Source organism: Limosilactobacillus reuteri (genome assembly GCF_013694365.1).
Lineage (GTDB): Bacteria > Bacillota > Bacilli > Lactobacillales > Lactobacillaceae > Limosilactobacillus > Limosilactobacillus reuteri_E.
Genome location: NZ_CP059275.1, coordinates 1,038,084 through 1,960,829 on the forward strand (window position 1 = coordinate 1,038,084; position 922,746 = coordinate 1,960,829).

Consider the following 922,746-nt stretch of genomic DNA (forward strand, 5'->3'; position numbering starts at 1 on the left):
TTTGGCGAATGAAAGCAACGGAACAATACATGCAATTGCTGCTTTCAATTGATGTCCATGCACCGCAAAAATTACGTGCTAATATTCAAGCAGAAAATCTCGATGACTTCTACACAGCATTTGATATTAAGCCTGGCGATGAAATGTACCGGGCGCCAGAAGATCGGGTTCATATTTGGTAATTGAAATTTGCCGATAAAATGAAATTATATCGTTATCAAAAAGGATGGACTCAGCAGGATGTAGCAGAACGATTGTTGATCTCACGTAAAACAATTTCTAGTTGGGAAAATAGTCGAAGTTATCCTGATATTTTTATGTTGGTTCAAATAAGTGATCTCTACCATGTTAGTTTGGATGATTTATTACGGGAGGATCATGAGATGATAAATAACTATAAAGAAGAGCACACTATGAACAAACGAGTAGATAAAATTTTTGTTCTTTGTTATTTTTTGAATATTATTGGCGCTGTAGTTATAGTACTAAAACCAATTTTACCTTTTTTAAGTAATTACTTACCAAAACCGGTATTTACGATTATTTCTTTTGTTATTGTTTCCAGTTTTATTATATTAGTCAGTTATGCTGACTGGTCTAAAATAAAAAATAAGCCTGGATTTTGGATAACGTGGCTGATTATAACGCTATTAGAAGTAAGATTAACATTTCCGGTCAATGTCCCAATAAATGACAATGGAATTGGATATATCTTCGGCGCGTTAACAGGAAATGTATTGGTAGCGTTATGTTTAACTTGTATTGTCTGAATGCCGCAAATCAACGTGATCAAAGGAGATATTACCAAAATAAAAGTTGATGCAATTGTTAATGCCGCTAATACAACTTTAATGGGTGGCGGTGGTGTCGATGGTGCGATTCATCGAGCAGCTGGCCCAGCGTTATATGGCGCCTGTGAAAAATTTCATGGATGTCCAACGGGAGAAGCGCGGATAACTGGCGGCTTTAACTTGCCAGCCAAGTTTATTATTCACACGCCTGGACCGATTTGGCATGGTGGTGATAATGGTGAAGATCAATTGTTAGCCAATTCTTATCACAATAGTTTACTGTTGGCTGATAAACATTTATGTCGGACGGTTGCCTTTCCTTCCATCAGTACAGGGGTATATGCTTTCCCGCTTGAAAAGGCAGCAAAAATTGCGATTAAGACGATTAAAGATTTTCTCCCTACTGCCAATTATGTTGATCAAGTAACGATAGTTTGCTTTGATGATAAAACCTTTACTGCTTATCACTCACAACCTTATTAAGTGAAGCACGCTAAATTGCGATCGTTCACTTTTATTCTTGTTGCATTTATGCTGGGATGTAATGAGTTTATGGTTGTGGGCGTTTTATCAGATATTGCACGGAGTTATCATGTTCCACTTTCCACAGTTGGTTTTTTGGTGACAGCTTTTGCAGGAGTCTATGCGATTAGTACGCCAATTATTACTACCTTAACTAGCAATTGGAATCGCTATAATCTTCTTATGCTATTAATGACCGTCTTTTTTATTGGTAATACTTTAACTGCGATGGCACCGACACTTGGCTGGCTCCTATTTGCGCGAATTATTACTGCCGCTGTTGCTGGAACCATTATTTCATTAATTAACTTGCTAGTTAGTATAATTACACCAATGGACAAGCGGCCAATGGTTCTAGCGTGGGTCGGTGCAGGTTTTAGTATTGCGTCGGTCATTGGGGTTCCGCTTGGTACAACCATCGCAACATTACTTTCCTGGCACGATAGTTTTTGGATCATTTCAGGATTAACATTAATTGTGTTTGCGTTGTTAGTCTGGCTTACTCCTCGTGATACACCTCAAATTAAAGGGAGCATTTTAGAACAATTAGCGCTATTAAAAGATCACCGTGTTTTATTAGGGATTGGAATCACGGTGGCGGTCTTAAGTCTCCAGTATACTTTCTATACTTATGTCCGGCCGCTAATTACTACTGTGATGGACTTTAGCTTAACTAGTTTAAATTGGCTGCTGCTTCTTTTAGGGGTAATGAGTATTATTGGTAACGAAATTGCTGGAATCGTTGCGAGTCACAATGGGGTTCAAAAATTACCATTTGTCTTTATTCTCATGACAATATTAAGTCTTATTCTTGGGATTGCATTGGAAAATAAGATTACAGGAATGCTTGTTCTAGCAACTCTTTGTGTCGTTGTAATTATATATGGAACAACTATCCAACTGGTATTTATTAGTGTGGCAGAAAAAGAATATCCGCAGTCATTAGCTTTAGCAACATCATTAATTTCAATTTTTGCTAATGTTGGGATTTCACTTGGATCCTTTACGGCTTCTACTACTGCTAACTTTGCTAATTTAACGATGCTTGGCTATGTAGGTGCAGTGTACGGACTTTTAGCGATCGGGTTATCTTTTGCCCTTCGTTGTTTTTACCGAAAATAAATGGATATTGTTTGGACATGGGATGTTATTCGCCGCATTATTGAAGTCCTATGGTTGATTAACATTGCTTTTGCAGTATGGACTGTTTTTCGTAGTCGTCGGGATATTGCATCAACTTGGGCATGGCTATTAGTCTTAACTATTTTGCCAGTAGTTGGATTTATCCTATATCTTTTTGTGGGACGACAATTATCCCATGATGAGATATTTAGTATTCAAGATGAGCAAAAACAATTACGGACTAAATATCTTGAAAAACAACGAAAATTAAGTGAAGAACATGAATTAATGCCAAAAGGAAGCCGGTTGTCGCGTGATCGTCAGTTGGTTAATCTTTTTTTGAGTTTGAATGATTCAGTAGTAACCTTTAATAATAAAGTTCACGTATTTATTGATGGGAAAAAGAAGTTTGATAAGTTAATTGACGATATAAATCATGCAACTGATCATGTATATATTGAATACTATTCCTTTTATGCTGATAATCTAGGGAAGCGGGTGTTGGCAGCCTTAGAAGATGCGGCTGCACGAGGAGTAAAAGTCCGTGTTCTCTATGATTTAAGTGGGTCTCATGGAACTACTTTCAAATTTTTTAAGCATTTAGAAGAATTAGGTGGAGAAGCGCAAGCGTTTATTGCTGCTGCCAAAGCTTATTTTCAAACGCCACGGTTAAATTATCATCTTCACCGTAAACTAGCTATTATCGATGGCAAGATTGGTTACATTGGTGGATTCAATATCGGTGATCAATACCTTGGCGAAGATCCTAAGTTTGGTTATTGGCGTGATACCCACCTCCGTGTCGTCGGACAAGCAACGATGATGATGACAGTGCGGTTTGCAATGGACTGGAATACAACCTGTCGAAAAACTCATAAAAAGAAAATTGACCTTGAAAAAGAATTTAAGAATTTTGAACTGGTTGCACCAGATAGCGATCCAGATGAGGTCCCAATGCAAATCGTATCTTCTGGGCCGGATAATGAAAATTATTCGATTAGACGGGGATATGAATCAATTATTAGTTCGGCACGAAAATATGTTTATATTCAATCGCCATACCTTATTCCAGAAGATTCAGTGCTGGAAGCATTAGTAATTGCCGCAAGAAGTGGAATTGACGTCCGAATTATGATCCCATGCATGCCTGATCATCCATTTGTTTATCGGGCAACGGAATATTATGCTAAATACTTAGTGAACAACGGGGTAAAAGTTTACAAGTACGATAATGGCTTTATTCATTCAAAGACGATGGTTAGTGGGAGCAACATTGCTTCTGTTGGTTCGGCAAATATGGATTACCGTAGTTTTAGACTTAATTTTGAAGTCAATGCATTTGCGTATAATGAAAAACTAACAGCGCAGTTAAAGCAAGACTTTGAAAATGACATGAAAAAGAGTACGTTACTTACTCCTGAGTATTTTGCTAATCAGTCAAAGTGGCGGAAATTCAAGCAATACTTTTCTCGCTTGCTTTCACCAATACTATAAATAATGGTGGATTATAGAATGAAGTTAGCCACCTAATTGGTGGTAAATGCAAAAACGCCATTCGGCGTGACATCAGGTATCATATTAAGTGAATCAAACCTATATGAAAGGATGTCCGTCAAATGACGCACACCACATTTTATAGATATATACTAAATATATCATAGAACAAAAGAAAAAGCACTAACGTGCTTTAAGAGAGCGATTCATCCCCTACTTATAGAAGTGGGGGTATTCTCGCAAATTTATGGATAAAAAGGACTGTGACATAAGTTAAGTTACTTTCATAAAAAGCAAATACGCAGTACAACAATGGCCTCCAACGTCCGACAAAGCCGAACATTGGAGGCCTACTGTTGCTTGCGGGGGCTCCCAGAGGCTAGCTTCGCGTCGAAAAACGAAGTCACAAGTGACTTCTGTCTCGCTCCCATGAATAAAAAGCAACTATTATGGGGGCTTTTGTTTGCAGTTGGCCTTTTCATGGCGGCAAGTTATACCATTGATAATCGTGGCTTTCATTCTGGAATATACGGTATCATTGGCTGTGCTTTGATCTTAATCGCGTATGCGGGAATGAATTGGGAAAAACTGCAATCAAAAGATCAACATACGAGAAAAATTTTAGTGCTTTTGAGCAGTATTTTAGGGATTATCATTGTCCTTGATATTGCTGAAATGATTTTAGGATAAATGTGGCGCTATTTGAAACGTGTTTTAATCGGGAAACCGTTAAAAACCCTTGATGAAGGGCAAACACACTTAACTAAATTTAAAGCATTAGCCATGCTTTCTTCTGACGCAATATCGTCAGTAGCATATGGACCAGAGCAAATTACAACTGTTCTGGTAACTTTATCCGCAGCAGCAATCTGGTATTCAATCCCGATTGCGGCAGTTGTGTTGGTCCTTTTGTTAGCTATCACGTTATCATACCAACAAATCATTCATGCCTATCCTAGTGGTGGTGGTGCTTATGTCGTTGCCACACGGAATTGGGGGAGTAATGGGGGATTATTTGCTGGAGGATCATTACTAGTTGACTATATGTTAACGGTGGCTGTTTCAACGACATCTGGAGTTGAAGCGATTACTTCGGCAGTTCCTGCTTTATATAAATTTTCAATTCCAATCGGGATCGTTATTGTCCTTTTAATCATGTTTATGAATTTACGGGGAATGAGTGAAAGTGCAAACTTCCTCACAATTCCGGTATATTTCTTTGTTATTATGATGATTGTGATGGTAGTGTGGGGTGGCTATAATATTGCCACTGGTCATATTCATTACCGGGCAATTGTTGATTATGGAACACCGGTATCGGGAATGTCATTTGTTTTGCTTATTCGGGCATTCTCAGCTGGTTCGTCATCCTTAACTGGGGTGGAAGCCGTAAGTAATGCTGTTCCTAACTTTAATAAGCCTAAAGAAAAGAATGCATCAACTACCCTGGCAATTATGAGTGCTATTTTAGCGTTCTTCTTTATTGCCATTATCTTCTTTAGTTTTTATCTGGGGGTAGTTCCTAATTCACGGACAACAATCCTCTCCCAAATGGCCGCACAAATCTTTGGTGGGCATGGGCTAGGCTTTTACCTCTTGCAACTTTCAACTGCAATGATTTTAGCGGTCGCTGCTAATACTGGTTTCTCAGCCTTTCCAATTCTTGCCTTTAATATGGCCAAAGATAAATATATGCCGCACGCGTTCATGGATCGTGGGGATCGGTTAGGTTACTCTAACGGGATTATTTCCTTGGCGATTGGAGCAATTATTTTGATCTTGATCTTCCATGGTCAGACTAATATGTTAATTCCGCTTTATGCAGTAGGGGTATTTGTTCCATTTACTTTATCGCAATCTGGGATGATTATTCACTGGTTTAGAGAACGGGAAGGTTTCTGGTTAGGGAAAGCCTTTATTAACCTAGTAGGAGCCTTGATTTCATTTGTTCTTGTCATTTGTTTGTTCTGGCAACACTTTGCAAATGTTTGGCCATACTTAATTATCATGCCGCTGCTTTTATGGATGTTCCATTCGATTCACCGGCACTATGTAAAAGTAGCCGCTCAGTTGCGGGTTACTGAAAAGACGAAAGTTCAATTACATGATTACGATGGTGCAACGGTGATTGTTTTAGTTGGTAATGTAACCCGGGTAACTCGTGGTGCAATTAATTACGCTCGGTCGATTGGTGATTATGTTATTGCCATGCATGTTTCGTTTGATGAAAATCCAGGCAAAGAGCATAAAACAGCAAATGAATTTAAAGCTGAATATCCAGATGTCCGTTTTGTTGATATTCACTCTTCGTACCGTTCAATCGCAAAACCAACGTTACGTTTTGTTGATGTGATTGCAAAACGAGCAGAAGCAAGAAATTATTCGACGACTGTTCTTGTTCCGCAATTTATTCCTAAACATCCATGGCAATTGGCCTTACATAATCAGACCAGTGTTCGTTTACGGGCGTTATTGAATTCCCGAGAGAATATTATTGTTGCTAGTTATAACTATCATCTTCAAGAATAGATGGAAAAAATGAAATTCCAGAAGATAACGCTATTTTCTGGTGTAATGCTTGCCTTAAATTCCTTAATTGGTTCTGGGTGGTTGTTTGGTGCCGGAACTGCTGCAAAGGTTGCCGGACCAGCTGCTATTTTGTCATGGATCTTAGGAGCAATAATCATTATTAGCATTGCCCTTACTTATGTTGAATTAGGGGCAATGTTTCCAGAAAGCGGGGGAATGAGTCGTTATGCTCAGTATAGCCACGGTCCGTTTTTAGGCTTTATTGCTGCATGGGCAAATTGGATTTCATTAATCACTTTAGTCCCAATGGAAGCAGTGGCCTCGGTTCAATATATGAGCTCGTGGCCGTGGGCATGGGCAAATTGGACTCACCACTTTATGAAAAACGGTAATATTACGACTCCTGGATTATTAGTTGTATTTGGCTTTATGCTGGTTTTTACTTTGATCAATTTCTGGTCGGTAAAATTGATGACTCGCTTTACTAACTTAATATCAATTTTTAAGATTTTATTACCGACACTAACAATTGTGATGCTTATTGCGGCGGGTTTTCATCCTAGTAATTTTGGTCATAGCGTAACTACTTTTATACCATATGGTAGCCGGTCAATCTTTGAAGCAGCTGCTATTTCTGGAATTATTATGTCTTATGATGCCTTTCAAACGGTAATCAACATGGGAGGAGAAATGATTAATCCTCATAAAAATATCGTGCGAGGCGTATTGATTTCAATGATTATTACCGCTGTGATCTATGTCATGTTACAAGTTGCCTTTATTGGAGCGATTGATCCGAATTTATTAGCGCAAAAAGGATGGCATGGGATTAACTATACGTCTCCATTTGCTGATATTGCGATCCTGCTGGGGATGAATTGGCTTGCAATTTTGCTATATATGGATGCTTTTGTTTCACCATTTGGGACAGGGGTTGCGTTCGTGGCGACTGCCTCACGAGCATTGGCAGCAATGACTCATACTGGACATTTGCCTCAATGGTTGGGACGGCTAGAACGGCGCTACATGATTCCGCGGCTTGCAATGGTTGTGGATCTAATTTTAGCGGTGGTAATGGTTAGTCTCTTCAGAAATTGGAGTTTGTTAGCCACTGTAATTACCGGTTCAACCTTAATTGCTTATCTTACCGGGCCAGTTACTGTAATGTCGCTTCGCAAAATGGATGCTAATTTAAAGCGGCCGTTTCATCCGCATTTTATGTCCTGGTTGGCGCCATTTGCATTTGTCTTGACGAGCCTTTCAATTTATTGGACAATGTGGCCGACGACTGTTCAGGTAATTGGGGTTATCTTATTAGGCTTACCAATTTATCTTTATTATGAAGTTAAGTATCGTCACGCATCAGGGCTACGTGACTTACGCAATAGTTATTGGATGTTGGTTTATCTTGTTTTTATCTCAATAGTTTCTTACATTGGGAGTGAAGGATTTGGCGGCAAGGACTGGTTGAAGTACCCATGGGATTTTGTTGTTATTATCATCTGCTCGCTAGGATTTTACCGGTGGGCTGTGGCTAGCCGGATGAAAAAAGTCGATCCTGCGGCAGAAAAGGTTAATGCCAAGGTAAAGATGCCAGGAAAAGATCAATAGATGAAAAAATTGAAAGAGAATCTATCGACTAGTCGGTTTTCATTTGCCCACCCAGAAGAATTAGCTATGAAGTTAGGAATAACAAGTGGGGCTGTTTCACCCTTTAACTTGTTTAATGATAAACAACATCAGGTTACCTTTATTATTGATGCTGATATCTTTAAGAACGAGGAGTTAATAGGGTGTCACCCAAACATTAATACGGCCACAGTGATTTTGAGAACAAAAGATTTGCTTCAAATAATAAAGTTGAATGGTAATTCAGTTAAGGCGGTTCAACTATAAATGACGAAAAATGCGACCGGTATCTATGAATATTTAGATGACGAAAAAATAAACTATCAAATTATTATGCATCCCCCAGTCTATACAGCGGAACAAGCAGACAAGTATGTTCAAGAATATCAATTTAAGAATATCAATTTGCCCGTACGAAAAACCTTTTTCTAAATGGCAAAAGAAATTAAGTTTTCTGAAGACGCACGGAGCGCAATGCTCAGTGGTGTTGATAAATTAGCAGATACTGTTAAGACAACAATGGGTCCAAAGGGACGGAATGTTGTTTTGGAACAAAGCTATGGTACACCTACTATTACTAATGATGGTGTTACAATCGCTAAGAGCATTGAATTAGAAGACCACTTTGAAAATATGGGTGCAAAGCTTGTTTCCGAAGTTGCTTCAAAGACTAACGATATCGCTGGTGACGGTACTACTACTGCTACTGTTTTAACGCAAGCAATTGTAAATGCCGGAATGAAGAACGTTACATCAGGTGCAAACCCGGTTGGTATTCGTCGTGGTATTGACAAGGCTACTGAGACTGCTGTTGAAGCATTAAAGAAGATGTCTCATGATGTAAAGACTAAGGATGATATCGAACAAATCGCTTCTATTTCAGCTGCTAATCCCGAAGTTGGTAAGTTAATTGCTGATGCGATGGAAAAGGTTGGTAATGATGGTGTTATTACCATTGAAGACTCTCGTGGGGTTGATACCAGCGTTGACGTTGTTGAAGGAATGAGCTTTGATCGTGGTTACATGTCACAATACATGGTAACTGATAACGACAAGATGGAAGCAGACCTTGACAATCCATACATTTTGATCACTGATAAGAAGATCAGTAACATTCAAGATATTTTGCCATTGCTTCAATCAGTTGTTCAAGAAGGCCGTGCTCTCTTGATTATTGCTGATGACATTACTGGTGAAGCATTGCCAACACTTGTTTTGAACAAGATCCGTGGTACCTTTAATGTTGTTTCTGTTAAGGCTCCAGGCTTCGGTGACCGTCGTAAGGCCCAACTTCAAGATATTGCCGTATTAACAGGTGGTACTGTTATTTCTGATGACCTTGGTATGAGTCTTAAGGACGCTACTGTTGATCAATTAGGTCAAGCAAACAAGGTTACAGTTACTAAGGATGCTACCACAATTGTTGACGGTGCCGGTTCAAAGGAAGCTATCCAAGAACGGGTAGACCAAATTAAGCAAGAAATTGCTAAGTCTACTTCTGACTTTGACAAGGAAAAGCTCCAAGAACGTCTTGCAAAGCTTTCTGGTGGTGTTGCAGTTGTTAAGGTTGGTGCCGCAACTGAAACCGAACTAAAGGAAAAGAAGTACCGGATTGAAGATGCCTTAAATGCTACTCGTGCTGCCGTTCAAGAAGGATTTGTTCCTGGTGGTGGTACTGCTTTGATCAACGTTATTCCTGCTCTTGACAAGATTAACGCTGAAGGTGACGAATTAACTGGTATTAATATCGTTAAGGCTGCTCTTGAAGCTCCAGTTCGTCAAATCGCAGAAAACGCCGGTGTTGAAGGTTCAGTTATTGTTAATGAATTAAAGAACGAAAAAGAAGGTATTGGTTACAACGCTGCAGATGGCAAGTTTGAAGATATGATCAAGGCTGGTATTGTTGATCCAACAATGGTTACCCGGTCTGCTCTTCAAAACGCTGCTTCCGTATCAGCATTGCTTCTTACTACTGAAGCAGTTGTTGCTGATAAGCCAGATCCAAATGCAAATAACCAAGCTCCTGCTGCTCCACAAGGCGGCATGGGCGGTATGATGTAAGTGTTAAAACCATTAGGAGATCGCGTTGTTCTAAAAGCTGAAACTGAAGAAGAAAAGACAGTTGGTGGAATTGTCCTTGCTTCCAATGTAAAGGAAAAGCCAACTACTGGAAAGGTTATTGCCGTTGGAGAAGGTCGTACTTTAGAAAACGGACAAAAGCTTGCTCCAGCTGTTAAGGAAGGCGACCGCGTATTATTTGACAAGTACGCAGGTAACGAAGTTGAATATGATGGTGAAAAGTACTTAGTTGTTCACGCTAAGGACTTAGTAGCAATCGTTGAATAGATGGCTAATAAAAAGATTCCACGCGCGACTGCGAAACGGTTGCCAATATATTTCCGTTATTTAAATGTATTGAAAGACGCAAATAAGCAACGGGTATCATCAACTGAACTTTCGGAGGCTGTGCAAGTTGATTCGGCAACGATTCGTCGTGACTTTTCATATTTTGGTGAATTAGGTAAGCGGGGATACGGTTATGACGTTGAAAGTCTATTAAAGTTTTTTAAAGGAATCTTACACCAAGACTCATTAGTTAGTGTTGCCTTAGTTGGGGTTGGTAGTTTGGGAAGTGCCTTGTTAAACTTTAATTTCCACCAAGATACCAATTTACGGATCAGTGCGGCATTTGATACTAAGCCAGAATATGCCAATACAGTCAAAAGCGGTATTCCAATTTACACATCCGAGGATATGGTAAAGCAGTTAAAAGAGCAACAGATTGATGTTGTTATTCTAACCGTTCCAGGAATCAAGGCCCAACATGTTGCGGACCAATTAGTTGAAGCTGGTGTGAAGGGAATTCTTAACTTTACTCCTGTTCGTTTATCTGTGCCAAAAAATGTTCAAGTTCAAAACATTGACTTAACAAACGAACTTCAAACGTTGATCTACTTTATTAAAAATTACACTGAAGACTCAGTTGAATAAATGTTACTTTTACAGACAAATGACGTTGTGTGTCGATTTGGCGCGGACGTTTTATTTCACAATATGAACATGCAAATCCAAGAGCATGGCCGTACTGCGCTTGTTGGGCGTAATGGTGCTGGTAAAACGACCTTGTTAAAAATGATCGCTGGAATCACCGAACCAGATGAAGGAACAATTACGAAGGTTAAAGATTTGACAATTGGTTACTTGGCCCAGGATCAAGGACTCGATAGTCAAAATAGCATTTGGACTGAACTAGATACTGTCTTTGCTCCTCTCCACAAAATGGAAACGCAAATCCACGATCTTGAACAACAGCTCGCTGACCTTGATAGTTCCGATAGCAATTATCAACAAATTCTTTCAACATACGATAATTTACAAACTGCCTTTAAGAAACAGGGTGGTTTCGAATACGAATCACGTATGCGGGGAATTCTACATGGATTTGGTTTTGGCGAAGATAGTTATGATACGCCAATTAATTCCCTTTCAGGAGGGCAAAAAACTAAACTCGCCTTAGCAAAGATCCTTCTGCAAGCACCGGGGCTTTTGATTCTAGATGAACCGACTAACCACCTCGACATGAACGTTCTTTCATGGTTAGAAGATTATCTTAAAAGTTATCAAGGTGCATTGCTTATCGTCTCTCACGACCGTTACTTCTTAGATCGTGTTGTCAACGATGTTTATGATCTCGATAATAAAACACTCACCCACTATACTGGTAACTACACGCAATTTGTTAAACACAAGCAAGAACGATTAGAAGCAGAGTGGAAACACTATGACCAACAACAAAAAAAGATTGCTAAGTTAGAAGACTTTGTTAACCGAAATATTGTTCGTGCCTCAACAACTAAACGTGCTCAGGCGCGGCGAAAGCAATTAGAAAAAATGGAGCGGCTTGAGCGTCCAGAAACTGATGATAAATCAATCCATTTTCAATTCCATTCTGAAAAAGATAGCGGAAATGAAGTTCTTGATGTGGAGCAGGCAAAAGTTGGCTACGATGAACAGATCCTTGCTGGGCCGCTTTCATTTAATGTCCGCAAGCCGCAGCGTGTTGGGATTATCGGACCAAATGGAATCGGAAAATCAACTTTACTTAAATCTATTCTCCATAAAATTCCGTTAATTAGTGGAACAATCAAACTCGGTGCTAACCTCGATATCGGTTACTATGACCAGGAACAGCAACAATTACATCCAAATAAAACAGTTTTAGAAGAAGTATGGGATGACCATCCAGAAGTACCTGAAAAAGATATTCGCTCATTATTAGGTAGTTTCTTATTCGTTGGTGATGATGTTTATAAAGTTGTTCATGACCTATCTGGTGGTGAAAAAGCACGATTGGAGTTAACTAAGCTCTCATTTAAACCGATTAATTTTCTTATCCTTGATGAACCGACTAACCACTTAGATATCGATAGTCGAGAAGTGCTTGAAAACGCAATTAACGAATTTAGCGGAACCGTTCTCTTTATTTCTCACGACCGTTACTTTATTAATCAGGTTGCAACCGATATCTTAGCAATGGAACACGACGGAATTAAACATTACGAAGGCAATTATGATGACTACCTAATTGCTAAGGAAAAAGAAAGTTCATCTGAAGCTGCTTCACATAATTCCACCACCATTACTAAAGCACCAGCTGGTAAACAATCTTATCAGCAAAGCAAAGAACAGCAGCGCGCTCGCCGAAAAATTCAGCGACAAGTCGATGAGCTAGAACAACAGATGGCGGAATTAGAAGAAAAACAAACCGCAATCCAAGAACAAATGAGTCAACCAGAGATCGCTACGGATATTGGAAAATTAACCGATCTTCAAAAAGAACTTGATGAATTATCAGCTAAATCTGAAGAATTTGAACTTGCATGGACAGAAGCAGCAGAAAAACTGGAAGAATTTGATCAAGAAAACTAAATGGCTTTGAAATATACGGTTTTAGGTGCAGGGGCAATGGGACTACGATTTGGGGTATTGCTTCAAGAATTAGCAGGTGCGAAGGTTGATTTTGTTGATAACTGGGCTTCCCAAGTTGAAACTATTAAACAACAGGGTGGGGTTTACGTTTCTCGAGACCATGAGAATCGACATCTTGTACCAATTAATATTTACTCACCAGAAGAATATGATGGTGATCCAGATGTGTTTATCGTTTTTGCCAAACAGATGACGCTTAGTGATTTGTTACAACGCAGTGCTCATTTCTTCCGTCCTGACCATCAATATGTCTTTTCCGGGATGAATGGCATGGGACATATTGAAAAAATTAACCAATATTTTCCTAAAGAACATGTCGTGGCCGGAACTTGTTTAATTGGCACGGTCCTTAATAAGGCGGGGGATGTGGATTTTATTGGTAAACCTGGTGCTGGTTCGATCAACTTAGCTCCCCAAGTCGGCGAACCAGATGAGCGGGTAAAACAAATTGTTGAGGACTTTACCACGGCGAATATTAATCCCCACCTTAATGATAATTTTTATGGTACCCTCCTAACAAAAGTAGTTTTTAATTCTGTTATTAACACGATCTGCACGCTTTTTGAGATTCAAATGGGGCAATTTATCGATTACGATGGTGCAGAAAAGCTTGGCAAACAGTTAATTAATGAAGCATTCGATGTTGCCGAACGGGCTGGTATTCAGCTCTTAAGCACTCGTGAGGAGGAGTGGCAAACGATTAAATATGTTAGTGAAGTTACCAGCCCGCTTCATTATCCATCAATGTACCAAGATATGAGTAAAAATCGACCAACAGAAGTAGATTACATTAATGGATATATTTATGATTTAGGTAAGAAGTATAACTATGAGGCATCTACTCACGACTTCTTGCGTAATTTAGTTCACCTTGCAGAAAATACTCGTAAATTCCGACAAAACTAAATGAATTTTGCACAATCAAAATTATTAGACACTTTACCGAAACAATTTTTTGCCAATTTAGTTGCCAAGGTTAATAAAAAAATAAGTGAAGGGGTCGATGTTATTAATCTTGGTCAAGGGAATCCCGATAAGCCAACGCCAGATTATATTGTTAAGAGCACGCAAAAATGGGTAGCGGATCCGCAAACTCATAAGTATTCACTATTTCGGGGATTGCCAGCATTTAAAGAAGCAGCGGCAAACTTTTATTCTGAAAAATATGGAGCTGACTTTGACCCAGAAAAAGAAGTTGCAATTTTGGGTGGTTCCAAGATTGGGCTTGTAGAATTGCCATGGGCATTGATGAATCCCGGCGACACTTTTCTGCTTCCTGATCCTGGCTATCCAGATTACTTATCAGGAGCAGCATTAGGAGAAGTTAATTTTGAAACAGTACCATTATTAGCAGAAAATAATTTCTTGCCAGACTTAGAGGCAATTCCTGAAGAGGTGGCGCAACGTGCTAAATTCTTCTATCTTAACTATCCTAATAATCCAACGGGTGCTGTAGCTACTCCCGAGTTTTATCGAAAATTAGTTGCGTGGGCCAAAAAGTACCATGTGGGCATTATTAGTGACTTTGCCTATGGCGCAATTGGCTTTGACGGTCAAGCTCCAGTTAGCTTTATGGAAACACCAGGCGCTAAAGATGTGGGAATTGAATTTTATACCTTTTCTAAGACATTCAACATGGCAGGGTGGCGAATCGCATTTGCGGTTGGTAATGCAGATATTATTGAAGCCTTAAACTTAATTCAAGATCACCTATTCGTTAGTCTTTTTCCTGCCTTACAGGAAGCTGCTATTGATGCTTTAACGCTGCCACAACGTGATGATGCAATTGCCGAAATTGTAGGTTGTTATGAAGAAAGACGGAATGCTTTTATTAATGCGGCCGAAAAAATTGGCTGGCATGCATTTATTCCCCAGGGTACTTTCTATGCTTGGATGCCGGTTCCAAAGGATTATACCAGTGAAAGCTTTGCAGATTTGTTATTGGACAAAGCTGGCGTGGCAGTAGCACCAGGCAATGGCTTTGGCAAGCACGGTGAAGGTTATGTGCGGATTGGCCTTTTGATTGAGCCAGCACGACTGACGGAGGCCGTTGAGCGGATTGCTAAATTGAATTTATTTAGTTAAATGAAACGCAAAATTGCATTAGCTCAACTTGATATTCAATTAGGAAATCCTGCCGAAAATTATCAAAAAGCTAAACAAGCAATTGAAGAAGCTGCTAGTCACCATGCAGATATCGTTGTCTTGCCGGAGATGTGGAATACTGGCTATGCCTTAGATCAATTAGCAGACTTGGCAGATGAAAACGGTCAAAAGACACAAAAATTTCTTAGTGAGTTAGCGTTAGAAAATCAAATTAACATTGTCGGTGGTTCAGTAGCGGTGAGATGTGGACAATCTTTTTTCAATACAACCTATGTTTATGATCAAAAGGGAAATCTAATTAGCAGTTACGAGAAGGTGCATTTATTTGGACTAATGAATGAAGACCGATATCTAAAAGCCGGGCAAAAAGAAAATCACTTTGAATTAGCTGGGGTTCCGAGTGCAAGTTTTATTTGTTATGATTTGCGATTCCCCGAATGGATTAGAACAGTCGCTCGTTATGGAACTGATATCTTATATTTTTCGGCAGAATGGCCAAGCAAACGGATTAAACAATGGAAAATAATGCTTCAGTCACGGGCAATTGAAAATCAAGCCTTTGTAGTCGCGGTCAATCGTGTTGGGACGGATTTAGAGAATAGCTTTAATGGTCATTCGTTAGTAATAGATCCGCTTGGGCAGATTATCCATGATGCAGGAGAAGTTGAACAAGTAAGTTATGCAGAAATTGACTTAGCGCAGTTAGCACAGGTTCGGGGGCCGATTCCGGTGTTTAAGGATCGCCGACCAAGTCTTTATCATTGAATGACTCATAAAATACAAAAAGTAGTTGTTAAGATTGGTACGAGTAGCCTTGTTCTTCCTAATGGAAAAATTAATTTACGAACAATCGACCAACTTTCATTTGTCCTTGCGACATTAAACAATCAAGGATACCAACTTATTCTTGTTTCCTCGGGAGCAATTGGCGTTGGTCTTGCAAGTTTGGGATTAACAGATCGTCCCGCCGAAATAGCACAACAGCAAGCCTTAGCATCTATCGGTCAGGCTGCTTTAATGCGAATCTATTCGCAACGATTTTTAGACTATCAAACGCACGTCGCCCAACTTCTCCTTACCCGTGATGTGCTCACTTATCCCGTCAGTCGCCAGCATACGCTTAATACAATTAATGCTTTACTTCAGCAAAATGTGATTCCAATCGTTAACGAAAATGACCCCGTGTCAGTTGATGAGCTTGATCATTACACTACTTTCAGTGACAATGATGAACTCTCTTCCCAGGTAGCTATTGCCATTGACGCTGACGAGTTAATCATTCTTTCGGATATCGATGCCCTTTATGACAAAGATCCGCATAAATTTCCTGACGCACAAATCATTAAAGAAGTTCCATTCCTAACGACGGAAATAGAGAACGTCGCAAGCGGTAGCAGCACTAGGTTTGGAACAGGAGGAATGGTAACTAAATTACGGGCAGCTGCCACAATGATGCAAGCAGGTAAACAAATGATTTTATGCAATGGTCGTGACCCTAAAATTCTTTTTGATATTTTTGATGGTCATACTATTGGTACTCATTTTGGAAAATAGATGAACCAAGATTTAATTACAATTGGAAAAAGAGCCCAAATCGCTGCAAACAAACTAGCTTTAATGAACACTGCCACCAAAAATAAGGCATTGCTTCAATTGGCAGATGATTTAATCAAAAATAAAAACCAAATTATCGCTGCCAACCAACAAGACTTGGTCGCCGCTACCCAGATGCCAACTAAATTTACAGATCGTTTAATGGTCAATTCCCAACGTATCGCAGACATGGCTAATGGTCTCCGAACAATCGCCGACTTGAACGATCCCACTTCCCAAATCGATAAGGGATGGATTACCAAAGATGGGTTGCAAATCCTTCAACGGCGCGTACCATTAGGGGTAATTGGCATTATCTTTGAAGCACGACCAAACGTAGCTGTAGACGCGACCGGCCTCACATTCAAGAGTGGCAATGCAGTTATTCTACGGGGCGGAAAAGAAGCTATCCAGACTAATACTGCCTTAGTAAAAATTCTTCGTGAATCATTACAAAGTCAACATTTACCGGTCGATGCGGTTCAGCTTATTACCGACACTAGTCATGCGATTGCTGATGAAATGATGAATCTCACTGACTACATTGATGTCTTGATTCCACGAGGCGGCCAGGCCCTTATTCAGCGGGTTGTAACAACAGCTACGGTTCCAGTTATCGAAACTGGTGCGGGTAATTGCCACATTTATATTGATAAGGATGCTGACCTAACAATGGCGACCAATATTACTGTAAATGCAAAAGTACAACGGCCTTCTGTATGCAATGCCGCTGAAAAATTACTTATCCACCGCGATATTGCCGCTGAATTTCTTCCTGTTATTGCCAAAGCTTTAATGGAACATGGCGTCCAATTACGCGGTGATGAAATGGCGTGCCAATTAGTATCAACTATCCGTCCCGTTACTGAGGAAGATTGGGAGACAGAATATAATGATTTAATTATGGCCGTAAAAATTGTTGATTCCCTTGATGATGCAATTAACCATATTAATCACCATAGTACTCACCATTCAGAATCAATTATTACAAACAACATTACCCGGGGACGCTACTTCCAACAAGCCATTAATTCTGCCTGTGTTTATGTTAATGCCTCTACGCGGTTTACTGATGGGGGAGAATTTGGCTTTGGCGCTGAAATTGGTATCAGTACCCAAAAACTCCACGCCCGGGGACCAATGGGATTACAACAATTAACAACAATCAAATATGAAATTACCGGTAATGGGCAAGTTCGGAAATAAATGAAAATTACAATTATTGGTGTCGGAAATATGGGAAGCGCAATTATGAAGGGATTAAGTCGTACGCAAAATTTTACCCTCAGTGCGATGAACCCTGTTAATTCACGTGTTACAAGCCTTGCTAAGAAGCTCGGGTTTAAACTCGTTAATACAAACAGTGAAGTAGTTAACCTTACACCCGATATCGTAATTTTGACTACCCCGGCCCCTATTACAACCGTAGTCGCTAAAGAATTAGCCGTCCTTAACGATCACACTATTTTTATCTCTGCCGCTGCTGGAATTACTCACGAAGACTTAGCCAAAGTGCTTCCGAATAAAGAAATTGTTAATATTATTCCCAACACACCAGTTGAAGTTAATGCCGGCACAATTGGTCTTGCCTTGCCAACCGGAATTTCTGCTGAAGCAATTTCAAAAGTAATGACTGTTTTAGATAGTCTTGGTGATGTCATCAAAGTTCCAGAACGACAACTAGATATAATTGGTGTTATCGGCGGCTGTGGCCCTGCATTTGTTGATGTGATGATGGACGCAATGAGCGATGCCGCCGTCAAGCATGGCCTCGATCGTCAAACTGCATATGAAGTTATTGCTAGTATGGTAAAAGGTACGGGGACACTAGCCTATGATAGCAAGCTTGCTCCAGCATTATTACGTGATCAAGTAACATCACCAGCAGGTACAACAATCAAAGGCGTGGAAGCATTGGAGAAAAATGGTTTCCGTTACGCCATGATGGATGCCGTTGACAAAGCAAATGGTGAATCATAAATGACAGAACGCACATTAACCTTAGCGTTTGAATCAAGCTGTGATGAAACAAGTGTTGCCGTAATTGAAAATGGAACTAAAATCCTTTCCAATATTGTTGCAACGCAAATCGATAGCCATCAACGTTTTGGTGGAGTAGTACCAGAAGTAGCTAGTCGACATCATATTGAACAAATTACCAAGTGTACAAATGAAGCTTTAGAGCAAGCGGCTGTAGGCTATGATGACCTAGATGCTGTTGCAGTAACATACGGTCCAGGATTAGTCGGGTCATTATTAATTGGTGTGACAGCAGCAAAGGCCATCGCATGGGCTCATAACCTTCCGTTAATTCCGGTTAACCACATGGCAGGTCATATCTATGCTGCACGCTATGTTGGGGAATTCAAATATCCACAAATGGCATTGTTAGTTTCCGGTGGACATACGGAATTAGTTTATATGCCATCTGAACATGAATACCAAATTATCGGTGAAACACGTGATGATGCTGCCGGTGAAGCTTATGATAAAATTGGTCGCGTGTTGGGAGTCAATTACCCGGCAGGAAAAACGATTGATGAATGGGCGGCTAAGGGTAAGGACACTTTTAATTTCCCACGAGCAATGGAAAAAGAAGATAATTATGACTTTAGCTTTAGTGGGCTGAAGAGCGCCTTCATCAATACAGTTCATAATGCAGACCAACGTGGAGAAAAATTAGATAAATATGATCTTGCAGCCAGTTTCCAACAAAGTGTCATTGACGTGCTTGCCGAAAAAACAATGCGGGCGTTAGATGATTACCCAGTAAAGCAACTGATTTTAGCTGGTGGGGTCGCTGCAAATCATGGTCTCCGTGCTCGTTTAGATCATGACATGAAGAAATCTCATCCTGATGTACCGATGCTGCAAGCACCGTTGAAATTATGTGGTGATAATGCTGCAATGATTGGGGCTGCTGGTTATGTTAACTACAAGCATGGCGACCGTGCAGGATTAGATTTGAATGCAGTACCGGGATTAATGTTCGATCGAATTCAGAATAAATAAATGTTCGAGAAGTTTAAAGAATGGTTTATCAATACGACCAATCCTACTAAACGACCGATCCTTGAATTTACACGACGAATAGTAATGATATCTGGTCATCAATACATGGTCCGGATGGCAAAGGAACAAGATATTCAAACCTTGGTAGAAATTGAAGAAAGAATCTATGGAAAAGCACCATGGAGTTATGCTGCTTTCCGCATTGAACTCCAACGGCCGTGTGATCGACTATATTTAGTTGTTGAGGATGACCAGCAGATTGTTGGCTTTATGGGAACAGCCATTGATTGGTACCATTATGATTTGCATATTACGAATATTGGCATTACACCAAGTTACCAAAATAAAGGAATTGGAACGTATCTTATTTCAACTGCCAAAAACTATGCCCGGCACTTAAAATTACATTCGCTGAGTTTAGAAGTACGAGTGTATAACGTATCAGCTCGTCGCTTATATGAAAGTTTAGGCTTTCGTAATCAGCATATTAAACCACGTTATTACTTAGATAATCACGAAGATGCCGTGGATATGCAAGCAAACTTACTTAGGTAGATGAAGATTCTAGCCGTCGATACATCCAACCACCCAATGAGCGTAGCGTTGGTTGAAGATGAGCAATTGTTGGCAACGACAACCCTTAATATGGTTCGCAATCATAGTATTTATTTAATGCCGGCAATTAGTAAGTTATTTAAGTTAGTTCAGTGGCAGCCAACAGATATTGATCGGGTAGTGGTTGCACAGGGACCAGGATCTTATACAGGAGTACGAATTGCAGTTACAACCGCTAAAGTATTGGCTGATACAGAAAAGATTGACTTAATTGGCGTATCAAGTTTAGCAGTATTAGCACGTAATGTAGTTCCAACATCATCAGCAATTATTGTTCCTTTCTTTGATGCACGACGAGGAAATGTATTTGCTGGTGCTTACCAGTGGGAAAATGGCGAGTTAGTAAATAAAATAGAAGATCAACATCTAGGGATTGATGTTTTGCTTAATCAACTTGCAAAATTAGATCAACAAGTTGTTTTGGTAGGTCATATGACTGATAAAATTCAAGCCAAATATGATCAATTACCAGCTAATGTGACCCTTTTGCCACGATCTTATAGTATTCCGTCAACTTATCAATTAGCTCTTGCAGGTAAAATGAAGGAACCAGTTAAAGAGATTGACCCTTTTGTTCCGCATTATTTACGAATTACTGAAGCAGAGGCTAATTGGCAAAAACTTCATCCTGGAGAAAAAAGAAAAAATTATGTTCGAGAAGTTTAAATGTCAATTTTAGTTGCTGGTGGTGCCGGATATATCGGTTCCCATATGGTAAAAGATCTTATTGAAAATGGTGAAGATGTAGTAGTGGCTGATAACTTATCGACGGGTCACCGGGATGCGATTAATCCCAAGGCTAAGTTTTATGAGGGTGACATTCGTGATCGTCAATTCTTAGATAAGATTTTTGACAATGAAGATATTACTGCAGTTGTTCACTTTGCTGCTTTCTCAATTGTACCTGAATCAATGAGTAAGCCATTGAAGTACTTTGATAACAATACTGGCGGAATGATTACTTTGCTTGAAGCAATGCATGATCATGATATTAAGTATATTGTCTTCAGTTCAACCGCTGCTACTTATGGGGTTCCAGAACACATGCCAATTAAGGAAACGGACCCACAAAACCCAATTAACCCATATGGCTTGAGTAAGTTAATGATGGAAGAAATGATGGCTTGGGCTGATAAAGCTTACGGTATTAAGTTTGTTGCCCTTCGTTACTTTAATGTTGCCGGGGCTGCCACTGATGGTACGATCGGTGAAGATCACGGTCCAGAAACGCACTTAGTTCCAATCATTCTTCAAGTTGCGCAAGGCAAGCGTGATGAATTGAGTATCTTTGGGGATGACTACAACACACCAGATGGTACCAATGTTCGTGACTATGTCCATGTTATGGATTTAGCAGATGCTCATATTCTTGCTATTAAGTACCTTAAGGAAGGTAACAAGAGTAATGCCTTTAACCTTGGTTCATCCACTGGCTTCTCTAACAAGCAAATGCTAGAAGCAGCTCGAGAAGTTACTGGTAAACCTATTCCAGCTAAAATGGCACCACGCCGTCCAGGAGATCCAGATTCATTAGTTGCTGCTAGTGATAAGGCTCGTAATGTTCTTGGATGGAGTCCTAAGTATGATGATGTTCACGACATTATTGCAACTGCTTGGAAGTGGCATTCAACTCATCCAAAGGGTTATGATGATCGCGACTAAATGAGCAATGAGCAGTACCTTGCAATTCTTGATTTAGGTTCAAATTCAGTTCGGCTTAAAATAACAAAAATTCAAGATAACGGGAGCTTTGAAACGGTTCAATATGAAAAAAGATATGTTCGCCTCGCTTCTAATATGGGGCCAGAAAAAATGTTGAAGTCAGCTCCTGTAAAGCGGACTATTGATGCCCTAAAAGAATTTCGAACAATTTGTGATCGATACCGTAATAAGAAATTGACAATTATTGCGGTGGCGACTGCTGCGGTTCGTCAAGCACAAAATCAACTGCAATTTCTTGAAAAGGTCAAGCAAGAAACGGGCTTTGAAATTCATGTAATTAGTGGAGAACGAGAAGCATATCTTGACTATGTTGGTGTTAATCAGACTCTTCCAATTGATAAGGGAATAATTGTTGATACTGGAGGAGCAAGTATGGAATTAATCTCGGTGAATAATGGGGAAGCAGAAGAAGCGATTAGTATTCCGATCGGTTCAGTTAGCATTTCGCAAACCTACCATCTTGAAGATCAAATTAATCCAGCTGATTTATTTGATGCCATGATTAAAATTGATGAAGTTCTTTCTCAACAATTATGGCTAAATCGGATGCGGGAGACAAAAATTGTGGCACTCGGGGGATGTAACCGTGCATTAGCAAAGGTATATCGGTGGCAACAAGCTCTTAATCCTAATGAAGCCAGACCAGTTCATGGGCTAACAATGCGTTCAGAAGAAGCCTTTTTGATTATGCGGCAGCTATTAGAAACGGATCGCCAGACGCGGGCAGGAATCCGTGGAATTACGAAAGTGCGAGCGGATGTAATTGTTGGAGGACTTCTCCCCCTTATCTCTCTTGTCCGGCAATTGTCAATTAATGAGATTTGCTTTAGTAATAGTGGATTAAGAGAAGGTTTATTATTTAAGTACCTTGAGCAGCAAATTAATTTTGATCAATTAAAATCCTCGCTATAAATGTATAAGGAGTTTTATAAGCCGCAGAATTATGTTAATCGAGAATTGAGTTGGATTGACTTTAATGGCCGAGTACTGGGAGAGGCAACTGATACTGCTAATCCTTTGTTAGAACGTGCTAACTTCTTGGGAATTACTCAAAGCAATGTTGATGAATTTTTTATGGTGCGGGTTGCATCGCTTCATAAGCTTGCTGCTGCCAATGTTACTACTACTGATGCGTCTGGTCTGACTCCAGAAGAGCAGTTGGATGCAGTAAATGAAAAAGAACACCGGATGGTTAAGCAACGGTATGAAGTTTATAATCAGCAAATCATCCCGGACCTTGCTAAAAATAATATTCATATTCTCCATGTCCCCAAACTTGACGAGAAGCAATATGAATTTATTCGTCGGTACTTTAATGATGAGCTGATGCCAGTTTTGACTCCCATGGCAGATGATGCCTCACGTCCTTTTCCTTTTATCTCCAATAATTCTTTAAATATTGCTGTTCAGCTACGGCGTCAAATCCGTTCAACAAGTGAACCAGTTGCAGAGGAAATTCTAGAGGGAGATCAAGAAGTTCATCGTCCACAAATGGAACCACATGATGATCGTCAAGAAGCAGATATCAAATTTGCAACAGTCCGTGTTCCAGAAATTTATAAGCGGTTAGTTCGGTTACCAGAAGAAAATAGCTTCATTTTGATTGATGAAATCATTACTGAATTTCTGAGCGCGCTTTTTCCAGGATACGAGATCTTAGCTACAGCGTCATATCGAGTTATGCGGGATATGGACTTAGATGTGGCTGAAGAAGATACGTCTGATTTGCTCCGGGCAGTCAAACGGCAATTGCGGGAACGAGAGCATGGACAGGTGATGCGCCTAGAAGTTCCTGCTTCTATCGATGAATGGTTAAAAGATCAATTAATTGATAATCTGCATGTAAGTGAACGGTCACTGTATGAAGTAGATGGTCCCGTCGATTTAACTTTCTTAAAAAAATTATCGGGGATGGTTGATGGTCATGATGACTTGCGCTATCCACCATATAAGCCATACCTCAACCCAGCGTTAGATATGGATCATAATATTTTTTCTTCAATTCGCCAAAAGGATTACCTAATGCAGCATCCTTATGATAATTTTCAAGCCGTGGTCAACTTTATTCATCAAGCAGCCATTGATCCAGATGTTTTGGCAATCAAGATGACTCTTTATCGGGTCTCTGGTAATTCACCGATTATTAAGTATCTCGGAATGGCCGCGCAACAGGGTAAGCAAGTAACGGTTTTAGTTGAAGTTAAAGCGCGGTTTGATGAACAAAATAACGTTCGGTGGGCACAACGGCTTGAACAGATGGGGTGCCACGTTATTTACGGTTTAGTTGGCCTTAAAACGCACTGTAAAGTTGCTTTGGTTATCCGTCGCGATGAAGATGGGCTGCGGCGTTATATGCACCTAGGAACTGGGAACTATAATGATGTAACAGCTCATTTTTACACTGATATGGGATTATTTACTTGTGACCATGAGCTGGGCATCGATATGACAAACCTGTTTAATATGCTGTCAGGATTTGCACGACCAGCTTATTTCAATGAATTACGGGTATCTCCTGATGGGATTCGGACATTTATTAATGCCAAAATTGATGAGCAAATTGAAAATGCCAAAAATGGTAATCCTACGTTAATTCGGATGAAGATGAATTCCTTGTCTGACAAGCAAATCATTGCCCGCCTATACGCTGCTGCTGCTAGTGGAGTTAAGGTTGAGTTATTAATTCGAGGCATTACCTGTTTAAGGAACGATTTGCCAGAATTGCATGGGAATATTGAGGTTCATTCGATTATTGGGCGTTTCCTTGAACACTCCCGGATCTACTACTTTAAGAGTAATGGTCATGAGGAAGTCTACCTCGCAAGTGCCGATATGATGACGAGAAATCTTAATCGACGAGTTGAAGAATTGTATCCCGTTACCCAGCCAGACACAAAAGCTCATGCAATTCATATTTTTGACGTTATGTGGAAAGATAATGTCAAGGCTCGACGGTTAGTAGGAGATCATTACGAACGGATTGATCGTGGTGATGTCGCACCATTCAGTTCACAAGAATACTTTGTTAAACAAGCAATGAAATTGAATGCGCGTGAGAAAAAGGAGAAGAAAGCAAAAAAACATTTTTCTTCTGTTTTTGAAACTTTAACTCGCCATGTTCCCAATCTTCATTTAGATGAGCGAAAGGATGAGTAAGTGAAAAGATCTTTAACGGCGATTATTTACCTCGAACCCGATCAGGTTAATTTACGGATCATTGAGATACCTACTTTAAAAGTGATAAATAATGTTCGATCGGGCCTTCTAAATATCGGAAACGCTAAAGTTGCTAATTATTCGGAAAATATGACTGCAATTGTTAATAATATTGAAGGATTTAAGCAGATTATTAATGACTACCAGGCAACACCAGTTAAATTTTATGGCGATTTAGAAGACCTTGACCCAGTTGCAACTAGGTATGTGGCCGACCAGTTAGAAGTTCGGACAGGATTACAGATTGAATGGTTAAACAATAACCAGCTAATGGCACAGTCGATGAGTTACCTTTTAACCTTGCTACCAGATTTTGAAAAACTTAGTAAACACAATATGTATCTTCTAAGTATCGGTCTTAGCTCGACTACCTTAGCTTATTTTCACCATGGAAGCTTTGAACGGGCATGGGATATTGATCTTGGTAATGCAAAAATCAGTCAGTTGGTGGGGCGTCTCCGAAAAACTGCTACCAATCCAACTGAAATTATCCAAGATTATATCAGTAGTAAATTAGAATACTTAACACCAGAACTGACAAAGAAAAAGCATACAGTAATGATGGTGCAAAATGCCCTCTCACTCAATAAATTATTTTTGCCAAATGATCAGCAAATCGCGGAAGTTCCCCTAAATAAATTTCATGATGATTACCAAAAGATTTTATCGCCAGTAAAAGATGGCTTAATGAAAAATATTCAGATTGATGACCAACAATTTGAATTATTATTACCAAATTATTTAGTAACGGCGCGAACAGTGCGCTTAATTCAACCAGCAGGCCTTTACGTAACTGATATTTCAACGATGGATGGGATTTCCCATGGAATTGGGGTTGATAATCCTAAAACGAGACGGCAAATTAATGAAATGATCAGAACAGCTGCCGACAATATTTCTTCACGATACGGTGTTGATTCAGCTCATCGGGATTTTGTAACGCGCTTTTCACTCCAACTCTTTGATCAATTGCGCCCAATTCATCGTCTTGGTCAGCATGAGCGATTATTATTAGAAATTGCTAGTAGAATTGATGACATTGGTAATTTTATTAATCAACGGGGACACTACCGCCACTCTGCTTATATTATGGAGGCTAATCCTCTAATTGGGCTTTCAGATAAAGATAATCGGATTATTGCTGAAGTGGCGAGATATCATAGTGCAGAGTCTCCAGATATTAGTCAAGCTCATTACCGCCATCTCGATGATGAGATCCAGATGCCAGTAGCAAAATTAGCTGCTATTTTACGATTGGTGGATGCATTAGATGATTCGCGGCTGCAAAAAATTTCAAGTATTAGATTGAAGCTGGTAGGAGATAGCCGCTTAATCATTAAAGCAATAGCCAATGATGACCTTGTTCTTGAAAAGTGGTCTTTTAGTAAAAAATCACAACTATTTAAGGATGTATACGGAATTGAACCGGTCTTAACTGAGAGGAGCGATCATTAAATGGAGTTAAAGCAAGAAGCACAAACATTTGAAATGCCGCACTTACTAACATATTATGAGTGTGATGAAACAAGTCATCCAAGCCTAAGCATGATATTAAGTATGATTTCCATGGTATCCGATGAGCATAGTATGTCTTTAGGAATGGGAACCGAAGAAATACAATCTACTGGCGGTACATGGGTAGTAAGCGGCTATGAAGGATATCTTTCCGCAAATCAACCTTCTTTTGGCGAAACAGTTATTTTAGGAACCAAAGCTGTTTCCTATAACCGCTTTTTTGCTGTTCGTGATTTTTGGATAACGGATAAAGAACACCAGATTGAATATGCACGAATTAGGTCAATTTTTGTGTTTATGAATCTAAAGACACGGCGAATGCAATCAATTCCACTAGGTTTAATTGAACCATTTAATGCTCCTGTTGCGAAAAGAATTCCTCGTCTAAAGCGACCTCAAAAATTGGATGAAAATGGTTCGATAATAAAGAAAAATTATCAAGTTCGTTATTTTGACCTTGATGCTAATCACCATGTTAATAATGCGCGTTACTTTGATTGGCTTCTTGATCCTCTTGGCCGTGATTTTTTACGAGAGAATCAGATAAAAAGATTTAATTTGCAGTATCTTCAAGAGGTACGCAATGGGGAAATTGTGGAAAGCAAAGTTAATAAGCTCCAAATAAATGATGGAACGGTAACTTACCACCAGATTGGCGTTGATAAGCAAGTTGATGCAATTGCTGAGATAGAATGGTATTAAATGCAGCAAATTAGTAGTTTTAATGATCACCAATCAGGAAGTTTATACTTAGTTCCAACCCCAATTGGAAATTTAGATGATATGACTTTTCGTGCAATTAAAACCTTAAAAGAAGTGGATCTGATTGCTGCTGAAGATACGCGTCATACTCAGCAACTATTAAACCATTTTGATATATTAACCCGTCAAATTAGCTTTCATGAGCATAATACTGAACAACGTGTTCCGGAATTGATTGAGAAATTAAAAGCTGGTTATTCGATTGCCCAATGCAGTGATGCAGGGATGCCTTCGATTTCTGACCCCGGCAAGGAATTGGTAGCGGCGGCAGTTAGAGAAGGGTTGCCAGTAATCCCGCTTCCAGGAGCTAATGCAGGATTGACGGCTCTTATCGCTTCGGGGTTAGTTCCCCAGCCATTTTACTTCTTTGGCTTTTTAGGGCGTAAGCATCAGCAACAGGTAGCGGCGTTGGAGCAATTAAAAGAGCGTGAAGAAACGATGATCTTTTATGAAGCTCCACACCGCTTAAAAAAGACTTTAGCTACGATGGCGGAAGTTTTCGGTAATGAACGGCGAGTTGTTTTAGCACGGGAACTCACTAAACGCTATGAAGAGTTTACGCGGGGAACGCTTGCTGAAACAACTGCCTGGTTTGAAGATCATCAACCACGAGGAGAATTCGTTATTCTAGTAGCTGGGAATGAACACCCGACAGAGGAGACAGATAATGATATTGAATTACCATTAACAGAACAGGTTGATAAGGAAATCTTAAATGGTCTTTCCACTAATGCTGCGATTAAGCTGGTGGCAAAGAAAAATAATATAAAACGCCAGGAATTATATAAACAATATCATCAATTGTAGATGAGTGAAGAATATAGTTCAGATAATCTTTATGAACAATTTGCGCAGGTGATGAACCAGACCCAGGATTTAGTTAATAAAATGGAGCAGTTGCAGGCAAAAATTATTGCTATTTCTGAGGAAAATGTTGAACTTTCAATTGAAAATAAGCATTTGCGTCAGATGATTAAAGAAAAGCAATCACATCATAGTGAAAACCAATTATCTGGATCACGGCAAAATTTAAAAGAGCTTTACCAACAGGGTTTTCATGTTTGCAGTGAGTATTATGGTAAACGTCTTGAGCCTAATGAATCTTGTACTTTTTGTTTAGATGCAATATTCGGACATGAACAAGGAATGACAAAATAGTTGGCTGAACAGGGACAAACACGTGCAGAAAAATTACAACCAGCAATAATTACTCGTTTTCAAAAAATATTATTAAATAAAGAACTTGCTCATGCCTATCTGTTTGTTGGGCCAGGCGGTTCAGGAAAGATGTCAATTGCTCAATGGTTATCGTTACGGTTATTTTGTCTTCATCCCCAAGACAATAAACCAGACTTAACTTGTGCCGAGTGTCAGCGAATCCTGTCTGGGAACCATCCTGATATTGTCTATGCTGCTCCAGAAGGTCGCCAAATAAAGGTTGATGAGATTCGTCACTTAAAAGCAGAATTTTCTAAGAGTGCGGTAGAAGGCAATAAGAAAATTTTTATTATTAAAGATGCTGATAAAATGACAAATGGTGCAGCAAATAGTCTTCTTAAGTTTATTGAAGAACCGGGGACTGGCGTTTATATTTTTATGCTAACGACTAATAAAAGTGCTGTCTTACCAACAATCCGATCACGAACACAGGTGATTGAACTGCCACCATTAAAACGAGATGCATTGTTAACAGTTTTAACTGAACATAATATTCCATCATCTCAGCAACAGATTGCTGTTGGGATTACAGATTCCGTCGCAATGATTGAACAGTGGCAAGAAGATAATTGGTTTGAGAGTGCGATCAAAGGAGTCATTCAGTGGTATCAAGATACGACACGAAATGGGATGTTAGGCTTCGTTGATGTTCAGACAATTCTACAAAAAGTAGCTACCGACCGGGATAAACAACAAGTGATTTTGGACCTAATTACCTTAATCTGGCGTGATACGCTAATGGTAAATTCCGGAATTACAGTTGCCAACCGCCTTCACTTTAATAATATTTTAGGAGAAATGGGAGAAGTAGTTAGAAAATACTCTCCTCAACAATTGTTAGCGGCTAGTCAGTTAACTTTGGAAACTCGTCACATGTTAGAACAAAATATTAGCTTTCAAAATATTGTTGAACAATTGACGATTCGGCTTGTGCAGGTTTTAAGCATTAGTTAGATGAAAATGATTATTGCAATTGTTCAATCAAAAGATAGCAATCGTTTACGAAAAGCATTTAATAAAGCTGATATTCACGTTACTCAATTATCAACAACTGGTGGTTTCCTTCGTGAAGGAAATGCGACATTTTTAATTGGAATTGAAGATGAACGAGTTCAAGAAGTATTATCAGTAATTAAAAAGAATGCTGAGTCACGTGAACAATACGTTACATCGCAAATGCATATGGATGTTGAAGGAGGTTCAGCATTTCCTGTCAACGTAAAGATTGGTGGGGCAACTGTTTTTGTCTTACCAGTAGAAGACTTCATTAAATTTTAAATGGACGGTAAATTTATATCATTTGAGGGACCAGATGGAGCTGGCAAGACAAGTGTAATCCAACAGATTCAACAACAATTGGAAGATCAGCTTGGCACAGAAAAAGTTATGTATACTCGTGAACCGGGTGGTAATAAGATTTCTGAGCAAATTCGCCAGGTACTCTTTGATGGTCAAAATACCGATATGGATGGGCGGACAGAAGCATTGCTTTTTGCTGCTGCTCGTCGGCAACACATTGTTTCAGAAATAATTCCGGGGTTGAAAGCAGGCAAAGTTATTCTGTGTGATCGATTTGTAGATAGTTCCATCGCTTATCAGGGAGCTGGTCGTGGCCTTGGTGAAAAAGAGATTTGGCAAATTAATCAGTTTGCGATTGATGGGTTAATGCCGTCGTTGACAATTTACCTTGATATTGAATCGGAAATTGGCTTAAGACGGATTGCTGAGCATCGTTCTAATCAAATTAATCGATTAGACAAGGAAAAGCTTGCTTTCCATCAAACCGTTCGTCAATCTTACTTGAAACTTTACAAAAATTATCCAGAACGGATAAAGTTAATTGATGCAAGTCAGCCACTGGAAAAAGTGATTGAGGATGTAAAAGCAACAATTCATGACCGTTTTTCAGATTTGTTTTAAATGTTTTTTAAGCGGCCTACTAAAGAAGTGGAACGTGAACGGAATCAGCGCCTGTTAGAAGCGGTATATTCTACGAAGGCCAGTTGGGATCATGCACGTGAAACTGAACGAGCAGTATATGAAGCAAACGTTAATAGTGAACTTCATTACCGTTCCCGGATTCAAGAACAAAAATTTTTATACCTATATAAAATTGCTCGTAAGTTTAAAGTTCACGGGACGTTAAATGATGGAGTAATTGATCGCTAGGTGATCCAATATCCAGAACCATTAGCAAAATTAATTGAAAGCTATACTAAGTTGCCAGGAATTGGGCAAAAGACTGCAACTCGCCTGGCGTTCTATACTTTGAGTATGCAAGAAGATGATGTAACGAACTTTGCTAAATCTCTCCTATCTGCTAAAAGAGACCTTCATAACTGTAGTATTTGTGGCAATATTACTGAAGATGATCCTTGTCCGATTTGTCGCGATAAGACCCGTGATCATTCGCAAATTCTAGTTGTTGAGCAGTTACAAGACGTTATGGCAATGGAACGGATGCATGAATATCATGGTTTATACCATGTCCTTCATGGAGTTATTTCCCCAGTTGCAGGAACAGGCCCGGAAGATATTAATATTACAAGTTTACTTAAACGGTTAAAGAAAGATAATGAAGTAAAGGAAATTATTATTGCAACTAATGCTTCATCAGATGGTGAGTTAACGGCTGGGTACCTCGCTAAGCTAATTAAGCCTGCGGGAATTAAGGTTACTCGGTTGGCGCATGGGTTATCAGTTGGCGCAGATATTGACTATGCTGATGAGATGACATTATTCAAAGCAGTTCAAGGGCGAACGGAGATGTAAATGATGCGTGGAATGAATATGCAACAAATGATGAAGCAGGCTAAGGCAATGCAAAAGAAAATGATGGCTGAACATGAAGAACTTGCTAAACAGGAATTTGTTGGAAAAGCACCGGATGATATGGTAACTGCTACGTTTAGCGGGGATAATCAATTAATTGACTTAAAGATTAAGCCAGAAGCAGTTGATCCAGATGATATTGATATGCTTCAAGACTTGGTAATTGCTGCTGTGAAAGACGGAATGAAACAAGTCAATGATGCTACTCAACAAAAGCTTGGTAAATATACGCAAGGTATGGGGTTGTAAATGAGTTATCAGGCATTATATCGTGTCTGGCGACCACAGCGATTCGATGATCTTGTCGGTCAACAGATTGTTACAAGAACCCTAAAAAACGCCATTATCACTCACCAGATAAGCCATGCATACTTGTTCGCTGGTCCACGTGGTACTGGTAAAACCTCAGCAGCAAAAATTTTTGCTAAAGCGGTTAATTGTCATCATTCCAAGGATGGCGAACCTTGTAATGAGTGTGAGATTTGTAAAGCAATTACAAACGGGCAATTAAATGATGTAATTGAAATCGATGCGGCTTCTAATAATGGGGTTGAAGAGATTCGTGATATTCGGGATAAGGCAAAATATGCTCCTACCCAAGCGGACTACAAAGTTTATATAATTGATGAAGTTCACATGCTTTCAACAGGGGCTTTTAACGCACTGCTAAAAACGCTTGAAGAACCACCAGCCAATGTGATTTTTATTCTTGCAACTACAGAACCGCATAAAATTCCTTTAACAATTATTTCGCGGGTTCAACGATTTGATTTTCGACGAATTTCAGCAGAAGATGCATTTAATCGAATGAAATATATTCTTGATCAAAAGGAAGTTACTTATGATGAAAAAGCATTATGGGTAATTGCAAATGCCGCTGAAGGAGGAATGCGGGATGCGTTGAGTATCCTTGACCAGGTTCTTTCTTTCAGTGATAATGAGGTAAAGTTGGATGATGCTTTACTAGTTACAGGAAGTGTTACTAAACAATTATTAAAAAAGTACTTTTTGGAGATTAGTAAGCATGAAGGGGCGACTGCTCTTGACACCATGAAAGATATTTTGGATGAAGGAAAAGATGGTCAGCGGTTCATTGAGGACTTGATTTCCTTTATTCGTGATATTCTGTTATACCAAGAATCACCAAGCTTGATTAGTGTTGAAAGTACGGGACTAAAGCAGGAAGACTTTGAAGAAATAGTCCAACTTGCTTCTTCAGCGACCTTATACCAAATGATCGATGAACTAAATAATATTCAAGAAGAGATGCGTTTTACGACCCATCCGGATGTGTATTTGGAAGTTCTTACAATAAAACTTGCACAAATCGAACCACAAAAGAATATTCAATCGGCACCAGCGGTTTCTTCGGATACAAATACTGAAGCTACTAAGACGATTGAAAAATTACAACAAGAGATACAGCAATTGCAACAAACAGTAAAACAGTTGCAGAATGCGCCGGCAAAGGCTAGTCGACCATCACCTCGGCAACAAAATGAGCAACCACGAGTACAACAAAAGAAAGTGCAGGTTAATCTCAATAAGATTTACCCAGTGTTAGAAAATGCGACTCGTCAAGATTTAATAAATGTTCGTGAGCTATGGGGAGATATGTTGAATCTATTGTCGGTGCCGCAACGGTCCTTACTTCACGTTTCACAACCGGTTGCCGCTAGTGCCGTGGGAATAATTGTTGCTTTTGATTATCCGTTCTTATTCCAACAAGCAGCTGATGATACAACGTTGTTAGAGAATATGGAAAGTGCTCTGCAACGTTTAACTGGAAATGAACGGCAAGTTGTTTTTGTACCTAAGGATAAATGGCCAAAAATTCGGCAAGACTTTATCAAGGATCATGGTTTTGGTAAGAATCAGCAAAAGTCGCAACCTATTAAACAAAAGCCGCAAACTACTGAAGAAAGCGGACAAACTCCTGCAGCTACACCAGCACCGATGGAGGAACCACCGCTACCACCAGAAGATGAGACACTAACTGAAGAAAAGTCACCTCAAGAAGATAACCAAGTAGCAACAGCACAGAAGTTATTTGGTAGTGATATTGTTAAAGTAGAAGATAATTAAATGAAAAAAATCAATTCATCATTATCTGAACAACAAAAATTTATGAAGATGGCAATTGCAGAAGCAAAACAAGCCAGAATTTTAGATGAAGTACCAATTGGTGCGATTGTTGTCCACGAGGGACAGGTAATTGGGCGTGGTCATAATATGCGTGAAAAGTTTCAAGATGTTACCTATCACGCAGAAATGCTTGCGATTATGGAAGCATGCACGAATTTAGGAAGTTGGCGTTTAGAGGACTGTGACTTATATGTTACGTTAGAACCGTGTATCATGTGTAGCGGTGCCATTATCAACGCACGAATAAAAAATGTTTATTATGGTGCTGCTGATCCGAAAGCCGGGGCGGTTGATAGCTTATACCATTTACTAAATGATTCCCGTTTAAATCATCAAGTTAATGTCCATTCTGGTATTTTAGGGGATGAGTGTAGTCAAATGTTAAAAAACTTTTTCCGTAAAATTCGTCGCCGCCGGAAAGAGGCTCGACGAAAAAATAAGGCTAACCCCTAGATGGTAACTGTATTTTCAAAAAATAATTGTATCCAATGCAAGATGACAAAACGTTTCCTTGAGCAACACAAAATTTCATTTATTGAACACAACATCGATGAACAACCAGAATACATATCTCAACTTAAGTCTGAAGGTTTTATGGCGACTCCAGTTGTAAAACTTCCTAACGGTCAAGCTTTTTCTGGCTTTCGTCCTGATCAATTAAACCAACTTGCCTAAATGGCGTTATCCGATATCGATATGACCAAAGTTAAATATTACGATTATAACAACGAAGTAAATATCCCAAAAAACGGACAAATTCAACTAGATAAAGATAAATTGGCCTTAGAAGACTTTATCAAAAATAATGTAGAACCGAATACCAAAAGCTTTTCTTCATTAAAAGAACGTTTTCAATGGTTAAAAGAAAATGATTATATTGAAGAGGAATTTATGAATAAATATAGTGAAGCATTCATTGAAAAGCTTTACGATTATTTAAAAGCCCAAAACTTCCACTTCCATTCTTTTATGGCAGCTTATAAGTTTTATGCTCAATATGCCTTACGAACAAATGATAAAGAGTACTACCTTGAAAACTATATTGATCGAGTCGCAATGAATGCTCTTTACCTCGCTAATGGTGATGAAGAGTTAGCAATGCAGCTCGCTGATGAAATCATCCATCAACGTTATCAACCCGCAACTCCAACATTCCTTAACGTTGGGCGTAAACGCCGGGGAGAATTTGTTTCTTGCTTTGCGATTCAAACAACGGACGACATGAATACCATTGGTCGAACAATCAATTCTGCCCTCCAACTTTCTAAAATTGGTGGTGGTGTTGGGATTAATTTAAGCAACCTTCGTGAAGCTGGTGCCCCAATCAAGAAAATACAAGGTGCTGCTAGTGGAGTTGTTCCTGTAATGAAGTTGTTAGAAGATAGTTTTTCCTATTCCAATCAACTGGGACAGCGACAGGGAGCTGGAGTCGTTTACCTTAGTGTTTTCCATCCTGATATTATTGAATTCTTAGGAGCAAAAAAGGAAAACGCTGATGAAAAGATTCGCTTAAAGACCCTCTCTCTCGGAATTACGGTTCCTGATAAGTTTTACGAATTAGTAGAGCAAAATGCTGATATGTACTTGTTTAGTCCCTATGATGTTGAACGAGTATACGGAATGCCATTCTCCTACGTCGATATCACAAAAGAATACGACAATTTAGTAGCAAACGATGATATTCGCAAGAAGAAAGTTAATGCCCGGGACTTGGAGGACGAAATCAGTAAACTTCAACAAGAATCAGGTTATCCTTACATTATCAATATTGATACAGAAAACCGGGATAATCCGATTAATGGAAAAATTGTGATGAGTAATTTATGTTCAGAGATTGCTCAAGTACAAGTACCAGCGCAAGTAAATGATGATCAATCATATTCTGAAATGGGAATTGATATCAGTTGTAATCTTGGGTCAACCAATATTGCTAATATGATGGAAAGCCCTGACTTTGGTAAATCGATTAAGGCAATGATGCGGGGATTAACCCGAATCAGTGACGTAGAAGACCTAGATGTTGTCCCAACTATTCAAAACGGAAATCGGCTTGCCCATTCAGTTGGTTTGGGTGCAATGGGATTGCATAGCTACCTCGCTAAGCACCATATTCAATACGGAAGCCCGGTTGCGATTGAATTCACAGGTGTTTACTTTATGCTCTTAAATTATTGGTCATTAGTGGCATCAAATGAAATTGCCAAAGAGCGGCAGGAAACTTTCCACGATTTTGAGAACAGTAAATATGCTGATGGTTCCTACTTTAACAAATATGTCACTAAGGATTGGGGACCACAATCAGATGTTGTTAAAGGTCTTTTTGAAGGTATTTTTATCCCTGGAATTGAAGATTGGAAGAAGTTGAAAGAAAATGTAATGCAAGATGGTCTTTACAATCAATACCGTCTTGCTGTAGCGCCAAACGGTTCAACTTCCTACATTAACGATTCGACTGCTAGTCTACATCCAATCATTAATCGTGTTGAAGAGCGTCAAGAAAAGATGATCGGTAAAATTTATTACCCTGCCCCATATCTTTCAAACGACACGATGCCTTACTATCGTTCAGCTTACGATATGGACATGCGAAAGGTTATTGACACTTACGCCGCTGCACAACAGCACATCGATCAGTCTCTTTCAATGACCCTCTTTATGCGGTCAACAATCCCAGCAGGCCTTTACGAATGGAAAAATGGACGAACAGATAAAATGACGACTCGTGATTTAAACATCTTACGGCACTATGCCTATAAACGTGGTATTAAGTCAATTTACTACATTCGAACGTTTACTGACGATAGCGATGAAATTGGTGCAAACCAATGTGAAAGCTGTGTTATCTAAATGAAACTGGAAGAATTTAAACCTGTAAATCAATATAAAGCAATTAATTGGAATGAAGTTTCCGACATGATCGATAAAGCTACATGGGAAAAGCTAACAGAACAGTTCTGGCTTGATACGCGGATCCCAGTTGCCAATGATATGGATGATTGGCGTGAATTAGATGACGATCATCAATGGACTGTCGGACATGTTTTTGGTGGTTTAACCCTTCTTGATACTGTTCAATCAGAAGCAGGATTAACTGCCCTTAAAGAAGATGTTAAAACTCCTCATGAAACAGCAGTTCTTAATAATATCCAATTTATGGAATCAGTTCATGCTAAGAGTTACTCAACTATTTTCTCTACTCTTAATACCCCAGACCAAATCAAAGAAATCTTTGAATGGTCCGATACAGAAGAATATTTGCAAAATAAAGCTGTCAAAATTGCAAATATGTACCTTGATCCAAGTCAAGATCCGCTCAAAAAGAAAGTAGCCAATGTTTTCCTTGAAACTTTCTTATTCTATTCTGGTTTCTACACTCCCCTTTATTACCTTGGCCACAATAAATTAAATAACGTGGCTGAAATTATCAAGCTAATTTTACGGGACGAATCAGTTCACGGGACATATATTGGATACAAGTTCCAAGTCGGCTTACGTGATCGAACAGAAAAGCAACAACAAGATATGAAAGATTGGATGTACAATTTCCTTTATGAACTATACGATAATGAAGAAAAATACACTCATCTTCTTTATGATCAAGTTGGTTGGACAGATGATGTTTTAACCTTCATCCGTTACAACGCTAATAAGGCATTGATGAATCTTGGTCAAGATCCACTATTCCCTGATACCGCTTCTGATGTTAACCCAGTTGTTATGAATGGAATTTCTACTTCAACTTCTAACCATGATTTTTTTAGCCAAGTCGGCAATGGGTATCGCATGGGTGCCGTTGAAGCAATGAATGATAGTGATTATGACGTTAAAGATCCAAACGCGGGAAAAGACATTAATGCCCGCGATTAAATGCCTGCTAACAACAAAAAACAAGTTGAAAAAAACGTATTAACTGAAGAAGAAAAAAAGCAAAATGCGCAAAAATTAGTTAATGACATAATTGCCAAAAGTGAAGCAGCTTTTGAACAATTACGTTACTACTCACAAGAACAAGTTGATAAAATTTGTCAAGCCATGGCCTTAGCTGCTGAAGAACACCACATGGACTTAGCTATTGATGCAGCTGAAGAAACTGGTCGTGGGGTTGCCGAAGATAAGGCTATCAAGAACATCTACGCAAGTGAATACATTTGGAACAACATCCGTCATGATAAGACTGTCGGAATCATCGAAGACAACGATGAAAACCAAACCATCACTATTGCTGATCCGCTTGGTATTATTGCAGGTATCGTTCCAGTTACTAACCCTACTTCAACAACGATCTTCAAATCAATCATTAGTGCTAAGACGCGGAATACAATTATCTTCTCATTCCACCGTCAAGCCATGAAATCTTCCATTAAAACAGCTAAGATTTTACAAGAAGCTGCGGAAAAGGCCGGTGCACCAAAGAACATGATTCAGTGGCTTCCTGAAAGTAGCCGCGAAAATACAAGTGCATTGTTACAACACCCTAAGACTGCTACTATTTTAGCAACTGGTGGTCCTTCATTAGTTAAGGCTGCCTACAGTTCAGGTAACCCTGCTCTTGGTGTTGGTCCTGGTAACGGTCCAGCTTACATTGAAAAGACTGCTAATATTGAACGTTCTGTTTACGATATCGTTCTTTCTAAGACTTTTGATAACGGAATGATCTGTGCTACTGAAAACTCAGTTGTTGTTGATGAAGAAATCTACGACAAGGTAAAAGAAGAATTCCAAAAATGGAACTGTTACTTCTTGAAGCCAAATGAAATTGATAAGTTCACTGAAGGCTTCATTGATCCTAAGCGTCACCAAGTTCGTGGACCAATTGCTGGTCGTTCAGCTAACGCCATCGCTAATATGTGTGGAATTAAAGTTCCTGAAAACACTAAGGTTATCATCGCTGAATATGAAGGGGTTGGTGACAAGTACCCACTTTCAGCTGAAAAGCTTTCACCAGTATTAACAATGTACAAGGCTACTTCACATGAAAATGCCTTTGATATTTGTGCTCAATTATTACACTATGGTGGTGAAGGTCACACTGCTGCTATTCATACCCTTGATGATGATTTAGCAACTAAGTACGGTCTTGAAATGCGTGCTTCACGGATCATTGTTAACTCTCCATCTGGTATCGGTGGTATTGGTAACATTTACAACAACATGACACCATCACTTACTTTAGGTACCGGTTCATACGGTGGTAACTCAATTTCTCACAACGTTACTGATTGGGATCTCTTAAACATCAAAACAATTGCAAAGCGGCGTGAAAACCGTCAATGGGTTAAGATTCCCCCAAAAGTATACTTTCAACGCAACTCACTAAAAGAATTGCAAGATATTCCAAACATTAACCGAGCATTTATCGTTACTGGTCCTGGAATGAGCAAGCGTGGTTACGTTCAACGTGTTATCGATCAATTGCGTCAACGTCAAAACAACACTGCTTTCTTAGTATTTGATGACGTTGAAGAAGATCCATCAACAAACACTGTTGAAAAAGGTGTTGCCATGATGAACGACTTCAAACCTGATACAATTATTGCTCTTGGTGGTGGTTCACCAATGGATGCTGCCAAGGCTATGTGGATGTTCTATGAGCACCCAGAAACTTCATGGTATGGGGTTATGCAAAAGTATCTTGATATTCGGAAGCGTGCTTACCAAATCAAGAAGCCTACTAAGTCTCAACTTATTGGGATTCCTACTACATCAGGTACTGGTTCAGAGGTTACTCCATTTGCGGTTATTACCGATTCAGAAACTCATGTTAAGTACCCACTTGCTGACTACGCCTTAACTCCAAACATTGCGATTGTTGACTCACAATTCGTTGAAACTGTCCCAGCAAAAACTACTGCATGGACTGGACTAGATGTTTTATGTCACGCTACTGAATCATATGTTTCTGTTATGGCAACTGATTACACTCGTGGTTGGTCACTACAAACCATCAAGGGTGTTATGGAAAACCTTCCTAAGTCAGTTCAAGGTGACAAGTTAGCTCGTCGTAAGATGCACGACTTCTCAACAATGGCCGGTATGGCATTTGGTCAAGCCTTCTTAGGAATTAACCACTCTCTTGCCCACAAGATGGGTGGAGCATTCGGTCTTCCTCACGGTTTGCTTATCGCTATTGCAATGCCACAAGTAATTCGCTTTAACGCAAAACGTCCACAAAAGCTTGCTCTCTGGCCTCACTATGAGACTTACCATGCAACTAAGGACTACGCTGACATTGCACGGTTCATTGGTTTGAAAGGCAACACTGATGAAGAATTAGCTGAAGCATATGCTAAGAAAGTTATCGAACTTGCTCACGAATGTGGTGTTAAGCTTAGTCTTAAGGACAATGGCGTTACACGTGAAGAATTTGATAAAGTAGTTGACGATCTTGCTCGCTTAGCTTACGAAGATCAATGTACTACTACTAACCCAGTTGAACCACTTGTTAGCCAACTCAAGGAATTACTTGAACGTTGCTACGATGGTACTGGCGTTGAAGAAAAATAAATGAAAAAAGTATTTAAGGTGGGAGTAATTGTTTTAATCTTAGGAGTAATCCTCCTCGGAATAGGCTTCTTTAATAATGGTAACAAGGCTGTTTATTTTGAGAACAATCGTCCAGCAATTTTTCATTCTCACACTAAAACAATAAGTACTAATAAAGCTTTTGAACGGATTGATATCTCAGCATCGACAGCTAATGTAATAGTTCGTGAAGGCAAAAAATATCAAATTACTTATTCTGGTATAAGCAAGCATTCTCCGGCCGTAACTGTTCATAATAACGTTGCTTCAATTCGCCAAACTGGTGGCTTTCCGCTTGTCTTTAACTTTAATGATTATCAGCCCCACCAAGATTTAATCATTGTGACTATCCCACATGATCAAGCCATAGCTGGTCGTATTCATTTAGAGAGTGGTGATCTAACAGTTTCTCAAGTTAAAATGGACAATATTGATGTTAACAGTGATGCAGGCGAGGTTGAATACCGTCAAGTTACATTACGTGGAGGAAGTACAAAACTCTCGTCAGGTAACTTCACAGGACATGATTTAACAGTTCAAGGACAATATACTGTTAATAATCAATCTGGTGATAATACGGTCACAAACACAACTGTTGATGGCTACTTCCTAAAGACTGATGCAGGTGATAATGAACTTAATGGTGAAGATAAGGGTGAAGAACCCTTACATCAGAATGATGATGCAGAAAATGTGCTCCGCTTGATAACGCAATCTGGTGATAATGAAGTGAATTAAATGAATGAACGTCAAAAATACATTAATGATTTATCAATATATTTAAGACAATTAACTGATGAGGAACGAAATGATGCCTTAGAATTTTATGATGAATATATTGCCGATGCTGGGCTGGAGACCCGAACAGCGATTGAAGAAAGGTTAGGAACGCCACGACAGTTAAGTCATAAGATATTAGCCGATTATTCCATTAAAGCTAATAATGAGTCGATCAAAGAAGGACACCCTGCTTCGCCTCATTCTAGTTGGCGTGTCTTTTGGTGGGTGCTAGTAGCAATTATTACTTCCCCAATAACGTTTGGGCTAGGAATTGCCGTATTGGCACTATTGTTGGCAGCAGGGGGAGTCGCCTTAAGTTTGATTGTTGGAATAGTTGCTTTAATTTTTGGGGTTGCTGCCATAGCGATCGTATCTATTTATATTGGAATTGGTTTAATTGCAACAAACCTGTTTAGCGGACTATTTTATTTTGGCTTAGGATTGACACTGATCGGCTTATTCCTTGTTTGTTTACCTTTAATTTACTGGTTAATCAGAGTTATTGTTCAAGGGATTGCGAACTTTGCTAAGTTCATTTATGCAAAAGTGCAGGCAAGGAGGAAAAAGTAAATGAAGATTCAAATTACAGCTGACTTACTCGATGGGATGGTCTTAGCAATTCTTGAACACAAAGATTACTATGGGTATGCCTTAACTCAGCGAATGCAATCAGCTATTACCATTTCCGAATCAACAATGTATCCCGTTTTACGCCGGTTAAAAAAAGACGGTTATTTAATAACTTATGATCAGCCTTACCAGGGGCGAAATCGCCGTTATTATCAAATTACGGAAGCCGGCAAGGAGCATTTACAACGTATTCGTAAGTTATGGACTGATTATAAAAATAGTTTAGATGGTATTTTTTATGGGTTAGGTGAGGGAGAAGATAAAGATGAATGAATGTTAAAAGAATTCAAAACATTCATTGCTCGTGGTAACGTTATTGACATGGCAGTTGGGATAATTGTTGGTGCAGCTTTTACCTCAATCGTAAAATCATTAGTTAATAACCTTATTAACCCCCTTATTGGTTTATTCATTGGTCGAATTGACCTATCTAATCTTGTTTTGACGGTCGGCGATGCTCAGTTTAAATACGGAAGTTTCCTAAATGCAGTCATTAACTTCCTGATTATCTCCTTTGTTGTTTTCTTAATGGTAAAAGCAATCAATACATTCCGCAAAAAAGAAGATAACAAAAAAGATACTCCTAGCGAAGAAGTTATGTACCTCAAAGAAATTACTGAACTTCTGAAAAAGAATAAAGATTAAATGTTATTTAATGTTATTTTTTGGATCTTGGCAATTTGTTTTGTCATTAATGTCATTTGGATGTGGTTCCAACTTAATAATCAAATTCTACAAAAGACTTTCGCTTGGATCAATATTTGTGCAATTGTTATCGGTTTTTGGGTTTATTATGGTGTATCTCATGATGCAAGCGCAATTAACGGTTGGTTTATTGCTATGAACTGGGTTAACATCGCTATTGCTGCTATTCAATTCTACTTTGGTTACCGCACAAGCAATGATAGTACTACTCATCCTGCAAAGTAGATGGCTTTTGATAAGGATGCTATCATTGCTTCATTAAAGGAAGCATCAATCTCTGACCTTAACGACTTAGTTAAGGCTATCGAAGAAGAATTCGACGTTTCTGCTGCTGCTCCAGTTGCAGTTGCAGGTGCTGCTGGTGGCGACGCTGCTGCTAAGGACAGCTTCACTGTAGAATTAACTGAACCAGGTTCAGCTAAGGTTAAGGTTATTAAGGCTGTTAAGGACATTACTGGTCTTGGTCTTAAGGACGCTAAGGACCTTGTTGATGGTGCTCCATCAGCTATCAAGGAAGACGTTAAGGAAGACGAAGCTAACGACATCAAGGAAAAGCTTGAAGCCGCCGGTGCTACTGTTACCCTTAAGTAGATGAGTGAAGCAGCTATTGCTAAGAAAGCTGAAATCGTTAAGCAAACTACTGATATGCTTAACGCAGCTCAAAGTGCTATCGTTGTAGATTACCGTGGTTTAACTGTTGCGGAAGTTACTGACTTACGTAAGCAACTTCGTGATGCTGGTATCCAAATGTCAGTTATCAAGAACAAGATTCTTGATCGTGCTGTTGAAGGTACTGACTACGAAGATCTTCGTTCTACTTTTGTTGGACCAACTGCTGTTGCCTTCTCTGACGAAGACCCAATTGCTCCAGCTAAGATCTTGAAGAAGTTCGCTGATGACCACGACGCTCTTGAAATCAAGGGTGGTTTCATCGAAAAGAGTGTTAAGACTCTTGACGAAATCAACGAATACGCAAATATGCCAGGTCGCGAAGAACTGTTGTCAATGCTTGCATCTGCATTGCAAGATCCAATGCGGAAGATTGCTCGCGCAGTCAAGGCTATTGCCGACAAGGAAGACAAAGCCGCATAAATGAGAAAGATTAAAGTAATGACGGTATTTGGAACTCGTCCAGAGGGAATCAAAATGGGGCCAGTAGTCAAGGCCTTGGAGCAGGATGATCGCTTTTCATCAGTAGTGGTTTCGACAGGTCAGCATGCTGAGATGCTTCAACAGGTTTTAGCTGTTTTTCAAATAACCCCTGATTATGATTTGAAAATAATGCGTCCTGGACAAACATTAACGGAAATTACAATTGAAACGATGACGAAGCTTGAACCGATTATTCAAAAAGAGCAACCAGATATTGTGCTAGTTCATGGCGATACTAGTTCAGCCTACGCATCAGCTTTGGTTGCCTTTTATAATCGGGTTGCTATTGGTCATGTCGAAGCTGGTTTGCGAACCTGGGATAAATATTCGCCTTATCCAGAAGAGATGAACCGGCAAATGATTGATGATCTTGCTGATTTATATTTTGCTCCCACCCAAACAAGTGCTAACAATCTCAAAATGGGAAATCATCAGCATGGGATTATAGTGACGGGAAATACTGCCATCGATGCTTTGCGGTATACAATTGACCATTCGTATCATCACCAAGTATTAGACGAAATTGATCCCGACAAGAAGGTTATTTTACTTACCATGCATCGGCGAGAAAATTGGGGTAAACCGATGGAAGAAACTTTTAAGGCGATTCAAGAGATTGTGGATCAACGGGATGATATTGACGTTATTTACCCGGTTCATCTGAATCCTAAAGTTCAAGCGGTTGCTAATAAAATTTTTGGAAACGATAATCATTTTCATTTGATTTCCCCATTAGATGTTGTTGATTTTCATAATATTATGAGTAAGTCTTTACTTGTGATGAGTGATTCGGGTGGGGTTCAAGAGGAAGCACCAGCACTTCATAAACCAGTTCTAGTTTTGCGTGATACTACAGAGCGGCCGGAAGGAGTAACTGCTGGAACTCTTAAGTTAATCGGTACGCAACTTAATAATGTAATGAAAGAGTTATCGTCCCTATTAAATAGTCCTGAAGAATATAATAAGATGAGTGAGGCACAGAATCCTTATGGGGATGGGCATGCAAGCGAACGAATTATAGATGCTATTGCTAAATGGGCAGCAACTCAAAAAGAATTATAATTGAATTTTGCCCTAGATTATATTTGTCAGATCACTATCCGACAGCGGGTTCCTTTTGAAAAGGTTATTATTGGCGTAGTGGATGCGGATGCTCAATTAGCTGACAATGCTCTGCAGCGATTAAATGCCTATTTTTCTTCGCCAAGAACGAATATTACTCAGATGCGAGTTAAAATGTATCCACACTTTAAAAATTGGCTGCAGATTTTACAAGATATTGAGTTTTTTAGTATTAACCATATGACCCAAATTATGCGAATGTATACTAAAACAGTTGGTTTAAGTGGGAATAGCCAGTTCTTTCGATTCAAACCAATTATTGATAAAATCGGTGCGCATCCATGGGGCGATGCACTATTAGATGACTACGAATTAACGATAAAAATGATGCTGAAAAAATTGTATATTGATTATATGACAGATACATACGTTTACCAGGAAGCGTTAACGTCTCCTAAAGGGTTTATTCGTCAACGAAGCCGGTGGGTACAAGGCGATTTAAATTGTCTTAAGTATCTTCCCGAGATTATTAAAAGCTGCATTTTAAGCAGGACACAGAAACTTGGTATATATTATTTCCTGCTTCAACCATGGCTCAATTTTCTGGCGGATGTTGCGATTATTATTTTAACGACGATTGCCTTTACTCATTGGCACAATCTTTATGGCCACTTGACTCTTATGACTGTGATGGCCGGCTTGGTAGTCTTTTCGTTATTTTGGAGAATAATATTTGGGATATTTTACTACCATGATTTAGCCGCCTATCATGAACCTCCTTTAAAAAAGCACCAATTGGCCTTATTACCGCTTGGAATTTCCTATATGTATGTTATCTTATTTTTAGTATTATAAATGATAATTATAATTTTTACGCTTATTTGGGGGATCGCGCTGTTTATATTTTTAGTTTATTCATTGATTAGTCTGCTATTTCGGATGATTTCGGATCCTCGGGACTTTCATCACTTCGCGGGAAACCAACAACCAGCTAAAATTGACTACAATTTACAATATTGTGTTATTGTTCCATGTTTTAATGAGGCAGCAGTTATTCAACGAACAATCAAATGTTTGTTGCGATTTAAGCAATTTGAAAGATGCTAGTATTTCCTAAATTTCAAGAATAAGTTAGCCACTGGACTCAAATAAATAATACTGACCAATTGATTATTGGTTGATGGAGCTGTGATATCTCTTGGTAGAAGGCCTTACGATAGATATCCATTGACGAATGTGCGGTACGTGAGTGGGATTGTCCAAACTGTGGTAAACATTTAGATCGTGATATTAACGCTGCACAAGTCATCTTGCAAAAAGGATTAGCTATCCGATAGATAAAGTTAGGCTCGGGACGAGCCTTGGCTAATAGTCGTAACCTCTGCTTGAAGGTTCGTTCAGAATCGGTAGGGTAAGTATGCGATGTTTCCAGAATCTCCCACTTCAAGCATTAAACCGTAGGTTTAGCTAAGTGGGAGTAGTTCAAGCGGTACGTGAGTGGGATTGTCCAAACTGTGGTAAACATTTAGATCGTGATATTAACGCTGCACAAGTCATCTTGCAAAAAGGATTAGCTATCCGATAGATGGATAATTTTTCACCTAATCGTCGAAACGTTGTTGATATTACCGACTTAAATAAGTTTTTAACAAAAATGTATGGTTTAATGACCCTGGCAGTATTGCTTTCTGCCTTAACCGCTTGGCTCGTAATGACTGTTTTCGCTCAGCAATTTACTGCTTTTATGGTCAATAACCGCTGGGGAATGTGGTTAATTATCCTCTTGCCAATTATCCTAACGTTTGGGATTAATTTTAATGCTACTCGTAGTCCTGGTCTTTGTCTGTTCCTATTAATTTTAACAGCGATAGTCTACGGAATTACCTTTGCTTTTATCGCAGGCGCTTATGCTGGTACTTATATTGCAACAGCCTTCGTTTCCTCAGCGGGTGTATTCTTAACAATGGCGATTATTGGTACTTTTTCTCACCGTGATTTTACGCGACTTGGTTCTTATGCCAGTGCGGCCTTAATCGGCTTGATTATCGCCATGCTGGTTAACTTTTTTGTGCAAAGTCCAATAATTAATTATCTGCTTTCAATCGTTGCGGTAATCATTTTTACGGCATTAACAGCTTGGGATGCACAACGAATGAAAAATATCTATACCGAGTGTAATGGTCAAGTATCATCCAATGGGCTAGCTGTCCTTGGTGCATTACAGCTTTACCTTGATTTTATTAATCTCTTTATTAGTTTCTTAGACATTTTTGGATCAAGTAATGAAAGTTGAATGCAATGGTTTGATAAACAATTTACTGAACTAACAGTTAATGAACTTTTTGCCATTCTTAAGTTACGAGTACAAGTTTTTAATGGAGAACAACAGAGTTCCTATCCTGATCCGGATGATAGTGACCCACTTGCGCACCATGTTTTTGCAACTACTAATGGTGAAGTAGTTGCCTATGCACGTTATTTTATTCAGAATGATGTTGTAACTTTTGGTCGCGTAGTTGTGGCTCCACAAGCACGCGGGATTGGTTTAGGTGGAAAGATTATTGAACATTTATTAAGTGGAATCAAAGTGAATTTCCCCAACTTTAAGATAACTATTCATGCCCAAGCCTATGTTGAGGACTTTTACAAAAAATATGGTTTTGAATCTGTGGGTGACCATTTTATGGAGGCCGAGCGCGAGCATATTACGATGGTTCATGAACCGTTAAATGATATTTATGACAAATAAATGATAAAAGCAAATCAAATTGGTTCCGTTAATTATATAAGAACCTTGAAACAAAGCGGTCTTAACGCTCATGAACAGCTTGATTTAATTATTAATCACCATTTACAAGCTTATATTGATAACTATGGATTTCTTCAATTTTCACCAACTGTATATCAATTTTCACCTCAGTTAGCCCCTACCAGTTTTTTCTATCCTTATTTTCGTGATCTAGTTGTGACGGCTTATTCAGGGAAGAAAGGGCTAAAAGCAGATTTGTTAGGACGCAAAATTCATTTATTTCGCAGTTATCTTGATCGGCAAAACATCACTTTTATTCGCCAATATCAGCGTCCCTCTCTTTCACCAGAAGCGACAGATTTTCAACGATTGCTTTCCTATGCCCACGATAATCACTTTAAATTAGACTTTAAAACTGGTGCTAATTACCATAATCGTTATCATCATAAATTTGCTTACCCCTCTAATATGAAGGTTCAATTAGTTCGTAATTCGTATCGTCGGTATGCTAATCCAGCCCGAATGATTGAATTTATTGTTGATATCGAAACAGGAAAGTTTGTTAGTCAATGGAATATTTATCGCTTTGATAACCAAGGAAGAGTTGATTCAGACCCCACGCATTATTCGACCAATCAATTACGGCAAATCGCTGATACAGAATCTTTTAACTATGGAATTCCCTATGGGGAGTATTATGTAACTGGTAAATATCGTCACACTCATCAACGTCTTGATATTACTCAACCGACCGATAGTCAGCTTCGAAGGGTTGCTAAAAAATATTGGCAGGCACCTATTGATTATGATGATGGCGGTAATTATGCTGACTTAGTAAAAAATATGCAGGATGTTATCGCATGGCGGGGCGTTCCAGATTCGCAGCGAATAGAAGTTTATGCTGATTATGTCAATTCATTAAAAGAACATCAGTGTAAAAATAGCGGAATTAATCATTTCTTTGCTAAGAATAAAGCATTTCAGCACTTTTATGTTCCTTGGTGGCGGAGATTGGTATAAATGGGAACCGATTATGATCAACTTAAAGTAGCTTTAAAAGAACCGTCATTAAATGCCAAACTTTTTTCTTCACAGTTTGGTTTAGAGGCAAAGAAGCACCGAATTTTGACCAATGGGCGGGCAAGTCGTTATCCATATCCTGAAAATCTGCGTTCACGGCAATATAATATTTATTTGAACTCAGGCTATACGGATGACATGATGGACTTTGAAACGGGTCCAGTTGTTGGAGCTAAAAATGCAGTCCGGCAACTAAAAATGTTAGAGCAGATTGTTATCTCACATTTACGGAGTGATGAACGATTATGGCCGTTAAGTATGGCGCCAGGACCGACTTATCAGCATGACCTTGAATATTTACAAACTGCATTTACTAAGAAATGGGACCAAGAGACTCATGATTATCTAGGGAAGAAATATGGTATTGTTCAAGAAATTTTAGGGGATGTCCATGTTAATTTTAGTTTGGATGGTGAATTAATCAACGAGATTTATCACCGCTTTTATGCGGACCGGTATCCAAACCGTATTGATTTTCAAAATCATCTTTACTTTAAATTAGCGCAAAAGTTCTACCTTTATCAATGGTTATTTACGTACTTATATGGAGCAAGTCCGGTTTCTGAAGATATGCCACATAGTATTCCAGAGGATTTGGAGCTGCCAGTTCGGAGTTTGCGTTGTAGTGATTATGGGGATGATAACTTTACCAATGAGCAAGTTACCTATACTTCATACGACCAGTATTTTGCAGAACTAAAGCACTTCATGGACAATGGCACTTACTATAGTATGAAGGAATTCTTTGGCCCGGTACGGTTACGGCGGCATAACCATGATATGCATGATATTGATGGGGCCTTACATAAGGGAATTGATTATCTTGAATTTCGTAATTTTGACCTTGACCCGTTGTCGCGAACAGGAATTAGTGACGATACGATTAACTTCCTTGAATTAATGCTTTTAAATAGTATTCTTTCACCATTACCTGATAACTTGGAGGAACGATTAGCGGAAGCAAAAAAGCGGAATAATGGAGTGGCCTTACAAAAGCCAAAGGAACAATTACCGTGGATGCATGAAGAAGCAATGCAGTTAATCGCAGAGTTGCAAAACTTTATTGTTGAGTTTAATGCTCCGCGAGAATACCAGCTTGCTTTGAAGTTTGTACAACGACGAGTGGATGATCCTTCGCTAACTCTTAGCGGTCAGTTAGCAGATCAACTTGAAAATGGTGATTTATTATCATTTGGGTTAAAAATTGCCAATGATCGTTACACGAAAAATATTAATTTCCAACATCCATTGCAAGCAATCAGCGATGTTTACTCAGATGATGTTCAACAATTGGTTAAAGCTGCCATTGAGTTAGGTGTCCAAATAGACTTGCAACCAACGCAAGTAGTATTATATGTAGGAGATCATCAAGAAAGCTATAATGCTCAAGCAGCTTTTGATTTCTCAAAGGGTGCCCGTGATGTAATTCTTAGTGATTTTCCAGAAGTTCAGGATTTTCAGGAAAAGTAAATGAGAAAGATTGGAATTATTGGCCTCGGTCATGTGGGTGAAATGCTAGCCAACCAATTAGTAATGAACGGAAAAGTTGATGAATTAGTTTTGATTGATGAAAAAGATCAACTAGCTATTGCAATTCAGGCTGATTTAAATGATGCCCAAACGGTCTTGGCGACCCACACAAAAATAATTATTCAAGATTACGCTGCCTTAGCCGATGCGGATGTCCTTATTACCGCCTTTGGAAAGAGTGCTTTGATGAAGCAACAACCAATGGCTGAGCTTGAGACCAACTATCAGCAGGCCTTACAAGTTGGTAATAAGATTTTTAAGAGTGATTTTAGTGGGATCTTAATCAACCTTACTAATCCTAATGAGGCAATTACTGCTGTTCTCCAGCAAAAAGTTGGCTTGCCGCAAAAGCAAGTAATTGGGATTGGCACGGTTGTTGAAACGGCGCGCCTTTATCGGGCAATTGCAGAAGCCGCAAAGGTCGCCGCTGCCAATGTAACTGGTTTTGTCTATGGGCAACACGATGGTCATCAGGTATTTGCTTGGTCAACTGTTCGTGTGAATGGACAACCCTTAACTGCGGCAATCAATGGTCATCACTTAGATCAAAGTCAGCTTAAAATTAAGGCGAACCTTAGTAATTGGTACACTCTCGATGGATTAGGGTACAATGTTAGTGCTGTTACTGCTTGGACTCTCCGAATTATTACGGCAATTTTTGCGGATGAACAATTAGCGTTGCCGATTGCAATTTATCAGCCGCAGTATTCCACTTACATTAGTTTTCCAGCGTTAATTGGTCGGCAAGGAATTGGCAACCTTCTTCTCTTAAAACTTTACCCATTGGAAGAAGAAGAGATTAAGAGTGCGGCAGCAACAATTAAGCATCAATTAGATTCTCTAAAAAATATTAAAGGGGAGTAGATGATTAAACGAATTGCAGTTTATTGTGGTGCGCGTGATGGAAATAATCCGGCATTTAATCATGAAGCACAACGATTTGGTGAATGGCTGGTCCAACACGATATTGAATTAGTTTATGGTGCCGGTGCGTTTGGCTTGATGGGAACCCTTGCTCGGACAGTCTTAAAAAATGGCGGCGTTGTTCACGGGGTAATAACTACTGAGCTAGCTGAACGTGGAGCCATTTATAACGAATTAAAAGATGTAAGAATTGTCCCTAATATGGATATTCGCAAGCAAACGATGATGGATCTTGCGGATGGGTTATTAGCTTTTCCCGGCGGCTTTGGGACACTAGAGGAAATTACCGAAGCCGCCTCATGGACAACAGTTGGGGATAATCATAAGCCAGTTGCTTTTTACAACTTTAATGGCTTTTATGATTCGTTAAACGACCTATTTAAGCAAATGAATAAGGCGGGCTTTGTAGAAGATCCTTATCTAAATAGTATCTGTTTTAGTGACCAGTTTGACCAGATTTTGGCATTTATGCAAAATTATAAAGCACCGGCACATCGTCAGTACGCTCAAAAATAAATGAGAAAAAAAGGAATGTTACTTTTCGGCGCGGGACTAATGGCTGGACTCACCAGTACTTTAGGGTTCAGTCGTGCGAAGAAAAGCAATAATACGATCTCGTTACCTATCTTTTATGCGGGCACATGGCAATATTATGATAAAGAACGAGATCGCTCTCATAAAATAACCATCTCTCCTGAATTAAAGCTCGGTATCGATAACCAAATCATTCCGGCAACGGTTCAACAAATCAAACCTGATAAGTTAGTTTTCCTTGATCGATTTGGTTATCACATTACTATTCGGGCAAATGAACAACGGCCAGTTTCATTAACCGATGAAGCTGATGACCAAGTTTATACTATTCAACCATTAAAATAAATGTTAAAACTTGGTGTTATTGGAACAAATATTATTACTGATCAGATGTTAGATGCAGCCAAGAAAACAGGAAAATATGAATTGACAGCTGTCTATTCTCGGACATTAGAACATGCTGAGAAGTTTGGCAAGCCATATGGGGCAACTGAATTTTACGATAACATTGATAAGTTCTTTGAAGAGGGCGATTTTGATGTCGTTTATATTGCTTCACCAAATAGTTTGCACTACCAACAAGCACGGAAAGCAATTGAAAACGATAAATTTATTATTGTTGAAAAGCCAGCCTTCGTAAATCCAAGTGAATACAGTGCGATTGAATCATTATTGGCAGCCCATCCTAAGGCACGTTTGGTTGAAGCAGCTCGTCATATCCATACCAAGATTTATCAAGCTGCCTTGAAGAAAGTTGATGAGATGAAGGAACATTATATTCAAGGAGCAACCATCACTGTAATGAAATACTCATCACGTTTTGATAAAGTTCTTAATGGCAGTGAACCATATCCAAATATTTTTACCCTTAAGTATGCTGGGGGAGCTTTAATGGACCTCGGTGTATATGCTGTATATGGGGCCGTTACTATTTACGGTGAACCAGAATCTGTAGTTTATTTCCCAACTCTGACTAAAACTGGGGTTGATGGTAAAGGGGTTGCAATTCTTAACTATGACAAATTTACTGTCACTCTCAACTTTGGTAAGACAGCTAACTCCCACCTTTATTCTGAAGTTTACGGCTTGAAAGATACTTTAGTCTTTGATAGTATTTTTGATACGCGAAAGGTTACTTATTATGATGCTGACCAAAATGCGCACCCAATCGAAGCGCCCGTTGAAGAAAACTCAATGACTGATGAAATGAATGATTTCGCAGACCTCTTTAACAATCCTGATGATGAAGAAGAAATGAAGAAGTACAAGCATTGGTTAGAATTATCTAAGACGGTCAACTCAGTTATGTACTCCCTTCGTCAATCTGCTCAACTAGTTTTCCCATCTGATAACGATCAAGAATAGTTGATCGAACAATTTCAAAAACACTTTGATGAAAAATACAAGCAACCAACTGCAATCCAAAAAGCAGTTGCGCCGGCATTAAAAACTGACCAATCTGTCCTTGGAATAGCACCGACTGGCTCTGGTAAGACCCTAGCCTTTACGTTGCCACTCTTGCCTAAGATTATGCCAGGCGAGGGAACTCAATTATTGGTTCTCGCACCTTCACAAGAATTGGCAATTCAAACAACCAAGGTAATCCGTGAATGGGCAACTTTAATTGGCGTTAGCGTTCAATCCCTGACAGGGGGGGCAAATTTACGGCGACAAGTTATGAATTTACACCAACACCCTGATGTCGTAGTAGGGACACCTGGACGGGTACTCCATATGCTTGATAACCATCACTTAAAACTCGGCCATTTAATGACAATGGTTATTGATGAAGCTGATGACATGCTTCAAGACGATACTTTAGCTGTCGTAGAAGATATTGAGCGTGCGACCCCGTTATCTACTCAACTAGCATTCTTTTCTGCTACCAAATCTCCTGTTCTGGATGAATTGAATGTGATGTTTGGTCGCGATATTGAAACTATTGATGTTCGTGATGAGGATACTTCTCAGGGACCGGTAGAACATGGTTACTTAAGTGCACGAACCAATGCGCAAAAAACAGCAACTTTACGTCGGCTGACAAGTATTAAAGATTTTCGGGCGCTTGTCTTCTTCAACAGTACCCGCACCCTTAACTATGCTGCAAGTCGGTTGCGACACGAACATGTTCCGGTAGATACCTTGGGTGGTAGACAGAAACAAGTACAACGTGAAAAAGCAATGCGGATGTTTCGGAAGCGACAAATCAAGTTATTGTTGACAACGGATTTGGCAGCCCGGGGCATTGATATTCCTAAATTGCCTGCTGTTATTAACTTTGACTTGCCGACATCGCTCAATACTTATATTCATCGGGTTGGTCGTACTGGGCGACAAGGAGAACCAGGATTAGCACTTAGTTTAGGTGATGATCATGATATTCGTGACCTTAAGAAGTTGCTTGCTGATAGTGACTATGAACTAACTAAGCTCTACATTGGTGATAATAAATTAACCAACCAGAAACCAGAAGAGGGTCAACGGGTGGTTTCAATCAAACAGCAGGCTAGTCGTCACTTGCAAAAAGAACAATTAAGTGGGGAAACCCATAAAAAGATGAATCAAACTCTCAGTGGATTCTCTAAGCCAAAGAAACGGCGAAAGAAAAAGAATCGCAAAAATAAAGGAATTCGTTTGAAGCATCGTCGTAAAAATAACGAAAACTAAGGTCCTATAGTATAATTGGATAGTACATCCGCCTCCTAAGCGGTCGATTCCGGTTCAAATCCGGATGGGATCAATGCAGCCACCATATAAGATTATGTTTTTGTTTGGTACGCGGGCTGAGGTTTTGAAGTTGGCGCCGATCATTAGATTGATGCATCAAAATCCTGCGACCTGGCAACCAGTTCTTGTTGCAACGGGAAATTCACAATTATTAAACGACACGTTGGCATATTTGAATTTCCAAATTGATTTCAGTGTTGATTCATCGAACGTAACAAGTACAAATGAAGTTGAACTATTGAGCCAACTGTTGCATAACTTAAATAATGTGATTAATGCTGGACAACCAGATATGATCCTTGTGGCTGGTGATGCTACTACAAGTTTGGCTGCCAGTTTGATTAGTTTTTATCATCATATTTCACTTGGCCATGTTGAAGCTGGTTTGCGTACTTATGAACGGTATTCGCCATTCCCTGATGAAATGCATCGGCGCCTTACAGATAATCTAGCAGACCTTTATTTTGCGCCAACGACAAGTGCCCGCGATAATTTATTGCAAGAGCACCATCCAGCAAAACGAATCTATGTTACTGGAAATACTTCAATTGATAGCGTGAAGCATAATTTACAAGAAGATTTTACGCATCCTTTACTGCAGTCCATCCCAGCAGATAATCGGATTTTATTAATGACAATGCGGCGCAAAGATAACCTCGGCGCCCCCATGAAGCGTGTTTTCCATACAATGCGTGATATTGTGGAAACTAACAACAATCTTGACCTGATATTTCCTGTCTATCCTCATCCAGAAGAAGAATTACTGGCTAATGATATTTTAGGAGATCATGACCGGATTCATCTTATTACACCATTAAATCATCATGATTTCTTAAATATTGCTGCCCGGAGTTCGATTCTGTTAACTGATTCAGGCGGTTTGCAGGAAGAAGCTCCAGCATTGCATCGCCCTCTTTTGCTTTTACGTGATGAAACAGAACGTCAAGAAGCGGTCAGCCTAGGGGGCGTAAAAATTGTTGGTACTGATCCGACAACGATTCAACAAGCGGTTTTTGAATTGTTAAATGATGAGAAGAAGTATCGGCAAATGGAACTAGCGGAAGTACTATTTGGAGATGGGCACGCAAGCGAAAAGATTCTTAAAATTGTTGAAAAATACTTATCACAACAATAAATGCTTCAAGGAAAGTTACCTTATGATAAGGAATTAGCTCAACAATTTGCTGGAGTTGATTGGAATAAAATCAATCAAGAATATAAGCGTAATTATGCGCAAGCTGCTGATGCTGTTATGACTGCTAAAGGAATTGATAAGAAGAAAGCAGAGACGGAACTTCATCATGTTTACAATGCCCTAAAGCAATTACCAATTATCGTTAAACGTGGATCATTACGATCACCTAAAGCAAACTAAATGATGAAAAAATTCCCACCAATTGAAAAAATATTAGAAGCTTATACAGCAATTGCTGACGGTCACGTTAAACTTGAAAACGATCAAGCACTCGTAACCTCTTCTAATGAAGCGAAAACTTATACCGTCACCCTTTCACGACAATACCTATACTTTAAATGAATGATTAAGGATCTGTGGGTAAAATATAAGTCAATCATTGCCTACCTTTTCTGGGGCGTTGTCACAACGGTGGTTAACTTAGCAGTATTCCAGATTTTGAGTCCGGGACTTCACTGGAATGTTGCCCTTGCAACTGTAATTGCGTGGTTTGCATCCGTATTAGTTGCTTATTTTACCAATAAAGTCTGGGTATTTGGTTCCCATTACACTACCGTTAGTGACTTTATTGTTGAAATTTTCCGATTTTTCTTTTATCGTGGATTGACTTTATTTATCGATTTAATAATTACGTATGTAGGTATCAAAGTTTTGAAATTCGATACACCTCTCCAACAATTTATCGTTAAATTTATTGATAATGTCATTGTGGTAATTGCTAATTATATTTTCTCAAAGTGGTTAATCTTCAAAGATAACCGTGATATTGCAGATAAATAAATGGCAAAAGCACTTGTAGTATACGCAACCATTACCGGTAATAATGAAGACGTTGCGGACATTATTACTGACGCTCTTGAAGATTTAGGAGTAGAAGTCGATGAAGTTGAAATGACAATGGCTGATCCAGCTGACTTTGAAGAAGCTGATATTTGTGTGATCTGTCCTTACACTTACGATGAGGGAGCTCTTCCAGAAGAAGGAATTGACTTTTATGAAGACTTGCAAGAAGAACAACTAGCAGGCAAAGTTTACGGAGTTGCCGGCTCTGGTGATACTTTCTATGGGGATGACTTCTGTGTCGCCGTCGATAAATTTGGGGATGCCCTTGCCAAGACAGGGGCAACTAAGGGCGCTGAAAATGTTAAAATCAACCTCGCACCAGATGAAGAAGACATTCAAAAGCTCGATGCCTTCGCTAAGCAATTAGTAGAAAAGGCGGCTAAACTGAATGATTAAATGATTAGTTTAAAATCACCTCGAGAAATCGATGCAATGGAAAAGGCCGGGGCAGCCTTAGCAGCAATGCACCTTGGCCTTCGTAAAATTATTAAGCCAGGCATCTCAAGCTGGAAGATCGAAGAATTCGCTCGGGAGTACTTCAAGGCTGCTGGAGCTAAAGCTGAACAAATTGGCTTTGAAGGATACAAGTACGCTACCTGTGTTAGTGTTAATGATGAAATTTGTCACGGATTCCCTCGTAAGAAGTTAATCTTAAAGAAGGGCGACTTAGTAAAGGTTGATACGGTTGTCAGTGTCGACGGTGCTTTCAGTGATTCTTGCTGGAGCTATGCGGTAGGAGAAGTTTCCCCTGAAATCCAAAAGTTAATGGACGTTACTAAGAAGTCACTGTTTATGGGAATTGACCAATGTGTTCCTGGTAACCGGATTGGTGATATTGGTGCGGTGATTCAACACTACACAGAAGATGAGAATGGCTATGGGGATGTCCGTGAATTTGTTGGTCACGGTATTCAACCAACAATGCATGAAGATCCAATGGTGCCTCACTACGGCGAACACGGTCAAGGAATCCGTCTTCGTAATGGGATGACCATTACTGTTGAACCAATGATTAACACCGGTACGTGGGAAGCTGATACCAGTGATCCAAGTGGTTGGCTTGCCAAGACTGCTGATGGTGGTTGGAGTTGCCAATACGAACATACCTTAGTTATTACGAATGATGGTCCGAAGATTTTGACGTCTCAAGATCCAGAAGCAGATGCTGATTACATGTACGATGATAATTATGCTAAGTACTTAGACCATTACCGTGAGATCGCAGAAAAGGTTGCTAAGCAGTTTGAAAATTAAATGGTAGAAATAGCACATTTTGGTGTCGAAGCATGGCTAAATAGGTGGGAAAAGAGCGCGACTTATGATATTTCACAAAGTACAATCGCCTCTTTGAGTATGCACGATCTCTTAAATTTAGATGGTAACAATGGTGAAGAGTTTTATGAGATGCTTGATAAGCAGCAAATGAACTACGGGTGGATTGAAGGATCACCCGAGTTCAAAGAAGAAGTTGCTAAACTATATCACCATGTTGATCCGGAAAATATCTTGCAAACAAATGGTGCCACAGGAGCAAATATTTTAGCTCTCTATGCCTTGATCAATCCCGGTGATCATGTAATTGCCGAATACCCTTCTTACCAACAACTCTACGACATTCCTAAATCATTAGGTGCAGATGTTGATTACTGGCATATTCATGAAGAAGATGACTGGTACCCACGAATCGATGACCTAAAAGCGCTGGTCAAACCTAATACTAAAATGATTTGTCTAAACAACGCGAATAATCCAACGGGAACGGTTCTTGATAAAGAGTTTCTCGAACAAGTTGTTGAAATTGCTAAGTCAGTCGATGCTTATGTTCTTGTTGATGAAGTCTACTTGCCCCTCGATCACCCCGAAATATTTGCGCAGATTATTGATCTTTACGATAAAGGAATCTCTACTAATTCTCTTTCGAAGACTTATTCAGTTCCAGGAGTTCGAATCGGTTGGACCGCGACTAACGCTGAAGTTGCCGATATCTTCCGTAAGTTCCGTGACTACACCATGATCTGTGGAGGAGTCTTTAACGACCAGCTCGCTACCTATGTTTTACGCCACCGTGATCAAGTTCTCGCCCGGAACCGGAAGTTAGTTCTTGGCAACCTCGCCATTTATAAGGATTGGATTGATCATGAAGACCGAGCAAGTGTCATCATGCCACAAGCAGTCTCCACTTCCTTCCCAAAGCTTAATGTGCCAGTTGATATTCATACCTTCTGTGAAAACTTGCTTCATGACGAAGGAGTTCTCCTCGTGCCCGGCGATGCTTTTGATACTCCGAGCCACGTTCGCCTCGGCTACTGCGCACCAGAGGCAACCTTAAAAGAAGGCTTAAAGCGGCTTTCAAAGTATATGCATCAATATGATTAGATGAGTGAGAAAAAAGGTATTAATACGACGGAACTAACCCTTTTAATCGTGGGATCAACAATTGGTTCGGGAGTATTTGGAATTACCAGTGATTTAGCTACCGCGGCGGCTCCCGGACCAGCAATCATTGCCTGGATAATAGTAGGGATTGGCGTCTTGACTTTAGTTCTCTCCCTAACTAATCTTTCGCAAAAGCGGCCAGGCCTTGATTCAGGGATTTTCAGCTATGCGGCAGCTGCTTTTGGTCCGCTGGGCGAATTTATTTCTGGTTGGGCATACTGGCTTTCAGCGTGGCTCGGCAATATTGCTTTTGCGACGATTATGATGAGCGCCCTTGGAACGTTTTTCCCCAGCCTATTTGCCAATGGTCAAAACTTATTCTCAATTATTGTTGCAATTATTTTAACCTGGGTTTTGACATTCTTGGTAAATCGAGGGATCGAATCAGCGGCTTTCATCAATTCAATTGGGACAATCTGCAAGATTATTCCATTAGTCGTCTTTGTTATCTGTGTGATTCTTGGTTTTAAAGCTAAGATTTTTACTGCTGATTTCTGGGGCAATGTAACACAGAATCTCAGTTCAAAAATCGAAACTGGTTCAATCTATGACCAAGTAAAGGCCTCAATTATGGTAATGATGTGGCTATTTGTCGGCGTTGAAGGTGCCTCGGTTCTTTCTAGTCGTGCCAAAACACGGACTGATGCTGAACGGGCTTCCATCTTCGGTCTTATAAGCCTACTCGTTATCTACATTGTGGTTTCTATTCTGCCATACGGGGTAATGACCCGCGCCCAGTTAGCAGCTGGTGGTCAACCGGCGCTTGGTGCTATCATGCAACATCTGGTTGGAACATGGGGTGCCGCTCTGATCAGTATTGGATTGATCATCTCAGTATTAGTTTCGTGGCTCTCGTGGACAATGCTACCAGCTGAATCATTAATGCTAATGGCTAATGATGAAACCCTTCCAACATCATGGGGTAAGCTAAATGACAAAAAAGCGCCAACACGGGCATTAATAATCACCGGGGTTCTTCAATCAATCTTCCTCTTCTCTTTACTTTTCACTACCTATGCTTACAACTTTGCATATACGCTTTGTACGGCTGCGATTTTGATCTGTTACCTCCTTGTTGGCATTTACCAGATGATGTACAGTTGGCAACACCAAGAATGGGGACAATTTGTTATTGGACTAATCGCCACTCTCTTTGAACTGATGGCAATGGTTCTCTCTGGCTGGAAAGAAATAATGGTCGTTTCAGTCGGTTTTATTCCTGGATTCTTCTTTTACGTCCAAGCATGCAAGGAATTCCATCACTCAATCACAGTAAAGGAAAAATGGGCAATGGGGATTATCGCTGTCTTTGCGGTTATTTCTTTAGTATTAGTAATCAACGGAACAATTTCAATTAATTAATTGGACGAACAGAGTAGTAATAAAAAGATGATTACTACCTTTGGACTAGTGACGATGATCATTACCGCCATTTTTGGTTTTGGGAATGTTTCAAACGCCTACTTACAAATGGGTTACGGTAGTATTATTTGGTACGCATTAGCAGGGATTTGTTTCTTCTTTCCCTGTGGCTTGATGATGGCAGAGTACGGTTCCACATTTAAGGATGCTAAAGGGGGCATTTATTCCTGGCTTGCCGGTTCAGTTGGTGAACGAATCGCCTTTGTCGGTACTTTCGTATGGCTAGCATCTTGGATTGTATGGATGGTATCAACAGCATCACGGATTTGGATTACTTTTTCTGCGTTGCTTTTTGGTAAGGATACTACCCAACAATGGCATGCATTTGGTCTGACTTCGACTCAATTGATTGGGGTCCTTGGGATTCTGTTGATTCTTGGAACAACTTGGTGCAGTTCACGGGGAATGACCGCCATTGCTAAAGTTGGTTCACTTGGTGGTATTTTTACAATTGTTGTTAACATTATCTTTGTTATTGTCAGTGTTATTGTTTTAGTCGCCGATAAGGGAATCTTAAAGCAACCAATTCATGGTGCTTCAACTTTCATTACATCACCTAATCCACAATTCCAGACACCAATTGCCATTATTTCGTTTGTTGTTTATGCTATTTTTGCTTACGGTGGAATGGAATCATTAGGGTCTGTTACTGATAGTATGAAAAATCCGGAAAAGACATTCCCTCGTGGATTGATCATCGCAAGTATCTTTACAATTGGTACTTATGTCTTAATGATTTTCATGCTCGGTTGGTCAGTAAATTATCAACAAACTTTGACTAAGAGCAGCGTTAACCTTGGTAATGTTACCTATGTTGTCTTTAATCAATTAGGGGTTACCATGGGGGATACGCTTGGATGGTCGCACGGTGCTGCCCTTACTTTTGGACTTATCATGACGCGGATCGTTGCCTTTGCACAGACCCTTGGCTTTTTGGGCGCGTTGTTTATTCTGCTTTACTCCCCAATCAAGGCCTTCATTCTTGGTTCTAATCCAGAATTATGGCCAAAGAAACTTACGAAACTTAACAAGGCGGGGATGCCTGCAAATGCAATGTGGCTTCAAGCAATTATTGTTTCAATTATTGTTTTCTTGGTTGCCTTTGGTGGAAATGCTGCTCAACAGTTCTACTTGATTTTGACTGATATGGCGAACGTTTCAACTTGTTTCCCATATGTTTTCTTGATCGGGGCTTTCCCATTCTTTAAGGCAAAGAAGGACCTTGACCGGCCATTCGTTGTCTTTAAGAACCGTTTCTGGACGGATGTATTAGTATGTTTCGTTGAATTGATTTTAATTGTCGGAATCGTCTTTACGTTTGTTCAACCACTATTACAAAAAGATTATCAAACAGCTTTCTGGACACTTGCTGGACCAATCTTCTTTGCAATCGTTGCGTTGGTCTTCTATCAAATTTCCGCAAAGCGTCACCATGTTGAAGGGTAAAAGTGGGAAATAACCTTCTCGACAAGGCGGTGGGCTAAGCTAGAACGATGATTAGCACGGCACGGGCTGATTATCGTTCGTACTTAGACTCGAGCCTTGTGGCGACGCGAAGCTAGTTCCACGTTATCTTACTATTATTCATAATAAGTAATTGAGGCTGAGAGAAAACAAAAGTTTTCTCCCAGCCATGGACAAGGAACCGGGCAAAGGGAAGACTTTTATTGCGTTATTAATCCAACATATTACAATGGCCCAGATTTCAAGTTCTGCTGCTGTCTTAGCTTACTATACTTTGCTATCTATTTTTCCGGCCGTGATGGTAGTAGGAAATTTATTACCAATGATTGGAATTGATGCTAAGACGATTTTAGCCTACCTTTCAACTGCAATTCCTGAATCTGTCTATAGCTTTATCCAGCCGTTAATCTATGATTTTTTACGGCGAGGGAGTGGTGGTATCCTGACAACTGGGGCCTTGATTGCTCTTTGGTCGACCAGTCAGGGAATTGCCGCTTTTCAACGCAGCGTTAATCATGCGTATGGGATTGCGGAAAATCAGAATCCGGTGATGAACCGAATCGTCTCGTTTATTTGGATGATTGTATTATTGGTAATTATTTTTATTATTATTATTTTGTACGGTTTTGGTGAACAAGTCCTAAAGAGTATTCAGCCGATTTTTAATTTTCGGCGTGACTACATTTTATTGTTTAGCTCATTAAGATGGCCAGTAACATTTGGCGTCTTATTTATTGCTCTTGCTCTTTTGTATTACTTTGTTCCTAATGCGAAGGTTCGGTTGCGCTATGCACTTGCTGGGTCATTCTTGGCGTCTTTGTTATGGATGGGATTATCACGTTTATTCTCGTTCTATACCTTATTATTTAGTCACGGGGTAATTTCCTACAAGACAATTGGAGCTTTTATTGCCATGATGGTATGGCTTGACTTTTCTGGCTATATCATCATGCTGGGGGCGGCTCTCAATGCTGCTTTGCAAGAATGCCATGAAGGTGAATTGCACGCCAAGAAACACTTTTGGCAACTGGTAGAAAGAAAGAGTACAAACAAAAATGGAGGCTAGATGCGTACATTAAGCTTAACTTTCAAGGGTAGTCTTGGTAAAAAGCATTCATTAAAGTTGAACTATGCCAGTGGTGATCTTGATGCCGAAACCGTTCGGAAGGCAATGCAAGAAATTGCACAAACCCACCTTTTTACTAAAGAAGGCGAAGATATTTATCAGCAACCTCTTTCTGCAAAATACATTGATACTGTTTCTACCGTTATCTTTAACGACGAACAAAAGTAAATGCAAATGGTTCGTAATTTCAAGTCCGCTAAAATTCAACTCACCCTCACTAACAGTGAACATCCCAAGGGCGTTAAACATCCCTTTAACAACATTATTGAGGAAGTCACTAATGAGCAGGTAGCACAATTTAGTGCAGCAATTGAAATGCTTACTGCTGAAAAATGCCTTGATACAGATATTATCGTTACTAGTCAAGTCGCATTGAACAACTAAATGGCAAAAATTTCGAAAATTGAGGCACAAAAACGGAAGGGTCGATATAACATATACCTTGATGGTAAGTATGCTTTTCCGGTTGCAGAAAGTGTTTTGATTCAGTTCCGTTTGATGAAGGGAACCGAGCTAGATGAAAAGCAAATCGCAGCCATTGCGACTGCTGATCAGCAAGCAAAGGCATATTCTCGGATGCTTGATTACCTTTCTTACCAGATGCGGACGGAAAGCGATATCATTAAGAAGCTAAAAGAAATTGATACGCCAGAAGAGTTTGTTGAGCCAATCTTGAAAAAGCTGCGCGGTCAACAGTTAATCGATGATCATGCCTATGCAGCTTCCTATGTCCGCACGATGATTAATACAGACTTAAAGGGCCCTAGGGTAATTCGTCAATACTTACGACAAAAAGGGATTGGCGAAAACGATATTGATGATGCTTTAACGCAATTTACTCCCGAAGTTCAAGCAGAATTGGCAAAAAAGTTAGCTGGAAAGTTATTTCGCCGTTATCGAAACCAGCCAGAGCGGCGACGAGAACAAAAAGTAAAACAGGGGGTTATGACAAAAGGCTTCTCTAGTAGTGTGTATGAAATGATTAAGGATGAAGTTGTTCCACAACCTGATCTGGAGCAAGAGAACGACCTTTTAGCAAAAGAAGCAGCGAAGCAATGGCATCGGACTCGCCGTTACCAAGGCTACGAGCGTGAGCAGCATTTTAAGCAGGCAATGTATCATAAGGGTTTTGACCTTGACGATGTCCAAAGCTGGTTAGCTACGCAAGATTTCCAATAAGTGAATATTAAAATCTTAGTGGCTGTCCATAAAAATTATCGGATGCCAGATGATCCAATATATTTACCAGTTTTTGTTGGTAAAGAGATTCACCCGACTGTTAACCATACATTTCAGGGTGATAACACCGGAGATAATATTTCAAAAAAGAATCCGCACTACAATGAATTAACAGCTTTGTACTGGGGATGGAAAAATCTTGATGTGGATGCGTTAGGATTAGTCCACTACCGTCGTTACTTAACGATGGGACACTCAAAGGATCTTTCAACTCTCCTCAATCATGAACAAGTTGAAGAGTTGTTGAAAGATGCTGATGTAATCTTGCCAAAGAAGCGGCATTACTATATCGAAACAAATGAATCACATTACCTCCATGTTCATGAGCACGCACCGCTTGAAATTACGCGGCAGGTGTTAAAGGAGAAATATCCCCAGTACTTACCTGCTTTTGAAAAGGTAATGAAACAGACATCGGCTCATTATTTCAACATGATGATTATGAAGAAGCAGCCGTTGGACGAATATTGTACCTGGCTGTTTGATGTTTTAGGCGAAGTTGAGAAAAAAGTTGATTATTCTGACTACACACCATATGAGCAACGGGTGTTTGGTTTTTTGAGTGAGCTTTTACTCGATACTTGGTTGTTGACTAATCCGCAATACAAGACAGTGGAGGTTAACCGGGTATTTCTTGAAAAGCAAAACTGGCCATTAAAGATTGCGAAGTTCTTAAAACGTAAAGTCACCGGCCATGGTGAACATTAAATGCCAAAATTGTCAATAGTTGTTCCTTGTTATAATGAGGAAGAAACTATTCCACTTTTTTACCCGGCAGTTAAAAAAGTGGTTAAACAGATGCCAGTAGAAACAGAATATTGGTTTGTCAATGATGGATCGAGTGATGGCACATTAGCTGAAATGCGAAAGTTGCATAAACAAGATCCAGAGCGGGTTCACTATGTTTCTTTTTCCCGTAATTTTGGAAAGGAAGCAGGACTGTACGCTGGGTTACAGGCAGCCACTGGGGATTACGTAGTTGTAATGGATGCCGACTTACAGGATCCGCCAGAATATTTGCCTGAGATGTATCAGGATATTTCAACTGGCGAGTATGACTGTGTGGGAATGCGGCGGACTGATCGAAAAGGAGAGGCGAAGTTTAAGTCTTTCCTTTCAGATCAGTTCTATAATGTCATTAACAAGATTTCTGATACGAAGATTGTCTCAGGGGCCCGTGATTATCGGATGATGACTCGGCAGATGGTTAATGCAGTATTGTCATTGACGGAGTATAATCGTTTTTCGAAAGGAATTTTTAACTGGGTTGGTTTTAAGACTAAGTACCTTCCTTATAAAAATGTTGAGCGAGTTGCTGGAACGACTGATTGGTCGACTTGGAAACTGTTTAAGTATGCGATTGATGGAATTACTGATTTTTCTGAAGCACCATTAGCGATTGCTACGTGGATTGGCGGATTTACGGCTTTTGTTTCAGTTATCGGAATGGTTGTTGTTTTAATTAGGAAGATTGTAGAACCATCCAGTAGTGCCTTTGGCTGGGCATCGATGGTTTGTATTATTTTATTCTTAGGCGGCATTCAGTTATTATGTTTAGGAATAATTGGTCGGTATATTGGTCGTATTTACATGCAAACAAAGAAGCGACCGATCTATATTATTAAAGAGAAAAAGTAGATGAATGAGAAGGTAAAAATTAAACAACAATCAAAGGGATACCTTTTCTGGAAAAGGTTCTTTGATATTACGCTGTCGTCATTAGCAATGATTGGTTTTAGTCCAGTCTTTCTGACTATTTTTATAATGAATCGGTTTGGTGATAACAAAGGTCCATTATTTTATAAGCAGGAACGAATTGGTTGGCATGGCAAACCATTTAAGATTTATAAGTTTCGGTCAATGATTGTGAATGCGGATAAGATTTTAGAAAATGATCCAGAAATGTATGATAAATATGTTGCCAATAACTATAAACTGGAGCCAGAAGAAGACCCACGGATTACCCGTTTAGGTCGGTGGTTACGAAAAACATCAATTGATGAAATTCCACAGTTTATCAATATCTTGCGTGGCGATATGAGCATTATTGGCCCCCGACCTATTGTAAAAAAAGAACTTGAAGAATATGGTGATCGGGTTGATAAGTTTTTATCAGTAAAACCAGGTGCAATGGGATTGTGGCAATCGAGTGGTCGGAGCAACATTCCATATCCAGAACGCTGTGATGTCGAGTTAGAGTATGTTGATAAGGCTTCACTTGCTTTTGATACAAAGATAATGTTTAAGAACATTATTAGTATTTTTAAGCGTGATGGCGCGTATTAGGTGAATAATTTAAAAATAAATAAATTCTATATAAATGGCCAATTAATTTATGAAGTTGCATTTGTATTTTATTTCACTGATTTTTTCTTACAATTTACAACTTTTATGGATTTTTTCGCTAAAAATACGTTTCATATGTTTTCGTATATTGCATTGGGGATGATAATTTTTAAATTATTTTTTATTGATCAACAAACAATAAAAAATTTCCTTATAGATATATTTGTTTTAGGCTTTTTAGTACTTACATGGCGAACTTCCTCAGATTTTATGCTATTTTCAATGGGAATTTTTATTCTTGGTGCTAGAGGAGTAAACTTTGATAGAATTATTTATTTGTACTTTTATGTAGGAATAATTATATTAACACTTGCTGTATTCAGCTCATTAACCGGTGTAATTCAGAATTTGGTTTATCGCAGAGGACAAACCACTGGAACAATTAGACAATCATTTGGTGTTGTTTACCCAACAGACTTTGCTGCACATGTTTTATATTTTGTTTTAGCATACTGTTATTTATTCTTTGAGAAAATATCAATAAAAAGCTATTTTGTATTTTGTTTACTTGCATATCTACTTATTTACTTTTGTGATGCTCGTTTAAGTGCCGTATCACTCCTATTATTAATTCCTGTTATGATAATAGGTAAAGCGGCACAACGAGGAAAGAAGTTTGCAAAAAAGATAGCTAATTACTACTGGTCAGTTCCAATATTATCAGCATATATAATTTTTTTAATAACCTACTTCTACAATAAATCTAATTTAATTCTAGAAAAGATAAATAGCTTATTATCCGGTAGGTTAGCTCTTGGAAAAAAGGGATTTGAGCAGTATGGTTTTTCCATCTTTGGGCAACATATGGTTGAACATAGTTGGGGAGGAACAACTGGGATGAGAATGTTTATGACAAATCAAAGTAAATATTTTTTTATTGACTCATCATATATTCGGATTATGATTTTATATGGAATAATTGCACTTTTAATTGTTTTAGGAATAATGACGTTTATCTCGTTTCGGTCAATTAGCAATGAGAAATATGCTCTTGCGACAGTTTTAGTAGTTATATCCATTAGCGCAGTTGTAGAACAAAGGCTTCTTGATGTTAGTTATGATCCGTTTTTGATCGCGCTATTAGCAGAGGTTTATGCAAAAGACAAGTCTAAGAACATTATTGGAGGAAAATCGTGAGTGAAATCTGAAACTTTATATAGAAATTTTTGGAAGAGTTTACTTATAATTATAGTTTTGGCGATCCTTGGAGGAGGAATAATGGGGATTCGTGCAAAAAGACATCAATCAACAACGTATACTGCTAAAACTAATATTGTCATTTCCCATGACTTAAAGATTAATGATAATAAGAGTCAGGACAATATCGTCAATGCAGATTTAAGTATGATGCCAACATATGAAGAAATTGCAAAGAATATGACTGTTTCTAAAGAAGCTCGGCAGTATCTTTCTTCAAAAATGAAAAAAGATTATTCACAAAATGATATAAATAGTGCGATTGATGCTAAAACTCAACCACAATCATTAGTACTTACATTAGAAGCAACTACAAAATCCAAAGAAGATTCTGTAACAATCGCAAATGCATCTGCTAAAGCCTTTGTCAAAGAATTGCCTAAGGTACAGCCAGGTGTAGAAAATGTAAGAATTGTTGATAAAGCAACGAAAAGTGATACTTCAAGTAAGACATCTCCTTCAATAAAAAAGCATGTAGCTGTCGGAGTTGCCTTGGGGGGCTTAGTTGGTTTAATTATTTCCTTTGTTTTTATTACGTCTAAAGAATTTAATTTAAAATGAGTGCCTAATGAAAAAAAGAGAGTAATTATTTCTGTTAATGAAATTGATAAAAATAATGCTGGTCCTAAAGCTAAAACAGATATTGATAAGATTTTAAAAAAAGAGGGATTTCAAGTAATTAATTTAAGATTTAACTGGCATTCAAAATTATTAAAATTTAAATATATCAATTGGAATATTCCTAGATTAATGAAAAATTTACAAGCAGATGAAATTTTCTTTCAATTTCCAACCTATTCACGAGCCTTAATGAATGCGTTTATTAGAGATATTCGTGCTTATACAAAGGCAAAATTAATTTTGATTATTCATGATTTAGAATCTCTAAGATCTTATAAGGATGATCCAACGTATAAACCGGAGGAAATTAATTGGTTAAAACAAGTTGATGGCCTGATAGTTCATAATAATACAATGGCAAAGTGGATTAAAGATAATGGAATTACAACTCCGATGGTTATATTAGGATTATTTGATTATTTAAATCCTCAATCTGTTAACAATAATTATCAATATACAAAGACACTTTGTTTTGCTGGAAATTTAAAAAAGGCTCAATTTTTGTCTAAAGTTCCAGCAAAGATTTCATTGGATGTTTATGGACCAAATTTTAGTGGAGTGACGGATAACGATGTTAAATATAAGGGAGTTTATTCTCCTGAAGAATTGCCTGCCCATTTAACAGAAAACTTTGGTTTGATTTGGGATGGCTCTAGTGCTGAAGAGTGCAATGGAATGTATGGTGAATATTTACAGTATAATTGTCCACATAAGGCATCACTTTATTTAAGTACGGGTATTCCAATTATTGTTTGGAATAAAGCTGCGATAGCAAGCATTATTTCTAAAAATAAGCTAGGATATACTATTAGTAGCCTTTATGAATTACCAGGGTTATTAAGTAGTATAACCCAGAGTGATTTTAGTTTAGTCAAGAAAAATGCGTTATCTTTTTCAAATGACTTAAGAAATGGTAATCATATAAAAAAAGCTATTGCAAACATCGAAGCAATTATTTGGTAAATGAAAAAAGGGATCATAATTGTACCATTTATGACTGGATTTGGTGGAACAGAAACGGTTATAAAAAATTTGTTTAAGGCACGTTTAATGTCAGAACAAGCTTTTGAGTTAAAAGTATACTCTATTGGTGGAAGCTTTGATTATAGCTGGGCAGAAAACGTAAAAATAGATATTAAGTGGATTAGTAAGCGAAGATTTTTACGTGATTTATATGCGTTAACGATTATGCCGCTTAATATCTTTAACTATTTGAGAAAAGAAAATCCTGATTTTGTTATATCAACTAATCCAGTGATTTGGTATTTAGCCAAAAAGAGTTTAAAGCTATTAAAAAGGAAGACACCTGTGATTGCCTGGTATCACTATTCGATTGATCAAAAGCCTATTAAGCATATATTTTTAAACTCTGCAGATTACTATTTAGCTATTAGTTCTGGGATAAAAGAACAGCTTAAAAAACGTGGAATTAGTTCAAATAGGATTTTCTTAATTTTTAATCCGATAACAACTAATTTACGTTTGATTAACAGGCCACAAAGCACTCCACATTTTCTTTATATTGGTAGAGTAATGCTAGATGGCCAAAAAAATTTACGAGAATTATTAAATGCATTATCTGGTGTAAAAGGGGAGCTAAAACTAGATATATATGGGAATACTTCTCAAGCGACGCCAGTAAAAGAGTATGCAAGAAAATTGGGAGTAGATAAAAATATAATATGGCATGGCTTTGTTAAAAAGCCATGGTCTGTAATAAATAGAGCAACTGCACTAATATTAACTTCTAAATATGAAGGATTACCAATGGTTCTTTGCGAAGCTATCTCTCACGGAGTTTATTGCATTAGTGCTGATATTAGTACAGGCCCTGAAGATATAATTAATAATTATAATGGAGAACTTTATCCATCAGGGAATAGTAAAAAATTAACAAAAATAATACAAAAAATTATTGATAATAAAAAAATGCCTACACCATTAATGATTCAAAAAACTTCAAAAAAATTTATGCCTGAGGTGTATTTATTAAATTTTAATAAAGCAGTAGAAAAAATTATGAAAGTTGGGTCGTAGATGAATAATTATGACTATCTAGTAGTAGGTGCTGGACTTTTTGGTGCTACTTTTGCCTACGAAGCTGCTAAGCGAGGTAAGCGCGTTAAGGTAATTGAAAAGCGCGATCACATCGCTGGTAATATCTATACAAAGGAAGTAGACGGAATTCAAGTCCACCAATATGGTGCCCATATTTTCCATACATCTAATAAAGAAGTTTGGGAATACGTTAATCAATTTGCGGAATTTAACCGCTATACGAATAGTCCTGTGGCTAACTACAAGGGGCATATGTATAACCTGCCATTTAATATGAATACGTTCAGTGAAATGTGGGGAGTTCGTACGCCAGAAGAAGCAATGGCTAAGATTAATGAGCAACGACAAGCAATGGCTGGCAAGGAACCAAAGAACCTTGAAGAACAAGCTATTTCACTTATTGGTCGTGATATCTATGAAAAGTTGATCAAAGGCTATACCGAAAAGCAATGGGGACAAAAGGCTACCGAGTTGCCAGCTTTTATCATTCGACGCCTGCCAGTCCGTTTGGTCTATGATAACAACTACTTTAATGATACCTACCAAGGGATTCCAATTGGAGGTTACACTCAGATCGTTGAGAAGATGCTTGATAGTGACTTAATTGATGTTGAGACTGGTGTTGACTTCTTTGATCAAAAGGCTAAGTACCTTGAAGATTATCCGAAAATAGTATTTACTGGGATGATTGACCAGTTCTTTGATTATCAATTGGGTGAGTTACAGTACCGAAGTTTACGTTTTGAGACTGAAGAAAAGAATGTTGATAACTATCAAGGTAACGCGGTAATTAACTATACCGATGCCGAAACACCATACACACGGATTATTGAACATAAACACTTTGAGTTCGGCAAGGGTGATAAGGATAAAACGATCATCACTCGTGAATACCCTGCTGACTGGCACCGTGGTGATGAACCATACTATCCGATTAACAATCAACGGAATAACGATCTTTACAAGCAATATACCAAGTTAGCTGATGAAAAGGCTGATAATGTTATTTTTGGTGGTCGGTTAGGCCAATACCGTTATTACAACATGGATCAGGTGTTGCATGCAGCATTGACGGCTGTTAATAAAGAATTTGAATAAATGAAGGTCATTAAAAACTATTTATATAATGCGGGATACCAAATATTATTAATGTTGGCACCAGTGATTACCACTCCATATGTATCACGGGTATTAGGCGCAAATAATAACGGAATTAACACTTATACGAATGGATGGGTAACTTTTTTCTATCTTGCCGGACAACTTGGAATTTCATTGTATGGTAACCGAGAAATAGCCTATCAACGAGGAGATAAATATAATCGGTCAAAAACTTTTTGGGGGATAATGTCTCTTCAGATTTTTACCAGTTCAATTGCACTAATAATATACTTATTGGCGGTTTTATTATTCAGTAGCGCATTTAAGGTTTATTTTCTCTTACAAGCTTTATGGATTGTTGCTTACGGGATTGATGTTTCGTGGTATTTTATGGGAATGGAAGATTTCAAGAAAACTGTTTCCAGAAATACAATTGTTAAATTAATTACGATTGCCTTGATTTTTATTATGGTTCGTAATCAAGGCGATTTAGCGAAATATATCTTCCTATTAGGATTTGCTCAATTAGCGGGTAGTCTTACATTATGGCCATACTTACGACAAAATATTCAATGGGTAAAAATTAAAGAATGGCATCCGTTAAAACATTTTTATCCAGCTTTGTTATTATTCATTCCAACAATCACTACTCAAATATACTTAGTGGTTAATCGGATTATGCTAGGGCGCATGGCACCGCAAGCAGCGGTTTCGCAATTTAATTTTGGAGATAATATTGTGAAATTGGTCTTAGCAATAGTTACTGCAACGGGAACTGTAATGCTCCCTCACATCGCAAATAAGTTTGCTTCTGGGGATGTTAAAGGGGTTAGAGATAGTTTATATAAATCATTTGACTTTGTAACTGCTGTTTCAGTTCCGATGATGTTTGGTTTAATGGCGATTGCCTATAAATTTGCACCTTGGTTTTTAGGACATGAGTACGAGCCGACTGGGGGTGTAATCTTTTTAGAAGCACCTGCTATTTTGATGATTGCGTGGAGTAATGTTACGGGAACCCAATATTTAATGCCAATTCATCGTGAACACGAATTTACTATTTCAGTAACTGTTGGAGCGGTAGTCAATATTATTACAAACCTCTTTTTAATTTCAAGATACGGTGCAAATGGTGCGGCAGTAGCTACTGTAATTTCTGAATTTTCAGTAACAGCCGTTCAGCTATGGTATATTCAAGGAACAATACGACGTAGACGGTTATTTGCGCCTATATGGCGATATATTTTAAGTGGATTTTTTATGTATTTAGTTGTATCAAGAATTGATAATATTATGAATATGACAATAGCTAACTTAATATTACAGGTTGCTTTGGGTGCCTTGATTTATATCATTTGTATAATTGTTTTACGTGCACCAATAGTAAATCAAGTTAAGAAAATATTAAAAGAGAGAAGAACAGATGGAAGAGAAAATTAAATGGAAGAGAAAATTAACATTATTATTCCGGCATTTAATGCAATAAATACGATTGATCGTTGCCTTTATAGCTTACTTAATCAAACCACTGAAGAAAAATATCGAATAATCGTATTAAACGATGGTTCAACAGACGGTACGTTAAATAAGTTGTTAGAATATAAAGATGATAACAGAGTAGAGGTAGTTAATAAATCTAATACTGGTGCTTCAGATACGCGCAATCGAGGTCTTGAATTGGCAAATTCGGAATATGTGACTTTTATAGATGCGGATGACTATGTCGAAAAGGACTACTTGGAATTATTGTTGGATCAATATAAGAAACAACAGTGTGATTTATCAATTGTTGGATACTGCAAAGAAGAAAAAAATGGGATAGTTCGTTTTAAAGGATTAGGTACAAAGCAAAACTTAAGTCGTGAAGAAGCATTACATGATATTTTTATTAGTACCGGCTATGAAGGATACTTATGGAATAAACTTTTTAAATTATCCATTATAAGAGAGAATAAAATTAGCTTTGATAATGGGATTAAGATTGCTGAAGATTTACTATTCTGTTGTAAATATTTATCTCATTGTAGCCGTATTAGCTTAAATCCTGAAGTGAAATATCATTATATAGTTAATTCTGATAGCCAAATTAATTCTAATAAGTACGGTAGTGATTTTAAAAAAGAATCCTTAGATGTTTTAAAAACTTATAGTTTAATAAAACTTATTGTTGAGCCAATGAATTATCCTAAAGTAGTGAGTGCCATTAATGCATCAATTCTATGGAGTTCAACCTCTATTCTCAGAAATATTTATTTAGCTCCTAATAAAAAAGAAATTTCTCCCAAATTGATGGATGAGTTGAGAAACAATCAAAAAAAGTATCGTTATGACTTTTTAAAGAATGATATTTTACCTAGCCGAGATAAAATAATTTATTGGCTTAACTATTACTTTCCTTCATTTTTCGCTTTCTTCTGGAGGAAACTAAATTTAAAAGGAAATGGATTTTAAATGAAAACCAATACAAAAAACAAACGAATTGCATGGATTGATATTGCAAGAGGAATTGCTATTATTGCAGTTGTTGCAGGACATTCGTTAGGCAACTATTGGCCTGGATATTTGGGTAATTTCCTTTTTGCCTTTCATATGCCAATTTTTTTTATCCTAAGTGGATATTTATATCATGAGCAAAATCAGAAAACACTAGAAAAAAAGAATTTTTTTAACCTATTAATGCCTTACATTGCAACAGTTGCGATTGGATTTATCTTATTGTTCCTTTACAGAATGGTTCCTAACAGTATAATTGCGCCTAGTAGGGGTTCATCATTTAGAGACTTTTTCTTCTCTGCTATTTATGGAGCAGGTGGAGATGTCTTTATTCCAGATACATCTATAAAAATAAAAGCTATAGGTGCTATTTGGTTTTTAATGGCAATGTTCATTGCTAATCAAATTTTTAATTTGATTATGAAACTCAAAATAAAAGTACGATACAAAGTTATGGTAATAATATTATTAACTTTGGTAGGTGTTCAAACAGCTAAATATTTCTTTTTGCCGTTTTCAGTACAACCTGCGTTAATAGCTCAGTGCTTTCTCATGTCAGGTTATTTGATAAAAAAGTATAATATTCTATCCAAGGTGAATTGGTTAGTAATAGTTATGCTGCTATTATTGTGGATTTGGGATGCATTTTTTAACCTATTTGATTTTGAAGGGGTCAATGCAACGAATATTTATATTGCGCTTCCAGTTGGAATAACGTCAAGTATAGTAGTTATGAAGTTTAGTATGTATATAGAAAACTTAACTGCTAGTGTAATAGAGGTGTTTGAAAGGATCTTTTTATTTTTTGGAGAACAGTCTCTTATTTTATTATGTTTCCACTTAATTGATCTTGATTATGTACAATTATGGCCTAAGGTTATTCAAATGGTAAATAATCATTTCGGCTATTTACCAGCCATTGCTTTTGGTGTTGTATACCGAATATTATTTGTGTCGATTATTGCGTTAATGATGCCGTACATACCTTTTTTAAGATCATTTTATATGCATCGGCAACACCCTTTTAGTGAATTAAAGACTTTCTTAGTTAAAAAAGAAAGGAAGAAAAATGATAGAAGAAAATAGATGATAGAAGAAAATAGAAAAAGTCTGTATAAATTGTTAGCTTTTATTCTTTCTTTTGAAGCAGTTGTGTTTTTTCAATACTTAATTAAAGATCCTAATCAAGGTTTATCATATACAAATAGTTGGAGTTCCGTTTTACTATTTGTTGTAATTTACAAATTGTATAGTTCAACTGATTTTTTAAAAAATTCAAGAAGATCAATATTCGTTCTTTTATGTTTGGCAACTATTTATTCAATATTACTAGTTATTGGAGTAAATTTATATCGGTATAATAATGTGAATTTCATGTCGTTAAAGACATGGATAAAGGTGATAGGGAATTTACCTCTTTTGTTTGTAATAGTTAATTATATATATCTTTCTCTTCCGCAGCTCAATTCTATTTTCTCTACTAATAATGCCCTTCAAAGATTCTTCAATTGCAGGGAAACGTGGAAGTTGCTTTGGTTCGGTATGATAATATTTTGGCTAATAGAACTATTTGCTACCTATCCAGGTAATTACGCCTATGATGCGGGATACCAATTACAAAGTTATCTAAATACTAGGGAAATTTATCTTCATCATCCACTTGCACATACGGAACTACTAATTTTCTTTGTATTAAAAATTGGTAGAAATATTTTAGGTGGCGAGACACAAGGACTGTTTATTTATACGTTTTTACAAATCTTATGGCTCTCGTTTGCTTATTCTCGAGTATTAGAATATCTACGAAAAATAAATTTAAACTATGCTATTCGTATATGTTTTTTTGTAATTTTTTGCCTTTCACCATATATAGGCATAATGTCGATTTCTGTAACAAAAAATGTACCTTATACAGCTAGTTTTATTATTCTAGTCCTGTGGTATTTAGAAAGAAAAAATTGGTTATTAAAGTTCGGAAAGTTAAAGTATTGGACCATTTTTGTTTTATTTGCTCTCATTAATTTAATATTTGAAAATCAAGGCGTATATGTTATTACGCTTTCTCTTGTTTTCGCATTTCTTTTCCAAAAAAGTATTCGAAAAGAGCTGCTATTAAGTTGTATTGCAATTCTTTTTGGAACAGTTATCTATAATGGCCCCGTGACAAGAAGTCTAAATGGGCATATAGATAAAGAGGATAGGGTACGTGAATCTTTGAGCATTCCAATTATGCAGCTTTCAAGTGTTGCGTCACAAAAAAATTTGGATATTACTTCAGATGAGGTAAATCAAGTTAGAATTTATATTCCAAATTATAAAATGTATGAATCTCAAAATTGTCAGTCTTTATCTGATCCACTTAAGTCTAGTTTTAATTCCGACCAGTATATAAAAAACAAACAGAATTTTTGGAAATTATGGTTCAAATTAGCAAAACAAAATCCTAATGAATATTTGAATGCTTTTGCTAAGATGACTATTGGTTATTGGTACCCAGATACCTCTTATCCGGATCGAAGAAGCTATTACAAGTATTTCTTAGAATATTCATCGTACGTTAAGCAAGAACACAAAAATGAAAAAGCATGGCATCATGAAAGAGTAGCAACACCTAAAGCCTTAAAACCGTTATATAAATTCTATACTAATTTTGTTAATAGTTATCCAAACCAGCGTATTCCTGTAATATCGATGATTGATAGCATTGGTTTTAATGTTTTTATCTTATTATTCTTTACAGCGTGGATGATTATTTTTAAGGAAAGAAAATATATTTTCCTAATAGTTTTAACTTTAAGCCTACTAGGAACATTTTTACTAGGCCCTGTTGTTTTATATAGATATGCTTTCCCGATTGTTTCAGTTGTTCCATTATGTGTTGGAATTATGATATCAGAGAGTCAAAAAATGATGGAGGGAAGAGCATGAATGAAGCTAATTCGATTAAGTAATCTAATAATTAATTTCTTTCTAGTAATTTTAGTTGTAGTATCTATAATAGGTGCCATTGTGGTTTTACCGACTATTATTGGAAGATCCTCTAAACTAATAGTGTTGATCAGTATCGTTTTGATAATGCTGATAGCTTTTATAGGTACATATTGGGGAAAGAGCGTTTATTTGGCAAAGAAAATAAGAAAATTTATAGTATTGAATAAACGCGTTTTTCTAGTTCTATTTTTTCTAGTTACGATTCTTTGGCAATTTATGATTGTGATGTCGCTAGCTGGAAGTACTACATGGGATCCTTCTATAATAGTGAGAGCAGCTGCTGGTCATAGTTATTGGGTAAAAGACTATTTTTCTTTTTATCCAAATACGTTATTATTGCTGTTTTTTGAGCATTTTGTTTATATAGTTGCAGGGCACCCTAGATTAATAACACTAACTAAGATTCTTAATATTATAAACTTGCTGTTATTGGATACGTCATTACTTATTTTATTCTCTTCGCTAAAAAAAACATTTGGCAAAAAAATATCTGTAGTCTCAGCTTTTTTCTTTTGGACTTTAATAGTTATTTCTCCACTAATAGCAATACCATATAGTGATATTTGGGCCTTATTTTTTAGTACTATTACCCTAGCAATGGGTTATCGTGTTATAAGAACATCTAATTTTGGTAAAAAAGGTTATCTATGCCTTGGGCTTGGGACATTATTAGCTATTTCCTATTTAGTAAAACCGAGTTTGATGGTATATATGGTTGCTTGGATATTAATGGGATTTGTTGAGATGACGAATAGAAAAATCAGCAAAAAGCATTTTTTTATTTTAATTATTTTCGTAATTTTACCGTTAATTATAATTCCTGTGTTCAACAGTGCAGCTTCTCATACCAGTCTTGTAAAAGTTGAAAAGGAAAGAGCCATGACTCTTACACACTATATGGCAATGGGACTAGCACAAGGTGGAGGATATAATGAACAGGATGTTTTGCTTAATGAAAAAATTAAAGATCAAAGTAAAAGAAATCAAATGAACATTAACCTTATAAAAGAAAGATTGCACGAGAAACAAGTGCTCGGCTATACTAAGTTTTTATTCAATAAACAAATTTCTAATACGTCTGATGCTACTTTTGGTTGGCGAAATGATGGTGGCGAAGTTGGCTTTTTGATACCATATTCGAATTCTAAGAATCCTTTGATAGCAAAAATTCAAAAAACATACGTTTCGGATACTTCAGGAAAGGATTGGTCTGGGAATAGTTTAATTGTACAAAGTCTATGGATAGTTGTACTATTGTGTATTTTAGCTACTTTACCGAATTCGCAAATAGAAGTACAGTTATTAAAGTATGTAGTAAGTGGCGGAATGATATTTTTGCTTTTATTTGAAGGCGGAAGAAGTAGATACCTAATTCAATTTCTCCCATTCATTACTACTTTAGCAGGAATTGGATTTGTGAATATAGTTGAGATATTTAAAAATAATATTTACTATATAAGAAATGTAAGGAAGGATGAATGTTAAGTGGATAGAATTGCTATATTAATTCCCTGTTTCAACGAATCAAAAACAATAAAAAAAGTTGTTGAAGATTGCCTGAAAAGTGTTTCGTCAATTCCTAATTCTAAAGTTTACGTATATGATAATAATTCTACAGACAATACGGCAGAACTTGCAAAAAAAGCTGGGGCAATTGTTCGTTATGAACATAAACAAGGTAAAGGAAACGTTATTAGGAGAATGTTTCGCGAAGTTAATGCTGAATGCTATATTATGATTGATGGTGATGATACATATCCAGCTGAAGAAATACCTAAAATGGCTAATTACATTTTAAAAGATAAATATGATATGGTAATTGGTGATCGCCTTAGTTCTAGCTATTTTACTGAAAATAAGCGAGCTTTTCATGGGATCGGTAATAAACTAGTACGATGGAGTATTAATTTTTTCTTTAAAAATGATATCAAGGATATTATGACTGGATATCGGGCTTTTAGTTTGGAGTTTGTCAAGACTTATCCAGTGTTATCACGTGGATTTGAAATTGAAACAGAAATGAGTATTTTTGCTATAGTGAATAATATGGCAATTAAAAACTATGTAATTGATTATCGTGATCGGCCTATGGGAAGCGTCTCAAAGCTAAATACTTTTTCCGATGGATTTAGGGTTCTTAGGTTAATATTTACTTTATACCGGAATCATAAGCCCTTTAATTTCTACGGTATACTATCGTTAATACTGATGATCATATCGATAGCAGTATTTATTCCACGTGTATGGATTCCATATAGGATGACTGGAGTTGTTGCAAACATGCCGACACTTATTATATGTGGCTTTTGCGCAATAGCAGCTATAATCTCTTTTTACAGTGGATTAACACTAGATGCTATTCAACGGCAGGAGAGAAGGGAATTTGAATTTAGATTGCAAGAAGTACGTAAGTTTTTTTAATTGTAGTTATGTTAGGGTAGGTAATGCTGTAAATAAAAAGGGAGGTACACATCAATGAGTATTCATAAACATTATAAGATGTATAAGAAGGGAAAGAACTGGTGTTACATGGCAATTGCCACATTGGTAGTAGCAGTTGGTGCTTTATCAGTTTCACAGGGGGTAAGTGCTGATAGTACAGTCAATACCACCAGTGTTATAGTAGCTTCACAAAAGGCACAGGACCAAACGACTGATGTTGCTGCGGAAGTAACACCTGCAACGCAAAGTACAAGTGAAACGGCTAAGCAAGATGATCAGGCTAATTCAACTACTCAAACTGATCAACAATCTTCAGCCACAAATAAGAGTGCTGTGGCTCCGCAAGCAGCCGCTCTACAGAATGGTTGGCAAACAGATAAAGGGAGTAGTTACTACTATAAAGATGGTCAAAAGGTAACTGGTCAACAAACCATTAACGGTAGGAATTATTACTTTAATGCCCAAGGTCAGCAACAAAAGAACTATTTCTTAAACCAAGCTAACCATACTTATTACTTCCAAGCAGATGGTACCCGGTTGGATGATGGCTTCTATAACAATTGGGGTCACGCCTACTACTTCCAAAAAGATGGTTCTCGTTTAGATAATGGCTTTTATAACAATTGGGGTCACACATACTACTTTGGTCAAGGTGGTGTTCGGTTAGACGATGGCTTCTATAATAATTGGGGCCATACTTATTACTTCCAAAAAGATGGTTCTCGTTTAGATAATGGCTTTTATAACAATTGGGGTCACACATACTACTTTGGTATGAGTATTCATAAACATTATAAGATGTATAAGAAGGGAAAGAACTGGTGTTACATGGCAATTGCCACATTGGTAGTAGCAGTTGGTGCTTTATCAGTTTCACAGGGGGTAAGTGCTGATAGTACAGTCAATACCACCAGTGTTATAGTAGCTTCACAAAAGGCACAGGACCAAACGACTGATGTTGCTGCGGAAGTAACACCTGCAACGCAAAGTACAAGTGAAACGGCTAAGCAAGATGATCAGGCTAATTCAACTACTCAAACTGATCAACAATCTTCAGCCACAAATAAGAGTGCTGTGGCTCCGCAAGCAGCCGCTCTACAGAATGGTTGGCAAACAGATAAAGGGAGTAGTTACTACTATAAAGATGGTCAAAAGGTAACTGGTCAACAAACCATTAACGGTAGGAATTATTACTTTAATGCCCAAGGTCAGCAACAAAAGAACTATTTCTTAAACCAAGCTAACCATACTTATTACTTCCAAGCAGATGGTACCCGGTTGGATGATGGCTTCTATAACAATTGGGGTCACGCCTACTACTTCCAAAAAGATGGTTCTCGTTTAGATAATGGCTTTTATAACAATTGGGGTCACACATACTACTTTGGTCAAGGTGGTGTTCGGTTAGACGATGGCTTCTATAATAATTGGGGCCATACTTATTACTTCCAAAAAGATGGTTCTCGTTTAGATAATGGCTTTTATAACAATTGGGGTCACACATACTACTTTGGTGGAGATGGTGCCCGTTGGGATAATCGCTTTTACAATAATTGGGGTAATACTTATTATTTTGGAAATGATGGTGCCCGTTATACTAACCAAACATATAGTAATTGGGGCCATACATATTGGTTTGGAAATGACGGTGCTTTGCTGAGAAATGGTTATGTATTTCTTAACTCACAAGATTGGTATGCTCAATCTGACGGTTCCTTGCGCACAGCTCAATACTTTAGTCAATTTACACCAATCAATGCACCGGAAGGATGCTCAGTAGCTGCATTGGCAATGTTATTAAGTACTAAAGGTAAGTTTTTTAATCTAGGATATGCCTATAACCATGTACCACAGTCTGGCGGTGTGTATAACACTGGTGCCTTTTCAGGTATCATTCCAGCAGGAGCATTAGCATGGTGGGCATATAAAAATATAGATAGTAGTGTACGTGATATTTCTGGTAAGGACTTATCTCAAATTGCTTCTATAGTTGCCACTGGTCATCCGGTATTATATTATGGATTTTCTTCCTTTGAACGGATGTATGGAAATCGTAATCATGCAAAAGTTATAATTGGTGAGTCTAATGGCTATTTCCACGTATTGGATCCATGTTACTGGGGCAGAGGGCAAGGTGCGCATTCAATGGGAGGAAATGCTTATGATACAGGAGCAGATAGTTGGCGTTCGTGGGGGAGCGTTGCTTCTGAATACAATGGAAGTGCTATAACAATTTATTAAATGCAGATAATATATTTCACTATTACAATAGTATATTTTTTGGTTATAGCTGTGTTTATAAGAAAGAACGATACAATAAGAAAAGTAAGTATCAAATATAAAATATTTCTATTGGTATTTTTAATTTTGGCATTTATGGTTAGAATTTATAAATTTGATAAGCTTCCTAATTTGGATCTTGATGAAGCAATGGGAGGAATTAACTCTTGGTCGTTGGGAAAGTATGGTGTTGATTATTTTCATTTAGTGAAAAATCCAGTTTATCTATATGCCTGGGGTTCTGGAATGAATATCTTATATCCCTTAATTTCAGTACCATTTGTTAAAATTTTAGGATTAACGATTACTACGTATCGACTACCATTAATTATTATTAATTTAGTCTCAATCCTGCTTCTAACATATTCGTTATATAAGACACGAATACTTAAAAATATTCAAAGATTAATGCTATTGATAGTTATTTTTCTAAGTCCGGTAACTATATGTGCTAGCAGATGGGCTATTGAGAGTAATTTGTTTATTCCGCTAGTCGTAGTTATATTAAGTTTATTTATTCTATTTATATCAACGACTAGTAAGTACGCAAGAAATGCTTATTTGATTACTATAACGATTTTTATTGGATTATTAGCTTATTGTTATTCTAATAATTGGATTTTTTTATTTTCTTTTGCTATTTGCTTTTATACATGGCTTCTTCTAAAAGGAAAGATTGACATTAAACAAGTGCTAGTCTCATTTATTATTTTATTAATAGAATGCCTTCCATTAATTCTTTTCCTCTATGTTAACTTTATTAGTAAAAGGGAAATTTTCTTTGGAGGATTTACAGCTACTAAGTTAGCCACTTCTCGATCAGCTTTTGCTATTGAGAATAGGCACTTATTAACAAGCATTATTAATAACCTAACAAATTCTATCAAAATGCTAATTAATGGTTATGACGGGATTCCTAAAATAACTCCACAATTTTTTGGAGCTTTTTTACCATTAATGCTTTCTTTTTGTTGCATCGGTATTATTACCTATATTGTTAAAGAAAAGTCGGTACTTGATACTTTTATGTTCATAATGCTAATTTCAGCTTTATGGAACTTACTTTTGATACAGCCTAATTTTACGCATTTTAATGCAATTATAGTTCCAATTCTTTACTTTGAGGCAAGGGGAATAATGGAAGCATTTGATAATTACCAAAGTTTAATTACTTTCATGGTAATATTTACTCTTTTCTTTTTGGGTGCCGCTAAATCTTATGTTAATGATTATAATAACGGAACTTACAACAACTATGAAAATACAACACCAAGTGAATTAAAAGAAATGATACATCATGCTGCGTCTTATAATAATGTATTTTTAGTTTCTAGCCATGATATTAGACAAACGAATTCATTATCCTATTTTGTTTTACCTATTTTCTACCAACAAATTAATCCTTATGAATTTCATAGAGAGACTCTATATGCTCAGCCATCAGAATTTATGACTTATAATCACTTTGGAAAATGGAATATTGTTGATTTGCCGATCAATAGAAAATTGAAGAGTAAAAAAAGAGGGGTATATATAGTTCAAAATGGTATAAAAATGGACAAAGCTTCTTATAAAACAATACAAACGGGCAGATATTATACAACGTATTATTTTAAAGGATAAATGAAAGTGCGAAGAAACTCTAGTTTTGAATTACTAAGAATTATTAGTATGTTTGCAATTGTGCTACATCATTATGCCTATCATGGGACTTTTAATTGGCATCAGTATTCTATAGCAAACCTACCGACTTTAAGAATAAATATGATAATTTTGTTGTTTGGGAAGTTAGGGGTAGATTTATTTGTAATTCTAGGTGCATATTTTCTGTCTCAGAAAAGTTATAGTGTTAGGCGACCGATTAAGTTAGTAACAATAACTGTATTTTATAGCTTTTTGATATTCGGTTTACTAAAACTTCTATTTCCTAAGTCTATAGATGAAACAGTATCACAATTACTTTTGCCAATTCCTTTGCCAAGTGGATATTGGTTTGTTGGAGCATATATATTTATGTTACTATGTATGCCGGCAATGAACCTAATATTACAAAAATTTAGTATGAAAATGTTGCTAAATACGTTTATGATACTAGTGCTTTTTTGGTCAGTATTGCCGACTCTCGGATTTATTTTTCCAGGGAAACCCGATTTTACGTATGATGTTTTCGGTAATTCAGCAGGAGCCTATTTCTTGTTATTATATTTAATTGGTGGAATCATTCAAAGACACGGACTAGAATTTTTATATGGAGGTAATAATCTCTGGAAGATGCTAATTATAGGAATAATAATAGTAGTACTGTGGATGTATTTGTGTACTCAAAACAGTTTTTTGTATAATCATTATAATATTTTTGTATTACTCTATAATCCGATTGACCTTTTCTTGGCAATTTCTATATTTATTTTTTTCACAAGGTTTGAATTTTATAGCAAAGTGATTAATGAGATTAGTTTGTCAATGTTTGGGGTATACTTGATCAGCGAGGACTCGTTTATCCGTCCTATTCTATGGCAGCATATTGCTAATTCAAATTGCTTTGCAAATAATTGGCTTAGCTATTTAGGAAATGCATTAATAGTGTCTTTTTTGGTTTTTACGGTATGTATTATAATTGATTTTCTTATTAGAAAGCTATTTGGAAAATTATTTGATATAGTATCTAGCTTTTTAGCAAATTTAGTTGAGGCCCATTAAATGAATGATATATTAACGATTATTATTCCGTGTTTCAACGAACAAGAAGTTTTACCGGAAACACGAAAAGAAGTCGGTAAGATTTTAAATGACTTAATCGATGGGGAAAAGGTCTCTGCTAAAAGCAAAATATTATTTGTGGATGATGGAAGCAGCGATAATACGTGGACACTAATTGAGGACTATAGTAAACATTATTCATATGTTACTGGGATTACTTTTACGCGTAATTATGGCCACCAAAATGCACTACTAGCAGGTCTAAGCATTGCTTCAAAATATTCAGATATAATGATTACTATTGATGCGGATTTACAAGATGATGTTAATGCAATGTATGAAATGATTGATAAATATCATCAAGGAAATGAAATTGTTTATGGTGTTCGCAGCAGCCGTGAAACGGATACTTTCTTTAAGAAGAACACGGCCTTGGCTTTCTATGCACTAATGCGAAAACTAGGAGTACAGTTAGTACCCAATTCTGCTGATTATAGATTGATGAGTAAGAAAGCTGTTTTAGCTTTGTTGGAATATAAAGAGCGGAATCTATTCTTAAGGGGGATGGTTCCTCTTATTGGTTATCAATCAGCTAAAGTTTTTTATAAGAGAAAGAAGAGATTTGCTGGTAAGTCAAAATATCCATTAAAGAAAATGATACATTTTGCTTTTGACGGAATTACTTCTTTTTCTACAACACCAATAAAGTTGATAATGAATCTTGGAATATTAGTAATTATTGTAAGTATTGTTCTTATGATTTATACGTTAGTTCAGAAGTTTAGCGGGGGAACGACCTCTGGCTGGTCCTCATTAATGATATCGATTTGGCTTTTAGGGGGAGTGCAGCTTCTTTCACTAAGTATCTTAGGTGAGTATATAGGTAAAATCTTTACAGAGGTAAAGATGAGACCTAGATTTCACATAAGATATGAAAATTATTCTAAAAAAATGAAATTTTAATTGTAATTATGGTAGGATAGATAATATTATAAATAAAAAGGGGAGGTACACATCAATGAGTATCCATAAACATTATAAGATGTATAAGAAGGGAAAGAACTGGTGTTACATGGCAATTGCCACATTGGTAGTAGTAGTTGGTGCTTTATCAGTTTCACAGGGGGTAAGTGCTGATAGTACAGTCAATACCACCAGTGTTATAGTAGCTTCACAAAAGGCACAGGACCAAACGACTGATGTTGCTGCGGAAGTAACACCTGCAACGCAAAGTACAAGTGAAACGGCTAAGCAAGATGATCAGGCTAATTCAACTACTCAAACTGATCAACAATCTTCAGCCACAAATAAGAGTGCTGTGGCTCCGCAAGCAGCCGCTCTACAGAATGGTTGGCAAACAGATAAAGGGAGTAGTTACTACTATAAAGATGGTCAAAAGGTAACTGGTCAACAAACCATTAACGGTAAGAATTATTACTTTAATGCCCAAGGTCAGCAACAAAAGAACTATTTCTTAAACCAAGCTAACCATACTTATTACTTCCAAGCAGATGGTACCCGGTTGGATGATGGCTTCTATAATAATTGGGGCCATACTTATTACTTCCAAGCAGATGGTACCCGGTTGGATGATGGCTTCTATAATAATTGGGGCCATACTTATTACTTCCAAAAAGATGGTTCTCGTTTAGATAATGGCTTTTATAACAATTGGGGTCACACATACTACTTTGGTCAAGGTGGTGTTCGGTTAGACGATGAGTATCCATAAACATTATAAGATGTATAAGAAGGGAAAGAACTGGTGTTACATGGCAATTGCCACATTGGTAGTAGTAGTTGGTGCTTTATCAGTTTCACAGGGGGTAAGTGCTGATAGTACAGTCAATACCACCAGTGTTATAGTAGCTTCACAAAAGGCACAGGACCAAACGACTGATGTTGCTGCGGAAGTAACACCTGCAACGCAAAGTACAAGTGAAACGGCTAAGCAAGATGATCAGGCTAATTCAACTACTCAAACTGATCAACAATCTTCAGCCACAAATAAGAGTGCTGTGGCTCCGCAAGCAGCCGCTCTACAGAATGGTTGGCAAACAGATAAAGGGAGTAGTTACTACTATAAAGATGGTCAAAAGGTAACTGGTCAACAAACCATTAACGGTAAGAATTATTACTTTAATGCCCAAGGTCAGCAACAAAAGAACTATTTCTTAAACCAAGCTAACCATACTTATTACTTCCAAGCAGATGGTACCCGGTTGGATGATGGCTTCTATAATAATTGGGGCCATACTTATTACTTCCAAGCAGATGGTACCCGGTTGGATGATGGCTTCTATAATAATTGGGGCCATACTTATTACTTCCAAAAAGATGGTTCTCGTTTAGATAATGGCTTTTATAACAATTGGGGTCACACATACTACTTTGGTCAAGGTGGTGTTCGGTTAGACCTTCCGGATTATTCTTGCGCCGTTCAATTTGCATATTAAGCATTTGATTCCATACAAAACGAACACAACCGAAGGTTTGCCAGAGCTGATTTCGTTGTGCTGAATTTGGATAGATGCGCATTTTAACAGCTTTTAGAACCATTATTTTCTCCCTTGACTTTCAATATATCGTTTTACAACTTCTAAAAGCGCTCCACCAGTGCTAATTAAGCAATATCTTTGTGTCCAAAAGGCTGATTCCCAAAGATATTGCTTGATTTCTGGAAATTGTTTTTTGACCATTCTGGAGCTAGACGATTTGTAATCATTTAAAAATTTAGCCATTTCCGTATGAGGCGTTGCTCTAAACAAAACATGTACGTGGTCCTGATCATGATTCCATTCTTGCAAATTAATGCCGTATGCTTGTCTCACAACTACAAAACGATGTTTAAGATATTCAGATATTTCATCGTTAATTACTTTTCGACGATACTTAACCACCATTACCAAATGGTAATTAGGTAAGTATACTGAATGCTGATTTCTATCTAATTCTATTGTTATCACCACATTTTATAGATATATACTAAATATATCATAGAACAAAAGAAAAAGCACTAACGTGCTTTAAGAGAGCGATTCATCCCCTACTTATAGAAGTGGGGGTATTCTCGCAAATTTATGGATAAAATATGGTTCTAAAAGCTGTTAAAATGCGCATCTATCCAAATTCAGCACAACGAAATCAGCTCTGGCAAACCTTCGGTTGTGTTCGTTTTGTATGGAATCAAATGCTTAATATGCAAATTGAACGGCGCAAGAATAATCCGGAAATGGTGGTTAAGTATCGTCGAAAAGTAATTAACGATGAAATATCTGAATATCTTAAACATCGTTTTGTAGTTGTGAGACAAGCATACGGCATTAATTTGCAAGAATGGAATCATGATCAGGACCACGTACATGTTTTGTTTAGAGCAACGCCTCATACGGAAATGGCTAAATTTTTAAATGATTACAAATCGTCTAGCTCCAGAATGGTCAAAAAACAATTTCCAGAAATCAAGCAATATCTTTGGGAATCAGCCTTTTGGACACAAAGATATTGCTTAATTAGCACTGGTGGAGCGCTTTTAGAAGTTGTAAAACGATATATTGAAAGTCAAGGGAGAAAATAAATGGATTTTAAGCTTATGCCACTTAATGAAAAAGATTTACCAATTTTTGTTCCTGCAATGAAAGATTCGTTTAATCAAGCAGCTCAAGTACAGGATAGCTCCTTAGAAGATGTATTACCGACTGAAGATATTTATGTATCTCTTACTTGTGATAATGCCCATGGATTTAAGGCGGTTGTAGATCATGAGATTGTGGGTGGCGCAATTGTACAAATCGATGATCAAACACATCACAATCATTTAGACTTTTTATACGTTGATACTGCACACCAAAATAAAGGAATTGGTTATAAAATTTGGACTGCATTAGAGCAGAAATATCCACAAACAGTTCTTTGGGAGACATGTACCCCGTATTTTGATAAACGAAATATTCATTTTTATATCAATCGTTGTGGCTTTGCTGCTGTAGAATTTTATAACCAAAGCCATCTAGATCTTAACTATGAAACTCAGGATGATACTAATAATGAAATGTTTCGCTTTGAAAAAATAATTACTTTAGACGATTAAATGAAAGTAAACTGTCATATCGACCCTAATATTGAAGAGGAACACCTCGATTTATTTGTCCGTGAAATGAATCCCCAAATTAATAACCTCTTAAAAGGTTTTACAAGTACCGAACCAGTATTATGGTGTTATGACGCCGATCAAATTATCCCCATTAAATTCTCGGATATCTTTGAACTAACTGTCGCTAAGACTGGTACTAAAATTTCAACAAAAGATCATACCTACTTTTATCGTGAACGGTTATCCCACTTCAAAAGCAATCTTCCGAATGATTTTATTGAAGCATCTGTCAGCACTATTTTTAATTATCATTACCTTGATCACCTTGAGTTATTAGATAATGGTTTGATAGATGCAATTTTAACAAATGGTAGCCATATTCAGATTTCGCGACGAAAAATCAAAAATTTGAAAGCGAGGTTAGGACTATGAATGAAAAAATATGTCAAATATACGATTGGTTTCTCAGGAATTGGTGTTCTAATTGGCTTAGCAATCTCTTTAGTTTTCAACTATCTTAACGGCAGTACCACTTACTACCCATCATCCCCTAATTTTGTTAACCAATTCGCTCATCCCCTTAACGGCGTAACTGTTTCTGTTATTTTATGGATGCTAATTGGCTGTGTTTTTGGGTTTGGCAGTTTAATTTTTGAATTTAAAAATTGGTCACTGCTAAAGAAAACGATCATTAATTTTTGTGCTTACTATGCTGGCTTTGCGCCATTAGCAATCCTATGCGGTTGGTTCCCATTGACTTGGATTAATTTTGCCATTTTCACGCTTATCTTTATTGTAATTTATGTCATAATTTGGCTTCTTAATTGGTACTCAATAAAAAAAGAGATTCGCTCAATTAATCAGCAAATCAAAAAGTAGATGGCAAAGAGAAAGAAAAAACAAAATTTAATATATCTATCACTTATTATAATCGTCGCGGCAATAATCGGTGGGAGTTGGTTTTATTCTCATCATACGCGGGAGGTTAGTAATTCATATGCTGTTAGTGAAATGGCTACGTTAAGCAGTGGCGCAAGAGTATATAATTCACTTTCAGCAATTCAACGCGCCAACCTGCCTGATCAAGCCTTAGTTAAGGTCAATCGCTACTATCTGACTTCTAATGATAACGATGATACTTACGCACGGATTAACTATAATGGAAAAAATTATTTTGTTCGGGCCACCGATATTGAGTTGAAAATGAATAACGAAATCAATAGTTACCTTACTCAATCTGGTCTTCCACACGCTAAAATTACTAAACAAATTTCAAGTATATTTGAACAACGCGGGTATAGTACTTCATCTGGAAATCCTCGTGGGGTCGTAATTCATGATACTGGGAATGAAAATTCAACGATTAGTAGTGAAGTATCTTACATGAAGCAAAATTATAGTTCAACTAGAGTGTTTGTTCATACATTTATTGATAATCAACAAATTATTAATATTGCGGATACAAAATATATGGCAGAAGGAGCAGGGCCATATGCTAATCCATATTTTGTCCAGTTTGAAATGCCTCATGAATATACCGCAGCTTCTTTTGCAAACCAGCTTGGCAATGCTGCTTACTATACAGCCTATATCTTAAAACAGAATAATTTGCCCGTGACGAAAGGAACCAAAGATGGTGGTGGCACTGTTTGGACCCATGCAATGATTTCAAGTTATCTTGGTGGAACTGATCATGAAGACCCAATTTCTTATTGGTCGACATCGGCTCGTAAGGTATTTGGAACAACTTATAATATTAATAACTTTGTTGAATTAGTCCAGGCTTATTACAATCAAATGTGAATGAATGTCGAATTAGGAATCTCAACATTTGGTGAAACGACCCCACTCGAAAAAACTGGTAAGGCCATTAGCCATGATGAACGGATTAGAAATCTTATTGAAGAAGTAGAATTAGCCGACCAAGTAGGAATCGATGCATATGCTATCGGTGAGCACCACCGCAAAGACTTTGCAGTTTCGGCACCTGAAATCATTATAGCGATGGCGGCCGCAAAAACAAAACAAATTCATCTTTCAAGCGCCACTACTAATTTACCAACGATTGATCCAATTCGGGTTTTTGAGCAATATGCCACAATTGATGCAATGGCTCCTGGAAGAATTGAAATTATGGCTGGTCGCGGATCATTTACTGAAGCTTTTGACTTATTTGGTTACGATCTTGATAATTATGATGAACTATTTAAAGAAAAATTGGATATGCTAGTTGAAATTAACCGGAACGAAATTCTTGATTGGCCAAAAGGAAAGTTCACGCCAAAAGTTGACCACATTGGAATCTATCCTCGGCCAAAGAAGCCCTTGAAAATATCACTAGCTACTGGCGGCAATCCTAACTCGACCATTAGAGCGGCCGAAATGGGACTACCAATCGTTTATGCAATTATTGGTGGTCAGATGGATGCCTTTAAGCCATTAGTACAGCTCTATCGTGTTGTGGCTGAAAAAACAGGTCACAAATTAAGTGAAATGCCAGTTTCGGCTCACTCGTGGGGATGGCTAAGCGATGATAAGGAAAAGGCAATCAAAGAATATTTCTATCCAACTAAATTACTTGTTGATACAATTAGTAAAGAGCGGCCACAATGGACTGGCATGACATATGAACAATACCTTGAAAGTATTGGCGAAAACGGTGTTATTTTTGTTGGGAATGCCGATACGGTTGCTGACAAGATTATTAAAATGATGGAAGTGCTTGGCTTGAAGCGTTTCTACCTCCACTTGCCAATTGCCTCAATGCCCCATAAAGATGTATTAAAAGCAATTGAAATTTATGGGAAAGAGGTTGTACCAAAAGTTAAAAAATATTTTAAGGATAAAAGTAAATTGAATGACTTTTCAATTAAATGGAAAGAATAAATGGAATCACTGAAGCAAAATTTGTTGATCGGTCTGAAGAGAATAATCTTAATCCTAATTATCTTCCAATTAAAGATGCCGTTAAATGATTATTTCCTGGGAAATATTCCTTCAACATATCCCTAGATGATTACTAAAATTGTTGAATTAGCTCAACGTGCTCCATCATGGGTAAACTCTCAACCTTGGCAAGTATATTGTGCGATGGGCGATACATTACAAGAAATTAAGAATGCTTATCGTGATCAAGATATTGCAGGTAACCAAGGGGATTCAGATTTGCCAGTGATGAGCCGTGAAGATTGGGCACCGCAAACCCAAGATAATATGAAGCAATGGCGGCATGGAATTGTTCATCATTTTGCTAATTTTGATGAAGCTCATGAAAAGATGACAAATGCTAGTAATACTTTATATGATTCGCCTGTAATTCTTTATATTACTATTCCTAAAGCTTCACCAGATTGGTCGATTTTTGATGCGGGCTTATTTGCTGAAAATATTATGTTAGCTGCAACTGCTTATGGTTTGGGAACGATTCCAACCTATAACAGCGTTCGTTTCCCAGCGATTCTTCACCAAACTTTGAATGTGCCAGACGATGAACGGTTTATTGTTGGTATCTCGCTTGGTTATTCGGCTAATACGACAATTAATAGCTACAATTCAGAGCGTCGACCTGTAAATGAAATTTTGCATTTTGACTAAATGACTATATTTGTAATTCTATTAATCTATAAATTCATTAAAGGAACATTTGAATATGAAAAGGTAACACGATTTGAGCTAATAATTATCCCAGTGTATTCTGCAATTATGATGGTCTTGAGCTTAGAAAACGTAAGATCTTTAACGGCAGCTGGACTTACAATTATTCTTCTAATCTTAGGTGCTTCGATTGGCTTTCTACAGGCAAGTAAAACGCAGATTAAAGACACCAATAAACTAGATTCCCATCAACGACCGATTCTGAAGATTAAAAGGAATTGGCCGTATCTTGTGGGCTAGATGACTAATAACGATACAAGGATAGAATTAGTAACGACAGTAACTCCTGAACATTGGGATTTGCTTCTCAGTGCTGATCCAAGTAAGAAATTAGTTCAAAATTATCTGCAATCAGGGATACTTTTTGCACAGTCTAAAGATGGTCATCCCATTGCTGTAATGGTTTTGCAAGAACTTACATCGGATAAATTAGAAATAAAGAATATTGCTGTTGATCCACGGCTTGAAAATCACGGAATAGCAACCAGGCTATTGCAGGATGCCGTTCACTTTGCAAAGGTACATCATTATCAACAATTGCAAATTGGCACTGGGAGTACGAGCTTTAAGCAGTTATACCTTTACCAGAAAATAGGTTTTCGCGTTACTGAGATTAAAAGGAACTTTTTTGTTAAAAATTACGGACAACCTATTCACGAAAATGGTCTATTGTTACGGGACATGTTGGTGCTAACATTAGCTATCTCAGATTATTATTCCTGAATGAAAAAGTATGATGATATTCTGATCGGATCAGGGCCAGCAGCCTATAAAATGGCTAATCTTTTGGCTAAAACCGACCGTAAAGTATTGGTAGTTGAGGGTTTCGAATATGGGGGAACTTGCCCTAACTATGGGTGCGAACCAAAAATTTTTCTAGAAGGAGCTGCCCGGACTGTTCTCCAATCTCAGCAACTTCTTGGTCGAGGCATTAGTCAACCAGCAAAATTAGATTGGGAAGCATTAATGCAGACTAAGCTTAAGCGGTTTGATCCATGGCCAGGCGAAACTCGCGATATTATTAAGAAAAGTCATGATATTGAAGACGGCTACGCAAGTTTTGTAGATAACCATACTATTAGTGTAAACGGTCATCAATACCAGGCCGATCGTATTATCATTGCGACGGGGCAAACACCAAATATTCTGAATATTTCGGGTAAAGAGTATCTTCATACCAGTTATGACCTCCTCTCGTTAAAAGAACTTCCACAACGGATTACGATAATCGGTGCTGGCTTTGTGGGCTTAGAGTTAGCAACCCTTGTAGCAGCTGCTGGCGCTGAAGTAACAATCGTTGTTCATTCTGACCGCGTCCTTCGTGAATTTACCAAGGCGGAAGATGAAGCGCTAGTTAATGCGATGAAGCAACGGGGAATAAAATTTAGCTTTAATACTGATACGCAAAAAGTAACTCAAGGGAAAGACGGCTTGCTCGTTACAACTAATCATGGTGAAGTACAGGCTGACTATGTGCTTGATGCAACCGGTCGTCATCCAAATATCGAAAAATTAGCGCTTGAAAATACTGATATTGAATATGATCGTCATGGTATTAATGTCGACGGTCACTTGATGACAACGGTTGACGGTGTGTATGCAATTGGGGATGTTATTAATCGGAAACAACCTAAATTAACACCGGTCGCTGAATTTGAGGGTCAATATCTTTTTGATTATTTAATAGGTAAAACGGATCAAGATATTGTTTACCCGACAATTGGTCAAGCAGCCTTTACATTCCCAGAGGTTGCCCGTGCCGGTGTTAATCCAGATGATGTCACTGGTGACTCACAATATCAGGTTAAGACAGTTGCGCTAAAATATGGTAGCCTTTACGCAGGCCAAAACGATCACATCAGTACCCTTACTTTAGTCTTTAAGGATCAGCAATTGGTAGGGGCAAGTGAAATTGGCGATTATGCGGCTGATGATATTAATAACTTCTTGCCAATTATTGGTTTGAAGATTAATGGGGATGAGTATCGCCAAAAAGTAATGGCGATTTATCCAACGTTAGGCGATAAGGTTGCTGGATTGTTGCCTTAAATGTTACAAGTTAATACATTATTTATCATGATCGCCAGTATTCTCGTGTTATTAATGACACCAGGACTGGCTTTTTTCTATGGTGGTCTAGTCAATCGGCGCCATGCTAATAACATGTTGCTAACTGTTTTTATGATGTGTGGCTTAGCCGTGATTCTTTGGATTACAGTAGGCTACTCTCTTTCATTTTCCGGCAACCATTGGGGAATAGTCGGAAATTTAAATAATACATTAATGATTCATGTGCCAATCGATGCTATCACTAAAACTGGCATTCCAATTGGCGATTATGCAATGTTCATGATGATGTTTGCAATTATTACCCCGGCAATCTTTTGTGGATCGGTCGTCGGCCACGGACGCTTTAATTTTTTAATAATGTTTACCATTTGCTGGTCTATCTTTGTTTACTACCCCCTTGTGCATATGGTTTGGGCACCATATGGACTATTGGCAAGATTAGGGGCAGTTGACTTTGCTGGTGGATTAGTTGTTCATGTAAATGCGGGGATAACGGCCTTAATCCTTTCAGCCTGGGTTGGTCGACGGAAAGATGTTCATTCTCAACGCAATAATTTATCGTGGGTATTAATTGGAACAGCCCTTTTATGGATTGGTTGGTACGGCTTTAATGCTGGTTCGGCCCTCGCCGTTAATGATACGGCCGTACAAGCCATGTTAACAACGACCATCTCATGTTCAAGTGCAATGGTAACATGGATGTTATTGGATCGTTATCAGTTTAATCATGTTACCCTAGCTGGTGTCTGTAATGGTGCAATTACCGGTTTAGTAGCAATCACTCCTGGAGCAGGCTACGTTACACTAGGTGGTTCAATGATTATTGGAATAGTCGGTGCAATCGTTAGCCAATACTTTATTACTAAGATCAAACCACAACTGCCAATTGATGATGTTGTTGATGCATTCGGTTGCCATGGGGTTAGTGGTATCTGGGGAAGTATTGCAACTGGTATTTTTGCTAGCCATCAGATCAGTCATCTAGTACCTAATGGGCTTTTATTTGGTGGTGGTTTGCACCTTTTGCTTGTTCAAATCTTCGTTACCTTATTGACAATTATATTTATTGGTGTGATGGATATTATCTTAATAAAACTGCTCTCAATTGTTTTACCGGTTTCGATTGATAATGAAAAACTGGCGGCGATTCAAAGTAAGTGAATGAATAATCTATCACGAGAAGAACAAATTGCCTTAATCTATGACAAATGGCAAAAGATGACAATTACTAGTGATCCAATGTTTGGACTAGTAATGCAAAATAAAGAAATTTGTTTAGAGTTAATTAATAGAGCCCTGCCAAACATTAAAGCAAAACAGATTATCCAGTTAGACACCCAAAAAGATATTAATATTGTTAGTGCCCATCGTGTTCGCTTTGACGTTTATGTTCGTGATGATAAAAATAATATCATTGTCATTGAGATGCAAGTTAATAATCAAAATAACATACCAGCACGCTTACGTTATTACCAAGAACAGGTTAATCATGAGCTATTAAGACCTGAAAATAATTACTCAGTACTCAATAATTACCCTACTTATATTATTATGTTTTGTAATTTTGATTATTTTAAGCAGGGATGGGCACTATATGAATTTAATCTTACTTGTACTAGAGACCATAACTTGAAATTTGGTGATAATCGGACAGTCGTTATCTTCAATGCTCTTGCTAAAAAATTTGATAAAAATGATAAACCGATTAAGAACTTCCTTGCTTTAATGTGCAATCAAGGCGACAATAAGAATAGATTTATTGCACAGATTCAAGACGAAATTGATAAAGTCAAACAAGATCCAGAAAGGAGAAATGGCTTTATGAAGTACGAATTAAACTTGATGGACGCTAAAATGGAAGCACGAGAAGAAGGAATGGCAAAAGCAAAAAGGGAAGATATTAAAAAGTTAATTGACTCTCTTTATGAACTTAATATGAACTTAATATTAAACCAGAGATCATTAAACAAAAAGTTATGGAAAAATATAATTTAAAAAGGGAGCGAGACAGAAGTCACTCGTGACTTCGTTTTTCGACGCGAAGCTAGCCTCTGGGAGCCCCCGCAAGCAACAATAGGCCTTCAGCGTTCGACTTTGCCGGACGCTGAAGGCCATTGTTGTACTGCGCTGTTCGTATTTTATGGAAGTGACCTAACTTATGTCACAGCTCATGAACAGAAATCAACATCGGAAGCCGTTTTATCGTCGACCATGGTTATGGATAATAGTTATTTTATTATTAATTGGTGGCGGATGGTTCATTAGTAGTCGTAATCAGGCACAGGAGACTCAAGAGGATGCAGTAGTTAAAACAACTAAAGAATCGGATAAGAAGAAAAAATCGACAAAAGAATCTAAAAATAAAGAAAAAACTAGTTCTGTCATCAAATCTTCCAGCGGTAAGGAAAGTCAACGGGGGTCTTCGATAATCGGCCAGCAATCTCAGCAACCGAATGATGAGAAGAGCTATTCAAATAATAGTAGTCCAACGATTCCTTCAACAACTCAACAGCCTAATGATGGAAATACAGCCCCCGCGAGTGGTAAAGAACCAGAGCCGTGGGTTGATCCGGATAACTATGAACCAAATTCAATTATTGGTGATCGTTCAACAATGTATTGCTACTTACCGGGGCAATATCCATATTCTGGGATTGCTCCTGAAAATGTCGTTTATTTTGATTCATTAGCTGATGCTCAGGCAGCTGGATATCGGACCCATCAATAAATGAAAAATCCTTTTAATCCAAGTTTTGGTATTCAACCAACTGTGTTATTAGATCGCGAAGAAGTACAATCAAAATTGGTTAAAGACATTAAAGCGCTTGATACTCCTTATCGAACTACTTTGATTTATGGAAATCGTGGAGTTGGAAAAACAGTTTTTATGAATTCTGTTGGAAAGCAGATTGATCAAGATCCGACGTGGATAACTATTCACTTAATTATTGGAGATAATATGGTGGGACGTTTGGCTGAAATGATTTACCAACAATCAACAAATAAAATCAAAAAAGTATTCGACCAACTCTCCGATATTAATTTTGAAATAGGCGGATTAGGCTTAAAATTCACTCTTAATGATAAACAAACATCAAATTTTCAACTTGTATTAAAAAAAATGTTAAAAATATTAGACAAAAATAACCAGAAAGTATTGGTAATGATTGATGAAGCTCAAGAGGTAACGGGAATGGTTGAATTAGCATCAGTATATCAAGTCATGATTAGTGAGGGGTTACCAATCTCAATAATCATGACTGGATTACCCAAAAATGTTCAAGAATTGCAAAATAATCATGTATTAACTTTCTTATTACGTAGTGGAAGAATAAGTCTTTCTCCACTGAATTACTATGATATCAGAGCGCAATACCAACAAGCATTGAAAGTACGAGATCCGGAAATTTCGCCAGAAGTGGTTCGTCGCGCCGCTCTTCTTTCAGACGGATATGCATATGCCTTTCAATTGCTTGGTTATCTTTTATGGGAATCACCGGATAAACACATTACGATGAAAACTATAGATAGTATCCAGCCAGAGTATCAAGCCCAATTAAGTCGAAATGCTTATAGTAAGATGCTTGAAGAATTATCTATTATGGATCAGCAATTTGTTATTACTATGGCTAAAGCTTCTGAGTACCCTGTTTCAACTAGTTGCTTAAGAACAAAATTAAAGAAAAAGCCTGGTTATATTGGAATGTATCGTCGGCGGTTAATGGATAGTCAACTCATAACACCAGCAGGATATGGAAAGCTAAAATTTACGCTGCCATTATTTAAGCAATTTTTACTTGATGATGGTCAGTATTTAGTTAATTATAGTTAAATGGAAATAGGTAAAGAATACGCGTTAAATAACGGTGATATCATTACCGTTACTCAAGCATATTGGCATTACGAAACTAAAGAAAAATTTTACTCAATTACCACTGATAAAGGGACGGATTGGATTATTAGTGAACAGAAATTATTAAGTCTTATAGCTAAGAAAAGAACAACTGGTGAAAAACTAGCATTATATGCTGATTATTTTGCAGGTCGTCCTGATGTATTTGCTCAAAAGTGGAGTAATGGTAAAGGATATAGTCCAGCATTAAAAAATTGGCGAAGCTTTTATCAATTGCGAAATAATAAAGAAGCATTGTCAAAATTGAAGAAACAATATCTTCCTTATTCTAGGAAAGTAATTTATGAGCAGATTTCTTCTTCAGATAAATATCATCGTTACGGGATCTATCCTTTATTAAAAGATGATAAAACAAAGTTATTAGTTTTTGATTTTGATAAACATCAATCAACCGCTGAACCTTATAAAATGACTAAGGCAGTAATTAAGACTTGCCAAAAATATGATCTTAACTGTCTTCCTGAAATATCATCATCTGGTAATAGTTATCATCTGTGGATATTTTTTAGTCAACCAATTGCGGCAAGTACAGCTAGGTTTCTTGGTAAATTGATTTTAGTAGAGTCGATGATTACTAGTGAAAGTCTTGATTTGTCATCATTTGATCGTATGATTCCTAATCAAGATCGATTACCTGAAAAAGGATTTGGAAATTTGATTGCTTTGCCATTAAAATGGAGTGATGTAAAAGAGAAAAAGTCTATTTTTACTGATAATAATCTTCAGCCTTTAGCACTGTCACAGTTATTTGACCAATTAGAAAACACAAAAAAGTATAGTGAAGAAGAAGTAAAAAATTTCATTAGTCAAATTACTAAAGATCTGAAAATTCTAAAGGGCGAAAACTCTAGATTAATTATCCCGTTTTTGCAAAATTTTCCTAAAAAAGTTGAAGGCTTTATTGCTGGGGAAATATTTATTAATCGTCAAAATTTAACGCGTCAAGAGCAATTATCATTATTAAACTTAGCTACTTTTAGTAATCCAGAATATATTAAGAGACAAAGAATGCGCATGCCTGTGTGGGATGTTCCATCAATTTTAACAGCAGCAAAAATTGATGGTAAATATTTACGATTGCCACGAGGAGTAGAGTCGTCATTAAAAGATAATTGTCATAGTTATTTAAAAGAACAATTTACTCTGTCCAAAGCGTTGAATGTTGAATTTACAGGTACCCTACGGCCACAACAAGAAGAAGCAGTAAATAAAATTGATAAAAATAAATTGGGGATGCTGTGTGCTCATACTGGATTTGGAAAAACAGTTGTTGGATGTGCGCTAATTGCAAGGCGTAAAGCAAGAACATTGATTATTGTGTCTACCGTTAACATCGCTAATCAATGGCGAGATGCTGCTTTAAGATTTTTGAAAATTAAGGATGTGCCATATAAAGAATTAACTAAGACTGGACGATGCGTTAAGAAAAAACAAATTGAAATTATTTCTGGAACTCGTAATCATCCTTCAAAATTAGTCGATATCATTAATATTCGTAAATTAATCCATTTATCAGCTATTGAGCGTACAAAACTATTTCAAGACTATGAACAAATAATTGTTGATGAATGCCATCATATTTCTGCGGTAACCTTTGAAAAAACTTTAGTAGAAGCAAACACACGATATGTTCTGGGGTTAACAGCAACGCCCGAAAGAAAAGATGGATTAGAAAATTTTATGTATTATCGTTGTGGAAATATTATCTACCAAGCTCAAGATAGTGAAAAAGAATATTTGATTTCTCGTTATATATATCCGCGTTATAATAGTTTTCTTGAAGCTAAAAGTAAATTAGAACGTGATACTTATGCGCAAAAGATAAGGTTGATTGCTGAAAATAATGACCGTAATGATCAAATAGTAAAGGACGCACTCCAAGCATTGTCTGAAGGAAGACATATTTTATTGTTGAGTGAACGAATTAAACATCTTAATGAACTTTACGCAAAACTAAAGCAGAAAAATAGCAAAGTATATTTGACTACTGGAACACAAAAATTATCCATTAAGTTATCAAAAATTAAAGACCCATATATTCTTTTGTCGACTGGCAAATATGTGGGAGAAGGATTTGATTTACCAAGTTTAGATACATTATTTTTAACGTTACCTTTTTCTTGGAAAGGTAATACAAAGCAATATCTTGGTCGATTAGAACGAAGCCTAGATAAAAAAGACGAATTACGTGTATATGATTATGTTGATATTGCTGATGAGACATTTGCAAAGATGTATCGGAAGAGGGTAAGAGTCTATAAGCAACAAGGATATAGTTTTGTCCATAGTAAGCAATGGAATAGTTATTCAACTGCTTACTATACTAAAAATGACTATTTGCAGGTATGGAGACAAGATCTAGCTAATGCTAAGAAAGCCTTTATTTGTTTAAAAAGGATTAATCAAAAACAAATTGAAATGTTGAATGAAATGGTAAAATTTAGTCAGATTTCCCTTACTTTGGGTAAAAAGCAGAGAAATTGTGACTATAAACTTTTATCAAATAAAGTCGATTTTAAGTTAAAAGAACAAATTGGTAATAATATTTGTGTTTTTGATCAAAAAATTTGTTGGTATGGTGATTTAAACTTTGGGGGAAATTCTTATAAGAATTCATCAGCTATTCGATTAGTAAATACTGAATTAGCTAAAAAGATTACTAGTTCTAAATATCAAATATGAATGAATGATATCTCTAAAAGCGATTGGCAATTATTCAACAAGCTGCTTCCAAAATGGCAAGAAAGATATATGAATCGCCTTAATCAGGAATACAAAAGAATATTAGATGGTGATGGTTCGGCAGCGAATAAATTTTGGAAGCTGGAAAAACAAATAAAGGCGGATCGAAAATCGCCCGAGGTGCTTGTTGAAGTATCGAAAAGATCCATGTTTCAGACTTTATTGCAGCTGTTATCAGAGAATGTAATTACAGATGAAGATTTAACCGGCCTCAGTAAAGAATTAAGAGATGATATTAATACTGTTATTAAACGATTTGGCTAAATGTTAATTAAGGCAAATAATCTTACTAAAAGATACGGAACAAAATTAGCTCTAGATAACATAAATTTACAGATCGATCGTGGTCAATTAATTGCTTATCTAGGTACTAATGGTGCAGGGAAATCAACTACTATCAATCTTCTTACTGGTTTAATGACGCCAACCTCCGGGATGATCGCACGCCGTCAAGGAATAAAAATTGGCGTTGTCTTCCAAGATAGCATTCTCGATAAAGAGCTTTCAGTTAAAGATAATCTTAACTTTAGATCAAACTTATATCATGAAGATCATACTGAATGGGTTCACCAGTTAATTAGCCTAATGGGCCTCACCCATTTTCTAAATCAGCGCTATGGAACATTATCTGGTGGACAGCGACGCAGGGTTGATATCAATCGTGCCTTGATTACCGACCCAGATATTCTTTTCCTTGACGAACCGACAACTGGATTGGATTTACAAACGCGACTTGTTATTTGGAACCTCCTTCAAAAGCTACAAAAGGAACATGGTCTAACTATTTTTCTAACAACTCATTACTTAGAAGAAGCCGAAAATGCCGATCAAATGTATATCTTAGAAAACGGCAAAATTTTAGTTTCTGGCTCAGCAACCGATATTAAACAACATTATGCACCAACTAAATTAGTGGTTACAACAAATGGACATAAGCTACAAACTAACTACTCTGAGAAACAATTAACACCTCAAAAATTTTCTTTTGATGGCCTTAATTGTTCAGAAGTTATTACATTACTACATAGCAATCAAGAGTATATCATTAACTTCTCATATACCCCCGGTTCAATTAACGATGCTTTTGTCAAAATTACCGGAAAGGAGCTTCAATAAATGATTGCGTTAATTAAAAAAAACTTAAAGATTTACTTTGCTAATAAGATTGGTGTCTTGATGTCTTGCCTTGGTGCTTTAATTTCATTCTTTATTTATATTGGTTTTTTGCAGCAAAACCTGATATCTTCATGGCAATCATTGCCTCATACAAAGGAAATGTTAGGTTTATGGATGATTAGTGGAATTGTCGCCATCGCCGGCATTACCACTTCATTTCAAGCTCTTGGACAATTAGTCAAAGATCGAGAAAGCCGAACATGGGATGATTTAAGTCTAACTGATTTGACACCGTTCCAAATTAATTGTAGCTATTTAACTGCAACAATATTTATTAGCACATTAATGCAGATTATTACATTCTTCATCATGGCAGTTTACTTTATTTTAGTAGATAGTATTACTATTCCAACTACTGCATTGCTTCTCGGATTATTTTTTATTGTTTTAGGTGCAATTGGCGCAAGTGCTGTTAATTTAATTATTGTTGACCTAATCCATTCTTCTACGACTTTTAGCCGCCTTTCTGCCATAATTGGCGCAGCTTCCGGATTTATGATCGCTACTTATATGCCCTATGGAACATTATCCAAATCAGCACAATTTGTAGTAAAATTATTTCCAAGTAGTTATGAGGCTGCTAGCTTGCGAAGCCTTCTGCTAAATAAACTAAGCAAAAAATTTTTACCGCCATCCAGTCGGTACCAAATGATTGAATATCTGGGTATCCACTTCAAGATTCATGGTTATCAGTTAAATAATTATAGTAATGCATTAATGATTGTGGGAATGTCTATAGTTTTAATAGATCTTGGAGCTGTTTGGGCAAATCGATATCAGAGGAAGAGTTAAGTGCAAATTCATTTTCAGTCAGATCCATTACTAGGTCCTGACGATCTTAATATTACTGTGAACGCTGTTACTAAAAACGACAAAGTTATTAACCTGCTTAATTATTTAGATAAGTATGATCAAAAAAGTAGCTCTTTAATCCCAATAAAAACAGAAGATAGGATTTTAACTATAAAGCAAATAGAGCTTATCAAGGTAGAGGTAACCAAAAACATCCTCTCTTTTTATACAAAAAGCGATGTAATTCAAGCAAACGGACGACTATATCAAGTATTAACAAGGCTTAACGAAAATTTTGTTCAAGTATCAAAACACGGCATTATTAATTTAAATCATTTACTTTCCCTAGAAGCTGGATTTACTGGCAATATGATTGCTAAATTAAATTTTGATCAACGTGCCGATGTTTCACGGAAATATCTACCAGAGTTAGAAAGAAGATTGGGACTATAAATGATAAATTTAAAAAGGGGTATCCGTTACTTTATTCGCGGGATGGGTTATGGATCTATTACTTATCTCGCAATTATTGCATTTCTCACACATAATATGACTGTTTCTACTACTAGTGTCATTACAGTGTTCATTATTAGTGGATTGATCGGGGAATTAAGTTTTGTCTTTCAAACAGAACTACCGTATTCGATCGCTCTCGTTATTCACCTAATCGGGACCTTTATTCTATATTCTGTAATGATGCTAATCAATCACTGGCCTCTTAATTGGCAAACCATTGTAATTTTCATTATCGTCTATATCGCTATTTGGCTTTTTATTCGTTTGTTAGAAGAGCAACATATTAATCGAATTAATAAGCAAATTAGAAACAGGCAAAAATAAATGACAGATCGACAAGCAAATGTGAAACTAAGAAGTTATCAAACATCTGATTGTATGGACATTAACCTATACAAAAATCATCACCTCATTTTAGTAACGAAGCGATGAGTGAGTCAATCAGCTGCTAGGGATGTTGCAGACTATCTAGATACAAGCTACGATATTATCTATGGAGAACCGGAATTAGCTGCGCCAGAAGATGACTATCAAGATAAATTTATTCAGCAGTTGCTTGACGAACTAGCTCCAGCACAAGCAGATATACCAACGAATGTTGGCAACCGTCAGTTGATTAACCCGCAAAACTATGGTCAAGCGTATGTAATTACTGCTAAATTAGCTGATTTTAAACCGCTAGCAAGCCGTACGTTCGTGATTAAGGGTAGTAGTACAATTGAGGAACTCGCTGAAACAGTGATTTTGATGTTTCATGGTAACTTGGGACACTTGTATGATGCAATTAATGAACAGACTCAGGAATTTTATACTCAGTCAGAAGATTTTGTGCCAGGCGGGATGACAAAAGTTAAGCTTGATCTAGCAACGGTCTCATTATTAAATGAAAAAGATAAATTAACTATTCATTATGACTATGGGGACGGCTGGGAGTTTAAACTTCATGTCCAAAAAATTCAACCAGTTACTAATGAGGAGCTACCACATGTTCAAAAAGCCCGTGGTTACGGTATTATTGAATATGTTGGTGGTGTCGGTGCTTTAGAGCAGTATTATGATGATTACCAAAAAGGGCAAGTTGATCCTGACTTTTTAGACTGGTTAGGTGGAGAACCAATTGACCTTGATACTGTGGACATCAACGAATTAAACCAGTTAATTAAATGATTGCCAGTCTTTACTGACAAATTAGGCGAGGGTAAGTTTAGTCAAGTTGCCATTAACTTTCTAAATGAAATGCCTTTTTTGGTTGATCCACAACGTACTTGGTTAATGCAGAATGTTTTTTCATTTAATTTATACCGGCCAATCTCATCTGCTGAAAACGAAAAACTTAAAAATTATTTGCAGATAATTGCTAGCCACCAAGCAGAATTTAAGGAAACCCTTAACGATAATGATGATTTTTCATCAACTGAGGATTTCAATGATCTTGTCTACTTATTGTTAGCTCTATCTGGAAATGATCAGGAAGTATTAATGAAATTTTGCCAATTGGTTAATGAAGAATATCCGGTAAAGGTGAAAGCTCCACGACCGGGGGCAAAATATTGTACGATCAAGCCACAATTTAAAGATCCCCGTATTTGGGCGGATGACGAAGGAAAAGCCTCAGCAGATAATCCAGCAACAGTTCAAGCGATTAGCCAAAACAACCAGCAAATGATTGACCAGTTTATCGCCAGTGCTGATGGTCAGTTAATGGGAGATGATAAGACTGCTCGTCGTATCTTGGACCAATTTTTGAACCACTTCATGTTAAAAATAAAATTTGCACGGTCACTACTAACCTAGATGGCACAGTTATTTTATAGTCCTGACCTGGCTGATCGACTACCTTATAATAATACTGGTAAGATTAGCCAAAAACCTTTACGACGGTGGCGGCTTAGTCTGGTAAAGATTGATAATAAAACATACTACCTATTATGTAGAAGAGGAAACTGGTTTGCCAGTCTTTACTGATTGGTTCAATTAATTGACCTTTATGCGGAACATTTTGATCCTACTTATTCTGCGGAAGAACTTTCATTGTATCATCAAGGAGGGACAGTTGATCCCTTGGTGCGCAAATATTTAGAACTCTTAAAATCATGTCGGACAGTGATTTTTATAACTCCTTGCTGGTGGAATAGTATTCCCGGAATGTTAAAAGGGGTTATTGATAAGGTGATGAAAGAGGGCCCCGATCTCTCCCATACGGTAACCAGGACCGGAATTAAAGGGCTATTGACGAATGTCCAGCATTGCTATGTATTAACTACTTCAACTTCGCCAACTTGGTACTTGCGGTTTTTCTGTGGGGATGATATTCAGCGAGTATTTGTTAATACAACCTTGAAACAACTTGGCTTTGAGCATCGGAAGTGGCTTAACTTTGGCGGGATTTCCTGGTCATCCCCGCAACGCCGCCAAAGTTATTTGCAAAAAATTGCCCAATATCGATTTAAGTAAATGAAAGAAGAACTTTGTGTTCACCTGGTTCCGCTCTTTAATCAGTTAAGTTTAGAACGCCAGCGCCAAGTGGAACAGCTGGTTCATCACCAGCGTATTAAGCGCGGAACAATTGTTGTGAGTCCAGACATGGATGACCGGTTAGTGATTGTAAAAAGTGGCCATGGTCGAATGTACCAACTAAGTGAAGATGGTGAAGAACGGGTGCAACGAATGCTGAAGACAGGTGATTATGTTGGTGAAACCTGGCTCCTGGGGGTTGCCAACCATAGTAGTTATGTAGAAATGACTACAGACAGTGATATCTGTATTCTTAATCGGCAAGACTTTATCCAGTTGATTCACCACCAAAGCGAAATTGCCTTAAAACTAATGGCAGGACAGGCAGTAATGATTGAAAGTCTTCGTCAGCAAACACGGCTGATGGGACTGCCAAACATTGAAGAACGGGTAGTGACTTATCTGAAACAATTGATGGTTGATCAACAGAGTTCGAAAGTTAAGCTACCCTTGAAACTCAAGGACCTTTCTTCATACCTTGGGACAACCCCCGAAACATTATCGCGGACGCTTGCTCAATTGGAAGCGGATAGTAAACTCACGCGTCATTTGCGAACGATCCAAATTATTCGTTTATAAATGACTAGTGAAGAACAGTATCAACAGGAACTAAAACAGAGCGATATTGATCACCATACACCAACGGCAGGGGCGATGACGGGTCATATCATTGCCAACTTATTAATTCATTCACTAAAGATTAGTCAGGCAAAGCTGTTTACGAAAGGGAATGCGGCATTGTTTTTATCCCAATATGGCGATGATTGGATTGCGCATGAACAGGAAGCATTTAATCACCTGAATCAGCTGCTAGTTCAGAATGGTGAGAGTATTCCAACGACGACGGATCAGTTTCGTGAATTTACCATGCTAGAAGAAAGGGGTGCTGATAAGTATTTGCCAGGGGATGACCAATTATTTGCCTTGGTAAAGGATTTTGACACGCAGATTCTCTTTATCACGAAGGCCATTGCTCTTGGCAATAAAGAAGAATGGCCCGAATTAGCAGTAGATTTAACGGAATTATTGTCATGGATCAAAAAGCAAATTGCTTTAACCCAGCGCTTCTTGGGGCATGATTTACGGACGGGGTTGTATACTGAAGAAGATGATGATGACTTCTAAATGGAAAAAGTAATGATGAAACTTGATGGTTTAACTTGTCCATCATGCCTAACTAAGATTCAAAAAAGTGTTGAAACCATTGACGGGACCGATGACGTGAAGGTACTGTTCAATGCGGGAAAGGTTAAATTTACACTAGATTTGGCCAAAGCTTCACCCGATGATGTTCAAGCAAATATTGAAAAAATGGGATACACGGTTCAGGGAATTAAGGTAAAGGAGCTATCAGATGACTAGATGGTCAAAGTACAACGATTCCTGACTGAGCAACGGCAAGCATTGGTGATCAGCTTGACCGTTTTATTAATTCTGGCAGAAGCTTTTCGCTTTATCAGCTCAAATAACTTAATGTATCAGATCCTAATGGCCATTGCAGGGGTCATCGGTCTATTGCCGATTTTATTCACAGCCGTCTCATCATTAGAGGTACGGCTGATATCGATTGATGTTCTCGTCAGTATTGCGGTGATCGGTGCTTTTATCATTGGCGAATATAACGAAGCGGCGATTGTTACCTGGCTTTTTATGGTTGGTGAGGTATTAGAAAACGCTACTTTAAGGAAGACACGGTCGGCAATTAAGCAGCTAACCGAACTTGCTCCTCAAACCGCGGTGGTGATTGATGAAGATGGCAATACCAGTGATGAGGATGTGGACTTCATTGATCCGGGGGACATGGTCTTAATTAAGACTGGAAATCAGGTTCCAGTCGATGGCACGATCAAGACTGGGACTGCCGTTCTAAATGAAGCCAGTATTACTGGGGAGTCTCGGTTAGTTAAGAAACATCCTGGAGATGCAGTTTTTGCGGGAACCATTTTGGAGAATGGGACGGTGACGGTGAATACTACCGCGGCAGGCGAAGATACTACGTTCGGTAAAATTATTGAACTAGTGGAAGAAGCTCAGGATTCGCAAACGAAGACGCAACGCTTTATTGATCGCTTCGCCCGTTATTACACGCCAGTTGTGCTATTGGTAGCAATTATGGTTGGCTTGATTACACGAGACGTGCGGTTAGCAATTACCGTAATGGTTCTTGGCTGTCCAGGTGCGCTTGTGATTGGTGTCCCTGCATCTACTGTTGCTGGAATCGGTAATGGTGCTCGTCAGGGGATTCTCTTTAAGGGTTCCAATGTCATGGACCGGATGAAGCATATTGACACGATTGCCTTTGATAAGACGGGTACCTTAACTGTCGGGAAGCCGGTTGTTACTAGTGTCAATGTTCTGAACGGAGACCGACAGACGATTATTGATCAAGCGGTAGCAGTTGAACAACGATCGGACCACCCGTTGGCACAAGCAATTGGCAAGCTAGATAGGAAGCACGATTATCAGCCAACCGATATTCAAACGATTAAGGGACAGGGAATCCGAGCGCAAATTGGTGAAGGTGAGTACTTATTAGGTAATCCAACCCTGATTAAAGACTTATTAGGTACCAGTTCAACTCTCGACCAACTCATTGATCAACTGACGAGTGATGGAAATTCGATTGTTATTTTTGCCAGCATGGATCACCATGAATTGGCAATCTTTGGTATCAAAGATCAGTTACGATCACAGGCACAATCGGCGTTACGACAATTAAAAGCGTTAGGGGTCAAACGACTCATAATGTTGACTGGCGATAATGAAGGAACCGCTCATCAGATCGCAGCTAACCTGCCAATCGATGAAGTTCACGCAGCGATGCTTCCTCAAGGGAAAGCTGACTATCTCAAACAGCAACAGGCTGACGGTCATCGGATCGCATTTATTGGTGACGGGATTAATGATAGTCCGGCACTCTCCGCAGCTGATGTTGCAGTGGCAATGGGTTCCGGTACTGATGTTGCAATGGATGTAGCCGACCTAGTACTTGTGAAATCAGATCTGAATAGTCTAGTCACCAGTTTTCGCTTGGCACGGCGAACCACCACCAATATGAATGAAAACATCTTGATTGCCTTACTGACGGTAGTGCTATTGTTTATTGGACTTTTTGTTGGTTATATCGAAATGGCATCAGGAATGCTGATTCATGAGCTTAGTATTCTGATTGTTATTTTGAACAGTATGCGGTTGATGAAACGAATTTCTCAAAATTGAATGGAATTAGCTAACTCTGCTTTTAATGTGACCCTTAAATATTGTGATGATCATAAAGATATATTGGCTGTCTTATTATCGGACAATGGCGATATTAATCTATACCATGCGATTATTAACTTGGCAAACGATGAATTTCTTGAACGAGCTCCGTACTTATTCAACACGACTAGAGCAGAAATTCAAAAGGTCCCTCTCTATAAGTTTTTTCAAACACTGTATGTGGACAGTATTATCAAGTTACTTCTCTTTTGGCTGAATCATCGATCCACAATGAGTATTGATGATGGTAAATATCTTGCTGGACTGATTCAAACTAAATCAAATATTTAAATGGACGTTCGGACAATCAATACTAAAAACCGAATCCTCAATGGATTAATTAAGGTTTTATCAACACAAAAGTTAAGTGAATGTCGAACTATCGATATTATTAATCAAGCCGAAGTTAGTAAGAAGACCTTTTATAATTATTTTAAAAATAAGAAGGATTTTATCCACTGGGTAGAGACGAATATCCTCATTAGCTTGAAAAATGCGCTGCAAAAAGACCGGACATCACTAGAAGATACTCATAATGCATCAGAACAAAAATTATGGAATTAGATGACTAAAGCATTATTAATTATTGATTATACAAACGATTTTGTCGCTGACAATGGTGCGCTTACTTGTGGCAAGCCAGCGCAGGAATTAGAAGATTATTTGGTTCAGCTGGCCAACCGTTTTTACCAAAATGGCGACTACGTAATTTTCCCGACTGATGCCCATTGTAGGGACCGGTTTAGTCCAGAAGCTAAACTCTTCCCGCCACATAACGTGGTCGGTACGCCTGGTCAACAGCTATACGGCAAGGTTAATGACTGGTTTGAACAACATCAGGCCAGTGACCGGGTTTACCAGTTTAATAAGAACCGCTATTCATCATTTCAAAATACTAATCTTGATAACTACCTGCGAGAACGAAAAATTGATAACTTGTGGATTACAGGTGTTTGCACCGATATCTGTGTCCTGCACACCGCAATTGCCGCCTATAATTTGAACTACCAGATTACGATTCCGGTTAAGGGGGTCGCCACCTTTACCAAGCATGGTCAGGAGTGGGCGCTTGACCATTTTAAGAATTCACTGGGTGCGACGCTGGTTTAAATGAAACATGAATTATTAACCGACATGTATGAGTTTTCAATGGCCAACGGTTATTATCAAACGCTTCCCCACGATAAGCAGGCGCGCTTCGATGTCTTTTACCGTAAGGCGCCCGATGATGGCAGTTTTGTGATTAGTGCTGGATTGATGCAAGTAATTGATGAAGTTAAGAACTGGCACTTTTCAACTGGTGACATTGCTTATCTGCGGTCCCTTAACCACTTTAGTGACGACTTTCTCTTTTACCTGACAGCAGCTCACAACCGCTGCTCAATTAAGGCAATCCCAGAAGGCACGCCAGTCTTCCCACAGGAACCAATCCTTAGTATTAGTGGCCCACTAATTGATGTCCAACTTCTCGAAACCCTGATCTTAAACATCATTAACCACCAATCATTGATTGCAACGAAGGCATGGCAGATTACCAGCGTTACTGGCGGACGCCCAGTAATGGAATTTGGTGCACGACGGGCGCAGGGGCCTGATGCCGCAATATATGGTGCGCGGGCTGCCATTATTGGTGGGTGCAGTAGTACCTCCAATGTGCTAGCTGCCAAGCTGTTTAACCTTCCGGCGGCGGGGACGATGGCCCACGCCTGGATTGAAAGCTTTCCTGATGAATTAACGGCCTTTCGTGCCTGGGCCAAAATTTACCCTGACAATGCTGCCCTGTTAGTTGATACTTACGATGTGGTTAACTCTGGAGTACCGAACGCAATTAAAGTCTTTAAGGAATTGCGGGCAGCTGGCCACGAACCGGTTGGTATCCGCATCGATTCTGGTGATATTGCCCAGTTGGCAGCCAAGGCTCGGAAGATGATGGACGAGGCTGGTTTTACCAACGCTAAGATTACTGCTTCAAACGCCCTTGATGCCCACATTGTTAAGTCATTGCTTGATGAAGGGGCACCACTGGATAACTTTGGGATCGGTGAGCGACTAATTACCAGTTCATCCAGTCCAGTATTAAGCGTTGTTTATAAAATGTCGGCACTAGAAAATGATGGCAAATGGGTGCCAAAGATCAAGATTAGTAATAGTCGCGAAAAGATTACGCTCCCTGGGAATAAGCAGATTTACCGGCTCTACGATAAGCATAATCCCCAACACGCTGTTGCCGATGTAATTGCCCTGGCTGACGAGCAGATTGGAACCGAAATTGCGGCAATCAATGCTGACATTCACGTCACCCGGAATAAAGTGATTCTAACTGACTTCATTGCTAAGCCACTGCTTAAGCAAGTTTTGACACTGAAAAAAGCGGCGCCAATTGAAACCGACACTTTTGCCATCCAGCATTTTGCGCAGACCGAATTAGCACAGCTGCCGGCGGCTACTAAGCGGTTGCTTAATCCGGACCGCTTCCCAGTTTATTTAACCAAGCGGTTAGCTGACTTGCAACAAAAGCTGGTTGATGAGGCACAAAAATAAATGGCTGACAAAGTTGTTGCGCATCCGCTAATTACGATTGCAAATATTATTTGGAGTTTTAATCCCCTGACCCATTTACCACAAGTCCTGCTGGTCAAACGGGCTTGTCCGCCATTTGAGGGCCACTGGGCTTTACCAGAAACCCTATTGTGGCGGGATGAAAGTGCTGACGCTGCCTGTATCCGCCTGATTAAGGATAAAATTGGTGTTCGTCTATCAAACAGTGCTACCGAACAGTTGGCAACCTTCACCGATCCCGACCGGGTAAGCCGTGGGCGGGCCTTGGCGATTGCCTACATGACTTTCTTACCGACAATGCCGCAACTGAGGGCCGGGTACGGAGCAACCGAAGTCGGGTGGTTTAGTCTTAACTTTGACCACGGGAAGTTTATCTTGCAAAATGGTGACTTAGTTTTGAGTTTGGCTGCAGGACCGGCGCTAGCATTTGACCACCACCAAATTATTAATACGGCCATTGTACGAATTAAAAATAAACTGGACTACCAGCCAACCATTTTACAGATCTTAGGACCGACTTTTACCCTTCGGCAAGCCCGCGAAGTTTATGCTACTTTCCGCCAAACAACGGTCGATCAAATTGATAATTCTAATTTTAAAAAGACCCACCAAAAGCTGTTTAAGGAAGTTGGTACCGCCGCAACAAAGCGGTCAGGCCGGCCACCAAAGTTATTTAAACTGGTACTACCTTGCGTCTAAATGGAAATCACAATTAATGGTGAAAAGCGGCAATTAGTAGGCAATCCACCAGCTGTTGGTGACGAATTCCCACACTTTAAGGTTTTTGATAAGAATGGTGACAAGGTTAAGACCCGGCAATTGCTTGGCAAAATAACTCTCTTAAGCGTTGTTCCAGATATTAACACCCCGGTTTGTAGCATTCAAACACAGCGGTTTAACTCAACAATGGACCAATTCCCAGAGGTTAATTTCCTTACCATTTCAACTAACACGACTGAAGATCAACAGAAGTGGTGTGCCGCTGAAGGTGTCAAAAACATGGAATTGGTTTCTGACAAGGAAGAATCCTTTGGTTACGAATCAAAGCTGTTAATACCAGATGAAGGAATCCTTGCGCGGTCAGTCTGGATTCTTGATCCGGATGGGAAGGTTGTTTACCGGCAAATTGTAACTGAATTAACTGATGAACCAGACTACGAAAAAGCAATTGCTGAATTAAAGAAGTTAATTTAGATGGTTGATGAAGCTAGTAAGGAAGTACTAGCTTTTCAAGTAAGTCATCATCCTAATCTACAACTTGTCAAAAGTACTATTGATGAATTACTGCAAAAATTACCTGATAATGCCCATCCTATTATTCATTCAGATCAAGGATGGCAATATCAGCAGGTTTACTATGCCAAAACACTAGCTAATCTTCATTTTGTTCAAAGCATGTCCCGTAAGGGCAATTGCCATGACAATGCGCCCATTGAGAGTTTCTTTCACCTATACAAAACGGAACTGTTTAATGGATTTACGCCATGTAAAGATTTTGGAGAGTTCAAAAAGCTTTCCTTAAACTATGTATATCGTTTCAACAGCCAACGAATCTCTTTAAAACAAAAGGCATGAGTGGATCAGATCAGGACTGATCAAGCTAAGCTTCCTAAGAAACAGCGTTACTCGGTTGGTAAGCTCCTCCAAAGAACCTCATTATCGATAGCAACTTATTACGATGAGCGGAAGCGCATCGCTAACCCTTACGATAAATACGCTCAAGTTAAACAACGAGTGTTGGCGATTAGCGGGCAGGGGCTTTATCGCGGACGACGAACCTACGGTTATCGTCGCGTGAAAGCTTTACTTGATCAAGACGGGATTCACTTAGCCGACGCCACAGTTACCCGCATCATGTGTCAGCTAGGCGTCCAAGTAAGTATATATAACCAACACCGTAATGGTAAATATTCATCATATCGCGGTACTGTTGGAAAAATTGCACAGAATGTTCTCCAACAATCCTTTACAGCAACGAAACCATACCAAGTCATCCACATCGATATCACTCAGATATGAATGGCGATGGTAGCAGCCGAATATGATCTCTTGCCTAATCAAATTAGGCATTGGAAACGAGATTTTCATCAAGGCGGTTACCAGGCATTAATGCCTCATCTTAAAGGTAGGCTACCTAAAGTGAAAAAGAAAAAACGGAAAGCGTTAAAGAAACAAGTCAATAAAAATGAGATTGAACGACTTAAGGAAGAATTGGCACAAACCAAACAAGAATTGTATGACGTCAAAATGGATCGGGATATTCTAAAAAAATCGTTGGCCCTGTTCGGACCCTCAAGGCTCGACAAAAAACACAAATAGATGGTAAAGAAAGTGCAACCAGTGACCCATCAACCACTAATAACAACAAGTGAGAATATCAGTTCAGAGCAATTATTGAATGATTTGCACTATCAACAATCAAAACAGATCATCCAGAATCTGCTTAATAAAGGCTTAATCTCGCTCACCGAATTTAAGGACATTGATGCCTTAAACAAGCAGTCATTTCCACCATTATTAGGGCCCAGAAACGTTGATACATCAGGTCTCTAGATGTCAACCATTACTAAAATTCAAAGCTACCAATGTGATGTCAAACAACTACGGGTGGCGGCCTATTGTCGGGTTTCAACGGACAACATTGAACAGTTGGAAAGTCTTGAAAATCAACGTATTCATTACCAATGATTGACGAAGCGTGATGCCTTAAAAGAATTACTAGCTGATTGTCATAATCATCTAATCGACCTCGTAGTTACCAAGTCGATCAGCCGCTTATCACGGAATACAACCGATTGTTTACGAATCGTTCGAGAGTTACAACAGCTGAACATCCCGATTATCTTTGAAAAGGAACATATCAACACTGGAGCAATGGCCAGTGAATTATTTCTCACCGTTTGTAAAATTAAGTTAGAAAAAATAAAAAGCCATTTGTGAATGACCTATAAACATCTTACCACAAGCGAACTGACCCTCATAGCTGATTTTTGGCATCAAGGTACTAAAGCCTATCGAGTTGCGAAATTGCTTCAACGCAGTCAAGAAACTATCTACCGTGTTTATCGTTTCCTTAATGATGGTAAAACTATCGCCCAATACCTTCAGACTTATCAGCGACATAAGCATCGTTGTGGTCGGAAGCAGACCCAACTGCCAACTGTCGAGGTTGATTATATCCATGCGCGAATCAAAGCTGGTTGGACTCCTGATACTATCATTGGTCGAAGTGAACGCCCGCTTAACTGTAGTATGCGCACCCTTTATCGCATGTTTGCTCGCAACCAGTATGTTTTTTCCGTTAAGCAGCTACCGATGAAGGGAAAACGCCATCCCAACGGCTATGTGGAACGTCGGGGCAAGAATGGGCAACTAGGACGCAGTATCCACCAACGCTACCAAGACTTTCCTCACTACCAAGAAGAATTTAGTCATTTGGAAGCCGATACTGTTCAAGGGAAAGCCCATCAAGGAGCAGTCATGACCTTGGTTGAACGTCAATCCAAAGTCATGATTGTCCTTAACGTTCACCATAAGTCGGCAGATGCGATTAATCAGCACCTCGATCAATGGCTATCAAAACTGCCACGTCATCTGTTTAAGTCGATTACTTTTGACAATGGCAGGGAGTTTGCGGGCTGGAAAGAGATCGCTAACAAGCATGATCTGCACACCTACTTTGCGGAAGTCGGTGCTCCTAATCAGCGTGGACTCAATGAGAACAATAACGGCATCTTACGTCGTGATGGTCTTAGTAAACGCATGGATTTTTGCCACTTATCTGATGAGTTAGTTATTCAACTGATGCATCGATGGAATAATATTCCCCGGAAGTCACTTAATTACCGCACACCACTCGAGGTATTCATGGGTTATGTCACGAATGAACAACTTTCACCTTTTTTCTAAGTGTTGGGTGTTGTATCCTTAATAATTTCTCTACTTATTCCTATAGCAATAATGCTGTTAGATTCAAAGGTGAGTGAGAATGCTAGTGAAGATAGATGGGCAAGGAAGGTACTCAAAAAGCAAATAATACATTTCGATAATATACTTAATTATATTATTTTGATTATTATTTTTATTACTATGGATCAAATTTTTCCTCAATTATCCCTATTTTTCATAATTGCATTTGCAGTAGTTATATATCTTTTAATAAATCTAGTAAAAAAATATATAGATTGGGTCGATATTGATGGGCTAGGGAATGATAAAGCTATAGAAGAGCAAAAAGCATTATTGACATTACCAAAATATCAACTAAGTGAGCAATCTTTTTATTGGCAATTGTTTTTAGATTACGGATGCTCTGCAAATAAGAATTCTTCTATGTTTAATCCTAAAATATTTTATGAAGTTTGGAAAAAAGCAGCATTAAATTATAGAGATGAATCGTCTCCTCAATTTTATGGATTTTGTGCATTGTTAGCAAATGCTATACCAGATTTAAAATTAAATTATGGATCTTCGTTTGATGAAGATTTTTACAGATATTGTATTGAAAAATACTTGAAAGGAGATGCAGTTTCCAAAAGAAACTGGGACATTCTTACTAAAACTTTAACCTCTTATGTAGAAAATGATGCTTTAAACAATGACGATAGTTTTATTTATTATAGATGTGTTGATTCTTTGGATAGTCTTGTTAGCAATAACTTAATGAATATTAAAGCACTGGATTACATCAATAAGCAATTTATACAATGTCTTTTATCGTGTAAGAATCCTTATAGTAAAGATCTTAAGAATACAAACTTTCGCTTAACTTCGAATGATTTTAATGAAAAAAATGAGACTTACAAACAAACCATTAGTTTAATGAAACAATTCGTCCGAGAAATAAGACATCATGAGTATCATCATTCTATGGATACAGCAGTAAATGTATTATTTCCTAAGGCAGATGGCATTACTATTGGACGTTTGGATTACTTGATTAACTGTGCTTATACTTTTATTCAAAATACTAATGAGGATGCCATGCTTATTGGTGTTGTAAATATCGTGGAAGGTACGCCAAATTTTGGGCACGTATCGATAATTCCAAATGAAGAAATAGATATTTCTGATCTTAACGAGAAAAAACTTGATTTAGCTAGAGATTTAAGTTACCAAGAAAGTATAAAAATTTATGCATATTTTTATCAAAGACTAAGAAGCATCACTTTATTAAAATCGTCTCTTAAAAAAATTGTTAAAGTAATAAAATCAGAAGAGTTCCATAATGTTTTATCGAAAGAAAATAATAGTGAGCATTTAATAGGAATTTCAAAAGTTTACGCGAATATACTACAAGATTTTATTAAAGAACTAGAATAATTGGCTAATGAGATTCAAAAGTTGAAGTTAGAAGAATTTATTGATAGATTTGAAAAATTATTACTAGATGAGAAAACACATAATATTTTGATCCGTGGGTATTTTGATGATGACAAACTACTATTAACGTTTGAATGCTTAAAAGACCTAAAGAATTTTTATGAAGGAGTTCTTGTTATCGGAAATACAACAGTTTCCTATGAAGAAGAGTTCCTGCGTAAAGGCCTTCGTACTACCAGTATTGGCAAATTAAATTTGAGTGATTCATTCAATATTAATGGATTGAGTATTAAATTTTTGCAGTGGAAAAGAAATAAAGATTTTGCATTTGGATTTAATATGGATTTTGCGATTTTTCACCCTGTAGAATCTGTATTACATAATAAAGATTTTTCAAAATTCTGTGCTACATTGAATAATTCTAAGGCCAAAAAGAATATCCTAATAACCACTAATGATTTTAATGATATCCCAGAAAAACTTTACCCATATATTGATGAAATTTTGATTTTAGACACAACAGATCTTAATAAGAAACACCAGCAAACTTATAAGGTGATTCAAGATAACCTCAATACTAAACATAGGACTCTTCCATATTGAGTGAAAGCAGATAGCATCCACCTATTTGATTTTCTGGGAAGTAGTAAAACTATTTTTGAAATCCCAGTTTTCCAAAGAAATTATGAGTGGGATAAAGACCAATGTGAGCAGCTATTTAAAGACTTAACAGTTGCAGCACAAACTAATACTGATCATTTTATTGGAGCAATCGTTTATGTAACCGAAACTGGTAATAAGATGAGTCATATTTACCGCATTATTGATGGTCAGCAAAGACTCACTAGTTTAACCCTATTGTTAAAAGCCTTATCAGATGCTGACGAACAGGATCGAGATGAGATTGAAGAAGAATATTTAACTAATAAGTATTTAGATGATAACAATCACTTAAAATTGAAGCCGGTTGAGCATGATTATGAAGCGTTTGATTCTGTTATGAACAATATGACTGACTTTGATAAGCCGTCAAAAGTCATCGACAACTATAAATTCTTTCGAAAGCTGATTGAGGATAGCGATATTGGCAGTGATGAACTATACGAAGCGATGAATCATTTTAATATGGTTTATATTGAGTTGAGTGGTGATTCTAATGAAGAAAATCCTCAAGTTATTTTCGAAAGCTTAAACTCTACTGGCGTTTCATTGTCACCATCAGATTTAGTAAGAAATTTTCTGTTGATGAAGCTCGATTCACAGCAACAGGAAGAGCTCTACAAAAAATATTGGGTTAAAATTGAGCGGATGTTTGCAACTCCAACTTTTGCGGAGTTTATTCGTCACTATCTGGTCGTTAAGACGCATATTTCAGTAAAAAAGAACAGTGTTTATAGCGGTTACAAGGATTATTTTGTTTCCAATCAATTAAGTTCAAATGATGCTTTAGCTGATCTTTTTAAGTTTGCTAATTATTATGATCAAATTTTAAACCATAATTCTAATGACTATGAATTCAATAGAATTATGGAACACATTAACGTGATGGACAGTAAAGTTGTTTACCCGTATTTAATGCTACTAATGGATTTGGTTAATTCTAAGCAAATTGATCAGAAAGAAGCAAATGAATTAGCTCATATTTTAGAAAGTTATCTTTTTCGGATAAAAGTATGTAAATTAGCAACAAACAGACTGAATAAAGTAGTTGTAGGCCTATGTGATTTATCAAAAGAAGATGGAAATTTAAAACTTAGATTACTTAGATTGTTGAAGTCAAGTTTTCCTGATGATCGTAAATTATTGGATAGCTTGATAGAAGTGGACTTGTATCATCAAAGAAATCATATGGCTAAGTTATCTCTGATAATTCTTGAGGAGCATCGAACTCGGGAAACAATTAACTTTGATGATGCTCAGGTTGAACATATTATGCCTCAACGCCTTAATGCTGAATGGCGTCTTCAAGTTGCTAATGCCGATAAAGTTAAAGAGCAATATGGTGGTATACTTGGTAATCTTACACTTACAAAATATAATCAAGAAATGAGTAATAAACCCTATAGTGAAAAGAAGGAATTCTATAAGGATTCAAATGTTTCACTTACTCGAGAGGTTGCTGAAACTTATGATAAATGGGGAAAGGATGCCATTATTGACCGAACGGAAAAGCTGACTAGAGAACTAATTAAAATTTTTCCGATGCCACACATTAAAGAAATTAGTGAAGAAGAAGTTACTGGTGAATACACAATTGATCAGACTACAGATGTTACAGGTAAAAAGCCAGTTCAAATTACTATTAGTGGAAATGAACACCCAGTGAAAACTTGGCGACAGATGCTTGTGATTTTTCTTAATGATATTTGGAATAAAGATAGTCTTAACTTTGATCGCATTAAAGAAAATCGTCAGTTGAGTCGAATGCTTTTTAGAACAGGAAATACACCAGAAAAATTGGAGAACGGTACTATGATTGAAACTAATTTCTCTGCGACGGTTATTTTGGCCATTATTGCTAAAATCTCTGAAATTTGTGATATTACTGATCAAGTTTCTTATGCTGTAAAGTAAATGAATGTACCTAAAATTAAATCATTCAAACGAATCATTCCAATGATTTATGCCTATACTACTCCCAATGACATCTCACATAATGGTTGGACTAAGATTGGTTATACAGCATCTCAATCAGTAGAAGATCGGATTAAACAGCAAAGCCATACAGTTGATGCCAAAGTAAAATTGCTTTGGAAAGGAAATGCCCGTTATGAAGATGGTACCGATGAAACGTTTACTGATCACGAGTTTCATGATTATTTAACTCAAAAACGTCATATTGAAAGAAAACCAAAAACAGAATGGTTTCACATCGATGGTCCGACTTCCCATCGCTATTTTCATCAGTTCGCAGATCGCGATTATGAAGATGTACAGGGCAATGAGAAACATGTTCAATATGAGCTACGTAAAGAACAACAAGCAGCCGTTGATAAAACTATTGCCTATTTTCTTAAAAATGGTGAAGGTAGTGAGTTCTTATGGAACGCTAAGCCACGTTTTGGTAAGACGTTGACGGCTTATGACCTTGTTCGTCAGATGCAAATGCAGAATGTATTGGTAGTAACTAATCGGCCTAGTATTGCTAACTCATGGTTTGATGATTTTGATAAGTTTATTGCATGGCAAACAAATCTTAAGTTTGTTAGTGAAACAGATGCATTAAAAAATAAGCCTGTTCTTTCTCGGAAGGAATTTATTAATTCTATTTCTGATGGTAATGATTATGGACAGGTTGTTTTTGAAAGCCTCCAAGGCCTGAAGGGATCAGTTTATTTTGGTGGCGATTACGACAAGTTGAAGTGGATTCAGGACCTGGATTGGGATTTGTTAGTTATTGATGAAGCTCATGAAGGAGTAGACACTTACAAAACTGATAAAGCCTTTGATAAGATTAATCGGAAGTACACTCTTCATTTGACAGGTACACCCTTTAAGGCACTAGCTAGAGGAAAATTTGCTGCTGATCAAATCTATAACTGGTCATATGCCGATGAACAGCAGGCTAAGGCAGATTGGAATGATGATGAGGGCGGTAGTAATCCATATGCAGTAATGCCACGCTTGAACATGTTCACTTACCAACTTTCCGAAATGATGGCTGATACCTTAAAGCAGGGTGTTGAATTGGAAAATGGTGATAAGGCAGCTCCTGCATTTGATCTTAACGAATTCTTTAGAACACAAGGTGGAAAATTTGTTTATGATGAAGCAGTTGATCATTTTCTAGACTTATTAACCACAGGTGAAAAGTATCCATTCTCTACTCCAGAACTTCGTGAAGAGTTAGCGCATACTTTTTGGTTATTAAATCGAGTTGATAGTGCTAAGGCTCTAGCCAAGAAACTTAATGATCATGAGCGTTTCCCAGTCTTTAAAGATTATAAGGTTATTTTAGCTGCTGGAGACGGCAAACTCGATGATGATCAACTTGATGAAGATCAGTTGGATAAAGTCAATGAGAAGGCTTTTGATAAAGTACAAAGAGCAACGAAAGAATTTGATAAGACTATTACTTTAAGTGTTGGTCAGTTAACCACCGGTGTCACGGTTAAGCTATGGTCAGCTGTTTTGATGCTTTCAAGTATGAAGAGCCCCGCGGAATACATGCAGGCTGCTTTTAGAGCACAGAATCCCTACACTTTTGAACGTAACGGGCAATTGGTTCAAAAAGAGAATGCTTATGTTTTCGATTTCGACCCAACACGAACCCTAACTATTTTTGACGAATTTGCTAACGACTTGATGGCAGAAACATCTAATGGTAAGGGAACCGCTGCAGAGCATGAGGCAAATATCTGTAAGTTGTTGAACTTTTTCCCAGTTATTGGTGAAGATGATAACGGTCGCATGGTAGAGCTTGATGCAAAACAGGTGATGTCTATTCCTCGCCAATTAAAATCTCAAGAGGTCGTAAAACGCGGCTTTATGAGTAACTTCCTCTTCACCAATATTTCTCGTATTTTTGCTGCTCCAACTGAAGTACGAGAAATTCTAAATGGTTTAGTAACGGCTAAAGAAGGCAAAGTACAGAAATCAAATCAGAACTCTATTGAGGGGGCTGAAGATATTTCTTTTAATGATGAGGGGAAAGTTGAAGTTCCTAAAGAACGGGTCATTGGGAAATCTAAAGAACTCTTCGGTGATAAACTTTATTCTGATATGGGGAGTCAGTTAGTTGACTCTGTATCTGATACTGAGAGTACGGACTTTAAGTCGGCAGCTAAAGCCATTTCTAAGCAGGTTAATGGTTCCTTGAATAAGGAAGTTATTAATCGGGTTAGCAGTGATTACGGATTGACTAAGCATGAAGCGAATAAGCAACAAAAACAAATTGAAAAAGAAACCGAGCAAGAGCTAAATAAGCTGGCCGATGAATTTAATGATCAGAAGAATATTGCAGACGTAAATTACAAGAAAGAACAATCTGCTGCACGTAATCAAGATGAGTTGAATGAAGCTAAGGCTAAATATGAAACTGCTGTTCAGGACATTGTTGATAATTTTAATAAGACAATGAAACAACATGTAGAAAAGACCATTGAAGATGTTCCAGCCAAAGTAGTCGAACGAGTTGAAAAGAATGAAGAGCAAAAGAAACTAAATAATGTTGAAGAAGATGCCCGGGCACATTTGCGTGGATTTTCTCGTACAATTCCTAGCTTTATTATGGCTTATGGTGATAAGAACCTAACACTTCGAAATTTCGATGATTACACGGAAGATGATGTCTTTAAAGAAGTCACTGGCATTACAGAGGAACAATTCCGATTTTTACGTGATGGTGGCGATTATGTAGATGCTGAAACAAATGAAAAGAAACACTTTGATGGTCATTTATTTGATGAAGTAGTATTTAACGATTCGATTCAGCAGTTTTTGGAGAAAAATAAAGAACTAAGCAACTACTTCGAAGATAATAGTAAAGAGGATATTTTTGATTATATTCCGCCTCAAAAGACTAACCAGATTTACACGCCTAAAGCTGTTGTTAAGCATATGGTTGACGATCTAGAAGCAAATAATCCAGGGATTTTTGATGATCCTGATAAGACTTTTGCCGATCTCTACATGAAGTCCGGACTATATATTACGGAAATTGTAAAGCGCCTATTCCGTAGTGAGAAGCTGAAACAGCTCTTCCCGAATGATCATGAACGAATTAAGCATATTATGGAGCATCAGGTTTATGGTTTTGCTCCAACACGGATTATTTACCTGATAGCAACTAACTACATTTTTGGCTTTGATGAAGCTATGAAAGATTCCTTGATGGAGAAACATTTTAAGCAAATTGACGCAGCCAAATATGCACAAGAAGGCACTTTACAAGATGTAGTGCAACGCGAGTTTGGAGAGGAGGAATAGATGTTAAATGATCCACATTTGAAGATTGTTTATTATGAACAAGATAGTTCAAAGGTTTTTCACGGCACTGATATTAAAGGTGGAATTGCAGTTTCTTATAGAGATGATAGTCGTATTCTAGGACCAATAGGTGTATTTTCTCCATATCCAATTGTTAATACAATCATGAAGAAAGTTACTCAAAATAGCAATTTTGTGTCTTTATCAGAAATAATTTATTCTCGTACTGCATATAGATTTACGGATAAAATGCATCAAGAAAATCCAGAAGCTCATGATAAATTAAGCAAAGGGCATGATTATGATGTATCGTCTAATATTTTTGAAAGATTACCAGAATTATTTTCTGATCATAGGCCAGAGGATGGACAAGAGTATATCAGAATTTTAGGCAGAATTAATGGTAAAAGAGTATTTAGATATATCAAGTCTCAATATATTAATCCTGTTGACAACACAGATAAATGGAAAGTAGTTGTTCCACAGGCCAATGGTACTGGTGAATTAGGTGAAAAAATTAGTCATCCTGAAGTTATAGGGCCGGGTACTGGATCTACAGAAACGTTTATTGAAATTGGTAACTGTAGTTCACAAATAGAGGCAATGAACCTAGCCAAATATATTAAGACCAAATTATGTCGTTTAATGCTAGGAATACTTAAAATTACACAAAATGGAAATAAACCTGTTTGGAGACTCGTTCCATTGCAAGATTTTACCCAAGATTCTGGTATAGACTGGTCAAAGTCTATTCAGGATATTGATCAGCAACTTTATAAAAAATATGATCTCAATCAGCAGGAGATTGAATTTATTGAAACTCACGTAAAGGAGATGGATTAGTTCCCGAAATGTCAATTTAAGTTAGAAAAAAAGTAGTTGCTCATCAGTGACATACTTCATGAATACCTCGTAAGGTGTTTGATAGCCCAATGATTTGCGAGGAATGTTGTTCCGGTAACTCATTATTTTGCGTCATTTGACGGACATCCTTTCATATAGGTTTGGTTCACTTAATATGATACCTGATGTCACGCCGAATGGCGTTTTTTATTTACCACCAACTGGGTGGCTAACTTCATTCTATAATCCACCAATATGGAAAATGCTTTACAAGCTCGTAAGCAATCAGCGCACCCAGGATTAATGATGGTTAGTATGCTGCTGGGAGCTTTTGTCGGAATGTTTAGTGAGACTTCATTAAACATCGCCTTGCTAAAATTGATGACCGCTTTTCAAGTAAGTACGTCAACAATTCAATGGTTAGTTACTGGATATATGTTAATTATTGGGATTATCTTGCCACTGTCCAGTATTATTACCAAATGGTTTACGACCCGCCAAGTCATTCTTTTCGCATTAATTGACTTCATGGTTGGGGCTTGTATTTCTGCCTTAGCGCATAATTTTACTATTTTGTTGATTGGACGAATGATTCAAGGGGTCGGAACAGGCTTAATTCTTCCACTAATGTTTGCAGTGGTAATGTAAATGTTTGCACCTGCAATCGGTCCTACCTTAACCGGGCTAATTCTTGCTAAGTTATCATGGCAATGGATCTTCTGGTTATTTATTCCGTTTTTATTTATTGCCTTGATCTTTGCCATCACTTCATTAGAAAATGTTGGTGAAATTACTAAGCCGCATATTGATATGCTCTCAATTATTGAATCGGCAGTAGGTTGTTCAGGGCTCGTTATTGGTGCTAGTTTGGCTAGTGAAGATGGTTGGACTTCACCTACAGTTCTCAGTGCTTTAATAACCGGAATTATTGTCTTAATCTTTTACACCCATCGCCAACTTCATCTGGAAGAACCAATTTTAAATCTTCATATCTTTAAGTATGCGGCTTTCACAATTGGTTCTTCAATCGTGATGCTTGACTTTGGAATTATTCTTTCTACGATGTATCTTTTACCGTTATTCTATCAACGAGGGCTCTTAGTTTCCGTTGCCCTTACTGGACTAGTAATGCTCCCTGGTGGAATTATTAATGCAGCCACTTCTGCAGTTGCAGGTCGCCTTTACGATAGTATTGGGGCTAAACGTCCTGTTTTAATTGGTTTTGTCCTTGCTTTATTTGGCGCTTTGATGTTGGCCTTCACTACATCACATAGTGCACTTCTTTATGTAATCTGTGCCCATATCATTTTAATGATTGGTTGTCCTCTAGCAATGTCTCCTGCACAAACTAGTGCTCTAAGTACGCTTTCTGGATTAGAATCTGGTGACGGCAGTACCATCATGAATACAATGCAACAGGTTATCGGTGCGCTTGCAACAGCCTTAGCTACTGGTTGCTTGGCTTGGGGTAGTTCTTCTATTAGTGGATCCGAAGCTATTCGCTTTACCAATGGTTTCCACTACGGCATTTACTTTGCAATTATCTTAATTGTGGTGGCACTGCTCTTATCATTCAAAATTAAAGATCAGAAAAACTAAATGATTAAAGTTCGTCAAATATCTACAAATTCAAATGATTTCAAAAATATCAAGCGGGTTTATAATACCGTATTTCCACAAAATGAACTTTTACCATTATCTTTACTTAAAATGCGTGCTAAAGCAGGAAAAGCAGAATTTTGTAGCATTTATAATGAAGAGGGAAAATGGGTTGGCTTTTTCTACACAGTCTACAACAAGCGCATCGCCTATATTTTCTTTCTGGCAATTGATCCTCACTATCATGGACAGGGCTTGGGTAGTGCGACGCTAACCGCGATCAAAGAACGGTATGCTGGAAAGCAGATTACCCTTAGCGCTGAACGCCCAGATCCTCAAGCACCCAATAACGAACAGCGACTCAGACGGCATCGTTTCTACGCCAAAAATGGTTTTGGCAAAACGGGTCTTTATACCGTTGAAAAGAATAATGAAAAATTTGATCTTTTAAGTATACAATCAAGCGTGAATCCACAATTTTACCAACAGTTAATGGATAGTTATCTGACTAACCATCGCCGCCATTACTTGCCGTATAAAATTGTTAAAGAGTAAATGACAGAACGAAAGACAGTAATTGATTTAGCTAGTTTTCAGAGTCACTTAACAGTTAATGATTACAAAAACATCGGTGCTGACTATGCAATTGTTAAGACAACAGAAAGCACGAACTATGTTAATCCTTACATCCGGTCGCTGATTGATCGAAGCGCAGGTGGTGGAATTAGGGGTTATGCTTTCTATCACTTTGGCCGTTTCCATAATGATGCACAAGCGGTAGCAGAAGCCAACTACTTTATCGCCAATTCTAAGGCACAGGCAAATGTGCAACCCGGTGCATTAATGATTCTTGATGCTGAAATTTCTAACATGCCAACATCATCAGTAAATGTGTTCTTAAATACCTTACGCAACGCCGGTTATCACACTGGTTTCTATACGTATAAGTATCTGTTGCCTAACTTTGACTTAGAGTCAATCCATCACCATATGGATATGTTCTGGTTAGCTGCATATGTATATCGCAATGGAACGCCAGCAGGGAAGAACCCAGACTTTAATTACTTCCCGTCAGCTAACTATATTGATATGTGGCAACATACCGATAATTTGCTTGGCTACAATGTTGATGGCTCTATCACATTAACCGATAATGCAATCAACCTATTTAATCCAAGCGAAGCACCAGTCCCAGAGCCAAACAAACCAATTGAACAAGAAAAGCCAGCAATCACCACTGAACTTCCAACTAACCATTGGGTTGATGATCTTGGTGATCGTTGGTTTGCTGAAAACGGGACATTTATTACTGGCGCTGCAATTAACTTGCGGTGGGGTGCTAAGACTAACAGTGCCTTAATCGCTACCTTACCAGCTAATAGTGAAGTTAAGTATGACGCTTGGTCTCGCCACGATGGTTATGTATGGCTTCGTCAGCCACGACCAAACGCTCAGTACGGTTATCTTGTTTGCCGTGATGCAAATAATAACCAGCCGTTCGGTACGTTTAAATAGTTGCCCTATCATTTATTTATGCTACATCAAATGCAGGCATTAGTTGATGACAAACTAATGTGGGCTTTTACAATCGTGATGATTGTAGATTTAATTACGGGAATGATTAAACCGTATTATGCGAAGAAAACAATTAAGAAAACTAACAGTTCAGTTGGAATCCCTGGGATAATTAAACACACAGTAATTTATTTAGTGGTAGTAATTGCTTATCCATATCTCTATACAATTGGAGCAAGCACGATGGCTACCACTTTTTTAATTGCTTGGATTTACCAGTATTTAATTTCAATTGTAGAAAATTGGACAGAAATGGGCTGGTGGTTGCCTAAACCAATCATGGATTTCTTCGAAGCTAAATTGGCTAAGGATCAAGAAGATTATGATCCATCTAAGTACAATTTTCTTGGTAAATATAAAGGAGGTAAAAAGTAAATGAAAAGTATTGATCCATCAACGGCAACAAAAGAAGATATTATTAAGCGAAGTAACTATATTATTCACGAGGTTAAAGAAATGAATAATGAAGTTGCAGACGGAATTTTTGATGTTAAAAGATTGAGTAAATTATTTTCCTTTATTGAAAAAGAACGTAGTATTATTAATCAAACCAGGCTTGTTAAATATACTAATAGTCGTATATTTAACATTTATCGTGGTGTGGTGACTGTAAGTCGTTCAAGTGGGAGAATTACAAAATCAAACTTTGTTACTAACTTAAGTGGAATTAAAGCTTGCTATAATGAATCTGGAATGAAGCATATCGATGATTGAATGTTAGTTTTGGCAAGTAGCGATAATAGCGCAGTAATTTATAGTGGATTAATTGCAGCGATTGTTTCGGGAATAGTAAGCTTAATCGGTTATAGTATTACTGCTTATATTCAAAATAAGAGTAATAAAGAAGCGTTAAAAGTTCAAAAGGAAAATAACGGTGACACTATTAAAACACAAAAGGAGATTGCTAAGATGGGGCAAAAGGAAAAGCTGTTTTATGAAAGCCAATTGGAATGGTCTAATGAAGTACGTAAACTTGTTACTAAATTCGTGCTTAGTTGTCAAAAACTTAATTTACTGCGAAAAGGTATTGAAGAAATCAGAAATGATAATCGAAGCTTTTCTAGTCGTAATCCAGATGAGCTAGAAAAGGAATATCAGTCAAAAGTTGATAGCCTTAAAGATTTATCTAGTAATATAGAAGAAACAATATACAATTTGCAAAATACTACAACACTGATTAGGCTTTATCTTTTTCATATTGATAATAGTGAAGAGAAGAATCTAATTAATGTAATGTATGATATTGTTGAGCATTCCATAGATGATGACGGGAGAAAGTATGATTCTCATGAATTGGATATTTTTATTGAATTAGCTCGTAAATTCTTTGATAAGCAAATGAAAGAACTTCAAAATGAAATAGTGTAAATGGCAAAAGAGATTAGTAATCTGATTACCTTTAACACCTACAAATTTGAACGAGGCGGTCTTTTAGTTGACATGTTTAACCAATTTAACGCTCGTGTAGGGGATCAAGGAACGGAATTAGCCATCCAGTGGGAAACTAGTAAGACTGAAACTAAAATTAATTTAAAAGAAAGAGAACTACACTTCTTCGCAACTGGATCCGTTGGACAATATCTTGAAAAATTGGAAGATGGTACTGGGTTTAAGATGTCTGCTGATGCATCGACAGTTTCATGGGAAGATAAAGATGGGGCTGGTAGTTTAGATGATGGTATTACAGTTGCGAAGCTGCCAAAACAGTTTTTCCCTCAAAAAGGTATTTTCTTTGGTTACTTTGGCCTAAAAGATAGACAAGGCAATATCTTTACTAGCGTTAATGTTTGGTTCCGTGTTCTTGGCGGTGTTCCAACGATGGGTGCTGCTATTCCTTACTTTGTTACTGAATTTGATGAAGTATTAGAGCGATGCAATGGTAAGATTGTTGACGCTTTAGCAGAATTGCGTGAAAAGTACCAAGCAGAAGTTAAGAAGAATGAAGATATGTCTGCGGAAACAAGAGCAGCATTGAGTAAGCTTGCTGATGCTGTCGGTGCAATTCAAGCGCAAATTGATGCGGGGAATGTAGTGACACTTAAAAAGCATAATGAAGATATTCAGAAGCTTGGTAACGAGATAGATAATCGATTAGATCAGATTCATCAAGAAGTAGAAACATTTGCCGATTTAGATTCAGTTAAAGCAAAATATCCACAGGGGAAGGATGGGATTTTTGTGTTAGATGATGGTCATCGTGCCATTTATAGGAACGACCAATGGTCTGAGGGACCGGTATATCAATCAGCGGGGATTGCTAACAATTCGGTTAAGACAGTCCATACTGATTTCGCTCGTCATCGTCATAACATCTACAATCAAGACGAAGCCTTGACCGGTATCTATAACGCTGTTGATGGCAAAGTGGCTTATCAGGGAACAAATGCTAATAAACGTTACGGCGATTTTACCTGTTTTAAATTTAAGATAAGTGATCAGCGTACCTTCACTGTACCCGGCACTGATTTCAACATTCTTGGTAGCACTGATGATGGAACTTTAGCATGGTCTGACAATCAAAGTAATGGAGTTACGGGAACATATACTTTCACTGTACCTAGTTCCGTAGTATATGTATATGTAACTTTCTTAACTGATAGTTACGGCACCTACTACTGCTTTGCTGGCGGGCTTGATTATGATTCAGCCGGACAGTTCTTGCTCAATGCGCCTTTAGCTAGTCCACTTGCTAAGGAAGTTGTAGCTCCAGAAATGACAACCTTTGTTCTGGGGAAAGGTAATCTGTACAGTGATTCAAAGTCCTTTACCGGTATTTATAACGCCGTCAACGGTAAAGTCGTATATCAAAATAAGCTAGTAAATCAGCATTTTGGAGACTTTATCTGCTTTAAATTCAGGACAAATGGCCATTATACTTTTACCGTTTCGGGCACAGACTTTACAACACTAGGAGGTCTAAAAGATGGAACCTTGGCTTGGTCAGATAATTATAATGACGGAGTTACAGGGCCTTACACCTTTAGTGTTCCGACTAATGTTTACTGGGTATATGTAACTTTTAAGCCATCAACTTATAGCTCCTTTAAGGCAGTTGAGGGTAGAGATCTATCTGCTTCTGGTTATCGACTAGCTGATAATATCAAAATTCCATCAATCATAAATCAAGAGAACCGACTCGATGTTGGTAAGAACTTTCACTTTACAAGACTAATTGATGCAGTTAATGAAGCTAAAGCACATGCTTCACAGAGCTCACCGTATGTTATTTACATTCATGATGATTCGATTGATCATACAGGGACAACGTATAATCTGCTAAACGAGCTCGGCGGTATCGTTTATCTTTCATCAATTGAAAATGCCAGTGACAACATGCAGGGATTCCATATTCCAGCATACGTGAGCCTTATTGGTGTAGGTAAGATTACCTTACTTGCTGAATTGCCAGATGGGGTAAGTCTTGCTCAAAGTACCAATTTCTCAACGATTGAGCTTGAAGAGGGTAACAACCGACTTGAGGGTTTGACAATCAGAATTCGCAACGGGCGTTACGCAGTTCATGATGAATCGAGAGACAAGTATCCAAATGCTTACCACATTTTCAAAAATGTCAGGTTCGTACATGAAGGTAACCTGCAGGGACTATGGGATGTGCAAGATGCTTATGCCGCTGGTACTTCGGCTGGTTGTACGTATAGCTTTACCAATTGTATTTTTGACGTTTCTAAATCTAATGGTTACCCGTTTAGTATGCACAACTATGCCCCACAGCTTGGTTCTACCGTGACCTTTGATGGGATTAAGTTGATTAGTAATGCAAACCGACCAGTATCATTACGCTTTGGTTTTAACGGCTATTCTCCTGTAACGGATGATCCGAATAAGTATGAGGCCTGTTATACTAATGTATTCATCAAAAATGCAATTGGAAACGGGGAAATTCTTATTGAACCAGAAACAAATAAGTATAATTGTACAAACAATTATCGGCTATATAACTTCACTAGCTTAAAAGAAGATAGCAAGGATAATCAGATTAAATAAATGGCAAGTGAAACCTATGATTATGAGCCATTTGATAATACGGATCATACTATGAAACAAATCGCTGATGCTATTCGTCACAAGGGTTATGGAAAAGATGTGCGTGAGGCAATTGCACAGGGCTTCGAAAACCTGGATAAACATTTAAGTAGTATTGAAGAAGAACTGAAACAACAAGAAAAGAAAAAGGCATCGTCTATGGATGATATTTTTAATTCTTTTGGTAAGAAGGAGTGAGTGTACCGAATTATTGGTTATAATGAGCCAACAGATAAAGCAGGATTTATTGTACTGGATCCCCGAGTTAATCGTCATATTAGTTCGGGGAAACTCACGCTTAAAGAATCCAACATTGATGATTTGACTATTACGGTTAATCAAGCAAGTCCATTATGGGACAACGTAAGGCCTTATCATACTCATGTTAACGTTTATGATGATAATGAACTTATTTTTCGTGGACGAGCTATCAAACCTAAAAAGTCGATGGAAGAAAGTGGACAATTCATTCGGGAATATGTTTTTGAAGATATTGAAGCATATCTTATGGATAGTACCCAACGATTTTATGAAGGTGTTGGGCAAACACCCAAAGAATTTTTACAGACTTTAATAGATGTTCATAATTCACAGGTTCCTGACTATAAAAAATTCCAGCTTCGAAATGTAAATGTCACTAATAACAAGGATGACCAGTATCGACAAATTGATTATCCCAAAACTAGCGATGCCATTAATGATAAATTAGTAAAATCTCTTGGCGGTTATATTGTGACTACTTATAACCCTAACGGAATAAACTACCTTGACTACTTAACAGACATTGGGGTTGATCATAAAAATGACACTCCTATTCAGTTAGCTAAAAATATGAAGTCTGCAAGTATGCAGATTGATCCTACTAAGGTGATTACAAGGTTAATTCCGTTGGGAAAGACACTAGAACCATCAAAAGTTGATGTAAGTGATGATGGCGGAGATGGTGGTTCTGGATCATTAGATAGTCCTGAAGAATTTTGTAAATCAGAAATTAATGCTACTTGGGGTAGTGATATTAATAATATGAAACAAGATTTTGCCGCTCGTTCTTCGAGAGTTCGGGCTTGGGGAGTGGACGTTAATCGTTTATATGATGTGGTGAAAAATGCTGAAGTAAGTCCTGAATGGTTCTTTGCTTATGAACTTCAAGAACAAGGAACTTACTATGGATGGCTTAACCATACTTATCGACATGGTGATGCATATAGTGATGCGCAATCTGTTTGTGAATGGATTAAAAATTGTTCAAATAGTAATTCCATTAATCCAGCATGGAGCGCACCGGAAGGATCAATAGCGCCGAACCAAGCATTAGCGGATAAATGGAATCAAGAGTTTGGAAAAGGTACTATTGGCCGTGTTTATTTACAAGGGACTGCCGCTGCTGTTTGGGATTTAGCGGGTCAAACGCCTAATCCAGCTATTGGAAAGCCAATTAGTGGATGCATTTCTTGTATTAAACGTTGGGGTGGTCATTCTAATGCAACTGGTGGTACATGGGGATGGCCTTTTCCTAATGTTGGGGAAGGCCATTTTTCTCAAGTTCAGAGTTTCGGAAATGATGGCGGATATCGTCAAAATAGTTATCACGATGGTGTGGATTTTGGATCAGTAGACCATCCTGGTAGAGAAGTGCATTGTATTCATGGTGGAACGGTAACTATCAAATCAGCTATGGGTGGCTTAGGCAATTTTGTGGTTATTCATACGCCAGAAGGATTCAATATCGTTTATCAAGAAGCTTTTAGTTCTCCCTCTAATATTATTGTTAGTGTTGGGCAAAAAGTAAAAACTGGTGATGTAATTGGATATCGTGATACAGACCATGTTCATATTGGCGTAACTAAGCAAGATTTTTATCAAGCAGTTCGAAATTCTTTTTCTCCTGCAGGTGGTTGGCTAGATCCAGTAAAACTAATTAAAGAAGGTGGCGATGGGTCTAAACCACAAGAAGGAAAGAAAGATCAAACTGTTGATAATAGTAATGCTGCACGTCCTAAATTAACCATTACTACTGTCAATAACGGTAAAGACTATATTGATATTCCTGATTTACAAAAAGAATTCGGTATTATTGAAGGAACTGTCGAATTTGATAATGTAGATGATCCGAATGTTTTAATGCAACAAGCTCAAACATGGATAAAGGCTCAAAGAATACCTCAAAGTTGGGAAGTTACAGCTTTAGAATTACATATGACAAACTTCAAATCTTTTAAGGTTGCTGATAGGTACATGTTTATTAATCCAAATGTTGCAAAAACCCAATTATTACGAATTACTCAAAAAGAAATTGATTTACTAAAGCCCCATGCGTCTTCATTAACTATTGGTGATAAGACGATGGGGCTTACTGATTATCAGTTAGAAAATCAAGTCAATTTTCAACAGTTTAAGGAAATGCGAGTGATGGTTAATCAGGTTGTCCAAACTCAAGAGCAATCTGCTAATAACAATAATAAGGTTATGCAAAATTTTGCTAGTAGTGCTGATCTTGCACAAATGAGACAAGATCTAAGAAATCTTCAAGATGATAACGATCGTGCTCGTAAAGGAATGGTTTCCTTAGAAGAATTCAATAAATTAAAGGAACAAGTAGAAAAACTAACAACAGGAGGCGATGATAATGGCAAGTGAATGAAATTCTTAAATAATGACTATTCTTTTCGTGGATTAGGACCCACAAAGGCTGATCCAGAATACTTAGAAAATGCAGAATATATCGACTTTGCCGGTTTTAATTCTGCTGATTATGATTGGTGGTTGATTGATCGAACAGCAACTACGCCAGAAGAACAAGAAATTACAGAAAGCGTCCCTTACATGCAAGGAGAATATGATTTCTCAATGTATGATCAGGAACGCTTTTTTAAGACCCGTGAGTTGACTTATAAGTTTGTATATTTTGGAAAAGTTTATCAGGATCGTAAAGCTTACGAAGAGGAGCTTAAACGGCAATTACTGCCACATGGTTTCACTAAACTAATTGATTCTCATGATCCTGTTTACTACTGGTCAGCTAAGTGTACTAGTGTTGAGGTTGAGGATGACCAAGAAAAGGGAATGCTCACAGCAACTATTACTTTCAAGGCTTATCCTTTTGCTTATACTAACCATAACGAGGGCACCGATTATTGGGATGATGTCGCATTTGATCATTGGATTTGGCAACCAGTTAAATTCAATGTTAACGGTGATCAGGATGTTAATGTTAAGAATATCGGCTCACGACCAGTCGAATGCTCATTTCAATTGACAGGGTCCGTAACTTTGAAGAACGATTCAATTGGTGAAGTAGGTTTAACTCAAGACAATTTTAAAACAACCACGATTGTATTAGAGATGGGTGACAATAAAATGCATCTATCCGGAAACGGGACAATTGAATTTCAATTCAAGCGTGAGGAGATGATTTAGGTGTCACAATCAATGAGCGTTGAAGCGGTATTATCAGCATACGATGAGAGTTTTAGCGCAACTTTAGATAAGGCGCTTAAATCGATTAATAATTTAGGCCGTGAAACCCAGTCAACCTCTCAAACTGTTAGTGCAGGTGGTTCTAGTATTTCCAGCACCTTTAAATCAATGGCTGGAGCAATGGGTGTAGTTGCAATTGCTGGTAAAGCATGGGATGTTGTTAAAGATTCAATGAGTGGCGCCATTAACCGATTTGATACATTAAACAAGTATCCGGTAGTAATGAAGGCTTTGAATTATTCAACTAAGGATGTTGCAAGGTCAACCGCTATCTTATCTAAGGGAATTGATGGCTTACCCACTTCTTTGCAAGACGTTACAAGTGTTGCCCAACAATTAGCGCCATTAACTGGTAGTGCAACTAAGGCTTCTAAGTCGGCGATTGCCTTGAATAATGCCTTCCTTGCCTCCGGTGCTAGTGTTGCCGATACCTCTCGTGGACTTCAACAATACACACAAATGCTTTCAACTGGTAAAGTCGATTTAATGTCTTATCGAACATTGATGGAAACCATGCCAATTGCATTACGTAAAGTCGCCAATTCATTTGGTTTTACTGGTAAGTCTGCTGAACAAGACCTTTATAAAGCTTTGCAGTCAGGACAAATTACGGTAGATCAGTTGAATGATCGTTTTATCAAGCTGAATGGTGGAGTTAATGGTTTTGCTCAATTAGCAAAGAAAAATAGTGAAGGTATCGGTACATCTTTTGCAAACTTAAAAAATGCCGTTGTCAAAAATCTGGCAAATATGTTATCGGCAATTGACAATGGTTTTAAGCAAGCGGGCTTTGGAAGTATTGCACAAGTCCTAGACAACATGAAGGGTAGTATTAATTCCGCTTTTCAAGTTATTGGACCAGTTGTTACTAATGCTACTGTTGTAATTCTTAATTTCGTAAAAGTCGTAGGTGGAGCGCTTAAATCTGCTTTTAGTAATGATATTTTTCGAACAGCAGTTGTAGGAATATTAGGCTTTGTGGGTGCAGTTATGGCAGCTCATAAGGTTATTTCAATATTTACAACGTTAAGATCCGCAATAGTTGGTTTAAGCGTGATTGCAAAAGCTGGTAATTTGGCAATGGCATTTAGTGAAGCAATGTCAACACTTGCTAAAACTTCTAAGATTGCTGGTGGAGCGATGAAAGCATTCAGTGCAGTGGCTTCACTAGGTCCCTGGGGAATTATCGCTGTTGCAATTGCAGCTGTTGTTGCATCCTTAACTTATTTCTTTACCCAAACAAAAACGGGTAGAGCTTTGTGGCAAAGTTTTACTACGTGGTTATCTGGAGCATGGCAGAGTTTAGTTGGAGTAGCTACTACTGTTTGGAATGCAATTGGTAATGCTATTAATGCGGTAGTTAATTTTATTAAACCTTATTGGCAGGCTCTAGTGACATTCTTTACTGGAATCTGGACATCAATTGTGGCGGGTGTTACTCCAATTTGGCAGGGGTTAGTTAATGTCTTTAATAGCATTATCAATGCAATTGTTGCTGTTTGGCAGGCTTTAGCTCCAATTATTGTTCCGATTGTAGCGGGTGTAGTTGCGATCATTGGGGCAACTCTAATCACAATTGTTACCGTCTTTCAAACTGTGTGGAATATGCTTGTACCCATTGTTCAAGTTGTATGGCAATTAATTTCAACAGTTGTATCTACTGCTATTACGATGCTAGGTACAGTAATCCAAACAGGCTTGGCAATTATCGTTGCTATTTGGAATGTGGTCTGGAATACATTCAGTATTGTTGTAAGTACGGTATGGAACGTTATTACTACCATTATATCTACCGTGCTGAACGTTATTGCGGGAATAATTCAAGCTATCACTGCTGCAATACAAGGCGATTGGTCGGGAGCTTGGAATGCAATCCAGAATGTTGTATCAACTGTTCTGAATGCAATTAGTAGCATTGTTTCTAGTGTACTAAGCGGAGTAGCTGGAATTTTTAGCGGTGTAATGAATGGATTAAAGAGTGTTGTTTCTGCTGTATGGAATGGTATTAAATCGCTATTCAGTGAAGGTGTTAATTTCATTAAATCAGTTGTTCATATAGATTTAGGTGCTGCCGGTAGAGCCATCATGAATTCGCTTTGGAACGGTATGAAATCAATTTGGAATGGCATTAAGAACTGGGTAAGTGGAATTGCCGATTGGATTAAAGAGCATAAAGGTCCAATCAGTTACGACCGGAAACTTCTTATCCCTGCTGGTCAAGCAATTATGAACGGACTTAATAATGGATTGATTAACGGATTCGATGAGGTTCAATCAAACGTTAGTGATATGGCTAGCCAAATTCAACAGGCTATTACTACACCTGGCTTTGATATTGGAGCAAGTATTGGTAACTTGGGTTCAATTAATTCAAATTATACTGGTAGCCTGGCAATTCAAGATAGTCAGTTACAAATGCAGAATAATGCTTTACTTCGTCAATTACTTAATAAAGACACGACAATGGTTCTTGACGATGGCACTCTTGTTGGCTATACAGCGGATCAATACGATTATCGCTTGGGTCAAAATACAGCATTGAAGGATAGGTGGAGCCGATGATTGGCTTATCTAGGCTTTCAGAATATTTCAGATATTGAAGATATGGGGATAGCAGAATACCGATTGCGAATGGAAGCTTACCAATTAAAACGGGTAGGACAAGAAAGAGATATTGCACTTCAGGCATTTCTCAATCAATCTGTTCAAGCAACAAAAGGTAGTGAAAAGCACCCTGTACCGAAATATAAAAAGTTTAGTCAATTCTTTGACTACGATAAATTTGTTGATGAAATTCGTGGTAATTATGAACCAGACTATCAACCGGTAAGCAAAGCCAGTGCTGAAAAGCAACGAATAGATTTAATTACTAAACGGTGGCGTGAATTCCGGAAGATGAAGCAAAAACAGAGAGGAGGTAATGGCTAGATGAAATTAAAGATTGATGGTAAGGATTATTCATTTATTTTTGGCGTTAAATTTTTACGTAACCTTGATAAAAATCGAGGGGTCGAAGGTGAGCAAAATGGTATGAAGATGAATTTTGGAATGGGATTAACTGTTCTTATGCCGGCATTAATGACCAAAGATGCCTCTGCTTTAGCCGATACCTTACACGCAGCTGCAAAGGATAATGTAACGCAAGACCAAATCGACAATTACATTGATAACTGCAAGGATTTAAATAATCTTTTCAGTTGTGTAATTAATGAAATCAAAGCAAGTAATGCCGCTAAACCTGTTGTAAAAAACCTAAAAGCCTAGATGGCAACATATCCAGTATTGGAAGGGAAGAATGCAGTCCTTTTTGAACGGCTGTTAGAAAATGCCAAGAAGGAACCGGCACAATTAATCCCTTATCAAACATCACTAAGTTATGATCCAAAACGGGATACAGATTCGACGACTACAAAGATGGGAAATGTTCCGACTGCTTCTAATATCGAAACAGATTTAGAAGTAGAATTCTTAAATGCAATTTCCAAAGCTGCAGATGACATCTATGACTCTCTGTACTTTAACAAGAAGATTGAAGTGTGGAAGGTTCACCTTGATCGGGTCCGTTCAGATGGAAAAGTTTACGCTGAATATATGCGTGGGATTGTCTCTGAAGATTCTAACGATAACGATGCTGATGATCACTCAACACGTGATGCAACATTTACGATTGATGGTGTGGCAAAGCGGGGATGGACAGATCTTCCAGAAGATATTAAGGAGGAAATTGACTATGTATTCCGTGACCTCGCCAAGATTACTGATGATGGCGATGGTAATGGTGAAGCGTTTAAGAGTGATGATCGTGGCATTGGTGCTAATGAAAAGGAAGAAGCTACCAATTTCGCTAATTAAATGTATTCACCAAACGAAGAAATATATGATTTTATTTTTGCTCAAGTAAAAAAGAAATATCCGGCGTTTGATCATCCACCACAGAAAAATGAGACAGTTACTTATCCTTACGTTGTTATTGATGATACTCAATCTATTATGACTGGGTATAAGGATGCAACGGGTTTAAGAACAACCCTAACCTTGCATGTGTGGGGAAAAGTCAATCAACGTAAGCAGGTAACACGAATAGTAGATGATTTAAGACGGTTGGGTATGAATGGTGTTCGAACTAACCATTATGCTTGGCAAGGACGTCCAAATGAACAAGAACAACAATTATTAACTGATACGAGTGTTCCAAATACCGTGTTAAAGCACGGCTATCTAACACTCGTTTTTGATTTGAAATAAATGGCTAACTCATTCAAGGTCGATGTTAAAGGAACTAAGGAATTAGCAAACTTTTTGAAGAAAAATAAGGATCTAACACCAGTTAAGAAGGTTGTTGCTAAACATGGTGCAAGTTTGAAGAAGCAAACGCAACAGAATATGAACAATTTGTATAAGGGTCACTATGAATGGAAAAAGGGTGCTGGATTGACAATGGTTAGTCCTACCGGGAATACTAGACGATCCGTAACAAATACGATTTCTAATAATGGTTTAACAGCAACGGTTGCTCCACAAACTGAATATTTCCCATATCTTGAATATGGAACTCGCTTTATGGCAGCACGACCGACATTACATCCAGCTTTTGCGATTGAATCAATGAAGTTTGCTAATGACTTGAATAAATTATTTAAGTAGATGCGAAAAACGCAGATAATTAAATTTTATTATCAAGATGAAAATAGTTATGATCCGTACTCAGATGAAGATACTCCTGCAGAACCTAAGTTGGTAGCAAAACGGTATGCAAACGTTACTGATGTAGGTACTAATCGACTAGTTGAATTATTTAGTAAGTTAAATCAGAATGCTAAGGTGGTACGTCTGGACGCTCCAATAAATGAAGCCTGGTCGTATTTAACTATTGATAACGGATCAATTAAATATCGTCTTGAAACACAACGTCAACCCTTAAAAGGAACAACATTAATTGTGGATGAAGATAATGGCTAAATGGACCAGGATACGGTTTTGAAAAATTTAAAAGTAATGCTTGGAATTAAAGATGATGATCGTGATGCTTTGCTGAAATTGATCATTGATAATACAGACCAAGCTTTACGATTTAAGTTAGAACTAACTACAGACGAAAAGATACCTGGAGAGTTAGGGTACATTGAATTGGAAGTCTCAGTTCGGCGATTCAATCGGCTACAAAATGAAGGAATGAGTCAATATAGTCAAGAAGGAGAAAGTATTACTTTTAATTCTTCTGATTTTGATGATTTCCTAGATGATATTGATTTATGGAAACGGCGAAACCAAAAGGATGTTAAATCTCTTGGTGCCGTTTCTTTTATTAATCCTTATGCGGGAATGAGTAAAAATGCGAAAAACGCAGATAATTAAATGGCAGATGCAAATTTAATTACAAGTGAAGATTTAATCGCTCAATCTATTGACTTCAATGAACAATTTACTGGTAATTTAAGTAAACTACTTGAGGCTCTTGGTGTAATTCGAATGACACCAATGGCTCAAGGATCAACAATTAAAATCTATAAGTCAGAGGTTACAAAGGCTGATGGAACAGTGGCCGAAGGGGAAATTATTCCATTATCAAAGACCACTCGTAAATTAGCTAAAACTCTCACCTTAGATTTTAAGAAGTATCGAAAGATGACTACAGCAGAAGCTATCCAATCAACTGGATTCCAAGGAGCTGTGGCTGATACAGATGCAAAGTTACTTCGCGAAATTCAAAAAGACGTTAAACAAGAAATTTTTGATTTTACAGGCACTGGAACTACTAAAACTTCTGGTGAAACCTTCCAAAAAGCTTTATCAAAGGGTTTAGGTCAACTGGCAGTAAAATGGGAAGATGATGATATCCAATCTGTTGCTTTCGTTAACCCAATCGACCTCTATGATTATTTAGCAGAATCACCAATTACTTTGCAAAGTACGTTTGGATTACAATATATTCAAAATTTCATGGGTGTTAATACAATTATTGCATCTAATGCTGTAAAGCAAGGGACGATTAATTTAACCGCTAGTCAAAATATTAATTATGCTTATGCGAATATTAGTGGTGCTTTAAGTCAGGCTTTTAATTTGGTTCCAGATGAGACAGGATTGATTGGGGTTACTCACGAACCTGTTAACAATAGTCTTTCTTATGAAACAGTAATTCTTTTAGCTGGAAAGCTTTACGCTGAACGTTTAGATGGAATCATTACTTCAAAAATTGGTACTACTACCACTGCTGACAATAAGTAGTTGGACTTTTTACTTGTTGCAGTCATTAAAGAACAACCCGGATATTACAGTCCACCGGACTATAAACGAGGTGTATTTATGTTTGAAAAATTACCAATGCGTTTACAATTTTTTGCTGAAGATCCAACGCCAGCTCCAGATAATGATGGTGCACCTGAAGGAACTGATGGGGATAATAACGGCAAAAGTGAAAAGACATTTACTCAAGCTGAATTAAACGACATTGTAAAAGCCCGAGTCAATCGAGCCTTGAAAAATAAGCAAGAGGAAATTGACCAGGCAAAGAGTGAAGCTACTAAGCTTGCCAAGATGAATAAGGGTCAAAAGCAAGAATACAAGCTTCAACAAACTGAAAAGCGTGCCCAAGATGCTGAAGCGGAATTGGCTCGTTATAAAATGCGTGATACAGCTAAGCAACAATTAATTGACGGCGGGTATGATAACCCAACCGATGAAGATATCGATTTAATTGTTACTGATAAAGCAGAAACAACCAAAGAACGTGGTGAAGCATTTCTTAATGCTTATAACCGGATTAAAGAAAATGTTCGTCAAGAACTATTGAAGGGAAAGTCACCACGAATTAATGGTGCTCCTGCTACTACAATGACTAAGGAACAAATTGCAAAGATCAAGGATCCAATTAAACGGCAAAAAGCCATCAAAAATAATATGGATCTTTATAAATTTTAAATGGCTAAAGCAACAAATAATTTGATTGGATTTGAAGAAGAACTAAATAAGGCAATTGATAATTATAATGCCAAATTTGGTGATGGTGCTTATTTTAAAATTGAGCCATTAGTTGACCCTTTACGACCTGATGGGCCAACTTCTTTACAAGCTATTAAAACGTTAAATAATGCGGTTATGAGTGGTAAGCCACTTCCTAATTCTAAGGCACCAAAAGATATCTTTTATTAAGTGAATCCGATGACGAAGAAGAATGATTATTGGGCTGATCGTATTGCTCGGGAACGTAAATGGCAAGAAGAGCAATTAAGTAAAGATGCTCAATTTAATCAGCGCCTTCAACAGTATTATGATCAAGCAATTGTCCAGATTAATAAAGACATTGAAGATCAGATAAATTCTTTAGCTGTCCGGAATAAAGTTTCTTATGCTGAAGCTCAAAAAGAAGTGTCCACTACCGATATTGCTGATTATGAAACAGAAGCTAAGAAGGTAGTTCAGGAAGCTAATCTTTTAAGAGCACAAGGGAAGCATGTTACTTACAACGATTTCTCTGATGAAGTTAATGAACGATTGAGGAATTATAATACGGCAATGCGATATAACCGATTAAATTTATTGAAATCTAAAATTGGTTTATCGATGGTTGAAGCCGGAATGAATATTGACGCTGATATGCAAGCTAAAATTGGTAAAGATTATACTGATGAGCTAAAACGTCAGTCTGGTATTCTAGATCATTCTACCGAAAATGCTTCGTTTTGGACTTCTAAAGATGTTGCAAAACAAGTAATGAAACAAATTAATGGAGCAACTTTTAGTCAACGAATTTGGGCTAATCAAGATGCTTTGAAAGCTCAACTTGATACGGTTATCACCAACGGGATTTTAACTGGTAAGAATCCGCGAGTTGTAGCAAGACAATTAAGAGATAAAGTAAAAACCACTGTTAAGAATCACAGTTATGTTACTGAACGTATTGCCAGGACAGAATCAGCACGGGTTCAATATTCTGCTCAAATTGAATCAATCAAAAAGAATGGTTATCAATTTGTCCAATGGATTGCGGAGCCAAGAGCCTGTGATGAGTGTCGAAAGATTGCGACGCAAGATAATGGCTTTGGTGATGGTATTTATCGAATTAATAAAGTTCCTAAAATACCAGACGATACTCATCCTAATTGTCGTTGTTCAATTAGTGAGACGTGGGTTGACGATAAGGATGATAATTTAATTTCTGCTAACAAAACAAAAAGTTTTGACGAATTAATGAAAGCTAATCTGAAATCACTTCACGAGCAAGAAATTATTCAATTAGGTTCAAAAATTTATGAAACACTAGCTAAAAGTGGTAAGGAGTTATCTTCACAAATAAATGTATTGCAAAAGAATTTTCAAAGCATTAACAAATCATATGATGCTGGGAAATTTAAGTCATACGATGATTATTTAGAAAACTGGCAGCTAAATGCTGATGCTATTAAACTACTTAGTAATCAATATGCGGATAACGTCACTCAAGAAATACAAAAATATCGTAAAGTTGGTGGAACTAAAATTAAGTTCCAGTCACGTTCGTCTGTACCGCTTAAAAAAATGATTCAAACGGCGTATGACCACTATCCAACGGATTGGGCCAGAAATGCTGAAAGCCGTAATACATTAAAAGTATTAAACGTAAAACGTGGATATTACTCAGACTCTCAAGCAATTATTGCAGCTAATAAAGATGACTATAATGCTCAAAGCACCATGTACCATGAGCTAGGACATCGTGCTGAACATTCCAATCCAGAAATTATGCGATTAGAGCAAGAGTTTTATGAGCGTAGAACAAAAGACGAGAAGCTTCAACCATTGAGTAAGTTAACCGGAAATAAAGCTTATGATAAATCAATGGAAAAAGCTCGACCTGATGATTTTAATAATCCTTACATGGGGAAAGAATATGTTGATTCCTATGGAAAACATTATGGTTATGAATTGTTAAGTATGGGCGTTGAAGGAATTTATCAAGGCCGTTATAATTTATATGAAGACGAAGATATGGCTAAGTTTATTTTGGGGCTTTTGTTAAAGGGGTGAATGGAAACAGTAAACGGTAAAGGACAAATTTTAGATGGCCATATTTTTATCTATCCAGCTGATGAAAAAGAACTTGATCCGCATGATTTACTGTCGTTCATGAGAAGGAATATTCAGTATGCTAAGGATTACAAGCATAATATGCAAATGTATCTAGGTAATCACGATATCTTGGATCAACAGCGGCGGATGTATGGACCAGATAATCGGCTAGTAGCAAATTTACCGCATTATATTGTTGATACTTATAATGGATTCTTTACTGGAATCCCACCTAAGATTACTTTAGATGATAAGAATGAGAACGAAGCATTACAGCAATGGAATGACACTAATTCGTTCCAGGACAAATTGAGTGAAATTAGTAAGCAAACGGATATCTACGGACGTTCGTTTGCTTTTATTTATCAAGATGAGAACGCAGACACTTGTATTGCTTATGCTTCTCCTACAGATGCCTTCATGGTTTACGATGATACGGTTGCTAGAAAACCTTTTGCTTTTGTTCGTTACTGGAAAGATACTGAAAGCGGCTTATGGACCGGAATGGTTTATTACGCTAATAAAATTAAAACCTTCAAAGGTAGTGTTGTTGAAGATTCAGATCAAAACAATATGTATAATTTAGTGCCAGCAGTTGAATTTTATGGAAATGAGGAGCGGCAAGGTGTTTTTGATAATGTTAAAACATTAATCGATGAATTAGACCGAGTATTATCACAGAAAGCTAACCAAGTGGAATATTTTGATAATGCTTACCTTAAAATTCTTGGTCTTGATTTAGATGAGGATAGTGATGGTAGACCGGATGCTAATTTAATTGGTAATCAAATGATTTATTCGCCTAATGCTGATGCTGCTAATGCCGATGTCGAATTCATTTCAAAACCAGATGGTGATAATATGCAAGAACATATTATTGACCGGCTTATTTCAATGATTTACCAGGTAAGTATGGTTGCTAACCTTAATGATGAAGCGTTTGCTGGTAATAGTTCTGGGGTGGCTTTGCAATATAAGTTACTTCCAATGCGAAATATGGCAGCTAATAAAGAGCGTAAATTTACTCAGGCACTCCGGAAGTTATATCGAATAGTGTTTAGTGCTGATCAAGTAGTCAAAGATAAGGATGCCTGGCAAGACTTGCTCTTTGATTTCAAACAAAACTTACCGATTGATGTTTCTGAAGAAGCTGATACTTTACAAAAACTATCAGGGGTTGTGTCAAAAGAAACTGCATTCCGAAATAGCCGTTTAATTGATGATCCTAAAAAGGAAGTTGAGCGTATGCAAAAAGAGAAGCAGGAAGAAATGAATCAAGCACTTCAACATTCTGCTTCTGCTACAGATCAAATGCTAATGGATGATCAAAAAGAAAACGATAAAGAAGTAGTTGGTTTCCGGAAGAACGGTGAATCCGATGACGAAGAAGAATGATTGGTACTGACTTATGGCGGTGCATCTTCTGGTAAATCTCATGGTGTGGTACAGAAAGTTGTACTTAAATCACTCCAACACTGGAAACATCCACGTAAAGTGCTATGGCTTCGGAAAGTTGATCGAACAATTCAAGAATCAATCTTTGCAGATGTAATTGATTGTCTATCTAATTGGCAACTTCTACCTCTGTGTAGAGTAAATAAATCAAACCGTACTATTCATTTACCGAATGGTGCGGTTTTCTTGTTTAAAGGGATGGATGATCCAGAAAAAATTAAGTCGATTAAAGGATTGTCTGATGTGGTGATGGAAGAAGCATCTGAGTTTAATCAAGATGATTTTACGCAGCTTACTCTTCGTCTACGTGAACCTAAACATAAGAAACGACAATTGTTCTGTATGTTTAATCCAGTTAGCAAGTTGAACTGGACATATAAGCAATGGTTTGATCCGAAAGCAAGGGTTGATTCGGAACGAGTATCAATTCACCAATCAACTTACAAGGATAATCACTTTTTGGACGCTGATAACATTGCAACGATTGAGAACTTAAAACAAACCAACCCGGCCTATTATAAAATCTATACGCTAGGTGAATTTGCCACATTGGATAAGTTGGTCTTTCCTACCTTTACTAAACGTCGATTATACCCAGAAGAACCACAGTTGCGTGACTTGCCTGATTTGTTTGGCTTGGACTTTGGGTACAGCAACGATCCTTCTGCTTTTACTCATTCCAAGATTGATATGAAAAATAAACGTTTCTATGTTCTTGAAGAATACGTCAAAAAGGGAATGCTCAATAACGAAATAGCCAATGTAATTAAACAAATGGGTTATACCAAAGAAGTTATCACGGCCGATGCTGCAGAACCAAAGTCAATTGCTGAATTAAAGCGTGATGGGATATATCGTATTCGACCCGCAAAGAAAGGGCCGGACTCAATTATTCAGGGTATTCAGTTCTTACAGCAGTTTGAATGGATTGTTGATGATCGTTGTGTCAAAACAATTGAAGAATTGGAAAACTATACATACAAGAAAGACCGAAAGACTGGTGAATATATCAATGAACCTGTTGATGCTTACAACCACTGCATCGATAGTTTGAGATATGGAAGTTCTGAATATAACGGAATGGCTAGTCCAAAGGCAACTGTAATGAAAAATATTTATATTTAGATGCCAAACATCAAACTAAATTTTCCTAAACCATACAACGTTTTCAATAAACAAATTTTTGATAACTTGTTTGATTACAGTCATTTCGTTGAGATTTGGTACTGATTGAGTGAAAAACTATCTAAGAAACAACAAGCGTGGTTAGATTTTTATTGTAGTGTTAGTAAAATGAACGCCACTGATGCTGCACGAAGAGCTGGTTATAAAGATCCGTATAAAAGCGGATTTGAAAACTCTAAAAAACTCCAACAACAGATATCTCAGCGAATGAAAGAACTTCAAGAAAAATCAGGTGCTTCAATTATGAGCCAACAGGAGCTTGCAGAGTTCTTTTCTAATGTGACGATGGGGAAAGAAACTGAAAAGGTTGTTACAAATACTGGTAAGGTCGTTGAGGTTCCTGTATCGATGAAAGATCGCATCAAAACGGCAGAGTTGCTAGGCAAATCCTATGGTATGTTCGTTGATAAGAAAGAGGTCAGTGGTAACTTAGATATCGAAATTGGAATGGGCGAGTATGATGATGAATAGGTGAGTAGTATTACTAAAAAATTAACACAGAAGCAACAACGATTTGTTGATGAGTACATTATTTCGGGTAATGCTACTCAGGCGGCAATCAAGGCGATTGGTAAATCGATTGTTGATCCGAACATGAGACGATTGTGGGCTTTGAAGGAATTGGCAAAAAGATATACGATGAATTATTCTTCACGGGTTAGACCGATAAACTGGAACCGATGTGTAGATGCATTGGCTGTTATAATTTCAAAAGGTGCTAATAAATACCAAAAGATAGCTGCACGCGAGATTTTGTTTATCTATTTAGGCAAGAAGGCCACATATGATTTGATTGAAAACGATGCTGTAGTAACTAGTCGTAATGACGAATTAGTAACCCGTTGGAAAAATAAATGTTTGAAGCGTGATTCATACACTTGTCAAGTTTGCGGCAGTAAAAGACATCTATGTGTACATCACGTCTCATACTGGTCTGTTGACCCAATTAATCGGATAAATACGGATAACGGAATTACGTTATGTAATGAATGTCATGCTAAGCAACACGCTGGTGAACCTGTTTATAAACTCATTATGTCAGGCGGTGATAGTTTTGAGTGAATGATTGTTTTAGAAACTATACATCATATAAACGTTACTTATAATTTAGGAAACTTAGCTGATTGGTTGAGTGCCATTGCAACTCTTGCGGCTGTATTTGTCTCACTCTACCTTGCCAATAGGAAACCAAAACCTTTTTTAGTAATAAAATCAGCTTATTTTCCAGAAGAGAAAGATAAAAAAATGCCAGACGGGGTTGTTTTTAAAGGAGTAAAAGAGCACATTGTCGTTTTGATAGAAAATGATAATGACTATCCTGTAGCAATGGTCCCTCAAAATCATCACAAGATACTTAAACCGGTTTTTGGCATTAATGAAAATACATTATACATAGCAGGTGGAAATGCAAAAAGAAAAACTAGATCTATGGAAATTGAAGCTTTAGACAATTTGATTTGGAAACAATTCAAGATTCGTGATATTTACTCTAATGCTGTGTACAGATTTAGATTTATAAAAAAAGACGATGAATGGATAATACTATATCCATTAAGATTGAAAAACTATATAGAAGTGATTCGGTGTATAGTAAGTAAAATTAAAAACTAAATGCAAACAGATTTGAACTTAGATATAGATTGTTTGAAAACTGCACGGAAGGTTACTGAGTTTCTTGAAAAGAAGCTGGATCGCTATCTAGCTTTATCCGGGAAACAACGATTTGATTTGAAGTCACCAGGAATGGACGGAATGCCTAAAGCGCCTAGTCATGGCAATGGAAGTGAAAGTCGAATGCTAAATATTTGGTTGGCAGAAGAAGTAGTCGATTGTGTGGGTTGTTCAATGCGAAACATGACAAAGGAATCGCAACGGATATTGTTAAGTCGTTATTCAGACCAAATGTTGACGTACAACATTGCCAGGGAATTAAGTATTAGTTCATCAACATATAGTCGAAAACAAGAGAAAGCATTGTGTGAATTTGCTGATCGATTTGAATTTCAATTAGTTAAGCATGGTATTCACACTGAAATAGAGGACTTACATGTTTATCCAGATGAGGAATGAATGACATTTGAAGAAGCATTAAAGCACGAAGAAAATAATGAACCTGTTATTTACAACAACCGAAAATATTATGTGGTTGGTTATAATAAATCGGCCGATATGTTTACTATTCGGGAAGTTAGTGGTGATCCACTATTTACAGTACCGATTGATGCTAAAGTGGAGGAACTATCATGAATGAAAAAAGGTTACAGAGAATTAAGCCATAAGGAATTATTATCTATCCAAATTGGGTTAGATACTGGAGAAAAAGATTTTATTGAGGAAGACGATGACGGACTAGAATGGTTTCCGGTATTTATACGCGATCGTAAGGAAGGCGGAGTAAAAGCCCAATTCCTTACTGACGTAGATACAGATATCGATCATCCATTCAGAATCAAATATGAGGAGAAAGATTAAATGCTAAAAAATGAATTACAAGAGAAACTTACTAAATTAGATTCACATTTAAGCTGTGAAATTATTACAAAAGACAATACAAAGGCCAAATTAAATGGTGACTTTGTGCAATTACAGCAACAATCTGCCGGTGATGTCATAGTTAAATATGATGGTGAACCTGTGCTATCTATGATTGAAGTTGATGGGACCCCTGCAATTAAATTAGAAGTTGGTTACGTAGATAAGCCTAATTCAAAGATGTTCGCTAACTTAATTGAGCTATGTGGAAGTTATCTTCCTGATAATGAGGAGGAAGAGTAAATGAAACCCTGTTTGAAGATCTTTTTTGATGGTGGGTGCATCATGGAGCTTCACCAGTTGGCTGATGAGGCTTTAGCTTTAGCCTCAGGGCAAATTCTTAATGAAGGTGATATCTAAATGAAAATTAAAGAATTTATCGAAAAAGTAAACGAAAATGAACGTATGGAAGCGGAAGAGGTAGATGGTGTAATCGCCATTTACAATGATAGCGATCTTGCAGTAGTCGAGATTCCTTGCGACGCAACAAACTTGTTAGAAATTAAGTTTGTTGAGAACTATTACCTTTACAGCTTTGGCAAACCAAGTCGCGAGTATCTATCAGCACTGATTGAAGAGTTCCTGCATACGTCAATTAAGGAACGTTTTCCTGAAAAGAAATATGTTTTATCTGCAATGCGATGTGCTGAGGGACCAGTGCCTGTTAAGCAATATGTTGATGCAATGAATATAAGCGCTAATAATGTTGAGTTCCATTTTGGATTTGCTAATGAAAAAGCTGATGCTATGGAATTTACGCAAAAGAAACTAGATAGTCTTTCAGATTTCTTTCCTAAAGCTGCAATTGACGCGATGAAGGAACCTATGGAGGACATTAAATGAGTGGGTAGTGATCGTCCACATTATCCACTTTTTGATGGATATTCGATTAATAATGTAACTGGTAAAAAAATGGAAATTACTGTTCTTAAAGACCCTGAATTACCAATTTTTGTACCATGCTTAGAGGATACTAACTACGAAACAGAATACGACAATTCGACACCAGTAATGAATTATTGCCCAATGTGCGGTCGGCCACTGAGCAATAAAGCAGAGCCATCTACGAAACGGGGGTAAATGACTAGTGAACACAAAATCCAAAACGATATTCGGGTAGCCTTGTCAAAGCACCAATGCACAGTGTTCCGAGTAAATGTTGGTTCAGTCAAGACACCGGACGGAAGATTTTTCTCAGCTGGTGTACCAAGTGGCCACCCGGACTTATACGGATTTCGTTGGTCAGATCATCAAGTGTTTTACATTGAAGTGAAGAATGAAAAAGGCAAGCCGAGAGCGGATCAAATTAGATTTCATGAAATGCTAACTAAGCGAGAAATTATTCATGGAATCGCTAGGTCTGCTGGGGATGCAGTAAAAATTGTTGAGGAAGGATTGATTGGTTATGGGTTTAACTGAATGATAAAGATAAGAACAATTAACGGTCACTTTTACAAAGTGAATTCAGATTTTGGTGAAATTGATGACGAATTAAGACGCAGAAATTTAAACGGTATGTCGATTTCTATTAATGGAAAAAGAGATATACATACAAAAAAATGTCGATTTATTATTCCGTTTTCAGCAATTGAAAGTATTGAGGATATTAGTGATGACTAGATGATTTCAAAAGACATAGATAAGCGAATTCAAAAGTTTATTAACTCTAATTCAAATAGAGATGCTCGTTTTATGCGAGCGTTATTAGTGGCAACTATTATTAACCAAGTAAGGCCAAAAAGCTATGCAATTCAGCACGTTCGATTATCAAATGACTATGAACAATATATAGTTTCAGAAGATGAGCCAGCAGACTTGTGGAGAAATCAAGAATTAAATTATGCTTTGCAGGCATTGATTTTTAATTGGTTTAGAAAAAAAGAAAATATTCTTCATTCATATGTGGACGATGGAAATTATGCAATTTTTACTCTAACAAAAAGAATAAAGATTGGAGAAATTTAAGTGATTCGCAAACCGATTGAATTTGAATTAAATGCACAAGGTAATCCCAAAACGAACAGCCTTAAAAACGTTGGCTTAATTCTTAACGGTGATCCATTGTTGCATGGCACCTTTCGATACAACGAATTTGCCTATTCAATCGATGTGGTAAAAGATATCCCACAACTTTTTATCGAGAAAGGCCAACTTGATGATAGCTACATGGCAATCATGCTTCGTTACATTGAAGATGAATATGCGGTAATGTTTCAAGAAAAATTACTGAATATGGCAATCACAGTTGAGGCAAGGCAGCACCCATATAATCCAGTAAAAGAATATATGGAGAAATGTTACAAGAATTGGGATCATAAAGAACGAATTAAAGATTTCCTACCAGTCTATTTAGGAGTGCCCAGCGGTGAAGTAACAACACTGCAGACAAAATTATTTTTAGTTGGAGCGGTGATGAAAGTCTATAAACCGGAAAGTAAATTTGATTGGGTGTTTGATTTAGTCGGTGGCCAAGGTGTAGGAAAAACCACACTCTTGAAAAAGTTAGCGCATGGTTGGTATACAGACCAATTTACTGATTTCAAAGATAAAGATAACTTTGCTAACATGCTCCGGGCTTTAATTGTTAACGATGATGAAATGACCGCTACTAATAATTCTGACTTTGAGAATTTGAAGAAATTTATTTCAGCCGAAGAATTAGAGTTCCGGCCACCATATGGACGACATACAATCCGCCGGCCAAAGAATTTTGTCATGGCCCGGACAACCAACGAATCGACCTATCTAAAAGATAAAACTGGTGAACGACGATTCTTACCCAACATGGCTGATAAGTCCCGAGCGATGGCTAATCCGGTAACTGATCTTGATGATACGATGGTCAATCACATTTGGGGTGAAGCTGTTGGCCTCTACAAAGAAGGCTTTTCTTTCATATTGACGAAGGAGCAGCAGAAGCTCATTGAAGATAATCGAAAGACGTTTATGTATATTGATGAAACTGAAAATCAGATTGAGCGGGTTCTTTCTACTTGGGATGATGATTGGATTGAGAGTTCAGAAATTGCTCATCAATTAGGCGAAGACAATCTAGTTAAGAATCGGTCATTAGCTAAGAAGATTAAGTATGTAATGGATAACCGCAGTGATTGGAAGGCGGGGTATAAGAAGATGAAAGGCGTTGTTCATCGTGGGTATAGAAAAGTGGAAGGTTTACAGTAGATGAAAAATTTAGTTAATTATGCCTTGGCTTATCAAGCTAAAGGATTAAGTGTCCTCCCAATTGCTGGTAAGCAACCACTGATAAAATTTGCTGATAAACCAGCTTTAACTGCAGAACAAATCAAAGCTGTATGGAAAAAACATCCCTATGCTCAGATTGCTTTAAGAACGGATAAATTCTTCGTAGTTGATATTGATCGCAACCATGCTGATAACATTGATGGTTTTGAATCAATTAAGCAATTACCAGCGGAATATTTTCCGGAAACTTTAACTCAAACTACCAAGCATGGTGGCCGACAATTATTTTATCTGAAACGGTCAGATATGCGGGTTAATCAATTAATTGGTTATCAACCAGGTGTCGACATTAAGGCTCATCAGAATAATTATGTTGTCGTTGCTCCTTCAGAAGGTTACCAATGGTTAAATAAGGATCCGATCGTTACTGCTCCTAAATCTTTAGTTGTAAATATTAATCAGATGCGAGCAAGCAATCGGCGTAACACTCCAAACGATTTTGTAATTAAGCCTCGTGAACGGAATTCGACTACTGATTTGCTAGAAACAATTGCTAATGGTTTAGGTGATAAAGGAATGCGAAATAAAACTTTGGCCGGCATGATTGGCGCACTACTATTTCGGGGTGTTAATCCTAAAGCAGCTTATCAATTAGCGATGATTTGTAATGATAATACGCCCGATCCACTACCAGAAGAAGAAGTGAACCGGACATTTCAATCAATGCTAAGACGTGATTTGAGAAACGGGGGTGAAATACGTGGCGGATAAATGAGTTTACGAGATGCAATGAATAAAGCTACTGAAGGTTTTGATCCAAAGAATGATTCAGTTAATAAGTTTAAGGGACTGGAAAGTGGTAAGTATACCGTTGTAGTTGCAAAAGTAGAAAACCATGAAACTCCCTGGAATGCTGAACAGCTTAACTTTGAGTTAGAAGTTGTCGATGGAGAATCAGCCGGTCAAAAAGAATTCTTACAAATTGGATTAGATGAATTAACTTCTAAGGGTAATCCCAATCCAATGCTAGAAACTAATTTACGATTGGTTTCTAAGTTAGCAGCAATTCTAGGTGTTGAAATTCCTGATGAAGTTTGGGATGACGATACTTTAATCTACGAGAACTTGGCTAAAGCATTTGCGCCAGCAGTAGGAAAGACCATGATCATGGATTTGAAGGTTCGACCAAACAAGAAGAACCCCCAATATCCATACCGCAATTATGACTTTGATGAAGCGGAACAACCGGAAACGCCAGAAGTTACAGATGATGAAATGCCCTTTTAAATGAGTATTTTGCCACCAAATAAACCACAGAAAGCACGGCGAGTACCACGGAATTATTTCATCTACGGAGACACGATGTCTGGAAAATCATATCTAGCAGAACGGTTTCCAAGTCCATTATTCCTTAATACGGATGGTAACAGTGAGATGAACACTGCACCAAGTATCCAATTAAAGAATGTTCGAAAGAGCGATGGAAGCTTGAAAGAGTCAGTGATTGATCAACTAGACAAGATTATTCTTGCTCTTGGTACTGAAAATCATGGTTACAAAACAGTAGTCATTGATGTGATTGATGATGTTGTCACATTAATCGAACAAGCCATCTGTTATGACAATGGAGTAGAAACGCTGGGGGATGTTCCTTATGGAAAAGGTTATGCACAATTTAATACCGTCTTTCAAGCATTTGTTACTGAACTAAAAGCCTTGCCGCTTAATACGGTTTATATTAGCCGGTTAATGATGCTAACTGATGAATCTTCTGGCCACACCGAAGACCGACCATCACTAAAGCAGAAATATTACAACGTGGTTAACGGTAATTGTGACTTAGTGATTGAAACTAAGCGCTATGGTGACCGTTATATCCGGATGGTTAAAGATCGACGAATTCATTATGTCAAAGATGATATTACTGATCCGGCAATCTTACGGGTACTGGAACATGTAAATGGCGTCTTTGACAAACCAAAGCAGACCACTACAAAAGAACAGAATGAAATTGTTAACAAAATTAAAAAGCAAAATGTAAAGGAAGGTTAAATGTTTGAACTCCGTGATTATCAGCAAGAAACGATTGATAACATCATAAAATCAATTGCTGCTGGTCACCGTTCTATCATGGTTCAACAACCGCCACGAACGGGGAAGACAGTTATCATGGCCGAGATTGCTAGACGAGCAACGGCAAAGGGTAGCCGTATCTTGTTCGTGGTTCATCGGCAAGAAATTGTCCAGCAGGTTATCAAAACGTTCAAAGCTAATGATGTAAATATGGATTTAGCTAAAATCGGTATGGTTCAAACGATTACTCGACACGTTAATAATCTAGACCCACCGGCGATAATCTTTGTTGATGAGGCCCATCATGTTCTGGCTAAATCATATCGAAGGATTCTTGATGCTTTTCCAAAGGCCTATAAGTTATTGTTTACTGCCACACCATATCGGTTAGGTGGTCAAGGCTTTACTGATGTGGCTGATGATTTAATCGTTGGGAAATCAGTCCCCTGGTTAATTGACCATCACTTTTTAGCTCCAGTTGATTATTACGCTCCTTCTTATATTGATACTGCCAAGTTAAAAGTAAAACGAACTGGTGAATATGACACTGATTCAATTAAAGAAGCAATGAAGCCTAAAATCTACGGGAATGCGGTTAAGCACTATTTGAAACTTGCTAAGGGAATGCAAGCAATTGCCTATACCTATAACGTTGATAGTGCAATTAAGTTAGCTAATGCATTTAATGGCTATGGGATAACTGCAAGGGCCGTCTCCGGAAAAACACCCAAAGAAGAACGGAATAAAATCATTGAGGAATATCGGCAAGGGAAAATCCAAATTGTAACTAATGCAGAATTATTTACTGAAGGACTTGATTTACCTAACGTTGATTGCGTCATTATGTTACGGCCAACCCAATCATTATCGTTGTATCTACAATTTGCAATGCGTTCCATGAATCCACGGAAAGGTAAAACTGCAATAATTATTGATCACGTGGGGAATGTTGAACGATTCGGATTGCCTACTGATGAACGGCAATGGACATTAGAAGGTAGCTGCAAAAATAAGCAACAATCAGGAACAACGATTAAACCTGTATCGGTGTGTCCGACATGTTTTGCATCGTTCTACCGTACAAGTGATATTTGCCCTTATTGCGGGGCTGCATTAGGAGAAGAAAAAGAAATTGAAGTCATTGATGATGTTCAACTTAAAAAAGTTACCAAGTCACGACTAGCGATTATTAAGAAAATTCAATCGTCAGCAATTATGAATAATGTTGCTGGCAAGCGTCCAAACGAGTTGAAAAATCTGAAAGAAATACAGGCCTACGCCAAATTAAAAGGTTACAAATCAGGCTGGGCTTACCACTACGCTAAACAGCGTGGATTTATTAAGAAGTGAATGAATTTATTTGAACTTAACGATAATTATAAAACACTAGCTAATCGTGATGACCTTGACCCGACAATTTTAAAAGACACTCTTGATGCAATTAAGGATGACCGTAGAAATAAACTAGATAATTTAGCAACATGGGCTGATTATTTGAAGTCTGAAATTGACTTCATGGAAGACAAGCAACGCTCTTGGAAAGATGAGATTACTTACCGCAAAAATAAGCTTGATTGGATTAAAAAGTATATTACTGATGTCCTTGATGATGCCGGCATTAAGAAAATAACTACTGAAAATCACTTACTTAGTGCCCGGAACTTTAAGGCCTCAACCATTATTGATAGTGATAAGAAGCTTCCGGATAAGTTCAAAATTACTGAGACGACTACTAAGCCAGATAAGCAGGCCATTTACCAAGCACTCAAAGCTGGAGAAGAAGTACCAGGAGCACATTTAAAAGCTAACCGTAACACGGTGATTAAATAAATGACTAACGAAGAAAAGATTAAGGCAATTAAACAAATTCTTGGACCAGAATACGAGGAAGTAGCCATTTTTGCTGCTAAAAAATCAGAAATTCGTGACGAACGTACTAATTCATTAGTTGATGCGGATCCCGGAACGGTAGCAGCCATGATTATGAATTGGCTACATACTAATCCAGTAGCAGCTTCAATTGTCAAAGCAACTATTGATACTTTGGAAACTGATCCAACTGCTGATATTCTTGGACAATTATTACTTGGAGGTACGGACTAAATGAATGAGTTCAATTTATCAAAATTAAATGCCAAAGTTGGCGATAATTGTGTATTTGTATCGAATTTGGCAGTTCGCTATCAAAGTGCTGCTACTCCTGAAGAACGAATGGCAATGGCTATTAAATTAGAAAACGCTGCTACGATGTTACGAATTTCAGCAGAACGTTTAGCTACGGAAACTAAAGATGTTTATGGAGGTAAGAACAATGACTAAATGAGTAAGTTAATTGCGCTAATCGTTGGTGCTTGGATCATGTATTGTTCAATGATTGGCTCTTATGATGGAGCGATGGCGATCCTAGCAGTTTATCTTCTGCTAGTGGTTCTTGATCCACTAAACAAAAAAGGTACGACCGCCGCAAACAGTCGTACCCAAAAATAAATGAGCATTCAGTTTGATAATCCTTATACCGGTGATGTCGAATACTTTAACGATATGACAAAAGTCAAAGCCTATTTAACTAATGGGAAAGTTCAGACATATATTCTTGGGGAAGAATTAGTGATTGATAATCCATCAGTTAAAATGTTTGAAGTTTATTCAGAATCACGCGGCATTGTGCGATTAAACCGCAATTGGATGCCATCTGGCGTCTAGATGCAAGTTGGATTCAACGGTGCAGATGAGATTGGAATTTATTTAGCAGGGACTTTGATAGCACGCATTGGGCCAAACGAAGAATTAGTAAAACCAGGTGTTTCAATTCAATACTTATCGCATGCAGAAGCATTAAAAAAGGATCATCAACAATGAATGGCATTGTTAATTGGATTACCAATATTAATTATTGCAATGTGCTTATTGTGTGCATTGGTGTATAGCTTACTTTATGAACGGAATAAACCACTGTTATTAAAGCCAAAGTATCGGAAGAAGCATTGAATGCAAGCATCATTAGATGAACAAGATTACCAAGTAATTACTAATGAGGTTCTCAGGCGTATTAAGGAATGTTACAACTTAGTACCCAAACAAACTTCTCAAGTTGATGATTGGACTGGAATTCAACAATTTACTGATCAACTTCCAATTAAAAAGGATAAGGAGTGGGTACGAATGTTTCTCCTTACACTTCCAGTCTTTAAGAACTGGGTTATCAATTTGAATGCAGGTCAAGGTCATCGAACTAAGGTAAATGTGACCAAGGCATTACCTTGGATTATGTCTCATCAAGCTGATATTGATTGGAACCAATCTTTGCCACGCTAGATGCAATCAAGATTATATGATTTGCGGAAACATGTTAAGGGTATGACTCAGCAACAAATGGCTGATTATTTGAATATTAGTACCAAAGCTTATCGTGATAAGGAAAATGGTAAGAATCAATTTACTCAAGATGAAATGTTTGCCATTAGTGAGTTATTTAACCTAAATATCGACACTATTTTTTTACCTCGTAAGTTCCAAATTGGAACAAAATGAATGGAACTAAGTAAATTTATTGGACAAAAAATCAGAAATTTCCGTGAACAACGAGGCCTTTCTGTAGAACAACTCGCAGACAAGCTCAATACAACAAGAGCAACTGTAACTAGATATGAATTAGGTTCTAGAAAAGCAAATCAAGATATTTTATTTAAATTAGCTGAAATCTTCAATGTAAATGTCGATGACTTTTTTCCTGCTAGAGAAAAAAAGCCTTCTAACATTATTTACCCTAAAGAAGGATTAGAAGTTATATCGATTCCAATTATTGGTGAAATAGCATGTGGAGATCCTATTACGGCAGACGAAAATATTGAAGGATATACCGATGAAATTTTCGAAAAACCTGTTCCAAGCGGAAATCTTTTTGGGCTCCGTTGTAAAGGGGATAGTATGGAGCCTACTATTCCTAATGGTGCGTTAGCTGTAATTAGAGAGCAACCAGAAGTTGAAGACGGAGAGATTGCGGCTGTATTAGTTGATGATGATAATGAAGCAACATTAAAACGTGTAAAACACCAAGGAAATCTAGTAATGCTTATGCCTGATAACAAAAAATATGATCCAATTATTCTTGACGAAGATCATCCTGGTCGTATTGTTGGAAAGTTAGTTAAATATTCTGTAACCGTAGAGTAAATGACTAAAGGACAAATCATTACTTTAACTTTTATTACTATTTTGTTTGGAGTTGCAAATCTTCAAGATGGAATAGGTCAAGGAATATTCGGCGCTATATTAGGCTTTGCCATTACATATGGAATTATTTACTGGATAAATAAAAGAAAAGCAATTACTCCAGAAGAAAGAGAAAAAAGACAAACTGAAAAGGCTAAAAAAATACAGCAAAAGCAACAGCTTAAGCAGAAGAAAGCTCAAGCTAAACTTGAACTGCAAAAGACTAAGCTTAAAGAAAAAGAAATTAAACAGCAGAGGATAGTTGCCGAGAAAAAAGTTAAGGAAGAGAAGTCTAAAATTAGAGAACGTTCAATTCCAGCTCCTGCTCCAGCGACCTCTTCTTCTGAGCAAAAATTAATGTGTCCTTCTTGCGGTAGTACAAATATTCAACCTCTAGGACAACACAAGAAGGGATTTTCAGTCGGAAAAGCAGTAGGTGGAGTTGTTCTTACTGGTGGAGTTGGTGCATTAGCCGGTTTTGCTGGGAAGAAGACAAAGCAAACCGATTTTGTTTGTATGAATTGTGGTAAACAATTTAAGAAATAAATGAATAAGGCATTCACTATTGGGGCTGCTATTATGATGTCCTTATCATTAGCAGCATGTGGAAGTAATTCTACAAGTAAAAAATCTAGCACTTCTGAAAGTACATCTTCTGTAAAGCCATCTGATAAAGCTTCTAATCGTACTTGGACCTATAAAAACAATGTATTTGATGCAGGTGTTGAAACTTATAAGTTCACTAAATCTGAGGTAAGGAATTCTGCTGAAAGCGGCAAAAAAGTACTCGTTTTGTACTGCGACGTTACCAATAATTCAAAGAAGGAACAAGATCCTTCCAACGCATACATGGTTATCCATGCATACCAAAAAACAAATACTTCTGATGTCAAATTAGATCCAGGAGCTGGCGTTGAACGTAACGAAAACGGTGATGACCCTCTGCAGCAACTAGAAGACAATTTGAATAATAAGTTGCTCCCCGGGAAAACTGTTCATGCTGTTATGATGTTTACACTTAAAAACAGCAATCCGGTTAAGGTAACTTTTGAAAATGCCAATTTTGACACTATCGGTTCTAAAACTTATAAGATAAAGAAATTCAATAGTCAAAGTCAAACAAGTGATTCAAACAGCCAACAGCAATTTAGTCAAAGTCAACAACAAAATAATACTCAAGGCCAACAGCCTAGCAATAGCCAATCGCAAACTGCTCAATCACAGGCAGGCTCTTCCAGCAATGGTGATGTAAACATTGCTGGGCATAGCTTTCACCATGAGGACTTTTATGGCACTGATATTTTAGTTGGTAACAATGGCGAAGGTGAAGCTGGCGAATGGGCCGCAAATGATCCTTCTGTTCAAGGAAATCCAGATGTTAAAGCTCAACTAAATTCTGCATACGATAACAACTAAATGGCTCAAATATATAAAAGAAGCGGAAAATGGTCTGTAAGAATTCAGTGGAAAGATACTGAAGGAAAACGTTTTTCAAAGTCCAAAGCTGGTTTTGCAACAAAAGCACTAGCTAAAAAGTGGGCAGCTGAAATGGAAACTAATCTTAATCGCGGAATACACATTGAGAAAAAAATTGCTTTTAGTGATTATTACGAAGAATGGGTTAATACTTATAAGCAACCTAAAATCTCAAGTGTAACTCTGAATCGTTATATTATAATCGGTAATCTAATTAATGATTATTTCAAAGAAGCTTCTATTAAAGAAATTAACCGTTCTAAATATCAAGAATTTATTAATAAGTATGGAGCAACTCATGCTATAGCAAGTGTAAAGAAGCTTAATTCAATAATACGGTCTTGTGTACAATCTGCTATCCTTGATGATTATCTGCTTAAAGATTTTACCAAAGGTGTTACTTTAGCTGCCAATACTAGTAAAACAATGAAGGTAGAATACCCTAATGTAACTGAAATAAGGAAATTATTAACTACTACAATCAATGGAATTACTAATAGAAGATACACAAGCCGTTATATGATAGTCACTGCAATATATACTGGAATGAGAAAAGAAGAAATTCAAGCTCTTACCTGGAATGATATTGATTTTATTCATCATACCATTAATATTGATAAAGCATGGAGAGAAGTAAAAGGAAAAGACGAAACAGACGAACATTTTAATACACATCGCTTTAAACCCACCAAGAACGAATCATCTACACGTAAAATAAAAGTTAATGAAAAACTACTATTACTACTTAAACAATTGCGCAATAATTCATCAAGTAACCTTGTTTTTATGGATCAATTTAATACTATCCCTACTAGTACAGCATTAAATAAAACGCTTCGACAAATTATGAGTGATGCAAAATTATCAAAGAAGAATTTTCATTTCCATAGTTTACGTCATAGTCACGTTGCTTTACTGTTAAGCAACGGAATAGATATTTATGCAATTAGCAAAAGACTTGGACATAATGATATCACAACCACAATGAACACATACGCCTACTTGATTGATGAATATAAAAGTAAAACTGATGACAAAATCGTCCAGGTACTTAGTCAATTTTAAGCCTCTGTGGCGGAATTGGCAGACGCGCTGGACTCAAAATCCAGTTCCCGTTGAGGGAGTGTGGGTTCGACCCCCACCGGAGGCAGGTGGTATAGCCAAGTGGTAAGGCAGAGGTCTGCAAAACCTTTATCATCGGTTCAAATCCGATTACCACCTGCGGTATTGGTGAAGTTTGGTTAACACACCGGTTTGTGGGTCCGGCACGCGTGGGTTCGAATCCCACATACCGCCAGGGATATAGTTAAACGGTATAACTACGGTCTCCAAAACCGTCATTGTGGGTTCGATTCCTACTATCCCTGGGGGGAGTAGCGAAGTCTGGCTAAACGCGACGGTCTGTAAAACCGTTCCTTCGGGTTCGGTGGTTCGAATCCACTCTCCCCCAGGCTCGGTAGCTCAGTTGGTAGAGCAACGGATTGAAGCTCCGTGTGTCGGCGGTTCGATTCCGTCCCGCGCCAAATGGAGGATACAGGGCTCGAACCTGTGACCCCCTGCTTGTAAGGCAGATGCTCTCCCAACTGAGCTAATCCTCCAAAAGTGACCCGTGCGGGATTTGAACCCACGATACCAGCGTGAAAGGCTGGTGTCTTAACCACTTGACTAACGGGTCATATTAAGGAGGATTAGCTCAGTTGGGAGAGCATCTGCCTTACAAGCAGGGGGTCACAGGTTCGAGCCCTGTATCCTCCAGACCCGTTAGTCAAGTGGTTAAGACACCAGCCTTTCACGCTGGTATCGTGGGTTCAAATCCCGCACGGGTCAGGAGAGTTGTCCGAGCTGGCCGAAGGAGCATCATTGGAAATGATGTATACGGGTTAAAGCCTGTATCAAGGGTTCGAATCCCTTACTCTCCGAGTGTGGTGATGATGGCTTGAAGGATACACCTGTACCCATGCCGAACACAGAAGTTAAGCTTCAACACGCCGAAAGTAGTTGGGGGATCGCTCCCTGCGAGGATAGGACGTTGCCACGCAATGCGTGGCAACGTCCTATCCTCGCAGGGAGCGATCCCCCAACTACTTTCGGCGTGTTGAAGCTTAACTTCTGTGTTCGGCATGGGTACAGGTGTATCCTTCAAGCCATCATCACCACACTCTTTGTCCCTTCGGACGAGAGCTTGTGCTCTCAAAACTAAATCCTATCTATTCTCTTCCAATAAACCTTACCGCTCCTTGGTTAAGTCCTCGACCGATTAGTAATGGTCCGCTCCATGCCTCACGGCACATCTATCTAAATGAGTTGGACAAAGAGTTGACTAGACGTGGTCATCACTTTGTGCGCTATGCGGATGATTGTAACATCTATGTTAAAAGTCAACGAGCCGGAGAACGAGTAATGCGAAGCATTACCCAGTTTCTAGAAAAGCGCCTGAAAGTTAAAGTGAACCCAGCTAAACAATCGCAACAACGAGTAAAGAAAGCGCTGAAGTTATTAACTAAACGTAATCGTTGAATATCTCTGACAAGAATATTTGAAGAAATTCATCGAAAAATGCGTGGGTGGCTTCAGTACTACTCAATTGGGAAACTAACTAACTTTATTCAACGCCTCGACAAGTGGTTGAGGGTTCGAATAAGGCAGTATATCTGGAAGCAATGGAAAAAGTTTAAAACTAAGGTAACTAACTTACAGAAGTTGGGGCTGTCCCAGCGTGATGCATATGTCCTCGATGTCTTCGCTAGTACCCGCAAGGGCTACTGGCGAACTGCACATAGTAAGACCTTGAGCTATTCTCTAACTAATAGAAAACTGGAACAACTTGGACTTATGAATGTGTCCAAGACGCTCCAGTCAATTCAATGTGATTAAGTTGTCGAACCGCCGTATACGGAACCGTACATACGGTGGTGTGAGAGGTCGATAATTGAACTAATCAATTATCTCCTACTCGATTGTCTTTAATATCTATCTAAATGAGTTGGACAAAGAGTTGACTAGACGTGGTCATCACTTTGTGCGCTATGCGGATGATTGTAACATCTATGTTAAAAGTCAACGAGCCGGAGAACGAGTAATGCGAAGCATTACCCAGTTTCTAGAAAAGCGCCTGAAAGTTAAAGTGAACCCAGCTAAACAATCGCAACAACGAGTAAAGAAAGCGCTGAAGTTATTAACTAAACGTAATCGTTGAATGCGTGGGTGGCTTCAGTACTACTCAATTGGGAAACTAACTAACTTTATTCAACGCCTCGACAAGTGGTTGAGGGTTCGAATAAGGCAGTATATCTGGAAGCAATGGAAAAAGTTTAAAACTAAGGTAACTAACTTACAGAAGTTGGGGCTGTCCCAGCGTGATGCATATGTCCTCGATGTCTTCGCTAGTACCCGCAAGGGCTACTGGCGAACTGCACATAGTAAGACCTTGAGCTATTCTCTAACTAATAGAAAACTGGAACAACTTGGACTTATGAATGTGTCCAAGACGCTCCAGTCAATTCAATGTGATTAAATGGATGGTAGTATTTCTGGTGAAACGGCATATAATACTGATCCTTATACATCGGGAAAAATGGGAGTTAGTTTGACTTCAGTGGAAAAGCTTAAGCGAGCAGTAAAGATGGCGCGTGATAATAAGCTTCAACTAGCTGTGCATGCGATGGGCGATAAAGCAATTCAAACAGTGATTGATGTAACAAAAGAGATGGCGCCATGGCTAACAACGATGCCATCAGTAAGAATTAAGCATGCCTCCTTAATGACTGATCAAATGTTTACAGAGATTGCTAATAGTAAAATGAACTATGCGTTAGTCACACAACCAATCTTTTTCTTTGCGGAAGATGAATCCTATCGTCATTATCTTTCACCAGCCCAGTTTAAATTAGCTTACCGCGTTAAAACAATGTTGAATTCTCAAGCAATGTTAGGCTTGAGTTCGGATGCCCCATGTACGCCATGGGCAGAACCTGATAGCCCGTTTTATAGTATTTATGCGGCTGTAACAAGAAAGGCCGCGGACTTTGTTATCTTAAATGATGATATCTTTACAGTTGCTCATAGTAAACTTAAAAATATCCACGTGAATGAAACTTGGATGGCAGGGAAGAGAGTTATGTAGATGCCCATTAATGATTTCTCCCACTACCAACTTACCTGGTACCCCGACAAAAATAAGCTGACGCGACCAATTTATAAAAGCTTGCTTGACCAACTAAAGTCAGCGATTGAGCGTGGAATTCTTACACCCGGAACGAAACTGCCCCCGCAACGCGAACTCGCCGATTATCTCGACATTAATTTCACCACCGTTACTCGTACTTACAAATTAAGTGCGCAACTTGGTTTAACTTATGGAATTCATGGTAAAGGAACCTTTGTTAACTCAAATGGTATCGATCCGTTAACTGCCAATTCTCCTTTGACCCGTACCATTGATCTTGGCTTTGTTGCTTCCTTTGAACAGACAAACCACCTCCTTGACAATATTCTTAGCAACACTGTCAAGCAAGGCGCCTCGCAACTTCTAACCTATGACTCACCAACCGGGCGTCCGATTGATAAGGAGGCTTTTCAGCATTATCTTGACTGGCTTGGCGTGAGATTAACTCCTACTCAGCATATCCTTATTACAGCGGGAGGAGAAAACTCACTTACATTACTGTTAATGACCTTATTTTCAAGTGGCGATAAGATTGCTGTCGACGAATTTACCTATGCCAACCTGATTGCAACCGCGCAACTAAATAATCTCCATTTAGTTGCGATAAAAAATGATCAAGGCGGGATGAATATTGAAGCATTAAAACACGCTTGTCAAAACAACAATCTAGCTGGCCTGTATCTCATGCCGGAATATAGTAACCCGACTGGCACTGTTCTCTCGATGGCTCGCCGGAAAGAAATCGCAACGATTGCACAAGAATATGGGCTAAAAATAATTGAAGATGACTACCTAAGTTTTCTTAGTAAACTCAATCCAGAACAGCCACCCAAAATAATGGAGTTATTACCAGACCAGACTTGTTACGTTTGCAGCATGTCAAAAGTTCTTGCATCAGGACTCCGTGTTGGTTATCTAGTTTTCCCAGCACAGCTAGCCCAGCAAATTAAAAATGGCTTCTTCAACACAACAGTCAAAACTTCAACTCTCAATACAGCAATTGCATCCACGGCAATAAAAGAGCATGTCGTCCAACAAATAATTCAAAATAAAGTCAACCTTGCCAAACAAGCTAATATCCTTTTTGAACAATATTTCCCGACTGCTCCTACAAACCAATTAACCGACTATGCCTTTTTTCGTCGATTACCGCTTAAAAGTATTCAAAATACAGCCAAGATCGAACAAGCCCTTGCTAATATAAATATCCGTTGTTTTGGCTCTGATCGTTTTCAAATTAACGCTTCTTCAAATGACCATTTTCTCCGTGTTTCATTGTCCGCAAATAAGTCACTTGATGAGTTAGAAACAGGCCTAAAAAGATTACGCGAGTTTTTACAGAAAGCTAATTTAAAAAGTGATGTTAAGAATTTTTCCTAGATGAGAAAGGAAGTACGTTACGCTTTTCAAAAAACTAGTCCGGTAATGCTTGGCTTTCTATTTTTAGGCGCCGGCTATGGAATCTATATGCATAAACTGGGCTTTAATTTTTTATATCCATTATTAATGGCCGCTACCATTTTTGCTGGATCAGTCGAATTTGTAATTGGTAATCTTTTAGTTCAAAGTTTTCAGCCGTTGACCGTTCTTGTACTAACTGCCCTTGTTAATTCACGACATATTTTTTATGGCATTACGATGTTAAAAAAATATTCCAATACGGGAAAGTTAAAGCCGATTCTTATTTTTGGAATGTGTGATGAGTCTTTTTCCTTAAATGCAACGTTAAAAGTACCAGATAGCCTTGATCGCTCATATGTTTATTTTTACATAACCGCATTCAACTATTTTAGTTGGGTAGCTGGGGCAGGTTTAGGTGGACTCCTTGGGAGGGTGATTAACTTAAACTTAGCAGGCTTAGATTTTGTAATGACGGCACTTTTTATTGTGTTGTTTACAGAACAGTTGAAAAATGCCCGAACTCAGCGTGATGCTCTGATTGGTTTAGCATTTGCAATTATTTGTTTACTATTTTGCAACAAGAATGTTTTTCTATTAGTGACATTAGTAACACTTGTCGCGCTGTTTTCATTAAATTACTTAATCACGAGGAGAAAAAATGACATTAACTGAATGACATTAACTGAACAAATTATTTCAATTTTAATCGCAGCAGTTGTAACTATGGCAACCCGCTTTATCCCATTCCTGATTTTTGATCAGTCAAAAGAATTATCACCTTACCTGGAAGAACTGGGGAAATTCCTTCCGGCAGCAATCATGGGAGTATTAGTAATCTATTGTTATCGGAATATTTCTTTTGCTGAGCCTAGTAAGGCATTATTAGAAATCGTTGCCGGCTTAGTAACATTATTTATTCACCTTTGGAAAAGAAATATGCCACTATCGATCTTGGTCGGAACTGGCTTTTATATGGTGATGCTGAATTTGTTTTAAATGACAGCATTAACTGAAAGTATGTTTGTAATCTTTGACCAGCCAGAATTTTCCTTTAAGAAGATTAAGGAAAATCATTCACCAGAAGAAGTTGCAGACCTAAAAGAGAAGTTTAAAGCCGTTTGGCAAGTGTGGAAGAAGGTAAATCAAACTGTCGCTAGTCAACTACCAACGGGCGAATTCGCGAAGGTTCACGTTGAGAGTTGGACGAACGGCTGGAACCTGCGTGATCATTACTGGGCCTCTTATCGTTTAGCATCGTTAGCAGACTATAATTCCTGTATTGGGGTGATGCTTGATAAAAAGCGGTTACAGGTCTACCTAATGTTTCAACATTATAAGAGTGAGCAACGACAAGGGACGCCGGATGAATACAATCAATTACTGGATAAAATACCGGAATGGGCTAATGATATTGATACTACACGCTGGTATCTTTGGGATAAGGATGAGATGGAATTTTCTGATCATATGTCACTGACTAAATACATCAATAGTCGGGATGCTCAGCAGCAATTTAATTCTGATGCACGAAAGACTAGCTTTTTGCTTGGCAAATTTGCATTTCGTGGAAAAGACAGTGTCAATGATATGGAAAAATATATCGGTTCAGTTATTAGGCAACTTACCCCACTATATGAAGAATTGAAGTGGAAATATAACAGGGATGTTAAGTAGATGAAAGAGAATTCCCAACAATTACAACAAGATATTAAACATGATCGTCAAATGATTGAAGCATCATTTGATAGCAATAAGTTGTTTACGTCTAAAGAGATGAAAGAACAATTTGGAAAATTCGGCTGGGGAAAACATGAAGATTAAGTGCAAGCACTTCATATCGGGTCATACGATGATGAACCGGCAACGATCGAGAAAATACATAAATTTATTGAGAAACAGGGTTTACAAGTAGATATTAACGATGATCGGCATCACCATGAAATTTATTTGTTAGATCCCCGGCGGACGAAGGTTGAAAATCTAAAAACAGTATTACGAATTCCGGTAAAAAACAATTAAATGGCTTATAATTTCAGAAAAGAGCAGAAAGAATTGTATGTCCCCGGAAAGAATCCCAGCCTAATCAATGTACCAATGATGAAGTATCTTGCTGTGCGGGGACATGGGGATCCTAATCAAGAAAATAGTGAGTATAAAAAAGCAATTGAAAAGCTCTATGCTGTTACTTATACCATTAAAATGAGCAAAAAAGGCACCTACCAAATTCCAGATTATTTTGATTTTGTTGTTCCCCCACTAGAAGGACTATGGTGAATGGCTGGAATTCGGACCCATGCCTTAATTGCGGTGGGGGCGGCAATGGTCATGATCATTTCAAAATACGGATTTTTCGATTTAATGAAAATCACCCATAGCAATTGGAACGTTGACCCATCACGGATTGCCGCTCAAGTTGTTAGCGGGATTAGTTTTTTAGGCGCTGGGACAATCATTAATCGTCACGATGAAATAATCGATGGTTTAACTATGGCAGCTAGAATTTGGGTTATCGGCGCAATCGGTCTTGCCTATGGTAGTGGTTTATACAGTATTGGGATTATTGGTACTTGTTGCGTTCTTTTAGCAGAAGTTATTGGAAAATATCTAGATCAGTTTGCACTTAGACAAGGTAAAGGATTCTCCTGCTTTATTCAATTAGAAGGAAATACTGATGATTTGCATGCACTTATTAATCAGTTAAACAAAAAATATTTTGAAGTTCCGCTCAAATACTCGATCTATGATTACGGAGACGGAAAAATCTCCTGTCAACTTTATGGTGAATTAAGATCTGGCTTCAAATCAGAAAACGTCTTTACTGACCTTACTGAGCTAGGCAACATTAAAAAAGTTGAGCTAGAATAAATGAATAACGACGTCGAAAAAGTTTTATATACTCAAGATCAAGTCAATCAACGCTTAGATGAACTTGCCAATACACTTACTGAAAAATATCAAGATGAATTTCCAGTTTTAGTTTCCGTAATGACAGGGGCAATGATTTTCACTAGCGAAATGATGAAGCGCCTTAATTTCAAGTTAAACGTTGATTATGTCGACGTCTCTAGTTACGAAGAAAGTTCAGAATCCACTGGAAAAGTTAAATTAATTCAAGATCTTTCCCACGATATTAAGGGTCGACCAGTTATTATTATGGAAGACATTATTGATACTGGTCATACATTAAAGTATCTTACTGGTCTTTTCGCTGATCGTGGCGCGAAGAGTATTGAGATTTGTTCCTTACTCGATAAACCGGACCGTCGTGAAGTTAATGTTGAAGCTGATTACGTTGGTTTTAAAGTTCCAAACGAATTTATTGTCGGATATGGCCTAGACTTTAATGGCCTTTACCGAAACCTGCCATTTGTCGGTGTGTTAAAGCGTTCCGTATATGAATAAATGGGCAAGGAAAATGGTAATAACTTCCCTCACCTAATTATTACAAGTGAACAAGTTACGAAAGATTGCCTTGATTACCTCAACAGCCAAAACATTTCATGGATCGCAGCTGGGAAAAATCAAATTGATCTAGCCAAGGCAATGGAAATTCTTGCTGATGAATTCAATATTGACCGTTTAGCAATTGTGGGCGGCGGAAAAATCAATGGTGGTTTTCTAGAAGCGGGATCAGTTGATGAAATCAGTATTTTAATTGGGGCTGGTGTCGATGGGCGAACCGGTCAACCAAGTTTTTTTGATAATCGTACAGAAAGCAGTCGTCCAATCGCTCTGCAATTAAAAGATGTTGAAAGCTATGAAGATGGCGCCGTCTGGTTACGGTATTTGGTTAAGTAAATGAACAAACCATATATTATCGTTCATATGATGACATCAGTTGATGAACGAATTGATTGTGAAATGACGATCCAATTAGCCGGTGAACCCGAATACTATTCTACATTGGACAGTTTAAATGTTCCTACAAGGATTAGTGGACGTGTTACTGCAGAAGCCGAATTGACGCGTGGTGGTAAATTTAATTCGCAAAACAAAGAAATCCTTGGTAAAACTGACTTTGCTAAAAATGCAACTGCTGATAGTTATAATATCGTTGTCGATACTAAAGGAACTTTACAATGGGCAAGGAAAATGGTAATAACTTCCCTCACCTAATTGTTAGTCGAAGACGAAGAAAGTCTTGCTAGTTTCTTGATAACCGAGCTAGAACTTGAAGGTTATGAGGTCATCTGGGCAAAGGATGGACGCGAGGCCCTAGCAATATTCAAAGAAAAAGAAATAACCTTGATTTTATTAGATTGGATGCTCCCCGTTTACGATGGGCTAACTGTTCTCCGGCGAATTCGTCAATCAAGCAATGTGTCGATTATTATGATTACCGCCCGTAGCCAAACTTCTGATATTAGCATGGCACTTGACCAAGGATTAGATGATTATATTACTAAACCATTTGAAATAGAGGAACTCTTAGCTCGAATTAGGGTTGCTTTACGACGGCTAGGTCAAGAAAAAGTAGACAAGCTTGACTACCATTTTGGACCATTTGAAATAAACTTACTGAAACATCAATTTATGGTGGATGGGAAACAGGTGCATTTAACCCCGAAAGAATTTCCCCTCATGGCGACCCTCATTAAAGAACCCGGAGTAGTCCAAACCCGTGATGACCTTCTTAACGAAATATGGGGTTATGATTTTGACGGCCAGACCAATACGGTCGATGTCTATATCCGGGCTTTACGCAATAAGTTAGGGAAATATCGTGACTCAATTAGAACTGTGCGGGGGATTGGGTATGTATTAGGTGATGAACAATGAATGAAAACCACACGAGCAGTAACTGCATCTCGACAATTAACCCGCCTTTTTCTAATGCTATTTGCAATTATTTTGGTAGTTATTAATCTGCTCTTTGTGGTTACAGCTACTAACCTAATCTATCGTTATGCTGATGATCAGGCAGAAGAAGTAATTGAGACCATTGAAAAAGACTGGCCCGAAAATCAAAATCGGGAAACTTTTTTGAATGCGTATGTTGCGCGGCAAGATGATGATGCAATCGAGATTACTGATGGAGAACGGAGATATACCTCGCCCAAAGCGCGTAAAATTTTTAAGCGCATTGACCACCGCAAGTTAGCCCTTAAAAATCTACAGTTAACCTGTCATGGGGTCTATTATCTACGGCAGGAAAAGGTCCATCATCATCGCACCGTGAAAGTAGCAATTAATGTTGATGATTTAATCAAATTAACGGGTTGGTTGCTGATAGTGATCCTGTTAATCAACCTGGTAATAAGCATCGTGGCTCTCCCCATCATTCGTCGCTTGGCACACCGGTGGACCCAGCCCCTGACAAATTTGAGCGCTGAGATCGATGCAATCACGCCTCAAAGTGATCGATTGCAGACTTTGACGGTCCCTAAACAGCCGTTAGAGGTACACAAAGTTGCGCAGTCCTTTAATCAATTATTAGGCCGGCAGTATCAGGTAATGCAACGAGAAAAAGAATTTATTGCGAATGCCTCTCATGAGTTAAAGACCCCCCTTGCCGGAATTCTGGGACATGTAAATTTAATCAGAAGGCACGGGGATAAACATCCAGAATTAATTGCTAAGTCATTAAGGTATATTGACCAAGAAGCGCAACGAATGAGTCAATTAATAAATGAGCTGTTGATCTTAGAAGGACATCAAACGAAAAAGTTAACCGAAATCAACTTATCACAAGTTGTTCTCGCAGAAGTTAAATCCCTTCAAGGGGCATATCACCAAAAGATTATTACCGATTTAGACCCAGAGCTATCTTATCGGATAACCACCGGAGATTTTCAAAGTCTTGTTCATAATCTCTTAGAAAACGCGGCCAAATATTCACCTCCTGATTCAACGATTAATGTCCAATTAACGGCGGATGATCACCAAATAATATTAAGCGTCGCCGATCAAGGGCAGGGAATTGCTAGGGAAAATCGGGAAAAAGTTTTCGAAAGATTTTACCGTGAAGATGAATCACACTCTAATAAGGTTGCTGGTTCAGGGATTGGCCTGGCGATTGTCAAAATGATTATCGAAAAATACCACGGAAAAATCACGATACGCGATAATGAACCAAGTGGGACCATTTTTACGATTTACCTTCCAAAATAAATGACTGAAAAAATTGAAAAAAGACAAGACCAACAACCAAAGCCAGACAAGAAGAAAGCAAGGAAGTTCCCAAAGATGACTAAAAAAGTTCTGATTACCGCCTGTGTTTGTGGAGGACTTGCGTTAGGAGCTGGAGGCATTGCTGGTGTCGCCGCAATGGATGGTTATCATGCTCAAATCGAAGCCGCGGTGAAACATGAAAAGTTAGCTAATAAGAGCGGCATCAAGATTGACCAACAGGCTGCAATTGATCAGTTTAACAAGAAGTACCCAGATAAGCACCTCAATGAAGTAGAGCTGGAAAGTGACAAGGGAAAATATGTGTACAAGGTAAAGGGCTTTGACAATACCAACGAATACAAGGTTAAAGTCAATGCCAAGGATGGCAAACTAATCTCTAACAAGTCTGAAAAGCTTGACCAAAATGAGAAGGAATATGCCTTAGATCCAGGTAAGGCAATTAGCCGTGATGAAGCGAGCCAAATTGCGGAAAAGGCAGCTAAAAAGGGTAACAGTATTGAATGGAAATTAGAACAAGAAAAGGAAAATCAAGCTGTTTGGGAAGTTAAAGTAAAAGATGGCCGGACAGTTAAAGAAGTTAAGATTGATACCGGTTCGAAAAAAGTATTAGCCGTGGGAAACGACCATTAAATGTTAAAGAAACACCCTTTAGCCTTATATATTACGTGGATAGTTGCTTTAGCAGTTATTCCATTACCGTTTATCTTGACAAATAGTCAATTAACGACTGATTATGAAGATCTTTTTGCTTATGATGTGGGGATATTGGCCTATGTTTGGTGGTTGGTTATCATTTTCCTCTCAACTCGTCCAAGATGAATGTATTTTTTGCATGCTTCGTTAGGCGTTGCAGTGCTGATTGCTGCGACTGCTCACAAATTTTTAAGTCCCGGCGCTGATCACCTTGTTGAAACGACGGGAGATATTGCTTGGTACTTGGCAATTGTCGGTATAATTTACGCGATTGTCTTTATGTCGGGATGGTTAGTTGACCGCTTTAAGCTGCTTCGCCACGTCCTTAATGATGTAACTGGTCAAAAAATAGATGACTCTGTTGAAATTCGCTTGCCGATCCGTAGTGATTACGGAGCTAACCTAAAAATTGGGAAACAAGTATTTATCAACAGTGGTGCAATGTTTACTGATCTTGGCAGAATTGAATTAGAAGATAAAGTGTTAGTCGGACCCAATGTCACAATTATTTCGGTAAATCATCCCCTGGATCCAGAAAAGCGCCATGGTATTGAATTGAAGGCAGTCCTTATTAAGGAAAATGCATGGCTTGGCGCAAACGCTACAATCTTACCAGGCGTTACGGTTGGAGAGAATGCTGTTGTTGCAGCGGGGGCAGTTGTTAGTAAAGATGTTCCTGCCAATACTGTTGTTGCAGGCGTTCCTGCTAAAGTAATTAAAAAATTGGAGGAGAATAATATGTCATTTGGATACATTACACCATTATCAGCAAACGTAGAACGGCAAAGGATTACTTTAAAAATCGTTAGGGCTTAAATGAAAAAGTATTATCAGTTATTATTAGGACTTAGTGCCATTTTTGTTGGTTTATTAGGAATAAGTTCGCGCGTTCGTACGGTGACCCACTATGTGCAATCCGCGACCCCGACGATTTTTGTGCATGGCTGGGGGAGCAGTTCTCATGCCGAAGAAAAAATGGCTAATGCGGCCCGTGATGCCGGTGTAATCAAGACAATTGTGCGGGCGAATGTTGACAAAAAAGGGAAGGTAACTTTTAACCGCCCAATTCCCGCAAATGCCGTTAATCCTATTGTGGAAGTCAACCTTGAAGATAATAAATTAAGTGCATATCGAGATAATTACACGCAGGGCTATCATCATGGTGGTGAATATGTAAAAAATGTGGTATTAGCTTTAGAAAAACAACACCATTATAAGCAAATTAACCTTGTGGGCCATTCAATGGGAAACTTGGAAATTATCAATTATATTAATGACAATGTAAATGATAAAAGCCTTCCGCAAGTAGCCCACTTAGTAGCGATTGCTGGACACTATAATGGACTGGTAGGGCAAAGTGAGACGCAAAATGCTAAGATAAATCCAAAGACCGGCGAACTAGAGAAAATGGACTCTGCCTACCGCGAATTACTTGGTTTACGGCAGACCTTTCCGAAAAATACAGCCGTGTTAAATATTTATGGGGATGTTGGGGATGGTAGTCACTCGGACGAAGATGTACCGGTAAATTCTGCTAAATCATTAAAGTATTTAGTCAGTGATCGTGCAAATCATATCGCGAAGTTGAAATTCATGGAAAGAATGCCCAGCACAGTAAGCTCCACAATAACAGTCAAGTAAATGACTGCAAATAAAAACGTTACCTTAAATGAAGAACAAGAAGCTTTTGCTCAAGAACTTTTCCAAGCTTATCAAAGCAAGAAACCACTGGTAATGGATGAATGGGCAGAGGTCGTTAGCGATGATAATACAGCTTATGCCCTTCAAGATCGTTTCGTTGAATTAAAGGGACTCCCAACTGGCGGGTATAAAGTTTCCTTAACTAGTAAGAAAACCCAGGACATGTTTGATTCTGATAGTCCGCTCTATGGACAACAAGTTGATGCCCACTTCTTACCATCACCTGCCGTTCTCTCTCTCAAAGAACAAACGATGGCTCCGTTAGTGGAAGTTGAACTCGGCTTCCGTGCTAAAACTGACTTGCACGCCAGTGATTCGATGGAAGATTTATTACATAAGACTACTGTCTGCGGCACGCTGGAAGTACCTGATAGTCGTTTTGCTGACTGGTTCCCAGATCTAAATAAATTCAGTGTCATGAGTGATTGTGCTGTTGGTGGGTATGTAGTATATGGTCAAGAACGACCAACCGATGAGGTGTTTAAGACTGTTGATGATGCAGCAAATGTAAACGTTACCCTTTACCACGATGGCAAAGAAGTGGATAGTGGGGCGTCAAGTGAAGTGCTTGGCAACCCATTAAAGTCATTGCAATGGCTAGTCAGAAAGCTTGAAGAACAAGGGAAGACATTCCGCGCAGGGCAGCTAGTATCATCAGGTACTTTCCTCTTACCACCACATTTAACTGCCGGCAAGTGGGAAGCCAAATTTGATAATGGCTTCGGCACTGTGAGTGTGGACGTAACCGACTAGATGACGAGAAAAGTAGCAGTAGTTGGAATGGGTCACGTTGGGGCAACGGTAGCGCACTATTTAGTTGCTGGTGGCTTTGTCGATGACCTCGCATTATTTGATACTAATGAAGCTAAGGTGCAAGCGGATGCTTTGGACTTACGAGATGCAATGGCCAATTTGCCTTACCATACTAACCTGACTGTTAATGATGAAAGCCAATTGCGTGATTGTGATGTGGTCGTGTCAGCCCTAGGGAAGTCAAAGTTGGTTGATACGCCAGATCATGATCGCTTTGCTGAATTTAAGTTTACGCGGACCCAAGTGCCCTTGGTAGCAAAGATGTTAGTAGACAATGGATTTCACGGTAAGTTAGTTGATGTTACTAACCCTTGTGATGTGATTACCTCAATGTACCAAAAATTAACGGGATTACCAAAAGAACACGTGATGGGGACGGGAACCTTACTCGACTCTGCACGGATGCGGGCCCGGGTTGGTGAAGCTTTGAAAGTTGATTCACGCTCTGTTGTTGGTTTTAATCTTGGGGAACATGGCAATTCGCAATTTACGGCATGGTCGACAGTCCGCGTCCTGGGGAAACCGGTCACTGAACTAGCAAAAGAACGGGGATTAAAGCTTTCTGAGCTAGAAGAACGTGCTCGTCAAGGAGGCTACCTCGTATATCAAGGGAAGAAATACACTAATTATGGTGTTGCCACGGCAGCAGTCCGGTTAACCAACGCATTATTGAATGATGCGCGAACTGAAATGCCAGTTTCTAATTATCGTGAAGAATACGGCACGTACCTTTCATATCCAGCTGTCGTTGGCCGTGACGGGGTAGTGGAGCAGCTGCATCTGGACTTGACGCCGGAAGAAGAATCAAAACTAGCAACATCCGCAACATACATCAAAGAACGATTGAAAAAAGAAGAAGAGCGAGCAAACCAGCTAGCTCAGGCAGAATAGATGACCAAGTTTAATTTTTCCAAACGCGTGCCAGCAGATGGAACAGATGCAGTCGGTGTAATCTTAAAAGCAGCGGCGGATCCAAAGATTATTTCTTTTGCTGGAGGATTGCCGGCGCCTGAGCTTTTCCCTGTCAAAGCGATGAAAGAAGCTGTTGACCAGGTGTTTGCTGAACGTGGTCAAGAAGTAATGCAGTATGGAGCCGCTAAAGGGGTGACAGCCCTCCGTGAATTGGTTCTCCAACGTGTCAAAGAAAAAGAAAACGTGACCGGACAGCTAGACAATGTGTTGATGACGACAGGTTCAGAACAAGCTCTTGACTTAGTCGGGAAGGCCTTTGTTAATCCTGGTGATACCGTACTGGTCGAACAGCCAACTTATCTTTGTGCTCTTGATGTCTTTAAATCATATGGTGCCAACTTTGTGGGGGTAGAAATGGATGAAGCGGGGATGAAGATGGATGCCCTAGAAGAAGCATTAAAGGCTCATCCGGAAGCTAAGTTGGTTTACACCGTGCCAAACTTTCAAAATCCAACTGGCCGAACCATGGCACTAAAGCGACGGGAAAAGCTGGCCGAACTAGCCGCTAAATATGATGTTTATGTGTTAGAGGATAATCCTTATGGTGAAATTCGTTTTAAGGGGCAGCATGTGCCAGCAGTTAAGTCGTTTGACAAAACCGGACACGTTTTCTATATGGGGACTTTCTCCAAGACGCTTGCTCCTGGTTTCCGTTTAGGATGGGTGGTAGCCGATGAAGCTGTTGTTAATAAGCTGACGGTACTAAAACAGTCTGCAGACTTGCATACAGATAACTTAGCCCAGTATGCCGTAGTAGAATTTCTGAAGCATAACGACCTTGATGCACATGTCAAGCAAATTAGTGACCTGTATGGGCAACGCAAAGCACTAATGACAGAGGGGCTAGAGAAATACTTCCCCCAAGGTGTTAAATATACTGATCCAGAAGGCGGAATGTTCCTATGGGTTGAAGTACCCGGAGTAGAAGATACTGTTGAGCTTTTTAAGCAATGTCTGGAACATAACGTGGCCTTTGTACCAGGTGACCCATTTTATGCAGGTGACCCACAGCCCGGTGCCTTCCGGTTGAACTACTCCAATGCTCAGGAAGACCAGATCAAGGCAGGAATGAAGCAACTCGGTGAAGCTCTGCAAGACGAGGGAGAGAATTAAGTGCGCTCAAATAAGTTAACCAAAATCATTATTACTTCGACTCTTGCACTATCTTTATTAGCAGTGCCAGTTAGCCAGGCCACAGTTTTGGCGGCTGAAACAACTAGTGAAAGTACGAGTAGCAGTTCAACTACCCAGACTCATACGTTAAATAAATCATATGTTGTATATGGAGCAGGGGCTGCCGAGAAGAATGAATTAAATAATGTGCTAGCAGTCGATGATAATTTTACAACGTTAACCGCTACTGCCAGTGATTATCAGAAGTATATCAATCCGAATGGTTCGACAACTAACGCCGCCATGGTTAGTTCGGTAGCAATTGTCCCTACCGATCCAGGTTCGGGGATTAAAGTTAATGTAAAAAAGTTTAATGGTGAGGATAATATTACTAAAGTAACCGCTCAACAATACGCCATGGTTGCGCAAATGGCGGGGGTTACGGATGTTACTATCACCGTTAGCGCTAACCGGGCCGTTTCTGGGGAGTCAGCTCTAACCGGAGTCTATAAAGCAATTGCGGCAGATGGAGTTAGTTTAAATGAGCAAAATACTCAATCTGCTAACCAAATGTTGACCGCAACAAATGGGGCAATTGAAGCCAATAAGGATGATAGTAAATATCCTGGTAAGTTGATGGCTGCGGTTGGTGATACCACTAAGGAAATTAACCAACAAAAGAAACAAGGAACTACCCCAACGCAAAATCAAATTCAAGTAATCTTTAATCAGAAACTTGAAGAGCGAAACATTTACAATGAAACAAAGAATCATGAACAACCAATTATCAATGCGCTTGTTCGGTTTAATAATGCTCCAATTAGTTCAAGTAAAGACTATAGCTCGCACGTAACTGATACGATTAATAATGTAAAGAATTCATCAGGAGATATGATGAATAAGGCGAAAAAATTCTTGAATTCTCAAGACGGGCAGGCAGTTAAGCAACAAGCTCAGTCTTGGTGGACCCGGTTTGTTAACTGGATCCGTAGCTGGTTTTAAATGACGAAAAAATTATTACTCCTTTCAACCGGTGGAACTATTGCCTCGGTTGTCTCTGATGAAGGACTAGCTCCAGGCGAATCTGGTGAAGAATTAATCAAAATGCTTGGTCGGCTGGAATATGACATTACTGTTCGTGATATTCTCGAATTAGATTCATCCAATATTCAACCAGAAGAATGGAAAATTATTGCCGAAACGATCTATGACCATCGTAATGAATATGATGGGATAGTCGTTTCACATGGGACAGATACGATGGCTTATACTGCTTCAATGCTGACTTTCATGCTTCAACATATAAATATTCCGGTTGTGCTAACTGGAAGCCAAGTTCCTATGAATGTGATTCTTAGTGATGCCCCTGATAACTTACGACTTGCCTTTGCAGCCGCTGCTAACTGCGAGCCAGGAGTCTATATTGCTTTTAATCGTAAAGTAATGCGTGGTTGTCGGAGTGTTAAAGTACGGACAACCGCCTTCGATGCCTTCGAAAGTGTGAATGTCCCACCAGTAGGAGAAGTTACTTCAGACGGTTTTTCCATTAGGGATCACCAGCATCCCCAACCTGGTAAAAGTCAATTAAATACTAAGATCGATACTCATGTTTCACTGGTAAAGCTCTTCCCAGGATTTGATCCTGCCTTGCTCCATGCAATGGCTAAAAATGGCTGTCACGGAATTGTGATTGAAGCGTATGGTCTCGGAGGAATGACCTCGATTCGGCGAAATATGGTCGCTGCGGTTGGTGAATTAATCCGCAATGGCATTCCAATTATTACTTCCAGTCAGTGTCTTTACGAACGAAGCGACTTGACAAAATACGAGGTCGGACGACTTGCACTACTAGAAGGAGCAATCAGCGCCCGCGATATGACTTCCGAAAGTGCCATCACTAAATTAATGTGGGGTCTTGGTCAAGGGATGGATGTTAAAGAAATTGCAGACTTCTTCAATACTGATGTTGCTGGTGAAGTAACTTTAGATTAAATGATTGATAATTACTTGCTTGAAGAATTAGTGACCTTCGCCAGTGAAAAAACACTTGCTAAAACCGCTGAAAAACTTAGCGTTACCCAGCCGACAGTTACCCGGGGGATGCAAAAATTAGAAGACGAGCTTGGGATTCAATTATTTGACCGCCAGCCCAACCGGATCGTCCTCACTGATACCGGAAAATTAGCTGCTGAAAAAGCTACTGAAGTTCTCGCCGTCAACCGTAATTTTGTTCAACAACTTCAAAATTATGCTGCTCGACAATCAGTAATTAAAATCGCATCAATTGCTCCGGGTCCATTAATTCTGCTTCGCGTAAAAAGTGCATCTTTTTCTACACAAATTTCGATTGACAAGAAGTTTATTACTCATGACCAAATCACCACTTCACTTTTAAATAATGAAGATTCAATAATTATCAGCGACCAAGAGATTCAGACTGATCAAATTGAATCGCGTTATTTAGGGACCGAAAATCTCTATGTTAATCTTGATAAATTTATGTACCTTGCTAATTCCCAACAGGTTTCTTTTAAGGACTTAGCCGGATTAAGTTTTGTCGTTTTGAACGATATCGGACCGTGGAAAGAAATTATCAAAAAATATATTCCAAATGCTAAATTTTTATATCAAGAAGAATGGGCCGCGCTTACTGAAATCACAAAATATTCTAGTTTTCCATACTTTAGTACTAATATAACAACAGTTAATCCACAACAACGTACGTCAAACGACGATCGAGTCCGACTCCCGATTACCGATGAAGTTGCGACAATGACGTTTTATGCTAATTACCTTAAGAAACAAAGAAAATCCTTAATGCCCTTACTTAATGAAATTAGCCAAAGCTGGCCTAATTTAAGTTAAATGACAAATGTACCAACAGTAAAATTAAATAACGGAGTAGAAATGCCAACCCTTGGATTTGGAGTATTCCAAGTTCCAGACTTAAGTCAAGCTGAACAAGCAGTTACCGATGCTCTTGAAGTCGGCTATCGTTTAATTGATACTGCTGCTGTTTACCAAAATGAAGAAGCAGTTGGCAAGGCAATTAAGAATAGTAGTGTAAACCGTGAAGATGTCTTTGTAACTTCTAAGTTATGGGTGTCTGATTTTAACTATAAGCGGGCTAAAGCAGGGATTGACGCTTCACTGCAAAAGCTTGGCCTTGATTACATGGATCTTTACCTTCTTCATCAACCATATGGCGATACAATGGGTGCTTGGCGAACATTACAAGAAGCACAAAAGGAAGGTAAGATTCGCGCAATCGGTGTATCGAACTTCTACGCTGATCAACTAAAGGATCTTGAATTAACAATGCCTGTTAAGCCAGCGGTCAACCAAATTGAAGTTAACCCTTGGTACCAACAAGACCAAGAAGTTAAGTTTGCGCAAAGTGAAGATATTCGTGTTGAAGCATGGGCACCATTTGCGGAAGGTAGGCATGATATCTTTACCAACGAAACAATTGCGGAGACTGCTGCTAAATATGGCAAGAGCAATGGTCAAGTAATTCTTCGCTGGCTTTTACAACGGGGCATTACTGTCATTCCAAAGTCAGTCCACAAGAACCGGATGGAAGAAAACATCGATGTTTTTGATTTTGAACTTTCCGATGATGATATGAAAAAAATGGCTAGTCTTAACAAGAACGAAAGTCAATTCTTTGACCACCGTGACCCGGTTACGATTGAACAGATCTTTGGCTCCAGCTTAAAGATGGTTCAAGATGATGAAAAATAAATGAAATATGCTGTAACTGCTGCTACTGGTAACTTAGGACAAGCTGCTGTTAAAGAATTAAACAAGTTAGCTGGTGCAGAAAATGTTATTGCTATTGCCCGGAACACTGATAAGGCTGCTAAGCTCTTTCCTAATAATGAAGTTCGTCAAGGAGATTACGAAGATAAGTCATCAATGATCAATACTTTTAATGGAATCGATCACGTTCTCTTTATTTCATCTCAACCAGGTGGTAAGGTTGATCGTGCTACTGCTCATGCTAATGTAGTTGATGCATTAAAGGAAAACAATATTAAATTTGTTGCCTATACTAGTTTTCCCGACGCACAAAATTCTACTGCTGCCCTTGCAACTGACCACCGCCTTACAGAAAATGCAATTAAAGAAGCAGGCATTGATCACTCATTCCTTCGTAACAACTGGTATCTTGAAAACGAAATTGGTTTCCTTCAAAGTGGAGCTGCTAGTTGCGATGCATTGTACTGGGCTAACAACAAAGCTGGTTGGGCACTTGAACTTGATTACGCAGAAGGGGCTGCAAAAGTTATTACCAGTGAAGATCCTCGTGAAGTTTACGAATTTGCTGGTAAAACCCGTACTTATGATGAATTAGGAAAAGCTCTCCAAGAAGCTACTGGCAATGATTTTACTATCAAGCAGATTTCCCATGATGATTATGTAAAATCATTAGAAAAAGCTGGCTTAGATACTCCAACAGCTGAACTTTTCGCATCATTCCAAGACCCAATCAACTCTGGAAATCTTAATAAAGAAAGTAACGATTTAGAAGAAGTTCTTGGACACCCCGTTACTCCACTTGTTGATGCTATCAAAGAAGTCCTTGCACGGTAAGTGCAATTAATTATTACTGATGCTGCTAGCAAGTGGTTCCAACAAAAATTTAACCTCGCTAGTGGAAATGGAGTAAAATTTTATGGTAAAACAATTCAACCACACAATGTTAAACATGGTCCTAAGCAAGGGTATAAACCAGAATCGACGCTCGATGAGGCAACAATCGTCATAAAAAAAGATGGTATTAATTACCATGTTAACTTTGCGGATGCTTGGTTCTTCTCAGGACTAGTTGTTACTGTTGATTATCAGCAAGAGGCAGAAGAGCCAGTTTTTATTTTTCGCCGTGAAGATAATGGTGGAACAGATGTTGATGCTGCAACTGGGGCATCACGAAAGTATGAAGAATATTGGGAATAAATGAGAATCAATGTTTTGCAACACACGCCAAATGAAGGACCAGGAACAATTCAAGAATGGTCACAGGATCGCGGACATGAGATGTACGTTTATCATCCCTATCAGTTTGGTAATTTGCCGACTGCTGATGAGACTGATATGTTGATTATTCTTGGCGGTCCCATGAGCCCTAATGACGACTTAACGTGGATCAAGCAAGAGCGAGTTTTAATTCAGCGACTATTGGATGCTCATAAGCCAATTTTTGGCGCGTGTTATGGGGCTCAACAGATCGCTAAGACACTCGGTTATGCCGTAAAGAAGGCACCACATAAAGAAGTTGGTTGGGCGCCGGTGTATCTAAAAAGCGATCTTATTTCCGATATTCCCCAAAAATTAACTGCTCTGCATTGGCACGAAGAGATGTTTGAAGTTCCAGCTCAAGCAGACTTATTATTTAGTAGTGACTTAGTTAAAAATCAAGGCTTTGTTATGAACGGTAATGTTATTGGACTTCAGTTCCACTTTGAGCCGACAGCAGATAATGTTCGCGAGATTGCTGTAAATGATGATCAGTATCCATTAGACCATAATGATCTTCACCAAAATGGAAAAGAAATTATTCAGCATGGCGTTCCGGCTGAAAATAAGCGAGTTATGTATCGGTTATTGGATTTTATCGCAAATAGCTAAATGATGGCAAATTTTGAAAATTTTCTTTGGTGGATATTCATTATCTTTACCCTAACTTGTGGCGGCTTTTGTATTGAGGCTCACTATCGATATAAAAATAAAGACGGGATTGATAATGAGCACAAATTTTCAAATAAATATAAGTATTTTGGCCAACCTGTTTATGACAAACAGAATAAAATTCATGGTTATGAACTTTTATTACGGGAATACAATCATCATACTAATAAATGGCAATTACCACGAAACGTTGTGGACTTCCCCCTCAGTAAAATTGTTTCTACAATCCAAGAAATCAATCCACAGTTAAAAGATATCGCAAACTTATCGTTAAATATGACCGTCAGCCAAATTACCGATTTTCGCGCTGAGTATTTCTTTACTTGGGTCTTAGGAACGACAAATATTAAGCAACTAGTCATTGAATTAGATGCTAATGATATTAGACGTGCCAATATTTTTAAACGTAAAGAAATATTATATATACTAAGAAAAATCAAACGACTTCAAATTAAAGTTACTATTGAAAATATTGATTCTTCTAAAAAAACATACAATTTGTTACAGCAGTATTTGCCAGATATTGCCTATTTAAAATTTAATATTCATTCTTTTAATAAGTCAGCAAATCACTGGATAGATGTTACACTCGCACAGTGGCAACGAAGAAGCGCCATTTTTAACATTGAAATGATTGTCGGTAAAATTGAAGATGCTAACCATATTGCATTAGTAAATCAACTAAATATCCCTTTCCGTCAAGGTTATGCTTACGGTCATCCAGAAAATTTAAAAAAATAAATGGTTTCTAACATTTTCTATGAAGCATTTCAAACTAACTCCCCATGGATGATCTCTCTTATAATAATCAATTTAATTTTATGTATATATCCTATTTTAGGAGCGATGTTCTGGTTCTTTGGTGCAATATCATATGTTCTATTTCGCCAAAAAGAAGAATTACCACCAAAAGCTGAAATTACCACCGAACCTTTTGTCACGATTATGATTCCAGCTCATAACGAAGAAATAGTAATAAAAAGCACTTTAGAGTATTTATTAACCCAATTGAATTACCATAATTATGAAGTGCTGGTAATGGATGACGGAAGCGATGATCGCACCCCTGAGATTCTTCGCTCAATGCAAGCAAAACATTCTCGTCTCAGAGTTATTAGAATCGAACAAAATCAAGGAAAGGCCCATGCATTTAATATTGGGCTTTTCTTTGCTAAGGGTGAATATATTTTGAGCAATGATGCTGATACTATCCCTGAAACTGATGCACTGATAAAGTATATGCAATATTTTACAAGTACTAACGGGATTAACTATGCTGCTATTACTGCTAATATGGACGTTTATAATCGTTCCTCATTATGGGGTAAATCTCAAACGGTTGAATTTTCCAGTATTGTTGGCATAATCAAACGAAGTCAAACTGCCATTAATAACACGATGTATGCATACAGCGGTGCAAATACCATGTATCGACGCGATTTTCTTATTAACGTTGGTGGTTTCCGCCAAGATCGGGCGACTGAGGATATTAGCATTGCCTGGGACCATACCTTTATTAATGCTACTCCGAAGTTTGCTCCAGATATCGTTTTCCATATGAATGTTCCTGAAACGTTTCACGATTTATATCGGCAACGTAAGCGATGGGCCCAAGGTGGGACAGAAGTTTGGCTTTCTAATTTTCTGAAGGTTTTTCGCCATCCGTGGCAATATCGGTTTGTCATCCCCATGCTAACAGACACAACCTTATCGATTATTTGGTCTTTCTTTTTTTGGATAACAAGTATCATTTTCATTATTACAATGTTGTATTTTGCAATAATTGGTAACTACGAACGGATTTGGCACGGCATTGTTATGAGTATGATCTTTGTCAACTTTCAATTAATAGCCGGTCTTTTTCAAGTACTGGCGGCATTGATTCTTGATTTTAATGGATCTAAGTTACGCTATTTAATGTTTTCGCCACTTTATCTCTTATTTACCTGGATCGTTAATCCTTTAACAATCGTTACTACATTTCATAAAGCGATAAAAACTGTTACCGGCCATGGAAGTGGTAAATGGGTTAGTCCTGAAAGAAAGGTAGTTGACAATGATGGCAAATTTTGAATGAAAAATAATTACCATGATATGTATTTTGAGCACCACCACTGGCTCTTAAAAATTCGACAAACACTAATTATGTTCCTTAGCTGGTGCATTTTACTTATCCCCATTATTATCACTACTTCAACCTATGTGGCTTACCGGACAAATGGTCATCGCGGGCATTTTTTCTGGGATTATGCTCAAGGATTTCGTGAACTTAATTTTTTAGTAATCATTTTGCTATTTGCTTTAGGAATGATTGGGGTATTCTGCATTACAATGGGATATATCCAAGCTCAAAGGACTCGTGGACTAACTACAAAATGGCCCATGTTCGACATTAACAAAAGTCATTTACAACGCCAACGAGCTGAATCATTCATGACTAAGCAGTTTGGTGATTTTGAGATGCGAATAAATACGCGCAATTTTGCTGTTAAGCCTGAACAAAATCTAGCCAAGAATAAACTGCGCGATATTATTAACAAGCCCATAGGAGATGATAAAGATGGTTTCTAATTGGCGCTTAAACTTTTTTACGCGATACTCTATTTACCAATCATCGTTATTTGTATGATTATCAGTCAAATTTATTTTGAACGGTATTGGGTTTCGTATAAGAATTCACGGTTAACTAGTTGGGGGCTAGGAGCCGTTATTATAATTACTTACTTTATTCAGGAATTTTGTTTGTTTCAGTTGTCCTTATTTAATATCGGGCAAGTTGTTTTCATGCAAGTTGTTTCTGTCACAATGCTTTTTCGCGATAAAGTATATAAAATATGGTGGGTATTATTAGCTCTAACCCCGTTATTTGTGAATGTCGTGGAATACTTAATGGGGATTTTACCGCTAAAGGACTGGTGGTATTGGATCATTGAATCGATTGTTTTTACGACAATTTGTTTGGTTTTAACGCGGTGGCGCAGCATTTCTAAAAGAATTAGTTATTTTTATGCCATTGCATCGCTAGGAATAGTTGAGTTAGTATCGCTGGGGATTAACCATAGCTTTTCACCTGTAAGTGTTGCCGCAGCCACGTTAGGATTATTCGTTATTGCGATGTTTGAAGAGCAACGTTTTTATAGTGAGAAGAAAAATGAGCAAAAAATAAAACTTCTTGAAAAAGAAAGTGAACGTGACTATTTGACAGGGTTACTTAACTACCGAGCGCTTAGTCAAGAAATTAATCGATTAGATAATAATAGTGAAATCCATAATATCGTAATCGGGGCATTAGATATTGATCACTTTAAGAAGATAAATGATACATACGGTCACTTTGCTGGTAATGAAGTGTTAAATTATTTTTCAACAGTTTTTCGCGAACAAATTCATTCCGCATTTTCCAAGCATGGTTATGTATATCGCTTCGGGGGTGAAGAATTCACTATTGTAGTTTCTAACCATTCACTAGAAGAGGTTTATCAATTACTACAGTCAATTGAAAAATTCTTTAATAATAAATTGATTGTTACCAAGGAGGGAATGAAATTAACAATTAGCTTTTCATGCAGTTTAACTGATCATTTGAATGATGAATTACTTGACACGACCCTGAAGCGAGCTGATAATATGTTATATGGTGTAAAGAACAATGGCCGGGGATGGATTGTTACTGATCAGCATCACCAACGTCCTCGAAAGACTAGTTCAGAACGTAAAATAAATAGCAATTATTAAATGTACAATATATTTCAGCCAATCCTTAGTGTTGATCAAGCGATGAATGCTGAAATTGACACTTATGAAATGCTTATTCGAAATAATAATGGCGAATTTCCAGGAATTAATTTCTTGCACAGTCTCACAACACAAGAGGGTAACGATGCATGGATTAAGGTAAGCCGTAAATCATTAAAAAATGCTTTAAACGAGCAACAAAATCGCAAAATATATATTAATTTAGAACCATGTCAAATGAAATTTGAAAGTATTTGGCAATTTTTAGCAGAGATTCGCGAAGCATATCACGATCACGTGGCCATTGAGATTACGGAACGCCGCGAAACGATTCATAGTCTTGATTACTTAGATAGAGAAATCCAACGTCTCAAGGAAATGGGCTTTGAATTGGCGATTGATGATGTGTGTGCGGGTAGTAATAGCTATGCATTCATTAAGAGACAGCTAAAGGTTGTTAGTCGAATCAAATTATCGCTATTACTTTTTAAGGATGAAGATTATGAACTGATGATAAGCTTTGTTAATGCGTGGTTAGCTTTTGCAAAAAAACATCATCTTACCTTTGTTATTGAAGGAATTTCAAATCGGCAATTAGCTAAAAAATTTGCTGGGAATCCAGTTATTTTACAACAAGGATTTTACTGGGGAAAAGGAACAGCTCATTTTAATAGTAAAGAAAAAGTAAATTGAGTGGAAACTATTACAATTAGTGAAGCACCAAAGCATGTTGGGGAAACAGTTAAAATTGGTGTTTGGTTAACTGATAAGCGTTCAAGCGGTAAGATTGCATTCTTGCAACTCCGTGACGGAACTGGATTTTTCCAAGGAATCATCCGTAAAAATGATGTTTCTGAAGAAAAATTTAATTCTGCTAAGCATGATTTACACCAAGAAACCAGTTTTTGGGTAACCGGTGAAATCGCTGAAGACAAGCGTTCAAAGTTTGGTTATGAAATTCACATCAAAGACTTTGACATTGTTGGCGAAAGTGAAGATTACCCGATCGGTAACAAGGAACACGGAATTGATTTTTTGCTTGATAACCGTCATTTATGGTTACGTTCTCGCAAGCCGTGGGCATTAATGCGGATTCGAAGTCGTGTTAAGCTTGCGACAATGGAATTCTTCGAAAAGCATGGATTTACTCAATTTGATGCTCCAGAACTAACTGGAAGTGCTCCTGAAGGGACAACAGAATTATTTGAAACTGACTACTTTGATCGTTCTGCTTTCCTTTCACAATCTGGTCAATTATATGCAGAAGCTGGCGCCATGGCATTAGGCCGCGTCTATACGATGGGTCCTACTTTCCGTGCTGAAAAGTCAAAGACTCGTCGTCACTTAATGGAATTCTGGATGATCGAACCAGAAATGGCTTGGATGCACCAAGATGAAAGTCTTAAGATTCAAGAACAATACATTGCTTACTTGGTTCAAGACTTAATTGACCACTGTGCACGCGAACTTGAAATGGTAGGGCGTAGTGTAGAAAGTTTGAAGCCGTTCACTGAATTACCATATCCACGAATCACTTATAAGGAAGCCATTGAAATGCTTCAAAAGGGTGGCTTTGATGTAGAATACGGTGCGGACTTTGGTTCACCAGAAGAAACCTACTTAGCCGACCAATTCCAAAAGCCAGTCTTTATCTTGAACTACCCTAAAGAAATCAAGGCTTTCTACATGCCTGAAGATCCTGAAGATTCTCGCCAAGTTATCTGTGCGGACTTGCTTGCTCCAGAAGGCTACGGTGAAATCATTGGTGGTTCTGAACGTTCCTACGACTACGAATACATCACAAACAAGCTTGAAGAAAACGGCTTAAGTAAAGAAGATTACGGTTGGTACGACGATTTACGGAAGTACGGTTCAATTCCACACTCTGGATTTGGAATGGGACTTGAACGATTCCTTGCCTGGATTACTCTCCAAGACCACATTCGTGAAAACATTCCATTCCCACGGATGCTTAACCGTTTGAACCCTTAAATGGACTTAACTATTCCAAAGGATTACGATCCACGTCTTTCAATTAGAGAAACTGAAGCTGCTATTCGTTATATTCGTGAAACTTTCCAAGACGAATTTGGTAAAGAGTTAAACCTTCAACGGATGTCTGCACCAATGTTTGTTGAAAAGAGTACTGGATTAAACGATAACTTAAACGGTGTTGAACAACCAGTATCGTTTGAAATGAAGGATATGCCAAGCGAAACTGTTGAAGTTGTCCATTCTCTCGCTAAGTGGAAACGTCTTGCTCTTAAGCGGTACGGTTTTGGTATGCATGAAGGTCTCTACACCAACATGAACGCCATTCGTAAGGAAGAAGACCTCGATAACTTCCACTCAATTTATGTTGACCAGTGGGACTGGGAAAAGATTATTAGCAAGGATGAACGAACAGAAGAAACCTTAAAGGATACAGTTCGTGATATTTTCAAAGTGATTAAGCATATGGAACACGAAGTTTGGTACAAGTTCCCTCAAGCTGTTTACCATTTACCAGATGAGATTCACTTTGTTACAACGCAAGAGCTTGAAGATCGGTGGCCAGACCTCACCCCACTTGAACGGGAAGACAAAATCGCTAAAGAGCTTGGTGCTGTTTTTGTAATGAAGATCGGTGACAAGTTGCAACGCAGTGGTAAGCCTCACGATGGTCGAGCACCTGACTACGATGACTGGAGCTTAAACGGTGATATTATTTTCTGGTATGAACCTCTTCAACGCCGGATCGAAATTTCAAGTATGGGAATTCGGGTTAGTCCAGAATCAATGAAATACCAACTTGAACAAGCCGATGCAACTGATCGTGAAAAATTACCATTCCATAAAATGTTGCTCAATGGCGAATTACCATATACAATTGGTGGAGGAATTGGTCAATCTCGCCTTTGTATGCTCCTTCTTGGCAAAGCTCATATTGGAGAAGTACAGGCAAGTATTTGGCCAGAAGATATGATTAAGAAGTGTGAAGAGAACCACATTCAAATTCTATAAATGGCTCTCCTCTTCATTCGTTTGCCAAAAGAGTTGATTACCTGGCCGATTGAAACCTTGCTTGTACTAGTTATCCTGCGGCAATTATCACGATTAAATTTAATTGCAAAAAAGAGCGAAAAATAAATGTCTACGTTATCATTTGCCGGACCGCGTTTTACTACAAAGAATTTGACTTTAGCTGCTATGCTGGTCGCACTGCAGGTAATCTTAAATAAACTTTCAATTGGAGATCCAGCGGTTTTAAAATTTAGTTTTGGTTTTATTGCCACTGCACTTATTGGTTACTGTATTGGACCATGGATTGGTGGATGGCCAATAGTCGTATCTGATATCATAAGTAATACTATTTTAAATTCAGGAAGCTTATTCTTTCCTGGCTTTACCTTATGAATGAAATATTCATATAAACTAAGTGATGCTGTTCACTTATTAAGCTATTTGCACATTTATCAGGATGGTGACTTATCTAGTAAAGCGATTGCTGATAGTATTGAGTCGAATCCGAGTGTTGTTCGTCAATTAATGTCAGATTTGAGGACTGCTGGTTTGATCGTAACTAGAAAGGGGGCTGCTGAACCGCGGTTAGCTAAAAAGCCACGAGAGATTAACCTGTTTGATATCTACCAGGCAATAAATATGGATCATGATTTACTTCATGTTGATCCAAAAACTAATTTGAAGTGTATTGTTGGTGGAAATATTCAGGCGTCATTAGAAAAGTATTATGATCAGATTCAAGCAGCAGCTTTTAATGAGATGAAGCAAATTTCATTAGCAGATGTAATCGACGATATTCTACAACGCCAAAGTACAAAGTTAGATTTATTAAAGAAGCAGATTTAAATGGCAAAACTCGAACGCTTTTATAATACTTTCCAACCTGACCATTATGATGTTTTTATCGATATTAATCGAGCAAAGAAAACTATTAATGGAAAAACAACTATCACTGGTAACGCGACTGATCCTCAAATTGCAATTAATCAAAAAAATTTGCAGGTCACTGGTGTTCAAGCAGACGGTCAAGAATTAGACTTTAATATTGATAATGATGCCGAGGCAGTTAGGATTACCCTTCCGCAAACTGGTAAAGTAACTTTTACTGTAACTTATAATACTAAGTTAACTGATTCGATGATGGGAATTTATCCATCATACTATGAGGTTGACGGGGAGAAAAAGCAAATTATCGGGACTCAATTTGAAACAACTTTTGCTCGGCAAGCTTTTCCCTGTGTCGATGAACCAGAGGCTAAGGCTACCTTCAGTCTAGCAATTAAATTTGATGAGCATTCTGGTGAAACCATTATCGCTAATATGCCAGAAGATCACGTTGAAAATGGCATCCACTACTTTGAACCCACTGTGCGAATGTCCACTTATCTTGTTGCCTTTGCATTTGGAGAACTCCAAAGTAAAATTACTGAAACAAAGGGTGGCGTTAAAGTAGGTGTATTCGCAACGAAAGCGCACCAACCAAAAGAACTTGATTTTGCATTAGATATTGCTAAGCGGGCAATCGAATTTTATGAGGATTTCTATCAAACTCCGTACCCTCTTCCCCATTCATGGCAGTTAGCTTTACCTGATTTCTCTGCCGGTGCAATGGAAAATTGGGGATTGGTAACCTACCGGGAAGCTTACTTATTACTCGATCCAGACAACACTTCCCTTGAAATGAAACAATTAGTTGCAACTGTCATCACACACGAACTAGCTCACCAGTGGTTTGGTGATCTTGTGACAATGAAGTGGTGGGATGACTTATGGCTTAATGAAAGTTTTGCTAATATGATGGAATATGTTGCCGTCGATGCTCTCCAGCCTGACTGGCACATTTGGGAACTTTTCCAAACTTCAGAAGCTCCAATGGCATTACAACGAGATGCAACTGATGGTGTTCAATCCGTTCATGTTGATGTTAACAATCCGGCCGAAATTGATGCCTTATTCGATGGTGCGATTGTTTATGCCAAAGGATCGCGAATGTTAGTAATGGTCCGGGCTCTTTTAGGTGACAAAGCGTTACGAGAAGGTCTTAAGAATTATTTTGCTGCTCACAAATACAGTAATGCAACCGGAGCTGACTTATGGAAAGCCCTTGGCGACGCATCGGGACTTAACATTGGAAAAATCATGAATTCATGGCTTGAACAACCAGGCTATCCTGTTGTAACAGCAAAAATTAATGATGATGGCGATTTAGTATTGTCACAAAAGCAATTTTTCATTGGTGATGGTAAAGATGTTGATCGTCAATGGCAAATCCCACTTAATAGCAACTATGATGAAGCTCCACAAATTATGGCGGAACAAGAACTCAACCTTGGAAATTATCAAGCATTGCACGATAAGAATGGTCAACCATTCCGTCTAAACCTCGGCAATAATTCACATTTCATCGTAAAATATGATGATACGCTACTAAACGATATTTTAAATCACACTGATGAATTAGACCCGATTACCCAGCGTCAACTTCTTCAGGATCTGCGGTTACTTGCCCAAGGACAACAAATATCTTATGCGTCATTAATCCCATTATTAAAGCAATTTAAAGATAGTCCTTCAGCAATTGTTAATGCCGAACTATACCAAATAGCTAATAGCCTTAAAATGTTTGCTAAACCTGATTCTCCTGCTGAACAAGAACTACGACAATTCTTTGATCTATTAAGTAAGGATCAAGTAAAGCGGCTTGGTTGGTTACCTAAAGATGATGAAAGCAACGATGACCAATTGACGCGCCCTTATATCCTTAGCGCTTCACTATTTGCACACAATAATGATTCAATTACTCAAGCTCACCAAATCTTTACTGAAAATCAGGATAAATTAGAGTCTCTTTCGGCGGATATTCGTGGTTTAGTTCTTAAAAATGAAGTTCAAAACTTCGGGAATGCTGAATTATTTGATAAATTAATCAAAGCTTACCAACAAACAGCGGACGCAAGCTTTAAACAGGACTTGCGAATGGCAATACCAAATACAACTGATCCAGCATTAGTTGCAAAAGTTGTTAGTTACTTTGAAGATGCTGACGTCATTAAGCCACAAGATTTACGAGCATGGTATCGTGGCCTTCTTGCCAATAAAGCAGGTCAACAAGCTGCCTGGAATTGGCTTCGTGATGAATGGCAATGGTTAAATGACACAGTTGGTGGCGATATGGAATTTGCTACCTTTATCACTGTCACTGCCGGCGTTTTCCATACTCCTGAACGATTGAACGAATTTAAAGACTTCTTTGAACCTAAACTTAATACACCAGGTTTAACCCGAGAAATTAAAATGGACATTAGTGTAATTGAAAGCAAAGTCAATTTAATTAACAAAGAGCAAACAGCTGTTAATGATGCAATTGCGCAACAATAAATGAAGAAAGTATTTGTTGTCGGTGGTTCAGGCCGTGTTGCTACTGACTTAATTAAAGATTTAGTTGCCACTGGTAATGAAGTTACAGCTGGTGCTCGCCATCCGGAAAAAGTTATTAAGTTAAACCACGTTACTGCTGTTGAATTGAACCTACATGATAGTGTTGAAAAAATCGCTGAATTAATGAAAGGCATGGATGCAATTTACTTTGTTGCCGGATCACGTGGTAAAGATTTACTGGAAACTGATGCGATGGGAGCAGTTAAAACAATGCAAGCTGCTGAAAAAGACGGCATTAAACGTTACATTATGTTAAGTTCGCTATATGCTTTACAACCTGAAATGTGGTCAAAAGTTCCATCATTAGCTTCAATTATGGATTATAACATTGCCAAGTTCTTTGCTGATAATTATCTTATCTCAAATACAAATCTTGACTACACTATCCTTCAACCTGCTAATTTAACTGAAGAACCCGGTACCGGTAAAATCCAAATTGGTGAAGGCTCTGCAACTTCTAATCCGATTTCAGACGTTGCCCAGACTTTAGCCGATATTCTACAACACGATAATACAATCGGCCACGTCATCATGATGCGGAGTGGAGATACGCCGATTGAAGAAGCACTAGATCAAATTTAAGTGACTGAAGAACACGATTTAACCTCAAAAATGGTTGAAAAATTAAAGAAAGAATTTCATTCACGTAAAGATGCAGAAATTATTGCCCGGGCAATACAAAAAAATGGGATTAAAGCTGCGAGTGAAGATCCAACGGCAAGCGAACGTCTTCATCGAGCATTTTCTTATGAAATTAAGACGGGGAAGCCAACCAACCAGCGTCATAGTGGACGTTGCTGGTCTTTTGCAGCATTAAATACATTACGTCATAAGTTTGCAACAAAATATAAGTTCAAGGACTTTGAATTGTCACAAAATTATCTATTTTTCTGGGATCGAATTGAACGGGCAAATATGTTTTTCCAGAAGATTATTGCAACTGCTGATAAGCCTTTGCATGATCGAACCGTTGATTTCTACCTTAGTTTTGCATTAAATGATGGTGGGCAATGGGCTAATGCTGCTTCTATTATTGAGAAATATGGTGTTGTTCCAGAATATGTAATGCCTGACACACATAATACGAAGGATACTTCAGATGTAGCCGAAGTATTTGATAGCTTAATGCGCAAAGATGCAATTGAATTACGTGCAATGGTGCAAACTAATGCCAGTGCAACGGAATTACAGGAAGCACAAGAACGAATGATGGGTGACGTTTATAAGATTGCAGCCTACTCATTTGGTGAACCGCCTGCAAAATTTGATCTTGAATATCGGGATGATGATAAAAAGTTCCACCAAGTTCTTGGCTTAACGCCATTAAAGTTCTATCATGAATACTTTGATACAAACTTAAGTGACTATGTTGTAGTTACTAACGCTCCTGATCATGAAATGGATCGGAGTTATTTAATGCCAGCGCAAGATAGTGTGGTTGATGGTTTGCCAATTAAATTTGTTAATGTTCCTTTTGCAGAATTACAAGAAGGAGCCATCAAACAATTGCAAGCTGGTGAAACAGTTTGGGTTGGGAATGATGTTCTCCAACAAATGGACCGTAAGCGAGGCTTGATGGATGCAAAATTATATCATCGAGAGGAATTGCTTGATGTTGATTTTGTAATGGATAAGAAGCACCGTTTGGAAACTAAGCAAGCCGTCGTTTCTCATGCAATGACATTAACAGGCTTTGACATGGTAAATGATCAACCTACACGATGGAAGATTGAAAACAGTTGGGGTAAAGATAATGGCGATAACGGATACTTTGTAATGACCCAAGATTGGTTTGAAGAGTATACTTATGAGGCTGTTATTAATAAGAAGTACCTTAGCGATCGAGTAAAGAAAGTAGCTGCCAGTGAACCCGTTACTCTACCAGCTTGGGATTCTTTGCAGTAAATGGCGAAGGAAAAATCGATTTTTACAAAAGATGTTGTGCTCGTAATGGCGGCTTCGTTCTTTTTTATGTTTAGTAATATGTACTGTAACCCATTGATTAACGGTTATGCTCAAGATTTAGGCGCATCAAGTGCTTTTGCAGGTATAATCGTTGGAATGATGAGTATTGTTTCAATGTTTTTGCGACCAATTGCTGGTAATCTGACTGATCGTTTTTCAAAATATTCATTAGCTTTTTGGGGTGGAATATTGTGCTTTATTGGGGTTGCAGGTTATGTGTTAACGCCTAATAGCACTTTCTTGTTAATATGCCGTTTGGTTAATGGATTAGGATTTGTATTATGTACAGTTTGTATGACAACCTGGCTATCATATTTAGTTCCATTTAATCATGTTGGCGAAGCAATGAGCTTTTATGGACTGATGAACGCTTTGGCAATGGCATGTGCCCCCGCTGTATCAATTAACTTATATCGAATTATTGGTTATCGAGCTGCAATGGTGATTTCAGCATTATCGGCTTTACTGGTTGTTGTCACAATTCAGTTTGTCAGTAACCGCGCTCAACCGGCAGCACACTCTGTAAAACAAAGTGGCTTTCATATTAAAATCATTCAGCGAGACGCTATCCCGGTTGCCCTTTTAACAGCTTTATTTGCTATCCCATATTTTGCAACGCAGGCAGATATTGTTGAGTACGCTGAACAACGTCACTTATCTATTGCTGTTGGTGCTTATTTCTTAATTTATGCTGTAGTTCTTTTACTTAGCCGATTATTCTTACGGACCCAATTTGATACTGTCCGTTTTGAACCATGGTTGATTTTAAGCACGGTTGCAACAATCTTTTATCTTATTATGTTAAGTATTATGAAAAATAACATTGAAATGGCACTGGCAGCTGCTGGAATGGCATTTGGCTATGGTATTATTTATTCCGTTTGTCAATCAACTGCAATGATGCTAGCTCCAGATAATGAACGAGGGTTAGCAAGTTCGACATTCTTTCTCGGCCTTGATATTGGAATGACGCTTGGGCCAATCATCGGGGGGATTATTGATAGTACGTTACCTGTGAAATATTTTTATCCCGTAATGCTATTTATTGTCCCGTTAGTTATTATTATTTTTCTAGTAAATCGAAAGAAACTGAATAGTGCAATTGACCAGCATTAGATGAAAAAATTAGAAAAGTTGACTGGTGTCTGTAGTTTATTATTAAATTTAATGCCTTTTTTGCTGTATATTTCCCTTACTAAAGAACAGTCTGATATCTTTGTTGGTGCCTTGCCCTTCGCTATTTTCTATGCTTTCCGGCATACAATTTTATTATTTTGCCGTGATTTAGAATACGATTATCAACGGCTGGCCTGGATTGGTCTTTATAGCGGAATTATTGGTTACTTTTTAGGGATGTTTGGTGGATTTCAACCAATCTTCTGGGATTTGTCAGGTGCAGGGGCAGGGATTGCCTCTCGACTATTTCCAACCGCAATAAGTCAGCGGCGGCGATTAATAAAACGAGGACTCTTACCCCAGCAGGATCATCTTAAGCCGCTTTTTCAAGTTATTATAGTTTTGATTGTGTTTGGGATAATTGTGTGGATAAAGAAGCCAGTAATTAGTTTTGTTTTAATGTTAATCATTACTTTTGGTGCAATGGGATCAATTTGGAAAACACCCCATGCAATTCGTCCGCTGCCAGTTCGTCTACATTGGGCTAATTACTTACTAGCATTAATTTTGCTTGGCGCAATGTTACTGTTGCGATTAGGGAGAAGTTTAGGCTTTGGGAAACCACTTGAATGGGGAACCGCTCTTTTATTAATCTTCCTCATCACGATGATCCTTACCTTGCTTGTAAACCATCGGCGATTACTTCACTATCCCAATCATTTACGGCAACGAATAATGCTTTATGGTGCTTGTGGTCAGTATTGGACCTTGTATAGTACCGTTTTTATTGGCATTTTGTATGGCACAAAAATGTATTCTTGGACAATTGTTGCTTACTTATTTGCTTTCGTCTTTGGAGGATTATTGGTAAAACAAACCCACCATTTATTCCATTTTAAGGATTGTCAAATTAATTTAGTGATGCTAACAATTGGAATTCTCTTAACATTTTGGTTGCCAACATATTTTATTGGCGTATTTATCATCCGTAGCTTTGCCGGTGCAGAACGTAAAACAGCAATTGATGACTACGAGAAAGCAACCCATAATTATAGTATTTCTTCGATCGTCAATTATTACTATGCATCAATTGCGGGGATAATTTCCCAATTAGTAATGTGGGGAAGTTTATTTATTTCCCGAAATGTCAATTTAAGTTAGTTATTTATTTCCCGAAATGTCAATTTAAGTTAGAAAAAAAGTAGTTGCTCATCAGTGACATACTTCATGAATACCTCGTAAGGTGTTTGATAGCCCAATGATTTGCGAGGAATGTTGTTCCGGTAACTCATTATTAAGTGCGTCATTTGACGGACATCCTTTCATATAGGTTTGGTTCACTTAATATGATACCTGATGTCACGCCGAATGGCGTTTTTTATTTACCACCAACTGGGTGGCTAACTTCATTCTATAATCCACCTTTTTATGATAGATTTCACTAATACAGAAATGGCAGTAGCCGTTATCTTTACTTTAATAATAATGTTTGTAATATCCTTTGCAGTTAGTTTTTTATTTTGGTTGATTTACCACCAAAATATGAAAAAAGGTGGATTATAGATGACACAATTTAAATATTCAAAGCGTGTTCCAGCAGATGGTACGGATGCGGTTGGTGCAATTTTACAAGCAGCGGCGGATCCTAAGATTATTTCATTTGCTGGGGGATTGCCGGCACCCGAATTGTTTCCTGTTAAAGAAATGAAAGCAACTGTTGATAAAGTTTTTGAAGAACACGGTCAAGAAGCCATGCAGTATGGGGCAGCGAAGGGAGTCACAGCTTTACGTGAGGTTATCCAACAACATGTGAAGGAAAAAGAAAATGTGGATTCCGAATTAGACAATGTTTTAGTAACAACGGGATCAGAACAAGCCTTAGATTTAGTGGGCAAGGCTTTTGTTGATCCGGGTGATACTGTATTAGTTGAACAGCCAACGTACCTCTGTGCTTTAGATGTTTTTCGTTCTTACGGTGCTAATTTTGCTAGTGTTGAGATGGACGAAGATGGGATGAAGATGGATGCTTTAGAAGAAGCACTAAAGGCTAATCCAAATACCAAACTCATCTATACTGTGCCAAATTTCCAAAATCCAACTGGACGGACAATGACTGAAGAACGACGAAAGCAGTTAGCTGAATTAGCAGAAAAATATGATGTATATGTACTAGAAGATAATCCATATGGTGAAATTCGTTTTGCTGGCCAACATGTACCAGCAGTTAAGTCATTTGATAAATCGGGTCATGTCCTTTACATGAGTACATTTTCAAAGACATTAGCACCAGGATTTCGTTTAGGATGGTTGGTTGCTGATGAAGATGTGGTTAATAAATTAACGGTCCTTAAGCAATCAGCTGACCTCCATACAGATAATTTAGCTCAATTCGCGGTTGCCCAATTCTTTGCTGACAACGATGTGGATGCCCACGTTAAAGAAATTAGTGATTTATATGGCAAACGTAAAGATTTAATGCTTGAGGGAATTAAAAAGTACTTCCCAGAAGGAGTTAAATATACGAATCCTGAAGGCGGTATGTTCTTATGGGTAGAAGTTCCTGGCGTTGACGATACAGTAGAGTTATTTAAGGAATGCCTTGAACATGATGTAGCCTTTGTTCCAGGCGATCCGTTCTTTGCTGGTGAAGCTCAACCTGGTGCTTTCCGCTTGAACTATTCAAATATGAAAGAAGACCAGATTGAAGTTGGTTTAAAACGTTTAGGAGCGGCCTTAACAGCTGCAGTTAATAAGTAAATGGCTAAAAAACGTGGTAAGAAGTACCAAGACGCGCTCAAGAAAGTTGACAGCAAGAAAGAATACGCTGTTAAAGACGCTGTCCAATTAGTAAAAGATATTGCCTACGCTAACTTCGACTCTACTATCGAAGTAGCATTTAACTTAAACGTTGACACAAAGCAAGCTGACCAACAATTACGTGGTGCCGTTGTTTTACCAAATGGTACTGGTAAGGATCAAACAGTTATTGTTTTCGCTAATGGTGAAAATGCTAAGGCTGCTCAAGAAGCTGGTGCTGACTTTGTTGGCGACGATGATTTAGTAGAAAAGATTCAAGACGGTTGGCTTGACTTTGATGTTGCAATTGCAACACCAGACATGATGCCTAAAGTAGGTCGTTTAGGACGTGTCCTCGGACCTAAGGGCTTAATGCCAAACCCTAAGACTGGTACTGTTACGATGGACGTAGCCAAGGCTGTTTCTGATGCCAAGGCTGGTCAAGTAACTTACCGGACTGACCGTGATGGTAACGTTGCTGTACCATTCGGTAAGGTTTCATTTGATACTGACAAGTTAGTTGAAAACTTGGCTACTTTAGAAGATATTGTGGCTAAGGCTCGTCCAGCTTCAGTACGTGGAACATACATCAAGCACGCTTCCATTTCTTCAACATTTGGACCAAGTGTTACGCTTGATTTAACCACATTTTAAGTGGCAAAGAAAGTAGCTAACATTGTCAAGTTGCAAATTCCTGCCGGTGCCGCTACACCAGCTCCACCAGTAGGTCCTGCACTTGGACAAGCAGGTATTAACATTATGGGCTTCACTAAGGAATTCAACGCACGGACTGCAGACCAAAAGGGTATGTTGATCCCAGTTGTAATTACTGTATATGAGGACCGTTCATTCGACTTCATTACTAAGACGCCACCTGCTGCTGTCTTACTAAAGAAGGCCGCTGGTGTTGAACATGGTTCCGGTGAACCTAACACAAACAAGGTTGCTTCAGTAACGAAGGACCAAGTTAAGGAAATCGCTGAAACTAAGATGCAAGATCTAAACGCAGCTGACGTAGAAGCAGCTATGCGCATGATTGAAGGTACTGCTCGTAGCATGGGCTTCACTGTTGAAGACTAAGTGGAATCACATGAAAAACGTTGGTATGTGCTCCATACCTACTCTGGTTATGAAAACCGGGTTAAAAGTAACTTGGAATCACGGGCTCAATCAATGGGAATGGAAGACTACATTTTTCGCGTAGTTGTTCCTGAAGAAGAAGTTCGCCAGGTTAAGGACGGTCAAGCAAAAGAAACAATTGAAAAGACATTCCCAGGCTATGTTTTGGTTGAAATGGTAATGACTGACCAAGCTTGGTACATTGCTCGTAATACTCCCGGCGTAACTGGTTTCTTAGGATCTCACGGTGGTGGTTCCAAACCAACCCCATTGCTTCCTGAAGAAGTTGATCGGATTATGAAACGGATGGGAACCGAAACAACTGTTAGTGACATTGATGTTAAGGAAGGCGATACTGTAAAAGTTATTGCGGGATCCTTTGCAAATATGACTGCCAAGGTTGTAGAAGTTGATCACGAAAAGCAAAAGATTAAGGCGACTGTTGAAATGTTCGGTCGTGAAACGGCTGCTGAATTAGGCTTTGATCAGATTGATACATTTTAGATGCACTTAATTCGATTTATTAAGAGTGTTAACCACGAAATGAAGCTAGTTGTATGGCCAACAGCTAAAGAGAATCGTCGTGATACGACTATTGTTGTTTCATTGACTCTGTTCTTCGTACTATTCTTTGCTCTGTTTGATTGGTTAATTCAATTAATGATGAAACTCTTTGTTTAAATGTCCCAGAAAAAAGTAGCATTGGAATGTACAAAGTGCGGTGCGCGTAATTATACGATTACCGCTAACCCTCAACGACAAGAACGATTAGAATTACGTAAGTTCTGTAAACATTGCGGTGAGTATACTATTCATCGTGAAAGCAGATAGATGAAAAATGAGAATACGGATTTTATTATTGGCCGACATCCAGCTGTGATGGCACTAAAATCTGACCAAGAGATCAATAAAGTTTTTATTCAGTCGGGGTTAAAGGCCGATGCTATTTCCCAGATTGTTAAATTAGCGAAGGAACGCCACTTAGTAGTATCGAATGTTCCTAAGAATAAATTGGACTTGATGACTGACCGACAAAATCACCAGGGGGTTGTGTTAGCTGTAGCAGCATACCAATATGCAACTATTGATGACCTCTTTGATAACGCGGCTAAGCATGACGAAGATCCATTTTTCCTTATTCTTGATGAACTAGAGGATCCGCATAATTTAGGTTCAATCATGCGAACTGCTGATGCCGCTGGTGTTCATGGTATTATTATTCCACGCCGGCGAGCAGTAGGATTAACTTCAGTGGTTGCAAAAACATCTACGGGAGCAATTGAACATGTACCAGTTGTCCGAGTAACAAACCTGGTTCAAACTGCTAAAGAATTGCAAGAACGCGGTGTTTGGCTGTTTGGTACTGATATGAAAGGAAAAGATTACCGAACATGGGATGCGCATGGTGCCGTCGCTTTGGTTATCGGCAATGAAGGTAAAGGAATTTCATCCTTGCTAAAGAAAACTTGTGATGAAATGCTAACAATTCCAATGGTTGGGCATGTTCAAAGTTTAAATGCGAGTGTGGCGGCAAGTTTGTTGATCTACCAAGGCTTTAACTCTCGTCATCCTTTAAAATAAATGGTACAAGCAGACTATCGACAACTTAATGGAATTGCTTTGGCTTATTTAGGGGATGCAGCTTATGAGGTTTACATTCGTCAGCATCTTTTAAACAAGGGAATTAGTAAGCCAACGAAACTACAACATATTGCTACCCACTATGTTTCGGCAAAAGCACAGGCGGCTCTTATTGACTTGATGAAAGAAGACGAGTTACTGTCTGATGAAGAATGGTCGTATTTTAAACGTGGGCGAAATGCTAACAGTCATACTCACGCTAAGAATACATCAGTTATGACTTATCGGATTTCTACCGGATTTGAAGCAGTAATGGGTTACCTCAAATTAGCTGGTAAAGAAGAGCGATTGGCTGAATTAGCGCAATGGTGTATCGAACAAGTAGAAGCGGGGCGAACAGCACATGAAAAATGAATGCTAACAATTTACAATACGTTAACAAGAAAAAAAGAAGAATTTAAGCCATTGCATCCAGGCGTTGTTAACATGTATGTCTGTGGTCCGACGGTTTATAATTACATTCATATTGGAAATGCGCGCAGTGCGATCGCCTTTGATACAGTCCGACGTTACCTTGAATTCAAAGGGTATAAAGTAAATTATGTTTCTAACTTTACAGACGTTGACGATAAAATGATTAAGGCAGCTGCCGAGCAAGGGATTACCGTTCCACAATTAGCGGAGAAGTATATCAATGCTTTTATGGAAGATACCGCAGCAATTAATATTGAGCCAGCTACTCTTCATCCCCGGGCAACGGAAAACATTACCGAGATCATTAAGTTCGTGCAAGGATTAGTAGAAAAAGGATATGCCTACCCTAAAGATGGGGATGTTTATTATCGCGCACGAAAGTTTAACCACTATGGACAGCTTTCTGGACAATCACTTGATGATCTTGAAGTTGGGGCAAGTGAACATGTTAGTGCAGATGAGGTTAATAAGAAGGAAGATCCACTTGATTTTGCTTTATGGAAAGCAGCTAAGCCCGGCGAAATTAGTTGGGATTCACCATGGGGAAAAGGTCGTCCAGGATGGCATATCGAATGTTCAGTGATGTCTACTAAGTACTTGGGCAAGACAATTGATATTCATGCAGGGGGACAAGACCTTGAATTCCCTCACCATGAAAATGAGATTGCTCAAAGTGAAGCAGAAACAGGCCAAAAATTTGTTCGTTACTGGATGCATAATGGTTTCGTAACAATTGGAAAAGACAACGAGAAGATGAGTAAGTCTCTCCATAATTTCATTACTGTTCATGAAATTATCAAGGAAGTAGATCCTCAGGTTTTACGTTTCTTTATGGCGACTACGCAATACCGGCGTCCAATTCAATATAGCCAGGCAAACCTAACTGATGCGCAAAATAATCTTAATCACATTCAAATAGCCTTTGATAACTTGACTTATCGTGAACAAGATGCCGATGAGGGAGATGTTCAAGAAGTCACTGATCGGCTTGAGCAATTCCATCACCAATTTATTACAGCAATGGATGATGACATCAATGTTCAAAACGGGATTGCCACAGTCTACGAATTAGTTAAATATGCAAATGTTTATGCTCAACAAGATAATGTTAGCTTAGGTGCCATTCAAGCAATCAAAAAAGAGCTTGTTGAATTGATGAGTATTTTTGGCGTTAAGCTTGAAGCAAGTGACAATCAAATCAATGATGAAAAGATTAAGCAATTGATTGAAGAACGAAATATAGCACGGAAGAATAAAGATTTTGCGCGAAGTGATGAAATTCGAGACAATCTTAAAAAACAAGGGATTATTCTTGAAGATACTCCTCAAGGAACGCGTTACAAAAAGGAATAGATGCGGCGTAGAATGATTACTCTCATTTATATTCTAGTTGGCGCGGCAGTGGGATTTTACTATTTGCCATTATTATGGGGGATTTTGAACATCGCTCTTAATCCGGCATTATTAGTATTTATCGACATTATTATTGGTGCACTTATTTTCTGGCTATTATCCCTCCCATTGGTTAGCGGCACTGAAAAGTTGATCCAGCGAATCGAAAAAGAACTAACAAAGCGTAGTCCTGTATACCTTTTCTTTGGGACTTTATTAACGATTATTGGCTTAGTTTTAGCAGTTCTTATTTCGATTCCATTGTGGAGAACGAGGATTCCGGTAATTAATAATATTCTGCCGATCCTTCTAATGATTGTCTTTAGTTATTTTGGTTTTCGAATTGGTACGACGCGGTTAGATGATTGGCGTAAAGCATTTACCCATGCCAAAAGTAGTAAAACCGATGGTGGTAATGTGATTGAACGGCAAGATGATAATTATCACCATTATAAAATCCTAGATACAAATATTCTGATTGATGGACGCATTTATGATTTAGTCAAAACGGGTTTTCTAGAGGGAACATTACTGGTTCCTAACTTTGTTTTATATGAATTGCAATATATCGCTGATTCTGGCGAAAGTATTAAGCGTGTTCGTGGGCGCCGTGGCCTTGATATTTTAAACAAGTTACGGAAAGAAAAAATTGTTCCAATCGAAATGTATGATGGAGACTTTGAAGATATTCCAGAGGTTGATAGTAAATTAATTGCCCTCGCTAAAGAAGTCAATGGGGTAATTGTGACAAATGATTATAACCTTAATAAAGTAATTCAATTCCAAAATGTTCAAGTATTGAATATTAATAACTTAGCAAAATCATTACGACCACGAGTTATTCCGGGCGAAACGATGACGGTTGTTGTTGTGAAAAAAGGAACTGAACGACAACAGGGTGTTGCTTATCTTGACGATGGAACGATGGTGGTTGTTGAAGATGGTCGTTACTTTATGGATAAACAAATTGAAGTTGAAGTAACTAGTGCTCTTCAAACAGACGCTGGTCGAATGATCTTTGCTCGTCCGCTTCATTCACAACGAGGAATTGACGAGTATACGGATACGGAACATAAAGAAAACCGAAATAATAAAGATAAGAAAAAATAAATGGCAAAAATTCGAACACAATATGTTTGCCAAAATTGTGGTTACAACTCACCACGCTACTTAGGCCGGTGTCCAAATTGTGGTGAGTGGAATACTTTAGTGGAAGAACAGGTAGAGACCAGTTCTGCACCAACCAAAAAAGCAACTACCACCTTAACCGGCTTAGTTGCCAAACCACAGAAAATTAATGAGATTAATAGTACAGAGACTCCCCGTGTTAAAACAAAATTGAATGAGTTAAATCGCGTTTTAGGTGGAGGAATCGTTCCCGGATCACTAATTCTAATTGGAGGAGATCCGGGAATCGGAAAATCGACCCTCCTTTTACAAGTTTCCGGACAATTAAGTGATGAGCATCACCGGGTTTTATATGTGTCTGGAGAAGAAAGTGGGACACAAATTAAAATGCGGGCGGAACGATTAAAAGTTGCTGGGGATGACTTTTATGTATATCCAGAAACGAATATGGATAGTATTCGGGATACTATTCGTGACCTCAAGCCAGAGTATGTCGTGATTGACTCGGTACAAACGATGCAGGCGACTGATGTAAGTTCAGCAATTGGTAGTGTATCGCAAATTCGTGAAGTTACCGCCCAGTTAATGCAAATTGCTAAAAGTAATAACATTACGATTTTTGTCGTTGGACATGTGACAAAGGGCGGTGCAATCGCTGGTCCAAAGATCTTGGAGCACATGGTTGATACAGTCTTGTATTTTGAAGGAGACCTGCACCATACATATCGTATTTTGCGATCAGTGAAAAATCGATTTGGTTCAACTAACGAGCTTGGTATTTTTGAAATGCATACAAATGGGCTGACGGAAGTAAAAAATCCATCAGAAATCTTTTTAGAGGAACGATTACATGATGCAACCGGTTCAGCGGTGGTTGTTTCATTAGAAGGAACACGACCAATTTTAGTTGAAATTCAAGCGCTGGTAACACCGACCGTTTATGGAAATGCACAGCGAACTGCTACCGGTTTGAGCCGAAACCGAGTATCATTGATAATGGCGGTATTAGAGAAACGTGCTAACCTAATGCTTCAAAATCAAGATGCTTACTTAAAAGCAGCTGGGGGCGTTAAGTTAGATGAGCCAGCAATTGATTTGGCAATTGCAGTAAGTATTGCCTCCAGTTATCGGGATAAAGGAACCAAGCCCACCGATGCGTTTGTCGGTGAGGTAGGTTTGACTGGGGAAATTCGCCGGGTAAACCGAATTGAACAGCGGGTTGCTGAAGCAGAAAAACTTGGCTTTAAGCGAATCTTTATTCCCAAAAATAATTTAAAGGGTTGGAAACCGTCAACTAATATTCAAGTAGTCGGTGTCTCAACGCTTAAAGAGGCGTTATATTTAGCGCTGGGGTAAATGAAACGTGGATTTAAGATTGTTTCTAGTAAGAAAGACCAAGATATACATTTACCCCAACGCCAAACAACACGGGCGGCCGGATATGATTTTGAGGCATCGGAAGATTTCGTTCTGCCATCAATTTGGAAAGGCAATTTCTTAAAGGCGCTTTGGCAAATTCATCAACAAAAAAAGCTAACTGATGAAGAGTTTAAGGCTGCTGATTCCTGCTTAAAGCCATACTTAGTACCCACCGGCATCAAAGCCTATATGCAACCTGATGAATTTCTCTTATTAGCTAATCGGTCAAGTGGTCCTTTTAAACGGCGCCTGATTTTACCAAATGGAATCGGCATTGTGGATGCAGACTATTATGATAATGATAGTAATGAAGGGGAAATTTTCTTCCAGCTTATTAACTACGGGTTACGAGATTATCATATAAAAAAGGGAGAACGGATCGGTCAGGGGATTTTTATGCCTTATTTAACTGCTGATAGTGAAGAGCAACCAACCGCTAAACGGACTGGCGGCTTCGGTTCAACAAAAGAATAAATGCAATATCGAGTTGATGGTCAGCGGATCATTGCTTTTGACGATCAAGAACCCTTAGTTGGCGAGATCAGTTTTCCAAAAGTTCCTGATACAAATGATCACGTTGTCGTTGAACGCGTTTTTGTGCAACCAACTTACCGTGGGCAAGGAATTGCAGCTGAACTAGTGCGTCAATTTGTGGATTATGCAACAAAAGAGCAATATATCGTCAAGCTCATGTGTCCATATGCGGTAGCGCAATTCAAACTACATCCAGAATATCAGCAACTATTGCCAGTTGCAGATCGCTTTAATTAGATGGATCAAAATGCATTAAAAGAACAAACAGGTAAGGAATCAGTTAAGTACATTAAATCCGGGATGATCGTCGGTCTCGGAACTGGATCGACTGTTAAATATATGGTTGATGAACTTGGTAAGCAAGTCCAAGAAGGTAAAATCAAAGACATTATCGGTGTAACAACTTCAAACCGAACTGCTAAACAAGCACGCGACCTCGGAATTACAATTAAAGATATTGATGACGTTGACCACATCGATTTAACTATTGACGGGGCCGATGAAATCAGTGATGACTTCCAAGGAATCAAAGGTGGCGGTGGCGCCCTCCTTTGGGAAAAGATCGTTGCCAATGTCTCAAATAAAGTAATGTGGATTGTCGATGAAAGCAAACTCGTCCACAAACTTGGCGCTTTCCCCCTTCCTGTTGAAGTAATTCCATTCGGTTCTCAACATGTCTTTGACCGTCTTGAAAAGAAAGGCTACAAGCCAACTTGGCGGATGGATGGAGATGAAAAGTTCCGTACTGATGAAAATAACTATATTATTGACCTTCATCTTGGCGAAATTGATGATCCTAAGGCCTTAGCTGACGAATTGATCCACATGGTTGGAATTGTTGAAACTGGTTTATTCTTAAATCGAGTTAACGACGTAATTGTTGGTACTCCAGAAGGTCCAAAGGTATTGCACGCCCGTTAAATGAGCTTTTCAATTAATAAAGAAGATATCGCTAGTTTTCATAAAAACTACCGTCATCACCCTAACAGCAGTGTCTTAGAAAATACTGTTACAAAAAACGGTGTACGGAATGCCAGCTTTAATTGGCATTCAATTGCTGATAATACTCCTCATTTCTCTATTGACCTCAAGACGGGGGACGTTGCTGATCAAAAACAATCCGGTCGTTGTTGGATGTTTGCAGCACTGAACACAATGCGTCATGATATGCAGCAAAAATTTAACTTACCTGATAATTTTGAACTTTCCCAAGCCTACCAGTTCTTCTGGGATAAGTTTGAGAAATCCAATTATTTCTACCAAAACGTAATTAAGACTGCTAAAAAGCCTACCGACAGCCGAAAAGTTTCATGGTTAATGAACGAACCACAAAACGATGGTGGCCAATGGGATATGCTTTGCGCCCTTATCAGCAAGTATGGGGTTATGCCAAAAGCCGCAATGCCCGAATCATTTAACTCTTCTAACTCACGGGGAATTGATGAAGTCTTAAACAACAAGCTTCGTCACGATGCCGTTATTTTGCGAAAAATGATTAACGAAGATCATGCAAATGAAGAAGCAATTAACGAAACGCGCCGTAAGATGTTGAACGAGAATTACCGGATGCTTGCTTACACATTTGGTGAACCGGTTAGTCACTTTGACTTCGAATATCGGACAAAGAAGGACAACGAATTCCACTGCGATACTAACCTTACCCCACAAGAATTCTTCAAGAAGTATGTTGGCTGGAATCTTGATGATTATATTTCAATTATCCAAGCACCAACTGCTGATAAGAAGTACCACCAAACTTACACCATCGATATGCTTGGTAATGTCGTTGGTGGCCGCGAAATCAAGCACTTAAACCTACCAATGGATGAATTCAAGCAACTCGCGATTGAACAATTAAAGAATGGCGAAAGTGTTTGGTTTGGTTCAGATGTTATTAAATATTCAGAAACTAAACTTGGGATTATGGCCCTTAACACCTATGACTACGACAAACTATTTGACGTTGATCTTGAAATGACCAAAGCTGAAGCACTTGATTATGGTGAAAGCATGATGGATCACGCAATGGTTATCACTGGTGTTGACCTTGTTGATGGGAAGCCAACCAAGTGGAAAGTTGAGAACTCATGGGGTAATAAGGTCGGCCATAAAGGTTACTTTGTTATGAGTGATGATTGGATGGACAAATACTGCTACCAAGTCGTTATTAATAAGAAGTACCTTAGCGAAGATCTTAAACGTGATTACGCTAAGAGCCCTGTTGTTCTTAAGCCTTGGGATCCAATGGGAACTTTAGCATAAAAAGGGAGCAAGACAGAAGTCACTTGTGACTTCGTTTTTCGACGCGAAGCTAGCCTCTGGGAGCCCCCGCAAGCAACAATAGGCCTTCAGCGTTCGACTTTGCCGGACGCTGAAGGCCATTGTTGTACTGCGTTGTTCGTATTTTATGGAAGTAACCTAACTTATGTCACAGATGAAATTTTGGAAGAAAGCACTATTAACAATTGCAGCCTTAACAGTCAGTACCTCTGCAGGAATCACAAGTGTTTCTGCTGCTTCATCAGCTGTTAATTCAGAATTAGTTCATAAGGGAGAATTGACAATTGGCCTTGAGGGAACTTACTCCCCGTACTCTTACCGTAAAAATAACAAATTAACTGGCTTTGAAGTAGACCTTGGTAAAGCAGTTGCTAAAAAGATGGGCTTAAAAGCTAACTTTGTACCAACTAAATGGGATTCACTAATTGCCGGTCTTGGTTCAGGTAAGTTTGATGTAGTAATGAACAACATTACACAGACACCAGAACGAGCCAAGCAATATAATTTCTCTACTCCATATATCAAGTCACGGTTTGCATTAATTGTTCCTACTGATAGTAATATCAAGAGCTTGAAGGATATTAAAGGCAAGAAGATTATTGCTGGGACAGGAACTAATAATGCGAATGTGGTTAAAAAATATAAAGGCAGCCTTACACCAAATGGCGATTTTGCTAGTTCCTTAGATATGATCAAGCAAGGTCGGGCTGCCGGGACGGTTAACTCCCGTGAAGCTTGGTACGCTTACAGCAAGAAGAACAGTACTAAGGGTCTCAAGATGATTGATGTTTCTAGTGAACAAGATCCAGCTAAGATTTCAGCACTTTTTAACAAGAAAGATACTGCTATTCGATCTTCCTACAACAAGGCACTTAAGGAACTTCAACAAGATGGAACAGTCAAGAAGCTATCTGAAAAGTACTTCGGTGCAGATATTACTGAATAAATGAAATTAACAAATATTAATAAAAGTTTTGGTAATAAAAATGTCTTGAAAAATACCACGTTAGAGTTTCCTGCAGGTAAAACAACAGTAATGGTTGGTCCATCTGGATCTGGTAAATCAACAATTCTCCGCTCACTTAACTTATTAGTAATACCAGAGAGCGGCCAATACGATTTTGATGATCATCATTTGGATTTTAGTCAAAAAGTAAGCAATAAAGATAAGTTGGCAATTCGTCAAGAAACAGGGATGGTTTTCCAAGACTACAATCTTTTCCCTAATAAAACTGTCCTTGGTAACATTATTGAAGGACCAACACAGGTTTTGAAACAGGCGAAAAAGGAAGCAATTGCAAACGCGCATAATTTACTTGCTAAAGTGGGCTTAGCAGATTACGGAGATGCCTATCCGAATGAATTATCTGGCGGACAGGCACAGCGGGTGGCGATTGCTCGGGCACTGGCAATGTCACCAAAGTATATCTTACTGGATGAACCGACTTCTGCCCTTGATCCGGAATTAGAGCTTAGTGTATTGAAGGTCCTGTTGCAATTAGCTGAAGAAAAACAATCAATGGTAATTGTTACTCATAACATGGTCTTTGCGAAACATGTTGCGGATAAGATTATTTTTGTCGAGAACGGCGAAATTTTATATGATGGTACTCCAGACGAGTTTTTTGCTCCAGATAATCCAAACAAACGAATTAAAAACTTTATCGCCTCGATGACAATGGAAAATTTAAAATAAATGTGGGAAATTATCAAGACATCTTTACCACAACTCTTAGCAGCGGGATTTAAATATACGATTCCGTTAGCGATTATTTCATTTTTCTTTGGACTGATTATTGCACTAGTAACAGCTTTAATTCGTCTTTCTCGTCAACGTGGTGCATTCATGATTCTTAAATGGATTGCTAGTCTTTATGTCTGGCTTTTTCGGTCAACACCGCTGTTGGTTCAATTATTTATTGTATTCTTTGGACTGCCATATCTGAGAATTAAGGGAGTCCTGCCGCATGGAATAAAATTAGAACCATTTACAGCCGGCATTATTACATTTTCACTTAATACCGGTGCTTATGCTTCCGAAACAATTCGGGCAGCGATCAGTTCAGTTCCAACTGGGCAATGGGAAGCGGGCGCAGCAATCGGAATGACGCGGTTGCAAATCTTATGGCGAATTATTTTACCACAAGCCTTAAGAGTAGCTTTACCGCCCTTATCAAACAGTTTTATAAGTTTGGTCAAGGACACCTCATTGGCTGCTTCAATTACAATTATGGAAATGTTTGCTGTTAGTCAACAGATTGCGGCCGAAAACTATCAACCATTACTTATGTATACTTTAGTAGCTATGGTTTATGCGGTCTTTACGACAGTTTTATCCTATTTCCAAGGGTATCTTGAGCGGGTAGTAGACCGTCAAGTAAATGCAAATAATAGGTGAATGAAATTCAATACACAATTAATTCATGGCGGTAATAGTGAAGATCCAACCACTGGTGCGGTCTCAACACCGATTTACCGTTCATCAACATTCCATCAACATGTTCTTGGCGGTGAACCTAAATGGGAATATTCTCGAACAGGAAATCCAACACGTGCATCTCTTGAAAAATTAATCGCAGAGCTTGAACATGGGACAGCCGGCTTTGCATTTGCTTCTGGATCTGCTGCTATTCATGCTACTTTTTCTTTATTCTCTCAAGGCGATCATTTTGTAGTTGGTAGTGATGTATACGGGGGAACATTCCGGTTAATCAACAAGGTATTAAAACGCTTTGGCCTTGAATTTACTGTTGTTGACATGCAAGACCTTGAAGCAGTCGAAAATGCAATTCAAGATAATACCGTTGCAGTTTATTTTGAAACGCCAACTAATCCGCTCTTGCAAATCGCTGATATTAAAGCAATTGCTGATATCGCAAAAAAGCATGGAATAAAGACAATTGTTGATAATACCTTTGCTACCCCTTATAACCAACAACCGTTAACTCTTGGGGCAGATATTGTTGTTCACTCCGCAACCAAATATTTAGGCGGTCATAGTGATGTTGTTGCCGGATTAGCAGTTACTAACGATGATGAGATTGCTGAACAATTAGCATTCCTGCAAAACTCAATCGGTAGTACACTTGGCCCTGATGATAGTTGGCTATTACAACGGGGAATGAAAACTCTCGGTGCGCGGATGCGAGCTCACCAAGAAAATGCGAATGAAGTTATTAATTTCCTCCAAAGCGATGACCATATTGGAAAAATTTATTATCCAGGCTTAAAAGATTTTCCTGGTCATGAGATTGCGGCTAAGCAAATGCGGAACTTTGGAGCAATGATCTCCTTTGAACTTAAGGATGGTTTAGATGCGAAGAAGTTTGTTGAAAGTCTACAATTAATTGATCTTGCCGAAAGTTTGGGAGGAATTGAAAGTTTGATTGAAGTTCCAGCTGTCATGACCCATGGATCTATTCCCCGGGAAATAAGATTAGAAAACGGAATTAAGGATGAGTTGATTCGTCTTTCAGTGGGAATTGAGGACCCTGAAGATATTATTGCTGACTTGCAACAAGCACTTAAAAAATTAGATTAAATGACAATACACGAATTAGCAAATAACCCAACATTAAGCGGTCAAGTACGCTTGATTGAAAATATTGTTTATGGTGCAATGGATGGGGAGGCATTACATATGTCGATCTTAGCACCGTGGACGCAACGTTTTCCGAAACAATATCAAACTGAACCACGGCCATTGATTGTTTTTGTTCAAGGAAGCTCGTGGCGAACACCAAAAATGGGAGAAGAAATTCCACAACTGGTTCAATTTGTTCGGGCCGGTTATATTGTAGCGACTGTTCAACACCGTAGTTCAATTGATGGTCACCCATTTCCTGCGTTTTTGCAAGATGTTAAGACAGCCATTCGTTTCTTACGGGCCAATGCGCAAAAATATGCAATTGATCCGCAACAGGTTGCAATTTGGGGTACTTCCTCTGGAGCCAATGCGGCAATGCTAGTCGGCTTAACGGGTGATGATCCGCGCTATAAAGTTGACCTTTATCAAGACGAATCGGATGCAGTAGATGCGGTGGTTAGTTGTTTTGCACCAATGGACGTGGAGAAGACGTTTGAGTATGATGCTAATGTTCCAGGAAATAAGTTACTGCAATATTGCTTATTGGGGCCTGATGTATCAAAGTGGCCAGAAATTGAAAAGCAAATGAGTCCCCTATATCAAGTCAAAGATGGGCAAAACTATCCACCATTTTTATTGTTCCACGGAGATGCTGATAAAGTTGTTCCATATGAACAAATGGAAAAAATGTATATGCGGTTGAAGGATAATGGAAATTCTGTTGAAGCGTACCGGGTTAAGGGTGCGAACCATGAACGAGATTTCTGGAGTCCAACAATTTATAACATTGTGCAGAAGTTTCTTGACGATCAATTTAAATAAATGGCAGAATTAGTAATTGTACGTCATGGGCAAAGTCAAGCTAACCGTGATAATATTTTTACTGGCTGGACTGATGTTCTGTTGACTCCTAAAGGAATTGAACAGGGTGAATTAGTCGGCAAGGAATTGCTAAGACTGGGTATCCAATTTAGTGATGCGTATACGTCTTACATGGAACGGGCAATCATGACGACTAATATTATCCTAGAAGAAATTAATCAGTTATATATTCCTGTCCATAAAACGTGGCGACTAAACGAACGTCATTATGGAGCATTGAGTGGCCGGAACAAAGATGAAGTGAAGAAAGAGATTGGTGCAGAACAGCTTCATAAATGGCGGCGTGGTTTTAAAGATTTACCACCACAATTAAAAGAACGTCAGCATGATCGCCGCTATGATCGCTTAGGAGTTAAGATTCCGCTTAGTGAGAGTTTAGAAATGACGCTCCAACGACTCCTACCATATTGGCAAGACCATATTGCGCCTCGTTTAATTGACGGACACAATCAGTTAATTGTGGCCCATGGTAGTTCTTTGCGGGCCCTAATTAAATATTTAGATGGTATTTCAGATGATGCTATTGATAAAGTGGAAGTTCCAAATGGCAAGCCAATTTTATATCGCTTTGATGATCATCTTAATGTCATTAAAAAGACTTTTATAACAATGGATGGTGAAATTGATGACAATACACGAATTAGCAAATAAATGAAATCTAAAATTGCTAATCTAATTAATTGGGGGCTTCCATACTGTGCCATCGCTGCAATGGCCTATTTAATCATGTTCCCCCAGTTTGTATCACATGGAGTTATTTTAGGGACGGACTCCATTTTTCACTTTAACCGTTTTTACGATGCCGCTAAGCAAATTCAACAGCTTAATTTTAGCTATTTTCAAAGTAATTATAGTTTTCAACAAAGCGGCCGCATCATCAATGCCGTTTATGGCCCCCTCTTTGCATATTTAAATGGGGCTATTCTCGGCGTAGTAGGAACTTGGTATCAATATCAGATCGTCACTACCTTTATCGTCTATCTATTAGGTGGAATCGGTATGTATCAACTTAGCATCCGCGTTCATAGTAAACGGACATTTGCAATTATCTGTGCCCTAATCTATATGAACATTGGGTGGCTTCCACGATGGGAATTAGCACAGAACATGAATGCCTGGGGAGCTGCTCTGGCTCCTTATATGGTAATTTGCGGCGTACGCATGATTCAGGATCACCAACGACCAGTCAACTGGCTACAATTGATGACCCTGATGACGATTATCATTCAGATCCATATGCTAAGTTCTTTATTTTTTGTGATTACACTAACACCGTTCTTTATTATTGGGTTAATTATAACGACTAACCGTAAGAAAATGTGGATCGAAACGCTGAAGGCAGTCGGCGGAACTATTATTTTAACGGCTAATGTTTGGGGAGCCTTATTAATGCTTAACCTCCATAATAATATTGCCCATCCTGCCGATTTTAGCCTCGCCGATAATGTGCTACTGCCTTCAATGTTTAGCAGTACACGCGATTATCTAATCTACGCAATGTGGCTTCTCTTTATCCTTCAACTCATTTACGTATTATTCACCTTCAAAAAATCTCTTACTAATACAGTCCTGACGTTACTTGGTTCTTTGGTCCTCCTGCTTAGTTCTTCCCTTACTCCTTGGTCCTTTTTCCAAGATGTGGTCCCTGCACTTGGACACACTTTGCAGTTTCCTAACCGATTGACAATCATTGCCTTTCCCCTCTTACTCGCAGGAGTTGGGATCAGCGCTACAACCCTTGATAAAAAAGCGCAAGAGATTGACTTACGAAATCAATTAATCACCGGTATCCTCTTGCTAATGGTTTTTCTGGTCTTTACTCCTACAACAATTGATGTTTATAAACGCGCAGCACGCTATGACTCAGAAATTGTTCTTAATAGTTTTAGCGCGATTACCCGCGTAAGTGAAAATAAGGCCGCACTGCGACATTCCGTCCACGACCTTTACCCTGGTCAATTGTTAACGATGGTTGAGAAGAGAAGTCCTGACTATTTGCCGATTCCTAAGAAGTACATGAATCAAAAATATGTTCGTTCTTACGCTTACGAAGGGCAAATTATTAATGAAGCCCATAAATATCCTCATACTGTCTTGTCGCATGGAGGATTGCAATTATCATGGGAAGCAGGAAAAGCGGGAAAAGTTCGGTTGCCAATTATTACGTATCATGAATCACAATTAACGGCTAATGGTCATCTACTGCGCCACTATCAGCGATCCTCGGTTGGTGCCCCTTACGTTCAGCAACGTAAAGGGAAAAATACCGTTACCCTCTACTTTAAGCAAGCTAAATGGTTCACCGCCTTATTAGTGATCTCATTAGTTGGTCTTAGCATACTTGCAATTTATGGCCTTTATTATTTCTGTACTCATATTAAGAAATACTTCCAAGGGATTGCAGCTGGACAAATTAATTAAATGGCTTACACAAATAAATTACGCGTGATATATGGTGATGCGACATTAGGACTTAGTGGTGACGGCTTTCATTATATTTTTAGCTATGAGCGTGGTGGACTAGAATCGCTTAAGCTAAACGGTAAAGAATGGCTATATCGTGAACCAATGCCGACGTTTTGGCGGGCAACCACTGATAATGACCGAGGAAGCGGCTTTAATATTCGGTCTGCTCAGTGGTTAGCAGCGGACACTTTTCATAAGTGTGTTGGGATTGACCTGACAGTTGATAATCAACACTTTGCCGAATTACCTATTGCGCCGATAACCAATGAATTTAGTGATCCGGTATCTGCTGAGAATGTCAAGATTAAGTATACTTTTGAGACGCTAACAGTTCCGGCTACGCAAGTCACTGTAACTTATGAGGTTAACGGACAAGGTGAGATTAAAGTGACAATGCACTACTACGGTCATAAAGACTTACCTGGTCTGCCAGTAGTAGGAATGCGTTTTATCATGCCAACCGTTGCTACCGGCTTTGACTATCAAGGATTATCCGGTGAAACTTACCCGGACCGGATGGCAGGAGCGACTGAGGGTACCTTCCATGTTGACGGCTTACCAGTTACTAAGTATCTAGTCCCTCAGGAAAATGGAATGCACATGGATACTCATGCATTAACAATTACCCGCGATTCAACCCAAAATAATGCTGATCATTCTCGGGAACCATTTAGCTTAACTATTAAACAAGACGAGCAACCATTTGCCTTCAGTTGTTTACCATATACAGCGGAGGAATTAGAAAATGCAACACACATCGAAGAGCTCCCACTCGCACGACGAACTGTTCTCGTTATTGCGGGGGCCGTTCGAGGTGTTGGGGGAATTGATAGCTGGGGAGCAGATGTTGAAGAACAGTATCATATTCCTGCCGACCGTGATGTTGAGTTTTCGTTTGTATTGAATACAAAATAAATGGATGCAGATATCAAATGGCTTGATGAACCGGAAACATTCCGCGTTAATCAATTACCAGCTCATAGTGACCATTATTATTACGGTAACTATGATGAATGGCGGCATAATAATAGTCGTTTTGCGCAAAACTTGGATGGGCAATGGCAATTTAACTTTGCTGAAAACCCGCGTGAACGCGAAGAAGATTTTTATAAGACAGATTACGATAGCAGCAGCTTTGGAACAATCGAAGTTCCTAGTGAGATTGAACTAAATAATTACGCCCAAAATAATTACATTAACACTTTGATTCCGTGGGAAGGTAAGATTTACCGTCGTCCTGCATATGCCCTTAGTCCTGATGATGCGCAAGAAGGATCGTTTAGTGATGGGGATGATAATACTGTTGGCGAATACTTAAAACATTTTGACCTTGATCCTTCCTTACGGGGAAAGCAGGTTCGCATCCGGTTTGACGGTGTCGAGCGTGCCATGTATGTTTGGCTTAATGGTCACTTTATTGGTTACGCTGAAGACAGTTTTACCCCCTCTGAATTTGACCTGACTCCTTACATTCAAGATGAAGGTAATGTTTTGGCTGTGGAAGTTTTCAAGCATAGTACCGCCTCGTGGATTGAGGATCAAGATATGTTCCGTTTTTCTGGAATTTTCCGGAGTGTAAACCTATTAGCCCAACCACTTGTTCATGTTGAAGACCTTAATATTCGGCCAATTGTTACTGATAATTATCAGGACGGTATTTTTAATGTTGACCTTCAACTTCACGGTGAAAAGACCGGGAACGTTAATGTGCGGGTTATCGACAATGATGGTAATACGCTCGTCAATGAAACACACCCTGTTGACTCCACGGTAGAAGTTCGGGATCAATTTTTAGAAAATGTTCACTTATGGGATAACCACGATCCTTACCTCTATCAATTGTTGATTGAAATTTGTGATGACGAAGGTAATTTGGTCGAACTCGTTCCATACCGCTTTGGTTTTCGTCGAATTGAAATTAATAAAGATCATGTTGTCTTATTGAATGGTCAACGGCTAATTATCAATGGTGTTAACCGTCACGAATGGAATGCTAAACGTGGCCGTGCGATCACGATGGATGATATGACGAGTGATATTCAAACCTTTAAGGAAAATAATATTAATGCCGTTCGGACGTGTCACTATCCAGACCAAATTCCGTGGTATTACCTTTGTGATGATAACGGAATTTACATGATGGCCGAAAATAATCTGGAATCCCACGCTACCTGGCAGAAGATGGGAGCAATTGAACCATCATATAACGTCCCTGGTTCAGTTCCTCAATGGCGTGACGTAGTAGTAGATCGGGCACGGACTAACTATGAAACATTTAAGAACCACCCGTCGATTTTATTCTGGTCTTTAGGTAATGAATCATATGCTGGCGATAATATTGTCAAAATGAATGAATTCTATAAGAAGCATGATGACAGTCGGCTTGTTCACTATGAAGGAGTTTGTCATACTCCTGAATACCGTGATCGGATCTCAGACGTTGAAAGCTGGATGTACTTACCACCTAAAGAAGTTGAGGAGTACTTGAAGAACAATCCAGACAAGCCATTTATGGAATGTGAGTACATGCATGATATGGGGAACTCTGATGGTGGAATGGGTTCGTACATTTCTTTACTTGATAAATACCCACAATACTTTGGTGGCTTCATTTGGGACTTTATTGATCAAGCCCTCCTTATTAAGGATCCGGTAAGTGGGCAAGAAGTGATGCGCTATGGTGGTGATTTCGATGATCGTCACTCAGATTACGAATTCTCGGGAGATGGCTTGATGTTTGCTGATCGGACACCAAAGCCAGCAATGCAGGAGGTAAGATACTACTATGGCTTACACAAATAAGCGGCCGTGGCGGAACTGGCAGACGCGTAAGATTAAGGATCTTATGGTCGATTATGACCGTGGAGGTTCAAGTCCTCTCGGCCGCACTAATGACTAATGCTGAATTACAACAATTGACCGAACAGTGGTCGAAAGAATACTTTGGGCGCGAATTTACGCACAAGGTATTTTTTAATAAGCGGTTAAAAACAACTGGTGGACGCTATCATTTAAGTGACCATCATATTGATATCAACCTGTTAATGTATACTGAGTTTGATCTTCATAATCTGCGCCAAGTGGTCCTTCATGAATTGTGCCATTATCATTTACATCTGTTAGGAATGGATTATCACCATCGCAGTAGAGAATTTAAGACTTTACTAGCACAGGTGGGAGGATCAAGATATGCGCCACCGACTAGTAAAAGAAAGACAAATTCTAAGAAAAAATGGCATTATATATGTACCGGTTGTGGTGTTGAATTCGCACGACAACGGCGTTTTAACACCCAAAGATATATTTGTCGACGATGTGGTCACAAATTTATTTTAAAAAATTGAATGGAAGAGGAAACACTTCAGCTTGTTAGCAAACAATTGCCAGATATTCGCCCTCAACAAATTAAAGCGGCCCTCGGATTAATGGATGAGGGAAATACGATTCCTTTTATTGCCCGTTACCGTAAGGAAATGACGGGCACGCTTGATGAAGTTCAATTGCAAGCGATCCGGGATGAATATCACCGGGTAACGACATTACGGGAACGTCAAGCAACAGTTATCAATAAAATTAAAGAGCTAGGTAAGCTAACACCGGCGCTCGAAAAGCAAATTAACAGTGCAACTGAATTGCAAGAAGTAGAAGACCTTTACTTGCCATATAAGCAAAAGCGGCAGACAAAGGCCCAACAAGCTCGTGAACATGGCTTAGCACCGTTAGCAAATTGGCTGCTATCTTATCCTGATGATGATTTAAGTGCGAAGGCGCAAGAGTTTATTAACGATGATGTTCCTGATGCTGAAAGTGCATTAACAGGCGCCCATGAAATTTTGGCTGAAGCAATTAGTGAAATGGCCACGGTACGAAGCTGGTTGCGAAATTATACTGCTCAACATGGTCAATTAGAGACAAGCGTAAAACGTGATGGTGAAGAAAGGGATGAACTGGGGACTTACAAGCAGTACTATGAGTTCACTAGTCCAGTTCAGAAATTGAATTCTTATCAAATCTTGGCTTTTAACCGCGGAGAAAAAGAAGGGATTATTAACGTCAAAATCACTTTAGATGAAGAACCAGTGATGAATTACCTTCGTTTCCGTTTGATTAAAACTAGCAAGAAAAATGATGCGACTGCCTTTATTGAGGAAGCTTACAAGGATGCTTACAAGCGTTTCTTGGGTCCAGCAATTGAACGGGAACTGCGGCGACAATTAACAGAGGGCGCTGATGAACAAGCGATTAAGGTCTTTGGTGAAAATCTCTATCATTTATTGATGCAAGCACCAATCAAGGGAAAAGTTGTATTGGGCTTCGATCCTGCCTACCGAACAGGCTGTAAATTGGCGGTTCTTGATGAAAATGGGAAGTTCTTAACCAAAGCGGTTATTTATCCGCATAAGCCAGCGCCAGAAAAGCAACGAGCCGCAGCGGAAGGCGAATTTATTGATTTGCTAGAGAAGTATCATGTTGAAATGATTGCGATCGGTAACGGGACAGCTAGCCGGGAATCAGAACAATTTGTTGCGGAAGCTCTTAAAAAGATCAAACGGCCAATCTATTATGTCATCGTAAATGAAGCTGGTGCCTCTGTTTACTCTGCAAGTAAGGAAGCGCGTGATGAATTTCCTGACTTGCATGTTGAACAGCGAAGTGCAATTAGTATCGGTCGTCGTTTGCAAGATCCACTTGCCGAATTAGTCAAGATTGATCCTCAAGCGGTTGGGGTTGGACAATACCAGCATGATTTGCCGAAGAAAGAATTGAGTGGGGAACTGGAAACGATTGTTGAACGGGCGGTAAACCGGGTTGGAGTTAACCTCAATACAGCTAGTTACCAATTGTTGACGCGGATTTCCGGGCTTAATAAAACAATTGCTAAAAACATTGTTACCTATCGAGATGAAAATGGCCGCTACACAAACCGGACACAGTTAAAGAAAGTGCCACGGTTAGGACCTAAAGCTTATCAACAATCTGTTGGTTTCTTACGGATTATTGGTGGCGAAAATCCATTAGATAACACCGATGTTCACCCAGAAAGTTATCAGGTGGCGGAAAAGATTATTCAAGCGGCAGGAATTAATGTCGATGAGTTGGGAACGCCAAGTGCTGATGATAAGTTAAAGAAAATTGATGTTAAGCAGTTTACGGATGATCAAGTCGGGACTGAAACCGTTACTGATATTATTTCTTCCTTGCAAAAGCCAGGCCGTGACCTGCGTGATTCAATGCCTGCTCCATTATTACGCCATGATGTAATGACGATTGAAGACCTTAAGCCGGGGATGAAACTTCAAGGAACTGTCCGGAATGTTGTCGACTTTGGAGTCTTTGTTGATATCGGTGTCAAACATGATGGGTTAGTTCATGTTTCAAAGATGAGTAAGCAGTTCATTCGTGATCCGCGGGCAATGGTAGCCGTTGGTGATATTGTGGACGTGTGGATTGATGATGTCGACTTGAAGCGTCAGCGGATTCAATTAACGATGCTTGAACCGGAGACAGTCACAAATGACTAAGTGCGAAAGTATCAAGAAGAAATAATTAATGCATTAGGCGTTAACTCGCAAATTGATCCCCAAGCAGAAGTAACTAAACGTATCCAGTTCATCTGTGATTTTCTCCAAACCACTAAGATGAAGGCCCTGGTATTAGGAATTTCTGGCGGTCAAGATTCAAGTTTGGCGGGGCGGCTTTCACAATTGGCAGTCGAAAAACTGCGGGAAGAGACTGGCGACAATGAATACCAATTTATCGCAGTCCGGTTGCCATATGGTGAGCAAGCTGATGAGTCAGATGCAATGTTTGCAATTAATGACTTCATTAAACCTGATAAAATAATGCGGGTTAATATTAAGGCGGCTACTGATGCGATGGTAGTATCCTTAAACGAAGCCGGTACGCCAATTAGCGATTTTAATAAGGGAAACATTAAAGCCCGGGAACGAATGATTGTTCAATATGCTATTGGCGGAGAAAACAAAGGAGCCGTAGTGGGAACAGACCACGCCGCTGAAGCAGTAACTGGTTTTTATACTAAGTTTGGGGATGGTGGTGCAGATATTACGCCACTTTCTGGATTGGATAAGCGACAAGGAAAAGCCTTATTACAATACTTAGGAGCACCAGCAAAACTTTATGATAAAACACCAACCGCAGACTTGGAAGAAGACAAACCAATGCGTCCCGATGAAGAAGCGCTTGGTGTTCGCTATGATGAAATCGACGACTACTTAGAAGGTCGTGAAGTTTCGCCAGCAGCTGCTGAAAAAATTGAAGGCTGGTATCGTCGAACCCAACATAAGCGTCACTTGCCGATTGCTCCATATGATACTTGGTGGAAGTAAATGAAATTTGATTATCCGGATGATAGCCTTACCCCGCATACTGATGCGTATGAATTGAGTATGATGCAGACCTACTGGAAAAAAGGAATGGGTAACCGCCGTGCTGTCTTTGAGGCCTTCTTCCGTAAAATGCCATTTAATAATGGGTACGCTGTTTTTGCCGGGTTAGATCACATTATTCGCTATGTAAAACAATTACATTTTACTGATAGCGACATTGAATACTTAAAGTCTACGAATCAATTTGATGATGACTTTCTAGAATATTTACGTAACTTTAAATTTACGGGTTCAATCAACAGCTTTGAAGAAGGAGATCTGGTATTTAACCATGAGCCTATTATTCAAGTTGATGCGCCGATTATTGAGGGCCAATTGATTGAAACGGCAATCTTAAATATTCTTAATTATCAGATTATGATTGCGACAAAGGCTTCACGGATTAAGTCAATTGTTGGTAACCAAACTGTAATGGAATTTGGCTCACGTCGGGCACAGGAATTGGATGCAGCTTTGTGGGGAACGCGAGCAGCATATATTGGTGGCTTCGATGCAACAAGTAATGTCCGTGCAGGTAAATTATTTGGTATCCCGATTTCAGGAACCCATGCCCATGCTCTTGTGCAGGTATACATGAATGATTATGACGCATTTAAAGCATATGCAGAAACTCATCATAATTGTGTCTTTCTTGTGGATACTTTTGATACCTTAAAGAGTGGGGTTCCTAACGCAATTAAGGTTGCTAAGGAATTTGGCGATAAAATTAACTTTATCGGTGTCCGCATTGACAGTGGTGATATGGCCTACCTATCTAAAAAAGTACGCAAAATGTTGGATGATGCTGGTTTCCCAGACGCAAAAATCATCGCATCTAATGGCTTAGATGAAAAGACAATTCAAAACTTGCAAATGCAAGGGGCGAAGATTGATACATGGGGAATCGGGACTAAGCTAATTACTGCCTATGACCAACCAACTTTAGGGGCCGTATACAAATTAGTCGCTATTGAAGATGAAGATGGCCAACTTGTTGATACGATTAAGATCTCTAATAATGTTGGTAAAATGTCAACTCCCGGCAAAAAACAAGTATGGCGGATTAACGATCGTGGAGACGGCAAGAGTGAAGGGGATTATATTACATTAGTTGATGAGGATCCTCGTAATGAAAAGTCACTCAATATGTTCAATCCTAACTTCCCACTCCAGCAAAAAGACGTGGAAGATTTTACTGCCCGGCCAATGCTAAAGCCAATCTGGCAAGATGGTAAGTATGTTTATGATGAACCGACCTTAGAGGAGAGTCGTCAACACCGTTTCGATAGCTTAAATGCTTTATGGGATGAATATAAACGCGATTTAAACCCAGAAGTATACCCAGTCGATTTATCACAGAAATGCTATGATAACAAACTTAAATTAATTCACCAAGTTCATGAATATGTTAAATCATTGAATAAGTAGATGAGTTCACCTGTTTATATTCAAATTCATAATCAGTTAAGACAAAACATTGAAGATGGTGAGTGGAAAGTTGGCGATAAAATTCCCGCTGAACGCGAACTCGCTAATGATTTTGGCGTCAGTCGAATGACTTTGCGGCAAGCAATTCAAGCATTAGTTGATGAAGGAATTCTTGAACGAAGAGTTGGCTCTGGAACTTTTGTTGCTAATCGCAAAGTCCAAGAAAAGATGTCAGGAATAACGAGCTTTACTGAATTAATGCACGCGACAGGGAAGAAAGCTGCTAGTAAGACAATTTCTTACCACTTGACGATCCCTTCGCAAACAGAGGTTGAAAAGCTAAAGTTAGCCCCAGATGAACAGGTTTTACGAATGGAACGGGTTCGTTATGGAAATGATGTGCCAATTTGTTATGAAATCGCAACTGTTCCTGCTAACCTCGTTCAAAAATTTAGCAAAGAAGAAATTACCACGTCTTTTTATCGGACGCTAGAAAAAAAGGCGAACCTCTATCCTGGTCATGCAACCCAGCATATTTCAGCAACGAAGGCGACGGAAAAGATTGCTAATTACTTGCAGATTAAACGTGGAGATGCTCTCTTGCGAATGACCCAACTATCTTACTTGCAAGATGGTCGTCCTTTTGAATATGTCCACACTCAATATGTTGGATCACGGTTTGAATTTGTCTTTGAAAAGTAAATGCAACAATTTTTTACAATTTTAGGTGGAATGGGGACGCTGGCAACAGAGAGTTATGTACGTCTGTTAGATAAAAGAACGCCAATTCATCGTGATCAAGATTACTTAAACTATTTAGTTGTTAACCATGCAACCGTTCCTGATCGTACTACATGGATTCTCGATCATAGTCAACCAGATCCTAATGAGGCCCTGATTGAAGATATTAAACAGCAAAGTCTTTTGAATCCTGCATTCTTTGTTTTAATTTGTAATACAGCCCATTACTCTTTTGATAAGTTACAGGCAGCAACGGAGATTCCAATTCTCAATATGCTGCAAGAAACGGTTAACGAGATCAAGAAGATTAAGCCGGATGCAAAGCGGGTTGGCCTATTAGCCACTAAGGGAACTTTGGCAGCTAACCTATATGATCCTTATATTGAGAAGGCTGGGTACGAACTTATCAAGCCAACTCCTGAGATTGCCGATATGACAGAAGGCCTGATTTACCATGATATCAAAGAGGCTGGTCATTCCGATGGCAAGAAGTATCATGAGCTAGTACGGAAAATGATTGAAGAACAAGGAGCAGATGTAGTAGTTTTGGGTTGTACTGAATTATCTTTTGCAGAAGAGATGGATCCTGAAACTAAGTACCCTGTTGCCGATTCACAATCAATTATTGTTGATCGCTCCCTTGAACGAGCATTGAAATTACGACAAAATAATAAAAATTAAATGATACATTCTATCGTTCACTTTATGGTGAGCAATCAGGTTTTTACGCTGTTTATTTGTCTTGCAATTGGCTTTTTGATCGGCAACTATAAAATTGCGGGTAAATTTAATATTGGAGCAACGGTGGGAACGTTAATTGTGACCTTAATCGTGGGGCAAATTGGGAGTTTTCCCCGGGATGAAATGTTAGGAACGATTTTCTTTGGCGCCTTCATGTTCTCTGTTGGTTATCGGATCGGGCCTCAGTTATTAGTTAGTTTGAAACTATTTGGGATTCGAATTTTAATCGCTAGTATTTTCTGGATGGTTGTTGCATTCTTAGTTGGGTGGAGTCTTTTTTCCGCCTTTAAGATTGGACCAGGGATCGCTGCCGGGGTTATTTCAGGAGCCCTCACCCAGTCAGCTACCGTTGCCAGTTCGTTGCAAACGATTGGGTCATTGCCAGTCAGTCAAAGTGTTAGGGCAACTTATGAGGCTCAACTCCCAGTTGCCTATGCTTTAACATATGTTTTTGGGACATTAGGGGTAATTATCTTTTTACGTGACCTAGCACCTAAAATTTTGGGGATTTCAATTGCTGAACAGGGTCCTAAAATGGCTGAACATTATCACTTTCATGCTAAAAACCCGAACCCAACGTGGCGACGAACATATCGCATTGCAAATGATTCACCGCTTGTCGGCAAAACGCTTGAGAAATTTAATCGACGGTCTAATTACCGGATTATTGGGTTAGCTGCTTTTCATGATGGCAAAATGACTGACCACCTTGAATATCAATTGCAGGCTGGCGACTTGCTAACTGTTATTGGTTACGCTGTTCATTTCGATCGGTTGATGCGAGTACCAGGATTAACAGAAGTATTGACGCCAACCAATGCGCCGCGTGAACGAGCTTTTGTTCTGGGAAAAAACTTTAAACCGGGTGAATTAGCCCTTCTACGGCAACATGGGGTTTTTGTGAACATTCAAGACCCAATCAGTGGAAACCAACAATTGATTAACCAGTTGCGACCAGGGGATGTGATTTCATTGACTGGGAATACGTCACGAACCAAAGCAATCTTAAAAAAGATGGGACACTGGAAAGCTGCAGATACAGCGATGAATTATTCTTTATTCTCTTTAGGAATCGGTTGTGCTTCCCTTTTAGGAATTATCGGGCTAAAATTAAATAGTATTCCGTTGCAACTAGGGAATGGAACGGCGGCTTTAATTATGGGACTAATCCTGAGTTCATGGATTGAACGTCACCGTGACCGTAAATCAATCCCTGTAACGGTAACTAGCTTTCTTCAGAGTTTTGGACTAACGCTTTTTGTGGGGACAGTTGGTTTACAATCAGCTCAAGCATTTACAAGTGCAATTAAGTCGTTAGGGATCGGGGTCTTATTTATTGGGGCGATGATTTCAATAATGCCACATTTGCTAACGCTGTTCTTTGGACGCTATATATTGAAGATGGAACCTCTTGCTTTAATTGGTGCGTTGACTGGTTCAGGAACGATTGCAGCGGCAATGAATGAGATTTCGCAAAAAGCAGGGCCGGAAGGTGGCGCATATTATGCGGCTGCCTTTACTCCGGCGTTTGTAGTTGGTAATATTGGAATTACATTACTAGGGCCGATTTTTGTGGCGCTACTATCATAAATGGCAGAAAAAAACTATTCACGGATTTATCTCGCAATTGGTTCCCTTGCATTACTAACGTTTATCGGAATTTTGAATGAAACATCGATGAACGTCACATATCCAGAACTATCTGCTCAGTTTAATGTATCACTCGATGTTATTCAGTGGATTACAACTGGCTATTTATTGATGGTAACAATTACGATGGGGACAACTGCCTATCTATTACGCCAATATCAAGCGCGTTGGTTGCACTTATTTGCAGTATCATTTTTCATTATTGGTGACTTGATGTGTGCTTTGACTGGTAATTTTCCTATTTTGTTAACGGGAAGATTGATTCAAGCAATGGCAACTGGGTTAGCAACCCCAATCATGTTCCATTTAATTTTTACGGAGATTCCGCGTGAAAGAATTGGCATGATGACCGGAATGGCTGCAATGGTTATTTCGTTTGCACCAGCACTGGGGCCAACATATGGTGGGGTCATTTCAGAAATGCTGTCATGGCGGATGATCTTTTGGATTTTACTACCAATTGTTTTGATTAGTCTTGTATGTGGTCAACTTTTTATTCGTAATAAACCGCTTGGAAATGATAAAGCATTTAGTTATGGAAGCTTGATTACACTGGCAATTGCCCTTATTAGTATAATTAGTGCAGTTTCTTCAATTGGGAAACAAGGATTTGGCAAGCAGTTTTGGCTTTTATTATTGGTAGCAATTATCTTCTTTAGCACCTTTATCTATATCAATAATCATGGTAAATCAGAATTGTTTGACTTAAAGGTGTTTAAGGTTTTCCCATTGCGGCTATCAACTGTCACTTATTTTAATTTACAGTTTATTAATATTGGAATTTCGCTTGTTATTCCTATTTACGTTCAATATGTTTTGCACTCTTCGGCAATTGTCGCGGGTCTTATTTTATTTCCCGGGTCATTAATCGGTGCTTTTATCTCGCCATTTGCTGGAACTTTGGCTGATCGTTATGGTTTTGCTACGCCAGTTATTTCCGGGGGGATTCTTTTGGTTATTGGGACAAGTTGCTTTAGTATTTTCCAACGTCATTTAACGCCATTACTAATAACGATCTTCTTTGTTATTTTGCGAATTGGGTTTAACTTTGCTTTTTCTAATACAATTTCCAATGCTTCAATGTTGGTTCAACCGCAAAATGCCCCTGATGTAAACTCAATTTTTAATATGGTCCAACAATTTGCCGGCTCACTGGGAACTAGTCTTCTTGCCTCCACAATTGCTTTATTCCAAATGGGCAACAGCGGTTCACTGATGGGACGTACATATGCTGGAGGACGATTTGACTTTATCTTATTGGGCGTTTTGGCAATCATTACTTTATTAACAATGGTTACTAACTATCGCATGCAACAAAAGAAGGAAAGTATTTCTCAATAAATGCCTAAACAAGGTCATTTTGCAAAAAGCATGCGAACTAAACAAATAAATGATTTTAAAGTGAAACGCAATGCGACTGGTGCGACCATTGATGATGAACAGTTAACAGATTTCCTAGTGGTTCGCTTTGCTTTAACAGCTAAGAAGAGGGTTCAATCTGGGGCTCGAGAAACTGCTCAACGGTTCTTGATTGAAATTTGTGATTCTTTACAAGAAAATGATGGGGATTTACAGGCGATCATTCCAAATTTACTAGTGAGTCTTAATGCCCGGGTACCTTGGCAATTCTATCCAGAAATTCTGGGAGAGTGGGATTTGCTTCAAAAGTTTTTACAAAAAGAACTTCCTGCAGTTCCGTTAGAAAAACGTCTACGAATTAAGCACCCAGTCACAACCCAGGAAATGGAGACGTTAATTGCAAAATTATTGGCCAGAAAGATTACTGCAATTACGTTTATTAATCAGCCGAGAGTTGATCCACATAAAAAAGATCAGATGATGACAATGATGCTAACAACGATCTATCATGATCAAACGATTGAATGGGATAAAGTACGGTTATTACTGGCGCCATTTAAGTTTGAAATTGCCCCTAAACTAGACGAAGAAACAAAAGACTGGTTAAAGAAACTAGCAGAAAAATAATGGGCTATAGCCAAGCGGTAAGGCAACGGTTTTTGGTACCGTCATGCGCTGGTTCGAATCCAGCTAGCCCAAGGAGGAGTAGCGAAGTCTGGTTAAACGCGACGGTCTGTAAAACCGTTCCTTCGGGTTCGGCGGTTCGAATCCACCCTCCTCCAATGAAAATCGCAGTAAGCAGTGACCTTCATTTAGATTTAAATCATGCTGATGTTACAGAAATTATTACTCAACAGGCGCATTATTTAACCCGTCAAGAAATTGATCATTACTTTTTTGTGGGGGATTCCTTTAATGATTTTGCGCAAACCAGCGTATATTTTGCGGAACTACAATTGCAATTGCCTATCACAAAGGTCCATTATCTTGCCGGTAACCACGATATGTTAAAAGGGGTCACTTATGAGCAATTAGAAAATTTGGATGATGATCTATATTTTCATAACCGATTTATCGATATTCCCCAAACAAACTGGCGGATTATCGGTAACAATGGTTGGTATGATTATTCGTTTTCAACGTATGAAAGTAATGTAAAAGGGGTCGCAAAATGGAAGCGGGCATATTGGGTGGATCGTCCAATTATGCAGCAAATGAATGATCCAGAACGAATGGCGATTGTTTTACACCAAGTTGAAGAAAACCTAAAACAGGCTCGCAATCAACAAAAACAGGTTATCTTTATGACCCACTTCGCACCGATTAGAGAAGCTCTCCCGCATCCAATTATTGAGTCAGCACGGCGGCAGCGGATGTGGGAGATGACGACAGCAATGTTGGGTAGTAGACACTTAGGAGCATTACTCGCTAAATTCCCGGAAGTAAAAGCAGTTTTCTATGGGCATCTTCATTATGCTCAATCATTAATTACTGTTGGAAATATTGAATACCGTAATCAAGCAGTTGGCGTAAGACGCAAAAATAGTGAGAACTGGAAGGGGGAAAGCCTATTAGATCAATGGATTAGCTGCCTTTATACTAAAAAAATCTAGATGAGTAAACAAAAGAATTTGGATACCTCCTTCTTTGGACAACCGCGTGGATTGTCGACATTGTTCTTCACTGAAATGTGGGAACGGTTTAGTTACTACGGAATGCGGGCTATCCTTCTATTCTATATGTACTACGCTGTTACCAAGGGTGGTTTGGGTATGGACCAAGCTACCGCAGCATCAATTATGTCAATTTATGGTTCATTAGTTTACCTGGCCAGTGTTGTCGGGGGATGGTTATCTGACCGTGTATGGGGATCGCGTCGAACGGTCTTCATCGGTGGTGTCCTTATTATGTTTGGACATATCGCTCTGTCATTACCATTTGGTGTGTCAGCACTTTATGTATCAATCGCTTTGATTGTTATTGGTACCGGGTTATTGAAGCCAAATGTTTCAGAAATGGTTGGGGGCTTATACAGTCCTGAAGATCGTCGTCGAGACTCTGGTTTTAGTATGTTCGTTTTCGGGATTAACTTAGGGGCCGCTGTTGCTCCTTGGGCTGTCCCTTGGGCTGCTAATGGCTTTGGCTTAAACCTTTTCCATGGTGAAATGAACTTCCACGCTGGTTTCTCACTAGCTGCTGTCGGAATGTTCTTTGGGTTAGTACAATATGTAGTTGACGGCCGGAAGTATCTTTCAAAAGATAGCTTATATCCTGATGATCCGATCGATAAGGAAAGTTTACGTCCAGTAATTATTTGGTCAATTGTTGGTGTTATTGCATTAGTGATCATTCTTGGATTGCTTGCGGCAATGGGTCAATTAAACATCAATAATATCATTACAATCATTACGGTTATTGCTATTGCTTTACCAATCTACTACTTTGTAATGATGTTGAATTCCAAGAAGGTTACAAAGGATGAAAAGTCACGGGTTGTTGCTTACATTCCACTTTTCATTGCTGCTGCTATCTTCTGGGCAATTGAAGAATCAGGTTCAGTTGTTTTAGCCCTCTTCGCTGAACAACGGACTATTTTACACATTGGTGGCTGGCACTTTGCTGCTGCTAACTTCCAGACGTTGAACCCATTATTCATTATGATCCTAACACCATTTTTCGTTGCACTTTGGGATCACTGGAAAAAACAACCAAGTGCTCCTGGTAAGTTTGCTGCTGGGTTAGTAATTGCAGGTCTTTCATATGTTTGGATGGCACTTCCAGCAATGATTCACGGTACAACCGCTGGACGGGTTAGCCCATTCTGGTTAGTTGGTTCATGGTTCATTGTTGAAATCGCCGAAATGTTAATTTCACCAATTGGTCTTTCAGTAACTACTAAACTTGCACCAAAAGCATTTAAGTCTCAAATGATGAGTATGTGGTTCTTGGCGGATGCTGCTGGACAAGCGGTTAACGCCCAGGTTGTTAAGTACTACTCATCAGCTACAGAAGTTCCATACTTCTTAATTATCGGGGCAGTAAGTATCGTCTTCGGATTGATCCTTTGCTTATTCGTTAAGAAGATTCATGGCTTAATGGATGGTGTAGACTAATTGACCTGGAAAAAGGAAAAGAATAATTACATCATTAATTTAAATGATAGTAATTATGATACGCCAATTGATGCGCGGCTAAATGAAGATAATTTGAGCCTTGTAGGTAACGATGAATGGCCTAATCAGTCATTTAAACGAGTTCATGGGGACTTTGACGTTGATAATTTCTTAAAAGAACAACATGCGAAAACTAACAGTTCTACAACTAAGGATACTCATTCTAAGGAATCATTGATTCATGCCCGCGCAGCACTTAAAAAATGGGCGAGTGACCACCACAAAGACACCAGCAAGATTGATAATTTGAAGGCTACGACTGACCTATCTGAGCCAGATGAAGTTTGGGCCTTTGTTGATGATAATGGAACTGAATATGCCATTGTTCGAAATGGAAAAGTTTACCCACGTCCGGTTATTGATGGTGATACGTCATCTAATTAAGTGGGCTCGTATCGTGATGATGCCGATGGAGCTGCTATTACCCTTAATTCAGATGGAACTGGGACATATGTAATGGCAAATCCGACGCAGGCTGATATATTCATGATCAATTGATCCGGCATAGCTCAGTTGGTAGAGCACCTGACTGTTAATCAGGTTGTCGTCAGTTCGAGTCTGACTGCCGGAGTCAATGGAACAACAATTAGGAAAAAATATTGCTAACCGTCGTCATGAATTAAATATGACCCAACAACAACTTGCTGAGTTAAGCAATCTATCAATTAATTTTATTTCTCGCCTTGAGCGTGGTGGATCAAACGATGTTAGTTCAACTACCCTTTTAAGATTGGCAACTGTTCTCGGCACATCGATGGATTCTCTAATGACTAATCAGGCGTCTACTGGAAACAATTCTCATCGTGGACCACAGTTAAGGAAATTAATTAATAAGCTTGAAAATTACGATTATTCTAAAACAGAACATTTAAGTAAAATAATATTAGAACTTCTTGAAAACAATTGAAACAATTGAACTACTCCCACTTAGCTAAACCTACGGTTTAATGCTTGAAGTGGGAGATTCTGGAAACATCGCATACTTACCCTACCGATTCTGAACGAACCTTCGAGCAGAGGTTACGACTATTAGCCAAGGCTCGTCCCGAGCCTAACTTTATCTATCGAATAGCTAATCCTTTTTGCAAGATGACTTGTGCAGCGTTAATATCACGATCTAAATGTTTACCACAGTTTGGACAATCCCACTCACGTACCGCTAACCATTCCGATTTATTTAATCCTAACCGATGATTATTCTTCCCACAATTAGCACAAATTTGGCTAGTATATGACGGATTGACCTGAATAAGCTTTTTACCGTACCAATCACACTTATATTGCAACATATCTACTAATTTTGACCAGCTAGCGTTAGCGATTGCTCTAGCTAAATGGTGATTCTTCATCATTCCCTTAGTATTAAGTTTTTCCAACACAATGATGTCGTACTTTTAAGTACGACATCATTGTGTTGGAAAAACTTAATACTAAGGGAATGATGAAGAATCACCATTTAGCTAGAGCAATCGCTAACGCTAGCTGGTCAAAATTAGTAGATATGTTGCAATATAAGTGTGATTGGTACGGTAAAAAGCTTATTCAGGTCAATCCGTCATATACTAGCCAAATTTGTGCTAATTGTGGGAAGAATAATCATCGGTTAGGATTAAATAAATCGGAATGGTTAGCGGTACGTGAGTGGGATTGTCCAAACTGTGGTAAACATTTAGATCGTGATATTAACGCTGCACAAGTCATCTTGCAAAAAGGATTAGCTATTCGATAGACTCTCTTCTACTTATTTTTTGGGTTACTTAAGTATAACGTGAGAGTTCTTGCGTTTTCTATTTTTTACGCGAGAAAGCCTAGAGTCGCGGTGGTTAGCCGTGATTCTAGGCTTTCAAGTTTCAGAAACTCTCTTCTACTTATTTTTTGGGTTACTTAAGTATAACGTGAGAGTTCTTGCGTTTTCTATTTTTTACGCGAGAAAGCCTAGAGTCGCGGTGGTTAGCCGTGATTCTAGGCTTTCAAGTTTCAGAAACCTCGTTAAAACACTTAGAGAGTTAGATGTAGATGAAAGAAAAATTCGTCAAAAAATTAAGGTACGATATAATCTAACCGATAGTGAAGCAGACAAGTATTTAAAATAAATGGCTAACGTTGATGTAAACCCAGAATTAGTTAAAAAGATTGTCAAACAAGTACTAAATCAATCTATGCAAAATTCTTCCAGCACTAATAAAAAAATTTTTGCGTTCAGTATCCGTAAAGACGAAGAACCTTATGTCAAAGAATGGGCCGAAAATCATCCAGAAGTTGAAGTCGAATATACCAGCGAACTATTAACTCCTGAAACTGCTAAAAAAGCAAAGGATGCTGATGGTGTTGTCGTTTATCAGCAACTTGATTACACTGCTGATACTCTTCAAGCGCTTGCGGATCAAGGCATTACAAAGATGTCATTACGTAACGTTGGTGTCGACAATATTGATATGAATAAGGCAAAGGAACTGGGATTTGAAATTACCAACGTTCCTGTTTATTCCCCTAACGCAATCGCAGAACACGCTGCTATTCAAACTGCTCGTATTCTCCGTCAAACTAAAGTATTAGACGAAAAGATTGCTAATGGTGACTTACGCTGGGCACCGACAATCGGTCGTGAAGTTCGTGACCAAACTGTTGGTGTTATCGGTACCGGACACATTGGACAAGTCTACATGCAAATTATGGAAGGCTTTGGCGCTAAAGTAATCGCCTATGACCCATTTGAAAATCCAGAATTAAAGAAGCAAGGTTACTACGTGGACAGTCTTGATGACCTCTACGCTCAAGCTGATGTAATCTCACTTCACGTTCCAGCAACTAAAGAAAACTTCCACATGATTAATCGGGAATCAATTGCTAAAATGAAAGACAACGTTGTAATTGTTAACTGTTCCCGTGGTGCATTAGTCGATACCGATGCAGTCATTGAAGGCTTAGACAGCGGAAAGATTTTTGGCTTCGTAATGGATACTTATGAAGATGAAGTCGGTATCTTTAATGAGGATTGGCGTGGTAAAGAATTCCCTGACAAGCGCTTGAAGGACTTAATTGATCGCTCAAATGTATTAGTCACCCCTCACACCGCTTTCTACACCACTCACGCTGTCCGTAACATGGTTCTTAAAGCTTTCGATAATAATTTCAAACTAATTAATGGTGAAAAAGCTGACACACCAGTTAAGGTCGGCTAGATGGCTACTAGTGAAGAGTTAACAAAGGAATTATTCTCTTTTTCTAATGAGATTCATCAGCGGATTATTCAAAGCCACCGGGCACATAGCGCGTTTATTGGCCGCGGTAAAATTTTGTGGTTATTGGCAAATAATGATTATGTTTATCAGAATCAACTTGCTAATCTTGCCAAAATAAAGCCGGGATCGTTAACTCAGATTCTTGAAAAAATGGAACATGAGCAATTAATTATCCGTAAACGTGACCATAACGATAAACGTTTGATTTATGTTCGCCTAAGCAATAAGGGAAAAGAGCAATTTCAAAAAAACGAAAAGTATCATCGTGATTTTCAAGAATTTATGACTGCTCCGTTAACACCGGTAGAGATAGATCAGTTTGTCGCGACTTTAACGATATTACGAAAACAATTTAATACATATATTGATCAGCATCAAAAGGAGATGAAAAATAATTGATTGATACGGATAGCACGAAAAAATTTAGCTTTATGGGCAACCTTAGGAGCAGTTCTCTTTTTACTAATTCAAGTTTCCTGTGATTTATATTTGCCAACGGTTACTGCAGATCTTGTTAATCGTGGAATTGTCCAAAAAGATATGGGCGTGATTTGGAGTAAGGGAATTAAGATGCTGATTGTCGTAGCAATCGGTCTTCTCGCTGCGGGGCTTAACGTTTACTTTGCGGCCACCCAATCAATGAGGGTTGGTGAAAAATTAAGGGGCCAAATTTATCATAAAGTTTTACGTTTTTCTAATCGTGAGATGGATGAATTCGGGGACTCTTCATTAATTACGCGTTCGACTAATGACATTGTGCAGATTCAAAACGTAATGGTTCAAATGCTACGGATGATGCTTCAAGCGCCGGTTATGCTGGTTGCTGCGTGTGTTTTGGCTTATATTCGCGAACCGCGGCTGACAAAAGTGTTCTTTATCAGTTTGCCTATCTTAGCGATTATTGTAATGATGGTGATGTACTTTGCAGTGCCATTATTTAAGAGTATTCAGAAAAAGACGGATCGCATTAATCTGATCTTCCGTGAAGGGCTCACAGGAGTACGTGTTATTCGGGCCTTCCGCCAAGATGAACGCGAACAAAAACGTTTTAAAACTGCTAATGAAGATTACACGCAAACCGGGATCAAGGCTTTTACGATTGTTTCGACATTATTTCCGGTTGTAACGCTGATTTTAGGGATGACTAATGTTGCTATCATCTTACTTGGTGGTCACCTTGTGGCAAGTATGAATATGCAGGTCGGTGATTTAATTGCTTTTATGACCTATGCTACTCAAATTATGATTAGTTTTATGATGCTTTCAATGATTTTTGTTTTTGTTCCACGGGCTTCGGCATCTGCTGCACGGGTTAACGCTGTTTTAGACCAGCCAATTAGTATCCATGATGCAGCTAAAAAAGACCAGGAGAAGATTTCAATCGATCAACCAGCATCCCTAGAATTTAAGGACGTTGACTTCCGCTTTAACGGTGCGGAAAGACTTGCATTACAGGATTTGAACTTTAAAATTACTGCGGGACAGACTTTAGCAATCATCGGTGGAACCGGCTCTGGTAAATCAGCTTTAGTTAACTTAATTCCGCGTCTTTTTGATGTCGAGAGTGGTGAAATTAAAGTTAACGGAGTACCAATTAAAAAGCTCAGTCAGCATGACCTTCATAAAGTTATTTCAATTACGCAACAGCAAGCAGTTCTCTTTAGCGGGACAATTCGTTCTAATCTTCAATTTGGTTATGAAGATGCAAGTGACGAGCAGATATGTCGTGCACTGGAAATTGCACAAGCAGCAGATTTTGTTCTTGAAGAGGGCGGACTAGATGCTGTCGTAGAGCAAAATGGAAGCAACTTCTCTGGCGGACAGCGTCAACGACTGGCGATTGCGCGGACGATTATTAAACCGGCTTCAATTTATATTTTTGATGATTCATTCTCCGCGCTGGACTTTGAAACTGATGCTAAATTGCGGGCTGCTTTGGCTAAAGACCCGCAAATTCAGCAGGCGGTTACGGTAATTGTTGCCCAACGGATTTCAACGGTTGTCGATGCTGACCAGATTATTGTTCTTGAAGAAGGCCGGGTAGTTGGTCAAGGGACTCACCAAGAATTGAAGGCCCATAATAAGACTTACCAGCAAATAATCCAGTCACAGGTTGAAAAAGGGGATGTCGATCGTGCGTAGATGTCGATCGTGCGTAGAGGACCACGTGTACCTGAACAAGCGCAGCATTTTTGGCCAACTACTAAGCGTTTGATTGCTTACTTACGGCCTTGGCGTGTGGGTGTTATTGTATCGATCTTTCTGGCAATTGTTTCAGTTATCCTCTCAATCTTGGCACCTAAAATTTTAGGTGAAGCCACTACTATTATTTATGATGGAATGTTAAAAGGATATGCGGAAATAAAAGCAGGAGAACACCTAAGCACGCTTCCCATTAATTTCAACCGCATTTGGCAGATTGGAATTACTGTTATCTTGCTATACCTTTTTTCCGGTTTGTTCAGTTTCTTGCAATTACAAATCATGACACGGGTATCACAGCGTGTTGTGTATAATTTGCGACAAGACTTTGAAGAAAAGATGCGACGGGTACCTATTAAATACTATGATACCCACAATAACGGGGATATTATGAGTCGAATGGTTAACGATATGGATAATATTGCCGGAACACTCCAGCAAAGCCTAATTCAGATTATTACCAGTGTATTAACGGTTATTGGCGTCTTTATCTTAATGCTAACCATTAGTTGGAAGTTAACCATTATTGCGCTTGTGACGATTCCGCTGAGCATTTTAGTTGTTGCGTTTGTTGCGCCTACTTCACAACGATTATTTGGCCGCCAGCAAGCAGCCTTAGGAAAAATCAATGACCAGGTCGAAGAAACCTATGCTGCTCATACAATTGTTCGGACGTTTAATAAAGAAGAGGACGAAGAAAAAGAATTTAATCGGCGTAACCATCAATATTATCAATCAGCGTGGAAAGCGCAATTCTTTTCTAGTCTAATGATGCCGATGATGATCTTTATTCGAAATGTCGGCTATTTAGTTGTTGCAGTTGTTGGTGCAATTCAGGTTATCCACGGCCAAATTACACTTGGTAATGTTCAAGCGTTTCTGCAATATACCAACCAGTTTTCACAACCAATTGCGCAAATTGCCAATCTTAGTAATACCATCCAGCAGACAATTGCTTCTGCTGAACGGATTTTTGAAGTGCTTGATGAGCCGGAAATGGACGATAAGATTAAAGAGACGCCAGTATTGGCAGGCACAAACTTGCCAAAGGTTGAGTTTAAAGATATTCAATTTAGCTATACTGATGAACCGCTTATTCAAGACTTTAACCTTAAGGCGCCACGGGATAAGATGGTTGCGATTGTTGGTCCAACCGGTGCCGGAAAGACAACTATCATTAACCTTTTAGAGCGCTTTTACGACCCTCAAGGCGGGCACATTTATCTCAATGGACAAGATATTAGCTCTATGACCCGCGATGATTTGCGGAAACATATCGCAATTGTTCTTCAGGATACGTGGCTCTTTACGGGGACAATTTTTGAAAATATTAAGTATGGGAACGAAAATGCATCAGATGAGGAAGTTTATCATGCGGCAAAAATGGCACGGGCTGACGCGTTTATTCGTGAATTGCCTGATGGTTATCAAACAGTGCTGGATGAATCGGCATCTAATATTTCGCAAGGGCAGCGTCAACTACTAACGATTGCTCGGGCATTTTTAGCTGATCCAGAAATCTTGATATTAGATGAAGCTACGAGTTCTGTTGATACACGGACAGAGGTATTAATTCAAGAAGCAATGAATGCATTACAGCAGGAACGAACTAGTTTCGTTGTTGCACACCGTTTATCAACAATTCGCAAAGCTGATCAAATTGTAGTTGTTAATCATGGGAAGATTATCGAAACCGGTAATCATGAATCATTGATGAATCAAAAGGGATTCTATGCGGCACTTTATAATAGCCAATTTGCAGGAAATTAGATGCAAAAAATCACACTTAAAGAATCATTTATTGATCAAGCTACTAAAAAAATCACACCACATTGGGGTCCGCTCGGTTGGGTTACATATAAGCGGACATATGCTCGGTGGCAAGCAGATAAGGATCGAACTGAAGAATGGAAAGAAACCGTTAAACGCGTTATTGAAGGAAACATTAACCTTGATCCCCGTCTTAATGATAACCCATCCCAAGCTGTTATTGATGAGTTAACAACTGAAGCAGAACAGTTATTCAAATTAATCTACGGTCTCGGTGCAACACCATCTGGGCGAAATTTATGGATTTCAGGTACTGATTACCAGAAACGGACCGGTGACTCACTAAACAATTGCTGGTTCATTGCTATTCGTCCCCAGAAATATGGTGATAGTCACATTCAGCCAAGCTACTTAAATAATGAGCAAGTAGCAGTATCAATGCCTTTTGCTTTTCTCTTTGACGAATTAATGAAGGGTGGCGGTGTCGGCTTTTCTGTGACAGACGATAACATTAATCAAATTCCAAGCGTAGATCACAAAATTAACTTATCCATCGTAATTGATAAAAGCAGTGCTTCTTATGATGAATCAATTAGTGCTGGCGCTTACGATCGAAATGATATCAAAAAGCCGCTCCAGGAAAATGAAATTTACTATCAGCTTCCCGATACCCGTGAAGGCTGGGTACTTGCTGTTGCTCAATTAATTGACCTTCACTTTAAAAACACCAACCAAAATAATGTAAATAAGCTTATTTTGGATATGACCAATATCCGTCCACGTGGTGCTAAAATCCACGGCTTTGGCGGTACTGCTTCTGGCCCTACACCCCTAATTGAAATGCTTCAAGATGTTAACAAGGTGCTTAACGCTAAAGACGGTACGAACCTAAGCGCCGTTGACTGTACCGATATCTGTAATCTAATCGGCAAAGTTGTCGTCGCTGGTAACGTTCGTCGTTCAGCTGAACTAGCTCTTGGTTCAGGAAATAATCACCAATTTATTACAATGAAGCAAGACCAAGAAAAGCTCCAGCATCACCGGTGGGCATCAAATAACAGCATTAGTATTGATAAGGATTTTGACCACTTCCAAGAGGTCGCTGATTCCATTCAAGAAAATGGTGAACCAGGAATCGTCAATACTAGCCTATCGAAAAATTATGGCCGAATAGCTGATGGCTACCAGAAAAATATCGATGGCGACGTTGAAGGAACTAACCCGTGTGGCGAAATTTCTCTTGCTAACGGCGAACCTTGTAACCTGTTTGAAGTTTTCCCGCTTGTCGCTGAAAAACAAGGCTGGGACCTTAATGATGCTTTTCGGCTTGGCGTTCGTTTTGCAAAGCGGGTTACATTTAGTCACTATGATTGGGAAGTCTCCCGTAAAATGATCCAGAAAAACCGGCGCATTGGGATTTCAATGTCAGGAATACAAGATTGGATTTTAAACGACTTTGGTAACCGCGTAGTAACCGGCTTTGCAAAAAATAATGATGGAGTAATGGAACCTGTCTACGACCAACGAGTAATTGACAAGTTCAACACCCTGTATCAAGCGGTAATTAACGCCGATAAGGAATACTCTGCTGAATTGAATTGTAATCTGTCAATCAAACATACTACTGTTAAACCTTCTGGAACAGTAGCAAAATTAGCTGGTGTTTCTGAAGGAATGCACTTCCACTATGCTGGCTACCTTATTCAACGGATTCGTTTTCAGGATACTGATCCGCTGCTTGATGCATTAAAAGAATGCGGCTATCGGATGGAACCTGATATTTATACTGACCATACTATCTGTGTTGAATTCCCGGTTAAGGCAACTAATGCTGAAAACAAAAACTTTGCTTCTGCTGGAAATGTATCAATTGCAGAACAATTCGCTACTCAGGCGTTCTTACAGAAATACTGGTCTGATAATGCCGTTAGCTGTACCATTACCTTCCAAAATAAAGAAGCTGCCCAAATTCCGGTACTATTAAAGCAGTACCTTAACGGAATCAAATCTACTTCACTATTACCTTATTATGGCGGTTCGCTAAAACAAGCACCTAAAGAACCAATCACTAAAGAATTTTTCGTTAAACGACAAGCCGAAATTACTGGTAATGTAATTGATGTATTTAACGCGCAACAACAGGATAAAGCACTTGACCTTGTTGATCAGTCCGACTGTGCTGGCGGTGCATGTCCAATTCGTTAAATGAAAAAGAATTTATCTGCTTGTACCACTGTCCTTGTGGGTCGCAACGCAACGATTGATGGTTCAACAATGGCAGCACGGAATGACGATACATTTGGTCCACTTACGCCCCAACGCTTCGTTACTTATCCCGCATATCATAATCACCCTAACCAAGTAAAGGCATACTTAAATAAATGTGTAATTGATCGCCCTGCTGATGGTTATCGTTATCAAGGTACTCCTAATGTTGATTATCGAACTGAAGGGGTATTCGATGAGAGCGGCTTTAACGAAAAAAATGTTGGAATGAGTGCAACCGAAAGTGTTTATGCAAATGAACGCGTCCTTGCCTGCGATCCGCTTAATACCGAAACCGGAATCAATGAAGATCTTGTGGTTGCTGCTACCCTTCCCTTTATCGATAGCGCTCGTGACGGGGTTGCATACCTTGGTAAACTAGTCGCCAAATACGGTTCTGCTGAAGGAAACGGTATTATATTCAGCGACAAAAAAGATGTATGGTATATGGAAATCGTCACTGGTCACCACTGGGTTGCTCAACGGATCCCCGATGACTCTTATGCCGTAACTGGAAATCGAGTAGCAATCCAGCAAGTTGACTTTAATGACCCTGATAACTTTATGTGGTCTGACGGCATCCAAGAATTCGTTGAGAAAAACCACCTCAACCCTGATAAATATGGTTGGGACTTCCGCCATATCTTTGGGACTGCTGACGTATTCGACCAACATTACAACACACCACGTCAATGGTATGGTCATAAGGTATTAAACCCCAGCGTAGAATTCGATCCCTTGGATTTTGATATTCCATTTATCATGCAAACCAATCACCGTGTTACCCTTGAAGACGTGCAAAAAATCCTCAGCAGTCACTACCAAGGAACTCCTTACGATCCCCTCGGTCACGAAGGAACTGAACAGCAAAAACAGCTTTTCCGGCCAATTTCTCTAAATCGAACACAGAATTCCCATATTCTGCAGGTTCGGAATGATTTGCCAGAAGCTGCTTCAACTATTATGTGGATGAGCTTTGGCGTACCAACATTTACTCCTTATATTCCATTTTTCGGAAACGCCGAAGATATTGATGTCAGCTACCGTGAAACACCAGAAAAACTCAACATGGATCTTAAGAGTGCTTATTGGATGTACCGTACCCTTTCAATGCTTGTTGAATCACACCACGCTGAGTTCTCTAAGGAAGACTTAGATTACCTCAAAGATTCACGCGAATATTTGTACCGCTGGGTTAATGAAATTGCTCCACAAGTTAAGGGGATGGCACCTAGTGAAGTTAGCGACTTTTTGAGTTCCAAGACTCATGAGATGGTTGCTGAAATGGCTAAGCGAACTAAGAACCTAATGGCTGAATTAGTTATGCACGGGTTAGAGCTTTCTAAACTTACCTTCAAAATCGACAAGAACCTATAAATGAGTAAAAAAAATAAAAAAAGCAAAATGAAAAAAACACAGGTAGAACAAATCCTCGATAAAAATAACATTGCTTACGAGCAAGCTGAATTTCCGACTCACCAAGATGGCGATGTACGTTCAATGAGTGTTGATCATACCGGGGTTGACGAACATATTATTTATAAGACCCTAGTATTAACCGGTAACGTAACCGGACCGCTAGTTGGCGTCATCCCAGTCGATACACACTTAGATGAGAAAAAGCTTGCTAAGGTTTCGGGCAATAAAAAGGTTAATATGGTGCCGCTAAAAAATCTTCTCAAAACTACCGGATATGTGCATGGTGCTAACACCCCTGTAGGAATTTACGAGAAGTTTGAATACCCTATTTTTATTGATAACGAGGCCAGAGAACAAGGCGATATTTTCGTTTCGTCAGGTAAAGTGGGCCGTTCTATTAAATTAAATGCCGAAGATCTTGCCACCCTAGTTCATGCTACTTTCGCTGATTTAGAACAAAAGTAGATGGCAGACTTAGTATATCGCTCAGTGATGCGTGATATAAAACAAAAAATACTAGACAATAAATACCAAGGGATGCGTTTACCTGATGAACGAAGCTTAAGTGAAATCTATCAGGTAAGCCGCAGTTCCATAAAACGGGCATTGGGAGTGCTCGCTCAGCAAGGAATTATTTTTAAGAAACGCGGATCCGGTACATTTATTAATCCGTTATACCTAAAAAACCAGTCATTGTTCCATTATGAAGGTAGTAATTTGGGTGTAACGGACAGTTTCCAAGTAGATGGTAAAAAGCAAGGAATAAAATTACTTGATTACCAAGTTGTTCCTGCAAGTAAAGATGTTCAAGAAGAACTATTTCTTAATGATAACGACTTTGTTTATCAGATTAAACGGCTACGGTTAATTGATGATCAGCCGTTTATGATTGAAACGGGTTTTATTCCAATTAGAATTACGCCCACTCTTTCTCCCGAAGTTGTTAATGGGTCAATTTTTAATTATTTAGAAGATATGATGGGGAAAAGGGTTACAAAGTCATTTATGACGATTGGTGTTTCGCCGTCAACAAATGAAGATCAAGACTTATTGAAGTTGAATGAAACAGAGCCGGTTGGAACAATTGAAGGGATTTTCTTTTTGGATGATGGGACGCCGTTTGAAGTTTCTAATATGCGAATTCACTATAAATACATGAAATATAGTACTTTTGTTAGCCTAGACCAAGAAAACTAGATGGCAGTAGATTACGATTCCAAGAAGTATTTGGAAAGTGTTGATGCTTACTGGCGTGCAGCTAACTACCTTTCAGTTGGTACTTTGTTCTTAATGGGTGATCCATTATTACGCCAACCATTAAAGGCTGAAGACGTTAAGCCTAAGCCAATTGGTCACTGGGGTACTATTGTTCCTCAAAACTTCATTTACGCACACTTAAACCGTGTAATTAAGAAGTATGACCTTGATATGTTCTACATTGAAGGTTCAGGTCACGGTGGTCAAGTTATGGTTAACAACTCATACTTGGATGGTTCATACACTGAAATTTATCCTGAATACACACAAGACACTAAGGGAATGGCTAAGTTATTCAAGCACTTCTCATTCCCAGGCGGTACTGCATCTCACGCCGCACCTGAAACTCCAGGTTCAATCCACGAAGGTGGGGAACTTGGTTACTCACTTTCACACGGTGTAGGTGCTATCTTAGATAACCCTGATGTTATCGCCGCTGTTGAAATTGGTGATGGTGAAGCTGAAACTGGTCCATTAATGGCATCATGGTTCTCAGACAAGTTCATCAACCCAATCAAGGATGGTGCGGTATTACCAATCATCCAAGTTAACGGATTCAAGATTTCTAACCCTACTATTCTTTCACGGATGAGTGACGAAGAACTTACTAAGTACTTTGAAGGTATGGGCTGGAAGCCATACTTCGTATCAGCTTACAAAGAAGCTGACCGTGATGGTGAATTCGATGGTTACAAGCCACACATGGAAGTTCACGAACAAATGGCTAAGACTATGGATAAGGCTGTTGAAGAAATCAAGGCTATCCAAAAGAACGCTCGTGAAAACAACGATGATTCATTACCACAATGGCCATTAATCATCTTCCGTGCACCTAAGGGTTGGACTGGTCCTACTAAGGATCTTGATGGTAACCCAATCGAAAACTCATTCCGTGCTCACCAAATTCCTATTCCGGTATCACAAGATGACATGGAACACAAGGACATGCTTATTAACTGGATGAAGTCATACAAGCCAGAAGAATTGTTTGACGAAAACGGTCACCCAGTTGCTCTTGTTGAAGAGAACACACCAGAAGGTAACCGTCGTATGGCTATGAATCCTATCACTAATGGTGGTATCGATCCTAAGCCACTTGTATTACCAAACTACCGTGACTTTGCTGTTGACGTTCAAACTCCAGGTTCTGTTGTAAAGCAAGATATGCTTGAATGGGGTAAGTACCTCAGCAAGATGGCTGAATTGAACCCAACTAACTTCCGTGGATTTGGTCCTGACGAATCTAAGTCAAACCGTCTTTACGCATTCCTTGACAACCAAAAGCGTCAATGGATGGAAGGCATTCACGAACCAAACGATGAAAACGTTGCTCCACAAGGTCGGATGATTGATTCTCAATTATCAGAACACCAAGCTGAAGGATTCCTTGAAGGTTACACATTAACTGGTCGTCACGGATTCTTCGCAACTTATGAAGCATTCGGTCGTGTTGTTGATTCAATGCTTACTCAACACATGAAGTGGTTACGTAAGGCTAAGGATCTTTACTGGCGTCGTCAATACCCAGCATTGAACTTTGTTGATACTTCAACTGTATTCCAACAAGATCACAACGGTTACACTCACCAAGATCCAGGTCTATTGACTCACTTATTTGAAAAGGAACGTCCAGACCTTGTTAAGGAATACTTACCTGCTGATACTAACTCACTTATGGCTGTATCAAACAAGGCATTCCGTAACCAAGAATGTATCAACCTCTTTGTAACTTCAAAACACCCACGTGCACAATGGTTCTCCATTGATGAAGCTACTGAATTAGTTGACAATGGTCTTGGCTACATCAACTGGGCATCTACTGACCAAGGTAGCGAACCAGATGTTGTATTTGCTTCAGCTGGTACTGAACCTACTGAAGAAGCTCTTGCAGCTATTGACATTCTTCATGACAACTTCCCTGAATTGAAGATTCGTTACATCAACATCATTGAAATCATGAAGTTAATGAAGCAAGACAAGAACCCAGAAGGTTTGTCTGACGCAGAATTCAACCGTTACTTCACTACTGACAAGCCAGTTATCTTTGCATGGCATGGATTCCGTGACATGATCCAAGCATTGTTCTTCGATCGTGCAAACCGTAACGTTCACATTCACTCATACGAAGAAAATGGTGACATCACCACTCCATTCGACATGCGTGTATTAAACGAACTTGACCGGTTCCACTTAGCTAAGGATGCTATCCAAAGCGTTCCTGGTTACGAACAAAAGAGTGCTGCATTTGTTGCCAAGATGGACAACATGATTAACAAGCACAACCACTACATTCGTTCAGAAGGTAAGGACTTACCAGAAGTTACTAACTGGACTTGGAAGGGTCTTAAGTAAGTGGAGCTTATCAATACGAAAAAGAAAAATCCTAAAAAGTTATCGTTCATTTCAATTTACTTTTTAGGTATTAATGGTGTTATTGGGTCAGGTGCTTTTTTGCTACCACAAGTTATCTATAAAGATATGGATTTAGCAAGTGTCCTTGTCTTACTCTGTGCCGCTATTACGGTTAGCATGGTTGCGTTATGTTATGCGGACCTTTCTAGTTGTTTTACAGGATCAGGTGCGGCTTGGCTTTATTCATATAATGCATTTGGCCGGTTTACTGGCTATGAGCTCGGCATCTTTACGTGGCTTTTAGGATGCTGTACTTTATCTGCCGAAGTGGTAGCCTTATTGACAACTCTCCGAAGCTTTTTATCACTTTTTAATACTCATTGGGTATACTATGTTTCTGTTTTTGGCTTAATTTTATTATTTTCAATCATTAACTTCTTCGGCCGGACGCTTGTTAAGTTGGTCGATAACCTCTCTTCAGCTGCAAAAATGATTACGATCCTTGCTTTTATTGTTATTGGCGTTTTTTGTATTCACTTTGCTAATTTTTCACCGGTAATCCCTCATGCAGCAACCACCGGGGCAATGCCGCTTGCCAAACATTTTGGAGCAGCCTTTAGTGTTGTCTTCTATATGTTTACTGGCTTTTCCTTTATCCCAATTGCTGCAAAACAAATGACCGATCCAGAGAAAAATATTCCGCGCGTATTAATTGCCGTAATGGTTAGTGTAACGATTATGTATTCGCTAATGATGCTAGTAGCAATCCGTATTTTAGGAACTAGGATGTCAAAGTATAGTACACTAATTGCCAATGCTTTTGGAACTGGTGTCGGTAAATGGGGGTACATTTTAGTGATTGTGGGAATGTTGATCAGTATTTTTGGGGTAGCGTTTGCGGCCTCCTTTAACACTCCGTCATTAATTTTCTCACTAGCGAATGAACACGCAATGTTACCAAAGTGGGTTGGTAAAAAGAACCGCCATGATGCACCATGGGTAGCGATTATCCTGACAGCCGTTGTTTCGATGGTGTTAGTTACTCAATCTTACCTCTTTCTTGTTTCTTGTATTGTGCCTGCTTCGTTTGTTCAATATGTTCCATCAATTTTAGCAGTAATTAAGTTTAAACATACTAATGAATTCCCTAATCACGGGTTTAAGCTTCCAGGAAAATATATCATTCCAGTGTTAGCACTCTTAATCTCATGCTATATGGTAACCAATTTTACAATTAAGACGATTACAGTTGGTGTTGTAGTTGCCGTATTGGCTGCGGTTTCTTACTTCTTTATCAAGGTGGATGAGAAACACGAGGCACACCACCGTGCAATGTTGGAGAAGCTAAAACATTAAATGGAAATAACAATCAAACGAGATGGTCTAAAGCTATATGGTCTTCTTGAGGGAACAACGACGATTATAAACGATACAGTCGCAATTCTGATGCATGGCTTTAAGGGCAATCTGGGATATGATGATTCTAAAATTCTGTATGCTCTTTCGCACTATTTAAATCAACAAGGAATTTCAACGTTACGCTTTGACTTTGATGGAACTGGTCATAGTGATGGTGAATTCAAGGATATGACAGTTTTTAGTGAAATTCTGGATGGAATAAAAATCATTGACTATGCTCACACAACTATGCAAGCAAAGAAGATTTACCTAATTGGTCATTCGCAAGGTGGGGTAGTTGCTTCGATGCTGGCGGCTTATTATCGCGATATTATTACAAAACTAGTACTGCTGGCACCTGCTGCAACCTTGAAAGATGATGCATTAAAAGGAGTTTGTCAGGGAAGCCAATATGACCCTAACCATATACCAGAAACGGTTGATGTGCATGGCTTTACCGTTGGCGGTGACTACTTCCGAACGGCGCAGCTTTTACCAATTTACGAAACAGCGCAACATTATAGTGGCCCCACACTGCTAATTCATGGGTTAGCTGATAATGTGGTTTCCCCTGAAGCATCAAAGAAATATAATGTAATCATGCCTAACAGTGAGTTGCATTTAATTCCTGGAGAAGGGCATATGTTTAATGGCTCACGACGCCAAGAAATTTTGGAACTAGTAGCTAACTTTTTAAAAAATTAGATGAACTCAATTAAAGCAGCGTGTAAAACCTACTTGGTAATTGGGTCGCTAATTTTTGGAATGTTATTTGGGGCAGGAAATTTAATTTTTCCTGTACATTTAGGACAATTAGCCGGTAACCAGTGGATAGCAGCAACGGGCGGATTCTTGCTTTCCGGTGTTCTTTTACCGCTATTTGCATTACTTGCGATTAGTATTACACATGCAAATGGATTATATGAACTAGCTTTACCAAATGGGAAAAGGTTTGCCCTTATTTTCCTTATCCTGGTTCAAATAATTATTGGACCTTTATGTGCAACCCCGCGTACGGCAACTGTTCCTTATACGATTGGAGTTGCGCCATATTTAAGTAAAGGGATGCAAGGCTGGGGATTATTAGCCTATACCGGAGCATTTTTTCTAATTGTTTACTTTTTTGCAACGTGTGAAGGAAAAATCACCGAAATAATTGGTAAGGTTTTAAATCCAATTTTCCTTATTATGTTATTTTTGATCTTTCTTCTCGCCTTTGTTCATCCAATGGGAAGTACAACTACTCCCCAACCAACTCCAGAATATGTTAATCATGCCTTTAGTAATGGTTTTATTCAAGGATATAATACTGTTGATGCATTAGCAGCATTGGTTTTTGGCGTTACGATTATTACCGCAATTCGCCAACTTGGTTTTAAATCTCAACAATCAGTTTCACTTGCTACTACCAAGGGTGGAATGATTGGAATTTTGGGAATTGGGATTTTGTATATTGGACTAATTTATTTGGGAACAACGAGTCGGCATCAATTCGCAATCGCAGCCAATGGGGGAACAACATTAAATCAAATTGCTCATTATTATATGAGAGAGTTTGGAAATGTATTATTGTTAACCCTTGCGACAATCACGTGTATGACAACGGCGATGGGGTTAGTAGTCGCTTTTGCTCAGGACTTCCACTATCGTTTTCCCCAGATTTCTTATAAAGCCTTTTTGCGGGGCAATTGCCTGTTGTCATTTTTAGTTGCTAACATGGGACTGGACCGGATCGTTTCATGGTCGATACCAGTTTTAATGTTTCTTTACCCGCTAGCCATTGTGTTGATCCTACTAGGTATTTTTTCGCCCCTATTCAAGGGAGCTTCGTTAATTTACCGAATCACGACAGGTATAACAATGATTCCTGCATTTTTTGATATGGTAAATACTTTCCCACCGGTTTTACGGGATACCACATTTAGCATGTCATTAATCCATTTTGCAGAAAAATACTTTCCCTTGTATCAACTTGGCTTTAGTTGGTTGCCTTTTACCCTGGTGGGCTTATTCATCAGTATTTGTATTTGGTACCTTCAACAGCGGAGTCGTGTATAAATGCAACGACAGTATTTGAGTATTGATATTGGTGGGACAGAGATAAAGAGTGCATTAATTGATCACTCTGGTAATATTTTTGAGAGAAACCATGTCCCAACTCCTCATCAAAAAGAAGCGTTTCTGGCTGCAATCTTTGCTGTGGTTGAGCCAGTTTTAGAAAAGGTTACTGCGATTTGTGTCAGTCTTCCAGGAGTCGTTAATCCAACGACTGGAGAGGTAAAGTTTACTGGTACCCTTGGCTTTATGGGGACCTTTAACTTTGCGGCCTATCTGGAATCACGAGCTCATTGCCCAGTATATGTTGGTAATGATGCTAATTGTGCGACATTAGCAGAAATGTGGCTTGGCAATCTCAACGGTATCAGTAATGGTGCTGTAATTACATTAGGAACTTCCGTTGGCAGCGGGATTGTTATTAATAATCAGCTCTTGCATGGACCACATTTTCAGGCCGGTGAATTAAGTGCCATGATCATTGATAATGATGCGCCTGAACTTCACTATTCGACGATGGGGGCTGCTACTTCAGCAGTTAAGATGATTGAAACCATGGCTGATATTTGTGATATTAAGGATAAAACTGATGGCCGACGAGTATTTAAAGAAATTAATTGTCATAATCCAGTTATTTGGTCCTTATTTGAAGGATTTTGTCGGCGAGTAGCTGTTTTGATTTTAAATATTCAGACAGTTGTTGACCTTGAACGTGTGCTCATTGGTGGTGGCATTAGTACGCAAAAAATTTTAATTGATGAAATAAAGAAGCAATTTATGATTCTGCAGAAGAGTGATTACCGTCTTCATGATGATGTTACGATGCCAGAAATAATGACCGCAAAGTTTGGCAATGAGGCTAATTTATTAGGTGCATTGTATGGATTGCTATTGACAATTGAATAAAGTGAGTGGGAATTAACCTTCTCGACAAGGCGGTGGGCTAAGGATAGAACGGTGATTAGCAAGGCACGGGCTGATTAGCGTTCGAACTTAGCCTCGAGCCTTGTGGTTACGACGCGAAGCTAGTTCCGCGATATCTTAAATAATGTTCGTATAAATAAAGAGGCTGTTGAAAAAAGTGAAACAAATTGTTACTGGCATCGTTGCTCATGTCGATGCTGGAAAAACGACTTTAACCGAAGCACTCATGTATGAAACCGGCGCTATTCGAAAGCTAGGTCGCGTGGATAATGGAGATGCTTTTTTAGATCCTAACACACTCGAAAAGCAACGTGGAATCACTCTTTTTACTCATCAAGCTGAGCTAACATATAATGACCTTGCGCTTACCCTTCTCGATACCCCAGGACACGTCGATTTTGCTAGTCAAACAGAACAAGTCTTACCAGTTCTTGATTATGCAATTCTTGTCGTTTCAGCTACTGATGGCATTCAGGGATACACGCGCACATTATGGGATCTTCTTGCGCGTTATGATATCCCGACCTTCATTTTCATTAACAAAGAAGATGTGATTGGTGCTGATCCTAGCAGTGTTATCAAACAACTGCAAAAAGAATTTTCGCCGGCTTGCCTTAATTTTGATGATCCATTAACTGATGAAGTTCGTGAAACAATTGCCATGCAAGATGATAAAGTTTTAGAAAACTACCTCAGTACTGGTAACCTTAGCGATCAAACAATTCAGCAATTGATTAAACAACGTAAAGTGTTCCCCTGTTATCGTGGAGCAGCCCTAAAGTTAACTGGAATCACTAAATTCTTAAAGGGACTTGAGAAATGGACTGTTACGCCTAAGTTCGCTGATGAGTTTGCGGCGCGGGTATTTAAGATTTCCCATGATGACAAGGGTAATAGGCTTAGTTGGGTTCGCGTATTCGGTGGCAAAATTCCAGCTAAAGCAGTTTTGTTAAATGAAGAAAAAGTGAACCAAATCCGAATATATAACGGGGCTAAATTTACCCCAACTCAGGTTTTAAACGCAGGTCAAGTCGGTGCTCTTACTGGACTAACTTCTACATCCCCTGGGCTTGGCCTTGGTAAAACAAAGCCACTCCCGGCGCCAGTCATAAAGCCCGTTTTAAATTATGCCGTTAAAGTTGCTAAAGAAGATCTTCATGCTTGTCTCAACGCCTTAAAAGAGCTTGAAGATGAAGATCCGCAACTACAGATTTCTTGGCATCCCCACATCCAAGAGATCCATGTCCAAATTATGGGAGAAGTCCAACTTCAGATCCTACAACAATTACTTCAGAAACGTTACCAACTAGAAGTTACATTTGACGAGGGAAATGTTCTCTACCAGGAAACAATTACTAATAAAGTTGAGGGGGTCGGTCACTTTGAACCCTTGCGTCATTATGCCGAAGCCCACCTTCTTTTAGAACCAGGAAAACAAGGCTCTGGAATTACTATTAGTAGTGATTGCAGTCTTGATATCCTGGATCGTAATTGGCAACACCAGATCTTAACTAGTTTACAGACCAAAGAACATTTAGGGGTTCTTACAGGAGCTCCCCTTACCGATGTCAAAATCACCCTCATTGGTGGTCGCGGCCATATTAAACATACAGTTGGTGGAGATTTTCGTCAGGCTAGTTGGCGAGCGGTTCGCCAAGGATTGATGGAGTTGAAAAAACAAAACGAATGTCAATTATTAGAGCCTTGGTATGCTTTTCATCTTAAAGTCCCGAATGACCAAGTAGGACGTGCAATTAATGATATTCAACAAATGCATGGTACGTTCGCGCTTGATGAAGCTAATAGTCAAGACCTAACCCTGATTACGGGAACTGCTCCTGTTGTGGGCATGCGCGACTATGTCCAAAGCGTTCGCACCTACACTCACGGCCAGGGTCAGCTCGAGCTTGTTGTTGCTGGCTATTATCCATGTCATAATGCTGAAGATGTTATTAAAGATGTTAATTATGATCCGGTTGCTGACCTAAAGAACACTCCTGATTCTGTCTTCTGTGCTCATGGTGCTGGTTTCCCCGTTCCATGGAATGAAGTCCCCGCAATGGCGCATTATCCGTATAGAAAATAGATGACAGAAATTTATCCATACAAACACATTCTAGTTGCTGTCGATGGCTCAAAAATTACTAGTAACGTCTTAGAAAGTGCCATTGATTCTGCACTACGGAATCATGCTAGCCTTGATATCTTACGGATCGTTCAAGTAACGCAACTAACAGATGGCTATAGTAATGCGGCCCTTAGCAACGAAGAAACATATAACATTGTTAAAACTACCAAGGAACGACTCGATGACTTGAAAAAGCGCGCGGTCGATGCGGGGGTTGAAGATGTTAACGTTCATATCCGGTTTGGAAATCCAAAACGTGTTATTGCTCATGAATTTCCGTCAGATCACAACACCGACTTGATTATTCTCGGTGCGACTGGTGTATCTGGTCTTGAACGCTTTGTTCTTGGCTCTGTTACCCACTATGTTAGTCGGATGGCAAAATGTGATGTTCTTGTTGTTCGCAAAAACGACCATGTTAACTAGATGCGTTATGTTTCAATGACTTCTCATAATATTGGAATGAATTTAGCTACAGAACAATATTTAATGAATAATAAGGATTTTGGGAAAGAGCCTTTAGTACTATTTTATTATGAAGAACCATGTATTATCGTGGGCCGGAACCAAAATACGCTTGAAGAGATTAATCATGATTATGTAAAGGAACACAATATCCGGGTAACCCGACGTTTATCAGGCGGTGGTGCTGTTTATCAAGACTTAGGGAACCTCTGTTTTAGTTTTGTGGTCCCAAGTGATAGTGAAGAATTCGGTAACTTTAAATCGTTTACCCAGCCAATTGTTAATGTTCTTCATCAAATGGGTGCTACTAGTGCAGAAGTCAGCGGTCGTAATGATATTTTAGTTGATGGTAAGAAATTCTCGGGGAATGCGATGTATTCACGTAATGGAAAGACGTTCTCCCATGGAACTTTAATGCTTGATGTTGACTTAAGTGTCGTCGCGGATGCCCTTCATGTGGCAAAAGATAAGATTGCTTCAAAGGGGATCAAATCAGTTCGATCACGGGTTACGAATCTTCGTCCATACTTGGATGAAAAGTACCAAGATATTGATGTGCCAACATTTAGGAATGAATTGCTAAAAGGTCTCTTCCATGTTGACGACCTTGAGGAGATTAAGGATAAGCAATACATGGTTACCCCTGAAGATCAAAAAGAAATTGATAAGATCTATGAGCAGTACTATAACAACTGGGATTGGGTCTATGGTAAGTCGCCAGAGTTTACGGTTAAGCGGCGGAAACACTTTGATATGGGGACAATTGATGCCCGCTTTGATATTAAAGATGGCGTAATCAAAAACGTGAAATTCTATGGCGATTTCTTTGGCCCACAGGATATTAACCAACTGGCAGAAAAGCTCCAAGGGATTAAGTATGACCATGATGAAATTGCTAAAGTCCTTGAAGCGGAAGGAACCCAACAATATATTACGGGAATTCCAACCGCTGAAGTAGCTGATTTACTCGCATAATTTTCAACAGCCTCTTTATTTATACGAACATTGTTTAAGATATCGTGGAAATTAACCACAAGGCTCGAGGCTAAGTCCGAACGATAATCAGCCCGTGCCGTGCTAATCACCGTTCTATCCTTAGCCCACCGCCTTGTCGAGAAGGTTAATTCCCACTTACTTTATGAAGAATAATGAAAAAGTTGTTATTGTAACATCAGTAGCAGCAGTAATTGCATTAGTCCTTGATGCTTTTATGTTTGTTCAGCATGGTCACTCGCTGACATCATCATCTGTATGGCCGCGGCTGCTCCTCTTTATCGTTTTAGCAATCATTGTTAACGGATTATCGTTTTTAAAGATGCGCTTTTGTGGATATGCAACGATTTTAGTAAATCTTTATTTTGCAATCGCTAGTTTAGCCGCATTTCAAATGGTAAGTCCACGAGAAAGTGCATACGGATTATTTATTCAAGCACTAAGTATTGTTGGGATTTTAGTAGGAGCTGCTGGTGTTTATTATGGTGCAAAACAGCGTGCAGACTATACAAAAGCTAAAATTGAAAAAATGAAGGAGCAAATGAAAAAATGAATGAAGATGTCAGTAGCTGATTATTTGTCACAGTTGACGAGCGATCAGGTTGTGACAGAAGAAGTTGAAAAAACTGCTGCCCAATCACAGCAAAAAACAGTATTAACAACTGCAATTAATTTTATGATTGAACAGCTTGATACGGGACACCTTGGTCAATATAAGATGAATATTAAAATGAAAAAAGGTGATCCAGTTAGCTTTCGCTTAGAAACCAACCTAATCAACATACCGATGGATGAGGCAGAGCGATTAGATGTTAAATTATTGGATAAAGAGATCGAGTACCCTGTTAATCTTTATTTAGTAATGGAGAGTGAAGATATTAATAAAACGGGATTGCGGATCGATGAATTAGCAAATGAAACCGATCAAAGTGGAAAGACAACTGATTTGATTACTAAAGCTCAAGAATGGGTAGCCGAACACCTTGCAGATATAATGGAAGCAAGAGCATAAATGAGCATCATAGCAATTCAACTAAAACAAGTTTTGCGCAATCGTTGTTTCTTTCTTTTTACTATTCTACTGCCAGGTATTTGGTATGTGTTTATGATTCAAGTTGCTAGTACATCCCTCCCCGCCACTGGCAACTTCCAGCTCGCTTTACTTTTGCTTGCTCTCTTGATGGGAATACTCGATAATTCGATCGTTACTTTCAGCAAACGGATTTGTATTAATAAGGACTTCTATATTCTTCAATCGCACATTAGCCATTATTCTCTGTGGAACTATTTATTTTCGCAATTAATTACCCAAGTCATCATCAATTTGTTCATCACCATCGTAATTATGATTCTTGCTATTTTCCTTCATACTATCGAGTTCAACTTCATTACTATCACTAGTATTCTGTTAACCAATATCATCGGAATATATCTAAGCGTGATCGGGTTTGCAATTGGGCTTTCCTTTGACGCACCAACTATCGATGCCGCTGGAACCTCAATCCTATTTATAATCGCAACTTTTATTATTCCTTGGAAACACCTCTTACCAGCTAATTCTTTTATTGATTTCTTTACTAATGTTCAAAAGCTATTTCCAACTTATTATCTTTACGCCGACCTTGACCATCTATCGGTTAGTCATCTTGGACTACTATTTGTAACTGCGATTATTACTCTGCTACCTTGGCTTAGCTTTATCTATCGAAAATTAATCAACTAAATGCCGTATTCTTTTCCGCATCAACTGCTCAAATTGCGGACTGAAAAACAATTATCACAAGCTGAACTAGCTACGCGTCTATTCGTTCCCCGCCAGGCCGTCTCTAAATGGGAAAATGGGGATGCTGAACCAAGTATCGATAAGCTAATTTTGCTTGCCAAAGTTTTTAATGTTTCATTAGACCGCCTTATCTTGGGAACAAACGACTTTAATCAACCAGTGGTAAAACTTAATAATATTGTTAAAACTTTTAACTCACCAGTTCTCAACAGCCTTGATTTAACTATTCACAATAATGAACGCATTGCCCTTCTTGGTAGCAATGGCGCTGGTAAAACAACTTTAGTAAAAATAATTGAAGGTGCTTTGAAACCCAACAAAGGTACTGTTAAATGGTATTTTAGTAAAAATGATTCTTTAAATATCATGTCTCAAGAAAATATTTTAATTCCAACCCTAAAAGTTAAAGAGCAGATTATCTTGACAGCCGCCATAACTAAGGTCGGTTCAAAGCAACGAATCAATTATCTTCTTGATCAATTCAAATTATCATCCCAGCAAAATACAATTATTGCGAAATTATCAGGTGGACAAAAACGTCGCCTTTCGCTCTTGCTTAGTGTCCTCCGTCAGTCCAAGCTTCTGATCCTAGACGAGCCAACTGTTGGGATGGATTTAGAATCAATTGACTATTTTTGGCATTTTATTGAAAAGGTTTCGGGAAGTATTTTAGTTATTACTCATGATTTCAATCAAATTGATAAATTCTTTTCCCGTGTTCTGCTCCTTAAAGATGGCCAAATCTCTCAAGACATCCCTGTTAAGGAAATCCACCAACATAATCAGACAATCGAACAATGGTATCGTCAACACAATCGTTAGATGAAATATCGTTTACAAGCTATTATTTTTGTCTTCGTTGCCTTTATGCTCGGGTGTAACGAATATATGATTGTCGGCGTTTTACCTGATATAGCTCACGAATATCATGATTCGCTTGGTAAGTTAGGCCTACTTGTAACTGTATTTGCCTTGGTTTATGCTATTTTCACTCCGATTATTACTTCAATGGCAAATCGGTGGCGACGACATCATGTTTTATTAGTTCTCATGGTCATCTTCTTTATCGGCAATACGTGGACAGCAATGGCGCCAAACTTTATTTCAATGTTGCTTTCGCGGATCCTAACTGCTAGTGTTGCCGGTGCGATTATCTCAATGGTCCTCGTAATGGCGAGCTATGTTGCGCCGCGTGAAAAAAGAGCAAGCCTGGTTTCATGGGTTTTTGCTGGATTTAGTATCGCGTCAGTTATCGGCATTCCAATCGGGACCGTTATCAGCACTACCCTTACTTGGCATGACAGTTTTTGGATGATTTCTGGAATTACGATCATTGTTTTTGTCGCCTTGATTTGGCTCGTCCCACGTGATACGCCTCAATTTAAGAGCACCCTTAGTAAACAGTTTGTGTTATTTAAGGATTCACGAATTATTCTTGGTGTTAGTTTCATTGTTGCTATTTGTGCGGCCGACTACACAATTTATACCTATATTCGTCCTTTAATCACTAACGAAATGGGCTTTGATAACATATGGTTGAATTGGCTCCTATTCGGAATGGGAATCTTCTTTATTATTGGTAATAAATTTGGTGGATACTTGGCTGACCGTGGCGGAATTCATCGTCTCAGTGGAATCTACGCGGCAATGACAATCTTATTTCTCATCTTTGGTCCCGTCTTACCATTCAAGTGGGGTGCCATTATTATTGTGGCTGTCTTATGTATTGCCTTTTCATGCTATGGTTCTTCCACCCAATTAATGTTCCTTGATATTGCCGAAAAACAATATCCTCAATCACTTGACTTAGCTTCATCCTTAAACTCAATTTTTGCTAATATTGGTATTTCACTAGGCTCTTTTACTGCCTCTCAGGCTGTCACCTTCACTGCCATGAAAAACCTCGGTTACGTTGGCGCAGTCTATGGGCTTATTGCAACAATACTAGTCATAGTCCTGAGTAAAAAATATACGGGAATGCGCAATTATTAAATGCTTCAAGAAATTAATGCTATTTTTCAAACTTTTGGCGCGAGTGTAGTTGTCCCAATAATAATTTTTATCATTGCTTTATTACTACGAGTGCAGCCTAAGACAGCAATGATGAGTGCTTTCTATGCTGGTGTCGGTTTAACTGGTTTTACCTGGATTATCACAGAATTTACGCCAGTGGTGACTAAGATTGTCCGCCAAATGGTTGATAATACGGGGATTAAACTACCAGTGGTTGATATCGGCTGGCAAGCAGGGTCATTAGCAGCGTTTGGATCAACGGTTGGTTTATCGTTTTTTGTTTTTGGATTACTAACTGAATTAATTTTATTTGCGCTTGGCGTTACCAAAGTATTTCTGCCTTCTAATATTTGGAATAATTTTGGGTATATGATTTGGGGCACGCTAGCTTTTTATGTAACTCATAATTATTGGCTATCATTAGGGCTGGAATTTTTTATGCTCCTGTACTCACTAGTCTTAGCGGAAATTCAAGCAGATCGGTGGGCAGACTATTATGGAATTGAGAATACCACCGTCGACTCCTTACATAATATCGAGCAAGTGGTTCCAGCGATTATTTTAGATCCGTTATGGAATTTACTGGGATTTAACAAAGTGAAAATGACTCCTAAAGATTTTCAGAAAAAACTAGGTGTCTTTGGGGAACCAATTACAATGGGAATTATCCTGGGATTAATAATTGGGATCTTGGGTAATTTATCTTCACTGGGGAAAATAAGCGCTTGGGGACAGATTACTAAATTTGCGATTCAATTAGCTGCCGTTATGGCGATCTTTCCCCTTGTTACAAACGTATTCGCAAAGGCATTTATTCCCATCGCGAATGAAATTGATGAGCAGCAGAAAAAACGACATGGCGAAAATAAAAATAGCCGTTATGATAAAAAGCGGTGGTTCCTAGCTGTTGATGATGGCGTTGGCTATGGAGAATCAGCCACTTTAATTTCAGGAATCATTTTAATCCCGATTATGGTTTTAATTGCTTTTATTCTTCCTGGCAATAAGACCCTTCCGGTAGTTGATTTAATTGCAATTCCGTACATGATTGAATCAATTGTCGCGGTGACTCGTGGAAATATCTTAAAAGTAATTGCGACGGGAATTGTGTGGTTTAGTTTAGGCTTATATGCGGCCAGTTGGCTCAGTCCGGTCTATACTGCAGCAGTGGCCCACTATGGCGTTGCAATTCCAACCGGGGTAGTCCTGGTAACAAGCTTTAACTTAGTAGCACGACCATTGAATGCATTGGTTTTTGCTGCCTTTATATCAGAAAGTCCCGTTTGGATTTCACTAGCAGTTATCATTTACCTTGTGATGTTGTTCGGATTACGGAAATATCGTTCGCAAATTTGGCACTACCTTAATAAGATGGCTATGAAGAATGCCTAGATGAAAGCATTAGTAGTTGAAAAAGCGTCAGCTCGTTCATTGCAAGATTTGAATTTTGCGGAAGTCTCGGTTCCTACGCCAGCTGAACATAAAGTTCTAATCAAGGTGCATGCTGCTGGGCTTAATCCGGTCGACTATAAAATTGTTGAAGGCGGCGTTAGTGCTTGGCAGTATCGCTATCCAACTTGCTAAGTGCTTGGCAGTATCGCTATCCAACTTGCTAAACTTCATGGTTGTAAGGTGTTTACAACTGTTTCATCTAGTAAATATGACTATGTAAAGCAGCTTGCTCCAGATACAATCATCAACTATCAAACTGAAGATGTGGATAAAAAGTTAGCCGATCTCACCGATGGGCTTGGCATTGATTTGATCATTGATACGGTAGGTAAAAAAGAAGCAGAACTTGATTTGTGGCGGTTAGCCTATAATGGACGCTTAGTAACGATTGTTGACGTTCCTTCACTTGATAATGTTCCAATGTTTGATCGCGGTCTAGGGATAGATGTCGTTAATCTTGGTGGGGCGCATCTCAGTGGCAACCCATATCAGCAAGCTGATTTGGGCCGAATGAATGCGGAAATGTTAAAATTAATAGCTAATGGGGATGTAAAGCCTTTGATTGAGAAGGTGATTCCGTTTGATCAAATTATTGAGGGTTTAACAGCGATTAAAAATCATGAAGTAGTCGGAAAATTAGTGGCTAAAATTGATTAAATGAATCCTAAAAAATTAAAACAGCTAAAAAAGCGGGTAAAAAAAGCTCATCAAATTGTTAATGAGCCTTCATATATTCAAGAACTAAATACTTACCGCGACCTATTCGATGACTTTCCTCCTGTAAAATACCTCATTAATAATGTTTTAGAAAGTGATCGATTACTCAAAAACGGCTTATTGCCACAACCTCTACCAAAATTATTATTGCCGGATAACATTCAAGATGCCATTTTCAAAAAGGTTAATGAACAGTTCCCACAAGGTGATCCACGTGGCGATAAACTTTGGAATAAATATAGTGAGGCGTTGCCAAAATTAGATAAGGCGTTGCGCAACTATCGTGATTATCTCGAGGAAACATACGGAATGTGGTCATACGTCAATGCACCTTTTGCCAATGCACTTTCTGATTATTTAGGTGGGGCACCGACATTAGAGATTATGGCCGGTAATGGTTATATTTCTAAGGGATTACGCAATAACAATGCCACCCAAAAGATTTATACTACCGATAGTCAGGCATGGATAAAAGAAAATGAAACGGGCAAACACCCTGTCACTAAGATTGAGAAGTTGGACGCTCTAGAAGCGATCAAAAAGTATGGTGACGAGGTCGAATATGTCATTATGTCATGGGCTCCCGACAAGGGTGAAATTGACTGGGAGGTCCTGCAACTTCTTCGTTCAACATTCCCTGAAGTCAAATTATTAGTTATTGGCGAAAAAGATGGCGCAACTAACTCTAAGAAATTCTGGCAAGAAGCCCAATTGAGTCAAGACGATGAGTTACAGAAAGTTAATGCTAACTTGCACTCGTTTGACTTGATTGATGAACAGATTTATCTAGCGAAATAAATGTTTCCAGAACGCCTACGAGCACTTCGCAAAGGACAAAAGATAACCTTAAAGGAGCTTGCTACCCATCTCAATGAAAACCTTGGCCCCAATGAAAAACCAAACACTGCTTCACAAATCGGTAACTGGGAACGCGGTATTCGGACCCCGTCATACGTTGAAGCACGAAAACTAGCCGAATTCTTTGATGTCAGTCTGGACTATCTTACCGGAAAAACTGATCGTGATGATTTTGACTTAGCAAAATTATTTTTCTCTAGTAAGAACCTGTCGTTTAATCAAACTGTACTTTCAAGTGATGATCGATATGAAATTTTTCAACTAATCGATGGTTACTTAAAGGGACGACATAATCGCCGGGATACGGACACCTTCTATGGTAAGCAAGAGCAACTAGATTTAAAACTTAAATAAATGGGGTTAATTATTTTGGAAACAAAGACAAAAAAGAAACGGCGGCATCCTTGGCGATGGCTCATTGGAATTGTAGTTGTAATCGCTGTGGCAATCTTTGCCGCTAGTAGCTATTTTTTCTCGGTGGCAATGGTACCGGGGCATAAGGATTTTATTAATAATTCAACTAAAATTTCACGAAATGATCCATTGTATGAGCAGAAAATGTGGTTTAAGCATGCCAAAAAAGAAAAATGGACAATGAAATCGGCTAGTGGAAATTATAAACTAGTTGCTGATTACATCCCTGCTGCTAAACCGACAACTAAAAATGTGGTAATTGCCCATGGATTTATGGGTAACAAAGAGAAGATGGGCGAATATGCCGCGCTTTTCCATCAGATGGGGTATAATGTTCTAATGCCAGATGCGCGTGCTCATGGTCAAAGCCAAGGGAAATACATTGGTTATGGATGGCCAGAGCGTTACGATATTCGCAAATGGATTAATAAACTTATTCGGCATAATGGGGAAGATAGCCAAGTAGTCTTATTTGGTGTTAGCATGGGTGGTGCGACAACAATGATGACTAGTGGCATTAACCTTCCGTCACAAGTAAAAGCATTTGTCGAAGATTGTGGATATACGAGTCTTAATGATGAATTGAATTATGAAGCCGGTAATTTATATGGGATTCCGAAGTTTTTACGGGTGCCATTAATAAGTACGATGAGTTTAATTAATCGGGTGAAGAATGGTTTTTACATTCATGAAGCTAGCTCCTTAAATATGCTGCATCATAATCATCGTCCAATGCTATTTATCCATGGAGCAAAAGATAATTTTGTTCCAACTGAAATGGTTTATCGCAATTACCGTGCAACAGAGGGAAGTAAAGAATTGTGGGTAGTGCCAGGAGCAGCGCACGCGAAGTCATATGCGACCCATCCTAGCGAATATCGGCGCCATTTGACAAAATTTTTAGATCACTATATTAAATAGATGCTTGCAATTATTGTTACGATGTTTGTTGCAATCGAACATTTAGGTATTATGGCCTTAGAAATCTTTGGTAACCCGGCACAGCAAGCCAAGGCGTTTGACTTACCGCTTAAGTTTACGCAACAGCATGAAGCACGGGTTTCATTTGCTAACCAGGGGATTTATAACGGCGCCTTAGGAGCAGCTATCATCGCCAGTTACTGGTTATTTAGTGGGGCAACCTTAGTATTAGTATGGCGAATGCTCTTGGTTTTTGTGATGGTTGTTGCATTATTTGGTGCACTTACTGCAACCAAAAAAATTATTCTAATTCAATTTTTACCAGCATTGATTGCTTTTTTACTTACATTTCTTTAAATGGAAATGATTTTAGGCATTGTTCTTCTATTGACTGCTGTTGTTGCAGCTAATGTTGTTCATCTTGTTTACCCTAAGATTCCACTATCCATCTATCAAATTATTGCAGGAATTCTTTTAGCATCCCTGCCTACTGAGGCCACTAACTTTACCATGCATCCAGAATTATTCATGATGGTGATCATTGCTCCTTTAATGTTTAATGACGGGCAGAACCAATCATTCCGTTATCTTTCAAGCAATATCAAATCGATCCTATCAATGACTGTTGGATTAGCACTTGTAACGGTTTTGATTACTGGTAGTTTTTTACACTGGCTTCAACCAGGAACGTTCTCCTTAGCACTCGCCTTTATGTTGGCTGCGATTGTTACGCCGACTGATGCGGTCGCTGTAAAGTCAATTACTACTAATATGAAAGTACCGAAAAACGTTAATGGTGCTCTGGAATATGAATCCCTCTTTAATGATGCATCGGGAATTGTGCTTTTAGATTTGGCGCTGGAAACCTACCGTTCTGGACAATTTTCGCTTGGTCATGGAATCTGGATCTTTGTTTATGTTTTCTTTGGCGGAATTATCTTCGGAGCAGTGTTAGGGAGTCTGTTAATTAGTCTCCGTACTAGTTTGATGCGAAAACATGTTGATATTGGCTCCATCGTTATTCCGATCAACGTAATGACTCCCATCGTTGTTTACTGGTTAGCTGAAGAACTACACCTTTCAGGAATCCTAGCCGTCGTTGCAGCGGGAGTTGTTCATAGTATCCTCTATGATCGAATGCGGCTTACATCTACTAAAGTGCAAATGTCTACTACCACTATTTGGAACATCATTAGCGATGCGTTAAACGGGTTAGTATTTGTTCTTTTAGGGGTGATGCTTCCGCCGGTACTTGGAAGGACTTCTTGGCAAAATCTGGGTGCAATCGTTGCCTTAGCCTTTGCTATCTATATTATTACAACCCTTTTAAGATTCTTATGGGTCCGGTTTAAGCTCGTCAACATTCAATCGACTAACCTCAACCGTGATAGTCTCTTAATGGCGTTAGGAGGAATTCACGGAACAATCACTCTGGCATTGGCTTTCTCGCTGCCAGTTCTGATTAACAACCATCAATTTGCGTTCCGTAATTCAATGATCTTGATTGCCGCAATTGTTATTTTGATTAGTATTGCTGTTGGCGCAATTGGGTATCCAATTATTTTACCGCCTAAATCTAAGAGTTATTCGAAGAGTGAATTTCAAAAAGAACTTATTAAAACAGTTCAATATGCTATTAATGAGCTACGGACTTCAGAAAAATATTCCCCAGAAAAAGCCGTTGTTATTGACCAATTGAGTAGTCAAATGACGCAATACCACGAATTTAATCGTAATGTTTATAGTCAATTAATGGGTAAAGCTCATCAAATTGAATTAGCTACCTTAGACCGACTTAACGAAGAAGGCCGAATCTCTGACAAGGAGGCCAAATTCCTCGTTAATTTTGTTACGCGGTCGATTTTCCGCGTAAATAAACACAGCTTTCTTGAATTATGGATCATCTTATGGCACCGGTTAAAATGGCGTTTTATTCGCTACCGCCATCTCAAAAAAGGATCCCGCTATAATGTGGGACCAAAATATCAATTAACCAAGGAACAGCGCGCTGAAACAGCTGAGATCCTAGAAATAATTAATCGTGAAATCGATAAATACCTTCATTTGATTGAAACTCCACAAAACGCGAATGAAGTTGCCATGGTACGACGGACGTACTTCCAACGAAAACGATTCTTCCTCCACGATATTTCGATGGATACCGACCTCATTACTTCTTTATTTATTGAGGCATTTCAGCTTGAACATAGTTATGTTCAAATGCAACTTGCCGATGACCAATTTTCACAAGAATTAGCAAACGCATTAAACGAACAGATCTCAACTGATGAATTGGTTTATACTCAATCATTAGACTAATTTTTTCAACAGCCTCTTTATTTATACGAACATTGTTAAGATATCGTGGAACTAGCTTCGCGTCGTAACCACAAGGCTCGAGGCTAAGTCCGAACGATAATCAGCCCGTGCCGTGCTAATCACCGTTCTATCCTTAGCCCACCGCCTTGTCGAGGAGGTTAATTCCCACTTACTGTGAACGATAATAATTTAACGGACCGGATCGTTAATGCTTTATCCTATTTAAGCATCTTATTTTTACCAGTTATCTTTCCACTAATCGTGTGGATAATTGCCAAAAGCAGTGATCGACCAACTATTGCTAAAAACGCTCGCTATGCATTTTGGAGTCAAATTTTCCCATTGTTATATGTAATAGGCGCAATTTTAGTCTTTAGTGTCTTTTCATTAAACCCCGCTAACTTCCACGGGGGCGCATTGTTTGGAATTCTCCTAACATTTGCTCTTTTATTAGCCCTTTTGTTATTTATTTATAATATTGCCATGGCCGTGAAAATGCTGATTGGCCGTGAGTAAATGAATCCTAGTTTAAAATTATTACTTGTTATTTTGCTTTCACTTGAGCTGACTTTTGTAACTAAGCTGTGGATTAACCTGATTGTCATTGTAATGTGTTTGCTAATCCTTATTCATCAGCGATTTCACTGGCGACAATTTTGCTGGTTGGCTTTTGTCCCCCTCTTTCCGGCACTAGCTATTTTTATTACAATTGTCTTCTTCAGTCCTAGTCACAGTTTTTTTGATGGAACTGCTCTTTTTAGTCGACTTTACGTTTATGTCTGCCTTGGAACGGCCTTTACATTTACAACCGATACCTTAACGCTTGCTCGCTCATTAGAACAAAATTGTCACCTTCCTAGCAAATACGCTTATGGGGTGCTCGCCGCTCTTAATCTGATTCCGAAAATGAAACAAGCCGTTACAACTATTTATACGGCCGGACAAATGCGGGGTGTTAATTTACATTGGTGGTCACCAACGCTCTACTTCAAAGCGATTCTGGTTGCTATTCAATGGTCGGATCAATTAGCACAAGCCATGGAATCACGCGGTTTCGTAGAAGGACAAGCACGAACAGCTACCGTAAATATCCCGATTACCAGCCACGATTGGCTTTCTTTTTTAAGTATTATTTGCCTTGTACAGATAATTGTAATTGCGTTCCCTTGAATGCGATTTAATGATCTTTCATTTAATTTTGATCAGCAACCAATCCTTAAAAATATCACCGCTGAATTTACGGCCGGAAAGATTCACTTACTTACCGGGGTTTCGGGGAGCGGTAAATCCACCATTCTCAAGTTAATCGCTGGTCTCCTGCCTAAATATGGTGGTGAAATAGTTGCGGGAGCAGTCGATGTACCAACAGATGCCCAAATTGGGATGGTATTTCAAGATCCGTTAATGCAATTTGCCCTTGATACGCCACGCCACGAATTAGAATTCACCCTAGAAAATTGCCAAGTACCAACCGACAAAATCCCAGAACGTGTTAAAAAAGCTTTACGATTTGGTAAAGTTGATGATCTTGCTAATCGATTAATCACCACTCTTTCTGGTGGGCAACAGCAGCGCGTGGCTTTAGCAGCTGCTACGGCAATACAACCAAACGTGCTTTTATTAGACGAACCCTTTGCCAATATTGATGAAGAAAACCGCCAACTTATCCTTAAACAATTAGTCCGCCTCAGCAGTGACTATCACACAACAATTATCATTACTGACCACGATTTGCATGGTTACGAGCAACTACATCCACTGGTTTGGCAATTAACTAAGGGACACCTTGCCCAGCTTTCCAGTAAAAATAGAAACCAACTTTTGACAGCGAGCGCTACTCCTCAAATTACCACTGTCCTTCCCCTGTCAACATTGCCCGCGATTATCAAATTTGATGAATTAGCAATAAAACGAGATAATCATTCCTTACTTTTACCAACCAATTTAGGCATTGTTAAAAATAAAATAACTTTATTAACGGGACCAAATGGGATTGGTAAATCTACCCTTCTAAAGGCAATTGCCCGGCTTTTGAAATATGAAGGAAAAATTGACTATGAGGGGGAAAACATTCAAAAAATATCACCTGGGAAATATTACAAGCATCTGGGACTAATTTTTCAACATGCAAACGATCAATTCCTAAATGTAACTGTTGGCGAAGAACTGGCATTAGGCTTTAAAACTTGCCAGAACCCCTATTTTAATCAACAACAAGTCAACGAAGCATTAGCAGCTCTTGGTCTGAACGGAAGAGAAGATCAAGTTGTTTATTCTTTGAGTGGTGGTCAAAAGAAAAAGCTGCAAATCCTGCTGATGTTAATGCGCGGACAAGAAACCTTATTGCTTGACGAACCATTTACTGGTTTAGATCCAACATCTTTAAAGACTGTCCTGCAACTAATCAAAGCATCCCAAAAAGAAAAGCCACAAACTTTGTTGATTGTTAGTCATCAATTAAGCGGACTTGATGGTTTCATTGATTATCATCTTACAATGAATCATCAACGTCTTAATTATGTTGGAGGGAGTTATGAATCCTAGATGACTAAACGTTCATTACATTTGCGTGACATTATTTTGCTTGCCCTAATTGGAATTATTTTTGGTGTAATTTATTTTGCAGCCGGCTTTGTCTATAACGGGCTAACTGTTCTACTGACACCAATTGGTTATGGTCCAATGGCTAACGATTTAACAATGGGAATCTGGTGTATGGCTGGACCGCTTGCCGGCTTTTTGCTTCGGACACCGGGAGTGGCTTTCCTTGGTGAGTTTTTGGGAGCCGCCGTTGAAATGCTTCTCGGCGATCAGTGGGGAGCAGCCAACCTAATTTCTGGAGCAGTTCAAGGTATCGGGTCTGAGTTAGGTTTTACTTTTACGCTTTATAAAATGTATAACTGGTTGACCTTGCTCATCTCATCCCTCACCCTTACATTTGTTACCTTTGGCTGGGATTGGTTCCGCAATGGTTATAATCACTTCAGCGGACAAATGCTAATCATTATGCTTATTGCACGCTTCATTTCAATGTTTGTCTTCTCTGGAATTCTGGTTAAATTGATTTCTAACCTTCTCCAACGAGCCCACTTAATTAAACACTAAATGAGTGGAGTAGTTTTTGTTTTATTATTACTGGGAATTGGAATTCTTTCGGGGATTATTAGTGCAGCCGCTGGTTTAGCATCACTAGTCTCCTATCCTTCACTGCTTGCATTGGGGTTACCGCCAGTGATGGCAAACGTAACGAGTGCTTTTTCGACAGTCACTGGTAACTATAGTTCGGTCTTTTCATCGTTTAAGGAATTAGAGCATAATCGGCGACAATTATGGATTATTTTGCCATTGGTATTTGCTGGTTCCATTATTGGGGCTTTTTTGCTATTTGCTGTCCCCAGTAAGTGGTTTGCGGAACTGGTGCCATTATGCATTGCGTTAGCCGGAATTATCTTGTTGTTTCCCCATCATCCGAAGCAAAGTACAGGGACGATGGCAGGAAACAGTAAATTATTTGGTAAATCACGGATCGGCCAATTTTTATCAATCATTGGTATTTTTATTGTTGGGATTTATTCCGGCTTCTTTAATGCAGGTGCCGGAGTGTTAATGCTAACCTTGCTGACAGTGATCAATCGGCAAAAGAACTTTGCAGTTAATAATGCGCTAAAAAATGTTGCGATGACTGTTACAAATACAACATCCTGGATAGTGTTCGCCCTTGAGACGACAATTTATTGGAATTATGTTATTCCGTTGATGATTGGAAATGTAATCGGGGGCTACTTAGGACCGATTATTGTTCGCCACCTGCCTGGCCGTCTTATGCAAATAATTGTCGGGATTGGATCATTGATTTTGGCAATTTCATTGGTAATTCGGAATTTAATGTGAGTGGTTAACAACGCGGTAATTGCCGAATACGCCGATGTTGAAAAGACACCTGCTGAAATTTGGGATAAAACAATTGCTGTTAACCTCACTGGTACAATGTGGGGCACTAAGCTTGGTATTGAAGCAATGAAGAACAACGGGGAAAAGAATTTGATCATCAATATGTCATCCATTGAAGGACTAATTGGGGATCCTGATCTCTTTGCCTACAATGCTTCTAAGGGTGGTGTCCGCCTCTTAACTAAATCCGCTGCGCTTGATTGTGCCCGAAAAGGCTATGACATCCGCGTAAATACAATTCATCCTGGTTATATCTCAACTCCACTAGTTGATAATTTGGTCAAGGATGATCCAAAAGCAGAAGGACACCTAGAAAGCCTTCATCCCCTTGGCCGTCTTGGAAAGCCAGAAGAGATTGCTAACCTCGCTTTATACCTTGCCTCAGATGAATCAAGCTTTAGTACTGGTTTGGAATTTGTCGCTGATGGTGGCTATACGGCTCAATAAATGGGTCGTTTAGATAATAAAGTTGCAATTGTTACTGGTGGTTCTAAAGGAATTGGAGCTGCTGTCGCAAAAAAGTTTATTGAAGAAGGCGCAAAGGTTGTTTAAATTTTATCCATAAATTTGCGAGAATCCCCCACTTCTATAAGTAGGGGATGAATCGCTCTCTTAAAGCACGTTAGTGCTTTTTCTTTTGTTCTATGATATATTTAGTATATATCTATAAAATGTGGTGATAACAATAGAATTAGATAGAAATCTATGAGAGTTTGATCCTGGCTCAGGATGAACGCCGGCGGTGTGCCTAATACATGCAAGTCGTACGCACTGGCCCAACTGATTGATGGTGCTTGCACCGGATTGACGATGGATCACCAGTGAGTGGCGGACGGGTGAGTAACACGTAGGTAACCTGCCCCGGAGCGGGGGATAACATTTGGAAACAGATGCTAATACCGCATAACAACAAAAGTCGCATGGCTTTTGTTTGAAAGATGGCTTTGGCTATCACTCTGGGATGGACCTGCGGTGCATTAGCTAGTTGGTAAGGTAACGGCTTACCAAGGCGATGATGCATAGCCGAGTTGAGAGACTGATCGGCCACAATGGAACTGAGACACGGTCCATACTCCTACGGGAGGCAGCAGTAGGGAATCTTCCACAATGGGCGCAAGCCTGATGGAGCAACACCGCGTGAGTGAAGAAGGGTTTCGGCTCGTAAAGCTCTGTTGTTGGAGAAGAACGTGCGTGAGAGTAACTGTTCATGCAGTGACGGTATCCAACCAGAAAGTCACGGCTAACTACGTGCCAGCAGCCGCGGTAATACGTAGGTGGCAAGCGTTATCCGGATTTATTGGGCGTAAAGCGAGCGCAGGCGGTTGCTTAGGTCTGATGTGAAAGCCTTCGGCTTAACCGAAGAAGTGCATCGGAAACCGGGCGACTTGAGTGCAGAAGAGGACAGTGGAACTCCATGTGTAGCGGTGGAATGCGTAGATATATGGAAGAACACCAGTGGCGAAGGCGGCTGTCTGGTCTGCAACTGACGCTGAGGCTCGAAAGCATGGGTAGCGAACAGGATTAGATACCCTGGTAGTCCATGCCGTAAACGATGAGTGCTAGGTGTTGGAGGGTTTCCGCCCTTCAGTGCCGGAGCTAACGCATTAAGCACTCCGCCTGGGGAGTACGACCGCAAGGTTGAAACTCAAAGGAATTGACGGGGGCCCGCACAAGCGGTGGAGCATGTGGTTTAATTCGAAGCTACGCGAAGAACCTTACCAGGTCTTGACATCTTGCGCTAACCTTAGAGATAAGGCGTTCCCTTCGGGGACGCAATGACAGGTGGTGCATGGTCGTCGTCAGCTCGTGTCGTGAGATGTTGGGTTAAGTCCCGCAACGAGCGCAACCCTTGTTACTAGTTGCCAGCATTAAGTTGGGCACTCTAGTGAGACTGCCGGTGACAAACCGGAGGAAGGTGGGGACGACGTCAGATCATCATGCCCCTTATGACCTGGGCTACACACGTGCTACAATGGACGGTACAACGAGTCGCAAGCTCGCGAGAGTAAGCTAATCTCTTAAAGCCGTTCTCAGTTCGGACTGTAGGCTGCAACTCGCCTACACGAAGTCGGAATCGCTAGTAATCGCGGATCAGCATGCCGCGGTGAATACGTTCCCGGGCCTTGTACACACCGCCCGTCACACCATGGGAGTTTGTAACGCCCAAAGTCGGTGGCCTAACCTTTATGGAGGGAGCCGCCTAAGGCGGGACAGATGACTGGGGTGAAGTCGTAACAAGGTAGCCGTAGGAGAACCTGCGGCTGGATCACCTCCTTTGGCCGATCAGTCTCTCAACTCGGCTATGCATCATCGCCTTGGTAAGCCGTTACCTTACCAACTAGCTAATGCACCGCAGGTCCATCCCAGAGTGATAGCCAAAGCCATCTTTCAAACAAAAGCCATGTGGCTTTTGTTGTTATGCGGTATTAGCATCTGTTTCCAAATGTTATCCCCCGCTCCGGGGCAGGTTACCTACGTGTTACTCACCCGTCCGCCACTCACTGGTAATCCATCGTCAATCAGGTGCAAGCACCATCAATCAGTTGGGCCAGTGCGTACGACTTGCATGTATTAGGCACACCGCCGGCGTTCATCCTGAGCCAGGATCAAACTCTCATATAAAATATATAAGAACTTGAATAGCTCTCAATTATCTTTGTTATTAAGCGAATTGACTTCGCAAATGTTTTGCTTCAAATCACATCGTGATTGAAGACCCTACACATTTGATTCGTCGAAACTTTGTTCAGTTTTCAAAGGTCTACCTGTCGGCTAATTAAGTAGCCAATCAACATCTACATTATATCATGTATCAGATTAACTTGTCAAGAAGAAATTTTAAATTATTTTTCAATTTCTTTTGATCGATAACTCAATCAGCAACTCTATTAATATATCATGTTGCCAAGTCGATGTCAACAATTATTTTAACTTTTTTATTAAACCATCTCAATAGCACTTAGCTGTTTTGACAACGATAACTACTATACATGGATTTCATTCTTTCGTCAACACCATGGATATTCTTAATGAACTAGAATGGCGTGGGGCTATTAACCAAGTTACAGACGAAGAAGGCCTACGCAAATTAACATCAGAAGATAAAATTGCTCTTTACTGTGGAACTGATCCAACCGGGGATAGTCTTCATATTGGACACTTAATTCCATTTATGATTTTGAAACGATTTCAATTAGCTGGCCACCATCCAGTAATTATTATTGGGGGAGGAACTGGTGCAATTGGTGATCCATCCGGTCGAAAGTCAGAACGGCAACTTCAAACCATGGATCAAGTTCACCACAACGAAGAAGCATTAACTGCTCAAATGAAGAAGTTGTTCGGCACTGAAAACTTCACGATTGTAAATAACTATGAATGGTTATCAAAGATCAGCTTGTTAGACTTTCTTCGTGACTACGGTAAACTATTTAATATCAACACCATGTTAAATAAGGAAGTAGTAGCAAGCCGGTTAGATGCTGGTATTTCATTTACTGAGTTCACTTATCAAATTCTTCAATCAGTCGATTTCCTTCATCTTTACCGTCACAATGATGTGCAATTACAGATTGGCGGCTCCGATCAATGGGGAAATATCACTGCCGGAATTGATTTGATTCATAAGGTTGAAGGACCAGATACTAAGGTTTACGGACTTACTATTCCATTAATGCTCAAAGCTGATGGAACTAAATTTGGAAAGACCGCGGGTGGTGCAATTTGGCTTGATCCAGAAAAGACCTCTCCATACGAATTTTATCAATTCTGGATTAACCAAGATGACCGTGACGTTATTAAATACTTGAAGTACTTCACTTTCTTATCAAAGGAAGAAATTGATGACTTGGCAGAAAAAGTTGAGAAGGAACCATGGAAGCGAGAGGCTCAACGTCGCTTAGCCCAAGAAGTAACTAAATTTGTTCATGGCCAAGAAGCAGTTGAAGAAGCAGAACGGATTAGTAAAGCATTGTTCTCTGGGGATGTTACTGACCTTTCTGTTGCAGAAATTGAACAAGGCTTTAAGAATATGCCTTCAGTAGATGTAGAAAATAAGAAAGAAAATATTGTTTTATGGTTAACCGATAATGGCATTGAATCTTCACGTCGCCAAGCTCGGCAAGATGTATCGAGTGGAGCTATCAGGATTAATGGGGAAAAAGTTGATGATGTTGACGCCGAGATTGATCCCCAAGCACATTTTGATGGTAAGTTTGTGATTGTTCGCAAGGGTAAGAAGCACTATTACTTAGCTCGCGTAAAATAAATGAAAATGGAAAAACAACGAACACTCCCAATGAAGGAATTTTACCTTTCATTGAAAGAACTGGTAAAGCCTAACTATTTAAAGGCAATGTGGCCAGTTGCAGGGGTATCAATTATTTTTATTGCTTTAGCAGCGATCTTAGCACTCCTTAATTCAAACATTGCTGCCTCATTGAGTATGACGATGATGATGGTAATGTACGGGATGGCTTCCCCGGTTGCAATCTTGTTCTCATTATTAGAAATTGTAGGGATTGTCGCAATTATTGCTGCGTTAGCCTTCTTCTATACTTTCTTTGCAGTTGCTACCCAATATACATATCAGGATAAGATGGCTCATCCAGAACAACCAGTTAGTGCTGGATCAATATGGATGCACTATAAGCACTTGCGAAAAAACCAAGTATGGCGGATTATTCTTTACATTGGATTGTTTACTTTCTTATGGAGTTTGCCCCTCAACATTGTTAACGCATTACTCTTGCCACATTTATCCGGAGTAGCCGCTGTTTATACGGGGTGGGCAATTCGCATCCTTAATGATATTGTCGTATTATGGAAGAGTATTGAATATTCTCAATCATACTTCCTTTATCGTGAAAAGCAGCCACAATTCCTTAGCCAATCAATGCGTTATGCTTTAACTGCTAGTCGGCGGTTCATGACTGGTCGAAAGTGGAACTACTTTGCAATTCTGTTTGTTTTAGAATTCCTTCCAATGTTTATCTGGACTTTAATTTTTGGTGGATTGGCATTTTACGGCGTTTATACGGCAACTTATGTCCTTACTTATATCGGAATCGTTTTAGTGGTTGTTGGTATTTCCTGCTACCTTCCAGTGGTATATGCAATTCTTGCTTTGTACTACAACAAGGCTCGAGCAGGAATGGAAATGGATGTGCTTTTTAAGGATACTTTTAAGCCAGTAGCCGAATTAACCGGTGAAGCTTATGTTCATGAAGTATATGTAGAAAAACAACCAAAAGAACAACCATCACCAACTGTTAAGCGTGATGATGAAAAGAAACACGAAGCAAAAAAAGATGAATAGATGGCTAAATTAGTATTAATTCGTCACGGTCAAAGTGAATGGAACTTATCTAACCAATTTACTGGTTGGGTTGATGTTGATTTAAGTGAAAAGGGTGTTGAACAAGCAAAGAATGCTGGTAAAGCCCTTAAGGAACACGGCATTGAATTTGACTACGCATACACTTCTGTTTTGAAGCGTGCTATCAAGACTTTGCACTATGCTCTTGAAGAATGTGACCAATTATGGATCCCTGAATACAAGACTTGGCGTTTAAACGAACGTCACTATGGTGCACTTCAAGGCCACAACAAGCAAAAGGCCGCTGAAAAGTACGGTGACGAACAAGTTCACATTTGGCGTCGTTCATACGATGTATTACCTCCATTGCTAAGTGCTGACGATGAAGGTTCTGCTGCAAAGGATCGTCGTTACGCTAACTTAGACCCACGTGCTATTCCTGGTGGTGAAAACTTAAAGGTTACTTTGGAACGTGTTATTCCATTATGGCAAGATGAAATTGCGCCAAAGCTTTTGGACAACAAGAACGTTATCATCGCTGCCCACGGTAACTCTCTCCGTGCATTGAGCAAGTACATCGAAAACATTTCTGATGAAGACATCATGAACCTTGAAATGGCTACTGGTCAACCGGTTGTTTACGATTTTGATGACAAGCTTAACGTATTAAGCAAGGAAAAGTACTAAATGGAAAAGCAGGTCAACGTATTAGTTGTAGGTGAAGGCGGTCGTGAATTTGCCGTGGCGAAAAAATTACAAGAAAGTCCCCGTGTTAAGCAAGTTTATTGTGCGCCAGGCAACGTGGGGATGTCGACTGTAGGAGTAGTTCCCATTGCAATTGCGGAAACTGACTTTGCTAAGCTGATTCAATTTGCTAAAGAACATAATGTTGCGTGGACATTCGTGGGCCCTGAGGATTGTTTGGTTGATGGGATTGTTGATGAATTTAAGGCCGCTGGATTAAAGGTTTTTGGTCCTGATGCGCGGGCTGCCCAATTAGAAGGCTCGAAAGACTATGCCCTTAATTTTATGAATAATTATCACGTTCCCACTGCCCGCCATGCGACATATCGGGATCAAACAGCAGCGATTAATAACGTTGGGCAATTTGGCTTTCCAGTAGTAATTAAAGAAAATGGTTTAGCTGGAGGAAAAGGGGTTGTCATTGCAAAAGATCGTGCAGAAGCAATTAAGACAATCAAAGAAATGTTTGTCAATGGTCAGGCGCGCCTTGTGATTGAAGAATGTCTATCAGGTCCTGAATATTCAATGTTTGTTTTGATTAGTAATGGCCACTACCGAATTTTGCCCATGGCTCAAGACCACAAACGAGCATTTGATGACGATAAAGGTCCTAATACTGGGGGGATGGGGGCTTATAGTCCCTTGCCACAACTTTCCTCAGCCGTTCGTCAACAGATGATTGATGAAGTACTTAAGCCAACAATTGATGGTTTGGTGGCTGGCGAGTATCACTACCATGGGATTTTATATATTGGCCTTATTTTGACTGATAATGGTCCAAAAGTGATTGAATATAATGTTCGTCTAGGTGATCCAGAGACCCAGGTGATTTTGCCCCGCATGAAAACCGACTTGTTCGAACTTGTAGACGCAGCAATTAATGATCGACCATTACCAGAAGTTGAAGAAAATGAAGATGCTTGTTTTGGTGTTGTTTTGGCATCGAAAGGGTATCCAACTAAGCCAATCCACGGCCAAAAGCTGGGAACATTTCCAGTTGATCCTAATGTTACTATTGATTACGCAAATGTTGCTGGAACAATTAATGACTTAAAAGGTGCAGGTGGACGTTTACTAATGGTGATCGGGAAAGATGATTCTCTTCAAAAAGCCCGCGATCACGTTTATGGCTACTTGCGCCAGCTTGATGAACCTGAATGTTTTTATCGTCATGATATTGGTGCAAAAGCTGGACTGCAATAAATGAAAAGAGCATTAGTAAGCGTTTCTGATAAGCAAAACCTGGTCCCATTCGTTAAAGGATTAGTTGAAAATGGTTTTGAAATTATCTCGACTGGTGGGACGAAGCGGGTTTTAGATGAAGCGGGAATTGAAACAATTGGGATTGAGGATGTTACTCATTTTCCGGAAATTCTTGATGGCCGCGTAAAGACTCTTAACCCATACGTCCATGGGGGACTATTGGCTCGCCGGGACTTACCAGAACACATGGCGACCCTCGAAAAACTTAATATTACGCCAATCGATTTAGTCTGTGTTAATCTTTATCCATTTAAAGAGACGATCGAAAAGCCGGGAGTGGAATTAGCCGATGCAATTGAAAATATTGATATTGGTGGTCCTAGCATGGTCCGCTCAGCTGCTAAAAACTATCATGATGTAACAATCGTGGTGGACCAAGCCGATTACGATGAAGTCTTAGCCCAGATCAAAGAAGATGGTGAAACATCATTAGCAACTCGAGCACGCTTAGCAGCGAAAGCCTTTCGTCATACGGCAGCCTATGATTCCCTCATCTCTCAATACCTTACAAAACAGACAGGGCTTGAAGATCCAGAAAAATTAACTTTAAGCTGGGATTTAAAAGAAACAATGCGTTATGGTGAAAATAGTCACCAAAAGGCTTGGTTATATGAAGACGCGCTTCCTAAGGCTTTTTCAGTTTTACAGGCTAAACAATTACATGGTAAGAAGCTTTCCTACAATAATATTAAAGATGCTGATGAAGCATTACGGTGCATTCGCGAATTTGATGAACCAACAGTTGTAGCGATGAAACATATGAACCCATGTGGCATTGGCCGAGGGGATAGTTTGGTTCAAGCTTGGGATCGTGCCTATGAAGCTGACCCTGTTTCTATTTTTGGGGGAGTGATTGCTCTTAATCGGCAAGTTGATTTAGCTACCGCCGAGAAAATGCACAAAATCTTTTTAGAAATTGTCATTGCACCCGGCTTTGACGATGATGCATTTGAGTTATTGGCAAAGAAGAAAAATATTCGTTTGTTGAGTCTGGACTTTAGTAAGAAGGATGAACCAACTAAACATGAAGTTGTTTCAGTGATGGGTGGAATGTTGTTGCAGGAACAAGACACGCTTAAGGAAGATTACCACGACTGGCAATGTGTTACTGAAAAGCAACCAACAGAGGAACAGCTTAAGACATTAATGTTTGCCTGGAAAGCAGTTAAGCATGCCAAATCAAATGCGATTGTCTTAGCAAATGATGAGCGGACATTAGGGGTCGGAGAAGGTCAACCTAACCGAATTGATTCATTGAAAATTGCCGTAAAACATGCTGGCGAGGCGATTGATGACCGGACAGTGATGGCATCGGATGCTTTCTTCCCATTTGGTGATTGTGTTGAATATGCGGGTCAAAATGGCATTAAGGCGATTGTTCAGCCAGGAGGATCAATTCGCGATCAAGAATCAATTGAGATGGCAAATAAGTACGGAATTGCAATGGTCACAACAGGCATTCGTCATTTCCGCCATTAAATGAGAGTCGCAATTTTAGCATCAGGAAACGGAACGAATTTTGAAGTCTTAGCACAGCACTTCAAAAATAATGATCTTCCTGGTGAATTAGCATTACTATTCTGTAATCATCCAGATGCTCCGGTAATGAAAAGAGCTGCCCGACTGGGGATTCCGGCAGAAAGCTTTACGGTCAAATCTTGTGGGGGAAAACAGGAATACGAGGAAAAATTATTGGGAGTGTTGAAAAAGTATCAAATTGACTTTATTGCCCTTGCTGGTTATTTACGAGTAATTGGGCCCACTATTTTGGATCATTATGCTCACCAAATTATTAACCTTCATCCAGCATGGTTGCCAGAATATCCGGGACTACATTCGATTGAACGGGCATTTGCTGATCAACAAGCCCAGACAGGCGTCACCGTACACTATATTGATGCGGGACTCGATTCCGGCCCAATTATCGCCCAGGAACACGTCCCAATTTTACCAACTGATACTATTGAAACCTTAGAAGCACGGGTTCATGAAACTGAGCATCGGTTATATCCTGAAGCACTAAAGCAGGCATTAGAAAAGGAGCAACATTAAATGAGTCGTTATCAAGATGCAGGGGTGGATGTAAATGCCGGGTACGAACTTGTTCACCGTATTAAAGATGCAGTCAAATCAACTGATCGCCCAGGTGTGATTGGGGGAATTGGCAGCTTTGGGGGGATGTTTGACTTAGAAAAATTACAGGTACGGCATCCGGTCCTTGTCTCTGGCACTGATGGTGTGGGAACGAAACTCTTAATTGCCCAACAAATGAATAAGCACGATACAATCGGGATCGATGTTGTCGCAATGTGCGTTAATGATGTCTTGGCGCAGGGAGCGGAACCAATAACATTTCTCGACTACATTGCGACCGGCCATAATGATCCGGCTAAGATGGCAGCGATTGTTAGCGGAGTAGCGACTGGTTGCCGAGAAGCTGGAGCCACTTTAATTGGTGGAGAAACAGCAGAAATGCCAGATATGTATGCAGCCAATGAGTATGACCTGGCAGGAACAGTAACAGGGATAGCAGAAAAAGAAGAACTTCTTACCGCTGCTGGACCGCAAAAAGGTGATATTTTACTTGGCCTCCCATCAAGTGGCTTGCATTCCAATGGCTTTTCCCTTGTCCGGCAGATCTTATTTAAGGATAATCACGTCAAATTAACTGATCGCCCAGAAGCCTTGAGAGGAAAGACGGTAGGAGAAACGATTCTGACTCCTACTAGGATTTATGTTCAAGCGGTCTTGCCATTAGTCCATCGCAAATTGGTTCATGGGATTAGCCATATTACTGGTGGAGGATTGATTGAAAATGTTCCCCGGATGTTAGGAGATAACTTGCAAGCGGTGATTGATCCTGGTCGGTGGCCACAGCTTCCGGTCTTTGACTATTTGCGGGTGCTAGGAGGCCTTACTAAGGAAGATTGTTTCGAAGCATTTAACATGGGAATAGGAATGGTCTTAGCAGTAGCACCAGATCAAGTAGCACAAGTTCAAGAGATACTATCAAATAAAAACATGACAAGTTATCAAATTGGTTATCTTCGTCATTGTTTACCAGATACAAAAAAGATTGTTATCAAGTGAGTGCCAACTGAAATCAAAGGATTAAATGAAGAATGTGGGGTCTTTGGGGTTTTTGATGCGGCTAACGCTAGTCAATTAACCTATTACGGCCTGCATACTCTTCAGCACCGTGGCCAAGAAGGAGCCGGTATTGTCTCAACTGATGGAACGGAACTTTATCAGCACCGTGACCGAGGATTGTTGGCGAAAGTGTTTGCTGATCCGGCTGAGCTTAAACGATTAAAAGGAAACGCTGCGATTGGCCATGTTCGTTATGGGACAAGTGGACATAATTCGATTGCTAATGTTCAACCCTTCCTTTTTCACTTTCATGATGGTGCTGTTGCCCTTGCCCACAATGGTAATTTAACTAATGCTGTTACCCTTCGTCGTGAATTGGAAAATGAAGGGGCAGTTTTCCAGTCAGATTCTGATACGGAAATTTTAATTCACCTTATCCGGAAATATATTAATGAAGGTTTTATTCCTGCTTTGAAGAAAAGCCTCAACCTTGTCCATGGTGGATTTGCCTACCTATTACTGCAAAAAGATCGGTTGATTGCGGCTTTGGATCCTAATGGGATTCGTCCTTTATGTATTGGAAGGTTAGAAAATGGTGCTTATGTTGTTGCTAGTGAGACTTGTGCTTTAGATATTATTAGTGCTCAATTTGTGCGTGATGTTTTACCAGGAGAATTAATAGTTATTGATAAAAATGGGCTACATATTGACCATTACACTACCCAAACTCAGCTGGCAATTTGCTCAATGGAGTATATCTATTTTGCCCGTCCTGATTCTATTATTCATGGGGTAACGGTACATAATGCGCGGAAACGAATGGGAAAGTTATTAGCAAAGGAACATCCGGTTGATGCTGATATGGTGATTGGAGTACCTAACTCATCGTTGTCTGCTGCTAGTGGATATGCTGAAGAAAGTGGCCTTCCATATGAAATGGGGTTAATAAAGAGCCAATATGTTGCGCGAACGTTTATTCAACCAACTCAAGAGTTACGGGAGTTAGGCGTTCATATGAAACTGTCAGCTGTCCGCGGAGTTGTAAAAGGAAAAAGAGTGGTAGTAGTCGACGATTCGATTGTGCGCGGAACAACTTCTAAGCAGATTGTCCAGATGCTAAAAAGAGCTGGGGCTAAAGAAGTTCATATGCTTATCTCCTCACCACCATTTAAGTTTCCGTGTTTCTATGGGATTGACGTATCAACACGTTCAGAACTGATGGCTGCTCATTACTCCATTGAAGAAATGCGGCAGTTAATTGGTGCAGATTCTCTTAATTTCTTGAGTATTGATAGTTTAATCAAAGCAATTAACGTACCAGATGCAGGAGATGCTCCTAATGGTGGACTTACCGTGGCTTATTTTGATGGGAAGTACCCAACGCCACTTTATGATTATGAAGAAGGGTACTTAAAGTCGTTAAGCGAACAAGAGCGATTAGCAAGAAAGGGGTAAATGAAGCAAGCAATGACCCCGGAAGAGATTAAAGAAAAGAAACCATACTTAGATTGGAGCTTGACAGAAGCAGAATATGATTACATTCGTACCCAGCTCTTGGGGCGATTACCCAATTATACTGAAACTGGCTTGTTTTCTGCGATGTGGAGTGAGCACTGTTCATATAAAAAGTCAAAGCCGGTTCTGCGTCTCTTCCCTAATAAAAATGAGCGAGTATTGCAAGGTCCCGGAGAAGGAGCAGGGGTTGTTGATATTGATGATGGACAAGCGGTGGTATTCAAAGCTGAAAGTCACAATCATCCGACAACTGTTGAACCTTATCAAGGAGCAGCAACCGGTGTCGGTGGGATTCTACGGGACATTTTCAGCATGGGGGCACGACCAATCGCTTCCCTTGATTCCCTCCATTTCGGTGAATTAGATAATTCGACAACGCGGATGAAAGTAACTAATACTGTTCGGGGAATTGGTGATTACGGTAATTGTATGGGAATTCCTACAATTGCGGGTGAAACAACATTTGATCCATGCTACCAGGGCAATATTCTGTGTAATGCAATGAGTGTTGGCTTAATGGACCAAAAAGATATCCAGCAGGGTCGCGCTGCCGGAATTGGAAATGCAGTGATGTATGTCGGCGCTAAAACCGGCCGTGATGGAATTCATGGCGCCACCTTTGCTTCCGCAGACTTTAATGATGAAAATACGACGCAACGTTCGGCGGTTCAAGTTGGTAATCCTTTTATGGAAAAACTCTTATTAGAAGCCTGTCTTGACCTTATTAGAAATCATCCAGACTGGTTAGTAGGAATCCAAGATATGGGGGCAGCAGGGATTGTTTCTTCAAGTGCGGAAATGGCTTCCGAAGGTAAAAGTGGAATGGAGCTAAATTTGGATCTTGTTCCGCAACGTGAACCCGGGATGTCGGCTTATGAAATTATGCTTAGTGAATCCCAAGAACGGATGCTACTTTGCGTAAAAAAAGGTCATGAAGAAGATGTCAAAAAGATTTTTGATTTTTACGATCTTGAAGCGGTTACAATTGGCCGGATTACTGCGGGTCATGATTATGTTCTCTTTCATGATGGTGAAGAAGTATGTCATATCCCAGTGTCGAGTTTAACGGATGACGTACTAGAAGAAGAAAGCCTCGAAAAAAAGCCTGCGCGGATTGAATTAGCCGAACAGCAGCCAGCGTGGATTCCAGATGTTGATAACGTTGCTGAAGTTTTAACTGCCTTGCTTGCTCAGTCAACGATTGCGGATAAAAGTAGTCTTTATCAGCAATATGATTCTCAAGTACGGACAAACACAGTGGCTGGGCCCGGGAGTGATGCTGGGGTTCTGCGGATTCGTGGAACACATAAAGGGTTAGCGATGACAACTGATGGGAACGGTCGGTTTGTTTACCTTAGTCCAGAAGTTGGTGGACAAATTGCCTTAGTTGAAGCAGCTGCCAACATAATTGCCAGTGGAGCTGAGCCGTTAGCAATTACTGACTGCTTAAATTATGGTGACCCAACTGATCCAGAAATTTTCTGGGAACTTCATCAATCTGTTCAAGGGATGGCTGATGCTTGCCGTGAATTTAATACCCCGGTTATTTCTGGGAATGTTTCTTTATATAACGAAAACAATGGGCAAGCAATTCATCCGACGCCGATGGTTGGAATGGTTGGTCTAATTAAAAATATTGATCGCGTAATTCCTTCGTTTGTCCAATACCCGGGAGATAAGGTTTATCTAGTGGGCCAAACTCGTGATGATTATGCGGGGTCTGAGTTGCAAAAAATGATGACCGGCGATATTAGCGGAATTGTTAAGTCATTTGACCTTCACCATGTTCATCAATATATGCAACGTTTACTGACGACGATGGAGAACGGCCTTGTTTCCAGTGCCCATGATTTGAGTGAAGGTGGTCTCGGAGTAGCCTTAGCAGAAACGGTCTTCAAAACTGATTTAGGGTTGAAAGTTGACTTTGCTGATCAGCCAGCAGCTCGCCTGTTTAGTGAGACTCCTGGAAGATTTATCGTGACGGTTGCTCCTGAAAATGCAACCGAATTCGAACAGGCATTAGGAAAAGATGCACACCTAATTGGAGAAGTTACAAATAGCCACTGGTTAATGGTTAAACTGGCAAATGGTGAACTCAATGAAAGTGTTGCAAAATTACAAAAAACATGGGAGGAGGCAATTCCGTGCCAACTGAAATCAAAGGATTAAATGAAAATTGCGGTGGTTGTTTTTCCAGGATCCAATTGCGATGTGGATTTATATGAAGCCCTTCATTCCGTTTGCCATGCAGATGTGGAGTATGTTTCTCACCGGCAAAAAAGTTTAGCTGGTTTTGATGCTGTGATGTTACCAGGAGGATTTTCCTATGGTGATTATCTACGAGCTGGCGCAATTGCTCGGTTTACCAATATCATGCCTGCAATAATCAAGATGGCAAATGAGGGGAAACCAGTCTTTGGAACGTGTAACGGATTTCAAATTTTGACAGAAGCAGGTCTTTTGCCAGGCGGACTCAAACGCAATGATAGCCAACGCTTTGTTTGCAAAACTGTTCCTTTAGAAGTAGTGAACTCGCACACTCTTTTTACTAGTCATTACCAGGATCACGAACGAATCGCATTACCAATTGCGCATGCCGATGGTAGTTACTATGCAGATGAAAAAACATTAGATGAACTGGAAGCAAATAATCAAATTGTTTTTCGTTACGCGACTGAAAATCCAAATGGTAGTTTACGCAACATTGCTGGAATTACTAATAAGCACGGAAATGTCTTAGGCATGATGCCCCATCCTGAACGGGCAGTAGAAACTATTCTTGGCAGTACGGATGGCTTACGGTTATTTGAATCCTTGTTAGAAAACGGCAGAATTAAAGTGGAGGCATAGATGGTCAATGTTCGGATTTTCGTAACATATAAGCAATCAGTCTTTGATCCGCAGGGAGAAACAATTAAGGATGCGATCCATTCTCTAGGTCATGATGAAGTAACTGCCGTTAAAGTTGGAAAATTCTTTGACGTTACCTTGGATACAAATGAGGATGAGGTAGCAACGGCAGTAAAAGAAATTGCCGATCAGCTCCTTGTTAATTTCAATATGGAAACTTATACATACCAAGTTATGGAGGAAGCCTAGATGGAGAAGTTATTGTATACCGGCAAGGCAAAGCAGATGTGGCAAACTGAGGATCCAGCGGTTTTACGAGTAGTTTATCTGGACCAAGCTACCGCCCTCAACGGAAAAAAGAAGGATCACTTTACTGGTAAGGGTAAGGCTGCCAATGCTATTTCTTCCCTCGTTTTTGGTTACTTAATGAAGCAAGGAATTGAGACCCACTTTATTAAGAAACTATCAACTAACGAAGACCTTGTAAAAAAATGTGAGATGTTCCCGCTTGAATTTGTAACGCGGAATGTAATTGCTGGCCATTTTGCAAGTCGGTATGGACTTTCAGAAGGGGAAGAGCTTCCTTCACCAGTTGAGGAAACGTTCTATAAAAGCGATGAGCTTAATGATCCCTTTATCAATGAATCCGCAACGATTGCTCTTAAGATTGCCAGCAAAGAGGAGCTTGCGCAAATGTGGGGGATCTGTCGGAAGGTCAATAACTTACTTAAACCATTATTTGCTAAAGCTAATTTACGGTTGGTTGACTTCAAACTCGAATTTGGCCGTTTAAGTGATGGCAAGATTATTCTTGCAGATGAATTTTCGCCAGATAACTGTCGGTTATGGGATCTGACAACTAAGCAACATATGGATAAAGACGTATATCGACGCAAACTTGCTGATTTAACCCAAACATATGATGAGGTATTGGAACGATTAGAAGCAGTGATGAAGGAGGAAGCATAAATGATTGATCGTTATACCAGTCCAGAGATGAAAAAGATTTGGAGCTTAGAAACACAATACCAATGTTGGTTAGATGTTGAGATTGCTGCTGATGAAGCGTGGAGTAAGCTTGGGCATATTCCAGCAGAAGATGTGGAAAAGATTAAAAAGAATGCCAAGTTTTCTGTGGAGGGAATTGCAGAGATTGAAGCAGTGACTCATCATGATGTGATTGCTTTTACCCGTGATGTTTCTAAATCATTGGGGCCTGAACGAAAGTGGGTTCACTACGGAATGACGAGTACAGATGTAGTTGATACTGCACAAGGCTTGCGATTAAAAAAGGCGAACGATATCCTTCGTCAAGATATTGATAACTTTATGGATGTCCTTAAAGACTTAGCTAAAAAATATAAGTACACAGTTTGTATGGGACGAACACATGGTATCCATGCTGAACCAACAACTTTTGGCTTGAAAGCTGCTCGGTGGTATTCAGAAATGAAGCGTAATAAAAAACGTTTTGAACATGCTGCTAAGGGTGTCGAAGCGGGTAAAATTTCTGGTGCAGTAGGAACTTTTGCTGAAATTGACCCATTTGTTGAGGAATATGTCTGCAAAAAACTTGGCTTACGTCCTCAAGAAATCTCCACACAAGTTCTTCCGCGAGATTTACATGCTGAATATATTGCTACCATTGCGCTTATTGGAACAAGTATGGAAGAAATGGCAACCGAGATTCGCTCTCTTCAACGAACAGAAATCCATGAAGTCGAAGAACACTTTGCCAAGGGACAAAAAGGATCTTCTGCTATGCCGCATAAGCGTAATCCAATTGGCTCAGAAAACATTACTGGTTGTGCGCGGATGCTCCGGGGCTTTATGGTACCTGCTTATGAAGATGTTTCGCTTTGGCATGAACGGGATATTTCTCATTCCAGTGCAGAGCGAATGATTTTACCAGATGCAACTTCATTACTTGATTACATGTTGCGGCGTTTTGGTCGAATTTTAAGGAATCTTGATGTATTCCCTGAAACAATGAAGAAGAATATGGATAAGACATTGGGCTTAATTTACAGTGGTCGGGTTCTTTTGAAGTTGGTTAACAGTGGGATGACTCGGGAAGCAGCTTATGATTTGATTCAACCATATACCGCTAAGTGCTGGGCAGAACAGATTCCATTCCGCCCACTATTGGAAGATGACCCAACAATTCAAAAGCAATTAACTAAAGAAGATCTTGATGATGCCTTTGATTACCACTGGCACCTCCGCCATGTTGATGACATTTATAAACGATTGGGATTAGACTAATTGAATAAATTTATTCCACAAGGCTCAACTATTGGCATTATTGGTGGTGGCCAATTGGGACAGATGATGGCATTGGATGCCAAACAGACGGGGATGAAGGTTATTATTTTAGATCCGACACCAAATTGTCCAGCGGGGCAGGTTGCTGATGAACAAATTGTTGCTCCTTATGCCGATACTAAAGCGATTGAAAAGTTAGCTGATAAAGCGGATGTATTAACCTACGAATTTGAAAATGTTGATTTAAATGCTTTGGAAGATGTACAGGATCGCGTTTATCTTCCCCAGGGAACTAATTTGCTTTACACGACCAAAAATCGTTTACGGGAAAAGAATTTCTTACGTCAGGCAGGGGTAAAAACAGCACCTTTCATGGCAGTACATACTTCTGCTGAATTAAAAGATGCAGTAAAGAAAATCGGTTACCCAGCAGTTTTGAAAACTAGTGAAGGGGGATATGACGGACACGGTCAAGAAGTATTACGTAATAAGGATGACCTCGATAAGTGTGCGTCTATTTTAGCCACTGGCGACTGTATCTTAGAAGGCTGGGTTCCTTTTAACCGCGAATGTTCAGTAATGGTCGGACGTAATGAAGATGGAAAAATAACGGCTTTTCCTGTTTCAGAAAATATTCACCATGATGAAATTCTACATTTAAGCATTGTCCCAGCAAGAATCTCTTCTGAATTACAACAAAAGGCGCAAAAAATAGCGGTGCAGATTGCCCAAGCGATTAATTTGCGAGGGATTTTAGGGGTTGAAATGTTTGTAACAGATGATGGAGAGATCTATATTAATGAGCTTGCTCCTCGTCCTCACAATTCTGGTCATTATTCAATTGAAGCTTGTAACTTCTCACAGTTCGCCATCCATAATCGAGCAATTTGTAACTGGCCACTCCCGCAAGTAGAGTTATTAAAGCCGGTGGTAATGGTAAATGTTTTAGGTCAGCATGTTAATGGAGTCCGACAACAGATTCAGAAAAAGGCAAATTGGCATTTTCATGATTATGGGAAAGCAGAAGTTCGTCATAACCGGAAAATGGGCCACGTTACAATCTTGACTGATGATATTGAAGCTACTTTAGCAGAAATTGACAATACAGGTATCTGGGGTGCATAAATGAGTGATATTAGTGTAGTAATGGGCAGTAAATCAGACTGGCCAACTGTTAAAGAAACTTGTGATATTTTAGATGAATTTGGTGTTTCATATGAAAAGAACGTGATTTCTGCTCATCGGATGCCAAAAGAAATGTTCGCGTTTGCGCAAAATGCGGTTGATAATGGGGTCAAAGTAATAATTGCATGTGCCGGGGGAGCAGCCCATCTTCCCGGAATGATTGCGGCAAATACCCCCCTGCCAGTAATTGGGATCCCAGGACAGACAAAAGCTCTTGGTGGCATGGACTCGCTTTTATCAATTGTTCAAATGCCAGCGGGAATTCCGGTGGCAACCACTGCGATTGGAAAAGCAGGCGCTAAAAATGCAGCGTTATTAGCATTGCAAATTCTTGGGATCACAGATAAGCATATTCAACAACAAATCATCGAATATCGACAGGCGATGCATGATCAAGCAAAAGAAAGTGGGCAGTATCTTGAATAAATGATTATTCAAGCACCTGCTTCCAGTGCTAATCTTGGTCCGGGATTTGACTCGATTGGGATTGCAGTCTCTTTGTATTTAAAATTAGAAGTCCTTGGTCCAAGCGATAACTGGCAAGTTGATCACCAGCTTGGGAAGCTCCCTCATGATGAGACGAATATGATTGTAACAACGGCATTAAGTGTTGCACCGGATTTGCCGCCACAGCACCTGCGGGTAGTCAGTGAAATTCCGATAGCACATGGATTAGGAAGTAGTTCAAGCGCAATTGTTGCTGGAATCGAATTAGCAAATCAGCTTAAGAACCTGAACCTTAGCAAGGAAGAAAAAGTTGAGATTGCCAGCCAGATTGAAGGCCATCCTGATAATGTCGCACCGACTATTCTAGGGGGATTAGTAGTGGGGACGCATATTAATGGGCATTTTTCTGCGATTGAAGCGCCCTTATTCCCCTATGCTTTTGCTGCATATATCCCGCCTTATAATCTAAAAACAGCTGATGCGCGAGCTGCCTTGCCATATCAACTGGAATATTCCCAAGCTGTTCATGCGAGCGCGGTTGCTAATACCTTTGTTGCTAGTTTGTTTGCTAAAAACTATGATGTAGCGTTTAAATTAATGGAGGCAGATCGCTTTCATGAACCATATCGCAAAGAGCTAGTTCCAGAATTAGATCAAATTCGTGAATTAGGAAAAAAACATGGAGCACTAGCAACATATTTAAGCGGCGCCGGACCAACAGTAATGACAGTTATCGATAATGACGATTACGGATTATTTGAACAGGCAGTACATGCTGCGGGGCTAAAGGGAAAAGTAGTCCGTTTACACCCAGATGTTGAAGGAGTTAAACTAATATAAATGAAAAACATTAAACTGGGACTGCTCGGTCTGGGTACGGTCGGGTCAGGAGTCTTACAGATGGTTCAACAAAATGCGGATAAAATTCTCGATGTTACTGGGTGCAAGTTAACAGTTAAAACAGCTTTAGTTCGAAACCTTGGTAACTATAATAAGTATGCTGATGAAACTTCTTTAACAACTGATTTTGATGAAATCTTGAATGATGATGAAATAAAAATTGTCGTTGAACTTATGGGTGGTATTCATCCGGCTAAAGAATATATTACAACCTTATTAAAAAATCATAAGAACGTGGTCACAGCGAACAAGGATTTGATTGCGTCTTATGGCCCAGAATTGATGACTGTCGCGCATGAAAATCACTGTGACTTAATGTTTGAAGCGAGTGTGGCTGGTGGGATTCCTATTTTGCGGACGATTGCTAATAGCTTTACGGCAGATAAGGTTACTGAAGTAAAGGGAATTGTAAATGGAACAACGAATTACATCTTAACGCAAATGAGCCAGCGGGGATGGTCATACCACCAAGCACTTGCCCAAGCACAACAGCTGGGATTTGCAGAGAGTGATCCAACCAATGACGTGACGGGTAAGGATGCGGCTTACAAGATGATTATATTAAGTCAATTTGCATTTGGAACTCAACTAGATATTAAGGACATTGCGGTAGAAGGGATTGACCGATTGAATGACGCTGATGTTCAACAAGCAGCGTCATTTGGATACGTAATTAAATTACTAGGGATTACCAAGCTGGTTAATAATGGAGTATTTGTCGAAGTTGGCCCAGTGTTAATCCCCCGTGATCATCCTTTAGCAACAATCAATAATGAATTTAATGCAGTAATGGTTACAGCCCAAGCGGTCGGTGATACGCTCTTCTATGGCCGCGGTGCAGGGGGCTTGCCAACTGCTAACAGTGTGTTAAGTGATATTACAACGGTAACGAAAAACATTATCCTGGGAACTAATGGAAATCTCTTTAATAATTACCAACAACCTTATATTCCAGCAAAACTTGCTGATATAAAATATCCATATTATTTATCGTTAACCTTGCCGGATGTTCCTGGGCAAATGTTGAAGCTAACCCAGATGATGACGGATATTAATGCTAGTTTTCGTGAAATAACCCAAACAAAAGATGGCAAAATTGCGCACATTGCAATCATTACTCACCGGATGAGCAAAGAACAATTACAGACATTACTAACTAAAGTGGCTAATGATCAGTCAATTAACTTGTCGGCGGCTTATAAAGTGATGGGATAGATGGACTACCGTAGCACTCAGGGAGACTTATCAACGATTTTAAAATCACCAACTGCTATCTTACAAGGACTTTCTCCAGACTGCGGTCTTTATGTACCGCTTCATTTTCCTCAACCAACTTATAACCTTGCAACCTTAATTTCGTTGCCGTACCAACAACTTGCTGCAACTATTCTTAACTGGTTTTTTGATGAATTTACGAGCGACCAACTACTGAAAAATGCAAATACCGCTTATGGTAGTCAGTGGGATAACCGTTTAATTGCCCCATTAACGCCCAAACACGCCAGCAATTATTATCTTGAGCTTTTTCACGGGCCGACACTGGCATTTAAGGATATCGCCTTACAAATGTTACCCCAATTAGTGTCACGTGCTGCACAAAACACCCAACTAGAAAAACAAATCGTTATCCTTACCGCAACTTCTGGTGATACTGGAACAGCCGCAATGCGAGGGTTTAGCAATCAAAAAGACACACAGGTAATCGTCTTCTACCCTGCTGGCGGGGTTAGTCCGGTTCAATTACGCCAAATGCTGGGGCAGCCTGGATCAAACCTCCACGCAATCGCAATTAAGGGTAATTTTGATGATGCCCAAACAAGCGTTAAACATATTTTCAACGATCAAGCATTTAATGACCGCCTTGCGCAAAATAATAACTGCTTTTCCTCAGCTAATTCAATGAATATCGGGCGGCTTATCCCCCAAATTGTGTACTATTTTGCTGCATACGGACAGCTTGTTCATACAGGCGGGATCCAACTAGGGGAGAAAGTTAATTTCACCGTGCCGACTGGTAATTTTGGCGATATCCTCGCTGGTTACTACGCTAAAAAATTAGGCTTACCAATTAACAAGCTCTTGTGTGCTTCTAATAAAAACAATGTATTGACCGACTTTTTCAAGAGCGGAAAATATGAGCGGCGACGCAACTTTTACCTAACTAACTCACCAGCAATGGATATTTTAGTATCAAGTAATCTTGAGCGGCTCCTCTTTGATCTTTATGATGAAAGCTGCGTAACAGTTGCTAAATTAATGAAGCAATTAGCTACTGACGGTCACTACCAAGTAGATTCCACCGTATTAAATAAGCTTCAGGAGCAATTTGTGGCTGGTTTTGCGACCCCAGATGAAGTTGAAGCCGAAATTAAACGAGTATATTTAAATGATGGATATGTTATTGACCCGCATACTGCAGTGGCATCACATGTAACACATCAATATCAGCAACAAAGCCATGACACAACTCCCACAGTTATCGTGTCAACTGCCAGTCCATATAAATTCCCTGAAACCGTCTACCACGCACTAACCAACCAAAAAGTTAATCAAATCGGGCTTCCTGCTCTTCAACAGTTACATGATCTTCTGGGAGATCAGCTTAGCGCTGGTGTCCAAGCGTTAGTAGACCAAACGCCGCGCCAAGAAAAAGTCATTAACCCAGCAGACATGGAAACATTGATAAGTAAAATTTTAAACTTAAAGTAATTGACACTAATTGCTGAAATTAAGTTTCAAGAACAACACCAGCAATTGACGGTTATCCCACGTGAACGCAGCAAAAATATTTTAGCGTATTTGCACAAACACTATGCGGAAAAGGTAACAATTAATGATAGTGCAACTGCGGTCAATATTAGTCCCAAAGAATGTATTCGGTCATTTAAGAAAAACATTCACCAAACGCCAATTGAATACTTATTAAATTACCGGGTTGAGCAGGCAAAGAAAATATTGCGGCATTCGGAGCTTTCGATCACGGATATTGCTTTGCGGGCGGGATTTAGTACGAGTTATTTTAGTAAAATATTTAAGGAACGGGTAGGGATGACACTACGGGAATACCGGCAGCGTCAAGGGTAGGTGTATTCCCGTAAGCTTAGCACCGCAGAAGCATTTGGCAATAAATATAGGCTTCGCGACACGCTAATAATTGACAGTATTTTCGATACTAAGAAAGTGACTTATCTTAATAATCAGGGGAGTATTCAAGTTATCAATAACCACTACTTAGATAACACCATGTTTGACGAGTTAAACGATTTTGCACAACTCTTTACTAACCCCGAATCGCCACAGCAGCAGGATAATTATCAACGATGGATTGAACTAGCTAAAATTGTTAATATGACTCTATACCGTCTCCGTAAATCTGCAAATATTATTTTTCCAAGCGACTACTAAATGACAACATTATATGAACACGGAACGTTAGCTGCGTTGATGGCAGGAAATTTTGATGGCACAATTACTGTCGGTAATTTGCTAAAACATGGTTCGATGGGAATCGGTACTTTTACTGGCTTAGACGGTGAGGTTGTTATCCTGAATAACGAAGTGTACCAAGCGGTTTCAAGTGGTCAAGTTAACCGCATTACAGATATGGATGCTACAATGCCATTCGCCTCAGTCCATTTTCCTGCTGAGCAACAGGATATAACATTAAGAAATGTAAACTTTGCTAAACTTAATAATGATTTTGTTAAAGAACATAAGCTTGCTAATGTTTTTGCATTCTTACAATTAAGCGATGAGTTTGAGCACGTTAAAATTCGAATTGCTCCGAAACAAGAAAAACCATACCCGACTTTACTCGATGTTGCGCAACACCAGCCTGAATTTACGGCTGAAAATATTTCCGGAACCATTATCGGTTATTATGCCCCAGAAATTTTTGGCACAATTACGGCAGCGGGCTGGCATCTTCATTTTATTAGCGATGATCGGCAATTTGCTGGTCACCTTCTGGCATTTGATGCTCCAGAATTAACAGGTAGCTTTGAAATTTTTGATAACCTGGAACAACATCTGCCGATTCATAATCAAGAATTTCGGGAGAGTGAAGTTGATATGGCAACTTTACGTGATGGAATTGCTAAATCAGAAGGAAATGCAGACTAAATGGAAGAGAAACTACATGGCGCAGATATTGTTATTGATAGTTTGAGAAAACACGGGGTTAATCTCGTCTTTGGTATTCCCGGAGCGAAGATTGATCGTTTGTTTGAAGGACTAGATGGTCAAGACAGTGAAGATGCACCTAAATTAATTGTTACCCGGCATGAGCAAAATGCGGCGTTTATGGCCCAAGCTTATGGTCGCTTAACCGGAAAAACAGGGGTCGCGATCACTACATCTGGCCCAGGAGTTGGTAATTTAGCAACTGGGATCATGACAGCCAACGCAGAAGGAGATCCAATGTTAGCGATTGGGGGACAAGTACAACGGAAAGACCTTCACCGCGCAACCCACCAAAGCACGCCTTCAACTGAAATTATGGCACCGATTACGCAATATAGCGCTGAAATTCAAGACCCAAATAATATTTCAGAAATTATGGCCAATGCATTTGAAGCGAGTCAGGATGCACGTAAGGGAGCAGCTTTCGTTAGTCTTCCACAAGACGTTGATGATGCTGAGGTAACTGAAAAGCCATTGCCAATTTATGAAACACCTAAGATGGGTCCTGCTGATCCAAATGACTTACAAAAACTAGTCGAACTAATTAAAAATAGTAAAATGCCGGTTATCTTAGTCGGTCAACGGGGCGCGGATGAAGAAATTACGACTGCTCTCCGCAAATTATTAGGTGATTATTCATTGCCTGTTGTTGAAACATATCAAGCGGCTGGAGTAGTGTCACGTGACTTAGAACAACAGTCATACTTTGGACGGATTGGCCTTTTCCGTAATCAAGTAGGAGATCAGCTTCTTCAACAAAGCGACCTTGTTATTGCTGTTGGTTATGATCCGATTGAATATGAACCACGGAACTGGAACAAGGAGGGGAATCTGCGAATTGTAAACCTTGATACCTTGCCAGCGCAAATTGATAACCACTATACGCCAATCATGCAACTAGTTGGTAATATTGCTATAAGCTTAACGGAGCTTGATAAGTTACTAAAAGGGTATGAATATCCTGTTGCAGCCACTGAGCAACTCGCTAAGTATAAGCAAGAACTTGACCAAGATAAAAAGATTCAAGTACCAACAAGCAATGATGCCAGCCATCCGTTAGCAGTTGTGCATGCAATTCAAGAAAATGTTACTGATGATATGCACGTTGCGCTCGATGTGGGTTCCCACTATATCTGGATGGCACGACATTTCCGCTGCTACCAGCCACGACACTTGTTAATCAGTAACGGGATGCAAACACTAGGCGTTGGCTTGCCATGGGCGATGGTTGCAGCGATGCTTTATCCCGAATATAAATCAGTGGCAGTTTGCGGGGATGGAGGCTTCCTCTTCTCTGGGGCGGAATTAGCGACAGCCGTTCAACACCATCTTAATGTTGTAACGATTGTATGGAATGATGGCGGTCATTACGACATGGTTAAGTTCCAGGAAGAGATGAAGTATTCGCAAGCAGCTGGTGTTAAATTTGGAAATGTTGATATCGTTAAGTATGCTGAGAGTTTTGGTGCAACTGGACTGCGAGTAAATAAGCCGGCTGACCTTACTAAGGTACTCAGTCAAGCGTTTAATATTGACGGCCCAGTTGTGGTAGATGTGCCAGTTGATTACAGTAACAATAAAGAATTAGCTGCCAACTTGATTGATTCACAACTTGGCTAAATGACAGACATCGAGATTGCAGACCAAGCGACACTGGAACCAATTACAGAAATTGCCGAGAAACTCGGACTTTCAGAAGACGAAATCGAACAATATGGTAAGTATAAAGCCAAAATTGATTTAAATGTAAAGCCTTTACCTGATAAAAAACATAAACTAATTTTAGTTACGTCCATCAACCCTACTCCTGCTGGTGAAGGGAAGTCGACTGTCCTCATTGGCTTAGGGGATGCATTAAATCAGTTAAATTATCAGACAACGATTGCAATGCGTGAACCATCGATGGGGCCTGTTTTTGGAATCAAAGGTGGTGCAACTGGTGGTGGATATAGTCAGGTTGTTCCAATGGAAGATATTAACCTGAACTTTACCGGTGACTTGCATGCTCTTACAAGTGCTAATAATACTTTGGCCGCTTTAATTGATAACTATATTATGCGTGATAATGCAATGAACCTTGATCCGCGGCGAATTATCTGGAAACGGGTAGAAGACGTTAATGATCGTGCTCTCCGAAATGTAGTTACCGGTCTTGGCGGTCCAATGGCTGGTGTTCCACGTGAAACAGGCTTTGACATCACAGCTGCTTCCGAGCTGATGGCAATTTTATGTCTATCAACTAGTCTTCATGACTTGAAAGAACGGATTAGTCGAATTGTAGTAGGATATACATACGATAAAGAACCGGTCACAGTTGGCCAGCTTAATTTTCAGGATGCAATTACAATTATCTTGAAAGATGCATTAAAGCCTAACCTTGTCCAAACTTTAGACCATACGCCAACAATCGTACATGGGGGACCATTTGCCAACATTGCCCATGGGTGTAATAGCGTTTTGGCGACGCAAACTGCCCTTAACCTTTCTGACTATACTGTGACGGAAGCTGGCTTTGGGGCTGACCTTGGTGGGGAAAAATTCCTTGATATTAAACAACGTGTTCTTGGTAAGCATCCAGATGCAATTGTCATCGTAGCGACTGTTCGAGCGCTAGAATACAATGGCGGTGCCAAACTTGCAGACTTAAATGATGAAAATCTTGATGCGCTGAAAAAAGGAATGGCAAACCTTAATCGTCACATTAAGAATATGCAATTATATGGGTTACCAATCGTAGTTGCAATCAACCATTTTGTCAGTGATACCGATAAAGAAATTCAAATGATTAAGGATGACTGTGCTAAGCAAAATGTTGAAGCAATTTTGACTGATGCTTGGGCTAAGGGCGGTAAAGGTACCCATGATTTGGCTAATAAAGTAGTCGAACTTGCTGATAGTCCAAGTGAATTTACTCATATCTATGACGTTCAAGTTGATGACCTTCAAACTAAGTTAGAGAAGATTGCTAAGCAGATTTATGGTGCTAAAGAAGTATCATTTAGCCGTAAAGCACAAAATCAATTGAAGCGATTTGCTAAGTATGGATGGAATGACTTGCCAGTATGTATTGCTAAGACCCAGTACTCATTTACAGATGACCAAAAACAACTCGGTGCCCCAACTGACTTTACTTTCCATATTCGGGAATTGGTACCAAAGATCGGTGCCGGCTTTGTCGTGGCATTAGCTGGTAATATGATGACAATGCCAGGCCTCCCTAAAGAACCAGCGGCTGTAAACATGACGATTGACGATAATGGTAAAATTACCGGATTATTCTAAATGGAAACAGTTAAGGCTGGGAGAAAAAGTTTTCTCCCATTTTTTGTTATCCGAACAATTTATGTTAATTTATTGGATAAAGTTAATGAAAATCGAACTTATTTTGCAAAATTGCTGAAAAAGTCTTGAATGACGAATGCCTGGAAGCATTTTATTGAGAATGTAAAACTACGGCGTTTCACTGTCTTATTATTAATCATTGTCGTACTCTGGCTAATGAGATCAATGATGAATTTAATTTTATTTACATTTATTCTTACTTATCTTGTTGTTAGTTGGGTAAGACTTGTCCAGCGATGGTTACCACGAATGTCGACAAGTTTAATTGTAATCGTTACCTATGTATTGTTAATTGTTCTCTTATACTTAGGGGTGACCCGCTATTTACCAGTTTTATCTCGGCAAGTTGTTAAAATGGTCAATTCAGTAGTTCATTTCTATAGTACTCATCAAGCGACGATGATATATCGTTATGTCAGCCATTACATAAGTACCGCCACTATTATGAGTCAGGTTCGGCATGGGATAACAATCGCGGTTAGCACTTTGACAAGTATTGGTGCAATTACCGTTTCATTTGTAATGTCTTTAATCTTGAGCTTTTTCTATACGCTTGAATTAAAACAAATGAATGAATTTTCTCATAGCTTTTTAGATAGTGATTTTGGCTGTTTTTTCCAGGATATTGATTATTTTGGTAAAAAATTTGTCAATACTTTTGGGGTAGTATTAGAGGCCCAATTTTTTATTGCTATTTGCAATACAGTGATTACCACGATTGGCCTATTATTTATGCGGATGCCGCAGATTTTTGCCCTATCGTTAATTGTGTTTATCTTTAGTTTGGTTCCGGTTGCTGGAGTAATTATTTCAACAATCCCATTGGCGATGGTTGGTTACTCAGTCGGTGGAATTCGCGATGTGGTTTACATTATCATCATGATTATCATCATCCATACTTTGGAGGCCTACGTCTTAAATCCTAAGTTTATGTCTAGCCGGACAGATCTACCAATCTTTTATACTTTTATCGTATTACTGATTGGTGAACATCTTTTTGGTACATGGGGATTGATTGTGGGGGTACCAATCTTTACCTTCTTACTTGATGTATTAGGCGTAAAGCCCATTCGCGGTGCAAAAAGAATAAAAAAAGAAGTGTGAATGTTAGAAAAGACGTTCTACAAGTCACTACTAAAGCACTCATTTAACATTCCCGTAAAGATCGTATTTTGGGATGGATCAAGTGTTATCTATGGTGACGGAACTCCTGAGGTAACTATCACCTTTAATGAGAAAATTCCAATGCGTGATATTACCAAGAACGCCTCAATTGCACTTGGGGAAGCCTACATGGATAAGAAAATCGAGATCCAGGGTAGCATTCAAGAATTGATCGAATCAGCATATGAAAGTGCCGATAGTTTTATGCGGAGTTCTAAGTTCCGCAAATTTTTGCCTAAACAAGGCCACTCAGAAAAAGAGAGCGAAAATGATGTCCAAAGTCATTATGATGTTGGGAACGACTTCTACAAGTTATGGCTTGATGATACGCTAACTTACTCATGTGCTTATTTTACTGATGGCAACCATGATGATCTTACAAAAGCACAAGTTGATAAGGTTCATCACATCTTAAAGAAGCTTGATCCAAAGCCTGGCAAAACATTGCTTGATATTGGATGTGGTTGGGGAACATTAATGTTAACTGCTGCAAAAGAATATGGCTTAAAAGTTACTGGGGTTACTTTAAGCGAAGAACAATATCGCTTTGTTAAGGAACGGATTGAAAAAGAAGGTTTGCAAGACGTTGCCGAAGTTAAACCTGTTGATTACCGTGAACTTGGTGACCAAAAGTGGGATTATATTACATCCGTTGGTATGTTTGAACACGTTGGAAAAGAAAATCTAGGTTTTTACTTTAAAGATATCCAAGGTTGCCTTGCTGATGATGGTGTTGCCTTGATTCATGGTATCACTCGTCAACAAGGCGGTGCATATAATGGGTGGATTAACAAGTATATCTTCCCTGGCGGTTATGTACCTGGTCTCGAAGAAATGATCGGTCACATTGAAGAAAATCATATGCAAATCGCTGATATCGAAATGCTTCGCCGTCACTATCAACGCACCCTCGAAATTTGGGACATGAACTTTAATGAACATCGTGCTCAAATCCTTGATATGATGGGTGAACGTTTTACACGGATGTGGGATTTATATCTTCAAACATGTGCTGCATCATTTGAATCTGGAAATATTGATGTTATTCAATACTTGATAACTAAGGGTCCTTCAGGTAAAAACTTACCAATGACTCGTGATTACATGACAAAATAGATGCAAAGTCAATTTTCAACTGTTGAAGAAGCATTAAACCAATTAGTAAATGGTGGTTATATTATCTTAGCCGATAATGAAGATCGTGAAAACGAAGGTGATTTAGTAGCTTTAGGTGAAAATGTCAACGCTGATACTATCTATGAAATGTTGAACGAGGCAAATGGTTTAATGTGTGTACCAGTAAGCGAAGATATTGCTAAACATTTAGCGTTTAAGCCCATGGTAGAACATAGCACTGACCCACACCAAACACCATTTATGGTTACTACTGATGGTACCTTAGAAGCAACCGGTGTTACTACTGGTGTTTCTGCTTTTGACCGCGCAGCAACGATTCGGCAAATTGCCAAGCCAACTGCCCAAGCATCTGACTTTAATCATCCCGGCCACATTCAACCTCTTTACGCTCAACCTCATGGATTAAGAGACCGAATTGGTCACACCGAAGCAGCTATTGATCTTGCCTATTTAGCAGGAAAGGCACCAGTTGCTGTTATTATTGAAGTGTTAAAGCGTGACGGCACGATGGCTCGTCGTGATAGTCTGTCAGTCCTTGCTAACCGAGTTCATGTACCATTTATTACAATCAATCAAATTATTGAGTATTTAGATGTAAAGGGAATCGATTATGCCGCTGACCTCGCTAAAGTAAATGCTTAAATGGATGGTGCGATTTTTTCGTTTAATAATATCTTTGTTAATACAAATAAGTTATCCTTTACTGCATGGCAACGTTTTGCAATGTATGAATTTGGGATGGGATTACCTGGAAAATTAGCTTCCCAATTCGATAACCTTACTCCTTCGCAAGGGCTCTCCCTAGTCTTAGCACATTTTAATGCTAATCCTGCCCCAAGCGAAAAGGCTTCAATGATTGCAGAATGGCAAAAATTCCTTAACGAAGAAGCGGATAGCCTAAGTGAAAAGGATCAACTTCCAGGGATTAAGCGTCTTTTACTAAATCTCTATGATCATTACGTTAAAATTGCCGTGTTAGATGCTAATGGAGATGTACAAAATGTCCTTAAACAAATTGGCCTTGATAATTATGTCGATAGTATCGTTAGGACTAATGATAAAGAAAGCCCATATCTAACTGCTGTTAATCAATTAAATCTTATCGGAGCTAATTGCATTGGAGTTGGAACGACAGCTCATGATATTGAAAATATTCACCATATAAATGCAATTGCAATTGGCGTTGGTGATGCTACAACATTAGCAAATGCAGATTATCAAGTAGTACAAGTTGGTGACTTACGCTACCCAATGCTCCAAAAGATTTGGGAAGATAAACAATAAATGACATATTCACAACGCGTTGCAAAAGCATTATTAGATATTCATGCTGTTACCCTTAGCCCAGACCAACCATTTACCTGGGCGAGCGGTCTAAAATCTCCAATCTATACCGATAATCGATTGACGATTTCTTATCCAGAAGTTCGGCAAGCAATTTTTAATGGGATGGTTGAACAAATTAAACTTCATTTTAGTGGGGCCGATGTTATTGCCGGGACAGCAACTGCTGGAATTCCTCATGCGGCATGGGTTGCCCAGAATATGGAATTACCGATGATTTATGTTCGGACTAAGCCGAAAGATCATGGTCAAGGCAAGCAAATTGAAGGGGTGCTTAAAGAAGGACAAAAAGTCGTCGTGATTGATGACCTTATTTCAACTGGTGGTAGTGTATTAAACGCTGTGCGGGCGGTTAACAATGCAGGCGGAAAAGTAATTGGCGTTGTTTCTGTCTTTACTTATGATTTGCCAGCTGCTGAACAAAACTTTATGGCAAATGGACTAAAATACTATTCAGTAACGGATTATATGACTTTGATTAAGGTCGCAAAGGAAAATGACCAAATTAGTGCGGACCACCTCAAGTCTCTTCAAGAATGGCGGAAAGACCCGTTAAGCTGGAGTAAAGAGCAAGCATCATAATTGAAACGCTTCGTACCGATGGTGGCTATCGATGTTGCAACTAAGCAGGAAGCAATTGACCTATTTGATAAATTAATGGTAAAACCGCAGCCGATCGTAAAAATTGGAATGGAATTATATTATGGCCTGGGACAAGTAATTGTTAAAGAGGCAAAAAAGCGGGGATTTAAGGTATTCCTTGATTTGAAATTATACGATATTCCGAATACTGTTCATCGCGCAATGGCAGCTATTGGCCGATTGGGAATTGATTTTACGACAATTCACGCAGCTGGAGGCAGTGAAATGTTGATTGCCGGATTAGCCGGTCTAGAAGAAGGAGCTAAGGAAGCAGGCGTTGAACCAGCAAAGTTATTAGCAATTACCCAACTTACTTCGATTGATGAAAAAATTCTCCATGAACAACAGCATGTTGATTTGTCGTTGATTGAGTCAGTCCAAAGTTACGCGCGCTTAGCAGAAAAAGTAGGATTGGCCGGCGTGGTTTGCTCAGCCCATGAAATCAAGGCGATTCGTGAAGTGACGGGGGATAATTTCCTATGTGTAACGCCAGGAATCCGCCCGACTCATGCAATAAAAGATGATCAAAAGCGAGTGGTTACACCAGCACAAGCAAGAATAGATGGGAGCAATGCGATCGTAGTTGGACGGCCAATCACTCAGAGCTTTGACCCAGTTGCTGCTTATCAAGAAGTCCAAAAAGCATTCTTAAATGAGGAGGAAGAAAAATGAATGCAAGAAACGCAACGATTAGCAGTTGAATTGCCGGGATTATCACTAAAAAATCCGATTATTGCGGCAAGTGGGACTTGTGGATATGGGCAAGAAGCAGCTAAAAAGTATAATCTTAATCATTTAGGCTCCCTTGTGTTAAAGTCCACTACCCTCCATCCCCGCCAAGGTAATCCACGTCCGCGAGTTTGTGAAACCAGTGCCGGTTGGCTTAATGCTAATGGTCTTCAGAATGTGGGCATTACCGCAGCAACTAATGAAAAAATTCCGTGGTTACGAAAAAATTATCCGCAACTACCGATTATTGCAAGTGCTGCTGGTTTTTCTGAAGACGAATACGTTAAAGTTGTTAGTGAATTTGCTAATACGGCTGGGGTGAAAGCAATTGAATTAAACGTATCATGTCCGAATGTAAAACACGGCGGGATGGCAATGGGAACTGATCCAGAAGTGCTTCAACGATTAGTAAAACAAGTAGTTAAAGCTGCCCTAGGAATTCCCATCTATGTAAAGCTAACACCAAATGTAACTAATATTGTTCCCCTCGCGCAAGCAGCTGAGCAAGGGGGCGCTAATGGCCTGACGATGATTAATACGTTAACGGGATTAAGCATCGACTTAAAAACTCGGCGCCCGGCTTTAGCTAATGTAACGGGCGGTTTATCAGGTCCTGCCATTAAACCTTTAGCATTAAGAATGATTCACCAGGTCCGTCAGGTTTCTTCTTTACCGATCATCGGCGTGGGTGGAATTGAATCAGCTGAAGATGTTCTTGAATTTATGATGGCAGGTGCTAATGCTGTTCAAATCGGGGCAGCTAGTTTTCATGATTCATTGGCTTGCCCGAAAATTGCAGCTGATTTACCAATCGTAATGGATAGATACGGGATTAAGAAACTTACGGATTTATGGGAGGTAAGATTTTGAATGAGTAAGGCAGTTTTACTAACGAATGGCCGACGAATTTATAATGATGAATTGGTTAAGACTGAAGTTTTGATTGTAGATGGCAAGATTAAGGCAATTGGCGAGCATATCCAGGCACCAAGTGATGCAGAAAAAGTCGACCTGGATAATGGATTGATTACACCAGGACTAATTGATGTTCATGTCCATCTTCGCGAACCAGGCTATACCAATAAAGAAACGATTGCTACAGGAAGTAAAGCCGCTGCACATGGTGGTTTTACGACAATTGCTGCAATGGCCAACCTTAATCCGACATGTGACACACCAGAAAAATTTAAAGAACAGGTTGATCGGAACGAGAAAGCTGGACTGGTAAAAATCCTCCAATATTCACCAGTTACAGTTGGTCGGGCTGGAAAACAAGCAGTTAATGTTGCTGAGCAGTATGCTGCAGGTGCCCGTCTTTTTAGCGATGATGGTGCGGGAATTCAAGATGCTGGAGTTGTATACCAAGCAATGCAACAACTAGCGAAAGTTAACGCTCCGTTATGTGATCATGCACAAGATAATCAACTTGCACAAAATGGGGTAATTAATGATGGGGCAACTATTGCTAAAAAACTAGCACTACCAGGAATGCCAGCGATTAGTGAAACAGCGCAAATTGCTCGGAATTTGGTGATTGCTCAGGCAACTGGGGTCCATTATCATGTTTGCCATGTTTCAACTAAAGAAAGTATTGACCTGATTCGTCATGCTAAACAACAAGGAATTAACGTTACATGTGAAGTGACTCCCCATCATTTACTTTTAGCCGATGCTGATATTAAAGAGGATGATGCTGAATTTAAGATGAATCCACCTCTTCGGCAGCGTCTTGACCAACAGGCTTGCTTAATTGGGCTATTGGATGGCACGATTGATTGTATTGCTACTGATCATGCGCCACATACCGATGCGGAGAAGCAGCAAGGATTTCTTAAATCACCAAATGGTATTGTTGGCTCAGAAACAGCTTTTGCCTTACTCTATACCCACTTTGTTAAAACGGGTATCTTTACGCTTGCCCAATTGATTGACTGGATGGCCGTTAAACCGCAAGCGATTTTTAACCTTGATAACGCTGGATTATTAAAGGTAGGGGACCCAGCAGATATTGCTGTATTTGATATCGATCATCAAGATGTAATTCAACCAGACCAGTTTTTCTCTAAGGGTCACAATACTCCATTTGTTGGTGAACAAGTATACGGAATGACTAAGCGAACTTATGTCGATGGAAAACTCGTATATCTGGAGGGAGAAGGATAAATGATTAGTACAGAAAGAATTCAACCAAATTTAGTAACAGTTGCCGACATGGATGCAGCAGATGCAATTGATTTAATTCATGAAGCCCAAGCATATAAAGCTGGAAAGCAAGCGGTTCTCACTGCACCGGCATACGCGGTTAACCTCTTCTTTGAAAACTCAACCCGAACAAAGACTAGTTTCCAAATGGCACAAATGAAGTTGGGGATGAATGTACTAGAATTCGAAGCGGGCACGAGTTCAGTGAAAAAAGGGGAAAGCCTCTATGACACTGTTAAGACAATGGAATCAATCGGTGTAAATGTTGCGGTAATCCGTCATCCTGAAAATGAATATTACAACCAATTGATTAATCATTCAGACCTTAAGATCGGAATTGTAAATGGTGGTGATGGTAGCGGCCAACATCCATCGCAATGTTTACTTGATATGATGACAATTAATGAAGAATTTGGCGATTTTAAGGGGTTAAAAGTACTAATTATTGGTGATCTTAGTCACTCCCGAGTAGCGCACTCAAATGCAATGATGCTTAATCGTCTAGGAGCAGAGGTTTATTTTGCTGGCCCAGAAAAATGGTATGATCCTACGCTGGAACAATATGGAACTTTTGGTGACTTTGACGAATTGCTTCCTCAAATGGATGTAGTTAATTTACTACGAGTTCAAAATGAACGGCTAACGACTGCTGACGGTCAAGCTTTTGACGCTAATCAATATCACCAAGCTTATGGTTTAACTTTAGAGCGAGCCGCAAAGATGAAGCAGGGGGCAATCATTATGCATCCGGCACCGGTTAACCGGGGTGTTGAAATCGATAGCTCTCTTGTAGAAGCGCCTAATTCCCGCATTTTCCAACAAATGACAAACGGCGTATATACCCGGATGGCAATTCTTAGTCGAATTCTTCGTTACCAAGGATTGATGTAATTGGATTATCAATATGCAGCAAAAAAATCAGGGATAACGGTTGATGAATTGGTTCGCACAATTAAGGCGCTTGAAGAAGAGCTTAACATCAAGCTTATTAGACCTAAAGGCGGCGTAGTTGAATTAACTGAAATCGGGGCAAAAGTTTTACCGTTGATCACTGAGATTGCTCAAAAACATGCTAAATTATTATCGGTAGTTACGGATTATCGAAAAAAGGAAGCAGAAGAAGCGATCAAAGTTACTGTCGTCCCAGACTTTGCCAATTATCAAGCAGCCCCGGTTGTTAAAAAATTAGCCCAGCAACATAAAATGAATATTGTTGAAGATGTTGATCCAATGGCACAGCTACAACAAGGGGAAAGCGAGCTGGCATTTATTAGTTATGCCGGCAAACTTCCCGATGATTTTGAGGTGCTTTCAGTGGGAACTGATGACTTAGTAGCTTATATCCCAGCGCGGAACCCACTTTCTAAACAAAAGAAATTAACGCTTACTGATCTAAAAGCAGAAAAATTTTTAACACTAAACCATCAAAATCCATTTGCAGTCTTTGTTCAACAGGTTTGTGCTGCGGCTGGGTTTGAACTATATTCTATTTTTGAAGGAGAAAAAGGAAGAATATTAGTAAATATGGTTGCTTTAGGGATGGGGATAACCTTGTTGATGGAACAATCAATAAGTGAAAACTTAGATAGTAAAGTGGTTAAAGTGCCGATTGTTCCCCAAGTTACTCAAAACCTTGCATTTGTTCGTCGTAAAAATGTAGAACACACGGCAGAGCAAGAAGAGTTATGGCAAGCTCTAAAAGAATCCTTTGAAAAATAGATGGAACAACTATTAAGTAATAAAATCGTTTACCATATTATAGTGATTATCTTGGCAGCTTTAGCGGCATTTATTCCCCGTTATCTACCAGTATTATTCTTCTCAACGCGAAAAATCCCAGAATGGTTTAATGAATGGATGAAATATGTCCCAGTTAGTTTATTTGCGACCCTGGTTGTAAAAGGGATCTTCTTAACTGGCTCTTATCATTTTACTCTATTCGGTTATCCAGAACGGATTATTGCAGCATTGATCGTGATTGTGATTGCGTACTTTACTCGATCAATGTCGATTTCAGTAATTGCTGGATTGGTTGCTGTTTGGCTTCTGAGCTTAGCGTTATAAGTGGCTAAAGCACAAATAAATCCAGAAAGGACACGCTGGCTTGAGGTGCTTGGTGTCTCAATGCCATTATGTCTTAGTTATATTCCGATTGGATTGGCCTGTGGAATCTTACTACACGCAGCAGGTTTAAACTTTATAATGATTTTATTGGTGTCGGTATTAGTGTTCTCTGGTGGGGCACAATTTATTCTGGCATCGTTATTAGCAAGTAACGCTCCATTAGGGACTATCTTTATCTCACTTTTCTTCTTAGAGTTACGATATGCATTGTTAGGATCGAGTTTATCTAAATATATTAAGGATAAATCAGCACGTTTCATCCTCATCTTTTCTGCATCAATGAACGATGAAAATTATGCTGTTAACTATATGAAGTTTGCAACTGATAAGAAATGGGATCCCGATGACGCGTTGTTAGTGGAGTATTATTCACTTGCAGCATGGTCGACTTCAAACATGGTTGGTGGTTTGATCGGTGGTGCAATTTCGATTGACCTTGAAGTGGTTGATTTTGCATTAACGGCCTTATTCTTATATATGATCGTAATGCAGGTTCAAAACCACTTGACCCTAGTTATTGGCATCTTGGCAGCTGTTCTTGGTGCATACTTCCAGGCATTGACTAAAAGTACACTTGGGATTATTATTGCAACCTTAATTGCTTCCTTTGTTGGATTCTTGATTGAAAATACAGTTCGTCACCATAGTAAGCATCCAAACTCGAACTGGTTCTTGACAAAAATGTTTAGGCCGAAGATCACAAAGACTACGATCGAGGATAAACAAGCTCAACAAAAAGAAGTTAAGGAAGTTGAAAAACTGGAAACTAAGATTGAAGATGTTGTTGAACACCATGATGAGAAACATGAAGAGAAAAAACATGATGATCAACATCCTGATGAGGGCTAGATGTGCGCCCGGCATGGGTATTAGCTAGGCGGTGAGAGTCCGCTATGGGCCGTAGTAGTCGGAACCATGAGCTGAGGACAAGGGTGTCCACTGCGAGGTGGAATCTGAAGGAAGTCTAAGGCAAAGTACTGCACCGAGCTTGTCGCCGCTCGTCACCGGCGTATCCGTTCCGGATGTTGGCGTTTCGCCCGCTGCGCCACTAGCTGACGTGGCTGGTGCTTCCCCGCCTAGCGTTGCACTGGACGTTGGCTTGTCGCCGCTCGTTACCGGCGTATCCGTTCCGGATGTTGGCGTTTCGCTCGCTGAGCCACTAGCTGACGTATGGAACATAAATATCAAATGATTGCTGACCGGCTGTACCGGGTCAAGTTAGTTAAGAAAGGAAACCATTGGATTGCGATTGGCTTAACCGCGTTTACCTTAACCGCATTTACCTTAGGCTTAGGCCCAACCACGATTGATGCGGCGAGCTTGTTACCATGGCGAGCGACGACGCCGGCGGAGATCGCGCCCCGCATTGCGCCAACGGATCAAACCTATACTTTCCGGGCGGGTGACACTTTGTGGGCCTTGGCGCAAGTTTTGGGGATTGATTACCATACTTTGATGGAGTGGAATGGTTTGCACGAAGGAGATCAGTACCACATTCCGGTGGGAACGGTCGTAAAGATTCGCGGCAACCACGTGACGATGACTACGCCGGATGGTCGGAAACTGATTGATCGAAACTTGCCACCGCAAGCCTGGCGGACCCAAATCGGAACGACCAATACGATCCTGTGGCCGCAAGTCAGTTCAGGCCGGAGCAGTGAGCCGATCGGGACTTTTGGTGGCCTGGGAACGGCGGCCACCCCGCTTGATCAAGGGAGTCAGCCAACCACGAAGGGTGACAAGCCAACGGTCAGTGTAACGCCAGGTGGGGAAGTACCCGCTACGTCAGCTAGTGGCTCAGCGAGCGAAACGCCAACATCCGGAACGGATACGCCGGTAACGAGCGGCGACAAGCCAACGTCCAGTGCAACGCTAGGCGGGGAAGCACCAGCCACGTCAGCTAGTGGCGCAGCGGGCGAAACGCCAACATCCGGAACGGATACGCCGGTGACGAGCGGCGACAAGCCAACGTCCAGTGCAACGCTAGGCGGGGAAGCACCAGCCACGTCGGATAGTGGTACAGCCAGCGAAACACCAACGTCCGGAACGGACACACCGGTAACGAGCGGTGACAACCCAACGTCAAGTGCAACGCCAGGTGGGAAAACACCAGCCACGTCGGATAGTGGTACAGCCAGCGAAACGCCAACATCCGGAACGGACACACCGGTAACGAGCGGCGACAACCCAACGACCAGTGTAACGCCAGGTAGGGAAGCACCGGCAACGTCGGACAGTAGCACAGCCAGCGAAACGCCAACATCCGGAACGGAAACGCCGGTAACGAGCGGCGACAACCCAACGTCAAGTGTAACGCCAGGTAGGGAAACACCGGCAACGTCGGACAGTAGCACAGCCAGCGAAACGCCAACGTCCGGGACGGACACACCGGTAACGAGCGGTGACAACCCAACGACCAGTGTAACGCCAGGCAGGGAAGCACCGGCAACGTCCGGCAGTGCCTCAGCGGGTGAAACGCCAAGCTCCGGGACGGAAACGCCGGCCACGAGCGGTGACAACCCAACGACCAGTGTAACGCCAGGCAGGGAAGCACCGACAACGTCGGACAGTAGCACAACCAGCGAAACGCCAACATCCGGGACGGACACACCGGTAACGAGCGGCGACAATCCAACGACCAGTGCAACGTCAGGCGGGAAAGCACCGGCAACGTCAGCTAGTGGCTCAGCGAGCGAAACGCCAACATCCGGAACGGATACGCCGGTAACGAGCGGCGACAAGCCAACGTCCAGTGCAACGCTAGGCGGGGAAGTACCCGCCACGTCAGCTAGTGGCGCAGCCGGTGAAACACCAACGTCCGGGACGGACACGCCGGCCACGAGTGGTAACAACTCAACGACCAGTGTAACGCCAGGTGGGGAAGTACCCGCTACGTCAGCTAGTGGCTCAGCGAGCGAAACGCCAACATCCGGAACGGATACGCCGGTAACGAGCGGCGACAAGCCAACGTCCAGTGCAACGCTAGGCGGGGAAGCACCAGCCACGTCAGCTAGTGGCGCAGCGGGCGAAACGCCAACATCCGGAACGGATACGCCGGTGACGAGCGGCGACAAGGCTTGTCGCCGCTCGTCACCGGCGTATCCGTTCCGGATGTTGGCGTTTCGCCCGCTGCGCCACTAGCTGACGTGGCTGGTGCTTCCCCGCCTAGCGTTGCACTGGACGTTGGCTTGTCGCCGCTCGTTACCGGCGTATCCGTTCCGGATGTTGGCGTTTCGCTCGCTGAGCCACTAGCTGACGTATGGATTTCCAAGCCCGTTTTGATCATCAAAGGGCTCAATTTAAAATACTAATTGATTGGTTCGTTCCTTGTTGGTTCACCGATCGTCGTAACGGCAATAACACGAAGCTTGCCGATGAAGACTTATTGGCCCTCATGTGCCTAAAAGTTCACTATCAACTTACCACTTGGATGGCCCTCTATCGTTTGGTTAAGCATGCTTTGCCTGAATTAGCGATGATTGAGTATTCTCGTTTTACTCGGCGCATCAAGCAACTGGGACCGGTATTACAGGCTATTCGTCAGGGGTTATTATCTTGGACAACCCCCGGATCAATCGCCATCATTGACAGTTATCCTTTACCGTTATGCCAATATGTGCGCAACTTTCATGCCTGTGCGTTTGCCGGCTATGCTGACATAGGTTACAACGCTACAAAGAAACAACATTTTTATGGGTTTAAGGTCCATATGGCAGTGACGCCATCCGGACTAATCCTCAATTATGTTGTAACTCCCGCCTCGTTGTCAGATGTTAAAGTAGCTTTAACGGTAACGCAAGGTTGCCCTTACCCAAATATTCTGGCTGATGTAGATCTTCGGGCTAAATTTGCGCGACGAGGTTATAACTTCTGGACGCCATATCGATCAAATATGAAAGGGGCTAAGGAACACAATAATCCAACTTTAAAGCGGACTAGACGTCTGATCGAGACAACCTTTGCCAAGCTTACTGCAGTAGGAAGCGAACAAACTTGTACTCGGAGCTTAGCCGGTTTACGAGCGCAAATTGAATCAATCATCTTGGCCCATAATCTGGAAATTTTAGGCAACGGCATAGCAATTCGCGTATAAATGCAGTTTGACAATACTCATCCAATCTGGGTTGCAACAATGGATGACCAAGTAATCGCCTGGTATGCTCTTGAGTATTTTTATCCGCATCCCGCCTATGATCATTCGGCACAGATAGCTATTTACGCGAATTGCTAGATGGATTACCAAATTAGGTTAGCAACAATAAATGATCTACCAGCGATTGTCGATATATTTAATCAAGCAATTCCGCTGCAAGTCAACGGTGAGAGTGCACCGATCAAAGTTGCTGATCGACGTGAATGAATGAAAGCATTTCGTGAAGCAATGAGTTGGATTATTCCCATTCTAATCGGGTTAATAATCGCATTAGTAATTAAGCAGTTTTTCTTCCAAATTGTTCGGGTTGATGGACCATCCATGCAACCAAACTTACAAAATAATGAACGAGTATTTTGTTTGAAAACTGCCAAAATCCATCATGGAAGTGTCGTTGTATTTGATGCTAATGGCATTGATCCGCAAGTATCAGTTAAAACCGATTATGTTAAGCGAGTAATTGGACTCCCTGGTGATACTGTTAGCTCTAAGAATGGAAACATTTATGTTAACGGCAAAAAGATTAATCAAGACTACATTAGCAAGAGTCAACGAACAACCGGAACTGGAAACTGGACACTGCGTAGTATCTCAGTTCAGAACAGTTGGTTAAAGAATAATGGTGCCACAAAAGTTCCGAAAGGTGAATACTTTGTTCTTGGGGATCACCGGAGCGTTTCAAACGATGGTCGTTACTGGGGATTTGTACCTAAGAGTAAGATTGATGGGGTTGTAAAAGTTCCATCATGGACTGGGACAAAGACGACTCGCGAAAACGTTAATAAAGAATGGCAGCACTTCTATGATAAGTAACCCCTCAAGCAACAATAGGCCTCTAAGGTTCGTTTTTGCCGGACGTTAGAGGCCTATTGTTGTACTGCGTATTTGCTTTTTATGAAAGTAACTTAACTTATGTCACAGTCCCTTTTATGAGTGAACAACCTTTTGTTCCATTGATTCTAGGTAGTGATTTCAATGCTTACGGAATGGCGCGGTCGATGTATGAAAAATATGGGATTAAGTCGCAATTATATGCTCGCCAACCATTGGCACCAACCCGTTATTCAAAAATTGTCGAGTTGCATTATAATGAACAATTACAATCACCGGAAGTGTTTACGAAGGTATTAATTGAAGCGGCAGATGAGTTTGCTAAGCAAGGCAAGAAGACCGTTTTAATTAGTTGTGGGGATGACTATACTGAATTAGTTGCGAAAAATCGTAAAGAACTTTCGCAGCACATGTTCTGCCCGTATGCTGATTATGATGAAGTAGCAACATTAACGGATAAAGAGAAGTTCTACAATGTCTGCGAAAAGTATGGTTTGCCTTACCCTAAAACCGATATTTTAAAACCAGACCTTGATTATAAGAACTATAAATCACCATTTGAATTTCCAATTGCTTTGAAGGCTGCTGATGCGGTGCAATGGCATAAGGGAAACTTTGAAGGGTATGAAAAGGCTTATATTATTAAGACACCAGAAAGATTAGCGGAAGTTCTTGAGATTATCTATGAGCATAGTCCATACAATGGCGACCTCGTTTTACAAGAATTTATCCCTGGTGATGATAGTAATATGCGGACCATCAATTGTTACGTTGATAAAGATCATAAGGTAAAGATGATGTGTCTCGGTCACCCGCTACTTGAAGATTGCAATCCAGCAAATGTTGGTAATTACGTTGCGATTATGCCAGCATATGATCAACAAATTTATGACAATATCAAGAATTTCCTTGAAAGTATTGAATTTACTGGATTTGTTAACTTTGATTTGAAATATGACCGTCGTGATGGCCAATTCAAGGTATTTGACCTCAATCCTCGCCAAGGTCGTAGTAGTTTCTTCGTTTCATTAAATGGCTATCAACTTGCTACTTTCCCCGTTGAAGATTACGTTTTTGATAGCTTAAAAGATCAAGAGACGATTTATGGAAACAAAGATGAAAGCAACTATAAGTTATGGCTGGGGGTTTCAAAAAAGACCTTCCTTCAGTATGCTAAAAATAATGAAATTAAAAAGCAGGCTGAGAAGCTTATTAAAGAAGGCCGCTATGGAACAACTTTCCATTATAACAAGGACATGAATTTCATGCGGTGGTTAATGGAACAACGGATTAATCATAACTATCAAAAGAACTTCGAAAAGTACTTTGTCGAAAAGAAATAAATGGAATTGCATATTACACCTGCTTTAGCATTATTGTGCGAGCACCATTTATTGAATCATGTTAGTAATTTGACTGATTTTACCGCAACTAGCGTGTCCTATGATTCACGGAAGGTAAAATCAGGAACTTTGTTCTTTTGTAAAGGAAATTTTTTGCCTAAATACCTAGCATCCGCTAAAGAAAAAGGTGCGATTGCGTATGTGGCTGAAAAAGAATATCCAGAAGGCGAAGGATTGCCAGCTATTATCGTGAACGACGAACAAAAAGCAATGTCTTTACTGGGGGCAGCATTTTATGACTATCCACAAAATGATTTGTTCATTATTGCAATTACAGGAACAAAAGGCAAAACAACAACGGCTTATTTTGCTGACCATATTTTAGCCCAAAGTACTGCTAATCATATTGCCCTTTTTTCAACGCTTGATCGGATTTTAGGCAATAAGCCGGAAGATAAATTTAAATCTGATTTGACTACTCCTGAATCTTTAGACCTTTTCCATGATATGCGCGCTGCCGTTGATAATGGAATGACGCACTTAGTAATGGAAGTATCATCGCAAGCATACAAGAAAAACCGGATTTATGGTTTAAAGTATGATGTTGGAATTTTCTTAAACATCTCGCCAGACCATATCGGACGAAATGAGCACCCAACTTTTGCTGATTATCTTCACTGTAAGGAACAATTATTAGTAAATTCTGCTAAATGCTTAATCAATGCAGAAACTGAAAAGTTTACTGATGTTTATTACACTGCTAAGGCAACCACACAACCAGAAGACATTTTCTTATTTGCACGGCGGGGAGCAAACATCGAATTACCTGACAATGCCCAAATAGATTTTGAATATCGAAATGATTTAGAAGATCTTCATGAAAGTGAATTTGAGTTGACCGCCTTAACTGAGAAAGCAAAGCAGTTGAACTTAGATGGCCGTTATAAAACGAGTGTCCCTGGAGATTATAATGAAGGAAATGCGGTCGCTGCAATCATTGCCAGTGGGTTAGCTGGGGCGAGTGCTAACGATGCCGTAGAAACATTGAATCATGTTCACATCCGTGGTCGAATGGAAATGATTAACAGTAATACTCATGGAACAATTTATGTTGATTATGCCCATAATTACGCTAGCTTGAAGCGACTCTTGGCATTCTTAAAACGACAAACTAATGCTGGTAAAGTAACAGTTGTCTTAGGAGCAACCGGTGATAAAGGCATTTCGCGCCGTCCAGGGTTTGGAAAAGCTTTAACTGAAGAACAACCAGATGAGGTAATTTTGACGACTGATGATCCCGGGTTTGAAGATCCGATGACTATTGCCCGGGAAATAGATTCTTATATTGATCATGATAAGGTTAAACATATTCAATTTGAAATGGACCGCGAAACGGCGATCAAAAAGGCAATTGACGGTAGTGGAAATGATGATATTGTAGTCCTTGCAGGGAAGGGTGAAGATCCTTACCAGAAGATTAATGGTGAAGATGTCCCTTACCTAACTGATGTGAAGATTGCACGTGATTATATTAATGATTTAGAAAGATAAATGTGTGGGATTGTTGCATTTGTTGATAATGAAAAACCACAAATTAAAGACCAATTAATCAAAAAAATGAAGGACCGGATTATTCACCGGGGACCTGATGCGGAAGGTCAATATGTGGATGATGATGTAGCACTTGGCTTCCGGCGCTTGAGTTTTATTGATGTTAAGTCTGGTAATCAACCAATCTTTAATGAAGATAGCTCAAAAGCCATTGAATTCAACGGTGAAATTTACAATTTTGAAGAATTACGTGAAGAATTAATCAGTAAGGGTCACACATTTAAGACACATGCCGATACTGAAGTAATCTTGCACGGATATGAAGAATGGGGCAAGGATGTTGTTAACAAGCTGCGCGGAATGTTTGGCTTTGTTATCTGGGATTTTAAGACTAAAGAAATGTTCGGTGCCCGTGACCATTTTGGAATTAAACCATTGTATTACGCTAAAATGAACGGTACTTTCTTTGTTGGGTCTGAAATTAAGGCATTTCTTGATCATCCTAACTTTAAGAAGGAACTTAATAAAGAAGCGCTTAAACCATACATGACATTCCAATACCCAGTTACTCAAGAAACTTTCTTTAAGGGTGTTTACCGTCTTCCAGAAGGGCATTACTTCACTTATAAAGACGGTCAGTTTGAAATGACCCAATACTGGGACGAAAACTTTGAGCCAGAAGACGAGACGTTTGATGAAGCTGTTAACAAGATTGACGAAGTTGTTAAGAATTCTGTTAAGGCACATACCTTTGCAGATAAAGGAATTAAGGTTGGCTCATTCCTTTCCGCAGGGGTTGATTCAAGTTTAGTAACGGCTTTGATGCGTCCAGATAATACGTTCTCAATCGGATTTGATAGTACTTACGATGAGACCAAACAAGCACGTGAATTAGCAGCTAAGATGGGCTTGAAGAATACTGATGAAAAGTTGACTAACGAAGAAGCTTTCCACGCATTCCCAATGATTCAATACTACCTAGATGAACCCGATTCTAACCCATCTGTTGTTCCTTTATACTTCTTGAACAAGTTAGCAAAGGATAACGGCTACAAGGCCCTTCTTTCAGGTGAAGGTGCCGATGAATTGTTTGCGGGATACATTGATTATGGTTTTAATACGAAAGTTAAATTTATCCGTTGGGTAACTGATCAATTAAAGAAGATGCCTCGTGAACGTCGGTATAAGTTTGCTAAGTGGTTAGATGGGAAACACTTCCACGGCCAAGAGCATATGTATCGCAACTTAGCGCCAGCACGGGATACTTTTATTGGTCAAGCATACATCTTTAGTCCTGAAGAAGCCGCTGACTACTTGCAACCAGAATTTGATTGCGGACCAAGTATTGCCGACATTCTTAATCCACTTTTTGATAAGATGGAAGATAAAGATATCGATGAAGTCGCAAAGAAGCAATATGTTGACTTACACCGTTTCATGCCTGGCGATATTTGTTTAAAGGCAGATAAGATGAGTATGGCTAACTCTGTTGAAATCCGGGTACCACTTCTTGACAAAGAGGTAATGAAAGTAGCTGAAACGACACCAACTAAGTACCTCTTTAACTATAAGGATACAAAGTGGGCATTCCGGATGGCTGCTAATCGGCATTTACCGGAAGAATGGGCTACGCGGCCTAAGATGGGCTTCCCAACTCCAGTCCGTGCATGGCTTCGAGAAAAGAAGTATTACCAAGAAGTACGTGAATTATTTGAACAAGACTTCGTAAAAGAGTTCTTTGATCAAGAAAAGCTTCTAAAACTTGCCGATGATAACTTCGAAGGCAAGGTGGATGGTCGTCGTAAGATTTGGACAATCTACACCTTCTTAACGTGGTATAAGTTATATTTCATTGATAACTTCAAACCTGATGAATCGAGAATTGACCGCGCACAAAAAGCGGCTACAACAGAAGTATAGATGAAGAGTTCAGAAGCATTGCAAACATCTGATGCCGTTCAATACGAAGCGGGATCATACGATGTAATTGTTGTCGGGGCGGGTCATGCCGGAAGCGAGGCCGCCCTTGCCGCAGCCCGGATGGGAAATAAGACCTTGTTGGTAACAATTAATCTTGAAATGGTTGCTTTTATGCCATGTAACCCCTCTGTTGGTGGTCCGGCAAAAGGAATCGTGGTCCGCGAAATTGATGCTCTTGGTGGTGAAATGGGCCATAACATTGATAAGACCTATGTTCAAATGCGGATGTTAAATACCGGTAAGGGTCCCGCTGTCCGTGCATTACGAGCTCAAGCAGATAAACATGCTTATCACCGTGCAATGAAGCAGACAATTGAGGAAGAACCTAACCTTACTCTCCGTCAAGCAACTGTTGACCAGTTAATTGTTGAAGATGGTGTCTGCAAAGGTGTTATTACTAATACAGGAGCTCGTTACCACGCTAAGACGGTTGTACTAACTGTTGGAACTGCAGCGCGCGGAAAGATCATTATTGGTGAATTACAGTATGAATCTGGTCCAAATAACTCTAAGTCAGCGGTAAAACTTTCGGAAAACCTTGAAGAACTTGGCTTTGATCTTGAGCGTTTTAAGACGGGAACGCCACCACGGGTTAATGGAAAGACAATCGACTATAGTGTAACGGAAGAACAACCCGGGGATGAGGAACCACATCACTTTAGTTTTGATACTCCTGATAGTGCCTATATTCCAATTAGCGAACAATTATCTTGTTGGTTAACTTATACAAATGAAGGGACCCATGCCATTATTCGGGAAAATCTTAGCCGGGCTCCAATGTTCTCTGGTGTTATCAAGGGTGTTGGGCCACGCTACTGTCCTTCAATTGAAGATAAGATTGTTCGTTTTGCTGATAAACCGCGGCACCAAGTTTTCCTTGAACCAGAAGGCCGGGATACGGATGAATATTACCTTGACGGAATTTCGACATCAATGCCAGAAGAAATCCAACAAAAGATTGTGCACTCAATTAAGGGGTTAGAAAATGCAGAAATGATGCGTCCTGGATATGCAATTGAATACGATGTAGTTGCGCCGTACCAACTTCACCCAACCTTGGAAACCAAGATCATTAAGAATCTCTATACTGCAGGCCAAACAAACGGTTCTTCAGGTTATGAAGAAGCAGCGGGGCAAGGATTAATTGCAGGGATTAATGCAGGATTACGGGCACAAGGCAAGGAACCATTTGTCCTTAAGCGTTCGGATGCATATATTGGTGTGATGATCGACGACCTAGTAACAAAGGGAACGAAAGAACCTTACCGTTTACTTACAAGTCGGGCAGAATATCGGCTAATTTTACGTCATGATAATGCTGATTTCCGGTTAATGGAAATGGGTCATAATGTTGGCTTAGTTAGTGATGAGCGGCTTGCTAAAATGGAAGAGAAGAAGCGCCAAGTCGCAGCTGAAATCAAACGATTAGAAGAAATTAAGCTCAAGCCAAGCGATGATAAGGTTAACGAATTTATTGAAGCGCACGGGGATAATCGCTTAAAAGATGGAATTGCGGCAGCTGACCTCTTGAAGCGACCATACTTCGATTATCAAACGTTGGCCGAATTCATTCCAGCACCAGAACAGGAACTTGATCGTCATGTGATTGAGCAGGTTGAAATTCAATTGAAATATGCTGGTTACATCAAGAAAGAGGAAGTTAAGGTTGAACGGATGAAACGGATGGAAGCTAAACGGATTCCAGATGATATCGATTATGGTGATATTGATGGTCTAGCAACTGAAGGACGTCAAAAGCTTGAAAAGATTCGTCCAGAAACTTTAGCCCAAGCTTCACGAATTAGTGGAGTTAACCCCGCTGATATTGCAATCTTGAGTGTTTACGTCCGTCAGGGGAAGTTTTCCAAGAAGGATCGTAAATAAATGGCAAATAGCGAGAATGATACGATTGCAGCAATTTCGACACCGGTTGGTGAAGGTGGAATTTCCATTATCCGAATTAGTGGGGATGATGCGGTGAAAGTTGCTCAACGGATCTACAAAGGAAAAGATCTCGCCAAAGTAGCAACTCATACCATTAACTATGGTCATATTGTTGACCCTGATACGGATCAGGAAGTTGATGAAGTGATGGTTTCAGTAATGCGCGCGCCTCACACTTATACGCGTGAAGACGTGATTGAAATTAACTGTCACGGGGGATTGTTAGCAACTAACCGTATTCTGCAATTGGTACTGAGCTTTGGCGCCCGGATGGCAGAACCAGGTGAATTTACTAAACGAGCCTTCTTAAATGGTCGTCTCGATTTATCCCAATCAGAAGCAGTAATGGATCTAATTCGTGCAAAGACAGATAAGTCGATGAAGGTTGCATTAAACCAACTTGATGGTGATTTGTCGCGGTTAATTCGTAATTTACGACAAGACATTTTGGATGTATTAGCACAGGTAGAGGTTAATATTGATTATCCAGAATATGATGCTGTTGAAGAAATGACGACGAAACTCTTAAAAGAAAAAGCAGAGGACATTCAACAACGAATCCAAGGCCTTCTTAAAACAGCTAAGCAAGGAAAGGTTTTGCGAGATGGTTTAGCAACGGCTATCATCGGGCAGCCAAATGTTGGTAAATCAAGCTTATTGAATTCCTTACTTCACGAAGACAAGGCAATCGTTACAAACGTTGCTGGGACAACCCGGGACGTAATTGAAGAATATGTCAATGTCAACGGGGTGCCATTGAAGTTAATTGATACAGCAGGAATCCGCGATACAAATGACCAAGTTGAAAAGATCGGGGTAGAGCGGAGTCGCAAAGCTTTGGGCGCCGCTGACTTAGTACTTCTCTTGATTGATAGTTCAAATGAATTAACTGACGAGGATCGCCAATTACTTGAAGCAACCAAGGATAAGCAGCGGATCATCATCTTAAATAAGACGGATCTTCCACGCAAGGTTGATTTAGAGGAATTGAAATCACTAGCTGGCAAGAGTGCTGTTATTGAAACTTCAATCGTTAATCATGAAGGAATGGATCAACTTGGTGAACAGATTGGTCACATGTTCTTCAACAAGGGGATTGAAAGCAACCAGAATAATGTAATGGTTACAAATGCTCGGCACATTGGCTTACTTCACCAAGCTAATGATGCTTTAAGCGATGTCTTAAAAGGAATTAATGATGGAATGCCGGTAGACCTGGTTCAAATTGATATGACCCGGTGTTGGGAATTATTAGGTGAAATTACTGGGGATAGTTACCAAGATGAGTTGCTTGACCAGTTATTTAGTCAATTCTGTTTAGGAAAGTAGATGGCAGTTTTTACTGGAACAACAATTGAAGAAGCAAAAGAAAAGGCCCGTACACAATTGAAGCCAACTGTTAATCAAACGATTGAATTTGCGGTTCTTCAACAGCCGCAGCACGGTTTTCTGGGAATTGGACGACGCCAAGCGCAAGTGGATGCAGTAATAAAAGATAAAGAAATTGCGATGCTCTCACTGGAAGAGAAAGATGAGCAACCGGCAAAAGAGCCAGAACAAAAGCCTGCAAGCTTAAATTCCGCTGAAGATGAGCTCGATCCTGCTGAAATCAAGCGGCGGCAACAAGCCAATCTTAAAAAGGTTCAAGTAACTAGTAAAGAATTGGTTGAGTATCTAAGGACAGTATTTAAGGAATTAGGTATTGCTGTTGAACCGCGGATTATTAATTTAGAAGCTCATGATCTCAAAATTAATCTCCAAACTGAGGAAAATGGACGGGTGATCGGTAAGCACGGTTGCCGGATCAACGCGATGGAACAGCTTAGTAATATATTCATGGATTATCATGGAGCGGCAAAAGTAAATGTTGAACTTGATACTTCCAATTATCGTGAACGGCGTCAAGAAGCAGTTCACAACCTAGCGCAAAAGGCGGCGATGGAAGTAGTTGCAAGTGGGAAAGCAGTTTTTATGGACCCGATGCCCGCCCGCGAACGGAAACAAATTCACCATGAACTTGAGAATAATCACCACGTAAAAACATACTCCCACGGTCGGGAACCTTACCGGAGTATCGTGATTGCGCCTAAGGACTAAATGAGCTTGACCCTATTTTTAGCTGCTTGCTCCAATAAGCCAATTACTAGTCATAGTACTGGTATCTGGGACCACTACATTATCTATAACTGTTCACAATTTATCATTTGGTTATCAAAGCACTTTGGCGGATATGGAATGGGGATCATTATCTTTACGATCATCATCCGGATCATCTTACTGCCATTGATGTTCTACCAAACAAAGACCATGATGAAGACGCAAGAACTTGCTCCTCAATTAAAGGCAATTCAGAAAAAGTACTCATCACGTGATCGCGAGTCAATGCAAAAGATGCAAATGGAGACGCAGAAGCTCTATAAAGAAGCAGGAGTTAATCCATGGGCTTCGATGCTTCCGTTACTGGTTCAGTTACCAGTTATGTGGGCTCTTTATCAAGCAATCTGGCGGACCTCAGCCTTACGGAATGGAACTTTCTTGTGGCTTCAGTTAGGTCACCCGGACCCATACTACATTATGCCTATTCTAGCGGCATTATTTACATTTATTAGTTCATGGTTATCCATGGCTTCAATGCCCGAAAAAAACTCAATGACAACTACAATGACGTGGTTTATGCCGATTATGGTATTCTTCATGGCATTAGGATTCTCTTCAGCTATTACCTTATACTGGGTAGTAACAAATGCCTTCCAAGTTGTCCAAACGCTTATCATCCAGAATCCATTTAAGATTCGTCGTGAACGTGAAGAAAAGCAACGGGCTGAGAAAGCAAAACGTCGCAAGATTGAAAAAGCAAAACGTCGCGCTTACCAAAGTCGGCGGAAATAAATGAGAAAATCATATCGCGTAAAAAAGGAAAGTGAGTTTCAACGGGTTTTTGAAACCCATAATTCCGTGGCCAACCACAAATTTGTCGTATATCAAATGGAAAAACCAGGACAAAAACATTTTCGTGTCGGTATTTCTGTTGGAAAAAAGATTGGAAATGCTGTGCATCGTAATTGGGTTAAGCGGCGTATTCGTCAAACATTATTAGAGGTGAAACCGCAATTACGGTCTGATGTTGATTTCTTGGTTATTGCTCGGTCAGCGGCAGATGGTTTATCAATGGCAGAAACAAAGAAAAACCTAGTGCACGTTTTAAAGCGAGCACATTTGTTAGATGAAAAAAGTGAGGATTAGATGAAGCGCACGTTTCAACCAAAGAAGCGTCACCGTGCACGTGTCCATGGCTTCCGTAAGCGCATGAGCACCAGTAACGGCCGTAAGGTATTAGCACGTCGGCGTCAAAAGGGCAGAAAAGTATTATCTGCATAAATGAATTTACACAACGCTGTGGATTATTTTGCTAATTTTGTTAATAATCAAAAAAATTTAAATAAAAATTCGCCGTTTATTAATTTCGGTAAGTGTGTTATACTACCAAAGTATGTTTGATTGACTGAGCTCGATTCTCTGTGGGAAGCGATCCAAAATTCATTTCGTCAGGATACCACTCCGGTTACCTTTGACACTTTGATTGCTCCGGCAAAAGCAATTTCTCTCTCTCAAAATCAACTGGAAATCGAGGTGCCCACTCCGGTGCACCGCGATTTTTGGCGCAAAAATTTAAATACACAGCTTAAAGAATTCGCTCAACATGAATTGGGACGTAATATTGAGCCGCATTATATTTTAGAGGGAGAATTTACCTATACAAATAAAAAAACAGAAGATGATCCAACTCCTTCTTTTGAGATGGACACTCCTCTTAATCCTCATTACAACTTTGGAACATTCGTTGTTGGAGAAGGAAATAAAATGGCACACGCTGCAGCATTTGCCGTTGCCGAAAGTCCGGGCAGCCTTTACAACCCGCTCTTTATTTATGGGGGGGTTGGTTTAGGAAAAACCCACTTAATGGAAGCGATCGGTAACCATATGCTTCAAGTTAATCCAAATTCGCGTGTCAAATATGTGACGAGTGAGGATTTTACCAACGATTATATTAATGCTATTCGTAATAATACGACTGAACAATTAAGAGAAGAATATCGTAACCTTGATCTCCTATTAATTGATGATATTCAATTTTTAGCCAACAAAGAGGGAACACAGCTAGAATTTTTCAATACTTTTAATGCCCTTCATGATCGCAAAAAACAAATTGTTATGACATCTGATCGGATTCCAAATGAGATTCCCGAACTGCAAGACCGGCTTGTATCACGTTTCAGATGGGGACTTACTGTCGAAATTACTCCTCCTGACTTAGAGACGAGAATTGCCATCTTGCGGAGTAAAGTTGAGGAAGATCATATTGATATTGGAAACGACACCCTTAATTATATCGCTGGCCAAATCGATACAAACATTCGTGAACTAGAAGGAGCCTTAACAAAGGTTCAAGCATTTGCTAATTTAAGCGGTGAGCGAATCACGCCAAGCTTAGCATCTCAAGCATTAAAGGGACTTCACCGCATAGCCAAAAACGAAATATCAATCGCTACAATTCAAAAACAAGTCGCTGATTTTTATAATATAACTCAAGGAGATATCCTTGGTAAAAAGCGAGTTAAACAAATTGTTATGCCTCGCCAAATCGCTATGTATCTTTCTCGAGAACTCACCGATTCCTCGTTGCCAAAAATCGGCAACGAATTCGGCGGCAAAGACCATACCACCGTTTTACATGCTATCGATAAAATCGAGGCAGAACTAAAAAAGGATACTGACTTACAAAACGATATTACAAAATTAAAAGCTAAACTACGATCATAAATGAATTTTACAATTAACCGATCTGCATTCATTAGTCAACTAAATAATGTCTTACGTGCCATTTCATCTAAAACCACAATTCCAATTCTTACTGGATTAAAGATGGTCATAAACGAAGACAACATTGTGTTAACTGGTAGCAATTCTGACATCACTATTGAAAGTGTTATTAATGCTAATGATGCTGAGAACGATTTAACAATTGAAGCCACTGGCGCTATTGTATTACCAGCCCGCTTCTTCAGTGATATTGTTAAAAAGCTGCCAGACAAAAAAGTAACTATTGAAGTTACAAGTGGTTTTCAAGCAGATATTACTTCCGGTTCAGCTAAGTTTCAAATTAATGGCCAAGATGCTGAAAACTTTCCTCATTTACCAGAAATTGAAACTAACAAATCAGTAACCCTTCCTAACGACATCCTTAAAGAAGTAATTCGTCAAACTGTTATTGCGGTATCTAAGCAAGAAAGTCGCCCAATCCTTGCCGGGGTGCATATGACGTTAAAAGATGGCGTCCTAACAGCTGTTGCAACAGATAGTCATCGACTTGCACAACGGAAAGTGGTCCTCGAAAACATCGATAACAGCATAGATTTTGATGTGATTATTCCTGGAAAGAGCATGGAAGAACTTTCTGGAATGATTAGCGATGTCCATGAAGATGTACAAATGCAAGTAACCGAAAATCAAGTATTGTTTATTTTTGGTAATACTCATTTCTATTCGCGATTACTAGAAGGGAACTATCCTGAAACAAGCCAGTTAATTCCACAAACTGCTGATACAACAGTTGAACTAGAAGCTGGGACATTTCTATCATCAATTGAGCGTGCTTCGCTTTTATCTCATGAAAGCCGTAATGATGTGGTTAAGTTAAGTCTAAAGCCATCAGAAAGTCTTGTCCGAATTAGTGGTGATTCTCCAGATATCGGTACCGTTGAAGAAAAGGTAGTCACGTCTGCTCTTGATGGTAATGATCTTGAAATCTCGTTCAATCCTAACTACATGAAAGATGCTTTGCGTTCTTTTGGTCAGGCAACGATCAAGATTTCATTTACTTCACCATTGCGACCATTTACCTTGGTGCCAACAGAAGATCAAGAAAACTTTGTCCACTTAATTACACCAGTACGGACATTCTAAATGGAAGAAAAGTCAGTGTTGATTGATAGTCCATTTATTACACTCGGCCAGTTACTCAAAGAAGAGGGGATTATTCCTACTGGCGGAGCAGCTAAATGGTTTCTAAAAGAAAATACTGTATTAGTAAATGATGAGCCAGATGATCGGCGAGGACGCAAATTATATCCCGAAGATAAGATTCAAATTCCTGACCACCAATTACTTGTTATTAAGAGTAAGTAGATGATTCTGACGGAATTGCATTTACATCACTTTCGAAATTATCAGGATCTAACCGTTCACTTCAACCCTGGAGTGAACGTTTTAATTGGTCATAATGCACAGGGTAAAACGAATATGCTAGAGGCAATCTATGTTCTTTCCCTGACCAAGAGTCATCGAACAAGTAATGACCATGAACTTATTAATTGGCAAGAAAAATCAGCTCTAATAAGTGGCACAGTAGAGAAAAGTATTGGCAAGATTCCACTTGAATTACAATTCTCAAGTAAAGGAAAAAAGGCAAAGGTAAATCATTTAGAACAAGCGCGATTATCACAGTATGTTGGTCAACTAAATGCAATATTATTTGCTCCTGAGGACTTGTCGTTGGTAAAAGGGTCCCCAGCTTTACGGCGCCACTTTATGGATCGAGAATTTAGCCAGATGAGTAGCAAGTATCTCTACAATGCAGGCCAATACCGCACACTCTTACGACAAAAAAACAAATATTTAAAGCAACTAAAATATAAGCAACAAACTGATCGCGTCCTTTTAGGAGTCCTATCTGATCAGCTTGCTGCTTTTGGTGCGGAAGTAATTATTGCCCGTCAACATTTTTTAAAGCACCTTGAAGGATGGGCAGCTGATTTACATCAAGAGATTTCACTGAATAAGGAATCATTACAGCTTGAATACGTTAATCAATTAAAGGTTAATGATGAGACTACTGCTGAAGAGGCTTATCAGGCCCTTTTTAAATTATATCAAGACAACGAACAGCGTGAAATTGAGCAGGGGACAACAATTTACGGCCCCCATCGTGATGATATCCGCTTTCTGGTAAATGATAAAAATGTACAGGCTTTTGGATCGCAAGGACAACAGCGAACGACAGCACTATCAGTAAAGCTAGCAGAGATTGATTTGATGAAAGAGCAAACAGGCGAGTATCCATTATTATTATTGGACGATGTGTTATCGGAACTAGATACAATTCGACAAACACACCTGTTAACAGCCATTCAGAATAAAGTTCAAACATTTTTGACGACAACTAGTTTGAGTGATGTTGCTCGCCAGCTAATTAATGAACCCACGATTTTTGAAATTGAGCACGGCACTTTGAATAAGGAGGAAGTAAAGTGAGTGAGCAACGAACAACAAAAAGAAACCAAGATGGAATTGGCTAGCGAATACGATGCTAGTCAAATTCAGGTTTTAAAGGGATTGGATGCAGTTCGAAAGCGTCCCGGAATGTACATTGGTTCCACTTCAGCCCAGGGACTTCATCACCTTGTTTGGGAAATTGTCGATAACGGAATTGATGAAGCCTTAGCAGGATTCTGTGATGAAATTAATGTTGTAGTTAATCCAGATAACAGTATTACTGTTAAGGATAATGGTCGTGGAATTCCAGTTGATACGCAAAAAGAAACTGGAAAGTCAGCCTTAGAAACGGTCTTTACTGTTCTGCACGCCGGAGGAAAATTTGGCGGCGGCGGATATAAGGTTTCTGGAGGTCTTCACGGGGTAGGGGCTTCTGTTGTAAATGCCTTATCTACTGAATTAGATGTTAAAGTTGCTCGTCAAGGTAAACGTTACTACATGGATTTTGATCATGGTCATGTTAAGTCTGCAATGAAGGTAATTGAAGAAGGACTTCCAGAAACTGAGCATGGTACAACCGTTCACTTTAAGCCGGATCCAGAAATTTTCCGTGAAACAACGACTTACAATATTAAAACTTTAACTGATCGTTTAAGAGAGTTAGCTTTCTTAAATAAGGGACTTAAAATCACGATCGAAGACTTACGAGAAATAGATCATGAACGGAAAGAATTCCATTATGAAGGTGGTATTCGTCATTATGTTGAATACCTTAATGAAGATCAAAATGTTTTATTTGATCCACCAATTTACGTGGAAGGTAAAGAAAATGATATTACTGTTGAAGTTTCCTTACAATATACAGATTCATATCGTAGCAACTTACTAACTTTTACTAACAATATTCATACTTATGAAGGTGGAACTCATGAGACCGGATTTAAGATGGCTCTTACACGCGTTATTAATGACTACGGCCACAAAGCAGGTATTTTAAAGTCGAATGAGACCTTATCAGGAGATGACGTACGGGAAGGTTTAACTGCTGTTGTCTCCATTAAGCACCCTGATCCGCAATTCGAGGGACAGACTAAGACTAAGTTAGGAAATTCAGATGCACGAACAGCGACTGACCATGTCTTTGCGGCAACATTTAACCGGTTCTTATTAGAACACCCAGACGAAGCGCGGCAAATTATTGAAAAAGGTCAACTCGCTTCCAAAGCAAGAGTGGCTGCTAAACGGGCACGGGAAGTTACTCGTAAAAAGAGTGGTCTTGAAATTAGCAATTTGCCAGGTAAGTTAGCTGATAACACGAGTAAGGATCCTGAAATTTCAGAATTATTTATTGTCGAAGGGGATTCTGCCGGTGGATCAGCAAAGCAGGGACGTTCGCGACTCACCCAGGCAATCCTTCCAATTCGAGGAAAGATCTTGAATGTTGAAAAAGCAACCCTTGATCGAGTTCTAGCTAATGACGAAATTCGTTCTCTATTTACCGCTCTTGGAACAGGTTTTGGAGATGACTTTGATATTACAAAGGCTAATTACCATAAATTGATTATCATGACTGATGCGGATGTCGATGGTGCCCACATTCGGACATTACTGTTAACCTTGTTCTACCGCTTTATGAAACCAATGATTACGCATGGGTATGTTTATATTGCCCAACCGCCGCTATATCAAGTTCGGCAAGGTAAATTTGTAAAATACATTGACTCTGATGAAGAACTAGAGCAGGTTGTAAGCTCACTGCAGCCAAGTCCTAAGCCAGTTATTCAACGTTACAAAGGGCTAGGTGAAATGGATGCTGAGCAATTATGGGAAACAACAATGGACCCAGAAAATCGGCACCTATTACGAGTAAAACTAGACGACGCAGAACAGGCTGATAAGATTTTCCCAATGCTAATGGGAACCAAGGTCGGACCACGGCGCGACTTTATTGAGCAAAATGCTAAGTTCGTTGAAAACCTTGACCTGTAATTGGCTGAACAAGATATGCCTAATCGGATCACGGATGTAAATCTTACGAGTCAGATGAAAAACTCATTCTTGGATTATGCAATGAGTGTTATTGTTTCACGTGCGCTTCCAGACGTCCGTGATGGATTAAAACCGGTACAACGCCGGATTCTATATGGAATGAATGAATTAGGGGTTACTCCCGATAAGCCTTACAAGAAGTCAGCCCGGATTGTCGGGGATGTAATGGGTAAGTTCCACCCACATGGTGACTCTTCAATTTATGAAGGACTTGTGCGGATGGCTCAAGACTTTAGTTATCGTTACATGCTTGTTGATGGTCACGGTAACTTCGGGTCAGTTGATGGTGATGGAGCGGCCGCCATGCGTTATACCGAAGCAAAGATGAGCAAAATTGCAGTTGAAATGCTTCGGGATATCAATAAAAATACCGTTGATTTCCATGATAACTATGATGGTACTGAAAAAGAACCGGATGTATTACCAGCTCGTTTTCCTAATTTATTAGTTAACGGTGCCTCAGGGATTGCCGTGGGGATGGCTACTAATATTCCAACCCATAATTTAGGTGAGGTTATTAATGGCCTGCATATGTTAATGAATAACCCTGATATTACAACGGAAGGACTAATGAAGGCTATTCCTGGTCCCGACTTTCCAACTGGTGGAGTAGTAATGGGTAAGTCCGGTATTCGTAAAGCTTATGAAACCGGTCGGGGAACTATTATTGTTCGAGCAAAAGTTGATATTGAAGAACAGAAGAATGGTAAGCAACGGATCATTGTTCACGAAATTCCATACATGGTTAATAAGGCAAAGTTAATTGAACGAATTGCTGAATTAGCTCGGAATAAAGATATTGATGGAATTACTGATGTTAACGATGAAACTGACCGTGACGGAATGCGAATCGTAATTGATGTTCGTCGTGATGCCAGTGCTGAAGTTATCTTGAATAATCTTTACAAGATGACCTTGATGCAAACAACTTTTAACTTCAATATGCTAGCAATTGTTAATGGGGCTCCAAAGATTTTAAGCTTGAAACAAATCTTGCAATATTATCTGGAACACCAGGAATCAGTTGTACGGCGGCGAACGGAATTTGAATTAAAGAAAGCCCAGAATCGTGCGCACATTGTTGCCGGATTGCGGATCGCTTTAGACCATATTGATGAGATAATTAATATTATTCGTAATTCACAAACAAGTGAAGTAGCGAAAAATGAGTTGATGAATAATTATGGTTTATCAGATCGACAGGCTCAAGCTATCCTCGATATGCGGTTAGTTCGGTTGACCGGTCTAGAACGGGAAAAGATAGAGGATGAATACCAAAAATTAATGGCAGCAATTGCTGATTACAAGGATATTCTTGCTCATCGTGAACGGATCAATCAAATCATTTATGACGAATTGATGGAAATTCAAAAACGTTTTGGAGATGAACGGCGGACTGAACTTCAAGTTGGTGATATTACCAATATTGAAGATGAAGACTTAATTGAAGAAGAAGATATTATCGTTGCCTTGACCCACAATGGATACATTAAACGTCTTCCAGTTGATGAATTTAAGTCTCAGCATCGTGGGGGTCGTGGTGTTAAGGGAATGGGAGTTCATAAAGATGATTTTATTGAACAACTAATTTCTAGCTCAACTCATGATATGTTGCTCTTCTTTACTAATTCAGGAAAAGTATACTCAATGAAAGGGTATGAAGTTCCTGAATATGGTCGGGCTGCGCAGGGAATTCCAATTATTAACCTGCTTGGAATTAATAATAAAGAGAAGATTAGCGCTGTTATCAATGTTTCACATGAAACTAACGATGATGATAAATACCTCTTCTTTATTACTAAGCTAGGAACAGTTAAACGGACAGCAGTAACAGAGTTTAAGAATATTCGAAGTAATGGATTAAAGGCGCTTAATCTCCATGAAAACGATGAATTGATTGATGTAGAAGTTATTAGTGAAGATCAGCCAATGATTATTGGTACTCATAATGGATATGCTCTTAGCTTTAAATCATCAGTTGTTCGGTCAATGGGGCGAAGCGCGGCTGGAGTTCGTGGGATTCGTTTACGAGATGAAGACTACGTAATTGGCGCTGCCCCTCTTAATTCTGATAGCAAGGTACTTGTAATTAGTGAAAATGGTTTTGGAAAGCAAACTCCTGCTTCTGAATACCCAATCAAAGGCCGGGGCGGATTAGGAGTTAAGACAGTTAATGTTACTGTAAAGAATGGCCCGCTGGTTGGTTTAACGACTGTCAATGGTGATGAAGATATCATGTTAGTGACCGACCAGGGAGTAATTATTCGTTTTGGCATTGAAAGTGTATCGCAAACTGGACGATCTGCGGTTGGTGTTCACTTAATTAAGATGGATAATGGTGCCCGTGTTGCTACGATTGCAAAGGTGGATAAAGAAGTCGATGAGGAGACTGAAGAAGTAACTAATAATTCCTCACAAGAAGAAAATTAAATGGAAACACGCAAATATGAAATTACTTACATCATTCGTCCTGATATCGAAGAATCTGCAAAGAGCGAATTGGTAGACCGATTCGACAAGATCTTGGCGGACAATGGTGCAACTATCGCTGACTCAAAGGATTGGTCAACTCGTCGTTTTGCTTACCCAATCGCTAAGTACACTGAAGGTACTTACCACGTGGTAAACTTAACTACTGATTCAGACCAAGCTTTAAACGAATTTGATCGTTTAGCTAAGTTCAGTGATGATATCCTACGTCACATGATTGTTAAGCTTGATGCTTAAATGCTTAATCGTGCAGTCTTAACTGGGCGTTTAACAAGAGATCCCGAGTTGCGGTACACAACCAGCGGGACGGCTGTTGTTTCATTTACGTTAGCTGTTGATCGGCAATTCCGAAACCAAAATGGTGATCGTGATGCTGACTTTATCAATTGCGTTATTTGGCGTAAATCCGCTGAAAACTTTAGTAACTTTACGCATAAGGGTTCACTTGTTGGAATTGAAGGGCGTATTCAAACCCGGAATTATGAAAACCAACAGGGTAACCGTGTATATGTTACCGAAGTTGTTGTAGATAACTTTGCATTGTTAGAACCTCGTCAAAATGGTGGTATGAACCAATCAGGCGTTCAACAGCCATTTAACAATACCCAACAATCGTTTGGTGCTCAGGCTCCACAATATGGCAGTCAACCACAACCTGGAAATAATGCTCCTCAAAGTAATCCGTCACCAAGTATGGACAATGGTTTCGATCCCAATCAAAATGCTGGCAACCAGTTCCCTGGAAGTAGTGATGATGGTGGTCAATCCATTGATTTAGCTGATGACGAATTACCATTCTAAATGGCACAACAACGTCGGGGCGGACGTCGTCGTCGTAAGGTCGACTTCATCGCCGCAAACCACATCGAATACATCGATTACAAAGACACTGATTTATTACGTCGGTTCATTTCTGAACGTGGTAAGATCTTACCACGTCGGGTTACTGGTACCAGTGCTAAAAACCAACGTAAGTTAACTATCGCTATCAAGCGTGCACGGATCATGGGTCTTTTGCCATTCGTTGCAGAAGACTAGATGAAACTAAATAAATATATTGATCATACTTTACTAAGTCCCGAAGCAACAGAAGCACAAGTAGAAAAAGTTATTAAGCAAGCAATTGATAATCATTTTCATACTGTTATGATTAATCCATACTGGGTTGCTAAAACTCATAAAGCATTAGAAGAAACTGATGTAGTAACAGCAACTGTTATTGGTTTTCCTCTTGGAGCCACTACAACTGCAACAAAAGTTTTTGAAACTGAGTAAATGGTTATGAATATTGGCGAAATGAAAGGCAAAAATTATGCTAAAGTAGCTGATGATATTAAGACAGTTGTTAAAGTTGCTCATAATGCCAATAAGGTTGCAAAGGTAATTATTGAAACAGCTTTGCTAACTGATGATGAAATCACTAAGGCATCTAAGATTGTTGCTGATGCAGGTGCTGACTTTGTAAAAACATCAACAGGTTTCTCAACCCGTGGAGCAGCAGTTCATGATGCTGAATTAATGTCAGCAGCTACTAAAGAAACTCCCACTGAAGTAAAGGCTTCTGGTGGTATTCATACAACCGAAGAAGCAGAAGCAATGATTAATGCTGGAGCTACAAAGTTGGGCGTTAGCCATAGTATGCAAGTTATTGGTAAAGAATAGGTGGATAGTAAGCAACAAATTAAACAGGCCGTCCAGGTTAGTAAACTTTACTATTTAGATGGCGTTACCCAAGCAGAAATCGGAAAAAAACTAAATTTATCGCGACCAACAATTTCTCGATTACTTCAATTTGCACGCGAGAAAAATATTGTCAAAATTTCAATAAATGATCCCCTTAGCAATATTGAAGATCTGCAGCACCAATTAAAAGAAAAGTATCAACTAAAGGATGTCATTATTAGTACTCCAGAAAGCAATGAAACGGCTGAAATTTTATCATCTTTAGGTAAGGCCACGGCTCGTTACCTTGATAAAAAAGTTAAGGATAATGATGTTATTGGTGTTAGTTGGGGAAGGACACTGGTCAGCGTAGCACGTCAATTGATACCAAATGACCGTAAAAATGTTCAGGTGGTCTATTTTAAAGGAACAGTGGCGAACTCTACTCATAATAATTATGTTGTAGAGGTTACTAAATGTTTTAATAAATGCTACCATACCCAGGCGCAGATTCTTCCGCTTCCTTTAATTTTTGAAAATAAGCAAATTAAAGAGATGGTGATAAAAGATAAATTTATTAACGAGATTTTAGATACTGGTAAGCGGACAAGCGTGGCACTTTTTACGGTAGAAACGACGGAACAAGATGCAACGCTATTTGAACTAGGTTATTTTAATGATCAGCAAATTAAAACCTTGCAAGAGAAAGCAGCCGGGGACCTTGTTTCTCGCTTTATTGATGAACGCGGGAAAATCGTTGATGACCAGTTAAATGATCGCACAGTTGCTATTGCTTTAGATGATCTAAAACAAGCTCGGGAATCAGTTCTTATCGCTGGTGGAATGAATAAGTTAAAAGCAATCAAAGCGGCCTTAGCTGGAAAATATGCAAATGTATTAGTAACCGATTCACTTGTGGCTCAACACCTATTATAGATGCGAAAAATTTTCAGTCGTGAGAACTGGGAGTTTTATTTTGAACACCCAGCCGTCCGCTGGAATGTCTGCTATATAGTGCTTTTAACAATCATTGGGCTTATTTTAGGGTTTATGGATAACTGGATTATTGGACTAATTGTTTTAGTAATCGCAGTTATTGGTGGAGCTATTAGTATTCGGCGGTTAAGAAAATTATTAGTCGATGCTCATGAATATTTAAATGAATTAACGTATAAAGTCCAACGTGGGCAACAAGAAGCATTACTGGAAATGCCCATGGGAATGATTATGTTAAATAAGCGTCATGAGGTTGAATGGATTAATCCATATATGGCGCGTTATTTTAATCTTGAAATTGTTGTAGGGAAGCCGATTGCAGATGTTGATGTAAAATTAGCGGAATTAATAAAAGATCATGCAGATGATAAGCAAACACAAGTAGTGACATGGCGTGACCATCAATTTGAATTTTTGGTTCAGCATCACGGACAGGTAGTTTATTTATTAGATATTACAAAATATGAACAGATTAGTGCACAATATAAGGATGAACAAATCTTCATTGGTAATATTTACCTAGATAACTATGATGAGCTGATTCAAGGAATGAGTGATTCTGATGTCTCTAATCTTCATAATTACGTAACTTCACAAATAAGCGATTGGGCAGTTGCTAATCACTTATTGATGAAGATCATTGATGATGATAACTACTTGATTATTGGACATCAAGCTTCATTAAAAGAACTTGAAAAACAAAAATTCAAGATTCTTGATGTTATCCGTGAAAATACATCCAAGCAAAATTCGCCAGTTACTCTTAGCGTAGGAATTGCTTATGGCGAAAATGATCTGATAAAGCTTGCTGATACAGCACAAAATAACCTTGACCTCGCGTTAGGTCGTGGTGGAGACCAAGTTGTTGTTCGGGCTCAAGATCAGGAGGCACGTTTCTATGGTGGAAAGACCAACCCGATGGAGAAACGAACCCGGGTACGAGCACGGATGATTAGTCAAGCATTACAAGAATTAATGGCTCAATCAGACCAATTATTTGTGATGGGCCACACCAATCCAGATATGGATTCAGTCGGTGCCTGTTTGGGGATTCGACGGATTGCGGAAATGAACGGTAAAGAATGTTGGATTGTGATTGATGATGAACATCCACACTCTGATATTCAACGTTTGATGCATGAGATTGATAATTACCAGACGATTAAGGACCATATTATTTCACCAGTCGAAGCGTTAGAAAAAGCGACAAATAACAGTTTGTTAGTAATGGTTGACCATGCTAAGCGGGGAATTACCATTGCTCCTGAATTATATGATAAAATGCAAAACAGACTTGTTATCATTGACCACCACCGTCGCGGCGAGGACTTTCCTGAAAATCCATTGCTTGTTTATATCGAACCATATGCTTCATCAACTTGTGAGTTAATTACGGAAATGTTTGAGTACCAACCACGTGAAGGAAAAGGACTTAACAAGCTTGAAGCAACGGCAATGCTAACAGGGATTCAGGTTGATACAAAATCATTCACCAAGAGTGCTGGTACGCGAACTTTTGATGCAGCTAGTTACTTGCGTTCTGCTGGTGCCGATGGTTTAATGATTCAATCATTTATGAAAGAAAATCCAGAAACCTTCATGATGCGTAATCATTTGATTTCAAGAGCGGAAATAAATGATAAAATAGCATTATGTACGGGTGAAGAGGGACAGGTTTATGATCCTGTCACGGCTGCCCAGGCTGCTGATATGTTGCTCCAAATGAGTGGGATTGAAGCTTCATTTGTAATTTTTGAACGTGCTGATAACAAGATCGGAATTTCAGCACGCTCAATGGGAAATGTCAACGTCCAGGTAATCATGGAAAAAATGGGTGGTGGCGGTCACCTTGCAAATGCTGCTACACAAATCAGTGATAAAGATATTACACAGGTCAAGCAAGAGTTAGTTGATATTCTAACTAAACCTGATAAAGAGCAAGACGATACAGAGGAGTGAATGAAAGTTATTTTTACACAAGATGTACGAGGCCGTGGTCAACGTGGTCAAATTAAGGAAGTTCCAGATGGCTATGCTCAAAACTACTTAATTAAGCGTGGATTAGCAAAACAAGCTACTAAGGCGGCGATGAGCCAACTAAAGGGTCAACAACGTGCTGAAGAAAAACATGCTGCTGAAGAATTAGCTGATGCCAAGCGGATGAAGAAGATTCTTGAAGATGATAATACAGTTGTTGAATTAAGTGGAAAAGCCGGTACAGATGGCCGGATGTTTGGTTCAATTTCAACAAAACAAATTGCAACTGCTTTACAAAAACAATTTGACCTTAAAATTGATAAGCGAAAGATTGAGCTGGCGGCTCCAATTAAGGCGCTTGGCTACGTAAATGTGCCAATTAAACTTCATCCAGAAGTCGAAGCTCAAATTCGTGTTCACATTGCTGAAAAGTAAATGGATAATGCACCAGTGCAAGAAGAGCCACGCGATATTGAAGCAGAAAAAGCAGTTCTTGGAGCTGCTTTTTTAAGTAAAAACGCGTTGGCTGATGCGATGGAATATCTTGAGCCGCAAGATTTTTATCGGAAGGCTCACCAAATTATTTTTGAAAAGATGGTCCAACTAAATGATGCGGACCAGCCAATCGATCCGTTAACGATGAAAAATGTCCTTGATCAGGATAATCAAACGGAAAATATTGGTGGAGTTGCTTATATTGCTGAACTTGCAACAGCGGTTCCGACGGCTGCTAACGTTGTCTATTACTCAAAAATTGTTCATGATAAGGCGATTTCACGACGGTTGATCAATACTGCAACCAAAATTATCAATGATAGTTATGCTGGAAATGACAAAATTGAAGATCAACTTGACCGGGCTGAGCAAGAAATTATGTCAGTTTCGGAAAATAGTCGTCAAACTGGTTTTAAAAGTATTAGTGACGTTTTACAAGAGTCAATTAACCATGTCAGTGAGCTCTCTAGTCAAGATTCAGAGATTACTGGACTTTCAACTGGATATGCTCAATTAGATGAGATGACGACTGGTCTGCATAAAGATGAGTTGGTGATTATTGCGGCACGACCTGCTGTTGGGAAGACTGCCTTTGTTTTGAATATTGCTCAAAACGTTGCAACTAGAACCGATAATACGGTCGCAATTTTCAGTCTTGAAATGGGTGCGGAGTCTTTAGCAAACCGGATGCTTTGTGCTGAAGGAAATATTAACGCTAACCACTTACGGACCGGACAGCTTACGCAGGATGAATGGCAAAGTTTATTTATTGCAACTGGTGCCTTGAGTAACGCTAGTATCTATATTGACGATACACCAGGAATCAAGGTAGCAGAAATTCGGGCACGTTGTCGGCGCTTAGCAAAGGAAAAAGGCAACTTAGGATTGATCGTAATTGATTACCTTCAGTTGATTGAAGGGAGTAATCCTGATAACCGGCAACAAGAAGTTTCAGAAATTTCTCGACAACTAAAGAAACTGGCAAAGGAATTAGAAGTTCCAGTTATTGCCCTATCACAGTTGTCGCGGGGAGTTGAACAGCGACAAGACAAGCGCCCGGTTTTATCTGATATTCGTGAATCTGGATCGATTGAACAGGATGCAGATATTGTTAGTTTCCTTTATCGTGATGACTATTATGAGCACGATGAAGATTCGGAAGATAATAATAACCCGGGAAATAATCAGGATGACGATGGATCAAATGCTAGTGAAGTTGAAGTCATCATTGAAAAGAATCGTAGTGGTCCGCGGGGGACAGTTAAATTATTATTTGCAAAGTCTTATAATAAGTTCACTTCGATTTCCTATATCCCTGAAGATAATAATTAAATGAACCGTCAAGGCGTAGAATTAAAATGGCTTTTATTCGGAATGTTCCTTGGAAGTATTGGGAATAGTTTTGTCTGGCCATTAACAACAATTTATATTCACGATCAGTTGCATGAGTCATTAACTGTATCGGGAATCGTTTTACTCTTTTATTCAGGAGCAAATGTTGTCGGAAGTTATATTAGCGGAATGCTATTTGACCGAGCTAACCCGCGGAAATTAATGATTGGCGGGACACTGCTAGCGACAATCGTAATGGTTATTATGATTTTCTTCAATGGCTGGCCGATATATGGAATTCTTTTAACAGTTATTGGATTCTTTAATGGCTGGATCATTACAATGGTTAATTCTTTTGCGACTCGTTCAGGTCGAGATGGTCGTTATGTTTTTAATATGTTGTATTTTGCCAATAACTTGGGAATGGTGATTGGAACTACTATTGTCGGCCCGCTTTATCAGTATGCAGATGGCAATGTTTCACCAATGTTTTTGATTACCACAATCCTTTATACAATGTTCTCACTTGTTGTTATCTTTTTCTTTAAGGATAGTCAACAAACAGTTGCAAAGACCGAAGATATGGAAGCTGAAGAAGAGAACAAGACAGTTAATATTAAGATACCTCAAGCTAACTTATGGATTAACTGGATCTTCTTCATTGCCTTAGTTGTAATCTGGACAATGTATGAACAATGGGCAAGTAACCTATCAGTTTTCATGACTGATCAAGGAATCTCGATGACAAAATATAGTCTTTTGTGGACATTAAATGGGATTTTAATTGTTGTTTTCCAATTAGGAATTACTTGGCTTAATCGCTGGGTTAATCGGCCATATGCGCAAGTATTTATTGGGATGTTTACAATTGGTTTCTCATTTGTCTTATTACTTTACGCTCACTCATATAGCTGGTTTGTTGCGGCAATGGTCATTCTGACAATCGGTGAAGCCACTGCTCTGCCAACAATGCCTGCCATTGTAAACAGCCTTTCACCGGTTGCTGTTAAGGGAAAGTATCAGGGAATTCTGAACGCATTTTCTTCTTTAGGAAAGGCAATTGGTCCGCTATTTGGTGGATTGATGATTGAAGCGACCTCTTATCATATCCTCTTTATTATTTGTGCGATTTCAATTTTTGTAATGGAAATAATAGTAGTCTTTGTTATTAAGATAAAACGTGCAAAAGCAGTTGAATATTAAATGTTTTACAATAATTTTGATAATGTCCATGGTGAAGACCGTTATGGAATGGTAGGAAAAACAGGAGATCCTTTTAGGGAAGAATGTAAACTAGGGATTTCTTGTTATCAGTGCCATGAACAGCCGTTAGTAATTGCGGAAAGAAATTGGATGGATACGAATAATGATGACTCGCAACGGTATCAAATTGTGGTAGTTTGTGAGCATTGTGGTGCTGTTGATGAATTTATTGTTAATGATGGTCGAGAGCACCAAATTGGTAAATTAAAACATAGTAAATACCAGCCAACAGAAAAGAATATTATAAATAATGGAGCTGTGAACTAGATGAAAACCAAGAAATATCGTTACACAGGAAAAGACTTTGATATTAAGACGGCACCAACTAAGGTAAAAGATTCTGCTGATGATCTTAAGAAGATTAAAAAGAAGATCAAGAAAAATGTAAAGTCAATCAAGAATGCGCAAAAGATGATGTATGCGCGGCGTCATTATGGTGTTTTAGTAGTATTTCAAGCAATGGACGCGGCAGGAAAAGATAGTATGATTTCGCATATTTTTGCGGGCGTAAATCCAGTTGGGTTTAAGGTGGCCAATTTTAAACAACCAACAGGCCGCGAATTACGTCATGATTATCTCTGGAGAATCAATCGTGAATTGCCAATGCGTGGTGATATTGGTGTTTTCAATCGATCTTATTATGAGGACGTTCTTGTTTCACGCGTTCACCCTGCTTTAATTTTGCAATCTAATATTCCAGGGATTGAGTCTGTTCATGATGTTAATAATAAATTCTTTGATAGTCGTTATGAAGATATTCGTCAGTACGAAAGTTATCTAACGCGGAACGGTTACTTAATTGTAAAATTCTTCCTCCATGTATCAAAGGAAGAACAGAAGAAGCGTTTCTTAGCACGGATTGATACACCAGAAAAGAATTGGAAGTTTTCTGCAGCTGATATTCGCGAACGTCAATATTGGGACGATTACCAAAAGGCATATGAAAAGGCGATTAATGCTACCGCCACAAAGGAAAATCCATGGTATGTTATTCCGGCTGATGATAAGTGGTATTCGCGTTTAATTGTATCTGATATTTTGACAAAGAAGATTAATAGTTTGCCATTAGCTTATCCCGAGGTTTCGCCAGAACAAGAAATGAGTTTACGCCAAGCACGAAAAGAACTAATAGCAGAAGATAAGTAAATGAAATACATACCATTATCTAAATATAAGTATTTTATTGAAGATAAGACGAATGACCCGGCAGCAATTGAAAGTGAATATCAGAGTCGACTGAACGGATATACAAGCCAGAAGACAACTCTGTTTCCTCTTCTTAACTATCGCGATGGTGCACAGACAAGTAAATATCCAATTTTCTATCTTCCATTACCGGAAATTCAAAACCTGGCGGATCAGCTTAGGCGTAATTCTAATATGATTAAGGATATCTCTGTAACGCTTCCCCAAGTTGCGATTAATCAATTTTTGAATTCATTATTACTCTCTGAAATTTTCTACACTAATGATATTGAAGGTGTAAAAACGAGTCGTGTTGAAATTAGTACTGTTATTCAGGAAAATAACCACCCAATAAATGGTAATGATCATATATCAAAGAAAAGGCTTGGTTCAACTATAAAAATGTACCAGCGCACACAATTAGGAAAAAAGTTGAAATCAATGTTCTTCAAGGCTATAGAAAAATCTATGATTCCTTGTTAATTGTTAAAAGGCGAACTTAATGAAGATCGACTGCCCAATGGAAAAATATTTCGTGATAAGCTTCCTAATAGCGAAGTGCTTTCGATCGGGGATGGCATTAAAACAGTTCATCGACCACCAACCACGGAAACTGCAATCAAGGTTGCCCTTACAGCTTTAATTGAATATATGAATAATGATGATACTCCTTCAATATATAAAGCCCTTGTAACTCACTTTTTCTTTGAAAATACCCATCCATTTCTTGATGGTAACGGTCGAATGGGGCGTTATCTTTTGTCGTCATATATTGCTAACAAATTTGATCGCTTTACTGGCTTTTCTGTGGCTACTGCAATTCATAATAATGTTCAGCAATACTATAAGGTATTTAAGGATGCCGATAGTGCGGAAAATAGAGCTGATTTAACATTTTTTATTCAAAAATTATTAATGATACTTGTTAGTCAGCAAGAAAAAGTAATTAAGATTTTGAGTCAATCTCGTGAAAAGCTTGATAAAGCCAATGAAATTATTAGTCAGTGGGTCAATGAACACCATCATCAATTAGCTGCAACGTCTGATAGTTTGTATTGTAATGTTCTATATCTTCTTGCACAATCAAAGCTATTTACTAACCAGTTAGATTTAGGAATTAAAGATAATGATATTATTGAAACTTTGAAGAAGAGTAATCGCCGTTATCCAATGACAAAGACTAAGGCAGCCATTGAAGAACTAGAAGCACTTGGCGCAATTGAAATTGTTTCTAAGCGTCCTAAACAACATGTAATTACAATTTTATAAGGGCAGTTAGCTCAGCTGGCAGAGCAACGGACTCTTAATCCGTGGGTCCAGGGTTCGATCCCCTGACTGCCCATCAATGACATTAAAAAAAGATAAATTTGAGCAAATGAACCGTTTATTGCAGAACTATATGATTAACATGAAGCATTTTTATACTGAACTTGCCCCTGAATTAGATATAACTCCACAGCAAGCACATACGCTTTTTTATATAGAAAAACACGCTGGGCTTATTCAACGAGAATTAGGTGACCATTTCCATTTACGGAATGCTAGTGTTACTAGTATGGTGAAAAATCTTGAACGCGACGGGTATATTATCCGGAAGGCGGATCAAGAGTCAGCACGAATTAAGCGTATTTTTCTTACCAAAAAGGGTGAAGAAAAGACTAATGAGGTTAAAGAAATATTTGATAAAGCTTATTTGCAGATTATTAGCCGCCTCGATGAAAGAGATATTGATGCAATAGTTAAAGGGATGACTAATATTAATAGCAATCTAAAAAAATAATTGAGCAGAAATAAATTTAGTTTTCGAAGTTTCTTTAGTTTAATAAATCAATTACATCCGCAGTATATTAAGCTTTTTGTGGGAATCTTACTAGGTTTTATCTCCACGGGTGCTAACCTATTTGTTCCTCAACTAGCGCAAAAGTTAATTAATAATTTTAAGAGTATTAGTCTAACGTTGGTAATTTTAACAGTTGTAATTTTTATAGCAGGATTAATCACAAGTGCGTTATCAGGGTTATTATTAGGAATTTTTGGTGAAAATGTTGTTTCTAAATTACGGAAACAATTATGGCAAAAACTACTTAAAATGCCTGTAAAATATTTTGATGATGTTAAAACAGGCGAAATCAGTTCACGATTAGTTAATGATACGTCACAGGTGAAGGATTTGCTTGCTTCAACATTACCAAATGCAATGACATCGCTTTTACAATTCGTTGGTGCACTGGTTATTATGTTAGCAATGGATTGGCGGATGACATTGTTGATGTTTGTGGCAGTTCCTTTAGTGATTTTAGTCATGCTACCAGTGATGAATCAGTCGCGTAAGATTGGTCGGGTTCGGCAAGATGAATTAGCAAAATTTGCTAGTGATTCCACCGATGTATTGGGTGAGGTCCGATTAGTTAAGTCTTCAAACGGTGAAGAACATGAACTGGCAAAGGGAAATCGTCGTATCGATAATTTATATCATGTCGGAAGAAAAGAAGCGTTGATTAACTCAGTAACGCAACCAATTACAAACATGCTCATGATGATAATGTTTCTTGGGATTCTTGGTTACGGAGCAATTCGCGTTATGAATGGTGCAATGACAATGGGCGCCTTAGTTTCATTTTTAATGTATCTTTTCCAGATTATTAGTCCTGTTGTTGTAATTAGTCAGCTCTTTAATAATATGGCAAAGACTAGCGGAGCCACGGAACGTATCCAACAAATCTTAACTGAACCAGAAGAATTTGCTGCTGATAAAGCAGAAAAAGATATTGCGAGTGCACCATTGAAATTTGAGAATGTTGATTTTGCATATGAGGAAGGTAAGCCAGTCTTACGAGATGTTAGTTTTGAAACTAAACCTAATGCAGTGGTAGCTTTTGCCGGCCCATCTGGTGGAGGAAAGTCAACTATTTTCTCGTTGATTGAACGCTTCTATAAGCCAACAGGTGGGGAAATTTTGATCGGTGAAGAGAATATCGAAAATGTAGACTTAGCCAAATGGCGTGAACAAATTGGTCTCGTAAGCCAAGATGCCGCTGTAATGCCAGGAACTATTCGTGATAATTTAACTTATGGATTACGGAGAGAAGCCTCAGATGAGGAACTTTGGGACGCGTTAAGAATGGCTTATGCAGATGGCTTTGTCAGTGAAATGGAAGATCAGTTAGAAACTGAAATTGGTGAACGAGGGATCAAACTTTCTGGGGGACAACGGCAACGAATAGCGATTGCGCGAGCTTTTCTCCGCGATCCAAAAATCTTAATGCTTGATGAAGCCACTGCTAGCTTGGACGCTGAATCAGAGGCGATGGTTCAAAAAGCATTGGGAGACTTAATGCAAGGAAGAACGACACTAGTAATTGCGCATCGCTTAAGTACGATTGTCGATGCCGATAAAATCTACTTTATCGAAAATGGAACAGTATCCGGCGCAGGAACCCATCAAGAATTATTAAAGACAACACCACTATATGCACAGTATGTTAAGGATCAGTTTAAATAATAAATAAAATAAGAGGCTGGGAAAAAACTCCTAGTCCAAATAAAAACCGGATGATGAATTTTTTGAACAATTCATCATCCGGTTTTTATGTACACAGGAAATCGTTCCTGATATGATGTAATTACCCCTAAAAACAACCGCTTAGTATTCGACACACTAAAGGCTACTGGTCTTTTCTTTTTTTGTAAATAAGTAAATTGGTCTACAAAAAAGATTTCCACGACCAGATGAATTATTCATCCAACCTATGAAAATCTTACACTAACTATGGTAAAAAAATATTATGCAGTCAAAAAAGGTCGTCATCCAGGAATATATAAAACTTGGGCTGAATGTCAGAAGGAAGTTAATGGATATCCGAATGCTAAGTTCAAAAGCTTTTTAACGTTTAAAGGTGCTAATGAGTGGCTTCAGGCTACGGGAAATATCGTACCATCGACTAAAACGGTTGATTATTCTGATAACATTCTTGTTTATACTGATGGAGGCTCCCGTAATCATGGCAATAAATTGGGACAGCATGTTAAGGCAGATGATAAAGCGGCCTGGGCTTATTTTATTCAAACTAAAGATCAAGCTTATACAGGAACTGCTGGCGAATTTGGGGCTACTAATAATAAAATGGAGATTACAGCTTTAATTCAAGCACTAACTAAACTATTAGAACTTGGCCTCCAAGATCAACCAATTACAGCGATTTTGGATTCACATTACGTACTTGATCCAATTATGAAAGGCTGGTTAACTAATTGGCAGCGACGGGGATGGTTAACTGCTAGTGGCAAGCCGGTAGCAAATCAGAAGCTATGGGAAGAAATAGTTACCCTTTTACCTCAGTTCCCTAATTTACATTTTGATTGGACTAAGGGTCATGCAACGAATGCTGGAAATAATAAGGTCGATGAATTACTAAATAAGACGATGGATCAGTTATAAATGAGAATTGGTATTGACAAAATGGCTTTTGCAACAACAAATGACTATTTAGACCTTGTTGAATTAGCAAAAGAACGCAGCGTAGATCCTAATAAATTTACCATTGGAATTGGACAGGATCTACAGGCAGTTGTGCCACCTACGCAAGATATTGTGACTTTAGGAGCTACGGCAGCGAAAAAATTGCTTACTCCGGAATTAGAAAAAAATATTTCGACAGTAATTGTGGCAACTGAGTCAGGAATTGACAATTCAAAAGCGAGTGCAATCTACATTAAACGCTTATTAGGGCTTAGCGACTTCACCCGAACGGTAGAAATGAAAGAGGCTTGTTATTCTGCAACAGCTGCTATCCAATTTGCAAAGGGAGTAGTGGCGCTTAATCCTCAAGAAACTGTATTGGTGATCGCTGCTGATATTGCTCGTTATGGATTAAATACGCCAGGAGAGGTGACTCAAGGAGCTGGAGCAGTTGCAATGCTGATTTCGCGGAACCCTCACATCCTAACCCTTGAAGATACAACGGTTGCTTATAGTAAGGATATAATGGACTTTTGGCGGCCGTTATATGCAACAGAAGCTTTAGTAGATGGAAAATACTCTACTAATGTTTATATTGAATTTTTCCTTCAAACTTTTACCCGTTACCAGCAATTAACTGGGCGAGAATTAGCAGATTTTGCTGCCCTTACATTCCATATGCCATTTACTAAAATGGGAAAGAAAGGGTTAGAAGGGCTGCTCAAAGATCGTAATGATGAGGTAGCTCAACGATTACGAACACAATTAACCGCAAGTCAACTATTTTCACGTCAAGTTGGTAACCTTTACACTGGCTCCCTATATTTATCATTAATGTCATTGTTACAAAATAGTGACTTAAAAGCTGGAAGCCGAATTGGGTTATTTAGCTATGGTTCTGGTGCAGAAGGAGAGTTCTACACAGGAATCCTAGAAGATGGCTACGAGCATTATATGAATAATATTCAAGAAGAACTAGAACATCGTCACCAGGTTTCGGTAGCAGAATACGAAAAACTATTCAGTAGTCAATTAGGAATGAATGACCAGGATATCGAGTTTGATGTTACTAATGATCCATTACCTTTCGTTCTTAAAGGGCAAAAGGATCATCAACGGATTTATGAAGCCAAATAAATGGCAAAGGTAGCAAAAAATAAACAAATGGCCGTCCTAAATTATATTCATAAACAAGTTGAAGATCATGGCTATCCACCGACTGTTCGTGAAATTTGTAGTGCTGTTGGCCTGTCTTCAACTTCAACAGTCCATGGACACATCTCTCGCTTAATTGAACAAGGATTCTTACAAAAAGACCCTTCTAAACCTCGAGCACTTGAGATCACACCCAAGGGACTTGATATTTTAGGTGTAAAACCGATTCAAAAAGAAATTCCAATGCTTGGTGTTGTTACGGCTGGGCAACCAATTTTAGCAGTTGAAAATGCTACTGAGTTTTTCCCGATACCTCCTTCTATTCAAGATAATAATGATTTGTTTATGCTTACCATTCGTGGAACTAGTATGATTAAAGCAGGGATTTTTAATGGCGACCAAGTAATTGTGCGTAAACAATCCACCGCTAAAAATGGTGATATCGTTATTGCAATGAATGATGATAATGAAGCTACTTGTAAACGATTCTATAAAGAAAAAACACGTTTTCGTTTACAGCCAGAAAATGATACGATGGAGCCAATCTTCTTAGACAATGTAAAAATCCTTGGTAAAGTAGTGGGACTATTTCGTGATCATATTTTCTAAATGGCTGAATCGAAAGAACAAGATGCTTTATTGAAGCGAATTAATGAACTTGCTCATAAGAATAAAGAAGAAGGTTTAACTGAGGAAGAAACTAAAGAACGAGATCGTTTACGTAAGGAATACCTAAAGAACTTTAGAGAAGCAATGCGTAGTAATATTGAAATGATGCGGATTTTTGATAAAGAAGGTAAAGAGGTTACTCCTGAAAAGGTTCGTGAAATTCAACGTAAAAAAGGACTTCGTGACGATTAAGTGGGTATGACGATCATGCTAATGATTCTTGCATTATTAGTCGGTTTGGTTATCGGCTTCTTTGGTGCACGTAAATACATGGAAAACTACCTCCGCAATAATCCACCGATTTCGGAAGAGATGCTGCGGACGATGATGCTTCAAATGGGACAAAAACCATCAAGTCGTAAATTACATCAAATGATGCAAGCGATGAAAGCACAAGCTAAAAAGTCAAATCGTAAATAAATGTTGTACACTTTCCTCGTTAAAATCGTTAATCCATTTTTAAATTTGATTAACGGACGACCTAAAATATACAATCGGGAAAACATCCCTGAAGGCAATTATATTATTATTGCACCTCATCGTACTTGGATGGATCCTGTCTTACTAGCGCTTGCCGTATGGCCCAAAAAATTTAGCTTCATGGCTAAAAAAGAACTTTTTAAGAATCCAATTGCTAGCAAATTCTTAAAAGCACTAAATGCCTATCCGGTTGATCGGAAAAATCCAGGTCCGTCTGCTATTAAAAAGCCGGTTACAATTTTAAAGAAGACTGACTTATCGACCATTATTTTCCCTAGCGGATCACGCTACTCATCTAAATTAAAAGGCGGGGCCACCGTGATCGCTAAAATGGCAAACGTCCCCTTAGTTCCTGCTGTTTACCAGGGACCTCTAAAATTTGGCCAGCTATTTACCCGTAAGCCGCGCCAAATTGCATTTGGGAAGCCTATTTATATTGACCGAAAGCAACGGCTCACTCCCGAAGTACAGGCTGACTTAGAAAAGCAAATGCAAGACTCCTTTGACCAATTAGATAGACAAATTGATCCCAATTATAAATATATTGTTCCTCCAAAGCCGAAGAATGATGAATTTTAAATGGAAAACAGAAATATTTTAAAAAAGGATGAAAGAATTGATCAGTTATATAGTCAGGATGTACGGATAATCCAAAATCCCCATTATTTTGCTTTTTCGTTAGATGCTGTCTTATTAGCAAACTTTGTGCGTCCCAATCATCGACAGAAATTAAAAATTGTTGACTTGTGCGCTGGAAATGGGGCAATCGGCATTTTTCTCCACGATAAGCTTGGCGGAACATTTACCGAAGTTGAATTACAACCACAGATTGCTGATATGGCTGAACGGACAATTTTGCTAAATGATTTACAAGATCGTTATACCGTCATTAATGATGATATCGCAAACGTTAATGATTATATTTCTAAGGACTCGATTGATATTGTCCTTTGTAATCCTCCTTATTTCCCAGTTACAGCCCAAAGCCAGAAGAATCCAAATAAAGCTTTAGCGATTGCTCGTCACGAAATAGCGACTGATTTAGTGACAGTTGTTAAAAAGATGAATGGCTTATTAAAAATGAATGGTCATGGGTATCTTGTGCATCGTCCAGATCGTTTAGGTGAGATTTTACAAGTGTGTCAGGAAAATAGATTAGCACCTAAAAGAATTCAATTTATTCATCCTAAACCTGATCGTGATGCGAATATTTTGTTGCTTGAAGTGATTAAGGATGGCCGGCCTGGAGGAGTAAAAGTAGTACCACCATTGATTGTTCATGGAGCAGATAACCAGTATACTCCAGCGGTTCAGGAGTTATTATATGGCAAGTGAATGGCAAGTGAGAAATACTATATTTATGTATTGTATTGTGCAGATAATAGCTTTTATTGTGGCTTTACCAACAATGTTAAACGGCGCTTTCATACTCATCAAACTTATCAAGGGGCAAAATATACTCGTGTGAAAAAGCGTCATCCACTAAAGCTTATTTATTCAGAGGAATTTGAATCAAAGCATGATGCCTTAAGTGCGGAATATTATTTTAAACATCAAACCCGCCGCCAAAAAGAAAAATTTTTACTAGACCATGGTGTTAATTTATTGAAACTACGGAGGAATTAAATGAAGATTTATATGTATGGTGTTTATCAGGATGAAGTCCCTTACATTGAGGAATGGCAAGAGGAACATCCTGAAGTAACTGTAGACTCAACAACTAAACTTTTAGACGAAAGCACAGTCAACTTGTCTAAAGGAAGCGATGGAGTAGTAGTATTCCAGCAAAAGCCTTATTCAGACGAGGCCTTACGTCAATTAGCGTTTAATGGTATTACAAAGATGTCATTGCGGAATGTTGGGGTTGATAATCTTAATCATGAATTAGTACGAGAACTTGGTTTCCAAATTACTAACGTACCAGTTTATTCCCCAGCTGCAATTGCTGAATTTTCAGTTACTCAAGCACTCAACCTTTTACGTCGAACAAAAGAATTTTATTTAAAATTAGCAAAAGGAGATTATAACTGGGCACCGCATATTGCTAAGGAAATGAATAAGCAGGTTGTCGGGATAGTTGGAACAGGAAACATTGGATCCACAGCAGCTAAAATCTTTGCTGGTTTTGGTGCAAAAGTGATTGCATATAGCCGTCACCAAAATAAGGAACTAGAAGGAATTGTTGAATACGTTAGCCTTGATGAATTATATAAACGGGCAACAATTATTTCGCTTTATTTACCTCATGTTCCAGCGACAGATAAAATGCTTAATGAAAAAACATTTGCAATGATGCAGGACGGGGTCTTACTGGTTAACACTGCACGTGGACCATTAGTCGATGAAAAGGCATTGATTGAAGCGTTGAATAGCGGTAAAGTCGGAGGAGCTGCTTTAGACGTAATGACTGGTGAAACCAAGATTTTTAACCAGCAAATTGATTTCCAAGAAGTTGATTATAACGAATTTAAGGATTTAGTTGATCGGCCAAATGTTTTAATCACGCCACATATTGCTTTCTATACTGATCAAGCAATTAAAAATATGGTTAAGATGAGTTTGTCCGCCAATCTAGATTTGATTAAAACTGGCACCTCAGATAAACTAGTTAAATTTTAAATGTCTGTTGTATCTATGAAGCAATTGCTTGAAGCCGGTGTCCACTTCGGTCACCAAACTCGTCGTTGGAACCCAAAGATGGAAGAATACATCTTTACTGAACGTAACGGTATTTACATCATTGACTTACAAAAGACTGTTAAGTTAATTGATACTGCTTACAACTACATGAAAGATGTTGCTGCTAACGATGGTGTTGCTTTATTTGTTGGTACAAAGAAGCAAGCTCAAGATGCTATTGAAGAAGAAGCTATTCGTGCAGGTCAATACTACGTTAACCACCGTTGGTTAGGTGGTACTTTGACCAACTGGAAGACTATCCAATCACGGATTGCTCGTTTGAAGGAACTTAAGAAGATGAGCGAAGACGGTACATTTGATGTTCTTCCTAAGAAGGAAGTTGCTGTCTTAACTAAGCAACGTGAAAAGCTTGAACGTTTCCTTGGTGGTATTGAAGATATGCCACGGATCCCAGATGTTATGTTCATTGTTGATCCTCACAAGGAACAAATCGCTGTTAAGGAAGCTCAAAAGTTACACATTCCAATCGTAGCTATGGTTGATACTAACACTGACCCAGACGACATTGATTACGTTATCCCATCAAACGATGATGCTATCCGTGCCGTTCGCTTAATCACTTCAAAGATGGCTGATGCTTTTGTTGAAGGTAAGCAAGGTCAAGACGATGCTCAACAAGAAACTGCTGATGATAACGCTGCTAACGAAACTGTTAGCGAAGATTCATTAAAGAACTTGAAGAACAGCGTTGAAGGTAAAGAAGACTAAATGGCTGAAATTAAAGCTGCTCAAGTTATGCAATTACGTAAAAAATCCGGTGCCGGTATCATGGATGCTAAGAAGGCATTAGTTGCTAGTAATGGTGACATGGACAAAGCAATGGACTACCTTCGTGAAAAGGGTATTGCTAAGGCAGCCAAGAAGAGTGATCGTGTTGCAGCTGAAGGCTTAGCTGATATTGCTGTTAATGGCAATACAGCTGCAATCGTTGAATTGAATTCAGAAACTGATTTCGTTGCTGCTAGTGAACCATTTAAGGACTTATTGAAGAAGGTTACTAAGTTAATTAGTGAAAACAAGCCTGCTAATGTTGAAGAAGCATTAGAAATCAAGACTGAAAATGGCACATTAAATGATGATATTATCAGTACTACACAAAAAACTGGTGAAAAGGTTAGCCTTCGTCGGTTTACTGTTGTAGAAAAGGATGACGGCGATAGCTTTGGTGCATACTTACACCAAGGTGGTCAAATTGCTGCATTGGTTGTCTTAGAAGGTGCTGACGATGCCACTGCTAAAGACGTTGCAATGCACGTTGCAGCTATCAACCCTGAATTCATGACTCGTGATGATGTTTCTCAAGAACGTCTTGACCATGAACGTGCTATCTTCAAGGAAGAAACTTTAAACGAAGGAAAGCCTGAAAAGATCGTTGACAAGATTGTTGAAGGTCGTTTAAACAAGTTCCTTTCACAAATTTGTTTAGCAGATCAAGACTTTGTTAAGGATTCTGACCAAACTGTTGAACAATACGTTTCAAGCAAGAATGGTAAGTTGAAGTCCTTCATTCGTTACGAAGTCGGTGAAGGAATCGAAAAAAAGCAAGATGACTTTGCTCAAGAAGTTAAGGACCAAATGAACTAAGTGCGTCCTTTTTTAAAGATTAACTTACCAATTCAAGGAGGATATCATATGGCAGATATTAAATATAAGCGAGTAATTTTAAAGCTCAGTGGAGAAGCATTAGCTGGCGACAAGGGTTTTGGGATTAACCCACCCGTTTTAAAGGATGTAGCTAAAGAATTAAAAGAAGTTCATAATTTGGGCGTTCAAATTGCCATCGTTGTTGGTGGTGGTAACATGTGGCGTGGTGTTACTGGTGCTGAATTAGGGATGGAACGTGCGCAAGCTGATTACATTGGAATGTTAGCAACTATTATGAATGCCTTATCACTTCAAGATGCGCTTGAATCAATTGGTGTTCCTACCCGGGTACAAACTTCAATTGAAATGCGCCAAATTGCTGAACCATATATTCGGCGGAAAGCTATTCGTCATTTAGAGAAAGATCGAATCGTTATTTTTGCTGGTGGAACAGGAAGTCCTTACTTCTCAACTGATACTACTGCTGCATTACGAGCAGCAGAAATTAACGCTGATGCCATTTTAATGGGTAAAAATGGGGTTGACGGCGTTTACTCAGCTGATCCAAATAAAGTTAAGGATGCTACTAAGTTTGATCATTTAACCCATATGGATATCATTGAAAAGAATTTACATGTAATGGATACTACTGCTAGTTCACTATCGATGGACAATCATATTCCATTGGTAGTCTTCAACTTGAACACATCAGGCAATATTATGAAAGTAGTAACTGGTCAAGAAGTTGGTACAACAATTGAAGGAGACTAAATGGCTACAGGAAAAGAAATTTTAAATGATGCCAAACAAAAAATGGCAAAATCAGGTGATGCACTTCAGCGGACACTTGCTGATATTCGTGCGGGTCAAGCCAATGCAAGTTTATTAAATTCTGTTAAAGTTGAATATTACGGAGCACCAACTCCATTAAATCAAGTTGCATCAATCACAATTCCAGAAGCACGGCAATTATTAATCACCCCTTATGACGAAAGCGTGCTTGAAGAAATTGAAAAAGCAATCTATGCATCTAATTTAGGATTAACTCCTCAAAACGACGGAAGTTCAATTCGCTTAATCATCCCACAATTAACTGAAGATCGGCGGAAAGAATTAGTAAAGGACGTTAAAGCTGAATTAGAAAAGGCAAAAGTTGCAGTTCGAAATGTTCGTCGTGAAGCGATGGATGACTTAAAGAAGGGTAACAAGAACGGCGACTTTAATGATGATGAATTCCATGATCTTGAAAAGAAAGTTCAAAACGAAACAGATGCTGGAATTAAGAACCTTGAAGATATTGCGAATGCAAAAGAAAAGGAATTAATGGAAGGCTAGGTGTTTTCCAAAAGTAAACATGATGAAATAAATCAGCAACTTGATATGGAACGTATTCCTAACCATATTGCAATTATTATGGACGGTAATGGTAGGTGGGCGCAGAAACGACACCTTCCACGGGTTGCTGGTCATAAGCAAGGAATGCAAACAGTAAAAAAGATTACAATTGCTGCCAGTGAATTAGGGGTAAAAGTCTTATCATTATATGCTTTTTCAACCGAAAACTGGAAACGTCCTTCTTCAGAGGTAAGTTATTTAATGCAGTTGCCTGTCCGCTTCTTCTCAACATTTGTTCCAGATCTTGTCAAACATAATGTTAAGGTGACAGTGATGGGAGATATTACGCAACTGCCTGAAGCTACGCAAAAAGCTGTTAAAGATGCAATGGCTGATACAGCCCATTGTACGGGGATGATTCTCAATTTTGCTTTGAATTATGGGAGTCGAGATGAGATCACTCAAGCTGCTAAAGAGATTGCAGAAGACGTTCAAAATGGGAACTTGGCACTTGCGGATATTGATGAAGCTTCGTTTGGTAAGTACTTGATGTCAGCACAACTGGGTCAATTTGCAGATCCTGACCTGCTAATCAGAACAAGTGGCGAAGAGCGGATTAGTAACTTTATGCTGTGGCAAATTGCTTATAGTGAATTGGAGTTTGTTCCAGAACACTGGCCAGACTTTGATGAAGATTCATTACGGTCAGCAATAATTGCCTATCAAGGACGTCATCGGCGGTTCGGTGGACTAAAAAATCAATAATTGAAAACAAGAATAACGACCGCGGTAATTGCACTTGCAATCTTTATACCGCTTATTATATATGGTCATTGGCCATTAACAATTGCAGCCGTTGCCTTAGGAATGGTTGCAATGTCAGAAGTATTGGTAATGAAAAAAATGTTTGTAATTTCGTTTGAAGCTTTGATCAGTTATCTGGGGGTTGCATTATTAATACTGCCGGATAGTTGGCTTGACTTCTTGCCTAGTGTTGCAACTCGATGGTTCGGATTCTATATTTTAGTTGTTTTACTTCTATTACATACGGTTATTCGAAAACAACGCTTTACTTTCGATGATGCTGGGGTTTTAACATTAGCAATGCTCTATATTGGAATGGGATTTCGCTATTTTATTGCTGCTCGTGCAATCAATTTTCAAACGCTATTATATGGAATGTTAATCGTTTGGATTACAGATAGTGGAGCATATTTAATTGGCCGAAAAATTGGTAAAAATAAACTCGCTCCTAAGATTAGTCCTAATAAAACTTGGGAAGGTTCAATTGGTGGTACATTAGCTGCTGTTATTATTTTGGCTATTTATTGCTACTTTATCCCTGTTGGTGCAGGTTGGGTAACAATGATATTCGTTACTTTGATTCTTTCAATCTTCGGTCAATTTGGTGACTTAATCGAATCATCATTAAAACGCTACTATGGTGTAAAGGATTCGGGAAAAATTCTTCCAGGCCATGGCGGAATTTTAGATCGGTTTGATAGTATGCTAATTGTTATGCCAATGCTTCATTTATTAGGGATCATTTAATTGATAATAACAATTATTACATTTATTATTGTTTTTGGAATCCTTGTCCTTGTTCATGAATATGGTCATTATTATTTTGCTAAACGAGCAGGAATTCTGGTTCGTGAATTTTCAATAGGAATGGGGCCAAAAATTTGGTGGAAACGAAAAAATGGTACTACCTATACTATTCGAATTTTGCCCCTCGGTGGTTATGTTCGTTTAGCTGGTGCTGATGATGAGGACCAAGATGAGTTAAAGCCAGGTACCCCTCTAACGATTCAACTAAATGATCAAGATAAAGTTATTAGTATTAATGCTAGTGATAAAACAACCTTATTTCAGGGGATCCCCCTTCAATTAGTTGCTTGTGATTTAGAAGATGGCTTATGGATAAAAGGATATGTCAATGGGGACGAAGATCAGCTGAAGGTATATAGTGTTGACCATGATGCAATGATTATTGAACGAGACGGAACCGAGGTACAGATTGCTCCACGTGATGTGCAATTTCGTTCAGCAAGTCTGCCTGCACGGATGATGACTAATTTTGCTGGTCCAATGAATAATTTCATTTTGTCCTTAGTAGTATTTATCATTCTTGGTTTTACCTTAACGGGCGTACCAACTAATAGCAATCAGTTAGGGCAAGTGAATGCCGGTTCCGTAGCTGCCAAAGCGGGCTTAAAAGCAAATGATCGGATTGTTAAGGTTAACAACCAAAAAATAAATAATTGGACTGACCTTTCAACTAATATTTCAAATAAGCCTAACAAGACAGTATCAGTAACGTATGAGCGTGGTAATAAGACATATCATACTAAGCTAACACCAAAAGCAGTTGAGCGAGGGCATCAGAAAGTTGGCCAAATTGGAATTGTTGAAAAGCAAGAGAGAAGTTTAGCTGCTCGATTAAAGTTTGGTTGGCAACAATTTATCCAAGCGGGAACATTAATCTTTAGTGTTCTTGGTCATATGGTTACCCATGGATTTAGCTTAAATGACCTTGGTGGACCGGTAGCAATTTATGCTGGGACATCACAAGCCACCTCATTGGGAATCAATGGAGTTTTAAATTTCTTAGCCCTCTTATCAATTAATTTAGGAATTGTTAACTTATTACCAATTCCAGCATTAGATGGTGGGAAATTATTATTGAATATTGTTGAAGCGATCATTCGGCGACCAATTCCTGAAAAAGCTGAGGGAATTATCACAATGATTGGTTTTCTAATCTTACTAACACTTATGGTTCTAGTAACATGGAACGATATTCAAAGATATTTTATTCGGTAAATGAAACAGTCAAAGGTATTAATTCCAACAAAAAAAGAGGCCCCAAGTGATGCAGAAGCCTTAAGTCATAAGATGATGATTCGTGCCGGCTACATTTACCAAGTATCTGCAGGGGTATGGTCATATTTACCATTAGCTTACCGGGTTATTCGAAAAGTAGAAAATATTATTCGTGATGAAATGGATAAGGCCGGAGCGGTTGAAATGCTTATGCCGGGACTTCTTCCAGCTGATTTGTGGAAGGAATCTGGTCGTTACGAAAGCTATGGTGATAATCTTTTTAAACTTAAAGATCGTCGTGACCGTGACTTTATTTTGGGCCCAACTCATGAAGAAACCTTTACTGAAGTATTGCGTGATAGTATTAAGTCGTACAAGAAGCTGCCATTAGTAGTTTATCAATTACAAGATAAGTTTCGTGATGAAGATCGTCCTCGTTATGGAATTCTTCGTGGAAAAGAATTTGAAATGCTTGATGGTTATTCCTTCTCAGCAGATCAAGAAGGATTAGACGAAGCCTACAATAATCAAGCAAAGGCTTACCGGAACATTTTTGATCGGATTGGCTTAAACTATAAAGTTATTCTCGCTGATTCGGGAACAATGGGTGGTAAGAACTCACAAGAATTCTCTGCACCAGCTGAAGTAGGGGAAGACATAATCGCTTATACTGATGGAGATTACGCTGCCAATATTGAGAAAGCTGAAAGTAAATTTACTGGTGTACAACAAACAGCTGCTCCTGCACCAATTGAGAAAAAAGCTACTCCGGGTGCTCATACGGTAGATGAAGCTGCAGAAAGTTTAGATCTTGATCCTAATCAAGTTATCAAATCAATGCTTTACATTGCTAAAATGAGTGAAGATGAATACCAACCGGTCTTAGTATTAATGCGTGGCGACGATGAAGTTAATGAAGCAAAGGTAACGAATGCTCTTGATTGTGAAGAACTTGAATTAGCTACAGAAGAAGATGCCGAAAAGTACCTTAATGCTCATCCTGGATCATTAGGACCTGTAGGAGTAGGCGAAGAAGTAAAAATTCTTGCTGATAATTATGTTAAGGTTTTAGTTAACATGGCATGTGGTGCTAATGAAGATGGTTACCATTATATTAATGCTAATATTGACCGTGACTTCCGCGTTGATCAATTTGGTGACTTCCGGAATGTTAAAGAAGGCGAGATTGCTCCTGATGGTAAACCACTTAAATTTACTCCCGGAATTGAAATTGGTCATATCTTTAAGTTAGGTACTCATTACTCAAGCAAACTTGGTGCCCAAGTTCTTGATAGCAATGGTCGTTTGACAGACGTAATCATGGGAAGTTACGGTATTGGTGTAACCCGTCTATTGTCAGCTGTTGCAGAACAAAATGCTGATGAAAATGGTCTTGTCTGGCCTAATAGTATTGCTCCATTTGATGTTCATGTAATTCCAGTTAATGCGAAGAAAGAAGATCAAATGGCAATGGCTGATAAGATCGATCAACAATTAACTGAAGCTGGTTATGAGGTATTAGTAGATGACCGAAAAGAACGAGCAGGGGTTAAATTTGCTGATTCAGACTTGATTGGTATTCCAATTCGGGTTACTGTTGGTAAGAAAGCTCAAGATGGTATTGTTGAAATTAAGATCCGTAAAACTGGTGAAACTGTTGAAGTTAAACAGGAAGAGCTAGTAAATACGGTGGGAATTTTACTAAAGCAATTGAACGAAGAAAAAAACAAATAAGTGGGATTAAGTCGCCAAGAATTATTTGGAAAACTATTAGAACAAATTCACTTTCCGGAAAAAGACAATTCTGCATTCAGAAATGCCGCAGTTCAATCAGTTGTTGTTCATAAAAAGTCTCGGCACTGGGAATTTCACTTAATCTTTAATAAAGCTTTACCGTATGACCTATTTACGCAGTTCAACCAGAGCTTACAGCTAGGGTTCAAAGATATTGCTAAAGTTAGTTTGAAGATTAGTACTCCCATGACAGAACTTGATGAATCACAGATAGCTAATTATTGGCAGTTCATCATTAATAAGGCAATTAGTGATACACCAATGCTCCAACAAGCTTGCTTACAAACGGCTCCCGAGGTTAAGGAGGGTCGTGTAACGCTAGTTGTTGAAAATGAGGTAATTAAAGACTTACTAGCACAGAAAGCATTAGATAAGATTGAAAAATCATACCAAGAGCTAGGCTTTCCTAAATTTAGGATTCACCCATTTGTTGACCAGTCAGCCTCGCAAGCAAAAATTGAAGAATTAAAGGCTAAACACGAGAAAGCCGATGCTGCGCTTGCTGCCAAGGCGGCTGCCCGGATCAAGAAAAATGAGGCTGCAAAGAAGACAGCAAAGAAGAGTGCACCAGTTGCTCCTGCTGATGGCCCAATTCAACTTGGCCGGATGATTGATAGTAAGCAGAATGTTATTCAAATGAAAGACATTGAGGGTGAAGAGCGGTCCGTGGTTGTTGAAGGATATGTATTTAATGCAGAAATTCGCGAACTACGCTCAGGTCGTCAATTATTAACCTTTGAAATTACTGACTACACTTCTTCTTTTGCTGTCAAGAAATTCTCACGCAACAGTGATGAAGAAGCACAATTTGCCAATATCAAAGCAGGAATGTGGTTGAAAGTTCGCGGGCCTGTACAAGAAGATACTTGGATGCGAGACTTGGTAATCACGGCTTATGATGTTAATGAAGTAACTCATACGGCGCGTCAAGATAAAGCTCCTCAAGATGATAAACGAGTTGAACTTCATACGCATACAACAATGAGTCAGATGGATGCCACTAATTCGATTACTGAGCTTGCAACTCGTGCTCATAAGTGGGGACATCCAGCAATTGCGGTAACCGATCATGGGAATGTCCAGGCTTTTCCAGAAGCATTTAGCGTGGCCCAAAAAACGGGCATTAAAATGCTATATGGAATGGAAGCTAATGTTGTTGATGATGGAATTCCATTGGTATACAACGAGAATCATGAAGAACTCGCTCATCAGACCTATGTCATTTTTGACGTGGAAACGACAGGGTTATCGGCAATTTACGATAAGGTAATTGAATTGTCTGCAGTTAAAATGCAAGATGGAAATGTCTTAGAACGTTTTGATGAATTCATCGATCCTGGTTTCCCGTTATCAGAACAAACAACTAATTTAACTAGTATCACCACTGAAATGGTTCAGGGTTCAAAAACTGAAGAAGAAGTTTTTCAGATGTTTAAGGACTTTTGTAAGGGCTGTATCATTGCTGGTCATAACGTTGCATTTGATATGGGTTTTATGAATACTGGCTATGAACGTCATCAAATGGGAAAAATCGCGGAACCAGTAATCGATACATTACCACTGGCGCGATTCTTATATCCTGATATGCGAGGATACCGATTAAACACGCTTAGTAAAAAGTTTAAGGTAGCATTGGAACATCACCACCGTGCTAACTATGATTCGGAAGCTACAGGACACTTGCTTTATAAGTTCTTGAAAGATGCTGAAGCCCGTTATGATGTGAAGTATGTGGATGATTTAAATAAGCACATGGAAGAAAATAATGCTTACCGTCATGCGCGGCCTTTTCATGTAACGATTTTTGCGCAGACCCAGGCTGGTTTGAAAAACTTATTTAAGTTAGTATCGCTATCAAACGTTGAATATTTTTACCGAGTACCGCGAATCCCGCGAACAGTGCTGACGAAATATCGTGAAGGACTGCTTTTGGGAACTGCTTGTTCATCGGGAGAAGTATTTACCGCGATGATGGAGAAAGGTTACGATCAAGCACTAGAAAAGGCGCGCTACTATGATTTTATTGAAGTTCAGCCCAAGCCAAACTATGCACCGTTACTTGAACAACATGTGATTGCAGATGAAGACCACCTCGAAGATATCCTCAAAAATATGGTCAAACTAGGGGATGAGTTGGAAAAAACAGTGGTTGCCACTGGAGATGTCCATTACCTTGATCCACATGATGCAATTTACCGTAAGATCCTGATTAATTCGCAAGGTGGCGCAAACCCGTTAAATCGAACTGAGCGTCCAGAAGTGCACTTTAGGACCACTGATGAAATGTTAAATGAATTTGCTTTTCTCGGTGAAGAAAAAGCCCACGAATTAGTTGTAGAGAATAGTAATAAGATTGCAGCTGAGATTGATGACAATATTCGGCCAGTAAAAGATAAACTTTATCCACCGCATATGAAGGGGGCCGAACAGGAAATCCAAGATCGGACATGGAGTACTGCACGAAAATGGTATGGTGATCCTTTGCCACAACTAGTTCAGGACCGGATTGAATTAGAGTTGAACAGTATTGTTAAGAACGGATTCTCTGTTCACTATTTAATTGCCCAACGACTAGTAGCTAAGTCTAATAAAGACGGATACTTAGTAGGTTCGCGGGGATCTGTTGGTTCAAGTGTGGTTGCAACGCTTTCGGGAATTACAGAAGTTAACCCGTTGCCACCGCATTACCGTTGTCCAAATTGTCAATTTACCCACTTCTATACGCAAGGGGAATATAGTTCAGGTTTCGATTTGCCAGATAAAAAATGTCCAAAGTGTGGCACTCTAATGGTAAAAGACGGTCATGATATTCCATTCCAAACTTTCCTTGGGTTTAAGGGTAATAAGGTACCAGATATTGATTTAAACTTCTCTGGTGACTACCAGCCAATTGCCCATAACTATATGAAAGTCTTATTCGGTGAAAAAAATGTATTCCGTGCCGGGACAATTGGTACGGTTGCTGATAAGACGGCATATGGATATGTGAAGGCTTACGAACGAGATACAGAAAAGGAATTTAGAAAGGCAGAGGAGGATCGCTTAGCAAAAGGAGCTACTGGTGTTAAGCGAACTACTGGTCAGCACCCAGCGGGAATTATTATTGTTCCTGATGATATGGATATTTATGACTTTACACCTGTACAGTATCCTGCTGATGATCAAACAGCTGCCTGGGAAACAACTCACTTTGATTTCCACTCGATTCACGATAATATTCTTAAAATGGATATTTTGGGACATGATGATCCAACGATGATTCGTGCCTTGCAAGATTTATCAGGAATTGATCCTCAATCGATTCCAATGGATGATCCAGGGGTGATGGCCTTATTCTCTAGTCCTAAGGTATTAGGGGTAACTGAAGAACAAATTCAAAGTAAAACTGGTACACTAGGATTGCCGGAATTCGGGACGCGATTTGTCCGGGGGATGCTGGAGGATACTCATCCGAAAAATTACTCGCAATTATTACAAATTTCTGGTCTTTCACATGGGACTGGTGTGTGGCTAGATAATGCCCAGGAACTAATCAAACAGGGAATTGCCACTATCGCTAATGTTATTGGTTGTCGTGATAACATCATGACCGACTTAATCCACTATGGAATGGACTCAGAAATTTCTTTCCAAATTATGGAACACGTACGGAAGGGGCGCGGGATTCCAGACGAGTGGCAAGAAAAGATGCATGAAGCTAATGTTCCACAATGGTATATGGACTCATGTTTGAAGATTAAGTATATGTTCCCGCGGGCGCACGCGGCTGCTTATGTCTTGATGGCTCTACGAATTGCTTACTTTAAGGTTTATTTCCCGTTAGTTTATTATTGTGCATTCTTCTCTGTGCGAGCAGATGACTTTGATGTAGTAGCGATGTCTCATGGTAAAGATGCGGTTAAGCAACGGATGAAAGAAATCAATGATAAGGGAAATGATGCCAGTGCAAAAGAGAAGAATCTCTTAACAATTCTTGAACTAGCTAATGAGATGCTGGAACGGGGCTTTAAATTTAAGATGGTTGATATTGAAAAATCAGATGCCTCCGATTGGTTGATTGATGGTGATTCATTAATTGCACCATTCCGAGCAGTTCCTGGATTAGGGCTAAACGTTGCTAAGCAAATTGTTGCCGCACGTGAAGAACGTCCATTCCTTTCTAAAGAAGATTTGGCAGAGCGTGGAAAGGTTTCGCAGACACTTATTGACTTTTTGACAGATAATCATGTATTAGATAAGCTGCCTGACGAAAATCAACTTAGCTTGTTTTAATTGAGCAGTGTTGTAGAAACTGTAACAGATCTTGTAACGCCGATTTTACAGGACCATGATTTTTACTTATATGATTTAGAGTTTGTAAAAGAAGGTAAAAGCTGGTACCTCCGCGTTTATATTGATAAAGACGGTGGGATTACGCTAGAAGATTGCGCACTTGTCAGTGATGAATTAAGTGAAGCATTAGATAATGTTGAACCTGATCCAATTCCACAGGCTTACTTTTTAGAAGTTTCCTCACCAGGTGCTGAACGCCCACTGAAGAAAGAGGAAGATTATCAACGAGCAATTGACCATTACATTCACATTTCTCTTTACCAACAGATTAATGGTCAAAAGGTTTATGAGGGTACGTTAACGCAATTGTCTAATAAAGAAATTACGTTGGATTATTTAGACAAGACTCGTCATCGGCAAATTACGATTGATCGTCAGAAAATTGCCCAGGCCCGATTAGCGATTAAATTCTAGGTGAGTAAGCCAAAAATTAACACTGAGATGATTGGCGCCCTTGATTATCTTGAAAAAGAAAAGGGGATCAAGAAAGAGATTGTTATTGAAGCGTTAGAACAAGCACTTGAATCAGCATACAAGCAAAATTACGGTGATAAGAATGTTGAAGTAGAATTCAATTCATTGACTGGTAATATTAAAGTCTACGCTGTAAAAACAATTACTGATGATGAAGAAGCAGTCGAAGCAGACAGCAACGAATTTATGAGTTTAGCTGATGCACGGAAGCTTCCTCATGGCCAAGGTTATGATATTGGTGATGAAATTCGCGAAGAAGTTACCCCTCGTGATTTTGGTCGGATTGCTGCCCAAACTGCTAAACAAGTAGTAATGCAGCGTCTCCGTGAAGAAGAACGGAAAATCATTTACGACAAGTATAAGACTTATGAAAATGAGATTATCACTGGTGAAGTTTCACGAGAAGATAAGCGTTTCACATATGTTGATTTAGGAGATGGTGTAGAAGGTGCCATGGGCTTTAGAGATAAGATGCCTAATGAGCACTACCACGTCCATGATCGGATTCAAGTATACGTAACGAAAGTAAATGACGATCGTCGGGGACCACAAATTTTTGTTAGCCGGACTGCTCCAGAACTTTTAAAGCGATTATTTGAACGAGAAGTGCCTGAAATCAAGGATGGGACTGTCTTAATCGAAAATATTGCTCGTGAAGCAGGTGATCGTGCTAAGGTTGCAGTATACTCAAATGATCCTAATGTTGATCCAGTTGGGACTTGCGTTGGTCCACGAGGTTCTCGTGTACAAGCAATCGTTAATGAACTTGATGGCGAGAATATGGATATTGTGGAGTATGTTAAGGAGCCCGCTAAGTTTATCGCTAATGCATTGAACCCAGCAGAAGTACTGGATGTAATCTTTAACGAAGAGAAGGCAGCAAGCGAAACTGAGGATAGCGAAGGTGAAGAAACGACTGAAGGACAAACAGAACGTTCATGCACTGTCGTTGTCCCAGATAGCCAATTATCCTTAGCCATCGGTAAGCGAGGACAAAATGCTCGTCTTGCTGCTCGGTTGACTAAGTACAAGATTGATATCAAGTCTGAATCTGAAATGGCTGAAAATGACCAAGAATCTGAAGAAGTAGCTGATTTAGAAGAAAATGTTGACAATAACGAAGAATAAATGCGTAAAGACATTGTTACCGGTGAAATGATGCCTAAAAGGCAATTGATTCGGGTAGTTAAGAATAAGGAAAATGAAGTCTCCTTAGACCCAACTGGTAAAAAGCCTGGTCGTGGAGCATATGTTGCAGTAGATGTGGATATTGCAAAGCGCGCCAAGAAAGAAAAAACTTTTGAAAAAGCTTTTCATGTTCAACTTGATGAATCATTTTATGATGAATTAATCAAGTATGCAGACCACCTACAGGCACGACAAGAGTTATTTGGTAATGATCAAAAATAAATGATCAAAAATAAAGAACAGGTCTTAAACCTCCTTGGAATCGCTCGGCGTGCCCGGCAACTTCAGAGTGGGGAAGAGATTGTCTTAAAAAATATTCAAACTAAAAAGGCAAAGTTTGTATTCCTAGCTTCAGATGCTGGAAAAGCTAGTGCAAAAAAGATTACTGATAAATGTAAATTTTATGGCATTCCTTTTTCAACAGATTTCACTAGAGAACAACTTAGCCGGGCAACAGGGCAAGCACGAACAGTTTTTTGTGTAATGCAATCAGGTTTTGCAAGAAAGTTTGAGGAACTACTAACTATGAGATAAATGGCCAAAGAACGAATTTATGAATTAGCTAAGGAATTAAAAATGCCTAGCAAAGACTTAGTTAATATGGCCAATCGGCAAGGAATGGGAGTTAAAAGTCACATGTCTTCTGTTACCCCAGATCAAGCGCAACAATTACGTCAACTTGCAAAGGGTGGACAAAAAACAACTAATAATCAACGCCAACCAGTAAAGAAAAATGATGGTCACAATAAGCAAAATAACCATCAAGCACAAAATCACAATCAACACCACGATCATGATAAGGCACAAAATGAGCGTCCACAAAAGAAAAACAATAGCCGACCAAACAATGGAACAAAAGATAATAATCAACACCAAAACAATGGTGGTCGATTTGGCGGCAGCTTAAATAACGATCAAGGCCGTAATGGCAAACGCTTTAATAAGAAAAATAAGAAGAATAAGAAACACAATAAGAACAAGCGGTTACGTGAAGTAGCTCATAAGCAACCAACACAACGAAAAGATAAGCCGCTTCCAGAAGTATTAGAATATACTGATGGGATGAATGCCCAAGACTTAGGAAAGATCTTACACCGTTCACCAGCAGAAATCGTTAAAAAGTTATTTATGCTTGGTGTAATGATCAACCAAAATCAGTCACTTGATAAGGATACAATTGAATTATTAGCAACTGATTACGGTATTGAGGCTAAGGAAAAGGTTCAAGTTGACGTTTCAGACATTGATAAGATGTTTGAAGATGAACAAAATAATACTGAACATCAAGTAACGCGGCCAGCTGTTGTTACTGTTATGGGACACGTTGACCATGGTAAGACAACCTTGCTTGATAAGTTACGTCACTCTCATGTTACTGAACATGAAGCAGGGGGAATCACCCAGGAAATTGGTGCTTACCAAGTTCACTATAATGATCAATTAATTACGTTCCTTGATACGCCAGGACACGCGGCCTTTACTGAAATGCGTGCACGAGGAGCTAATATTACTGATATCACGGTCCTTGTTGTTGCAGCTGATGATGGAGTTATGCCACAGACAGTTGAAGCTATTCACCACGCGCAAGCTGCCCAAACACCAATTATTGTTGCAGTTAACAAGATTGATAAGCCAGGTGCAAATCCAGATCGTGTAACTGAAGAATTAGCAAAGTATAACTTGATTCCTGAAGACTGGGGTGGAGATACGATTTTTGTTAAGATTTCTGCCAAATTTGGTAAGAATCTTGATGAATTACTTGATATGATTCTACTCCAAGCTGAAATGCTGGAATTAAAGGCTAATCCGGATCAAAATGCGGCTGGATCAGTTGTTGAAGCCCGCCTTGATCAAGGTCGGGGGTCAGTTGCCACTATTTTAATTCAACAAGGTACTCTTCATGTTGGGGACCCAATTGTTGTTGGTAACACATTTGGTCGTGTGCGGACAATGACAAATGAAAATGGTCGTCGTATTAAAGAAGCTACCCCATCTACTCCTGTTGAGATTACTGGGTTAAATGAAGTACCAGAAGCCGGGGATCGGTTTGTTGTCTTTGATGATGAAAAGACTGCCCGTGCAGCAGGTGAAGAACGGGCTAAACGAGCAATGGATAAGGAACGTCAAAAGACTTCTCATGTTACATTAGATAACCTCTTTGCAACTATGAAGAAGGGTCAAATGAAGACCTTACCGATTATCATTAAAGCCGATGTTCAGGGATCTGTTGAGGCTCTAAGTCAAAGCCTTCAAAAGATTAAAGTTGACGGTGTTCGTGTTGATATTATTCACCAAGCCGTTGGTGCCATTAATCAAAGTGATGTTACCTTAGCTGAAGCGTCTAATGCGGTTATCATTGGTTTTAATGTTCGCCCAACTGCCGTAGCTAAGACATTGGCTGACTCTAATAGTATTGATATCCGTCTTCACCGTGTCATTTACGATGCAATTGAAGAAGTTGAAGATGCGATGAAGGGGATGCTTGAACCGGTATACAAGGAAGAAACAATTGGTCAAGTAGAAGTTCGTCAAATCTATAAGGCATCAAAAGTTGGTACAATTGCCGGGGGAATGGTTACTTCTGGTAAGATTACCCGTGATGCAAAGGTTCGTTTAGTTCGTGATGGCGTTGTTATTTACGAAGGTGAATTAGGTAGTCTTAAGCGCTTCAAAGATGATGTCAAAGAAGTTAAGCAAGGTTACGAATGTGGGTTGACAATTGAAAACTACAATGACATTAAAGAAATGGATGTTATTGAAGCCTACAAGATGAAAGAAGTTCCAGTTAAGTAAATGCCAAGTAAACAATATCGAGTAGATCGTTTAGCTCAAGAAATTCAAAAAGATGTTGATGAAATCTTGTTAAAACGTGTTCGTGATCCACGTGTACAAAACGTTACAATTACAGGTGTGGATGTTACTGGTGATCTCCAGCAAGCAACCATCTATTACAGTATCTTGTCAGATCTTGCTTCTGATGCGGAGAAGGCACAGGCTGGATTAGATAAGGCAACCGGGTTAATTCGCAGTGAATTAGGCGCACGTCTTAATATTTTTAAGACTCCAGAAATCAAATTTGTAAGAGACCCATCAGTTGCTTACGGTAGTCGAATTGATCAACTCATTAACGACTTACACAAAAAAGAAAAATAAATGGATGGAATAATACCCTTATATAAAGAACGTGGGATGACTAGTTTTGCATGTGTTAGTCGACTACGACAAATTTTAAAAACTAAAAAGATTGGTCATTCAGGAACACTTGATCCAGGTGTAGCGGGTGTTTTACCAATTTGTGTTGGAAATGCTACCAAAGTTGTTGATTATTTGATGCAATCAGGAAAACAATATCAAGGTGAGCTTTTAATTGGTTTTACGACTACTACTCAAGACCTTGATGGAGACAAAATTGAGGAAAAAGAAGTTACAAATGAAATTCCGACTAGTGAAATCCTATCAGCCATGAATTCATTAACGGGGACAATAATACAAATCCCACCGATGTATTCGGCTGTAAAAGTAAATGGGAAAAAACTTTATGAATATGCAAGAGCTGGTGAAACTGTTGAACGGCCCAAACGACAAGTGACTATTAGCAAATTTGAATTATTAAGCTCAAAGTATGATGAGGAAAATAAACAACAACGAATCCGTTTTAATGTTGAATGTAGTAAGGGTACTTATATTCGGACGCTTGTTGTTGACCTTGCACGTAAACTAGGGTATCCAGGAGTAATGAGTTTGTTAACGCGGTTGAAGAGTGGAGGCTTTACTCTTGATCAGACTCTAAGTTTAGACGACGTTCGCGATGCTGTTGCGACCCAAACTCTCCAGCAATATTTGTATCCTTTAGATTATGCTTTGAAGGACTATCTGCAATTAACGATTCAAGAGGCTCAATGGAAAAAGGTTCAAAATGGAGGATGGCTTTCTCCAAGTGAACTTAATACTAGTGAGAAGGAAATTGTGTTATCATTTGATGGACAAGTAAAAGCACTATATCATTTTGATCCAAAAAATAAAATGTATAAGCCAACTAAAATGTTTGCAGTTAATTGATTGCAAGTTATTAAAATTCACCATCCTTTGGAAAAAAGACTAATTCCTGCGGGGCCAATTGTACTTGCAATGGGTTTCTTTGATGGTGTTCATCGGGGACATCAGGCAGTAATCAAACGTGCCCGTGAAATTGCCCGTGAAAAAGGATTGCCATTAGTAGTTTTGACGTATGATCATGCTCCAGGAATTGTTTATCGTCAATATAAGGGCGGCTTTAAATATCTATCAACGGTCGATAGGAAGCTTGAGTTATTAAATGACCTTGATGTCGATCGGGTTTATTTAATAAGCTTTACCTCGTCTTTTGCAAGTCTTTCTCCTCAGCAATTTGTTGATGAGTATTTGGTAGGCTTTCATGCTCAAACGGTCGTAGCAGGTTTTGATCATACTTATGGAAAAGAAGATATTGCATCAATGAAGTTGCTTCCTAAGTATGCAGCGGGACGGTTTGAAGTTGTAACTGTGCCCAAATTTACTGAGGATGGAAGTCAAGAAAAGGTCGGTTCGCGAGAAATTCGGAAATTAATTGATGCTGGTAATGTAGAAGCAGCCAACCAAGCACTAGGGTATCCTTATCAAACAACTGGCTTAGTAGTTCATGGCTTAGCTCGTGGACGAACACTTGGTTTTCCTACAATCAATGTTGAGCATCCAGAAGAGGAGCGAATTCCTGGGATTGGGGTCTATGCTGTCAAAGTTAAGCTCGGTAAGAAGTGGTATGACGGCATGGCAAGTGTTGGCCATAACATAACATTTGGCGATGCTAATCAATTAACGGTTGAGATTAATCTATTTGATTTTCAACAAATGGTGTATGGTGAAGAAGTAGTTGTGCGCTGGTATCAGTACCTTCGTGGCGAAGAAAAGTTCACGGGAGCGGATGCATTAGTAGCACAGATGAAGCAAGATGAACAAAACGCCCGTCGTATTTTAGAAAAATATAAATAAATGAAACATAAAGAACATCGCTATATTCAACCTCAGAATACTCAAGAAGCAATGTTATTAATTCAGAAGTTATTTAATAAATACCGCAATGCGTCCCTAACGAATGAACTATTAGAATACCATAACAACCTAATCTATCGCTTGCAGTCAGATATTAAAGACGAAGCAATTAAGGAGAACAATCCTAATCAACTTAAGGCACTTGCTTCCATGACCGAAATTATGCGTAACTGGACAACAGTACGCTTAAACGGCCAGCCTTTTAACGGGAAAATGCGGCATTTCAAATTAGTGACTGATGGCGGATTCAAATTTGAACGAAATATTCATAAAATTAACCAGACTACCAGTCATCGGGGAAGTCGGCATTAAATGCTAACACAACGACAGAAAAAGATTCTGCAAGCGATTGTACGTCAATACACATCAACTGGTCAACCGGTTGGATCAAAACATTTAGCAGAAAAGTTGCCTTTTAAGGTCAGTTCAGCAACTGTCCGTAATGAGATGGCGGTTTTAGAGGACAATGATTTGATCTTAAAAGAGCACTCTTCATCAGGCCGGATTCCATCAAAACGAGGTTACCGTTATTATGTTGATAATTTGCTTGATCCACAAGCAGTTACTGATAATGACCTGGTAGTAATTCAAAACTCACTTGGAACCGGTTTTCAAAAGATTGACGAGATTATTTCACATTCAGCAGATATCTTATCAAACTTAACTTCATATACTGCTTTTACATTAAAGCCTGAGCAAGAAAGTGTTCGTTTGAGTGGCTTTCGAGTTGTGCCGCTAGGAAATCATAAGGTTATTGCGATCTTGGTTACCGATAGCGGTGAGGTTGAAAATCAGTCATTCACTTTGCCGTCGGACATTGACACAGATGCATTGCAGGCAGTAATTAGAATGATTAATGATCAATTAGTTGGTTTGCCGCTATCAGAAGTGGTAAAACGACTAAAAGATGATATTCCACTTCAGGTTCTGCATTATATGCATAGTCCCGATGGTTTCCTTGATATTTTTGATAATGTCTTATCTCAAGCAGCACGTGAGCGGTTTTTCGTTGGTGGTCGATTGAACTTACTGGATTTTGCAAGTACTCATGATCCCCATGCAATCCAATCACTGTATGGCTTGTTAGATAAGAACGACAACTTATCGAATATCTTGGATTCAACACTTACCTCAGATAATGGAGTTAATGTTAAAATCGGTCAAGAAATCTCTAAGAATAAGCTTCTTGATGATTATAGCTTGATTACTGCAAGTTATAATGTTGAACAATATGGACGAGGAATTATTGCAGTTCTTGGTCCAACAAGGATGCCTTATTCACGGACGATTGGAATTGTAAATGCCTTTCGCCAAGAATTAGCAAAACGGCTATTAGATTTCTACCGTCACTATTATGATTCATAGTTGGCCAAGGAAAAACAAGAAGAACAACAAAAACAAACTGCGCCTGAAAATGAAAAGGCACCTAAAAAAGATATAAAAAAAGAGGCTTCAGATAAGAAGGATGATCAAACTGTTAAATTAAAAGAAGAGATCGCTGACTTAAAGAAGCAGCTCGCTGATAAAGATGACAAATATTTACGAGCAGAAGCAGAAATTCAAAATATGACTAATCGTTTTAATAAAGAACGGGCTCAAATCCTTAAATATGATGGTCAGGATTTAGCAAAGTCAATTTTACCAGTGCTTGATAACCTTAAACGGGCTTTAGCAATTGAAGTTGTAGACGATAATGGCAAGCAACTTAAAAAGGGCATTCAAATGGTCCATGATCATCTTGTAAAGGCATTAAATGATCATGGCATCACTGAAATCAAAGCTGATGGTGAAACATTTGATCCTACTCTTCACCAGGCAGTTCAAACTGTTTCGGTCGAAGAAGGTCAGAAGCCTGAAACTGTTGTTAATGTTCTTCAAGCAGGATATCAACTCAAAGACCGGGTATTACGCCCAGCAATGGTTGTTGTAGCTCAATAAATGGCAAGTAATAAGATTATTGGTATTGATTTAGGTACTACTAACTCTGCGGTTGCTGTTATGGAAGGTAATGAACCTAAGATTATCACCAACCCAGAAGGAAGTCGGACAACACCATCTGTTGTTTCATTTAAGAATGGTGAAACTCAAGTTGGAGAAGTAGCAAAGCGTCAAGCGATTACTAATCCTAACACTATTTCATCAATCAAGAGTCACATGGGTGAAGCAGGATACACTGTTGAAGTTGATGGTAAGAAATATACTCCACAAGAAATTTCAGCAATGATTTTGCAATACCTTAAGAAATATGCTGAAGACTACATTGGTGATACTGTTACTCAAGCAGTTATTACTGTTCCTGCATACTTCAATGATGCTCAACGTCAAGCTACTAAGGATGCCGGTAAAATTGCGGGCCTTGATGTAAAGCGGATTATTAACGAACCTACTGCTTCATCCCTAGCATACGGTCTTGACAAGAAGGACAAAGATGAAAAGATCCTTGTTTATGACCTTGGTGGTGGTACATTCGATGTTTCCATCCTTGAATTAGGTGACGGTGTCTTCCAAGTTCTTTCTACTAATGGTGATACTCATTTAGGTGGGGATGACTTTGACCAAAAGATCATGGATTGGTTAATTGATGGCTTTAAGGAAGAACATGGTGTTGATCTTTCTCAAGATAAGATGGCTCTTCAACGTTTGAAGGATGCTGCTGAAAAGGCTAAGAAGGACTTGTCAGGTGTTCAAGAGGCACAAATCAGCTTACCATTTATTTCAGCTGGTGAAAACGGTCCATTACACTTGGAAAAGACATTAAGCCGGGCACAATTTAACCAATTAACTAATGACTTAGTTGAACGGACAAAGCAACCAGTATTGAATGCTTTGAAAGATGCTGATCTTACTTTTGATGACATTGATGAAGTTATCTTAAACGGTGGATCTACTCGTATTCCTGCTGTTCAAGAAATGGTTAAGGAATTAACTGGTAAGGAACCTAACCACTCAATTAATCCTGACGAAGCCGTTGCTCTTGGTGCAGCTATTCAAGGTGGGGTTCTTACTGGTGATGTTAAGGATGTCGTATTACTTGATGTTACTCCACTTTCACTTGGTATTGAAACCATGGGTGGTGTCTTCACTAAGCTGATTGACCGTAACACAACTATTCCTACTTCAAAGAGTCAAATCTTCTCTACTGCTGCTGATAACCAACCAGCTGTTGATATTCACGTTCTTCAAGGTGAACGTCCAATGGCAGCAGATAACAAGACTTTAGGTAACTTCCAACTAACTGATATTCCTGCTGCTCCTCGTGGTGTTCCTCAAATCAAAGTTACATTTGATATCGATAAGAACGGTATTGTTAATGTTTCTGCTGAAGATCAAGGAACTCACAAGAAGCAAAATATCACTATCAAGTCTAACTCAGGCTTAAGTGATGAAGAAATTGAACGGATGAAGAAGGATGCTGAAGAGCATGCTGAAGCCGACAAGAAGAAGAAGGAAGAAGTTGACTTAAAGAATGAAGTTGACCAAGAACTCTTCCAAGTTGATAAGACTTTGAAGGAAGTTAAGGGTAAAGTTCCTGAAGATGATATCAAGAAGGCTGAAAGTGCTCGTGACGAATTAAAGAAGGCTAAAGAAAGCGGCAACCTTGATGAAATGAAAGCTAAGAAGGATGCTTTAAACAAAGTTATTCAAGACCTTAGCGTAAAGCTTTACCAACAAGCTCAAGGTGCACAAGGTGGCGCTGCTAATGGTCAGCCTGGTGATAACCAACAAAATGGTAATAACAACGGTAATGATGACAATACTGTTGATGGTGATTTTAAGGACGTTACACCAGACGACAAGAAATAGATGGCAGAACAAGATTATTATGACATTTTAGGTGTCTCTAAGGATGCATCCGAAAAAGACATCAAGCGTGCATATCGTCGGCTTGCGGCAAAATACCACCCAGATGTTAACCACGAGCCTGGTGCAGAAGAAAAGTTTAAGAAGATTAATGAAGCATATGAGACATTAAGTGATAGCCAAAAACGTGCTCAATATGATCAATTTGGTTCAGCTGGCCCACAAGGTGCTGGCGGTCAAGGCTTTGGCGGCTTTGGTGGTGGTCAAGCTTATTCTAACTTTGGCGGCGGCTTTGACGACATCTTTAGTCAATTCTTTGGTGGCGGTGGTCGTACTCGTCGGGACCCAACAGCCCCGCGTCAAGGACGTGATTTACAATATGCAATGACTCTTGATTTTATGGATGCGGTTTTTGGTAAAACAACTACTATCAAGTATAACCGTGATGCAGAATGTAAGACTTGTCATGGAACCGGAGCAAAGCCTGGTAAATCGCCAATAACTTGTCCACGGTGTCATGGTGCCGGCGTGATTACGAGTGTTCGTCAAACACCACTAGGCAATATGCAAACTCAAACCACTTGTCCAGAATGTAATGGAACTGGAAAGATTATTAAGCCAGAAGATCGTTGTGATACTTGCCATGGTGCAGGACATATTCACGAACGTCATGAGCTAGAAGTGAAGGTGCCTGCCGGTGTTGATGATGGTCAACAAATGCGGCTCCAACACCAAGGAGACGCTGGTGAGAATGGTGGCCCAGCCGGAGATTTGTATATTGTCTTCCGGGTAACACCAAGTCGTGAATTCCGTCGTGACGGTTCAACAATTTACGTTGATCGTGATATTTCGTTTGCTCAAGCAGCCTTGGGAGACGAAGTAAAAGTTAAAACGGTTCATGGTGATGTTAACCTTAAGATTCCTGCGGGAACCCAATCAGAAACTAATTTCCGCTTGCGTGGCAAAGGGGTTCCACACCTTAACGGTAATGGTAACGGAGATGAACATGTTACTGTCCATGTTAAGACACCTAAGAGCCTTAACAAGCGTCAGCGTGAAGCAATGTTAGCTTTTGCGGCTGCTAGTGGTGAAGATGTTAAGGGTGTGAAGAAGACAGTTCTTGATAAGTTACGTGATGCCTTTGAGGATAAGTAAATGAACCTAGAAGAAATGAAAGAGCGGCAAAAACACATTCGGAATTTCTCGATTGTTGCCCACATTGACCATGGAAAATCAACGCTTGCTGATCGTATTTTAGAAATGACTGATTCAATCAGCAAACGTGAAATGAAAAACCAGATTCTTGATGATATGCCTCTAGAACGTGAACGGGGTATTACAATCAAATTAAATGCCGTCGCCTTGACATATCATGCTAAAGACGGTGAAGATTACATTTTCCATTTAATCGATACACCAGGCCACGTCGATTTTTCTTATGAAGTATCACGGTCTCTTGCTGCCTGTGAAGGTGCCGTCTTAGTGGTCGATGCAACGCAAGGGGTAGAAGCACAGACCCTTGCTAACGTCTTTTTAGCGCTTGACAATGACCTTGAGATCTTACCTGTTATCAATAAGATCGATTTACCTTCTGCTGATCCTGAGGGTACTAAGAAACAGATTGAAGACGAGATTGGTTTAGATACTGATGAGGCAGTTGATATTAGTGCTAAGACTGGAATGGGCGTTGATGAAGTCCTTGAAAAAATCGTTAAGGATGTCCCAGCACCAACAGGAGATTTAACTGCGCCGTTAAAAGCCCTTATCTTTGATTCAAAGTATGATGATTATCGGGGCGTGGTTCTTAGTGTCCGGGTTGTTGAAGGAACGGTTAAAAAAGGTGACCGAATTAAGTTAATGAACGGTGGTACCGAATATGAAGTTGCTGAAGTAGGAATTAACTCTCCTAAACCATTGGCACGTGATGTATTGATGGCTGGGGATGTAGGTTATATTACCGCGGCAATTAAAGACATTAAAGATACTCGGGTCGGTGATACGGTTACAAGTGCAGATAATCCTACAGATAAGCCGTTAGAAGGATATCGGCAAATGACGCCAATGGTATATGCTGGACTTTATCCAACTGATAATGCTAAATTTAATGATTTACGTGATGCGTTGGAAAAGCTTCAACTTAATGATGCAGCATTAACCTTTGAACCGGAATCATCGCAAGCATTGGGATTTGGATTCCGTTGTGGTTTCTTAGGATTACTTCACATGGACGTTATTCAAGAACGACTTGAACGTGAATTTAATCTTGATTTAATCACAACTGCACCATCTGTTACTTACCATGTTGAATTAGCGGATGGGACAACAAAAGAAGTGGAAAATCCAGCTGAAATGCCAGACGCTTCTTCCATTAAAGCGATTAAGGAACCATATGTCCGCGCTTCAATCATGGTACCCAATGATTATGTTGGCCCAGTAATGGAGCTTTGCCAACGTAAACGGGGAGACTTTGATACGATGGAATATCTAAGTGATACCCGGGTAAACGTTATTTATCATATTCCGCTGTCAGAAATTATTTTTGACTTCTTTGACAAGTTAAAGAGTTCTACACGGGGATACGCTTCCTTAGATTATGAAATTGATGGTTACCGGCCAAGTAATTTGGTTAAGATTGACATCTTGCTCAATGGCGATAAGGTGGATGCATTGAGCTTTATTGCTCACCGTGACTTTGCGGCAGAACGTGGTCGGGAAATTACTGCTAAGTTAAAGAAGATTATTCCACGGCAAAACTTTGAAATCCCAATTCAAGCAGCAATAGGCTCAAAAATTATTGCCCGGACCAATATTAAAGCCTACCGAAAAGACGTTACTGCCCGTATTCATACAGGGGATCCAGACCGGCGTGCTAAATTATTAGATAAGCAGAAACGTGGGAAGAAACGGATGAAGGCTGTCGGAAAAGTTGATATTCCTCAGGCCGCCTTTATGGCCGTTTTGAAGACCGATGAGCAATTAGACGAGAAGTAAATGAATGGTAATGTTAGAAAGCGTGGTAAAAAATGGTACTACCGCTTTGATATTGCTGACAAAGACGGAAAAAGGCGACAATACGAACGAGTCGGAGGCGATTCTTACAAGGAAGCAATGCACCGATTACGCGTTGCTTTAGAGCTTTATGAAAATACAGGAGCAGTTACCAATACTGATAAGATTTCAACTCATGATTACTTTGAATTTTGGTATGACAATTATGTTAAGACCAACTTATCTAAAAACACTCAGCTGAATTATCGGCATGTCTTGGATAAATATGTGCAACCTACCCTCGGAATTTACCAATTATCTAAAGTCACTCCAGAATTAATTCAAAAGACTATTAATAAGATCGCCGACTCTACCGAATACAAGCCTGATCACACACGACTGCATGGTCATACTGTCGAAATTATTCTTATGGTTATCAAGGAAGGATTTAGACAAGCGGTCCATCCCTGGCATATTCTTACTCAATCACCTGCAGAATATGTCCGGCAGCCAAAATATAACCATCCTAAAACTACAAGAGAAGATCTAAAAATTATTACTCTACAACAATTTAATCAACTTTTAGAGCAATTTCCTCTTGGCCACCCATTTCACCTTCCCCTCTTAATCAGCTTTTATACTGGAATGAGGCGTGGAGAAGTAGCTGGTCTTGAATGGGATAATGTTAGTTTACCAGATGCTGAAATTAATGTTACTCAGCAGATGAAACAGTATTCCAAAACGGATGTTCGACTTGGAAAACTAAAAACAGCCGCCAGTTATCGAACAATTGCAATCGGTGATCAACTTATCCATGCGCTTAAAGTTCAGCGGCGACTACAAAATGAAAATCGTTTACGATATGGTAAAAATTACCATGAATCTAACTTTGTATGTACAAAAGAAAATGGGAAACCAGTCACTCCCAATTCGATTAAGTACTATGCAAGTACTGTCACTAAAGAGCTAGGTTTCCCATTTAATTTCCATAGTTTGCGTCATACCCACGCAACCATGTTACTAGAAGCGGGTGCATCTGCTAAAGAGGTCCAAGTACGATTGGGTCATAACAAAATTGCCACCACTCTAGATACCTATGTCCATCTTAGCAATAAGAAGAAACATCAAACAGCAAATCTATTTGATCAAATAGCTAAAATGTAATTGTTGGGCAAAAAGCTAAAGCAGGTAAAGTTTCTTACATATGAACAAATGGTAGATAACCTAAAAAATAAAAATTTAAGTATTTCAGATAAGAAACTAGCAATTGAACTAATTAAAGCTCGTGGATATTATAATCTTGTAAATAGATATAAAAATCATATTTATAATTCTAACAGGCACTATCCTAATCATACCCATTTAACTGATTTGTATTTATTTCAGGTAATGGAATCAGATCTTCAAGATATATTATTTCAAGCAACAATTAATTTTGAACACAGATTTAAAGAGGCAATGGCCCATTCCCTTTCGAAAGAATTTGGAATTGGCGAAGCAGATTATCTTGATCCCTTGAAATATAAACGCAGAAAACGTAATAAAGCTATTAGTATAACAGCATTTTTACTAGATATTGCATATCATACTGATAAAAATCCAACTAGATATTATCGTAGAAGGTATGACTGTATTCCTCCTTGGATTCTTATTAACAATGTAACTTTAGGTCAAGTTAGGATGTGGTTTTCAATCTTTAATTCAAAAATGACAAGTACTGTTGTTTCCGAAATGTTACCAATTGATACATATCCGTCACAGATTATAGTTGGTAATTCCGGTGTTGGTTCTCTTGCATTAAGACAAATGCGAATGAAATCAAAGCCAGGAGAGTACCGTGATATATTCGGCTTTTTTCATGACCAAAGTGCTGAAGAAGTAAAAAAGTTAGAAGACGAATATCAAAAAGATTTCGATAATATAATTAATTTATTCAAAAACATGTTAAGTATTATTCATGATTTTAGAAATAATTTAGCTCACGGAAATGGTCTCTTTGATTTTAAGTCAAACTCCTCTTTACTTTTGACTCCTTTAAGACTTTTTGCATCAACGTCAGTAATTACCAATCAAGAGTTTAACAGTAGATTTGGTAAAAATGATTTGCTATCTTTTATGATTTCGTTAATACTAACTCTTGATAAATACGACTCACTTAATCTAATTAAGCACCTAAGAGACTGGAGAAATAATAATAATTCCACACCTGAGAGAAGCAATGCACTTAATCTTTTCCTAAAAGGATTAAACCTACCTACAAACTTCATAAGTAGACTAGAACATATAAATATAGAGTTAACACACGAGCAATATCGACACCGAATGCAACTATTTTAAATGAATAAAGAATCTACTGTAAATAGTAACAGTCAATCTAAGATAGAAACTATCCATGCCTCAATTGATCCAAAAGCAACTGAGGAAGAACGTGAAGAGATTATTAAATGGATTGAGAATCTAAAGAAGCAGAAGCAGAAATAATTGGCACAGATGATGAAAATAGCAAAGATAATTAGCACTAAAGCAGTTGTAATTAATGCCGGTATTGATAATCACTTACGAAAAGGAGATAAATTAGAAATCATCGATAAATTCGGCACAGATCCCGTAATAGATCCTGATACAGGTAAAAGTCTTGGAACATTAGATTTACCTAAGGGAGAATTAATCGTCACAGAAGTTTATCCCAAAATGGCTATTGCGGAAGCTCCTAGGAAGCCCGCCATACCATATCTTTCTAATGGTATTCCTGGACTACCATCTATTCAAAATGATTTAAATGTAGATCCAGAACAGATTACAGGTGGATTTCCTAAGCCATCAGGAGAACAAATTAAAGTTGGTGACATAGTTATAAAGCGTTCATAAACGCGGTTTGTAAAATTAAGTTAGAAAAATAAAAAGCCATTTGTGGTAGACTTTTGAATACCCATACATCAAAAGAAAGGACACCACAAATGACCTACCATCATCTTACCATAGACGAACTAACGATGGTCATACCTCAGGTCACTTTGAAGCAGATACAGTTTTATCTGGAAAGCGTAAAGGTCAAGCAATAGCTACGTTTGTCGAGCGTAAGAGTCGTCTTATCATCGTTAAACGGCTTCAGGGACGAGATAGTACCTCAATGACCAAGGCCATTTTAGAATTAGCTAACCAGTTAGAAGATAATCTCAAGACCCTTACTGTTAACCATGGGAAAGAATTCGCTAACTACAAGCTAATTGAAGAGCAGGCCAGGATTCCCCTCTACTTTGCGCATGCTTATTCTCCACATGAACGGGGCAGTAATAAGAATCGCAACCGAGTACTACGACGCTTTATCCCCAAAGGTCAACCGATTGAGGAAATCACTGATGATGAGTTAATTCAAATTAACTGGTATTTGAACTCCAGGCCATTCAAATGTTTAAACTGGCGCACACCAATTGAGATCTTTTTGCGTAATCTGCATCACTAACTTTGTTCAAGTTATTTCTTGCAATCTGCCCATACCTCAGGTCACTTTGAAGCAGATACAGTTTTATCTGGAAAGCGTAAAGGTCAAGCAATAGCTACGTTTGTCGAGCGTAAGAGTCGTCTTATCATCGTTAAACGGCTTCAGGGACGAGATAGTACCTCAATGACCAAGGCCATTTTAGAATTAGCTAACCAGTTAGAAGATAATCTCAAGACCCTTACTGTTAACCATGGGAAAGAATTCGCTAACTACAAGCTAATTGAAGAGCAGGCCAGGATTCCCCTCTACTTTGCGCATGCTTATTCTCCACATGAACGGGGCAGTAATAAGAATCGCAACCGAGTACTACGACGCTTTATCCCCAAAGGTCAACCGATTGAGGAAATCACTGATGATGAGTTAATTCAAATTAACTGGTATTTGAACTCCAGGCCATTCAAATGTTTAAACTGGCGCACACCAATTGAGATCTTTTTGCGTAATCTGCATCACTAAATGAAAATTGCTGTTGTTACTGACAGCACTGCCTACCTTTCTCCTGAAGAGGCGGCGGCTAATAATATTCATGTTGTCCCAATCCCAGTGACATTGGATGGTCAAACATACCGTGAAGGTGTCGATATTTCCACCAGTGATTTTTATGAAAAGATGGCAAATTCAAGCTCTTTTCCAACGACTTCTCAAACGCCAATCGGTCAATTGATGGAAGTTTATCAAGGATTAGCCGATGATGGGTATGATGCTGTGATTAGCATTCATTTAACACGGGCTATTACAGGATATTTGGATACTGTTGAACAACTTGCTGAGCAGATGAAGGATACAATCAAGATCGTACCAATTGATTCCCACCTAACAGTTAAAATGATGGGGTACTTAGCCTTAGAAGCAGCTAAATTAGCTAGTGAAGGCGATGATTTAGATGACATTGTTAAAAAGGTAAAAGAATATCGTGATACCTTTAATAATGTATTTGTGGTTGATGACTTGCAAAACCTTGTTCGTGGTGGTCGTTTATCAAACGCCTCTGCATTTGTAGGCTCAATTTTAAAAATCAAACCTCTCCTGACTATGCATACTCCAACGCATGCCATTGAAGCGTTTGAAAAGGTGCGGTCAATGAAAAAGGCTAAACTTCGCTGTGAACAAATCTTTGATGAGGATATTGCCAAACTTGACTATCCAGTTAGAGCGATGGTTGTTCACGCAAATGCTCCAGAAGAAGGCCAAAAGTGGCTTGATAAACTTCAAGCGGATCATCCTGATATTTTATTTGAGTTGAGTTACTTTGGTCCAGTAATTGGTTCCCACTTAGGACAAGGAGCCCTGGCCTTAGCATGGATGCAAGATACAGCAAAGAAGCCTTTAGTATGAATGGATGCAAGATACAGCAAAGAAGCCTTTAGTATGAAAAAACAAACCTTAATTAAAACCCTTTTGGCAATTACGGCGGGTATTTTGATGATATTAATGTCATTTACTGGCTTTCAAACCATTTTACCGACCGGTAAGGCGTTTATGCCTTTAGCTGGCGTGATTGCAGTGGGAATAGCAGTTGCATTGGGAATTAATATTGCATTTATTGTGACGCTTGTTAGTGCCATAATCATGATTGTCTTAGGAACTGCTGACTGGGTAATATTAGTCGATTTTATTGTTATTTTGATTGTGGTTGGCTTGATTTTACGCAAACAAGTTCCATTATCTATTGATCTCAATCATTCACAATTATTATGGCTTGCTATTTTTACCGGTCTAGTTCAATTATTCTTTATTTCAATCTTTTATGGTCTAATTGGATTAGTCCTAACGGGGACGCCAACAGGTGGATTAACATTTGTTCAACTGATTATTCCTAATGCATTACTGACAGGATTATTGTATGGCTTCCTGGTAGCACCGATCTCATTGATTTTTCGGTGGGTAGCGCGAAAAGCATTGCATATTGATAATAATCATAATAATGATTCAGGTAACTCTGCAGACGATAAGCAGGGCGGTTCGATTATTGTCGACTTAAGAAGTGCTAAAAATAAAAAAGATGATAAGTAAATGAAACAAGCGGAACAATTAACTGCCATTAAAGAGTACACCATTCAAAAATTAGGTCAGGACAAGACTGGACATGGGATGGACCATATTAACCGCGTAGTAAAAATGAGTAAACGGTTAGCAATTGGTGAAAAAGTTGATCCCTTTTTGCCCATCGTGGCGGCCTACCTTCACGATACAATTGATGAGAAATTAGTTGACAACGTTGAGGCAGCTAAACAAGAATTAGTTGATTACTTAAAGCAAATTGACTTTAGTGATGAACAAGTCGAAATAATTATGAATGTCATCAATAATATTTCTTTTGCTCATACCTTAGATAAAGAGGAAGTCAAACTCTCCCTCATTGGACAAATAGTCCGTGATGCCGACTGGTTAGATGCAATTGGCGCAATTGGCATTACGCGGGCAATTTATTATGGAGGTGGCCATCATGAAAAAATATACGATCCGGCTATTAAACCTCGTCATAATATGTCCAGGGAAGAATATCGTAATTTAGCAAATGAAACTATCATTAATCACTTTGATGAAAAACTCTTACATCTAAAAGACATGATGAACACTGAAACTGCCAAGAAAATTGCAAATCACCGTCAACAAGTGATGCTCGACTTTCTTGATGAATTTCATGCAGAATGGGATGCAAAGATGTAAATGAATTTATTATTTTCAATTAACGACAAATTTGTCACGCAATTAGCAACAGTTTTGTTATCGATCAAGTTAAATACTCATGCACAAGAATTTAACGTATATGTCTTACAAAAGGAGAAATTGAAACGAACTGAAGACTTGGAAAGAGTTTGTAAGCAATTAGGAATGAACTATTTTCCAATCAAAGTTAATGATCAATTATTTAGCAAAGCACCAGTTACAGACCGCTATCCGACAACAATTTATTATCGTTTACTAGCACACCGTCTTTTACCTCAAGATTTGCATAAAATTTTATACTTGGATGCTGATGTATTGTGTATTAATGATCTTTCAAGTCTGTATGAGACTTCATTAGAGGGATACCTATATGCTTCTGCCATCCATACAAACCTGACGAATACGACAGAGGTTATTAATAAGATTCGTCTGCAAAACTTTGATGCTGACGGGTATTATAATTCTGGCGTTCTCTTGATGAATCTTGATACTATCCGTAAAAAAGTAAAGGATACGGACATTTTTAACTACATCCGTACCCATACACTTTTACTCCCTGATCAAGACGTCTTGAATGCCTTATATGGACGCTATATTAAGTCTGTCCCTGATCAGTTATATAATTTTGATACTCGTAAGGGTGGTATTTACGAAACGATTTCCTTTGGCGAATGGACAACCGATTGGATAATGCGTAATACTGTGATTCTCCATTATTGCGGGCGAGACAAGCCATGGCTACCAACTAAAAATAGTGGTCGTTACACTGCTTTATACAAAAACTACTTTCAAATGACTAATAAACTTATTAGTGCAACATTATTATTTTCCCCAGAAGAAGTTAATTAAATGATCAAATTTATTAAATTTAATTTAACAATATTTACTGCATTTTTCCTAATATTCATTTATGGACTAGCAGTAAATCCAGTTCATGCAGATCTCTCAAATAAATATATTCATTCTACTACCCCCACCCTCTTTTTCCATGGCTACGGAAGCGGTGCCCATGCAGAAGAATATATGGTAAATGGTTTTGTGAAAGCAGGTGTGTCAAAGACAGTTATCACCGCAGATGTTGCTGGCGATGGAACCGTTACTCTTAAAGGAGATATTCCTCATAACGCCGTCAATCCGCTCGTGATGGTCAATTTCAATGATAATCATAGCACAAATTATGAATTACAAGGACAATGGGTTAAGAACGTTCTTGAAGAACTGCAAGCTAAATATCATTTTAAAAAGGTAAATATTGAAGCACACTCCATGGGAAACATGGCAGTTATGTATTTTCTGCTTGCTAATGCCGGCAACCATAATCTTCCACAAATTCAAAAACAAGTTGCGATGGCTGGAACCTTTGATGGTGCAATCGGTTGGAATGAACCTGCTAATCTAATAGTGAATAAAAAGACGGGAAAACCTTCCGCAATGAATGATTCCTATCAAAAATTACTTCCTTTACGTCACCGCTACCCACGGCAAATTAAATTATTGAATATTTACGGTGACTTAAAAGATGGCAACGATAGCCAAGTTTCAAACGCTTCCTGTCTTTCTCTTAAATATCTTATTAATAACCGCGCACGTTCATACCGCGAAGTTAAGATTACCGGACCAAATGCTAAACATGAATTACTTCATCACAACCCCCAAGTCAATAAAATCTTAATTAACTTCTTCTGGGGAAAATAAATGCAAATCAAACAAGCCAAAATGGATGATTTAAATCAAATTATGGAAATTTTGCGAGATGGTCGAAACCAATTAGCTGAACAAGGGATCGATCAATGGCAAGGAGATTACCCGAACGAAGAACATATCAAAGAAGATATTGAAAAAGGATTTGCATACCTTGTACAATCACAAGATAATGAAACTGTCGGTGCATTATCAATTGTTGAAGCACCAGATCACTCATATGATGAACTTGACGGTGATTGGTTAATTGACACTGATCATTATGTTGTTATTCACCGTGTGGCAATTCACTCTAATCATGCTGGAAAAGGATACGCCTCAGCATTATTCACTAGTGTAATTGATTACATTAAGAATAATCGGAAGGATATTAAGACTATTCGGATCGATACCCATGAAGACAACAAGATCATGCAACACTTGATCGACAAAAATGGCTTTACTAAAGTTGGTGAACTTCACGGGGTTTACCGTCCAGAAGAAAATTCATATGTTTACGCCTTATTAACAGGTAATTAATTGTTTGAAACCTTTAAGGTTACTGGTGGAATTCCTAAAGAAATCTGGTTTGATAATATGTCAACTGTCATTGACCATAAATTAAGCGATTTTCATCATCATCGATTTAATGAGCGATTCCTATCATTTAGCCATGATGCCGGATTTCATCCAGTCGCATGTCGCCCATTTAGACCGCAAACCAAAGGTTGCGTTGAAGCATTAGCAAGAACAATGGAACGATTAAAACCTTATGATGGAGAATTTAGTACGGTCAATGATTTAAATGATATCGTTAATCGGCTAGCTGAACGGCTCAATCATGAGAAATCACAAAGTAATAATCAGAAGCCAATTGAATTATGGACAAAAGAAAAAGAGCATTTCCGGTCTCTCAACCACGATCTCGTGAGATACTTTAACAGCGACCAAACTAGAAAGGTATCCCAAGACTCAATGATCAGATTTCAAAACCATCAATACTCTGTTTCCCCTAATTATATCGGAAAAGAAGTCGAAATTAAACCGACAACTGATGGTAAGACTATCCGCATTTTCTATCATGGTACTGAGATTCAAAAGCATGATTTAACCAATAAGCAATTTAATTATGATCCTCATGATAAACATGCCATTCTTAAAAGTGATTTGATGAAAGATAAAACGGATGAAGAAATTAACCAGTATATGCTTAATAATCTTAGTATTTATGATCAGATTGGGGAATAAATGAATCAATATCAAAAATTAGTAGATAATTTAACGAAGTTAAATTTACATAATATGGCTGCATCAATCGCAGATTATCGTCAACAAGTCAATGATAACCAAATTAGCTTTAGTGAAGCATTGTTAAAACTAACGGATAAGGAGATTACCTATCAGCAACAAGAAAGCTTAAAGAGAAGAATCAAACGCGCTAGATTTCCGATTATTAAACGACTCAATGATTTTAATTATCAATTTCAGCCTTCAATTAATCCGCAACAAATCGCTGAATTTGCGACTATGTCATTTCTGGACAATCAAGAAAACATTATCTTTATTGGCAGCCCTGGCGTAGGTAAAACACATCTGTCAATTGGGCTTGGTATCGAAGCATGTCGACAAGATGTACGAATACTATTTATTAATTGCCATGAACTAATTCTTAGATTGAAAGCAGCTCAAGAAAAGCAACACTTAGAGCAATGCGTCGATACGAACGGTATGATCTATTAAATGCGTCGATACGAACGGTATGATCTATTAATTATTGATGAATTAGGCTATTTACCAATATCGACGGAAGAAGCAAAACTATTATTTCAACTAATAAATGGTCGCTATGAACGTAAATCAATAATCATAACGACCAATGTACCATTATCAAGTTGGGGAGCTGTTCTCCATAGTACGGCAACCGCAGAGGCCATTTTAGACCGACTTGTCTATCACTCACATGTGATTAAGATCAAAGGAAAGTCATATTGCTTGGCATCGGTCAATTCCTAAATGAATTCACAACAAATTTATGAAACTAGCCATATGATCTCTAATGAAAATCTTGACGTGCGGACAATCACGATGGGAATTTCTTTACTTGATTGTATTGATAGTGATAGTACGGTCGCATGTCAGAAGATCTATGACAAAATTACGACAAACGCAAAAGACCTTGTTAAAGCCGGCCAACAAATTGAAGCCGAATATGGGATTCCGATTGCTAACAAGCGAGTAACTGTTACTCCTATTTCTCTTATTGCTGCTGCCTCTCATGACCATGATTATGTTAAATATGCTAAAACGTTAGACAAGGCTGCTAAAGCATTAGGAATTGATTTTATCGGTGGTTATAGTGCACTTGTTCAAAAGGGATATCAAACTGGTGACCGCACGTTAATCGTCTCCCTCCCTGAAGCATTGGCAGAAACTAATTTTGTTTGTGCATCAGTAAATGTTGGTTCAACTCGTAGCGGAATCAACATGGATGCCGTTGCACAAATGGGTGAAGTAGTCGTCGCTGGTTCAAAGCTGGATATGATGACAAATGCTAAATTAGTTATCTTTTGTAATGCTGTTGAAAATAATCCCTTCATGGCGGGAGGATTTCATGGTGTTAGTGAACCAGATGTAGTAATAAATGTTGGTGTTTCAGGTCTTGGAGTTATCAAAACCGCCCTAGAAAAAGTTAAAGGTGAATCAAAGGACGTCGTCGCTGAAACGATCAAGAAAACTGCCTTTAAGGTGACACGAATGGGTCAATTAGTAGGAACTGTTGCAGCGGAAAGACTGGGCGTTCAATTTGGGATCGTGGACCTTTCCCTCGCACCAACTGCTGCCGCTGGTGATTCCGTTGCTGAAGTTTTAGAGGAAATTGGCGTTGCTCAGGTTGGAACTCACGGAACCACCGCTGCTCTAGCTATGTTAAACGATGCCGTGAAAAAAGGTGGCATTATGGCCTGCAGTCATGTTGGTGGTTTATCAGGCGCATTTATCCCCGTCTCTGAAGATGCTGGCATGATTAAGGCAGTTAACGCTGGAACGCTAAATATCTCTAAATTAGAAGCAATGACTGCAGTTTGTTCCTTTGGTCTTGATATGATTGCAATTCCAGGTGACACACCAAAAGAAACCATTAGCGCAATGATTGCTGATGAAGCAGCAATTAGAATGATTAATAATAAAACCACTGCTGTCCGCGTGATTCCCGCACCTGGTAAAAAAGTTGGTGATACGGTTGAATTCGGCGGTTTATTAGGATATGCCCCGGTAATGTGTCAAGGGCGGTTTTAAATGAAAGCTGTTGTATCTGTTCTAGGTGAAGACCAAGTTGGAATTATCGCTAAGGTAAGTGCCCTCCTTGCCCAAAAACAAATTAATATTCTAGATGTTTCCCAAACAATTATGGATGGCAATTTCGTAATGATGATGTCTGTGATGATTCCTGAAAATCTTGATAGTTATCAATTAACTAATGAATTTACAGAACTCGGTAAAGAGATTGGTGTTGAAATCAACCTTAGAAATGCCAAAATTTACGATGCCATGCATAATCTTTAAATGAATCAAAATTTGCAACCAAACATAAAATTAAACAACGGACACCTTATCCCCCAACTTGGCTTAGGAGTCTGGAAAGCCTCACTTGCGGAAACACAGCAAATGGTTAAAGAGGCTATTATGAATGATTATGTTTTGATCGATACGGCAAAGCAATATGGGAATGAAGTAGCTGTCGGACAAGGTATTCAGGACGGCCTTATAGCAACTAGTCGTAAGCGCAACAGTATTTTTCTCACTACTAAAATTTTCAATGGTGATCAAGGAGACTATGATAAGCTTCGGCAAGCAGTAAAAGCTCAACTTAAGAGGCTTCAAACTGATTATGTCGACCTTCTCCTTCTTCATTGGCCGGTAAATGATAAATACAATGAAAGCTGGCGTGCGTTAGAAGATATTTACAAGGACGGTCAAGCGAAATCAATTGGTGTTTGCAATTTTAATGTTGAACGAATGACTGATTTGCTCGATCACGCCAAAATTAAACCAGCAATTAATCAAATTGAATTCAATCCCCTAATTCACCAACCTAAGATTGTAAAGTTTTGTCGAGAAAATGATATTCAGCTTGAAGCCTGGTCGCCACTAGGCAATGGTCGTCTTCTTTCCAATGATGTTATTAAGCAAATCGCAGACGAGCACCAAAAGAGTCCTGCCCAAGTAATTCTTCGCTGGGAAATTCAGCAAGGCTTTATAGTTCTTACCAAGACTACTCATCCTCAACGTATGCAAGAAAATGCCGGAATTTTTGACTTTACCCTATCACCAGATGAAATGAAGCAAATCGACAAGTTAGATCAAGAAAAGCATTCTATCTGGTATGATAAGTTCAAATGGTCAGGAAATCCGGACGGTGTAGATGACTATATTGGTAAGCCAGGCGCATTTTGAATGAATGATAAGGTAACAATAAAGACGATTGCAAAAATTGCTAATGTTTCGCATACAACTGTTTCGCGGGCGCTAAATGATAGTCCGTTAGTTAAAGAAAAAACTAAGAAAGAAATTAGAGAGATTGCAGAACGATTAAATTATTCGCCTAATTTAAATGCTAAAGCTCTTGTTGAGCATCGTTCATTTATTATTGCCGTTTATTTTACTGATTTAAATAGTGGAACGTCTCCTAGTTTTATGTCAGAAATGCTCCACCAAATAAAAGAAATGTTACCAGCTGGATATGAAATAGCGATCGATAGCTTTGAAGGATTACGCCGTGCTAATCAATCAATAAATTTGCGGTTTGATGGGGCGTTAGTTGTTAGCCAATCAACAACCGATGACATCTATATCGACCAGTTGGCTAAAACGGGGAAGCCAGTAGTTGTTTTAAATAGAAAGATTGAGCGTGATGATCTTTTTAATTATGCATCTGATGATTATTCTGGAACTGTAACTGCAATTGAATATCTCTTGCGAATGGGGCATAAAAAAATTGGAATTATTTCGGGGAAAGAGGAGTTTGCGTCATCTCAAAATCGGCTGAATGCTTTTATTGATATTTTGAATAAGCATAATATTAACTTAAATGATAATTGGATGGTGATGGGAGACTACAGTGTTAAATCAGGATATAATGCTATGGAAAAAATCTTAAATACAAGCGAACTACCTACTTGTATTTTCGCATCTAATGACGATATGGCGATGGGAGCTATTCGTGCATGCCAGGATTATGGATTTGATGTTCCGGATCAAATTTCGTTTGTGGGATTTGATGATAGTGCATATTCTAATTATTTCATTCCAAGATTAACAACGATAAAAAAACCAATGCGTGAAATTACAAACAAAGGGCTAAAAACGTTAAATAATCTTATTAATAATAAGAATATTACACCTATTGAATTTATGAATATAAAGCCATCATTAGTAGTCCGTGAATCCGTAAAAAAAATAAATTAGTTGGATACCACATCTACTAAAGATTCTGTAAAAGATAATCAAGCAAATACTGTGGCGAAAACTGACAACTTCAACAAACGAATTCCTACTCACCAAAAGATTTTTTACGGTTTTGGGGATTTTGGTAATGGATTTATGTTTGACTTGGGTCAGGCTTATTTAACTAAGTTTTGGATTGACGCAGCGGGTATTGGGGCTGGAGCAGTTGCTGGTATTTTTGCGTTTACAAAGATTTTTGATGCTTTTATGGACCCAATCGCAGGCTCATTTGTTGATGGTCGAAAGAATATCGGTAAGCGAGGGAAGTTCCGTCCAGTAATGATGATTTCAGCAATTATTCTTGGAATTATGACGGTTGTTACATTTACAATGCCGATGGGACTAACAACAACACAAAAAATAATTTATGCCTACGCGGTTTATATGATTTGGGGTGTAGTTTACTCATTTACTAACGATCCATATGGGTCGCTAGCGTCTGTTATGTCGCGGAATCCGCAAGATCGGAGCTTCATGGCGACTACCCGTCAAGTTGGTTCAGTTGGTGCCCAATTTATTGCTGGTGTTGCATTTATTCCGCTAATGGAAATGGTTGGGGGCGGCATGAGTAGTAAAGACCAACTACACGGTTATTTCTTTGCTGCTACAGTCTTTGCAATCATCGGTGTTCTAATGTTTGCCGTTTGTTACTTTGGCACAAAAGAAAATGTTAAAGTTCACCGTGATAAGAATGCTAAGCGTGAAGGATTCAAGGATTATATTAAGGTAGTTTTCACCAATGGTCCATTAGGCGCTTTAATTTTAATGACATTGTTCACGATTTCAGCAATGAATACTAATAACCAAATGATGGTTTTCTATGCTCAATACAATTTAGGTAATATTGGCTTACAGCCGGTTATCAATGCTGTTATGATGGGATGTTCAATTGTTGGGGTATTTATGATTCCTGCTTTAACTAAGAAATTTGGTCAAAAGCGGACTGCAATGTGGTCATTCGTTGTTGGTGCAATCGCTAATATCGTAAACTTCTTCTTACCAACAAATGTGATTACTTTTATCGTACTAGTTACAATCGGTTACACGGCTTTGGCTATTCCTAATGGTATTACTTGGGCAATGGTTTCTAACGCGATTGATTATGGTGAGTGGCATACAGGAATGCGTAAAGAAGGTATTACTTACGCTGCCTTTAACTTCTCACGGAAAATTGCTCAATCAATTGCGGCATTAGTTAGTGCTGGTGTCCTTGCCGTTACTGGTTATGTTGCCAATGCTCACCAAACTGCTCGGACCCTTCAAGGAATTAAGGCAGCGATGACCCTTTATCCTGGCTTTTGCTTAATCATGGCCGCAATTATCATTGGTTTCTTGTATAAGATCAGTGATAGCAAGTTTAAGCAAATCGCTACCGACCTTGATAATGGTAAGTGGGAAAATGGTGTTATTGGTGACGAGGATGTTAAATAGATGACACTACTTGATAAAGATTTTTTGTTAACTAATGAATGGGGTAAAAAGTTATTCTTTGACTATGCTAAAGACATGCCAATCATCGACTTTCACTGTCACTTAAATCCAGAAGAAATTTACGAGAATAAAAACTATACCAATATCACGCGAGTTTGGATTAATGAAGACCACTATGGTGACCATTATAAATGGCGTCTAATGCGTGCTAACGGTGTTCCAGAAGAATTAATTACTGGTGACGGTGATGATTATGAGAAGTTCCTTGCCTGGGCAGGGACGATCGAAAAGGCTGTTGGTAATCCGGTTTACGAATGGACTCATCTTGAATTACGGCGATTCTTTGGGATTGATAAACCATTGACGCGAAAGAATGCTCCGGAAGTTTGGAAGAAGGCTAATGCATTACTACAAACTGAAGACTTCAAGCCACGTAACCTTATCAAATTGTCAAATGTTAAGGCAGTCTGCACTACCGATGATCCTGCATCTGACCTTCATTATCACAAACTTTTGAAGAAGGATGAACGGGAAAATGGCTTCCGGACACTCCCAGCTATGCGCCCAGATAATTTGATTCAAATTAATAAGCCAACCTTTGCTGAATATATTAAAAAACTTAGCAAAGTCTCGGGTGTTGAAATTAACTCATTCCGTGATTTAATTCGCGCAATGGATCAACGTTTCCAATTCTTCAGTGAAATGGGTGGCCGGTTATCTGATCATTCATTATTAACTTATCATTACGCTGAAGCTACTAATGAAGAACTTGATGCAATTATGAAGAAAGCTGAAGCAAACGAAGAAGTAACCGGTGTTGAATACGACAAATGGTTAACGATGTTCCTTGAAGAAATGATGAAGTTGAACACTAAGTACAACTGGACGATGCAATTTCACATTAACTCTATTCGAGACCTTAACCACCCAATGTTTGAACAACTCGGTCAAGATACTGGATATGATGCAATGGGAACTCAACCAGATATTGTTGCTCACATGCAAAAGCTTTACACTAAGATGCGTGATACAAATGATATTCCTAAGACGATCTTCTATTCCCTTAATCCAAATGATTGGATGCAATTAGTAACCTTAATGGGTTGCTTCCTTGAAGGTGGAAAGCAACGAATGCAATTGGGTGCTGCATGGTGGTTTAATGATACTGCTGAGGGAATGACTACCCAATTACGTGATTTTGCTCAACAAAGCCTTTTACCAAACTTTGTCGGGATGTTAACAGACTCACGGAGCTTTCTTTCATATCCACGGCATGAATATTTCCGGCGGGTATTATGTAACTTTATTGGTAGCTTGGTTGAACAAGGGCGGGCACCTGAAGATAAAGAATACCTTGGTAAGATTGTTCAAGATGTTGCCTATAATAATGCTTATGAATACTTTGGATTTTTTGATGATGCCACACCTGAGGAGTTATTCGCAAAGCATGAAAATCCATTTCAATATTAAATGAAGTATTCAGGAGAACCATTAAATATTTTACATACCATTGGGTTAAAAGAACTTTACCCAATTATTCGCATTAGCTTTTTTGTAAATGGTAACTTTGATATTAGTCGCTTTAAACGGGCAATTATATTATCTAGCAAGGTCATTCCCGAGTTGTTTTGTAAATATTCGCTTGCCGATAATTCTTTCATTCCTGTTACCGACGATTTAGAAGGAGTAATGTTTACTGATATTGATCCTGACCTTGATATTGGACGGTGGGATCTTTTTGCAGACCCGCAATTACGAATATATCTTAATAAGCAACGGGTAACGATTTTTATTAGTCATATTCTTACCGATGGGGCGGGGAGTAAACAGTTACTATATTTATTAGCACATGCTTATAATACCGGAACAGTCGATAATTACCAGAACCACCAAGATATCGAGTGGTTACGTAAACTTTTAAAACAACATCCGGTAAAAACTAATCGTAATATTGACCATCCCGCAAAACCGTTAAGCTTACCAGCACTTGCCGAAGTGAATAGGCAGCATCGCCGAACATTTGCAATTAGTTTAACTGTTGCTGATAGTAAAAAGCTAGCAGAAGCTGCGCACCGGGAAGGGGTAACACTTAATGATCTCTTTATGGCCGCATTCGGGCAAGCTGTCCAACGTTATTCGGATACTGATATGATTTCATTAGCTTGCCCTACAGACATGCGACAATTTATTTCCGGACAAAAGCAGTTAAGGATAGCGAACCATACTTCTCGCTATAATATTTCAGTTAAGTCAAAGTTAACAGCGCCATTTGAAGATTTAGTGCAATCAGTTCATCAAGCAATGCAACAAAATAAAGATAATTTTCAGTGTTTTCAATCAGTTAAGTCATTAATCGATAATTACGATACCTCTTCGCTAGATGAATTGCAGCAAACGGTAGAAGAGAACTATCATGTACGAAGCATTTCATATACTAATTTTGGAATAATTAATGACCAACTCTTTAAATTCAATCAGTGTAATATTGCCGACTTTCGAATGCTGGGAACCTATCGGCGATACCCAATGTTTCAGATAGCAGTTAGTACGTATCATCAACGAATCAACCTCGCATTTGCAATGATTGGCAACGATGCTGAGGAACGAATGGGACAAGCAATCACAATGACCATGATGGATTTATTACAGAAATATGCAGAAAAATATAATTTCTAGATGAGTTTAATTAAAAGCTTAATTGTTGTAGTTATAGCTATTGTTCTATTGGTTGGCGGTGTTAGCGCAAGTTCTATCTATACCGCAAAGAAAAACGTTAATAGCCATGACCTTAGTTACCAAATGACAAATATTGTAAATAAAAATAAAGAAACAGTTGATTACCAGTTAAATAAGTAGATGGAAAGTCTAAATAATAGTTTTCGTAAATTGCCACAATATCCTAATAAAGTAATTCAGTTTGGTGAAGGAAACTTCTTACGAGCCTTTATTGATTGGCAAATTCAGCAGATGAATAAGCAAGGATTGTTTAAGGGCGGTGTCCAGATTGTACAGCCGTTACCAACAGGGCGTGTAAAGGAACTTGATGCGCAGGATGATCTTTATACTGTATTACTTGAAGGTATTTTAAATGGTGAAAAGATCCAAAGTCATGAAATCATTGAATCGGTAAATGGAACTGTTAATCCATATACTGATTATGATAAGTACCTAGCACTTGCTGAAGATGACAACATTGAAGTTATTTTTTCTAATACCACTGAAGCAGGAATTGCGTTTGATAAGAATGATACCCTTGAAAAAATTAAAAATGGTGAAAAGAGTTCATATCCTGCTAAGTTAACCGCTTTGCTTTACCATCGATTTAAACTCGGTAAGAAAGGTTTCCATATCATTCCATGTGAGTTGATCAACCACAATGGTGACGCATTGAAGAAGACGATTTTACAATATGCTGATTTATGGAATCTCGGACAGGACTTTGTTGATTGGATTAATAATGATAATGAATTTTACTCCACATTAGTTGATCGGATTGTTCCTGGCTATCCACGTGATCGTGCTGCTGACTTAGAAAAAGAGTGGGGTTATAAAGATCAAAATATGGTTAAGACTGAGCCGTTCTTAATTTTTGTAATTGAAGGTAACAAAGATATTGAAAAAGTTTTGCCACTTAAGGAAGCTGGCATTAATCTTGTGGTTACCGATGATATGCAACCATATCGTAATCGAAAGGTATCTATCCTTAATGGACCTCATACAACAATGTCTCCAATTGGTCGCCTAGCTGGATTAGAAAGTGTTGGTCAGGTAATGGCTGATAAGGACTTCTATAAGTTTATTGACGATGAAATGCATAAAGAAATTATTCCAGTTGTTCCATTACCAAAAGAAGAATTAGAGAGCTATGCCAAGGGAATTCAAGAACGTTTTGAGAATCCGTATGTTAAACACCAACTAAGCGCCTTAGCATTAAATAGTATTTCTAAGTATCGCGCACGGCTTCTTCCAAACTATAAACGTTATTACGAAAAGTATGGTGAACTACCAAAACGGATGACATTAGCTTTAGCAGCCTATCTTTGGATTTATAACGGTAAATCTGAGTTTGAAATTAATGATACGGCGGATATTGTCGAGGGCTTTGCCAAGATTAAGGGAACTGATGATTATATCCATGCTGCTCTTTCTAATCCAGACTTTTGGGGTGAGGACTTAACAAAGATCCCTGGTCTCGAAGAACTAGTTACTAAGTATTATAACGAGATTGGTAAAAAGGGAACTCGTGAGATTGTTCAAGAAATTAATGCAGAGGAGTAAATGGAAAAGCTACTTATCTTAAATCCTAACGATAACGTGGCCCTTGCTACTGTTGATATTCCTGCACAAACAATTATAGAAGTTAATAATAAAAAAATTACGATTCAGGATGATATTCCTGTTGGTAATAAGGTGGCCTTAAATGATTTACAAAAAGGCACTAATATTATTAAATTCGGTCAAGTGATTGGTCATTTAACCGTTAATGTGGCTATTGGAGCTCTGATTAATAAGGATAATCTTGTGACAAATCAAAGCACCAATGTAGTTAATAATGCAGATATAAAGGTTGATATTCCTGATATTGACCGGAAAACTTTTATGGGATACCGGCGTAAAAATGGAAAAGTCGGAATCCGCAATGATCTTTATATTGTACCAACTGTCGGTTGTATTACACCATTGATGGATGTAATGGTTCAACAATTTAAGGCAAAGCATCCTGATAATGGGTCATTTGACAATATTATTCTTCTTAAGCATCCATATGGTTGTTCACAGTTGGGAGACGACTTTGAACAAACTCGTCATATCCTTTGTGATGCCGTTCTACATCCTAATGCTGGTGGTGTATTGGTATTTGGTCTCGGCTGTGAAAATAATCAGATGGACGGGATGAAGGCTGAGATTGAACAAATGGAAGGCATTGATAAAGACCGGATGAAATTCTTAGTTGCACAAGAAGTTAAGGATGAATTTGCTAATGCACAGCAAATGTTAGAAGAATTAAATGAAGCAGCAGCTAATGATAAGCGAACACCAGTCCCATTAAGTGAGTTAAAAATCGGCTTGCAAAGTGTTCGTCCTGATGGATTAAGTGCAATCACTGCTGACCGCTTAATTGCTGCTGCAGCTAGCTATTTGACTGCCAATAAAGGAGCAGTAGCATTAACGCAAATTCCGGTATTATCAGGAGCCGAGCAAGAAATTGTTGAACGAACACCGAATAATGACACGGCTAATAAAGTAACAACAATTTTTGACAACTTTAAGCAGTATTATGAACATTTTGATTCGGTTATGCATAAAGTACCAAGTGCAGCAGAGGATAAGATTGGCATCTCAACAGCCGAAGAACGAGCCTTAACGCTTCTTCGACTTGCTGGTAACGGTGAGGTGAATGATGCTTTACCATATGGGCATAAATTAACCAGGAACGGGATTAACCTAATTGAAAGTCCTAATAATGACCTGATTGATTCTTCGGCAGAAGCTTCTGCTGACTGTCAAATGGTTATTGTCAGTACCGGCAAAGGAACTCCATATTCTACCTATGTTCCAACGATTAAGGTTGCCTCTAACTCAGCGCTAGCAAAAGAGAAAAAACGCTGGATTGATTTTGATGGTGAAAAGGCCGCCAAAATTTTACATGGCAGTGAAGAATTTATTAACTTTATCTTGAATGTTGCAAACGGTGAAAAAACTAGTAATGAGAAATCGGGTCTTCATGGCTTAGCGATCTTTAAGATTGGTGTTACCGAATAGATGCAAATTATTGAAAATAAAGAGTTTCGTGCTGAAATTGATGAGCATGGGGCACAATTAACTCACCTCTATAATAAAAAAGTCGGCTTTGATTATATCTGGAATGGCAAAGAATGGGGTAAGCATGCTCCTGTCCTATTTCCAGCAATCGGGCGGTCAAATAAGGATGAGTATGTATTAAATGGACAAACTTATTCCATGCCTCAACATGGTTTCGTGGCGGATGAAGACTTTTCGGTTATCTCACATGAACCTAATATTCTTACTTTAAGTCTTCGTGCCAATGATCGAACTAAAGGAATGTATCCGTTTGATTTTGAACTTAAGATTACGTTTACGCTACTTAGCACGGGTCTTTCTCTTAGTTTCAATGTTAGTAATCATTCGGATAATGTCATACCATTTTCACTTGGCTCTCATCCAGCATTTAATGTTCCAATTAATGGCGTTGGTAATTTTGACAATTACAGAGTGGAATTTAATGGTATAAAAGACCCGTTAAATGTCTATAAAATTGTAAAGACACCTGCTCCGTATCGGACGGGGAAAGAGGAACCGTTAACTAATTCAAATGGCAACCTATTTGAACTTAACTATGAAACGTTTAAACCAGGATTACGAATCATTACTGATTCAGGAGTGCAAAGCGTTCGTCTCTTTTCACCTCTAACTAGTCACCAAATTCAATTAGATGTTGATCAATTTAAGAATATTTGTTTATGGACTAAGGAAGATAAGGATTGCACATTCTTGTGTATTGAACCATTTATTGGATTGCCAGATGTACTAGGGGAGCCGGTTGATTGGATGAAAAAAGAGGGCAATCTGTTCTTAGCAGCTAATAGTTCACAAGTTTATCAGTACGAAATTCATTTATCATAAATGTTACCAAAATTTGAAGCATTAGAAGCCGTAAAAAATGCAGGTGTTGTAGCGGTTGTTCGTGGTCGTAGCGAAGAAAATTCTTACAAGATTTCAAAGGCAAGTATTGAAGGGGGCGTTAAGGCAATTGAATTAGCTTTCACCTCACCAAATGCCGACGTTACAATCAAACATTTAAGCGAAGAATATGCTGATGATCCATCAGTAGTTGTTGGTGCAGGAACTGTTCTTGACCCAGCTACCGCCCGGATGGCAATGGTTGCTGGTGCTAAGTTTATCGTTAGTCCTTCATATAATCCTGAGGTTGCTGACATTTGTAACCTCTACTGTATCCCTTACATGCCTGGATGCTTTACCCCGACAGAAGTGCAACATGCTCTTGAAACTGGTGCTGATGTTATCAAGATTTTCCCTGGAGCAATTGCTACCCAAAAGATGATTCCGGAATTACAAGGACCATTCCCACAAGCCAATATTATGCCTAGCGGTGGTGTTTCCTTAGAGAATATGGCCGATTGGTTTAATGCTGGTGCCTTTGTTGTTGGTGCCGGTGGTAGTTTGGTTGGTCCTGGTGCTGATGGCGACTATGATCAAGTTAAAGAAAACGCTCAAAAATTCCATGCCGAATTTGAACGGATTCAAAAGGAAGCTAATAACTAAATGAACAATTTCATTATTTTAGACGACCACGATATTGTCGCTGTTGCCCTTCAAGATATCAAAAAAGGGGCAGTGCTAAAGACTAAAAATCATGGCAATGTTACCGTTCTGGAAGACATTACGCGTGGACATAAAATAGCATTAGAAGATATTGCTGAAGGCGAAGATATTATTAAATACGGGTATCCGATTGGTCATGCAACAAAGGCTATTAAGCGTGGTGGCCATGTTCACGTTAACAATATTGCGACCAATTTATCAGGTGAATTACAGTATCACTATCATCCAATTGAAATAGAGTCTAGAGCGAAAAAAGATAAGCGGACTTTTATGGGCTACAAGCGCCCCAATGGTAAGGTAGGTATTCGGAATGATTTATATATTATTCCTGTTGTCGGTTCTGTTAGTGAAACCCTCGATCCGCTAGTCGAGCAGTTTAAAGCCTTACACCCTGATAATGGTAATTTTGATAATGTAATTCCGTTAAAACACACATACGGTTTTGATACGCCTGAAGATAATTATGAGCATGCTCGTAAGATTCTTGTTGATGCTGCTCTCCAACCTAATGCTGGTGCAGTACTTATATGTGGATTAGATTGTGCTGACGATAGCGAGTTAGAAAAAATGAAGCAGGCACTAGTTGCGGCAGGTGGACCAATTAATACCCAACGAATAAAGTTCCTTTCATCTGTTGATAGCGACGATGAACTTGCTGATGGGTTAGCGATGCTGGAAGAATTAAATAACGCGGTAGAAGACGATCGGCGGACACCACAGCCATTGAGCGAATTAAAGATTGGCTTAAAGTGCGGTGGTTCGGACGGGTTATCTGGTGTTACTGCTAATCCATTGCTGGGAAGACTTTCGGATTTTGTTGATGCGCAGGGAGGAACGACCGTTTTATCAGAAGTTCCAGAAATGTTTGGTGCAGAACAGATTCTAATGTCACGTGCACGTGATAAAGCAACTTTTGATAAAATTGTCAACTTGATTAATAACTTCAAGGCTTACTTTGAGAGCTTTCACCAGCCAATCTATGAAAATCCCTCACCAGGTAATAAAGCTGGCGGAATTTCTACACTTGAAGATAAATCATTGGGTTGCACACAAAAATCAGGCTCATCAGCAGTTAATGATGTCCTGCAATATGGCGATAAGTTGAAGACAAAGGGATTGAACCTATTGCAGGCACCCGGTAACGACCTCGTTTCTTCTTCAGCCGAAGCATCGGCAGACTGTCAAATGGTTCTATTTACAACTGGACGGGGAACGCCATTTGCTACTTATGTCCCAACAGTAAAAGTATCTTCTAATTCTTATATTGCTAACTTAAAACCACGGTGGATTGATTTTGACGCAGGACGATTAATGAATGAATCAATGGATGATTTAGCAGATGAATTTATCCAATTTATCATTGATGTTGCAAGTGGTAAAAAAACTAATAATGAAAAATATAATGTTCACGGGATTGCAATTTTTAAGACTGGCGTTACTGAATAGATGAGTAAAATTGTAACTTTTGGCGAAATGATGATGCGTCTCAAACCAACTGATAAGAAACGGATGCTGCAAGCAGATAGGTTCGATGCAAATTATGGTGGTTCGGAAGCCAACGTTGCGGTTTCATTAAGCCTATTTGGCGACCAGGCAGCCTTTGTATCAAAGTTCCCTGAAAATGTATTAGGGAAAGCTGCCACTGATAAATTACGTGAATATGGTGTGGACACCTCATTACTGCAATATGGTGGCCCACGTCTTGGAATTTACTTTTTTGAAAAAGGGGCTAGTGTGCGTTCAACCAAGGTCACCTATGATCGTGCGGGTAGTTCTTTTGCAACGTCAAAGGCTGACGAATATGATTGGGCGACATTGCTAAAGGGCGCGAATTACTTTTACTTCAGTGGAATCACAGCAGCTCTCTCCGATGAAATGCGTAAAACAATTTTAACGGCTTGCGAGTATTGCAAAGAACATGGAATTAAAGTAGCCTGTGATTTAAACTTCAGGGGTAAGCTTTGGACCCCAGAAGAAGCACAAGCATATATGCGGAAAATAATGCCGTATCTTACTGTTTGCTTAGTAAATGACGAAGATTTTGATCAAAGTCTTGGCATTTATGCTTTTGATGGCGACATGGCTCGTGGAATTGATCAAAAAGACACCTTTATTCATGGAATGAAAGAAATTGTTAAGCAATATCCTAATGTGAAGGTTGTTGCAAGTGTATTAAGAAATATTCAATCTGTTGATAAGTCGACGTGGATGGCTTTGATGTTAAAAGATGGACAGATTTATGAAAGCCCAGCATATAAGATTGATGTTCTTGAAGGTGTTGCTGGTGGCGATGCCTTTGGTGCAGGATTAATGCACGGGATTTTGAATGATCATGACCCACAAGAAACGATTGACTATGCAATTGCGGCGAGTGTGCTTAAGCTAACTGTTCTTGGCGACTTGAATATCTCAACTAAAGAGGATGTTGAAGCTGTTATGCAAGGTGGCGCCGGTACAAGGGTTGCAAGGTAAATGCCTAATTACTCACGAAATAACTTAACTGGACAGGCTTATGACATCATCTTAAAAAAGATTATCGATGCCGAATATGAACCTGGTCAGAAGATATCAGAAAAGAAAATCGAAGAAGACCTTCAGATTGGCCGGACTCCCGTTAGAGAAGCGTTACTTCAATTACGTCAAGAGCAGCTTATCAATGTAATCCCACAATCAGGCACTTATATTGCAAAGATTGATTTAAAAGACGTTTTAGATGCCCGCTTTGTCCGTGCTAGTGTTGAGCGGCGAATTATGCGAGAAGCTGCAACACTGAAACTTAATGAAGAACAAATAGCTTATCTCGACCGAATTATTGAAAATGAAAAAAGAACTCGTGAAAGTGATGACTTCCCTGCCTTCTTAGACAGTGACGATGTCTTTCATGAGTACTTTTATAAGCTTACCGATCACCAACGCGTATGGGATTGGCTAAAAAAGATTAATATTCAGTTTAATCGTTTCCGGTTTTTACGGTTAAAAGTGCAAAAACTTTCGTGGCAAGGATTGATTGAGGAACATATCGCAATTTATAAAGCTATTAAGACAAACGACGTTAACGAGGCGGACCGTTTGACAGCTAATCACATGCACCGAATGCTTGATGAAGAAGAGTCGCTTATTAAGTCTTTCCCAGATTATTTTGATAATATTGATTAAATGGTGAAATTAACTGACGACTATCTTAACAATCCAACACCATTTGAGGAAGCTGGAGTGCGGGTTCCTAAGTATGCGCAAGATAAATTAATTGAACATACTAACGAGAATCCGGTATGGGTCCATTTTGGTGGCGGTAATCTCTTTAGATGTTTTCATTCTGTCATTGCTCAGGATTTAATTAATAAGGGCGAATTAGATAGTGGAATTATTGTTGCTGACACCTATGACGATGAAGTAATTAATGAAGTCTACAAGCCTTATAATAATCGCTTCTTATCAGTTGTGATGAAAAATGATGGCCTGGATAAGGAGTTAGTAGCGAGCGTAACTGACAGTATTTATGCCAATAGTAAAAATAAAGCAGGACTTGAAAAACTAAAAGATATTTTTAAGAAACCAACACTGCAATTAGCGACATTTTCAATAACGGAAAAAGGGTATGCCTTAAAAGATATGAACGGCAACTTGACTAAGGGAGCTGAACATGACCTTAGTAATGACCCGGATTCTGCGGTTACTAACATGGGAATAATTGCCAATCTATTACTATCACGGTATAAGGCAGGAAAATTACCAATTGCCATGGTCAGTACCGATAATTTCTCACAAAATGGGAAACGGTTGGAAAAAGCAGTCCAACTTATCGCTAATGGTTGGGTGAAAAATGGTTTCGCCGACCAAGGATTCCTTGAGTACCTCGGTGATCCTAAGCAAGTATCATTTCCGTGGAGTATGATTGACCGAATTACACCAAATCCGTCTGAAAAAGTATCGAAAGAGTTAGTTGAAGATGGGATTAAAGATGCGGCAATCGTTCATACTGATAAGCATATAAATATTGCACCGTTTGGTAATACCGAAGAAACTCATTATCTCGTAATTGAAGACAGTTTTCCAAACGGGCGACCAAAGCTTGAAGATGCTGGCGTATTTATGACTGACCGCGAAACTGTTAATGATGCTGACCAGATGAAAGTTACAGCTTGCCTTAACCCTCTCCACACATCACTAGCGATTTTTGGCTGTTTGCTAGGCTTTCATTCAATTGCTGATGAAGCAGCGGACGACGACCTTCTAAAAATGATTAAAAATCTCGGTTATGGTGAAGATTTACCAGTCGTAAAAGACCCGAAGATTATTAATCCCAAAGAATTTATTAGTACTTTAATTACTAAGCGGTTACCGAATAAAAATATTCCTGATACACCACAGCGGATCGCGTCAGATACGTCGCAAAAAGTTGGTATTCGTTATGGAGTAACCCTTCAGCACTATGTTGATAATCCGAAACTTAATCCGGCAGACCTTGAATTTATTCCAATGATCATTGCTGGCTGGTGCCGTTACTTAATGGCAGTTGATGATAATGGAAATGCCTTTACTCCAAGTCCAGATCCGTTATATGACCAGTTACATGAGTACGTTAAGGATATTAAGATTGGTGATTCAGAAAGCGATGTCCATGAAAAATTACAGCCAATTTTAAGTAACAAATCAATTTTTGGTAATGATCTTTATGAAATCGGTCTCGGAAATAAGATCGAGGATTACTTCAAACAGATGATTACAGAGCCAGGAGCAGTTCGGGAAACCATTCATCGAACCATTGAAGAAAAAGGAAAATATTAGATGAAAAATATGGGATTTCGCTGGTATGGCGATGGCAATGATTCAATTAAATTGTCAGATATTCGTCAAATTCCAGGAACAACACAAGTAGTAGGAGCGTTGTTTGACATTCCGGTTGGCGAAGTTTGGCCAAAGGAACGAATAGCAGCACTAAAAAAAGAGGTTGAAGATTCTGGGTTAAAACTTGAAGTAATTGAATCGGTTAATATTCATGATGATATAAAGATTGGATTACCGAGTCGTGATAAATATATTGAAAACTATAAGGAAACAATTAAAAATTTGGCAGCCTATGGAATCAAAGTCATTTGCTATAACTTTATGCCAATTTTTGACTGGGTACGGACTGACCTTCATTATCCGCTTCCTGATGGATCAACGGACATGGCGTTTCAACATAAATACGTTGAAGGGTCACCAGAAGACATTATTAAATCGGTAGAAAAGAATTCTAATGGTTATGTTCTTCCGGGTTGGGAACCAGAACGGCTAGCAGAAGTTAAACGTTTATTTGAAGCTTATAAGGATGTTGATGAACAGAAGTTGCGTGAAAACCTTAAATACTTCTTAGATGCGATTATTCCAACCTGTGAACAGTATGATGTTCGAATGGCAATGCACCCTGATGATCCGCCAATGCCATTATTTGGCTTACCACGAATTTATAAGAATCAAGAAGACATGCTTAAAATCGAACAAATGCATGAATCCAAATATAATGGCTTTACGATCTGTACAGGAAGTCTTGGCGAAAATCCTAATAATGATGTTCCCGCTATCATTAGAGAATTTGTCAAGAAAGATCGGGCACCATTTATCCACGCTCGTAATATTAAGTTTATGGGTAATGGTGATTTTCATGAGTCAGCACACTTATCTTCAGAAGGTTCATTAGATATGTATGAAATCATGAAAGCTTTATATGATACCGGTTTTGATGGTTACATTCGTCCAGACCATGGTCGTGACATTTGGGGCGAAGAAGGCCGTCCAGGATATGGATTATATGATCGCGCACTTGGAATTACTTATTTGAATGGTCTTTGGGAAGCAATTACAAAGGAAAATAAGTAAATGGTCTTTGGGAAGCAATTACAAAGGAAAATAAGTAAAACGTGGGATGCTTTAGAATTAGTTAACTCAGTTGTAGGGTTGGCAATGGTATTACTATTAAGTTTATTTATTCATCGATTGTGAATGAAAAAGAAAGGTAAGACTAGCTGGGTTTACACACCAAAGAAAATCAATGTTTGGCGTGGAATTGGTTTTGGGATGAATGACTTAATGGGCGGTGGTTGGAATAACATCGTTTCTGGAGTTATCTTTGTGTTTGTTATGAGTAATGGTATTAGTCCCGCTCTTGCAGGAGCGATTACGGGAATTGGACGAATTTTTGATGCTATCTTTTCGCTATTCTTTGGGGCAATCACCGATGGCTTCTACCGAAATAAGTTAGGACAAAAATTTGGTCGTCGGCACTTCTTCATTCTAATTGGTGGAATCCTATTTGCCATCGTATTTCCATTATTCTGGGTAAAGTCGACCAATTGGATTTATTACTTGATTGTGTATGTTGCCATTGAATTGATCATCGCTATGATTTTAATTCCGTGGGAAACATTACCAACTGAAATGACGACAGACTACAACTTACGTACTGTATTATCTGGATCACGGATGGTAATTTCAGCTACTGGTACAGCACTTGTATTCTTTATTCTTGCAGCATTGAAACATGCACAAAACCCTAACGCTTATTTAGTAACAGGAATTATTTGGACGATTATTTTTGTCATTGCAATTTTTGTTTCATATCGTAGTACTTGGGAACGACCATTAACAGAGGACTTTGTTAAAAAGCTCGATTCAAAGCCTGACTTACCCCTAGGTACATTTCTTAAAAATACTGTTGAGGATTACTTCTCGACGTTTAAAAATAAATCTTTTAGACAACATTTGGCAATTTATTTACTTTCATTTACCGGTAAAGATTTCTATTCAATAATGCTTCCAACATTTATTCTTTGCTGTATTAATGGTGCAAAAGATGACCTTCCATGGACATTGCAAGCATTATCAGCTATTGGTATTTTAGCTACATTAGCCGCAACTAGAATGATGATTAAACGCGGACCAAGGTTTCTTTATGGTCTAAGTTATTCCACGATTATTCTTACAATGATTGGTTATATTCTTACTTGGATGTTTGATGTTAATAATCCGGTTGTAATTTTAATTGCTATTTCATTAGTTTATCAATGTGGACGTGCAATCTTGGAATTTACGCCATGGAATGTTTTCCCGTTTATTCCTGATATTGACCGGATTATGACGCGTCAAGATCGTGCTGGTATTTATGCAGCTGTCATGACCTTTTTCCGTAAATCTACTGGAGCGGTTGCGTCCTGGATTGCAGGTATTCTTTTGGAGATAATCGGTTTTAACTCAAAAACTATGATTAATTACAATACAACCCCACGAAGTATTCAACTTGGAATCATGCTAATTTTCTTCATTGGACCTGTTGTTTTGATTGGCTGGGCATTAATAATTGCAATGAAATTCAAACTTAATCGTCAAACGCATGATGTATTAAAGGCTGAACTTGAACGGCTTCAAGCTGGTGGTTCAAAGGCGGATGTAACCCCTGAAACAAAAGAGGTTGTTGAAGAATTAACAGGGGAACCATATGCAAAAGTATGGCCTAATATAAATAACGATAACAGCAAAACAAACGGAGGTAAATAAATGACACTAGTAGGAAAAGACTTTTTGTTAACTAACGAATGGGGTAGAAAGCTGTTCTTTGATTATGCAAAAGATATGCCAATCATTGACTATCACTGTCACCTTGTACCGAAAGAAATTTATGAGAATAAGAATTATAAGAATATTACTCGTTTATGGCTTAATGATGGTACTTATGGTGACCATTATAAATGGCGGTTGGAACGAGCAAATGGTGTTCCTGAAGAACTAATTACTGGTAATGCTGATGACTATGAAAAGTTCTTAGCATGGGCTGGTACAATTGAGAAGGCTGTTGGTAACCCGGTTTATGAATGGACGCACCTTGAATTACGCCGCTTCTTCGGGATTGATGAACCATTAACTCGTAAAAATGCGCCAGAAGTCTGGAAGAAAGCTAATGCCCTCCTTCAAACAGATGACTTTAAACCGCGTAATCTTATCAAACTTTCCCATGTAGTTGCTGTATGTACAACGGATGATCCAGCATCAGACCTTCATTATCATAAATTACTGAAAAAAGATGAAAGAGAAAATGGCTTCCGCACATTACCAGCAATGCGGCCTGATAATTTAATCTATATTGATAAGCCAACATACGGTCAATATCTTAATGAATTAGCTGCGGTATCTGGAGTTAAAATCAACTCATTTAAGGATATTATTAAAGCAATGGATCAACGGTTTGGTTACTTTAATAAAATGGGAGCGCGCTTGTCTGATCATTCATTGAGTACGTACCACTTTATCGAAGCAACCGATGATGAACTTGATTCAATTGTTAAGAAAGCAATCAATAACGAGCAATTAACTGATCATGAGCGTGACCAATATCTTACAATGCTTGTTGAAAACTTAATGAAGCTTAATAAAAAATATGATTGGACAATGCAATTCCATAATAATGTTTTACGAAGCATCAATCACCCGATGTTTGATCAAATAGGCCCTGATACTGGTTTTGATGCAATGGGAACACAACCAGACATGGTAGCAGAAATTCAAAAGCTTTTTACTAAGATGAAGGATGAAGATAGTTTGCCAAAGATTATTTTCTATTCCCTTAACTCGAATGATTGGCTACAACTGGTAACGTTAATGGGATGCTTCCAAGAAGGTGGTAAACAACGAATGCAGTTAGGTGCTGCATGGTGGTTCAATGATACTGCTGAAGGGATGCAGCAACAATTACGGACATTTGCCCAACAAAGCCTTTTGCCTAATTTTGTCGGAATGCTAACAGATTCACGAAGCTTCCTTTCTTATCCCCGCCATGAGTACTTCCGTCGAGTATTATGTAACTTTATCGGAAGTTTGGTTGAGCAGGGACGAGCTCCAGAGGATAAAGAGTACCTCGGTAAGATCGTTCAAGATATTTCTTACAATAATGCATTAAACTACTTTAACTTTTTCCCTGATGAAAAGCCAAGCGCCTTGTTTGCTAAGCACGAAAATAAGTTTCAATTTTAAATGCTACATCGAGAAAATAGAATTAAAAAGTACCACCTTAGTTCTGCTGCTGATTTAATTAAAGAAACAATGGATTACTATAGTATTACTCAGTCAGACTTAGCAGACCGGCTAAGCGTCAGCCAAAAAAATATTTCTGATATTCTTAATCGTAAACGTTTTTTGAATGAGGTAGTGGCGTTGCGGATTGAGAAGGTAATGGGAATATCTAGTGAGTTATTACTTGCACTAGACTCTAATTACAAATTACGACTTGCAAAAGAAAATAATGAAGTAACAAAAGCTGATAGTAAATCACCGTTATTTTTGCAACAATATGACTGGGTAACTGCGTAGTTGAAGCATCAATATATTTGTAAATCGTCCGCAGAAAAGTTAGGAGCTTTATTTGCAATTGAACCAGGGATAAATCATCCCCTTTATGATAATTACGCAGTTCGCCGAGTTCTAGACGCAGTAGACAGCCCAAACCTATTTGTAATTTTTGACCTTGCCAACCTTATTTCAAAGGATAACTATAAAGATCAGGGCACCATCTTAAGCGAGGCAGCTCGATTATACGGCCCGCAAATCTGTACCTTTCATTTAAAAGATGTTGATTTTATTAATGGCCAAAAAGTAACGGTTCCATTTGGTTCTGGAATCATCGATGTTGATCGATATATTAGCTTTATCAATCAACTCAAACCCTTTACTTTTGCAACTTTTGAGGCGACAAAGGAGAATCAATTAGATTCAGCACTAGCAGTATTTCATCAAGCTGAGAAAAAATCCAAGGCAATTATAAAAGCCCTACAGTAGTTGCAAATGGGCTATACAGTGCTCGAACCTGGTAATGGTTGGAACACAATGCCGTGTCATACTCATGCACGTCGGATGGAAACGTACATGTACTGTGAATTTGGCTCTAAGGATACCCGCGTTTTCCATTTCATGGGCAAGCCGGATGAAAGCAAACATATTGTGTTAGAGCCTGAACAAGCAGTAGTAAACCCTAGCTGGTCGATTCATTGTGGTGTAGGGCCCACCAGTTACTCATTTATCTGGGCAATGTGTGGTGAAAATCAAACATATGATGATATGGATATGGTTGACATGCATGATTTAAGATAAATGGCTCAATCACAAGAAGAAATCAAACAAAATGAAGCAGCCCTTGACAAGTTTAAGATGTCTGCATTTGACTTAAGCGGTAAGGTTGCAATTATTACTGGCGGGAATACTGGTTTAGGTCAAGGCTATGCTGTTGCCTTAGCTGAAGCCGGTGCTGATATTTTTATTCCAACACATGGTACGCAAGGCTGGGACGCTACCCGCGAGATGATTGAAAAGCGTGGTCGCAAGGTTGACTTTATGCAGGTTGACTTAACTAAGCCGGGTGTTGCACAAAAGGTTGTTGACCAAGCAATTAAGACGTTTGGACATCTTGATATTTTGATTAATAATGCGGGAATGATTAAACGAAATCCAATTCTAGAATCAAAAGACGCCGACTGGGACACGGTAATTAATATTAACTTAAATGCTGTTTACCATATGTCGATGGCCGCAGCAAAGGTTTTCGCAAAACAAGGTCATGGGAAAATTATTAACATTGGTTCAATGCTTTCTTTCCAAGGTGGAAAGTTTATACCATCCTATACTGCATCTAAACACGGGGTTGCAGGTTTAACAAAATCATTTGCTAGTGAGATGGGAGCGTATGGGGTTCAAGTTAATGCGATTGCTCCTGGTTATATTAAGACTGCTAATACCGCACCCATTCGAGCAGATAAAGCGCGAAATCAAGAAATCCTTGATCGAATTCCGGCTGGGCACTGGGCTGAACCGCATGAATTAATGGGTGTTGCAGTGTTCTTGGCAAGTGATGCTGCTAATTATGTTAATGGGACGATCATGCCGGTCGACGGCGGATATTTGGTTCGATAAATGGAAAATAAATTATACGGTGCTGTGTTATTAAAAGCACGCCAGATTCTTGATTATATCGCAAGTGCTTCCGAAGCGCCGACCCTCCGTGAATTAGATGAACAACTTGATATTTCAAAGCCCACAATCTATAAAATACTAAAAACTTTAGAATACTGCGGATATGTTCGGGTAGAAGGAGAAGATAAGCACTACTACTTAGGGACGATTTTTCTTCAGTATGCGCAAGCAGTTAATAATTCTTTCAATATAGAAGAAATTGCTAAACCATATTTAAAGGAGCTTCGTGACGCAACCAATGAAACGGTTAATCTTGGTATTATCGAGAGTAAAAGTGTCGTCCTTCTCTCAAAGCTGGAAAGCACTAATAGTATCAAACTGGTATCGTATATTGGCGGTAAGATGCACATGTACTCTTCTGCAATGGGGAAAGCGGTGTTAGCTACTTATAACGACAAACAATTATCCGAATACTTAACGGGCATCACTTTTGAAAAGCTAACCGCAAAGACAATCGATAATGAACAAGCACTGCTAACTAATCTCAATGAAACAAGGGCGCAGGGATATTCAATTGACGATGTTGAAAATCAGCCAGGGGTCTACTGCCTCGGCTTTGCCTTAGTAAAAAATGGTCATACTTTTGGCGCATTTAGTATTAGTACTCCTGAATACCGGATGGACGATAAGAAAAAAGAACAGTTCGTAAAATTAGGGCAACAAACTCAACAAAAGATCTTAAATGCAATTTAGATGGATACCCGTGTATTAAAATACTTTTTAGCTGTTGCTCAAACTAATAATATCACTAAAGCTGCGGAACAATTGCATATTACGCAGCCGACCTTATCACGACAAATTATGGATTTAGAAGCAGAACTGGACGTGAAGCTTTTTGATCGTGAAAATCGGCGGTTGCAATTAACCAAGGCCGGTATCATTTTCCAACAGCGAGCAACGACAATAGTACAATTATTACATCAAACAGAAAATGAACTCCACCAGCACGAAGAAGAGTTAACTGGTGAAATTAACCTTGGTTCAGCTGTCTCAAGCGTCTCCTCATATATCACAAAATTAATCGCTGAATTTCAAAAACTTTATCCTAATGTTATCTTTAATTTATCTGACGGTGATGGTGATGTCCTTCGACGCCAATTAGATGAAGGATTGGATGATCTTGTGTGCTTATTAGAACCGGTTGAAGCCGCTAAGTATAACTTCCTCGAATTACCCGTTCGTGAAAAATGGGGACTGATAATGCTTAAAGATGCACCTATTGCCAAGCATTCAACTGTCACAAAAAAAGATCTTTACAAGCTTCCCTTAATCCTTCCTCATCGTAGCATTGTTCGGGATGAAGTTAGCGATATTTTAAAACTTAACCAAACGCGGTTAAATGTTCGTGCAACTACTAGCTTGCCAGGAAATACCATTGCACTATTAAGAAACAGCAATTACTATGTCTTAACGGTTAAAGGAGTCTACGATAATTTTCATGATCCAGACTTAGCTTTTGTCCCGCTTCCCCCTAATAAATCGACTGGGGATGTCCTAGCTTGGCGTAAGAATACCGTCCTTTCACCAGCTATCAAGAAATTTTTACAATTTGTTAATGAAGAAATTCAAGAATCCTAAATGGCAAGGCAAGCATTGATTTTATACTATTCACAATTTGGCAACACGGCTAAGTTAGCTGGCCAAATTCATGAAGCAACGAGTGCTGATATTGTTCGGGTTAAAGTTGCTGCTAATGTCTTTCCGCTTGATATGCAGGAAACAGGAAGAATTTATCAACAGCAACGTAAAAATCATGATTTACCCAAGTTAGTGACGGACGTACCTAACTTGGCTTATTATGATTTGCTTTTAATAGGCGGACCAGTTTGGAATGAAAAAGTTGCTTCTCCCATCTTATCTTTATTACAACAATTGCAGAGCTTTAACGGTGAAGTGGCACCTTTTAGCACCGGCTGGAGTGAAACAGGTAATTATCAGCAAGATTTCATTAATCATGCTGGCAAATTAAATGTCACTGATGGCTATCATATTCTGACGCACGGCACGCCCGCATTTAACCAAAAATCATTATTTTCTTGGCTACGAAAATTATAAAAGGTATCTGTCAAGTTTTCATAGGTAGCCTTTAAATATACAGTTTTAGTGGGTTAGTGCCTTAAAAAGTTGTCCCATTGGTCTACTTGTGGCCGTGTTAATCGGAATTATTCCTTGTACTGCTCCAATTATTCGTCAATGGATATCTATCGTAAGGCCTTCTACCAAGAGATATCACAGCTCCATCAACCAATAATCAATTGGTCAGTATTATTTATTTGAGTCCAGTGGCTAACTTATTCTTGAAATTTAGGAAAAATAAAATATGACAGAACCATATTTAACAATTGCCAAAAACACTACTTATGAGCAAACAATTAAAAAATCACGATTTATTTGCTCCATTGCCCGTGTCTCCTCAGATGAAGAAGCTCAACAGTTTATTGCCAGTATTCAAGCAGCTAATAAAAAAGCTACTCACAATTGTTTTGCATACATGATTGGTGACAACGACCAGATCCAGCGAGAAAGTGATAATGGCGAGCCAAGCGGAACTGCGGGAATTCCGATCCTTGAATCGCTTAAACTTGCAAAGATCCACAATGTCGTAGCAGTGGTTACCCGTTATTTCGGCGGGATTAAGCTAGGCGCAGGTGGTCTCATCCGGGCATATAGCAATACAACTACTGAAGCAATCCACCAGGCTGGTCTCGTCCAACGGATCAAGCAAGAAATTCTAAAAATCACTGTTACCTATGCTCTTCACGATCTCCTTCTTTACTACCTCAAGGAGAACAATCTTGAGGTTGCTAGTGAGGAGTACGGGGTTAATGTTGAAACAAGTATTTATGTAAACGAAACTGACTTAAAAGATATCAAAGAGAAGCTCATTAATCGTTTTAACGACCAGCTTCAAATAACTGAGGGCGATCAGCGATTTAACGAAATTCGGGTATTAAAAAATTCAGGTTAGATGGATCTAGAAAATTATTATGGGAGACGAGTCTTGGCTTCGCGTCATGAGGTGAAACAATCAGGAATTCAAGAACTGCCAACAATCAGAATTGACGCTGGTAATATCAGATGCTATCGCTGCAATCATGTCACGGCAAAATCGCTGGGCGCTTTGCCACAAGGCGAGTTCTATTGTCCGCATTGCATTAATCTTGGACGCGTTTCAACGTTAAATAAATTTTATCATGTTCCAGAGCCAAATCAATTTACGGTTACTGAACCGGTATTAACCTGGAAAGGGAAATTGTCGCCTCTTCAGCAACAAGCTTCAGAAAAAATTTCCCGGGGAATGGCTGACCATGTCCAACAATTATTATGGGCAGTTACGGGTGCCGGAAAGACTGAGATGATGTTTGCAGGTATTGCGGCAGCTATTGAACGTGGTGAGAGAATTGGAATAGCTTCTCCACGAGTAGATGTTTGTTTAGAATTATTTCCCCGTTTAAAAGCTGCCTTTGCTAATTGTGATATTGCTCTTTTGCATGGTCGACAAGAATTACCTTATCATTATGCCCAACTGACTATTTGCACAACCCATCAATTGCTTCGTTTCTATCATGCTTTTGATAATTTAATTATTGATGAAGTAGATGCCTTTCCGTATGCTGCTAATGCTTCGTTATTATATGCGACTAAGCAAGCAATAAAAGAGAACGGAGGGTGTCTTTACTTAACTGCGACCCCAGGTGATGCTTTGCTGCGAGAAATTAAAAGTAAACGATTAGTTGTTAATTATTTGCCTCTTCGTTATCATGGGCATTTACTTCCACAAATAAAAGTTAGACTAGCTTTTGGATGGCGGCGACGATTAGAACGTCAGCAATTACCCCCGCAAGTTATTCAACAGTTGCAGGAAACGCTAAAGGAAGGCCATCACTTTTTGCTATTTGTTCCTCATATTGCAGATTTAGCATTGGTTGAAGCTGCATTACGGCATTCTTTTACAACTTTCCGCTTTGCTACTGTTCATGCAAGTGATCTAGAACGATTAGAAAAAGTCCAAAAAATGCGTGATGGTGATTACGACTTTTTAGTTACGACTTCTATTCTTGAACGGGGAGTCACTTTTCCAGAAATTGATGTCTATGTTTTGGGTGCCGATGATCCAGTCTTTTCTTCATCCGCATTAGTGCAAATTGCTGGTCGAGCTGGACGTTCGCAAAGTCGACCAACTGGGCGGGTTATTTTTTGGATCAATTGTAATTGTCGACAAGTTAATCAAGCTGTTTCTCAGGTGAAGTACTTGAATCGGAAAGGTCAAAGGTTGATAGATGGAGTGTCTTTTGTGCAATAAGTGCGCTGGGATGATCACGGATGTGCAGGATGCGGTAAAGAAAATATTAATAAAAATGGTTTCTTATGTGCAGACTGTCAGACTTGGAAGAAACTTTATGGTTGGTACTTGCATCATCGAGGATTATATCGGTATAACGAGGCGATGAAAGAGTATATGCAACGTTATAAATTTAATGGCGATTACCGTTTATGCGTGGTATTTCAGCGTGAACTTAGCAAAGTGGTTAATGAACAGAAAGCAGATTTAATTGTCCCGATTCCAGTAACGTCGACAACGATGCAAACGCGTGGCTTTAATCAGGTTATTGGTCTATTACGCGAAGTACCTTACCAATCGATCTTACGAACTAAGATAAGTTCAAAAGTGGCACAATCAAGCAAGACAAAGGAAGAGCGACTTGCAACTAAACAGCCATTCATACTTGATGCACCAGAAAAAGTAATTAATAAAAAGGTTCTTTTAGTTGATGATGTTTATACTACAGGAAGGACACTGTATCATGCGGCAAATCTTTTTAAGCAAGCTGGCTGTAAAGAGATTGGTAGCGTTTCACTAGCACGTTAAATGTTAAAGTTCAATATTCGTGGTGAAAATGTCGAAGTTACTGAGTCAATTCGTGATTACGTTGTAAAGCGAATCAGCAAGCTTCAAAAGTTCTTTGAAGATAGTGTTGAAGCTACCGCCCACGTGAACTTAAAAGTTTATCCAAACCGGACGTATAAGGTTGAAGTAACAATTCCACTTCCATACCTAACGTTGCGGGCAGAAGAGACTTCTAATGATATGTATGGAAGTATTGACTTAGTTACTGATAAGCTTGAACGGCAAATCCGGAAGTACAAGACGAAGGTTAACCGTAAGTCACGTGAAAAGGGCTTAAAGAACCTTGAATTCATCCCATCTGATAATGATGGAACAGATGGACAAGATGATGAATTAAAGATTGTACGGACGAAGCAAGTTTCATTAAAGCCAATGGATCCTGAAGAAGCTGTCCTTCAAATGGATATGCTTGGACACAATTTCTTTATCTTCCAAGATGCTGAAACTAATGGTACAAGCATTGTTTACCGTCGTAATGATGGTCGTTATGGCTTGATTGAAGCTGAATAGATGGCCAATATTCTAAAAAAATGGATTGAAAGCGATCGTCGTGAATTACGGCGAATTAACAAAATAGCAAATAAAGTCGAGAGTTATGCTAAACCAATGTCTGAACTAACTGATAAACAGCTTCAGGCAAAAACTGATGAATTTCGGGAACGTTATAAAAAGGGTGAATCCTTGGATCATATGTTGCCAGAAGCATTCGCAGTTTCTCGTGAAGGTGCTAAGCGGGTCTTAGGACTATATCCATTCCATGTCCAGATCATGGGGGGGATTGTTCTCCACGAAGGTAATATTGCAGAAATGCGGACTGGTGAAGGTAAGACATTAACTGCTACAATGCCGGTTTATCTTAATGCGATTTCTGGAAAAGGTGTTCATGTTATTACTGTTAATGAATACTTATCAAAGCGTGATGCTACCGAAATGGGACAGCTTTATAATTGGCTTGGATGTTCTGTTGGTATTAACAACTCAGAGATGAGCCCTGATCAAAAACGAGAAGCATATAAAGCTGATATTATGTATTCCACTAATAGTGAAATTGGATTTGATTACCTTCGTGATAACATGGCTGTTTACAAAGAAGACCAAGTCCAACGTGGTTTAAACTATGCTTTAGTTGATGAAGTGGATTCAATTTTAATTGATGAAGCGCGAACACCGTTAATCATTTCAGGACCAGGAACGGGCACTTCTAAGTTATACAAACAGACTGATCGGTTTGTTAAGCAGTTAAAGAAAGATGTTGATTATAAGATTGATCTTGAATCGAAGACAGTTTCATTAACTGATGAAGGAATTAAAAAAGCTGAAAAATACTTCAACTTAAAGAACCTATATGATACAGAAAATACTGCGCTGACCCACCACTTGGATCAGGCGTTGCGTGCTAACTACATCATGCTTTTGGATAAAGATTATGTGGTTCAAGATGGTGAAGTATTAATTGTTGATTCCTTTACTGGACGTGTAATGGAAGGTCGACGTTTCTCTGATGGTCTTCACCAAGCTATTGAAGCCAAAGAAGGCGTAGAGATTCAAGAAGAAAACAAGACAATGGCTAACATTACATACCAGAACTTATTTCGGATGTATAACAAACTGGCGGGGATGACTGGTACTGCTAAAACTGAACAAGAAGAATTTCGTGAAATTTACAATATGGAAACTATTACTATCCCAACTAACCGTCCAGTTCAGCGAAAAGATGAGCCCGATTTGCTTTACCCAACGTTACAAAGTAAGTTTGCAGCTGTTGTCGATCGGATTAAAAAACTTCATGCTAAAGGGCAACCAATCCTAGTTGGGACAGTCGCCGTTGAAACCTCTGAATACTTATCCCAACTGCTTGATAAAGAGAATATTCCGCATGTTGTCTTAAACGCTAAGAATCACGCTAAGGAAGCGGAAATTGTTAAAAATGCCGGTCAAAAAGGTGCAGTAACTATCGCTACCAACATGGCGGGACGGGGAACAGATATTAAGTTAGGCCCTGGCGTTCGTGAAATTGGCGGACTAGCAGTTATTGGTACTGAACGACATGAATCACGGCGGATTGATAATCAGCTTCGTGGACGTTCTGGACGACAGGGTGATCCGGGATTATCACAATTCTACCTATCGCTTGAAGATGATTTAATGAAGCGATTTGGTGGAGACCGGATCAAAGCCTTCTTGGAGCGGATGAAAGTTAATGATGAAGATGCTGTCATTAAAAGTCGTTTCTTGACTCACCAGGTTGAATCAGCACAAAAGCGAGTTGAAGGTAACAACTACGATTCACGGAAGAATGTTCTTCAATATGATGATGTTATGCGTGAACAGCGTGAAATCATTTATAAAGAGCGACAACAAATTATCACTGAAGATAAGTCGCTGAAGTGGGTTCTTATGCCAATGTTTAGACGGACAATCCAGCGTGAAGTTGATCAACATACTCTTGGTGACAAGAAGGATTGGGATTTACAAGGAATTGTTGACTTTGCAGAAGAAGTCTTAATCAAGCCTGATACCATCACAGTTAAGGATCTAGAAGGTAAATCACCTCAAGAAATGGTAGATTACTTGATGAAATTTGCCCAGGGAGTTTATAAGGAAAAGCAAAAACAACTTTATGATCCAGCACAAATGCTTGAATTTGAAAAGGTTGTTATTTTGCGGGTGGTTGACTCACACTGGACTGATCACATTGATATCATGGACCAATTCCGGCAGTCAGTTGGTTTACGTGGATATGGACAATTAAATCCATTGGTTGAATACCAAACTGCTGGTTATCACATGTTTGAACAAATGATTGCTGATATTGAGTATGAAACTACTCGACTCTTCATGAAGTCAGAAATTCGGCAAAATGTAACACGTTAAATGGCTCAACCAGACTTTTGGAATGATAATGAGCAGGCACAGAAGGTCATTGCGGAAAATAATATTTTAAAAGAAAAACGGGATACTTTTGTGAATTTACGTGATCAGATTAGCGATCTTGAAACGTCGCTTGAATTGCTCGCGGTTGAACCGGACGATGATTTACAAAAAGATTTCGAAGCATCATTTACAAATACACAAAAGGCTTTAGAACAGTATCGCTTAACGCAACTTCTTGATGGGGAGTATGACGCTAAGAATGCTATCTTAGAAATTCATCCGGGAGCAGGTGGTACTGAAGCCCAAGATTGGGGTGAAATGCTTCTGCGGATGTATATTCGTTGGGGTGAACAGCATGGTTTCTCCGTTGAAACAGCGAGTTATGAAGCCGGTGATGAAGCGGGTATCAAGAGTGTTACACTGCTAATTAAAGGGCATAATGCGTTTGGTTATCTTCGTAGTGAAAAGGGAGTCCATCGGCTTGTTCGTATTTCCCCATTTGATGCGGCTGGTCGGCGTCATACATCATTTGCTTCGGTTGACGTAATGCCGGAGTTGGATGATAGTGTTGAGGTTGATATTGATCCATCAGATTTACGAGTTGATACTTTCCGGTCTAGTGGTGCTGGTGGTCAACATATTAATAAAACAGAATCTGCTGTTCGGATTACGCATATTCCAACCGGGATTGTAACCTCTTCTCAAGCTGAACGATCCCAACTTCAAAACCGAGTTACTGCAATGAATATGTTAAAATCAAAGTTGTATGAACTAGAAGAAGAAAAGAAAGCTAAAAAGCGGGCGGAAATTGAGGGCGAACAACTTGATATCGGTTGGGGTTCTCAAATTCGTTCATATGTTTTTCATCCATACACTCTAGTCAAAGATAATCGAACAGGTTATGAAACCCATAATGGACAAGCTGTAATGGACGGGGACCTTGATCCATTTATTGATGCTTTCCTACAGTGGAAACTTAGTCAAAAGAATCCTCAATAAGTGCGCGAAAGTCAACATAAAAGATTAACTCGCTCAGGATCAGATCGAATGATAGCTGGTGTATTTGGTGGAATTGGCCAGTACTTTAAGATTCAGCCAAATATTTTACGTACTTTATATGTCTTACTGACTATTTTTACCGGTTTTGTTCCAGGCATTATTATCTATATTATTTTGGTAATAATAATGCCTGCTGATCCGCAAAATCCCGATTTACTAGGATTTTTAAAGTCTTTCAGTGAATCACAAAAAACATCTCAACAGCCTCACCAACGTTCTCGGCGGACTTTAACGAATGTCGAGGAAAAAGACATTAAAAGAAATGGAAGATCATGAATGGAATTTTGGAAAAGAGTATTGATTGATACAATCCTTTTTATTGCCCTTGCTGGTTTATTTGCCGGAACAGGGATGTTTTATATTACAAGTGCTTGGATTGCACCATTGGCAAGCTTTGTTTTAGCAATTTTGAACGTTGCTATTAAGCCAATTTTAGTAATTTTATCGTTGCCGATTAATATTTTGACCCTGGGCCTTTTTAGTGTTGTAATTAATGGAATTATGCTACAACTAACATCGATGCTTGTCGGGTCGGCAAACTTTCATTTTTCGTCATTTGGTTCTGCAATGTTGATTGCGATTATTATGGCAATTTTCAATGCAGTTATTACAAGTCACGAGGATAGATTGTAAATGCCAAACAATGTAACGGTGCAAGAATTAGTTGATAAGGTCCGGTTGAAAGTCTTACAAGGAGAAGATTACCTCCAACGTAAGATAACAACTAGTGACATTTCACGGCCAGCACTTGAATTTGCGGGATATTTTAAGCATTACCCCGCAGCACGGATTCAGCTGTTAGGAATCACCGAAACCTCATTTGCTAAAGACTTAACTCATGAGCAACGTGAGGAGTACATGACAAAAATGTGTATGCCACAAACACCATGTTTTGTTATCTCAACTAATCTGCCAATTCCTAAGGAGCTAAAGAAGGCGGCGGAAGATGCAAAAATTCCAATCTTAGGAACGCATTTAACCTCTTCCCAAATATTAAGTAACATGACTTCTTACTTGCTTGAACGTTTGGCACCACGAAAATCTCTCCACGGTGTATTAGTTGATATCAGTGGGGTTGGAGTACTCATTACTGGTGATTCGGGAGTGGGTAAGAGTGAGACCGCGTTGGAACTTGTTCGTCGTGGGCACCGACTGATTGCTGATGATCGGGTAGAAGTTTACGCTCGTGACGAACAGACCTTGGTAGGGACTGCTCCGCAAATTTTAAAACACTTAATGGAAATTCGTGGGATTGGGATTATTGATGTCTCTACGCTTTATGGAACAGGAGCAATTATGCCTTCTGATCAAATCAGTTTAATTGTACATCTTGAAACGTGGACTCCAGATGTACAGTTTGATCGTCTTGGTGATCGTGGAGATACTCAAATAATTCAAGGCGTTATTGTGCCTAAAGTTTCTGTCCCGGTTAAAACTGGTCGTAATTTAGCGATTATTATTGAATCAGCTGCAATGAATTATCGGGCCGAGACAATGGGCTATGATGCGACTGAAACATTTGATCGAAACCTTAACCAGTTGATTAAGCAGAATTCAGAACGTGATAGTAAAAATAACAAGGGGTCGGCAAACTAGATGATTAATCCAGGAATAAAAGCCGCTTTAAACCCAATTGCTTTCCAAGCTGGTCCATTTACTATTCACTGGTATGGCGTCATTATTGCTAGCGGGGTAGTTTTGGCTCTCTTGTTAGCCGTTCGCGAAGGAAAGCGAGAAGGAATTTCTGAAGATGATTTTTATGATTATCTTTTATGGGCGCTCCCAATTGCGATAATTTGCGCACGAATTTACTATGTAGTATTTCAGTGGAGCTATTATTCTCAGCATCCAAGTGAGATTATTGCTATCTGGGATGGTGGAATTGCGATATATGGAGCGATTTTAGGAGGCTTTATTGTTTTACTTGTCTTTTGCCATTACCGTCATTTATCTAGTTGGCTGATGATGGACATCATTGCCCCAACCCTTATTATGGCTCAAGGAATTGGCCGGTGGGGTAACTTTATGAATCAAGAGGCATTTGGTGATATTACGACACGGGCGCATTTAATGGCTCAGCATATTCCAAATTGGATAATAAACCAAATGTATATTGGTGGTCACTATCGAATTCCAACGTTCTTATATGAGTCACTATGGGATTTAACTGGCTTTGCATTACTAATGTTACTTCGTCATCGCAAACATTTATTTCGTCGTGGTGAAATTTTCTTAACCTATGTAATGTGGTATGCATTTGGACGTTTCTTTATTGAAGGTATGCGGACTGATAGTTTAATGCTCGGAAATATTCGCATTTCACAGTTACTTTCTGTAGTGTTTTTTGTTAGTGCATTAGTAATACTAATAGTTCGACGTCATAAAAATATTCCGTGGTATGATAACGGAATAAACAAAAATTAAATGGCAGAAAAAATTGCTGTTTTAGGTGCTGGTTCGTGGGGCAGTGTTTTAGCAAACATGCTTACAGAAAATGGCCACGATGTTACATTATGGTCTCGTAATGAGGAACAAGTTAAGCAATTAAATACTGAACATACAAATCCTCGCTATATGAAAGATTTTGTTTATTCTACTAAATTAACAGCAACAACAGACATGAAAAAATCTGTTAAGGGTGCCAGCGTGATACTGATTGTGATTCCAACAAAGGGTCTTCGTGAGGTTGCTAAGAAATTAAACACAATTTTGACTGAATTACACCAAAAACCGTTAATTATTCACGCAACAAAAGGCCTAGAACAAAATACATATAAGCGGCCATCAGAAATGCTTAGTGAAGATATTTCTCCTGAAAATCGTCAGGCAATTGTTGTTTTATCAGGTCCGAGTCATGCTGAAGATGTGGCAATTAAAGATATGACAGCTGTAACTGCAGCTTGTGAGGACCTAACTAGTGCTAAAAAGGCGCAGAAGTTATTTAGTAATTCTTATTTCCGTGTTTATACTAACGACGATGTAATTGGTGCGGAATTTGGAGCAGCCTTAAAGAATATTATTGCAATTGGTGCTGGAGCTATCCAAGGCCTTGGCTACCATGATAATGCACGAGCAGCTTTGATTACTCGTGGGCTTGCAGAAATTCGTCGGCTGGGGGTTGCTTTTGGTGCTAACCCAATGACTTTTATTGGTCTTTCTGGTGTTGGTGACCTTGTTGTTACTGCTACCAGTAAAAATTCTCGAAATTGGCGTGCTGGCTATCAATTGGGACAAGGAAAAAAGCTTCAAGATGTAATTGATAATATGGGAATGGTTATCGAGGGGGTCTATACCACTAAGGCCGCTTATGAATTAAGTCGTAAACGGCAAGTACAGATGCCAATTACCGAAGCTCTTTACCGTGTTTTGTATGAAGGTGAAGATATCAAAACTGCAATTTCTCAGTTAATGGACCGAGATCTTACTTCAGAAAACGAATAAATGAAACGTGTTAGAAAAGCCATTATTCCTGCTGCTGGTTTAGGAACTCGTTTTCTTCCTGCAACAAAGGCATTGGCAAAGGAAATGTTACCAATTGTTGATAAGCCAACAATTCAATTTATTGTTGAAGAAGCGCGCAAATCAGGAATTGAAGATATTGTTGTTGTTGATGGAAAGAATAAGCGGTCTATTGAAGACCACTTTGACTCTAATCCAGAGCTGGAAGATAATCTTCGTTCAAAGCACAAGGACGAGATGTTAAAGATGGTTGAAGAAACAACTGATGTTAATATTTACTTCATTCGTCAATCTCACCCACGTGGTTTAGGGGACGCTGTTTTAACTGCTCGTGATTTTATCGGGGATGAACCGTTTGTTGTTATGCTTGGGGATGACCTTAATAACATTAACAACAAGAATGAAGCTTTAACGAAGCAATTAATTGAAAGTTATAACCAAACTGGCGCATCTACTCTTGCAGTTATGCGGGTTCCACATGAAGATACTGCAAAGTATGGTGTAATTAACCCTAGCAAGGAAGTTACGCCAGGGCTTTATAACGTAACTAGCTTCGTTGAAAAACCAGCTCCTAAAGACGCACCAAGTGATTTAGCAATTATTGGTCGGTATGTCTTTACTCCAGAAATCTTTGATGTATTAGCAAAGACTAAGCCAGGTAAGGGCGGCGAAATTCAATTAACTGATGCAATTGATACTTTGAACCAAACTCAACGGGTATTCGCTCGTGAATACAAGGGTGACCGTTACGATGTTGGTAATAAGTTCGGCTGGGTTAAGACAAACATTGAATATGGTTTGGAACACCCACAAGTTAAAGAAGAATTGCGTGAATACATTAAGGAATTAGGCGCAAAGCTTGCTGCTGAAGATAAGCAAAATAATTCTAAGAAGTAAATGACTGATTACTTACAAGAAGCAAACACCGCTAAAAATCAAGAAGACTTCTTAAATCGAATTGCAAAGGCTGCCAATCGTCCTCGCCATACGCTTGGTGAAAATCCATTTGTCCCCGTTAATAATCTTCCAGAAACTACCCTTGCTGGAAAAAGCCAAGATGAACTTCTTGAACTTGCACGCAAAAATAGCGAAGAAGTTCATGTTGATTTCCATGTTGTTAAATCAGCCGATCTTGGCCACACTCTTAATGATTTTATCCAAGAAAAGGAGATTAAAAGTTTAATGCTTCCCTCCTTTGATGAAGAAAAATGGCAAGATTATTCATTGGGGAAATGGCAAGATAATTTACGAGTAGATCCTATTTACTATTGGGAACCTGAATTTGGGCGGCAAAACATTGTAAATGCAAATAACAGTGATGGAGCAATTGGCTTTGCGGACTTTCTATTAGCTGAGTCAGGGACCGTAACAGTTGCGACCTACCCACAACAAGGACGGATGTTTCATTTTCTTCCAACTCATTACCTAGCTATTGTGCCAAAAAGCAAAATTTTACCACGTTCACGGCAAGCAATGGATTATTATCAAAAGGCAATTCAGGATGGTAGTTTACAAACATCAAACATCAACTTTATTACCGGCCCATCCAATTCTGGTGATATTGAAATGGTGTTAATCGTTGGTGTTCACGGCCCACTTGATATGGAATATGTAGTTGTTGAAGATATGTAAATGGGAATAGCCACAAGCGATAAGCCTTTTACTGAACGAATTAAAGACGCAGAAGCCGATAAATTTATGCGGGCATCAGTTGCTAAAGCACAAGACGCTCAATTTCAAAAACGAACTGAAGCACGGCGTCAATTAGGACACTGGGAAGGCTGGCGTGATCTTTCTGCTGAAATTCGTCAACACGTCATTAAGCATCTCCCGGATTACCTTGAAGAATTCAGCGATAATGTTCAAAAAAATGGTGGTCATGTTTTCTTTGCCAAGGATGGTAACGAAGCAAGTGCCTTTATCAAACAATTGGCAATCAAGAAAAACGTTCATCATGTTGTTAAATCTAAGTCAATGGTGACTACTGAAATTGGATTGGATAAAGAATTACTCACAATCCCCGGACTTTCATTAATGGAAACAGATTTAGCTGAATTTATTTTGCAAGAAGATAATTGGGATGAACCAACACATATTGTTTTCCCCACGCTGCATAAAAACCGCAATCAAATTCAAAAAGTATTTGAAAAGCTTGGTTATGACGGTGACAATGATCCTGAACATATGGCTAGGTTTGTCCGTCACTATCTCCGTAATTACTTTATGCAAGCAGACTTTGGCATTACTGGCTGTAACTTTGCGATTGCTGATAATGGAATGATTAACCTTGTTACCAACGAAGGAAATGCCGATATTAGTATGGCCATTCCTAAAACCCAGGTTGTAGTCATGGGGATGGAACGAATTGTGCCAAGTTTGAAAGAAGCAGAAGTCCTTGACAATGTTTTATGTCGAAGTGCAGTTGGTCAAAAACTAACTAGTTACTGTACTTTCTCAAAAGGTAAAGAAGCGGATGAAGCAGATGGACCAGATGACTTCTATGTTGTAATAGTCGATAATGGTCGTTCTAAGATGCTTAACACTGACTTTGAACCAATGCTGCAATGTATTCGTTGTGGTTCTTGCTTAAACGTTTGCCCCGTTTACCGGCAAGTCGGTGGAAAGGGCTATGGATCGATTTATCCTGGACCAATGGGTGAAGTTCTTTCGCCGATTTTAGGCGGTTATCAAGAATTCAAGGAATTGCCATATGCATGTAGTTTATGTGCTGCTTGCACGGAAACTTGTCCTGTTAAAATTCCCCTTCATGAGTTAATCCGTCATCACCGTTATGTAGAAATGGATGAACTTCATTTAGATCACAGTCCTTCGAATGCTCTTTTGAAGGCAGTTGGTAAAGGTACGAGCTCCCCTACGCTTTTTAATGATGCAATGCGATTTGCTCATATTGCTCTTGAGCCATTTGGCAAGAAGACAACTCCTAAAGACATTAAGAACCTTTATCCAGATGGTAAAATTAACCACCTTCCCGCAATTGCTCCTAAACTAGCTCATGGCTGGGTAGATGTTCGTGATCTTGCTGTTCCACCAAAGTACCACCAAAACTTCCGGCATTGGTATCGTCATTACGAAGAAGAGGAGGAGCAAGAAAATGACTGAATGATAAGCAATTATATTTTTTCGATTTTTAAGGAGGCGAAGTGCATCCAATTAATGCACGCATGTATGAAAGTCTGTATTTTTTCTACTTGTATTGTTGATCTGCTTTATCCAGGTGTCGGAAAGGCAACGGTTGAACTTCTCCAACGTTTTGGCTGCGAAACATTTTTCCCCGATAAACAAATTTGCTGCGGACAACCAACTTATAATAGCGGTTATGATCGTGAAACAATTGCTACATTTAAAAATCAACTCGATGCCCTTTTAAGTATTGACGCCGATTATATTGTTGGGCCTTCTGGATCATGTGTTGCCATGCTTCATGAATACAAGAACATTTTCAAAGATGATCCAGAGTATTCGAAGAAAGCGCAAATTCTTTATGATAAATCTTTTGAACTAACGCAATTTATTTACCGGGTTCTCGGTATTCTTGATTGTGGTGCAGAACTAGATGATACAGCAACCTTTCACCGTTCTTGCCACATGACCCGTCTTCTTGGTGAACGGACAGCCCCCATCGTTCTACTTGAACATGTTAAAGGACTTGAGCTTATTCCCCTTCATAACATTCAATTATGTTGTGGCTTTGGTGGAACATTCTCTGCTAAAGAACCCCTTCTCTCTGAAGCGATGGTTGATGATAAAGCAAATAATGTTTTGAAGACGAAAGCACATATTCTTATTGCTTGCGAGCAAACATGTTTAATGAATATTGGTGGACGAATTAACCGTCGCCGTGATGGCTCTCATATTACAATTATGCACATTGCTGAGGTCCTTAATCATAACGTTGATACTAGCCGAATCACTTATGTCAAAGATACGGATCATGTAATGGTACCAGCAAACGGAAACGGGGTGTTTTAGATGGCTGAAAATAAGCAATATGATGTTGTAATCATCGGTGCTGGGCCAGGTGGAATGACCGCAGCGATGTATGCATCACGAGCAAACCTATCTGTCTTGATGCTTGATCGTGGAATTTACGGCGGAAACTTGAATAATACTGCTGAAGTTGAAAATTACACAGGATTCAAGAGTGTGAAGGGCCCTGAACTTGCCCAACAAATGTATGAAGGTGCAACTCAGTTTGGCGCAGAATATGCTTATGGAACAGTAACTAAAGTAGAACTTGATGGTGACTTAAAGAAGATCACTACTGACATGGATGAAACATATACTGCAAAGGCGGTTGTTATCGCTACTGGCTCTGATCAGCGCCACCTCAATGTTCCAGGAGAAGAAGAATTTGGTGGCCGTGGTGTTTCATACTGTGCGGTTTGTGATGGAGCCTTCTTTAAGGGAAAGCATTTAATCGTTGTTGGCGGTGGTGATGCAGCTGTTGAAGAGGGAGTTTACTTAACGCAATTAGCCTCCAAAGTAACAGTGCTTGTTCGTCGTGATGAGCTCCGGGCTGAACCAATTATTCAAGCAGAAGCGATGAATAATGACAAGATTGAGTTTGTTTATAACACTAGTGTGACTGAAATTGTTGGGGATGATATTAAAGTAACAGGTGTTAAAACTCATAATAATAAGACTGGTGAAGATGGTGAAATGGCTGCAGATGGTGTCTTCATTTATGTTGGTAATTTCCCAAAGACCGCTGCTTTTAAGAATTTAGATATTCTTGATGATCAAGGCTGGGTAAAGACTGATGAGCGAATGCGGACAGCAGTACCAGGTATTTTTGCCATTGGGGACGTTCGTGAAACACCATTACGACAGGTTGCAACAGCTGTTGGTGATGGAGCGATTGCTGGCCAGCAAGTTTATCAATACATTAAATCGATAGATTAATTGGAAAATGATGAAAAAATAAAACTATTACAGAAGTTAATTCAGATTAATACAGTAAATGGTAACGAAAAGGACGAAGCAAGTTATATTAAAAGGACCTTAGAAGATCATCATATTTCCTGTGAATTAGTTCCTTTTGCACCCAATCGCACCAATTTAATTGCGGAGATTGGTGATGAAAAGGGGCCGGTACTCGCTCTTTCTGGACATTTAGATACGGTAGCTGCAGGTGATTTCCAAAAATGGACATATCCACCATTTGCTGGCCAATTAGTAGACGGTAAAATCTATGGTCGGGGAGCAGTTGATATGAAGTCGGGATTGGCAGCCATGGTGGGTGCTTTAATTGAGCTTAAAGAAGCAGGTTTGCCAAAACATGGAAAGGTTCGCTTGATTGCCACTGTTGATGAAGAAGTTGGTGGTCAAGGTTCTCTTGAAATGACTGATAAAGGGTACGTTCATGATGTTGATGTGATGGTAATTGGGGAAGCAACTACTGGCCAAATTGAATATGCTCACTGTGGCTCTTTTGATTATATTGTTGAGTCTTGTGGAAAATTGGCTCATAGTTCGCAACCAGAATTGGGAATTAATGCTGTTACAAATCTAGTGAAATTTATCAATAAAGAATCACGGGCGTTTGACGATGCAGCAGTAAGTCCCACCCTAGGAAAATTAATTCATAGTGTGACTGTCTTTCATGGTGGAGAGCAGTTAAATTCAATTCCTGATTACGCATATTTGAAGGGGAATGTTCGCACGATTCCAGAATGTGATAATCGGGAAACAGGAAAAAGACTACAATCAATCATTGATGAGTTAAACAAGGAGACAGGGGTTGAATTAAAACTAAAGATAGTTGCTAGTTTTATGCCAGTGGTTACAAATAAGCAAGATCGCTTCATTGCACTTGCTCAAACGGCAATTAAAAAGGTTAGCGGCAGGCAACCGGATGTAGTGATTTCTCATGGGGCAACGGATGCATCCCGCTATGTTTTAGACAATCACAATTTTCCAATAATTGAATACGGACCAGGGATTGAAAAGTTATCACACCAAATTGATGAACGTATTGCGCTTGATGATTATTTAACGGCTCAGCAAGCTTACGTTGAAATTGCTAAACAATATTTGAATAATACTAAAGACGATGAACAGGCTAGTAGTTAAATGAAGAAAAAGATAATTAATTTCGGATTAGTTTTAATATTGCTTTTACCTTTAATTGTTTTTGCAAGTGGCTTTAAGATTCAAAATGAGAATTACCGGGCAAACCACACAGATACGTGGGAAAGAATAAAGAAGCGGGGAACATTACTTATCGGGGTTGATGATACCTTTGTTCCGATGGATTTTCGAAAAAAGAACGGTCAATTGGTTGGTTATGATGTTGATTTATCTCGCGCAGTTGCGAAAGTTTTAGGATTAAAAGCTGATTTTCAGTCAATTGATTGGTCAATGAAGGAAACCGAATTAAAAAATGGCACAATTGATTGTATTTGGAACGGTTATACAGCTACTCCTTCCCGACAAAAACGAATTGCATTTAGCAGAGTTTATGAGCTATCTGGCCAATCATTGGTGGTACGAAAAGATAGTAAAATTAAAAATTTCGCGGATATGAAAGGAAAGACGTTGGGAATTCAAGAAAGCTCAACTGCTCAAACTGATTTTGACAAATATCCCCAAGTATTGAAGAAACTAGTTAAAGGACAGAAGCCAATTCTTTATCAAGATAACTCGAGTGCTTTCATGGATCTGCAAGCAGGCCGCACACAAGGAGTACTTGCCGGGACTGTCTATGCCGGCTATTATGCGACCCACATTGCAAATAATAATAATTATAAATTGATTTCAGCATCTGCTTATCCTGCAGACCGGGTTGCGATTGGAATGAGGAAGGGGGACCGGACGCTTATTAATAAAATTAACTATGCTCTTGGGGTTCTTCAAAAAGATGGTACCTTACGACGGATTAATAAAAAATGGCTAGGAATTAATAGTAATTATCTGGGACCGGTTGCTGAATTTCAAAAATCCAACAATAATCGTTAAATGGGTGCAATCAAATGTAATGATACATTAGCGGTGTCAATTCATCGGATTCGTAATTCAGATTTAAACGAACACGGGACAGTATACGGGGGACGAATCTTGGAATTAATTGATGGTCAAGCCTCGGTAGCAGCAATGCGAGTAGCTCGAACAACAGTTGCAACAGTATCAATGGATGAGATCCAATTTCTGCGACCATTTGACCTTCAAGATTCAATGTGTATGGAGGCATACGTTACCGGCTTTGGGAAGCGATCAATTGAAGTATTTACAAAAGTAATTGGTGAGCACTTGATGACCGGTGAACGTTTCCTCGGCTTTTATTGTTTTATGACTTTTGTAATTCTTGATCCTGAAAAACAAACGGCATTTAATAAATTAATTCCGGAAACTGAAGAGCAAAAGACGTTAATGGCAACATATTCTCAACGTGTTAAGCAACGGCAAATCCAGCGGCAAAAACAGCAAGAATTTCTGCCTCATATTTCAATTTCCAAGCCGTGGTAAGTGAGCTGGAAAGATACTTATAAGGTTTGGCAAGAACGAACAGATCTTGAATCAGACTTAAAGCAAGAATTAGCTGCAATGAGCGACGATAAAGAAATTGAAGATGCCTTTTACGGTCCATTATCATTCGGAACTGCAGGAATGCGGGGACTAATGGGACCAGGAATTAACCGGATGAATGTTTACACTGTCCGTCAAGCAACTGAAGGTTTGGCAACTTTAATGGATTCATTGGGTGATGATATTAAAAAACGAGGAGTCGCTATTGGTTACGATTCTCGGCACAACTCCCGTAAATTTGCTCATGATGCTGCTCGTGTATTAGGTGCTCATGGGATTAAGGTTTACATCTATGATAATTTACGCCCAACGCCTGAATTGTCATTTGCAGTTCGTCACATGGGGACTTATGCGGGAATCATGATTACCGCTAGTCATAACCCTAAGGAATACAATGGTTACAAGATTTACGGTGAAGATGGCGGACAGATGCCACCTAAAGAATCTGACATGATGACAGGTTACATCCGTAAGATTGATGATATTTTTGACATTGCTTTAGCTGATGAACAAGAAATGCTTGACAATGGTTTGGAAACAATCATGGGTGAAGATGTTGATGCTGCATACCTTGCTAATGCTAAGGGTGTAACTGTTAACCCTGAATTAGCCAAGGAATACGGTAAAGATATGAAATTTGTCTTTACCCCATTATGTGGAACTGGCCGAATGCTTGGTGAACGGGCATTGCGTCAAGCTGGTTTTACAAATTATGAAATGGAACCAACTGAAGCACAACCAAATGGTGATTTCCCTGGTTTGGAACATCCTAATCCAGAATTCCCAGAAGCATTTGTTCGTTCCATTGCCCTTGGCAAAAAAGTTGATGCAGATGTGTTGATCGCCACGGACCCTGATGCTGACCGGCTTGGATGTGCAGTTCGTCAACCAGATGGTGAATATCAATTGCTAACTGGTAATCAAATTGCTTCTATCATGCTTGCCTACATTCTTGAAGCGCATAAACAAGCGGGAACCTTACCAAAGAATGCTGCTGCGGTAAAATCAATTGTTTCTACTAACTTCGCTGCTAAGATCGCAGAAAGTTACGGCGTTGAGATGATCAATGTTTTAACTGGTTTCAAGTGGATCGCTGACCAAATTCATCAATATGAGACTGGAAAAGCTGATCATACCTTTATGTTTGGTTTTGAAGAAAGTTATGGTTACCTTATTAAGCCATTTGTTCGTGACAAGGATGCTATCCAATCCTTAACTTTACTTGCTGAGGTTGCCGCTTATTACCGTAGTCGTAACATGACCCTTTACGATGGCTTACAAGAATTGTTTAAGAAGTACGGCTACTTCCGCGAAAAGACAATTGCTAATACTTATGCTGGTGTTGATGGCCCAGCTAAGATTAAGGCTTTAATGAAGAAGTTCAGAGAAGAAGCCCCAACTCATTTTGCCGGTCATCAAGTAGTAGTTACTGAAGACTTCGCTAATGGGACTAAAACTACAGCTGATGGCGAAGTAAGTGAATTAGGTATCCCAGAATCAAATGTATTGCGTTACATTCTTGATGATGATACTTGGATTGCTATTCGTCCATCGGGAACTGAACCAAAGCTTAAGTTCTACATTGGTACAAGTGCTGATACCTTAGATAAGGCAAATGAAAAATTAGCTGATTTCGAAAAGGCTTTACAAGAGTTTGCTGAATAAGTGGGAATGCATGAATATCTGAAAAGTTTAAGCGACCTCGAAATGATTAACCGTGCTCCAGGATATTTTAAATTTGAGGAACACAATGTGGCTGCCCATTCATTTAAAGTAACGCAAGCAGCACAAATGCTTGGTGATATTGAAGAACAAGCCGGAAATGAAATTGATTGGCGTTCTTTATATGAAAAAGCTCTTAATCATGACTATACAGAGCGATTTATTGGTGACATCAAAACACCGGTAAAGTATGCTACCCCTGAATTGCGCTCAATGCTGGCGCGGGTTGATAAATCATTAACAGAAAACTTTATTCAATCTGAAATTCCGGCTGAGTTCCGGGCAGCTTATGAACGACGATTTGCGGAAGGGAAAGATGATACTTTAGAAGGTAAAATCCTCGCGGTTGCTGATAAGATTGATCTTATGTATGAATCATTTGGTGAGATCCAAAAAGGTAATCCTGAACCAGTTTATATGGATATTTATAAGTCGAGCTTGACGGCAATTATGGATTTTCGTGATATGGCTAGTGTCCAGTATTTCCTTAAGAAGATTTTACCAGAATTATTAAAAGATAATGCAGATGGTAATGCTAAAAACCAATTAGCAATTATTACTACGCAAATTATTCAACAATAAATGACACCAAGTTTATTTGCAGGAACATTTGCAATTTTAGTATTGTGGCTAATCGTTGATATTATCTGGGAATTGAGTCGACCAAGAGACATTGTAATGCGGCGCCTCTGTGCTTGGCTTAATCTTATTGCGATTATTGGTGGTTTTTCTGTATTTTATGGAGTAACCCATTTTGATAATGCTAATCTTGTTCCGTGGTTTATTTGTTTGAATTGGATTAATGTTGTTGCCGCGGGCTTACAATTTTACTTTGGTTACTTTCGGCATAATTAATTGATTTACCGGCAACCAGATAAAAAATTTGAACTAGTGTCAGAGTACAAACCAACCGGCGATCAGCCCCAAGCAATTAATCAATTGACAAAGGGGATTGAAGATGGTGAAAAAGCTCAAATCTTATTAGGAGCAACAGGAACAGGAAAAACATTTACAATCTCAAATGTGATTGCCAATGTTAATAAGCCAACTTTGATTCTTTCCCATAATAAAACTTTAGCTGGACAGCTCTATGGTGAAATGAAAAAATTCTTCCCTCACAATGCGGTTGAATATTTTGTTTCCTACTATGACTACTATCAACCGGAAGCATATGTTCCATCTAGTGATACTTATATTGAAAAAGATGCGTCAATTAATGATGAGATTGATAAGTTGCGGCACTCTGCCACCACTTCCTTACTGGAACGAAATGATGTAATTGTCGTTGCCTCTGTTTCTAGTATTTTTGGATTAGGGGATCCTCGAGAATACCAAAATAGTGTTCTTTCTTTGCGCGTTGGTCAAGAAATTGAACGTGATCGATTGTTGACTGAACTGGTTAATATTCAATTTGATCGCAATGATATTGATTTTCAACGGGGGCGTTTCCGCGTTCGTGGCGATGTAGTTGAAATCTTTCCGGCGTCGCGTGATGAACGAGCATTGCGAATTGAATTTTTTGGGGATGAGATTGATCGGATTCGTGAAGTTGATGCGCTGACAGGCGAAGTGATTGGTGACCGGGACCATGTTTCTATCTTCCCGGCTACTCACTTTATGACTAATGAAGAAGTCATGGATCGGGCATTGCCACAAATTGAAGCTGATATGAAGAAACAAGTAAAGAAGTTTACTGATGAGGGAAAGCTTCTTGAAGCAGAGCGAATTCAACAACGGACAACTTATGATATTGAAATGATGCGTGAGATGGGCTATACCAATGGAATTGAGAATTATTCGCGTTACATGGATGGTCGAAAGCCCGGCGAACCTCCCTATACCTTATTAGATTTCTTCCCTAAAGATTTCTTATTAGTTGTTGATGAATCCCACCAAACCATGCCGCAAGTACGGGGAATGTATAACGGGGACCGAGCGCGGAAACAAATGTTAATTGATTATGGGTTCCGCTTACCAAGTGCTCTTGACAATCGACCATTAAAACTACCAGAATTTGAACAACATGTTAATCAAGTTGTATATATGTCTGCAACCCCAGGCCCATATGAAATGGAACAGACAGACCACGTTGCTCAGCAAATTATTCGACCGACTGGGTTACTTGACCCAACAGTTGAGGTTCGCCCGGTAATGGGACAGATTGACGACCTAGTTGGTGAAATTAACAAACGTATTGAGAAAAATGAACGTGTTTTTGTTACGACCCTGACGAAAAAGATGTCCGAAGACCTTACTGATTATCTAAAAGATATGGGGTTAAGGGTCAAATACCTTCATAGTGATATTAAGACTCTTGAACGAACGCAAATCATTCGTGATCTCCGTCTTGGTAAATTTGATGTTCTTGTTGGAATTAACCTCTTGCGGGAAGGGCTAGACGTTCCAGAAGTATCCTTGGTCGCCATTCTTGATGCCGATAAGGAAGGCTTTTTACGTAATGAACGTTCACTTATTCAGACGATTGGTCGCACGGCCCGGAATGAGAATGGGGCAGTAATTATGTATGCTGATACCGTGACTGACTCGATGCAAAAGGCAATGGATGAAACAAAGCGGCGACGGACGATTCAGATGAAATACAATGAAGAACATCATATTACGCCGCATACAATCATCAAGCCAATTCAAGAAGCAATTACTGTTACTAAGAAAGCAACGGATGAAGCTGAAGCAGATAACAGTGCTGAATTTACTGACAAAGATTTTGCAAAGCTAGATAAAGAGGCCCAAGCAAAGATGCTGGATGAATTAACAGAGCAAATGCGCTCTGCTGCTAAACGCCTTGACTTTGAACAGGCTGCTACGCTTCGTGATACGATAATGGAATTAAAGACAAAAGCAAAAAAATAGGTGGCAAATGATAAGATCATAATTCATGGGGCACGGGCTCATAACCTAAAAAATATTGATATTACTATTCCGAAAAACAAGTTAGTCGTTATAACTGGCCTATCGGGTTCTGGAAAGAGTTCTTTAGCTTTTGATACATTATATGCAGAAGGACAACGACGCTACGTGGAAAGTTTATCGGCTTATGCGCGGCAATTTTTAGGCCAGATGGATAAGCCAGATGTAGATTCGATTGACGGGTTATCTCCAGCAATTTCAATTGACCAAAAAACAACATCCCATAATCCGCGTTCAACGGTCGGAACCGTGACTGAAATTAACGATTTTCTCCGCTTACTATGGGCACGGGTTGGTACACCAATTTGTCCGAACGATAATATTCCAATTACTAGTCAGTCACCAGAACAAATGGTGGATCGGGTACTAGAATTGCCTGAACGGACACGTCTGCAAATTCTTTCGCCGGTTGTTCGTGATAAAAAGGGAACACAAAAGAAAGTCTTTGAAACAATTAAGCGTGAGGGATTTGTCCGAGTTCAAGTGGATGGCGAAACTTATGACCTTGATTCAGTCCCTGAATTAGATAAAAATAAAAAACATACGGTTAACGTCGTGATTGATCGAATCATCATCAAAGAGGGAATTAGGTCGCGGTTATTTGACTCCTTTGAATCAGCGCTCCGCTTAAGCGATGGTTATGCAATTGCTGATGTGATTGGTGGAGATCCAATTCCATTTTCTGAACAATATGCTTGTCCCATTTGTGGCTTTACAGTTGGTGAATTAGAGCCACGGTTATTCTCCTTTAATGCTCCTACTGGTGCTTGTCCAGAATGTGAAGGGTTAGGATTGAAGCTCGAAGTAGATATTGATTTAGTAGTCCCTGACCGAACAAAGACCTTAAAAGAAAGGGCGATTGTTCCCTGGAATCCAATCTCATCGCAATACTATCCCCAAATGTTAGAACAATTCTGCAAGTCGGTTGGCATTGATATGGATACTCCTTTCAATAAGTTGCCTAAAAAGCAACAACAACAGATTTTGTACGGTAATGGTGAAACGCCATTTCACTTCCATTATGAGAATGACTTTGGTGGCATTCGGGATGTCGATGTGCCATTTGAAGGTGTTATCAATAATATTAGCCGACGATACCGGGAGACTAACTCAGATTTTACAAGGGAACAAATGAGAAAGTATATGACTGAGCTTCCATGTCCAGTTTGTCATGGTTACCGGCTAAACCAGCGGGCCTTAGCAGTAAAGATTGATGGGCGAAATATCGGTGAAGTTTCCGCTTTATCAATTAGTGATTCCCTTGAATTCTTTAAGAGCATCAAACTTTCTGCACAAAAAAATGAAATTGCTAAGCCGATTTTAAAAGAAATCATTGATCGATTAACCTTTATGAAAAATGTTGGTGTTGAATATCTAACTTTAAGTCGCTCAGCACGAACTCTTTCAGGGGGAGAAGCTCAGCGAATTCGATTAGCAACCCAAATTGGTTCTAATTTATCAGGAGTAATGTATGTCCTTGATGAGCCGTCAATTGGACTTCATCAACGAGATAATGACCGTTTGATTGAGTCGTTAAAGGCTATGCGTGACCTTGGTAATACACTTGTTGTTGTAGAACATGATGAAGATACAATGCGCGCGGCCGATTACATTGTTGATATTGGCCCTGGAGCTGGTGAAAATGGAGGCCAAGTGATGGCAGCCGGAACTCCTAAGCAAATTATGCGATCACGGAAATCCTTAACTGGCCAATACTTATCAGGGAAAAAATTTATTCCAGTACCTCAAGAGCGTCGAGGAGGTAACGGTAAGAAAATTACTATTACAGGAGCAGCAGAAAATAACTTAAAGGATATTACAGTTGATTTTCCACTTGGTGAGTTTATTTGCGTAACGGGGGTTTCTGGTTCAGGGAAGTCAACCCTTGTTAATATGATTCTCAAAAGGGTCTTGGCACAAAAATTGAATAATAATTCAGCAAAACCTGGTAAGTACAAGTCGATTAGCGGGGTCGAAAATATTGAGAAAGTTATCAATATTGATCAATCGCCAATTGGTCGTACTCCACGAAGTAACCCTGCAACTTATACGGGAGTCTTTGATGACATCCGTGAATTATTTGCCCAAACCAACCAAGCTAAAATGCGTGGTTATACTAAGGGGCGTTTTAGCTTTAATGTTAAGGGTGGGCGCTGTGAAGCCTGCCGCGGGGACGGAATTATTAAAATTGAAATGAACTTCTTGCCAGATGTTTATGTGCCATGTGAAGTTTGTCATGGAACACGTTATAATTCTGAAACACTTGAAGTTGAATACAAGGGCAAGAATATTGCTGAGGTCCTTAATATGACTGTTTCGGAAGCTCTTGAATTCTTTAGTGCGATTCCAAAAATTAAGCGCAAATTGCAAACTATTGAAGACGTTGGGCTGGGTTATGTTCACCTTGGTCAACCAGCAACTACCCTTTCAGGTGGGGAAGCTCAACGAATGAAATTAGCAGCTGAACTTCACCGGCAGTCTCACGGTAAGAGTTTCTATATTTTAGATGAACCAACTACTGGATTGCACATGGATGATATCAAGCGCTTATTAGCTGTCCTGCAGCGGTTAGTCGATGCGGGAAATACTGTTTTAGTGATTGAACATGATTTAGATGTTGTGAAATCAGCGGACTGGTTAATTGACCTTGGCCCTGAAGGAGGAGCTGGTGGAGGTAATGTTGTCGCTACCGGAACACCAGAGCAAGTAGCAGAAGTAAAGGGAAGCTACACTGGTAAATATTTAAAAGAGATGCTCGAACGTGATCAAAAATGGGCAGAAGAACGAGAAGCCAAGCAAAAAAAGTAGATGAATCAACAGCCAACAGATGAACTAAAAAGGTCGCTTGGATTCTGGTCCGCTATTTCGATTGTTATTGGGACAATTATTGGATCGGGAATATTCTTTAAACAAGGATCTGTTCTTGATAGCGCTGGCACATCTACTCTTGCAATTGCAGCCTGGGTATTTGGAGGAATTATTACTTTAACTGGTGGATTAACAGTGGCGGAAATTGGTGCCCAAATGCCATATACCGGGGGACTATATGTCTATATTGAAAACTTATATGGCCGCCTTTTAGGATTTTTAGCCGGGTGGATGCAAGTAATTGTTTATGGGCCAGCAATTATTGCTTCGGTTGCCGGATTCATGAGTATTTTAATGGCAAACTTCTTTGGTTTAGGAACCCAGTGGCGAATACCTTTAGCAGTGATTACAGTGATTGCCATTGGCGTAATGAACCTTTTTGAAAATAAAGTTGGGGCAATTTTTTCGATTGTTACGACTGCCGGAAAAATGATTCCAATTGCGGCAATTATTATCTTTGGTTTGTTCTGGGGGCATCAAGATGCTTTTGGTCAAACGGTTACCGAAATTCACCAATCAACTGGTGGGTTTGGGGTAGCAGTTTTAGCAACCTTATTTGGTTATGATGGTTGGATTTTAATCGCAAACCTTGGGGGAGAAATGAAAAATCCCCAAAAATTATTGCCACGAGCTATCATTTTAGGGATTACTGCTGTTCTTATTATTTATACTTTAATTACTGTTGGGATTCTTAAGTTCCTTCCAGTTAACACTATTCATCGGCTAGGTGAAAATGCAACTGCATACTTAGCGGTGAAAGCTTTTGGCGCAATTGGAGGAAAATTGCTGTCAGCCGGAATTATTATTTCGATGATGGGGACTTTGAACGGGAAAATGATTACTTTCCCCCGGATTGTATACGCAATGGCGCGTCGTCATGATTTGCCATTCTCACGCTATCTCGCATATATCACGCCAAAGGGTAAGTCACCAGTAGTCGCAACGATGTTTATTATCATTCTTGCAACGGTTATGATGTTCTTCTTTGACCCTGATCACTTATCAGATTTGTGTGTGTTTACCGTTTATTGTTTCTATCTTTTAGCATTCTTTGGGATCTTCATTTTAAGACATAAGAATAAGGGACCGCGCCCATTCAGCACACCGCTTTACCCCTTAGTGCCAATTATTGCGATTGCTGGTGGAATCTTTGTCCTCGTAAGTGAAGTTATGAATGATCCTGCTGGTGTAATTCTTTTTATTGGAATCGTCATCGTAGGATTACCAATCTTATATATTGTTAAACGAATGGATCAACGACGGATGCATTAAATGGTAGATAAAAAATTAAAAGTAGTAATTATTACAGGGATGAGTGGTGCGGGGAAAACCGTTGCCGTTCATAGCTTAGAAGATTTAGGATATTTCGTAATTGATAACATGCTTCCTGGATTGGCAGAACGTTTTGTTGATGTGATAGAAGATTCGAGAGAGTTTGATAAAATCGCCATGGTAATGGATATGCGTTCACGCGGATTTTACGATGAGGTTTTACCAAACTTTGAAAAACTGAAAAAACGGGCTGATTTAGATGTGAAACTACTCTTCTTAGATGCTAATGATGTCACGTTAATTTCACGTTATAAGGAAACAAGACGTTCTCATCCCTTATCTCCACAAGGTCGGATACTTGATGGGGTAGAATTAGAACGAAAGCTTTCAACAGATCTTAAGAGTCAAGCGGATATAGTAATTGACACCACTAATGTGACACCACGAAATCTAAAGTTAAGGCTTAATAAATTATTCGGACATGGTGAAGGTAATGACTTTTATGTTGAAGTAATGTCATTTGGGTTTAAATATGGGTTGCCACTTGATGCGGATATCGTAATGGATGTTCGTTTCCTCCCTAATCCATTCTATATTCCAGAATTAAAGCACTTAACGGGAAATGATCCAGCTGTTCAAAATTATGTTATGCAGAGTCCGCTGGCTAAGGAATTTTACCAGCATTTACGGTCGCTCTTAGAGATTGCTCTTCCGGGTTACATTAAGGAGGGAAAGAGCAGCCTGACCATTGCAATTGGGTGTACGGGCGGTCAACACCGGTCCGTAACTATTGCTAACAAATTATCTGCTGATTTAAAAGAAAAGGGATATAAAGTAAATACTTACCATCGCGATATTGAGAAGGCAAAGTAAATGTTGCATAAACCAAAGATTGTAGTGATTGGCGGAGGAACTGGTCTACCGGTTGTCCTTCGTGGATTGCGCGATCAAAATGTTGATGTTACGGCAGTCGTAACAGTAGCTGATGATGGTGGTTCTTCAGGAATTTTACGAAACTATATTAACGTGGTTCCACCTGGTGATATTAGAAACGGTTTAGTTGCGTTATCAGAATTACCTGATCTCGAACTTGATATTTTTCAATATCGTTTTAAGAGTAGTGACCAGTTCTTTGCCGGGCATGCGATTGGTAATTTAATTATTTCTGCTTTGTCTGAGATGAAGGGTGGTATTTTTACCGCTGTTCAAGAGTTATCAGAAATGATGAAGATTAATGGACATATTTATCCTGTTGCTAATGAGCCGTTGACCTTAAATGCTGAATTTACAGACGGTACAAAGTTAAGTGGTGAATCGGAAATAACGGCTGCCCATAAGCAAATTAAACGGGTCTGGGTAACGCCTTCTAAAGATAATGATGGGCATCCTGCTCGTCCTGTGTCAGAGGTTATAACAGCAATAAAGAACGCAGATCAAATTGTCCTTGGCCCTGGAAGCTTATTTACTAGCATCCTGCCAAACTTGATGATTTCTGAAGTAGGGCAAGCTGTTTACGAAAGTAAGGCTGAAGTTGTCTATATTTGCAATATTATGACGCAAAAAGGTGAAACGGATAACTTTACAGATGCTGATCATGTTCGGGTATTAAACCATCACCTTGGGAAGAATTTTATTAATACGGTCTTAGTCAATATTCAACCTGTTCCAGAAAATTATCTTGATTTTCAGGAATGGAATGAAATTTCTCAACCAGTTAAGCATGATTTCCAAGGGCTACGAGCACAGCATTGTCGTGTAATTAGTTCAAATTTTCTGCGGCTAAAAGACAATGGTGCCTTCCATGATCGCGATAAAGTTGTAGCAGAATTAATGAATCGACTTCACCAAGTTCACGAGTAGATGTCATATGCAAGCGAAGTAAAGAAAGAATTAACGGGAATTACTGTTCATCGGGATAATGCAAAGGCAGAATTGATGGCCCTTATTCGGATGAACGGGTCGATTGGCATTGCTGACCACCAGTTAGTTTTGAATGTTCAGACTGAAAACCCGGCAATTGCGCGACGAATCTATTCACTTTTAAAACAATTTTACGGGGTAGAAAGTGAAATCGTGGTTCGTCGTAAAATGAAATTAAAAAAGAATAACCAATATATAGTTCGCTTACGCTATCATGCACGACATGTCTTAGATGATCTTGGTATTTTACAAAATTATCAAATTAAAGAACAAGTACCTGTAGAATTACTTAAGGATGAATGGATGGTCCGTTCATATCTAAGAGGTGCGTTTTTAGCGGGGGGATCAGTGAATAATCCTGAAACTTCTCGCTACCACTTGGAGATATACTCCCTTTATGAAGAACATAATGAGATCATTGCTCAGATGATGAACAAGTTTGGCTTGAATGCTCAAACAACCGCTCGCCGTAGTGGTTTTATCGTTTACTTGAAAGAAGCCGAAAAAATTGCGGATTTTATGTCATTAATTGGTGCAACTAATTCAATGCTTCAATTTGAGAATGTTCGAATTGTACGAGATATGCGGAATTCAGTTAACCGATTAGTAAATTGTGAAAATGCTAACCTGAATAAGATTGCGAATGCGTCAACGCGCCAAATCGAAAATATTGAATTTATTGATTCACGAGTAGGTCTTAACAGCTTACCTGATAAGTTGCGGGAAATTGCAGAAACGCGATTAGCCCATCAAGAGGTTAGTCTAAAAGAATTAGGGGAATTGGTTCCTGGTGGTCCAATTTCCAAGTCGGGTGTTAACCATCGTTTACGTAAATTGAATGCTTATGCTGATGAGTTGCGTGCATCGCAGGTTAAACAATAAGGGACTGTGACATAAGTTAAGTTACTTTCATAAAAAGCAAATACGCAGTACAACAATGGCCTCTAATGTCCGGCAAAGCCGAACGTTAGAGGCCTATTGTTGCTTGCGGGGGCTCGAAAACGAAGTCACAAGTGACTTCTGTCTCGCTCCCTATCCTAAATTTCAAGAATAAGTTAGCCACTGGACTCAAATAAATAATACTGACCAATTGATTATTGGTTGGTGGAGCTGTGATATCTCTTGGTAGAAGGCCTTACGATAGATGTCCATTGACGAATGTCCATTAAATATAGCTCGTGGATAGTGATTCATCCAATCATTAGTCGCTATGATCTGAGCACTACTATAGTTATTTATAGCTTCACCTTTGGTAATCTCCTTGCGGAGAAACCGGTTATTGATCTCATTGGATCCACGGATCCAATGAGATCAATAACCGGTTTCTCCGCAAGGAGATTACCAAAGGTGAAGCTATAAATAACTATAGTAGTGCTCAGATCATAGCGACTAATGATTGGATGAATCACTATCCACGAGCTATATTTAATGGACATTCGTCAATGGACATCTATCGTAAGGCCTTCTACCAAGAGATATCACAGCTCCACCAACCAATAATCAATTGGTCAGTATTATTTATTTGACTTTGTTATTAAGCGAATTGACTTCGCAAATGTTTTGCTTCAAATCACATCGTGATTGAAGACCCTACACATTTGATTCGTCGAAACTTTGTTCAGTTTTCAAAGGTCTACCTGTCGGCTAATTAAGCAGCCAATCAACATTTTCATTATATCATGTATCAGATTAACTTGTCAAGAAGAAATTTTAAATTATTTTTCAATTTCTTTTGATCGATAACTCAATCAGCAACTCTATCAGTATATCATGTTGCCAAGCCGATGTCAACAATTATTTTAACTTTTTTGTTAAACCATCTCAACAGCACTTAGCTGTTTTGACAACGATAACTACTATACATGGATTTCATTCTTTCGTCAACACCATGGGAGAATTAGAAAAGTTAAAGCAAGACTGTATAGTAAAACAAAAGCGTGGGTTGCATATAATAATTGCTTCGATCGTAGTATGGGGTGGTATTCTTGCAGTAGAACTACTTAATGTTCCCGTTCTTACTAAAAACTTATTCGTATTTGTCTGTACGGCCTTACTTTTACCAATATCTTATTTCATATCGCGATTAATTAATGTGGATTTTCAAAATAAGACAAATCCGTTAACTAAGTTGGGGATGTTATTTTCGATGAATCAGCTTTTGTATCTTCTAATTGCAATGTGGATTTATCTGACTATTCCCAATAAAATGCTAATGGTGTTAGCGATAATATTTGGTGCTCATTTACTGCCATGTAGTTGGTTGTATAATTCTAGGGCTTATTTTATTTCATCGATAGTAATTTCAATATTAGCTTTATTGGTGGGAACTAATTTTAAACCGTTTATTTTAGCATCAGTTATGCTTACCATAGTAGTAGCATTTTGCATTACCTTAATATTAGAAAATCATCAACTTGACTGAGTGTCACAAGAACTAGATCAAATGCGCGTTCGGCGTGAAAAAATGGAAGAGTTAAAAGAAGCGGGGATTGAACCGTTTGGCCGTCGCTTCAAACGAGACCATCTTGCCCAAGACTTGCATGATAAGTTTGATCAATACGATAAAGAAGAATTAAACGAGATGGGCGCCAAAGTAATTATTGCGGGTCGAATGACAAGAAAGCGGAGTAGTGGTAAGGCTGGTTTCGCTGACTTTGTTGATCGGACTGGTAAGATTCAAGTTTACGCTCGTAAGGATATGGTCGGGGATGAGCCTTACCATGTTTTCAAGCGGTCAGATATTGGTGACTTCCTTGGAATTGAAGGGGATGTTATCAAGACGGATACAGGTGAATTAACTGTTCGTGCACATAAAATTACCTTCTTGTCAAAAGCATTGCGTCCGCTTCCTAATAAGTGGGATGGGGTTACTGATCCTGAAACTATCTATCGTCAGCGCTACCTTGATTTAATTTCTAACCCAGAAAGTTTCAAGCGTTTCCACCAACGGACAGCGATCATCAAGGCCGTCCGGAAGTACATGGATGATAATGGCTTTACAGAGGTAGAAACCCCAATTTTGAACACTCAAGCTGGTGGTGCTAATGCGCGTCCATTTATCACTCACCACAATGCACTTGATATTGATATGTACTTGCGGATTGCTACCGAATTGTACCTTAAGCGGTTAATCGTTGGTGGCTTTGAACGAGTATACGAATTGGGACGGATTTTCCGGAATGAAGGGATGGATCCTCACCATAACCCTGAATTTACTACAATGGAAACTTATGCTGCTTACTTCGACTTCCAAGATGTTATGGATGAAACAGAGGGAATCGTTAAGGCAGCAGCTAAAGTTGTTTCAGATGATGGAAAGATTACTTACCAAGGACATGAAATCGACCTTGGAGGAAACTTTAAACGGATTACGATGGTGGATGCCGTTAAGGAAAAGACTGGCATTGACTTCAGCGATGAATCAATGACGGACGAAGATGCTAAGAAGTTAGCCGATGAACATAAGATTGAATATAAGCCTTACTGGACAAAGGGCCATATCTTGAATGCATTCTTTGAAGAGTTCGTTGAAGATACACTTATTCAACCAACTTTTGTCTATGAATTCCCAGTTGAAGTTTCACCATTAGCAAAGCGGAATGCTGATAATCCTGCGATGACTGACCGTTTCGAATTGTATGTTGACGGTAGCGAATTGGCAAATGCCTTTAGTGAATTAAACGATCCAATTGACCAGAAGGAACGTTTTGAAATGCAAGCAAAGGAAAAAGCTAACGGTAATGATGAAGCTGAACCAGTCGACTTAGATTACGTTCAAGCCCTCGAATACGGAATGCCACCTACTGGGGGACTTGGTATTGGAATCGATCGTCTTGTAATGCTCCTTACTGATGCTAAATCTATTCGGGATGTTATTCTCTTCCCAACTATGCGTCCGGAAAAGGAAACTAAGAACGATTCAAAGAAAAAGAAGAACAAGAAGAAGTAAATGAAATGGAAGATCGGTAACGTTGAAATTCCTAATCAAGTTGTTGTTGCACCAATGGCTGGAGTAACCAATTCAGCCTTTCGGGTTATCTGTAAAAGATTTGGTGCTGGCTACGTTGTCTGTGAAATGATCTCAGACCGTGGCATTGTGTATCATAATCAACGAACTTTAAATATGATGGATGTCGACCCGGAAGAACATCCAATGGGAATTCAAATTTTTGGCGGAACCAAAGAGACATTAGTTGAGGCTGCTAAGTATGTAGATCAACATACAGCAGCTGACGTGATTGATATAAATATGGGGTGTCCTGTTAATAAGGTTGTAAAAACTGACGCGGGTGCACGGTGGTTACTGGATCCTAATAAAGTCTATGAAATGGTGTCATATGTTACTGATGCTGTTAAGAAGCCAGTTACCGTTAAGATGCGAACTGGTTGGGACGACAAGCATATTTTAGCTGTTGAAAATGCTTTAGCAGCTGAACGTGCAGGAGCTAGCGCGATTGCGATGCATGGTCGAACTCGAAAACAAATGTATACGGGACAAGCAGATTGGAATATACTAAAAGAAGTAGCGAGTCAATTGAAAATTCCGTTCATGGCTAATGGTGATGTGAAGACACCAGAAGATGCTAAGAAGATTCTTGATATGACTGGCGCAACCGCCGCAATGATCGGTCGGGCAGCAATGGGTAACCCATGGATGCTAAAGCGGACTGAACATTACTTAGAGACTGGTGAGCTGCTCCCAGAAGCAACCCCAGAACAAAAGATTGAAATGGCCAAAGATCATCTTAATCGTTTAGTTGATTTAAAGGGTGAATATGTTGGAGTTCGTGAGTTCCGTGGGTTATCCACGTACTATATCAAGGGTATTCCGCGTGCTGCCCGGACTAAGGTAGCGTTAGTCGAGGCAGAAACACTTGATGAAATGAACGATATTTTTGACCGCTTTGCTGAACAAACTGCAGAACGAGCTGCAAAAAGACAGCAAGCTTAAATGAAAACAACAGATTATTTAGTAAAGTCAATGACTAAGGATGGAAAGTTTCGGGCTTATGCTGTAAATGCTACCCAAGTCGTTCAAAAGGCACACGAAATTCATGATACATGGAGTGCTTCTTCGGCTGCCCTTGGTCGAACGTTAATTGGAACGATTCTCTTGGCTACTTCTAGTTTACAAGGAGAAGCAGGAATGACGGTTAAGATTCAGGGAAATGGTCCAGTTGGCTTTATTATTGCGGATGGAACTGCTGAAGGAACCGTAAAAGGCTACATGGGTAATCCACACGTTTCTTTACCAGCCAATGATAAGGGGAAGATCGATGTCGCAAAGGCAATTGGTAATCAAGGAACTCTTTCTGTAACCAAGATGGCTCCTGGCGACAAGACACCATATACCGGCGAAGTAAATTTAGTTTCTGGTGAACTTGGTGATGACTTTACTTACTACCTTGCTCAATCTGAACAAATTCCTTCAGCAGTTGGCCTTTCAGTATTCGTTAACCCTGATGAAAATATTGACGTTGCTGGTGGCTTCATGATTCAAGTAATGCCTGGTGCTAGCGATGAAGAAATCAGCAAGCTTGAAAAGACATTGAAGAGCTTGCCATTGGTATCACAAATGTTACGTGATGGTGATACGCCAGAAGATATTTTAAAGAAAATTTTTGGTGATGACTTAAAGATCCTTGAAACGATGCCGGTTCGTTATGCATGTGATTGCTCGAAGGAGCGTTTTGCACATGCCCTTGCAAGTATTTCTAAAGATGATATGAAGAAATTGATTGACGAAGACCACCATGCGGAAGCTGTTTGCCAATTCTGCGGGAAGAAGTACGAATTTAGCGAAGACGAATTAAAGAAGATCTACGCGGAAATGACTGCAAATGATGATAAAAAATCAACAGATGAAAAGTAAATGAACAACAATCGTAAAAAAAATAATTTTACTCATAACGTTCTCTTCTATGCCGTGATGTTCTTGTGTATTATGGGAATCGCCTACTTCTTCTTTGGGGGCAATGCCTCAACAGGACAAAGTAAGACAGTTTCCCAAAGCGAGTTTATCTCCGAACTGAAGAGTAATAAGGTTAAGAGCGTTCAGCTTCAGCCAAATGGTGGGGTATATAAGGTTACGGGTACTTACCGTAAACCTCAGTCAAACAATGACAATTCCGCCAACAATACTGGCTTTGCTCTTACACCACAACGAAACAATAAGGTAACTCAATTCCAAAGTTCTGTTTTGGAAAGTGACGTAACTGTTAGTCAACTTCAAAACTATGCTAACCGTCATAATGTAAAGATTAGTACTCGTGCTGAAGAATCTAATAGTGTCTGGATGAACCTGTTGTTGACTGTCTTGCCATTGGTCATCATGATTTTCTTCTTCTACATGATGATGGGCCAAGCTGGTCAAGGTGGGGGTGGCCGTGGAGTGATGAGCTTTGGTAAGACCAAGGCCAAGCCATCTGATGCTAAGAAAAACAAAGTTCGTTTCTCAGATGTTGCCGGTGAAGAAGAAGAGAAACAAGAATTGGTTGAAATCGTTGAATTCTTGAAGAATCCAAAGAAATTCACTAAGCTTGGTGCTCGTATTCCATCTGGTGTTTTACTGGAGGGGCCTCCAGGTACTGGTAAGACCTTGCTAGCTAAGGCGGTTGCCGGTGAATCAGGGGTACCATTCTTCTCAATCTCTGGTTCTGACTTTGTTGAAATGTTCGTCGGTGTTGGTGCTAGTCGTGTTCGTGACTTATTTGATCAAGCCAAGAAAGCTGCTCCAGCAATCATCTTTATTGATGAAATTGATGCCGTTGGTCGGCGCCGTGGAAATGGCATGGGCGGCGGTCACGATGAACGTGAACAAACCTTGAACCAATTGTTAGTTGAAATGGATGGTTTCCAAGGCGATGAAGGAATCATCGTCATGGCAGCTACTAACCGTTCAGATGTCTTGGATCCCGCCCTTTTACGTCCAGGACGTTTTGACCGAAAGATTTTAGTAGGTCGTCCAGATGTTAAGGGTCGTGAAGCCATTTTACGAGTTCATGCTAAGAACAAACCAATGGCAAGCGACGTTGATTTAAAGGAAATTGCTAAACAGACTCCCGGTTTTGTTGGGGCTGACTTAGCTAACCTATTAAACGAAGCGGCCTTATTAGCTGCGCGGCGGAACAAAACTGAAATTGATGCTGCTGACTTAGATGAAGCAGAAGACCGGGTAATTGCTGGACCAGCTAAGCATAACCGTGTCCAATCTGAACAAGAACGAAAGACTGTTGCATACCACGAAGCGGGTCACACGATTGTGGGTCTTGTATTAAATGACGCACGAGTTGTGCACAAGGTTACCATTGTCCCACGTGGTCGCGCAGGTGGATATGCTATCATGCTTCCACGTGAAGATCAGATGTTAATGTCGAAAAAGAATGCGATGGAACAAATCGCTGGTCTGATGGGTGGACGAGCTGCTGAAGAGCTTGTCTTTAAGTCACAATCTTCAGGAGCTTCAAATGACTTTGAACAAGCAACCCAAATTGCTCGTTCGATGGTTACCCAGTACGGAATGAGTGATAAGATTGGTCCGGTAGAACTGCAAAGTTCTGGTCAGGTCTTTACAGGTCAAGGCTATGACCAATCACCTTACTCCGAAAAGACTGCTGCTTTAGTTGATGAAGAAGTACGTCGAATCTTAACTGAAGGGCACGAAACCGCCTTACACATTATTGAGACGCACCGTGAACAACATAAGCAAATCGCTGAAGCATTACTCAAATACGAAACGCTTGATGAAAAACAAATTCTTAGCCTTTATAAGACTGGAAAAGTTCCTGATAAGGATGTGGCTGCTGAAGACGAAGAGGCACGTGCACAAACCTTTGAAGAATCCAAGCGTGAACTTGAACGATTGGAAAATGAGCGTCACGATGAAGCAAAGGATAATCAAAATGATTCATCCGATACTAAGAGTGACAACTCAAATGATTCACAATCAAGTGATGATTCAGACAATTCTGAAGACAAGTAAATGAATAACGATATTGAGCGTGTCTTATACAGCGAAGAAATGCTTGGCAAACGAATGGACGAATTAGCAACGGACTTAACAAAAGATTATAAGGATAAACGGCCAATTATCATTTCCGTTCTAAGCGGAGCAGTTTTATTTACTGTTGATATGATTGAACGGCTAGATATCATGGCCCAAATCGACTTTATTGATGTTTCTAGTTATTTTGGTGGCTTAGGTTCGACTGGAAAAGTTAAACTTATTCATGATTTGAAAACAGATGTTAAAGATCGGCATGTTCTAATTATGGAAGATATTGTTGATACCGGTCATACTTTGAAGTACTTGATGGACCTTTTAGCCGACCGGGGAGCAAAGAGCATAAAGGTTTGTTCATTATTAAATAAGCCAGAAGGTCGGGAAGTAGATGTCGAACCTGATTATGTTGGTTTTACGGTTCCTAAAGAGTTCTTGGTAGGGTATGGCCTTGATTACAAAGGATTCTACCGAAATTTACCGTATGTTGGAATTTTGAAGCCATCTGTATACCAAAATGACTAAGTGGTCGGCGGAGCTAATATGGCGGATTTACAACAAGCATTTGAGCGACACCTAGTAAGGAGTCGCTTTTTTGCTACCCAAGATAAGGTGGTAGTGGCTGTCTCAACCGGAGTCGATTCGATGGTTCTGTTAGATCTCTTGCAACATTTGCCGTTAAAATATCGTCCCCAGATTATCGTTGCCCATATGAACCATGAGTTACGAAAACAAAGCCAGCTTGAAGAACAGTTCATTCGGCAGTATTGTAAACAAAATGATTTAAAACTAGCAGTTGCACACTGGCCACAAGATCTTCATCCACAGACCGGGGTCGAAAACGCTGCTCGTCAAGCACGCTACCAATTTTTCCGGGAAGTGATGAAAGATAATCAGGCAAGCATTCTGCTAACTGCACACCACCAAAATGATCTAGCAGAAACAATGCTGATGAAGATGGCTCGTGGTGGTCAGTTGAGTCAATTAGTGGGAATACGAGATCGGCGACCATTTGCTTCTGGAACCTTAATTCGGCCGCTTTTACCCTTTAGTAAACAGCAGTTAAAGAAATATGCTTTGCAGCATCATCTTAAGTGGTATGAGGATAAGACAAATAAGGACTTGAACATTCAACGGAATCGATTTCGGCATGCGATAATTCCAATGCTTGAAGAAGAGAATCCTCAGTTGCTTTCTCACCTTGAAAGCTATCATCAACAGTTAATGGATCTCCTTGCCTGGCGTGATCAAGAAGTGGCAGATCAATTAGCAGCATGTGTTGATCAACAAGGAAGGATGATCCTGGCAAGATTATTGCAAAATAAGGAAATCATTCGAAAAGAAATTTTACGACAATGGTTTAATCAACAAGGAATATATGATATTAAGGACCAGCAACTTGATGAACTGCTGCAGATCCTAGAAAACGAGCAAAAGCCACAGCAAATCATTGAGTTGCCGCATCGATATATTCTTGAGAAAGCCTACGCTACTTGTGTGTTAAAAAAATTGGATAATCCGCTTGAGAACCTACAAAAGCCCCAAGATCATGTGATAAAATTGGAACAATGGTATCAAGTAGATCCAATAAACTTAATGGCAGTGTCAGCTGAAAAGTCGTTTTTCAATGATGAAGAGCAGGTAGTTTTGCAATGGCTTGCTCCAGATCAATTTCCGCTGCGTCTACGACAATGGCGACAAAAAGATCGTATTCGCTTAAAAAATGGTCATCACCAGTTAGTCAAGCGGGTCCTAATTGACCAAAAAGTTTCCCGAAAACAGCGTGACCAGCAAATGGTCCTAGTTGATGCGCATGACGAGGTCGTCTGGATAGTTAACCGAAAGTGGAGTTGGTTTGAACGGCCAACCGGCTATCAGCAGACATGTCGGTCATGTTTTATTGGAATAAAAAATAAGGAGAAGAAGGTAAATGAATAAATGGCAATTGAAGTTGGAGCAAAGGTTTCAGGTAAAGTTTCAGGAATCACTAATTTTGGTGCATTCGTTGATTTAGATGATAATCAGACAGGGCTAGTACACATCAGTCAAATCTCTGATAAATATATCAAGGATGTTCATGATGTATTGGCTGTCGGGGATGAAGTTACAGCAAAAGTAACACGGATTGGTGATGACGGTAAGATTGCTCTTTCAATCAAGGCCGCAGCTCCTCGTGAACATCAAGATCATCATGAAAATAACCATCATCGTGAAAATAATCACCGTGATTTTCACCACGAACGGAATAATAATTTCCGTGGTCACAATGATAACTTCCGTGGTGGTTTTAGTGGTCGTCACCACAACAGTCACCAACACGAAGACTTTAATGACATGTTAGCTGGCTATTTAAAAGAAAGCGAATCACGTTTATCTACTTTGAAACGTCAAACTGATGGTAAGCGTGGCGGCCGTGGTGGTCGGCGGAGCTAAATGAAAGGACAATCTGATAGCAAAGTTTCACAATTAAATACCCCATATGCCCGCCAGGTTTCGAATCAAAAAACATATAATCGGCATGTGCATAAGCGCCGTTGTCAGCGGATTATTGCCGTTTTTTTGGTTATATTCTTAATCTTTGGAATTCAGATATTTCAAAGCAAACGGACATTAGCAGATATTAATGGCAATATTCGACAAGCACAATCACAATTAACAAAACAAAAACAAAAGAATCAACAACTACAACGTCAGATTAAAATGTTGCATAATCCCGAATATATTCAGCAGGTTATCCGTGCTAAGTATAATTACTCTAAGAAGGGCGAGATAATCTATAATTTGAACTAAATGAGATTAGATAAATTTTTAAAAGTATCACGGATTATTAAACGTCGATCAATTGCTAAGGAAATCGCGGATCAAGGACGGATCTTAATTAATGGTCAACCAGCAAAATCATCCAGTCGGGTAGCGGTTGGTGATACTTTAACAATTAAGTTTGGTAATAAGACAGAAACAGTTAAGATTAATCGGATTGTTGAAACGACGAAAAAGAGTGAAGCGGAAGATATGTATGAAATTGTTGATGAAACTTACGCGGAATCCTTTGACCAACTATAAATGGTGCAAATAGAAAATTTAATCGAGAAGACGCCATCATTTAAACAAATTACGGCTGACCTCCAACCCAAGAACCATCAATTAATAACGGGGATTTCTGGATCAGCGCGAACCGAATTACTAAGTGCTCTTTCTAAAGAAGGGCAGCGACCAATTCTAGTAGTGACCGACACGATTTCCCATATGCAGGAATTGGCTAGTGACTTGGAGAACCTTCTTCCTGCTAATCGTGTTTACCAGTTTCCGGTTGAAGAGGTTTTAGCAGCGGAAGTAGCAACTAGTTCTCCTAACTATCGTCTTCAGCGGGTACTGGCCTTAAATGCGTTGATTAATAAAGAACCGGCAGTTGTAGTTGCATCTGCTGCGGGGTTACGACGCAATATTATTTCACCAGAATACTTTGCCCAGTCCTCGTTAAAGATTAAGACTGGCGGGGAAGTGGATCCAGCAAAAATTCGGCAACAATTAAGCGCAATGGGGTATCAATATCAAAAAATGGTTTTGCGTCCTGGTGATTTTGCAATTCGTGGGTCGATTATTGATATCTACGCCTTAAACACTGATAATCCGATTAGAATTGATCTTTTTGATACAGAAGTTGATTCACTTCGGTATTTTGATGCTAGTACTCAGCGGAGTATTGATAATGTTGAAGAAGTTCAGATACTGCCAGCGACAGATTTTATTATCCCATCGACTGAATTTTCGCGGGTGTATGAAGCGCTAGATACTGAATATAAAAAGGTGGGGAAGGAGTTAAGTGCTGACGATGCGGATATTAAACAGCAGGTGGCTAACCGCTTTGAACCATTATTGAACGCACTTAAGAACCAGCACTTGCCTAATGAACTTTTAGAATTTAGCAACCTGGTTTATCCGGCTAAGCATTCCTTATTTGATTATCTTCCTGATGATGGGACAATTTACTTTGATGACTTGACGCGGATAAAGCAATTTGCCAAGCGGATGACCCAGGAAGATGCAGGCTGGTTTAAAGATAAGGTTGCTCACCATCAATTAACGGATGTTCCAGATCTTAGCAATGACATATCGGCCATAATAAAAAAAGACCCGCATCCGCAAATTTATGGCGCCTTATTTAAAAAAGGTCTCGGTAATATTAAACTTAGCCAAATTACCGACCTAAAAAGCAGAACCATGCAACGTTTCTTTGGTCAAATGCCACTGCTGAAAGCCGAACTTCAGCGGTGGATTGATCAAGGGCAAACGGTAGTACTGATGGCTAATAGTCCAGAACGGCGAAAGCAAATTGCCCAAACGCTTGCTGACTTTGATATCACCGCAACAGAAACTGAATTAACAAATATCAAGCCGAATGTTGTTCAAATTGTTGCTGCTAACTTAAACAATGGATTTGAAATGCCACTTGCTGGGCTGGTTGTTATTACAGAAAGCGAGATGTTTAAGCAGGTAAAAAAGGTTCATCATCGTCCACAAAAACTTGCCAACGCCGAACGATTAAAAAATTATACTGACCTTAAACCAGGTGACTATGTAGTTCATGTCAATCATGGAATTGGGATTTTTAGTGGAATTAAGACGATGGAAGTTGACCATGTTCACCAAGACTACATGATCATCAATTACCGAGATAACGCTCAGATATATGTGCCAGTAACCCAACTAAATCTTGTCCAAAAGTATGTATCATCAGAATCTAAGACCCCGCATATCAACAAGCTTGGCGGTAACGAATGGGCAAAGACTAAGCGGCGCGTTTCTTCAAAAATTGAAGATATCGCTGATGAATTAGTTGACTTATATGCTAAGCGAGAAGCGGAGAAGGGATATGCTTTTCCGAAAGACGATTATCTCCAAAAACAATTTGATGCTAATTTCCCGTATAATGAGACTCGTGATCAGTTGCGGAGTATTGATGAAATTAAAGAGGATATGGAAAAACCAAAGCCGATGGATCGACTGTTGGTAGGGGATGTCGGCTATGGTAAAACTGAAGTTGCAATGCGGGCAATTTTTAAAGCAGTCACTGGAGGAAAGCAGGTGGCCTTCCTTGTGCCAACAACTGTTCTTGCCCAGCAACACTACAACACCCTGATGCGCCGGTTTGAGGGCTTCCCAATCAACATTGCCTTGATGTCACGTTTCAAGACGCCAAAAGAGCTAAAAGAGACAGAAGCAGGGCTAAAGGATGGAAGCGTCGATGTTGTTGTTGGAACCCACCGAATCCTATCAAAGGATGTTGAATTTAAGGACCTTGGGCTGTTAATTGTTGATGAGGAACAGCGCTTTGGGGTAAAACATAAAGAAAAACTAAAACAATTAAAAAATAATGTTGATGTTTTAACCTTGACAGCAACCCCGATCCCCCGGACATTACACATGTCAATGCTGGGCGTACGAGATTTATCAGTCCTTGAAACACCGCCAGCTGGTCGTTACCCAATCCAAACCTATGTAATGGAGCAAAATAGTAGTGCGATTCGCGATGGGATCATTCGTGAAATGCAACGCGGCGGACAGGTTTATTACCTTCACAATCGCGTTCATGACATTGAAGAGACAGTGGCGTGGTTACAAGACCTTGTTCCTGAAGCCCGGATTGGCTATATTAATGGTCAGATGAGTGAAAATGAACTGGAGACAGTCCTCTATGAGTTTATTCAAGGAAATTATGATGTATTAGTGACTACCTCTATTATTGAAACGGGGGTTGATATCCCAAATGCTAATACCCTCTTTGTTGAAAATGCTGATCGGATGGGGTTAGCTCAGCTATATCAGATTCGCGGACGAATTGGTCGTAGTAATCGGGTGGCTTATGCTTACTTTATGTATCAGCCTAATAAGGTCCTAACAGAATTAGGAGAAAAGCGGCTAGCTGCAATTCGTGATTTTACCGAGTTGGGATCTGGATTTAAGATTGCAATGCGAGACCTTGCTATTCGGGGAGCTGGTAACCTCTTGGGGAAACAACAACATGGATTTATCGATTCTGTTGGTTATGACCTATATTCAGCGATGCTTAGTGATGCGGTAGCTAAAAAGCAGGGTAAGAAGCAAACTATTCACTCCGATGCAGAAGTTGAGTTAGGGGTTGAAGCTTACCTACCAACGGATTATATTGCAGACCAACGGCAAAAGATCGAATTATATAAGACAATTCGCCAAGCTAAGACAGATGAAGAAGTTATTGATATTCAAGGTGACTTGATTGATCGGTTTGGCGATTACCCGGCACCGGTTGGGACGCTGTTGCTTGTAAGTCAATTGAAGAATCATGCTGACCTGGCAATGATTGCTGAGATTAAGCGGCAACGGGATAATATTAATATCAAGTTTACTGAACGTGCTAGCCGCTTGATTAAAGCCCCTGCAATAATTAAGGAGCTAGCTAATACGCGATTTAAAGCAACAATCGGTGAAGACAATCAGCAACTAATGATTCGGCTGGTTATTCAACCTAAAATGACTACTGATGATTGGCTTCACCAGCTACTACAATTTGTAACGACTTTAGGAAACGTTATTCAAGCCGATGAAAAAGGAGCGGAAAAATGAATGAAAATGATTGTTGGCTTAGGAAATATTGGGACGCGGTATGATGAAACCCGTCATAATACTGGCTTTATGGTGGTTGATCAACTAGCACGAGATTATCACCTGGGAGCATTCACCCACCTAAAACAAGAAGCAGTCGCAGTTAGTGGGATAATTAATGGTGAAAAAGTAATGTTGGTCAAGCCGACGACGTTCATGAATGATTCAGGACGAGCAGTCGGACCACTAGTAGACTATTATGATATTGACTTGGATAATCTCGTAATTGTTAATGACGACTTGGATATGCCAGTTGGCAAAGTACGTTTAAAAACACATGGGGCTTCAGGCGGTCATAATGGACTTAAAAGCATTATCAGCGCGTTAGGAACCAAGAACTTTAACCGGGTAAAAGTAGGGATTGACCATCCCCAACATGGAACGGTGGTTAGTCATGTCTTAGGTAAATTTTCTAAAGAAGAACGTCCTAAATTTGACCAAGCAGTTGAACAAGCTGAGCATGCATTAGAAGACTGGATTAATGGAGAAGACTTTGCCAAATTAATGAATGCTTATAATTAAATGATTTTCAATTCATTAATCAAACCCAAAGCAACCTTAACAACTCTTCCAGAAACAGCGACATTGGATGAGGCTCTGACTGTCTTGGAGGATACCGGCTATCGGTGTGTCCCAGTTCTTGATAAGTCAGGAAAGATCTTTCGGGGAAATATTTATAAGATGCATCTTTACCGGCATAAAGCACGACAGGGGGATATGCATTTACCGGTAACTGCATTATTAAAGAATGCTACTAAATTTATCTCAATTAACGCGGCTTTCTTCTCTATCTTTTTTGCTATTCGAGACCTTCCATATATTGCGGTATTGGATAACAATAATCAGTTTTATGGGATTTTAACCCATAATAGTCTTTTACGGATGTTAGCTGCTGGCTGGAACGTGAATAATGGGAGTTATGTTTTAACTGTTATTACTCCTGATGAACGGGGAGCGCTAGTAACGGCTGCTAAAGAAATCACTCGTTTTTGTCAGATCGTAAATGTCATTTCACTCGATCCAGAAGACGAAACAATGAAACGGGTCTTATACACCTTGCCTGCTGATGTTACTAAAGAAAAGATGGAACGGATTGTTAAACGACTCGAGAAAAAAGGGTTAGAAGTTTCAGAAATTGAAGACTTGCACCAAAGCTATTAAATGACTGAATTAAACGCACGACAGGAAGAATTTGCTAAGGCTCTTTTTGAAGCTTATGACACTAATACGCCGTTAAAAGAGGAAGAATGGAAAGACGTTGTGACTGATGATGAAACAGCATACGCAGTTCAAGATGCGGTAGTAAAGTTAAAAGGGAAGCCAACTGCTGGCTATAAAGTTTCGTTAACTAGTAAAGAAACTCAAGACATGTTTGATGCTGATTCACCATTGTATGGACAACAAGTTGCTGAACGATTCCTCCAGTCACCGGCGGATGTTGACTTGCAGATGTTAAATGAACCGTTATTAGAGGTTGAATTAACCTTCCGCGCAAAAGAAGACTTGCAACCTAGTGATACATTAGAAGATTTATTTCAGAAAGTAACTGTTGCGGGAGCCTTAGAATTGCCTGATGCCCGTTTCGTCGATTGGTTTCCAGATTTAGGAAAATATAATGTAATGGCTGATTGTGCTGTTGGTGGTCTTGTTGTATATGGTGAAGAACATGATGCAGATAGCGTATTTGAAAATGTTGACGATGCTGCTAATGTTCATGCCGTTTTATTCAAAGATGGTAAGAAATTAAAAGAAGGGGTATCATCAGAAGTTTTAGGCAATCCCTTTAAGTCCCTCCAATGGTTAGTACAAAAATTAGCTGAACAAGGAAAAGTATTTACCAAGGGCCAAATGGTATCATCTGGAACATTTGTCTTACCACCTAAGCTCACTGCTGGTAAGTGGGAAGTTGAGTTCGATAGCGGTTTAGGAAACGTTGTAGTTAATGCGAAATAAATGCTATTAAAAAATGTACATGTTGATAATCATGAAGAAGTAGTCGATGTTCGAATTCTCAATGGAAAATTTAGTGAGATTAAGGCTAACTTAACGCCCCATGACGGTGAAGAAGTTATTGACGGTAAAGAAAATTTACTTTTGCCACCATTTGTTGATTCTCATGTTCACTTAGATGCTACGCTTACTGCTGGTCAGCCAGAATGGAATGAAACCGGGACTTTATTTGATGGTATCCGGATTTGGAGTGAACGGAAACAAGATTTAACGAAGGAAGATGTTAAATCGCGCGCGAAAAAGACATTACTGAATATGGTTGGTCATGGAATTCAACACGTACGGAGCCATGTTGATGTAACTGATCCTCATTTAATTGCCGCCCGTGCTCTTCTTGAATTGCGTGAAGAATTAAAAGACCAGATCGACTTGCAGTTGGTTGCTTTTCCGCAAGAAGGTATTCTTAGCTATCCTCATGGACGTGAATTAATGGAGCAGGCGGTTAAAGAAGGATTAGATGTCGTTGGTGGTATTCCCCATTTTGAATTTACAACTGAATATGGTTGGCAATCCGTCCATTTCTTAATGGCCCTCGCAGATAAGTACGATCGTTTAGTTGACGTTCACTGTGATGAAATCGATGACCCAGCTTCGCGTAACCTTGAAGTTTTAGCGACCGAAGCCTATGAACGAGGGATGAAAGACCGGGTCACTGCTAGTCATACGACAGCGATGGGCTCATATAATGATGCTTATACTTATAAGTTATTCCGACTATTAAAGATGAGTGATATTAACTTTGTATCTAATCCATTAGTTAATGTTCACCTTGGCGGCCGTTTCGATACTTATCCAAAGCGTCGTGGCGTTACCCGGATTAAGGAATTAACAGCAGCGGGGATTAATGTTTCCTTTGGTGAGGATGATATCCAAGACCCGTGGAATCCTCTCGGCGATGGTAACATGTTAGATGCAGTTACGATGGGTGTTTATATTGCTCACTTGATGGGGTATCACCAACTGCAAGATGCCTTTAATTATGTAACTTATAACGGTGCTAAGACATTGCATATTAGTGATAATTATGGAATTGAAGTAGGAAAACCGGCAAACTGTATCTTATTGAATGCTCACGACTTTTATAATGCCCTTAATAAGCATGTTGAAGTTCTTTATAATATTCGTCATGGGAAAGTCCTTGCTGAGACGAAACCAGCTGAAACCAAAGTTAATATAAAATAAGTGAAAGAGCAAAAGGGGACAACAATTTTTAGTATTCCAATGAAGAACAGAAAGACTAATACTTGGGATATGTTTGCCACGTGGGTCGGTGCAAATGCCAATAATGGAACCTGGTTTGTTGGCGGAGTGCTCGCCGCTTGTGGATTTTCGGTTGCCATGAAGGTCTTAGTATTGTCATCTGCCTTATCATATGTATTTTTAAGTTTGGTAGGTTACATTGGTTATAAGACTGGGGTATCGACGATGACTTTAAGTCGTGCCTCCTTTGGTGAACGGGGCAGTTATCTCCCATCATTAGTTAATATTACTCAATTTATTGGTTGGACAGCAGTTAATACTTTTATTGCGGCCCAGTCGGTAAGCATTCTTTTCCATGACTTATTAGGATGGCCTGTGTGGGGACAACATGGCGGCTATTTAGGGCTAGTAGTCGGGATTATTATCATGAGCATTCTCCATATTATTAGTGTTTCTAGCGGATCACGTTCAGTCCAAATGATTGAGCGGTTAGGGATAATCCTTGTTCTTGTATTCGTCATTTGGGAGTCAGTAGCTGTTTTTCGAACCGTTTCCTTCAGTCAAATTGTAAATTGGCGTGTTCCTGCGCAATCAAAAATGGCAGTCGGTGCGGCGGTCGATTATGTAGCAGCTTTTAATTTAGCCTGGGTAACTGCCGGTGCTGATTTCACCCGCTTTACTGCTAAAGAAAAGAATGCGACTTTGACGCCGTTCCTTGGTGCTTTACTAGGGGTTGTATGGTTTGCTTTCATCGGCCTGATTTCAACAATTAGTATTGCAATTTCAAGTGGGGTATATAACGCAAATAACTCTGATCCCTCAACGATTGCTAGTAAGTTAGGACTGGGGGTAGTTGCCCTTCTTGTTATTATTTTGACCTCGATGACGGCAAATGCTGTTAATTTATTAGCGGCCGGATCAGCTCTTTCAAATATCTTTACAAAGCTCAAATTAAAGTATTCATTATGGATCGTCGTATTGCTTGCGACAGTTGTGACCTTTATTCCGATGTTTGTCGGTAGTTTCTTGAGTGCTTTTGAATCATTCCTTGACTATGTGGGGATGGTGTTAGGACCTACGATCGCCATTATTTGTACTGATTTTTATTTCCGTGCTCACCGGCAATATGATGTTGATGAATTAGGTAAAGTTGGTGGAAAATATTGGTATCGTGGAGGCGTCAACTGGGTAGCGATTATTGTTTTTGCTATCGGGGTTGCCTTCTTCTTAGGTGTTCATCAGTTACCAATCTTCGTAAATACGATTGGGGCCACATTTATTGATATGTGTTTGAGTGGTATCCTATATTATGGAATTATGTTGCTGGTTGACCGAAAGGAAGATGAATTATGCTATTAAATGACAAAACGAAAAGTAAAACGGGGTGACATCTATTACGCTGACTTATCCCCGGTAATTGGATCGGAACAGGGGGGCGTTCGTCCAGTCCTGATCCTTCAAAATGACGTGGGAAATCATTATAGTCCAACAGTGATCATTGCTGCGATTACTGCCCAAATGCAAAAAAAGAAGATGCCTACTCATGTCCAACTAAAAGGTAAGTCGTTACCGTTAACTCATGATTCGGTCATTTTATTGGAGCAATTACGAACGATTGATAAACAACGATTAAAAGACCGAATTGCTCATTTGTCGCCAGAGACAATGGCAAAAGTGGATAAAGCATTAACGATTAGTGTGGGATTAAGTGCTGCCTATGATGAAAATAAATGAATGGTTAATGGTCGTTTGCGAGATACATCATTAATAGTGGACTTAGATGCATTACGTCATAATATTCAAGAACAGAAAAAAGTTTTGCCCAAAAATAGTAGAATCCTTGCTGTTGTAAAAGCAAATGCTTATGGCAATGGATTGATTCCAGTTGCCCAAACAGCAATGACCAGTGGTGCAAGTGGTTTATGCGTAGCAATTTTAGACGAAGCATTGGAATTGCGGGATAACGGTATTGAAGCCATGACACTTGTCCTTGGAATTACGCCAGTTGAAGATGCGTTGATTGCTGCTCAAGCCGGAGTTTCTTTAACAGTCGGCTCCTTAGATTGGCTTGAACAATATCATCAACTAGCACAAGTTGCCAAGCCTAAGAAACCATTAAAAGTTCATCTGGGAATTGATTCAGGAATGGGCCGGATTGGTTTTACAGAGGTCGCTACATTTAAGCAAGCTGTTAAGTTGCTTGATAGTCCTGAATTTGAATTTGAAGGGATGTTCACGCATTTTGCAACTGCTGATAGTCCTGATGAAAATTACTTTAATCAACAGGTTCAACGGTGGCATCAATTTGTTGCCAGTCTTGACGAACTGCCACCATATGTTCATATGGCAAATTCAGCGACTGGTTTATGGCATCGGGAAAAAATCACGGCTAATACAGTTAGAATGGGGATTTCAATGTACGGACAAAACCCATCTGGACGTGACTTGAAATTAACGCTTGATTTACAGCCCGTTAGTTCATTAGTTTCATCAATTTCTTTTGTTAAGCAGTTAAAGGCAGGAAGATCTGTCAGCTATGGTGCTACTTATACAGCGGAGCAAGATGAATGGCTAGCCACTTTGCCGATTGGTTATGCTGACGGTTATCCCCGGTGTATGACTGGTTATAAGGTATTAGTTGACGGTCAATTTTGTGATATTGCCGGACGAGTATGTATGGATCAAATGATGATTCGGCTTCCTAAGTATTACCCAGTCGGCACTCCAGTAGTATTGATGGGCAAATCCGGTGACCAAGAAATTACAGCAACTGATTTAGCTGAGCAGGCCGGAACTATTAACTATGAAATCCTAACTAATATTAGTAATCGGGTTCATCGCATTTATCACCAAAGTAAATAAATGATTAAGGGGATTGGAATCGATATAACCGAGATTGAACGAGTTAAGAAAGCTGCGACAGCGCATTCTCAATTCATCCAGCATGTATTGACACCGACTGAACTAGAACAATATAGTCAATTTAGCGGTCAACGATCAGTAGAATATCTTGCTGGTCGGTGGTCACTAAAAGAATCTTTTGCTAAAGCATATGGAACGGGAATTGGTGCTAAACTAGGCTTTCATGATATTGAAATCATTGATAACCAATATGGTGCGCCAATTGTGATTAAATCGCCGTATAATGGTAATGCTCATGCTTCAGTGAGTCATACTGCCACGTTAGTAATGACAGAAGTAATTTTAGAAAGTGAGAATAAATAAATGGCTCAGATTATTCAACGCCATCCTGCATTACAATTCATCTTAAAAACATTATTTTACTTTGTAGTGCTTCTTTTATTAATCTACCTTTATGGTTATTATGGAGCAGGCCAAGAGCCATTTATCTACAACGAATTCTAAATGAGTAAGAATATTATTACCGTCTTTGAGCAAATTGCCAAGGACAACTCAACGCGGATCGCATATGATGAAATGGGCAAAACGACCACTTATGCGGACTTAAGCTCAGCAGTTGATACTTTAGCGGCATGGCTTAGTACTCAATCTTTGCCTGATCGTAGTCCGATTCTCGTATATGGTGATCATCAAGTTGAAATGATTATTAGCTTTTTAGCGGCTCTAAAAGCTGGACATACTTATATTCCAGTGTCCAACGATTCAGCAATTCCACGGATGCAATCAATTCTGGATACTGCTAAACCGGCGATGATTATTGCTGTTAATGATTTTCCAAGCAATGATCTCCAGTTTGATGCCCCGATTGTCGATCATCAACAGCTTGAAAAAATTTTGGCAACACCGCAAACTTTTGATACTTCAGCAATGATTAATGGTGACGAACTAGCTTATGTCCTCTTTACGTCTGGAACTACCGGTTCACCAAAAGGGGTTGAAGTTAGTCATGATAACTTTATGACCTTTGTTGACTGGATGCTAAGTGATGAATTTAAAATCAAAGAACATGCTAATTTCTTAGGGCAGCCACCATATTCATTTGATCTTTCAAACATGTACTGGTTACCAGCACTACTTAATGGTGGGACAATCAAGGCGCTTCCTCACGAAGTTGTTGAAAATTTTGGTCAGATGTTCACTGCTCTACCAAACCTTGATCTTGAGGTATTTGTAGGGACACCATCGTTTGCTGATATGTTAATGCTTAGCCCAGCATTTAACCAACAAAAAATGCCAAGCTTAAAGACCTTTCTCTTCTGTGGCGAAGAATTAACAGTAAAGACTGCCAAAGGATTACACCAACGATTCCCAGATGCTAAAATCTTCAACACTTATGGTCCGACTGAAACAACGGTTGCCGTATCAGGAATCGAGATTACTCCTGAAATCATTGAAAATAATGACCGCTTACCAGTTGGCTATGCAAAGCCTGGAGTTAAATTATCCATTTGGAATGGCGATCAAGAAATCACTACTCCCGGTGAACAAGGTGAGATTGTAATCAGTGGTAATAGTGTGGCACGTGGCTATATGAATAATCCAGAAAAAACAGCCAAGTCATTCTTTAAGATTGATGGTGTGCCTGCTTACCGAACTGGGGATGCGGGTACCCTTGACAGCGATGGCTTACTTCATCACAAAGGCCGCATGGATTTCCAAATTAAATTACATGGTTACCGGATTGAACTTGATGAAGTTCGTGCCAGTCTTGAAAAGAGTCCTCTAATCAAACAAGCAGTTGCGGTTCCAAAATATAATAAAGACGGCAAAGTTACGCACCTGATCGCTTATGTTATTCCAAACGAATCTACTGAAGATACGGCTGGATTAACAAAACAAATTCGTGAAAGCTTGGACGGCTTAATCATGCCATACATGATGCCTACCCAATTCGTTTACCGTGAATCATTCCCAATGTCTGCAAATGGCAAGATTGCAGTTAAACAAATGATTGCTGAGGCTAACAAGTAAATGATTGATTGGATTTCAAACCTTCCTAATTTCAGTGCTTATGGAACCCCGGTATACTTCTTCTACTTACTTCTTGCTATTTTGCCGTTGGGAATCGGCCTTTACTTTGGGAAGAGGTTTAACTGGTATGAAGCATTAATTAGTTTCATTTTTATCTTCTTAATGTTCGATGGTTCAAGCTGGCAACAAGGAATTTCATTAATTGCTTATGTTATTTACCAGACAATTATTGTGATGGCTTATCATCGCTACCGGCAAAATAATAATTCGAGTGGTGTTTTTTACTTCACTGCCGCCTTATCAATTTTGCCGATTGTAATTGTTAAGCTCTCACCGGCAATGGTTGGTCATAACTCCCTCCTTGGTTTCTTAGGAATTAGTTATTTAACTTTTCGGGCAGTCGGAACAGTAATTGAAACGCGTGATGGAATGATCAAAGAGATTTCCCCATGGAAGTTCATTCGTTTCATTCTGTTCATGCCAACCATTACTTCTGGACCAATTGATCGTTACCGACGTTTTGAAAAAGATTATAAAAAGGTTCCGACCCGCGAGGAATATTTGAATCTTGTTAATACGGGAATTTTCTACTTATTCCTTGGGTTCTTGTACAAGTTTGTCATCGGTTATTTCTTTGGTCAGCGTTTTTACCCCTTCTTTGAAAAAGCGGCCTTGGCTGATCCATCATTCCCTTCTTGGAACTTAGTCGGTGTCATGTACACTTACGGACTTTACTTATTCTTTGACTTTGCCGGTTATTCATTGTTTGCAGTTGCTATTAGTTACTTTATGGGTGTGCGTACCCCGATGAACTTTAAGCAGCCTTTCAAATCGAAAAACCTTAAAGAGTTCTGGAATCGTTGGCACATTAGCCTTTCTTTCTGGTTCCGTGATTATATTTTTATGCGGTTCGTCTTTCTTGCTACCAAAAAACGATGGTTTAAGAATCGAAATGCCTTGTCATCAACCGCATATATGCTTAATATGTTACTAATGGGCTTTTGGCATGGAATTACCTGGTACTATATTCTCTATGGTTTTCTCCAAGGTCTAGGCCTAGTAGTTAATGACTGGTGGCTGCGTTTCAAGCGCAAAAACTTAAAACAGCTACCACATAATAAGTTCACTACTGGAGTTGCTATTTTTGTCACATTTAACTTTGTAATGTTTACTTTCTTGATCTTCAGTGGGTTCTTAGATACTTATCTATTCAAATAAATGCAAGAACAAATTATTAATATTTTAGCTGATGCAACTGGTCGGGATACTGCAGACTTTAGTGATGCAAGTCAAAACCTTTTTGAAAGTGGTCTTTTAGACTCAATGGCAACTGTTAGTCTTCTTCTCGGTTTACAAGATGCTTTTGGCGTTCAAGTACCAGTTTCAGAATTTGACCGTAACCAATGGGACACTATTGAAAAGATTGAAGAACGGGTAAAGGAGCTCCAAAATGCATAAATGCATAATGGCAAAAAGCTGTGGTCAATCTTGGGCCCGCTGATTGTCGCTTGTCTATTAGTAGTTCTTTTGTTTTCACTGCCGATTAGTAAAAAGCACTCAGCGGCGATTGAACATGAAGCTGCAGTATCACTAAGCCCCGTTGTTTTTAAGAACCAATCAATTAAGCAACAAGCGCTCAGTGATAAGCACACCCACTATGTTCCATTCTTTGGTTCTAGTGAATTACGGCGAATGGATCGCTTCCATCCTTCTGTAATGGCTGCTCGTTATCATAACTATACTCCTTTCCTCTTTGGTTCACGGGGTACCCAATCTCTTCCGCAATTCTTTAACATTAATTCAATGGAAACGCAGATGAGAAATAATAAGGCAGTCTATATCATTTCACCACAATGGTTTACCAAGCAGGGTGTTCAACCACCAGCTTTCAAGTACTATAATGGTGAACTCGCTAACCTTAACTGGCTTCAACACGCTAATCCCAAATCACCATATGATCGTTACATTGCAACGCGATTAATTGCAATGCTTGGCAAAGATGGGACTGTTTCTTCGTATGCTAAAAAAATCGCTGAAGGAAAATCCCTGAGCAGTTTCGACATGGGAGTTATCCGCTTCCGACTTAACATGCTTGTTCATGAAGATGCCATCTTCTCAGGTTTTCAATTAAATAATAACTATGGCAAGCATATCCTCCCAAATGTTAAGAAGCTTCCTCAGCATTACAACTATAATGAACTTTATGATGATGCAATGAATGAAGCCGCACGTGATACTAATAACAACCGTTTCGGTATCAAAAACAGCTTCTATACCCAGCGTGTGAAGAAAAACTTAGCGAAAACAAAGGGATCACAACGGAATTTCAATTATACTAAGTCACCAGAATATGGCGATTTGGAAGTAGTTTTGAATCAGTTTAAGAATACCAATTCAAACGTCCTCTTTATCATCCCACCGGTTAATTCAAAGTGGGAAAAGTACACGGGAATGGACATGAATATGTATTACCAATCTGTTGAAAAAATCAAATTCCAGCTTCGCCAACAAGGGTTCAATCACATTTTGGATCTTTCTCATGATGGTGATAAGCCTGGATTTATGGAAGATACTATTCATATCGGTTGGGCTGGTTGGGTAAAAGTTGATAAAGCTACTAATAGTTTTATTTCTAACAAGCAACCGCAACCACATTATCAAATCAATAGTAAGTTCCTTTCACCAGAATGGACTAACTTAACCCCAACTCCTGGTAATTTACAGAAATTCCAAGAAAAATTACATTAAATGCAAAAATTAGAGCAATTGATTGATAAAAACTTTGCTGAAACAGCTCATGGTAAGGTTGCAAACTATATTCCGATATTAGGAATTGTTGATCCGCAGCAATTGGGCATTGCCATTTATGACGTTGACGAGGACGAAATTGGGACCGCTGGAATGGCAGGAACGCGATTTGCGATTGAGAGTATTGCGAAGGTCGTAGCTTTAATATTAGCGATCAAGAGATTAGGACATAAGCGTGTCTTAGCAGAACTAGAAAATGGTTCGGCAGATTATAGCCTAAGTTCGGTACTATTGGATGACGAGTTAACCGAGCAGGTCCATCGGATAAATTACCTTAATAATTCCTCCGTCTTGTTAACGACAGCCTTAATTGACCAGTTGATGGGGCAGAATAGTTTTAATGCCCTTCTCGGGTTCTGCCGTGAGATCTGCAATGACCCATGCATTAGCTTGAATGAGCGTTTATTTCGGTCAGTAATTATGAATGATAAAGATATTCATGCACTGGCTTACTATATGAAAGATAAGGATATTTTAGAGACTGTTGATCAAACATTGATAACTTATTTTATGCAAAGCTCAATGATGGTGACATCACAGAGTCTTGCTAACCTAGGAGCAGTCTTGGCAAATGATGGAATTAAACCTTGGGATAATGAGCGTCTTATTAGCCATGAAGATAACGAGTTGGTAAAGAAATTGCTAACAACAGTTGGTTCGTTTGAAGAATCAAAAGAATACACAATTAAAATTGAACTCCCTATTAAAAGTGGTACTGGCGGCGGCTTATTGGCTTGTGCCCCGCAAAAATGTGGTATTGGTATTTTTAGTCCAGCTCTTGATCAACATGGCAATAGTTTGGCAGGAATGAGTTTATTACAAGATGTTGTTGATCAATTAGTAGTTTAAGAGCCCCCGCAAGCAACAGTAGGCCTCCAACGTTCGGTTTTACCGGGCGTTGGAGGCCATTGTTGTACTGTGCCATTTGTCTTTTATGGAAGTAACTTAGCTTAAGTCACAAACCCTTATGGTAGATTGTAAAATTTAAGTTGAACATATTAGTAGACATAAAAAACCATAAAGGTCTTTAATGGTGTCACCACAACATTCCATTAGAAAGAAGGACCTTTATGGGCACCACTATTTTATCATTTGAAGACCGTGTTGTCATCGAAACTCTTCGTTATGAAAACCGCTCCCTTATGGGCACCACTATTTTATCATTTGAAGACCGTGTTGTCATCGAAACTCTTCGTTATGAAAACCGCTCCCTTTTGGCTTCCGTCCCCACCGTGGGGCCCATGACGCTATTGCAAAAGTAGTAGATCTTTATAATCAAGGCTATCGAAGAGTTGTCGACTTAGACCTAAAAGCCTATTTTGATAACGTTAATCATGACTTAATGATTAAGTATCTCCAACAATATATTGATGACCCATGGACACTAAGACTCATTCGTAAGTTTCTAACTAGCGGAGTCTTAGACCATGGGCTTTTCGCTAAGAGTGAAAAAGGAACCCCACAAGGAGGGCCATTGTCACCACTACTGGCGAACATCTATCTAAATGAGTTGGACAAAGAGTTGACTAGACGTGGTCATCACTTTGTGCGCTATGCGGATGATTGTAACATCTATGTTAAAAGTCAACGAGCCGGAGAACGAGTAATGCGAAGCATTACCTAGTTTCTAGAAAAACGCTTGAAAGTTAAAGTGAACCCAGATAAAACCAAAGTCGGTAGCCCTCTGCGGTTGAAGTTTCTTGGCTTTTCGTTGGGTGTAGACCACAATGGGGCCTACGCCCGTCCAGCTAAACAATCGCAACAACGAGTAAAGAAAGCGCTGAAGTTATTAACTAAACGTAATCGTGGAATATCTCTGACAAGAATGTTTGAAGAAATTCATCGAAAAATGCGTGGGTGGCTTCAGTACTACTCAATTGGGAAACTAACTAACTTTATTCAACGCCTCGACAAGTGGTTGAGGGTCCGAATAAGGCAGTATATCTGGAAGCAATGGAAAAAGTTTAAAACTAAGGTAACTAACTTACAGAAGTTGGGGCTGTCCCAGCGTGATGCATATGTCTTCGCTAGTACCCGCAAGGGCTACTGGCGAACTGCACATAGTAAGACCTTGAGCTATTCTCTAACTAATAGAAAACTGGAACAACTTGGACTTATGAATATGTCCAAGACGCTCCAGTCAATTCAATGTGATTAAGTTGTCGAATCGCCGTATACGGAACCGTACGTACGGTGATGTGAGAGGTCGATAATCGAACTAATCAATTATCTCCTACTCGATTTAGATGATTAAGTATCTCCAACAATATATTGATGACCCATGGACACTAAGACTCATTCGTAAGTTTCTAACTAGCGGAGTCTTAGACCATGGGCTTTTCGCTAAGAGTGAAAAAGGAACCCCACAAGGAGGGCCATTGTCACCACTACTGGCGAACATCTATCTAAATGAGTTGGACAAAGAGTTGACTAGACGTGGTCATCACTTTGTGCGCTATGCGGATGATTGTAACATCTATGTTAAAAGTCAACGAGCCGGAGAACGAGTAATGCGAAGCATTACCTAGGTGAACCCAGATAAAACCAAAGTCGGTAGCCCTCTGCGGTTGAAGTTTCTTGGCTTTTCGTTGGGTGTAGACCACAATGGGGCCTACGCCCGTCCAGCTAAACAATCGCAACAACGAGTAAAGAAAGCGCTGAAGTTATTAACTAAACGTAATCGTGGAATATCTCTGACAAGAATGTTTGAAGAAATTCATCGAAAAATGCGTGGGTGGCTTCAGTACTACTCAATTGGGAAACTAACTAACTTTATTCAACGCCTCGACAAGTGGTTGAGGGTCCGAATAAGGCAGTATATCTGGAAGCAATGGAAAAAGTTTAAAACTAAGGTAACTAACTTACAGAAGTTGGGGCTGTCCCAGCGTGATGCATATGTCTTCGCTAGTACCCGCAAGGGCTACTGGCGAACTGCACATAGTAAGACCTTGAGCTATTCTCTAACTAATAGAAAACTGGAACAACTTGGACTTATGAATATGTCCAAGACGCTCCAGTCAATTCAATGTGATTAATTGTTAGAGATATTTAAACCAACATGGATGGTTAATACAATATATTCTGTTTCTCCTGCCCAATTAAAAGAGCAGGGAGTGCGAGCTGTTTTTAGTGACCTGGATAATACCTTGATTGCTTGGAACAATCCAGATGGAACTCCAGAATTAAAGGAATGGATGGATTCTTTACGAGAAGCCTATATTCCGCTAATTGTTATTTCTAATAATAGTAAGGAACGAGTTGGGAAAGCTGTTAATAGCCTTGACCTTCCATTTGTTTCGCGATCATTAAAGCCCTTAAGTTTTGGGATTGATCGTGCACGGAAAAAACTTAATTTAGCAAAAGATGAAGTGGTTATGGTTGGTGACCAATTATTGACTGATGTTGCTGCGGCTAACCAAGCGGGCATTCGAAGCATTTTAGTACGCCCCCTATTAAATACAGATAAGTGGGATACCCGTATTAACCGCTTCTTTGAACGCCGTGTTTGGAAGAGCTTAAACAAAAAATATCCAGATTTAAAATGGCAGGAGGATTTGAATGACTGAATGACTGAACAAGAACAACAAACTGAAGAATTACGTTGTATAGGTTGTGGGAGTATTATCCAAACGGAAGATCCTAATGGCTTGGGTTATACGCCTAAGTCAGCCCTTGAGAAGGGAAAGGAGACAGGAGAATTATACTGTCAGCGTTGTTTCCGCTTGCGGCACTACAATGAAATTGCTCCGGTATCATTAACGGATGATGACTTTTTGCGCCTATTAAATCAGATTCGGGATGCCAATGCTTTAATTGTGTATGTTGTTGATGTTTTTGACTTTAATGGAAGTCTAATTCCGGGCTTACATCGTTTTGTTGGTGATAATCCAGTATTATTAGTTGGAAATAAGGAAGACTTGTTGCCACGTTCTCTACGGCGGCCCAAGTTAACTGACTGGATTCGTCAACAGGCAAATATTGCCGGATTGCGTCCAATTGATACGGTTCTTGTTTCAGCTAAAAAGAACCATCAGATTGACCACTTGCTTGATGTGATTGAAAAATACCGGCACAATCGAGATGTTTATGTTGTAGGTGTTACAAATGTTGGAAAATCAACGTTAATAAACCAAATTATCAAGCAACGAACGGGAGTAAAAGAATTGATCACTACTTCACGCTTTCCAGGAACTACTCTTGATAAGATTGAAATTCCGCTTGATGATGGGCATGTTTTAGTTGATACTCCTGGAATTATCCATCAAGAACAAATGGCCCATGTCTTATCGCCAAAAGACTTGAAGATTGTGGCGCCTCAAAAAGAGATTAAACCAAAGACTTACCAATTAAATGATGGTCAAACATTATTTTTAGGCGGCGTTGCGCGATTTGATTATCTTCATGGTGAACGTGCGGGAATGGTTGCTTACTTTGATAATAATTTACCAATTCACCGTACAAAGCTAAGCAATGCTGATAATTTTTATGCTAAACACTTAGGAGATTTGCTTACCCCACCGACTAGCGATGAAAAGGATGGGTTCCCACCATTAGAACGTTATGAGTTCCACATTACCGAAAAAAGCGATATTGTCTTTGAAGGTCTAGGATGGATTACTGTTCCTGCGAAAACGACTGTTGTTGCATGGGTTCCGAAAGGTGTCGGGGCTCTTGTACGGCGCGCAATGATTTAAATGCAATTAAGAGGAAAACAAAAACGATTTTTACGAGCACAAGCAAACCATCTTCAACCACTATTTTCTGTGGGTAAAGATGGTCTGACGGACAATTGGCTTGCTCAATTAGACGGCGCACTTGACCGTCGAGAATTAATTAAGGTTAGCATTTTGCAAAACTCAGATGTTACAACTGATGAAGTTCGCGAATTAATTGAAGAAAAAACTTCTATTCAGGTAGTTCAAGTTATTGGTCGGGTATTAGTTTTATTTAAAGTTTCAGCAAATAAGGATGCCCGTGAATTATCATCACGAGTAGCTGAAATCTAATTGCAAAGCTGTAGTGTAGTAGACAAGGTGCAAACCCAGGCGCAACCGGAGACTAAAGTTAGTGGACACCGTAAGCGGATCGGCCTCTATGGGGGAACATTTAATCCTATTCACAATGCTCACCTATTTATGGCGGATCAGGTTGGTCATGCCCTTTGTCTTGATCGAGTTGATTTTTTACCAGATGCTAAACCTCCCCATGTTGATCATAAAGATTCGCTTGATCCGCAATTGCGGTTACAGATGCTCGAATTAGCAGTTGCTGATAACCCCTTTTTAGGGATTGAGTATACCGAGTTAGAGCGGGGAGGAGTCAGCTATACTTACGATACTATTAAGTATTTGTTAGATAAGCACCCTAATGTGGATTATTACTTTATTATTGGTGGGGATATGGTCGATTACCTTGACAAGTGGTATCGGATCAATGATTTAATCCGCTTACCCCATTTCCATTTTGTCGGTGTTCACCGTCAAGGAGCGAAGAATGAGACACGATATCCAGTGATTTGGGTAGATGTCCCAACAGTTGATTTTAGTTCAACCGATATTCGACAACGGGTGCAACGTGGCCAATCAATCAAGTATATGGTCCCAGATGCCGTAAGCAAGTTTATTGAGGAGCATCAATTATATCGTGAATGAGTGAATGAAGAATTAGTTTATAATAAAAGTTATATCCCAATGACACGGTCTGAACTTATCGACCGTCTCAAAAAGGCGTTAAAGAATAAACGATTTCAGCATGTATTACGTGTTGAAAAAACAGCGATTGAGTTAGCTGCTCAATACGGTGTTGATATTGAAAAAGCAAGTATCGCTGGCCTGTGTCATGATTATGCTAAACAGCGTCCTGACGAAGATTTTATTGCCGAAATTAAGAAAAAAGGGCTTAATCCGCTGCTCTTAGATTATGGTAATGCAATTTGGCATGGAGTGGTTGGCGCAGAGCTAATTAAGGATGAATTAGGGATTTGGGATGAAGATATCCTAAATGCAGTTCGCCACCATACTACTGGAGCGCCAGTAATGACGAAGCTCGAGCAGGTTATTTACATGGCTGACTATATTGAGCCGGGTCGTGACTTTGCCGGCGTAAAAAAGGCACGAGTAATTACAGCAGCAAACCTTCAAGCAGGAGTTGCTTACCAAACAAAACATACGCTGGCTTATTTGATTGAAAATGGAAAGCCAGTATATCCAAAGACAATAGATACCTATAATGCATGGGTTCCGCAATATGAAGGAGAGATAGATTAAATGGATAGTAAACAATTATTAGAAATGGTTGTCAAGGCTGCCGATGGTCGGCGCGCAGAAGATATCGTCGCTCTTAAAGTTGATGAAATTAGTCCAATGGCTGATTATTTCGTTATTATGACGGGAGGCTCAGACCGTCAAGTACAGGCGATTACGAATGCCATTGTTGAAAAAGCGCATGAAGAAAATGTCAAAATTGGTAGCGTTGAAGGTAAAAATCATGCTCAATGGGTATTGGTTGACCTTGGTGACGTGGTTGTCCATGTTTTCCGTGAAGAAACCCGTCAATTCTATAACCTTGAAAAATTATGGGCCGACGCACCCCTTGTCAATATTAACGACTGGATTAATGATTAAATGATTTATCAAAGTTTTGCCCAGTTATATGACCAGCTTTTTGATCCTGAAATGTACCAGAAGTGGGAAAAGTTCACAATTAAAAACCTTCCTGCTAATACTAAGAGCATTTTAGATTTAGCTGGCGGTAGTGGACGGTTAGGAGTAATGCTGGCTGCTCGTGGATTTGATGTAACGGTTGCTGACTTTTCTGCTGAGATGCTCAGTATTGCCGATCAACATGCCACGGAAGCAGGAGTTAGTATGAATCTCTTGCAAGCTGATATGCGGGACCTCAGTGCTTTACCGCAGTATGATGCGATCACTTGTTATGCGGACTCTTTTTGTTATTTAGACGATGCAGCGGCCGTGCAAAAGACCTTCAATGAAATTGCTGATCATTTGAAAGATAATGGTGTCTTTTTATTTGATGTCATTTCTCCTTATCAAACTGATGTCATTTATCCGGGGTATATGTTCAACTATGAGGATAAGGATCATCAGCGAGCGTTCATGTGGCAGTCTTTCAAAGATGATGATGTTGAGCATGGCGTAATTCACGAATTAGCTTTTTTCACTCGAGATAATGATGGACGTTATGATCGTGTTGGAGAAACCCATTATGAACGTGCTTATGAATTGCCTTTATTAAAGCAGATGTTATCTCAAGCTGGTTTTAATTCTGTTGAAGTGGGATCAAATTTTTCGACTTCTATCAAAGAAGAAAAACCAACACGATGGTTCTTTAAGTGTCATAAATAAATGAAAGCAGTAGGGATGGTTGTTGAATATAATCCATTTCACAATGGGCATCGCTACCACCTTCAGCAAGCGAAAAAAATTTCCGGGGCAGATGTAACGGTAGCGGTAATGAGTGGTAATTTTACCCAGCGTGGTGAACCGACAATCGTTGATAAATGGTCGCGGGCTAGGGCTGCAGTGATGAATGGCGTGGACCTTGTAATTGAACTACCGGTTTTTTATGCTGTCCAACCAGCACACCGGTTTGCCGGAGGAGCGCTGAGTCTCTTAAATGCTCTTGGCGTTGACTCGATTGTCTTTGGGAGCGAGCATCCAGAATGGGATTTTGCCCGTTTGGTGAAGGCTGAAGAAGCTTTTAACCAGGAAAGTTTTAACAAGTATAATGCAACTTATGCCACCCAATTTAACGAGCAATTGAAGGAACAAACTGGTGTCACCCTGATTGATCCCAATGATATTTTAGCTTTTGCTTATACCAAAGCTAAAATCAACCAGGGTTATCATTTTGAATTGCTGCCTATCAAGCGACAAGGGAGTAACTATCACGACCAGCAAATCAAAGGAAAGATTGCGAGTGCGAGTGCAATTCGTCAGGCAATCAATGAAAAGGGCGATTACCGGCAAGCTGTTCCACAAGTGATGGGAGATATATTGGCGGCAATAAAGAGTATTCCTTCATGGACAGACCTTTATCCTTTATTACGTAATCAGCTTATTCAAGCGCCTGTTTCAACCCTTCAGTCAACTTATCTAATGGCGGAAGGATTAGAATATCGGATGAAGGAAGCTGCCCAGCGGAGTCTTGACTTTAATTCGTTTATGAAATTCACCAAGACTAAACGGTATACTTATGCCCACTTATTGCGAGTTTGTTTATACACTATCTTGCAGATTACCCAAGAGGAAGTAGCTGAGCATAGTAAACATCCTTATCTTCATGTCTTGGCCTTTAATAAGCAAGGCCGTGAATACCTTCATGAGGTAAAAAAACAGCTTGATCTACCGCTGATTACAAAAGTCGACCAAGAAATGCGGGATCAATTGCTTAACCTTGATTACCGAGCAGGAAAACTATATCAGTTATTTATGCCGGCTGAACAAGATTTAAAGCACCCGCCGATAATTATTAATTAATTGAAATGGTCGTTAGCTGAATTACATCGTTACCAAGATGAACCACTTCATATTCAAAGTACTTTTGATCTGAACGCATCATTAACGAAGCTGTTTCCAGATATTATTTTAGCTGTTCAACCAGTTAAAGTTGATGGTTACGTTACTTATGACGATGGTGATGCAACGATTAGCGCTCATGTTACAACGACGTTAACCGTTCCATCTAGTCGCTCGTTAACACCCGTTCAATTACCGCTCGATTTTACGTTCTCAGAGACGTATATCGATGATCGTTCACACTTTGCCCGCTATGAGGATGAAGATGAGGTTGTTTTCCTTATTAAAAAGGGTGATTCAATTGATTTTGATACTGCATTAGCGGAAAACATCGTTGAACAGGTACCGCTACGGGTTCTTTCTGCCGAAGAAAAATCTGGCAAACCAATGCCAAATGGAAAAGGTTGGAGTGTTATCTCTGAAGATGACTACAAGGCCCAGCAGCAGAAAGATGACAAAGTTGATCCACGTCTCGCTAAGTTGCAAAACCTTTTTCCTGATCAGGATAACAAAAAATAGATGGCTGTTCCAGCACGGAAGACTTCAAAGACTAAGAAGCGTATGCGTCGGGGTCACATCAAGTTAAATGTACCTGGCCTTACCCCTTGCCCAAACTGTGGTGAACTTCGCAAGTCCCACATGGTATGCCCAAGTTGTGGTTACTACGACGGCAAGCAAGTTGTTAACACTAACAACTAAATGAGTCGAATTTTAATTATTGAGGATGAGGAAAATTTAGCAAATTTTGTAGAACTTGAATTAAAGCATGAAGGTTACGATACAGATGTTGAACTTGATGGTCGTGCTGGATTAGAAGCAGCTTTAAATCAAGATTTTGATGTGATTTTGCTAGACTTGATGCTCCCAGAGTTAAATGGGATTGAAGTTGCACGGCGGGTTCGTGAAATAAAAGATACACCAATTATTATCATGACCGCTCGTGATTCTGTTATTGACCGTGTCTCTGGTTTAGATCATGGGGCAGATGATTATATTGTTAAGCCATTTGCGATTGAAGAACTCCTTGCACGGGTCCGGGCGTTATTGCGGCGAATCAGTATTGAAGATGGTAATAATAAGGAACATCAAACAACGGTCAATTACAAGGATCTTACCATTGAAAAAGAGAACCGGGTTGTTCGTCGCGGCGATGAAGTAATTAACCTTACCAAGCGGGAATACGAATTACTGTTGATCTTAATGGAAAATATCAATGTTGTTATGTCACGAAAAGACCTTTTGAGTAAGGTATGGGGTTATGATTCCAAGGTTGAAACCAATGTTGTTGATGTTTATATTCGGTACTTGCGGAATAAGATTGACCGTCCTGGTGAAAAGAGCTACATCCAAACGGTTCGTGGTACTGGATATGTGATTCGCTCCTAGATGAAGCAAAAAGATGAAAGACGGTTTGTTTCACTAAAAATTAAGTGGGCAGCTGGAACGGCATTAGGGTCATTAATCATCTTTTGTATCGTTGCGATGGCATTGTTTAGCGCGTTTACGCAAAATTTATTTCATCAAGAAAGACAATTATTGAATCAAGGGATGACTAATATTAGTACACAATTAAGTACTGTTGATAAGCCCTTAACTAAAAAGAATGTTAGTCACCTTATTGATCCAGACAGAAACCGGTCGAATATTATTTCTGGAGAGGAATATAAACGACCGGTAATTAAAGAGTTAAGTGATGGACACTTGGTTATTAATATTTATAATCCTGATGGAAAGAATATTTTGAGTACTGGTCGTTATATTAAAAAGCCGCAGTTTACGACTAATCGCAATATTCATATTGCTGCTGGGCCTGATCATGATGTGTTGGTCGGGCAGATGCCAATTTATGGTCAGAATAATCGGCAGTTGATTGGGTACTTACAAGTTGAAAATAACCTTGACGCTTATATGCAAAGTTATCATCAGTTGGCATTAGTATGTATCTTGGCTCTCTGCCTGGTTTTGATTGCGAGTGGGCTATTGGGATACTTTCTTTCCCTCTTTCTCCTTCGACCATTGGATGGAATTCATGACACAGTTAAGGAGATTAGTGCAGATCCTACTAAAGATGTCCGGGTACCGACTACCAATCGTAACGATGAACTAGCAGAATTGATAACAATGTTTAATGAAATGCTTGATCGAATGCAGCGGTATATCGACCAGCAGTCACAATTTGTCAGTGATGTTAGTCATGAACTCCGAACCCCTGTTGCGATTATTCAAGGACACTTAGAGATGCTTCAGCGATGGGGCAAGGATGATCCAAAAGTGCTGGATGACTCAATTAAGGCAACATTAATTGAAACGCGCCGGATGAAAAACTTGGTTCAAGAAATGCTTGATTTGAGCCGAGCAGAGCAAGTAGAGATTAATTTCCGCAACCAGCATACGATTGTTAATGATGTGGTTCACCAGGTCTACAATAACTTTAAGATGCTATATCCAGACTTTACTTTCCGTTTGGACGACGATCTGAAAGAACCAATCATGGTTGATATTTATCGCGATCATCTTGAACAGGTCCTTGTGATTTTATGTGACAATGCTGTCAAATATTCCACTGATGATCATAAAGAGATCCATATTATTCTTTCACGGGGAATGAATACTGTTGAGATTGGTATTCAAGACTTTGGTGAAGGGATCTCACCGGAAAATGTAAAACGGGTCTTTGATCGCTTCTATCGAGTAGATAAGGCTCGTAGTCGTAAGAAAGGCGGCAATGGATTAGGTCTTTCAATTGCCAAACGACTAATTGAAGGTTACCATGGTTCGATTACCCTAGAAAGTTCAGTCGGTGCTGGATCATTGTTTAGAATCATTTTACCGATTATTGAAGATCCAGAGACAAAAAAATAAGTGGCTGCGAAAGAGCAGAAAAAATTAATCACAACGCCAACATTGGTGTTAATGATTATTTCGACAATATATGGGTTTGGTAATGTTTCAATAGCCTATGATCAAATGGCATATGCGGGGATGTTTTGGTACATCCTTGCTGGAGTTTGTTTCTTCTTCCCCTGTTGTTTGATGATGGCTGAATATGGTTCGGCATTTAAGGACGCCAAAGGGGGAATCTATTCCTGGTTAGCTGGTTCGATAGGGGAACAGCTGGCCTTTATCGGAACCTTTATTTGGTTAGCGAGTTGGGTTCTGTGGCTAGTATCAAGTGCTTCTCGACTTTGGATAACATTGTCGGCACTATTATTTGGCCATGATACTACCCAACAATGGCATTTTTGGATCTTTAATTCTAATCAGTTAATTGGTATCTTGGCCATTCTTTTTGTCTTACTTGTAACCTTACTGAGTTCCCAGGGAATTAATGGGATTACGAAAATCAGCTCATTTGGTGGAGCGTTTATGATTGGAATGAATGCAATTTTTATTATTGCAAGTTTAGTAACGATTATTGCTAACAAGGGGGTTACTGCCCAGCCTATTCATGGTATTAGCAGTTTTATTGAGTCGCCTAATCCTGCTTTTAAGACGCCAATTGCGATTATTTCATTCGTTGTTTACGCAATCTTTGCATATGGTGGAATGGAAAATATAGGTGGAGTTACTGATAGTATGAAGAATCCAGCGAAGACATTTCCAAGAGGCTTAGTTATTGGTTCGCTCTTAACGATTGGCAGTTATGTGCTAATGATTTTAATGACTGGCTTTAGTGTTAATTACAATCATGTTATTGCAAAATCAAGCGTTAACTTAGGTAATGTTACTTATGTTGTCTTTAATCAATTAGGATACCAACTAGGTGTGTCACTAGGGTTAAGACATGCTACTAATATTTTTCTTGGTGTTCTCTTTACGCGAATGATTGCGTTAGCTGGCCTGATGGGGATGTTAGGAGCAATGTTCCTGTTAGTTTACTCCCCGATTAAGTCCTTTATCATGGGAGCTAATCCTGAGTTATGGCCTAAAAAAATTGTGACATTGAACAAACACGGGATGCCAGCATATGCAATGTGGATTCAGGCAATTTTTGTTTCGTGTATTATTTTCTTAGTTGCATTTGGGGGTTCAGCAGCTGCTAGTTTTTACCAAATCTTGACAGATATGGTTAATGTTTCAACCTGTGCCCCGTATATCTTCCTTGTTGGTGCATTCCCATTCTTTCAAAAGAAGGATATCCCACATGATTTTGTAGTATTTAAGAATCATTTTTGGACAAATGTATTAGTTGTCTTTGTTGAGATAATTGTTTGCCTAGGAATCATCTTTACATGCATCCAACCAATTATTGAGCATGATTTTCAAACTGCATTCTGGACGGCATTTGGTCCGGTCTTCTTTGGGATTGTTGCTTTGATTTTCTACAATCACGCATCAAAGAAGATTACAAAGTAGGGCTGGGAGAAAACTTTTGTTTTCTCTCAGCCTCAACTACTTTTATGAATAATAGTAAGATAACGTGGAACTAGCTTCGCGTCGCCACAAGGCTCGAGTCTAAGTACGAACGATAATCAGCCCGTGCCGTGCTAATCACCGTTCTATCCTTAGCCCACCGCCTTGTCGAGAAGGTTATTTTCCACTTACTATGGATTTACCAATGTCAATTACGAAGGAAGTACGGCATTATGTTGTTCGTAATGTTGTCGCCACCCTTGGGATGTCAATGTATATTATTATTGACACCCTTTTTATTTCAATCGCGGCGGGAGCTTTAGGCTTAACTACTCTTAACCTGGTGCTGCCCCTGTTCAACGTTTTTAATGGAACTGGACTATTATTGGGAGTCGGTGGCGCCACAATCTTTTCGTTAAATAAAGTTATGCATCCTGAGAGAATAAAATCATTATTTAGTCAACTGATGATTTTTGCTTTTACTTTCGGTCTTATCCTAGCAATCCTATTAAACATTTTTGCGACTCCAGTAGTTAATTTCCTTGGGGCAGATGATGCCACTCGTCAGATGGCAATCATTTATTTACGAATAATTTCATGGAGCGGACCTCTCTATATGGCTAACTACATTGCCATTAATTTCATTCGTAATGATGGCAATCCCACGTTAACCATGAAGGCCACCTTAACTGAAACATTATCTGTTATTCTCATCGACTGGTTCTTTATCTTTGGAATGGGTCTTAAATTGGAAGGAGCAGCATTGGCAGTGTTATTTTCGCCAGCAATTAGCTTGATGGTTTTAAGTTTTCATCGGAAGTTTGCCGGACGACAATTACAATGGCACTGGGTTGTCCCTCACCTAAAAAACATTTGGCGCTCAGCACGTTTAGGGGTTGCTTCAGCATTAAACGAATTAAGTACTGGTGTTAGTATCTATTTCTTTAACCATGTTTTATTGCAACTAGCTAATAACTATGCCGTTGCCGCATATGGCGTTATTTCCAACATTGCCATCGTTGTGCTAGCAATTGCTAATGGAGTAGCGCTCGGTGTTCAACCGCTTGCTAGTCGGGAATTTGGTAAATACGAATACAAGAATGTATCGATGACATTAAAAAATGGGATTATCATTACCCTCTTTCTAGCAACAATCAGCTTTATTATCCTAATTACCTTTAAGCATCCAATTATTGAAGTTTTTAACACTTCTCATTCTGGTCAACTCCTCGCCTATGCTAGTGTTGGCCTCCCGATTTACTTTACAAGTGTATTCTTCAGCGCGTTAAATCTATTGTTCATCCTTTTCTTAACAGCAATTGGATCAGCGCGGGCATCATTCTCTTTATCGATTCTTCGTGGTTATATTATCCTTCTCCCCGCAATCTTTATTCTGGCAAAAGTTGCCGGAATTAATGGGGTCTGGGCAGCAGTTCCTTTTACTGAATTTGTTATTACTTGCATCGGTGGAATTATCATTTACCAGCGACTTAAAAAATTGAATAAAGAGTAAATGATTAAACCAATTATTAAAGACCAACAATTACTTGCTAAAAAAGCAACCCTAACTACTAAAGCTGATTTGCCCCTTGCAAACGATCTTATCGATACTCTTAATGCTCACCAAGCTGAATGTGTTGGAATGGCTGCCAATATGATTGGTGTAAATAAGAATGCAATTATTGCACGAATCGGGCCCTTTAATGTCGTAATGTTTAATCCGCAAATTGTCGCTAAAAGTCACCCTTATCAAACTACAGAAGGATGTCTTTCATTGAGCGGAACGCGTCCTACTAAACGTTATAAGCAAATTACCGTTAAATTTCGTAATCAGAGCTGGCAAGTGCAAACATTAGAACTTACGGATTTTGCTGCTGAGATTATTCAACATGAAATTGACCATTGTAATGGAATTATAATATAAATGAAACGAAAACGAATAACGATCGCTGGGGGTCTCTTTACCCTCCTGCTGCTTCTTAGCGGATGTGTACGGACTACTAAGAGCGGTCGACCATACGGGTTTGTCTATGACTATATGGCTAAACCAATGCAGCACTTGATGGAATGGTTAGCTAGCCACATGGGCAATAACTACGGTTGGGCAATTATTGTCATTGTGGTAGTTGTGCGAACAATTCTTTTACCGGTGATGTTCTCACAAATGAAAAAATCAACCATTATGCAAGAAAAGATGTCCAAGGTTCAACCATTGATTAAAGAACTAACAGAAAAGCAAAAAGCAGCCAAGACTCCTGAAGAACAGGCTGCGGTTAGTCAACAAATGATGGCTCTGTACCGGGATAACAACATTAGCTTAACTGGCGGAATCGGCTGTCTCCCATTGTTAATTCAACTGCCAATTTTTGCCGCCTTATATGCTGCTATCCGTTATTCTCCAGACCTTTACCATGCAACTTTCTTTGGGATTCCACTTGGTAAGCCAAGTATTATCTTAGCGGTCTTATCTTTTATTGCCTATGCTGCTCAGAGTTATCTTGGGCTTGTCAGTGTTCCTGAAGCCCAGAAGAAACAAATGAAGGCTGCTATTTGGATGAGTCCTTTCATGACCTTCTTCATTTCTATCACTTCTTCTGCCGGATTAGGTCTTTACTTCTTCATTGGTGGATTATTTGCCATCTTACAAACCTTGATGGTCAATGCTTACCGTCCGCGGATTCGTCGCCAAATTGAGGAAGAGAGCAAGAAGAATCCAATTAAAATGCCAGAAGCACCAGTAATTAACACCCCTAGTTCTTCAACTAAACCGACTGATGCAATTGACCAATTACGTAAAGGCGATGCCAAGCCAAGCGATCAAGCAAACCGTAATCGTCAACGTAATGCTGGCAAACAGCAACATCATAAAAAATAAATGGTTAATTATCATCTTACCATTACTGGACGCGTTCAAGGAGTTGGATTCCGCTGGAGCGTCTATCAGTTGGCACAACAAGCAGAAATAGAAGGGATCGTTATGAATAAGCATGATGGGAGCGTTTATTGCGAATTGCAGGGTCCCATTGAGATTGTTAAACAATTAATCTCTAAAATTAAAGCTGGACCCACTCCTTATGCTCGAATTACTAAGGTTAAAATCATCGAAGGAAGCCTGCAAAACTACCATCATTCATTTCAAATCACGCATTAGATGGAACAATTAACATCAATTCATAATCAGCACGTTAAAGATTGGAAGAAGCTGCAAACCAAAAAAGTACGGCGTCAGACTGGTACTTACCTGTTAGACGGCTGGCACTTAGTTCAAGAGGCATCCAAAGCTGGAATCGAGCTCTTAGAAGTAGTCGGAACAGCTGAACAATTAGCTACCCATCCAGAGCTTGAAGGAATGGCTAATGCAACCTATGAAGTTACTGAAGAGATCATGAAGCATATTACTGATACGGTAACGCCTCAAGGGATTGCCGCGGTTGTTGCTTTACCAGATTCTCATCGTTTACCAGCAGAGCCATTGCATGGGGCATGGCTTTTCCTCGACCGGGTTCAAGATCCAGGAAACGTGGGGACAATGGTGCGGACAGCAGATGCCGCTGGGTTTACTGGAGTAGTAGTTGGACAACGCTCAGCAGACTTATTTGGTCCCAAAGTTGTTCGTTCAATGCAAGGAAGTCAATTTCACCTTCAAATGTTTGAGGGTGACTTAAGAAAGTGGATTGATGATTTTAAATCAATCAATGCTCCGGTGTATGGAACGCAACTGAATCCCCAAGCCAAAAACTTCCGGACTGTTGATCCTGGTGATACTTTTGCCTTAATTATGGGCAATGAAGGGCAGGGGATGAGCGACGATCTTCTTTCACAAACAACTGATAATCTCTATATTCCAATGCGTGGTGAAGCCGAATCGCTTAACGTCGCTATCTCTGCAGGAATTTTAATGTTTCAGCTTAATCAAAATCTAGATTAAATGAAATCAAAAAATGAATGGCGCACCGATAAAGAGTATGTTTCAATCGTTGCCGATCTTTTAGCCCAGCCAGCTGTCCAAAAGCTAGCGAACTATACTCAGCATCATCACTCTACCCGCCTGCAACATTCTATTGCGGTTTCGTATGATAGCTACAAAATTGCTAAAAAAATGCATCTTGATTATCGCAGTACTGCGCGGGCAGGTCTCTTGCATGATCTTTTTTATTATGATTGGCGGACGACTAAGTTTAATTTAGGAACCCATGCATTTATTCATCCCCGAGTTGCATTACGCAATGCTGAAAAGCTAACCCCGTTAAATAAAAAAGAAAAGGATATTATCCTCAAGCATATGTTTGGCGCAACGTTGGCAGTGCCACGCTATCCGGAGAGTTTAATTGTATCGCTAGTTGATGATTTCGAAGCAGAGCATGAATTCTTTGGCCCGCTACGTGCAAAGATGCGTCGAAAGATTAAGAAACGTCGAATGCAAACAACTTGGTAGATGGAACAATTAGTAGCAGAAAAGGCACTTGATGAAGACTGTAAACTTTGTCCAAAATTTACACGTACGTTTATGATCTTGGGAAAGAAATGGAACGGATTAATCATTGAAGTACTACTTAAAAATGGCAACATGCGATTTAAGGATATTGCCAGTAGCATTGCAAAGTGCAGCGATCGAGTTTTATGTGAACGATTAAAAGAACTCGAAGACGAACAAATTGTTATTCGTAACACTTACGAAGGTTCTAGTCGGGTAGATTATTCTTTGACTGAACGTGGTCAAGAATTGCGCCCAGTCATGGAAGCTGTTCATGCATGGAGTGACAAGTGGATTTAAATGGGACTAAGAGAGAAATTAGCCGAACTTCGTGAAGAAGGATTGCAAGATATTAAACAATCAGAGGATTTAAAGCGAATTAATGAAATCCGCGTCAAGATGCTGGGAAAGAAGGGACCGATTACTTCAGTTCTTCGGGGCATGCGTGATCTTAGTGCTGAAGAACGTCCTAAAGTAGGGCAATTTGCTAACAAGGTGCGGGATGAATTATCAGCTGCGATTGAAGAAAAGCGTGCTGAGCTAGAACAGGCCGCCATGAATGCTAAGTTAGCAGCCCAAACAATTGATGTTACTCTTCCTGGAACACCAGTAGCACAAGGGCAACCCCATGTTATTCAACAAATCATTAACCAAGTTGTGGACTTGTTTGTATCAATGGGGTATGAAGTAGCAGTTGGGGATGAAGTTGAACAAGAAGTTTATAACTTTGAAAAGTTAAACTTGCCAAAGGATCACCCCGCTCGTGACATGCAAGATACATTTTATGTTACGCCATCTGTTTTGATGCGGACCCAAACGTCACCAATGCAAGCACGGATGCTCGAAAAACATGATTTTAGTCAAGGCCCACTAAAGATGATTTCACCAGGTAAGGTTTACCGGCGTGATACTGATGATGCAACTCACAGTCACCAATTCCACCAAATTGAAGGGATGGTTGTTGGTAAAAATATTACCATGGCTGATTTGAAGGGAACTCTTGAGGCCGTTGCTCAAAACCTTTTCGGTGACAAGTTAAAGGTTCGCTTGCGACCAAGTTACTTCCCATTTACTGAACCATCAGTTGAGGCAGATATTACTTGTTTCAACTGCCTTGGCAAGGGTTGTGCGATTTGTAAACAAACTGGTTGGATTGAAGTTCTTGGTGCCGGAATGGTTCATCCAAATGTGCTTAAGATGTCAGGCGTTGATCCAGAAGAATACGGCGGTTTTGCCTTTGGACTTGGACCAGATCGTTTTGCCATGCTGAAGTACGGTGTTGATGATATCCGTAACTTCTACCAAAATGATGTCCGCTTCCTTAACCAATTTGACCAGAAAGGATAAATGAAAGTATCATATCAATGGCTTCAAGAATACCTTGATTTAGATGTTGCCCCTCAAGATTTAGCTGAAAAGATTGCTCGTACCTCTGTGGACATTAATGACGTTTACTCACTGAGCGACGGATTAAAAAAGATTGTTGTTGGGGAAGTAGTAAAATGTGAAAATCACCCTGACTCAGACCATCTCCATGTTTGTCAAGTTGATGTTGGCGAAGAAGAACCGATTCAAATTGTTTGTGGTGCCCCGAACGTCCAAGAAGGTAAAAAGGTAATCGTTGCCCTTCACGGTGCGCGAATTGCTGATAACCAAAAGATTAAGCGTGGCAAGATCCGCGGTGTTGAGTCAAATGGAATGCTTTGTGCTCTTCAAGAAATTGGCTTTAGCGACAAGATTGCGCCTAAAGATTACGAAGATGGTATCTACTTCTTACCAGATGATGCTAAAAATGGTGATCCTGTATTTAAGTACTTAGGAATGGACGATACGATCATCGATACAGACGTAACTCCTAACCGTGGAGATATGCTTAGTATTTATGGAAATGTTAATGATATCGCTGCCTTTTATGGATTAAAGCCACATTTTAAAGAAATTACGATTAAAGAAGAAGGCACTGAAAAGACAGCGGACCTTCTCCAAGCAGAAATTAATGATACTAAGATTGCACCAACTTATAAATTACGGGTAATCAAGGGCGTTAAAATTGCCGAAAGTCCACTATGGCTTCAAATTCGCTTATGGAACAGTGGTATTCGTCCTGTAAATAATGTTGTGGATGTGGCTAACTATGTCCTTCTTAAATATGGTCAACCACTCCACAGTTATGATTATGATCAATTATCTGGTAAAAACTTTGGGGTTCGCCACGCTAATGAAGGTGAAAAGTTTATTACATTAGACGGGGATGAACAAACCTTAAAAGCAAATGATATTGTTGTAACTGTCGATGATCAGCCAGTTGCGCTTGCGGGAACGATGGGTGGAGAAGGAACTGCAGTAAGTGATGATACGACAACTGTTGCCCTTGAAGCAGCCATTTTTGATCCAGTAATGGTCCGGAAGCAAGCCCGGCGCTTAGATCTTCATAGTGAATCTTCAATGCGGTTTGAACGTGGAATCAATCCAGCAACCGTTGAAATCGCATTGAATGAAGCAGCCGAAATGATTAAGGAGCTTGCTGGGGGAACGATTACTGCTGGAATTGTTACTGGTAGTGAAGCGCTAGCAGTTGATACCCCAATCAAACTATCCCTTGCGAAGATTAATCATGTTCTGGGAACTTCATTAACCATGGAACAAGTTACTGACATTTTTGATCGCTTGGCATTTGCTTACACTGTTGATGATGACGATCAATTAACAGTGATTGCTCCAGCACGGCGGTGGGATATTAGCCTGGCAGCTGATCTTTATGAAGAAATTGCGCGGATTTATGGTTATGATAACTTACCGTCTACTTTACCAACGATGACGCGTAACCGGGGAGGACTTACTCCACGTCAACGGTTTATTCGGGCAAGTCGTCATGATCTCGAAGGAATGGGCTTAACTCAAGCAATTAGTTATTCTTTAACAACTGTTGAGAAGGCTAAGCAGTTCCAAATTAAGCCACTTGCTGAACCGATGAAACTCGACTTCCCAATGAGTTCTGACCATGTAGCTACCCGGATGAATATTGTTAGTGGCTTGCTTAATGATATTGCTTATAACGTGGCGCGGAATGTTGATAACGTAGCATTATATGAAGAAGGCCGAGTATTCCTGCCAATGGGGGATGAACGTCCAGTAGAACAAGAACACCTTGCAGCTGCGGTTACTGGCCAAATGGTAGCTAATAGTTGGAATAAGAAGGATCAACCGGCTGATTTCTTCCAATTAAAGGGGATCGTTGAACGTTACCTTAAGAATATGGGGATTGCTGGGAAGATTACTTATGTTCCAACTAGTGATCGTCAAGAAATGCACCCAGGACGAACAGCTGATATTATGGTTGATGACCAATTAGTCGGCTTCATCGGTCAAGTTCATCCACAAACTGCTAAGGAATATAAGATTCCAGAAACATATGTATTTGAATTAAATCTAGAATTATTACTGGCTGCACCAAAGATTGAAAATGAATATACACCTATTAGTAAGTATCCTTCAATCACTCGCGATATTGCTCTCTTGGTTGATGATGATGTTGAAAATGCAACAATTGTAGAGGCAATTAAGCAAAAGGGTGGTGCTTACCTTAAGGACATTCACCTATTTGATGTTTATGCTGGTTCTCACCTTCCTGCTGGCAAGAAGTCATTAGCTTACACCTTAACTTATCAAGATGATAAAGGAACGTTAACTGAAGACCAAGTAAACACGGCCTTTGATAAGGTTACTGCTTACTTGCAAGATAAGGTTGATGCAGAAATTCGTTAAATGAAATCAACAACAAAGAAAATTCTTGCATCGTCGTTAGGGGTAGCTGGCGCAATGGCAATGGGCACGGTAACTGCAAAGGCTGATACGACCGTTACGGTCAATGCTGGCGATAGTTTGAATGGGATTGCTCAAAAGTATAATGTTAGTGCGGATGATATTGCAACCGCTAATCACTTGCAAAATAAAGAGTTGATTTTTGTGGGACAAAAGTTGACAATTCCAACCAAAGATAAAAATGAAACACCTGCTAATAATGCTGAGAAAAAGGATCAAGCCAGCAAGAACAGTCAAAGTCTACAAGATTCTGTTAACAAGGCAATGTCTTATTTAGGAACCCCTTATGTATGGGGTGGTAATAAACCAGGTGGATTTGATTGTTCTGGGTTGGTCCAATATTGTTACGGTATTCCACAACGGACGACGTATGAACAACAAGCTTTAGGACCACATATTCACGATAATGTTTTAAACGCGCCATATGGGGCCCTTGTTTTCTACGGTTCTGATGATGCGCCATATCACGTTGCCATTTCACTTGGAGATGGTCGGATTATTCAAGCACCAAATGAAAATGAAACAGTTAAAATTACTGACCAACAATACTTCCCTGGAAATTACTATGTTGTGATGCATTAAATGAGTATTCAACAGAATAAGCGTCCAGTAGTTATTGGTGTTACAGGTGGTTCCGGTAGTGGAAAGACAACGGTAAGTAATAAAATCTATGACCAATTGCATGGGCAAGCGATCCAGATTATTAACCAAGATACTTACTATAATGATCAGTCAGATATGACAATGGATGAACGTAAAGCAGTAAATTATGATCATCCACTTGCATTTGATACCGATTTTTTAATTAAGCAACTAACGGATTTGCGAAGTAATAAGGCTATTGAGATGCCGGTATATGACTATGCACAATATACACGTTCAGCCAAAACCGTTCATGTAGAACCAACCGATGTTATTATTTTGGAAGGAATCTTAATTCTTGATGATGAGCGTTTACGTGATTTAATGGATATTAAGGTTTACGTTGATACAGATGATGACATTCGGATTATTCGCCGGATTCAACGTGATATGGTAGAGCGTGGACGGTCTCTTGATTCAATTATTACGCAATATTTAGCTACGGTTAAGCCAATGTACCATCAATTTGTTGAACCAACTAAACGCTATGCTGACATTATTGTGCCAGAAGGTGGCGAAAATCAAGTTGCAATTGACCTATTGTCGACAAAGATCCGTGATATTTTGGTAAAACGTGGACATACGGAATTACAATAGATGGCTGAAGAAAAAACTTTTCCAATGACCCTTGAAGGGAAGAAAAAGCTTGAAGATGAACTTGAAGAATATCGCTTGAAGCGTCGACCAGAAGTTATTAAGCGGATAAAGATTGCTCGTAGTTATGGTGATTTATCTGAAAACTCAGAATATGAATCAGCAAAAGACGAACAAGCAATGGTTGAAAGCCGAATTGCTCAAATTGAAAACATGCTTCAATATGCTGAAATTATCGATAATGAAGATGTCGATAAGGATGAAGTATCTATGGGTCGGACAATTACTATTCAAGAATTGCCAGATGAAGAACCAGAAGAATACCAAATTGTCGGTGAATCAGAATCTGATCCATTTAACGGTAAGATTTCTAATGAATCTCCAATGGCAAAAGGATTACTTGGTCACAAAGTTGGCGAAGTAGTTGAAGTTGAAGTTCCTAATGGGACAATCAAGCTAAAGATTGTCAAGGTTGATTAAATGAAATTGATTATTACTGATGCTGCAAGTCAATGGTTTCGTGACGAAATGGGATTAGAATCAGGAAATGGAATAAAGTTTTACGGTAAAACCTATGGTCAAACCGAAGTCCATCATGGTTTTTCACAAGGATTCACTCGTGAAGATACACCAGTTGATCCAATTTTAGAGGTTAAAAAGGATGGTATTAACTATCACATTGATTCGCTAGATGAGTGGTTCTTTAAGGATCTTATAACTACTGTTGACTATGATCCGCAAGCCGACGGACCGGTTTTTCATTTTCAACATGAAGATGGTGATACACCTGACGTAGCTGGATTTGTTAATGACGCTGATGACCATTCCGATAATAAGGCTGACGCCTCTACTGGAGCATCTCAGCATTAAGTGTTTTTATATCAACATCATCGTTTATATCGACGCAAAATTTTGATTGCAAGTTTCCTATTACCAGTTATTTTGATGGCCTGCTATTTTGCATACCGTCAAATGACTCCCTTTGGCAAAAGCAGCTTATTAACCGTTGATCTCGGTCAACAATATGTCGATTTTTTCAGTTACCTTCGAAATACTATTCTCCACCATCCCAGCAGTTTCTTTTATTCGTTTAGCAAAGGACTTGGTGGCGAAATGTTTGGAACTAATGCGTATTACTTGCTAAGTCCATTAAACTTAATTTTGTTATTCTTCCCTGCTCAACACCTTGCAACTGGGATAACCATCGTTACACTCGTTCGATACGGTCTAGCGGGATTGAGTTTTGCTTGGTTAATGCAAAAAACGGATCTACAACAGGGGTGGCGAATTTTAGCATTCAGTACAGTCTACTCAATGAATGGCTGGATGATTGCCAACCAATTAAATATGATTTGGCAAGATGCTTTAATACTTTTGCCGTTAATTATTTGGGGACTCCTCAAACTTATTTATCAAAACCGTGTTGGAACTTATATCGCTTGGCTAGCCGTAATGCTGATTGATAATTATTATATGGGCTGGATGATTGCCATCTTTACTTTTCTATTTTTCCTCTGGCAAACACCAGCGTTAGCCTCATGGCGACAACGGGGAGTAATTTTTCTCCGCTATCTCGGCAGTTCGCTGCTTGCGGTGGGTATTTCAGCAGTCATTTTATTGCCAACTTTCTATGCCTTAATGCAAAGTAAAGGGATCTACACTGAAACCAAGATTCACAGCCGTTTTGAGTACTTTGCTCCTAAAATGCTTGGGAAACTTGTCCCCGGATCATTTAATTTTAATCAAATGCCAAGTGGTCAGCCTAACATTTATATCGGAATGCTATTAATGCTCGGCGCTTGTCTCTACTTCTTCAATAATCGCTTTGACCTTCGTCGTCGTTTGATTGGGGCAGCTATTTCTATTTTCTTTATTTTCTCATTCTGTTACGAACCATTAGATCTTTTATGGCATGCCGGCCAGTTTCCAGTTTGGTACCCTTATCGTTTTTCCTACCTTTTCTCTTTCTGGTGCATCTATCTTGCAGCTAAAGTGCTTCAACCTGATTTCAAAATAAAAAAGCGCAGTGCACTTATCCTGACGTTGCTTATTATCGCAATTTACTGGTATGTTGGTACGCTTAACTTATCGTATATTAATAGCAATCAACGGAATATCGGCTTATGCTTTTCGCTGATCGCTGTTAGTTGCCTTTGTATTCCCCGAACAAATTCACCGCGCTTATACGACGCGCTTCTTGTTCTCCTTGCTGTCTGTGATATTTCTATGAGTGGGTACACGGCGCTTAATAAGATCTCTTACGTTTCACAGCCTGAATTTAGCAACTACACTATTGCTCTTGATAAAAGTGTAAAAAAACTAAAGAAGCATGATCCGAGTTTCTACCGCGTTGCCAAAACTTTTATGCGAACAAAGGATGATCCCTTCCAAGCAGACTTTAATTCTGGTGACCATTTTGGTTCGACCTTAGAGCCGCCAATTCCAGCCTTCATGGGTGCAATTGGGCAGCCAGATGGGGATGGTTTTGTTACGTATACTAATGGAACTCAAGTGAGTGATGCGCTTCTTGGTTACAAATACACTATAAATGCTCGGAACACGTCAGCCGGACAGGCATTACCCCTATCAGGTTTCCGTCCTGATTGGTACAGTTACCCATTAGTAGGATCAACTTCGGCAGTCAATCTCCGTGAGAATCCACATGCTCTTCCGATCGCATTTGGAGCTAATGCCGCCATCCTTCACCTTCAACGGACAACAATGGATCCGTTAAACTATCAGTCACAGATTTTCCAAACGCTTGCCGGTCGTCCAACACTTCATTCATTATTTGCCGTTCAAAACTTTAATTCCGTCAAATTCAATAATGTTCAAAGTGCTAAGCAAATTACTGGCACGATCTTTAGAAAGCAAAACCTGCTTAAACCAGCATCAGTTCAGCTAGAATTTATTCCGCCAACCAACGATTCTTACTACTTAACACTCGGACCAAACGTTGAGGATAATGCCACAATTACGATGAATAACAAAAAATTCACCCAATATGACACCTTTCGTAATACGGTAGTAATCAACGTTGCTCATGATCAAAAAGGGCAAAAAGTCCTTGTCAATTTGCAACTAAAGAAAGCTACACTTTGGATGCAAAACGTTAGTATCTATCAACTAAAGCAACGGCCATTTATGGCAAGCTTAAAGACTCTCCAAGAATCTCCCTTAAAGATTAGTTCATACCGTAGTAATCGGATCGTTGGTACAGTCAATCTCCAGCGAAATCAGCGAGTATTGATGACTACTATCCCTGCTGCCAAGGGTTGGCACGTTAAAGTAGATGGTAAGTCTACTACTCCACAAACCGTGCTTAATACGTTTATGGCTATTCCAATGAGTCCCGGAAAGCATCGGGTTGAATTTTATTATCGGCCACCGTTTCTCATTCTCGGGCTTATAATTACAGTTATAAGTCTCGGTTTAACTGGTTGGTGGGTTAAGAAAGAACATCAAACAAGGACAATGTTTGATTAACGTATCTGTCAAGTTTTCATAGGTAGCCTTTAAATATACAGTTTTAGTGGGTTAGTGCCTTAAAAAGTTGTCCCATTGGTCTACTTGTGGCCGTGTTAATCGGAATTATTCCTTGTACTGCTCCAATATTGGAGCAGTACAAGGAATAATTCCGATTAACACGGCCACAAGTAGACCAATGGGACAACTTTTTAAGGCACTAACCCACTAAAACTGTATATTTAAAGGCTACCTATGAAAACTTGACAGATACGATGTCACCAAAAGAACTTGCTGAAGCAGTTAATAAACGGCGTACGTTTGCCATTATTTCTCACCCGGATGCCGGGAAAACAACGATTACTGAACAACTCTTGCTTTTTGGGGGAGTGGTTCGTGAAGCCGGGACCGTTAAAGCACGGAAGACCGGTAACTTTGCAAAGTCAGACTGGATGGAGATTGAAAAGAAGCGGGGGATCTCTGTTACCTCATCTGTTATGCAGTTTGATTTCCAAGGTAAGCGGATCAATATTTTGGATACTCCAGGGCACGAAGATTTCTCTGAAGATACTTATCGGACATTAATGGCGGTGGACTCTGCTGTGATGGTTATTGATAGTGCGAAAGGGATTGAGCCGCAGACTAAGAAGTTGTTCCAGATTTGTAAGATGCGGGGAATTCCGATCTTTACCTTTATGAACAAATTTGACCGGGATGCCCGCGAACCATTAGACCTTTTAAATGAAGTTGAAGACGTATTAGGAATTGAAACTTACCCAATCAACTGGCCAATCGGTTCTGGTCACCAGTTCAAGGGAATCTATGACCGCTTTAACCAACGTGTTGCCTTGACTCACCCAGCTGATGAAAATAATCCTTACTTACCATTAGATGAAGACGGTAATGTTAAAGGAGATAACCCATTAGCTGGTAATGGTGAATGGCAAGATGCAATGGATGGTATGGAACTAGTCGAAGTTGCTGGTAATGAATTAGACCGAGAAAAGATTGCCAAGGGGGACCAAACACCAGTCTTCTTTGGATCTGCTTTAACTAATTTTGGAGTTCAGACTTTCTTGGAAACCTACTTACAGTTTGCCCCTGCACCAAGTGATCACAAAACTGAGGACGAGGATGTTGTTAAGCCCCTTGATCCCGAATTTTCTGGTTTTGTCTTTAAGATCCAGGCTAACATGAATCCTCGCCATCGTGATCGAATTGCCTTTGTCCGGATTTGTTCCGGTGAATTTGATCGGGGGATGGATGTAACATTATCACGGACTAAGAAACCAATGCGGTTATCAAATGTGACTGAATTTATGGCCGATACCCGTGAAAATGTTGAGACAGCTGTTGCCGGTGATATTATTGGTTTATACGATACCGGAAACTTCCAAATTGGTGATTCTATTTACAATGGTAAAAAAGATATTCAATTTGAAAAGTTACCACAATTTACACCAGAACTGTTTGTCCGTGTTTATGCTAAGAATGTGATGAAACAAAAGTCCTTCCACAAGGGAATCAATCAATTAGTTCAAGAAGGGGCTGTCCAGCTTTACCGGAGTTATTCTACTGGCGATTATATTCTCGGTGCTGTTGGTCAACTGCAATTTGAGGTATTCAAGTTCCGGATGCAAAATGAATATAATTCCGAGGTTGTCATGGAACCAATGGGAACTAAGACTGCCCGGTGGATTGATCCAGACCAATTAGATGAAAAGATGTCATCATCACGAAACATCTTAGTCAAGGATATCCATGATCAGCCACTATTCTTGTTTGAAAACCAATTTGCTGAAAATTGGTTTAAGCAAAAGTATCCTGATGTGAAGTTAACGGCAAAGTTGTAAATGAAAAAACATTTTAAAATGTATAAAAACGGTAAAAGATGGTGTGTAGTTGCTATTGCTACAATTTCGCTAGGGCTAGGTATTAGTCTAGGGTCGATAGCGCATGCAGATATGATGCCTAATAATGAGACACCTGCTACAGATACTTTAACTACTGGAACTCCCACTAATACTAATCCTCTACAAGGTAATAATAGTACTGGCACTGATACTCAAAGTGATAATCAGACGCCGGTTAAGCCTGAAACAACTGAAAATAAAGATGTAGCACAACAAACTATTCCTGAAACAGGAGCTCCTAATACTTTTTCAACAATAAATAATAATACGTATTACTATAATTCAGAAGGACAGCTAGTTAAAAATGATTTCTATAGTAATTGGGGTCAAACTTATTATTTTCAACCTAGTGGTGCTCGGCTAGATAATGGTTTTTATAACAATTGGGGTAATACTTACTACTTTGGTAATGATGGTGCACGTTGGAATAATCGTTATATGGTTCGATGGGGAAATGCCTATTACTTCGGTAACGATGGTGCCTTAATAAAGAATAAAAGCTTAAATGTTAATGGGAAAGATTACTGGGTAAATAATCAGGGGATAATTCCTTTACGTAATCAATTTTTAACTGCAAATGATAATCAACTTTATTATTTTGATGCAAATAATTCATTAATTACAAATAAGTTCTATCATAATTGGGGCAATACTTATTATTTTGGTGCAGATGGTGCCCGCTACACTAACCAATTTTTAACCAAAGACGGTAAAGTCTATTACTTTGATAACGATGGGGTAATGTATCGAAATCGTTATTACAAGAACTGGGGCAATACTTATTACTTTGGTGCAGATGGTGCCCGCTACACTAACCAATTTTTAACCAAAGACGGTAAAGTCTATTACTTCGATAACGATGGGGTAATGTATCAAAATCGTTACTACAAGAACTGGGGCAATACCTATTACTTTGGCGCAGACGGTGCCCGGTATACAAACCAATTTTTGACTAAAGATGGCAAGGTCTATTACTTTGATAACGATGGAGTAATGTATCAAAATCGTTACTACAAGAACTGGGGCAATACCTATTACTTTGGTGCAGATGGTGCCCGTTACACCAACCAATTCTTAGATAAAGATGATTCTAATACTCATATTCATTATTTTGATAGTGAAGGTCGGATGTTAGTCAATCAATGGCTTATGTATGAAGGAAGTACAATTTATTTTGATGAAAATGGATATCCCGTAACTGGTAAACAAGATATTAATGGACAAAATTATCTTTTTAATGAAGATGGAGCATTAATTCCAAATGGTATTAATAGAGTAAATTATACTCAATATCTTGGAACATTAGTCGGTCTATATCAGAATGCTGATTGGTTCAAGGATTGTTTGAGTAACCATACGATGTATTATGGAAAAGTTACATCGGGCGTAAATGATGGCTACAGTTTCATTACTGCTAAGGGTGATCCAACAAGTTGGTTCTACTTTAAGGAAATTCAAGACGGGCAAGTGCTTATTAAATATGTAGATCCAACTACTGCTACTGATATTGCTCATTCGAAATTTGTTGAGAAAGCTATTCCATTAAAGGAACTTACCGCTATTTACAATAATGAACAAAACGAAACTTTGATCAATGATTATGCTAATAAGTTAGTTGCTTATAAATAAATGGAAATAAAAAAGCATTTTAAATTATATAAAGATGGTAAAAAATGGTGTTGTGCAGCAATCGCAACTACTGTTTTAGGGATAGGACTTGCTATTGGTTCGCCTAGTGTTTTAGCTGATGCAGATACTATTACATCTACTTCTGATGCTAATAATTCTTTAGTAAAAAACGATAATACTAGTGCTACTAATTCTAATTCGGAGTCAACTTTTACCGATACAAACAAGAATAGTACTAATGAAAAAGCGGTAACTGAGAATAAAAATATAGATTCAAGTCAACAGATTAATCAAGGACAAACTAAATCTAATAATAGTGAAGAACAAACAACTCCAGTTAACGTTAAAGCTGAAAATACAGATATTAAAGATAGTATTCCAGAGAAATCAACGCCGAATTCTTTTAAAGAGATTAATGGTAGTACCTATTATTATGGGGAAAATGGTGACTTGTATCGTAATCAATTTTATAACAATTGGGGTCGTACGTATTACTTCCAAAATGATGGTAGTCGTTTAGATAATGGATTCTATAATAATTGGGGTCGTACGTATTATTTCGGTTCCGATGGTGCTCGTTGGGATAATCGTTTCTACAATAATTGGGGTCGTACTTACTACTTCCAAAATGATGGTAGTCGTTTAGATAATAGCTTCTATAATAATTGGGGTCGTACGTATTACTTTGGTTCCGATGGTGCTCGTTGGGATAACCGTTACATGGTAAAATGGGGTCGTGCTTACTACTTCGGTAGTGATGGAGCGCTTCTCCAAAACCAGCTTAAAAGTATAAATGGGATTAACTATTGGATTAATAATGAAGGAGTTATTCCATTAAAGAATCAATTCTTAACAGCAAATGAGAACCAATTATTCTACTTTGATGGAAATGGATCATTAGTTGTTAATAAGTTTTATCATAACTGGAGTCACACTTACTACTTTGGAGCTGATGGCGCTCGTTACACTGATCAATTCTTAAATAGAGATGGCAAGGTATACTACTTTGATAATCAAGGAATTATGTACCAAGACCAATATTACAAGAATTGGGGCCACACTTATTACTTTGGAGCTGATGGCGCTCGTTATACTGATCAATTCTTAAATAAGAATGGCAAGGTATACTACTTTGATAATCAAGGAATTATGTATCAAGATCAATATTACAAGAATTGGGGCCACACTTATTACTTTGGAGCCGATGGTGCTCGTTATACTGATCAATTCTTAAATAAGAATGGCAAGGTATACTACTTTGATAATCAAGGAATTATGTACCAAGACCAATATTACAAGAATTGGGGCCACACTTATTACTTTGGAGCCGATGGTGCTCGTTATACTGATCAATTTTTAACAAAAGATGGTCATCAATATTACTTTGATAATGATGGTATTATGGTTACTAATCAGGTAAGAGTCATTAATGGTAAAGGATACGAATTTAATGGTAACGGTGAAGCCACTGAAACTTCTGATATGGGTCAAACTAGAGATACAGTAGCTAAGGAAGTTGCTCAAGCTTTGACTAACCAAGGTATTAAAGGTGTTAAATATGATTGGCGAAACACCAATAACGATTATCAAGAATTAGCGCTTCATGATATTGCACAAGAAGTAGCTCAAGGTGATACTAATCCTGATAAAAATGTAATTGAAAAGAAATTACAAGCTAATAATTTACTGAGTGGTAAGGTTTTAGTAGTATATTCTACTGATTTTACAAATGATGATCCTCAAAAGATTACTAATACCTTTATGAATAGTTATGACTTTACAAATGCAGACAACTCGGTGCTTGGTATTGGGGCAGACCTAAATAAAAATAAGTTAGTAATTATTTTATTTAAACCAGGAGAAAAAGTTGAACAACCACAAGCTACTTCCACGATTAGTGCTTCTATTTCAGATATCTTTAAGAAGGCCGGCGTAAATGTTGACGTAGATAATGGCTTAACTAAAGGAAGTGTAGTTAATAGTGCAGATCTCGGAAATGCTTTGACTAATGGAACTGCTGAACTTCTAAAAGGAGATAAAGGTACAATTATTAGTCAGGAGGTTCTTAAAGCAATTTTTGCTGCTTTTGCAGGTAATACTTCTGCAGTAGAAGGCACTAAGAATTACTATAATGGTAATGATGCTTATCATTATGAATTCTGGCTAGAAGGTCAATCAGCTGATGACAAATTAAATAACTTCCTTGCACTTAACAAGGGTGCTAAATACGGAGATCAGCTAAAGGTAAATTACACTGCAACACTTGTATTCGGTCAAGAGACTGGTACTAACTCTAATGAGAGTAAGGTCCCTGCAAGTGAAAGAACAGATGAACAGTTAGACTTAGCTTATAAGACCGGGACTGACACAGGACTTCGTTATGATAGTGTAAAGGTTGAAAAGATCCCTGGAATGACTGATGATATGGTTCGTGGGGTTGATGTTTCGAGTTACCAAGCGCTGATAAATGCTGGTGTAAAATTTTATGACTTTAATGGGCAAGAATCGAACTTATTTAAAATTTTAAAGGATTCAGGTGTCAATTGGGTACGATTGCGAGTCTGGAATGATCCTTATAATGCACAGGGGCAGCCATATGCTGGTGGAGACAATAATGAAGAAAATCTCATAAAAATGGCTAAAGAAGCATCTGATAATGGTCTTAAATTATTGATAGATTTTCAATACTCTGATTTTTGGACTGATCCAGCACAGCAAATTTTGCCAAAAGCTTGGAGAAATTTATCTCATGGTGAAATGAGTCAAGAGGTTTACCTTTACACCTCTAAAATTTTAAATGATTTGCAAAAAGCTGGTGCATCTGTAAAGATGGTTCAAATTGGTAATGAAATTACCAATGGAGCATTTGGCCTTTACACTGGACGTAATGGTGGAGGTAACTGGGCTTCATTATGGGAAACCAGTGATGGTGATCAAGTTGCTAAATATATTCAAGCTGGTTCCTCCGCTGTAAGGAGAATTGATCCAACTATTAAAGTTGCTATTCAATTAGAAACTCCGGAAATTAATAAATATCGTGGGATTATGAATGTCTTAAAGAAAAATAATGTAGATTATGATTATCTTGGAACTTCGTACTACCCATTCTGGAGTACCACACAAGGCAATGGGTGGTATGATAATGTTGATCTTGGATACGGAGCTAATACACCAGTAAATCTTGAAGCTATTGAAAAAATGGCTTGGAATGAATTTGGTAAAAGAACGGTGATTTTGGAATCTGGATGGCTAAATAATACTAACGATGCAGATGGCACCCATAACTCCGTTGGTGAAAATAATGAAACTACTAATATAGATCGATATAGTGCTGATCCTCAAGGTCAGGTAGACGAAATTGAGGATATGTATAATGCGATTATTGCACAAAAAGGTCTCGGTGCTTTTTATTGGGAACCAGCATGGATCCCAGTAAAGGCTGGGTGGAATAATTGGCAATATAATAAATTAATGTCTAACATTTATGGTTCGGGATGGGCTTCACAGTATGCCAAAGGATATGCGCCAGATTCAGTATTGTATTATGATGGCAAGGAAGCATGGGGAGGTTCATCTTGGGATAATATTTCATTATTTGATGATCATGGACATCCACTGCAATCATTGAACGTTTATAATGGAATGTTAAATGGATATGAAAGCCCCAAAAATGTTAAGTCATCTCTTTCAACCCAATTAGTAAAAATTTGGAATGAGACTGACGTTATTCCTAATGATGGATTAACTGAAGGAACAAAGTTATCGACAGACCTTTTCGGAACTACTCAATTAAGTGGAAATGATGGTCAATCGATTGGTAATGCTGAATTAACTAAGCTAGCTGGACGGCTTAAAGATGGAATATCTTCAAAAGTATACACAGCAGCAAATGGTGCACGGTATCACTATATTTACTGGCTTGAAGGCGGAAATAATAAGGTAAATACGTTTGTTTCTGCAAATAAAGATGCCAAGTATGGACAACCATTAATTGCAAATTATTCGGCAACTGTAGTCGTTGATTCTGAACCAGGTACTCAAGTAGCAACTTCTCCATTACAAATTAAAATATCTCAGGTTTGGAATACTGTTAACAATGAGGAAATTAAAATCGATAATCCTCTAAAGCAGGGAGATTTAATAACTGATAAAAGTGATAATGCGTTTTCTGGTATCTTGAATTCAAAAGATATCAAAGAAGCTTTAACTGGAGAAAAAGGTAAAGATGTTAGCGAAAGTACTGTTAATGATGTAAAGAGTCTTTTACCTAAAGAAGTAAAAGGAAATAAAACATATACAACCGCAGATGGAAATCAATATTATTATGATTTCTGGCTTGCTTCCGTAGAAACTAATAATGCAAAATATGGAGAACCTATTATTGTAAACTATACCGCATCCTTAAAATGGCTTGGGTAATTGGAAATAAGAAAACATTTTAAGCTATACAAAAGTGGAAAGAAATGGTGTTATGCTGCAATTGCTCTAGGTCTATTAATGGTAACGCCTACTTTCGCAAAAGCTGATAGTACAACAGAAAATCAAAATTTAAATAATGTTGAAATAACGCAGAATATATCTTCAGATAGTAATCAAACTCTTACGGATCAAAATACTAGTGACGAAGGAAAAATTCAAGTTCCAGTAATACCACAATCTCAAAGTAATAATGTAGATGAGATATCTGAGACTGGAAAACCAAATACATTCAATACTATCAACAATAAAACATATTATTATGACAATAACGGGATCCTTTCTAAGAATCAATGGTATACAAATTGGGGTCATAGTTATTACTTTGGAGCGGATGGTGCCCGTTATACTAATCAATTAGCTCAAATTAATAATGATGTGTATTCATTTGACGCACAAGGAATAATGCAAACAGATTACTTTCAACAAAGAAATGGTAAGACATATTATTTTGGTGCTGATGGAAAAGAATATAAAAATCAGTTTTATAACAACTGGGGCCGAACCTATTACTTTCAAGCAGATGGAAGTCGCTTAGATAATGGTTTCTATAATAATTGGGGTCGTACTTATTATTTCGGTAGTGATGGCGCTCGTTGGGATAACCGCTTTTACAACAACTGGGGTCGTACTTATTATTTCGGTAGTGATGGTGCTCGCTGGGATAATCGCTTTTACAACAACTGGGGTCGAACCTATTACTTTCAAGCAGATGGAAGTCGCTTAGATAATGGTTTTTATAATAATTGGGGTCGCACTTATTATTTCGGTAGTGATGGCGCTCGTTGGGATAACCGCTTTTACAACAACTGGGGTCATACCTATTACTTTGGTGATGACGGTGCCCTACAAAAGCAGGATTTTATTCTTGGACATCAGAACTATTACGTTGATCCAAATAGTGGAATAATTAATGGTACTTTATTAAATGCGCCTTACATTAATCAATATCAAGTTGGTGATATGGCGTGTGAAGCGACAGCCTTGTTAGAAGCGCTTCATAATAAGGGATATGCCAACAACTACAACATTCAATCATTTATTAAAACGATGCCAATTTCACCAAATGGTAATCCTAATGAAGGATTCGGTGGCGGATATCAACGAGTAACCTATGGAATCTTTCAATCAATTTATCCCGAACCTTTAGCAAAATGGGGTTCACGGTTCGGTAATGTTCAGAATATTTCAGGGTCTTCTCCTACCGACTTACAAAGTCAATTACTTAATGGTAACCCGGTTGTTGTCTATGTCACGATGCATTGGGCTGCCCCTCAATATGGTAATTATTTCTGGGGAGTAGGTGTTAATAATAGTCATGTGATGACTCTTGATGGTTATCGTCCAGGTTATTATCACGTTGAAGATCCTGCTGGAGGATCATACTGGGTTTCAGCAAGTAATTTTGAAAATTCATATAATATTAAACGTTTTGCAGTTGTAGTTAAATAATTGGAATTAAAGAAACATTTTAAGTTATATAAAAGTGGTAAACTTTGGTGTACTGTAGCAGTTGTTCTTGCGGGGACGATTTTAGGCGTAGGATCTGTTCAAGCAGATTCTACGTTAGATAATAGTAATGTTGAAGTTCAACAATCAGTTACTAATACTAGTAATGAAAATGTCATCGACAATACTGAAAGTACTAGTAATAGCACAGTTGGTAATGATAATAAGGGAGCAGTTCCTGTTACTCCAGCTGCACAAAGTACCGATACTTCAGAACAAAACATTACTGAAACTGGGCAATCAAATAGCTTTAAAACAGTCGATAATAAAGTTTATTATTATGGCAATGATGGTAAAGAATATAAGAACCAATTCTATAATAACTGGGGCCACACCTACTACTTTGGAGCTGATGGTGCGCGTTATACCAACCAATTCTATACCAATTGGGGTCGGACTTATTATTTTGGAGCTGACGGTGCGCGTTGGGATGATAAGTTTATGAATGCATGGGGTAATGTATACTACTTCGGGCAAGACGGTGCACGTTGGGATAATCAATGGATGAATCGTTGGGGCAATAGTTACTACTTTTTTGGCGATGGAGTACGGGCAACTTCACAAGTTGCCACTATTGGCGATGCAACATATCTTTTTGATGATCAAGGACGGATGCAACGCGATTATTTCTTGAACCAAAACGGGAAGCTTTACTACTTTGGAAAAGATGGTAAGCAGTATAAGAACCAATTCTATAATAACTGGGGCCACACCTACTACTTTGGAGCTGATGGTGCGCGTTATACCAACCAATTCTATACCAATTGGGGCCGGACTTATTATTTTGGAGCTGACGGTGCGCGTTGGGATGATAAGTTTATGAATGCATGGGGTAATGTATACTACTTCGGGCAAGACGGTGCACGTTGGGATAATCAATGGATGAATCGTTGGGGCAATAGTTACTACTTTTTTGGCGATGGAGTACGGGCAACTTCACAAGTTGCCACTATTGGCGATGCAACATATCTTTTTGATGATCAAGGACGGATGCAACGCGATTATTTCTTGAACCAAAACGGGAAGCTTTACTACTTTGGAAAAGATGGTAAGCAGTATAAGAACCAATTCTATAATAACTGGGGCCACACCTACTACTTTGGAGCCGATGGTGTGCGTTATACCAACCAATTCTATACTAATTGGGGTCGGACCTATTATTTCGGTAGTGACGGTGCACGTTGGGATAATCAGTGGATGACCAATGGTAAAGGCCAAAAATTTTACTTTACCAATGATGGCTCACGAGCAGAATCTAAGTTTTTAGGTATCGATGGAAATACCTATGTCTTTGATGCAAATGGAGTAGCTACTAGCTGGGGAAAAGTTTATTATGATGATCCTGCAACTAAGAAAGTAGCTACTGGTTGGCGAACTATTAATGGTAATCGCTACTATTTCTCAGACGGTTATGACGTTCAACGTGACCCAGATGACTTATGGGTTTACAATGATCAGCTTTATGGTCAAATGTATACTGGTATTCAATGGGTTGACGGCCATTGTTATGATTTTGGTACTGATGGGATTGCTCGTGCACTTCCGCAAAATGACGGTTGGAGTTGGCCATTTCCACGGTCTGGTGAAGGTTGGCACTATCAGGGACAGAAATTTGGTTATACCAGCAATATTCGTAAGAATGGCTTCCATGATGGCCTAGACTTTGGGACTCAAGATCATCCAGGTTCAGAAGTTCATGCAGTTCATGGTGGGCGAGTATTAGATGTAAATACGGTAAAAGATGATGATGGTAAAGTTCTATGGTGGTTTACAACTGTTTGGGACGGAAAATACTTATATGTTTACCAGGAAGCATTTAGTAACCGTGATAAGATCACTGTTAAACCAAACGATATCGTTTATGCCGGTCAAGTAATTGGTTATCGTGACCTTGATCATCTTCACTTAGGAATTAATACTAGTCCAAACTATGGCATCGATTTAAAGAATTCCTTTGTTCCAAGTTGGAATGATCCTAGTCAAGCAACAGGCCATGGTGAATGGTTGGATCCACAAACAGTTATCAGAAATCATGGATAGATGAATTTCGACTTTAATGATTCGACGCCGCTCTATCAGCAAATTGCTGACCAGCTTGAAGAGATGATTTTCTCTGGGGGCTTTGATGAAGGTTCGCAGGTACCGTCAACGACCCAGCTTTCTCAGCAATTGCATATCAATCCTGCGACAGTTCTTAAGGGGATGAATATTTTGGTTAATAAAGACCTCTTAGAAAAGCGACGTGGACTAGGGATGTTTGTAAAAAAAGGTGCACAACAAAAAATTATGGAACAACGTAAAGAAAGTTTTTATAACGACTATGTAAAGAGTTTGCTAGTTGAAGCAGGTAAGCTCGGGATTACCAAGCAGCATTTATTAGACTTAATCGAACGAGGTGAGAATGATGGATCAATTAATAGTTAAATGGATCAATTAATAGTTAAAAATATTGTCAAAAAGTACCGACGCCAAACAGTATTGGATAATATTTCATTTACCCTAGAACCCGCTAAAATTTATGGTCTCCTTGGCCGGAATGGGGCTGGGAAGACGACTCTTCTTAATATTATGAGCAACCGGATTTTTCCAACGAGCGGGGAAGTAAAAATTGGTAATGAAGACGTTAATAACAATGATGACCTCCTCAGCAAGATCTTTTTGATGAGTGAAGTTAATCTTTATCCGCGTCACATGAAGATAAGTCAAACCTTTGACTTGGCCGATGCCGCTTATAATAATTTTGACTATGATCTAGCAAACCGTCTCCTAAAGGTTTTTGGCTTGAATGACCGGATGAAAATTACTAACTTATCGACTGGGCAACGGACAGCCTCCAAGCTGATCGTTGCTTTAGCAGTCAATGCCGATTACGTTTTATTAGATGAACCGATTTTAGGTTTAGATGCTAATCACCGTGATAGCTTCTATAAAGAATTAGTTAAGACTTATCAAGAGCGGCCGCGAACCTTCGTCTTATCAACTCACTTAATTGAAGAAATTCAACAATTAGTCGAACATGTTCTAATCATGGATCAACACCACATCATTATTAATGAAGATACAGAAAGTTTATTAGCCGAGGCTTATGCAATTAGTGGTCCGGAAAAAATGGTTGATGAGTATACTGCAGGCTTAAAAATTCTTAAAACGGAGATGATGGGTAATATTAAGACTGCCTACTTACTTGATCGCTTAGATGAACAGCGTGTGATTCCTGATCAAGTTAAGATTGGTCATTATGATTTGCAGCATTTATTCATTTACTTAACGAATGGGGGAGAATACTAAATGGAAAATCAAAAGAGAAACCTTGTTATTTCAACCATGTTTCAACAAGCAGGTCACGCTACAGGAATTGCCTTAGGTTGGGGGCTGGGAATTGCATTAATAACCTACCTGCTTGGATTAATTATTTCACACAACCTTGAATCTTTTTTGGTTAGCCTCCAAGCCCTTCCAAGCATTGCTTCATCAATCTTAAGCGTGCTTTTAATGGCGATTTTCCTTGTAACTCCTTATACTGACTTTAAATGGGCAATTCAAAACGGTATTTCTCGTAAAACACTATGGCAAGGGCGGATTTTATCTCTTTTCCTGATGACATTAGTAGTTTGGTTTATCGCACAACTGGTGGGCTTAATGAATACACCGTTTGATCTTGTTTCTGCTTGGCATAGTCTTTTATGGTACTTCGGTTTTTCTTTAACGATGATGGCAATTGGTAATGGTTTTGCCTTATTAAATCGTCGGTGGAAATGGATTGTAGGAATTGGGCTTCCAATGGCGTGCCTAGTTTTATTGATGATGTTAGCTTATTCACTGGTTGGCTTAATTCCTGCACTTTCTGCTAGTGGTGTCTTTAAATCAATCATAATCTCAAACGTTACTGGTTGGGTAATCTTAGTTATTTACTTAATCATTGTTTATGCTTTAGCGCGATTCTTTAATAATAAAATTCAATTACGGCGGGATTAAATGATTGACAAGTTTAAAACAGGAAATCCTATCTGGGTTTACTATAATGATATCGATTCAGGAGCAAACCTTACCGTCCCGCAATTATTACGCGGATTCATCGGTCAAGAATACCAAATTGAACAAAAACAATTTCCTAATTACCGATACGTAAAAACTGAAGGTGAAACTAAAGGAACATTTGATATGCAGCAACGAATTGTGCACCTTTTTTATCGGAAACAAAATTGGGGAGAGGTTCAATCGATTGAAATGTATCTCCACCTCGATGCCCCTACACAGGTATTTGACACAGCTGGTGGAATGCCAGTCGGTGCCCCCCTTCCTGCTGATATTACAGTTAAGTCTTTTCACCGGGTTGCAACTAAGAATGGTCAGTTTTGGTACGAAATTGGCGCTGACCAATGGATTAAGTATGATCAAATGCACGTTGTTGACAATCCATTCAATCAAGATATCCGGAAAGAAAAATCAAAACTCATTAATAATTTAACGGTAATTCCCTTGAAGAATGTGCATGCCAAAGTTGATTATCTCCATAATAAGTCAATCAATGTTTACGATGCGCCTTATGGAAATAAAGTGGCAGAGATTCCAAACGGCGAAACAATTACCCTAATTGGAAAATTAAACGATAATGATGAGATTACCTGGTACCAAGTGGGCCGCAAGAAATATATTACTAGCAACTACATTCAAATTGAATATCCGGAAGATGATGAATAAATGGCAAAAACACGGCACCAACAAATTAGGCACAATACGACATTAGCAATCTTTATCGCAATTATTCTCTTACAAGATTTTGTTCCATTTTTTGGCAACATTCCGCTAGGGCCGCTTAGTATTACAACCCTTCATGTAACAGTCATTATTGCGGCAATCGTGTTGGGGCCCGTTGATGGCGCGATTATTGGTGGTATTTGGGGGCTTTTGACTTGGGTGCGAGCATTTGTTGCACCAAGTAGTCCGCTTGCTCCCTTAGTTTTTGTTAACCCGCTTGTTTCCGTTGTCCCGCGCATTATGATTGGGATTTTAGCTGGCTATACTTTTATCCTTATGTGTCGTTTGTTCAAAGTAAAATATATTGCCGCAATAAGTGCTGCGATAGTAGGAGCCCTTACTAATACTGGCTTAGTATTAGGCTTTATTTATCTATTTTATCGTACTCCAGCAGTTGCGCAAACTTATGGGGTAAATGTTAATCATTTATTAATTGCTTTAGAAACAGTCATGGCGACTAATGGACTTGCAGAATTGATATTGGCGATTATTATTGTTCCAATGGTTGCTCTTCCAGTATTGGAGGTCCGCCGTCGTTTGGAAGTAAATTGAATGCAATGTCAATACTGTCATCAAAATCCAGCCACGATTCATCTTCAAATGAATTTTAATGGGCAACGGATTCAAATAGACCTCTGCCAAAATTGTTATCAAAAATTACAAAATCTACAAACAGATATGATGAATGGAGGTAACGGAATGAATAATTTCGGTTTTGGAAGCCTCGAAGACTTCATGAACGCAATGAACAATATGCAAAGTCAAGCTGCCGGTGCTAATGGTCAAAACATGAACGGCCAATCCCAACGACAAGGTGGCGGACGAAATGGAAAAGGAATCCTTGGTCAATATGGGATCAACCTTACTGATCTCGCTCGCCAAGGTAAAATTGACCCAGTCATCGGGCGCGACAACGAAATTAAACGAGTAATTGAAATTTTAAACCGTCGGACCAAGAATAACCCAGTCTTGATTGGTGAAGCTGGGGTTGGTAAGACCGCGGTTGTTGAAGGCTTAGCTCAAGCAATCGTTAGTGGCCAAGTTCCTGAAAAGCTTGCTAACAAGGAAATTATCCGGCTCGATGTTGTTTCCTTAGTTCAAGGAACAGGAATTCGGGGCCAATTTGAAAAACGAATGCAACAATTAATGGAAGAAGTTCGTAAGAATAAAAACATCATCCTCTTTATTGACGAAATCCACGAAATCATGGGTGCGGGAAATGCTGAAGGCGGAATGGACGCTGGAAATGTTCTTAAGCCCGCCCTTGCCCGTGGTGACTTCCAATTAGTTGGTGCCACTACTCTTAATGAATATCGAAAGATCGAAAAGGATGCAGCTCTTGCACGACGGTTCCAACCAGTTGAAGTTGATGAACCATCCGTTGAAGAAACAATCCGCATCTTAAACGGAATCAAAAATCGTTATCAAGATTACCACCATGTTAAATACACAGATGACGCAATTGTAGCAGCTGCTAAACTTTCTGACCGCTACATTCAAGATCGTTACTTACCTGACAAAGCTATCGACTTACTTGATGAAGCGGGATCAAAGAAGAACTTAACGCTTAAAAATGTGGATCCAAACGCAATCGAAAATGAAATCCACACAGCTGAAGCACACAAGCAACAAGCAGCTGATAACCAAGACTATGAAAAAGCAGCTTTCTACCGCGATCAAGTCGCTAAACTTGAAAAGGCAAAGAAAGAAGCTGAAGAAAACCATACTGAAGATTCTGCAACTGTTACCGTTAAGGATATGCAGAGAATCGTTGAAGAACGGACAAATATTCCAGTTGGTGACCTGCAAAAGCAAGAAGAAAATCAACTTCGCGACCTTGATAAGAAGCTTGATGAACATGTTATTGGTCAAACCCAAGCAGTGGATAAGGTTGCCCGTGCCATTCGTCGTAACCGGATTGGTTTGAACAAGTCTGGGCGCCCAATCGGTAGTTTCCTCTTTGTTGGTCCTACTGGTGTTGGTAAGACCGAAACAGCTAAGCAACTTGCCCTTCAATTATTTGGTTCTAAAGATGCAATGATCCGGTTCGATATGTCCGAATATATGGATAAAACTTCTACTTCCAAACTTATCGGGGCTGCCCCTGGTTATGTTGGTTACGAAGAAGCCGGACAGCTTACTGAACAAGTACGGCGGCACCCATACAGCTTGATTCTTCTTGATGAAGTTGAAAAAGCTCATCCAGATGTAATGCACATGTTCTTACAGATTCTCGATGATGGCCGGTTAACTGATTCGCAAGGACGAACAGTTAGTTTCAAGGACACGATTATTATCATGACGTCGAATGCCGGAACCGGTGATGCTGAGGCTAGTGTTGGTTTTGGTGCTGAATCTAATGGCAGCACCCACTCCATCATTGACAAGTTGACAAACTACTTCAAGCCAGAATTCTTAAACCGGTTTGATGACATTGTTCAATTCAATGCCCTCTCTAAAGATGACTTGATGAAGATCGTTAACTTAATGATTGATGATGTTAATAACATGCTTGCTGATAAGAACTTGCACATCGAAGTCACTAACAATGTTGAAGAAAAATTAGTTGACATGGGCTTTGATCCAAAGATGGGTGCTCGTCCTCTTCGCCGGGTAATCCAAGAACAAATCGAAGACCGGATTGCTGATTACGTTCTTGATCACAGTGACGCTCATAAATTAGTTGCTAAACTTGATGATAATGGGGACATTGTTGTCGAAGAAACTGAAGAAGTACCAACAATTGCTAAAAAATAAATGGCAGAAGAAAATTTTGAGCAATTGTTGGATGACTTGCGAAATAAAAAGATTGATCATTTTGTAATTACCCCTGAGAATTTTCAGCAATTTCAACCAATTTTTCACTCGTATGCGTATCGTTCGCAAATTAAAGGCGAAGCGCAGCGAGGCGGTAAAGTTATTTATCAATTAAGAGAGCGATAAATGGAAAAACGTGAATTTACAATTACTTCTGAAACTGGTATTCATGCTCGTCCAGCTACTATTTTGGTACAAGCTGCTTCAAAGTTTTCATCTGACATTACTCTTTCATACGAAGGTAAGAGTGTAAACTTGAAGTCAATCATGGGTGTAATGTCCCTTGGTGTTGGTCAAAACGCCAAGGTTACTATTACTGCTAATGGTGACGACGAAAAAGAAGCTTTGGACACCGTTGCTGAAACTATGAAGAAGGAAGGATTGACTGACTAAATGTCTATACTACTAACCGGACTTGCCGCTAGTAGTGGTATTACGATTGCTCCGGCACACCTGTTAGTAGAGTCAGATCTATCTATAAAAAAACAGCATACAGCTGATGAGAATCATGAGGTCGCCCGGCTTCATGATTCTTTTGCGTTAAGCAAGACCGAACTTCAGCATTTATCTAAGCGTGCCCATGAGCTGTTAGGTCAACGGGCAGTGACGATTATTGATACCCAAATTGCGATTTTAGACGATCCGACTTTACAAAAGAAGATTATTGACCGTATTAATAGCCATCATGATACCGCTGAGTGGGCTGTTAAACGCGTTGAAGATTATTATTTAAGTATTTTTGAGCGCAAGAACGATAATGAATATTTATATGCGCGGGCAACCGCCTTGCGTGATGTGACCAAACGAGTCTTGAGTCACCTATTGAATGTTCCTTTACCAGACCCAGGACTTTTAGACCACCGCGCGATCTTTGTTGCTAATAATATTACGCCTACTGATACCGCTCAATTTGATAAACGATATGTTGCAGGAATTGTTACAACTAACGGGGGGCGGACTTCTCATTTTACGATTATGAGTAAGACTCTTTCGTTACCAGCTGTCGTTGGTGTCAAGGATGCTACTGCGATCATTCATGATGGCGACTTACTGATTGTTGATGGGATTCATGGCAAGGTGATTGTCAATCCAACGAAGGAAGAGGTTGAGCATTACCGTTTGTTAGCCGGTAAATTTATCCAGGAGCAGCAAAAGTGGGGAGCGTTAAAAGATAAGCAAACTGTGAGTGCTGATGGGCGCCGATTTGAAGTGGGAGCTAATGTCGGAACATTTGCTGACGTTATTGATGCTCAAGAGGATGGTGCCGAGGGAATTGGTCTTTTGAGAACAGAATTCCTCTATATGAGTAAGGATGAATTGCCAACAGAAGAGCAACAATTTAATGCTTACAAAAGATTTGTTTCAGCGATGAACGGACAACGGGTAGTCGCGCGAACGCTTGATATTGGCGGCGATAAAAAGCTGGGGATGGTTGCTCTTCCTCATGAGGACAATCCTTACCTAGGTTTTCGTGCCATTAGGATTGGATTGGCACGCCCAGAAATATTACGTCCTCAATTGCGCGCCCTTCTTCGTGCATCCGTTTATGGACGGTTAGCCATTATGTTTCCGATGATTGCAACAATTGAAGAGTTCCAAGCGGCACGAGCAATTCTTGACGATGAAAAAGAAAAGCTTGAGCAAGCAGGTATTCAAGTTGCTAAAAATATTGAAGTTGGCATGATGCTAGAGATTCCAGCAGTTGCAGTTATGGCTGAACATTTTGCAAAATATGTTGATTTTTTCAGCATTGGCAGTAATGACCTTATTCAGTACCTATTTGCTGTTGATCGCGGAAATCAGCAAGTAGCATACCTATATCAAGAACTTCACCCAGCAGTTTTACGGATGGTGCGGCAAGTGATTGAGGCTGCGCATGCTGAAGGCAAGTGGGTCGGAATGTGTGGAGAGATGGCTAATAATCCTTATGCGGTTCCTCTATTAATGGCGATGGGGCTTGATGAATTTTCAATGAGCAGTAGTCAGATTTTACGTGTTCGCTCTTTAATTAACCAGTTGAATACGCGCAAATTACAACCATTAGTTCATCGAGCGATTCATGCTGAAACTGCCGCGGCGGTCCAAGAATTAGTGGAAAAGTATGTTCCACAGGTAAAACTTTGATTGAATATTGGTATTTTTACAGATACATATTTCCCTCAGGTGAGTGGCGTGGCGACTTCGATTAAGACGCTTCGTGATGAATTGATTGCTCAGGGACATCATGTATATATTTTTACGACAACTGATCCTAAGGCTAAACATGATGATGTTGAAAATGGGATATACCGCTTTGCAAGCATTCCCTTTGTTTCGTTTTCTGATCGTCGAATTGCGGTGCGTGGCGTATTTCGAGCCATCAAGCTTGCTAAAAAGTTCCAATTAGATATAGTTCATAATCAAACTGAATTTGCGCTTGGAGTTATGGGGAAGACGGTTGCCAAGCATTTGCATATCCCTTGTCTCCATACTTACCATACGATGTATCAGGATTATCTCCACTATATTGCGAATGGCCATATTCTTAAGCCGAATGATGTTGCCCGGCTTGCTCATCTTTATTTAAAAAATATTTCTGGGATTATTGCTCCAAGTGACCGTGTTTTGGATACTTTAACCAGTTATCATGTTGAATCACCAATTCGTGTTATTCCGACTGGGATTAATTTACGGGTATATAGTAAACGAGATTCAGTAGAAGAAATAGCTAATTTAAGGGCAAAGTTAGGCTACAGTGAAGAGACCCCAGTTTTACTTTCGCTTAGTCGTTTAGCATATGAAAAGAATATCCACTCACTGATAGAAGCAATGCCAGATATTCTTGCTCACAAGCCTGATGCACAGCTGCTGATTGTTGGGGATGGTCCCGCAAGACATACTCTGGAGCGTCAAGTTCGTGAAATGCAGCTTAATGACAATGTTAGTTTCGCTGGTGAGATATCAAATGATGAAGTTTACCATTATTACCAAATGGCAGATGTTTTTGTTTCAGCCTCCGATTCTGAATCACAAGGACTGACTTATGATGAAGCCCTTGCCTCGGATTTGCCAATTGTGGTTATGCGTAGTGAATATACTGACCAATTGATTGATGACCCAGCGATTGGCATTAGTTTTCAAAAACGGGCTGACTTGGTTAATGGTGTCCTATTTTACCTTAACCAACCAAAAAACTCAGAATCAAGGGTGAGACGACAACAAAAGCTGCATGAGATCTCAGCAGAGGTCTTTGTTGAAAAGGTTGTTCAGTTCTACCAGGATTGTCAAAAAGATATGGCTGTCCATGATGAACTTAATCAAGCTGAAAAATCACATCGTCTTTTTCACCGCCCAAGGAGCTAAATGATTAAAATAACAATGTTTTCATCTGCAGATAAGGTTGCGGGACAAGGAGTAGGAAGTGCCTATCTTGAATTAATTAACTTGTTGCGCAACCAGTGCAGTGACAAATTTGAAATTGAAATCAACCGTTATGGGAAGAGTCAGATCAGTCATTATCATACAATCGACCCTCTTTTTTACCTGTCAACTTTTTCAAAAAAGCGGGGTCGAAAGATTGGCTATGTGCATTTTCTTCCCGAGACGTTAGAAGGAAGTCTTACAATCCCGCAACCGTTTCGCGGGCTTTTTTATCATTACATTATTGCCTTTTATAAACGAATGGATCAGTTAGTAGTTGTGAATCCCTCTTTTATCAAGCAGTTAGTAGCATATGGGATTCCTGAAAAAAAGATTACCTATATTCCTAACTTTGTTGATAATGATCGTTTCCATCCATATTCGGCTGTTAAGCGAACTGCTCTCCGAAAAAAATATGGGATTGCTGCCGATAAGTTTGTGGTATTAGGAAGCGGCCAGGTTCAAGAACGAAAAGGAGTTCCAGACTTTATTCGTCTTGCTCGCCAAAATCCGGACGTTGAGTTTTTTTGGGCTGGCGGATTTTCTTTTGGCCGTTTAACAGATGGTTATAGTGAATTAAAAAAGGTGGTAGATAATCCACCAGCTAATTTACATTTTACGGGAATCGTTTCACGGGATAAGATTGCTGAACTGAATAATCTTGCCGACCTATTTCTTTTACCTTCATATAATGAACTATTTCCAATGTCTGTCTTGGAAGCTTTTAGCTGTGGGACACCAGTAATGTTACGCGATCTTGACCTTTATCATTCTATTATTGAAGGAGATTATGAGCCTGCTAAAGATGTCAATGAGATGCAAATGAAGTTGACATTATTACGCAATGATCCTGCACGACTGGCACATTGGCAAACTCAGGCCCAGCGAGCTGCTAAGGAATACTCAAAAGAACACTTAGCAGATGTTTGGACTAAGTTTTATCAGGAGCAAGCACGAAAGGGGGATGCTTAGGTGAGCAGGCGAAATTGGTTAGTATTAAGCATAATGCTAATTATTGGAGTTGGAATTCTCGGCTACTCATTACGTAACTCAAACATCCACCTATTGTTACAGGATGTTTCTGCCATTAATTGGGGATGGATGCTCGTTGCACTTGGCTGTATTTGTTTATATTTAGGTTTGGAGGCGGTTGTCGTAAAGATTTTTATGAATGATCGTCACTATGGTTTTACCTGGAAGGATGCATTACGATTACCATTAATCGAACAACTATTTAATGGAATTACTCCATTCTCAACAGGAGGACAACCAGCGCAATTAGTTGCAATGATTCAATCAGGTGTTGATGGGGGATTAGCAAGTTCAGTTCTTTTAATGAAGTTTGTTGTATTTCAGGCAATGATTGTTGTTAACTTCTTAATCAGCTTGTTAATTGGCTTTCATTTTATTGCGGAGAAACTCCATGCTCTTTCATTATTAGTAATATTTGGCTTTTTGATTCATTTAGCGGTAATTGTCGGATTACTGATGGTGATGTACTGGTATAGTTTTACTAAGAGACTAATGAACCTCGTTATCAAACCAGCTGCCATTTTTATGAAGGCTAACCGATATGAGCACATGAAAGTTGTCTTAAATGAAAAAGTGGATACTTTTTACCAAGAGAGTCTCCGAATGAAGCAAGATTATAAGAAGCTGCTTAAGGTTTGCGTAGTAACTATTTTTCAATTATTCTTTTACTATGCAATCCCATACTTTATTATGCTTGCGCTTGGAATTGACCACATTAATTTTGTGATGGTGCTCAGCTTGCACGTGTTAATTTTTATGATTATTTCGCTTTTTCCAATTCCAGGAGGGGCGGGGGGAGCCGAGTATAGTTTTTCCGTTCTCTTTGCAAGTTTTATTCACTCAAATACAAAATTGATTTTAGCAATGATCTTATGGCGACTACTCACATATTACTTCGGAATGTTCGCCGGAATTGTAGCTGTATTTATAAAACCTGATAAAGTAAAAAGATAGGTGAAAGAATCAGAATTATTAGTGATTATTAAACGTTTGATTGCGATGCAAAACGATGATTCAAGAGATCGACAGAAACGAACATTTGAAAAATTTGGTATTCCATTATGTGATGTAACTTATATCCATAGTAGGGAAGAATTTATCTTCGTTCGATATCGCCCTTATGAACGTTTTCGCTTTGATGATATTGACCTAGTTGCTATTGAAGTTTTTAACTGTTTATATGACCTTGAGAATACTTTTTAAAAAACCCATGTATAGTAATTATCGTTGTCAAAACAGTTAAGCGCTGTTGAGATGGTTTGACAAAAAAGTTAAAAATAATTGTTGACATCAACTTGATGACATGATATATTAATAAAGTTGCTGATTGAGTTATCAATCAAAAGGGATTAAAAATTAATTAAATTTTCTTCTTGACAAGCTGATCTGATATATGTTATAATAAACATGTTGATTGGCTGCTTGATTAGCCAACGGGTAGACCTTTGAAAACTGAACAAAGTTTCGACGAATCAAATGTGTAGGGTCTTCAATCACGATGTGATTTGAAGTAAAACATTTGCGAAGTCAATTCGGAGAGTTAAATTAAAGAATATTCTAATGGCATCTACAGATAAACGAATATCTAAGATGAAAGCTTATAAGTATGCCGATCGATTAATCGATCTCGCCCAAAAATCATATCCGGCTGTTTCTGGTGATACCATTCAGGTTGATGAAGTTCGCTACTACGCTCGCCAATTAATTGCCTTAACCCGTAAAAAGGAAGAGGTCATCAAGCGGATGGAATCTATTGCCCAGCGCTTACCAGAGTATATCCTATACTGCTCTTTTCCGGGAATTGGGAAACAAACTGCGGCTCAGTTAATGGGAGAATTGGGCGACATTAGTCGCTTTGACAATGCCAATCAGCTTAATGCCTTTGTCGGAATTGATATTCGTCGTTACCAATCTGGAACCTATTTAGGTCAAGATCACATTAATAAGCGTGGAAACCCGATTGCCCGTAAGCTCTTATATTTTACTGTAGGTAATATGATCCGCCAACAACACGCTAATTCTAATCATATCGTTGACTATTACTATCGTTTAAAAGAAAAACGACCTCATCCCAAAATGAACAAGGTCGCCATGGTAGCTTGTATGAATAAAACTCTGAAATGTCTCTTATCCATGATTAAGCACCATGAAAAATACCACTATCGGTATACGAACTCAATGGTCCCTGTGAAGGCATAATCACCTCACAATTTTAATATACCACTAATTCTCGATTTTTGAAGAAGAACCGGGTTGGTTTAGTATACTCTTCTTTTCTAAATATTTTTCTTGACTAATCGTAGGAAAAGGGAGCGAGACAGAAGTCACTTGTGACTTCGTTTTTCGACGCGAAGCTAGCCTCTGGGAGCCCCCGCAAGCAACAATAGGCCTCTGACGTTCGGTTTCCGGACGTTAGAGGCTATTGTTGTACTGCGTATTTGCTTTTTATGAAAGTAACTTAACTTATGTCACAGCCCCTAGAGTTAAATTAAAGAATATTCTAATGGCATCTACAGATAAACGAATATCTAAGATGAAAGCTTATAAGTATGCCGATCGATTAATCGATCTCGCCCAAAAATCATATCCGGCTGTTTCTGGTGATACCATTCAGGTTGATGAAGTTCGCTACTACGCTCGCCAATTAATTGCCTTAACCCGTAAAAAGGAAGAGGTCATCAAGCGGATGGAATCTATTGCCCAGCGCTTACCAGAGTATATCCTATACTGCTCTTTTCCGGGAATTGGGAAACAAACTGCGGCTCAGTTAATGGGAGAATTGGGCGACATTAGTCGCTTTGACAATGCCAATCAGCTTAATGCCTTTGTCGGAATTGATATTCGTCGTTACCAATCTGGAACCTATTTAGGTCAAGATCACATTAATAAGCGTGGAAACCCGATTGCCCGTAAGCTCTTATATTTTACTGTAGGTAATATGATCCGCCAACAACACGCTAATTCTAATCATATCGTTGACTATTACTATCGTTTAAAAGAAAAACGACCTCATCCCAAAATGAACAAGGTCGCCATGGTAGCTTGTATGAATAAAACTCTGAAATGTCTCTTATCCATGATTAAGCACCATGAAAAATACCACTATCGGTATACGAACTCAATGGTCCCTGTGAAGGCATAAATGAAATTAAATAAAGACGGAAAACCAAATGAAATGAACGCCACATATCGTCAAATGACAGAAGTACGGCAAACTTATCCGAAAGGTCAAGTAGCTGTTCTTAATATTATTGGTGATGTTGGTAATCATTCGAACGGTACTGTTGATAATGTATCTTCATTGTCACTTAAGTATCTAGTGGCTGCTCGGGCAAAGTCATACCGTATTCTAAAAATAACAGGAAAAGATACTCAACATTCAAAACTTCATAATAATACTCAAGTTGATAAAGCATTAATTAATTTCTTATAGGTGATAGTAATTGTTATCTTGGCAATAATTGGTGATGCAGTTTGGCGTCAGCAAAAACATAGTAAATATATGCAATCAACAACGCCAACACTATTTTTCCGTGGTGGAGGTAGTAGTTATCATGCAGAAGAACACATGGTAAATGCTGCTAAAAAAGCCGGGGTAACGAGCACAGTCCTGCGAGCTGATGTTACTAATAACGGAAAAGTTACTCTTCATGGTTCAATGCATAAGGGGGCCATTAATCCAATTGTTGAGGTGAATTATGATAATAATAGGCAGTTGGATTTTAATAAGCATGGCGAATATGCGACAAATGTTGTAAAAGCATTACAGAAACGATATCGCATAACTAAGATTAATATGGTTGGTCATTCCCTGGGAAATATTTCGATTATTTACTATATGTTGCAAAACGGTAAAAATCAGAATATGCCTCAATTACAAAAACAGGTTGATATCGCAGGTCATTTTGCTGGATTGAATTTTAAACAGGTACCTGCTGCTATCTAGATGAAAAAGTTGACAGTTTTTATTTTATCTCTATTCATGATGCTAATGGTAGGAAGTCAATCAGTGTTAGCAAATAATCGAATTGATGCTTCTGCAGCGATCATGGCTGATGCTTCAACAGGGCAAATTATCTATAAGCAAAATGTAGATAAGGCTCTTCCCGTGGCATCAATTACAAAATTATTAACTATTTTGGTAATAGAAGATGAAATCCAACAGAAGCAACTTTCATGGGATACTCAAGTAAAAATAACTCCTGAAATTGCGGCTATTTCTAATGATGCTGCTTATTCTTCAATCGGACTAAAATCTGGTCAATCTTATTCAGTTCGGACATTAATCAATGCAGCCCTTGTAAAGTCAGCGGATGGGGCGACTGTCGCACTTGCAACAGCTACCGGGGATGGAACCGATGAATTTAATCTTAAAATGATGCAAAAAGCCAAAAAAATTGGAATGACTAAGACAAACATTGTGAATTCAGTTGGATTAGATAATGGAGATATGAAAAGTTTTAAGTTAGCGGATCTCCCTAATAATGCTGCTAATACGATGAGTGCACGTGATGTTGCTATTTTATCGCAATACTTTGTAAAACATTATCCTGAACTTTTGCAAATTACAGCACAAAAAGAAGTAAAATTTCAAATAGCGAAAGATCAAGTTAAGACTGAAAAAAATCTTAATAAGATGTTACCAGGAGAACAGTACGCTGTAAAAGGGGTAACGATTGATGGCTTGAAGACGGGGACTTCTGACAGTGCGGGAGCTTGTTTTGCAAGTACAGGTAAGTATCAAGGACATCGCATTATTACTGTTATTTTACATTCAAAAGGGAGCAATAAAGACAACCGATTTAAGGCTACGCAGGATTTATATGAGATCCTTAAGACAGAGGACCATTTACAAAAAATAAAAGTTCCATTATCAGTAACAACACGTAAAGTAGCTAATGGTGTTGAAAAAACAATGAAACTCACGCCACAATATGTAACTATTTGGAGTCCGTACGATACAAAAACGAATTATACAATTGGAACACAATATAAAAAGAAAAAACTAGAAGCACCTATTTGGAAAGGTGAACGTGTTGGCAACTTAAGGATAACGAGTGATCAATTAGAAACGCTTAATGGTGAACCATTAACTTACTCTCTATATAGTGCTAATGATGTTCGACGGGGAAACTTTTGGCAACGTCTTCTACATTAAATGAATAAAGAACTTAAATCGCTGCTTTTCATCTCAACTGGTCTATTCCTTATTTTTGTTCTAATTTTTAATCTTTATACATATAATGCTGCTAGTTTTATTCCCCAAGCTAGAAAAACAAGTCAAATTCTTAGTCAAAATCGGCTTCGTGCTCCTAATATTCACCGTTCCTCTGAAAATTGGGCATACCCTAAGATCGGTAACGTTCCTATTGAATTGATCGCCATCAAACAAGCAAAAAGGATTCTAGTTATCAACTCAAATAAGCGCCAAGTTATTTACATTATTCACGCACAGATTAATCTACCAGCACAAAAAAATTCTTTCCGCTTACTTCACGCTCGGGGGCAGCAAATTTATCATATTAATGGTTCCCAGCAAGCCATCGCTAAGAATTGGTTAGGAATTACTAATGGGAACTACATTGAAACCCCCGTTACAGATATGAATAATCATCAGGTCTCACGAAATCTACGAAAAGCACCCAAAATTGAAAATACTATCCAGGTGTCAATCCCCGATGCTAAATGGCTGCAAACTTTACCTGAAAACACACCCTTAATAGTTAAGGAGGACTATTAAATGATTTCACGCCTAAAACATGGACGGTTTTTTAATCACTTACTTGGAAGTAATCTTATTTTGCTAATTATAATTAGCTTTTATAATCTTCTTACATACTTCATCCCATTAATCAAAATTTCAATCATTCAAATAATTTTATTCTTTCTAATAATTGACCTACTCTTGATTATCTTTAAGATTTTAGCGCTATACAATTAGTTGAACTTACGAGTAAAGCATTGGATTTATGGAATATTTTGCTTATTAGTAGCAATAATTGCAATTGGTCCAGAATTACGTGCTACTTCGAATGCCCATCCCCAAAAAGCAGTAGTTGAATTGCAAGTAAAAGAAAAACCAACACAAGAAAAGAAAATCGATAATAGTGAAAGTCATATGCGAACCCCAATTGATTGGCATAAGTCCTCGGAAACAGTTCCGTATCCAGATTTGAATAAAGTGAAGGACTTTTGGATTAAAGTTGATTTAAAAAATAATCGGACATATTTGTATGATGGTTCAAAAGTCATTTATACAATGTATAGCACAGGTGGAATTTATAAAAAGGATCCTAAAACTGGTAAACTGAAAAGTGTGACCCCGACAGGAACATTTTATGCTCAACAAGAGCGAGGAGATAGCTTCTTTAATCAATCGTTGAAAGAGGGAGCTAATTACTACGTTTCTTGGAAGAATCATGGAGAATACTTGTTCCATAGTGTTCCGACTAAAGCAGATGGAAAATATAATGAACAAGAAGCTGCTAAACTTGGAAAAACACAGGGTTCTCACGGGTGTATTCGGCTTTCAGTGCCAGACGCTCAATGGATGGAAAAGAATTTGCCAGTTGGTACTAAGATTGAGATTGTCGGCTAAATGACATCATTTTTTTCATTCATATCAAATATTTGGTCATATACCATCAACCATAAATGGTCAAAGGATATTTTACGAGCCAACATCCTTTTTATTCTTTTAGTTATTGTTTACGATCTTTTTCACTTTTCATTAAAAATAATTAATTGGCGGATCTTTTTTAAAGTATTTCTGCTATTAAATATTTGTTTGTTTTTTAAGTTCCTTTTAGAGGAGTTCCTTTTAGATGGTATTGATCGCTATTTAAGAACACGGTAAATGCATTCATATATTAAATACTGGATAGCAGGAATAGGAGCATTATTAATTATAATGATTGCGGGGATGACTGTTCACCAGAAAAATCATTTCAATAAAAACGTAACCATCAATAACATTGCCGTGGGAGGGCTAACAGCCAAGCAAGCTTTTGATAAGGTAAAGGGGACCTCAGGAGCAACCAAGGTATATGTTGACAATAAGCTAGTTTACCAAACTAAATCCATGCAGGCTAATTTTAGCAATAATGATGAACAAAAATTTAATCAAGCACTGAAAAAGCAGTTTACATTTTTCCCATCATATAAAGCAACGAACTTATCAATAAAGCCAGATAACTTTGATCAAGATTCGTTTAATATTGCGAAAAACAAATTAACTAACGAGGTACATCAACTCAACACAAGTCGTAAAGCTCCCGTTGATGCTTACGCGGTCTACCAAAATGAGAAAGTTTCTGTAGTTCCTGCAGTTAAGGGTAATAAATATGATTTACAAAACGCTGTTAATCAACTAAATAATCAAGCTGGAAGTACTAAAATTAATATTACTTTACATAAGGAACAGCCGATTGCTGCAAATAGCAAAACCGTTAAGAATGAGGAAAAACAGTTAAATAAGTTAAAAGGGAAGAAAGTTACTTACCTCGTTCAAAATGAAAAGTATAACCTCACTACCAATCAAATTATTACCCGGGCAACCTATCAAAACGGCAAGTATCATTTCGACACTACGGCCTTAAATAAACAAGTAAAGAAAATCAATGAGAAACATGCAACTCTTGATAAGCCATTTAAATTTAGAACTCATTCTGGAGCAGAAATTACCACTACAGCTAATGGTTCCTATGGTTGGAAAATTAGCGAGAAAAAAGCTGGCAATTCATTAACTAAAGCAATTATCGATGGCCGCCAAGAAGTTGATGGCGAGCACGATATTGAAGGAAAAGGCTATAACACTGCTGGACTCGGCTACAATGTTACATCCAATAATGGTATTGGCGACACTTATGCTGAGGTTTCATTAGCTGACCAACGAGCTTATTTCTACAAAGATGGTAAATGTGTCCTTGAAACAGATATCGTTAGTGGGACTAATAACGAAGGCAACAAAACGCCAAAGGGAGTCTGGTATATCATGTACCAACAAAGTCCTTCCATTCTCCGTGGACAAAACGATGACGGATCAAGTTATGCAAGTAAAGTTAATTATTGGTCGCCGTTTACTTTAACGGGATGTGGCTTCCACGATGCAAGTTGGCGTCATAATTGGTCCAAGACTGCTTACCTAAGCGATGGTTCGCACGGCTGTATTAATATGCAACCAAGCGTGGCTGGCCAAGCCTTCCATGATTTAAAACAAAATGAACCCGTTATTATTTATTAAAGGGAGCGAGACAGAGGTCACTTGTGACTTCGTTTTTCGACGCGAAGCTAGCCTCTGGGAGCCCCCGCAAGCAACAATAGGCCTCTAGCGTTCGGTTTCCGGACGTTAGAGGCCATTATTGTACTGCGTATTTGCTTTTTATAAAAGTAACTTAACTTATGTCACAGTCCCTATGACTGATAAAATTGTTACTTCAGAAGAAATGCGACATTACGATTCTTACACCATTAATACAATTGGTATCCCTTCCCTTGTGTTAATGGAACGAGCTGCATTAGCCGTTCGTGATGAAATTTTGCATGCTTTTCCAATCGCGCTAAAAGATGTGGTAGTAGTTGCCGGTAGTGGAAATAATGGCGGGGATGGAATAGCCATTGCTCGGTTGCTGCATCTTGCTGGTGTCCATGTAACAATCCTCAATATAGGTAATCCTAAACATGCGTCTGCTGAACACCAAACACAAGAAAAAATCGCGCAATATTATCAAATTCCCGAAACCTCTGATCTCGCTGTCCTTAATAAGGCAACATTAATTGTCGATGCAATGTTTGGAATCGGAATTGATCGTGCAGTAAAAGGAGCTTATGCCGACGCGATTAATGCCATTAATAACACTGATGTAGTTGTCGTTGCAGTAGATATGCCATCAGGAATTAATACTGATACTGGAGAGGTAATGGGGACTGCCGTCAGAGCTACTACAACCGTAACTTTCGCCTATAATAAAGTTGGCTTAACCAAGAATGCCGGAAAAGATTACGCAGGAAATATTGTCGTCGCAAATGATATGGGAACCTATGCAGTAGACTGAGTGGAATTAACAACCAAATTATTTATAGATGTTAAAAATTTTGAAAAATACCAATCAATGTTAAAGTACCAAGTACACATTGAAGAAGAACGTCATGGTGATTATTGCTTACCAGGTTTTCCTGATCGTCACAATTTCCACCGCCTTCTCCGGATTTTACGTAAACATGATGACGGTTTAACTAGCAAACAACTAATTTACGACTTCGATTACCGGCCAAGTGACCTCGAAGATGCTACTAAAGCATTAGTAACAAACAATTTGTCAACTACTACCCCAATTAACGAGGAAGACTACAAAATTCAACTTAACACTGAAGGTATCGAAGTTGCTGATAATCTGCTAAAGCGCCGTGACAAAATTACTGAAGCTGCTTACCACACATTAAGTGAAAATGAATAAATGGATTATCAAAAGCCAAAGGGAACTGCAGATATCTTACCAGGAACTACAAGTATTTGGGAAAAAGTAGAACAAAATGCGCGCGAAGTTTTTAACCAGTTTGGATATCGCGGAATTCGAACACCGATGTTTGAAGATTACCATGTTTTTTCACGGAATGTGGGCGATACTTCAGATATTGTTGAAAAAGAAATGTACGATTTTCATGATAAAGGTGATCGTCATATTGCATTGCGTCCTGAGGGAACAGCTGGAGTAGTACGGGCTTATGTAGAAAATAAGCTCTATGGTCCAGAATATCCTAAACCTTATAAAGTTTATTACATGGGGCCAATGTTTCGGTATGAACGTCCACAATCAGGGCGGCAACGTGAATTCCACCAAATTGGGGTTGAGGCATTAAACAATGAGTCACCACAGATTGATGTGGAAGTTATTTCAATGGCAATGGCGCTCTTTAAAAAGTTTGGAGTGCCAAATGTTAAATTGGTTATTAATACCCTTGGGGATAAAAAAGTTCGTGAAGATTACCGTGAAGCATTAATTAACTACTTGAAGCCTCACTATGATGAATTGAGTAAAGACTCTCAAGAACGTTTATATAAGAATCCATTGCGTGTACTTGATAGTAAGGATGAAGGCGATAAGAAGATTGTTGCAGAAGCTCCATCAATCCTTGATTATCTTGATGAAGAGTCACAAGCTTACTTTGACGAAGTGCAGGCCTTATTAAATAAATTAGGAATTGATTTTGAAATTGATACCAATATGGTGCGGGGTCTAGATTACTATAACCATACTATTTTTGAAATTATGTCAGACTCACCAGTATTTGGTGGTGGGTACACGACTGTTTGTGCAGGAGGCCGTTATAATGGGTTGATTAGCCAACTTGGTGGCCCTGAAGAAGGTGGAATTGGCTTCGGAATGGGTGTTGAACGATTAATGCTCTTACTCCAAGAAGAAAATCCTGCATTTGCTCCTCAAGACCAACTAGATGTCTTCTTTGCTAGTGCAGATCAGCAAGGGGATGAAATGGCATTTGAAGTCCTCAGTAAAATTCGTCAGCAAGGGATTGTGGCTGACAAAGATTACAGTGGGGTAAAAGTTGGTAAGCAGATCAAAGAAGCTTTCCGTCGTAATGCGAAGTACTTTGCAGTGTTTGGCGCTCGTGAAGTTGAAGAAGGAACTTTCCAATTAAAGAATGCTGCTACTAAGGATGCAACAACTATTAAAATTAGCGATTTTGTAGCAAATCCAGCAGAATATTTAAAATAAATGGAACAGCAAACGGTAAAATTAAAATGGGTTGCCCTTGCAAGTCTGTTAAACAACACAGGGGCAGCTTTTTTATGGCCGCTTACAACTATGTATCTTCATAATTACCTTGGCCAAACTCTGACGACTGCTGGCTTTGTGATGTTAATAATGTCCATTGCCATGATGATGGGAAATTATTTGGGAGGGTGGTTATTTGACCATTGGAAACAATATCAAACAGCTATTTTAGGAGTTAGCCTCTCAACACTAGCAATATTCTTATTGATCTTTATTCATGATTGGCCATGGTATGCTGTCCTAATTACAATTAACAGCTTTGGGGATGGAATCAATGCCACGATTGTTAATTCTTATGGGACGTTGGTCAGTGATCATTCTTCCCGTTATGTCTTTAATTATATTTATATGGCCTTTAATATCGGAGTTGTGATTGGAACGTTGCTGGTGGGTGTTCTTTTACCGATTAGTGTAGTGGTAGTTTTTGCTGTAGCAACAATCTTTTATGCCTTGTTAATGCTAGTAGTTGTTTTAACATTTAATGTGGCTGTAGATGCAATTAAAAATAATTCAGAGATCCAAGAACACTATCATGTTTCCCGCCAATTGCATTCGCGATGGATCGTCTTGGTTTGGTTTATTCTCATAAACTATATTACGGTTCATTTAAGTTATTCCTTATGGGAAAGTGTAATGGCAGTCCATATGACAAACATGGGGATTCCATTCTATGCCTATAGTATGTTATGGACATTGAATGGGGTGCTAATTATTATCGGACAACCACTTGTTAATAAGTTAAGTCCCTATGTTCGTTTATCAACGCAAATTATTGTGGGAATCTTTATTTTTGCCCTATCTTTCCTCCTGTTAATTTTTGCTCGGACTTTGACAGCATTTGTTATTGATTTTGTAATCTTAACAATTGGTGAAATGACTAGTTTTGCTGGCCTACCTGCTTGGATTGCTCAACTGACTAATGTCGACGAAGCTGGGCATTACCAAGGATTGCTTAATATTATGATGTCGGTTGGACGTGCGATTGGTCCATTGTACGGTGGATTTGTCATTGAAAAAGGAAGTTATCAATTTTTATTTATTTCAGTCTTTTGTCTAATGACCGGTACTCTGATTATTATCTGTCTTTATTTATGGTATTTACACCGAGTTCAACGGCGGCTTAATTTAGATAAATGAATGAGTTGGAATTGGCTAGGATGGCTATCGTGGATATGTGCAATTGCCTTTTTTTGTTATGTAATCCACTATATCCGTGTTAAACAATTAATGCTGATTGCGAAGACAAAAAAAGTATTTAAATTAAATTTAGTGATTCGTTATGTGATCTTATTAGTTGTCTCGTTATGTTGGCTCGGGGGGATGTCATATCTCACATTTTTCCGTCCAGTTGACATTAATAATCATCAACAAACACAGACTTCAATCACTTATCGTCCACTTCAAATGGGAAATAAGTCAGATGATTTCTATTATGTTTTAGCGACGCGTAGTAAAAGCGGCAAGCACCCAATTGTGTCGTATACGTACTGGGCTGGAAATGATAAATATACAACAAATTCACGGTATGGATCGGTTGCTGATGGATCGCGGATAGTTACCTTAGATGCGAGTGCTTTGCCATGGGATAAAAAGCAATTGGAAAAAGAGGATGCCAAAACAGGCCATGCTTTTGCAGCGGTAATGGATGTAAAGTATAAAAATACTGCTATTAATGGTTTAGGGTTAAAAGCAAATCATAGTGCTGTAACCTATACGCTTTTACGTGTACCTTCCTCTGATATGGTATCTGAACGTTAAATGGACAATTTGAGTGAGCTTGCTCAAGGATTGATTAACTTTGAGCGCGAAAATGACTTAAATGATAATGAAGTTGCTTTCGGCAGTCATTTATCTGTTGAACGAATTCACGAAATTAAATCATCCAATACTCCAGTAACTTCAGAAGAAGTCGAATTGCTTCAACGGTTCATGCAAAGTAAGTAAATGGTTGCTAAGTTAAAAGATGTTGCTCAATTAGCGGGGGTCTCAGTAACTACTGTTTCAAGAGTAATAAATAATTATGGTTCTTTAAGTCAAAAGACGATTGATAAGGTCCATGCGGCGATGCGAGAGTTGAATTACCAACCAAATGCCTTGGCACGGGCGATGCAAGGGAAACCATCTAAGTTTGTTGGCTTAATTTTTCCTAATTTAATTAATCCATTTTTTGCAGAATTAGCAAATGAGCTTGAACATGAGTTATTTAAAAAGGGTTATAAAACAATTATTGCATCATCGGCACAAAATCCGGAAATAGAGCATGAATACTTAAATATGTTGATGGCAAATCAAGTAGATGGGATTATTTCGGGTTCTCATAATCTGGGGATAGAGGAATATCACCAACTTACTGCTCCCATTGTTTCTTTTGACAGATATCTTGCCGATAATATCCCAATTGTTGCAGCTGATAGTTACCACGGGGGTGAATTAGCAGCGAAGTATTTGGTAGAACATGATGTAAAACACTTGGCGGTAATTGTGGATGAAGATACATCTGTTTCACCTACCATCAATCGGATTCAAGGGGCACTTGATTTTTTGAATAAACAGAAACGAGATTTTGAACCTTTAGCTATTCAACATTTGGATCTTGAGGCTACGTTTCCTGGTAATTATGATGGGGTGCTGGCTTCTAATGATGTTCAAGCATTAACGATTAGCAATCTTTACTACCAAGCAGGAAAGCAAATAAATAAAGACTTTTTTATTACAGGTTATGATGGCTCGCAATTAATTCGAAAAGTAGCGCCTTATCTTCCAACAGTAATCCAACCAATTCCATTGTTGGCACAAGAATTAATTGAAACCTTAATGAAGCGAATAGAAACACCTCATGAAAAGATAGAAACTAAACTTGTTCCGGTTGAATTTTATCAACCAAAATAAATGAATCGTCAATCTAATAATGATCCATCAACCCATTTTAAAATGTACAAAAGCGGAAAAAAATGGGTCTTCGCTGGATTAACTGCTGTTACCTTATTAACTGCTAGCGGCGCTGTTGCTCATGCTGATGATGCTTCAGTTTCTTCTGCAGAGCCTGCCGCCGCTACTACTGCCAATACACAAAATAATACAAATAGTACCGCTGATTCTTCTGCTGCCACTCAAAGTACATCAAACAGCGCCTCAACAGGAAATAGTGCTACTTCTAATGCCAGTCAAACTGTTGCCAGCCAAACCGCAGCTGATTCAGCTTTAGCACAATCTGCTGAAGCTAAACAAGCTGCTCCTGCTGCTCCAAAGGCTGCTAGTGCCGTTGCTACATCACAAGAGAACTCAATAACAGATTTAAGCGCCCTCCATTTCAGTAATAACGCTTCACAACAAGCATTCATCCAAAGTGTTGCTCCTGGTGCAATCCAAGGATGGAATGAATACAAAGTTCTCCCTTCAATTACAGTTGCTCAGGCTATCGTTGAAAGTGGTTGGGGCCATTCGGCCTTATCAACCCAGGCCCATAACTTATTTGGAATTAAGGGTTCCTATAATGGAAATTCAGTTGTAATGCGTACACGGGAAGTTTATGGTGGCCGGAGCGTTTACGTTAACGCCAATTTCCGGTCCTACGCTAACAACTCCGAATCAGTTACTGATCATGGTCGCTTTCTCAACGTAAATAGTCGTTACCGTAACTTACTTGGCGATACTAACTATGCATCTGTTGCAAATAAGCTTCGGCAAGACGGCTATGCTACCGATCCAAGCTATGCTAGTACCTTAATTCGTTTTGTTCAGACATATAACTTAAATCAGTTAGATGCCGTTGCCCTTTCTGGGAAAGTTGTTACGAATAAGCAAACTGAAAGTGCTCAAACTCCCGAAACTAATGTAACTGTTTCAAACACTGGATACTACACGGTTAGAGGCGGAGACACCTTATCACGCATTGCCGGACAGTTTAATACAACTGTAAATAAACTCGCCACCTTAAATGATATCCACAATGTTAACCGTATTTATGTTGGTCAACGGCTCTTGGTTCGTCAACCTGCTGAACAACAACAGCAACAAACAACCCCTAAGCGAACTGAAACCAATACTACCACTAATAGTAATACATACACCGTTAAAAGTGGCGATACCCTTTCAGGAATTGCTGGTAAATTTAACACCACTTATACTCAATTAGCTCAGCTTAATCATATTAGTAACCCTAATGTGATTCATGTAGGGCAAGTATTAACGCTTCATCAAACTACAGCTCAAAATACTACTAACCATCAAGAAAGCCAGCAAAATAAACAAGTTACTACTAGTGCTAATGGCACCTACACCGTTAAAAGTGGCGATACCCTTTCACAAATTGCTGCTCGTTTTAATACCACAACATCTGCATTAGCTTCAACTAACCATATTAGTAACCCTAATTTAATTGAAGTTGGTCAACAATTACGGATTAACAATAGTGCTAGTGCTCAAAAAACCACTTCACGCCACTCCAATACTAACAATGGAAATTACGTAGTCCAAAGTGGTGATTCATTATCAAAGATTGCCGCTTATCATGGCTTAAACTGGCGATCAATTGCAGCTAAAAATAACATTCAAAGTCCATACACAATCTTTGTTGGACAACATTTATCACTTTAGGTGATATTTATTGTGGTAGACCGTTGGACAACAGATATTCCAAATGTTAATAAAATCAGTCAATTATTTAAATTACTAGGGAATCCTAAAAGATTACAATTATTATATTTGCTGATTCAACATTCAATGAGCGTTTCAGAAATTAGTATGAAGTTGAACTGGGAACAATCGGGGGTTTCTCACCAGCTGCAACTATTGAGAAAATATAATTTAGTTCAATAAATGACAACAATTTATGTTCATAATAATAATCAATCACAAAATATTACTTGTTCCGATGGCTCACAAGGTGTGTTGCAGGTTAGTAAACTGAATAATGCAATGCGGTATAGTTTTAAGTTTTATAGTCACGCCCATCTTGGATTTTGGTTAGATAAGCATCAGTTTTATGATGGTAAGTCATTGATTGTAAAAGGAGTTTTGGAAGATGAACGATTAGAAATTAAGTTTATTAACTAAATGGCTTTTTTAGAATTAAAAAACATATATAAATCATATTATCTTGACAAAGAGGAATTCCCAGTTCTTAAGGGAATTGACTTACAGTTTGATCGGGGAGAATTTGTATCCATCCTTGGTGAATCAGGTGGTGGAAAGTCCACTTTAATGAATATCATTGGGGGCCTTGATCGTAACTTTGAAGGTGAAGTCCTCGTAAATGGTAAAATCCTCGATCATAAAAAAGAAAAGCAACTAGATAGCTATCGGCGCGCGACGGTGGGTTATATCTATCAGTCCTATAACTTAATTTCTCACTTGACGGTGCTGGATAATGTTTTGGTTGCGTTGGATATGACAACGTTGACTAAGGAAGACCGGCGAAAGCGCGCGTTGGAACTCTTAGATAAGGTTGGTTTAAGTGAACAAGTAAAAAAGCATCCGAACCATTTGTCAGGAGGTCAAAAGCAACGGGTAGCAATTGCCCGAGCATTAGCAAGTGACCCGCAAATTATTATTGCTGATGAACCTACAGGAGCCTTAGATGCACAGAATACCAAAGAAGTATTAGCATTATTAGACGAAATTGCTCGTGATGGGAAACTAGTGATCGCTGTTACTCACTCCCAGGAAGTAGCGGATAATGGGACACGAATTGTTCATTTAGCTGATGGAAAAATTGACGGCGATGAAAGATTGCGTCCTGCTTATCCGATTCCAGAAGACCCAACAGAGATTACTCCACGAGTTTTACCGGCGATGGCGAGCTACCGAACGGCTTTTAAACATTTGACCTATAACTTTTGGCGTAATTCGTTAATTATGCTTGGAACTGCAATCGGTATCTTTGCCGTACTCTTGTTTAGTGGTTTAGGTAATGGGATAAATGGGTACATTCAAAATCAGATTAATTCTCTTGCTAATCCGCAGGCAATTACCGTATTTAAAAACACAACTGGTAAAAAGATGACCCAGGAACAAATTCAATCATCGTTAGGACAAACGATGGCGGCTAATCCTCAATCAATGACGATTAGTGACCATAATATTGACCGGTTACGAAAGCTTGATAATGTGTCGTCTGTCCAGCCGGGAATTATGGTGAGCGCCTTTCAGCTTGATTATAATGGAAAAAAGCAAAGTGGGACTTCACTAAGTACCTCGAGTAAGGCAATTACTAGTGATTCAATTAAACAGGGGCATAAACCCAAGAATGGTGAAATCGTTCTTACAAAGCAACAAGCAATCCAATTATCAAGTGCTAAAAATTATAAGCAAATGGTTGGTAAAACTATCCGTCTCTCCTTTACATGGATAGATGCCAATAATAATCCAGTTCCCGTTTCTGGAAACTTCAAGGTGGCAGGGATTACAGAAGGCGCGAGTGCTGGAACTTCAATTACTTATTCCACTATGCGTGCGCTGCTTCAAAAAGCGAATGCCTCTACTGCTGCTAACTTTGCAACCGTTAATGTAACAAATCTTGACAGTGTTCAAGGAGTGGCGAATAAGATCGATAATCTTCGTGGTAGTAATAACAAACGGATATTAGGAGCGATTACAGTCGGGTCAATCCTTAAAACCATTAATACTTATGTTAGTCTTGCTTCCACGGTTCTTGCTTCAATTGCTGGAATTTCATTACTTGTGTCTGCATTAATGATTATTGTGACAATGTACATGTCAGTTTCGGAACGGACAAAGGAAATCGGTATTTTGAGAGCCCTAGGTGAGCGAAAAAAAGATATTCGCCGATTATTTACGTCTGAATCCGTCTTTATTGGACTGTTTTCCGCAATTCTCGCACTGCTAATTGTTGCAGTTGTAACGGTTATTATTAACCACGCTTTATATGGCTTGATTAAATATAATATTGTACAAATTACTGTTGGAAATGTAATCTTTGCAATCGTAATTGCGATTGTAATTTCGTTTATTGCCGCATTGCTTCCTGCACGTCGGGCGGCAAACCTTAATCCAATCGATGCATTAGCTGCAGATTAGATGTCAAAATTGAAGTTAGTAGACGTTAACAAATATTATGGCGAAGGAATTAGCCGTGTCCATGTTCTTAAGGATGTTAGTTTTTCTGCTAAAGCGGGAGAACTAAATTTAATTTTAGGACCTTCTGGATCAGGAAAGAGTACCTTTCTAACGATTGCGGGCGGTTTGCAAACACCTACTTCAGGAAAAGTATTAATTGATGGAATTGATATTGAGAAATTATCTTCTAAAAAACGTGATGAACTACGCTTACAGAAGATTGGTTTTATTCTTCAGTCGTATAACCTATTACCCTATCTAAATGTGGCGGATCAATTTAAGCTTGTTGATCGCATAAAGAAGAATGGGAACGTCTCATCAGAAGCTTTTGATGAATTATTGGAAAAGCTTGCAATAAAGAAGCTGCTCAAGCAATATCCTTCTGAATTGTCAGGAGGTCAAAACCAGCGGGTAGCGATTGCACGTGCCCTTTATACCAATCCCGAGATAATTCTTGCAGATGAACCAACAGCGGCCTTAGATAGTAATTTAGTAAAGACAGTGGGGCAATTATTTCAAGATCTGGCTAAAAAGGAAGGAAAAGCAGTGATTGCTGTAACCCATGATTTACGTTTGCGTGAATATGCAGATAATGTTTACGAGTTAGCTGATGGGAAACTTACATTAAGTAAAAATTCTCCAGACCAATAAATGTTTTTAGCACTAAAAGAAATGAAACATGAAAAGCTGCATTATGGATTAATTGTTGCCATGATTGTTTTAATTAGTTACCTAATGTTTTTCCTAATGGGGATGATGTTGGGACTCCAAAATGAAAATGATGCCGCCATTAAAGAGTGGGGTACGGAAACTGTTTTTCTAAATAAAAATAGTAATGATAATCTTGGACAATCAATTATTACTCGTGACCAACTATCTGGTAAAGATCAAAAGAATGTTGCTCTTGTTGGTCAGGCACCAGTAGTTCTTAAAGAAAAAGGAGCAAGTAAAGAAAGTGCTCAATTTATCGGTTTAGATCCTGACCAATTTATTTCCCGGGAAAAGATTAAGATTACAAGTGGCCGTCAAGCTAAGGGAAATAACGAAATTGTTGTTGACAAGAGTTTAAGCAAAAAGGGGTATCATTTAGGGGATCGAGTAACAATCAATTCTCAAAATGAGAAATATAAAATTGTTGGCTTTGTTAATGATGCTAAATTTAGCGTTGCCCCCGTTATATATGGTAGTTTGCCAGTTTGGCGGGAACTGAGAGGATTAAATAGTTCAGCCGTTGCTAGCGGACTCTTTTCTGACAATAAGCTTAGTAAAAATACCTACCCTGATCTCCAACACTACACTGTTAACGAATATATTAATAAGCTACCGGGATATTCAGCGCAAAATAATACGTTTACTTTTATGATTGGCTTCTTAATGGTAATTTCGTTAATTGTAATTGCGGTCTTCTTATATATTCTTACCATGCAAAAAATAAGTCATTATGCAGTTATGCGCGCTCAAGGAATTCCTGCTCGTCATCTAATTATTGCGACAGTTACTCAATCAATCTTCCTAATGGTTTGTGGAGTAATTGGCGGGATTCTTTTAACCCTTATTACAAGTGTAGCGATTCCAATGTCGGTACCAGTTATTATGAATTGGCCACTAATTAGTTTAATGGCAGTGGGATTAATAGTTCTTGGAATGATTGGTTCGTTATTACCAGTCCGAATGATTATTAAGATTGATCCAGTACAGGCCTTAAATTAAATGCCAAGTACAACATTTGAAAATTTAAATCTACAGAAAAAAGAACTTATTACTAATGCATTACTAACAGAATTTAGTCAACATAGCTTAGCAAGTGCACAAGTTGCACGGATTGTAAAACAAGCAGGAATCGCCAGAGGAGCATTTTATAAATATTTTACAGATTTAACGGAGGCATATCAGTATCTTTATCAAGTGGCAATTTTAGAAATTCATACACCAATTACCCGTGCAAACCATATTTTAGCTGCGAGTGATTATGTTAATCAGATTAAAGCTTTTGTTGATGAGATCAACGGAAGTAAGTACCGTGATTTTATGCGTTTGCACTTTCAAACAAATGAAGGATTGTTACGTGATAATACGCAGCCGCAAATTAAGATTCATAGTGCTCAAGAATGGAGTGTAATGGTTTTGAGTCATGAAACGATTAAGGATTGCCTTCTTCAACCTGATAAACAAAATGAAGCAATTGAACGGCTCTCCAAGGCACTGACTGCATTGTTGCAGTAGATGAAGGCACTTGTTTTAACAGGTAAAAAACAACTCGAAATTGAAGATATTAAAGAACCTGAAATTAAGCCTGATGAAGTCTTAATTCATACTGCCTACGCTGGTATTTGTGGTACTGATAAAGCGCTCTATGCCGGTCTTCCGGGATCTGCATCAGCTGTTCCTCCTATCGTTTTAGGTCATGAAAACTCAGGGGTAGTTACAAAAGTTGGTTCAGAAGTTACTAACGTTAAGCCAGGAGATCGTGTAACCGTTGACCCTAACATCTACTGTGGTCAATGTAAGTATTGTCGGACTCAACGCCCAGAATTATGTGAACACCTTGATGCTGTTGGTGTTACCCGTAACGGTGGTTTTGAAGAATACTTTACTGCTCCTGCAAAAGTTGTTTACCCAATTCCTGATGATGTTTCATTAAAGGCAGCTGCCGTTGTTGAACCAATTTCATGTGCAATGCACGGTGTTGACTTACTTGAAACTCACCCATACCAAAAGGCTTTAGTATTAGGTGATGGTTTTGAAGGTCAATTATTTGCACAAATCTTGAAGGCTCGTGGTATTCACGAAGTTACTTTAGCTGGTCGTTCAGATGAAAAGTTGGAAAACAACCGGAAGCACTTCGGCGTTAAGACTATCAACACTACTAAGGAAGAAATTCCTGCTGATGCATATGACATCGTTGTTGAAGCGGTTGGTTTGCCAGCTACTCAAGAACAAGCACTTGCAGCTGCAGCTCGTGGTGCTCAAGTATTAATGTTTGGTGTTGGTAACCCTGATGACAAGTTCTCAGTAAACACTTACGATGTATTCCAAAAACAACTTACAATTCAAGGGGCCTTCATTAACCCTTACACTTTTGAAGACTCAATTGCACTTCTTTCTTCTGGTGTTGTTGACCCACTACCACTCTTCTCACACGAATTAGACCTTGATGGTGTTGAAGACTTTGTTAGTGGTAAATTAGGTAAGGTTTCAAAAGCTGTTGTTAAGGTTGGCGGCGAAGAAGCTTAAGTGGACGACACAAAGAATCAACACCGGAAGCATAAACTTATTGAATATGCTAACGGTAAATCACTAGAGGAAATCAACGGAACAGTTGAAGTTCCTCGTGGAAAAGGCTTCTGGCGAACATTATTCGCTTACTCTGGTCCCGGTGCATTAGTTGCTGTGGGTTACATGGATCCAGGTAACTGGTCAACTTCAATTACTGGTGGACAGAGTTTCCAATATACCTTAATGACTACTATCTTGATTTCAAGTTTGATTGCGATGTTGCTTCAATACATGGCGGCTAAACTCGGAATCGTGAGCCAAATGGACCTTGCTCAGGCAACACGGGCACGTACCGGTAAAGCATTAGGTATTATCTTATGGATTATGACTGAGTTGGCGATTATGGCTACTGATATCGCTGAAGTTATCGGGGCTGCTATTGCTTTAAACTTACTATTCCACATTCCGTTGATCCCATCTGTATTTATTACTGTTCTTGATGTTTTAGTACTGCTATTATTAACCAAGATCGGATTCCGGAAGATTGAAGCAATTGTTGCATGTTTGATCTTGGTAATCTTGTTTGTTTTTGCTTACCAAGTTGCCTTATCTAACCCTAACTGGGGTGGCGTATTTATGGGTCTCCTTCCATCAGCTAAGGCAATTGCCCAACATCCAGAAATTAGTGGTATTACTCCATTAACTGGATCATTAGGTATTATCGGTGCGACTGTTATGCCTCACAACCTATATCTCCACTCAGCAATTTCTCAAACTCGGAAGATTGACCACAATGATCTTGATAGCATTCGTCAAACTGTTCGTTTTACTACTTGGGATTCAAATATCCAATTATCCTTAGCATTTATTGTTAACGCCCTTCTTTTAATCATGGGGGTTGCTGTTTTCAAGACTGGTGCTGTTCAAGATAGTTCTTTCTTCGGTTTATATGATGCCCTGAATAACACTTCTATGCTTAGTAATCCAATCTTAATTGCGGTTGCTAAATCTGGTGTATTGTCAACTTTATTTGCAGTTGCTTTACTTGCCTCTGGTCAAAATTCAACTATTACTGGAACATTAACCGGTCAAGTTATCATGGAAGGTTTCATTCATATGCGGATGCCTTTATGGGCACGACGGTTAGTTACCCGGATTATTTCCGTTATTCCAGTTATTGCTTGTGTTGCTATGACGAGTGGTGAGAATACCATCCAACAACACACCGCCTTGAACCTTTTAATGGAAAATTCACAGGTATTCTTAGCTTTTGCCCTTCCATTCTCAATGTTGCCATTATTGATGATGACTAACAGTGAGGTTGAAATGGGTGAATTTAAGAATAGTGGCTGGGTTAAGGCTTGCGGTTGGATCTCTGTAATTGCCCTTACCTTCTTAAATCTCTACAACCTTCCTGCAACTTATGAAGGTTTTGGTATTTGGGCAAAAGGGACATCCGATGTTCTCGCATATATCACGATTATTGTCATTCTTGCTCTTCTTATCTGGACTTGTGTTGAACTCTACAAAGGGGACAAGCGCTTTGCTGCTGAAGGTAAAGGATTCGGACAACGTGAAGCTCAAATGAAAGATTCAGCTGTAGAAGATTAAGAGGCTGGGAAAAAACTCTCAGTCCAAAATGAAAGCCGGACGATGAATCAAATCTTGGTTCATCGTCCGGCTTCTTATGTACACAGGAAATCGTTCCTGATATGATGTAATTACCCCTAAAAACAAAATTCGTCAATGGATATCTATCGTAAGGCCTTCTACCAAGAGATATCACAGCTCCATCAACCAATAATCAATTGGTCAGTATTATTTATTTAAGTCCAGTGGCTAACTTATTCTTGAAATTTAGGATACAATTGTCTCGCTCCCTCAGCTTAAAAGACATTCAACAGATTATTAATGACACTGACAACAATATTCTAAAAAGCCTAATTGTTAACCAACGAAGAAAACTCAAGCAGGAAATTAAAGACGCTTCAGAACAATTAGCAAGTCTATCTCAATTAGAAACTTTTTTGAATAAACATTCTGATTTCCCAGGAAATATCAGTCAAAGTATTTTTGACAAGATCAAGAAAACAAAGAAGTTAAAACAGTTACGAATTAAATTATTGCTTATTGGTATCAGTATCGACTTCATTCTTTGGGGTAGCATTCTTTACTTTCTTTTTTATCAAGGAAATTTGATATGGTTATTATTAGGAATTCTTATTACAGTTGCTTTAACTTGGTATATTGCTATAAATTATTACCATCATACTTGCTATATTTGTCCTCATTGTTTTCATAAGTTTAGGGTGTCGCTTAGTAAATGGCTTTTTGCCCGTCATACTCCTAATACAAGATATCTTACCTGTGACAAGTGTTCACAAAAAAATTATTGTATCCTAAATTTCAAGAATAAGTTAGCCACTGGACTTAAATAAGGGAGCGAGACAAAAGTCACTTGTGACTTCGTTTTCGAGCCCCCACAAGCAACAATAGGCCTTTAACGTTCGGTTTTGCCGGACGTTAGAGACCATTGTTGTACTGCGTATTTGCTTTTTATGAAAGTAACTTAACTTATGTCACAGTCCCTTATGTATACGACTGGTCAATTAGCAAAAAAATGTAATGTTTCAATCAGGACAATCCAATACTATGACTGCCGTGGGTTGCTTCATGCTAAACGAACTGAAAACGGATTGCGCCATTATAATTATCAAGACCTTAAACAACTTCAAGAAGGGACTGTGACATAAATGACGAAAATCACTAATTCAATCGTAAATTTAATCGGTAATACTCCGATTGTTAAGTTAAATCGCGTTGTTCCTGAAGATGCAGCAGACGTTTATGTAAAACTTGAATTCTTTAATCCTGGTGGTTCAATTAAGGATCGGATTGCCCTTGCCATGATTGAAGAAGCTGAAAAAGCTGGTAAATTACAAGCAGGTGGCACTATTGTTGAACCAACCTCTGGAAACACTGGTGTTGGCCTAGCCATGGTTGCCGCTGCCAAGGGATACCATCTTGTCATCACCATGCCAGAAACAATGAGTGTTGAACGCCGGAAACTCATGCAAGGTTATGGAGCCGAACTTATTCTTACTCCCGGTGCCGACGGAATGAAGGGTGCAATTGCAAAAGCAGAAGAACTAGTTAAAGAAAAAGGCTACTTTATGCCAATGCAATTTGATAATCCAGCAAATCCAGCAATTCATGAAGAAACTACAGGAAAAGAAATTCTTGAAGCATTTGGCGATGATATTCCTGACGCATTTATTGCTGGTGTTGGTACTGGAGGAACACTTACCGGGGTGGGTCACGCATTGAAAAAAGCTAATCCTAATGTCCAAATTTATGCTCTTGAACCAGCAGAATCTCCAGTATTAAAAGAAGGAAAAGGTGGCAAGCACAAAATCCAAGGGATCAGTGCTGGCTTTATCCCGAAAGTTCTTGATACTGATGTTTACAACGGAATCCTTGAAATTAAGAGCGATGACGCTATTACGATGGCACGTGAAGTTGGTCATCAAGAAGGAATTCTTGTTGGTATCTCAGCTGGTGCTAATATCAAAGGTGCGATTGAAGTCGCCAAAAAGCTTGGTAAGGGTAAGCAAGTTATTACTGTTGCTCCCGATGGCGGTGACCGTTACCTTTCAACAGAATTGTTTAATTACTAAATGACGGCAGATCCATTAAGAATAGGAATTCTTAACTTAATGCATGACAAAGTAGATACTCAACTGCGATTTACAAAAGTACTTTCTGAGGGATCCTACAATGTTGATGTACAATACTTTTACCCTCAAACACACTATACTTCTCGCCCTGTCCCTGACATTGTTCAAGAGATTTCCCAGCCTTTAGATTTTAAACAAGTTGCCACAATAGATGCTTTTATTATCACTGGCGCGCCAATCGAACAACTCACATTTGAAGAAATTACATATCTTGATGAGATTCATCAATTGATTGACGTATTAGTTGCCAATAACATTCCACAACTTTACATTTGCTGGGGCGCGATGGCAGCTGCTAACTATCTTTATGATATTCCAAAATTTCAATTACCTGAAAAAATTTTTGGAGTCTTCCACAATTATTTGCGCGCGCAAGACCCTCTCTTAAAAGGATTACCTGATGGTTTTCTTGCTCCCCATGCTCGTTATGCCGAACTTGATATTGACAAGATTATGAAAGATCCACGATTAGTTATTAATGCTGTGACCAAAAATAATTTCTTATTCTCGTTCCGCGCTCGAGAAAAGAATCAATACTTTCTTTTCTCCCATCTTGAATACGGAAAGGATGCCCTTTTAAAGGAATACTTACGAGAGCGGAATGCTAATCCCGGTGTTGAGTATATCAAGCCGCAAAACTACTTTCGCGATCCGCTTCATATGAAAGATCCTGAATTTAGCTGGGCAACTACCCAACGAGTATTCTTTGATAATTGGCTTCATTCAGTTGCGGATCACATAGCTACACAACAATTTGTAAAGGAGTAAATGATGCTCTTTTTCAAACTGATTAATTCAAGTTTTAAGCGTAATCTTAAAGTTTACATCCCTTACCTCATATCAATGACAATGCTAGTCGCCATTAACTATATTTTTAAGGCAGTTGAAATTAATCGCAGTCTTAAAGATTTGCCAAGCGCGGCAGTTACTAAAGCATTAATGCAAACAGGATCAACTTTTATTATCCTTGTAACACTTGCGTTTATGATCTATGTTAATCGCTTCTTATGGCAACAGCGTCAACAAGAAATGGGTCTTTATAGTATGTTGGGGATGACGAGACATAACTTACAAGTGCTAACAGTCATTGAAAAGTGCTATCTTTTAGTAATTAGTCTTTTTCTCGGGACTTTATTTGGTATTATTTTTGATCGCCTCGCTTTTCTTGGCTTTGCTCATCTCTTGCAAATTGATCATTTATCTCAACCTTGGATTGAATGGGGCGCTGTGATAAATACAATCGTCATCATTGGCGGCTTTTTCTTAATTTTAATGGTCATTGATCTGATCAAACTATTTCGGCTAAATCCAAACGAATTATGGCACCCCCAACAAACTAAAATCGCGCGTCATGGTAAGTTCTTTACTTTTGCTGGCCTTGTGGGTGTTGCAGTCCTTGCCTACGCCTATTATCTTACAATTACAGTTAAACCGCGGATATCTGCTTTAACAATATTCATGACTGCCGTCTTCTTAGTTGTGATTGGAACATACCTCATTTTTATTGCTGGTAGCATCATTGTCCTTAAACTCCTGCAAAAAAACAAAGGATATTACTATCGCCCTCGCCACTTTATCGCGGTTTCTGGAATGTTACAACGGATGGAACAAAATGGTGCTAGTCTTGCAACGATTTGTTTACTCTGTAGCTCTGTCCTTGTAATTTTATTTACATCTTTAACTATGTATGCCGGCATTAATGATACGGTCAATTCTTATGCCCCACGCGACCTTACAATTGTCACCTCGCAGAAACTTACTGCACAACAAGAATCGACCATCAATTCTGTTGCCAAAAAACACCATGCTCAACTTAATAAGCCTGTTACCTTTACAACGAGCGCTCCGCAATACGGCTACTGGGAAAATAATCATTTCATCAACCAAGGTGATTTACAGAATATGACTAATCAAACTACCAATACGGTCATTACCATGTCGACAGCAACTTATAATCGGATTACGGATAAATATGTTAAATTAGCAGCAAATAAGGCCTTAATTTATTCTCCCGCTAAAGAGCATCGTGGTGCTTTACAGATTGGTACACAAAAATACCAAGCTACTCCTATCTATGACTTTCACTACTATTTCAATCCAAGTCACGCGATTTATTCGCCAATTTTTATAATCACAAATATGCTTCCGGCAAACACTACCACAATTAACTTCACAGGAATTAATTATCACTTAAATGGTAGTAAGAAAGCTCATCTTAACTTTGAAAATGACCTTCAAGCCCAGCTTCACTTGCCAAACCAAGTATATTCTTCCCGGACAAACCTTCGTAGTCAATTGACCAGTCTCTATGGCGGAATCGTCTTTTTAGGAATTCCCATTAGCTTTGCCCTAGGAATCACGACAACTGTTGTAATTTACTTTAAACAAATTACTGAAGGTTATGAAGATCAATATCGTTTCAAGACGATGCAACAAGTTGGTTTAAGCGAGAAAGAAACAACCAAGAGTATTCATAGTCAAGTATTGATGGTCTTTATGTTGCCAGTAGTTGGTGCAATAATTAACCTTTGCTTTGCGATCCCTGCAATTCGACAAATTCTAATTCAATTTAATTTCTATAATGTTCGATTGATGATAATAATTGCCGTCTCAATTACCTTTATCCTCCTATGCCTCTACTTTGCTATTTACGGACTTACTACCAGGATGTATCGTAAAATCGTTGAGCAAGGTTAAATGACATTATTAAACATTCAACACGTTCAACGCGTCTATAATCGTAACTCTGCCAATCCAGTAATGGCCTTAAAAGATATTACCTTTAAAGTTGAAGAGGGAGAGTATGTTGCAATTATGGGAGAATCTGGTGCTGGTAAAAGTACCTTATTAAATATAATTGCAACTTTAGAACAAGCAACTAACGGACAAGCAATCCTTAATGGTCAAGATCTCCGTCAACTTTCCAAAGACGATGCAGCACGTTATAGACGGGAACACCTCAGCTTTGTTTTCCAGCATTTCAACTTACTTGATAGTCTCTCAAATCGCGACAATATTTACTTACCACTTGTTCTAGCAAAAACTCCGGTTGCAACGATGGAAGAACGGATTAAGCCTTTAATTGATCGCTTACGTATTAATAAAATTATTGATCGTTTTCCAAGTGAGATTTCTGGAGGACAGCAACAAAGAATTGCCATTGCACGGGCGTTAATTACCCATCCTGACCTCCTTCTCGCTGACGAACCTACTGGAGCTCTAGATTCGAACACCAGTAACGAAATTCTTGAGCTCTTTGATGAAGTTAATGCTAACGATCAAACAATTATTATGGTTACGCACAGTGCCGCGGCTGCTAGTCATGCTAAACGCACACTCTTCATTAAGGATGGTCGAATCTATCATGAACTCTATCGTGGTGATCTTTCCCTTAAAGACTACCAACAACAAATTAGTCAGACAATGATGACCTTAACGAATGGCGGTGAATAAATGAATAAACGTTATTTTAAATTATTTTGGCGTTCAATCCTTCTTCCTACTATTGGCTATCTTTTTCTCTTAGGTCTGGTTGGGCTTTTAGTAATTTTATATAATCTCCCAACTGTTTTTTGGGGCGATGTGATTCGCTTTTCTCTTCCCTTTTTTATAGTATGGCTTATCGGTAGTGGTGCAATTAAATATTATCGATTGCGCCATTTAAATATTTCTCAGCTCGATAAATTCACTCCTACCAATATGACTGAGGGAAAACTTGTTGAACTATTGCAAGATGAACAAGCAAAAAACATTGACACAATTCGACAGTTACAAGCAACTCAGCATGAACAACTTGACCACCTTGAATTATTTACTCATGAAATTAAAAACTATTTGACTAGTCTTAATGCCGCGGCAGAAAATTCACCAACTGTCGCAAGTACAGAAGTAAAAAAGAATATCCACCAAGCTAACTATTATCTCAATTTGTTGTTAAATGACGAACGACTAGCGATTAATAATCATGATTACGATTTTCAATGGATCGATATTGCCAACTTAATTAATAATATTTTGCAACAAAATTCTGCGGTCTTCATTCATAAACAATTGATTCCAGAATTAACCGGCTTGGACGGAATTAAAGTTCTCACTGATCGTAAATGGTTGCATTTTTGCATTGAACAACTACTTTCAAACGCAATCAAATACTCATCCCCTAATAGTACAATTAATATTTCCTGGGAAATGAATTCTTTGCGGATCGCTGACCATGGATGTGGCATCTCAATGAATGATCTTCCGCGAATCTTTGACAATAGTTTTACCGGAAAAAATGGGCACCGAACAACTGCTGCTACCGGGATGGGATTGTACCTTGTTAAAAAAGTCACTGAGCACTTAAATTTCAAGGTTAGCATCTCATCAGTTCAATCTCAGGGAACGACAGCAATTCTATCTTTCTTACCAGATAATATCAGATCATCAAACTAAATGTATGATGAGTTTAAATCTATTTACGGGGAAACAATTATGGCTAAAATATTTATCGTTGAAGATAATCCTGATATTATCCATTCCACAACTCAAGAATTAAATAAATGGCAGCACGATGTTATCACAGTTAACGACTGGCAAAACGTTGCAAATGAAATTCTTGCTACAAGCCCAGATCTGGTCTTATTTGATATTACCCTCCCGACGTTCGATGGCTTTTATTGGATTCAAGAGGTTCGTAAACATAGTCAAGTGCCGATTATAGTTATTTCTGCGGCTGAAATTGATACCAATGTCATGCATGCAGTGGCCGCGGGGGCAGATGATTATATTATGAAGCCATTTGCGATGACGGTGCTTTTAGCTAAAATTCAAGCTTTATTACGGCGGAATAAGCAAACGACTGATGCAGAAGAAATAATGTGGGATCATAATTCATTCAATCCCCTTACTAATATTCTTATGAACGAAAACGGTACTGCCCAGCTCACTCCAACTGAAGGTGCTATGCTCCAAGTTTTACTCAGTCACCGTAATAAAACCGTTTCTAAGGAGCAATTACTTCAATGGTTATGGCAAGGTGGCAAATACCTTAATGAGAACACCCTTAACGTTAATATTAGTCGGTTAAGAACTAAGCTAAGCACAATTGGTTTACGGCAATGTATTCACACAGAACGTGGCCTTGGCTATCGATTGGTGGAAAACAATGAATAAATGGATATTAAGGACAACCTATTAACTCTTGCCGATGGAAATGAAATGCCTCAAGAAGGTTTTGGCCTTTATAAGGTAGATGGCCAAGCGACAATGAATCAAGCAGTCAAAAAGGCATATGAAGATGGGTATCGGCTTTTTGATACGGCTCAGTTATACGGAAATGAGCAAGAAGTGGGGACGGCTTTTAAGCAATTAGCCATTCCGCGCGATAATATTTTTGTGACAACTAAAGTGGCAGAAGAAAATCAAGGTTACGATAAGGCCATTGAATCTGTCAAAGAATCCTTACGTAAATTACAAATGGATTACGTTGATTTGTTGCTTGTTCACTGGCCAATTAAACGATCATTTTTTGACACCTGGCGAGCTTTTGAAGAAATGAAAAAAGAAGGGCTGACTAGGTCAATTGGTGTAAGTAATTACCAAATGATTCATCTTCAATATTTGGCAACCCAAGCAAATGAAATGCCAGTTGTTGATCAAATTGAGTTGCATCCGCTATTAACACAAAAACCACTATTAGAATTTAATCGTCAACATCAAATAGTAACGCAAGCCTGGAGTCCATTAGGGCGAGGAGCAGTTCTCAATGAACCAGTATTAAAAGATATTGCTGCTGCTCATAATAAATCCACCGCGCAAATTATACTGCGGTGGCATCTCCAGAATGGTGTTTCTTTTATTCCCAAGTCAGTTCATGAAGAGCGAATTGCCCAAAACGCTGATATTTATGATTTTGAACTTAACGCCCAAGAAATGGCACAGATAGATGCATTAAATGCTTATCATCGTACTGGTCGTGAACCAGAATTAGTTTATGAATACAATAAACAATATTAAATGATTAGCGATTATTTTAAATTTCTTGCCCACCAATTAAAGGGCTGGCCACAACAAAATTATTACCTATTCTTTTTCAGTCTTGGCTGTCAGGTAATGACTTTAGTTAGTGCTCCAATAACGTGGGTAACTGTCATTACATTTATTGGAACCACGCTTGGAGTACTTTGCGTTTTAGCAATCAATGCTGCTAAGTCGGTAAATGGTTTCTTAGGTATTTTATCAGCATTATGTTTCATCATTGCTGGTTTTAGTGCTAAAAATTATTTAAGTATTGCCGAACAAATCGCCTATGTTATTACCCTCGATTTACCAGTATTACTTTCCACAAATTGGAATGTTAACATGGCATCAAAGATCCGTAAATTCAATGCTCGTTCATGGACGGTTGCCGTCATTGCAACAATTATTGTTTATTTTGTTTCTGGTTATTTAATCGGTCATCTTACTGACGATCCACGACCATGGATTGATGCAATCAGCTTTTCCATCAGTCTTTCCGCTGGTGTTATTTGCTTCTTGCGTTTTAACAACCAATATTTCTGGTGGCTTGCATCTGGTCTTGCACAACTAGTACTCTGGTTTGTTTCTTACAAGCAAGGATCTGCCACTTTAGCAATGGCCGTTAACAGCTCAATTTACCTTATTAATGATGTTCTCGCCTTTACCATTTCACCATGGTACAACGAACGTGAACGTCAACGCCTCAGTAAGGAAGAAGCAGCCTATGCCAAAGAATTGGGCTTAGAATAAATGCAACGAAAAAAGATCCAAGAAGCAATGAAAAATGTCTATTTTCAAAAAATGACTGCAAATGGCTATCATGAAATTGAAGAACAAATTGCAAAATTACAACAGCAAAGACCTGCAAAAATTGAACAATTAAAAGCTGCCCGTGCGCTTGGTGACTTATCCGAAAATACGGAATATAGTACTGCTAAGCGTGAATTACGCCACCTTGAGAGCAGGCTTCGGTACCTCAATAAACAGCTTCAATATGCTGAAATTGTGACTCCCAAGAATGATCACACTATTGATTTAGGGACAACCGTGACAATTGAATTTGAGGATGACCATGAACAAGAAACTTATCATATTGTGGGAAAGCAGGAAGCCGATCTTGCCAAACAAAAAATCTCCTTTGATTCTCCCCTCGGTCAAGCCCTTCTTCACAAAACAGCTGGGACAACTGTAACTGTTGAAGCTCCACAATCTTCATATAAAGTTAAAATTGTTAAAGTTGAATTATAGATGAACGAACAAGAACAACATATTGACCAGTTTCTTACTTCGTCCAACTATCATCAGTTATCTGCTAATCAGCAAAAGCATGCACAGGATATTTTGACGCGTTTTAATAACCAGATGGCAAATGATCAGCATTTGACCGACACTACTTGGACACCAGAAGCAGTAAAAGCGGTCATGGTCGGGGAATTCATCGCTGATCCAGCACTAACTAATCAATTTGGAATTGCGGTTGTTCCAGTTTTGCGAGCTTATCAAGAATTTTTGAAAGTTGAAAATCTTGCGGAAGTTGTAAAAGCAATGGAAGAACAACGGACAAAGATGAACGAGTGTCGGAAAGCACATAAGACATGGGCCCAATTACATGGGGATGCGGAAAATGACGAAGCAGAAGCAACCTCAGTTCAAGCAAGTCCTGCTAAAAAAGAAGTTACATGGACACCTGAGAAGTTCAAGGATTTATTAGCAAATGTGCAACAAGCTATTAAGTCTGCTTCCCAATTCAATAATCTTGAATTAGATGATGTTGAGTTGAACTATGTTGTGCAAGAGTTCTTGGAATTAATGGTACAAGAATGCAATGAATATCCAGGTCAATGGACTTTCGGCAACTTGCAACGCGTATTAGGCATGATGATGCCATTAGATCCACATATTTCAATTAAGCAAATTCACAACATCGTACCGAGCGCGCAGGCCTTGTTTGAGTACTTGAAGCAAAATGATTATATCAATATGGATCAATACAAGTTGGGCTTAAAGGCAATTGCTAATATGCAACCATCAGAAGACATGCTTGCCTCATTAAATCGTGATGAGCGGGAAACACAATTAGTTTTATCATTCATCAATAGTAATGGTATCGATACTGATGATGTAGATGTGGCAGAAGCGTGGATGGACGAACATAAGCAGGAAGTTGCTGACTTTATGCGTGGCCTCTTGAATCCATGGGGCGAATATGAACGTAAGCGCCTGCTCAAGCGTCAACGCGAAATGCAACAAAAGCAACAAGTGGCTAAGAGTAATGATAACCAAGTTGATTCACAATTAAAGCGGAAAAAGAAGTCCCTTCAAGGAATCAAGTTTAGTAAAAAGGCTCGACGAAAATTACGTCGCCATTAAATGAGCGTTGAAATTCCAGAAAATATGGAAGAAGTAGCAATGCAGCTGGCTCAACATCAAGTACGTGGTGAGCAAGTTGACGAAAAGGCTGTTATTCAAAATGCTGTTCGGGATATACTCCAAGCATTTTTTGATGAAGCTCTTGAAGGCCATTACGATGATGTTAAGTGGGATGGGGATGACCTAGTCGTTACGGGTATTATGGGTGATGAAGCAGGACGTATTCAACCACAATCGAGCTCATTTATTGATGACTTTAAGAACGATGCTGATTCATTAATTGAACGGCTTGAAAATGCGACAGCCAAAATTGTGGGTGGTCGTTAAATGGAAACAAGAATTTTCTTTAATCCAGGCGATTCAGTCGCTAATATTCATGACTATAATGAAGCTGTTCGGAAAGGACAAATTTTTAAACAAGCACGTCATAATGACGAACTTGTCATCGCTAAAGATCCTAACGATAAAGAATACGCAATTTTTTACGCTAAGGATGCCTTACCAGCTGAACACGAGAAGTCAAAGCCCTACGAAATTAAAAATCGTCTTTAAATGCAAATCTCAGTACCATTAATTAATGGGATGTTAGCAGATGAATATGGTAAATATGCGCCAGCAGCTGATATGCTAGCTGACCATCCAATTAAGTCATTTCCAATTAAAATTACCGACGCACCAGCAGATACAAAGACATTTGCACTCGTCTTTATTGATTATGACTCAACACCTGTCTGTGGCTTTACTTGGATCCACTGGTTAGCCGCCAACATTCCAGCAACGTTAACAGATATCCCTGCAAATGCTAGTCGAGAATTAGCAGATAAATTTGTGCAGGGGAATAATAGCAATGCCAGCTCGTTGGTTAATGGAAACCCATTGATAACTAGTGGTTATGTGGGTCCACAACCTCCCGACAAAACTCATGATTATACTTTAATGGTGTTTGCATTAGATGACACTTTACCCTTAGAAAATAAATACTGGCTTAATGACTTTATCCATGCGGCCAAAGGTCATATTCTAGCAAAAGCACAAATTGATTTGCCAAGTCGTTCATGAATGGCTAACCAACGCTTACTTCCAATAAAGAATGGGTACAACTTTCGTGATCTTGGAGGTTATCCCACAGCAGATGGTCATCAAATAAAATGGCATCGTCTTATTCGTACTGGTTCACTTGCTCATTTAGATCAAAATGATCTCACCGTTTTAGATAATATTCCTATTTCGCTCGATATTGACCTCCGTGCTCCCGACGAAGTAAAGAAAGATCCTGATCGAGTGCCTTCCCAAGCAAAATATTATCATTTACCTGTTTTCGAAGCCGACGAAACAGACGCCTCACATAGTGATGAGGAAATCGCCGCACAGATGCAACAGCCAGGAAACGGTTATCACCATATGATTGATGTTTATCACCGAATGACCACAGCTGCTTCAGCCAAGCAAGCTTACCAGAAATTACTTAATCTCTTATTGAATAATGAACGCGGTGCCTTGCTATTTCATTGTACTGCTGGTAAAGATCGGACAGGGATGGCTGCTTATCTTATTCTTAGTGCCCTCGGGGTTGAGCAAAAGATTATTATGGAAGATTACCTGTTAACGAATACTGTTACTCAGGAGTTTCGTAATCACTGGTTGCAAGACATGCGGAATCATGGAGCCAGCGAGGCACTAGTGACAAATCGGGCTGCCCTTGCCTCAGTAGCTCCTGATTACCTAAATACAGCAATCAAAATCATTACTCAAAATTACGGAAACGTTAATCAATATCTTAATAATTATCTTGATATTACGCCTACCGAAATAAAAGATTTACGAAAATTGTATTTAGATTAAATGAAGAACTACCAACCAACTGATCTAATTAAATTTGCTTCACGTACTGGACGCTGGACCGTTAAAAAGATTAATAATATGCCCACCTTATACACCACTAACCTTGGAAGCTACCTTCGTTTTAAGGTTTCAAATGCTAAAAAATGTCAAATTACTGTTTTGCCAAATCAAGATTCCCTATCTCCTAGCCAAGTGTTTGCATTTCGAATTGATGGCGGAAAGTGGCAACGGGCACAAGCTAGCTTAGAAAAAATTGATATTCCACTTGATTCGATATTACATACCATCGAAATAATGGCAGCCGGTAATTCCGACATTGACGAAGTGTGGCAAGGTAATGAAGGCTTTGCAATTAAAAACATTTATCTCGATAACGGCGCAATTATGGCAGCCCCGCAGCGTCCTGTGGTCAACTTTATCGGTGATTCAATCACGGCCGGTTGTTGGGTAGTTGGCAATCATCCTGCTGCTGACTACCGACCAGAAACTAACTATGCAGGAATCTGTGCAGACCTGCTTAACGTCGATAGTGTTCGAATAGCCTACTCTGCTGGGGGAGTGCTAAGACCTGCTACTGGCGGGGTCCCAACTGCCGATGTCTTTTTAGGAAAAATTGACAATCAGACATTATGGACGCCTAATCACCCTGATCTCAACGTGATTAATTTAGGCGTTAATGACCGTCGTTTCCCTCTAACTCAATTTATTGCCGCTTTCGATCTTTTTATTCAGCAAGTTAAGCTAACTTTTCCTCATGCTCCCTTAGCAATCATGATTCCTTTTAGTCAGACCTTTGCTTCTGCGATCCGCACAATTGCCACTAAACATAACTGTTCGATAATTGAAACTAAAACTTGGCACCATAGCTTTACTGATGGGCTCCATCCTGACCAAGCGGGCGCTATTACTGAAGGAAAAATGCTTGCACAAGCTTTACAACCTCTTTTATCTCAATTCAGTGTACAATAGATGGATAAGCAACAATTTTTAGCTGAATACCAAGATGTATTTAAGGAACCGGGGAAGGATGTATTTTTCTCACCAGGACGGATTAATGTGATCGGGGAACATACTGATTATAATGGTGGTCATGTTTTTCCATGTGCAATCAGTATTGGGACCTATGGGGTATATGGACCGCGTGAGGACACAACAGTCGCCATTTACTCAGCTAATTCAGCAAAAGAAGAAGACAGTAAGATTATTACTTTTGACATTAATGATACAGAACCGCAAAGTGCTAAAGATGAAAAGTGGGTTAACTACTTTAAGGGGATGCTTGTTTATCTAAAGCAACGTGGTTTCAAGATTGATCACGGATTTAACTTATACATCCACGGTTTTCTTCCTTATGGTTCAGGCTTATCGTCATCAGCATCAATTGAAATGTTGATGGGTAATATTTTGAAAGATGAATTTAATCTTGATATCGATGAAATTGAATTAGTAAAACTCGGACAAAAGACTGAAAATGACTTTGTTGGTCTTAATTCCGGAATCATGGACCAATTTGCTGTCGGAATGGGTAAAGAAAATAACGCAATTTACCTTGACTGCAACACTCTTGAATATAAGTATTTGCCACTTGAACTTGGCGATTATGAAATCATTATCATGAGTACTAATAAGAACCACTCCTTAGCTGGTTCCAAATACAACGAACGGGTCCAAGAATGTGAAGAAGCAGTTAAACGCCTTAACAAGAAACTAGATATTAATAAGTTGGGTGAATTAGATTCCGATACATTTGATCAATATACTTCTCTAATTGATGATGACACACTAATCCGTCGAGCACGGCATGCTGTAAGTGAAAATGAACGGACAAAAAAAGCTATTGATGCAATGGAAAAGGGCGACCTTGAAGAACTGGGGCGGCTAATCAATGCTTCCCATGTTTCTCTAAAATATGACTATGAAGTAACTGGTAAAGAGCTTGATACCCTAGCAGAAAACGCATGGGATCAACCGGGCTGCCTTGGTGCTCGAATGGTCGGCGGTGGATTTGCCGGCAGTGCGATTGCCATTGTTAAGAAGTCAGAAGCAGAAAACTTTAAGAAAAACGTTGGCAAGATTTATCGTGACAAGATTGGTTACGATGCCAGTTTCTATGATGCTGAAGTTGTTGATGGACCACATAAGCTTTAAATGAAGTTAATGGAAAAGTTTGCTGACCAAGTGATTGCTAGTGGAACTTATGAACCACTCGACCGGATCTATGTCTTAAACAAGATTCGGGGCTTTGTTGGTGATGAAGATGTTGAAGCTAAAGATGATGAATCTGTTGTTAGTCAACTTGTTGATTTAGCTGTTAAACGCGGCAAAATTGATGATGGTCAAACTGCTAAGGAAATTTTAAACGATCAGCTTTATGATTTGATGACCCCAACGCCATCAGTAGTTAATCATAAATTCTGGGGAAAGTACCAACAATCTCCATCAAGTGCGACTGATTGGTTCTATAACTTATGTACTAGCAACGACTATGTTAAAGTAGCTGCTATCAAGAAGAATGTTGTCTTTGATAAACCAACTAAGTACGGCAATCTTGAAATTACCATCAATCTTTCAAAGCCAGAAAAGGATCCCAAAGCAATTGCAGCGGCTGCTCATGATACCGCTAAGAAGTACCCACAATGTGCTCTTTGCATGGAAAATGAGGGTTACAAGGGACGTCTTGGACAGGCAGCACGAAGCAACCACCGTATTATTCGAATTACAGTAGGGGGGCAACAATGGGGATTCCAGTATTCTCCATATGCTTACTTCCACGAACACTGTATCTTCCTTGATAGTAAGCATGAGCCAATGGAGATTAATCGGCAAACTTTAATTAACTTAGTTGAAATTGAAAAGCAATTCCCAGCTTATTTCGTTGGAAGCAATGCGGATTTACCAATCGTTGGTGGATCAATGCTTGCTCATGAACACTACCAAGGTGGTAAGCATATTTTCCCAATGATGAAGGCCTCTATTAAGAAAGAATTGTACTTTGATGAATATCCAGCTGTTAATGCAGGAATCGTTAACTGGCCAATGAGTGATATTCGTTTGACTAGTACCGATACTGAGCAACTAATTGATCTTGGTACACATATTATTAAGGTATGGGATCAATACAGTGATGAAAGTCTTGATATTAAGGCTTTTGATGGTGAACTTCGTCATCATACTGTTACCCCAATTATGCATCGGGAAGGCGATAAGTTTGTTCTTGATTTAGTTTTGCGGGATAATAATACTAATGATGAATATCCACTCGGAATCTTCCATCCACATGAAAAGCTATGGCACATTAAAAAGGAAAATATCGGTTTGATTGAAGTGATGGGTCGTGCTATCTTACCAGCGCGGCTTAAGGATGAGTTAAATGAAGTCAAGAAGTTTTGGCTTGGTGCTGAAAATAAGATTGCAGATAGTCATCTTCCATGGGCAAAAGAAGTTCAGTCAAGGATTAATATCACCGAGGATAATGTCGATGAGGTTATGGAACAAGAACTTGCTAATGTCTTTGCTAATGTTTTGGAAAATGCGGGAGTCTTTAAGGATAACACAGCTGGAAATGAAGGTTGGCAACGATTCATTGATGCTTTAAAATAGATGGCAGTAACATTACATGATATCGCGGATAAAGCAGGGGTATCTATTGCGACTGTATCGCGAATTTTAAATAATGATGTGACGCTTTCTGTAAATGAAAAGACACGTCAGCGAGTGTTAGCCACTGCCGAAGAGTTTAACTATACTAAGCATAAGCGAGCACGTAATAACCAAGTACAACGAGTAGCTGTTGTTCAATGGTATTCTCTTACACAAGAATTAGATGACCTGTATTACATGGCAATTCGGATGGGAATCGAACGAGCAGCGCAACAACAGGGACTACAGACTGTTCCCGTTTACCAAAACAATATGGAAGAGATTCCTCGTGACGTTACGGGCATCATCGCGATTGGAAAATTTAGTGATTCGCAAGTTCAAGCATTGCGGTTAGTAACTTCTAATATTGTGTTTGTTGATTACGACAGTTTGGCTGCCGGTTACGATTGCTTAGTACCGGACTTTGAAAATGCAGTGCGGTCAGTTATTTCAGAATTTGTTAGCGAAGGAATTAACGATATTGGTATGTTGGCAGGAACTGAAAAGACAACGGATCAACAAATTGTTCCTGATTTGCGGCGATTCTATTTTGAAAGTAACTTACGTCAACAAAACCTTTATCATCCAGAATTTATATTTGCTGGCGACTACACCTCGATGTCAGGATATAACGCGATGAAAAAGGCAATTGCGACGCTTGGTGACCGTATGCCGCATGGAATCTTTGTTGCCAATGATCCGATGGCAGTTGGCGCGCTTAAAGCGATTCAAGAAGCCAAAATTAACGTTCCAAATCGAATCGCCTTGATTAGTTTTAACGATACGGCAATCGTTAAGTACGTTTATCCAAGTATGTCAGCAGTACACATTGCCACTGATGAAATGGCCCATGCCGCTGTTGATATGATGATTAAACGGCTGCAGAATCCGAATAATGACCCATGCAAGACAGTTGTCGGAACTCACTTGATCAAACGGCAAACAACCCGATAGATGAACGCTTGGATAACGGAATTTATTAATCAGTTTGGTTATTTTGCAATTGCCTTACTAATTGCCCTTGAAAATGTCTTTCCACCGCTACCATCCGAAATTATCCTTACAATGAGCGGTTTTATGACGACTACCACCTCTTTATCAATTGTTGGAGTAATTATCGCCGCGACAATTGGCTCACTTATCGGGGCACTTATTTTATATGCTCTCGGCCGCCAGTTAACTGTTAACCGCCTTGAACTCCTTCTTGGTCATCGCTTATTTAAACTTTTGGGCTTTCATCAAGATGATGCTAAAAAAGCAGTCGATTGGTTTAATAAACATGGGACAGGCGGCATTCTCTATGGCCGCTGCATTCCCGTTATCCGCAGTTTAATCTCTATTCCTGCAGGGATCGCGCAAACTTCATTAGGAAAATTTTGCCTTCTCACTACTATCGGGAGCACCATCTGGAACACACTGCTTGTTGTTCTTGGCGCTTGGGTCGGCCAATCATGGAATAAAATTGTCATTATCTTCAACGATTACACGACTGTCGCTATTATCATTATGGCGATCGTTGGTTTATACTTTGCTTATCGGTGGTATCAAAAAAGAATTAAGAAATAAGTGAAGCGATATCGTTTCGGACGCCTCAGTATGGGCTGGCAAATTATGATTGGGCTGGCCCTTGGTATTATTTGTGGATTAATTTTCTATCAAAATAAGGGTGCCATCACTGTTATGCAGAGCTTAGGAACAATCTTTATCCGGCTGATTCAAATGATCGTAATGCCAATTGTTGTTTCTTGCTTGACTGTGGGAATTGCTAATATTGGTGATATTAGAAAGTTAGGACGGATTGGTGGAAAAACATTAATTTATTTTGAAGTTTTAACCACAATTGCGTTAATTTTAGGGATCGTAATGGCTAACATTACCCATCCAGGTTCGTTTATTGATATTCATAAACTTCATGCAACTGATATTTCGCAATACATGTCCACTGCAAAATCTGCAGAACATAGTAGCGGATTCTGGCCATTAATTTTGTCGATTATTCCAACGAACATTTTTAAATCCATGTCTGATGGTGACATGATGCCTGTTATCCTGTTCTCAGTTCTTTTCGGATTAGGAATTGCAGCTGTTGGGGAAAAGGCTAAAATTTTAATTGATGTATTAAATGCAGTTTCAGAAGTTATGTTCAAAGTTACTAATTGGGTTATGAAGTTTGCACCAATTGGGGTCTTTGGTTTAATTGGAATGACAATCGCCGAAATGGGTATTAGTGCTCTGCTGCCATTAGGATTATTTATTGTGATTGCGTATGTGACAATGTTAATCTTTATTATTGTTGTCCTCGGTATTACTGCTCATATTTTCCATTTACGTTATTGGAAGACGATGCGCGCTATCCTTGATGAGATTGTTTTGGCATTTACTACTGCCAGTTCAGAAGTTACGTTGCCTCGTTTGATGAAAAAGACGCACGAGATGGGAGTAAGCAAGGGTATTACAGCTTTTGTTATTCCAACTGGTTATACTTTTAATCTTGATGGATCTGCAATTTATCAATCATTAGCAGCGATCTTCTTAGCACAAGCATATGGACTTCATCTTAGTATTTCTCACCAAATTACTCTGCTGGTTGTTTTGATGATTACTAGTAAGGGAATGGCTGGGGTTCCAGGAGCTTCTTTTGTTGTATTGCTTGCTAGTGTTTCTACAATTGGGGTTCCAATGGCTGGTTTGACTTTCATTGCCGGAATTGATCGTTTCGTTGATATGGGACGAACTGCCGTAAACGTGGTTGGTAATTCAATTGCCACACTTGTTATCGGTGAATCTGAAGGTGCTCTTGACCGTGAAAAATATAATGCATATTTAGATAATTACGGAAAGGAAAAACCATCAACAGAAACTGACGTTGAAGCTGAATAAATGGACAAGATCGATAGGAAGATTATTAACCTTCTTCAAAAAAACGCCCGTGCTTCTTTAAAAGAACTCTCTAAAGAATGTTTTATTTCATCACCAGCAATTGCGGCGCGAATTAATAAACTTGAACGAAATGGGATTATTACTGGCTACCATACAAGTGTTAACATGGAAAAAATCAACTTTCATGTTAAAGCTTTTATTCAGGTGCAACTTGAGCCTCGCCAAAAACAAGAATTTTACCCTTACATTCAACAAATTCCCAATGTGATTGAATGTAACTGTGTAACTGGTGATTATTCAGAAATTATGGAAGTTGTTTTTCCTTCTACCACCGATTTAGATAACTTCATCAATACTATTCAACAACGTTTTGGAAAGACAAGTACACAAATCGTATTTAGTACAAGCGTTGACCACCGAGGAGTTAAGCTAGCACCAGCCCAAGATACCGTTAGTTCAGAAAAAGAGTAAATGGATCAAGAATATCAAAACATCCTAGTTCCAGTTGATGGCTCTCAGGAATCAGAATTTGCATTGCATCGTGCAATCGCAATTGCAAAGCGTAATGGTGCCCATATAGATATTTTAAACGTAATTGATACACGAGCAATGGCTTATAACTTTGCTGGTATGTCAGATGGAAGTATTGCTTACCAGTTAGTTGATAAGTCAAAGCAATACCTTGATGAATTGTTGAAGACTGCCAAGGATAAGGATGGTTTTGACAATCTTGACATTCATATCCGTCTTGGTAATCCAAAGACAATTATTTCATTTGACTTCCCTCGTGATCACCACAACGACATGATTATTATTGGTGCTAGTGGATTATCACGGATGCAACGAGCTGTAATGGGTTCAGTTACGTCATATGTAAAGCGTAATGCGCCTGTTGATGTGTTAGTTGTCCGAACTGATGTAGATCAGGTTAAATAGGTGGCAGATGAAATTACTAAGCGAGTTTCCTTGATAGAATTATTTTACGATTTAGTGTTCGTTTACATGGTTTTCCGAGCAACAGAAATGATTCACCATTTGCACAATGGGATTGTGGGATTGCCGGTTTTAGGAATCTTTGCAATTGTCGTGATTGTATTTATTAATTCCTGGATGGTCCAGATGGTTTTTACAAATCGGCATGGAAAGATTTCAGGAACAAATGTTATCTTTTCGTTCGTCGATATGGCAATTCTTCTCTATATGTCAAATTCGTTTTCAACAACATTTGACTGGCATTTAGCAATTTTTTCATAGGTGAGGATTGCTTTTGCTGGTATTATTATCAGTTGGATTGCGCCTGGCTTTACCGGAAAATATACAAAGCATCATCCCATCATCTTTTCGCACTTGCTAGAACGGCTTACGGCATTAATTATCGTGATGTTTGGTGAGACGATTGTCGGTATTGCTGATTACTTTACTGCCACCAGCTTTTCAATTCAGTCTATTCTTATACTTACCACAGTTGCAGCGCTATTCTTTACCTACATTGTTGAATTTGATCATTTAATTAATGAACATCAACGCCATGAGACCGGAAATTTAATGATCTATCTTCATTACTTTATTTTATTTGGTCTTAGCCTAATAACTGTGGCAATGAAATTCATTGATGATGCAGAGGCACATCCGCGATTTGCGGGAACCTGCATGTACCTGGGTTTTGCCTTGTTTTATATTGGCCTTGCAATTGCTAACTATTACAATAAGGTAAAAGTAAATAAAACCGTTGTAAGTATTTTTATCAATTGCCGGTTTTGGAATTTTCTGGTTTTATTCAGCGTTTACGCCTGTGGTTATTATTATGACTGCTGTAACGTTGATTAATAAACAACCTAAGATTAGTTCAGGACAAAAATAATTATTGTCCTGGACTTTTTTGTTATTCTGAAGATAGAGCTAAGATCGATCATGCTCCCAGGGACTTCGAGTCCGTATTATAAAATGATCTCCGCTATCTTTGATTTGATATTTTGCTTTTAGGTTGTGGAACTACGAGTTCGAGTATTTAGGAAATGAAGTACAAATCTAGGATAGCGGTTATATCTAGCTCTATTTATAGAAAGGAAGTCTTTTTATGTCTGATATATTTGCCTTGGATGTTTCAATGGGGAAAAGCTACTGTGTCTGGTATCGAGGGAAACACTGTTTAAAAGAGTTTTCTTTAGTACACACGAGAGCGGGGTTTAATGCTCTACGAGATATGATTAAGAAAGCTCAGAAGCCAATTATCTACTTTGAAGCGACTGGAATTTATTCGCGAGTAATTGAACATTTCTGTGAGACCAATGGTCTCCGCTTTTGCATGTCTGATATATTTGCCTTGGATGTTTCAATGGGGAAAAGCTACTGTGTCTGGTATCGAGGGAAACACTGTTTAAAAGAGTTTTCTTTAGTACACACGAGAGCGGGGTTTAATGCTCTACGAGATATGATTAAGAAAGCTCAGAAGCCAATTATCTACTTTGAAGCGACTGGAATTTATTCGCGAGTAATTGAACATTTCTGTGAGACCAATGGTCTCCGCTTTTGCAAATAATGAGTTACCGGAACAACATTCCTCGCAAGTCATTGGGCTATCAAACACCTTACGAGGTATTCATGAAGTATGTCACTGATGAGCAACTACTTTTTTTCTAACTTAAATTGACATTTCGGGAATGAATATAAAAAGTGTACCAAAGAAGCAACTATGGGGAATTGAATTAAATCTGATTTCTCTCCTATTTAGTAGTATTAGTCCGGTTCTTAATAAATTTTCACTTACTAGCTTGAGTCCGGTTGTTGGGGGAATTTTCACTAGTGCGTTTGCTGCAATTTTTACTTTTGCAACAATCCTCATTACTCGTCAGCATGTTTCTTTAACCAACCTTAAGAGCCTGTGGTTATGGCTTTTGGGTGGAACAAATGCAATCGGAATTATTCTTCAATATATTGCTCTTTCAACCTTAAGTCCAATCACTGTTACCCTTATCGCTCGGATGTATTTAGTTTATGTTTTCTTCCTATCTTATATCTTCTTAAAGGAAAAGATTACAAAGTGGGATTACTTAGCAATTATTCTTTGCATTCTCGGTTCTTTCTTTATTTCAGGAAGCCGACTTCAATTTAGTGATAACCTTCTTGGATTGATTTGTGCATTCATCTACCCACTAATGTATGCCGCCAACAATATCGCGGCTAAGTATCTAGTTAGTGATGAAGAGCCAAATAATGTCTTGTTCTTTAACCATTTTACTTCGGCTCTTTTACTTTTCTGCTATGCTCTCATAACAGGAACGTCATTTAGCCATATTTCTAGTCAAGCAGTCGCATTTAACTTTGGCGGAGCATTCTTTAATGGTTTCATGTCACTACTTCTTTTCTATACTAGCTTGCAGTTTATTACAGCTGGTAAAGCAAATATTGTTCGTGCACTTGGTCCAGTAATTGTTATTATTTACTCTTCATTTTTCTTTCCTGTTCAGGTAACTCCTTCTCTAGTTTTAGGAGCAATTTTAGTAATTTCAGCTAGTGCAATTGTTACCTTTACAAGAACAAATCACGAATAAATGCATAATGGCTGGTCAATTTTCTTATGGGTTATTTATCCATATATAATGTTGGCATCATTTTTCATTGGAACATTTGCTAGATTTAAATATTTTCATCCCTCAATTACTGCCAAATCAAGTGAACTTTTTGAAAAGAAATGGCTAATGATCGGAAGTGTTACTTTCCACATTGGAATTATTTTAGCTTTCTTTGGTCACTGCTTAGGAATGTTTATCCCAGCAAGTTGGACTGCTTACTTTGGCATTACTGACCACATGTACCACATCTTTGGTTCATTAATGATGGGAATTCCAGCAGGGATCCTTGCATTTGTGGGAATTGCAATTTTGACTTATCGGCGAATGACTTGTTCTCGTGTTTATAAGACAAGTGATATCAATGATATTATTGTCGACTGGGCTTTATTGGTTACAATTGCATTAGGTCTAGCATGTACTATTACGGGTGCATTTATTGATTACAATTATCGGACAACAATTAGTCCATGGGCAAGAAGTCTATTTGTTCTTAATCCTCAATGGCAATTGATGCGTTCAGTGCCATTAATTTATAAAATTCATGTTCTTTGTGGATTAGCAATTTTTGGTTACTTCCCATACACCCGGTTGGTTCACGCTTTAACGCTACCTTGGCAATATATTTTCCGTCGTTTTATTGTTTATCGTCGACGCGCAAGGGTTTATTAAGTGATTGATTTTAGACGATTGACAGATTTAAAGGATACATTTGCCGTTCTTTCCCGTTTGATTGACTATCCTGATACAGAAACGTTTTCACCAGAGATTCGTCAATTATTACTTACAGATAACGCATTATCAACAGCAACGCGGGGAGAATTATTAAGCCTTTTTGATGAATTAGCCGCACTATCTTCAATCGAAGTCCAAGAGATATACGCTCACCTTTTTGAAATGAACCGACGTTATACTCTTTATATGTCATACTATAAGATGACCGATTCCCGTGAACGAGGGACCATTTTAGCACGGTTGAAAATGCTATATGAGATGTTTGGTATATCAGAGGCGACCAGTGAACTTTCTGATTATTTGCCTCTATTGTTAGAATTTCTAGCATATGGCGATTATACTAATGATCCGCGTCGTCAGGATATCCAATTAGCATTAAGTGTGATTGAAGATGGAACTTATACCCTTTTAAAAAATGCAGTGACAGATAGTGATAGTCCCTATATTCAGTTAATCAGGCTTACACGTTCATTAATTGGTTCGTGTATTAAAATGGAGGTGCAAGAAGATGCATAAGTGAAGATTAAAGCACAAATCAGCATGGTCTTAAACCTCGATAAGTGTATTGGTTGTCATACCTGTTCAGTAACTTGTAAGAATACATGGACAAATCGTCCAGGCGCTGAATACATGTGGTTTAATAATGTTGAAACTAAGCCAGGTGTCGGTTATCCAAAACGCTGGGAAGATGAAGATCAATACCATGGAGGGTGGACTCTTAATTCAAAAGGTAAATTAAAATTACGTGCTGGAAGCAAATTAAATAAAATCGCTCTTGGTAAGATTTTTTACAATAATGATATGCCAGAGTTAGATAACTACTACGAACCATGGACCTATGACTATAAGACATTATTTGGTCCTGAACAAAAGCACCAACCCGTTGCTCGTCCTAAGTCGCAAATTACTGGCGAAGGAATGGAATTAACCACTGGTCCTAACTGGGATGATGACTTAGCGGGATCAACTGAATATGTCCAACAGGATCCTAACATGCAAAAAATTGAAGGGGATATCAAAAATAACTTTGAGCAGGCCTTTATGATGTATCTTCCCCGATTATGTGAGCACTGTTTGAATGCACCTTGTGTAGCTTCTTGTCCATCAGGCGCAATGTACAAACGAGATGAAGATGGGATTGTTTTAGTAGACCAAGAACGCTGCCGGGGATGGCGTTTTTGCATGACTGGATGTCCATATAAGAAGGTCTACTTTAACTGGAAGACTCATAAGGCTGAAAAATGTACTTTTTGTTATCCGCGAATTGAAGAAGGCCAACCAACAGTTTGCGCCGAAACCTGTGTTGGTCGAATTCGATATATTGGTGCTATTCTATACGATGCTGATCGAGTAGAAGAGGCAGCATCAACTCCTGATGAGAGTAAGCTGTATGAAGCACAACTTGGCTTATTCCTCGATCCCAACGATCCTGAAGTTGTCAAGCAAGCACTCAAGGATGGCATTTCTGAAGAAATGATTGAGGCTGCACAAAAGTCACCGATCTATAAAATGGCAGTAAAAGAAAAGATTGCCTTCCCACTTCACCCAGAATATCGGACAATGCCAATGGTTTGGTATATTCCGCCGCTATCACCAGTTATGAGTTACTTTGAAGGACGGGACTCAATAAAGAATCCTGAAATGATCTTCCCAGGAATTGATCAAATGCGGGTGCCTGTTCAATACTTGGCAAGTCTATTAACTGCTGGAAACGTTCCTGTCATCAAGAAAGCCTTATATAAACTTGCAATGATGCGGCTATACATGCGTGCTAAGACTAGTGGTCGGGATTTTGATAGCAGTAAACTAGAACGAGTTGATTTAACAGAAGAACGGGCAACATCACTTTATCGTTTACTGGCAATTGCTAAATATGAAGACCGCTTTGTTATTCCAAGTAGCCAAAAGGCAGAAATGGAAGATGCACAAACCGAACAAGGTAGTCTTGGCTATGATGAATGTGAAGGCTGTGCATTAGCTCCCCAACACAAGAGTATGTTTAAGAAGGCAGAAGCTGGCAAATCAACTAATCAGATTTATGCTGATAGTTTCTATGGAGGGATTTGGCGTGATTGAATGAAGTCACGATTCTTTAACAAGGTTGATAAGTTTAATGGAACCTTTACACAACTTGAAGAAAATAGTCGCCGTTGGGAAAAGCTTTATCGCCAGCGATGGGCGCATGACAAAGTTGTCCGAACAACTCATGGAGTTAACTGTACAGGCTCGTGTTCTTGGAATGTTTATGTCAAGCAAGGAATTATTACTTGGGAACACCAAGCCACAGATTATCCATCATGCGGACCTAATATTCCAGGATATGAACCACGGGGATGTCCTCGGGGAGCTAGTTTCTCTTGGTATGAATACAGTCCCGTTCGAATTAAGTATCCATATATTCGTGGCAAGTTATGGGAGCTTTGGACTGCTGCCAAGAAAGAACATGAAAATCCCTTAGATGCGTGGGCAAGTATTGTCGAAGATCCAGAAAAGTCTAAAAAATATAAGAAGGTCCGAGGACACGGTGGCTTAATTCGTGTTCATCGTTATGAAGCATTAGAAATGATTTCAGCTGCTTGCTTATACACAATTAAGAAGTATGGGCCTGACCGCATTGGTGGTTTTACCCCAATTCCTGCAATGTCAATGATGAGTTTTAGTGCCGGAGCACGGTTCATTGCCTTAATGGGTGGGGAACAAATGAGTTTCTACGATTGGTATGCTGATCTACCACCTGCGTCTCCTCAGATTTGGGGTGAACAGACTGATGTTCCAGAATCCGCAGAATGGTATAACAGTTCTTACATTATTATGTGGGGATCAAACGTCCCATTAACTCGGACGCCGGATGCGCACTTCATGACAGAGGTTAGGTACAAAGGAACAAAGATTGTGGCAGTTAGCCCTGATTATGCTGAAAATGTGAAATTTGCTGATGATTGGCTTGCACCAGAACCAGGTAGTGATTCTGCTGTTGCTCAAGCGATGACTTATGTAATTTTAGATGAATTCTACCAAAAGCACCCAGTTAAACGTTTCATTGATTACTCCAAGCGATTTACTGATTTACCATTTATGGTTGAATTGGAACCAAGTACAGCAAATGGTGATCACTATACACCAGGTCGCTTCGTCCGGATTAGTGACTTAGTTGCTGATGATACGATTGTCAATCCAGCATGGAAGACAGTTGTTTATGACCAAAATAACCACAAGATTGTTGTTCCAAATGGAACGATGGGACAAGAATATAATGCTAAGGAAAAATGGAATCTTGAATTATTAGACCAAAATGGTAATAAGATTGATCCGGCACTTTCTATTAATGATCAAGATGGCGAAACTGAACAAATTATTGCTGATTTTCCAGCGTTTAGTAATGACGGAAACAGCGTTGTGCAACGTCATTTACCAGTTAAAAAGCTCAAATTCACAGATGGCAAAGAACACTTGGTAACTAATGTTTATGATCTGATGATGGCTCAAATGGGAATTAATCGGACTGGTAATGATGAACTTGCTGCTAAAGATGCAATGGATGCTGAGAGTTACTTTACTCCTGCTTGGCAAGAAAGCCGTTCGGGAGTAAAAGCAGAGCAAGTTATTCAAATTGCTCGTGAATTTGCCCAAAACGCGGCCGAAAATGAAGGGCGGAGTATGGTAATCATGGGTGGTGGAGTCAACCACTGGTTCAATGCCGATATGAACTATCGAAACATTATTAATATGCTGATGTTGTGTGGTTGTGTTGGTATGACTGGTGGTGGTTGGGCTCACTACGTTGGTCAAGAAAAGCTCCGTCCACAAGAGGGTTGGGCAAATATTACTTTTGCTAATGACTGGGAAAAAGGTAGTGCCCGTCAAATGCAAGGTACTACTTGGTATTACTTTGCAACTGATCAATGGCGTTATGAAGAAATTGATAACCAAGCTCAAAAATCACCTGTTTGGAAGAGTAAACATTCCTACTTACATAATGCTGATTATAATCAAATGGCAATTCGTTTAGGATGGTTACCATCATACCCACAATTTGATCGTAATCCGTTATCTTTTGCAAAAGATTACAATACAACTGATATTAATGAAATTTCAAAGAAAGTTGTCGATGAATTGAAGAAGGGCTCTTTACATTTTGCTGCTGAAGATCCTGATGCTAACCAAAATCAACCTAAAGCGTTCTTCTTATGGCGTTCAAACTTATTTGCTTCTTCTGGCAAAGGTGCCGAATACTTTATGAAACATTTATTAGGCGCTGAAAATGGATTGCTTGCTAAACCTAATGATCGAGTTAAGCCCCAGGATATGATTTGGCGTGATAAAGGAGCAATTGGTAAGTTAGATCTTGTTGTTGATATGGACTTCCGAATGGTTTCAACACCAATGTACTCCGATGTTGTCCTACCAGCTGCTACTTGGTATGAAAAGAAGGACCTTTCATCAACTGATATGCATCCATTTATTCACCCATTTAATGCAGCAGTTAGTCCAATGTGGGAATCAAAGTCTGACTGGCAACAATTCAAGCTCTTGGCTAAGACTGTTTCTGAAATGGCAAAGAAATACATGCCGGGAACCTTCTATGATCTTAAGAGCGCACCACTAGGACATAATACTCAAGGGGAAATCGCTCAACCATACGGGGAAATTAAAGATTGGAAGAACGGTGAAACAGAGCCAATCCCTGGAAAAACCATGCCTTCTTTAAAATTAGTTACCCGTGATTATACTAAGATCTATGACAAATACATCACTCTTGGCCCTAATATAGTAAATAATTATAACTATAAAGTTGATGATCAATATGATTACCTCAAAGACATGAATGGAATTGCTAGTGAAGGCATTGGTGCAGGCTGTCCGTTACTTGATGAAGATGAAAAAGTATGTGATGCAATCTTACGGATGTCAACTGCTTCCAATGGTAAACTCGCTGATCGAGCTTGGGAAAAGAAGCAAGAGCGAACGGGTGAACATTTAACAGATATTGGTCGCGGTCATGCTGATGATTCAATGTCGTTTAAGCAAATCACTGCTCAACCACAAGAAGCTTATCCAACACCAATCGGAACTTCTGCTAAACATGGTGGAGCTCGCTACACACCATTTTCATTAATGACTGAGCGAAATATTCCTACATTTACTCTTACAGGTCGTCAGCATTTCTACATTGATCATGAAATTTTCCGTGAATTTGGTGAAAATATGGCAACTTATAAACCATCCTTACCACCAGTTGTAATGGCCCCAGGAGATGTTGATGTTCCACCAGTAAAAGATGAAGTTACACTTAAATATATGACTCCTCATGGTAAATGGAATATTCATACGATGTACTACGATAACCTTGAAATGTTGACATTATTCCGGGGTGGTCCAACTATTTGGATTAGTCCCCAAGATGCCGATAAGATTAAGGTAAAAGATAACGACTGGATCGAAGTCTATAACCGTAATGGGGTTGTTACTGCGCGGGCGGTTGTTTCTGTTCGGATGCCTGAGGGGTCAATGTACATGTACCATGCCCAAGATAATGAAATTTACGAACCTCTTTCTACCATTACCGGTAATCGTGGGGGATCACATAATGCACCGACGCAAATCCACATTAAGCCAACACACATGGTTGGAGGATACGGCCAATTGAGTTACGGTTGGAATTACTATGGACCAACTGGAAACCAACGTGATCTTTATGCAAATGTAAGAAAGTTGAAGAAGGTGAACTGGAGTGAAGATTAAATGAATCGTTATGATCGTCAAGAAAGGGTACATCAAATTGGTAGTATTGGTCAGCAAAAAATTAGCCATGCAACTATTATGATTGTCGGTGTAGGGGCATTGGGAAGTTATACAGCCGAGCAACTTGTCCGTGCTGGAGTTAAAAGACTTGTCTTGATTGATCCTGACACTGTTGACGTAACTAATCTTCAACGTCAATCGCTTTTCACCGAAGCAGATGCTAGCCAACAACGGCTTAAGGTCGAAGCAGCTAAAGAACATTTACATAAAATTAATTCAGTATGTCAAATTACTGCGATCCCAGCGCCGATTACTGCTGACCTTATTGACGAATATCAGTTTACCCTTTGTTTAGACTGTCTTGATAATTATCAAGCACGGGATCTATTAAACAAACTAGCAATCATCAAAAACTTTGATTATCTATTTGCCAGCTGTGCAGGAACCTATGGGAACGTAATGGCGATTTCGCCACAAAATCATCCCTGCTTGAACTGTCTTTTTCCTAATATTAATGAATTAAAACAAAACGATTGTGATTTAATTGGGGTTAATACTGCTTTAATCCCGATTGTGGCGGGACTACAGGTATCTTTAGCGCTTCATTATCTGGTTGACAAAACACAGGTTAATTTTAATGAATTGATCGCGGTTGACAATTGGTCAATGCAATTTAGTAAGTTTGCTATTAATAAAAATTACCATTGTCCCGCCTGTGCTAAGCCAAGCAGTATTTCTTTAGAAGAATCAGCACCAGAATTACATATGTTATGTGGGGAAAATGCATATTATACGATCAAAGAGAAACCTATTAATTTTGGCAGACTTAAAGAATTTTTGGCTAAAAAAGAGCTCTTAATTAACGCAAATCGATTGTTTCTTCATTTTAAATGGGAAAATCGTCCAGTAAGTATATTCAAGAATGGTAAGATTGTTATGTATAACTTACCTACTTCGGCGATTGCCCAGAAACAGTTTAAGTCGTTAAATATTTTGATGAAAGAAGACCTATTATGAATGAAAAAAATCGCAATTTTAACGGTTAGCGATAGCCGAACATTAGATAGCGATACTTCTGGAAAATTAATTGCTATGAAGATGGCTAACGCGGGCTTATCAGTAGTTGATCGGGTAATCGTTAATGATGATATTGTCAATATTCAAACTGCCTACCTTCAACTAGAACAACAAGCCCTTGATATCATCATTACTAATGGTGGAACAGGAATTGCTCAGCGTGATGTTACTATTCCGGCTATCCGTCCACTCCTCAAACGGCTAATTCCGGGTTTTGGGGAAGCGTTTCGCCAGATATCATTTGATGAAATCGGTACTCGTGCGCTTGCATCACAAGCACTAGCCGGATTTAACTACCGCAATCAGCTTACCTATTGTTTACCTGGTTCCCAGAATGCCTGTCAAACGGCTCTAAACAAACTAATTTTGCCAGAATATGAACATTTATTATTTGAAAGCAGTTCCCAACGAAAGGAAGTTCACCACCATGCTCACTAGATGCTCACTAGAAGAACACCAATCTCTGTTGCCGAGGCACAGAAAAAGATTAAGGAAATCCCCCTGAAAACAACTACAGAAACAATTCCCCTATCAAAAGCTAACCATCGTATTTTAGCTGAGGATGTCCATGCTCATTATGACTATCCTCATTTTCGCCGAGCAGGAATGGATGGGTATGCAATTTTAGCCAGCGATGATCATGACTTCCCCCGCGAGTTTAATGTCCGAGGAGAGATTCAAGCTGGAGCAACTTGGGATCAACCATTACAGCCAGGGGATGCAGTTCGGATAATGACTGGTGCATATGTCCCTTCTGATGCGGGGAAAGTAATTCGAATTGAAAAAACGCGGCCCGCTAAAGATGAAAATAAGGTTCAAATTATTACAACTGAGAGTAAAACTAACATTACAGAAACTGGTACTGATGTAAAAAGCGGTGATATCGTTTTAGCAAAAGACCAGGAAATAAATCCCGGTGGCCTAGCAGTCTTAACGGCTTTTGGTGTTCAAGAAGTAACAGTTTATAAAAAACCACGGATTGCAATTATCGCCACTGGAACTGAATTATTAGGACCTAATGCCACGATTGAACCGGGAAAGATCTTTAATAGTAATGGTATTATGTTAAAAAATCTTGTAGGAGAAACTGGTGGGATTGTTGATTTTGAAACCCAATTACCAGATGATGCTGATCTTATCAAGCAGACTCTTGAAGAACAAATAGCAACTCATGAAATTGTAATTACTGATGGTGGTGTTTCAGTTGGTGATTTTGATTTTATTGGAGATGAAGCACGTAAAGCTGATGAATTGCTTTTTAATAAGATTAAACAACGACCAGGAAGCGTTACGACTGCCTTTGTTCAAAATAATACGTTAATAATGGCCCTTTCTGGGAATCCAGGAGCTTGTTTTACTGGTTTTTACCTTTATATGGAACCGCTGATTCGCCGTTATCAACACCAAGCCAGCCGAATTAAGCAAGTACGGGCAATATTAGCGGCCCCATATAATAAAACAAACGGGTTCGATCGGTATCTTCGTTGTACTTATGAATTCAAAGATAATCAGTTTTATGTTTATCCAAATGGAATCAACAGATCTGGCTCATTAGCTAACCTCCAGACGACAACCTGTTTAGCACTGATTCCGCATAGTACTACTCCAATGAAGGTCGGAACGGAGACAGACGCATGGCTATTACCCTTCAAATAAATGGCTATTACCCTTCAAATAATCGGTCATAAAAAAAGCGGCAAGACTCTTATCACGACGACTTTAATCGAAAGGCTCTCAAAAGAAGGGTATCGAGTAGCTGCTCTTAAACATGATGCCCATAATGCCGCAATGGATGTGCCAACTACTGACAGTGCTAGAATGAGTAGTGCTGGAGCTAAACAGGTTATTTTACAATCTGCGACTGAATTTTTCTTTCATCAAAAAAGTAATGTTCCGTCTTTAACGGAAATGGTTGAATTATTAAGTACCGACAATGATTTTGTCTTGATTGAAGGTCATAAGGAAGCCACTCAATATCCGCAAATTTTATTATTAAAGCCTGGCGAAGATCCTACCAATGTTGCTCATACTCCCCCTCTTAAAATAGGTAGTATCTTTAATGGAACAACCGCTGACTTATTAGGAAAAGATGCAATTGTAAATTGGTGTTATGACTACTTAAAACAAGTAAAGGGGGATGCAGGATGAATGATTGGATTAGTATATGCTGGTGGTAAATCTACCCGTTTTGGGAAAGATAAAGCTACTTATCATGTTCCAGGATTACCAGCTACCAATATAGAGCTAGCAGTCGAGAAATTAACACCCTTTTGTCAGCAGATCGTTGTTTGTGCTAATGAAATAAATCGAGCGCATATATTAAAGTTGGTTGGTCAAGAACCGGCTGTGCAGATTATCTGTGATATTCCCCCTTATGATCATCATGGTCCCCTCTCAGCAATTATTGCTTGTACTAGTCATTTTTCAACTCTTCGGGACTATTTAACTCTGGCTGTTGATTATCCTTATCTCACAAAAGATTCACTTGCTGTTCTTGCTCGTACGTCCAACTCTTATATTGCAACAAGTCAGCACAATCACTATTCATTAGCTCATTTTTCAGTTAGCAATGAACAAGTTACTACTTGGGTTGATAATAATGATGACTGGCGATTACGTAGTTTCATCACTAATAAGTGCGTCTGCCACCCCCTTACGTATCGCTCAAGTAACGAATTTTCAAATTTAAACTATCGTGAGGTCGATTTAAATGAAAAGTAAATGAAAAGTAAAGATTCAATGACAAATCCTGATTTTCAAAAGCTCATTTCCCTTGTTTTAAATGACTTAACAATTAGACGAACAATGCTAGAAAATCGGGAACAAGAAGTAAGCCAACAAATGAGTTCGCTGGAAAAAGATGCGGAGTTAGAACAACTGGACGACCAAATTCAACAGATTCAAGCTGATTTTGATCATTACCGCGAATTTCAGGATCCGAAATTTGATTTTAGTGCAACTAAGTATTTCCAGGGACCATCGATGGGATTACCACAACATCCTTAAGTGCTTGAAACTGCTAATTGGATACAAAAATATTTTGATCAATCACCAGATGCAATCTTCTTATTTAAAAATGATGATCTTTTAGTTAGTAATGAGCCGGCTCAGCGGTTAGTAACTATGCTTAATTTAGATGTTAATTACCTACTGCAAATTGGTAAAAACGCTTGGTCACAACTAGAAAATGATGATTGTGCTTCATGCTTGATTAAAAAGCGGTTAACGGGAGCTACCGTTCCGATAACGTTTCACTCCAACGCTACTCATCCTTTTCATTTTTCAATGGTTTATCGTCCTCTTGACGATAAAGAAAGTGTCTTTGCCCTGACTCTTGAAAATCGTGAGCAACAGCAACGCCTTTCGCAGATTGAAGAGCACCGAATTCTCAATCAATACGTAAATGAAGCACACGAAAAGGAACGGCAAAAAATCTCACAAGATCTTCACGATAGCGTTGCACAGGGAATCTACGCCGCAATAATGGGCATTCAAAGATTAGCAACGGTGCAAAAGCAAAGAAATACTGAGCAATTTCAAGCAATGAGTGCTGCAATCGAAAAGCAGTTACAAATGACCCTTAAAGAGATTAAAGGGCTCGCACTCGATATTCGTCCCTCGGTGCTCGATAATTTTGGCTTAATTCCGGCAATCAAAGCTTTGGCGAAACGTCTTCAAAATAGTACAGGAATCACAATTGATGTTATAGCCCTTACCTCTGCTGAAAAATTACAAAAAAACATTCAAAACGTTCTTTACCGCATTACACAAGAGGCAATTAATAACGCAATTAAACATGCTCATTCAACAGAAATAAGTATTATTGTTACGGATCACAATAGTTACCTTCAGTTAGAGATTCTTGATAATGGAATTGGATTTGATATTGATCAGCATAGTGGATTTAATGGACATTCACTTGGATTAATGAATATGAATGAACGCGTTAAGGCATATAACGGAGCCTTTACAATTACATCAAAAATTAATAAGGGAACGACAGTCAAGGTAAAGTTTCCCTATAATAATACTTTAAATAAGGATATGGTGAGAACAAATGTATAAATGTATAACGTTTTAGTTGCAGACGACCACGCAATTGTTCGCTCAGGAATTTCATACTTAGTCGATCTTCAACCGAATTTTACGGTGGTTGATGGGACAGCGAGTGGAACTGATACATATATTCGAGTTGAACAAGGCGGAATTGATATCTTAATTATGGATTTAAGTATGCCCCCTGGCGAAAATGGCCTAATTACTACTCGGCGAATCCATGATAAGTTTCCCAAAGTTAAAATTATCATTCTCTCGATGCATGAAGAACAGGAATATATCAACAAGGCAATGGCAAATGGCGCAATGTCTTATATTTTGAAAAGTTCACCAGATAGCGAAATTGTTAATGCCCTAAAACATGTTATAAATGGCGAGAAATATCTTGATGCAAATATCATTGTTAGTAAGACAGATATTAGAGAAATAAATGCATCTGGTAATACCTTAAAATTAAAGGGCTATAATAGTCTTTCAAAAAGGGAGAAAGAAGTCTTTCCACTTATTGCTTTAGGGTATTCAAATAAAGAGATCTCACAAAAGATGTTTATTTCAACAAAGACAGTGGAAGCCCATAAAGCAAATATTTCACGCAAACTTCACTTACATGGACGGGTTGAACTAGTACAATATGCTATTCATCACCATTTAATTGACCTTTAAATGGCGACGAACCTCAGTCGAGAGGATGAGTTGCGGGGAATCCTCAGTGATGTTGCTCGCAAACGCTTTACTAATAGTCGACAAGTTAATCCCGTTTCCAACCTGTTTTTAACAACTAAATATGCAGTTGAAAACCAATATATTTCTGGAGCAGTTATTGACGAATCATTTAGTTCAACATTAGCAGAGATAAATTTAAAAGATGCTGCTTTAACTGATCGCGGCCGTAATAAGCTTGCACAACTTCTTGCTCAATCAACAAAGGAGAATTAAATGGATATTCAAGATAAGCTAAAACGAGATTACGAAAATAAATCGATCTATACTGCAGGCTTTTACGCAGACCCAAACAATGAACTTGCAAATCGCAAAAAATTATTTGATGCCTTAAAATCATTAGTCGAGAATCAAGCAGCAACAACCCCATTTGCCTTACAAATCATGCTTACAAATGGTGAAATTAATGTAATGCCCCTTGGACTTGTTGACCTTGAAGAACTTAAAAAATATGAAAGTGAACAACGATCCAAGCACGGTTTAGATGAACATAACGATGATATTCCTCTGCTAATCCAATATGCCCCTCATGCAGAGAAAAAAGAGGTAGTTAAAAAAAGAATAGGCACCGTTCAAGATCTTTTTACAAACTTTAACGAGCAAATTGAAAAGATATGGCAAACTGTTAAAGAATTTATGCAGGATAATTTTGCTTTATTAACAACTATCGAAAAGGATTTGATTGCAGATAGTCAGAATGTGATGCAAGAGTATCAAATCACTTTTTCTAAGATGACTGAGGCGGAACGAAAAGAAAAGCTGGGATTTAGTGTTCCGGAAGATGAAATTAGCCAATTCTGCCGCTACATGGCTGATATGCATGAAGTTCAAGCAATCGTATTATCTGCGGGAGCCTTTGCTAACCATGAGCTTCTTGGTAAAAATTCCTTTACTGAAATGATAAGCGATAATATTCGACGGAGTACCCTCTTTTGGGTTCTTGATAATACCTTCTACGAAATTTACTATTATTTCTACATGAGTAATGACAATGATAAACTCCATAAGCGACTTAAACATCAACGAGAAGCCCTCATCGTTAATATGCGTAATGATGCTTTTCATCGTGCACAAGAATTTACTGAGAAACAAATTAAAAATGTTGATTTTAATGAGTATTTCAGTGATATCTTCATCCCCGTTGCTGAACAAATAATTGCTGAAGTAAATAAATTTAAGGACTGAGTGAATTTAACACCAGATGAACGGTTGGTAGATGCATTAACAACCGTTATTTATCAATATCCTCCAATGGTTCGCGAAATGATTAACTTGAGTACTGGTGAAGAAGAACGGCGACTAAGGTTGTCGCTTTTTGAGGCTTTTAGTTATTTCAACGAAAAAGAGCTCACAATTGATCAAATCACAGCTGCTCAACTACCAGAACTATTGGCATTAGCAACTCATTTGAATCCTCCTTCTTTTCAGCCAAATAACCTAACTCCTGGGGAATTCGCTAGTCAAAAAGCTTATTCATATGTTGCGAGCTACTTAATGAATCGCTTTGTCCGTTCACTAAGTACTGTAGGTAATCCTCCACAAATAATTGAGGAGTTGACAACTGACGCTGGAGATGTGATGCTTGCACAGGTTCGACGGCTACAGTTTAACTATAATCAGCAATTTAAGGTAGCTGACTATTTAGCAGATGTTAAAGCACGATGGGGATTACTTGGAACAATGACTGCAAAACAAAGTGCCGTCCTTAGCGGAGCAAAAAGGGAAATTGTTTCACTTGCAGGACAGATTGGTCAAGCCTTTGGTACTGCTAGTTATATTACACATGAGTTTCAACAACTCAGTAATGATCCCGACTCATTTGTAAAGATGATAACGAGTGGTCAGTATCCCCTGGCACTTTTATTCGCGCGCCAACAGAATCCACAATGGTTTAGTGATTTCTTCGCTTCAGATCATCGTCCTTCACAAGCGATGTTTAAGCAAGCCCATCAATTAGCACTTGAACGAATTGATGATGTCAAGCAACTAATTGATGATATCTTCTCCCAGCTAATCCTTGATATTAAAGTGTTACCAGCTGGCCAAACTCAGGATGAATTGTTTCGATTAGTTGAAAAATTAAAAAAAGAATAAATGTCAAGTGTTAAAGATGTTGCTCATGGGAGTAGGCGAAATGCTTATACTGCATTGATCCTCTCCACGCTTGCAATGATTGTTTGTTTTATGTCGTGGTCTAACTTTGCGCCACTTGCATCCCAAATTGCTGAGATGTTCAATTTGGATGTATCGCAGCGAACGTTGTTATTAGCGACACCAGTCCTTTTGGGATCAATTATGCGAATTCCAGTAGGGATCTTAAGTGATCGTTACGGCGGGAAAAAGGTTTATTTGATCTTAATGGCCTTTATTTTGATTCCACTAATTATGATTCCACATGTTCATTCATTTGGAATGTTGCTCTTTGCCGCATTGCTTGTTGGGATGTCAGGAACATCGTTTGCCGTTGGGGTTTCTTATGCTTCAGTTTGGTTTCCGCCAGAACAGCAAGGACTAGCCCTGGGAATCGTTTCAATGGGGAATATGGGGAATGCTGTGGCTGCCATGACTTTACCTTATATTTCCAAGGCAGCGGGATTTGATAGTGTTTACTACTTTTTGATTATTCTTACAGTGATCTTTGGTGTTCTTTTCGCAGTTTTTTGTAAAGAAATGCCAGTTGATAAAAGTAAAACGATTAAGGGCGCATTGTCTGTTGCCGCGGACAGTGGAACATGGTATCTATCACTATTTTACTTCTTGACTTTTGGCTTATTTGTTGCATTTACAAACTTAACGCCAACATTCTTGACAGGGATGTTTCATTATACTCCTGTTACTGCCGGCCTTTATTCAGCATTATTTGCTTTCGTATGTACGTTAGTTCGTCCATTTGGTGGTTACCTTGCTGATAGAAAACGCCCCATGGCATTATTACAATGGGTCTTTGTAGCAATCGTTATTTTTGCTATTTGGATTATGCTTAGTTTTCACAATCAATTCATGTTTATCGCAGGGATTGTTTTGGTTGGTCTTTCTGCAGGGATTGGTAACGGGGTTGTCTTCAAAATGGTTCCATATGTATCCCAAGGTAATACGGGAGCGGTTACTGGTTTCGTTGGAGCAGTTGGTGGCTTAGGAGGTTTCTTTCCACCACTAATTATTGGTTATATTTACCAATGGACAGGTAGTTATGAGCTTGGAATTGCACTCTTAGCGTTAACCGGTGTAATTTGCTGGTTTGCTCTATGGAAACATTACATTCATGGTGATGTTCACATCGTTAAATAAATGGAAATTAACGTTAAATTATTTGCGTTTTTACAAGATCAGTTAGGACCATCTATTACTCTTGATGTTGCTAATCCTATTCGAGTAGATGACCTTCTTAAGCAAATTAGCCAGCGGGCACCACAACTGACGTCAACTTTAGCAAATTCGCGGATAGCAATTAATCAAGAATTTGTTAACGCAGATATAATTACCTTAGAGGCCGATGATGAAATCGCAATCATTCCGCCGGTTAGTGGTGGCTAGTTGCATTATTTACGAATAAGCGATGAGCCCATCGATGTAAGTGAGATGTATAAACAGCTTGTTGCTCCAGAATACGGAGGAATTGATATGTTTGTCGGCACTGTTCGTCAATGGACTGGCGAGATCGAGACTACTAAGATTGAGTATTCAGCTTATCATCCCATGGCGGAAAAACAATTAGAAAAAATTGCAGCACCGATTGAAGAACAAGGAGGACGCGTTGTTGTCGCTCACCGGACTGGCGAATTGACGCTTACTGATATCGCGGTATTTGTAGGTGTGGCGGCTCCGCATCGTGCAGAAGCATTCAAATGGTGCCAACATGTGATTGATACACTTAAGCATGAAGTACCAATCTGGAAAAAGGAATATGATACAGATAAGGTAAGGTGGGGAAACTAAATGAATACTTTAATTCTCTACGATACACTCTACGGTCATAACTTCGAATTAGGAAACTTTATTCACCAAACTATCCTTCCGTCTGCCATTTTTCTTTCTTTTAAGGAGGCCTTACAAGTAAAATTGGATAGTATTGACTTGCTTATCCTTTGTCCCTGTACTTATGGCGAAGGACAACTCACAGCCTCTGAAGAAAAGTTCTATAATTATCTTTGTCAGTTTTCTGTCCCGAGGCTGGTTTATTATATTGCAGGTGTAGGAGATAAAAATTTTGGTCCAGCAAAATTTGCTAACGCAGTAAATATTTTTAATTACCAATTGCGTCAACATGGTGCTTCACCATTAGCGTCTTCATTAAAAATCGACTATGAAGACCTGCCAACCGCTCAGCAAACAGTTACTGATGAAATCACTAATTTCTTAAGAAAAGGAAGAGATTCTAATTACTAATTGGTTATTGTTACAATCGTTCTCGCTCTTTCTTGTGGGCGGATCTATTATTCACCAATCATAATCTTTCAAACGCTACTTCATCCCCAAAGCAATCCAGCCGCAGCAAACATTATTTTTAGCCTTCGTCTTCCTAGAATCATCGGTGCGCTGTTAATTGGTGCTGGTCTAGCAATGGCTGGTTGTTCTTTCCAGAGTGTTTTTCATAATCCTTTGGTCTCGCCTGATATTTTAGGGGTGTCGTATGGTTCGGCCGCCGGGGCTGCTAGTGCAATTCTCTTAGGCTATGGCATTGGACTTACTCAGCTTTTTGCTTTTGTTGGTGGAATTATTGCGGTCAGTTTAACTTTATTGATTGCCCAAATCCTTCATCAGCGCGGAACCTTAATTCTAGTATTAGCCGGAATTGTGATTTCTGGTTTTATGCAGGCATTAGTTGGATTACTAAAGTACATTGCTGATCCGGATTCACAATTACAAAGTATTGTCTACTGGCAACTAGGCAGTTTAGCAAAAGTTGATTTTTCAAATATTATCGCTGTCCTTCCCTTTTTGCTTGTAGGTACAATAATTCTATTTGTCCTTCGCTGGCATATGACAATTCTTTCACTTGGCAACCAACAAGCGCGTCTAGAAGGAATTAATGTGGATATGGAACAACTACTGATAATTACCGCCAGCACGTTTTTAACCGCTGCAACAGTTTGTCTTAGCGGAAATATTGGTTGGATTGGACTTGTAATTCCGCATATTGCTCGACTTTTAGTTGGGTATAATACAAAAGAAACACTTCCCCTTGCAGCAGTTATTGGTGCGCTATTTTTGTTAATTGTCGATACAATGGCTCGATCCCTATCGGCAGGGGAAATCCCGTTAAGTATCCTAACTGGCTTCATCGGCGCACCCTTATTTGTTTATATTCTAATTAAGAAGAAGGTGCAATTAAATTGATTGAAAGTCCTCGAAGTTAATAACCTTAGTTTTGCCTATTCAAAAACACATCCGGTCTTTCACAACGTTAACTTTAGTCTCGAAGCTGGAGAAGTATTTACTATCCTTGGCCCTAACGGTGTCGGAAAATCAACTCTTCTCCACTGTTTAGTCGGACTTTTGACACCAAATGAAGGAACCGTAATAGTTAACGGAAAAGAGCTTGGAAATTTGAAGCACAAAACGCTTGCACAACAAGTTGCCTATGTTCCTCAGGATTATCATATTAATTCCAATCTCACAGTACTTGATTATTTATTAACTGGTCGTGCACCTTACCTTTCTTTTCTCCAAACTCCGCATCAGAAAGACGTTCAACTTGCTGAAACCTATTTACAACGTTTTCATCTTTCACCTTTTCGTGATCACCCCTTTATCTCATTAAGCGGTGGTCAACAGCAACTAATTACGATTATTCGAGCCCTACTTCAAGAACCGCGCTTGTTAATTCTCGATGAACCTATGGCTGCCCTTGATTTAAGTCGACAGTACGAAATATTAAAACTAATTCAAGACTTAGCCCAGCAAAAAATCACCATTATTCTTACTACTCACCTTCCAGACCATGCTTTAATGCTACCGACTACAATCGGTCTTCTTGATTCAAAAGGTTCCATGGTTACTGGATCATGTGAAGAGTTAATGTCAACTAAACAGCTAGAAAGGATCTATCATGTTCCACTAACTCTTACTTATCTACCTGATCTTCAACGATATACTTGTCAAATTAAGCTCTAAATGAAAAAATTATTGAAGCTTTTAGCAATCTTTTTACTGTTTAGTAGTATTATTAGCAGTTCGGCGATGGCTAGTTCAACAAGAACCATAACGGATATGACAGGGGAGAAAATAAAGATCCCAAAGAAAGTTAACCGCGTTGCTGACTTATGGCATGCTAATAATCAGGTTGTGCTGTTATTAGGAGGACAAAATAAGCTAGTTGCCACTACTCCTCTTGTTAAGAAACAACATTGGTTCACAATGGTAGATCCAAAAATTGCTAAAGTTGCTGCGCCATTAGCAGGCAATCAAATTCAAGTTGAAGAATTAGTAAAAATAAAACCGGACGTTGTAATTGCTTCCGATCAAGCTCAAATAAAGGAATCCCGTCAAGCAAAATTACCAACAGTTAACGCAATGTATACTGATTTTGCTGGGTTAAAGAAGTCGGTTACATTAACTGCAGAAATTTTAGGGGGAAATTCTCCAAAGATTGCTCGGCAATACAATAAAGAATTAACAAACAACATTAATCTTGTTAAGCAGCATTTGAAGAGCCGAAAATCAACACCAACGGTTCTTCATATTGTTAATGCAACAGATCTTACCAAGGTTGACGGACAAAAAACAATTGTTAACGAATGGATTAAACTAGCAGGTGGAAAGAATGCTATTTCTAAAAAGGGAAATCAAATTTCAGTTACGCCTGAAGAATTGATTAAAGCGAATCCAGATGTAATTATCGTTGGTAGTACATCTACTGCCCAAGCGCGAAAAGCGTTACGTGCTAACAGTCAGCTAAGTCAATTGAAGGCTGTACGCAAAAACAAAGTATACGGAAATCCTCAAGGGACCTTCCCATGGGATCGTTATAGTGCAGAAGAAGCACTTCAAGTCTTATGGGCAGCTAAGACTCTTCATCCCCAAGAAATGAAGAATATTAACATGGTCTCTGAAGTTCAAAAATTTTATCAAAAATACTACCACTACAATTTAACAGTTAAACAAGCAAAGCAAATTTTAGCTGGTGAAAATTAGAAATAAAATGGTGGATTATAGAATGAAGTTAGCCACCCAGTTGGTGGTAAATAAAAAACGCCATTCGGCGTGACATCAGGTATCATATTAAGTGAACCAAACCTATATGAAAGGATGTCCGTCAAATGACGCACTGTCATACCTCAGGTCACTTTGAAGCAGATACAGTTTTATCTGGAAAGCGTAAAGGTCAAGCAATAGCTACGTTTGTCGAGCGTAAGAGTCGTCTTATCATCGTTAAACGGCTTCAGGGACGAGATAGCACCTCAATGACCAAGGCCATTTTAGAATTAGCTAACCAGTTAGAAGATAATCTCAAGGCCCTTACTGTTGACCATGGGAAAGAATTCGCTAACTACAAGCTAATTGAAGAGCAGGCCAGGATTCCCCTCTACATTGCGCATGCTTATTCTCCACATGAACGGGGCAGTAATGAGAATCGCAACCGAGTACTACGACGCTTTATCCCCAAAGGTCAACCGATTGAGGAAATCACTGATGATGAGTTAATTCAAATTAACTGGTATTTGAACTCCAGGCCACTCAAATGTTTAAACTGGCGCACACCAATTGAGATCTTTTTGCGTAATCTGCGTCACTAACTTTGTTCAAGTTATTTCTTGCAATCTGCCCATACCTCAGGTCACTTTGAAGCAGATACAGTTTTATCTGGAAAGCGTAAAGGTCAAGCAATAGCTACGTTTGTCGAGCGTAAGAGTCGTCTTATCATCGTTAAACGGCTTCAGGGACGAGATAGCACCTCAATGACCAAGGCCATTTTAGAATTAGCTAACCAGTTAGAAGATAATCTCAAGGCCCTTACTGTTGACCATGGGAAAGAATTCGCTAACTACAAGCTAATTGAAGAGCAGGCCAGGATTCCCCTCTACATTGCGCATGCTTATTCTCCACATGAACGGGGCAGTAATGAGAATCGCAACCGAGTACTACGACGCTTTATCCCCAAAGGTCAACCGATTGAGGAAATCACTGATGATGAGTTAATTCAAATTAACTGGTATTTGAACTCCAGGCCACTCAAATGTTTAAACTGGCGCACACCAATTGAGATCTTTTTGCGTAATCTGCGTCACTAATTGAAGTTTAGTGAATTAGGCTTATCCGATAGCCTATTAAAAGCAATCAAACGGAGCGGATACGAAGAAGCAACACCAATCCAAGAACAAACGATTCCAATGGTTCTTGAAGGTAAGGATGTTATTGGGCAAGCACAAACCGGGACTGGTAAGACGGCTGCTTTTGGATTGCCAATTATTGAAAACGTTGATACTGAAAATCTCAATATTCAAGCAATTATCATTTCACCAACACGTGAATTAGCAATCCAGACTCAAGAAGAACTTTATCGTCTTGGTAAAGATAAACATGTTCGCGTGCAAGTAGTATATGGTGGGGCAGATATTCGGCGCCAAATTAAGAGCTTGAAACAACACCCACAAATTCTCGTGGGGACCCCTGGACGGTTACGTGACCATATTAACCGTCATACAGTTAAACTTGACCACATTAAGACCCTTGTCCTCGATGAAGCAGATGAAATGCTAAACATGGGATTCTTAGAGGATATTGAATCAATCATCAAGGAAACACCAGATGATCGGCAAACATTGCTCTTCTCAGCAACCATGCCACCAGAAATCAAGCGGATTGGAGTTCAATTTATGTCTGATCCGGAAACTGTGCGGATCAAGGCCAAAGAATTGACTACTGACTTAGTTGATCAGTACTATATTCGCGCGCGTGACTATGAAAAGTTTGACATCATGACCCGTTTAATTGATGTTCAAGATCCTGACTTAACAATTGTCTTTGGTCGGACAAAGCGGCGGGTAGATGAATTGTCGAAGGGCTTGATTGCGCGTGGCTACAATGCAGCTGGTATTCATGGTGACCTTACTCAAGATAAGCGTTCTAAGATCATGTGGAAGTTTAAGAACAATGAACTTGATATCTTAGTTGCAACAGATGTGGCTGCTCGGGGCTTAGACATTTCCGGGGTTACGCATGTTTATAATTATGATATTCCATCTGACCCAGACAGCTATGTTCACCGGATTGGCCGAACAGGACGGGCCGGACATCACGGGGTATCTTTAACCTTTGTTACCCCAAATGAGATGGATTACCTTCATGAGATTGAAAAATTAACCCGGGTACGGATGCTGCCACTTAAGCCACCAACAGCTGAAGAAGCATTTAAGGGTCAAGTTGCCTCAGCCTTTAATGATATCGATGAATTAATCGCGCGGGATTCAACTGATCGTTATGAAGAAGCCGCTGAAAAGCTACTAGAAACTCATAATGCAACTGATCTGGTAGCAGCATTGTTAAATAACATGACGAAGGAAGCGGCCAGTGAAGTTCCAGTTAAGATTACTCCTGAACGTCCTCTCCCACGGCGTAACAAGCGGAATAACCGTAATGGCAACCGAAATAATTCGCATGGTGGCAACCACTACCGGCGTAAGAATTTCCGCCGTCACCAACATGGTGGTGGTCACCGAAATGATAACCATGGAAAGAGCCATTCCAGTCGCCATGCATTTAATATCCGTCATCGAAAAGAAGATTAAATGAAAATGAAATTAGCGGAAATTGCCAAGGCGATCAACGCACAAAATGACATTGAACAATGGAAAGACGTAGAAGTGACTAGTGTGTCATTTGACAGTCGACACTTAGATCAAGGGAGCTTATTTGTTCCATTGCAAGGTGCCCAAGACGGCCACCAATACGTACCGAGTGCTTTTACCAATGGTGCAGTAGCTAGTTTATGGGCTAGTGACCATGAGATAACGGATCAGACGCACCCGCTATTAGTCGTTAGTGATCCACTAGCGGCCCTTCAACAACTAGGGAAGTACTACTTGTATAAGATCAATCCGATTGTTGTTGCAGTTACAGGCAGTAATGGGAAGACGACGACTAAAGATATGATTGCGTCAATCTTAAGTACGCAGTTTAATGTCGCGAAGACATATGCTAATTTTAATAATGAGATTGGGGTTCCAGTAACTCTTCTTAACATGGAGTCTAATACCGAAGCAGTGGTAGTTGAGATGGGCATGGACCGTTTTGGTCAGCTTGACTTCTTAAGTAAGCTTGTAAATCCTGACATTGCCGTTATTACAATGATTGGGGAAGCACATATCGAATTCTTCGGGACTCGTGATAAGATTGCTGATGCAAAGATGGAAATTACCCATGGCCTAAAGGAAGATGGAACACTAGTATTTAATGGGGATGAACCATTATTAGAGGAACGGGTAAAAGATCTTGCCCAACGACAGATGCGCTTTGGTCGGCAACTAAGCAATAATTTGTATGCAACAAGTGTCCGCGATGAACCACGGCAGTTATCATTTACCGTCAACGAATGGCCAGATGAAGAATTCACTATCCCAATGGTTGGTGAATACAATATTAATAATGCGTTAGCGGCTATGGAAGTGGGTAAGATTCTGCATATTACTCCCGCCCACATGAAGCAAGCGTTGGCAAACGTTGAATTAACGGAAAATCGTGCTGAATGGGTTAAAGGAAAGAATGGTGAACAGATCTTAAGTGATGTTTACAATTCAAACCCGACCGCTGCCAAGGAAGTCCTTAAGACGATTGCAGAAACACCAGTAGCTGGTCGCCGGATCGCCGTATTAGGGGACATGCTGGAATTAGGGGATGCTGCGGCAAAGTTGCATGCTAGCTTAGCAGAAGAGATTGACCACCAAAAGATTGCTAGTGTTTACCTTGTAGGCGAACAAATGAAAAATCTTAAAGACAAGTTGATCCAAGAAGGATACCCAGCTGAAGATATCTATCATTATGCTGCTAGTGACCTTCAACAATTAATTGCCGATCTTACGACTACTTTGACAGGTGATGATATTGTCCTATTGAAGGCAAGCCATGGCATTCACCTAGAAGAAGTCTTGACGGCATTAAAAGCAGAATAGATGTTATATCAGCAAATTGCCCGTAATAAACGAAAAACAATTTTGGTGATGTTTGGGTTCTTTGTATTGCTTGCTTTAATTGGGGCCGCGATTGGCTATTTATTTGCGCGGACAGCGATTGGCGGCATGATCATTGCGGCGATTATTGCGGTGATCTATATGTCCGTGATCATTGGTCAATCGACTGATGTAGTGATGCGGATGAATAACGCGACGGAGGTACGATCAGCGAGTGATGCGCCAGAACTTTGGCATATTGTTGAAGATATGGCTTTAGTTGCACGGGTACCAATGCCAAAAGTCTATATCATCCATGACCCAAGTCCCAATGCTTTTGCGACTGGTAATGATCCTGAGCATGCTGCTGTGGCCGCTACTACTGGTTTGATGGAAAAAATGAATCGTGAGGAACTAGAAGGGGTAATGGCCCATGAAATGACTCACGTTCGTAACTATGACATCCGTCTGCAAACAATTGCGTTAGCCTTAGCATCCGCAATCGCAATGCTTGTTAATTTTGCTGGAAATTTCTGGTGGATTGGTGGTCGGAGCAGTAGTGATGACCGGGATAATCCATCAAGTATTTTCGCCATCCTTGGTTCGATTCTTTTGATTATCTTAGCGCCATTGGCAGCAACCATTGCGCAGATGGCTCTTTCACGTAATCGGGAATACTTAGCCGATGCAGGTGCTGTGGAATTAACCCGTAATCCGCAAGGGATGATTAGTGCATTGGAAAAGCTAAAAACTGCTGTTCCAATGAAACATGTGGACCCAAGCAGTTCGGCATTATATATTAGCGATCCAGAAAAGAACGCTAAGCACCATCCTTTTTCAAATCTATTTGACACTCACCCCCCGCTAGAGAAGCGAATTGAACGGTTGCGTCAAATGTAAATGACCCTTATTATTGTAATTGTTGTCATTGTCTTGTTAATTGCTATTTATGCAGGACTTTACAACAGTTTGATTCAATTGCGGACACACGCACAAGAATCCTGGAGTCAAATTGATGTTCAATTACAACGACGTAACGACTTGATCCCTAACTTAATTTCAACAGTTAAGGGCTATAGCAAGTATGAAGCGGGAACCTTGGAAAAGGTGACAAAGCTGCGGACGGAATTAAATAGTATTCCAGACAGCGATCATGCTAAAAAAATGGAAGTTTCCAATGAATTAACGGGAACTTTACGGACATTGTTTGCCGTCGCTGAAAATTATCCAGACTTAAAAGCAAGTGCTGAATACCAAAAATTAATGGAAGAATTAACCAATACTGAAAACAAGATTGCCTACTCACGGCAGCTTTACAACAGTACTGTGGCGGCTTTAGATGCTAAGATTCAATCTTTCCCAAGCAACATTGTGGCTAAAATTCATCACTTCCAACAAATGGATTACTTACAAGTGCCAGAAGAAGCCAAGGCTGTGCCAAAAGTTTCATTTGATGATTTAGGTGATTAAATGAACGTTTTATTTGTCTGCTTAGGAAACATTTGTCGGTCACCAATGGCCGAGGCAATGTTCAAGCAAATGGTTGATGACGCAGGATTAAATGGCAAAATCAATGTTGATTCTGCTGGAACAAGTAACGAAGAAGAAGGAAATGGTCCCCACCCAGGTGCCGCAAAGACAATGCACGCACACGGGTTATCAACGGATGGCTTAATCTCACGCCCAATTACACGACAAGACTTCGAGTGGGCTGATTGCATCATCTGCATGGATAATATGAACAAGTACAACTTACAACGCATTGCACCAGCGCAAGATCGTGATAAAGTCCACTTAGCATATGAAGTAATTCCTGGCAAAGAAGATCAAGAAATTCCTGATCCTTGGTATACTCACCGCTTTGAAGATACTTACAATAGCCTAAACGAGACATTGCCATTATGGCTGGATAAAATTACTAAAGAATTGTCCTAAATGGCAATCACAGTTTACTTTGTCCGGCACGGTGAGACCTACTTCAACCGGTTTGCTCGCCTGCAAGGATGGTCAGATACCCCGCTTACGGAAAAAGGAGAGATGGATGCTAAAAAGATCGGCCAAGTTTTAGCGGACTTAAGGATCGATTACCTTTTCTCCAGTGATTTAAAACGAGCAGTTGATACTGCACGGCTTTTAATTGCGGATCACCCAACTGCGACGGTGAAGGAACCAATCCAAAAAAAGTTCTTCCGCGAGGTATTTTATGGGTCTTTTGAAGGTCATAGTAATGAAGAAGGCGCTATCTGGGCAAGCTATCTTGAAGGCAAGCGATTTAGGCGTATCGGTGAATTAGTTGATGAGTTTGGCGTTGAAAAAGCGCATGACTTACTGAAAGCCGCCGATCCGGCTCACCTTGCAGAAGATAGTAATGAATTAAATGCCCGTGTAGAGCAGGCAATTGCCTTTTTGCAAAGTTTACCGGATGAGAGTAATGTGGTTGTAGTAGCCCATGGATCGATTATCCAATATATTGCGGGGATGTATGGGAAACCTGGATACAAGTATGAAAACTTACATAACGGCGCGCTGATGAAGGTTCAGCTAACAGCTAGAGACGTTGAAATTACTGGATACAATCAATTTAAACTATAAATGGCTTACTTTGATAACGGAAACAAACTTTTTGATGATGCACGGAAGAATCAATACGCAATTGGGGCATATAATATTAATAATCTTGAATGGACCCGGGCAATTTTGCGGGCGGCAGCGGAGACTAATACCCCAGTTCTGATCCAAGTTTCAATGGGAGCTGCCAAATATATGGGTGGTTATAAATTTGTCAAAGATATGGTTGAAGACCAGATGGATGCAATGGAAATTAAAGTTCCAGTTATCCTGAATCTTGATCATGGTGACTATGATGCAGCGATTGAATGCATTAACTTAGGGTATTCGTCAGTCATGTTTGATGGCCATAAGTTGCCGATTGAAGAAAATTATGCCAAAACCAAAGAGATTGTCCAATTAGCGCATTCACGCGGCATTGCGGTTGAAGCCGAAATCGGTAAAGTGGGAGAAAATCAGGATACCAGCAGTGGGGAACTTGCTGATGTTGAAGATGCAATGGCGTTTGCAGCAATGGGGGTTGACCGTCTTGCTTGTGGGATTGGTAACATTCACGGCATTTACCCTGCTAACTGGCCAGGGTTAGACTTTGACCGCCTTCAAGAAATTGCGAATGCGATTGATATTCCGCTAGTGCTTCACGGTGGTTCAGGAATTCCTAGAGAACAGGTTCAAAAAGCAATTTCAATGGGGATTGCAAAGGTGAATATCAATACTGAATTCCAGTTAGCGTTCCAAGATGCAACCCGGAAGTATATTGAAAATGAATTAGACCTCAATAAAGAACAAAAAGGATATGATCCGCGGAAATTATTACTTCCCGGAACAGATGCAATAACTGCTAAAATGAAAGATATGATTGAATGGTTAGGCACGCCAGCAGTCGCCTAAATGCGCAAACCGTTTATTATTGCGAACTGGAAAATGAATAAAAATGTTCATGAATCCGTTGCGTTTGTTAAAGCAATTAAAGAAAAACTCCCGGCAAATAAAGAAATTGGGATCGCGGCACAAGCAGTCTCGCTCTATAACATGAAAAAAGTGGCGGGATCTTCCAACTTACAAATTATTGCTCAAAATGCATCTGCTGAGTTAGAGGGACCGTATACTGGAGAAATTAGCATGCGAAGTTTAGCAGATGCGGGCGTGACATACGTGATGCTAGGGCATTTAGAGCGCCGGCGCCTTTTTAACGAGAATAATGATTCAATTAATCAAAAAGTTTTAGCAGCCCTCAATGCTGGTATTATTCCAATCATTTGTACGGATGAAGAGATGGTCCAAACAGAAGTTAACGGACAAATTCATTATGTATTTCGCCAACTAAAAAGCGTCCTTAAGGGGGTACCAGCTAATAAACTATCACAGATTGTTATTTCGTATGAACCAAGTTGGGCCGTTGGGAGCACGCATCAAGCAAATCCAGACATTGCGGAAGAGGGATGTCTGGCAATTCGTCAAAGTCTAGTTGAAATGTATGGTAATGAGATTGGCGAGCAAGTCCGAATACTCTATGGTGGCAGTGTTAATCCCGAGAATATTGGTCAAATTATGAGTAAACCAAATGTTGATGGGGCGCTAATCGGTCGCGCAAGTCTCGAGATTGAAAGCTTCTTACAAATGATTAATTATATCGAATTAGCGAGCAAGCAGAAGTTACAGGTAATTTAGATGCAAATTTTTGTTGATATTAATGCTTCTGAAAACGGTAATGGTTCACAAGAGTTTCCGTTTAAGTACATCCAACAAGCGGCGGATATCGCTCAACCGGGGGATTATGTTCAAGTAATGCCGGGGGAATATCATGAGGAAGTTCATCCACAATATTCCGGCACTAGTGATAAGCCGATTATTTATGCATCTGCTAAGCAAAATCGGGCAATCATTACGGGCGCTGACCGTGTTACTGGCTGGCAACATGTTGCTGGTCCGGTATGGCAATTAAAACTCCCTAATGCCGAATTTGGTAACTATAATCCATACAACGTTTTAGTTGATCAAACCTTTAATCATGCCGGTGAAATCTTCCTAAATAATAAAGCAATGTATGAGGTTGATCAGTTAGCAAAAGTTGAAACACCAAGTGAAAACAAATTTTCCCGAGACCGGAAATTTACCTGCTATACCTGGTATACCGAACAGTTGCCAGCAGAAGATTCAACCGTAATCTATGCAAACTTTCAAGCGCAAAATCCTAATGATGAACATGTTGAACTGACTTTCCGTGAGACGTGTTTCTATCCAGAAAAAGCAGGACTCAATCACCTTATTCTATCGGGCTTTACAATGACGAAGGCTGCTTGTCGATGGGCATCTTCGCAATATAATAAGGGGATTATTGGTACTAATCGTGGTCAGGGATGGAAGATTGCCAAGTGTGACATTTCTCACGCTAAGTGTTCTGGGATCTCCCTTGGTCGAAATATTGTTCCAACCATTGACGATGATAAGGTTTATCCACACCGGATTAAGAACAATACGATTCATGATTGCGGGCAGACTGGAATTATCGGTGTTGAAGGCAACCCATCGCCGATTATTGAACACAATAGTATTTACAACATTAACGTCCGCCAAAACCTTGTCAGTGATGATGTCAGTGCGATCAACCTTTCGCCAGCGATTGGGGCTAAGATTTTACGCAACTGCATTCATGATTGCACGCGCGGAATTTGGCTTGGTGGCAAGGTCGAAGATACCCAAATTTCACGGAATGTGTTCTACAACAATTCACTGCCAGATTCATTTGAAGTCACAAACGAAAATCGGGAGGACTTAGTAGCGGCCCTTGGTGAAGATATTGAAATTAAGGATTCGATGGGTGTGACCTTGATTGATAATAATTTCCTATTATCGGATTGTACGCTTAAGCTCGAATCTAAGGGCGTCCTTCTCGTTCATAACCTAATTAATGGCAGCGTGGAATGGTTAAGCAATACGAATGTTGCTGAAAATGATCCTTACTACCACCGCCTTTATCAACAAAATACGCCAGAAAGTGCTCCTTACGATTCTTCTTGTTTCTATAACAATGTCTTTATCCGGAAGAACCTCCGGAGTGAAATGGCAAAATTAATTGCATTTGCCCACAAACAGGCAAGTGAACAACCAATCGATAATTATATTAGCGATGATAATGCTGCTTATGTTGGCCTAGCCAGTGGACAACGAAGCTATATTCCAGCTAATAAAGCAGGAAATATCTTTATGAATGATGAGCAAGAAGACGTTAAGGTCGCCATCGATTCAAGTGAAGATGGGGTATTTCTTAATAGTAATATTTGCGACTACTTGAATGAAGATACTAGTCGGGTGATCGCGGTTGGTGTTACTCCCGAGACTGCCCGTGATTTTGATACAGATTTCTTAGGGAACCATCGTGAAGGAATTAGTGTAACCGCTGGACCTTTTGATACGAAAGAAGAATATAGTCAACGCTTATTTAGACTACTGTTTTAAATGGAAAAACGCGAACAAATGAATGTTTTATGGTTTGATGAATTGCATCGCTCGGACGTTAATCTCGTTGGTGGGAAGTCCTCTTCATTAGGGGAAATGACTTCTGCAATGAAAATTCCAGTTCCATATGGATTTGCGACGACAACTCACGCTTATCGTCAATTTATGGCGGAAACGGGATTAAACGACCAAATTAATAAATTATTAGCCGAAATTAATGACTATGAAAATGCTGACGAACTTCATCGGGTTTGCTCACATATTCGGCAGATGATTGTCGAAGCACCGATGCCAAGTGAGATCGCTATGACAATCAAAAAAGCTTATGCAGCCTTATCAGAAAAAATGGGTGAAACTGAACCATTTGTAGCAATTAGGTCAAGTGCTACCGCTGAAGATTTACCGAATGCTTCTTTTGCGGGGCAGCAAGAATCGTATTTGAACGTGCGTGGAGCTGAAATGGTATTAGCAAAGGTTCAAGAATGTTATGCTTCCTTGTTTACCGATCGGGCAACCTATTACCGGCATAAGCAACATTTTCCTCATGAAAAAGTGGCTTTATCTGCGGCCGTTCAGATGATGGTTTTCTCAAAAGCTTCTGGGGTTATGTTTTCAGTTAACGTGGCGAACGGAAATGATGCCCAAATTGTTATTGATACGATTTGGGGATTAGGTGAATACATTGTTTTAGGAAAAGTAACACCGGATCATTTTGTGATTAATAAAAATAACCTTCAAGTAGTAGAACGTTCGGTAGTTCCGAAAGCAATTGAATTGTGTCAAACCCCTGGTGGCGGAGTACATGAAGAACCGGTGCCAGCAGACCGGGCAATCCGGCCAGCGCTAACTGAAAACCAAATTCATGAATTAGCAGGATACGCAAAGGAAATTGAAAAGCACTATGGTTGTTACATGGACATGGAATTTGCGCTAGACGCCCGCACAGATCGGTTATGGCTAGTACAAGCTCGTCCAGAAACGGTTTGGTCGAATAAAAATAATAAGCAAGCAACAAAGGAGTCTACTGTCTCAATGAATAAAACTAAAAAAATCTTGGTCAAAGGATTACCAGCAAGTCCAGGCGTTTCCACTGGAAAGGTACATGTAATTGCGGATCCTAAAGATATTGATGAATTTGAAGAAGGAGAAATATTAGTAACGTTGATGACTTCGCCTGATTGGGTACCGGCAATGAAAAAAGCAGCAGCAATCATCACCGATAATGGTGGAATGACCTGCCATGCCGCAATTGTTTCTCGTGAAATGCAGATTCCGTGTATCGTTGGAACCAAGAGCTGTGGGCAGGCAGTTACTGAAATGCTACAAGATGGTGAACAAGTGACCGTTGATGCTAAAAATGGAGTCGTTTATCAAGGTGATCTCGCAGAACAATTTAATGGCGAAAAAGAGACAACGGAATGTCACCATGCAGAATATTACGCGCCGACTGCAACCAGGGTCATGATGAATTTAGGCGATCCAGAACTAGCAGAAAAATATGCAGAACTCCCTGTTGATGGCATTGGCTTAATGCGAGAAGAATTTCTTTGGACGACTTATATTCATGACCATCCCCTCTACTTAATTGAAACTGGTCATCCCGAAAAAGTTGTTGATATGTTAGCAGATGGGATTGCTAAAGTGGCTCGGGCGATTGCTCCACGGCCGATGGTTTTACGTTTTTCTGATTTTAAGTCGGGAGAATACCGTAATTTAACGGGCGGCGATAAATATGAGTCCCATGAACCTGCCGACTTATTGGGATGGCGCGGCGCTTCTCGGTACTATGATCCCAAATATATCGAAGCTTTTAAGCTAGAACTTGCGGCGGTAAAAAAGGTGCGTCGAGAATTCCAGTTAAAGAACCTCAATGTAATGATTCCGTTTGTCCGCACCGTTGCCGAAGCTGATAAAGTTACAAAATTAATGGCAGCTGCCGGGTTACATCGTGGTCCAGATTTTAAGGTATACATGATGGCCGAGATCCCAAGTAATATCATCTTGGCAGATCAGTTTAATAAATATGTTGATGGTTATTCGATTGGGTCCAATGATTTAGCAATGCTTATTTTAGGTTGTGATCGGAATAATGATACAGTGGCCCACCTCTTTGATGAACGTAATCTTGCGGTGAAACGTGCGATTAGCCACCTTATTAAGGCTGCTCACCAAGATAACAAGACGGTTTCAATATGTGGGCAAGCACCATCTGAATATCCTGAATTAGCATCTTTCTTAATTCAGCAAGGGATTGATTATATTTCAGTCAATCCAGATATGGTTAAAGAAACCAAACAGAACGTGGCAAGGATTGAACAGCGCATAATCCTGGATAACGCGACGGGTAAGGGACGACAAGCTGTGGAAAATTATGCATGGTAGAAAAAAGGACTTTGATATAAGTTAAGTTACTTTCATAAAAAGCAAATACGCAGTACAACAATGGCCTCCAACGTCCGGCTTAAAAACCGAACATTGGAGGCCTATTGTTGCTTGCGGGGGCTCCCAGAGGCTTGCTTCGCGTCGAAAAACGAAGTCACAAGTGACTTCTGTCTCGCTTCCTGAACTAATCTTAGGTTGTTTGTGAAAAAAGATAAAAAGCGATCATTTGAATGGTTATGGTGGACAGCGGTTGTTGTACTGTTATTGATTTCAGTTGTCTTAATTTTTAACCAACAGATTAAGTCTTACTTAGTAGGGAGTTATAAACCTGAGATTACTCGGCAAACGGTTCAAAGCAACCAAAAGAAAAAAGCGACCTATGATTTTCAAAGTGTCAAAGATCTTAACTTGCAAACGGCTGCCAAGGCTCGTGCAAATAAGCAATCGATTAATACCATTGGAGCAATTACGGTTCCGGCTATTAATATGACGATTCCAATTGCTAATGGGATTGATAATACAACCCTTGCGTTAGCAGCAGGAACCCTTCGTCCGGACATGAAGATGGGGGAAGGTAACTATGCGTTAGCTGGTCATAATATGGCCCACGGGAGTAAAATCCTATTTTCCCCATTGTATTATCATGCTAAGGTGGGACAGATGATTTATATCACCAACATGGATCGCGTTTATGAATATAAGATTTATCAACGTGAATTCATTGCGGCGACCCGGGTTGATGTGGTAGATAATACACCGGAAAAGATTATTACTTTGATCACCTGTGATGCTACCGGGACCAATCGGTTGATGATCCGCGGTAAATTTGTTAAGTCAGAACCATTTACGCAAGCACCACAAAATGTGCAAAAGAATTTTAGCGAGAAATATACAACAGGTCGTTAAATGAAAAAAATGACTAAATCAATTCTCCACACTCGTTTAGTATTGATTGGCCTAATATTGATCTTAGTCCTAATGGCAATTCCAGCATATTATTGGATGAAAGATACAAATAAATATTTAGCTGCCCAACATAATTCTAGAATGTCGCCGATAATTATGGTTCCTGGAAGCTCAGCAACACAAAACCGCTTTAATCCACTTATTCGTAAACTTAACGAGGATAGCCCTAAAAAACATAGTGTGTTGCGCTTAGAAGTAATGAACAGCGGTAAAATTGTTTCGCAAGGATGGATAAATCGCGGCGATAACGAGCCGATTATCGTGATTGGCTTTGAGAATAATCGCGATGGCTATCAAAATATAAAGAAACAAGCGCAAATGGTTAATAAAGCATTTGAACGATTGACGGAAGAGTATAATTTTAATAACTTTAAGGCGTTTGGCCATTCCAATGGGGGTCTAGTATGGACTTATTGGTTGGAACATTACTACTCTGAATATAAAGATGCGATTACAATTAAAAGGCTAATGATACTGGGAACGCCATACAACTTTGCGGAGTCTTCTGTTAGCCATCCGACGCAAATGTTTTCTGATTTTGTAAAGTATCGAAGTCGAATTCCTAAAAACTTATTAGTTTATTCGGTCGCAGGGACAGAAACTTATACATCGGATGGTCTCGTCCCAGAAGGAAGCGTCGATGCCGGTAAGTACATTTATCAAAAACAAGTGGCCCATTATACGAGTATGACGGTCACGGGAAAAGATGCTCAACACTCTAACTTGCCACAAAATAAACAGATTGTACGGTTAATTGAAGAGTATTTGCTTGATCCAAATGACAACGGTAATCCTAATTCGCAAAATAAGCAGGGGGCTACTCAAAATTAAATGCATGAAAAAATAATTAATCGAATAATTGCTCTGCATCGTTATTCTTTTGTTAGAATAACCCGGCAGACATTAATTATGATTTTTCCCATTGTTTTTATTGGAACGATGGCAAAGATGATTTTGAAAACTGTTTTTAAACCAGATGGATTTATTTATAATATTGCTTTTCTTGATGTAATACCACAGAACGTGTTGCGGATTATTCAATTTATGTTAACTAGCATTAGTCAATTAACCTTAGGGATTCTAGGAATTTATACTGTTTATATGGCAGCAAAATTTACGGCGAAAAGGTATCGGCGAGACGGTAAATTTGCCGGAATAACCGCTATTTTGACCCTTTTACTAATGTCTTATCGTTATGGCAAGTCGTCCCCGCAATTTTCCCTTAGCTTTTATCAACGGCTCCTCAGTGGCAATAGTTTGTTAATCGTTTTAATTCTTGGTTACGGAATCGGCCAGCTTTACCGGTGGTTAACCCCGCCCAAAGATGGTGATAATACCAATGCGTTGCCGTTATTACAGGAACGATCATTTAGTTCAATGCTGCCAATGACAATTAGTCTTATTTTTGGAGTGACGGTTGCTCTTTTCTTAAATTCCAACACAATCTATCATGCTTGGTCAACAAGTTACTCCACGTTAGTTACGACTGCCCAAGAGCATCGGCAATTATGGCTGACGTTATTAGCTACAATGGGGCTAACAATATTTGATTGGTTAGGATTAGGTGTTCCATACACTTCGATGGCGTTAACCTCTGGAGATTCATTTACTGCTAACTTGAACTATGCGCTCGCTCATGGAACTCCGTGGAATGTACCGTATGAGTTTTTAGGCAGTTCTCTTTATAATTCATTTGCTAACTTTGGGGGCGATGGATTGATCCTTGCCTTGATAGTTGCCATTCTGTTAACTTCTAATGGCTCCTATATGCATTGTGTTGCCCAGTGGACGGCCTTACCAACACTATTTAATTTTAATTATGCGGCAATGATTGGCTTACCGGTTGTATTTAATCCCTTATTTCTGATCCCATTTGTCTTCTTACCGATTGTAAACATTCTCCTTGCCAGTTTAGCGATTGCGATTCACTTAATACCTTCAACGCCTTACCCGGTTTTGCAGGGGACACCGGGACCCCTTATTAGTTTTTTGGGGACAAATGGTAATTGGGGAATTTTGATTTTTACCTTGGTATTGCTTTTAATCGATAGCGCTGCCTATATCCCCTTTGTAAAAATGGCCTTAGTCGTTGAAAATCGCTTAACATTAGCAGAACAGGACGTGATCAGTCATGAAAAAAATGACTAAATGAAACAAGGAATTCATCCAGATTATCATCCAGTAGTTTTTGAAGATTCATCTACTGGTTACAAGTTTCTCTCTGGCTCAACAGCCACTTCAAGTGAAACTGTTAAGTGGGAAGACGGTAACGAATACCCATTAATTCGGGTTGAAGTTACTTCAGATTCACACCCATTCTACACTGGTAAGCAAAAGTTTACTCAAGCCGACGGTGCTGTCGACAAGTTCAACAAGAAGTACGGTCTCAAGTAAATGAAGAAAATGATCATTCAAGGAGGAAACCGTCTTTCTGGCGAAGTTACGATCGGTGGTGCCAAAAATAGTACAGTGGCATTAATTCCAGCTGCTATTCTTGCGGATACCCCTGTAGAGTTTGACACGGTTCCAGATATCTTGGATGTTCACAATCTGATGATTATTTTGGAGTCAATGAATGTAAAGTCCGAGTTTAGTCACGGAGTTTTAGATATTGATCCAACACAAATCGTAGAAGCTGAACTTCCAAGCAAGGCAATTAAAAGTCTTCGGGCTTCCTATTACTTTATGGGTGCATTATTAGGTCGTTTCCATCGCGCGACATTAACATTTCCGGGAGGCGATAATATCGGCCCTCGCCCAATTGACCAACATTTAAAAGCATTTAAAGCACTTGGAGCAACCGTTAGCGAAGAAAAGGGTACTGTTCATTTAGATGCGCCGAATGGCTTACATGGGTCTCGGATCTTTTTAGATATGGTATCAGTTGGTGCAACGATTAATGCTACCTTAGCAGCTGTTCGCGCTGAAGGAACAACGATTATTGAAAATGCAGCTCGTGAGCCGGAAATTATTGATTTGGCAACATTCTTAAATAATATGGGCGCCAAAATTCGGGGTGCTGGAACCGATACTATCCGTATCACTGGAGTAAAAACACTTCAGTCAATGAATACTCATACAATTATTGCTGATCGAATTGAAGCAGGAACATACCTATCCTTGGCAGCAGCGCTTGGTGATGGGGTTATGATCCATAATGTTATTCCTGAACACTTAGAATCATTTACCAGTAAAATGATTGAAATGGGTGTTGAACTTCAAATCGATAGCGATAAGATTTATGTACCAAAATCCAGTCATTTACATCCGGTTACTGTTAAGACAATGCCATTCCCTGGTTTTGCTACTGATTTACAACAACCGCTTACCCCATTGATGTCTCTTGCTGATGGTGATAGTACGATTGTTGATACCATTTATCCCAAGCGTGTAAAGCACATTTCCCAACTACAAAAAATGGGGATGAAGATTGAAGCACATGATGGGATGATTATCGTTAAACATACAGAAAAGCTTCATGGCGCAGAAGTCTCTGCAGGTGAGATTCGTGCCGGAGCGGCTTTAACCATTGCTGGATTAATGGCAGATGGACAGACTGTAATTAATAATGCCGGAAATATTTTACGGGGTTACGATCGAATTGTATGGAAGCTTAATCGCCTTCATGCCAATGTTTCTATTGAGGACGATTCTTCAGTAAAAATTGGTTAGATGACGAAATACATTTTTGTAACCGGTGGAGTTGTATCATCATTAGGAAAGGGAATCGTTGCTGCCTCTTTAGGACGGTTATTAAAAAATCGGGGCCTGAAGATTGCAATCCAAAAATTCGATCCTTACATCAATGTTGATCCCGGTACGATGAGTCCATACCAACACGGTGAAGTTTTTGTGACTGATGACGGAACAGAAACTGATTTGGACCTTGGTCACTATGAACGTTTTATCGATAATGATCTTAATAAATATTCAAATGTTACAACGGGTAAAATCTACTCTGAAGTTCTTCGTAAGGAACGCCGTGGGGATTACCTTGGTGGGACAGTACAAGTTATTCCACACATCACTAATGCCATTAAGGACAAGATTAAGCGTGCTGGTGAAAGTACTGATGCTGAAGTTGTAATTACCGAAATTGGTGGTACAGTTGGGGACATTGAATCACAACCATTCATGGAAGCTATTCGCCAAATGAAAGAAGAAGTGGGTAGTGAAAATGTATTGTACATCCATACTACCTTAGTACCATATCTTCGTGCTGCTGGTGAAATGAAGACTAAGCCAACTCAACACAGTGTTCGCGAATTACGTGGTTTAGGAATCCAACCTAACATTTTAGTTGTTCGGACAGAGCAACCAATTACTGATGATATGCGGAAGAAGATCGCCTTATTCTGTGATGTTGATCCTAAAGCCGTTGTTGAATCGATGGATGTTCATACCCTTTATGAAATTCCGTTAAACTTACAAAAGCAAGGAATGGATCAATTGGTTGTCGACCACTTTGGTTTAAACGTGCCAGAAGCTGACATGACAGAATGGACTGAAATGGTAAATCATATTGAACATGACTTAACTAAGACCGTTAAGATTGCGATGGTTGGTAAGTATACTGACTTACAGGATGCTTATATTTCAGTTAATGAATCATTACGTCATGCTGGTTATCCTGTCAATGCTAAGGTAAAGATTGACCACTTTAATGCTGAAAACATTACTCCAGAAAATGTTGAAGAGACATTGAAAGACTACGATGGGATTCTTGTTCCTGGTGGTTTTGGAAATCGGGGAGTAGAAGGAATGATCACTGCAATTAAGTATGCTCGGGAAAATGATGTTCCTTATCTCGGTATTTGCTTAGGAATGCAAACAGCATGTATTGAATTTGCACGCGATGTATTGGGCTACACTGATGCAAACTCAACTGAATTTGATACAAACACTAAACACAATATTATTGACTTGATGGCAGATCAAGCGGACATTGAAAATATGGGAGGAACACAACGGCTTGGTGCATATCCATGTAAGCTTAAGCCAGGAACAGTTGCGGCAGCGGCTTATGGTAACCAATCAATGATCAGTGAACGGCACCGTCACCGTTATGAATTCAACAACGACTACCGTCAAGAAATGGAAAACCATGGCTTAGTTATTTCTGGAGTAAACCCAGATCGGAATTTAGTTGAAGTAGTTGAAATTCCTGATAAAAAATTCTTCGTGGCTGCTCAATACCACCCAGAATTCAAGTCGCGTCCTAATCATCCAGAAGGATTATTTGCTGCATTTGTAAAAGCAGCTGCTGAGGACAAATAAATGTGCACCAATTTGGATTTAAAGGTTTTTGACGGTCAGGACAAATCAGAACTTTCAATGATTGAAGTCGCACACGCTATTTTAGCTCACCATGGAGAAGCAATGGCGTTTGTTGATTTAACCAACGAGGTTCAGCAATATCTGGGTAAGAGCGATGAGGAAATTCGTGAACGTCTTGCACAGTTCTATACTGACTTAAATGTTGATGGCAGTTTTATTTCCCTTGGTGACAACACCTGGGGTCTGCGTGCTTGGTACCCATTCGAATCTATCGATGAAGCCACAGTTGGTGAAAACGAAGAAGATGAAGAGGATGATCGTCCAAAGAAGAAGCGGCGTAAAGTCAATGCTTTCCTCGCAGACACCGATGACGATGACGATGTAATTGACTATGACAATGATGATCCTGAAGATGAGGATCTTGATACTGACGATGACACTGATTCTGAAGATGATTATGATGACGACACTGATGACTTCAGTGACGACGATGATGATCTTGACGACGGTATTGAAGGTCAGCTATCAGAATTACATGATGAAGAAGATGAAGACGAGGATGACGAATGAATGAATGGTAAGTATTATTTACGGTACATTGAACACCAAGATGGTCAAGAAACGCCGGTCCAAATTAAATTTGAAGATGAGCTAATCCGCTTAAGAAGGCGTGGAAATGTCGAAACAAACCTATTTTTAGACCCAACACAAGAAACCATCATGCGGTACCAAACAGAATACGGTATGATTAAAATTGACGTGTTAACAGAAAGTTTGGAAAAAGACGTTGATGTAAAGGCTCCGGCTGGCCACCTTTCTGTTAAGTACCAACTAAAACAAGCGGGACAATTAATAGGTAGTTACCAACTAGAATTGCAATTTGCTGCTTAAATTGAACTACTCCCACTTAGCTAAACCTACGGTTTAATGCTTGAAGTAGGAGATTCTGGAAACATCGCATACTTACCCTACCGATTCTGAACGAACCTTCAAGCAGAGGTTACGACTATTAGCCAAGGCTCGTCCCAAGCCTAACTTTATCTATCGGATAGCTAATCCTTTTTGCAAGATGACTTGTGCAGCGTTAATATCACGATCTAAATGTTTACCACAGTTTGGACAATCCCACTCACGTACCGCTAACCATTCCGATTTAAATCGGAATGGTTAGCGGTACGTGAGTGGGATTGTCCAAACTGTGGTAAACATTTAGATCGTGATATTAACGCTGCACAAGTCATCTTGCAAAAAGGATTAGCTATCCGATAGCCTTGGCTAATAGTCGTAACCTCTGCTTGAAGGTTCGTTCAGAATCGGTAGGGTAAGTATGCGATGTTTCCAGAATCTCCCACTTCAAGCATTAAACCGTAGGTTTAGCTAAGTGGGAGTAGTTCAATAAAATATGGAATTTCCTAAAAAGGGAGATATTATAATTGCCGATGCAGAACTTCACGCAGGACATGAAATGGGTGGACATAATCCTAAAAAAGGAAATATCCGCAGACATTATGTTGTCATGAGTACATCCGCCTATAATGAGGCAACCCATATGTTTATTGGGATGCCAATCACAACCGCTAACTATTCTAACAATCCTCGTTACATGCCCATTTTATTGAACTACTCCCACTTAGCTAAACCTACGGTTTAAATGACTGTTAAACTGAGACAAACTGGTAATTCAAGAACGTTAACCGTACCGTCAGGAATTAAAGTAACTGGAGAAGAATATACCGTAAAGAATGTTGGTAAGACAATTGTATTTACCCCTGTTGCAAAAAGGAAAAATATTTTTGCCACCAAAGATTGGAAAGAATACGATTATCAAAAAGATATCGAAAACGACCCAGCATTACAGCCAGTAAAACAAGTAGGACGTGAGGCAATTGATTAAATGGTAAAAGAAAAAGACCTTTACCAGGACGTTCACGAAAGTAGTATAAAGTATGCTAAAATGATAAAGATTATTAAGACCAATCAACGTTATGCACTGACTGGCCTTTTGTAAATGAAGAAAAGAAAATTAAAGAAGAGTTTAGCAACAACTGCGACGGTAATGGCTGTTACAACGGGGGTGACGGCCATTAGTAATTCCGCTAAAGCTGATACAGTACAAAATAGTAAAAATACTATTCAACAAACGCTGCCTGATACGAACCAACAAGCTCAGCGAAATGTCAGTACAGCCCAAGACGCAGTGAATAGAGCCAATGCTGATGTAGCAACCGCAAATAATGATCTTAATATTGCTAATCAAAATTTGGCAGACGCGGATTCTCAAGCAAAGGTACAGGAAAAAATAAGCAATAGTTCAAATCAGGCTGTTAATAATGCTCAGCAAGAATTTGATAATGTTCAAAGTGACTTAACAAAGTATCAACAAGAGTATCAGCGAATACTGAAAGTTCCGGTATTCTATTTAAATACTATGATGAATTCAGACAAACCTTTAGTATTTGACTTAGCAAACTATGATGGTTATAAAGGACAGAATGCACAAGCGGAAAAGAATTTTAAACTCAAAGCATATCGGGATAATATTGATCTCTTAAAAGAAGTTATTAGAAGAAATCAGAGCTTTGTTGACAATGATTATAAAAATACACCGGCTTATTATAACTTAGGCACCATTAATTATGAAATAAATGCAGTTAATAAGGAATTAGCAGAGCTTAATCAAATAATAGCTGAAAAGAAAAAAGGTACTTTTAACCAATATCAACATTATCATGATTGGATTACAAAGGATCGTTCGCGTTCATGGCTAGATTTAGAATCTGCGGATATCAGTGATATTCAAGAGATAATTGATTGGCATCATAAAATAATAGAAGAAGACCAAAGGAAGACTGCTGAGATATTGCCAATTGCGAAAAAAGAATTAGAAACTGGAAATTACTATTTAAGTGTTTCTAAGAATCTTTTGCCACAGCTGGAAGAAGTGACTAACAATCTTATTGAGACACAAGAAAAGCTTACATATGCTAAAAGTAATTTAGATTCAACAAGACGGAAAGCTTGGCAAGATAGTGTACTCTTATCACAAATTGAAGGAGATCGTGCTAATGCTCAATCTCAAGCAATCAATGCGCAAACGAAGCTCTTACAAGCACTTCTCAATAAGACAAATTCACAAGAAAAGTTAGCGTCAGCAAAAGAGAAACTTCCGGCACAAACTGATGCCTTAAAGTATAGCTCGCTAATCACCCTTGAACCACTAACAGTTGAGCCGGGAGTAACTCCTGCTCCTAAAGTTACGACAGCGATTGCGGTTGAAAATGATGATCATCAGAATAAAGCTGTTATTACTTTACCCGGCGATGAACAAGAAAATAAGCTACCCCAGGGAACAAAAGTAGTGTGGAAAGATGATGCTAAAGTTGCAGCCGATCTTCAACATCTTGGAAAGCATACTGAAGATGTCTTGATTGTTTTTCCTGATGGATCGGTAATTTTAACTAGCGAGCAAGTTACTGTTTCCGCAACAGAAAAACAGGCAGACGCTAATAAAGAGACTTCGCCTGCACAGAAAACGATTGATAGTACCCAAGAAAATAATATGCGTGCGAATGATCTTTCTGCCCAGGTAGTGGAAGTTAATGATGATAATCAAACCTCAGCACCAGAAATATTGGTGACTTCGCAAACCAAGCAACATACCGTCCGACCAAACGGGGTAATAAAAGGTCAGACAGCACTGAATAACATTGTCCAGCCTTCATTAGCTAAGTCTTTTAAGAATAAAACAACAAATAATATTTTGCCACGAACCGGGGATGAATCTTCACTTCCGATTATTGCCCTTGGCGCTGTTATTGGGCTAGCAGGAATTGGGGCAGCACTCAGACGGTACGAATAAATGAGTAACTGGCGTAATCTATTTGCACAACGAATTTATGAACGAGGGAAAGATTACTACTATCGCGGCAGAGTTAAAAGCTTAATTTTTGATGCAGACGATAATTTTTCTGCAATCGTTAAGGGAAATCGGGCTTATAAAGTAACTGGTAGATACCATAATGGAAAGTTTTCTAAACTTCATTGTGATTGTCCCTATGCGCAGGATAACCATCGTTGTAAACACATGGCCGCGGCTTTAGAAGCGATTGATGATGGTTCGGCAAATATTGAACCGCAAAAATCGTTAGGTGAGGTTTTTCAATCAGCTTTTCCGCCAAACCGTTTACCAGTTGATCCGCAGAGTTTTCTAAGTAAAGAAGTCTTTCCGCTACGGCTGATTGAACATGTCTTTACTAATCTTGACGATGTTCAAATCATTTCTGAGATCCTAATTAAAGCTGCAGATGCTTATTTTACAATTCCTGGAGCTAAGTGGAATTATTCAGTGGCTGGGCGTTTTAAACAATATTACTTTTCAGTGCTAGTTGCTTTTAATCGAAAAACGATTGTGGACGTCCAGGTAAACTTTGTAAAGACAAGAGAAGGACAACAGATCGCTAAAATGGTTGCCCTTTATTGCTTATTAAAGTACCTTGATCAACATAATATTGAAGAGAATACTAATGAAGCGGCCCGGCAAATGCTAGCTAATTTTCTTGATCGCGCTCCTGATAGTCAGACGATCATTACTGCTAATATCGGTGAATACTACGATGGTGGTCAATACCTTTACTTCCGGGCAGGTGTACCAGATCATATGTATAAATTTCCAAACTTGACAACCTTAACAAATGGGATTGCCCGTGGTGAGCGGCTTCGTTTAGGAAAGTTCTTTGATCAGCAAATTATCCCCGAAAACCTTGATAAAGATAGCAAACAATGGTTAGACTTGATCATCAAGCTATCCTCGACCGCTGATTTAACGCGCGATGGGTATTACGAAGCATCCGTAAAAAATGAGCTGCCCCTGGCTGGCGTGATTATGGATGAAGTTGATCAAATATTAAAGACTGGTAATACACTTTATAATCGGTGGAAAGTGCCTATTAAGCGGGAAGAACGTGCATTAAAAGCGACAGTTTCAATTAAAGCATATGGTGCCGATGACGATCCAAGTCGTCATCTTGATGTTAGTGTTGACCTTCCTGCTGACCTTATTCATGGACAGGCAGCCTATTACCACCTTGATGACCATACCTGGACTGCTTTTACAGGAATAACCCCTAATAAGTTAGACCCTGTTTTTCCAGTAACCAGTGATCTTGTCTTTGGTGTTGATACTATGGCTGAGTTTTACCGCTATGTGTTGCCCAAGCTTCAGTCGATGTTTTCAGTCGAGCTGCCCCAAGATCGCGATTTATCAAAGTTTTTACCTCCATTACCAACAGTAGTTTTCTTATTGGATTATCATGACGAACAAATTTATTGTGACTTGGCAACTGAAATTGATGGCAAAACACAAAAAATTAAGAAAATTGATGACCTTCCGCAATTTTTGATGCAAAGAGTTGAACGGGTACTAGCTAAATATTTCACCAAGTTTAATCAAACCGGGACTAGAGCAGTTCTGTTAGTTGATGAGGCAACAAATTTGCTAGCAACTGGCGTCAATGAATTACAAGAAATAGGAATTGCTAAGGCTACTCCTGCATTTAATGGGTTATACAAACAGCCGTTTACTAAGGTAAGTGTCGGTATCTCCGTTGACTCTGGCCTTTTAAAGCTTGATTTTGGGGATGATCAACTAACCGCTAAAGAAATCAAGCAAATTCTAAGAGATTTTCGACCGCATAAACAGTATTATCAATTGGGCAAGAAAACCTTGAAGATGGATGAACCTTCGCTAGCTGAATTAGTTGAGACATTGCGCAAAATGGGAATCTCATCACGTGATTTTACTGCGGAAGAACTTAAATTGCCGGTGTATCGTGCTCTTTATCTTGATGATCTTTTATCCCACCAAGAAGCATTGAATTATCGTACTACTTCAGAATTGCACCAGCTAGTTACTGATGTTAAAACTCCGCAGAAAGATTTTAAGGTGCCGGCAAATCTTCATGCAACATTGCGTCCCTATCAATATGATGGTGTCCAGTGGTTAATGGCCTTAATGAAGTATCATTTTGGTGGACTGCTGGCGGATGAGATGGGATTAGGCAAGACCCTGCAGATTATTACTGTTCTATTAAGTGAACAAGGAAACGGACAGAATTTAATTGTTGCCCCAGCAGCAGTTATCTATAATTGGCAAGATGAGCTTAAAAAGTTTGCGCCAGACCTTAAAGTAACTGTTCTTGATGGTAGTAAAGCTGAACGACGGAAACAGTTTGCGCAAAGTACAGAAAGGGATATCATTATTACTTCCTATGATGCCGCCAAACGAGATATTGATTTTTATGAAGGGCATGTCTTTAATATTGAAGTTATTGATGAGGCCCAGTACATTAAAAATCCCCAAACTGCTGCCGCTAAAACAGTCAAAGCGATCAATGCTAAGCAGCGTTTTGCTTTAACTGGAACTCCGATTGAGAATCGGTTAAGCGAACTTTGGAGTATTTTTGACTACTTGATGCCTGGTTTTCTCGGTTCTTATCAGCAGTTCCGCAAACAATATGAAGGACCGATTATTAAAAATCAGGATGACCAAGCTCAGGACGACTTAAAACGTTTGGTACAACCATTCATGCTCCGTCGTTTGAAGAAAGATGTCCTTAATGATTTACCGATGAAAAATGAACAGGTATTTTTAACACCCATGGTTGGTAAACAAGAAAGTCTATATCAGGCACGGGCTCAAAGATTGATAAGACAGATTCAAAAACAGAATGATGAAGAATTTCAGCAGAATAAATTAGCAGTCTTGGCAGAAATTACTCGTCTTCGTGAACTATGCTGCAGTCCTCAATTGTTAGATGGAGGGTACAGTGGTCCTTCGGGAAAAATTAAGGCAACTATGAACTTAATTAAGGATGAAGTGGCGGATAATCATAAAATTTTACTCTTCTCGCAGTTCACATCGGCATTAGCAATTTTAAAAGAAAAACTTGCTAAAGCAGGAATTAAGTACTTTATGATTGAAGGAAAGACAAAGAAAGCAGATCGTTTACAATTTGTTGATGAATTTAATTCCTATGATCAGCCAGCTGTCTTTTTAATTTCTCTGAAAGCAGGAGGAACGGGGTTAAATCTTACGAGTGCTGATGTTGTCATTCATTTTGACCCGTGGTGGAATATTGCGGCTGAAAATCAGGCGACTGACCGTGCTCATCGTATTGGTCAAAAGAATAACGTAACGATTTACAAGATGATTGCACAAAACACAATTGAAGAGAAGATCATTGAAATGCAACAGAAGAAAGCAGCTCTTGCCAATTCTATTCTTTCAGGAAACGAGCTAGCAAATGCCGTCATCAACAAGGAGACGCTTCTCAACATTCTCAAATAAATGGTTGATTTGCATTGTCACCTTTTGCCGGGGATTGATGATGGTTCAAAAAGTATGGAGATTTCATTGCGACTTGCAAAAGAAGCAACAGAAAACGGGGTTACCCATGCACTTTTGACTCCTCACCATATGAACGGGCACTATGTAAACCATAAACAAGATGTTTTAGCGCGAACAAAAGAATTTCAAGAAGAACTAGAGAAAAATAATATTCCATTAACTGTCTTTCCTGGACAAGAAGTGCGAATTAATGGTCAGCTAATTGAAGCCCTTGATAATGATGATATTTTATTCGCTGATGAGAGTGGAAAGTATATGATGCTGGAATTTCCAGACAATGATGTACCTCATTACACTAACCAGATGATTTTTAACCTTCAACAACGGGGAATTACGCCAGTGGTTGTTCACCCTGAGCGGAATACCAAGATCATGGCTGAACCGGACTTGCTTTATCAAATGCTGGAAAAAGGGTGCTTGTCGCAAGTTACCGCTAGTTCCTATGTTGGTACATTTGGTAAAAAAGTCGAAAAATTCAGTAAAAACCTGATTGCGGCTGGTCAAGGGTATATCTTTGCTTCTGATGCTCATGACCTTCCAGGACGAAAATACGAAATGCAGCAGGCCTTTGACAAATTATCGCGTGAATTTGGCGCTGACGTTGCCCAAGAATACCAAGATAATGCGCGAGCTATCATTAACGGGGATGAAATTGGTCGTCATCAGATTAAGAAGATTCAGCAACGTAAGAAATTATTTGGGTTATTTTAAAGCGCAGTACAACAATGGCCTTCAGCGTCCGGCAAAGTCGAACGCTGAAGGCCTATTGCTTGCGGGGGCTCGAAAACGAAGTCACAAGTGACTTCTGTCTCGCTCCCATGCGTTTTTTACATACGGCTGATTGGCATATTGGCAAGACATTAAACGATTTTAGCTTGCTTGATGATCAGCTAGCAACCTTTAAGCAGATTGAAGCAATTGCCAAAGACCAGCAAGTTGATGCGATAGTGATTGCCGGGGATTTATATGATCGGTCCGTGCCTAATGAAGCAGCGGTTAAGCTCTTAAACCAGATGCTGCAAGACTTAAACTTGACTGATCATTTTCCTTTACTGGCAATCAGTGGGAACCATGATTCAGCAATCCGTTTAAGTACAGGGACTGATTGGTTTGCTTACCAGTCATTTTTCTTAAATACTAACATTAATGATACTTTTACCCCGGTCACAATCAAGGATACCCAATTTTTCTTGTTGCCATTCTTTGGGATTCAAGAAGTTCGCAACTACTTTAATGATGACAAGATTAAAAATGTCAATGATGCGATGGGGCGGATTACAACTGAGATGGAAAAGCATTTTGCTCCTGATAAAAGGCATGTTCTTGTCGCCCATTTCTTTGCGGCTGGAAGTAAGCGAACGGCTGATTCTGAAACTTTGATTGAGGTTGGCGGATTGAGTGCAGTCACGACAGATGTTTTAGCTCCCTTCGATTATGTTGCTCTTGGTCACCTTCATAACCGCAATGCTTTAAATGACGAAAAAGTTAAGTATAGTGGCTCTCCAATGAAATTTTCAGTATCGGAAGCCAAGCAAGAAAAGGGCGTTTGGATTGTTGATACAGCACCTTTTAAGGCCGAGTGGGTTCCATTATCGCCAGTTCATGATATTCACCTTTTGAAAGGGAGTTTTGCTGAACTGGCTACAAAACCCGCGGAAGCATTACAGGAAGATTTTTATGACATTGAATTGACCGACCAAGAACGAATCCTCGATGTGCTAAACAAGTTACGCGAATATTATCCGAAGATTGTCCGCCTTCATCGGACACATCAGGCCAAGCAGGTTCAACTCAACCTTAGTAAGAAACGTGCTCAGGAATCGCCCCTTGATTTGCTTACGGATTTTTATTTCCAAACGATGGGAAATGATTTAACAGGCCGCCAAAAGAAGTGGGCAGAAAGGGCCTTGACTCAAATTATGAAAGGGGAGGAATAGATGCGTCCATTAACGATTGAACTACATTACTTTGGGCCGTATGAGCATCAAGTGATTGACTTTACGCAGTTCACAGAGCATTCCTTATTTCTGGTAGCAGGGAATACTGGTGCGGGGAAAACCACGATTTTTGATGCAATGAGTTATGCACTTTTTGGTCAAACAACCAATGATCGTGATCGGTCGGCAGCTGCTTTACGTTCTGATTTTGCACCAGCTGACCAAGAAACAATGGTGAAGTTTACCTTTGAACACCAAGATCTTAAATATCAAATTATGCGTCGTCCTAAACAGGTTTTAAAGGGACGGCGCGGCAATTTGGTTGAACATAATCAAGCCGTTGACCTTATCTACCCACTTGAAAGTGATCATCCCCATGAAATTACTAAAATCAAGGAAGCAGACACGTTTATTACTGACCTGCTCAACCTAACCTGTGATCAATTTAAGCAGATTGTTCTTCTCCCTCAAGGAAAGTTTCGGCAGTTTCTTGATTCAGATAGCAATACGAAGGAAGCTCTTTTGCGTGACCTCTTTAATACGTCCCGTTATGAGCAGTGGGCAACGCAATTAAAAAACGATTTGCGCGAACAGAAGAAGTCATTAACGGCCCAAGAAACAAAACTTCAATCATTAAAGGAAACCGTAACCGAGATTGATGCGCAATTAGCAACTAAAGAATGGTTAGCAGAAGCAAAAAATTACTTATCCCGACTAAAGGCTAATCTTGAACACTTGGGCGATGATGAGCAGCAACAGCAAAAGAAAGTTGATCAGCTTGATGCCCAACTTCATACTGAGCAAGAGTTGAAAAAGAACATTGAGGCATTGGGTGAGCTTGTTAAGGCTGGAGAAATACTGCAAGCTCAAGCGGAAAAGATCCAAGAAACAAAGCAACAAGTAAAAATCCTTGACTGGTATCAAGAACACCAAACAGAATATCAACGGTGGAAAGATGGCGAAAAGCGTCTCCAAAAATTAACAGCAGACAGTAATATTCTCCATGAGGACCTGCGTAATCTTCAAAAGCAACAGCAAGTAATTGAAACAGAACTGCAGCAAACGAGTCAGCGCCAAGAAGAGATTGATCAGCTTCAAGCAGAGGTCACCGACTTGACGAATAAACTACCATTATTCGATGATCGAGATAAACTAAGATCAACTGTCGATGAACTACAGACACACTTAAAGCAGCAGAAAAAACAGCAAGCTGCTTCCCAGAAGAAGTTGCAAGACGCTCAACAGCAATTGACGGTTGTTACTAATAATTTAAAAGAGCATGAAAACTTGGGTGAAGTTCAAGTTCAAATAGCAAAACAAGAAGTCCTTCAGGAAAAATTAACGACTGCTGGAAAAGATTTAAAGCAATTAGAAACAAAACTTTTATCTGAAAAGGAAAATTGTGTGAAATTAAAGCAAGAGCAGGGGGATGCTGAAAAGCTCGTTCAAAAATCGCAAAGTAGGTTGGATGACTTGAATGATCGCTTTGCCCGTCACCAAATTGCCATTCTTGCTCAAAAATTAAAGCCAGCCACCCCTTGTCCAATTTGTGGATCGCTTGATCATCCCCATCCAGCAAATTTAGCAGATGATGGTGAATTGGTAACGGAAGCACAAGTTAAAGCAGCAACCGTTAAAGTTCAACAAAATCGTAGTACGTTTGACCAGTTAAAAGAGCAAGTTCGCCAAAGCGTTTCCCAAATTGCTAACTTAACAACACGGGTAGAAACCAAGCAGGTAAATTTAGCCGAACTATTAGGGGATAATGAATTACCGAGTGATTGGGAAGGACAAATTGAAAATCACGCTCAAAAACTAGCAGAAATGAAGACTGACCTCGATAGAATAGAACAACAGGTTAAAGAATGGCACCGAGAAGAGGAAGAATTGGAACGAGAATCCAAGTTCTCTCAAGAAGAATTAGATAAAATAGACGAAAGTGTGAACCGCTGCAAACAGGATTTAATCGCCAAGCAGACTATTCTGAAAGAAAAAACAGCCGCTTTACCAGCAAAATTTCCTACTAAAGAAGCTGCTGACAAGCAAATTCAAACTGATCAACTAACGATCAAAGCCTTTAATAACCAGCTTGAATTATTGCAACAACAACGACAAGAAAATGCCGAAAAATTAGCAGGGACAAATAGTCGGATCGACCAGACTAAAGAAGAACTTGCCACCCAAACGACGCAACAGGATAACTTACACCAATATCTTGTGAACCTTTTAGCCCAATATGATGTCCAACTTAAATGGAATTTCTGGCAAGAAGCTAGTGAACAAGTAGCAACATTGTCATCATTACGTGAACAGGTAACGACCTTTGAGAATCAAGTCCAGGATAATCAGTCCCAACAAGAGCGGTTGACTAAGGCCATCAATAATCATCCCATGCCAGATATTACGTCAACGCAGACCAAACTTAATACTGAGCGTGAACAACTTCGGCAATATCAGCAAGAAATGGGTCAGTTAACTGCTCAGTATAAGCAATTAGAAGAAACGGATCAAAAGGTTATTAAGGTAGTCGAAAAAACCGGAAAACTTGATCAAGAAATTAATGAATTACAAACATTAACAGACGTCGTGACTGGGAATACCGAAAATCATGTTAGCCTAGAACGGTATGTATTACAGTCATATTTTCAAGATGTCCTCGTAGCAGCCAATGTTCAGTTAGAACGATTAACTAATGGCCGCTACCAGTTTGAATTAGCAACGGAAAGTCATGGGGCTGGTGCCAAGTGGAGTGGGCTTGAAGTTAATGTATATGATGATAACGCTGGCAGAACGCGAAGTGCCCGGACGCTTTCTGGTGGTGAAAGTTTTATGGCTTCACTTGCCCTTGCTTTAGCTCTTTGTCAGATTGTCCAAGAGCAAAGCGGGGGGATTAAGATTGATGCGCTCTTTATCGATGAAGGATTTGGTTCCCTTGATCAGCAGGCTCTTGAAGATGCTCTTCATTCCCTTCAAGAACTCGAAGGTCACCGGATAATTGGAATTATCAGTCATATCACTGAACTGGAAGAGCAAATTCCAGATCAGTTAATTGTTCGATCAAGAAATGGTCGTAGTTATGTCGCATACCAGCATGAAATATAAATGCGAACCGATCAGGCCGGTATGATCGTTGGTAATGCTCATTCAAAAATCTACCATACGCCTGATCAGCAAGGCTATCATACGAATTCAGCAAATGCGGCCTATTTCAACTCAGAAGCAGAAGCGCAAGCCGCTAGATACCGCAAATCATTAAGATAAATGCATTTTGAAATCGGAACTTTGGGAAACCATGAGTTCGATGAAGGCTTAGCTGAGTATATGCGGATTGTTAATGGTGGTGAACCTACTAAACAATATAATGAAGCTGAGATGGCCTATCCTCATGTGAAAACAGGGATTAATATTATTACCGCCAATGTTGTGAATAAATCTGATGGTCAGATCCCGTTTGGAATGCAACCATACTTGATTAAAGAAATTCATACTAGTGATGGTAAAGTTGCCCGGATCGGCTTTATTGGGATTGAAACTACTTCCCTACCAATTTTAACCTTATACGATAATTACAAAGATTATGATGTTTTAAACGAGGCTGAAACAATTGCAAAATATGATCAAATTTTACGCAAAAAAGGTGTTAACGCAATTGTAGTTCCTGCCCATACAGGGGTTTCAACTAATAAAGATGGCAGCACTAAGGGTAATGCTGTTGATATCATTAAGAAGCTTTATCAAATTGACCCTGATAATTCTGTCGACCTTTATATTGCTGGTCACTCCCACCAATATGCTAATGCTACTGTTGGTAGTGTAAAATTAGTGCAAGCTATTTACACGGGTAAAGCTTACGATGATATTATCGGTTACATCGATCCAACAACTAATGATTTTGCGCCCAATAGTCTCATTTCACATGTCTTTCCGGTACTATCTGAAAAGGATGCGCCTAATATCAAAACGGATGCAAACGTTACAGCAATTGTTGAAGATGCGAACAACCGAGTAGCACCGATTATTAACAAGAAAATAGGGGAAGCTGCTACAACAGGCGATATTCTTGGACGACTTCATAATACTCCTACTCGTGAAAATGCCGTTGGTGAATTAGTTGTCGATGGTCAATTATATGCCGCTCATAAGGTAGGCTTACCAGCTGATTTTGCGATGACTAATACAGGACGTGCAGATCTGCATGTTAATCCTGATCGTTCCATTACATGGGGGAGTGCCCAAGCGGTTCAACCATTTGGTAATATTTTGCGGGTAGTTGAAATGACAGGGGCACAAATTGTTGAAGCCTTGAATCAACAATATGACGAAGGTCAAGCTTATTACTTACAAATTTCCGGGCTTCGTTATACTTATACTGATCAAAACGATCCTAACCAACCATATAAGGTCGTTCAAGTTTATGACCAACATAATCAACCGCTTGATATGAATAAGACTTACAATGTTGTTATTAATGACTTTTTAGCAGGTGGCGGAGATGGCTTTTCTGCATTTAAGGGTACCAAAGTTGTCGGGATTGTTGGTCAAGATACAGACGCGTTTATTGATTATATTACTGATATGACTAATGATGGTAAACCAATTACCGCACCAACAATGAACCGTAAGATTTACTTGACTGCTGAACAATTAGCAAAAGCTGACTCAGATTCACAGTCACAAACAGGAACTAATCAGAACACTCAAAACGATGCTAATTCCCAGACTGAAGGAAATCAGCTTCAAGAGGTTCCAAGCCAACCGGTATCTCCAACAGTAACCTTGCCAACAACAGCTGGTCAACCAGCCGAAACCGTTACATTACACGGTCAACCTAAGCAACAAACCGTAGCTGCTAATAATCAATTAATTAATTTGACGCCTACATCAATCAATAGTCAAAAGCAAAAAGCAACTGACCAGCAAGCAGCTTTACCACAAACTGGTAACGATGAGGATCTTGCATTACTTCTTCTCGGAAGCTCATTAATGGCAGCAACCGGATTGACAATTATTGATCGCAAGCGTAAACATGCTTAAATGGCAGAAAATATCATCAATATTTTAAAAACCAATAATATGACCGTCGCGTTTGTCGCTCAAGAAAGCGGCCTCGACGTTGCGCAGGTTAACGAAACACTTAAACGGCCCGTTGCAACTTGGTCAATTCAGATTCTTAATGCATTTGCAGATGCTTTAGGAGAGCGTCCAGGAGAATTATTAGATCGGATTCAAGACTTTGATTTTCACTTGCATACTGACGATGATCAGTTGACGATTCAGCACGTGCAGTTCCAAACACCTTCTTCTTATCAACAAGTTCGGTTTGCCGTTGAAAGTAATGTTTTAGAGGGATGGGAGCCTACAGCAACAGAGGTAAGACAATTAAAAGAGAGTGCCGAAAATCCAGATGATGAAATTTTAATGGAAATTGAGCAATTATTTGGTGATGAAGATGACTGAATGACTGATGAAGAACTTCAAGCAAAATTTTTATATGATAATGGAACACTCCGCAATAAATTTGCAATTAAAAATGCGGATGAATTAAGCTTAATTGAGTATCGCGGCGTAGCAGAAAGGGAAGTGGCCCTCCTGCAACAACAACCGAAAATTAAAAGCTTTGAAGATTTACAGACGATTAATAAATTCCTTTTTGGTTGGCTTTATGACTGGGCGGGTGAGTTACGTAACTACTACATTTCAAAAGCAGGTTTTGATTTTTTGGAATATGGTCGCTTTGATAATGCAATTAAGTATATTAATGATGAAATTGGGCGATTGAATAAGAAAAAGCAGCCTACCATTGAGGATTATGCTGCTCTCTTAAATGATTTGAACTATATTCATCCGTTTCGTGAAGGGAATGGGCGATCAACTAAATTATTCATCCAGTTAATTGCCCTCCATCATGGTCAGATAATTGATTATCCAGCCGACAACGCGGAAATGATTGCCGGGTTAAACCAATCAGATGTCGGTATTATTGCCAAGACCATGGCATTACAAAAAAGTGCTGGTTAAATGAAAATTCTTGTAACGAAAAATAAAGAAGAAGCAAGCCAAAAAGCTTTTGAACTTCTCCAAACAGATATTATTAACGGTGCTCAGGTACTTGGCCTTGCAACAGGGAGTTCTCCACTAGGTCTTTATCAAAAAATGACTAATAGTTCTGTTGATTATTCTAACCTTATTTCGATTAATCTTGATGAATATGTCGGTCTTAAATCGACTGATCCGCAAAGTTATCATTACTTTATGAAATATCATCTTTTCGCTCAAAAGCCATTTGCCAAAAGTTTTATTCCGGATGGCAGTAATCTGAATGCCACTGAAGTAATTAATCACTATAATCAGATTTTGGCTACTTACCCTATTGATACGCAAATTTTAGGAATTGGTAATAATGGTCATATCGGTTTTAATGAGCCTGGAACCCCTTTTGATAGCCAAACCCATAAAGTAAAGTTAACCCCTGCTACTATCAATGCCAACGCGCGTTTCTTTACTTCAAGCAAGGATGTACCAACAGAAGCCTACACGATGGGAATCGGTTCAATCTTGCAAGCAAAACATATCATCTTACTCGCATTTGGTGAGCAAAAAGCAGACGCAATCAACAAAATGGTCAACGGTAAAATCACGACTGCTGTTCCGGCATCAGCCCTCCAACAGCATCCAAACGTAACAGTGATTCTTGATAAACAAGCAGCTAGTAAACTAAATTAAATGAAATTTAAAAAATTAACAGTAATGTGTGCTGTTTTATCAGGTTTACTATTAGGGAGCTCGGCGATGACGGTGGTTCCAGCTACTACCTATGCAGCCTCTAATGATAAGCAGGTGACAATCTATCTTACACGTCACGGGGAAACTACTGGTAATGTGATGCAACGGGTGCAAGGATCAAGTGATTTTCCATTAACCAAAAATGGAATTACCGTTGCTAATGATTTGGGCTATGGATTAAAGGGGATTAAATTTAAGCATGCCTACACGGGTAACTTAACCCGGCAAGAAGTTACCGCACAACAAGCATTGAAGTATTCCGCCAATCCAAATACAAAGATTACGACCACACCAATGTTACGTGAAGGCGGATATGGTAGCTTTGAAGGAGACAGCATTGAAGCTGATAACCAGAAGATTGCTAATGTTTATGGTTATCAAGATGGCAAGCAATTCCAACAAGCAACGGGCAAAGATTACTGGAATAAACTCCAAGATGCCTACCACAAACTTGATATGGACAATTCGCAAAATACCAAGTTGGCTAAGAGCGATCGGGCAGAAAGTTCAGCTCAGGTGCAAAAACGGATGAATTCAGAATTGCTTCACATTGCAAAAACAACTCAAAAACAGGGTGGTGGCAATGTTTTAGTCGTTAGTTCAGGAATGTCAATTAATGAATATCTTTCAACCATTTCTAAAAAATATGATGGGAAGCCAATGCAGAATGCGGCAGTAACCAAACTTGTTTATAAGAATGGTAAACTTCACGTTGATGGCCCAATTGGTACGCTTCACTATGTAAATAAGGGAAAGAAAATAGCAGCAAATAAGTAAATGGAAAATTTAACGGTTAAGCTGTTTAATGGAATTGCTGAAAAGCAGCTTCAGGGTTTAGCATTATTTGAAAATCGAACTGGCTTTGGGAAAACAAAGGGTGCCCTGCAGTGGGTAACGGACATGCTAATGAAAAGTAAGGAATCTGATGTAATTATCTACATAACTCCCAACCGACAGAATCGGGATGAAGCATGGCGGGGATTGGTTAGACAAGCATATCGAAGAATTCTTTGCGACGAATCAGTTAAACTTAATCGATAAGTGATTAATAATAAGCGGTATTTCCAAACTCATGAAGATGTTAAAGATAATTATGCGAGAGACTATCAGCAGGCAATAGTGCAACATTTGACAATTGATACCTTTAGGAAGTACGTTAATTAAGTGGGATGGGAGTTTTATCAAGTTGCAAAGGAAGCTTATGGTACCCAAGCAGTCTATCTATTTAAAATGATTAATAGTGATGAGTTCGAGGTGAGACGGTTAGATTTACAAGAAAGCTCAAAATTTATTAATTCTGATGATACAGATCTTCAGTACCTAATTAAAACTCCTGCCAATACTTTCTACAATTTAAACAGGAAAAACATCTTCACTTTGCCTAATGCTGAGCTTTTTGGCGATATCAACGAGATGATTAGTCATCAAAATTGTTCATCAGTAACAAAAGCGGAACTTAAACGGGCTTTGAATGATTTAAGTAAAAGTTACCCTAATTACAGAACTAAATACCAAAATCTTATTTCTATCATTAATAAAAGAGAGCTAAATTCATTTAACATCAATGACTTAAAAGATGAATTTAATTTTATTAAGAAAAATAAAATACTAAGTCCAATTGCAATTAATTTGTTATTGGATGAATTATATGAACAATATGGACTAGTTTTGAAAGTGAAACCAAAAATAAAATCCCATGTTCAAAAGCATCTCTCTGGATTAACCGATATTAATTATTTCGTTGATAACGGCGATCAGGATGTTATTTACTATAATGTAGGAACCATTAGTAAAAATATGAATATATCAATTGCAAAGGCATCACACATCTGGTAATTGAAGTTTCTTCAACTGATGATGGTGAATTTTGTACGATTTCATCAATTAACAGTAATTCCTTTTCCATTTAAATACCTTCGAGAATTTATTCAACTTGAAGAAAAGATCAGCTAAATGATGGTGAAAAGTACTAAAAAGAAACGATCACATATTGGGTTAATTATATTTACTATATTACTGGTAATCTTGTTAGGAATTTTAGGGGTAAATTATAAACGGTTTGCTAGTAAGCAACTTAACCCAGTTCGTGACAATAAAGTAGTAAAAAAAGATTCGCCTAAAATAACAAAGACTGCAAAGATTGTTGGATCGTATCGAGATGATCAAGACGGTGCAGCTATTGTCTTAAATGAAAACGGAACAGGTCAGTATGTTTATGCAGATAAGAATAATCCGGATACAGATGATAGCTTAACATGGCGTAAAGAAGGAGAACACTACCTTATAAATTTGGAAGATCGTGACGTAACTAATCCCCTTACCGCAACGCTTGATAATAATAAATTAGTTGTTACAGGTAGTAATGGCTGGAATACCGAAACATTCCAAAAAGTTAATGAAGAGTTAAACCTTCAACAATTTTTGAATGATATGCATAAAAAATAAGGTTGTTTTTAGGGGTAATTACATCATATCAGGAACGATTTCCTGTGTACATAAAAACCGGATGATGAATTGTTCAAAAAATTCATCATCCGGTTTTTATTTGGACTAGGAGTTTTTTCCCAGCCTCATGCCAATTATCAAATCAGCAATTGAACGTGTTCGTACTAGTGAAAAAGCTGAAGCACGTAACGCTTCACAATTAAGCCAAATGCGGACTGCTATTAAGAAGTTCGATAAGGCAAAGCTTGCTGGCGCAGATAACCTTGACGACTTATACAAGGCTGCTATCTCAGCAATTGACCGTGCCCACTCTAAGGGCCTTATCAAGGCTAACAAGGCTGCACGTGACAAGTCACGTCTCTCAGCACGTTACGCTAAGTAAATGGCTATTTCAAAAGAACGTAAAGATCAAATTATTAAGGAATTCGCAACTCACGAAGGAGATACTGGTTCTACTCAAGTTCAAGTTGCTGTTTTAACTGCTGACATCAACGAATTGAACGATCACCTTCGTACACACAAGCACGATTATCATTCACAACGTGGTTTAATGAAGAAGATTGGTCACCGTCGTAACTTATTAGCTTACTTACGTCGGACTGATTTACCTGCTTACCGTGAACTTATCCAAAAGTTAGGTTTACGTCGGTAAATGGATAATAATATTAAAATTATTCCTTTTGGTGGTGTACGCGAAAATGGTAAAAATATGTACGCCGTTGAGATTGAAGACCAAATTTTCATTTTGGATACGGGGTTAAAGTATCCTGAGAATGAATTAATGGGAATTGATGTTGTCATTCCTGACTGGGAATATCTTCGTGAACATAAGAACAAGATAGTCGGGGTATTCTTAACACACGGACATGCAGATTCAATTGGAGCACTCCCGTATTTCTTGATGGACTTTAATGTTCCGGTATTTGGAAGCGAGATGACGATTGCCTTAGCAAAGCTGGCAGTTAAAAACCATAAGGAAGTTAAGAAGTTTAATGATTTTCATGTTGTTGATGCGTCAACAGCAATTGATTTTAATGATGTTACAGTTTCATTCTTCCAGACGACCCATACTATTCCTGAAACTTTAGGGGTTGTTTTAGAAACTAAAGCAGGAAATATTGTTTACACTGGTGATTTTAAATTCGATCAGACAGCTAAAAAGGGTTATCAAACAGACCTTGCTCGTTTAGCGGAAATTGGATCACAAGGTGTATTAGCACTTTTAAGTGATTCTGCTGGGGCCGGAATTACGGGTGCGTCTGCTCGTGAACAAGATATTGGAGACTATATTAAAGAAACTTTTAAATATCAAAACGGTCGGATTATTGTTGCTAGTGTAGCTTCAAATATTATGCGTGTACAGCAGATTATCAATGCTGCTGTAGCCGTTGGCCGGAAGATTGTTTTATCTGGAAAAGACATTGAACAAATTATTGATACAGCAATGTCTTTGGGAAAGTTACACTTACCAGATGACTTATTTATTAGTCGCAAGGAAGCAGAAAAACTCGAACCAAACCAAGTTGTTATTTTAGAAACTGGTAAAATGGGTGAACCGATTAAGTCATTACAGCAAATTGCAAACGGCGATAATCCTAATTTACAATTAACGAGTACAGATCTTGTCTTTGTTACTACTACTCCTTCTTATGCGCAGGAGACTGAGGTACAAAAGACAAAAGATATGATTTATCGTACGGGAGCAGAGGTTAAATTTATTTCTGATGATTTGAATCCTTCTGGACATGCTAACCAAAATGATGAACAATTAATGTTGAATTTCATGAAACCCAAGTTCTTCATTCCAATTCAAGGTGAATACCGTCTGTTAGATCGTCATGCGGAATTAGCAGAAGAAGTAGGAGTTCCAAAAGAAAATATCTTCCTCGTTAATAAGGGTGATGTTCTGACTTACAAAAATGGTAAATTCCATGTTGGAGAACATATTGATGTAAGTAATACTATGATTGACGGAACAGGTGTCGGTGATATCGGTAATATTGTTTTACGAGATCGGCGCGTCCTGTCAGAGGATGGGATTTTTGTTGTGGTGGCAACTATTGATCGGAAAAAGAAAAAGATCGTTGCTCGACCACAAATTACGTCACGAGGATTCGTGTTTGTAAAGACTAACCGTCAACTAATGCAACAGAGTGCTGACTTAGTTGAAAAGATTGTTCAAGAAAATCTAGATCAAAAGGAATTTGATTGGAGTCACTTGAAACAAGATGTTCGCGATAAATTAAACCGATTCTTGTTTGATCAAACTAAACGGCATCCAGTTATTTTGCCAGTTATTATGGAGATTAATCAACATCAAAAGAAGATTAAAAACAATGTTGAGAAGAAAGAAGAGAAATCTGCGAAGTCACGTTCAACGAAAGAGCATCATCGTGGTCGTGGTAAAAAACGAATGGCAAAAGAAAAGAAGTAGATGAACGAACCCCAACAAGATCAATATCTCCAGGCTCAAAAATTAATTGCTGAAGAAAAATGGCAAGAAGCTAGTAATATTCTGGAAGATCTTATAAACGAGGTTGATGATTCAGAAATCGGTCGATTGACGATAATCGCTCTGTATCATTCTCAACAATATACCAGGGCTTGTACTTACTTGTTTGAGTATTTAGAAGTAATGTTTGATAGCTTGGCAGATGCTCAAATTGCCATTAAAATTTTGTGTCAAAATGAATTATTTGTTTTAGCAAGACAGGTGATTAGTAGTCTTTCGCAATGGCAGGATGATTTGCTGACAATTGTTACAATGGGGGAGGAAAAATCTCGTCAAGAGTACCAGGAGACATTACAAACACGTTTGCGAGACTTTTATCATTTAGGAGATTACTCCCTTGAAGAGCAGCAAAGTAGGCTGCAGGCGGCTTTTAAACTTCCTTTAAATGAATTTATTACAGGCGCTAAATTCCTGCTTCGTGATCCCTACACTCATCCACTGGTAAAGTCTAGTTTGGTTGAGCTGCTTAGTAAGTTACAAGTTGCAGATCCGGTTACTGTTTATTGGCTAGATAAGAAAGAATATACAGTTGTGCCAGCTGATATTCAGCCTTTAAATTTATTGCCAGTCGTTAGTGAAGGTAAGAGATTAATTACAGAAAAGTGTGGAAATCAAAACCCGCAGACAGAAAAGATGGCAATTCAAGAATTTCAATTACAGGTAATGTTCTTATATCCGCGAATTAATCAAATTATTAAAGATATTGATGAATGGACAGATGTTTTAATCGCTAGAATAGAAGGAAAGAAAGTCGCAACAAATACGGTTTCTAGTACGTGGCAGGAACGACTAGGTAAGCAGATTGACGAATTAATAGAAAAACATTAGATGGCTGAAAAAGAACATTATGAACGTACAAAACCCCACGTTAACATTGGTACTATTGGCCACGTTGACCACGGGAAGACTACTTTAACTGCTGCTATTACAAAGGTATTGGCAGCCAAAGGTTTAGCAAAGGCAGAAGATTACGCTGATATTGATGCTGCTCCAGAAGAAAAGGAACGTGGTATCACTATCAACACTGCCCACGTTGAATACGAAACTGAAAAGCGTCACTATGCACACATCGATGCCCCTGGACACGCTGACTACGTTAAGAACATGATCACTGGTGCTGCACAAATGGATGGTGCTATCCTTGTTGTTGCTGCTACTGATGGTCCTATGCCACAAACTCGTGAACACATTCTTCTTGCTCGTCAGGTTGGTGTTCAATACATCGTTGTATTCTTGAACAAGACTGACTTAGTTGACGATGATGAATTAGTTGACTTAGTTGAAATGGAAGTTCGTGACTTACTTAGCGAATACGATTTCCCTGGTGACGATGTTCCAGTTGTTCGTGGATCTGCTCTTAAGGCACTTGAAGGTGACCCAGAACAAGAAAAAGTTATCCTTCACTTAATGGATGTTATTGATGACTACATCCCAACTCCAAAGCGTCCTACTGACAAGCCATTCATGATGCCTGTCGAAGACGTATTTACTATCACTGGTCGTGGTACTGTTGCTTCTGGTCGTATTGACCGTGGTACTGTTAAGGTCGGTGACGAAGTTGAAATCGTTGGTTTAACTGAAGACGTTCTTAAGTCAACTGTTACTGGTTTGGAAATGTTCCACAAGACTCTTGATCTTGGTGAAGCCGGGGATAACGTTGGTGTACTTCTTCGTGGTATTTCACACGACCAAATCCAACGTGGTCAAGTTTTGGCTGAACCAGGTTCAATCCAAACTCACAAGAACTTCAAGGGTGAAGTTTACGTTATGACTAAGGAAGAAGGGGGACGTCACACTCCATTCTTCTCAAACTACCGTCCACAATTCTACTTCCACACAACTGATGTTACTGGTACTATCGAATTACCAGATGGTGTAGAAATGGTTATGCCTGGTGATAACGTTACGTTCACTGTTAACTTACAAAAGCCAGTTGCTCTTGAAAAGGGTCTTAAGTTCACTATTCGTGAAGGTGGACACACTGTTGGTGCCGGTGTTGTATCCGACATCTTAGACTAAATGTCAGCAAAATGGGAACGCGATAGCGATGCCAGCAAAGGTACATTGACATTTGAAATTGATGTCGACACTATTAACAAGGGAATTGACGAAGCTTTCGTTGAGACTCGTAAAAAGATCACTGTTCCGGGCTTCCGGAAGGGTCGTGTCCCTCGTCAAATCTTTAACCAAATGTACGGTGAAGAATCATTGTATCAAGATGCCTTAAACAAGGTATTACCTGATGCATATAACGAAGCAGTAAAGGAAACTAACATTCAACCTGTAGATCAACCTAAGATTGATATTAAGAGCATGGAAAAGGGTCAACCATGGGTATTAACTGCTGAAGTTGACGTTATGCCAGAAGTTAAATTAGGTGAATACAAGGGTATGGAAGTTCCTGCTCAAGACACCACTGTTACTGATGCTGATGTTGATGATGCACTTGAAACTAAGCGTCAACAACAAGCTGAACTTGTATTAAAAGAAGATAAGCCAGCCGAAAAGGGCGACACTGTCGTTATTGATTACAAGGGTAGCGTTGACGGTGAAGAATTTGATGGCGGTTCAGCTGAAAACTACTCACTAGAATTAGGTTCAGGCTCATTTATTCCAGGTTTTGAAGATCAATTAATCGGTCACAACGCTGATGAAGATGTTGATGTAAATGTTACCTTCCCAGAAGATTACCACGCTAAGAATCTTGCTGGCAAGGATGCACTTTTCAAGGTTAAGATTCACGAAATCAAGGAAAAGCAATTACCAGAACTTGACGATGATTTCGCTAAGGATGTTGACGAAGATGTTGATACTTTAGCTGAATTAAAGGAAAAGACTAAGAAGCAACTTCAAGAAGAAAAGGATAACCAAGCTAAGGCTGCTATTGAAGATGCTGCTATCAATAAGGCTGTTGCTAATGCAGAAATCCAAGATATTCCACAAGCAATGTTGGATGATGACACTAACCGTCAAATGCAACAATACTTAGCAGGAATGCAACAACAAGGTATCAGTCCTCAAATGTACTTCCAAATTACTGGTACAAAGGAAGAAGATTTGAAGAAGCAATTTGCTAATGATGCTGCTCAACGTGTAAAGACTAACCTTGTCTTAGAAGCAATTGTTGACGATGCTAACTTAGATGCTACTGATGAAGAAATTGCTAAAGAAATTTCTGACCTTGCAAAGCAATACGGTATGGAAGAAGATGCTGTTAAGAAGGCATTATCTAAAGACATGTTAATGCATGATATTAAGATCCGTAAGGCTGTTGACTTAGTTGCTGATTCAGCAAAGCAAGTTAAGGATGACGAAAAGTCTGACAAGTAAATGTTTGAAGATACCACTGGTATGGATTCAGTTCACTGTTCATTTTGTGGAAAGTCCCAAGATGAAGTGAAAAAAATTGTTGCTGGTCCTGGCGTCTATATTTGTAACGAATGTGTTGACCTTTGTAAACAAATTATTGATCAGGAACTAGCAGAAGATGAAGCTAAAAAAGCTTTCCGTGTGCCAACTCCAGGAGAGATTGTTAACGAACTGGATGACTATGTAATCGGTCAAGGTGATGCTAAAAAAACATTAGCAGTTGCTGTTTATAACCACTATAAGCGGGTTAATGCAATGATGAGTGGCGATAATAATGATACAGAACTTCAAAAGAGCAACATTGCCGTAATTGGTCCAACTGGTTCTGGGAAAACCTATCTTGCCCAATCACTTGCGCGAATTCTAAATGTTCCGTTTGCAATTGCAGATGCTACAACTTTAACTGAAGCTGGATACGTTGGTGAAGACGTTGAAAATATTATCCTTAAATTACTTCAGGCTGCTGACTTTGATGTAGAACGTGCTGAAAAAGGAATCATTTACATTGATGAAATTGATAAAATCGCAAAGAAGAGTGAAAATGTATCAATTACGCGTGATGTTTCTGGAGAAGGGGTTCAACAAGCTCTTTTAAAGATTCTTGAAGGAACAATTGCTAATGTACCACCTCAGGGAGGACGTAAACATCCACAGCAAGAATTTATCCAAGTTGATACGAAGAATATCCTCTTTATTGTTGGGGGAGCCTTTGATGGAATCGAAACAATTGTTAAGGAACGACTCGGTGATAAGACAATTGGATTTGGAACAGACTCACGAGAAGCTGAAGAGGTTACGGATAAAAATATTTTGCAACATGTTATCCCAGAAGACCTTCTTAAGTTTGGCTTGATTCCAGAATTTATTGGACGATTACCTGTGATGACTGCTCTTGAAAAACTTGATGAAGATGACCTTGTTCGAATCCTTACTGAGCCAAAGAATGCATTAGTTAAGCAATATCAAGAGTTAATTCGCCTTGATGGAAGTAAGTTGACCTTTACTGATGGTGCATTACGAGCAATGGCACAACTAGCAATCAAGCGAAATACAGGTGCTCGTGGTCTCCGTTCGATTATTGAAGATGTAATGCGGGATGTAATGTTTGACTTGCCAAGTCGTAAAGATGTAGAAAAGGTAATTATTGATAAACGATGTGTAACGCAACATACAGAACCTCGTTACGTTTTAAAGGATGAAAAAGCTTCTTAAATGGAAGTTCACAATGTAGATTTAACAATCAGTGCCGTAAGTGATGAACAATATCCTAAAACAAATATTCCAGAAATTGCTTTAGTTGGTCGTTCAAATGTTGGGAAGTCATCGTTGACAAATGTCTTAATCAACCGGCGCAATTTTGCTCATACGTCTAGTCAGCCAGGTAAAACCCAGACATTAAATTTCTATGACGTTGAGGATAAGGTATATTTTGTCGATGTTCCAGGATATGGGTATGCCAAAGTCTCGAAAAAAGAGCGAGAACGATTTGGAAAAATGATCGAACAATACTTAACCCAACGTGAACAATTACGCGGAGTTATTCAATTAGTTGATGCACGGCATGAACCCACCCCTGATGATGTAAATATGTATAATTGGTTACAATATTATAATATTCCAACATTAATCGTAGGGACAAAGATTGATAAGGTAAAACGAAGTGCATGGAATCGCCAACTAAGCCTTATCAAAAAGACCCTTGATGTTGAGAGTTCAACACCGATTATTCTATTTTCAGCTACAGAGAAAAAGGGTAAAGATGATGTTTGGCAGTGGATTGAAGAGCGAATGGGGAAGAACTAATTGGATTTTAATGAATACCAAAATGCAGCAAAACGAACCTTATATGGGAATGAACAAGTTTTAACAAATTGTGCATTAGGATTAGCTGGTGAGTCAGGACAAGTCGTTGATTTAGTAAAAAACTATACTTTTCGTAGTCGAAAATTAGATCGTAAGGAACTAATCCACGAAATGGGTGATGTCTTATGGTATTTATCTCAAATTGCAGAATGGGCCGATATTCCATTTGAAGAGGTTGCCAAAGCAAATATTGAGGAATTAAATCAGCGCTATCCGACTGGTTTTAAAAAGCAAGATTAAATGGGATTAGTTACTAGAAGAAGCGAACAGCTTGATAAATTATTTGATCAATTTGCGGTTGATCCTAAAAAACCAAAAGCAACTAAAAAAAATGACGATAAAAAAGAAAAAGATAGCAAGGATAAAGAAAAGAAATAAATGGCCAGTGAACATTTAGAACATAAACTAGCATTGTTACCTGACAAGCCAGGTTGCTACCTGATGAAAAACATTAATGATCAGATAATTTATGTTGGTAAAGCTAAAAATTTAAAAAATCGGGTTCGGTCTTACTTTAAGAGTAGCCACACCGGTAAAGTAGCTAAAATGGTTTCAGAAGTTGCGGACTTTGAAACCATTGTAACTTCGACTAATAAGGAGTCGTTCTTACTTGAAATAACGCTTATTCAAAAACATCAACCTTATTTCAATATCAAATTAAAAAAGGGAACTGGTTATCCCTACATAAAAATAACAAATGAGCGGGATCCTCAAATTAAGATCGTTAGTAAAATAAAAAAAGATGGTGGATATTATTTTGGCCCTTATCCAAATGTCTATGCTGCGGAGGAGACGATGCATTTTATTCAAAGGGTTTATCCATTAAGACGATGTAATGGGTATCAAGGCCGTCCGTGTTTGTATTACCATATGGGACAATGTTTAGGAGCTTGTTTTAAAGACGTTCCTAAGAGCGAATATGAAGAGCAAATTAAAAAAATTAAGTCATTTTTAAGTGGAAATACAGCGACAGTTAAGCGACAGTTAACCAAAAAGATGCAACTAGCAGCAGAAAACATGGAGTTTGAACGAGCTGCTGAAATTCGAGACCAGCTTCACTATATTGAAGTGACAGTTGAAAAACAAAAGATTATTTCAAATGATAAAACCCCTCGTGATTTATTTAATTTCTATATGGATAAAGGGTGGCTTTCTATTCAAATTTTCTTTATTCGGCAGGCGCGGTTGATGAAACGAGAAAAACGTCTATTTCCAATCGTGGATACGGCAGTTGAAGAAATGACTAGCTTTATTCTCCAGTTTTATAATCGTCGCAATAATATTTTGCCTCGTGAAATTCTTCTTCCTAAGGGCCTTCCCAATAAAGAAATAAGTGAAATATTAGGGGTACCAGTTCGGACACCGGTTCGTGGTGAAAAACGGGACCTCTTAGCAATGGCACATGAAAATGCTCAGTTGTCTTTAGATGAAAAATTTCGACTGCTTGAGATGGACCAAAGTAAGACTACCGGTGCGATGAAAGAGATTACGGATGCCCTTGGACTTCCAGAAGGTCACCGGATTGAAGCGTTTGATCATTCTCATATTCAGGGGGCTGATCCTGTTAGTGCAATGGTTGTATTTGTTAATGGAGAACCAGCTAAAAATTTTTACCGGAAGTATAAATTGAAAACGGTGATTAATCATGCTGACGAAGCTGCCAGTACCCGTGAAGTTATTCGACGGAGGTATTCGCGTCTCTTAAAAGAGAATAAGCCAATGCCGGATATGATCTTTATGGATGGTGGCGAAATTCAGATGGATGCGGCTAAAGATGTTTTAGAGAATGAACTTGGTCTCGATATTCCGGTAGTAGGGATGGTAAAGAATGATAAACACCAAACCGCTGACTTATTGTTCGGGGATGATGATCACCATATTAATTTGAATCCACGGAGCCAAGGCTTTTACTTAGTTCAACGCATTCAAGATGAGGTTCACCGGTTTGCAATTACTTTCCACCGGCGCGTTCATACCAAGCATTCGTTAAGCTCGCGTTTGGATGAAATTAAGGGAGTGGGACCCCGAACTCGAACAAAATTGCTTAAAAAATATGGATCAATTACCAAAATTGCTCAAGCCTCAGTTGATGAAATCCATTCACTAGGAATTAATCGACCTACCGCCCAGTTAATCAAGGTTTCATTGCAGAAAAATGCTGAGGTTGCTAAGGGTAGTAGTCATGATTGAATGAATATGTTTGTTGATCAAATAAAAATTGAAGTACATGCAGGTAAGGGTGGCGATGGAATGGTAGCATTTCGTCGTGAAAAGTATGTTCCTAACGGTGGCCCCGCTGGTGGTGATGGTGGCCGTGGTGGTAGCATCATTTTAAAAGTTGATGAAGGATTACGGACTTTAATGGATTTCCGTTATCATCGAATTTTTAAAGCTAAAAACGGTGGTAATGGAATGAGTAAACAGATGACTGGTCCAAGTGCAGAAGATACAATTATTGCTGTTCCCCAAGGTACTACCGTTAGGGACCTTGATACCGGCGAGATTATTGGTGATCTTGTTGAAAAAGACCAAGAATTAGTAGTGGCTAAAGGTGGCCGTGGTGGTCGCGGCAACATTCACTTTGCTAGTGCTAAAAACCCTGCTCCTGAAATTGCTGAAAATGGTGAACCAGGAGAAGACCATTACTTAGAATTAGAATTAAAGATGCTTGCTGATGTCGGATTAATTGGGTTCCCTTCTGTTGGAAAGTCAACTTTATTATCAGTAGTAACCGGTGCTAAGCCTAAAATTGCTGCATATGAATTTACGACATTAACTCCTAATCTCGGAATGGTAATGCTACCAGATGGCCGTGATTTTGCGATGGCTGACATGCCTGGTTTAATTGAAGGAGCATCGAAGGGTATCGGTCTTGGATTGAAGTTCTTACGGCACATTGAACGTACCCGCGTTCTTCTTCACCTAGTGGATATGAGTAGTGAAGATCCTCATCAAGCAATTGAACGTTACCGGCAAATTAATAAGGAACTTGCTAATTACGATCCTGAATTATTAAAGCGACCACAAATTGTAGTTGCGACAAAGATGGATTTGCCAAATTCTGCCGATAACTTAGCTGCTTTTAAAGCTGATTTGGCAGCAGATAAGACTTTAGAAAAGCAGCCAGAGATTTTCCCTATTTCAGCGGTTACTCATCAAGGTGTCCAACAATTAATGCAATTAACGGCTGATCTCTTAGATAAGACACCCGCATTTGATAGTGAGAGTCATGATAAAGAATTGGTCGCTGAATATCGTGCTGCTGCTCTTGACAAGAAGGATGAGACGGACTTTACCATTACCAAGGATGAAGACGGCACCTGGGTATTGGGCGGTGAAAAACTTATTCGGTTATTTAAGATGACTGATTTAACTCATGAAGAAAGTCAATTACGCTTTGCTCGTCAACTTCGCCATATGGGGGTTGATGACGCGTTAAGAGCTAAAGGTGTACAAGATGGTGATCTTGTAAGAATTGAAAAATTTGTTTTTGAATTTATTCAATAAATGCAACTTGAATTTTTAGGAACAGGCGCTGGTTCCCCAAGTAAGCAACGTAATGTAGCAAGTGTTGCATTGCGGTTGTTAGAAGAACGAAACGCAATTTGGTTATTTGATGTTGGAGAAGCTACTCAACATCAAATTCTCAATACGACAATTAGGCCACGAAAGATAGAAAAAATCTTTATTACTCACTTGCATGGTGATCATATCTTTGGTTTACCTGGTTTACTAAGTTCCCGCTCTTTTCAAGGAGGAACCGAACCATTGACGATCTATGGACCAATAGGAATAAAGCGGTATGTTCAGACTTCTTTGCAAGTAAGTGAGTCACGCCTCAGTTATCCTTTGCATTTTGTTGAAATAACAGATGACGGGGAACTATTTAATGATCATGGTTTTAGAGTGATTGCACGAAAGTTGGATCACAAAATTGCTTGTTTTGGATACCGGATTGAAGAAGCGGATCATCCAGGAGAATTACAAGTTGAAAAATTACGAGAACAAAAAGTACCATCTGGGCCAATTTACGGTCAACTAAAAGCTGGAAAAACGGTTACTCTTCCTGATGGTCGCGTATTAGATGGTCATGACTTTATTGGCACTCCTCAACCTGGACGAATTATTGCAATTTTAGGCGATACTAGACAAACAAAGAATGCAATTTTGTTAGCACAAAATGCGGATGTATTAGTGCATGAAAGTACTTTTGCTAAAGATGAGACGAAGATGGCATACAATTATTATCATTCAACCAGCAAACAAGCAGCTGAAATTGCAAAAAAAGCTGGTGTTAAAAAATTATTGTTAAATCATATTTCAGCACGATACACCGGTAAAGCAGCCTATCAATTGGCATATCAAGTTCGTAATATTATTCCTGATACTCGAGTTGTTAATGATTTTGATGTGATTGATATTCCGTTTAAAAAATGAATGCTGAGAAGAGTAAAGACGTTACGTTTTCTGCGAAATGAAGTTGTATTAATTACTGGTGGTTCAAGTGGAATCGGCAAAGAGTTGGCTTTTGAGGCAGCTCGTCGTGGTGCAATTGTTGTTGTTGTTTCTCGTAACCTTGAGAAGTTGCAAGAGGTAGCCAAGAAATGTTTAATTTTATCTGGTCGGCCAGCATTTGCTTATCAATTGGATGTCACCGACCCTGATCAGATTGATGATGTGCTTTCGAAGGTTCAACATGAAGTAGGAGGAATCGATGTATTAATTAATTCTGCTGGGCTTGGTGACTTTATTCCCGTAGTTAAGGAATCTTACAGCTCAATGGAAAAAATGGTACATACGAACCTCTTAGCCTTAATGTATATTAGTCGGTGTGTAGCTAAACAAATGATGGATCAAGGGTATGGGGCCATTATTAATATGGGTTCATTAGCTGGTAAATTACCTACACCAAATAGCACTGTATATTCAGCAACGAAGGCTGGGGTAATCCAGTTTGATAACGTTTTACGAATGGAAGTTGCTGATTATGGTGTCCAAGTGTTGACAGTTAATCCTGGCCCAATTGATACACCTTTCTTTGATAAAGCGGATAATAATTATACGTATCGGGCCCATTTACCAAAATGGATATTTATCTCTCCTGAAGACTTAGCTCGACGAATTTGGAATAATGTTGGGTATAAGACGAGGGAAATTAATGTTCCAGGATATGTGGCTTGTCTTGGCTGGGCTTACCAAGTTATTCCCGGTTTAGGTGACTGGGCAATTAAAAAATTTTTTGATTTCCAACAGGATAAGAAGAACTTATAAATGATTGATGCAAAATTTAAGTGGGAACTTGCCGATAATGCTTCCTCAGCAACTGTTGATAATCTTGAAAAAGAGTTAGGCATTTCTAGAATATTGGCAACCTTATTAGCTCAGCAAGGAATCGATTCAACCGAACAAGCAAAAAAATTCTTTGAACCATCGATAGAAGAGATCCATGATCCAACCTTATTGCATGATATGGATAAAGCAGTTGAGCGAATTGAGCAGGCAGTTGAAAAGCAAGAACAAATTACTATTTATGGTGATTATGATGCCGATGGAATTACTAGCACATCCTTAATGTATGAAACGTTATTATCTATCGGTGCCAATGTTAATTATTATGTCCCAAATCGGTTTACAGATGGATATGGGCCTAACATGGACGCTTACCAACGCCTTATTGATAATGGTACCCAGCTTTTTATTACGGTGGATAATGGCGTTAGCGGAAAAAATGTTATCGATAAGGTAATAGCAGCAGGAGTAGATGTTGTAATTACTGACCACCATGAGTTGCCTGCTGACTTGCCTAATGCGGTTGCGATCGTTCACCCTCGTTATCCTGGTAGTAATTATCCTTTTCCTGATTTGTCAGGCGTTGGTGTTGCATTTAAGGTGGCTTGGGCTTTAACTGGTGAGTTTCCTGTTGAAGAACTGGACTTAGTTGCAATTGGTGAAATAGCTGATGTAGTAAACGTTACGGACGAAAATCATGCGTTAATTTCCTGTGGCATTCAGCAATTACGACAGGGGATGCGTCCAGGATTAGCGGCTTTAATGAAATTAGCTGATATTAAAGCTAACAATCTAACTGATCAGGATATTGGATTTGGAATTGCACCACGGCTAAATGCGCTTGGCCGAATTGCTGATGCTAATGATGGAGTTAAATTACTGACGAGTTTAGATGAGAATGAATCACAAAAATTAGCTAAAGAGGTAGATCAGGCGAATAAAGAACGTCAGAACCTAGTTGCTGATATTATGAAAGAGGCAGAAAAACAAGCTAATAGTTCAGCTAACCAGCAGAAAAAGACCTTATTAATTGTTGGAAAAGGTTGGCATCAAGGCGTATTAGGAATTGTTGCCAGTCGGATTATGAATGAGACTGGAAAGCCAACAATTGTCGCATCAACTGATCAAAATAATCCGACCTTAATAAAAGGATCTGGTAGAAGCGTTGACAGTTTTAACCTGTTCAATGCCTTGGAGGCTCATCGTGAACTATTTACGACATTTGGCGGGCACCCTGCTGCTTGTGGTCTTTCTTTTGATTCGAAAAATATTGTACCTCTGCAAATAGCCTTGGAAGAAGAAGCAGTCAAACAAAAATTTGATCCAACGGTAAAGCAACCTCTTCCAATCGCAATGAAACTTGTACCAGCTGATGTTACCCAACAGTTATATAACGATATTCAACGGGTTGCTCCATTTGGTCCAGGAAATATGGAACCGGTTTTTGAATTAAATAACGTTAAAGTTGTCGATGTCAAAACAATGGGACAGGAACACCAGCATTTAAAATTTTCGATTGTAAGTGATAAAAAAAATCTAACAGTCGTTGCTTTTGGTCAAGGAAATTTGGCAACACTATTATCCGCGCCAACCGGACAAATTAATTTAGCCGTTAAAGTTAGTCTTAATGAGTGGCGTGGTAAAAAAAGTGTCCAACTGATGTTAGAAGATCTCCAAATTAATGGAACGGTAATTATTGATGAACGAACGAATAAACTAACTCCTCAGCTTTTTAGTTCTTCAGATTATTACATTGTAAGAGAGCCAAGATTGCGAGAAAATATTGCTCCCCATGTGGCTCCTGGCTATACTTTATCGATCGAAGAAGCAATTAAGACTGATTTTTCTGGTCAACAAGTAACGCTGGTTGACTGCCCATCTAGTGAAGAAATGCTAAAACGGATTTTTGCAGAGGATGAAGAAGAACCAGCAACTATTCGCTTATTACTGTATCAGCGAAAAAGTGCCTATTTAGCTGGACTGCCAACACGGAATGATTTTGCACAGCTTTATCGATTTATTTATAAGCAAAAAGAATTAAAATGGCCCATGCAAGCTAAAGCAGTTAGCAATCATTTAAAGATTAATATGGATCGATTAAATCTAATGATTCAAGTGTTTTCTGAAGCAGGATTTGTTACAATAAAAGATGATGTGTTAAAGTTTAATGAGTCAACTAATAAGACTGATTTAACGCAAACTAAACGTTATCAAAAACAATTAGCACAATATAAAGTTGAACAACAGTTGCTTTTTAATGATGCTGCAACGGTTGCTAACTGGTTATTGAAATATTTAAATTTAGAATAAATGGCTTTAGACCTTTATAAATACGTAGCTAGTGTTCCTGATTATCCAGAAAAGGGTATTATCTTTCGAGATATTTTGCCATTAATGGCTGATGGGGCTGCCTTTAAGCAAGCTACTGACGAATTAGTTGATTATGCTAAGGATAAAAAGGTAGATATGGTAGTAGGACCAGAAGCGCGAGGTTTTATTGTTGGGTGTCCTATTGCTCGCGAACTGGGTGTTGGATTTGCTCCAGCACGTAAAAAGGGTAAGTTGCCAAGAAAAGCAATTAGTGCATCTTATGACTTAGAATACGGAACAGCTACCTTGCAAATGGAAGCCGATGCAATTAAACCGGGACAACGGGTTCTTGTTGTGGATGATCTCTTAGCTACAGGTGGAACAATCTCTGCAACAATTGATATGGTTGAACAAATGGGTGGTATTGTTGTTGGCTGTGCATTCTTAATCGAATTAAAAGATCTTCATGGTCGCGATAAGCTTAAAGATTACGATATGAAGGCATTAATGGAATTTTAAATGATTTTCTTAGTAATAATGGGAGCCTTATTTTTGATTTTGGGTGGTTTTTATCTTGCTAATTCATGGCAACAGTATCGCGAATGGAAAAGCGGGACAATTATTGTAGTATTGAGTATTATCGCAATTGTTTATGGTGTGATTAATTTACCTTATTTTCATCATAATAATTCTGCTAGCTCAAGCCAAAGTACTTCATCTTCACAAGTGGCGCGGTCCAGTAGTTTTTCATCATTTTCAAATGGATTAGCGATTGGCAATTCAAGTGCAAATGAAGCGCAACAAGAAAGTAAGACAATGGCTGTTTTGCGTCAAATGCAAAAGGGTTATTCAAAATTAGGTTCAGTTGATTATAACGAAGATAGTAAGACATTCCAGATCACGCCAACTGATGATAATACGGTTGAAGCATTGAAAGCTTTAGCGCAAGATCCAAGTCAGGCTGAACAAATGGGCTGGCCTAACTTAACTAAGTCGATTAAAAGCAATTCAGGGCAAGTAGAAAAAGCATTAGGTGAAGGATATTCAATTAGTATTATGAATCCAAGTGATTCTAGTCAGGCGTTGTATACGGCCAAAGATGGCAAAACTACATACGATATTGCTAATCAATAAGGAGACATACTCAAGTGGCTGAAGAGGACGGTTTCGAAAACCGTTAGGCGTGTAAAAGCGTGCAGGGGTTCAAATCCCCTTGTCTCCTAAGGTATCTGTCAAGTTTTCATAGGTAGCCTTTAAATATACAGTTTTAGTGGGTTAGTGCCTTAAAAAGTTGTCCCATTGGTCTACTTGTGGCTGTGTTAATCGGAATTATTCCTTGTACTGCTCCAATTGACGGCTTTGTCGGTGCCTTTCTTAGAAACTCTCCAGTTCGAATATGCATTTCCTGTAATAGGCTGGTTTGAGCCACTCGAGGATGAACTGTTAATTGTTCTAGGATTGTATTTAAACTAGCTTGCAGTTCACCATTCATTCGGGCTTCAATTAAACCAATCATGGCTTTAGCCCCCTGCTCAGTCCATGACTTGCCCTGTTTCTTCATCCGGTAAGTAAAAGCCCGGTGAGAACTTTCGACTGAACCAATTAAATGAATATCCTTAAATCCACGCATTTGTGGTGAGAGGATATACCGCCAATTTCGCCGAAATTGGCGGTATATCCTCTCACCACAAATGCGTGGATTTAAGGATATTCATTTAATTGGTTCAGTCGAAAGTTCTCACCGGGCTTTTACTTACCGGATGAAGAAACAGGGCAAGTCATGGACTGAGCAGGGGGCTAAAGCCATGATTGGTTTAATTGAAGCCCGAATGAATGGTGAACTGCAAGCTAGTTTAAATACAATCCTAGAACAATTAACAGTTCATCCTCGAGTGGCTCAAACCAGCCTATTACAGGAAATGCATATTCGAACTGGAGAGTTTCTAAGAAAGGCACCGACAAAGCCGTCAATTGGAGCAGTACAAGGAATAATTCCGATTAACACAGCCACAAGTAGACCAATGGGACAACTTTTTAAGGCACTAACCCACTAATGCCGTGAGGCATGGAGCGGACCATTACTAATCGGTCGAGGACTTAACCAAGGAGCGGTAAGGTTTATTGGAAGAGAATAGATAGGATTTAGTTTTGAGAGCACAAGCTCTCGTCCGAAGGGACAAAAAGTGTGGTGATGATGGCTTGAAGGATACACCTGTTCCCATGCCGAACACAGAAGTTAAGCTTCAACACGCCGAAAGTAGTTGGGGGATCGCTCCCTGCGAGGATAGGACGTTGCCATGCGAAAGTGTGGTGATGATGGCTTGAAGGATACACCTGTTCCCATGCCGAACACAGAAGTTAAGCTTCAACACGCCGAAAGTAGTTGGGGGATCGCTCCCTGCGAGGATAGGACGTTGCCATGCGATGCTGACTTAGCTCAGTTGGCAGAGCACGTCACTAGTAATGATGAGGTCGGAGGTTCGAATCCTCTAGTCAGCACTAATGACCTACAAACATCTTACCACACGTGAATTAACTCTCATAGCTGAATTTTATCGTCAAGACACTCGAGCTTATCAAGTTGCTAAATCACTAAAGCGTAGTGCTGAAACAATTTATCGAGTTTATCGTTATTTAGATACGGGTAAGACAATTGCGCAGTATTTAAAGCAGTACCAACGGAATAAGCGCCGTTGTGGTCGTAAACCAATGACATTACCTGATGATGAAGTAAGTTACATTACCAAGCAAGTTAGTCAAGGTTGGACACCAGATACCATTATTGGTCGGTCAGAGAAGAAAATCAGTTGTAGTATGCGGACACTTTATCGCATGTTTGCCCGTGGTCAATATGACTTTGATGTTAAGCAGTTACCAATGAAAGGTAACCGTCATTCAAATGGCTACGTTGAACGACGTGGGAAAGCTGGCCATCTTGGTCGCAGTATTTACCAACGTTACCGCGATTTTCCGTATTACCAACATGAATTTGGTCATTTAGAAGCTGATACAGTTCAAGGGAAAGCTCACCATGGCGCTGTGATGACCCTAGTAGAACGAATCTCAAAAGTTGAGATTGTCTTGAATGTCCATCACAAAACGGTCGAAAGTGTAAACTATTATTTGGATCAGTGGCTATCAAAACAGCCTCGTCATCTTTTTAAGTCCATCACCTTTGACAACGGTAAGGAATTTGCGGGCTGGCGTGAGATTGCCAATAAGCATGATATCCATACATACTTTGCGGAAGTCGGTGCGCCTAATCAGCGAGGGTTAAACGAAAACACCAACGGTATTCTTCGTCGTGATGGTCTGAGTAAAAAGAAAGACTTCCGTAATTGCTAGATGAGTAAAGACGAAGTAATCGATCACTATTTTTATGATGAGGCAGCTTATGATTATCATGATGGTGGTTATGTGCCATTGGAAGAACCACAGGTACCGCAACAGCCATTAAACATTCCTAAAATATTGCAGCCGGATAAGGAAACGGCAACGGACATGTATTACACAATTGTTGCTCAAACAGGCGCGGTCCAGTTGATGCCCGGTGAAAAAACGAAGACCTGGGGATACAATGCGCCGCTGTTAGGTAAGACAGTAGTGTTTAAAAATGGGAAGACCATTCATTTGCACCTGGTTAACCATCTACCTGAATTAACGACTTTTCACTGGCATGGGTTAGCGATTCCCGGTCCGATTGAGGATGGTGGTTGTCATGCCCCTGTCTATCCAGGTGGCAGTCGTGACGTTACCTTTAAGATCAATCAACCAGCCGCTTTTGTTTGGTTACATGCCCACCCGTGTCCAGCAACCGCCGAGCAGGTATGGCAGGGCTTAGCTGCTGGGGCAATTGTCCAAGATGAACATGAGCAGAGCCTTCCGTTACCACGAACTTACGGGGTTGACGATATTCCAGTTATTTTACAAGACCGTCGTTTTCATGAAAATAACCAGTGGAACTACCGGAAGGACTATGATCCCGATGGTGTCGCCGGACCAACACCGATGATTAACGGTACGATTAATCCGTACTTTGATGTTACGACCCAGAAAGTTCGTTTGCGGTTCTTGGATGGTGCTGACCGCCGCGAATTCCGGTTACACTTTAGTGATGATCTTGAATTTACTCAGATTGCTGGTGACCTAAGCCTGTTACCACATCCGGTTAGAATGACGAAGCTCTTGATTACCTGTGCAGAGCGGCAAGAAATTATTGTCGACTTTGGCAAGTACAAGCCGGGGGATGTTGTGACGCTTTACTCTGATGATGTTCCTCTTCTCCGGTTCCGAATTCATGAATTTAAGCCTGATAATACCACGATTCCAGCCACCCTATTTGAAGTGCCAGATCTAGCTGTTGATCCAGACCTTCCAGTTCACCATGTTACCCTTGACGGAATGGATGAAGCGGTTGCGATGAACGGTAAGAAATTCCAGATGGATCGGATTGACTATCAGATGCCGATGGGGAAGGTTCAACTGTGGGATATCTGTAATACAAACCCGGCTCCCGGAATGATTCACCCATACCATATGCATGGAACCGCATTTAAAGTTGTTTCGCGGAATGGCCATGCACCATACCCTAATGAACTAGGGCTGAAGGATACGGTTGCAGTTAATCCTGGTGCACATGTTGTGATTAAGGTGTGGTTCCATGTTTCGGGCGTCTTTATGTATCATTGTCATATCCTTGAGCATGAGGATGGCGGCATGATGGCCCAACTTCAAGTGATCGATCCAGCAAATCCCAACAAGAAGTATCATTTAATGAATCACATGACGATCATGAAGGCTTTTGCTGAAGAACGTCATGTGCCGATGGATCAACTGTGGCTTGGCGGAATGGAATCCTACAAGAAAATGGGAATGGAAATGTAGTTGTTTAAGAAGATTTTAATTGCTAACCGTGGTGAAATTGCCACCAGGATTACCCGCGCTTGTCATGAACTGGGAATCAAAGCGGTAGCAGTTTATGCTAAAGAAGATGAGTATAGTGCTCATCGTTTTGCTGCTGATGAAGCTTATCTGATTGGGAAAAATGAACAACCTATCGACGCCTACCTTGATATTGATGAAATTATTCGAGTAGCAAAGGCTGCTGGTGCTGAAGCCGTTCATCCCGGATATGGTTTCTTAGCTGAAAATGCTGATTTGGCTCAGGCGTGCGTTGATAATGGCCTTAAATTTATTGGTCCTAAGCCAGAGCATCTCCGTATGTTTGGTGATAAGCTCGTTGCTAGGCAGGTAGCGATGAAGGCGGGTTTACAGCCGATTCCTGGTTTGACGGGTAATGTCACTAGTCTTGCACAAGTTAAAACCTTTGCTCATCAGTACGGTTATCCAATTATGATTAAAGCTGCTAACGGTGGTGGTGGCCGGGGCATGCGGATTGTTGAAAACTACCAACAGCTAGCTGCCGAATTTGACCAAGCAAAAGACGAGGCTTTAAAGTCATTTGGGTCGGATGAAATGTATGTTGAAAAAGATATTCAACACCCCAAGCATATTGAAGTGCAGGTTTTGGCAGATGAACATGGTAACGTGATGCACTTATTTGAACGGGACTGTTCCGTTCAGCGTCGTCACCAAAAGGTTGTTGAATTTGCGCCTAGTGTAGTGTTAACACCAGAACGACGGACAGAGGTTTGTAATTTAGCCCTTAAATTAATGAAGAGCGTCCACTACCAAAACGCTGCGACAATTGAATTTTTAGCGACGCCTGAGCAGTTTTACTTTATTGAAGTTAATCCACGGGTTCAGGTTGAACATACGGTAACTGAATTAATTACTGGGGTTGACATTGTTAAAGCCCAGATTCGGATTGCTGCAGGGGAGGATCTTCATCAAGATATTGGATTGCCTCACCAAGCAGACTTGCATTTTCATGGTGCAGCTATTCAGTGTCGAGTAACGACCGAAGATCCTGAAAATAATTTTATGCCAGATACTGGTCGGGTATTGACCTACCATGCTCCCGGTGGTACTGGAGTGCGGCTTGATGGCAATGTTTACTCCGGGTATGTTGTAACTCCATACTTCGATTCCCTATTAGTTAAATGTTGTACTAAGGGGGACGACTTTGCAGAAGCACGGGTTAAGATGCTTCGAGCTCTACATGAGTTTCGGCTACGTGGTGTCAAAACGAATATTCCCTTTATGGTTAACGTGTTACGTCACCCCACTTTTGTTGCCGGAAATTGTTCAACAACCTTTATCGATGAACATCCGGAATTATTCCGCTTTGATCATCAACCAGATACGCCAATACAATTATTAAGGTATATTAGCAATGTCACCGTGAATGGCTTTGCTGGGGTAACTAAGCAGAAGCACTTAAACTCGGCAGAATTGCCGCAGCCACGATACAGCCAATTACAACCCACTTCGGCGACGGCTGGCAAGACGGTTAAGGATATCTTAGATGAGCAGGGAGCCACGGCCGCAATGGACTACGTAAAAAAGCAGTCCCAGGTATTATTAACTGATACTACAATGCGGGATGCCCACCAAAGTTTGTTTGCTACTCGAATGCGAACACACGATATGCTGCCAGCAATGAAGATTTATGATCAGGCAATGCCAAACCTCTTTTCAGTGGAGAGTTGGGGTGGGGCCACTTTTGATGTTTGTTATCGATTCCTAGGCGAAGATCCTTGGGTCCGGCTACGGTTACTTAAAAAGTATATGCCACATACTCTCCAACAGATGTTGCTGCGAGCATCTAATGCAGTGGGTTACCAGAATTATCCTGATAATGTTTTGAAACGTTTTATTGACCATAGTGCTAAGGTGGGAGTCGATGTTTTCCGAATTTTTGATTCCCTCAATTGGATTGAACAGATGCAGCGAAGTATTGAATATGTACGAGAAACTGGGAAAATTGCTGAAGGAACAATGTGTTTTACCGGCGATTTTCTGAGCTCTACCGAGCATAAGTATACGTTGGATTACTATATGCAATTGGCCCAATCGTTAATTGATGCTGGTGCACAAATGATTGGCATCAAAGATATGGCAGGGTTGTTAAAACCGCAGGCAGCCTACGAATTGGTTGGTCATTTAAAAGCTAAGTTTGATGTGCCTATTCACCTTCACACTCATGACACGACCGGAAATGGGGTAGCAACTTACGTGGCAGCAACCAAGGCTGGCGTGGACGTGGTAGATGTTGCAATGGCGGCGATGGCTGGGACAACTAGTCAACCTAGTATGGGAACCTTTTACTATGCGCTCGAAGGTGACCAGCGACAGCCCGTTTTGAATATGCATAATGTCGAAGTGCTGAACCAATACTGGGCAGGTGTTCGTCCGCTTTACCATGACTTTAGCAACGGGATTAATGCTCCACAGCCAGACCTGTACCGCACTGAAATGCCTGGTGGGCAGTACTCTAATTTAAAACAGCAAGCCCAATCGTTAGGAATTAAAGATTTTGGTCAGGTTAAGGCGAAGTACCGGGAAGTTAATCAACTCCTTGGTGACATTATTAAGGTAACTCCAAGTTCGAAAGTTGTCGGTGATCTGGCAATCTTTATGATCCAAAATCATCTGGATAAGAAAAATATTTTTACTAAGGGTCGACACATTGACTTTCCTGAATCAGTGGTTAACTTCTTTGCGGGGGATCTCGGGCAGCCTTATGGTGGCTTCCCTAAGAAATTACAGCAGGTCGTCTTAAAAGATCACCCAGCGATTACGGTTCGGCCAGGGAGTTTAGCTAAGCCAGCTGATTTTAAAGCAATTAAGCAGGAACTGACTAACAAGATTAAACACACCCCCAGTGAAGATGATTTACAAGGATATTTAATGTATCCGAAGGTGTTTATTGACTACTTTAAGAATTATCAGCAGTATGGTGAGGTAATGGACCTAGATACTACGACTTATTTCCAGGGAATGCGGCCGGGAGAAGTTAAACACATTCAGTATGGTCAAGGGCAAGAGATGATTCTCAAATTAGACTTTATTTCAACCCCAAATCAAGATGGTAAGCGGACATTATTTTTTGAACTTAATGGCCGAAGTTTGCAATTAATGGTTAGGGATAATAGCTTAAAAGAAACAGTGAAAGCAACGCCGCAGGCAGCAGCGGATGATCCCGGTCAGTTAGGGATGCCACTGAATGGGACTGTGGTTAAAGTTAACGTACAAGTTGGTGACCAGGTTAAGGCTGGAGATATCCTCGTGGTAACCGAAGCAATGAAAATGGAATCGGCTGTCAAAGCACCATTTACGGGTAAAGTAGCAAAAATTTACGCTAGCGTTGGTAATCATTTAAAGAGCCAGGATTTATTGTTAACTTTAACTAAGTAAATGCATAAATTTACTAAACTTAATGCGCGAGGGATCGCGACTTATAATTACTCGCTGCTATCATCAACCAATGAGTGGGCAAAGCACCGGTTGATGACGGGGGCAACAGCGCCATTTTTAGTAACCGCCCGTCAGCAGACTGCCGGCCATGGTAAATTTACCCGGAAATTTTATTCACCCGCAGGCAGCGGAGCTTATTTTACCCTTGCATTACCTAGTCAATTAGCAATATCAGGGGCGCACTTGACCGTGACAGCCGCAGTTGCCGCTTATGAAGTGTTAAGTAGTCATTTTGCCCGACCGTTATCAATTAAGTGGGTAAATGACTTATATTGTAGCGGTCGCAAAGTTACTGGTATTTTGGCAGAGGCGGCCGTTAATAATGAAAATCATGTTTGCGGAACCGTCATCGGTTGGGGCATTAACTTAGCTGCGCCTGCGAAGGTACCAGCTGAATTACGCTCGCAAATTAGCTGGTTGAGTGCGACGCCAGTCAGTGATTGCCAGCGTTTGGCTATTATTGAGGCAATTACTGCTCGTTTTTGGGACCTATTGACTAGTTGTCCTTGGTCACAGGTGTTGCAAGTGTACCGGAACCACCAGTTTCTAGCTGGAAAGCATCTCGTGGTTGATACTGGGCGCACACAAGTAGTTGGCTATTTTGATCACCTAACGGATGATGGTTACTTGAGTCTGCGAACGCCTCAGGGGATGCAAGTGTTTACGGCTGGAACTGTTCGAGAATTACCTGGTTAAATGACTAATCAAAACGTTACCTTAAATACACAACAAAAATCATTTGCCCAAGCACTGTTTAATGCTTACCAAACTAAGCAGCCACTAAAAAGAGCAGACTGGGAAGGGGTTGTAACCGACGATGAAACGGCCTATGCGGTTCAAGATTGCGTTGCCCGGTTAAAGCAGTTACCAACCGGCGGCTACAAAGTTTCATTGACTAGCCAGCAAACTCAGGACATGTTTGATGCTGATAGCCCACTGTATGGACAACAAGTTGATTCCCACTTTTTACCATCACCAGCGGTCTTATCATTAAAGCAACAAACAATGGCTCCGTTATTAGAAGTTGAATTAGGCTTTCGCGCAACGGAAGACCTATTACCAAGCGATAGTTTAGATGATCTTCGTCATAAGACCACCGTTTGTGGAACCTTGGAGCTCCCTGACTGTCGGTTTGCTGACTGGTTTCCCGACCTAAATAGATACTGTGTTATGAGTGATTGCGCAGTTGGTGGTTACGTTGTGTATGGCAGGGAGCGGCCAGCAGATGAAGTATTCTCAACTGTTGATGATGCTGCCAACGTAAATGCGACTCTCTATCATGATGGACAAAAAGAAGCGACAGGACAGTCTAGTGAAGTCCTTGGTAATCCCTTTAAGTCTTTGCAATGGCTAGTCGGTAAACTTGCTGCCCAGGGTAAACAGTTCCGAGCGGGACAGCTAGTTTCATCTGGTACCTTTCTCTTACCCCCACACTTAACAGCAGGCAAGTGGGAAGCTAAGTTTGACCACGGATTCGGTGATGTGGTTGTTAATGTCAATGATTAAATGACTAGGAAAGTAGCAGTTATTGGAATGGGACATGTCGGGGCAACCGTTGCTCATTACCTCGTTGCTTGTGGATTTACGGATGATTTAGCACTGTATGACACGAACGAAGCAAAGGTTCGCGCTGATGCGCTTGATTTAAGAGATGCAATGGCAAACCTGCCTTATCATACTAATTTGACCGTTAACGATGATTCACAATTGGCTGATTGTGATGTGGTGGTTTCGACCCTTGGTAAATCGAAGCTAGTTGATACGCCTAATCATGATCGTTTTGCAGAATTTAAATTTACTCGTACTCAAGTCCCGTTAGTAGCAAAAAAACTGGTTGATAATGGCTTTCATGGTAAGTTAGTCGACGTAACTAATTCATGTGATGTTATTACCTCCATGTATCAGAAATTGACGGGGCTCCCTAAAGAACACGTGCTGGGGACAGGAACCTTGCTGGATTCAGCTCGGATGCGGGCTTGCGTTGGCGAAGCCTTAAATGTAGATTCCCGATCGGTAGTTGGCTTTAATCTTGGTGAACATGGTAACTCTCAGTTTACCGCCTGGTCGACAGTTCGCGTTTTGGGCAAGCAGGTGGTTGATCTGGCTAAAGAATGAGTGGATTTAGCCGATGTCGAAGAACGTTCGCGACAAGGCGGTTATATGGTTTATAAGGGCAAAAAATATACCAATTATGGGGTAGCAACAGCGGCGGTTCGTCTGACTAACGCCTTATTGAGTGATGCTCGAACAGAAATGCCAGTGTCTAATTACCGCGAAGAATATGGCACTTACCTTTCGTACCCGGCAGTAGTTGGCCGCGATGGAGTAGTTGAACAATTGCAGCTCGACTTAACAGCCACTGAACAGAAAAAGCTAGCAACCTCAGCTAAGTACATCAAAGACCGGGTTAAGGCTGAAGAACAACGAGCAGCCCAAGCTGGCAACTAAATGAAAGCAATGACTTGTAAAGAATTGCTGAAAGTTATGAAGAATGATCAGGTAGAAATTGATCCGCAAAAGCACGGTGAGATTAGCTATGTCTTTAAGATCAATCATCATCCCTTTGGCCACCTCGACCGGTACGGTAACCTCTTCTTGAATACCTATGCTGAAACTGTTTCACGACCACTAAGCGTTGGCAAACAGATTATCGACCACTGGACACATAACGCCGTTAAAGGTTTTCGTATTAATCAACGACGTCTTAATAAGTGGCATTTTGCTAGCTAAATGACGGCTTTAACCATCTTAAAGTCAGTCTTAAATGATGAAAAACGAACCTTCCCTGCCAGTTCACTTTGTCAGCGTCTGGGAGTCTACATTGGTCAGCCGACTACCATTGGCGCAACCGGAGTGGTTGATCAACCAACGTTAGATTTAACCAATCATGAACAAGAGCTATTTGAAAAATCAGCTCAAGCGATCAAACATAATTTCAACCAGGTAAAGTAGATGGGAAATAAAGTTGCAATAATTGGCCTCGGTCACGTTGGTGCGACCGTCGCGACAAATATCGTTACTGCTGGAATTGCCAGTGAATTAGTATTAATTGATGAACAAGATCAGGTGGCGCGGGCTAATGCATTTGATTTAACCGACCAGCAGGCTTACTTAGCTACGACAACTAAGCTTTCCTTTATCCCCTATCACGATGACTGGGCAACCTTAGCAGATGCCGACGTAATTATTTTTGCGGCTGGTAATATTAAAATCGTTTTAGGCAACCCCAACGACCGTTCAAACAACCGGGTTGGCGAACTAGCTAGTTCAGCGCGGATCGTTAAAGAAGTAGGTCCACGGATTAAGCAAAGCGGTTTTCATGGCGTCATGATCTGTATTTCCAATCCCTGTGACGTAATTGCGCAACTAATGCAGCAAGAAAGTGGGTTGCCAGCCCATGCCGTTTTCGGAACTGAAACTTCTTTAGATACTGCCCGTCTGCACCGTGCTGTTGCTACCGCAGTCAATAAATCAATTACTGACGTAGCTGGTTATGTTATTGGAGAACATGGCGAAACTCAATTTGCGGCTTGAATGAAACAGTATCAAATAAATCCACTTGGTGATCAGGCACTTGAAATTTCATTCGTTAATCGGATTGATCCTGCAGTTAACCTTCGGATTCATCAAATTAGCAGATTGATTTTAAGTGCTCATATCCCAGCAATTTACACCGTTATTCCCGCTTATCGGACCTTGACTGTTCTCTTTGATGGCGTCAACGCGGTAGCAACCGACCTCATCCCCGTGCTTGATTCAATTGTTAGTCGGGCTTTTCACAACAAACCAGCTCCCACCAAAACCTGGTTAATTCCAGTTTTATATGGCGGACAATACGGGCCTGATCTTTCCGGCCTTGCCAAGTTTGCTCATACCGATGAAGCCGGGGCAATCAAACTTCATACTAGTCGGGATTACTTAATTTACTTTCTAGGCTTTCTTCCCGGCTTTGCATATATGGCAAGTGTTACCGACCGGATTGCGATGCCCCGTCTTGCTAAGCCCCGGCTTAAGATTGCTGCTCGAAGTATTGGAATTGCAGGTAAACAGACTGGCTTTTATCCGATTACTTCCCCGGGTGGTTGGCAAATTATTGGGCGAACTCCGGTGACCCTCTATCATCCTGAACACCCTAAAAGCTTTTATGCTGCTGGCGATAAGGTTCGGTTTTTTGCGATCGATCACGATGAATATGAGCGAATTCGGCAAGCCGACCGACAGGGCCAATATCATGTCAAGGTGGTGAATAATGATGGCAACGATTAAATGATGGCAACGATTAATGTATTAACTCCTGGAACGCAAACGACGATTCAAGATTTGGGGCGACCTCAGCACCAAATTGATGGGTTCCCTGAAGCTGGCAGTATGGATCAGGAAGCAATGAAAATTGCCAATCTTCTAGTTGGAAATCCGTTGGGGGCGCCGGTTCTGGAATTTGTATTAACTGGCCCCACAATTACCTTTGATCAACCAGCATTTATTGCAATCACTGGTGGTAACGTCACTCCCCAATTGAACGGTGAACCTTTACCAAGTTATCAATGTATTCAGATTCATAGTGGTGATCAGTTAGCAATCGGTAATATGAGTGCAGGAGTATTTGGTTATCTTGCCATCAAGGGTGGGTGGCAGGTTAATAAGTTTCTTGATAGTTATTCCACTATCCTGCGTTTACAGCTTGGTGGTTATCATGGTCGCCAGTTAAAAAGCGGTGACCAGCTCAATTACCATTCGACAATGACTCTTACAGCATATTATCATCGGCGAACGACCACCCCACATTGGCCAGCTAAACAACAGGTTGTAACTATTCATGTTTTAGCGGGACCACAGTGGACTGATTTTTCAGCTAATGACCAACAGCTTTTCACTAGTCAAGTGTATCAAGTAAGTAGCAATGTAGATCGAATGGGATATCGCTTGCAAGGAAATAAGTTGACAACTACCTTGCCCAGTATGCTTTCTACGGCAACCGTCCGTGGGGCAATTCAGCTTACTACTAATGGTCAACCAATCGTTTTGATGGCTGACCGGCAGACGACTGGCGGTTATCCTTTAATTGCAGTTGTCGCCAGTTATGATCTTAATAAGCTGGTTCAGTGCCGCCCTGGTCAAAAAATCAAATTTAATTTAATTGATCTGGCAACGGCGACTGCTAGGCTCCGGAAAAAAGAGCAAATGCTCACTGATCTTGCTAATAAAATCAGTGATACCCGTTATATACCGCCATACGGGATTAACCGGGTTGCCAGCCAACGGATAAAGCAATTATTTTAATTGAATACTGATAACATAGAAAAATTGATTAAATTATTAAAAGAGAACGACCTTGCCGCAATTGAATATTCGCATCAAGATGAGCAGATTAAAATAACGGCGCGACCAACCAGTAGCGACCTTAAAACTATTCAACCGGTAGCGCCTGCGCCTACTCCTTCTCAAGAGAAACAACCAGTAATGGCGACTAAAGTTGCGGCAACCAGTAATAATACGATCAATTCGCCAAGTGTTGGTGTCTTTTATACTGCAAAGTCGCCCCAAGAACCGTCATACGTTAAGGTTGGCGATAAGGTAAAGAAGGGTGATGTTGTTGGCGTAATCGAAGTTATGAAGGCCTTTACTGATGTGATTGCAGACCGTGAAGGAATTGTTGAAAAAGTCTTAGTAAATAATGAAGAGGGGGTTGAGTATGGACAACCACTTATTCAGCTCAAGTAGATGGACAACCACTTATTCAGCTCAAGTAGTTCGGTCAGTAAATGGCCATTCCATAAGGTTTTAATTGCTAACCGTGGTGAAATTGCTGTTCGGATTATCCGGACTTGTCGCATCCTTGGCCTTCAAACGGTGGCGGTTTATTCGACTGCTGATAAAGATGCGCTCCATGTAAAGTTAGCTGACCAGGCAATTTGTATCGGTCCTGCTAATGCTAACAGTAGTTATCTTAATATTTCTGCGATTATTACGGCAGCCAAACTCACTGGTGCCGAAGCAGTTCACCCAGGATACGGCTTCCTTTCTGAAAGTGCTGACTTTGCGCAGGCCTGTGAGCAGAATCATCTTAAGCTTATTGGTGCTAGTTCTAACGTGATTAGTTTGTTGGGTGACAAAGAACAATCACGGCTGACGATGAAGCAAGCAGGACTTCCTGTTGTACGGGGGAGTCAACATGTTATTACTGATGTCGATGATGCTCTCAATCAGGCACGGGAGATTGGTTATCCGTTGATGCTCAAAGCCAGTGCTGGTGGCGGCGGTAAGGGAATGCGAATTATTAATTCAGCTAATGAAATGAAAGCTAAATTTGCTACCGCCCAGGAAGAAGCAATTGCATCATTTGATAGTAATGAAATGTACCTTGAGCAATACCTGCCTAATCCCCGACATATTGAAGTGCAGATTATTGTTGACCAGTATGGTAACGTTTTGGCCTTGGGGGAACGGGATTGTACGATTCAGGCGCACCACCAAAAGGTAATTGAGGAAGCGCCAGCGCTTGTTGTGCCAACTAGTACCCGTACTGAGATGTTACGACAAACTGAAAAGGCAGTTGCTAATTTACATTATGAAGGGGCGGGCACTATTGAATTTCTCTACAATCGCGACGGTAGCTATTACTTTATGGAAATGAATACCCGGATTCAAGTTGAACACCCCATTACCGAATTAACAACGGGGACCGATTTGGTTGAACTTCAGCTCCGGGTTGCCGCTGGTGCTAAGTTAAGCAAGCACCACGAAGTTCCACATGGTTTTGCACTTGAGTGTCGGGTTAATGCGTTGACCCCGGGGAAGATCACTGCTTTGTATCTTCCTGGTGGGCAGGGTGTCCGTGTTGATACGGCCCTTTATCAAGGCTATACAGTTCCTGGCAACTACGATGGCATGATTGCTAAAATTATTGTTTATGGCGACCGTCGCCAGCGGGTTCTTCAGCAGATGCAAGAGGCAATTGATGAAACGGTAATTGGTGGAATCAAGACTAATCTTGAACTATTGATTCAAATTTTAAGAGAGCCAGACTTCCAACGATTAAAAACAAATGTTAATTGGTTGGATGACTTAGAAAGGAGTAAGTAAGTGTTAACAGTAGATTTGAATAGTGATTTAGGCGAAAGCTTTGGGCACTACACCATCGGTAATGATGAAAAGCTGTTGCCACTGATTACTTCGGCCAATATTGCTTGTGGTTTCCATGCTGGTGATCCGCAAGTGATGGCTAAGACAGTAGCAATCGCCGAAAAAAATGGCGTTCAAATTGGGGCCCATCCTGGGTATCCGGATCTTAATGGCTTTGGTCGTCGTTACTTGGCAATGGCTCCTCGTGATGTTAGCAATATAATTACTTACCAAGTAGCTGCGCTTGCTGGTTTTACTAGCGGGCATCATCTCCATCACGTAAAGCCGCATGGCGCTTTATATAATGCCGCGGGAAAGGACTATGAGTTAGCCCTCGCTATTTGTAAAGGAATTCAGCGAGTTGATCCGCAATTACCAATCTACGGTCTTGCTGGTAGTAACTTAATTAAGGCAGCCAATGAGGTTGGCCTGCCAGCCCGTTCAGAAGCATTTGCTGATCGGGCCTACCAAGCTGACGGTAGTCTGGTGCCGCGTTCGCAAGCTGGCGCAGTTCTAACCGATCCAGCTGAAGTTGCGCAACGGGCCGTATCAATGATTAACGAACAAGCGGTAACAGCAATTACTGGTGAAACCGTTCCGTTAAAAGTTGATTCACTGTGTGTTCATGGTGATAACGAAGCAGCCTTATTAATTGTTAAGCAATTACGTAAAACACTTACGAAAAATGGCATTGAGCTAGCAGCCTGTTAAATGAAACAACAAAAGAACAGTGAACAATTAGCAGAGTCTCACCGGAATAAATTACGGGTGGCAGCAATTGGTGGCGCATTTTTAATGGCCATGTCAGCGGTTGGCCCGGGTTTCTTAACGCAAACGGCTACCTTTACGAGCCAAAGTGGCGCTAATTTTGGGTTTGCTATTTTAATCTGTATTCTTGTTGACATTGTTGTTCAACTAAACATTTGGCGAATCATTGTTGTCGCTGGCAAGCGTGCGCAGGTTATTGCTAATGAAGTTTTCCCAGGCCTTGGCTATCTCCTATCGGCCTTAGTGGCAATTGGGGGACTCTTCTTTAATATTGGTAACATTGGCGGTGCCGGATTAGGATTAAACGTTCTTTTCGGCATTTCGCCACAGAATGGGGCTATTTTGGTAGCCACATTTACAATTATTATCTTGATTATCAAGAATGCATTAACTACCGTTGACCGTACGGTACAGGTACTGGCGGTAATAAAAATTGCTATCTTAATCTATATTTTGTGGATTATGAAGGTGCCTTATGTAACAGCAGTTCGGCATTCTTTTGTGCCCACTAAAGTTAACTTTTATTCGATTGTTACTATTGTTGGTGGGACTGTTGGTGGCTATATTTCATTTGCTGGTGGTCACCGGTTATTGGCTGGAGGAGCCAAAGGAACCGCTGATATTAAATATGTCAATGAAGGGGCATTGACCGGGATCGGGCTGGCCTCAGTTATTCGGGTTATGCTCTTTCTCGCTGGCCTGGCTGTAATTGTCACTGGTTATCAGCTTGATCCAACTAACCCGGCAGCCTCGATTTTTAAGTATGCGGCTGGAAACTTTGGCTACAAATTCTTTGGCCTCCTGCTATTGGCTTCTGGGATTTCATCAACCCTTGGATCAACGTTTACTTCCGTTTCCTTTCTGAATTATGCGCTGACGGATAAAGCATCTAACAAATTTGCTAAGTATCAACGAATCTTAACGATGACTTTTATCATTTTTTCGACGATTGTCTTTTATTTTATTGGACAGCCAGCCAAAGTATTAGTGGTGGTTGGTGCCTTGAATGGCTTTATTCTCCCAATTGCGCTTGCCATTCTTTTACTAGCAGCTCATCGGCAAAAAATAGTGGGAGCTAATTATCACCATCCTCTGTGGCTAACGATTACCGGTTGGACTGTAGTTGTCTTTATGGCTTACGCCAGTGTTGAAGCAGTAATCAATATGTTTTAAAATTTATCCATAAATTTGCGAGAATACCCCCACTTCTATAAGTAGGGGATGAATCGCTCTCTTAAAGTACGTTAGTGCTTTTTCTTTTGTTCTATGATATATTTAGTATATATCTATAAAATGTGGTGATAACAATAGAATTAGATAGAAATCAGCATTCAGTATACTTACTTAATTACCATTTGGTAATGGTGGTTCATCGGCTACTTACCGCAAAACATCCAAAGGGTACTTAGAGTGGCTGTCTAAAACTAATTTAAGGCCAACAAAACCAGAGCTGGCGTGGGCTCTGGTTCTTTAAGGTGCTTTCAAGTTTCAGTTAATGTCTATGTATCTTATTATCAACATTATTGGGTTGATTGTCTTTCTTGGAATTGGATGGCTTTTCTCCAAGAATCGAAAGGAAATCAACTGGAAGACTGTAGGAATCATGGTAGTATTGAACTTACTTTTAGCATGGTTCCTAGTAAGTTCAGCAGCTGGTCGTGCTGGGGTTAAAGCGGCCGCTGATGGTTTTGCTTGGATTGTTAACGTCTCTGCAAAAGGAACTGTGTTTGCATTAGGTGATTGGTATACACCAAAGAACCTTAACTTCATTTGTTCTGCATTGATGCCAATCCTTATGATTGTTCCATTGTTCGATATCTTAAACTATATTGGTGTATTACCATGGATTATTAAGTGGATCGGACGTGGACTTTCATTCATTACTGGTGAACCTAAGTTTGAATCATTCTTTGCCGTAGAAATGATGTTCTTAGGTAACACCGAAGTTTTGGCTATTTCTGGTATGCAATTACGTGCCATGAACAAGGAACGTAATTTGACGATTGCCATGATGTCAATGTCTTGTGTTACTGCTTCAATTCTTGGTGCATATATTGAAATGATGCCAGGACAATATATTCTGACTGCTGTTCCAATTAACATTATTAACTCATTGATTGCTGTAAGTATGTTAAACCCTGTTAAGGTTCCAGCTGAAGATGACACCATCGAAAAGGTTGGTGCTGAAGTTGACTCTGATAAGCGTGAACCATTCTTCAGTTTCTTGGGAGACTCAATTTTAGGTGCTGGTAAGTTAATCCTTATCATCATTGCTAACGTTGTTGCCTTTGTTGCTTTGGCAGCCTTGATCGATGCTATCTTAGCATTATTCTGGAAGGACCTTTCACTTGAAAGTATCTTAGGTGTTATCATGTTCCCATTCTCATGGTTACTTGGTTTACCTGTTCACCAAGCATGGATGCTTTCCCAAGATATGGGTATGAAATTGATTACTAACGAATTCGTTGTTATGGGTAAAGTTACTGGTGAAATCAACAGTTACGCACCTCACTTGCGGGCTGTCTTGACTGTCTTCGTAACTTCATTTGCCAACTTCGGTACTTTAGGTATGATTATTGGTGCCTTCAAGGGATTAGTTGACAAAGAAAACAACGATTACATCGCTTCAAACATTGGTTACTTAATGCTTTCTGGTATTTTGGTTTCATTATTATCAGCTGCATTTGTTGGTCTCTTTGTTTGGTAGATGACTACAAAGATTATTATGGATACTGATCCAGGTATTGATGACGCAGCTGCTTTAACAATGGCTATTAATGACCCATCATTAGACTTGAAATTAGTTACTACAGTTGCCGGTAACGTTACTGCTGATAAGACGACTGCTAACGCCTTGAAGATTATTCACTTCTTTGGTAAGGATATTCCAGTTGCCGCGGGTGCCAAGCAACCATTGATTAAGCCTTTTGAAGATGCTGCTCGAATTCATGGTGAATCGGGAATGCCTGGTTATGATTTCGGTGACGACTATGGTAAGCCACTTGATAAGACTGCTGTTGAAGCGCTTCATGACGCAATCATGGCTGAAGATGAAGTCATTCTGGTGCCAACTGGTTCATACACTAACATTGCATTACTCTTTAGCGAATACCCAGAAGTAAAGAGTCATATTAAGCAAATCGTTACGATGGGTGGTTCGTTCTCCGGTGGTAACATGACCAGTGCTGCCGAATTTAACGTCTTCACCGACCCAGACGCTGCTAAAATTATGTACAATGCAGGTGTTCCAATTGTAACTGTTGGATTGGATGTTACCTTAAAGGCGCTCTTGACTGCTGATACAATTGAAAAACTCGGTAGCCTTAATAAGACTGGTGAAATGTTGCATGGATTAATTACGCACTATAATGATGGTAATGATCAAGGTCGTCCAATGCACGATGTTAATACTATCTTCTACCTTCTTCATCCAGAAGCATTTACTACAAAGGATATGTGGGTTGATATTCAAACGGATGGTCCGGCCATCGGTGCTACTGTTGGTGACATTCGTGCTGCTTATCATGATGGTAAGACCAACGCAAAAGTTTGCTTAGACATTGATGCTGAATACTTCAATAAGTGGTTCTTAGAAGAAGTAAGCAAAATGAAATAAATGAAGAATATTATGATTGCTGGCGCTGGTGTATTAGGTAGTCAGATTGCATATCAAACGGCTTTATCTGGCTTTAATGTTAGTGTATATAACCACCATATTGATACCGCTGAACGACGGATTAAGGCGTTGAAAAGTGATTATGAACGTGACTTGCATTTGACTGATAAGGAATTTCAACAGGGCCTTGATAATATTAAAGTTATTACCGATGATATTGCGACTGCAGTTAAAGATGCTGATTTAATGATTGAAGCTTTACCAGAATCGTTAGAGTTAAAGGAACAGTTTTACGAAGAGGTTTCAGGATTAGCCCCTGAAAAAACAATCTTTGCTAGCAACTCCTCTACATTTATCCCTAGCCAACTAGCTCCTTATACTGATCGGCCAGAAAAATTTCTTAATATGCACTTTGCTAACCAAATTTGGAAATTTAATGTGGTCGAAATTATGGGCACCTCCCAAACAAGTCCAGAGGTGATTGAAGAAGCTACAAAGTTTGCCCGGGAAATAAAGATGGTTCCTGTTATTCTTAATAAAGAACAACACGGGTATATTCTGAATTCCCTTTTGATTCCGTTACTTGCATCTGGTCTTAGCTTATGGGCTAAAGGAGTTGCTGATCCAGCGATGATTGATAAGGATTGGATGATTTCGACAGGTGCACCAATGGGACCATTTGGCATTTTAGATATGGTTGGTTTACGGACGGCAGCGCAAATTGAACGGAATGCCTATGCCCAGACTAAGGATGAAAGTCATAAGGAAATTGCCGATAAGATGGAACAGATGATTCAAGAAGGGCACGAAGGAAAAGAATCGGGACAAGGATTTTACAATTATCCCAATCCAGCTTTCATGGATCCAGATTTTCTGAAGCATTAAATGAATCCTGAACAATTTCAACAAGCATTAGCTGATCATGGTATCACCTTATCAGCAGAACAAATGCAACAATTTGCTGACTATTATCAATTATTAGTTGAAACTAATGAACATGTAAATTTGACACGAATTACTGAAAAGGATGAAGTGTATTTAAAGCATTTTTATGACTCAATTACAGGAGCGTTTGCTGAACCACGCTTAGAGAGTGAAGAACTGACATTATGTGATATCGGTGCTGGTGCCGGCTTTCCTTCCTTACCGTTGAAGATCGCTTTTCCGCAATTAAAGGTAACAATTGTTGATTCGTTAAATAAGCGGATTGCTTTTCTTGAAGCCTTAGTTGCCAAACTCGGTTTAACCGATGTTACTTTGATTCATGATCGAGCAGAGACTTTTAGTGCCAAGAACAGTCCATATCGGGAGAAATTCGATATTGTTACTGCCCGTGCAGTTGCCCGCCTATCAGTTTTAAGCGAATTATGCTTGCCTGCCGCTAAAATTAGCGGGGAATTCATTGCTTATAAGGCAAGTGCAGCTCCGGAAGAACTTCAACAAGGTGGGGCAGCAATTAAACAGCTTGGTGGAAAAGTTCAAAAAACGGTGACATTGACTTTACTGGAAACTGATGAAGAACGTAATATTATTGTGATTGATAAGATAAAGGCGACCCCTAATAAATACCCACGTCGTCCAGGATTACCAAGCAAAAAACCAATTCAATAAATGGCTTTTTCATTATTTGGCATTGGAAAAAATAATTCCGATAATACAAAAAATAAGGTCGTAGAAGTAAAAATTGATCAAATTATTCCTAATCGTTACCAGCCACGGAAAGTATTTGATCAAGACGGTATCCGTGAATTAGCACAAACAATTGACGAACATGGGTTGTTACAACCAATTGTTTTACGTGAATACGAACCAGCAAAATATGAGATTATTGCTGGGGAACGTCGATACCGGGCGATGAAGCTCTTGAAGTGGGAAAAAGCGCCAGCAATAATTGAAAAGATGAGTGATCAAGAGACGGCTTCACTTGCCCTCATTGAAAATCTGCAACGGTCGCAATTGAGTCCAGTCGAAGAAGCGCAGGCCTACCGACAATTAATGGATCTGAACCATCTTACCCAATCGCAATTAGCAAAGGGAATGGGGAAGAGTCAGTCCTTTGTTGCTAACAAATTACGGTTGCTGCGTCTGATCACCCCAGTCCAAACAGCTATTTTAGATCACCGGATTACGGAACGTCATGGTCGAGCATTATTAGATTTAGATGAAAAACAACAACGTGATATGTTAATGCGGATTGTTAATGAACGGTTAACAGTTCGGCAGACAGAAGATGAAGTTGCTCGCTTATTAGGGCGTCCGTTACCTTCAGAAATTGCAGAATTAAAAGCAGCCGCTAAGCGCAAAGAATTAGCTTCTATTGAGGATCATGCTGAAGAAACAGCAGACGTTGAAGAGGTACCAGTAGAAAAGCCTGCAGAAAAGAGGCGCTCTCCTAAACGAAAGACAGCTAAGAAGGCCCGAAGCAAAAAAACTCAGCAGGCTAATGATGCGCGTTTAGCTTTAAATACGATTAAAAAGTCAATTAAGCTGGCGACAAATGAAGGCTTTGAAATTAAAATGCATGAGAAGGAAAACGGCGATACTTATCAATTAACAATTGAGATTCCGAAGAAACAGTAGATGGGTTCTGTAATTGCCCTTGCAAATCAAAAAGGCGGTGTTGGTAAAACAACAACGAGTGTTAATTTGGGTGCATGCTTAGCTGAGACTGGCCAGCGCGTCTTATTAATTGATCTTGATCCTCAAGGAAATGCAACGAGTGGTTTGGGCGTTGAAAAACAGAATATTAAGCAAAGTATTTATGATGTTTTAATTAATGAAGTGCCATTAGAGGATGTTATTCAAAAGACAAGTCACGAGGGAGTTGACATTGCTCCAACGACGATTGCCTTATCTGGAGCTGAAGTAGAATTAACTAATTTAATGGCCCGAGAAACACGGCTTAAGGATTCTTTTGGGGAAATTCGTCAAAAATATGATTTTATTTTAATCGATTGTCCACCATCCCTGGGGCTCCTGACGATTAATGCATTTACTGCTTGTGACTCAATTCTGATTCCTGTCCAAAGTGAATACTATGCATTGGAAGGTTTAAGTCAGCTTTTAAATACCATCAAGCTTGTTCGTAAACACTTCAATCCGCAACTTAAGATTGAAGGGGTTCTTTTGACAATGTTTGACCGGCGCACAAATCTTGGACAACAGGTAAATTCTGAGGTCAAAAAGTTTTTTGGTGACCAGGTTTATGATACGATTATCCCTCGTAATGTCCGTTTATCAGAGGCACCAAGTCACGGCTTAGCAATTATTGATTATGATAAAAATTCAACGGGGGCACACGTCTACCAACAATTAGCAAAGGAAGTGTTGGCTAACCATGGCAAAGAATAAATGGCAAAGAATAAAAAAGGTGGGCTTGGTCGAGGTATTGAGGCCCTCTTTGCGGAAAATGAAGTAACTGAGCTTACGGATGAAACGGTTCAAGATATCAAGTTATCGTTAATTCATCCTAATCCCTATCAACCACGGCGAACGTTTGATAAAGAGGCGTTGGCAGAGTTAGCTTCATCGATTGAAAAATCAGGGGTGTTTCAACCAATTATTCTGCGGCAAACGGATCCAAAAATTAACCGTTATGAGCTAATCGCTGGGGAGCGACGGTTTAGAGCTTCTAAGATCGCCAAACAGAAAACTATCCCAGCAATTGTGCGTAAGATGAGCGATGACCAGATGATGGAAATCGCGGTTCTCGAAAATCTTCAACGTGAAGACCTTACACCACTTGAAGAAGCGCAAGCCTATCAGATGTTAATGGATAAATTATCATTAACGCAGGCACAGGTGGCAAGCAGATTAGGAAAGAGTCGGCCTTATATTGCCAATTACTTGCGATTACTAGGGTTACCAAAAATGATCAAAGAGTTTCTTAATACTGGCAAACTATCGATGGGTCAAGCACGGACAATTCTCGGTTTAAAAGATAAGACAAAACTTGTTCCGCTTGCCCAACGAGCTGTCGAACAAAATCTTACAGTGCGACAATTGGAAGAGATTGTAACGCAGACTAATGGAACGGCCAAAAAGAAAGAAGAACGGCGGACACAACGAAAACCAATCTATATTCGAGAAGCTGAATCACAGTTGCAGAGTAAATTTGGTACAAAAGTTGCTGTCGCGCAAAGTCGGAAAAAAGGCGCAGGAAAGATCGAAATACCTTATACGTCAAATGAAGACTTTACTCGAATTCTTGAATTATTAAATATAACCTTAGATTAAATGACAGCATATGATAAAGGTGACATTGTAATGATGAAAAAGGCTCACCCGTGTGGAACTAACCGCTGGAAGATTACACGAGTGGGTGCAGATATTAAAATTGAATGCCAAGGATGTGGTCATATTGTCATGATGACCCGTCAAAAATTTGATAAGGGATTAAAAAAGGTTATCGAAAAAGCGGATCAAGATGATTAAATGTCATTAACTGCAGGAATCGTTGGCTTGCCAAACGTTGGTAAGTCAACACTTTTTAACGCAATTACTAAAGCTGGTGCCGAAATGGCTAACTACCCATTCGCAACAATCGATCCCAATGTGGGGATGGTTGAAGTTCCAGATAGTCGCCTTGACCGGATCCAGGAATTAATTCCAGCGAAGAAGATCGTCCCAACTACCTTTGAATTTACCGATATTGCCGGAATTGTTAAGGGTGCTAGTAAAGGTGAAGGACTAGGAAACAAGTTCTTGGAAAATATTCGGCAAACTGATGCAATTGTTCATGTTGTGCGGGCATTTGATGATAATGATATTACTAGTGTTTCTGGTAAAGTGGATCCAATTGAAGATATCGATACTATCAACTTGGAATTAGTAATGGCTGACTTAGATGCTGTTAATAAGCGCTTGGCAAAAGTACAGCGGGCTGCTAAGGGTCGTGATAAGGATGCTTTAGCGGAATTAGAAGTACTCAATAAGATTAAGCCAGTTCTTGAAGATGGCAAGGGTGTTCGCTCAATTGACTTTAGCGATGATGAACAAAAGATTGTCAAAGGGCTTTTCTTGTTAACAAGTAAGCCAGTCTTATACGTTGCTAACATTGCTGAAGAAGATATGGCAGATCCAGATAGCAACAAATACATGGATGCAATTAAAGAACACGTAAAAGATGACGGAGAAGTTATTGGCGTTGCAGCAGCTGCTGAAGAACAAATTGCCGAAATGGATGAAGCAGATAAAGCGGATTTCCTTGAAATGGAAGGCGTTACTGAACCAGGGTTGAACCGGTTGATTCGGGCAGCCTACAAGCTCTTGGGTCTTGAAACATTCTTTACTGCTGGTGGTCCTGAAACGCGGGCCTGGACTTATAAGAAGGGCACAAAGGCTCCACAAGCAGCAGGAATTATTCACTCTGATTTCGAACGAGGATTTATTCGAGCAGAAGTAATGAGCTTTGAAGATCTTGATGAATTAGGTTCTGAATCAGCAGTAAAGGAAGCGGGGAAGCTCCGTCTTGAAGGAAAAGATTATGTAATGCAAGATGGTGATATTGTTGAATTCCGGTTCAACGTTTAAGTGAGTGAAGAACAACCACGGAATGCACAAGCTGGTCAACGTCAAAAACAATTAGAAAAAGAACGGCGGCAAGCGAATGGGAATGCCTTTAGCAACTATGATCTAACACGAAAAAATGAAGATTTTATGTATCAATTAAATAAACAGTTGGATCGTCTCGGTGTTCCTTCAGATAAGAAAGACTCGATGCTAAAGGAAACCATTGATAAATTGCTAGCAGGACAAAAGAAGGGGCAAACTGCGCGGGCATTATTTGGTACGCCAACTGAATATGCTAAAGAATTGAAGAACCCAAAGCCAACTCCTGCTGAAGCAAGTAAGCAATCAATTAAGTTGTTAGCAATTGATAATATGCTGATTTTCTTGAGTATCTTTACTTTTATGTTTGGCTTAATGTTCTGGTTATCACCAGCTGCAATGCAAACAAAGAATGCTGGAAGCAGTGGTATTACTGCAATCTTAATCGTGGCGATCACTGGAGGATTGATTTTTGGTTATGTGGCTACCCAAGTTCAACCGCAAATTGATAAGAACGGTAAGCGGGTAAGTAAGAAGCCATTATGGCAACGAATCCTTTTGATAGTTGCTGGATTAGCAGCTTGGTTGATTATTTACATGCTTGTAAGTATGTTGCCAAATGTAATCAACCCGCGGCTTAATCCATGGGTCTACATTGGCATTGGGGTTATTACGTTCATTGGGGATATGTACTTCAGGTCCAAATTTCATGTTACAGGTTCCCTTTACGGTAATCGTGCGCCACGACGTTAAATGAAGTTAACGCAAGCGCAATTAGCAAAATACATGGATCACACAATGCTTAAACCAGAAGCTACCCCCGAAATGATTGATAAGACAGTTGAAGAAGCTCGTAAATACAATACAGCTTCAGTTTGTATCAATCCTTACTGGGTTAAGCGAGTTCATGAAGGATTAGAAGGTACTGATATTAACACTTGTACAGTTATCGGCTTCCCTCTCGGTGCAACTTCAACAGAAAGCAAAGTTTTTGAAACTAAGCAGGCAATTGAAGATGGCGCCGATGAAATTGATATGGTTATCAATATCGGTGAATTAAAAGCAGGAAATGATGATGCGGTTGTTGCTGATATCAAAGCGGTTGCTGATGCTACTCACGAAAAGGGTAAACTTCTTAAAGTTATTATTGAGAATGCTCTTCTTACTGACGAAGAAAAAGCACGTGCAAGTAAACTTACTGTAAAAGGTGATGCTGACTTTGTTAAGACTTCAACTGGTTTTTCAACTTCAGGAGCGAAGGTAGACGACGTTAAGATTATGCGTGAAGCAGTTGGACCAGACTTTAAGATTAAGGCAGCTGGTGGAATTCACAGCCTTCAAGAAGCTTACGATATGATTGAAGCTGGTGCTAACCGTTTAGGTGTTTCCGCTTCTGTTCAAATCTTAGAAGAAGCCGCAAAACAATAAATGTCATATAAACGTGTTTTTGTTATTGTAATGGACTCAGTTGGTACAGGTGCCGCTCATGACGCCGCAAAGTTTGATGATGTTGGATCAGATACGCTTGGCCACGTTGGTGAGTATTACAAAGGTGCCTTGAAGTTACCAAACCTTGGTAAATTAGGGATTAGTAATTTACGTGATACTCCGATTGAAGGTGTTCTAGTTGCTGATCCAGCTATTGGTGATTACGGTAAGATGGAAGAAATTTCTGCCGGAAAAGATAGTATGGATGGTCACTGGGAAATGATGGGTTTACCAGTAATGAAGCCATTGTCAACGTTCCCTAATGGTTTTCCACAAGAAATTGTTGATAAGCTTGAAAAATTCTCAGGACGAAAGGTTATTGTTAACAAGCCATACTCAGGGACAGAAGTAATTCATGACTATGGTGAACGTCAAATGGAGACCGGAGAATTAATTCTCTACACGTCTGGTGATTCAGTAATGCAGATTGCTGCTCATGAAGATGTTATTCCTGTTGAGGAACTCTACAAGATTTGTGAATATGCCCGGACACTTGTTAATGGTCCAGAATATACTGTTGGTCGGATTATTGCCCGTCCATATGTTGGTCCCGATAAAGATCACTTTACCCGGACTGCTAATCGACATGACTTTAGTTTGAAGCCAATTGGTGAGACTGATATGGATCGTCTTCGTGCAGCAGGGTACGATGTAATTGGTGTTGGTAAGATTAATGATATCTTCTCTGGTGAAGGGATCGATAAAGGATACCATAACGAAAGTAACATGGACGGAATGGATCATGTTGATGAAGTAATGAAGCAAGACTTTACCGGTTTCTGCTTTACAAACTTGGTTGATTTTGATGCAATGTACGGTCACCGTCGTAATCCAAAGGGCTTTGGTCAAGCATTAATGGACTTTGATAAGCGTCTAGGCAAAGTTCTTGATGAAATGAAGCCAGATGATCTTTTAATGGTAACTGCTGATCACGGTAATGACCCTGGCTTTAAGGGAACTGATCATACTCGTGAAAATGTTCCATTGCTGGTTTACTCTCCTTCAATGAACAAGCCAAATCAATCCCTTGGGTTGCGGAAGACATTCTCAGACCTTGGTGCAACTATCTTAGAGAACTTTAACGTTGAACCAGTAAAAGGTACCAGCTTCTACAAGGAAATTAGTAACGATTAAATGGTTGATATCATTGACACCAAAAGAAATGGCGGAGTCCTAAGCGATGAGCAATTACAATTCTTTGTTGATGGCGTCGTTAATGGAACGATTCCTGACTATCAAATCAGTGCTCTCCTTATGGCAATCTATTTCCAGGATATGACCAAAGAAGAACAGACGAGCCTAACAATGAAGATGATGGAGTCTGGTGAACGATTAGACTTGAGCCGAATCCCTGGAATTAAGGTTGATAAACATTCAACAGGTGGTGTTGGTGATAAAGTGAGTTTGCCACTTGCAGCAATGGTTGCCGCTACAGGAATTCCGGTTCCGATGATTTCAGGTCGTGGCCTTGGTCATACAGGAGGCACGCTTGACAAGTTAGAAGCAATTCCGGGATTTCGAGTAGAACTTTCTGAAGATGAATTCATTAATCAAGTTGCTAAAGAAAAATTAGCAATTGTAGGTGCGACTGGTGAGGTTGCGCCAGCAGATAAGAAAATTTATGGATTGCGGGACGTTACTGATACTGTTGACTCGATTCCTTTAATTGCTAGTTCAATTATGAGTAAGAAGATTGCTTCTGGAACAGATGCGCTTGTAATTGATGTTAAAACTGGTACTGGTGCCTTTATGAAGACGCTTGATCAATCAAGACTACTAGCTAAAGCGTTAGTTGAGATTGGTAAACAAGCAGGATTAAAGTGTATGGCAGTAATCTCAGATATGAATCAGCCGCTTGGGAATAAAATTGGTAATGCCCTTGAAATTGAAGAATCAATTGATGTCTTAAAAGGAAAGGGACCAAAAGATCTTACTGAATTAGTCTTGGCGCTTGGTAGTTATATGGTTGTAATGGGTGAAAAAGTACAAAATACTACTGAGGCACGAAAGATGTTAGAGCAAACTATTCAGGAGGGATCAGCCCTGGAAAGGTTTGCGGCAATGATAGAAGCACAAGGTGGAGATCCTGCTGTTGTTGATAACTACCAATTAATGCCGCAAGCTAAATACAAGATTCCTTTCAAGGCTGATCGGGATGGCGTATTGACAAAACTTTCAGCAGATGAAGTTGGAACTGCTAGCATGTTATTAGGTGGAGGTCGTCAAAAGGCAGATGACACCCTTGACTATAGTGTAGGAATCGAATTGCACCATAAACTGGGTGACCATGTTAAAGATGGCGAACCAATTTTAACTATCTATAGTAACCGCCAAGAAATTCCAGACGTAGAACAGTTATTAAAAGAAAGTATTAAAATTAGCGATGATGGCAAAGTACCGACGCTAATTCATGAAATTATTGAATAAATGAGTACACATATTAATGCAAAAATGGGTGATTACGCAGACACTGTATTACTTCCAGGGGATCCGCTACGTGCAAAATATATTGCAGAAAACTTCCTGGAAAATGTTAAACAAGTAAATTCAGTCCGGAATGCCTTTGGTTATACTGGTGAATATAAGGGTCACCGTATTTCAGTACAAGGATCTGGGATGGGAATTCCTTCGATGTCAATTTATATTAATGAGTTAGTACGCGAATTTGGTGTTAAAACCATTATCCGGGTTGGTTCTTGTGGCGGAATTGCTCCAGATGTTCATGTTCGCGATGTTCTTCTTGCCCAAGGGTCTTCAACTGATTCAGCGGTAACGGTAAATACATTTGGACCAGGATTCCATTACGCACCATTAGCTGATTTCAAGTTGTTAGATACTGCCTATCATGTAGCTGGTAAATTAGGTATTGAAACAAAAGTTGGGGATATCTTTGCTGCCGATCGTTTCTACAATGATGAGCTTGATATGGAAAAGCTTCGTGACTATGGAATTTTAGGAACAGAAATGGAATCTGCCGGACTTTACTTGTTAGCGGCTAAGCTTCATTTCCGGGCACTTTCAGTTTTGACTGTTAGTGACTTAATCTTTGGTGACGAAAAAGCAACCGCTGAAGAACGTGAACGAACATTTAATGATATGATTAATATTTCGCTTGAAACGGCAATTGCTGGAAAGTAAAAAGTGAGTGGGAATTAACCTTCTCGACAAGGCGGTGGGCTAAGGATAGAACGGTGATTAGCACGGCACGGGTTGATTATCGTTCGAACTTAGCCTCGAGCCTTGTGGTTAATTTCCACGATATCGTAACAATATTAGTATAAAAAACGAGGCTGTTGAAAAAACAAAAGTTTTTTCTCAGCCTCATGAATGATAAAAATAAGATTGAATTAGCGCTAAAAGTAGCAACCTTATATTATCGTGATGGATGGAACCAAAGCGATATTGCAACTGAACTAAATATTTCCCGGGCAACAGTGTCACGATTATTACAATTTGGTCGGGATCGAGGATTAGTAACCATTAAAATTCATAATCCGGTTGCTCCGCTTCACCAGTTGGAAGTAGACTTACTCGCTAAATATCCATCATTGCATAAAATTATTATTGTTCCAGGCACGGATGATCCACTTGAAGAAGTTGGCGCAGCGGGTGCTAAATATATCGAACAAGTCGTAGAAGATAAAGACATTATTGGCTTAGGCTGGGGAAAAACCGTCTATCAAGTAGGATTGCATTTGAAACCTAAAGACGTTACTGGTATTACTGTTGTTCAAATGAAAGGCAGTATGGCAAATACTAATACGCGAAATTATGCGTTTGAAACGGTTAATATCTTTGCCAATGCTTTTAATACCGTTCCACAGTATTTGCCGTTACCAGTTATCTTTGATCATGCAAAGACACGTGAATTAGTTGCTAATGATACCCACATCAAACATATTTTGAAATTAGGGGAGCAGTCTAATATCGCTGTTTTCACAGTGGGGACAGTACGTGACTCAGCATTGTTATTTAAATTAGGTTATTTCACCAAGCAGGAGCAATTAACGTTGCAACATGAGGCGGTAGGGGATGTTTTCTCTCGTTTCATTGATAGCAAGGGCCAGATAGTAAATGAAGATATTAATCAACGAACAATTGGGATTGCGCTCCCAGAGTTGCGAAAGAAAAAACACAGTATTTTAGTAGCAGCAAATGTTGCTAAGGTACCAGCAGTGCATGGTGTTTTAACTGCTGGTTATGCAAATACATTGGTTATTGATCAGGAGAGTGCGAATAGCCTAGTTAATTTTTTAAATTAAATGTCAAATTGGGACACGAAATTTGCCAAGAAGGGCTTAACCTTCGATGATGTATTACTTATTCCAGCTGAAAGTCATGTATTACCAAATGAAGTTGACTTGAGTACACAGTTAGCTGATAATTTGAAGCTTCATATTCCGTTGATTAGTGCCGGAATGGATACTGTTACTGAAGGACCAATGGCGATTGCAATGGCCTTACAAGGTGGCTTAGGGGTTGTTCACAAAAACATGTCAATCCAAGCCCAAGCAGGAGAAGTAGCTAATGTAAAGAGCGTAGTCGTACCTGCAGGAGCAACTAAGGCTGCAGTTGATGATAATAATCGTTTATTAGTTGCTGCAGCAGTTGGGGTTACTAGTGATACTTTTGAACGTGCTGAAGCCCTTTTGAAGGCGGGCGCAGATGCTATCGTTATTGATACAGCTCATGGACATTCAGCAGGTGTTCTTCGTAAGATCGCAGAAATTCGCGAACACTTCCCAGACGCAACTTTAATTGCCGGTAATGTTGCTACTGGTGAAGCTACTCGCGCTTTGTTTGATGCTGGTGTTGATGTTGTAAAAGTTGGTATCGGTCCTGGTTCAATTTGTACTACTCGGGTGGTCGCTGGAGTTGGTGTTCCGCAAATTACTGCTATTTATGACGCTGCTAGTGTTGCTCGTGAATATAACAAGCCAATTATTGCCGATGGAGGTATTAAGTACTCTGGTGACGTTGTAAAAGCTCTTGCTGCTGGTGGTAATGCAGTAATGCTTGGTAGTATGCTTTCTGGTACTACGGAAGCACCTGGCGAAGTTTTTGAAGACAATGGCAAGAAGTACAAGGCTTATCGTGGAATGGGTTCTGTTGGTGCAATGGCTCAAGCACATGGTTCCTCCGACCGTTACTTCCAAGGTGGGGTAAATGAAGCTAATAAGCTTGTTCCGGAAGGTATTGAAGCTCGGGTAGAATACAAGGGCGATGTTTCTGATATTGTTTTCCAAATTGATGGTGGCCTTCGTTCAGGAATGGGTTATGTTGGTGCTAGTGATATTCCAACATTGATCGAAAAAGCCCAATTTGTCCAAATTACTAATGCAGGACTTATCGAGTCACATCCTCATGATGTCCAAATTACTCGTAGTGCACCTAACTATAAATAAATGAAAATTCTAGTTGTTGATGATGATAAAGAAATTGTTCAATTACTTGAAATTTACATCCGAAATGAAGGATATGAGCCAATTTCTGCTTACGACGGAAAAGAAGCGTTGACAAAGCTAAATACTAATCCTGATATCGGTCTGATTATTCTTGACTTAATGATGCCAGAAATCGATGGAATGGATGTAATTAAGCGGGTGCGGAAAGATTCTGATATTCCAATTTTAGTGCTTTCAGCTAAGACGGCAGATATGGATAAGATACAAGGTTTAATCACTGGTGCGGACGATTATGTTACTAAGCCATTTAATCCGCTTGAAGTAATGGCACGAGTTAAATCATTACTTCGTCGGAGCCAAGGAGAAGTGACAAATGATCAACCAGATATTCTTAATGTTGGCCCATTATTAATCAATAAAGATTCTCACGAGGTTAAGACGATTAAAGGGGATGTAATTCAATTAACAGCCCTTGAATTTGGTATCTTATACTTACTCGCCAGTCACCCTAATCGTGTTTTCTCAGCAGATGACATTTTTGAGCGGGTATGGCAACAAGAAAGTGTCGTATCAGCCAAAACAGTCATGGTTCACGTGAGTCATTTGCGGGATAAAATTGAAGAAGCAACTAACGGTGAAAAGGTTATTCAAACTGTTTGGGGTGTTGGTTATAAGGTGGAAGACCACTAAGTGAAGTTAACGGGGCGTGAAAAGAGTTCGCTTATTTTAGAAGGGGTAGTAACGGTTATCTTATTGTTATTGCTGAATATGGCGATTATCGTAATTATTCAAGATGCCATTCAGTCAAATCCGGGAGTAACCAATGGAATCTTTATGATTAAGCAATCATTGAAGATTGGTCCTCTTCAAGCACAAATATGGAGCTATCAGCGGATCTTAATTGCCTTTTTAGTAATTATTGATGTGTGGGTGGTATGGTGGCGATTGCGTCGCCGATACCACCTTTATCAGATGGATCATATTATCGCGGAATTACACTATATTGCGCAGGGACATTTGGATCATCGGATTCCGTTTCGGCTAAAAGGGAATCAACAGCATGTTATTACTAGTGTAAATGCATTAGTTGATAGTGCGGTGCGTTCAATGGATGATGAACGGAAGATTGAAAAGTCAAAAGATGAACTGATTACTAATGTGAGCCATGATTTACGGACGCCATTGACTAGTATTATTGGCTACTTGGGATTGATTGAAGATAAGCAGTATCGTAGTGAGGAAGATATTCTAAAATACACCCATACTGCTTATGAGAAAGCTAAGCAAATGAAGACCTTGGTGGATGATTTGTTTGAATATACAAAAGTTCAGCAACATGGGGCACCAGTAAATATTATGAAAATCGATCTTAACCAGTTAATTGAACAGTTAACGGCAAGTTTTGAATTAGAAGCCCAGCACCGCGGAATCGAAATTACTTCCTCAGTTATTCCTAATCCTTTAATGATTGAGGCGGATCCGGAGAAGCTTGGTCGAGTTTTTAATAATTTAGTTTCAAATGCCTTTAAATATGGCAATGGTGCAAGTTACATTCGGATCAATGCCCGGCAAGAAAATGATATGGTGGTCGTCAAAGTTGCTAATGATGGTACACCAATTCCTGAAAAAGCACTTGACCACCTATTTGAGCGTTTCTACCGCGCAGAAGCTTCCCGTTCACGAGCTACTGGTGGAACGGGATTAGGTTTAGCGATTGTCAAAAGCATTGTTGATCTTCATCATGGGAGCGTCAAGGTTACTTCAAATGAAGACGAAACAGCATTTATTGTTACATTACCTTTAAAACAAGAAGTTAAAGAAACCAACCAAAAATCGAGTAGGAGATAAAAAATCGAGTAGGAGATAATTGATTAGTTCAATTATCGACCTCTCACACCACCGTACGTACGGTTCCGTATACGGCGGTTCGACAACTTAATCACATTGAATTGACTGGAGCGTCTTGGACATATTCATTGAAGTTATTAACTAAACGTAATCGTGGAATATCTCTGACAAGAATGTTTGAAGAAATTCATCGAAAAATGCGTGGGTGGCTTCAGTACTACTCAATTGGGAAACTAACTAACTTTATTCAACGCCTTGACAAGTGGTTGAGGGTCCGAATAAGGCAGTATATTTGGAAGCAATGGAAAAAGTTTAAAACTAAGGTAACTAACTTACAGAAGTTGGGGCTGTCCCAGCATGATGCATATGTCTTCGCTAGTACCCGCAAGGGCTACTGGCGAACTGCACATAGTAAGACCTTGAGCTATTCTCTAACTAATAGAAAACTGGAACAACTCGGACTTATGAATATGTCCAAGACGCTCCAGTCAATTCAATGTGATTAAGTTGTCGAACCGCTGTATACGGAACCGTACGTACGGTGGTGTGAGAGGTCGATAATCGAACTAATCAATTATCTCCTACTCGATTTAAAAGTTATTAACTAAACGTAATCGTGGAATATCTCTGACAAGAATGTTTGAAGAAATTCATCGAAAAATGCGTGGGTGGCTTCAGTACTACTCAATTGGGAAACTAACTAACTTTATTCAACGCCTTGACAAGTGGTTGAGGGTCCGAATAAGGCAGTATATTTGGAAGCAATGGAAAAAGTTTAAAACTAAGGTAACTAACTTACAGAAGTTGGGGCTGTCCCAGCATGATGCATATGTCTTCGCTAGTACCCGCAAGGGCTACTGGCGAACTGCACATAGTAAGACCTTGAGCTATTCTCTAACTAATAGAAAACTGGAACAACTCGGACTTATGAATATGTCCAAGACGCTCCAGTCAATTCAATGTGATTAAATGGAATATACAAAGAAGAATTACAAAAAAGCACCTTTATCATCAATTCACTTTCGAATATATTTTGCCCTCGCTCTTGGACAAATTGCTTGTGGTTTTGCTCTTGGAATTAGTGGAACTGCCCTTTCCCAAGCAACCGATTATATCAATATTACCGACTTTTGGGTTGGCCTAATTGGTGCTGGGAGTTTAATTGGACTCGCTGGGAGTGCTTTAATGGGTAAAATCGCTGACCAATTTGGCCGGCGAAGAATGTTGATGCTCGATATGTATCTTTTTTCTATATTTTCTCTTTTACAATTAGTAACAATGAATCTTATTATCCTGTTTATCTTACGGATTTTAATTGGTTTAATGATTGCCATTGACTATACTGTTGGGAATGCTCTATTGGTAGAATGGTTACCAGCAAAAGAAAGCGGACGCCTACAAAGCCAACTAATCATTTATTGGACAATTGGCTTTATTACTTCATACATCGCGGGAATTTTAGTAACAGGGTTTGGTGCTCATAATTGGCAAGTTATCCTTGCATCAAGTGTCGTTCCGGGACTGATGGCTGCAATCTATCGGTCAATCTTCCGAATTCCTGCATCTCCGAGCTGGTTAGCAAGTCAAGGGAAAAATAAAACTGCTCAAAAACTAATTCAAAAACATCTCGGGAAAAAATGGGGATTATCATTAAAACAAATTCGTAGTAAAAAGCCAAAAGATGTCTCTCTTAAAACCCTATTTAATCCCCCTTATCGCCGAAAAACCATTGTTGGTGGCTTATTCTATGCTTGTCAGGCATTTTCATTTTTCGGTATCAGTATCTTCTTACCAATTCTCCTAAAAAGTATGAATCTTGGTAATAACAACCTCTCTGGGATTATCTATAATAGTTGCGTCCTTATCGGCGTAATTTTCGGTAGTTTAATCTTCAAGATTCTTAGCAGGCGGATGTTTTTGGTAAGAACATTTTTCCTTTCAGCAGCAGCCCTTATCTTATTAATAATTGGCAATAACTTTTCACCTTTCTTCCAAATTAGCGTTTTTGCGATCTTTGCGATAGTCTTATCTTCAGGACTTGTCCTTGATTATCCATATCCAACAGAACTATTTGATGTTAAGGTTCGAGCCAGTGGAGTTGGTACTTGTATCACTATCAGTCGTTTTGGGGCTGCTAGTGGAACATTCTTATTACCAATCTTAACTCATCTTGGTGGTCCCATTTTAGCAATGCTAGTTTGTACTCTTGTTTTACTTATAGGTGGTACTATCTGTCTTTTATGGGCACCTGAAACTTCACCAAAATATATTTAAATGAGCTTAAACATTATGCGAAAAGAAAGTCTCGATCGGTATCTTGGTGAAGACAAGCTTTTCGTTAAATCAATGAATGCTCGTGATCTCATGGCAATTGGGATCGGTACTGTTATTGGTACTGGGATTTTCATTCTTCCTGGAACAATTGCCGCAAATTCAGCTGGACCAGGAGTGTCATTGTCATTTCTGTTTTCAGCGATTGTCTGTGCGCTAGCTGCAATGTGTTATGCTGAGTTTGCTTCTGCATTACCGGTTGCTGGGAGTGCCTACTCATACGGAAATGTAGTGTTTGGTGAATTCCTTGGCTGGTTGCTGGGATGGGCATTAGTTCTTGAATACATGTTAGCTGTTGCTTCTGTTTCAACAGGTTGGGCAGCCTACTTCAATACATTGCTTGAAGGATTTGGTATTCATCTCCCTAAAGCGCTATCGGGTCCATTTGATCCAGCCCATGGTACCTACATAAATATCGTGGCGGTTGTAATTGTTCTTTTGATTACAGTAATGCTTGCACGGGGGATGCAATCTTCACTGCGTATCAACAACATTGCTGTTTTCCTTAAGATTGCAATTATCTTGATCTTTATTATTGTTGGTTTCTTCTTCATCAAGCCCAAAAATTACCATCCATTCCTTCCATACCACATGAAGGGTGTGATTCACGGGGCAACGATCGGTTTCTTTGCTTACCTTGGTTTCGACTGTGTTTCCAGTTCGGCTGCCGAAGTTAAGAATCCTAAACGAAATATGCCTCTAGGAATTATTGGGACACTTGCTGTTGCAACAATCTTATATACTGGTGTTGCCGTAGTCCTAACTGGGATGGTTAAGTACACCAAACTTGACGTTGCCAATCCAGTGGCGTTCGCCTTACAGATGGTTCATCAAGACTGGTTGGCAGAATTATTGTCAATTGGGGCTTTGATCGGAATGTTCACAATGATGGTTTCAATGATCTATTCTAGTTCTCGTTTGATCTATGCAATTGGTCGTGACGGTCTGCTTCCTTCATTCTTAGGAAAGCTTGATAAAAAGAGCCACTCGCCACAAGTTGCATTATGGATCGTGGCGATTATTATCGCTATCATGGGCGGACTTGTTTCTCTTGATCAACTTACAAGTTTAGTTAACATCGGAACTTTATTTGCTTTCATGCTCGTTTCATTTGGGATTATTCCGCTTCGTAAGCGAAAGGATATCGGTAATCGTGGAGGCTTTAAGGTGCCCCTCTACCCTGTGCTTCCAATTCTTTCTGGTCTCACCTGCCTTGGCATGATGACCCAGTTGCAAAAAGAAACATATATTGGAGCAGCAATTTGGTTTGGAATCGGAATTATCATCTACTTCACTTACGGCTACTGGCACAGTAAGTTAGCAGATAAGAATTAAATGGCAATTGAAGTTACTAGTGGCGCAGTTGTATATCGTCAAGGCGAAAATGGAATTGAGTATTTACTCTTAGAAAGTCAAAATAAGGGACACTTCTGGGGATTCCCGAAAGGTCACGTTGAAGGCAATGAATCACTAAAAGAAACAGCAATTCGTGAAATAAAAGAAGAAACGCAATTAGAATTATCGATTGATACCAGCTTTAAGGTGTATACCGAATACGACTTACCAAATGGCAATCATAAACAAATGACCCTTTATACTGCCGAATTAGATAATAAGGAAGACATTCACCTGCAAGTAGAAGAGATTAAGAATTGTGGATGGTTCAACTATCAAGATGCTCGTGAACGGTTAACCTACGAGAATTTAAAAGAACTGTTAGATCAAGTTAACGATCATTTAAAATAAATGAAAAATAATAAGTATGTGTTTATTGTGACAGGGGCAGCGGGGTCCGGCAAAACAACTGTCGCTAACTATCTTCAAAATCATTATGATATGCACCGGGTAATTACCCATACGACCCGGCTGCCACGTCCGGGAGAACAAGATGGGGTAGACTATCATTTTGAAACACCATCTTCCCTGAAGAAACTCCATTTACTTGAGCAAGTAACTTATGACCAGTTTCAATATGGTTCTTCATTAGAAGGCTTAGCAGAAGGATGGAAACAAGGGGAAAATGATGTGATTGTTCTTGACACAGCTGGTGCGATTACTTACCATCACCAACTTGGTGCCCAAGCAGTTATTATTTTCTTGACCGTTACCCATATGGCTTCTTTAGCTAAGCGAATGACACTGCGGGGCGATAAATTGAGTGCGATTCGTTCTCGTTTACATAGCAAAGAGTATCACCGTGATCTTGCTTTACCAGCGGCTTTAAAAGGGATCGCGCATGTCGTAGTTAATGACCAGTGGAAAAATACCAAACAACAAATAGATATAATTGTTAGGCAGATATTATCCAAAAAGAACTAATTGGAGAAATTAATTGATCAAGCACAGACCATTATTAAAGACCATCGTTTGCGGTGGACTAAGCAACGTAAAATGATGATTGAATCAGTTGCGCGACATCCTGATCGTTACTTTAATATTGTAGAAATTGACCAATATCTTCGAGAACAATTCCCTGGATTAAGTCACGATACTATTTATCGAAATTTTAAAGAATTTGAGAAATTGGGCATTGTCGAATTGCGTCAACAGCATGATCAGATGCAGGTTAAATATTCGTGTGATTTTACCCATCACCACCACTTTATTTGTGATATTTGCGGACGAGTTCAAGAAATTCAAATGCCACCAATTGATAAGAAATTCTTTGAGAAGCAGTTGCCAGGAGTTAAAATCACTGGGCATCGGTTTGAATTGCACGGGATATGTGCCCAATGCCAGAAAAAATCTTTACAATAAATGGGAGCAAAGATACCGCCATTAGTAACCCCATTTGCACTTGTATCATTGGTACTTGCGTTGGGTGCCACCAATGTAGTAGTTAATAAAGCAACGCATACTTCTGAGGGTGCAAAAGTAACATCAGTATCAACAAGTCGCCAATTTCAGCAATCGGGTGATGAGGAAAGCAATCAATCAAGTCGGAATTCACAAAGCGATCGTGATGATAATGATGAGAGTGCAAGTAATTCATCAACTACCCGGACAAGTAATAGCAACAATACAACGGACGATACTGGGGATACTAATCAACCTACACGGTCAGCAGGAAACACTGGCACAGAAGCATCGACAAATCGATCAGCAAATACAAACGAAAGTACGAGTGCTAATCGAAACAGTACCTCACAATCGACTGGTACAACAACTAACAATAATACAACGACACAAGACACGACTGGTGGTAATACTACCGGAACGACTACGACTGAATAAATGTTTAGTTTTCTTGATATGATTAACTCGTCATTGAGTTACTTTAACCTTGACGTAAAGTTAAAGAGTCGTATTTATATCATTATTGCTTTTCTGGGCGATATTTATTTAGTTTATGTTACGTTCCGACTCTTTATGAATCATGTTTGGCTACGGGCATTGTTATATTGCTTAGCAGTGATTGGATTAACATATTTTATCTATCTTAATTTCGTCTTTTACTTTCTTGAAAAGACTTCACGATTTGATTTTATTTCACCGCGTGTCGCAAAGATTACTGGTCAAAAATTTGAGGACGGCAAAGCTAAGACGCCTCTTGATGCACAACAACGACTAGCGGCAGAATTGGCAAACCGGTCAAATGGCTTGTTTGCTAATGCCGACACGATCCCAGCAGCAGTAGCAATTGACGAACATGAACAACATAACTTACACCGTGTTGTTGACCAACTATTAATGGAAGGTGTGTTTATTAACGGCTATGATGGTCTAAGTGAAAAAGAAATCGTTGAACAGTATCAAGCAACTGAAAAACCAGTTACGGCTTTGAATTCACAATCTGTTCCGCCATACTTTGAATTAGTTCATGATGAGTTGCAACACCGTCTTGAAATCTACATCGGGATGAACCAAATGGAACGGCGCCCAGTTGGTCATATTACCAAAATCGGCCTAACCGATGTCCATACTGCTCATGATAAGTATCAATTGTATCTTGCAACAGTAGTTGTTACTGGGGGCCCGAATAAGATTGCTGGGCGAAGCGGTTCAACAATTTTAACGGAAGAAGATTATGGACTACAAGTTCAAGTAGCTTATAAACAACGAAATAATGCTTAAAAACAACCTAAGATTAGTTCAGGAAGCGAGACAGAAGTCACTTGTGACTTCGTTTTTCGACGCGAAGCTAGCCTTTGGGAGCCCCCGCAAGCAACAATAGGCCTCCAATGTTCGGCTTTTTTGCCGGACGTTGGAGGCCATTGTTGTACTGCGTATTTGCTTTTTATGAAAGTAACTTAACTTATATCACAGTCCCTTTTTATGGCAAAAACTAAAAAACATTTAACTAAATCCAAAGATAAAGTATTTCTTGGTGTCTTTGGGGGTATCGCTGACTACTTTGGTCTTGACGAAACCCTCGTTCGGATAATCGGAATTCTCATTTTCGTCTTTACTGGCTTTTTCCCGCTAGGAGTCTTCTACCTCTTAGCTGCCCTCGTAATGCCTGAATATAATGGCAATAAGACAAACAATGATGACAATATCGTCGACGGTGAATTCAGAGAAAAATAAATGCGTGTTACGAGAACTATTCGTGACTTTGAAAATGCATTGATAACGTTATTAGAGAAAAATTCTTTTGAAAGTTTGACGGTTGATCAAATTTGTAAAGAAGCATTGATGCACCGGAGCAGTTTTTATCGCTATTTTAGTGATAAGTACGATCTCTTAGAGCAAACGTTAAATGCACAAATTAATAAATTGACGGAGAATACGGATTCTGAAGATGACATTATTAAGCAATTATTATCATACATTGATAAAAATAAAGATGTTATCCGTCATTTAGCACCTAATAGTGCACGGAGCTCTTTGTATACCGAAATTTTAAATATTTTAAGTCAGGTTCTTTTAGAGCGGCGCAATCTTGAGACTAATGATCCAATTGTAACGGCGCTGCAAAAGTCTGATAATCCCGAGATGCTTGCTTATGTATTGAGTGGCGCTATTATCGGGACCTTTTACTGGTGGCAAGGCAATAATTATGATGTACCAACTGAGGACGTTATTAAGTTTGCGAGAGCAGCTACCAAGTCATTAACAAACTAAATGTGGAGCATGATTAAAGGCGAATTTCGTCATATTATTCATAACCGTTTACTGCTTCTATCAGTAACGGTTATTTGCTTCATACCTTTCCTATATAGTATTTTCTTCTTAAAATCAGTATGGGACCCGTATGGAAGTACACGAAACTTACCGGTTGCGGTGGTAAATAAGGACATTCCGGTTGAGTACCAAGGCCGGAAAATGGATGTCGGGAAACAGACCGTTGATGAATTGAAGAAAAATCATCAATTAAAGTGGGAATTCGTATCCGCTAAAGAAGCAAAGTATGGTATGAGCCATCGTAAGTACTATGCTGTTGTTACGATTCCTAAGGATTTCTCTGAAAATGCAACGACTGTTTTACAAAAACATCCCAAGACGATGAAATTAAATTATCAAACTAATGGTTCTTTAAACTACATTGGACAGGTAATTGTCCAAACTGGGATGACACGGCTAAATGAAAAAATTCGTGCCCAAGTTACTAACGCTTACGCAACGGTAATGTTTAAGCAATTGCATGTTGTAGGTAAGGGGATGAACAAGGCCGCTGATGGTGCCCAACAAATTGGTACTGGAATGGTGACCTTAAGTGATGGTGTAAATCGTTATGTTGCCGGAGTTTCCCAAGTAAATAACGGGGTTCAAACCTTGCGTGTTAGTGTTGCACCATTAGCTTCTGGTGCTCAACAACTTGCTACCGGGAGCCAAACCTTAGCAAATGGTATCATGCAATATACTGGTGGGGTTAGTCTCCTCGGCAATGGTGTTGGTCAATTAATGGCTAATTCCGGTGCACTAAATTCCGGTGCCAACCAGTTGAGCAGTGGCTTAAGCACTTTAATGGCTAACTCTGGTGCGTTAAATTCTGGTGCTAGTCAGTTGAATGCTGGGTTAAATACTTTAATGGCTAACTCGGGTACATTGAGCTCCGGTGCTAACCAATTAAGCAGTGGTTTGAATACGTTAAGTGGTAATTCAGAGAACTTAAGGAACGGTTCTGGTCAACTAGCATCCGGTGCTAATCAGTTGAATTCAACCGTTAACAGTCAATTAGGAAACATTAACTTTAACGGGATTATGGGGGCCATGGATCAAGCACAAAATCTTCAGCAAGGACTAGGTCAACTCCAGACCGGTTTGGCAACTGCCAAGAATGCTCTTGCTGGTGTTCAAAGTAGTGCTGCTAGTCTTCAACAAGCTTCGGGAGCATTATCTGGTGCTGCCGGTGCTGGTGACAAGCTTAAAGGTATTGCAACTAACGATGGTCAAATTGCTGGATTAGCACAACAAATTCTTAGTGATGATAAAGCTAGTGATCAATCTAAGAAGGCCGCTCAACAAATTGTACAAAATGCTAGTGCTAACGTTGCTGCTATTCAAGGATTAAGTGGAACTCTTGGTCAATTAAACAATCTTCAAGGAAGCTTGAGTGGTATGCAGCAACAATTAGGTCAGCTCTCACAAATGTCTGCTGTGTTAGATAATGCAGATGGGACTATTCGTCAAGCTAACTCATTATTAGCAACCTTAAATGGCTATAAAGGTACCCTAGCGGCAATGCCAGGAGCTGTTGATCAACTTAAACAAGCAACAAGTCGGATTTCTTCTGGAGCAAGCACGCTTAATAGTGGTGTAAACCAATACACTAATGGTGTTGATAGTGCTGCTGCCGGTGCTGGTACGCTTAATTCAGGAATTGGTCAATATACAGCTGGGGTTGCTCAAGCTGGAGCCGGTGCTAATCAACTAGCTAGCGGAATCGGTCAATACACAGCTGGGGTCGCCCAAGCTGGAGCCGGAGCTGGTCAATTGGCTAGCGGAATCGGTCAATATACAGCCGGAGTTGGCCAATTGGGTAACGGAATTGCCCAGCTTAACGCTAATAGCGGGGCCTTGAATTCTGGTGCAGCTCAATTAGCTGGTGCGCTTGGTCAACTAAACGGTCAAGTTCCTGCTCTTATTGCTGGTGTAAACCAATTAGCTGCCGGAACTCAACAACTTCAAGATAATTCTCCTGCTCTTATTTCAGGAATTGCGCGGTTGAATGCTGGTGCTTCTCAACTGGCTACATCGCTTGCAGGTGGTGCAAAGCAAATCAACGGTATTAAGACTTCACCACGGACTGCCAAGATGTTTGCAGAACCAACTGCTCTTAAGCACACGGATTACAGTTATGTACCAAACTATGGTCACGCCTTAGCACCATACGTTCTATCATTAGCAATCTATGTTGGGGCACTTGTATTTAACTTTGTTTACCCAATTCGTCGGGTTGCTGAATTTGGTAAAGCTCCAATCGCTTGGTGGGCAAGTAAGGTAACAGTTGGATCACTGGTAGTAACTGCAATGGCAATCGCGGAAGATGCAATTATGATGGCTTGTGGACTTACAGTTATTCACCCAGTTGCATTCTTTGCGACAACCATATGCTTTGGGTTAGCTTCAATGGCAATTGTTATGTTCCTTTCAATGCTCTTTGATAACCCCGGTCGATTCTTCGCCATGGTTCTCTTAATGCTCCAATTAGGTGGATCTGGTGGTACCTTCCCAATGGAAATTACGATGAAGTTCTATAATGTAATTCACTGGTACTTACCGATGACTTACTCAATCTTAGGACTCCGTGATTCAATTTCTGGTGGTTTGGGAGCACATTACACGATGTTCTGTAACACTGTTCTGATCGTAATCGCAATTGTCTTCTATGCATTGTTATTAGTCGGCATGATTTGGTTACAACACCATCACTATGCTGGTCGCTCAGAATTGGATAATAACCAAGAACTACTTGGACCAGAAGGCGATTATGACGGCATGCACCTTCAACAACGTCGCCCAAACCAAGGAGACAACGGTGAACAATAAGAGCCCCCGCAAGCAACAGTAGGCCTCCAACGTTCGGTTTTACCGGGCGTTGGAGGCCATTGTTGTACTGCGCCATTTGTCTTTTATGAAAGTAACTTGGCTTAAGTCACAGACCCATGAAAGGAATGGGAAAACTGATGAAATTAATAATGTATAGCGTTCGTGACGCTGAAAAGCCTTATATTGAAGCATGGGCAAAGAAGACAGACAATGATGTCAAGATGGTTACTGAACCATTAAATGCTAATACAGTTAAGCTTGCTGAGGGATATGATGGAATTTCCTTACAGCAAACAACAAAACTTGGGGATAAACAACTGTATGAACAATTAGCAGCCATGGGAATAAAGCAATTAGCTGCTCGAATGGTTGGGGTTGATATTTTTGATTTAGATGCATGTAAAGCAAATGGCATCATTGTAACGAATGTCCCTATTTATTCACCACGGGCAATCGCAGAAATGGGTGTCACACAGGCGATGTACTTGTTACGACGGATTGGTGAATTCGAACAACGCATGAGCCATGGCGACTTTCGGTGGAGCGATGACTTGATCAGTAATGAAATTTACAATTTAACCGTGGGAATTGTTGGCCTTGGTAATATTGGTGGGGCCACTGCTCAGATTTATAAAGCATTAGGCGCAAAAGTCCTTGCATATGATCCATCATACAATGTCGAATATGAACCATACGTTGAATATACCGATTTCGATACTGTTGTTAAGAATGCGGATATTTTATCATTGCATACACCGTTGTTACCAAGTACCGAAAACATGATTGCAGCACCACAATTTAAGATGATGAAAGACAATGCTTACTTGATTAACATGGCTCGTGGAAAACTGGTAAATACCGCGGACTTAATTTCAGCATTGGAAAATAAAGAAATTGCGGGTGCTGGCCTAGATACATTAGCTGACGAAACTTCTTTCTTTGGGAAGCAAGTTTCATCAGATCAAATTCCAGATGATTACAAGAAGCTAGCTGCAATGCCAAATGTTCTTGTTACTCCCCATGTTGCATTTTTGACTGAAACATCTATACGGAATATGGTTGAAATTAGTTTGAATGATGCTGTAACAATTCTAGAAGGTAAGCATTCACGTAATGAAATTAGAATGTAAATGGCTAGCGATAAGCACGGAATAAAAGATAAGATAGCAGGGAAACTAAAAGAAACTGAAGGCAAAGTAACTAATGATAAGACTCGTGAAGGAGAAGGAAAACTTCAGAAACTTAAAGGAAAAGTAAAAGATGAGGTTAATGATCTTAAAGAGTCAATAAAAGGAAATAAAAAGGAGGGCTGAATGTACTGGATTTGGGTTTTAATTGTTGGTGGATTAATTGGTTTAGCTGCTGGTGCGTTAACCCGTCGTGGCGGATCGATGGGAGTGATCAGTAATATTGTTGCTGGACTAGTAGGATCAGCAATCGGTGAAGCAGTATTAGGCGCATGGGGACCGCAAGTAGCTGGGATGGCAATTGTTCCATCAATTATTGGAGCAGTAATCTTAGTAATGATCGTCTCCTTGATTTTCGGAGTAAAAGCAGAGAGATAGATGGAGACTAACATACAAACTCTAGAACCAGTAATTATTACTGGATTAAATACTGGTCAAGAAGACTTTGACTACTCAATGGTTGAACTGGCTGAATTAGCACAAGCAAATCACATGGAAGTTATCGATCGGATTGATCAAGTCATCGATCGCCCTAATCCCGCTACCTACTTTGGAAAGGGGAAAGTAGACGAAATTCGCGATGTGGCTGATGCTAATCACGTTCCTACTATCATTACCAATGATGAATTATCACCAAGTCAATTACGTAATCTTGAAGAAGGAACCGGATGTCGTATTCTAGACCGAACCGCTCTTATTTTAGAGATTTTCGCAACCCGTGCGCAATCTAAAGAAGCCAAACTCCAAGTACAAATTGCGGAACTGCAATATCGCTTACCACGATTGCAAACTAGTGCAAGTGAGCGGTTAGACCAGCAAACCGGTGGAGGAAGCGGCTTTACTAACCGGGGTGCCGGGGAAACCAAACTTGAAATGGATCGGCGAACTATCCAACATCAAATTTCCCACCTTCGTCAAGAACTGGCTGCTATTGCTAAATCTGAACAAACCAAGCGAAAACAACGAGTAAAGAGTGCAATTCCCACAGCTGCTCTTGTCGGCTATACCAATGCTGGTAAATCCACGATTATGAATGGCCTAGTAAGAAAATATGGAGCTGCTGAAGAAAAAACTGTTTTTGAAAAGAATATGTTATTTGCCACCCTTGATACAAGTGTCCGGCAACTAACACTTCCAGATCAAAAACGCTTCTTACTCAGTGACACGGTCGGTTTTGTCAGCAAGTTGCCTACTCACCTTGTTGAATCATTTAAATCAACACTTGCAGAAGCCGCTAATGCTGACTTACTAATCCAAGTTATTGATTATTCTGATCCACATTACAAGGAAATGATGGAAACAACTAACGAGACTTTAAAACAGATTGGAATTAATGATATTCCAATGATCAATGTGTTTAATAAAGCAGATAAAACTGAGATTGAATTCCCTATTCTTGAAGGTGACGATCAAGTTGTAATTTCAGCTAAACAAGATACTTCATTAGACCTTCTTGTTGATGTTATTAAGAAACACTTATTTAAGGACTATGTCACCACTACTCTTCTTATTCCATTTACTGATGGTCACGTTGTTTCTTACCTTAATGAACACACTAATATTTTAGATACTACCTATGAAAGTGATGGGACATTATTAACGGTAGAAATGTCAGTTCAAGATTATCAACGGTTTGGAAAATATGAGAAAAACTAAATGGCAATCAACGTTTATTTTGTACGCCACGGACAAACCTATCTTAATCTCTACAATCGGATGCAAGGTTGGGCTGATGGTCCGCTAACGCCAAAGGGTGAAGAAGACGCTAAACGAGTAGGACGGGCGCTTGCTCCTATTCAATTTGATTATGTATTTTGCAGCGACCTCGCACGAACAGTTTCAACTACCCGTTTCTTGCTTGCTGAACATCCTGGTAATAATCCAACGCCAATTCCAGAGCCAGCGTTTCGGGAAGAATTCTTTGGCTACTTTGAAGGAGAAGATGGCCAACATTTTGCTGACTTTCTTGGCGGCCCAGATGGTTATCATAGCTTTGCAGAAATGGTTGCCGGTTGGGGTCCAGACAAATTAAAAGATAAGATTGCAGCCGCGGATAATTATGGTACTGCTGAAGACCATGTTGCTTTCTGGAAGCGGGTAGATAAAGGTTTTGACCGTTTACGAGCATTGCCAGACGGATCAGAAGTACTAGTAGTTTCACACGGAGCCACTATTCGTTCAATCGTCCAACGCTATTCTGACGCTTACGATCCAGGCGATTCACCACGTAACGGAAGCATCACTAAGCTAACTTTAGATAAGAATAATACTACTGTTGATTTTTATAACAAACTTGAATTACCAGAATAAATGAGCCATATCTTTTATCTTCTAACTCATATTGCGGAAACAATTATTCCCATGTTTGAGTGGATGGGCGCTTGGAGCTATGTTCTCCTTTTTATCCTAATTTTTATGGAAACTGGATTAGTGATTTTCCCATGGCTTCCTGGTGAATCGCTTGTCTTTTTAACTTGTTCTTTTATCGCTTTTAACCCGATCTTAAAAATGGAAATTGTCATCCCCGTCTTCTTTTTTGCGGCGCTAATTGGTGATACAGTTAATTATTATATTGGCCATTTTCTTTCTCATTGGCAATGGCTCCAAAAAAGAATGGCCGGTCCCTGTTTTGAGAAAGCACAAGAATTTTTAACACAGCATGGGATCAAAGCTGTTGCATTAGGGCGATTTGTACCACTTATTCGTACCTTTGTTCCCTTAATTGCTGGAACAATGCAGTTTCCGTTTCACCGTTTCACAATTGGTAATATTATTGGCGTTACATTATGGGTAGCGATTGGTGCTGGATGTGGATATTACTTTGGAACAATTCCGTTTGTTCGTCAGCACTTCTCACTTATCATCTTAGCATTTGTTGTGTGTTCACTGTTAGGAGTTGGCTTGTTAGCACTTATCAAAGCGATTCGTCAACGAATTATTAAACGAAACCGAATGCTATAAATGTCTACGAAAACTGAAAAAGAACTAGAACAAAAGTACCTTGATAATGTAATTGATAAAGTAAAACAGGCCGAACAAAAAGCAGAAGAAAAGATTAAAACGGCTCAACATGATATTAAGGGCATCAATAAGCAAATTGATGATATCCACTTAAATACCACTACTTATTCAGGCATGATGGATACGGCCATGTCTTTTCGTGCCCAACAGCAGATGCTAGATGAACGTCAAAATAGCTGGCAACACGCTGCAGACCGGCTAGCAACTTTACAGCGACTTGAAAAGAAACCTTACTTTGCTCGCATTGATTTTCGTGAAAAAGGTGCCAATGAATCCGAAAAGGTATATATCGGGCTTGCATCCTTTACCGATAAGCCAGATCACTTTCTTGTTTATGACTGGCGAGCACCAATTTCGTCTGTTTACTATGAAGGAAAGCTCGGGAAAGTTAAGTACCAGACTCCGGTAGGTGAACAAGAGGTTGATCTTACTCTTAAGCGCCAATTCCAAATTAAAGATGGCGTGATTGTAACCATCTTTGATACCGACGAACAAGTAGGCGACCAGATGCTTCTTGATGCTCTTGGTAACCATTCAAGTACCAAGATGAAGAGCATTGTAACGACGATTCAACGGAAACAAAATGAAATTATTCGTGACACTAAAAATGAATTGTTGTTTGTTCAGGGGGCTGCTGGCTCGGGAAAGACAGCTGCAGTTCTCCAACGGGTTGCCTGGCTTCTTTACCGTTACCGGGGGAATTTGACCTCTTCACAAGTTGTTCTTTTTTCACCTAACCAATTATTTAATGACTACATTGATCAAGTTTTACCGGAATTGGGTGAGCATAATATGGTCCAGATGACTTACTTCCAGTTTGCTAATCGTCGGGTACCAAAGCTTCATGTTCAAAACTTAGAACAACGGTTTGAAAGTCACCAAGATGAAACGGCTAAGAATGCACAACAACTATTAACTAGCTTACAATATTTCAAAGCAACAGAGCGTTATGCTAACCATCTTGGTCATGCTAATATGCGTTTCCGCAACCTTATGTTTAATGGTAAAGTTTTTTTGAGCAAAGAGAAGATTAAGGAGATTTACTACTCATTTAACAATAACTATAACCTGGGAAATAGGTTAGATGGAACGAAAGAAGCTCTTATTAAATACCTTAATCACCGTGTTGGATCTGAAATGCGCAACAAATGGGTAGAGGATGAAATTCAAAGCTTGAGTAAAGAAGAAATCGACAACCTATTTAATAACCAGCCACGTGAATTTGAGGATGAAGATAAAGAATACAAGTTCCTTGCGCGTCAAATCGTTATGTGGGCATTTATGCCAATAAAAAAAGCCATCGATCATAATCAGTGGCTTAACATCAATGGACAATTTTTACACCTTCTCCGGGTAACTCCAAAACTTGTTAATATTGCTGAATACGGTATTTCTGCAGAGCAATGGAAAGGTTATGTTGATGGGATAAAAGAAGAGCTAAAGAAGGGAAATATCAGTGCAAACGGAATTACCATTTACCTGTACCTGTATGATTTGATTACTGGAAAGCGTGGTCAACGTGATATTCGTTACGTTTTTGTTGATGAAGTTCAAGATTATGATGCTTACCAGTTAGCTTACCTTAAATATCGTTTTCCCCGTGCTAAATTCACATTGTTAGGAGACCTTAACCAGGCGATTTTCACTCATGAGAATAGTCGGTCACTATTAAAGCAGTTAGGGACGATGTTTGATCCAGAAAAGACGAAGGTTGTCCAATTAACTAAGTCTTACCGTTCCACGAAACAAATTACCGACTTTACTAAGCATATTTTAATTGACGGTGAAGCAATTGAGGCCTTTGAACGTGAAGGCAATAAGCCACAAGTTTATCAAACTAAGGATGAACAAGAAGGGGTAGCGGCAGTTATTGATATTCTTAATAAGTATCAGAATGACCATGATGCCGTCGCAATTATTGGTAAAGATCTCAAAGACAGTGAAGAGTTGTATCAAAAGTTAAATGCCAATAATATCAAGACCACCGTTATTCGGACAGAGAATCAACGGTTAGTAAAGGGGCCAATTGTTGTGCCGTCATATCTAGCAAAAGGGTTGGAATTTGATGCGGTTATTGTCTGGAATGCGAATGATCAGCAATACCATGGTAACAATGAGCGACAATTGCTATATACAATTTGTTCTCGAGCAATGCATGAGTTAAGCTTAGTATCAATTGGCAGGACAACTAGTTTGCTGAACCAAGTGCCGACAGATGAATATGAAAAAGTTAATGTTGATAAATAAATGCTAACTACTACGCCGGTCCTGATGTCATTGGTTTGGGATAAGGATACCCAACGAATCTTGGGAGCACAGATGATGAGTAAACACGATATTTCAGAAACTTTAAGTCTGATTTCGTTATGCATTCAGAACCAAAATACAATTGAATTTCTTGGAATGTATGATACAATGTTCCAGCCAAACTTTGACCGACCATTTAACTATGTCAACTTGCTAGCCCAAGCAGCGGTTGTCAAGGAAGATAAGAAAGTAAGCAAATAATTTTAATGTGCGCCCGGCATGGGTATTAGCTAGGCGGTGAGAGTCCGCTATGGGCCGTAGTAGTCGGAACCATGAGCTGAGGACAAGGGTGTCCACTGCGAGGTGGAATCTGAAGGAAGTCTAAGGCAAAGTCCTTGCGACTTTAAAGTCGCAATCATCACACGTTCTTCTTTAGTAAGATGAGCATTCTTTTTATGAGTAGTCAATAAACTAGTAGACATGGTATCATTTAAGTGCGTCATTTGACGGACATCCTTTCGTATAGGTTTGGTTCACTTAATATGATACCTGATGTCACGCCGAATGGCGTTTTTTATTTACCACCAACTGGGTGGCTAACTTCATTCTATAATCCACCAAATGACGCACTTAAATGATACCATGTCTACTAGTTTATTGACTACTCATAAAAAGAATGCTCATCTTACTAAAGAAGAACGTGTGATGATTGCGACTTTAAAGTCGCAACGGGAAATAGCTCAGCTTGGTAGAGCACCTGGTTTGGGACCAGGGGGTCGCAGGTTCGAATCCTGTTTTCCCGAGCCGGGGTGGCGGAATTGGCAGACGCACAGGACTTAAAATCCTGCGGTTAGTGATAACCGTACCGGTTCGATCCCGGTCCTCGGCACTAAGTGCCGAGGACCGGGATCGAACCGGTACGGTTATCACTAACCGCAGGATTTTAAGTCCTGTGCGTCTGCCAATTCCGCCACCCCGGCATAATAGAACTGGCTAAGCGGAAGACGGGATTCGAACCCGCGACCCCCACCATGGCAAGGTGATGTTCTACCACTGAACTACTTCCGCAGCGGAAGTAGTTCAGTGGTAGAACATCACCTTGCCATGGTGGGGGTCGCGGGTTCGAATCCCGTCTTCCGCTGGCCCGTTAGTCAAGTGGTTAAGACACCAGCCTTTCACGCTGGTATCGTGGGTTCAAATCCCGCACGGGTCAATGGGAAATATATTAACAGGAAAAAAGATCGTTGTTATGGGAGTAGCTAATAAGCGTTCTATTGCATGGGGATGTGCACAAATGATGGCTGAACAAGGTGCCCAAGTTATCTATACTTATCAGAATTCCAGAATGAAAAAAAGCTTACAACGGTTAGTAGATGATGAAGATCAATTAATTGAATGTGATGTAGCAGATGATGAAAGTATTGACCAAGCCTTTACAATTATCAAGGAACGTTTTACAAAAGTAGATGGAATTGTACACGCAATTGCTTTTGCAAAAAGAAAAGAATTAGCTGGTTCAATCCTTGGTGCTAGTCGCAAAGGTTATGCAATTGCGCAAGATATTTCGTCTTATTCCCTTATTGCTGTCGCTAAGGTTGCTAATGAGTTAAATCTATTAAATAATCCTGCAAGTATTGTTACCTTAACTTATTTTGGCTCAGAACGTGCTATCCCTAACTATAATGTAATGGGAATTGCTAAAGCTGCCCTTGAAGCTGGTGTTCGCTATTTAGCACGGGATTTAGGACAAAAACGAATCCGTGTTAACGCAATCTCTGCTGGCGCGGTTAAGACATTAGCAGTTACAGGTATTAAAGGTCATGATGAACTTTTAAAGATGTCCCAAGCAAGAACTGTTGACGGAGAAGATGTGACTATTAGCGAAATTGGGAATGTGTGTGCATTCTTAATGAGCGATTTATCAACCGGAATCACTGGTGATACTATTTATGTTGATAAGGGGGTACATTTGATTTAAATGAATGAACAATTATCAGCAAGTGAGATTGTTAAACGTGCTCGCAGCGACAATAAAATTACGGGGATGGAGATTATTCAAAACGTTTTCCCAGATTTTGTTGAGTTGCACGGCGACCGGGCAGGCGGGGATGATCCTGCAATCGTTGGTGGAATTGCTACTTTCTATCAGCAAGCAGTCACCGTCATTACCACCGATCGAGGAAAAACAACAGACGATAAAATTATAAAGCATTTTGGCTCACCAATGCCTAGTGGTTATCGCAAGGCACTCCGCTTAATTAAGCAAGCAGCTAAATTTAAGCGACCTGTATTCTGTTTTGTTAATACCGCAGGAGCATTTCCTAGCAAGGAAGCCGAAGAAAATGGGCAAGGAAGTGCGATTGCCCAAAACATTTTACAAATAAATCAGCTTGCCATTCCAATTATCACGATTATTTATGGTGAAGGAGGTAGTGGGGGAGCCTTAGCATTGGCATGTGGAGATGAAGTATGGATGTTAGAAAACAGTACTTATTCTATTTTATCTCCTGAAGGGTTTGCCTCCATCATGTGGAAAGATAGTACGAAAGCAGATAAAGCGGCAGAATTAATGCAAATGGTGCCGCAAGCTTTATTAAAACAAGGGATTATCGAAGGAATTATTCCAGAAAGCGAAGAGCATCGTAAAACTTGCAAAAATATCGAGCAGGTTTTACTAAAGCGATTAAACAAACTGCAAGAATTACCGCCAAACCAACTTCTAGCAAACAGAAAAAAACGTTATCGAAAGTTTTAAATGGATCCAACATTTATTATGGGATCCCTCGGAACTGTTACCGGTGAAAAGATAACGCGCTTATTTGAATATGCAACTATCCATCGTCAAGCAGTAGTACTATTCACTGCTTCAGGCGGGGCACGGATGCAAGAAGGAATTATGTCGCTAATGCAGATGGCTAAGATTTCACAAGCAATAAATGAGCATGCTGCTGCCGGCCTTTTATACATCGTGGTATTAACCGATCCAACAACTGGTGGAGTAACTGCTAGTTTCGCGATGGACGGAGATATTATTCTCGCTGAGCCCCATGCACTTGTTGGCTTTGCTGGCCGTCGCGTTATTGAGCAGACGATCCACCAGCAAATTCCTGTCGACCTCCAATCAGCTGAAAACATCCTGCATCATGGGTTTATTGATCGAATTGTAAAACGTCAAGATGAAAAAAAGCTGCTTGAATGGCTATTAAAAACAAGGAGCGTTGCTAATGAATGAGTGAAATTATATGATCAAAATAATACTTTAAGTGAACGGCACATCAAAGCAGATAAAAATGCTGATGAAAGGGTCCCAGATCAAATGTGGCTAAGGTGTCCACATTGTCATCAATTACTATTCACCAAGCAGTTAACACAATTTGCTGTTTGTCCTAACTGTAACTATGGATTACGAATACCTGCTCGTCATTGAATGTTTTCCAAAGTACTAGTGGCTAATCGTGGTGAAATTGCTGTCAGGATAATACGGTCATTACGGGAGCTAGGAATTAAGACAGTAGCTATCTATTCAACTGCAGACCGCGAAAGTCTTCATGTTCAACTAGCGGATGAAGCTGTATGCGTTGGAACTGCCCGGGCCCAAGATTCATATTTGAATGCGAAAAACATTTTAGAAGCTGCTCTTGGTACAGGTGCCCAGGCGATCCATCCTGGCTTTGGCTTTCTATCAGAAAATGCGGAATTTGCGACAATGTGTGAAGAATGCGGAATTACGTTCATCGGTCCCCAAGCCTCAGTGATTGACTTAATGGGAAATAAGGAGCATGCACGGGAGCAAATGAAAAAATCAGGGGTGCCTGTGATTCCTGGAAGCGATGACTATATTACCAATGTTAATGACGCTGTTGATGTTGCAAACAAGATTGGGTATCCAATTTTGTTAAAAGCAGCTGCTGGTGGTGGCGGTAAAGGGATCCGACGAATTAACGATCATAACCAGATGCGGCAAATATTTAGCGAGGCCCAAAACGAAGCCCGTCTTTCGTTTAATGATGACCGAATGTACCTTGAAAAGATTATGGAGAATGTTAAACACATTGAGGTTCAAGTATTTCGTGATAATTTTGGCAATGCCGTTTTCTTTCCTGAACGTGACTGCTCGATTCAACGAAATAAACAAAAATTGATTGAAGAAAGTCCTTGCGTCCTAGTAAATGAACAAGAGCGAAAAAAGCTAGGGCAAATCGCCATACGAGCCATTAATGCGATTAACTATCATAATACGGGGACAATAGAATTTCTAATGGACAAAAACCATCACTTTTACTTTATGGAAATGAACACTCGTATCCAGGTTGAACATACAGTGACGGAGATGGTAACTGGGATCGACTTAGTGAAGGCACAGGTTATTGTCGCTGCGAATGAACCACTTCCCTTTACCCAACAGGATATTCAGGTTAATGGACATGCAATTGAGTGTCGGATAAATGCTGAAAATCCTAAACAAAACTTTATGCCAGTGACTGGGACGATTAATTACTTGTATCTTCCAGTTGGTAATTTGGGGATGCGCATTGATACTGCTATTTATCCTGGCAGTAAGATCACTCCTTATTATGATTCAATGATCGCTAAGGTAATTGCCCTTGGTCAAGATCGCCAAGAAGCTATTGAAAAAATCAAACGACTTTTGAATGAAATGGTAATTACGGGCGTAACAACCAATCAAAATTTCCATTTAGCAATCCTAAATAATTCTAAATTTCTGGCAGGAACAGCTTCAACAACGTTTCTTGAAGACTCTTTCTTGTCGCAATGGAAGGAGGGGCTGACAGCGTGAATGACTAATAAAACTTTAGATATAACTGAAATTCAAAAAATCCTTCCTCATCGTTACCCAATGTTACTAATTGACCAAGTTGATGAATTAATCCCCGGTAAGAAGGCAATCGCACGGCGTAATGTCACGATCAATGAAGAGGTTTTTAATGGCCATTTCCCCAAAAATCCAGTTTTACCAGGAGCATTGATTGTTGAATCATTGGCGCAAACAGGTGCCGTCGCTCTCTTATCACAAGAAGAGTTCCAAGGAAAAACAGCCTATTTTGGTGGAATTCGATCAGCAGAATTTCGTAAAGTAGTTCGCCCTGGTGACACATTAAAGTTAGAAGTCAACCTAGAAAAAGTGCACAAAAACATTGGAATTGGTAAGGGAATCGCAACAGTCGATGGTAAAAAAGCCTGTACAGCCGAATTAACTTTTATGATTGGGTAGTTGGAATTTAAAGAAATTCAAACATTAATGCAAAATTTTGAAGATTCTGATATTCGTGAATTAGAAATAAATCAAGATTCCTTTCAGCTCTATTTAAGCAAAAATAAGCAAACTCACAAGCATGAAGATCTTATAACAACCGAAAAAACAGAGCAAATACCTTCAGTTAAGAAAAAGGCAAACGAACAGCCAACTCAAAATATAACTGCGCCCCTAGTCGGAACAGTCTATCTCCAACCAACCCCCGATGCAGATCCCTATGTTAAAAGTGGCGACCATGTAAAAAAGGGGGATGTTGTTTGTGTGATTGAAGCAATGAAAATGATGACAGAAATAAAAAGTCCTTTTAACGGAATCATTACTTCAATTTGTGTAAGCAATGAAGAATTAGTTGAAGTAGAACAACCACTTTTCTCAGTTCAGGAGGATAAAGATAATGACTAAATGAGAAGAGTTGTAATAACAGGAATGGGTGCTGTTACTCCTAATGGTAATGGTATTCAAGAATTTATAAGTAATAGTTTTGCCGGCAAAGTTGGAATTAAAGCGATCAAGAAATTTGATTCCAAACCGACAGGAATTACCGTCGCAGGTGAAATTGACGATTTTGACCCTAATGATGTCATCGGGAAAAAAGCCGCGCATCGAATGGATCTTTATTCTCAATATGCCTTACAAAGTGCTATTGAAGCAATGGAAATGGCAGAGATTAATGAAACAAATACTAAGCCAGTTGACATGGGTGTTATCTATGGATCTGGAATTGGTGGTTTGACAACTATTCAAGAGCAAATTATCAAAATGCATGATAAGGGTCCTAGACGGGTATCACCAATGTTTGTTCCAATGTCAATTGCTAACATGGCAGCCGGTAATATTTCCATTCACTTTAATGCGCAAAATATTTGTACATCAATTGTGACTGCTTGTGCCACTGGAACTAATGCAATTGGAGAAGCCTTTCGTCAAGTTAAAGAAGGACGCGCCAAAGTAATGATTGCCGGTGGATCAGAGGCTTCGGTGAATGAAATCGGGATTGCTGGTTTTGCGGCATTAACAGCATTATCACAAGCAACTGATCCGCTTAAAGCTTCTTTGCCATTTGATAAAGCACGCCAAGGATTTGTTTTGGGCGAAGGCGGTGCAACACTTGTTTTAGAGGATCTTGAGCATGCGCAAAAACGTGGTGCTAACATTCTTGGTGAGATTGTCGGTTATGGTGCTACCTCGGACGCTTACCATATTACATCCCCTGATCCAACTGGTGCAGGGGCGGCAAGAGCAATGGAACTGGCAATTAAAGAAGCTGGAATTAGTCCTAGCGAAATTTCCTATATTAATGCCCACGGAACCGCTACTCATGCTAATGATGAAGGCGAATCCAAAGCAATCAATCAGGTATTTGGTTCCGATAGTAATGTTCGCGTTAGTTCAACGAAGGGAATGACCGGCCATTTGCTTGGGGCTGCGGGCGCAATTGAGGCAGTCTTAACAGTAGCCGCTTTACAAAAGGGACAATTACCGTTGAATATAGGCTGTTTTAATCAAGATCCGAAGTGCTCAGTTAACCTTGTAACGTCAGAAAATAGGAACGCCTCAACCGCCCGTTACGCAATTAGTAATTCTTTTGGTTTTGGTGGGCATAATGCTGTTTTAGCCTTTAAGAAATGGGAGTGAATGGAACTGACAGATAAAGTCGTTTTTATAAGCGGAAGCACACGCGGGATTGGGGCGGCTACTGCATTAGAGTTTGCTAAGGCTGGTAGTCGGCTAATCCTCAATGGGCGGCAGGATAACTTACCAAAAACGTTTAAAGAAAAGCTAGATCTACTAGGGGCGGATTATCACTATCTTAAGGGCGATATTGCAAATGAAGAATCAGTTAGTGAATTAGCAGCAGCGGCTTGGCAAATATACGAGAAGATCGACATTCTTATCAATAACGCGGGAATCACGAATGATAAGTTAATGATGGGAATGAAAGCGAGCGATTTTGACCAGGTCATCAATGTTAATTTACGCGGAACATTTATGTTAACGCAACCTATTTTTAAGAAGATGCTCAAAAAAAGAGCCGGTTGCATTATCAACCTTGCTAGTATTGTGGGTCTCCATGGTAATACGGGACAAGCTAATTATGCAGCAAGCAAGGCAGGTATAATCGGCCTTACTAAATCTATTGCCCAGGAAGGAGCGCGCCGCGGAATTCGTTGCAATGCGATTGCTCCCGGAATGATTACTAGTGATATGACTGAAAAATTATCTGAGCGAGTAAAAGAACAAATTCTCAGTCGTATCCCCCTCAACCGCTTAGGGCAGTCAGAAGAAGTTGCTAAGACCGCAAAATTTTTAGCAGAAAATGATTATTTGACCGGTCAAACCATTGTAGTTGACGGTGGGATGACAATTTAGATGTACTACGGAATATTATTTAGCGGTCAAGGTGCACAGCGATCGGGAATGGGAGTCGAGCTTATGGCCGACTCCCTTTTTTCAAGGATTGTTAGTCAGGCAAGCGCTGTTTGTGAACTTGATTTGCTCAAAATTATGAAAAACGAGCATAAGGAGTTGAATAAAACAGCATATGTTCAACCAGCAATTGTAACAATTAGTTATGGAATCTACCGAATGTTAAAACGGGATTTACCTCAACTACCAATTAAGGGGATGATTGGCCTATCTTTAGGCGAGTACGCCGCTTTAATTGCTAGTAATGCACTTTCATTTGAAGAAGGAATTAAATTAGTTGCGGACCGTGCTCACTTTATGCAACAAGACGCGGATAGAGAAATAAGTACATTAGCAGCTGTCCTTGATCCTCAACTTCAAGAGATACAAGAACTAATCACCGCTCAACAAGAAAATAATCAGCGGGTTTATATTGCCAACTATAATTCACCACAACAAATCGTAGTGGGCGGGACATTAACCGACTTAAAGGCTACCCTTAAAAAGATTGAAGAGGATAATCTTGCTAAAAGAACGATCTTGCTCAAAGTTAATGGTGCATTCCATACTCCCTTCTTTAACGGTGCACGTCAACAGATGCATAACCGGTTACAAACAGTCGACTTCCATGAGCCACAGATTGAAGTTATTAGCAATACTACTAACAGCTTGTTTCATTGTGAGGATCTTCCAGGAATTCTTGAAAAACAATTAGCTGTTCCAACACACTTTGGAGCTAATGTTAAGGAATTAGTCAAGCACGCGAAAATTGACACAATATTGGAAATTGGTCCTGGAAAGACGTTATCTCGCTTCGCTCACCAAGTTGACCAGCACTTAAATACCCAACACATTGAAAATCTTGCTGATTATGAAAAATTTATAAAGGAGCAAAAAGATGGAACTGACAGATAAATGGATATGACTAAAGAGGAAATTTTTAATACTGTAAAAACTATTACTGTTGATGAATTAGATGTTGACGAAAATCGTGTAACAATGGATGCACGAATCAAAGATGATCTTGATGCTGATAGTCTTGATGTTTTTGAAATTATGAATGAGCTTGAAGATAAATTTGAGATTGAATTAGATGCCGATGAAGGAATCGAGACTATTAGTGACGTTGTTGATTTCGTAAAGAAACAGTTGGATGAAAAATAATTGCAAAATTTAAGAATTACTAGTACTGCGAGTTATCATCCACCCCTTAAAATTACTAACCAGCAATTATCAACTATTATGAATACTTCAGATGAGTGGATTAAGACGCGGACTGGAATTCATCAACGTTATATCAGCAACACTGAAAATACTTCAGATTTAGCTGTCAATGTTGGTACCCAGTTATTGACTAATGCCAATTTAAAGGCAACTGAACTTGATTTAATCATTATTGCAACGATGTCTCCTGATGCCTATACTCCTTCAACTGCTGCTATTGTTCAAGGAAGATTAGGTGCGAAAAATGCAATTGCGTTTGATATCTCAGCAGCTTGTACTGGTTTTATCTATGCCATTAATACAGCTGAATTAATGTTGAAAAGCTCTCATTGGAAAAATGCAATGGTAATTGGTGCAGAAGTATTATCAAAACTGATTGATTGGCAAGATCGAAGTACTGCCGTATTGTTCGGCGATGGGGCTGGCGGAGTGTTACTTCAAAAGACAACTACAACAACCCCTTTAATTCTCGGCCGTGATCTCCATACATTTGGTGACTTAGGAGATAAAATTATTGCCGGAAAAACAACGCCTAAAACTGGCTTCCCTAAACAACTAACATCCCTTTCACCATTTACGATGGCCGGCCGTGACGTATACCGCTTTGCCACTCATGAAGTACCACGATCAATCACTTCTGCCGTTCAACAAGCTAATTTGAAATTAGACGATATCGATTATTTTTTATTACATCAAGCAAATGAACGGATAATTACCCAAATTGCAAAGAGACTGGCGCAACCAATTACAAAGTTTCCAATGAATATTAGTGAATATGGGAATACAGCTGCCGCTAGTGAACCAATTTTATTGACTCAAGCTATTGCTCATAAATTGATTAAACCAGGTAACATTATTGCAATGAGTGGCTTTGGTGGCGGGTTAAGTACAGGAACAATAATTTTAAACTATTAAATGAGTAAAGATAATGATTACGAAAAAATTAATAAAGGATTAATCAAAGTTTATTCCGGAATTCTATGGATTGAAGAAAATGAATTGCGGAAAAGTACATTCAATGATTTAACAATTAAAGAGATGCATGCAATTGATGCAATTACGATGTATAACCATCAAACAATTTCTCAAGTAGCAGAAAAGCTTCATCTAACTCCAGGAACAATGACTTCAATGGCTGATCGTTTAATTCGAAAAGGATATGTGGAAAGAATTCGTGATAAAGATGATCGCCGCATTGTTCGGTTATGTTTAACCAAAAGAGGCCGGGTACTATATCGTGCGCACCGGGCCTTTCATAACATGATGGTTGAACGTTTTCTTAAAGGAATGAATGATGAAGAAATGAAGGTTGTTAAAAAAGCCTTGCAAAACTTAGAAGATTTTGTGGATGAGCATGCTTAGTTGGCAATAATGAATGCGCAGGAGATTATGGAATTAATTCCTAATCGATATCCGATTTGCTATATCGATTATGTAGATAAATTAGTTCCTGAAGAAAAGATTACCGCAACAAAAAATGTCACAATTAATGAATCATTTTTTCGCGGTCATTTTCCTAATAATCCTGTTATGCCTGGAGTTTTAATTATCGAAACATTGGCCCAAGCTGCTTCAATTTTGATATTAAAATCACCGCATTTTTATAAGAAAACAGCTTATCTTGGCGCAATTCATAAAGCAAGGTTTCGACAAATGGTCCGTCCTGGTGATGTATTAAAACTAAACGTTGTTATGAAAAAAGTTCGATCATCAATGGGGATTGTAGAAACACAAGCGCTTGTGAACGGCAAATTAGCTTGTAGTGCGGAGTTTGTCTTTATCGTTGCTGAACGAGAAGAAAAGATTTAGCGGGAAATAGCTCAGCTTGGTAGAGCACCTGGTTTGGGACCAGGGGGTCGCAGGTTCGAATCCTGTTTTCCCGAATGGAAGCAGATAAATATTTAAAGCTAATTCAAGAGGAGCTTCAGAACCTTCCTGATTATGTTAACGAGTATTATTTAGGGACCAACCATGCAGTCACAACAACCTATCAGTACTTAACTGAAATCCGTCGATTCTTTGATTGGTTACGGTCAAGTGGACTCGTCTCTGTTAATTCTAATAAGGACTTACCAATTGATACACTGGCGAATCTACGGCGTAGCGATGTAATGTTGTATATCGATTATTTGCAGCATACTACCAATGCACAAGGACGGTTAAATTCTCCTACTTCAATCAATCGATCTATTAATGCATTAAGGTCATTGTATAAATTTTTAACAGTTACCGCAGATAACAATAATGGTGAATCTTATTTTGACCGTAATGTAATGCTGAAAATTGACTCCCTTAATGATACAAAAACATTAAATTATCGGGCTCATACGCTGGCTTCACACATGTACCGGGGACAAATGAAGTTTGATTTTATTACTTTCATTGAAAAAGAATACCCTAATAAATGTGATAAAAGAGCTCTCCCCTCTTATAAAGTCAATAAGGAACGAGATATTGCAATTATTGCTCTTATTTTAGGAACAGGCGTCCGGGTATCCGAGGCGGCAAATGTAAACCTTGGTGATTTAAACTTAAAACAATCGCTGCTAGATGTAACAAGAAAAGGTGGTCAGAGGGATTCGGTACCAATTGCTCCTTGGGCTATTACTTATATCCAAACTTACCAAGCGATTCGTACACAACGATACCACGCTTTAAAAAAGGATACTGCTTTCTTCCTAACCGTTTATCACAAGCAAACTCGACGGATGACAGCTAATGCAATTGAAAAAATGGTCAAAAAGTATTCAACCGCATTTGGCCATCCTCTTACTCCCCATAAATTACGGCACACCCTTGCTTCTGAAATGTATGAGGTAACGAAAGATCAAGTATTAGTGGCCCAACAGTTGGGACAAAAAGGAACATCTGCTACCGATTTATATACTCACGTTGACCAGAAACAGCAGCGTGATGCTCTTAAAGAAATTAGTGAAACTTCATATAAAAAAACAAATGAATAATTGGGCTTTATTACCTCACTATTTGGGAAAAAGCAATATGTTTGTCCATTTTGTCATGAGCACTATACTTTTTCTGCAATGCATGCACGGAAGTTAGCTGACAAAGATGGGCAAATCCACTATTATTACTGTCGCAAGGTTTTACAACAATTGCATTAAATGTATAAAAGCGGTAAAAATTGGGCAGTTGTTACACTTTCTACGGCTGCACTGATGTTTGGTGTAACAACTGTAAACGCATCCGCAGACACGAATACTGAAAACAATGATTCTTCTACTGTACAGGTTACAACAGGGGATAATAATATTGCTGTTAAAAGTGTGACACTTGGTAGTGGTCAGGTTAGTGCAGCTAGTGATGCGACTAAAAATTCTGCTAATGCAAATAGTGCTTCTTCTGCCGCTAATACACAAAATTCTAACAGTCAAGTAGCAAGTTCTGCTGCAACAACTTCATCTACAAGTTCAGCATCTTCATCAACTAACACAGATAGTAAAGCAGCTAAAGAAAATACTAATGTAGCCAAAGAGGATGATACACAAAAAGCTGCACCTGCTAACGAATCTTCTGAAGCCAAAAAAGAACCAGCTGCAAAAAATGATGACCAACAATCCGATAAAAAGAATACTGCTGCTAAGTTAAACAAGGATGCTGAAAACGTTGTAAAAAATGCAGGAATTGATCCTAACAGTTTAACTGATGACCAGGTTAAAGCATTAAATAAGATTGACTTCTCAAAAACTGCTAAGTCAGGTACCCAGATGACTTATAATGATTTCCAAAAGATTGCAGATACGTTAATCAAACAAGATGGTCGATATACTGTTCCATTCTTTAAAGCAAGTGAAATCAAAAATATGCCTGCCGCTACAACCAAGGATGCTCAAACAAACATTATTGAACCATTAGATGTTTGGGATTCTTGGCCAGTTCAAGATGTTCGGACAGGACAAGTTGCTAATTGGAATGGTTACCAACTTGTTGTCGCAATGATGGGTGTTCCAGGCCAAAGCGATAATCATATTTACCTTCTATATAATAAGTACGGAGATAACGAATTAAGTCACTGGAAGAATGCTGGCCCAATTTTTGGATATAACGCAACTCCACTTTCTCAAGAATGGTCAGGATCAGCTGTTTTGAATAGTGATAACTCTATCCAATTATTTTATACGAGGGTAGACACATCTGATAATAATACCAACCATCAAAAAATTGCTAGTGCTACTCTTTATCTAACTGATAATAATGGAAATGTATCGCTCGCTCAGGTAGCAAATGATCATATTGTATTTGAAGGTGATGGCTATTACTACCAAACCTATGATCAATGGAAAGCTACTAACAAGGGTGCTGATAATATTGCAATGCGTGATGCTCATGTAATTGAAGATGATAATGGTGATCGGTACCTTGTTTTTGAAGCAAGTACTGGTTTAGAAAACTATCAAGGCGAGAACCAGATTTATAACTGGTTAAATTATGGCGGAGATGACGCCTTTAATATCAAGAGCTTATTTAGAATTCTTTCCAACGATGATATTAAAAGTCGGGCTACTTGGGCTAATGCAGCTATCGGTATCCTCAAACTAAACAACGACGAAAAGAATCCTAAAGTGGCAGAATTATACTCACCATTAATTTCTGCACCAATGGTAAGTGATGAAATTGAACGGCCAAATGTAGTTAAATTAGGAAATAAATATTACTTGTTTGCCGCTACCCGTTTAAATCGAGGAAGTAATGATGATGCATGGATGAATGCCAATTATACGGTTGGTGATAATGTAGCAATGGTTGGATATGTTGCTGATAGTCTAACTGGACCTTATAAGCCATTAAATGATTCTGGAGTAGTCTTAACTGCTTCTGTTCCTGCAAACTGGCGAACAGCAACTTATTCATACTATGCTGTTCCTGTTGCTGGCAAAGGCGATCAATTGTTAGTTACTTCATATATGACTAATCGAAATGGAGTAGCGGGTAAAGGAATGGATTCAACCTGGGCACCGAGTTTCTTACTACAAATTAACCCGGATAACACAACTACTGTTTTAGCTAAAATGACTAATCAAGGGGATTGGATTTGGGATGATTCAAGTGAAAATCTTGATATGATTGGTGATCTAGATTCTGCTGCCTTACCTGGTGAACGTGATAAGCCTGTTGATTGGGACTTAATTGGTTATGGATTAAAGCCGCATGATCCTGCTACACCAAAGAATCCTGAAACGCCAACTACTCCAGAGACTCCAGAAACACCTGAGACGCCTAATACTCCAGAAACACCAAAGACTCCAGAAAATCCTGGGACACCTCAAACCCCAGAGACACCTAACACTCCAGAAGTGCCTTTAACTCCAGAAAATCCTAAGCAACCTGAAACCCAAACCAATAGTCGTTTGCCACAAACTGGAAATAACGCTAATAAAGCCGTAATTGGCCTAGGTATGGGAACATTGCTTAGTATGTTTGGCCTTGCAGGAATTAATAAGCGTCGATTTAACTAAATGTTATATAATGCAGCATTAGTTTTAGAAGGTGGCGCATTCCGTGGACAATATACTGCCGGAATTGTTGATACATTTCTCGCTCACCATATTGAATTTCGAAGTGTAATTGGCGTTTCTGCTGGTTCGCTTTGTGGAGTTAATTTCGTCTCTAAGCAATACGGACGCGCTGCCAATATTAATATTGATCATCGGCACGATCGCCAATATATCTCGATGGCTCGCGTATTTAAAAAGCAAATAATTAATCTTGATTATCTTTTTGAAGATCACGGATATTCTTGGCAGAATTTTAATGAAGCTGCATATCGACGGTCAGCATCTCATTTCACAGCAGTTGCTACTTCTGTGAAAACAGGAAAAACAGTTTTATTTACGGATCCTGTTGGTGAGGAGCTAACCAATGCCCTCAAAGCTTCCTCATCAATGCCATTTCTTTCAGATCCACAGGAAACTTCTCAAGGGCCTTGCCTTGATGGTGGGATCACAGATTCAATTCCATTTGATATTGCACAACGACAAGGCTATGACAAGATTGTTGTTGTACGGACCAGGGATATTAACTACCGAAAGAAGCCATCTAGTTCTGCTGTAAAGAAGTTGTACGACATGGTATATAAAGATTATCCCGAATTTGCTAAAGCGGGGATTGATCGTCCCCTTCTCTACAACCAACAGACTGCTGAAATTAATCGTTTGTCTTGTGAAGGAAAGATCTTTAATATTGCTCCCTCTAAACCAATTAAAATTAAGCGGATTGAAGGAAATATTAAGAAAATTCGAGCACTTTATGAAACTGGGCGGAAAGAAGGAGAGGAAATCGTCCCTGCTTTAGTTGATTACCTCGCAAATTAAATGTCAACTAAAAAACGAGTTTATATTCCCAAAAATAAAACTAATGGTCAAATCAAGGGTAAACGGAAAATATGGGTAGAAAATGTTAAATTCTTGACTCTCGAAGAATATGATCAGTTACGTGAGACAATTAAGCTGCATTCGCGTCCTGAATTGGTTAACCGAAACCTATTACTAATTGCAATTGCCCTTAATAACGGATTGCGAGCATCAGACGTTGTAACGTTAAGGGTTGGTCATGTTCTAAATAAAACTAAAACCCGTGTTATTGAGCAAAAAACAGGTAAGGCTAAAACGCTCTTTTGGAATAATTGTCTTGCCGAAATTATTGATTATCTTAATGACTTGAATTATAAAGACGAGAATGATTATCTTTTCCCTGGGAAACAAGAAGGTCATTTTTCAGTACATGGCTTTTACGAAATGTTGCAACGAATGGCTAGAAAAACGGAAAATAATAAAATCGTTGCTAAAATTGGAACACACTCTTTTAGAAAAACTTTTGGTCGACAACTCTATAAGAAAGGTGTTAACGTTGAAATCATTTCGCAGTTATTTAATCACTCCTCTGAACGAAATACGCGCCACTATCTAGGGATTGAACAAGAAGACCTTGATAAAGTTGTTCAAAATTTCAAATTTGAATAGATTAGACGCGGTTTGTAAAATTAAGTTAGAAAAATAAAAAGCCATTTGTGGTAGACTTTTGAATACCCATACATCAAAAGAAAGGACACCACAAATGACCTACCATCATCTTACCATAGACGAACTAACGATAATTGGAGCAGTACAAGGAATAATTCCGATTAACACGGCCACAAGTAGACCAATGGGACAACTTTTTAAGGCACTAACCCACTAAAACTGTATATTTAAAGGCTACCTATGAAAACTTGACAGATACAAATTTATGAGTCAAGAAAAGTCCACGGGGGCTGGATTACCTACTCTATCAAAGAGTACTATCTGGATGATCAACTTTGGATTCCTTGGTGTTCAGACAGCTTTTACTCTGCAGAGTTCTCAAATGAGTCGGATTTTCCAAACTATTGGTGCCGACCCTAACAACCTTGGCTGGTTCTTCATCTTACCACCATTAGCTGGTTTGATTGTTCAACCAATCATTGGTTATTATTCAGACCGTACATGGGCACCAAAATTAGGTGGTCGGCGGTTACCATACTTACTACTGGGAATGATTGTAGCTGTTATCGTTATGATTTTGCTTCCTAATTCAGGAAGTTTCGGTTTCGGGTATGGTTCGCTCGCTGCCCTTTGGTTCGGTGCAATTACTGTTGCTTTACTTGACCTTTCATCAAATGTGGCAATGCAGCCATTTAAGATGATGGTTGGTGATATGGTTAACGATGACCAAAAGAGTTATGCCTATGGGATTCAAAGTTTCTTATCTAACACAGGTGCTGTGTTAGCTGCCGTTTTCCCATTCATTTTAACTGCTTGGTTTGGGGTTCGTAACACTGCAAAACGAGGCGTTGTTCCAGATTCAGTTATTATCGCCTTCTACGTTGGGGCAGCCTTGTTAGTTGTTACTAGTTTATTTACAGTTTTCCGGGTTCATGAATATGACCCAGCAACTTACGCAAAGTACCATGGTATTTCTGAAGATGATAACAAAGAGGGTGGAAATTGGTTCACACTCTTAAAGCATGCACCAAAGGCATTCTGGACAGTTACCCTTGTTCAATTCTTCTGCTGGTTTGCATTCCAATACCTCTGGACATACTCAGCTGGGGCTATTGCCAAAAACGTTTGGAATACTGTTGATGCTACCTCTGCTGGTTATCAGGCTGCTGGTAACTGGTACGGTGTACTTGCGGCTGTTCAATCAATCGCTGCTGTTATTTGGTCATACGTTTTAGCTAAGGTGCCAAACAAGTACCACAAGCTTGGTTACGGTGGTAGTTTACTTCTTGGTGCTCTTGGGTTCATTTCAGTGTTCTTTGTTCATGATCAATGGACGTTGATTGTTTCATACACCCTTGTCGGAATTGCTTGGGCTGCGATGAACACTTACCCATTAACAATTGTTACAAACGCATTGACTGGTAAGCACATGGGTACATACCTTGGATTATTCAACGGTTCAATTTGTTTACCACAAATTGTTGCTTCATTATTGAGTTTTGCTTTATTCCCATTATTTGGACACTCACAAGTTCACATGTTTATCCTTGCTGGTATTGTAATGGCTCTTGGTGCTCTTTCAGTTGCCACAATCAAGGAAACTTATGCTGAATAGATGAAACGTACATTTGATATTGCCCCTTGGCATGTTGCTACTCACAAATGGGACCCACAAGACAAGCGTTTACAAGAATCAATGACTAGTTTAGCCAATGAGAATCTTGGTATGCGTGGCTTCTTTGAAGAAGGTTACAGTGGTGACCATATGGAAGGTATTTACCTCGGTGGAGTTTGGTTCCCTGACAAGACTCGTGTTGGTTGGTGGAAGAATGGTTATCCTAAGTACTTTGGTAAGATGATCAACGCTGTCAACTTCATGAAGTTAATCATTAAGGTTAATGGTGAACAACTCGACTTAGCAAAGCAAACACCAAAAGACTTTAAGCTTGATCTTGACATGAAGCGTGGTGTCTTAGAACGGTGTTTTACTGTTGAAATTGGTGGTACTGAAATGTACTTCAATTTTGAACGTTTTGTTAGTGTTACCCAAAAAGAATTAGTTGGTCAACGTCTCCACATTAAGAACCGTGGCGACAGTGATGCTAAGGTTGAAATTACTAGCATGATTGATGCTGATGTATACAACGAAGACGCTAACTACGATGAACAATTCTGGAACGTTTTAGGCAAGTCTGCTGATGGCGAACATGCTGAATTAACTTCTATGACTAAGAAGAATGATTTTGGCACTCCACAATTCATCGTTGGAATGAAGACTACTTCAAAGACTAACCTTGACCACGTGGATGACGGCACTGACGAAAAACACGCTTACAACACATTTGCTGGTACTGTAGCTGCTGGTAAAGAAGTTAACTTTGAAAAGCGCAGTATCGTAATGACTTCTCGTGATTACGACTCCCAAGCAGATATTGAAAAGAACTTGGATGTATTAGGCGATCAACTTGATAATCAAAGTTTTGACGACTTACTCGATCCACATATTAAAGAATGGGCAGATCGTTGGGTTAAGTCTGATGTTGAAATTGAAGGTGACGAAGGAGCTCAACAGGGTATTCGTTTCAACCTCTTCCAACTCTTCTCTACTTATTATGGTCAAGATTACCGTCTTAACATCAGTCCAAAAGGATTCACTGGTGAAAAGTACGGTGGTGCTACTTACTGGGATACTGAAGCTTATTGTATTCCAGTTTACCTTGGGGTTGCAAACCCAGAAGTTGCACGTAACTTATTAATGTACCGTTACAAGCAATTAGATGGTGCCTTTGTTAACGCTAAGGAACAAGGACTTGATGGTGCATTATTCCCAATGGTTACCTTCAACGGTATCGAATGTCACAACGAATGGGAAATTACCTTTGAAGAAATTCACCGTAACGGGGACATTGCCTTTGCCATTTACCTTTACACTAAGTACACTGGCGACAAGTCATACGTTCTTAACGAAGGGGCAGAAGTTCTTACTGAAATTTCTCGTTTCTGGGCTGACCGTGTTCACTACTCCCAAAACAAGAACAAGTACATGCTTCATGCCGTAACTGGTCCTGATGAATACGACAACAACGTAAACAACGACTGGTACACTAACCTTCTTTGTCGCTGGACTCTTCAATACACCCTTGACATCTTAGACCAAGTAGATGAAAAGGTAGCTAAGAAGCTTAATGTTTCAGAAGACGAAAAGCGTAAGTGGAAGGGTATTGTAGACAACATGTACCTTCCTTACGACAAGGAAAAGGACATCTTCCCAGAAAACGATGGCTTCATGGACAAGGACTTGACTCCAGTTTCTGAAATTCCAAGTGACCAATTACCACTTAACCAACACTGGTCATGGGATAAGATCTTACGTTCACCATACGTAAAACAAGGTGACGTTATCCAAGGCCTCTGGGACTTCATCGATGACTTTACTAAGGAAGAAAAGAAGAACAACTTCGACTTCTACGAACAATTTACTGTTCACGAATCAAGTCTTTCTGCTTCAGTTTACTCAATTATCGCTGCTGATATTGGTTACGAAGACAAGGCCGTTGAATTGTATGAACGTTCAGCACGTCTTGACCTTGATAACTACAACAACGATACTTCTGATGGACTTCACATTACTTCAATGACTGGTTCATGGCTTGATATTGTTCAAGGATTTGCTGGTATGCGTGTTCGTGATGGTCAATTACACTATGCACCATTCTTACCTAAGAAGTGGGATTCATACCAATTCCGTCAAATGTTCCGTGGCCGGATCTTGAAGGTTAAGGTTGACAAGCATGGTACTAAGATTGATCTTGTATCAGGTGACCCAATTACCATCGATCTTGACGGTAAGAAGCTTGAATTAAAGTAAATGAAGTTTGAAGATTTGAAAGGTTTTGCATTTGACCTTGACGGTGTTATTGCTGACACTGCTCGTTTTCATGGTCAAGCATGGCACCAATTAGCTGACAAGGTTGGAACTGAATGGACTCCAGAATTGGCTGACGCATTAAAGGGTGTTAGTCGGATGGATTCTTTGGAATTAATCTTGAAGGCTGGCGGCCATGAAAATGACTATACTCAAGAAGAAAAAGAAGCTTTGGCAACTGAAAAGAATGATAACTATATTAAGTTAGTTGAAACTCTAACACCTGCTGATATTCTTCCAGGAATGAAAGACTTCTTAGATGAATTGAAAGCTAACGGTTACCACATTGTATTAGCTTCTGCTTCTAAAAATGCGCCAAAGGTTCTTAAGTATTTGCAATTAACTGATTACTTTGAAGGAATCGTTAATCCAGCAAACTTAAGCCATGGTAAACCAGATCCAGAAATTTACCAAGAAGCAGCTAAATTAATGGATCTTCCAGCTGACCAAGTAGCAGGACTTGAAGATGCCCAAGCCGGAATTGAATCAATTAACCGTGCTGGTGAATTATCAATTGGTTTTGGTGCTGATTTGCAGGATGCTGATGTTAAGTTCGATAAGACTGGTGACGTATCCTTAGCTGCTATTAAAGCGCAAATGAATTAAATGCGTGAAATTATGAAAAGAAAAATCGTTATAATAACAACCATCATTCTAATTAGTTGCTTATGGGTAGTAGTTGCAATTAACTTTAATCGGCCGTCCTTTCAGCCAGTTCAAGATGAAACACAGTCAAGTCAACAACCGCGACCAAAATTTACCGACCAACAAATTGGGGTTTTGGCGGGATTGGCAATATCTCCCGACTGGTTAAAACAAAATATTGCTGCAAATCAACTCGTTTATGGAATTGTTAAGCCCTCTGATACCGTTCCAGCAGGAGTAAATGATTATAGCTATTTAGTAGCCGCTGACGACCAAGATGGAACGGCAATTTTCTTTAAAGTTGAAGGCCAGACTGTGATCATAAAATATACTTCTCAGCGAAATGCAAAATTAAAAACAAAGGACTTAACCTTGGCGCAACTAAGAAAAGAATTCTACCAAACGAGGTCACAAAAAAAGCAAGTAGATAACTATGTAGCAGGATTGCGGACCGAGTAAATGTCAATTTATGGCCCATATGAGCAGATTTTGTCAAATATTCTTTCCCTCACAACTGATCGGATCAAAGAACTAAATCAGCAAACAGTGCAGGATAAGCAACCAAAACTTTATGAACATTTAATTGCTCGGGTGAAGACTTCCGAGAGTATGGCGGAAAAATGCCAACGAAAAGGCTATCCGGTCTCTACTGAATCGGCCTTACGAAAATGTCGCGATGCAGTTGGAATCAGAATTGTTTGTAACTTTATCGATGATATTGACCGTTGCCTTTGCCAATTACGTCAAGCTGACTGGTGTGAGGTTATTAAGGAAAAGGATTATATTACAAATGCAAAGCCAAATGGATATCGGAGCTATCATGTCATTATTGATGAAAAAGTTCCATATCAAGATATCGAAGGAAATAACCCGGGACATTTTTATGTTGAAATTCAGTTACGAACGATTGCAATGGATTCATGGGCAAGTCTTGAACATGAGATGAAATATAAACATAATATTAAAAATCCAGAGCGAATTGGTCGCGAACTTAAACGTTGTGCTGACCAATTAGCATCATGCGACGTTCAAATGCAAACAATCCGGCAATTAATTAATTCTAGTGAGGAAGGCGAATAAATGCGAATCCTTGTAGCAGAAGATGAACAGCAGCTATCTCATGTATTAAGTTCAGCGATGACAGCGAGTGGTTATCAAGTTGATATTGCTAATAATGGCCAAGAAGCCGTTGAGCAGGCGAAAGAAAATGCCTATGATGTCATAATTTTAGACATCATGATGCCTGTTAAATCTGGACTGGAAGCATTAAAGGAAATTAGAGCAACTGGTAATCGAACATATATTATGATGTTAACGGCTATGGGTGAAGAAGATGATAAGGTAACTGGTCTTGATGCCGGTGCTGACGATTATTTAACTAAGCCCTTTTCCTTAAAAGAACTACTTGCTCGTTTGCGCTCCCGTCAACGCCGAGATGATTCTTACCAAGTAGATGTTCTTGAATTTGGTGATTTGACCCTTAACGGTAACGATCAATCGCTTGAAAGCCATAATTCGATTAGTTTAACGAATCGGGAAAATCGTTTACTTCAGTATTTTATTTTGAATGCTAATAAAGAATTATCAGCGAATGAACTTATTAACCACGTTTGGGATGAGAATGAAACCGCTGATCAAGAAGATCTCTGGATTAATATCTGTTATTTACGGCAAAAATTACAGGCAATTCAATCTCAAGTAACAATTAGTGGTGAAAAAACTGGACCGTTTATGATTGCATGCTAGATGATTCAACGTTTTCGCTATAAATTTATTGCAATCTCAACTGCGGCATTATTATTTGTAATTTTGACAATTGTTGGCAGTATTTGCACCCTCACTTACTATCAATCGCACCAAGAAATTGAACGGGTATTGACGATTTTGGTAAATAACGACGGCCAAATTCCCCGAAAAGGGATCCGGACTACTGACAATAGTCAACCTCAATTTTCACGTGAGGGCCTTCATCAATATCGTTATTTTGCTGTACTGGTTGATAATAAAAATCAAGTAACGGAAGTGCAAGATGATCATATTGCAACGGTTACGCCGCAGGATGCCCGAGCAATGACAGACCGTCTTGTAAGAAGAAAAGTGCATAGCGGGCAGTTGCTATATCGAGGGGTAAATTATGCTTATAAGATTCGGAATAAAAACGGCGAGAAAGTAATTGTCTTTCTTGATGAATCACTCCTCATGGCCCGGACACGATCACTAATGCATACAGGGTTGATCTTAGGGATAATTGTTTTAGTTCTGTATACCATTGTTTTAACCCTTTACTCGCGTCGTGCAATTCGGCCAATTATTGAAGCAGAGCAGCGGCAAAAAGAATTTATAACTAATGCTAGTCATGAATTAAAAACGCCATTGACAGTTATTTCAGCGAATAATGAAATGCAAGAGATTATCAATGGTGAGAATGAATGGACAACAAGCACCAAGCAACAGGTTACTCGCCTGACAAAGTTAATTAATAACCTGGTGTCACTTGCACGCATGCAAGAACAACCGACATTAACGATGTTGCCGGTAAATGTAAGTCAAATTGCCGGGGATGTGGCTAGTAGTTTCAAGAGTGTGATTTCAACCGAACAGAAACAATTCAATGTACAGATTGATGAAGGCTTGGTAGCAAACGCTGATGAAAATACACTACGGGAACTGTTGAATATTTTGCTTGATAATGCGAATAAGTATTGTGATCCTCAGGGTGAAATTGATTTTACAGTGTCCTCGTCTAATCATAGTAAAAATATAGTTATTACGATTGCGAATAGCTATAAAGATGGTAAAAGCCTGGATGCTAAAAAATTCTTTAACCGCTTTTATCGGGTTGATGAATCGCATACTCAAGGAAAAAAGGCAGGCTTTGGTATTGGGCTTTCGATGGCTCAATATATCGTTAAACAATTCAAAGGGAAAATTACGGCGAAGTATACAAATGGTAAGTTAGCTTTTATCGTAACGTTAAAAGAAGTAGGAAAGTAAATGAAATTTTGGCGACTTAAGATTGGAATATATGCAGTTGTTTGGAGCCTAATAATTGGTATGCTGACAGCGGCGTATTTAAACTTAGTTAACTGGGTAATTGATTTAGTTTGGCATCAATACCTAGATCCGGCAGTTAGTAGTAAATGGTATCCGTTTTTAGTATGTATTCCATTGGGATTTTTGATTGGTTTCTTGAATGAGCGATGGGGTAATTACCCGTTAACGATTGAACAAGTGCTGACGCAAGTAAGGTTGAAAGGGCAATTAAATTATCATAATTGGTGGAAGTCTTTTATTCTTGGCTTATTGGCCCTCGGAGCAGGAGGGAACATCGGGCCGGAAGCTTCTACAACAGTCTTAACTAGCAGCATGATTAATTGGCTTGGTGACCGTATGCGCTGGGCAACTTCAATGCGCCAGAAAGTTTCTCTTTGGTACGGTAAAATGCAAACGCAAGATTTAGCCCGTGCTCCTAGATTCAGTCAGCTTTTTAAAAATAAATATCAACGAGTCTTTGTTATTTCAGGATTAGTTGGAATTGGAATAGTAGGCGCGGCGATTGTTTTTAAGCTTTTTCCTGAAGAAGGTGTTTTTGGGATGCATCACCGGATCATTAATTGGGAGTGGATCAATTTATTAACGAGTATTCCAACGATTATCATTGGGATTGCTTTTGGGTGGCTGTTTGTTCACTTAGAAAATTGGGCTGCACTGATAATTAATGCAAAAATAAGTAAGATTTGGCAAGGTGGGATTTTTGGGTTAATTTTAGCGATCAGCTCGTTGATTACAAGCGATATCTTATTTTCTGGTGAGTTTAGAATTGTTCCTTTTACCCACGAAGCCTTCAATCATTCAATCATCTTCCTATTAGTTGTAGCACTCGTAAAAGCCGTAATGAGTAATCTGGGTTTTGCAATGGGATGGCGGGGAGGAACTATTTTCCCGGCTATCTTTTCGAGTGTCGCGGTAGGAACTGCCTGTGCGATGATGTTGCCTGGAGACGTACGGATAAATGCAATTGTTGTAATCGCGGCAAGCCTTACCTTTATTTTAGAAAAACCGTTATTAACAATTATCCTGCTGTTATTATTGGTACCGATTGAACTAGCGCCGGTTATAATTGTAGTTGCATTTTTAGTAGGAAGGATTATTAAACTTTTTCCTGCTAGTGAATAGGTGTTTAGCAGAATTGGTCAATTAATATTCGATAATGAAGCTGTTGCAAAGACTTCTGATTTTACAATGGGTCTTGAGATTGAAATGCAACGAGTAGACGAAGATGGCAACCTAAGCCTTGAGCCATATCCGTCAGCGATTGGGGATGAGAAGACTAATCCATGGATTACCAATGATTTTTTAGAAACAATGGCTGAAATGGTAACTCCTTCTGCCCAACATGCTCTTGATGCAATGCATTATTTGTATGTTATCAATAATACATTGCGATCAGCTCTTGCTCCCGGCGAGTTATTATGGCCGTTATCCATGCCCCCACGACTTCCTAAAGATAAGACTAAATTACGGTTAGCTAAAATGGGACCGAAAAAAGAAGCTTATTTGAAGGAATGGGCAAAACGTCATGGGTACTCGCAAGGAACGCCCTGTGGAGCGCATATTAATTTGAGTATTGATCAGCACATTATTGAGCTAGTCCTTAATGCTTTCCCGGAACGCTTTAATAGTAAGCGTGAAGTGCGGAATTATTTATATACTATCTTGGCACAAGGTTTTGTCCGATATCGATGGCTTCTTACGTATCTTTATGGTGCAAGCCCAATTGTTGAAGAAAATTATTTTGAACCGGGAAAAGAGTTGCCTCATCCGATTCGGAGTGTGCGGCAAAGTCAATACGGTTTTGGGACCAAATTTACCGGTGATTTTACTAATCTCGATCGTTACATTGCACGGATTGAAGAAGGAGTTAAAGCAGGGATCTTAACATCGGATTACGAATTTCATGGTCCGGTGAGGTTCAAAGGAAACACGGATTTAAAAAAGTTGCCTGAACATGGAATTGAGTATTTAGAATTACGAATGCTCGATTTAGATCCTAGCAGTTCAGTAGGAGTTCGAACTGGTACACTAAGATTTATTCGTTTATTAGCAAGTTACTTGATCATGCAGCCGCCATTAAAAGAAAACGAAGTAGAAGAAATGTTGGTGACTGCCGATAAAATGAATGAAGTTGTAGCCGAGGAAAATCCCCAAGCAACTTGTAGATATCAGGCCAAAGCTCGTGCTGTCCTCAAAAGTTTAGAGCGGTATGCCAATCAAATCCAACTCGGTCCAGAATATTCCGAAGTTCTGGAAGACTTAGAAGATCGGGTCGAAAATCCGCTAACTACCCCGAGTGCTAAACTCTTAAACTATGTAAAGAATGGTTCACTCACCGAGTATGCGTTGCGTCGTGCCAAACGTTACCAACAAGCGGCACAGGAAACAATCCATCCTTTTAAAGGGTTTGAAGATGGACGAATCTATACTGCTGATGAGCTTCGAAAAGAATTAACATTGTAAATGCATCCACGAATTGCTATTCCTGCAGATACATTAACTGAAGCTACAAACATCATTAACGAGCGAAATGCTGCCTTCGCACCTCGCCCATTAATCGAAGCCATTATCAAGTCAGGAGGATTACCCGTTATTCTTCCTAGTGTTGCTGCTTCACTAGCACCATCCTACCTTGATCTTTTTGATGGGATTATCTTTGCTGGAGGAAGTGATGTCGATCCAACCTTTTTCAACGAAGAGCCGCATCAAAAATTAGGTCCCACATATCTTAAACGAGATCAATTTGAAATTAGTCTTGCTACAGCTGCATTTAATGCTGGAAAACCAATGATGGGGATCTGTCGTGGAATGCAGGTATTAAATGTTGCGCTTGGCGGGACTTTATACCAAGACCTTTCGGAAAATCCCCATCAAACCCTTAAGCATTCCCAAGATGCCCCAGGAAATTTTCCTTCCCACCACGTTAATACAGACAAGGCAAGTCGATTATTTAACTTAGTAGGACCCAGACCATATGTTAATTCACGTCATCATCAATCACTAAATCAGATTGCTGAACCACTTCATGTAACGGCATGGGCTGATGATCAGGTACCAGAAGCCGTGGAAACCATTAACTCTGATCAAATTTTAGCAGTTCAATGGCATCCAGAAAACATGTTTAAACATTACGATTATTCGCGCGCTATTTTTGCTGACTTAATTACTAGAGCGAAAAAAGCGGCTAAATAAATGCTTGAATTAACTAATATTAACTCAACGTTCAACTTAAATAATGAGGTCAAGATTCCCTGTGTGGGATATGGTACATTTAGGACTCCGGCAGATGTAGCTGAACAGGCCGTGAAAGAAGCAATTGAAACTGGTTATCGACACATTGATACTGCGGCTGTTTACGGAAACGAAGAAGCAGTAGGCAAGGGGATTAAGGATTCGGGAATTAAGCGTGAAGACCTTTTTGTGACTAGCAAGTTATGGAATACTAATCGTGGCTATGAACAAACGAAGAAGGCTTTTCAAGAGACGCTTGATCGTTTGCAGATGGATTATTTAGACCTTTACTTAATTCACTGGCCCGCCAATGAAAAGCAGTTTGGAGATGATGCTGCCAAGATTAATGCTGAAACGTGGCGCGCAATGGAAGACCTTTACAATGAAGGTAAAATTCGGGCAATTGGGGTAAGCAATTTTATGCCTCACCATATTGCGGAATTAATGAAAACGGCCAAAGTAGCGCCAGCAGTTGATCAAATTGAGGTTCATCCGGGTTGGCCACATACGGAAGAAATTAAATACTTACAAGCACACAATATCTTAGTTGAGGCATGGGCTCCTTTAGGTGGTCAAGGTGCTAAAGTATTAACTAATCCAACAATGATTCAAATCGCTGATAAGTATCAAAAGACGCCAGCGCAAGTCTGTTTACGTTGGATTCTCCAACAGGGGATTCTTCCATTACCGAAGTCTGTCCATAAAGAACGGATGATAAGTAACCAAAATATATTTGATTTCGAATTAACTGATGAGGATATGCGCAAGATTAATTTATTGCCAAATCTTGGCGGTCAATGTGCTGATCCAGATGAGGTTGATTTTTAAATGAAAAATGCTTATCGCGCTTTTCGCCAATACTCTTGCCAGTTCAGGAAAAATTGGCTTGAATATTTAATATTATTTGGCGGTCTTGATATTTTAAACCAGTTTCTGGTAATTCCATTTTTTCGCTGGATAACTACCTTTGTCCTGCAGGCAGGAGAAATTCCGTTTATTTCATATCAAAATATTGTAATTATTCTGACCCATCATCCATTAGTTGTAGTGATCCTTTTAATTGAATTAATATGCCTAATGGTAATTATCTATGGCGAATTTATGCTCTTGTTGAAGGGCTTTTGTGGAATTGGCTTGCCAGAGTTTAGCTGGCGCCGAATGTTTAGGCAAACAAAAGAAACTTTATCGTTACTAAATTTTGGATCGTTAATTCTATTATTAGGTTACTTTTTACTTATTATTCCATTTGCGGATATCATCTTTCGAACTCCCCTGCTGGCGAAAATTCAAGTTCCTCAGTTTATTGTTGATTATCTTACCCGTAATGCATGGCTTATTGGTGGATTGACCTTGTTCTATCTTTTGATGACAATGATCGGTATTCGTTTAATATTGACAATGCCGTTAATGGCTTATCAACATTTACGGTTAAGAGCTGCTATGTCTCAAAGCTGGCAAATGACAAGTAAGCTAAGATGGTTGAAGTTTTTAATTCAAATTGTGCTGATGACAATAATTGTAGGTAGTATAACGGTTGTTTTTTACCTCATGATTTACATTCTCCAGGTTGTTTTGGATTTATTACCCGGGAAATTATCTTTGATTACTGCTATCTTTAACTTGTCGATCTTACAGCTTGGTGGGGAAGTACTAGCAGTATGGGCAGGAACAATTATCTTACTGGTAGTCGTTAACCCCTTAACTAGCATTAGTGAACTAGCGACAACTCCTGAACATCCATCACGAGGATTGCTAACTTCCTTTATGCTTGTCTTCCTTGTAATCGGCTTGGCGACTCTTGCAAATAATACTTTTTACATGATGGGAACGGGGATTAAACGCCCAATAACTATCTCTCATCGGGGAGTTACTGAAAAAAACGGGGTGCAAAATACTATTCCAGCAATGGAAAAAACAAGTAAACTTAAGCCTGATTATATTGAAATGGATTTGCATGAAACAAAGGATCACCAGTTTGTTGTGATGCACGATGAAAATCTTAAAGACCTAACAGGAGTAAATAAAACACCTCATGAACTAACATTGAAGCAATTAACACGACTAACAGCACGCGAAAATGGCTATCATGCTAAGGTTGCGAGTTTTGATCAATATTTAGCAGCGGCTGAGAAATATCATCAGAAACTTCTGATTGAGATAAAAACAACACCCCATGATTCAAAACAGATGCTCCAGAATTTTAATCGCCGGTATGGGAAAAGGATTTTGCAAGATCATGACCAAGTTCACTCGCTCGATTACAGTGCTGTGACTAAGCTAAAAAATATTAATCCGCGGTTAACAGTTTTGTATATTCAACCCTATAATTTGGGTAATCCCCAGGGAGTTGCTGACGGTTTTTCGATGGAATATTCAACATTAAATCAGGACTTCATTACTCAAGCCCAGTGGCAACATAAACCGGTATATGCATGGACGGTTAATGACACCGATTTAATGAAACAGACTATGTATAACCACGCTAATGGGATAATTACCGATAATTTAGGGGAATTAAATGCGGCAATAAAAGATTTTACTGGAAAGCAGAGTTATGCTAATCGAATTCTAAATTATATTATTGTCGTTCCTACAAGTGGGGGAATTGAACCGTAAATGGAATCTACTTTTCGGTTACGCCGCTCAATTATTGCCGCAATGTTATTAGCATTAACTCTTGTCCTCGGCCGCTTCTTTCTTATCCCTATTCCATGGACACATGGTAACGTCAACTTATGTGATGCTGGTGTATTCATTGCTGCCATGCTTTTAGGACCAGGAGCAGGGACAATTGTTGGTGGCTTTGGCGGAATGTTCCTTGACCTTATTTCCGGCTTCCCCCAAGATGCCTTATTTTCCTTTGCCGCTCATGGTTTAGAAGGATTTATCAGTGGCTGGATTTATAAAAAATATGGCAACACCACCTGGGGCAAATGGACCGCAATCTTGGTCGGAACAATCGTAATGATTGCAATCTACTTTATCTGCAATACCGTTATGTACCATGTAATTACTGGTTTTTTAAGTTTAGGTTCAAACTTTATCCAAGGAATGATCGGTGGAATAGTGGCGTTAATTGTTATTAGGCAATTGAAGAAGCATCACGTTGGATAAATGAAGGTTATTATTGTTGGTTGTACACATGCGGGAACAATTACTGCCACTCAAATTTTACAGAATCATCCAGAAACAGAAGTCACAATTTATGAACGGAATGATAACGTTTCATTCCTCTCATGTGGGATTGCGGTTTACTTGAGCGGTGATGTTGGTGATCCAGATGCGATGTTTTATTCGAGCCCTGAACAACTTGCTGCCATGGGTGCAACAGTTCATATGCAACATAATGTAACTGATATTGACCCTAAGACTAAGACAGTCACAGTGACAGACCTTGTGACAGGCGAAACAAAGACCGACCATTATGATAAGTTAGTTGATACTACTGGTTCTTGGCCAGTAATTCCACCAATTGAAGGTGTAGATGGCCCTCATGTTTATTTGTGCAAGAATTACCATCATGCTAAAGAATTATTTAACGTTGCTAAAGATGCGCAACGAATTGTTGTGATTGGTGGAGGTTATATTGGGGTTGAATTAGTAGAAGCTTACACTCGTCAAAATAAGGACGTTACATTGATTGATGGGTCTCCACGGATGCTTCATAAATACTTTGACCGCGAGTATACGGATCGGATTCAACAGGAATTTGTAGATCACGGCGCCCACTTTGCTTTTGACCAACGCGTAACTGGATTTGAAAACCACAAAAATGGTGTAACCGTTAAGACGGATAAGGGCAACTACGAGGCAGATATTGCTATCCTCTGTGTTGGCTTCCGTCCTAATACTGATCTCTTAAAAGGTAAAGTTAAGATGCATGATAATGGGGCAATCATTACAAACGAATACATGCAATCATCTGATCCAGATATTTACGCTGCCGGAGATTCAACGGCTGTTCACTATAACCCAACTGGCAAGGATGCATACATTCCATTAGCTACTAACGCTATTCGGCAAGGAACAATTGTTGGAACAAATCTCTTTGGTAATACAATGCACGATATGGGAACCCAATCTAGTTCTGGCTTAAACTTATATGGAACAACGATGGTATCATCTGGCTTAACTTTGGAGAATGCCAAAGAAGCGGGCTTTGATGCAGCTGCGGTGACAGTTGAAGACAACTACCGTCCAGAATTTATGCCGACAACAACTCCTGTATTAATGACATTGGTGTGGGATAAGAAGACTCGGCAAATTCTTGGTGGACAGTTTATGAGTAAGCATGATGTTTCTCAATCTGCTAACATTATTTCCTTATGTATCCAGGATAAGCACACGATTGATTATTTAGCATTTGTTGATATGCTTTTCCAACCACACTTTGATCGTCCATTTAACTATGTAAATATTCTTGGCCAAGCGGCGGTAAAGAAACAAGCTGAATTAGAAAAATAAGAGGCTGGGAAAAAACTCTCAGTCCAAAATGAAAGCCGGACGATGAATCAAATCTTGGTTCATCGTCCGGCTTCTTATGTACACAGGAAATCGTTCCTGATATGATGTAATTACCCCTAAAAACAAACTAATAGAAAACTGGAACAACTCGGACTTATGAATATGTCCAAGACGCTCCAGTCAATTCAATGTGATTAAGTTGTCGAACCGCCGTATACGGAACCGTACGTACGGTGGTGTGAGAGGTCGATAATCGAACTAATCAATTATCTCCTACTCGATTTTCAAATGTTTGAAGAAACTAAAAAGGGCTTTGACTGGTTTAGCCTAATTGTTGGAATCTTATTTATCATTGCCGGAATTGCATCATTCACGCGGCCAGATAAAACCCTTCACTTCTTAGCCATTGTTGCCGGAATTGCTTTTATTTTCCGCGGAATTTATGAATTATGGTTCCGTCAACGAATCGGTCGAATCTTAGGAGAATCCTCAGGTTGGTTAATTTTTTCTGCAATTTTAGATATCATTTTAGGAATTATTTTTCTTTTCCAACCAAGCTTTGGGGTACTCTTCATTGCTATCATCTTCGCTATCTGGTTTATCCTTGATTCTATCACTGAGTTGATCAGTGCGAAGTTTTTCAAGGAATTTTATCGCGGATACTACTGGTTCATTGTAATTCTAGCAATTTTGAGTTTGGTATTAGGAGTTATTCTTTTATTTAGCCCATTACTTTCCGCTATTACAGTGGTATGGTTAGTTTCAACATTCTTGATTGTGTTCGGAATCATGAAACTTATTCAAGCATTTTAAATGGAAAATGAAGATTTGCTGAAAATAGAAAAAAGCTTGTTTAGTGATACCTCAAAGTATCGTGATATTATCAACACCCCTCGGCATGTTTCTCAAGCTCATACGCCAATGACCACCGAAGATCGCGCTGCTCAGTTTTCTCCTTTTGCGGCCTTGACCGGCTACCATCAATTATTAGCAAAGGTAGGGGAAAAGTATGGTCATAAGACTTATCCCACAGCTGAGATGAGGCATCGAATTAGAGTCCAACTTGCCATGATTGAACGGGGCCGATCACATCCGTTAATAAAAGTTGAATTCTTTAATGGTAAGACAGGTTTTTATGAAGAATACACGGGAAAATTAAAACGAATTGATTACCATGCTCATCACCTAATATTTGATGACGGAACAAGGCTTATAATTCAAAATATTCGTAAAATTAAAAGAGATCAGTTTTGCTGAATGATGGGGCGAACATATATGGCAATCGATTTAAAATCATTCTATGCCTCGGTCGAATGTACTGAGTGTGGGCTAGATCCCTTAAACGCTAACCTCGTAGTTGCCGATGAATCGCGAACTAGTAAGACTATTTGTCTCGCCGTTTCACCAGCTTTGAAAAATTTTGGTGTTTCTGGTCGCCCGCGATTGTATGAGGTGGAACAACGAGTAGCATACTTGAATAATCGTCGTGCCAAAGAAATGTCTCACCAGCGATTATCACCAGTTGTTTCAATTTACCGGGATGAACTATTAAAATCACCGGAACTTAAAATTGGTTATAGGATTGCGCGCCCACGAATGAATTTTTATCTTGAAAAAAGTGCCGCCATCTATGAAATTTATTTACGCTATTTACCACCAGAAAAGATCCACGTTTATTCTATTGATGAGGTAATGATGGATATTACTGATTATCTTAATAAGTACCATGTTAGCGCCCGTTCTTTAGCTAAGGAAATCATCCAAACAATTAAAGCAGAGACACAAATTACTGCAACTGCAGGAATTGGGACCAATCTTTTCTTAGCGAAAGTAGCGATGGATATAGTAGCTAAACGGATTCCAGGGGATGAAGACGGGGTCCGGATTGCACAGATGAATGAACATACTTTTCGCCGTTGCCTTTGGGCGCACCAGCCACTAACAGACTTTTGGCGAATTGGTCCTGGGTATGCGCGACGACTAAAAAAGCTAGGTCTTCATACAATGGGAGATATTGCTCGTTGTTCTTTGGGAAAGTTATCTGATCCAATGAATGAAGAAGTATTATACCGCGAATTTGGAAAAAATGCGGAAATCATTATTGACCATGCGTGGGGATATGAGTCAGCCACCATTAAAGATATCAAAAATTATCATTCATCAGATCATGGGGTGTATTCTGGGCAGGTGTTGCCTCGACCTTATAACTTTACAGAAACCCGGTTAGTGATTCAAGAGATGGTTAATTCATTAGCTCTCCAGTTAACCAAGCAAAACTTAGTAACTGATCAAGTAGCTTTAAGGGTCGCCTATGATGTTTCTAATATATCGGAGGATTACCAAGGACCATTAGTGACAGACTTCTATGGACGCCAGGCGCCAAAGCCAATGCATGGAAAAGCTAATCTTTCCTTACCGACTTCATCTGGTACAGAATTGATGGAGGCATTTATGAAGTTATGTGATTCTGGCCTTGACCGGCGATTGACAGCTCGTAAAATTACGGTAATAGCGAACCACCTTCTCTCACCACGGCTTGCCAGATTGGCGAATTATAATGAGCAGTTAGATTTATTTACGGACTCAACGAAAAAACATAAGAATCGTTCCAAAGTTCAAGAAAAGGATCAAAAACTACAAAGACTTGTCCTTGATTTGCAAAATGAGTACGGTAAAAATGCCATTATTCGAGCGGCGGATTTGAAAAAAGGTGCTACTCTTTTGGAAAGAAATAATCAGATTGGAGGGCACCAAGCATAAATGGCTAATGAATTACAAAACCGTAATAATTTATTCGATAGTTTGATGAACATGCGTAACTGGATGAACGATGATTTCTTCTCTAACCTAACTCCGGTTGCTGATCACATGAAGACAGATATTACACAAGATGACAAAAATTATACCGTAAAGATTGACATGCCTGGATTTGATAAGAAGGATATTCACATTAATTATGCCAATGATATTTTGACAGTTACTGGTCATCGGGATACCTTTGATGATGATGGTGATAAGGATGGCAATGTTCTGCATTCTGAACGTCGGTATGGCCAAATGAGTCGGCAATATCGTTTGCCAGATGTAAATAAGAAGGATATCAAAGCTCAATACAAGAATGGTGTTTTGACAATTACTCTTCCTAAGAAGGATGAGACTGATGACGATGAAAATCATATTGATATTGAATAAATGAAAAAAGTCACAATCAATAATGTTTCAATGCCTGCAATTGGAATCGGAACATGGAATATGGGAAATTCTCTCGTCAATCGGTCCACAGAAATTAAAGCCATTCAAACTGCAATTGACGCTGGCGCACAAGCTATTGATACTGCGGAAATGTATGGCGATGGTCGTTCTGAAGCACTTGTCGCTGAGGCCATCAAACCATATAGTCGGGAAAAGCTATTCTTAATTGATAAAGTTCTTCCTTCAAATGCCAGCAAGACAAAACTTGAGCATAGTTTAGACCAAAGTTTAGCTGCCGTAGGAACAGACTATTTTGACCTTTACCTTTTACACTGGCGGGGTGGGACTCCGTTAGCAGAAACAGTCAACGAATTAGAGAGAGTTAAAAAGGCAGGAAAGATTAAAGCATGGGGAGTCTCAAACTTCGATGTCAGTGATCTTGAAGAATTATGGCGCCTTAAAAATGGCACTGATTGCGTTGCCAACGAAGATCTCTATAATCTCGATAGTCGCGGAATTGAATTTGACCTCCTTCCCTTAATGAAACAGCATCAGCTTCCATTAATAGCCTACTCTCCCCTTGCACAGGGTGACAGTCTATCTGGAAAGTTAACCGAGAATCCGCTACTAAAAGAAATTGCCGCAAACCACCATGTGACCGTTAGTCAGATCATGCTTGCATGGGTCTTAAGAATTGGAAATGTCCTTGCTATTCCAAAGAGCAGCAGCCCAAAACATGCTGAAGAAAATGTTGCAGCTGGTAACATTGAACTAAGTGATGATGAGTTACTTGCTTTACAAAAAGAGTTCCCATCACCAAATAAAAAAGTACCCCTCGCAGTAATTTAAATGATTGAAAAAGATTTATCTGTAGACTTTTTAGGCGTTCATTTTGAAAATCCATTTTGCTTGTCGTCCTCACCTGTTGGGAACTGTTACGAAATGTGTAAGAATGCATATGACGCTGGTTGGGGCGGTATCGTATATAAGACTTTATCACCAACACACTTTAAGATTGATGAAGTTTCTCCTCGGTTCGACGAATTAGCCAAGGAAGACATGCATTTTGTTGCCTTTAAGAATATGGAACAATTATCAGAACACCCCTTGGAGCAGGACTTGGCTGATATGCGACGGTTAAAAGAGGAATATCCCAATAAAGTCTTGATTGCTTCAATTATGGGTGAGACATTGGAAGATTGGACCAACCTGGCTAAGTTAGTAACTGAGGCAGGGGCTGATATGATTGAATTAAACTTCTCTTGTCCACAGATGACTTCTCATACCATGGGTTCAGATGTGGGAACTAATCCAGAATTATGTAAGAAGAATTGTGAAGCCGTTAAACGCGGGACTAGCCTTCCAGTTCTTGCGAAGATGACACCAAATATTACGACGATGGTTCCGATTGTTAAGGCATGTCTAGAAGGAGGGGCAGATGGCTTCTCCGCAATCAATACTGTTAAATCAATTGTTGATGTTGATCTGAAGAAGAAAGTTGGTTTACCAAATATTGATGGTAAATCTTCTGTTTCTGGATTATCTGGGAAAGCTGTTAAGCCAATTGCTTTACGTTTCTTACAACAATTACGGTCAGCAGCCGGCCTTGAACAACTACCGATTTCTGGAATTGGGGGAATTGAAACCTGGGAAGATGCTGCTGAATTTATTCTTTTGGGTGCCACTACTCTCCAAGTTACAACTGCGATCATGGAATATGGTTATCGGATCATTGATGACCTTACTAATGGTTTAATGCATTACATGGAAGAACAGCATGTAGACCACCTTCAAGATCTTGTCGGCTTAGCTAATAAGAATATTATTCCTACTAATCAGCTTGACCGAAATTACAAGGTTTACCCTAAGATTGATTGGGATAAGTGTATCGGTTGTGGACGTTGCTTTATCTCATGTCAAGATGGTGCTCACCAAGCATTAACTTGGGATGATGAAAAACGGCAACCAGTTTTTGATAAGAGTAAGTGTGTCGGTTGTCAACTGTGTGCACTTGTTTGTCCTGTGGGGGCTATTAAGTTAGGCCTTGTTGAGATTAAGCCGGGCCACAAAGGTAATCCAGCAGAAATCGATGTAGGATCTCAACGTCTTCATCGCTATCACCCGGTAAAGGCTAATCAAGAAAATTAAATGACTTCAAAGTATGAAACAGAGTCGAAAGGTTACACGATGACAACCGTAATGCAGGAAGCTGCACGATGTTTATTATGTCATGATGCACCATGTTCACAAGCTTGCCCAGCACATACTAATCCAGCAAAATTTATTCGAAGTGTTCTTTTTCGTAATGTCAAAGGGGCAGCTGAAACGATTCGGGAAAACAATGCGTTAGGATCAATCTGTGCGCGTGTTTGTCCAACTGAACGTTACTGTGAAAAAGCATGTACCCGGGCTAAAATCGACGGACCAATTGATATCGGTGGGATTCAACGGTATGTCACTGATATGGAGCGAAAGATGAATATGAAGATTCTTAAAACTGGTAAGCCAAACGGGATGAGTATTGCCATCATTGGTAGTGGCCCATCAGGTTTACAGGCAGCCACGACTCTTCGTGAAAAGGGCTATGCAGTTGATATCTATGAAAAAGCTGCTAAGGCTGGCGGTTACTTGACCTACGGCATTCCTGAATATCGGTTGCCGGAAGAAATTGTGGATTATGAAGTTCAACGAATTGTCGACCTTGGTGCGCACATTATCTATAACACAACTGTCGGAAAAGATATTTCAATGGATGACCTTAAAGCTCGTTACAATGCAGTAATTGTTGCTATTGGGACAAGTGAAGCAAAGATGCTTCCAATGTTTGAACACAATATCTGTACTGAATCAGCAATCTCATTCCTAGCCCGGGCAAAAGAAAGTAAGGGTAATTTAGAAGATCTTCCGCAAAATGTCCTTGTTATTGGTGGTGGGGATGTTGTAACAACCTTAAAGAAGCTTAATGTTCCTTATGTTACCGATGTTGTTTATGAGCAGTTTGATGAATTCAAAGCTTCTAAAAAGGAACTTGCCGGTGCTCAAGAAGCTGGTGTAACAATTGTTGATGGTTACGTTCCAAAAGAAGTTCATCAGAATCGTGCTACCTTTACTCACCGGAAGATTAAGAGTGAATTAACTATTACTGCTGATAAGATTATTTTAGCAGTTGGTCAAAAAGCGAATGCAGAAGGACTAGACATTGACTTACAGCATAATGAAATTCCATTCCGTGAACCACGATTCCGGACAAAAGATCCCAAAGTTTTTGCGACTGGTGATATTGTTGCCGGAGATAAAACCGTTGTGGTAGCAGTACAGAAAGGAAAAGAAGTAGCAGAAGAAATAGACCGGTTGTTAGGAGGACAAGAAAATGATTGAATGAAATTTATTTCTTGGAGTGTTAATGGCTTGAAGTCAGCCATTAATCATGGATTTGTCGAAGATTTTAAACGCCATGATGCTGACTTCTTCTGTCTACAACGTACACGATTGGATAAAGGCGAAGAACCGCTTCAAATTCCTGATTATTACCAATACTGGAATTATGCAGAAAAGAAGGGTTATTCTGGTACCGCCATTTTCACTAAATATAAGCCAGAAAACGTTATATACGGAATGAATAATTCAATTTTTGATAAAGAAGGGCGACTAATCACGCTCGAATATCCAAACTTCTATTTGATTGATGTATACGTCCCAGTTTCAGGTGAAAAGCTGCAACATCTTGATTATCGTCTCGACTGGGATCGCGCTTTCCTTGATTATGTTACTAATTTGCAAAGTAGTAAGCCAGTAATCATTGGCGGTGATATGAGCGTTGCCTATCAACCAATTGGCCTAGCAGAGCCAACAGAAGATCATCATCAAGCCGGCTTTACAAAACAAGAACGAGCTGATTTTGGTAAATTACTTAATGCTGGCTTGACGGATACTTTCCGTTATCTCCACCCTAATTTGCATGGTGCATATACCTGGTGGAGTTATCGTTATGACGCACGGGAACGAAATGTAGGTTGGCGTCTCGATTACTTCTTAGTTTCTGATGTATGGAAAGAACGAATTGAAGAAGCCAAGATTCTTTCAGATGTCAAAGGTTCAAGTCACTGTCCAATTGAACTTGTTGCTAATGTTGAAGTATAAATGAAGTTATCTAAGAAAGTAGCCAAGATTACAGCAGCGATTACTGGTGCAGTTGCATTAGGAACAGTAGCTACTGCAACGACTGCAAACGCCGACAGTATTTACACGGTGCAAGCAGGTGACACCCTTTCTGGGATTTCTTACAAATTAGGTCACGATCTAACTTTTGTAGATACATTAGCAAACAACAATAATATTGCTGATAAGAACTTGATTTACGTTGGTCAACAATTAGTGATCAAGGATGATGGTGAAGTTGCACCAGCTACTCAAGAAGAAGTTGCTACTTTACCAGCCGCAAATGTTGCACCACAAGCTACACCTGCTGAAAATCAAGCGCAACAAAACCAACAAGTACAATCAAACCAAGAAGCACCAGTTGCTCAACAACAAGTACAAACTCCACAAACACAAAATGTACAACAATCTAGTGCTCAAGCATCAACTGGCTATAACTCAAATGTAGCTGGAAATGATGCTGCTGCTAAGGCTTGGATCGCAGCTCGCGAATCAGGTGGTAGCTACAGTGCACGGAATGGTCAATATATTGGTAAGTACCAATTGTCAGCATCATACTTAAATGGTGACTACTCAGAAGCTAACCAAGAACGAGTAGCTGATCAATACGTAGCTAGCCGTTACGGTTCATGGAGTGCTGCTCAATCATTCTGGCAATCACACGGTTGGTACTAAATGTCAAAAGAGAGTAAGATTATTGATACAAAATCATTATATGTAAATCCTGACCGCGGTGTTGCAACGTTAAACTATAGTCAAAATTACTTTACTGATATTACTTCATTAATTAATAGTGATGAAGTAAAGGAAATTGTCCGTTTATATTTAGCTTCACGTAACCCTGATAATGATGATGATGCTTTTGATAATGCCACTGTTAACAAGTTTGTTGATATCTTAAAGAAAGTTCTTTTTGAGGATGATAGTGCATTTGATGAATATGACCCTAAAGATATTCTTGAGAGTGTTGAAGAATTATACTCATACTATCGTTCACTATTACGGGTATCGGTAATTAATCTTAGTGATAATAAGATTATCGGTAACGAGTTCCGGACTATTGATACCCAATTCAACGACTTAGTGCGTAAAGCATACCGGATCCTCGAAGAAAAGCTCCAAGGTTTTGAAAACCGGACTTATCGACAAGTTAATGCGGCAACTAACGCAACAATTTTAGTTCAACAACAAGATTGGAAAATTCCAGCTGGTTATGAAGAATTAAAGGATATTGATTTTATTAATACCGTGATGCTTCGTCCACCAATGATGATGCATACTAAGAGTAACAAACGGGAAGGGGTCTTTTCTGAAGTAAAAGATAACCCAATCGAACGTTTCCGTGGTGAACGTGGTAAGTGGTATTGTTACCCAGCAAAGATTGGTGAAAGTTTAGCCTTTATTTACTTCAATGTTGATTACTTGGTAAACGGAATCGCTCTTTCAAACTTATTTGAAATTGCATCCCCTGATGAGATTAAGGGGCAAAAACCTGATATGATTCTTCTTTTCGGTCTAAAAGAAACAGAAGGCATGGTTTCTCATTACTATCGTGACGAAAAGAATGATTTGTGGGTTGGTGAAGTACCTTACACAGATAAGACTACTTACTTTGGTTACATGAAGAAGATGTGCTTGACGCTCCATAACCTTCATCAAATTTACAATGGTCGCCTGCCAATTCACGGGTCCATGTTGAAGATTAAATTTACTAATGGTAAAGAAAAGAATGTTGTTTTCTTCGGTGATTCAGGTGCCGGAAAGTCAGAATCAATTGAAGCATTACAAGAATTAGCTGACGATAAGATTGTCAGCATGGAGACAATCTTTGATGACATGGGAAGCTTTACCCTTACTGATGGTGAACCAGGGGTATATGCTCAAGGAACAGAAACTGGTGCCTTTGTTCGTCTTGATGATTTGAGTAGTGCCGTGGCCTTCAATAACATGGACCGTGGTGTTTACCTTAATCCTGAACAGAAGAATGCCCGGGTTATTATTCCTGCTGATACTTACGAAAATGTAATCAAACATCACCATATTGATATGTGGCTATACGCTAACAATTACAGTGATGAAGTTGGTATTCATCGTTTTGATACAGAGGAAGAGGCCGAAAAAGTATTTATTGCTGGACAACGGAAGGCCCTTGGAACAACTGATGAAGTTGGAATGAGCAAGACATTCTTTGCTAACCCATTTGGCCCAGTTCAAGAACCAGAATTAACTAAGCCGATTATTGACAAGGTCTTTACAAAGCTATTTGACCAAGATGTATACGTTGGAGAAATCTTTACTCACCTTGGTAATGACAAGTCAAAGGATGCTTTGAAAGAATCAGCTCAAGAATTGCTTGATGTTTTGATGAATAATTAAATGAAGTTAACTAAAAACATCGCGAAAATCACTGCTGCCGTTGCAGGTGCTGTTGCCTTGGGAACATTCGCTACTGCAACTACTGCTAATGCTGATTCTGTTTACACGGTGCAAAGTGGTGATACCTTATCAAGTATTTCCTATAAGTTAGGCCATGACTTAACTTATGTTGACTCTTTAGCTTCAACTAATCAAATTGCCAATAAGAACTTAATTTATGTTGGTCAAAAGTTAGTAATTAAAGATGACGGTGAAGTAACCCAAGCAACTGCTCAACAAGCTGCTACTTTACCTGAAGCATCTCAAGCTCCAGCATCAGCTAGTGTTGAAAGTCAACAACCTAGCCAAGCTCCGGTGGTTGCTAGTCAGGCTCCTGTAGCAACAAGCCAAGTACAATCATCAGCTGCACCGGTTTCTGCTCCTGCTCAATCACAGGCTCCAGTACAATCAGTAGCTCCACAACAATCAACTGTTTCAGCTGCTGCACAACAAAGCTACAGTGCACCAGTACAAGCACAAGCTACTAGTTCAAACTACAGCTCAAATGTTAGTGGTAATGATGCGGCTGCTAAGGCTTGGATCGCAGCTCGTGAATCTGGTGGTAGCTACAGTGCTCGTAACGGTCAATACGTTGGTAAGTACCAATTATCAGCATCATACTTAAATGGTGACTACTCAGAAGCTAATCAAGAACGAGTAGCTGATCAATACGTAGCTAACCGTTACGGTTCATGGAGTGCTGCTCAATCATTCTGGCAATCACACGGTTGGTACTAAATGGCAAAAATTTGGAAGAAAGAGCCAGCATGGTTAGAGAAAAAACGTCAACTAGCAGTTATACTGCAATCACGGTTCCCAACTTTACCCGGTCAAGAAGAATGGGTAGATCCCTGGCAAAAGAAAACAACTGGTGTAAGCAGGGGTTGGCTTTCCTTACAGGAAGATAGCCTAACTGCGATGCCTCTTGAACAAGCGGTTAATGAATACTCAACACTATTACAAGAAAATTTAATGGAGAAGGCCATCTTTTGGCAGGATAACCAGTTAGCGGCCATGCATCTTGCAAATATTGACTGTGGACAGTTTATATATTTGTGTCCACAAATTACTCAGGAGCGTCCAATTGTCTTTAGTCCCCATCTTAACTCTGCAAACACCCATAATATTATTGTCATCAGTGCGGGGGCGAATGCGGTAATTGAAGAACGGATGGTTAATGATACGTTATTACCATCATATGAAGGGACGGAGATTTTAGTTGGAGCTAACGCGCACGTTACGTACCGGCAGGCAAATCGCTCAACTAGTAAAAATATCTATCGGACAATCCATGCATACCAAGCCCATGGTTCAACGCTGCAGTTTGAAGTAGCGAGTCAAGTTCAAACTAAAGCTACTGTCGATCTTTATAGTTTTCTGGATGGTCAAAATACTCAGTGGACCCCCACAATTGCTTTAAGAGGAACGCAGCAGTTAACCGCAATGGTTGATGGTTTTGGTAAGGAAACTTCTGCCACTCTTACCCAATATCGGGATTCAGAAATGGTCACTGGAGCACCTTTTAAAGTAAAAGCCGGCGAACCACTCCCAATTAGCGAAGATATCTATCCATTAAAAGAATTAGCTAGTAGTGAGCGTTGGCTAAAACAAATAATGACTGCTGAATAGATGGCAGAAACACGATTACCCCGCAATCCTAAGTCGCAAGAGTGGTTAGCAAAAGATCATTCATTACAATATATTGCAGACTATAAGCCCTTCAATTTTGTTGACGGGGAAGGGGTCCGGTGTAGTTTATATGTTAGTGGATGCCTTTTTAACTGCCCCGGATGCTATAACAAGGCGGCGCAGAATTTTCATTATGGACAGCCATATACCCAGGATTTAGAAGACCAGATTATCGAAGACCTTTCGCAGAGTTATGTTCAAGGATTGACTTTATTGGGTGGCGAACCATTCCTTAATACTCAGGTTTGTCTGAAGTTAGTTAAACGGGTTCGGAAAGAATTCGGTCACGAAAAGGATATTTGGTCTTGGTCTGGTTATACTTGGGAAGAATTAATGAAGGAGTCGAGCGATAAACTTGAACTTCTACACTACCTCGATATTCTAGTCGATGGTCGATTCTTGCTGGCTAAAAAGGATCTTACCCTTCAGTTTAGAGGGAGTTCTAACCAACGAATTATTGATGTTCCGCAATCTCTTCAAACGGGGAAAGTGGTTATTTGGGATAAGCTTGTTCATTAGATGAAAGTGCAAATAATTGATAAGAAGGATCTTCAAAGTTTAACAAGTGTTCAAGTAGTTAAACGTGATGGAACAGTAACACCATTCTATTCCTATAAGATTAACCTTGTTTTAAATGCGCTCAATGCTGATGAGCAAACTAGCCAAAGTGTTTATGTTACCTTATTGGATGCCTTGCTTAATCAAACAACTGTCACTACTAAAAAGATTGCCGATCTCTTTGTTCAAGGGCTGGTTAATGCTAATCATGAAGAATTGGCAAAAGTTTACCGTGATTATCGCCAACATGATGAAGAAGCATTTGCCGAAGCTACTAATCCCCAAAATAAGTTAGAGCAGCTTTTCGACCGAAACTCACGGATTGTTCACGAAAATGCTAATAAAGATAGCCATGTTTTTAATACTCAACGGGACCTTGAAGCCGGAGTCGTGAGCCGTGCATTGGGGTTACGGATGCTTCCTGGTATTGTAGCTAAGGCGCATCTTCGTGGTGATATTCACTGGCATGACCTTGACTATTCACCGGTAACACCTGAAACTAACTGTTGTTTAATTGACTTTGATGAGATGTTTAAGCATGGATTTAAGATTGGTAATGCTTGGGTTTCTTCACCACGCTCGATTCAAACAGCAACCGCGCAGATGTCGCAGATTATTGCTAACGTGGCGTCTCTGCAATATGGGGGATGTTCTGCTAATCGGATTGATCAATTATTAGAACCATATGCAAAGCTAAATTACGAAAAGCATATGAAGGATGCCGAAGAGTGGATAGTACCAGAGAAACGAGAAGAATTTGCTCGTGAAAAGACAAAAAAGGATATTTACGATGCAATGCAGGCTTTAGAATATGAGATTAATACCCTTTATTCTAGCCAAGGTCAAACTCCATTTACGACCATTAACTTTGGCTTAGGGACAAGCTGGATTGCCCGGGAGATCCAAAAAGCCATTTTGAAGATCCGGATTAAGGGTCTTGGTAAGGAACATCGTACAGCTATTTTTCCTAAATTAACTTTTACTATTAAACGAGGCTTAAATCTTGACCCTGAAGATCCTAATTATGATATCAAGCAACTAGCGCTTGAATGTTCAACAAAGCGGATGTATCCAGATCTTTTGATGTATGACAAGATTAAGGAACTAACGGGGAGCTTTAAGACACCAATGGGTTGCCGTTCGTTCTTACAGGGATGGACAGATCCAGAAACTGGTAAAGAAGTAAACTCGGGACGGATGAATTTAGGGGTAGTGACAGTCAACTTGCCACGGATTGCCTTGGAGGCTCATGGCAATAAGCAATTATTCTGGGAAATTTTTCAAGAGAAGATGAATATTTGTAAGATTGCCTTGGATTACCGGATTAAGCGTACTAAAGAAGCCAAGCCAGAAAATGCTCCCCTTCTTTATATGTATGGTGCATTTGGTAAACGGCTAAAGAAGACTGATAGTGTCGATGAAGTCTTTAAGAATAGTCGGGCGACCGTTTCACTAGGTTATATTGGTTTATATGAAGTATGTACGACTTTCTATGGGTCAAATTGGGAGCATAATAAAGAAGCACATGACTTTGCAATTGCAATTACTAAGGCAATGCATGATTTATGCGCTGAATGGGAAAAAGAAGAAGGATATCACTTTAGTCTTTATTCCACCCCTGCTGAATCGTTAACAGATACATTCTGCCAAGATGATTTGAAGAAGTTTGGTCGGGTTGAAGATGTAACGGATAAGGAATACTACACAAATAGTTTCCACTATGATGTTCGTAAACATCCGACACCATTTGAAAAGCTATCATTTGAAGAGGCTTTTCCTAAGTATGCGGCTGGTGGTTTTATTCATTATTGCGAATATCCCAACTTACGCCAAAATCCAAAAGCTTTAGAAGCAGTTTGGGACTGGGCATATGATCATGTCGGTTATCTGGGAACAAATACTTCAATTGATCAGTGCTTTAAGTGTGGCTTCAAAGGTGAATTTGAAGCAACTGCTCGCGGCTTTAAATGTCCGCAGTGTGGGAACCATGACCCAGCAACCTGTGACGTTGTTAAGCGGACATGTGGTTATCTTGGTAACCCTCAGCAGCGGCCAATGGTTCATGGACGGCATGAGGAAATTATTCACCGAGTTAAACATATGAATGCTGGAATGATCAAGAATGCAGCTGAATTTGAACAACAGCGGCAAATGGATAATAAGGCTCATGCTCATATTACTGGTGATCAAATTTAATAAATCCTAAATTTCAAGAATAAGTTAGCCACTGGACTCAAATAAATAATACTGACCAATTGATTATTGGTTGATGGAGCTGTGATATCTCTTGGTAGAAGGCCTTACGATAGATATCCATTGACGAATGTCAACCAATTAAGACCCTTTTTAGTAAATAACCAAAAATGCGAACTACAATTTTTGATTAAATCAAAAATCATAGTTCGCATTTTCTTAGTTAGAAGCTAGAAAATAATAGTTAATTCCCAGCCTCTTATGACCAAAATTAGCGTTAAAACTAAACTTAAAGCTGTTGAAGAATATGCCAACGGTAATGTTACTTTAGCATCAGTTAGGCATAAATACGGGATTGCTGAACATGATTTCCAAATTTGGGTGGGAATTTATGCAAGATTTGGTAAAGGACCATTACTCAATCCACCCAAAGTAACTGGGGATTTTCGGTTAAATCTGGTAAAGTGGAAACAAGAAAATTTGGCGTCAATTTCAGAAACTTGTATTCACTTTGGATATCGTTCCCCAGGTTCAGTGTATCAGTGGGAATGTCTCTATAACAAGCAAGGGCCACAGGCTTTACTGAGATTGCGTCGGGGAAGGAAACCTAAAAATGGTCAAACGACACGACAAGAATCAAGACAAGCTTCTTCAGCTCCAAAAACAGAACCAAACCTTACAAAGAGAAAACTTATTGTTAAAGATACAACTCGATGCCTCAAAAAAATTGACAGCCTTGAGAAAGCATCCAAAAAAGAACTCGCACAAGTAATTTATGACCTCAAGGCTAAATACTTATTAAAGGATTTGATCGATGCACTTCCCATTTCCATGTCAACCTATCAGTATTGGCAAAATCGGTTTGAACATCCGGATGAGGATGAAGAAGAACTTAAAGCCGTTATTAAAGGCCTCTTTAACTACTACCAAGCTGAATACGGCGTACGCCGTTTAAGCACTCAAATTCGAGACTACTATCGCTTAATTGGTAAAAAGACACCTAATCATAAGCGCATTCAGCGCTTAATGCATGAAATGGAACTTAAATGTATCAAATATAATCGGCAAGTCCGTAAGTATGATTCCTCTAAGGGACCAAATGGCAAGAAAGCTAAGAATAAGCTAAATCGGCGTTTTATGAGTAACCGTAAATATCAGAAAATGGTTTGTAACATTACAGAATTAAAGGCTCATGATGGGCGAAAAGTGTACTTAGAAATTATTAAGGACTTGGCAACTAACCAGATTCTCACTTGGTCAATCAGTCAACATCCAAATCTTCAATTCGCATTAGATCCACTCCAGCAATTACTTAAGCAGTTACCTCATACAGGATACCAATTAACTTTACATACTGATCAAGGCTGGCACTATCAACATCGTGCTTGGCGCAAACTACTTCGTCAGGGAAACATTAGGCAAAGCATGTCGCATCGAGCAACCTGTCTGGATAACGCTGCCTGTGAAACAGTCTTTAGTAAACTGAAAGCAGAAATTGGTCCTGATACCAGTTATCGCAATCAAGAAGAATTAAGCCAAGCAATTAATGAATGGATTCACTTTTACAACGAACGCCGTATTCAGACAAAACTAGGCAACCAAACTCCACTTCAATATGAGCAGAATCTAGTTGCCTAGTTGAACAATAAAGATAATAATCAAAATAACAATAAGCGGCGACCTACGCGGGTTGAGCTTTATGACACTCCTAAGCCAGGAGAAGAAAAGAAAAAACGTTCTTTCTTTAATCGTAAACCTAAACAGACTACCCCTAACCATAAACATAAGACAGCATCCCCTAACAAGAAAAAGAATCCATATGGAATTTCACGTCGGATGTTCAAGGTCATTTTAGGCTGTCTATTAGTTGTCTTAATTGCAACCATTGTTATTTTCTTAGTTAAACAACAGGACCCTGTTAATGTTGATAGCAATGACACTACTGTCTCCACAAGCACTTCATCACGCAAGAAGCATAAAAAGAGCAGCAGTAGCAGTCATAAGCATCGTTCAAGTTCCAATGACAGTGATGACAATGATACTCAAGATACTTATAGTATTTCAACTCCTAGTCGTTCGAATAACACGCCTCAATCAAGTCATCCAACTAACCAACAACCAGCTACTAACTCTTCCTCAACTCCGCAACAAAACCAACCATCGCAGGAAGAACACCATGATCAAGGCAACAGCCAACAACAATCTACTTCACAACCAGCAAGCAACAATTCTGGGTCACAGCCTAATCAAAGTTCGCAAAGTACTAGCTCCCAGTCAAACCCGCAACCTGCTTCATCTCAAAATAATCAACATTAAATGGCTCAGGTTGCTGTTATGTCCCCAGATGGATCAGTTAAGAAGATCGATCGGGATTCACAAGAAGGTTTAGAAGCATTACGTAAGCTTTCTGCATTAATGTTAAAGGCTGCACTAAAACAAGAATTTAAAGGTATCCGACTTGGTGAAGCTGTCGCTGACGAAGATGGTTTCCACGTTGATTCTGATAAAGATAATCAACAAGTTTCTGCTGACGAATTACCAGCTCTTGAAGACGTAATCAAGGGAATGGCAAAGAACGATGTTAAGGTAGAATTTGTTGAAGTACCTGTAGAGGAAGCACTTGCCGAAGTAAAAGATGATCGTTTCTCAACTGAATTGATCAATGAAAATGCTAAAGACGGCAAAGTAGCAATGTACCAACTTGGTGATGTCAAAGCTGTTGCAGATGATGACATTCTTTTATATGGTAACGTTGTTAAAAACTTACGCCTTCTTTCTGTTGCTGGTGCTTACTGGAAAGGTATGTCTTCAAATCCAATGCTTCAACGGATTTACGGAACTGTCTTCTACAAGAAGGACGCATTAGAAGAAGACTTAAAGAAACGTCAAGAAGCTAAGGAACGTGACCACCGTGTTATCGGTAACCAACTTGACCTCTTCTTTGTTGATCCTAAAGTTGGTGCCGGTTTACCATACTGGTTACCAAAAGGTGCTACTATTCGCCGGACCATCGAACGTTACATTATTGACCGGGAAGTTGCCGATGGTTACCAACACGTTTATACTCCAGTCCTGATGAATCTTGATGCATACAAGACTTCTGGTCACTGGGAGCACTACCGCGATGATATGTTCCCACCAATGGACATGGGTGATGGCGAAATGCTTGAATTACGGCCAATGAACTGCCCAAGCCATATTCAAGTTTACAAGCACCATATTCGTTCATACCGTGATCTCCCATTACGAATTGCTGAGCTTGGTATGATGCACCGTTATGAAAAATCAGGTGCTCTTTCTGGTCTTCAACGGGTTCGTGAAATGACTTTGAACGATGGCCACACTTTCGTTACCCTTGACCAAATTCGTTCTGAATTCGCAAAGATTTTGAAGTTGATCATGAGCGTTTACGAAGACTTTGATATTACTGACTACAGCTTCCGTCTTTCTCTTCGTGACCCTAAGAACGTTAAGAAGTACTATGCTAATGACGAAATGTGGGAAAAATCCCAATCAATGTTGAAATCAGCAATGGACGATCTTAACCTTGATTATTATGAAGCTGAAGGTGAAGCTGCCTTCTATGGTCCAAAACTTGATATTCAAACTAAGACTGCTCTTGGGAATGACGAAACAATGTCAACTATTCAACTTGACTTTATGCTTCCAGAACGATTCGGACTTTCCTACGTTGGTCAAGACGGTAAAGAACATCAACCAGTTATGATTCACCGTGGTGTTGTTGGAACAATGGAACGGTTCATGGCTTACTTAACAGAAATTTACAAGGGTGCATTCCCAACTTGGTTAGCCCCAGAACAAGTCCACATTATCCCTGTTAACGAAGAAGCCCATGGTGAATACGCAGATAACCTCGCTAAGAAGATGAAGGCTGCTAACATTCGGGTTAATGTTGACCACCGAAATGAAAAGATGGGCTACAAGATTCGTGAAGCTCAAACACAAAAGGTTCCATACACTCTTGTTGTTGGAGACGATGAAAAGAATAACAATGGTGTATCTGTTCGTAAGTACGGTGAAAAGGAACAAAATGAAATGAGTCAAGAAGCATTTATGAATGAAATTCTTGAAGATATTGCTTCTTACTCCCGTGAAAAGTAAATGTCTACTATGAACGATTTATTTAAAGCAATGGGTAAAGCTACTGAAGAACATCATGCTAGCGGTCTTTTATTTGAAGCTAAAACTGATACACCTGCTGGTATTGGTCAAGGTATCCTTAACGTTCGCAAGTAAGTGAAGTTTACGAGACAACAATGGCAACGGATTTTTTATGATTGGGCAAATTCTGGTTATGGAATTTTAGTTGTGACCGCTGTTTTACCAGTCTATTTCAAAGCAGTAACTGATCATGCCGGTGTTAGTGCAGCAAACTCGACAGCACTGTGGGGGTATGCTAATAGTTTTGGTACGCTTGTTATTTCATTATTAGCGCCTTTATTAGGGGCATTGGCTGATTACCCGTATGCAAAGAAGCGCTGGCTAAATCTTTTTACCTGGTTGGAAATTATACTGACAATCGGGCTTGCCCTTGTTCCAACTAAATACTGGCAACTACTTTTAATCGTTTATATTGGGTCAATTATTGGTTACTCAGGAGGAAATCTATTTTATGACAGTTTTTTAACAGATGTGGCCGATAATAGGCAAATGGATCGTGTTTCATCGACTGGCTATGGAATGGGATATTTAGGAGGAGTAGTCGTCTTTATTATCTTTTTAGTAGCAGAACTAAGTAAGGGCTTTAGCAGTCTCTTAAGCAGTTATGGAGTAGCCCGATTTAGTTTTATTCTGGCTGCAGTTTGGTGGATTATTTTTGCGTGGCCGTTATTAAAAAATGGTCATCAACGTTATAGCGTCAGCAGTGTCGCAAATCCTTTTGTCGATAGTTTGCGTCGTCTGAGAAGAACTATGCATCATATTAATCAATATAAGCAGTTGACATGGTTTTTAGTTGCTTACTTCTTCTATATTGACGGTGTCGATGCAATCTTTACGATGGCAACGGTTATTGGTAAAGACTTAGGAATTCAAACAACGATGCTGATGGTCGTTCTGTTAGTAGTTCAGTTAATTGCTGTTCCATTTTCAATTTTATATGGTTGGCTTGCTAATAGATTTTCTACGAGACGAATTATTATGCTGGGCATTATCGTTTATTTCTTTATTTGTCTTTATGCTTTATGGTTAGAAACTTTGACTGATTTTTGGATTTTAGCTATTTTAGTTGGGACAAGCCAAGGCGGACTTCAAGCACTTAGTAGATCATACTTCGGCCGCCTTGTTCCTAAAAATGCCAGTAGCGAATTTTTTGGTTTCTATAATATCCTTGGGAAGTTTTCCGCCATTCTTGGCCCCTTTATTGTTGGAATCGTTACTCAATGGACTGGTAAATCGACGGTCGGCGCAGCTTCATTAAGTGTTCTGTTTGCTCTGGGGTTAGTTATGTTTATATTTGCTTTGGCTATTAAGGATAAATAAGTGATTTTAGGAGATCACTATCAAATTAATGTTGATAAGATGATTCATTTAAATATGTTATTTGCGCAACAAGGACTTCTTCACCCTCTTGGAAAGAAAAGCACTTATCGAAATAACTGGCAAGTCACTGCTAAAACTTGCGATGGAGAAACTTATATTTACACTCGTGGTGCCGTGGATCGAGGAAAAATTAAGCAAATGATTGCTGGTGTTGAAGGGGTTGAGCGAATCCATGATAACGCAGCGGCGATCAAACGGGAGGCAGATCCTAAGTGCACATTCCTCGTCGAAGCCAAACCAGGATACTATTTCACCGATGAGGTAAACAGACCAGCGATTGTCGAAAAAGTTGATCCAGAATCAATTGGAACTCACGATCGCTATCATGGCGTTCATGGTTACGGGCCAACACAAGCAAATTACTTCACTACCGCTATTTTTGCTGGTCTCCGAATCAAAAGTGGTGCGACTGTTGAACATGCTCGCTTGGTTGACGAAGGACCGACATTTGCTAAATTATTAGGATTACATTATCCGACTTCAACTGCCGGACAAGCAATTGATGCAATCTTTAAAGACTGAATGCCCCTCTATGATGTTGCAAAAGAAAAGGGCTTAACAACTGCTGCATTTTTGTGGCCTGTGACTGCTGGCAGTAAGATTGATTATAACCTTGCAGAAATCTTTCCTAATCGAATTTGGACAAATCAAGTACTGGTTTCGTTAAAGGCAAGTAGTCCGTTATTTCTATATGGAATGAATAAAAAATACGGTAAATTACGTCACGGGATTAAGCAGCCGTGGCTTGACGATTTTGTAACAGCCTGTGCGGTTGATACAATAAAAAATAAAAAGCCGGACTTAACATTGATTCACTTAGTTGATATGGATAGTATGCGTCACCGTTATGGGGTTTGAATGCAAAATCAGTTACCCAAGGGAAAAGAGCATGAGAAAACTCTCGGCCTCTTCGACCTTTCTATTCTAGGTATTGGCGCAATCATCGGAACTGGAATTTTAGTTTTAACTGGAATTGTCGCCGCGGAAGATTCAGGTCCAGCAATTGTTTTCTCTTTTCTGATTGCTGCTCTTGCTAGTGGTTTAATTGGTCTCTGTTATTCAGAATTAACCACTAGTTTACCCAATTCAGGAAGTGCCTTTTATTACGCGTGGGTTTCAATTGGTAAATTTATGGCGTTCCTTGCTGGATGGACGCTGATTGGGGTCTACGTTACTACAACCGCTACGGTAGCCAATGGTTGGACTGGGTACGTACAATCGTTCCTAGAAGTCCTCGGAGTTAATTTACCACATAAATTACTGGTTACGCCTGCAGCTGGTGGTTATGTAAACCTTCCTGCTGTCTTGATGATCCTTTTTATGACGATTATTTTGACGCGTGGAACTAGTGAAAGTAAACTTGTTAACAACTTCTTGGTTGGTGTCAAAATCTTTATTATTGTTCTATTTATCGTTGTTAGTGCTCAACATATCAATCTCGCTAACTGGCACCCATTTTTACCATATGGATACAAGGGGATTTTCACAGGAGCATCTGCTGTCTTCTTCTCCTTCTTAGGATTTGATGCATTAGCTACTTCTGCTGAAGATGCTAAAGATGTTGATAAAAATATTCCCCGGGCAATAATTTTATGTTTAGTTATTTCAACTGCTCTTTATATTTTAGTTAGTCTTGTTATGACGGGAGTTCTAAGTTATAAAGATTTGAATGTCTCTGAAGCTATGTCGTATGTTCTTTTAGCTAAGGGTCATAAATACGTGGCTGAAATTGTTTCACTTGGCGCTGTTTTAGGAATTATGGCTGTCGTCTTTGCATTCATCTATGCTGGCTCAAATATCATGAAGTCAATGAGCCGAAGTGCCTTTCTTCCTCAAGGCCTCGCTAAAGTCAACGGCAAAACTCAAAGTCCTAATCGTGCTATTTGGCTAGTCGGACTTCTTTCAGCTGTCCTAGCTGGAGAATTCGATCTCCATTATCTTGCATTAATTGCCAATATTGGATCATTGGTTGTCTTTGCTTTAATTTCGCTCATCGTAATTATCTTACGGTACCGTTATCCAGAATTAAAGCGACCATTTAAGGTACCTTTTGGCAACGTTATTCCTGTGCTATCAGTATTAATCTGTATTGTCTTATTAGTAAGCATCTCACTTAATGCTTGGTTAACATACTTATTGTGGCTAGTAGTCGGATTAGGAGTTTACTTCTTCTATTCCCTTCGTCATGCCAACGAATTTAATTTCCAAGATGAAAGTGATATCCCAGGTAATTAAATGAAATTTACAGTCGTTGGTGCAGGTGCAATGGGATTACGGTTTGGTGTTTTATTACAAGAAGCAGGTAATGAAGTTGATTTTGTTGAAGGATGGTTACCACATTACAATAAGATGAAAGAACAAGGAGGCGTTTATGTAACTCGCGAGCATAAAAATAGACACCTTGTTCCCGTTAATGTTTATACACCTGAAGAATACAATGCTACAGATGCTGATTTTGTTTTCTTTGAATTAAAACAAATGCAGTTAGATGATATGTTAAAACGTTGTGAACATTTCTTGAAGGATCAATATGCGATGACAGCGATGAATGGAATGGGACATGTTGAAAAATTATTGAAGTATTTCCCAAAAGAAAAAGTAGTTGCTGGAACTGCCTTAGTAGCAACTATTTTAACCAAACCTGGCGAAGTGGAATTTGTTGGAGAACGAGGGATGGGAACGACTAATTGGGCTAATTATACTGAAAAGCCTGATGAGAAGACACAAGCGTTAATGGCAGAACTTAAAAAAGCAAACTTTAATCCATCCCTTAAAGATGATTTTATGGGAACGTTGATGGCAAAAGTGGTCTTTAATTCAGTCGTTAATACCCTTTGTACTATGTTTGAAATTACAATGGGTGAATATGCGGCGTTTGATAAGGCTGATGAACTATCTCGGCAATTAATCGATGAAGCATATGATGTCTGTGAACGTGCAGGGGTACAATTAGTTAATACGCGAGCAGAAGAGCTAGAAAGTGTAAATTATGTCTCTAAAGTTGGCTGTCCGCATCATTATCCTTCAATGTACCAAGATATGAGTCATAATCGTCCAGTGGAAGTTGATTATATCAATGGTTACTTTGTTAAGCTGGGTCGCCAATATAATTATGAAGCCAAAACTCATAATTTTGTTACTAATTTAGTCCACTTAGCGGAAACAACTCGTCAGAATCGAAGTGCTAAATAAATGAGTGGATTAGCAGAGAGTCCTTGGTTGATGAAAAAGGATAACCTGCTTATAATGAAAATCACTTTGAGTGCCATGATGAAATTAGTAATTAATGGTGGGATCAGCCCATTATAGATGACTGAATTCACTACACGTACTACATCACCATTTCGTTATGACATCGTTGGAAGCTTCCTTCGTCCTCAAGAGCTAAAAGAAGCTCGTGCAAAATTTGCAAACGGCGAAATAACACAAGCAGACTTAACAGTTGTTGAAGATAAAGCAATTATTAATTTGATTAAACAAGAAGAAGCTGCCGGCCTGAAAGCAGTTACTGACGGTGAATTCCGGCGTAGTTGGTGGCACCTTGACTTTTTCTGGGGATTAAATGGCGTTAAAAAAGCTACTCTAAAGGAAGGCTATAAATTTGCAGATGAAGAGACTCGTCCTGAAACTGCGCAAATCACTGGAAAAATCTCCGGCGAAAACCACCCCTTTGTCGAACACTTCAAATTTACCCAAGCTCATACCTCTGATGGCGTTCAAGTTAAACAAACTATCCCTGCGCCAGCACAATTTTTAGAAGAATTTCTTCGTCCCGAAAATCAAGCTAATGCTAAAGAATTTTATCCCAACCAAGAAGATTTAGATCATGACGTTGCCACTGCTTATCATCAAGTGATTGAAGATCTTTATGCTGCTGGTTGTCGTACTCTTCAACTAGATGACTGTACATGGGGAATTTCTGTTAACGCCTTTGCTAACCTAAGGAAAAAAGACCCCAATGCTGATGTATCTCAGCTTAAAGCCCTGCAAAAGCGATTTTTAAAAGTAAACAATGAGGCAATTGCTAATTTACCCGCCGATTTAACAATTAATACCCACGTTTGTCGCGGAAACTATCACTCAACATGGGCTGCTGCCGGTGGTTATGGACCAGTTGCCGACACACTATTTGCTAAAGAAAACGTCAATGCCTTCTATCTCGAATACGATAGTGAACGTGCTGGCGGATTTGAACCACTTAGCAAAGTTTCTGATGATAAATATGTTGTCCTTGGTTTAATTACTTCAAAATCAGGTGAACTTGAAGATAAGGCAGCAATTATCAAACGAATCCATGAAGCTGCGCAATTCCATCCATTAGATAAGCTCTGTCTTAGTCCTCAATGCGGCTTCGCATCAACTGAAGAAGGAAACATTTTAACAGAAGAACAACAATGGAAAAAGGTTGCACTTGTTAAAGAAATTGCTACAGAAGTTTGGGAATAAGGGAGCGAGGCAGAAGTCACTTGTGACTTCGTTTTTCGACGCGAAGCTAGCCTCTGGGAGCCCCCGCAAGCAACAATAGGCCTCTAGCGTTCGGTTTTGCCGGACGTTAGAGGCCATTGTTGTACTGCGTATTTGCTTTTTATGAAAGTAACTTAACTTATGTCACAGTCCCATGGCAAAGACATTTACAAGAGAAGAATTGAAAAAATATGATGGGCAAAACGGGAATCCAGCTTATGTAGCAATTAATAATCGTGTCTATGATGTAACTCATATTCCTGCATGGCAAGATGGCACCCATCATGGAAATAAGGCAGAATTGGCTTTGACAGATGTTCTGTTTGATTACTCTCCGCATAAAGACCGTGTATTGGCAAATCTACCCAAGGTGGGAACTTTAGTGGGAGAAGAATAAATGAATGTTGAAGTAAAAACGCTAAGTGAAATGACCGCTCAAGAATGGTGTAGATTAGCAGAAGAACGGATAAAAGTATTTGTTGTTGAGCAAGAATGTCCTTATCAAGAAATTGATGAACAGGATTATCAAGCTCACCATTTAATGCTGAAGGATGACCAGGGAGACTTAGTAGGTTATACGCGAATTATGGCTAAGGACAGCTCTCATGCGACTTTTGGCCGCGTATTAGTTTTAAAACAATTTCGTGGACATGAATACGGACGTCAGCTAGTTCAGGCAACGGTCGATGAAACTAAGCGTCTTTTCCCAAATAAGACAATTCAAATTCAAGCTCAAGCATATCTTAAAGAGTTTTACGCATCGTTTGGATTTAAGCCGATTTCAGATGTTTACCTTGAAGACAATATTCCGCACTTAGATATGATATTAGATTAAATGGCAAGAGAAGTTTTGATTCTAGGTGCAACGGGAAAAATTGCTGGACACGCAATTGATGCATTGTTAGCAAATGGCAATGATGAATTATTACTATTTACTCGGCACCCACAAAATATGAATGTTGTCGATGAAAATCGTGAAACAGTTATTAAAGGGGATGTCCTAAATATTGGCGATTTAGAGCCAGCGATTGAACGAGCAGATGTAGTTTATGCTAATCTACGAAATCCTGAAATTACGCAACAAGCTAAAAATATTGTCAGCTTAATGGAAAAATATGCTGTAAAGCCGTTAGTCTGGATTTCCTCGATTGGAATCTATGATGAAGTTCCAGGTAAATTTGGTGAGTGGAATAATGAAATGTTAGGTGGCGGCCAGAAAGATAGTTATTTAGGAACTTATCGCAGTGCTGCCGATGTAATTGAAAATTCAACCCTTGATTACACAATCATTCGACCAGCATGGTTAACAGATAAGGATGAAGTGGATTACGAAACGACTGCAAAAGGAGAACCATTTAAAGGTACCGAGGTCTCGCGAAAGTCAATTGGTAATTTTGTAGCAAAAATTATTGATGATCCGGCACCATATGCACGAAAAAACTTTGGTGTGAATAAACCAAATACAGACGGAGATAAACCTGCTTGGTATTAAATGGTCGAAAAAGATTGTCCGATTGAGAATACGCTTAAGTTAATAAACGGAAAGTGGAAAAGCGTAATTATATATCAAATTAGTGAATATGAGCCTTGTCGTTTTTCGGAGTTGCAAAAATTAATTCCAGATTGTTCAAAGAGAATGTTGGCTCTTCAACTAAAGGACTTAGAGGGAGCAAATATTATACAAAAGCGTGTTTATTCGACAGTGCCGCCTAAGACTGAGTATTCATTGACGGAAGTAGGAAAAAGTTTGGTACCAATAATTAGGTCAATTAACCAGTGGGGCAAAAAATATACTAAAAAATAAATGAATTCACAATTTAACAGTTTAGCTGCAAATCGTCGTTCAATCTATGCGCTTGGTGATAATCTTTCACAAACACCAGAAGAAATTTTTGACTTAGTGAAGCAAACAATCAAAAACTCACCAACTGCTTTTAATAGTCAAACAGTACGGGCAGTCGTATTATTTGGCAAGTCATCAGATAAAGTATGGGAAATCGTTGAGGATGCTTTACGCAAAATCGCTAAGAGTCCAGATGCTTTTGAACAAACAAAGTCAAAAATTGATAGTTTCAAGGCAGGCTATGGAACGATCCTCTACTTTACTGACACTACAATTGTGCATCAATTAGAGAATGATTATCCATCATATGCAGCTAATTTTGCAAACTGGGCTGAACAAGGCCTCGGTGGTGCTCAACAAGCAGTTTGGACAGCACTCGCAGAACAAGGAATCGGTGCCAGTCTTCAACATTATAACCCATTGATTGATGATGCAATTCATCAAGTATTTAATCTTCCAGCTGATTGGCAATTGCGTGCTGAAATGCCATTTGGTTCAATTGAGGCACCAGCTGGAGAAAAGGCTCAGCTTGATGACGAAGAGATGTTCAAATTAATCAAGTAAATGGAACGGCAACCTAAAATGTATAATACTGGAGCAGATTATGCTTTAGCAATCATTGGTGGTAAATGGAAGTCCGTTATCCTTTATCTCTTAGCTGGTCATCCCCGACGAACAAGTGAACTAGTTAAGCAGCTAGGCACCTCATATAAAGTCTTGAGTGACCAGCTTAGTGAAATGATAGATGCCGGCCTCGTTATCCGAAAAAGTTTCAATACGATTCCTCCACATGTTGAATATCGCTTAACTCCTGAGGGTGAAAATCTTTATGCTGCCCTTCGTTATTTAAATTACTGGGGTGAAAATAGAGCAAAACAAACTGGTGACATTAAAATCATGTGTACTGACGAAATGAAGCAGGTCGGCGATGATGGTCTATGTGTCATCACTAAAAAACATCTTAATCATTGGCGCCAAGAAATTGTAAAAAGCAAGGACAAAGATATTTCTATCTAAATGGCTTTTTATTTTTCTAACTTAATTTTACAAACCGCGTTTTTGCTGGAACAACAGGAATTAATAGAATTTTTGGTGCGTTTTCGGTGGGAAAAACAAGTATTCAAAGCTTTCCAATTATCATGAACGCGGTTTGTAAAATTAAGTTAGAAAAATAAAAAGCCATTTGTGGTAGACTTTTGAATACCCATACATCAAAAGAAAGGACACCACAAATGACCTACCATCATCTTACCATAGACGAACTAACGATCTTAGTATTCGACACACTAAAGGCTACTGGTCTTTTCTTTTTTTGTAAATAAGTAAATTGGTCTACAAAAAAGATTTCCACGACCAGATGAATTATTCATCCAACCTATGAAAATCTTACACTAACTATGTCTAAATTTCGCTTGCAGTCCGTTGTTTTTGTCTTAACCGCATTTTTATTAGGATGTAATGAATTTATGGTTGTGGGGGTTATTTCTGATATTGCCAAAAGTTACCATGCTTCATTATCAACGGTTGGCTTTTTAGTTACTAGTTTTGCAATTATTTATGCTATCTGCACGCCTTTAATTACCACTTTGACAGGTAAGTTTGATCGTTTTAAGGTTTTGATGGTACTAATGCTGATCTTTTTAATCGGTAACACTTTAACCGCAGTTGCGCCTAACCTATTTTGGCTATTTGTTTCGCGGATTGTAACAGCTGCGGTCGCGGGGACAATTATTTCATTGATTCTTGTATTTGTAAGTATGATTGCGCCAATTGAAAAACGGGCAATGCTGGTCGCTTCAACTTTCGCTGGTTTTAGTATTGCTACGATTGTAGGGGTCCCCGTTGGAACAGCAATTAGTAATGCCTTTTCTTGGCGGGATAGTTTTGCCCTCATTTCGGTTTTAACCGTAATTATTTGTGGCTTTTTATATTGGCTGATACCACGGGACAGTCGTCAAGAAAATGCTTCGTTAAGTAACCAAGTTCAACTTTTTAAGGATCGGCGAATAATTTTTGGGGTTATCGTAATGGTAACATTAATGTCCGCTGAATATACCTTCTATACTTATGTTCGCCCAATTATTACCAATGTTCTTGGGTTTAGTACGACTAACTTAACATGGCTATTAGGACTTATTGGAATTACGTTTATTCTTGGTAATATATGTGCCGGCGTAATCGCAAATCGTTTTGGGATCACTAAACTTACTGTTATTAGTAGCACCGTCCTTATTTGTTTATTGTTGATGAATGCAATGTTCCATGTTGCATGGTTAGGGATCCTGTTATTGTGTGTTATTTGTTTTGTCCTAGGAATGCCCGGTTCAATTCTGCAAGTAATGTTTCTGAATATTGCTGATCGAGAGTATCCAGAAGCAATGAATTTGGCTTCTTCATTAAACCCGATTTGTACTAACGTGGGGGTATCGATTGGCTCCTTGACCGCCTCAATCAGTATTAATTTTGTTCAAATTAACCAGATTGGATACGTTGGAGCAATCTATGCCTTGATTGCAGTTTTTGGTTCGCTTTATCTGATTAAAACAAGCGCCAACTAGATGATGAAGATGTCAATAAAACCAGTTTCTGCTTTACGTGATTACAATAAACTACTAAAAGAAGTAGATGCTGATAATCCAGTATTTTTAACTAAAAATGGTTATGGAAAGTATGCGATTGTTGATATTGAAAGTTATGATCGATTTGTAAATGGCATGAAAGTTCTTAAGGATCTTCAAGAAGCCTCGGCTGAAAGTGGATTATACACGCTAGACGATGTATTTGGAGAGCTTGATAAATGAATGAAAAATTATCAAATAGGATTTAGAGGTGCAGCAAAGCGAGATGTTGATAATCTGTATCAATATCTTATTCATAAGTTTAATAAGCAGACTGCTGATAAGGTGAGTGGTTCTCTGAAACATTCAATTGAACGTTTATCGGCAATGCCAGGATTGGGTAAAGATGCTGCAGAGTTATCTGAATTATTAGCTGGCTATCGTTTTTTACCATTGAAGCGCAACACGGTTTTTTATCGTGTTCATGATGATGAACAATTAGTTGAAATTTTGCGCATTTACGATAATCGTATGGATATTATTGCGCATTTATTGAATGACAGATAGATGACAGTAGATGGAATTAATCTTGATAAAATTAAAGAACAAACAGCAACAGGTTTAACCGAATTATTGGATCAAGCTCAGTTAGAAAAAGATGACCTCGTAGTGTTAGGTCTTTCAACTAGTGAAGTCCATGGCGGAATAATCGGAAAGGACTCTAACATTGAGATTGCCTGGGCGATTGTTTCGACAGTTGTTAATATCTTACGAAAACACCAACTCCATTTAGCAGTCCAAGGTTGCGAGCACCTTAATCGGGCACTTGTTGTCGAACGAAATGTAGCTAAGGAGCGCGGCTTTGAACAAGTTACTGTCTTCCCTTCGCTCCATGCAGGTGGTGCAGGACAAATTGCTGCTTTTGAAAACTTTAACGATTCGATTGAAGTTGAACACATTACTGCTGAAGCCGACATGGACATCGGTGATACCTCGATTGGCATTCATGTTAAGTTTGTCCAAGTTCCAGTTCGCACTTCGATAAAACAAATCGGACTGGCTCATACGACTTATCTCCGCAACCGACCAAAATTGATTGGTGGTGCGCGCGCAAAATACGAATGGGATCCGTTTGACAATAAATAAATGCATAATTTAATTTTTCTTACAGATCTTACAGGATCAGATTTAGATCCTTATATGCGACTTAATGAAGCACAACTTTTTCATGCTCTTGAACCTAATCCGGGTTTATTTATTGCGGAAAGTCCCAAAGTGATTGAACGAGCTTTACGAGCAGGTTATCGGCCAGCATCTCTTTTAATAGAAGAAAAGGAACTAGAGCGCGACTTGGCTGATTTGGATCATGAGATGGCAATTAACCAAACTAGGGGATTAGAACAAACGCCAATTTATGTAGTTAATAGTAAATTACTTCGGCAGTTGGCTGGTGGTGGTTATAATCTTTTACGAGGAGCATTAGCAGCTATGCACCGCGTCGAACGGCCAAGTTTAAATAATTTTTTGGCTACTATGCCCAGTGACCATCCGCGTATCGCAATCCTGGAAAGTGTTGTTAATCCCACCAACATTGGGGCGATTTTTCGCTCAGCCGCAGCTCTCGGAATTGATGGGGTAATTGTGACGAGCGACTCAGCTGATCCCCTTTATCGCCGGGCCTCACGGGTAGCTATGGGAACGGTTTTTCAAGTACCATGGACCTATGTTGATGCTAAAGTTTGGCAGTCAGAAGGAGTTGATCTTCTTCATCGAGCTGGCTACAAAACAGCCGCGATGGCGCTCCGTCATAACACGGTTGATATTGATGATCCTCAGTTAGCTAAGGTGGATAGATTAGCCATTATCCTTGGTTCAGAGGGGCCGGGATTAAGAGAAAATACAATTACGCAGAGTGATTTTACAATTAAGATCCCGATGGCTACAGGCGTTGATTCCTTAAATGTGGCGGCTGCCTCGGCCCTCGCTTTTTGGGAATTGGGTAATCGGAAAGTTAAATAAGTGATTCCGGCATATCTCGGTGACGTTTTTGGGACAAAAGAACTTGGAGCTATTCATGGCTATATCTTAACTGCCTGGGCAATTGCTGGGATGGTGGGACCCCTTCTTCTTTCTTACACACACCAAGTTCTCCACAATTACTATGTCACCTTAATTGTTTTCATAATTATTGATGCTTTAGCAATGATTGTTTCTCTTTTGATTCAACGTGATTTTATTACTAATCGGCAAACGAAACTCGTTATAAAATAAATGATTAATTTATTTAATTTTTACACGGTCGAAAGCAAGGACCTGCAATTTTCCCAGTTGGTGGCTGGCCAAAAGTACCCGACGGTCGTCTTGCACGATGATGGTTTCTTGCCTGACGACGTGACTTCCCCGCTGAAGTACTACCTACAGCTGGCCGGGGAAGAATTAGTCGGCAAACCGCGCTACTTTAACCAGATTGATTTACCGCGCTACTGGGCGATTGAGGCTAACAGCAGCGGTGGCAAGCTAATGGACATGGGGCTCCAACGGGGGCGGATTACCTTTGCCACGACCGATAACTCCCGACCGGTCAAGACGGTGGAATGGTTTGACCGCAACGGCCAGGTCCGGGTGGTTGATCACTACAATCAATGGGGCTTCAAGCACGCCGTGACCGACTACGATGAAGCCGGTCACCCGACGCTGACCACCTACCTGACCCGGGCCGGTCAAGAAATTGTCGTCTCTAACCACCTGACCGGCCAACTGGTCTACTACCAACCTAACGGCCAGCCACGCTTCTTCAACAATCAGACTGAGATCATTGCTTACTACCTGCAGCAAGCGGACCTGGATATTCGCCAAATTAACTTTAACTCCCTGTCCACGCCGCTGTTTGTCGTCCAGAAGCTCGGGGCAGCCGTTAAGCACCCGCGTCTCTTCTGGCAAGAACCGCTCCAAGATGCGATTCCGGGCAACATGCAGTTTATTTTAAACGGCAACCTCGGGCCTAACGCCGAAATTGTCATCCAGACCAAGGCCGCTTACGACAACTTGCGCCGTTTGGTAGCCGACCAGCCGCAGCAACAAGTCCAGCTGAGCTACCTCGGCTACGCTTATCCGTTCCAACGACTCAACAAGGAACGCAAGGAAATCTTGATCCTGACTAATTCTGATCAGTTGGTGGAAATTGAAAGTCTGATCAAGGGCTTGCCGGACTTCCACTTCGCGATAGCGGCGGTGACGGAAATGTCCAGCAAGCTGATGAGTTTGGACCACTACGCTAACGTTGACCTCTATCCAACTGTCGCAACTAAGACGGTGCGGAAACTGGTGGCCCACGCCGACGTCTATTTAGACATCAACCGTGGCAACGAAATCCTCGATGCCGTGCGGGGCGCCTTTGAAAACAACATGTTGATCATGGGCTTTGAAGAAACCCTGCACGCGCCGCGCTACGTGGCCCCGGTCAACCGTTACCAACCAGCACAAGTCGACCAAATGGTGGCGGACTTGCAGGCGGTCTTTGCCCCGGGCGACCAACTGGAAAACCGGCTCCAGGCCCAATGGCAAGCGGCCGACCGGGTGGTCCCGGACGTCTACCGCGACTTCTTTGCAAAGCATCATTGGTCTATTTAAATGACTGTTTATAATTTTAACCAAGGAATCGGCTGGGCCAGCAGCGGGGTCGAATACGCCCAGGCTTACCGAGCCCAAGTCTTCCATCACTTAGGGGTGGATGCAAAATTTATCTTTACTGATTTTATTTCGGCCCAAAATATTGAGCACTATACCGCCAACCTGGGCTTTAAAGATGAAGAAGTCATCTGGCTCTACCAAGCCTTTAGTGACTTTAAAATTGCGCCGACGACCTACACTTTGGCCGATTTAACCGCGACCTTTGCCGAGCAACCAACGAAAGTGGAACGCCAAGGCAACGTGGTGACGTACATCTTTAATGATCAATACTACGTGCGGGTCATTTTACGGCGCGCTGGCAGCGAGCAAGTCCTGCGGGCCGAATACGTCCGTAGTGGCAACCTCTTTCACCGGGATTTCTTTAGCTACGGGCGCTACATGAGCGAATACTACGCCCCAATTGATGGCAAGGCCAAACTAATAGTGCGCCGCTTCTTTAATGAGGACGGCTCCGTGGCGATGGAAGAATTGCCGACTGGTGATAACGCGACTTTCCGTTTGCCGGGCCAGCTGTTATTGTCTAAGGAAGAATTGATCACCGCCTTTTTGGAACGGCTGGCGTTTCAAAAGGGGGATGTGATCATTGTCGACCGGGGCACCGGGATGGCTCAACAAATCTTAGCTCACAAGGGACCGGCCAAGGTCGGCAGCGTCGTGCACGCTGAGCACTTTAGCGTCAATAACACCAATGATGATCATATCTTGTGGAACAACTACTACGAGTATGTCTTCCAGCACCACCGCGACATTGATTTCTACGTCACGTCCACCCAGGTCCAGACCGAGCTGTTGGCGGCCCAATTTGCCAAGTACAACCAGGCCCACCCGCAAATCTTTACGATTCCGGTCGGCAGTTTGCTGGAATTAAAGCACCCAACCACGCCGCGGCGGCCGTTTAGTCTGATCACGGCTTCGCGGTTGGCAGGGGAAAAACACCTCGATTGGGTAGTCCAAGCCGTGATGGCCGCCAAGGCCCAATTCCCGCAATTGACCCTTGATATTTATGGGGAAGGGGGCGAACGGGCCAAGTTGCAACAGCTGATTAAGGACGGGCAAGCGGAAGATTACATCCACTTAAAGGGACACCAGAACTTAACGGATGTTTATCAAGGCTACCAAGCCTACATTTCGGCTTCCACCAGTGAGGGCTTTGGGCTGACCTTGCTTGAAGCCGTGGGTTCCGGACTGGCGATGATTGGCTTTGACGTCCGCTATGGAAATCAGACCTTTATTCGCAACGACGAAAATGGTTATTTGATTCCGTACGAAATCGGCGAAACGGGCGAGCAAGCGATCCACGCTTTGACGACGACGTTAGCAGCCCTGTTTGCCAAATTAGACTTAGAACGGGCAGAACAAGTATCCTATGACTTGGCGGCGGACTACTTGGAACCAGAAATTGAGGCCAAGTGGGCCCAATTGTTGAAAGAGGTGCAAGCGGATGATTAAATGAGCGAACATAATAAACACGATGATCCGCTGGCAAACGATATTGCCAAGCGCCTAGCTAAAGAGCAATTCAAACCGACCAAGAATAAAAAGGAGAAATCCTTTGACCTCCAGCAAAAATTAATGCTGATCATTGCCCTGTCGGTAATCCTCGGGGTCGTGATGTCGGTGATGAGCCTCTTGCGCTAGATGAAAAAGCCATCATTAAACCGGGCCCGGGTCAAGAAGCTGCGCCGGATTACCAACCAAATTAATAAGCTGGCGCCGCAGATGGCGGCCTTAAGTGATGGCCAGCTCAAGGATTATACCCGCAAGTTTCGCCAGCGCTTACAGGCGGGGCAAACACTCGACAGCCTGCTGGTCGAAGCCTTTGCGGTGGTCCGTGAGGCCGACCGGCGGGTATTAGGGATGTTTCCCTACGATGTCCAAGTCATGGGCGGGATCGCTCTGTACCAAGGCAATATTGTCGAGATGAAGACCGGGGAAGGTAAGACCCTGACGGCGACGATGCCCCTGTATTTAAACGGCCTGAGCGGAGACGGGGCGATGCTGATTACCCCGAATGAATACCTGGCTTACCGGGACGGAACCGAAATGGGCCAGGTCTACGAGTGGCTGGGGCTGACCTGTCGGGTCGGCTTTGCTGCGCCGGGGGCCAACGAATTTACCACTAAGGATAAGCGGGCAGCCTACGGGGCGGACATTACCTACACTACTAATGCAGCCTTAGGGTTTGACTACCTGTTTGATAATTTAGCTACCAACGTCAAAAATAAGTTCATGCGTGACTTCAATTACGCGATTGTCGACGAAGCGGATGCCGTCCTCTTGGACAGCGCCGTGATGCCCTTGGTGATTTCTGGTTCCCCCCGGGTCCAATCCACCTGGCTGGGGGTCGCCGATGAATTTATCTACACCCTTAAGGAAGGCGAAGAATACAAGTACGATAAAGAGGACAAGGCGGTTTGGTTTACGGATCCGGGGTATGATGCCATGAGTCACTACTTTGCCGTTAAGGATCTGTTCAATGGTCATCATACGGCTCTGCTGCGGGCAACTAACTTGGCTTTAAAAGCCCACCGGTTGTTTGAAAAGGATAAGGATTACGTGGTCAATCAGGACCAAGAGATTGAACTGCTGGATAGTGCCAACGGCCGGGTGATGCAGGGGATGAAGCTGCAAGCCGGCCAACACCAGGCGATTGAAATGAAAGAGCAGGGCAAGATTTCTCCCGATACCCGGACTTTGGCTTCGATTACTTACCAGAATCTCTTCCGGAAGTTTAAGAAGCTCTCGGGGATGACCGGGACGGGGAAGGTCGCCGAAAAGGAATTTATCGAGACCTACTACGACCGGGTAATTCAGATTCCGACCAACCGGCCGGTCGCCCGGGTGGATTTGCCCGATAAGGTCTACACCACTCTGCCGGAAAAGCTGATGGCTTCCTTGCAGGAAGTCTTGCGTTTGCACAAAATTGGCCGGCCAATTTTGCTGGTGACGGCCAACGTGGAAGTTTCAGAAATCTATTCGGAATTGCTGTTGCAACAAAAAATTCCCCACAGTGTCTTAAACGCTAAAAATGTTGCTAAAGAAGCCGCGATCATTGCCGAGGCCGGTCAAAAGGGAGCGGTCACGGTCGCAACGACGATGGCTGGGCGGGGGACTGATATTAAGCTTGGCCCCGGGGTCAAAGAACTCGGGGGCTTAGCGGTGATCGGGACCGAAAAAATGGCCAGCAAACGGATTGACCAGCAACTCCAAGGCCGGGCCGGCCGGCAAGGCGATCCCGGGACTAGTCAGTTCTACGTCTCCTTGGAAGATGATGTGGTCATCAAGCACGGGGCCCGCTGGCTGCAAAAATACTACAAGAAACGCCGCCGGCAAATGGATCCCGCTCATCCCAAGGAAATTACGACTGCCAAGTTCCGCCGGGCGATTGCCCAAGCCCAAGATGCCAGTGACAGCGAAGAACGCCAGCAACGGCGCAAGTCCCTGGAAATGGATGAAAGTGCCCAGATCCAACGCCAGTTGATTATTGGCGAACGGAACCGGTTGTTGTACGGGGAAAAAGTCGATCTGGATCTAACCGCCATTATGCGGACCGAATTTATCCGCTTTTTTACAACCCATCCGGAGCTAACGGTGGATCAGCTGGTCCGCTACATTTTAGATAATATGACCTACCAGTACTTTGAACGACCAACGACGCTAGACTTAAGGTCACAAACCGCGGTGGTGGATTACCTGATGCAAATTGCCCAGGCGGAATTGACGCGCAAGCAAGCGGGCTTTGCCGACGCCGAAGAAGAAAATAACTTTTATCGCATCGTGGTCCTCAAGGCGATTGATGAATGTTGGGTTGAAGAAATCGACGGGTTGTCGCAGTTGCAATCGATTGTCGCCAGCCGCTCGACGGCCCAACGTAACCCCTTGTATGAATATCATAAGGAAGCCTTACGCTCGTACAATGAAATGCGCCACGACTTATACCACCGGATTACCCGGCACCTCTTGATGAGCACGATTGATGTTAATAAGCAGGGAGAAAAGCAGATTTACTTTGTCTAAATGCAAAGTGTCTATCTTCAATCCCCAGCAGACCTTTACTTTAATGGTTTAAGTGGTAGTGATCGGGACCGAATTTATCATTCGTATAAATACTTCGGCAGTTCTGTCCAATCGGGGACCCATGCCTACCTGTTTGGTACCCGGATCAAATTTTTAGCCCGGGACCATGTTGAAATGCGTAACCCCTTTTTGCCGACGGGTTCGACGATTTACCACTGGGATGAACTATACTTGTTTGTGACCAGTCATGCTGTGCCGCAGTTGCCTTTGCTAGAGCACGGTCACCATTATCAGTTGCATCTGGTAGCCGAAAGCAATTACGAGCGGGGATTGTATTTGCGGGTCTTGATGTTTGACTACGAAAATAAACTGATCAAGATGAAGATTATTCGGGAGGCAACCGGGATCTTTACCTTCGAGCCAGCGGCCTACTTCTACGCGATTGAATTGGTCAGTGGAGGTTGTACGGAACTGACCTTCCATCGCTTAGACATCACGGACGTAACCGATCAGGTGCAAGATCAAGTAGAAGCGGCGGCCGCGGAAGCCGAAGATGAAGTCGAAGATGCAATTGTCAATGAAGACTTACACGCTGAAGTTAATTACCAGCAACAGCTGGCTCGTAACGCCACGCAAAAAGCGCAACGCTTGGCGGTCATTGATCAGTATTTGGACTGAATGGAACACTATTTATTAATTGGGCCGACCGATTTAACGGCCACGTTGGCACCGGATAAGGAGCACCAGTGGCACTATGCCGCTCCGGGGGAAGTGGCGGCCCTGCTGGCTAAGTTGGCGCCAAAGCCGAAACAAAAAAAGAAGGCTCAGTCGGAACCAAGAAAAATCCAGCAACCTAAAATCAAGCCTAAGCCACCATTGCGTAGCTTTGCGGGGGCTTATTTTGCGACGTGTCCGACTGATGAAGATTTGCGGGCCCTCTTTAAGTTTGTTGATAGTTACCGAGTGGCTTGTGCACCGGCTGTCTTGGCCGCGGCGACTACACCACTGGCCCAGGATTACTTTAAGGGCAAAGTTGTCCGGCCGCTCCAGTTGACGGCGTGGCCGCAGATCGTGGAATGGCTTCAGACCCGGCTCTTTGAGCATCAAGGAGGTGCGAAAGTCAACCCTTCAGCATTTGAACCAGCGCCAGGGTATCACGGAAGTTTAGAATTCAACGGGTTTGTGGCTGTAGAATTAGAAGCGGATTTTGGGGCTGATTTTCAATCAGTTGGCACCTACCGTTGGGGAGGCTATATCGACCCGGGCAAATTACTAAAAGTTTGGCCAGAGTACTCCCACAGCGCTGGTGTGGCCCTGCGAATGGTAGTGTATGAGGCGCCACCGGGCGAACCCTACCGGTTTAAAAAGCGTTGGGTCTTTGATGAGGCACAAATGGTTGACCAAGTGCCAGTCCCAGAAGCGCCAGCAACAGGAACCCTGTGTGTGACCTTTGAAGCTAAGGGGCAGGGCTGGCTGTCACTGGGCAACGTCCATTTTCGATGGTCACGCCACGAAATGGGCGAATTCTTGCCGGGTGGGGGCCGGATTGTGGACCATGATCGCCGCGAAGTGAATTATTACTTTAATCCGGGTGATCTCAAGCCACCGCTGAACGTCTATTTTTCAGGTTACCGGACCGCTGAAGGCTTTGAAGCTTTTTACATGATGCGCTCGTTTGGTGCCCCCTTCTTACTCTTTGCGGATCCACGGCTTGAGGGGACGGGCTTTTATCTAGGCAGCTCAGAATTTGAAGCCCAAATTAGGGACCAAATTAAACAAACCTTGGACTGGCTGGGCTTTGATCGGCATCAATTAAATACCTCAGGCCTTTCGGCGGGGACCTTTGGGGCCTTGTACTATGGTACCCAGCTGGGCGCGCATAGTATCATTATTGGGAAACCCTTGGCAAATTTGGGTGATGTCGCACAAAAAGAGCAATCAATTCGCTACGGGGGATTTCCCACTTCATTAGATATCGTTAACTTGCACACGTCACGGGAAGTTCAACGGGCGGGACGTAAGGCGATCGTAAAGACGATGAATCAACGGTTCTGGCAGGCCTTTGATCAGGCGAATTTAGATGATACCCAGTTAATGTTGACTTACATGCACCAGGATGATTATGACGATAAGACCTATCACGACATGCTGGCACACTTGGCTGCGACGGATAAACATCCCTATTTAATCAGTCGGGGGCTGAATGGGCACCACAATGATGGTAGTTATGAGACGGTCATCTGGTTTAAAAAGCAGTACCTGACGATGTTGGAACGGGATTTTAACCGGAGGAAAAATTAAATGTATTATTTTTTACCCGCTTGGTACCGGGGCGATCAATCTTGGGACAGTCACGAGCAAGTCTGGTTCCATCAGTCCCAGCACGGCTTTGATGATACGATCAATCAAGTCCGGATGTTTACCAGCAGCGGTCAGGCAGCGGCGCTATTAGTCCCCGTCTTTTTCCCCAATTTACGGCATTTTGCCTACCAACAGGGGATTTATGAAGTGCCGCGTTTGTCGGTCTTTGATTACTTACAGGGGATTCCCGCCGATTTGCCGGTCGTGAACCTTGATTACCACGATTTTGCCTGGCCGGCGGATGCCAATTATGTCTACAATCCCTTTACCGTCACCGTCTTTAGTAAGGGGCAGCGCTATGCCCAAATTTCGATGGGCCCGGAAGGCAATCTGATCGTGATGGACCTCTTTAAAAACGATCAACGGTACCGCCAATTAGACTTTGACGACCGGGGGTTTGTTTCGCGGGTCAGTGAGTATAACGAACAGCAACAGTTGGTCCGTCAAGCCTACCTCGATCACTTGGGCAACGAACAGTTTTACGTGGCCGCCGATGGGCAGGTCCACATCGTCGGTGGGGTCCACTTGGCCCGCCATCAGGGCATTTACCCCGACCTGCGCAGCTTGATTACCGAGCAGTTTACCCAGTTTGTCCAAGAAAAAATCCAGCCAGCTGATCTGGTGGTCGCTGCGGCGGATCCTTTCCATGACCAAATGTTGGGAGAAGTGGTGCCCAACGAGCAGTTGGTACTGTCCTATTTTGGCGACCGGGCCGATTTGGCCACGGCCGCTGAGGCGGAATTGGCCCAGCGGGCAATTTTAACCATTGCCGATTCGAACCACAATCAACAGCGCTTAGAAGCGCTCGGGGCCCAGACCTTGCAATTGCCACCGCTCGACACCCGGTTGAGTTTAGGGATCAGCAACCAAGAGCGGTTATTGAAGATCATGCTTTTGATCGATGACCTGTCAACGGCGGCGTTACGATCCGCTTTGGCAATTATCATGACTACGATGAACGAAAATGATTTGATTGATTTAACCCTATTGACCTTCCAACCTTTCCAGCGCCAAGAAGAAATTGCGACTTTGGTTGCTGAATTGAATAATCAATTAGGGTTGCGGGATCAGTATACGTTCAATCAAATTGAAGCGGCAGAAGCGGAAAACCAGTTGGCGGATAACTTAGACGCAGCTCAGGAAACGGCCCGGGAGCGCGATATTCACCTGGTGACCGTTAATTCCGAACCCCAGCTGATTCAAGCGGTCCACACGACCCGGCTGTTGATCGATCTGTCAGCACAACCGGATGTCTTCTTGCAAATTGCGGGGATCAGTGCCGGAATTCCGGAAATTTTACGGGCGGAGTCGCTTTACGTGGAAGATGGCAAGAACGGCCGCTTATTGCAAAACGTCACCACCGATTTGGCCCCGGCGATTCACTTTTACTTAGACGGGCTGAAAAATTGGAATACCGCCCTGGTCCACGCGGCCAATAAGATTGCTGATTACACCAGCAGGCGGATCGTCAAGCGGCTCCAAGCCGCGATTAAAGAGGCGAGGTAAGTGCACGCTTGGCAAAAATGGAAATTCAACCACCCGGTTTTTCATAAGGCTTGTTGGTCGGTTTTACTTGTATTCATCTTTCTCTTGGGAAAGTCAATTCCGCTCCCGTATACGGACGCCAAATCATTGGTGATTGAAAATGCTGGCCTGCACTTCGCCAGTGTGGCGACCGGGGGGGATTTAACCCGGCTATCGCTGTTTAGTCTAGGAATTTCGCCCTGGATGTCGGCGATGATTATTTCAAATTTGCTGACCCAAGCTCGCGGTTTTGGCCTGGACCGGCTGTCGGAAAAGCGCAAGGATTGGATCTCCAAAGAGATTACCCTCCTCTTGACGCTTTTGCAGGGCTTCGTGGTGATCAGTTCAATGCAACTGACGACGCCAGGCTGGGCCGCCAAGGGGGCGGTGCTTTTAACCTTGACGGCGGGAACGATGTTTACGGTCTGGCTTTCGAATACCAACGCCCAGTTTGGGATTGGCGGGCTCACGCTACTGGTCTTAGTCAACATGCTGCAAATTGCGATGAAGACCGGCCTGGCCGCAATTCTGACCTTAGCGGGGTATTCCGAAGTTAGGCTGGTCCTGATTATCGCGGCACTGGTCGTGGGGCTGGTCCTTTTTGCGGCCTTAAATGTTTTAACGGACCGGGGCGAATACCGCTTGCCCGTCGTACGATTACTGATTGACAATCGCTATGCGTCACGTTCCTATCTGCCAATTAAGCTGAACCCCGGCGGGGGGATGCCAGTGATGTTTGCGATGGCGATTGTGACCCTGCCAACTTATTTTTGCATGTTTTTCCTGACCTTTTTCCCGCAAAACCATTGGCTGATGTGGGGGGCAACCAGCCTGAGTCTGACGAAGCTCCCGGGGATTGTTCTCTACATCAGCATGCTCTTTTTGCTCTCCATCGCCTTTGCCTTGGTGAACGTCAATGCGGAACAACAAGCTAAAGCCTTCCAACGGGCTGGCGACTACCTACTGGGAGTACGGCCCGGCAAAGCAACCGAACGGCGGATTAACCAGTTGGCGTTGATTTTTGGCTTCGTCGGGGGCTTGTACAACGGAATTTTTGCCGGCCTGCCGATGCTGATGATTGTCAGTCACCCGCACCAATTAGGGGTGTACATGCTGCCCGGATATGTTTTGATGATTGTCGGGTTTTCAATGGGGATGATCGATCAGATCAATATTTTGTCAATCCGCAAGCGTTATCGGCCACTATTTGACCACGCAAAGGAGGCATAAATGTTTTTTTACACTGACCCATATTCTCCTTGGGAACGCGGATTCAATGAAATCAATAATCGTTTTCTCCGGAAGGAGATTACTAAGGGCCAAGCTATTAATGATTATAGTAGTGCCCAGATTATAGCGACCAATAACTGGATGAATCACTATCCACGAGCCATATTTAATGGACGTTCTGCAATGGATGTTTACTGTAAAGCATTCTATCAAGAGATGTCACGTTCTCATCAACCAATAATTAATTGGTCAGTGCTATTTATTTCAGCTTAGAGTAAAACTGCATATGCAGTGAATCATTTTTTTGTTGAGTTGCGTCAGAAGCTTGGCAAGAATGCTTACTATCGCATTTTTAAAACAATTACTTCTGATAATGGTTCTGAATTTAGTGAGTTAACACGAGTTCATGACCATGTTTTTTTACACTGAGTTAGTGTGATTAATCTTTTTATCATGTTCAACGTGCTTTTGAATGCCAGAATAACCGTTCTTATCCTTGGCTTGTAAGTCAGTTGTTACCGTGCATTTAATCGACATATTATCATCACCCATATCGATGGGTGATGATAATATGTCGATTAAATGCACGGTAACAACTGACTTACAAGCCAAGGATAAGAACGGTTATTCTGGCATTCAAAAGCACGTTGAACATGATAAAAAGATTAATCACACTAACATGATGTCTCCGAAAAGCATCGCCCGTTGGCAAGAACTGAAAGCCAAGAAATTAAGTGGCCGCACGGTTCCAGAAGATATGGAATATAAGAAATTACAGATGAAGCATGACGCTGATGTTTTAGCCTTAAATGAACTAAAATGGAAAGCTGAATTAGCCGAAGCTATCATGCTTTCATCAATGAATAACAGCAACACTAAGTCTGTGTTAGATGATGTTATTCAATCCGAAATTGGCGAGGAACAGAAGCCATATTCTCGGAAAGATATTGCTGATTTTGTGACCGACTTTTTAGCAAAAGCTAAACAAGAAGTGACTACACAAAATCACAAGCAGCCATTGGGAAGTAATCCATTAAATAATAATGAATTACCTAATGGCTCAAAACACAGCAACTAAATGGCAGGTAACGTTAACTTTAAGGATTACTTGAATCAACAACTTCAAGACCCACAATTCAAGCAAGAGTTTGAAAATGAAACTACCAAATTAGAAAGTGCCATTGCTGTAACCCATGTTCGTAAGGAAGCAGGTTTAACTCAACGAGAATTAGCTAATGTTTCCAAAGTTCCGCAATCTACTATTGCTCGGATTGAAACAGGAGCGAACACTAGCGTTGATACTTTAACTAAGATTGCTAATGCTTTAGGTAAGAAATTAACTGTTAGTTTCTCGTAAATGGAAGAACTAAATTTTGAATTTTATACTCGTCCTAATGGTCATACAGAGTTTCAAGAATATCTTGATGGCCTTAATACCAAGGCTCGAGCAAAATTATTAGCAAGAATTTATATGATTGCAACTCATGGTATCAGTGTCGGGATTCAGCACGATTGGGTAAAACAATTGGATTGTAACCTATATGAAATTCGCTCACGAGTTAGTAATAACCAACAACGTGGCCTTTATTTTCATGTCGAAGAAAATCACTATGTAATTACCCATGGCTTTACCAAAAAGACACAAAAAACTCCTCAACGTGAAATTAATCACGCTAAGAAGTTACGTGCTGAATATCTAGAAAATCGAAAGGAGCAATTATAAATGACACAAACTTTGGAAAGCTATATTCAAACGAAGGCAAATTTTATTGCGGACTATTTATTTAGTAACAGCCTTTCGCCGTTTAATGGTGGTAAAAGCATTACAACACCGCTTCTTGGAAAAGTGGTTGGCTTCATTTTTCAAAAGACACCCCAGTGAATGAACTTTAATAAAATTGATTTAGACAATTGGAAGAGAAAAGAGATATTTAATCATTATTTGAACCAACAAACGACTTTTAGTATAACCACAGAAATTGATATTAGTGTTTTATACCGAAACATAAAACAAGAAGGATATAAATTTTACCCTGCATTTATTTTCTTAGTGACAAGGGTGATAAACTCAAATACAGCTTTTAGAACTGGTTACAATAGCGACGGAGAGTTAGGTTATTGGGATAAGTTAGAGCCACTTTATACAATTTTTGATGGTGTATCTAAAACATTCTCTGGTATTTGGACTCCTGTAAAGAATGACTTCAAAGAGTTTTATGATTTATACCTTTCTGATGTAGAGAAATATAATGGTTCGGGGAAATTGTTTCCCAAAACACCTATACCTGAAAATGCTTTTTCTCTTTCTATTATTCCATGGACTTCATTTACTGGGTTTAACTTAAATATCAATAATAATAGTAATTACCTTCTACCCATTATTACAGCAGGAAAATTCATTAATAAAGGTAATTCAATATATTTACCGCTATCTTTACAGGTACATCATTCTGTTTGTGATGGTTATCATGCAGGATTGTTTATGAACTCTATTCAGGAATTGTCAGATAGGCCTAATGACTGGCTTTTATAAATGAACAAAAATATAAAATATTCTCAAAACTTTTTAACGAGTGAAAAAGTACTCAACCAAATAATAAAACAATTGAATTTAAAAGAAACCGATACCGTTTACGAAATTGGAACAGGTAAAGGGCATTTAACGACGAAACTGGCTAAAATAAGTAAACAGGTAACGTCTATTGAATTAGACAGTCATCTATTCAACTTATCGTCAGAAAAATTAAAACTGAATACTCGTGTCACTTTAATTCACCAAGATATTCTACAGTTTCAATTCCCTAACAAACAGAGGTATAAAATTGTTGGGAATATTCCTTACAATTTAAGCACAAAAATTATTAAAAAAGTGGTTTTTGAAAGCCGTGCGTCTGACATCTATCTGATTGTTGAAGAAGGATTCTACAAGCGTACCTTGGATATTCACCGAACACTAGGGTTGCTCTTGCACACTCAAGTCTCGATTCAGCAATTGCTTAAGCTGCCAGCGGAATGCTTTCATCCTAAACCAAAAGTAAACAGTGTCTTAATAAAACTTACCCGCCATACCACAGATGTTCCAGATAAATATTGGAAGCTATATAAGTACTTTGTTTCAAAATGGGTCAATCGAGAATATCGTCAACTGTTTACTAAAAATCAGTTTTATCAAGCAATGAAACACGCCAAAGTAAACAATTTAAGTACCATTACTTATGAGCAAGTATTGTCTATTTTTAATAGTTATCTATTATTTAACGGGAGGAAATTAATTCTATGAGTGGGAAATTTAGGCGCACAAAAAGAAAAACGAAATGATACACCAATCAGTGCAAAAAAAGATATAATGGGAGATAAGACGGTTCGTGTTCGTGCTGACTTGCACCATATCATAAAAATCGAAACAGCAAAGAATGGCGGAAACGTAAAAGAAGTTATGGAAATAAGACTTAGAAGCAAACTTAAGAGTGTGTTGATAGTGCATTATCTTAATAATTTTGTATAAATGTTTATTATTATGCCTACCAGTGGTTATGTTGGATTTCCGGTTCCACGATGTTATGACTCATTTGTAACGAGTAAGACGGAAGCTGATGAAGATAAGTTACTTGCAGATTGGAGTAAGTCATCAATTAAATTTGCAAACGATATTGCGAATAATCCGGATTATCATTCACTAGTGGCAATGGAGCATCTGAGTGACTTTACACGGCAACTGATTCCGGCGTGCAACATTTTTAATGTTATTTATCCTCATAATTTAAATAATATGAAAATTGCGGAGTTTGCAAAGGGATCAGAGACTCCGGGATCCTTTGATGGAATGACTCAAATTACAACGCATATTTATCGAACTATTCAAGAGCTATTTGCACCACAAGAAGCAATTTATATCAATGATCAATTGTGTCGAATTAATTATGTGGCCGAAAAGCACTATTTAGAGCTTTGCCTTAGTCAAACATCTAGTCTTAAGGTTAATGTTCGAAGTAAAATCACAAAGCAGATTGAAAATTGTAAGGAAGCGATTAATACTATTACTCAGGAAAATTCATTAATCATTGATACTGAGAAGCTTACGCTGTTGTAGATGAAACAGCTAGTATTACCCATCAAAGATACCAACGTCCTCCACGAAGTTGAAGATACTTTACTCCATAATTTCCGAGAAGGGCGTCGTAATTACACAATCTTCCAAGTTGGCAAGGCCACTCTGCTTCGGGTGAGTGATGTATTGGCTCTCAGACGCAGCGAAATCTATGAAAGTGATGGAGCTATCAAGAAAAATGCTTATATTCGGGATAAAAAAACTGGCAAGCCTAATGTTTTATACCTTAAACCAGTAAAACAGGACCTAATCGACTATTTTAACTGGCTAAACGAGCAAAACATTCAATCCGAGTGGCTTTTCCCCTCCTCACGGGACCATTCTCGGCATATTACAGAAAAGCAGTTTTACAAAATAATGGCTAAAACTGGCGATTTATTGGGAATTAGCTATCTTGGAACCCACAGCATGAGAAAGACGGGTGCCTACCGTGTTTACACGCAAACCCATTACAATATTGGCCTGGTGATGAGCCTTTTAAACCATACATCTGAAGCTATGACTTTAAAATATCTGGGATTGGACCAGGTTAGCCGTGAAAAAATGCTCGATGAAGTCAAGTTTGATTAAATGATGCTAAAGAATAATAATGAAATTGTTGCCGAAACTGATGAGGATTTACAATTACAAGCAGGTATGCAGCTGGATTCAAATGAACGACAATGTTTATTATCTAATGGTATGCTTTTTGTTGATACACAGCGGATTCAACCTTATCTATCATCAATCAGAGTATACTTACAAAATACTCAACCAGCTGAGCGAGTTTGGACTCTATTTAAGGTTCAGGACATAGCCAATAATCAGCTCGCAAATTACATCTTATCGGTCGCGATCACCCCGCAAAACCAGGGTGAATAAATGAAAATAATCAATATTGGAATTCTTGCCCATGTAGACGCTGGAAAGACGACCTTGACGGAGAGCCTGCTATATGCCAGCGGAGCCATTTCAGAACCGGGGAACGTCAAAAAAGGGACAACGAGGACGGACACCATGTTTTTGGAGCGGCAGCGTGGGATTACCATTCAAGCGGCAGTCACTTCCTTCCAGTGGCACAGATGTAAAGTCAACATTGTGGATACGCCCGGCCACATGGATTTTTTGGCGGAGGTGTACCGCTCTTTGGCTGTTTTAGATGGGGCCATCTTGGTGATCTCCGCTAAAGATGGCGTGCAGGCCCAGACCCGTATTCTGTTCCATGCCCTGCGGAAAATGAACATTCCCACCGTTATCTTTATCAACAAGATCGACCAGGCTGGCGTTGATTTGCAGAGCGTGGTTCAGTCTGTTCGGGATAAGCTCTCCGCCGATATTATCATCAAGCAGACGGTGTCGCTGTCCCCGGAAATAGTCCTGGAGGAAAATACCGACATAGAAGCATGGGATGCGGTCATCGAAAATAACGATAAATTATTGGAAAAGTATATCGCAGGAGAACCAATCAGCCGGGAAAAACTTGTGCGGGAGGAACAGCGGCGGGTTCAAGACGCCTCCCTGTTCCCGGTCTATTATGGCAGCGCCAAAAAGGGCCTTGGCATTCAACCGTTGATGGATGCGGTGACAGGGCTGTTCCAACCGATTGGGGAACAGGGGAGCGCCGCCCTATGCGGCAGCGTTTTCAAGGTGGAGTATACAGATTGCGGCCAGCGGCGTGTCTATCTACGGCTATACAGCGGAACGCTGCGCCTGCGGGATACGGTGGCCCTGGCCGGGAGAGAAAAGCTGAAAATCACAGAGATGCGTATTCCATCCAAAGGGGAAATTGTTCGGACAGACACCGCTTATCCGGGTGAAATTGTTATCCTTCCCAGCGACAGCGTGAGGTTAAACGATGTATTAGGGGACCCAACCCGGCTCCCTCGTAAAAGGTGGCGTGAGGACCCCCTCCCCATGCTGCGGACGTCGATTGCGCCGAAAACGGCAGCGCAAAGAGAACGGCTGCTGGACGCTCTTACGCAACTTGCGGATACTGACCCGCTTTTGCGCTGCGAGGTGGATTCCATCACCCATGAGATCATTCTTTCTTTTTTGGGCCGGGTGCAGTTGGAGGTTGTTTCCGCTTTGCTGTCGGAAAAATACAAGCTTGAAACAGTGGTAAAGGAACCCACCGTCATTTATAAGGAGCGGCCGCTCAAAGCAGCCAGCCACACCATCCATATCGAGGTGCCGCCCAACCCGTTTTGGGCATCCATCGGACTGTCTGTTACACCACTCCCGCTTGGCTCCGGTGTACAATACGAGAGCCGGGTTTCGCTGGGATACTTGAACCAGAGTTTTCAAAACGCTGTCAGGGATGGTATCCGTTACGGGCTGGAGCAGGGCTTGTTCGGCTGGAACGTAACGGACTGTAAGATTTGCTTTGAATACGGGCTTTATTACAGTCCGGTCAGCACGCCGGCGGACTTCCGCTCATTGGCCCCGATTGTATTGGAACAGGCATTGAAGGAATCAGGGACGCAACTGCTGGAACCTTATCTCTCCTTCACCCTCTATGCGCCCCGGGAATATCTTTCCAGGGCTTATCATGATGCACCGAAATACTGTGCCACCATCGAAACGGTCCAGGAAAAAAAGGATGAAGTTGTCTTTACTGGCGAGATTCCCGCCCGCTGTATACAGGCATACCGTACTGATCTGGCCTCTTACACCAACGGGCAGAGCGTATGCCTTACAGAACTGAAAGGGTATCAGGCCGCTGACGGCAAGCCAGTCATCCAGCCCCGCCGTCCAAACAGCCGCCTGGACAAGGTGCGCTATATGTTTCAGAAGATCAGGAAGAACTAGATGAGCATTAATGAAGGTAATCAAGCTTATCTTGATGGGTTAAGCTCCAATGGCAATACTTTAACCGTAACTGGTTGGCATGCTACCAACCAAGCTGCTGGTCGTCCTTACCATTACATTATTGCCTGGGACCGGAACCTTGGTCATGAAATTGCACGGCAAAAGGTAACGGCCGTTAGTCGCCCTGATGTTGCTAAAGCTTATAGCACCGTTGCTAATGCTGTAAACTCCGGATTCAGTGTTAAATTTAACCTAACTCCACAGTTCTTTAATGATAATATTCAGTTTATTTCCCGTTGGACGGACGATGCTGCCGGAAATGGGAATGCTGTAGATTATTGGTTTAAGCCAATGAATCGGACGAACCGAGCCAACCTTGATTCTGTTACACTAAGTAATGGTCAAGTAAGGGTTGCCGGATGGCATGCTACAGATCTTTCACAGCTTGAACCTAATCATTATTTGATCGTGTTTGATAATACTACTGGACAACAGGTTGCTTCTGAAAAGGTAGATCTGCTATCATCTCAGGATGTTAAGAATGTCTTTGGTGATATTCAGACTGCAGACCACTCACGGTTTAACTACACATTCAACTCACTACATTTGATTCCAGGACACAATTACTCATTAGTTAGCCGATATTCAGCAGATGCTAATGGTAATGGTAACGATGGTGCACACACCGATTCATGGTTAAATATGGGTACTTTCCAACAGTCGGCTTACTCTATTGATCATGTGGCACTCAACCGTCGTCATATGACTGTCCAGGGGTGGGTAGCTAATGACAATGCAATGACCAGACCATATGCTTATGCGATCTTATTACAAAACGGTCATGAAATTGGCCGCCAGCGTTTAAATCTTAGTGAGCGTGCTGATGTTGCTAAGGTTTACCCGCAGATTTATCGTAGTCAATACAGTGGATTTAACACCAGTTTTGATTTGCCAACTGCTTCTACTAACGGATTGCAATTGGTCTTGAGATTTACTGATGATCCAGCAGGCAATGGTAATAGCTCTGATAAGTGGATAAATCTGTAAATGTCACTACTTCAACATAATAGAAAATTATCAGACAAAGTTAGCATACAAGCAAAGAATCAAGTTACTCGTGATGAAATCGTACCCCAGACTCAATCAGTAACATTCATACGCAATTTACGAGTCGATAATCATATTACCAATCAAGTTGCTGCATTAATTGATCTAGGTATAGCAGAGAATACCAAGCAATTAATTAACGACATGGTACAATCTCGTATTAATCAACTAAACAAAGAAGACCAAAATAGATTACAAAAGATAATACAAGCATTAGAAATGAAAGACTTTTATACAGTCCAAAGTAAAGTAAAAAAGTAAATGGATACTTGTGTAATGTCTTTTTGCAATCAAAAGGGTGGAGTCGGCAAAAGTTCCACTACCGCATTAGTCAGTTATAACCTCGCTAAAATGGGATACAAATGTTTAACAATTGATTTTGACCCTCAAGCCAATTTAACTTCGCTTTTTATTAAAACAAAGTCCACACAAAATTCTGGTGTTATTTCAATTAAGACCTCATTAATGACAGCAATTAAAAATAATATTAACTTCTCAAAAATAACTATTCCAATTATTGATAATCTTGATTTGATTCCTAACGCTTCAGATTTCTTTCTTTACTCACGTTTCCTTGAAAGTATGTTTAATAATGAAATAGATAGAGTCCAGTATTTAGCTAATAAAATAAGCACTGACTTACAAAATAAATATGACTTTATTTTTATCGATGTTCCACCAACGTTTGGATTGGCTAATGACTCAGCCTTCTACGCTTGTAATCAACTAATTATTGTTTTACAAACTCAAGAACGTGCTCTTGATGGTGCCAAAGTTTTAGTCAACTATCTCCAATCAAACCTAATTGACGATTTTCATTCAAATGTTGATATTCTTGGTATCCTCCCTGTACTCTCTAAGAGAAACGCACAAGTTGATACCGAAATCTTAAATTCTGCTATTCAAGAATTTGGACAAGAAAATATTTTCAGCAACCATATTATGACCATGGAGCGTGTCAAAAGAATGGATATGACTGGAATTACCGATGGTAAAAACGATATTTGGGATAAGAGAACTCATCAAGCATACATAAACGTTGCTAAAGAAATCCTCGAACGACTAGGAGTAAAAGCATAAATGGGACAAGGGCAAGGTGCGTTTAAATTATCTGCATTGCAATTATTGATGAGCTCAGCAGCAGTATTTGCTAAGTTGATTAATGATTGCGATGGGTTGACTGAGAGAGCAATGTTCTCTTGAGATATGGGTGATGATAATATGTCGATTAAATGCACGGTAACAACTGACTTACAAGCCAAGGATAAGAACGGTTATTCTGGCATTCAAAAGCACGTTGAACATGATAAAAAGATTAATCACACTAACCAAGATATTGTGTTCAGCGAAACTCAATTTAATCAATATGATAAATCTCCGAAAACACGAGCAGCAATCGACCAATGGAACAATGAACATTTCAAAGACTATGTTGAGGAACACGATAAACATCAACGTGAAAAGGGACACGCAGAACGGCAATACGGCAGTGTTAAAAACTACCTAAAACGGAAAAAGAAGGCGACCGCTGTATTAACCATCGGTAATATGGAAGTTCAAAGTAAATTAATGCAACAATTCTGTCCTAAGACTTCCTATCAGGAAGAAAAGTTGCCGGACGGTACTACGCACTTAGTTTTCAAATTAAAGGACCAAAATAACCAACCAATCCCAGATAATATTGCGGTTGCCAAGCAGTTTTATGGCTGCTTCAATCGAGCCTTAATTAAGGCCACCAATAACAATGTTGGGTGGACACTTAAAGATAAATCACGAGTTAATGTTGGCGATTATTTACATCGAGGTCGCTACGCCACCAATAATGATGAAATGGGAATCTCTCACATTCATTATGAAGTAGCTACCTTTGGCATGACCCGAGGGGGTAAAAAACGGGCAGCACATGTCACTAATTCATTAAACCAAGCCTTAGTAAGTCTCCATCACGCCGTTACAGGTAAATACTGTTCCGGACGTGACGCTACGAAATGGTTTCGGGCCAACATGGACCAATTCGCCTTAAAATGCCTCGAAGATGAACTACATAAGACCTACAAAGTGCCTCAAAATAAAAAAATCCTCGATTTTGAACGTAAAACCAAGGAAGATAAGACCGTACAAACTGGTCTTTCCATGGAACAGTTAAAAGCTCAACATCAGGAAATCGCTGACCACCAAAAAGCAGTTCAGTCACTACAAAGCCAAGCTGATAACTTAACTAACCAAAAGAATGATGTCCAATCACAAGTTGCAACCGTCACTCAGAACCTAAAGAGCATCTACGAAGCCGCCACAGGCCACCAGGCGGTCGATAAAGACGGTAACGACCTTTCACCCCTAGCAATGGCAAACGGCATTACAAAGGCTGCTAGAAGCTCTCAGAAGGATAAGCAACAAGCTGAACAGAACGCCAATGCTGCCCAAGAAAAGCAAACAGCCGCCGAAAATCAACAGAAGCAATTAGACCAACAATTAGCTCATCAACGCCAACAATTACAAACCCTGCAAAATCAGATTAGCGACGCTGACAAACAGATTAAGCAGCGCAAGCTCCAGCGTATCAAAGCCGCTCAACAAGAAATTGACCAAAACGACTTACTCGATAACAACGATCAACCAATTACAGTAACCGAAGCTAATGTAACCCAAATGGAACAGGAATTAGATTCCTGGCGTCAAGAAGAGCGAGATAATTGGGAAACAGATAAACAAGACTATCAAGATGAACTTGATAACCTAAACCAAGAGATAACTACTGCCCGTACTACCAAGACTGAATTATCAACTACCAACCAACAATTAACCACCCAGAATCAGCAACTCCAGAATGAAAATACAACCGTACAAAACCAAATTAACGACTACAAAAACCAATTAGTCGATACCATTGCCGAAAATGCCCCTGAACACAAAGTTGACTCATCATTACTAAAGCCAAATGAAAAAGCTCAAGCGGTTATTACCAACACCGGACGACAGCAACATTTACGCCAGCCACTTAAATACCTGATGGACACCGTTACCGAAGTCCTACAAAAAGTCAAAACCGAAGCTACCAAGTTCATTGACCATGTTGTCAAAATCCTAATAGCTCCTAACGGTGATCAGTCACCTAAAAATCTACAAAACCGAGAACTAGATCCATCAAGCATCACAGCCTCAGACAAGCCAATTGACCATCTCAAAGAGAAACAATTACAAAACGACCCTGCCGTTAAACTAAAAAAAGCTATCCTGTCCGCCAATAGCGAACAACTACAAAAGGTTGACCAGCAAGTCAAACAATCACTTAAACAACAAGTCGAAGATGACATTGAATATTAAGTTAGTGTGATTAATCTTTTTATCATGTTCAACGTGCTTTTGAATGCCAGAATAACCGTTCTTATCCTTGGCTTGTAAGTCAGTTGTTACCGTGCATTTAATCGACATATTATCATCACCCATATCGTTGGCTAATAGTCGTAACCTCTGCTTGAAGGTTCGTTCAGAATCGGTAGGGTAAGTATGCGATGTTTCCAGAATCTCCCACTTCAAGCATTAAACCGTAGGTTTAGCTAAGTGGGAGTAGTTCAATATAATTGTTAAGATATCGTGGAAATCAACCACAAGGCTCGAGGCTAAGTCCGAACGATAATCAGCCCGTGCCGTGCTAATTACCATTCTATCCTTAGCCCACCGCCTTGTCGAGGAGGTTAATTCCCACTTACTTTATGGCAAAACGTAAAATGATTCTTGATTTAGATACTGGTGTTGATGACGCTTTAGCTATTGCCTATGCGCTCGCTGACCCAGAAGTTGATCTAATCGGAATTGTAAGTTCATATGGTAACAACCTATTAGATGTTTGTGCCGAAAACAGCCTTAAGTTATTGGAATTATTAGGTCACACTGATATTCCAGTATTTAAGGGTCTTCCACATTCATGCACTACTGACCACTTTGATGTAATGCAAGTTTCAAAGGATATCCACGGTGATAACGGTATCGGTGATGTTGAATTACCTGCGCCAAGTCGGGCTCTTGAAGAACAATCCGGTGTTGATTTCTACATCGAAGCCGCTCACAAGTATGGCAAGGACTTAATCATCATCCCTACTGGTCCAATGACTAACTTAGCTGCTGCTTTGAAGAAGGATCCTGAAATTGCTGACTTGATTGGTAATGTCACATTCATGGGTGGTGCCTTAACTGTTGAAGGTAATGTTACTCCTGTCGCAGAAGCTAACATTAACCAAGACCCAAAGGCTGCCGATGAAGTAATGAAGTCCAATTTGCCACTTACGATGGTTGGTCTTGATGTTACTCTTCGTACTCTTCTTACTAAGAACGAAACAAAGCAATGGCGTGAATTAGGCACTGCTTCCGGTAAGGCTTTTGCTGATATTACCGACTTCTACATCGACGCTTACTACAACCTTGATATTGATAAGCGTGGTTGTGCCCTCCACGATCCATTAGCTGTTGGTGTTGGTATTGACCCATCATTTGTTTCAACTATTAGCTTATTCATGAAGGTTGTTTACCAAGAAGGACCTTACTATGGTCGGACAATCGGTGACAACGCTAAGTTAAACGATCCTAACCCTAATGTTAAGGTTGCCGTTAACGTTGACAAAGAACGTTACCTCAAGGCCTTCATGGACCGCCTAAACAAGCTTTTCAAAGAAAATTAAATGGCAGAGAAAATTTACGATGTGACAATTATTGGTGGAGGTCCAGCGGGGATGTTTGCTTCATTTTATTGCGGCCTTCATGAATTAGATGCCCAGCTAATTGAAAGCCTTCCACAACTTGGCGGACAAGTAGGGGCACTCTATCCTGAAAAACAAGTTTGGGATGTAGCGGGAATGCCAGGTGTAACTGGACATGACCTAATTGCTAAGCTAGAAGAGCAAATGGCAGTGGCACCGATTGACCAATTCCTCGGTGAAACTGTTGAGGACGTCATTAAAAAAGACGATGGAACCTTTACCATCAAATCAGCAAAGCGGGTATCCCGGTCACGAGCAGTAATCATTGCTCTTGGTAACGGGGCGTTTACTCCGCGTAAGCTTGCTTTAGAGGGAGCAGCTGAGATTGAAGGCAAGCAGCTTTCATATTTTGTTAATCATAAAGCTGATTATGCGGACAAGCGGGTTGCCATTCTTGGTGGGGGCGACTCCGCGATTGATATTGCCTTGATGCTTGAACCCGTTGTTAAGGAAGTCCACCTTGTCCATCGGCGGGACCAGTTCCGCGGTCTGGAGCATACTGTAACTCAGCTTAAACAGTCATCTGTACAACTGGATACGCCTTTCTTACCACGCGCATTAACGGTGGAAGACGATGAAACGGTAACGCTTGATCTTAAGAAGATGCGTAGTGACGACGAAGCACAATTGAATGTGGATAAGATTGTGGTTAACTATGGCTTTACTTCTAACAATGCGGCCTTAAATCAGTGGTCCCTTGACTTAGCAGCAGAGCGCAACTTGATCAAAGTCGATTCAATGATGGAGACCAGTGTTGAAGGGGTATATGCGATCGGGGATGGTGTGACCTACCCGGGGAAAGTCGCATTGATTACGGCCGGCTTTGGTGAAGCACCGACAGCGGTAACCGCCCTAGCTAAGAAACTCTATCCCGATAAGCGAATGGCAATGCACAGCTCTTCAATGGGGATTACTAAATGATTGACTCCAAATAAGACTGAAGCACTAGAATTTAGATACTTCGATAAAGATAAAAAAGTACTCTATAATGATTATTATATTTTTAACGCTACAAACACTTTATTGCGCCAACATTTCAGTATTGCATATATTGGAAGAGACGCGCAGGGAGCCCGACCACTTAAAGTAGTAAGCTTAAAGAAAGCCAAAAAATTATATCGTCAAAACAAACATTACTCGCTTTATGTTAGAAAAAGGGATGCAATAGTAAATGGTCCCCAAAGGGTAATTATAAGAGATGGTGCCAAGACGATTTCTATGAATCCTGGTAGACATGATAAGATTTACCAACGAGAAAGGGACTCTTGTGTGGTCAAAGGCAATAAACAAGTAAAATTCATCAAAATTCAGACGTTAATTTTGATTGATAACTATAATTGAATGTGTAAGAAATTGCCAGAGAACTATGAAAAGGCCCTCGAAAAGTGGGAAAAGATGACTATTACGAGTGATCCAATGTTCGGGATGGTTATGCAGAATAAAGAAATTTGTTTAGAATTGATTAATCGTGCATTACCCCATTTAAAGGCAACTCAAATCGTCCAGTTAACAACTCAAAAAGATATTAATGTCGTAGCTGGCCGGCGCGTCCGTTATGATGTTTATGTGCAGGATGAAGATGGCAACATTATTGTTATTGAGATGCAGGTAGCTGACCGACAGAATTTGCCTTATCGCTTGCGGTATTGTCAAGAGCAAATAGATCATGGATTACTCTTGCCGGGCAAGGATTATCGCGATTTAAGTCTTCATCCGACCTATGTGCTCATGTTTTGTGATTTTGATTATTTTGGCTATGGTTGGGCCCGTTATGTGTTTGAAATGGCGTGTACTTGTAATCATCAGTTGAAATTAGGCGACCAACGGACAGTTGTGATCTTTAATGCCTTGGCTAAAGAATTTACTAAAGATGAGTAGATGCGTAATCGAGTAGACAATAAGAGTAAGTTTATTACTAAGATTCAAGACGAGATTATTAAGATTAAGCAGGAGCCAGAGAGGAGACGAGGCTTTATGAAGTTCGAGCTTGATTTAATGGACGCACGGCGAGAAGAAAGAGAAGAGTCGAAACAAAAATTAGTTAAGTTTTTAGCCAGTCAAAAGACTGCACCGTCAGAAATAGTGGCCGCTCTCGTTAATGTTTACCAAATGCCAGAAAAAACGGCTCGAGAATATGTTGCAGAGCATGTAAAGACTCCAAAGTAGATGGCACAGAAGATTGAGAATTTTATTTTTGATATTGACGGCACTTTAATTGATACTATTGATATGTATATGCCAGCAATGATTGATGTTTTAGCTCAACATGGTCACCCAGTTGCACCCGACAAAGTAGAGCAAACTAAGCATGACTTATTTGGTATTACGGGACAAGATGCCCTCCGTCTTGCTGGAATTAGTGAGGATGAAATTCCGGCGATCCAACAAGACTGGTTTAAGCTGGCTTATCAACGTGCTGATCAAGTAAAAGTGATTGAAGGAATTCCGGAAATGCTTAATACCCTTGCCAATCGTGAAGATGCAAGGATCGCCATCGCAACTTCAAAACTCGCTGACGAATACCAAGAATACTTCGTTAACAAATATGACTTTGCAAAGTTATTTAAGGTTGCCATTACGTCTGCTGATACTAAAAAGCATAAGCCAGCTCCAGATCCTATTTTAGCGGCAATGGATAAAATGGGAGCAGATCCCGCCACTACTGTTTATGTTGGAGACACGATCAATGATATGAAAGCCGCCCATGCAGCTGGTGCCAAGTTTGCAGGCGCCCTTTACTCTTCTGCAAATCCCGATAGTATTAAAGATGCGGACTTCCCATTAATGAAGCCCGCTGATCTCTTAGAAATTTAAGTGGTCATTATCAGTAATCAAAAATCAGTACCTAAAGAGCTATCATTCATTTCGATTTACTTTTTAGGAATTAATGGAGTAATTGGTTCAGGAACATTTTTACTGCCATCTGTTATTTATCGGTACATGAACTTATCGGCTGTAGCAGTTTTGCTATGTACAGCAATAACCGTTTCATTGATCGCCCTATGTTATGCCGATCTTTCTAGTCGTTTTACCGGCTCAGGTGCAGCATGGCTTTATTCTTATCATGCATTTGGCCGATTTACCGGTTATGAGTTAGGGATTTTTACCTGGTTCTTAGGCTGCTGTACCCATTCAGCGGAAATTGTTGCCTTATTAACTACCCTCAAGAACTTTTTGCCAATCTTTAATCGGCCGCTTATCTATGGAGCCGCTGCTTTTGGCTTAATTGTGCTCTTTGCAGTTATTAATTTCTTCGGCCACGGCCTTGTTAAACTGGTTAATAATGTATCAGCGGCTGCGAAGATCCTTACGCTGATCATCTTTATTGTCGTTGGGGTCTTCTTCATCCATAAAGCTAACTTCTCACCAGTGATTCCCCAAGCAGCTTTAAAGGGACCAATGTCATTTATTCATCATTTTGGTGAAGCCTTTACCCCGATCTTTTATCTTTTTACTGGTTTTTCATTTTTACCAATTGCTGCTAAGCAAATGAAGAATCCAGAAAAGAATATTCCTCGGGTGTTAATTGCAGTCATGGTTAGTGTAACTATTTTGGATGCATTGATGATGACCGTTGCCGTTGGACTTTCCGGGACTAAATTAGGCGGCTACTCGACACCACTGGCTAATGCTTTGGGAGGTGCCCTTGCGAAAGGACTCGGAACCACTATTGGTAAGTGGGGATATGCCTTTATTATTTTCTGGATGCTTGTAAGTATCTTTGGGGTCGCCTTTTCATCTTCGTTTAACACGCCATCGTTAATTACTTCAATGGCCAATGAGCACGGCATGTTGCCAAAGTTTATTGGGAAGAAGAATAAGCATGATGCCCCATGAATGGTTACTAATTTTACGGCTAAGACCTTGCTTGTCGGAACTGTCATCGCCATTCTTGCCGCGGCAGCATACTTCTTTATCAAGAAAGATCGTAGTTATGAAGAAAAGCATGTAGAATGGCTTGATGACTTGCGATTAAAAGATGAAAAAGAAGGACTCCTAGATAATCAGAAAAAATAAATGAAATATCAAGAAACCAAAGAAACACTTAATCAATTAGTTGCTGATCTGAGTCAAATGGCAATGATAATTCATCAAACTCACTGGTATATGCGTGGCACTAACTTTCTAAAGCTTCACCCATTAATGGACCAATTTATGGATGAAATCAACGATCAACTTGATGTAATATCTGAACGATTATTAACTCTCGACGGTGAACCTTATTCGACCCTTAAAGAAGTCGCAACCCATACGAAAATTAAAGACTGGCCAGGAAACTTTGATAAAACAACGCCAGAACGGCTTGCGCATTTAGTCGCTGGTTATCGTTATCTTGAGGACCTTTATCAGCATGGAATTGAAGTGACTGACATTGAAAAAGATTATTCTACCCAAGATATCTTCATTGGATTTAAGACGGCAATTGAAAAGAAAATCTGGATGCTGCAAGCAGAATTAGATCAGGCACCAGAAATTGACAACTAAATGAAAGAAAATTATCAACTAACAACTGACGAAATAAAGAAAGAATACCAATTAACTGATTTTACTCACGGCCTATCAACCCAAGCTGTCGAAAAACGGCTTGCCGATGAAGGACGTAATATCATTGAAGTAAAACCAACGCCCAAGTGGAAACTATTCTTACGCCAGTTTAACAATATTGTTATCTATATTTTATTAGCCGCTACTTTACTGACCGTTTTAATTGGTCACTATACTGATGCGATTGTTATCGGGGCGGTTGTCATTCTAAACGCGCTCATTGGTTATTTCCAAGAATCAAGCGCAGCGAATGCCCTCGCCAAAATTAAAGAGATGATGGCGCAACATGCCACCGTCTACCGGGATGGTAAACGACAAGATATTGATGCCGCGGATCTTGTCCGTGGGGATGTTGTTTTCCTCGAAGCCGGTGATAATGTACCAGCTGACTTACGGATTGTCTCAGCTGATAACTTACGAATTGAAGAATCGGCTTTAACCGGTGAAACTAATTCGGTTATCAAAACTGATGAAGCAATTACCGACCAAGACGTTCCTCTCGCTGATCGTGTTGATATGGCATATGCTTCGACTTCAGTTACAAGCGGAAGTGGCCTAGGAGTTGTAGTCGCAACTGGTGAACAAACCGAAATTGGTAAGATTTCACAAGAAGTTGCGCAAATCAAGCCAAAGAAGACCCCATTAACTAAAGAAATTGACCATGTTGGAAAGGTCGTTTCTTACATTACAATTACTGCTTCAGTGATTGTTTTCGTTGTCGGTTTCTTCCTCGAAATTTACTCCTTGCCTGCCCTTGCGCTTGCAGTCGTGGCAATGTTGGTTGGTGCGATCCCAGAAGGTTTGCCTGCAATTACCTCTGTTATCTTAGCCTTTGGTATTAGCAAAATGGCCAAAGAGCATCAGACAATTATCAAATCAATGCCTGCTGTTGAAACATTAGGCTCGGTCGATGTTATTGCTACTGATAAAACAGGAACTCTTACCAAAAACGAAATGACCGCCATTGAGTTATGGGTCGGCGATAAACACTACACGGTTACCGGAACTGGTTATGCTCCTAATGGTGAGATTCTCTTAAATGACAAACCAGCTCAACTGACAGATCAGCTCAAACTTTTCTTAGAGGCTGGATATCAAGCAAATGATACGGCTTTAACTGATGAAGACGGCACCTGGCATATTAATGGTGAACCGACTGATGGAGCCTTCTTAACTCTTTATCACAAAGCGTTTGGGGCTAAATATCAATCGCCATATAAAGCTGTTGACCTCCTTCCATTTGATTCTGATTACCGTTATATCGCTGAATTAACTCGTGATCCAGAAGATAAACAACAAGTAATCTTTGTTAAAGGATCTCCAGACAAGCTCTTTGAAATGGCCACAAAGGAAGATCCACAATTTGATACTGCCAAGTGGCAACAACGGGTAGATGACTGGTCCAAAGCCGGAAAACGAGTTATTGCGGTTGGCTATCAACCTGTTAATGGCAAAAATCTAATAGAAGTCGAACATGACCACCTCTACAGGGGAATTCACTTACTTGGCTTAGCTGCTCTTCAAGACGCACCACGCGAAGAAGTGATTGTTGCGTTAAAGCAAATGAACCGTGCTGGTGTTTCCGTTAAAATGATTACGGGGGATGACCCGCAAACCGCCCGTGCAATCGGTAAGCAACTAGGCTTATCGACGGGCCCGATCAACGCAATCACAGGTGCAGAATGGGATAAACTTTCTGCCAGTGAACGAGAAGAGGCCGCTTTAGATAACCAAGTCTTTGCGCGGACAACTCCACAAAACAAGCTTGAAATTATTGAAGCGCTCCAAAACCGGCAAAAGATCACCGCGATGGTTGGGGATGGAGTTAACGATGCACCCGCCTTAAAGAAAGCCGATATTGGGATTTCAATGGGGATCAAGGGAACGGACGTCGCTAAAGATGCTGCCGACATGATCTTAGGAAATGATAACTTTGCGGTAATGGCTGCTGTTATCAAAGAAGGTCGGCGAATTTACGACAATATCAAAAAGAGTATCTTATTCTTATTACCAACCTCCTTTGCTGAAGGATTGGTGGTTGCCTTCTCCATTCTTACTGGTCAGCAAGTTCCCCTCCAACCAGCTCAGCTATTGTGGATTAACTTAATCGCCGCAATCACTATCCAGTTTGCGTTCGTCTTTGAAAAAGCAGAAAAAGGCATCATGGATCGCAATCCGCGTCCTGTGACCCAACGATTAATGAATCGACATGATTTAATCCAGATGGGTTATGTCTCAGCCTTAATGGCGCTGTTCGCCTTAATTGGTTACGAATGGTTCATCAGTGCTGGGGCAGACGTTGTCAACGCTACAACAATGATGGTTAATACCATTGTTATTAGTAAGGCCTTCTACTTCTTCAGCATTCGAACTGAACGATATGGACTAAAAGAAGTTGGAAATATTGGCAAGAAAGCCTGGGGCGTTATTGGATTGATGATTCTTTTCCAATTGATCTTCACCTACGTTCCATTTATGCAGGCTGCCTTCCACGTGACCGGAATAAGTTTACTGGAATGGCTAGCAGTAATTGTCTTCTCTTGCTTAATCTTCTTATGTACTGAATCTGATAAAATGATTCGTTTCCGTCTAAATCGACGGTAAATGAAACAAGGCACTAAAATTATTACCCTTGATAACGGCTATCATCTGTGGACGAATACCCAAGGTGAAGGTGATATTCATTTATTAGCTTTGCATGGGGGGCCTGGTGGCAATCATGAATACTGGGAAGACGCTGCTGAACAATTAAAGAAGCAAGGTCTTAACGTTCAAGTAACAATGTATGATCAATTAGGTTCACTATATTCTGATCAACCAGATTTTTCTGACCCTGAGATTGCGAAGAAGTACCTTACTTACGAATATTTCCTTGATGAAGTAGATGAAGTACGAGAAAAGCTTGGCTTAGACAATTTCTATCTTATTGGTCAAAGTTGGGGTGGCCTTTTAGTTCAAGAATACGCTGTTAAGTATGGCCAACATCTTAAGGGCGCAATTATTTCTTCAATGGTTGACGAAATTGATGAATATGTCGACCGGGTTAATGAATTACGGGAAAAGACCCTTTCTCCAGAAGCAGTTGCCTTTATGAAAGAATGCGAAGCCAAGAACGATTACAGTAATCCTAAGTATCAAGAATACGTTCAAGTAATGAATGAACAATACGTTGACCGGAAGCAGCCATCCAAGCTTTATCATCTTAAAGACCTTGGCGGCACAGCGGTTTACAACGTCTTCCAAGGTGATAACGAATTTGTGATTACCGGTAAGCTTAAAGACTGGCATTTCCGTGACCAATTGAAGAATATTAAGGTGCCAACTTTAATTACATTTGGTGAACACGAAACGATGCCAATTGAAACTGCTAAGACAATGAATAGTCTCATTCCAAATTCACAGTTAGTTACTACTCCCGATGGTGGTCACCACCACATGGTAGATAACCCCGATGTTTATTACAAGCACCTCGCTGACTTCATTCGGAATGTTGAAAATAATACGTTTAATAATTAAATGAAAATCAATCAATTTAGTATTACTTCGACTACACCACAGGCACGGCGCCAAGAATTAATGCAGATTCACTTGCTTCGGAAAAACGAAGAACAAAATTTAACACCGAACGCAATGTTTGAAATCTTCTTAGCACGAATTTATATGGCAAGTGCCCAGCCGATCATCACTAAACAGTGGCTTCATGACCTATTAGCTACTCCTGACCTTGCTCTTGATGATTGGTTTGACCAGAATCAAATATTAACCGATGAAGTATTTTACCTCGTCGCTCTCCAACTACTCGATTTTGAGGCCGCAGTTGATTTTGATATTACAGATCCCCTTGCTACAGTTAAGAAAATTGGCTTGCCAGTCGAATCACATCAAAAATGGACAACCGCAAACGTTACCGATGCTTTTTACCTTCTTTTAAATACTCATAACAAAAATGGTCAATCGCTTATTGATCATTTAACGGCAGAGGGCTTTATGGCTTGGAGTTACCAGCTTCCAGCTGAACAAAAACCACTCTTTTTCAATGGAAAGCCGCTTGCTAGTTTTGACCCTGCTAAATTCATTCGTGAGGTTGTTTACATTGAGACCGATATGGATACTGATTTTGATGGTAAAGCAGATTTAGTTAAAGCGGAAATTATGCGGCCAATCGAATCGGACCATGGACTAAAAGTTCCCGTTGTCTTTACTGCTAGTCCTTATAATCAAGGAACAAACGATGAATGGGGCGAAAAAGCAACGCATAACGTCAATCTTCCTTTGAAACATAAGGATCCTGATTATCAGGCCCCGACTGAAGAAAAATTTCCGACTGACTTTTCACGCCAAAAAGTTACTGGCGAAAGCCGGCAAGCTACTGAGACATTTAGTACCACGCCAGCCTACACACTAAATAATTACCTCGCCGCCCGTGGTTATGCGGTTGTTTATTCAGCCGGAATTGGTACCAAAGATTCGGATGGTCTGCAAACGTGTGGTTCTCCAGAACAGACTGATGCGATGAAGGCTGTCATCGAGTGGCTTCATGGTGATCGGCAAGCCTTTACTGACCGTCATAGCGGTACCACAATCAAGGCGACCTGGTGTAATGGTAAAGTCGCAATGACAGGACGCTCATATCTCGGCACTCTAGCCACCGCTGTCGCAACCACTGGTGTACCTGGCCTCGAAGCAATTATTAGTGAAGCGGCCATTTCCAGTTGGTATGACTATTACCGGGAAAACGGCCTTGTCCGGGCACCCGGTGGCTTTCAAGGGGAGGACGCAGATGTTTTAGCTGACGAAACATTCAGTCGAACCAAACGTCCAGCAGACTACCGCCGAATTGAAAAAGTAAATGATAAATATATTGCTAAAATGCAAGGAGCAATGGATCGGACGTCTGGTAATTATAACGAGTTCTGGGACCACCGCAATTATCGGCATGATCTTGAAAACATCAAAGCTGCCGTGATGATGGTGCATGGCCTTAATGATACCAATGTCCGTCCTAGTAACGTTAAAGCACTTTATGACGGCACTCAAAGTTTGCCGATTACAAGCAAACTCATCCTTCACCAAGGACAACATATTTATATCAATGCCTTTCGTTCATTAGATTTCTCTGACATGGTTAATCTCTGGCTTGCTAATAAGCTCTGGGGTCAAGAAAATCATGCTGATGATACCCTGCCAAGTGTTCTTGTGCAAGACAATAGCACCCCCGAAACTTGGACCGCATATGATCAATGGACTGCAGGCGAACAAAAACAGTACCAATTTAACGACCATCGCCTAACGAATTTGCCCGGACTAGGAATCCAAAGCTTTAATGACCAACAACCAGAAGAAAAGTACCTTCAATGGTGTAAACAACCCCAAGCATGGGCAAAGGCACTCGTGAATGATAACGGTCAATTTAGTCGGCGCTTCGTAACTGCTGTATTTAATAATGATACGCTTCTCCGTGGAACTCCGACTGTCACCTTAAAAGTAGCCTCTTCAAAAAATTATGGAATGATTAGTGCCCGGCTTGTTGACCTTGGCAGCAGCAAACGCCTTACAATGTCACCTGTTCTGTTTAATCGTAATGGTCTTGAGCTAGGTTATCACTGGAAGACAGATGACCTTCGCGAATTTAAATTAGCAAAAGAAACAACTAATTATAAGGTAATCGCAAGTGGACATATTAATTTGCAAAATCGAAACAATCCAGCACAAGTTGACGAATTAGCCGCTAATCAATTTGTCACCGTTAAGTTTGATCTTCAACCAATTTTCCACCGAATTGTAGCTGGCCATCAATTAGGGATCATTATTTATAGCACTGATTACGAATACACACTTCGTGGCAACGAACGGATTGAATATCAATTAGAGCTGAATGGCTGTCATCTTGACATTCCTGGCTTCAGCGTTTTAGCTTAATTTTATCCATAAATTTGCGAGAATACCCCACTTCTATAAGTAGGGGATGAATCGCTCTCTTAAAGTACGTTAGTGCTTTTTCTTTTGTTCTATGATATATTTAGTATATATCTATAAAATGTGGTGATAACAATAGAATTAGATAGAAATCAACATTCGTCAATGGACATCTATCGTAAGGCCTTCTACCAAGAGATATCACAGCTCCACCAACCAATAATCAATTGGTCAGTATTATTTATTTGAGTCCAGTGGCTAACTTATTCTTGAAATTTAGGAAGAATAATGAATAGACAATTTGATTTCTTAATGCCAAGTGTGAACTTCTTTGGTCCTGGTGTTATTGCCAAGATTGGGGATCGTGCAAAGATGCTCAATATGCACAAACCATTGATTGTTACTACTGAAGGTTTATCCAAGATTGACAATGGTCCTGTAAAGCAAACCGTTGCTTCATTGGAAAAGGCTGGCGTTGACTATGCCGTATTTACTGGCGCTGAACCTAACCCTAAGATCCGGAATGTTCAAGCTGGTAAAAAGATGTACCAAGATGAAAACTGTGACTCAATTATTACTGTTGGTGGGGGTTCTGCTCACGACTGTGGTAAGGGTATCGGTATTGTTTTAACTAACGGTGATGACATTTCCAAGCTTGCCGGAATTGAAACATTGAAGAATCCACTTCCACCATTGATGGCTGTTAACACTACTGCCGGAACTGGTTCTGAATTAACTCGTCACGCTGTTATTACTAACGAAAAGACTCATTTGAAGTTTGTTGTTGTTTCATGGCGTAACATTCCATTGGTATCATTCAACGATCCAATGTTGATGCTTGATATTCCAAAAGACATTACCGCTGCTACTGGTTGTGATGCTTTTGTTCAGGCTATTGAACCATACGTTTCTGTTGACCATAACCCAATTACTGATAGTCAATGTAAAGAAGCTATTCAATTAATTCAAACTGCTTTACCAGAAGTAGTTGCTAATGGTCACAATATTGAAGCACGGACTAAGATGGTTGAAGCTGAAATGCTTGCCGGAATGGCCTTCAATAATGCCAACTTAGGCTATGTTCACGCAATGGCTCACCAACTCGGTGGTCAATATGATGCTCCTCATGGTGTTTGCTGTGCCTTGCTCTTGACCACTGTTGAAGAATATAACTTAATCGCATGTCCAGAGCGGTTTGCTGAATTGGCTAAGGTAATGGGCTTTGACACTACTGGTCTTACCCTTTACGAAGCAGCACAAAAGTCAATTGACGGTATGCGTGAAATGTGCCGGCTTGTTGGTATTCCATCATCAATCAAGGAAATTGGTGCTAAGCCAGAAGACTTTGAAATGATGGCCAAGAATGCCCTCAAGGATGGTAATGCCTTCTCTAACCCACGTAAGGGTACTGTTGAAGATATTGTAAAGCTTTATCAAAAGGCTTACGATGGCATCTACTAAATGAAAAAAGTTGGGATTATAGTCGGCAGCGTTCGTCCAAATCGGCGGAGCATGCAAGTAGCAAACTGGTTAAAAGTTCAATTAAAGAAAAGTACAAAGGTTCAATTTGACATCATCGACCTAAAAGAAGTTAATTTACCGATGATGGATGAACCTAAAATTCCTTATTTGGGTTTATATGTTCACGAAAAAACGCGTAAATGGAGTGAGTTAGTACAAAGCTATGATGGTTTTGTGTTAGTTTTTCCGCAATACAATTGGGGCTATCCAGCAGTTTTGAAAAATGCGATTGATTACTTAGGAAAAGAATGGCAAGGAAAGCCGGTTAGTTTAGTAACATTCGGTGGACATGGCGGCTCGCAAGCACAAATTGCAATGAAATTGGTCGTAACCGGCTTAAAGATGGCGGCGCTTCCTGTTGATTTACAAATTAACTTGATGCCGGATGATTCAACTGCGACTGCTGATCGGAAGTTGAATACTTATAATACGCAAGCAGCGTTATTAAAGACTGCCTTTGAAAATGAATTAAGCTAAATGCAAGGAAAAGCAAGTGCAATGATAGTAAATGAAGCACGGCTGACATTGCCTAATGAAAAAAGAATTGAGTATGATGAATTTGAACGGTACCAGTTTCGGGCAAAACAGTTACGAACTTGGTGGCAAGTCAAGCGACCAAAATATAAAATTGATTGGTCATTTTATCATAAGAAACGGGGATACTGGGATTAGGTGGATAAACTGTGGAAGGTAGTGGATATCTTGAATATAAAAATTATTGGTGTGGGTAAGTTAAAAGAAAAGTATTTTAAAGCGGGAATTGCTGAATATGCTAAACGACTTGGACGTTATTGTAAATTTGAAATTGTTGAGGTTCCTGATGAAAAAGCACCTGAATCTTTAAGCCAAGCAGAAATGGATGAAGTAATGGCAAAGGAAGGGGAACGGATTCTTGATAAAATCAAAGATCGCGAATATGTATATGCTTTAGCGATTAAAGGTAAAGAACGTTCTTCTGAAGAGTTTGCAAACGAAATCAATAAATTAACAACTTATGGTCACAGTGATATTACTTTTGTGATCGGCGGTTCATTAGGGTTAAGTCCAGCAGTATTAAAACGGGCAGATGCCCAAATTTCGTTTGGACGTTTTACCTTGCCTCATCAATTAATGCGTTTAGTTTTAAGCGAACAAATTTATCGAGCTTTTACCATCATCAATGGCCTCCCATATCATAAATAAATGAAACGAATTATGGGCTATATTATTATTGGAATTGTTGTGATTGGTGGTTATTTTGGACTTTTAAGGCTTCATCAACAGACTACAAAGCCAGTGGTAGGAATTTTAACGATGATGCATCATCCAGCATTAGATCAGATTCAAAAGGGAGTCGTTGCTGGATTAGCAGAAGAAGGATACCGAAACGGCAAGAATATCAAAATTGAATACCAGAATGCGAATGGTGATCAGGGAAACTTAAATACTATGGCGAATAAATTAGTGAATGATCATGCGAAAGTAATCGTTGGTATTACCACCCCAGCTTGCCAAGCACTTGCTAATGCGACCAAGGATATTCCAATTGTGATGGGCGGAATTGGTGATCCGGTTGGTGCCGGCTTAGTAAAGAATGAAAAACACCCAGAAGGAAACGTTACAGGGGTTCATGATGTAAATCCGAGTGAACAGCAGATTGCATTAGTAAAGAAATTTATACCAAACATAAAGACCCTGGGAGTAATCTACACATCGAGCGATACCTCTTCTGAAAGTCAGTATCGAACAATGGTAAAAGCAGCGCATAAATTACATGTAAACTTAAAAACTTATACAATTGCGAATGCTAATGAACTTAATCAGACTTCACAAACAATGTTGAGTAAAGTAGACGCGGTCATTGTTCCTAGTGACAATACAATTGCCGGATCAATGGGAGTATTGGTGAAAAATGCGGATGCGGTCAATAAGCCTGTTTTCCCTAGTGCTGATACAATGGTAAAAGATGGTGGAGTAGCTTCTATTAGTCTTAGCCAATACGGGCAAGGAAAAGCAGCCGGAAAAATAACAGCACGTATTTTAAAAGGTGAAAAGCCAGGACAGATGGCAGTTAATAATTACCATCATGGAGAACCGGTTCTTAATTTAAAGCAAGCACGTAAGTTAGGAATAAAAGTTCCAGCAGATTTTCAACGAGAAGCAGAACAACATGGAACAGTCTTTAAGTAAATGAATAATCCACGGTTTAAATACCCAGATACAAAGGCATATGAATTTGTAGTACATCGTTTAGAAGAACGCGGAGTAAACTTAGAAGAGCTTGCTAAGATTGTGTATGAGACACAAAAGGGCTTTGAACCAGATTTGACGTTGGAAATATGTCAAAAATTTTTAATTGATACGATGCATAAGCGTGAATTATTAAATAGTGCAATGGTAGCACTTGAACTTGATCGGTTAACCGAAGAAGGAAAAGTAGATGAACCTTTAGCAGGTATTATAAGAAATGATGCTGGGGTGTTTGGGGTAGATGAAACCCTAGCTTTACAAATTGCTAACATTTATGGAACAATTGGGACGACAAACTTTGGTTACTTTGACCGGGTTAAGAGTGGGATTATTGCCAAATTTGACCATGATAAGGTTCATGTAAATACATTTATTGACGATATTCTCGCGGCGATTGTGGCGGCTGTTTGCGGAAAGATTGCCCACCAGTACGCTTGAATGAATAGGATAAAACAAGCTTTTAAAGATCGATTGTGGCTAGGCGTAATTATTGTCGGCTTATTTGCTGGTCTTATCGGTGGTGGAATCGCCTTAGGAATTAATAACCTGGTACAACATCATGAAGAAGTAACAAGTACACGAGTTCCAGCTGGCTCTAATAGGTCTGGTGGTACGAAGGTTAATAAGAATAAGGCTGACTTAAGCGGGGAAGCGTCCCAAGCTTATAAGTCCGTTCAAGGAGCCGTTGTTAGTGTTATTAATAAACAAAAAGTTCAGCAATCAAGTGGGACGCTAGGAATTTTTGGTTATGGCAGTAGTAACAGAAGCAACAGTGATTCTTCTAGCGATAATAAATTGGAAACCGCTAGTGAAGGGTCAGGGGTTATTTATAAGAAGAGTGGAAATTCGGCTTATGTTGTAACTAATAACCATGTTGTCAAAGGTTCAAACGCGCTCCAAGTAATTTTAAGCAATGGTAAAAAAGTTAATGCTGATTTAGTTGGTACTGATTCTGCAACCGACTTAGCTGTATTGAAGATTAACGCTACAAATGTTAAGACAGTTGCATCCTTTGGTAACTCTAATTCGATTGTTCCTGGTCAGGATGTGCTAGCAATTGGTTCACCAATGGGAAGTGAATATGCTAATACAGTAACAAAAGGGATTATTTCTGCCAAAGATCGGACATTAAAAGCCGGGACTGATGGAACTTTGACATCGGTTATCCAAACAGATGCCGCTATTAACTCTGGTAATTCAGGTGGTCCATTAATTAATATGGCAGGTCAAGTTATCGGAATTAATTCAATGAAACTCGCTTCTGATACACAAGGCTCTTCAGTTGAAGGAATTGGTTTTGCCATTCCAAGTAATGAAGTTGTGACAATTATTAACCAGTTAATTAAGAATGGTAAAATAACTCGTCCATCACTCGGAATTAGTATGGTGGATCTTAGTAATGTTACTTCTGATCAACAGCAATCAGTCTTAAAACTACCAACAAGCGTAAGCAAAGGGGTAGTAATTATGGATGTGAATAGTGGTTCAGTTGCTGATACTGCTGGATTGAAAAAGTATGATGTCATTACAAAGCTTGGTGACACTCAAGTTACAGATGCGGGTTCATTAAAGGCGGCCTTATATAAATACAAAGTTGGACAAAACGCTAAAGTTACTTACTACCGTGATGGTCAACAACACACCGCAACTTTGCATTTAACAAAGAGTGCTGATACAACATCAACTGATGACTCACAACAAGATAATAATTAGGTGACAGAAACGGATCCATTACGTTATAGTATACTTGCGAGCGGGAGTACTGGAAATGTAACTTATTTGGAAACGCGCAACCACCGGATCTTGATTGATGCTGGTTTAAGTGGGAAGCGGATTGAAAATTTAATGAAGAAGATTGATCGATCATTAAAGGATGTCGATGCGATTTTTGTAACGCATGAACACAGTGATCATACGCATGGTGTTGGTGTCTTGGCACGTCGCTATGGGATGGATGTTTATGCCAATGAAGGAACCTGGCAGGCAATGGCCAATAAAGTTGGTAAAATCCCATTAGCACAAAAGCATATTATTGCACCAAATACTGTTAGGGACTTGGGAGACATGGATATTGAAAGTTTTGCGGTATCTCATGATGCTGCGCAACCGCAATTTTACCAAGTTCACCACAATAATAAGACCTTCTGTATTATTACGGATACTGGTTATGTTTCTGATCGAGTTGAGGGAACCATCCGAAATGCAGATGCCTACGTAATGGAATGCAATCATGATACAGAAATGTTGCGGATGGGTCCTTATTCATGGCCATTAAAACAGCGGATATTAGGGGATGAGGGTCACCTTTCCAATGAAGAAGGTGCCGATGCATTGATGAGTGTTGTTGGGCGGCGAACCAAAGAGATTTTCCTTGGTCACCGTAGTCAACATAATAACATGCGTTCGCTCGCCCACTTAACAGTTGCAAGTTTGATGGAGCAGCATGACTTTGGCGTCGATCATGATTTTAAATTGCAAGATGCTGAACCAGAAGAACCAAGCAAGTTAATGACGTTATAAATGAATTTTAAACGTATTCAATGGATCTTTATCCTTGCCTTTTTGCTTTTTGATATCTTTGTTGGAAGTTCATTAATCTTAGAAACTAGATTTACCGTTTCTAATGGTCAGCAAAATCGCCAATCAACAGTGTTAAAAGAAATGCGCAATGACTCGATTAGTTATGGCGAGCTTTCTAATAAGCAGCAAACCGGATATTATATTGCTGGAAAGAAATCCTCTGATAGCGGAGTCCTAGAGCAAGAAGCCGGGAAATTACGTAATCAAAATTTTCGTCTTTCTTCAGGAACACTAACTAGTGAGTTTGATAAGCCAATTAAAACAACTAAAAATAATGAGATTCGGCGTGTCGACCGTCTATTAAAAAATAAAAAGATGGTAAGTTTAGGAAATCATTATCGCTATAACAAGGAATTATCGGACAAAAATACCCTTGTTTATACGCAAATGCTAGAAGGAAAGCCGCTATTTTCAAATGATGGGCAAATTCGTTTTCGGATAAACTCTGACTATGGGATAACAGGTTATACGCAGACTTACTTGCAAGATGTTGAAATTCTCCGGCAACGGTCAAATACGATTAGTCAGCGCCGAGCAATTACCTGGTTGTATAAACATAATCAAATTCCTAATAACTCCCGCATTAGGTGGTCGGTGCTCAGTTATTCTAAGCTCCTTAACACTACTACTGATGATAAAGCAGTCTATGTGCCAACGTGGACTGTTGAAATCAAAACTAAAAACTCAGGAGCAATTCAACAATTACAAGTTAACGCATTTAATAGTACAGTTATGAAGGAAACGCCAGATAGTGTGAATACGAACTCGTTAAATGATAAGTAAATGATGAAGAAGCTGAAAAGTAATTGGCAAGCAATCGCCTTAACGGTTGTTGTGCTTCTTAGTTTATTCATTTCATGGATTGTCTGGACCAACCCATTTCCTTTTGAGGGAGCACGACACGAAAATTTCAATAATAACCAATCACAACAATATACACCGCAATCAAGGGGCGATGTTTATCTCCCAACTAAAGCAGTTGAGACAAATGAAAAAGGAACTCAGAATCAACTTTATAGCCCTAAAGCTAATTTAATTCTGAGCGTAAAAAAAGAGTTAGAGGATTGGAAATTAGGCCGGACAAATGTTGTCAAACAAAATAACAGTGATGTTTATTTGAGTTATTTGCGACGGCGGAACTCGTTAATGCTGACATATCCGGATGAGGTACCGAGCTCAGTCTTCAACGAAACATTTTCCCAGTCAATTGATACTGACCGGGTTAATCAGATTAACCATATTGTTATCCCGCTAAACAGGCAACATGAGATTTACTTACTTGGTGACCACCATTATAGTGTGTACCGAGTACGGGTAGAGCAGGGAAAATTTAACCATATTCGGCAACTCTTAAAGTCAATGGATCGAATCCCAGTTGACCATAAAACTATTAACGGAGTAGCAGTAATGATGTATCCCCGGTCCTTTGAGTTACCAGCATTAGGATATCAAATCACTGCGCAAAACATCGATACCCTTAGTGCTAGTCTAATGAGTACTAACCAACACACAACAATTACGGCAAATCGGAATGGCAACGAGACTACCTATACGGATGGAACCAATCGTCGGCTGATATTTAATCACCAAGATGGAACGCTTAAATACGAAAATTACCTTAGTAAGGACGATCGGGAATCAACAAGCCAGATTTTCCCACACTTCTATAATAAGTTGACGACAATTGGAATTCCGCTTGATAATTTGCGCTATGATGAGGTGAGTGAGCATGGTCGTCGGTTAAACTATCGGGCTTATGTTAATAGCTTTCCAATTTTCAATAGTGATGGTTATGGAGAAGTAACGCTTGAATCTACAAGTAGCGGGAATGAACGCTTCTGGCTAAGTCTTTATAGTCTTCGAGTGCCATTGCCAATTGATCACCAGATGGTCAAGCTTCCATCAAGTGCAGATGTGATTAATCAATTACATGCAACCAACCGGATGCGTGACATCAAGGACTTACGTGTCGGGTATATTTGGAAAACTGATAAAGATAGTCATGTTGTAAAGTTAGTGCCAACGTATTTCATTAAGTATCGCGGCCACTGGGTTGAATATACCGAGTTAGAAAAGTAGGTGAACAGCAAGTTAAAATTTTATCAATCGATTCGTTTTAAAATCGCTCTCGTATTCGTGTTAATTTTGATGTTAACACTTGAATGTGTTGGGGCGGTTTTTGTGCGTCAATTAGAGCATCAAAACCTTAATACGTTTAAGCAAACCATTGAATTACCGTCTTACGTTGATAATTCTTTAGCAGAGCAGCTATCACGATCAAATACTAAAAAAGCAAACAAACAAATTAACCAAATCCTTTCAGAAGTTAATAATAATAATATTTCTGAAATCCGGGTGGTTGATAGTAAGAGTATTGTGCGGGGAACAAGCAACGCTGATAATCGGAGTGCAATCGGTCAGAAAACAACGGATCAAGCAATCAAAGCAACCTTATTAAATAATAGATCGCATACCGAAAATTTATACGATAATTCAAATCACACGCGCTACTATGTTAATGTTATTCCCCTTGTGGATAATAGTAACAATAACGTTGTGGGAGCTGTTTACCTGCGAGCTAGTCTAGAAAGTGTCTACGCTAATATTAATAATATTACTTTGGTATACCTATCTGCGGCGATGATTACTATTGTCTTGAGTTTGATCTTGGCAATTATTATTTCCCAGGAAATTACCCGCCCAATTGAAGAAATGAGGAAACAAACATTACGAATTGCCCGGGGAGACTATTCTGGTCAAGTAAAAGTATTGGGAAATGACGAGTTAGGACAATTAGCAGGGGCAGTTAATAATCTTTCTGTCCGGGTTGAAGAGGCACAGGAGTCAAGCGATTCTGAACGACGACGGCTTGATAGCATTTTATCCCATATGTCTGATGGGGTTTTAGCCACTGATCGTCGAGGAAATGTGACCATTGTAAATAATATGGCGTTACAGTTACTAGGTGTCGAAAATGAAGATGATTTAATTGGTAAGTCAATTATTGATGTGTTGGATATTCGTCATGACTATACCGTTCGTCAACTAGTAAATGGTCAACAGCGCGAGATGATTATTGATATGTCAAACTCTGGCAATAATTTGATCTTAAACGCCTACTTCTCACCAATTCAACGCGAATCTGGCTTTGTCAGTGGGCTTGTCTGTGTCCTTCATGATGTAACGAGCCAGCAAAAAGAAGAACGCGAACGGAAGCAATTCGTTTCAAACGTCTCACATGAGTTGCGGACTCCATTAACAAGTGTTCGAAGCTATGTCGAAGCATTAAGTGATGGTGCTTGGCAGGATAAAGAAATTGCCCCTAAGTTCTTAAAGGTTGTTCAGGATGAGACAGACCGGATGATTCGGATGATCAATGACCTGTTGAGTCTATCACGGATGGATGCAGGGACAACGAAGCTCAATCTGGAATACGTAAATATCAATGAGTTATTTAACTATATCTTGGATCGTTTCGATATGATTATTAAAAAAGAAGAAGATCCAAAAAAGAAAAAATATACCATTGAACGATACTTTACTAAGAAAGATTTATGGGTTGAAATTGATACCGATAAGTTTACCCAGGTAATTGATAATATTATGAATAACGCAATTAAGTATTCTCCAGATGGTGGTGTAATTACAACCCGCTTACTGGAGACGCATAATCATGTTATTTTAAGTATTTCTGACCAAGGTTTAGGGATTCCACGAAAAGATCTTGGACGTATCTTTGATCGATTCTTCCGCGTTGATAAGGCAAGAAGCCGGAAGCAAGGGGGAACAGGTCTGGGACTAGCTATTTCCAAGGAAGTTATCAATATGCTTGGTGGACAAATTTGGGTTGATAGTGTAGAAGGCAAGGGTTCAACATTCTATATTTCCTTGCCATATGTACCTTATGAGGAGGAAGACTGGGATGATGAAGAAGCTGAAAAGTAAATGGCAAAGAAAATTTTAGTTGTTGATGATGAAAAACCAATTTCTGATATCATCAAATTTAATCTTGAAAAAGAAGGATATGAAGTTGTCGTAGCCTATGATGGCGAAGCAGCTTTAGAACAAGTAGAAGCAGAAAATCCTGATTTAATTATTCTTGACCTAATGCTGCCGAAGATCGATGGACTTGAAGTGGCCAAGCGGGTTCGGGCTAAGCATACCATGCCGATTATTATGGTAACTGCTAAAGATTCGGAACTAGATAAGGTGCTGGGGCTTGAGCTTGGGGCCGATGATTATGTTACTAAGCCGTTCTCTAACCGCGAACTAGTAGCACGAGTAAAGGCTAATTTACGACGGCAAGCAACTCTGAAGGCACCGGCAGAAGAAGAAAATAATACCGATATTCAAATTGGCGACCTTACGATTCATCCTGAAGCCTATACCGTAACTAAGCGAGGCGAAAATATCAATTTAACGCATCGTGAGTTTGAACTTTTACACTATCTAGCTCAACATATTGGACAAGTTATTAACCGCGAACATCTTCTTCAGACTGTATGGGGTTATGACTATTTTGGGGATGTTCGGACAGTTGATGTGACCGTTCGACGGCTTCGTGAAAAGATTGAAGATAACCCGAGTCACCCCCAATGGTTAATTACCCGGCGTGGTGTTGGCTATTACCTAGCAAATCCTGATCAGAATTAGGGGCAGTTAGCTCAGCTGGCAGAGCAACGGACTCTTAATCCGTGGGTCCAGGGTTCGATCCCCTGACTGCCCATCAAAAGAGACTGGGAATTAACTATTAATTCTTGGTTCTCTAACAGTAAAATCCGGACTATGATTTTTGATCGATTCAAAAATCGTAGTCCGGATTTTAAATTATTTATAAAATTAGTCGCCAATCGACTAATAATAATGAGTTACCGGAACAACATTCCTCGCAAGTCATTGGGCTATCAAACACCTTACGAGGTATTCATGAAGTATGTCACTGATGAGCAACTACTTTTTTTCTAACTTAAATTGACATTTCGGGACACAAATAAATGAACGTTCCATACTCTGATCCAGCATCAGGCAATACTGGGACATACTTCATTGGCTATTCACGGCACTGGGATGTTACTAAGAAGATGCTTGAGAACATGGTCGATCAAAACGACTATCTTCTTACATTCTCCGATATCCTAACCGGTCAACTTTTCTTCATTCCTTCACGGCCAATGTTGGATCAAATTGCTGATGGTGAATTAAATTAAATGACGATGGGAACCTACCAACAAGTAAAGGATGCCTTAAAGAAAATGGGAATCACTGATTATAACGTCATTGATCACCCTGCAGCTCATACTACAGAAGAAGCTGATCAATATATTGCAGGGCATGAAGGTGTCCGTACAAAGACAATGTTCCTCAAGGGTAAAAAGAAGAAGTTCTTTATGGTGATCATGGACGATAAGAAACGGATGGATTTCCATCGCTTTACTGAACTGACTGGTAATAAGCGAGTCTCAATGGCTAGTCCAGATGCCCTCCAAGAACAATTAGGGTTAGCTCCAGGGATTGTTTCACCATTTGGCCTCCTCAATAATGAAGATCACAATGTTAAAGTTTACTTCGATAAAGATATCGTTGATGAGCCAATCCAAACATTTCATCCTAACGAAAATACCCACACGATTTTTATTAAGACTGAAGACCTATTCAAATTCCTTAAAGAGATTGATTTTGAACCGGAGATTATTGATCTGTAGATGGCATTAAATAAGGTTATTGTAGATCAAGAATTTTGGGATCTTTTCCCAGACGCAACTGTTAACATTATGTTTGTTAATAACTTTGAAAACGACAAAACAAGTCTGACAGAAGACGACCGTGACAAGATGTTGCAAAAAGCTGTCAAAGAATCTGCTAAATATACAGGAGCCGAACCTTTTAGTTCTAATCCAGTTATTGCCCAATGGCGTGATGTTTACAAGAAGTTCCCTAAGCGGAAGGGTGCTCGGGCATCAGTTGAAGCTTTATTGAAGCGTGCATCCAAAGGCCACCATTTTGCACCAATTAACCCACTAGTTGATGTTTATAACTCAATTTCAATGACTTATGGTGTACCCGTTGGGATTGAAGATGCCGATCATATCGCCGGTGATATGCACCTTGGAAAAGCTAAGGGTGGAGAAGCATTCGTTTCTGTTGGTGGCAATGGTGAGAATGAATCAGATCCAGCCCGTGAAGGCGAAATTATGTACTATGATGATGAAGGTGCTGTTTGTCGTTCATTGAACTGGCGTGATGGAACACGGACACAGGTTAATGATGATACAAAGAACGCTGTAATCGTTATTGAATCAGTAAACGCTGAACAAGCCGCTCGCGCTAAGGAAGCAATGAGTAAGCTTAGTGAATTAATCAAGAAGTACTTTAACGTTGAAACAACCGCTGATTACACTTTGACTAAGGATAATCCAGCTGTTCAACGTTAAATGATTGATGTTTTGCGTGAAGTGGGGATGATTGAACGAGCATTGGATTCAATGTCAAATATTGAATTCAAAGAGATCGGCTTATCAAACCTCCAGTTCTTATATGTAGTCCGGATTTACGAACATCCAGGAATTATTGCTGAACAGCTGTCGAACTTGATTAAGGTCGATCGGACAACACTTGCCCGAGCGGTTCATCGCCTGGAAAAGCAAGACTACATTAGACGGGAGAAAGACCCCGTTAATAAGAAAATTAAGCATCTTTATGTAACTGAAAAGGGTAAACAAGTATATTCATTCATCATTCGCGAAAATACTCACTCAAATGAAGTCGCTTTGCAGGGCTTTTCCGATGAAGAGGCTCAGCAGCTTCACGACTACCTAGTACGGATGCGCCAAAATATTGATGAAGAATGGCAATTCGTTAAACATGGTGGTAAGAGAAAGTATTGAATGTCTACAGAAATTACGAAGGAATTTACTCAGGGATTACCTAAAGCTGAACTTCATGTTCATATTGAAGGAACATTGGAGCCAGAATTGAAACTCAAATTAGCCAAGCGCAACCATGTTGATATTGGTCAATCAACAATTGAAGAAGTTCGCCAATCATATCAATATGATGATTTGGCTTCCTTCTTAGCTGTTTACTATCCAGCAATGAATGTTTTACAAACTGAACAAGATTTCTATGACTTAGCAATGGACTACCTCCATCGAGCAGCAAAGAATAATGTTCGGCACGTTGAAATCTTCTTTGATCCACAGGCTCATACTTCACGAGGAATTGCATTCAAGACGGTCATTGATGGCTTATACAAGGCAACGGTCGATGCACGGGCGCTGAATATTGATGCACGCTTAATTATGTGCTTCTTACGTGACTTTTCTCGCGACTCCGCACGCGAAACGCTAGAGGAAGCCTTGAAGTATAAGGATAAGATTCTTGGGGTTGGACTAGATTCTGATGAACATAATAATCCACCAATGAAATTCTTTAACCAATTCACCAAAGCCAGTGCAGAAGGCTTCCACTTAACAGCCCATGCTGATATTGACCAAAAGGACTCGATTGAACACATTCGTGAATTGCTTGAAGTTATCGGTGTAGAACGGGTTGACCATGGAACTAATGTTGTTGAAGATCCGGACTTGGTTGACTTTGCGGCTAAGAACAAGATTGGCTTCACCTCGTGTCCACTTTCAAACTCGTTTGTTAGCCCTGAAATGAAGGGGAAGGAAGTTATTGAACTACTGAGTAAGGGTGTGAAGGTTTCCATTCACTCCGATGACCCAGCATACTTTGGTGGCTACATTGGTGATAACTATTACGCAATCGCTACTAAGTTCAATTTGAGTCGTGACCAAGTAATCACGTTAGCGCGAAACTCTTTTGAAACTAGTTGGATTTCGGATGAACAAAAGGCTCTTTACCTCAAAGAACTTGATGACTATGTCGCTAATAATTAAGTGAACAAAACACGAACATTATCTGGGAGGATTGATCGTGCCTTCCACATCACAGAGAGTGGTTCCTCAATCAAGCGGGAATCTTTAGCAGGTTTAACAACCTTCGTTTCAATGGCATATATCCTCTTTGTTAACCCATCTATTTTGGGTGATGCAGGAATGGATAAAGGGGCGGTCTTTACTGCCACTGCCCTATCTGCTATTTTAGGTTCATTATTAATGGGGATTCTTGCTAACTACCCGATAGCCATTGCTCCAGGTTTAGGTGATAACGCCTTCTTCACATATTCAGTGGTCATTGCCATGGGAATTCCTTGGAAGGATGCCATGGCCGGTGTTCTGGTAGCCGCTGTGCTCTTCACTATCTTGTCATTCCTTAAAGTTCGGGAAATTGTCATTGACTCAATTCCACAGGATTTGAAATATGCGATGGCTGCCGGAATTGGGATTTTTATTTCATTTGTTGGTTTACAAGGTGGGGGCTTAATCATTGCTAATAAGTCTTCATTAGTTGGCATTGGTTCCTTTACCGTGCCAACGGTTTGGTTAACGATCTTCGGAATTTTTGTTATCGCAATCTTGATGGCTAAAAAGGTGCCTGGTGCGATCTTTATTGGTTTAGTTGCGACAACTATTCTGGGTCTTTTGACTGGTTTGATTAAGGCTCCACACCACATCATTTCAATGGCCCCAAGTCTGAAACCAACATTCGGTGTCGGGCTAGAACACCTTTCCGTAATGACTGATCCTAAAATGTGGGCGGTTGTCCTGATCTTCTTAATTGTTGCCTTCTTTGATACTGCCGGTACCTTGATCGGTTTGGCGCAACAAGCTGGCATTATGAAGGGCAATAAGATGCCGCACATTGGTCGCGCTTTGATGGCAGACTCACTTTCAATGCTTGGTGGTGCTTTCATGGGGACTACCCCAACTTCTGCCTACGTCGAATCGTCAGCCGGAATTGCAATCGGTGGTAAAACTGGTTTCACGGCTGTTGTAGTCGCCTTTTTCTTCCTCTTAAGTATGGTCTTCTCACCTCTGCTGACCGTCGTGACGACCCAAGTTACCGCTGCTGCTTTAATCGTTGTCGGTGTACTGATGGTCTCTGCTTTGCGTGATATTCACTGGGATCAATTTGAAATTGCTTTACCTTCTTTCCTTGTCGTCATTGGCATGCCTTTGACCTACAACATTTCTTATGGGATTGCCTTTGGCTTCTTAACTTACCCAATCTTGATGACTGCTGCTGGTCGGCGAAAAGAAGTCAACGGAATTATGTGGACAATGTTAGTTGTCTTTGTTGTTCTGCTCTATGTTTTGAATATCTTGCCTAAATAAATGTCAGAAATTAAATTAAGTGAATACATTGATGCTGGTGCTGCTAAATTACCTGCTGACCTGGTCATTACTGGCGGGACATTAATTAATGTTAATACTGGTGAATATTACAAGGCAGATGTAGCCATTTATGACCAACGAATTGTGGCCGTTGAAAAAGATATCACCGATTATATCGGCCCCAACACTAGAAAGGTTGATGCTACCGGTAAGTATCTTGCCCCTGGGCTAATTGATTGTCACATTCACGTTGAATGTAGTAAGTTAAGTATGACCCGATTTGCTCAGGCAGTCTTACCTCATGGGACAACCAGCATCGTCACCGGTTTAGACGAATACATCTCCGTAATCGGCTTAGATGGTTTAAAAGAAATCTTCAATGAAATTGCTCAACTACCATTCAATGTCATCTGGGGACTACCTTATAAGACTCCTTACACCATTCCAAAATCAACTATCTCTTACGATGTCACCGCTAAGGATCATGCTCAAGTGCAAACGGATCCTCGTTGCTTCGGTGTTTGGGAAACGGTTCGTGAATCCGTGGAAACTAAGGATCCAGATACTATGAAAGTACTAGAATTAGCTCATCAAAATCATCAACCCATTTTCGGCTGCTCACCAATGGCACGTGGAAAAGCACTCAATCAATATCTAATGAGTGGTGTTTCCGTCGATCACGAAAGTTACTCTCATGAAGAATTCTTGGAAAAAGCACGGAAAGGTGTCCACACGGTGATTCGTGAATCTGCCGTGACTAAGTTTCTGAATGAAAATATTAAATCAATTACCGAGAATGTTGCTGGGGTTGCTCGGCATACTAGTTTCTGCTCCGACGATGTGAATGCTACCAGTATTCTTTCTGTTGGTCACATCGATCACATGGTTCGATTAGCAATTCAGGCTGGTGTTAGCCCAATGACCGCAATTCAAATGGCCACCATTAATGCTGCTGAAGCGTATCATATTGATGATCGGCTTGGATCAATTGCTCCTGGCAAACGAGCTGATATTTTACTGGTCGACCATCCTGGAACTTTCAATGTCGAAACTGTCATTAGTCAAGGCCAGTTAGTATTTGACGATGGTCAAGAACAATTTGCTTTTACGGTTCCTGCCCGCTCAAGCGAATTAACGGCAACTGTACATCGTGACCCATTATCAGCAAATGATTTCCAATATCATACTGATCACGCTGATGGTACTGCACTGGTGGAAACGATTAACAGCATTGGCCCCTTCGTTCGGAAACGTCGTGACGTCAAATTGCCTGTTGAAGATGGCATTATTAAGCCTGATGTTGACCAAGATGTGGCCCTAGTTTCTGTGGTTGAGCGGTACGGAATCAACGGTAATATTTCTCACGGTTTTATCTCTAGTTGGTCTTTCAAGAAAGGGGCGATTGCAACCACTGCTGCCCCTGACGACAATAACATGGTTGTCGCTGGTGTGAACTATGACGACATGGCACTAGCTGCGAATAAGTTAATCGAACAAGGTGGTGGCCAAATTGTCGTTGTTGATGGTCAAGTGGTTGCTAACCTACCATTGCCAATTGCTGGGATTTGTTCAGACTTACCTGTTGAAGAATTAGCTCAACAAGAAAAGGCCTTGCAAGAAGGAGCACGGGAGATTGGTTCTAAACTGCCAGACCCTATCTTCTACCTTTCCTTCCTCCCAATCACTGCAATTCCTGATTTAGCCATTACCGATGGCGGAAACGTGGATTACACGCAATTAAAATACTTCAATCCAGTGTTGGATTAGATGGCTGGATTAGCAGGTCTAATTAGGCCTAAGCATAATCGGAAATACTCATTAGAAACAAAGGTAGCCGCTGTCAAAGCTTATCTTTCAAGTGCGTATTCTAACCAGGAACTCCTTCAGCGATACCAAATTAGGAATATTTCTCAACTCCATCAATGGGTTATCAGTTACAATAGTGGCAACCTTACCGTTAATCAGACAACGAGAAAGCGAGCTAGAAGAATGGGACGAAAAGTAACCTTTGATGAAAAAAAGAGTATCGTTCAATGGACGATTGACCATGACAACAACTATAAGGCGGCTGCTGAGAAGTATAACGTTAGTTATCAACGTGTTTATTCTTGGGTACGCAAGTACCAGAAAAACAATGATTGGGCAGCATTGAAGGATAACCGTGGGCGTAACAAGGGTAAAGAACCGACTAATGAATTAAAACGGTTAAGAAAAAACTTCGCGAATTAGATGATAGCCGAGGGTTATTCAGTCCGTGAATTAACCAAAGCTGCTGGAGTGTCTAGGCAAGCTTACTACAAGTGGCTTAAATATGATCCAAATGAACGTGAAATCGAGGAATTGGAACTCCTCAAGTTAATTGAGTAGTTGAGTCAGCAAGTTCCCTATAAGGTAAACAAGAAACGGATTATTCGTATCATGCGAAAGCATGGTATTAAAGCTGACTATCGTCAGCCCAAACATAAGCGTATTCAGGCTCAACAAACTTATGAAGCTGAAAACATTCTTAAACGACAATTTGATCAAAGCGTAGCAAACCAAGTCTGGGTTACGGATACAACTGAGTTAACGTATGGGATTTGAATGAGCAAAATTACTGTGAATTCGGACTTTACCTTGCCAGTCCGCAGTGAAAAACAAATCGCCAGCAACGTTTTGAAAGGCTCGCTGGGGAACCTGATCGAATGGTTCGATTGGTACGTCTACGCTTCCTTTGCTATCTACTTTTCGGGCGCATTCTTTCCCGCTCACAACCCCACGGCCCAACTCCTAGCTGCCGCGGGGGTCTTTGCAATCGGCTTTTTCATGCGGCCGCTTGGTTCGTTAATAATGAGGCGCCTGGCTGATCGCCATGGCCGCCGTACGGCCCTAACTATTTCAGTTCTAATCATGGCCACGGGCTCCTTGATCATTGCGTTCGTCCCGACCTATGCTACCATTGGCATCTGGTCGCCCCTGATTTTGATTGCCACCCGCTTATTGCAGGGCCTGTCGCTCGGGGGCGAATACGGAACCTGGTACTGTGCCCTGTCAAGTTGATTGACTCGTAGTGCCTTGATTGTTGGCGGAAGTCAAACTAACTTGATCGGTATTTGCCAAGGCACTGTTCGCGGCATTATTCGTGGCCGTCGTTTGGACCCCCGTGGTCGTGGCCGCCAACGCTCCGGTTGATTGGTCAACATTCGACGTGGTCGGCGCTGTCGTGGCTACCAGGCTGTTCGCATTAATCGTTTGACTGGTTGCACTCGTGGCCGTCCCCGACATCGTTTGGCTGGTGGTACTCGTCGTGCTGGCCGGTTCCTTGGCCGAAGTCGAATTGCTGGTTAAGCACTTGCTGATGCCGATTCACTGGCACTTGCTGATGCCGATTCGCTGGCACTTGCTGATGCCGATTCACTGGCACTTGCTGATGCCGATTCACTGGCACTTGCTGATGCTGATTCACTGGCACTTGCTGATGCCGATTCACTGGCACTTGCTGATGCTGATTCGCTGGCACTTGCTGATGCTGATTCGCTGGCACTTGCTGATGCTGATTCGCTGGCACTTGCTGATGCTGATTCACTGGCACTTGCTGATGCCGATTCACTGGCACTTGCTGATGCTGATTCACTGGCACTAGCAGAAGCGGATTCGCTGGCACTTGCTGATGCTGATTCGCTGGCACTAGCAGAAGCTGATTCACTGGCACTTGCTGATGCCGATTCACTGGCACTTGCTGATGCTGATTCGCTGGCACTAGCAGAAGCCGATTCACTGGCACTTGCTGATGCCGATTCACTGGCACTTGCTGATGCTGATTCACTGGCACTTGCTGATGCCGATTCACTGGCACTTGCTGATGCCGATTCACTGGCACTTGCTGATGCCGATTCGCTGGCACTAGCAGAAGCGGATTCGCTGGCACTAGCAGAAGCCGATTCACTGGCACTTGCTGATGCCGATTCGCTGGCACTAGCAGAAGCTGATTCACTGGCACTTGCTGATGCCGATTCACTGGCACTTGCTGATGCCGATTCGCTGGCACTAGCAGAAGCCGATTCACTGGCACTTGCTGATGCCGATTCACTGGCACTTGCTGATGCCGATTCGCTGGCACTTGCTGATGCCGATTCACTGGCACTTGCTGATGCCGATTCACTGGCACTTGCTGATGCTGATTCACTGGCACTAGCAGAAGCGGATTCACTGGCACTTGCTGATGCCGATTCGCTGGCACTTGCTGATGCTGATTCGCTGGCACTAGCAGAAGCGGATTCGCTGGCACTTGCTGATGCTGATTCGCTTGCACTTGCTGATGCCGATTCACTGGCACTTGCTGATGCCGATTCGCTGGCACTAGCAGAAGCGGATTCGCTGGCACTAGCAGAAGCTGATTCACTGGCACTTGCTGATGCCGATTCACTGGCACTCGTCGAGGTACTGGTACTTAATGATCCACTCAATGACGCACTTTCACTTTGTGCTGCACTTAACGATTCACTTGTACTAATAGATTCCGACTCTTGCCTTTCGCTTGTACTAGTAGATTCCGATTCCTTCAGGGAATGAGCATCAGCAAGTGCCAGCGAATCGGCATCAGCAAGTGCCAGTGAATCCGCTTCTGCTAGTGCCAGTGAATCAGCATCAGCAAGTGCCAGTGAATCGGCATCAGCAAGTGCCAGTGAATCGGCATCAGCAAGTGCCAGCGAATCGGCATCAGCAAGTGCCAGTGAATCGGCATCAGCAAGTGCCAGTGAATCGGCTTCTGCTAGTGCCAGCGAATCGGCATCAGCAAGTGCCAGTGAATCGGCATCAGCAAGTGCCAGTGAATCAGTGCCAGCGAATCCGCTTCTGCTAGTGCCAGCGAATCGGCATCAGCAAGTGCCAGTGAATCGGCATCAGCAAGTGCCAGTGAATCGGCATCAGCAAGTGCCAGTGAATCAGCATCAGCAAGTGCCAGTGAATCGGCATCAGCAAGTGCCAGTGAATCGGCTTCTGCTAGTGCCAGCGAATCAGCATCAGCAAGTGCCAGTGAATCGGCATCAGCAAGTGCCAGTGAATCGCATCAGCAAGTGCCAGTGAATCGGCATCAGCAAGTGCCAGTGAATCAGCATCAGCAAGTGCCAGCGAATCAGCATCAGCAAGTGCCAGCGAATCAGCATCAGCAAGTGCCAGCGAATCAGCATCAGCAAGTGCCAGTGAATCGGCATCAGCAAGTGCCAGTGAATCAGCATCAGCAAGTGCCAGTGAATCGGCATCAGCAAGTGCCAGTGAATCGGCATCAGCAAGTGCCAGCGAATCGGCATCAGCAAGTGCCAGTGAATCGGCATCAGCAAGTGCCACCACGCTCATTTAAATACTTTGGCAATTCGTCTTGTACCGCCTGTAAAGCTTGACGATTAAAAAGAGTCTTTGCTGATAACCGCTTTTCCGCATTGAAAGGCACAATACCTAAGTGCATATGCGGTGATGAGATCAGAAAAGGAAGTTTATGATATTGTTTTGAATTTTGCAAAAACAGACAAACGCATTCGCATGGTTACTTTGGAAGGATCTAGAACAAATACAAATATTCCGCCTGATGATTTTCAGGATTTTGATATTACTTTTTTTGTTACGGATATGGACAGCTTCACAAGTGATGATAAATGGCTAGATATATTTGGTGAAAGGTTGATTCTGCAAAAGCCGGAAGATATGGAATTATTTCCAGCTGTAGAAAAGGGATTTTCATATTTAATGCTGTTTACTGATGATGTTAAGATAGATTTAACTTTGCTGCCGCTGGAACTGATAGACGAGTATTTTACATGGGATAAACTGGTAAAGTTACTGTTGGATAAAGACAACCGTATCGTAAAGCCGCCAATACCAACGGATATAGACTACCACTTGCAGAAGCCTACTCAAAGAATGTTTGACGATTGCTGTAATGAATTTTGGAATACTACAACATATGTAGTAAAGGGCTTATGCCGCAAAGAAATTCTTTTTGCTATTGACCATATGAATGATATAGTACGAAAAGAATTGCTTCGCATGATTTCCTGGCTGATTGGTATCAAACAGGGATTTCATTTCAGTTTGGGAAAAAACTATAAATTTATGAAGCAATATGTCCCAGAGGAATTGTGGGAACGACTTATGTCCACTTATAATATGGATTCCTATCCCCATATGTGGGAATCCTTTGAACAATGTATGGCATTGTTCCGGGAGGTTTCGTCAGAAGTGGCATGCCAGTTGGATTACCAGTATCCACTATATGATGAAAAAATCAGTAATTATGTGATTCGGCAAAAGAAAAAATATGGCATTGAAGATGATAACAAATAATTGACCGTTGACTGGCTCGGCTGGCTGAATTTCCAGAGATACGGCACTTTCGCAAATATCTATGCCGGAGCGCCGGAGGAAAAAGCCTATGCGTGGACGATAGCGCAGGTGAAAAGTATTCTGAAAGAGGAAACCTATATCGGACACAGCGTCCACAATAAGCAGACCAACATTTCATTCAAAAACAAGAAGAAAGTACGCAAGCCAAAAGAGGAATGGTATCGTGTGGAGAACACCCACGAAGCGATTATTTCCGAAGATGTGTTCCGTCAAGTACAGGAGCAGATTTGCAACAGGCGCAGACGGCAGAAGAACGGCACAACACAGATATTTTCCGGGCTGGTAAAATGTGCGGACTGCGGCTGGTCGCTGGCCTATGGTATGAACAGCCAGAACAAAAATCCCTATGCCCACTACCATTGTAGCAAGTACGGGCAAGGATTGCACCAGTGTTCCATGCACTATATCCGCTATGATGTGCTTTACGCCTATGTCCTTTCCCGTCTGCAATACTGGTCTGTGCTGGCACAGCAGGATGGGGACAAACTTCTGAAACGGCTACTTAACGCCAGCGACAAGGAACGCAATACTGCAAGGAAGCGGCAGACAGCCGAACTGAAAAAGGCGGAAAAGCGCAAAGCAGAAGTAGACACCCTGTTTGCAAAAATGTATGAGGACTGGTCTGCCGGACGCATTACAGAATACAATTTCAATATGCTGTCCGAAAAGTATCAGGGCGAACAGCGAGAATTGGACGTAAAAATTGAACGGCTTCACGAAGCGATGGAGACCGCCGCCCAGACAGCGGTTGACGCTGAAAAGTGGATAGGTCTGATGAAACAGTATGTCAATCCCACAGAATTGACGGCTGAACTTCTGAATACGCTGATTGAAAAAATCCTTGTCCATGAAGCGGTCAAAAGTGAGGACGGAAGCCGGGAACAGGAAGTGGAAATCTTCTACCGCTTTATCGGCAAAATCGAATGATTGAAAGAATATTTATCAAAAAAAGAAGTTAGAACCGTTTATAATCCAGCAAGTGATTTATCTATTGTTATTATGGGACTAGTATTAATAGTTCTAACCTTCTCAGGTAATACTGTACTACCTGAAGTGGTATATAGCATTATCACTCTTGCATTTATGTTACTTTTTGCAGCTTGGGTATTCTTTGATAAAAGACTATATAACTTAATTGCAGATTCAAATCCTACAACTCAGTCTCAAGAAGGAGTTGCTTACAAGGTATTTAGTAAAACGCTAATAGTGATATTGTGGATTCTACTTGTTTTAACAATGGGCACCGCACTTTTATCTTTCTTAAACATAATTCCTAATGTCATAACGATGAAATTAGGTACAGTTAAGCTAAATATACAGATGATCGGTGACTCATCTCCATCAGTTGTGGCTATAACTGTAGGTATAATTACTGCTCTTTTCGGTATTGTAAGGTTCGTTAAAGATATCAGGAGTTCGTTAAAGAAGTCCCATCATCGTAAAAATTAAATGAAACAGCTTGTATTACCCATCAAAGATACCAACGTCCTCCACGAAGTTGAAGATACTTTACTCCATAATTTTCGTGAAGGACGCCGGAATTACACAATTTTCCAGGTTGGCAAGGCCACTCTGCTTCGAGTGAGTGATGTGTTGGCTCTCAGACGCAACGAAATCTATAAAACTGATGGGGACATCAAGAAAAATGCTTATATTCGCGATAAAAAGACCGGAAAACCTAATATTTTATACCTTAAACCAGTAAAACAAGACTTAATCGACTATTTTAACTGGCTAAACGAGCAAAACATTCAATCGGAGTGGCTTTTCCCCTCCTCACGGGACCATTCTCGGCATATCACAGAAAAGCAGTTTTACAAAATCATGGCTAGAACTGGTGACTTACTAGGAATTAACTACCTTGGGACCCACAGCATGAGAAAGACAGGTGCCTACCGTGTTTACACGCAAACCCATTACAATATTGGCCTGGTAATGAGCCTTCTAAACCATACATCTGAAGCTATGACTTTAAAGTATCTGGGATTGGACCAAGTTAGCCGTGAAAAAATGCTCGATGAAGTTAAGTTTGATTAAATGGACGCAAGAGTAGATAGTCGTATCCCAGTTGACGTTAAAGAAAAGGCTAGCAAAGAGTTAGCCGCTCATGGGCTATCCATTTCTAGTTTTATTCGTATGACCTTATCTTCTGTAGCTAACGATGGCCTACCAAAGTATTGGGGTATTCCTAATGCAGAAACCATGTCATCAATTAACGAAGCAGTTGATGATTTAAGCAAACACAAGCTAAAAGGCGCTTCTTCTTATAATGAACTGGAGAAATTGTTAGATGAGTAAATGAGTAAAGTTATCCCAACCAACCATTTTAAGAAGCAGCGTAAAAAGGTAAAGAAGAACCCACGTTGGCATAGTATTTTCCATGGAGAAGTTCCATTTCCAGATGACCATCGCTCGCCATGGGAATATGTAATTAATTGCTTTCTAAATGATGAACCAATTCCCGATTATTTTTATGAACACTCAATTACTTTGACAGCACAGCAAAAAAGCCAAATTAAGAATCGTTTGGGTTCCCTTAGTCAGGTTGAAATTAAAGGATTAGACCTTCACTTTGACGGTCATAATGGCGACCATTTATTGCTATATATTCGAACTAACCAAGGAATCGTTTATTTAGTTGGTATTGGGACCCATTCTGACTTATTTTAAATGATGTCTCCAAAAAGCATTGCTCGTTGGCAAGAACTGAAAGCCAAGAAGTTAAACGGCCGCACAGTTCCAGAAGATATGGAATATAAGAAACTGCAAATGAAACATGACGCTGACGTTTTAGCATTAAACGAACTAAAATGGAAAGCTGAATTAGCCGAAGCTATCATGATTTCATCAATGAATAACAGCAACACTAAGTCTGTGTTAGATGATGTTATTCAATCCGAAATTGGCGAGGAACAGAAGCCATATTCTCGGAAAGATATTGCTGATTTTGTGAATGTCTTTTTAGCAAAAGCTAAACAAGAAGTGACTACACAAAATCACAAACAGCCATTGGGAAGTAACCCATTAAATAATAATGAATTACCCGATGGCTCAAAACACAGCAACTAAATGGCAATTAAATGTACGGTAACAACTGACCTGCAAGCTAAAGATACGAATGGCTATTCTGGTATTCAAAAGCATGTTGAACATGACGAAAAGATTAATCATACTAACAAAGATATTGTGTTTAGCGAAACTCAATTTAATCAATACAATGAATCTCAACAAACGCGAGAGGCCATCGACAAATGGAACGATGAACATTTCCGGGACTATGTTGAGGAACATGATAAGCACCAACGAGCAAAAGGCCACGCTGAACGGCAATACGGTAGTGTTAAAAACTACCTTAAACGGAAGAAGAAAGCCACTGCGGTGCTGACCATTGGTAACATGGCTGTCCAAAGTACTTTGATGAAACAATTCTGTCCGGTAACCTCATATCAAAAAGAAAAGTTACCAGACGGCACAACTCATTTGGTCTTTAAGTTAAAAGACCAACAAGGTCAACCAATCCCAGATAATATCGCTGTCGCTAAGCAATTCTATGGCTGTTTTAATCGAGCATTGATTCACGCCACTGCTAACAATGTGGGGTGGAAACCTAATAAGACTCATCAGCAACGCATTAACGTCGGTGACTACTTACATCGAGGCCGCTACGCCACTAACAATGATGAAATGGGCATTTCCCACATTCATTATGAACTAGCGACTTTTGGTATGACCCGGGGCGGCAAAAAACGGGCGGCACACGTTACTAATTCCCTTAATCAGGCCCTAGTAAGCCTCCATCAAGCGGTCACCGGCAAAACGGTTTCTGGGCGTGCAGCCATCAAATGGTATCGAACTAATATGGACCAGTTCGCCCTGAAATGCTTAGAAGATGAGCTCCATCAGACCTACCAAGTCCCTGAAAATAAAAAAATCCTCGATTTTGAACGCAAAACCGAAGATGATAAGACGCTACAAACGGGATTAAGCATGGAACAACTCAAAGCTCAACATCAAGAAATCGCTGATCATCAAAAAGCAGTTAACGCCCTGCAAGGTCAAGCCGACAATCTCAATAGCCAAAATCATGACATTCAAGTCCAAGTTGAACGGGTGACCAAGAATCTGAAGGCCATCTATGAAGCCACCACAGGCCATCAGGCGGTCGATAAAGATGGCAGCGACTTATCACCCTTAGAAATGGCCAACGGCATTACAGGGGCTGTGAAGAGCGCTCAGGAGGGCCAGCAACAAGCCGAACAGGACGCTAATGCAGCAAAGGCACAGCAAAAAGTCGCTGAGGAACAACAGAAGCAACAAGACCGGCAACTAGCTCAGCAACGACAACAACTCCAAACTCTGCAAAACCAGTTGAAAGACGCTGACGACCAACTTAAAGAACGGAAGCAACAACGAATTAAAGCCGCTCAACAGGAAATTGACCAAAATGACTTAACTTACAGCGATGACCAGTCAATCACAGTAAACGAAGATAACGTCGCTGAAATGGAACAAGAGCTCGACAGCTGGCGCCAAGAACAGCGTGCTGATTGGGAAAAAGACAAACAAACCCATCAAGATGAACTTGATAATCTAAACCAGGAGATAACTACTGCTCGTACTAAAAAGGCTGAATTATCAAGTACCAATCAACAATTAACCGCTCAAAATCAACAACTCCAGGCTACCAACAAAACAGTTCAGAATCAAATTGACGGTTACAAAAACCAACTAATTAATACGATTGTCGAAAATGACCCGACCCACAAAGTTGAGCAACCACTTCTCCAACCAAACGAGGCCGCTCAAGAAATTCAAACTGATACTGGCCGGCAGCAACACTTCCGACAAACCCTTAAATATCTAATGGACACGGCTACTAAATCCCTACAAAAGATTAAAAATAAAGCCACCGAATTCATCAAACAAGTAACCAAGACTCTCACAACACCATCTACTAAAGAATCAAACCAACCAATATCAAACCTGCACAGTGCCCAACTTGACACAAACAGTATTCAACCCTCAAAACACCCCTTCGATTATCATAAAGAACGACAACTTGAAAATGACCCCATTATTAAACTAAAAAAGGCCATACTACTAGCCAATAGCCAACAATTACAAAAGGCTGACAAACAAATCAAAAATTCAATCACCAAGCAAATTGATGAGGATTACCAATTCTAAATGAGTAAAAGTAAAAGTAAAACATATACAACCTCAGAATTAGCAAGGCATTTTAACATCTCTGTAGTCTCAGCCTCACGCTTCATAGTAAAACACAAGTTAAAACCAGTTAAAACTGGTCAACATAACGCTAAATACTATAGTGACGCGGTTTTTCAGCAAATGGAAGAGTATTATCAGAATAAGCCTAAAACACAAGAAAAACAGACTTATCCAGCAACTAAAGACACAATTATTGAACAATTAAAGGCCCAAATCCAAGAACAGGCTGCAACAATTGAACTACTCAAACAGCAATTAACTGTAAAAGATGAACAGATTGCAACGGCTAATAAACTGGCTGATCAAGCTCAACAATTGGATTTAACAACACACAAACAACAAAAGTCATTACCGCAACCATTGAGTAATTCTAACGAAACTGTTAAACATAGTTGGTTTTGGAAAATAACACATTAGGTGAAACTCAAAAATCGTATCTTAGATATTTACCGCATACAACTACTGCTAGCAATGATAATTCTAATTCTGAATGATTATCTCCGGCACTTGGATTCACCAATCATCCTTTGTTTGGTGGGAATTACATTACTTCTCGCTAGCTTTAATCAAGTTTCGCGACCATGGCAGAAACTTAATTGGGGCATTCAACTATTAGTAGGTCCTTTTATTCTCTCTCATGCTACAGGAAGCTTGTTAGTGCTACTGTCAGCATCCAATGTTATTTGCGGCTTCGTAGTTTTGTGTTATCTTGTGTTATTTTTGCCTTATGCTGAGCTTTTTGTGAAGCCGTTGAAAAATTTCTGGTTCCGTTTGTTCTGGGTAATCTTCTTTTTTCAGATTGCTATCAGTCCAGCTATTTATTATGGAATCAGTACTAATCATGGTAATCGATGGTTAACTTTGTTATTGACGACCGGGTGCTTAGGAGCTATCACTTATTTCATTACGGTTACTCGGGTCTTTGCTGCCTGGCGCTTACAAACACCACTATCTTTGACCACGCAACAGCTCAAGCTCAACTGGGCTGTCGTTCTTACTTATTGTTTATTGGTAGTTCTCTTCTTATACAGTAATCTGGCAAGTTGCCAGCGATTAATATGGAGGAATGACCTCCATCAGTGGCAGCAACTACTGCTTTCCTTGGAAAGTGGCATTGGTGAAGAAACCTTGTGCCGCTATGCAATTCTAACCTTATTACTAGTGCTTCTGCGTAACACTAAGTGGCCGTTACAATTGTTGCTAGGAATTTTCGGAAGTTCGTTAATCTTTGGTCTATTTCACTTTATTAACCTAACTGACCAAAGTTTATCCCTAACCATTTATCAGTTTTGCTTTACAACCGTTTCGGGAATTTTCTTTGCCCTGATTTTTCTCTATACTGGGCAATTATGGTTGGTTATGTTGATTCACTTTGTGATGGACTTTGCTGCCTCTTTGAGTAATGGGGCCACTTTTGGGGGCACAGTCAGCTGGGCTGATTATCAATCGGTCCTGGTATTAGCAATTCTGATGGTCGGGCTAACCACTTGGATGATGTTTGGTAAACGTGCACAAGTAATGGTACAGCGTGTTCGTATACTAACTAATGTAGTTAGATAGATGAAAAATAATAATGTAACAGAAAAAGATTTATTTTATATTTTAGATTTATTTGAACACATGAAAGTAACTTATTGGTTAGATGGTGGCTGGGGGGTAGATGTATTAACTGGAAAACAACAAAGAGAACACAGAGATATAGATATAGATTTTGACGCTCAACACACTCAAAAAGTTATACAAAAATTAGAAGATATCGGATACAAAATAGAAGTTGATTGGATGCCTTCACGAATGGAACTCAAGCATGAAGAATATGGGTATTTAGATATTCATCCTATAAATCTAAATGATGATGGATCAATTACCCAAGCAAACCCAGAAGGTGGTAATTATGTTTTCCAAAATGACTGGTTTTCAGAAACTAATTACAAAGGTCGAAAAATACCATGTATTTCAAAAGAAGCTCAACTTCTTTTTCATTCTGGTTATGATTTAACAGAAAAAGACCATTTTGATATAAAAAATTTAAAATCAATAACATAACCGCATATGCACTTAGGTATTGTGCCTTTCAATGCGGAAAAGCGGTTATCAGCAAAGACTCTTTTTAATCGTCAAGCTTTACAGGCGGTACAAGACGAATTGCCAAAGTATTTAAATGAGCGTGGTTTTGAGCTTGAACGTGGCGAAAAAGGTTCAGAGCGTAAAAATTTAACGGTGCCTGAATATAAAAAGGCAAAGGACGAATTAAAAGAGATGACTACCACGCTGGAACAGCGAAAGTCAGAAGTTTTAGCGTTATCGAACGATAAAACACCAACAATCAACAAAGAAAGTTTAGATTTAAAAGACGAAACGAAAACGGTCAAAGTACCAAGTGGCGAAACGATTGGAATTGGTAAGTTACGTCATGAATTTACGAAAAATGAAGAACGAAAAACAGGAAATGTGATTATCCCTGAAAGTAAATTAAATGCTTTAATACAAGGCTATGAAGATTTATATAAATCGAATGAGCAACTAAAAAAATATGCAGAAACAGATTTACCAAAAAGAATTGATTACGTAAAAGGCAAATACAAAGAGGTAGTGCGTGATTACAATGATTTGGCAGATAGATTTAATAATAATTTAGAGAAAATTGATTCGTTGGAGAAAGAGAATAAATCGCTTAAAAACGAAATTAAGGGCATTTACAGAGGTTTTAATCAGTTTATGGAAAATACCCTTGGTGCAACTGTTAGACAAGCTGAAAAGCTCATGAATAACCTTGTGAGTGAAATTAAAGAGTTTGTAAAAGGTGGAGAGTTTGAAAAAATTCATAGAAATGAAACTCGAACACGAGATAGAGATGAATTAAGTCGTTAGCCACGCTCATTTAAATACTTTGGCAATTCGTCTTGTACCGCCTGTAAAGCTTGACGATTAAAAAGAGTCTTTGCTGATAACCGCTTTTCCGCATTGAAAGGCACAATACCTAAGTGCATATGCGGTGGTGCGTCATTTGACGGACATCCTTTCATATAGGTTTGGTTCACTTAATATGATACCTGATGTCACGCCGAATGGCGTTTTTTATTTACCACCAACTGGGTGGCTAACTTCATTCTATAATCCACCATAAAAATGATATATTTACTTGCTTTAATTCCAGCAATTGGTTGGGGTGCGATGCCATTAATTACTGGTAAAATTGGTGGTTCACCAGTTAATCAAATGTTTGGAATCGGTGCTGGAGCTTCAATTGTGGGAATTATTGCATATTTGATAACAAAACCAACCGTCAGTGTAACTGCTTTTTGGTTCTCGCTAGCGATCGGTTGTTTATGGACAATTGGACAGGTTGGTCAGTTCATCTCGTTTAAACATATGGGAGTTTCAAATACGATGCCCCTTTCTTCAGCATTTGTGTTAGTTATGACGTCGTTTGTCGGCATCTTTTTCTTTGATGAATGGCAAGGAGCCAGAGCATTAAGTATTGGGTTGACAGCGTGTGTAGTTGTAATTATTGGGGCTGTTTTAACCTCGATTTCGGACGGAACATCGGATAAAAAGGTTTCGACTAAGTGGGTATTATTTTTATTAGTAACAACAATTGGTTACTGTGCTTATTCGATTTTTCCTAAAATGCCACAGGTTGCTCATGAAAGTAGTCAGGGTATTTTCCTACCAGAAGTATTAGGAATTTTACTTGGTTCAGTAATTTATACTATTTGTTCGGGTAACGCTAAAGCATTTAAGCAAAAAGAACAATACTTAAATGTTTTAGGAGGACTTTCATGGGGGATTGGTAACTTTGCCTATGTTTTTGTTGGTAAAGCTCTTGGAGTAGTGACTGCTTCAATTTTTGGTCAAATGAATGTTATTATTTCAACATTTGGTGGTATCCTACTTTTGCATGAAACCAAGACCAAGCGAGAAATGATATATACAGTAGTTGGAATTATCCTAATTGTAATTGGTAGTATTTTAACAGTAATTGCTAATTAAATGACAGAAACGTTAAATTGGGATCATACAATGGTTGATGTAACTAACCTTCAAGATGCAATTGATTACTTCAACTCTAAAGGTTTAGCCTTTACCCCTGGTGGACATCACGAATATTGGGGAACAAAAAATGCACTAGATTATTTTGGCCTTAATTACATTGAGCTCTTAACCATCGCTAATAAGGAAAAAGCTAAGGCATTCCCATATGAAAATAACTCAGCAATTCATGATGCCGTTGAAGATTATTTTGCTGGTATTCAGCGCATCACAACAATTGCCATTCGGACTGACAATATTGAAGAAACTCACCAGCGATTAGAGGGTCTGGGGCTTAATGTTGGTGATATTACTGATGGAAAGCGCGTGGATCCTGCCGGTAAACTTATTCAATGGAAGATTTTCTATGTCAATGATGAACTTGTTAACCATTTACCTGCACCATTCTTTATTCAATGGGGCAACAACGATGATCAACGCCGGGAAGACCTCAAGAAACAGGGCTTAATTAAATTCCATCCGGCAGGTGACCTTTTTGTTAAGCAAGCAATCTTTAATGTTAGTGATCCAGAAGAGGCTGCTAAACAATGGTCAGCCCTCTTGCAGGCAGAAGTAGTAAGTGAAGGTGACACCTATACAATTAATATTGGCGATAAACAACTTGTTTTCAAGGCTGGCGTTGAAAATCGATTATTTAAACTGATTTTCCACGGGGCTAAACAACCTGAAAAATTACAACTTGGACAAATTAGGTTTGATCTACTTGATAAGAAATAGATGACACTTAAGATTTACTCATTTGGTGGTGGTCAAATGGTGGAAGCAATGCTGCGGGCTGCACTGAAGAAAAAAGTAATTACTCCTGAAACAACTGGGATAACAGATATTTCGAGCGATCGAGTTAATTATTTGACTGATACTTATCATATTCAAGCAAGTCAACAACCTGATTGGACGGCTGTTGAGAATGCTGATCTTGTTATTCTGGGAGTGCGTCCACAAGATAACTGGCAAGAGATCATGAAAGAACTTGTCGCCCACCACTACCAAAAGGACGTGCTTTCAATTATTGCCGGCGTAACAGTTGCACAACTTTCATCACAGGAAGATCTTTTTGCAATTACACGGATCATCCCCAATACCTTGACTGATGTTGCCATGGGTTATAGCGGCGTCGTTAAAAACAATCGAGCTAATCAAACTGTCATTGAAGACTTTCTAAATAGTTTTGGAAAAGTCGATTACATTGATGAATCCTTGCTAGATGTATTTACTGGATATGGCGTGGCTGGACCAAACTATATCTATAACTTTCTAATTAGTTTTACAAACGCAGGTGTGCTTGCCGGAATGCCTCGCCAACAAGCAAACAAACTTGCTCTTGAGAATCTACGCGCAGCCGCTGCATTTGTAGAACAAAGTGCTAAACACCCTGCCGAATTACTTGATATTAATAATTCTGCTGGCGGAGTGGGTATCACCGCCCAGCATGAACTAGATAAAAGCACTTTTTCAGCGGGAATTGAAAATGCTGTCCTTGCTGCTGTTAAACGAACAAAGGAATTAGGCAAACAGAACAAGGGTGATTAAATGGCATATCAAAGTATCAATCCATTTACGAACCAAGTAGAAAAAACGTTTGAAAATACAACTGATGAAGAATTAGAACAAACATTGACTACGGCGCATCAATTATATTTAGATTGGCGGAAGTATAATGACCTTGAAGAACGGAAACGTCAAATTTTAAAGTTAGGTCAAATATTACGTGAACGGCGTGTTGAATATGCGACAGTTATGAGTAAGGAAATGGGAAAACTAATTAGCGAAGCAGAAGGCGAAGTTGATCTTTGTGCTTCTTTCTGTGATTATTATGCAGCCCATGCAGATGAATTTATGCAACTAAAAATCATTGCGACAACGAGTGGCCGCGCCAAAGTTTTGAAGCAATCATTAGGAATTTTAGTTGCGGTTGAACCTTGGAATTTCCCATTTTATCAAATTGCCCGGGTATTTATTCCCAACTTTATTGCAGGAAACCCCATGATTTTGAAGGATGCATCGAATTGTCCAGCATCAGCCCAAGCATTTGCTGATGCCGTTAAGGAAGCTGGTGCGCCAGCTGGCAGTTTAACTAATTTATTCCTTTCATATGACCAAGTAAATAAGGCAATTGCTGATAAGCGGGTAGCCGGTGTTTGTCTTACTGGTTCTGAACGTGGTGGTGCAACCGTTGCTAAAGAGGCTGGTGCTAATTTGAAGAAGAGCACTTTGGAACTTGGTGGTAATGATGCCTTTATTATCTTAGACGATGCAGATTGGGACCTTGTCGAAAAAGTTGCCCCGGCAGCACGCCTGTATAATGCCGGGCAAGTATGTACATCATCAAAACGTTTTATTGTACTTGAAAAGGATTATGATCGTTTCTTAAAGATGATGAAAGATGCGTTCTCGAAAGTTAAAATGGGTGATCCGCTTGATCCATTGACAACTCTTGCTCCACTATCTTCTAAGAAGGCTAAGGAGAAGCTCCAAAAACAAGTAGATACAGCTGTAGAAAATGGAGCCAAAGTTTACTATGGTAATAAGCCGGTAGATATGGAAGGCCAATTCTTTATGCCAACGATCTTAACTGATATTACCCCAGATAACCCAATATTTGATACGGAAATGTTTGGGCCAGTGGCTTCGGTTTATAAGGTTAGTTCCGAAGAGGAAGCAATCGAATCGGCTAATAATTCAAGCTATGGGTTAGGAAACACTATCTTTAGCAATGATTCCGAACATGCAGAGCGAGTAGCAGCAAAGATCGAAACTGGAATGAGTTGGATTAATGCAGGCTGGGCTTCATTACCAGAATTACCATTTGGTGGTGTTAAGAATTCAGGTTATGGTCGTGAACTCAGTAGTTACGGAATTGATGAATTTACTAACAAACATCTAATTTACGAAGCACGACAATAAATGACTGCGAAAAGAAACAGCCATCATAAATCTCGATTACGACAATTATTTGCAACACGTCGACGTCGGTGGATTGGCATCGGTGGCCTAATTGTAATTATAATTTTTGTATTAGTTTCAATTCGACATGCAAGTGAGGAAAAAGCAACAGAAAAAAACGAATATAATATTCTACGGGTTACTGAGCAATCAGATTTTAATCTGACAGGAAAGATTGAACCAGTCCAGATGCAAACATTAACCTTGCCATCTGGTAACCTGCAAAATCTTAATGTGAAAAACGGAGATCACGTTGCGCAAGGAGAAGCGCTCTTAACCATGCACAATGATAGTACACAAGATAGTGTTACTGAACTGCAGGGAGATCTTAGTAAAAGTCAACGAACGATGAATGACCAACAACAGACGATCAATAATTTACGCCAACAGTTGAATGGGATGGGGCAAGGTGATGAAGGGTACAATGACCTGCGGAATCAGCTTACCGAAGCGCAAAATGCATATGCAGATGCACAAGCAAGTGTTGCTGCCACTCAACAACGGCTTAGCACCGCTTCAAGCAAGGTTAATCAAACATTAACAGCACCTTTTGCTGGTTATGTTACGGTTGACCAATCAAAGCAAAATGCTCCTGTAATTACTCTTTACTCAGATACGCTTCAATTTGTCGGTCAAGTTTCAGAATATGATTATAGTAAACTTCATCAAAGTACTGATCTAAAGGTGAAGGCCCTAGCAACGAACCGGACTGCTAATACTCAGGTAAGTTATCTTTCAACAACTCCAACTAAAAATAGTGGAAACAATACCAAATATGAAGTAACTGCTAATGTTAGTGCTAATAAATTTATGGCGGGGCAAACAGCAAAAGCTTCTATTAAACAAGATGGAGTTCAAATTCCCAAATCGGCAGTTCGTCATGGGAAGGTATTTGTTGTTGATTCAGACAACCGAGTTCGCGAGACTGATGTTAGTGGCCGGGCAGTCAACAGCTCTTATATTGTGACTGATGGAGTTAATGCTGGTGATCGGATTGTGACTAACCCTAACAGTAAGTTGAAAAATAATGCAAAGGTTGATTAAATGATCAAGCTAAAGAACATTAATAAATATTACCGTCAAGGTAGCCAACGTTTTCATGTTCTCCATGATATTAATGTTGACATTGAGCAAGGAGAATTAGTAGCAATTATCGGTGAATCTGGGTCAGGAAAATCAACCTTGATTAATATTGTTGGCTTTCTTGATGATGATTTTGAGGGAACATACTTCTACCAAAATCACCCAATCCATGATTATTCGCGAAAGCAATTTTCAAATTTACGAAATCAAAATGTCGGTTTTGTTTTTCAAAATTTCAAACTGCTACGTGGATCAACCGTTGCAGATAATGTTGGATTACCCTTGCTATATGCAGGGAAACGACGCCGCGAAATTGGCGAACGTGTTTCTGAAGTCTTAGAGCAAGTTGGTTTAGCCGGATATGAAAGTCAATTTCCTAAAAATATGTCTGGTGGACAACAACAAAGAGTATCTATTGCCCGGGCAATATCAACGAACCCGAAATTTTTAATTGCTGACGAACCAACGGGAGCACTCGATACAGAAACAAGTCAAGAAATTATGAATCTTTTTAAGCGATTGAATCATGAAGAAGGAACAACGATTATTATGGTTACCCATGATCCCCATGTCGCTGAACAATGTGACCGAGTAATTAAAATTATTGATGGTCGAATTGTAAGTGACAGTAAAGGCGGTGAATATCATGCAGACAATTGAATGCAGACAATTGAGTTGATCAAATCAGCTATCCAGTCATTAAAGGCGAATAAAAAGCGGAGTTTCCTAACGATTATCGGAATTATGATTGGTATTGCTGCAGTTATTGCTATCCTTGGAATTGGGGACGGGATTACGAAAACGATGTATGATAAGTTCGGTAATAATGCTAAGCAAGGCCAGCAAACAACCGAAATCGTCTATAATCCTGATAATGTTAATTCGACTGTCAATGGATTCACGCAGGAACAAGTTGCTGATATTAATACTCAATTTGGTGGTGAAATTAAAAAGGCTGAGATTGAGCAGGAATCAGATAATCTTTCAACACATGCAGATATTGGTGATGCGACTAAATCAGTGACATTAAGCTTATTAAAGGAACCAACCCATACGGTAAAACTGATTGCGGGTCACAACTTTGGTAAACGAACTTTTGAACTAGGGGAAGCTAATGTCCTAATGAGTGAAAAAGTAGCTAAACGGCAGTATGGTTCAGCACAAAATGCGCTTGGCACAACTGTAACAATTAATAATGTCACTTATAAAGTTACGGGAGTATATAAGACACAGGCACAATTCACTGATGATGGGAACCAAAACTCATACGGAGTTGATTTATTATTACCGAAGAAAGTTTACTATCAAGGAGATAGTGCTAAAGAAGGAAATACGCTTAAATTAACCTTTAGCCAGGGTGTAAATGCCAGTGCTATTTCCCGCAGAGTCGCAAAGTACTTAAAAAATAATAGTTCAGCAGCGACTCAAGGAACCTATCAGTACCTAGACATGGAAAAAGCCCTTAAGCAATTCTCTTCTCAAATGAGTATTATTACTACTTTCATTAGTTTTATTGCGGCGATTTCTCTTTTCATTGCCGGAATTGGGGTAATGAACATGATGTATATTTCAGTTTCTGAGCGGACGCAAGAAATCGGAATTCGCTTAGCTGTGGGGGCCACACCATTTAACATTATGATGCAATTCTTAGTGGAAACAGTAATTCTTACCATGACAGGTGGATTATTAGGCTTTTTAGGCGGCGCAGGATTGGCGCACTTACTAGCACCACTTTTATCAAGTGCGATTGGTGGTGGCGGCATTCATATTCACGCCCATATTTCACTTAATGCTTTCTTGTTGGCATTTGGAACATCGGCAGCTGTTGGTTTGATTTTTGGGATCTTGCCGGCACGCCAAGCAGCTAATAAGAATTTGATCGATATCTTGAGATAAATGAGTAAAAATAGGGGTAAATTAACGGTTATTTCATTGCTAGTTGTAATTATTGTGGTATGTGGAGGATACATGTTACTACACCCATCTTCATCAAAGAAGGTTCCTAGTGAAAAGGCTACTAAGACAGAGACAATTACAAGTAGTTCATCTAAAAAACATAAAGCAGCCAAAGAAGATAGTTCAGATAAAGTTAAAGATGATGATCCTGATGATTCGTCTTCAGTAGCTGATACTAATTATAGTGAGGCAACTTCTGCATCTGCCGCAGTAAGCAGTGGTAATCAAACAGCCCAACCTGCACAAAGTCAAAATACAACCCAAGCAACGGCGGTAAGTAATTCTGGTCAAATTGCTAGTCCTAAAGCTACTACGAATAATTACAAAGGAAATCGCAGTGTCGCCAACACAAACAACCGGCGGACAGGAAGCCGAAAGACAACCCAAGCTGTATTAACTCAACAACCTGTAACAGTGGAAGATGGGATGAACTTTAGCTACCAGGCTGCGCAAAAAGCTGGTGTGATTGATAATAATACATCTGTTGAAGAGTTTTACAAAAATGCCAAAGAAGGTAATGGTTCTGTAACCTACAACGGTCAAACTATTTACTACAAAGCTAAGGGTAATAATCAATATCAAGTTACAACCGCTAAATAGATGCAAAAACTATCTATTAAACAACTAATAATAATTACATTGTGCTTATTAGTGCTGGTGGTTGGCTGCATGACTATTCACCAGCGTCGTCATTTTAATAAGAACGTTAAGATCGATAATGTGGCAGTTGGTGGATTGACTGCTAAGCAAGCATTAAAGAAGTTACAAGATAATCCACAATCGCCAAAAATTTATGTTAACAATGAATTAGTATTTAAGGATAAGCAATCAGTAGCAAAGTTTAGTAGTGCTGACAAACAAAAAATTAAAAATGCATTACATAGTCAGTATACTTTCTTCCCATCATCTAAGGCAAAGAACATTGCGATTAAGCCTCAAAATGTTAATCAAGATGAAGTATCAAAGATTGATCAAGCAGTCAGTCAAAAGGTAACAGAACTAAATAATGGTCGAAAAGCTCCTGTTGATGCTTACGCGGTATACGAAAATGGCCGAGTACAAGTAAAACCAGCAGTTGGTGGTACTCAATACAGTTTAGATGGTTTGCATAATAAAGTTGAAAATGAAATTGCTGGGGGAACAGTTCATCTGAAGCCAAAATATACGACTCCACTTTCTGCAAATAGTAAAACTGTTCAGAATGAAAAAGCAAAGCTCGAAGAATTATCAAAACGAACTGTAACATACCAAGTCCAAAACAAAAAGTATCAATTAAATTGTGGTGAGATTATTACCAGAGCAACCTATCAAAATGGAAAATACCACTTTGACACTGGAGCAGCTGATTCAAAGATTAATGAAATTAATAATACCCAAGCAACTCTTGGCAAATCATTTGAATTCAGAACCCATGACGGATCAGTGATCAAAACAACAGATGCTGGCTTATATGGGTGGAAGATCAGTAAAAAACAAGCTGGAAAGACTCTTACGAATGCATTGGTTGCAAATAAGCAAACAGTAAACGCCAAAAATGATATCTATGGTAAAGGATATAATCAACAAGGAACTGGGTATAATACTACAAGCAACAATGGTATAGGGGACACTTACGCCGAAGTTTCACTAGCCGACCAACATGCCTGGTTTTATAAAGATGGTAAGTGTGTTCTTAGTACTGATATTGTTAGTGGGACGAATAATAAGGATAATGAAACTCCTAAGGGTGTCTGGTATATCATGTACCAGCAAACACCGTCTGTCCTTCGAGGCCTTAATGATGATGGTTCGAAATATGCAAGTAAGGTCCAATATTGGTCACCATTTACTGATAGTGGATGTGGATTTCATGATGCAAGCTGGCGTCATGACTGGTCAAAACAGGCTTATCTTGCTAAAGGTGGTGGATCGCATGGATGTATCAACATGCATCCAGATGTTGCTGGTCAAGCCTTTCATGACTTACAGAAAAATGAGCCTGTAATTATCTACTAAATGCGCCCAAGTGCTGAACGCTCAATAATGATTGCGGTTATTTGTTTCATATTAACAATTATTATTTCATTCGCCATGTCTGAGGGATGGATAAAGTAGATGGATTTAGAAAAGAAGAAAAATTTGGTAATTATTAATCTATTTTATGTAGGATTAATTTTGATTTACTGTATTTTACATGCAGGACCACTGAATTTAATGGTGTTTTTGGGTATGTTAGTGGTTGCAAATTTAATGGGGATGGTAATTAAATAAATGATTGATTTAACTTTACCACAAGCATTCGTTTCGGGCTTTTTAAATGTTTTTGAACTAATTATTATTTATAGACTAGTGACGGGTTATTTGAACAGGAAAATTATTTTAGTTGATTTCCTTGCAAGCTTAGTTATTATTTGCGTTCCTGTTCTAGAAAGTTCATTAGAGTTTCCATTAATAATGATATATTTATGGCTGTTTGATAGGAAACATGATCGTCAGCAAATTATATATAATAAACCCGTGGTGCTAGTTAATTTTTTCCTAGAGGAAAATGTCTAAATGTCTAAACATGTTGGTAAATCAACAAAAAAATCTTATTTTTATGGTCTTAAAATTCATGTGATCGTTACTAAGACTGGCTTTCCGATTACTTACTCAATCACGAATCCAGGTGTCCATGACGTGAAAGTGTTAGAGACTTTATCGGAAGAAGCGAATCTTCCCAATATCCTAGGGGACAAAGGATATATTAGCCATAAAATCCATGAAAAGCTTGCCCTTAAGGGCATTACTATATCCGTTCCGCCACGTAAAAACATGGATAAATCAGAAAAACTAGACCACAGCTTACTTGGAAAACAAAGAAAAATTAGGTTGTCAAAATTTCAACTCACATTCTGTTAAATGAACAATCAAATCACACTAGCATATTTAGATCATGATGATCTAGATGCTTTACAAGTTGTAAGTGTTGTCAGTTTTTATGAATCGTTTATCGATGGCGCAGATCCACTTGATATGCAAGAATATTTACAGACACAATTGACAACTGAAATATTGGCAGTAGAATTGGCACAGTCAACCAGTAAATTTATTGGTATTAAGGATCATCAAATACTCATTGGTTATATGAAAGTCAATGATGAAAAAGATGCTATAGAGATTCAACGGCTCTATCTGCTCAAAGATTATCAAAACAAAGGGTTAGGGCAACGGTTACTCGATGAAGCGAATCGTTATGCTAAAACGAAACAAAAACGTTATTTACGTTTGGCTGTTTATGAAAAAAATCATGCAGCTATTCGTTTTTATGAACGTTATGGATTTAAAAAAATCGGGATCAAACATTTTCTTTTAGGAAAACAAGATCGTATTTGTCCGATTTTAGAAAAAGAAATCTAAGTGACAACTGAACATTTTGACTTAGCCAATCCTGTTACTAAAGTCGATGATATCCCCGATTATGAAATGTACAGTCAAACAATCGATAGCTTAAATAGGCGTTTTGGCAATCGTGTTTTAAAAGGCATCGAAATCGGTTACATCGCTTCTGAAAAGGATCGGATCATCGACTATTTAGCCGATAAAGATTACGATTTAAAATTACTCAGTGTGCATCATAATGGTCAATTTGATTATTTAGATGATGAAGTCAAAGATATGGACCCTGCTATTGTGATTCCTCGGTATTTTGCACAACTTTCAGAAGCACTAGTTGTTATAGAAGCAGATGTCTTTGCTCATTTCGACTGTGGTTTTCGGGTATTTGGTCTATCCGTTGCTGAATTTAAACAATATGAAGCGCAGTTTTTACCGATTCTAGATCAAGTAATCAAAAATAAATTGGCATTCGAATTAAATACTAAGAGCGCTTACTTGTATGACAATTTAGCGCTATATGAATATGTCATCGATTTATATCTTTCACGTGGTAGTACCTTGTTTAGTGTTGGATCAGATGGGCATTACCTTGGACATTTCCGTTTCCATTTCGATGATCTTTTTGCTCTGTTAAAAGCAAAAGGTGTGACGGAATTAGCGTTTTATCAAAAAAGAAAGCGAATTATGGTTCCACTACCAGTCTAAATGTCTTATAAATTCAACAGGAAATACTATCGAAGCCTAGATTTTTATTTTGGAGTTTTTACCATTATTCTTTGGTTTATCTCTTTCCTTTTTCCTATCTCATCTATTGATTTTTTGGTTAGCGGTGCCTTTCTAATCTATTCAGTCTATGCATTATTTAGTAGCTTAACCATTAATAAAATTAAAATAGGAGTATCCTAATTTTCCTAAATTTCAAGAATAAGTTAGCCACTGGACTTAAATAAATAATACTGACCAATTGATTATTGGTTGATGGAGCTGTGATATCTCTTGGTAGAAGGCCTTACGATAGATATCCATTGACGAATGTGAATATGTCCAAGACGCTCCAGTCAATTCAATGTGATTAAGTTGTCGAACCGCCGTATACGGAACCGTACGTACGGTGGTGTGAGAGGTCGATAATTGAACTAATCAATTATCTCCTACTCGATTCTATTTAATATGCCTAAACGAACTGATATTCATAAAATTCTCGTCATCGGATCTGGCCCTATTATTATTGGCCAAGCAGCTGAATTTGATTATTCCGGCACGCAGGCTTGTCTTGCCCTCCGCGAAGAAGGATACGAAACCATCCTTGTTAATTCTAATCCAGCAACAATCATGACTGATAAGGAAATTGCTGATCATGTCTACATCGAACCATTAACGGTTGACTCCCTCTCTCGAATTATCCGTCAAGAATATCCTGATGCAATTTTACCAACCCTTGGCGGACAAATCGGCCTCAACTTAGCTGTCTCCTTATCTAAAACTGGTCTCCTCGACGAATTAGGAATTGAACTTCTCGGAACTAAGCTGGATTCGATTGATGAAGCAGAAGACCGTGAAAAATTCAAGGAATTAATGAATGAGCTTGGTGAACCTGTTCCGGCTTCACAGACAGTTAATACTGTTGATGAAGCAGTCGAATTCGCACACCAATGCGGATATCCAGTAATCGTCCGTCCCGCCTTTACTATGGGTGGTACAGGTGGCGGGATCTGCCATAATGATGCAGAAATGCGTACTGTTGCCAAGAATGGCTTGGAATTATCCCCTGTCACCCAATGTTTAATTGAAAAGTCAATCGCGGGTTATAAGGAAATCGAGTTTGAAGTAATGCGGGATTCAGCTGACAATGTAATGGTCGTTTGTTGTATGGAAAACTTTGACCCAGTGGGAATTCATACCGGTGACTCCATTGTATTTGCCCCTAATCAGACCCTTAGCGACTGCGAATATCAGATGCTCCGTGATTGCGCGCTCAAGCTGATCCGTGCCCTCAAAATCGAAGGGGGATGTAACGTCCAACTAGCTCTTGATCCGCAAAGTTTCCAGTATAACGTTATCGAAGTTAATCCGCGGGTTTCCCGTTCATCTGCCCTTGCTTCCAAGGCAACCGGTTATCCAATCGCTAAAATGGCTGCTAAAATTGCGGTTGGCCTTACCCTCGATGAAATTAAGAATCCCGTTACCAAGACAACTTTTGCTGAATTTGAACCGGCACTTGACTATGTTGTCTGCAAAATTCCCCGCTGGCCGTTTGATAAGTTTACTCAGGCTGATCGACACCTGGGCAGCCAGATGAAAGCCACGGGAGAAGTAATGGCAATTGGTCGGACAGTTGAGGAAGCTCTCCATAAGGCTGTTCGTTCACTCGAAATTGATGAAAAAGACCTCTTTTCAGCAGAAGCTCATCATGCGCCAACAGATATGCTTGAAAAGAAGTTACGTTATCCCCAAGATGATCGGTTATTTTATTTAGCAGAAGCATTTCGGCGTGGATATTCCCTTAAGCAAACTCATGACTTAACTAAGATTTCCCCCTATTTCCTCGATATCGTCAAACACTTGGTGGAACTTGAAGACGATCTTAGTACCAAGCCATTTGATGCAGAAACACTGATAATCAGCAAAAAATATGGCTTTAGCGATGTAACAATTGCCCGCCTTTGGCATACTTCCCCACAAGAAGTTCGGAAATTCCGAAAACAGAATGAAATTCTCCCCGTATATAAGATGATCGATACCTGTGCTGCTGAATTTACTTCTTCAACCCCTTATTTCTACAGCGCATATGACCATGAAAATGAAAGCCAACGGACAAAGAAGCCATCTATCCTTGTCCTTGGTTCAGGGCCAATCCGGATCGGTCAAGGAGTTGAGTTTGACTATGCGACCGTTCATAGCGTTAAGGCAATTCAACGGGCTGGTTATGAAGCAATTGTCATCAATTCAAATCCAGAAACTGTTTCGACAGATTTCTCGGTCTCAGATAAACTCTATTTCGAGCCCCTCACGCTTGAAGATGTCCTAAACGTGATTGATCTCGAACAACCAGTAGGCGTGATCGTGCAATTTGGTGGACAAACAGCGATTAATTTAGCAGAAGGTATTGCTAAAAATGGGGTTAATATTCTTGGAACAACCGTTGACGACCTTGATGCTGCTGAAGATCGAGAAGTATTCGATAAAGTTATCACTGATCTAAATCTTAAGCAGCCAATCGGTTTAACCGCAACTACTCACTCTGCCGTTATCAAAGCGGCTAAAAAAATCGGCTATCCCGTTCTTGTTCGTCCAAGTTATGTTCTCGGTGGTAAGGCCATGGAGACTGTTTATAATCAAGAAGAACTGCAACAATACCTTCAACAAAACGCCTCCATTACTGCTGATCACCCTATTTTAATCGATGCCTACCTTGAAGGACGGGAATGTGAAGTAGACGCAATTTGCGATGGAAAAGACGTCCTTATCCCTGGAATTATGGAACATATTGAACATGCGGGCGTTCACTCGGGAGATTCAATGGCAGTTTATCCCCCACAACATTTTGATGATGACATTAAACAACAAATCGTTACTGCTACCGAAAAATTAGCAGTTGCTCTTAAATGTATTGGCATCATGAACATCCAATTTATTGTTCATAATCGTGAAGTGTACATCCTTGAAGTTAATCCGCGAGCTAGTCGAACAGTGCCATTCCTCAGCAAGATTACGGGAATCGAAATGGCCCAAGTTGCTACCAGAGTTATCCTTGGCCAGTCACTTGCTGATCAAGGTTTTACTAACGGTCTTTATCCAGAACCACAAACCATTCATGTTAAAGCTCCTGTCTTTAGTTTTAACAAGTTAGCGAACGTTGATTCTTATCTCAGTCCAGAAATGAAATCGACAGGCGAAGTGATGGGGACAGATACCACCTATGAAAAAGCACTTCATAAAGCCTTTTCTGGAGCACACGTTCAAGTCCCTAACAATGGCAAAATTCTCTTTACGATTGAAAATGGGGATGAAGAAGACATTCTCCCACTAGCAAAACGGTTCGCTCAGATTGGCTACCAAATTTTCACTACCCCACAAACAGCATCGCACTTTAAGGATAACGGCATTCACGTCCATCAAAAAATATCTAACATTGATGAACTCAACCGACTCTTAAAAGCCGGGCAAATCGATCTTGTTATCAACACTATGCGCCATGATTATGAACAAGATTCACTTGGCTTTCAGATCCGCCAAAGTACAATCGCGCAAAATGTTCCCCTCATGACTTCACTTGATACAGTCAATGCGTTGCTGCACGTTAAAGAAGATCAATCTTTGGAAGCCATCACAATTAAATAGATGAAACGATATTTAATTCTAGAAGATGGTACTGTCTATACCGGCGAGGGTTTTGGCGCTACCAAGGCAACTCTTGGTGAGGTTGTCTTCACAACAGGGATGGTCGGCTATCAAGAAGCAATTACCGATCAATCATTTGCCAATCAGATTTTAGTCTTTACCAATCCTCTCATCGGTAACTATGGGATTAATAGTGAAGATAACGAAACATTGTATCCCCAAATCAAGGGCATAATTTGTCATCATGTCGCTCGTGTTCCCAGCAACTGGCGCATGACTGACTCGCTCCCTAATTTCTTAGCAAAGCACCACATTCCTGGCCTCCAAGGAATTGATACACGTGAACTAGTCCGTAAGCTTCGTCAATATGGAACATTGCGCGGAATTATGACCGATAATGTTACCGATATCAAAGATAAGCTTGAACAGTTAAAACAAACTTCGCCAACCCAGAACATTATTAGCAAAGTATCTACTAAAGAATCCTACGCTAATCCGGGAACTAAGCGAACTGTAGTTGTTCTTGACTTCGGAATGAAAAATAGCATTCTCCGTGAATTAAATAAAAGAAACTGCAATGCAATTGTCCTTCCTTATAACGCCTCGATCAGTGAAATAATGGCGTTCAATCCAGACGGCATCCTCCTTTCGAACGGCCCTGGTGATCCACTTGAAATGACAACTATTGCGGAAACTGTCGCAGAATTAGAAAAACATGTGCCCATTTTCGGCATTTGCATGGGCCATCAAATCTTTGCCCTAGCTAATGGTGCTAAAACTTATAAGATGAAATTTGGTCACCGCGGTTTTAACCATCCTGTCCGTAATCTTAAAACAGGAAAAATCGCATTTACCTCTCAAAATCACGGTTTTGCGGTTGATCCATCCTCCATTGATGATACTGACCTCCAAATCACCCACCTTGAAGTGAACGATGGCACAGTTGAAGGACTCCAGCATTCAAAGTATCCTGCATTTTCCGTTCAGTTCCATCCAGACGCTGCGCCAGGACCCCACGATGCTGAACAGCTTTTTGATAAATTCATGGCATTAATTGACAGTAATAAGGAGGCCCTCACCTATGCCTAAATGAGTCAAGATGAGTCTGTCGTACTTAACCAAGACCAAGAAACTTCGACGAGTGGATTGCCAATTTTACCAAAGAGTACCATCTGGATGATTAACTTTGGTTTCCTTGGGGTTCAAATCGCCTTTACGTTACAAGGTTCACAAATGAGCCGGATCTTCCAAACAATTGGTGCTAATCCTAATAATTTGGGATGGTTCTTCTTACTTCCGCCACTTGCAGGATTGATCGTGCAGCCAATCATTGGTTATTATTCTGACCGAACATGGGCGCCAAAACTTGGTGGTCGGCGTCTCCCCTACCTGTTAATCGGGATGGTCATTGCCGTCATCGTTATGATTTTACTGCCTAATTCAGGAAGTTTTGGATTTGGATACGGTTCGTTAGCAGCCCTCTGGTTTGGGGCTATTACCGTCGCCTTCCTTGATCTTTCATCAAATATGGCGATGCAGCCATTTAAGATGATGGTTGGTGATATGGTTAACGATGATCAAAAGAGTTATGCATACGGGATTCAAAGTTTAATCTGTAATACCGGTGCCGTTTTAGCAGCCATTTTCCCATTCCTTTTGACATGGTGGGGTATATCAAACACTGCTAAAAAGGGTGTTGTTCCTCAATCAGTTGTAATTTCGTTCTACGTTGGCGCTGTTATTTTAGTCATCACCTGTCTCTTTACTATCTTCCGGGTTCACGAATATGATCCCGCAACTTATGCTCGTTACCATGGTATTTCAGAGGAAGACAATAAAAAAGGTGGAAACTGGTTTACCCTCTTAAAGCATGCTCCACGAGTATTTTGGAATGTCGCATTAGTTCAATTCTTCTGCTGGTTCTCTTTCCAATACCTTTCAACTTATGCGGTCGGGGCCATCGCTAAGAATGTTTGGTTAACAACGGATGCTTCTTCTGCTGCCTACCAAGCTGCCGGTAACTGGTACGGTGTTATGACCGCTGTTCAATCAATTGCAGCAGTTGTATGGTCATATGTTCTGGCTAAAGTTCCTAATAACCACCACAAAGCTGGCTATGCTTTCAGTCTTTTGCTTGGGGCTGTTGGATACACATCAATCTTCTTTATCCATTCACAAAACGCCCTTATCTTCTCCTTCGTTTTGATCGGAATTGCTTGGGCTTCAATGAACACCTACCCATTAACAATGGTTACAAATGCCTTATCTGGTAAACACATGGGTACTTACCTTGGCCTATTTAATGGTTCAATCTGTGTACCACAAATGGTTGCCTCACTACTTAGTTTTGGTCTCTTCCCATTACTTGGTAGTTCCCAAGTCAACATGATGCTTGTTACCGGTATTTCTGCTCTCTTAGGTGCAATTTCAGTTCTCTTTATCAAGGAAACTTACCAAGCCTAAATGAAGCCAACAATTAAAGATATTGCTCAACGGGCCCACGTTTCAACGGCCACTGTTTCTCGTGTTTTATCCAAAAAGGCGAAATCCTACCGTCCCGAAACCGCGGCTAAGATTGAAGCAATCGCTAAAGAACTAGGATACAAGAAAAACCTTGCAGCGGCTGAATTAGCTGCCAATAGTAGTATGTTAATTGCCGTTATCTTAAATAATACTCAAACGAATTTCTCAAATGATATCATCGCTGCTATTCAAGCAGAAACAGATAAAGCTGGTTACCAAATGTTTATTCTTTACGCTGGAAACCATAACGCCCGACTGCTTAATCAAGCAATTAGCGTTGCCCTCGAACGGCATGTTGCCGGCATTCTGCTAGTCGCAACCTCCCTCGACGAACAAGCAGCTCGCACCTTACAAGAAAGCAATACCCCTTGTCGGTTAGTATCGGTCTATGACGAAACTGATTCCCGATATATTGGATTTAAATTTACAAGTTCAAATAACGAGGAAATTGGTTATTCAGCCGCTAACTATTTAATTGAACGAGGACACTCACGGATTGGATTAGCCGGCATCGATCGTTCTTCAACCGGTAAGCAACGACTTCAAGGCTACCAACGGGCAATGACTGAACACGGATTAATCCCTCATATGGGATGGGTCGAATATGGGGATTACAGTTTTGGTCCTCAGCAAAATATGCTCAAAACACTAATGAATAAGAATCTTGACGCGATCATCACAGCTAGTGATATGGTGGCTGTGGGCATGATCAGAGAGGCTCATTTGCTAGGCCTTGATATTCCAAAAGACCTATCATTTATTAGTATCGATGGGACTTTTCTCTGTGATATTACCATCCCAACTATTACAAGCGTAACTCAGGACTTTTATCAAATGGGACTCATCGCAGTTAGGAGCCTATTGAACGATGATGACTCACAATTTATTCCAATCCATATCACACCGCGAAATAGCGTAAGACTCCTAGGCAAGAAACATTAGATGACACAAACTAAACAACATGAACAAGATGTTGATGTATGGGTTGGGAAACGATTCCCCCTCACAATTCGTCGCCTAGGCGTTAACGGGCACGGAATCGGCTACTATAAGCACAAGGTATGTTTTGTCCCTGGTGCCCTGCCAAATGAAGTCGTAGTCGCGGAAGTTACACGCGTTCTCCCACGCTATCTTGAAGCTAAAATTCACCGGATCCGGAAAAAGAGTCGGGATCGGGTAACGCCACGAGATGAGTACGCTGATATCGCTGGTGGTTTTGAACTTGAAAACCTCGCTTACCAACAACAATTAAAGTTTAAACGGCAAGTAATCATCGATAGTCTCGAAAAGTTTCAACCATACGGCTACCGTAATTACGATGTTCGCCCAACTATTGCAGCCCCTGAAGAATACGGTTACCGTAACAAGGCCCAGTTTCAAATCCGAATGGTCAATGGCAAAGTAGCAGCCGGTCTTTACCAGCCAAACAGTCATACCCTCGTTGATATGGAGACTTGTGCTGTTCAAATGCCCCGTACAATGGAGACAGTTCGAGCAGTTACGAAGATGATCGAAGACTTGCAAATCCCAGTTTATGATGAAAAGAACAATAGCGGTATCATCAAAACCTTAGCAGTCCGTGAATCATGGTCAACTGGGGAAGTCCAATTAACCTTCATTACTAATTCTGCTAAACTTCCTCACAAACGCGAATTGCTTGAACGCATTGAAAAAGAACTACCAGCAGTTGTTTCAGTTATGCAAAACGTTAACCCAGGTGATACACCCTTAATTTGGGGTGATAAAATGATCCACCTCGCTGGAAAAGATTCAATCCTTGAAAGCTTGATGGGACTCGATTTCAAACTCTCAGCACGTTCATTCTTACAACTAAATCCTGAACAAACAGAAGTGCTGTACGAAGAAGCTTCTAAAGCCCTTGAATTGGACAAAGATGATACCTTAATTGATGCATATGCCGGGATCGGGACAATCGGCCTTTCACTTGCATCGCGGGTAAAATCTGTTTGCGGAATGGAAATCATCCCCGAAGCGGTGGCTGATGCTAACGAAAATGCCAAGCTAAATAATATTACTAACGCTAAATATGAAGTCGGCAAAGCAGAAGAAGTTCTTCCCCGCTGGCAAAAAGAAGGACTCAACTTTGATGCCCTTGTTGTTGATCCTCCGCGAACCGGGTTAGATGACCAATTAATCAAGCAAATCTTAAAAGTTAAGCCGCGAAAGTTTGCCTACGTCTCATGTGGTATGGCTTCTCTTGCCCGTAATTTACGGCGGTTAACTAGTGTCTATCACGTTGACTACATTCAACCAATTGACATGATGCCCCAAACAGCACGCTGTGAGGCAGTCGTGAAATTATCATTACGAAACGGAAATAAAGAATAGTTGAAAATTGCTGCAATTGCCGGGTCAAATGCTAATCATTCATACAACCGGATGTTATTAGAATTTATTGCCCGTCATTTTAGTGATGATGATATTGATGTGATTGATATTCGTCAAGTGCCAATGTTTAATGAAAATTATAAGGGAAAGATTCCTGAGGTTGTTGCTGATATTGATCGTCGTGTTTCAAGCGCCGATGCTGTTATTATTGCCAGCCCAGAATACAACCACTCTGTTACCTCTGCTTTAAAGTGTGTAATTGAATGGCTTTCCTATGAAGTTCATCCATTAGAAAATAAGCCAGTCATGATCATCGGTGCTTCTACCCATGACCAAGGCTCATCCCGTTCTCAAGTTCAATTACGAGATATTTTGATCTCACCAGGTGTTAATGCTTATATTTTCCAAAACGAAGAGTTCTTTATGAGTGATGCCGATCATATCATTGATAAAGATGGTGACATTACTAACGAAACGACTATTCATTTCTTAGAAAAATGTATGCGTGAATTCAAACACTACGCCAAGGCAATCAATCGGATGGTTGCTGAAAAGAAGGAGGCGAAGAAGTAAATGAAAATCCTTGCTTTAGTTGGAACTAATGCCAATTTCTCATATAACCGGATTTTGCTTAAATACATGAAAAAGCACTTCCGTCAAATGGCTGATATTGAAATTGCTGAAATTAGCCAATTGCCACCATTTAGCGTTGATACCCCTCTTTCTGAACAAACAGAGGTATGGAAGTTAAAGCAAAAAGTTAAGGCTGCAGACGGAGTTATTTTCTCAACTCCTGAATATGACCATGGGATTCCAGCAGCCTTAAAGAGTACAGTAGAATGGCTTTCTTACAAGACTGATGTATTAAAACGCAAGCCAGTTATGGTTGTCGGTGTATCTTATGGACGCCAAGCTTCTGCAAGATCTCAAGTTCAAATGCGGCAGATTCTGGTTTCTCCTGATTGTGATGCTAACCTATTACCAGGAAATGAAGTTCTGATTGGTAATGCTAGTCATTCCTTCTCCAAAGACGGTCGGTTAATTAATGCCGAAGCACGTGATAACCTTGAAAACTGCTTTACCCATTTTGTGGAATACATTCAAATCTTTGAAAATGCAAATAAGGAGGGACTGGATATGTCCGTTAAACAACCAACGATCAGTGAAGCTTACATTAATTTCCCTACTGGTCGGTTGACATTAAAAGAAGTTCAACAAATCTTCAGTACAATCCCATTTGAAATTGACTTAATTGACAGTACTGACCATTTCGCATGGTTCTCTGACAAGCCAAATCGGGAACACGTTCGGAATGTAGCTTCTCTCGGGGAAACTGTTCAAGAATGTCATCCACCGTTGGCTGTTCCGGTTGTTATGAAGATTATTAACAGTTTCCGGAATGGTGAAAAAGACGTTGTTACCCGTCCATTATGGATGAATGGTCACCGTTCATTGATTCAATACTACGCTTTACGTGATGTTAATGGTCATTACCTTGGAACCATCGAATTTACTGGTAGTGTGGAATACATTCTTAACCTCTTCGAAAATGGTGCATGGAGTACTGATGGTAACACTGGTGCATCTAAGCATGAGGATGCTAATGACAACAGTGAAGAAGCTGACAGCGTTGATGCATCAACTGGTGCTTCAGAATCAAGTGATGATGATAACACCGACAATGCTAGTGAAGTGGTTACAACCCCAGCACCAGCAACAAACGATGATACTGATGCGGACGCTACAACAGGCGTATCAGATGCAGGCAGCGTAGACGCAAATGATGATGAGGCAGATGCTACAACAGGTGCATCCGAAAACTAGATGAATAATGAATTGATGGCGCAGCGGCATGTGATGACTCATCACGCTCTCGGAACTCGCATAAATTTAACGATTTTTGGCAACAAATACTTTTCATTGTTAAAGAAATCAATGGACCTAATTGACCACTATGAGGACCGATTAACGGTTAACCGTAATGAATCAGAAGTGATGTCGGTGAACCATGGTGCAGGGAAAACTCCGAAAATGGTATCGCCAACGACTTTTGACCTCATTGAGCTGGCAGTGAAATATAGTCGTGAAAACTTTGGCTTTAACGCTTTGATTGGCCCGTTAGTAAAATTATGGAAAATCGGTTTTGCAGGGGCGCACGTGCCAAGTGATGCTGAGATCAAAGAGCGGTTGAAGTTGATCGACCCTTATAAAGTATTGCTGAACCGAGAAGCACGGACGGTATATTTAGAAGAGCCGGGGATGGAATTAGACCTTGGCGGAATTGCGAAGGGCTATATTGCGGACCGTATTCGGGATCTTTGGATTGAAGCTGGAGTTCCCGCGGGAATTATCGACTTAGGGGGGAATCTCTTATTTGTTGGTAAGTCGCCACGGCGGGATGATGGGCAGTGGATCATCGGTGTGCAGGATCCGCAACTGCATCGAGGTGAAAATTTGGCAACTGTCCGCGAACCGGCTTGTTCGGCAGTTACATCTGGGATTTATGAACGATTTTTGATCAAAAATGGTCGTCGTTATCACCATTTACTAGATCCTCGGACTGGATACCCATTAGAGACTGATTTGAGCAGTGTGACTGTTTTCACTGATCAATCGGTAATGGGTGAAATTGAGGCTAAGCGACTCTTCTTCAATGGTGAACCAATCACAGGCTGGGAAGTGCGTCCTGGTAACCGTGGCGCTATCTTTATTCATAATGATGAATCAATGGTAAACGTTGGGCTGAATAAAAATTGATTTTTGTGTGCGCCCGGCATGGGTATTAGCTAGGCGGTGAGAGTCCGCTATGGGCCGTAGTAGTCGGAACCATGAGCTGAGGACAAGGGTGTCCACTGCGAGGTGGAATCTGAAGGAAGTCTAAGGCAAAGTATCGTTTAAAAGAAAAACGACCTCATCCCAAAATGAACAAGGTCGCCATGGTAGCTTGTATGAATAAAACTCTGAAATGTCTCTTATCCATGATTAAGCACCATGAAAAATACCACTATCGGTATACGGACTCAATGGTCCCTGTGAAGGCATAATCACCTCACAATTTTAATATACCACTAATTCTCGATTTTTGAAGAAGAACCGGGTTAGTTTAGTATACTCTTCTTTTCTAAATATTTTTCTTGACTAATCGTAGGAAATATGAGCGAGACAGAAGTATGAAAATGCGACGAATTGATCACATTGTTTTAACTGTAACTGATTTAGAGCAATCAATGCGCTTTTATCACGAAGTATTTGATATGCCAGTGATTAAAGAACAAAGTAATGATGACTTAATTACAATGCGGTGTGGGCATCAGTTAATCCGTTTACAAAAAATTGACCGACCAACTACTTTAAAGGCAGCTGATCCGACAATTGGTTCTGCTGACTTATGTTTAGTTGCCGGAGATAGTATTGACGATATTGTTCACCATCTTAATAGCTATTATATTGATATAATTGCTGGACCAATTGTAAAACAAGGGGCGGAAGGCGAAATGACCTCGCTTTACGTTTATGATCCAGATAATAATCTGATTGAAATTGCAGTATATAAGAATAAATAAATGAATATAAAAACAATAATGAGTGTCTCGATTGGCGGCTTCCTCGGCGGAATTACCCGTTATGAACTTAGTGTCCTATTAGGCGGCGATGGGATTTTATATGCCAACCTTATTGGTTCATTTTTGTTAGCTTTTATAACTTATTATTTTATTGAGCGGGGACTATTAGCAGCATGGCTAAATGCCGGGATAGGAACTGGTTTTATTGGCGCTTTTACGACATTTTCAAGTTTAGCCACAACTATTGTTAAGCTTGAAAGCCAAGGTATAATTGCTAGCATCGGTTATTTTCTTGTGAGCTCTTTTGGCGGCTTGGCTTTGGCACTGCTCGGTTTTATTTTGGCACGAAAATACGGAGGTCCGCGACAAGATGATTAGATGATTAGTGTAGGGCTTGGAGCAGCAATTGGGGCCGTCATTCGTTACATCATCACAAGCTGGTGGAAAAAGCTAAGAATTGATTGGCCCCTAGCAACTCTATTTATTAATATCACCGGTAGTTTTTTATTAGGCATTCTTACCAAGAATTTTGCTAGTAATTCCTCGATCATGCTATTATTTGGGATTGGCTTATTAGGAGGTTATACTACTTTTTCGACTTTCAATGTTGAGCTAATTTCAATGATGGATGAAAAACGATGGGGAATGTTCGCTCTTTATTTCGGCTTAAGTTATCTTGGTGGAGTTATTGCCGCCATCTGTGGAATGATGATATGAGTGACAGAAACCATACTACCAACGCAAATTGAAGTAAAAGGTGGAAGAGTCCACAACCTTAAGAACATTGATATCAATATCCCCCTACATAAATTTGTCGCAATTTCGGGATTATCTGGTTCTGGGAAAAGCTCATTAGCAATGGGGATTTTATATGAAGAGGGATCTCGCCGGTACTTAGAAGCGCTTTCTACTTACACAAGACGGCGGATAAAGTTAGGTGCTCAAGCCGATGTTACAAGTGTTAAACATATTCCTTCAGCACTAGCATTGAAGCAACGTCCCGCAATTCCATCTGAACGAGCAACCGTTGGAACAATGAGTGAGATGTTGAATGTAATTAGGCTGATCTTTTCACGGCTTGGCGAACCGGTCTGTCCAAATGGGCATCGTTTAAAACCAAGCCTTGAAATCGCAGAGGTAATGAGTAAGAGCGGCAATGAGATGGGACAATTAACCTGTCCTACTTGTGGCACAAAGTTTTATGCCTATGGAGCAGAAGACTTTGCATTCAATTCTGACGGAGCTTGCTTACGATGTCATGGAACAGGAAAAGTTCGTGAACTGGATGAAAGTAAACTTATTGGGGATGAAAATCTTAGTTTAGCTGATGGGGCAGTTGCTTCATGGCATTTGCCCGGACGAAACTTTATGCCGAGTGTTGCTGAACAGGCAGGTGTCCGGATCCATGTTCCATATAAAGATTTAACCCCTAAAGAAAAAGATTTTGTTTTAAATGGTCCCCAAAAGAAGTTTAAGATGGACTTCCGCTCTGGAACAGGCCGCGTTTTTCATGACTTTAATGCTTTATACGAGAACGCCCATGAAGCGGTATTAGCATCTGCGAAGAGTAGTAAAAGTGAACGAGCGCAAAAACGAATTAGTGAATTTTTCCATTATTCAATGTGCCCAGTTTGCCATGGGACACGGTTAAAACCAGAATTATTAAAACAATTAGCTGGTGGTTTAAATATTGCGCAAGTTAGTGATCTTACGCTTGGGGAATTAAGCAAGTGGAAGCAAGATGTATTAGCTGCTCTTCCTTCAGATATGAAAAAGATGGCTACTTCATTATTTAAAGAGTTTGATGATAATTTACGGCCATTATTGGAATTAGGTCTTGATTATTTAACTTTATCGCGAAACGGGAATACGTTATCGACAGGCGAATTACAACGTATTCAGCTTGCAAGAACTCTTCGAACTCAAACAACCGGTGTCTTATATATTCTGGATGAACCTTCCATCGGCTTACATCCTGACAATATTACAGGCCTCTTAAATGTATTTAAGGAATTAGTGGCCCAAGGTAATTCATTAGTAGTTGTTGATCACAATGTTGATATTATCAAAGAAGCAGATTGGATTATTGAAATTGGCCCGGGTTCTGGAGAAAAGGGTGGAGAAATTCTTACGGAGGGGACACCATCGCAAATTGCTGACAACCCTCAGTCTAAAATTGGTCCTTATTTAAATGGGACAGCAGTATTAAAAAGTCGCCCCATAGCAAACGAACCAGCTAGTCAAGAGATTACCTTTGAAGTAAAAGATTATTACAATCTTAAAGACGTCTATGGAGAGATTCCGGTTAATCGGCTGACTGCTATCACTGGTTTTTCGGGTGCTGGTAAAACAAGTCTGATCCTTGATAGTTTAGTTCCTGCTATCCATGCTCAAGCAAGTGGGGCTAAATTACCTTCGCAAGTTCGAAAATTGTCAAGTCCGTTAAAAGAAGTAGTAAGTGTTGATGCAGCGCCAATCGGTAAAACTAACCGGTCAACAGTCGCAACTTATACCAGTATTATGGATAATCTGCGGAAGTTATTTGCAGCCCAGCCCTTAGCCAAAGAGAAACACTATACACCTTCTTACTTTTCTTATAATAATAAGCAGGGAGCATGTCCAACGTGTGGGGGCGCGGGGGTCGTAACTCTTGATATTCAATTCTTGCCAGATATGCAACAGACTTGTCCAACATGTGGGGGAAGTCGATACAATGAAGAAGTTCAAAAAGTTAAGTGGCAGGGATATTCAATTGTTGATCTCTTAAAATTAGATGTTCGGGCAGCGATGAGTGTATTTAAGGAAGTTCCGAAAATTGCTCGTGAACTTCAATTATTAGATGAAGTAGGCCTAGGATATCTGCACTTAGGCGAAAGTACGCCTAGTCTTTCTGGTGGTGAGGCGCAACGCTTAAAACTTGTTAAACACCTTAATCATAATCAAAGCGAAACGTTGTTTGTATTTGATGAACCGACTATTGGCTTGCATCCCCTTGATGTTAAAACCCTTTTAGCGGTAATGCAGCAATTACTTGATCGGAGAGCGACAATCATTACTATTACTCATGACTTAAATTTGATTATTAACGCAGATTATATGCTTGATATGGGTCCGCGCGGTGGCAGCAATGGTGGGGAAATTGTGGCTCAGGGTAATCCGTTAGCCCTTATTCAAAAACCAGAAAGTTTAACCAGCAAGTATTTGGCAGAATATTGGTCAAGATTTAATTAAATGAAAGAGCGTAAATTAAGTAAAACATGGCTGATCGTTGGCGCAATTATCCTCGCCGTCATCGTTCTCTACTTCATTTATCGAACATATAAGCCAGAAATTGACCTACTACTAGACTTTAATGCCCATAATAAGGCTAAGCTTCTCCATATGATTAGAAGTCATGGTTTTACAGATATCTTTCTTCTTGTAGCTTTAATCGGTATCCTAAATGCGATTCCGGGAATGTCAAATTCCGTTGTTTGTATCTTTGCCGGGTTATGTTATGGACCAATTGTTGGTTTTCTGATTAATTGGGTTGGAAACATTTTAGGAAACTCTACTGTAATGAGTATAATTCGTAAAATTAACCTCTCCAAACGGGTAAAGAAAAATAAGATCCTTCATTACCTCTTGCAGCAAAAGCATCCGTTAATTGCACTTACAATCGGCTTTATGATTCCGGTTATCCCTAGTGTACTTGTAAACTACGCTGGTGCCCGTTTAAATGTGAGTCGGAAACACTACTTGGCGATGGTAACCGTGGGAATGGCACCGACCTCCTTTCTCTATGCCTTTGGTGGGGATGCTATTTTCAAAGGCAACATTAGACGACTGATCGGTGTCGCAATCGCTATTTTAATTCTAATTGGCTGTTATTTACTCGTTCGCAAAATCTGGCAAAACCATGAAGAAAAAGCAGCAACAAAATAAATGAAAAATATAGACAACGCTGCAACTAACAAAATTTCACCATTTAAAAAATTAACGACAGAGCAAGAACAACTCGTCAATGATATTATTTCATTTACTAAACACCATCTAACACAAAATCATCCTGCAATATATACAGTCTACGGAGATGCTGGGACTGGAAAAAGCGTAATCTTATCACAATTATTCGTTCGCATTCAAAAAGAAGCACGGACACAACAAAATTCCGTTCTTTATCATACTAATAATTATTTTCTTGTTAACCATCCAGAAATTCTGAAAGTCTATAAAGAGATTGCTGGGCCAATAAAAGAGTTATATAAAAAGGACTTCGCTCGGCCAACTTCATTAATTAATCAATTGGATAAGCGAAACCAAACCATTGATGTTGCTGTTATTGATGAAGCTCATCTTTTATTATCCAAACCCGATCATTATAATAATTTTTACCATGATAATCAGCTTGTCGAGATTATTAAACGTGCTAAAGTTGTCATAATTGTCTTTGATCAATACCAAGTCTTACGAATGAAAAGTCTCTGGACCCCTGAACGACTTCAGGCAATTACGAACCAATATCCCCATAAAGATTACCATTTGACCCACATGTTTCGTATGAATGCGAGCGATGAATTAGTTAAGTGGTTTAATGAATTTACTAACTATAAATTAACTGTTTTACCAGCATCCGCCCGTGATCATTATGATTTTCGCATTTACAGTGATGCCGAGGAAATGAGGAAAGCAATTGTCCAACGTAATAAAGAAGTAGGACTTTCCCGCATCCTGTCAACGTCTGGATATCCGTCAACGCTCGATGGTGGTAAACACTACATTGAGGAAGGCAGATTTAAAATGCCGTGGGATCAATATAACTATACAGTTACCCCCTGGGCAGAATTGCCTCAAACCATTGGTGAAGTTGGCTCAATCTATACCTGCCAGGGGTTTGACTTAAATTACACCGGCATTATTATTGGGCCACCAATTAGCCAAACGCCTCAAACAAACCAACTTCAAGTAAATTTAGATCGTTATACAGATGTTGAAGCATTCAAAAAACGTGACGACCTAACTGATCCAGCTGAAATTAAGAGTTTAGAAAAAAGAATGATTATGAATTCTTTGAACGTTTTATTTAAACGTGGTGTATATGGAACTTATCTTTACGCTCATGATCCGCTTTTACGACATTCTCTTACCTCCCTTTTTGAGAAGGCTGGGTTTACGCTACCAAAGGAGGAACAATAAATGAATCTGCATCCTGATTACCTCTTAAATGAAGTTAATGAACCAAGCGATATTAAGGACATGTCACTTGACGAATTAAAACAATTAGCAACAGAAATGCGTCAACTTGTTCTTGAACGTGACGCAAAAATTGGTGGACACGTGGGCCCTAATCTTGGCGTAATGGAGCTAACAATTGCTTTTCACTATGTCTTTGATTCGCCCCATGATAAAGTTATTTGGGATGTTTCACACCAGAGCTATGCCCATAAAATGCTGACAGGTCGAAAGTTAGGTTTTCTTGACCCTGATCATTATGAAGATATTACCGGATTTACATCCCCAGAAGAAAGCGTTCATGACTTTTTTGAGATCGGTCATACTTCAACGTCAATTTCCCTTGCAGTGGGGATGGCTCAAGCGCGTGATTTGATAAAGCCTCAATCGCATAATAATGTTATGGCAGTAATTGGGGATGGATCCTTAAGTGGCGGATTAGCTTTTGAAGGATTAAACAATGCTGCTAAGCTTAATTCTAACTTGATTATTCTCGTTAATGATAATCAAATGTCAATTGACGAAAATCAAGGTGGTCTATACAAGGGACTAAAAGAACTACGGGATACCAATGGTGAATCTCCCAATAATATTTTTAAGTTTGTGGGGCTCGATTACAAGTACGTTGCAGATGGCAATGATTTGCAGACGATGATCGACACCTTTAAGGAAATCAAGGATATTGATCATCCAATCGTCCTTCATGTTAACACCTTAAAAGGGAAGGGGTATGAGCCTGCTGTTGAAGAAAAGATGAAGTATCATTGGCGCACTCCATTTGACTTAAAGACTGGTGAAGATAAGGTTAAAGTAAGTGGAGAATCATATAGCGATGCTGTCCTTGCTGAATTGGATAAGCAAATTGCAGCGGATAAGCCAGTTGTTGCTATTAATGCTGGAATTCCTGGTACGTTTGATCTTGGCAAGTTTAAGGCTAAGCACCCAGATCGTTATTATGATGTTGGGATTGCTGAACAGGATTCAATTACGACTGCTGTTGCAATGGCGCAAGCAGGTGCACGCCCTGTTGTATTTCAAAATAGTACCTTCCTGCAACGAGCATATGATCAATTGATTCATGATATGGCATTAAATGATGCTCCGGTTGTAATGATTGTGCGAGGCGGGTCAATTTCAGAAAGTTCTGCTACTCATCAAGGAACATTCGATATTTCAATGATTAGTGATTTGCCAAACATTGAATACTTAGCACCAACAAACGTCGAAGAAATGATTTCGATGTTACGATGGGCAATCAATCAAACTGATGAACCAGTTGTGATTCGGCAACCAGAAAAGCCTCTTCTTCACGGGACACCAACACAAGATGACTACAGTACGATCAAGTACGATATTGCTCATCGCGGAAGTGAAGTTGCAATTATGGCAGTTGGTGACTTCTGGGAACTTGGTGAAAAGGTAAGGAAGGAACTCCAAGATAAGCTTAACATTGATGCTACATTGATCAATCCAAAGTCGGTAACTGGAATCGATTCAGATGTCCTCCATCACCTAGCAGAAAATCACGATGTAGTTGTTACACTAGAGGATGGGGTCCTTAGCGGGGGCTTCGGGGAGACAATTGCTCGTTACTATGGACCAAAGGGAATGAAAGTTTTGAACTTTGGAGCACCACGGGAATTTGCGGATAATGTTCCTACCGAAGTACTATATGAATGGTATCACTTAACCCCTAAACAAATTGTGGATGATATTGAACAGGTTATCCATTCACTATAAATGAACCATTTAAACCACCTTCATGTATTGCGAAACACTTGCTTAGTAGGCTTAACGACAGCGTCAACGATCCTTTCGCTATCGTTAAATACACCACCAGTTCTAGCGGTACTCCAAGAACCAATTACGCAGCCCGTATCTAACGCAAATAACCAGAAAGAACGTGTCCAAATCAAACGTGTAATTTATTTTCATCTCCTAAATGAGGTTAAAAAAGTGGAACAAGTGTCTTATGCTTACCGTGAAGTACTGAATGATCCAACCAAAAAGGCAATTTGGATTATTGAACCTTTTGAGGAAGTTAATATCCCTGACCAAGCTGGTTTTAAACCATCAATAGATAAGATTCCAACTGTTACAGAAATAGAGGATCTATCGCAATTAAAAAATACGATAAATGTTTATTATCAGCCTCTCAATAAAAATGAAGGGCCAAAAAAAGACAGCAAAGAAAATACGTTAGCAGAAAAGCAAAAGGAGGGGCAAGCAAAGGAGAATAAAAAAGAGGAAAAGCAAGATTCACAGGATAATTACCCCATGAAAGAAGATCTGGAGGATGATAATCAGGTTACGGAAAATTATGAGGAGGTAAATAATACAAGAAAGCAGCAAAATGTGCACCAACGGATAGCAGGTATTAATAATCGACTAAATCGTTCACATCGGGATTCACATAAAAACGATAATTCTGACCAGCAAATACTTCCACAGACAGGAAATGAGACTGATAATTTAACGACTTTTCTTGGCTTGGGAATAACGGTAACGGTCGCGGGGATGAGTCTTTTTTTGCTAAATAGAGCGCACAAAAAGAAATAAATGGATAATCAGAAAAATGAAGTTAAATTAAATCGGACAATGACTCCCGGACAAATGGAAATGATTGCAATTGGTGGGACAATTGGTAGTGGTCTTTTCATGGGAGCCACATCAACTATTAAATGGACTGGTCCTTCTGTCCTATTAGCATATGCCTTTGTAGGTTTAGTCCTGTATGGTGTTATGCGTGCGTTAGGGGAAATGATCTATATCAGTCCAGGAACTGGTTCCTTTGCGGACTATGGGTCTAAATATATTCATCCCTTAGCTGGATACCTGACAAAGTGGAGTAACGTCTTTCAGTTTATCATTGTTGGTATCTCGGATATTATCGCCATGAGTCAATACCTTAATTATTGGTGGCCTAACTTGCCAGACTGGATTTCTGGGTTAGTAATGATCATTATCTTGACGCTTGCGAACCTTGCATCTGCTAAGGCATATGGCCGGTTGGAATTCTGGTTTGCGATGATTAAAGTTGTTACAATTATTGTTATGATCATTCTTGGATTGTTAGTAATTGTCCTTGGGTTGGGTAACAATTGGCATCCGGTTGGAATTTCCAATTTATGGTCACATGGTGGATTCTTTACTGGTGGATTCATGGGATTCATGTTCTCACTATCTGTGATTGCTGGATCCTATCAAGGAATTGAATTACTTGGTATTACTGCTGGTGAAGCCGCTTCACCACGCCATGCAATTGTTGAGTCAGTTAAATCTGTTATTTGGCGGATTTTAATTTTCTATATTGGGGCAATTTTCGTTATCGTTTCCATTTATCCATGGGACGAATTAAAAGCAGTTGGATCACCATTCGTTGAGACATTTACTAAAGTTGGTATTACTGGAGCAGCTGGAATCATTAACTTTGTTGTTTTGACTGCTGCATTGTCCGGTGCCAACTCAGGAATCTATAGTGCTAGTCGGATGCTTTTCAAGCTTTCAGTTGATGGTGAGGTTCCTAAGGTCTTTAGTAAATTGTCAAAGCGGGTTGTACCAAATGTTGCGATCTTAACAATTTCATTCTGGATTTTCCTTGGCTTTATTGTTAACATGCTTCTATCAATGTTTAATGCAGCCTCTGCTAATATCTTCGTGATTGTATATAGTTCAAGTGTCCTTCCCGGAATGGTACCATGGTTTATTATTTTGATTTCAGAATTAAACTTCCGGCGTCACAATCCGGCTGAATTAAAGGATCACCCATTCAAGATGCCATTTTATCCAGCATATAACTACTTTAGCTTGATTGCGCTAAGTGTTATCTTACTATTTATGTTCTTTAACCCAGATACACGGATTTCAGTCAGTGTTGGGGCAGTCTTCTTAGTTATTATGAGCATTATCTACAAGTTAAGAACTCAGCGCCAAGATAAATTAGCATAAATGCGATTTCGATTCAATAAAAAGACCCAGTATTTACTTTTAGCTTTAGTAGCGGTTCTCGGCATTGGTAGTTTTTCCCAGCCATCTGACAAGGGAAGTACCTTACCACAGGGAATCCAGCGAGTAGCGTCTTGGCGCCATTCCAGCAATAATAATCGATCATCTTCTTTTACGCCGCCAACCCAAGAGCAGGCTACGGGTGTTCTTTCTAATGGCGTTCGTCAGCAGTTAGGAACATCTGATATAAAATGGAATGGTTACGGAGCGTTTATTTTAAATAACAATCAGACGGCACTAAACGCAAATATTAATAATGCGCCATACGCTGTTAATCGACGTGATTCGCGTGGACGAGCATGGCAAGGTGACGCGTGGCTCAATCGAACAACACGGCAATACCGTAATCGAAACGAAACTGGGAATGGAGCCACTAATTGGAAGCCAGCTGGATTTTTACAAGCCCATAACTTAAAAGGTGGTATCTCCCATGCTTATGATCGCGGACACTTACTAGGATATGCATTAGTAGGTGGTATCCGTGGTTTTGATGCTTCAGAGTCAAATCCCGCTAATATTGCAACTCAAACTGCTTGGGCCAACGAAGCTCGAAGCAGTACATCAACCGGGCAGAACTACTATGAAGGCTTAGTGCGAAAAGCTCTGGATCAAAATAAACAAGTTCGTTACCGGGTAACTGACGTATATGATGGTAATAATTTAGTGCCTTCGGGTGCCCATATTGAGGCCAAGTCAAAGGATGGCAGTTTGCAATACAATGTATTCGTCCCCAATGTGCAAAACAATATTAGTATAAATTATGCAACAGGGGCAGTAACGCAAGTGAACACGAATTAAGCGTTAGTGTAAGATTTTCATAGGTTGGATGAATAATTCATCTGGTCGTGGAAATCTTTTTTGTAGACCAATTTACTTATTTACAAAAAAGAAAAGACCAGTAGCCTTTAGTGTGTCGAATACTAAGCAAAGGCAGGTCTTTCCTCATGGATATTTTAACAGAAATCGAGCAGAATTTGGTGAAATCAGGCAGTTTATTTGAAGCTGAACAATGGATATTTTAACAGAAATCGAGCAGAATTTGGTGAAATCAGGCAGTTTATTTGAAGCTGAATGAATATGTCCAAGACGCTCCAGTCAATTCAATGTGATTAAGTTGTCGAACCGCCGTATACGGAACCGTACGTACGGTGGTGTGAGAGGTCGATAATCGAACTAATCAATTATCTCCTACTCGATTTAGATGATGCTAATCAGTTGGTTTTTAGGCTTGTTAACGTGTACTATCTATCTTCCATTGCAACTATGGGCATGGTTGGCGTTAATTATTGGAGTCGGCTTCTTTGTCTGGCATATTATGTTACGATGTGAATAAATGGAAATTCAATACTGGGCTGATATTGCGTGCCCATATTGCTATATGGGAATTACACAATTACAACGGGCGCTTAAAGAATTAAAGATTGCCGATCAGACACCATTAAAATTTATGTCATTTCAACTAGATCCAACGTTGCCAACAACAACTAATTTATCAATGACAGAATATTATGCAAAAACTCATCAACTAACTAAGCAAGAAGCTGTTACACAAATACATAAAATTGATCAACTTGCTGCCGATATTGATTTACCAATTAAGATGGAAAATGCGATTCCTGTTAATACATTAGCTGCTCATCGCTTAATAAAATACATTGAGAGTTTAAATGACCAAGCATTACTTAATAAGGCTGTTAAACGTCTTTATCAACTTTATTTTAATGATAATGAATCAATCGCGGACTATGAAGCTCTAACTGTTGCAATGAATGAAATCGGACTACCTGTTGCTGATGTTAAAAAGGTTCTTGAATCTAATCAGTATGAAGATGAAGTTCGAAAAAATGAACGGCGCGCATTTATGATTGGAATGCCAAGTGCACCGCTATTTGTGATTAATAATAAGTATTCAATCACTGGTGCACAACCTTATGAAGTATTTTTAGAAGCCTTGAAAAAAGTAAAAGATACAACTAAATAAATGAAACATACGCTTAAAGTTGATCAAGTACGTGACGGTTTATGGCTAGATTCAGATATTACGTATACGCAAGTTCCTGGATGGCTTGGTAATACAACGCGAGATTTGAAGCTTTCAGTCATTCGGCATTTTCAAACTAATGATGATACACGTTACCCAGTAATTTTTTGGTTTGCTGGTGGCGGCTGGATGGATACTGATCACAATGTTCATCTGCCAAATTTGGTTGATTTTGCTCGGCATGGTTATATTGTTGTTGGTGTCGAATATCGTGATAGCAATAAAGTTCAGTTTCCTGGGCAATTGGAAGATGCTAAGGCTGCTACTCGTTATATAAGAGCTAATGCCAAGCGCTTTCAAGCTGATCCTAATCGGTTTATTGCGATGGGAGAATCAGCTGGTGGTCATATGGCAAGTATGTTAGGTGTTACTAATGGTCTTAACCAATTCGACAAAGGTGCTAATTTAGATTACTCCAGTGATGTTCAAGTAGCGGTTCCTTTTTATGGTGTAGTTGATCCCTTAACCGCTAAAACAGGAAGTGCATCAAACGATTTTGATTTTGTTTACCGTAATTTGCTTGGCGCTGAGCCTGAAAACGCTCCCGAGCTTGATTCTGCTGCAAATCCCCTCACGTATGTAAATTCTACTTCTACGCCCTTTCTTATCTTTCATGGTACGGAGGATGTCGTTGTTCCAATCAAAGATAGTGAAAAGCTTTATGATGCATTAGTTGAAAACAACGTTCCTACTGAATTATACGAAATTGAAGGTGCAAGTCACATGGATGTAAAATTCCTTCAACCACAGGTATTTAAAATTGTGATGGACTTTTTAGATAAGTATTTAACCCGGCCATAGATGAGAAAATGGGAAGATATAGATAAGCATCAGACGGCTGCAACAAAAGAAGAATTATCGATTGTTGATACCTTGTCTTTTTTAGAAGTACAAAGAATTAAACAGGGCATTTCGCAAACAAAATTTGCAAAAAAAATCGGTATGACACAACCTCAATTGGCTAAAATCGAGAATTTAGATTCAATCCCTACGCTGCCTACATTAAATAAATATGCTGCTGGATTAGGTTTGCAAATCAAGTTGTCTATTTCTCCATTGATGGAAGCCAAGTAGATGTATGAAGTAGTTTTTTACGAAGATAAAAATGGAAATAGTGAAATTGGTGATTATTTCGAGAAAATTTCGCAAAGTAAACAAAAGCAAGATAAAGCAATTTATTTAAAAATGCGCCATCAAATTAAGATGTTACAAGCTCTTGGTCCTGTGTTACATACACCACAAGCAAAAAAATTAAAGGGTTATAGGCATCAACTATGGGAGTTACGACCTATGCCAGAAAGAGTATTTTATGGAGTATGGAAGAAAAATAATTTTGTATTATTAAATCATTATGCTAAGAAAAAGGATGAAACAGATCCTCGTCAGATAGAAAGAGCCTTGTCGCTACTTGACGATTGGTACGAAAGGAAGGGTAAATAATTGAAAGCACCCGCACACTCAATTAAATCAAATAAGTTTACGGCAATGATTATTTTTGGTGCACAAAAATTGCCGATGTTCCCCAGCTTTACAAACTTTCACCATTTCATACCATTTTAAGCGTCCTTAGTGTAATGGATAGCACATGAGATTTCGGTCCTCATGATCCGAGTTCGACTCTCGGGGGACGCAATGAAAAAGCAATCTACAACCATTGCTTCAATCGTTATTCTGATCATAATCGCTATCTTTGCACTATTAAATACGGCAACTGTAGTAGTCAATCTTTTTGGAGCACAAGTAAAAATGCCACTAGTGCTGCTAATCTTTATCTGTTTACTTATTGGGGCTATTATTATTTACTTGCTATCATTTTCTAATCACCTCAAAACTAATAAGCAATTAAAAGAATTACAATCATCGCGTGTTAGTAAGGACGAATTAAAAAAGTATCAAAAAAAGATTGACCAACTGCAAAAAGAAAATACACAGTTAAGGAAACAACTTAAAAGTAAAACTACTGTAGAAAAGCCACAAGATTCTTCTACAAATTAAATGGGAAAATACCGTTTTATTGCGATCGATGTTGATGGCACCTTACTAGATGATAATGATAAATTCGACGTTAACCGTTTAAATAAAGATATTGAACTATTACAACGACAAAACTATCACTTTATTATTGCAAGTGGGAATAGTTACGATGCATTGTCAACGATTTTTCAACCGTGCCCACTTGTAACAGAATTTATAGCAGAAAATGGCGGACGACTGATAATAAACGGCAAATCTGTATACGGCAAGACTCATTCAATTGCGACGTTGCAACAACTTTATGCTTTTATTAAGCATACGTTTCCTAGCCCTGACATCCTATCTTTATCTGGCGAAACACAAACAATCCTTGCCGAGCAGTATCGCGATGTTCCAGTCCCTTTTTATCCCCACCACACATATTTTTCTGACCTTCAAAAAATCATTGAGCCAATTTATAACTTAAACATTGGTTGGGCCAAACGCAAATTATCCCAAACTATTATCCAAGGATATGTAAATCAATTAAATGAGCAGTTTCCAAACTTAATTCAAGCGACTTATAGTGGAGCTTATGGCATTGATATCCTGCCGGCAGGCGTAAATAAAGCCTTGGGATTAAAAAGACTAGTTGAAAATTACTTGAACGGAACTCTAGATCAAGTAGTTGCTTTTGGAGATACTTCAAACGATATTGAGATGTTATCAGAAGTTGGTTATGGATATGCAATGAAAAATGCTACTGATGACCTACTAAAAGTTGCTGATAAAGTTACAAGATACGATAATAATCATACTGGTCTATTATCAGAGATTGAATATCAATTTATTAACCGTTAAATGACAAATCAAAAAAGTAAGACAGTATATTTCTGTGCCGGGTGGTTTACTGACAAGCAAAATAAAGCTTATGAGGATGCAATGAATGCAATTAAGGATAACCCTACAGTAGATGTAGAGAATTCTTATGTGCCATTACAACATCAATATAAAGGATTACGTGTTGATGAACATCCAGAGCTTTTGCAAGATCGCGAATGGAGTACAGCAACTTACAATGGTGATCGAGTAGGTGTTTCAACTTCTGATATGCTTTTAGCAGTCTACATTCCTGAAGAAGAAGATGTAGGAATGGGTGTTGAATTAGGAATGGCACGCGCACTAGGTAAATATATTATGGTAGTGATTCCTGATGAAGACTTTGGTAAACCAATTAATTTAATGAGTTGGGGAATTGCAGATAATTTCATTAAAATGTCGGAACTTCCTAATTACGATTTTAATAAACCATCTTACAATTTCTACGATGGTGGAGTATATTAAATGAATAAAGAACATGGTCAAGTAACAGGAATTATATGGCGTGGGCCGGATGACTTAGCTATATACCAACAATTAAAAGAGTATGCAGATAAAAAAGGTATTTCAGTTTCAAAGGCAGCCAAGCAATTAATTAACACAGCTCTCAGAAAAGATTAAATGAAAAAATCTTTAAAAATTGCCGGAATTAGTATTGGTAGCCTAATTCTTCTTGCTTTTGGTATTCAGGGTTTCTTACTACGAGGAACACCTGGACAACCCTTATCACCACAAAATTACCAAGATAAAATAGAGTATTCTTCTGTTCCTACGTTACTTATTCCTGGTTGGGGCGGAAGTACGGTTACTTATAATAAGATGATTAAGTACTATCAGCAGAAAAACATTGCACAAAAAGTTTTAATGATCTGGGTTGCCCCTAACAGACGTATCTGGACTGAAGGAGACTTTCATGGGCAAAAGAATGCCTTAATTCAAGTTTTATTTGCTTGGAACTATAATGGTACTTACCATCCACAAATCAAGCAACTGACGACTGTTTTGAACTATTTGCAGAAACACTACCATATGCAGAAAATTAATGTTGTTGCCCACTCATATGGAGGCACAGAATTCATTCATGCTTATATGGGTTCAAAATATCTTCAAGATCATATGCGGTTAAATAAAGTAGTCTTTTTAGGGGTACCAGTTGAAGAAAGTCTTAGCGATCAGTTAAAATATCGCTATCATTTAGTTAATAAATCGACAGACAAGAATTTTCACCAATTATTTTTAGAGATGAAAAATTGGCAATTAAATTATCCAGTTGAAATTTATAATTTAATGGGTAGTGAAGAAGGCAGTAAAACAACTGATGGAGCTGTTCCGCATATCCAATCGGAAATGTTAAAATCATTAATTAAAGCTCATCCATCGATTAGGTATCATCAAAAAGTATATCCAAAAACTACTCATTTTCAATTACATCGCCGCACAAAAATTTTAAACAATATCGCTAACATTTTATGGGGAAGGAATTAAGTGATCATCGAAAATGATGAAGCTAATGTTCGCTTCCCACTAATTAATGATGGACAGATCAATATTGACGTAATGGAATTGATCCATCATGATGAACAGTGGGTATTTGAACAAATCCATAAAGCAGGATATGGCAGTGTTGATGATATCTATCTTGGCGAATATATTAATGGCAAATTAACTTTAATACCATATCCAAAAGCTTAAATGGATACCTATTCGTTAATCATTATAAAGTTTGTTCTTGGTATGCTATGTTTGATTCTTCAGATTAATTTATTGGGAAAAGGGAATCTTGCGCCAACTTCTGCCATTGATCAAGTCCAAAATTATGTTTTAGGTGGGATTATTGGCGGAATTATCTACAATAGTGATATTTCTGTCCTTGAGTTTATAATGGTACTCTTGATTTGGACATTAATTGTATTTATTGTAAAGTTTGCAAAGGATCATAATATTTGGGTAAGAAGAATCATTGATGGACGACCACAAATATTAATTCAGAATGGCAAAGTATTAGTAGAGAATTGTATGCGTGCAGGAATTAGTGCTAATGACCTTATGTTTCGTCTTCGTGGTCATGGGATTTATGAAGTTGCTAAAGTCAAGAGAGGAATTTTAGAATAAATGATTCCCTTTATTAAGGCAGTCGCTCGGGACCATAATGTTTCTCCGCAAAAAGTAGTTGTTAACTCCACAACTTTAACGGATGGGATTCTTGTCCGAATTGAAGATCGTGATTACCGTGTCAATTTAAGTCAAACAGGGGATAATTATACCCTTACACGAGCATATGTTGTTAATCATCAGGTTAATTTAATGAAGTAGATGAAAAAAGGGGTTGCTATTATCATTTTTGCACTCTTGATTGCAGTAATGACACTTTTATATTTACGACATCGTCTTATTACCCGTTATCGTGATCTAGGAATAATTTTCTTTTTACTATTGTTGCTTTTTATTGGCTCTCAAGTTACCGATATGGAAAAAAGTACCACACAGTAAATGATCTTAAAATTAGTATTAAAACTTGGATGGATCTTGTTAGGGAGTATTTTATTCGTCGGTGGTATAATTGGGATGCTTCTCCCTGTTATTCCCCAGGTTCCATTCTTCCTCCTCACAATATGGTGTATTACTAAAATTTCACCACGTTTTCACAACTGGCTCCTTAGTAATCCACTCTACATAAAATATGCAAAACCCTTGGTAAATCGGCTTGAAAATTTGAAACACAATCCGAAACAAAGGGCACAAAAAATTAATAATAAATAAATGACAGATTTAGATCTAAAAAAGATTCATATTGTTTTTAATGGTCAGGATACTCCACCATTAAAGATTAGCCAGCTTTTTGATGCTAATAAGTTCAATCGTTTAACAGCAGTTACTGGTAACGTGACTGCCGACTTTATTAATCAGTATCTAAGTCGATTCATTAAAGTCGAAGTTGCACTGAGCAGCCCTGAAAATTATGAAGCTAAAACTGGTGATGAAGTGATCACTAAGGTAGCTTTAACCAATGCATTGCTATCTGCTGCTAATAAAAAGCCTGCTAAAGTCTTTGAAGCATTAACTAGCGACAATCAAGCAAACGTATTGAACAATCTTTTTCAAGTTGCAATTGCACCAACTCAGGCTATCCATTCACGTTTTTACCTCCTAAGTAATTCCGAGACCCATGATACTCGTGTGATTTTGGGAAGTCTTAACTTGGACAGTGCTTCATTTGATAAAGAGCGTAACCAATATGAAGAAATATTAGTCTTTGATGATGACATTCGGCTATTTCAAAATCTTGATAACCACTATAAGAATGATATCAAGCCAGTATTACGACCATTTTTTACTGAAAATCTTTTAAATGCAGCACAAAATCAAATTGATGAGAGCTTGAAAGATACTAAAGGAACTAAGAATGCGGTTGTAATTCTTGATAATGAAGTTACCGATCAAATCGCAGCGGCAGATATGACCGACTTGATTAGTCATGACGTTCAAAAACAAATTGATGAAAATAAAATTCCCGCAATGATTACTAAGTCGATGCGAGATATTACGACTAACCGCTCTCAAGATAAAGAAGAAGCAGAACGACAAATTCAACAACACGATACAATTTACACTTTGCAAAAAACAGCTGTATCGCCACGAGCAGCTAAGCCAAAATTGAAATCGCGCGAAAAGATTTTTAAACAAGTTCAGGATGCTTTGATTAGCGGTATGACACCACAACAACGGTCAGCAGAGAAGAAGTATACAACGTTCTTATATGATCGTCCGATGGAAAGAAATCTGGTTAACAATAATAGTGGCCTGTACGTACCGAATGATACAGGCACGCACCCAATTCAATTTGGAAAGATTGCGACTATTAGTCAAATTCGTGATGGCTTAAAGAGTATTGATGCGGTATTAAAAGGGTATCAGCAATACGTTGTTGACTACAATGATGATTATGGCAAGCGATTCTATGAAGCTATTTTATATAGTTTTACGGCACCATTTTTATGGGAAATTCGTGCGAAAGCTAGTTTGAATCCTGAAGATGGGAATGATATTCCTAACTTCTTGATTCTAGGAGCAACTGCTGGTTCTGGAAAGTCAACCCTATTACGGATTATTAATCAATTGACATGGAACACTGATCGGTCATTAATTGATTTTGGGACTATCTATCCTACAGATACACCGCAGAAAAAAGCAAAAACTGTTGATGCAATTGAGCACTACATGAAGCTTGGAAGTTCATACCCCGTTTTAATGGATGAGATTGAACCATACTTCTTCCAACAAGATCAATATAGTCGACACTTAGTTGTTGATACGATGAATGAATTGGTTAACAATCCACATGCAATTGCGCCATTAATCGGAACAACTAACTATGATTCTGGTTTTACTATGCTACGTGAAACTGCACGGCGAACTTATTATCTCCAAATTGATAAGGTTATCGATGACCAGCAAAAAGGTGAAGCCAATAAATATATCTATAATGTACGACAAACCTTAAATAATACGCTGTTTAAGGACTTTGTAATGCGGATGGCAAGCTTACTAGAGGACGATGAAACGCCATGGCGCGCATTCGATGAAAAGACTGGTAAACTTGACTTCTTAGCAAATACCCGTAAGATTTTCCGCGATTACTATCAAATGGCGGATATGGAAGTACCTCCTTACTTTGCGGATGAAATCTGTGATGACTTTAAGGAAAGTTCGCGTAACCGGTGGGCTAAACTTTACCTAACACAGGAAGAAGACTTTAAATATCGGCAACAAGATCATAGCTTGTTATTTGATATCTCGAAGCTTAATACTTTCAATGGTTTTACTGCCGATAGTATTGAAAAGTACCGGAATGCACTGCCAATTGAACTCTGTGTGGATGGTATCAATGGCAAGCGTGGCAAATTTGTGGAAATTAAAGCTGATGAATTCTTTAAATGGATTGGTGAACGCAACCCATATGCTGAAGATAGTGCGGGAAACGAAGCAAATGAGGAAACGTTAACTACGAATACAGCTGAAAAAGTTACAGAATCGCCTGTTAAAGAACAAAAGAAGGGATTCTGGGCACGATTATTTGGCTAAAAATATGTATCTGTCAAGTTTTCATAGGTAGCCTTTAAATATACAGTTTTAGTGGGTTAGTGCCTTAAAAAGTTGTCCCATTGGTCTACTTGTGGCCGTGTTAATCGGAATTATTCCTTGTACTGCTCCAATGCTTAGTATTCGACACACTAAAGGCTACTGGTCTTTTCTTTTTTTGTAAATAAGTAAATTGGTCTACAAAAAAGATTTCCACGACCAGATGAATTATTCATCCAACCTATGAAAATCTTACACTAACGCATGGAGAAGGTTTACATTGTTGCTGCTCAGCGAACACCAATCGGTAAGTTTAACGGTCAGTTAGCTTCAAAGTCTGCAGTTGAATTAGGAGCGATTGCAATTAAAGCGGCTGTTGAAAAGGCAAAGCTCAGCGGAAACGATATTGACCAAGTATTAATGGGGAATGTTATTCAAGCAGGAACGGGACAAAATCCAGCTCGTCAAGCATCAATGGCCGCTGGCTTAGGTGAGCAGGTTCCGGCAATAACGATTAATGACGTCTGTGCGTCGGGAATGTCCAGTGTTAACCTGGCAGCAAGTTTAATTCGTGCAGGACAGGCTAATGTAATTGTTGCTGGGGGGATGGAAAGTATGTCCCAAGCCCCATATGTTCTTCCTAAAGCACGGAATGGTTATCGGTTTGGGAATGGAACCTTACTTGATGCAATGCAAAGTGATGCTTTAAATGACGTTTATGGCGGTTATCCAATGGGAATTACTGCTGAAAATATCAATGATAAGTATCAGATTACTCGTCGCCAGCAAGACGAATTTGCTTTGTTGAGCCATCAACGTGCAGTAAAAGCTCAAAAAGCAGGCTATTTCGATTCAGAAATTGTGCCCGTTGAAGTTAAGCAGAAACGAACCACTGTAACTGTAAAGGTTGACGAAGCACCACGACCAGATACTTCCCTAGTGGCTTTAGCAAAATTAAAACCAGCTTTTAAATCTGACGGAAGTGTGACTGCAGGAAATGCCTCGGGAATTAATGATGGGGGAGCTGCTTTGGTTCTTGCTTCTGAAAGTGCAGTCAATCAATTAGGATTAACTCCATTGGCTGAGTGGCAAGGATCTACAGTTGTTGGTCTTGATCCAGCATTGATGGGTCTGGGACCATATTATGCAATCAATAAGCTCTTAAAAAATCAGCAGATGGCGGCGGATGACGTGGATACTTACGAAATTAATGAAGCGTTTGCGACCCAAGCCCTTGTCTGTCAGGACTTGCTTCATCTTGATCCTAGTGCTGTCAATCCTTGGGGTGGAGCAATTGCGTTAGGCCATCCAGTTGGGTGTTCAGGCGCGCGAATTATCGTCACGATGATTAATGAAATGCATTGGGATAATCATGAACTCGGCATTGCTTCGCTGTGTGTCGGGGGCGGAATGGGTGAAGCGGTTCTGCTTAAGAAAATTTAGTTGGCGACAATTAAGGATATTGCACAGAAAGCAGGGGTATCGGTTTCGACTGCTTCTCGAGCTTTAAACCATAATCCACGAATTAGTGAAAAAACACGACAACAAATAGCGACGATTGCTAAAGAGATGGGATATCAACCAAATTACAATGCACAGAACTTAACACGGGGCGAGTCAAACATGGTCGGAATTATTTTTCCAGTAACCAGTGATACTGCGCCTGCCAATCCGTTTCATATTGACTTATTACGGGGAATTAGCATGGCATTAAAGCCGATTCACTATGAAATGGTTGTGGCAATTGCGCCAACTACGACCGACCTTTTGCAAAGCGTAAAATCGATGGTCGAACAGTCCAAGGTGCATAACTTTTTAGTACTTTATACGGTTAAAGATGACCCCATTACTAATTACCTGCGCCAAAATAACCTTAATTTTGTGGTAATCGGTCATCCAGACAAGGCCCAAGATCGCTTTGTCGACAATGATAACGTAGCGGCAGGGCAAGCGGCGACTGATTATCTGATGGATCATCAGGAGGCTAGTCACCCCGTCTTTCTTCAATCTGCAAGTAATTGGGTATTTGAACAGGATAGGCATCAAGGTTATGAGCAGAGTATGCAAAATCATCACCTTCCTGCTCTTAGCTGGCGATATTCACCAACGGGGACCGCAGTTAAAGATTTTATTAAACAACATCCGCAAATCGATTCAATTGTTTGTGTTGATGACTTGTTGCTGGTACGATTAATACGGCAACTACAAGAATTTAATTTACCAACTATTTGTTTTAACAATAGTCGGTTGATGGGGATGTTAATTAATCAAGAAGAGAAGGTTGACTTACAACCCCGCAAATTGGGTCAACAAGCTGTTGAATTACTTTTTAATCCAGAAGAGCAATTCCGAATCGTTGATTTTAAAATAAATAGTTGAATGGCTGGATTTAAACCAACGCCTGCTCAATCCAAGGCGATAAATGACCGTGGCGAAAATATCCTAGTTTCAGCTTCCGCGGGATCAGGAAAAACGGCTGTGCTAGTAAATCGGACAATTGAATTGATTAAAGAAGGGCAAAGCATTGATCGAATGCTGCTCGTAACATTTACGGACGCCGCAGCAAAGAATATGCGGGATAAAATCAGGGCAGCCTTGCAGAAAATAGTACAAGATTCAGCTAATCCCAAAGATTTACGTGACCGGATGAGTAATCAAATTAACCGGCTTGCGGCTGCAGATATTAGTACAATTCATGCTTTTTGTTTAAAGTTAATAAAGCGGTACTATTACTTGATTAACCTTGATCCACAATTTCGGCTCTTAACTGATGAAACAGAGCGGTTATTACTTCAAGAAGATGTCTGGCATGAAGTTAGTGAAGAACTGTATAAAAACGCTGAAGAAAAAGTTCCGGGCAGAGCTTCCTTTAGCGAACTAGTCCTCAACTTTTCTAGTGACCGTGATGACCAAGGACTCGACGACTTGATTTTACGGTTATATGAAATTGCTAATGCCCAACCTGATCCCGAAAAGTGGCTCCAAAAATTACCAGATAATTATGATTTAGGGTCTGGCTCACTATTAGAATCTAATTTTTATCAACAACAGCTAAAGCCCCTGGTTATCGAAAAGCTCAATCAGCTCATTCAAGATTATCGTGAATTAGTAACAAGAGCTAGTGACAACGGTCTAGATCAAGCAGCCGAAGTTATTAAAAGTGATGAAGAATTGATGCATCAACTTCTTTCTTCACTCGGGGGGATTACCGTCAGTGATGTTTGTCAAATGATGGCGCAGCAAAAATTTGGTAGTTTTCGGGGACGACCAGCGGCAGATGATCCACGGATTGATGTATTTAAAGACATTCAAAAGCAGCGTAATCAGCTAAAGAAGCAGTGGGAACAAACAGTTAGTATTTACTTGGGAAAGCAGGAAGCACAGGAACCAATTGCAAAAGAAGAATTGCTAACTGAGCTAACGACTTTTCGTGATCAATTTACAGCCTTGTTAAGCAAAGCAACTGAAAGTCAATTAGACGCTAAAACTGTTGATTCATTGCAAAAAGACCAGCAGATGATGCAGGAGCTTTTAGACTTATTGCAACCACCTACCTGGAATACTATTCGGGACTTATTTGCTAATGCTAAATTTGCACGAATGGGCGGCAAACCGAAAGACGATGAGCTAGCTGAAGAAGTATATAAATCACTGGGAAGTACTCGAACGGGGATAAAAAAGCAATTTGATCAGTTGGTTGATCGCTTCTTTAATTATCGTGAAGACCAATTTCGATTAATTTCAACGAATGCCCAGGAACTTTTACGCGAATTGAGTGCGGTAACGATTAATTTCCGTCGACGGTATCAACAAACCAAGTTAAATCGGCATGTCCTTGAGTTTAGTGACTTGGAACACTACGCGTACGCTATTTTAACGCCACCAGACGACCAGCCAAACTGGCAAACCCTCGTCAAAGATCTGCAAAATCATTATCAAGAAATTATGATTGATGAATACCAGGATACGAACCGCCTTCAGGAAAGTATTTTGATGAAATTGACATCTCCTGAACGCAAGAATCTATTTATGGTAGGGGATGTTAAGCAATCGATTTACCGATTCCGTGAAGCTGATCCAACATTATTTCTTGGGAAATATCAAAACTATCGTCAAGGTAACGACGGGGAAGCGATTGTTTTAGGGGAAAATTTCCGGTCGATGACTAATGTGACGAGCTTTACCAATATCCTTTTCGAACAACTGATGGATAGGGAAGTTGGTGAAATTGATTATGACGAAGATGCCCATTTAAAATATGCGGCAACTTATTACGAAGAAAATCAAGATAATAAGGTTCACCCAACAGAAGTGTTACTGTATGACGCCAATGCCCTTGATCCAGAAAAAGAAGATGTTGAACATGAGGATGATAAATTAGCTGGAGAATTTCGGATGATCGGGATGCGAATTAAGCAGATGGTCGAAAATCAAGAGTTAATTTTTCATCCAGAAGATGGACAGATGCATCCAATTCAGTACGGTGATATTGTTTTGCTTGAGCGGACAAAGGCAATTAATAATTCATTGATGGAAGAGTTTAATAAACTTAATATTCCATTGACAGTTCACGATGTTGAAAGTTATTTTCAAGCTACTGAAGTGCGAGTAATGATGTCCTTGTTGAAGATAATTGATAATCCACAACAGGATATTCCATTAGCTGCTGTTTTGCGATCGCCGATTGTCGGGTTAACTAACCAAGAATTAGCTTTTATCCGTCTTCAGAATCGATCTGTTGATTACTACGCTGCCTTGCAATCATTTATGGGTAATTACCAGCGAAAGGCTCTTCACCATCAATCGCTCCTTACTTCTGAACAGGTAAGTGCCCTCTATGAAAAAGCAGACCACTTCTTAGGCTTGCTTCGTGTTTTTCGACAAACAGCCCAACAGCAAACCCTTGTTGACTTGATTTGGCAGATCTATGACCAAACAGGTTATCTTGATTACGTTGGAGCAATGCCAGGAGGCCACCAACGACAGGCAAACCTCCATGCCCTTTATCAACGTGCACACTCTTATGAACAAAGCAGTTTTAAGGGTCTTTATCAATTTATTCGCTTTATTGAGAAAATGCAGGAACATGATAAAGATTTAGGCGTAGCACCGACACAGTTAACTGCAAATACGGTTAATGTTATGACGATTCACGGAAGTAAGGGTCTGCAATTCCCTGTGGTATTTCTAATTGATGCCACACATGGCTTTAACAAAGGAGCAGCTCGTGAAAATGCAGTTGTCGATGCTGTTGCGGGGGTAGGAATTCGTTACATGGATGATCAACGGGTCATTTATGACACGCCGCAACGACAAGCAGTGATTGAAGAGATCCAGCGCGGCGAACGAGCAGAAGATCTTCGGGTTCTCTATGTTGCATTGACCCGCGCAGAACAGCGGTTAATTATTACGGGATCCTTTAATGAAGAAATGCGGACACAGAGTCTTGTTGGTTCATGGCAACGGTGGCAGAAAGCATATCAGAGTAAGAATTTACTAATTGGCCCGCAACCACGGATCACTGCAAATTCATTTATGGACTGGGTTGGCCTTGCACTAGCTCGTTATCCAGAATTCAACGCGCAACAATTGAGTCGTGGAAATGTCACGCTAGAAAAAAGTACTCTTGCTGATACTAAAGTTACTGGTTTGGCGGCTGATCCTCACTTTATTGCAAAAACATATACCGCACTTGATGTTAGCGATGGATTGGCAAAAATTGGGCAAAATGCTAGTGCTAATGTAACGGAAAAGAACAATACAGTCGCAACTGATGCTTCTGAACAAAAGATTGATCAAATTTTGCGTTATCGTTACCCCCATCTTGTCGCTACTAAAACAACTGCTTACCAATCTGTTACAGATGTAAAACGAGTCTTTGAAGATCCTGACACACGTGATATGGCGCGGTGGGATTATGATCAACAACAAAGGGTAAAGACGCAAGGGATTTACTTAAATAATAACTTTGACGTTCCAGCTTTCATTCAGCAGACTACTCATGAACCCGTGGCAACAGAAATTGGAACAGCAACTCACCTTGTTTTCCAAAAACTTCCGCTTGATGAAGGTCCGATTAACGTTGAATTTGTTAATCAAGAAATTCAAAAATTAGTAGGAAAAAAACTGATCAATCCAGTTGTAGCAGCACGGATCAACCGGAAAGGAATAGTGGACTTTTATCAGACTGAGGTTGGTCAAAAGATCTTAAAGCATCCCGCAGATTATCATCGTGAAGTGCCGTTCTCAATGATTATGAATGGTCATGAATTATTTAAAGGGGTAAATGTTAGTGATGATGAACGCATTTTAATTCACGGAATCATTGATGGTTACTTAAAAAATGACGAGGGCATTGTTCTGGTTGATTATAAAACTGATCACCTTAACAAAGATTATCGCGACTTTGATTTAGCACGGATAAAGGATCGCTACCGAGGACAATTAGAGCTCTATAAAGAAGCTTTGAACTTAATGGAAGGGATTCCAGTTGTCCAAATGGGGCTTTACCTGTTAGAATTAGGAGAGTTCGTGTTATTTACAAAAGAGGGTGATTAGATGGGAACCCTGGGATTTGTTTTAGGAACAGCAGCGATGGATCATCAGCAAGTGTTGATTGATCAATTAGTTGACCAGATAAAGAATGCATCTGCTGATGAGAGCTTTTATTATTTGGTGCCTAACCATATTAAGTTTGAAACTGAAATTAATGTCCTTGCTGGTCTTCGTGATCGTCAAGGATTTAGCGGAAGTGACAGATTCGCCTCTTCACGCATACAGGTACTTTCGTTTAGCCGGCTTGCTTGGTACCTTTTACGAGATACTCCAGCTTTTCAAAAACAACACCTTTCTAAAATCGGGATGGCGATGCTCACTTCCCAAGTTGTTCAAGAACAGGCAAGTGAGCTCCGTTTATATGCAAGCGAAGTAAAACAACCTGGCTTTATTCAAAAGATGACAGCTCAGCTTGAAGAATTAAAAAATGCTAACATAACCGCCGATGACTTAACTGATATTATTTCCCGGGTGAAGTCCGCGAATGACCCAGCAGCTAATCAGGCGTGGCTTGCTAAAATGCATGATGTTGAGATTATATATCATGCTTATGAAGATCGGCTACGGGACCGGTACATTGGTAATAGTGAGTTATATCGGCAATTAGTGTCTTACCTTCAAAAATCACCAGAAGCTGCTAAGATGCACTTCTTTATTGACCGTTTTGCTCAGTTTACTGCAAATGAGCAACAGGTAGTGGATGCATTAATTACGAATGCCGCATCGACAACTATTTCTTTAACTCTTGATCGTGGATATCCAGATCAGAACCATCCAAATCCCCAGGAACTTCCTCCTAAAAATAACTTGTTTTATTCCTCCGCGATGCAATTTCACCGTTTGTGGAAATTTGGTCAAATGCATCAAAAAGAAGTAAAGGTTTTGCAAAATGTAGCGTTTGCGACGACTCCTCGTGTTGGTGCGGAATTACAACAAGTTGATTCGTATTTTAAGCGTTATGCAAGCGAACCAATTGGCCCCAGCGAGCGGGAAGACCTTTCTTATCCCCCAAATATTCAATTTATGACAACTACCAATCGGATGACTGAATTGAATAATGTGGCCACCAAGATTCGCCAATTAGTTGCTAGTGGTAAATATCGTTATCGTGATTTTCTTATTCTTAGTCGCCACCTTGACGGCTATCAGACAATGATTGAACCAGTTTTTGCGGCACATAATATTCCAGTTTTTAATGACCATGAACGCTTGATGGATAACCATCCACTAGTAACACTTCTTACGACATTATTAGAATTACCGCAGCGGGGCTATCGAACAGCAGATATCATCCAATTGCTGAAGACATGGTTACTTGTTCCACGGACAGGCACTGGCGATCTGATGGGGCTAAGTGATTTCCAAGCAGCTGTTTTCGCCACTGAGAATTGGTGCCTTAAGCAGGCAATTGAAGGAAAAAGTGCTTGGACAACTAATGATCCAGAAAAGATTAAGCAATTATGGCAGGCACCCGGAACGAACCTAACAGATCCAAAATATGCGCAATCACGGTTGAAAAAATTAAATGACCAGTTAGCCCTTGTAAAAGATTTTGTTGCGAATCACTTATTGCCAGTTTTCGACCAGTTTAAACAAGCACAATCAGGCCAAGAACTTGCCACTGCGTTATACCAGTTCTTGGCCGCTATGGGAGTTACAGACCGGTTATACGCTTGGCAACAATACCAAAGTACCCGAGATTTAGACCTTGCGCGTCAACCACAACAAGTCTGGACTACCTTTTGCCAAATTCTCCAAGAATATGTGGAAATCTTGGGCCAACAAGAACTACGGGATGGAACTAGTGAGGTCCTTGCAGATTTTAGTGAATTGCTCCAGGCAGGGTTTGCGGCTGCCCAGTATTCCCAGATTCCGGCAACGTTAGATCAAGTGGTAGTCTCTGAAACGGGAATTGTCCAAAGTGAAAATCGAAAAGTAGTTTTTATGATTGGATCGACTGATGATGTGATGCCAGAAATGCAAGAAAGTGATAGTTTGCTAACTGACCAAGATAAGGATGTTTTGAGTGCTTATCTTGATGAAGATTTCCAATACCTTCCTGGAACGGCAATTGACCAACTGATTGATGAGCCATTTGTTCACTATACTGGTTTTATGAACGCTAAGGAACAGTTGATTTTCTCGGCACCGCAAACTGATAGTGATGATAAGGAACTCAGTATATCGCCATATATGCATGATATGGCTCGCTACTTTGGTCAACCTGTTTGTGAATATCCATTAGCTACTAGCAAGGCCGGACAAGAGAATGCTATTGATTTTGTAAGTGCCCCACTCGCAACAATAAACCGGTTAGTCGAAGTTAGCCGGCAAATTCGTGATGAGCAAGGAGTTGGCATTGATCGTCAACCGGTTATGCCCGTTGGATGGCAAACAGTTGCTGAATCGTTGGTTAAGTTAGCTAAGCAATGGCAACAATCAGCAGATACTAAGGTTCAAGCAGAAGGAATATCACTAGGTCAGCGTCTATCTTTAGTTGCTGCGGGCTTTCATTATCAAAACAAGATTGATTCCCTGGGAAATAAATTGGCTCAGGCACTTTATCTCCGAACGGCACCCGATGATGAGCGTGGACGGGTATTATATGCCTCAATCTCGCAGTTACAAGATTTTTATATTAATCAGTACGAATATTTCCTTAAGTATGGTTTACGGTTGCAAAAACGAGATGAGTTAACCTTATCTAATGACCGTATCGGCACCTTCTTCCATAAAGCGATGGAGACTTTTGTTACAACAATTCGAGAAAATAATTCGTCATTTGCAGATCTTGCCCACAAAGATAATCAGATGCAACGTGACCAGCTGATTGACCATGCATTAGTTACAGCTCAAAAGAATCAGCCAACTTTATTGCGTCTCATTAATTCTTCAGCCCAAGCCCAATTCCAATATCAACAATTAACCGCAATTGTTAAAACAATGTTAATTACATTATGCCGCCAAGCTGAATATACCGGCTCACAACCAGTTAAAACCGAAGTTCAGTTTGGAAGAATTGGTAACCAGCAGCCGGGCAACCTTGGCTCTCTTGATTATCCGCTTAAAGATAATCATCATATTTATCTGCGGGGACGAATTGACCGAATCGATAATCTTAAGCAAGGAAACGACAATTTCTTGACGGTTGTTGACTATAAGTCGAGTAATCATCTTTTTGACCTCACTTCGGCTTATTATGGGCTCTCTCTCCAACTTTTAACCTACCTTAATGGGTTACAGGCAAACTTAGCTGAATTGGAAACGAATAATTCACGACTGGCAGGGGCATTATATCTTCGTTTGAATAATCCGACAATTAAGGCTGCCGAGTTAAAGAAAAGTTCCCTCGATGATTTGAAATTAAAAGAGCACCAATACAAGGGAATCCTCTTGAATGATCCACAATTATTGCGGGAGTTAGATAAGAGTTTAGATAAACAGGCATTCTTATACCCCCTTAAGGAATATAAGAATGGAAAAATTAAAGCTAATAAAGAAGCGCTTCTCGTTACGCCGCAGCAACTTGATTGGTTGCAAAACATGAATAAGGAACTTGTGATTAATGCGGGTAATCAAATTTTGAGTGGTGACTTGAAACTGAATCCTTACCGGTTATTAACTGGAAGCAACCGTCGTACAGGACTTGATTACAGTGACTTTTTAGACGTATTTCAGTTTGATAATATGCTTGACCAGCAAAACTACCGCGACCTAAATCCTAATTTAGCAAAAGAAGCATTTGATAATGCAGTTCAAGACGATGATGAGGAGGATAAGAAGTAATAAACAACCTAAGATTAGTTCAGGACAAAAATAATTATTGTCCTGGACTTTTTTGTTATTCTGAAGATAGAGCTAAGATCGATCATGCTCCCAGGGACTTCGAGTCCGTATTATAAAATGATCTCCGGCTTAGTATTCGACACACTAAAGGCTACTGGTCTTTTCTTTTTTTGTAAATAAGTAAATTGGTCTACAAAAAAGATTTCCACGACCAGATGAATTATTCATCCAACCTATGAAAATCTTACACTAACAATGAATATCAGTAAAGATAATTGGCAAATTAGTAAAACGATTCACCCTTTACAAATAAAAACTATAACTAATTTTTATCAAGATGTCATAAAGCCACAAGCCAAAAACTTAGTCAATGAAGTAGACTTAGCAAAATCATTGGTTAAAAAGGTACAACAAAAGGGTAGGATTTATGTTGGTGAAGACGAGACGGTTAGGATAATCGAAATGGCTCAACCGTTTAACATTAAACACGTAAATTTAGAAGAATTGTACTTAAAAGAAATTACTAATAAGTTAAGAAGATTAAGTCAGGTAGATGGAGAAAAACTTACTGCCGATGGGGTTGACAATGCAATCCAACAAATTCAAGATGCAAATAATCGACTCTTAGACCTTTTTCTGGCTGATGCTAAACATAATTATAGTACTAAAACTATTCGCCGCTATCGAGATAACTTGCAATTTTATCTTAATGAATGGGTTGCTTATCGTTTAAGCACTATTTTTAATCTTGATATTCAGACTAGTGTCGATGAACTAGAATTTCACGGAGTAGGCAAAACAGAACGCACGAATATTAAGGCTTCTTTGCAAAAACTAGCGAAGTACTTGAAAGATCAAGATATCCTTAGTGATAATGAATACGATGACATTCTCGTATATACGCAAAAAGCTCCTGTCGATCTTGGGGAAGAGTACGGAGATGAAGATGATGATCAAGTAATAGAGGATTTTCTCGCTTCATTATTTAGTGAATCAGAGAAGCTTCCAGTAGTATTTGATCCACAAACTGATAAAATGCTGGACGAATATCTTAAATCATTCATTGCTTTGTATGGCCTTATTTCTGCCCAACAAGCTTACCAAATTATTTATTCGCAAAATCCCGCAATTGATAAAGAGCGATTTGATCAATACATTCAAAATAAATTTGACGAAATTACCATGGAATACTGTATCATTGATTTTAAAAAAGAATTTACGAATGTTGACATTGCTCCTGAAATTTTCATCTTTAGTCCACTTCTTATTAAAGATGAAAATAGGCTTCCTTCATGTTAGATGGTACAACGTCAAATTAACTGGTCACTGATCGATCGAGTTCGTACTAAAAACCCGATTGTCCTTAATCTCGCCAATTTAGTAACAATTGATAAAGTTGCCGATGCCGTTAGTGCTGTCGGAGCGTCGCCGATCATGTCTGTTGAGCCCACTGAAGCAGATGAAATGGTGACACTGGCCGATGCCCTTTCTATCAATCTTGGAACAATCAATGAGCATCAGGCGACACAAATTAAGACGGTTTTGCGAGCTGCCACGCCACTCAAACCCCTCGTTTTAGATCCGGTAGCGGTAAGTGCGATTCCATCCCGCTTAGAGTTTGCCCACTTATTGCTAAATGATTTTCATTTTGATGTTATTCGTGGTAACGCCAGTGAAATTGCTGCTTTAGTAGAAGCTGACAATACTAGTCATGGAATCGACGCTGGTAAAGTTCCCAATCGGGTTCAAATTGCCGAAACGTGTGCTCGACGTTACCATTCAATTGTAGTCTTGACTGGTGAAACTGACATAATAACTGATGGGCAAGTTGTCTATGAAAATCCCTTTTCTGCCGAGATGTTAACGATGAATGTGGGTAGTGGCGACATGCTTTCTAGTATCATCGCTGCATTTTTAGGGACTACTACTAATACTTGGGATGCTTGTATTGTTGCAACGGTTTTGGTATCTGCTGCTGGAGTATTAGCTAACCGTTATTCAGTCGGACTCGGTTCTTGGCAAGTACAGTTTTTTGACCAGCTTTCGATTATGGATACGAAAGCATTACTAGAATTCTTTGAGGAAAGTGAGGAAGATTACCTTGATTAATTGATTAATGATTATCCCCAGGCTTTAACAATTGCTGGAACTGATAGTGGCGGTGGTGCCGGTATTCCAGCGGATGTAAAGACGATGCAAATGCGCGGAGTATACTCAGCAATGGTAGTCGTCGCAGTCACTGCGCAAAATACATTAGGAGTGCAAGATGCCCTGCCAATGCCTGAAAAATTAATTGATGAGCAATTTGCTTCAATCGCTGGTGATTTGAAAATTAGGGTATGTAAAACGGGGATGTTGGCTGACCCTCTCCGTGTAAGAACGGTTGTACGAAATTTAAAGAAATATGATTTAGGACCGCTTATTGTCGATCCGGTCATGGTAGCAAAGGGGGGCGCAAAGTTACTTAGTGATGATGCAATTTCAATTGTAAGGGATGAACTTATCCCCCTCGCCTCTCTGGTTACGCCAAACATTCCAGAAGCTTGTGAGTTGACGGGAATCGCAATAAGGGATAAAAATGATATTAAAAAGGCTGCCCGCGAATTACAAAAGCGTGGAGCAAAAAATATTCTCATAAAAGGTGGCCATGCAGAATCTTCAGACAAAGCTGATGATTATATTTTATTTGAAGATGGTAATGATATGTGGTTAACTGCGCCTCGTGTTAATACTAAAAATACTCATGGGACTGGTGATACAATTTCTGCATGTATTACTGCGGAAATTGCTAAGGGTCACTCCATGGAACAGGCAATTATGATTGGGAAGACATATGTCGAAAAGACGATTAGCAAGGGTATTAATGTTGGTCATGGTCATGGGCCACTTAATCACTGGGTTAAAATTGAAGGAGACGATCTAAAATGAATGATGTTTGATCCAAAAATGTTACAAGTATACTTAGTTGGTGGAACACAAGATGTCCATAATGACGTTGTTAAATTTCTTGAAAAAGTGGAGCTAGCAATGAAGAGTGGTATCACTGCCTTCCAATATCGAGAAAAGGGAAACTCGAAGTTACGGCCTAATGAACGAGTAGACTTAGGACTAGAACTACGGACCTTATGTACGCGCTATGGAATTCCATTGATTGTTGATGACGATTATGAATTGGCTCAGCAAATAAACGCTGATGGAGTTCACGTTGGACAAAATGATACTAAAATTGAACAAGTATCTGTCGCTGTAGGTCATCAGATGTTCATCGGCTATTCCTGTAATACACCAGAACAAGTTGAACGTGCTAATACAATGGACTTTGTTGATTATATTGGTTGTGGTCCCGTTTTCCCTACAAAATCAAAGTCTGACGCTGATGCTGCTATTGGTATCAATCGTCTTGAACGTTTAAACATGATTAGCGAACGTCCTGTAGTTGCAATTGGGGGCATCGATGAAGAAAATATGAAAGTTGTTCATGACACCGGCGTTGCAGGGCTAGCTGTTATTTCCTTAGTCTTTGATAGCAAGGATCTTGCAGCAACTGTAAAGAAAATGAAGAATTTGTATAAATAAATGAAAGAAACGCAAAAGAACACTCCATTAGCTGTTGCAACGGTTGTTCTTGGAATAGTCGTTGGTTTTAGCTCATTGATCCTTAGCGCTATTCTAGATTTAACAGAGCACTATTTTTTAAACTTTAACGAGACAAATAAGATTCCAGTTAATATTAATATTTTTCCTCTTCATCGATTTGTCTCAGTGCTAATAGGGGGGATAATTGCTACAATTATTTGGTACTTTCTTCAACGTCATTATCATCCGGTTAGTATTAAGAATGCTCTGAATGGTAAAGAGATGCCGTTAAGAAAAACATTTATTCACGTGGTTACCCAGATCTTTTTCGTAGGGACTGGGAATTCCATCGGTCGTGAATTAGCCCCACGAGAAGCAGGGGCTGCTATCGCTCAGAAATGGTCTCGAATGCTTAATTCTTATCGGTGGTTGCACCTTAATGATGAAGATAAACGTTTATTAATCGCCGCTGCTGCTGGAGCTGGATTCGCGGGGGTCTATATTGCACCTATTACAGGAACTGTTTTCTGTTTAGAAATTTTATATCGGCGCATTAATGCCCGTTCAGTTTCCGTTAGCTTAATCATGTCAGTAATCGCAACGATGATTGGTTCGATTTTAAAAGGATTCGAACCATATTATATTGTTAGGAGTCGAGATTTCTCTTTGCTATCTGTTCCATTAGCAATTGTGCTAGGATTAATCCTTGGAGTAACCGGAACCTGGTTTAAACAAGGAGTTAAAGCAGCTTCTAGTAAACGAGCAACGGGTAAAAATATTTTCTGGCAATTACCACTTTTATCGTTCTCAGCAGGAGCAATTGCAGCTTTTTATCCACAAATTATGGGAAACGGGCGGGGACTTGCTCAATTAGCCATGAATACGACCACCGTCAATTCTCAGGTCCTAGGAGCGCTCTTGTTTGGTCTAGTTGCTAAAGTAATAGTTACCTTATTTACAATCAAATGTGGAGGCTATGGAGGAACACTGACGCCATCGATTGCCGCTGGAGCAGTTATTGGAGTATTTCTCGGTATTCCTTATATGCACTTCTTCCCGGTTGTTACCTTAACGCAGTGTGCAGTTATTGGGGCCTCATTGTTTTTAGCAGCGTCACAGCAGGCACCGTTAATGGCATTATTTATGTTATTTGAAGTTTGTCACCTTAACTTTACAGCTTTTCTTCCGTTGGGGATTGGAGTTGCAATTTCAATTGGAATTTCAAAGTGGATGCAGGAAGCAAAAGCAAGGACAAAATAATTGAAAGGCGCAACTGAATTAAAGAAACAGATTATTAACACGGCGAATTCAAATCAAATTGACCAAGTTATTATCGGAATGGAAGCTACTTCCATTTATAGTTTTCACCCAGCAATGTTCTTTCAAGAAGACATTGATCTGAAAGCTTTTAATACTCAATCAGTCGTCGTTGATCCCAAGAAAACTAAACGTTTTCACGATGTTTTCGCTGAAGACAAAAATGATCAAATTGATGCTTATTACATTGCAGATTACTTACGTGTTGGTCATTATTCGATTGGAATTGTTCGTCAAGAAAATTACATTGCTCTTCAGCGCTTAACCCGTTCTAGATATGAGATTGTTCAAAGCCTGGTTCGAGCTAAACAACACTTTATTGAAAACTTATACTATAAGCTCAATAAGCTTGTTATCTCTGATGAACTTAATACTTCTATATTTGGTTCAACCATGATGCAGTTATTAACTGAAGATCTGACTACTGATGACTTACTCAATATTTCAATCAATGATTTAACCGACTATTTGGCTGAACACGGTCGAGGTCGCTTCGCAGACCCCGAAGCTTTAGCGAAAACGATTCAAAAGGCTATTCGGTCTTCGTACCGGCTAGATAAAGTCGTAGCTAATTCGGTTAACGCGGTTCTTTCTGTCTATGCTGAAGAGATTAAGGCATTTCAAAAGATGATTAAGGATCTCGATAAGTCAATTGAGAAAGTCGTTAAAGTAACTGATGATGAACAAATTCTGCGCTCAATTCCCGGTATCGGACCAGTCTATGCAGCTGGTATTTTAGCTGAAATTGGTCAAATCGATCGATTTGACAACGAAGCTAAATTAGCTAAATATGCTGGGCTTTCCTGGAGAGAAAAGCAATCGGGAAGTTACACTAGTGATAACACACCGTTAAAGAGGACTGGTAATACCTATCTTCGTTATTACTTGGTTGAAGCTGCCAACCTAGTTCGAACGCACGATCCAGTCTTTGGCGAGTATTATCAGCGTAAATACAAAGAAGTAAAACACACTCCTTCTAAACGAGCCCTCGTTCTTACCGCACGTAAATTAATCAGGGTGATTTACTTCCTACTCAAAAATCACCAAATTTATCAAGAAAAGAGGTAAATGAATAACCAATTATGTGGATATGCAATTGTTGATCAAAAGATTACGATTAATTATCAAAACAGTGCTATTGTTTTATCAGTTATTACGCCTGAAATCATTCGAGTATTTCAAGATCACGGTGAAAAAGGAGCATCATATGCTATTGAAGGCAATAAAACAATTAAAACTAATTTTACAGTCTTAGATCATGGTGACCATCTTGAATTAACTACGGCAGCGTTAATTGTAAAAATATACGACAACGAGAAAATGAATGTATATGACAAGGAGGGTCATCCATTAGTTATTGATTATCAGGGTAAGCGAACACCGATTGACCGTGGATTAGATAAGGCCCATGCAAAATTAGTTGCTGCCGAAGGTCATGATATTGCTGGTGGAAGTGACCAAGATAAGACATATTTTGAAGTAATTAAATCTTTAGCCACTGATGAACAGATATATGGTCTTGGTGATAAAACTGGGTACTTGAATAAACGTGGCTACGAATACGATAACTGGAATACTGATAATCCAGCACCTCAAGTAGAAAGTTTTACCCGGCTTTATAAATCTATTCCTTTCATGTTAGGCTTGAAGAACGGTCACCCATACGGTCTTTTCTTTGATAATCCTTATCGGAGCCATCTTGATTTAGGAAAAGAAAATGCTAATTACTACTTTTATTCCGCAGTCGCCGGTAACCTTGATTATTACATTATCGGTGGTCCGCACTTGAGCGATATTGTTAAAAATTATACTTACCTTACTGGGCGCGTTCCATTGCCACAAAAATGGGTACTTGGTTATCAGCAATCGCGTTGGGGATATAGTGTAAGTCCTGAAAAAGTTCAAGAGATTGCGACTAAACTACGAGAAAATGATCTTCCTTGTGACGTGATCCACTTTGACATTGACTATATGGATGGTTACCGAGTATTTACTTGGAACAAAGAAAAGTTTACTGATCCTCAAGCATTTGTTTCAAAGTTGAGAGACCAAGGATTTAGAGTAATGCCGATTATTGACCCCGGTGTTAAGCAAGATAAAAAGTATAAAATTTATAAAGAAGGAATTAAGAAAGGATACTTTGTTAAGAATCCTGATGGGACCGTTTATGTTAATAAGGTTTGGCCTGGCGATGCTGTTTTCCCTGACTTTGGCCGAGAAGAGGTACAACAATGGTGGGCTGATAATTGTAAATACCTTGTTGATACCGGAACAGCTGGAATTTGGGACGATATGAACGAACCAGCATCGTTTGAAGGTGAAATCCCTGATAATATTGTCTTTAGTGACGGAAAATCCCCTTCTACTCATAAGAAATTGCATAATGTTTATGGACATAATATGGCAAAGGCTACTTACAATGGATTAAAGAAATACAGTCATAAACGACCTTATGTCATTACTCGGGCTGCTTATGCGGGAACGCAAAAGTATTCAACCGTCTGGACAGGTGATAACCAAAGTTTGTGGCCTCATCTACAAATGATGATTCCTCAATTATGTAATTTAGGAATGAGTGGCTTTGCCTTTGCGGGAACTGATATTGGTGGATTTGGTGCAGATGCCACGGCCGAAATGCTAACACGGTGGATTGAGGCAGCCTTATTTAGTCCTCTCTATCGTAATCACGCTTCAATGGGAACCCGTGAACAAGAACCTTGGGTATTCGGTGAACCAACGCTCTCAATCTACCGGAAGTATTTAAAGTTAAGGTATCGTTTTATTCCATTCTTATACGATCTTTGTTACAAGGAGACAAAGAATGGGCTCGGAATAATGCGTCCGTTAGTATTAAACTACGATCAGGATCCTACTGTTCGGACAATGAACGATGAATATATGGTTGGCGATGAATTACTAGTAGCTCCAGTAGTTCAAGAAGGCCAAAATACACGAGCAGTCTACTTGCCAGCAGGGGAGTGGATTGACTTTTGGAACGGTGTTGAATATGCAGGTAAGCGGTCAATTTTAGTAGAAGCGCCAATTGATAAGTTACCACTATTCGTTAAAAAGAATACGATTATTCCATGGGGCCCTGAAGTAAGTCATATTAGTGATGAACCTAATGAAACAATGACCTTCCGCTTATATGGACAACATGCCTCATATACTCATTACCAAGATAACGGCCTTGACTTTGCTTATCAAAGTGGTGAATACAACCTTTATCAAATCAAGGCTTCTCAAAATAGAGTAACAATAGATATGGCTCATAATGGTTATGATAAAAATTACCGGAAGATCTTTGTAGAATTAAATGATCAAAAATTAACATTTGAATTTAATCCCCAAACACAAACATATGTCCAACAATAAATGCATAAAAAAGCACAAATCGGATTCGGACTTTTTTGTTGGATTTTATTCGGAGTATTACTCTTTAATGTTTTAACTAAATCTCCATTTGTTCGTTTAATCGATGCAGGTGGCTTTGATCTGACTGCCCCAGTGTCTAAGTTTAAGACTACTATCCTGACCGAATTAACCTTTATGGGTGACCCAGTTACAGTCGGCATTATAACAATCGGCTTAATGCTCCTGTTATGGCGTCGCGGAAGAGCAACTGATAGTGTTTGGTATGGCATGTTACAATTTATTGGTTACTGTTTAGTTATCCTCATCAAGTATAGTGTTACTCGTCTCCGTCCTTCCTTTCGGTTAATTGATGTTAGTGGATATAGTTTCCCAAGTGGGCATACTTTTTCAACTGCTATTTTCACTTTTACGATCCTAGCCCTCCTTTTACCCTATTGTAAAGTTAAATGGCAGAGGGTAATCTTAGGAATCGTCGGCGCTCTATGGATCATTATTATTATGTATTCGCGAGTTTATTTACGAGCTCATTTTACTTCCGATGTGATCGGGGCCTTTTTATTAGCTAGTGGATGGTGGTTATTAGCTAATAGTCAGCGCGCTATTTTCTTTCATTGGTTACAAAAACCAGTCAATAAAGTCTAAAGAGTGTGGTGATGATGGCTTGAAGGATACACCTGTTCCCATGCCGAACACAGAAGTTAAGCTTCAACACGCCGAAAGTAGTTGGGGGATCGCTCCCTGCGAGGATAGGACGTTGCCGCGCAGTTGCGCGGCAACGTCCTATCCTCGCAGGGAGCGATCCCCCAACTACTTTCGGCGTGTTGAAGCTTAACTTCTGTGTTCGGCATGGGAACAGGTGTATCCTTCAAGCCATCATCACCACACTCTTTGTCCCTTCGGACGAGAGCTTGTGCTCTCAAAACTAAATCCTATCTATTCTCTTCCAATAAACCTTACCGCTCCTTGGTTAAGTCCTCGAATGAAGCAACTTGTACTACCAATCAAAGACAGTAATGTTCTACACGAAGTTGAAGATACACTATTACACAACTTTAAAGCTGGCCGGCGGAATTACACCATTTTCCAGGTTGGCAAGGCAACTCTGCTCAGAGTGAGTGATGTATTGGCTCTCAGACACTCTGAAATCTTCAATGGCGATGGGACGGTTGCTAAAAATGCGCACATTCGAGATAAAAAGACCGGAAAACCGAATACATTGTACCTAAAACCAGTTAAACAGGACCTAACTGACTATTTTCAATGGCTAAACGATAAAAATATTCAATCAGAGTGGCTTTTTCCTTCAATTAAGATGAATTTTAATATTTATGATACTAGTAAGCATACAGTTTTATTGAACGGCGACTATTTAACTTTTCAATTGGAACCAATAGATTTAAATACTGTCGAAATGGTTATTCTTAGTCCTACAACTGTTCCTACTATTATTAATATGCAACAACAGGGTAAAACTTTTCATATTCATTTACCACAAGACCAAGTAAAAATTGGAAATACAACACTGTATTTCAGCTAAATGACAACAGCTATTATCGAACTTGACCATCTTCAAAAAAACTTTGGCAAGTTTGCCGCATTAAAAGATGTCAGTTTCACGTTGGCACCCGGTCAGGTTCTGGGTTTTCTAGGACCTAATGGGGCCGGCAAATCCACGACCATTCGAGTTATTTTAGGCTTATTAAAAAAGAGTGGCGGCTCAGTGACCGTCTTCGGCAAAGATGCCTGGCGGGATGATGCGGCGATTCATCCACGCATCGCCTATATTCCTGGGGACGTTTATTTATGGCCAAATCTTTCTGGCGGCGAAATTATCGACCTATTGCTACGTTTAAATGGCCGCCAGCATAATCAAAAGACCGATGAACTAATCAAGGCCTTTGAATTTGATCCGAAGAAAAAAGCTCGTACCTATTCAAAAGGCAATCGTCAAAAAGTAGCGTTAATTGCTGCGTTGTCGCAAGATGCCGATTTGTATATTTTTGATGAACCCACTTCTGGGCTTGATCCATTAAATGAACAGACTTTCCAGCAAGAAGTTTTAAAACTGAAAAGAGCCGGTAAAAGTGTGCTGCTATCAAGCCACATTTTGTCCGAAGTCGAGCGAATGTGTGATTCAATTGTTATCATCCGTGATGGTAGTGTGATTGAGAGCGGCAATCTTGATCAATTACGGCATCTATCGCGGATCAAAATTGAAGTCACCACCGCTACCCCAATGACTGCTTTGGCAAAGCAAGCTGGCGTTCACGACCTCACTTATCGCGATTCCGAGCACACCAAGGCGGTTTTCACCGCTGATCGAGACGCGCTTGGCACCATCATGACCACACTGGCCGCCAACACCGTGGTCGACATGCAATCAACGCCGCCAACGCTGGAAGATTTATTCCTGCGTTATTATGGAAAGCAAGGTGAGACTCATGCGGCACAGTAAATGCGGCACAGTAATCGGAACGCAGGTTATCTGCTTCGGGCAAACCTCAAACAAAATCTAAAATTTTCACTCATCTGGCTTGTCATTTTGATCATGATGATTGCCAGTGGTGCTGGCAAATTGGAAGCAGCCTTTGCAGGCGGGGCCTCGGGCTCTAAAGAGATTGTCAAAATGCTGCAAGCGCCGGGCATGGCGGCAATGTTTGGCGCGATGCCAAAGGTGGACACGTATAACACAGCGATTGTGTTTGCTGGTGTGATGGTCGTCTTCATGATTATTTTGCAGGCCTTATGGGTTATGCCGCTGATGATTCGCAACACCCGCGGTCAAGAAGAAAGTGGCTTGCTCGAAATGGTTCGCGCTCGCAATGTTGGGCGAACGGCTGCCATCACCGCCGCTTCGCTTGAGCTTCTCATCGACAGTGCCATAATGGGTATCCTCTATTTTGTCTCGTTGGCCGCTGTCAACATGGGTGGTACTGACTTGTACGGTGACTTCCTGTTTTCACTGGGGATGGTGATCGCCAACTTGCTATTCGGAGCCATTGCGTTGCTATTCGCGCAACTAACCAATAACACACGTACAGCCAATATGTTGAGCTACATGGTGCTGACTGCCGCTTATTTGGTTCGGCTGGTCACCGATATCCAGCATCAAAATCTGACGTGGTTATCACCAATTGGTTGGTTCGAAAAAGCAAACTTCTATACTGATAACAACGTCTGGGCTTTAGGTTTGGCCTTACTGGTCAGCATTCTGCTTGCGGCCAGCGCCACCATGATTGCCCGCAACCGCGATCTGGGCGCCGGGATTATTGCTGAACGCACCGGCCGAGCCAAAGCTGCCGGCTGGCTTCGCTCGATCCCTGCCTTACTGTGGCGAACTGAGCGCGGATTATTTGCTGGGTGGTTAATCGGCGCCGTGGTGTTTGGCGGCGTCATGGGTAGTGTGCTCGGCGGCGTTGGCGACATTCTTAAAACGAATCCGCTTTATCGTAAAATACTAGATGTTGGCCAAATCAACGCTGCCAATCAGACCATGGTCCTGTCATTCTTAGGCATGTATCTCGGCATTTTCGTCGCATTAGCCGTGACTGCTGGCGTCCAAGTGGCATTCCGACTCAAACGCGATGACAACCTTGGTTACTTGAGCGTCATTCATGCCGAAAAGCCAACGCGAACCACGATCAGTGTCAGCTACTATTGCTTTGGTCTGCTGGCAGGCGTGTTCGTCCTTTCTGCTGGGCTGCTGGCCTTGTTCTTCACTGGGAACACTGTTCTCAGTCACCCGTTGCCGCTCAAGTACCTCGGTCGCCTATTCGTGGCTAGCGTTCCGGCTGTGATATCGTTTATCGCCCTTGGCATCGCACTAGTCGGTCTGTGGCCACGCTTAAGCAGTCTATTCTGGCTGTATATGGGAGCCGGTCTGATCGTTCAAATTTTCCGGGGATTGTTTGATTTGCCAAAACACGCAGGCAACTTCACACCTTTTGGCTGGATTGCCAATGTACCGGTTGAAAACGTTGATCAAACATGGCTAATCGTGATGGTTGTTAGCGCTATAGTATTATTTATTCTTGGCATTGCTGGTTATCGCCGTCAGGATTTGAGCCTATGAATGAAAAATGTTGTGACAGATCCTGAAAAGGTCACCCGAATCCTCAAAACAGCGACGGAAATTTTCGGCCAGCAAGGCTTCATCAAGAGCAAAACCGATCAGATTGCCAACCAAGCACAAGTATCTAAGGGCTTGCTCTTCCATTATTTTGGCAATAAACAAGCGCTGTATCTTGACGCTTTCAAATATGCCTATCATCGAATTTATGATCACATGGACCCCAAAAAGTGGCAGAATGCCCCTGGCTTGGCTGCCATGATGACCACTGCAGTTAAGTATGAGTTGAAACTACAATTCAAATTCCCAGCTGAATACCGCTTGATGATGCAAGCCTATGCTGATTTACCGCATTTTCCCGAACCGTTGCGACAACAAGTGCAGCAAGAAACAACTGCCATATCCGCTGAAACCGATCGCATTTTTCGCGAGAAAATTGAACAGCTGCCTCGTCGTGAGGGCCTGTCAGTCGATGACGTTTTCGGTGTAGTTTCTGCCTTAATCGCCCAACAAACGGCGGTCACCACCAGACTCATTGCCAGTGGCCATTATCGCAAGTTTGAAGATCTGCAGTCCGTGGTTGAGACGATGGCACGCCAGTTATTGATTGTCGAACACGGCTTTTTACCAGATGAAAGTTGATTGACGTCAGCTGATAGATCAAAAAAGGCCAATAGGGTATACCCTATTGGCCTTTTTTATTTAGCTAAGGCTTTGGCAAATGCACAAGATTTAATTAAGCGCATGACAAAGATTTTGAAAGAGAAATTAGGCGATAGATTGCATATTAGTGCTAAGGTATGGCGTGGAGCAGGTCTTAAAGCGTCAGAGAACCCTACTAAGCCACCTAAACAAAAACCTGAAAGAGATACAGGTTTAAAGCGTTAAATGGCTAATACTAATTCTAAATTCTATACAAATAAAGATATGGCAAGAATTTGCAATGTTTCCGAAGCTTCAATGACGAATTTAGTTAAGTCATTAGAATTAGTTCCAATAAAAACAGGTAAATACGGCCGTAAATACTATAATGGCAGAGCATTAGAAAAAATTAAGGAGCATTACAAGAATAAGGCTAAATCATCAACTAATTCTACTAAATCGTCAACTAAAGATGACATCATTAAACAACAGCAAGACCACATTGATGATTTGAAAGCACAAATAGAAACACTTAGTCGCCAATTAGCGGTAAAAGATAAACAAATTGAAGCACAAACAGAACAAGTAAAACAAACGTCTATCTTGCTCTCACAGGCTCATACTTTAACGTTGCAGGCACAAAAGAGTAAAGGTGATGCCTCTGATGCCCCCACCGTCCCTAAAAAAACGCAAGAAACGTCACAATCACCTGCTGAGGATACTCATGGTTGGATTTGGAAGATGTTTCATTAATTGACTAGGGAGCTAGTAAATTGGATAAGTTATCCACTTTACTCATTACTGAACGTGCTACAATTAAAATGTAAAACTATGAACGCTGGTGATGAAATAATGGCATTGAAATGTACAGTAACAACAGACTTACAGGCAAAAGATACTAATGGTTATTCTGGTATTCAAAAGCACGTGGAACATGACCAGAGTATTAACCATTCAAACAAGGATATTGTATTCAGTGAAACTCAATTTAACGTATATGATGAATCAACTGCCACCCGTCAAGCTATTGACGATTGGAATGAGCAACACTTCCATAACTACGTGGAACAGCACGACCAACATCAACGAGAAAAAGGTCATGCTGAACGACAATACGGAAGTGTAAAAAACTTTCTCAAGAGGAAGAAAAAAGCTACTGCAGTTTTGACCATTGGCAATATGGAAGTTCAAAGTCAATTGATGAAAGAGTTTTGCCCGGCTTCTTCGTACGTAGAGGAAAAGCTTCCCGATGGAACTACTCATCTTGTTTTTAAGCTAAAAGACGAACACGAGCAGCCGATTAAAAATAACATTGCTGTCGCTAAACGATTTTACGATTGCTTCAATCGCGCTTTAATTACTGCTACTAATAACAATGTTGGTTGGAATCTCAAATCAGGAAAACGAGTAAATATTGGCGATTATTTACATCGCGGCCGCTATGCTACTAACAACGATGAAATGGGAATCTCACATATCCATTACGAGATAGCAACCTTTGGCATGACACGTGGCGGTAAAAAGCGACCTGCCCATGCGACTAACTCACTCAATCAAGCATTAGTCAGCCTACACCATGCGGTAACAGGTCAATATTGCTCAGGCCGAGCAGCTACCAAATGGTACCGGGCTAGCATAGATAAATTTGCCCTTAAATGCTTGGAAACCGAGCTGCATAAAACTTATAAAGTCCCCCAAAATAAAAAAATTCTTGAGTTTGAACGTAAAACTGAGACTGACAAATCGCTTCAAACCGGACTTTCAATGGAACAACTAAAAGCTCAACACCAAGAAATTGCTGAACACAAAGAAGCTATCCAATCACTGCAAAAGCAAACTAACGACCTTACCAATCAGAATAATAATGTCAAACATCAGGTTGAAACTGTCACTAAGAATCTCAAAGCCATCTATGAGGCCACCACAGGCCACCAGGCAGTTGATAAGGACGGAAATAATCTAACACCCTTAGAAATGGCAAATGGCATTACACACGCTGCTAGGGCCTCTCAAAGCAATAAAGAACAAGCAGATAAAGACATGGTAGCTACTCAAGAAAAAGAAAAAGCTGCCAAACAGCAGCAAGAACAACAAGAACAGCTACTAAATCAACAGCGACAACAACTACAAACTTTACAAAACCAAATTAACGATGCTGACGAACAATTAAAGCAACGCAAATTACAGCGCGTTAAGGAAGCTCAACAGGAATTTGACCGTAATAACCTAATGTACGGTGATAATGAACCAATAACCGCAGACAATATCAACGATGTTGAAGCCTCCATCGACCAATGGCGCAATGATCAACGGCAACAATGGCAAACAGATCAAACCAAACACACTAAGCTTATTAATGACAATAAAGACCTGCAAACCCAAAATGATCAATTAACAACATCTAACCAAGCCATTCAAGATAACATTAACTCCTACAAAAACCAACTTGTCGATTCAATTGCCCAAAACGATCCATCACATCAAGTCGAACAATCATTACTAAACAACAATGAACGCCCTCAACCAGTTAACACTGATCCTGGTCGTCAACAACACCTCAAACAAAACATCAAATACCTGATTAAGGTTGCTGCTAAAGCTCTTCAAAAAGTAAAAGAAGAAGCACTCAAATTCGTTGACCAAATCACCAAAACTCTAACAACTCCAACGAACCCCAATCAACCCAAACCAAACCTAAAATCAAGGTATCTAGATCCATCTACAATTCAAGCTTCTAAACATCCATTTGATTACCAAAGAGAAAAACAGCTAATGAACAAGCTCAATAATGACCCCATCCTTAAATTACAAAAGGCAATTCTATTTGCTAATCAAAAACAAAGCCAAAAAGCTACTCAGCAAATTACCAATGCAATGAACAAACGCCTTAACAAAGACGATGAAAGACAGTTTTAAATGATGTCTCCGAAAAGTATTGCCCGTTGGCAAGAACTGAAAGCAAAAAAATTAAGTGGTCGCACTGTTCCAGAAGATATGGAATATAAGAAACTTCAAATGAAGCATGACGCTGATGTTTTAGCTTTAAACGAGCTAAAATGGAAAGCGGAACTGGCCGAAGCATTGATGACTGAGGCAATCAATAATGATGAATTAAAGCAACGTTTAACCAGCATTATTGATTCGCAAATTGGCAATGAGCAGAAGCCATTTACGAAAAAAGATTTGCATGATTTTGTGGATGCATTTATGACGAAAGTAAAACAAGAACAGCCACAACAAAATCATGTAAAACCATTGGGGAATAATCCATTAATGCAAAATGGATTACCCAATGGGAACAATCAAGATTAAATGTACCAATTAAAACTTGAACCCCAATTTAAGAAAGACTATCAACGCTTAAAGCACCATCACCCTGAATTAATTGATGAACTTATGAATACCTTAAATCAGTTGCACCTTAACGGAATTGTTAACGCTGAATACCGACCACATATTTTAGATAATCGTGGTGGCAATTATAATGGTAGTTACGAGTACCATTTATCTGACGGCAAGGTTGATGTACTAGTAATTTATATGCCCCATAAAACGAACCCATCAATTCGATTAATTCGAGTAGGTAGCCATAATGAATTGTTCCATAGTACGCTAAAATAAATGGAAACAACGCCAACTACAATTCGTCTTGATGATAATCTCAAGAAAGAATTAAACAAGGAATTAAAGTCTATGGGATTAAGTATTAATGGGTACTTCAACTTAGCTGCTCGTCAATTAGTTATTCAGAAGAAAGTACCTTTTGAAGTGTTAGCTGAATCTGACGAACCAACAGAAACCACTAAAAAGGCCATCGTAACAGCCCAAGCAAAGGAACTCGGTATTATTCCCGATGATTCCCCTAGCTTTAACAATGTAGATGAACTAAAGAACTATTTGGATAAAGAATAACGAGATAAAAAGACCGGAAAACCGAATACATTGTACCTAAAACCAGTTAAACAGGACCTAACTGACTATTTTCAATGGCTAAACGATAAAAATATTCAATCAGAGTGGCTTTTTCCTTCAATTAAGCACCCTGACCGCCATATTACAGAAAAGCAATTTTATAAAATCATGGCAAAAACGGGCGATTTACTCGATATTAACTACCTCGGTACTCATACGATGAGAAAAACAGGTGCTTATCGGGTTTACACACAAACTCATTACAATATCGGTTTAGTAATGTCACTGCTCAATCATTCGTCAGAAGCAATGACCCTCAAATATTTAGGCTTAGACCAAGTCAGCCGTGAACAAATGCTCGATGAGGTAAAGTTCGATTAGTTGTTTTTAGGGGTAATTACATCATATCAGGAACGATTTCCTGTGTACATAAAAACCGGATGATGAATTGTTCAAAAAATTCATCATCCGGTTTTTATTTGGACTAGGAGTTTTTTCCCAGCCTCTTGTTGTATTTAATGAGAAATTCGAATACAAATAATTGGCGTTCAACTGCTTTGATTGCGGGGGTAATCTTGACAGCAGGTGTCGTTACCACCACTTCAACGACAGATGTACACGCTGATAATAGTCAAAACAATGCACAAGTAAGTAATGACCAAGTTACTTACGACCAAGTTCGAGCAACTGCTGATCAGCAACTTGCACAATTGCAATCAGCTAATGATAGTAAAGAAGCTCAACAAGCTACGGCCAACGAGCAATCAAATGCTGCGGATCTTGCACAAACCAACGCACAAATTGATCAATTAAAAGCTAGTCATGCTGCTCTAGAACAAGAACAAGCCGGTGCTATTGCACAAGCACAAGCTTCTACTGCTGCTTCTATTGAAGCACAAACTTCAGCTGCTAATGCTGAATACCAACAACAAATTAACACACAACAACAAAACGAAGCCACTCAACGTGCAGCAAATGATCAACAGTACGCACAAGCTGTTAATCAAGCTGCTGAAAATCAACAAGCTGTTGCTGATATCAATGCACAATATCAAAAGGCTTTAAGTGATGCCGCTAATACGCAGACAAGCCAAGCACAAGCTGCTGCCAATAATTACAACTCAGCTGTTGCTAAGGAAAATGATACTTACCAAGGTAAGCTATCTGCTCAACAAGCAACTAATGCAGAAAATATTAAAAATGCTGAAGCATCTCTTGCATCCGCAACTGCTAATGCTAACAAGCCATATGAAGTCGCAACTACTAATGATGTTGCCGTTACTGGTCGAGTTGCTAAACCACAAACAGATTTTAAAGTTCCTGCTTATGTAACAAAATATGGAATTCATCTAGAAGTTCGTGGTTATAATGGTGCTATTCCTGTATCTGATTATACTTATCCTGAATTTGCTAATACTTACTATGGTGAATACCCTGATAGTGCTGTAATCACAAACAAGGCTGCTGAATCAACTCCACATGATATTTCAGAAATGCCATTAGACTTCCAACCAGGTCTATTAAGCTATGATGCTAAAAATGACCATTCAGAAAAAGTTTCTGCTGATGGTTTAACGGCTGACCAAGTTCAAGTATTACGGGCATTAGCTCTTTCATGGGAAAATGGTTTCCGTAACAATGTTTTCCAAAACTACCGTGAATTTTACAATGTGGTTAATAAGAATGATGGTTTTGTAAACGTTGCTCCAGTTGATTTAGTAAGTACTGACTTTACTGATAACATTGCAAATCAAGTTGTTGCTAACCGGACAAAGTACAATATTGATAATAATAGCCATACTGTTATCAGCAGTGGAATGCCTGCCGAAGCAACTTATACTAGCGTTATTAATGATGCAACCAAGAACTTGAAAAAGAATTTAACAAGTGAATTCAATGGTAAGACAGTTTACACTGACGTTAACGAAAACTTGACTACTATGCAAGCTGGAACGCCAACCCTTCTTAATTACGCTATTAATCTCTACAACTCAATGCAGGGTATGTACTATGGTGAATTAGTAAACCCAACACACATCGGTGGACATGCAGTTAACCTTCTTTGTGCTGGTGTTCGAACTGTGGGAATTGGTTTCCAAAAGTTGACTGATGAAATGACTGCTAAGAATGGATCAGGTGTTTCTGATCGCAAGAACCCATCATATGCTGTAACGTTTGATCATGTCGGATTTAACATTGATCATGATGCTAACTTAACTAAAGAAGTTCAAAAACGTAATGTATGGGGTACTTCAACTGTTGATGCGCAATTAAATACTATTAAGACTGCTCAATATCACGTTAATAAGGTACCAGGCACAAAGACAGTTACGCCAACTGCTACTGATGTGCAAAAAGCTACTGCTAGCGAACAACAAAAATTAGCTGATGTTAAGGCACAAGCACAACAATCCCTTGATGCGTTAGCTAGTGCCCACCAGTCTAGCTTAAATAAGCTTGCACAACAATATAAGGATGCGAAGGCTCAAGTAAAGGCTAACTATGATGTTGCAGTTACTAAGGCAGCTAGTGTTCGTGACGCTAAGATCGCCAACATCAAGAAAGCTGAAAATGTAAAGCTTGATGCTAAGATTAATGAACTTGTTCCAAGCGTTGATCCACAAATCAAGCAATTACAAGATCAACACCAAGCAGTTATTGCTCATGGTGATGCTGTTCTTGTTGAACTAAAGGCTGAAAATAAGGCTGCTTATAACAAACTTGCTGAACAATTCAATGTTCAATTAGCAGCTATTCAACGGCGTGAAAATGCTAAAAGAGCTAATGAAGTTCGTTTAGCAAATAATACTGTTGTCCTTCCTTCAGCAGTGAAAGTTGCTAATGACGGTAATATTGATACTGTTGCCTTCTCAACAGCTTCAAACTCTCTACAAGCTGAAACTACTGGACGTGTTCAAACTGTTTCAGCACCATCAATTGTAAAGACAGCTACACAAACACCTATTGCGGTTGCACCAGTTGTTACTACAGTAAATCATGCTGCTGAAAACACTGTTAAGAGTAATGAAAGTTCAGCTCCAGTTGTAACACAAACCACTGCAGTTGCTGCTACTACAAATAATGGTACACAAACATCGGTTGCTTCTACTGCTGATAACAAAGCCACTAAAGCAGACAACAGTGAGAAGTCAGTTGTAAAAGCTGGTACTGTTGCTAAGAAGCAAACTCCTGCTAAGAAGAGTGAATCATCACAAAAGGTTGATCAATCTTCTATGTCAATTGTTGCTTTAGCTGCCACTGCATTACTTGGTACACTTGGTATCACTTACAGTTCAAAGAAGCGCCACAACTAAATGGCTCAAAACCCAATGAATCCATTTGACAACGACATGAATGACATCTTTAATCAATTAATGGGTGGCATGAATGGTTTCAATTCTGATAATCGGCGTTACCTAATCAATGGTCGTGAAGTGACACCAGAAGAATTTGCTGAATATCGTAGAACTGGTCAATTGCCAGGCAGTGCAAATCCTCAACAAGGTGGGCAACCTGGCCCTCAACCTAACGCAGGTAAGGACAGTATCTTACACAAGTTAGGTCGAAACTTAACTCAAGAAGCTCGTGAACATGAACTTGACCCTGTTATTGGTCGGAACAAGGAAATCCAAGAAACAGCTGAAATTTTAAGCCGGCGGACAAAGAACAACCCTGTATTAGTTGGGGACGCTGGTGTTGGTAAGACTGCTGTTGTTGAAGGATTAGCACAAGCAATTGTTTCCGGCGATGTACCAGCTGCTATCAAGGACAAGGAAATTATCAGTATCGATATTTCTGGTCTTGAAGCAGGTACCCAATACCGTGGTAGCTTTGAAGAAAACATGCAAAAGTTGGTTGATGAAGTCAAGAAGGCTGGAAACATCATCCTCTTCTTTGATGAAATTCACCAAATTATCGGTGCCGGTTCAACTGGTGATTCTAGTGGTTCTAAGGGTATGTCTGACATTATTAAGCCAGCATTATCCCGTGGTGAACTAACAGTTATCGGTGCAACTACTCAAGATGAATACCGGAACACTATTATGAAGGATGCTGCATTAGCACGGCGGTTCAATGCTGTTACTGTTAATGCTCCAAGCAAGGCTGATACTGTAGCTATTCTTAAAGGTATCCGTGACTTGTACGAACGTCACCACAATGTAAAGTTACCAGATGACGTTCTCCAAGCTGCTGTTGATTACTCTGTTCAATACATGCCACAACGTGCATTACCTGACAAGGCTATCGACTTAATCGATATGACTGCTGCTCACTTAGCAGCAAAGCATCCTGCACGTGATGCTAAGGCAATTGAAAAAGATATCGAAGCAGAAGAAAAGAAGCAAAAAGCTGCTGCTAAGAAAGAAGATTACAAGGCTGCTCAAGATGCCAAGGAAAAGATTGCTGACTTGAAGAAGCAATTGAGCGAAAACTCTGAATCTGAAAAGGTTACTGCTACTCCAGAAGATGTTGCTAAGGCTGTAGAACAAATTACTGGAATTCCAGTTTCAAAGATTGGTGCTAGTGACGTTGAACGTCTAAAGGACATGGACAAGCGGCTTGAAGGCAAGGTTATTGGCCAAGACAAAGCTGTTGAAGCAGTTGCTCGTGCTATTCGTCGTAACCGTGCTGGATTTGACGAAGGCGATTCACCAATTGGTAGTTTCCTCTTTGTTGGACCTACTGGTGTTGGTAAGACTGAACTTGCTAAGCAATTAGCCCTTGATATGTTTGGCAGCAAAGACGATATTATTCGGTTAGATATGTCTGAATACTCTGACCGGACAGCTGTATCTAAGATGATCGGTGCTACTGCTGGTTATGTTGGTTATGAGGACAACGGTAATACCTTGACTGAAAAGGTTCGTCGTCACCCTTATTCAATTATTCTTCTTGATGAAATTGAAAAGGCTAACCCACAAGTTATCACCCTCTTGCTTCAAGTACTTGATGATGGTCGCTTAACTGATGGACAAGGTAACACTATTGACTTTAAGAATACTGTTATCATTGCTACATCAAACGCCGGCTACTCCAACGATGCTCCAGTTAAGATGGGTCGGAACGAAGATGAAGAAGACTTAATTAAGAAGTTGACTACTTACTTCCGTCCTGAATTCTTGAACCGGTTCAACGCCATTGTTGAATTCCACAGTTTGACTAAGGAAGACTTGAAGCAAATCGTTGACTTAATGCTTGCTGAAGTTAACCGGACATTAGCTAAGAAGGGAATGCATGTTAAGGTTACTGATGCTGCAAAGCAATACCTTATTGATGAAGGCTACGATGAAGCCATGGGTGCTCGTCCTCTTCGTCGGGTTATCGAACGTGAAATCCGTGATAAGGTAACTGATTACTACCTTGACCACCTCGATGCAAAGAACCTTGTTGCTGAAATGAAGAATGGCCAACTTGTAATTGTTGACGCTAAGGACGCCTCAAAAGACGATAGTAAAGAATATACCTCACCATCTGAAAAGAAGGAAGAAGACAAGAAGTCTGACGAAGATAAGAAAGACGAAAAGTAAATGCGGATCGACATCAAACATTATTTGAAAGTTAACCACTTGACCATTTATCAAGTTTCCAAGCGTTCCGGTTACGGCTACACGACTTTACACAAATCGTTTAACAAACCACAGTCTAGTTCGACCTCGCTTAACCTGCGTGATCTTGATGCCTTGGCTCGTGCTCAGGACAAGAGCATGTGGAAGGTCCTTAAAGAACTAGAAGAGCATTACCTCGAATGAATGCCAGCTACTAAAAAAGAAATCCTTAATCGTCTTAACAATAATTTCACTAAACTCACTCCTGGTGGAATCCGCGAATTTGATTATCAGGTAAGCTCAATCCCTGGCATCATTAAACTAACATTAGGTGAACCAGACTTTAATGTACCAGCCGCGATGAAGCAGGCCGCAATCGATAGCATCAATACCAATGATTCACACTATGCTCCGGGAAGTGGAACCTTAGCACTACGCCAAGCCATCGCTCATTTTATGCAAGATCGTTACCAGCTAGAATACGATCCAGAAAACGAAATTGCGGTTACAGTTGGTGCAACAGAGGGAATTTTCGCTTCTCTTTCTACCATTATTAATCCTGGTGACGAAATTATCATTCCAACCCCAACTTTCCCCTTCTACATGGCTGTCACAAAGATTCTTGGTGGGATTCCGATTGAAGTTGATACAAGCAGCGATGATTTTATTCTCACACCCGCAAGACTCCAAAGCGTCCTAGAGGAACATCCTAACGCAAAGGGACTAGTTCTTAACTACCCCTCCAACCCAACTGGTGTTACTTACACCCAAGATCAAATTAAAGCATTAGCCGATACGGTTAAATCAACTAACCTGATCGTAATTGCAGATGAAATTTACTCGGAACTTGTTTACGGAGCTACTCATACTTCAATCGCTAATTACATCCCCGAACAAACGCTAATTTTAAATGGTGCCTCAAAGTCACATGCAATGACTGGGTACCGCATTGGTTTTATCGCTGGGCCACAAGAATTGATGAAATCAGTCAGTGCCATTCACGCGATGTTAGTAACCGCTGCTTCTAATCCAGCAATGGCCGCTGCAGTAGCCGCATTTGGTACTAACGAAGGAAAAGCAGCTACTCAAGAAATGAAAGATGCCTATGAGCAACGACGAGATTTTGTTGTTAATAACCTCCAAAAATTAGGGTTCGAGCTGATTAATCCTCAAGGAGCCTTCTACGTATTTGCCAAGATTCCTGAACAATATGGTAATGATGACCTTAAATTTGCGACAGATCTTGCCAATGAAGGAAAAGTTGCTGTAATTCCTGGTTCCTTCTTCGGTGCTGGCGGTCAAGGTTACGTCCGAATCAGTTACGCCACCAGTATGGAAAATCTAACCAGAGCTCTTGATAACATTGCAGCCTTCATTAATAAGGAGGATTAAATGACAAAAATCTTAATGACTAGTGTGCGGGACGATGAACAAACCGCCATTAACAAATACGCAAAAGAACATAATATCGAAATCATCACAACGCCGAAATTGATTGACGATGCTGTTGAATTAACTGCCGATGTTGATGGACTCGTGATTCAGCAACGTAGTAAAGTTCCGGCTGATATTTATGAAAAGCTCCATACCAATGGGCTCAAACAGATTGCAACGCGGACAGCTGGATTTGACATGGTCGACATCAAAAAGGCTAACGAAAATGACCTAGTCGTGACCAATGTACCAGCATATTCACCGCGGAGTGTCGCCGAGTTTGCATTAATGCAGATTTTCCGGTTGCTTCGGAAAACCTACCGCTTTGACCACCAAGTCGCCGAAAATGACTTCCGCTGGTTTAGTGATGAACAATCAACGGAAATTCATACTGCCACGATTGGAATTATTGGTGTTGGACGCATTGGCGGAACCCTGGCAAAGCTTCTTCATGCATTAGGTGCCACTGTTCTTGGTTATGACACGAATCCGCGCACTGACCTCGATGGAATTGTCCAGTTCGTTTCTAAAGAAGAATTACTAAAGCAAGCCGATGTTGTTAGTCTCCACGTCGATTTAAATCCAACTTCTAAAGATTTATTGACTGCTAACGACTTTGAAATGATGAAACCAACTGCCGGTTTAGTCAATGCTAGTCGTGGTCCAGTCGTTAATACAGCTGATTTAGTTGCCGCCCTAAAAAAGGGAACAATTGCAGCTGCCGCCCTTGATACTTTTGAAGGTGAAGAAACGGTGGCGGCCACAAATCGTCGAGAAAAAGGGCTTGATGATCAGCCCCTTGTTAAAGAATTACACGAAATGGATAATGTTATTCTTACGCCTCACATTGCCTTCTTTACTAATTTAGCGGTCAAAAATATGGTGGATATTTCACTTGATGATGTGATGGCAATCCTTAATGGCGAAAAATCATCACATGAAATCACCTTATAAATGAGTAAATATAAAGTAACAGCAACTAAGACAACAACGGGGATGCAAGTTTCAGCAGGTACCCGTGGTTTTGAAATTACCTTTGATGAACCTGAAAGTACAAATACGGGGATGAATCCAGTAGAAATTCTCCTTGCGTCATTTGGTGCCTGCCAAGCAATTACTGCTCAGGCATTAGCTAAAAAACGTAACTTTGACTTACGAGCTTTTTGGGTAACAATCGAAGGTGACCTTGGCCGTGAAGACGTTGCTGATGGTAAGAATGTTCGTAAGTTTACTGAGATCCGTTACCAACCACATCTTCGCAGCAGCGAGTCTGATGAAGACATCAAGAAGTTCCTCGCTGACGTTGCCGCAAAGTGTCCCGTGGAAAACACTCTGACCTACGGAACGAAATTTGTTCAAGATGGATTTGTAAAAGTTGATTAGATGAAAGTAAAGTTTAACCGTAATTTTTATACTGATCCTAGTTTTTATATCTATTTTATTGTTACATTCTTTTGGATTTTAGATATTCCGGATGCAAGCGATGTTTATGAAAAAAGTATCTGTATTGTTTTTACAGTTATTGGGATCTTTGCTACTATCAAGATTTTATTTAAAAAGTAAAAAAAGGTGGATTATAGAATGAAGTTAGCCACCTAATTGGTGGTAAATGCAAAAACGCCATTCGGCGTGACATCAGGTATCATATTAAGTGAATCAAACCTATATGAAAGGATGTCCGTCAAATGACGCACTTACTTCAAATCACATCGTGATTGAAGACCCTACACATTTGATTCGTCGAAACTTTGTTCAGTTTTCAAAGGTCTACCCGTTGGCTAATCAAGCAGCCAATCAACACGTTTATTATAACATATATCAGTTCAGTTTGTCAAGAAGAAAATTTAATTAATTTTGATTTTCTTTTGATCGATAGCTCAATCAGCAACTTTATTAATATATCATGTCATCAAGTGGATGTCAAATGGAATTTAATTGGATATATGATCATCGCACACCACGGAAATTACGATCGGCATTAAAAATGTATGGGGTTTCTTCTTCGTTATTAAAAGTAGCCATATACCATGGAGGAAAAATGCAAATAAATGGGGTAGATAAGTGGGCAGTTGATACTGTTAATTACCACGATAAAGTAACATTAATTCTCCCTCCGGAAACTGCTAATGATAATGTGGATATCAGTGAGGCACCTATCGATATTATTTATGAAGATCAAGACTTTTTAATAATGAATAAGCCGGCAGGAGTAGCGACAGTTCCGGCTCATAACGTTCCGGTAGCCGATAGTTTGGTGAATCGGGTAAAAGGCTACTATAAGCGCCAAAATTATGAAAATCAGGTTACCCATGTTGCGACACGTTTAGACCGTGACACCAGCGGCTTAGTTGTTTTTCCTAAACACCGATTTGCTCATGCTGTCCTAGATGAACAGTTAAAAAAACATTTAGTTAAGAAAAACTATCTTGCTCTAATTAAAGGAAAAGTTCCTGCAGAGCATGGTTATATTGATGCGCCGATTCAACGCGATCCCAGTTCATTTGTAAAAAGAATGGTAGGGAAAGAAGGGAAAGCATCTGTAACTGAATACTGGCGCCAAGAATGTAATGTTCAAGCAAGCCTTATCAAAATTAGGTTGCATACAGGGCGGACACACCAAATTCGCGTTCATTTTGCTAGCCTTGGTTTCCCATTAATTGGCGATAAAATGTATGGTGAAGAATCAGGATTAATTGCTAGACAAGCACTCCATTGTTATTGGCTGAGCTTTTATAGTCCATTTAAAGGTGAAAATATTACTGTTTTGGCACCATTGCCAAGTGATTTCAAAAACGCTAAAGATGATCTTTTAAGTGCAAAAGAATATTAGATGAGAATTGGAATATATAATAATGAAACAGCAGAATCTCAACGAGTGACAAAGGTTTTAAAGGCTGAAATGAAACGGGCGGGTTTAACTTATGTCGAAAAAAATCCAGAAGTTGTAATAACAATCGGTGGAGATGGTACTTTGTTATCGGCTTTTCATCATTATCAAAAAGACTTAAATAATATTCGCTTTGTTGGAATTCATACTGGGCACTTAGGATTTTATACGGATTGGCGGAGTTTTGAAATTGATGATTTAGTTGATAGTTTAGTAAAAGATAGCGGACAGGCAGTTTCGTATCCTCTACTTGCTATGAAGGCTACTTATTCTGATGGGCAGATAGAGAATTATATTGCACTTAATGAATCAACAATTCGGAATGTTACACGAACAATGGTATGTGATGTGTTCATTAATAATCATTTGTTTGAAAACTTTCGGGGGGATGGTTTATGTATTTCAACTCCAACCGGTTCAACTGCTTATAATAAATCAGTCGGGGGTGCCATTGTCGATCCAAATAGTGTTGGCTTTCAGTTAGCAGAAATGGCTTCACTTAACAACCGGGTTTTCCGGACACTAGGCTCACCGATTATTTTTGGCGCTGATGCTGAGTTAATTTTGCGTTTGCGTGATGAAAATGGGCATGTGCTTACATGCGATCGTGATCAATGGATGCTTAAAAGTGAGAAGGAGCGGTACCTAACTGAATTATCTTATAGAGTTTCTAAGCAACGAATATATTTTGCTCAATATCGGCATAATAATTTCTGGAATCGAGTAAAAGATTCATTTATTGGTGGAGTGCATTAAATGATTGAAGATTGGCAGCATTTTTTATTGCCATATCAGCAAGCCGTAAATGAACTAAAAGTCAAATTACGGGGGATGCGAAAGCAATTTCAAGACCAAACGCAACATTCTCCGATTGAATTTGTAACTGGACGAGTAAAGCCAGTTGATAGTATTAAAGAAAAAATGATTAGACGACATGTGCAAGAGGATCGACTTGAGCAAGATATGCAAGATATTGCCGGTTTACGAATCATGTGTCAATTTGTAGAAGATATTTATAAGGTAGTTGACTTATTACGGCAGCGAAGTGATATGACTATTTTAGAAGAACGAGATTACGTCACCAATGTTAAACCGAGTGGATATCGTTCCTATCATATTGTTATTGAATATCCGGTGCAATTAATTACTGGAGAAAAAAGAATATTAGCTGAAATTCAAGTACGTACCCTTGCAATGAACTTTTGGGCAACAGTAGAACATTCCTTAAATTATAAATATCAAGGTGAGTTTCCTGAGGAGCTATCTGCAAGGTTGCAAAGAGCCGCAGAGGCAGCATTTAAGCTTGATAATGAAATGTCAGAGATTCGAGAAGAAATAAAGGAAGCACAGACATTGTTTTCTAAGCGGAGGTCAACTAATTCTATTGATGAAGACGAGTTAAAGGAGTAAATGCTCGAACTTCATCTTTTTGTGAATCCATTAGGAATGCGCTGTTTACGGTGTGAAAAAGACGTGTTAAAAATTGATCGTGATTTAAATACAAAAATTAGTTATCAGTTTGTACCACTATTCAATATGAAAACGATCGATAGCACACTTAAATATTATCATCTTAATCCCCATGATCTTGCTGCAAGACAACAAGTATCAAAAACCCTTAACCAAATAATACTAGATTATAAAGCAGCCCTCTTCCAAGGACGAAAACGTGGACGGCATTATCTCTTACAATTACAATCTGCGCTTATTAACCAAGGCTTGGATTACAACGATGAATTAATTAATAAAATTGCACATGGTTCACACCTTGACTTAGAAATGTTTTTTGAGGATCGGCAAAGTCAACTTGCTAAGCAGGCTTTCCGTCAAGATCAAAAAATCGCAAGTGATCTAGGCGTATCAGAAACGGCTACCGCAGTCGTTTTTAACACCGAAGATTCTGATTACGGCCTAATGATTCCAAATTTTGACTATAATACTTTAATAAACGCATTTAAAAGCGGAAAATTGGCTCGATCTGCATCCTTAGATGAATTTGTGAACCAATATCGTCCGCCAAAGCTACAAATTATACAAAACAATAATTAAATGCAACACACATGTACAATGTTTTTAGCAGGAAAGAATGCAACGATTGACGGGTCAACTATAGTTTGTCGTGAGGAAGATTATGGTAATGCATTTGATCCTCAAAGATTTGTATTAGTAAAACCAGAAAGACAGCCACGTAAATATCAAAGCAAAACAACTGACTTTAAAATTGATTTACCAGTTCCTAAGTTAAAATATACTTCTACGCCTGATGCTGACGATAAAGATGGAATTTTTGGTGCGGGCGGTATCAATGGTCTGAATGTTGCGATGAGTGCGACTGAAACTATTACTACTAATGCCCGGATATTAGCAATAGATCCTTATAACACCTTATCGGGAATTGGCGAAGAAGATTTTGTAACATTAGTCCTTCCTTATATTAAGAGTGCTCAAGATGGTGTTAAGAAACTAGGAAGTTTATTAGAAAAGTATGGCACTTATGAGGCTAATGCGATAGCTTTTAGTGATAATAATGAAGTGTGGTATATGGAAACGATTGGCGGTCATCATTGGGCAGCTGTTAAAATTCCCGACAATGCCTATGTGATTGCTCCTAATCGATTTAATATTACTAATTTTGATTTTGATAGTCCCAACACAATGAGTTCACCAAATTTGAAACAGTGGATTGATCAAAATAAGTTGAATCCTAGCGAAGACGAATACAATTTACGACATATTTGTGGAAGTGCAACTGCTACTGATACTGTCTATAACAACCCACGAGCATGGTATGTTCAGCAGCAACTAGGGACGATAAATGCTAACCCGCAAAGTAATAACCTTCCATTCATCTGTTATGCAAAAGAAAAGTTTACTGTAACTACGATTAAGAAGTTAATGAGTTCTCATTATCAAGGGACAGCTTTTGATCCGTATCATTTAGAAAGAGATAAAGCTCCATTTAGGTCAATTGCACTAAATCGAAACTTAGAATTACATATTCTACAAATACGTAATAATGTTCCTGCAAGTATTGCTGGTGTTCATTGGTTAGCATTTGGTCCTAATACTTTTAATGCAGTGGTTCCCTTTTATGCAAATATTGACGATACACCAATCCCTTATCGAAACACTAGTACTGAATATTCAATAGACGATATGTATTGGCTCACTCATACAATTGCTGCGCTTGGGGACCAAAATTATCGTCAAGCACAGAATATTGAAGAAAACTTTGAATTGCAAGTAATGGCAAAAACAATGAATGTTCAAAATAATACGGATAAGGAAATAGCAGAACATCAGGATGTGAGTGCATTTTTAACCACAATTAATAATCGGATGGCTGAAACCGCAGTGGACGAAAGCAAAAAATTACTAGGGAAACTAGTAAAGCTTGCTTTTTCAAGAGAACGATTACAATTCTAGATGTTAATTGCAGTTCATAACGATCAATTAGTGTTGGCTGAAAACGCAAAAAGCGATATGACATATTATTGTCCAGGATGCGGGCAGGGAGTGATCTTGCGGCGAGGAAAGCATAAGATTACTCATTATGCCCATAAGAAGGGAAATGACTGTGGCTTTAGCGAGGGTGAAACATTAGAACATTTAAAAGGGAAAAAACAGATTTATCAATGGGCACAAAAGCATCATTGGAATCCGCAATTAGAAGTCTATTTTCCAACAATTACTCAACGACCGGATATTCTTTTAGAAATTAATGGACAAACTGTAGCAGTTGAATTTCAATGTAGTCCCTTAAGCCTTGAAAAGTTATTAGCACGTAATGAAGGGTATCGTCAGTTAAGAATTCCGGTTTGGTGGATATTAGGATCACCTTATTTGCGTAACTTGGGAAATAAGAAAATCGTTCAGTTTACGCAAATCTTTAGAAGGCAGTTTGTTCTCTTGTTTTGGGATGTGAAAAGGGCGCAATTAGTTATTGATCAGAAATATTGGCGTTGCTCCTATAGCCGGTTAAAGTATGATAAAAAAACTATTTTAATGGAGCAGATTGAAATGTTAAAGAAGAAACAGTATCATTTTCCAAATAAAGAAATAAGAAAACTATCATTAACTGCTTTAAAACTTACTGGACATGCTTTATCTGAATGTCCACTAGTATGCCATGATCTCATTGCAAGCTGGCCGGCAATGTCTATTCCAATGATTATCTGGCGAATTGGTGTAATATTAGAGATAGAGAAATTCCCATTATTTTATTCTTGGGGAGATAAGGAATGGAAAAGATTATTAATGAAGGTAAACAAAAGCAATTGGTTATTCCCTGGTTGTTTACCTCCAGAAACAATCCGCAATATTATTATCAACCAATATACAAACGAATTAATTGCCTTTAAAGTAATTTGTAGAAGGGATAATCATCTTATTTTAATTCATCGTCCAAGATGGTTTAATGATTTACAGTTAAAACTACAGCTGGTTAAAAGGAGATCATAAATGGAGATGGAACGCATTAATGAAAATACTATTCGCGTTTTGGTAGATAATGATGATTTATCTGCTCGGGGTATCACCATTCTAGATTTGCTAGGTGACCATCAGCAAATAGAGGATTTCTTTTATAGTATCCTGAAAGAAGTAGATACTGATCGCCAATTCCAAAATAACGATGCGGTTACTTTTCAGGTGATGCCCACTAATAATGGCTTAGAATTATTTATTAGTAAAAATGATTCTAATTTTGCTGGGAATGAACAGCATGGACCGATTAATGACCAGGTGTCCAAATATATTAAGCAACATTTGATTCAAAAAAATAGTCAGGATCAAGATCAAAGGAAAACAGCGATTAATGATTCAGAAGATAATGAGATTCAGCACACGAACTGGCAAGTAATTACGTTTGATTCTTTTGAAGATTTAATTGATTTTGCGAAAATTGCCGAGAATGATGATGTTTCATCATATTTATATAAGTACAATGATTTGTATTATTTAGCAATTGCTTATTCTGATTCTATTTTGAACAGTAATGATGTTAAAGATCAGCTTGCTCTTGCTTATGAATATGGAAATCCCACGGCAACAACGGTTGATTTTTTAAGTGAACATGGAAAGAAAATAATGTCAGTATCTGCCTTGCATTTAATTCGACACTATTTTGAATAAATGGTTACACTATATACGTCTCCAAGTTGCACGTCTTGTCGTAAAGCACGTGCCTGGCTAAAAGAACATGATATTGCTTTTAAGGAACGGAATATTTTTTCTGAACCATTGTCTTTAAATGAAATCAAGAATATTTTACGGATGACTGAAGATGGTACTGAAGACATTATTTCAAAGCGGTCTAAAGCTTACCAGAAGTTGAGCGTAGATCTCAATGATTTGTCGATGAAGGATCTGTTTAAGTTAATTAGTAAAAATCCAGGATTGTTACGACGTCCGATTATTATTGATGATAAACGGCTTCAAGTAGGTTACAACGAAGACGAAATCCGTCGCTTCTTACCACGAAAGGTTCGTGAACTAGAACTAGTAGAGGCTCAAGAAAAAGCAAATATGATTTAAATGTTAACAAAAATTAGCTTAACATTTGGTTCACGACAAATTTTACAATCAATCATTGATAAATATCCCGAACGTCATTTTAAATTAATGCAGGCAACTACTCATACAAGAAAATTAGCATTATTTGATCTTTCTGGAAAAGATACTATTTTTCAGTCACCAGTAAAATTAACAACTCTTGATTCAACGCTAGATGCTCAATTAAATGGAATGTTTTACTACCAATCATTTCAAGTAAACGGTGACCGTCAAAAGCTACTTTATAATACACTTCAAAAGGTATTAACTGAACCAGCTAATATGAACGGTGGTTATATGCTTAGCGTTGATAATAAAGCGGAAGCTACTACTTTAGTTTTACTAACTGCTTGGGCCGATTTTGAAGCCTTAACTGCATGGAAGGAAAGCGATACTTTCACATCCTTAAAGAACTTTACTAGTATGGGGTCAGATAATAGTTATTATGATGAGATTTACAAACCCATTTTTTAATTGAAGAACCCCAAAGCATACCGAGTTTTACAGCTAATGCGACCGATCTTTCATGAAGAGAAACAATTAACATATCACACTCATAAGGAAAAACTAGTGCAACGTCGGTTGCACGTGAAGCCTTTGATGGATAAGTTATATACTTATTTAGAAAATATCAGTTTTCCTCAAGGACGGTTGAAAGCTGCCATTAATAATGCTTTGAAGCTAAGAAAGCGAGTATATCAAATATTTGAAGATGGTCGAGTGCCGTTAACGAATAATCCGGTTGAACAAGCGATTCGTCCATCAACTCTTATTCGAAAGAATAGCTTATTTGCGAAAAGCTCTGCTGGAGCTCAGGCAAATGCCATTTTCTATACTTTGGTGGCAACTGCAAACCAGAACCATTTAAATATCTACAAATACTTTAAGTATCTTTTTGATCACTTACCAAACCGCAAGGACACAGGACTTGAGGCTTATTTGCCATGGTCAAAAGAAATTCAAGCAAAATGCCATAAATAATATAGTAGAGAAGCACGGTTAAAACCAGCTGAATTATATTGTGTGAATTTGATTCAAGAAACTTATAAATGTAATGAGTGTATTAATTCTAATGGTAGCGATGTACTTGTCAGTAGTAAGATGCCGCAGAGTCTTTTACCCCATAGTTACTTTTCGAGTACTATTTTAGCTAAAGTAGCAGAGTTGAAGTTTAATCTTGCTTTACCGTTTCATCGTCAAATTAAGTTTTGGCAAACCGTCGGCTTACGAGTTGATGCTCGATTATTGGCGACTAATATCATTAAGGTTAGTCAAACCTACCTTGAACCGTTGTATGATTATTTACAGGAATTAATCAGAAAAGAATCGGTAATTCATATGGATGAAACTCCATTCAAGGTAATTGATGAGCCTAATGAAACTGGCTACTTTTGGGTAACGCGATCAACAAAAGAATTCAGTAAGCATCAAATTATCATGTTTCATTACTATAATACCCGCGCGGGTAAACCATTGGTCAAATTATCGGTCATCAATATCGTGGAATTATTATGTGTGACGGTTATGGTGGATATAGTGATCGATTATATCCCCAGGCAAAATTTGGGTCATGTTTAGGGCATCTTACTACTGACAAGTACATCGCTACCATTAGAATTAATACACTCATTACATTTATAAGTTTCTTGAATCAAATTCACACAATATAATTCAGCTGGTTTTAACCGTGCTTCTCTACTATATAATGAATATGTCCAAGACGCTCCAGTCAATTCAATGTGATTAAGTTGTCGAACCGCCGTATACGGAACCGTACGTACGGTGGTGTGAGAGGTCGATAATTGAACTAATCAATTATCTCCTACTCGATTCTATGTTATTACTGGTTGCTATTCTATGGGGAAGCAGCTATGTATTTGCCAAACTAACGATTCAAGCAGGGATGCATTCTGGAGTTATCAATGCTTGCCGGGGAACAATGTGTGTAATTGCCGGTTATCTTATCTTCCATAAACAGATCAACAAAATGACTTGGCTGGATTTCAAACTAGGAGTCCTTATGGGAACAATTAATTTCCTGGGTTATTTCTTGCAGACTGATGCTCTCCGTTATACTACTCCGGCTAAAAATGCCTTCTTGACAACCTTATATGTTGCAATTGCTCCCTTGATCTTGTGGTTGTTTTGGCATGAGCGTCCACAACGGAAGACATATTTTGCGGTCGCCCTCGCTATTATCGGAATGGCTGTCATCACTAATGTTGCTAATACTGGTCTTCAATTAAATTTTGGGGACTTTCTAACTGTTGTTTCTGCTATTTTTTGGGCCTTACAATTAATCTTCTTTGGAAAGTACGCACCGAAAGTTTCTAGTCCCTGGGTGGTAATCTTCATGATTGGCCTATGTCAAGGCACGTTCGGTTGGATTACGACTGGATTATTTGAACGTACTAACCTTACACAAATTCATTGGGTTCAAGCCCTGATTCCCCTGGCTATTTTAGCGATCGTCGTAACCTTCTTAGCGCAAGGAATGCAAATTACAGCTCAGCAATATACTGATGCTACATCTGCTGGATTATTATTGATGTTAGAATCATTTTTTGCCAGCACCATGTCAGTTATCATGGGCTATGATCCCCTTACACCACAACTAATTTGGGGTGGTTTAATCTTACTTTTAGCCAATGCAATTATGCAAGTTAATTTCCAAGATGTGCCATTTTTAAGAAACAGAATCGAGTAGATGAAAACAGCGTTGCAGAAGCTCCGCCGTGTCTTGAATACCAAGCTCGGTTTTTTTCTGCTTGTTGTACTTTTATTTTGTTTAAAGAGCTATTGGGCTTATCAAAATGAATTTAATTTAGGTGTAAAAGGAAGCATGCAACAATTCCTTTTAGCATTTAATACGATTCCAAGTGCCCTTATATTTTTGGGAATTGCATTATATTTCCGTGGACGCTTGTCCTATTGGATGATGTTGATAATTAATGCGGCATTGTCGACATGGCTTTTTGCAAATATTTTGTACTATCGAGAATTTTCAGATTTCATTACCTTTAACGTAATAAAGGGATCTGGAGCGGCTTCAAATAATCTTGGTAAAAGTTTAATGGGGATATTACGTCCCGAAGACTTTTTGGTTTACCTGGATGTTGTAATTTTAGCACTCATCTTACTTTTCCACTTTGTCCGTGTTGATATGCGGCGCTTTAAGGTTAGATATGCGATGACGATTACTGCCCTTGGCTTTGTTCTATTTGGAGTTAACTTAGGAATGGCGGAAAGTGATCGTTCACAACTACTTACGCGAACATTTGATAATAATTATATTGTTAAGTATCTAGGACTCGAAGCATATACAGTTTATGATGGGGTTAAGACGACTAATAACAGTGTAGTAAAAGCACGTGCTAATCGTGACGAATTAAAGCCGGTTTTGCATTTCATCCATAGTAATTATGCTGCGCCAAACGTTGAATATTACGGTAAGGCTAAAGGAAAGAATATTTTTATCATTCACCTTGAAAGTCTCCAGCAATTCATGGTCGACTATAAAGAAGATGGTCAAGAAGTAATGCCAAACCTGAATAAGTTGTACCATGCTAATGATACTTTGGCGTTTGATAATTTCTTCCACCAAGTTGGTCAAGGAAAGACGGCGGATGCAGAAACAATGCTCGAAAACTCGCTATTTGGTCTTCCAGAAGGATCAGCAATGGTTACTGATGGGACGACTAATACCTTCCAATCTGCGCCAGCGCTTCTTCATCAAAAGCTAGGTTATACGACGGCCTCATTCCACGGGGATGTTCCTAGTTTCTGGAACCGTGATAATGCTTATAAGTCTTTTGGTTACCAATACTTCTTTAGTAAGGAGTATTACCCAAAGACCAAGGATTATGATGCTGGATATGGAATGAAGGATAAGATCTTCATGAAAGAATCAGCCCACTATATCGAGCAACTTCCACAACCATTCTATGCAAAGATCATCACAGTTACTAACCACTATCCATATATTCTTGATAAAAAGAATAAGGATATCGAAGCGTGGAAGACTGGTGATGACACGGTCGACCCTTATATTCAAACTGCACGATACTTAGATGAATCACTTGGCGAATTTCTTGATTACCTTGATAAGACGGGGTTACGGCAAAACAGTGTGTTAGTTCTTTATGGTGACCACTATGGAATCTCTAATAACCACCAACCAGCCATTGCGCAAATCTTAGGTAAGAAGAAAGTAACTAATTATGATCTAGCAATGTTCCAAAAAGTACCATTTATGATTAATATGCCTGGCCTAAAAGGTGGCATTAACCATACGTATGGTGGTGAAATTGATGTTTTACCTACTCTTGAGGATTTGTTAGGAATTAGCTCTAAGAATTATATTCAATTCGGCCAAGACTTACTCTCACCAGAAAATAAGCAAATTGTACCGTTTAGAAATGGTGATTGGGTAACGCCAAAATACACTAAGTATAATGGTGACTACTATTACACTAAGAATGGTAAGCAGATTACTCACCAAACCGCAGCGCAACGTAAAGAAATTGGTAAGATTCAAAAATACGTTACAACTGATCTTGGATTATCAGATAAAGTCGTGAATGGTGACTTGCTTCGGTTCTACAAACTTCCAGGATTTAAGAAAGTTGATAAAAAACAATATACTTATAACCTTAAGAAGAGCTTGAAGAATTTACAGAAGCAGCAAAAGAAACAGAAGACAAGTTTAAAGTCGGAAAATAATAACCAGAGTACTTTCGATGATTACACAACCGATGCACCAGAGTTAAAGAATTATCCGAAATTAAACTTCCCTAAACCATAAATGGATGAATGGATGAACTACGAACAATTTGATCGGCAAACATGGCACGGCTTTTTCCCAACTGATTCAGTACGGTTAACCCAGGGGAACTTGGATGAAATTAAATCGTTGAATGATCGAATTTCAATTGAGGATGTGCAGGATGTATATTTGCCGCTAATAAAATTAATTCAACTGCGCTACCAGAACTTTTTGGAATGGCAGATGCAAAAGGCAAACTTTTTACAGCGTTCCACGATGCGCATTCCATATATTATTGGGATTGCAGGTTCGGTTGCAGTTGGGAAGAGCACCATCGCTCGGTTGATTAGTATCTTACTAAATAAGATGCTGCCTGATAAGCGGGTAGAATTAATGACAACGGATGGGTTCTTATATCCTAATGCAGAATTAAAACGGCGGGGGATTATGGATCGGAAAGGCTTTCCCGAATCATATGACATGGAAAGGCTCCTCCAGTTTCTTAATGATGTTAAGGCAGGGGAGCCAGTTGTCAAGGCGCCTACATACTCCCATCAAGTTTATGATGTTCAGCTTGATAAGCCCTTGGTAATTGATCGCCCAGACATATTGATTGTAGAAGGGATTAACACGTTGCAATTGCCAAGTAACCAGCAACTATATGTCAGTGATTACTTTGACTGGTCATTGTATGTTGACGCAGATCCGGACCTGATTGAGCATTGGTATCTTCAACGGTTTGGGATGTTGCTAGAGACAGCCTTTACTGACCCATCAAACTATTACTATCCTTATTCGAAGGGTGACCGTCAGGAAGCATTTAAAATGGCAAAGGATGTTTGGCAACGCGTCGACCTTCCTAATTTACGAGAGTTTATCCTTCCAACCAAAAGTCGTGCTGACATAATTTTACATAAGACAACGGGACATGTCGTGGATAAGCTTTATCTGCGACGAGGTTAAATGTTTATTCGGACAAAATATCTTAACCAACTAATAAACAGCATGAACCAGTCAACAATTAAGATTCTTGTTGGCGTTCGGCGGTGTGGTAAAACGACTATTCTTGACCAGTTTCGGGCAACTCTCCGGCGTCAAGAAATTTCCTCAAGTCAAATTCAAGTGATCAACTTTGAATATCTCCTAGAAAATGAATTATGCAATCCAGAATATCTCTTACAATTTATTCTTGATCGACTTAGTAAACACCAGATGAATTATATCTTCCTTGATGAAGTCGAAGTGGTTCCCCAGTTTGCCCGCGTTGTAAATGCTCTAAATTCACTCTCTAATACCGATATCTATATTACAAGTTCCAACAAAACCATTTTGGAGAAAGAAAATCTTCAACAAATGGTTTCTTATACTATCATCCCCGTTTTCCCTTGCAGCTTCCGTGAATACATAAAAAGGAACCAACAAGAAGCTGATTCCCAATCGTTATATCAATATTTAAATGAAGGCGGGTTCCCCTATACTCACGAAATCCACGGTCCAATCAACCTCCGCAATTACGTGAATGGGATCATCAACACAATTATTATTACCGATTTCACCCAGCAGGCGACCCTTTGCAATCCAGGCCTGACTAAGCAACTTGCCCATCACTTAGCTCATCATGCTGGAACCACACAAAATATCTCCCAAATTGTCGATAGTCTTAAACGTCACCACATCACTACTTCCAATAAGACGGTCGATTTTTATTTACAATTCTTACAGAGGTCCTTTATCTTTTACCCATGCAAAGAATATGATTTTTCCCGTCGCCACGTCAAAAGTACCAATATTCGTTATTATCCGGTAGATCCTAGTATTCGGCAAGCTCTCACACTGAAAAAGAATGTCCTTTCTCAACGAATCCTTGAAAATATTGTCTTTATTGACTTATTGAGCCAAGGCTACCAAGTATATAGCGGCCGCATCAAAGATAATGAGATTACCTTTGTTGCAATTAAAAATGATATCTTTACTTGTATCCAAATCGCTTATTCGCTTGCTGATGATGGTGCCTATCGCCGGGCGATCAGCGGATTACGGCAACTTTCCTCAAAATATAAAAAGCTTTTAATTACAGTAAAACCAGCGCTCAATTACGCTGGTTTAGATCCTGATATTGAAATTATTGACTTGTATAGTTGGCTAACCAATTAAATGATAAAAACTGATAAAGATACTAAAACACTTGAGGCACAAGCAGTTGATGAAGAATTACGTCTATTAAATATTGATTTAGAACACTAAGTGGCAAACATCAATTTAGATGCGTTTGATAAGATCATTGTCTTGGATTTTGGTAGCCAATACAATCAATTGATTACTCGTCGTCTTCGTGATTTCGGTATTTATTCCGAATTGCTTTCTCACAAGTTAACCGCAGACGAGATCAAAGAGATTAATCCTAAAGGGATCATCTTCTCTGGTGGCCCTAATAGTGTTTATGATCCAAACGCATTCAAGGTCGATCCAGAAATCTTTAAGCTTGGTATCCCGATTCTAGGTATTTGTTATGGAATGCAATTAATGTCATACGACCTTGGCGGAAAGGTTGAAAAAGCTGATAACTCCGAATATGGACGAGCAGATATTGAAGCACTTGATGACGAGGCTGTATTATTCAAAGGTTTGCCAAAGAAGCAATATGTATGGATGAGTCATGGTGATTTAGTAACTCAAGCCCCAGTTGGATTTGAAGTTACTGCTACTAGCAAGAACTGTCCAATCGCATCGATTGCTGATAATGACCGTAAATTCTATGGTGTTCAATTCCACACTGAAGTTCGTAATTCCGAATACGGATTAGACATTTTACGCCGCTTTGCTTTTGATGTTTGTGGCGCTAAAGCAAACTGGACGATGGATGACTTCATCGACATGCAGATTGATGAAATCCGCAAAGAAGTCGGTGATAAGAAGGTTATCTTAGGTCTTTCTGGTGGGGTTGATTCCAGTGTTACCGCCGTTTTGATTCATAAGGCAATTGGCGATCAACTTACTTGTATCTTTGTTGACCACGGATTGTTACGGAAGAACGAAGCTGACCAAGTGATGGATGCGTTGAGTCGCGACCTTGGTGTTAACATTATTAAGGTTGACGCAGCAGATCGCTTCTTAGGTAAGCTTGAAGGTGTTACCGATCCAGAACAAAAGCGGAAGATTATCGGTAAGGAATTTATCGAAGTCTTTAACGAAGAGGCCAAGAAGATTAAAGATGCTGATTTCTTAGCTCAAGGTACGCTTTATACGGACGTAATTGAATCTGGAACAGACACCGCCCAGACAATTAAGTCTCACCATAACGTTGGTGGTTTGCCAAAGAAGCTCGGTTTCAAGTTAATTGAACCATTACGCAAGCTCTTTAAGGATGAAACCCGTGAACTCGGTGAAAAACTTGGAATTCCACATGAATTGGTATGGCGTCAACCATTCCCAGGTCCAGGTCTTGGAATTCGTGTTATTGGTGAAATTACTCCTGAAAAGCTTGAAATTGTTCGTGAAAGTGATGCAATCCTTCGTGAAGAAATCAAAAAAGCAGGTCTTGATGAAGAAATTTGGCAATACTTTACTGTCTTACCAGGTATTCGTTCAGTTGGCGTCATGGGTGATGGCCGGACATATGACTATGCAGTTGCTATCCGGGCCGTTACCTCAATTGATGGGATGACAGCCGATTTCGCTAAGATTCCATGGGATATTCTTCAAAAGATCTCAGTCCGAATCGTAAATGAAGTCGACCACGTTAACCGCATTCTTTATGATGTTACGAGTAAGCCACCTTCGACGATCGAGTACGAATGAATGAAAATTGGCTTTATCGGAACTGGTGTCATGGGCACTGGGATCATTGAGAATTTGTTGAAAAATAATGAGGATGTTACTGTCTATAATCGAACTAAAGCTCATGCACAGCGAGTCTTAGATCAAGGAGCTAAATGGGCTGATTCACCTAGTGCTCTTGCAGAGAAATGTGACCTAATTTTGACAATGGTGGGTTATCCGCGAGATGTAGAAGAAGTTTACTTTGGTGACAATGGCTTATTTAAGGCAGCTCGGCAAGGGCAATATTTTGTTGATATGACTACTAGCAAGCCAAGCTTAGCAAAGAAGATCTCCGAACACGGTAAGAAAGTAGGAGTTCATGTATTAGATGCTCCTGTTTCTGGCGGTGATGTTGGAGCAAAGAATGGAACCTTGACCATTATGGTTGGAGGAGAGCAGGCTGATTTTGAAAAACTAACTCCAGTTTTTCAGAAGTTCAGTAGTAGTGCTAATTACTTTGGACCGATCGGAGCTGGTCAGAATACGAAGATGGCAAACCAGATTATGATTGCTGGTACAATGACTGGCTTAACTGAGATGTTAGTTTACGCTAAGAAAGCCGGTCTTGATCTACAGGAAGTTTGCAAAACATTGCAAAGTGGTGCAGCCGAAAACTTCAGCTTAGGAACTTACGGCCCAAGAATTCTACGTGACGACTACACACCTGGATTCTTCGCTAAGCACTTTCTTAAGGATCTGAGAATCGCGCTGGAAGAGGCTGATAAAATGGGCTTAGACTTACCCGCAACAAAGCAAGCTAAACAACTCTATGAACAGTTAGTGGATGAGAAAAAACTAGGGAATGATGGTACGCAGGCTCTGATCAAGCTTTGGTGGCATTAATCGCGGTTTGTAAAATTAAGTTAGAAAAATAAAAAGCCATTTGTGGTAGACTTTTGAATACCCATACATCAAAAGAAAGGACACCACAAATTACCTACCATCATCTTACCATAGACGAACTAACGATGATCGCTAATTTTCGTGACCAAGGAGTAAAAGCCTACCGGGCCGCCAAACTTTTGCACCGGAGCTTAGAAACCGTCTACCGAGTTTATCGCTTTCTGGCCGCCGGCCACACACTCCAAGAATATTACCAACACTATCGTGAAAACAAGGCTCATTGCGGTCGGAAGGCTATTCAATTGCCCACTGATGAGGTAACTTATATCAAAGCCAAAGTGGCTCAAGGCTGGACGCCAGACACAATTGAATACCCATACATCAAAAGAAAGGACACCACAAATTACCTACCATCATCTTACCATAGACGAACTAACGATGATCGCTAATTTTCGTGACCAAGGAGTAAAAGCCTACCGGGCCGCCAAACTTTTGCACCGGAGCTTAGAAACCGTCTACCGAGTTTATCGCTTTCTGGCCGCCGGCCACACACTCCAAGAATATTACCAACACTATCGTGAAAACAAGGCTCATTGCGGTCGGAAGGCTATTCAATTGCCCACTGATGAGGTAACTTATATCAAAGCCAAAGTGGCTCAAGGCTGGACGCCAGACACAGTACTTTGCCTTAGACTTCCTTCAGATTCCACCTCGCAGTGGACACCCTTGTCCTCAGCTCATGGTTCCGACTACTACGGCCCATAGCGGACTCTCACCGCCTAGCTAATACCCATGCCGGGCGCACTATGATCGTCGGTGGTTTAGGGTTAGTCTGGATGACCTTTGTCACAACTAAGACTACTTCAATCATTGCAATGATCATGTTTGGAATTGGTAACTTCAGTATCAACACGATTCCATTTACCCTCCTCACTTCATCTTTAAACGGTAAAAACGAAGGTGCCTACCTCGGACTCTTCAACGTTGGAATCTGTGTACCGCAAATTGTTGCATCGTTATGTAGCTTCTTCCTCTTCCCACTTGTTGGTCACAATCAACCAATGATGCTTTTGCTTGGTGGCATCTCCCTCCTTATTGGGGCTTTAGCTGTCCAAGCAATTCATGAAGGGGTAACTGTTAAAGAAGTGTAGATGCCAGATTTGCCAAAGAAAGAGCTATTTGCGATTACATTTGCTTTTCTGGGAATAAACATGGCTTTCTCACTGCAGAGTTCCCAGATGAGTCGGATTTGTCAAACGATTGGGGCAAATCCTAACAATCTAGGTTTCTTCTTCATTTTTCCACCATTGATGGGGATGATTGTACAACCGATTATGGGAAAGATGTCAGATCGGACATGGAATCGCTTTGGTCGTCGGTTGCCCTACCTATTATTTGGGACTCCAATTGCGGCATTAGTTTTGATCATGCTACCGTTCTCCGGTTCACTTGGCTTCGGCTATGGTTCAATGGCTGCGATGATTTATGCTGCGGCAGCGGTATGTTTGATGGATTTATTTAGTAATATTTGTATGCAGCCATCACGGATGATTGTTGGTGACATGGTTAATAACAAGCAGAAGAACTTTGCTTGGTCATGGCAACAGGTCTTTTCTAATGGTGGGGGAATTTTAGCAACGATCTTACCATTTATCTTTACGATGTTCGGAATGTCCAATACTGCAAAACGAGGGGTAGTGCCAAATACCGTTATCTGGTCATACCTTTGTGCAGCGGCGGTTCTCCTGTTTACTGGACTATGGACGGTCTTTAATGTTAAGGAATATGATCCGGAAACATATGCAAAATACCACCACATTGATCCCGAAGAACAAAATAAGTCAGTCAGCCTTTGGAAATTAATCAAGACGGCACCGCGCGCTTTCTGGGAAATCAACTTGGTTCAATTGTTTAGCTGGTTTGCGATCATGTACGTTTGGACATACACGACTGGAACCTGTGCTCGTAATATTTGGCATACGTCTGATGTTACTTCTGCTGGTTATCAAGCGCCGGTAACTGGTATGGGATTTTAAATGGAAAATAATCATTGGTGGAATAAATCAGTTGTTTATCAAATTTATCCAAAAAGTTTTCAAGATACCAATCATGATGGTGTCGGTGACCTTCGTGGAATAATTGATCGTCTCGATTACATTAAGGAATTAGGCGTCGATGTCATTTGGTTGAACCCCATTTATAAGTCACCACAAGTTGATAATGGTTATGATATCAGCAACTATGAAGCAATTAACCCGACTCTTGGCAACATGGATGATTTTCAAGAATTGATCGATTGCGTTCATGAACGTGGAATGAAATTGGTCATGGACTTAGTAGTTAACCATACTTCTGACCAACATGACTGGTTTAAGGAATCACGAAAGGGCAAAGACAATCCATATCGTGATTATTATATTTGGCGTGACGGTAAGAAGGGTGAAGAGCCAAATAATTGGGGTTCCTACTTCTCTGGCGCTGCTTGGAAATATGATGATGAATCCGGCCAATATTACCTTCATCTTTTTGCTCCAGAACAACCAGACCTAAATTGGGAAAATCCGAAAGTTCGGCACTCTGTTTATGACATGATGAACTGGTGGGCTGCCAAGGGTGTCGATGGTTTTCGGATGGACGTTATTAACCTAATTTCTAAGCCGGATGGATTGCCTGATGCTAACAAGAACGAAGACGAGAAATACGCCAATGTTGAACCGTTAGTATCAAATGGTCATCGCATTCATGAATTCTTACAAGAAATGAATAAGAATGTTATGAGTAAGCATAAGATGGTGACAGTTGGTGAAACACCGGGCGCTACACCGGAAGATGCCGAGAAGTATGCCAGTCTTGATAATAAAGAATTAAATATGATTTTCCAATTTGAACATATGGGCCTTGATAGTAATCCTAATCCAGCCCTTGGCAAGTGGGATGATCGCAAGACGACCCTTAAAGACTTACGGGCAAACTTAACGAAGTGGCAAGAAAAATTGTATGGTAAGGCATGGAATTCACTTTATTGGAACAACCATGATCAGCCACGCGTTGTATCACGTTTTGGTAATGATCAGACGGAAGATTACCGGGTTAAATCTGCCAAGATGTTAGCGACTATGACCCACATGATGCAAGGAACACCATATATCTATGAAGGGGAAGAAATTGGCATGACTAACGCCTATTTCCCAAAGCTTGAAGATTACGTCGACCTTGAATCGATTAATGCCTATCACCAACTTGTTGATGACCAACATTTACTTGATGGCAAGACAATGATGAAGTACATTGCGATCCATTCACGTGATAATGCGCGGACACCAATGCAATGGGATGATAGCGAATATGCAGGATTTTCCGACCATACCCCATGGGAAAAGGTTAATCCAAATTATAAGCAGATTAATGTCAAAAACGCATTAGCTGATAAGAATTCGATTTTCTATTACTATCAAAAGTTGATTGAACTACGACACACGATGCCAGTAATTACTAATGGAAAGTATGCATTAGTTCCTGGTAATGAAGATGATGAACAGGTCTTTGCATATACTCGGCAAGATGATGACACTACTTTGTTGGTAATCTTGAACTATACTGATGAGACTGTTAACCGCCATTATAATGTGCCAGCTGATGCGAAGTTACTAATTAGCAATTATGAGGATGATCAAAATGGCACTATCCGGCCATACGAAGCTAAGGTTTATCAATACTAGATGGATAATTATCAAGCAATGAATTTTTACTATGGACTTCTTAATTTGCGTGCCGGTTTTTTTAAGGCTGACTTATGCGAAATACTAATGGCGATCGCACAGAGCGTACCTGATAAAAATCAACAATCAGCAACGGCATACCATACTGTAGAAGAGAATTTGAGCCAAGACCATAAGCAATTAAATCGTGATCAAGTTGCATTTGGGTCATTTTATGAAGATGGTCATATTTTACATAATGTCAAAATTAATACCCAATCAGACTTTTTCCTCGATCCGACCCGGGAAGATACTGTCAAGTGGCATGTTAGTTTTACGGTTGCTAAAAATGTCCGTCCGGCCGATCAATTTATTGTTCAACTATCGCCAAATTTGATGGTTGCGCCTAATGGTCATCCTGAAAAGCCAATTCCTGATTTTAGTGATCAAAATGGGACTGTTATTGCAATGGGAGCTTATGACCAGGATAAGCACGAACTTGTCTATGCTTTTACCAATTACGTAACCGAGCATCGACAAATAATTGGTGAATTAGAGGGAGAATTAGCAGTTGATCCTCTAACGACTCCAGAGAACGAATTTGGCTTGGAATGTTTTATAAGTGTTGATGATTACCGAAAAGACTTTACGATTGATATCGACTATCCAGATCTTGCTAACGACATGTTTCTCGGGATTTCTAGCCGGATGATGCATTTTGATAAGGATCAGCAGCTTTTTGAGGACATTATCTATGTTAATCCAGCACAAAAAGACCTTAATCATGCCTATATTGTCTTTAATACGAGTGATCTAGTGGAAGAATTATCTAATGCCATCGTCAAACCGTCAACAATGCGGATTGAGATTTATCGTAATTCACGGGGATTAAAATTACCTCAATCATATGGGGTAAACTTTCAGCGACTAAGGGATATTACTAATCGATTCCCGGTAGTGGAAGGCGATCACCTTGTCGAGACACCTTATACAATGTCCTTTGCTGATAACAAGATGCGATTGAATTTTGGCGCCGATCACACGAATGATTCCTATATTATTAGGGTAATTGGCCAATATAATGGTGAACTTGATGGAACAGTACGATTGCGGGCTCGTTTATTTGGGATGGACCAGCAAAATGTTTATATGAGTAATTCTACTGCTGCAACAGCTGCTGGAACTTCAATGATCGCAAGGGGGCATGCTATTTCTAAGGAGAAGTTAGCGGAGGAGACAGCGGACACAACAGAAGATTTGAAGCAAGACGAACATTTTGTCAATGTGGAAGAACCTCTTGAATCTACAGCAGTTGAAGAAGTGCGAGAAGAAGCTGATATTCCATCTGCTTCTGATGGTCAAGAACAATTTCCTAGTTCTCAAGCGGAAGAAGATGAAACGCCAATCGAAGAAAAGCAGGCGGAAGCTCCTGCAGTTAGTGGAGCAGTCGGCGGGGATGAATTATCAATCTCCTTTGACGTCACTCCTCAAACGGCACCGGCAGAGGTTATAGAAGAAGCTGAATCTTCAGATGACAAAGAGGAGCTTACTATATCTGAAGAATCCGCAGTGTCTGAGTCTGCTGTTGAAATTAAAGTTAGTGAAGAGGAGACAAGCGCAGCACCCCTACCAATGCCGGGACGACGACCACCGCGCCGGCACAGTCGTTTTCAAAATACAATCCGGTCGAATCATTCGTTGCGTCATTTGCGGAGATTCTAAGTGTACTTTTTTGTAAACCAATACTTATTAAGTAGCAACTCCAGTGTTGAACATGCTGAATTAAAACGACTAGCCCTATTTAAAAAGCATGGTGGAGAAGCTAAATTGGTGACCCGTGACTTCGACCTCGTTCTTCATGATACCATCAAAAAATTTGGTTTAACTAACGACCAAATTGTTAATATGTATGACTTTTTTGCAAACACGACTGATTACCAAGGCAAAAAGCTCCATACTGAGGATTTACCTTTACCAATTGACTATCAAGTAGGAACTGGAAATAACTATCGCGAAGTAAAAGATGGTGACCGCCTTGTTTGCGAAGTTCACTTTGCGGCTGGAACGATTGGGCAAGTTAACCATGTTGATTACTTTGATCTTGCTGGTAATATGACTCTTCGCCAACAATATGATATTCGTGGTTTTAAGGCAGCTGACGAATTTTTTGGTGAAGATGGACAGGAATACTATGCGCGTTATTACCGCCCCAATGGAGAAACGTATCTTGAACGGTATTTTGTAAAATCGGTTGAAAATACCCCAATTAATTCGCTGAATGTCTTACGTAATTATCAGGGGCAAGATCGCTTCTTTGATTCTTTAGAAGACCTCTTTATTTTCTTTTTGGATGAATTGAATAAGGCAAATGGTGAGGATAATGTGTTTATTGCTGACCGACCAGCTGTTGCGATTAAACCGGTTCAATCAATGATGACAAAAGCAAAGAAATTTTTGTGGCTTCCGATGAACCAGGTTAACGATGGTCAGAACTTAATAAATGGTCCCTTAAATCCGATGTTGCAAGGTCCTGTTACTACGGATGCGGACAAGTGGGATGGTGTAATCGTCATGACTGCTAAACAAGCGGAGATTCTCCAGCAACAAATTCACAATGCTGTACCAATCTATGTAATTAATGGGACCCCCGTTCTTGCTAACTATGCGCGGATTAATGAAGCTGATCGGACACCGGGTCAATTGATTTACGTTGGAAGATTGGCAGAAGATAAGCAAACTAGTCAACTAATCAATATGTTTGCGCAGATTCATCAGCAAGTATCTGAAAGTAAGCTAACTTTCTATGGGTATGGCACTGGTGAAGATATGGATAACTATAAAAAACAGGTTAAAAGCCTTGGATTAGATGGGTCAATTGAGTTTGCTGGTTACCAGATATCATTAGATGAGGCATATGATCAAGCTCAATTATTTGTTGATGCAAGTCGAATCGATGCACAGCCATTAGCGATGGGCGAGGCCTTAAACCATGGGGTACCAGTTGTTTCCTATGATTACCTTTATGGACCGCGTGAAATGGTAATTTCAGGTAAAAATGGTGAGATCATTCCTTTAAATAACCAGGGACAGTTTATTCAAACCGTCGTCAAATTATTACAAGACCGAGATGAACTGCAAAGCTTAAGTACTGGTGCCTATGACAATCTAGATGAATTGGTAGAAGAAAAAACTTGGAAGCAATGGCAACAACTATCAGCTATTTAGATGCTTTTTTTCCTAAACGATAATATTCAACGAAACAAATCAGGAATTGAGCATGCGCAAATTAAGCGTCTGCATCTGTTTGAAAAATATCATCAACCAGCTAAGATTGTTACCCGGCAATATTCGAATGAATTACACTTGGTAACAGCAGAAGCAGGGATTGATGATCGTAACTTTATTAACTTGTTTGATTATTTTCAGGAGGCTTGTGAGGTCCCGCAAAAGAATATTCGGATTAAAGATATTCCGGTTAACCCCCATTGGGAGCGCAAGGCTGATGGGATTAATTATAATTATTATCAAAATGGCAAACGTATTCTCTATATTCGTCGGCGCAGTGATACTGATCGGCGGGTAATTAATATTCAATATTTTGATCATTATGGAAAGCTTCTCAAAGTTAGTTGGTTTGACAGCCGCGGTTTTATCTCGGTCGAACAACTTTATGACTGGGATGGAAAAATGGCAACGGAAAACTATTACCGTCCAGATGGAACCTTAGCAATCCAGCTAGCCCACCAGCATGATAAGCGGGGAAGGGAAATTAAAACTTACCATCTTTTTAATTACCATGGTCGTGATTATCAATTCAGTGGCTTTGACCAGTTAACCCGGTTTTTCCTCGATGAGTTGGTCACTGACAAGCAAATCTGTGGTGAAGGTCCGGTTGGCTTTGTCGTTGACCGAGTTTATGAACTAGGCTGGGCAGTTCTGCACATGAAGCACCGGGTTTTTCGGGTTCTTCAACTGCATAATGACCATGTTAATAATCCTGATGATATGCTTCATTCTACCCTTAATTATAACTATGATTGGGGACTTAAGCACCTCCAAGATTGGGATGGGGTCATTGCCTTAACTCCGCAACAACAAGAAGATCTTCAAGATCGGTTTGGCAAGTTTGGTGTAAAGATCTACCGGATTCCTGGTCCGATTGTTCCTGCGGCAGTTATTGATAAGCATCATGTTCCTTTTAAAAAGCGAACGAAAAAACAAGTTGTCATGGTTGCTCGCTTGTCTCCCGAAAAACAGCAAGATCACCTATTGAAAGCATGGCCACAAGTACTAGCCGCTGTTCCAGATGCCAAGCTCGATTTTTGGGGATACGCTAATGATGATTTTGATAAGACGCTCAATAAAATTGTCAAAGAGGAAGCGATTAATAGTTCTGTGACCTTCCATGGGTATACAGATAACGTCAATTCGGTTTACGAAGATGCGCAATTACTCATTTTGCCAAGTCGGGCTGAAGGGTTACCACTATCTTTAGTGGAAGCTCAGTCCCATGGGTTGCCGATTATTGCTAATGACATAAAATATGGTCCTTCAGATGTCGTTATTGATCAACAGGATGGATTGCTGACCAAGAACGGTGATATTGATGGACTTGCTCAAGCGATCATTCGCTTATTGCGAGATCAAGAGCAATTAGCGCAGATGAGTGAAAATGCTTATGCTGATAGTGAGCGTTATTCTGAACCAAACGTGATGAAGTTATGGAATGAATTGGTTGCTGACATGAAGGAAAAGGGGGAAGAGTAAATGCAAAACCCATTTGGTAATAACAATAATGATAACCAAAATCCGTTTAACTTAAACAATCTCCCCCTCCCACCAAATTACGCTAAAATCGTTAATGACCAGGGGGATATCCGAATCGCCAAAGTCGGCTTTTCTTGGACAACTCTTTGGTTCGGGCCACTGCCAGCTCTTTTTCGCGCGGATTACTATAATTTCATTTTAATGATTGTATTAACCCTCGATTATGCTTTGGTAGCCCTTTTCTTTGGACTTAATGCCCTGTTCCAATTCCCATGGCCTTCTGTTTTCTTTGGCTTTTTCTATAATATGATGTACTTCCGACACCTATTTACTAAGGGTTATCGACCAGCTGACCAGCGTTCACGGGAACTGCTTACCCGGGCACGTTATTGGAAGGGCAATTAATTGATAATCGAGTAGGAGATAATTGATTAGTTCAATTATCGACCTCTCACACCACCGTACGTACGGTTCCGTATACGGCGGTTCGACAACTTAATCACATTGAATTGACTGGAGCGTCTTGGACATATTCATAAGGGAAAAGAGGTTATATAAATATGGCTAATAAATTAAATAGCTTAGCCCATACGAAGTGGTTATGTAAGTATCACATCGTATTCATACCAAAGTATAGACGTAAAGCGATCTTCAATCAATACCGAACCCGAGAGATTATATTCGTTTATTGTGCAAATATAAGAGAGTAGAAATAATTGAAGGTCATATGATGCCAGATCATGTGCACTTGTTAGTAAGTATTCCGCCGAAGCTAAGTGTCTCGTAGTTTATGGGATACTTAAAAGGGAAAAGTGCATTAATGATGTTTGATCGACATGCAAACTTAAAATACAAATATGGGAACCGACATTTTTTGGCTGAAGGCTACTATGTGATTACAGTTGGATTAAATGAATCCACGATAAAGAAGTATATCCGAGATCAAGAGAAACGTGATATATCAATGGATAAGCTAACAAGTGTGGAATATTCGGACCCTTTTAAGGGTAAGTGAGGTAGTACAAACACCGCTTAAAGCGGTGGCAAAGTAGTCAGAGCATTTTGGCTTGAGCAAAGCGAAAGCCAGCGCCTTGAGACGCCGGCTTTTATTATCGGCTTATAGCCGATGTGCAAACCACCCGTTTGACGGGTGGTTATGATTTATGGGATACTTAAAAGGGAAAAGTGCATTAATGATGTTTGATCGACATGCAAACTTAAAATACAAATATGGGAACCGACATTTTTTGGCTGAAGGCTACTATGTGATTACAGTTGGATTAAATGAATCCACGATAAAGAAGTATATCCGAGATCAAGAGAAACGTGATATATCAATGGATAAGCTAACAAGTGTGGAATATTCGGACCCTTTTAAGGGTAAGTGAATGCAAAGCATTACGCAGTTCCTAGAAAGACGATTAAAGGTCAAAGTAAATCCAGATAAAAGTAAAGTTGGTAGCCCTTTAGGCTTCTCATTAGGTGTAAACCAGAATGGTGCTTACGCGCGACCAGCTAAAGAATCACAAAGGCGAGTTAAACACGCGTTAAAGCAATTAACCAAACGTAATCGAGGAGTCTCAATTACTAGAATATTTGGGGAAATTCAGCGAAAAATGTGTGGATGGCTCCAATACTATTCAATTGGTAAAATAACAGCGTTTATTCAACGATTAGACTAAAAAACTGGAACAACTCGGACTAATGAATATGTCCAAGATGCTCTAGTCAATTCAATGTGATTAAGTTGTCGAACCGCCGTATACGGAACCGTACGTACGGTGGTGTGAGAGGTCGATAATTGAACTAGTCAATTATCTCCTACTCGATTTATGTTAGATATTAAAAAGATTCGTCAAGAACCTGATTTTTATAAGGAAAAGTTAGCTACGCGTGGTGTAAAACCAGAAGAAATTGATGAAGTTATTGCGTTAGATAAAAAGCGACGGGAATTGCTCCAACAAACTGAAACAATGAAGGCGCAACGTAATGAAGCATCAAAGAAGATTGGAGAAGCTAAGCGTAATGGTGAATCTGCCGATGCTGCCATTAAGGAAACTCGTGAACTTGGTGATAAGATCAAGGAATTGGACGCTGAACTTGAAGTAAATAATGCTGAACTCCATGATAAGATGGCTCATCTTCCGAATGTTCCTCACGATGGTGTTCCAGTTAGTTTAACGGAAGACGGTGCCGTTGAATTACGGAGAGTGGGTAAGGTTCGCGACTTTGATTTTGAGCCTAAGCATCACTGGGATATTGGTGAAAATCTTGGTATTTTAGACTTTGATCGCGCTGGTAAGGTTTCTGGTGCGCGTTTTGTCTACTACTTAGGGCTTGGTGCTCAGCTTGAACGAGCAGTTTACAACTTCATGCTTGATGAACACATGAAGGAAGGATATACCGAAGTCTTACCACCATATATCGTCAATGCTGATTCAATGTACGGTACTGGTCAATTCCCTAAGTTCAAAGAAGGAGTTTACCAAGTTAACGGTGAGGATATGACTTTGATTCCAACTGCTGAAGTTCCATTGACTAATTACTACCGTGGCGAAGTTATCCCAACTGAAGAATTACCAGTTTACGTTACTGCTTTAACACCATCATTCCGTTCTGAAGCGGGAGCAGCGGGTCGTGATACCCGAGGATTGATCCGGATGCACCAATTCAATAAGGTAGAAATGGTTAAATACACTAAGCCAGAGAACTCATGGGATGAACTTGAAAAGATGACGGCTAACGCTGAAAATATCTTGAAGAAGTTAAACTTGCCATACCATGTTATTACCTTAACTACTGGTGACATGAGCTTTACTGCATCTGAAACCCATGATCTTGAATTGTGGATGCCAGCACAAAATAAGTATCGTGAAGTTTCAAGTTGTTCAAACTGCTTGGACTTCCAGGCACGGCGGATGCACACACAATACCGGGATGAAAATGGTAAGTTACAATATGTTCACACACTTAACGGTTCTGGTTTAGCCGTTGGTCGGACAGTTGCAGCTATCTTGGAAAACTATCAAAACGCTGATGGTTCCGTAACGATTCCAGAAGTATTGGTACCATACATGCATGGTGTTACTAAGATTACTAAGGAAAATGCGGTTCCTTTCCGTAATAAAGTTAATAAATAAATGCATAGCAGCAAGATAAAAAATATGATCATCACCATTGTTGCAGTTCTTGGAATTGTAGTGGGGTGGCAAATGGTCGAGCCTCAGCAGGTATCTGCTGCCGAACCGACTTATACGTTTGCAACTAATAACACCTTTGAACCCTTTGAAATTCAAGATAGTAAAGGTGGGTACTCAGGAAAGAATCCTGGGATTGAAATTGAAATGCTTAAGAAAATTGCTAAGCATGAGCATTTTAAGTATGAACTGAAGTCAATGAGCTTTAATGGTGACTTACAAGCTCTTGAAGCAGGACAAGTTGATGCAGTAATTGCCGGAATGAGCGTTACTGATGAACGAAAAGAAAAGTATGATTTTTCAACACCTTACTATACTAGTGGGGTTGTTATGGCTGTTGCAAAAGATAGCAATATTAAGTCGATGAGCCAATTAAAAGGCAAAACAGTTTCAGCTAAGTCAGGAACGAGTGCGGCATTATTTTTGAAGAACAACCAAAAGAAATATGGTTACAAAATTCGCTACTTTGATTCCTCAAATACGATGTGGAACGATGTGAAGACTGGGAATACAGCAGCTACTTTTGATGATGGCCCTGTTCTTGAATACGGAATTAAAGAAGGTGTCCCACTTAAGGTTGTGACAAAGAAGCCAATTGATGCGCAACCAGTTGCCGTTGGATATCAAAAGGGCAAGAACTTAGAATTACAGAAAAAAATGAATGATGGGATCAAATGGCTAAAAGATACTGGTCAAATGGATCAAATCATTGATAAATATACTAAGAGTGACAAAACAACGAAGGACAGTGCGACTGATCGGACAATCCTGGGATTAATCCGCGCCAATTATCCTGCCTTGCTTCGTGGATTATGGATGACAATTGAATTAACCGTTGTCGGCATTATTTTTGCGATGATTTTTGGGGTAATTTTAGGTGTATTAGGTATTGCACAAAACAAATTTGCCAATGCTGTTTCTAGTACCCTGATTTATATCTTCCGTGGTATTCCAATGATTGTTTTAGCCTTCTTTATTTACATGGGGATTCCAAATGTTATTGGCCATAAAGTTCCATTATTCTTGGCAGGAATCTTAACCTTGACTTTTAACGAAGGGGCCTATATTGGAGCCATTGTTAAAGGTGGATTTGAATCCGTTAATATTGGACAGTGGGAAGCAGCGCGGAGCTTAGGGTTGCCATATAGCAAAGCCTTGATTAAGGTTATTGCTCCCCAAGGATTTAAGTTAATGATTCCTTCGTTAGTTAACCAGTTTATTATTACCTTGAAAGATACTTCAATTCTTTCCGCAATCGGTGTAATGGAACTTACACAAACGGGGACTGTTATCATTTCCCAGAACATGGAAGGATTTAAGATGTGGTTAATTATTGGGACGATGTATATCATTATCATTACCCTGTTGACTTGGTTATCAAACTACGTACAAAAGAGGATGGCTTAAATGGATAAAAACTATAAAGTACAAGTAAAAAATCTGCACAAAAGTTATGGAAGTAATGAAGTGCTGAAGGGTATTAGCTTGGACGTAAAACCCAATGAGGTGGTTTGCATGATTGGGCCATCAGGATCGGGTAAAAGTACCTTTCTTCGTTGCATTAATAAGCTTGAAGAACCAAATAGCGGCCATATTTATATTGATGGCTACGATATTGCTGATCCGCAAGTAAATATTAATAAGGTTCGGGAAAATATCGGGATGGTTTTTCAGCACTTTAATCTCTTTCCAAATATGAATGTTTTGGAGAATATCACTTTGGCACCTATTCAACTTGGCAAGATGACCAAGGAAGAGGCAGAAAAGGACGCGATGCACTATCTTGACTTAGTTGGGCTGGCTGATAAAGCGGGGGCAGATCCAACCAAGCTGTCTGGAGGTCAAAAGCAACGGGTAGCCATCGCCCGTGCCCTTGCAATGAAACCGGATGTAATGCTCTTTGATGAACCAACGAGTGCCCTTGACCCTGAAATGGTAGGGGATGTTTTGGAAGTAATGAAACGGTTAGCGCAAGAAGGAATGACCATGATCGTGGTAACTCACGAAATGGGATTTGCTAAGCAAGTTGCTGATCGGGTGGTTTTCTTCCATAATGGTGATATTCGGGAACAAGGCACCCCAGAAGAGATTTTTGATAATCCACAACATCCAGATACGAAGAATTTCTTGGATAAAGTGCTAAATATTTAAATGCCATTTAATTGGATCCAGCTTTCAACAAATGCTAGATTCTCTGTCAACCAATTATTAGAAGTTACTCATTATTATAATGATTATTCTAACTTTGTCAAATTTAAATTACTAAAAGTCAGTCGATAAATGGACGAAAAACAACAACAGAAGTTAGAACGATCGCTTAAAAGTCGTCATGTGACGATGATTGCTATTGGTGGAGCTATTGGGACCGGTCTTTTTCTTGGATCAGGAACAGCCATTCACCAAGCAGGTCCATCAATCATTCTTTCATACCTGATCGTCGGTATCTTTTGCTTCTTTATGATGCGGGCGTTAGGGGAACTTATTTTAGCTGATACTTCAAAACATTCATTTATTGATTCGGTTAAGGAATATCTTGGTGACCGAATGGAATTTGTTGCTGGATGGATGTACTGGGCATGCTGGCTAACATTAGCAATGGCAGATCTTACTGCTACTGGTATTTACTTGAAATATTGGTTCCCTAATTTACCACAATGGGTTGGTCCATTAATTATTGTTATTTTATTGATGTTAGTAAACATGGTAAACGTTGGGCTGTTTGGTGAACTAGAAAGTTGGTTCTCTATGATTAAGGTGATTGCAATTTTAGCCTTAATAGCAGTTGGCGCGGTCTTACTTGTGATGCATGGTCATGTTGAAGGACGGCCGGTAACTCTTTCAAACCTAGTTAACCAGGGGGGCTTTTTCTCTACTGGTCCGATGGGCTTCTTAATGTCTTTCCAAATGGTAGTTTTTGCCTTTGTGGGAATTGAAATGGTCGGTTTGACAGCTGGAGAAACTAAGAATCCAGATAAAGATATTCCGAAGGCGATTAATACCTTACCAGTCCGGATTGGTTTATTCTATATCGGATCAATGATTGCGATGATGTCAATTTACCCATGGTTCCATATTAAGACTACTTCTAGCCCGTTTGTTCAAGTGTTTGCAGCAATCGGTGTTCCAGGAGCAGCTGCGATTTTAAACTTTGTGGTTTTGACAGCTGCAATGTCTGCAACTAACAGTGCGATCTTTAGTACTAGTCGTTCCCTCTACTCATTAGCTCGAAGCGGGAACGCACCAAAACGTTTTGGTGAATTAAGCGCGAAGGCAGTTCCTAATCATGCATTAACTTTCTCTTCATTGATTCTTTTTATCACAGTTATCTTGAATTATATTATGCCAGCGGGAATATTCGATGTGATTGCTGGAATTTCAACAATTACCTTTATTTTTACGTGGATCATTATTTTGGTTGCACATATTAAGTTCCGACAACAAAATCCTAAGGGAGTTGCAAACTTCAGAATGCCAGGATATCCGATTACTAGTTGGTTAACAATTATTTTCTTCTTGGCAGTTCTAGTGATTTTACTCTTTATTGATTCAACACGAATTCCATTAATCCTTTCAATCGTAATTTTTGCATTGCTTGCTTATGGTTATGGATTTTTGAAGAAGAAAAATTAACTGAAACTTGAAAGCCTAGAATCACGGCTAACCACCGCGACTCTAGGCTTTCTCGCGTAAAAAATAGAAAACGCAAGAACTCTCACGTTATACTTAAGTAACCCAAAAAATAAGTAGAAGAGAGTCTTATAACCGCTATCCTAGATTTGTACTTCATTTCCTAAATACTCGAACTCGTAGTTCCACAACCTAAAAGCAAAATATCAAATCAAAGATAGCGGAGATCATTTTATAATACGGACTCGAAGTCCCTGAGAGCATGATCGATCTTAGCTCTATCTTCAGAATAACAAAAAAGTCCAGGACAATAATTATTTTTGTCCTGAACTAATCTTAGGTTGTTTATGATATATTTAAACTTAGTTAATGAATTAATATGTGTGTTATGCTGGGGAATTACGATTAGGCTTATTTTGATTCGTCATTTAAATAGTGAAACCAAGGTGACCAGATTCAATACGTTTGCGTTTGTTTTGATGTTGCTCAACTTGATAGTAGTGTTGCCTATTTTTGCTTTTTTACTTAAAAATTTACCGATTCAATCAGTAAGTTGGCTAAGTTCATTAGTAGTAGCAACTATTGACGTTTTAAGTACCTTTAACTTAATTTTATTTTGTGTTTTCAGTTGTTGTACCCGCCTGCGAAAATGTCCTGCTACGGTTCAGGGCTTTCTGGTTTTAGGGGCAGCTGTTAAACATGGCCAAGTCCCGCCAGTGTTAGCTACTCGCCTTGATAAAGCCATTAATTGTTGGAAAACTCATCAATCTGCAAAAATTATTGTTTCTGGGGGAATAGTACAGAAAGCAAAAGAATCTGAAGCAGAAGTCATGGCTGCTTACTTAATTGCTCACGGAATCCCAGCAAGAAAAATAATTCGCGAAAACAAGGCACTTAATACATGGCAAAATTTAGCCTTCGCTAGTCAACTCATTAAGCCGCAAGAGACGGTTGTAGTAGTAACTAGTGATTTTCATGTTCTTCGTGCGAGAGCTTATGCAAGGAAGATGGGGTTAAACTGGTCATTCATTAGTAGCAAGACTCCTTGGCGATACTGTCCATTAACTTTTATTCGTGACTATCTCGGGATCATCCGTGACCATTGGTGGGTATTTTGCGGGAGCACGCTCTTTTTACTTTTAGTTGAATTTATTTTGAAATGAATGACGACTAATGAAGAAGAAATCAAGAAGTCAGCACGCTTGCGTAAGATTATGCAAGTGATGCGAAAATATCATTTTGTTAGCAATTTTTACCATCAAACTAATCCACAAGCTATTTGTCAGGCACTGCAAGAACTGGGACCGACCTTTATTAAACTTGGCCAAATATTATCAACCCGTCCAGACCTTGTCTCCCCAGCATATATTAAAGAACTTCGCCACTTGCAAGATCAGGTTAAAGCTGATAGCTTTGCGACCGTAGAGCAAACTTTTGAAGAAGAAACTGGGAAGAAAATTAATGACGAATTTGCTAGCTTTGCAGAAAAACCTTTTGCTTCTGCGTCAATTGGGCAAGTTCACCATGCAACGCTTAAGGATGGGGCACCGGTTGTTGTCAAAATTCAACATCCAGAAGTCGGTAAGCTTGTTAATACCGATTTAGCCCTATTAAGGAAAGCAGTGGTCTTATTTAAGTATGTTCCCCAAGACATTGCAGTAGTTGATTTGGATAAAGTAATTGATGAACTCAGTACTTCATTACTAAGTGAAGTCAATACTCTTGAAGAAGCAAAAAACGGGGAAGAATTTTATACATTAAATAACGGTGACGGACCAATCTTAGTTCCTAAAGTATATATGAAGTATTGTGCTCCTAAGATTCTTGTTAATGAAGCGATGGAAGGGAAAAGCATTCGATATCGGTTTAAGCAGCCAAATGATAATGATCAAGAGGCAACGACCGTTAATCATGAAATTGCTACTACGCTCGTTAATAACTTTTTAAAACAAGTTTTTGTTGACCATTACTTTCATGCGGATCCGCATCCAGGAAATATATTAATTCATGAATTACGTCCGGATGAGTCAGCAAAGCAATACGCAACGACTAAACACCATGAAAAGACCATTTATAATACAACTATTAGTTATGATCAACAGGAGGCATTACCGAATTACCGGATCATCTACCTTGATTTTGGAATGATGGGAAGACTAAGTCCAGCGATGGCAAATAGTATTGCGAATATCGTGATTACTATCAACACAAAGGATACGCGAAAAATTGGGAAAGCAGTTTTAAATGTTTGTAATCGAACCGGGGAAGTTGACGAAAATGCATTTTATAAAGAACTTGGCGCCTTTATTCAACCATATTTTTCAACCGGCCTTGGCAATATTGATTTCGTGAAAATGCTATACCAAATTGTCCAGCTATGTAAGAAAAACCACCTTCAAATGAGGGGAGAGGTAACGATGCTAATTAAGGCATTTGGAACTCTTGAAAGCTCGGTTGCTAAACTTGATCCTGAAATATCAATGCTTGAGGTTGCCCAATCGTTTGGCCGGCGTTATTTAAAACGAAACTTTAATTGGCGTTCTACCCTTGATAATAACCTAGTCAATTTTTTCCTTGCTAGCAAAGCAATGGGGAAGATGCCAGAAAGAATTAATGAATTGATCGATACATTTGTAAGTGGGGATGCCAAAGTTGATCTACGGTATAAAAATGAGCAACGAGTGCTAAAGCAGATAGAACGGTTAATGAACCGTTTCATGATTGCAATTATTTTAGCAGCAGTCATCTTAGGATCATCATTATTAGTCCAGGGAACACCAGCTGATTCACATATCTATCGTTTAGGAGTATCTGGCTATATTATTGCAATCATAATTATTATTCTTTTAGTTGTTACGGAGATTATCCATCGATGGCGAAATTGGCGAAGGAAACGATGAATGAATGGTTTATGGGATTCATATTGGTTTAAATTAATTATCATTATTTTAATTCTGCTGTTAGCTGCTTTATTTACACTGCTGGAGTATTCAGTTGTTAAAGTGCGGCCTAGTGAGTTAAAGGAGCTCCGGCAAACGCGAAAAGTCAAACGCGCGGAACACATGGTAGCAAATCTTAATGAGTACCTATCAACAGCTCAAGTCGGTGTTACGATGACTTCTTTAGTTTTAGGTTGGTTAGGTGATGAATTTATCACAGATCTATTGCTAAAGATTAATATTATTCCGCACGATGTTCTTCAAGCGATTGCACCAGTTATCGGTGTTTTAATTTTTACATTCTTCCACGCGGTATTTACTGACTTAGTTCCGAAAAATATGGCGATTGATCGACCGGTACCAATTCTCTTATCAATTGTTCACCCGGTACAATTCTTCCATACTGTTTTTTATCCCTTCGTTTGGTTATTTGCGGTAGTCGCTGCGGCAATTACGAAAATGTTAGGATACAATGTTCAGCCAGAAGAAGACACATATTCACAAAATGAAATTATGACCTTATCCCAACAATCGGAAAAAGCTGGGGAAATGGATAAAGAAGACGTTATTTTCATGCAACGGGCTTTTGAAATGAATGATAAAGTTGCTGAGGATATTATGATTGATCGGACACAGTTAGCGGTTATTGATATTACGGCTTCAATTGAAGATGCAGCCAAACTTTATTTCGAAAAGAAATTCACGCGTTTCCCAGTTGTTGCTAATAATGACAAAGACCACATTCTTGGTTATATTTTTGCATATGATATTATGCGGCAAAACCAAATCAATCCGCAACAATCAGTTCGCACAATCATGCGCCGAATTCCAATCGTTTACGAAAATGAACAACTCACCAATGTCCTTGCTGAGATGATGAAAAAACAAGTGCCAATTGTCGTTGTCCAAGACGAATACGGTGGTACTTCTGGGATCATTACTGATAAGGATATTTATGAAGAATTATTCGGAACAGTTGGCGAAGAAATTGATCATGCTACCTCTGATATGATTGAAAGGAAGGATCCTGATAGCAAGGGTAATCCTACCTTCGAAGTTTCAGGTAAGATGCCACTAGATGATTTTGAACGTTACTTTGATACAAACATCGAGCAATTTGACAACTCTGAAGTAACAACCTTAACTGGGTTTTTCCTTGAACGGCAGTATGACTTAAAAGTTGGCCAACCAATTAGAGTCGATAATTTCTCATTCACACCTCTTGATTTGAAGAATGCCTATGTTAATAAATTCAAGGTAGTTTACATTAAGCCTAGAAAGAAGAAGCCATTAGCTGATGAGGATCAAAGCAAAGAAAAATAGATGAACAGCGATTTAGAAATAACCCCCGCTGAATGGCAAGTTATGCGGGTAGTTTGGAGTTTAAGACAAACAACCAGTAGTCAAATCATTGAAATCTTGCAACAAAAAGTTGAATGGAAACCAGCCACAATAAAAACACTATTACGACGCTTAGTTGACAAAGAAGCTCTATCGGCAACGCGCCGAGGTCGTGGCTTCATTTATGAGCCGTTAGTTCCTGAACAGCAAACAATGGACCAAGCGGCGGACAAACTATTTAATAATATTTGTGAACGACACGTTGGAAGCACCCTTGAACATGTGATCAATAATGTAACACTTAGCAAGGATGATATTGCTAAGTTACAAGAATTATTGGCAAGCAAAGCAACTAATTCACCGGACCACGTCAAATGTAACTGCATTCCTGATATGCAGATGAACTGCTAAATGGAAAATCAACGAATTCGCCATGCATTAATAATCATGGTTTTTGGTACATTTTTCGGTCTTCTTTGTTCAACCTTAATGAACATTGCATTGCCAACTTTTATGAATGTTTTTCATATCAGTGAAGCGCAGGTCCAATGGGTAACAAATGGATACATGCTTGTAAATGCCCTGATGATTCCCGTCAGTTCATTTTTAATAAAGAGATTTCCATTTAAAAACCTTTTCATTGTCTTTTCTGGGATTTTCCTTATCGGGACGATTGTAGGAGCAGCAGCTTGGAACTTTAATTTAATTGTGATTGCCCGAATGATTCAAGCGCTTGGAGCGGGAATGATGATGCCCTTAGTAAATGTACTAGCAATTCGTTATGCTAAGCCAGGGAAAAAGGGCCAAATTATGGGAATTATTGGACTGGCATTCAATTGTGCACCAATCCTGGGGCCAGCTATTTCCGGCTTCTTGCTACACTTCTTTTCCTGGCGGTACTTATTTCTGTTAATTATTCCCTTTGCCGTTGCAACATTACTCTTATCATTTTTCTTCTTACCGTCAATCGCGCACAATGAGCATCCGCAATTTAATACCCTAGCATTAATCTTAATTACTGCTGGCTTATGGTCGCTATTAATGGGCCTTTCAAATGTTTCTAATAACCCGCTTATGTCGTTCAATGTTGCTGGTTATGTTTTAATCGGTTTATTATTCCTATTTTCCTTTTTCCTCAACCAACGGCACAGTAATAAGCAATTAATTAACTTTGGAATTTTTACTCATAAGCAGTTTGTTCTTGCTACTATTATTAATATGTTAATTACGGCAACTATGTACGGTAATGCTATTTTAATTCCATTACTGGTTCAGATTGTTCTGGGCAAAAGTACAGTTGTTTCTGCTATTGCAGTCTTGCCAGGGGCGATTTTAACCGGATTACTTTCAACCACCAGTGGTCACTTTTATGATATCTACCCAATTAAAATACTTGTCGGTGCTGGGCTAATAATTGATATTCTCGGTACAATCGGACAAGCAGCAATTGGAGCACGAAGTTCAGTAATTATGATTACCCTGTTTCAAACCGTTCGTCAATTTGGTTTGGTAACAATGTTAATCCCCTTGCAAACACAAGCCCTTTCCCTCTTGCCAAATGAGATTGTTCCAGATGCGGTTGCTACTTTTAATACTTTACGTCAAATTGCCGCCTCATTCGGGACAGCATTAATCGTTGCAATTGTTGGAATTGTTAACCATCTTGTACATAACCCCTCATCACATCTGGGGATTCAAGCTGGATTTATTTTATGTTTATGCTTACTATTAACTTCTCTTTATTTAAGTACGAAACTCTACCATAAAATCTCTTCGCAAGTGAAGTTAGAAAACAGTTAAATGGAAAGCTGGCTCTTTTTAGCTTTAGTATTATTAATCGCAATTTTCGGTCATAATTCATCTTTGATTATTGCAAGCATCGTTGTAATAGTTTTGAAGTTAATTCCTTACACTGCCAAATGGCTCCCGTTAATTCAACAAAAGGGGATTAATTGGGGCGTAACAGTAATCTCTGTGGCTATTTTAATTCCGATTGCTACCGGGCAGATAGGGTTTGATGATTTATGGGCAGCATTTAAAACTCCTGCTGGCTGGATTGCAGTTGGTGCCGGAATAGCTGTTGCAATTTTATCGAAATATGGCGTTAATCAATTAGCTGCCGTACCCCAGGTTACAGTTGCCTTAGTACTAGGAACAATTATCGGCGTGGTTGTCTTTAAAGGAATTGCAGCCGGACCGGTAATCGCTAGTGGGATGACTTATTGTATCGTCACTTTATTAAATTTGCATTTTTAGATGGCTAAGAATAAACATGAAGTGAAAAATGACCTTTTTGGTTTTGGCGATATGAACGTTGCATTTGCAAAATACTTTGTTGGTACGAGTTATCTTAACGGGCTAGTATCACCTGATGATAATATTGATGTAAATATTTCCAACGTTAATTTTGAACCTGGTTGCCGTAATAACTGAAATAAGTTAGTGTAAGATTTTCATAGGTTGGATGAATAATTCATCTGGTCGTGGAAATCTTTTTTGTAGACCAATTTACTTATTTACAAAAAAAGAAAAGACCAGTAGCCTTTAGTGTGTCGAATACTAAGCACCACATTTTATAGATATATACTAAATATATCATAGAACAAAAGAAAAAGCACTAACGTACTTTAAGAGAGCGATTCATCCCCTACTTATAGAAGTGGGGGTATTCTCGCAAATTTATGGATAAATATGCATTCACTATTTTTACTACAGTTGATTCAGACAGTCTTAGTAGCAATCCAATTAGTAATGATCTTCTCAGCTAATAGAATTAAGCGAGAATGGTTAACCGTTAGCCAGCTGTGCATCGCGGTCGTAATCTTAGCCGACTTATTTTCAGAATTGATCTTCTTTAGTTATACAAGTGTCCTTACTGGTTGTGTATTATTCCTTCAATTATTCTTGCTCCCAATGTTTTGGAAACAGCTAAAGGCATTTGAATAAATGACTAAGAAAACGCATTTAGCCCGTGAAATGGGTGCTCGTCATATCCAGATGATTGCGCTTGGTGGAGTGATCGGGACCGGCCTATTTCTGAGTTCTGGTTACACGATTCATCAGGCTGGGCCGTTGGGAACCGTTATTGCTTATTTGCTTGGCGCCTTAATCGTTTATGCTGTCATGTTATGTTTAGGTGAGCTGAGTGTTGCGATGCCGTATACGGGGGCTTTTCATGTTTACTCCAAAAATCTGATTGGGCCGGCCACTGGATTTACCGTTGCAATCCTTTATTGGTTGACTTGGACGATTGCGATGGGCTCCGAATTTACCGCAGCTGGCCTCATTATGAAGCGCTGGTTTCCCCAGATTCCGGTTTGGTGGTGGAGCTTGTTATTTATCATTATTATCCTCTTATCTAACATTTTTACTGTCAAGGCATTTGCAGAAAGTGAATTTTGGTTTGCGGTGATTAAAGTGGTTGCGATCTGCGCGTTTATTTTGTTGGGGACTTTAGCAGTAATTGGTCTTATCCCGATTCAAGGTTACCATCATGCACCTTTGCTGAACAACTTTACTAAGGACGGCCTATTCCCGGGTGGATTTAGCGGCTTATTTATGACGATGTTAACGGTAAACTTTGCTTTCTCTGGGACTGAATTAATCGCCATCACCGCGGGAGAAACTAAGCATCCTGAAAAGACCCTCCCTAAGGCAATTCATACTACTTTATGGCGGTTAGTGATTTTCTTTGTCGGGAGCATGATCGTTATGGCCTCTTTGATTCCTTATCAAAAGGCGGGGGTAACGCAAAGTCCATTTGTCTACGTTTTTAGCCAACTTGGAATTCCATATGCTGCCGACTTAATGAATTTTGTCGTCCTCACCGCGATTATCTCTGCCGCTAATTCTGGCCTATACGCATCAACCCGGATGTTATGGTCATTAGCTAATGAAGGAACGATTCCGGCTGCCATTGCTAAAACTAATAGACGCGGGATTCCGGTTTTCGCCTTGCTCTTAAGTATGCTTGGTGGGGTGTTAGCTTTGCTTTCCAGCATCTATGCGGCTGGGACGGTCTATTTAGTCTTAGTTTCTGTTTCTGGATTGGCGGTTGTCTTTGTATGGATTGCGATTTCCTTATGTGAGCTCATTTTTCGTCGGCACTTTTTAGCGGCTGGTCATCAGTTAAGTGAGTTAAAGTATCGCACGCCATGGTATCCGATTGTTCCATGGTTTGCATTTATTGCTAGCAGCCTTTCTTGCATCTTAATTTGGTTTGATCCCCAACAACGAATTGCCTTGTATTGTACGATTCCGTTTGTAATTGCTTGTTATGCTGCTTATTATTTACAGACCTTGTGGCGCAAGTATATTACGAAAAAAAAGGTTTCAGCAGTTGTTAAATAGATGACAAAGATTACTGCAGAATTAACTAAGCCATTACTAATTGATGGCGCAATGTCAACGGCTTTGGAACAATTAGGGGCTGATACCAATAACTCATTATGGACGGCGAGTGTTTTAGCTAACCAGCCAGCATTAGTTAAAAAAGTTCACCAGGAATATTTTAAGGCGGGTGCCCGGTTAGCGATTACTGATACCTACCAGGCAAATGTTCCGGCATTCATCAAGAATGGTTATTCAAAACAAGAGGCTCATTCATTGATCCAGCGGGCAGTCTCCTTGGCTAAAGAAGCGCGTGATGAATACCAGCAGGAAACCGGTATTTATAACTATGTGGCGGGAGCGCTTGGTCCTTATGGCGCTTATCTTGCCAACGGAAGTGAATATAGTGGTGATTACCACCTCAGTACAACCGAATATCAACAATTTCATCGGCCACGATTAACTGATATTTTAACGGTTGGTGTCGATGTGATTGCAATTGAAACTCAGCCACGCTTAGATGAAGTGTTAGCAGAATTGGACCTTGTCAAAGAACTGGCTCCGGATACTTTATGCTATGTCAGTTTTTCCTTAAAAGATTCCACACATTTACCAGATGGGACACCGTTAGCAGTTGCTGCCTGTACCGTTGCGAAGTATCCAAATGTTTTTGCGGTTGGCGTAAATTGTATTCCATTAGAAGAGGTAACAGCCGCCATTGAGACAATCCATCAGGCAACTGATAAACCGGTTATTGCTTATCCTAATTCAAGTGCGACTTATGATCCGACAACAAAAACGTGGAGCTATCCCCATGGACGTCGTGGTTTAGTTGATTACTTACCACAATGGCTCGCGGCTGGATTGACAATTGTTGGGGGATGCTGTACTACTACGCCGCATGATATTGCCGCTTTGCATGAGTACTTGGAAGGAGGCGCCCATCATGACTAAATGAAGAAATACTGGAAATGGCTAGTGTTAATATTAGTAACTATTGTTGTAATTGTTGCAGGGATGATATTCTATCGTCGTGATAGTAATGGTAAACCGTTTAAGGCAAGTTTAAATCATTCGAAAGTTATGATGACTCCAGATTGGTATGCTAAAGTAACTCTTACTGCTAATAAAAGAACTACATATGAAGTTAAGAACAGCAAAAATAAGGTAATCCAAGGGAAATCAGAGACTAAAAATGGAAAAGCTGAAATAAGATTAAATGATACGGGTAATTACACCGTTATTGCTAAAAGTGATAATGGTCATGTAAGCAAGAAGTTACCTGTGAAAGTTAATCATTATAAAGCAGCACCAAATAAATGGACAAGCTCAGTGGGACCGCTTCGGTTTAAGATTACTAGCGTTGAATATCAAAAGATGAAAAAGAGTGAAGCAAATAAACCAGATAATAGTGGTATTGATGAAGCATACAAAGAATTAAACCATCATTACTATCAAGTTAAAGTAAATTATATTGTAAAGAATAGTAGTAAAAAAGCAGTTAACCCTCAATATACTATTTGGATGCCAGAAGATGATAATGGACAAGAATTTTCGACAGAAACTCCAAGTCCTGATGGTGGTGCTGTTGATACTATTATTGGTACAGAAGCAATTAATCCAGGCAATAGTCGTAGCGGAAGTGTAACAATGTTATCCAATCATAAATTTACTGTTAAGCATTTTAAATTTAGTATTGAAGAAGTTCTTGGAAATGAAGGCAACCATATTGCTAAAGGTGGAGTAGCAGAATTAAAGTAATTGGTTACTAAAATAAAACCCTCCCACCTATCGATTTCGCGTTATAATGATGATTTGAAAGCTGAACAGGCCAAATTAGCTACTGCTCAAAAGACTTTGGACGATGCTAATACTGCTTTAGCTAAGGCTAATGATAAATTAAATGCTAAAAAACAGATTGTTGGCAATGCACAGACTATGCTTAAGGCTGATAATGATAAGTTAGGTCAATTGCAAACTACGCTTAGTGATTTACAAAATGCTCCAGAAAAACTTGCTACAGCTAAACAAGCCGTTGTCGATGCACAAGCAAAGCTAACTACTGCGCAAAATGAATTAACTACTGCTACTAATGAGCTTAATGAATTGAAGCAAGCTGCCATTACTGCTCAAGCAAATGTTGATGAAGCTAATCAAAAGCTTGCCATCGCTACTAAGAACCAGCAAAAGGCTCAACAAGCACTTACCCAAGCTAAGGATGAATTAGCAGCCTTACAGCAAAAAGAAGCATTAGCTAAACAAGTTGCTGAACAACAAGCTAAGTTAGCTGCTCAAAATAAGGCTAAGGGCAACGGCTACCATGTTGCGAATAACCAAGTCGTTGATTCTCAAGGTAATGCTGTTCAGGATTGGGCTGTTAAGAATGGTCAAATGCTTGATCCTAACGGTGCTGTGATTGAACAGGCTACTCCAAAGACGGTAAACGTTGCTGTAAGTGGTACCAAGGGCGAAACTGCTAG

General features: G+C 39.6%; 948 protein-coding genes, 28 tRNA genes, 6 rRNA genes, 82 pseudogenes and 1 other annotated feature (2 of these 1065 running past the window's edge). Of the genes and pseudogenes, 1043 read left to right on the top strand and 21 right to left on the bottom strand.

What is annotated here, in order from left to right:
- The 97 genes and pseudogenes from HHK02_RS06085 to HHK02_RS06565 all read left to right on the top strand — a co-directional run.
- Window positions 1-182, top strand: the final stretch of a protein-coding gene (locus tag HHK02_RS06085; protein ID WP_099979719.1) for a M13 family metallopeptidase. It extends 1,723 nt beyond the left edge of the window; 182 of the gene's 1,905 nt are visible here — the last part of the coding sequence; its start codon lies beyond the left edge, outside the window; the stop codon is at window positions 180-182.
- Entirely contained in the window at window positions 183-770 is a 588-nt protein-coding gene (locus tag HHK02_RS06090) for a helix-turn-helix transcriptional regulator (RefSeq protein WP_098046868.1), read from the top strand. It begins immediately after the preceding gene.
- Window positions 771-1,274 carry an O-acetyl-ADP-ribose deacetylase gene (locus tag HHK02_RS06095; RefSeq protein ID WP_099979718.1) on the top strand — a complete coding sequence of 168 codons (504 nt, stop codon included), beginning with the start codon at window positions 771-773 and terminating at the stop codon, window positions 1,272-1,274.
- A complete protein-coding gene (locus HHK02_RS06100) occupies window positions 1,275-2,435 on the top strand; it encodes an MFS transporter (protein WP_099979717.1) in 1,161 nt (386 codons plus the stop codon).
- A complete protein-coding gene (cls, locus tag HHK02_RS06105; RefSeq protein ID WP_085678539.1) occupies window positions 2,436-3,929 on the top strand; it encodes a cardiolipin synthase in 1,494 nt (497 codons plus the stop codon). It abuts the gene before it with no gap.
- 429 nt (window positions 3,930-4,358) lie between these two features.
- Window positions 4,359-4,619: a hypothetical protein gene (locus HHK02_RS06110; protein ID WP_003670480.1), complete on the top strand. Its 261-nt coding sequence runs from the start codon at window positions 4,359-4,361 to the stop codon at window positions 4,617-4,619.
- Window positions 4,620-6,458 carry an APC family permease gene (locus tag HHK02_RS06115; RefSeq protein WP_003670481.1) on the top strand — a complete coding sequence of 613 codons (1,839 nt, stop codon included), beginning with the start codon at window positions 4,620-4,622 and terminating at the stop codon, window positions 6,456-6,458.
- Entirely contained in the window at window positions 6,459-8,069 is a 1,611-nt protein-coding gene (locus HHK02_RS06120) for an APC family permease (RefSeq protein WP_085681012.1), read from the top strand.
- The gene (locus tag HHK02_RS06125; RefSeq protein WP_231124811.1) at window positions 8,070-8,354 is read left to right on the top strand and encodes a YbaK/EbsC family protein; all 285 of its coding nucleotides are present in this window, start codon (window positions 8,070-8,072) and stop codon (window positions 8,352-8,354) included.
- On the top strand, window positions 8,355-8,519 hold the full coding sequence (locus HHK02_RS06130) for a YbaK/EbsC family protein (RefSeq protein WP_181462918.1): 165 nt from the start codon (window positions 8,355-8,357) through the stop codon (window positions 8,517-8,519).
- Window positions 8,520-10,148, top strand: coding sequence for a chaperonin GroEL (groL, locus tag HHK02_RS06135; RefSeq protein WP_153710054.1), 1,629 nt, complete (start codon window positions 8,520-8,522; stop codon window positions 10,146-10,148).
- Window positions 10,149-10,433, top strand: a complete 285-nt coding sequence (groES, locus tag HHK02_RS06140; protein ID WP_163705040.1) for a co-chaperone GroES — start codon at window positions 10,149-10,151, stop codon at window positions 10,431-10,433. It begins immediately after the preceding gene.
- Window positions 10,434-11,078: a redox-sensing transcriptional repressor Rex gene (locus HHK02_RS06145; RefSeq protein WP_181462151.1), complete on the top strand. Its 645-nt coding sequence runs from the start codon at window positions 10,434-10,436 to the stop codon at window positions 11,076-11,078. It begins immediately after the preceding gene.
- A complete protein-coding gene (locus HHK02_RS06150) occupies window positions 11,079-13,016 on the top strand; it encodes an ABC-F family ATP-binding cassette domain-containing protein (protein ID WP_181462152.1) in 1,938 nt (645 codons plus the stop codon).
- A complete protein-coding gene (locus HHK02_RS06155) occupies window positions 13,017-13,982 on the top strand; it encodes a ketopantoate reductase family protein (protein WP_003670493.1) in 966 nt (321 codons plus the stop codon).
- Window positions 13,983-15,161, top strand: a complete 1,179-nt coding sequence (locus HHK02_RS06160) for a pyridoxal phosphate-dependent aminotransferase (RefSeq protein WP_181462153.1) — start codon at window positions 13,983-13,985, stop codon at window positions 15,159-15,161.
- Window positions 15,162-15,947, top strand: coding sequence for a carbon-nitrogen family hydrolase (locus HHK02_RS06165; protein WP_181462154.1), 786 nt, complete (start codon window positions 15,162-15,164; stop codon window positions 15,945-15,947).
- The gene (gene proB, locus HHK02_RS06170) at window positions 15,948-16,736 is read left to right on the top strand and encodes a glutamate 5-kinase (protein ID WP_181462155.1); all 789 of its coding nucleotides are present in this window, start codon (window positions 15,948-15,950) and stop codon (window positions 16,734-16,736) included.
- Window positions 16,737-17,981 (top strand): glutamate-5-semialdehyde dehydrogenase, encoded by a 1,245-nt coding sequence (locus HHK02_RS06175; protein WP_181462156.1) that lies wholly within the window; start codon window positions 16,737-16,739, stop codon window positions 17,979-17,981.
- Window positions 17,982-18,755, top strand: a complete 774-nt coding sequence (proC, locus tag HHK02_RS06180) for a pyrroline-5-carboxylate reductase (RefSeq protein ID WP_102816710.1) — start codon at window positions 17,982-17,984, stop codon at window positions 18,753-18,755. It begins immediately after the preceding gene.
- Window positions 18,756-19,787 carry a tRNA (adenosine(37)-N6)-threonylcarbamoyltransferase complex transferase subunit TsaD gene (tsaD, locus tag HHK02_RS06185; protein ID WP_078009916.1) on the top strand — a complete coding sequence of 344 codons (1,032 nt, stop codon included), beginning with the start codon at window positions 18,756-18,758 and terminating at the stop codon, window positions 19,785-19,787.
- Window positions 19,788-20,342 carry a ribosomal protein S18-alanine N-acetyltransferase gene (gene rimI / locus HHK02_RS06190; RefSeq protein WP_078009917.1) on the top strand — a complete coding sequence of 185 codons (555 nt, stop codon included), beginning with the start codon at window positions 19,788-19,790 and terminating at the stop codon, window positions 20,340-20,342. It abuts the gene before it with no gap.
- Complete coding sequence (tsaB, locus tag HHK02_RS06195; RefSeq protein ID WP_078009918.1) at window positions 20,343-21,068, top strand: tRNA (adenosine(37)-N6)-threonylcarbamoyltransferase complex dimerization subunit type 1 TsaB; 726 nt, start codon at window positions 20,343-20,345, stop codon at window positions 21,066-21,068.
- Window positions 21,069-22,064 (top strand): UDP-glucose 4-epimerase GalE, encoded by a 996-nt coding sequence (gene galE / locus HHK02_RS06200; protein WP_085681004.1) that lies wholly within the window; start codon window positions 21,069-21,071, stop codon window positions 22,062-22,064.
- Window positions 22,065-23,036, top strand: a complete 972-nt coding sequence (locus HHK02_RS06205; protein ID WP_107690629.1) for a Ppx/GppA family phosphatase — start codon at window positions 22,065-22,067, stop codon at window positions 23,034-23,036.
- On the top strand, window positions 23,037-25,280 hold the full coding sequence (locus tag HHK02_RS06210; RefSeq protein WP_181462157.1) for an RNA degradosome polyphosphate kinase: 2,244 nt from the start codon (window positions 23,037-23,039) through the stop codon (window positions 25,278-25,280).
- Window positions 25,281-26,795 carry an exopolyphosphatase gene (locus HHK02_RS06215; RefSeq protein WP_085650465.1) on the top strand — a complete coding sequence of 505 codons (1,515 nt, stop codon included), beginning with the start codon at window positions 25,281-25,283 and terminating at the stop codon, window positions 26,793-26,795. It abuts the gene before it with no gap.
- Window positions 26,796-27,557 (top strand): acyl-[acyl-carrier-protein] thioesterase, encoded by a 762-nt coding sequence (locus tag HHK02_RS06220; protein WP_181462158.1) that lies wholly within the window; start codon window positions 26,796-26,798, stop codon window positions 27,555-27,557.
- On the top strand, window positions 27,558-28,424 hold the full coding sequence (gene rsmI, locus HHK02_RS06225; RefSeq protein WP_098035317.1) for a 16S rRNA (cytidine(1402)-2'-O)-methyltransferase: 867 nt from the start codon (window positions 27,558-27,560) through the stop codon (window positions 28,422-28,424).
- Window positions 28,425-28,775, top strand: coding sequence for a DNA replication initiation control protein YabA (locus HHK02_RS06230; protein ID WP_003670513.1), 351 nt, complete (start codon window positions 28,425-28,427; stop codon window positions 28,773-28,775).
- Window positions 28,776-29,789 (top strand): DNA polymerase III subunit delta', encoded by a 1,014-nt coding sequence (gene holB, locus HHK02_RS06235; RefSeq protein ID WP_078009986.1) that lies wholly within the window; start codon window positions 28,776-28,778, stop codon window positions 29,787-29,789.
- Window positions 29,790-30,113, top strand: coding sequence for a cyclic-di-AMP receptor (locus tag HHK02_RS06240; protein ID WP_003670516.1), 324 nt, complete (start codon window positions 29,790-29,792; stop codon window positions 30,111-30,113).
- Window positions 30,114-30,755, top strand: coding sequence for a dTMP kinase (gene tmk / locus HHK02_RS06245; RefSeq protein WP_003670519.1), 642 nt, complete (start codon window positions 30,114-30,116; stop codon window positions 30,753-30,755).
- Window positions 30,756-31,004 carry a YaaL family protein gene (locus HHK02_RS06250; protein WP_003670521.1) on the top strand — a complete coding sequence of 83 codons (249 nt, stop codon included), beginning with the start codon at window positions 30,756-30,758 and terminating at the stop codon, window positions 31,002-31,004.
- Window positions 31,005-31,607 (top strand): recombination mediator RecR, encoded by a 603-nt coding sequence (recR, locus tag HHK02_RS06255; RefSeq protein WP_003670523.1) that lies wholly within the window; start codon window positions 31,005-31,007, stop codon window positions 31,605-31,607.
- Window positions 31,608-31,916, top strand: a complete 309-nt coding sequence (locus tag HHK02_RS06260; RefSeq protein ID WP_003666329.1) for a YbaB/EbfC family nucleoid-associated protein — start codon at window positions 31,608-31,610, stop codon at window positions 31,914-31,916.
- Window positions 31,917-33,752, top strand: a complete 1,836-nt coding sequence (gene dnaX, locus HHK02_RS06265) for a DNA polymerase III subunit gamma/tau (RefSeq protein WP_181462159.1) — start codon at window positions 31,917-31,919, stop codon at window positions 33,750-33,752.
- Window positions 33,753-34,265: a tRNA adenosine(34) deaminase TadA gene (gene tadA / locus HHK02_RS06270; protein ID WP_003670526.1), complete on the top strand. Its 513-nt coding sequence runs from the start codon at window positions 33,753-33,755 to the stop codon at window positions 34,263-34,265.
- Window positions 34,266-34,487 carry a glutaredoxin-like protein NrdH gene (nrdH, locus tag HHK02_RS06275; RefSeq protein ID WP_003666324.1) on the top strand — a complete coding sequence of 74 codons (222 nt, stop codon included), beginning with the start codon at window positions 34,266-34,268 and terminating at the stop codon, window positions 34,485-34,487. It abuts the gene before it with no gap.
- Entirely contained in the window at window positions 34,488-36,659 is a 2,172-nt protein-coding gene (gene nrdE, locus HHK02_RS06280; RefSeq protein ID WP_099979786.1) for a class 1b ribonucleoside-diphosphate reductase subunit alpha, read from the top strand.
- Entirely contained in the window at window positions 36,660-37,679 is a 1,020-nt protein-coding gene (gene nrdF / locus HHK02_RS06285; protein WP_003670529.1) for a class 1b ribonucleoside-diphosphate reductase subunit beta, read from the top strand. It abuts the gene before it with no gap.
- A complete protein-coding gene (adhE, locus tag HHK02_RS06290; protein ID WP_152720486.1) occupies window positions 37,680-40,316 on the top strand; it encodes a bifunctional acetaldehyde-CoA/alcohol dehydrogenase in 2,637 nt (878 codons plus the stop codon).
- Window positions 40,317-41,072 (top strand): DUF4097 family beta strand repeat-containing protein, encoded by a 756-nt coding sequence (locus HHK02_RS06295; RefSeq protein WP_152697255.1) that lies wholly within the window; start codon window positions 40,317-40,319, stop codon window positions 41,070-41,072.
- Window positions 41,073-41,684 (top strand): DUF1700 domain-containing protein, encoded by a 612-nt coding sequence (locus tag HHK02_RS06300; RefSeq protein WP_003670535.1) that lies wholly within the window; start codon window positions 41,073-41,075, stop codon window positions 41,682-41,684. It begins immediately after the preceding gene.
- Window positions 41,685-42,017, top strand: coding sequence for a PadR family transcriptional regulator (locus HHK02_RS06305; protein ID WP_003670537.1), 333 nt, complete (start codon window positions 41,685-41,687; stop codon window positions 42,015-42,017).
- Window positions 42,018-42,389, top strand: coding sequence for a large-conductance mechanosensitive channel protein MscL (gene mscL / locus HHK02_RS06310; protein WP_003670538.1), 372 nt, complete (start codon window positions 42,018-42,020; stop codon window positions 42,387-42,389).
- Window positions 42,390-42,674: a hypothetical protein gene (locus tag HHK02_RS06315; RefSeq protein ID WP_181462160.1), complete on the top strand. Its 285-nt coding sequence runs from the start codon at window positions 42,390-42,392 to the stop codon at window positions 42,672-42,674.
- Window positions 42,675-43,040: a 50S ribosomal protein L7/L12 gene (rplL, locus tag HHK02_RS06320; RefSeq protein ID WP_003666310.1), complete on the top strand. Its 366-nt coding sequence runs from the start codon at window positions 42,675-42,677 to the stop codon at window positions 43,038-43,040.
- Window positions 43,041-43,541: a 50S ribosomal protein L10 gene (gene rplJ, locus HHK02_RS06325; protein WP_087216307.1), complete on the top strand. Its 501-nt coding sequence runs from the start codon at window positions 43,041-43,043 to the stop codon at window positions 43,539-43,541. It abuts the gene before it with no gap.
- On the top strand, window positions 43,542-44,663 hold the full coding sequence (gene wecB / locus HHK02_RS06330) for a non-hydrolyzing UDP-N-acetylglucosamine 2-epimerase (RefSeq protein ID WP_181462161.1): 1,122 nt from the start codon (window positions 43,542-43,544) through the stop codon (window positions 44,661-44,663).
- Window positions 44,664-45,518, top strand: a complete 855-nt coding sequence (locus HHK02_RS06335; RefSeq protein ID WP_231124812.1) for a glycosyltransferase family 2 protein — start codon at window positions 44,664-44,666, stop codon at window positions 45,516-45,518.
- Entirely contained in the window at window positions 45,519-45,770 is a 252-nt protein-coding gene (locus HHK02_RS06340; protein ID WP_181462162.1) for a hypothetical protein, read from the top strand. It begins immediately after the preceding gene.
- Window positions 45,771-45,901: 131 nt separating this feature from the next.
- Window positions 45,902-46,000: pseudogene (locus HHK02_RS06345) on the top strand (zinc ribbon domain-containing protein); the annotation flags it as partial.
- Window positions 46,001-46,149: 149 nt separating this feature from the next.
- Window positions 46,150-46,248 (top strand): annotated as a pseudogene (locus HHK02_RS06350) (zinc ribbon domain-containing protein); the annotation flags it as partial.
- Window positions 46,249-46,956 carry a Bax inhibitor-1/YccA family protein gene (locus HHK02_RS06355; RefSeq protein WP_181462163.1) on the top strand — a complete coding sequence of 236 codons (708 nt, stop codon included), beginning with the start codon at window positions 46,249-46,251 and terminating at the stop codon, window positions 46,954-46,956.
- Window positions 46,957-47,412 (top strand): GNAT family N-acetyltransferase, encoded by a 456-nt coding sequence (locus tag HHK02_RS06360; protein ID WP_181462164.1) that lies wholly within the window; start codon window positions 46,957-46,959, stop codon window positions 47,410-47,412. It begins immediately after the preceding gene.
- Window positions 47,413-48,432, top strand: a complete 1,020-nt coding sequence (locus tag HHK02_RS06365; protein ID WP_181462165.1) for a DUF3114 domain-containing protein — start codon at window positions 47,413-47,415, stop codon at window positions 48,430-48,432.
- Complete coding sequence (locus HHK02_RS06370; RefSeq protein WP_181462166.1) at window positions 48,433-49,962, top strand: glutamate--cysteine ligase; 1,530 nt, start codon at window positions 48,433-48,435, stop codon at window positions 49,960-49,962.
- Entirely contained in the window at window positions 49,963-50,886 is a 924-nt protein-coding gene (locus tag HHK02_RS06375) for a lactate/malate family dehydrogenase (protein ID WP_181462167.1), read from the top strand.
- Window positions 50,887-51,462, top strand: a complete 576-nt coding sequence (locus HHK02_RS06380) for an LOG family protein (protein ID WP_085650254.1) — start codon at window positions 50,887-50,889, stop codon at window positions 51,460-51,462.
- Entirely contained in the window at window positions 51,463-51,825 is a 363-nt protein-coding gene (locus HHK02_RS06385) for a DUF4828 domain-containing protein (protein ID WP_003670659.1), read from the top strand.
- A complete protein-coding gene (locus tag HHK02_RS06390) occupies window positions 51,826-52,845 on the top strand; it encodes a Gfo/Idh/MocA family protein (RefSeq protein ID WP_085650253.1) in 1,020 nt (339 codons plus the stop codon).
- Entirely contained in the window at window positions 52,846-54,147 is a 1,302-nt protein-coding gene (locus HHK02_RS06395; protein WP_003670655.1) for a DEAD/DEAH box helicase, read from the top strand.
- Window positions 54,148-54,220: transfer RNA gene (locus HHK02_RS06400), tRNA-Arg, on the top strand.
- Complete coding sequence (gene wecB, locus HHK02_RS06405; RefSeq protein WP_181462168.1) at window positions 54,221-55,342, top strand: non-hydrolyzing UDP-N-acetylglucosamine 2-epimerase; 1,122 nt, start codon at window positions 54,221-54,223, stop codon at window positions 55,340-55,342.
- Window positions 55,343-55,582, top strand: coding sequence for a hypothetical protein (locus HHK02_RS06410; protein ID WP_229411836.1), 240 nt, complete (start codon window positions 55,343-55,345; stop codon window positions 55,580-55,582).
- Entirely contained in the window at window positions 55,583-55,744 is a 162-nt protein-coding gene (locus HHK02_RS06415; protein WP_181462919.1) for a hypothetical protein, read from the top strand. It begins immediately after the preceding gene.
- A complete protein-coding gene (locus HHK02_RS06420; RefSeq protein WP_003670651.1) occupies window positions 55,745-56,182 on the top strand; it encodes a GtrA family protein in 438 nt (145 codons plus the stop codon). It begins immediately after the preceding gene.
- Complete coding sequence (locus tag HHK02_RS06425; RefSeq protein ID WP_003674777.1) at window positions 56,183-56,641, top strand: flavodoxin; 459 nt, start codon at window positions 56,183-56,185, stop codon at window positions 56,639-56,641.
- Complete coding sequence (gene map, locus HHK02_RS06430) at window positions 56,642-57,499, top strand: type I methionyl aminopeptidase (RefSeq protein ID WP_085650250.1); 858 nt, start codon at window positions 56,642-56,644, stop codon at window positions 57,497-57,499.
- Window positions 57,500-58,621 carry an aminotransferase gene (locus HHK02_RS06435; RefSeq protein ID WP_181462169.1) on the top strand — a complete coding sequence of 374 codons (1,122 nt, stop codon included), beginning with the start codon at window positions 57,500-57,502 and terminating at the stop codon, window positions 58,619-58,621.
- Window positions 58,622-60,043 (top strand): basic amino acid/polyamine antiporter, encoded by a 1,422-nt coding sequence (locus HHK02_RS06440; protein ID WP_181462170.1) that lies wholly within the window; start codon window positions 58,622-58,624, stop codon window positions 60,041-60,043.
- Window positions 60,044-61,549 (top strand): glutamate/gamma-aminobutyrate family transporter YjeM, encoded by a 1,506-nt coding sequence (gene yjeM / locus HHK02_RS06445; RefSeq protein ID WP_085650248.1) that lies wholly within the window; start codon window positions 60,044-60,046, stop codon window positions 61,547-61,549. It abuts the gene before it with no gap.
- Window positions 61,550-61,736: 187 nt separating this feature from the next.
- Window positions 61,737-62,633 (top strand): YihY/virulence factor BrkB family protein, encoded by an 897-nt coding sequence (locus HHK02_RS06450; protein ID WP_181462171.1) that lies wholly within the window; start codon window positions 61,737-61,739, stop codon window positions 62,631-62,633.
- A complete protein-coding gene (locus HHK02_RS06455) occupies window positions 62,634-62,861 on the top strand; it encodes a DUF2922 domain-containing protein (protein ID WP_003670642.1) in 228 nt (75 codons plus the stop codon).
- Window positions 62,862-63,077 (top strand): DUF1659 domain-containing protein, encoded by a 216-nt coding sequence (locus HHK02_RS06460; protein ID WP_003664412.1) that lies wholly within the window; start codon window positions 62,862-62,864, stop codon window positions 63,075-63,077. It begins immediately after the preceding gene.
- A complete protein-coding gene (gene recX / locus HHK02_RS06465; protein ID WP_181462172.1) occupies window positions 63,078-63,872 on the top strand; it encodes a recombination regulator RecX in 795 nt (264 codons plus the stop codon). It abuts the gene before it with no gap.
- Window positions 63,873-64,640, top strand: coding sequence for a DUF4422 domain-containing protein (locus tag HHK02_RS06470; RefSeq protein WP_078009368.1), 768 nt, complete (start codon window positions 63,873-63,875; stop codon window positions 64,638-64,640).
- Window positions 64,641-65,570 carry a glycosyltransferase family 2 protein gene (locus tag HHK02_RS06475; RefSeq protein ID WP_181462173.1) on the top strand — a complete coding sequence of 310 codons (930 nt, stop codon included), beginning with the start codon at window positions 64,641-64,643 and terminating at the stop codon, window positions 65,568-65,570.
- Window positions 65,571-66,218 (top strand): sugar transferase, encoded by a 648-nt coding sequence (locus HHK02_RS06480; RefSeq protein WP_181462174.1) that lies wholly within the window; start codon window positions 65,571-65,573, stop codon window positions 66,216-66,218.
- Window positions 66,219-67,415 carry a hypothetical protein gene (locus HHK02_RS06485; protein WP_085650242.1) on the top strand — a complete coding sequence of 399 codons (1,197 nt, stop codon included), beginning with the start codon at window positions 66,219-66,221 and terminating at the stop codon, window positions 67,413-67,415.
- Window positions 67,416-68,036: a YveK family protein gene (locus HHK02_RS06490; protein ID WP_181462175.1), complete on the top strand. Its 621-nt coding sequence runs from the start codon at window positions 67,416-67,418 to the stop codon at window positions 68,034-68,036.
- Complete coding sequence (locus tag HHK02_RS06495) at window positions 68,037-69,059, top strand: sugar transferase (protein ID WP_181462176.1); 1,023 nt, start codon at window positions 68,037-68,039, stop codon at window positions 69,057-69,059.
- Window positions 69,060-70,133 carry a glycosyltransferase gene (locus HHK02_RS06500; RefSeq protein ID WP_181462177.1) on the top strand — a complete coding sequence of 358 codons (1,074 nt, stop codon included), beginning with the start codon at window positions 69,060-69,062 and terminating at the stop codon, window positions 70,131-70,133.
- Window positions 70,134-71,252, top strand: coding sequence for a UDP-galactopyranose mutase (gene glf / locus HHK02_RS06505; protein ID WP_085650436.1), 1,119 nt, complete (start codon window positions 70,134-70,136; stop codon window positions 71,250-71,252).
- On the top strand, window positions 71,253-72,695 hold the full coding sequence (locus HHK02_RS06510; protein WP_181462178.1) for a flippase: 1,443 nt from the start codon (window positions 71,253-71,255) through the stop codon (window positions 72,693-72,695). It abuts the gene before it with no gap.
- Window positions 72,696-73,706, top strand: coding sequence for a glycosyltransferase family 2 protein (locus HHK02_RS06515; RefSeq protein WP_085650434.1), 1,011 nt, complete (start codon window positions 72,696-72,698; stop codon window positions 73,704-73,706).
- Window positions 73,707-74,834, top strand: coding sequence for an acyltransferase family protein (locus HHK02_RS06520; RefSeq protein ID WP_085650433.1), 1,128 nt, complete (start codon window positions 73,707-73,709; stop codon window positions 74,832-74,834). It begins immediately after the preceding gene.
- The gene (locus HHK02_RS06525) at window positions 74,835-76,676 is read left to right on the top strand and encodes a DUF6020 family protein (protein WP_181462179.1); all 1,842 of its coding nucleotides are present in this window, start codon (window positions 74,835-74,837) and stop codon (window positions 76,674-76,676) included.
- Window positions 76,677-78,224, top strand: a complete 1,548-nt coding sequence (locus HHK02_RS06530) for a glycosyltransferase family protein (RefSeq protein WP_181462180.1) — start codon at window positions 76,677-76,679, stop codon at window positions 78,222-78,224.
- Window positions 78,225-79,160 (top strand): glycosyltransferase family 2 protein, encoded by a 936-nt coding sequence (locus tag HHK02_RS06535; protein ID WP_085650430.1) that lies wholly within the window; start codon window positions 78,225-78,227, stop codon window positions 79,158-79,160.
- Between the two features lie 54 nt (window positions 79,161-79,214).
- Window positions 79,215-81,422: a KxYKxGKxW signal peptide domain-containing protein gene (locus HHK02_RS06540; RefSeq protein WP_181462181.1), complete on the top strand. Its 2,208-nt coding sequence runs from the start codon at window positions 79,215-79,217 to the stop codon at window positions 81,420-81,422.
- Complete coding sequence (locus HHK02_RS06545) at window positions 81,423-83,084, top strand: hypothetical protein (protein ID WP_181462182.1); 1,662 nt, start codon at window positions 81,423-81,425, stop codon at window positions 83,082-83,084.
- The gene (locus tag HHK02_RS06550) at window positions 83,085-84,161 is read left to right on the top strand and encodes an acyltransferase family protein (RefSeq protein ID WP_181462183.1); all 1,077 of its coding nucleotides are present in this window, start codon (window positions 83,085-83,087) and stop codon (window positions 84,159-84,161) included.
- The gene (locus HHK02_RS06555; RefSeq protein WP_181462184.1) at window positions 84,162-85,124 is read left to right on the top strand and encodes a glycosyltransferase family 2 protein; all 963 of its coding nucleotides are present in this window, start codon (window positions 84,162-84,164) and stop codon (window positions 85,122-85,124) included. It begins immediately after the preceding gene.
- Between the two features lie 55 nt (window positions 85,125-85,179).
- Complete coding sequence (locus HHK02_RS06560) at window positions 85,180-85,893, top strand: KxYKxGKxW signal peptide domain-containing protein (RefSeq protein ID WP_181462185.1); 714 nt, start codon at window positions 85,180-85,182, stop codon at window positions 85,891-85,893.
- Window positions 85,880-86,617 (top strand): KxYKxGKxW signal peptide domain-containing protein, encoded by a 738-nt coding sequence (locus HHK02_RS06565; RefSeq protein WP_181462186.1) that lies wholly within the window; start codon window positions 85,880-85,882, stop codon window positions 86,615-86,617. The genes HHK02_RS06560 and HHK02_RS06565 overlap by 14 nt, the downstream gene beginning before the upstream one ends.
- On the opposite strand, the pseudogene HHK02_RS06570 reads toward HHK02_RS06565, so the two are convergent.
- Both HHK02_RS06570 and tnpA (HHK02_RS06575) read right to left on the bottom strand, forming a co-directional pair.
- A pseudogene (locus tag HHK02_RS06570) lies at window positions 86,580-86,720 on the bottom strand (helix-turn-helix domain-containing protein); the annotation flags it as partial. The gene HHK02_RS06565 and the pseudogene HHK02_RS06570 sit on opposite strands and share 38 nt — an antisense overlap.
- Window positions 86,720-87,118, bottom strand: coding sequence for an IS200/IS605 family transposase (gene tnpA, locus HHK02_RS06575; protein ID WP_181462905.1), 399 nt, complete (start codon window positions 87,116-87,118; stop codon window positions 86,720-86,722). The pseudogene HHK02_RS06570 and the gene tnpA (HHK02_RS06575), both read right to left, overlap by 1 nt.
- 134 nt (window positions 87,119-87,252) lie before the next feature.
- Here tnpA (HHK02_RS06575) and tnpA (HHK02_RS06580) point away from each other — a divergent pair, with 134 nt between their 5' ends.
- From tnpA (HHK02_RS06580) to HHK02_RS06805, 45 genes and pseudogenes are all read left to right on the top strand, one after another.
- A complete protein-coding gene (tnpA, locus tag HHK02_RS06580; RefSeq protein ID WP_181462187.1) occupies window positions 87,253-87,738 on the top strand; it encodes an IS200/IS605 family transposase in 486 nt (161 codons plus the stop codon).
- On the top strand, window positions 87,739-88,251 hold the full coding sequence (locus tag HHK02_RS06585; RefSeq protein WP_085650514.1) for a GNAT family N-acetyltransferase: 513 nt from the start codon (window positions 87,739-87,741) through the stop codon (window positions 88,249-88,251).
- The gene (locus HHK02_RS06590) at window positions 88,252-88,686 is read left to right on the top strand and encodes a LytTR family DNA-binding domain-containing protein (protein WP_085650515.1); all 435 of its coding nucleotides are present in this window, start codon (window positions 88,252-88,254) and stop codon (window positions 88,684-88,686) included.
- Window positions 88,687-89,133, top strand: a complete 447-nt coding sequence (locus HHK02_RS06595; RefSeq protein ID WP_085650516.1) for a DUF3021 domain-containing protein — start codon at window positions 88,687-88,689, stop codon at window positions 89,131-89,133.
- Window positions 89,134-90,057, top strand: a complete 924-nt coding sequence (locus HHK02_RS06600) for a peptidoglycan recognition protein family protein (RefSeq protein ID WP_181462188.1) — start codon at window positions 89,134-89,136, stop codon at window positions 90,055-90,057.
- Window positions 90,058-91,140: an LLM class flavin-dependent oxidoreductase gene (locus tag HHK02_RS06605; protein ID WP_085650518.1), complete on the top strand. Its 1,083-nt coding sequence runs from the start codon at window positions 90,058-90,060 to the stop codon at window positions 91,138-91,140.
- A gap of 126 nt (window positions 91,141-91,266) precedes the next feature.
- Entirely contained in the window at window positions 91,267-91,848 is a 582-nt protein-coding gene (locus HHK02_RS06615; protein ID WP_231124814.1) for a nitroreductase, read from the top strand.
- Window positions 91,849-92,145: pseudogene (locus HHK02_RS06620) on the top strand (hydrophobic protein); the annotation flags it as partial.
- A gap of 3 nt (window positions 92,146-92,148) precedes the next feature.
- Window positions 92,149-92,631 carry a GNAT family N-acetyltransferase gene (locus HHK02_RS06625; RefSeq protein WP_085681244.1) on the top strand — a complete coding sequence of 161 codons (483 nt, stop codon included), beginning with the start codon at window positions 92,149-92,151 and terminating at the stop codon, window positions 92,629-92,631.
- Entirely contained in the window at window positions 92,632-93,957 is a 1,326-nt protein-coding gene (locus tag HHK02_RS06630; RefSeq protein ID WP_181462189.1) for a dihydrolipoyl dehydrogenase family protein, read from the top strand.
- A complete protein-coding gene (locus HHK02_RS06635; RefSeq protein WP_139561386.1) occupies window positions 93,958-95,139 on the top strand; it encodes an ammonium transporter in 1,182 nt (393 codons plus the stop codon).
- On the top strand, window positions 95,140-95,973 hold the full coding sequence (locus tag HHK02_RS06640; RefSeq protein ID WP_231124816.1) for an Rpn family recombination-promoting nuclease/putative transposase: 834 nt from the start codon (window positions 95,140-95,142) through the stop codon (window positions 95,971-95,973). It begins immediately after the preceding gene.
- A gap of 175 nt (window positions 95,974-96,148) precedes the next feature.
- A complete protein-coding gene (locus HHK02_RS06645) occupies window positions 96,149-96,706 on the top strand; it encodes a hypothetical protein (protein WP_152704086.1) in 558 nt (185 codons plus the stop codon).
- Window positions 96,707-97,810 (top strand): AAA family ATPase, encoded by a 1,104-nt coding sequence (locus tag HHK02_RS06650; RefSeq protein WP_139561387.1) that lies wholly within the window; start codon window positions 96,707-96,709, stop codon window positions 97,808-97,810.
- Window positions 97,811-100,573 carry a TOTE conflict system archaeo-eukaryotic primase domain-containing protein gene (locus tag HHK02_RS06655; RefSeq protein WP_181462190.1) on the top strand — a complete coding sequence of 921 codons (2,763 nt, stop codon included), beginning with the start codon at window positions 97,811-97,813 and terminating at the stop codon, window positions 100,571-100,573.
- Window positions 100,574-100,897, top strand: a complete 324-nt coding sequence (locus tag HHK02_RS06660) for a multidrug transporter (RefSeq protein ID WP_152704085.1) — start codon at window positions 100,574-100,576, stop codon at window positions 100,895-100,897.
- Entirely contained in the window at window positions 100,898-101,749 is an 852-nt protein-coding gene (locus tag HHK02_RS06665) for an ABC transporter ATP-binding protein (RefSeq protein WP_139561390.1), read from the top strand. It abuts the gene before it with no gap.
- Window positions 101,750-102,601, top strand: coding sequence for an ABC transporter permease (locus HHK02_RS06670; protein WP_139561391.1), 852 nt, complete (start codon window positions 101,750-101,752; stop codon window positions 102,599-102,601).
- The gene (locus tag HHK02_RS06675; protein ID WP_102815863.1) at window positions 102,602-103,054 is read left to right on the top strand and encodes a LytTR family DNA-binding domain-containing protein; all 453 of its coding nucleotides are present in this window, start codon (window positions 102,602-102,604) and stop codon (window positions 103,052-103,054) included.
- Window positions 103,055-103,441 carry a DUF3021 domain-containing protein gene (locus HHK02_RS06680; RefSeq protein ID WP_003664455.1) on the top strand — a complete coding sequence of 129 codons (387 nt, stop codon included), beginning with the start codon at window positions 103,055-103,057 and terminating at the stop codon, window positions 103,439-103,441. It abuts the gene before it with no gap.
- Between the two features lie 108 nt (window positions 103,442-103,549).
- The gene (locus HHK02_RS06685) at window positions 103,550-104,284 is read left to right on the top strand and encodes a plasmid pRiA4b ORF-3 family protein (protein ID WP_224758147.1); all 735 of its coding nucleotides are present in this window, start codon (window positions 103,550-103,552) and stop codon (window positions 104,282-104,284) included.
- A complete protein-coding gene (locus HHK02_RS12610; protein WP_225432471.1) occupies window positions 104,285-104,911 on the top strand; it encodes a hypothetical protein in 627 nt (208 codons plus the stop codon). It abuts the gene before it with no gap.
- Window positions 104,912-105,082 (top strand): hypothetical protein, encoded by a 171-nt coding sequence (locus tag HHK02_RS06695; protein WP_181462191.1) that lies wholly within the window; start codon window positions 104,912-104,914, stop codon window positions 105,080-105,082. It abuts the gene before it with no gap.
- Window positions 105,083-105,571, top strand: coding sequence for an NAD(P)H-dependent oxidoreductase (locus HHK02_RS06700; protein WP_225433516.1), 489 nt, complete (start codon window positions 105,083-105,085; stop codon window positions 105,569-105,571).
- Window positions 105,572-106,210 carry a Crp/Fnr family transcriptional regulator gene (locus tag HHK02_RS06705; RefSeq protein ID WP_098035335.1) on the top strand — a complete coding sequence of 213 codons (639 nt, stop codon included), beginning with the start codon at window positions 105,572-105,574 and terminating at the stop codon, window positions 106,208-106,210.
- Window positions 106,211-106,756 carry a DNA-binding protein gene (locus tag HHK02_RS06710; RefSeq protein ID WP_139561393.1) on the top strand — a complete coding sequence of 182 codons (546 nt, stop codon included), beginning with the start codon at window positions 106,211-106,213 and terminating at the stop codon, window positions 106,754-106,756.
- On the top strand, window positions 106,757-106,993 hold the full coding sequence (locus tag HHK02_RS06715; RefSeq protein WP_003664466.1) for a heavy-metal-associated domain-containing protein: 237 nt from the start codon (window positions 106,757-106,759) through the stop codon (window positions 106,991-106,993).
- Window positions 106,994-108,850, top strand: a complete 1,857-nt coding sequence (locus tag HHK02_RS06720; RefSeq protein ID WP_152704083.1) for a heavy metal translocating P-type ATPase — start codon at window positions 106,994-106,996, stop codon at window positions 108,848-108,850. It begins immediately after the preceding gene.
- Window positions 108,851-109,183 carry a TetR/AcrR family transcriptional regulator C-terminal domain-containing protein gene (locus HHK02_RS06725; protein ID WP_152704082.1) on the top strand — a complete coding sequence of 111 codons (333 nt, stop codon included), beginning with the start codon at window positions 108,851-108,853 and terminating at the stop codon, window positions 109,181-109,183.
- Window positions 109,184-109,456, top strand: coding sequence for a TetR/AcrR family transcriptional regulator (locus HHK02_RS06730; RefSeq protein WP_152704081.1), 273 nt, complete (start codon window positions 109,184-109,186; stop codon window positions 109,454-109,456).
- Window positions 109,457-110,002, top strand: a complete 546-nt coding sequence (locus tag HHK02_RS06735; RefSeq protein ID WP_181462192.1) for a cysteine hydrolase family protein — start codon at window positions 109,457-109,459, stop codon at window positions 110,000-110,002.
- Window positions 110,003-111,433: a nicotinate phosphoribosyltransferase gene (locus tag HHK02_RS06740; protein WP_152704079.1), complete on the top strand. Its 1,431-nt coding sequence runs from the start codon at window positions 110,003-110,005 to the stop codon at window positions 111,431-111,433.
- A complete protein-coding gene (locus tag HHK02_RS06745; protein WP_152704078.1) occupies window positions 111,434-112,150 on the top strand; it encodes an NUDIX hydrolase in 717 nt (238 codons plus the stop codon).
- Window positions 112,151-112,645, top strand: coding sequence for a thiol peroxidase (gene tpx / locus HHK02_RS06750; protein WP_003671718.1), 495 nt, complete (start codon window positions 112,151-112,153; stop codon window positions 112,643-112,645).
- On the top strand, window positions 112,646-113,026 hold the full coding sequence (locus tag HHK02_RS06755; RefSeq protein WP_181462193.1) for a DDE-type integrase/transposase/recombinase: 381 nt from the start codon (window positions 112,646-112,648) through the stop codon (window positions 113,024-113,026).
- Window positions 113,027-113,470, top strand: a complete 444-nt coding sequence (locus tag HHK02_RS06760) for an IS3 family transposase (protein ID WP_231124817.1) — start codon at window positions 113,027-113,029, stop codon at window positions 113,468-113,470. It begins immediately after the preceding gene.
- Window positions 113,471-113,770 (top strand): transposase, encoded by a 300-nt coding sequence (locus HHK02_RS06765; RefSeq protein ID WP_152704304.1) that lies wholly within the window; start codon window positions 113,471-113,473, stop codon window positions 113,768-113,770. It begins immediately after the preceding gene.
- The gene (locus HHK02_RS06770) at window positions 113,771-114,004 is read left to right on the top strand and encodes an SHOCT domain-containing protein (protein ID WP_152704303.1); all 234 of its coding nucleotides are present in this window, start codon (window positions 113,771-113,773) and stop codon (window positions 114,002-114,004) included.
- Window positions 114,005-114,352: pseudogene (locus tag HHK02_RS13110) on the top strand (recombinase family protein); the annotation flags it as partial.
- A 39-nt stretch (window positions 114,353-114,391) separates the two neighbouring features.
- Window positions 114,392-115,360 carry an IS30 family transposase gene (locus tag HHK02_RS06780; protein ID WP_152720994.1) on the top strand — a complete coding sequence of 323 codons (969 nt, stop codon included), beginning with the start codon at window positions 114,392-114,394 and terminating at the stop codon, window positions 115,358-115,360.
- The gene (locus HHK02_RS06785; RefSeq protein ID WP_181462194.1) at window positions 115,361-116,773 is read left to right on the top strand and encodes a hypothetical protein; all 1,413 of its coding nucleotides are present in this window, start codon (window positions 115,361-115,363) and stop codon (window positions 116,771-116,773) included.
- Window positions 116,774-117,376 (top strand): hypothetical protein, encoded by a 603-nt coding sequence (locus HHK02_RS06790; protein ID WP_152698100.1) that lies wholly within the window; start codon window positions 116,774-116,776, stop codon window positions 117,374-117,376. It begins immediately after the preceding gene.
- Window positions 117,377-119,347: a DUF262 domain-containing protein gene (locus HHK02_RS06795; RefSeq protein WP_181462195.1), complete on the top strand. Its 1,971-nt coding sequence runs from the start codon at window positions 117,377-117,379 to the stop codon at window positions 119,345-119,347.
- Window positions 119,348-122,701 (top strand): DEAD/DEAH box helicase family protein, encoded by a 3,354-nt coding sequence (locus HHK02_RS06800; RefSeq protein WP_181462196.1) that lies wholly within the window; start codon window positions 119,348-119,350, stop codon window positions 122,699-122,701. It begins immediately after the preceding gene.
- Window positions 122,702-123,544, top strand: coding sequence for a class I SAM-dependent methyltransferase (locus HHK02_RS06805; protein ID WP_181462197.1), 843 nt, complete (start codon window positions 122,702-122,704; stop codon window positions 123,542-123,544).
- Window positions 123,545-123,565: 21 nt separating this feature from the next.
- Here the strand turns inward: HHK02_RS06805 and HHK02_RS12615 are convergent.
- Window positions 123,566-123,673: pseudogene (locus HHK02_RS12615) on the bottom strand (IS30 family transposase); the annotation flags it as partial.
- A 126-nt stretch (window positions 123,674-123,799) separates the two neighbouring features.
- On the opposite strand from HHK02_RS12615, the pseudogene HHK02_RS06810 reads away from it, so the two are divergent.
- The 61 genes and pseudogenes from HHK02_RS06810 to HHK02_RS07100 all read left to right on the top strand — a co-directional run bounded on the left by HHK02_RS06810 (window position 123,800) and on the right by HHK02_RS07100 (window position 160,947).
- Window positions 123,800-125,143: pseudogene (locus tag HHK02_RS06810) on the top strand (MFS transporter).
- On the top strand, window positions 125,144-125,698 hold the full coding sequence (locus HHK02_RS06815) for a GNAT family N-acetyltransferase (protein WP_181462198.1): 555 nt from the start codon (window positions 125,144-125,146) through the stop codon (window positions 125,696-125,698).
- Complete coding sequence (locus HHK02_RS06820; RefSeq protein ID WP_181462199.1) at window positions 125,699-126,658, top strand: GH25 family lysozyme; 960 nt, start codon at window positions 125,699-125,701, stop codon at window positions 126,656-126,658.
- On the top strand, window positions 126,659-127,093 hold the full coding sequence (locus HHK02_RS06825; protein WP_153702088.1) for a phage holin family protein: 435 nt from the start codon (window positions 126,659-126,661) through the stop codon (window positions 127,091-127,093).
- Complete coding sequence (locus HHK02_RS06830) at window positions 127,094-127,432, top strand: hypothetical protein (RefSeq protein WP_181462200.1); 339 nt, start codon at window positions 127,094-127,096, stop codon at window positions 127,430-127,432. It abuts the gene before it with no gap.
- Window positions 127,433-128,086, top strand: a complete 654-nt coding sequence (locus HHK02_RS06835) for a hypothetical protein (protein WP_181462201.1) — start codon at window positions 127,433-127,435, stop codon at window positions 128,084-128,086.
- Window positions 128,087-130,723 carry a hypothetical protein gene (locus HHK02_RS06840; protein ID WP_181462202.1) on the top strand — a complete coding sequence of 879 codons (2,637 nt, stop codon included), beginning with the start codon at window positions 128,087-128,089 and terminating at the stop codon, window positions 130,721-130,723.
- The gene (locus tag HHK02_RS06845) at window positions 130,724-130,960 is read left to right on the top strand and encodes a hypothetical protein (protein ID WP_181462203.1); all 237 of its coding nucleotides are present in this window, start codon (window positions 130,724-130,726) and stop codon (window positions 130,958-130,960) included.
- Window positions 130,961-133,399, top strand: a complete 2,439-nt coding sequence (locus HHK02_RS06850; RefSeq protein ID WP_181462204.1) for a phage tail protein — start codon at window positions 130,961-130,963, stop codon at window positions 133,397-133,399. It abuts the gene before it with no gap.
- Window positions 133,400-134,179 (top strand): phage tail family protein, encoded by a 780-nt coding sequence (locus HHK02_RS06855; RefSeq protein ID WP_181462205.1) that lies wholly within the window; start codon window positions 133,400-133,402, stop codon window positions 134,177-134,179.
- Complete coding sequence (locus tag HHK02_RS06860; protein WP_181462206.1) at window positions 134,180-136,801, top strand: phage tail protein; 2,622 nt, start codon at window positions 134,180-134,182, stop codon at window positions 136,799-136,801.
- Complete coding sequence (locus tag HHK02_RS06865; RefSeq protein WP_331271635.1) at window positions 136,802-137,167, top strand: hypothetical protein; 366 nt, start codon at window positions 136,802-136,804, stop codon at window positions 137,165-137,167.
- Window positions 137,168-137,503 carry a tail assembly chaperone gene (locus HHK02_RS06870; RefSeq protein ID WP_181462207.1) on the top strand — a complete coding sequence of 112 codons (336 nt, stop codon included), beginning with the start codon at window positions 137,168-137,170 and terminating at the stop codon, window positions 137,501-137,503.
- Window positions 137,504-138,091, top strand: coding sequence for a phage tail protein (locus HHK02_RS06875; RefSeq protein WP_181462208.1), 588 nt, complete (start codon window positions 137,504-137,506; stop codon window positions 138,089-138,091).
- Window positions 138,092-138,484 carry a DUF3168 domain-containing protein gene (locus HHK02_RS06880; protein WP_152709670.1) on the top strand — a complete coding sequence of 131 codons (393 nt, stop codon included), beginning with the start codon at window positions 138,092-138,094 and terminating at the stop codon, window positions 138,482-138,484.
- Window positions 138,485-138,883, top strand: a complete 399-nt coding sequence (locus HHK02_RS06885) for an HK97-gp10 family putative phage morphogenesis protein (protein ID WP_181462209.1) — start codon at window positions 138,485-138,487, stop codon at window positions 138,881-138,883.
- Window positions 138,884-139,198, top strand: coding sequence for a hypothetical protein (locus HHK02_RS06890; RefSeq protein WP_181462210.1), 315 nt, complete (start codon window positions 138,884-138,886; stop codon window positions 139,196-139,198).
- Window positions 139,199-139,594: a phage head-tail connector protein gene (locus tag HHK02_RS06895; protein ID WP_181462211.1), complete on the top strand. Its 396-nt coding sequence runs from the start codon at window positions 139,199-139,201 to the stop codon at window positions 139,592-139,594. It abuts the gene before it with no gap.
- Entirely contained in the window at window positions 139,595-140,467 is an 873-nt protein-coding gene (locus HHK02_RS06900) for a hypothetical protein (RefSeq protein ID WP_181462212.1), read from the top strand.
- Window positions 140,468-141,160: a DUF4355 domain-containing protein gene (locus tag HHK02_RS06905; protein WP_181462213.1), complete on the top strand. Its 693-nt coding sequence runs from the start codon at window positions 140,468-140,470 to the stop codon at window positions 141,158-141,160.
- A complete protein-coding gene (locus tag HHK02_RS06910; RefSeq protein ID WP_181462214.1) occupies window positions 141,161-141,391 on the top strand; it encodes a hypothetical protein in 231 nt (76 codons plus the stop codon).
- Window positions 141,392-141,400: 9 nt separating this feature from the next.
- On the top strand, window positions 141,401-143,245 hold the full coding sequence (locus tag HHK02_RS12620) for a minor capsid protein (protein ID WP_229270435.1): 1,845 nt from the start codon (window positions 141,401-141,403) through the stop codon (window positions 143,243-143,245).
- Window positions 143,246-144,682, top strand: coding sequence for a phage portal protein (locus HHK02_RS06920; RefSeq protein WP_181462215.1), 1,437 nt, complete (start codon window positions 143,246-143,248; stop codon window positions 144,680-144,682).
- Complete coding sequence (locus HHK02_RS06925; RefSeq protein ID WP_181462216.1) at window positions 144,683-145,867, top strand: PBSX family phage terminase large subunit; 1,185 nt, start codon at window positions 144,683-144,685, stop codon at window positions 145,865-145,867.
- Between the two features lie 105 nt (window positions 145,868-145,972).
- Complete coding sequence (locus HHK02_RS06930) at window positions 145,973-146,398, top strand: terminase small subunit (protein WP_181462217.1); 426 nt, start codon at window positions 145,973-145,975, stop codon at window positions 146,396-146,398.
- Window positions 146,399-146,494 (top strand): annotated as a pseudogene (locus HHK02_RS13115) (terminase small subunit); the annotation flags it as partial.
- Window positions 146,495-146,566: 72 nt separating this feature from the next.
- Window positions 146,567-146,989: an HNH endonuclease gene (locus HHK02_RS06935; protein WP_225429500.1), complete on the top strand. Its 423-nt coding sequence runs from the start codon at window positions 146,567-146,569 to the stop codon at window positions 146,987-146,989.
- Window positions 146,990-147,538, top strand: a complete 549-nt coding sequence (locus HHK02_RS06940) for a hypothetical protein (RefSeq protein ID WP_181462219.1) — start codon at window positions 146,990-146,992, stop codon at window positions 147,536-147,538. It abuts the gene before it with no gap.
- Window positions 147,539-147,997 (top strand): ArpU family phage packaging/lysis transcriptional regulator, encoded by a 459-nt coding sequence (locus HHK02_RS06945; RefSeq protein ID WP_181462220.1) that lies wholly within the window; start codon window positions 147,539-147,541, stop codon window positions 147,995-147,997.
- Window positions 147,998-148,174, top strand: coding sequence for a hypothetical protein (locus HHK02_RS06950; protein ID WP_158227615.1), 177 nt, complete (start codon window positions 147,998-148,000; stop codon window positions 148,172-148,174).
- Window positions 148,175-148,399, top strand: a complete 225-nt coding sequence (locus HHK02_RS06955) for a hypothetical protein (RefSeq protein WP_181462221.1) — start codon at window positions 148,175-148,177, stop codon at window positions 148,397-148,399.
- Complete coding sequence (locus tag HHK02_RS06960; RefSeq protein ID WP_181462222.1) at window positions 148,400-148,702, top strand: hypothetical protein; 303 nt, start codon at window positions 148,400-148,402, stop codon at window positions 148,700-148,702. It begins immediately after the preceding gene.
- A gap of 117 nt (window positions 148,703-148,819) precedes the next feature.
- Window positions 148,820-149,302, top strand: a complete 483-nt coding sequence (locus HHK02_RS06965; RefSeq protein ID WP_181462223.1) for a hypothetical protein — start codon at window positions 148,820-148,822, stop codon at window positions 149,300-149,302.
- Window positions 149,303-149,539: a hypothetical protein gene (locus tag HHK02_RS06970; RefSeq protein WP_181462224.1), complete on the top strand. Its 237-nt coding sequence runs from the start codon at window positions 149,303-149,305 to the stop codon at window positions 149,537-149,539. It begins immediately after the preceding gene.
- Complete coding sequence (locus HHK02_RS06975) at window positions 149,540-149,878, top strand: VRR-NUC domain-containing protein (RefSeq protein WP_003664300.1); 339 nt, start codon at window positions 149,540-149,542, stop codon at window positions 149,876-149,878.
- Entirely contained in the window at window positions 149,879-150,079 is a 201-nt protein-coding gene (locus tag HHK02_RS06980; protein ID WP_181462225.1) for a hypothetical protein, read from the top strand.
- Window positions 150,080-150,424 (top strand): hypothetical protein, encoded by a 345-nt coding sequence (locus tag HHK02_RS06985; RefSeq protein ID WP_181462226.1) that lies wholly within the window; start codon window positions 150,080-150,082, stop codon window positions 150,422-150,424.
- Window positions 150,425-151,642: a VapE domain-containing protein gene (locus tag HHK02_RS06990; protein WP_181462227.1), complete on the top strand. Its 1,218-nt coding sequence runs from the start codon at window positions 150,425-150,427 to the stop codon at window positions 151,640-151,642. It abuts the gene before it with no gap.
- Window positions 151,643-152,434: a bifunctional DNA primase/polymerase gene (locus HHK02_RS06995; protein WP_181462228.1), complete on the top strand. Its 792-nt coding sequence runs from the start codon at window positions 151,643-151,645 to the stop codon at window positions 152,432-152,434.
- Complete coding sequence (locus HHK02_RS07000) at window positions 152,435-152,950, top strand: DUF669 domain-containing protein (protein ID WP_003664305.1); 516 nt, start codon at window positions 152,435-152,437, stop codon at window positions 152,948-152,950.
- Complete coding sequence (locus HHK02_RS07005; RefSeq protein WP_086142725.1) at window positions 152,951-153,715, top strand: AAA family ATPase; 765 nt, start codon at window positions 152,951-152,953, stop codon at window positions 153,713-153,715. It begins immediately after the preceding gene.
- A complete protein-coding gene (locus HHK02_RS07010; RefSeq protein WP_181462229.1) occupies window positions 153,716-155,086 on the top strand; it encodes a DEAD/DEAH box helicase in 1,371 nt (456 codons plus the stop codon). It begins immediately after the preceding gene.
- Window positions 155,087-155,566, top strand: a complete 480-nt coding sequence (locus HHK02_RS07015) for a siphovirus Gp157 family protein (RefSeq protein WP_181462230.1) — start codon at window positions 155,087-155,089, stop codon at window positions 155,564-155,566.
- A complete protein-coding gene (locus tag HHK02_RS07020; RefSeq protein ID WP_181462231.1) occupies window positions 155,567-155,839 on the top strand; it encodes a hypothetical protein in 273 nt (90 codons plus the stop codon).
- Window positions 155,840-156,055, top strand: a complete 216-nt coding sequence (locus HHK02_RS07025; RefSeq protein WP_003664313.1) for a hypothetical protein — start codon at window positions 155,840-155,842, stop codon at window positions 156,053-156,055.
- Entirely contained in the window at window positions 156,056-156,223 is a 168-nt protein-coding gene (locus tag HHK02_RS07030) for a hypothetical protein (protein WP_003664315.1), read from the top strand. It abuts the gene before it with no gap.
- On the top strand, window positions 156,224-156,439 hold the full coding sequence (locus HHK02_RS07035; protein ID WP_085680557.1) for a hypothetical protein: 216 nt from the start codon (window positions 156,224-156,226) through the stop codon (window positions 156,437-156,439). It begins immediately after the preceding gene.
- A complete protein-coding gene (locus HHK02_RS07040) occupies window positions 156,440-156,595 on the top strand; it encodes a hypothetical protein (RefSeq protein ID WP_158087904.1) in 156 nt (51 codons plus the stop codon). It begins immediately after the preceding gene.
- The gene (locus HHK02_RS12905; protein ID WP_262865865.1) at window positions 156,596-156,724 is read left to right on the top strand and encodes a hypothetical protein; all 129 of its coding nucleotides are present in this window, start codon (window positions 156,596-156,598) and stop codon (window positions 156,722-156,724) included.
- On the top strand, window positions 156,725-157,051 hold the full coding sequence (locus tag HHK02_RS07045; RefSeq protein WP_086131570.1) for a hypothetical protein: 327 nt from the start codon (window positions 156,725-156,727) through the stop codon (window positions 157,049-157,051).
- A complete protein-coding gene (locus HHK02_RS07050) occupies window positions 157,052-157,267 on the top strand; it encodes a helix-turn-helix transcriptional regulator (protein ID WP_098046188.1) in 216 nt (71 codons plus the stop codon).
- Complete coding sequence (locus tag HHK02_RS07055) at window positions 157,268-157,909, top strand: LexA family protein (RefSeq protein WP_098046187.1); 642 nt, start codon at window positions 157,268-157,270, stop codon at window positions 157,907-157,909.
- A complete protein-coding gene (locus tag HHK02_RS12625; RefSeq protein WP_231124818.1) occupies window positions 157,910-158,494 on the top strand; it encodes a hypothetical protein in 585 nt (194 codons plus the stop codon). It begins immediately after the preceding gene.
- Complete coding sequence (locus HHK02_RS13010) at window positions 158,495-159,364, top strand: DUF5067 domain-containing protein (protein ID WP_181462232.1); 870 nt, start codon at window positions 158,495-158,497, stop codon at window positions 159,362-159,364. It abuts the gene before it with no gap.
- Window positions 159,365-160,489 (top strand): tyrosine-type recombinase/integrase, encoded by a 1,125-nt coding sequence (locus HHK02_RS07070; protein WP_181462233.1) that lies wholly within the window; start codon window positions 159,365-159,367, stop codon window positions 160,487-160,489.
- Window positions 160,490-160,574: transfer RNA gene (locus HHK02_RS07075), tRNA-Leu, on the top strand.
- Window positions 160,575-160,645: transfer RNA gene (locus HHK02_RS07080), tRNA-Cys, on the top strand.
- Window positions 160,646-160,720, top strand: a tRNA-His gene (locus tag HHK02_RS07085).
- A tRNA-Trp gene (locus HHK02_RS07090) sits at window positions 160,721-160,791 on the top strand.
- A tRNA-Tyr gene (locus HHK02_RS07095) sits at window positions 160,792-160,874 on the top strand.
- Window positions 160,875-160,947, top strand: a tRNA-Phe gene (locus HHK02_RS07100).
- Window positions 160,948-160,949: 2 nt separating this feature from the next.
- Here HHK02_RS07100 and HHK02_RS07105 read toward each other — a convergent pair.
- Window positions 160,950-161,022 (bottom strand) — tRNA-Val (locus HHK02_RS07105).
- A 5-nt stretch (window positions 161,023-161,027) separates the two neighbouring features.
- Window positions 161,028-161,099 (bottom strand) — tRNA-Glu (locus tag HHK02_RS07110).
- A gap of 7 nt (window positions 161,100-161,106) precedes the next feature.
- Here HHK02_RS07110 and HHK02_RS07115 point away from each other — a divergent pair.
- The 4 genes from HHK02_RS07115 (at window position 161,107) to rrf (HHK02_RS07130) (ending at window position 161,462) form a co-directional block, all read left to right on the top strand.
- Window positions 161,107-161,179, top strand: a tRNA-Val gene (locus HHK02_RS07115).
- Window positions 161,180-161,251, top strand: a tRNA-Glu gene (locus HHK02_RS07120). It abuts the tRNA gene before it with no gap.
- Window positions 161,252-161,343 (top strand) — tRNA-Ser (locus HHK02_RS07125).
- Window positions 161,344-161,345: 2 nt separating this feature from the next.
- Window positions 161,346-161,462, top strand: a 5S ribosomal RNA gene (rrf, locus tag HHK02_RS07130).
- A gap of 3 nt (window positions 161,463-161,465) precedes the next feature.
- On the opposite strand, the gene rrf (HHK02_RS07135) is transcribed toward rrf (HHK02_RS07130), so the two are convergent.
- Window positions 161,466-161,582 (bottom strand): 5S ribosomal RNA (gene rrf, locus HHK02_RS07135).
- A 128-nt stretch (window positions 161,583-161,710) separates the two neighbouring features.
- Between rrf (HHK02_RS07135) and HHK02_RS07140 the strand changes: the two are divergent.
- The 45 genes and pseudogenes from HHK02_RS07140 to HHK02_RS07355 form a co-directional block, all read left to right on the top strand.
- A pseudogene (locus tag HHK02_RS07140) lies at window positions 161,711-162,298 on the top strand (group II intron maturase-specific domain-containing protein); the annotation flags it as partial.
- Window positions 162,299-162,380: 82 nt separating this feature from the next.
- Window positions 162,381-162,938 (top strand): annotated as a pseudogene (locus tag HHK02_RS07145) (group II intron maturase-specific domain-containing protein); the annotation flags it as partial.
- Window positions 162,939-163,547: pseudogene (locus tag HHK02_RS07150) on the top strand (amidohydrolase family protein); the annotation flags it as partial.
- The gene (locus HHK02_RS07155; RefSeq protein ID WP_003670189.1) at window positions 163,548-164,969 is read left to right on the top strand and encodes an aminotransferase-like domain-containing protein; all 1,422 of its coding nucleotides are present in this window, start codon (window positions 163,548-163,550) and stop codon (window positions 164,967-164,969) included.
- Window positions 164,970-165,662, top strand: coding sequence for an AzlC family ABC transporter permease (locus HHK02_RS07160; protein ID WP_085720249.1), 693 nt, complete (start codon window positions 164,970-164,972; stop codon window positions 165,660-165,662).
- Window positions 165,663-165,986 (top strand): branched-chain amino acid transporter permease, encoded by a 324-nt coding sequence (locus tag HHK02_RS07165; RefSeq protein ID WP_003669460.1) that lies wholly within the window; start codon window positions 165,663-165,665, stop codon window positions 165,984-165,986.
- Complete coding sequence (locus tag HHK02_RS07170) at window positions 165,987-166,664, top strand: glucose-6-phosphate 1-dehydrogenase family protein (protein WP_181462234.1); 678 nt, start codon at window positions 165,987-165,989, stop codon at window positions 166,662-166,664.
- Entirely contained in the window at window positions 166,665-166,811 is a 147-nt protein-coding gene (locus tag HHK02_RS07175) for a hypothetical protein (RefSeq protein ID WP_003670181.1), read from the top strand.
- Window positions 166,812-167,009: a GyrI-like domain-containing protein gene (locus HHK02_RS07180; protein ID WP_231124819.1), complete on the top strand. Its 198-nt coding sequence runs from the start codon at window positions 166,812-166,814 to the stop codon at window positions 167,007-167,009. It abuts the gene before it with no gap.
- Window positions 167,010-167,261 (top strand): annotated as a pseudogene (locus HHK02_RS07185) (GyrI-like domain-containing protein); the annotation flags it as partial. It lies immediately after the preceding gene.
- 3 nt (window positions 167,262-167,264) lie between these two features.
- The gene (locus tag HHK02_RS07190) at window positions 167,265-167,855 is read left to right on the top strand and encodes an MgtC/SapB family protein (RefSeq protein ID WP_003670177.1); all 591 of its coding nucleotides are present in this window, start codon (window positions 167,265-167,267) and stop codon (window positions 167,853-167,855) included.
- On the top strand, window positions 167,856-168,392 hold the full coding sequence (hpt, locus tag HHK02_RS07195) for a hypoxanthine phosphoribosyltransferase (RefSeq protein WP_085720255.1): 537 nt from the start codon (window positions 167,856-167,858) through the stop codon (window positions 168,390-168,392).
- Window positions 168,393-168,788, top strand: a complete 396-nt coding sequence (locus tag HHK02_RS07200; RefSeq protein ID WP_196778765.1) for a dihydrofolate reductase family protein — start codon at window positions 168,393-168,395, stop codon at window positions 168,786-168,788.
- Window positions 168,789-169,106: a hypothetical protein gene (locus tag HHK02_RS07205; protein WP_231124820.1), complete on the top strand. Its 318-nt coding sequence runs from the start codon at window positions 168,789-168,791 to the stop codon at window positions 169,104-169,106.
- On the top strand, window positions 169,107-169,769 hold the full coding sequence (locus HHK02_RS07210) for a response regulator transcription factor (protein WP_181462235.1): 663 nt from the start codon (window positions 169,107-169,109) through the stop codon (window positions 169,767-169,769). It begins immediately after the preceding gene.
- Window positions 169,770-171,101 (top strand): sensor histidine kinase, encoded by a 1,332-nt coding sequence (locus HHK02_RS07215; protein WP_181462236.1) that lies wholly within the window; start codon window positions 169,770-169,772, stop codon window positions 171,099-171,101.
- Complete coding sequence (locus tag HHK02_RS07220; protein ID WP_152704204.1) at window positions 171,102-171,752, top strand: PepSY domain-containing protein; 651 nt, start codon at window positions 171,102-171,104, stop codon at window positions 171,750-171,752.
- Window positions 171,753-171,941 carry a hypothetical protein gene (locus HHK02_RS12635; RefSeq protein WP_224758171.1) on the top strand — a complete coding sequence of 63 codons (189 nt, stop codon included), beginning with the start codon at window positions 171,753-171,755 and terminating at the stop codon, window positions 171,939-171,941. It begins immediately after the preceding gene.
- Complete coding sequence (locus HHK02_RS12640) at window positions 171,942-172,631, top strand: DapH/DapD/GlmU-related protein (protein WP_269204208.1); 690 nt, start codon at window positions 171,942-171,944, stop codon at window positions 172,629-172,631.
- Window positions 172,632-173,470 (top strand): annotated as a pseudogene (locus tag HHK02_RS07230) (alpha/beta hydrolase). It begins immediately after the preceding gene.
- On the top strand, window positions 173,457-174,269 hold the full coding sequence (locus tag HHK02_RS07235; RefSeq protein ID WP_019254126.1) for a 2-keto-4-pentenoate hydratase: 813 nt from the start codon (window positions 173,457-173,459) through the stop codon (window positions 174,267-174,269). Before HHK02_RS07230 ends, HHK02_RS07235 begins: the two are co-directional and overlap by 14 nt.
- On the top strand, window positions 174,270-175,220 hold the full coding sequence (locus tag HHK02_RS07240) for an L-lactate dehydrogenase (protein WP_078009935.1): 951 nt from the start codon (window positions 174,270-174,272) through the stop codon (window positions 175,218-175,220).
- Window positions 175,221-176,414 (top strand): aminotransferase-like domain-containing protein, encoded by a 1,194-nt coding sequence (locus tag HHK02_RS07245; RefSeq protein WP_078009936.1) that lies wholly within the window; start codon window positions 175,221-175,223, stop codon window positions 176,412-176,414.
- Complete coding sequence (locus HHK02_RS07250; RefSeq protein ID WP_181462237.1) at window positions 176,415-177,416, top strand: DUF1002 domain-containing protein; 1,002 nt, start codon at window positions 176,415-176,417, stop codon at window positions 177,414-177,416.
- Window positions 177,417-178,406: an asparaginase gene (locus HHK02_RS07255; RefSeq protein WP_035159681.1), complete on the top strand. Its 990-nt coding sequence runs from the start codon at window positions 177,417-177,419 to the stop codon at window positions 178,404-178,406.
- Complete coding sequence (locus tag HHK02_RS07260; RefSeq protein ID WP_181462238.1) at window positions 178,407-179,279, top strand: LysR family transcriptional regulator; 873 nt, start codon at window positions 178,407-178,409, stop codon at window positions 179,277-179,279. It abuts the gene before it with no gap.
- The gene (locus tag HHK02_RS07265) at window positions 179,280-180,158 is read left to right on the top strand and encodes an aldo/keto reductase (protein WP_181462239.1); all 879 of its coding nucleotides are present in this window, start codon (window positions 179,280-179,282) and stop codon (window positions 180,156-180,158) included.
- Entirely contained in the window at window positions 180,159-181,010 is an 852-nt protein-coding gene (locus HHK02_RS07270) for an NAD(P)H-binding protein (protein WP_181462240.1), read from the top strand.
- A complete protein-coding gene (locus HHK02_RS07275; RefSeq protein WP_181462241.1) occupies window positions 181,011-181,373 on the top strand; it encodes a HesB/YadR/YfhF family protein in 363 nt (120 codons plus the stop codon). It begins immediately after the preceding gene.
- Complete coding sequence (locus HHK02_RS07280; protein WP_078009942.1) at window positions 181,374-182,045, top strand: type 1 glutamine amidotransferase; 672 nt, start codon at window positions 181,374-181,376, stop codon at window positions 182,043-182,045.
- Window positions 182,046-182,846 (top strand): EAL domain-containing protein, encoded by an 801-nt coding sequence (locus HHK02_RS07285; protein WP_231124821.1) that lies wholly within the window; start codon window positions 182,046-182,048, stop codon window positions 182,844-182,846.
- Window positions 182,847-184,178, top strand: coding sequence for a glycosyltransferase family 2 protein (locus HHK02_RS07290; RefSeq protein WP_181462242.1), 1,332 nt, complete (start codon window positions 182,847-182,849; stop codon window positions 184,176-184,178).
- On the top strand, window positions 184,179-184,676 hold the full coding sequence (locus HHK02_RS07295; protein ID WP_181462243.1) for an ABC transporter permease: 498 nt from the start codon (window positions 184,179-184,181) through the stop codon (window positions 184,674-184,676). It begins immediately after the preceding gene.
- Window positions 184,677-185,840, top strand: coding sequence for a GGDEF domain-containing protein (locus HHK02_RS07300; RefSeq protein ID WP_231124822.1), 1,164 nt, complete (start codon window positions 184,677-184,679; stop codon window positions 185,838-185,840). It abuts the gene before it with no gap.
- Window positions 185,841-186,533 (top strand): EAL domain-containing protein, encoded by a 693-nt coding sequence (locus HHK02_RS07305; protein ID WP_152738796.1) that lies wholly within the window; start codon window positions 185,841-185,843, stop codon window positions 186,531-186,533. It begins immediately after the preceding gene.
- The gene (gene asnS / locus HHK02_RS07310; RefSeq protein ID WP_181462244.1) at window positions 186,534-187,832 is read left to right on the top strand and encodes an asparagine--tRNA ligase; all 1,299 of its coding nucleotides are present in this window, start codon (window positions 186,534-186,536) and stop codon (window positions 187,830-187,832) included.
- A complete protein-coding gene (gene asnA, locus HHK02_RS07315; protein WP_019251883.1) occupies window positions 187,833-188,843 on the top strand; it encodes an aspartate--ammonia ligase in 1,011 nt (336 codons plus the stop codon).
- Window positions 188,844-188,969 (top strand): hypothetical protein, encoded by a 126-nt coding sequence (locus HHK02_RS07320; RefSeq protein ID WP_414601680.1) that lies wholly within the window; start codon window positions 188,844-188,846, stop codon window positions 188,967-188,969. It begins immediately after the preceding gene.
- A pseudogene (locus HHK02_RS07325) lies at window positions 188,970-189,233 on the top strand (folate family ECF transporter S component); the annotation flags it as partial.
- Window positions 189,234-189,236: 3 nt separating this feature from the next.
- Complete coding sequence (locus tag HHK02_RS07330) at window positions 189,237-189,689, top strand: Rrf2 family transcriptional regulator (protein ID WP_020843428.1); 453 nt, start codon at window positions 189,237-189,239, stop codon at window positions 189,687-189,689.
- A complete protein-coding gene (locus HHK02_RS07335) occupies window positions 189,690-192,221 on the top strand; it encodes a M1 family metallopeptidase (protein WP_181462245.1) in 2,532 nt (843 codons plus the stop codon).
- A complete protein-coding gene (locus HHK02_RS07340; protein WP_152700169.1) occupies window positions 192,222-192,863 on the top strand; it encodes an SDR family oxidoreductase in 642 nt (213 codons plus the stop codon). It abuts the gene before it with no gap.
- A complete protein-coding gene (locus HHK02_RS07345; RefSeq protein ID WP_003670129.1) occupies window positions 192,864-194,186 on the top strand; it encodes a C1 family peptidase in 1,323 nt (440 codons plus the stop codon).
- A complete protein-coding gene (locus HHK02_RS07350) occupies window positions 194,187-195,362 on the top strand; it encodes an MFS transporter (RefSeq protein WP_085719484.1) in 1,176 nt (391 codons plus the stop codon).
- A pseudogene (locus HHK02_RS07355) lies at window positions 195,363-196,499 on the top strand (hypothetical protein); the annotation flags it as partial. It lies immediately after the preceding gene.
- Between the two features lie 53 nt (window positions 196,500-196,552).
- Here HHK02_RS07355 and HHK02_RS07360 read toward each other — a convergent pair.
- Window positions 196,553-196,657: pseudogene (locus HHK02_RS07360) on the bottom strand (IS30 family transposase); the annotation flags it as partial.
- Between the two features lie 268 nt (window positions 196,658-196,925).
- Here HHK02_RS07360 and HHK02_RS07365 point away from each other — a divergent pair.
- From HHK02_RS07365 to HHK02_RS07565, 42 genes are all read left to right on the top strand, one after another.
- A complete protein-coding gene (locus tag HHK02_RS07365; protein WP_107690470.1) occupies window positions 196,926-198,119 on the top strand; it encodes an aminotransferase-like domain-containing protein in 1,194 nt (397 codons plus the stop codon).
- A complete protein-coding gene (gene rplA, locus HHK02_RS07370; RefSeq protein WP_003666300.1) occupies window positions 198,120-198,812 on the top strand; it encodes a 50S ribosomal protein L1 in 693 nt (230 codons plus the stop codon). It begins immediately after the preceding gene.
- On the top strand, window positions 198,813-199,238 hold the full coding sequence (rplK, locus tag HHK02_RS07375) for a 50S ribosomal protein L11 (RefSeq protein ID WP_003666299.1): 426 nt from the start codon (window positions 198,813-198,815) through the stop codon (window positions 199,236-199,238).
- A complete protein-coding gene (gene nusG, locus HHK02_RS07380; protein ID WP_003666296.1) occupies window positions 199,239-199,781 on the top strand; it encodes a transcription termination/antitermination protein NusG in 543 nt (180 codons plus the stop codon).
- On the top strand, window positions 199,782-199,958 hold the full coding sequence (secE, locus tag HHK02_RS07385) for a preprotein translocase subunit SecE (protein ID WP_003666294.1): 177 nt from the start codon (window positions 199,782-199,784) through the stop codon (window positions 199,956-199,958). It begins immediately after the preceding gene.
- Window positions 199,959-200,108 carry a 50S ribosomal protein L33 gene (gene rpmG, locus HHK02_RS07390; protein ID WP_003666293.1) on the top strand — a complete coding sequence of 50 codons (150 nt, stop codon included), beginning with the start codon at window positions 199,959-199,961 and terminating at the stop codon, window positions 200,106-200,108.
- Window positions 200,109-200,858, top strand: a complete 750-nt coding sequence (gene rlmB, locus HHK02_RS07395) for a 23S rRNA (guanosine(2251)-2'-O)-methyltransferase RlmB (RefSeq protein ID WP_107690469.1) — start codon at window positions 200,109-200,111, stop codon at window positions 200,856-200,858. It abuts the gene before it with no gap.
- Window positions 200,859-201,272 (top strand): Mini-ribonuclease 3, encoded by a 414-nt coding sequence (locus HHK02_RS07400; protein ID WP_107690468.1) that lies wholly within the window; start codon window positions 200,859-200,861, stop codon window positions 201,270-201,272. It begins immediately after the preceding gene.
- Window positions 201,273-202,685, top strand: a complete 1,413-nt coding sequence (gene cysS, locus HHK02_RS07405) for a cysteine--tRNA ligase (RefSeq protein ID WP_107690467.1) — start codon at window positions 201,273-201,275, stop codon at window positions 202,683-202,685.
- The gene (locus tag HHK02_RS07410; RefSeq protein ID WP_035159781.1) at window positions 202,686-203,834 is read left to right on the top strand and encodes a PIN/TRAM domain-containing protein; all 1,149 of its coding nucleotides are present in this window, start codon (window positions 202,686-202,688) and stop codon (window positions 203,832-203,834) included.
- Entirely contained in the window at window positions 203,835-205,208 is a 1,374-nt protein-coding gene (gene radA, locus HHK02_RS07415) for a DNA repair protein RadA (protein ID WP_098046427.1), read from the top strand.
- Entirely contained in the window at window positions 205,209-205,745 is a 537-nt protein-coding gene (locus HHK02_RS07420) for a dCTP deaminase/dUTPase family protein (RefSeq protein WP_035154966.1), read from the top strand.
- Window positions 205,746-206,042, top strand: coding sequence for a GNAT family N-acetyltransferase (locus HHK02_RS07425; RefSeq protein ID WP_029507893.1), 297 nt, complete (start codon window positions 205,746-205,748; stop codon window positions 206,040-206,042).
- On the top strand, window positions 206,043-206,726 hold the full coding sequence (gene rpiA, locus HHK02_RS07430) for a ribose-5-phosphate isomerase RpiA (protein ID WP_085719643.1): 684 nt from the start codon (window positions 206,043-206,045) through the stop codon (window positions 206,724-206,726).
- Entirely contained in the window at window positions 206,727-208,067 is a 1,341-nt protein-coding gene (locus HHK02_RS07435; protein ID WP_003670551.1) for a C1 family peptidase, read from the top strand.
- A gap of 172 nt (window positions 208,068-208,239) precedes the next feature.
- Window positions 208,240-209,031, top strand: coding sequence for a transporter substrate-binding domain-containing protein (locus HHK02_RS07440; RefSeq protein ID WP_181462246.1), 792 nt, complete (start codon window positions 208,240-208,242; stop codon window positions 209,029-209,031).
- Window positions 209,032-209,781: an amino acid ABC transporter ATP-binding protein gene (locus tag HHK02_RS07445; RefSeq protein ID WP_003670553.1), complete on the top strand. Its 750-nt coding sequence runs from the start codon at window positions 209,032-209,034 to the stop codon at window positions 209,779-209,781. It abuts the gene before it with no gap.
- The gene (locus HHK02_RS07450) at window positions 209,782-210,483 is read left to right on the top strand and encodes an amino acid ABC transporter permease (RefSeq protein WP_181462247.1); all 702 of its coding nucleotides are present in this window, start codon (window positions 209,782-209,784) and stop codon (window positions 210,481-210,483) included.
- Window positions 210,484-211,626, top strand: a complete 1,143-nt coding sequence (locus tag HHK02_RS07455; protein ID WP_152719794.1) for a trans-sulfuration enzyme family protein — start codon at window positions 210,484-210,486, stop codon at window positions 211,624-211,626.
- On the top strand, window positions 211,627-212,493 hold the full coding sequence (locus tag HHK02_RS07460; protein WP_152719813.1) for an alpha/beta hydrolase: 867 nt from the start codon (window positions 211,627-211,629) through the stop codon (window positions 212,491-212,493).
- Window positions 212,494-213,204, top strand: coding sequence for a 2,3-bisphosphoglycerate-dependent phosphoglycerate mutase (locus HHK02_RS07465; RefSeq protein ID WP_181462248.1), 711 nt, complete (start codon window positions 212,494-212,496; stop codon window positions 213,202-213,204).
- Window positions 213,205-214,974, top strand: a complete 1,770-nt coding sequence (locus HHK02_RS07470) for a hypothetical protein (RefSeq protein WP_003670560.1) — start codon at window positions 213,205-213,207, stop codon at window positions 214,972-214,974. It begins immediately after the preceding gene.
- The gene (locus HHK02_RS07475) at window positions 214,975-215,934 is read left to right on the top strand and encodes a beta-galactosidase small subunit (RefSeq protein ID WP_152719811.1); all 960 of its coding nucleotides are present in this window, start codon (window positions 214,975-214,977) and stop codon (window positions 215,932-215,934) included. It abuts the gene before it with no gap.
- On the top strand, window positions 215,935-217,821 hold the full coding sequence (locus HHK02_RS07480; protein ID WP_003670564.1) for a glycoside hydrolase family 2 TIM barrel-domain containing protein: 1,887 nt from the start codon (window positions 215,935-215,937) through the stop codon (window positions 217,819-217,821). It abuts the gene before it with no gap.
- A tRNA-Leu gene (locus HHK02_RS07485) sits at window positions 217,822-217,907 on the top strand.
- 3 nt (window positions 217,908-217,910) lie between these two features.
- Window positions 217,911-218,363, top strand: a complete 453-nt coding sequence (locus HHK02_RS07490) for a SprT family protein (RefSeq protein WP_098035167.1) — start codon at window positions 217,911-217,913, stop codon at window positions 218,361-218,363.
- Complete coding sequence (locus HHK02_RS07495) at window positions 218,364-220,541, top strand: Tex family protein (RefSeq protein WP_098035168.1); 2,178 nt, start codon at window positions 218,364-218,366, stop codon at window positions 220,539-220,541. It begins immediately after the preceding gene.
- On the top strand, window positions 220,542-221,369 hold the full coding sequence (gene nadE / locus HHK02_RS07500) for an ammonia-dependent NAD(+) synthetase (RefSeq protein WP_078009714.1): 828 nt from the start codon (window positions 220,542-220,544) through the stop codon (window positions 221,367-221,369).
- Complete coding sequence (locus HHK02_RS07505) at window positions 221,370-222,836, top strand: nicotinate phosphoribosyltransferase (protein ID WP_085680212.1); 1,467 nt, start codon at window positions 221,370-221,372, stop codon at window positions 222,834-222,836.
- Entirely contained in the window at window positions 222,837-223,538 is a 702-nt protein-coding gene (locus HHK02_RS07510) for a GntR family transcriptional regulator (protein ID WP_003666262.1), read from the top strand.
- Window positions 223,539-224,258, top strand: a complete 720-nt coding sequence (locus HHK02_RS07515) for an aspartate/glutamate racemase family protein (protein ID WP_085680214.1) — start codon at window positions 223,539-223,541, stop codon at window positions 224,256-224,258.
- The gene (locus HHK02_RS07520) at window positions 224,259-225,908 is read left to right on the top strand and encodes an aspartate-alanine antiporter-like transporter (RefSeq protein ID WP_098035169.1); all 1,650 of its coding nucleotides are present in this window, start codon (window positions 224,259-224,261) and stop codon (window positions 225,906-225,908) included.
- Window positions 225,909-227,309 carry an MFS transporter gene (locus HHK02_RS07525; protein WP_098035170.1) on the top strand — a complete coding sequence of 467 codons (1,401 nt, stop codon included), beginning with the start codon at window positions 225,909-225,911 and terminating at the stop codon, window positions 227,307-227,309.
- Window positions 227,310-227,954 (top strand): hypothetical protein, encoded by a 645-nt coding sequence (locus HHK02_RS07530; RefSeq protein ID WP_098035171.1) that lies wholly within the window; start codon window positions 227,310-227,312, stop codon window positions 227,952-227,954.
- Window positions 227,955-228,026, top strand: a tRNA-Gln gene (locus HHK02_RS07535).
- A tRNA-Tyr gene (locus HHK02_RS07540) sits at window positions 228,027-228,109 on the top strand. It abuts the tRNA gene before it with no gap.
- Window positions 228,110-228,940 (top strand): metallophosphoesterase, encoded by an 831-nt coding sequence (locus tag HHK02_RS07545; RefSeq protein ID WP_181462249.1) that lies wholly within the window; start codon window positions 228,110-228,112, stop codon window positions 228,938-228,940.
- Window positions 228,941-230,440 (top strand): peptide MFS transporter, encoded by a 1,500-nt coding sequence (locus HHK02_RS07550; RefSeq protein ID WP_078009709.1) that lies wholly within the window; start codon window positions 228,941-228,943, stop codon window positions 230,438-230,440.
- Window positions 230,441-230,884, top strand: coding sequence for a lipocalin/fatty acid-binding family protein (locus HHK02_RS07555; protein WP_224758132.1), 444 nt, complete (start codon window positions 230,441-230,443; stop codon window positions 230,882-230,884).
- Entirely contained in the window at window positions 230,885-230,998 is a 114-nt protein-coding gene (locus HHK02_RS12645) for a DUF3642 domain-containing protein (protein WP_225364343.1), read from the top strand.
- A tRNA-Asn gene (locus HHK02_RS07560) sits at window positions 230,999-231,071 on the top strand. It begins immediately after the preceding gene.
- A 3-nt stretch (window positions 231,072-231,074) separates the two neighbouring features.
- Window positions 231,075-231,407: a helix-turn-helix domain-containing protein gene (locus HHK02_RS07565; protein ID WP_087215912.1), complete on the top strand. Its 333-nt coding sequence runs from the start codon at window positions 231,075-231,077 to the stop codon at window positions 231,405-231,407.
- A gap of 154 nt (window positions 231,408-231,561) precedes the next feature.
- Here the strand turns inward: HHK02_RS07565 and HHK02_RS07570 are convergent.
- Window positions 231,562-231,894: pseudogene (locus HHK02_RS07570) on the bottom strand (RNA-guided endonuclease InsQ/TnpB family protein); the annotation flags it as partial.
- Between the two features lie 2 nt (window positions 231,895-231,896).
- On the opposite strand from HHK02_RS07570, the pseudogene HHK02_RS07575 reads away from it, so the two are divergent.
- From HHK02_RS07575 to whiA, 210 genes and pseudogenes are all read left to right on the top strand, one after another.
- A pseudogene (locus HHK02_RS07575) lies at window positions 231,897-232,229 on the top strand (RNA-guided endonuclease InsQ/TnpB family protein); the annotation flags it as partial.
- A gap of 430 nt (window positions 232,230-232,659) precedes the next feature.
- A complete protein-coding gene (locus HHK02_RS07580) occupies window positions 232,660-233,682 on the top strand; it encodes a D-2-hydroxyacid dehydrogenase (RefSeq protein ID WP_035159637.1) in 1,023 nt (340 codons plus the stop codon).
- Entirely contained in the window at window positions 233,683-234,141 is a 459-nt protein-coding gene (locus HHK02_RS07585; protein ID WP_003675113.1) for a MarR family winged helix-turn-helix transcriptional regulator, read from the top strand.
- Window positions 234,142-235,884, top strand: a complete 1,743-nt coding sequence (locus HHK02_RS07590) for an ABC transporter ATP-binding protein (RefSeq protein WP_181462250.1) — start codon at window positions 234,142-234,144, stop codon at window positions 235,882-235,884.
- The gene (locus HHK02_RS07595) at window positions 235,885-237,714 is read left to right on the top strand and encodes an ABC transporter ATP-binding protein (protein WP_003675109.1); all 1,830 of its coding nucleotides are present in this window, start codon (window positions 235,885-235,887) and stop codon (window positions 237,712-237,714) included. It begins immediately after the preceding gene.
- Window positions 237,715-239,919, top strand: coding sequence for a ribonucleoside-triphosphate reductase, adenosylcobalamin-dependent (gene nrdJ / locus HHK02_RS07600; protein WP_152709602.1), 2,205 nt, complete (start codon window positions 237,715-237,717; stop codon window positions 239,917-239,919). It abuts the gene before it with no gap.
- On the top strand, window positions 239,920-241,356 hold the full coding sequence (locus tag HHK02_RS07605) for a C69 family dipeptidase (protein ID WP_063164364.1): 1,437 nt from the start codon (window positions 239,920-239,922) through the stop codon (window positions 241,354-241,356).
- Window positions 241,357-241,863, top strand: a complete 507-nt coding sequence (gene ybaK, locus HHK02_RS07610; RefSeq protein ID WP_013923874.1) for a Cys-tRNA(Pro) deacylase — start codon at window positions 241,357-241,359, stop codon at window positions 241,861-241,863.
- Window positions 241,864-242,595, top strand: coding sequence for a GntR family transcriptional regulator (locus HHK02_RS07615; protein ID WP_003669974.1), 732 nt, complete (start codon window positions 241,864-241,866; stop codon window positions 242,593-242,595). It abuts the gene before it with no gap.
- The gene (locus tag HHK02_RS07620) at window positions 242,596-245,007 is read left to right on the top strand and encodes a phosphoketolase family protein (RefSeq protein WP_003669977.1); all 2,412 of its coding nucleotides are present in this window, start codon (window positions 242,596-242,598) and stop codon (window positions 245,005-245,007) included.
- Complete coding sequence (locus HHK02_RS07625; RefSeq protein WP_139561456.1) at window positions 245,008-246,363, top strand: APC family permease; 1,356 nt, start codon at window positions 245,008-245,010, stop codon at window positions 246,361-246,363.
- Window positions 246,364-247,110, top strand: coding sequence for an alpha/beta hydrolase (locus HHK02_RS07630; protein ID WP_035159607.1), 747 nt, complete (start codon window positions 246,364-246,366; stop codon window positions 247,108-247,110).
- Window positions 247,111-248,463 (top strand): branched-chain amino acid transport system II carrier protein, encoded by a 1,353-nt coding sequence (gene brnQ / locus HHK02_RS07635; RefSeq protein WP_085680767.1) that lies wholly within the window; start codon window positions 247,111-247,113, stop codon window positions 248,461-248,463.
- Window positions 248,464-249,366 (top strand): ROK family protein, encoded by a 903-nt coding sequence (locus HHK02_RS07640; RefSeq protein ID WP_181462251.1) that lies wholly within the window; start codon window positions 248,464-248,466, stop codon window positions 249,364-249,366. It abuts the gene before it with no gap.
- A 175-nt stretch (window positions 249,367-249,541) separates the two neighbouring features.
- Entirely contained in the window at window positions 249,542-251,470 is a 1,929-nt protein-coding gene (locus HHK02_RS07645; RefSeq protein ID WP_181462910.1) for an elongation factor G, read from the top strand.
- On the top strand, window positions 251,471-251,938 hold the full coding sequence (locus HHK02_RS07650; RefSeq protein WP_085650117.1) for a universal stress protein: 468 nt from the start codon (window positions 251,471-251,473) through the stop codon (window positions 251,936-251,938).
- Window positions 251,939-252,952: a lipoate--protein ligase gene (locus tag HHK02_RS07655; RefSeq protein WP_181462252.1), complete on the top strand. Its 1,014-nt coding sequence runs from the start codon at window positions 251,939-251,941 to the stop codon at window positions 252,950-252,952.
- Window positions 252,953-253,115: 163 nt separating this feature from the next.
- Window positions 253,116-253,523, top strand: coding sequence for a hypothetical protein (locus HHK02_RS07660; RefSeq protein ID WP_003669993.1), 408 nt, complete (start codon window positions 253,116-253,118; stop codon window positions 253,521-253,523).
- A complete protein-coding gene (locus HHK02_RS07665) occupies window positions 253,524-253,982 on the top strand; it encodes a hypothetical protein (protein WP_078009649.1) in 459 nt (152 codons plus the stop codon).
- Window positions 253,983-254,693, top strand: coding sequence for a lantibiotic ABC transporter permease (locus HHK02_RS07670; RefSeq protein WP_152712141.1), 711 nt, complete (start codon window positions 253,983-253,985; stop codon window positions 254,691-254,693).
- A complete protein-coding gene (locus HHK02_RS07675) occupies window positions 254,694-255,575 on the top strand; it encodes an XRE family transcriptional regulator (RefSeq protein WP_152712143.1) in 882 nt (293 codons plus the stop codon). It abuts the gene before it with no gap.
- Window positions 255,576-256,745, top strand: a complete 1,170-nt coding sequence (locus HHK02_RS07680) for an MFS transporter (RefSeq protein ID WP_003670002.1) — start codon at window positions 255,576-255,578, stop codon at window positions 256,743-256,745.
- Entirely contained in the window at window positions 256,746-258,158 is a 1,413-nt protein-coding gene (locus HHK02_RS07685) for a PTS galactitol transporter subunit IIC (RefSeq protein WP_003670003.1), read from the top strand. It abuts the gene before it with no gap.
- A complete protein-coding gene (locus tag HHK02_RS13120) occupies window positions 258,159-258,350 on the top strand; it encodes a hypothetical protein (protein ID WP_225429515.1) in 192 nt (63 codons plus the stop codon). It begins immediately after the preceding gene.
- Between the two features lie 48 nt (window positions 258,351-258,398).
- A complete protein-coding gene (locus HHK02_RS07690) occupies window positions 258,399-258,875 on the top strand; it encodes a zinc-binding dehydrogenase (RefSeq protein ID WP_414601690.1) in 477 nt (158 codons plus the stop codon).
- Window positions 258,876-259,733, top strand: coding sequence for a hypothetical protein (locus HHK02_RS07695; RefSeq protein WP_003670006.1), 858 nt, complete (start codon window positions 258,876-258,878; stop codon window positions 259,731-259,733). It begins immediately after the preceding gene.
- Entirely contained in the window at window positions 259,734-260,147 is a 414-nt protein-coding gene (locus HHK02_RS07700; RefSeq protein ID WP_003664887.1) for a helix-turn-helix domain-containing protein, read from the top strand. It begins immediately after the preceding gene.
- Complete coding sequence (locus tag HHK02_RS07705; RefSeq protein WP_003670008.1) at window positions 260,148-261,128, top strand: alpha/beta hydrolase; 981 nt, start codon at window positions 260,148-260,150, stop codon at window positions 261,126-261,128.
- Window positions 261,129-261,485: a DUF1304 domain-containing protein gene (locus HHK02_RS07710; protein WP_003670010.1), complete on the top strand. Its 357-nt coding sequence runs from the start codon at window positions 261,129-261,131 to the stop codon at window positions 261,483-261,485.
- Window positions 261,486-263,447, top strand: coding sequence for a cation:proton antiporter (locus HHK02_RS07715; RefSeq protein WP_003670011.1), 1,962 nt, complete (start codon window positions 261,486-261,488; stop codon window positions 263,445-263,447). It abuts the gene before it with no gap.
- 174 nt (window positions 263,448-263,621) lie between these two features.
- The gene (locus HHK02_RS07720; RefSeq protein WP_003669070.1) at window positions 263,622-263,963 is read left to right on the top strand and encodes a DUF4870 domain-containing protein; all 342 of its coding nucleotides are present in this window, start codon (window positions 263,622-263,624) and stop codon (window positions 263,961-263,963) included.
- Window positions 263,964-264,617, top strand: coding sequence for an energy-coupling factor transporter transmembrane component T family protein (locus tag HHK02_RS07725; RefSeq protein ID WP_181462253.1), 654 nt, complete (start codon window positions 263,964-263,966; stop codon window positions 264,615-264,617).
- Complete coding sequence (locus HHK02_RS07730; protein WP_181462254.1) at window positions 264,618-265,991, top strand: ATP-binding cassette domain-containing protein; 1,374 nt, start codon at window positions 264,618-264,620, stop codon at window positions 265,989-265,991. It abuts the gene before it with no gap.
- Entirely contained in the window at window positions 265,992-266,552 is a 561-nt protein-coding gene (locus tag HHK02_RS07735; RefSeq protein WP_085650543.1) for an ECF transporter S component, read from the top strand. It begins immediately after the preceding gene.
- Window positions 266,553-267,338 (top strand): sulfite exporter TauE/SafE family protein, encoded by a 786-nt coding sequence (locus HHK02_RS07740; RefSeq protein ID WP_181462255.1) that lies wholly within the window; start codon window positions 266,553-266,555, stop codon window positions 267,336-267,338. It begins immediately after the preceding gene.
- Window positions 267,339-267,845, top strand: a pseudogene (locus HHK02_RS07745) (SDR family oxidoreductase); the annotation flags it as partial.
- Window positions 267,846-267,947: pseudogene (locus HHK02_RS07750) on the top strand (SDR family NAD(P)-dependent oxidoreductase); the annotation flags it as partial.
- 152 nt (window positions 267,948-268,099) lie between these two features.
- Window positions 268,100-269,967 (top strand) — a sequence feature (most likely nonfunctional fraction of RNA operon).
- A 447-nt stretch (window positions 269,968-270,414) separates the two neighbouring features.
- Window positions 270,415-271,665: a tyrosine--tRNA ligase gene (gene tyrS, locus HHK02_RS07760; protein WP_085649645.1), complete on the top strand. Its 1,251-nt coding sequence runs from the start codon at window positions 270,415-270,417 to the stop codon at window positions 271,663-271,665.
- Window positions 271,666-272,715: an MFS transporter gene (locus HHK02_RS07765; protein WP_003672269.1), complete on the top strand. Its 1,050-nt coding sequence runs from the start codon at window positions 271,666-271,668 to the stop codon at window positions 272,713-272,715.
- Window positions 272,716-273,402 (top strand): 2,3-diphosphoglycerate-dependent phosphoglycerate mutase, encoded by a 687-nt coding sequence (locus HHK02_RS07770; protein ID WP_003665449.1) that lies wholly within the window; start codon window positions 272,716-272,718, stop codon window positions 273,400-273,402. It begins immediately after the preceding gene.
- Window positions 273,403-274,662: a phosphoribosylamine--glycine ligase gene (purD, locus tag HHK02_RS07775; RefSeq protein ID WP_003672271.1), complete on the top strand. Its 1,260-nt coding sequence runs from the start codon at window positions 273,403-273,405 to the stop codon at window positions 274,660-274,662.
- On the top strand, window positions 274,663-276,201 hold the full coding sequence (gene purH / locus HHK02_RS07780) for a bifunctional phosphoribosylaminoimidazolecarboxamide formyltransferase/IMP cyclohydrolase (RefSeq protein WP_087214687.1): 1,539 nt from the start codon (window positions 274,663-274,665) through the stop codon (window positions 276,199-276,201).
- Window positions 276,202-276,774: a phosphoribosylglycinamide formyltransferase gene (gene purN / locus HHK02_RS07785; RefSeq protein WP_087214685.1), complete on the top strand. Its 573-nt coding sequence runs from the start codon at window positions 276,202-276,204 to the stop codon at window positions 276,772-276,774.
- A complete protein-coding gene (gene purM, locus HHK02_RS07790) occupies window positions 276,775-277,812 on the top strand; it encodes a phosphoribosylformylglycinamidine cyclo-ligase (protein WP_181462257.1) in 1,038 nt (345 codons plus the stop codon).
- Window positions 277,813-279,267, top strand: a complete 1,455-nt coding sequence (purF, locus tag HHK02_RS07795) for an amidophosphoribosyltransferase (RefSeq protein WP_085679980.1) — start codon at window positions 277,813-277,815, stop codon at window positions 279,265-279,267. It begins immediately after the preceding gene.
- Window positions 279,268-281,496: a phosphoribosylformylglycinamidine synthase subunit PurL gene (gene purL, locus HHK02_RS07800; protein ID WP_181462258.1), complete on the top strand. Its 2,229-nt coding sequence runs from the start codon at window positions 279,268-279,270 to the stop codon at window positions 281,494-281,496.
- The gene (gene purQ, locus HHK02_RS07805; protein WP_035154909.1) at window positions 281,497-282,177 is read left to right on the top strand and encodes a phosphoribosylformylglycinamidine synthase subunit PurQ; all 681 of its coding nucleotides are present in this window, start codon (window positions 281,497-281,499) and stop codon (window positions 282,175-282,177) included.
- The gene (gene purS, locus HHK02_RS07810; protein WP_003669720.1) at window positions 282,178-282,426 is read left to right on the top strand and encodes a phosphoribosylformylglycinamidine synthase subunit PurS; all 249 of its coding nucleotides are present in this window, start codon (window positions 282,178-282,180) and stop codon (window positions 282,424-282,426) included.
- Window positions 282,427-283,146: a phosphoribosylaminoimidazolesuccinocarboxamide synthase gene (gene purC, locus HHK02_RS07815; protein ID WP_085679971.1), complete on the top strand. Its 720-nt coding sequence runs from the start codon at window positions 282,427-282,429 to the stop codon at window positions 283,144-283,146.
- Entirely contained in the window at window positions 283,147-284,442 is a 1,296-nt protein-coding gene (gene purB, locus HHK02_RS07820; RefSeq protein ID WP_181462259.1) for an adenylosuccinate lyase, read from the top strand.
- Window positions 284,443-285,567, top strand: coding sequence for a 5-(carboxyamino)imidazole ribonucleotide synthase (gene purK, locus HHK02_RS07825; protein WP_181462260.1), 1,125 nt, complete (start codon window positions 284,443-284,445; stop codon window positions 285,565-285,567).
- Window positions 285,568-286,053 (top strand): 5-(carboxyamino)imidazole ribonucleotide mutase, encoded by a 486-nt coding sequence (gene purE / locus HHK02_RS07830; protein WP_181462261.1) that lies wholly within the window; start codon window positions 285,568-285,570, stop codon window positions 286,051-286,053. It begins immediately after the preceding gene.
- Window positions 286,054-286,914 (top strand): homoserine kinase, encoded by an 861-nt coding sequence (thrB, locus tag HHK02_RS07835; protein WP_152738452.1) that lies wholly within the window; start codon window positions 286,054-286,056, stop codon window positions 286,912-286,914. It abuts the gene before it with no gap.
- On the top strand, window positions 286,915-288,189 hold the full coding sequence (locus tag HHK02_RS07840; protein WP_003672291.1) for a homoserine dehydrogenase: 1,275 nt from the start codon (window positions 286,915-286,917) through the stop codon (window positions 288,187-288,189). It abuts the gene before it with no gap.
- Complete coding sequence (gene thrC, locus HHK02_RS07845; protein ID WP_181462262.1) at window positions 288,190-289,683, top strand: threonine synthase; 1,494 nt, start codon at window positions 288,190-288,192, stop codon at window positions 289,681-289,683.
- Complete coding sequence (locus HHK02_RS07850; protein WP_086141976.1) at window positions 289,684-290,058, top strand: helix-turn-helix domain-containing protein; 375 nt, start codon at window positions 289,684-289,686, stop codon at window positions 290,056-290,058. It abuts the gene before it with no gap.
- The gene (locus HHK02_RS07855) at window positions 290,059-290,379 is read left to right on the top strand and encodes a hypothetical protein (protein ID WP_224758111.1); all 321 of its coding nucleotides are present in this window, start codon (window positions 290,059-290,061) and stop codon (window positions 290,377-290,379) included.
- The gene (budA, locus tag HHK02_RS07860; protein WP_085719290.1) at window positions 290,380-291,096 is read left to right on the top strand and encodes an acetolactate decarboxylase; all 717 of its coding nucleotides are present in this window, start codon (window positions 290,380-290,382) and stop codon (window positions 291,094-291,096) included.
- Window positions 291,097-292,776: an acetolactate synthase AlsS gene (gene alsS, locus HHK02_RS07865; RefSeq protein ID WP_085679944.1), complete on the top strand. Its 1,680-nt coding sequence runs from the start codon at window positions 291,097-291,099 to the stop codon at window positions 292,774-292,776. It begins immediately after the preceding gene.
- Window positions 292,777-294,438: a formate--tetrahydrofolate ligase gene (locus HHK02_RS07870; protein ID WP_003670376.1), complete on the top strand. Its 1,662-nt coding sequence runs from the start codon at window positions 292,777-292,779 to the stop codon at window positions 294,436-294,438.
- On the top strand, window positions 294,439-294,567 hold the full coding sequence (locus HHK02_RS12910; RefSeq protein WP_269204209.1) for a hypothetical protein: 129 nt from the start codon (window positions 294,439-294,441) through the stop codon (window positions 294,565-294,567).
- Window positions 294,568-295,602, top strand: a complete 1,035-nt coding sequence (locus HHK02_RS07875; protein ID WP_181462263.1) for an AI-2E family transporter — start codon at window positions 294,568-294,570, stop codon at window positions 295,600-295,602.
- Window positions 295,603-296,778, top strand: a complete 1,176-nt coding sequence (locus HHK02_RS07880; RefSeq protein ID WP_181462264.1) for an SAM-dependent methyltransferase — start codon at window positions 295,603-295,605, stop codon at window positions 296,776-296,778.
- Window positions 296,779-297,441 carry a 3,4-dihydroxy-2-butanone-4-phosphate synthase gene (gene ribB, locus HHK02_RS07885; RefSeq protein WP_003670368.1) on the top strand — a complete coding sequence of 221 codons (663 nt, stop codon included), beginning with the start codon at window positions 296,779-296,781 and terminating at the stop codon, window positions 297,439-297,441.
- A complete protein-coding gene (locus HHK02_RS07890; protein WP_181462265.1) occupies window positions 297,442-298,083 on the top strand; it encodes an HAD hydrolase-like protein in 642 nt (213 codons plus the stop codon).
- Entirely contained in the window at window positions 298,084-298,725 is a 642-nt protein-coding gene (gene pyrE / locus HHK02_RS07895) for an orotate phosphoribosyltransferase (RefSeq protein WP_181462266.1), read from the top strand.
- A gap of 18 nt (window positions 298,726-298,743) precedes the next feature.
- Complete coding sequence (pyrF, locus tag HHK02_RS07900; RefSeq protein ID WP_231124824.1) at window positions 298,744-299,457, top strand: orotidine-5'-phosphate decarboxylase; 714 nt, start codon at window positions 298,744-298,746, stop codon at window positions 299,455-299,457.
- Window positions 299,458-300,384 (top strand): dihydroorotate dehydrogenase, encoded by a 927-nt coding sequence (locus HHK02_RS07905; RefSeq protein ID WP_152720342.1) that lies wholly within the window; start codon window positions 299,458-299,460, stop codon window positions 300,382-300,384.
- Window positions 300,385-301,677, top strand: coding sequence for a dihydroorotase (locus HHK02_RS07910; protein ID WP_003670360.1), 1,293 nt, complete (start codon window positions 300,385-300,387; stop codon window positions 301,675-301,677).
- Window positions 301,678-302,607: an aspartate carbamoyltransferase catalytic subunit gene (locus HHK02_RS07915; RefSeq protein ID WP_078009409.1), complete on the top strand. Its 930-nt coding sequence runs from the start codon at window positions 301,678-301,680 to the stop codon at window positions 302,605-302,607. It abuts the gene before it with no gap.
- Window positions 302,608-303,435 (top strand): LysR family transcriptional regulator, encoded by an 828-nt coding sequence (locus HHK02_RS07920; protein WP_181462268.1) that lies wholly within the window; start codon window positions 302,608-302,610, stop codon window positions 303,433-303,435.
- The gene (locus HHK02_RS07925; RefSeq protein ID WP_003669691.1) at window positions 303,436-303,780 is read left to right on the top strand and encodes an AzlD domain-containing protein; all 345 of its coding nucleotides are present in this window, start codon (window positions 303,436-303,438) and stop codon (window positions 303,778-303,780) included. It begins immediately after the preceding gene.
- A complete protein-coding gene (locus HHK02_RS07930) occupies window positions 303,781-304,689 on the top strand; it encodes an AzlC family ABC transporter permease (RefSeq protein ID WP_078009410.1) in 909 nt (302 codons plus the stop codon).
- Window positions 304,690-305,028: 339 nt separating this feature from the next.
- Entirely contained in the window at window positions 305,029-306,981 is a 1,953-nt protein-coding gene (locus tag HHK02_RS13125; RefSeq protein ID WP_414601691.1) for a LysM peptidoglycan-binding domain-containing protein, read from the top strand.
- Between the two features lie 118 nt (window positions 306,982-307,099).
- A complete protein-coding gene (locus HHK02_RS07940) occupies window positions 307,100-307,933 on the top strand; it encodes an IS982 family transposase (RefSeq protein WP_152700983.1) in 834 nt (277 codons plus the stop codon).
- Window positions 307,934-308,071, top strand: coding sequence for a GNAT family N-acetyltransferase (locus tag HHK02_RS07945; protein WP_231124825.1), 138 nt, complete (start codon window positions 307,934-307,936; stop codon window positions 308,069-308,071).
- Window positions 308,072-308,197, top strand: a pseudogene (locus tag HHK02_RS12915) (GNAT family N-acetyltransferase); the annotation flags it as partial.
- Window positions 308,198-308,200: 3 nt separating this feature from the next.
- A complete protein-coding gene (gene lepB, locus HHK02_RS07955; RefSeq protein ID WP_078009498.1) occupies window positions 308,201-308,806 on the top strand; it encodes a signal peptidase I in 606 nt (201 codons plus the stop codon).
- A 116-nt stretch (window positions 308,807-308,922) separates the two neighbouring features.
- Entirely contained in the window at window positions 308,923-310,167 is a 1,245-nt protein-coding gene (locus HHK02_RS07960; RefSeq protein ID WP_003670194.1) for a carboxylate--amine ligase, read from the top strand.
- Complete coding sequence (locus HHK02_RS07965) at window positions 310,168-311,718, top strand: UDP-N-acetylmuramoyl-L-alanyl-D-glutamate--2,6-diaminopimelate ligase (protein ID WP_181462271.1); 1,551 nt, start codon at window positions 310,168-310,170, stop codon at window positions 311,716-311,718.
- Window positions 311,719-313,638 (top strand): asparagine synthase (glutamine-hydrolyzing), encoded by a 1,920-nt coding sequence (gene asnB, locus HHK02_RS07970; RefSeq protein ID WP_152702234.1) that lies wholly within the window; start codon window positions 311,719-311,721, stop codon window positions 313,636-313,638.
- Window positions 313,639-315,582: a tRNA uridine-5-carboxymethylaminomethyl(34) synthesis enzyme MnmG gene (gene mnmG, locus HHK02_RS07975; RefSeq protein ID WP_078009495.1), complete on the top strand. Its 1,944-nt coding sequence runs from the start codon at window positions 313,639-313,641 to the stop codon at window positions 315,580-315,582. It abuts the gene before it with no gap.
- Entirely contained in the window at window positions 315,583-316,971 is a 1,389-nt protein-coding gene (gene mnmE, locus HHK02_RS07980; RefSeq protein ID WP_035159695.1) for a tRNA uridine-5-carboxymethylaminomethyl(34) synthesis GTPase MnmE, read from the top strand.
- A complete protein-coding gene (jag, locus tag HHK02_RS07985) occupies window positions 316,972-317,739 on the top strand; it encodes an RNA-binding cell elongation regulator Jag/EloR (RefSeq protein ID WP_181462272.1) in 768 nt (255 codons plus the stop codon).
- On the top strand, window positions 317,740-318,531 hold the full coding sequence (locus HHK02_RS07990) for a YidC/Oxa1 family membrane protein insertase (RefSeq protein ID WP_003665222.1): 792 nt from the start codon (window positions 317,740-317,742) through the stop codon (window positions 318,529-318,531).
- Window positions 318,532-318,885, top strand: coding sequence for a ribonuclease P protein component (rnpA, locus tag HHK02_RS07995; RefSeq protein WP_003665224.1), 354 nt, complete (start codon window positions 318,532-318,534; stop codon window positions 318,883-318,885).
- Complete coding sequence (gene rpmH, locus HHK02_RS08000; protein ID WP_003665227.1) at window positions 318,886-319,020, top strand: 50S ribosomal protein L34; 135 nt, start codon at window positions 318,886-318,888, stop codon at window positions 319,018-319,020.
- Between the two features lie 120 nt (window positions 319,021-319,140).
- Entirely contained in the window at window positions 319,141-320,463 is a 1,323-nt protein-coding gene (gene dnaA, locus HHK02_RS08005) for a chromosomal replication initiator protein DnaA (RefSeq protein WP_078009493.1), read from the top strand.
- Window positions 320,464-321,606 (top strand): DNA polymerase III subunit beta, encoded by a 1,143-nt coding sequence (dnaN, locus tag HHK02_RS08010; RefSeq protein ID WP_078009492.1) that lies wholly within the window; start codon window positions 320,464-320,466, stop codon window positions 321,604-321,606.
- Window positions 321,607-321,828 (top strand): S4 domain-containing protein YaaA, encoded by a 222-nt coding sequence (gene yaaA / locus HHK02_RS08015; protein ID WP_003665230.1) that lies wholly within the window; start codon window positions 321,607-321,609, stop codon window positions 321,826-321,828.
- Window positions 321,829-322,953 (top strand): DNA replication/repair protein RecF, encoded by a 1,125-nt coding sequence (gene recF / locus HHK02_RS08020; RefSeq protein WP_078009491.1) that lies wholly within the window; start codon window positions 321,829-321,831, stop codon window positions 322,951-322,953. It abuts the gene before it with no gap.
- Window positions 322,954-322,983: 30 nt separating this feature from the next.
- Window positions 322,984-324,903: a DNA topoisomerase (ATP-hydrolyzing) subunit B gene (gene gyrB, locus HHK02_RS08025; RefSeq protein WP_035159728.1), complete on the top strand. Its 1,920-nt coding sequence runs from the start codon at window positions 322,984-322,986 to the stop codon at window positions 324,901-324,903.
- On the top strand, window positions 324,904-327,393 hold the full coding sequence (gene gyrA, locus HHK02_RS08030; protein ID WP_181462273.1) for a DNA gyrase subunit A: 2,490 nt from the start codon (window positions 324,904-324,906) through the stop codon (window positions 327,391-327,393).
- Window positions 327,394-327,690 (top strand): 30S ribosomal protein S6, encoded by a 297-nt coding sequence (gene rpsF / locus HHK02_RS08035; protein ID WP_003665235.1) that lies wholly within the window; start codon window positions 327,394-327,396, stop codon window positions 327,688-327,690. It abuts the gene before it with no gap.
- Complete coding sequence (ssb, locus tag HHK02_RS08040) at window positions 327,691-328,254, top strand: single-stranded DNA-binding protein (RefSeq protein ID WP_181462274.1); 564 nt, start codon at window positions 327,691-327,693, stop codon at window positions 328,252-328,254.
- Window positions 328,255-328,491 (top strand): 30S ribosomal protein S18, encoded by a 237-nt coding sequence (gene rpsR, locus HHK02_RS08045; protein ID WP_003665240.1) that lies wholly within the window; start codon window positions 328,255-328,257, stop codon window positions 328,489-328,491.
- Window positions 328,492-329,115, top strand: a pseudogene (gene deoC, locus HHK02_RS08050) (deoxyribose-phosphate aldolase).
- Window positions 329,116-330,051 carry a sugar-binding transcriptional regulator gene (locus tag HHK02_RS08055; RefSeq protein ID WP_181462275.1) on the top strand — a complete coding sequence of 312 codons (936 nt, stop codon included), beginning with the start codon at window positions 329,116-329,118 and terminating at the stop codon, window positions 330,049-330,051.
- Complete coding sequence (locus HHK02_RS08060) at window positions 330,052-332,070, top strand: DHH family phosphoesterase (RefSeq protein WP_181462276.1); 2,019 nt, start codon at window positions 330,052-330,054, stop codon at window positions 332,068-332,070.
- Entirely contained in the window at window positions 332,071-332,523 is a 453-nt protein-coding gene (gene rplI, locus HHK02_RS08065) for a 50S ribosomal protein L9 (protein WP_003665243.1), read from the top strand.
- Entirely contained in the window at window positions 332,524-333,915 is a 1,392-nt protein-coding gene (dnaB, locus tag HHK02_RS08070) for a replicative DNA helicase (RefSeq protein WP_003670215.1), read from the top strand.
- Window positions 333,916-335,118 carry an MDR family MFS transporter gene (locus HHK02_RS08075; protein ID WP_181462277.1) on the top strand — a complete coding sequence of 401 codons (1,203 nt, stop codon included), beginning with the start codon at window positions 333,916-333,918 and terminating at the stop codon, window positions 335,116-335,118. It abuts the gene before it with no gap.
- The gene (locus tag HHK02_RS08080) at window positions 335,119-335,445 is read left to right on the top strand and encodes a hypothetical protein (RefSeq protein WP_003670217.1); all 327 of its coding nucleotides are present in this window, start codon (window positions 335,119-335,121) and stop codon (window positions 335,443-335,445) included.
- A complete protein-coding gene (locus HHK02_RS08085; RefSeq protein WP_029507518.1) occupies window positions 335,446-336,324 on the top strand; it encodes a PPK2 family polyphosphate kinase in 879 nt (292 codons plus the stop codon).
- Window positions 336,325-336,846 (top strand): hypothetical protein, encoded by a 522-nt coding sequence (locus HHK02_RS12655; protein WP_231124826.1) that lies wholly within the window; start codon window positions 336,325-336,327, stop codon window positions 336,844-336,846.
- Window positions 336,847-337,632, top strand: coding sequence for a Fic family protein (locus HHK02_RS12660; RefSeq protein ID WP_225434015.1), 786 nt, complete (start codon window positions 336,847-336,849; stop codon window positions 337,630-337,632).
- Window positions 337,633-337,705, top strand: a tRNA-Lys gene (locus tag HHK02_RS08095). It abuts the gene before it with no gap.
- 3 nt (window positions 337,706-337,708) lie between these two features.
- Window positions 337,709-338,143 carry a MarR family winged helix-turn-helix transcriptional regulator gene (locus HHK02_RS08100; protein WP_181462278.1) on the top strand — a complete coding sequence of 145 codons (435 nt, stop codon included), beginning with the start codon at window positions 337,709-337,711 and terminating at the stop codon, window positions 338,141-338,143.
- Complete coding sequence (locus tag HHK02_RS08105; protein WP_181462279.1) at window positions 338,144-339,865, top strand: ABC transporter ATP-binding protein; 1,722 nt, start codon at window positions 338,144-338,146, stop codon at window positions 339,863-339,865.
- A 267-nt stretch (window positions 339,866-340,132) separates the two neighbouring features.
- Entirely contained in the window at window positions 340,133-340,801 is a 669-nt protein-coding gene (locus HHK02_RS08110; RefSeq protein ID WP_087214933.1) for a ribonuclease H family protein, read from the top strand.
- Entirely contained in the window at window positions 340,802-341,959 is a 1,158-nt protein-coding gene (locus HHK02_RS08115; RefSeq protein WP_098047182.1) for a hydroxymethylglutaryl-CoA synthase, read from the top strand. It begins immediately after the preceding gene.
- Window positions 341,960-342,586: a transcriptional repressor LexA gene (gene lexA, locus HHK02_RS08120; RefSeq protein ID WP_003666853.1), complete on the top strand. Its 627-nt coding sequence runs from the start codon at window positions 341,960-341,962 to the stop codon at window positions 342,584-342,586.
- Window positions 342,587-342,838 carry a DUF896 domain-containing protein gene (locus HHK02_RS08125; protein ID WP_003674333.1) on the top strand — a complete coding sequence of 84 codons (252 nt, stop codon included), beginning with the start codon at window positions 342,587-342,589 and terminating at the stop codon, window positions 342,836-342,838. It abuts the gene before it with no gap.
- Between the two features lie 6 nt (window positions 342,839-342,844).
- On the top strand, window positions 342,845-343,066 hold the full coding sequence (locus HHK02_RS08130) for a YneF family protein (RefSeq protein ID WP_035153308.1): 222 nt from the start codon (window positions 342,845-342,847) through the stop codon (window positions 343,064-343,066).
- Complete coding sequence (locus HHK02_RS08135; protein WP_085678237.1) at window positions 343,067-343,705, top strand: lysophospholipid acyltransferase family protein; 639 nt, start codon at window positions 343,067-343,069, stop codon at window positions 343,703-343,705.
- Entirely contained in the window at window positions 343,706-344,461 is a 756-nt protein-coding gene (locus tag HHK02_RS08140) for a tRNA1(Val) (adenine(37)-N6)-methyltransferase (RefSeq protein WP_085678240.1), read from the top strand.
- A complete protein-coding gene (locus HHK02_RS08145) occupies window positions 344,462-344,752 on the top strand; it encodes a GIY-YIG nuclease family protein (RefSeq protein WP_003666858.1) in 291 nt (96 codons plus the stop codon).
- Window positions 344,753-345,745: a D-2-hydroxyacid dehydrogenase gene (locus HHK02_RS08150; RefSeq protein ID WP_003671158.1), complete on the top strand. Its 993-nt coding sequence runs from the start codon at window positions 344,753-344,755 to the stop codon at window positions 345,743-345,745.
- Window positions 345,746-346,534 carry a 30S ribosomal protein S2 gene (gene rpsB, locus HHK02_RS08155; RefSeq protein ID WP_003671156.1) on the top strand — a complete coding sequence of 263 codons (789 nt, stop codon included), beginning with the start codon at window positions 345,746-345,748 and terminating at the stop codon, window positions 346,532-346,534. It abuts the gene before it with no gap.
- A complete protein-coding gene (gene tsf / locus HHK02_RS08160; protein ID WP_003671155.1) occupies window positions 346,535-347,410 on the top strand; it encodes a translation elongation factor Ts in 876 nt (291 codons plus the stop codon).
- A gap of 48 nt (window positions 347,411-347,458) precedes the next feature.
- Window positions 347,459-348,181: a UMP kinase gene (gene pyrH, locus HHK02_RS08165; RefSeq protein WP_003671153.1), complete on the top strand. Its 723-nt coding sequence runs from the start codon at window positions 347,459-347,461 to the stop codon at window positions 348,179-348,181.
- Window positions 348,182-348,745: a ribosome recycling factor gene (frr, locus tag HHK02_RS08170; RefSeq protein WP_035157866.1), complete on the top strand. Its 564-nt coding sequence runs from the start codon at window positions 348,182-348,184 to the stop codon at window positions 348,743-348,745. It begins immediately after the preceding gene.
- 45 nt (window positions 348,746-348,790) lie between these two features.
- The gene (locus tag HHK02_RS08175) at window positions 348,791-349,510 is read left to right on the top strand and encodes an isoprenyl transferase (RefSeq protein WP_231124924.1); all 720 of its coding nucleotides are present in this window, start codon (window positions 348,791-348,793) and stop codon (window positions 349,508-349,510) included.
- Window positions 349,511-350,296 (top strand): phosphatidate cytidylyltransferase, encoded by a 786-nt coding sequence (locus tag HHK02_RS08180; RefSeq protein ID WP_003671145.1) that lies wholly within the window; start codon window positions 349,511-349,513, stop codon window positions 350,294-350,296. It begins immediately after the preceding gene.
- Window positions 350,297-351,571: an RIP metalloprotease RseP gene (rseP, locus tag HHK02_RS08185; protein WP_019251787.1), complete on the top strand. Its 1,275-nt coding sequence runs from the start codon at window positions 350,297-350,299 to the stop codon at window positions 351,569-351,571. It abuts the gene before it with no gap.
- Complete coding sequence (locus HHK02_RS08190) at window positions 351,572-353,305, top strand: proline--tRNA ligase (protein ID WP_003671142.1); 1,734 nt, start codon at window positions 351,572-351,574, stop codon at window positions 353,303-353,305.
- A complete protein-coding gene (locus tag HHK02_RS08195; protein WP_181462281.1) occupies window positions 353,306-357,637 on the top strand; it encodes a PolC-type DNA polymerase III in 4,332 nt (1,443 codons plus the stop codon).
- On the top strand, window positions 357,638-358,111 hold the full coding sequence (rimP, locus tag HHK02_RS08200; protein ID WP_139561226.1) for a ribosome maturation factor RimP: 474 nt from the start codon (window positions 357,638-357,640) through the stop codon (window positions 358,109-358,111). It abuts the gene before it with no gap.
- Entirely contained in the window at window positions 358,112-359,299 is a 1,188-nt protein-coding gene (gene nusA, locus HHK02_RS08205; RefSeq protein ID WP_085678249.1) for a transcription termination factor NusA, read from the top strand. It begins immediately after the preceding gene.
- Entirely contained in the window at window positions 359,300-359,581 is a 282-nt protein-coding gene (gene rnpM / locus HHK02_RS08210; protein WP_003665797.1) for an RNase P modulator RnpM, read from the top strand.
- Entirely contained in the window at window positions 359,582-359,893 is a 312-nt protein-coding gene (locus tag HHK02_RS08215) for a L7Ae/L30e/S12e/Gadd45 family ribosomal protein (RefSeq protein WP_003671135.1), read from the top strand.
- The gene (infB, locus tag HHK02_RS08220) at window positions 359,894-362,152 is read left to right on the top strand and encodes a translation initiation factor IF-2 (protein WP_085678252.1); all 2,259 of its coding nucleotides are present in this window, start codon (window positions 359,894-359,896) and stop codon (window positions 362,150-362,152) included.
- Complete coding sequence (rbfA, locus tag HHK02_RS08225) at window positions 362,153-362,512, top strand: 30S ribosome-binding factor RbfA (protein ID WP_003665800.1); 360 nt, start codon at window positions 362,153-362,155, stop codon at window positions 362,510-362,512.
- Window positions 362,513-363,418, top strand: coding sequence for a tRNA pseudouridine(55) synthase TruB (truB, locus tag HHK02_RS08230; protein ID WP_085678255.1), 906 nt, complete (start codon window positions 362,513-362,515; stop codon window positions 363,416-363,418).
- A complete protein-coding gene (ribF, locus tag HHK02_RS08235; protein WP_003671127.1) occupies window positions 363,419-364,366 on the top strand; it encodes a riboflavin biosynthesis protein RibF in 948 nt (315 codons plus the stop codon).
- Window positions 364,367-364,738, top strand: a complete 372-nt coding sequence (locus tag HHK02_RS08240; RefSeq protein WP_003671125.1) for a hypothetical protein — start codon at window positions 364,367-364,369, stop codon at window positions 364,736-364,738.
- Window positions 364,739-365,791 carry a heat-inducible transcriptional repressor HrcA gene (hrcA, locus tag HHK02_RS08245; protein ID WP_085678258.1) on the top strand — a complete coding sequence of 351 codons (1,053 nt, stop codon included), beginning with the start codon at window positions 364,739-364,741 and terminating at the stop codon, window positions 365,789-365,791.
- Entirely contained in the window at window positions 365,792-366,364 is a 573-nt protein-coding gene (grpE, locus tag HHK02_RS08250) for a nucleotide exchange factor GrpE (protein WP_003671120.1), read from the top strand. It abuts the gene before it with no gap.
- Entirely contained in the window at window positions 366,365-368,230 is a 1,866-nt protein-coding gene (gene dnaK, locus HHK02_RS08255; RefSeq protein WP_003671118.1) for a molecular chaperone DnaK, read from the top strand.
- Window positions 368,231-369,382 (top strand): molecular chaperone DnaJ, encoded by a 1,152-nt coding sequence (gene dnaJ, locus HHK02_RS08260; protein ID WP_085678262.1) that lies wholly within the window; start codon window positions 368,231-368,233, stop codon window positions 369,380-369,382.
- Entirely contained in the window at window positions 369,383-371,218 is a 1,836-nt protein-coding gene (gene lepA / locus HHK02_RS08265; protein ID WP_003665812.1) for a translation elongation factor 4, read from the top strand.
- Window positions 371,219-372,379 carry a site-specific integrase gene (locus HHK02_RS08270; protein WP_152703902.1) on the top strand — a complete coding sequence of 387 codons (1,161 nt, stop codon included), beginning with the start codon at window positions 371,219-371,221 and terminating at the stop codon, window positions 372,377-372,379. It abuts the gene before it with no gap.
- Window positions 372,380-373,552 carry an Abi family protein gene (locus HHK02_RS08275; protein ID WP_152726221.1) on the top strand — a complete coding sequence of 391 codons (1,173 nt, stop codon included), beginning with the start codon at window positions 372,380-372,382 and terminating at the stop codon, window positions 373,550-373,552.
- A complete protein-coding gene (locus tag HHK02_RS08280) occupies window positions 373,553-373,696 on the top strand; it encodes a hypothetical protein (protein ID WP_180874995.1) in 144 nt (47 codons plus the stop codon).
- On the top strand, window positions 373,697-374,083 hold the full coding sequence (locus tag HHK02_RS08285; RefSeq protein WP_152703904.1) for a hypothetical protein: 387 nt from the start codon (window positions 373,697-373,699) through the stop codon (window positions 374,081-374,083).
- A gap of 133 nt (window positions 374,084-374,216) precedes the next feature.
- A pseudogene (locus HHK02_RS08290) lies at window positions 374,217-374,678 on the top strand (IS30 family transposase); the annotation flags it as partial.
- A 36-nt stretch (window positions 374,679-374,714) separates the two neighbouring features.
- Window positions 374,715-375,173 (top strand): annotated as a pseudogene (locus tag HHK02_RS08295) (IS30 family transposase); the annotation flags it as partial.
- Window positions 375,174-376,052: a DegV family protein gene (locus HHK02_RS08300; protein WP_181462282.1), complete on the top strand. Its 879-nt coding sequence runs from the start codon at window positions 375,174-375,176 to the stop codon at window positions 376,050-376,052. It begins immediately after the preceding pseudogene.
- A gap of 33 nt (window positions 376,053-376,085) precedes the next feature.
- On the top strand, window positions 376,086-376,730 hold the full coding sequence (locus HHK02_RS08305) for a hypothetical protein (protein WP_181462911.1): 645 nt from the start codon (window positions 376,086-376,088) through the stop codon (window positions 376,728-376,730).
- On the top strand, window positions 376,731-377,387 hold the full coding sequence (locus tag HHK02_RS08310) for an HD domain-containing protein (protein ID WP_152701156.1): 657 nt from the start codon (window positions 376,731-376,733) through the stop codon (window positions 377,385-377,387).
- Window positions 377,388-378,236 carry a glycosyltransferase family 8 protein gene (locus HHK02_RS08315; RefSeq protein WP_181462283.1) on the top strand — a complete coding sequence of 283 codons (849 nt, stop codon included), beginning with the start codon at window positions 377,388-377,390 and terminating at the stop codon, window positions 378,234-378,236.
- Entirely contained in the window at window positions 378,237-379,082 is an 846-nt protein-coding gene (locus HHK02_RS08320; RefSeq protein ID WP_085680397.1) for an alpha/beta hydrolase, read from the top strand. It abuts the gene before it with no gap.
- Entirely contained in the window at window positions 379,083-379,607 is a 525-nt protein-coding gene (locus HHK02_RS08325) for a GNAT family N-acetyltransferase (protein WP_098039516.1), read from the top strand.
- The gene (locus HHK02_RS08330) at window positions 379,608-380,315 is read left to right on the top strand and encodes a Mu transposase domain-containing protein (protein ID WP_231124828.1); all 708 of its coding nucleotides are present in this window, start codon (window positions 379,608-379,610) and stop codon (window positions 380,313-380,315) included.
- Window positions 380,316-381,080: pseudogene (istB, locus tag HHK02_RS08335) on the top strand (IS21-like element helper ATPase IstB). It begins immediately after the preceding gene.
- A pseudogene (locus tag HHK02_RS08340) lies at window positions 381,081-382,343 on the top strand (DUF711 family protein); the annotation flags it as partial.
- A gap of 18 nt (window positions 382,344-382,361) precedes the next feature.
- On the top strand, window positions 382,362-382,628 hold the full coding sequence (locus HHK02_RS08345) for an ACT domain-containing protein (protein WP_003666221.1): 267 nt from the start codon (window positions 382,362-382,364) through the stop codon (window positions 382,626-382,628).
- Window positions 382,629-383,519 (top strand): aldo/keto reductase, encoded by an 891-nt coding sequence (locus HHK02_RS08350; protein WP_181462284.1) that lies wholly within the window; start codon window positions 382,629-382,631, stop codon window positions 383,517-383,519.
- Complete coding sequence (locus HHK02_RS08355) at window positions 383,520-384,530, top strand: LacI family DNA-binding transcriptional regulator (RefSeq protein WP_087215152.1); 1,011 nt, start codon at window positions 383,520-383,522, stop codon at window positions 384,528-384,530. It abuts the gene before it with no gap.
- Between the two features lie 51 nt (window positions 384,531-384,581).
- Window positions 384,582-386,000 (top strand): glycoside-pentoside-hexuronide (GPH):cation symporter, encoded by a 1,419-nt coding sequence (locus tag HHK02_RS08360; protein WP_228340848.1) that lies wholly within the window; start codon window positions 384,582-384,584, stop codon window positions 385,998-386,000.
- Window positions 386,001-387,470, top strand: coding sequence for a glucuronate isomerase (gene uxaC, locus HHK02_RS08365; RefSeq protein ID WP_087215147.1), 1,470 nt, complete (start codon window positions 386,001-386,003; stop codon window positions 387,468-387,470).
- Window positions 387,471-388,676, top strand: coding sequence for a condensation domain-containing protein (locus HHK02_RS08370; protein WP_181462285.1), 1,206 nt, complete (start codon window positions 387,471-387,473; stop codon window positions 388,674-388,676).
- Window positions 388,677-388,856 (top strand): hypothetical protein, encoded by a 180-nt coding sequence (locus HHK02_RS08375; protein ID WP_087215141.1) that lies wholly within the window; start codon window positions 388,677-388,679, stop codon window positions 388,854-388,856.
- On the top strand, window positions 388,857-390,278 hold the full coding sequence (locus HHK02_RS08380; RefSeq protein ID WP_152738090.1) for a tagaturonate reductase: 1,422 nt from the start codon (window positions 388,857-388,859) through the stop codon (window positions 390,276-390,278).
- The gene (locus tag HHK02_RS08385) at window positions 390,279-391,763 is read left to right on the top strand and encodes a UxaA family hydrolase (protein WP_181462286.1); all 1,485 of its coding nucleotides are present in this window, start codon (window positions 390,279-390,281) and stop codon (window positions 391,761-391,763) included. It begins immediately after the preceding gene.
- Window positions 391,764-392,645 carry an aldose 1-epimerase family protein gene (locus HHK02_RS08390; protein WP_181462287.1) on the top strand — a complete coding sequence of 294 codons (882 nt, stop codon included), beginning with the start codon at window positions 391,764-391,766 and terminating at the stop codon, window positions 392,643-392,645.
- Window positions 392,646-393,305, top strand: a complete 660-nt coding sequence (locus HHK02_RS08395) for a bifunctional 2-keto-4-hydroxyglutarate aldolase/2-keto-3-deoxy-6-phosphogluconate aldolase (protein ID WP_087215131.1) — start codon at window positions 392,646-392,648, stop codon at window positions 393,303-393,305.
- Window positions 393,306-394,811: a UxaA family hydrolase gene (locus tag HHK02_RS08400; RefSeq protein WP_181462288.1), complete on the top strand. Its 1,506-nt coding sequence runs from the start codon at window positions 393,306-393,308 to the stop codon at window positions 394,809-394,811. It abuts the gene before it with no gap.
- Window positions 394,812-395,837: a sugar kinase gene (locus tag HHK02_RS08405; RefSeq protein ID WP_181462289.1), complete on the top strand. Its 1,026-nt coding sequence runs from the start codon at window positions 394,812-394,814 to the stop codon at window positions 395,835-395,837.
- Window positions 395,838-396,521 carry a GntR family transcriptional regulator gene (locus HHK02_RS08410; protein WP_087215123.1) on the top strand — a complete coding sequence of 228 codons (684 nt, stop codon included), beginning with the start codon at window positions 395,838-395,840 and terminating at the stop codon, window positions 396,519-396,521. It begins immediately after the preceding gene.
- Window positions 396,522-398,153 (top strand): mannitol dehydrogenase family protein, encoded by a 1,632-nt coding sequence (locus tag HHK02_RS08415; RefSeq protein ID WP_181462290.1) that lies wholly within the window; start codon window positions 396,522-396,524, stop codon window positions 398,151-398,153.
- Entirely contained in the window at window positions 398,154-399,227 is a 1,074-nt protein-coding gene (uxuA, locus tag HHK02_RS08420) for a mannonate dehydratase (RefSeq protein WP_087215117.1), read from the top strand.
- Window positions 399,228-399,350 carry a hypothetical protein gene (locus tag HHK02_RS12920; protein WP_269204210.1) on the top strand — a complete coding sequence of 41 codons (123 nt, stop codon included), beginning with the start codon at window positions 399,228-399,230 and terminating at the stop codon, window positions 399,348-399,350.
- On the top strand, window positions 399,351-400,901 hold the full coding sequence (locus tag HHK02_RS08425) for an MFS transporter (RefSeq protein ID WP_181462291.1): 1,551 nt from the start codon (window positions 399,351-399,353) through the stop codon (window positions 400,899-400,901). It abuts the gene before it with no gap.
- Window positions 400,902-402,371, top strand: a complete 1,470-nt coding sequence (gene uxaC, locus HHK02_RS08430) for a glucuronate isomerase (protein WP_152738081.1) — start codon at window positions 400,902-400,904, stop codon at window positions 402,369-402,371.
- On the top strand, window positions 402,372-402,707 hold the full coding sequence (locus HHK02_RS08435) for a helix-turn-helix transcriptional regulator (RefSeq protein ID WP_181462292.1): 336 nt from the start codon (window positions 402,372-402,374) through the stop codon (window positions 402,705-402,707). It begins immediately after the preceding gene.
- Entirely contained in the window at window positions 402,708-403,172 is a 465-nt protein-coding gene (locus HHK02_RS08440) for a sugar phosphate isomerase/epimerase family protein (RefSeq protein ID WP_181462293.1), read from the top strand.
- Window positions 403,173-403,484 (top strand): annotated as a pseudogene (locus HHK02_RS08445) (5-deoxy-glucuronate isomerase); the annotation flags it as partial.
- Complete coding sequence (gene kduD / locus HHK02_RS08450; protein WP_087215106.1) at window positions 403,485-404,300, top strand: 2-dehydro-3-deoxy-D-gluconate 5-dehydrogenase KduD; 816 nt, start codon at window positions 403,485-403,487, stop codon at window positions 404,298-404,300.
- A complete protein-coding gene (locus HHK02_RS08455; protein WP_087215103.1) occupies window positions 404,301-405,053 on the top strand; it encodes an IclR family transcriptional regulator in 753 nt (250 codons plus the stop codon).
- Window positions 405,054-405,938 carry a LysR family transcriptional regulator gene (locus tag HHK02_RS08460; RefSeq protein ID WP_152738078.1) on the top strand — a complete coding sequence of 295 codons (885 nt, stop codon included), beginning with the start codon at window positions 405,054-405,056 and terminating at the stop codon, window positions 405,936-405,938.
- Window positions 405,939-406,415 carry a flavodoxin family protein gene (locus tag HHK02_RS08465; RefSeq protein WP_153709597.1) on the top strand — a complete coding sequence of 159 codons (477 nt, stop codon included), beginning with the start codon at window positions 405,939-405,941 and terminating at the stop codon, window positions 406,413-406,415.
- A gap of 265 nt (window positions 406,416-406,680) precedes the next feature.
- Window positions 406,681-407,328: a YigZ family protein gene (locus HHK02_RS08470; protein WP_181462294.1), complete on the top strand. Its 648-nt coding sequence runs from the start codon at window positions 406,681-406,683 to the stop codon at window positions 407,326-407,328.
- Window positions 407,329-408,663, top strand: a complete 1,335-nt coding sequence (locus tag HHK02_RS08475; protein WP_003670472.1) for a DEAD/DEAH box helicase — start codon at window positions 407,329-407,331, stop codon at window positions 408,661-408,663.
- Window positions 408,664-409,230: a ComF family protein gene (locus HHK02_RS08480; protein ID WP_231124829.1), complete on the top strand. Its 567-nt coding sequence runs from the start codon at window positions 408,664-408,666 to the stop codon at window positions 409,228-409,230.
- A complete protein-coding gene (hpf, locus tag HHK02_RS08485) occupies window positions 409,231-409,779 on the top strand; it encodes a ribosome hibernation-promoting factor, HPF/YfiA family (RefSeq protein ID WP_003667436.1) in 549 nt (182 codons plus the stop codon).
- Window positions 409,780-412,143 (top strand): preprotein translocase subunit SecA, encoded by a 2,364-nt coding sequence (gene secA / locus HHK02_RS08490; RefSeq protein ID WP_181462295.1) that lies wholly within the window; start codon window positions 409,780-409,782, stop codon window positions 412,141-412,143.
- Window positions 412,144-413,142 (top strand): annotated as a pseudogene (prfB, locus tag HHK02_RS08495) (peptide chain release factor 2); the annotation flags it as partial.
- Window positions 413,143-413,478 (top strand): PspC domain-containing protein, encoded by a 336-nt coding sequence (locus HHK02_RS08500; RefSeq protein ID WP_181462296.1) that lies wholly within the window; start codon window positions 413,143-413,145, stop codon window positions 413,476-413,478.
- Window positions 413,479-413,835: a phage holin family protein gene (locus tag HHK02_RS08505; protein ID WP_003670462.1), complete on the top strand. Its 357-nt coding sequence runs from the start codon at window positions 413,479-413,481 to the stop codon at window positions 413,833-413,835. It abuts the gene before it with no gap.
- The gene (gene hprK / locus HHK02_RS08510) at window positions 413,836-414,798 is read left to right on the top strand and encodes an HPr(Ser) kinase/phosphatase (RefSeq protein WP_003670461.1); all 963 of its coding nucleotides are present in this window, start codon (window positions 413,836-413,838) and stop codon (window positions 414,796-414,798) included.
- The gene (lgt, locus tag HHK02_RS08515; protein WP_098035227.1) at window positions 414,799-415,626 is read left to right on the top strand and encodes a prolipoprotein diacylglyceryl transferase; all 828 of its coding nucleotides are present in this window, start codon (window positions 414,799-414,801) and stop codon (window positions 415,624-415,626) included.
- Window positions 415,627-416,643 carry an NAD(P)H-dependent glycerol-3-phosphate dehydrogenase gene (locus HHK02_RS08520; protein ID WP_003670459.1) on the top strand — a complete coding sequence of 339 codons (1,017 nt, stop codon included), beginning with the start codon at window positions 415,627-415,629 and terminating at the stop codon, window positions 416,641-416,643.
- Window positions 416,644-417,558, top strand: coding sequence for a UTP--glucose-1-phosphate uridylyltransferase GalU (galU, locus tag HHK02_RS08525; protein WP_003666398.1), 915 nt, complete (start codon window positions 416,644-416,646; stop codon window positions 417,556-417,558). It abuts the gene before it with no gap.
- Window positions 417,559-418,293 (top strand): LutC/YkgG family protein, encoded by a 735-nt coding sequence (locus HHK02_RS08530; RefSeq protein WP_078009829.1) that lies wholly within the window; start codon window positions 417,559-417,561, stop codon window positions 418,291-418,293. It abuts the gene before it with no gap.
- On the top strand, window positions 418,294-419,781 hold the full coding sequence (locus HHK02_RS08535; protein WP_078009830.1) for a LutB/LldF family L-lactate oxidation iron-sulfur protein: 1,488 nt from the start codon (window positions 418,294-418,296) through the stop codon (window positions 419,779-419,781).
- Window positions 419,782-419,847: 66 nt separating this feature from the next.
- Window positions 419,848-420,651 (top strand): (Fe-S)-binding protein, encoded by an 804-nt coding sequence (locus tag HHK02_RS08540; RefSeq protein ID WP_180374502.1) that lies wholly within the window; start codon window positions 419,848-419,850, stop codon window positions 420,649-420,651.
- Window positions 420,652-421,584, top strand: a complete 933-nt coding sequence (gene trxB / locus HHK02_RS08545) for a thioredoxin-disulfide reductase (RefSeq protein ID WP_181462297.1) — start codon at window positions 420,652-420,654, stop codon at window positions 421,582-421,584. It abuts the gene before it with no gap.
- A complete protein-coding gene (locus HHK02_RS08550; protein WP_085719627.1) occupies window positions 421,585-422,754 on the top strand; it encodes an ArgE/DapE family deacylase in 1,170 nt (389 codons plus the stop codon). It begins immediately after the preceding gene.
- Window positions 422,755-423,639, top strand: coding sequence for an amino acid ABC transporter substrate-binding protein (locus tag HHK02_RS08555; RefSeq protein WP_087215718.1), 885 nt, complete (start codon window positions 422,755-422,757; stop codon window positions 423,637-423,639).
- Complete coding sequence (locus HHK02_RS08560) at window positions 423,640-424,146, top strand: acyl-CoA thioesterase (RefSeq protein ID WP_003670450.1); 507 nt, start codon at window positions 423,640-423,642, stop codon at window positions 424,144-424,146.
- Entirely contained in the window at window positions 424,147-425,871 is a 1,725-nt protein-coding gene (locus tag HHK02_RS08565; protein WP_003670449.1) for a phospho-sugar mutase, read from the top strand.
- A complete protein-coding gene (locus HHK02_RS08570; RefSeq protein WP_003666416.1) occupies window positions 425,872-426,510 on the top strand; it encodes a YfbR-like 5'-deoxynucleotidase in 639 nt (212 codons plus the stop codon).
- Entirely contained in the window at window positions 426,511-426,783 is a 273-nt protein-coding gene (locus tag HHK02_RS08575; RefSeq protein WP_003670446.1) for a hypothetical protein, read from the top strand.
- Window positions 426,784-428,799 carry an excinuclease ABC subunit UvrB gene (uvrB, locus tag HHK02_RS08580; RefSeq protein WP_181462298.1) on the top strand — a complete coding sequence of 672 codons (2,016 nt, stop codon included), beginning with the start codon at window positions 426,784-426,786 and terminating at the stop codon, window positions 428,797-428,799.
- Window positions 428,800-431,664 carry an excinuclease ABC subunit UvrA gene (gene uvrA / locus HHK02_RS08585; RefSeq protein WP_003670443.1) on the top strand — a complete coding sequence of 955 codons (2,865 nt, stop codon included), beginning with the start codon at window positions 428,800-428,802 and terminating at the stop codon, window positions 431,662-431,664.
- Window positions 431,665-432,996 carry an APC family permease gene (locus tag HHK02_RS08590; RefSeq protein WP_181462299.1) on the top strand — a complete coding sequence of 444 codons (1,332 nt, stop codon included), beginning with the start codon at window positions 431,665-431,667 and terminating at the stop codon, window positions 432,994-432,996. It begins immediately after the preceding gene.
- A complete protein-coding gene (gene rapZ / locus HHK02_RS08595; RefSeq protein ID WP_012390509.1) occupies window positions 432,997-433,869 on the top strand; it encodes an RNase adapter RapZ in 873 nt (290 codons plus the stop codon).
- A complete protein-coding gene (locus tag HHK02_RS08600; RefSeq protein ID WP_003670440.1) occupies window positions 433,870-434,856 on the top strand; it encodes a gluconeogenesis factor YvcK family protein in 987 nt (328 codons plus the stop codon).
- Complete coding sequence (gene whiA / locus HHK02_RS08605) at window positions 434,857-435,798, top strand: DNA-binding protein WhiA (RefSeq protein ID WP_181462300.1); 942 nt, start codon at window positions 434,857-434,859, stop codon at window positions 435,796-435,798. It abuts the gene before it with no gap.
- Between the two features lie 186 nt (window positions 435,799-435,984).
- On the opposite strand, the pseudogene HHK02_RS13015 reads toward whiA, so the two are convergent.
- A pseudogene (locus tag HHK02_RS13015) lies at window positions 435,985-436,227 on the bottom strand (IS30 family transposase); the annotation flags it as partial.
- A 577-nt stretch (window positions 436,228-436,804) separates the two neighbouring features.
- Between HHK02_RS13015 and HHK02_RS08610 the strand changes: the two are divergent.
- The 170 genes and pseudogenes from HHK02_RS08610 to HHK02_RS09460 all read left to right on the top strand — a co-directional run bounded on the left by HHK02_RS08610 (window position 436,805) and on the right by HHK02_RS09460 (window position 591,989).
- Window positions 436,805-437,338 (top strand): DUF7010 family protein, encoded by a 534-nt coding sequence (locus tag HHK02_RS08610; RefSeq protein WP_085681000.1) that lies wholly within the window; start codon window positions 436,805-436,807, stop codon window positions 437,336-437,338.
- Window positions 437,339-438,865 carry a lysine--tRNA ligase gene (gene lysS, locus HHK02_RS08615; RefSeq protein WP_085680998.1) on the top strand — a complete coding sequence of 509 codons (1,527 nt, stop codon included), beginning with the start codon at window positions 437,339-437,341 and terminating at the stop codon, window positions 438,863-438,865. It begins immediately after the preceding gene.
- Entirely contained in the window at window positions 438,866-439,867 is a 1,002-nt protein-coding gene (gene dusB / locus HHK02_RS08620) for a tRNA dihydrouridine synthase DusB (protein WP_003671232.1), read from the top strand. It begins immediately after the preceding gene.
- Window positions 439,868-440,788, top strand: a complete 921-nt coding sequence (gene hslO / locus HHK02_RS08625; RefSeq protein WP_035160003.1) for an Hsp33 family molecular chaperone HslO — start codon at window positions 439,868-439,870, stop codon at window positions 440,786-440,788.
- The gene (gene ftsH, locus HHK02_RS08630; protein WP_003671234.1) at window positions 440,789-442,897 is read left to right on the top strand and encodes an ATP-dependent zinc metalloprotease FtsH; all 2,109 of its coding nucleotides are present in this window, start codon (window positions 440,789-440,791) and stop codon (window positions 442,895-442,897) included.
- Complete coding sequence (gene hpt / locus HHK02_RS08635; protein WP_003671235.1) at window positions 442,898-443,440, top strand: hypoxanthine phosphoribosyltransferase; 543 nt, start codon at window positions 442,898-442,900, stop codon at window positions 443,438-443,440.
- A gap of 18 nt (window positions 443,441-443,458) precedes the next feature.
- Window positions 443,459-444,853 (top strand): tRNA lysidine(34) synthetase TilS, encoded by a 1,395-nt coding sequence (gene tilS / locus HHK02_RS08640; RefSeq protein WP_181462912.1) that lies wholly within the window; start codon window positions 443,459-443,461, stop codon window positions 444,851-444,853.
- Complete coding sequence (locus HHK02_RS08645; protein ID WP_003665652.1) at window positions 444,854-445,348, top strand: S1 domain-containing RNA-binding protein; 495 nt, start codon at window positions 444,854-444,856, stop codon at window positions 445,346-445,348.
- Window positions 445,349-445,705 carry an FtsB family cell division protein gene (locus tag HHK02_RS08650; protein WP_078009866.1) on the top strand — a complete coding sequence of 119 codons (357 nt, stop codon included), beginning with the start codon at window positions 445,349-445,351 and terminating at the stop codon, window positions 445,703-445,705.
- Complete coding sequence (locus HHK02_RS08655) at window positions 445,706-445,978, top strand: RNA-binding S4 domain-containing protein (RefSeq protein ID WP_003665648.1); 273 nt, start codon at window positions 445,706-445,708, stop codon at window positions 445,976-445,978. It begins immediately after the preceding gene.
- Window positions 445,979-449,518, top strand: coding sequence for a transcription-repair coupling factor (mfd, locus tag HHK02_RS08660; protein ID WP_181462301.1), 3,540 nt, complete (start codon window positions 445,979-445,981; stop codon window positions 449,516-449,518).
- Window positions 449,519-450,079 (top strand): aminoacyl-tRNA hydrolase, encoded by a 561-nt coding sequence (gene pth, locus HHK02_RS08665; RefSeq protein ID WP_078009868.1) that lies wholly within the window; start codon window positions 449,519-449,521, stop codon window positions 450,077-450,079. It begins immediately after the preceding gene.
- A complete protein-coding gene (gene cbpA / locus HHK02_RS08670) occupies window positions 450,080-450,718 on the top strand; it encodes a cyclic di-AMP binding protein CbpA (RefSeq protein WP_065867192.1) in 639 nt (212 codons plus the stop codon).
- Window positions 450,719-451,510, top strand: coding sequence for a 2-keto-4-pentenoate hydratase (locus HHK02_RS08675; protein WP_085680990.1), 792 nt, complete (start codon window positions 450,719-450,721; stop codon window positions 451,508-451,510). It begins immediately after the preceding gene.
- Window positions 451,511-452,749, top strand: a complete 1,239-nt coding sequence (gene codA / locus HHK02_RS08680; protein ID WP_003671249.1) for a cytosine deaminase — start codon at window positions 451,511-451,513, stop codon at window positions 452,747-452,749.
- The gene (locus HHK02_RS08685) at window positions 452,750-454,126 is read left to right on the top strand and encodes a cytosine permease (RefSeq protein ID WP_181462302.1); all 1,377 of its coding nucleotides are present in this window, start codon (window positions 452,750-452,752) and stop codon (window positions 454,124-454,126) included. It abuts the gene before it with no gap.
- Window positions 454,127-454,501 carry a type II toxin-antitoxin system PemK/MazF family toxin gene (locus tag HHK02_RS08690; RefSeq protein WP_102815993.1) on the top strand — a complete coding sequence of 125 codons (375 nt, stop codon included), beginning with the start codon at window positions 454,127-454,129 and terminating at the stop codon, window positions 454,499-454,501.
- Window positions 454,502-455,629 (top strand): alanine racemase, encoded by a 1,128-nt coding sequence (gene alr / locus HHK02_RS08695; protein ID WP_181462303.1) that lies wholly within the window; start codon window positions 454,502-454,504, stop codon window positions 455,627-455,629.
- Window positions 455,630-455,992 (top strand): holo-ACP synthase, encoded by a 363-nt coding sequence (gene acpS / locus HHK02_RS08700; protein WP_102815991.1) that lies wholly within the window; start codon window positions 455,630-455,632, stop codon window positions 455,990-455,992.
- Entirely contained in the window at window positions 455,993-456,133 is a 141-nt protein-coding gene (dltX, locus tag HHK02_RS08705; RefSeq protein ID WP_003671255.1) for a teichoic acid D-Ala incorporation-associated protein DltX, read from the top strand.
- Window positions 456,134-457,660 carry a D-alanine--poly(phosphoribitol) ligase subunit DltA gene (gene dltA / locus HHK02_RS08710; RefSeq protein WP_085719428.1) on the top strand — a complete coding sequence of 509 codons (1,527 nt, stop codon included), beginning with the start codon at window positions 456,134-456,136 and terminating at the stop codon, window positions 457,658-457,660.
- Window positions 457,661-458,878, top strand: coding sequence for a D-alanyl-lipoteichoic acid biosynthesis protein DltB (dltB, locus tag HHK02_RS08715; RefSeq protein WP_085719429.1), 1,218 nt, complete (start codon window positions 457,661-457,663; stop codon window positions 458,876-458,878).
- Window positions 458,879-459,118 (top strand): D-alanine--poly(phosphoribitol) ligase subunit DltC, encoded by a 240-nt coding sequence (gene dltC / locus HHK02_RS08720; protein WP_003667244.1) that lies wholly within the window; start codon window positions 458,879-458,881, stop codon window positions 459,116-459,118.
- A complete protein-coding gene (dltD, locus tag HHK02_RS08725) occupies window positions 459,119-460,408 on the top strand; it encodes a D-alanyl-lipoteichoic acid biosynthesis protein DltD (RefSeq protein WP_152719801.1) in 1,290 nt (429 codons plus the stop codon).
- Entirely contained in the window at window positions 460,409-461,317 is a 909-nt protein-coding gene (locus tag HHK02_RS08730) for a glutaminase (protein ID WP_181462304.1), read from the top strand.
- A gap of 221 nt (window positions 461,318-461,538) precedes the next feature.
- Window positions 461,539-461,610, top strand: a pseudogene (locus HHK02_RS13255) (helix-turn-helix domain-containing protein); the annotation flags it as partial.
- A 71-nt stretch (window positions 461,611-461,681) separates the two neighbouring features.
- A pseudogene (locus HHK02_RS08745) lies at window positions 461,682-462,626 on the top strand (reverse transcriptase domain-containing protein); the annotation flags it as partial.
- A gap of 88 nt (window positions 462,627-462,714) precedes the next feature.
- Window positions 462,715-463,503, top strand: a pseudogene (locus HHK02_RS08750) (reverse transcriptase domain-containing protein); the annotation flags it as partial.
- Window positions 463,504-464,034 carry a YqeG family HAD IIIA-type phosphatase gene (locus HHK02_RS08755; RefSeq protein WP_181462305.1) on the top strand — a complete coding sequence of 177 codons (531 nt, stop codon included), beginning with the start codon at window positions 463,504-463,506 and terminating at the stop codon, window positions 464,032-464,034.
- Window positions 464,035-465,162 carry a ribosome biogenesis GTPase YqeH gene (gene yqeH, locus HHK02_RS08760; RefSeq protein ID WP_181462306.1) on the top strand — a complete coding sequence of 376 codons (1,128 nt, stop codon included), beginning with the start codon at window positions 464,035-464,037 and terminating at the stop codon, window positions 465,160-465,162.
- The gene (gene yhbY, locus HHK02_RS08765) at window positions 465,163-465,474 is read left to right on the top strand and encodes a ribosome assembly RNA-binding protein YhbY (protein ID WP_003664099.1); all 312 of its coding nucleotides are present in this window, start codon (window positions 465,163-465,165) and stop codon (window positions 465,472-465,474) included.
- Window positions 465,475-466,119 (top strand): nicotinate-nucleotide adenylyltransferase, encoded by a 645-nt coding sequence (locus HHK02_RS08770; RefSeq protein ID WP_078009282.1) that lies wholly within the window; start codon window positions 465,475-465,477, stop codon window positions 466,117-466,119.
- Window positions 466,120-466,734, top strand: a complete 615-nt coding sequence (gene yqeK / locus HHK02_RS08775) for a bis(5'-nucleosyl)-tetraphosphatase (symmetrical) YqeK (RefSeq protein ID WP_078009283.1) — start codon at window positions 466,120-466,122, stop codon at window positions 466,732-466,734.
- The gene (gene rsfS, locus HHK02_RS08780; RefSeq protein ID WP_003670865.1) at window positions 466,735-467,091 is read left to right on the top strand and encodes a ribosome silencing factor; all 357 of its coding nucleotides are present in this window, start codon (window positions 466,735-466,737) and stop codon (window positions 467,089-467,091) included.
- A complete protein-coding gene (locus HHK02_RS08785) occupies window positions 467,092-467,832 on the top strand; it encodes a class I SAM-dependent DNA methyltransferase (protein ID WP_085719323.1) in 741 nt (246 codons plus the stop codon).
- Window positions 467,833-468,966, top strand: coding sequence for a nucleotidyltransferase (locus tag HHK02_RS08790; protein WP_181462307.1), 1,134 nt, complete (start codon window positions 467,833-467,835; stop codon window positions 468,964-468,966).
- A complete protein-coding gene (locus HHK02_RS08795; RefSeq protein WP_003664093.1) occupies window positions 468,967-469,524 on the top strand; it encodes a DUF177 domain-containing protein in 558 nt (185 codons plus the stop codon).
- Window positions 469,525-469,704 (top strand): 50S ribosomal protein L32, encoded by a 180-nt coding sequence (gene rpmF, locus HHK02_RS08800; RefSeq protein ID WP_003664092.1) that lies wholly within the window; start codon window positions 469,525-469,527, stop codon window positions 469,702-469,704.
- Complete coding sequence (locus tag HHK02_RS08805; RefSeq protein WP_003668474.1) at window positions 469,705-470,391, top strand: response regulator transcription factor; 687 nt, start codon at window positions 469,705-469,707, stop codon at window positions 470,389-470,391.
- Window positions 470,392-471,867: a HAMP domain-containing sensor histidine kinase gene (locus HHK02_RS08810; RefSeq protein WP_085678848.1), complete on the top strand. Its 1,476-nt coding sequence runs from the start codon at window positions 470,392-470,394 to the stop codon at window positions 471,865-471,867.
- Window positions 471,868-473,361, top strand: coding sequence for a glutamate/gamma-aminobutyrate family transporter YjeM (gene yjeM / locus HHK02_RS08815; protein ID WP_181462308.1), 1,494 nt, complete (start codon window positions 471,868-471,870; stop codon window positions 473,359-473,361).
- A 190-nt stretch (window positions 473,362-473,551) separates the two neighbouring features.
- Window positions 473,552-474,871: an MATE family efflux transporter gene (locus HHK02_RS08820; RefSeq protein ID WP_181462309.1), complete on the top strand. Its 1,320-nt coding sequence runs from the start codon at window positions 473,552-473,554 to the stop codon at window positions 474,869-474,871.
- Window positions 474,872-475,282 carry a peptide deformylase gene (locus HHK02_RS08825; protein ID WP_078009290.1) on the top strand — a complete coding sequence of 137 codons (411 nt, stop codon included), beginning with the start codon at window positions 474,872-474,874 and terminating at the stop codon, window positions 475,280-475,282.
- Window positions 475,283-476,233 carry a membrane protein insertase YidC gene (gene yidC / locus HHK02_RS08830; protein ID WP_085678836.1) on the top strand — a complete coding sequence of 317 codons (951 nt, stop codon included), beginning with the start codon at window positions 475,283-475,285 and terminating at the stop codon, window positions 476,231-476,233. It begins immediately after the preceding gene.
- Entirely contained in the window at window positions 476,234-476,509 is a 276-nt protein-coding gene (locus HHK02_RS08835; RefSeq protein WP_078009292.1) for an acylphosphatase, read from the top strand.
- Window positions 476,510-477,286, top strand: a complete 777-nt coding sequence (locus HHK02_RS08840) for a TrmH family RNA methyltransferase (protein ID WP_181462310.1) — start codon at window positions 476,510-476,512, stop codon at window positions 477,284-477,286. It abuts the gene before it with no gap.
- On the top strand, window positions 477,287-477,793 hold the full coding sequence (locus HHK02_RS08845) for an HD domain-containing protein (protein WP_078009294.1): 507 nt from the start codon (window positions 477,287-477,289) through the stop codon (window positions 477,791-477,793).
- Window positions 477,794-478,132: a winged helix-turn-helix transcriptional regulator gene (locus HHK02_RS08850; RefSeq protein ID WP_003664081.1), complete on the top strand. Its 339-nt coding sequence runs from the start codon at window positions 477,794-477,796 to the stop codon at window positions 478,130-478,132. It begins immediately after the preceding gene.
- Window positions 478,133-479,179, top strand: a complete 1,047-nt coding sequence (pheS, locus tag HHK02_RS08855; protein ID WP_181462311.1) for a phenylalanine--tRNA ligase subunit alpha — start codon at window positions 478,133-478,135, stop codon at window positions 479,177-479,179.
- On the top strand, window positions 479,180-481,597 hold the full coding sequence (pheT, locus tag HHK02_RS08860) for a phenylalanine--tRNA ligase subunit beta (protein ID WP_181462312.1): 2,418 nt from the start codon (window positions 479,180-479,182) through the stop codon (window positions 481,595-481,597).
- Window positions 481,598-482,236 (top strand): C40 family peptidase, encoded by a 639-nt coding sequence (locus HHK02_RS08865; RefSeq protein ID WP_107690197.1) that lies wholly within the window; start codon window positions 481,598-481,600, stop codon window positions 482,234-482,236. It abuts the gene before it with no gap.
- Window positions 482,237-482,893: a uridine kinase gene (gene udk / locus HHK02_RS08870; RefSeq protein WP_078009297.1), complete on the top strand. Its 657-nt coding sequence runs from the start codon at window positions 482,237-482,239 to the stop codon at window positions 482,891-482,893.
- On the top strand, window positions 482,894-483,370 hold the full coding sequence (greA, locus tag HHK02_RS08875; protein ID WP_003664064.1) for a transcription elongation factor GreA: 477 nt from the start codon (window positions 482,894-482,896) through the stop codon (window positions 483,368-483,370).
- Entirely contained in the window at window positions 483,371-483,760 is a 390-nt protein-coding gene (locus tag HHK02_RS08880; protein WP_003672469.1) for a HesB/YadR/YfhF family protein, read from the top strand.
- Window positions 483,761-486,376 (top strand): YfhO family protein, encoded by a 2,616-nt coding sequence (locus HHK02_RS08885; RefSeq protein WP_181462313.1) that lies wholly within the window; start codon window positions 483,761-483,763, stop codon window positions 486,374-486,376.
- 254 nt (window positions 486,377-486,630) lie between these two features.
- Complete coding sequence (locus HHK02_RS08890; protein WP_181462314.1) at window positions 486,631-488,208, top strand: peptide chain release factor 3; 1,578 nt, start codon at window positions 486,631-486,633, stop codon at window positions 488,206-488,208.
- Complete coding sequence (locus tag HHK02_RS08895) at window positions 488,209-489,897, top strand: Lreu_0056 family protein (RefSeq protein WP_181462315.1); 1,689 nt, start codon at window positions 488,209-488,211, stop codon at window positions 489,895-489,897.
- A complete protein-coding gene (locus HHK02_RS08900) occupies window positions 489,898-494,316 on the top strand; it encodes a glycosyl hydrolase 53 family protein (RefSeq protein WP_181462316.1) in 4,419 nt (1,472 codons plus the stop codon).
- On the top strand, window positions 494,317-495,825 hold the full coding sequence (locus tag HHK02_RS08905) for a C39 family peptidase (protein WP_181462317.1): 1,509 nt from the start codon (window positions 494,317-494,319) through the stop codon (window positions 495,823-495,825).
- Complete coding sequence (locus HHK02_RS08910; RefSeq protein ID WP_181462318.1) at window positions 495,826-497,922, top strand: KxYKxGKxW signal peptide domain-containing protein; 2,097 nt, start codon at window positions 495,826-495,828, stop codon at window positions 497,920-497,922.
- On the top strand, window positions 497,923-498,306 hold the full coding sequence (locus tag HHK02_RS08915; protein WP_003664355.1) for a GntR family transcriptional regulator: 384 nt from the start codon (window positions 497,923-497,925) through the stop codon (window positions 498,304-498,306).
- Complete coding sequence (locus tag HHK02_RS08920) at window positions 498,307-499,170, top strand: ATP-binding cassette domain-containing protein (protein WP_181462319.1); 864 nt, start codon at window positions 498,307-498,309, stop codon at window positions 499,168-499,170. It begins immediately after the preceding gene.
- Window positions 499,171-499,857 carry a hypothetical protein gene (locus HHK02_RS08925; RefSeq protein WP_085650048.1) on the top strand — a complete coding sequence of 229 codons (687 nt, stop codon included), beginning with the start codon at window positions 499,171-499,173 and terminating at the stop codon, window positions 499,855-499,857.
- Window positions 499,858-500,583 (top strand): MucBP domain-containing protein, encoded by a 726-nt coding sequence (locus tag HHK02_RS08930; protein ID WP_181462320.1) that lies wholly within the window; start codon window positions 499,858-499,860, stop codon window positions 500,581-500,583.
- Window positions 500,584-501,192 carry an ECF transporter S component gene (locus HHK02_RS08935; protein WP_085680012.1) on the top strand — a complete coding sequence of 203 codons (609 nt, stop codon included), beginning with the start codon at window positions 500,584-500,586 and terminating at the stop codon, window positions 501,190-501,192. It abuts the gene before it with no gap.
- Complete coding sequence (locus tag HHK02_RS08940) at window positions 501,193-503,397, top strand: ATP-dependent Clp protease ATP-binding subunit (protein WP_085680009.1); 2,205 nt, start codon at window positions 501,193-501,195, stop codon at window positions 503,395-503,397.
- Window positions 503,398-503,583, top strand: a complete 186-nt coding sequence (locus HHK02_RS08945; protein WP_003672165.1) for a hypothetical protein — start codon at window positions 503,398-503,400, stop codon at window positions 503,581-503,583. It abuts the gene before it with no gap.
- Window positions 503,584-503,850: a phosphocarrier protein HPr gene (locus HHK02_RS08950; protein ID WP_003664342.1), complete on the top strand. Its 267-nt coding sequence runs from the start codon at window positions 503,584-503,586 to the stop codon at window positions 503,848-503,850. It begins immediately after the preceding gene.
- Complete coding sequence (ptsP, locus tag HHK02_RS08955; protein WP_102816632.1) at window positions 503,851-505,581, top strand: phosphoenolpyruvate--protein phosphotransferase; 1,731 nt, start codon at window positions 503,851-503,853, stop codon at window positions 505,579-505,581.
- Complete coding sequence (locus tag HHK02_RS08960) at window positions 505,582-506,799, top strand: glycosyltransferase family 4 protein (RefSeq protein ID WP_181462321.1); 1,218 nt, start codon at window positions 505,582-505,584, stop codon at window positions 506,797-506,799.
- Window positions 506,800-507,828: a glycosyltransferase family 4 protein gene (locus HHK02_RS08965; RefSeq protein ID WP_078009339.1), complete on the top strand. Its 1,029-nt coding sequence runs from the start codon at window positions 506,800-506,802 to the stop codon at window positions 507,826-507,828. It begins immediately after the preceding gene.
- Window positions 507,829-508,842 carry a lysylphosphatidylglycerol synthase transmembrane domain-containing protein gene (locus HHK02_RS08970; RefSeq protein WP_181462322.1) on the top strand — a complete coding sequence of 338 codons (1,014 nt, stop codon included), beginning with the start codon at window positions 507,829-507,831 and terminating at the stop codon, window positions 508,840-508,842. It abuts the gene before it with no gap.
- A complete protein-coding gene (locus HHK02_RS08975; RefSeq protein ID WP_065533174.1) occupies window positions 508,843-509,091 on the top strand; it encodes a YkuJ family protein in 249 nt (82 codons plus the stop codon).
- 357 nt (window positions 509,092-509,448) lie between these two features.
- Window positions 509,449-510,087 carry a transposase gene (locus HHK02_RS08980; protein WP_231124832.1) on the top strand — a complete coding sequence of 213 codons (639 nt, stop codon included), beginning with the start codon at window positions 509,449-509,451 and terminating at the stop codon, window positions 510,085-510,087.
- 304 nt (window positions 510,088-510,391) lie between these two features.
- Complete coding sequence (locus tag HHK02_RS08985) at window positions 510,392-511,030, top strand: transposase (protein ID WP_231124832.1); 639 nt, start codon at window positions 510,392-510,394, stop codon at window positions 511,028-511,030.
- Window positions 511,031-511,321 (top strand): annotated as a pseudogene (locus tag HHK02_RS08990) (alpha/beta hydrolase); the annotation flags it as partial.
- Window positions 511,322-511,831 (top strand): annotated as a pseudogene (locus HHK02_RS08995) (alpha/beta hydrolase); the annotation flags it as partial. It lies immediately after the preceding pseudogene.
- Window positions 511,832-511,834: 3 nt separating this feature from the next.
- The gene (locus HHK02_RS09000) at window positions 511,835-513,046 is read left to right on the top strand and encodes a D-alanyl-D-alanine carboxypeptidase family protein (RefSeq protein ID WP_099980009.1); all 1,212 of its coding nucleotides are present in this window, start codon (window positions 511,835-511,837) and stop codon (window positions 513,044-513,046) included.
- Window positions 513,047-513,628, top strand: a complete 582-nt coding sequence (locus HHK02_RS09005) for a hypothetical protein (protein WP_099980010.1) — start codon at window positions 513,047-513,049, stop codon at window positions 513,626-513,628.
- Window positions 513,629-513,829 carry a hypothetical protein gene (locus HHK02_RS09010; RefSeq protein WP_003670078.1) on the top strand — a complete coding sequence of 67 codons (201 nt, stop codon included), beginning with the start codon at window positions 513,629-513,631 and terminating at the stop codon, window positions 513,827-513,829.
- Window positions 513,830-514,486: a L,D-transpeptidase gene (locus HHK02_RS09015; protein ID WP_003670079.1), complete on the top strand. Its 657-nt coding sequence runs from the start codon at window positions 513,830-513,832 to the stop codon at window positions 514,484-514,486.
- The gene (locus HHK02_RS09020; RefSeq protein ID WP_181462324.1) at window positions 514,487-514,744 is read left to right on the top strand and encodes a hypothetical protein; all 258 of its coding nucleotides are present in this window, start codon (window positions 514,487-514,489) and stop codon (window positions 514,742-514,744) included.
- Window positions 514,745-516,130 (top strand): L,D-transpeptidase, encoded by a 1,386-nt coding sequence (locus HHK02_RS09025; RefSeq protein ID WP_098035536.1) that lies wholly within the window; start codon window positions 514,745-514,747, stop codon window positions 516,128-516,130. It begins immediately after the preceding gene.
- A gap of 172 nt (window positions 516,131-516,302) precedes the next feature.
- Window positions 516,303-516,941 carry an NAD(P)H-hydrate epimerase gene (locus HHK02_RS09030; protein WP_003670082.1) on the top strand — a complete coding sequence of 213 codons (639 nt, stop codon included), beginning with the start codon at window positions 516,303-516,305 and terminating at the stop codon, window positions 516,939-516,941.
- Window positions 516,942-517,343, top strand: a complete 402-nt coding sequence (locus HHK02_RS09035) for a helix-turn-helix domain-containing protein (protein WP_003670083.1) — start codon at window positions 516,942-516,944, stop codon at window positions 517,341-517,343. It begins immediately after the preceding gene.
- Window positions 517,344-518,621 (top strand): histidine--tRNA ligase, encoded by a 1,278-nt coding sequence (hisS, locus tag HHK02_RS09040; protein WP_003670084.1) that lies wholly within the window; start codon window positions 517,344-517,346, stop codon window positions 518,619-518,621.
- Window positions 518,622-519,818 carry an MDR family MFS transporter gene (locus HHK02_RS09045; RefSeq protein WP_098035534.1) on the top strand — a complete coding sequence of 399 codons (1,197 nt, stop codon included), beginning with the start codon at window positions 518,622-518,624 and terminating at the stop codon, window positions 519,816-519,818.
- Complete coding sequence (locus tag HHK02_RS09050) at window positions 519,819-520,439, top strand: LVIS_2131 family protein (protein WP_003675343.1); 621 nt, start codon at window positions 519,819-519,821, stop codon at window positions 520,437-520,439.
- Window positions 520,440-520,625, top strand: a complete 186-nt coding sequence (locus HHK02_RS09055; RefSeq protein ID WP_085649586.1) for an LBP_cg2779 family protein — start codon at window positions 520,440-520,442, stop codon at window positions 520,623-520,625.
- Window positions 520,626-521,570 carry a LacI family DNA-binding transcriptional regulator gene (locus HHK02_RS09060; RefSeq protein WP_098035532.1) on the top strand — a complete coding sequence of 315 codons (945 nt, stop codon included), beginning with the start codon at window positions 520,626-520,628 and terminating at the stop codon, window positions 521,568-521,570.
- Window positions 521,571-523,277, top strand: coding sequence for a LysM peptidoglycan-binding domain-containing protein (locus HHK02_RS09065; protein ID WP_099980012.1), 1,707 nt, complete (start codon window positions 521,571-521,573; stop codon window positions 523,275-523,277). It abuts the gene before it with no gap.
- Window positions 523,278-523,496, top strand: a pseudogene (locus HHK02_RS09070) (ArsR/SmtB family transcription factor); the annotation flags it as partial.
- A gap of 3 nt (window positions 523,497-523,499) precedes the next feature.
- Window positions 523,500-523,736 carry a hypothetical protein gene (locus HHK02_RS09075; protein WP_003670091.1) on the top strand — a complete coding sequence of 79 codons (237 nt, stop codon included), beginning with the start codon at window positions 523,500-523,502 and terminating at the stop codon, window positions 523,734-523,736.
- Window positions 523,737-525,719, top strand: a complete 1,983-nt coding sequence (locus HHK02_RS09080; protein WP_098035527.1) for an ABC transporter ATP-binding protein/permease — start codon at window positions 523,737-523,739, stop codon at window positions 525,717-525,719. It begins immediately after the preceding gene.
- The gene (locus HHK02_RS09085) at window positions 525,720-526,409 is read left to right on the top strand and encodes an ABC transporter ATP-binding protein (protein WP_078009789.1); all 690 of its coding nucleotides are present in this window, start codon (window positions 525,720-525,722) and stop codon (window positions 526,407-526,409) included.
- Entirely contained in the window at window positions 526,410-527,468 is a 1,059-nt protein-coding gene (locus HHK02_RS09090) for an ABC transporter permease (protein WP_085649590.1), read from the top strand.
- Complete coding sequence (locus HHK02_RS09095; protein ID WP_085649591.1) at window positions 527,469-527,981, top strand: TetR/AcrR family transcriptional regulator; 513 nt, start codon at window positions 527,469-527,471, stop codon at window positions 527,979-527,981.
- Entirely contained in the window at window positions 527,982-528,992 is a 1,011-nt protein-coding gene (locus tag HHK02_RS09100) for a zinc-dependent alcohol dehydrogenase family protein (protein ID WP_003665087.1), read from the top strand.
- Entirely contained in the window at window positions 528,993-530,585 is a 1,593-nt protein-coding gene (locus HHK02_RS09105) for an Nramp family divalent metal transporter (protein WP_035159669.1), read from the top strand. It begins immediately after the preceding gene.
- A gap of 257 nt (window positions 530,586-530,842) precedes the next feature.
- A complete protein-coding gene (locus tag HHK02_RS09110) occupies window positions 530,843-531,412 on the top strand; it encodes a MerR family transcriptional regulator (protein WP_231124833.1) in 570 nt (189 codons plus the stop codon).
- A gap of 153 nt (window positions 531,413-531,565) precedes the next feature.
- Complete coding sequence (locus HHK02_RS09115) at window positions 531,566-531,727, top strand: MerR family DNA-binding transcriptional regulator (protein ID WP_231124834.1); 162 nt, start codon at window positions 531,566-531,568, stop codon at window positions 531,725-531,727.
- Window positions 531,728-532,651, top strand: coding sequence for a cysteine synthase A (gene cysK / locus HHK02_RS09120; protein WP_085650219.1), 924 nt, complete (start codon window positions 531,728-531,730; stop codon window positions 532,649-532,651).
- Window positions 532,652-533,479, top strand: a complete 828-nt coding sequence (locus HHK02_RS09125; protein ID WP_003669835.1) for a homoserine O-acetyltransferase/O-succinyltransferase family protein — start codon at window positions 532,652-532,654, stop codon at window positions 533,477-533,479.
- Window positions 533,480-535,408, top strand: a complete 1,929-nt coding sequence (locus HHK02_RS09130) for an ABC transporter permease (protein ID WP_099979716.1) — start codon at window positions 533,480-533,482, stop codon at window positions 535,406-535,408.
- Window positions 535,409-536,164: an ABC transporter ATP-binding protein gene (locus HHK02_RS09135; protein WP_181462325.1), complete on the top strand. Its 756-nt coding sequence runs from the start codon at window positions 535,409-535,411 to the stop codon at window positions 536,162-536,164.
- Entirely contained in the window at window positions 536,165-537,145 is a 981-nt protein-coding gene (locus tag HHK02_RS09140) for a sensor histidine kinase (protein WP_099979714.1), read from the top strand. It abuts the gene before it with no gap.
- Window positions 537,146-537,865: a response regulator transcription factor gene (locus HHK02_RS09145; protein ID WP_085678558.1), complete on the top strand. Its 720-nt coding sequence runs from the start codon at window positions 537,146-537,148 to the stop codon at window positions 537,863-537,865.
- Complete coding sequence (locus tag HHK02_RS09150; RefSeq protein ID WP_099979713.1) at window positions 537,866-538,708, top strand: aldo/keto reductase; 843 nt, start codon at window positions 537,866-537,868, stop codon at window positions 538,706-538,708.
- The gene (pnuC, locus tag HHK02_RS09155) at window positions 538,709-539,461 is read left to right on the top strand and encodes a nicotinamide riboside transporter PnuC (RefSeq protein WP_085719367.1); all 753 of its coding nucleotides are present in this window, start codon (window positions 538,709-538,711) and stop codon (window positions 539,459-539,461) included.
- Complete coding sequence (gene greA / locus HHK02_RS09160) at window positions 539,462-539,959, top strand: transcription elongation factor GreA (RefSeq protein WP_016496473.1); 498 nt, start codon at window positions 539,462-539,464, stop codon at window positions 539,957-539,959.
- Window positions 539,960-541,081 carry a hypothetical protein gene (locus tag HHK02_RS09165; protein ID WP_181462326.1) on the top strand — a complete coding sequence of 374 codons (1,122 nt, stop codon included), beginning with the start codon at window positions 539,960-539,962 and terminating at the stop codon, window positions 541,079-541,081.
- Window positions 541,082-541,408: a hypothetical protein gene (locus tag HHK02_RS09170; RefSeq protein ID WP_099979711.1), complete on the top strand. Its 327-nt coding sequence runs from the start codon at window positions 541,082-541,084 to the stop codon at window positions 541,406-541,408.
- The gene (locus tag HHK02_RS09175; protein WP_003664967.1) at window positions 541,409-541,633 is read left to right on the top strand and encodes a hypothetical protein; all 225 of its coding nucleotides are present in this window, start codon (window positions 541,409-541,411) and stop codon (window positions 541,631-541,633) included.
- On the top strand, window positions 541,634-542,140 hold the full coding sequence (locus HHK02_RS09180) for a YbhB/YbcL family Raf kinase inhibitor-like protein (RefSeq protein ID WP_085678563.1): 507 nt from the start codon (window positions 541,634-541,636) through the stop codon (window positions 542,138-542,140).
- A complete protein-coding gene (locus HHK02_RS09185; RefSeq protein ID WP_099979710.1) occupies window positions 542,141-542,923 on the top strand; it encodes a tyrosine-protein phosphatase in 783 nt (260 codons plus the stop codon).
- Entirely contained in the window at window positions 542,924-543,892 is a 969-nt protein-coding gene (locus tag HHK02_RS09190) for an SGNH/GDSL hydrolase family protein (protein ID WP_099979709.1), read from the top strand.
- Window positions 543,893-545,071: a galactokinase gene (locus HHK02_RS09195; RefSeq protein WP_035159556.1), complete on the top strand. Its 1,179-nt coding sequence runs from the start codon at window positions 543,893-543,895 to the stop codon at window positions 545,069-545,071. It abuts the gene before it with no gap.
- Window positions 545,072-546,523, top strand: coding sequence for a UDP-glucose--hexose-1-phosphate uridylyltransferase (locus HHK02_RS09200; RefSeq protein WP_003669849.1), 1,452 nt, complete (start codon window positions 545,072-545,074; stop codon window positions 546,521-546,523).
- On the top strand, window positions 546,524-547,516 hold the full coding sequence (locus tag HHK02_RS09205; RefSeq protein WP_003669850.1) for a LacI family DNA-binding transcriptional regulator: 993 nt from the start codon (window positions 546,524-546,526) through the stop codon (window positions 547,514-547,516).
- Entirely contained in the window at window positions 547,517-548,128 is a 612-nt protein-coding gene (locus HHK02_RS09210) for a DedA family protein (RefSeq protein ID WP_078010074.1), read from the top strand.
- Window positions 548,129-549,442 carry a cation:dicarboxylate symporter family transporter gene (locus HHK02_RS09215; protein ID WP_019252975.1) on the top strand — a complete coding sequence of 438 codons (1,314 nt, stop codon included), beginning with the start codon at window positions 548,129-548,131 and terminating at the stop codon, window positions 549,440-549,442.
- On the top strand, window positions 549,443-549,913 hold the full coding sequence (locus tag HHK02_RS09220) for an Lrp/AsnC family transcriptional regulator (protein WP_003669853.1): 471 nt from the start codon (window positions 549,443-549,445) through the stop codon (window positions 549,911-549,913).
- Entirely contained in the window at window positions 549,914-550,378 is a 465-nt protein-coding gene (locus HHK02_RS09225) for a universal stress protein (RefSeq protein ID WP_003669854.1), read from the top strand.
- Window positions 550,379-550,696 carry a low temperature requirement protein A gene (locus HHK02_RS09230; protein WP_181462327.1) on the top strand — a complete coding sequence of 106 codons (318 nt, stop codon included), beginning with the start codon at window positions 550,379-550,381 and terminating at the stop codon, window positions 550,694-550,696.
- Window positions 550,697-551,269 carry a low temperature requirement protein A gene (locus tag HHK02_RS09235; protein WP_231124835.1) on the top strand — a complete coding sequence of 191 codons (573 nt, stop codon included), beginning with the start codon at window positions 550,697-550,699 and terminating at the stop codon, window positions 551,267-551,269.
- A gap of 250 nt (window positions 551,270-551,519) precedes the next feature.
- A complete protein-coding gene (locus tag HHK02_RS12670) occupies window positions 551,520-551,981 on the top strand; it encodes a hypothetical protein (protein ID WP_231124836.1) in 462 nt (153 codons plus the stop codon).
- Window positions 551,975-552,082 (top strand): annotated as a pseudogene (locus HHK02_RS12675) (IS30 family transposase); the annotation flags it as partial. The gene HHK02_RS12670 and the pseudogene HHK02_RS12675, both read left to right, overlap by 7 nt.
- Before the next feature lie 20 nt (window positions 552,083-552,102).
- Entirely contained in the window at window positions 552,103-552,993 is an 891-nt protein-coding gene (locus tag HHK02_RS09250; RefSeq protein WP_181462328.1) for a DMT family transporter, read from the top strand.
- Window positions 552,994-553,683 (top strand): respiratory nitrate reductase subunit gamma, encoded by a 690-nt coding sequence (gene narI / locus HHK02_RS09255; protein ID WP_003671861.1) that lies wholly within the window; start codon window positions 552,994-552,996, stop codon window positions 553,681-553,683. It abuts the gene before it with no gap.
- Entirely contained in the window at window positions 553,684-554,262 is a 579-nt protein-coding gene (gene narJ, locus HHK02_RS09260) for a nitrate reductase molybdenum cofactor assembly chaperone (protein ID WP_078009877.1), read from the top strand.
- A complete protein-coding gene (gene narH / locus HHK02_RS09265; protein WP_003663646.1) occupies window positions 554,263-555,822 on the top strand; it encodes a nitrate reductase subunit beta in 1,560 nt (519 codons plus the stop codon).
- The gene (locus HHK02_RS09270) at window positions 555,823-559,488 is read left to right on the top strand and encodes a nitrate reductase subunit alpha (protein WP_181462329.1); all 3,666 of its coding nucleotides are present in this window, start codon (window positions 555,823-555,825) and stop codon (window positions 559,486-559,488) included.
- Window positions 559,489-560,505 carry a HesA/MoeB/ThiF family protein gene (locus tag HHK02_RS09275; RefSeq protein WP_181462330.1) on the top strand — a complete coding sequence of 339 codons (1,017 nt, stop codon included), beginning with the start codon at window positions 559,489-559,491 and terminating at the stop codon, window positions 560,503-560,505. It abuts the gene before it with no gap.
- Window positions 560,506-561,003 carry a MogA/MoaB family molybdenum cofactor biosynthesis protein gene (locus HHK02_RS09280; RefSeq protein ID WP_181462331.1) on the top strand — a complete coding sequence of 166 codons (498 nt, stop codon included), beginning with the start codon at window positions 560,506-560,508 and terminating at the stop codon, window positions 561,001-561,003.
- The gene (locus HHK02_RS09285; RefSeq protein WP_181462332.1) at window positions 561,004-562,221 is read left to right on the top strand and encodes a molybdopterin molybdotransferase MoeA; all 1,218 of its coding nucleotides are present in this window, start codon (window positions 561,004-561,006) and stop codon (window positions 562,219-562,221) included.
- Window positions 562,222-562,713, top strand: a complete 492-nt coding sequence (gene mobB / locus HHK02_RS09290) for a molybdopterin-guanine dinucleotide biosynthesis protein B (RefSeq protein ID WP_003671870.1) — start codon at window positions 562,222-562,224, stop codon at window positions 562,711-562,713.
- Complete coding sequence (locus HHK02_RS09295) at window positions 562,714-563,286, top strand: NTP transferase domain-containing protein (RefSeq protein WP_181462333.1); 573 nt, start codon at window positions 562,714-562,716, stop codon at window positions 563,284-563,286. It abuts the gene before it with no gap.
- Window positions 563,287-563,571, top strand: a complete 285-nt coding sequence (locus HHK02_RS09300; RefSeq protein ID WP_152738555.1) for a hypothetical protein — start codon at window positions 563,287-563,289, stop codon at window positions 563,569-563,571. It abuts the gene before it with no gap.
- Complete coding sequence (locus tag HHK02_RS09305) at window positions 563,572-564,630, top strand: sensor histidine kinase (protein WP_181462334.1); 1,059 nt, start codon at window positions 563,572-563,574, stop codon at window positions 564,628-564,630.
- Window positions 564,631-565,284: a response regulator gene (locus HHK02_RS09310; protein ID WP_063164057.1), complete on the top strand. Its 654-nt coding sequence runs from the start codon at window positions 564,631-564,633 to the stop codon at window positions 565,282-565,284.
- Window positions 565,285-565,557, top strand: a complete 273-nt coding sequence (locus HHK02_RS09315) for a hypothetical protein (protein ID WP_078009882.1) — start codon at window positions 565,285-565,287, stop codon at window positions 565,555-565,557.
- Window positions 565,558-566,526: a hypothetical protein gene (locus HHK02_RS09320; protein WP_181462335.1), complete on the top strand. Its 969-nt coding sequence runs from the start codon at window positions 565,558-565,560 to the stop codon at window positions 566,524-566,526.
- Window positions 566,527-567,435, top strand: coding sequence for a polyprenyl synthetase (locus HHK02_RS09325; RefSeq protein WP_181462336.1), 909 nt, complete (start codon window positions 566,527-566,529; stop codon window positions 567,433-567,435).
- The gene (locus HHK02_RS09330) at window positions 567,436-568,629 is read left to right on the top strand and encodes a nitrate/nitrite transporter (protein WP_035156404.1); all 1,194 of its coding nucleotides are present in this window, start codon (window positions 567,436-567,438) and stop codon (window positions 568,627-568,629) included.
- Entirely contained in the window at window positions 568,630-568,875 is a 246-nt protein-coding gene (locus HHK02_RS09335; RefSeq protein WP_035156407.1) for a MoaD/ThiS family protein, read from the top strand.
- The gene (locus HHK02_RS09340) at window positions 568,876-569,277 is read left to right on the top strand and encodes a molybdenum cofactor biosynthesis protein MoaE (protein ID WP_029507461.1); all 402 of its coding nucleotides are present in this window, start codon (window positions 568,876-568,878) and stop codon (window positions 569,275-569,277) included.
- A complete protein-coding gene (locus HHK02_RS09345; RefSeq protein ID WP_016496816.1) occupies window positions 569,278-569,727 on the top strand; it encodes a flavodoxin domain-containing protein in 450 nt (149 codons plus the stop codon).
- Window positions 569,728-570,678, top strand: a complete 951-nt coding sequence (locus HHK02_RS09350) for a FecCD family ABC transporter permease (protein WP_269204211.1) — start codon at window positions 569,728-569,730, stop codon at window positions 570,676-570,678. It begins immediately after the preceding gene.
- Window positions 570,679-571,455, top strand: a complete 777-nt coding sequence (locus HHK02_RS09355; RefSeq protein ID WP_152726684.1) for an ABC transporter ATP-binding protein — start codon at window positions 570,679-570,681, stop codon at window positions 571,453-571,455.
- Window positions 571,456-572,475 (top strand): ABC transporter substrate-binding protein, encoded by a 1,020-nt coding sequence (locus tag HHK02_RS09360; protein ID WP_181462337.1) that lies wholly within the window; start codon window positions 571,456-571,458, stop codon window positions 572,473-572,475.
- 143 nt (window positions 572,476-572,618) lie between these two features.
- Window positions 572,619-573,077 (top strand): annotated as a pseudogene (locus HHK02_RS09365) (IS30 family transposase); the annotation flags it as partial.
- A 36-nt stretch (window positions 573,078-573,113) separates the two neighbouring features.
- Window positions 573,114-573,572 (top strand): annotated as a pseudogene (locus HHK02_RS09370) (IS30 family transposase); the annotation flags it as partial.
- A complete protein-coding gene (locus tag HHK02_RS09375; RefSeq protein WP_085681066.1) occupies window positions 573,573-575,069 on the top strand; it encodes a DEAD/DEAH box helicase in 1,497 nt (498 codons plus the stop codon).
- Complete coding sequence (locus tag HHK02_RS09380; RefSeq protein ID WP_181462338.1) at window positions 575,070-576,449, top strand: UDP-N-acetylmuramoyl-tripeptide--D-alanyl-D-alanine ligase; 1,380 nt, start codon at window positions 575,070-575,072, stop codon at window positions 576,447-576,449. It begins immediately after the preceding gene.
- A complete protein-coding gene (htpX, locus tag HHK02_RS09385; RefSeq protein WP_003671267.1) occupies window positions 576,450-577,346 on the top strand; it encodes a zinc metalloprotease HtpX in 897 nt (298 codons plus the stop codon). It begins immediately after the preceding gene.
- Window positions 577,347-577,916: a LemA family protein gene (locus HHK02_RS09390; protein WP_003667234.1), complete on the top strand. Its 570-nt coding sequence runs from the start codon at window positions 577,347-577,349 to the stop codon at window positions 577,914-577,916.
- Window positions 577,917-578,381: a low molecular weight protein-tyrosine-phosphatase gene (locus HHK02_RS09395; protein ID WP_152701580.1), complete on the top strand. Its 465-nt coding sequence runs from the start codon at window positions 577,917-577,919 to the stop codon at window positions 578,379-578,381.
- Window positions 578,382-579,038: a histidine phosphatase family protein gene (locus HHK02_RS09400; protein WP_152701579.1), complete on the top strand. Its 657-nt coding sequence runs from the start codon at window positions 578,382-578,384 to the stop codon at window positions 579,036-579,038. It begins immediately after the preceding gene.
- Window positions 579,039-579,905, top strand: coding sequence for a class II fructose-1,6-bisphosphate aldolase (fba, locus tag HHK02_RS09405; protein ID WP_035160021.1), 867 nt, complete (start codon window positions 579,039-579,041; stop codon window positions 579,903-579,905).
- Window positions 579,906-580,685: a triose-phosphate isomerase gene (tpiA, locus tag HHK02_RS09410; RefSeq protein ID WP_003671275.1), complete on the top strand. Its 780-nt coding sequence runs from the start codon at window positions 579,906-579,908 to the stop codon at window positions 580,683-580,685.
- A complete protein-coding gene (locus HHK02_RS09415) occupies window positions 580,686-582,473 on the top strand; it encodes a right-handed parallel beta-helix repeat-containing protein (RefSeq protein ID WP_181462339.1) in 1,788 nt (595 codons plus the stop codon).
- A complete protein-coding gene (ppsA, locus tag HHK02_RS09420) occupies window positions 582,474-584,855 on the top strand; it encodes a phosphoenolpyruvate synthase (RefSeq protein WP_003671278.1) in 2,382 nt (793 codons plus the stop codon).
- Between the two features lie 201 nt (window positions 584,856-585,056).
- Entirely contained in the window at window positions 585,057-585,761 is a 705-nt protein-coding gene (locus HHK02_RS09425; protein ID WP_003671280.1) for a class A sortase, read from the top strand.
- Complete coding sequence (locus HHK02_RS09430; RefSeq protein WP_003671281.1) at window positions 585,762-586,652, top strand: alpha/beta hydrolase; 891 nt, start codon at window positions 585,762-585,764, stop codon at window positions 586,650-586,652.
- Window positions 586,653-587,969, top strand: coding sequence for a PTS transporter subunit EIIC (locus tag HHK02_RS09435; RefSeq protein WP_003671283.1), 1,317 nt, complete (start codon window positions 586,653-586,655; stop codon window positions 587,967-587,969).
- On the top strand, window positions 587,970-588,215 hold the full coding sequence (locus HHK02_RS09440) for a type B 50S ribosomal protein L31 (protein WP_003665599.1): 246 nt from the start codon (window positions 587,970-587,972) through the stop codon (window positions 588,213-588,215). It begins immediately after the preceding gene.
- A complete protein-coding gene (locus tag HHK02_RS09445) occupies window positions 588,216-589,493 on the top strand; it encodes a UDP-N-acetylglucosamine 1-carboxyvinyltransferase (protein WP_003671285.1) in 1,278 nt (425 codons plus the stop codon).
- The gene (locus tag HHK02_RS09450; RefSeq protein WP_003671286.1) at window positions 589,494-591,098 is read left to right on the top strand and encodes a CTP synthase; all 1,605 of its coding nucleotides are present in this window, start codon (window positions 589,494-589,496) and stop codon (window positions 591,096-591,098) included.
- A 12-nt stretch (window positions 591,099-591,110) separates the two neighbouring features.
- On the top strand, window positions 591,111-591,668 hold the full coding sequence (gene rpoE, locus HHK02_RS09455) for a DNA-directed RNA polymerase subunit delta (RefSeq protein WP_172401344.1): 558 nt from the start codon (window positions 591,111-591,113) through the stop codon (window positions 591,666-591,668).
- Window positions 591,669-591,989: a YwiB family protein gene (locus HHK02_RS09460; RefSeq protein ID WP_003671289.1), complete on the top strand. Its 321-nt coding sequence runs from the start codon at window positions 591,669-591,671 to the stop codon at window positions 591,987-591,989.
- Between the two features lie 150 nt (window positions 591,990-592,139).
- Here the strand turns inward: HHK02_RS09460 and HHK02_RS12680 are convergent.
- Window positions 592,140-592,253, bottom strand: a pseudogene (locus HHK02_RS12680) (zinc ribbon domain-containing protein); the annotation flags it as partial.
- Between HHK02_RS12680 and HHK02_RS12685 the strand changes: the two are divergent.
- The 36 genes and pseudogenes from HHK02_RS12685 to HHK02_RS09640 all read left to right on the top strand — a co-directional run.
- Window positions 592,254-592,367, top strand: a pseudogene (locus HHK02_RS12685) (zinc ribbon domain-containing protein); the annotation flags it as partial.
- A 133-nt stretch (window positions 592,368-592,500) separates the two neighbouring features.
- Window positions 592,501-592,749, top strand: coding sequence for a type II toxin-antitoxin system PemK/MazF family toxin (locus tag HHK02_RS09475; protein ID WP_080562286.1), 249 nt, complete (start codon window positions 592,501-592,503; stop codon window positions 592,747-592,749).
- Window positions 592,750-592,992, top strand: a complete 243-nt coding sequence (locus HHK02_RS09480) for a hypothetical protein (protein ID WP_181462340.1) — start codon at window positions 592,750-592,752, stop codon at window positions 592,990-592,992.
- 114 nt (window positions 592,993-593,106) lie between these two features.
- Window positions 593,107-594,957 carry an LPXTG cell wall anchor domain-containing protein gene (locus HHK02_RS09485; RefSeq protein ID WP_181462341.1) on the top strand — a complete coding sequence of 617 codons (1,851 nt, stop codon included), beginning with the start codon at window positions 593,107-593,109 and terminating at the stop codon, window positions 594,955-594,957.
- A complete protein-coding gene (locus HHK02_RS09490; RefSeq protein WP_181462342.1) occupies window positions 594,958-598,443 on the top strand; it encodes a DEAD/DEAH box helicase in 3,486 nt (1,161 codons plus the stop codon).
- Window positions 598,444-599,214 (top strand): tyrosine-protein phosphatase, encoded by a 771-nt coding sequence (locus tag HHK02_RS09495; protein WP_181462343.1) that lies wholly within the window; start codon window positions 598,444-598,446, stop codon window positions 599,212-599,214.
- A gap of 107 nt (window positions 599,215-599,321) precedes the next feature.
- Window positions 599,322-600,440, top strand: coding sequence for an exonuclease SbcCD subunit D (locus HHK02_RS09500; protein WP_181462344.1), 1,119 nt, complete (start codon window positions 599,322-599,324; stop codon window positions 600,438-600,440).
- Window positions 600,441-603,542, top strand: coding sequence for an AAA family ATPase (locus HHK02_RS09505; protein ID WP_181462345.1), 3,102 nt, complete (start codon window positions 600,441-600,443; stop codon window positions 603,540-603,542).
- A gap of 18 nt (window positions 603,543-603,560) precedes the next feature.
- Window positions 603,561-603,701, top strand: a pseudogene (locus tag HHK02_RS09510) (sunset domain-containing protein); the annotation flags it as partial.
- Window positions 603,702-605,474 carry a 5'-nucleotidase C-terminal domain-containing protein gene (locus HHK02_RS09515; RefSeq protein WP_231124837.1) on the top strand — a complete coding sequence of 591 codons (1,773 nt, stop codon included), beginning with the start codon at window positions 603,702-603,704 and terminating at the stop codon, window positions 605,472-605,474.
- Window positions 605,475-605,897, top strand: a complete 423-nt coding sequence (locus HHK02_RS09520) for a helix-turn-helix domain-containing protein (protein WP_181462346.1) — start codon at window positions 605,475-605,477, stop codon at window positions 605,895-605,897. It abuts the gene before it with no gap.
- Window positions 605,898-606,458: a Fic/DOC family protein gene (locus HHK02_RS09525; protein WP_078009959.1), complete on the top strand. Its 561-nt coding sequence runs from the start codon at window positions 605,898-605,900 to the stop codon at window positions 606,456-606,458. It begins immediately after the preceding gene.
- Window positions 606,459-607,163 carry a glucosamine-6-phosphate deaminase gene (locus tag HHK02_RS09530; protein WP_181462347.1) on the top strand — a complete coding sequence of 235 codons (705 nt, stop codon included), beginning with the start codon at window positions 606,459-606,461 and terminating at the stop codon, window positions 607,161-607,163.
- A complete protein-coding gene (locus HHK02_RS09535) occupies window positions 607,164-608,000 on the top strand; it encodes a histidine phosphatase family protein (protein WP_035151392.1) in 837 nt (278 codons plus the stop codon).
- Window positions 608,001-608,264: a DEAD/DEAH box helicase family protein gene (locus HHK02_RS09540; protein ID WP_181462348.1), complete on the top strand. Its 264-nt coding sequence runs from the start codon at window positions 608,001-608,003 to the stop codon at window positions 608,262-608,264.
- On the top strand, window positions 608,265-608,387 hold the full coding sequence (locus HHK02_RS12925) for a hypothetical protein (protein WP_269204212.1): 123 nt from the start codon (window positions 608,265-608,267) through the stop codon (window positions 608,385-608,387). It begins immediately after the preceding gene.
- The gene (locus HHK02_RS09545) at window positions 608,388-609,059 is read left to right on the top strand and encodes a hypothetical protein (RefSeq protein ID WP_231124838.1); all 672 of its coding nucleotides are present in this window, start codon (window positions 608,388-608,390) and stop codon (window positions 609,057-609,059) included. It begins immediately after the preceding gene.
- Between the two features lie 117 nt (window positions 609,060-609,176).
- Window positions 609,177-609,668 carry a lipocalin/fatty acid-binding family protein gene (locus HHK02_RS09550; protein ID WP_152744879.1) on the top strand — a complete coding sequence of 164 codons (492 nt, stop codon included), beginning with the start codon at window positions 609,177-609,179 and terminating at the stop codon, window positions 609,666-609,668.
- A gap of 127 nt (window positions 609,669-609,795) precedes the next feature.
- A complete protein-coding gene (gene rpsT / locus HHK02_RS09555) occupies window positions 609,796-610,050 on the top strand; it encodes a 30S ribosomal protein S20 (protein ID WP_003666832.1) in 255 nt (84 codons plus the stop codon).
- A complete protein-coding gene (gene rpsO, locus HHK02_RS09560) occupies window positions 610,051-610,320 on the top strand; it encodes a 30S ribosomal protein S15 (RefSeq protein ID WP_003666833.1) in 270 nt (89 codons plus the stop codon). It abuts the gene before it with no gap.
- The gene (locus HHK02_RS09565) at window positions 610,321-612,102 is read left to right on the top strand and encodes a ribonuclease J (RefSeq protein ID WP_003671198.1); all 1,782 of its coding nucleotides are present in this window, start codon (window positions 610,321-610,323) and stop codon (window positions 612,100-612,102) included.
- Window positions 612,103-613,008 (top strand): hypothetical protein, encoded by a 906-nt coding sequence (locus HHK02_RS09570; RefSeq protein ID WP_181462349.1) that lies wholly within the window; start codon window positions 612,103-612,105, stop codon window positions 613,006-613,008.
- Window positions 613,009-614,199 (top strand): elongation factor Tu, encoded by a 1,191-nt coding sequence (gene tuf / locus HHK02_RS09575; protein ID WP_003666836.1) that lies wholly within the window; start codon window positions 613,009-613,011, stop codon window positions 614,197-614,199.
- Window positions 614,200-615,510: a trigger factor gene (tig, locus tag HHK02_RS09580; RefSeq protein ID WP_003666837.1), complete on the top strand. Its 1,311-nt coding sequence runs from the start codon at window positions 614,200-614,202 to the stop codon at window positions 615,508-615,510. It abuts the gene before it with no gap.
- On the top strand, window positions 615,511-616,761 hold the full coding sequence (gene clpX / locus HHK02_RS09585; protein ID WP_003671194.1) for an ATP-dependent Clp protease ATP-binding subunit ClpX: 1,251 nt from the start codon (window positions 615,511-615,513) through the stop codon (window positions 616,759-616,761).
- Entirely contained in the window at window positions 616,762-617,352 is a 591-nt protein-coding gene (yihA, locus tag HHK02_RS09590; RefSeq protein WP_003668240.1) for a ribosome biogenesis GTP-binding protein YihA/YsxC, read from the top strand.
- A complete protein-coding gene (locus HHK02_RS09595) occupies window positions 617,353-617,652 on the top strand; it encodes a nucleoside triphosphate pyrophosphohydrolase family protein (RefSeq protein ID WP_003674350.1) in 300 nt (99 codons plus the stop codon).
- Window positions 617,653-617,790, top strand: coding sequence for an SPJ_0845 family protein (locus tag HHK02_RS09600; protein ID WP_162859759.1), 138 nt, complete (start codon window positions 617,653-617,655; stop codon window positions 617,788-617,790).
- Window positions 617,791-619,602 carry an excinuclease ABC subunit UvrC gene (gene uvrC / locus HHK02_RS09605; protein ID WP_181462350.1) on the top strand — a complete coding sequence of 604 codons (1,812 nt, stop codon included), beginning with the start codon at window positions 617,791-617,793 and terminating at the stop codon, window positions 619,600-619,602.
- Complete coding sequence (gene obgE, locus HHK02_RS09610; RefSeq protein WP_181462351.1) at window positions 619,603-620,919, top strand: GTPase ObgE; 1,317 nt, start codon at window positions 619,603-619,605, stop codon at window positions 620,917-620,919.
- Entirely contained in the window at window positions 620,920-621,849 is a 930-nt protein-coding gene (rnz, locus tag HHK02_RS09615) for a ribonuclease Z (protein ID WP_003671185.1), read from the top strand.
- A complete protein-coding gene (locus HHK02_RS09620; protein ID WP_181462352.1) occupies window positions 621,850-622,683 on the top strand; it encodes an SDR family NAD(P)-dependent oxidoreductase in 834 nt (277 codons plus the stop codon). It abuts the gene before it with no gap.
- Entirely contained in the window at window positions 622,684-625,011 is a 2,328-nt protein-coding gene (recJ, locus tag HHK02_RS09625; protein WP_181462353.1) for a single-stranded-DNA-specific exonuclease RecJ, read from the top strand. It abuts the gene before it with no gap.
- On the top strand, window positions 625,012-625,530 hold the full coding sequence (locus tag HHK02_RS09630; protein ID WP_003671181.1) for an adenine phosphoribosyltransferase: 519 nt from the start codon (window positions 625,012-625,014) through the stop codon (window positions 625,528-625,530).
- Window positions 625,531-626,145 carry a DUF308 domain-containing protein gene (locus HHK02_RS09635; protein ID WP_085678228.1) on the top strand — a complete coding sequence of 205 codons (615 nt, stop codon included), beginning with the start codon at window positions 625,531-625,533 and terminating at the stop codon, window positions 626,143-626,145.
- Window positions 626,146-626,233 (top strand) — tRNA-Ser (locus tag HHK02_RS09640).
- 45 nt (window positions 626,234-626,278) lie between these two features.
- Here HHK02_RS09640 and HHK02_RS09645 read toward each other — a convergent pair.
- Window positions 626,279-626,674: pseudogene (locus tag HHK02_RS09645) on the bottom strand (UPF0236 family transposase-like protein); the annotation flags it as partial.
- On the opposite strand from HHK02_RS09645, the pseudogene HHK02_RS09650 reads away from it, so the two are divergent.
- From HHK02_RS09650 to HHK02_RS09930, 58 genes and pseudogenes are all read left to right on the top strand, one after another.
- Window positions 626,670-627,065, top strand: a pseudogene (locus HHK02_RS09650) (UPF0236 family transposase-like protein); the annotation flags it as partial. The pseudogenes HHK02_RS09645 and HHK02_RS09650 sit on opposite strands and share 5 nt — an antisense overlap.
- 130 nt (window positions 627,066-627,195) lie before the next feature.
- A 5S ribosomal RNA gene (rrf, locus tag HHK02_RS09655) occupies window positions 627,196-627,312 on the top strand.
- A 5-nt stretch (window positions 627,313-627,317) separates the two neighbouring features.
- Window positions 627,318-627,434 (top strand): 5S ribosomal RNA (gene rrf, locus HHK02_RS09660).
- A gap of 3 nt (window positions 627,435-627,437) precedes the next feature.
- Window positions 627,438-627,510: transfer RNA gene (locus HHK02_RS09665), tRNA-Thr, on the top strand.
- Window positions 627,511-627,513: 3 nt separating this feature from the next.
- Window positions 627,514-628,350, top strand: a pseudogene (locus HHK02_RS09670) (IS30 family transposase); the annotation flags it as partial.
- Between the two features lie 6 nt (window positions 628,351-628,356).
- Window positions 628,357-629,895 carry a multicopper oxidase family protein gene (locus HHK02_RS09675; RefSeq protein WP_181462355.1) on the top strand — a complete coding sequence of 513 codons (1,539 nt, stop codon included), beginning with the start codon at window positions 628,357-628,359 and terminating at the stop codon, window positions 629,893-629,895.
- Window positions 629,896-633,330 (top strand): pyruvate carboxylase, encoded by a 3,435-nt coding sequence (locus HHK02_RS09680; protein ID WP_181462356.1) that lies wholly within the window; start codon window positions 629,896-629,898, stop codon window positions 633,328-633,330.
- Window positions 633,331-634,086 (top strand): biotin--[acetyl-CoA-carboxylase] ligase, encoded by a 756-nt coding sequence (locus HHK02_RS09685; protein ID WP_078010006.1) that lies wholly within the window; start codon window positions 633,331-633,333, stop codon window positions 634,084-634,086.
- Complete coding sequence (locus HHK02_RS09690) at window positions 634,087-634,896, top strand: 2-keto-4-pentenoate hydratase (RefSeq protein WP_181462357.1); 810 nt, start codon at window positions 634,087-634,089, stop codon at window positions 634,894-634,896.
- Window positions 634,897-635,838, top strand: a pseudogene (locus HHK02_RS09695) (L-lactate dehydrogenase).
- Entirely contained in the window at window positions 635,839-636,120 is a 282-nt protein-coding gene (locus tag HHK02_RS09700; RefSeq protein WP_078010003.1) for a hypothetical protein, read from the top strand.
- Window positions 636,121-636,342 (top strand): Rossmann-fold NAD(P)-binding domain-containing protein, encoded by a 222-nt coding sequence (locus HHK02_RS09705; RefSeq protein ID WP_078010002.1) that lies wholly within the window; start codon window positions 636,121-636,123, stop codon window positions 636,340-636,342.
- Entirely contained in the window at window positions 636,343-636,924 is a 582-nt protein-coding gene (locus tag HHK02_RS09710; protein WP_181462358.1) for a lactate/malate family dehydrogenase, read from the top strand.
- Window positions 636,925-637,656 carry a 5-oxoprolinase subunit PxpB gene (pxpB, locus tag HHK02_RS09715; protein ID WP_078010000.1) on the top strand — a complete coding sequence of 244 codons (732 nt, stop codon included), beginning with the start codon at window positions 636,925-636,927 and terminating at the stop codon, window positions 637,654-637,656.
- On the top strand, window positions 637,657-638,670 hold the full coding sequence (locus tag HHK02_RS09720; RefSeq protein ID WP_181462359.1) for a 5-oxoprolinase subunit C family protein: 1,014 nt from the start codon (window positions 637,657-637,659) through the stop codon (window positions 638,668-638,670). It abuts the gene before it with no gap.
- Window positions 638,671-639,111: an acetyl-CoA carboxylase biotin carboxyl carrier protein gene (gene accB / locus HHK02_RS09725; protein WP_078009998.1), complete on the top strand. Its 441-nt coding sequence runs from the start codon at window positions 638,671-638,673 to the stop codon at window positions 639,109-639,111.
- Window positions 639,112-640,473, top strand: coding sequence for an acetyl-CoA carboxylase biotin carboxylase subunit (locus HHK02_RS09730; RefSeq protein ID WP_181462360.1), 1,362 nt, complete (start codon window positions 639,112-639,114; stop codon window positions 640,471-640,473).
- Window positions 640,474-641,223 (top strand): LamB/YcsF family protein, encoded by a 750-nt coding sequence (locus HHK02_RS09735; RefSeq protein WP_102816300.1) that lies wholly within the window; start codon window positions 640,474-640,476, stop codon window positions 641,221-641,223.
- The gene (locus tag HHK02_RS09740; RefSeq protein ID WP_152712223.1) at window positions 641,224-642,453 is read left to right on the top strand and encodes an NRAMP family divalent metal transporter; all 1,230 of its coding nucleotides are present in this window, start codon (window positions 641,224-641,226) and stop codon (window positions 642,451-642,453) included.
- A gap of 125 nt (window positions 642,454-642,578) precedes the next feature.
- Window positions 642,579-642,650: pseudogene (locus HHK02_RS13260) on the top strand (IS200/IS605 family transposase); the annotation flags it as partial.
- A 131-nt stretch (window positions 642,651-642,781) separates the two neighbouring features.
- On the top strand, window positions 642,782-643,987 hold the full coding sequence (locus HHK02_RS09745) for a NupC/NupG family nucleoside CNT transporter (RefSeq protein WP_003670324.1): 1,206 nt from the start codon (window positions 642,782-642,784) through the stop codon (window positions 643,985-643,987).
- Entirely contained in the window at window positions 643,988-644,896 is a 909-nt protein-coding gene (rihC, locus tag HHK02_RS09750; protein WP_152715119.1) for a ribonucleoside hydrolase RihC, read from the top strand.
- Window positions 644,897-645,781, top strand: a complete 885-nt coding sequence (locus HHK02_RS09755) for a 3-hydroxyacyl-CoA dehydrogenase (protein WP_003670327.1) — start codon at window positions 644,897-644,899, stop codon at window positions 645,779-645,781.
- Window positions 645,782-646,507, top strand: a complete 726-nt coding sequence (gene rsmG, locus HHK02_RS09760) for a 16S rRNA (guanine(527)-N(7))-methyltransferase RsmG (protein ID WP_003670329.1) — start codon at window positions 645,782-645,784, stop codon at window positions 646,505-646,507.
- Window positions 646,508-647,476 (top strand): nucleoid occlusion protein, encoded by a 969-nt coding sequence (locus HHK02_RS09765; RefSeq protein ID WP_003670330.1) that lies wholly within the window; start codon window positions 646,508-646,510, stop codon window positions 647,474-647,476.
- On the top strand, window positions 647,477-648,247 hold the full coding sequence (locus tag HHK02_RS09770) for a ParA family protein (protein ID WP_003669666.1): 771 nt from the start codon (window positions 647,477-647,479) through the stop codon (window positions 648,245-648,247).
- Window positions 648,248-649,132: a ParB/RepB/Spo0J family partition protein gene (locus HHK02_RS09775; protein WP_003670332.1), complete on the top strand. Its 885-nt coding sequence runs from the start codon at window positions 648,248-648,250 to the stop codon at window positions 649,130-649,132.
- Window positions 649,133-649,330, top strand: coding sequence for a DUF951 domain-containing protein (locus HHK02_RS09780; RefSeq protein ID WP_003670334.1), 198 nt, complete (start codon window positions 649,133-649,135; stop codon window positions 649,328-649,330).
- A complete protein-coding gene (ychF, locus tag HHK02_RS09785) occupies window positions 649,331-650,428 on the top strand; it encodes a redox-regulated ATPase YchF (RefSeq protein ID WP_003670336.1) in 1,098 nt (365 codons plus the stop codon).
- Window positions 650,429-651,199 carry a DUF1129 domain-containing protein gene (locus tag HHK02_RS09790; RefSeq protein WP_003669675.1) on the top strand — a complete coding sequence of 257 codons (771 nt, stop codon included), beginning with the start codon at window positions 650,429-650,431 and terminating at the stop codon, window positions 651,197-651,199.
- A complete protein-coding gene (gene deoC / locus HHK02_RS09795; RefSeq protein WP_003665386.1) occupies window positions 651,200-651,874 on the top strand; it encodes a deoxyribose-phosphate aldolase in 675 nt (224 codons plus the stop codon). It abuts the gene before it with no gap.
- The gene (locus HHK02_RS09800) at window positions 651,875-653,068 is read left to right on the top strand and encodes a phosphopentomutase (RefSeq protein WP_003670340.1); all 1,194 of its coding nucleotides are present in this window, start codon (window positions 651,875-651,877) and stop codon (window positions 653,066-653,068) included.
- A complete protein-coding gene (locus HHK02_RS09805; protein ID WP_152715117.1) occupies window positions 653,069-654,361 on the top strand; it encodes a pyrimidine-nucleoside phosphorylase in 1,293 nt (430 codons plus the stop codon).
- The gene (deoD, locus tag HHK02_RS09810) at window positions 654,362-655,072 is read left to right on the top strand and encodes a purine-nucleoside phosphorylase (RefSeq protein ID WP_003665392.1); all 711 of its coding nucleotides are present in this window, start codon (window positions 654,362-654,364) and stop codon (window positions 655,070-655,072) included.
- 185 nt (window positions 655,073-655,257) lie between these two features.
- On the top strand, window positions 655,258-656,196 hold the full coding sequence (locus HHK02_RS09815; protein WP_003670345.1) for a sugar-binding transcriptional regulator: 939 nt from the start codon (window positions 655,258-655,260) through the stop codon (window positions 656,194-656,196).
- Window positions 656,197-657,339 carry an IMP dehydrogenase gene (gene guaB / locus HHK02_RS09820; protein WP_078009412.1) on the top strand — a complete coding sequence of 381 codons (1,143 nt, stop codon included), beginning with the start codon at window positions 656,197-656,199 and terminating at the stop codon, window positions 657,337-657,339. It begins immediately after the preceding gene.
- Window positions 657,340-658,029, top strand: a complete 690-nt coding sequence (croR, locus tag HHK02_RS09825; protein ID WP_003665397.1) for a response regulator transcription factor CroR — start codon at window positions 657,340-657,342, stop codon at window positions 658,027-658,029.
- Window positions 658,030-659,187, top strand: coding sequence for a sensor histidine kinase (locus HHK02_RS09830; protein ID WP_181462361.1), 1,158 nt, complete (start codon window positions 658,030-658,032; stop codon window positions 659,185-659,187).
- A gap of 125 nt (window positions 659,188-659,312) precedes the next feature.
- Window positions 659,313-659,693, top strand: a pseudogene (locus HHK02_RS09835) (group II intron maturase-specific domain-containing protein); the annotation flags it as partial.
- A gap of 88 nt (window positions 659,694-659,781) precedes the next feature.
- Window positions 659,782-660,156, top strand: a pseudogene (locus tag HHK02_RS09840) (group II intron maturase-specific domain-containing protein); the annotation flags it as partial.
- Window positions 660,157-661,461 (top strand): MFS transporter, encoded by a 1,305-nt coding sequence (locus tag HHK02_RS09845; RefSeq protein WP_085680413.1) that lies wholly within the window; start codon window positions 660,157-660,159, stop codon window positions 661,459-661,461.
- The gene (locus tag HHK02_RS09850) at window positions 661,462-662,853 is read left to right on the top strand and encodes an APC family permease (RefSeq protein WP_085680415.1); all 1,392 of its coding nucleotides are present in this window, start codon (window positions 661,462-661,464) and stop codon (window positions 662,851-662,853) included.
- Window positions 662,854-663,264, top strand: a complete 411-nt coding sequence (locus HHK02_RS09855; protein ID WP_035160315.1) for a bis(5'-nucleosyl)-tetraphosphatase — start codon at window positions 662,854-662,856, stop codon at window positions 663,262-663,264.
- Window positions 663,265-663,837, top strand: a complete 573-nt coding sequence (locus HHK02_RS09860) for a guanylate kinase (protein ID WP_152743075.1) — start codon at window positions 663,265-663,267, stop codon at window positions 663,835-663,837. It begins immediately after the preceding gene.
- The gene (locus HHK02_RS09865; RefSeq protein ID WP_107690598.1) at window positions 663,838-664,275 is read left to right on the top strand and encodes a Fur family transcriptional regulator; all 438 of its coding nucleotides are present in this window, start codon (window positions 663,838-663,840) and stop codon (window positions 664,273-664,275) included.
- Window positions 664,276-664,752 (top strand): hypothetical protein, encoded by a 477-nt coding sequence (locus HHK02_RS09870; RefSeq protein ID WP_085650489.1) that lies wholly within the window; start codon window positions 664,276-664,278, stop codon window positions 664,750-664,752. It abuts the gene before it with no gap.
- Complete coding sequence (locus HHK02_RS09875; RefSeq protein WP_181462362.1) at window positions 664,753-665,592, top strand: DUF6681 family protein; 840 nt, start codon at window positions 664,753-664,755, stop codon at window positions 665,590-665,592.
- A gap of 201 nt (window positions 665,593-665,793) precedes the next feature.
- Complete coding sequence (locus tag HHK02_RS09880; protein ID WP_003669028.1) at window positions 665,794-666,045, top strand: PspC domain-containing protein; 252 nt, start codon at window positions 665,794-665,796, stop codon at window positions 666,043-666,045.
- Entirely contained in the window at window positions 666,046-666,582 is a 537-nt protein-coding gene (locus HHK02_RS09885) for a TetR/AcrR family transcriptional regulator (protein WP_003664827.1), read from the top strand.
- Window positions 666,583-669,450, top strand: coding sequence for a YhgE/Pip domain-containing protein (locus HHK02_RS09890; protein WP_098046969.1), 2,868 nt, complete (start codon window positions 666,583-666,585; stop codon window positions 669,448-669,450).
- 137 nt (window positions 669,451-669,587) lie between these two features.
- A complete protein-coding gene (locus HHK02_RS09895; protein ID WP_266101123.1) occupies window positions 669,588-670,580 on the top strand; it encodes a D-2-hydroxyacid dehydrogenase in 993 nt (330 codons plus the stop codon).
- Window positions 670,581-670,763: a CsbD family protein gene (locus tag HHK02_RS09900; protein ID WP_019253307.1), complete on the top strand. Its 183-nt coding sequence runs from the start codon at window positions 670,581-670,583 to the stop codon at window positions 670,761-670,763. It abuts the gene before it with no gap.
- Window positions 670,764-671,015, top strand: a complete 252-nt coding sequence (locus HHK02_RS09905; protein WP_087215512.1) for a GlsB/YeaQ/YmgE family stress response membrane protein — start codon at window positions 670,764-670,766, stop codon at window positions 671,013-671,015.
- Entirely contained in the window at window positions 671,016-672,293 is a 1,278-nt protein-coding gene (gene hflX, locus HHK02_RS09910; protein WP_181462364.1) for a GTPase HflX, read from the top strand. It begins immediately after the preceding gene.
- Window positions 672,294-672,947 (top strand): histidine phosphatase family protein, encoded by a 654-nt coding sequence (locus HHK02_RS09915; protein WP_003669019.1) that lies wholly within the window; start codon window positions 672,294-672,296, stop codon window positions 672,945-672,947. It begins immediately after the preceding gene.
- Window positions 672,948-673,598 (top strand): DedA family protein, encoded by a 651-nt coding sequence (locus HHK02_RS09920; protein WP_181462365.1) that lies wholly within the window; start codon window positions 672,948-672,950, stop codon window positions 673,596-673,598.
- On the top strand, window positions 673,599-675,905 hold the full coding sequence (gene helD / locus HHK02_RS09925) for an RNA polymerase recycling motor HelD (protein WP_181462366.1): 2,307 nt from the start codon (window positions 673,599-673,601) through the stop codon (window positions 675,903-675,905).
- Window positions 675,906-676,166, top strand: a pseudogene (locus tag HHK02_RS09930) (NADH oxidase); the annotation flags it as partial.
- A gap of 119 nt (window positions 676,167-676,285) precedes the next feature.
- Here the strand turns inward: HHK02_RS09930 and HHK02_RS13140 are convergent.
- A pseudogene (locus HHK02_RS13140) lies at window positions 676,286-676,408 on the bottom strand (IS30 family transposase); the annotation flags it as partial.
- A 226-nt stretch (window positions 676,409-676,634) separates the two neighbouring features.
- On the opposite strand from HHK02_RS13140, the gene HHK02_RS09940 reads away from it, so the two are divergent.
- Both HHK02_RS09940 and HHK02_RS09945 read left to right on the top strand, forming a co-directional pair.
- A tRNA-Pro gene (locus tag HHK02_RS09940) sits at window positions 676,635-676,708 on the top strand.
- Window positions 676,709-676,794 (top strand) — tRNA-Leu (locus tag HHK02_RS09945).
- Window positions 676,795-676,799: 5 nt separating this feature from the next.
- Here the strand turns inward: HHK02_RS09945 and HHK02_RS09950 are convergent.
- Both HHK02_RS09950 and HHK02_RS09955 read right to left on the bottom strand, forming a co-directional pair.
- Window positions 676,800-676,885: transfer RNA gene (locus HHK02_RS09950), tRNA-Leu, on the bottom strand.
- Window positions 676,886-676,901: 16 nt separating this feature from the next.
- Window positions 676,902-676,973, bottom strand: a tRNA-Gly gene (locus tag HHK02_RS09955).
- Window position 676,974: 1 nt separating this feature from the next.
- On the opposite strand from HHK02_RS09955, the gene HHK02_RS09960 reads away from it, so the two are divergent.
- From HHK02_RS09960 to HHK02_RS10360, 84 genes and pseudogenes are all read left to right on the top strand, one after another.
- Window positions 676,975-677,046 (top strand) — tRNA-Gly (locus HHK02_RS09960).
- A tRNA-Glu gene (locus HHK02_RS09965) sits at window positions 677,047-677,118 on the top strand.
- Window positions 677,119-677,883 (top strand): enoyl-ACP reductase FabI, encoded by a 765-nt coding sequence (fabI, locus tag HHK02_RS09970; protein WP_181462368.1) that lies wholly within the window; start codon window positions 677,119-677,121, stop codon window positions 677,881-677,883.
- Window positions 677,884-678,660 (top strand): acetyl-CoA carboxylase carboxyltransferase subunit alpha, encoded by a 777-nt coding sequence (gene accA / locus HHK02_RS09975; RefSeq protein ID WP_181462369.1) that lies wholly within the window; start codon window positions 677,884-677,886, stop codon window positions 678,658-678,660.
- Window positions 678,661-679,137 (top strand): annotated as a pseudogene (locus HHK02_RS09980) (acetyl-CoA carboxylase carboxyltransferase subunit beta); the annotation flags it as partial. It lies immediately after the preceding gene.
- The gene (locus HHK02_RS09985; protein ID WP_231124840.1) at window positions 679,138-679,332 is read left to right on the top strand and encodes a hypothetical protein; all 195 of its coding nucleotides are present in this window, start codon (window positions 679,138-679,140) and stop codon (window positions 679,330-679,332) included.
- Entirely contained in the window at window positions 679,333-680,703 is a 1,371-nt protein-coding gene (gene accC / locus HHK02_RS09990) for an acetyl-CoA carboxylase biotin carboxylase subunit (protein WP_181462370.1), read from the top strand.
- Window positions 680,704-681,138 carry a 3-hydroxyacyl-ACP dehydratase FabZ gene (gene fabZ / locus HHK02_RS09995; RefSeq protein WP_003671844.1) on the top strand — a complete coding sequence of 145 codons (435 nt, stop codon included), beginning with the start codon at window positions 680,704-680,706 and terminating at the stop codon, window positions 681,136-681,138.
- Window positions 681,139-681,582, top strand: a complete 444-nt coding sequence (locus HHK02_RS10000) for an acetyl-CoA carboxylase biotin carboxyl carrier protein (protein ID WP_181462371.1) — start codon at window positions 681,139-681,141, stop codon at window positions 681,580-681,582.
- Window positions 681,583-682,815 (top strand): beta-ketoacyl-ACP synthase II, encoded by a 1,233-nt coding sequence (gene fabF, locus HHK02_RS10005; RefSeq protein WP_181462372.1) that lies wholly within the window; start codon window positions 681,583-681,585, stop codon window positions 682,813-682,815.
- A complete protein-coding gene (gene fabG / locus HHK02_RS10010) occupies window positions 682,816-683,550 on the top strand; it encodes a 3-oxoacyl-[acyl-carrier-protein] reductase (protein ID WP_078010051.1) in 735 nt (244 codons plus the stop codon).
- The gene (locus HHK02_RS10015; protein WP_181462373.1) at window positions 683,551-684,501 is read left to right on the top strand and encodes an ACP S-malonyltransferase; all 951 of its coding nucleotides are present in this window, start codon (window positions 683,551-683,553) and stop codon (window positions 684,499-684,501) included. It abuts the gene before it with no gap.
- A 6-nt stretch (window positions 684,502-684,507) separates the two neighbouring features.
- A complete protein-coding gene (locus HHK02_RS10020; RefSeq protein WP_035160167.1) occupies window positions 684,508-684,750 on the top strand; it encodes an acyl carrier protein in 243 nt (80 codons plus the stop codon).
- Window positions 684,751-685,725, top strand: a complete 975-nt coding sequence (locus HHK02_RS10025; RefSeq protein ID WP_181462374.1) for a beta-ketoacyl-ACP synthase III — start codon at window positions 684,751-684,753, stop codon at window positions 685,723-685,725. It begins immediately after the preceding gene.
- On the top strand, window positions 685,726-686,172 hold the full coding sequence (locus tag HHK02_RS10030) for a MarR family winged helix-turn-helix transcriptional regulator (RefSeq protein ID WP_078010049.1): 447 nt from the start codon (window positions 685,726-685,728) through the stop codon (window positions 686,170-686,172).
- Window positions 686,173-686,619: a 3-hydroxyacyl-ACP dehydratase FabZ gene (gene fabZ, locus HHK02_RS10035; RefSeq protein WP_181462375.1), complete on the top strand. Its 447-nt coding sequence runs from the start codon at window positions 686,173-686,175 to the stop codon at window positions 686,617-686,619.
- Window positions 686,620-686,693 (top strand) — tRNA-Pro (locus HHK02_RS10040).
- Window positions 686,694-687,773, top strand: a complete 1,080-nt coding sequence (gene xerS / locus HHK02_RS10045; RefSeq protein ID WP_085720132.1) for a tyrosine recombinase XerS — start codon at window positions 686,694-686,696, stop codon at window positions 687,771-687,773. It abuts the tRNA gene before it with no gap.
- Window positions 687,774-687,932, top strand: a complete 159-nt coding sequence (locus tag HHK02_RS10050; RefSeq protein ID WP_181462376.1) for a hypothetical protein — start codon at window positions 687,774-687,776, stop codon at window positions 687,930-687,932.
- Window positions 687,933-690,284 (top strand): glycoside hydrolase family 68 protein, encoded by a 2,352-nt coding sequence (locus HHK02_RS10055; protein WP_181462377.1) that lies wholly within the window; start codon window positions 687,933-687,935, stop codon window positions 690,282-690,284.
- Window positions 690,285-691,139, top strand: a complete 855-nt coding sequence (locus HHK02_RS10060; RefSeq protein WP_035160163.1) for a patatin family protein — start codon at window positions 690,285-690,287, stop codon at window positions 691,137-691,139. It abuts the gene before it with no gap.
- Window positions 691,140-691,787: a site-specific integrase gene (locus HHK02_RS10065; RefSeq protein ID WP_003671859.1), complete on the top strand. Its 648-nt coding sequence runs from the start codon at window positions 691,140-691,142 to the stop codon at window positions 691,785-691,787.
- A 265-nt stretch (window positions 691,788-692,052) separates the two neighbouring features.
- Window positions 692,053-693,402, top strand: coding sequence for an SLC45 family MFS transporter (locus HHK02_RS10070; RefSeq protein WP_003670259.1), 1,350 nt, complete (start codon window positions 692,053-692,055; stop codon window positions 693,400-693,402).
- On the top strand, window positions 693,403-695,655 hold the full coding sequence (locus HHK02_RS10075) for a glycoside hydrolase family 65 protein (RefSeq protein ID WP_035159711.1): 2,253 nt from the start codon (window positions 693,403-693,405) through the stop codon (window positions 695,653-695,655).
- Window positions 695,656-696,318: a beta-phosphoglucomutase gene (gene pgmB / locus HHK02_RS10080; protein ID WP_003670263.1), complete on the top strand. Its 663-nt coding sequence runs from the start codon at window positions 695,656-695,658 to the stop codon at window positions 696,316-696,318. It abuts the gene before it with no gap.
- On the top strand, window positions 696,319-696,816 hold the full coding sequence (locus HHK02_RS10085; protein ID WP_225431163.1) for an Lreu_0056 family protein: 498 nt from the start codon (window positions 696,319-696,321) through the stop codon (window positions 696,814-696,816).
- Entirely contained in the window at window positions 696,817-697,437 is a 621-nt protein-coding gene (locus HHK02_RS10090) for a GTP pyrophosphokinase (RefSeq protein WP_003670266.1), read from the top strand.
- Window positions 697,438-698,103 carry a response regulator transcription factor gene (locus tag HHK02_RS10095; RefSeq protein WP_003670268.1) on the top strand — a complete coding sequence of 222 codons (666 nt, stop codon included), beginning with the start codon at window positions 697,438-697,440 and terminating at the stop codon, window positions 698,101-698,103.
- The gene (locus tag HHK02_RS10100; protein WP_035159713.1) at window positions 698,104-699,351 is read left to right on the top strand and encodes a sensor histidine kinase; all 1,248 of its coding nucleotides are present in this window, start codon (window positions 698,104-698,106) and stop codon (window positions 699,349-699,351) included.
- Complete coding sequence (locus HHK02_RS10105) at window positions 699,352-700,533, top strand: chloride channel protein (RefSeq protein WP_013923913.1); 1,182 nt, start codon at window positions 699,352-699,354, stop codon at window positions 700,531-700,533.
- On the top strand, window positions 700,534-701,874 hold the full coding sequence (locus HHK02_RS10110; protein WP_003670274.1) for a glutamate--cysteine ligase: 1,341 nt from the start codon (window positions 700,534-700,536) through the stop codon (window positions 701,872-701,874). It begins immediately after the preceding gene.
- A complete protein-coding gene (locus HHK02_RS10115) occupies window positions 701,875-702,603 on the top strand; it encodes a gamma-glutamyl-gamma-aminobutyrate hydrolase family protein (RefSeq protein ID WP_035159714.1) in 729 nt (242 codons plus the stop codon).
- A complete protein-coding gene (locus HHK02_RS10120) occupies window positions 702,604-703,470 on the top strand; it encodes an aldo/keto reductase (protein WP_003670278.1) in 867 nt (288 codons plus the stop codon).
- Window positions 703,471-705,258 (top strand): glycerophosphoryl diester phosphodiesterase membrane domain-containing protein, encoded by a 1,788-nt coding sequence (locus HHK02_RS10125; RefSeq protein WP_003670280.1) that lies wholly within the window; start codon window positions 703,471-703,473, stop codon window positions 705,256-705,258. It begins immediately after the preceding gene.
- The gene (locus HHK02_RS10130) at window positions 705,259-705,756 is read left to right on the top strand and encodes an ECF transporter S component (RefSeq protein WP_003669591.1); all 498 of its coding nucleotides are present in this window, start codon (window positions 705,259-705,261) and stop codon (window positions 705,754-705,756) included.
- Window positions 705,757-707,106, top strand: coding sequence for an FAD-dependent oxidoreductase (locus HHK02_RS10135; protein ID WP_003670283.1), 1,350 nt, complete (start codon window positions 705,757-705,759; stop codon window positions 707,104-707,106). It abuts the gene before it with no gap.
- Window positions 707,107-707,232: 126 nt separating this feature from the next.
- Window positions 707,233-707,304: pseudogene (locus tag HHK02_RS13145) on the top strand (reverse transcriptase); the annotation flags it as partial.
- 90 nt (window positions 707,305-707,394) lie between these two features.
- Window positions 707,395-707,919 (top strand): HdeD family acid-resistance protein, encoded by a 525-nt coding sequence (locus tag HHK02_RS10140; RefSeq protein ID WP_003670787.1) that lies wholly within the window; start codon window positions 707,395-707,397, stop codon window positions 707,917-707,919.
- Entirely contained in the window at window positions 707,920-708,363 is a 444-nt protein-coding gene (locus HHK02_RS10145; protein ID WP_003670786.1) for a hypothetical protein, read from the top strand.
- Window positions 708,364-709,866, top strand: coding sequence for a Y-family DNA polymerase (locus HHK02_RS10150; RefSeq protein ID WP_181462378.1), 1,503 nt, complete (start codon window positions 708,364-708,366; stop codon window positions 709,864-709,866).
- Entirely contained in the window at window positions 709,867-710,298 is a 432-nt protein-coding gene (locus HHK02_RS10155) for an Hsp20/alpha crystallin family protein (RefSeq protein ID WP_107690412.1), read from the top strand.
- A complete protein-coding gene (locus tag HHK02_RS10160) occupies window positions 710,299-711,147 on the top strand; it encodes an aldo/keto reductase (RefSeq protein WP_152703994.1) in 849 nt (282 codons plus the stop codon). It begins immediately after the preceding gene.
- Window positions 711,148-712,446 (top strand): NAD-dependent dihydropyrimidine dehydrogenase subunit PreA, encoded by a 1,299-nt coding sequence (gene preA / locus HHK02_RS10165; RefSeq protein ID WP_181462379.1) that lies wholly within the window; start codon window positions 711,148-711,150, stop codon window positions 712,444-712,446.
- Entirely contained in the window at window positions 712,447-713,676 is a 1,230-nt protein-coding gene (locus tag HHK02_RS10170) for an FAD-dependent oxidoreductase (RefSeq protein WP_181462380.1), read from the top strand. It abuts the gene before it with no gap.
- Complete coding sequence (locus HHK02_RS10175) at window positions 713,677-714,438, top strand: exodeoxyribonuclease III (protein ID WP_181462381.1); 762 nt, start codon at window positions 713,677-713,679, stop codon at window positions 714,436-714,438.
- On the top strand, window positions 714,439-715,131 hold the full coding sequence (gene apf, locus HHK02_RS10180) for an aggregation-promoting factor (RefSeq protein WP_078009468.1): 693 nt from the start codon (window positions 714,439-714,441) through the stop codon (window positions 715,129-715,131).
- On the top strand, window positions 715,132-716,832 hold the full coding sequence (locus HHK02_RS10185; RefSeq protein WP_152697792.1) for a phosphoenolpyruvate carboxykinase (ATP): 1,701 nt from the start codon (window positions 715,132-715,134) through the stop codon (window positions 716,830-716,832). It begins immediately after the preceding gene.
- Window positions 716,833-717,609, top strand: coding sequence for an aggregation-promoting factor (apf, locus tag HHK02_RS10190; RefSeq protein ID WP_152739028.1), 777 nt, complete (start codon window positions 716,833-716,835; stop codon window positions 717,607-717,609). It abuts the gene before it with no gap.
- On the top strand, window positions 717,610-718,500 hold the full coding sequence (locus HHK02_RS10195) for a SufD family Fe-S cluster assembly protein (RefSeq protein ID WP_181462382.1): 891 nt from the start codon (window positions 717,610-717,612) through the stop codon (window positions 718,498-718,500).
- Entirely contained in the window at window positions 718,501-719,079 is a 579-nt protein-coding gene (gene nrdG / locus HHK02_RS10200) for an anaerobic ribonucleoside-triphosphate reductase activating protein (RefSeq protein ID WP_003670774.1), read from the top strand.
- On the top strand, window positions 719,080-721,314 hold the full coding sequence (gene nrdD, locus HHK02_RS10205) for an anaerobic ribonucleoside-triphosphate reductase (RefSeq protein WP_003670772.1): 2,235 nt from the start codon (window positions 719,080-719,082) through the stop codon (window positions 721,312-721,314). It begins immediately after the preceding gene.
- Window positions 721,315-721,572: 258 nt separating this feature from the next.
- Entirely contained in the window at window positions 721,573-722,949 is a 1,377-nt protein-coding gene (locus HHK02_RS10210) for an IS3 family transposase (RefSeq protein ID WP_181462383.1), read from the top strand.
- The gene (locus HHK02_RS10215) at window positions 722,950-723,627 is read left to right on the top strand and encodes a hypothetical protein (RefSeq protein ID WP_085678437.1); all 678 of its coding nucleotides are present in this window, start codon (window positions 722,950-722,952) and stop codon (window positions 723,625-723,627) included.
- On the top strand, window positions 723,628-725,433 hold the full coding sequence (gene thrS, locus HHK02_RS10220; protein ID WP_003665090.1) for a threonine--tRNA ligase: 1,806 nt from the start codon (window positions 723,628-723,630) through the stop codon (window positions 725,431-725,433). It abuts the gene before it with no gap.
- Window positions 725,434-725,568 (top strand): hypothetical protein, encoded by a 135-nt coding sequence (locus tag HHK02_RS12930; RefSeq protein ID WP_263851716.1) that lies wholly within the window; start codon window positions 725,434-725,436, stop codon window positions 725,566-725,568.
- On the top strand, window positions 725,569-726,813 hold the full coding sequence (locus HHK02_RS10225; protein ID WP_181462384.1) for an MFS transporter: 1,245 nt from the start codon (window positions 725,569-725,571) through the stop codon (window positions 726,811-726,813).
- A pseudogene (locus HHK02_RS10230) lies at window positions 726,814-727,395 on the top strand (alkaline phosphatase family protein); the annotation flags it as partial.
- A pseudogene (locus tag HHK02_RS10235) lies at window positions 727,396-727,728 on the top strand (alkaline phosphatase family protein); the annotation flags it as partial. It abuts the pseudogene before it with no gap.
- A 3-nt stretch (window positions 727,729-727,731) separates the two neighbouring features.
- Entirely contained in the window at window positions 727,732-729,108 is a 1,377-nt protein-coding gene (locus HHK02_RS10240) for an APC family permease (RefSeq protein WP_035159676.1), read from the top strand.
- Window positions 729,109-730,065 (top strand): ketopantoate reductase family protein, encoded by a 957-nt coding sequence (locus HHK02_RS10245; RefSeq protein WP_086142655.1) that lies wholly within the window; start codon window positions 729,109-729,111, stop codon window positions 730,063-730,065.
- A gap of 117 nt (window positions 730,066-730,182) precedes the next feature.
- On the top strand, window positions 730,183-731,319 hold the full coding sequence (locus tag HHK02_RS10250) for a 5-methyltetrahydropteroyltriglutamate--homocysteine S-methyltransferase (protein ID WP_087215176.1): 1,137 nt from the start codon (window positions 730,183-730,185) through the stop codon (window positions 731,317-731,319).
- Between the two features lie 172 nt (window positions 731,320-731,491).
- The gene (locus tag HHK02_RS10255; RefSeq protein ID WP_087215178.1) at window positions 731,492-731,734 is read left to right on the top strand and encodes a cytochrome b5 domain-containing protein; all 243 of its coding nucleotides are present in this window, start codon (window positions 731,492-731,494) and stop codon (window positions 731,732-731,734) included.
- Window positions 731,735-732,172: a GNAT family N-acetyltransferase gene (locus HHK02_RS10260; protein ID WP_078009797.1), complete on the top strand. Its 438-nt coding sequence runs from the start codon at window positions 731,735-731,737 to the stop codon at window positions 732,170-732,172.
- Window positions 732,173-732,829 carry an NAD(P)H-binding protein gene (locus HHK02_RS10265; RefSeq protein WP_003670119.1) on the top strand — a complete coding sequence of 219 codons (657 nt, stop codon included), beginning with the start codon at window positions 732,173-732,175 and terminating at the stop codon, window positions 732,827-732,829.
- Entirely contained in the window at window positions 732,830-733,141 is a 312-nt protein-coding gene (locus HHK02_RS10270) for a winged helix-turn-helix transcriptional regulator (RefSeq protein WP_035159677.1), read from the top strand.
- Entirely contained in the window at window positions 733,142-733,744 is a 603-nt protein-coding gene (locus tag HHK02_RS10275) for a nitroreductase family protein (protein ID WP_003670122.1), read from the top strand. It begins immediately after the preceding gene.
- A complete protein-coding gene (locus HHK02_RS10280; RefSeq protein WP_078009798.1) occupies window positions 733,745-734,197 on the top strand; it encodes a winged helix-turn-helix transcriptional regulator in 453 nt (150 codons plus the stop codon).
- Window positions 734,198-734,323 carry a hypothetical protein gene (locus HHK02_RS12935; RefSeq protein WP_269204213.1) on the top strand — a complete coding sequence of 42 codons (126 nt, stop codon included), beginning with the start codon at window positions 734,198-734,200 and terminating at the stop codon, window positions 734,321-734,323.
- Window positions 734,324-734,577: 254 nt separating this feature from the next.
- Complete coding sequence (locus tag HHK02_RS10285) at window positions 734,578-735,738, top strand: MFS transporter (RefSeq protein ID WP_181462385.1); 1,161 nt, start codon at window positions 734,578-734,580, stop codon at window positions 735,736-735,738.
- Window positions 735,739-735,981, top strand: coding sequence for a type II toxin-antitoxin system prevent-host-death family antitoxin (locus HHK02_RS10290; protein ID WP_003664790.1), 243 nt, complete (start codon window positions 735,739-735,741; stop codon window positions 735,979-735,981).
- Window positions 735,982-736,305, top strand: coding sequence for a type II toxin-antitoxin system RelE/ParE family toxin (locus HHK02_RS10295; protein ID WP_102816176.1), 324 nt, complete (start codon window positions 735,982-735,984; stop codon window positions 736,303-736,305).
- Window positions 736,306-736,884: a TIGR01440 family protein gene (locus HHK02_RS10300; protein WP_181462386.1), complete on the top strand. Its 579-nt coding sequence runs from the start codon at window positions 736,306-736,308 to the stop codon at window positions 736,882-736,884.
- Window positions 736,885-737,757, top strand: a complete 873-nt coding sequence (locus tag HHK02_RS10305; protein WP_003671487.1) for a TrmH family RNA methyltransferase — start codon at window positions 736,885-736,887, stop codon at window positions 737,755-737,757.
- Window positions 737,758-738,009, top strand: a pseudogene (locus HHK02_RS10310) (L-lactate MFS transporter); the annotation flags it as partial. It abuts the gene before it with no gap.
- Window positions 738,010-739,368 carry an accessory Sec system glycosylation chaperone GtfB gene (gene gtfB, locus HHK02_RS10315; protein WP_181462387.1) on the top strand — a complete coding sequence of 453 codons (1,359 nt, stop codon included), beginning with the start codon at window positions 738,010-738,012 and terminating at the stop codon, window positions 739,366-739,368. It abuts the pseudogene before it with no gap.
- On the top strand, window positions 739,369-740,877 hold the full coding sequence (gene gtfA, locus HHK02_RS10320) for an accessory Sec system glycosyltransferase GtfA (protein WP_181462388.1): 1,509 nt from the start codon (window positions 739,369-739,371) through the stop codon (window positions 740,875-740,877). It begins immediately after the preceding gene.
- Window positions 740,878-741,066: a hypothetical protein gene (locus HHK02_RS10325; RefSeq protein WP_152727026.1), complete on the top strand. Its 189-nt coding sequence runs from the start codon at window positions 740,878-740,880 to the stop codon at window positions 741,064-741,066. It begins immediately after the preceding gene.
- Entirely contained in the window at window positions 741,067-743,445 is a 2,379-nt protein-coding gene (gene secA2 / locus HHK02_RS10330; RefSeq protein WP_181462389.1) for an accessory Sec system translocase SecA2, read from the top strand.
- A complete protein-coding gene (gene asp3 / locus HHK02_RS10335; RefSeq protein WP_181462390.1) occupies window positions 743,446-744,123 on the top strand; it encodes an accessory Sec system protein Asp3 in 678 nt (225 codons plus the stop codon).
- Complete coding sequence (gene asp2, locus HHK02_RS10340) at window positions 744,124-745,746, top strand: accessory Sec system protein Asp2 (protein ID WP_181462391.1); 1,623 nt, start codon at window positions 744,124-744,126, stop codon at window positions 745,744-745,746.
- A complete protein-coding gene (asp1, locus tag HHK02_RS10345; protein ID WP_181462392.1) occupies window positions 745,747-747,312 on the top strand; it encodes an accessory Sec system protein Asp1 in 1,566 nt (521 codons plus the stop codon). It begins immediately after the preceding gene.
- The gene (gene secY2 / locus HHK02_RS10350) at window positions 747,313-748,560 is read left to right on the top strand and encodes an accessory Sec system protein translocase subunit SecY2 (RefSeq protein ID WP_152738933.1); all 1,248 of its coding nucleotides are present in this window, start codon (window positions 747,313-747,315) and stop codon (window positions 748,558-748,560) included.
- A gap of 6 nt (window positions 748,561-748,566) precedes the next feature.
- Window positions 748,567-748,833 (top strand): annotated as a pseudogene (locus tag HHK02_RS10355) (IS30 family transposase); the annotation flags it as partial.
- Window positions 748,834-748,836: 3 nt separating this feature from the next.
- A pseudogene (locus tag HHK02_RS10360) lies at window positions 748,837-748,980 on the top strand (IS30 family transposase); the annotation flags it as partial.
- Here the strand turns inward: HHK02_RS10360 and HHK02_RS12940 are convergent.
- On the bottom strand, window positions 748,981-749,112 hold the full coding sequence (locus tag HHK02_RS12940; protein ID WP_269204214.1) for a hypothetical protein: 132 nt from the start codon (window positions 749,110-749,112) through the stop codon (window positions 748,981-748,983).
- A 4-nt stretch (window positions 749,113-749,116) separates the two neighbouring features.
- Here HHK02_RS12940 and HHK02_RS10365 point away from each other — a divergent pair, with 4 nt between their 5' ends.
- The 16 genes and pseudogenes from HHK02_RS10365 (at window position 749,117) to HHK02_RS10435 (ending at window position 759,886) form a co-directional block, all read left to right on the top strand.
- Window positions 749,117-749,638, top strand: coding sequence for a replication protein (locus HHK02_RS10365; RefSeq protein WP_231124842.1), 522 nt, complete (start codon window positions 749,117-749,119; stop codon window positions 749,636-749,638).
- Complete coding sequence (locus HHK02_RS10370) at window positions 749,639-749,917, top strand: helix-turn-helix domain-containing protein (RefSeq protein WP_016497330.1); 279 nt, start codon at window positions 749,639-749,641, stop codon at window positions 749,915-749,917. It abuts the gene before it with no gap.
- Window positions 749,918-750,283 (top strand): type II toxin-antitoxin system RelE/ParE family toxin, encoded by a 366-nt coding sequence (locus HHK02_RS10375; protein WP_086129270.1) that lies wholly within the window; start codon window positions 749,918-749,920, stop codon window positions 750,281-750,283.
- On the top strand, window positions 750,284-750,442 hold the full coding sequence (locus HHK02_RS10380; RefSeq protein WP_181462393.1) for a hypothetical protein: 159 nt from the start codon (window positions 750,284-750,286) through the stop codon (window positions 750,440-750,442).
- Window positions 750,443-751,097, top strand: a pseudogene (gene catA, locus HHK02_RS10385) (type A chloramphenicol O-acetyltransferase).
- Window positions 751,094-751,840 (top strand): 23S rRNA (adenine(2058)-N(6))-methyltransferase Erm(B), encoded by a 747-nt coding sequence (gene erm(B), locus HHK02_RS10390; protein WP_181462394.1) that lies wholly within the window; start codon window positions 751,094-751,096, stop codon window positions 751,838-751,840. Before catA ends, erm(B) begins: the two are co-directional and overlap by 4 nt.
- A complete protein-coding gene (locus tag HHK02_RS10395; protein ID WP_181462395.1) occupies window positions 751,841-752,065 on the top strand; it encodes a peptide-binding protein in 225 nt (74 codons plus the stop codon).
- Window positions 752,066-752,650: a hypothetical protein gene (locus HHK02_RS10400; protein ID WP_181462396.1), complete on the top strand. Its 585-nt coding sequence runs from the start codon at window positions 752,066-752,068 to the stop codon at window positions 752,648-752,650.
- The gene (locus tag HHK02_RS10405; protein ID WP_086129273.1) at window positions 752,651-753,238 is read left to right on the top strand and encodes a tyrosine-type recombinase/integrase; all 588 of its coding nucleotides are present in this window, start codon (window positions 752,651-752,653) and stop codon (window positions 753,236-753,238) included.
- Complete coding sequence (locus HHK02_RS10410; RefSeq protein WP_225357317.1) at window positions 753,239-753,529, top strand: hypothetical protein; 291 nt, start codon at window positions 753,239-753,241, stop codon at window positions 753,527-753,529.
- Window positions 753,530-755,455 carry a tetracycline resistance ribosomal protection protein Tet(W) gene (tet(W), locus tag HHK02_RS10415; RefSeq protein ID WP_181462397.1) on the top strand — a complete coding sequence of 642 codons (1,926 nt, stop codon included), beginning with the start codon at window positions 753,530-753,532 and terminating at the stop codon, window positions 755,453-755,455.
- On the top strand, window positions 755,456-756,502 hold the full coding sequence (locus HHK02_RS10420) for a hypothetical protein (RefSeq protein ID WP_016497318.1): 1,047 nt from the start codon (window positions 755,456-755,458) through the stop codon (window positions 756,500-756,502).
- Entirely contained in the window at window positions 756,503-756,823 is a 321-nt protein-coding gene (locus HHK02_RS10425) for a DUF5388 domain-containing protein (protein ID WP_016497317.1), read from the top strand. It begins immediately after the preceding gene.
- The gene (locus HHK02_RS10430; protein WP_016497316.1) at window positions 756,824-757,642 is read left to right on the top strand and encodes a ParA family protein; all 819 of its coding nucleotides are present in this window, start codon (window positions 756,824-756,826) and stop codon (window positions 757,640-757,642) included. It abuts the gene before it with no gap.
- The gene (locus HHK02_RS12945; RefSeq protein WP_016497315.1) at window positions 757,643-757,765 is read left to right on the top strand and encodes a hypothetical protein; all 123 of its coding nucleotides are present in this window, start codon (window positions 757,643-757,645) and stop codon (window positions 757,763-757,765) included.
- An 18-nt stretch (window positions 757,766-757,783) separates the two neighbouring features.
- Entirely contained in the window at window positions 757,784-759,886 is a 2,103-nt protein-coding gene (locus HHK02_RS10435) for a replication protein (RefSeq protein WP_016497314.1), read from the top strand.
- On the opposite strand, the gene HHK02_RS10440 is transcribed toward HHK02_RS10435, so the two are convergent.
- A complete protein-coding gene (locus tag HHK02_RS10440) occupies window positions 759,848-760,009 on the bottom strand; it encodes a hypothetical protein (protein WP_181462398.1) in 162 nt (53 codons plus the stop codon). The two genes, HHK02_RS10435 and HHK02_RS10440, sit on opposite strands and share 39 nt — an antisense overlap.
- A 266-nt stretch (window positions 760,010-760,275) precedes the next feature.
- Between HHK02_RS10440 and HHK02_RS10445 the strand changes: the two genes are divergently transcribed.
- From HHK02_RS10445 to HHK02_RS10605, 35 genes and pseudogenes are all read left to right on the top strand, one after another.
- Window positions 760,276-761,238 (top strand): nucleoside hydrolase, encoded by a 963-nt coding sequence (locus HHK02_RS10445; RefSeq protein WP_003664874.1) that lies wholly within the window; start codon window positions 760,276-760,278, stop codon window positions 761,236-761,238.
- Entirely contained in the window at window positions 761,239-762,237 is a 999-nt protein-coding gene (locus HHK02_RS10450) for an NAD(P)/FAD-dependent oxidoreductase (protein WP_181462399.1), read from the top strand. It abuts the gene before it with no gap.
- Complete coding sequence (locus tag HHK02_RS10455; protein ID WP_078010031.1) at window positions 762,238-762,657, top strand: hypothetical protein; 420 nt, start codon at window positions 762,238-762,240, stop codon at window positions 762,655-762,657.
- On the top strand, window positions 762,658-763,194 hold the full coding sequence (locus HHK02_RS10460; RefSeq protein WP_231124844.1) for an Rpn family recombination-promoting nuclease/putative transposase: 537 nt from the start codon (window positions 762,658-762,660) through the stop codon (window positions 763,192-763,194).
- Window positions 763,195-763,482: a hypothetical protein gene (locus HHK02_RS12695; protein ID WP_225430691.1), complete on the top strand. Its 288-nt coding sequence runs from the start codon at window positions 763,195-763,197 to the stop codon at window positions 763,480-763,482.
- Window positions 763,483-764,130: an HAD family hydrolase gene (locus tag HHK02_RS10465; protein WP_181462400.1), complete on the top strand. Its 648-nt coding sequence runs from the start codon at window positions 763,483-763,485 to the stop codon at window positions 764,128-764,130.
- Window positions 764,131-765,333, top strand: a pseudogene (locus HHK02_RS10470) (APC family permease).
- Window positions 765,334-765,801 carry a Dps family protein gene (locus HHK02_RS10475; protein ID WP_003675056.1) on the top strand — a complete coding sequence of 156 codons (468 nt, stop codon included), beginning with the start codon at window positions 765,334-765,336 and terminating at the stop codon, window positions 765,799-765,801.
- Window positions 765,802-768,465: an HAD-IC family P-type ATPase gene (locus HHK02_RS10480; protein ID WP_085720064.1), complete on the top strand. Its 2,664-nt coding sequence runs from the start codon at window positions 765,802-765,804 to the stop codon at window positions 768,463-768,465. It abuts the gene before it with no gap.
- The gene (locus HHK02_RS10485; RefSeq protein WP_003669047.1) at window positions 768,466-769,377 is read left to right on the top strand and encodes a proline-specific peptidase family protein; all 912 of its coding nucleotides are present in this window, start codon (window positions 768,466-768,468) and stop codon (window positions 769,375-769,377) included.
- Entirely contained in the window at window positions 769,378-771,780 is a 2,403-nt protein-coding gene (locus HHK02_RS10490; RefSeq protein ID WP_181462401.1) for a Xaa-Pro dipeptidyl-peptidase, read from the top strand.
- Between the two features lie 285 nt (window positions 771,781-772,065).
- Window positions 772,066-773,238 (top strand): iron-containing alcohol dehydrogenase, encoded by a 1,173-nt coding sequence (locus HHK02_RS10495; protein WP_011953356.1) that lies wholly within the window; start codon window positions 772,066-772,068, stop codon window positions 773,236-773,238.
- Entirely contained in the window at window positions 773,239-773,775 is a 537-nt protein-coding gene (locus HHK02_RS10500; RefSeq protein ID WP_181462402.1) for an NADPH-dependent FMN reductase, read from the top strand.
- A complete protein-coding gene (locus HHK02_RS10505) occupies window positions 773,776-773,970 on the top strand; it encodes a hypothetical protein (protein ID WP_172748298.1) in 195 nt (64 codons plus the stop codon).
- Between the two features lie 30 nt (window positions 773,971-774,000).
- A complete protein-coding gene (gene rlmH / locus HHK02_RS10510) occupies window positions 774,001-774,480 on the top strand; it encodes a 23S rRNA (pseudouridine(1915)-N(3))-methyltransferase RlmH (protein WP_085679841.1) in 480 nt (159 codons plus the stop codon).
- On the top strand, window positions 774,481-775,467 hold the full coding sequence (trpX, locus tag HHK02_RS10515; protein WP_085650204.1) for a tryptophan ABC transporter substrate-binding protein: 987 nt from the start codon (window positions 774,481-774,483) through the stop codon (window positions 775,465-775,467). It abuts the gene before it with no gap.
- Complete coding sequence (locus tag HHK02_RS10520; protein ID WP_011953352.1) at window positions 775,468-775,965, top strand: phosphatidylglycerophosphatase A family protein; 498 nt, start codon at window positions 775,468-775,470, stop codon at window positions 775,963-775,965. It abuts the gene before it with no gap.
- Window positions 775,966-777,240 (top strand): S1C family serine protease, encoded by a 1,275-nt coding sequence (locus HHK02_RS10525; RefSeq protein WP_085650206.1) that lies wholly within the window; start codon window positions 775,966-775,968, stop codon window positions 777,238-777,240. It begins immediately after the preceding gene.
- Window positions 777,241-778,047, top strand: coding sequence for an MBL fold metallo-hydrolase (locus tag HHK02_RS10530; protein WP_181462403.1), 807 nt, complete (start codon window positions 777,241-777,243; stop codon window positions 778,045-778,047).
- The gene (locus tag HHK02_RS10535; protein ID WP_181462404.1) at window positions 778,048-778,890 is read left to right on the top strand and encodes a two-component system regulatory protein YycI; all 843 of its coding nucleotides are present in this window, start codon (window positions 778,048-778,050) and stop codon (window positions 778,888-778,890) included.
- Window positions 778,891-780,186: a YycH family regulatory protein gene (locus HHK02_RS10540; RefSeq protein WP_152699990.1), complete on the top strand. Its 1,296-nt coding sequence runs from the start codon at window positions 778,891-778,893 to the stop codon at window positions 780,184-780,186.
- Window positions 780,187-782,052 (top strand): cell wall metabolism sensor histidine kinase WalK, encoded by a 1,866-nt coding sequence (gene walK, locus HHK02_RS10545; RefSeq protein WP_181462405.1) that lies wholly within the window; start codon window positions 780,187-780,189, stop codon window positions 782,050-782,052.
- The gene (yycF, locus tag HHK02_RS10550) at window positions 782,053-782,760 is read left to right on the top strand and encodes a response regulator YycF (RefSeq protein WP_011953351.1); all 708 of its coding nucleotides are present in this window, start codon (window positions 782,053-782,055) and stop codon (window positions 782,758-782,760) included.
- Window positions 782,761-782,833 (top strand) — tRNA-Lys (locus tag HHK02_RS10555).
- 134 nt (window positions 782,834-782,967) lie between these two features.
- Window positions 782,968-783,072: pseudogene (locus tag HHK02_RS12700) on the top strand (IS30 family transposase); the annotation flags it as partial.
- Window positions 783,073-783,101: 29 nt separating this feature from the next.
- Window positions 783,102-783,314, top strand: a pseudogene (locus tag HHK02_RS10560) (Dyp-type peroxidase); the annotation flags it as partial.
- Window positions 783,315-783,809: a prolyl-tRNA synthetase associated domain-containing protein gene (locus HHK02_RS10565; RefSeq protein WP_181462406.1), complete on the top strand. Its 495-nt coding sequence runs from the start codon at window positions 783,315-783,317 to the stop codon at window positions 783,807-783,809.
- Complete coding sequence (locus HHK02_RS10570) at window positions 783,810-784,538, top strand: B3/B4 domain-containing protein (RefSeq protein ID WP_181462407.1); 729 nt, start codon at window positions 783,810-783,812, stop codon at window positions 784,536-784,538.
- On the top strand, window positions 784,539-784,991 hold the full coding sequence (locus tag HHK02_RS10575; RefSeq protein WP_181462408.1) for a MarR family winged helix-turn-helix transcriptional regulator: 453 nt from the start codon (window positions 784,539-784,541) through the stop codon (window positions 784,989-784,991).
- Window positions 784,992-786,008 carry an adenosine deaminase gene (add, locus tag HHK02_RS10580; protein ID WP_102816172.1) on the top strand — a complete coding sequence of 339 codons (1,017 nt, stop codon included), beginning with the start codon at window positions 784,992-784,994 and terminating at the stop codon, window positions 786,006-786,008. It begins immediately after the preceding gene.
- The gene (locus tag HHK02_RS10585; protein WP_181462409.1) at window positions 786,009-787,346 is read left to right on the top strand and encodes an NCS2 family permease; all 1,338 of its coding nucleotides are present in this window, start codon (window positions 786,009-786,011) and stop codon (window positions 787,344-787,346) included.
- On the top strand, window positions 787,347-789,113 hold the full coding sequence (locus tag HHK02_RS10590; RefSeq protein WP_181462410.1) for an adenine deaminase: 1,767 nt from the start codon (window positions 787,347-787,349) through the stop codon (window positions 789,111-789,113).
- Window positions 789,114-789,560 (top strand): annotated as a pseudogene (locus HHK02_RS10595) (helix-turn-helix domain-containing protein); the annotation flags it as partial.
- A 15-nt stretch (window positions 789,561-789,575) separates the two neighbouring features.
- Window positions 789,576-789,926 (top strand): annotated as a pseudogene (locus HHK02_RS13025) (IS3 family transposase); the annotation flags it as partial.
- 3 nt (window positions 789,927-789,929) lie between these two features.
- Window positions 789,930-790,361: pseudogene (locus HHK02_RS10605) on the top strand (MFS transporter); the annotation flags it as partial.
- A gap of 308 nt (window positions 790,362-790,669) precedes the next feature.
- Here the strand turns inward: HHK02_RS10605 and HHK02_RS12715 are convergent.
- From HHK02_RS12715 to HHK02_RS10620, 3 genes and pseudogenes are all read right to left on the bottom strand, one after another.
- Entirely contained in the window at window positions 790,670-791,791 is a 1,122-nt protein-coding gene (locus HHK02_RS12715; RefSeq protein ID WP_231124847.1) for a hypothetical protein, read from the bottom strand.
- 535 nt (window positions 791,792-792,326) lie between these two features.
- Window positions 792,327-792,680 carry a hypothetical protein gene (locus HHK02_RS12950; RefSeq protein WP_269204215.1) on the bottom strand — a complete coding sequence of 118 codons (354 nt, stop codon included), beginning with the start codon at window positions 792,678-792,680 and terminating at the stop codon, window positions 792,327-792,329.
- Window positions 792,670-792,801, bottom strand: a pseudogene (locus tag HHK02_RS10620) (plasmid recombination protein); the annotation flags it as partial. The pseudogene HHK02_RS10620 and the gene HHK02_RS12950, both read right to left, overlap by 11 nt.
- On the opposite strand from HHK02_RS10620, the gene HHK02_RS10625 reads away from it, so the two are divergent.
- Genes HHK02_RS10625 through HHK02_RS10680 form a run of 12 tightly spaced genes read left to right on the top strand, consistent with a single transcriptional unit; the run spans window position 792,798 to window position 801,824 of the window.
- Window positions 792,798-793,664 (top strand): aminoglycoside 6-adenylyltransferase AadE, encoded by an 867-nt coding sequence (locus tag HHK02_RS10625; protein WP_001255868.1) that lies wholly within the window; start codon window positions 792,798-792,800, stop codon window positions 793,662-793,664. The pseudogene HHK02_RS10620 and the gene HHK02_RS10625 overlap by 4 nt on opposite strands.
- On the top strand, window positions 793,665-794,651 hold the full coding sequence (locus tag HHK02_RS10630) for a DUF4368 domain-containing protein (protein ID WP_462442438.1): 987 nt from the start codon (window positions 793,665-793,667) through the stop codon (window positions 794,649-794,651). It begins immediately after the preceding gene.
- Entirely contained in the window at window positions 794,652-795,173 is a 522-nt protein-coding gene (locus HHK02_RS10635) for a hypothetical protein (protein ID WP_086129286.1), read from the top strand.
- The gene (locus HHK02_RS10640) at window positions 795,174-795,761 is read left to right on the top strand and encodes a tyrosine-type recombinase/integrase (protein ID WP_003672430.1); all 588 of its coding nucleotides are present in this window, start codon (window positions 795,174-795,176) and stop codon (window positions 795,759-795,761) included. It begins immediately after the preceding gene.
- Complete coding sequence (locus HHK02_RS10645) at window positions 795,762-796,022, top strand: type II toxin-antitoxin system RelB/DinJ family antitoxin (protein WP_003672432.1); 261 nt, start codon at window positions 795,762-795,764, stop codon at window positions 796,020-796,022.
- The gene (locus HHK02_RS10650) at window positions 796,023-796,394 is read left to right on the top strand and encodes a type II toxin-antitoxin system RelE/ParE family toxin (RefSeq protein ID WP_003672434.1); all 372 of its coding nucleotides are present in this window, start codon (window positions 796,023-796,025) and stop codon (window positions 796,392-796,394) included. It abuts the gene before it with no gap.
- Window positions 796,395-796,793, top strand: a complete 399-nt coding sequence (locus HHK02_RS10655; RefSeq protein WP_012399427.1) for a hypothetical protein — start codon at window positions 796,395-796,397, stop codon at window positions 796,791-796,793. It begins immediately after the preceding gene.
- Window positions 796,794-798,911 carry a coiled-coil domain-containing protein gene (locus HHK02_RS10660; protein ID WP_003672437.1) on the top strand — a complete coding sequence of 706 codons (2,118 nt, stop codon included), beginning with the start codon at window positions 796,794-796,796 and terminating at the stop codon, window positions 798,909-798,911.
- Window positions 798,912-799,370, top strand: coding sequence for a DUF536 domain-containing protein (locus HHK02_RS10665; protein ID WP_003672439.1), 459 nt, complete (start codon window positions 798,912-798,914; stop codon window positions 799,368-799,370). It abuts the gene before it with no gap.
- Window positions 799,371-800,513, top strand: a complete 1,143-nt coding sequence (locus HHK02_RS10670; protein ID WP_003672440.1) for a CPBP family intramembrane glutamic endopeptidase — start codon at window positions 799,371-799,373, stop codon at window positions 800,511-800,513.
- Complete coding sequence (lnu(A), locus tag HHK02_RS10675; RefSeq protein WP_001829870.1) at window positions 800,514-800,999, top strand: lincosamide nucleotidyltransferase Lnu(A); 486 nt, start codon at window positions 800,514-800,516, stop codon at window positions 800,997-800,999. It abuts the gene before it with no gap.
- Window positions 801,000-801,005: 6 nt separating this feature from the next.
- On the top strand, window positions 801,006-801,824 hold the full coding sequence (locus tag HHK02_RS10680) for a plasmid recombination protein (RefSeq protein WP_167592791.1): 819 nt from the start codon (window positions 801,006-801,008) through the stop codon (window positions 801,822-801,824).
- On the opposite strand, the pseudogene HHK02_RS10685 reads toward HHK02_RS10680, so the two are convergent.
- Window positions 801,824-801,961, bottom strand: a pseudogene (locus HHK02_RS10685) (plasmid recombination protein); the annotation flags it as partial. The gene HHK02_RS10680 and the pseudogene HHK02_RS10685 overlap by 1 nt on opposite strands.
- 121 nt (window positions 801,962-802,082) lie before the next feature.
- Here HHK02_RS10685 and HHK02_RS10690 point away from each other — a divergent pair.
- The 62 genes and pseudogenes from HHK02_RS10690 to rrf (HHK02_RS10990) all read left to right on the top strand — a co-directional run bounded on the left by HHK02_RS10690 (window position 802,083) and on the right by rrf (HHK02_RS10990) (window position 863,661).
- A complete protein-coding gene (locus tag HHK02_RS10690; RefSeq protein WP_181462413.1) occupies window positions 802,083-802,946 on the top strand; it encodes a GRP family sugar transporter in 864 nt (287 codons plus the stop codon).
- The gene (locus HHK02_RS10695; protein WP_016496358.1) at window positions 802,947-803,723 is read left to right on the top strand and encodes a VOC family protein; all 777 of its coding nucleotides are present in this window, start codon (window positions 802,947-802,949) and stop codon (window positions 803,721-803,723) included.
- Window positions 803,724-804,536 carry a pyrroline-5-carboxylate reductase family protein gene (locus tag HHK02_RS10700; protein WP_181462414.1) on the top strand — a complete coding sequence of 271 codons (813 nt, stop codon included), beginning with the start codon at window positions 803,724-803,726 and terminating at the stop codon, window positions 804,534-804,536.
- Complete coding sequence (locus HHK02_RS10705) at window positions 804,537-805,910, top strand: NAD-dependent succinate-semialdehyde dehydrogenase (protein WP_181462415.1); 1,374 nt, start codon at window positions 804,537-804,539, stop codon at window positions 805,908-805,910.
- On the top strand, window positions 805,911-806,993 hold the full coding sequence (locus HHK02_RS10710; protein WP_181462416.1) for an efflux RND transporter periplasmic adaptor subunit: 1,083 nt from the start codon (window positions 805,911-805,913) through the stop codon (window positions 806,991-806,993).
- A complete protein-coding gene (locus HHK02_RS10715; protein WP_079375835.1) occupies window positions 806,994-807,692 on the top strand; it encodes an ABC transporter ATP-binding protein in 699 nt (232 codons plus the stop codon).
- A complete protein-coding gene (locus tag HHK02_RS10720) occupies window positions 807,693-808,928 on the top strand; it encodes an ABC transporter permease (RefSeq protein WP_079375836.1) in 1,236 nt (411 codons plus the stop codon). It begins immediately after the preceding gene.
- Entirely contained in the window at window positions 808,929-809,588 is a 660-nt protein-coding gene (locus HHK02_RS10725) for a hypothetical protein (protein WP_181462417.1), read from the top strand.
- A complete protein-coding gene (locus HHK02_RS10730) occupies window positions 809,589-810,983 on the top strand; it encodes a L,D-transpeptidase family protein (protein ID WP_181462418.1) in 1,395 nt (464 codons plus the stop codon).
- Window positions 810,984-811,082: 99 nt separating this feature from the next.
- A complete protein-coding gene (locus tag HHK02_RS10735) occupies window positions 811,083-811,238 on the top strand; it encodes a hypothetical protein (RefSeq protein ID WP_181462419.1) in 156 nt (51 codons plus the stop codon).
- A complete protein-coding gene (locus HHK02_RS10740; protein ID WP_231124849.1) occupies window positions 811,239-811,523 on the top strand; it encodes a hypothetical protein in 285 nt (94 codons plus the stop codon).
- A 21-nt stretch (window positions 811,524-811,544) separates the two neighbouring features.
- Window positions 811,545-811,869, top strand: a pseudogene (locus HHK02_RS10745) (transposase); the annotation flags it as partial.
- Window positions 811,869-812,366: a GNAT family N-acetyltransferase gene (locus HHK02_RS10750; RefSeq protein WP_078009706.1), complete on the top strand. Its 498-nt coding sequence runs from the start codon at window positions 811,869-811,871 to the stop codon at window positions 812,364-812,366. The pseudogene HHK02_RS10745 and the gene HHK02_RS10750, both read left to right, overlap by 1 nt.
- Window positions 812,367-813,050 (top strand): PHP domain-containing protein, encoded by a 684-nt coding sequence (locus tag HHK02_RS10755; RefSeq protein WP_109884995.1) that lies wholly within the window; start codon window positions 812,367-812,369, stop codon window positions 813,048-813,050.
- 465 nt (window positions 813,051-813,515) lie between these two features.
- A complete protein-coding gene (gene carB, locus HHK02_RS10760) occupies window positions 813,516-816,686 on the top strand; it encodes a carbamoyl-phosphate synthase large subunit (protein WP_099979636.1) in 3,171 nt (1,056 codons plus the stop codon).
- On the top strand, window positions 816,687-817,775 hold the full coding sequence (gene carA / locus HHK02_RS10765) for a glutamine-hydrolyzing carbamoyl-phosphate synthase small subunit (protein WP_098035477.1): 1,089 nt from the start codon (window positions 816,687-816,689) through the stop codon (window positions 817,773-817,775).
- Complete coding sequence (locus HHK02_RS10770) at window positions 817,776-819,149, top strand: SLC45 family MFS transporter (RefSeq protein ID WP_003670307.1); 1,374 nt, start codon at window positions 817,776-817,778, stop codon at window positions 819,147-819,149.
- Complete coding sequence (locus HHK02_RS10775; protein ID WP_085719270.1) at window positions 819,150-820,151, top strand: LacI family DNA-binding transcriptional regulator; 1,002 nt, start codon at window positions 819,150-819,152, stop codon at window positions 820,149-820,151.
- Window positions 820,152-821,558, top strand: a complete 1,407-nt coding sequence (gene rlmD, locus HHK02_RS10780; RefSeq protein WP_085719271.1) for a 23S rRNA (uracil(1939)-C(5))-methyltransferase RlmD — start codon at window positions 820,152-820,154, stop codon at window positions 821,556-821,558.
- A complete protein-coding gene (locus HHK02_RS10785) occupies window positions 821,559-822,131 on the top strand; it encodes an NADPH-dependent FMN reductase (RefSeq protein WP_099979639.1) in 573 nt (190 codons plus the stop codon).
- Entirely contained in the window at window positions 822,132-823,382 is a 1,251-nt protein-coding gene (locus tag HHK02_RS10790; protein WP_098046296.1) for an NAD(P)H-dependent oxidoreductase, read from the top strand.
- A complete protein-coding gene (locus HHK02_RS10795) occupies window positions 823,383-824,315 on the top strand; it encodes an FAD:protein FMN transferase (protein WP_098046295.1) in 933 nt (310 codons plus the stop codon). It abuts the gene before it with no gap.
- A gap of 131 nt (window positions 824,316-824,446) precedes the next feature.
- A pseudogene (locus tag HHK02_RS13265) lies at window positions 824,447-824,602 on the top strand (IS110 family transposase); the annotation flags it as partial.
- Window positions 824,603-824,728: 126 nt separating this feature from the next.
- The gene (locus HHK02_RS10800; protein ID WP_004562272.1) at window positions 824,729-825,121 is read left to right on the top strand and encodes a VOC family protein; all 393 of its coding nucleotides are present in this window, start codon (window positions 824,729-824,731) and stop codon (window positions 825,119-825,121) included.
- Window positions 825,122-825,499, top strand: a complete 378-nt coding sequence (locus HHK02_RS10805; protein ID WP_098046449.1) for a fluoride efflux transporter FluC — start codon at window positions 825,122-825,124, stop codon at window positions 825,497-825,499.
- Complete coding sequence (locus HHK02_RS10810) at window positions 825,500-825,838, top strand: fluoride efflux transporter FluC (protein WP_181462420.1); 339 nt, start codon at window positions 825,500-825,502, stop codon at window positions 825,836-825,838.
- Window positions 825,839-828,352 carry an excinuclease ABC subunit UvrA gene (locus HHK02_RS10815; RefSeq protein WP_181462421.1) on the top strand — a complete coding sequence of 838 codons (2,514 nt, stop codon included), beginning with the start codon at window positions 825,839-825,841 and terminating at the stop codon, window positions 828,350-828,352.
- Window positions 828,353-829,045 (top strand): TVP38/TMEM64 family protein, encoded by a 693-nt coding sequence (locus tag HHK02_RS10820; RefSeq protein WP_086141930.1) that lies wholly within the window; start codon window positions 828,353-828,355, stop codon window positions 829,043-829,045.
- Entirely contained in the window at window positions 829,046-830,296 is a 1,251-nt protein-coding gene (locus tag HHK02_RS10825) for a DUF2075 domain-containing protein (protein WP_181462422.1), read from the top strand.
- Window positions 830,297-832,072 (top strand): 1-deoxy-D-xylulose-5-phosphate synthase, encoded by a 1,776-nt coding sequence (locus tag HHK02_RS10830; protein ID WP_181462423.1) that lies wholly within the window; start codon window positions 830,297-830,299, stop codon window positions 832,070-832,072.
- Window positions 832,073-832,891, top strand: coding sequence for an LPXTG cell wall anchor domain-containing protein (locus tag HHK02_RS10835; protein WP_181462424.1), 819 nt, complete (start codon window positions 832,073-832,075; stop codon window positions 832,889-832,891). It begins immediately after the preceding gene.
- Complete coding sequence (locus tag HHK02_RS10840) at window positions 832,892-834,280, top strand: amino acid permease (protein ID WP_181462425.1); 1,389 nt, start codon at window positions 832,892-832,894, stop codon at window positions 834,278-834,280.
- Window positions 834,281-835,135 (top strand): DNA/RNA non-specific endonuclease, encoded by an 855-nt coding sequence (locus HHK02_RS10845; RefSeq protein ID WP_085680329.1) that lies wholly within the window; start codon window positions 834,281-834,283, stop codon window positions 835,133-835,135.
- A gap of 535 nt (window positions 835,136-835,670) precedes the next feature.
- Window positions 835,671-836,318, top strand: a complete 648-nt coding sequence (locus HHK02_RS10850; protein ID WP_181462426.1) for a DsbA family oxidoreductase — start codon at window positions 835,671-835,673, stop codon at window positions 836,316-836,318.
- Complete coding sequence (locus HHK02_RS10855; protein ID WP_181462427.1) at window positions 836,319-837,179, top strand: alpha/beta hydrolase; 861 nt, start codon at window positions 836,319-836,321, stop codon at window positions 837,177-837,179.
- Window positions 837,180-837,452 carry a helix-turn-helix domain-containing protein gene (locus HHK02_RS10860; RefSeq protein WP_181462428.1) on the top strand — a complete coding sequence of 91 codons (273 nt, stop codon included), beginning with the start codon at window positions 837,180-837,182 and terminating at the stop codon, window positions 837,450-837,452.
- Window positions 837,453-837,818, top strand: a complete 366-nt coding sequence (locus HHK02_RS10865; protein WP_078009784.1) for a type II toxin-antitoxin system RelE/ParE family toxin — start codon at window positions 837,453-837,455, stop codon at window positions 837,816-837,818. It begins immediately after the preceding gene.
- 120 nt (window positions 837,819-837,938) lie between these two features.
- Window positions 837,939-838,010, top strand: a tRNA-Arg gene (locus HHK02_RS10870).
- Window positions 838,011-838,373, top strand: coding sequence for a LapA family protein (locus tag HHK02_RS10875; RefSeq protein WP_181462429.1), 363 nt, complete (start codon window positions 838,011-838,013; stop codon window positions 838,371-838,373). It abuts the tRNA gene before it with no gap.
- Window positions 838,374-839,192 carry an HAD-IIB family hydrolase gene (locus HHK02_RS10880; RefSeq protein ID WP_163622322.1) on the top strand — a complete coding sequence of 273 codons (819 nt, stop codon included), beginning with the start codon at window positions 838,374-838,376 and terminating at the stop codon, window positions 839,190-839,192.
- Window positions 839,193-839,675, top strand: coding sequence for a nucleoside 2-deoxyribosyltransferase (locus tag HHK02_RS10885; protein ID WP_078009782.1), 483 nt, complete (start codon window positions 839,193-839,195; stop codon window positions 839,673-839,675).
- The gene (locus HHK02_RS10890; protein WP_004562257.1) at window positions 839,676-839,831 is read left to right on the top strand and encodes a hypothetical protein; all 156 of its coding nucleotides are present in this window, start codon (window positions 839,676-839,678) and stop codon (window positions 839,829-839,831) included. It begins immediately after the preceding gene.
- Complete coding sequence (locus HHK02_RS10895; protein WP_078009781.1) at window positions 839,832-840,695, top strand: alpha/beta hydrolase; 864 nt, start codon at window positions 839,832-839,834, stop codon at window positions 840,693-840,695.
- Complete coding sequence (locus HHK02_RS10900) at window positions 840,696-840,902, top strand: YetF domain-containing protein (protein WP_414601681.1); 207 nt, start codon at window positions 840,696-840,698, stop codon at window positions 840,900-840,902. It abuts the gene before it with no gap.
- Window positions 840,903-841,319 (top strand): annotated as a pseudogene (locus tag HHK02_RS10905) (DUF421 domain-containing protein); the annotation flags it as partial.
- A gap of 3 nt (window positions 841,320-841,322) precedes the next feature.
- Window positions 841,323-841,523, top strand: a pseudogene (locus tag HHK02_RS10910) (DUF3290 family protein); the annotation flags it as partial.
- A complete protein-coding gene (locus tag HHK02_RS10915; protein ID WP_231124851.1) occupies window positions 841,524-841,700 on the top strand; it encodes a DUF3290 family protein in 177 nt (58 codons plus the stop codon).
- Window positions 841,701-841,970, top strand: a complete 270-nt coding sequence (locus tag HHK02_RS10920) for a DUF454 family protein (RefSeq protein ID WP_181462430.1) — start codon at window positions 841,701-841,703, stop codon at window positions 841,968-841,970. It abuts the gene before it with no gap.
- Window positions 841,971-844,292, top strand: a complete 2,322-nt coding sequence (locus tag HHK02_RS10925; protein WP_181462431.1) for an ATP-binding protein — start codon at window positions 841,971-841,973, stop codon at window positions 844,290-844,292. It abuts the gene before it with no gap.
- A 261-nt stretch (window positions 844,293-844,553) separates the two neighbouring features.
- Complete coding sequence (locus HHK02_RS10930; RefSeq protein WP_003670258.1) at window positions 844,554-845,732, top strand: thiolase family protein; 1,179 nt, start codon at window positions 844,554-844,556, stop codon at window positions 845,730-845,732.
- The gene (locus HHK02_RS10935; RefSeq protein ID WP_003675501.1) at window positions 845,733-846,668 is read left to right on the top strand and encodes a LacI family DNA-binding transcriptional regulator; all 936 of its coding nucleotides are present in this window, start codon (window positions 845,733-845,735) and stop codon (window positions 846,666-846,668) included. It begins immediately after the preceding gene.
- Window positions 846,669-850,847 carry a helicase-exonuclease AddAB subunit AddA gene (addA, locus tag HHK02_RS10940; RefSeq protein ID WP_098035157.1) on the top strand — a complete coding sequence of 1,393 codons (4,179 nt, stop codon included), beginning with the start codon at window positions 846,669-846,671 and terminating at the stop codon, window positions 850,845-850,847.
- Window positions 850,848-854,630: a PD-(D/E)XK nuclease family protein gene (locus HHK02_RS10945; protein ID WP_181462432.1), complete on the top strand. Its 3,783-nt coding sequence runs from the start codon at window positions 850,848-850,850 to the stop codon at window positions 854,628-854,630.
- Between the two features lie 255 nt (window positions 854,631-854,885).
- Window positions 854,886-855,929, top strand: coding sequence for a hypothetical protein (locus tag HHK02_RS10950; protein WP_231124852.1), 1,044 nt, complete (start codon window positions 854,886-854,888; stop codon window positions 855,927-855,929).
- Window positions 855,930-856,739, top strand: coding sequence for a hydroxyethylthiazole kinase (gene thiM, locus HHK02_RS10955; protein WP_181462433.1), 810 nt, complete (start codon window positions 855,930-855,932; stop codon window positions 856,737-856,739).
- A complete protein-coding gene (gene thiD / locus HHK02_RS10960; RefSeq protein WP_181462434.1) occupies window positions 856,740-857,558 on the top strand; it encodes a bifunctional hydroxymethylpyrimidine kinase/phosphomethylpyrimidine kinase in 819 nt (272 codons plus the stop codon).
- Entirely contained in the window at window positions 857,559-858,206 is a 648-nt protein-coding gene (gene thiE / locus HHK02_RS10965) for a thiamine phosphate synthase (protein WP_181462435.1), read from the top strand. It abuts the gene before it with no gap.
- Window positions 858,207-859,466 carry a chloride channel protein gene (locus HHK02_RS10970; protein ID WP_181462436.1) on the top strand — a complete coding sequence of 420 codons (1,260 nt, stop codon included), beginning with the start codon at window positions 858,207-858,209 and terminating at the stop codon, window positions 859,464-859,466.
- Window positions 859,467-860,591 (top strand): annotated as a pseudogene (locus HHK02_RS10975) (IS110 family RNA-guided transposase); the annotation flags it as partial. It abuts the gene before it with no gap.
- On the top strand, window positions 860,592-862,898 hold the full coding sequence (locus tag HHK02_RS10980) for a glycoside hydrolase family 31 protein (protein ID WP_181462437.1): 2,307 nt from the start codon (window positions 860,592-860,594) through the stop codon (window positions 862,896-862,898).
- Window positions 862,899-863,540 carry a phosphatase PAP2 family protein gene (locus tag HHK02_RS10985; protein WP_003672703.1) on the top strand — a complete coding sequence of 214 codons (642 nt, stop codon included), beginning with the start codon at window positions 862,899-862,901 and terminating at the stop codon, window positions 863,538-863,540. It begins immediately after the preceding gene.
- Between the two features lie 4 nt (window positions 863,541-863,544).
- Window positions 863,545-863,661: ribosomal RNA gene (rrf, locus tag HHK02_RS10990) — 5S ribosomal RNA — on the top strand.
- A 4-nt stretch (window positions 863,662-863,665) separates the two neighbouring features.
- On the opposite strand, the gene rrf (HHK02_RS10995) is transcribed toward rrf (HHK02_RS10990), so the two are convergent.
- A 5S ribosomal RNA gene (rrf, locus tag HHK02_RS10995) occupies window positions 863,666-863,782 on the bottom strand.
- 95 nt (window positions 863,783-863,877) lie between these two features.
- Between rrf (HHK02_RS10995) and HHK02_RS13030 the strand changes: the two genes are divergently transcribed.
- The 64 genes and pseudogenes from HHK02_RS13030 to HHK02_RS11310 all read left to right on the top strand — a co-directional run.
- The gene (locus tag HHK02_RS13030) at window positions 863,878-864,435 is read left to right on the top strand and encodes a site-specific integrase (RefSeq protein ID WP_331271638.1); all 558 of its coding nucleotides are present in this window, start codon (window positions 863,878-863,880) and stop codon (window positions 864,433-864,435) included.
- On the top strand, window positions 864,436-865,353 hold the full coding sequence (locus HHK02_RS11005) for an ABC transporter ATP-binding protein (RefSeq protein WP_003570727.1): 918 nt from the start codon (window positions 864,436-864,438) through the stop codon (window positions 865,351-865,353).
- Window positions 865,354-866,970 carry an ABC transporter permease gene (locus HHK02_RS11010; RefSeq protein WP_013085964.1) on the top strand — a complete coding sequence of 539 codons (1,617 nt, stop codon included), beginning with the start codon at window positions 865,354-865,356 and terminating at the stop codon, window positions 866,968-866,970.
- Window positions 866,971-867,609 (top strand): TetR/AcrR family transcriptional regulator, encoded by a 639-nt coding sequence (locus HHK02_RS11015; protein ID WP_003708736.1) that lies wholly within the window; start codon window positions 866,971-866,973, stop codon window positions 867,607-867,609.
- Window positions 867,610-867,855 (top strand): hypothetical protein, encoded by a 246-nt coding sequence (locus HHK02_RS11020; RefSeq protein ID WP_181462438.1) that lies wholly within the window; start codon window positions 867,610-867,612, stop codon window positions 867,853-867,855.
- Window positions 867,856-868,362 (top strand): hypothetical protein, encoded by a 507-nt coding sequence (locus HHK02_RS11025; RefSeq protein ID WP_181462439.1) that lies wholly within the window; start codon window positions 867,856-867,858, stop codon window positions 868,360-868,362.
- A 78-nt stretch (window positions 868,363-868,440) separates the two neighbouring features.
- Window positions 868,441-870,525 (top strand): replication protein, encoded by a 2,085-nt coding sequence (locus HHK02_RS11030; RefSeq protein ID WP_231124854.1) that lies wholly within the window; start codon window positions 868,441-868,443, stop codon window positions 870,523-870,525.
- Complete coding sequence (locus tag HHK02_RS11035) at window positions 870,526-870,921, top strand: replication protein (protein ID WP_172381016.1); 396 nt, start codon at window positions 870,526-870,528, stop codon at window positions 870,919-870,921.
- Window positions 870,922-871,230, top strand: coding sequence for a type II toxin-antitoxin system YafQ family toxin (locus HHK02_RS11040; protein ID WP_086120772.1), 309 nt, complete (start codon window positions 870,922-870,924; stop codon window positions 871,228-871,230).
- On the top strand, window positions 871,231-871,521 hold the full coding sequence (locus HHK02_RS11045; RefSeq protein WP_086120770.1) for a type II toxin-antitoxin system RelB/DinJ family antitoxin: 291 nt from the start codon (window positions 871,231-871,233) through the stop codon (window positions 871,519-871,521). It abuts the gene before it with no gap.
- Window positions 871,522-871,524: 3 nt separating this feature from the next.
- Window positions 871,525-871,902: pseudogene (locus tag HHK02_RS11050) on the top strand (tyrosine-type recombinase/integrase); the annotation flags it as partial.
- Between the two features lie 137 nt (window positions 871,903-872,039).
- Entirely contained in the window at window positions 872,040-874,835 is a 2,796-nt protein-coding gene (locus HHK02_RS11055; protein ID WP_181462440.1) for a hypothetical protein, read from the top strand.
- On the top strand, window positions 874,836-877,049 hold the full coding sequence (locus HHK02_RS11060) for an ATP-dependent Clp protease ATP-binding subunit (protein WP_085649729.1): 2,214 nt from the start codon (window positions 874,836-874,838) through the stop codon (window positions 877,047-877,049).
- Entirely contained in the window at window positions 877,050-877,271 is a 222-nt protein-coding gene (locus HHK02_RS11065; RefSeq protein ID WP_181462441.1) for a transcriptional regulator, read from the top strand.
- Window positions 877,272-878,459, top strand: coding sequence for an aminotransferase class I/II-fold pyridoxal phosphate-dependent enzyme (locus HHK02_RS11070; protein ID WP_181462442.1), 1,188 nt, complete (start codon window positions 877,272-877,274; stop codon window positions 878,457-878,459).
- Window positions 878,460-879,455 carry a D-2-hydroxyacid dehydrogenase gene (locus tag HHK02_RS11075; RefSeq protein WP_181462443.1) on the top strand — a complete coding sequence of 332 codons (996 nt, stop codon included), beginning with the start codon at window positions 878,460-878,462 and terminating at the stop codon, window positions 879,453-879,455.
- Entirely contained in the window at window positions 879,456-879,884 is a 429-nt protein-coding gene (locus HHK02_RS11080) for an OsmC family protein (RefSeq protein ID WP_003669548.1), read from the top strand.
- Complete coding sequence (locus HHK02_RS11085; protein ID WP_085649727.1) at window positions 879,885-880,064, top strand: hypothetical protein; 180 nt, start codon at window positions 879,885-879,887, stop codon at window positions 880,062-880,064.
- Window positions 880,065-880,425: 361 nt separating this feature from the next.
- Window positions 880,426-881,331 carry an RluA family pseudouridine synthase gene (locus HHK02_RS11090; protein WP_003672235.1) on the top strand — a complete coding sequence of 302 codons (906 nt, stop codon included), beginning with the start codon at window positions 880,426-880,428 and terminating at the stop codon, window positions 881,329-881,331.
- Window positions 881,332-882,144 (top strand): NAD kinase, encoded by an 813-nt coding sequence (locus HHK02_RS11095; RefSeq protein WP_085720244.1) that lies wholly within the window; start codon window positions 881,332-881,334, stop codon window positions 882,142-882,144.
- Window positions 882,145-882,798 (top strand): GTP pyrophosphokinase, encoded by a 654-nt coding sequence (locus tag HHK02_RS11100; RefSeq protein WP_003672237.1) that lies wholly within the window; start codon window positions 882,145-882,147, stop codon window positions 882,796-882,798.
- Window positions 882,799-883,437 carry a DsbA family protein gene (locus HHK02_RS11105; protein WP_003672238.1) on the top strand — a complete coding sequence of 213 codons (639 nt, stop codon included), beginning with the start codon at window positions 882,799-882,801 and terminating at the stop codon, window positions 883,435-883,437. It begins immediately after the preceding gene.
- On the top strand, window positions 883,438-884,814 hold the full coding sequence (locus tag HHK02_RS11110; protein ID WP_181462444.1) for a C69 family dipeptidase: 1,377 nt from the start codon (window positions 883,438-883,440) through the stop codon (window positions 884,812-884,814).
- Complete coding sequence (locus tag HHK02_RS11115) at window positions 884,815-885,849, top strand: competence protein CoiA (protein ID WP_181462445.1); 1,035 nt, start codon at window positions 884,815-884,817, stop codon at window positions 885,847-885,849.
- Complete coding sequence (locus HHK02_RS11120) at window positions 885,850-886,521, top strand: adaptor protein MecA (RefSeq protein ID WP_152698136.1); 672 nt, start codon at window positions 885,850-885,852, stop codon at window positions 886,519-886,521.
- Window positions 886,522-886,923, top strand: a complete 402-nt coding sequence (spxA, locus tag HHK02_RS11125; protein WP_085650540.1) for a transcriptional regulator SpxA — start codon at window positions 886,522-886,524, stop codon at window positions 886,921-886,923.
- A complete protein-coding gene (locus HHK02_RS11130) occupies window positions 886,924-887,415 on the top strand; it encodes a hypothetical protein (RefSeq protein WP_003672243.1) in 492 nt (163 codons plus the stop codon).
- Window positions 887,416-887,922 (top strand): annotated as a pseudogene (locus HHK02_RS11135) (IS66 family transposase); the annotation flags it as partial.
- Window positions 887,923-888,563, top strand: a pseudogene (locus HHK02_RS11140) (IS66 family transposase); the annotation flags it as partial.
- 212 nt (window positions 888,564-888,775) lie between these two features.
- Entirely contained in the window at window positions 888,776-889,648 is an 873-nt protein-coding gene (locus tag HHK02_RS11145) for a DMT family transporter (RefSeq protein WP_181462446.1), read from the top strand.
- On the top strand, window positions 889,649-891,745 hold the full coding sequence (locus tag HHK02_RS11150; RefSeq protein WP_181462447.1) for an LTA synthase family protein: 2,097 nt from the start codon (window positions 889,649-889,651) through the stop codon (window positions 891,743-891,745).
- Complete coding sequence (gene coaA / locus HHK02_RS11155; protein WP_181462448.1) at window positions 891,746-892,669, top strand: type I pantothenate kinase; 924 nt, start codon at window positions 891,746-891,748, stop codon at window positions 892,667-892,669.
- Window positions 892,670-893,860: an ATP-binding protein gene (locus HHK02_RS11160; RefSeq protein ID WP_003672417.1), complete on the top strand. Its 1,191-nt coding sequence runs from the start codon at window positions 892,670-892,672 to the stop codon at window positions 893,858-893,860. It begins immediately after the preceding gene.
- Between the two features lie 90 nt (window positions 893,861-893,950).
- On the top strand, window positions 893,951-895,504 hold the full coding sequence (gene guaA, locus HHK02_RS11165; protein ID WP_102816626.1) for a glutamine-hydrolyzing GMP synthase: 1,554 nt from the start codon (window positions 893,951-893,953) through the stop codon (window positions 895,502-895,504).
- Complete coding sequence (locus HHK02_RS11170) at window positions 895,505-896,368, top strand: NAD(P)-dependent oxidoreductase (protein ID WP_181462449.1); 864 nt, start codon at window positions 895,505-895,507, stop codon at window positions 896,366-896,368.
- A gap of 89 nt (window positions 896,369-896,457) precedes the next feature.
- Window positions 896,458-896,736, top strand: a pseudogene (locus tag HHK02_RS11175) (IS30 family transposase); the annotation flags it as partial.
- 34 nt (window positions 896,737-896,770) lie between these two features.
- Window positions 896,771-897,052: pseudogene (locus HHK02_RS11180) on the top strand (IS30 family transposase); the annotation flags it as partial.
- Between the two features lie 122 nt (window positions 897,053-897,174).
- Window positions 897,175-897,519 (top strand): annotated as a pseudogene (locus tag HHK02_RS11185) (MFS transporter); the annotation flags it as partial.
- A pseudogene (locus tag HHK02_RS11190) lies at window positions 897,520-898,403 on the top strand (MFS transporter); the annotation flags it as partial.
- Between the two features lies 1 nt (window position 898,404).
- Entirely contained in the window at window positions 898,405-900,087 is a 1,683-nt protein-coding gene (locus tag HHK02_RS11195) for an alpha-glucosidase (RefSeq protein WP_152697224.1), read from the top strand.
- Window positions 900,088-901,788 (top strand): fibrinogen-binding adhesin SdrG C-terminal domain-containing protein, encoded by a 1,701-nt coding sequence (locus HHK02_RS11200; protein WP_181462451.1) that lies wholly within the window; start codon window positions 900,088-900,090, stop codon window positions 901,786-901,788. It begins immediately after the preceding gene.
- Entirely contained in the window at window positions 901,789-903,291 is a 1,503-nt protein-coding gene (locus tag HHK02_RS11205) for a glycosyltransferase (protein ID WP_098046600.1), read from the top strand. It begins immediately after the preceding gene.
- Window positions 903,292-904,833 carry an accessory Sec system glycosyltransferase Asp1 gene (asp1, locus tag HHK02_RS11210; protein WP_085720197.1) on the top strand — a complete coding sequence of 514 codons (1,542 nt, stop codon included), beginning with the start codon at window positions 903,292-903,294 and terminating at the stop codon, window positions 904,831-904,833.
- The gene (locus tag HHK02_RS11215) at window positions 904,834-905,238 is read left to right on the top strand and encodes a hypothetical protein (protein WP_003670295.1); all 405 of its coding nucleotides are present in this window, start codon (window positions 904,834-904,836) and stop codon (window positions 905,236-905,238) included. It abuts the gene before it with no gap.
- Between the two features lie 155 nt (window positions 905,239-905,393).
- Window positions 905,394-905,848, top strand: a pseudogene (tnpA, locus tag HHK02_RS11220) (IS200/IS605 family transposase).
- A gap of 145 nt (window positions 905,849-905,993) precedes the next feature.
- A pseudogene (locus HHK02_RS11225) lies at window positions 905,994-906,221 on the top strand (transposase); the annotation flags it as partial.
- Window positions 906,222-906,512: pseudogene (locus HHK02_RS11230) on the top strand (group II intron maturase-specific domain-containing protein); the annotation flags it as partial.
- A 153-nt stretch (window positions 906,513-906,665) separates the two neighbouring features.
- Window positions 906,666-907,973 carry a serine--tRNA ligase gene (gene serS, locus HHK02_RS11235; RefSeq protein WP_098046177.1) on the top strand — a complete coding sequence of 436 codons (1,308 nt, stop codon included), beginning with the start codon at window positions 906,666-906,668 and terminating at the stop codon, window positions 907,971-907,973.
- Window positions 907,974-909,437 carry an ABC transporter substrate-binding protein/permease gene (locus HHK02_RS11240; protein ID WP_003670316.1) on the top strand — a complete coding sequence of 488 codons (1,464 nt, stop codon included), beginning with the start codon at window positions 907,974-907,976 and terminating at the stop codon, window positions 909,435-909,437.
- Window positions 909,438-910,181 (top strand): amino acid ABC transporter ATP-binding protein, encoded by a 744-nt coding sequence (locus HHK02_RS11245; protein WP_003670318.1) that lies wholly within the window; start codon window positions 909,438-909,440, stop codon window positions 910,179-910,181.
- Window positions 910,182-910,310, top strand: coding sequence for a hypothetical protein (locus tag HHK02_RS12955; protein ID WP_269204217.1), 129 nt, complete (start codon window positions 910,182-910,184; stop codon window positions 910,308-910,310).
- The gene (locus HHK02_RS11250; RefSeq protein WP_003670322.1) at window positions 910,311-911,660 is read left to right on the top strand and encodes an amino acid permease; all 1,350 of its coding nucleotides are present in this window, start codon (window positions 910,311-910,313) and stop codon (window positions 911,658-911,660) included.
- Window positions 911,661-912,004: 344 nt separating this feature from the next.
- Window positions 912,005-912,820 carry a YdcF family protein gene (locus HHK02_RS11255; RefSeq protein WP_004562273.1) on the top strand — a complete coding sequence of 272 codons (816 nt, stop codon included), beginning with the start codon at window positions 912,005-912,007 and terminating at the stop codon, window positions 912,818-912,820.
- Window positions 912,821-914,557, top strand: a complete 1,737-nt coding sequence (locus HHK02_RS11260; protein WP_181462453.1) for an ABC1 kinase family protein — start codon at window positions 912,821-912,823, stop codon at window positions 914,555-914,557. It begins immediately after the preceding gene.
- Window positions 914,558-915,919, top strand: coding sequence for a hemolysin family protein (locus HHK02_RS11265; RefSeq protein ID WP_181462454.1), 1,362 nt, complete (start codon window positions 914,558-914,560; stop codon window positions 915,917-915,919).
- Window positions 915,920-916,348 (top strand): CopY/TcrY family copper transport repressor, encoded by a 429-nt coding sequence (locus HHK02_RS11270; RefSeq protein ID WP_181462455.1) that lies wholly within the window; start codon window positions 915,920-915,922, stop codon window positions 916,346-916,348.
- Window positions 916,349-917,737: a DHA2 family efflux MFS transporter permease subunit gene (locus HHK02_RS11275; protein WP_181462456.1), complete on the top strand. Its 1,389-nt coding sequence runs from the start codon at window positions 916,349-916,351 to the stop codon at window positions 917,735-917,737.
- Window positions 917,738-918,193 (top strand): DUF441 domain-containing protein, encoded by a 456-nt coding sequence (locus HHK02_RS11280; protein WP_087215098.1) that lies wholly within the window; start codon window positions 917,738-917,740, stop codon window positions 918,191-918,193.
- A pseudogene (locus tag HHK02_RS11285) lies at window positions 918,194-918,367 on the top strand (cupin domain-containing protein); the annotation flags it as partial.
- Window positions 918,368-918,628: 261 nt separating this feature from the next.
- Window positions 918,629-918,883 carry a hypothetical protein gene (locus HHK02_RS11290; RefSeq protein ID WP_181462457.1) on the top strand — a complete coding sequence of 85 codons (255 nt, stop codon included), beginning with the start codon at window positions 918,629-918,631 and terminating at the stop codon, window positions 918,881-918,883.
- Entirely contained in the window at window positions 918,884-920,287 is a 1,404-nt protein-coding gene (locus tag HHK02_RS11295; RefSeq protein ID WP_181462458.1) for an amino acid permease, read from the top strand. It abuts the gene before it with no gap.
- Complete coding sequence (gene mmuM, locus HHK02_RS11300) at window positions 920,288-921,220, top strand: homocysteine S-methyltransferase (RefSeq protein WP_181462459.1); 933 nt, start codon at window positions 920,288-920,290, stop codon at window positions 921,218-921,220.
- Window positions 921,221-922,027, top strand: a complete 807-nt coding sequence (locus HHK02_RS11305; protein ID WP_231124856.1) for a DUF4352 domain-containing protein — start codon at window positions 921,221-921,223, stop codon at window positions 922,025-922,027.
- Window positions 922,028-922,746, top strand: partial view of an LPXTG cell wall anchor domain-containing protein gene (locus tag HHK02_RS11310; protein WP_181462460.1) — the 5' portion only. It continues 169 nt past the right edge of the window; the window shows 719 of its 888 coding nt (coding positions 1-719); it begins with the start codon at window positions 922,028-922,030; its stop codon lies off the right edge, out of view.

Excerpts from the sequence above, each read along its gene's own strand:
- HHK02_RS06095 (WP_099979718.1), top strand. The coding sequence starts at position 771 with ATGCCGCAAATCAACGTGATCAAAGGAGATATTACCAAAATAAAAGTT.
- cls (WP_085678539.1), top strand. The coding sequence starts at position 2,436 with ATGGATATTGTTTGGACATGGGATGTTATTCGCCGCATTATTGAAGTC.
- HHK02_RS06110 (WP_003670480.1), top strand. The coding sequence starts at position 4,359 with ATGAATAAAAAGCAACTATTATGGGGGCTTTTGTTTGCAGTTGGCCTT.
- HHK02_RS06115 (WP_003670481.1), top strand. The coding sequence starts at position 4,620 with ATGTGGCGCTATTTGAAACGTGTTTTAATCGGGAAACCGTTAAAAACC.
- HHK02_RS06120 (WP_085681012.1), top strand. The coding sequence starts at position 6,459 with ATGGAAAAAATGAAATTCCAGAAGATAACGCTATTTTCTGGTGTAATG.
- HHK02_RS06125 (WP_231124811.1), top strand. The coding sequence starts at position 8,070 with ATGAAAAAATTGAAAGAGAATCTATCGACTAGTCGGTTTTCATTTGCC.
- HHK02_RS06130 (WP_181462918.1), top strand. The coding sequence starts at position 8,355 with ATGACGAAAAATGCGACCGGTATCTATGAATATTTAGATGACGAAAAA.
- groL (WP_153710054.1), top strand. The coding sequence starts at position 8,520 with ATGGCAAAAGAAATTAAGTTTTCTGAAGACGCACGGAGCGCAATGCTC.
- HHK02_RS06145 (WP_181462151.1), top strand. The coding sequence starts at position 10,434 with ATGGCTAATAAAAAGATTCCACGCGCGACTGCGAAACGGTTGCCAATA.
- HHK02_RS06150 (WP_181462152.1), top strand. The coding sequence starts at position 11,079 with ATGTTACTTTTACAGACAAATGACGTTGTGTGTCGATTTGGCGCGGAC.
- HHK02_RS06155 (WP_003670493.1), top strand. The coding sequence starts at position 13,017 with ATGGCTTTGAAATATACGGTTTTAGGTGCAGGGGCAATGGGACTACGA.
- HHK02_RS06160 (WP_181462153.1), top strand. The coding sequence starts at position 13,983 with ATGAATTTTGCACAATCAAAATTATTAGACACTTTACCGAAACAATTT.
- HHK02_RS06165 (WP_181462154.1), top strand. The coding sequence starts at position 15,162 with ATGAAACGCAAAATTGCATTAGCTCAACTTGATATTCAATTAGGAAAT.
- proB (WP_181462155.1), top strand. The coding sequence starts at position 15,948 with ATGACTCATAAAATACAAAAAGTAGTTGTTAAGATTGGTACGAGTAGC.
- HHK02_RS06175 (WP_181462156.1), top strand. The coding sequence starts at position 16,737 with ATGAACCAAGATTTAATTACAATTGGAAAAAGAGCCCAAATCGCTGCA.
- proC (WP_102816710.1), top strand. The coding sequence starts at position 17,982 with ATGAAAATTACAATTATTGGTGTCGGAAATATGGGAAGCGCAATTATG.
- tsaD (WP_078009916.1), top strand. The coding sequence starts at position 18,756 with ATGACAGAACGCACATTAACCTTAGCGTTTGAATCAAGCTGTGATGAA.
- rimI (WP_078009917.1), top strand. The coding sequence starts at position 19,788 with ATGTTCGAGAAGTTTAAAGAATGGTTTATCAATACGACCAATCCTACT.
- tsaB (WP_078009918.1), top strand. The coding sequence starts at position 20,343 with ATGAAGATTCTAGCCGTCGATACATCCAACCACCCAATGAGCGTAGCG.
- galE (WP_085681004.1), top strand. The coding sequence starts at position 21,069 with ATGTCAATTTTAGTTGCTGGTGGTGCCGGATATATCGGTTCCCATATG.
- HHK02_RS06205 (WP_107690629.1), top strand. The coding sequence starts at position 22,065 with ATGAGCAATGAGCAGTACCTTGCAATTCTTGATTTAGGTTCAAATTCA.
- HHK02_RS06210 (WP_181462157.1), top strand. The coding sequence starts at position 23,037 with ATGTATAAGGAGTTTTATAAGCCGCAGAATTATGTTAATCGAGAATTG.
- HHK02_RS06220 (WP_181462158.1), top strand. The coding sequence starts at position 26,796 with ATGGAGTTAAAGCAAGAAGCACAAACATTTGAAATGCCGCACTTACTA.
- rsmI (WP_098035317.1), top strand. The coding sequence starts at position 27,558 with ATGCAGCAAATTAGTAGTTTTAATGATCACCAATCAGGAAGTTTATAC.
- HHK02_RS06230 (WP_003670513.1), top strand. The coding sequence starts at position 28,425 with ATGAGTGAAGAATATAGTTCAGATAATCTTTATGAACAATTTGCGCAG.
- HHK02_RS06240 (WP_003670516.1), top strand. The coding sequence starts at position 29,790 with ATGAAAATGATTATTGCAATTGTTCAATCAAAAGATAGCAATCGTTTA.
- tmk (WP_003670519.1), top strand. The coding sequence starts at position 30,114 with ATGGACGGTAAATTTATATCATTTGAGGGACCAGATGGAGCTGGCAAG.
- HHK02_RS06250 (WP_003670521.1), top strand. The coding sequence starts at position 30,756 with ATGTTTTTTAAGCGGCCTACTAAAGAAGTGGAACGTGAACGGAATCAG.
- HHK02_RS06260 (WP_003666329.1), top strand. The coding sequence starts at position 31,608 with ATGATGCGTGGAATGAATATGCAACAAATGATGAAGCAGGCTAAGGCA.
- dnaX (WP_181462159.1), top strand. The coding sequence starts at position 31,917 with ATGAGTTATCAGGCATTATATCGTGTCTGGCGACCACAGCGATTCGAT.
- tadA (WP_003670526.1), top strand. The coding sequence starts at position 33,753 with ATGAAAAAAATCAATTCATCATTATCTGAACAACAAAAATTTATGAAG.
- nrdH (WP_003666324.1), top strand. The coding sequence starts at position 34,266 with ATGGTAACTGTATTTTCAAAAAATAATTGTATCCAATGCAAGATGACA.
- nrdE (WP_099979786.1), top strand. The coding sequence starts at position 34,488 with ATGGCGTTATCCGATATCGATATGACCAAAGTTAAATATTACGATTAT.
- nrdF (WP_003670529.1), top strand. The coding sequence starts at position 36,660 with ATGAAACTGGAAGAATTTAAACCTGTAAATCAATATAAAGCAATTAAT.
- adhE (WP_152720486.1), top strand. The coding sequence starts at position 37,680 with ATGCCTGCTAACAACAAAAAACAAGTTGAAAAAAACGTATTAACTGAA.
- HHK02_RS06295 (WP_152697255.1), top strand. The coding sequence starts at position 40,317 with ATGAAAAAAGTATTTAAGGTGGGAGTAATTGTTTTAATCTTAGGAGTA.
- HHK02_RS06300 (WP_003670535.1), top strand. The coding sequence starts at position 41,073 with ATGAATGAACGTCAAAAATACATTAATGATTTATCAATATATTTAAGA.
- HHK02_RS06305 (WP_003670537.1), top strand. The coding sequence starts at position 41,685 with ATGAAGATTCAAATTACAGCTGACTTACTCGATGGGATGGTCTTAGCA.
- mscL (WP_003670538.1), top strand. The coding sequence starts at position 42,018 with ATGTTAAAAGAATTCAAAACATTCATTGCTCGTGGTAACGTTATTGAC.
- HHK02_RS06315 (WP_181462160.1), top strand. The coding sequence starts at position 42,390 with ATGTTATTTAATGTTATTTTTTGGATCTTGGCAATTTGTTTTGTCATT.
- rplL (WP_003666310.1), top strand. The coding sequence starts at position 42,675 with ATGGCTTTTGATAAGGATGCTATCATTGCTTCATTAAAGGAAGCATCA.
- rplJ (WP_087216307.1), top strand. The coding sequence starts at position 43,041 with ATGAGTGAAGCAGCTATTGCTAAGAAAGCTGAAATCGTTAAGCAAACT.
- wecB (WP_181462161.1), top strand. The coding sequence starts at position 43,542 with ATGAGAAAGATTAAAGTAATGACGGTATTTGGAACTCGTCCAGAGGGA.
- HHK02_RS06340 (WP_181462162.1), top strand. The coding sequence starts at position 45,519 with ATGATAATTATAATTTTTACGCTTATTTGGGGGATCGCGCTGTTTATA.
- HHK02_RS06355 (WP_181462163.1), top strand. The coding sequence starts at position 46,249 with ATGGATAATTTTTCACCTAATCGTCGAAACGTTGTTGATATTACCGAC.
- HHK02_RS06360 (WP_181462164.1), top strand. The coding sequence starts at position 46,957 with ATGCAATGGTTTGATAAACAATTTACTGAACTAACAGTTAATGAACTT.
- HHK02_RS06365 (WP_181462165.1), top strand. The coding sequence starts at position 47,413 with ATGATAAAAGCAAATCAAATTGGTTCCGTTAATTATATAAGAACCTTG.
- HHK02_RS06370 (WP_181462166.1), top strand. The coding sequence starts at position 48,433 with ATGGGAACCGATTATGATCAACTTAAAGTAGCTTTAAAAGAACCGTCA.
- HHK02_RS06375 (WP_181462167.1), top strand. The coding sequence starts at position 49,963 with ATGAGAAAGATTGGAATTATTGGCCTCGGTCATGTGGGTGAAATGCTA.
- HHK02_RS06380 (WP_085650254.1), top strand. The coding sequence starts at position 50,887 with ATGATTAAACGAATTGCAGTTTATTGTGGTGCGCGTGATGGAAATAAT.
- HHK02_RS06385 (WP_003670659.1), top strand. The coding sequence starts at position 51,463 with ATGAGAAAAAAAGGAATGTTACTTTTCGGCGCGGGACTAATGGCTGGA.
- HHK02_RS06390 (WP_085650253.1), top strand. The coding sequence starts at position 51,826 with ATGTTAAAACTTGGTGTTATTGGAACAAATATTATTACTGATCAGATG.
- wecB (WP_181462168.1), top strand. The coding sequence starts at position 54,221 with ATGCAGCCACCATATAAGATTATGTTTTTGTTTGGTACGCGGGCTGAG.
- HHK02_RS06410 (WP_229411836.1), top strand. The coding sequence starts at position 55,343 with ATGCTTCAAGGAAAGTTACCTTATGATAAGGAATTAGCTCAACAATTT.
- HHK02_RS06415 (WP_181462919.1), top strand. The coding sequence starts at position 55,583 with ATGATGAAAAAATTCCCACCAATTGAAAAAATATTAGAAGCTTATACA.
- HHK02_RS06420 (WP_003670651.1), top strand. The coding sequence starts at position 55,745 with ATGATTAAGGATCTGTGGGTAAAATATAAGTCAATCATTGCCTACCTT.
- HHK02_RS06425 (WP_003674777.1), top strand. The coding sequence starts at position 56,183 with ATGGCAAAAGCACTTGTAGTATACGCAACCATTACCGGTAATAATGAA.
- map (WP_085650250.1), top strand. The coding sequence starts at position 56,642 with ATGATTAGTTTAAAATCACCTCGAGAAATCGATGCAATGGAAAAGGCC.
- HHK02_RS06435 (WP_181462169.1), top strand. The coding sequence starts at position 57,500 with ATGGTAGAAATAGCACATTTTGGTGTCGAAGCATGGCTAAATAGGTGG.
- HHK02_RS06440 (WP_181462170.1), top strand. The coding sequence starts at position 58,622 with ATGAGTGAGAAAAAAGGTATTAATACGACGGAACTAACCCTTTTAATC.
- HHK02_RS06450 (WP_181462171.1), top strand. The coding sequence starts at position 61,737 with ATGGACAAGGAACCGGGCAAAGGGAAGACTTTTATTGCGTTATTAATC.
- HHK02_RS06455 (WP_003670642.1), top strand. The coding sequence starts at position 62,634 with ATGCGTACATTAAGCTTAACTTTCAAGGGTAGTCTTGGTAAAAAGCAT.
- HHK02_RS06460 (WP_003664412.1), top strand. The coding sequence starts at position 62,862 with ATGCAAATGGTTCGTAATTTCAAGTCCGCTAAAATTCAACTCACCCTC.
- recX (WP_181462172.1), top strand. The coding sequence starts at position 63,078 with ATGGCAAAAATTTCGAAAATTGAGGCACAAAAACGGAAGGGTCGATAT.
- HHK02_RS06475 (WP_181462173.1), top strand. The coding sequence starts at position 64,641 with ATGCCAAAATTGTCAATAGTTGTTCCTTGTTATAATGAGGAAGAAACT.
- HHK02_RS06480 (WP_181462174.1), top strand. The coding sequence starts at position 65,571 with ATGAATGAGAAGGTAAAAATTAAACAACAATCAAAGGGATACCTTTTC.
- HHK02_RS06500 (WP_181462177.1), top strand. The coding sequence starts at position 69,060 with ATGAAAAAAGGGATCATAATTGTACCATTTATGACTGGATTTGGTGGA.
- glf (WP_085650436.1), top strand. The coding sequence starts at position 70,134 with ATGAATAATTATGACTATCTAGTAGTAGGTGCTGGACTTTTTGGTGCT.
- HHK02_RS06510 (WP_181462178.1), top strand. The coding sequence starts at position 71,253 with ATGAAGGTCATTAAAAACTATTTATATAATGCGGGATACCAAATATTA.
- HHK02_RS06515 (WP_085650434.1), top strand. The coding sequence starts at position 72,696 with ATGGAAGAGAAAATTAACATTATTATTCCGGCATTTAATGCAATAAAT.
- HHK02_RS06520 (WP_085650433.1), top strand. The coding sequence starts at position 73,707 with ATGAAAACCAATACAAAAAACAAACGAATTGCATGGATTGATATTGCA.
- HHK02_RS06525 (WP_181462179.1), top strand. The coding sequence starts at position 74,835 with ATGATAGAAGAAAATAGAAAAAGTCTGTATAAATTGTTAGCTTTTATT.
- HHK02_RS06530 (WP_181462180.1), top strand. The coding sequence starts at position 76,677 with ATGAAGCTAATTCGATTAAGTAATCTAATAATTAATTTCTTTCTAGTA.
- HHK02_RS06540 (WP_181462181.1), top strand. The coding sequence starts at position 79,215 with ATGAGTATTCATAAACATTATAAGATGTATAAGAAGGGAAAGAACTGG.
- HHK02_RS06545 (WP_181462182.1), top strand. The coding sequence starts at position 81,423 with ATGCAGATAATATATTTCACTATTACAATAGTATATTTTTTGGTTATA.
- HHK02_RS06550 (WP_181462183.1), top strand. The coding sequence starts at position 83,085 with ATGAAAGTGCGAAGAAACTCTAGTTTTGAATTACTAAGAATTATTAGT.
- HHK02_RS06555 (WP_181462184.1), top strand. The coding sequence starts at position 84,162 with ATGAATGATATATTAACGATTATTATTCCGTGTTTCAACGAACAAGAA.
- HHK02_RS06560 (WP_181462185.1), top strand. The coding sequence starts at position 85,180 with ATGAGTATCCATAAACATTATAAGATGTATAAGAAGGGAAAGAACTGG.
- HHK02_RS06565 (WP_181462186.1), top strand. The coding sequence starts at position 85,880 with ATGAGTATCCATAAACATTATAAGATGTATAAGAAGGGAAAGAACTGG.
- tnpA (WP_181462187.1), top strand. The coding sequence starts at position 87,253 with ATGGTTCTAAAAGCTGTTAAAATGCGCATCTATCCAAATTCAGCACAA.
- HHK02_RS06585 (WP_085650514.1), top strand. The coding sequence starts at position 87,739 with ATGGATTTTAAGCTTATGCCACTTAATGAAAAAGATTTACCAATTTTT.
- HHK02_RS06590 (WP_085650515.1), top strand. The coding sequence starts at position 88,252 with ATGAAAGTAAACTGTCATATCGACCCTAATATTGAAGAGGAACACCTC.
- HHK02_RS06595 (WP_085650516.1), top strand. The coding sequence starts at position 88,687 with ATGAAAAAATATGTCAAATATACGATTGGTTTCTCAGGAATTGGTGTT.
- HHK02_RS06600 (WP_181462188.1), top strand. The coding sequence starts at position 89,134 with ATGGCAAAGAGAAAGAAAAAACAAAATTTAATATATCTATCACTTATT.
- HHK02_RS06605 (WP_085650518.1), top strand. The coding sequence starts at position 90,058 with ATGAATGTCGAATTAGGAATCTCAACATTTGGTGAAACGACCCCACTC.
- HHK02_RS06615 (WP_231124814.1), top strand. The coding sequence starts at position 91,267 with ATGATTACTAAAATTGTTGAATTAGCTCAACGTGCTCCATCATGGGTA.
- HHK02_RS06625 (WP_085681244.1), top strand. The coding sequence starts at position 92,149 with ATGACTAATAACGATACAAGGATAGAATTAGTAACGACAGTAACTCCT.
- HHK02_RS06630 (WP_181462189.1), top strand. The coding sequence starts at position 92,632 with ATGAAAAAGTATGATGATATTCTGATCGGATCAGGGCCAGCAGCCTAT.
- HHK02_RS06635 (WP_139561386.1), top strand. The coding sequence starts at position 93,958 with ATGTTACAAGTTAATACATTATTTATCATGATCGCCAGTATTCTCGTG.
- HHK02_RS06640 (WP_231124816.1), top strand. The coding sequence starts at position 95,140 with ATGAATAATCTATCACGAGAAGAACAAATTGCCTTAATCTATGACAAA.
- HHK02_RS06645 (WP_152704086.1), top strand. The coding sequence starts at position 96,149 with ATGAACAGAAATCAACATCGGAAGCCGTTTTATCGTCGACCATGGTTA.
- HHK02_RS06650 (WP_139561387.1), top strand. The coding sequence starts at position 96,707 with ATGAAAAATCCTTTTAATCCAAGTTTTGGTATTCAACCAACTGTGTTA.
- HHK02_RS06655 (WP_181462190.1), top strand. The coding sequence starts at position 97,811 with ATGGAAATAGGTAAAGAATACGCGTTAAATAACGGTGATATCATTACC.
- HHK02_RS06660 (WP_152704085.1), top strand. The coding sequence starts at position 100,574 with ATGAATGATATCTCTAAAAGCGATTGGCAATTATTCAACAAGCTGCTT.
- HHK02_RS06665 (WP_139561390.1), top strand. The coding sequence starts at position 100,898 with ATGTTAATTAAGGCAAATAATCTTACTAAAAGATACGGAACAAAATTA.
- HHK02_RS06670 (WP_139561391.1), top strand. The coding sequence starts at position 101,750 with ATGATTGCGTTAATTAAAAAAAACTTAAAGATTTACTTTGCTAATAAG.
- HHK02_RS06680 (WP_003664455.1), top strand. The coding sequence starts at position 103,055 with ATGATAAATTTAAAAAGGGGTATCCGTTACTTTATTCGCGGGATGGGT.
- HHK02_RS06695 (WP_181462191.1), top strand. The coding sequence starts at position 104,912 with ATGGCACAGTTATTTTATAGTCCTGACCTGGCTGATCGACTACCTTAT.
- HHK02_RS06705 (WP_098035335.1), top strand. The coding sequence starts at position 105,572 with ATGAAAGAAGAACTTTGTGTTCACCTGGTTCCGCTCTTTAATCAGTTA.
- HHK02_RS06710 (WP_139561393.1), top strand. The coding sequence starts at position 106,211 with ATGACTAGTGAAGAACAGTATCAACAGGAACTAAAACAGAGCGATATT.
- HHK02_RS06715 (WP_003664466.1), top strand. The coding sequence starts at position 106,757 with ATGGAAAAAGTAATGATGAAACTTGATGGTTTAACTTGTCCATCATGC.
- HHK02_RS06720 (WP_152704083.1), top strand. The coding sequence starts at position 106,994 with ATGGTCAAAGTACAACGATTCCTGACTGAGCAACGGCAAGCATTGGTG.
- HHK02_RS06725 (WP_152704082.1), top strand. The coding sequence starts at position 108,851 with ATGGAATTAGCTAACTCTGCTTTTAATGTGACCCTTAAATATTGTGAT.
- HHK02_RS06730 (WP_152704081.1), top strand. The coding sequence starts at position 109,184 with ATGGACGTTCGGACAATCAATACTAAAAACCGAATCCTCAATGGATTA.
- HHK02_RS06735 (WP_181462192.1), top strand. The coding sequence starts at position 109,457 with ATGACTAAAGCATTATTAATTATTGATTATACAAACGATTTTGTCGCT.
- HHK02_RS06740 (WP_152704079.1), top strand. The coding sequence starts at position 110,003 with ATGAAACATGAATTATTAACCGACATGTATGAGTTTTCAATGGCCAAC.
- HHK02_RS06745 (WP_152704078.1), top strand. The coding sequence starts at position 111,434 with ATGGCTGACAAAGTTGTTGCGCATCCGCTAATTACGATTGCAAATATT.
- tpx (WP_003671718.1), top strand. The coding sequence starts at position 112,151 with ATGGAAATCACAATTAATGGTGAAAAGCGGCAATTAGTAGGCAATCCA.
- HHK02_RS06755 (WP_181462193.1), top strand. The coding sequence starts at position 112,646 with ATGGTTGATGAAGCTAGTAAGGAAGTACTAGCTTTTCAAGTAAGTCAT.
- HHK02_RS06765 (WP_152704304.1), top strand. The coding sequence starts at position 113,471 with ATGGCGATGGTAGCAGCCGAATATGATCTCTTGCCTAATCAAATTAGG.
- HHK02_RS06770 (WP_152704303.1), top strand. The coding sequence starts at position 113,771 with ATGGTAAAGAAAGTGCAACCAGTGACCCATCAACCACTAATAACAACA.
- HHK02_RS06780 (WP_152720994.1), top strand. The coding sequence starts at position 114,392 with ATGACCTATAAACATCTTACCACAAGCGAACTGACCCTCATAGCTGAT.
- HHK02_RS06800 (WP_181462196.1), top strand. The coding sequence starts at position 119,348 with ATGAATGTACCTAAAATTAAATCATTCAAACGAATCATTCCAATGATT.
- HHK02_RS06805 (WP_181462197.1), top strand. The coding sequence starts at position 122,702 with ATGTTAAATGATCCACATTTGAAGATTGTTTATTATGAACAAGATAGT.
- HHK02_RS06815 (WP_181462198.1), top strand. The coding sequence starts at position 125,144 with ATGATTAAAGTTCGTCAAATATCTACAAATTCAAATGATTTCAAAAAT.
- HHK02_RS06820 (WP_181462199.1), top strand. The coding sequence starts at position 125,699 with ATGACAGAACGAAAGACAGTAATTGATTTAGCTAGTTTTCAGAGTCAC.
- HHK02_RS06830 (WP_181462200.1), top strand. The coding sequence starts at position 127,094 with ATGAAAAGTATTGATCCATCAACGGCAACAAAAGAAGATATTATTAAG.
- HHK02_RS06835 (WP_181462201.1), top strand. The coding sequence starts at position 127,433 with ATGTTAGTTTTGGCAAGTAGCGATAATAGCGCAGTAATTTATAGTGGA.
- HHK02_RS06840 (WP_181462202.1), top strand. The coding sequence starts at position 128,087 with ATGGCAAAAGAGATTAGTAATCTGATTACCTTTAACACCTACAAATTT.
- HHK02_RS06845 (WP_181462203.1), top strand. The coding sequence starts at position 130,724 with ATGGCAAGTGAAACCTATGATTATGAGCCATTTGATAATACGGATCAT.
- HHK02_RS06855 (WP_181462205.1), top strand. The coding sequence starts at position 133,400 with ATGAAATTCTTAAATAATGACTATTCTTTTCGTGGATTAGGACCCACA.
- HHK02_RS06870 (WP_181462207.1), top strand. The coding sequence starts at position 137,168 with ATGAAATTAAAGATTGATGGTAAGGATTATTCATTTATTTTTGGCGTT.
- HHK02_RS06875 (WP_181462208.1), top strand. The coding sequence starts at position 137,504 with ATGGCAACATATCCAGTATTGGAAGGGAAGAATGCAGTCCTTTTTGAA.
- HHK02_RS06880 (WP_152709670.1), top strand. The coding sequence starts at position 138,092 with ATGTATTCACCAAACGAAGAAATATATGATTTTATTTTTGCTCAAGTA.
- HHK02_RS06885 (WP_181462209.1), top strand. The coding sequence starts at position 138,485 with ATGGCTAACTCATTCAAGGTCGATGTTAAAGGAACTAAGGAATTAGCA.
- HHK02_RS06890 (WP_181462210.1), top strand. The coding sequence starts at position 138,884 with ATGCGAAAAACGCAGATAATTAAATTTTATTATCAAGATGAAAATAGT.
- HHK02_RS06895 (WP_181462211.1), top strand. The coding sequence starts at position 139,199 with ATGGACCAGGATACGGTTTTGAAAAATTTAAAAGTAATGCTTGGAATT.
- HHK02_RS06900 (WP_181462212.1), top strand. The coding sequence starts at position 139,595 with ATGGCAGATGCAAATTTAATTACAAGTGAAGATTTAATCGCTCAATCT.
- HHK02_RS06910 (WP_181462214.1), top strand. The coding sequence starts at position 141,161 with ATGGCTAAAGCAACAAATAATTTGATTGGATTTGAAGAAGAACTAAAT.
- HHK02_RS12620 (WP_229270435.1), top strand. The coding sequence starts at position 141,401 with ATGACGAAGAAGAATGATTATTGGGCTGATCGTATTGCTCGGGAACGT.
- HHK02_RS06920 (WP_181462215.1), top strand. The coding sequence starts at position 143,246 with ATGGAAACAGTAAACGGTAAAGGACAAATTTTAGATGGCCATATTTTT.
- HHK02_RS06935 (WP_225429500.1), top strand. The coding sequence starts at position 146,567 with ATGAATTATTCTTCACGGGTTAGACCGATAAACTGGAACCGATGTGTA.
- HHK02_RS06940 (WP_181462219.1), top strand. The coding sequence starts at position 146,990 with ATGATTGTTTTAGAAACTATACATCATATAAACGTTACTTATAATTTA.
- HHK02_RS06945 (WP_181462220.1), top strand. The coding sequence starts at position 147,539 with ATGCAAACAGATTTGAACTTAGATATAGATTGTTTGAAAACTGCACGG.
- HHK02_RS06950 (WP_158227615.1), top strand. The coding sequence starts at position 147,998 with ATGACATTTGAAGAAGCATTAAAGCACGAAGAAAATAATGAACCTGTT.
- HHK02_RS06955 (WP_181462221.1), top strand. The coding sequence starts at position 148,175 with ATGAAAAAAGGTTACAGAGAATTAAGCCATAAGGAATTATTATCTATC.
- HHK02_RS06960 (WP_181462222.1), top strand. The coding sequence starts at position 148,400 with ATGCTAAAAAATGAATTACAAGAGAAACTTACTAAATTAGATTCACAT.
- HHK02_RS06965 (WP_181462223.1), top strand. The coding sequence starts at position 148,820 with ATGAAAATTAAAGAATTTATCGAAAAAGTAAACGAAAATGAACGTATG.
- HHK02_RS06975 (WP_003664300.1), top strand. The coding sequence starts at position 149,540 with ATGACTAGTGAACACAAAATCCAAAACGATATTCGGGTAGCCTTGTCA.
- HHK02_RS06980 (WP_181462225.1), top strand. The coding sequence starts at position 149,879 with ATGATAAAGATAAGAACAATTAACGGTCACTTTTACAAAGTGAATTCA.
- HHK02_RS06985 (WP_181462226.1), top strand. The coding sequence starts at position 150,080 with ATGATTTCAAAAGACATAGATAAGCGAATTCAAAAGTTTATTAACTCT.
- HHK02_RS06995 (WP_181462228.1), top strand. The coding sequence starts at position 151,643 with ATGAAAAATTTAGTTAATTATGCCTTGGCTTATCAAGCTAAAGGATTA.
- HHK02_RS07000 (WP_003664305.1), top strand. The coding sequence starts at position 152,435 with ATGAGTTTACGAGATGCAATGAATAAAGCTACTGAAGGTTTTGATCCA.
- HHK02_RS07005 (WP_086142725.1), top strand. The coding sequence starts at position 152,951 with ATGAGTATTTTGCCACCAAATAAACCACAGAAAGCACGGCGAGTACCA.
- HHK02_RS07010 (WP_181462229.1), top strand. The coding sequence starts at position 153,716 with ATGTTTGAACTCCGTGATTATCAGCAAGAAACGATTGATAACATCATA.
- HHK02_RS07015 (WP_181462230.1), top strand. The coding sequence starts at position 155,087 with ATGAATTTATTTGAACTTAACGATAATTATAAAACACTAGCTAATCGT.
- HHK02_RS07020 (WP_181462231.1), top strand. The coding sequence starts at position 155,567 with ATGACTAACGAAGAAAAGATTAAGGCAATTAAACAAATTCTTGGACCA.
- HHK02_RS07025 (WP_003664313.1), top strand. The coding sequence starts at position 155,840 with ATGAATGAGTTCAATTTATCAAAATTAAATGCCAAAGTTGGCGATAAT.
- HHK02_RS07030 (WP_003664315.1), top strand. The coding sequence starts at position 156,056 with ATGAGTAAGTTAATTGCGCTAATCGTTGGTGCTTGGATCATGTATTGT.
- HHK02_RS07035 (WP_085680557.1), top strand. The coding sequence starts at position 156,224 with ATGAGCATTCAGTTTGATAATCCTTATACCGGTGATGTCGAATACTTT.
- HHK02_RS07040 (WP_158087904.1), top strand. The coding sequence starts at position 156,440 with ATGCAAGTTGGATTCAACGGTGCAGATGAGATTGGAATTTATTTAGCA.
- HHK02_RS12905 (WP_262865865.1), top strand. The coding sequence starts at position 156,596 with ATGGCATTGTTAATTGGATTACCAATATTAATTATTGCAATGTGCTTA.
- HHK02_RS07045 (WP_086131570.1), top strand. The coding sequence starts at position 156,725 with ATGCAAGCATCATTAGATGAACAAGATTACCAAGTAATTACTAATGAG.
- HHK02_RS07050 (WP_098046188.1), top strand. The coding sequence starts at position 157,052 with ATGCAATCAAGATTATATGATTTGCGGAAACATGTTAAGGGTATGACT.
- HHK02_RS07055 (WP_098046187.1), top strand. The coding sequence starts at position 157,268 with ATGGAACTAAGTAAATTTATTGGACAAAAAATCAGAAATTTCCGTGAA.
- HHK02_RS12625 (WP_231124818.1), top strand. The coding sequence starts at position 157,910 with ATGACTAAAGGACAAATCATTACTTTAACTTTTATTACTATTTTGTTT.
- HHK02_RS13010 (WP_181462232.1), top strand. The coding sequence starts at position 158,495 with ATGAATAAGGCATTCACTATTGGGGCTGCTATTATGATGTCCTTATCA.
- HHK02_RS07070 (WP_181462233.1), top strand. The coding sequence starts at position 159,365 with ATGGCTCAAATATATAAAAGAAGCGGAAAATGGTCTGTAAGAATTCAG.
- HHK02_RS07155 (WP_003670189.1), top strand. The coding sequence starts at position 163,548 with ATGCCCATTAATGATTTCTCCCACTACCAACTTACCTGGTACCCCGAC.
- HHK02_RS07160 (WP_085720249.1), top strand. The coding sequence starts at position 164,970 with ATGAGAAAGGAAGTACGTTACGCTTTTCAAAAAACTAGTCCGGTAATG.
- HHK02_RS07165 (WP_003669460.1), top strand. The coding sequence starts at position 165,663 with ATGACATTAACTGAACAAATTATTTCAATTTTAATCGCAGCAGTTGTA.
- HHK02_RS07170 (WP_181462234.1), top strand. The coding sequence starts at position 165,987 with ATGACAGCATTAACTGAAAGTATGTTTGTAATCTTTGACCAGCCAGAA.
- HHK02_RS07175 (WP_003670181.1), top strand. The coding sequence starts at position 166,665 with ATGAAAGAGAATTCCCAACAATTACAACAAGATATTAAACATGATCGT.
- HHK02_RS07190 (WP_003670177.1), top strand. The coding sequence starts at position 167,265 with ATGGCTGGAATTCGGACCCATGCCTTAATTGCGGTGGGGGCGGCAATG.
- hpt (WP_085720255.1), top strand. The coding sequence starts at position 167,856 with ATGAATAACGACGTCGAAAAAGTTTTATATACTCAAGATCAAGTCAAT.
- HHK02_RS07200 (WP_196778765.1), top strand. The coding sequence starts at position 168,393 with ATGGGCAAGGAAAATGGTAATAACTTCCCTCACCTAATTATTACAAGT.
- HHK02_RS07205 (WP_231124820.1), top strand. The coding sequence starts at position 168,789 with ATGAACAAACCATATATTATCGTTCATATGATGACATCAGTTGATGAA.
- HHK02_RS07215 (WP_181462236.1), top strand. The coding sequence starts at position 169,770 with ATGAAAACCACACGAGCAGTAACTGCATCTCGACAATTAACCCGCCTT.
- HHK02_RS07220 (WP_152704204.1), top strand. The coding sequence starts at position 171,102 with ATGACTGAAAAAATTGAAAAAAGACAAGACCAACAACCAAAGCCAGAC.
- HHK02_RS12635 (WP_224758171.1), top strand. The coding sequence starts at position 171,753 with ATGTTAAAGAAACACCCTTTAGCCTTATATATTACGTGGATAGTTGCT.
- HHK02_RS12640 (WP_269204208.1), top strand. The coding sequence starts at position 171,942 with ATGTATTTTTTGCATGCTTCGTTAGGCGTTGCAGTGCTGATTGCTGCG.
- HHK02_RS07235 (WP_019254126.1), top strand. The coding sequence starts at position 173,457 with ATGACTGCAAATAAAAACGTTACCTTAAATGAAGAACAAGAAGCTTTT.
- HHK02_RS07240 (WP_078009935.1), top strand. The coding sequence starts at position 174,270 with ATGACGAGAAAAGTAGCAGTAGTTGGAATGGGTCACGTTGGGGCAACG.
- HHK02_RS07245 (WP_078009936.1), top strand. The coding sequence starts at position 175,221 with ATGACCAAGTTTAATTTTTCCAAACGCGTGCCAGCAGATGGAACAGAT.
- HHK02_RS07255 (WP_035159681.1), top strand. The coding sequence starts at position 177,417 with ATGACGAAAAAATTATTACTCCTTTCAACCGGTGGAACTATTGCCTCG.
- HHK02_RS07260 (WP_181462238.1), top strand. The coding sequence starts at position 178,407 with ATGATTGATAATTACTTGCTTGAAGAATTAGTGACCTTCGCCAGTGAA.
- HHK02_RS07265 (WP_181462239.1), top strand. The coding sequence starts at position 179,280 with ATGACAAATGTACCAACAGTAAAATTAAATAACGGAGTAGAAATGCCA.
- HHK02_RS07270 (WP_181462240.1), top strand. The coding sequence starts at position 180,159 with ATGAAATATGCTGTAACTGCTGCTACTGGTAACTTAGGACAAGCTGCT.
- HHK02_RS07280 (WP_078009942.1), top strand. The coding sequence starts at position 181,374 with ATGAGAATCAATGTTTTGCAACACACGCCAAATGAAGGACCAGGAACA.
- HHK02_RS07285 (WP_231124821.1), top strand. The coding sequence starts at position 182,046 with ATGATGGCAAATTTTGAAAATTTTCTTTGGTGGATATTCATTATCTTT.
- HHK02_RS07290 (WP_181462242.1), top strand. The coding sequence starts at position 182,847 with ATGGTTTCTAACATTTTCTATGAAGCATTTCAAACTAACTCCCCATGG.
- HHK02_RS07295 (WP_181462243.1), top strand. The coding sequence starts at position 184,179 with ATGAAAAATAATTACCATGATATGTATTTTGAGCACCACCACTGGCTC.
- HHK02_RS07305 (WP_152738796.1), top strand. The coding sequence starts at position 185,841 with ATGTACAATATATTTCAGCCAATCCTTAGTGTTGATCAAGCGATGAAT.
- asnA (WP_019251883.1), top strand. The coding sequence starts at position 187,833 with ATGGACTTAACTATTCCAAAGGATTACGATCCACGTCTTTCAATTAGA.
- HHK02_RS07320 (WP_414601680.1), top strand. The coding sequence starts at position 188,844 with ATGGCTCTCCTCTTCATTCGTTTGCCAAAAGAGTTGATTACCTGGCCG.
- HHK02_RS07330 (WP_020843428.1), top strand. The coding sequence starts at position 189,237 with ATGAAATATTCATATAAACTAAGTGATGCTGTTCACTTATTAAGCTAT.
- HHK02_RS07335 (WP_181462245.1), top strand. The coding sequence starts at position 189,690 with ATGGCAAAACTCGAACGCTTTTATAATACTTTCCAACCTGACCATTAT.
- HHK02_RS07340 (WP_152700169.1), top strand. The coding sequence starts at position 192,222 with ATGAAGAAAGTATTTGTTGTCGGTGGTTCAGGCCGTGTTGCTACTGAC.
- HHK02_RS07350 (WP_085719484.1), top strand. The coding sequence starts at position 194,187 with ATGGCGAAGGAAAAATCGATTTTTACAAAAGATGTTGTGCTCGTAATG.
- HHK02_RS07365 (WP_107690470.1), top strand. The coding sequence starts at position 196,926 with ATGACACAATTTAAATATTCAAAGCGTGTTCCAGCAGATGGTACGGAT.
- rplA (WP_003666300.1), top strand. The coding sequence starts at position 198,120 with ATGGCTAAAAAACGTGGTAAGAAGTACCAAGACGCGCTCAAGAAAGTT.
- secE (WP_003666294.1), top strand. The coding sequence starts at position 199,782 with ATGCACTTAATTCGATTTATTAAGAGTGTTAACCACGAAATGAAGCTA.
- rpmG (WP_003666293.1), top strand. The coding sequence starts at position 199,959 with ATGTCCCAGAAAAAAGTAGCATTGGAATGTACAAAGTGCGGTGCGCGT.
- rlmB (WP_107690469.1), top strand. The coding sequence starts at position 200,109 with ATGAAAAATGAGAATACGGATTTTATTATTGGCCGACATCCAGCTGTG.
- HHK02_RS07400 (WP_107690468.1), top strand. The coding sequence starts at position 200,859 with ATGGTACAAGCAGACTATCGACAACTTAATGGAATTGCTTTGGCTTAT.
- cysS (WP_107690467.1), top strand. The coding sequence starts at position 201,273 with ATGCTAACAATTTACAATACGTTAACAAGAAAAAAAGAAGAATTTAAG.
- HHK02_RS07410 (WP_035159781.1), top strand. The coding sequence starts at position 202,686 with ATGCGGCGTAGAATGATTACTCTCATTTATATTCTAGTTGGCGCGGCA.
- radA (WP_098046427.1), top strand. The coding sequence starts at position 203,835 with ATGGCAAAAATTCGAACACAATATGTTTGCCAAAATTGTGGTTACAAC.
- HHK02_RS07420 (WP_035154966.1), top strand. The coding sequence starts at position 205,209 with ATGAAACGTGGATTTAAGATTGTTTCTAGTAAGAAAGACCAAGATATA.
- HHK02_RS07425 (WP_029507893.1), top strand. The coding sequence starts at position 205,746 with ATGCAATATCGAGTTGATGGTCAGCGGATCATTGCTTTTGACGATCAA.
- rpiA (WP_085719643.1), top strand. The coding sequence starts at position 206,043 with ATGGATCAAAATGCATTAAAAGAACAAACAGGTAAGGAATCAGTTAAG.
- HHK02_RS07435 (WP_003670551.1), top strand. The coding sequence starts at position 206,727 with ATGAGCTTTTCAATTAATAAAGAAGATATCGCTAGTTTTCATAAAAAC.
- HHK02_RS07440 (WP_181462246.1), top strand. The coding sequence starts at position 208,240 with ATGAAATTTTGGAAGAAAGCACTATTAACAATTGCAGCCTTAACAGTC.
- HHK02_RS07445 (WP_003670553.1), top strand. The coding sequence starts at position 209,032 with ATGAAATTAACAAATATTAATAAAAGTTTTGGTAATAAAAATGTCTTG.
- HHK02_RS07450 (WP_181462247.1), top strand. The coding sequence starts at position 209,782 with ATGTGGGAAATTATCAAGACATCTTTACCACAACTCTTAGCAGCGGGA.
- HHK02_RS07455 (WP_152719794.1), top strand. The coding sequence starts at position 210,484 with ATGAAATTCAATACACAATTAATTCATGGCGGTAATAGTGAAGATCCA.
- HHK02_RS07460 (WP_152719813.1), top strand. The coding sequence starts at position 211,627 with ATGACAATACACGAATTAGCAAATAACCCAACATTAAGCGGTCAAGTA.
- HHK02_RS07465 (WP_181462248.1), top strand. The coding sequence starts at position 212,494 with ATGGCAGAATTAGTAATTGTACGTCATGGGCAAAGTCAAGCTAACCGT.
- HHK02_RS07470 (WP_003670560.1), top strand. The coding sequence starts at position 213,205 with ATGAAATCTAAAATTGCTAATCTAATTAATTGGGGGCTTCCATACTGT.
- HHK02_RS07475 (WP_152719811.1), top strand. The coding sequence starts at position 214,975 with ATGGCTTACACAAATAAATTACGCGTGATATATGGTGATGCGACATTA.
- HHK02_RS07480 (WP_003670564.1), top strand. The coding sequence starts at position 215,935 with ATGGATGCAGATATCAAATGGCTTGATGAACCGGAAACATTCCGCGTT.
- HHK02_RS07490 (WP_098035167.1), top strand. The coding sequence starts at position 217,911 with ATGACTAATGCTGAATTACAACAATTGACCGAACAGTGGTCGAAAGAA.
- HHK02_RS07495 (WP_098035168.1), top strand. The coding sequence starts at position 218,364 with ATGGAAGAGGAAACACTTCAGCTTGTTAGCAAACAATTGCCAGATATT.
- HHK02_RS07505 (WP_085680212.1), top strand. The coding sequence starts at position 221,370 with ATGAAATTTGATTATCCGGATGATAGCCTTACCCCGCATACTGATGCG.
- HHK02_RS07510 (WP_003666262.1), top strand. The coding sequence starts at position 222,837 with ATGAGTTCACCTGTTTATATTCAAATTCATAATCAGTTAAGACAAAAC.
- HHK02_RS07515 (WP_085680214.1), top strand. The coding sequence starts at position 223,539 with ATGCAACAATTTTTTACAATTTTAGGTGGAATGGGGACGCTGGCAACA.
- HHK02_RS07520 (WP_098035169.1), top strand. The coding sequence starts at position 224,259 with ATGATACATTCTATCGTTCACTTTATGGTGAGCAATCAGGTTTTTACG.
- HHK02_RS07525 (WP_098035170.1), top strand. The coding sequence starts at position 225,909 with ATGGCAGAAAAAAACTATTCACGGATTTATCTCGCAATTGGTTCCCTT.
- HHK02_RS07530 (WP_098035171.1), top strand. The coding sequence starts at position 227,310 with ATGCCTAAACAAGGTCATTTTGCAAAAAGCATGCGAACTAAACAAATA.
- HHK02_RS07545 (WP_181462249.1), top strand. The coding sequence starts at position 228,110 with ATGAAAATCGCAGTAAGCAGTGACCTTCATTTAGATTTAAATCATGCT.
- HHK02_RS07550 (WP_078009709.1), top strand. The coding sequence starts at position 228,941 with ATGAGTAAACAAAAGAATTTGGATACCTCCTTCTTTGGACAACCGCGT.
- HHK02_RS07565 (WP_087215912.1), top strand. The coding sequence starts at position 231,075 with ATGGAACAACAATTAGGAAAAAATATTGCTAACCGTCGTCATGAATTA.
- HHK02_RS07580 (WP_035159637.1), top strand. The coding sequence starts at position 232,660 with ATGCAAAATTCTTCCAGCACTAATAAAAAAATTTTTGCGTTCAGTATC.
- HHK02_RS07585 (WP_003675113.1), top strand. The coding sequence starts at position 233,683 with ATGGCTACTAGTGAAGAGTTAACAAAGGAATTATTCTCTTTTTCTAAT.
- HHK02_RS07595 (WP_003675109.1), top strand. The coding sequence starts at position 235,885 with ATGTCGATCGTGCGTAGAGGACCACGTGTACCTGAACAAGCGCAGCAT.
- nrdJ (WP_152709602.1), top strand. The coding sequence starts at position 237,715 with ATGCAAAAAATCACACTTAAAGAATCATTTATTGATCAAGCTACTAAA.
- HHK02_RS07605 (WP_063164364.1), top strand. The coding sequence starts at position 239,920 with ATGAAAAAGAATTTATCTGCTTGTACCACTGTCCTTGTGGGTCGCAAC.
- ybaK (WP_013923874.1), top strand. The coding sequence starts at position 241,357 with ATGAGTAAAAAAAATAAAAAAAGCAAAATGAAAAAAACACAGGTAGAA.
- HHK02_RS07615 (WP_003669974.1), top strand. The coding sequence starts at position 241,864 with ATGGCAGACTTAGTATATCGCTCAGTGATGCGTGATATAAAACAAAAA.
- HHK02_RS07620 (WP_003669977.1), top strand. The coding sequence starts at position 242,596 with ATGGCAGTAGATTACGATTCCAAGAAGTATTTGGAAAGTGTTGATGCT.
- HHK02_RS07630 (WP_035159607.1), top strand. The coding sequence starts at position 246,364 with ATGGAAATAACAATCAAACGAGATGGTCTAAAGCTATATGGTCTTCTT.
- brnQ (WP_085680767.1), top strand. The coding sequence starts at position 247,111 with ATGAACTCAATTAAAGCAGCGTGTAAAACCTACTTGGTAATTGGGTCG.
- HHK02_RS07640 (WP_181462251.1), top strand. The coding sequence starts at position 248,464 with ATGCAACGACAGTATTTGAGTATTGATATTGGTGGGACAGAGATAAAG.
- HHK02_RS07650 (WP_085650117.1), top strand. The coding sequence starts at position 251,471 with ATGACAGAAATTTATCCATACAAACACATTCTAGTTGCTGTCGATGGC.
- HHK02_RS07655 (WP_181462252.1), top strand. The coding sequence starts at position 251,939 with ATGCGTTATGTTTCAATGACTTCTCATAATATTGGAATGAATTTAGCT.
- HHK02_RS07660 (WP_003669993.1), top strand. The coding sequence starts at position 253,116 with ATGAAGAATAATGAAAAAGTTGTTATTGTAACATCAGTAGCAGCAGTA.
- HHK02_RS07665 (WP_078009649.1), top strand. The coding sequence starts at position 253,524 with ATGAAGATGTCAGTAGCTGATTATTTGTCACAGTTGACGAGCGATCAG.
- HHK02_RS07670 (WP_152712141.1), top strand. The coding sequence starts at position 253,983 with ATGAGCATCATAGCAATTCAACTAAAACAAGTTTTGCGCAATCGTTGT.
- HHK02_RS07675 (WP_152712143.1), top strand. The coding sequence starts at position 254,694 with ATGCCGTATTCTTTTCCGCATCAACTGCTCAAATTGCGGACTGAAAAA.
- HHK02_RS07680 (WP_003670002.1), top strand. The coding sequence starts at position 255,576 with ATGAAATATCGTTTACAAGCTATTATTTTTGTCTTCGTTGCCTTTATG.
- HHK02_RS07685 (WP_003670003.1), top strand. The coding sequence starts at position 256,746 with ATGCTTCAAGAAATTAATGCTATTTTTCAAACTTTTGGCGCGAGTGTA.
- HHK02_RS13120 (WP_225429515.1), top strand. The coding sequence starts at position 258,159 with ATGAAAGCATTAGTAGTTGAAAAAGCGTCAGCTCGTTCATTGCAAGAT.
- HHK02_RS07695 (WP_003670006.1), top strand. The coding sequence starts at position 258,876 with ATGAATCCTAAAAAATTAAAACAGCTAAAAAAGCGGGTAAAAAAAGCT.
- HHK02_RS07700 (WP_003664887.1), top strand. The coding sequence starts at position 259,734 with ATGTTTCCAGAACGCCTACGAGCACTTCGCAAAGGACAAAAGATAACC.
- HHK02_RS07705 (WP_003670008.1), top strand. The coding sequence starts at position 260,148 with ATGGGGTTAATTATTTTGGAAACAAAGACAAAAAAGAAACGGCGGCAT.
- HHK02_RS07710 (WP_003670010.1), top strand. The coding sequence starts at position 261,129 with ATGCTTGCAATTATTGTTACGATGTTTGTTGCAATCGAACATTTAGGT.
- HHK02_RS07715 (WP_003670011.1), top strand. The coding sequence starts at position 261,486 with ATGGAAATGATTTTAGGCATTGTTCTTCTATTGACTGCTGTTGTTGCA.
- HHK02_RS07725 (WP_181462253.1), top strand. The coding sequence starts at position 263,964 with ATGAATCCTAGTTTAAAATTATTACTTGTTATTTTGCTTTCACTTGAG.
- HHK02_RS07730 (WP_181462254.1), top strand. The coding sequence starts at position 264,618 with ATGCGATTTAATGATCTTTCATTTAATTTTGATCAGCAACCAATCCTT.
- HHK02_RS07735 (WP_085650543.1), top strand. The coding sequence starts at position 265,992 with ATGACTAAACGTTCATTACATTTGCGTGACATTATTTTGCTTGCCCTA.
- HHK02_RS07740 (WP_181462255.1), top strand. The coding sequence starts at position 266,553 with ATGAGTGGAGTAGTTTTTGTTTTATTATTACTGGGAATTGGAATTCTT.
- tyrS (WP_085649645.1), top strand. The coding sequence starts at position 270,415 with ATGGATATTCTTAATGAACTAGAATGGCGTGGGGCTATTAACCAAGTT.
- HHK02_RS07765 (WP_003672269.1), top strand. The coding sequence starts at position 271,666 with ATGAAAATGGAAAAACAACGAACACTCCCAATGAAGGAATTTTACCTT.
- HHK02_RS07770 (WP_003665449.1), top strand. The coding sequence starts at position 272,716 with ATGGCTAAATTAGTATTAATTCGTCACGGTCAAAGTGAATGGAACTTA.
- purD (WP_003672271.1), top strand. The coding sequence starts at position 273,403 with ATGGAAAAGCAGGTCAACGTATTAGTTGTAGGTGAAGGCGGTCGTGAA.
- purH (WP_087214687.1), top strand. The coding sequence starts at position 274,663 with ATGAAAAGAGCATTAGTAAGCGTTTCTGATAAGCAAAACCTGGTCCCA.
- purN (WP_087214685.1), top strand. The coding sequence starts at position 276,202 with ATGAGAGTCGCAATTTTAGCATCAGGAAACGGAACGAATTTTGAAGTC.
- purM (WP_181462257.1), top strand. The coding sequence starts at position 276,775 with ATGAGTCGTTATCAAGATGCAGGGGTGGATGTAAATGCCGGGTACGAA.
- purL (WP_181462258.1), top strand. The coding sequence starts at position 279,268 with ATGAAGCAAGCAATGACCCCGGAAGAGATTAAAGAAAAGAAACCATAC.
- purQ (WP_035154909.1), top strand. The coding sequence starts at position 281,497 with ATGAAAATTGCGGTGGTTGTTTTTCCAGGATCCAATTGCGATGTGGAT.
- purS (WP_003669720.1), top strand. The coding sequence starts at position 282,178 with ATGGTCAATGTTCGGATTTTCGTAACATATAAGCAATCAGTCTTTGAT.
- purC (WP_085679971.1), top strand. The coding sequence starts at position 282,427 with ATGGAGAAGTTATTGTATACCGGCAAGGCAAAGCAGATGTGGCAAACT.
- purB (WP_181462259.1), top strand. The coding sequence starts at position 283,147 with ATGATTGATCGTTATACCAGTCCAGAGATGAAAAAGATTTGGAGCTTA.
- purE (WP_181462261.1), top strand. The coding sequence starts at position 285,568 with ATGAGTGATATTAGTGTAGTAATGGGCAGTAAATCAGACTGGCCAACT.
- thrB (WP_152738452.1), top strand. The coding sequence starts at position 286,054 with ATGATTATTCAAGCACCTGCTTCCAGTGCTAATCTTGGTCCGGGATTT.
- HHK02_RS07840 (WP_003672291.1), top strand. The coding sequence starts at position 286,915 with ATGAAAAACATTAAACTGGGACTGCTCGGTCTGGGTACGGTCGGGTCA.
- thrC (WP_181462262.1), top strand. The coding sequence starts at position 288,190 with ATGGACTACCGTAGCACTCAGGGAGACTTATCAACGATTTTAAAATCA.
- budA (WP_085719290.1), top strand. The coding sequence starts at position 290,380 with ATGACAACATTATATGAACACGGAACGTTAGCTGCGTTGATGGCAGGA.
- alsS (WP_085679944.1), top strand. The coding sequence starts at position 291,097 with ATGGAAGAGAAACTACATGGCGCAGATATTGTTATTGATAGTTTGAGA.
- HHK02_RS07870 (WP_003670376.1), top strand. The coding sequence starts at position 292,777 with ATGACAGACATCGAGATTGCAGACCAAGCGACACTGGAACCAATTACA.
- HHK02_RS12910 (WP_269204209.1), top strand. The coding sequence starts at position 294,439 with ATGGAAACAGTTAAGGCTGGGAGAAAAAGTTTTCTCCCATTTTTTGTT.
- HHK02_RS07875 (WP_181462263.1), top strand. The coding sequence starts at position 294,568 with ATGACGAATGCCTGGAAGCATTTTATTGAGAATGTAAAACTACGGCGT.
- HHK02_RS07880 (WP_181462264.1), top strand. The coding sequence starts at position 295,603 with ATGTTAGAAAAGACGTTCTACAAGTCACTACTAAAGCACTCATTTAAC.
- ribB (WP_003670368.1), top strand. The coding sequence starts at position 296,779 with ATGCAAAGTCAATTTTCAACTGTTGAAGAAGCATTAAACCAATTAGTA.
- HHK02_RS07890 (WP_181462265.1), top strand. The coding sequence starts at position 297,442 with ATGGATGGTGCGATTTTTTCGTTTAATAATATCTTTGTTAATACAAAT.
- pyrE (WP_181462266.1), top strand. The coding sequence starts at position 298,084 with ATGACATATTCACAACGCGTTGCAAAAGCATTATTAGATATTCATGCT.
- pyrF (WP_231124824.1), top strand. The coding sequence starts at position 298,744 with ATGGTGGCTATCGATGTTGCAACTAAGCAGGAAGCAATTGACCTATTT.
- HHK02_RS07905 (WP_152720342.1), top strand. The coding sequence starts at position 299,458 with ATGCAAGAAACGCAACGATTAGCAGTTGAATTGCCGGGATTATCACTA.
- HHK02_RS07910 (WP_003670360.1), top strand. The coding sequence starts at position 300,385 with ATGAGTAAGGCAGTTTTACTAACGAATGGCCGACGAATTTATAATGAT.
- HHK02_RS07915 (WP_078009409.1), top strand. The coding sequence starts at position 301,678 with ATGATTAGTACAGAAAGAATTCAACCAAATTTAGTAACAGTTGCCGAC.
- HHK02_RS07925 (WP_003669691.1), top strand. The coding sequence starts at position 303,436 with ATGGAACAACTATTAAGTAATAAAATCGTTTACCATATTATAGTGATT.
- HHK02_RS13125 (WP_414601691.1), top strand. The coding sequence starts at position 305,029 with ATGATTGCTGACCGGCTGTACCGGGTCAAGTTAGTTAAGAAAGGAAAC.
- HHK02_RS07940 (WP_152700983.1), top strand. The coding sequence starts at position 307,100 with ATGGATTTCCAAGCCCGTTTTGATCATCAAAGGGCTCAATTTAAAATA.
- HHK02_RS07945 (WP_231124825.1), top strand. The coding sequence starts at position 307,934 with ATGCAGTTTGACAATACTCATCCAATCTGGGTTGCAACAATGGATGAC.
- lepB (WP_078009498.1), top strand. The coding sequence starts at position 308,201 with ATGAAAGCATTTCGTGAAGCAATGAGTTGGATTATTCCCATTCTAATC.
- HHK02_RS07960 (WP_003670194.1), top strand. The coding sequence starts at position 308,923 with ATGAGTGAACAACCTTTTGTTCCATTGATTCTAGGTAGTGATTTCAAT.
- HHK02_RS07965 (WP_181462271.1), top strand. The coding sequence starts at position 310,168 with ATGGAATTGCATATTACACCTGCTTTAGCATTATTGTGCGAGCACCAT.
- asnB (WP_152702234.1), top strand. The coding sequence starts at position 311,719 with ATGTGTGGGATTGTTGCATTTGTTGATAATGAAAAACCACAAATTAAA.
- mnmG (WP_078009495.1), top strand. The coding sequence starts at position 313,639 with ATGAAGAGTTCAGAAGCATTGCAAACATCTGATGCCGTTCAATACGAA.
- mnmE (WP_035159695.1), top strand. The coding sequence starts at position 315,583 with ATGGCAAATAGCGAGAATGATACGATTGCAGCAATTTCGACACCGGTT.
- jag (WP_181462272.1), top strand. The coding sequence starts at position 316,972 with ATGGCAGTTTTTACTGGAACAACAATTGAAGAAGCAAAAGAAAAGGCC.
- HHK02_RS07990 (WP_003665222.1), top strand. The coding sequence starts at position 317,740 with ATGAGCTTGACCCTATTTTTAGCTGCTTGCTCCAATAAGCCAATTACT.
- rnpA (WP_003665224.1), top strand. The coding sequence starts at position 318,532 with ATGAGAAAATCATATCGCGTAAAAAAGGAAAGTGAGTTTCAACGGGTT.
- rpmH (WP_003665227.1), top strand. The coding sequence starts at position 318,886 with ATGAAGCGCACGTTTCAACCAAAGAAGCGTCACCGTGCACGTGTCCAT.
- dnaN (WP_078009492.1), top strand. The coding sequence starts at position 320,464 with ATGAATTTTACAATTAACCGATCTGCATTCATTAGTCAACTAAATAAT.
- yaaA (WP_003665230.1), top strand. The coding sequence starts at position 321,607 with ATGGAAGAAAAGTCAGTGTTGATTGATAGTCCATTTATTACACTCGGC.
- recF (WP_078009491.1), top strand. The coding sequence starts at position 321,829 with ATGATTCTGACGGAATTGCATTTACATCACTTTCGAAATTATCAGGAT.
- gyrB (WP_035159728.1), top strand. The coding sequence starts at position 322,984 with ATGGAATTGGCTAGCGAATACGATGCTAGTCAAATTCAGGTTTTAAAG.
- rpsF (WP_003665235.1), top strand. The coding sequence starts at position 327,394 with ATGGAAACACGCAAATATGAAATTACTTACATCATTCGTCCTGATATC.
- ssb (WP_181462274.1), top strand. The coding sequence starts at position 327,691 with ATGCTTAATCGTGCAGTCTTAACTGGGCGTTTAACAAGAGATCCCGAG.
- rpsR (WP_003665240.1), top strand. The coding sequence starts at position 328,255 with ATGGCACAACAACGTCGGGGCGGACGTCGTCGTCGTAAGGTCGACTTC.
- HHK02_RS08060 (WP_181462276.1), top strand. The coding sequence starts at position 330,052 with ATGCGAAAAATTTTCAGTCGTGAGAACTGGGAGTTTTATTTTGAACAC.
- rplI (WP_003665243.1), top strand. The coding sequence starts at position 332,071 with ATGAAAGTTATTTTTACACAAGATGTACGAGGCCGTGGTCAACGTGGT.
- dnaB (WP_003670215.1), top strand. The coding sequence starts at position 332,524 with ATGGATAATGCACCAGTGCAAGAAGAGCCACGCGATATTGAAGCAGAA.
- HHK02_RS08075 (WP_181462277.1), top strand. The coding sequence starts at position 333,916 with ATGAACCGTCAAGGCGTAGAATTAAAATGGCTTTTATTCGGAATGTTC.
- HHK02_RS08080 (WP_003670217.1), top strand. The coding sequence starts at position 335,119 with ATGTTTTACAATAATTTTGATAATGTCCATGGTGAAGACCGTTATGGA.
- HHK02_RS08085 (WP_029507518.1), top strand. The coding sequence starts at position 335,446 with ATGAAAACCAAGAAATATCGTTACACAGGAAAAGACTTTGATATTAAG.
- HHK02_RS12655 (WP_231124826.1), top strand. The coding sequence starts at position 336,325 with ATGAAATACATACCATTATCTAAATATAAGTATTTTATTGAAGATAAG.
- HHK02_RS08100 (WP_181462278.1), top strand. The coding sequence starts at position 337,709 with ATGACATTAAAAAAAGATAAATTTGAGCAAATGAACCGTTTATTGCAG.
- HHK02_RS08110 (WP_087214933.1), top strand. The coding sequence starts at position 340,133 with ATGGTAAAAAAATATTATGCAGTCAAAAAAGGTCGTCATCCAGGAATA.
- HHK02_RS08115 (WP_098047182.1), top strand. The coding sequence starts at position 340,802 with ATGAGAATTGGTATTGACAAAATGGCTTTTGCAACAACAAATGACTAT.
- lexA (WP_003666853.1), top strand. The coding sequence starts at position 341,960 with ATGGCAAAGGTAGCAAAAAATAAACAAATGGCCGTCCTAAATTATATT.
- HHK02_RS08125 (WP_003674333.1), top strand. The coding sequence starts at position 342,587 with ATGGCTGAATCGAAAGAACAAGATGCTTTATTGAAGCGAATTAATGAA.
- HHK02_RS08130 (WP_035153308.1), top strand. The coding sequence starts at position 342,845 with ATGACGATCATGCTAATGATTCTTGCATTATTAGTCGGTTTGGTTATC.
- HHK02_RS08135 (WP_085678237.1), top strand. The coding sequence starts at position 343,067 with ATGTTGTACACTTTCCTCGTTAAAATCGTTAATCCATTTTTAAATTTG.
- HHK02_RS08140 (WP_085678240.1), top strand. The coding sequence starts at position 343,706 with ATGGAAAACAGAAATATTTTAAAAAAGGATGAAAGAATTGATCAGTTA.
- HHK02_RS08145 (WP_003666858.1), top strand. The coding sequence starts at position 344,462 with ATGGCAAGTGAGAAATACTATATTTATGTATTGTATTGTGCAGATAAT.
- HHK02_RS08150 (WP_003671158.1), top strand. The coding sequence starts at position 344,753 with ATGAAGATTTATATGTATGGTGTTTATCAGGATGAAGTCCCTTACATT.
- rpsB (WP_003671156.1), top strand. The coding sequence starts at position 345,746 with ATGTCTGTTGTATCTATGAAGCAATTGCTTGAAGCCGGTGTCCACTTC.
- tsf (WP_003671155.1), top strand. The coding sequence starts at position 346,535 with ATGGCTGAAATTAAAGCTGCTCAAGTTATGCAATTACGTAAAAAATCC.
- pyrH (WP_003671153.1), top strand. The coding sequence starts at position 347,459 with ATGGCAGATATTAAATATAAGCGAGTAATTTTAAAGCTCAGTGGAGAA.
- frr (WP_035157866.1), top strand. The coding sequence starts at position 348,182 with ATGGCTACAGGAAAAGAAATTTTAAATGATGCCAAACAAAAAATGGCA.
- HHK02_RS08175 (WP_231124924.1), top strand. The coding sequence starts at position 348,791 with ATGGAACGTATTCCTAACCATATTGCAATTATTATGGACGGTAATGGT.
- HHK02_RS08190 (WP_003671142.1), top strand. The coding sequence starts at position 351,572 with ATGAAACAGTCAAAGGTATTAATTCCAACAAAAAAAGAGGCCCCAAGT.
- rnpM (WP_003665797.1), top strand. The coding sequence starts at position 359,300 with ATGCGTAAAGACATTGTTACCGGTGAAATGATGCCTAAAAGGCAATTG.
- HHK02_RS08215 (WP_003671135.1), top strand. The coding sequence starts at position 359,582 with ATGATCAAAAATAAAGAACAGGTCTTAAACCTCCTTGGAATCGCTCGG.
- infB (WP_085678252.1), top strand. The coding sequence starts at position 359,894 with ATGGCCAAAGAACGAATTTATGAATTAGCTAAGGAATTAAAAATGCCT.
- rbfA (WP_003665800.1), top strand. The coding sequence starts at position 362,153 with ATGCCAAGTAAACAATATCGAGTAGATCGTTTAGCTCAAGAAATTCAA.
- truB (WP_085678255.1), top strand. The coding sequence starts at position 362,513 with ATGGATGGAATAATACCCTTATATAAAGAACGTGGGATGACTAGTTTT.
- HHK02_RS08240 (WP_003671125.1), top strand. The coding sequence starts at position 364,367 with ATGAAACATAAAGAACATCGCTATATTCAACCTCAGAATACTCAAGAA.
- hrcA (WP_085678258.1), top strand. The coding sequence starts at position 364,739 with ATGCTAACACAACGACAGAAAAAGATTCTGCAAGCGATTGTACGTCAA.
- dnaK (WP_003671118.1), top strand. The coding sequence starts at position 366,365 with ATGGCAAGTAATAAGATTATTGGTATTGATTTAGGTACTACTAACTCT.
- dnaJ (WP_085678262.1), top strand. The coding sequence starts at position 368,231 with ATGGCAGAACAAGATTATTATGACATTTTAGGTGTCTCTAAGGATGCA.
- lepA (WP_003665812.1), top strand. The coding sequence starts at position 369,383 with ATGAACCTAGAAGAAATGAAAGAGCGGCAAAAACACATTCGGAATTTC.
- HHK02_RS08270 (WP_152703902.1), top strand. The coding sequence starts at position 371,219 with ATGAATGGTAATGTTAGAAAGCGTGGTAAAAAATGGTACTACCGCTTT.
- HHK02_RS08280 (WP_180874995.1), top strand. The coding sequence starts at position 373,553 with ATGAATAAAGAATCTACTGTAAATAGTAACAGTCAATCTAAGATAGAA.
- HHK02_RS08300 (WP_181462282.1), top strand. The coding sequence starts at position 375,174 with ATGAAAATTGCTGTTGTTACTGACAGCACTGCCTACCTTTCTCCTGAA.
- HHK02_RS08305 (WP_181462911.1), top strand. The coding sequence starts at position 376,086 with ATGAAAAAACAAACCTTAATTAAAACCCTTTTGGCAATTACGGCGGGT.
- HHK02_RS08310 (WP_152701156.1), top strand. The coding sequence starts at position 376,731 with ATGAAACAAGCGGAACAATTAACTGCCATTAAAGAGTACACCATTCAA.
- HHK02_RS08315 (WP_181462283.1), top strand. The coding sequence starts at position 377,388 with ATGAATTTATTATTTTCAATTAACGACAAATTTGTCACGCAATTAGCA.
- HHK02_RS08320 (WP_085680397.1), top strand. The coding sequence starts at position 378,237 with ATGATCAAATTTATTAAATTTAATTTAACAATATTTACTGCATTTTTC.
- HHK02_RS08325 (WP_098039516.1), top strand. The coding sequence starts at position 379,083 with ATGCAAATCAAACAAGCCAAAATGGATGATTTAAATCAAATTATGGAA.
- HHK02_RS08345 (WP_003666221.1), top strand. The coding sequence starts at position 382,362 with ATGAAAGCTGTTGTATCTGTTCTAGGTGAAGACCAAGTTGGAATTATC.
- HHK02_RS08350 (WP_181462284.1), top strand. The coding sequence starts at position 382,629 with ATGAATCAAAATTTGCAACCAAACATAAAATTAAACAACGGACACCTT.
- HHK02_RS08355 (WP_087215152.1), top strand. The coding sequence starts at position 383,520 with ATGAATGATAAGGTAACAATAAAGACGATTGCAAAAATTGCTAATGTT.
- uxaC (WP_087215147.1), top strand. The coding sequence starts at position 386,001 with ATGACACTACTTGATAAAGATTTTTTGTTAACTAATGAATGGGGTAAA.
- HHK02_RS08370 (WP_181462285.1), top strand. The coding sequence starts at position 387,471 with ATGAAGTATTCAGGAGAACCATTAAATATTTTACATACCATTGGGTTA.
- HHK02_RS08375 (WP_087215141.1), top strand. The coding sequence starts at position 388,677 with ATGAGTTTAATTAAAAGCTTAATTGTTGTAGTTATAGCTATTGTTCTA.
- HHK02_RS08380 (WP_152738090.1), top strand. The coding sequence starts at position 388,857 with ATGGAAAGTCTAAATAATAGTTTTCGTAAATTGCCACAATATCCTAAT.
- HHK02_RS08385 (WP_181462286.1), top strand. The coding sequence starts at position 390,279 with ATGGAAAAGCTACTTATCTTAAATCCTAACGATAACGTGGCCCTTGCT.
- HHK02_RS08390 (WP_181462287.1), top strand. The coding sequence starts at position 391,764 with ATGCAAATTATTGAAAATAAAGAGTTTCGTGCTGAAATTGATGAGCAT.
- HHK02_RS08395 (WP_087215131.1), top strand. The coding sequence starts at position 392,646 with ATGTTACCAAAATTTGAAGCATTAGAAGCCGTAAAAAATGCAGGTGTT.
- HHK02_RS08400 (WP_181462288.1), top strand. The coding sequence starts at position 393,306 with ATGAACAATTTCATTATTTTAGACGACCACGATATTGTCGCTGTTGCC.
- HHK02_RS08405 (WP_181462289.1), top strand. The coding sequence starts at position 394,812 with ATGAGTAAAATTGTAACTTTTGGCGAAATGATGATGCGTCTCAAACCA.
- HHK02_RS08410 (WP_087215123.1), top strand. The coding sequence starts at position 395,838 with ATGCCTAATTACTCACGAAATAACTTAACTGGACAGGCTTATGACATC.
- HHK02_RS08415 (WP_181462290.1), top strand. The coding sequence starts at position 396,522 with ATGGTGAAATTAACTGACGACTATCTTAACAATCCAACACCATTTGAG.
- uxuA (WP_087215117.1), top strand. The coding sequence starts at position 398,154 with ATGAAAAATATGGGATTTCGCTGGTATGGCGATGGCAATGATTCAATT.
- HHK02_RS12920 (WP_269204210.1), top strand. The coding sequence starts at position 399,228 with ATGGTCTTTGGGAAGCAATTACAAAGGAAAATAAGTAAAACGTGGGAT.
- HHK02_RS08425 (WP_181462291.1), top strand. The coding sequence starts at position 399,351 with ATGAAAAAGAAAGGTAAGACTAGCTGGGTTTACACACCAAAGAAAATC.
- uxaC (WP_152738081.1), top strand. The coding sequence starts at position 400,902 with ATGACACTAGTAGGAAAAGACTTTTTGTTAACTAACGAATGGGGTAGA.
- HHK02_RS08435 (WP_181462292.1), top strand. The coding sequence starts at position 402,372 with ATGCTACATCGAGAAAATAGAATTAAAAAGTACCACCTTAGTTCTGCT.
- kduD (WP_087215106.1), top strand. The coding sequence starts at position 403,485 with ATGGCTCAATCACAAGAAGAAATCAAACAAAATGAAGCAGCCCTTGAC.
- HHK02_RS08455 (WP_087215103.1), top strand. The coding sequence starts at position 404,301 with ATGGAAAATAAATTATACGGTGCTGTGTTATTAAAAGCACGCCAGATT.
- HHK02_RS08460 (WP_152738078.1), top strand. The coding sequence starts at position 405,054 with ATGGATACCCGTGTATTAAAATACTTTTTAGCTGTTGCTCAAACTAAT.
- HHK02_RS08465 (WP_153709597.1), top strand. The coding sequence starts at position 405,939 with ATGGCAAGGCAAGCATTGATTTTATACTATTCACAATTTGGCAACACG.
- HHK02_RS08470 (WP_181462294.1), top strand. The coding sequence starts at position 406,681 with ATGACAGAACCATATTTAACAATTGCCAAAAACACTACTTATGAGCAA.
- HHK02_RS08475 (WP_003670472.1), top strand. The coding sequence starts at position 407,329 with ATGGATCTAGAAAATTATTATGGGAGACGAGTCTTGGCTTCGCGTCAT.
- hpf (WP_003667436.1), top strand. The coding sequence starts at position 409,231 with ATGTTAAAGTTCAATATTCGTGGTGAAAATGTCGAAGTTACTGAGTCA.
- secA (WP_181462295.1), top strand. The coding sequence starts at position 409,780 with ATGGCCAATATTCTAAAAAAATGGATTGAAAGCGATCGTCGTGAATTA.
- HHK02_RS08505 (WP_003670462.1), top strand. The coding sequence starts at position 413,479 with ATGGAATTTTGGAAAAGAGTATTGATTGATACAATCCTTTTTATTGCC.
- hprK (WP_003670461.1), top strand. The coding sequence starts at position 413,836 with ATGCCAAACAATGTAACGGTGCAAGAATTAGTTGATAAGGTCCGGTTG.
- lgt (WP_098035227.1), top strand. The coding sequence starts at position 414,799 with ATGATTAATCCAGGAATAAAAGCCGCTTTAAACCCAATTGCTTTCCAA.
- HHK02_RS08520 (WP_003670459.1), top strand. The coding sequence starts at position 415,627 with ATGGCAGAAAAAATTGCTGTTTTAGGTGCTGGTTCGTGGGGCAGTGTT.
- galU (WP_003666398.1), top strand. The coding sequence starts at position 416,644 with ATGAAACGTGTTAGAAAAGCCATTATTCCTGCTGCTGGTTTAGGAACT.
- HHK02_RS08530 (WP_078009829.1), top strand. The coding sequence starts at position 417,559 with ATGACTGATTACTTACAAGAAGCAAACACCGCTAAAAATCAAGAAGAC.
- HHK02_RS08535 (WP_078009830.1), top strand. The coding sequence starts at position 418,294 with ATGGGAATAGCCACAAGCGATAAGCCTTTTACTGAACGAATTAAAGAC.
- HHK02_RS08540 (WP_180374502.1), top strand. The coding sequence starts at position 419,848 with ATGAAAGTCTGTATTTTTTCTACTTGTATTGTTGATCTGCTTTATCCA.
- trxB (WP_181462297.1), top strand. The coding sequence starts at position 420,652 with ATGGCTGAAAATAAGCAATATGATGTTGTAATCATCGGTGCTGGGCCA.
- HHK02_RS08555 (WP_087215718.1), top strand. The coding sequence starts at position 422,755 with ATGAAGAAAAAGATAATTAATTTCGGATTAGTTTTAATATTGCTTTTA.
- HHK02_RS08560 (WP_003670450.1), top strand. The coding sequence starts at position 423,640 with ATGGGTGCAATCAAATGTAATGATACATTAGCGGTGTCAATTCATCGG.
- HHK02_RS08575 (WP_003670446.1), top strand. The coding sequence starts at position 426,511 with ATGACACCAAGTTTATTTGCAGGAACATTTGCAATTTTAGTATTGTGG.
- HHK02_RS08590 (WP_181462299.1), top strand. The coding sequence starts at position 431,665 with ATGAATCAACAGCCAACAGATGAACTAAAAAGGTCGCTTGGATTCTGG.
- rapZ (WP_012390509.1), top strand. The coding sequence starts at position 432,997 with ATGGTAGATAAAAAATTAAAAGTAGTAATTATTACAGGGATGAGTGGT.
- HHK02_RS08600 (WP_003670440.1), top strand. The coding sequence starts at position 433,870 with ATGTTGCATAAACCAAAGATTGTAGTGATTGGCGGAGGAACTGGTCTA.
- whiA (WP_181462300.1), top strand. The coding sequence starts at position 434,857 with ATGTCATATGCAAGCGAAGTAAAGAAAGAATTAACGGGAATTACTGTT.
- HHK02_RS08610 (WP_085681000.1), top strand. The coding sequence starts at position 436,805 with ATGGGAGAATTAGAAAAGTTAAAGCAAGACTGTATAGTAAAACAAAAG.
- dusB (WP_003671232.1), top strand. The coding sequence starts at position 438,866 with ATGAAATGGAAGATCGGTAACGTTGAAATTCCTAATCAAGTTGTTGTT.
- hslO (WP_035160003.1), top strand. The coding sequence starts at position 439,868 with ATGAAAACAACAGATTATTTAGTAAAGTCAATGACTAAGGATGGAAAG.
- ftsH (WP_003671234.1), top strand. The coding sequence starts at position 440,789 with ATGAACAACAATCGTAAAAAAAATAATTTTACTCATAACGTTCTCTTC.
- hpt (WP_003671235.1), top strand. The coding sequence starts at position 442,898 with ATGAATAACGATATTGAGCGTGTCTTATACAGCGAAGAAATGCTTGGC.
- tilS (WP_181462912.1), top strand. The coding sequence starts at position 443,459 with ATGGCGGATTTACAACAAGCATTTGAGCGACACCTAGTAAGGAGTCGC.
- HHK02_RS08645 (WP_003665652.1), top strand. The coding sequence starts at position 444,854 with ATGGCAATTGAAGTTGGAGCAAAGGTTTCAGGTAAAGTTTCAGGAATC.
- HHK02_RS08650 (WP_078009866.1), top strand. The coding sequence starts at position 445,349 with ATGAAAGGACAATCTGATAGCAAAGTTTCACAATTAAATACCCCATAT.
- HHK02_RS08655 (WP_003665648.1), top strand. The coding sequence starts at position 445,706 with ATGAGATTAGATAAATTTTTAAAAGTATCACGGATTATTAAACGTCGA.
- mfd (WP_181462301.1), top strand. The coding sequence starts at position 445,979 with ATGGTGCAAATAGAAAATTTAATCGAGAAGACGCCATCATTTAAACAA.
- pth (WP_078009868.1), top strand. The coding sequence starts at position 449,519 with ATGAAAATGATTGTTGGCTTAGGAAATATTGGGACGCGGTATGATGAA.
- cbpA (WP_065867192.1), top strand. The coding sequence starts at position 450,080 with ATGATTTTCAATTCATTAATCAAACCCAAAGCAACCTTAACAACTCTT.
- HHK02_RS08675 (WP_085680990.1), top strand. The coding sequence starts at position 450,719 with ATGACTGAATTAAACGCACGACAGGAAGAATTTGCTAAGGCTCTTTTT.
- codA (WP_003671249.1), top strand. The coding sequence starts at position 451,511 with ATGCTATTAAAAAATGTACATGTTGATAATCATGAAGAAGTAGTCGAT.
- HHK02_RS08690 (WP_102815993.1), top strand. The coding sequence starts at position 454,127 with ATGACAAAACGAAAAGTAAAACGGGGTGACATCTATTACGCTGACTTA.
- alr (WP_181462303.1), top strand. The coding sequence starts at position 454,502 with ATGGTTAATGGTCGTTTGCGAGATACATCATTAATAGTGGACTTAGAT.
- acpS (WP_102815991.1), top strand. The coding sequence starts at position 455,630 with ATGATTAAGGGGATTGGAATCGATATAACCGAGATTGAACGAGTTAAG.
- dltX (WP_003671255.1), top strand. The coding sequence starts at position 455,993 with ATGGCTCAGATTATTCAACGCCATCCTGCATTACAATTCATCTTAAAA.
- dltA (WP_085719428.1), top strand. The coding sequence starts at position 456,134 with ATGAGTAAGAATATTATTACCGTCTTTGAGCAAATTGCCAAGGACAAC.
- dltB (WP_085719429.1), top strand. The coding sequence starts at position 457,661 with ATGATTGATTGGATTTCAAACCTTCCTAATTTCAGTGCTTATGGAACC.
- dltC (WP_003667244.1), top strand. The coding sequence starts at position 458,879 with ATGCAAGAACAAATTATTAATATTTTAGCTGATGCAACTGGTCGGGAT.
- dltD (WP_152719801.1), top strand. The coding sequence starts at position 459,119 with ATGCATAATGGCAAAAAGCTGTGGTCAATCTTGGGCCCGCTGATTGTC.
- HHK02_RS08730 (WP_181462304.1), top strand. The coding sequence starts at position 460,409 with ATGCAAAAATTAGAGCAATTGATTGATAAAAACTTTGCTGAAACAGCT.
- yqeH (WP_181462306.1), top strand. The coding sequence starts at position 464,035 with ATGACTGAACAAGAACAACAAACTGAAGAATTACGTTGTATAGGTTGT.
- yhbY (WP_003664099.1), top strand. The coding sequence starts at position 465,163 with ATGCAATTAAGAGGAAAACAAAAACGATTTTTACGAGCACAAGCAAAC.
- rsfS (WP_003670865.1), top strand. The coding sequence starts at position 466,735 with ATGGATAGTAAACAATTATTAGAAATGGTTGTCAAGGCTGCCGATGGT.
- HHK02_RS08785 (WP_085719323.1), top strand. The coding sequence starts at position 467,092 with ATGATTTATCAAAGTTTTGCCCAGTTATATGACCAGCTTTTTGATCCT.
- HHK02_RS08790 (WP_181462307.1), top strand. The coding sequence starts at position 467,833 with ATGAAAGCAGTAGGGATGGTTGTTGAATATAATCCATTTCACAATGGG.
- rpmF (WP_003664092.1), top strand. The coding sequence starts at position 469,525 with ATGGCTGTTCCAGCACGGAAGACTTCAAAGACTAAGAAGCGTATGCGT.
- HHK02_RS08805 (WP_003668474.1), top strand. The coding sequence starts at position 469,705 with ATGAGTCGAATTTTAATTATTGAGGATGAGGAAAATTTAGCAAATTTT.
- HHK02_RS08810 (WP_085678848.1), top strand. The coding sequence starts at position 470,392 with ATGAAGCAAAAAGATGAAAGACGGTTTGTTTCACTAAAAATTAAGTGG.
- HHK02_RS08820 (WP_181462309.1), top strand. The coding sequence starts at position 473,552 with ATGGATTTACCAATGTCAATTACGAAGGAAGTACGGCATTATGTTGTT.
- HHK02_RS08825 (WP_078009290.1), top strand. The coding sequence starts at position 474,872 with ATGATTAAACCAATTATTAAAGACCAACAATTACTTGCTAAAAAAGCA.
- yidC (WP_085678836.1), top strand. The coding sequence starts at position 475,283 with ATGAAACGAAAACGAATAACGATCGCTGGGGGTCTCTTTACCCTCCTG.
- HHK02_RS08835 (WP_078009292.1), top strand. The coding sequence starts at position 476,234 with ATGGTTAATTATCATCTTACCATTACTGGACGCGTTCAAGGAGTTGGA.
- HHK02_RS08840 (WP_181462310.1), top strand. The coding sequence starts at position 476,510 with ATGGAACAATTAACATCAATTCATAATCAGCACGTTAAAGATTGGAAG.
- HHK02_RS08845 (WP_078009294.1), top strand. The coding sequence starts at position 477,287 with ATGAAATCAAAAAATGAATGGCGCACCGATAAAGAGTATGTTTCAATC.
- HHK02_RS08850 (WP_003664081.1), top strand. The coding sequence starts at position 477,794 with ATGGAACAATTAGTAGCAGAAAAGGCACTTGATGAAGACTGTAAACTT.
- pheS (WP_181462311.1), top strand. The coding sequence starts at position 478,133 with ATGGGACTAAGAGAGAAATTAGCCGAACTTCGTGAAGAAGGATTGCAA.
- pheT (WP_181462312.1), top strand. The coding sequence starts at position 479,180 with ATGAAAGTATCATATCAATGGCTTCAAGAATACCTTGATTTAGATGTT.
- HHK02_RS08865 (WP_107690197.1), top strand. The coding sequence starts at position 481,598 with ATGAAATCAACAACAAAGAAAATTCTTGCATCGTCGTTAGGGGTAGCT.
- udk (WP_078009297.1), top strand. The coding sequence starts at position 482,237 with ATGAGTATTCAACAGAATAAGCGTCCAGTAGTTATTGGTGTTACAGGT.
- greA (WP_003664064.1), top strand. The coding sequence starts at position 482,894 with ATGGCTGAAGAAAAAACTTTTCCAATGACCCTTGAAGGGAAGAAAAAG.
- HHK02_RS08880 (WP_003672469.1), top strand. The coding sequence starts at position 483,371 with ATGAAATTGATTATTACTGATGCTGCAAGTCAATGGTTTCGTGACGAA.
- HHK02_RS08890 (WP_181462314.1), top strand. The coding sequence starts at position 486,631 with ATGTCACCAAAAGAACTTGCTGAAGCAGTTAATAAACGGCGTACGTTT.
- HHK02_RS08895 (WP_181462315.1), top strand. The coding sequence starts at position 488,209 with ATGAAAAAACATTTTAAAATGTATAAAAACGGTAAAAGATGGTGTGTA.
- HHK02_RS08900 (WP_181462316.1), top strand. The coding sequence starts at position 489,898 with ATGGAAATAAAAAAGCATTTTAAATTATATAAAGATGGTAAAAAATGG.
- HHK02_RS08915 (WP_003664355.1), top strand. The coding sequence starts at position 497,923 with ATGAATTTCGACTTTAATGATTCGACGCCGCTCTATCAGCAAATTGCT.
- HHK02_RS08920 (WP_181462319.1), top strand. The coding sequence starts at position 498,307 with ATGGATCAATTAATAGTTAAAAATATTGTCAAAAAGTACCGACGCCAA.
- HHK02_RS08925 (WP_085650048.1), top strand. The coding sequence starts at position 499,171 with ATGGAAAATCAAAAGAGAAACCTTGTTATTTCAACCATGTTTCAACAA.
- HHK02_RS08930 (WP_181462320.1), top strand. The coding sequence starts at position 499,858 with ATGATTGACAAGTTTAAAACAGGAAATCCTATCTGGGTTTACTATAAT.
- HHK02_RS08935 (WP_085680012.1), top strand. The coding sequence starts at position 500,584 with ATGGCAAAAACACGGCACCAACAAATTAGGCACAATACGACATTAGCA.
- HHK02_RS08940 (WP_085680009.1), top strand. The coding sequence starts at position 501,193 with ATGCAATGTCAATACTGTCATCAAAATCCAGCCACGATTCATCTTCAA.
- HHK02_RS08945 (WP_003672165.1), top strand. The coding sequence starts at position 503,398 with ATGGCAGAAGAAAATTTTGAGCAATTGTTGGATGACTTGCGAAATAAA.
- HHK02_RS08950 (WP_003664342.1), top strand. The coding sequence starts at position 503,584 with ATGGAAAAACGTGAATTTACAATTACTTCTGAAACTGGTATTCATGCT.
- ptsP (WP_102816632.1), top strand. The coding sequence starts at position 503,851 with ATGTCTATACTACTAACCGGACTTGCCGCTAGTAGTGGTATTACGATT.
- HHK02_RS08965 (WP_078009339.1), top strand. The coding sequence starts at position 506,800 with ATGATTAAAATAACAATGTTTTCATCTGCAGATAAGGTTGCGGGACAA.
- HHK02_RS08980 (WP_231124832.1), top strand. The coding sequence starts at position 509,449 with ATGGCATCTACAGATAAACGAATATCTAAGATGAAAGCTTATAAGTAT.
- HHK02_RS08985 (WP_231124832.1), top strand. The coding sequence starts at position 510,392 with ATGGCATCTACAGATAAACGAATATCTAAGATGAAAGCTTATAAGTAT.
- HHK02_RS09000 (WP_099980009.1), top strand. The coding sequence starts at position 511,835 with ATGAAAAAGTTGACAGTTTTTATTTTATCTCTATTCATGATGCTAATG.
- HHK02_RS09005 (WP_099980010.1), top strand. The coding sequence starts at position 513,047 with ATGAATAAAGAACTTAAATCGCTGCTTTTCATCTCAACTGGTCTATTC.
- HHK02_RS09010 (WP_003670078.1), top strand. The coding sequence starts at position 513,629 with ATGATTTCACGCCTAAAACATGGACGGTTTTTTAATCACTTACTTGGA.
- HHK02_RS09020 (WP_181462324.1), top strand. The coding sequence starts at position 514,487 with ATGACATCATTTTTTTCATTCATATCAAATATTTGGTCATATACCATC.
- HHK02_RS09025 (WP_098035536.1), top strand. The coding sequence starts at position 514,745 with ATGCATTCATATATTAAATACTGGATAGCAGGAATAGGAGCATTATTA.
- HHK02_RS09030 (WP_003670082.1), top strand. The coding sequence starts at position 516,303 with ATGACTGATAAAATTGTTACTTCAGAAGAAATGCGACATTACGATTCT.
- hisS (WP_003670084.1), top strand. The coding sequence starts at position 517,344 with ATGGATTATCAAAAGCCAAAGGGAACTGCAGATATCTTACCAGGAACT.
- HHK02_RS09045 (WP_098035534.1), top strand. The coding sequence starts at position 518,622 with ATGGAACAGCAAACGGTAAAATTAAAATGGGTTGCCCTTGCAAGTCTG.
- HHK02_RS09050 (WP_003675343.1), top strand. The coding sequence starts at position 519,819 with ATGAGTTGGAATTGGCTAGGATGGCTATCGTGGATATGTGCAATTGCC.
- HHK02_RS09055 (WP_085649586.1), top strand. The coding sequence starts at position 520,440 with ATGGACAATTTGAGTGAGCTTGCTCAAGGATTGATTAACTTTGAGCGC.
- HHK02_RS09060 (WP_098035532.1), top strand. The coding sequence starts at position 520,626 with ATGGTTGCTAAGTTAAAAGATGTTGCTCAATTAGCGGGGGTCTCAGTA.
- HHK02_RS09065 (WP_099980012.1), top strand. The coding sequence starts at position 521,571 with ATGAATCGTCAATCTAATAATGATCCATCAACCCATTTTAAAATGTAC.
- HHK02_RS09075 (WP_003670091.1), top strand. The coding sequence starts at position 523,500 with ATGACAACAATTTATGTTCATAATAATAATCAATCACAAAATATTACT.
- HHK02_RS09080 (WP_098035527.1), top strand. The coding sequence starts at position 523,737 with ATGGCTTTTTTAGAATTAAAAAACATATATAAATCATATTATCTTGAC.
- HHK02_RS09085 (WP_078009789.1), top strand. The coding sequence starts at position 525,720 with ATGTCAAAATTGAAGTTAGTAGACGTTAACAAATATTATGGCGAAGGA.
- HHK02_RS09090 (WP_085649590.1), top strand. The coding sequence starts at position 526,410 with ATGTTTTTAGCACTAAAAGAAATGAAACATGAAAAGCTGCATTATGGA.
- HHK02_RS09095 (WP_085649591.1), top strand. The coding sequence starts at position 527,469 with ATGCCAAGTACAACATTTGAAAATTTAAATCTACAGAAAAAAGAACTT.
- HHK02_RS09100 (WP_003665087.1), top strand. The coding sequence starts at position 527,982 with ATGAAGGCACTTGTTTTAACAGGTAAAAAACAACTCGAAATTGAAGAT.
- HHK02_RS09115 (WP_231124834.1), top strand. The coding sequence starts at position 531,566 with ATGTATACGACTGGTCAATTAGCAAAAAAATGTAATGTTTCAATCAGG.
- cysK (WP_085650219.1), top strand. The coding sequence starts at position 531,728 with ATGACGAAAATCACTAATTCAATCGTAAATTTAATCGGTAATACTCCG.
- HHK02_RS09125 (WP_003669835.1), top strand. The coding sequence starts at position 532,652 with ATGACGGCAGATCCATTAAGAATAGGAATTCTTAACTTAATGCATGAC.
- HHK02_RS09130 (WP_099979716.1), top strand. The coding sequence starts at position 533,480 with ATGATGCTCTTTTTCAAACTGATTAATTCAAGTTTTAAGCGTAATCTT.
- HHK02_RS09135 (WP_181462325.1), top strand. The coding sequence starts at position 535,409 with ATGACATTATTAAACATTCAACACGTTCAACGCGTCTATAATCGTAAC.
- HHK02_RS09140 (WP_099979714.1), top strand. The coding sequence starts at position 536,165 with ATGAATAAACGTTATTTTAAATTATTTTGGCGTTCAATCCTTCTTCCT.
- HHK02_RS09145 (WP_085678558.1), top strand. The coding sequence starts at position 537,146 with ATGTATGATGAGTTTAAATCTATTTACGGGGAAACAATTATGGCTAAA.
- HHK02_RS09150 (WP_099979713.1), top strand. The coding sequence starts at position 537,866 with ATGGATATTAAGGACAACCTATTAACTCTTGCCGATGGAAATGAAATG.
- pnuC (WP_085719367.1), top strand. The coding sequence starts at position 538,709 with ATGATTAGCGATTATTTTAAATTTCTTGCCCACCAATTAAAGGGCTGG.
- greA (WP_016496473.1), top strand. The coding sequence starts at position 539,462 with ATGCAACGAAAAAAGATCCAAGAAGCAATGAAAAATGTCTATTTTCAA.
- HHK02_RS09165 (WP_181462326.1), top strand. The coding sequence starts at position 539,960 with ATGAACGAACAAGAACAACATATTGACCAGTTTCTTACTTCGTCCAAC.
- HHK02_RS09170 (WP_099979711.1), top strand. The coding sequence starts at position 541,082 with ATGAGCGTTGAAATTCCAGAAAATATGGAAGAAGTAGCAATGCAGCTG.
- HHK02_RS09175 (WP_003664967.1), top strand. The coding sequence starts at position 541,409 with ATGGAAACAAGAATTTTCTTTAATCCAGGCGATTCAGTCGCTAATATT.
- HHK02_RS09180 (WP_085678563.1), top strand. The coding sequence starts at position 541,634 with ATGCAAATCTCAGTACCATTAATTAATGGGATGTTAGCAGATGAATAT.
- HHK02_RS09185 (WP_099979710.1), top strand. The coding sequence starts at position 542,141 with ATGGCTAACCAACGCTTACTTCCAATAAAGAATGGGTACAACTTTCGT.
- HHK02_RS09190 (WP_099979709.1), top strand. The coding sequence starts at position 542,924 with ATGAAGAACTACCAACCAACTGATCTAATTAAATTTGCTTCACGTACT.
- HHK02_RS09195 (WP_035159556.1), top strand. The coding sequence starts at position 543,893 with ATGGATAAGCAACAATTTTTAGCTGAATACCAAGATGTATTTAAGGAA.
- HHK02_RS09200 (WP_003669849.1), top strand. The coding sequence starts at position 545,072 with ATGAAGTTAATGGAAAAGTTTGCTGACCAAGTGATTGCTAGTGGAACT.
- HHK02_RS09205 (WP_003669850.1), top strand. The coding sequence starts at position 546,524 with ATGGCAGTAACATTACATGATATCGCGGATAAAGCAGGGGTATCTATT.
- HHK02_RS09210 (WP_078010074.1), top strand. The coding sequence starts at position 547,517 with ATGAACGCTTGGATAACGGAATTTATTAATCAGTTTGGTTATTTTGCA.
- HHK02_RS09220 (WP_003669853.1), top strand. The coding sequence starts at position 549,443 with ATGGACAAGATCGATAGGAAGATTATTAACCTTCTTCAAAAAAACGCC.
- HHK02_RS09225 (WP_003669854.1), top strand. The coding sequence starts at position 549,914 with ATGGATCAAGAATATCAAAACATCCTAGTTCCAGTTGATGGCTCTCAG.
- HHK02_RS12670 (WP_231124836.1), top strand. The coding sequence starts at position 551,520 with ATGTCTGATATATTTGCCTTGGATGTTTCAATGGGGAAAAGCTACTGT.
- HHK02_RS09250 (WP_181462328.1), top strand. The coding sequence starts at position 552,103 with ATGAATATAAAAAGTGTACCAAAGAAGCAACTATGGGGAATTGAATTA.
- narI (WP_003671861.1), top strand. The coding sequence starts at position 552,994 with ATGCATAATGGCTGGTCAATTTTCTTATGGGTTATTTATCCATATATA.
- HHK02_RS09270 (WP_181462329.1), top strand. The coding sequence starts at position 555,823 with ATGAAGTCACGATTCTTTAACAAGGTTGATAAGTTTAATGGAACCTTT.
- HHK02_RS09275 (WP_181462330.1), top strand. The coding sequence starts at position 559,489 with ATGAATCGTTATGATCGTCAAGAAAGGGTACATCAAATTGGTAGTATT.
- HHK02_RS09280 (WP_181462331.1), top strand. The coding sequence starts at position 560,506 with ATGAAAAAAATCGCAATTTTAACGGTTAGCGATAGCCGAACATTAGAT.
- HHK02_RS09285 (WP_181462332.1), top strand. The coding sequence starts at position 561,004 with ATGCTCACTAGAAGAACACCAATCTCTGTTGCCGAGGCACAGAAAAAG.
- mobB (WP_003671870.1), top strand. The coding sequence starts at position 562,222 with ATGGCTATTACCCTTCAAATAATCGGTCATAAAAAAAGCGGCAAGACT.
- HHK02_RS09295 (WP_181462333.1), top strand. The coding sequence starts at position 562,714 with ATGATTGGATTAGTATATGCTGGTGGTAAATCTACCCGTTTTGGGAAA.
- HHK02_RS09300 (WP_152738555.1), top strand. The coding sequence starts at position 563,287 with ATGAAAAGTAAAGATTCAATGACAAATCCTGATTTTCAAAAGCTCATT.
- HHK02_RS09310 (WP_063164057.1), top strand. The coding sequence starts at position 564,631 with ATGTATAACGTTTTAGTTGCAGACGACCACGCAATTGTTCGCTCAGGA.
- HHK02_RS09315 (WP_078009882.1), top strand. The coding sequence starts at position 565,285 with ATGGCGACGAACCTCAGTCGAGAGGATGAGTTGCGGGGAATCCTCAGT.
- HHK02_RS09320 (WP_181462335.1), top strand. The coding sequence starts at position 565,558 with ATGGATATTCAAGATAAGCTAAAACGAGATTACGAAAATAAATCGATC.
- HHK02_RS09330 (WP_035156404.1), top strand. The coding sequence starts at position 567,436 with ATGTCAAGTGTTAAAGATGTTGCTCATGGGAGTAGGCGAAATGCTTAT.
- HHK02_RS09335 (WP_035156407.1), top strand. The coding sequence starts at position 568,630 with ATGGAAATTAACGTTAAATTATTTGCGTTTTTACAAGATCAGTTAGGA.
- HHK02_RS09345 (WP_016496816.1), top strand. The coding sequence starts at position 569,278 with ATGAATACTTTAATTCTCTACGATACACTCTACGGTCATAACTTCGAA.
- HHK02_RS09360 (WP_181462337.1), top strand. The coding sequence starts at position 571,456 with ATGAAAAAATTATTGAAGCTTTTAGCAATCTTTTTACTGTTTAGTAGT.
- HHK02_RS09380 (WP_181462338.1), top strand. The coding sequence starts at position 575,070 with ATGAAAATGAAATTAGCGGAAATTGCCAAGGCGATCAACGCACAAAAT.
- htpX (WP_003671267.1), top strand. The coding sequence starts at position 576,450 with ATGTTATATCAGCAAATTGCCCGTAATAAACGAAAAACAATTTTGGTG.
- HHK02_RS09390 (WP_003667234.1), top strand. The coding sequence starts at position 577,347 with ATGACCCTTATTATTGTAATTGTTGTCATTGTCTTGTTAATTGCTATT.
- HHK02_RS09395 (WP_152701580.1), top strand. The coding sequence starts at position 577,917 with ATGAACGTTTTATTTGTCTGCTTAGGAAACATTTGTCGGTCACCAATG.
- HHK02_RS09400 (WP_152701579.1), top strand. The coding sequence starts at position 578,382 with ATGGCAATCACAGTTTACTTTGTCCGGCACGGTGAGACCTACTTCAAC.
- fba (WP_035160021.1), top strand. The coding sequence starts at position 579,039 with ATGGCTTACTTTGATAACGGAAACAAACTTTTTGATGATGCACGGAAG.
- tpiA (WP_003671275.1), top strand. The coding sequence starts at position 579,906 with ATGCGCAAACCGTTTATTATTGCGAACTGGAAAATGAATAAAAATGTT.
- HHK02_RS09415 (WP_181462339.1), top strand. The coding sequence starts at position 580,686 with ATGCAAATTTTTGTTGATATTAATGCTTCTGAAAACGGTAATGGTTCA.
- ppsA (WP_003671278.1), top strand. The coding sequence starts at position 582,474 with ATGGAAAAACGCGAACAAATGAATGTTTTATGGTTTGATGAATTGCAT.
- HHK02_RS09430 (WP_003671281.1), top strand. The coding sequence starts at position 585,762 with ATGAAAAAAATGACTAAATCAATTCTCCACACTCGTTTAGTATTGATT.
- HHK02_RS09435 (WP_003671283.1), top strand. The coding sequence starts at position 586,653 with ATGCATGAAAAAATAATTAATCGAATAATTGCTCTGCATCGTTATTCT.
- HHK02_RS09440 (WP_003665599.1), top strand. The coding sequence starts at position 587,970 with ATGAAACAAGGAATTCATCCAGATTATCATCCAGTAGTTTTTGAAGAT.
- HHK02_RS09445 (WP_003671285.1), top strand. The coding sequence starts at position 588,216 with ATGAAGAAAATGATCATTCAAGGAGGAAACCGTCTTTCTGGCGAAGTT.
- HHK02_RS09450 (WP_003671286.1), top strand. The coding sequence starts at position 589,494 with ATGACGAAATACATTTTTGTAACCGGTGGAGTTGTATCATCATTAGGA.
- HHK02_RS09460 (WP_003671289.1), top strand. The coding sequence starts at position 591,669 with ATGAATGGTAAGTATTATTTACGGTACATTGAACACCAAGATGGTCAA.
- HHK02_RS09475 (WP_080562286.1), top strand. The coding sequence starts at position 592,501 with ATGGAATTTCCTAAAAAGGGAGATATTATAATTGCCGATGCAGAACTT.
- HHK02_RS09480 (WP_181462340.1), top strand. The coding sequence starts at position 592,750 with ATGACTGTTAAACTGAGACAAACTGGTAATTCAAGAACGTTAACCGTA.
- HHK02_RS09485 (WP_181462341.1), top strand. The coding sequence starts at position 593,107 with ATGAAGAAAAGAAAATTAAAGAAGAGTTTAGCAACAACTGCGACGGTA.
- HHK02_RS09490 (WP_181462342.1), top strand. The coding sequence starts at position 594,958 with ATGAGTAACTGGCGTAATCTATTTGCACAACGAATTTATGAACGAGGG.
- HHK02_RS09495 (WP_181462343.1), top strand. The coding sequence starts at position 598,444 with ATGGTTGATTTGCATTGTCACCTTTTGCCGGGGATTGATGATGGTTCA.
- HHK02_RS09500 (WP_181462344.1), top strand. The coding sequence starts at position 599,322 with ATGCGTTTTTTACATACGGCTGATTGGCATATTGGCAAGACATTAAAC.
- HHK02_RS09505 (WP_181462345.1), top strand. The coding sequence starts at position 600,441 with ATGCGTCCATTAACGATTGAACTACATTACTTTGGGCCGTATGAGCAT.
- HHK02_RS09515 (WP_231124837.1), top strand. The coding sequence starts at position 603,702 with ATGCATTTTGAAATCGGAACTTTGGGAAACCATGAGTTCGATGAAGGC.
- HHK02_RS09520 (WP_181462346.1), top strand. The coding sequence starts at position 605,475 with ATGGCAGAAAATATCATCAATATTTTAAAAACCAATAATATGACCGTC.
- HHK02_RS09525 (WP_078009959.1), top strand. The coding sequence starts at position 605,898 with ATGACTGATGAAGAACTTCAAGCAAAATTTTTATATGATAATGGAACA.
- HHK02_RS09530 (WP_181462347.1), top strand. The coding sequence starts at position 606,459 with ATGAAAATTCTTGTAACGAAAAATAAAGAAGAAGCAAGCCAAAAAGCT.
- HHK02_RS09535 (WP_035151392.1), top strand. The coding sequence starts at position 607,164 with ATGAAATTTAAAAAATTAACAGTAATGTGTGCTGTTTTATCAGGTTTA.
- HHK02_RS09540 (WP_181462348.1), top strand. The coding sequence starts at position 608,001 with ATGGAAAATTTAACGGTTAAGCTGTTTAATGGAATTGCTGAAAAGCAG.
- HHK02_RS09550 (WP_152744879.1), top strand. The coding sequence starts at position 609,177 with ATGATGGTGAAAAGTACTAAAAAGAAACGATCACATATTGGGTTAATT.
- rpsT (WP_003666832.1), top strand. The coding sequence starts at position 609,796 with ATGCCAATTATCAAATCAGCAATTGAACGTGTTCGTACTAGTGAAAAA.
- rpsO (WP_003666833.1), top strand. The coding sequence starts at position 610,051 with ATGGCTATTTCAAAAGAACGTAAAGATCAAATTATTAAGGAATTCGCA.
- HHK02_RS09565 (WP_003671198.1), top strand. The coding sequence starts at position 610,321 with ATGGATAATAATATTAAAATTATTCCTTTTGGTGGTGTACGCGAAAAT.
- HHK02_RS09570 (WP_181462349.1), top strand. The coding sequence starts at position 612,103 with ATGAACGAACCCCAACAAGATCAATATCTCCAGGCTCAAAAATTAATT.
- tuf (WP_003666836.1), top strand. The coding sequence starts at position 613,009 with ATGGCTGAAAAAGAACATTATGAACGTACAAAACCCCACGTTAACATT.
- tig (WP_003666837.1), top strand. The coding sequence starts at position 614,200 with ATGTCAGCAAAATGGGAACGCGATAGCGATGCCAGCAAAGGTACATTG.
- clpX (WP_003671194.1), top strand. The coding sequence starts at position 615,511 with ATGTTTGAAGATACCACTGGTATGGATTCAGTTCACTGTTCATTTTGT.
- yihA (WP_003668240.1), top strand. The coding sequence starts at position 616,762 with ATGGAAGTTCACAATGTAGATTTAACAATCAGTGCCGTAAGTGATGAA.
- HHK02_RS09600 (WP_162859759.1), top strand. The coding sequence starts at position 617,653 with ATGGGATTAGTTACTAGAAGAAGCGAACAGCTTGATAAATTATTTGAT.
- uvrC (WP_181462350.1), top strand. The coding sequence starts at position 617,791 with ATGGCCAGTGAACATTTAGAACATAAACTAGCATTGTTACCTGACAAG.
- obgE (WP_181462351.1), top strand. The coding sequence starts at position 619,603 with ATGAATATGTTTGTTGATCAAATAAAAATTGAAGTACATGCAGGTAAG.
- rnz (WP_003671185.1), top strand. The coding sequence starts at position 620,920 with ATGCAACTTGAATTTTTAGGAACAGGCGCTGGTTCCCCAAGTAAGCAA.
- HHK02_RS09620 (WP_181462352.1), top strand. The coding sequence starts at position 621,850 with ATGCTGAGAAGAGTAAAGACGTTACGTTTTCTGCGAAATGAAGTTGTA.
- recJ (WP_181462353.1), top strand. The coding sequence starts at position 622,684 with ATGATTGATGCAAAATTTAAGTGGGAACTTGCCGATAATGCTTCCTCA.
- HHK02_RS09630 (WP_003671181.1), top strand. The coding sequence starts at position 625,012 with ATGGCTTTAGACCTTTATAAATACGTAGCTAGTGTTCCTGATTATCCA.
- HHK02_RS09635 (WP_085678228.1), top strand. The coding sequence starts at position 625,531 with ATGATTTTCTTAGTAATAATGGGAGCCTTATTTTTGATTTTGGGTGGT.
- HHK02_RS09675 (WP_181462355.1), top strand. The coding sequence starts at position 628,357 with ATGAGTAAAGACGAAGTAATCGATCACTATTTTTATGATGAGGCAGCT.
- HHK02_RS09685 (WP_078010006.1), top strand. The coding sequence starts at position 633,331 with ATGCATAAATTTACTAAACTTAATGCGCGAGGGATCGCGACTTATAAT.
- HHK02_RS09690 (WP_181462357.1), top strand. The coding sequence starts at position 634,087 with ATGACTAATCAAAACGTTACCTTAAATACACAACAAAAATCATTTGCC.
- HHK02_RS09700 (WP_078010003.1), top strand. The coding sequence starts at position 635,839 with ATGAAAGCAATGACTTGTAAAGAATTGCTGAAAGTTATGAAGAATGAT.
- HHK02_RS09705 (WP_078010002.1), top strand. The coding sequence starts at position 636,121 with ATGACGGCTTTAACCATCTTAAAGTCAGTCTTAAATGATGAAAAACGA.
- HHK02_RS09710 (WP_181462358.1), top strand. The coding sequence starts at position 636,343 with ATGGGAAATAAAGTTGCAATAATTGGCCTCGGTCACGTTGGTGCGACC.
- pxpB (WP_078010000.1), top strand. The coding sequence starts at position 636,925 with ATGAAACAGTATCAAATAAATCCACTTGGTGATCAGGCACTTGAAATT.
- HHK02_RS09720 (WP_181462359.1), top strand. The coding sequence starts at position 637,657 with ATGATGGCAACGATTAATGTATTAACTCCTGGAACGCAAACGACGATT.
- HHK02_RS09730 (WP_181462360.1), top strand. The coding sequence starts at position 639,112 with ATGGACAACCACTTATTCAGCTCAAGTAGTTCGGTCAGTAAATGGCCA.
- HHK02_RS09740 (WP_152712223.1), top strand. The coding sequence starts at position 641,224 with ATGAAACAACAAAAGAACAGTGAACAATTAGCAGAGTCTCACCGGAAT.
- HHK02_RS09745 (WP_003670324.1), top strand. The coding sequence starts at position 642,782 with ATGTATCTTATTATCAACATTATTGGGTTGATTGTCTTTCTTGGAATT.
- rihC (WP_152715119.1), top strand. The coding sequence starts at position 643,988 with ATGACTACAAAGATTATTATGGATACTGATCCAGGTATTGATGACGCA.
- HHK02_RS09755 (WP_003670327.1), top strand. The coding sequence starts at position 644,897 with ATGAAGAATATTATGATTGCTGGCGCTGGTGTATTAGGTAGTCAGATT.
- rsmG (WP_003670329.1), top strand. The coding sequence starts at position 645,782 with ATGAATCCTGAACAATTTCAACAAGCATTAGCTGATCATGGTATCACC.
- HHK02_RS09765 (WP_003670330.1), top strand. The coding sequence starts at position 646,508 with ATGGCTTTTTCATTATTTGGCATTGGAAAAAATAATTCCGATAATACA.
- HHK02_RS09770 (WP_003669666.1), top strand. The coding sequence starts at position 647,477 with ATGGGTTCTGTAATTGCCCTTGCAAATCAAAAAGGCGGTGTTGGTAAA.
- HHK02_RS09775 (WP_003670332.1), top strand. The coding sequence starts at position 648,248 with ATGGCAAAGAATAAAAAAGGTGGGCTTGGTCGAGGTATTGAGGCCCTC.
- HHK02_RS09780 (WP_003670334.1), top strand. The coding sequence starts at position 649,133 with ATGACAGCATATGATAAAGGTGACATTGTAATGATGAAAAAGGCTCAC.
- ychF (WP_003670336.1), top strand. The coding sequence starts at position 649,331 with ATGTCATTAACTGCAGGAATCGTTGGCTTGCCAAACGTTGGTAAGTCA.
- deoC (WP_003665386.1), top strand. The coding sequence starts at position 651,200 with ATGAAGTTAACGCAAGCGCAATTAGCAAAATACATGGATCACACAATG.
- HHK02_RS09800 (WP_003670340.1), top strand. The coding sequence starts at position 651,875 with ATGTCATATAAACGTGTTTTTGTTATTGTAATGGACTCAGTTGGTACA.
- HHK02_RS09805 (WP_152715117.1), top strand. The coding sequence starts at position 653,069 with ATGGTTGATATCATTGACACCAAAAGAAATGGCGGAGTCCTAAGCGAT.
- deoD (WP_003665392.1), top strand. The coding sequence starts at position 654,362 with ATGAGTACACATATTAATGCAAAAATGGGTGATTACGCAGACACTGTA.
- HHK02_RS09815 (WP_003670345.1), top strand. The coding sequence starts at position 655,258 with ATGAATGATAAAAATAAGATTGAATTAGCGCTAAAAGTAGCAACCTTA.
- guaB (WP_078009412.1), top strand. The coding sequence starts at position 656,197 with ATGTCAAATTGGGACACGAAATTTGCCAAGAAGGGCTTAACCTTCGAT.
- croR (WP_003665397.1), top strand. The coding sequence starts at position 657,340 with ATGAAAATTCTAGTTGTTGATGATGATAAAGAAATTGTTCAATTACTT.
- HHK02_RS09845 (WP_085680413.1), top strand. The coding sequence starts at position 660,157 with ATGGAATATACAAAGAAGAATTACAAAAAAGCACCTTTATCATCAATT.
- HHK02_RS09850 (WP_085680415.1), top strand. The coding sequence starts at position 661,462 with ATGAGCTTAAACATTATGCGAAAAGAAAGTCTCGATCGGTATCTTGGT.
- HHK02_RS09855 (WP_035160315.1), top strand. The coding sequence starts at position 662,854 with ATGGCAATTGAAGTTACTAGTGGCGCAGTTGTATATCGTCAAGGCGAA.
- HHK02_RS09860 (WP_152743075.1), top strand. The coding sequence starts at position 663,265 with ATGAAAAATAATAAGTATGTGTTTATTGTGACAGGGGCAGCGGGGTCC.
- HHK02_RS09870 (WP_085650489.1), top strand. The coding sequence starts at position 664,276 with ATGGGAGCAAAGATACCGCCATTAGTAACCCCATTTGCACTTGTATCA.
- HHK02_RS09875 (WP_181462362.1), top strand. The coding sequence starts at position 664,753 with ATGTTTAGTTTTCTTGATATGATTAACTCGTCATTGAGTTACTTTAAC.
- HHK02_RS09880 (WP_003669028.1), top strand. The coding sequence starts at position 665,794 with ATGGCAAAAACTAAAAAACATTTAACTAAATCCAAAGATAAAGTATTT.
- HHK02_RS09885 (WP_003664827.1), top strand. The coding sequence starts at position 666,046 with ATGCGTGTTACGAGAACTATTCGTGACTTTGAAAATGCATTGATAACG.
- HHK02_RS09890 (WP_098046969.1), top strand. The coding sequence starts at position 666,583 with ATGTGGAGCATGATTAAAGGCGAATTTCGTCATATTATTCATAACCGT.
- HHK02_RS09895 (WP_266101123.1), top strand. The coding sequence starts at position 669,588 with ATGAAATTAATAATGTATAGCGTTCGTGACGCTGAAAAGCCTTATATT.
- HHK02_RS09900 (WP_019253307.1), top strand. The coding sequence starts at position 670,581 with ATGGCTAGCGATAAGCACGGAATAAAAGATAAGATAGCAGGGAAACTA.
- HHK02_RS09905 (WP_087215512.1), top strand. The coding sequence starts at position 670,764 with ATGTACTGGATTTGGGTTTTAATTGTTGGTGGATTAATTGGTTTAGCT.
- hflX (WP_181462364.1), top strand. The coding sequence starts at position 671,016 with ATGGAGACTAACATACAAACTCTAGAACCAGTAATTATTACTGGATTA.
- HHK02_RS09915 (WP_003669019.1), top strand. The coding sequence starts at position 672,294 with ATGGCAATCAACGTTTATTTTGTACGCCACGGACAAACCTATCTTAAT.
- HHK02_RS09920 (WP_181462365.1), top strand. The coding sequence starts at position 672,948 with ATGAGCCATATCTTTTATCTTCTAACTCATATTGCGGAAACAATTATT.
- helD (WP_181462366.1), top strand. The coding sequence starts at position 673,599 with ATGTCTACGAAAACTGAAAAAGAACTAGAACAAAAGTACCTTGATAAT.
- fabI (WP_181462368.1), top strand. The coding sequence starts at position 677,119 with ATGGGAAATATATTAACAGGAAAAAAGATCGTTGTTATGGGAGTAGCT.
- accA (WP_181462369.1), top strand. The coding sequence starts at position 677,884 with ATGAATGAACAATTATCAGCAAGTGAGATTGTTAAACGTGCTCGCAGC.
- accC (WP_181462370.1), top strand. The coding sequence starts at position 679,333 with ATGTTTTCCAAAGTACTAGTGGCTAATCGTGGTGAAATTGCTGTCAGG.
- fabZ (WP_003671844.1), top strand. The coding sequence starts at position 680,704 with ATGACTAATAAAACTTTAGATATAACTGAAATTCAAAAAATCCTTCCT.
- fabF (WP_181462372.1), top strand. The coding sequence starts at position 681,583 with ATGAGAAGAGTTGTAATAACAGGAATGGGTGCTGTTACTCCTAATGGT.
- fabG (WP_078010051.1), top strand. The coding sequence starts at position 682,816 with ATGGAACTGACAGATAAAGTCGTTTTTATAAGCGGAAGCACACGCGGG.
- HHK02_RS10015 (WP_181462373.1), top strand. The coding sequence starts at position 683,551 with ATGTACTACGGAATATTATTTAGCGGTCAAGGTGCACAGCGATCGGGA.
- HHK02_RS10020 (WP_035160167.1), top strand. The coding sequence starts at position 684,508 with ATGACTAAAGAGGAAATTTTTAATACTGTAAAAACTATTACTGTTGAT.
- HHK02_RS10030 (WP_078010049.1), top strand. The coding sequence starts at position 685,726 with ATGAGTAAAGATAATGATTACGAAAAAATTAATAAAGGATTAATCAAA.
- xerS (WP_085720132.1), top strand. The coding sequence starts at position 686,694 with ATGGAAGCAGATAAATATTTAAAGCTAATTCAAGAGGAGCTTCAGAAC.
- HHK02_RS10055 (WP_181462377.1), top strand. The coding sequence starts at position 687,933 with ATGTATAAAAGCGGTAAAAATTGGGCAGTTGTTACACTTTCTACGGCT.
- HHK02_RS10060 (WP_035160163.1), top strand. The coding sequence starts at position 690,285 with ATGTTATATAATGCAGCATTAGTTTTAGAAGGTGGCGCATTCCGTGGA.
- HHK02_RS10065 (WP_003671859.1), top strand. The coding sequence starts at position 691,140 with ATGTCAACTAAAAAACGAGTTTATATTCCCAAAAATAAAACTAATGGT.
- HHK02_RS10070 (WP_003670259.1), top strand. The coding sequence starts at position 692,053 with ATGAGTCAAGAAAAGTCCACGGGGGCTGGATTACCTACTCTATCAAAG.
- HHK02_RS10075 (WP_035159711.1), top strand. The coding sequence starts at position 693,403 with ATGAAACGTACATTTGATATTGCCCCTTGGCATGTTGCTACTCACAAA.
- pgmB (WP_003670263.1), top strand. The coding sequence starts at position 695,656 with ATGAAGTTTGAAGATTTGAAAGGTTTTGCATTTGACCTTGACGGTGTT.
- HHK02_RS10085 (WP_225431163.1), top strand. The coding sequence starts at position 696,319 with ATGCGTGAAATTATGAAAAGAAAAATCGTTATAATAACAACCATCATT.
- HHK02_RS10090 (WP_003670266.1), top strand. The coding sequence starts at position 696,817 with ATGTCAATTTATGGCCCATATGAGCAGATTTTGTCAAATATTCTTTCC.
- HHK02_RS10095 (WP_003670268.1), top strand. The coding sequence starts at position 697,438 with ATGCGAATCCTTGTAGCAGAAGATGAACAGCAGCTATCTCATGTATTA.
- HHK02_RS10100 (WP_035159713.1), top strand. The coding sequence starts at position 698,104 with ATGATTCAACGTTTTCGCTATAAATTTATTGCAATCTCAACTGCGGCA.
- HHK02_RS10105 (WP_013923913.1), top strand. The coding sequence starts at position 699,352 with ATGAAATTTTGGCGACTTAAGATTGGAATATATGCAGTTGTTTGGAGC.
- HHK02_RS10115 (WP_035159714.1), top strand. The coding sequence starts at position 701,875 with ATGCATCCACGAATTGCTATTCCTGCAGATACATTAACTGAAGCTACA.
- HHK02_RS10120 (WP_003670278.1), top strand. The coding sequence starts at position 702,604 with ATGCTTGAATTAACTAATATTAACTCAACGTTCAACTTAAATAATGAG.
- HHK02_RS10125 (WP_003670280.1), top strand. The coding sequence starts at position 703,471 with ATGAAAAATGCTTATCGCGCTTTTCGCCAATACTCTTGCCAGTTCAGG.
- HHK02_RS10130 (WP_003669591.1), top strand. The coding sequence starts at position 705,259 with ATGGAATCTACTTTTCGGTTACGCCGCTCAATTATTGCCGCAATGTTA.
- HHK02_RS10135 (WP_003670283.1), top strand. The coding sequence starts at position 705,757 with ATGAAGGTTATTATTGTTGGTTGTACACATGCGGGAACAATTACTGCC.
- HHK02_RS10140 (WP_003670787.1), top strand. The coding sequence starts at position 707,395 with ATGTTTGAAGAAACTAAAAAGGGCTTTGACTGGTTTAGCCTAATTGTT.
- HHK02_RS10145 (WP_003670786.1), top strand. The coding sequence starts at position 707,920 with ATGGAAAATGAAGATTTGCTGAAAATAGAAAAAAGCTTGTTTAGTGAT.
- HHK02_RS10150 (WP_181462378.1), top strand. The coding sequence starts at position 708,364 with ATGATGGGGCGAACATATATGGCAATCGATTTAAAATCATTCTATGCC.
- HHK02_RS10155 (WP_107690412.1), top strand. The coding sequence starts at position 709,867 with ATGGCTAATGAATTACAAAACCGTAATAATTTATTCGATAGTTTGATG.
- HHK02_RS10160 (WP_152703994.1), top strand. The coding sequence starts at position 710,299 with ATGAAAAAAGTCACAATCAATAATGTTTCAATGCCTGCAATTGGAATC.
- preA (WP_181462379.1), top strand. The coding sequence starts at position 711,148 with ATGATTGAAAAAGATTTATCTGTAGACTTTTTAGGCGTTCATTTTGAA.
- HHK02_RS10170 (WP_181462380.1), top strand. The coding sequence starts at position 712,447 with ATGACTTCAAAGTATGAAACAGAGTCGAAAGGTTACACGATGACAACC.
- HHK02_RS10175 (WP_181462381.1), top strand. The coding sequence starts at position 713,677 with ATGAAATTTATTTCTTGGAGTGTTAATGGCTTGAAGTCAGCCATTAAT.
- apf (WP_078009468.1), top strand. The coding sequence starts at position 714,439 with ATGAAGTTATCTAAGAAAGTAGCCAAGATTACAGCAGCGATTACTGGT.
- HHK02_RS10185 (WP_152697792.1), top strand. The coding sequence starts at position 715,132 with ATGTCAAAAGAGAGTAAGATTATTGATACAAAATCATTATATGTAAAT.
- apf (WP_152739028.1), top strand. The coding sequence starts at position 716,833 with ATGAAGTTAACTAAAAACATCGCGAAAATCACTGCTGCCGTTGCAGGT.
- HHK02_RS10195 (WP_181462382.1), top strand. The coding sequence starts at position 717,610 with ATGGCAAAAATTTGGAAGAAAGAGCCAGCATGGTTAGAGAAAAAACGT.
- nrdG (WP_003670774.1), top strand. The coding sequence starts at position 718,501 with ATGGCAGAAACACGATTACCCCGCAATCCTAAGTCGCAAGAGTGGTTA.
- nrdD (WP_003670772.1), top strand. The coding sequence starts at position 719,080 with ATGAAAGTGCAAATAATTGATAAGAAGGATCTTCAAAGTTTAACAAGT.
- HHK02_RS10210 (WP_181462383.1), top strand. The coding sequence starts at position 721,573 with ATGACCAAAATTAGCGTTAAAACTAAACTTAAAGCTGTTGAAGAATAT.
- thrS (WP_003665090.1), top strand. The coding sequence starts at position 723,628 with ATGGCTCAGGTTGCTGTTATGTCCCCAGATGGATCAGTTAAGAAGATC.
- HHK02_RS12930 (WP_263851716.1), top strand. The coding sequence starts at position 725,434 with ATGTCTACTATGAACGATTTATTTAAAGCAATGGGTAAAGCTACTGAA.
- HHK02_RS10240 (WP_035159676.1), top strand. The coding sequence starts at position 727,732 with ATGCAAAATCAGTTACCCAAGGGAAAAGAGCATGAGAAAACTCTCGGC.
- HHK02_RS10245 (WP_086142655.1), top strand. The coding sequence starts at position 729,109 with ATGAAATTTACAGTCGTTGGTGCAGGTGCAATGGGATTACGGTTTGGT.
- HHK02_RS10250 (WP_087215176.1), top strand. The coding sequence starts at position 730,183 with ATGACTGAATTCACTACACGTACTACATCACCATTTCGTTATGACATC.
- HHK02_RS10255 (WP_087215178.1), top strand. The coding sequence starts at position 731,492 with ATGGCAAAGACATTTACAAGAGAAGAATTGAAAAAATATGATGGGCAA.
- HHK02_RS10260 (WP_078009797.1), top strand. The coding sequence starts at position 731,735 with ATGAATGTTGAAGTAAAAACGCTAAGTGAAATGACCGCTCAAGAATGG.
- HHK02_RS10265 (WP_003670119.1), top strand. The coding sequence starts at position 732,173 with ATGGCAAGAGAAGTTTTGATTCTAGGTGCAACGGGAAAAATTGCTGGA.
- HHK02_RS10270 (WP_035159677.1), top strand. The coding sequence starts at position 732,830 with ATGGTCGAAAAAGATTGTCCGATTGAGAATACGCTTAAGTTAATAAAC.
- HHK02_RS10275 (WP_003670122.1), top strand. The coding sequence starts at position 733,142 with ATGAATTCACAATTTAACAGTTTAGCTGCAAATCGTCGTTCAATCTAT.
- HHK02_RS10280 (WP_078009798.1), top strand. The coding sequence starts at position 733,745 with ATGGAACGGCAACCTAAAATGTATAATACTGGAGCAGATTATGCTTTA.
- HHK02_RS12935 (WP_269204213.1), top strand. The coding sequence starts at position 734,198 with ATGGCTTTTTATTTTTCTAACTTAATTTTACAAACCGCGTTTTTGCTG.
- HHK02_RS10285 (WP_181462385.1), top strand. The coding sequence starts at position 734,578 with ATGTCTAAATTTCGCTTGCAGTCCGTTGTTTTTGTCTTAACCGCATTT.
- HHK02_RS10290 (WP_003664790.1), top strand. The coding sequence starts at position 735,739 with ATGATGAAGATGTCAATAAAACCAGTTTCTGCTTTACGTGATTACAAT.
- HHK02_RS10295 (WP_102816176.1), top strand. The coding sequence starts at position 735,982 with ATGAAAAATTATCAAATAGGATTTAGAGGTGCAGCAAAGCGAGATGTT.
- HHK02_RS10300 (WP_181462386.1), top strand. The coding sequence starts at position 736,306 with ATGACAGTAGATGGAATTAATCTTGATAAAATTAAAGAACAAACAGCA.
- HHK02_RS10305 (WP_003671487.1), top strand. The coding sequence starts at position 736,885 with ATGCATAATTTAATTTTTCTTACAGATCTTACAGGATCAGATTTAGAT.
- gtfB (WP_181462387.1), top strand. The coding sequence starts at position 738,010 with ATGATTAATTTATTTAATTTTTACACGGTCGAAAGCAAGGACCTGCAA.
- gtfA (WP_181462388.1), top strand. The coding sequence starts at position 739,369 with ATGACTGTTTATAATTTTAACCAAGGAATCGGCTGGGCCAGCAGCGGG.
- HHK02_RS10325 (WP_152727026.1), top strand. The coding sequence starts at position 740,878 with ATGAGCGAACATAATAAACACGATGATCCGCTGGCAAACGATATTGCC.
- secA2 (WP_181462389.1), top strand. The coding sequence starts at position 741,067 with ATGAAAAAGCCATCATTAAACCGGGCCCGGGTCAAGAAGCTGCGCCGG.
- asp3 (WP_181462390.1), top strand. The coding sequence starts at position 743,446 with ATGCAAAGTGTCTATCTTCAATCCCCAGCAGACCTTTACTTTAATGGT.
- asp2 (WP_181462391.1), top strand. The coding sequence starts at position 744,124 with ATGGAACACTATTTATTAATTGGGCCGACCGATTTAACGGCCACGTTG.
- asp1 (WP_181462392.1), top strand. The coding sequence starts at position 745,747 with ATGTATTATTTTTTACCCGCTTGGTACCGGGGCGATCAATCTTGGGAC.
- HHK02_RS12940 (WP_269204214.1), bottom strand. The coding sequence starts at position 749,112 with ATGGGTGATGATAATATGTCGATTAAATGCACGGTAACAACTGACTTA.
- HHK02_RS10365 (WP_231124842.1), top strand. The coding sequence starts at position 749,117 with ATGGGTGATGATAATATGTCGATTAAATGCACGGTAACAACTGACTTA.
- HHK02_RS10370 (WP_016497330.1), top strand. The coding sequence starts at position 749,639 with ATGGCAGGTAACGTTAACTTTAAGGATTACTTGAATCAACAACTTCAA.
- HHK02_RS10375 (WP_086129270.1), top strand. The coding sequence starts at position 749,918 with ATGGAAGAACTAAATTTTGAATTTTATACTCGTCCTAATGGTCATACA.
- HHK02_RS10380 (WP_181462393.1), top strand. The coding sequence starts at position 750,284 with ATGACACAAACTTTGGAAAGCTATATTCAAACGAAGGCAAATTTTATT.
- HHK02_RS10400 (WP_181462396.1), top strand. The coding sequence starts at position 752,066 with ATGTTTATTATTATGCCTACCAGTGGTTATGTTGGATTTCCGGTTCCA.
- HHK02_RS10405 (WP_086129273.1), top strand. The coding sequence starts at position 752,651 with ATGAAACAGCTAGTATTACCCATCAAAGATACCAACGTCCTCCACGAA.
- HHK02_RS10410 (WP_225357317.1), top strand. The coding sequence starts at position 753,239 with ATGATGCTAAAGAATAATAATGAAATTGTTGCCGAAACTGATGAGGAT.
- HHK02_RS10420 (WP_016497318.1), top strand. The coding sequence starts at position 755,456 with ATGAGCATTAATGAAGGTAATCAAGCTTATCTTGATGGGTTAAGCTCC.
- HHK02_RS10425 (WP_016497317.1), top strand. The coding sequence starts at position 756,503 with ATGTCACTACTTCAACATAATAGAAAATTATCAGACAAAGTTAGCATA.
- HHK02_RS10430 (WP_016497316.1), top strand. The coding sequence starts at position 756,824 with ATGGATACTTGTGTAATGTCTTTTTGCAATCAAAAGGGTGGAGTCGGC.
- HHK02_RS12945 (WP_016497315.1), top strand. The coding sequence starts at position 757,643 with ATGGGACAAGGGCAAGGTGCGTTTAAATTATCTGCATTGCAATTATTG.
- HHK02_RS10435 (WP_016497314.1), top strand. The coding sequence starts at position 757,784 with ATGTCGATTAAATGCACGGTAACAACTGACTTACAAGCCAAGGATAAG.
- HHK02_RS10440 (WP_181462398.1), bottom strand. The coding sequence starts at position 760,009 with ATGGGTGATGATAATATGTCGATTAAATGCACGGTAACAACTGACTTA.
- HHK02_RS10445 (WP_003664874.1), top strand. The coding sequence starts at position 760,276 with ATGGCAAAACGTAAAATGATTCTTGATTTAGATACTGGTGTTGATGAC.
- HHK02_RS10450 (WP_181462399.1), top strand. The coding sequence starts at position 761,239 with ATGGCAGAGAAAATTTACGATGTGACAATTATTGGTGGAGGTCCAGCG.
- HHK02_RS10460 (WP_231124844.1), top strand. The coding sequence starts at position 762,658 with ATGTGTAAGAAATTGCCAGAGAACTATGAAAAGGCCCTCGAAAAGTGG.
- HHK02_RS12695 (WP_225430691.1), top strand. The coding sequence starts at position 763,195 with ATGCGTAATCGAGTAGACAATAAGAGTAAGTTTATTACTAAGATTCAA.
- HHK02_RS10465 (WP_181462400.1), top strand. The coding sequence starts at position 763,483 with ATGGCACAGAAGATTGAGAATTTTATTTTTGATATTGACGGCACTTTA.
- HHK02_RS10475 (WP_003675056.1), top strand. The coding sequence starts at position 765,334 with ATGAAATATCAAGAAACCAAAGAAACACTTAATCAATTAGTTGCTGAT.
- HHK02_RS10480 (WP_085720064.1), top strand. The coding sequence starts at position 765,802 with ATGAAAGAAAATTATCAACTAACAACTGACGAAATAAAGAAAGAATAC.
- HHK02_RS10485 (WP_003669047.1), top strand. The coding sequence starts at position 768,466 with ATGAAACAAGGCACTAAAATTATTACCCTTGATAACGGCTATCATCTG.
- HHK02_RS10490 (WP_181462401.1), top strand. The coding sequence starts at position 769,378 with ATGAAAATCAATCAATTTAGTATTACTTCGACTACACCACAGGCACGG.
- HHK02_RS10495 (WP_011953356.1), top strand. The coding sequence starts at position 772,066 with ATGAATAGACAATTTGATTTCTTAATGCCAAGTGTGAACTTCTTTGGT.
- HHK02_RS10500 (WP_181462402.1), top strand. The coding sequence starts at position 773,239 with ATGAAAAAAGTTGGGATTATAGTCGGCAGCGTTCGTCCAAATCGGCGG.
- HHK02_RS10505 (WP_172748298.1), top strand. The coding sequence starts at position 773,776 with ATGCAAGGAAAAGCAAGTGCAATGATAGTAAATGAAGCACGGCTGACA.
- trpX (WP_085650204.1), top strand. The coding sequence starts at position 774,481 with ATGAAACGAATTATGGGCTATATTATTATTGGAATTGTTGTGATTGGT.
- HHK02_RS10520 (WP_011953352.1), top strand. The coding sequence starts at position 775,468 with ATGAATAATCCACGGTTTAAATACCCAGATACAAAGGCATATGAATTT.
- HHK02_RS10525 (WP_085650206.1), top strand. The coding sequence starts at position 775,966 with ATGAATAGGATAAAACAAGCTTTTAAAGATCGATTGTGGCTAGGCGTA.
- HHK02_RS10535 (WP_181462404.1), top strand. The coding sequence starts at position 778,048 with ATGAATTTTAAACGTATTCAATGGATCTTTATCCTTGCCTTTTTGCTT.
- HHK02_RS10540 (WP_152699990.1), top strand. The coding sequence starts at position 778,891 with ATGATGAAGAAGCTGAAAAGTAATTGGCAAGCAATCGCCTTAACGGTT.
- yycF (WP_011953351.1), top strand. The coding sequence starts at position 782,053 with ATGGCAAAGAAAATTTTAGTTGTTGATGATGAAAAACCAATTTCTGAT.
- HHK02_RS10565 (WP_181462406.1), top strand. The coding sequence starts at position 783,315 with ATGACGATGGGAACCTACCAACAAGTAAAGGATGCCTTAAAGAAAATG.
- HHK02_RS10570 (WP_181462407.1), top strand. The coding sequence starts at position 783,810 with ATGGCATTAAATAAGGTTATTGTAGATCAAGAATTTTGGGATCTTTTC.
- HHK02_RS10575 (WP_181462408.1), top strand. The coding sequence starts at position 784,539 with ATGATTGATGTTTTGCGTGAAGTGGGGATGATTGAACGAGCATTGGAT.
- add (WP_102816172.1), top strand. The coding sequence starts at position 784,992 with ATGTCTACAGAAATTACGAAGGAATTTACTCAGGGATTACCTAAAGCT.
- HHK02_RS10590 (WP_181462410.1), top strand. The coding sequence starts at position 787,347 with ATGTCAGAAATTAAATTAAGTGAATACATTGATGCTGGTGCTGCTAAA.
- HHK02_RS12950 (WP_269204215.1), bottom strand. The coding sequence starts at position 792,680 with ATGAGCGTGGTGGCACTTGCTGATGCCGATTCACTGGCACTTGCTGAT.
- HHK02_RS10625 (WP_001255868.1), top strand. The coding sequence starts at position 792,798 with ATGAGATCAGAAAAGGAAGTTTATGATATTGTTTTGAATTTTGCAAAA.
- HHK02_RS10640 (WP_003672430.1), top strand. The coding sequence starts at position 795,174 with ATGAAACAGCTTGTATTACCCATCAAAGATACCAACGTCCTCCACGAA.
- HHK02_RS10645 (WP_003672432.1), top strand. The coding sequence starts at position 795,762 with ATGGACGCAAGAGTAGATAGTCGTATCCCAGTTGACGTTAAAGAAAAG.
- HHK02_RS10650 (WP_003672434.1), top strand. The coding sequence starts at position 796,023 with ATGAGTAAAGTTATCCCAACCAACCATTTTAAGAAGCAGCGTAAAAAG.
- HHK02_RS10655 (WP_012399427.1), top strand. The coding sequence starts at position 796,395 with ATGATGTCTCCAAAAAGCATTGCTCGTTGGCAAGAACTGAAAGCCAAG.
- HHK02_RS10660 (WP_003672437.1), top strand. The coding sequence starts at position 796,794 with ATGGCAATTAAATGTACGGTAACAACTGACCTGCAAGCTAAAGATACG.
- HHK02_RS10665 (WP_003672439.1), top strand. The coding sequence starts at position 798,912 with ATGAGTAAAAGTAAAAGTAAAACATATACAACCTCAGAATTAGCAAGG.
- HHK02_RS10680 (WP_167592791.1), top strand. The coding sequence starts at position 801,006 with ATGCACTTAGGTATTGTGCCTTTCAATGCGGAAAAGCGGTTATCAGCA.
- HHK02_RS10690 (WP_181462413.1), top strand. The coding sequence starts at position 802,083 with ATGATATATTTACTTGCTTTAATTCCAGCAATTGGTTGGGGTGCGATG.
- HHK02_RS10695 (WP_016496358.1), top strand. The coding sequence starts at position 802,947 with ATGACAGAAACGTTAAATTGGGATCATACAATGGTTGATGTAACTAAC.
- HHK02_RS10700 (WP_181462414.1), top strand. The coding sequence starts at position 803,724 with ATGACACTTAAGATTTACTCATTTGGTGGTGGTCAAATGGTGGAAGCA.
- HHK02_RS10705 (WP_181462415.1), top strand. The coding sequence starts at position 804,537 with ATGGCATATCAAAGTATCAATCCATTTACGAACCAAGTAGAAAAAACG.
- HHK02_RS10710 (WP_181462416.1), top strand. The coding sequence starts at position 805,911 with ATGACTGCGAAAAGAAACAGCCATCATAAATCTCGATTACGACAATTA.
- HHK02_RS10715 (WP_079375835.1), top strand. The coding sequence starts at position 806,994 with ATGATCAAGCTAAAGAACATTAATAAATATTACCGTCAAGGTAGCCAA.
- HHK02_RS10720 (WP_079375836.1), top strand. The coding sequence starts at position 807,693 with ATGCAGACAATTGAGTTGATCAAATCAGCTATCCAGTCATTAAAGGCG.
- HHK02_RS10725 (WP_181462417.1), top strand. The coding sequence starts at position 808,929 with ATGAGTAAAAATAGGGGTAAATTAACGGTTATTTCATTGCTAGTTGTA.
- HHK02_RS10730 (WP_181462418.1), top strand. The coding sequence starts at position 809,589 with ATGCAAAAACTATCTATTAAACAACTAATAATAATTACATTGTGCTTA.
- HHK02_RS10735 (WP_181462419.1), top strand. The coding sequence starts at position 811,083 with ATGGATTTAGAAAAGAAGAAAAATTTGGTAATTATTAATCTATTTTAT.
- HHK02_RS10740 (WP_231124849.1), top strand. The coding sequence starts at position 811,239 with ATGATTGATTTAACTTTACCACAAGCATTCGTTTCGGGCTTTTTAAAT.
- HHK02_RS10750 (WP_078009706.1), top strand. The coding sequence starts at position 811,869 with ATGAACAATCAAATCACACTAGCATATTTAGATCATGATGATCTAGAT.
- carB (WP_099979636.1), top strand. The coding sequence starts at position 813,516 with ATGCCTAAACGAACTGATATTCATAAAATTCTCGTCATCGGATCTGGC.
- carA (WP_098035477.1), top strand. The coding sequence starts at position 816,687 with ATGAAACGATATTTAATTCTAGAAGATGGTACTGTCTATACCGGCGAG.
- HHK02_RS10770 (WP_003670307.1), top strand. The coding sequence starts at position 817,776 with ATGAGTCAAGATGAGTCTGTCGTACTTAACCAAGACCAAGAAACTTCG.
- HHK02_RS10775 (WP_085719270.1), top strand. The coding sequence starts at position 819,150 with ATGAAGCCAACAATTAAAGATATTGCTCAACGGGCCCACGTTTCAACG.
- rlmD (WP_085719271.1), top strand. The coding sequence starts at position 820,152 with ATGACACAAACTAAACAACATGAACAAGATGTTGATGTATGGGTTGGG.
- HHK02_RS10790 (WP_098046296.1), top strand. The coding sequence starts at position 822,132 with ATGAAAATCCTTGCTTTAGTTGGAACTAATGCCAATTTCTCATATAAC.
- HHK02_RS10795 (WP_098046295.1), top strand. The coding sequence starts at position 823,383 with ATGAATAATGAATTGATGGCGCAGCGGCATGTGATGACTCATCACGCT.
- HHK02_RS10800 (WP_004562272.1), top strand. The coding sequence starts at position 824,729 with ATGAAAATGCGACGAATTGATCACATTGTTTTAACTGTAACTGATTTA.
- HHK02_RS10805 (WP_098046449.1), top strand. The coding sequence starts at position 825,122 with ATGAATATAAAAACAATAATGAGTGTCTCGATTGGCGGCTTCCTCGGC.
- HHK02_RS10810 (WP_181462420.1), top strand. The coding sequence starts at position 825,500 with ATGATTAGTGTAGGGCTTGGAGCAGCAATTGGGGCCGTCATTCGTTAC.
- HHK02_RS10820 (WP_086141930.1), top strand. The coding sequence starts at position 828,353 with ATGAAAGAGCGTAAATTAAGTAAAACATGGCTGATCGTTGGCGCAATT.
- HHK02_RS10825 (WP_181462422.1), top strand. The coding sequence starts at position 829,046 with ATGAAAAATATAGACAACGCTGCAACTAACAAAATTTCACCATTTAAA.
- HHK02_RS10830 (WP_181462423.1), top strand. The coding sequence starts at position 830,297 with ATGAATCTGCATCCTGATTACCTCTTAAATGAAGTTAATGAACCAAGC.
- HHK02_RS10835 (WP_181462424.1), top strand. The coding sequence starts at position 832,073 with ATGAACCATTTAAACCACCTTCATGTATTGCGAAACACTTGCTTAGTA.
- HHK02_RS10840 (WP_181462425.1), top strand. The coding sequence starts at position 832,892 with ATGGATAATCAGAAAAATGAAGTTAAATTAAATCGGACAATGACTCCC.
- HHK02_RS10845 (WP_085680329.1), top strand. The coding sequence starts at position 834,281 with ATGCGATTTCGATTCAATAAAAAGACCCAGTATTTACTTTTAGCTTTA.
- HHK02_RS10850 (WP_181462426.1), top strand. The coding sequence starts at position 835,671 with ATGGAAATTCAATACTGGGCTGATATTGCGTGCCCATATTGCTATATG.
- HHK02_RS10855 (WP_181462427.1), top strand. The coding sequence starts at position 836,319 with ATGAAACATACGCTTAAAGTTGATCAAGTACGTGACGGTTTATGGCTA.
- HHK02_RS10860 (WP_181462428.1), top strand. The coding sequence starts at position 837,180 with ATGAGAAAATGGGAAGATATAGATAAGCATCAGACGGCTGCAACAAAA.
- HHK02_RS10865 (WP_078009784.1), top strand. The coding sequence starts at position 837,453 with ATGTATGAAGTAGTTTTTTACGAAGATAAAAATGGAAATAGTGAAATT.
- HHK02_RS10875 (WP_181462429.1), top strand. The coding sequence starts at position 838,011 with ATGAAAAAGCAATCTACAACCATTGCTTCAATCGTTATTCTGATCATA.
- HHK02_RS10880 (WP_163622322.1), top strand. The coding sequence starts at position 838,374 with ATGGGAAAATACCGTTTTATTGCGATCGATGTTGATGGCACCTTACTA.
- HHK02_RS10885 (WP_078009782.1), top strand. The coding sequence starts at position 839,193 with ATGACAAATCAAAAAAGTAAGACAGTATATTTCTGTGCCGGGTGGTTT.
- HHK02_RS10890 (WP_004562257.1), top strand. The coding sequence starts at position 839,676 with ATGAATAAAGAACATGGTCAAGTAACAGGAATTATATGGCGTGGGCCG.
- HHK02_RS10895 (WP_078009781.1), top strand. The coding sequence starts at position 839,832 with ATGAAAAAATCTTTAAAAATTGCCGGAATTAGTATTGGTAGCCTAATT.
- HHK02_RS10915 (WP_231124851.1), top strand. The coding sequence starts at position 841,524 with ATGAAAAAAGGGGTTGCTATTATCATTTTTGCACTCTTGATTGCAGTA.
- HHK02_RS10920 (WP_181462430.1), top strand. The coding sequence starts at position 841,701 with ATGATCTTAAAATTAGTATTAAAACTTGGATGGATCTTGTTAGGGAGT.
- HHK02_RS10925 (WP_181462431.1), top strand. The coding sequence starts at position 841,971 with ATGACAGATTTAGATCTAAAAAAGATTCATATTGTTTTTAATGGTCAG.
- HHK02_RS10930 (WP_003670258.1), top strand. The coding sequence starts at position 844,554 with ATGGAGAAGGTTTACATTGTTGCTGCTCAGCGAACACCAATCGGTAAG.
- addA (WP_098035157.1), top strand. The coding sequence starts at position 846,669 with ATGGCTGGATTTAAACCAACGCCTGCTCAATCCAAGGCGATAAATGAC.
- HHK02_RS10945 (WP_181462432.1), top strand. The coding sequence starts at position 850,848 with ATGGGAACCCTGGGATTTGTTTTAGGAACAGCAGCGATGGATCATCAG.
- HHK02_RS10950 (WP_231124852.1), top strand. The coding sequence starts at position 854,886 with ATGAATATCAGTAAAGATAATTGGCAAATTAGTAAAACGATTCACCCT.
- thiM (WP_181462433.1), top strand. The coding sequence starts at position 855,930 with ATGGTACAACGTCAAATTAACTGGTCACTGATCGATCGAGTTCGTACT.
- thiE (WP_181462435.1), top strand. The coding sequence starts at position 857,559 with ATGATGTTTGATCCAAAAATGTTACAAGTATACTTAGTTGGTGGAACA.
- HHK02_RS10970 (WP_181462436.1), top strand. The coding sequence starts at position 858,207 with ATGAAAGAAACGCAAAAGAACACTCCATTAGCTGTTGCAACGGTTGTT.
- HHK02_RS10980 (WP_181462437.1), top strand. The coding sequence starts at position 860,592 with ATGAATAACCAATTATGTGGATATGCAATTGTTGATCAAAAGATTACG.
- HHK02_RS10985 (WP_003672703.1), top strand. The coding sequence starts at position 862,899 with ATGCATAAAAAAGCACAAATCGGATTCGGACTTTTTTGTTGGATTTTA.
- HHK02_RS13030 (WP_331271638.1), top strand. The coding sequence starts at position 863,878 with ATGAAGCAACTTGTACTACCAATCAAAGACAGTAATGTTCTACACGAA.
- HHK02_RS11005 (WP_003570727.1), top strand. The coding sequence starts at position 864,436 with ATGACAACAGCTATTATCGAACTTGACCATCTTCAAAAAAACTTTGGC.
- HHK02_RS11010 (WP_013085964.1), top strand. The coding sequence starts at position 865,354 with ATGCGGCACAGTAATCGGAACGCAGGTTATCTGCTTCGGGCAAACCTC.
- HHK02_RS11015 (WP_003708736.1), top strand. The coding sequence starts at position 866,971 with ATGAAAAATGTTGTGACAGATCCTGAAAAGGTCACCCGAATCCTCAAA.
- HHK02_RS11025 (WP_181462439.1), top strand. The coding sequence starts at position 867,856 with ATGGCTAATACTAATTCTAAATTCTATACAAATAAAGATATGGCAAGA.
- HHK02_RS11030 (WP_231124854.1), top strand. The coding sequence starts at position 868,441 with ATGAACGCTGGTGATGAAATAATGGCATTGAAATGTACAGTAACAACA.
- HHK02_RS11035 (WP_172381016.1), top strand. The coding sequence starts at position 870,526 with ATGATGTCTCCGAAAAGTATTGCCCGTTGGCAAGAACTGAAAGCAAAA.
- HHK02_RS11040 (WP_086120772.1), top strand. The coding sequence starts at position 870,922 with ATGTACCAATTAAAACTTGAACCCCAATTTAAGAAAGACTATCAACGC.
- HHK02_RS11045 (WP_086120770.1), top strand. The coding sequence starts at position 871,231 with ATGGAAACAACGCCAACTACAATTCGTCTTGATGATAATCTCAAGAAA.
- HHK02_RS11055 (WP_181462440.1), top strand. The coding sequence starts at position 872,040 with ATGAGAAATTCGAATACAAATAATTGGCGTTCAACTGCTTTGATTGCG.
- HHK02_RS11060 (WP_085649729.1), top strand. The coding sequence starts at position 874,836 with ATGGCTCAAAACCCAATGAATCCATTTGACAACGACATGAATGACATC.
- HHK02_RS11065 (WP_181462441.1), top strand. The coding sequence starts at position 877,050 with ATGCGGATCGACATCAAACATTATTTGAAAGTTAACCACTTGACCATT.
- HHK02_RS11070 (WP_181462442.1), top strand. The coding sequence starts at position 877,272 with ATGCCAGCTACTAAAAAAGAAATCCTTAATCGTCTTAACAATAATTTC.
- HHK02_RS11075 (WP_181462443.1), top strand. The coding sequence starts at position 878,460 with ATGACAAAAATCTTAATGACTAGTGTGCGGGACGATGAACAAACCGCC.
- HHK02_RS11080 (WP_003669548.1), top strand. The coding sequence starts at position 879,456 with ATGAGTAAATATAAAGTAACAGCAACTAAGACAACAACGGGGATGCAA.
- HHK02_RS11085 (WP_085649727.1), top strand. The coding sequence starts at position 879,885 with ATGAAAGTAAAGTTTAACCGTAATTTTTATACTGATCCTAGTTTTTAT.
- HHK02_RS11090 (WP_003672235.1), top strand. The coding sequence starts at position 880,426 with ATGGAATTTAATTGGATATATGATCATCGCACACCACGGAAATTACGA.
- HHK02_RS11095 (WP_085720244.1), top strand. The coding sequence starts at position 881,332 with ATGAGAATTGGAATATATAATAATGAAACAGCAGAATCTCAACGAGTG.
- HHK02_RS11100 (WP_003672237.1), top strand. The coding sequence starts at position 882,145 with ATGATTGAAGATTGGCAGCATTTTTTATTGCCATATCAGCAAGCCGTA.
- HHK02_RS11105 (WP_003672238.1), top strand. The coding sequence starts at position 882,799 with ATGCTCGAACTTCATCTTTTTGTGAATCCATTAGGAATGCGCTGTTTA.
- HHK02_RS11110 (WP_181462444.1), top strand. The coding sequence starts at position 883,438 with ATGCAACACACATGTACAATGTTTTTAGCAGGAAAGAATGCAACGATT.
- HHK02_RS11115 (WP_181462445.1), top strand. The coding sequence starts at position 884,815 with ATGTTAATTGCAGTTCATAACGATCAATTAGTGTTGGCTGAAAACGCA.
- HHK02_RS11120 (WP_152698136.1), top strand. The coding sequence starts at position 885,850 with ATGGAGATGGAACGCATTAATGAAAATACTATTCGCGTTTTGGTAGAT.
- spxA (WP_085650540.1), top strand. The coding sequence starts at position 886,522 with ATGGTTACACTATATACGTCTCCAAGTTGCACGTCTTGTCGTAAAGCA.
- HHK02_RS11130 (WP_003672243.1), top strand. The coding sequence starts at position 886,924 with ATGTTAACAAAAATTAGCTTAACATTTGGTTCACGACAAATTTTACAA.
- HHK02_RS11145 (WP_181462446.1), top strand. The coding sequence starts at position 888,776 with ATGTTATTACTGGTTGCTATTCTATGGGGAAGCAGCTATGTATTTGCC.
- HHK02_RS11150 (WP_181462447.1), top strand. The coding sequence starts at position 889,649 with ATGAAAACAGCGTTGCAGAAGCTCCGCCGTGTCTTGAATACCAAGCTC.
- coaA (WP_181462448.1), top strand. The coding sequence starts at position 891,746 with ATGGATGAATGGATGAACTACGAACAATTTGATCGGCAAACATGGCAC.
- HHK02_RS11160 (WP_003672417.1), top strand. The coding sequence starts at position 892,670 with ATGTTTATTCGGACAAAATATCTTAACCAACTAATAAACAGCATGAAC.
- HHK02_RS11170 (WP_181462449.1), top strand. The coding sequence starts at position 895,505 with ATGAAAATTGGCTTTATCGGAACTGGTGTCATGGGCACTGGGATCATT.
- HHK02_RS11195 (WP_152697224.1), top strand. The coding sequence starts at position 898,405 with ATGGAAAATAATCATTGGTGGAATAAATCAGTTGTTTATCAAATTTAT.
- HHK02_RS11200 (WP_181462451.1), top strand. The coding sequence starts at position 900,088 with ATGGATAATTATCAAGCAATGAATTTTTACTATGGACTTCTTAATTTG.
- asp1 (WP_085720197.1), top strand. The coding sequence starts at position 903,292 with ATGCTTTTTTTCCTAAACGATAATATTCAACGAAACAAATCAGGAATT.
- HHK02_RS11215 (WP_003670295.1), top strand. The coding sequence starts at position 904,834 with ATGCAAAACCCATTTGGTAATAACAATAATGATAACCAAAATCCGTTT.
- serS (WP_098046177.1), top strand. The coding sequence starts at position 906,666 with ATGTTAGATATTAAAAAGATTCGTCAAGAACCTGATTTTTATAAGGAA.
- HHK02_RS11240 (WP_003670316.1), top strand. The coding sequence starts at position 907,974 with ATGCATAGCAGCAAGATAAAAAATATGATCATCACCATTGTTGCAGTT.
- HHK02_RS11245 (WP_003670318.1), top strand. The coding sequence starts at position 909,438 with ATGGATAAAAACTATAAAGTACAAGTAAAAAATCTGCACAAAAGTTAT.
- HHK02_RS12955 (WP_269204217.1), top strand. The coding sequence starts at position 910,182 with ATGCCATTTAATTGGATCCAGCTTTCAACAAATGCTAGATTCTCTGTC.
- HHK02_RS11250 (WP_003670322.1), top strand. The coding sequence starts at position 910,311 with ATGGACGAAAAACAACAACAGAAGTTAGAACGATCGCTTAAAAGTCGT.
- HHK02_RS11255 (WP_004562273.1), top strand. The coding sequence starts at position 912,005 with ATGATATATTTAAACTTAGTTAATGAATTAATATGTGTGTTATGCTGG.
- HHK02_RS11260 (WP_181462453.1), top strand. The coding sequence starts at position 912,821 with ATGACGACTAATGAAGAAGAAATCAAGAAGTCAGCACGCTTGCGTAAG.
- HHK02_RS11265 (WP_181462454.1), top strand. The coding sequence starts at position 914,558 with ATGAATGGTTTATGGGATTCATATTGGTTTAAATTAATTATCATTATT.
- HHK02_RS11270 (WP_181462455.1), top strand. The coding sequence starts at position 915,920 with ATGAACAGCGATTTAGAAATAACCCCCGCTGAATGGCAAGTTATGCGG.
- HHK02_RS11275 (WP_181462456.1), top strand. The coding sequence starts at position 916,349 with ATGGAAAATCAACGAATTCGCCATGCATTAATAATCATGGTTTTTGGT.
- HHK02_RS11280 (WP_087215098.1), top strand. The coding sequence starts at position 917,738 with ATGGAAAGCTGGCTCTTTTTAGCTTTAGTATTATTAATCGCAATTTTC.
- HHK02_RS11290 (WP_181462457.1), top strand. The coding sequence starts at position 918,629 with ATGCATTCACTATTTTTACTACAGTTGATTCAGACAGTCTTAGTAGCA.
- HHK02_RS11295 (WP_181462458.1), top strand. The coding sequence starts at position 918,884 with ATGACTAAGAAAACGCATTTAGCCCGTGAAATGGGTGCTCGTCATATC.
- mmuM (WP_181462459.1), top strand. The coding sequence starts at position 920,288 with ATGACAAAGATTACTGCAGAATTAACTAAGCCATTACTAATTGATGGC.
- HHK02_RS11305 (WP_231124856.1), top strand. The coding sequence starts at position 921,221 with ATGAAGAAATACTGGAAATGGCTAGTGTTAATATTAGTAACTATTGTT.